Annotated in this window: 885 protein-coding genes, 14 tRNA genes and 31 pseudogenes (2 of these 930 only partly in view); 481 read left to right on the top strand and 449 right to left on the bottom strand. The window is 55.8% G+C overall.

Translation table 11 applies throughout. From position 1 onward, the window contains the following. The 3 genes from ACSQ3H_RS17755 to ACSQ3H_RS17745 form a co-directional block, all read right to left on the bottom strand. On the bottom strand, positions 1 to 1035 hold the 5' portion of the coding sequence (locus tag ACSQ3H_RS17755; protein WP_436118251.1) for an undecaprenyl-phosphate glucose phosphotransferase. It extends 507 nt beyond the left edge of the window; 1035 of the gene's 1542 nt are visible here — the first part of the coding sequence; the start codon lies at positions 1033 to 1035; the stop codon falls past the left edge of the window. Positions 1036 to 1100: 65 nt separating this feature from the next. Next, positions 1101 to 2222, bottom strand: a complete 1122-nt coding sequence (locus tag ACSQ3H_RS17750) for a glycosyltransferase family 4 protein (RefSeq protein WP_436118250.1) — start codon at positions 2220 to 2222, stop codon at positions 1101 to 1103. Positions 2223 to 2230: 8 nt separating this feature from the next. Continuing rightward, on the bottom strand, positions 2231 to 2752 hold the full coding sequence (locus ACSQ3H_RS17745) for a polysaccharide biosynthesis/export family protein (protein ID WP_436119485.1): 522 nt from the start codon (positions 2750 to 2752) through the stop codon (positions 2231 to 2233). A 241-nt stretch (positions 2753 to 2993) separates the two neighbouring features. Here ACSQ3H_RS17745 and ACSQ3H_RS17740 point away from each other — a divergent pair, with 241 nt between their 5' ends. Continuing rightward, on the top strand, positions 2994 to 5219 hold the full coding sequence (locus ACSQ3H_RS17740) for a GumC family protein (protein WP_436118249.1): 2226 nt from the start codon (positions 2994 to 2996) through the stop codon (positions 5217 to 5219). On the opposite strand, the gene ACSQ3H_RS17735 is transcribed toward ACSQ3H_RS17740, so the two are convergent. Continuing rightward, positions 5216 to 6343: a GNAT family N-acetyltransferase gene (locus ACSQ3H_RS17735; protein WP_436118248.1), complete on the bottom strand. Its 1128-nt coding sequence runs from the start codon at positions 6341 to 6343 to the stop codon at positions 5216 to 5218. The genes ACSQ3H_RS17740 and ACSQ3H_RS17735 overlap by 4 nt on opposite strands. A 168-nt stretch (positions 6344 to 6511) precedes the next feature. Between ACSQ3H_RS17735 and ACSQ3H_RS17730 the strand changes: the two genes are divergently transcribed. Next, complete coding sequence (locus tag ACSQ3H_RS17730; RefSeq protein WP_436119484.1) at positions 6512 to 7528, top strand: polysaccharide deacetylase family protein; 1017 nt, start codon at positions 6512 to 6514, stop codon at positions 7526 to 7528. Between the two features lie 118 nt (positions 7529 to 7646). Here the strand turns inward: ACSQ3H_RS17730 and ACSQ3H_RS17725 are convergent, their stop codons facing one another. After that, the gene (locus tag ACSQ3H_RS17725; protein WP_436118247.1) at positions 7647 to 7874 is read right to left on the bottom strand and encodes a DUF2842 domain-containing protein; all 228 of its coding nucleotides are present in this window, start codon (positions 7872 to 7874) and stop codon (positions 7647 to 7649) included. A gap of 169 nt (positions 7875 to 8043) precedes the next feature. On the opposite strand from ACSQ3H_RS17725, the gene ACSQ3H_RS17720 reads away from it, so the two are divergent. Next, positions 8044 to 9141, top strand: coding sequence for a COX15/CtaA family protein (locus ACSQ3H_RS17720; protein ID WP_436118246.1), 1098 nt, complete (start codon positions 8044 to 8046; stop codon positions 9139 to 9141). Between the two features lie 169 nt (positions 9142 to 9310). Here ACSQ3H_RS17720 and argC read toward each other — a convergent pair whose 3' ends face one another. The 11 genes from argC to ACSQ3H_RS17665 all read right to left on the bottom strand — a co-directional run bounded on the left by argC (position 9311) and on the right by ACSQ3H_RS17665 (position 18218). Further along, positions 9311 to 10246: an N-acetyl-gamma-glutamyl-phosphate reductase gene (gene argC / locus ACSQ3H_RS17715; protein ID WP_436118245.1), complete on the bottom strand. Its 936-nt coding sequence runs from the start codon at positions 10244 to 10246 to the stop codon at positions 9311 to 9313. A 574-nt stretch (positions 10247 to 10820) separates the two neighbouring features. Then, the gene (locus tag ACSQ3H_RS17710) at positions 10821 to 10997 is read right to left on the bottom strand and encodes a Flp family type IVb pilin (protein WP_436118244.1); all 177 of its coding nucleotides are present in this window, start codon (positions 10995 to 10997) and stop codon (positions 10821 to 10823) included. 339 nt (positions 10998 to 11336) lie between these two features. Next, positions 11337 to 11549 carry a helix-turn-helix domain-containing protein gene (locus ACSQ3H_RS17705; protein WP_436118243.1) on the bottom strand — a complete coding sequence of 71 codons (213 nt, stop codon included), beginning with the start codon at positions 11547 to 11549 and terminating at the stop codon, positions 11337 to 11339. Positions 11550 to 11694: 145 nt separating this feature from the next. Further along, positions 11695 to 11931 (bottom strand): hypothetical protein, encoded by a 237-nt coding sequence (locus ACSQ3H_RS17700; RefSeq protein WP_436118242.1) that lies wholly within the window; start codon positions 11929 to 11931, stop codon positions 11695 to 11697. A 163-nt stretch (positions 11932 to 12094) separates the two neighbouring features. Then, positions 12095 to 12640 carry a hypothetical protein gene (locus tag ACSQ3H_RS17695; protein WP_436118241.1) on the bottom strand — a complete coding sequence of 182 codons (546 nt, stop codon included), beginning with the start codon at positions 12638 to 12640 and terminating at the stop codon, positions 12095 to 12097. Beyond that, positions 12589 to 13716, bottom strand: a complete 1128-nt coding sequence (locus ACSQ3H_RS17690; protein ID WP_436118240.1) for a tyrosine-type recombinase/integrase — start codon at positions 13714 to 13716, stop codon at positions 12589 to 12591. Before ACSQ3H_RS17690 ends, ACSQ3H_RS17695 begins: the two co-directional genes overlap by 52 nt. A gap of 189 nt (positions 13717 to 13905) precedes the next feature. Further along, positions 13906 to 14859, bottom strand: coding sequence for an agmatinase (speB, locus tag ACSQ3H_RS17685; RefSeq protein WP_436118239.1), 954 nt, complete (start codon positions 14857 to 14859; stop codon positions 13906 to 13908). Between the two features lie 246 nt (positions 14860 to 15105). Further along, positions 15106 to 15585, bottom strand: a complete 480-nt coding sequence (gene rpsI / locus ACSQ3H_RS17680) for a 30S ribosomal protein S9 (protein WP_436118238.1) — start codon at positions 15583 to 15585, stop codon at positions 15106 to 15108. Positions 15586 to 15587: 2 nt separating this feature from the next. Then, complete coding sequence (gene rplM / locus ACSQ3H_RS17675) at positions 15588 to 16052, bottom strand: 50S ribosomal protein L13 (protein ID WP_436118237.1); 465 nt, start codon at positions 16050 to 16052, stop codon at positions 15588 to 15590. A gap of 288 nt (positions 16053 to 16340) precedes the next feature. Further along, entirely contained in the window at positions 16341 to 17342 is a 1002-nt protein-coding gene (locus ACSQ3H_RS17670) for an NADP-dependent oxidoreductase (protein ID WP_436118236.1), read from the bottom strand. A 60-nt stretch (positions 17343 to 17402) separates the two neighbouring features. Continuing rightward, a complete protein-coding gene (locus ACSQ3H_RS17665) occupies positions 17403 to 18218 on the bottom strand; it encodes an oxidoreductase (RefSeq protein ID WP_436118235.1) in 816 nt (271 codons plus the stop codon). An 89-nt stretch (positions 18219 to 18307) separates the two neighbouring features. Here ACSQ3H_RS17665 and ACSQ3H_RS17660 point away from each other — a divergent pair, with 89 nt between their 5' ends. Further along, the gene (locus ACSQ3H_RS17660) at positions 18308 to 18739 is read left to right on the top strand and encodes a winged helix-turn-helix transcriptional regulator (RefSeq protein WP_436118234.1); all 432 of its coding nucleotides are present in this window, start codon (positions 18308 to 18310) and stop codon (positions 18737 to 18739) included. Between the two features lie 204 nt (positions 18740 to 18943). Here ACSQ3H_RS17660 and ACSQ3H_RS17655 read toward each other — a convergent pair whose 3' ends face one another. Beyond that, positions 18944 to 19336: a GFA family protein gene (locus ACSQ3H_RS17655; protein WP_436118233.1), complete on the bottom strand. Its 393-nt coding sequence runs from the start codon at positions 19334 to 19336 to the stop codon at positions 18944 to 18946. A gap of 18 nt (positions 19337 to 19354) precedes the next feature. After that, positions 19355 to 19681 carry a hypothetical protein gene (locus tag ACSQ3H_RS17650; protein ID WP_436118232.1) on the bottom strand — a complete coding sequence of 109 codons (327 nt, stop codon included), beginning with the start codon at positions 19679 to 19681 and terminating at the stop codon, positions 19355 to 19357. 137 nt (positions 19682 to 19818) lie between these two features. Here ACSQ3H_RS17650 and ACSQ3H_RS17645 point away from each other — a divergent pair, with 137 nt between their 5' ends. Both ACSQ3H_RS17645 and cax read left to right on the top strand, forming a co-directional pair. Then, positions 19819 to 20145 (top strand): potassium channel family protein, encoded by a 327-nt coding sequence (locus ACSQ3H_RS17645; RefSeq protein ID WP_436118231.1) that lies wholly within the window; start codon positions 19819 to 19821, stop codon positions 20143 to 20145. A gap of 43 nt (positions 20146 to 20188) precedes the next feature. Then, a complete protein-coding gene (cax, locus tag ACSQ3H_RS17640) occupies positions 20189 to 21283 on the top strand; it encodes a calcium/proton exchanger (protein WP_436118230.1) in 1095 nt (364 codons plus the stop codon). 163 nt (positions 21284 to 21446) lie between these two features. On the opposite strand, the gene ACSQ3H_RS17635 is transcribed toward cax, so the two are convergent. After that, on the bottom strand, positions 21447 to 22421 hold the full coding sequence (locus ACSQ3H_RS17635; protein WP_436118229.1) for a ribose-phosphate diphosphokinase: 975 nt from the start codon (positions 22419 to 22421) through the stop codon (positions 21447 to 21449). 434 nt (positions 22422 to 22855) lie between these two features. On the opposite strand from ACSQ3H_RS17635, the pseudogene ACSQ3H_RS17630 reads away from it, so the two are divergent. Beyond that, positions 22856 to 22998, top strand: a pseudogene (locus ACSQ3H_RS17630) (transposase); the annotation flags it as partial. A 38-nt stretch (positions 22999 to 23036) separates the two neighbouring features. Here the strand turns inward: ACSQ3H_RS17630 and ACSQ3H_RS17625 are convergent. Then, positions 23037 to 23471: a MarR family winged helix-turn-helix transcriptional regulator gene (locus ACSQ3H_RS17625; protein WP_436118228.1), complete on the bottom strand. Its 435-nt coding sequence runs from the start codon at positions 23469 to 23471 to the stop codon at positions 23037 to 23039. A gap of 89 nt (positions 23472 to 23560) precedes the next feature. Here ACSQ3H_RS17625 and ACSQ3H_RS17620 point away from each other — a divergent pair, with 89 nt between their 5' ends. Next, on the top strand, positions 23561 to 24037 hold the full coding sequence (locus ACSQ3H_RS17620) for a cupin domain-containing protein (protein ID WP_436118227.1): 477 nt from the start codon (positions 23561 to 23563) through the stop codon (positions 24035 to 24037). A 357-nt stretch (positions 24038 to 24394) separates the two neighbouring features. Here ACSQ3H_RS17620 and ACSQ3H_RS17615 read toward each other — a convergent pair whose 3' ends face one another. After that, positions 24395 to 24850, bottom strand: coding sequence for a PaaI family thioesterase (locus ACSQ3H_RS17615; protein ID WP_436118226.1), 456 nt, complete (start codon positions 24848 to 24850; stop codon positions 24395 to 24397). Positions 24851 to 24937: 87 nt separating this feature from the next. Between ACSQ3H_RS17615 and ACSQ3H_RS17610 the strand changes: the two genes are divergently transcribed. The 7 genes from ACSQ3H_RS17610 to lon all read left to right on the top strand — a co-directional run bounded on the left by ACSQ3H_RS17610 (position 24938) and on the right by lon (position 32864). Beyond that, positions 24938 to 25486: a hypothetical protein gene (locus tag ACSQ3H_RS17610; protein WP_436118225.1), complete on the top strand. Its 549-nt coding sequence runs from the start codon at positions 24938 to 24940 to the stop codon at positions 25484 to 25486. A gap of 24 nt (positions 25487 to 25510) precedes the next feature. Then, complete coding sequence (locus ACSQ3H_RS17605) at positions 25511 to 25948, top strand: CoA-binding protein (protein ID WP_436118224.1); 438 nt, start codon at positions 25511 to 25513, stop codon at positions 25946 to 25948. Between the two features lie 274 nt (positions 25949 to 26222). Continuing rightward, on the top strand, positions 26223 to 27509 hold the full coding sequence (locus ACSQ3H_RS17600; protein WP_436118223.1) for an O-acetylhomoserine aminocarboxypropyltransferase: 1287 nt from the start codon (positions 26223 to 26225) through the stop codon (positions 27507 to 27509). A 4-nt stretch (positions 27510 to 27513) separates the two neighbouring features. Then, positions 27514 to 27858: a cupin domain-containing protein gene (locus tag ACSQ3H_RS17595; protein WP_436118222.1), complete on the top strand. Its 345-nt coding sequence runs from the start codon at positions 27514 to 27516 to the stop codon at positions 27856 to 27858. Positions 27859 to 27995: 137 nt separating this feature from the next. Then, positions 27996 to 28625, top strand: a complete 630-nt coding sequence (locus ACSQ3H_RS17590) for an ATP-dependent Clp protease proteolytic subunit (RefSeq protein ID WP_436118221.1) — start codon at positions 27996 to 27998, stop codon at positions 28623 to 28625. A gap of 210 nt (positions 28626 to 28835) precedes the next feature. After that, a complete protein-coding gene (gene clpX / locus ACSQ3H_RS17585; RefSeq protein ID WP_008120789.1) occupies positions 28836 to 30110 on the top strand; it encodes an ATP-dependent Clp protease ATP-binding subunit ClpX in 1275 nt (424 codons plus the stop codon). A gap of 333 nt (positions 30111 to 30443) precedes the next feature. After that, entirely contained in the window at positions 30444 to 32864 is a 2421-nt protein-coding gene (lon, locus tag ACSQ3H_RS17580; RefSeq protein ID WP_436118220.1) for an endopeptidase La, read from the top strand. A 224-nt stretch (positions 32865 to 33088) separates the two neighbouring features. Here the strand turns inward: lon and ACSQ3H_RS17575 are convergent. Further along, a tRNA-Val gene (locus ACSQ3H_RS17575) sits at positions 33089 to 33164 on the bottom strand. A 190-nt stretch (positions 33165 to 33354) separates the two neighbouring features. On the opposite strand from ACSQ3H_RS17575, the gene ACSQ3H_RS17570 reads away from it, so the two are divergent. Further along, a tRNA-Asp gene (locus ACSQ3H_RS17570) sits at positions 33355 to 33431 on the top strand. Between the two features lie 85 nt (positions 33432 to 33516). Here the strand turns inward: ACSQ3H_RS17570 and ACSQ3H_RS17565 are convergent. The 18 genes from ACSQ3H_RS17565 to ACSQ3H_RS17480 all read right to left on the bottom strand — a co-directional run bounded on the left by ACSQ3H_RS17565 (position 33517) and on the right by ACSQ3H_RS17480 (position 42854). Then, positions 33517 to 34521: a hypothetical protein gene (locus tag ACSQ3H_RS17565; RefSeq protein ID WP_436118219.1), complete on the bottom strand. Its 1005-nt coding sequence runs from the start codon at positions 34519 to 34521 to the stop codon at positions 33517 to 33519. A 418-nt stretch (positions 34522 to 34939) separates the two neighbouring features. Beyond that, on the bottom strand, positions 34940 to 35068 hold the full coding sequence (locus ACSQ3H_RS17560; protein ID WP_436118218.1) for a hypothetical protein: 129 nt from the start codon (positions 35066 to 35068) through the stop codon (positions 34940 to 34942). Positions 35069 to 35447: 379 nt separating this feature from the next. Then, entirely contained in the window at positions 35448 to 35987 is a 540-nt protein-coding gene (locus ACSQ3H_RS17555) for a hypothetical protein (protein WP_436118217.1), read from the bottom strand. Continuing rightward, complete coding sequence (locus ACSQ3H_RS17550; RefSeq protein ID WP_436118216.1) at positions 35984 to 36592, bottom strand: hypothetical protein; 609 nt, start codon at positions 36590 to 36592, stop codon at positions 35984 to 35986. The genes ACSQ3H_RS17555 and ACSQ3H_RS17550 overlap by 4 nt, the downstream gene beginning before the upstream one ends. Positions 36593 to 36729: 137 nt before the next feature. After that, positions 36730 to 37098, bottom strand: a complete 369-nt coding sequence (locus tag ACSQ3H_RS17545; RefSeq protein ID WP_436118215.1) for an HNH endonuclease — start codon at positions 37096 to 37098, stop codon at positions 36730 to 36732. A 118-nt stretch (positions 37099 to 37216) separates the two neighbouring features. Further along, positions 37217 to 37639, bottom strand: a complete 423-nt coding sequence (locus tag ACSQ3H_RS17540; protein WP_436118214.1) for a hypothetical protein — start codon at positions 37637 to 37639, stop codon at positions 37217 to 37219. A 53-nt stretch (positions 37640 to 37692) separates the two neighbouring features. Further along, on the bottom strand, positions 37693 to 38109 hold the full coding sequence (locus tag ACSQ3H_RS17535; protein WP_436118213.1) for a hypothetical protein: 417 nt from the start codon (positions 38107 to 38109) through the stop codon (positions 37693 to 37695). Between the two features lie 48 nt (positions 38110 to 38157). Further along, positions 38158 to 38751: an HNH endonuclease gene (locus ACSQ3H_RS17530; protein ID WP_436118212.1), complete on the bottom strand. Its 594-nt coding sequence runs from the start codon at positions 38749 to 38751 to the stop codon at positions 38158 to 38160. After that, a complete protein-coding gene (locus tag ACSQ3H_RS17525; protein WP_436118211.1) occupies positions 38751 to 39260 on the bottom strand; it encodes a siphovirus Gp157 family protein in 510 nt (169 codons plus the stop codon). Before ACSQ3H_RS17525 ends, ACSQ3H_RS17530 begins: the two co-directional genes overlap by 1 nt. Continuing rightward, on the bottom strand, positions 39257 to 39586 hold the full coding sequence (locus ACSQ3H_RS17520; RefSeq protein ID WP_436118210.1) for a hypothetical protein: 330 nt from the start codon (positions 39584 to 39586) through the stop codon (positions 39257 to 39259). The genes ACSQ3H_RS17525 and ACSQ3H_RS17520 overlap by 4 nt, the downstream gene beginning before the upstream one ends. Further along, positions 39586 to 39819, bottom strand: a complete 234-nt coding sequence (locus tag ACSQ3H_RS17515; protein ID WP_436118209.1) for a hypothetical protein — start codon at positions 39817 to 39819, stop codon at positions 39586 to 39588. The genes ACSQ3H_RS17520 and ACSQ3H_RS17515 overlap by 1 nt, the downstream gene beginning before the upstream one ends. Further along, complete coding sequence (locus ACSQ3H_RS17510) at positions 39816 to 40154, bottom strand: hypothetical protein (RefSeq protein ID WP_436118208.1); 339 nt, start codon at positions 40152 to 40154, stop codon at positions 39816 to 39818. Before ACSQ3H_RS17510 ends, ACSQ3H_RS17515 begins: the two co-directional genes overlap by 4 nt. Next, positions 40151 to 40336, bottom strand: coding sequence for a hypothetical protein (locus ACSQ3H_RS17505; protein WP_436118207.1), 186 nt, complete (start codon positions 40334 to 40336; stop codon positions 40151 to 40153). Before ACSQ3H_RS17505 ends, ACSQ3H_RS17510 begins: the two co-directional genes overlap by 4 nt. Positions 40337 to 40436: 100 nt before the next feature. After that, positions 40437 to 40607 (bottom strand): hypothetical protein, encoded by a 171-nt coding sequence (locus ACSQ3H_RS17500; protein ID WP_436118206.1) that lies wholly within the window; start codon positions 40605 to 40607, stop codon positions 40437 to 40439. Further along, the gene (locus ACSQ3H_RS17495; protein ID WP_436118205.1) at positions 40604 to 40855 is read right to left on the bottom strand and encodes a hypothetical protein; all 252 of its coding nucleotides are present in this window, start codon (positions 40853 to 40855) and stop codon (positions 40604 to 40606) included. Before ACSQ3H_RS17495 ends, ACSQ3H_RS17500 begins: the two co-directional genes overlap by 4 nt. Positions 40856 to 40949: 94 nt before the next feature. Further along, positions 40950 to 41273: a hypothetical protein gene (locus ACSQ3H_RS17490; RefSeq protein WP_436118204.1), complete on the bottom strand. Its 324-nt coding sequence runs from the start codon at positions 41271 to 41273 to the stop codon at positions 40950 to 40952. Beyond that, the gene (locus ACSQ3H_RS17485) at positions 41270 to 41440 is read right to left on the bottom strand and encodes a hypothetical protein (protein WP_436118203.1); all 171 of its coding nucleotides are present in this window, start codon (positions 41438 to 41440) and stop codon (positions 41270 to 41272) included. The genes ACSQ3H_RS17490 and ACSQ3H_RS17485 overlap by 4 nt, the downstream gene beginning before the upstream one ends. A gap of 970 nt (positions 41441 to 42410) precedes the next feature. Further along, entirely contained in the window at positions 42411 to 42854 is a 444-nt protein-coding gene (locus tag ACSQ3H_RS17480) for a helix-turn-helix domain-containing protein (RefSeq protein WP_436118202.1), read from the bottom strand. Between ACSQ3H_RS17480 and ACSQ3H_RS17475 the strand changes: the two genes are divergently transcribed. The 16 genes from ACSQ3H_RS17475 (at position 42844) to ACSQ3H_RS17400 (ending at position 51230) form a co-directional block, all read left to right on the top strand. Beyond that, positions 42844 to 43059, top strand: a complete 216-nt coding sequence (locus ACSQ3H_RS17475) for a hypothetical protein (protein ID WP_436118201.1) — start codon at positions 42844 to 42846, stop codon at positions 43057 to 43059. The two genes, ACSQ3H_RS17480 and ACSQ3H_RS17475, sit on opposite strands and share 11 nt — an antisense overlap. Then, positions 43056 to 43202: a hypothetical protein gene (locus ACSQ3H_RS17470; RefSeq protein ID WP_436118200.1), complete on the top strand. Its 147-nt coding sequence runs from the start codon at positions 43056 to 43058 to the stop codon at positions 43200 to 43202. The genes ACSQ3H_RS17475 and ACSQ3H_RS17470 overlap by 4 nt, the downstream gene beginning before the upstream one ends. Then, positions 43199 to 43447, top strand: a complete 249-nt coding sequence (locus tag ACSQ3H_RS17465; protein WP_436118199.1) for a hypothetical protein — start codon at positions 43199 to 43201, stop codon at positions 43445 to 43447. The genes ACSQ3H_RS17470 and ACSQ3H_RS17465 overlap by 4 nt, the downstream gene beginning before the upstream one ends. After that, a complete protein-coding gene (locus ACSQ3H_RS17460; RefSeq protein WP_436118198.1) occupies positions 43444 to 43731 on the top strand; it encodes a hypothetical protein in 288 nt (95 codons plus the stop codon). The genes ACSQ3H_RS17465 and ACSQ3H_RS17460 overlap by 4 nt, the downstream gene beginning before the upstream one ends. Next, entirely contained in the window at positions 43728 to 43979 is a 252-nt protein-coding gene (locus ACSQ3H_RS17455) for a hypothetical protein (RefSeq protein WP_436118197.1), read from the top strand. The genes ACSQ3H_RS17460 and ACSQ3H_RS17455 overlap by 4 nt, the downstream gene beginning before the upstream one ends. Before the next feature lie 697 nt (positions 43980 to 44676). Beyond that, a complete protein-coding gene (locus tag ACSQ3H_RS17450) occupies positions 44677 to 44955 on the top strand; it encodes a hypothetical protein (protein WP_436118196.1) in 279 nt (92 codons plus the stop codon). An 87-nt stretch (positions 44956 to 45042) separates the two neighbouring features. Continuing rightward, the gene (locus ACSQ3H_RS17445) at positions 45043 to 46692 is read left to right on the top strand and encodes a DUF6745 domain-containing protein (protein WP_436118195.1); all 1650 of its coding nucleotides are present in this window, start codon (positions 45043 to 45045) and stop codon (positions 46690 to 46692) included. Then, positions 46689 to 47186 (top strand): HNH endonuclease, encoded by a 498-nt coding sequence (locus tag ACSQ3H_RS17440; protein WP_436118194.1) that lies wholly within the window; start codon positions 46689 to 46691, stop codon positions 47184 to 47186. The genes ACSQ3H_RS17445 and ACSQ3H_RS17440 overlap by 4 nt, the downstream gene beginning before the upstream one ends. Positions 47187 to 47197: 11 nt before the next feature. Beyond that, positions 47198 to 47539, top strand: coding sequence for a hypothetical protein (locus ACSQ3H_RS17435; protein WP_436118193.1), 342 nt, complete (start codon positions 47198 to 47200; stop codon positions 47537 to 47539). A gap of 285 nt (positions 47540 to 47824) precedes the next feature. Next, on the top strand, positions 47825 to 48187 hold the full coding sequence (locus tag ACSQ3H_RS17430) for a RusA family crossover junction endodeoxyribonuclease (RefSeq protein ID WP_436118192.1): 363 nt from the start codon (positions 47825 to 47827) through the stop codon (positions 48185 to 48187). Beyond that, positions 48184 to 48369: a hypothetical protein gene (locus tag ACSQ3H_RS17425; RefSeq protein WP_436118191.1), complete on the top strand. Its 186-nt coding sequence runs from the start codon at positions 48184 to 48186 to the stop codon at positions 48367 to 48369. Before ACSQ3H_RS17430 ends, ACSQ3H_RS17425 begins: the two co-directional genes overlap by 4 nt. After that, the gene (locus ACSQ3H_RS17420; protein WP_436118190.1) at positions 48366 to 48779 is read left to right on the top strand and encodes a hypothetical protein; all 414 of its coding nucleotides are present in this window, start codon (positions 48366 to 48368) and stop codon (positions 48777 to 48779) included. The genes ACSQ3H_RS17425 and ACSQ3H_RS17420 overlap by 4 nt, the downstream gene beginning before the upstream one ends. Beyond that, positions 48739 to 49185 (top strand): hypothetical protein, encoded by a 447-nt coding sequence (locus ACSQ3H_RS17415; protein ID WP_436118189.1) that lies wholly within the window; start codon positions 48739 to 48741, stop codon positions 49183 to 49185. The genes ACSQ3H_RS17420 and ACSQ3H_RS17415 overlap by 41 nt, the downstream gene beginning before the upstream one ends. A 2-nt stretch (positions 49186 to 49187) precedes the next feature. Continuing rightward, positions 49188 to 49778, top strand: a complete 591-nt coding sequence (locus ACSQ3H_RS17410) for a helix-turn-helix domain-containing protein (RefSeq protein ID WP_436118188.1) — start codon at positions 49188 to 49190, stop codon at positions 49776 to 49778. 95 nt (positions 49779 to 49873) lie between these two features. Beyond that, entirely contained in the window at positions 49874 to 50461 is a 588-nt protein-coding gene (locus ACSQ3H_RS17405) for a hypothetical protein (protein WP_436118187.1), read from the top strand. 400 nt (positions 50462 to 50861) lie between these two features. Beyond that, positions 50862 to 51230, top strand: a complete 369-nt coding sequence (locus ACSQ3H_RS17400; protein WP_436118186.1) for a hypothetical protein — start codon at positions 50862 to 50864, stop codon at positions 51228 to 51230. Between the two features lie 1304 nt (positions 51231 to 52534). Here ACSQ3H_RS17400 and ACSQ3H_RS17395 read toward each other — a convergent pair. Next, complete coding sequence (locus ACSQ3H_RS17395) at positions 52535 to 52888, bottom strand: BrnA antitoxin family protein (RefSeq protein WP_436118185.1); 354 nt, start codon at positions 52886 to 52888, stop codon at positions 52535 to 52537. Here ACSQ3H_RS17395 and ACSQ3H_RS17390 point away from each other — a divergent pair. From ACSQ3H_RS17390 to ACSQ3H_RS17295, 20 genes are all read left to right on the top strand, one after another. Continuing rightward, on the top strand, positions 52887 to 53243 hold the full coding sequence (locus ACSQ3H_RS17390; RefSeq protein WP_436118184.1) for a DUF6647 family protein: 357 nt from the start codon (positions 52887 to 52889) through the stop codon (positions 53241 to 53243). The genes ACSQ3H_RS17395 and ACSQ3H_RS17390 overlap by 2 nt on opposite strands. A gap of 153 nt (positions 53244 to 53396) precedes the next feature. Then, positions 53397 to 53588: a hypothetical protein gene (locus tag ACSQ3H_RS17385; protein WP_436118183.1), complete on the top strand. Its 192-nt coding sequence runs from the start codon at positions 53397 to 53399 to the stop codon at positions 53586 to 53588. Beyond that, complete coding sequence (locus tag ACSQ3H_RS17380) at positions 53588 to 53956, top strand: hypothetical protein (protein ID WP_436118182.1); 369 nt, start codon at positions 53588 to 53590, stop codon at positions 53954 to 53956. Before ACSQ3H_RS17385 ends, ACSQ3H_RS17380 begins: the two co-directional genes overlap by 1 nt. Next, positions 53844 to 55316, top strand: a complete 1473-nt coding sequence (locus ACSQ3H_RS17375; protein WP_436118181.1) for a terminase large subunit domain-containing protein — start codon at positions 53844 to 53846, stop codon at positions 55314 to 55316. The genes ACSQ3H_RS17380 and ACSQ3H_RS17375 overlap by 113 nt, the downstream gene beginning before the upstream one ends. Positions 55317 to 55364: 48 nt before the next feature. Further along, entirely contained in the window at positions 55365 to 57584 is a 2220-nt protein-coding gene (locus ACSQ3H_RS17370) for a portal protein (protein WP_436118180.1), read from the top strand. A gap of 10 nt (positions 57585 to 57594) precedes the next feature. Continuing rightward, complete coding sequence (locus tag ACSQ3H_RS17365; RefSeq protein ID WP_436118179.1) at positions 57595 to 58041, top strand: hypothetical protein; 447 nt, start codon at positions 57595 to 57597, stop codon at positions 58039 to 58041. Beyond that, complete coding sequence (locus ACSQ3H_RS17360) at positions 58038 to 58274, top strand: hypothetical protein (protein ID WP_436118178.1); 237 nt, start codon at positions 58038 to 58040, stop codon at positions 58272 to 58274. Before ACSQ3H_RS17365 ends, ACSQ3H_RS17360 begins: the two co-directional genes overlap by 4 nt. 67 nt (positions 58275 to 58341) lie before the next feature. Next, on the top strand, positions 58342 to 59334 hold the full coding sequence (locus tag ACSQ3H_RS17355; protein ID WP_436118177.1) for a hypothetical protein: 993 nt from the start codon (positions 58342 to 58344) through the stop codon (positions 59332 to 59334). Positions 59335 to 59339: 5 nt separating this feature from the next. Next, the gene (locus ACSQ3H_RS17350; protein ID WP_436118176.1) at positions 59340 to 60338 is read left to right on the top strand and encodes a DUF5309 domain-containing protein; all 999 of its coding nucleotides are present in this window, start codon (positions 59340 to 59342) and stop codon (positions 60336 to 60338) included. Positions 60339 to 60394: 56 nt separating this feature from the next. Next, positions 60395 to 60574, top strand: a complete 180-nt coding sequence (locus ACSQ3H_RS17345; protein WP_436118175.1) for a hypothetical protein — start codon at positions 60395 to 60397, stop codon at positions 60572 to 60574. A 53-nt stretch (positions 60575 to 60627) separates the two neighbouring features. After that, a complete protein-coding gene (locus tag ACSQ3H_RS17340) occupies positions 60628 to 60951 on the top strand; it encodes a hypothetical protein (protein WP_436118174.1) in 324 nt (107 codons plus the stop codon). Continuing rightward, complete coding sequence (locus ACSQ3H_RS17335; protein WP_436118173.1) at positions 60952 to 61566, top strand: phage adaptor protein; 615 nt, start codon at positions 60952 to 60954, stop codon at positions 61564 to 61566. Positions 61567 to 61705: 139 nt separating this feature from the next. Further along, positions 61706 to 63163 carry a hypothetical protein gene (locus ACSQ3H_RS17330; RefSeq protein ID WP_436118172.1) on the top strand — a complete coding sequence of 486 codons (1458 nt, stop codon included), beginning with the start codon at positions 61706 to 61708 and terminating at the stop codon, positions 63161 to 63163. Further along, the gene (locus tag ACSQ3H_RS17325; protein ID WP_436118171.1) at positions 63163 to 63507 is read left to right on the top strand and encodes a hypothetical protein; all 345 of its coding nucleotides are present in this window, start codon (positions 63163 to 63165) and stop codon (positions 63505 to 63507) included. Before ACSQ3H_RS17330 ends, ACSQ3H_RS17325 begins: the two co-directional genes overlap by 1 nt. 41 nt (positions 63508 to 63548) lie before the next feature. Then, positions 63549 to 63953, top strand: coding sequence for a hypothetical protein (locus ACSQ3H_RS17320; RefSeq protein ID WP_436118170.1), 405 nt, complete (start codon positions 63549 to 63551; stop codon positions 63951 to 63953). Next, entirely contained in the window at positions 63946 to 64326 is a 381-nt protein-coding gene (locus ACSQ3H_RS17315; RefSeq protein ID WP_436118169.1) for a hypothetical protein, read from the top strand. The genes ACSQ3H_RS17320 and ACSQ3H_RS17315 overlap by 8 nt, the downstream gene beginning before the upstream one ends. A gap of 12 nt (positions 64327 to 64338) precedes the next feature. After that, positions 64339 to 65190, top strand: a complete 852-nt coding sequence (locus ACSQ3H_RS17310; protein ID WP_436118168.1) for a hypothetical protein — start codon at positions 64339 to 64341, stop codon at positions 65188 to 65190. Beyond that, positions 65190 to 65531 (top strand): hypothetical protein, encoded by a 342-nt coding sequence (locus tag ACSQ3H_RS17305; protein ID WP_436118167.1) that lies wholly within the window; start codon positions 65190 to 65192, stop codon positions 65529 to 65531. Before ACSQ3H_RS17310 ends, ACSQ3H_RS17305 begins: the two co-directional genes overlap by 1 nt. 26 nt (positions 65532 to 65557) lie before the next feature. Further along, entirely contained in the window at positions 65558 to 66616 is a 1059-nt protein-coding gene (locus tag ACSQ3H_RS17300; protein ID WP_436118166.1) for a hypothetical protein, read from the top strand. Further along, the gene (locus tag ACSQ3H_RS17295) at positions 66616 to 68682 is read left to right on the top strand and encodes a hypothetical protein (protein WP_436118165.1); all 2067 of its coding nucleotides are present in this window, start codon (positions 66616 to 66618) and stop codon (positions 68680 to 68682) included. The genes ACSQ3H_RS17300 and ACSQ3H_RS17295 overlap by 1 nt, the downstream gene beginning before the upstream one ends. Here ACSQ3H_RS17295 and ACSQ3H_RS17290 read toward each other — a convergent pair. Beyond that, positions 68668 to 69189 (bottom strand): hypothetical protein, encoded by a 522-nt coding sequence (locus tag ACSQ3H_RS17290; protein WP_436118164.1) that lies wholly within the window; start codon positions 69187 to 69189, stop codon positions 68668 to 68670. The genes ACSQ3H_RS17295 and ACSQ3H_RS17290 overlap by 15 nt on opposite strands. Between ACSQ3H_RS17290 and ACSQ3H_RS17285 the strand changes: the two genes are divergently transcribed. From ACSQ3H_RS17285 to ACSQ3H_RS17225, 13 genes are all read left to right on the top strand, one after another. After that, positions 69169 to 69621 carry a hypothetical protein gene (locus ACSQ3H_RS17285; RefSeq protein WP_436118163.1) on the top strand — a complete coding sequence of 151 codons (453 nt, stop codon included), beginning with the start codon at positions 69169 to 69171 and terminating at the stop codon, positions 69619 to 69621. The genes ACSQ3H_RS17290 and ACSQ3H_RS17285 overlap by 21 nt on opposite strands. A gap of 51 nt (positions 69622 to 69672) precedes the next feature. Beyond that, positions 69673 to 71106 (top strand): tail fiber domain-containing protein, encoded by a 1434-nt coding sequence (locus tag ACSQ3H_RS17280; protein WP_436118162.1) that lies wholly within the window; start codon positions 69673 to 69675, stop codon positions 71104 to 71106. After that, positions 71103 to 71897 (top strand): hypothetical protein, encoded by a 795-nt coding sequence (locus ACSQ3H_RS17275; protein WP_436118161.1) that lies wholly within the window; start codon positions 71103 to 71105, stop codon positions 71895 to 71897. Before ACSQ3H_RS17280 ends, ACSQ3H_RS17275 begins: the two co-directional genes overlap by 4 nt. Before the next feature lies 1 nt (position 71898). Further along, the gene (locus ACSQ3H_RS17270; RefSeq protein WP_436118160.1) at positions 71899 to 72477 is read left to right on the top strand and encodes a hypothetical protein; all 579 of its coding nucleotides are present in this window, start codon (positions 71899 to 71901) and stop codon (positions 72475 to 72477) included. 10 nt (positions 72478 to 72487) lie between these two features. Further along, positions 72488 to 72778, top strand: a complete 291-nt coding sequence (locus ACSQ3H_RS17265) for a hypothetical protein (RefSeq protein WP_436118159.1) — start codon at positions 72488 to 72490, stop codon at positions 72776 to 72778. 252 nt (positions 72779 to 73030) lie between these two features. Beyond that, complete coding sequence (locus tag ACSQ3H_RS17260; protein ID WP_436118158.1) at positions 73031 to 73282, top strand: hypothetical protein; 252 nt, start codon at positions 73031 to 73033, stop codon at positions 73280 to 73282. Continuing rightward, positions 73275 to 73859, top strand: a complete 585-nt coding sequence (locus ACSQ3H_RS17255) for a lysozyme (RefSeq protein ID WP_436118157.1) — start codon at positions 73275 to 73277, stop codon at positions 73857 to 73859. Before ACSQ3H_RS17260 ends, ACSQ3H_RS17255 begins: the two co-directional genes overlap by 8 nt. Before the next feature lie 100 nt (positions 73860 to 73959). Then, positions 73960 to 74403 carry a hypothetical protein gene (locus ACSQ3H_RS17250; protein WP_436118156.1) on the top strand — a complete coding sequence of 148 codons (444 nt, stop codon included), beginning with the start codon at positions 73960 to 73962 and terminating at the stop codon, positions 74401 to 74403. Between the two features lies 1 nt (position 74404). After that, a complete protein-coding gene (locus tag ACSQ3H_RS17245) occupies positions 74405 to 74617 on the top strand; it encodes an anaerobic dehydrogenase (RefSeq protein ID WP_436118155.1) in 213 nt (70 codons plus the stop codon). Continuing rightward, on the top strand, positions 74614 to 74883 hold the full coding sequence (locus ACSQ3H_RS17240; RefSeq protein WP_436118154.1) for a hypothetical protein: 270 nt from the start codon (positions 74614 to 74616) through the stop codon (positions 74881 to 74883). The genes ACSQ3H_RS17245 and ACSQ3H_RS17240 overlap by 4 nt, the downstream gene beginning before the upstream one ends. A gap of 52 nt (positions 74884 to 74935) precedes the next feature. Next, positions 74936 to 75250 (top strand): hypothetical protein, encoded by a 315-nt coding sequence (locus tag ACSQ3H_RS17235; protein WP_436118153.1) that lies wholly within the window; start codon positions 74936 to 74938, stop codon positions 75248 to 75250. A gap of 2 nt (positions 75251 to 75252) precedes the next feature. Next, positions 75253 to 75552 carry a hypothetical protein gene (locus ACSQ3H_RS17230; RefSeq protein WP_436118152.1) on the top strand — a complete coding sequence of 100 codons (300 nt, stop codon included), beginning with the start codon at positions 75253 to 75255 and terminating at the stop codon, positions 75550 to 75552. A 1-nt stretch (position 75553) separates the two neighbouring features. Continuing rightward, entirely contained in the window at positions 75554 to 75916 is a 363-nt protein-coding gene (locus ACSQ3H_RS17225; protein ID WP_436118151.1) for a hypothetical protein, read from the top strand. Between the two features lie 69 nt (positions 75917 to 75985). Here ACSQ3H_RS17225 and ACSQ3H_RS17220 read toward each other — a convergent pair whose 3' ends face one another. Both ACSQ3H_RS17220 and ACSQ3H_RS17215 read right to left on the bottom strand, forming a co-directional pair. Further along, positions 75986 to 76318: a DUF982 domain-containing protein gene (locus ACSQ3H_RS17220; protein ID WP_436118150.1), complete on the bottom strand. Its 333-nt coding sequence runs from the start codon at positions 76316 to 76318 to the stop codon at positions 75986 to 75988. 38 nt (positions 76319 to 76356) lie between these two features. Next, the gene (locus ACSQ3H_RS17215; protein WP_436118149.1) at positions 76357 to 76497 is read right to left on the bottom strand and encodes a hypothetical protein; all 141 of its coding nucleotides are present in this window, start codon (positions 76495 to 76497) and stop codon (positions 76357 to 76359) included. A gap of 630 nt (positions 76498 to 77127) precedes the next feature. On the opposite strand from ACSQ3H_RS17215, the gene ACSQ3H_RS17210 reads away from it, so the two are divergent. From ACSQ3H_RS17210 to dnaE, 24 genes are all read left to right on the top strand, one after another. Beyond that, complete coding sequence (locus ACSQ3H_RS17210; protein ID WP_436118148.1) at positions 77128 to 78336, top strand: MFS transporter; 1209 nt, start codon at positions 77128 to 77130, stop codon at positions 78334 to 78336. 381 nt (positions 78337 to 78717) lie between these two features. Further along, positions 78718 to 79083 (top strand): NADH-quinone oxidoreductase subunit A, encoded by a 366-nt coding sequence (locus ACSQ3H_RS17205; protein ID WP_112530887.1) that lies wholly within the window; start codon positions 78718 to 78720, stop codon positions 79081 to 79083. Continuing rightward, positions 79074 to 79655, top strand: coding sequence for a NuoB/complex I 20 kDa subunit family protein (locus ACSQ3H_RS17200; protein WP_436118147.1), 582 nt, complete (start codon positions 79074 to 79076; stop codon positions 79653 to 79655). The genes ACSQ3H_RS17205 and ACSQ3H_RS17200 overlap by 10 nt, the downstream gene beginning before the upstream one ends. Before the next feature lie 9 nt (positions 79656 to 79664). After that, complete coding sequence (locus ACSQ3H_RS17195; RefSeq protein ID WP_436118146.1) at positions 79665 to 80273, top strand: NADH-quinone oxidoreductase subunit C; 609 nt, start codon at positions 79665 to 79667, stop codon at positions 80271 to 80273. A 40-nt stretch (positions 80274 to 80313) separates the two neighbouring features. Continuing rightward, positions 80314 to 81504, top strand: a complete 1191-nt coding sequence (locus ACSQ3H_RS17190) for an NADH-quinone oxidoreductase subunit D (protein ID WP_436118145.1) — start codon at positions 80314 to 80316, stop codon at positions 81502 to 81504. Further along, the gene (gene nuoE / locus ACSQ3H_RS17185; RefSeq protein ID WP_436118144.1) at positions 81504 to 82301 is read left to right on the top strand and encodes an NADH-quinone oxidoreductase subunit NuoE; all 798 of its coding nucleotides are present in this window, start codon (positions 81504 to 81506) and stop codon (positions 82299 to 82301) included. The genes ACSQ3H_RS17190 and nuoE overlap by 1 nt, the downstream gene beginning before the upstream one ends. A gap of 12 nt (positions 82302 to 82313) precedes the next feature. Then, positions 82314 to 83615: an NADH-quinone oxidoreductase subunit NuoF gene (nuoF, locus tag ACSQ3H_RS17180; RefSeq protein WP_436118143.1), complete on the top strand. Its 1302-nt coding sequence runs from the start codon at positions 82314 to 82316 to the stop codon at positions 83613 to 83615. 61 nt (positions 83616 to 83676) lie between these two features. Beyond that, the gene (locus ACSQ3H_RS17175) at positions 83677 to 84240 is read left to right on the top strand and encodes an NADH-ubiquinone dehydrogenase (protein ID WP_436118142.1); all 564 of its coding nucleotides are present in this window, start codon (positions 83677 to 83679) and stop codon (positions 84238 to 84240) included. A 103-nt stretch (positions 84241 to 84343) separates the two neighbouring features. Further along, complete coding sequence (nuoG, locus tag ACSQ3H_RS17170) at positions 84344 to 86425, top strand: NADH-quinone oxidoreductase subunit NuoG (protein WP_436119483.1); 2082 nt, start codon at positions 84344 to 84346, stop codon at positions 86423 to 86425. A gap of 17 nt (positions 86426 to 86442) precedes the next feature. Continuing rightward, complete coding sequence (nuoH, locus tag ACSQ3H_RS17165) at positions 86443 to 87489, top strand: NADH-quinone oxidoreductase subunit NuoH (RefSeq protein WP_436118141.1); 1047 nt, start codon at positions 86443 to 86445, stop codon at positions 87487 to 87489. Beyond that, positions 87486 to 87977 carry an NADH-quinone oxidoreductase subunit NuoI gene (nuoI, locus tag ACSQ3H_RS17160; RefSeq protein ID WP_436118140.1) on the top strand — a complete coding sequence of 164 codons (492 nt, stop codon included), beginning with the start codon at positions 87486 to 87488 and terminating at the stop codon, positions 87975 to 87977. Before nuoH ends, nuoI begins: the two co-directional genes overlap by 4 nt. A 143-nt stretch (positions 87978 to 88120) precedes the next feature. Then, positions 88121 to 88753 (top strand): NADH-quinone oxidoreductase subunit J, encoded by a 633-nt coding sequence (locus tag ACSQ3H_RS17155; RefSeq protein ID WP_436118139.1) that lies wholly within the window; start codon positions 88121 to 88123, stop codon positions 88751 to 88753. Further along, positions 88753 to 89061, top strand: coding sequence for an NADH-quinone oxidoreductase subunit NuoK (nuoK, locus tag ACSQ3H_RS17150; RefSeq protein WP_436119482.1), 309 nt, complete (start codon positions 88753 to 88755; stop codon positions 89059 to 89061). The genes ACSQ3H_RS17155 and nuoK overlap by 1 nt, the downstream gene beginning before the upstream one ends. A gap of 6 nt (positions 89062 to 89067) precedes the next feature. Next, entirely contained in the window at positions 89068 to 91059 is a 1992-nt protein-coding gene (gene nuoL / locus ACSQ3H_RS17145) for an NADH-quinone oxidoreductase subunit L (RefSeq protein WP_436118138.1), read from the top strand. After that, the gene (locus ACSQ3H_RS17140) at positions 91059 to 92564 is read left to right on the top strand and encodes an NADH-quinone oxidoreductase subunit M (protein WP_436118137.1); all 1506 of its coding nucleotides are present in this window, start codon (positions 91059 to 91061) and stop codon (positions 92562 to 92564) included. The genes nuoL and ACSQ3H_RS17140 overlap by 1 nt, the downstream gene beginning before the upstream one ends. Before the next feature lie 19 nt (positions 92565 to 92583). Further along, on the top strand, positions 92584 to 94020 hold the full coding sequence (gene nuoN / locus ACSQ3H_RS17135) for an NADH-quinone oxidoreductase subunit NuoN (RefSeq protein ID WP_436118136.1): 1437 nt from the start codon (positions 92584 to 92586) through the stop codon (positions 94018 to 94020). Positions 94021 to 94034: 14 nt separating this feature from the next. Beyond that, on the top strand, positions 94035 to 94874 hold the full coding sequence (locus ACSQ3H_RS17130; protein WP_436118135.1) for a biotin--[acetyl-CoA-carboxylase] ligase: 840 nt from the start codon (positions 94035 to 94037) through the stop codon (positions 94872 to 94874). A gap of 20 nt (positions 94875 to 94894) precedes the next feature. After that, the gene (locus ACSQ3H_RS17125) at positions 94895 to 96568 is read left to right on the top strand and encodes a ribonuclease J (RefSeq protein WP_436118134.1); all 1674 of its coding nucleotides are present in this window, start codon (positions 94895 to 94897) and stop codon (positions 96566 to 96568) included. 9 nt (positions 96569 to 96577) lie between these two features. After that, entirely contained in the window at positions 96578 to 96982 is a 405-nt protein-coding gene (mce, locus tag ACSQ3H_RS17120) for a methylmalonyl-CoA epimerase (RefSeq protein WP_436118133.1), read from the top strand. Beyond that, positions 96983 to 97252, top strand: a complete 270-nt coding sequence (locus tag ACSQ3H_RS17115) for a DUF1467 family protein (protein ID WP_436118132.1) — start codon at positions 96983 to 96985, stop codon at positions 97250 to 97252. 588 nt (positions 97253 to 97840) lie between these two features. Next, a complete protein-coding gene (proS, locus tag ACSQ3H_RS17110; RefSeq protein ID WP_436118131.1) occupies positions 97841 to 99181 on the top strand; it encodes a proline--tRNA ligase in 1341 nt (446 codons plus the stop codon). Continuing rightward, positions 99178 to 100464, top strand: a complete 1287-nt coding sequence (locus ACSQ3H_RS17105; protein WP_436118130.1) for a lipoprotein-releasing ABC transporter permease subunit — start codon at positions 99178 to 99180, stop codon at positions 100462 to 100464. The genes proS and ACSQ3H_RS17105 overlap by 4 nt, the downstream gene beginning before the upstream one ends. Before the next feature lies 1 nt (position 100465). Then, on the top strand, positions 100466 to 101149 hold the full coding sequence (locus ACSQ3H_RS17100) for an ABC transporter ATP-binding protein (protein ID WP_436118129.1): 684 nt from the start codon (positions 100466 to 100468) through the stop codon (positions 101147 to 101149). A gap of 388 nt (positions 101150 to 101537) precedes the next feature. Further along, on the top strand, positions 101538 to 105038 hold the full coding sequence (gene dnaE / locus ACSQ3H_RS17095; RefSeq protein ID WP_436118128.1) for a DNA polymerase III subunit alpha: 3501 nt from the start codon (positions 101538 to 101540) through the stop codon (positions 105036 to 105038). 106 nt (positions 105039 to 105144) lie between these two features. Here dnaE and ACSQ3H_RS17090 read toward each other — a convergent pair whose 3' ends face one another. Then, positions 105145 to 106476, bottom strand: a complete 1332-nt coding sequence (locus ACSQ3H_RS17090; RefSeq protein WP_436118127.1) for a DNA polymerase IV — start codon at positions 106474 to 106476, stop codon at positions 105145 to 105147. An 83-nt stretch (positions 106477 to 106559) separates the two neighbouring features. After that, positions 106560 to 106847 (bottom strand): DUF3572 domain-containing protein, encoded by a 288-nt coding sequence (locus ACSQ3H_RS17085; RefSeq protein WP_436118126.1) that lies wholly within the window; start codon positions 106845 to 106847, stop codon positions 106560 to 106562. A gap of 326 nt (positions 106848 to 107173) precedes the next feature. Between ACSQ3H_RS17085 and ACSQ3H_RS17080 the strand changes: the two genes are divergently transcribed. Both ACSQ3H_RS17080 and ACSQ3H_RS17075 read left to right on the top strand, forming a co-directional pair. Then, positions 107174 to 107530 (top strand): response regulator, encoded by a 357-nt coding sequence (locus tag ACSQ3H_RS17080; RefSeq protein ID WP_436119481.1) that lies wholly within the window; start codon positions 107174 to 107176, stop codon positions 107528 to 107530. A gap of 27 nt (positions 107531 to 107557) precedes the next feature. Then, complete coding sequence (locus ACSQ3H_RS17075; RefSeq protein WP_436118125.1) at positions 107558 to 108937, top strand: PleD family two-component system response regulator; 1380 nt, start codon at positions 107558 to 107560, stop codon at positions 108935 to 108937. Between the two features lie 95 nt (positions 108938 to 109032). Here the strand turns inward: ACSQ3H_RS17075 and rpmG are convergent, their stop codons facing one another. The 6 genes from rpmG to topA all read right to left on the bottom strand — a co-directional run bounded on the left by rpmG (position 109033) and on the right by topA (position 117046). After that, positions 109033 to 109200 carry a 50S ribosomal protein L33 gene (gene rpmG / locus ACSQ3H_RS17070; protein WP_008122896.1) on the bottom strand — a complete coding sequence of 56 codons (168 nt, stop codon included), beginning with the start codon at positions 109198 to 109200 and terminating at the stop codon, positions 109033 to 109035. A 546-nt stretch (positions 109201 to 109746) separates the two neighbouring features. Further along, positions 109747 to 110922 carry an MFS transporter gene (locus ACSQ3H_RS17065; RefSeq protein WP_436118124.1) on the bottom strand — a complete coding sequence of 392 codons (1176 nt, stop codon included), beginning with the start codon at positions 110920 to 110922 and terminating at the stop codon, positions 109747 to 109749. 3 nt (positions 110923 to 110925) lie between these two features. Then, entirely contained in the window at positions 110926 to 111663 is a 738-nt protein-coding gene (locus tag ACSQ3H_RS17060) for an NUDIX hydrolase (protein WP_436118123.1), read from the bottom strand. Further along, positions 111660 to 112091 (bottom strand): DUF983 domain-containing protein, encoded by a 432-nt coding sequence (locus tag ACSQ3H_RS17055; protein WP_436118122.1) that lies wholly within the window; start codon positions 112089 to 112091, stop codon positions 111660 to 111662. The genes ACSQ3H_RS17060 and ACSQ3H_RS17055 overlap by 4 nt, the downstream gene beginning before the upstream one ends. Next, positions 112088 to 114412: a ribonuclease R gene (gene rnr / locus ACSQ3H_RS17050; RefSeq protein ID WP_436118121.1), complete on the bottom strand. Its 2325-nt coding sequence runs from the start codon at positions 114410 to 114412 to the stop codon at positions 112088 to 112090. Before rnr ends, ACSQ3H_RS17055 begins: the two co-directional genes overlap by 4 nt. A 21-nt stretch (positions 114413 to 114433) precedes the next feature. Next, complete coding sequence (gene topA / locus ACSQ3H_RS17045) at positions 114434 to 117046, bottom strand: type I DNA topoisomerase (RefSeq protein ID WP_436118120.1); 2613 nt, start codon at positions 117044 to 117046, stop codon at positions 114434 to 114436. A gap of 327 nt (positions 117047 to 117373) precedes the next feature. On the opposite strand from topA, the gene ACSQ3H_RS17040 reads away from it, so the two are divergent. Further along, a complete protein-coding gene (locus ACSQ3H_RS17040; RefSeq protein WP_436118119.1) occupies positions 117374 to 117574 on the top strand; it encodes a hypothetical protein in 201 nt (66 codons plus the stop codon). Here ACSQ3H_RS17040 and dprA read toward each other — a convergent pair. The 4 genes from dprA to ACSQ3H_RS17020 are packed head-to-tail and all read right to left on the bottom strand — an operon-like array spanning position 117542 to position 121568. Continuing rightward, positions 117542 to 118675, bottom strand: coding sequence for a DNA-processing protein DprA (gene dprA / locus ACSQ3H_RS17035; RefSeq protein ID WP_436118118.1), 1134 nt, complete (start codon positions 118673 to 118675; stop codon positions 117542 to 117544). The genes ACSQ3H_RS17040 and dprA overlap by 33 nt on opposite strands. Further along, positions 118672 to 119286, bottom strand: coding sequence for a glycerol-3-phosphate 1-O-acyltransferase PlsY (gene plsY / locus ACSQ3H_RS17030; protein ID WP_436118117.1), 615 nt, complete (start codon positions 119284 to 119286; stop codon positions 118672 to 118674). The genes dprA and plsY overlap by 4 nt, the downstream gene beginning before the upstream one ends. A gap of 21 nt (positions 119287 to 119307) precedes the next feature. Then, positions 119308 to 120594, bottom strand: a complete 1287-nt coding sequence (locus tag ACSQ3H_RS17025) for a dihydroorotase (RefSeq protein ID WP_436118116.1) — start codon at positions 120592 to 120594, stop codon at positions 119308 to 119310. After that, the gene (locus tag ACSQ3H_RS17020; protein WP_436118115.1) at positions 120591 to 121568 is read right to left on the bottom strand and encodes an aspartate carbamoyltransferase catalytic subunit; all 978 of its coding nucleotides are present in this window, start codon (positions 121566 to 121568) and stop codon (positions 120591 to 120593) included. Before ACSQ3H_RS17020 ends, ACSQ3H_RS17025 begins: the two co-directional genes overlap by 4 nt. A gap of 266 nt (positions 121569 to 121834) precedes the next feature. Between ACSQ3H_RS17020 and ACSQ3H_RS17015 the strand changes: the two genes are divergently transcribed. Continuing rightward, positions 121835 to 123466, top strand: coding sequence for an acyl-CoA dehydrogenase family protein (locus tag ACSQ3H_RS17015; protein WP_436118114.1), 1632 nt, complete (start codon positions 121835 to 121837; stop codon positions 123464 to 123466). Between the two features lie 281 nt (positions 123467 to 123747). Continuing rightward, on the top strand, positions 123748 to 124074 hold the full coding sequence (locus ACSQ3H_RS17010; RefSeq protein WP_436118113.1) for a DUF6105 family protein: 327 nt from the start codon (positions 123748 to 123750) through the stop codon (positions 124072 to 124074). Here the strand turns inward: ACSQ3H_RS17010 and ruvX are convergent. Next, on the bottom strand, positions 124038 to 124538 hold the full coding sequence (gene ruvX / locus ACSQ3H_RS17005; protein WP_436118112.1) for a Holliday junction resolvase RuvX: 501 nt from the start codon (positions 124536 to 124538) through the stop codon (positions 124038 to 124040). The genes ACSQ3H_RS17010 and ruvX overlap by 37 nt on opposite strands. 100 nt (positions 124539 to 124638) lie before the next feature. Between ruvX and ACSQ3H_RS17000 the strand changes: the two genes are divergently transcribed. The 12 genes from ACSQ3H_RS17000 (at position 124639) to prfB (ending at position 136686) form a co-directional block, all read left to right on the top strand. Next, positions 124639 to 125343 carry a metal-dependent hydrolase gene (locus tag ACSQ3H_RS17000; protein ID WP_436118111.1) on the top strand — a complete coding sequence of 235 codons (705 nt, stop codon included), beginning with the start codon at positions 124639 to 124641 and terminating at the stop codon, positions 125341 to 125343. Between the two features lie 49 nt (positions 125344 to 125392). Next, positions 125393 to 127012, top strand: coding sequence for a hypothetical protein (locus ACSQ3H_RS16995; RefSeq protein WP_436118110.1), 1620 nt, complete (start codon positions 125393 to 125395; stop codon positions 127010 to 127012). Between the two features lie 89 nt (positions 127013 to 127101). After that, on the top strand, positions 127102 to 127389 hold the full coding sequence (gatC, locus tag ACSQ3H_RS16990) for an Asp-tRNA(Asn)/Glu-tRNA(Gln) amidotransferase subunit GatC (RefSeq protein WP_436118109.1): 288 nt from the start codon (positions 127102 to 127104) through the stop codon (positions 127387 to 127389). Positions 127390 to 127397: 8 nt separating this feature from the next. Then, positions 127398 to 127880: a GNAT family N-acetyltransferase gene (locus ACSQ3H_RS16985; protein ID WP_436118108.1), complete on the top strand. Its 483-nt coding sequence runs from the start codon at positions 127398 to 127400 to the stop codon at positions 127878 to 127880. Between the two features lie 15 nt (positions 127881 to 127895). Further along, complete coding sequence (gatA, locus tag ACSQ3H_RS16980) at positions 127896 to 129377, top strand: Asp-tRNA(Asn)/Glu-tRNA(Gln) amidotransferase subunit GatA (RefSeq protein WP_436118107.1); 1482 nt, start codon at positions 127896 to 127898, stop codon at positions 129375 to 129377. Further along, entirely contained in the window at positions 129368 to 129847 is a 480-nt protein-coding gene (locus tag ACSQ3H_RS16975) for a GNAT family N-acetyltransferase (RefSeq protein WP_436118106.1), read from the top strand. The genes gatA and ACSQ3H_RS16975 overlap by 10 nt, the downstream gene beginning before the upstream one ends. A gap of 2 nt (positions 129848 to 129849) precedes the next feature. Beyond that, positions 129850 to 130644, top strand: coding sequence for a YdcF family protein (locus tag ACSQ3H_RS16970; RefSeq protein ID WP_436118105.1), 795 nt, complete (start codon positions 129850 to 129852; stop codon positions 130642 to 130644). Next, a complete protein-coding gene (locus tag ACSQ3H_RS16965) occupies positions 130641 to 131819 on the top strand; it encodes an NAD(P)/FAD-dependent oxidoreductase (protein WP_436118104.1) in 1179 nt (392 codons plus the stop codon). The genes ACSQ3H_RS16970 and ACSQ3H_RS16965 overlap by 4 nt, the downstream gene beginning before the upstream one ends. 75 nt (positions 131820 to 131894) lie before the next feature. Then, positions 131895 to 132260 carry a GFA family protein gene (locus ACSQ3H_RS16960; RefSeq protein WP_436118103.1) on the top strand — a complete coding sequence of 122 codons (366 nt, stop codon included), beginning with the start codon at positions 131895 to 131897 and terminating at the stop codon, positions 132258 to 132260. A 68-nt stretch (positions 132261 to 132328) separates the two neighbouring features. After that, positions 132329 to 132508, top strand: a complete 180-nt coding sequence (locus tag ACSQ3H_RS16955) for a flagellar FlbD family protein (RefSeq protein ID WP_436118102.1) — start codon at positions 132329 to 132331, stop codon at positions 132506 to 132508. Positions 132509 to 132846: 338 nt separating this feature from the next. Next, entirely contained in the window at positions 132847 to 135306 is a 2460-nt protein-coding gene (locus ACSQ3H_RS16950) for a penicillin-binding protein 1A (protein ID WP_436118101.1), read from the top strand. 251 nt (positions 135307 to 135557) lie between these two features. After that, a protein-coding gene (gene prfB / locus ACSQ3H_RS16945) for a peptide chain release factor 2 (RefSeq protein WP_436118100.1) occupies positions 135558 to 136686 on the top strand; the annotation gives its coding sequence in 2 pieces (ribosomal slippage) (positions 135558 to 135626 and positions 135628 to 136686; 1128 coding nt in all). A gap of 1 nt (position 136687) precedes the next feature. Here prfB and ACSQ3H_RS16940 read toward each other — a convergent pair. The 4 genes from ACSQ3H_RS16940 to ACSQ3H_RS16925 form a co-directional block, all read right to left on the bottom strand. Continuing rightward, positions 136688 to 136960 (bottom strand): helix-turn-helix domain-containing protein, encoded by a 273-nt coding sequence (locus tag ACSQ3H_RS16940; RefSeq protein ID WP_436118099.1) that lies wholly within the window; start codon positions 136958 to 136960, stop codon positions 136688 to 136690. Continuing rightward, the gene (locus ACSQ3H_RS16935) at positions 136947 to 137111 is read right to left on the bottom strand and encodes a type II toxin-antitoxin system RelE/ParE family toxin (protein WP_436118098.1); all 165 of its coding nucleotides are present in this window, start codon (positions 137109 to 137111) and stop codon (positions 136947 to 136949) included. The genes ACSQ3H_RS16940 and ACSQ3H_RS16935 overlap by 14 nt, the downstream gene beginning before the upstream one ends. Before the next feature lie 46 nt (positions 137112 to 137157). Beyond that, complete coding sequence (locus ACSQ3H_RS16930; RefSeq protein ID WP_436118097.1) at positions 137158 to 138441, bottom strand: M23 family metallopeptidase; 1284 nt, start codon at positions 138439 to 138441, stop codon at positions 137158 to 137160. A 117-nt stretch (positions 138442 to 138558) separates the two neighbouring features. Continuing rightward, a complete protein-coding gene (locus ACSQ3H_RS16925; protein WP_436118096.1) occupies positions 138559 to 139032 on the bottom strand; it encodes a peroxiredoxin in 474 nt (157 codons plus the stop codon). Positions 139033 to 139140: 108 nt separating this feature from the next. Between ACSQ3H_RS16925 and ACSQ3H_RS16920 the strand changes: the two genes are divergently transcribed. After that, positions 139141 to 142572 carry a YhdP family protein gene (locus ACSQ3H_RS16920; RefSeq protein WP_436118095.1) on the top strand — a complete coding sequence of 1144 codons (3432 nt, stop codon included), beginning with the start codon at positions 139141 to 139143 and terminating at the stop codon, positions 142570 to 142572. Positions 142573 to 142768: 196 nt separating this feature from the next. Here ACSQ3H_RS16920 and tyrS read toward each other — a convergent pair whose 3' ends face one another. Beyond that, the gene (gene tyrS / locus ACSQ3H_RS16915; RefSeq protein WP_436118094.1) at positions 142769 to 144022 is read right to left on the bottom strand and encodes a tyrosine--tRNA ligase; all 1254 of its coding nucleotides are present in this window, start codon (positions 144020 to 144022) and stop codon (positions 142769 to 142771) included. Positions 144023 to 144123: 101 nt separating this feature from the next. Here tyrS and ACSQ3H_RS16910 point away from each other — a divergent pair, with 101 nt between their 5' ends. From ACSQ3H_RS16910 to ACSQ3H_RS16900, 3 genes are all read left to right on the top strand, one after another. After that, the gene (locus ACSQ3H_RS16910) at positions 144124 to 145248 is read left to right on the top strand and encodes an anhydro-N-acetylmuramic acid kinase (RefSeq protein WP_436118093.1); all 1125 of its coding nucleotides are present in this window, start codon (positions 144124 to 144126) and stop codon (positions 145246 to 145248) included. A 417-nt stretch (positions 145249 to 145665) separates the two neighbouring features. Further along, positions 145666 to 146661 (top strand): hypothetical protein, encoded by a 996-nt coding sequence (locus ACSQ3H_RS16905; RefSeq protein ID WP_436118092.1) that lies wholly within the window; start codon positions 145666 to 145668, stop codon positions 146659 to 146661. Positions 146662 to 146675: 14 nt separating this feature from the next. Next, positions 146676 to 148493 carry an ABC transporter ATP-binding protein gene (locus ACSQ3H_RS16900; protein ID WP_436118091.1) on the top strand — a complete coding sequence of 606 codons (1818 nt, stop codon included), beginning with the start codon at positions 146676 to 146678 and terminating at the stop codon, positions 148491 to 148493. Positions 148494 to 148581: 88 nt separating this feature from the next. On the opposite strand, the gene ACSQ3H_RS16895 is transcribed toward ACSQ3H_RS16900, so the two are convergent. Beyond that, positions 148582 to 149256: an alpha/beta hydrolase gene (locus ACSQ3H_RS16895; RefSeq protein ID WP_027231414.1), complete on the bottom strand. Its 675-nt coding sequence runs from the start codon at positions 149254 to 149256 to the stop codon at positions 148582 to 148584. A 206-nt stretch (positions 149257 to 149462) separates the two neighbouring features. Here ACSQ3H_RS16895 and ACSQ3H_RS16890 point away from each other — a divergent pair, with 206 nt between their 5' ends. From ACSQ3H_RS16890 to ACSQ3H_RS16860, 7 genes are all read left to right on the top strand, one after another. Then, positions 149463 to 150638, top strand: coding sequence for a cysteine desulfurase family protein (locus ACSQ3H_RS16890; RefSeq protein WP_436118090.1), 1176 nt, complete (start codon positions 149463 to 149465; stop codon positions 150636 to 150638). 169 nt (positions 150639 to 150807) lie between these two features. Next, complete coding sequence (gene sufB / locus ACSQ3H_RS16885) at positions 150808 to 152337, top strand: Fe-S cluster assembly protein SufB (protein ID WP_436118089.1); 1530 nt, start codon at positions 150808 to 150810, stop codon at positions 152335 to 152337. Then, on the top strand, positions 152337 to 152537 hold the full coding sequence (locus tag ACSQ3H_RS16880; protein ID WP_436118088.1) for a hypothetical protein: 201 nt from the start codon (positions 152337 to 152339) through the stop codon (positions 152535 to 152537). Before sufB ends, ACSQ3H_RS16880 begins: the two co-directional genes overlap by 1 nt. Positions 152538 to 152633: 96 nt before the next feature. Then, the gene (sufC, locus tag ACSQ3H_RS16875) at positions 152634 to 153389 is read left to right on the top strand and encodes a Fe-S cluster assembly ATPase SufC (protein ID WP_436118087.1); all 756 of its coding nucleotides are present in this window, start codon (positions 152634 to 152636) and stop codon (positions 153387 to 153389) included. An 11-nt stretch (positions 153390 to 153400) separates the two neighbouring features. Then, positions 153401 to 154672, top strand: coding sequence for a Fe-S cluster assembly protein SufD (gene sufD / locus ACSQ3H_RS16870; RefSeq protein ID WP_436118086.1), 1272 nt, complete (start codon positions 153401 to 153403; stop codon positions 154670 to 154672). Between the two features lie 32 nt (positions 154673 to 154704). After that, entirely contained in the window at positions 154705 to 155946 is a 1242-nt protein-coding gene (locus tag ACSQ3H_RS16865) for a cysteine desulfurase (RefSeq protein WP_436118085.1), read from the top strand. A 5-nt stretch (positions 155947 to 155951) separates the two neighbouring features. Then, positions 155952 to 156383 (top strand): SUF system Fe-S cluster assembly protein, encoded by a 432-nt coding sequence (locus ACSQ3H_RS16860; protein WP_436118084.1) that lies wholly within the window; start codon positions 155952 to 155954, stop codon positions 156381 to 156383. Positions 156384 to 156393: 10 nt separating this feature from the next. On the opposite strand, the gene ACSQ3H_RS16855 is transcribed toward ACSQ3H_RS16860, so the two are convergent. Continuing rightward, entirely contained in the window at positions 156394 to 156960 is a 567-nt protein-coding gene (locus ACSQ3H_RS16855) for a hypothetical protein (protein WP_436118083.1), read from the bottom strand. A 127-nt stretch (positions 156961 to 157087) separates the two neighbouring features. Between ACSQ3H_RS16855 and sufA the strand changes: the two genes are divergently transcribed. Together sufA and ACSQ3H_RS16845 are read left to right on the top strand one after the other, a co-directional pair. Then, positions 157088 to 157462 carry a Fe-S cluster assembly scaffold SufA gene (sufA, locus tag ACSQ3H_RS16850; RefSeq protein ID WP_436118082.1) on the top strand — a complete coding sequence of 125 codons (375 nt, stop codon included), beginning with the start codon at positions 157088 to 157090 and terminating at the stop codon, positions 157460 to 157462. Positions 157463 to 157473: 11 nt separating this feature from the next. Further along, positions 157474 to 157794, top strand: coding sequence for a TfoX/Sxy family protein (locus ACSQ3H_RS16845; RefSeq protein WP_436118081.1), 321 nt, complete (start codon positions 157474 to 157476; stop codon positions 157792 to 157794). A 24-nt stretch (positions 157795 to 157818) separates the two neighbouring features. Here ACSQ3H_RS16845 and ACSQ3H_RS16840 read toward each other — a convergent pair whose 3' ends face one another. From ACSQ3H_RS16840 to ACSQ3H_RS16830, 3 genes are all read right to left on the bottom strand, one after another. After that, positions 157819 to 159330, bottom strand: coding sequence for a DEAD/DEAH box helicase (locus ACSQ3H_RS16840; RefSeq protein WP_436118080.1), 1512 nt, complete (start codon positions 159328 to 159330; stop codon positions 157819 to 157821). A 203-nt stretch (positions 159331 to 159533) separates the two neighbouring features. After that, positions 159534 to 160307, bottom strand: coding sequence for an NAD kinase (locus tag ACSQ3H_RS16835; RefSeq protein ID WP_436118079.1), 774 nt, complete (start codon positions 160305 to 160307; stop codon positions 159534 to 159536). Positions 160308 to 160498: 191 nt separating this feature from the next. After that, positions 160499 to 160966 (bottom strand): hypothetical protein, encoded by a 468-nt coding sequence (locus ACSQ3H_RS16830; RefSeq protein WP_436118078.1) that lies wholly within the window; start codon positions 160964 to 160966, stop codon positions 160499 to 160501. Positions 160967 to 161657: 691 nt separating this feature from the next. Here ACSQ3H_RS16830 and ACSQ3H_RS16825 point away from each other — a divergent pair. Both ACSQ3H_RS16825 and ACSQ3H_RS16820 read left to right on the top strand, forming a co-directional pair. Continuing rightward, a complete protein-coding gene (locus ACSQ3H_RS16825; RefSeq protein ID WP_436118077.1) occupies positions 161658 to 163337 on the top strand; it encodes an arylsulfatase in 1680 nt (559 codons plus the stop codon). 93 nt (positions 163338 to 163430) lie between these two features. After that, the gene (locus ACSQ3H_RS16820; protein WP_436118076.1) at positions 163431 to 164438 is read left to right on the top strand and encodes an HAD family hydrolase; all 1008 of its coding nucleotides are present in this window, start codon (positions 163431 to 163433) and stop codon (positions 164436 to 164438) included. A 329-nt stretch (positions 164439 to 164767) separates the two neighbouring features. Here the strand turns inward: ACSQ3H_RS16820 and ACSQ3H_RS16815 are convergent. Both ACSQ3H_RS16815 and ACSQ3H_RS16810 read right to left on the bottom strand, forming a co-directional pair. Continuing rightward, a tRNA-Thr gene (locus ACSQ3H_RS16815) sits at positions 164768 to 164843 on the bottom strand. 499 nt (positions 164844 to 165342) lie between these two features. Next, positions 165343 to 165762 (bottom strand): winged helix-turn-helix transcriptional regulator, encoded by a 420-nt coding sequence (locus ACSQ3H_RS16810; protein ID WP_436118075.1) that lies wholly within the window; start codon positions 165760 to 165762, stop codon positions 165343 to 165345. An 86-nt stretch (positions 165763 to 165848) separates the two neighbouring features. Between ACSQ3H_RS16810 and ACSQ3H_RS16805 the strand changes: the two genes are divergently transcribed. Beyond that, the gene (locus ACSQ3H_RS16805; protein ID WP_436118074.1) at positions 165849 to 166355 is read left to right on the top strand and encodes a nuclear transport factor 2 family protein; all 507 of its coding nucleotides are present in this window, start codon (positions 165849 to 165851) and stop codon (positions 166353 to 166355) included. Here ACSQ3H_RS16805 and ACSQ3H_RS16800 read toward each other — a convergent pair. The 3 genes from ACSQ3H_RS16800 to rlmB all read right to left on the bottom strand — a co-directional run bounded on the left by ACSQ3H_RS16800 (position 166343) and on the right by rlmB (position 168491). After that, positions 166343 to 166942, bottom strand: coding sequence for a YceI family protein (locus ACSQ3H_RS16800; protein ID WP_436118073.1), 600 nt, complete (start codon positions 166940 to 166942; stop codon positions 166343 to 166345). The genes ACSQ3H_RS16805 and ACSQ3H_RS16800 overlap by 13 nt on opposite strands. After that, the gene (locus ACSQ3H_RS16795) at positions 166939 to 167532 is read right to left on the bottom strand and encodes a cytochrome b (protein WP_436118072.1); all 594 of its coding nucleotides are present in this window, start codon (positions 167530 to 167532) and stop codon (positions 166939 to 166941) included. Before ACSQ3H_RS16795 ends, ACSQ3H_RS16800 begins: the two co-directional genes overlap by 4 nt. Before the next feature lie 95 nt (positions 167533 to 167627). After that, entirely contained in the window at positions 167628 to 168491 is an 864-nt protein-coding gene (gene rlmB / locus ACSQ3H_RS16790; protein WP_436118071.1) for a 23S rRNA (guanosine(2251)-2'-O)-methyltransferase RlmB, read from the bottom strand. A 242-nt stretch (positions 168492 to 168733) separates the two neighbouring features. Here rlmB and ACSQ3H_RS16785 point away from each other — a divergent pair. The 13 genes from ACSQ3H_RS16785 to rpoC all read left to right on the top strand — a co-directional run bounded on the left by ACSQ3H_RS16785 (position 168734) and on the right by rpoC (position 184252). Then, a tRNA-Tyr gene (locus tag ACSQ3H_RS16785) sits at positions 168734 to 168818 on the top strand. A gap of 122 nt (positions 168819 to 168940) precedes the next feature. Continuing rightward, positions 168941 to 169014, top strand: a tRNA-Gly gene (locus ACSQ3H_RS16780). Positions 169015 to 169103: 89 nt separating this feature from the next. After that, on the top strand, positions 169104 to 170279 hold the full coding sequence (tuf, locus tag ACSQ3H_RS16775; protein WP_436118064.1) for an elongation factor Tu: 1176 nt from the start codon (positions 169104 to 169106) through the stop codon (positions 170277 to 170279). Between the two features lie 148 nt (positions 170280 to 170427). Continuing rightward, positions 170428 to 171729, top strand: a complete 1302-nt coding sequence (locus ACSQ3H_RS16770) for a hypothetical protein (RefSeq protein ID WP_436118070.1) — start codon at positions 170428 to 170430, stop codon at positions 171727 to 171729. 118 nt (positions 171730 to 171847) lie between these two features. Continuing rightward, positions 171848 to 171923, top strand: a tRNA-Trp gene (locus ACSQ3H_RS16765). A gap of 228 nt (positions 171924 to 172151) precedes the next feature. Continuing rightward, positions 172152 to 172352: a preprotein translocase subunit SecE gene (gene secE / locus ACSQ3H_RS16760; protein ID WP_250020275.1), complete on the top strand. Its 201-nt coding sequence runs from the start codon at positions 172152 to 172154 to the stop codon at positions 172350 to 172352. 37 nt (positions 172353 to 172389) lie between these two features. Then, on the top strand, positions 172390 to 172920 hold the full coding sequence (nusG, locus tag ACSQ3H_RS16755; protein WP_112531272.1) for a transcription termination/antitermination protein NusG: 531 nt from the start codon (positions 172390 to 172392) through the stop codon (positions 172918 to 172920). A 168-nt stretch (positions 172921 to 173088) separates the two neighbouring features. Then, the gene (gene rplK, locus ACSQ3H_RS16750; RefSeq protein WP_112531271.1) at positions 173089 to 173517 is read left to right on the top strand and encodes a 50S ribosomal protein L11; all 429 of its coding nucleotides are present in this window, start codon (positions 173089 to 173091) and stop codon (positions 173515 to 173517) included. 4 nt (positions 173518 to 173521) lie between these two features. Further along, positions 173522 to 174220, top strand: coding sequence for a 50S ribosomal protein L1 (gene rplA, locus ACSQ3H_RS16745; RefSeq protein WP_436118069.1), 699 nt, complete (start codon positions 173522 to 173524; stop codon positions 174218 to 174220). Positions 174221 to 174565: 345 nt separating this feature from the next. Continuing rightward, complete coding sequence (gene rplJ / locus ACSQ3H_RS16740) at positions 174566 to 175084, top strand: 50S ribosomal protein L10 (protein ID WP_099999173.1); 519 nt, start codon at positions 174566 to 174568, stop codon at positions 175082 to 175084. 47 nt (positions 175085 to 175131) lie between these two features. Further along, on the top strand, positions 175132 to 175509 hold the full coding sequence (gene rplL / locus ACSQ3H_RS16735) for a 50S ribosomal protein L7/L12 (RefSeq protein ID WP_112531268.1): 378 nt from the start codon (positions 175132 to 175134) through the stop codon (positions 175507 to 175509). Positions 175510 to 175747: 238 nt separating this feature from the next. Further along, the gene (gene rpoB, locus ACSQ3H_RS16730; RefSeq protein ID WP_436118068.1) at positions 175748 to 179902 is read left to right on the top strand and encodes a DNA-directed RNA polymerase subunit beta; all 4155 of its coding nucleotides are present in this window, start codon (positions 175748 to 175750) and stop codon (positions 179900 to 179902) included. Between the two features lie 141 nt (positions 179903 to 180043). Then, positions 180044 to 184252 (top strand): DNA-directed RNA polymerase subunit beta', encoded by a 4209-nt coding sequence (gene rpoC / locus ACSQ3H_RS16725; protein WP_436118067.1) that lies wholly within the window; start codon positions 180044 to 180046, stop codon positions 184250 to 184252. Positions 184253 to 184605: 353 nt separating this feature from the next. Here rpoC and ACSQ3H_RS16720 read toward each other — a convergent pair whose 3' ends face one another. Continuing rightward, entirely contained in the window at positions 184606 to 184887 is a 282-nt protein-coding gene (locus ACSQ3H_RS16720; RefSeq protein WP_436118066.1) for a hypothetical protein, read from the bottom strand. A 498-nt stretch (positions 184888 to 185385) separates the two neighbouring features. On the opposite strand from ACSQ3H_RS16720, the gene rpsL reads away from it, so the two are divergent. From rpsL to rplQ, 31 genes are all read left to right on the top strand, one after another. Further along, complete coding sequence (rpsL, locus tag ACSQ3H_RS16715) at positions 185386 to 185757, top strand: 30S ribosomal protein S12 (protein ID WP_008121760.1); 372 nt, start codon at positions 185386 to 185388, stop codon at positions 185755 to 185757. Positions 185758 to 185817: 60 nt separating this feature from the next. Beyond that, positions 185818 to 186288, top strand: coding sequence for a 30S ribosomal protein S7 (gene rpsG, locus ACSQ3H_RS16710; protein ID WP_099999168.1), 471 nt, complete (start codon positions 185818 to 185820; stop codon positions 186286 to 186288). A 34-nt stretch (positions 186289 to 186322) separates the two neighbouring features. Then, on the top strand, positions 186323 to 188410 hold the full coding sequence (gene fusA, locus ACSQ3H_RS16705; RefSeq protein ID WP_436118065.1) for an elongation factor G: 2088 nt from the start codon (positions 186323 to 186325) through the stop codon (positions 188408 to 188410). A 65-nt stretch (positions 188411 to 188475) separates the two neighbouring features. After that, on the top strand, positions 188476 to 189651 hold the full coding sequence (tuf, locus tag ACSQ3H_RS16700) for an elongation factor Tu (RefSeq protein ID WP_436118064.1): 1176 nt from the start codon (positions 188476 to 188478) through the stop codon (positions 189649 to 189651). Between the two features lie 61 nt (positions 189652 to 189712). Continuing rightward, positions 189713 to 190021, top strand: a complete 309-nt coding sequence (gene rpsJ / locus ACSQ3H_RS16695; RefSeq protein WP_008124902.1) for a 30S ribosomal protein S10 — start codon at positions 189713 to 189715, stop codon at positions 190019 to 190021. A gap of 25 nt (positions 190022 to 190046) precedes the next feature. Next, on the top strand, positions 190047 to 190799 hold the full coding sequence (gene rplC, locus ACSQ3H_RS16690) for a 50S ribosomal protein L3 (protein WP_436118063.1): 753 nt from the start codon (positions 190047 to 190049) through the stop codon (positions 190797 to 190799). Then, positions 190799 to 191419, top strand: coding sequence for a 50S ribosomal protein L4 (rplD, locus tag ACSQ3H_RS16685; RefSeq protein ID WP_106716811.1), 621 nt, complete (start codon positions 190799 to 190801; stop codon positions 191417 to 191419). Before rplC ends, rplD begins: the two co-directional genes overlap by 1 nt. Beyond that, positions 191416 to 191709: a 50S ribosomal protein L23 gene (locus tag ACSQ3H_RS16680; protein ID WP_106716810.1), complete on the top strand. Its 294-nt coding sequence runs from the start codon at positions 191416 to 191418 to the stop codon at positions 191707 to 191709. The genes rplD and ACSQ3H_RS16680 overlap by 4 nt, the downstream gene beginning before the upstream one ends. 20 nt (positions 191710 to 191729) lie before the next feature. Then, positions 191730 to 192563, top strand: a complete 834-nt coding sequence (gene rplB / locus ACSQ3H_RS16675) for a 50S ribosomal protein L2 (RefSeq protein WP_436118062.1) — start codon at positions 191730 to 191732, stop codon at positions 192561 to 192563. 15 nt (positions 192564 to 192578) lie between these two features. Continuing rightward, on the top strand, positions 192579 to 192857 hold the full coding sequence (rpsS, locus tag ACSQ3H_RS16670; protein WP_008124912.1) for a 30S ribosomal protein S19: 279 nt from the start codon (positions 192579 to 192581) through the stop codon (positions 192855 to 192857). Positions 192858 to 192859: 2 nt separating this feature from the next. Then, on the top strand, positions 192860 to 193249 hold the full coding sequence (rplV, locus tag ACSQ3H_RS16665) for a 50S ribosomal protein L22 (protein ID WP_112526903.1): 390 nt from the start codon (positions 192860 to 192862) through the stop codon (positions 193247 to 193249). Further along, positions 193249 to 193959: a 30S ribosomal protein S3 gene (gene rpsC, locus ACSQ3H_RS16660; RefSeq protein ID WP_112526905.1), complete on the top strand. Its 711-nt coding sequence runs from the start codon at positions 193249 to 193251 to the stop codon at positions 193957 to 193959. Before rplV ends, rpsC begins: the two co-directional genes overlap by 1 nt. Positions 193960 to 193999: 40 nt before the next feature. Next, the gene (gene rplP / locus ACSQ3H_RS16655) at positions 194000 to 194413 is read left to right on the top strand and encodes a 50S ribosomal protein L16 (RefSeq protein ID WP_224512644.1); all 414 of its coding nucleotides are present in this window, start codon (positions 194000 to 194002) and stop codon (positions 194411 to 194413) included. Positions 194414 to 194425: 12 nt separating this feature from the next. Beyond that, positions 194426 to 194626, top strand: coding sequence for a 50S ribosomal protein L29 (gene rpmC, locus ACSQ3H_RS16650; protein WP_008124920.1), 201 nt, complete (start codon positions 194426 to 194428; stop codon positions 194624 to 194626). Positions 194627 to 194637: 11 nt separating this feature from the next. Next, a complete protein-coding gene (gene rpsQ / locus ACSQ3H_RS16645) occupies positions 194638 to 194880 on the top strand; it encodes a 30S ribosomal protein S17 (RefSeq protein WP_436118061.1) in 243 nt (80 codons plus the stop codon). 82 nt (positions 194881 to 194962) lie between these two features. Further along, positions 194963 to 195331: a 50S ribosomal protein L14 gene (rplN, locus tag ACSQ3H_RS16640; protein ID WP_008124924.1), complete on the top strand. Its 369-nt coding sequence runs from the start codon at positions 194963 to 194965 to the stop codon at positions 195329 to 195331. 10 nt (positions 195332 to 195341) lie between these two features. Next, positions 195342 to 195653 carry a 50S ribosomal protein L24 gene (gene rplX / locus ACSQ3H_RS16635; protein ID WP_106716804.1) on the top strand — a complete coding sequence of 104 codons (312 nt, stop codon included), beginning with the start codon at positions 195342 to 195344 and terminating at the stop codon, positions 195651 to 195653. Beyond that, positions 195646 to 196203 (top strand): 50S ribosomal protein L5, encoded by a 558-nt coding sequence (gene rplE / locus ACSQ3H_RS16630; protein ID WP_112526909.1) that lies wholly within the window; start codon positions 195646 to 195648, stop codon positions 196201 to 196203. Before rplX ends, rplE begins: the two co-directional genes overlap by 8 nt. Positions 196204 to 196228: 25 nt before the next feature. After that, on the top strand, positions 196229 to 196534 hold the full coding sequence (rpsN, locus tag ACSQ3H_RS16625) for a 30S ribosomal protein S14 (protein ID WP_106716802.1): 306 nt from the start codon (positions 196229 to 196231) through the stop codon (positions 196532 to 196534). A gap of 12 nt (positions 196535 to 196546) precedes the next feature. Then, positions 196547 to 196945 carry a 30S ribosomal protein S8 gene (gene rpsH / locus ACSQ3H_RS16620; RefSeq protein WP_106716801.1) on the top strand — a complete coding sequence of 133 codons (399 nt, stop codon included), beginning with the start codon at positions 196547 to 196549 and terminating at the stop codon, positions 196943 to 196945. Positions 196946 to 196970: 25 nt separating this feature from the next. Next, the gene (gene rplF / locus ACSQ3H_RS16615; protein WP_112526911.1) at positions 196971 to 197504 is read left to right on the top strand and encodes a 50S ribosomal protein L6; all 534 of its coding nucleotides are present in this window, start codon (positions 196971 to 196973) and stop codon (positions 197502 to 197504) included. Positions 197505 to 197516: 12 nt separating this feature from the next. Next, positions 197517 to 197879 (top strand): 50S ribosomal protein L18, encoded by a 363-nt coding sequence (gene rplR / locus ACSQ3H_RS16610; RefSeq protein ID WP_436118060.1) that lies wholly within the window; start codon positions 197517 to 197519, stop codon positions 197877 to 197879. A gap of 356 nt (positions 197880 to 198235) precedes the next feature. Further along, complete coding sequence (gene rpsE / locus ACSQ3H_RS16605; RefSeq protein ID WP_091922984.1) at positions 198236 to 198799, top strand: 30S ribosomal protein S5; 564 nt, start codon at positions 198236 to 198238, stop codon at positions 198797 to 198799. A 66-nt stretch (positions 198800 to 198865) separates the two neighbouring features. Further along, the gene (gene rpmD, locus ACSQ3H_RS16600; RefSeq protein WP_106663217.1) at positions 198866 to 199066 is read left to right on the top strand and encodes a 50S ribosomal protein L30; all 201 of its coding nucleotides are present in this window, start codon (positions 198866 to 198868) and stop codon (positions 199064 to 199066) included. A 17-nt stretch (positions 199067 to 199083) separates the two neighbouring features. Then, positions 199084 to 199560, top strand: a complete 477-nt coding sequence (gene rplO / locus ACSQ3H_RS16595; RefSeq protein ID WP_436118059.1) for a 50S ribosomal protein L15 — start codon at positions 199084 to 199086, stop codon at positions 199558 to 199560. Positions 199561 to 199694: 134 nt separating this feature from the next. Then, the gene (gene secY, locus ACSQ3H_RS16590; protein ID WP_436118058.1) at positions 199695 to 201035 is read left to right on the top strand and encodes a preprotein translocase subunit SecY; all 1341 of its coding nucleotides are present in this window, start codon (positions 199695 to 199697) and stop codon (positions 201033 to 201035) included. Next, positions 201032 to 201682 (top strand): adenylate kinase, encoded by a 651-nt coding sequence (locus tag ACSQ3H_RS16585; protein WP_436118057.1) that lies wholly within the window; start codon positions 201032 to 201034, stop codon positions 201680 to 201682. The genes secY and ACSQ3H_RS16585 overlap by 4 nt, the downstream gene beginning before the upstream one ends. 209 nt (positions 201683 to 201891) lie before the next feature. Then, on the top strand, positions 201892 to 202260 hold the full coding sequence (gene rpsM / locus ACSQ3H_RS16580; protein WP_008124949.1) for a 30S ribosomal protein S13: 369 nt from the start codon (positions 201892 to 201894) through the stop codon (positions 202258 to 202260). A gap of 130 nt (positions 202261 to 202390) precedes the next feature. Beyond that, complete coding sequence (gene rpsK / locus ACSQ3H_RS16575; RefSeq protein ID WP_008124952.1) at positions 202391 to 202780, top strand: 30S ribosomal protein S11; 390 nt, start codon at positions 202391 to 202393, stop codon at positions 202778 to 202780. Between the two features lie 111 nt (positions 202781 to 202891). Continuing rightward, entirely contained in the window at positions 202892 to 203905 is a 1014-nt protein-coding gene (locus tag ACSQ3H_RS16570) for a DNA-directed RNA polymerase subunit alpha (protein ID WP_436118056.1), read from the top strand. Between the two features lie 70 nt (positions 203906 to 203975). Further along, positions 203976 to 204404, top strand: coding sequence for a 50S ribosomal protein L17 (gene rplQ / locus ACSQ3H_RS16565; RefSeq protein ID WP_106716792.1), 429 nt, complete (start codon positions 203976 to 203978; stop codon positions 204402 to 204404). An 87-nt stretch (positions 204405 to 204491) separates the two neighbouring features. Here rplQ and ACSQ3H_RS16560 read toward each other — a convergent pair whose 3' ends face one another. The 4 genes from ACSQ3H_RS16560 to ACSQ3H_RS16545 form a co-directional block, all read right to left on the bottom strand. After that, on the bottom strand, positions 204492 to 204851 hold the full coding sequence (locus ACSQ3H_RS16560; RefSeq protein WP_436118055.1) for a type II toxin-antitoxin system HicB family antitoxin: 360 nt from the start codon (positions 204849 to 204851) through the stop codon (positions 204492 to 204494). Between the two features lie 654 nt (positions 204852 to 205505). Continuing rightward, entirely contained in the window at positions 205506 to 205673 is a 168-nt protein-coding gene (locus ACSQ3H_RS16555) for a glycosyltransferase (RefSeq protein ID WP_436118054.1), read from the bottom strand. Between the two features lie 338 nt (positions 205674 to 206011). After that, a complete protein-coding gene (locus ACSQ3H_RS16550; RefSeq protein ID WP_436118053.1) occupies positions 206012 to 206623 on the bottom strand; it encodes a LysE family translocator in 612 nt (203 codons plus the stop codon). A gap of 87 nt (positions 206624 to 206710) precedes the next feature. Next, positions 206711 to 207517: an AraC family ligand binding domain-containing protein gene (locus tag ACSQ3H_RS16545; RefSeq protein WP_436118052.1), complete on the bottom strand. Its 807-nt coding sequence runs from the start codon at positions 207515 to 207517 to the stop codon at positions 206711 to 206713. 193 nt (positions 207518 to 207710) lie between these two features. Between ACSQ3H_RS16545 and ACSQ3H_RS16540 the strand changes: the two genes are divergently transcribed. Together ACSQ3H_RS16540 and ACSQ3H_RS16535 are read left to right on the top strand one after the other, a co-directional pair. Continuing rightward, entirely contained in the window at positions 207711 to 209138 is a 1428-nt protein-coding gene (locus ACSQ3H_RS16540) for a DegQ family serine endoprotease (RefSeq protein WP_436118051.1), read from the top strand. An 18-nt stretch (positions 209139 to 209156) separates the two neighbouring features. Beyond that, positions 209157 to 210470 carry a replication-associated recombination protein A gene (locus ACSQ3H_RS16535; RefSeq protein WP_436118050.1) on the top strand — a complete coding sequence of 438 codons (1314 nt, stop codon included), beginning with the start codon at positions 209157 to 209159 and terminating at the stop codon, positions 210468 to 210470. Positions 210471 to 210590: 120 nt separating this feature from the next. Here the strand turns inward: ACSQ3H_RS16535 and ACSQ3H_RS16530 are convergent, their stop codons facing one another. After that, positions 210591 to 212366 carry a glucan ABC transporter ATP-binding protein/ permease gene (locus ACSQ3H_RS16530; protein ID WP_436118049.1) on the bottom strand — a complete coding sequence of 592 codons (1776 nt, stop codon included), beginning with the start codon at positions 212364 to 212366 and terminating at the stop codon, positions 210591 to 210593. A gap of 199 nt (positions 212367 to 212565) precedes the next feature. Between ACSQ3H_RS16530 and crcB the strand changes: the two genes are divergently transcribed. Genes crcB through ACSQ3H_RS16515 form a run of 3 tightly spaced genes read left to right on the top strand, consistent with a single transcriptional unit; the run spans position 212566 to position 214777 of the window. Next, complete coding sequence (gene crcB, locus ACSQ3H_RS16525) at positions 212566 to 212943, top strand: fluoride efflux transporter CrcB (RefSeq protein ID WP_436118048.1); 378 nt, start codon at positions 212566 to 212568, stop codon at positions 212941 to 212943. Positions 212944 to 212979: 36 nt separating this feature from the next. Continuing rightward, complete coding sequence (locus tag ACSQ3H_RS16520; RefSeq protein WP_436118047.1) at positions 212980 to 213966, top strand: RluA family pseudouridine synthase; 987 nt, start codon at positions 212980 to 212982, stop codon at positions 213964 to 213966. A gap of 16 nt (positions 213967 to 213982) precedes the next feature. Then, on the top strand, positions 213983 to 214777 hold the full coding sequence (locus tag ACSQ3H_RS16515; protein WP_436118046.1) for an ATP12 family chaperone protein: 795 nt from the start codon (positions 213983 to 213985) through the stop codon (positions 214775 to 214777). 85 nt (positions 214778 to 214862) lie between these two features. Here the strand turns inward: ACSQ3H_RS16515 and glnA are convergent, their stop codons facing one another. The 4 genes from glnA to uvrA form a co-directional block, all read right to left on the bottom strand. Next, complete coding sequence (gene glnA / locus ACSQ3H_RS16510; protein WP_436118045.1) at positions 214863 to 216272, bottom strand: type I glutamate--ammonia ligase; 1410 nt, start codon at positions 216270 to 216272, stop codon at positions 214863 to 214865. A gap of 70 nt (positions 216273 to 216342) precedes the next feature. Then, entirely contained in the window at positions 216343 to 216681 is a 339-nt protein-coding gene (locus tag ACSQ3H_RS16505) for a P-II family nitrogen regulator (protein WP_008123000.1), read from the bottom strand. 255 nt (positions 216682 to 216936) lie between these two features. Next, positions 216937 to 217740: a DUF72 domain-containing protein gene (locus tag ACSQ3H_RS16500; RefSeq protein ID WP_436118044.1), complete on the bottom strand. Its 804-nt coding sequence runs from the start codon at positions 217738 to 217740 to the stop codon at positions 216937 to 216939. A gap of 25 nt (positions 217741 to 217765) precedes the next feature. Continuing rightward, positions 217766 to 220687: an excinuclease ABC subunit UvrA gene (uvrA, locus tag ACSQ3H_RS16495; protein WP_436118043.1), complete on the bottom strand. Its 2922-nt coding sequence runs from the start codon at positions 220685 to 220687 to the stop codon at positions 217766 to 217768. Positions 220688 to 221129: 442 nt separating this feature from the next. Between uvrA and ACSQ3H_RS16490 the strand changes: the two genes are divergently transcribed. Further along, positions 221130 to 221648, top strand: a complete 519-nt coding sequence (locus tag ACSQ3H_RS16490) for a single-stranded DNA-binding protein (RefSeq protein WP_436118042.1) — start codon at positions 221130 to 221132, stop codon at positions 221646 to 221648. A gap of 49 nt (positions 221649 to 221697) precedes the next feature. After that, complete coding sequence (locus ACSQ3H_RS16485; RefSeq protein WP_436119480.1) at positions 221698 to 222132, top strand: YqaA family protein; 435 nt, start codon at positions 221698 to 221700, stop codon at positions 222130 to 222132. 7 nt (positions 222133 to 222139) lie between these two features. On the opposite strand, the gene ACSQ3H_RS16480 is transcribed toward ACSQ3H_RS16485, so the two are convergent. Beyond that, positions 222140 to 222547 carry a DUF2000 family protein gene (locus ACSQ3H_RS16480; RefSeq protein ID WP_436118041.1) on the bottom strand — a complete coding sequence of 136 codons (408 nt, stop codon included), beginning with the start codon at positions 222545 to 222547 and terminating at the stop codon, positions 222140 to 222142. A 38-nt stretch (positions 222548 to 222585) separates the two neighbouring features. On the opposite strand from ACSQ3H_RS16480, the gene ACSQ3H_RS16475 reads away from it, so the two are divergent. The 3 genes from ACSQ3H_RS16475 to ACSQ3H_RS16465 all read left to right on the top strand — a co-directional run bounded on the left by ACSQ3H_RS16475 (position 222586) and on the right by ACSQ3H_RS16465 (position 225280). Then, positions 222586 to 223479, top strand: a complete 894-nt coding sequence (locus ACSQ3H_RS16475) for an AraC family transcriptional regulator (RefSeq protein WP_436118040.1) — start codon at positions 222586 to 222588, stop codon at positions 223477 to 223479. A gap of 74 nt (positions 223480 to 223553) precedes the next feature. Continuing rightward, on the top strand, positions 223554 to 224861 hold the full coding sequence (locus tag ACSQ3H_RS16470; RefSeq protein ID WP_436118039.1) for an NAD(P)/FAD-dependent oxidoreductase: 1308 nt from the start codon (positions 223554 to 223556) through the stop codon (positions 224859 to 224861). Then, the gene (locus tag ACSQ3H_RS16465) at positions 224858 to 225280 is read left to right on the top strand and encodes a hypothetical protein (protein ID WP_436118038.1); all 423 of its coding nucleotides are present in this window, start codon (positions 224858 to 224860) and stop codon (positions 225278 to 225280) included. Before ACSQ3H_RS16470 ends, ACSQ3H_RS16465 begins: the two co-directional genes overlap by 4 nt. A gap of 3 nt (positions 225281 to 225283) precedes the next feature. Here ACSQ3H_RS16465 and ACSQ3H_RS16460 read toward each other — a convergent pair whose 3' ends face one another. Then, the gene (locus ACSQ3H_RS16460; RefSeq protein ID WP_436118037.1) at positions 225284 to 225913 is read right to left on the bottom strand and encodes a MarC family protein; all 630 of its coding nucleotides are present in this window, start codon (positions 225911 to 225913) and stop codon (positions 225284 to 225286) included. Positions 225914 to 226253: 340 nt separating this feature from the next. Here ACSQ3H_RS16460 and gyrA point away from each other — a divergent pair, with 340 nt between their 5' ends. Then, the gene (gene gyrA / locus ACSQ3H_RS16455; RefSeq protein ID WP_436119479.1) at positions 226254 to 228971 is read left to right on the top strand and encodes a DNA gyrase subunit A; all 2718 of its coding nucleotides are present in this window, start codon (positions 226254 to 226256) and stop codon (positions 228969 to 228971) included. An 18-nt stretch (positions 228972 to 228989) separates the two neighbouring features. Here gyrA and ACSQ3H_RS16450 read toward each other — a convergent pair whose 3' ends face one another. Further along, on the bottom strand, positions 228990 to 229130 hold the full coding sequence (locus ACSQ3H_RS16450; RefSeq protein ID WP_436118036.1) for a hypothetical protein: 141 nt from the start codon (positions 229128 to 229130) through the stop codon (positions 228990 to 228992). Positions 229131 to 229317: 187 nt separating this feature from the next. On the opposite strand from ACSQ3H_RS16450, the gene coaD reads away from it, so the two are divergent. The 5 genes from coaD to tgt are packed head-to-tail and all read left to right on the top strand — an operon-like array spanning position 229318 to position 233183. Continuing rightward, positions 229318 to 229812: a pantetheine-phosphate adenylyltransferase gene (coaD, locus tag ACSQ3H_RS16445; protein ID WP_436118035.1), complete on the top strand. Its 495-nt coding sequence runs from the start codon at positions 229318 to 229320 to the stop codon at positions 229810 to 229812. 14 nt (positions 229813 to 229826) lie between these two features. Next, positions 229827 to 230411: a peptidylprolyl isomerase gene (locus ACSQ3H_RS16440; RefSeq protein ID WP_436118034.1), complete on the top strand. Its 585-nt coding sequence runs from the start codon at positions 229827 to 229829 to the stop codon at positions 230409 to 230411. 32 nt (positions 230412 to 230443) lie between these two features. Next, positions 230444 to 230953, top strand: a complete 510-nt coding sequence (locus tag ACSQ3H_RS16435) for a peptidylprolyl isomerase (protein WP_436118033.1) — start codon at positions 230444 to 230446, stop codon at positions 230951 to 230953. A 17-nt stretch (positions 230954 to 230970) separates the two neighbouring features. Beyond that, entirely contained in the window at positions 230971 to 232050 is a 1080-nt protein-coding gene (queA, locus tag ACSQ3H_RS16430) for a tRNA preQ1(34) S-adenosylmethionine ribosyltransferase-isomerase QueA (protein ID WP_436118032.1), read from the top strand. Further along, positions 232047 to 233183: a tRNA guanosine(34) transglycosylase Tgt gene (gene tgt / locus ACSQ3H_RS16425; RefSeq protein WP_436118031.1), complete on the top strand. Its 1137-nt coding sequence runs from the start codon at positions 232047 to 232049 to the stop codon at positions 233181 to 233183. The genes queA and tgt overlap by 4 nt, the downstream gene beginning before the upstream one ends. On the opposite strand, the gene ACSQ3H_RS16420 is transcribed toward tgt, so the two are convergent. Then, a complete protein-coding gene (locus ACSQ3H_RS16420) occupies positions 233184 to 233762 on the bottom strand; it encodes a TetR/AcrR family transcriptional regulator (RefSeq protein WP_436118030.1) in 579 nt (192 codons plus the stop codon). It abuts the gene before it with no gap. 332 nt (positions 233763 to 234094) lie between these two features. On the opposite strand from ACSQ3H_RS16420, the gene ACSQ3H_RS16415 reads away from it, so the two are divergent. Beyond that, complete coding sequence (locus ACSQ3H_RS16415) at positions 234095 to 235300, top strand: efflux RND transporter periplasmic adaptor subunit (protein ID WP_436119478.1); 1206 nt, start codon at positions 234095 to 234097, stop codon at positions 235298 to 235300. Beyond that, a complete protein-coding gene (locus ACSQ3H_RS16410) occupies positions 235297 to 238395 on the top strand; it encodes an efflux RND transporter permease subunit (RefSeq protein WP_436118029.1) in 3099 nt (1032 codons plus the stop codon). Before ACSQ3H_RS16415 ends, ACSQ3H_RS16410 begins: the two co-directional genes overlap by 4 nt. A gap of 73 nt (positions 238396 to 238468) precedes the next feature. Here ACSQ3H_RS16410 and ACSQ3H_RS16405 read toward each other — a convergent pair whose 3' ends face one another. The 3 genes from ACSQ3H_RS16405 to ACSQ3H_RS16395 form a co-directional block, all read right to left on the bottom strand. Continuing rightward, positions 238469 to 238723 (bottom strand): GlsB/YeaQ/YmgE family stress response membrane protein, encoded by a 255-nt coding sequence (locus ACSQ3H_RS16405; protein WP_436118028.1) that lies wholly within the window; start codon positions 238721 to 238723, stop codon positions 238469 to 238471. A gap of 299 nt (positions 238724 to 239022) precedes the next feature. Continuing rightward, on the bottom strand, positions 239023 to 239256 hold the full coding sequence (locus tag ACSQ3H_RS16400) for a hypothetical protein (protein WP_436118027.1): 234 nt from the start codon (positions 239254 to 239256) through the stop codon (positions 239023 to 239025). A gap of 43 nt (positions 239257 to 239299) precedes the next feature. After that, positions 239300 to 239581, bottom strand: coding sequence for a hypothetical protein (locus ACSQ3H_RS16395; RefSeq protein WP_436118026.1), 282 nt, complete (start codon positions 239579 to 239581; stop codon positions 239300 to 239302). 306 nt (positions 239582 to 239887) lie between these two features. Here ACSQ3H_RS16395 and ACSQ3H_RS16390 point away from each other — a divergent pair, with 306 nt between their 5' ends. The 4 genes from ACSQ3H_RS16390 (at position 239888) to ACSQ3H_RS16375 (ending at position 244741) form a co-directional block, all read left to right on the top strand. Further along, on the top strand, positions 239888 to 240604 hold the full coding sequence (locus ACSQ3H_RS16390) for a response regulator (protein ID WP_436118025.1): 717 nt from the start codon (positions 239888 to 239890) through the stop codon (positions 240602 to 240604). Next, complete coding sequence (locus tag ACSQ3H_RS16385; protein ID WP_436118024.1) at positions 240601 to 242013, top strand: ATP-binding protein; 1413 nt, start codon at positions 240601 to 240603, stop codon at positions 242011 to 242013. The genes ACSQ3H_RS16390 and ACSQ3H_RS16385 overlap by 4 nt, the downstream gene beginning before the upstream one ends. A 659-nt stretch (positions 242014 to 242672) precedes the next feature. Further along, positions 242673 to 244088, top strand: coding sequence for a sensor histidine kinase (locus tag ACSQ3H_RS16380; RefSeq protein WP_436119477.1), 1416 nt, complete (start codon positions 242673 to 242675; stop codon positions 244086 to 244088). Then, the gene (locus ACSQ3H_RS16375; protein WP_436118023.1) at positions 244088 to 244741 is read left to right on the top strand and encodes a LuxR C-terminal-related transcriptional regulator; all 654 of its coding nucleotides are present in this window, start codon (positions 244088 to 244090) and stop codon (positions 244739 to 244741) included. Before ACSQ3H_RS16380 ends, ACSQ3H_RS16375 begins: the two co-directional genes overlap by 1 nt. A gap of 78 nt (positions 244742 to 244819) precedes the next feature. Here ACSQ3H_RS16375 and ACSQ3H_RS16370 read toward each other — a convergent pair whose 3' ends face one another. After that, complete coding sequence (locus ACSQ3H_RS16370; RefSeq protein ID WP_436118022.1) at positions 244820 to 245335, bottom strand: hypothetical protein; 516 nt, start codon at positions 245333 to 245335, stop codon at positions 244820 to 244822. A 487-nt stretch (positions 245336 to 245822) separates the two neighbouring features. Here ACSQ3H_RS16370 and ACSQ3H_RS16365 point away from each other — a divergent pair, with 487 nt between their 5' ends. Continuing rightward, complete coding sequence (locus tag ACSQ3H_RS16365) at positions 245823 to 246482, top strand: sugar transferase (RefSeq protein ID WP_436118021.1); 660 nt, start codon at positions 245823 to 245825, stop codon at positions 246480 to 246482. A 1083-nt stretch (positions 246483 to 247565) separates the two neighbouring features. On the opposite strand, the gene ACSQ3H_RS16360 is transcribed toward ACSQ3H_RS16365, so the two are convergent. Both ACSQ3H_RS16360 and ACSQ3H_RS16355 read right to left on the bottom strand, forming a co-directional pair. Then, entirely contained in the window at positions 247566 to 247907 is a 342-nt protein-coding gene (locus ACSQ3H_RS16360) for a hypothetical protein (protein WP_436118020.1), read from the bottom strand. A 137-nt stretch (positions 247908 to 248044) separates the two neighbouring features. Next, positions 248045 to 248254 (bottom strand): hypothetical protein, encoded by a 210-nt coding sequence (locus ACSQ3H_RS16355; RefSeq protein ID WP_436118019.1) that lies wholly within the window; start codon positions 248252 to 248254, stop codon positions 248045 to 248047. 1025 nt (positions 248255 to 249279) lie between these two features. On the opposite strand from ACSQ3H_RS16355, the gene ACSQ3H_RS16350 reads away from it, so the two are divergent. The 4 genes from ACSQ3H_RS16350 to ACSQ3H_RS16335 all read left to right on the top strand — a co-directional run bounded on the left by ACSQ3H_RS16350 (position 249280) and on the right by ACSQ3H_RS16335 (position 251869). Then, complete coding sequence (locus ACSQ3H_RS16350; protein WP_436118018.1) at positions 249280 to 249558, top strand: hypothetical protein; 279 nt, start codon at positions 249280 to 249282, stop codon at positions 249556 to 249558. Positions 249559 to 249749: 191 nt separating this feature from the next. Then, complete coding sequence (locus tag ACSQ3H_RS16345; RefSeq protein ID WP_436118017.1) at positions 249750 to 249959, top strand: helix-turn-helix domain-containing protein; 210 nt, start codon at positions 249750 to 249752, stop codon at positions 249957 to 249959. A gap of 481 nt (positions 249960 to 250440) precedes the next feature. Next, positions 250441 to 251568 carry a tyrosine-type recombinase/integrase gene (locus ACSQ3H_RS16340; RefSeq protein WP_436118016.1) on the top strand — a complete coding sequence of 376 codons (1128 nt, stop codon included), beginning with the start codon at positions 250441 to 250443 and terminating at the stop codon, positions 251566 to 251568. Next, a complete protein-coding gene (locus tag ACSQ3H_RS16335) occupies positions 251525 to 251869 on the top strand; it encodes a hypothetical protein (RefSeq protein WP_436118015.1) in 345 nt (114 codons plus the stop codon). The genes ACSQ3H_RS16340 and ACSQ3H_RS16335 overlap by 44 nt, the downstream gene beginning before the upstream one ends. Positions 251870 to 253356: 1487 nt before the next feature. Here ACSQ3H_RS16335 and ACSQ3H_RS16330 read toward each other — a convergent pair. Further along, a complete protein-coding gene (locus ACSQ3H_RS16330; RefSeq protein ID WP_436118014.1) occupies positions 253357 to 253659 on the bottom strand; it encodes a hypothetical protein in 303 nt (100 codons plus the stop codon). Between the two features lie 127 nt (positions 253660 to 253786). Here ACSQ3H_RS16330 and ACSQ3H_RS16325 point away from each other — a divergent pair, with 127 nt between their 5' ends. After that, positions 253787 to 254023 carry a hypothetical protein gene (locus tag ACSQ3H_RS16325; protein ID WP_436118013.1) on the top strand — a complete coding sequence of 79 codons (237 nt, stop codon included), beginning with the start codon at positions 253787 to 253789 and terminating at the stop codon, positions 254021 to 254023. Between the two features lie 175 nt (positions 254024 to 254198). On the opposite strand, the gene ACSQ3H_RS16320 is transcribed toward ACSQ3H_RS16325, so the two are convergent. The 4 genes from ACSQ3H_RS16320 to ACSQ3H_RS16305 all read right to left on the bottom strand — a co-directional run bounded on the left by ACSQ3H_RS16320 (position 254199) and on the right by ACSQ3H_RS16305 (position 256412). After that, complete coding sequence (locus ACSQ3H_RS16320) at positions 254199 to 255155, bottom strand: AAA family ATPase (RefSeq protein ID WP_436118012.1); 957 nt, start codon at positions 255153 to 255155, stop codon at positions 254199 to 254201. 253 nt (positions 255156 to 255408) lie between these two features. Beyond that, on the bottom strand, positions 255409 to 255651 hold the full coding sequence (locus ACSQ3H_RS16315) for a hypothetical protein (protein WP_436118011.1): 243 nt from the start codon (positions 255649 to 255651) through the stop codon (positions 255409 to 255411). Further along, a complete protein-coding gene (locus tag ACSQ3H_RS16310) occupies positions 255648 to 256085 on the bottom strand; it encodes a hypothetical protein (RefSeq protein WP_436118010.1) in 438 nt (145 codons plus the stop codon). Before ACSQ3H_RS16310 ends, ACSQ3H_RS16315 begins: the two co-directional genes overlap by 4 nt. Next, positions 256086 to 256412, bottom strand: coding sequence for a hypothetical protein (locus ACSQ3H_RS16305; protein WP_436118009.1), 327 nt, complete (start codon positions 256410 to 256412; stop codon positions 256086 to 256088). Between the two features lie 157 nt (positions 256413 to 256569). On the opposite strand from ACSQ3H_RS16305, the gene ACSQ3H_RS16300 reads away from it, so the two are divergent. Then, positions 256570 to 257196: a hypothetical protein gene (locus ACSQ3H_RS16300; protein WP_436118008.1), complete on the top strand. Its 627-nt coding sequence runs from the start codon at positions 256570 to 256572 to the stop codon at positions 257194 to 257196. Positions 257197 to 257658: 462 nt separating this feature from the next. Here the strand turns inward: ACSQ3H_RS16300 and ACSQ3H_RS16295 are convergent. Further along, a tRNA-Lys gene (locus ACSQ3H_RS16295) sits at positions 257659 to 257734 on the bottom strand. 283 nt (positions 257735 to 258017) lie between these two features. On the opposite strand from ACSQ3H_RS16295, the gene ACSQ3H_RS16290 reads away from it, so the two are divergent. The 3 genes from ACSQ3H_RS16290 to glmS all read left to right on the top strand — a co-directional run bounded on the left by ACSQ3H_RS16290 (position 258018) and on the right by glmS (position 262143). Then, positions 258018 to 258764: a cytochrome c biogenesis CcdA family protein gene (locus tag ACSQ3H_RS16290; protein ID WP_436118007.1), complete on the top strand. Its 747-nt coding sequence runs from the start codon at positions 258018 to 258020 to the stop codon at positions 258762 to 258764. A gap of 88 nt (positions 258765 to 258852) precedes the next feature. Further along, positions 258853 to 260214 carry a bifunctional UDP-N-acetylglucosamine diphosphorylase/glucosamine-1-phosphate N-acetyltransferase GlmU gene (gene glmU / locus ACSQ3H_RS16285; protein ID WP_436119476.1) on the top strand — a complete coding sequence of 454 codons (1362 nt, stop codon included), beginning with the start codon at positions 258853 to 258855 and terminating at the stop codon, positions 260212 to 260214. A gap of 105 nt (positions 260215 to 260319) precedes the next feature. Further along, complete coding sequence (gene glmS / locus ACSQ3H_RS16280) at positions 260320 to 262143, top strand: glutamine--fructose-6-phosphate transaminase (isomerizing) (protein ID WP_436118006.1); 1824 nt, start codon at positions 260320 to 260322, stop codon at positions 262141 to 262143. Positions 262144 to 262145: 2 nt separating this feature from the next. On the opposite strand, the gene recG is transcribed toward glmS, so the two are convergent. Continuing rightward, positions 262146 to 264254, bottom strand: coding sequence for an ATP-dependent DNA helicase RecG (gene recG, locus ACSQ3H_RS16275; RefSeq protein WP_436118005.1), 2109 nt, complete (start codon positions 264252 to 264254; stop codon positions 262146 to 262148). A gap of 118 nt (positions 264255 to 264372) precedes the next feature. Here recG and ACSQ3H_RS16270 point away from each other — a divergent pair, with 118 nt between their 5' ends. Continuing rightward, a complete protein-coding gene (locus ACSQ3H_RS16270) occupies positions 264373 to 264660 on the top strand; it encodes a succinate dehydrogenase assembly factor 2 (protein WP_436118004.1) in 288 nt (95 codons plus the stop codon). Between the two features lie 8 nt (positions 264661 to 264668). After that, positions 264669 to 268169, top strand: coding sequence for a transcription-repair coupling factor (gene mfd, locus ACSQ3H_RS16265; RefSeq protein ID WP_436118003.1), 3501 nt, complete (start codon positions 264669 to 264671; stop codon positions 268167 to 268169). Position 268170: 1 nt separating this feature from the next. Here the strand turns inward: mfd and ACSQ3H_RS16260 are convergent, their stop codons facing one another. Together ACSQ3H_RS16260 and ACSQ3H_RS16255 are read right to left on the bottom strand one after the other, a co-directional pair. After that, positions 268171 to 268836 carry a DsbA family oxidoreductase gene (locus ACSQ3H_RS16260; protein ID WP_436118002.1) on the bottom strand — a complete coding sequence of 222 codons (666 nt, stop codon included), beginning with the start codon at positions 268834 to 268836 and terminating at the stop codon, positions 268171 to 268173. Between the two features lie 8 nt (positions 268837 to 268844). Beyond that, a complete protein-coding gene (locus ACSQ3H_RS16255) occupies positions 268845 to 270662 on the bottom strand; it encodes an extracellular solute-binding protein (protein ID WP_436118001.1) in 1818 nt (605 codons plus the stop codon). Between the two features lie 285 nt (positions 270663 to 270947). Here ACSQ3H_RS16255 and ACSQ3H_RS16250 point away from each other — a divergent pair, with 285 nt between their 5' ends. Continuing rightward, positions 270948 to 271571 (top strand): invasion associated locus B family protein, encoded by a 624-nt coding sequence (locus ACSQ3H_RS16250; protein ID WP_436118000.1) that lies wholly within the window; start codon positions 270948 to 270950, stop codon positions 271569 to 271571. 66 nt (positions 271572 to 271637) lie between these two features. On the opposite strand, the gene hspQ is transcribed toward ACSQ3H_RS16250, so the two are convergent. Then, complete coding sequence (gene hspQ, locus ACSQ3H_RS16245; RefSeq protein ID WP_436119475.1) at positions 271638 to 271970, bottom strand: heat shock protein HspQ; 333 nt, start codon at positions 271968 to 271970, stop codon at positions 271638 to 271640. Positions 271971 to 272407: 437 nt separating this feature from the next. Between hspQ and ACSQ3H_RS16240 the strand changes: the two genes are divergently transcribed. After that, on the top strand, positions 272408 to 273754 hold the full coding sequence (locus tag ACSQ3H_RS16240; RefSeq protein WP_436117999.1) for an Nramp family divalent metal transporter: 1347 nt from the start codon (positions 272408 to 272410) through the stop codon (positions 273752 to 273754). A 1-nt stretch (position 273755) separates the two neighbouring features. On the opposite strand, the gene ACSQ3H_RS16235 is transcribed toward ACSQ3H_RS16240, so the two are convergent. Further along, on the bottom strand, positions 273756 to 274958 hold the full coding sequence (locus ACSQ3H_RS16235) for a UbiH/UbiF family hydroxylase (RefSeq protein WP_436117998.1): 1203 nt from the start codon (positions 274956 to 274958) through the stop codon (positions 273756 to 273758). Between the two features lie 182 nt (positions 274959 to 275140). Between ACSQ3H_RS16235 and pcsA the strand changes: the two genes are divergently transcribed. The 6 genes from pcsA to ACSQ3H_RS16205 all read left to right on the top strand — a co-directional run bounded on the left by pcsA (position 275141) and on the right by ACSQ3H_RS16205 (position 281675). Then, positions 275141 to 275863, top strand: coding sequence for a phosphatidylcholine synthase (gene pcsA / locus ACSQ3H_RS16230; protein WP_436117997.1), 723 nt, complete (start codon positions 275141 to 275143; stop codon positions 275861 to 275863). Continuing rightward, complete coding sequence (locus tag ACSQ3H_RS16225; RefSeq protein ID WP_436117996.1) at positions 275863 to 276840, top strand: quinone oxidoreductase family protein; 978 nt, start codon at positions 275863 to 275865, stop codon at positions 276838 to 276840. Before pcsA ends, ACSQ3H_RS16225 begins: the two co-directional genes overlap by 1 nt. A gap of 128 nt (positions 276841 to 276968) precedes the next feature. Then, entirely contained in the window at positions 276969 to 278537 is a 1569-nt protein-coding gene (locus tag ACSQ3H_RS16220) for an ABC transporter ATP-binding protein (RefSeq protein ID WP_436119474.1), read from the top strand. Then, positions 278537 to 279628, top strand: coding sequence for an ABC transporter permease (locus ACSQ3H_RS16215; RefSeq protein WP_436119473.1), 1092 nt, complete (start codon positions 278537 to 278539; stop codon positions 279626 to 279628). The genes ACSQ3H_RS16220 and ACSQ3H_RS16215 overlap by 1 nt, the downstream gene beginning before the upstream one ends. Position 279629: 1 nt before the next feature. Next, complete coding sequence (locus ACSQ3H_RS16210) at positions 279630 to 280550, top strand: ABC transporter permease (RefSeq protein ID WP_436117995.1); 921 nt, start codon at positions 279630 to 279632, stop codon at positions 280548 to 280550. A gap of 57 nt (positions 280551 to 280607) precedes the next feature. Beyond that, positions 280608 to 281675, top strand: coding sequence for a BMP family ABC transporter substrate-binding protein (locus tag ACSQ3H_RS16205; RefSeq protein ID WP_436117994.1), 1068 nt, complete (start codon positions 280608 to 280610; stop codon positions 281673 to 281675). A 70-nt stretch (positions 281676 to 281745) separates the two neighbouring features. On the opposite strand, the gene bfr is transcribed toward ACSQ3H_RS16205, so the two are convergent. The 8 genes from bfr to ACSQ3H_RS16165 all read right to left on the bottom strand — a co-directional run bounded on the left by bfr (position 281746) and on the right by ACSQ3H_RS16165 (position 285714). Beyond that, the gene (gene bfr / locus ACSQ3H_RS16200) at positions 281746 to 282231 is read right to left on the bottom strand and encodes a bacterioferritin (RefSeq protein WP_436117993.1); all 486 of its coding nucleotides are present in this window, start codon (positions 282229 to 282231) and stop codon (positions 281746 to 281748) included. Beyond that, the gene (locus ACSQ3H_RS16195; protein ID WP_436117992.1) at positions 282197 to 282508 is read right to left on the bottom strand and encodes a (2Fe-2S)-binding protein; all 312 of its coding nucleotides are present in this window, start codon (positions 282506 to 282508) and stop codon (positions 282197 to 282199) included. The genes bfr and ACSQ3H_RS16195 overlap by 35 nt, the downstream gene beginning before the upstream one ends. Before the next feature lie 664 nt (positions 282509 to 283172). Next, positions 283173 to 283634 (bottom strand): iron-responsive transcriptional regulator RirA, encoded by a 462-nt coding sequence (rirA, locus tag ACSQ3H_RS16190; RefSeq protein ID WP_436117991.1) that lies wholly within the window; start codon positions 283632 to 283634, stop codon positions 283173 to 283175. 139 nt (positions 283635 to 283773) lie between these two features. After that, complete coding sequence (locus ACSQ3H_RS16185) at positions 283774 to 284019, bottom strand: hypothetical protein (protein WP_436117990.1); 246 nt, start codon at positions 284017 to 284019, stop codon at positions 283774 to 283776. 300 nt (positions 284020 to 284319) lie between these two features. Continuing rightward, positions 284320 to 284631 carry a hypothetical protein gene (locus ACSQ3H_RS16180; RefSeq protein WP_436117989.1) on the bottom strand — a complete coding sequence of 104 codons (312 nt, stop codon included), beginning with the start codon at positions 284629 to 284631 and terminating at the stop codon, positions 284320 to 284322. Between the two features lie 90 nt (positions 284632 to 284721). After that, a complete protein-coding gene (locus ACSQ3H_RS16175) occupies positions 284722 to 284955 on the bottom strand; it encodes a hypothetical protein (RefSeq protein ID WP_436117988.1) in 234 nt (77 codons plus the stop codon). Positions 284956 to 285063: 108 nt separating this feature from the next. After that, positions 285064 to 285429 (bottom strand): putative quinol monooxygenase, encoded by a 366-nt coding sequence (locus ACSQ3H_RS16170; RefSeq protein ID WP_436117987.1) that lies wholly within the window; start codon positions 285427 to 285429, stop codon positions 285064 to 285066. A gap of 96 nt (positions 285430 to 285525) precedes the next feature. Beyond that, positions 285526 to 285714 (bottom strand): hypothetical protein, encoded by a 189-nt coding sequence (locus tag ACSQ3H_RS16165; protein ID WP_436117986.1) that lies wholly within the window; start codon positions 285712 to 285714, stop codon positions 285526 to 285528. A 207-nt stretch (positions 285715 to 285921) separates the two neighbouring features. Between ACSQ3H_RS16165 and ACSQ3H_RS16160 the strand changes: the two genes are divergently transcribed. Continuing rightward, the gene (locus ACSQ3H_RS16160; RefSeq protein WP_436117985.1) at positions 285922 to 286410 is read left to right on the top strand and encodes a host attachment family protein; all 489 of its coding nucleotides are present in this window, start codon (positions 285922 to 285924) and stop codon (positions 286408 to 286410) included. A gap of 648 nt (positions 286411 to 287058) precedes the next feature. Here the strand turns inward: ACSQ3H_RS16160 and ACSQ3H_RS16155 are convergent. Both ACSQ3H_RS16155 and ACSQ3H_RS16150 read right to left on the bottom strand, forming a co-directional pair. Further along, positions 287059 to 287217: a hypothetical protein gene (locus tag ACSQ3H_RS16155; RefSeq protein ID WP_436117984.1), complete on the bottom strand. Its 159-nt coding sequence runs from the start codon at positions 287215 to 287217 to the stop codon at positions 287059 to 287061. A 194-nt stretch (positions 287218 to 287411) separates the two neighbouring features. Next, positions 287412 to 288494, bottom strand: coding sequence for an alkene reductase (locus tag ACSQ3H_RS16150; RefSeq protein ID WP_436117983.1), 1083 nt, complete (start codon positions 288492 to 288494; stop codon positions 287412 to 287414). Between the two features lie 591 nt (positions 288495 to 289085). On the opposite strand from ACSQ3H_RS16150, the gene ACSQ3H_RS16145 reads away from it, so the two are divergent. Next, positions 289086 to 289628 (top strand): flavin reductase family protein, encoded by a 543-nt coding sequence (locus ACSQ3H_RS16145; RefSeq protein ID WP_436119472.1) that lies wholly within the window; start codon positions 289086 to 289088, stop codon positions 289626 to 289628. A 13-nt stretch (positions 289629 to 289641) separates the two neighbouring features. On the opposite strand, the gene ACSQ3H_RS16140 is transcribed toward ACSQ3H_RS16145, so the two are convergent. Further along, a complete protein-coding gene (locus ACSQ3H_RS16140) occupies positions 289642 to 289887 on the bottom strand; it encodes a hypothetical protein (protein ID WP_436117982.1) in 246 nt (81 codons plus the stop codon). Between the two features lie 497 nt (positions 289888 to 290384). Here ACSQ3H_RS16140 and ACSQ3H_RS16135 point away from each other — a divergent pair, with 497 nt between their 5' ends. Further along, on the top strand, positions 290385 to 292769 hold the full coding sequence (locus tag ACSQ3H_RS16135) for an autotransporter outer membrane beta-barrel domain-containing protein (protein ID WP_436117981.1): 2385 nt from the start codon (positions 290385 to 290387) through the stop codon (positions 292767 to 292769). Positions 292770 to 292790: 21 nt separating this feature from the next. Here the strand turns inward: ACSQ3H_RS16135 and ACSQ3H_RS16130 are convergent. Next, positions 292791 to 293221 (bottom strand): annotated as a pseudogene (locus tag ACSQ3H_RS16130) (GFA family protein). A 199-nt stretch (positions 293222 to 293420) separates the two neighbouring features. Between ACSQ3H_RS16130 and ACSQ3H_RS16125 the strand changes: the two are divergent. Both ACSQ3H_RS16125 and ACSQ3H_RS16120 read left to right on the top strand, forming a co-directional pair. Next, positions 293421 to 293792 (top strand): COG4315 family predicted lipoprotein, encoded by a 372-nt coding sequence (locus tag ACSQ3H_RS16125; protein WP_436119471.1) that lies wholly within the window; start codon positions 293421 to 293423, stop codon positions 293790 to 293792. A gap of 155 nt (positions 293793 to 293947) precedes the next feature. Further along, positions 293948 to 294796 carry an alpha/beta fold hydrolase gene (locus ACSQ3H_RS16120; protein WP_436117980.1) on the top strand — a complete coding sequence of 283 codons (849 nt, stop codon included), beginning with the start codon at positions 293948 to 293950 and terminating at the stop codon, positions 294794 to 294796. A 5-nt stretch (positions 294797 to 294801) separates the two neighbouring features. On the opposite strand, the gene ACSQ3H_RS16115 is transcribed toward ACSQ3H_RS16120, so the two are convergent. The 4 genes from ACSQ3H_RS16115 to ACSQ3H_RS16100 form a co-directional block, all read right to left on the bottom strand. Next, entirely contained in the window at positions 294802 to 296514 is a 1713-nt protein-coding gene (locus tag ACSQ3H_RS16115) for an AMP-binding protein (protein ID WP_436117979.1), read from the bottom strand. A 122-nt stretch (positions 296515 to 296636) separates the two neighbouring features. After that, positions 296637 to 297440: an anti-sigma factor family protein gene (locus ACSQ3H_RS16110; protein ID WP_436117978.1), complete on the bottom strand. Its 804-nt coding sequence runs from the start codon at positions 297438 to 297440 to the stop codon at positions 296637 to 296639. Continuing rightward, positions 297437 to 298063, bottom strand: a complete 627-nt coding sequence (locus ACSQ3H_RS16105) for an RNA polymerase sigma factor (protein ID WP_436117977.1) — start codon at positions 298061 to 298063, stop codon at positions 297437 to 297439. The genes ACSQ3H_RS16110 and ACSQ3H_RS16105 overlap by 4 nt, the downstream gene beginning before the upstream one ends. Positions 298064 to 298131: 68 nt before the next feature. Then, on the bottom strand, positions 298132 to 298680 hold the full coding sequence (locus ACSQ3H_RS16100) for a tetratricopeptide repeat protein (RefSeq protein WP_436119470.1): 549 nt from the start codon (positions 298678 to 298680) through the stop codon (positions 298132 to 298134). A 272-nt stretch (positions 298681 to 298952) separates the two neighbouring features. Between ACSQ3H_RS16100 and ACSQ3H_RS16095 the strand changes: the two genes are divergently transcribed. Further along, on the top strand, positions 298953 to 299279 hold the full coding sequence (locus ACSQ3H_RS16095; RefSeq protein ID WP_436117976.1) for a hypothetical protein: 327 nt from the start codon (positions 298953 to 298955) through the stop codon (positions 299277 to 299279). Between the two features lie 71 nt (positions 299280 to 299350). After that, on the top strand, positions 299351 to 299776 hold the full coding sequence (locus ACSQ3H_RS16090; protein WP_436117975.1) for an OsmC family protein: 426 nt from the start codon (positions 299351 to 299353) through the stop codon (positions 299774 to 299776). Between the two features lie 2 nt (positions 299777 to 299778). On the opposite strand, the gene ACSQ3H_RS16085 is transcribed toward ACSQ3H_RS16090, so the two are convergent. The 8 genes from ACSQ3H_RS16085 to ACSQ3H_RS16050 all read right to left on the bottom strand — a co-directional run bounded on the left by ACSQ3H_RS16085 (position 299779) and on the right by ACSQ3H_RS16050 (position 308127). Further along, entirely contained in the window at positions 299779 to 301107 is a 1329-nt protein-coding gene (locus ACSQ3H_RS16085; protein WP_436117974.1) for an LLM class flavin-dependent oxidoreductase, read from the bottom strand. 44 nt (positions 301108 to 301151) lie between these two features. After that, positions 301152 to 302588 (bottom strand): MFS transporter, encoded by a 1437-nt coding sequence (locus tag ACSQ3H_RS16080; RefSeq protein WP_436117973.1) that lies wholly within the window; start codon positions 302586 to 302588, stop codon positions 301152 to 301154. 112 nt (positions 302589 to 302700) lie between these two features. Continuing rightward, positions 302701 to 303729, bottom strand: a complete 1029-nt coding sequence (locus ACSQ3H_RS16075; protein WP_436117972.1) for an aliphatic sulfonate ABC transporter substrate-binding protein — start codon at positions 303727 to 303729, stop codon at positions 302701 to 302703. 42 nt (positions 303730 to 303771) lie between these two features. Beyond that, on the bottom strand, positions 303772 to 304644 hold the full coding sequence (locus ACSQ3H_RS16070) for an ABC transporter permease (protein WP_436117971.1): 873 nt from the start codon (positions 304642 to 304644) through the stop codon (positions 303772 to 303774). Positions 304645 to 304663: 19 nt separating this feature from the next. Beyond that, a complete protein-coding gene (locus tag ACSQ3H_RS16065; RefSeq protein ID WP_436117970.1) occupies positions 304664 to 305500 on the bottom strand; it encodes an ABC transporter ATP-binding protein in 837 nt (278 codons plus the stop codon). 12 nt (positions 305501 to 305512) lie between these two features. Next, positions 305513 to 305842, bottom strand: a complete 330-nt coding sequence (locus ACSQ3H_RS16060; protein ID WP_436117969.1) for a 4Fe-4S binding protein — start codon at positions 305840 to 305842, stop codon at positions 305513 to 305515. Then, positions 305839 to 307473: an FAD-dependent oxidoreductase gene (locus tag ACSQ3H_RS16055; protein WP_436117968.1), complete on the bottom strand. Its 1635-nt coding sequence runs from the start codon at positions 307471 to 307473 to the stop codon at positions 305839 to 305841. The genes ACSQ3H_RS16060 and ACSQ3H_RS16055 overlap by 4 nt, the downstream gene beginning before the upstream one ends. Before the next feature lie 66 nt (positions 307474 to 307539). Beyond that, a complete protein-coding gene (locus ACSQ3H_RS16050; RefSeq protein ID WP_436117967.1) occupies positions 307540 to 308127 on the bottom strand; it encodes a thioredoxin family protein in 588 nt (195 codons plus the stop codon). A gap of 418 nt (positions 308128 to 308545) precedes the next feature. Between ACSQ3H_RS16050 and ACSQ3H_RS16045 the strand changes: the two genes are divergently transcribed. Beyond that, positions 308546 to 310000 (top strand): DHA2 family efflux MFS transporter permease subunit, encoded by a 1455-nt coding sequence (locus ACSQ3H_RS16045; RefSeq protein WP_436119469.1) that lies wholly within the window; start codon positions 308546 to 308548, stop codon positions 309998 to 310000. Between the two features lie 14 nt (positions 310001 to 310014). On the opposite strand, the gene ACSQ3H_RS16040 is transcribed toward ACSQ3H_RS16045, so the two are convergent. The 6 genes from ACSQ3H_RS16040 to ACSQ3H_RS16015 all read right to left on the bottom strand — a co-directional run bounded on the left by ACSQ3H_RS16040 (position 310015) and on the right by ACSQ3H_RS16015 (position 316375). Continuing rightward, entirely contained in the window at positions 310015 to 311382 is a 1368-nt protein-coding gene (locus tag ACSQ3H_RS16040) for an FAD-binding oxidoreductase (protein ID WP_436117966.1), read from the bottom strand. Beyond that, positions 311379 to 312191: an ABC transporter permease gene (locus tag ACSQ3H_RS16035; protein ID WP_436117965.1), complete on the bottom strand. Its 813-nt coding sequence runs from the start codon at positions 312189 to 312191 to the stop codon at positions 311379 to 311381. The genes ACSQ3H_RS16040 and ACSQ3H_RS16035 overlap by 4 nt, the downstream gene beginning before the upstream one ends. A gap of 1 nt (position 312192) precedes the next feature. Next, the gene (locus ACSQ3H_RS16030; RefSeq protein ID WP_436117964.1) at positions 312193 to 313026 is read right to left on the bottom strand and encodes an ABC transporter permease; all 834 of its coding nucleotides are present in this window, start codon (positions 313024 to 313026) and stop codon (positions 312193 to 312195) included. Positions 313027 to 313091: 65 nt separating this feature from the next. Beyond that, positions 313092 to 314207: an ABC transporter substrate-binding protein gene (locus tag ACSQ3H_RS16025; RefSeq protein WP_436117963.1), complete on the bottom strand. Its 1116-nt coding sequence runs from the start codon at positions 314205 to 314207 to the stop codon at positions 313092 to 313094. Positions 314208 to 314251: 44 nt separating this feature from the next. Further along, a complete protein-coding gene (locus ACSQ3H_RS16020; RefSeq protein ID WP_436117962.1) occupies positions 314252 to 315358 on the bottom strand; it encodes an ABC transporter ATP-binding protein in 1107 nt (368 codons plus the stop codon). Positions 315359 to 315484: 126 nt separating this feature from the next. Next, entirely contained in the window at positions 315485 to 316375 is an 891-nt protein-coding gene (locus ACSQ3H_RS16015; RefSeq protein WP_436117961.1) for a LysR substrate-binding domain-containing protein, read from the bottom strand. Between the two features lie 107 nt (positions 316376 to 316482). Here ACSQ3H_RS16015 and ACSQ3H_RS16010 point away from each other — a divergent pair, with 107 nt between their 5' ends. Both ACSQ3H_RS16010 and ACSQ3H_RS16005 read left to right on the top strand, forming a co-directional pair. Beyond that, positions 316483 to 318072 carry an amidohydrolase gene (locus ACSQ3H_RS16010; protein ID WP_436117960.1) on the top strand — a complete coding sequence of 530 codons (1590 nt, stop codon included), beginning with the start codon at positions 316483 to 316485 and terminating at the stop codon, positions 318070 to 318072. A gap of 11 nt (positions 318073 to 318083) precedes the next feature. After that, positions 318084 to 319019, top strand: coding sequence for a dimethylarginine dimethylaminohydrolase family protein (locus tag ACSQ3H_RS16005; RefSeq protein WP_436117959.1), 936 nt, complete (start codon positions 318084 to 318086; stop codon positions 319017 to 319019). Positions 319020 to 319033: 14 nt separating this feature from the next. Here ACSQ3H_RS16005 and ACSQ3H_RS16000 read toward each other — a convergent pair whose 3' ends face one another. Then, positions 319034 to 319462, bottom strand: coding sequence for a DUF4864 domain-containing protein (locus ACSQ3H_RS16000; RefSeq protein ID WP_436117958.1), 429 nt, complete (start codon positions 319460 to 319462; stop codon positions 319034 to 319036). 157 nt (positions 319463 to 319619) lie between these two features. Between ACSQ3H_RS16000 and ACSQ3H_RS15995 the strand changes: the two genes are divergently transcribed. Next, positions 319620 to 320291, top strand: coding sequence for a pentapeptide repeat-containing protein (locus ACSQ3H_RS15995; RefSeq protein ID WP_436119468.1), 672 nt, complete (start codon positions 319620 to 319622; stop codon positions 320289 to 320291). Between the two features lie 241 nt (positions 320292 to 320532). On the opposite strand, the gene ACSQ3H_RS15990 is transcribed toward ACSQ3H_RS15995, so the two are convergent. Together ACSQ3H_RS15990 and gmd are read right to left on the bottom strand one after the other, a co-directional pair. Then, positions 320533 to 321480 carry a GDP-L-fucose synthase family protein gene (locus ACSQ3H_RS15990; RefSeq protein ID WP_436117957.1) on the bottom strand — a complete coding sequence of 316 codons (948 nt, stop codon included), beginning with the start codon at positions 321478 to 321480 and terminating at the stop codon, positions 320533 to 320535. A gap of 10 nt (positions 321481 to 321490) precedes the next feature. Next, on the bottom strand, positions 321491 to 322603 hold the full coding sequence (gene gmd, locus ACSQ3H_RS15985) for a GDP-mannose 4,6-dehydratase (protein ID WP_436117956.1): 1113 nt from the start codon (positions 322601 to 322603) through the stop codon (positions 321491 to 321493). 200 nt (positions 322604 to 322803) lie between these two features. Here gmd and ACSQ3H_RS15980 point away from each other — a divergent pair, with 200 nt between their 5' ends. Next, positions 322804 to 323274, top strand: a complete 471-nt coding sequence (locus ACSQ3H_RS15980) for a class I SAM-dependent methyltransferase (protein WP_436117955.1) — start codon at positions 322804 to 322806, stop codon at positions 323272 to 323274. A 12-nt stretch (positions 323275 to 323286) separates the two neighbouring features. Then, positions 323287 to 324647: pseudogene (locus ACSQ3H_RS15975) on the top strand (IS3 family transposase). Here the strand turns inward: ACSQ3H_RS15975 and ACSQ3H_RS15970 are convergent. Genes ACSQ3H_RS15970 through rfbA form a run of 5 tightly spaced genes read right to left on the bottom strand, consistent with a single transcriptional unit; the run spans position 324532 to position 328270 of the window. Then, positions 324532 to 324831, bottom strand: a complete 300-nt coding sequence (locus tag ACSQ3H_RS15970; RefSeq protein WP_436117954.1) for a class I SAM-dependent methyltransferase — start codon at positions 324829 to 324831, stop codon at positions 324532 to 324534. The pseudogene ACSQ3H_RS15975 and the gene ACSQ3H_RS15970 overlap by 116 nt on opposite strands. 46 nt (positions 324832 to 324877) lie before the next feature. Continuing rightward, complete coding sequence (gene rfbD / locus ACSQ3H_RS15965) at positions 324878 to 325756, bottom strand: dTDP-4-dehydrorhamnose reductase (protein WP_436117953.1); 879 nt, start codon at positions 325754 to 325756, stop codon at positions 324878 to 324880. Then, positions 325753 to 326823, bottom strand: a complete 1071-nt coding sequence (rfbB, locus tag ACSQ3H_RS15960; RefSeq protein ID WP_436117952.1) for a dTDP-glucose 4,6-dehydratase — start codon at positions 326821 to 326823, stop codon at positions 325753 to 325755. Before rfbB ends, rfbD begins: the two co-directional genes overlap by 4 nt. 15 nt (positions 326824 to 326838) lie before the next feature. Beyond that, positions 326839 to 327393 (bottom strand): dTDP-4-dehydrorhamnose 3,5-epimerase, encoded by a 555-nt coding sequence (gene rfbC / locus ACSQ3H_RS15955; RefSeq protein ID WP_436119467.1) that lies wholly within the window; start codon positions 327391 to 327393, stop codon positions 326839 to 326841. Then, complete coding sequence (rfbA, locus tag ACSQ3H_RS15950) at positions 327386 to 328270, bottom strand: glucose-1-phosphate thymidylyltransferase RfbA (protein ID WP_436117951.1); 885 nt, start codon at positions 328268 to 328270, stop codon at positions 327386 to 327388. The genes rfbC and rfbA overlap by 8 nt, the downstream gene beginning before the upstream one ends. 385 nt (positions 328271 to 328655) lie before the next feature. Here rfbA and ACSQ3H_RS15945 point away from each other — a divergent pair. The 3 pseudogenes from ACSQ3H_RS15945 to istB all read left to right on the top strand — a co-directional run. Continuing rightward, positions 328656 to 328766, top strand: a pseudogene (locus tag ACSQ3H_RS15945) (IS6 family transposase); the annotation flags it as partial. Positions 328767 to 328875: 109 nt separating this feature from the next. Beyond that, positions 328876 to 329070, top strand: a pseudogene (locus tag ACSQ3H_RS15940) (IS21 family transposase); the annotation flags it as partial. A 1-nt stretch (position 329071) separates the two neighbouring features. Beyond that, positions 329072 to 329839, top strand: a pseudogene (gene istB / locus ACSQ3H_RS15935) (IS21-like element helper ATPase IstB). A 266-nt stretch (positions 329840 to 330105) separates the two neighbouring features. Here istB and ACSQ3H_RS15930 read toward each other — a convergent pair. Together ACSQ3H_RS15930 and ACSQ3H_RS15925 are read right to left on the bottom strand one after the other, a co-directional pair. Beyond that, positions 330106 to 331281, bottom strand: a complete 1176-nt coding sequence (locus ACSQ3H_RS15930; RefSeq protein ID WP_436117950.1) for an IS110 family transposase — start codon at positions 331279 to 331281, stop codon at positions 330106 to 330108. Positions 331282 to 332287: 1006 nt separating this feature from the next. Beyond that, positions 332288 to 332584 (bottom strand): hypothetical protein, encoded by a 297-nt coding sequence (locus ACSQ3H_RS15925; protein ID WP_436117949.1) that lies wholly within the window; start codon positions 332582 to 332584, stop codon positions 332288 to 332290. Between the two features lie 703 nt (positions 332585 to 333287). Between ACSQ3H_RS15925 and ACSQ3H_RS15920 the strand changes: the two genes are divergently transcribed. Next, on the top strand, positions 333288 to 333509 hold the full coding sequence (locus tag ACSQ3H_RS15920; RefSeq protein WP_436117948.1) for a hypothetical protein: 222 nt from the start codon (positions 333288 to 333290) through the stop codon (positions 333507 to 333509). 381 nt (positions 333510 to 333890) lie between these two features. Here the strand turns inward: ACSQ3H_RS15920 and ACSQ3H_RS15915 are convergent, their stop codons facing one another. After that, positions 333891 to 334139, bottom strand: coding sequence for a DUF982 domain-containing protein (locus tag ACSQ3H_RS15915; RefSeq protein WP_436117947.1), 249 nt, complete (start codon positions 334137 to 334139; stop codon positions 333891 to 333893). Between the two features lie 306 nt (positions 334140 to 334445). Here ACSQ3H_RS15915 and ACSQ3H_RS15910 point away from each other — a divergent pair, with 306 nt between their 5' ends. Next, complete coding sequence (locus ACSQ3H_RS15910; protein WP_436117946.1) at positions 334446 to 335177, top strand: Arm DNA-binding domain-containing protein; 732 nt, start codon at positions 334446 to 334448, stop codon at positions 335175 to 335177. Positions 335178 to 335181: 4 nt separating this feature from the next. Here ACSQ3H_RS15910 and ACSQ3H_RS15905 read toward each other — a convergent pair whose 3' ends face one another. From ACSQ3H_RS15905 to ACSQ3H_RS15895, 3 genes are read right to left on the bottom strand one after another with little or no spacing between them, the layout of a single operon-like run. Continuing rightward, positions 335182 to 337782, bottom strand: a complete 2601-nt coding sequence (locus ACSQ3H_RS15905; protein WP_436117945.1) for a glycosyltransferase — start codon at positions 337780 to 337782, stop codon at positions 335182 to 335184. 59 nt (positions 337783 to 337841) lie between these two features. Next, positions 337842 to 338585, bottom strand: coding sequence for an ABC transporter ATP-binding protein (locus tag ACSQ3H_RS15900; protein WP_436117944.1), 744 nt, complete (start codon positions 338583 to 338585; stop codon positions 337842 to 337844). A 34-nt stretch (positions 338586 to 338619) separates the two neighbouring features. Next, complete coding sequence (locus ACSQ3H_RS15895) at positions 338620 to 339426, bottom strand: ABC transporter permease (protein WP_436117943.1); 807 nt, start codon at positions 339424 to 339426, stop codon at positions 338620 to 338622. Positions 339427 to 340215: 789 nt separating this feature from the next. Between ACSQ3H_RS15895 and ACSQ3H_RS15890 the strand changes: the two genes are divergently transcribed. Continuing rightward, the gene (locus ACSQ3H_RS15890; protein WP_436117942.1) at positions 340216 to 340422 is read left to right on the top strand and encodes a DUF1515 family protein; all 207 of its coding nucleotides are present in this window, start codon (positions 340216 to 340218) and stop codon (positions 340420 to 340422) included. Here ACSQ3H_RS15890 and ACSQ3H_RS15885 read toward each other — a convergent pair. The 6 genes from ACSQ3H_RS15885 to ACSQ3H_RS15860 all read right to left on the bottom strand — a co-directional run bounded on the left by ACSQ3H_RS15885 (position 340413) and on the right by ACSQ3H_RS15860 (position 346124). Beyond that, positions 340413 to 340649 (bottom strand): hypothetical protein, encoded by a 237-nt coding sequence (locus ACSQ3H_RS15885; protein ID WP_436117941.1) that lies wholly within the window; start codon positions 340647 to 340649, stop codon positions 340413 to 340415. The two genes, ACSQ3H_RS15890 and ACSQ3H_RS15885, sit on opposite strands and share 10 nt — an antisense overlap. 303 nt (positions 340650 to 340952) lie before the next feature. Beyond that, positions 340953 to 341678 carry a class I SAM-dependent methyltransferase gene (locus ACSQ3H_RS15880; RefSeq protein WP_436117940.1) on the bottom strand — a complete coding sequence of 242 codons (726 nt, stop codon included), beginning with the start codon at positions 341676 to 341678 and terminating at the stop codon, positions 340953 to 340955. 320 nt (positions 341679 to 341998) lie between these two features. Further along, on the bottom strand, positions 341999 to 342742 hold the full coding sequence (locus ACSQ3H_RS15875) for a class I SAM-dependent methyltransferase (RefSeq protein WP_436117939.1): 744 nt from the start codon (positions 342740 to 342742) through the stop codon (positions 341999 to 342001). Between the two features lie 607 nt (positions 342743 to 343349). Then, complete coding sequence (locus tag ACSQ3H_RS15870; protein ID WP_436117938.1) at positions 343350 to 344000, bottom strand: class I SAM-dependent methyltransferase; 651 nt, start codon at positions 343998 to 344000, stop codon at positions 343350 to 343352. Between the two features lie 126 nt (positions 344001 to 344126). After that, positions 344127 to 345212, bottom strand: coding sequence for a glycosyltransferase family 61 protein (locus ACSQ3H_RS15865; RefSeq protein WP_436117937.1), 1086 nt, complete (start codon positions 345210 to 345212; stop codon positions 344127 to 344129). Between the two features lie 222 nt (positions 345213 to 345434). After that, positions 345435 to 346124, bottom strand: coding sequence for a sulfotransferase domain-containing protein (locus tag ACSQ3H_RS15860; RefSeq protein WP_436117936.1), 690 nt, complete (start codon positions 346122 to 346124; stop codon positions 345435 to 345437). A gap of 236 nt (positions 346125 to 346360) precedes the next feature. Here ACSQ3H_RS15860 and ACSQ3H_RS15855 point away from each other — a divergent pair, with 236 nt between their 5' ends. The 5 genes and pseudogenes from ACSQ3H_RS15855 (at position 346361) to ACSQ3H_RS15835 (ending at position 351641) form a co-directional block, all read left to right on the top strand. Continuing rightward, the gene (locus tag ACSQ3H_RS15855; protein WP_436117935.1) at positions 346361 to 347779 is read left to right on the top strand and encodes an acyltransferase family protein; all 1419 of its coding nucleotides are present in this window, start codon (positions 346361 to 346363) and stop codon (positions 347777 to 347779) included. Positions 347780 to 347998: 219 nt separating this feature from the next. Next, positions 347999 to 348844, top strand: coding sequence for an NAD-dependent epimerase/dehydratase family protein (locus ACSQ3H_RS15850; RefSeq protein WP_436117934.1), 846 nt, complete (start codon positions 347999 to 348001; stop codon positions 348842 to 348844). Positions 348845 to 348851: 7 nt separating this feature from the next. Beyond that, positions 348852 to 350729, top strand: a complete 1878-nt coding sequence (locus ACSQ3H_RS15845; RefSeq protein WP_436117933.1) for a rhamnan synthesis F family protein — start codon at positions 348852 to 348854, stop codon at positions 350727 to 350729. A gap of 124 nt (positions 350730 to 350853) precedes the next feature. Continuing rightward, positions 350854 to 351350: pseudogene (locus tag ACSQ3H_RS15840) on the top strand (transposase); the annotation flags it as partial. Between the two features lie 58 nt (positions 351351 to 351408). Beyond that, positions 351409 to 351641, top strand: a pseudogene (locus tag ACSQ3H_RS15835) (DUF6429 family protein). Here ACSQ3H_RS15835 and tnpC (ACSQ3H_RS15830) read toward each other — a convergent pair. From tnpC (ACSQ3H_RS15830) to tnpA (ACSQ3H_RS15820), 3 genes are read right to left on the bottom strand one after another with little or no spacing between them, the layout of a single operon-like run. Further along, positions 351622 to 353262, bottom strand: a complete 1641-nt coding sequence (gene tnpC, locus ACSQ3H_RS15830) for an IS66 family transposase (protein ID WP_436117932.1) — start codon at positions 353260 to 353262, stop codon at positions 351622 to 351624. The pseudogene ACSQ3H_RS15835 and the gene tnpC (ACSQ3H_RS15830) sit on opposite strands and share 20 nt — an antisense overlap. A gap of 45 nt (positions 353263 to 353307) precedes the next feature. Then, entirely contained in the window at positions 353308 to 353655 is a 348-nt protein-coding gene (tnpB, locus tag ACSQ3H_RS15825; protein ID WP_436117931.1) for an IS66 family insertion sequence element accessory protein TnpB, read from the bottom strand. After that, a complete protein-coding gene (gene tnpA, locus ACSQ3H_RS15820; RefSeq protein ID WP_436117930.1) occupies positions 353652 to 354044 on the bottom strand; it encodes an IS66-like element accessory protein TnpA in 393 nt (130 codons plus the stop codon). Before tnpA (ACSQ3H_RS15820) ends, tnpB (ACSQ3H_RS15825) begins: the two co-directional genes overlap by 4 nt. Before the next feature lie 34 nt (positions 354045 to 354078). On the opposite strand from tnpA (ACSQ3H_RS15820), the gene ACSQ3H_RS15815 reads away from it, so the two are divergent. Continuing rightward, the gene (locus tag ACSQ3H_RS15815; RefSeq protein WP_436117929.1) at positions 354079 to 354732 is read left to right on the top strand and encodes an IS3 family transposase; all 654 of its coding nucleotides are present in this window, start codon (positions 354079 to 354081) and stop codon (positions 354730 to 354732) included. A gap of 131 nt (positions 354733 to 354863) precedes the next feature. On the opposite strand, the gene ACSQ3H_RS15810 is transcribed toward ACSQ3H_RS15815, so the two are convergent. From ACSQ3H_RS15810 to ACSQ3H_RS15800, 3 genes are read right to left on the bottom strand one after another with little or no spacing between them, the layout of a single operon-like run. Continuing rightward, entirely contained in the window at positions 354864 to 355706 is an 843-nt protein-coding gene (locus ACSQ3H_RS15810) for a class I SAM-dependent methyltransferase (RefSeq protein ID WP_436117928.1), read from the bottom strand. A gap of 40 nt (positions 355707 to 355746) precedes the next feature. After that, positions 355747 to 357783, bottom strand: coding sequence for a glycoside hydrolase family 99-like domain-containing protein (locus tag ACSQ3H_RS15805; RefSeq protein ID WP_436117927.1), 2037 nt, complete (start codon positions 357781 to 357783; stop codon positions 355747 to 355749). Positions 357784 to 357788: 5 nt separating this feature from the next. Beyond that, positions 357789 to 358991, bottom strand: coding sequence for a methyltransferase domain-containing protein (locus ACSQ3H_RS15800; protein ID WP_436117926.1), 1203 nt, complete (start codon positions 358989 to 358991; stop codon positions 357789 to 357791). A 267-nt stretch (positions 358992 to 359258) separates the two neighbouring features. On the opposite strand from ACSQ3H_RS15800, the gene ACSQ3H_RS15795 reads away from it, so the two are divergent. Continuing rightward, entirely contained in the window at positions 359259 to 359933 is a 675-nt protein-coding gene (locus tag ACSQ3H_RS15795) for a class I SAM-dependent methyltransferase (RefSeq protein ID WP_436117925.1), read from the top strand. 556 nt (positions 359934 to 360489) lie between these two features. On the opposite strand, the gene ACSQ3H_RS15790 is transcribed toward ACSQ3H_RS15795, so the two are convergent. The 3 genes from ACSQ3H_RS15790 to ACSQ3H_RS15780 form a co-directional block, all read right to left on the bottom strand. Further along, positions 360490 to 360768, bottom strand: coding sequence for a DUF982 domain-containing protein (locus ACSQ3H_RS15790; RefSeq protein ID WP_436117924.1), 279 nt, complete (start codon positions 360766 to 360768; stop codon positions 360490 to 360492). 133 nt (positions 360769 to 360901) lie between these two features. After that, positions 360902 to 361024 carry a hypothetical protein gene (locus ACSQ3H_RS15785; protein WP_436117923.1) on the bottom strand — a complete coding sequence of 41 codons (123 nt, stop codon included), beginning with the start codon at positions 361022 to 361024 and terminating at the stop codon, positions 360902 to 360904. 1324 nt (positions 361025 to 362348) lie between these two features. Further along, a tRNA-Ser gene (locus ACSQ3H_RS15780) sits at positions 362349 to 362438 on the bottom strand. A 246-nt stretch (positions 362439 to 362684) separates the two neighbouring features. Here ACSQ3H_RS15780 and ACSQ3H_RS15775 point away from each other — a divergent pair. The 13 genes from ACSQ3H_RS15775 (at position 362685) to ACSQ3H_RS15715 (ending at position 375693) form a co-directional block, all read left to right on the top strand. Next, positions 362685 to 365132 (top strand): mechanosensitive ion channel family protein, encoded by a 2448-nt coding sequence (locus tag ACSQ3H_RS15775; RefSeq protein WP_436117922.1) that lies wholly within the window; start codon positions 362685 to 362687, stop codon positions 365130 to 365132. Between the two features lie 287 nt (positions 365133 to 365419). After that, positions 365420 to 366694, top strand: a complete 1275-nt coding sequence (locus tag ACSQ3H_RS15770; protein WP_436117921.1) for a septal ring lytic transglycosylase RlpA family protein — start codon at positions 365420 to 365422, stop codon at positions 366692 to 366694. Continuing rightward, positions 366663 to 367892: a D-alanyl-D-alanine carboxypeptidase family protein gene (locus ACSQ3H_RS15765; RefSeq protein ID WP_436117920.1), complete on the top strand. Its 1230-nt coding sequence runs from the start codon at positions 366663 to 366665 to the stop codon at positions 367890 to 367892. The genes ACSQ3H_RS15770 and ACSQ3H_RS15765 overlap by 32 nt, the downstream gene beginning before the upstream one ends. Positions 367893 to 367978: 86 nt before the next feature. Beyond that, positions 367979 to 368650: a dTMP kinase gene (gene tmk, locus ACSQ3H_RS15760; protein ID WP_436117919.1), complete on the top strand. Its 672-nt coding sequence runs from the start codon at positions 367979 to 367981 to the stop codon at positions 368648 to 368650. Beyond that, complete coding sequence (locus ACSQ3H_RS15755; protein WP_436117918.1) at positions 368647 to 369699, top strand: DNA polymerase III subunit delta'; 1053 nt, start codon at positions 368647 to 368649, stop codon at positions 369697 to 369699. Before tmk ends, ACSQ3H_RS15755 begins: the two co-directional genes overlap by 4 nt. A gap of 60 nt (positions 369700 to 369759) precedes the next feature. Continuing rightward, the gene (locus ACSQ3H_RS15750) at positions 369760 to 369996 is read left to right on the top strand and encodes a type II toxin-antitoxin system Phd/YefM family antitoxin (RefSeq protein ID WP_436117917.1); all 237 of its coding nucleotides are present in this window, start codon (positions 369760 to 369762) and stop codon (positions 369994 to 369996) included. Continuing rightward, the gene (locus ACSQ3H_RS15745) at positions 369996 to 370379 is read left to right on the top strand and encodes a type II toxin-antitoxin system VapC family toxin (protein ID WP_436117916.1); all 384 of its coding nucleotides are present in this window, start codon (positions 369996 to 369998) and stop codon (positions 370377 to 370379) included. The genes ACSQ3H_RS15750 and ACSQ3H_RS15745 overlap by 1 nt, the downstream gene beginning before the upstream one ends. 87 nt (positions 370380 to 370466) lie before the next feature. Next, entirely contained in the window at positions 370467 to 372026 is a 1560-nt protein-coding gene (gene metG / locus ACSQ3H_RS15740) for a methionine--tRNA ligase (RefSeq protein ID WP_436119466.1), read from the top strand. A gap of 3 nt (positions 372027 to 372029) precedes the next feature. Beyond that, complete coding sequence (locus tag ACSQ3H_RS15735) at positions 372030 to 372830, top strand: TatD family hydrolase (RefSeq protein ID WP_436117915.1); 801 nt, start codon at positions 372030 to 372032, stop codon at positions 372828 to 372830. Beyond that, a complete protein-coding gene (locus ACSQ3H_RS15730) occupies positions 372823 to 373632 on the top strand; it encodes an MBL fold metallo-hydrolase (protein WP_436117914.1) in 810 nt (269 codons plus the stop codon). The genes ACSQ3H_RS15735 and ACSQ3H_RS15730 overlap by 8 nt, the downstream gene beginning before the upstream one ends. Then, complete coding sequence (locus tag ACSQ3H_RS15725; protein WP_436117913.1) at positions 373629 to 374099, top strand: YbaK/EbsC family protein; 471 nt, start codon at positions 373629 to 373631, stop codon at positions 374097 to 374099. Before ACSQ3H_RS15730 ends, ACSQ3H_RS15725 begins: the two co-directional genes overlap by 4 nt. Before the next feature lie 657 nt (positions 374100 to 374756). After that, a complete protein-coding gene (locus ACSQ3H_RS15720; RefSeq protein WP_436117912.1) occupies positions 374757 to 374975 on the top strand; it encodes a hypothetical protein in 219 nt (72 codons plus the stop codon). A 394-nt stretch (positions 374976 to 375369) separates the two neighbouring features. Further along, entirely contained in the window at positions 375370 to 375693 is a 324-nt protein-coding gene (locus tag ACSQ3H_RS15715; protein WP_436117911.1) for a hypothetical protein, read from the top strand. Between the two features lie 253 nt (positions 375694 to 375946). Here the strand turns inward: ACSQ3H_RS15715 and ACSQ3H_RS15710 are convergent, their stop codons facing one another. Further along, a complete protein-coding gene (locus tag ACSQ3H_RS15710) occupies positions 375947 to 376300 on the bottom strand; it encodes a hypothetical protein (RefSeq protein WP_436117910.1) in 354 nt (117 codons plus the stop codon). Between the two features lie 501 nt (positions 376301 to 376801). Here ACSQ3H_RS15710 and ACSQ3H_RS15705 point away from each other — a divergent pair. The 6 genes from ACSQ3H_RS15705 to ACSQ3H_RS15680 all read left to right on the top strand — a co-directional run bounded on the left by ACSQ3H_RS15705 (position 376802) and on the right by ACSQ3H_RS15680 (position 384017). Then, entirely contained in the window at positions 376802 to 377695 is an 894-nt protein-coding gene (locus tag ACSQ3H_RS15705; RefSeq protein ID WP_436117909.1) for a hypothetical protein, read from the top strand. 440 nt (positions 377696 to 378135) lie between these two features. Next, positions 378136 to 378696: a hypothetical protein gene (locus ACSQ3H_RS15700; protein ID WP_436117908.1), complete on the top strand. Its 561-nt coding sequence runs from the start codon at positions 378136 to 378138 to the stop codon at positions 378694 to 378696. A gap of 666 nt (positions 378697 to 379362) precedes the next feature. Next, positions 379363 to 380796: an ISNCY family transposase gene (locus ACSQ3H_RS15695; protein ID WP_436115277.1), complete on the top strand. Its 1434-nt coding sequence runs from the start codon at positions 379363 to 379365 to the stop codon at positions 380794 to 380796. A 119-nt stretch (positions 380797 to 380915) separates the two neighbouring features. Continuing rightward, entirely contained in the window at positions 380916 to 381929 is a 1014-nt protein-coding gene (locus tag ACSQ3H_RS15690; protein WP_436117907.1) for an IS30 family transposase, read from the top strand. Between the two features lie 129 nt (positions 381930 to 382058). After that, on the top strand, positions 382059 to 383492 hold the full coding sequence (locus ACSQ3H_RS15685) for an ISNCY family transposase (RefSeq protein ID WP_436117906.1): 1434 nt from the start codon (positions 382059 to 382061) through the stop codon (positions 383490 to 383492). Positions 383493 to 383612: 120 nt separating this feature from the next. Beyond that, a complete protein-coding gene (locus tag ACSQ3H_RS15680) occupies positions 383613 to 384017 on the top strand; it encodes a helix-turn-helix domain-containing protein (protein WP_436117905.1) in 405 nt (134 codons plus the stop codon). 37 nt (positions 384018 to 384054) lie between these two features. Here ACSQ3H_RS15680 and ACSQ3H_RS15675 read toward each other — a convergent pair whose 3' ends face one another. Then, positions 384055 to 385626 (bottom strand): CHAD domain-containing protein, encoded by a 1572-nt coding sequence (locus tag ACSQ3H_RS15675; RefSeq protein ID WP_436117904.1) that lies wholly within the window; start codon positions 385624 to 385626, stop codon positions 384055 to 384057. A gap of 143 nt (positions 385627 to 385769) precedes the next feature. Here ACSQ3H_RS15675 and ACSQ3H_RS15670 point away from each other — a divergent pair. Further along, positions 385770 to 385844, top strand: a pseudogene (locus tag ACSQ3H_RS15670) (SixA phosphatase family protein); the annotation flags it as partial. A 6-nt stretch (positions 385845 to 385850) separates the two neighbouring features. Here ACSQ3H_RS15670 and ACSQ3H_RS15665 read toward each other — a convergent pair. From ACSQ3H_RS15665 to ACSQ3H_RS15640, 6 genes are all read right to left on the bottom strand, one after another. Continuing rightward, complete coding sequence (locus ACSQ3H_RS15665) at positions 385851 to 387356, bottom strand: carboxypeptidase M32 (protein ID WP_436117903.1); 1506 nt, start codon at positions 387354 to 387356, stop codon at positions 385851 to 385853. Positions 387357 to 387366: 10 nt separating this feature from the next. Next, entirely contained in the window at positions 387367 to 388401 is a 1035-nt protein-coding gene (locus ACSQ3H_RS15660) for an ABC transporter ATP-binding protein (RefSeq protein ID WP_436117902.1), read from the bottom strand. Next, entirely contained in the window at positions 388398 to 389402 is a 1005-nt protein-coding gene (locus ACSQ3H_RS15655; RefSeq protein WP_436117901.1) for an ABC transporter ATP-binding protein, read from the bottom strand. Before ACSQ3H_RS15655 ends, ACSQ3H_RS15660 begins: the two co-directional genes overlap by 4 nt. Further along, entirely contained in the window at positions 389399 to 390250 is an 852-nt protein-coding gene (locus ACSQ3H_RS15650) for an ABC transporter permease (protein ID WP_436117900.1), read from the bottom strand. Before ACSQ3H_RS15650 ends, ACSQ3H_RS15655 begins: the two co-directional genes overlap by 4 nt. Further along, positions 390247 to 391185 (bottom strand): ABC transporter permease, encoded by a 939-nt coding sequence (locus tag ACSQ3H_RS15645; RefSeq protein WP_436117899.1) that lies wholly within the window; start codon positions 391183 to 391185, stop codon positions 390247 to 390249. Before ACSQ3H_RS15645 ends, ACSQ3H_RS15650 begins: the two co-directional genes overlap by 4 nt. Positions 391186 to 391268: 83 nt before the next feature. After that, on the bottom strand, positions 391269 to 392846 hold the full coding sequence (locus ACSQ3H_RS15640) for an ABC transporter substrate-binding protein (protein WP_436117898.1): 1578 nt from the start codon (positions 392844 to 392846) through the stop codon (positions 391269 to 391271). A 175-nt stretch (positions 392847 to 393021) separates the two neighbouring features. On the opposite strand from ACSQ3H_RS15640, the gene ACSQ3H_RS15635 reads away from it, so the two are divergent. Genes ACSQ3H_RS15635 through ACSQ3H_RS15615 form a run of 5 tightly spaced genes read left to right on the top strand, consistent with a single transcriptional unit; the run spans position 393022 to position 397925 of the window. Next, positions 393022 to 394038 (top strand): GntR family transcriptional regulator, encoded by a 1017-nt coding sequence (locus ACSQ3H_RS15635; protein WP_436117897.1) that lies wholly within the window; start codon positions 393022 to 393024, stop codon positions 394036 to 394038. Positions 394039 to 394052: 14 nt separating this feature from the next. Next, positions 394053 to 394754 (top strand): creatininase family protein, encoded by a 702-nt coding sequence (locus tag ACSQ3H_RS15630; protein ID WP_436117896.1) that lies wholly within the window; start codon positions 394053 to 394055, stop codon positions 394752 to 394754. After that, positions 394751 to 395776, top strand: a complete 1026-nt coding sequence (locus ACSQ3H_RS15625) for a ketopantoate reductase family protein (protein ID WP_436117895.1) — start codon at positions 394751 to 394753, stop codon at positions 395774 to 395776. Before ACSQ3H_RS15630 ends, ACSQ3H_RS15625 begins: the two co-directional genes overlap by 4 nt. Next, positions 395773 to 396531: an SDR family NAD(P)-dependent oxidoreductase gene (locus ACSQ3H_RS15620; RefSeq protein ID WP_436117894.1), complete on the top strand. Its 759-nt coding sequence runs from the start codon at positions 395773 to 395775 to the stop codon at positions 396529 to 396531. The genes ACSQ3H_RS15625 and ACSQ3H_RS15620 overlap by 4 nt, the downstream gene beginning before the upstream one ends. After that, positions 396528 to 397925 (top strand): dipeptidase, encoded by a 1398-nt coding sequence (locus ACSQ3H_RS15615; RefSeq protein ID WP_436117893.1) that lies wholly within the window; start codon positions 396528 to 396530, stop codon positions 397923 to 397925. Before ACSQ3H_RS15620 ends, ACSQ3H_RS15615 begins: the two co-directional genes overlap by 4 nt. A 34-nt stretch (positions 397926 to 397959) precedes the next feature. Here ACSQ3H_RS15615 and ACSQ3H_RS15610 read toward each other — a convergent pair whose 3' ends face one another. The 4 genes from ACSQ3H_RS15610 to ACSQ3H_RS15595 all read right to left on the bottom strand — a co-directional run bounded on the left by ACSQ3H_RS15610 (position 397960) and on the right by ACSQ3H_RS15595 (position 403373). After that, a complete protein-coding gene (locus ACSQ3H_RS15610) occupies positions 397960 to 399924 on the bottom strand; it encodes a glycosyltransferase family 2 protein (protein ID WP_436117892.1) in 1965 nt (654 codons plus the stop codon). 7 nt (positions 399925 to 399931) lie between these two features. Further along, positions 399932 to 401128 carry a hypothetical protein gene (locus tag ACSQ3H_RS15605; protein WP_436117891.1) on the bottom strand — a complete coding sequence of 399 codons (1197 nt, stop codon included), beginning with the start codon at positions 401126 to 401128 and terminating at the stop codon, positions 399932 to 399934. A gap of 48 nt (positions 401129 to 401176) precedes the next feature. Continuing rightward, positions 401177 to 402568 (bottom strand): HlyD family efflux transporter periplasmic adaptor subunit, encoded by a 1392-nt coding sequence (locus tag ACSQ3H_RS15600; protein WP_436117890.1) that lies wholly within the window; start codon positions 402566 to 402568, stop codon positions 401177 to 401179. Between the two features lie 340 nt (positions 402569 to 402908). Continuing rightward, positions 402909 to 403373 carry a hypothetical protein gene (locus ACSQ3H_RS15595; RefSeq protein ID WP_436117889.1) on the bottom strand — a complete coding sequence of 155 codons (465 nt, stop codon included), beginning with the start codon at positions 403371 to 403373 and terminating at the stop codon, positions 402909 to 402911. A 357-nt stretch (positions 403374 to 403730) separates the two neighbouring features. Between ACSQ3H_RS15595 and ACSQ3H_RS15590 the strand changes: the two genes are divergently transcribed. Then, positions 403731 to 404129, top strand: coding sequence for a hypothetical protein (locus ACSQ3H_RS15590; protein WP_436117888.1), 399 nt, complete (start codon positions 403731 to 403733; stop codon positions 404127 to 404129). Here the strand turns inward: ACSQ3H_RS15590 and ACSQ3H_RS15585 are convergent. From ACSQ3H_RS15585 to ACSQ3H_RS15575, 3 genes and pseudogenes are all read right to left on the bottom strand, one after another. Continuing rightward, positions 404121 to 404317: pseudogene (locus tag ACSQ3H_RS15585) on the bottom strand (hypothetical protein); the annotation flags it as partial. The gene ACSQ3H_RS15590 and the pseudogene ACSQ3H_RS15585 overlap by 9 nt on opposite strands. Further along, positions 404317 to 404430 (bottom strand): annotated as a pseudogene (locus tag ACSQ3H_RS15580) (ABC transporter permease); the annotation flags it as partial. The pseudogenes ACSQ3H_RS15580 and ACSQ3H_RS15585, both read right to left, overlap by 1 nt. Before the next feature lie 9 nt (positions 404431 to 404439). Further along, positions 404440 to 405468, bottom strand: a complete 1029-nt coding sequence (locus ACSQ3H_RS15575) for a LacI family DNA-binding transcriptional regulator (protein WP_436117887.1) — start codon at positions 405466 to 405468, stop codon at positions 404440 to 404442. 164 nt (positions 405469 to 405632) lie between these two features. Here ACSQ3H_RS15575 and ACSQ3H_RS15570 point away from each other — a divergent pair, with 164 nt between their 5' ends. The 7 genes from ACSQ3H_RS15570 (at position 405633) to mazG (ending at position 412652) form a co-directional block, all read left to right on the top strand. Then, positions 405633 to 406655 (top strand): Gfo/Idh/MocA family protein, encoded by a 1023-nt coding sequence (locus ACSQ3H_RS15570; protein WP_436117886.1) that lies wholly within the window; start codon positions 405633 to 405635, stop codon positions 406653 to 406655. A gap of 11 nt (positions 406656 to 406666) precedes the next feature. Next, complete coding sequence (locus ACSQ3H_RS15565; RefSeq protein ID WP_436117885.1) at positions 406667 to 407563, top strand: sugar phosphate isomerase/epimerase family protein; 897 nt, start codon at positions 406667 to 406669, stop codon at positions 407561 to 407563. A gap of 67 nt (positions 407564 to 407630) precedes the next feature. After that, positions 407631 to 408839 carry an ABC transporter substrate-binding protein gene (locus ACSQ3H_RS15560; RefSeq protein WP_436117884.1) on the top strand — a complete coding sequence of 403 codons (1209 nt, stop codon included), beginning with the start codon at positions 407631 to 407633 and terminating at the stop codon, positions 408837 to 408839. 71 nt (positions 408840 to 408910) lie between these two features. After that, entirely contained in the window at positions 408911 to 409813 is a 903-nt protein-coding gene (locus tag ACSQ3H_RS15555; protein WP_436117883.1) for a carbohydrate ABC transporter permease, read from the top strand. Between the two features lie 11 nt (positions 409814 to 409824). Continuing rightward, positions 409825 to 410637, top strand: a complete 813-nt coding sequence (locus ACSQ3H_RS15550) for a carbohydrate ABC transporter permease (protein WP_436117882.1) — start codon at positions 409825 to 409827, stop codon at positions 410635 to 410637. An 8-nt stretch (positions 410638 to 410645) separates the two neighbouring features. Beyond that, entirely contained in the window at positions 410646 to 411713 is a 1068-nt protein-coding gene (locus ACSQ3H_RS15545) for an ABC transporter ATP-binding protein (protein WP_436117881.1), read from the top strand. Between the two features lie 117 nt (positions 411714 to 411830). After that, positions 411831 to 412652, top strand: coding sequence for a nucleoside triphosphate pyrophosphohydrolase (gene mazG / locus ACSQ3H_RS15540; protein ID WP_436117880.1), 822 nt, complete (start codon positions 411831 to 411833; stop codon positions 412650 to 412652). Between the two features lie 6 nt (positions 412653 to 412658). On the opposite strand, the gene hflX is transcribed toward mazG, so the two are convergent. The 7 genes from hflX to ACSQ3H_RS15505 all read right to left on the bottom strand — a co-directional run bounded on the left by hflX (position 412659) and on the right by ACSQ3H_RS15505 (position 420920). After that, on the bottom strand, positions 412659 to 414071 hold the full coding sequence (hflX, locus tag ACSQ3H_RS15535; RefSeq protein ID WP_436117879.1) for a GTPase HflX: 1413 nt from the start codon (positions 414069 to 414071) through the stop codon (positions 412659 to 412661). Positions 414072 to 414079: 8 nt separating this feature from the next. Further along, a complete protein-coding gene (hfq, locus tag ACSQ3H_RS15530) occupies positions 414080 to 414319 on the bottom strand; it encodes an RNA chaperone Hfq (protein ID WP_008129219.1) in 240 nt (79 codons plus the stop codon). 122 nt (positions 414320 to 414441) lie between these two features. Further along, positions 414442 to 415308 carry a D-amino-acid transaminase gene (locus ACSQ3H_RS15525; RefSeq protein ID WP_436117878.1) on the bottom strand — a complete coding sequence of 289 codons (867 nt, stop codon included), beginning with the start codon at positions 415306 to 415308 and terminating at the stop codon, positions 414442 to 414444. Positions 415309 to 415320: 12 nt separating this feature from the next. Continuing rightward, positions 415321 to 416424 carry a lactonase family protein gene (locus ACSQ3H_RS15520; protein WP_436117877.1) on the bottom strand — a complete coding sequence of 368 codons (1104 nt, stop codon included), beginning with the start codon at positions 416422 to 416424 and terminating at the stop codon, positions 415321 to 415323. Positions 416425 to 416432: 8 nt separating this feature from the next. Then, positions 416433 to 417197: an MBL fold metallo-hydrolase gene (locus ACSQ3H_RS15515; protein ID WP_436117876.1), complete on the bottom strand. Its 765-nt coding sequence runs from the start codon at positions 417195 to 417197 to the stop codon at positions 416433 to 416435. Positions 417198 to 417292: 95 nt separating this feature from the next. Next, positions 417293 to 418654 carry a nitrogen assimilation response regulator NtrX gene (gene ntrX / locus ACSQ3H_RS15510; RefSeq protein WP_436117875.1) on the bottom strand — a complete coding sequence of 454 codons (1362 nt, stop codon included), beginning with the start codon at positions 418652 to 418654 and terminating at the stop codon, positions 417293 to 417295. Position 418655: 1 nt separating this feature from the next. Beyond that, positions 418656 to 420920, bottom strand: a complete 2265-nt coding sequence (locus ACSQ3H_RS15505) for an ATP-binding protein (RefSeq protein WP_436117874.1) — start codon at positions 420918 to 420920, stop codon at positions 418656 to 418658. Positions 420921 to 421199: 279 nt separating this feature from the next. Here ACSQ3H_RS15505 and ACSQ3H_RS15500 point away from each other — a divergent pair, with 279 nt between their 5' ends. The 3 genes from ACSQ3H_RS15500 to ACSQ3H_RS15490 all read left to right on the top strand — a co-directional run bounded on the left by ACSQ3H_RS15500 (position 421200) and on the right by ACSQ3H_RS15490 (position 423843). Next, positions 421200 to 422174 (top strand): aldo/keto reductase, encoded by a 975-nt coding sequence (locus ACSQ3H_RS15500; RefSeq protein WP_436117873.1) that lies wholly within the window; start codon positions 421200 to 421202, stop codon positions 422172 to 422174. A gap of 215 nt (positions 422175 to 422389) precedes the next feature. Next, positions 422390 to 423178 (top strand): GGDEF domain-containing protein, encoded by a 789-nt coding sequence (locus tag ACSQ3H_RS15495; protein WP_436117872.1) that lies wholly within the window; start codon positions 422390 to 422392, stop codon positions 423176 to 423178. Positions 423179 to 423333: 155 nt separating this feature from the next. Beyond that, the gene (locus ACSQ3H_RS15490) at positions 423334 to 423843 is read left to right on the top strand and encodes a DUF1993 domain-containing protein (protein ID WP_436117871.1); all 510 of its coding nucleotides are present in this window, start codon (positions 423334 to 423336) and stop codon (positions 423841 to 423843) included. A gap of 60 nt (positions 423844 to 423903) precedes the next feature. On the opposite strand, the gene ACSQ3H_RS15485 is transcribed toward ACSQ3H_RS15490, so the two are convergent. From ACSQ3H_RS15485 to dusB, 4 genes are all read right to left on the bottom strand, one after another. Further along, a complete protein-coding gene (locus ACSQ3H_RS15485; protein WP_436117870.1) occupies positions 423904 to 424380 on the bottom strand; it encodes a YfbU family protein in 477 nt (158 codons plus the stop codon). Positions 424381 to 424587: 207 nt separating this feature from the next. Then, entirely contained in the window at positions 424588 to 426042 is a 1455-nt protein-coding gene (ntrC, locus tag ACSQ3H_RS15480; protein WP_436117869.1) for a nitrogen regulation protein NR(I), read from the bottom strand. Positions 426043 to 426044: 2 nt separating this feature from the next. After that, positions 426045 to 427199, bottom strand: a complete 1155-nt coding sequence (locus ACSQ3H_RS15475; RefSeq protein ID WP_436117868.1) for a two-component system sensor histidine kinase NtrB — start codon at positions 427197 to 427199, stop codon at positions 426045 to 426047. Further along, the gene (gene dusB / locus ACSQ3H_RS15470; protein WP_436117867.1) at positions 427199 to 428194 is read right to left on the bottom strand and encodes a tRNA dihydrouridine synthase DusB; all 996 of its coding nucleotides are present in this window, start codon (positions 428192 to 428194) and stop codon (positions 427199 to 427201) included. Before dusB ends, ACSQ3H_RS15475 begins: the two co-directional genes overlap by 1 nt. Positions 428195 to 428397: 203 nt before the next feature. Here dusB and ACSQ3H_RS15465 point away from each other — a divergent pair, with 203 nt between their 5' ends. Together ACSQ3H_RS15465 and ACSQ3H_RS15460 are read left to right on the top strand one after the other, a co-directional pair. Beyond that, entirely contained in the window at positions 428398 to 429591 is a 1194-nt protein-coding gene (locus ACSQ3H_RS15465) for a bifunctional 2-C-methyl-D-erythritol 4-phosphate cytidylyltransferase/2-C-methyl-D-erythritol 2,4-cyclodiphosphate synthase (RefSeq protein WP_436119465.1), read from the top strand. Beyond that, positions 429588 to 430079: a CinA family protein gene (locus ACSQ3H_RS15460; RefSeq protein WP_436117866.1), complete on the top strand. Its 492-nt coding sequence runs from the start codon at positions 429588 to 429590 to the stop codon at positions 430077 to 430079. Before ACSQ3H_RS15465 ends, ACSQ3H_RS15460 begins: the two co-directional genes overlap by 4 nt. Before the next feature lie 50 nt (positions 430080 to 430129). Here the strand turns inward: ACSQ3H_RS15460 and ACSQ3H_RS15455 are convergent, their stop codons facing one another. From ACSQ3H_RS15455 to tpiA, 18 genes are all read right to left on the bottom strand, one after another. Then, on the bottom strand, positions 430130 to 430360 hold the full coding sequence (locus ACSQ3H_RS15455; protein WP_436117865.1) for a hypothetical protein: 231 nt from the start codon (positions 430358 to 430360) through the stop codon (positions 430130 to 430132). A gap of 76 nt (positions 430361 to 430436) precedes the next feature. Continuing rightward, a complete protein-coding gene (locus tag ACSQ3H_RS15450; protein WP_436117864.1) occupies positions 430437 to 430895 on the bottom strand; it encodes a type II toxin-antitoxin system RatA family toxin in 459 nt (152 codons plus the stop codon). 3 nt (positions 430896 to 430898) lie between these two features. Next, entirely contained in the window at positions 430899 to 431864 is a 966-nt protein-coding gene (lipA, locus tag ACSQ3H_RS15445; RefSeq protein WP_436117863.1) for a lipoyl synthase, read from the bottom strand. A 14-nt stretch (positions 431865 to 431878) separates the two neighbouring features. Next, positions 431879 to 432157: a GlsB/YeaQ/YmgE family stress response membrane protein gene (locus tag ACSQ3H_RS15440; RefSeq protein ID WP_436117862.1), complete on the bottom strand. Its 279-nt coding sequence runs from the start codon at positions 432155 to 432157 to the stop codon at positions 431879 to 431881. A gap of 17 nt (positions 432158 to 432174) precedes the next feature. Beyond that, complete coding sequence (locus ACSQ3H_RS15435) at positions 432175 to 432438, bottom strand: hypothetical protein (RefSeq protein WP_436117861.1); 264 nt, start codon at positions 432436 to 432438, stop codon at positions 432175 to 432177. 170 nt (positions 432439 to 432608) lie between these two features. After that, complete coding sequence (gene lpdA / locus ACSQ3H_RS15430) at positions 432609 to 434072, bottom strand: dihydrolipoyl dehydrogenase (protein WP_436117860.1); 1464 nt, start codon at positions 434070 to 434072, stop codon at positions 432609 to 432611. Positions 434073 to 434089: 17 nt separating this feature from the next. Then, on the bottom strand, positions 434090 to 434728 hold the full coding sequence (locus ACSQ3H_RS15425; protein ID WP_436117859.1) for an SGNH/GDSL hydrolase family protein: 639 nt from the start codon (positions 434726 to 434728) through the stop codon (positions 434090 to 434092). An 8-nt stretch (positions 434729 to 434736) separates the two neighbouring features. Continuing rightward, positions 434737 to 436074, bottom strand: a complete 1338-nt coding sequence (locus tag ACSQ3H_RS15420) for a pyruvate dehydrogenase complex dihydrolipoamide acetyltransferase (RefSeq protein WP_436119464.1) — start codon at positions 436072 to 436074, stop codon at positions 434737 to 434739. A 33-nt stretch (positions 436075 to 436107) separates the two neighbouring features. Continuing rightward, positions 436108 to 437502, bottom strand: coding sequence for a pyruvate dehydrogenase complex E1 component subunit beta (locus ACSQ3H_RS15415; protein ID WP_436117858.1), 1395 nt, complete (start codon positions 437500 to 437502; stop codon positions 436108 to 436110). A gap of 13 nt (positions 437503 to 437515) precedes the next feature. After that, positions 437516 to 438547 carry a pyruvate dehydrogenase (acetyl-transferring) E1 component subunit alpha gene (gene pdhA, locus ACSQ3H_RS15410; RefSeq protein WP_436117857.1) on the bottom strand — a complete coding sequence of 344 codons (1032 nt, stop codon included), beginning with the start codon at positions 438545 to 438547 and terminating at the stop codon, positions 437516 to 437518. A 128-nt stretch (positions 438548 to 438675) separates the two neighbouring features. After that, positions 438676 to 439008 carry an FtsB family cell division protein gene (locus ACSQ3H_RS15405; RefSeq protein WP_436117856.1) on the bottom strand — a complete coding sequence of 111 codons (333 nt, stop codon included), beginning with the start codon at positions 439006 to 439008 and terminating at the stop codon, positions 438676 to 438678. Positions 439009 to 439163: 155 nt separating this feature from the next. After that, positions 439164 to 440441 carry a phosphopyruvate hydratase gene (gene eno / locus ACSQ3H_RS15400; RefSeq protein ID WP_436117855.1) on the bottom strand — a complete coding sequence of 426 codons (1278 nt, stop codon included), beginning with the start codon at positions 440439 to 440441 and terminating at the stop codon, positions 439164 to 439166. A gap of 144 nt (positions 440442 to 440585) precedes the next feature. Further along, a complete protein-coding gene (gene kdsA / locus ACSQ3H_RS15395; RefSeq protein WP_436119463.1) occupies positions 440586 to 441419 on the bottom strand; it encodes a 3-deoxy-8-phosphooctulonate synthase in 834 nt (277 codons plus the stop codon). Further along, complete coding sequence (locus tag ACSQ3H_RS15390; RefSeq protein ID WP_436117854.1) at positions 441416 to 442312, bottom strand: VOC family protein; 897 nt, start codon at positions 442310 to 442312, stop codon at positions 441416 to 441418. Before ACSQ3H_RS15390 ends, kdsA begins: the two co-directional genes overlap by 4 nt. A gap of 24 nt (positions 442313 to 442336) precedes the next feature. After that, positions 442337 to 443965: a CTP synthase gene (locus ACSQ3H_RS15385; protein WP_436117853.1), complete on the bottom strand. Its 1629-nt coding sequence runs from the start codon at positions 443963 to 443965 to the stop codon at positions 442337 to 442339. Between the two features lie 145 nt (positions 443966 to 444110). Further along, positions 444111 to 444785 (bottom strand): L,D-transpeptidase, encoded by a 675-nt coding sequence (locus ACSQ3H_RS15380; protein ID WP_436117852.1) that lies wholly within the window; start codon positions 444783 to 444785, stop codon positions 444111 to 444113. Between the two features lie 210 nt (positions 444786 to 444995). After that, positions 444996 to 445502 (bottom strand): preprotein translocase subunit SecG, encoded by a 507-nt coding sequence (secG, locus tag ACSQ3H_RS15375; protein WP_436117851.1) that lies wholly within the window; start codon positions 445500 to 445502, stop codon positions 444996 to 444998. A gap of 113 nt (positions 445503 to 445615) precedes the next feature. Next, complete coding sequence (gene tpiA / locus ACSQ3H_RS15370; protein WP_436117850.1) at positions 445616 to 446380, bottom strand: triose-phosphate isomerase; 765 nt, start codon at positions 446378 to 446380, stop codon at positions 445616 to 445618. 152 nt (positions 446381 to 446532) lie between these two features. Here tpiA and ACSQ3H_RS15365 point away from each other — a divergent pair, with 152 nt between their 5' ends. Genes ACSQ3H_RS15365 through ACSQ3H_RS15345 form a run of 5 tightly spaced genes read left to right on the top strand, consistent with a single transcriptional unit; the run spans position 446533 to position 451976 of the window. Continuing rightward, positions 446533 to 448422 (top strand): peptidyl-prolyl cis-trans isomerase, encoded by a 1890-nt coding sequence (locus ACSQ3H_RS15365; RefSeq protein WP_436117849.1) that lies wholly within the window; start codon positions 446533 to 446535, stop codon positions 448420 to 448422. Between the two features lie 12 nt (positions 448423 to 448434). Continuing rightward, complete coding sequence (gene trpD / locus ACSQ3H_RS15360; protein WP_436117848.1) at positions 448435 to 449454, top strand: anthranilate phosphoribosyltransferase; 1020 nt, start codon at positions 448435 to 448437, stop codon at positions 449452 to 449454. Positions 449455 to 449456: 2 nt separating this feature from the next. Then, complete coding sequence (gene trpC, locus ACSQ3H_RS15355; protein WP_436117847.1) at positions 449457 to 450275, top strand: indole-3-glycerol phosphate synthase TrpC; 819 nt, start codon at positions 449457 to 449459, stop codon at positions 450273 to 450275. Further along, the gene (moaC, locus tag ACSQ3H_RS15350; protein WP_436117846.1) at positions 450272 to 450766 is read left to right on the top strand and encodes a cyclic pyranopterin monophosphate synthase MoaC; all 495 of its coding nucleotides are present in this window, start codon (positions 450272 to 450274) and stop codon (positions 450764 to 450766) included. The genes trpC and moaC overlap by 4 nt, the downstream gene beginning before the upstream one ends. Position 450767: 1 nt before the next feature. Beyond that, positions 450768 to 451976 (top strand): molybdopterin molybdotransferase MoeA, encoded by a 1209-nt coding sequence (locus ACSQ3H_RS15345; protein WP_436117845.1) that lies wholly within the window; start codon positions 450768 to 450770, stop codon positions 451974 to 451976. Here ACSQ3H_RS15345 and ACSQ3H_RS15340 read toward each other — a convergent pair. The 3 genes from ACSQ3H_RS15340 to ACSQ3H_RS15330 are packed head-to-tail and all read right to left on the bottom strand — an operon-like array spanning position 451968 to position 454194. Then, positions 451968 to 453023 carry a Gfo/Idh/MocA family protein gene (locus tag ACSQ3H_RS15340; RefSeq protein ID WP_436117844.1) on the bottom strand — a complete coding sequence of 352 codons (1056 nt, stop codon included), beginning with the start codon at positions 453021 to 453023 and terminating at the stop codon, positions 451968 to 451970. The genes ACSQ3H_RS15345 and ACSQ3H_RS15340 overlap by 9 nt on opposite strands. Further along, positions 453023 to 453805, bottom strand: a complete 783-nt coding sequence (locus ACSQ3H_RS15335) for a ThuA domain-containing protein (protein ID WP_436117843.1) — start codon at positions 453803 to 453805, stop codon at positions 453023 to 453025. The genes ACSQ3H_RS15340 and ACSQ3H_RS15335 overlap by 1 nt, the downstream gene beginning before the upstream one ends. A 38-nt stretch (positions 453806 to 453843) precedes the next feature. Next, positions 453844 to 454194, bottom strand: a complete 351-nt coding sequence (locus tag ACSQ3H_RS15330; RefSeq protein ID WP_436117842.1) for a TOBE domain-containing protein — start codon at positions 454192 to 454194, stop codon at positions 453844 to 453846. A 158-nt stretch (positions 454195 to 454352) separates the two neighbouring features. Here ACSQ3H_RS15330 and lexA point away from each other — a divergent pair, with 158 nt between their 5' ends. Further along, positions 454353 to 455069, top strand: coding sequence for a transcriptional repressor LexA (gene lexA / locus ACSQ3H_RS15325; protein WP_436117841.1), 717 nt, complete (start codon positions 454353 to 454355; stop codon positions 455067 to 455069). Here lexA and ACSQ3H_RS15320 read toward each other — a convergent pair. Further along, positions 455066 to 457540 (bottom strand): ComEC/Rec2 family competence protein, encoded by a 2475-nt coding sequence (locus tag ACSQ3H_RS15320; protein ID WP_436117840.1) that lies wholly within the window; start codon positions 457538 to 457540, stop codon positions 455066 to 455068. The two genes, lexA and ACSQ3H_RS15320, sit on opposite strands and share 4 nt — an antisense overlap. A gap of 113 nt (positions 457541 to 457653) precedes the next feature. Here ACSQ3H_RS15320 and gltX point away from each other — a divergent pair, with 113 nt between their 5' ends. Together gltX and gltA are read left to right on the top strand one after the other, a co-directional pair. After that, positions 457654 to 459081, top strand: coding sequence for a glutamate--tRNA ligase (gltX, locus tag ACSQ3H_RS15315; protein ID WP_436117839.1), 1428 nt, complete (start codon positions 457654 to 457656; stop codon positions 459079 to 459081). Between the two features lie 145 nt (positions 459082 to 459226). Next, positions 459227 to 460519: a citrate synthase gene (gene gltA, locus ACSQ3H_RS15310; protein ID WP_436117838.1), complete on the top strand. Its 1293-nt coding sequence runs from the start codon at positions 459227 to 459229 to the stop codon at positions 460517 to 460519. Positions 460520 to 460569: 50 nt separating this feature from the next. On the opposite strand, the gene lpxB is transcribed toward gltA, so the two are convergent. The 16 genes from lpxB to ACSQ3H_RS15230 form a co-directional block, all read right to left on the bottom strand. After that, positions 460570 to 461748 carry a lipid-A-disaccharide synthase gene (gene lpxB / locus ACSQ3H_RS15305; RefSeq protein ID WP_436117837.1) on the bottom strand — a complete coding sequence of 393 codons (1179 nt, stop codon included), beginning with the start codon at positions 461746 to 461748 and terminating at the stop codon, positions 460570 to 460572. Continuing rightward, positions 461748 to 462641 carry an LpxI family protein gene (locus ACSQ3H_RS15300; RefSeq protein WP_436117836.1) on the bottom strand — a complete coding sequence of 298 codons (894 nt, stop codon included), beginning with the start codon at positions 462639 to 462641 and terminating at the stop codon, positions 461748 to 461750. Before ACSQ3H_RS15300 ends, lpxB begins: the two co-directional genes overlap by 1 nt. Further along, positions 462625 to 463452 carry an acyl-ACP--UDP-N-acetylglucosamine O-acyltransferase gene (gene lpxA / locus ACSQ3H_RS15295; protein ID WP_436117835.1) on the bottom strand — a complete coding sequence of 276 codons (828 nt, stop codon included), beginning with the start codon at positions 463450 to 463452 and terminating at the stop codon, positions 462625 to 462627. Before lpxA ends, ACSQ3H_RS15300 begins: the two co-directional genes overlap by 17 nt. 8 nt (positions 463453 to 463460) lie before the next feature. Further along, positions 463461 to 463946, bottom strand: coding sequence for a 3-hydroxyacyl-ACP dehydratase FabZ (gene fabZ, locus ACSQ3H_RS15290; RefSeq protein ID WP_436117834.1), 486 nt, complete (start codon positions 463944 to 463946; stop codon positions 463461 to 463463). Next, entirely contained in the window at positions 463939 to 464994 is a 1056-nt protein-coding gene (gene lpxD, locus ACSQ3H_RS15285) for a UDP-3-O-(3-hydroxymyristoyl)glucosamine N-acyltransferase (RefSeq protein ID WP_436117833.1), read from the bottom strand. Before lpxD ends, fabZ begins: the two co-directional genes overlap by 8 nt. A 54-nt stretch (positions 464995 to 465048) precedes the next feature. After that, on the bottom strand, positions 465049 to 467421 hold the full coding sequence (gene bamA, locus ACSQ3H_RS15280) for an outer membrane protein assembly factor BamA (RefSeq protein ID WP_436117832.1): 2373 nt from the start codon (positions 467419 to 467421) through the stop codon (positions 465049 to 465051). 229 nt (positions 467422 to 467650) lie between these two features. Next, positions 467651 to 468790 carry an RIP metalloprotease RseP gene (gene rseP, locus ACSQ3H_RS15275; RefSeq protein WP_436117831.1) on the bottom strand — a complete coding sequence of 380 codons (1140 nt, stop codon included), beginning with the start codon at positions 468788 to 468790 and terminating at the stop codon, positions 467651 to 467653. 60 nt (positions 468791 to 468850) lie between these two features. Next, complete coding sequence (locus ACSQ3H_RS15270) at positions 468851 to 469672, bottom strand: phosphatidate cytidylyltransferase (RefSeq protein WP_436117830.1); 822 nt, start codon at positions 469670 to 469672, stop codon at positions 468851 to 468853. Next, positions 469669 to 470388: an isoprenyl transferase gene (locus tag ACSQ3H_RS15265; RefSeq protein ID WP_436117829.1), complete on the bottom strand. Its 720-nt coding sequence runs from the start codon at positions 470386 to 470388 to the stop codon at positions 469669 to 469671. The genes ACSQ3H_RS15270 and ACSQ3H_RS15265 overlap by 4 nt, the downstream gene beginning before the upstream one ends. A 186-nt stretch (positions 470389 to 470574) precedes the next feature. After that, complete coding sequence (frr, locus tag ACSQ3H_RS15260) at positions 470575 to 471135, bottom strand: ribosome recycling factor (RefSeq protein ID WP_436117828.1); 561 nt, start codon at positions 471133 to 471135, stop codon at positions 470575 to 470577. Between the two features lie 45 nt (positions 471136 to 471180). After that, positions 471181 to 471903: a UMP kinase gene (gene pyrH, locus ACSQ3H_RS15255; protein ID WP_436117827.1), complete on the bottom strand. Its 723-nt coding sequence runs from the start codon at positions 471901 to 471903 to the stop codon at positions 471181 to 471183. An 88-nt stretch (positions 471904 to 471991) separates the two neighbouring features. Beyond that, positions 471992 to 472915: a translation elongation factor Ts gene (tsf, locus tag ACSQ3H_RS15250; protein WP_436117826.1), complete on the bottom strand. Its 924-nt coding sequence runs from the start codon at positions 472913 to 472915 to the stop codon at positions 471992 to 471994. Positions 472916 to 473032: 117 nt separating this feature from the next. Next, positions 473033 to 473839 (bottom strand): 30S ribosomal protein S2, encoded by an 807-nt coding sequence (rpsB, locus tag ACSQ3H_RS15245; protein WP_436117825.1) that lies wholly within the window; start codon positions 473837 to 473839, stop codon positions 473033 to 473035. A 208-nt stretch (positions 473840 to 474047) separates the two neighbouring features. Beyond that, positions 474048 to 474452 (bottom strand): type II toxin-antitoxin system VapC family toxin, encoded by a 405-nt coding sequence (locus tag ACSQ3H_RS15240; RefSeq protein WP_436117824.1) that lies wholly within the window; start codon positions 474450 to 474452, stop codon positions 474048 to 474050. Then, positions 474452 to 474706, bottom strand: a complete 255-nt coding sequence (locus ACSQ3H_RS15235) for a type II toxin-antitoxin system VapB family antitoxin (protein ID WP_436117823.1) — start codon at positions 474704 to 474706, stop codon at positions 474452 to 474454. Before ACSQ3H_RS15235 ends, ACSQ3H_RS15240 begins: the two co-directional genes overlap by 1 nt. 106 nt (positions 474707 to 474812) lie before the next feature. Beyond that, positions 474813 to 475634, bottom strand: a complete 822-nt coding sequence (locus ACSQ3H_RS15230) for a cell envelope integrity EipB family protein (protein WP_436117822.1) — start codon at positions 475632 to 475634, stop codon at positions 474813 to 474815. Positions 475635 to 475752: 118 nt separating this feature from the next. Between ACSQ3H_RS15230 and ACSQ3H_RS15225 the strand changes: the two genes are divergently transcribed. The 6 genes from ACSQ3H_RS15225 to ACSQ3H_RS15200 are packed head-to-tail and all read left to right on the top strand — an operon-like array spanning position 475753 to position 479138. Next, the gene (locus ACSQ3H_RS15225; RefSeq protein ID WP_436117821.1) at positions 475753 to 476217 is read left to right on the top strand and encodes a RidA family protein; all 465 of its coding nucleotides are present in this window, start codon (positions 475753 to 475755) and stop codon (positions 476215 to 476217) included. Positions 476218 to 476219: 2 nt separating this feature from the next. Then, positions 476220 to 476939 carry a glycerophosphodiester phosphodiesterase gene (locus ACSQ3H_RS15220; RefSeq protein ID WP_436117820.1) on the top strand — a complete coding sequence of 240 codons (720 nt, stop codon included), beginning with the start codon at positions 476220 to 476222 and terminating at the stop codon, positions 476937 to 476939. 53 nt (positions 476940 to 476992) lie between these two features. Beyond that, the gene (gene relB / locus ACSQ3H_RS15215; RefSeq protein ID WP_436117819.1) at positions 476993 to 477220 is read left to right on the top strand and encodes a type II toxin-antitoxin system RelB family antitoxin; all 228 of its coding nucleotides are present in this window, start codon (positions 476993 to 476995) and stop codon (positions 477218 to 477220) included. Continuing rightward, a complete protein-coding gene (locus ACSQ3H_RS15210) occupies positions 477204 to 477473 on the top strand; it encodes a type II toxin-antitoxin system RelE family toxin (protein WP_436117818.1) in 270 nt (89 codons plus the stop codon). The genes relB and ACSQ3H_RS15210 overlap by 17 nt, the downstream gene beginning before the upstream one ends. Before the next feature lie 33 nt (positions 477474 to 477506). Further along, complete coding sequence (locus tag ACSQ3H_RS15205) at positions 477507 to 478691, top strand: GNAT family N-acetyltransferase (RefSeq protein ID WP_436117817.1); 1185 nt, start codon at positions 477507 to 477509, stop codon at positions 478689 to 478691. Positions 478692 to 478706: 15 nt separating this feature from the next. Then, a complete protein-coding gene (locus tag ACSQ3H_RS15200; protein WP_436117816.1) occupies positions 478707 to 479138 on the top strand; it encodes an HIT family protein in 432 nt (143 codons plus the stop codon). A gap of 1 nt (position 479139) precedes the next feature. Here ACSQ3H_RS15200 and ACSQ3H_RS15195 read toward each other — a convergent pair whose 3' ends face one another. From ACSQ3H_RS15195 to ACSQ3H_RS15175, 5 genes are all read right to left on the bottom strand, one after another. Continuing rightward, on the bottom strand, positions 479140 to 479496 hold the full coding sequence (locus tag ACSQ3H_RS15195) for an AzlD domain-containing protein (RefSeq protein ID WP_436117815.1): 357 nt from the start codon (positions 479494 to 479496) through the stop codon (positions 479140 to 479142). Then, the gene (locus tag ACSQ3H_RS15190; RefSeq protein ID WP_436117814.1) at positions 479493 to 480251 is read right to left on the bottom strand and encodes an AzlC family ABC transporter permease; all 759 of its coding nucleotides are present in this window, start codon (positions 480249 to 480251) and stop codon (positions 479493 to 479495) included. The genes ACSQ3H_RS15195 and ACSQ3H_RS15190 overlap by 4 nt, the downstream gene beginning before the upstream one ends. A gap of 66 nt (positions 480252 to 480317) precedes the next feature. Further along, positions 480318 to 482786, bottom strand: a complete 2469-nt coding sequence (clpA, locus tag ACSQ3H_RS15185) for an ATP-dependent Clp protease ATP-binding subunit ClpA (RefSeq protein WP_436117813.1) — start codon at positions 482784 to 482786, stop codon at positions 480318 to 480320. 6 nt (positions 482787 to 482792) lie between these two features. Further along, positions 482793 to 483146: an ATP-dependent Clp protease adapter ClpS gene (clpS, locus tag ACSQ3H_RS15180; RefSeq protein ID WP_436117812.1), complete on the bottom strand. Its 354-nt coding sequence runs from the start codon at positions 483144 to 483146 to the stop codon at positions 482793 to 482795. A 197-nt stretch (positions 483147 to 483343) separates the two neighbouring features. Beyond that, complete coding sequence (locus ACSQ3H_RS15175; RefSeq protein WP_436117811.1) at positions 483344 to 483676, bottom strand: phasin family protein; 333 nt, start codon at positions 483674 to 483676, stop codon at positions 483344 to 483346. 288 nt (positions 483677 to 483964) lie between these two features. Between ACSQ3H_RS15175 and ACSQ3H_RS15170 the strand changes: the two genes are divergently transcribed. Then, positions 483965 to 485296 carry an SPOR domain-containing protein gene (locus ACSQ3H_RS15170; RefSeq protein ID WP_436117810.1) on the top strand — a complete coding sequence of 444 codons (1332 nt, stop codon included), beginning with the start codon at positions 483965 to 483967 and terminating at the stop codon, positions 485294 to 485296. 50 nt (positions 485297 to 485346) lie between these two features. Further along, the gene (locus tag ACSQ3H_RS15165) at positions 485347 to 485616 is read left to right on the top strand and encodes a hypothetical protein (RefSeq protein ID WP_436117809.1); all 270 of its coding nucleotides are present in this window, start codon (positions 485347 to 485349) and stop codon (positions 485614 to 485616) included. Between the two features lie 3 nt (positions 485617 to 485619). On the opposite strand, the gene ACSQ3H_RS15160 is transcribed toward ACSQ3H_RS15165, so the two are convergent. Then, on the bottom strand, positions 485620 to 486057 hold the full coding sequence (locus ACSQ3H_RS15160; RefSeq protein WP_436117808.1) for a DUF1489 family protein: 438 nt from the start codon (positions 486055 to 486057) through the stop codon (positions 485620 to 485622). Positions 486058 to 486271: 214 nt separating this feature from the next. After that, the gene (locus ACSQ3H_RS15155; protein ID WP_436117807.1) at positions 486272 to 487672 is read right to left on the bottom strand and encodes an L-serine ammonia-lyase; all 1401 of its coding nucleotides are present in this window, start codon (positions 487670 to 487672) and stop codon (positions 486272 to 486274) included. Between the two features lie 221 nt (positions 487673 to 487893). Here ACSQ3H_RS15155 and ACSQ3H_RS15150 point away from each other — a divergent pair, with 221 nt between their 5' ends. Continuing rightward, the gene (locus tag ACSQ3H_RS15150; protein WP_436117806.1) at positions 487894 to 488613 is read left to right on the top strand and encodes a DUF599 domain-containing protein; all 720 of its coding nucleotides are present in this window, start codon (positions 487894 to 487896) and stop codon (positions 488611 to 488613) included. On the opposite strand, the gene ACSQ3H_RS15145 is transcribed toward ACSQ3H_RS15150, so the two are convergent. Then, entirely contained in the window at positions 488608 to 489879 is a 1272-nt protein-coding gene (locus ACSQ3H_RS15145) for an MFS transporter (protein WP_436117805.1), read from the bottom strand. The genes ACSQ3H_RS15150 and ACSQ3H_RS15145 overlap by 6 nt on opposite strands. Positions 489880 to 490023: 144 nt before the next feature. Here ACSQ3H_RS15145 and ACSQ3H_RS15140 point away from each other — a divergent pair, with 144 nt between their 5' ends. After that, positions 490024 to 490995 carry a heparan-alpha-glucosaminide N-acetyltransferase gene (locus ACSQ3H_RS15140; protein ID WP_436117804.1) on the top strand — a complete coding sequence of 324 codons (972 nt, stop codon included), beginning with the start codon at positions 490024 to 490026 and terminating at the stop codon, positions 490993 to 490995. A 3-nt stretch (positions 490996 to 490998) separates the two neighbouring features. Here the strand turns inward: ACSQ3H_RS15140 and ACSQ3H_RS15135 are convergent, their stop codons facing one another. The 6 genes from ACSQ3H_RS15135 to ACSQ3H_RS15110 form a co-directional block, all read right to left on the bottom strand. Beyond that, positions 490999 to 491385, bottom strand: a complete 387-nt coding sequence (locus ACSQ3H_RS15135; RefSeq protein ID WP_112529338.1) for a MerR family transcriptional regulator — start codon at positions 491383 to 491385, stop codon at positions 490999 to 491001. Positions 491386 to 491502: 117 nt separating this feature from the next. Next, a complete protein-coding gene (gene mgtE / locus ACSQ3H_RS15130; protein WP_436117803.1) occupies positions 491503 to 492912 on the bottom strand; it encodes a magnesium transporter in 1410 nt (469 codons plus the stop codon). Between the two features lie 49 nt (positions 492913 to 492961). Then, positions 492962 to 494410, bottom strand: coding sequence for an aldehyde dehydrogenase family protein (locus ACSQ3H_RS15125; protein ID WP_436117802.1), 1449 nt, complete (start codon positions 494408 to 494410; stop codon positions 492962 to 492964). A gap of 154 nt (positions 494411 to 494564) precedes the next feature. Further along, a complete protein-coding gene (locus ACSQ3H_RS15120) occupies positions 494565 to 495161 on the bottom strand; it encodes an anthranilate synthase component II (protein WP_436117801.1) in 597 nt (198 codons plus the stop codon). Next, positions 495158 to 496561 carry an aminodeoxychorismate synthase component I gene (pabB, locus tag ACSQ3H_RS15115; RefSeq protein ID WP_436117800.1) on the bottom strand — a complete coding sequence of 468 codons (1404 nt, stop codon included), beginning with the start codon at positions 496559 to 496561 and terminating at the stop codon, positions 495158 to 495160. Before pabB ends, ACSQ3H_RS15120 begins: the two co-directional genes overlap by 4 nt. Before the next feature lie 176 nt (positions 496562 to 496737). Then, positions 496738 to 497160, bottom strand: a complete 423-nt coding sequence (locus tag ACSQ3H_RS15110) for an Lrp/AsnC family transcriptional regulator (protein WP_436117799.1) — start codon at positions 497158 to 497160, stop codon at positions 496738 to 496740. Positions 497161 to 497327: 167 nt separating this feature from the next. Between ACSQ3H_RS15110 and rocF the strand changes: the two genes are divergently transcribed. Both rocF and rocD read left to right on the top strand, forming a co-directional pair. Beyond that, complete coding sequence (gene rocF, locus ACSQ3H_RS15105; RefSeq protein WP_436117798.1) at positions 497328 to 498317, top strand: arginase; 990 nt, start codon at positions 497328 to 497330, stop codon at positions 498315 to 498317. Positions 498318 to 498341: 24 nt separating this feature from the next. Continuing rightward, entirely contained in the window at positions 498342 to 499550 is a 1209-nt protein-coding gene (gene rocD, locus ACSQ3H_RS15100) for an ornithine--oxo-acid transaminase (protein ID WP_436119462.1), read from the top strand. A gap of 170 nt (positions 499551 to 499720) precedes the next feature. On the opposite strand, the gene ACSQ3H_RS15095 is transcribed toward rocD, so the two are convergent. Genes ACSQ3H_RS15095 through ACSQ3H_RS15085 form a run of 3 tightly spaced genes read right to left on the bottom strand, consistent with a single transcriptional unit; the run spans position 499721 to position 505874 of the window. Further along, positions 499721 to 502165 carry a GcvT family protein gene (locus ACSQ3H_RS15095; RefSeq protein ID WP_436117797.1) on the bottom strand — a complete coding sequence of 815 codons (2445 nt, stop codon included), beginning with the start codon at positions 502163 to 502165 and terminating at the stop codon, positions 499721 to 499723. Beyond that, positions 502162 to 504609, bottom strand: a complete 2448-nt coding sequence (locus ACSQ3H_RS15090; protein WP_436117796.1) for a GcvT family protein — start codon at positions 504607 to 504609, stop codon at positions 502162 to 502164. The genes ACSQ3H_RS15095 and ACSQ3H_RS15090 overlap by 4 nt, the downstream gene beginning before the upstream one ends. 32 nt (positions 504610 to 504641) lie before the next feature. After that, the gene (locus tag ACSQ3H_RS15085; RefSeq protein ID WP_436117795.1) at positions 504642 to 505874 is read right to left on the bottom strand and encodes an aromatic ring-hydroxylating oxygenase subunit alpha; all 1233 of its coding nucleotides are present in this window, start codon (positions 505872 to 505874) and stop codon (positions 504642 to 504644) included. A 151-nt stretch (positions 505875 to 506025) separates the two neighbouring features. Here ACSQ3H_RS15085 and ACSQ3H_RS15080 point away from each other — a divergent pair, with 151 nt between their 5' ends. After that, a complete protein-coding gene (locus ACSQ3H_RS15080; protein WP_436117794.1) occupies positions 506026 to 506934 on the top strand; it encodes a LysR substrate-binding domain-containing protein in 909 nt (302 codons plus the stop codon). On the opposite strand, the gene ACSQ3H_RS15075 is transcribed toward ACSQ3H_RS15080, so the two are convergent. Next, positions 506921 to 507412, bottom strand: a complete 492-nt coding sequence (locus ACSQ3H_RS15075; protein ID WP_436117793.1) for a thioesterase family protein — start codon at positions 507410 to 507412, stop codon at positions 506921 to 506923. The two genes, ACSQ3H_RS15080 and ACSQ3H_RS15075, sit on opposite strands and share 14 nt — an antisense overlap. A gap of 86 nt (positions 507413 to 507498) precedes the next feature. Next, entirely contained in the window at positions 507499 to 508479 is a 981-nt protein-coding gene (locus ACSQ3H_RS15070) for a GlxA family transcriptional regulator (protein ID WP_436117792.1), read from the bottom strand. 80 nt (positions 508480 to 508559) lie between these two features. On the opposite strand from ACSQ3H_RS15070, the gene ACSQ3H_RS15065 reads away from it, so the two are divergent. The 6 genes from ACSQ3H_RS15065 to ACSQ3H_RS15040 are packed head-to-tail and all read left to right on the top strand — an operon-like array spanning position 508560 to position 515515. Next, positions 508560 to 509465 carry a 3-keto-5-aminohexanoate cleavage protein gene (locus ACSQ3H_RS15065; protein WP_436117791.1) on the top strand — a complete coding sequence of 302 codons (906 nt, stop codon included), beginning with the start codon at positions 508560 to 508562 and terminating at the stop codon, positions 509463 to 509465. A 4-nt stretch (positions 509466 to 509469) separates the two neighbouring features. Further along, complete coding sequence (locus ACSQ3H_RS15060) at positions 509470 to 510534, top strand: carnitine 3-dehydrogenase (protein ID WP_436117790.1); 1065 nt, start codon at positions 509470 to 509472, stop codon at positions 510532 to 510534. Positions 510535 to 510538: 4 nt separating this feature from the next. Next, on the top strand, positions 510539 to 511702 hold the full coding sequence (locus tag ACSQ3H_RS15055) for an acyl-CoA dehydrogenase family protein (protein WP_436117789.1): 1164 nt from the start codon (positions 510539 to 510541) through the stop codon (positions 511700 to 511702). Between the two features lie 11 nt (positions 511703 to 511713). Further along, positions 511714 to 513786, top strand: a complete 2073-nt coding sequence (locus ACSQ3H_RS15050) for an acetate--CoA ligase family protein (RefSeq protein WP_436117788.1) — start codon at positions 511714 to 511716, stop codon at positions 513784 to 513786. Continuing rightward, positions 513786 to 514568, top strand: a complete 783-nt coding sequence (locus tag ACSQ3H_RS15045; protein ID WP_436117787.1) for a carnitinyl-CoA dehydratase — start codon at positions 513786 to 513788, stop codon at positions 514566 to 514568. The genes ACSQ3H_RS15050 and ACSQ3H_RS15045 overlap by 1 nt, the downstream gene beginning before the upstream one ends. Next, the gene (locus ACSQ3H_RS15040; RefSeq protein WP_436117786.1) at positions 514565 to 515515 is read left to right on the top strand and encodes an alpha/beta hydrolase; all 951 of its coding nucleotides are present in this window, start codon (positions 514565 to 514567) and stop codon (positions 515513 to 515515) included. The genes ACSQ3H_RS15045 and ACSQ3H_RS15040 overlap by 4 nt, the downstream gene beginning before the upstream one ends. Before the next feature lie 215 nt (positions 515516 to 515730). Here the strand turns inward: ACSQ3H_RS15040 and ACSQ3H_RS15035 are convergent, their stop codons facing one another. The 9 genes from ACSQ3H_RS15035 to ACSQ3H_RS14995 all read right to left on the bottom strand — a co-directional run bounded on the left by ACSQ3H_RS15035 (position 515731) and on the right by ACSQ3H_RS14995 (position 526463). Beyond that, complete coding sequence (locus ACSQ3H_RS15035; RefSeq protein ID WP_436117785.1) at positions 515731 to 517389, bottom strand: ABC transporter ATP-binding protein; 1659 nt, start codon at positions 517387 to 517389, stop codon at positions 515731 to 515733. After that, positions 517389 to 518213 carry an ABC transporter permease gene (locus ACSQ3H_RS15030; RefSeq protein WP_436117784.1) on the bottom strand — a complete coding sequence of 275 codons (825 nt, stop codon included), beginning with the start codon at positions 518211 to 518213 and terminating at the stop codon, positions 517389 to 517391. The genes ACSQ3H_RS15035 and ACSQ3H_RS15030 overlap by 1 nt, the downstream gene beginning before the upstream one ends. A gap of 9 nt (positions 518214 to 518222) precedes the next feature. Then, complete coding sequence (locus tag ACSQ3H_RS15025; RefSeq protein ID WP_436117783.1) at positions 518223 to 519182, bottom strand: ABC transporter permease; 960 nt, start codon at positions 519180 to 519182, stop codon at positions 518223 to 518225. Positions 519183 to 519195: 13 nt separating this feature from the next. Then, positions 519196 to 520785 (bottom strand): ABC transporter substrate-binding protein, encoded by a 1590-nt coding sequence (locus tag ACSQ3H_RS15020; RefSeq protein ID WP_436117782.1) that lies wholly within the window; start codon positions 520783 to 520785, stop codon positions 519196 to 519198. Positions 520786 to 520921: 136 nt separating this feature from the next. Further along, positions 520922 to 522925, bottom strand: a complete 2004-nt coding sequence (locus ACSQ3H_RS15015) for a CocE/NonD family hydrolase (protein ID WP_436117781.1) — start codon at positions 522923 to 522925, stop codon at positions 520922 to 520924. A gap of 190 nt (positions 522926 to 523115) precedes the next feature. Then, positions 523116 to 523967, bottom strand: a complete 852-nt coding sequence (locus ACSQ3H_RS15010) for an ABC transporter permease (RefSeq protein ID WP_436117780.1) — start codon at positions 523965 to 523967, stop codon at positions 523116 to 523118. Continuing rightward, on the bottom strand, positions 523967 to 524701 hold the full coding sequence (locus ACSQ3H_RS15005; RefSeq protein WP_436119461.1) for an ABC transporter permease: 735 nt from the start codon (positions 524699 to 524701) through the stop codon (positions 523967 to 523969). The genes ACSQ3H_RS15010 and ACSQ3H_RS15005 overlap by 1 nt, the downstream gene beginning before the upstream one ends. A 101-nt stretch (positions 524702 to 524802) precedes the next feature. Next, complete coding sequence (locus tag ACSQ3H_RS15000) at positions 524803 to 525585, bottom strand: transporter substrate-binding domain-containing protein (protein ID WP_436117779.1); 783 nt, start codon at positions 525583 to 525585, stop codon at positions 524803 to 524805. Between the two features lie 59 nt (positions 525586 to 525644). Continuing rightward, positions 525645 to 526463: an ABC transporter ATP-binding protein gene (locus ACSQ3H_RS14995; RefSeq protein WP_436117778.1), complete on the bottom strand. Its 819-nt coding sequence runs from the start codon at positions 526461 to 526463 to the stop codon at positions 525645 to 525647. 195 nt (positions 526464 to 526658) lie between these two features. Here ACSQ3H_RS14995 and ACSQ3H_RS14990 point away from each other — a divergent pair, with 195 nt between their 5' ends. The 5 genes from ACSQ3H_RS14990 (at position 526659) to ACSQ3H_RS14970 (ending at position 532163) form a co-directional block, all read left to right on the top strand. Further along, the gene (locus tag ACSQ3H_RS14990; RefSeq protein ID WP_436117777.1) at positions 526659 to 527507 is read left to right on the top strand and encodes a dimethylarginine dimethylaminohydrolase family protein; all 849 of its coding nucleotides are present in this window, start codon (positions 526659 to 526661) and stop codon (positions 527505 to 527507) included. Beyond that, positions 527504 to 528166, top strand: a complete 663-nt coding sequence (locus tag ACSQ3H_RS14985; protein ID WP_436117776.1) for a TetR/AcrR family transcriptional regulator — start codon at positions 527504 to 527506, stop codon at positions 528164 to 528166. The genes ACSQ3H_RS14990 and ACSQ3H_RS14985 overlap by 4 nt, the downstream gene beginning before the upstream one ends. After that, complete coding sequence (locus ACSQ3H_RS14980) at positions 528166 to 529353, top strand: pyridoxal phosphate-dependent aminotransferase (protein WP_436119460.1); 1188 nt, start codon at positions 528166 to 528168, stop codon at positions 529351 to 529353. The genes ACSQ3H_RS14985 and ACSQ3H_RS14980 overlap by 1 nt, the downstream gene beginning before the upstream one ends. Then, on the top strand, positions 529350 to 530936 hold the full coding sequence (locus tag ACSQ3H_RS14975) for a 5-guanidino-2-oxopentanoate decarboxylase (RefSeq protein WP_436117775.1): 1587 nt from the start codon (positions 529350 to 529352) through the stop codon (positions 530934 to 530936). The genes ACSQ3H_RS14980 and ACSQ3H_RS14975 overlap by 4 nt, the downstream gene beginning before the upstream one ends. Positions 530937 to 531161: 225 nt before the next feature. Further along, entirely contained in the window at positions 531162 to 532163 is a 1002-nt protein-coding gene (locus ACSQ3H_RS14970; protein WP_436117774.1) for an ABC transporter substrate-binding protein, read from the top strand. A 53-nt stretch (positions 532164 to 532216) separates the two neighbouring features. Here ACSQ3H_RS14970 and ACSQ3H_RS14965 read toward each other — a convergent pair whose 3' ends face one another. Both ACSQ3H_RS14965 and ACSQ3H_RS14960 read right to left on the bottom strand, forming a co-directional pair. After that, on the bottom strand, positions 532217 to 534259 hold the full coding sequence (locus ACSQ3H_RS14965; RefSeq protein ID WP_436117773.1) for an FAD-dependent oxidoreductase: 2043 nt from the start codon (positions 534257 to 534259) through the stop codon (positions 532217 to 532219). A 138-nt stretch (positions 534260 to 534397) separates the two neighbouring features. Then, a tRNA-Leu gene (locus ACSQ3H_RS14960) sits at positions 534398 to 534482 on the bottom strand. A 227-nt stretch (positions 534483 to 534709) separates the two neighbouring features. On the opposite strand from ACSQ3H_RS14960, the gene lipB reads away from it, so the two are divergent. Further along, positions 534710 to 535438, top strand: coding sequence for a lipoyl(octanoyl) transferase LipB (gene lipB, locus ACSQ3H_RS14955; RefSeq protein ID WP_436117772.1), 729 nt, complete (start codon positions 534710 to 534712; stop codon positions 535436 to 535438). Between the two features lie 160 nt (positions 535439 to 535598). On the opposite strand, the gene ACSQ3H_RS14950 is transcribed toward lipB, so the two are convergent. Continuing rightward, on the bottom strand, positions 535599 to 537611 hold the full coding sequence (locus ACSQ3H_RS14950) for an acetyl-CoA carboxylase biotin carboxylase subunit (protein WP_436117771.1): 2013 nt from the start codon (positions 537609 to 537611) through the stop codon (positions 535599 to 535601). Between the two features lie 63 nt (positions 537612 to 537674). Continuing rightward, on the bottom strand, positions 537675 to 538601 hold the full coding sequence (locus tag ACSQ3H_RS14945) for a DMT family transporter (RefSeq protein WP_436117770.1): 927 nt from the start codon (positions 538599 to 538601) through the stop codon (positions 537675 to 537677). 183 nt (positions 538602 to 538784) lie between these two features. On the opposite strand from ACSQ3H_RS14945, the gene ACSQ3H_RS14940 reads away from it, so the two are divergent. From ACSQ3H_RS14940 to ACSQ3H_RS14925, 4 genes are all read left to right on the top strand, one after another. Next, the gene (locus ACSQ3H_RS14940) at positions 538785 to 539165 is read left to right on the top strand and encodes a helix-turn-helix domain-containing protein (protein ID WP_436117769.1); all 381 of its coding nucleotides are present in this window, start codon (positions 538785 to 538787) and stop codon (positions 539163 to 539165) included. A gap of 130 nt (positions 539166 to 539295) precedes the next feature. After that, a complete protein-coding gene (gene parE, locus ACSQ3H_RS14935; protein WP_436117768.1) occupies positions 539296 to 541368 on the top strand; it encodes a DNA topoisomerase IV subunit B in 2073 nt (690 codons plus the stop codon). 294 nt (positions 541369 to 541662) lie between these two features. Further along, entirely contained in the window at positions 541663 to 543213 is a 1551-nt protein-coding gene (locus ACSQ3H_RS14930; protein ID WP_436117767.1) for an amino acid permease, read from the top strand. Beyond that, the gene (locus ACSQ3H_RS14925; protein ID WP_436117766.1) at positions 543210 to 544196 is read left to right on the top strand and encodes a mechanosensitive ion channel family protein; all 987 of its coding nucleotides are present in this window, start codon (positions 543210 to 543212) and stop codon (positions 544194 to 544196) included. Before ACSQ3H_RS14930 ends, ACSQ3H_RS14925 begins: the two co-directional genes overlap by 4 nt. A 501-nt stretch (positions 544197 to 544697) precedes the next feature. Here the strand turns inward: ACSQ3H_RS14925 and lpdA (ACSQ3H_RS14920) are convergent. The 5 genes from lpdA (ACSQ3H_RS14920) to ACSQ3H_RS14900 form a co-directional block, all read right to left on the bottom strand. Next, positions 544698 to 546095 (bottom strand): dihydrolipoyl dehydrogenase, encoded by a 1398-nt coding sequence (lpdA, locus tag ACSQ3H_RS14920; protein ID WP_436117765.1) that lies wholly within the window; start codon positions 546093 to 546095, stop codon positions 544698 to 544700. A gap of 3 nt (positions 546096 to 546098) precedes the next feature. Next, positions 546099 to 547400, bottom strand: coding sequence for a dihydrolipoamide acetyltransferase family protein (locus ACSQ3H_RS14915; RefSeq protein ID WP_436117764.1), 1302 nt, complete (start codon positions 547398 to 547400; stop codon positions 546099 to 546101). A gap of 4 nt (positions 547401 to 547404) precedes the next feature. After that, positions 547405 to 548418 carry an alpha-ketoacid dehydrogenase subunit beta gene (locus ACSQ3H_RS14910; protein WP_210004587.1) on the bottom strand — a complete coding sequence of 338 codons (1014 nt, stop codon included), beginning with the start codon at positions 548416 to 548418 and terminating at the stop codon, positions 547405 to 547407. A 2-nt stretch (positions 548419 to 548420) separates the two neighbouring features. After that, positions 548421 to 549671, bottom strand: coding sequence for a thiamine pyrophosphate-dependent enzyme (locus tag ACSQ3H_RS14905; RefSeq protein ID WP_436117763.1), 1251 nt, complete (start codon positions 549669 to 549671; stop codon positions 548421 to 548423). A gap of 281 nt (positions 549672 to 549952) precedes the next feature. Then, a complete protein-coding gene (locus ACSQ3H_RS14900) occupies positions 549953 to 551095 on the bottom strand; it encodes a DUF2336 domain-containing protein (protein ID WP_436117762.1) in 1143 nt (380 codons plus the stop codon). A 166-nt stretch (positions 551096 to 551261) separates the two neighbouring features. Between ACSQ3H_RS14900 and ACSQ3H_RS14895 the strand changes: the two genes are divergently transcribed. After that, positions 551262 to 551717, top strand: a complete 456-nt coding sequence (locus ACSQ3H_RS14895; RefSeq protein ID WP_436117761.1) for a MaoC family dehydratase — start codon at positions 551262 to 551264, stop codon at positions 551715 to 551717. Then, positions 551717 to 552583: an HpcH/HpaI aldolase/citrate lyase family protein gene (locus ACSQ3H_RS14890; RefSeq protein ID WP_436117760.1), complete on the top strand. Its 867-nt coding sequence runs from the start codon at positions 551717 to 551719 to the stop codon at positions 552581 to 552583. The genes ACSQ3H_RS14895 and ACSQ3H_RS14890 overlap by 1 nt, the downstream gene beginning before the upstream one ends. Here ACSQ3H_RS14890 and ACSQ3H_RS14885 read toward each other — a convergent pair. After that, positions 552572 to 553186, bottom strand: coding sequence for a flavin reductase family protein (locus ACSQ3H_RS14885; protein ID WP_436119459.1), 615 nt, complete (start codon positions 553184 to 553186; stop codon positions 552572 to 552574). The two genes, ACSQ3H_RS14890 and ACSQ3H_RS14885, sit on opposite strands and share 12 nt — an antisense overlap. Before the next feature lie 275 nt (positions 553187 to 553461). Beyond that, positions 553462 to 554055, bottom strand: a complete 594-nt coding sequence (locus ACSQ3H_RS14880; protein ID WP_436117759.1) for a nitroreductase family protein — start codon at positions 554053 to 554055, stop codon at positions 553462 to 553464. Between the two features lie 123 nt (positions 554056 to 554178). On the opposite strand from ACSQ3H_RS14880, the gene ACSQ3H_RS14875 reads away from it, so the two are divergent. Beyond that, positions 554179 to 555207, top strand: coding sequence for a hypothetical protein (locus tag ACSQ3H_RS14875; protein WP_436117758.1), 1029 nt, complete (start codon positions 554179 to 554181; stop codon positions 555205 to 555207). Between the two features lie 6 nt (positions 555208 to 555213). Here the strand turns inward: ACSQ3H_RS14875 and ACSQ3H_RS14870 are convergent, their stop codons facing one another. The 4 genes from ACSQ3H_RS14870 to ACSQ3H_RS14855 all read right to left on the bottom strand — a co-directional run bounded on the left by ACSQ3H_RS14870 (position 555214) and on the right by ACSQ3H_RS14855 (position 559063). Continuing rightward, on the bottom strand, positions 555214 to 556032 hold the full coding sequence (locus ACSQ3H_RS14870) for a lysophospholipid acyltransferase family protein (RefSeq protein WP_436117757.1): 819 nt from the start codon (positions 556030 to 556032) through the stop codon (positions 555214 to 555216). A gap of 97 nt (positions 556033 to 556129) precedes the next feature. Beyond that, positions 556130 to 558118, bottom strand: a complete 1989-nt coding sequence (gene thrS / locus ACSQ3H_RS14865) for a threonine--tRNA ligase (RefSeq protein ID WP_436117756.1) — start codon at positions 558116 to 558118, stop codon at positions 556130 to 556132. A 136-nt stretch (positions 558119 to 558254) separates the two neighbouring features. Then, entirely contained in the window at positions 558255 to 558611 is a 357-nt protein-coding gene (gene yidD / locus ACSQ3H_RS14860) for a membrane protein insertion efficiency factor YidD (protein ID WP_436117755.1), read from the bottom strand. Between the two features lie 5 nt (positions 558612 to 558616). Beyond that, entirely contained in the window at positions 558617 to 559063 is a 447-nt protein-coding gene (locus ACSQ3H_RS14855; RefSeq protein ID WP_436117754.1) for an iron-sulfur cluster assembly scaffold protein, read from the bottom strand. 261 nt (positions 559064 to 559324) lie between these two features. On the opposite strand from ACSQ3H_RS14855, the gene folE reads away from it, so the two are divergent. The 3 genes from folE (at position 559325) to ACSQ3H_RS14840 (ending at position 561541) form a co-directional block, all read left to right on the top strand. Beyond that, on the top strand, positions 559325 to 559951 hold the full coding sequence (gene folE / locus ACSQ3H_RS14850; RefSeq protein WP_436117753.1) for a GTP cyclohydrolase I FolE: 627 nt from the start codon (positions 559325 to 559327) through the stop codon (positions 559949 to 559951). An 18-nt stretch (positions 559952 to 559969) separates the two neighbouring features. Next, positions 559970 to 560392, top strand: coding sequence for a phosphoribosyl-AMP cyclohydrolase (hisI, locus tag ACSQ3H_RS14845; RefSeq protein WP_436117752.1), 423 nt, complete (start codon positions 559970 to 559972; stop codon positions 560390 to 560392). Positions 560393 to 560572: 180 nt separating this feature from the next. Next, complete coding sequence (locus ACSQ3H_RS14840; protein WP_436117751.1) at positions 560573 to 561541, top strand: patatin family protein; 969 nt, start codon at positions 560573 to 560575, stop codon at positions 561539 to 561541. Between the two features lie 6 nt (positions 561542 to 561547). Here the strand turns inward: ACSQ3H_RS14840 and ACSQ3H_RS14835 are convergent, their stop codons facing one another. After that, positions 561548 to 561979, bottom strand: coding sequence for a CBS domain-containing protein (locus ACSQ3H_RS14835; protein WP_436117750.1), 432 nt, complete (start codon positions 561977 to 561979; stop codon positions 561548 to 561550). Between the two features lie 95 nt (positions 561980 to 562074). Next, entirely contained in the window at positions 562075 to 562809 is a 735-nt protein-coding gene (locus ACSQ3H_RS14830) for a rhomboid family intramembrane serine protease (protein ID WP_436117749.1), read from the bottom strand. 309 nt (positions 562810 to 563118) lie between these two features. On the opposite strand from ACSQ3H_RS14830, the gene ACSQ3H_RS14825 reads away from it, so the two are divergent. The 4 genes from ACSQ3H_RS14825 (at position 563119) to ACSQ3H_RS14810 (ending at position 566500) form a co-directional block, all read left to right on the top strand. Next, entirely contained in the window at positions 563119 to 563751 is a 633-nt protein-coding gene (locus tag ACSQ3H_RS14825) for a PAS domain-containing protein (RefSeq protein WP_436117748.1), read from the top strand. A 106-nt stretch (positions 563752 to 563857) separates the two neighbouring features. Continuing rightward, a complete protein-coding gene (locus ACSQ3H_RS14820) occupies positions 563858 to 564466 on the top strand; it encodes a PilZ domain-containing protein (protein WP_436117747.1) in 609 nt (202 codons plus the stop codon). Between the two features lie 108 nt (positions 564467 to 564574). Next, a complete protein-coding gene (gene pip / locus ACSQ3H_RS14815) occupies positions 564575 to 565570 on the top strand; it encodes a prolyl aminopeptidase (RefSeq protein WP_436117746.1) in 996 nt (331 codons plus the stop codon). 333 nt (positions 565571 to 565903) lie between these two features. Continuing rightward, positions 565904 to 566500: a transglutaminase-like cysteine peptidase gene (locus ACSQ3H_RS14810; protein WP_436117745.1), complete on the top strand. Its 597-nt coding sequence runs from the start codon at positions 565904 to 565906 to the stop codon at positions 566498 to 566500. Between the two features lie 48 nt (positions 566501 to 566548). Here the strand turns inward: ACSQ3H_RS14810 and ACSQ3H_RS14805 are convergent, their stop codons facing one another. Further along, entirely contained in the window at positions 566549 to 567079 is a 531-nt protein-coding gene (locus tag ACSQ3H_RS14805; RefSeq protein WP_436117744.1) for a gamma carbonic anhydrase family protein, read from the bottom strand. A gap of 135 nt (positions 567080 to 567214) precedes the next feature. Here ACSQ3H_RS14805 and ACSQ3H_RS14800 point away from each other — a divergent pair, with 135 nt between their 5' ends. Then, positions 567215 to 567940, top strand: coding sequence for a hypothetical protein (locus ACSQ3H_RS14800; RefSeq protein WP_436117743.1), 726 nt, complete (start codon positions 567215 to 567217; stop codon positions 567938 to 567940). A gap of 31 nt (positions 567941 to 567971) precedes the next feature. Here ACSQ3H_RS14800 and ACSQ3H_RS14795 read toward each other — a convergent pair whose 3' ends face one another. From ACSQ3H_RS14795 to ACSQ3H_RS14765, 7 genes are all read right to left on the bottom strand, one after another. Beyond that, entirely contained in the window at positions 567972 to 568178 is a 207-nt protein-coding gene (locus ACSQ3H_RS14795; RefSeq protein WP_099999261.1) for a DUF3126 family protein, read from the bottom strand. Positions 568179 to 568287: 109 nt separating this feature from the next. Beyond that, a complete protein-coding gene (gene cysE, locus ACSQ3H_RS14790; protein ID WP_436117742.1) occupies positions 568288 to 569112 on the bottom strand; it encodes a serine O-acetyltransferase in 825 nt (274 codons plus the stop codon). A 162-nt stretch (positions 569113 to 569274) separates the two neighbouring features. Next, a complete protein-coding gene (locus ACSQ3H_RS14785; protein WP_436117741.1) occupies positions 569275 to 569562 on the bottom strand; it encodes a HigA family addiction module antitoxin in 288 nt (95 codons plus the stop codon). Between the two features lie 14 nt (positions 569563 to 569576). Then, complete coding sequence (locus ACSQ3H_RS14780) at positions 569577 to 569855, bottom strand: type II toxin-antitoxin system RelE/ParE family toxin (RefSeq protein WP_436117740.1); 279 nt, start codon at positions 569853 to 569855, stop codon at positions 569577 to 569579. Between the two features lie 36 nt (positions 569856 to 569891). Then, entirely contained in the window at positions 569892 to 570647 is a 756-nt protein-coding gene (locus ACSQ3H_RS14775) for an alpha/beta fold hydrolase (RefSeq protein ID WP_436117739.1), read from the bottom strand. A gap of 11 nt (positions 570648 to 570658) precedes the next feature. After that, positions 570659 to 571144: a DUF192 domain-containing protein gene (locus ACSQ3H_RS14770; protein WP_436117738.1), complete on the bottom strand. Its 486-nt coding sequence runs from the start codon at positions 571142 to 571144 to the stop codon at positions 570659 to 570661. 10 nt (positions 571145 to 571154) lie between these two features. Then, positions 571155 to 571736, bottom strand: a complete 582-nt coding sequence (locus ACSQ3H_RS14765; protein WP_436117737.1) for a cold-shock protein — start codon at positions 571734 to 571736, stop codon at positions 571155 to 571157. Between the two features lie 268 nt (positions 571737 to 572004). Here ACSQ3H_RS14765 and gloA point away from each other — a divergent pair, with 268 nt between their 5' ends. Further along, positions 572005 to 572445: a lactoylglutathione lyase gene (gene gloA, locus ACSQ3H_RS14760; protein WP_436117736.1), complete on the top strand. Its 441-nt coding sequence runs from the start codon at positions 572005 to 572007 to the stop codon at positions 572443 to 572445. Positions 572446 to 572579: 134 nt separating this feature from the next. Continuing rightward, entirely contained in the window at positions 572580 to 574112 is a 1533-nt protein-coding gene (locus tag ACSQ3H_RS14755) for an acyl-CoA carboxylase subunit beta (RefSeq protein WP_436117735.1), read from the top strand. 559 nt (positions 574113 to 574671) lie between these two features. On the opposite strand, the gene ACSQ3H_RS14750 is transcribed toward ACSQ3H_RS14755, so the two are convergent. Beyond that, positions 574672 to 575478: an alpha/beta fold hydrolase gene (locus ACSQ3H_RS14750; RefSeq protein ID WP_436119458.1), complete on the bottom strand. Its 807-nt coding sequence runs from the start codon at positions 575476 to 575478 to the stop codon at positions 574672 to 574674. An 18-nt stretch (positions 575479 to 575496) separates the two neighbouring features. Further along, positions 575497 to 576702 (bottom strand): N-acetylmuramoyl-L-alanine amidase, encoded by a 1206-nt coding sequence (locus ACSQ3H_RS14745; protein WP_436119457.1) that lies wholly within the window; start codon positions 576700 to 576702, stop codon positions 575497 to 575499. Between the two features lie 704 nt (positions 576703 to 577406). Between ACSQ3H_RS14745 and ACSQ3H_RS14740 the strand changes: the two genes are divergently transcribed. From ACSQ3H_RS14740 to ACSQ3H_RS14705, 8 genes are all read left to right on the top strand, one after another. Next, positions 577407 to 580334, top strand: a complete 2928-nt coding sequence (locus ACSQ3H_RS14740) for an Rne/Rng family ribonuclease (protein ID WP_436117734.1) — start codon at positions 577407 to 577409, stop codon at positions 580332 to 580334. Between the two features lie 223 nt (positions 580335 to 580557). Beyond that, on the top strand, positions 580558 to 581913 hold the full coding sequence (locus ACSQ3H_RS14735) for a M48 family metalloprotease (RefSeq protein WP_436119456.1): 1356 nt from the start codon (positions 580558 to 580560) through the stop codon (positions 581911 to 581913). A 48-nt stretch (positions 581914 to 581961) separates the two neighbouring features. Next, entirely contained in the window at positions 581962 to 582756 is a 795-nt protein-coding gene (locus ACSQ3H_RS14730; RefSeq protein WP_436117733.1) for a DsbA family protein, read from the top strand. Positions 582757 to 582880: 124 nt separating this feature from the next. Next, the gene (gene aroQ / locus ACSQ3H_RS14725) at positions 582881 to 583324 is read left to right on the top strand and encodes a type II 3-dehydroquinate dehydratase (RefSeq protein ID WP_436117732.1); all 444 of its coding nucleotides are present in this window, start codon (positions 582881 to 582883) and stop codon (positions 583322 to 583324) included. A gap of 36 nt (positions 583325 to 583360) precedes the next feature. Then, positions 583361 to 583828 (top strand): acetyl-CoA carboxylase biotin carboxyl carrier protein, encoded by a 468-nt coding sequence (gene accB, locus ACSQ3H_RS14720; protein ID WP_436117731.1) that lies wholly within the window; start codon positions 583361 to 583363, stop codon positions 583826 to 583828. Between the two features lie 10 nt (positions 583829 to 583838). Continuing rightward, positions 583839 to 585200, top strand: a complete 1362-nt coding sequence (gene accC, locus ACSQ3H_RS14715; RefSeq protein WP_436119455.1) for an acetyl-CoA carboxylase biotin carboxylase subunit — start codon at positions 583839 to 583841, stop codon at positions 585198 to 585200. A 48-nt stretch (positions 585201 to 585248) separates the two neighbouring features. Next, on the top strand, positions 585249 to 585818 hold the full coding sequence (gene aat, locus ACSQ3H_RS14710; RefSeq protein WP_436119454.1) for a leucyl/phenylalanyl-tRNA--protein transferase: 570 nt from the start codon (positions 585249 to 585251) through the stop codon (positions 585816 to 585818). 139 nt (positions 585819 to 585957) lie between these two features. Next, entirely contained in the window at positions 585958 to 586371 is a 414-nt protein-coding gene (locus ACSQ3H_RS14705; RefSeq protein ID WP_436117730.1) for a VOC family protein, read from the top strand. A gap of 22 nt (positions 586372 to 586393) precedes the next feature. Here ACSQ3H_RS14705 and ACSQ3H_RS14700 read toward each other — a convergent pair whose 3' ends face one another. From ACSQ3H_RS14700 to gatB, 5 genes are all read right to left on the bottom strand, one after another. Next, positions 586394 to 586840 (bottom strand): DUF2155 domain-containing protein, encoded by a 447-nt coding sequence (locus ACSQ3H_RS14700; protein ID WP_436117729.1) that lies wholly within the window; start codon positions 586838 to 586840, stop codon positions 586394 to 586396. Positions 586841 to 586920: 80 nt separating this feature from the next. Next, positions 586921 to 587319, bottom strand: a complete 399-nt coding sequence (locus ACSQ3H_RS14695; protein ID WP_436117728.1) for an NADH:ubiquinone oxidoreductase subunit NDUFA12 — start codon at positions 587317 to 587319, stop codon at positions 586921 to 586923. A 60-nt stretch (positions 587320 to 587379) separates the two neighbouring features. Then, positions 587380 to 587862 carry a GNAT family N-acetyltransferase gene (locus ACSQ3H_RS14690; RefSeq protein WP_436117727.1) on the bottom strand — a complete coding sequence of 161 codons (483 nt, stop codon included), beginning with the start codon at positions 587860 to 587862 and terminating at the stop codon, positions 587380 to 587382. Continuing rightward, a complete protein-coding gene (locus tag ACSQ3H_RS14685; protein ID WP_436117726.1) occupies positions 587859 to 588368 on the bottom strand; it encodes an N-acetyltransferase family protein in 510 nt (169 codons plus the stop codon). The genes ACSQ3H_RS14690 and ACSQ3H_RS14685 overlap by 4 nt, the downstream gene beginning before the upstream one ends. Next, complete coding sequence (gene gatB / locus ACSQ3H_RS14680) at positions 588369 to 589871, bottom strand: Asp-tRNA(Asn)/Glu-tRNA(Gln) amidotransferase subunit GatB (RefSeq protein ID WP_436117725.1); 1503 nt, start codon at positions 589869 to 589871, stop codon at positions 588369 to 588371. Positions 589872 to 590177: 306 nt separating this feature from the next. On the opposite strand from gatB, the gene ACSQ3H_RS14675 reads away from it, so the two are divergent. The 5 genes from ACSQ3H_RS14675 (at position 590178) to ACSQ3H_RS14655 (ending at position 595720) form a co-directional block, all read left to right on the top strand. After that, the gene (locus ACSQ3H_RS14675; RefSeq protein WP_436117724.1) at positions 590178 to 590855 is read left to right on the top strand and encodes a FadR/GntR family transcriptional regulator; all 678 of its coding nucleotides are present in this window, start codon (positions 590178 to 590180) and stop codon (positions 590853 to 590855) included. Further along, positions 590852 to 592162, top strand: coding sequence for a CynX/NimT family MFS transporter (locus tag ACSQ3H_RS14670; RefSeq protein WP_436117723.1), 1311 nt, complete (start codon positions 590852 to 590854; stop codon positions 592160 to 592162). The genes ACSQ3H_RS14675 and ACSQ3H_RS14670 overlap by 4 nt, the downstream gene beginning before the upstream one ends. Positions 592163 to 592359: 197 nt before the next feature. Next, positions 592360 to 594303, top strand: coding sequence for an elongation factor G (locus ACSQ3H_RS14665; RefSeq protein WP_436117722.1), 1944 nt, complete (start codon positions 592360 to 592362; stop codon positions 594301 to 594303). Between the two features lie 287 nt (positions 594304 to 594590). Further along, a complete protein-coding gene (locus ACSQ3H_RS14660) occupies positions 594591 to 595148 on the top strand; it encodes an ankyrin repeat domain-containing protein (RefSeq protein WP_436119453.1) in 558 nt (185 codons plus the stop codon). Between the two features lie 47 nt (positions 595149 to 595195). Continuing rightward, positions 595196 to 595720, top strand: coding sequence for a YHS domain-containing (seleno)protein (locus ACSQ3H_RS14655; RefSeq protein WP_436117721.1), 525 nt, complete (start codon positions 595196 to 595198; stop codon positions 595718 to 595720). A gap of 28 nt (positions 595721 to 595748) precedes the next feature. Here the strand turns inward: ACSQ3H_RS14655 and ACSQ3H_RS14650 are convergent, their stop codons facing one another. Together ACSQ3H_RS14650 and ACSQ3H_RS14645 are read right to left on the bottom strand one after the other, a co-directional pair. Then, the gene (locus tag ACSQ3H_RS14650; protein ID WP_436119452.1) at positions 595749 to 597959 is read right to left on the bottom strand and encodes an adenylate/guanylate cyclase domain-containing protein; all 2211 of its coding nucleotides are present in this window, start codon (positions 597957 to 597959) and stop codon (positions 595749 to 595751) included. A 91-nt stretch (positions 597960 to 598050) separates the two neighbouring features. Next, complete coding sequence (locus ACSQ3H_RS14645; protein WP_436117720.1) at positions 598051 to 598671, bottom strand: TetR family transcriptional regulator; 621 nt, start codon at positions 598669 to 598671, stop codon at positions 598051 to 598053. Positions 598672 to 598763: 92 nt separating this feature from the next. On the opposite strand from ACSQ3H_RS14645, the gene ACSQ3H_RS14640 reads away from it, so the two are divergent. From ACSQ3H_RS14640 to ACSQ3H_RS14630, 3 genes are all read left to right on the top strand, one after another. Next, positions 598764 to 599609, top strand: coding sequence for an NmrA family NAD(P)-binding protein (locus ACSQ3H_RS14640; protein ID WP_436117719.1), 846 nt, complete (start codon positions 598764 to 598766; stop codon positions 599607 to 599609). Then, a complete protein-coding gene (locus ACSQ3H_RS14635; protein ID WP_436117718.1) occupies positions 599606 to 600097 on the top strand; it encodes a DUF1772 domain-containing protein in 492 nt (163 codons plus the stop codon). Before ACSQ3H_RS14640 ends, ACSQ3H_RS14635 begins: the two co-directional genes overlap by 4 nt. Positions 600098 to 600201: 104 nt before the next feature. Continuing rightward, positions 600202 to 600849 (top strand): FMN-binding negative transcriptional regulator, encoded by a 648-nt coding sequence (locus ACSQ3H_RS14630; RefSeq protein ID WP_436117717.1) that lies wholly within the window; start codon positions 600202 to 600204, stop codon positions 600847 to 600849. A 20-nt stretch (positions 600850 to 600869) separates the two neighbouring features. Here ACSQ3H_RS14630 and ACSQ3H_RS14625 read toward each other — a convergent pair whose 3' ends face one another. Together ACSQ3H_RS14625 and ACSQ3H_RS14620 are read right to left on the bottom strand one after the other, a co-directional pair. Next, positions 600870 to 601889, bottom strand: coding sequence for a hypothetical protein (locus ACSQ3H_RS14625; RefSeq protein ID WP_436117716.1), 1020 nt, complete (start codon positions 601887 to 601889; stop codon positions 600870 to 600872). Positions 601890 to 601897: 8 nt separating this feature from the next. Further along, positions 601898 to 603112 (bottom strand): hypothetical protein, encoded by a 1215-nt coding sequence (locus ACSQ3H_RS14620; RefSeq protein WP_436117715.1) that lies wholly within the window; start codon positions 603110 to 603112, stop codon positions 601898 to 601900. Between the two features lie 13 nt (positions 603113 to 603125). On the opposite strand from ACSQ3H_RS14620, the gene ACSQ3H_RS14615 reads away from it, so the two are divergent. Continuing rightward, complete coding sequence (locus tag ACSQ3H_RS14615; protein ID WP_436117714.1) at positions 603126 to 603749, top strand: hypothetical protein; 624 nt, start codon at positions 603126 to 603128, stop codon at positions 603747 to 603749. A gap of 227 nt (positions 603750 to 603976) precedes the next feature. Next, on the top strand, positions 603977 to 604750 hold the full coding sequence (locus tag ACSQ3H_RS14610; RefSeq protein ID WP_436117713.1) for a hypothetical protein: 774 nt from the start codon (positions 603977 to 603979) through the stop codon (positions 604748 to 604750). A gap of 23 nt (positions 604751 to 604773) precedes the next feature. Here ACSQ3H_RS14610 and ACSQ3H_RS14605 read toward each other — a convergent pair whose 3' ends face one another. The 8 genes from ACSQ3H_RS14605 to ACSQ3H_RS14570 all read right to left on the bottom strand — a co-directional run bounded on the left by ACSQ3H_RS14605 (position 604774) and on the right by ACSQ3H_RS14570 (position 614243). Continuing rightward, positions 604774 to 604971 (bottom strand): hypothetical protein, encoded by a 198-nt coding sequence (locus tag ACSQ3H_RS14605; RefSeq protein ID WP_436117712.1) that lies wholly within the window; start codon positions 604969 to 604971, stop codon positions 604774 to 604776. Positions 604972 to 605217: 246 nt separating this feature from the next. After that, positions 605218 to 606462 (bottom strand): Y-family DNA polymerase, encoded by a 1245-nt coding sequence (locus tag ACSQ3H_RS14600; protein WP_436117711.1) that lies wholly within the window; start codon positions 606460 to 606462, stop codon positions 605218 to 605220. Positions 606463 to 606621: 159 nt separating this feature from the next. Next, entirely contained in the window at positions 606622 to 608412 is a 1791-nt protein-coding gene (gene recJ / locus ACSQ3H_RS14595) for a single-stranded-DNA-specific exonuclease RecJ (protein WP_436117710.1), read from the bottom strand. A gap of 76 nt (positions 608413 to 608488) precedes the next feature. Next, positions 608489 to 609097 carry a hypothetical protein gene (locus ACSQ3H_RS14590; RefSeq protein WP_436117709.1) on the bottom strand — a complete coding sequence of 203 codons (609 nt, stop codon included), beginning with the start codon at positions 609095 to 609097 and terminating at the stop codon, positions 608489 to 608491. A 153-nt stretch (positions 609098 to 609250) separates the two neighbouring features. Then, positions 609251 to 610240, bottom strand: coding sequence for a class II fructose-bisphosphatase (gene glpX, locus ACSQ3H_RS14585; RefSeq protein WP_436117708.1), 990 nt, complete (start codon positions 610238 to 610240; stop codon positions 609251 to 609253). 177 nt (positions 610241 to 610417) lie between these two features. Continuing rightward, a complete protein-coding gene (locus ACSQ3H_RS14580) occupies positions 610418 to 611734 on the bottom strand; it encodes a homoserine dehydrogenase (RefSeq protein WP_436117707.1) in 1317 nt (438 codons plus the stop codon). Positions 611735 to 611806: 72 nt separating this feature from the next. Beyond that, a complete protein-coding gene (locus ACSQ3H_RS14575; RefSeq protein WP_436117706.1) occupies positions 611807 to 613024 on the bottom strand; it encodes an LL-diaminopimelate aminotransferase in 1218 nt (405 codons plus the stop codon). A gap of 859 nt (positions 613025 to 613883) precedes the next feature. Continuing rightward, positions 613884 to 614243 (bottom strand): hypothetical protein, encoded by a 360-nt coding sequence (locus ACSQ3H_RS14570; protein ID WP_436117705.1) that lies wholly within the window; start codon positions 614241 to 614243, stop codon positions 613884 to 613886. 118 nt (positions 614244 to 614361) lie between these two features. Between ACSQ3H_RS14570 and phaC the strand changes: the two genes are divergently transcribed. The 8 genes and pseudogenes from phaC to ACSQ3H_RS14530 all read left to right on the top strand — a co-directional run bounded on the left by phaC (position 614362) and on the right by ACSQ3H_RS14530 (position 622688). Beyond that, positions 614362 to 616182, top strand: coding sequence for a class I poly(R)-hydroxyalkanoic acid synthase (gene phaC, locus ACSQ3H_RS14565; RefSeq protein ID WP_436117704.1), 1821 nt, complete (start codon positions 614362 to 614364; stop codon positions 616180 to 616182). 250 nt (positions 616183 to 616432) lie between these two features. Continuing rightward, positions 616433 to 617749, top strand: coding sequence for a D-Ala-D-Ala carboxypeptidase family metallohydrolase (locus ACSQ3H_RS14560; RefSeq protein WP_436117703.1), 1317 nt, complete (start codon positions 616433 to 616435; stop codon positions 617747 to 617749). Between the two features lie 146 nt (positions 617750 to 617895). After that, a tRNA-Glu gene (locus ACSQ3H_RS14555) sits at positions 617896 to 617970 on the top strand. A 615-nt stretch (positions 617971 to 618585) separates the two neighbouring features. Continuing rightward, a complete protein-coding gene (sfsA, locus tag ACSQ3H_RS14550; protein WP_436117702.1) occupies positions 618586 to 619287 on the top strand; it encodes a DNA/RNA nuclease SfsA in 702 nt (233 codons plus the stop codon). 17 nt (positions 619288 to 619304) lie between these two features. Then, positions 619305 to 620135 carry a type I methionyl aminopeptidase gene (gene map / locus ACSQ3H_RS14545; protein ID WP_436117701.1) on the top strand — a complete coding sequence of 277 codons (831 nt, stop codon included), beginning with the start codon at positions 619305 to 619307 and terminating at the stop codon, positions 620133 to 620135. Positions 620136 to 620148: 13 nt separating this feature from the next. Further along, positions 620149 to 620952, top strand: a complete 804-nt coding sequence (gene radC, locus ACSQ3H_RS14540) for a RadC family protein (protein WP_436117700.1) — start codon at positions 620149 to 620151, stop codon at positions 620950 to 620952. A gap of 73 nt (positions 620953 to 621025) precedes the next feature. Further along, a pseudogene (locus ACSQ3H_RS14535) lies at positions 621026 to 621858 on the top strand (AraC family transcriptional regulator). Between the two features lie 110 nt (positions 621859 to 621968). Further along, positions 621969 to 622688 (top strand): 3-keto-5-aminohexanoate cleavage protein, encoded by a 720-nt coding sequence (locus ACSQ3H_RS14530; protein WP_436117699.1) that lies wholly within the window; start codon positions 621969 to 621971, stop codon positions 622686 to 622688. Positions 622689 to 622698: 10 nt separating this feature from the next. On the opposite strand, the gene ACSQ3H_RS14525 is transcribed toward ACSQ3H_RS14530, so the two are convergent. After that, a complete protein-coding gene (locus tag ACSQ3H_RS14525; RefSeq protein ID WP_436117698.1) occupies positions 622699 to 623343 on the bottom strand; it encodes an HD domain-containing protein in 645 nt (214 codons plus the stop codon). Between the two features lie 116 nt (positions 623344 to 623459). After that, positions 623460 to 624884 (bottom strand): trigger factor, encoded by a 1425-nt coding sequence (gene tig / locus ACSQ3H_RS14520; protein WP_436117697.1) that lies wholly within the window; start codon positions 624882 to 624884, stop codon positions 623460 to 623462. Between the two features lie 570 nt (positions 624885 to 625454). Between tig and ACSQ3H_RS14515 the strand changes: the two genes are divergently transcribed. The 17 genes from ACSQ3H_RS14515 to ACSQ3H_RS14435 all read left to right on the top strand — a co-directional run bounded on the left by ACSQ3H_RS14515 (position 625455) and on the right by ACSQ3H_RS14435 (position 649757). Continuing rightward, positions 625455 to 626621 carry an efflux RND transporter periplasmic adaptor subunit gene (locus ACSQ3H_RS14515; RefSeq protein ID WP_436117696.1) on the top strand — a complete coding sequence of 389 codons (1167 nt, stop codon included), beginning with the start codon at positions 625455 to 625457 and terminating at the stop codon, positions 626619 to 626621. Next, positions 626618 to 629782 (top strand): efflux RND transporter permease subunit, encoded by a 3165-nt coding sequence (locus ACSQ3H_RS14510; RefSeq protein WP_436117695.1) that lies wholly within the window; start codon positions 626618 to 626620, stop codon positions 629780 to 629782. The genes ACSQ3H_RS14515 and ACSQ3H_RS14510 overlap by 4 nt, the downstream gene beginning before the upstream one ends. Before the next feature lie 164 nt (positions 629783 to 629946). Continuing rightward, the gene (locus tag ACSQ3H_RS14505; protein WP_436117694.1) at positions 629947 to 630369 is read left to right on the top strand and encodes a hypothetical protein; all 423 of its coding nucleotides are present in this window, start codon (positions 629947 to 629949) and stop codon (positions 630367 to 630369) included. Between the two features lie 3 nt (positions 630370 to 630372). Next, on the top strand, positions 630373 to 631602 hold the full coding sequence (locus ACSQ3H_RS14500) for an HlyD family secretion protein (RefSeq protein ID WP_436117693.1): 1230 nt from the start codon (positions 630373 to 630375) through the stop codon (positions 631600 to 631602). A gap of 233 nt (positions 631603 to 631835) precedes the next feature. After that, positions 631836 to 633194 carry an LLM class flavin-dependent oxidoreductase gene (locus tag ACSQ3H_RS14495; RefSeq protein WP_436117692.1) on the top strand — a complete coding sequence of 453 codons (1359 nt, stop codon included), beginning with the start codon at positions 631836 to 631838 and terminating at the stop codon, positions 633192 to 633194. A 210-nt stretch (positions 633195 to 633404) separates the two neighbouring features. Beyond that, positions 633405 to 634355 (top strand): LysR family transcriptional regulator, encoded by a 951-nt coding sequence (locus ACSQ3H_RS14490; protein WP_436117691.1) that lies wholly within the window; start codon positions 633405 to 633407, stop codon positions 634353 to 634355. A gap of 88 nt (positions 634356 to 634443) precedes the next feature. After that, a complete protein-coding gene (gene argE / locus ACSQ3H_RS14485; RefSeq protein ID WP_436117690.1) occupies positions 634444 to 635619 on the top strand; it encodes an acetylornithine deacetylase in 1176 nt (391 codons plus the stop codon). A 150-nt stretch (positions 635620 to 635769) separates the two neighbouring features. Further along, the gene (locus ACSQ3H_RS14480) at positions 635770 to 636513 is read left to right on the top strand and encodes a class II aldolase and adducin N-terminal domain-containing protein (protein WP_436117689.1); all 744 of its coding nucleotides are present in this window, start codon (positions 635770 to 635772) and stop codon (positions 636511 to 636513) included. 219 nt (positions 636514 to 636732) lie between these two features. Further along, a complete protein-coding gene (locus tag ACSQ3H_RS14475; RefSeq protein WP_436117688.1) occupies positions 636733 to 638256 on the top strand; it encodes a 4-hydroxyphenylacetate 3-hydroxylase family protein in 1524 nt (507 codons plus the stop codon). Positions 638257 to 638292: 36 nt separating this feature from the next. Continuing rightward, a complete protein-coding gene (locus tag ACSQ3H_RS14470; RefSeq protein WP_436117687.1) occupies positions 638293 to 638850 on the top strand; it encodes a flavin reductase family protein in 558 nt (185 codons plus the stop codon). A 10-nt stretch (positions 638851 to 638860) separates the two neighbouring features. Next, positions 638861 to 639289, top strand: a complete 429-nt coding sequence (locus ACSQ3H_RS14465) for a RidA family protein (protein WP_436117686.1) — start codon at positions 638861 to 638863, stop codon at positions 639287 to 639289. Beyond that, a complete protein-coding gene (locus tag ACSQ3H_RS14460; RefSeq protein WP_436117685.1) occupies positions 639286 to 639960 on the top strand; it encodes a DUF1028 domain-containing protein in 675 nt (224 codons plus the stop codon). The genes ACSQ3H_RS14465 and ACSQ3H_RS14460 overlap by 4 nt, the downstream gene beginning before the upstream one ends. A gap of 382 nt (positions 639961 to 640342) precedes the next feature. After that, positions 640343 to 641440 (top strand): ABC transporter ATP-binding protein, encoded by a 1098-nt coding sequence (locus tag ACSQ3H_RS14455; protein ID WP_436117684.1) that lies wholly within the window; start codon positions 640343 to 640345, stop codon positions 641438 to 641440. A 93-nt stretch (positions 641441 to 641533) separates the two neighbouring features. Continuing rightward, a complete protein-coding gene (locus ACSQ3H_RS14450) occupies positions 641534 to 642601 on the top strand; it encodes an ABC transporter substrate-binding protein (protein ID WP_436117683.1) in 1068 nt (355 codons plus the stop codon). Between the two features lie 110 nt (positions 642602 to 642711). Beyond that, positions 642712 to 644484, top strand: a complete 1773-nt coding sequence (locus ACSQ3H_RS14445; protein ID WP_436117682.1) for an ABC transporter permease subunit — start codon at positions 642712 to 642714, stop codon at positions 644482 to 644484. A gap of 786 nt (positions 644485 to 645270) precedes the next feature. Then, positions 645271 to 648525 carry an efflux RND transporter permease subunit gene (locus ACSQ3H_RS14440; RefSeq protein ID WP_436117681.1) on the top strand — a complete coding sequence of 1085 codons (3255 nt, stop codon included), beginning with the start codon at positions 645271 to 645273 and terminating at the stop codon, positions 648523 to 648525. Next, the gene (locus ACSQ3H_RS14435; RefSeq protein ID WP_436117680.1) at positions 648522 to 649757 is read left to right on the top strand and encodes an efflux RND transporter periplasmic adaptor subunit; all 1236 of its coding nucleotides are present in this window, start codon (positions 648522 to 648524) and stop codon (positions 649755 to 649757) included. Before ACSQ3H_RS14440 ends, ACSQ3H_RS14435 begins: the two co-directional genes overlap by 4 nt. 336 nt (positions 649758 to 650093) lie before the next feature. Here ACSQ3H_RS14435 and ACSQ3H_RS14430 read toward each other — a convergent pair. The 3 genes from ACSQ3H_RS14430 to ACSQ3H_RS14420 all read right to left on the bottom strand — a co-directional run bounded on the left by ACSQ3H_RS14430 (position 650094) and on the right by ACSQ3H_RS14420 (position 651992). Continuing rightward, positions 650094 to 650176: transfer RNA gene (locus ACSQ3H_RS14430), tRNA-Leu, on the bottom strand. Between the two features lie 116 nt (positions 650177 to 650292). Further along, positions 650293 to 650868 (bottom strand): GDYXXLXY domain-containing protein, encoded by a 576-nt coding sequence (locus ACSQ3H_RS14425; protein ID WP_436117679.1) that lies wholly within the window; start codon positions 650866 to 650868, stop codon positions 650293 to 650295. Further along, complete coding sequence (locus ACSQ3H_RS14420; RefSeq protein WP_436117678.1) at positions 650865 to 651992, bottom strand: DUF2157 domain-containing protein; 1128 nt, start codon at positions 651990 to 651992, stop codon at positions 650865 to 650867. Before ACSQ3H_RS14420 ends, ACSQ3H_RS14425 begins: the two co-directional genes overlap by 4 nt. Before the next feature lie 254 nt (positions 651993 to 652246). On the opposite strand from ACSQ3H_RS14420, the gene ACSQ3H_RS14415 reads away from it, so the two are divergent. Beyond that, positions 652247 to 652393: a DUF1127 domain-containing protein gene (locus ACSQ3H_RS14415; protein ID WP_100001090.1), complete on the top strand. Its 147-nt coding sequence runs from the start codon at positions 652247 to 652249 to the stop codon at positions 652391 to 652393. 155 nt (positions 652394 to 652548) lie between these two features. On the opposite strand, the gene ACSQ3H_RS14410 is transcribed toward ACSQ3H_RS14415, so the two are convergent. Continuing rightward, complete coding sequence (locus ACSQ3H_RS14410) at positions 652549 to 653106, bottom strand: hypothetical protein (RefSeq protein WP_436117677.1); 558 nt, start codon at positions 653104 to 653106, stop codon at positions 652549 to 652551. A 150-nt stretch (positions 653107 to 653256) separates the two neighbouring features. Between ACSQ3H_RS14410 and ACSQ3H_RS14405 the strand changes: the two genes are divergently transcribed. The 4 genes from ACSQ3H_RS14405 to ACSQ3H_RS14390 all read left to right on the top strand — a co-directional run bounded on the left by ACSQ3H_RS14405 (position 653257) and on the right by ACSQ3H_RS14390 (position 656442). Next, the gene (locus tag ACSQ3H_RS14405; protein ID WP_436117676.1) at positions 653257 to 654204 is read left to right on the top strand and encodes an aldo/keto reductase; all 948 of its coding nucleotides are present in this window, start codon (positions 653257 to 653259) and stop codon (positions 654202 to 654204) included. A gap of 85 nt (positions 654205 to 654289) precedes the next feature. Further along, positions 654290 to 655699 carry a methylenetetrahydrofolate--tRNA-(uracil(54)-C(5))-methyltransferase (FADH(2)-oxidizing) TrmFO gene (gene trmFO, locus ACSQ3H_RS14400; protein WP_436117675.1) on the top strand — a complete coding sequence of 470 codons (1410 nt, stop codon included), beginning with the start codon at positions 654290 to 654292 and terminating at the stop codon, positions 655697 to 655699. A gap of 78 nt (positions 655700 to 655777) precedes the next feature. Further along, on the top strand, positions 655778 to 656020 hold the full coding sequence (locus ACSQ3H_RS14395; RefSeq protein ID WP_436117674.1) for a type II toxin-antitoxin system Phd/YefM family antitoxin: 243 nt from the start codon (positions 655778 to 655780) through the stop codon (positions 656018 to 656020). Continuing rightward, on the top strand, positions 656020 to 656442 hold the full coding sequence (locus tag ACSQ3H_RS14390; protein WP_436117673.1) for a type II toxin-antitoxin system VapC family toxin: 423 nt from the start codon (positions 656020 to 656022) through the stop codon (positions 656440 to 656442). The genes ACSQ3H_RS14395 and ACSQ3H_RS14390 overlap by 1 nt, the downstream gene beginning before the upstream one ends. A gap of 2 nt (positions 656443 to 656444) precedes the next feature. Here the strand turns inward: ACSQ3H_RS14390 and ACSQ3H_RS14385 are convergent, their stop codons facing one another. The 4 genes from ACSQ3H_RS14385 to yajC all read right to left on the bottom strand — a co-directional run bounded on the left by ACSQ3H_RS14385 (position 656445) and on the right by yajC (position 660381). Continuing rightward, positions 656445 to 657287 carry a phytoene/squalene synthase family protein gene (locus ACSQ3H_RS14385; RefSeq protein ID WP_436117672.1) on the bottom strand — a complete coding sequence of 281 codons (843 nt, stop codon included), beginning with the start codon at positions 657285 to 657287 and terminating at the stop codon, positions 656445 to 656447. 27 nt (positions 657288 to 657314) lie between these two features. Then, positions 657315 to 657704: an Mth938-like domain-containing protein gene (locus ACSQ3H_RS14380; protein WP_436117671.1), complete on the bottom strand. Its 390-nt coding sequence runs from the start codon at positions 657702 to 657704 to the stop codon at positions 657315 to 657317. Between the two features lie 5 nt (positions 657705 to 657709). Next, complete coding sequence (gene secD, locus ACSQ3H_RS14375) at positions 657710 to 659977, bottom strand: protein translocase subunit SecD (protein WP_436117670.1); 2268 nt, start codon at positions 659975 to 659977, stop codon at positions 657710 to 657712. A 62-nt stretch (positions 659978 to 660039) separates the two neighbouring features. Beyond that, complete coding sequence (gene yajC / locus ACSQ3H_RS14370; protein ID WP_112530327.1) at positions 660040 to 660381, bottom strand: preprotein translocase subunit YajC; 342 nt, start codon at positions 660379 to 660381, stop codon at positions 660040 to 660042. Between the two features lie 27 nt (positions 660382 to 660408). Between yajC and ACSQ3H_RS14365 the strand changes: the two genes are divergently transcribed. From ACSQ3H_RS14365 to ACSQ3H_RS14355, 3 genes are read left to right on the top strand one after another with little or no spacing between them, the layout of a single operon-like run. Then, a complete protein-coding gene (locus tag ACSQ3H_RS14365; protein WP_436117669.1) occupies positions 660409 to 660801 on the top strand; it encodes an AbrB/MazE/SpoVT family DNA-binding domain-containing protein in 393 nt (130 codons plus the stop codon). Next, a complete protein-coding gene (gene mazF, locus ACSQ3H_RS14360) occupies positions 660801 to 661133 on the top strand; it encodes an endoribonuclease MazF (RefSeq protein WP_436117668.1) in 333 nt (110 codons plus the stop codon). The genes ACSQ3H_RS14365 and mazF overlap by 1 nt, the downstream gene beginning before the upstream one ends. Before the next feature lie 17 nt (positions 661134 to 661150). Further along, positions 661151 to 662020: an ATP-binding protein gene (locus ACSQ3H_RS14355; protein ID WP_436117667.1), complete on the top strand. Its 870-nt coding sequence runs from the start codon at positions 661151 to 661153 to the stop codon at positions 662018 to 662020. A gap of 53 nt (positions 662021 to 662073) precedes the next feature. Here ACSQ3H_RS14355 and ACSQ3H_RS14350 read toward each other — a convergent pair whose 3' ends face one another. From ACSQ3H_RS14350 to ACSQ3H_RS14280, 15 genes and pseudogenes are all read right to left on the bottom strand, one after another. After that, complete coding sequence (locus ACSQ3H_RS14350; protein WP_436117666.1) at positions 662074 to 663420, bottom strand: peptidoglycan DD-metalloendopeptidase family protein; 1347 nt, start codon at positions 663418 to 663420, stop codon at positions 662074 to 662076. 116 nt (positions 663421 to 663536) lie between these two features. Next, entirely contained in the window at positions 663537 to 664190 is a 654-nt protein-coding gene (locus ACSQ3H_RS14345) for a protein-L-isoaspartate(D-aspartate) O-methyltransferase (RefSeq protein ID WP_436117665.1), read from the bottom strand. Continuing rightward, entirely contained in the window at positions 664187 to 664945 is a 759-nt protein-coding gene (gene surE, locus ACSQ3H_RS14340) for a 5'/3'-nucleotidase SurE (RefSeq protein WP_436117664.1), read from the bottom strand. The genes ACSQ3H_RS14345 and surE overlap by 4 nt, the downstream gene beginning before the upstream one ends. Positions 664946 to 664963: 18 nt before the next feature. Continuing rightward, the gene (gene serS / locus ACSQ3H_RS14335; protein WP_436117663.1) at positions 664964 to 666247 is read right to left on the bottom strand and encodes a serine--tRNA ligase; all 1284 of its coding nucleotides are present in this window, start codon (positions 666245 to 666247) and stop codon (positions 664964 to 664966) included. 66 nt (positions 666248 to 666313) lie between these two features. Further along, positions 666314 to 667093 carry a twin-arginine translocase subunit TatC gene (tatC, locus tag ACSQ3H_RS14330; RefSeq protein WP_436119451.1) on the bottom strand — a complete coding sequence of 260 codons (780 nt, stop codon included), beginning with the start codon at positions 667091 to 667093 and terminating at the stop codon, positions 666314 to 666316. Between the two features lie 41 nt (positions 667094 to 667134). Then, positions 667135 to 667764, bottom strand: a complete 630-nt coding sequence (gene tatB, locus ACSQ3H_RS14325) for a Sec-independent protein translocase protein TatB (protein WP_436117662.1) — start codon at positions 667762 to 667764, stop codon at positions 667135 to 667137. Positions 667765 to 667826: 62 nt separating this feature from the next. Beyond that, on the bottom strand, positions 667827 to 668054 hold the full coding sequence (locus ACSQ3H_RS14320; RefSeq protein ID WP_106663118.1) for a twin-arginine translocase TatA/TatE family subunit: 228 nt from the start codon (positions 668052 to 668054) through the stop codon (positions 667827 to 667829). Between the two features lie 171 nt (positions 668055 to 668225). Beyond that, positions 668226 to 668954 carry an SMC-Scp complex subunit ScpB gene (gene scpB, locus ACSQ3H_RS14315; protein WP_436117661.1) on the bottom strand — a complete coding sequence of 243 codons (729 nt, stop codon included), beginning with the start codon at positions 668952 to 668954 and terminating at the stop codon, positions 668226 to 668228. Next, positions 668947 to 669753: a segregation and condensation protein A gene (locus tag ACSQ3H_RS14310; RefSeq protein WP_436119450.1), complete on the bottom strand. Its 807-nt coding sequence runs from the start codon at positions 669751 to 669753 to the stop codon at positions 668947 to 668949. The genes scpB and ACSQ3H_RS14310 overlap by 8 nt, the downstream gene beginning before the upstream one ends. 156 nt (positions 669754 to 669909) lie before the next feature. Continuing rightward, on the bottom strand, positions 669910 to 670929 hold the full coding sequence (nagZ, locus tag ACSQ3H_RS14305) for a beta-N-acetylhexosaminidase (protein ID WP_436117660.1): 1020 nt from the start codon (positions 670927 to 670929) through the stop codon (positions 669910 to 669912). A gap of 49 nt (positions 670930 to 670978) precedes the next feature. After that, entirely contained in the window at positions 670979 to 671269 is a 291-nt protein-coding gene (locus ACSQ3H_RS14300) for an addiction module antidote protein (protein ID WP_114428967.1), read from the bottom strand. Beyond that, positions 671266 to 671571: a type II toxin-antitoxin system RelE/ParE family toxin gene (locus ACSQ3H_RS14295; RefSeq protein WP_436117659.1), complete on the bottom strand. Its 306-nt coding sequence runs from the start codon at positions 671569 to 671571 to the stop codon at positions 671266 to 671268. Before ACSQ3H_RS14295 ends, ACSQ3H_RS14300 begins: the two co-directional genes overlap by 4 nt. Positions 671572 to 671725: 154 nt before the next feature. Further along, positions 671726 to 672439: pseudogene (locus ACSQ3H_RS14290) on the bottom strand (SPOR domain-containing protein); the annotation flags it as partial. 1970 nt (positions 672440 to 674409) lie between these two features. Further along, positions 674410 to 676167, bottom strand: coding sequence for an arginine--tRNA ligase (gene argS, locus ACSQ3H_RS14285; protein ID WP_436117658.1), 1758 nt, complete (start codon positions 676165 to 676167; stop codon positions 674410 to 674412). A gap of 207 nt (positions 676168 to 676374) precedes the next feature. Beyond that, complete coding sequence (locus ACSQ3H_RS14280) at positions 676375 to 677583, bottom strand: deoxyguanosinetriphosphate triphosphohydrolase (RefSeq protein WP_436117657.1); 1209 nt, start codon at positions 677581 to 677583, stop codon at positions 676375 to 676377. A gap of 318 nt (positions 677584 to 677901) precedes the next feature. Between ACSQ3H_RS14280 and erpA the strand changes: the two genes are divergently transcribed. Both erpA and xth read left to right on the top strand, forming a co-directional pair. Further along, positions 677902 to 678237, top strand: a complete 336-nt coding sequence (gene erpA / locus ACSQ3H_RS14275) for an iron-sulfur cluster insertion protein ErpA (RefSeq protein ID WP_436117656.1) — start codon at positions 677902 to 677904, stop codon at positions 678235 to 678237. A gap of 43 nt (positions 678238 to 678280) precedes the next feature. Next, complete coding sequence (xth, locus tag ACSQ3H_RS14270; protein WP_436117655.1) at positions 678281 to 679060, top strand: exodeoxyribonuclease III; 780 nt, start codon at positions 678281 to 678283, stop codon at positions 679058 to 679060. A 31-nt stretch (positions 679061 to 679091) separates the two neighbouring features. Here xth and ACSQ3H_RS14265 read toward each other — a convergent pair whose 3' ends face one another. The 6 genes from ACSQ3H_RS14265 to ACSQ3H_RS14240 form a co-directional block, all read right to left on the bottom strand. Beyond that, on the bottom strand, positions 679092 to 679886 hold the full coding sequence (locus tag ACSQ3H_RS14265) for a tetratricopeptide repeat protein (protein WP_436117654.1): 795 nt from the start codon (positions 679884 to 679886) through the stop codon (positions 679092 to 679094). Positions 679887 to 680418: 532 nt separating this feature from the next. Continuing rightward, entirely contained in the window at positions 680419 to 681708 is a 1290-nt protein-coding gene (locus tag ACSQ3H_RS14260) for an OmpP1/FadL family transporter (RefSeq protein ID WP_436117653.1), read from the bottom strand. 389 nt (positions 681709 to 682097) lie between these two features. Beyond that, positions 682098 to 684884 carry a valine--tRNA ligase gene (locus ACSQ3H_RS14255; RefSeq protein ID WP_436117652.1) on the bottom strand — a complete coding sequence of 929 codons (2787 nt, stop codon included), beginning with the start codon at positions 684882 to 684884 and terminating at the stop codon, positions 682098 to 682100. A gap of 143 nt (positions 684885 to 685027) precedes the next feature. Next, entirely contained in the window at positions 685028 to 685870 is an 843-nt protein-coding gene (locus tag ACSQ3H_RS14250) for a DUF2497 domain-containing protein (RefSeq protein ID WP_436117651.1), read from the bottom strand. Between the two features lie 205 nt (positions 685871 to 686075). Beyond that, positions 686076 to 687470, bottom strand: coding sequence for a TolC family outer membrane protein (locus ACSQ3H_RS14245; protein WP_436117650.1), 1395 nt, complete (start codon positions 687468 to 687470; stop codon positions 686076 to 686078). 141 nt (positions 687471 to 687611) lie between these two features. Beyond that, a complete protein-coding gene (locus ACSQ3H_RS14240; protein ID WP_436117649.1) occupies positions 687612 to 688268 on the bottom strand; it encodes a protein-L-isoaspartate O-methyltransferase family protein in 657 nt (218 codons plus the stop codon). Positions 688269 to 688611: 343 nt separating this feature from the next. Between ACSQ3H_RS14240 and ACSQ3H_RS14235 the strand changes: the two genes are divergently transcribed. Then, positions 688612 to 689163: a diguanylate cyclase domain-containing protein gene (locus ACSQ3H_RS14235; RefSeq protein ID WP_436117648.1), complete on the top strand. Its 552-nt coding sequence runs from the start codon at positions 688612 to 688614 to the stop codon at positions 689161 to 689163. A gap of 43 nt (positions 689164 to 689206) precedes the next feature. Here ACSQ3H_RS14235 and ACSQ3H_RS14230 read toward each other — a convergent pair whose 3' ends face one another. Further along, positions 689207 to 689809 carry a TetR/AcrR family transcriptional regulator gene (locus tag ACSQ3H_RS14230; protein ID WP_436117647.1) on the bottom strand — a complete coding sequence of 201 codons (603 nt, stop codon included), beginning with the start codon at positions 689807 to 689809 and terminating at the stop codon, positions 689207 to 689209. Between the two features lie 210 nt (positions 689810 to 690019). Between ACSQ3H_RS14230 and ACSQ3H_RS14225 the strand changes: the two genes are divergently transcribed. Next, positions 690020 to 690418: a RidA family protein gene (locus tag ACSQ3H_RS14225; protein WP_436117646.1), complete on the top strand. Its 399-nt coding sequence runs from the start codon at positions 690020 to 690022 to the stop codon at positions 690416 to 690418. A 135-nt stretch (positions 690419 to 690553) separates the two neighbouring features. On the opposite strand, the gene ACSQ3H_RS14220 is transcribed toward ACSQ3H_RS14225, so the two are convergent. Both ACSQ3H_RS14220 and ACSQ3H_RS14215 read right to left on the bottom strand, forming a co-directional pair. Further along, positions 690554 to 691186: a sulfotransferase family 2 domain-containing protein gene (locus ACSQ3H_RS14220; protein WP_436117645.1), complete on the bottom strand. Its 633-nt coding sequence runs from the start codon at positions 691184 to 691186 to the stop codon at positions 690554 to 690556. A 588-nt stretch (positions 691187 to 691774) separates the two neighbouring features. After that, positions 691775 to 692994 (bottom strand): IS3 family transposase gene (locus tag ACSQ3H_RS14215; protein ID WP_436115654.1). Its coding sequence is split into 2 segments (ribosomal slippage): positions 691775 to 692655 and positions 692655 to 692994, totalling 1221 coding nucleotides; the frame shifts between segments, so codons are not numbered across the junction. 293 nt (positions 692995 to 693287) lie between these two features. Between ACSQ3H_RS14215 and ACSQ3H_RS14210 the strand changes: the two genes are divergently transcribed. From ACSQ3H_RS14210 to ACSQ3H_RS14200, 3 genes and pseudogenes are all read left to right on the top strand, one after another. Then, positions 693288 to 694208 carry a hypothetical protein gene (locus ACSQ3H_RS14210; RefSeq protein WP_436117644.1) on the top strand — a complete coding sequence of 307 codons (921 nt, stop codon included), beginning with the start codon at positions 693288 to 693290 and terminating at the stop codon, positions 694206 to 694208. Positions 694209 to 694267: 59 nt separating this feature from the next. Next, positions 694268 to 694801, top strand: a complete 534-nt coding sequence (locus tag ACSQ3H_RS14205) for a hypothetical protein (protein WP_436117643.1) — start codon at positions 694268 to 694270, stop codon at positions 694799 to 694801. After that, positions 694782 to 694850: pseudogene (locus ACSQ3H_RS14200) on the top strand (hypothetical protein); the annotation flags it as partial. The gene ACSQ3H_RS14205 and the pseudogene ACSQ3H_RS14200, both read left to right, overlap by 20 nt. A gap of 68 nt (positions 694851 to 694918) precedes the next feature. Here the strand turns inward: ACSQ3H_RS14200 and ACSQ3H_RS14195 are convergent. Then, positions 694919 to 694992, bottom strand: a tRNA-Cys gene (locus tag ACSQ3H_RS14195). 222 nt (positions 694993 to 695214) lie between these two features. Here ACSQ3H_RS14195 and ACSQ3H_RS14190 point away from each other — a divergent pair. Then, positions 695215 to 695865: a hypothetical protein gene (locus ACSQ3H_RS14190; protein ID WP_436117642.1), complete on the top strand. Its 651-nt coding sequence runs from the start codon at positions 695215 to 695217 to the stop codon at positions 695863 to 695865. Positions 695866 to 695887: 22 nt separating this feature from the next. On the opposite strand, the gene ACSQ3H_RS14185 is transcribed toward ACSQ3H_RS14190, so the two are convergent. Beyond that, complete coding sequence (locus ACSQ3H_RS14185; protein WP_436117641.1) at positions 695888 to 696136, bottom strand: hypothetical protein; 249 nt, start codon at positions 696134 to 696136, stop codon at positions 695888 to 695890. 235 nt (positions 696137 to 696371) lie between these two features. Here ACSQ3H_RS14185 and ACSQ3H_RS14180 point away from each other — a divergent pair. Beyond that, a tRNA-Asn gene (locus ACSQ3H_RS14180) sits at positions 696372 to 696446 on the top strand. Positions 696447 to 697392: 946 nt separating this feature from the next. After that, the gene (locus tag ACSQ3H_RS14175) at positions 697393 to 697827 is read left to right on the top strand and encodes a hypothetical protein (RefSeq protein ID WP_436117640.1); all 435 of its coding nucleotides are present in this window, start codon (positions 697393 to 697395) and stop codon (positions 697825 to 697827) included. A gap of 70 nt (positions 697828 to 697897) precedes the next feature. Here ACSQ3H_RS14175 and ACSQ3H_RS14170 read toward each other — a convergent pair whose 3' ends face one another. Next, complete coding sequence (locus ACSQ3H_RS14170; protein ID WP_436117639.1) at positions 697898 to 698107, bottom strand: hypothetical protein; 210 nt, start codon at positions 698105 to 698107, stop codon at positions 697898 to 697900. A gap of 125 nt (positions 698108 to 698232) precedes the next feature. On the opposite strand from ACSQ3H_RS14170, the gene ACSQ3H_RS14165 reads away from it, so the two are divergent. Then, positions 698233 to 698541, top strand: a complete 309-nt coding sequence (locus ACSQ3H_RS14165) for a DUF6665 family protein (protein WP_436117638.1) — start codon at positions 698233 to 698235, stop codon at positions 698539 to 698541. Between the two features lie 40 nt (positions 698542 to 698581). Here the strand turns inward: ACSQ3H_RS14165 and ACSQ3H_RS14160 are convergent, their stop codons facing one another. Further along, a complete protein-coding gene (locus ACSQ3H_RS14160; protein WP_436117637.1) occupies positions 698582 to 698830 on the bottom strand; it encodes a DUF2171 domain-containing protein in 249 nt (82 codons plus the stop codon). Between the two features lie 134 nt (positions 698831 to 698964). Here ACSQ3H_RS14160 and ACSQ3H_RS14155 point away from each other — a divergent pair, with 134 nt between their 5' ends. Both ACSQ3H_RS14155 and ACSQ3H_RS14150 read left to right on the top strand, forming a co-directional pair. Next, a complete protein-coding gene (locus ACSQ3H_RS14155) occupies positions 698965 to 700470 on the top strand; it encodes an NAD(P)H-hydrate dehydratase (RefSeq protein ID WP_436117636.1) in 1506 nt (501 codons plus the stop codon). Between the two features lie 41 nt (positions 700471 to 700511). Continuing rightward, the gene (locus ACSQ3H_RS14150) at positions 700512 to 700910 is read left to right on the top strand and encodes a hypothetical protein (protein WP_436117635.1); all 399 of its coding nucleotides are present in this window, start codon (positions 700512 to 700514) and stop codon (positions 700908 to 700910) included. 262 nt (positions 700911 to 701172) lie between these two features. Here ACSQ3H_RS14150 and ACSQ3H_RS14145 read toward each other — a convergent pair whose 3' ends face one another. Beyond that, a complete protein-coding gene (locus ACSQ3H_RS14145; protein WP_436117634.1) occupies positions 701173 to 702135 on the bottom strand; it encodes a Csu type fimbrial protein in 963 nt (320 codons plus the stop codon). Continuing rightward, a complete protein-coding gene (locus tag ACSQ3H_RS14140; protein ID WP_436117633.1) occupies positions 702132 to 703226 on the bottom strand; it encodes a fimbria/pilus outer membrane usher protein in 1095 nt (364 codons plus the stop codon). Before ACSQ3H_RS14140 ends, ACSQ3H_RS14145 begins: the two co-directional genes overlap by 4 nt. Between ACSQ3H_RS14140 and ACSQ3H_RS14135 the strand changes: the two are divergent. The 5 genes and pseudogenes from ACSQ3H_RS14135 to ACSQ3H_RS14115 all read left to right on the top strand — a co-directional run. Beyond that, positions 703173 to 703895: pseudogene (locus ACSQ3H_RS14135) on the top strand (S8 family peptidase); the annotation flags it as partial. The gene ACSQ3H_RS14140 and the pseudogene ACSQ3H_RS14135 sit on opposite strands and share 54 nt — an antisense overlap. A 561-nt stretch (positions 703896 to 704456) precedes the next feature. Next, positions 704457 to 705470: an IS30 family transposase gene (locus tag ACSQ3H_RS14130; RefSeq protein ID WP_436117907.1), complete on the top strand. Its 1014-nt coding sequence runs from the start codon at positions 704457 to 704459 to the stop codon at positions 705468 to 705470. A 79-nt stretch (positions 705471 to 705549) separates the two neighbouring features. Beyond that, a pseudogene (locus ACSQ3H_RS14125) lies at positions 705550 to 707589 on the top strand (autotransporter domain-containing protein). A 98-nt stretch (positions 707590 to 707687) separates the two neighbouring features. Then, positions 707688 to 708950, top strand: a complete 1263-nt coding sequence (locus ACSQ3H_RS14120; protein WP_436117632.1) for a class I SAM-dependent methyltransferase — start codon at positions 707688 to 707690, stop codon at positions 708948 to 708950. Beyond that, on the top strand, positions 708947 to 709306 hold the full coding sequence (locus tag ACSQ3H_RS14115; RefSeq protein ID WP_436117631.1) for an MmcQ/YjbR family DNA-binding protein: 360 nt from the start codon (positions 708947 to 708949) through the stop codon (positions 709304 to 709306). Before ACSQ3H_RS14120 ends, ACSQ3H_RS14115 begins: the two co-directional genes overlap by 4 nt. 182 nt (positions 709307 to 709488) lie before the next feature. On the opposite strand, the gene ACSQ3H_RS14110 is transcribed toward ACSQ3H_RS14115, so the two are convergent. Continuing rightward, complete coding sequence (locus tag ACSQ3H_RS14110; protein WP_114428935.1) at positions 709489 to 709974, bottom strand: Lrp/AsnC family transcriptional regulator; 486 nt, start codon at positions 709972 to 709974, stop codon at positions 709489 to 709491. A 151-nt stretch (positions 709975 to 710125) separates the two neighbouring features. Between ACSQ3H_RS14110 and ald the strand changes: the two genes are divergently transcribed. After that, the gene (ald, locus tag ACSQ3H_RS14105) at positions 710126 to 711241 is read left to right on the top strand and encodes an alanine dehydrogenase (RefSeq protein WP_436117630.1); all 1116 of its coding nucleotides are present in this window, start codon (positions 710126 to 710128) and stop codon (positions 711239 to 711241) included. A gap of 50 nt (positions 711242 to 711291) precedes the next feature. Here ald and ACSQ3H_RS14100 read toward each other — a convergent pair whose 3' ends face one another. The 8 genes from ACSQ3H_RS14100 to ACSQ3H_RS14065 form a co-directional block, all read right to left on the bottom strand. Next, positions 711292 to 711765 carry a DUF1203 domain-containing protein gene (locus ACSQ3H_RS14100; protein WP_436117629.1) on the bottom strand — a complete coding sequence of 158 codons (474 nt, stop codon included), beginning with the start codon at positions 711763 to 711765 and terminating at the stop codon, positions 711292 to 711294. A 69-nt stretch (positions 711766 to 711834) separates the two neighbouring features. After that, positions 711835 to 712272 (bottom strand): hypothetical protein, encoded by a 438-nt coding sequence (locus tag ACSQ3H_RS14095; protein WP_436117628.1) that lies wholly within the window; start codon positions 712270 to 712272, stop codon positions 711835 to 711837. Positions 712273 to 712364: 92 nt separating this feature from the next. After that, positions 712365 to 712892, bottom strand: coding sequence for a GNAT family N-acetyltransferase (locus ACSQ3H_RS14090; RefSeq protein ID WP_436117627.1), 528 nt, complete (start codon positions 712890 to 712892; stop codon positions 712365 to 712367). 3 nt (positions 712893 to 712895) lie between these two features. Further along, entirely contained in the window at positions 712896 to 713747 is an 852-nt protein-coding gene (gene sseA / locus ACSQ3H_RS14085) for a 3-mercaptopyruvate sulfurtransferase (protein ID WP_436117626.1), read from the bottom strand. 2 nt (positions 713748 to 713749) lie between these two features. Then, on the bottom strand, positions 713750 to 714496 hold the full coding sequence (locus tag ACSQ3H_RS14080; RefSeq protein WP_436117625.1) for an alanyl-tRNA editing protein: 747 nt from the start codon (positions 714494 to 714496) through the stop codon (positions 713750 to 713752). Next, a complete protein-coding gene (locus ACSQ3H_RS14075; protein ID WP_436117624.1) occupies positions 714496 to 715530 on the bottom strand; it encodes a cysteine synthase A in 1035 nt (344 codons plus the stop codon). The genes ACSQ3H_RS14080 and ACSQ3H_RS14075 overlap by 1 nt, the downstream gene beginning before the upstream one ends. A 168-nt stretch (positions 715531 to 715698) precedes the next feature. Continuing rightward, positions 715699 to 717030, bottom strand: a complete 1332-nt coding sequence (locus ACSQ3H_RS14070) for a DEAD/DEAH box helicase (protein WP_436119449.1) — start codon at positions 717028 to 717030, stop codon at positions 715699 to 715701. Positions 717031 to 717358: 328 nt separating this feature from the next. Then, positions 717359 to 718222, bottom strand: a complete 864-nt coding sequence (locus tag ACSQ3H_RS14065) for a DMT family transporter (protein WP_436117623.1) — start codon at positions 718220 to 718222, stop codon at positions 717359 to 717361. Positions 718223 to 718336: 114 nt separating this feature from the next. On the opposite strand from ACSQ3H_RS14065, the gene ACSQ3H_RS14060 reads away from it, so the two are divergent. Continuing rightward, positions 718337 to 719761, top strand: a complete 1425-nt coding sequence (locus ACSQ3H_RS14060) for a PLP-dependent aminotransferase family protein (RefSeq protein WP_436117622.1) — start codon at positions 718337 to 718339, stop codon at positions 719759 to 719761. On the opposite strand, the gene ACSQ3H_RS14055 is transcribed toward ACSQ3H_RS14060, so the two are convergent. The 4 genes from ACSQ3H_RS14055 to ade are packed head-to-tail and all read right to left on the bottom strand — an operon-like array spanning position 719737 to position 723894. Further along, positions 719737 to 720273, bottom strand: coding sequence for a DUF1697 domain-containing protein (locus ACSQ3H_RS14055; protein WP_436117621.1), 537 nt, complete (start codon positions 720271 to 720273; stop codon positions 719737 to 719739). The two genes, ACSQ3H_RS14060 and ACSQ3H_RS14055, sit on opposite strands and share 25 nt — an antisense overlap. After that, on the bottom strand, positions 720270 to 720815 hold the full coding sequence (locus tag ACSQ3H_RS14050) for a DUF1697 domain-containing protein (RefSeq protein WP_436117620.1): 546 nt from the start codon (positions 720813 to 720815) through the stop codon (positions 720270 to 720272). Before ACSQ3H_RS14050 ends, ACSQ3H_RS14055 begins: the two co-directional genes overlap by 4 nt. A gap of 8 nt (positions 720816 to 720823) precedes the next feature. Then, positions 720824 to 722083 (bottom strand): threonine ammonia-lyase IlvA, encoded by a 1260-nt coding sequence (ilvA, locus tag ACSQ3H_RS14045; protein WP_436117619.1) that lies wholly within the window; start codon positions 722081 to 722083, stop codon positions 720824 to 720826. Beyond that, positions 722080 to 723894, bottom strand: coding sequence for an adenine deaminase (gene ade, locus ACSQ3H_RS14040; RefSeq protein WP_436117618.1), 1815 nt, complete (start codon positions 723892 to 723894; stop codon positions 722080 to 722082). The genes ilvA and ade overlap by 4 nt, the downstream gene beginning before the upstream one ends. Positions 723895 to 724147: 253 nt before the next feature. Between ade and ACSQ3H_RS14035 the strand changes: the two genes are divergently transcribed. The 3 genes from ACSQ3H_RS14035 (at position 724148) to ACSQ3H_RS14025 (ending at position 727175) form a co-directional block, all read left to right on the top strand. Further along, the gene (locus ACSQ3H_RS14035) at positions 724148 to 725125 is read left to right on the top strand and encodes a tripartite tricarboxylate transporter substrate binding protein BugD (RefSeq protein WP_436119448.1); all 978 of its coding nucleotides are present in this window, start codon (positions 724148 to 724150) and stop codon (positions 725123 to 725125) included. Positions 725126 to 725201: 76 nt separating this feature from the next. Further along, positions 725202 to 725663, top strand: a complete 462-nt coding sequence (locus ACSQ3H_RS14030) for a tripartite tricarboxylate transporter TctB family protein (RefSeq protein ID WP_436117617.1) — start codon at positions 725202 to 725204, stop codon at positions 725661 to 725663. Between the two features lie 9 nt (positions 725664 to 725672). Beyond that, positions 725673 to 727175, top strand: coding sequence for a tripartite tricarboxylate transporter permease (locus ACSQ3H_RS14025; protein ID WP_436117616.1), 1503 nt, complete (start codon positions 725673 to 725675; stop codon positions 727173 to 727175). A 9-nt stretch (positions 727176 to 727184) separates the two neighbouring features. Here ACSQ3H_RS14025 and ACSQ3H_RS14020 read toward each other — a convergent pair whose 3' ends face one another. The 3 genes from ACSQ3H_RS14020 to wrbA all read right to left on the bottom strand — a co-directional run bounded on the left by ACSQ3H_RS14020 (position 727185) and on the right by wrbA (position 729631). Beyond that, a complete protein-coding gene (locus ACSQ3H_RS14020; RefSeq protein WP_436117615.1) occupies positions 727185 to 728654 on the bottom strand; it encodes an ArnT family glycosyltransferase in 1470 nt (489 codons plus the stop codon). Between the two features lie 125 nt (positions 728655 to 728779). Next, positions 728780 to 728865: transfer RNA gene (locus tag ACSQ3H_RS14015), tRNA-Leu, on the bottom strand. 166 nt (positions 728866 to 729031) lie between these two features. Beyond that, a complete protein-coding gene (gene wrbA / locus ACSQ3H_RS14010) occupies positions 729032 to 729631 on the bottom strand; it encodes an NAD(P)H:quinone oxidoreductase type IV (RefSeq protein WP_436117614.1) in 600 nt (199 codons plus the stop codon). A 174-nt stretch (positions 729632 to 729805) separates the two neighbouring features. Between wrbA and ACSQ3H_RS14005 the strand changes: the two genes are divergently transcribed. The 3 genes from ACSQ3H_RS14005 to gpt all read left to right on the top strand — a co-directional run bounded on the left by ACSQ3H_RS14005 (position 729806) and on the right by gpt (position 732150). Further along, on the top strand, positions 729806 to 730555 hold the full coding sequence (locus tag ACSQ3H_RS14005; RefSeq protein WP_436117613.1) for a competence/damage-inducible protein A: 750 nt from the start codon (positions 729806 to 729808) through the stop codon (positions 730553 to 730555). Positions 730556 to 730663: 108 nt separating this feature from the next. Then, positions 730664 to 731506, top strand: a complete 843-nt coding sequence (locus tag ACSQ3H_RS14000; RefSeq protein WP_436117612.1) for a universal stress protein — start codon at positions 730664 to 730666, stop codon at positions 731504 to 731506. A gap of 146 nt (positions 731507 to 731652) precedes the next feature. Next, entirely contained in the window at positions 731653 to 732150 is a 498-nt protein-coding gene (gene gpt / locus ACSQ3H_RS13995) for a xanthine phosphoribosyltransferase (protein WP_436117611.1), read from the top strand. Between the two features lie 9 nt (positions 732151 to 732159). On the opposite strand, the gene corA is transcribed toward gpt, so the two are convergent. Continuing rightward, positions 732160 to 733200, bottom strand: coding sequence for a magnesium/cobalt transporter CorA (gene corA / locus ACSQ3H_RS13990; protein ID WP_436117610.1), 1041 nt, complete (start codon positions 733198 to 733200; stop codon positions 732160 to 732162). 297 nt (positions 733201 to 733497) lie between these two features. Between corA and ACSQ3H_RS13985 the strand changes: the two genes are divergently transcribed. From ACSQ3H_RS13985 to ACSQ3H_RS13970, 4 genes are all read left to right on the top strand, one after another. Further along, positions 733498 to 733932 (top strand): NUDIX hydrolase, encoded by a 435-nt coding sequence (locus ACSQ3H_RS13985; protein WP_436119447.1) that lies wholly within the window; start codon positions 733498 to 733500, stop codon positions 733930 to 733932. A gap of 644 nt (positions 733933 to 734576) precedes the next feature. Further along, positions 734577 to 738374 (top strand): vitamin B12-dependent ribonucleotide reductase, encoded by a 3798-nt coding sequence (locus ACSQ3H_RS13980; protein ID WP_436117609.1) that lies wholly within the window; start codon positions 734577 to 734579, stop codon positions 738372 to 738374. A gap of 246 nt (positions 738375 to 738620) precedes the next feature. Next, a complete protein-coding gene (locus ACSQ3H_RS13975; RefSeq protein WP_436117608.1) occupies positions 738621 to 740918 on the top strand; it encodes an AAA family ATPase in 2298 nt (765 codons plus the stop codon). Positions 740919 to 740978: 60 nt separating this feature from the next. Further along, on the top strand, positions 740979 to 741272 hold the full coding sequence (locus tag ACSQ3H_RS13970; protein WP_436117607.1) for a hypothetical protein: 294 nt from the start codon (positions 740979 to 740981) through the stop codon (positions 741270 to 741272). A 558-nt stretch (positions 741273 to 741830) separates the two neighbouring features. Here ACSQ3H_RS13970 and qatD read toward each other — a convergent pair. From qatD to ACSQ3H_RS13945, 5 genes are all read right to left on the bottom strand, one after another. Next, complete coding sequence (gene qatD, locus ACSQ3H_RS13965) at positions 741831 to 742565, bottom strand: Qat anti-phage system TatD family nuclease QatD (protein ID WP_436117606.1); 735 nt, start codon at positions 742563 to 742565, stop codon at positions 741831 to 741833. Next, on the bottom strand, positions 742562 to 743866 hold the full coding sequence (gene qatC, locus ACSQ3H_RS13960) for a Qat anti-phage system QueC-like protein QatC (RefSeq protein ID WP_436117605.1): 1305 nt from the start codon (positions 743864 to 743866) through the stop codon (positions 742562 to 742564). The genes qatD and qatC overlap by 4 nt, the downstream gene beginning before the upstream one ends. Beyond that, positions 743863 to 744579, bottom strand: coding sequence for a hypothetical protein (locus ACSQ3H_RS13955; RefSeq protein WP_436117604.1), 717 nt, complete (start codon positions 744577 to 744579; stop codon positions 743863 to 743865). Before ACSQ3H_RS13955 ends, qatC begins: the two co-directional genes overlap by 4 nt. Positions 744580 to 744633: 54 nt before the next feature. Next, entirely contained in the window at positions 744634 to 746406 is a 1773-nt protein-coding gene (locus ACSQ3H_RS13950) for a KAP family P-loop NTPase fold protein (RefSeq protein ID WP_436117603.1), read from the bottom strand. 512 nt (positions 746407 to 746918) lie between these two features. After that, positions 746919 to 747425: a hypothetical protein gene (locus ACSQ3H_RS13945; RefSeq protein WP_436117602.1), complete on the bottom strand. Its 507-nt coding sequence runs from the start codon at positions 747423 to 747425 to the stop codon at positions 746919 to 746921. A 320-nt stretch (positions 747426 to 747745) separates the two neighbouring features. Between ACSQ3H_RS13945 and ACSQ3H_RS13940 the strand changes: the two genes are divergently transcribed. The 6 genes from ACSQ3H_RS13940 (at position 747746) to ACSQ3H_RS13915 (ending at position 756532) form a co-directional block, all read left to right on the top strand. Then, on the top strand, positions 747746 to 749626 hold the full coding sequence (locus ACSQ3H_RS13940) for a DUF262 domain-containing protein (RefSeq protein ID WP_436117601.1): 1881 nt from the start codon (positions 747746 to 747748) through the stop codon (positions 749624 to 749626). A 48-nt stretch (positions 749627 to 749674) separates the two neighbouring features. Next, positions 749675 to 750247: a hypothetical protein gene (locus tag ACSQ3H_RS13935; protein ID WP_436117600.1), complete on the top strand. Its 573-nt coding sequence runs from the start codon at positions 749675 to 749677 to the stop codon at positions 750245 to 750247. Between the two features lie 363 nt (positions 750248 to 750610). Next, positions 750611 to 755398, top strand: a complete 4788-nt coding sequence (locus ACSQ3H_RS13930; protein WP_436117599.1) for a DUF3320 domain-containing protein — start codon at positions 750611 to 750613, stop codon at positions 755396 to 755398. Positions 755399 to 755402: 4 nt separating this feature from the next. Then, positions 755403 to 755627, top strand: coding sequence for a hypothetical protein (locus ACSQ3H_RS13925; protein WP_436117598.1), 225 nt, complete (start codon positions 755403 to 755405; stop codon positions 755625 to 755627). Positions 755628 to 755923: 296 nt separating this feature from the next. Continuing rightward, the gene (locus ACSQ3H_RS13920) at positions 755924 to 756199 is read left to right on the top strand and encodes a type II toxin-antitoxin system RelB/DinJ family antitoxin (RefSeq protein ID WP_436117597.1); all 276 of its coding nucleotides are present in this window, start codon (positions 755924 to 755926) and stop codon (positions 756197 to 756199) included. A gap of 18 nt (positions 756200 to 756217) precedes the next feature. After that, positions 756218 to 756532: a type II toxin-antitoxin system YafQ family toxin gene (locus ACSQ3H_RS13915; protein WP_436117596.1), complete on the top strand. Its 315-nt coding sequence runs from the start codon at positions 756218 to 756220 to the stop codon at positions 756530 to 756532. 900 nt (positions 756533 to 757432) lie between these two features. Here the strand turns inward: ACSQ3H_RS13915 and ACSQ3H_RS13910 are convergent. The 8 genes from ACSQ3H_RS13910 to ACSQ3H_RS13875 are packed head-to-tail and all read right to left on the bottom strand — an operon-like array spanning position 757433 to position 766336. Then, positions 757433 to 758140 (bottom strand): hypothetical protein, encoded by a 708-nt coding sequence (locus ACSQ3H_RS13910; protein ID WP_436117595.1) that lies wholly within the window; start codon positions 758138 to 758140, stop codon positions 757433 to 757435. Positions 758141 to 758158: 18 nt separating this feature from the next. After that, entirely contained in the window at positions 758159 to 758806 is a 648-nt protein-coding gene (locus tag ACSQ3H_RS13905; protein WP_436117594.1) for a hypothetical protein, read from the bottom strand. Between the two features lie 11 nt (positions 758807 to 758817). Next, the gene (locus ACSQ3H_RS13900; protein WP_436117593.1) at positions 758818 to 760188 is read right to left on the bottom strand and encodes an MATE family efflux transporter; all 1371 of its coding nucleotides are present in this window, start codon (positions 760186 to 760188) and stop codon (positions 758818 to 758820) included. Beyond that, positions 760185 to 761468 (bottom strand): serine hydroxymethyltransferase, encoded by a 1284-nt coding sequence (gene glyA, locus ACSQ3H_RS13895; protein WP_436117592.1) that lies wholly within the window; start codon positions 761466 to 761468, stop codon positions 760185 to 760187. Before glyA ends, ACSQ3H_RS13900 begins: the two co-directional genes overlap by 4 nt. After that, complete coding sequence (locus tag ACSQ3H_RS13890; protein WP_436117591.1) at positions 761468 to 762868, bottom strand: hypothetical protein; 1401 nt, start codon at positions 762866 to 762868, stop codon at positions 761468 to 761470. The genes glyA and ACSQ3H_RS13890 overlap by 1 nt, the downstream gene beginning before the upstream one ends. A gap of 3 nt (positions 762869 to 762871) precedes the next feature. Continuing rightward, on the bottom strand, positions 762872 to 764206 hold the full coding sequence (locus ACSQ3H_RS13885) for an FAD-binding oxidoreductase (protein ID WP_436117590.1): 1335 nt from the start codon (positions 764204 to 764206) through the stop codon (positions 762872 to 762874). A gap of 22 nt (positions 764207 to 764228) precedes the next feature. Then, positions 764229 to 765158 (bottom strand): NAD(P)-dependent oxidoreductase, encoded by a 930-nt coding sequence (locus ACSQ3H_RS13880; protein WP_436117589.1) that lies wholly within the window; start codon positions 765156 to 765158, stop codon positions 764229 to 764231. Beyond that, a complete protein-coding gene (locus ACSQ3H_RS13875) occupies positions 765158 to 766336 on the bottom strand; it encodes an aminotransferase class I/II-fold pyridoxal phosphate-dependent enzyme (protein ID WP_436117588.1) in 1179 nt (392 codons plus the stop codon). The genes ACSQ3H_RS13880 and ACSQ3H_RS13875 overlap by 1 nt, the downstream gene beginning before the upstream one ends. A gap of 302 nt (positions 766337 to 766638) precedes the next feature. Between ACSQ3H_RS13875 and speB (ACSQ3H_RS13870) the strand changes: the two genes are divergently transcribed. The 8 genes from speB (ACSQ3H_RS13870) to ACSQ3H_RS13835 all read left to right on the top strand — a co-directional run bounded on the left by speB (ACSQ3H_RS13870) (position 766639) and on the right by ACSQ3H_RS13835 (position 774484). Further along, positions 766639 to 767622 carry an agmatinase gene (gene speB / locus ACSQ3H_RS13870; protein WP_436117587.1) on the top strand — a complete coding sequence of 328 codons (984 nt, stop codon included), beginning with the start codon at positions 766639 to 766641 and terminating at the stop codon, positions 767620 to 767622. Beyond that, a complete protein-coding gene (locus tag ACSQ3H_RS13865) occupies positions 767622 to 769154 on the top strand; it encodes an ATP-binding cassette domain-containing protein (protein WP_436117586.1) in 1533 nt (510 codons plus the stop codon). Before speB (ACSQ3H_RS13870) ends, ACSQ3H_RS13865 begins: the two co-directional genes overlap by 1 nt. Before the next feature lie 69 nt (positions 769155 to 769223). Further along, positions 769224 to 770153 carry a hypothetical protein gene (locus ACSQ3H_RS13860; protein WP_436117585.1) on the top strand — a complete coding sequence of 310 codons (930 nt, stop codon included), beginning with the start codon at positions 769224 to 769226 and terminating at the stop codon, positions 770151 to 770153. Positions 770154 to 770337: 184 nt separating this feature from the next. Next, positions 770338 to 771078, top strand: a complete 741-nt coding sequence (locus tag ACSQ3H_RS13855) for an orotidine 5'-phosphate decarboxylase / HUMPS family protein (RefSeq protein WP_436117584.1) — start codon at positions 770338 to 770340, stop codon at positions 771076 to 771078. A gap of 46 nt (positions 771079 to 771124) precedes the next feature. Further along, positions 771125 to 772237 (top strand): hypothetical protein, encoded by a 1113-nt coding sequence (locus ACSQ3H_RS13850; protein WP_436117583.1) that lies wholly within the window; start codon positions 771125 to 771127, stop codon positions 772235 to 772237. A 140-nt stretch (positions 772238 to 772377) separates the two neighbouring features. Continuing rightward, positions 772378 to 772671 (top strand): hypothetical protein, encoded by a 294-nt coding sequence (locus tag ACSQ3H_RS13845; protein ID WP_436119557.1) that lies wholly within the window; start codon positions 772378 to 772380, stop codon positions 772669 to 772671. Between the two features lie 205 nt (positions 772672 to 772876). Beyond that, positions 772877 to 773863, top strand: a complete 987-nt coding sequence (locus ACSQ3H_RS13840) for a hypothetical protein (RefSeq protein WP_436117582.1) — start codon at positions 772877 to 772879, stop codon at positions 773861 to 773863. Positions 773864 to 774010: 147 nt separating this feature from the next. Continuing rightward, complete coding sequence (locus ACSQ3H_RS13835) at positions 774011 to 774484, top strand: hypothetical protein (RefSeq protein ID WP_436117581.1); 474 nt, start codon at positions 774011 to 774013, stop codon at positions 774482 to 774484. Positions 774485 to 774561: 77 nt separating this feature from the next. On the opposite strand, the gene ACSQ3H_RS13830 is transcribed toward ACSQ3H_RS13835, so the two are convergent. Continuing rightward, complete coding sequence (locus tag ACSQ3H_RS13830) at positions 774562 to 774762, bottom strand: hypothetical protein (RefSeq protein ID WP_436117580.1); 201 nt, start codon at positions 774760 to 774762, stop codon at positions 774562 to 774564. Between the two features lie 343 nt (positions 774763 to 775105). Between ACSQ3H_RS13830 and ACSQ3H_RS13825 the strand changes: the two genes are divergently transcribed. Together ACSQ3H_RS13825 and ACSQ3H_RS13820 are read left to right on the top strand one after the other, a co-directional pair. Further along, positions 775106 to 775651, top strand: coding sequence for a type II toxin-antitoxin system VapC family toxin (locus tag ACSQ3H_RS13825; protein WP_436117579.1), 546 nt, complete (start codon positions 775106 to 775108; stop codon positions 775649 to 775651). Between the two features lie 189 nt (positions 775652 to 775840). After that, positions 775841 to 776491, top strand: a complete 651-nt coding sequence (locus ACSQ3H_RS13820; protein WP_436117578.1) for a nucleotidyltransferase domain-containing protein — start codon at positions 775841 to 775843, stop codon at positions 776489 to 776491. A gap of 70 nt (positions 776492 to 776561) precedes the next feature. Here the strand turns inward: ACSQ3H_RS13820 and ACSQ3H_RS13815 are convergent, their stop codons facing one another. Beyond that, complete coding sequence (locus ACSQ3H_RS13815) at positions 776562 to 777104, bottom strand: hypothetical protein (protein ID WP_436117577.1); 543 nt, start codon at positions 777102 to 777104, stop codon at positions 776562 to 776564. Between the two features lie 312 nt (positions 777105 to 777416). On the opposite strand from ACSQ3H_RS13815, the pseudogene ACSQ3H_RS13810 reads away from it, so the two are divergent. Together ACSQ3H_RS13810 and ACSQ3H_RS13805 are read left to right on the top strand one after the other, a co-directional pair. Then, positions 777417 to 777991 (top strand): annotated as a pseudogene (locus tag ACSQ3H_RS13810) (TetR/AcrR family transcriptional regulator). A 50-nt stretch (positions 777992 to 778041) separates the two neighbouring features. Continuing rightward, positions 778042 to 778227, top strand: coding sequence for an SDR family oxidoreductase (locus ACSQ3H_RS13805; protein ID WP_436117576.1), 186 nt, complete (start codon positions 778042 to 778044; stop codon positions 778225 to 778227). A 245-nt stretch (positions 778228 to 778472) separates the two neighbouring features. On the opposite strand, the gene ACSQ3H_RS13800 is transcribed toward ACSQ3H_RS13805, so the two are convergent. The 5 genes from ACSQ3H_RS13800 to tnpA (ACSQ3H_RS13780) form a co-directional block, all read right to left on the bottom strand. Beyond that, the gene (locus ACSQ3H_RS13800) at positions 778473 to 779294 is read right to left on the bottom strand and encodes a nickel-binding protein (RefSeq protein ID WP_436117575.1); all 822 of its coding nucleotides are present in this window, start codon (positions 779292 to 779294) and stop codon (positions 778473 to 778475) included. 187 nt (positions 779295 to 779481) lie between these two features. After that, positions 779482 to 780291, bottom strand: a complete 810-nt coding sequence (locus ACSQ3H_RS13795) for a class I SAM-dependent methyltransferase (RefSeq protein WP_436117574.1) — start codon at positions 780289 to 780291, stop codon at positions 779482 to 779484. A 148-nt stretch (positions 780292 to 780439) separates the two neighbouring features. Then, a complete protein-coding gene (gene tnpC, locus ACSQ3H_RS13790) occupies positions 780440 to 782041 on the bottom strand; it encodes an IS66 family transposase (protein ID WP_436117573.1) in 1602 nt (533 codons plus the stop codon). A 74-nt stretch (positions 782042 to 782115) separates the two neighbouring features. Further along, positions 782116 to 782469 carry an IS66 family insertion sequence element accessory protein TnpB gene (gene tnpB, locus ACSQ3H_RS13785; RefSeq protein ID WP_436117572.1) on the bottom strand — a complete coding sequence of 118 codons (354 nt, stop codon included), beginning with the start codon at positions 782467 to 782469 and terminating at the stop codon, positions 782116 to 782118. Continuing rightward, entirely contained in the window at positions 782466 to 783005 is a 540-nt protein-coding gene (gene tnpA / locus ACSQ3H_RS13780; protein WP_436117571.1) for an IS66-like element accessory protein TnpA, read from the bottom strand. Before tnpA (ACSQ3H_RS13780) ends, tnpB (ACSQ3H_RS13785) begins: the two co-directional genes overlap by 4 nt. A 280-nt stretch (positions 783006 to 783285) precedes the next feature. On the opposite strand from tnpA (ACSQ3H_RS13780), the gene ACSQ3H_RS13775 reads away from it, so the two are divergent. From ACSQ3H_RS13775 to ACSQ3H_RS13730, 10 genes and pseudogenes are all read left to right on the top strand, one after another. Further along, a complete protein-coding gene (locus tag ACSQ3H_RS13775) occupies positions 783286 to 783483 on the top strand; it encodes a hypothetical protein (protein ID WP_436117570.1) in 198 nt (65 codons plus the stop codon). Positions 783484 to 784041: 558 nt separating this feature from the next. Then, on the top strand, positions 784042 to 784716 hold the full coding sequence (locus ACSQ3H_RS13770) for an SOS response-associated peptidase (protein ID WP_436117569.1): 675 nt from the start codon (positions 784042 to 784044) through the stop codon (positions 784714 to 784716). Positions 784717 to 784731: 15 nt separating this feature from the next. Then, the gene (locus ACSQ3H_RS13765) at positions 784732 to 785028 is read left to right on the top strand and encodes a hypothetical protein (protein ID WP_436117568.1); all 297 of its coding nucleotides are present in this window, start codon (positions 784732 to 784734) and stop codon (positions 785026 to 785028) included. A gap of 60 nt (positions 785029 to 785088) precedes the next feature. Beyond that, positions 785089 to 785331 (top strand): hypothetical protein, encoded by a 243-nt coding sequence (locus ACSQ3H_RS13760; RefSeq protein ID WP_436117567.1) that lies wholly within the window; start codon positions 785089 to 785091, stop codon positions 785329 to 785331. After that, the gene (locus tag ACSQ3H_RS13755) at positions 785324 to 785587 is read left to right on the top strand and encodes a hypothetical protein (RefSeq protein ID WP_436117566.1); all 264 of its coding nucleotides are present in this window, start codon (positions 785324 to 785326) and stop codon (positions 785585 to 785587) included. Before ACSQ3H_RS13760 ends, ACSQ3H_RS13755 begins: the two co-directional genes overlap by 8 nt. 83 nt (positions 785588 to 785670) lie before the next feature. Then, positions 785671 to 785820 (top strand): hypothetical protein, encoded by a 150-nt coding sequence (locus ACSQ3H_RS13750; protein WP_436117565.1) that lies wholly within the window; start codon positions 785671 to 785673, stop codon positions 785818 to 785820. After that, complete coding sequence (locus tag ACSQ3H_RS13745; protein WP_436117564.1) at positions 785817 to 785990, top strand: hypothetical protein; 174 nt, start codon at positions 785817 to 785819, stop codon at positions 785988 to 785990. Before ACSQ3H_RS13750 ends, ACSQ3H_RS13745 begins: the two co-directional genes overlap by 4 nt. A 236-nt stretch (positions 785991 to 786226) precedes the next feature. Continuing rightward, positions 786227 to 786517, top strand: a complete 291-nt coding sequence (locus ACSQ3H_RS13740) for a DUF982 domain-containing protein (protein ID WP_436117563.1) — start codon at positions 786227 to 786229, stop codon at positions 786515 to 786517. A 425-nt stretch (positions 786518 to 786942) separates the two neighbouring features. After that, positions 786943 to 788460, top strand: coding sequence for an MFS transporter (locus ACSQ3H_RS13735; RefSeq protein WP_436119446.1), 1518 nt, complete (start codon positions 786943 to 786945; stop codon positions 788458 to 788460). Positions 788461 to 788466: 6 nt separating this feature from the next. Next, a pseudogene (locus tag ACSQ3H_RS13730) lies at positions 788467 to 789508 on the top strand (HlyD family secretion protein). Positions 789509 to 790032: 524 nt separating this feature from the next. Here the strand turns inward: ACSQ3H_RS13730 and ACSQ3H_RS13725 are convergent. The 3 genes from ACSQ3H_RS13725 to ACSQ3H_RS13715 form a co-directional block, all read right to left on the bottom strand. Further along, positions 790033 to 790404 carry a response regulator transcription factor gene (locus ACSQ3H_RS13725; protein WP_436117562.1) on the bottom strand — a complete coding sequence of 124 codons (372 nt, stop codon included), beginning with the start codon at positions 790402 to 790404 and terminating at the stop codon, positions 790033 to 790035. 107 nt (positions 790405 to 790511) lie between these two features. Next, the gene (locus ACSQ3H_RS13720; RefSeq protein ID WP_436117561.1) at positions 790512 to 791144 is read right to left on the bottom strand and encodes a response regulator transcription factor; all 633 of its coding nucleotides are present in this window, start codon (positions 791142 to 791144) and stop codon (positions 790512 to 790514) included. Next, positions 791144 to 792658, bottom strand: a complete 1515-nt coding sequence (locus tag ACSQ3H_RS13715; protein WP_436117560.1) for a sensor histidine kinase — start codon at positions 792656 to 792658, stop codon at positions 791144 to 791146. The genes ACSQ3H_RS13720 and ACSQ3H_RS13715 overlap by 1 nt, the downstream gene beginning before the upstream one ends. 330 nt (positions 792659 to 792988) lie before the next feature. Here ACSQ3H_RS13715 and ACSQ3H_RS13710 point away from each other — a divergent pair, with 330 nt between their 5' ends. Next, entirely contained in the window at positions 792989 to 793975 is a 987-nt protein-coding gene (locus ACSQ3H_RS13710) for a chromate resistance protein ChrB domain-containing protein (RefSeq protein WP_436117559.1), read from the top strand. Positions 793976 to 794418: 443 nt separating this feature from the next. On the opposite strand, the gene ACSQ3H_RS13705 is transcribed toward ACSQ3H_RS13710, so the two are convergent. Both ACSQ3H_RS13705 and ACSQ3H_RS13700 read right to left on the bottom strand, forming a co-directional pair. Beyond that, positions 794419 to 794796: a helix-turn-helix domain-containing protein gene (locus tag ACSQ3H_RS13705; protein WP_436117558.1), complete on the bottom strand. Its 378-nt coding sequence runs from the start codon at positions 794794 to 794796 to the stop codon at positions 794419 to 794421. Between the two features lie 108 nt (positions 794797 to 794904). Further along, the gene (locus ACSQ3H_RS13700; RefSeq protein ID WP_436117557.1) at positions 794905 to 795162 is read right to left on the bottom strand and encodes a hypothetical protein; all 258 of its coding nucleotides are present in this window, start codon (positions 795160 to 795162) and stop codon (positions 794905 to 794907) included. Positions 795163 to 795549: 387 nt separating this feature from the next. Here ACSQ3H_RS13700 and ACSQ3H_RS13695 point away from each other — a divergent pair, with 387 nt between their 5' ends. Together ACSQ3H_RS13695 and ACSQ3H_RS13690 are read left to right on the top strand one after the other, a co-directional pair. Then, entirely contained in the window at positions 795550 to 795756 is a 207-nt protein-coding gene (locus ACSQ3H_RS13695) for a DUF6494 family protein (RefSeq protein ID WP_436117556.1), read from the top strand. Between the two features lie 364 nt (positions 795757 to 796120). After that, a complete protein-coding gene (locus ACSQ3H_RS13690; RefSeq protein ID WP_436117555.1) occupies positions 796121 to 796255 on the top strand; it encodes a hypothetical protein in 135 nt (44 codons plus the stop codon). Between the two features lie 33 nt (positions 796256 to 796288). Here ACSQ3H_RS13690 and ACSQ3H_RS13685 read toward each other — a convergent pair whose 3' ends face one another. Beyond that, positions 796289 to 796546 (bottom strand): DUF982 domain-containing protein, encoded by a 258-nt coding sequence (locus ACSQ3H_RS13685; RefSeq protein ID WP_436117554.1) that lies wholly within the window; start codon positions 796544 to 796546, stop codon positions 796289 to 796291. 59 nt (positions 796547 to 796605) lie between these two features. After that, positions 796606 to 797052, bottom strand: a complete 447-nt coding sequence (locus tag ACSQ3H_RS13680) for a hypothetical protein (RefSeq protein ID WP_436117553.1) — start codon at positions 797050 to 797052, stop codon at positions 796606 to 796608. Between the two features lie 668 nt (positions 797053 to 797720). On the opposite strand from ACSQ3H_RS13680, the gene ACSQ3H_RS13675 reads away from it, so the two are divergent. Then, positions 797721 to 798203, top strand: a complete 483-nt coding sequence (locus ACSQ3H_RS13675) for a hypothetical protein (protein WP_436117552.1) — start codon at positions 797721 to 797723, stop codon at positions 798201 to 798203. Positions 798204 to 798431: 228 nt separating this feature from the next. Here the strand turns inward: ACSQ3H_RS13675 and ACSQ3H_RS13670 are convergent, their stop codons facing one another. The 6 genes and pseudogenes from ACSQ3H_RS13670 to ACSQ3H_RS13645 form a co-directional block, all read right to left on the bottom strand. Next, complete coding sequence (locus tag ACSQ3H_RS13670; RefSeq protein WP_436117551.1) at positions 798432 to 799061, bottom strand: response regulator; 630 nt, start codon at positions 799059 to 799061, stop codon at positions 798432 to 798434. Next, entirely contained in the window at positions 799058 to 802144 is a 3087-nt protein-coding gene (locus ACSQ3H_RS13665) for a sensor histidine kinase (RefSeq protein ID WP_436117550.1), read from the bottom strand. The genes ACSQ3H_RS13670 and ACSQ3H_RS13665 overlap by 4 nt, the downstream gene beginning before the upstream one ends. 203 nt (positions 802145 to 802347) lie before the next feature. Next, the gene (locus tag ACSQ3H_RS13660) at positions 802348 to 802707 is read right to left on the bottom strand and encodes a hypothetical protein (protein ID WP_436117549.1); all 360 of its coding nucleotides are present in this window, start codon (positions 802705 to 802707) and stop codon (positions 802348 to 802350) included. 133 nt (positions 802708 to 802840) lie between these two features. Then, positions 802841 to 803189 (bottom strand): annotated as a pseudogene (locus tag ACSQ3H_RS13655) (response regulator); the annotation flags it as partial. Positions 803190 to 803318: 129 nt separating this feature from the next. Next, a complete protein-coding gene (locus tag ACSQ3H_RS13650; RefSeq protein ID WP_436117548.1) occupies positions 803319 to 804089 on the bottom strand; it encodes a winged helix-turn-helix domain-containing protein in 771 nt (256 codons plus the stop codon). Positions 804090 to 804668: 579 nt separating this feature from the next. Beyond that, positions 804669 to 804800 (bottom strand): hypothetical protein, encoded by a 132-nt coding sequence (locus ACSQ3H_RS13645; RefSeq protein ID WP_436117547.1) that lies wholly within the window; start codon positions 804798 to 804800, stop codon positions 804669 to 804671. Positions 804801 to 804936: 136 nt separating this feature from the next. Between ACSQ3H_RS13645 and ACSQ3H_RS13640 the strand changes: the two genes are divergently transcribed. Further along, positions 804937 to 805365 (top strand): DUF302 domain-containing protein, encoded by a 429-nt coding sequence (locus ACSQ3H_RS13640; protein WP_436119445.1) that lies wholly within the window; start codon positions 804937 to 804939, stop codon positions 805363 to 805365. A 431-nt stretch (positions 805366 to 805796) separates the two neighbouring features. Here ACSQ3H_RS13640 and ACSQ3H_RS13635 read toward each other — a convergent pair whose 3' ends face one another. Further along, positions 805797 to 806705: a LysR family transcriptional regulator gene (locus ACSQ3H_RS13635; protein WP_436117546.1), complete on the bottom strand. Its 909-nt coding sequence runs from the start codon at positions 806703 to 806705 to the stop codon at positions 805797 to 805799. A 107-nt stretch (positions 806706 to 806812) separates the two neighbouring features. Here ACSQ3H_RS13635 and ACSQ3H_RS13630 point away from each other — a divergent pair, with 107 nt between their 5' ends. Together ACSQ3H_RS13630 and ACSQ3H_RS13625 are read left to right on the top strand one after the other, a co-directional pair. Further along, the gene (locus tag ACSQ3H_RS13630) at positions 806813 to 808012 is read left to right on the top strand and encodes an MFS transporter (RefSeq protein ID WP_436117545.1); all 1200 of its coding nucleotides are present in this window, start codon (positions 806813 to 806815) and stop codon (positions 808010 to 808012) included. Positions 808013 to 808131: 119 nt separating this feature from the next. Further along, a pseudogene (locus tag ACSQ3H_RS13625) lies at positions 808132 to 808571 on the top strand (DUF983 domain-containing protein). A gap of 537 nt (positions 808572 to 809108) precedes the next feature. Here the strand turns inward: ACSQ3H_RS13625 and ACSQ3H_RS13620 are convergent. The 3 genes and pseudogenes from ACSQ3H_RS13620 to ACSQ3H_RS13610 all read right to left on the bottom strand — a co-directional run bounded on the left by ACSQ3H_RS13620 (position 809109) and on the right by ACSQ3H_RS13610 (position 810791). After that, a pseudogene (locus tag ACSQ3H_RS13620) lies at positions 809109 to 809317 on the bottom strand (cold-shock protein). Between the two features lie 129 nt (positions 809318 to 809446). Continuing rightward, positions 809447 to 809604 (bottom strand): annotated as a pseudogene (locus ACSQ3H_RS13615) (ATP-binding protein); the annotation flags it as partial. Between the two features lie 548 nt (positions 809605 to 810152). Continuing rightward, on the bottom strand, positions 810153 to 810791 hold the full coding sequence (locus ACSQ3H_RS13610; protein ID WP_436117544.1) for a phosphoribosyltransferase: 639 nt from the start codon (positions 810789 to 810791) through the stop codon (positions 810153 to 810155). Between the two features lie 363 nt (positions 810792 to 811154). Here ACSQ3H_RS13610 and ACSQ3H_RS13605 point away from each other — a divergent pair, with 363 nt between their 5' ends. The 3 genes from ACSQ3H_RS13605 to ACSQ3H_RS13595 are packed head-to-tail and all read left to right on the top strand — an operon-like array spanning position 811155 to position 814756. Continuing rightward, the gene (locus ACSQ3H_RS13605; RefSeq protein ID WP_436117543.1) at positions 811155 to 812261 is read left to right on the top strand and encodes an ABC transporter ATP-binding protein; all 1107 of its coding nucleotides are present in this window, start codon (positions 811155 to 811157) and stop codon (positions 812259 to 812261) included. Next, complete coding sequence (locus ACSQ3H_RS13600; protein WP_436117542.1) at positions 812258 to 813244, top strand: ABC transporter ATP-binding protein; 987 nt, start codon at positions 812258 to 812260, stop codon at positions 813242 to 813244. Before ACSQ3H_RS13605 ends, ACSQ3H_RS13600 begins: the two co-directional genes overlap by 4 nt. Positions 813245 to 813283: 39 nt before the next feature. Next, a complete protein-coding gene (locus ACSQ3H_RS13595) occupies positions 813284 to 814756 on the top strand; it encodes an alkaline phosphatase family protein (RefSeq protein WP_436117541.1) in 1473 nt (490 codons plus the stop codon). A gap of 100 nt (positions 814757 to 814856) precedes the next feature. On the opposite strand, the gene ACSQ3H_RS13590 is transcribed toward ACSQ3H_RS13595, so the two are convergent. The 4 genes from ACSQ3H_RS13590 to ACSQ3H_RS13575 all read right to left on the bottom strand — a co-directional run bounded on the left by ACSQ3H_RS13590 (position 814857) and on the right by ACSQ3H_RS13575 (position 819136). Next, positions 814857 to 816419 (bottom strand): ABC transporter substrate-binding protein, encoded by a 1563-nt coding sequence (locus ACSQ3H_RS13590; protein WP_436117540.1) that lies wholly within the window; start codon positions 816417 to 816419, stop codon positions 814857 to 814859. Between the two features lie 92 nt (positions 816420 to 816511). Then, positions 816512 to 817306: a glycerophosphodiester phosphodiesterase gene (locus ACSQ3H_RS13585; RefSeq protein WP_436117539.1), complete on the bottom strand. Its 795-nt coding sequence runs from the start codon at positions 817304 to 817306 to the stop codon at positions 816512 to 816514. A gap of 4 nt (positions 817307 to 817310) precedes the next feature. Next, complete coding sequence (locus ACSQ3H_RS13580) at positions 817311 to 818132, bottom strand: ABC transporter permease (protein WP_436119444.1); 822 nt, start codon at positions 818130 to 818132, stop codon at positions 817311 to 817313. 59 nt (positions 818133 to 818191) lie between these two features. Then, positions 818192 to 819136 carry an ABC transporter permease gene (locus ACSQ3H_RS13575; protein WP_436117538.1) on the bottom strand — a complete coding sequence of 315 codons (945 nt, stop codon included), beginning with the start codon at positions 819134 to 819136 and terminating at the stop codon, positions 818192 to 818194. A gap of 358 nt (positions 819137 to 819494) precedes the next feature. Here ACSQ3H_RS13575 and ACSQ3H_RS13570 point away from each other — a divergent pair, with 358 nt between their 5' ends. From ACSQ3H_RS13570 to ACSQ3H_RS13535, 8 genes are all read left to right on the top strand, one after another. Then, the gene (locus tag ACSQ3H_RS13570) at positions 819495 to 820118 is read left to right on the top strand and encodes a hypothetical protein (protein WP_436117537.1); all 624 of its coding nucleotides are present in this window, start codon (positions 819495 to 819497) and stop codon (positions 820116 to 820118) included. Between the two features lie 42 nt (positions 820119 to 820160). Continuing rightward, complete coding sequence (locus ACSQ3H_RS13565; protein ID WP_436117536.1) at positions 820161 to 822062, top strand: AAA family ATPase; 1902 nt, start codon at positions 820161 to 820163, stop codon at positions 822060 to 822062. 167 nt (positions 822063 to 822229) lie between these two features. Further along, a complete protein-coding gene (locus ACSQ3H_RS13560) occupies positions 822230 to 822553 on the top strand; it encodes a hypothetical protein (protein WP_436117535.1) in 324 nt (107 codons plus the stop codon). Positions 822554 to 822609: 56 nt separating this feature from the next. Continuing rightward, positions 822610 to 823275: a DUF294 nucleotidyltransferase-like domain-containing protein gene (locus ACSQ3H_RS13555; RefSeq protein WP_436117534.1), complete on the top strand. Its 666-nt coding sequence runs from the start codon at positions 822610 to 822612 to the stop codon at positions 823273 to 823275. A gap of 980 nt (positions 823276 to 824255) precedes the next feature. Further along, on the top strand, positions 824256 to 824807 hold the full coding sequence (locus tag ACSQ3H_RS13550) for a hypothetical protein (protein ID WP_436117533.1): 552 nt from the start codon (positions 824256 to 824258) through the stop codon (positions 824805 to 824807). Between the two features lie 16 nt (positions 824808 to 824823). Beyond that, complete coding sequence (locus ACSQ3H_RS13545) at positions 824824 to 827115, top strand: integrase catalytic domain-containing protein (protein WP_436117532.1); 2292 nt, start codon at positions 824824 to 824826, stop codon at positions 827113 to 827115. A 27-nt stretch (positions 827116 to 827142) separates the two neighbouring features. Further along, positions 827143 to 828213 carry an ATP-binding protein gene (locus tag ACSQ3H_RS13540; protein ID WP_436117531.1) on the top strand — a complete coding sequence of 357 codons (1071 nt, stop codon included), beginning with the start codon at positions 827143 to 827145 and terminating at the stop codon, positions 828211 to 828213. Then, the gene (locus ACSQ3H_RS13535; protein ID WP_436117530.1) at positions 828210 to 830039 is read left to right on the top strand and encodes a TniQ family protein; all 1830 of its coding nucleotides are present in this window, start codon (positions 828210 to 828212) and stop codon (positions 830037 to 830039) included. The genes ACSQ3H_RS13540 and ACSQ3H_RS13535 overlap by 4 nt, the downstream gene beginning before the upstream one ends. Before the next feature lie 572 nt (positions 830040 to 830611). On the opposite strand, the gene ACSQ3H_RS13530 is transcribed toward ACSQ3H_RS13535, so the two are convergent. Next, a complete protein-coding gene (locus tag ACSQ3H_RS13530) occupies positions 830612 to 831499 on the bottom strand; it encodes a hypothetical protein (protein WP_436117529.1) in 888 nt (295 codons plus the stop codon). Between the two features lie 136 nt (positions 831500 to 831635). Between ACSQ3H_RS13530 and ACSQ3H_RS13525 the strand changes: the two genes are divergently transcribed. Continuing rightward, positions 831636 to 832097 carry a hypothetical protein gene (locus ACSQ3H_RS13525; protein WP_436117528.1) on the top strand — a complete coding sequence of 154 codons (462 nt, stop codon included), beginning with the start codon at positions 831636 to 831638 and terminating at the stop codon, positions 832095 to 832097. Here ACSQ3H_RS13525 and ACSQ3H_RS13520 read toward each other — a convergent pair. Both ACSQ3H_RS13520 and ACSQ3H_RS13515 read right to left on the bottom strand, forming a co-directional pair. Next, entirely contained in the window at positions 832094 to 833134 is a 1041-nt protein-coding gene (locus tag ACSQ3H_RS13520; RefSeq protein WP_436117527.1) for an IS1595 family transposase, read from the bottom strand. The two genes, ACSQ3H_RS13525 and ACSQ3H_RS13520, sit on opposite strands and share 4 nt — an antisense overlap. A 284-nt stretch (positions 833135 to 833418) precedes the next feature. Next, a complete protein-coding gene (locus tag ACSQ3H_RS13515) occupies positions 833419 to 833601 on the bottom strand; it encodes a hypothetical protein (protein ID WP_436117526.1) in 183 nt (60 codons plus the stop codon). A 75-nt stretch (positions 833602 to 833676) separates the two neighbouring features. Here ACSQ3H_RS13515 and ACSQ3H_RS13510 point away from each other — a divergent pair, with 75 nt between their 5' ends. Further along, complete coding sequence (locus ACSQ3H_RS13510) at positions 833677 to 834150, top strand: cupin domain-containing protein (protein ID WP_436117525.1); 474 nt, start codon at positions 833677 to 833679, stop codon at positions 834148 to 834150. A 364-nt stretch (positions 834151 to 834514) separates the two neighbouring features. Here ACSQ3H_RS13510 and ACSQ3H_RS13505 read toward each other — a convergent pair whose 3' ends face one another. Further along, positions 834515 to 835009: a DUF3237 domain-containing protein gene (locus tag ACSQ3H_RS13505; protein ID WP_436117524.1), complete on the bottom strand. Its 495-nt coding sequence runs from the start codon at positions 835007 to 835009 to the stop codon at positions 834515 to 834517. Positions 835010 to 835333: 324 nt separating this feature from the next. Between ACSQ3H_RS13505 and ACSQ3H_RS13500 the strand changes: the two genes are divergently transcribed. Continuing rightward, complete coding sequence (locus ACSQ3H_RS13500; protein WP_436117523.1) at positions 835334 to 836113, top strand: SDR family NAD(P)-dependent oxidoreductase; 780 nt, start codon at positions 835334 to 835336, stop codon at positions 836111 to 836113. 186 nt (positions 836114 to 836299) lie between these two features. Here ACSQ3H_RS13500 and ACSQ3H_RS13495 read toward each other — a convergent pair whose 3' ends face one another. The 5 genes from ACSQ3H_RS13495 to ACSQ3H_RS13475 all read right to left on the bottom strand — a co-directional run bounded on the left by ACSQ3H_RS13495 (position 836300) and on the right by ACSQ3H_RS13475 (position 844627). Continuing rightward, a complete protein-coding gene (locus tag ACSQ3H_RS13495; protein WP_436117522.1) occupies positions 836300 to 837688 on the bottom strand; it encodes a transposase in 1389 nt (462 codons plus the stop codon). A 349-nt stretch (positions 837689 to 838037) separates the two neighbouring features. Next, positions 838038 to 838571 (bottom strand): hypothetical protein, encoded by a 534-nt coding sequence (locus ACSQ3H_RS13490; RefSeq protein ID WP_436117521.1) that lies wholly within the window; start codon positions 838569 to 838571, stop codon positions 838038 to 838040. Between the two features lie 4 nt (positions 838572 to 838575). Continuing rightward, a complete protein-coding gene (locus tag ACSQ3H_RS13485) occupies positions 838576 to 841383 on the bottom strand; it encodes an AAA family ATPase (RefSeq protein ID WP_436117520.1) in 2808 nt (935 codons plus the stop codon). Positions 841384 to 841858: 475 nt separating this feature from the next. Further along, positions 841859 to 843208, bottom strand: coding sequence for a hypothetical protein (locus tag ACSQ3H_RS13480; protein WP_436117519.1), 1350 nt, complete (start codon positions 843206 to 843208; stop codon positions 841859 to 841861). Between the two features lie 57 nt (positions 843209 to 843265). Next, a complete protein-coding gene (locus tag ACSQ3H_RS13475; RefSeq protein ID WP_436117518.1) occupies positions 843266 to 844627 on the bottom strand; it encodes an argonaute/piwi family protein in 1362 nt (453 codons plus the stop codon). Between the two features lie 124 nt (positions 844628 to 844751). On the opposite strand from ACSQ3H_RS13475, the gene ACSQ3H_RS13470 reads away from it, so the two are divergent. Then, a protein-coding gene (locus ACSQ3H_RS13470; RefSeq protein ID WP_436115654.1) for an IS3 family transposase occupies positions 844752 to 845971 on the top strand; the annotation gives its coding sequence in 2 pieces (ribosomal slippage) (positions 844752 to 845091 and positions 845091 to 845971; 1221 coding nt in all). 76 nt (positions 845972 to 846047) lie between these two features. On the opposite strand, the gene ACSQ3H_RS13465 is transcribed toward ACSQ3H_RS13470, so the two are convergent. Next, positions 846048 to 846737, bottom strand: a complete 690-nt coding sequence (locus ACSQ3H_RS13465) for a hypothetical protein (protein ID WP_436117517.1) — start codon at positions 846735 to 846737, stop codon at positions 846048 to 846050. A gap of 313 nt (positions 846738 to 847050) precedes the next feature. Between ACSQ3H_RS13465 and ACSQ3H_RS13460 the strand changes: the two genes are divergently transcribed. Together ACSQ3H_RS13460 and ACSQ3H_RS13455 are read left to right on the top strand one after the other, a co-directional pair. Beyond that, positions 847051 to 847464: an MbcA/ParS/Xre antitoxin family protein gene (locus ACSQ3H_RS13460; protein ID WP_436117516.1), complete on the top strand. Its 414-nt coding sequence runs from the start codon at positions 847051 to 847053 to the stop codon at positions 847462 to 847464. Next, positions 847458 to 848156: an RES family NAD+ phosphorylase gene (locus ACSQ3H_RS13455; RefSeq protein ID WP_436117515.1), complete on the top strand. Its 699-nt coding sequence runs from the start codon at positions 847458 to 847460 to the stop codon at positions 848154 to 848156. Before ACSQ3H_RS13460 ends, ACSQ3H_RS13455 begins: the two co-directional genes overlap by 7 nt. 103 nt (positions 848157 to 848259) lie before the next feature. Here ACSQ3H_RS13455 and ACSQ3H_RS13450 read toward each other — a convergent pair. Both ACSQ3H_RS13450 and ACSQ3H_RS13445 read right to left on the bottom strand, forming a co-directional pair. Further along, positions 848260 to 848582 (bottom strand): annotated as a pseudogene (locus tag ACSQ3H_RS13450) (YnfA family protein). 89 nt (positions 848583 to 848671) lie between these two features. Continuing rightward, positions 848672 to 849097 (bottom strand): MerR family transcriptional regulator, encoded by a 426-nt coding sequence (locus ACSQ3H_RS13445; RefSeq protein WP_436117514.1) that lies wholly within the window; start codon positions 849095 to 849097, stop codon positions 848672 to 848674. Between the two features lie 64 nt (positions 849098 to 849161). Between ACSQ3H_RS13445 and ACSQ3H_RS13440 the strand changes: the two genes are divergently transcribed. After that, on the top strand, positions 849162 to 849902 hold the full coding sequence (locus ACSQ3H_RS13440; protein ID WP_436117513.1) for a cation transporter: 741 nt from the start codon (positions 849162 to 849164) through the stop codon (positions 849900 to 849902). A 239-nt stretch (positions 849903 to 850141) separates the two neighbouring features. On the opposite strand, the gene ACSQ3H_RS13435 is transcribed toward ACSQ3H_RS13440, so the two are convergent. The 9 genes from ACSQ3H_RS13435 to ACSQ3H_RS13395 all read right to left on the bottom strand — a co-directional run bounded on the left by ACSQ3H_RS13435 (position 850142) and on the right by ACSQ3H_RS13395 (position 860979). Further along, complete coding sequence (locus tag ACSQ3H_RS13435; protein WP_436117512.1) at positions 850142 to 850627, bottom strand: hypothetical protein; 486 nt, start codon at positions 850625 to 850627, stop codon at positions 850142 to 850144. 371 nt (positions 850628 to 850998) lie between these two features. Next, the gene (locus ACSQ3H_RS13430; protein ID WP_436117511.1) at positions 850999 to 852051 is read right to left on the bottom strand and encodes an AraC family transcriptional regulator; all 1053 of its coding nucleotides are present in this window, start codon (positions 852049 to 852051) and stop codon (positions 850999 to 851001) included. Positions 852052 to 852421: 370 nt separating this feature from the next. Next, on the bottom strand, positions 852422 to 854284 hold the full coding sequence (locus tag ACSQ3H_RS13425; protein WP_436117510.1) for a mechanosensitive ion channel family protein: 1863 nt from the start codon (positions 854282 to 854284) through the stop codon (positions 852422 to 852424). A 12-nt stretch (positions 854285 to 854296) separates the two neighbouring features. Next, entirely contained in the window at positions 854297 to 855568 is a 1272-nt protein-coding gene (locus ACSQ3H_RS13420) for an alpha/beta hydrolase (RefSeq protein ID WP_436119443.1), read from the bottom strand. Positions 855569 to 855588: 20 nt separating this feature from the next. Next, the gene (locus tag ACSQ3H_RS13415; RefSeq protein ID WP_436117509.1) at positions 855589 to 855885 is read right to left on the bottom strand and encodes a hypothetical protein; all 297 of its coding nucleotides are present in this window, start codon (positions 855883 to 855885) and stop codon (positions 855589 to 855591) included. A gap of 140 nt (positions 855886 to 856025) precedes the next feature. Next, on the bottom strand, positions 856026 to 857681 hold the full coding sequence (locus ACSQ3H_RS13410) for an arylsulfatase (protein ID WP_436117508.1): 1656 nt from the start codon (positions 857679 to 857681) through the stop codon (positions 856026 to 856028). 102 nt (positions 857682 to 857783) lie between these two features. Continuing rightward, positions 857784 to 857987 (bottom strand): hypothetical protein, encoded by a 204-nt coding sequence (locus tag ACSQ3H_RS13405; RefSeq protein WP_183662458.1) that lies wholly within the window; start codon positions 857985 to 857987, stop codon positions 857784 to 857786. Continuing rightward, a complete protein-coding gene (locus tag ACSQ3H_RS13400; protein WP_436117507.1) occupies positions 857984 to 858793 on the bottom strand; it encodes a DUF2092 domain-containing protein in 810 nt (269 codons plus the stop codon). Before ACSQ3H_RS13400 ends, ACSQ3H_RS13405 begins: the two co-directional genes overlap by 4 nt. A 356-nt stretch (positions 858794 to 859149) precedes the next feature. Then, complete coding sequence (locus ACSQ3H_RS13395; RefSeq protein WP_436117506.1) at positions 859150 to 860979, bottom strand: adenylate cyclase; 1830 nt, start codon at positions 860977 to 860979, stop codon at positions 859150 to 859152. Between the two features lie 167 nt (positions 860980 to 861146). Between ACSQ3H_RS13395 and ACSQ3H_RS13390 the strand changes: the two genes are divergently transcribed. Next, complete coding sequence (locus ACSQ3H_RS13390; protein ID WP_436117505.1) at positions 861147 to 861428, top strand: hypothetical protein; 282 nt, start codon at positions 861147 to 861149, stop codon at positions 861426 to 861428. Positions 861429 to 861440: 12 nt separating this feature from the next. Here ACSQ3H_RS13390 and ACSQ3H_RS13385 read toward each other — a convergent pair whose 3' ends face one another. The 8 genes and pseudogenes from ACSQ3H_RS13385 to ACSQ3H_RS13350 all read right to left on the bottom strand — a co-directional run. Beyond that, entirely contained in the window at positions 861441 to 861590 is a 150-nt protein-coding gene (locus ACSQ3H_RS13385; RefSeq protein ID WP_436117504.1) for a hypothetical protein, read from the bottom strand. A 29-nt stretch (positions 861591 to 861619) separates the two neighbouring features. Next, the gene (locus tag ACSQ3H_RS13380; RefSeq protein WP_436117503.1) at positions 861620 to 862408 is read right to left on the bottom strand and encodes a hypothetical protein; all 789 of its coding nucleotides are present in this window, start codon (positions 862406 to 862408) and stop codon (positions 861620 to 861622) included. A gap of 669 nt (positions 862409 to 863077) precedes the next feature. Continuing rightward, complete coding sequence (locus tag ACSQ3H_RS13375; protein ID WP_436117502.1) at positions 863078 to 864007, bottom strand: formylglycine-generating enzyme family protein; 930 nt, start codon at positions 864005 to 864007, stop codon at positions 863078 to 863080. A gap of 228 nt (positions 864008 to 864235) precedes the next feature. Further along, positions 864236 to 866773, bottom strand: a complete 2538-nt coding sequence (locus ACSQ3H_RS13370; protein WP_436117501.1) for an arylsulfatase — start codon at positions 866771 to 866773, stop codon at positions 864236 to 864238. A 504-nt stretch (positions 866774 to 867277) separates the two neighbouring features. Then, entirely contained in the window at positions 867278 to 867637 is a 360-nt protein-coding gene (locus ACSQ3H_RS13365) for a hypothetical protein (RefSeq protein WP_436117500.1), read from the bottom strand. Beyond that, positions 867634 to 867816 carry a hypothetical protein gene (locus tag ACSQ3H_RS13360; RefSeq protein WP_436117499.1) on the bottom strand — a complete coding sequence of 61 codons (183 nt, stop codon included), beginning with the start codon at positions 867814 to 867816 and terminating at the stop codon, positions 867634 to 867636. Before ACSQ3H_RS13360 ends, ACSQ3H_RS13365 begins: the two co-directional genes overlap by 4 nt. Before the next feature lie 86 nt (positions 867817 to 867902). Then, on the bottom strand, positions 867903 to 870332 hold the full coding sequence (locus ACSQ3H_RS13355) for an arylsulfatase (RefSeq protein ID WP_436117498.1): 2430 nt from the start codon (positions 870330 to 870332) through the stop codon (positions 867903 to 867905). Between the two features lie 314 nt (positions 870333 to 870646). Continuing rightward, positions 870647 to 871119: pseudogene (locus ACSQ3H_RS13350) on the bottom strand (lipoprotein N-acyltransferase Lnb domain-containing protein); the annotation flags it as partial. Positions 871120 to 871524: 405 nt separating this feature from the next. On the opposite strand from ACSQ3H_RS13350, the gene ACSQ3H_RS13345 reads away from it, so the two are divergent. Together ACSQ3H_RS13345 and ACSQ3H_RS13340 are read left to right on the top strand one after the other, a co-directional pair. After that, complete coding sequence (locus ACSQ3H_RS13345) at positions 871525 to 872052, top strand: hypothetical protein (protein WP_436117497.1); 528 nt, start codon at positions 871525 to 871527, stop codon at positions 872050 to 872052. A 153-nt stretch (positions 872053 to 872205) separates the two neighbouring features. After that, a pseudogene (locus ACSQ3H_RS13340) lies at positions 872206 to 872456 on the top strand (hypothetical protein); the annotation flags it as partial. An 82-nt stretch (positions 872457 to 872538) separates the two neighbouring features. On the opposite strand, the pseudogene ACSQ3H_RS13335 reads toward ACSQ3H_RS13340, so the two are convergent. Next, positions 872539 to 872763 (bottom strand): annotated as a pseudogene (locus tag ACSQ3H_RS13335) (DUF47 family protein); the annotation flags it as partial. Between the two features lie 236 nt (positions 872764 to 872999). Between ACSQ3H_RS13335 and ACSQ3H_RS13330 the strand changes: the two are divergent. Next, on the top strand, positions 873000 to 873245 hold the full coding sequence (locus tag ACSQ3H_RS13330; RefSeq protein ID WP_436119556.1) for a hypothetical protein: 246 nt from the start codon (positions 873000 to 873002) through the stop codon (positions 873243 to 873245). Here ACSQ3H_RS13330 and ACSQ3H_RS13325 read toward each other — a convergent pair. The 5 genes and pseudogenes from ACSQ3H_RS13325 to ACSQ3H_RS13305 form a co-directional block, all read right to left on the bottom strand. Next, positions 873186 to 873419 (bottom strand): BrnA antitoxin family protein, encoded by a 234-nt coding sequence (locus tag ACSQ3H_RS13325; RefSeq protein WP_436117496.1) that lies wholly within the window; start codon positions 873417 to 873419, stop codon positions 873186 to 873188. The genes ACSQ3H_RS13330 and ACSQ3H_RS13325 overlap by 60 nt on opposite strands. Positions 873420 to 873585: 166 nt before the next feature. After that, a complete protein-coding gene (locus ACSQ3H_RS13320) occupies positions 873586 to 874329 on the bottom strand; it encodes an SDR family oxidoreductase (RefSeq protein ID WP_436117495.1) in 744 nt (247 codons plus the stop codon). 20 nt (positions 874330 to 874349) lie between these two features. Beyond that, on the bottom strand, positions 874350 to 874619 hold the full coding sequence (locus ACSQ3H_RS13315; RefSeq protein ID WP_436117494.1) for a hypothetical protein: 270 nt from the start codon (positions 874617 to 874619) through the stop codon (positions 874350 to 874352). Between the two features lie 212 nt (positions 874620 to 874831). After that, positions 874832 to 875047 (bottom strand): annotated as a pseudogene (locus tag ACSQ3H_RS13310) (LysR substrate-binding domain-containing protein); the annotation flags it as partial. 129 nt (positions 875048 to 875176) lie between these two features. Beyond that, complete coding sequence (locus ACSQ3H_RS13305) at positions 875177 to 875461, bottom strand: hypothetical protein (protein ID WP_436117493.1); 285 nt, start codon at positions 875459 to 875461, stop codon at positions 875177 to 875179. A gap of 148 nt (positions 875462 to 875609) precedes the next feature. On the opposite strand from ACSQ3H_RS13305, the pseudogene ACSQ3H_RS13300 reads away from it, so the two are divergent. Next, positions 875610 to 876056 (top strand): annotated as a pseudogene (locus ACSQ3H_RS13300) (DUF1348 family protein); the annotation flags it as partial. A 300-nt stretch (positions 876057 to 876356) separates the two neighbouring features. Here the strand turns inward: ACSQ3H_RS13300 and ACSQ3H_RS13295 are convergent. From ACSQ3H_RS13295 to ACSQ3H_RS13260, 8 genes and pseudogenes are all read right to left on the bottom strand, one after another. Beyond that, positions 876357 to 876656: a hypothetical protein gene (locus ACSQ3H_RS13295; protein ID WP_436117492.1), complete on the bottom strand. Its 300-nt coding sequence runs from the start codon at positions 876654 to 876656 to the stop codon at positions 876357 to 876359. Between the two features lie 24 nt (positions 876657 to 876680). Further along, on the bottom strand, positions 876681 to 877742 hold the full coding sequence (locus tag ACSQ3H_RS13290; protein WP_436117491.1) for an Lnb N-terminal periplasmic domain-containing protein: 1062 nt from the start codon (positions 877740 to 877742) through the stop codon (positions 876681 to 876683). 6 nt (positions 877743 to 877748) lie between these two features. After that, positions 877749 to 878318, bottom strand: coding sequence for an OmpA family protein (locus ACSQ3H_RS13285; protein WP_436117490.1), 570 nt, complete (start codon positions 878316 to 878318; stop codon positions 877749 to 877751). A 27-nt stretch (positions 878319 to 878345) separates the two neighbouring features. Further along, entirely contained in the window at positions 878346 to 878768 is a 423-nt protein-coding gene (locus ACSQ3H_RS13280) for a hypothetical protein (protein ID WP_436117489.1), read from the bottom strand. A 292-nt stretch (positions 878769 to 879060) separates the two neighbouring features. Beyond that, positions 879061 to 880155, bottom strand: coding sequence for a porin (locus tag ACSQ3H_RS13275; RefSeq protein ID WP_436117488.1), 1095 nt, complete (start codon positions 880153 to 880155; stop codon positions 879061 to 879063). Positions 880156 to 880228: 73 nt separating this feature from the next. Then, on the bottom strand, positions 880229 to 880660 hold the full coding sequence (locus ACSQ3H_RS13270) for a MucR family transcriptional regulator (RefSeq protein WP_436119442.1): 432 nt from the start codon (positions 880658 to 880660) through the stop codon (positions 880229 to 880231). A 723-nt stretch (positions 880661 to 881383) separates the two neighbouring features. After that, positions 881384 to 882875 (bottom strand): annotated as a pseudogene (locus ACSQ3H_RS13265) (DUF1254 domain-containing protein). 833 nt (positions 882876 to 883708) lie between these two features. Then, the gene (locus tag ACSQ3H_RS13260; RefSeq protein ID WP_436117487.1) at positions 883709 to 883936 is read right to left on the bottom strand and encodes a NapC/NirT family cytochrome c; all 228 of its coding nucleotides are present in this window, start codon (positions 883934 to 883936) and stop codon (positions 883709 to 883711) included. Between the two features lie 161 nt (positions 883937 to 884097). Between ACSQ3H_RS13260 and ACSQ3H_RS13255 the strand changes: the two genes are divergently transcribed. Continuing rightward, positions 884098 to 884295: a hypothetical protein gene (locus ACSQ3H_RS13255; RefSeq protein WP_436117486.1), complete on the top strand. Its 198-nt coding sequence runs from the start codon at positions 884098 to 884100 to the stop codon at positions 884293 to 884295. A gap of 20 nt (positions 884296 to 884315) precedes the next feature. Continuing rightward, positions 884316 to 884789 carry a hypothetical protein gene (locus ACSQ3H_RS13250; protein WP_436117485.1) on the top strand — a complete coding sequence of 158 codons (474 nt, stop codon included), beginning with the start codon at positions 884316 to 884318 and terminating at the stop codon, positions 884787 to 884789. Between the two features lie 856 nt (positions 884790 to 885645). Here the strand turns inward: ACSQ3H_RS13250 and ACSQ3H_RS13245 are convergent. Continuing rightward, entirely contained in the window at positions 885646 to 886254 is a 609-nt protein-coding gene (locus ACSQ3H_RS13245; protein ID WP_436117484.1) for a class I SAM-dependent methyltransferase, read from the bottom strand. A 146-nt stretch (positions 886255 to 886400) separates the two neighbouring features. On the opposite strand from ACSQ3H_RS13245, the pseudogene ACSQ3H_RS13240 reads away from it, so the two are divergent. From ACSQ3H_RS13240 to ACSQ3H_RS13205, 8 genes and pseudogenes are all read left to right on the top strand, one after another. Next, positions 886401 to 887291 (top strand): annotated as a pseudogene (locus ACSQ3H_RS13240) (cation diffusion facilitator family transporter). 606 nt (positions 887292 to 887897) lie between these two features. Continuing rightward, complete coding sequence (locus ACSQ3H_RS13235) at positions 887898 to 890144, top strand: DUF3604 domain-containing protein (RefSeq protein WP_436117483.1); 2247 nt, start codon at positions 887898 to 887900, stop codon at positions 890142 to 890144. 16 nt (positions 890145 to 890160) lie between these two features. Then, the gene (locus ACSQ3H_RS13230) at positions 890161 to 891258 is read left to right on the top strand and encodes a hypothetical protein (protein ID WP_436117482.1); all 1098 of its coding nucleotides are present in this window, start codon (positions 890161 to 890163) and stop codon (positions 891256 to 891258) included. A 16-nt stretch (positions 891259 to 891274) separates the two neighbouring features. Beyond that, the gene (locus ACSQ3H_RS13225) at positions 891275 to 892258 is read left to right on the top strand and encodes a peptidyl-prolyl cis-trans isomerase (RefSeq protein WP_436117481.1); all 984 of its coding nucleotides are present in this window, start codon (positions 891275 to 891277) and stop codon (positions 892256 to 892258) included. Further along, positions 892255 to 893280: a HupE/UreJ family protein gene (locus ACSQ3H_RS13220; protein ID WP_436117480.1), complete on the top strand. Its 1026-nt coding sequence runs from the start codon at positions 892255 to 892257 to the stop codon at positions 893278 to 893280. Before ACSQ3H_RS13225 ends, ACSQ3H_RS13220 begins: the two co-directional genes overlap by 4 nt. A 555-nt stretch (positions 893281 to 893835) precedes the next feature. Further along, positions 893836 to 894363: a hypothetical protein gene (locus ACSQ3H_RS13215; RefSeq protein WP_436117479.1), complete on the top strand. Its 528-nt coding sequence runs from the start codon at positions 893836 to 893838 to the stop codon at positions 894361 to 894363. Positions 894364 to 894427: 64 nt separating this feature from the next. Next, a complete protein-coding gene (locus tag ACSQ3H_RS13210; protein ID WP_436119441.1) occupies positions 894428 to 894637 on the top strand; it encodes a DUF2092 domain-containing protein in 210 nt (69 codons plus the stop codon). Further along, on the top strand, positions 894597 to 894851 hold the full coding sequence (locus tag ACSQ3H_RS13205) for a hypothetical protein (protein WP_436117478.1): 255 nt from the start codon (positions 894597 to 894599) through the stop codon (positions 894849 to 894851). The genes ACSQ3H_RS13210 and ACSQ3H_RS13205 overlap by 41 nt, the downstream gene beginning before the upstream one ends. Before the next feature lie 93 nt (positions 894852 to 894944). Here ACSQ3H_RS13205 and ACSQ3H_RS13200 read toward each other — a convergent pair whose 3' ends face one another. After that, complete coding sequence (locus ACSQ3H_RS13200) at positions 894945 to 895625, bottom strand: DUF1194 domain-containing protein (RefSeq protein ID WP_436117477.1); 681 nt, start codon at positions 895623 to 895625, stop codon at positions 894945 to 894947. Positions 895626 to 895823: 198 nt separating this feature from the next. Here ACSQ3H_RS13200 and ACSQ3H_RS13195 point away from each other — a divergent pair, with 198 nt between their 5' ends. Next, positions 895824 to 896417, top strand: a complete 594-nt coding sequence (locus tag ACSQ3H_RS13195; RefSeq protein ID WP_436117476.1) for an adenylate kinase — start codon at positions 895824 to 895826, stop codon at positions 896415 to 896417. Positions 896418 to 896506: 89 nt separating this feature from the next. Here the strand turns inward: ACSQ3H_RS13195 and ACSQ3H_RS13190 are convergent, their stop codons facing one another. The 3 genes from ACSQ3H_RS13190 to ACSQ3H_RS13180 all read right to left on the bottom strand — a co-directional run bounded on the left by ACSQ3H_RS13190 (position 896507) and on the right by ACSQ3H_RS13180 (position 897666). Next, positions 896507 to 896998 carry a bleomycin resistance protein gene (locus ACSQ3H_RS13190; protein WP_436117475.1) on the bottom strand — a complete coding sequence of 164 codons (492 nt, stop codon included), beginning with the start codon at positions 896996 to 896998 and terminating at the stop codon, positions 896507 to 896509. Between the two features lie 161 nt (positions 896999 to 897159). Then, positions 897160 to 897420, bottom strand: coding sequence for a hypothetical protein (locus ACSQ3H_RS13185; protein ID WP_436117474.1), 261 nt, complete (start codon positions 897418 to 897420; stop codon positions 897160 to 897162). Positions 897421 to 897444: 24 nt separating this feature from the next. Further along, complete coding sequence (locus ACSQ3H_RS13180; RefSeq protein WP_436117473.1) at positions 897445 to 897666, bottom strand: hypothetical protein; 222 nt, start codon at positions 897664 to 897666, stop codon at positions 897445 to 897447. A 414-nt stretch (positions 897667 to 898080) separates the two neighbouring features. On the opposite strand from ACSQ3H_RS13180, the gene ACSQ3H_RS13175 reads away from it, so the two are divergent. Beyond that, positions 898081 to 899676: an alpha/beta fold hydrolase gene (locus tag ACSQ3H_RS13175; RefSeq protein ID WP_436117472.1), complete on the top strand. Its 1596-nt coding sequence runs from the start codon at positions 898081 to 898083 to the stop codon at positions 899674 to 899676. 70 nt (positions 899677 to 899746) lie between these two features. Here ACSQ3H_RS13175 and ACSQ3H_RS13170 read toward each other — a convergent pair whose 3' ends face one another. Beyond that, complete coding sequence (locus ACSQ3H_RS13170; protein WP_436117471.1) at positions 899747 to 899977, bottom strand: CorA family divalent cation transporter; 231 nt, start codon at positions 899975 to 899977, stop codon at positions 899747 to 899749. A 203-nt stretch (positions 899978 to 900180) separates the two neighbouring features. On the opposite strand from ACSQ3H_RS13170, the gene ACSQ3H_RS13165 reads away from it, so the two are divergent. The 4 genes from ACSQ3H_RS13165 to ACSQ3H_RS13150 all read left to right on the top strand — a co-directional run bounded on the left by ACSQ3H_RS13165 (position 900181) and on the right by ACSQ3H_RS13150 (position 902445). Then, positions 900181 to 901281, top strand: a complete 1101-nt coding sequence (locus ACSQ3H_RS13165) for a helix-turn-helix transcriptional regulator (RefSeq protein WP_436117470.1) — start codon at positions 900181 to 900183, stop codon at positions 901279 to 901281. Between the two features lie 209 nt (positions 901282 to 901490). Continuing rightward, complete coding sequence (locus ACSQ3H_RS13160; RefSeq protein WP_436117469.1) at positions 901491 to 901868, top strand: nuclear transport factor 2 family protein; 378 nt, start codon at positions 901491 to 901493, stop codon at positions 901866 to 901868. Continuing rightward, positions 901826 to 902197, top strand: coding sequence for a hypothetical protein (locus ACSQ3H_RS13155; RefSeq protein ID WP_436119555.1), 372 nt, complete (start codon positions 901826 to 901828; stop codon positions 902195 to 902197). Before ACSQ3H_RS13160 ends, ACSQ3H_RS13155 begins: the two co-directional genes overlap by 43 nt. Next, on the top strand, positions 902194 to 902445 hold the full coding sequence (locus ACSQ3H_RS13150; RefSeq protein WP_436117468.1) for a DUF1127 domain-containing protein: 252 nt from the start codon (positions 902194 to 902196) through the stop codon (positions 902443 to 902445). The genes ACSQ3H_RS13155 and ACSQ3H_RS13150 overlap by 4 nt, the downstream gene beginning before the upstream one ends. Before the next feature lie 61 nt (positions 902446 to 902506). Here ACSQ3H_RS13150 and ACSQ3H_RS13145 read toward each other — a convergent pair whose 3' ends face one another. Beyond that, the gene (locus ACSQ3H_RS13145) at positions 902507 to 902884 is read right to left on the bottom strand and encodes a hypothetical protein (protein ID WP_436117467.1); all 378 of its coding nucleotides are present in this window, start codon (positions 902882 to 902884) and stop codon (positions 902507 to 902509) included. A gap of 535 nt (positions 902885 to 903419) precedes the next feature. On the opposite strand from ACSQ3H_RS13145, the gene ACSQ3H_RS13140 reads away from it, so the two are divergent. After that, positions 903420 to 903650: a DUF4167 domain-containing protein gene (locus ACSQ3H_RS13140; RefSeq protein ID WP_436119440.1), complete on the top strand. Its 231-nt coding sequence runs from the start codon at positions 903420 to 903422 to the stop codon at positions 903648 to 903650. On the opposite strand, the gene ACSQ3H_RS13135 is transcribed toward ACSQ3H_RS13140, so the two are convergent. Continuing rightward, positions 903546 to 903887: a hypothetical protein gene (locus tag ACSQ3H_RS13135; protein ID WP_436119554.1), complete on the bottom strand. Its 342-nt coding sequence runs from the start codon at positions 903885 to 903887 to the stop codon at positions 903546 to 903548. The genes ACSQ3H_RS13140 and ACSQ3H_RS13135 overlap by 105 nt on opposite strands. Here ACSQ3H_RS13135 and ACSQ3H_RS13130 point away from each other — a divergent pair. Next, positions 903886 to 905052, top strand: a complete 1167-nt coding sequence (locus tag ACSQ3H_RS13130; protein ID WP_436117466.1) for an SAM-dependent methyltransferase — start codon at positions 903886 to 903888, stop codon at positions 905050 to 905052. The two genes, ACSQ3H_RS13135 and ACSQ3H_RS13130, sit on opposite strands and share 2 nt — an antisense overlap. Before the next feature lie 206 nt (positions 905053 to 905258). Here the strand turns inward: ACSQ3H_RS13130 and ACSQ3H_RS13125 are convergent. Next, positions 905259 to 905618: pseudogene (locus tag ACSQ3H_RS13125) on the bottom strand (LysR substrate-binding domain-containing protein); the annotation flags it as partial. A 501-nt stretch (positions 905619 to 906119) separates the two neighbouring features. Beyond that, positions 906120 to 906344: a dodecin gene (locus ACSQ3H_RS13120; RefSeq protein ID WP_436119439.1), complete on the bottom strand. Its 225-nt coding sequence runs from the start codon at positions 906342 to 906344 to the stop codon at positions 906120 to 906122. A gap of 373 nt (positions 906345 to 906717) precedes the next feature. On the opposite strand from ACSQ3H_RS13120, the gene ACSQ3H_RS13115 reads away from it, so the two are divergent. Together ACSQ3H_RS13115 and ACSQ3H_RS13110 are read left to right on the top strand one after the other, a co-directional pair. Then, positions 906718 to 907698 (top strand): ketopantoate reductase family protein, encoded by a 981-nt coding sequence (locus ACSQ3H_RS13115; RefSeq protein ID WP_436117465.1) that lies wholly within the window; start codon positions 906718 to 906720, stop codon positions 907696 to 907698. Beyond that, positions 907673 to 907909: the beginning of a class I SAM-dependent methyltransferase gene (locus ACSQ3H_RS13110; RefSeq protein ID WP_436117464.1), read on the top strand. Its footprint extends 501 nt past the window's final position; the window shows 237 of its 738 coding nt (coding positions 1-237); the start codon lies at positions 907673 to 907675; its stop codon lies beyond the right edge, outside the window. The genes ACSQ3H_RS13115 and ACSQ3H_RS13110 overlap by 26 nt, the downstream gene beginning before the upstream one ends.

Genomic DNA, 907909 nt, shown 5'->3' with positions numbered 1-907909 from the left:
GATGGCAATGGCCGTCGCCAGGATAATCGGACTGAAGACGATCAAACCGAACACGCTGAAGAAAATGTCGAAGGCGCGCTTGGCCACCGAATCCCAGTCGTTGATCGGTTTGTCGAAGAGATCGATCATGGCGACCGAGCCGATATAGGAATAGGCGCGCGGACGGAACTGCAGATGGTTGTTGTGGGCCGAAAGGCGGATATCGACAGGCAATACCCAGAGCTTCTTCAGGAGCGACAGCACCCGCTCTTCCGCGGTGATCGGCAGGGACACGATCAGCATGTCGATTTGGGCGATACGCGCGAATTCGATCAGCTCGGAAATATTGCCGAGCTTCGGGTAACCGGCAACGATTGGCGGTGACCGCTTGGCATCGCGATCGTCAAAAACGCCGCAAATGCGAATGTCGTTATAGGGCTGCTGTTCGATCGACCGGATAAGGTCCTCGGCCGGCTTGCCGCCGCCGACGATCACGGCGCGCCGTTCCATCTTGCCGTTGCGGGCCCAGCGCCGGATCAGGCGCGACATGACTACACGGAACACCAGAAAAAGGATCAGTCCCGACCCGTACCAGGTGCCAAACCACACACGCGAATAGTCTTCCGAGGTCTTGAGAAAAAACGCCGCCAGCGACATCGTCGCGAACGCGCCGGACCAGACGAGGATGAGCTTTCCGAACTTGCTGAAGGGATCGCGCATGACGGCAAGCTGGTAGCTGTCGGTCAGTTCCAGAACGAGGACCGTGATCACGGCGGTCGCAAGGATCGCAAGCGAATAGTGCAGGAAGGTGTAGACTGACGGGCCGACATAGATCACGAAGACGGCAATACCCGCGAGCACGATGATCAGGAATTCAATAATCCGCATGATGCCGCTGATCATCACAGGCGAATTGGTGTCTTTGGCGTATTGCGACGCGATCTGATAGGCGACCGGGCTCAGCGTTGGCTTCTTGCCGGAAGTTCGCGGCGTATCGGGCGCAAGGTTGCGAACAACTTCACGCGAAAGCTTCGATTCCGCTTTTCTGTCTGTCATGATTCACCTGAACGACCCGAATTGCCCGTCAATAGCACATATGCGCTAAAAAAGGCTTAGGGAATCTAGCTGCCCAACGCCGCGAAATACTCGGCTTCGAGGTGCTCCGCCATTGCCTCCACACCGAACTTTCGCTGGAGAGCTTCGATACTGGGTAGCCTCTGCTTGTAGGCAGCGATATCGCCGATGACATAAGTCATTTTCGCTGCCAGATCATTGGCTTCCGGCTGCACCAGGGCAGGGGAATCATCCCCGAGGATTTCCGGAATGCCGCCGACGCGGCTGGCAATGACCGGCATCCCGGCAGCGAGTGCTTCGATCACGATATAGGGCAGGGCCTCTGCGCGGGAAGGGATCACCACAACTTTGGCCAGTTTGAACGCCTCATGCGCCTTCATCGGCATGAGAAAACGCGTGCCTGCGTCCGCCTGTTTGGCCAGCCTGGCCCGATCCTTGCCGTCTCCGACCATGACTGCCGTCAGCTTTCGCCCGGTTTCAATGCTCGCTTTCGCAAGGGCATTAATGAAGATATCGGGGCCTTTCAACACGCGCATTTCACCGATGAACAGGAAATCGGCGGCGTCTTCAAAAGGTGTGACAAGCTCGAATTCGCTGTCCGCCAAACCGTTATAGATCAGCGCGAAACCACATCGCGGCTCGCCGACCTTTTTCGAATAGACGCCCTGTTCGAACGCAGAGACGAAAATGATCCTGTCAGTCATTTTCTCCATGGCGCGTTCGACTCGAAAAATCACGCGGCCCTGCAGGCTTGCGGGATCGTAGTGGAGACTGCCCCCGTGTGGAGAATAAAAGCGGACAACGCGTGAACCAGATACCCGCAACCATGAGCCGAAGAGCCGCGCATAGGTGCCGCCTTTGGCACCGTGCCCATGCAAGACATCCGGCTGCAATTTCTTGATGATCCTGTACGTACGCAACGCTGCCACCGCATCGCCCGGACCGATCTGGCGCTGCATGGCAATGCGTTTGAGACCAAGCTCAAGCTTGTCGCGCAGCCCCGCAAGCAACGCTTCCTCGAAGTCACCCCCTGTCGATGCGTCGCAGATCACGCCGACCTTGTGACCGGCTTTGATTTGCGCATCGATGAGATCGCGCACATGGCGAAATATTCCGCCGACCGGCGCGCGGAAACAGTGAACGATACGAAGGGATGGTTTGTCGGCCATTCCCGCTATCAGAAAAACCGCTCGCGCACATAAATTGTGTCGCCGGGCAGCACCTGATCGGAAATGGTAACGCGGCCCGTCAGGCTTTCGCCGTTGAACTGCCGCGTGATGTCGACGTCGCTCTGTTGCGCGCGCGGGGTAAAACCGCCGGCCGCGGCAATGGCTTTCTGTGCGGTCATTCCCGGAACGTAGGAGTATTGCCCGGCTGCACCGACTTCGCCCATGATGAACACCGGCCGGTAGCGATCGATCTCGACTGCCACGTCCGGATCGCGCAGATAACCCTTGCGCAGCTTGGCCGCAACTTCCTTTTCGATCTGCTGGATGGTCTTGCCGCGGGCAGGGACGCTGCCAATGAGCGGGATCGAGATATATCCGGCCTGATCGACGCTATACGTATTGGTAATGCCTTCCTGCTCGAACACAGTCAGCCGAATACGGTCGCCCGCGTCCAGCATATAAGGCTTGTTGATGGCTTCGTTGAACGCGGGCGGGGCCGGCCGGTAACTGGCGCAACCACCCAGCGTCATGGAAACAACGCCAATGGCCACCAGAAAGATCTGCTTGCTGAACACGTCACGAACCCTAACAAACGTTGCGGAGAAGTTTCTCGATTCTGTGCGGGATTATCAGTTCATTAGGGTTAATGGCTGGTAAAGTTTAGCGGCGACAAGCAGTTTACTGCACGCTGTGGTTGATGACTGCAACTTCTTAACTCGCTGGTTACCATACGTCTTTACCATTATGCTATTCGTATTGGAGTGTTCTGGAATGCCCGCGAGCTCTGTCGGAAACGATGTGGACATTGATATAGGCGCGTTGTTCGCCAGCCTGTGGCGTAACAGGCTACGGATACTCCTTGGCTCTCTGCTTTTGACGGCGCTGGCATTCCTTCTCCTTTCACTGGTATCGCCCAAATATCGCGCGGAAACCCGTATCCTCATCGAAACAGGGGAATCAGTCTTTACCCGTCCGGCAAATCAGCAGGCGGATGATCGTCCGGTGCTCGATCAGGAGGGCATCAAGAGCCAGGTCGAGCTCATCGGTTCGTCCGATCTTTTGAAGCGCGTCATCGTCAAGCTCGACCTTGCCAACAATGCAGAGCTTTCCGCTGGCGCTGAGCCGTCGGCACTGTCGCGTCTGTTTGGCGCTGTTGGTATCGGCAACAATCCGGATGAAGAGACTCGGGACGATTATATCCTCCAGGCCGTGCGCGACCGGCTCCTCGTCTATAGCGTTCAGGCCTCGCGCGTCATCGTCATCCAGTTCTCCTCCAAGGATCCCGCACTCGCCGCATCCGTCGCCAATGCCATCGCCGACGAATATGTCGCCGCGCAGCAGGCGTCGAAGTCCCAGGCAAACACCGATGCGACGGGTTGGTTGCAACCGGAAATTGCCGACCTCAGCAAGCGTGTCAAGGACGCCGAGGCGAAAGTCGCGGCGTATCGCAGCTCATCTGACCTCTTGATCGGCCAGAACAATGCCGTTCTCGCTACCCAGCAGCTTTCCGAGCTTTCCTCGGAACTCTCGCGTGTTCGAGCCAACAGGGCGGCCAGCGAGGCAAGCGCCGAGAGCGTCCGTGCCGCACTGGCAAAGGGTGCGCCTGTCGAAACGCTCCCGGCAGTCATGGCGTCGCCCTTGATCCAGCGCCTGCGCGAGCGTCAGGTGCAGCTCAACAATGACATTGCCGATCTGTCGGCGTCCCTGCTCAGCGGCCATCCGCGTATCCGGGCATTGCGCTCGCAGCTTGCCGATCTCAACAACCAGATTCGTCTGGAGGCGCGCAAGGTTCTGGGCAGCCTTGAAAACGAGGCCGAGACCGCGCGTTTGCGTGAGAGCCAATTAACGAGTTCTCTCAACCAGTTGAAGGCACAATCTTCGAAGGCGGGTGAAGAAGAGGTTGAATTGCGTGCGCTGGAACGCGAAGCCACAGCGCAGCGGCAATTGCTCGAATCCTACCTGACGCGCTATCGCGAAGCGTCGTCTCGCACGGATCGCGGCTATCTGCCTGCCGATGCGCGTATCTTCTCACGCGCTGACCGCCCGATCGAACCCTACTTCCCCAAGAAGATCCCGATGACGATAGCGGCTTTCGTCGCATCGTTGCTGCTGCTCAGCATCATCACTTTGCTGCGGGCCCTGTTCAGTGGTCAGGCCCTGCGTCCCGCTTATACACGGCCCGCGCCGGTGGAAGAGGCCGTACGGCCTGTCCCTGTTCGCGCTATCCCTGAACCGGTTCTGCCTGTTGCCGAACCTGCTCAGCCAGCGATTGAACCGATAGTCGCAGAGACGCCGGAGCCACCGGAAAAGGCGACCGCTGTCGACGAAGAGAAACCGTCCAAGGAAATCCGCGCGCCCGTGCTTGATACGCCTGTCGAGACGCCGGCAATCCCCGCCGATCATTCAGGCATCGCAAATGTCGCCACACGCTTGATGGCGAGTGGTGCAGCGCGCGCCGTGGTTGTTTCGCCGGAAGGCGACGAAGCCTCGGCTCTCACCATCCTGCTCGTGCGTGAACTCGCCGACCGGGGCGTGCGCGTCATACTCGTCGACATGACAGGTTCTGGTGAAATCGGCCGCTCCATGCTGGACGACAAGAACCTTCCGGGCATCACCAATCTTCTGGTGTCGGAAAAGCACTTCAGCGACGTCATTCATCCGGATCACTATTCGCAGGCCGAGATCATCCCGCTGGGCAATCACGATCCGGCCAAGGCGATGCAATCCGTGGGGCGCCTGCCGATGATCCTCAATGCCTTGCAGTCGGCGTACGATCTTGTCGTTGTCGATGCTGGCCCGGCGACGGTTGTTGAGCTGAAACACCTTCTTGCCGATGGTACAGAACTTATTCTCGGCGTGGTCGATCCAGATGATCCGGATGTAGCCGAAATCGCAAGAGCTGTGTTCGACGCCAAGCTGCTCGAGCCGGAATTATTGACGCCATTCAACAAGGGCCACTTACGACTGGATGCCGGCCGGATTGTCCGCTCGGCCTAACGTTTCCCGAACAAGCGCGAACGGGCCTTTTTCACGACAGCCCAGACGGTTTCGTTTTTCTTTATGCTATGCACCAGCTTGCCGCGTGCACTGAGATATCCTGCAAATATCCGACCCTTCACGGTGAGGCTGACTTCGGTGTCAAAACTCGGTACTTCGATATCTGACCAGCTGCGCTTGTAAGGCTCATCGCCGATGCCAAAGCTGTAGATGGCGAGATCGGTCTTGCAGCTATCCTGAATGTCTTCGAAGAACAGGAACTCGCCAGGACTGGCGCTGACCAGTTCATCCTCTGTGATGCCGATGAAATCGATGAAGGTTTGGTTCCTCGCATAGGACTTCCCGAGAACCGCGCGATACTGCCCTGCCACTTCCAGTGCTTTGAGTTGAAAACGCGTTGCCGATTGAACCTCATGGGCGAACAGCTGCCGGAAGAAATCCATAGTGCCCGCCGGTTCATAGGTGTTCTTGATACCAGCCTTGGCGAGCCGCATTGCCTTGCACTCGAAATAGTTCTCAAGCATCGCGTTGGTCTCGACTGGAGTGGTCGCAGTGACGATGCGATATCCTCCGGCGTCCTCGAAGCGGCGTGTGTTCTGACGATGTTTCTTTTTCTTGCGTTTGGAGTTGTGGCGGCTCATCACCGTTTCGAAATTCCGGTCGAGGGTGATCCCGAGGCTGATATTGGCATTTTCCCGGCTTGGCAGTTGCATCAGCGGATTGGCCTTGCCATCGAGTTCGCCGAGCTGCCGCGCCAGCGAGACGAGATCGATATCCGGCCGGGCCTTGTGCAGTGCTTCGAAAAGCCCGTTGAGATCGGCCGCAGAGATCTGCGCGCCGGGCGACAGCGCCGGAAAATTGCAATTGGCGTGCGGCCCGCCCGGGAATGCTGCAATCCTGACTGGACCCTTTTTCACAATCTCCAACGGCAAAAGGAAAACCGGCCTGTCCGCTTCGTAGAGCGCCGCGATCAGGCAGTCCGCATTGACGCATGACTGCCAGAATGAAAACCAATTGGCAGTTTGAGCTGGGCCGGCAAGAAAATCCTCCCCCAGTCCACTCCACATTGCTTTGGCTTCAAGCGGGTTTGCAATGATTTTTGCTTGTCGTGAAGTAATGGACATTCTTGCGTTCCATTGGAGGAGATGCGAAATGCGGCGAGGTTCTGTTGATCAACCATATATAAACGTTTAAGTCGCATGAGTTGATGAACAGAATCCTTCGGATATCTTCAAATAACGCGAATTGGTGAAGGAATGGTCCACGCGGCTGACTTGATACGAAAAGCCGTGATGAGACTGGCTTGGCACAGCGGTTTTGCGTCAAGCACACGCGACCGCTTCGGCGGGCTCGGTTCCATCATCATGTTGCACCGGGTTCGTCCGGATTGTATCAGCCCGCTCGGCGTTACCCGTTCACTGGCGATCACGCCTGCCTTTCTCGATCAAATTATCGTGTCGCTGAAATCCGAGGGCACGGAAATCGTCTCCATGGACGAGATGGCAGAGCGGGTCAAAGCAGGTTCACCTGGCAAAAGGCGCTTTGTCGCGATCACGCTCGACGATGGTTACAATGACAATCTCAATCACGCCTATCCGGTTTTCCAGAAGCACAATGCGCCATTCACAATCTATGCCGCGCCCGGCCTGATCGAGGGCGCTGCGGTACTGTGGTGGGAGATCGCCGAAAAACTCGTTGCCAAGGCAGATTTCATAAATATCCCCGGCGGACCCGAATGGCGATGCGGGACGCTATTTCAGAAACGCGCAACCTTCCATTCGTTGATGCGCTATTTTTCGTTCACGCTGACTGAACTGGAGCAATTGCCCATCCTTCGCGAGATGTGTGCCGAGGAGGGAATGATCTGCGGCGTCCCGGCCAATCAGGATGTGATGAACTGGAAGGAAATACGCCAGATCGCCAGCGATCCGCTATGCACAATCGGCGCGCATACGGTCCATCACTACAACCTGAAGAAATTAACCCCGGATATGGTCGCGCAGGAAATGCGCCTGTCAGCTGATATGCTGGAAGAAAAACTCGGCAAGCGGCCCGCCCATTTCGCCTATCCCTACGGCTCTTCAAAAGCTGCAGGACGACGCGAAGCCGAGATCGCCGCCGCGGAAGGTTTTGCCTCCGCCGTCACCACACGGCACGGCACTATCCATGCCGAACATCGGGCCAATATGTGGGCTCTGCCACGGATTTCCATCAATGGCCGCTTCCAGAAACTGGTCTACGCCAGGACGATGATGAGCGGCGTGACGACGCCAATCGCCAACGCGGGAAGGCGAGTGGTCCAGGCTTAAAAAAGATTTATGAGAATTCAGTATGATGAGGTAGCTGGTGCGGCTTTCGAGAACCGGAGCGCAATGGACATTCTCGTCCATGAGCACCGGAAGCGCAGAAAGTCGCATCAGATGCCCATCAGGGTGAATTCTCAGCCTTGTTTTTCGGCGCCTTTTCCATCCAACTAATGATAAACATCGCCGGCAGCACCCAGAGGAATCCGGTGCCGAAAAAATACAGAAGGTGTACCCACGGACCGGAATTGCCGAGCAGCGCGACGGCAAAAATCGTTGCGACGATCGCGTAGACGCAGACGAGCGTCACGAGCAGAAATGTTCCGATGAGTTTCTTCAGCCTTACGGGCATCGCCTGATCCAATTCTCCAGCTTCTGGGCCATCCTCTACTCGTTAAACCCATCGAGGCAAAGCAAAAAAGGCCGGCCTCCGCCATAAACGCGACGGCGTGTCGCGTGGAGCATCCTTGTAACGGATCAGCTTATGCTGCACCTATCGGCGCAATACAGGAGCGTTCTGCATGGCTGCCAACACACTATCCCAAGGCATGGTCGCCTCGGTTCAGGATCGCGAAGCGCGAAACCGCCAATATATCCGCATCTGGCTTTATCTGGTGCTGATCGTGCTGGCGACCATTGTGCTGGTGGGCGGAGCAACCCGCATGACCGGCTCCGGCCTTTCAATCACCGAATGGAAGCCTATCCACGGCATCATACCGCCGTTCGGCCATGACCAATGGATGGAGGAATTCGATAAATACCGGCAGATCCCGCAATATCAGCGGCTGAACAACGGCATGAGTCTCGCCGAATTCCAGCAAATCTTCTGGTGGGAATGGGCCCATCGGTTTCTCGCGCGCGGCGTCGGCTTTCTCGTTGCCGTGCCGCTTGTCTTCTTCTGGCTGACAGGCCGTCTCGAGCGCCGGTTGAAGCCGCGCATGATCTTCATTCTTGGTCTTGGCGCTTTGCAGGGCGCAGTCGGCTGGTGGATGGTCGCGTCCGGGCTGGTCGACCGCGTCGATGTCAGCCAGTACCGCCTCGCCACACACCTTACGCTCGCCTGCATCATATTCGCGGCGGTCATGTATGTTGCGCGCGGTCTCGCCGTCTATTCCGAAACACCGGCCAATCGCCGGATCCAGCGCTTTGTCGGCTGGTTCGTCGTGTTCGTCTTCATCCAGATTTATCTCGGCGCGCTCGTCGCTGGCCTCGATGCAGGACTTTCCTACAATACCTGGCCGCTGATGGATGGATCGATCATTCCGGGTGATCTCTTCCCGATCCAGCCGATCTGGCACAATCTCTTCGAAAACCCGAAGACAGTGCAATTCGTGCATCGCTGCTTTGCTTATTTCGTGTTCATCGTCGCCATCTGGCAGGCCGTATCCACGGTTCGGCAAGCGCCCGGCACAACCCACGCGCGGCGAGCCATTCTCCTTGCCGTTCTGGTTGCCCTCCAGGCAGCGATTGGCATCACCACGCTGCTGATGCAGGTGCCGATCGGGCTCGGGCTGCTGCATCAATTCTTCGCCATTGTCATTCTTGGATTTTCCGTCGCCCATTGGCGCGCGACCAAGGGTGCTTATCCGTTGGAGACAGTGGTCTTTACAGGCAGATAGTTTTTATTGCGTGTTTTCATCATGCTAATTGCTAATTGTGATCAAGTAGTTGGTGGACTCTAATACTTCTGCTCCGGGACCGGCGCGTCTTTCTGCAAGTGAGGTTTTGCATTTGCAGTGATTTCCAAAGACGCAGATAGCGCACGAGGAATCGCGCGCTATCTGAGTCTTATTTGTCTCCCAGCATGAGGTCGAGGTTCTGCACTGCAGCCCCCGATGCTCCTTTGCCGAGATTATCGAGCAGCGCGACGAGATTGACCTGACCCTGGCCTTCGGTACCGAAGACATAGAGCTTCATGATGTCCGTATCGCGCAACTCTTCCGGATCGAGGCGCGGCAGCATGGCGCTCTCCGCCAACGGCACGACCTGCACGATGTTCTGGCCCTCATAATGCTTGACCAGTGCCGCATGGATATCTGCCATCGACGCATTGCCGTCTAGATCAGCGGTAAACAGCGGCACCTGCACGATCATGCCTTGCGCAAAGCGGCCAACGCTTGGCGAAAAGATCGGCTTGCGATCCAGATGCCCATGCATCTGCAGTTCCGGCACGTGCTTGTGCTTGAGCGGCATCGCATAGAGGAAATGGTTTGCGTCAATATGGTCGGGCGCGTCGGGATTCTCCATCTGCGCGATCATCTGCTTGCCGCCGCCGGTATATCCGGAGACCGCATTGACGGTGACCGGATAGTCGCCGGGCAGGATGCCCGCATCGCGCAGCGGCCTTACCAGCGAAATCGCGCCGGTCGGATAGCAGCCGGGATTGGCGACGAGCCGTGCATTAACGATCTTCTGCCGCTGGTCGCGGTCGAGTTCGGCAAAGCCGTACGCCCAGTCCGGGTGCACACGGTGTGCGGTCGAGGTGTCGATGATCTTGGTTGAATTATGCCCTTCGAGGATCGCTACGGCTTCCTTCGACGCATCATCGGGCAGGCAGAGAATGGCGACGTCCGCTTCCTTCAGGAAATCGGCGCGCAACTCCTTGTTGCGCCGCTCGGCTTCGGGAATGGAAAGCACATCGAGATCGTCGCGGCCCGCAAGCCGCGTGCGGATCTGCAGGCCGGTGGTGCCGTGTTCGCCGTCGATGAAGATTTTGGGTTTCATGGAAATGCCCCTGGAAGCTTTGAATTCAGATGGTTAGCTCAGTTTCTTCTAAGTGGCCTTATCGTTTGCGTGGTTCGACAAGCTCACCATGAGGGAGGTAGGTGGGCTGCAAGATAATCACCAGTGTCGCAACCGCAATGATCACCAGCCTCGCAACCGCGATAACCACCAGCCTTGCAAATCTTGACTCCCTGCAATCAATCTACCTCCCTCATGGTGAAATCACCTATCCGCTAACAATTTGAAATCGTTGACGAATTAAATAGTCCCGATTTGTTTCCCGGTAGCATTCCTAGTTGCGGATTTTTTGCAATTTCGTCACTAGGTTATCGATTATCCCAGTGACTCGTGTAGCATTCATAGAAGCCGCACGCGAGGCTAACATGGCGCAGACCTAAAAAAAGACCGCCCTCGGCAGGCGGTCTAATGGGGATTATGAATGGGGTATAATCCAGCACATTGGGTTCCAGACAACAACAGGGTGAACCGGAACCAGAGAAACTAGATACCAAATATCATCGAGAGGATAAGATTTGGTATCCGGGGCTGCCGGTTAAAACAGCCCCAGGATGCATTATGGGGCAGCTGTAGCCATGTTGCCGGAAAGCTTGTTGAACACGCCATTGATGCTGGTACCAAGAGAGGATGCACCAGCAATGATGCCGACGGAAATAAGGGCGGCAATCAAGCCATATTCAATGGCAGTCGCGCCGGACTCGTCTTTAAGGAAACGTGTGAAGAGCTTGGTCATGTTTTTCGCCTGTCCTGTAACTTTGTTGCGGTTTCCGTGAACCGTCGTGAACATAGGCCGCGAGACATTGCGGGGTTCTTAATTGGGATGGTTACTGAAAAGTGACTGAAATTGTTGATTAATTCACGATTACTGAGCGACAGTAAATCTTATTAAACTTGTACCAACGACACGGTGACGCAAGGCTTGCGGCGTGCTCGCCCTGATCATGCTGGCGCTCTACCAGCCGGTGTAACAGGCGGATTTTTCTGCCGGGTTTTTGTCCGCCGTAGTTTGTCCATTTATGGACAAATTGCTCTCAGATCTGAAACCATTCCACGGGCGGAATGGTGGTACATTTCACCGCCGCAACGGCGACGGCCCCACCTTGGTTTCGTAGAGCCGCTCAAGGCTCCGCACCGTGCCGTATGTCGGTGTCCGCGCTTCGCCCGCCGCCAAGCGCCAGACGCTGGCGCGGGACAATCCACATTGCTTGGCGATTAGATCGCGCGACATGCCACAGGCTTCGAGGCCAGCTATCAACGAGGCGAATTGTTCGGCGTCAGACGGCATGGTGATATCGATACACCCGAAGGCGCGCGGGCGGCAAGATTGTGACCCGGGTCAGAATTTGAAATCCGTAATTATTACGAATTTGAAAGTTCCAATAATTGGAAATTTGCCACGCGGAAACTGTTCGCCCGCGAACGCTTAACCATTACGGCAGCGCCCGCCACTCGGCCTTGATCGTCTCGATGGCGCGGCCCGCCTCCGCAATGCTCCAGCCCGCCCGGTAGGCTTCGAGGATGAGCGGTTGCGGATCGTCGATATCGGGATCGAACCGCCTGCGCAGCGCCCGCACCAGATCGGCGTCGCGCTCGGGGTATGGTCCCTCATGGCGCGGTGGCCTGATGCGCTTCATGGCTTTGCTGGCAAGATGGTTGATGGTGGTCATGGGTGGCTCCCTGCGGATTTTTCCGCACCCTTGCGACAGATGTCGCAGCGCCCGTCAAAAGGCCCAATAAAACCAAGGGCTGAAATCGACGCCATGCGACTTATGTCGCAGCACTGCGGAATTTTCCGCGCCCGAACAAAGTAGGGGTGGCCCCACTTTGCTCTCACCGCGCTCCCGGCCCGGTCCCGGCGAGCAATCCACCCGCCCGCTGCTGGCGGGCAATCTCTTCCTGCACCACAAGGTTCAGGCGCTTGCCGAGGCCGACGCCTTGGTCTTTCGTCAGCACCGCATTGCCGTTGCTGTCCACCCGGATTGCCACGTTGTTCTGCCGGTTGTCGTAGACGGTGCCGCTTCCAGCCTTCGCCGCCGCGCCCTTCGGCAGCACGACTTCGCCCTTGTGCAATATCGCCGGGACTTCACCGGGCGCAAATCCCGCCACACCGCCGCGCTGGTAGCGTTTTGCCCCGACGAAGGCATTGGCACTAACCGCACGCACGAACGTTGCGTCGCGGCCCACGGTGCCGCCAGCGTGCATGCCGAAGCCCAATATCTTGCCAAGGAAGCCACCGCCCGTACCACTGCCGGTGCCGGTGAACAGTGAGCCGAGCGCGTTCTTCGAGAACAGCGCCTCAATCGCCATGTTGAGCAATCCGTCGATTACCCGGTCGAGCATGTTGGTAAACGCCAGCCAACCTTGTGGTCGAGGCACTCCTCGATAGTCTCGCGGGCGAACGCGGTTTCGTTGGAACACCAATCCTTGAAGGTCGAGCGGAAGCCATGCGGCACCGCGATTTTGCCCGATACAAGCTTACTGAGCGCGTCGCGCATGTCGCCGCTCTCCAGTGCCGGGAACACCCGGCTCTCGCCGTCGCGGCGCTGCTGCGCGTTGAGTATCGCTAATGCCGGTTTGCTCAGGGGAACGATATGGTCGCGGGCACCGGTCTTGGTGCGGGCCTTGGGGATCGTCCACAGCCCCGCCTTGAAATCGAACTCGTCCCACTCGGCCAGTTGGGTCTCGCCGGAACGGACGGCGGTGAGGATGGTGAGGAGCAGCGGCGGCAACGCCGGGTCGCTTGTCGTATCCAGTCCGGCAACGAAGGCCGGGAGATCGGCGTAGGGCAATGCTGGATGGTGACCGCGTTGCAGCCGTGGCCGCTTCGGCAACAGGTGATCGAGATTGCCTTTCCACGCTGCCGGATTGTCACCTGAGCGATAGCCCTTGGCCTTGGCGTAGTCCAAGACCCGCTCAACGCGCCCGCGCAACTGTTTGGCGGTTTCCGCCTTCTCCAGCCAGACCGGTTTGAGGATGCCGAGGATATCGTCAACGCCGATGGCGTTCACCGGCATGTCCGCAATGGCGGCGGCGTGCAGGGTGAGCGAGCGGTTCCAGCCATCCTCCGTCTTCTTGTTGCGGAACGTCGGCTTGAGGCTGTCGAGCAGCGCGGTGCCGCATTTCGCGAAGGTCATGGCGTTGCGCTTTTTCTCGGCCATCGGGTCCTTGCCCGCGCCGATCAGGTCATGAACGGCAAGCGCCTTTTTCCTTGCCAGCGGGATCGAAACCCGCCCGGCCTTGCCCGCGCCGGTCCATGAGCCAAGGCCCGGCTCGCTCTGCTTCTTGCCGCGCTTCCACAAGAAAACCCAGCTCTTCGAGATGCTGCCGTTTTTTGATTCTGTGACCTTCATGTACAGGCACGGCACCGTCCCTTCCGCATAGCGTCCGGGTTCGGTAAGGTTGTCGATGATTTCCTTAGTGAGCGGGGTGATGTGTTTGCGGGTTCTTGGCATGGGCTTTCCTTGACGGTTTCCTAGTTAGGTATATGACACCACCTAACACTTGCGGACGCCTATGGCAAATCAACACATTGAAAACACTGGCTTTTTTACAATTATGGACACCCACGAACACCCACGACAGCTTGCCCCGCTCCCTCATGGTGAGCTTGTCGAACCACGCACAATGACATTGCCATTTCATCATTTTCGGCGCGCTTTCTGTTCAGCCAGCATACCCAGGTAATACATCGCGATTGTGGCACCTGCGATCGCGGTCACGTCCGCATGATCATAGGCAGGTGCGACCTCCACCACGTCGGCACCGACGATATTGAGTTCCGTCAGATGCCGCAACACGGACAGGATCTTCGCCGAGGAGGGCCCGCCGGCAACAGGCGTGCCGGTGCCGGGCGCGAAGGCCGGATCGAGGCAGTCGATATCGAAGGTGAGATACACCTTTTTGCCCGCGGTTCGGGCGATGATCTGTTTGGCGATCTCGGCTGCAGACAACTCTTCGACCTCATAACCATAGACGATCTTCAACCCGCAATCATCTGGCGCATGGGTGCGGATTCCGACCTGGATCGAGTGCGCCGGATCGATCACCCCATCGCGCGCGGCGCGGCCAACGAAAGAGCCATGGTCGATGCGCTTGCCGTCATCGTACCAGGTGTCCTGATGCGCATCGAATTGCACCAGCGCCACCGGTCCATGCTTCGCCGCATGTGCCTTGAGAATCGGCCAGGTGACGAAATGATCGCCGCCGAGCGACAGCAGGAAAGCGCCGGACTTGATGATCTTCGCCGCCTCGCGCTCGATTGTTACCGGTGTTTTCTGATGATTGCCGTAGTCGAGCAGGCAATCGCCATAATCGATCACCGCAAGATCGGCAAAAAGGTCGCGCTGGAACGGATATTGCGGATCATTGTCGAAGATCGCCGAGGCCCGCCGTATCGCCTGCGGACCAAACCGCGCTCCCGGCCGGTTGGATACCGCCGCATCGAACGGAATGCCCCAGACCACTGCCTCGGCACCGTTCAGGTTCTTCGTATAGCGCCGGCGCATGAAGGAGAGGGCGCCCGCATGGGTCGGATCCGTCGCCGCGCTGGTCAGATTGCGCGCTGTAAAGGCGTGATCGATGGACTTCGATGGCATTGGATTTCTGCTCCAGGACTTGGCATCGTTAATTGGTGCGTGGTTCGACAAGCTCACCATGAGGGAGGTAGGTCGATGGCATGGAACCAAGAATTGCGACGTTGACGATTATCGTTGCAGCCGCCACCTCCCTCATGGTGAGCTTGTCGAACCACGCACAGTGGCGAAGCTACCGTAAACGCACTCATTGGCAACAAAAAAGCGGACCCGAAGGCCCGCTTTCTGTTCTGTCCGTATGAAGCGATATTAGCGCTTCGAGAACTGGAACGAGCGACGGGCTTTCGCCTTGCCGTACTTCTTGCGTTCGACGACGCGGCTGTCGCGTGTCAGGAAGCCGCCCTTTTTCAGAACGCCGCGCAGGGCAGGTTCGAAATAGGTGAGGGCTTTGGAGATACCGTGACGAACGGCACCGGCCTGACCGGACAGACCACCACCGGCAACGGTAGCGATGATGTCGTACTGGCCGGCGCGGTTGGCAGCAACGATCGGCTGCTGCAGGATCATCTGCAGAACCGGACGGGCGAAATACTTGCCGTATTCCTTTTCGTTGACGACGATCTTGCCGGAACCCGGCTTGATCCAGACGCGGGCAACCGCATCCTTGCGCTTGCCGGTTGCGTAGGCACGGCCCTTGGCATCGAGCTTCTGGACATGAACCGGTGCAGCGGCCTGCGTCAAGGCGACGGCAGCGGTACCGAGTTCTGCGAGCGAGTTGAGCTCAGCCATTCTTATGCGCTCCTTTTGTTCTTGGAATTCAGCGCGCCAACGTCGAGGACTTCAGGTGCCTGAGCTTCATGTGGGTGGTTGGAACCGGCGTAAACGCGCAGGTTCTTCATCTGGCGACGGCCGAGCGGACCACGGGGGACCATGCGCTCAACAGCCTTCTCAACGACGCGTTCCGGAAAACGGCCTTCGAGCAGCTGACGGGCAGTGCGTTCCTTGATGCCGCCGGGATGACCGGTGTGCCAGTAGTAAATCTTGTCGGTAAACTTCTTACCGGTGAGGGCAACCTTGTCGGCATTGATGATGATGACATTGTCGCCATCGTCAACGTGCGGGGTGAAGGTTGCTTTGTGCTTGCCGCGCAGGATGTTGGCGACGATGGAAGCGAGACGGCCGACGACGAGACCTTCGGCGTCGATCAGGATCCACTTTTTCGTCACATCTGCCGGCTTCTGGGAGAAGGTAGCCATTGTGTTCGTCCTTGAGATCATCCTTCACAAAGGAAGGCTTTTCTTGTTGCTTGGGTTATGCGGATACTTGAATTCCGTATAACAATGAAAAACGGCGGGAAATCCCACCGCAGTCGAGGGTTTCAATAAAGGGGCAGGGCACTTGCGTCAAGTGTCGATTTTTGTGCAGTATCAGAAATAACATAGCAAATACAGCTGCTTATTGAAAAGGTATTATATTACCACATCATTTTGGCGCAATTTGGCCGCTGGATGAGATGGAGCGGCGCCCCCATTGCCCCCCAGGCGTCACTTCACAGCGACGACAACCTTCCCCTTCGCGCGACCCGTTTCGACATAGTCCAGCGCCTCATTGGTCTTCTCGAATGGGAAGACCCGATCCACTACCGGTCGTATGGCACCTGCCTCGATCAGGGAGGTGATCTGACCAAGCTGCCCACCGTTGGCCGTCATGAAGAGGAAGGAATAGCTGATGCCCTGGCGTTTCGATTTTCTCCTGATGCCGAAACTCAGCAGGCGCATCACCTGTTGAAGCAGCCAGCCTGAGCCGTTCTGCCTCGCGAAATCCGGGTCCGGCGGACCGGAAATCGAGATCAGCTTCCCGCCCGGCTTCAGCACACCAAGGGATTTCTTCAGCGTGTCTATGCCGAGGCTGTTCAGTACGACGTCGCAATCGTGCAGGACCTCCTCGAAGTTGTCCTTCTTGTAGTCGATCACGACATCTGCGCCGAGACTTTTGACGAGATCGATATTTACTGTGCTTGTGGTCGTCGCCACATACGCTCCGAGATGCTTGGCAAGCTGGATCGCGATCGTGCCCACGCCGCCCGAGCCGGCATGGATCAGGACTTTCTGCCCCTTCTGCAAGTTGGCCCGCTCGACAAGCACCTGCCATGCTGTCAGGGCGACAAGCGGAATGGATGCGGCCTCTTCCATGGTCAGATTGTTCGGCTTCATCGCTACATCGGCCTCGTCCATGGCGATATACTCTGCAAATGTCCCGATGCGATCCTGGGCCGGACGCGCATAGACCTCGTCACCAGGCTTGAACTGACGGACATTGGCCCCGACCCGGACCACGACGCCCGCTACATCGTTGCCGAGGACCAGCGGAAGGCGGTATGGCAGGATGAGCTTGAACTCTCCATCTCTGATCTTGGTATCCAGAACATTCACACTGGCGGCGTGAACCTCCACCATCACATCATTCTCCCGCAGCTCCGGCTCCGGACTTTCAGCGAAACGCAGGGCACCACCTTTCACATAGCGATCGATCAGGAATGATTTCATAAGAACCAACTTTCGTTTCTGTGGTCAGCCGGCGAAGCCAAATAATGTAGCGATGAACGTTCAGTCGGGAAGCCGACTGAATTTCCGCAGGTTTTTGTCTACGAAGGACTCCGGCAGGAAGCGGCGCATAAAACGAACCTGCCCCGCTGCTTTGCCTGCGGTGTAGCGTCTTTTAGGCGATGCCGCATTGGCGGCCCTTACGACGGTTGCGGCGACTACCTCAGGTGCGTCACCCTTCGCGATGATTTCGCGCATCAGCTTCTCTGCGTTGGCACGATTAGTATCGTACACGGGAAGCGGCTGGTCCGGTCGGGTGATGTTATCTTCGAAGGATGTGCGGGTCACACCCGGCTCGACAAGCACAACGCGGATGCCCTGCGTTCGAACTTCATGATCGAGAGATTCCGAATAGCCCTCGATAGCGTGTTTGGTCGATGCGTAGAGGGCGTTATAAGGAGCGGGAATTAGCCCGAGTATGGAGCTCAAATTGACAATTCGGCCCCTGCGCTGGCGTCTCATCACGGGCAGGACTGCATTTGTCATCCGCAGGACGCCGAACACGTTCACGTCGAACACAGCCTTCGCCTGTGCCGCAGAGGACTCTTCAGCGCCGCCGAGCAGCCCGATTCCGGCGTTGTTGACGAGAAGATCGATCCGCCCTGCGCGGCTTAGAACCTCGTCGACGACCGTCTGCACCGATGCGTCATCGGTTACATCGCAGATCAGCATCGTGATCCCGTCCGGGGTATCGGACATCGGCTTTCGGCTGGTACCGAATACACGGTAGCCATCGCGCCGCAGCGCTCGTGCCGCTACCAGCCCAATGCCTGAGGAAGCGCCCGTGACCAGGGCGATGCCGCGTTCTGTCTTGCTCATTGCGTTCTGCTTTCATTTTGTCGTGGAACATCGATGAATAATCAGTTACTATGAATTTAGTAGTAAGTCACTATCAAAAAGATATTAACATGAAGAATCTTTCAAACCAGCCATGCCTGATCGCCCGGAGCCTTGCCCTTGTGGGGGATGCATGGAGCATGCTGATCATGCGGGATGCCCATGCGGGCCTCACTCGCTTTGATGAATTCCGCAAGAGTCTTGGTATCGCGCCGACGATGCTGACGGGGCGACTTTCAGCTCTGACTGACGAGGGGCTGCTGGAGAAACGCCGCTATTCCGACCGACCGCCACGGGATGAATATCTGCTGACCGAAGCCGGCCGCGACTTTCTGCCGGTGCTGTTTGCGATCGGCGCGTGGGGACGCAAGCATCGCGGCGGGGGCAAGGTGAACCGGTTCTTTGACGCCGAGACCGGAACGGAGATCGATCCCGTCACCATCGACCGCGAGACCGGCGCTCCGGTCGGAACACGTCCCATTCGCGTTGCCGCACCCGAATGACTCGCCCCACGGCGGATGAAGCAGCGCCTGACAACTGCCATTGGAAGCCCGCTTCCGGCGCAAAGTTGCCGGTGGTGGTCCGTTTTTCGAGCCATGCCTCATGGCAGTCGCTGCCAAATACTGATGCCAGATTTATAGGTCCTGAGCCTAGTAGACCATACCGGCTAGAATGCTGTAATGCGCCCTTCGCACCGTTCGTGCGACCTACTCCTCAAAGCGACTCGTGGCGTCACGATCGCGGTCGTATCGTCTCGTGAGCGGAAACGGCGGCAACCAGGACTCACGACGGACGATCCAGCTTTCGTAGGTTGGCATCAGTTGGTCAGGGGCATCCAGGGATCCTACGTTCACTTCGATTTCGTCTGCGGTGCGTGCGAAAATGGACGAGCCGCAGCGGGGACAGAAAAACCGCCCGGCGTAGTCGCGTGTTTCGCCATCGATCGTCACCGCATCCTGAGGGAACACCGCGGAAGCGTGAAAAAGGGCCCCATGATGCTTGCGGCAGTCGAGACAGTGACAAAGGCCGACCCGGTATGGGAGTCCCGACGCCACAATTCGGACGTTGCCGCACAGGCAACCGCCAGTGAATCGGTCCATGCTGCGTCTCCTCCAAAATCAAGCGGGCGGAATGATTACAACGAACGGCACTGTCATTGCAATTGCCCGCTGCGGGCGGGGACGCGTCGTTCTTCCGTAGCGGGCGATAGTGATCATCGCTTCCAGGCGAACAGAGCCTGTCAGATGACACTCCTGCAACATCGGAGCGTTTGGGTGGTTCGCGTTGCACACAAAGCTCCGCACCATAAACAGGCCCGCACTCATGGATATGCCCGCATCGAACAAGCCGTCGGCAAGCTCAAACGCGTCGCCCTGCGATGCGAGAAGACGAAGCGGAATTTCGCATCCCATTGTCGCACTCACAGCAGGCTTCTTCTTGGTCAAATCCGTCCACACCGCCTAGGCCAGGACTCGCTCATCACCGCCACTTGATCAATTTACGCAACGTTTTACCGTAACGTACTTCCGTTACCCGCCGGGTTGCCTATGATCATCGTGGTCCGTTTATCAGGTGAGGTGCGATGGCAAACAGGCAGACCAGGCTCATCTTCTTCAAAGCGCTTTATCAGCAAGTTCTGGTGGTATGGCCGATCTTGTCCGGGATCATCATGGTGATGGTGGCGTGCGGGCTTCTGGTTGGGTGGATAGAAGGCTGGCGCGTGACCGACACTCTCTATTTCACCTTCGTTACCGGCCTCACCATCGGCTATGGCGATCTGACGCCAAAACATTTTTCATCGCGCATCTTCGCTATTGTGATCGGCTTTTGCGGTATCATCCTGACCGGGCTCGTTGCGGCGGTCAGCGTAGAGGCGCTGCGTTCGACGGTTATCGATCGCAAGTCCTGAGCGCTGCCAGCGGCAGTGCTTTTTTGGAATTGGGAGATCTTTCATGAACCATCTATGGCAAGAAATCCGGCACAACCCGATCCTTTGGCTACTCGCCCTCGTGCCCGTCGTTTTTGCGGCGAAGATGGCCAGCCCGGAGGCGCACACGCTGCTTTTTCTGCTCGCGGTATTGGCCATCATTCCATTGGCGACTCTGCTCAGTCACGCCACCGAGTCCGTTGCCGCCAAAACCGGCGATGCGGTCGGCGGTCTCCTCAATGCAACGCTCGGCAATCTCACCGAACTCATCATTGCGCTGGCCGCACTGCGCCTTGGCCAGTTTACCTTGGTCAAGGCTTCCGTGGCCGGAGCAATTGTTGCCAACACTCTGTTTATGTTGGGAGCGTCGTTCCTGCTCGGGGGACTGAAATACCACATTCAGGAGTACAATCGGGTGAACGCGCGTCTGCAAACAAGCCTGCTGTTTCTGGCTACAGTCGCCCTGATTATCCCCTCAGCAGTTGCCTCTGCCGATTTTGAGGTGCCGTCGGAGTTCATGCAAAAACTGAGTGTCGGCCTGTCAGTCGTCCTGATCATCGCCTATGGACTGGGTCTCGTATTCTCACTCAAGAGCCACAGCGAGCTCTTCGGCAGCACAGAAGAGGCTTCGGAGGAGCAGCCTTGGCCAATCAATGTGGCCCTTGTTACGCTGGCGGGCATTACAGTGCTGGTGGCGCTCGTCAGCGAAATCTTTGTCGAATCGGTTCAGGAGGCTGCGGCGACATTCGGAATGACGCCCGCATTCGTGGGCTTTATCGTCGTGGCCTTGGTAGGTGGTGCGGCGGAAATGGCATCAGCCTTTTCCGGCGCTCGCAAGAACAGGCTCGATCTGAGCGTCGGCATTGCTCTCGGAAGTGCTGCGCAAATCGCCCTCTTCGTTGCACCAGTCCTTGTGCTGCTGAGTTACGTCATCGGGCCAGCGCCCATGGACCTGCAATTCTGGCCGGGCGCTGTCGTCATGGTGCTGATCGCCACGATGACCGCCATCATCGTTACCAATAGCGGGCACTCGACATGGTTCGTGGGTGTATTGATGTTGATGGTCTACTTCATTCTTGCGATGACGCTGTATTTGCTGCCGCCTGGCGGGCAGGCGTAGACGTCTTCCACAACTCTTGAATGACCGTTCTTGGGCCCGAAGCAGACTTTAGCGAATGACCGCCCTGCTTGGAGTTTGACATAGAGGCAGCACAGCTCATGACCGGATCAAGTCCAGCGGAGCGGGACGTGTGATGGACAATATGAAGGCACGCCTCGATTGGCTAAAACGCGGCGACTGCCCGGGTTGGGGCGATGTCCTCTGCCAAAAGCGCACTGACGGAATCGCCCGAGTTGATCCGGCGCATGGCTTCGGCGAAGGCAGGCGCGACAGACAGCACGGTCAGCTTGGGCAGGCGCTTTTCGGTGGCGATGGGCACGGTGTTCGTGCAGACGATCTCCAGCACGTCGGGTTCGGCGGCAAGGCGGGCGACGGCGGAGCCGGCGAAAATGGCGTGAGTGGTGGCAATCCGAATGGTGCGGGCGCCATGGGCGCGCAGATGCTGGAGCAGTTCGAGAATGGAGCCGCCGCTGGCGATCTCGTCATCGAGCACGATGACGTCGCGATTGCGGACATCGCCGATAAGCGCCGAGATGCGCACCTGGGTATCGCTCACACGCTCCTTGGCACCGGCGGCGACCGGCACATTGAGGCGCTTGGCGAAGGCGGCCGCGTTTTTGGCATTGCCAAGGTCGGGCGAAACGACGACGCCGCGGCTCAGGTCATAGCGAAAGAAGTGATTGGCGAGCTCGCCAAGCGCATGGAGCTGATCGACGGGCACGCTGAAAAAGCCATGCACCTGCGGGGAATGCAGCGTCATGGTGAGGACGCGACTGGCCCCAGCAGTGACCAGGAGATCTGCGACCAGCCGCCCACCGATGGAAATGCGCGGCGCGTCCTTCTTGTCGGAACGGGCATAGGAAAAGTGCGGGATGACAGCGGTGATGCGCGAGGCTGATGCACCGCGCGCGGCATCGAGCATCAGCAGCAGCTCGACCAGGTTTTCCTGCACCGGCACGCTGAGCGGCTGGACGATGAAAACATCCTGCTCGCGGCAATTGGCCTGCAACTGGACTTCAAGGCAATCGTTGGAGAAACGCTTGGTGCGCACCGGATGCAACGGCACGCCGAGACAGGAACATATTTCCTGCGCAAGTTCGGGATGAGCACTGCCGCTGAAGATGGCTATCTGGTTCACCGCAACCTCCCCCAAAAACTGGTCGGCTTATGGCGGTTGACCCTGTCACAGTCAAGTCTTGCCGGCAGGGCCTGCTGGGAGTTTTTCAACAGTATCCGCGCAAATGTATGGACCGGCTGCGTTTCGCAAGTGAGTTCGTGCATGAATAGCGGAAATCGCTGATATGTATCCGGCCTGTTTGATCAGCTCGCGGGCCGTGGCCTTGATGGGAATACGCACGCGCCTTTGGTCTCATTAGCGGACAGGCTGCGGCGTGAGCAGGCAATCTAGTTCCGGATATGTGAGGGGGCAAGTACGTAACGGTAACATCCGCTTCTCTTGCTTCGATGAATGTCTTCAATGGCCAATAGGGCCAGTGGCATTGCCACTAGCGGCCTTATTGGCGGATTGATTCAATGGTTGCCAACCGAAAGATCCCGATTCCGCGTGATCCTGTGCTGTACAAAAAGCGCTACAAATCGAAAACATGTTCGGTAAGCTCAAGGACTGGCGTCGCATTCACACCCGATATGACGGCGGCGCTCACACCTTCTTCTCAAGCATATACATAGCGGCAGCCGTCATCTTCTGGCTCTGATTAGTGAGTCCTGACCCTAGGGGGTGTAAACGCCTGGACTAGCGAACCAACGGGCTGTCCCAGACGAGAAACAGCAGCGCTTTGAGCTGGGCGAAACGCTCTGGCCCAAGTTCGGCGCTCCACTCACGCTCGATGTCGCGCAATATGTCAACCATCTTCCAGAATGCGGCGTGTCCACGTTCGGTAAAAAGGATCTGCCGCGCGCTGCTTTCACCCGGAACATCCGACCGGACGATGTAGCCGAAACCCTCGAGGCTCCGAAGCAGCTGGTTGATGGCCTGTTTGCTCATACCGGCGCGTTCGGCGAGCGTAGCCGGGCGAACCTGATCCGGACCGGGAAACTGCAGCACCGCCATATGTGGCAGGCGCAGTTCGTCAAACCCGGCGGCGTTGAGCTCCTTGATAAGCCGGCGCTGGATCGCCTGGGCCGGAACGCGCAGCAGTGCGCCGATCAGCATGTCCTCGGTTTTCATCGGCAAACTCTCTGGGATAGGGGCATTGACTCTCGGTAAATGCAGTTTACTACTAGTAGTAAATGTAGTTTACCGAAGGAGATTACGCAATGCCGCAGCCAGCCATAGATCCTCGTGTCAATCCTTCCGACGAAACCATTGCCACCAAGGGGCTCGCGGTCCACTTCCTGCTGACCGGAGACAACTCGAATGACAGCATTGCGGCCTTCGAGCTTCTTGTCCCGGCTTCTCAGCGACTGCCCGTTCCCGCTCACAGCCACGACCATTATGAAGAGACAATCTATGGCATCGACGGTGTGCTGACCTGGACGGTCGACGGGAAACAGATCGATGTTGGGCCGGGACAGGCACTATGCATTCCGCGAGGTGCTGTTCATCGGTTTGATAACAACGGAAGCCTGGACGTGAAGGCACTCTGCATGATTACACCAGCCGCGATTGGTCCGGAGTATTTTCGCGAGGCTTTCGCGGTGGTCAACGCCGCGGCCGGTGCTCCACCGGACCGGGCCAAGATGGCAGAAATCATGCGCCGTCACGGCCTTACGCCCGCAGTGCCTCAGATATAGAGGCTAGGGTCAGGACCCGTTAATCTGGTCGAAATGGTATGAGGCTTTTCGTTCGGATGCGAGGAACAAAGGCGATGGAAATGTTTATCCATTTTCGAGCCTTTGCGACACAGTAGCCGGGCGAAAAGACCATATCCTCCGGACGCCGAAACGGCTGCAAGCTGCCGTGTCGAACCGTTCGGCCGGGGGAAAGGCCCCGCCCTTCACGTCTCTCAGAGCATGGTCCCGAAAAGTTGTTCGACTTTTCTGACAAGACCATGCTCCAATGAAAGAAGCGGCGCATGTATCTTTCGACCCGGCGAAGAGCCGGATCGGAACATGCGCTGCATCTTCTTGCCGTTTCAGGTGCCATTTCGATCATATTAACAGGTCCTGACCCTGGGCTTCGGGGCGCGGTGGTATCGAATAGGTCGACGTTGCGTGCGCCACAAGCTCGCCATTTACGCTGTTGGTTATCGCAATTTCCACGACCGCCAGGCGCTTGCCGAGTTTCAGCAGCGTCGCCTTTGCGTCGATAGGCCCAGGCTGCGGCTTGCGCAGGAAATTGATGTTGAGGTTCGTTGTCACGGCGAGGGCCACCGGCCCGATCTGCGCAAGGATAGCAACATAGGCGGTGATGTCTGCCAGCGCGAACAAGGTGGGCCCGGACACCGTGCCGCCCGGCCGCAGATGCCGGTCCGCCGGATCAAGCCGCATCGATGCAAAGCCTTCGCCGGCGTCGGTCACCACGAAGGCCATTCCTTCGGCATTTACTTGCGGAAATTCACGTTCCAGAAAGGAAGTCAACGCCTCTACATCCATCGCTATAGCCATAAACCAGTCCTTTGCTGTTTTCTTTACACTTCACTACTATCCTTGACGCTCCTATTTCCACATCGTCTTTTCAAGACGGAGGACGTTATGAAACCGCCTGGATTGATCGCAGCATGCTGTGTGTTTGCGCTCGCTTATGCCGGAATTATTGCTACACAGACGACACCGCCCCCGACCCAAGCCATACAACCGTTCAATCTGCCGGAGCGGCCGGTAGCTCTGACCGAGGATACGATCAGACGCTTCCTTTTCGGATTTGCGCCCGTGGCTGCGACCGTACGCGAGTTGGACGGCAGGGGTGAGGCTGTGGAGCGAACGGCTATCCTCGATGCGAAAGCAGCTGAATATGGTTTCGCCGGCTTTTCGGACTGGATAGATACAACGAATACGATCATGGTGACCTATCACTGGGCGACCAACCCTGATCCGCGCGTCGAAGTAGAGCAAGCAATCGCCTCAATTCCCGCCATGCCCAACCTTTCCGAACAGGAAAAGTCCGATATGATCGAGGGATTGAAAGCTGGCCTCGCCAAGGTTGAAAACGCAAAGCCGACGTCGGAGAATATGGCGATTGTCCAGCGTCATTTGCGCACGTTGAAGCCGTTTTATGAACTTTGGGCAGCGCCGGCCGGATGATCGAAAAACAGGACATGCTCGCTGATGCAGGAACATGACTACTATTCCGACGAATATATTCGCGGCATTCTGTCCTCTGTCAAAACCATCGCGCTGACCGGCGCTTCGCCCAATGAAATGCGGCCGAGTTTTTCCGTGATGAGATTTCTGCTTTCGCAGGGATATCACGTCATACCGGTCAATCCGGGGCAGGCGGGAAAGACCATCCTTGGCCAACTGGTCTATGCACGGCTCGCCAATATTCCGGTGCCGATCGACATGGTGGATGTTTTCCGCAACTCCTTCGCCGTTCCGGGTGTGGTCGATGAGGCGTTGGCGCTCGAACCGCTGCCCCGAGTGATCTGGATGCAGCTCGGTGTTTGGGACGAAGCCGCCGCACGCAAGGCGGAAGCAGCCGGGATCAAGGTAGTCATGAATCGGTGCCCGGCAATCGAAATTCCCCGGCTCGGCATGCGCGTCTAGCACCGTCTGCCGGTTGATGAAACGCTCGTTCAATTCATTTTCGCCGATCGCTGAAAAATGCGATGCCTGTGTGCCGTTCCGGCGAACAAGTTGAACGCTTTTACGCGATTCCTATGCAAGAAGTGCCGATTCCTACGCAAGAAACCCCGAAAATGGCACAAGAATCTCAATCGCTGGCTGCAATTAGATTGTCCTTGGTTGCGAAAATGCGCACTTGGCCCCAGCGTCGCAATCCCATAGCCTTGCAGGAGAGGCTGGCAACAGGAGGACAAACATGGCGCATCGCGCACCCGGAATCGAAACATTGGCGGTGCACGCCGGTGCCAGGCCCGACCCGGAAACGGGCGCGCGGGTGACGCCGATCTATCAAACAACGGCGTTCGTCTTCGATGACGCGGATCATGCGGCGTCTTTGTTTGGCCTGAAGGCCTTCGGCAATATCTATAGCCGAATCACCAATCCAACCAATGCGGTACTTGAAGAACGTGTCGCAGCACTTGAAGGTGGAACGGCCGCACTAGCAGTTGCATCCGGTCACGCAGCACAATTCCTGATATTCCATACATTGATGCAGCCTGGGGATAACTTTGTCGCGTCGGACAAGCTTTATGGCGGGTCGATCAACCAGTTCGGCCAGTCGTTCAAATCCTTCGACTGGCATGTACGCTGGGTGAACGGGGTGGATCCCGCAGCGTTCGAGGCCCGGATCGATGATCGTACCCGCGCTATCTTCGTCGAGAGCATCGCCAACCCCGGCGGCATCATCACCGACATCGCAGCAATCGCCGAAATCGCCCACCGGCACGGCCTTCCGCTGATCGTAGACAACACTCTGGCGTCGCCATATCTCATTCGGCCGATCGACTATGGTGCTGATATCATTGTACATTCCGCAACGAAGTTCCTCGGCGGCCATGGCAATTCCATGGGCGGTATCATCGTCGATTGCGGCACATTCGATTGGTCGAAATCGGGTAATTATCCGCTGCTGTCGCAGCCGCGTCCCGAATATAATGGGGTGGTATTGCACGAAACCTTCGGCAATTTCGCCTTTGCCATTGCCTGCCGCGTGCTCGGTTTGCGTGATTTAGGTCCGGCGCTCTCGCCCTTCAATGCCTTCCAGCTCCTGACCGGCATCGAAACCCTGCCGCTGCGTATGCAGCGCCATTGCGACAACGCGCTTGAGGTCGCCAAGTGGTTGAAACGAAATGAGAAAGTGGATTGGATCAGCTACGCGGGATTGGCGGACGATCCCTATTATGAGCTGCAGCAGAAGTATTCGCCAAGGGGTGCGGGCTCGGTTTTCACCTTCGGTTTGAAGGGTGGATATGACGCCGGCGTCAAGCTTGTCGAACATCTGGAGCTCTTCTCGCACCTTGCCAATATCGGCGATACGAGATCGCTGATCATCCATCCGGCCTCGACGACGCACCGGCAACTCAGCGACGACCAGAAGATCGCGGCAGGCGCTGGTCCAGATGTGGTGCGGCTTTCGATCGGCATCGAGAACGTTGCCGATATCATCGCCGATCTTGAACAGGCGCTAGCAAAGGCAGGGTAACCTCATGAAAAATTTCATTAAAATTGATTTCGGCAATATCGACCCCGAGCATGGTGCGCCGAAACCAGAGCGCGTAATTTCTGGAGATCCGCAGTTCCGCACATGGAATTGCGAGGAGGCTGAAGGCAATATTTATGCGGGGATATGGGAGGCGACGCCGGGTAAATGGCGCATCGCCTATGACGAGTGGGAGTTCTGCCATATCCTGTCCGGCCGTTCGATCATCACGGAAGAGGGTGGCGACGAACGATCCGTCGAGGCGGGCGACAGCTTTGTGCTGCGTCCCGGTTTCCGTGGCACATGGGAAGTGCTTGAGACGACACGCAAGGAATATGTGATCAGGCTTTGAATTGAATTCGGCTTGCGTCAAGGATCATGTGTTGAACATCTTGCGGAACCGGGTGGCGACGCCCTATGTATCGAACTAGTCTTCCACGAATCTGGGGTATTTGAGCTCCTTATTCTCCAAAACGCTGAGGCCCACCGATGAGAGATCCAATCGAAACAGCTATGAACCTCGTGCCAATGGTCGTCGAACAGACCAATCGAGGCGAGCGGGCCTATGATATTTTCTCGCGCCTGCTGAAAGAACGCATCATTTTCATTACCGGACCGATCGAGGACGCCATGGCGACGCTTGTCTGCGCGCAGCTGCTTTTCCTTGAATCGGAAAATCCGAAAAAAGAAATCAACATGTATATTAACTCGCCGGGGGGTGTCGTCACCTCAGGCATGGCAATTTACGACACGATGCAATTCATTCGTCCAGCCGTGTCAACGCTTTGCTTTGGCCAGGCTGCGTCCATGGGATCGCTGCTGCTGACTGCTGGCGAGAAGGACATGCGTTTCGTCCTGCCGAACGCACGCATCATGGTGCACCAGCCATCCGGCGGCTTCCAGGGACAGGCGTCCGATATTGAACGCCATGCCCAGGACATCATCAAGATGAAGCGTCGCCTGAACGAGATTTATGTCAAGCATACGGGTCGCGATTACGAGTCGATCGAACGCACGCTTGACCGCGATCACTTCATGACCGCACAGGAATCACTCGAGTTCGGCCTGATCGACAAGGTGCTGGAATCGCGTGCAGTGCTTGAAGGCGACGGAAAGTAACCGGCTAAATCGCCCATGGGGGTCGAAAATGAAGTTTTTTTGACCCCGATGCGGACTTTCTGCCACACATGCGGCTTGCATAGAGCGGAGCAGACGTTACGTTAAGCCATTGGTGAGTTAGAGAAGCCTATTCTACGAATGACTATTCACTTCCACCTGGAGGAAGTGGCGGGCCCGGGAGAGCGGGCCCGATACTGAAAGGAAACTGCAATGAGCAAAGTCAGCAACGGCGGCGGCGATTCCAAGAATACGCTATATTGCTCGTTTTGCGGGAAGAGCCAGCATGAAGTTCGCAAGCTGATTGCGGGCCCGACTGTTTTCATCTGCGATGAATGTGTCGAATTGTGCATGGACATCATCCGCGAGGAAAACAAATCCTCGATGGTGAAATCCCGTGAAGGCGTCCCGACGCCGCAGGAAATCATGGCTGTTCTCGATGATTATGTCATCGGTCAGAACCATGCAAAGCGTGTTCTCTCTGTCGCGGTGCACAACCACTACAAACGGTTGGCCCACGCATCGAAAAACAATGAAGTCGAACTGGCGAAGTCCAACATCCTTCTCGTTGGTCCAACCGGTTGCGGCAAGACCTATCTGGCGCAATCGCTTGCCCGCATCATCGACGTGCCGTTTACGATGGCAGACGCGACGACGCTGACGGAAGCCGGTTATGTTGGTGAGGATGTCGAAAACATCATCCTGAAACTGCTGCAGTCGGCTGACTACAATGTCGAGCGGGCGCAGCGCGGCATCGTCTATATCGACGAGGTCGACAAGATTAGCCGCAAGTCGGACAATCCGTCGATCACACGCGACGTGTCCGGTGAGGGCGTGCAACAGGCACTGTTGAAGATAATGGAAGGCACCGTTGCTTCCGTGCCGCCGCAAGGTGGCCGCAAGCATCCCCAGCAGGAATTCCTGCAGGTGGACACCACGAACATCCTGTTCATCTGTGGTGGCGCTTTTGCCGGTCTCGACAAGATCATCTCGGCCCGCGGCGAGAAGACCTCCATTGGTTTCAGTGCTGCGGTCAAGGCTCCGGACGATCGCCGGGTTGGCGCAATCTTCCGCGAACTCGAACCGGAAGATCTGCTGAAATTCGGCCTAATCCCCGAGTTCGTTGGCCGTCTGCCCGTGATCGCGACACTCGAGGATCTCGATGAGGTCGCACTGGTCCAGATTCTGTCCGAACCGAAGAACGCTTTGGTCAAGCAGTATCAGCGTCTGTTCGATATGGAAAACGTCGAGTTGACGTTCCATGAGGATGCGTTGAAGGCTATTGCCAAGCGGGCGATTGCCCGAAAGACCGGCGCGCGCGGACTGCGGTCGATCATGGAGAAGATTCTTCTCGATACGATGTATGAGTTGCCAACGCTCGACGGCGTCCAGGAAGTGGTGATCTCCGGTGACGTAGTGGAAGGCAACTCAAGGCCTCTCTATATCTATGCCGAACGTAAGGAAGAAAAAGGCAATGTTTCCGCGTAACTTACCGGAAATAGAGCAATGTAACGGCAAGGCTCCGCGTCTCGCGGAGCTTTTCTGTTTTATATTTGGATCGAATTCTGTGCACGGCATTGCAAGAGATTGCGCTCGGGCTGTCGTGAGCGCAGGATAGATTACGATTCTGTGAATAAGCTTGGAGCCTGGGTGCTTGAAACAAGCGGGCCTCCACTCCAAGTAAGTGTTAAGCTGCATAACTGGTAGTACGCCGCTCAATGCATGAGCCCCAAAGTGGATCTAGATTTTGGATTTGGCCATGCAGCTTAAAGGGTACCCGGACGTGGCGATCTGGCCGAATGGCCTGAGAAAGGACATAAAATGACGGTTGCAAGCAAGAAGACACTGGCGGGTGGCGAGAGCGGGCTTTATGCCGTTCTGCCGTTGCGCGATATCGTTGTCTTCCCCCACATGATCGTTCCACTCTTCGTCGGCCGCGAAAAATCCATTCGCGCGCTTGAGGAAGTCATGGGCGTCGACAAGCAAATCCTGCTTGCCACACAGAAGAATGCTGCGGACGACGATCCGCAGGCTGACGCAATCTATACGATTGGTACTGTTGCCAACGTCCTGCAATTGCTGAAATTGCCAGACGGTACAGTGAAGGTGCTGGTTGAAGGTATTGCCCGCGCTGAGATCACCAGTTTCAGCGAACGCGAAGATTATCACGAAGCCGCTGCCGTGACGCTCACAGAACCGGAAGAAGATCCGGTCGAGATCGAAGCGCTCGCTCGCTCGGTGGTGTCGGATTTTGAAAACTACGTAAAACTGAACAAGAAGATTTCGCCTGAAGTTGTCGGGGCCGCCGGACAGATCGAGGATTATTCGAAGCTGGCCGATACGGTTGCCTCGCATCTCGCGATCAAGATTCCTGAAAAACAGGATATGTTGTCGATCCTCTCCGTGCGTGCACGGTTGGAGAAGGCCATGTCGTTCATGGAATCGGAAATCTCCGTCCTTCAGGTGGAAAAGCGTATCCGCTCGCGCGTCAAGCGCCAGATGGAGAAGACCCAGCGCGAATACTACCTGAACGAGCAGATGAAGGCGATCCAGAAGGAACTTGGCGATGGCGAAGATGGCCGCGACGAGTCCGCTGAACTGGAAGACCGCATCAAGAAGACGAAGCTCTCGAAGGAAGCGCGCGAAAAGGCCAATGCAGAGCTGAAGAAGCTGCGCCAGATGAGCCCGATGTCAGCCGAGGCGACCGTTGTTCGCAACTATCTCGACTGGCTGCTGTCCATTCCGTGGGGCAAGAAGTCGAAGATCAAGAACGATCTGAACCTCGCTGACGAAGTTCTCGATACCGAGCACTACGGCTTGGACAAGGTCAAGGATCGCATTGTCGAGTATTTGGCGGTGCAGGCCCGTTCAACCAAGATCAAAGGCCCGATCCTCTGCCTCGTCGGTCCTCCCGGCGTTGGCAAGACCTCGCTCGCCCGTTCAATCGCCAAGGCTACCGGCCGCGAATACATCCGCATGTCGCTTGGCGGCGTGCGGGACGAGGCTGAAATCCGCGGCCATCGCCGTACTTACATTGGCTCGATGCCCGGCAAGGTCATCCAGTCGATGAAGAAGGCGAAGAAATCCAACCCGCTCTTCCTGCTCGATGAGATCGACAAGATGGGCCAGGACTTCCGCGGTGATCCGTCATCTGCTTTGTTGGAGGTGCTTGATCCGGAACAGAATTCGACATTCATGGATCACTATCTCGAGGTCGAGTACGACCTTTCGAATGTGATGTTCGTGACGACTGCCAATACGCTGAATATCCCCAGTCCGTTGATGGACCGTATGGAAATCATCCGTATTGCCGGTTACACGGAAGATGAGAAGCTGGAAATTGCCAAGCGGCACCTGCTGCCGAAGGCAATCCGCGATCATGCATTGCAGCCGAAGGAATTCTCGGTCTCCGAAGACGCCATCCGCGCCATCATCCGCAATTATACGCGGGAGGCTGGTGTCCGTAATCTGGAACGTGAATTGATGAAGTTGGCCCGCAAGGCCGTCACCGAAATTCTGAAAACACAGAAGAAGTCGGTGAAGGTTACGGATGCAAACATCGATGAATATCTCGGTGTGGAGAAGTTCCGCTTCGGCCAGATCGACGGTGAAGATCAGGTTGGTGTTGTTACTGGCCTCGCCTGGACGGAAGTGGGCGGCGAGTTGCTGACCATTGAAGGCGTCATGATGCCTGGCAAGGGCCGCATGACCGTGACAGGCAATCTGCGCGACGTGATGAAGGAATCGATTTCTGCGGCGGCATCCTATGTCCGCTCACGGGCCATCGATTTCGGCGTCGAGCCACCCCTGTTCGATCGTCGTGACATTCACGTGCACGTGCCGGAAGGTGCAACACCCAAGGATGGTCCGTCGGCCGGTGTTGCGATGGTTACCGCCATCGTGTCGATACTGACTGGCATTCCTGTTCGCAAGGATATCGCCATGACCGGCGAGATCACCTTGCGAGGCAGGGTCTTGCCGATCGGTGGCCTGAAGGAGAAGCTGCTTGCCGCCTTGCGCGGTGGCATCAAGACCGTTCTGATTCCGGAGGAAAACGCCAAGGATCTGGTGGAGATTCCGGACAATGTGAAGAACGGCCTTGAGATCATTCCGGTTTCGCATGCGAATGAGGTACTCAAGCATGCACTGGTGCGCCAGCCGGAGCCGATCGAATGGACTGAACCGGTTCATGTGCCGTCTTCGGTTGTCGAGGATGACGCGTCCGCTCAGATCGCTCACTAAGAAAATATCGAAAAGAAAAGGCCGGGTAAGAAATTACCCGGCCTTTTTGATTCGTCACTGCGGTGAAATCAGATTGCACCCATCGTTCAGCGTTTCTGAAGGAGTGCTGACCAGGATTGTTGCAGAAAGAAACTGCCGGTACGGAAGAGCAAGACGCCGCGGATGCTCAGGATCGGCGAGTTTGCACGCCTTTTAATGTTGGCGGGATGTCTTTCGGAAAGGAATGGTGGGCGATGAGAGACTCGAACTCCCGACATCTTCGGTGTAAACGAAGCGCTCTACCAACTGAGCTAATCGCCCTTCGCAAAAGGGTGCGTGGGGAGCGTTTATGCGTTTCGAGCGATATTGGCAAGAGGGGATACGACACTTTTATGATTTGTCGGAGTAGTTTTTCACAATCGCATTTTTCATCTCCGGTTGTGCTTGACACACCCCCGCGAACCCCTTAAACGACCGCTCACGCCGTACAAATAGTACGGTACGAAAGTGCGCGGGTGTAGCTCAGTTGGTTAGAGTGCCGGCCTGTCACGCCGGAGGTCGCGGGTTCGAGCCCCGTCACTCGCGCCACTTTTCCCAACAAAATCAAATACTGATTTGGTTCGTCCGTTTTGGATAGTTGGAACGCCAGACCGGCTGTTCCAACTTTTGCGCCTCATTTGTTCTCGCGCAATGTCTTTCGACCAGCCTGCCGCGCGACATCGGCCTCGCGCACCGCTGCCACCCGTACCGGCGCATACGTCTGTTCAAGTTTCTTCGATTGCCCGATCGAGTTTGCCATCTTGGCCGATAGCTGTGCTGGAGATGCCGCGCCGGCGACAGCCTCGACGGCACCGGACCTGCGGAAATCCATCATCATACGGGTATCGCCGGGAAACTCGACCTTGCGGATGTCGCGAAAATCTTCAGCAAATGAGTTCTTGGTGTAGGCAGCCCCGCGCCTGGTTCGGAATATCTTCATCGAGCCTATGGGGTCTGCATCGCCGAACGTGGCCTTGATGTACCACTCCAGCAGACGATTGGTGCGGCGCGACAGCGTCAGAACAGCGTCTCGGCCTGTCTTGCCCCGCTCAAGTTCGAACCACGTTCCCTTGCCATCCTTGAAGCGCTGCGACAGCATCAGCGATCGAGCGTCTACTGGTGAGACCGAACCATCCCACATGCATGCAAGAGCGGCTGCCAAGCCGTTGTAGCGCATGCGCAATGCGCGCTTGACCAAGCGGATGGCTTCACCTTCTGTCCAAGTTTGTGACCGGCCTTTAGGCTCGCTGTTTGTCACGGCCAAACTTGGGTCGTCGTCTCGCTTGCAGTATTTCAAAGCAGCAGCGACTTTCCATAGGGCACGCCAAATCTTCATTGCTCGATGGGCTTCCCGCAAGCTCTTCTGTTCTTCAATATTTTTCCGCCATGACGACAGCGTTTCCATATCAGCCCAACTTGGCGGAAACTCGCCAAATACCGGATCGATATATTTCCAGCCGCGCCACCAATCCTCGCGTGTGCGCGCTTTCTTGGTGGTTTTCCATTCATCCGTGGTTCTGTAGCGCGCAAACGCTTCGCCGAGTGAGCCGACGGGATAGACCTTTTCAGACTGTGCCGGCGCCGGAGCGGGCACGCTGCCCTTCGGCAATCGCCGTGCGGTCTGCCATGCGGCATTCATTTCATGAGCCTTTGCCCATGCTGGCGGGCCATCTTTCCCGCAAGGCGTTGATGTGAATCCATACGCCTTCATTGCCCTCGTGGGTTCCCAAAACCCAAGGCCATTTCGCTTGACTCGGTAGTAGGCGATTTTCACCGATCCCACGCTCTCTCCGATATTGCTCGCTTCATCTTTTCGCGAGCAGACTCGGGAGTGGTGGCTGCCGTCAAACCGGATTGTGAATCGATCCAGTTATCCACAGCTTGTAAACAGTAATTCCCCAGGACACTGAGAGGCTTTGGGAAGCCTGAACGCTCCAGATCGGGTACTGACGCTCTGAACCTGTCGAACGTCACTCCTAGACGCCTTGCAACCTTTTCAGGCGGTACCAATCGTGGGTCGATGCGATAGCGGACTGCACTCATACCGGATCTCCCAATCAGTAGCTCAACGGTGTGCGTTCGGTGGCGGCTTCCTTGATCGTGGCTGCGTGGTTGTACCCATAGTCGGAAACGAACCAATCCTCGATCTTCTTCAACCGCTCGATCAACGCAATGGTGCTAGTCATGGCTTCGTCCTAATGAGAGCTAGAATTTCTTCGGCGGTTGACCGACAATCGCAATGCGGGTGAGCACTTGCGCCCCCACGTCCACCAGTTCTGGCGCAACAAGTTGACACGTAAACGCCTGTTATCAGATGGGCTATTTCACTGAGCATGTCCCGCTCCACCGCCTCCCCGCTTATCTGCTCGCCTTCCGGTTTGAGGGTGGAGAGGGCGGCGTCTCGCCTGTCGCAAGCTGCCATCCATTCACGGCTACGATCTGCGTATGCCATTGAATTTGATCCTATCCACTTGTGGCCATTAGCATCGGTGCGAAGGGTGTTGAGCGGTGCTTCGTGCATAAGTTGGCGAAGGCGGTCGCACTCCTTGTTCAGTTCTTCGAGGCTCATCGTGCTTCCCCTTCCGTGAGAAGAGCGCGGAGGGCTATTGCCACCTCTTCAACGGATAGGAAGCCGAGTTTTCCCGCAGCAGATTGAAGAGCGTCCATGCACTCGACTATCGCTAGACGCCTCGATGCAGCTTTCTCCTGCTTCATTCGAGCGGTCGTATATCTAGGCTGGCTGTCCTCTTTCGCCTCTGCTTGGGTGGGGGAATATTCGCGCAGGACTGTGACGGTGCCATCCGGATATTCAGCCAGCACAGCATGAGCCCAATGAGCATTGTCCCACAATCCGATGTGAATGCCGGTTACCGAGTGAACCGCATACCAGAATTTACCAGTGCTCGCCTCCCCCACCACCTCAGCGGGTGCTGTTTGAGCAAGGGATACTCGGAGCGCGTTGATTTTCTCGGAGGCAATCATTGCCGATGCGGGCGACCAATAGGGGTTTCCGTCGTAGTGTTTTAGTTTCTCTGGCCCTTCAACCATCCGGCTATCCCAATCATCAAGGACAGCTTGTGCGGCCAGCGTTATTGGATTGCTCATGCTTCCGTCTCCTTGACGTATCTGCCCTGTGCCCAATCAAACCGGACTCCCTTGGGCTTTTGAAATGATGGTGCTTTGCGGATGCCGAGGTGCTTCTGATGTTGGTACTTCTGGCCAATTGATACCGGGACTGTTAGCGCCTCATCTAACGTCCAACCATGCTTGAACATGCGGGCGTAAACCGCCTGATAAGGCATGTTATATTTCTCAATGGCCTCGGCTAAACACATCTTTTGGCCGTCAACACAGACCTCTAAAAGCCCACGTCGATTTCGCCCTTGTGTCTTGGCAGTTGCCCATCTGACATTCTCAGGGGAATAGCCTTTGTCGTTATCTATTCGATCCAGGCTGTAGTCTTCGCTTGGTCTAGGTCCAACATCAGCCGCGAACTGTTCGAAAGACTGCCAAGCATCACAGACTTTGATGCCCCTGCCACCATAATTGTGGTAGCCATTGTTGGTGGGTACTTCGCACCGCCGTTTCATTTTTGACCATATTTTGTACAGACCAGACTGGCTTTGGCCATGCTGAAACCGACGTTTTGCCGCCAACTGCTTCTGTAGACAACCGCATGATTTAGTGTTGCCTGATATTAACATATCCATTTGGACTGTTTTCTCGGTGCCACAATCACACACAACTAACCAGTGTGTGCGACACCGCCCAGAAGCCGCTTCGCGTATGGAGATAGATGATGTTGCTACCAGTCTGCCAAATCTCTGGCCCGTCAGGTCAATAGGTTTCATCGCGGCACAACCTCGCCATTCATTTTCTTCTTCCAGCCGCTCGCCTTCGATCCTGGCATTGGATTAGAGGACTTCTTGAGGCCAAAAGACTTGTTGATCTGAGAATTGATTTTCGAGCGAACCGTTGCTTCCACAGCCGTCTTGCGCTGATGAGCAGCAAACAGGATTGCCTGAAGGTTATCTTCGCGATTGGCACCGCCCAGCCACAACGGGACAACGTGGTCGTATTCGATCTTGTCGCCGTCTACGAAGGTCTTGCCAGTGGTAGCGCACTTGCGGTCTTGCCGATCAAGGATGCGTCTCTTGCACGCGGCTGTAGGTACGCTGTCGTCGGATTTACCGATCCACTCGTCTACGTAGCGCATCACCAGTCACCCGAGTCGTAACCGAGTTCCCGAGACCATTGCCTGTTCTTCTGTATCCTTGATTTGGATAGGTAAGAGGGGGCTTTTGAATGGTGGAACCAGCGCTTGAGAAGGGCGATCATGCTGCGCGCTCCTGGTTGTAGAAGCCGAGTACATCGAAGCCATAAGTGGCCGTCAGAAACTCAACCGCCTTGTTGAAAAATATGTGGAACTCAGGCTCATCCATCTTGTCAAAAGCTACGGACGAAGGAACAAGCACCGTCATGCCATTACGAAGGCGTACAGGCGTTCCGAACCCAAGCTCTAGCTTGATAGCCGAATGCAGGTATTCGCTCGTAGGGGCGCAGTCTGTGGCCTCCCTGACGTAGGAAAGCATTCGCCAGTAGAGGCGCAGCCGTTCGTTGTTCCGAGGCTGCTTTAACTCAACCCTGACGCTATGGCCTTGAGGAATGGCCTGAAGGCGTTCAAGGTCCATCTGCAACTGCGGAAACAATGCGTTTCCTTTGCGGACGAGATAGACCGGAGCTTGTTCTTTGGCCATGAGAGGAACCTTTCCGGGAGGACATTACTGCCCTCCCTTTTCTGGTTGCGATATCAGAATGTAATTTCGTCCAAATCGTCATCGATAGGCCGCTTGGCTACACCCGCGCCGCCATGGCCAGTATCCGGTGCAGGGTCTTCACGATCAGGCAATCCAGAAGCATATGCAGGGGCGGGCCGAATGCGGATGGCCTCGACAGATTTGCCCTGAAAGTCTACCCATGTGGTGAACAGGACAACCTTCTTGCCGCGCCATCCATCGGTGTTGCCGCCGTATGCAGATGAGATATTCGTGGCATTGGTCTTGTTCAGAACAACACCCTTTTCCTTGCCGTCGAAATGAATGACCGGCTTTTCACCGTCATCACCGATATCTTCCATGGTGACGTTGGCAATGGTGACTGTCGGCTGTGCGCCCTGAAGGTCAGCAGCTTTGAGGTATTTTGAGGGGAAGAGGTTATTAACGTCCATTTCAGTTTCCTTTGAGTGAGGACCAGCGGTCCGGGCTTATTTTGGTCTTCACATCCCTTGGGTTACGTGCTTCCACGTTTCCCTATGATGGATGCAAAGGACTGCTTTTTTGGAGACGCCAAACTGGTTGGCTATCTTCCCTGCGCTGATTTCTCCGCGCATTTTCCAGATCAATGCGACCTGAAATTCTGTCAATTTTGATGAGTTGGCGTTTTCACCCACGAGCGTTGTGCCGTGTACGATCATATCCGCAGCATTTTCTTTGGGTGTCGCCCAATTCAAATGCTTTGGGTTCACGCAACCCAAATGTCCATTGCCGCAGGAATGGGCTGCGTGATGCTTTTCTGTGGGCGGCTCACCATTCGTTGCTTGGCACATCCAACGATGTGCCCCATAGAATTTTCCGTTCAAACTGAACTGCCAATAATGCCGTTTCCCATCAGACTGGAATGGAGGCAAAAGACATTCATCAGAAGAAAAGTTAATTTGCTCACTCAGCCACTGGAGCCGGAAACCTTTATTAACTCGACCTTGCAAAGGGTCACCATGCCTCTTGAACCGTCTGTAATGAGGGTCACAAAATCCCTTGCAACTAGCCTGTCTGCCGCAAGTTTCAACTTTACAAGTTTGCCCCTTGTTCATCACTTTGGCCTGATCGTTAGTGAAGGTTCACCAAGAGCGAGTTCCGCCCCTGGAATTTCGTTGCCAGCCTTCAGCGCTTCGCCAATGGCCTTCTTGTCTGCGATCCGCTCGATCCTGAAATACCCCTGCGGGAGTTGATCGGCGTCGATCACATTGACTGTGGTGCGCGGTGCCGTGACGGATAGCGTTGCTTCCGGCAGCGTTATCTTGTCCTGATCGGCAACATCCATGAGCGCCTTGATCAGCTTCTTCATTGCGTCCGCTTTGCGCTCAAATCGCTTCTGACGGGCGTAGAGGTCGCTTGTACGGGCCTTGATAGCTTCTGCCATGCTGTCAGCCTCAAAGCGTTCGTTGAGCGCCTTGGTGATGACCTTGAACAGATCCGTCTCGCCCTCCAGCGTGTCCAGCCGCAACGTTTCGTCGGTTGAAAGTTCTGGAAACGAAATTAGCAAGTCCGCGATCTGAGCCTTGACTGCTTCGGCATCGATGAAAACAAAACGCTCGTTCATTCGGCACCAACCTTTCGCAGAAACGCGAGTATTTGATTGAAGAGCAAATCGCTTACTTTCCCATCTGACTGAGTAACTGCAGAGAGAAGGTCTAGGGCTTCGTCGTGGTTCTGCCCCGCCCTTAACAAATGCTCCGCAAGATCACGGTTCTGCTCGTCTGGGAAATCCATTTGCGTGACAATGTAGGCCGCTGCCTCATCAATGCAGGTCATTCTTTGCTGGTCCGGCGGTGGCGCATTGAAAAATGCACACACAACATACCCACTCTGTCGGGCTGGCCACTCAACTGCCAAGCGCCAATCGGCTGTGTTTATTTTCTGGCTCATCACGCTGCCCGCCTATGCTCTTGCTCTGCCGTCTCATCGACAAAGCGCCAGACTTTGAGCCGCTGGAAGCTCCACTTGGCTGATCGCCAGAGACGGTCTGATCGGTCACGGTTGAGCTTGTAGCGCTCCAGGTTGCCGTTCTTCTCGTCTTCGAGGGCAAAGCGGTGATACTCATGGGCAAGGCGGCGCTGTGTCTGCGAGAGCGAAAACCATGCTTGTGCTTGACTGTTCATCGCGCGTCCTCATGAATTAGTCGGGCAGACTTAACGATTGCTTCGATTTGTTTGGAAGTAACGTCTGCTGGAAACAGCTTGACCAGAAGTATCAGGTCTATTGCCTGCATCACGGGGACGTAGGCTAAAACACTGTCTTCCCCTATGGTGACCAGAGACCCGTTTTTATCAAGAATCCCGACCTCGACCGTATTGGCAGGAGGCAGCTTTGACGGGTCGTCGGTATAATCGTAATTCGATCCGTAATAGGCTCGGCCCATCTGGAGAGAGACGGTAAAGCCGTTTTCCAACTTCAACCATACGTTACCTACTTTAGCAGATATCTCGGCACTCATGTCCGCACTCCTTCGGCTAGCTGTGCGTGGCAAAGCAGGTAATCCATCCGCAAATCAGTGCGTCGATTTCCCAAAAGCGGCTGCGAGAACAAGTCTCCGATCACCTTGGCCTGTTCCAGCAGTGCATTCCGTTCTGCCAATGCGGCCTTGCTTGCTCGGATGCTGATGATTTTGGCGGTCATCGGTCAATCTCCTGACGCGCAGCTTCAACAGCCACTTCGGTGTGCGCTATCCACAGCGCGATAAAAAACGGCGTGGCGGGGATCAGGATTGCGAGAATGCTCATGCTGCTTCTCCCTGCGCTTGAAGCTCTTCTTGGGCTTCGGTTTCTGTCTTGAATGGTCCAATGATTGGCTCGCCGTCATCGTTCTCGATGTACCAGCCACGGTAGTAGCTAGGCGGTATTGGAGGCTGCCAGTGCCAGTTGTCGGAGTGGGTGATGAAGCTGGTCATGCTGCTTCCTCGATCATTCCAGCGGCCAACATCAATTCGTCTGTGACGTTGCGCACTGTCTCTTCGATCAGGTTTATTTCGTAGACGCGGAGGACATTCCCGCATTGGCAGGCTTCGATAGCCAAGGAGCGGGACATGTCGATAAACTTGCGGTCACCGTCGAGGCATATGTCGCCAGTGACGCGGTGAACCCAAACGACGCTGTAGATCGTGCGGTCGAGGATGCGGTCAATCTTTGCGGCGCTCATAGCTTGCACCCCTTTCCCATCTTCCGAGCAAACACGATAAGGTTGGCTGCGAGAGAGAGCTGTAGAAGGAAGTCGGTGAGGGTCATGGCGGTGTTCATTTCGCACCGCCGATCTTGGTAAGGAGTTCATCGATCATCATCTTGAGGCGCATTTCCTTGTTGGCCACGAAGGTGTCGCCATCGAAATCAGCGTCTGAACATCCGTCGAAATAATCGGCGCAATCGATCAGGGCGTTGAGAAGATCGTCGTGGGCATTGACGCACTTGACGATGTGTTTGGCGTTGTCCGCTGCATAATCGTGAGACGTAATCGCGTGCACTGAAGCACGAGCTACGATGATGCCTTCGGCGTCAGCGATGAACTTGTTTGATGCCGAGGCTAGGTGCCAAGGAGTAGGGGTGTGAGAGGGAGCGTTCATGCTGCCACACTGACAACTGTGTAAGGACGGCTCTTGAGGAAGAGCATCGTGCGGCCCTTCAGCTTGCCCTTGAGCAAGGTCGCCTCGAAATGAGTATCCGAATATTCCCAGCCCTTCGTGGTCACTGCCATCGTGAGGCCGGATGTATCTTTGAGGGTCTCGGTCATCTTCTTCTCCTGAGCCGTGTTGGCTGGTATGTGGAGAAACCATACTCCAAGAAATTTGGACTTGCAATAACTATTTCCAAATAATTTGGATAATCGTGTTTTGACGCGGTTCAAGCCTTATGGACCGGACTCCGGACTTAATGCATTGTAGTAGACAATTCGATGTAGGGGTGATGGCTGTAGCGCGCATCATCTGGGGCAAAACGAAAAATGATGGGCGGGAATAATAATAAGGAAGTGTGGGCAAGGCGACTTGCCCTTCAAATCACCACTCAACTACCGGAAAATGAAGAAGACGCAATCAAGGTGCTGAAATATGCCCGAGATTTGATAAGCTTCGTCAGCAGGGGGCGCACCTGTTCTTTGACAATCGCCGCTGCAAACCAGTCAGTTCGGGAAAAAGTGTAATATCTCTCCCCTTTCCGCCTTGAAGGTATGGGAACCGTCAAGCCCCTGACTAGAGGGAGGGCAAGAGCCCAGCGTACTCGTTATCCTTGCAATCCGGTACGTTAACTCCATACCGTCGCCAGCGACTTTTTTCGGCGCCGCTACGAACTTTTCGGGCAGGTTGTCATCCTGCTAACGAACAAGTCCGCTTTCAACCGTTCCGGGGGTTGCCCGACTTCAAGGCCGTGGGGTGGAAGGGGTGCACCAGAGCCCACACTTTTGTTTCCGAATCAGACAGGGATTCGGCAACCGCGATGAATTTGATGATCCAGGTGGTTGGCGCTGGCGGGGCAAACCCAAATTAAAAACCGCCATCTTTAGCAGTCTGGCGCAACATCTTGTCGGGAACATCCGAGCAGACACAAGAGTTAGCGCTTTTCCACCGCTGATGGGGCTTGCATTATTTTTTACCGTCTGGTAAAAGATTTATGCACACTACCTAAAAACCCATCAACACCGCCGCAGGAATCCACCCTCGGCGGTGTTTCTTTATGAGTCATCGGCACGGAAATAGCAAGTGGGCCTAGCCGGTCGCTCCCAGCTCTTCAATCTTTTCCATCAAATTGACGGGCATGAGTCCGCGCTCATTGCGGTAGATCCAATCAAGAGACGCACCTGTTACGGTGCATAATTTTAGGGCCGTTCTCCACGGTATAGGAGAGACAGCCAACTCATAATTATTCCAGGTTGAGAGCTGAACCCCGATCCTTTGAGCCATGACGGTCTGTGACCAGTCCAGCGCTTCGCGCAATAATTTCAGTCTAGCAGCAATAGCCAACACACTCATTTCATCCCCTAACTTTGGTCCGGAGGCTATTTTTCGTTTTCCATCCATTGGGCTTGGAGAATGCCCCTTCAGTAAACTTTTCGCTATCCAAATCGAAGTGATAAAAAATGATCCAAATAATTTGGAGGGATGGCTTGTATATCCAAATTGCTTGGAGTATAAGAAATGGATGAGCAACATTCTCACCAATCCAAAAGAAGTTATTGACGAGCTTGGCGGCTACAATGCAGTGGCCGCTATGGTCGGTGTTGGTTACACCGCTGTTTTTGAATGGCCACGCAGCACTCACAACCGCATCCCCCCTAAGTTCTACAAGATACTGAGCGATGAATTGCGCTCTCGCGGTAAGGAAGCTCTTCCGTCTGTGTGGGGGTTCGGGGCATGAGCAAGCAGATCAATTGGCGCAAGGCAAACCTAGCTCCAAAGCCCAAACTCTCCGTACTGGATGAGCAGGAATATCGCGGCAATGACGCCGCTGCCCGCTGGCTTGAGCGCAACGAGAAGACCAAAGGGAAGGGACGCAAATGAACTCCAGCAGTCAATATCAAAACCTTGTTTCTCCCGAACATCAGGCAGCGCTAGAAGCGCGCCGTGCTTCAGAGGCCGCCGAAGCGGCAAGATTGCGCCGGAGCCGTATTGCCGAAGGTTTCGCCTTCTCGCTGGTGTCTTCATCCGATGCTGGCAAACAATCGATCTACGCCATTCGCCCCGACATTCTCGCCAACCTCGCAATCCAGTTCACTGACGCTCTCATAGCGGAGTTGGACAAATGAGCTTCACTGCTGGTCAACGCATCATCTGCACCAAGCCCCTTACTGGTGGATACGGAAACGAAAAGTTCCCCGTTCCAGGAAACACGTACACGGTCAAAGCAACCCAAACGCTCCGTCAAAGCCAATATTTGCAGCTATCAGAGATCATCAACGCCCCGCAGCTGCACCACTTCGGCACGGATGAGATGTGGTTTAACGCGAGCGCGTTTGCTCCGGAGCGGACAACGAGCATTGAGGTGTTCAAAGCCATGCTTGTTTCTCCAGTTGTGAGGGTAGGGGCATGAGCGAGAAGATGACACGCGTTCGCCTTCCTGGTTCGAAGTTCAAGGGGCTGATGGATTGGGGCGAGAAGTCCCATGCCGAAATGGTGGCACAAGTACGACGCCACGCCCAACATCAGATGGAAGAAGCGCAAGCGGCGCTCGCAGCTGCTGATACTGACTTCCAGGTTGATCTTGTTCGCGGTCCATACGTCCACACTTCATCAAAAGAATTGAGCCTGAGGTGCAATCATGACCTCTCCCAACCGTGAAGTACAGCCTGCGAGCGACGCGCTGGAAAAGGCTGCCAGAACTCTATGCAATGACTTGGTCAAGCTAGGGTACGGCATGACTTCAGACAGGCCCCTTCCGGGTTCGTTCGATACACTTTTTGCCCTCATTTTCTCCCAAACAGGAGAAGAAACCAAATGACCAACATACGGAGTGCGAATTCGCACGATCTTGCAGAAGCTTTCTTCGTCCGTACCAGACGAGTACTGGAAAGCATTACAGCGGTTTTCATGCCGATGACCGTGACACCTGCGTCAGTACTCGTCGCCCCTTATTCAGTCCCCCGTGCCAGCGGTTCCTCCTCCCGAGCCCACACGACCGCTGGTAACTTGCTCCTCTCGGTTCCGGTTGGTTCCGAGAGGAGTCTTTCTCCTGAGCTGGTTGGGGGCAGTAGTTTCGCTCAGGTTTTTTCCGATGCGGAACAGGACAACTCCCACCGGAAAGGAAATATGCTCCCATGTTGTTTCATTCGAATTGGTAGCAGGCGGACGGCAATCCGTGTTTCCCACAACCCCATAATTTGTCAGGTCCAAAGACCATTCTCTAAGTTCGTTCTCCGTGTCGTTGGGTTTCTCGTCGCTCATGTCATCAACCATATGAGCGAGATCACCCAACATGTCGGAAACATCAGCAAACTCTCGGAATTTTTATCCAAGGCAAAAAACGGAAGGATCGGTCATGTCAGATACCGAAATCGCCGCACACTTGCTTGACGAAGTGATTGGCTATCGCGGGGTACGCGAACCGATCAAAGGCATGCTTGAGCGTGCCTACTGCAAGTTGCGCGAGCGTAGCAAGGAATGGACCCGTCGTCGGGTGCGTTCGATCTTCAACAAAGAAGCCAGACGGATTGATTACCGCGAAATCGAAGAGATGCGCGCAGTCCTCAGAGCAAGGGAAGAACATGCCAGATACAAAGAGGAAACCTCCCGTATTGCTTCGATGGGTGCCCTTTAGCGTGCGGCACTCCATAGCAGTGTGGCTACGGAACCAAGGCGCGTCTTGGGCAGAGTGGCTCGTACCGGAATTATTTGGAGACGACAAATGACTAGTAAAATAATTCGCACACCCTCTAAAGCCCACGGCGGCATTACGCCAGATGAAAAGCGCCGCATGGATGAGCACACCAAACTCTGGATCGCCAGAGGCATGCGTACAGATCCTATCGAGCCTGAAAAGATCATTCCAGCAATCAAGGGGATTTATGCTGCTGCCAATCTGAAAGAGCCGCGCGTTGTCATCGTGCCGTCACCAATGGTTATGGCGTTTGCATATGGGGCTTCGTCGGCTATCTGGTATGCAAGGAAAAAGACCGACGCTGCGACCGACGCTGCGACCCGCGCTGCGACCGACGCTGCGACCTACGCTGCGACCCGCGCTGCGACCTACGCTGCGACCGACGCTGCGACCTACGCTGCGACCTACGCTGCGACCTACGCTGCGACCCGCGCTGCGACCTACGCTGCGACCCGCGCTGCGACCGACGCTGCGACCTACGCTGCGACCTACGCTGCGACCCGCGCTGCGACCCGCGCTGCGACCGACGCTGCGACCTACGCTGCGACCGACGCTGCGACCTACGCTGCGACCGACGCTGCGACCCGCGCTGCGACCCGCGCTGCGACCGACGCTGCGACCCGCGCTGCGACCGACGCTGCGACCTACGCTGCGACCCGCGCTGCGACCGACGCTGCGACCTACGCTGCGACCTACGCTGCGACCCGCGCTGCGACCCGCGCTGCGACCGACGCTGCGACCGACGCTGCGACCTACGCTGCGACCCGCGCTGCGACCGACGCTGCGACCTACGCTGCGACCGACGCTGCGACCTACGCTGCGACCTACGCTGCGACCCGCGCTGCGACCGACGCTGCGACCTACGCTGCGACCGACGCTGCGACCTACGCTGCGACCTACGCTGCGACCGACGCTGCGACCCGCGCTGCGACCTACGCTGCGACCTACGCTGCGACCCGCGCTGCGACCGACGCTGTAGAAAACCGAGAAGCCAGCGCTTGCCGAAATCTAGCGGGCGATCTCGGCATCGCGTGCTCACAACGTTGGTATGTTGCCTACCAGGGAGGCAACATGTGGGCTGGATATGATTGTTACCTCACCTCCTGCCGGGACATTCTTGGGTTGGAACTGACAAGCCATGCCGCTTACGCCCATTGGGAGCAGGCAGCTATTCATGGCGGGTTCCGCGTCATGCACGAAGAATTCTGCATAGTCTCTGATTTCCCGGAAGTTTTACGCGTCGATGACCAGAACAGGCCTCATTGCGAAACCGGACCATCACATAGATGGCGTGACGGCTGGGCTCTTCACTATTGGCACGGTGTCAAGGTCCCATCTGAATGGATTGAGGACAAGCAATCACTCACCCCCGCCATAGCACTTGGCCAAGAGAACGCTGAGTTGCGCCGTGCCGCCTGCGAGATAATCGGTTGGGCTAACATCCTCAAAAAACTAGACGCGAAAGTAATCGACACTGACGGTGATCCAGAAATTGGAACGCTGATCCGTGTCGATCTACCGGACGCCAGAGGCGAACAGTTCCTGCAAGTCAAGTGCGGCACGCGCCGCGATTTCGCCCTGCCAGTACCACCAAGCATGAAAACAGCCCTTGAAGCTCAAGCATGGCTTTGGGGCTTGGATGAGCAGTCATTCATCAAGCCGGAGATACGGACGTGAAGATTGACCAGGATTATCTAAAATCGGTCATAAATTACGATCCTGAAACAGGGGAATTCACTTGGCTCAGGAGACCAAACAAGCGTTTTACTGCCGGTATGATTGCTGGACGGATCAGCTCCACGGGGTATCGAGTGGTGTGTTTAGATCGCAAGATATATCGCGCCCACCGGCTAGCCTTCGTATACATGACAGGATTAGAGCCGCCTGAATTTGTTGACCATATTGATGGTGATAGAGCCAATAATCGGTGGGAAAATCTCCGTTTGGCAACGCCATCGGAAAATCAGCACAATCGTAAAATTCCATCTTCAAACACCAGCGGGTTTGCCGGTGTTTCCTACATGGCGACAAAGCGCCGATGGCGGTCTCAAATATCCATTGACGGCCGGAATTTGTATCTGGGCCTCTTTGCATCGCCTGAGGATGCACATGCGGCCTACGTGAATGCAAAAGCAAATCTGCACCCCTTCCAATCAACAATCAGAACATAAAGGAAAATACCATGCGCACTTTTCATACAATCGCAGCACAGGGCGAACTTCGCTTCGTTCGGACAGATGAGGCTATCCCTGCCAACGCCATTACGGTCGAGCCGGTAAACGATAAGGTTATTGTCGGGCATAGTGAGACCGGCCATCATCACATCATGGATGCTGGTTGCGTCACCATGCACCGCCTGCCGGACAGCATCATGGATTGCCTACTCGTTGTCACAGACACGACTGCGCTCGAACACCTCCGAACCTTCGATACCCACGAGCCTCTGATCTTCGAAAAGGGAACGTACCGGGTCACAACCGCGCGGGAACACACTCCCGAAGGCTGGCGGAAAACGATTGATTGAGAGGTAACATGATCAAGTTCACCACCATGCTGATTCTCTGCACCATTGGAGCAGCCATCATCGCTCTTATGTTTCAGGTGGTGGGATGAACTACACGCCGGACGCTGCTCAAATCTCAATGCTGAGAATGTTCACCCCAAACAACCACAGCATTCAGCTGAAGCCTGGGACTGATCGAGACTTGCTGCTTGTTCATGGCCTTGTCTCGCTCCTCCCTGCAATCTGGGTGAGCAAATGCCGGTTTGCTATCACCGACAAGGGCAAGTTGGCTCTGAAGGTGGCCGCATGATCCGCCTAGCGCTCCCGTTCCCGCCGTCCACGAACAACCTGTTCTCCAATGGAGGCAAGGGCCACGGACGCTACAGGACGCCCAAATACAAGGCGTGGGAGCATCTGGCATCACTCTACATCAAGGACAGCCACCGCATCAACCTCGAAGCCTACACCATCGCTATAGCGCTCAATCCACCGGACAAGCGCGCTCGTGATCTGGACAATTTCGTGAAGGCCTTGAGTGACCTTCTCGTAGCCCATGGCGTGGTCAAAGACGACAGCTATTGCAGGCGTCTAACCGTCTGCTGGAACGAAAACATGGATGAGGAATGCGTTGTCATCCTTCATCCGGCAGAAGAGGAAATGGCAGCATGATCGTCATAAACACAGCCTTGTGGGCTTGGCCGCAGTGGACATTGCTCTTCCTCGAAGCCCTGACATTGATCGGGTATTGCGGCCTGCATGGCAAGCCCCGTGTGGACTACAACTTCGCCCACGGCATAATAAATTTTGCCATCACCATGGGACTTCTCGTTTTCGGGGGGGTCTTCTCATGAGCCTGACACATCGGTTCGAAGTCATAGACGAATTGTCGGCTGTTCTCGACAGCGAGCGAGCAGAAGCCATTTACGAGCATCGCAAGGCAATGGGCAAAGCCAAGGCGCTTACACCCTATGCCGCCAAGCTCCTCGCAAAGCAGTTTGCCCGCTTCAACGATCCAAACGCCGCGGCTGACGAAATGATCCTGCGCGGATGGATGGCGATCAAATTGGAATGGATGGCCCGAGAACAGCGCACGGCCCGCCCTCACTCAGTCGGTGAGTCCGCCTTGCAGGAAATACAACAGGGAAACGCCAATGCCCCAACTGCCTTCGAAAGAATGCTTACAGCGCGCAACACGACAGGAAATGCTCAAGAGCCTGGCAATGCTCAAATCATTACCCTCCCGTCTTACCGACACGGCTGAGGCTGACAAGGAAGTGTTCATGATCGCTTTGGACGGTGTGACGGCATACGGGCTTGCAGAAGCCACCATGGCCATACTGAGGGGAGGCTTGGGGCATGCGTTCCATCCATCGCCACCAGAGTTTCGGATGCGGTGCGATGCGGCCATGAAGCCGATCAAGGACGAGATGGCGCGCATTGAACGCACGAGGCTTGAGAAGGAGCGGGATGCAGAGTTCCGCCCCGTCCAGCACACACAGGCAGAGATAGTCCGCGTCAACGAACTCTATCAGAGCTTTTGCGAGGGGCACCAGAGTGATTTCAAGACTGAAGAGCAACTCATTGCGGAAATCCGCAACAAGTATCCCAAGGAGCTACTGGATGCCATTCCGGATGCACCAACAGGATTTAATGGACCAAGGAGTTAGTCATGTACCAGAAAGTGTACGGGTATCATACCGAAGCAAATCCGCGATACCAAGAGGCCGTTCGTCGCCAGCAGGAGAAGGAGATGGAACGGCAGCCCTCCCATTTGGCAAAGCTCAAAGCCATCCGCAGCAGCTTGGCAGAGAAGAAGGCTGAGGCCATTAACCGCGCCAACCGCCTCAATATGCCCAAGCAGCGCCTCCTAGCAGATATTGAGGCTGTAGCACGCATTTACAATTTGACGCTGGAAGATGTGCTCGGCAAATCGCGAACGAGGAACGTCGTTCGCGCCCGTCAGGCTGCTATCTGGATGGTCTGGTATTCACGGGATTACACGTTACCAGCAATCGGGCGGGTGTTTGGCAAAGATCACACATCGTGCTTGTTTTCCAGGGGGCAACACATGATCCGCATGGGGCTGGACAATGAATGGACAGACATCGCCAAACGTCGTCTGGCCATCAACAACGCTCGAACCAAGGCTCATTATCACCAACTCTCCCAAGCCGAGAACAACGCCCCGCTGCCACCTATCACAGACATTTCAGGGTATGGAACACTTGAGTTCGTGATGAATCGTTCCCAAGCAGCATAACGAAACGGCGCTGGCGCTAAACTGGACCGTCAATCCAGTGAGGGGTGTTCGATTCTCCCAGCCGCGCCTAGCCCTCACACGGAAGGATAAAGGACATGAGCCGCGCTAATCGTAAACGCAAGAACAAGGGCGGTCGTCCTCGTCTGGAGAATGTAGAGCGGGAGCCTAACGGTCGCCCCCTCAGAAGCCAGCGCAAGACGGAAACAGAGGCAGAGACACGCAAGGTAGCGGTACAGGCCCGCGCGCGCATCTACGGTGCCCCTGAGGCCGAATGCGTGCGTCCTGAATATGGCAGTGTGCTTGGCAGGCTGTACATGACCGGCCACATCAACAAACTGCAGCTTGAGGCGGGCAACAGGACTGCCGAGGACTTCGGACGATACTACGGGCTTACTGGCATTCCCCATCCAAGCGCGAAGGCGCAGGACATAACCCGCGTCAAGGGCATGGGCGGGGAGGTGAGCTACGAAGCAGCCAGAAAGGCCACCAACCGCGTCATGGCTATAGAGCAGGCATTGGGCGAGGTTGTCGTTCAAAGCCGTTCTGTAACCTCTGTCGTCAAGCGTGTGTGTGTTATGGATGAAGACTTGGGCATCAGCGAGACTATGCGGGCGCAATTGGTTGCGGGTTTGAATCGGCTCGTGGTATTCTTTGGCGTGGATAAGATGGAGCGGGCAGCGTGACGGGCAGGCATGATGATTTAAAGATCGGGGAGTATGTTCTCGCCACCAAATACTCAGATGGTGATCCCGGTGACGCTTGGGCCGTAGGCTTTTACGATGGGGAACGGGATGGGCGTCACTTCGTCTTGGACAACGACGGGAAACAAATACGCCGTAATGGTTATCGCGCAGTCGGTCGCGTCACCCCCGATGTTGGACGGTGGCTATTGGATAGTGCCTCTGTGTTAGAGCGCTCGCCCGCAGGATCGGTGAACCTGTGGACAATGTTGGTGGAACAGGATGACGAAACTTAAGAGGTCTCTTGACTATTAAAACGGTCCATGTCATAAACAGATAATAGACGCCAGTGCGTCCAAACAGCCCCGCCATCGTGCGGGGTTTTGTCATTTCAAGGCAGCTCATGGACGCTATAGCACGCTCCTTGCTGGGGTTCGCTGCCTCGCATCTTCAAAAGCCAATTCCTGATCTCCCCATCATAACCATAGACCCAGAAGCTGAATACGTTGGCCAGATAGAATGGGGATTGCGCACCAGGATCAAGCTTCGGAACTGGGATGATGGGAATATGTTTGACCGGGCAGTTTTGGTCCACGAGTTGTGCCATCACATTCAGTGGATCAATGACATGGACTTATCAGAGACTGAAGCGATCACGGTCGAGTGCCGTTATTTGCAATCTCAAGGCGTAGATCCCCGCACTGAACTGTCATTCGAACAAGTGCTTGGGATGACGAATGATCCAACCTTCGCAAAGCTGGAGTGGCTTTAAACCAATACCTAGCACCGCGTTGATAAAGCGAAGCGCTGGGTAGGTCAGCAGTGTGTAGGCGGAATAAGCCGCTGCTGGCCACTTATGTGGAGTGATTTAAATGATCAACGACGGTGGAGACTTCGTAGCGCTGCTCGGTCTTTGCATGTGGGCTTGGCTGCTACTGCGGTTTACGTGGCATTGCATATATTGGAGCTGGAAATAAACGGAACCTAAGCGCAATTCTCGACCTCTTGCGCATTGGTAGGGCGGGGCTTCGGCTCCGCCTTTTTCATGAGGTCGGAAGGAGTCGAGACCTTGAAGGCAAGATATCACCAAGAATATGCGACGTGGCGAGGAATGGTCCAGCGTTGCCATTATGAAAAGCATGATAGCTATCCTCACTATGGAGCCAAAGGCATCAGGGTTTGTGATCGCTGGCGTTGGTTCGCCAACTTCTATGAAGACATGGGACCAAGACCGGAAGGCACTCATCTAGATCGCCTCGATGCTAAGCAGGACTACAACAAAGAGAACTGCACGTGGGCATTGCCAAAACAACTAGGCAAAGAGAAACGCAGACTCCTCACGCACAATGGTGAAACCCTTAGCATCACCGATTGGGCTGAACGTCTCGGATTGAAGAGAACGACAATAACCCAACGCCTCAATGCATATGGATGGTCTGTAAACAAGACTCTATCAACGAGGGCGCACCAATGATCAAATTCAAGGGCGCTCCCAAGAAGAAGCAAGCCCCAATTCCTCCCAAGCCAAAGAAGGCTAAAGGCAAGCGCAAGTGATCAAACTCATCGCCGCCTGCTTCATCCTCCTAAGCCTCTCTTCCTGTGGGACTGACTGCGCTATCCAGCGCGGCTTCACTTGTTACCACATTGGTTGAGGCTCAAGACATAGGACTGTGCTGAATGAGTCAGCTAGAATGCAATCGCTGCGCCAGTTCTGGATGGGTTTGCGAAAACCATGACAATCTTGGCTGGGAGGTCGATAAGGGCTGCCAATGTGGCGGGGCGGGCATGCCTTGCCCTGATTGTAATAGCAACCCTGACAATCCACGGTTTCACGCGGGATCAACCCTTATGTGGACCGCTAGGGATGGGTGGGCCAATTAATGACCCGCTATCGCACCGAAACTGAGGGCGACGACGGCTGGTCTGATTGGATTCACCCACTGCCAGGCTACAAGATGGCGTGTTGTGATTGCGGCTTGGTTCACAATATGCAGTTTCGCATTGATGATCTAGGACAGGTCAATTTCAGAGCATCTCGCAACGTTCGGGCGACAGCACAAAAGCGCAGGCATCGCGTTAAAGAATAGCTTTTCTCAGGGCTTCATTCATTCGGTTCTGGTAACCAGGACCACCAGCCTTGAACTTCTCCAATGTATCGGCATCGATAAGGATTGAAATACGCACCTTGCCAAGCGCTGGACGGCCTCGTTTGGGTTTGCCCGCTCGTCTCTTCGGTTTAGGCTCTTCAGCCTTCTTGAATTGGATAGCCATTATTTCTATATATATGAAATAAGAAATATGGTATAGCCCTTCAATGATAACGGAACTGACCCTGAAAGTGTTTCTTGGGATCGCATCGACAATGAGCGGTCTGCCCAACACTGCTGAGCTTCCAAAGCTAAGACAGGGTGTTGACGGTTGTGTTGTCATGGCAGAGTTCCAGCGCCGCACTATCAAGGCAGCGGAATGCAAGCTGATCATGAAAGCGGGACACGGCGGCATTCGCACCATCTATGCTTACTTCGATGCCAAGAAGAACGTGGTTGTCCTTCCCAAGGACTTCAGCATGAAATCGGCATACGACCGTAGCATTCTGGTCCACGAACTGACACACGTCTTGCAGGAGCGAAACGGAATTCGTGTTGCTCATTGCCAGTTTGAATATCCAGCCTACAAGGCACAGCAGAAATACCTCATAGCACAAGGTCAGGCTCTCAAGCCGCTGGCCATGACAAACGCTGACATTCTCAGGCGGGCAAGATGCGATGAACGTCTCATCCCTTAACAAGATAGCAGAGATAGCCAAGATCGAACATTTCCGCGCTCGCAACCTTCTCATGCTTGAAGCTGTCATTAGCGCATTCTTGGATGCAGACGATCACCGCGCTGTCGCTCAGATGCTGAGAGAGCACGCAGACCAGTTGGAAGAGTTTATGTGATGCCTGTTGAAGACTTGGAAATCACCACCACGATAGAAAAAGATATAGTCGAATTGTCCATCTACGAGTCGATGGTTCTTATCTGGTCTTCAGATGGCGATGGCTCAACCAACATAAGGTTCACCCCAACAGAAGCACGAATGATGGCTGGTTGGCTGGCGCGGGCCGCAAGTTCAATCGAGAATGGATAATGACCGATCAACCAACCAAAGATCCGGAGAATGGCCGTTTCCTAACCGGAAATAGCGGCGGTGGTCGCCCCAAAGGCTCACGCAACAAGCTTGGCGAGCAGTTCATCGAGGACTTGCTCACATCCTGGCAGGCAGAAGGCGCAGCAGTCATCAAGCGCGTGATCGATGAGAAGCCTGACCAGTATCTCAAGGTCGTGGCCTCGCTCATGCCGAAGGATATGAATGTCAACATCAACCAAACGGACGGGATGACTGATGAACAGCTCATCGCCCGCATCCGCAGCCTCGACTCCGTCATCCAGCCTTTCCTTGCTTCTCAGGGAGAGAATGGAACTGACGGCGGAGATAGAGCGCAGACAGCGCACTAACAAGCTCAAGTTCTACAGCCCGTACTCAAAGCAGAAAGCCTTTCATCTCGCAGGCGCATCGTTCAGCGAGCGTCTGTTCATGGCAGGCAATCAGTTGGGTAAGACAGTGGCCGGTGGTGCTGAGTGGGCCATGCATCTGACGGGCCGCTATCCTGACTGGTGGAGTGGGGCAACATTTAACACAGCGCCTTTGCTCTGGGCCGGTTCGGTTACAGGTGAAAGTACGAGAGACAACCCACAGCGCATTCTCATAGGCCCTCCTGCAAAGGAAGAGGAATGGGGAACGGGCTTTATACCATCTGACTGCATCAAGGATCGTGGCAGGGCAATGGGTGTGCCAAACCTTCTCGACAACGTTGTTGTTCGTTGGGGCGGTGGTGGCGACATTCAGGCTGGCGAGAGTGTCATTGCCTTCAAGGCTTATGAAAAGGGCCGCGAAAAGTGGCAGGGGCCAACGGTAGACGGGGTCTGGTTCGATGAAGAACCGCCAGAGGATATTTACTCAGAGGGGCTGACACGCACGAACAACGGCCAGCGCGGTCAGTTCGCACAGACGACCTTCACTCCATTGCTTGGCATGTCCACGGTCGTCAGCAGGTTCATCATGCCAGCCAAGGACGATCCTGGAGCGGGCGCACGTAGTGTTACGTCAATGACTATCGATGACGCAGAACATTACACACCGGAACAGCGGGCGCAGATCATTGCGAGCTATCCGGCACATGAACGCGAGGCACGAGCCAAGGGCATACCAACGCTCGGTAGCGGTTTGATCTTCCCGGTGTTGGAAGAGAAGATCATTGTTGAGCCATTCGCCATACCGGCCTTCTGGCCGCAGATCGGCGGTCTGGACTTTGGCTGGGATCACCCGACAGCGGCTGTATGTCTCGCATGGGATCGTGACGCTGATATCGTTTATGTCACGAAGGATTATCGGCAAAGGCAGGCAACACCGATCATTCACGCTGCGGCAGTCAAGCCATGGGGCGCTACATTGCCTTGGGCATGGCCGCACGATGGCAACAATGACACGGCGGCAGGTGAGAACCTCGCCAAGCAGTATCAGGCGCAGGATCTGAAGATGCTGCCGGAGAATGCCCGTTTCAACGATGGCTCTAATAGTGTTGAAGCCGGTTTGATGGATATGCTGGACAGGATGCAGACAGGACGCTGGAAAGTGTTCTCAACCTGCTCGTCATGGCTTGAGGAACGCAGGCTGTATCACCGCAAGGACGGCAAGATCGTCAAGGAGCGGGATGATACGATCTCGGCCTCTCGATACGCACTGATGTGTTTGCGGTTTGCACAGGTTCTGAAGCGGACTGCAACCAAAGCACAACCTAAAAACTGGGTCGTATAACCCCAAAGCCCGCAGTGACTGCGCGCATTCCCTTGGATGGATTCGTATATGGCCAAAACCAAAAAGATGGGTGAGGGTGAACTTGCCGCCCTTGTCCGCGCCGGTATTGACGATGCCGTTGGTTACGACCAGAGCGAACTGTCAAAGCATCGTGGCCGTGCGCTGGACTACTACGCCGGTCGTATGCCCGATGTGCCGCATCAGGAAGGCCGCTCGCAGGTTACATCGCGTGATGTGTCCGACGCCATGGGCTGGATACTTCCCGGCCTCATGCGTGTGTTCACGGCATCTGACACGATTGTCCAGTATGAGCCACAGACGCCAGAGGATGAGCAGGGTTCATCGCAGGCCACTGACTATGTGAATTACGTCTTCATGCGCGAGTGTGAGGGCTACCGGACACTGCGCAACGGCTTCCATGAGGGCCTGCTGTTCGGCAATGGCATCTGGAAACATTGGTGGGACACATCCAAGACCTACGAGACGCTGGATTTCAGCGGACTGGATGATGACGCCTTCACGATGCTGGTCTCGGATGATGAGGTCGAGGTGCTTCAGCACACGGCCACCGTCACCGTTGAGATGGTTGCCGATCCAACGACTGGACAGCCGGTCGAGCAGCAGACTGTCACGCATGATTGCAAGATCAAGCGCACCTGCAGCTACGGTAAGCTGGTCTGCGTGTGCATTGCACCGGAAGAGTTTCTCATCCAGCGCGGTGCAACCTCGATTGAGAAGGCCACCTTTGCCGATCACCGTTCGATGCGGACGCGCCAGAGCCTGATTGACGATGGTTACGACCGCAAAGAGGTGATGAAGCTCAACGGCTGGGAAGACCTCGACACCACAGACGAGAAGCTTGCCCGCTGGAACCGAACCGTACCGAACAAGAACCAATCCGAGACTGACCCGCTTATGGTCGAGGTCGAGGTGCATGAGGCCTATCTGCGCTGTGACTATGACGGCGATGGCTATGCTGAATGGCGGCGTGTTGTCATGGCCGGGACCGGAGCAGGACGCTCTATCCTCTCCAATGACGAATGGCAGGATGATCTGCCGTTCTCCGATGCCTGCCCGATGCCAGAGCCGCACCGCTGGGAAGGCCGCTCACTGTTCGATGAACTGGAGGACGTGCAGAAGGTCAAGACCGTGCTGTTGAGGCAGACACTGGATAACCTCTACCTGTCCAACAATCCGCAGCGTGAAGCCGTTGCGAACATGATCGAGAACATGGATGAGGTGATTAACCCGACATTCGGGGGTGTCATCCAGACCACTGGTCCGGGAGCCATTACCGACCTTGCCGTGCCCTTCGTGGCTGACAAGTCCTATTCCATGCTCGAATACATGGACATGCTCTCGGAAAAGCGCACAGGCGTCTCCAGACAGTCCATGGCGCTCGATCCAGACGCATTGCAGAACCAGACGGCAGCAGGCCAGATGATGGCCCAGAGCGCCTCCTATGCCAAGATTGAACTCTATGCCCGCAATATCGCTGAACTCGGCCTCAAGCGCCTGTTCAAATGCCTGTTGAAGCTGGTTGTAGCGCATCAGGATAAGCCGCGCATGATCCGCCTGCGTGACAAGTGGGTCGAGATGGACCCACGCTCATGGAATGCCAACATGGACGCGAATGTGAGCGTCGGGCTTGGCTCTGGCTCGCGTGACCGTGACGTAACCTTGCTGATGCAGATCGCAGCCAAGCAGGAATTGATCATTGCACAGGCTGGCCCGACAAATCCGATTGTCAGCCTGCCTCAATACGCCAACACGCTGCGCAAGATTGTCGAGTCTGCCGGTATTCGCTCGCCTGACCAGTATTTCAACGAAGTCAGTCAAGAAGACATGCAGGCCCTGACCAATCAACCGCCTCCGCCAGATCCCAAGGTAGCGGCTGAACAAGCCAAGATGGAGATGGAACAGCAGAAAGCACAGGCGCAGATCCAGATCGATCAGGAACGCGCCGCTGCCTCTGCCGAACTTGAGCAGAACAAGGCTGCTGCTGCCGTCAATCTCCAGCGCGAGAAGAATGCGCTCGATATGCAATCGCAACGTGAGAAAGCCGCTGCCGAACTGCAATTCATGCAGGACAAGGCCGCTGCAGAAATCCAGATTACCCGCGAGAAAGCGGCAATGGACATGCAGTTGCGTCGCGAGGAAATGCTGATGGAAGCGGAACTCACTTCCCAAGCCAACGTAATGAACGCCGAAGTGAACAAGCCCAAGGTCGATACCAACATCCAGAACCGTTCGGTTCCAGAGGACTAAGGAGCATATCATGCCAGACATCAAAGCAGGTGGCCCTTCATTCTGGGCCGATCAACTTCGTTCCGGTGCGCCAGACTACACAGTCGGTGCGCAGGTACTTAACGGCGGGACAGTCCCCGTTCGCAATTCGCTCGCAGCCGATAGCCACAATGCCACGGCTGTTGTCACAGGCAGCACATTGACGGGCGTTGATCTCGCATCAACCGTAGTCATGGTTGATAACGCCGATACGCTTACGCAGATCAGCGACAGCACGAACGTTGCCAATGGCCGCGTTACCGGGACGGCCACGGTCGCCGCTGCCGTATTGAGCAACGTTCAATTGCCGACGACTGCGAAGATCATCAAGACTGCGGTCGCATACCCATTGAGCGCCGCCCCAACTGGCGCTTGGGTGAGCCAGATCACGTTCACGATCAATGCCTCTGGCGTAATCACCGCTGCGGTTCTCTCGTGATTGATGAAATCAAAGCTGCCGCGTTTCGCCAGTTGGCTGATAATGCGGAGATTAAAGAGGCTTTCGCAGACCTTGAGCGCACAACGTTCGAGGAATTGCTGCGTCTCCCCATCTCTTCGGATGAGCGGGAGAAAGATGCGCTGATCCAGCGCGTACAGATAATTCGTGATCTCCAGTCCCGGATAAGGCTCCTCGGAACCACCCGGAAGACAGGGAAACAGAGCGTCGTCTGACCTCTGGTAACCGCGCAGTGATGCGCCACGGCCCAGCGCGGCTTATGCCGCCAGAAGGAACCATATTATGGATACCACCAGCGACAACCCGGCATCCGGGACCGCAAGCATGGGCGTCTTACAAGGCGCAGAAGCAATCGCAGCCATTCTCAATCCCCCTGAAAAGGACACGGTAGAGACTGAAGGTAACGAGGCAGAAGTCACTCAGAGCGCTGATAACGGTGCATCCGATGACGAAGCCGATGTGTCAACCGACACGGTAGAGACGGATGAAGAACAACCTGAACACGAGGCAGCCGAGGAACCTACCAAGTATCGTCTAGCTGACGGCACCGAGGTTACCCAGAGCGAAATCGAGGAATGGCGGAAGGGCAACCTTCGGCAGTCCGACTACACCCGCAAGGCTATGGCTCTCGCAGACACCCGCAAGGCTCTGGAGACACAGCAGGCGGAAGTTACGCAGCAAGCCCAACAGTTCCAGCAGAACGTGGATTTCGCCATCCAGGTTGCGCAGGCCAATCTCCCGGCTGCACCCGATCAGGCGCTGCTCTACAGCGATCCTATCGCGTATATTCAGGAAAAGGCCGAGTATGAAGCCCGTTTGGGGCAACTGCAGCACCTCATGGGTGCCAAGCAGGAGCACGAACAGGCAGCGGCAGTGCAACGTCAACAGGCATTCAGGGATTGGACCGAAAGCGAGAGCAAAAGCCTCGTTGAACGTCTTCCTGAGCTGAAGGACCCGGCAAAACTCACACAATTCAACGCGGAGTTGGCAAGGGGTATCGAAAGATACGGCTTCACCGCCAAGGATTTGGGATCGGTCTATGACCACCGCCTGATCCTCCTCGCCAAGGATGCCATGGCTTACCAAAAGCTCATGGATTCCAAGCCCAAGGCTATCCAGAAGGCCCAAGACGCTCCCCCGGTGCAACAGCCCGGTCGTCGTCCAAGCCAAGGGGAAGCCGCGGCCCGCGCGCACAAGGAACGTCGGGACAAACTGCGCCAAACCGGCTCCCTCAGAGATGGAGCTGATCTCATCCTCGATATCATCAAAGGTTAAATCAAATGGCACAGGTAACTGGCACTTTCTCTACCTATGACGCAATCGGTGATCGTGAAGATCTCGAAAACGCCATCTATCAGATCACCCCGGAGGAAACCCCGTTCATTTCGATGATCGGCTCCGGCAAGGTCAAGGCAGTTCGCCACGACTGGCAGACTGACGCTCTTGCGGTTCCTGCCGTCAACGCGGCAATCGAAGGTGACGACTACACCTACGCAAACGTCACCCCGACCACACGTCTTGCCAACTACACGCAGATTTCCCTGAAAACCGTCATCGTGACGGAAACACAGGATGCCGTGGACAAGGCAGGCCGTGAAAAGGAATTGGCCTACCAGATGGCCAAGAAGGGCGTCGAGCTGAAGAAGGACATTGAAGCCGCCGCGCTTTCGAACGTCGCTTCGGTAGCTGGTAACGACACGACTGCCCGCATTTCCGGTGGTTTCCCTGCCTGGATGACCTCCAATGACGACCGTGGCGCTGCTGGCGCTGACGGTGGTTTCAGCACGGGTACCGGCCTTGTGGTCGCTGCCACCAACGGCACACAGCGCGCTTTCACCAAGACGCTGCTTGATACTGTCATCGGGCTTGTCTATGCCTCCGGTGGCAATCCTGACACTGTCATGTTGTCACCTTACAACAAGCAGGTGTTCTCCACCTTCATGTCCAATGCCAACGTGGCTCCCTTCCGTAACGAAGTGAAGTCTCCGAAGCAGGGAACAATCATTGCCGCAGCAGACGCCTATCTGTCCGACTTCGGCCTTCTGTCGGTTGTTCCAAATCGTGTCATGGGCACGACTGCGGCTCTTGCCCGCAACGTGTTCGTGATCACGCCTGACATGGTGGAACGTGGTGTTCTTCGCCCGATCACGCAGGACGTTCCTGCCAAGACCGGCGATGCCAACAAGCGCGTCATCAAGACAGAATGGACCCTGGTTGTAAAAAATCAGGCTGCCCATGGTGTTGTTGCCGATGTGTTCGGCCTGACTGCAACCACGTAATCCAACAACTGGCCTCGCGGGCAACTGCGGGGCCTTCTCTCTCGTGAGGAATCCCTATGAACGCTCAACAGCAAATTCTCCAGAAACCCAAGCTTCTCCCGGTCCTGCTGCTTCGCGGATATGTGCCTGAATCTGGCGGTGGCAAACAGCTTGCCGGTTCGCTCATCAACCTGCCTGTCGAAGAGGCCCGCAAGGTTGTCAAACTCGGCATTGCTGAACGCGCCGACGACTTCTGATCCTTCAAGGCCGCGCTGGATAGCGCCGCTGTTCCCTCAGATGGACCCTTTTCATGTCAGATGTTTACGAAGGTGACTGGCGTCTGTTCAGTCACGACCCCGTTACAGGCACCAAGAAGTGGTACCTCGACATGGGAACCCACTACGTCATCCGCAGCGATACGCCTGTAGATGAACTGCTCGACCTCAATGCGGAAAAGCTGAACGACAGCACAGGCAAGCGCTTTGGCGACGGTCAGGTTGTCGGCTCCATTCCGATGGATATCTATCAAAGCCAGTTGGCTGAAGCCAGCAAGAACGGCGACCAAGCCTATATCCGCCGTTGGCTTAATGACTCCGATCACCAGAAATTCCGCACATTCCGTGGGAGGCTCTAAATGGCTTTGGCTTCCTACGACGATATCAAAACATCCATTCAAAACTGGATGTTCGACAGGCCCGATCTGGCGAACGCATGCCCTGATTTTGTCACCATGTTCGAAGGCGACATGAACCGGACGCTGCGCACGCGGCACCAGCTTACCACTGTAACGTTGACGCCCGATGTGAACGGCAATGTCGCGCTACCTGACGATTACCTGGAGTTCCGGCAGGTTACGGCGCTGACCAATCCCCGCCGCCCGCTGTCGCTCGTTGCCCCGTCATACATGGACGCCAAGGAGCCTTACCATGCCTCAGGCCTTCCCAACTTCTTCACCATCAACGGCTTAACATTGACGGTGTTGCCGCTGACCACGAGCGACATTCAATTCATCTACTACGCCAAGATACCGGCGCTTTCCGACACCATGACGACCAATTGGCTGCTCGACCGCTATCCCAACCTCTATCTCGCAGGCTCCCTCAAATACGCCGCAATGTATATCGGTGAACCGGAGCGCATGCAGACGATGGGCGCAGCGTTTTCCGGCATGCTGCAGGCGTTCATGAATGACGAGAAGAAGGCCCTTTATTCCCGCGCTTCGATGCGCGTCAGTGGGCCGACTCCATGATTGCGTGGCTTCGCCTGCTGATCGTGAGGGCTGCCCCCACATGCACCCTCTGGGAACAGGATTTTAACGGGGATTTCCTGCGGTTTAGGTTCAACCGGCATTGGGTTGTCACTGCGCGCGAGTATGTCGAGGCCGGACGATGATCCCTTTCGCGGAATTCGCACCCGACAAGAGCGTGTTTGACCCAAGCGCCTGCAATACGCTGCAGAACGTCTTGCCACAGGCGCAGTCGTTCGGCCCGTTTCCGTCGTTTGTGCCGCTCACGGACCCGCTTCCTGCTCGCCCGCAAGGATCGATCCTCGCCAATGAAGGGGCTGGGCAGTACACGCTGATTACAGGCACTGAAACCGGCATCTACAAGCTCAATGCGGGCACATTGGGCTGGGACAACATATCGGGTGGCGTCTATGGCACAGCCGACAGCGCCAATTGGTCATTCGAGCAGTTCGGCACATGGGTAACGGCCACAAACGGCACTGATCCGGTGCAGTATTACGATCTTTCTGCGCCAACCACCTTCGGCGTTCTCAGCGCCAATGCACCAACAGCCCTCTATTCGGGCATTATTGGTGATTTTATCATGCTGCTCAACACGAGTGGCGGCAGCAAGACCATCCAGTGGTCGGGCTTGAACGATCCGCAGTTCTGGATACCGCGTCAGCGTTCCTCTGATCTGCAGCCCTTCCCGGATGGCGGCGAAATCATGGGATTCAGCGGCTTTGAAAAGGGCGGCGTGATCTTCCACGAGAATTGCATTCGCGAAGGTGCTTTGGCACTCGATACGGCGCTTATCATGACCTTTCGCAAGACCATTGAGAGTCATGGCTGCGTTGCCCCAAGATCGATCGTTACCACGGGCGCAGGCATATTCTATCTCAGCCAGGATGGCTTTTACCTCTATGGCGCACCACCCACACCAATCGGCAATGAACGGGTAGACCGCTTCTTTATCGATGATATCGCGACGGAAGAGACGTTCAACGTCTACGGTTCAGAAGATCCGATCCGCAAGATTGTCTATTGGGCCTATCGCAGCCGTGCCAACACCTTGGCCCGCTCCTACGACAAGGTTCTGGTCTATAATTACGGCACGGACAAATGGTCCATGCTGATACCCGGCGCCTATCTGACTGGACTGATTGAGGCAACCACACCGGGTTATACGCTCGATAGCCTGGATAGTCTCGGCATTCCCTTGGACGATCTGCCCTATTCGCTCGATAGCCGCGCTTGGTCGGGTGGATCTCCGACGCTTGCCGCCTTCGATACGGATTTTCGTCTTGGCTTCTTCTCAGGTTCACCGCTGGAAGCGATCTTGCAGACCGGGGCGGTTGGATTGTCACAGACCAGCCGGACGGCTGTACGTGGCTTCAGGGCGCTGTGTGATGCGGAAACGACAACGGGCCGAGTTGCAACGCGGGATCGTGCTGGACAGATGGATACATGGAAGTCTTCATTTGCCTGCAATCGCACCGGTTTGATCCCAGCGCGTGCTTCAGGGCGCTTCCATCGCTTTGAGCTGACGATCCCGGCTAATCAGGCATGGGAACATGTCCACGGCATTGACCCTGACGGCAAGACAGAGGGTCAGCAATAATGGCCAACTATGTCAATAACCCGGTTCGCTCCATCGGCAAGCGGATCACGACAACCTCGGTCACGGTGATCTATACGGCAACCGGCTATGCGCAGGCTCTGGGGATTCGCTGCGCAGCCATTGGGGCCACGGCTTCTACAGTGACAGTCGAATGGTACAATATCAAGGACAACCTGACCTATCGGCTGATACAGGCTGGCGACATACCGGCGAAATTCGCAGCCTATTATGCACTGGATGGCTTCGGCCTCGATGCGGGTGATGAAATCCGCGTCACGGCTGGCGGTGCCAACACGGTCGATGTGATCCTGACCATCGCAGAAATACCGGGGCGTTCCGGTTGAGCCTGTCCATTCGCCTTACCTCGGATATGTCATCGGAGGAAATGGCCCCGTTATGGCCGGGGATTATAGCCTGTCTGGAGAAGTATGTACGGCGGTTTCCCAAGGATGAGACGGTCGAGAACATCATTGCACAATGCGCCAACGGAAGACGCCAGCTTTGGCTTATCCAGGATGAGGACGCCACTGTCATCCTCGCTGCGGTGACCGAGGTCGTCAAGATCGATGCCACCGGCAACAATCGCATGGTCTTTGCCGAGTGTGCGGGATCGCGCATTGGCGAAGTCCTGCCGCTGATCACTGAAATGGAAGCATGGGCCGCGACAGAGCGGAATGCAACGGATGCAGAATTTATAGGCCGCAAGGGCTGGGAACCGTTTCTCAAGCCCTTCGGCTACGAACCAGCGGCTGTGATTTACCGCAAGACCTTAAGGAACGATCATGGGTAAGTCTTCAAAGCAAGAAACCACACAGAAGAACGAGCCGCCAGAGTGGGCAAAACCCGCTTTGGAGCGCGCCGGTCAGGATGCGCTCAAGCTCTATGACTCCGGCGCTGGCTATAACACATACACCGGCCCGACGCAGGCTCCTCTGTCCGATATGACGCTGGGCGGCATGAATAACATGCTGGCCGCGACCGGATATCAGGGCGCGCCGGTTTCCGACCAGTCTATCAATGCCTCAGTTCCGAATGTGCAGGCGATCATGCAGCAGGCTCTGGCCAACAAGCCCAAGCCGCAACTCAGCCAGCCGCAGCCATTGTGGCAGCCGCCTGCTGAACAGAAAAAGAAACGCGAGTGGTCAGGTAACCAGCAGCGCTAGAAGGATACGAATATGGCCACCGGCAAAGCATCCAGCAGCAAGAACTCGACCAGCGGCACAGGCAACGGCTTGCCCGCATGGGCGGCTCCCGGCACGACTGCGTATAACAACAACAACACCGCATTGCAGACGCTTCCCATGGGCGCAGCCACGCAGACGATTGCCAACGGTGGTATCGGTCAAGCGGGTCAGTCGGCCATCAATGGGCTGCAGGGCGTAGCCGACACGGCAGGGCAGGGCGGGGCTGCAAGCCAGTACCTGACAGGCACGGCCAACGGCGACTATCTCAAGGGTTCTCCATACCTCGAAGATATCATCTCCAAGGGCGCGTCCGATACGGCTGGACAGGTCAACAACATGTTCGCCTCTGGTGGGCGTTATGGCTCCGTTGCCAATCAGGGCGCGCTTGCCGACAGTGTGACAGCACAGGGCAACCAGCTTCGCAATTCAAACTATCAGTCCGAACGTGACCGGCAGATGGCCGCTGCCAATTCGCTGGAGTCGGCACAGCAGGGTCGCATGGGCATTCAGGGCAATGCGCTTCAGGGTGCTGCGGGTCTTGAGAACACCGGCTTTCAGAACATGCTTGGCATGATTTCCCAGCTCCCCACCATCCAGAACAACAAGATTTTCGACGCCCAGCAGCAGCAGGGGGTTGGCGGTCAGATCGACGCCCGCACGCAGGACGCCCTCAATCAGGCGATCCAGCAGTGGGGTCAGGGCGACATGCAGGATTGGGCACGCCTTGGTGGCCTTATCACCGCAGGAACAGGCTCAGCGGGCAACTATGGCACGCAGACGGGCACACAGACAACGCCGGGTAATCCTCTTGGTGTTCTCGGCCTCTTAATGGGATTGTTGTAATGGGAATTCTTGACGCACTGTTCGGCGGTGGCTCCATGATGCAGATGAACCCCAACGCCGTGGCCAAGCCGTTTGGCGAGCGCCTTACTTCCGGCATGGGTTCGCAGGGTGGCTTGCTTGGTCGCATGGGTCTTGGTGATCATCCACAGCAGTCCGGTCAGGCTTCACCATCGTTTGGTCAACCGGGTGGCCTCCTTGAGCTTCTGAAAGGCAACCGTCAGGGCCAACGGCCGATGGATCAGAACTATTTCCCGCCCGCACCTCAACAGGGCATGGGCGGCGCACAGAACCTTCAGCAGCTTATCCAAGCCTTTTTGGCACAGAATAACAGGGGCGGATGATGGCAGGCGGACTCCTAGAAATGCTCATGGGTGGCGGTCAACAGCAGCAGCCACAGAACCCTATGCAGCCTGCACCGTCCTATGGCGGTGATTTCCTTGACAAGATCAGGGATATCGGCGCTGGCTTGGCTATGGGGTCAGACCCAAACAGATCAGTGGCAGGCGCTGGCCTGTTGCTGGCACAGGGCAACCAAAGCCGTCGCAAGGCAAAGCTAGGCCAGCAACAGGCCAACCGCACCGTAGATTGGCTGAAATCAACAGGTGTTGGCGATCAGGAAGCGGCCTACCTCGCGACCGATCCAGACGCGTTGAAGGCTTGGTACAGCGAATACAAGACCGGAAGCAAACCAGATTGGCAGATAACTGACCTGTTTGACGATCAGGGCCGTAAGATCAAGGCCATGGTTGACAAGAAGACCGGCAATTACAACCAGATCGGTGGAGCGGAAGCGCCCAACCCCAATGACAAATTGACGACTGACCAACGCGAATATCAGACCGTCAAGGATCAGGGATACACTGGCACGTTCTTGGACTACCAGAAGATGATGAAGGAAGCAGGGCGCAATCAGGTCAATATCGACACTGGCGTGAAGCTGCCGACAGGGTTCCGCTGGAAAGACCCGAACAATCAAGAGGCAGGTGTTGAGCCTATTCCTGGTGGTCCCGGTGAGCAGATACCTGCTGAATCGGCTGCTCGTATTGGTCTGACTGACAGTTTCCTTGGGCAATTCGATAAGATCAAGGAAAAGGTCTCTGCCGGTAAGGTAACGGGCGTCATCGACCGTTTCGAGGCTGGTTATGGCAACGGCGAGGAAAACGAAACATACCGTCAGATCCAGTCTGGCACGGATGCCCTCCAGCGTATGTTGACGGGTGCCGGTATGCCGCAGAGTGAAGCGGAGTCTTACGCTAACCGTTATCTCCCCACGTACAGGGACAATGCCAAGAGCGCCACAAGCAAACTTGAGCAGCTTAAGCGTGAACTAGAATCCACCAAGAAATTGGCCTTGCGCGGGCGTGGCGCAGCAACCACTCCTCCACCCGCAGCAGACACGAACAACGATCCGTTGGGAATTCGCTAATGGCTGGCATTGCTGATATCAGGGCAAAGTTCCCGCAGTATGCTGACATGAGCGATCAGCAACTGTCGAATGCTGTCTATCAGAAGTTCTATTCGGACATGCCGAAGCAGGACTTTGACAGCAAGATGGGCTTGGCTCCTGCTCCACAAGCAGAGGTCGCTCCAGAAGAACCATTAGTGACAGAGAATGAAAGCCTTGCCGCGTCACGCGGGGCGGTCGAAGGATTGCCCATCATTGGGCCATATGTGGCCGGTGGTGTGGAAAGACTTGCTGCTGGTCTGCGTGCCCCCTTCACAGACAAGACCTATTCAGAAGAGCTTTCCGGCATTCAAAATCGAGTAGCTCAATCTACCCAGCAGAACCCGACAGCCCAGACATCGGGCAACGTTGTCGGCAATATCGTGGGAACCGCACCGCTTATGGCTGCCGCTCCGGCTGCATTTGGCATGAAGGCAGGGCAGGGGCTTCTCGCTAGGATGCTGGCTGGTGCCGGTTCATCGGGTGCGCTTAATTCAGCGGACACTGCCACGCGTGGTGGCGATCTGGAGGACATTGGAACATCAGGCGTTATAGGTCTTCTTGGCGGCGGGGCTATTCCTGTCGTCGGCGCGGGTCTTCGTGGTGTTGGTGGGGCAATCGCTAACAAAGTAGGCTCTACCATTCGTAGCGCCATCAAACCCGCTGCTGAAGCCGGTAAACGGGTTGCCAAAGCCATCGAGGTTGACCGGGCTGGCAATCCTTCTGCGCTTCTTGCCCCTGATGATATTGCGGCAGCGGCTCGCAACAATCAGCCATTAATGAACGCAGACATTGGCGGCGAGACAACCCGCGCCCTTGCCCGGTCCGCCGCCAACCAATCCCCCGTCGCCCGCGAAATGATGCAGAAGGCCGCGAGTGACCGTTTCACCGATCAGAGCAGCCGCATTACAAAACTGATGGGTCGTGTCACCGGCTACAAGACAGACGATCTGATGGCCCAGGATATGCTCAAGGATCTAGCCGGGGCAGCCAACCGTCCGGCATATAAAAGAGCCTATGAATCACCGGCTGCACAACAGCTTTATACGCCGGAACTTCAGGAGATTATGCAGTCTCCAGCCATCAAGCAGGCAGTGAAGGACGTTACCGGCAGGAGCGCGAACCGCTCAGCGGTCGAGGGCAGCAAAGCCATTCAGAACCCGTTCCATGAGGCTGCCGATGGATCGTTCAAGCTTCGGAAGAAGGCAGACGGTACACTGGTAACCCCGACTTTGCAGTTCTGGGATCAGGTCAAGCGCAATCTTGATAGTGACATCGGCAAGGCACAGCGTTCTGGTGATAACTCGCTGTACGGTGACCTCAACGCCCTCAAGAGCAAGCTGGTCAAGTCTTTGGACGAGGCAGTGCCGGAATATAAGGCAGCACGTCAAGGTGCAGCTTCCTTCTTCAATGCGGAAGATGCTCTTGAGGCAGGCAAGAAGTTTGCCAAATCATCCAGGATGTTGTCGGAGTACAAGCGTGGCCTGATGGTCATGAAGCCTGCAGAAAAAGACCTGTTTCAGACGGGCTTTGCCTCCGAGATTATCGACGCCGCAAAAAGCGCTGGCGACCGCACAAACGTTATCAACCGTGTCTTTGCCTCGCCTGAAAGCCGGGAGAAGATGGTTATGGCCTTTGGCGACAAGGGATCGAAGGAAATAGAAGCCTTTGTTCGTGTCGAAGTGGCTATGGATGCCCTGCGCAATGCCTTCGGCAATTCGACCACCGCACGCCAATTGATTGAAAGCGGTGTCGTCGGTGCCGGAACCTGGGGCTATACCGGAGACTTCAACACCGGATTGACTGCAGCGGCGTTGACTGGCGCGGCGCGGTACGGCGGCAAGAAGATTGACGGCAATGTCATGACGAAGGTTGCTGAAATGCTGTCTTCGAATGACCCCGCTGTCATTCAACGGGCAATCCAGAATGCAGCCTCGTCACCCCAACACATGGCTGCGGTAGATGCTTTGATGAAGATTGCCGGTGGCGCGTCTCGTGCCAGTGTTCTGGCTGCACCAACTGTTGCCGGAAGCCTACCCGAACAATAGAGCCTTGATCTGCTCGAAGTAGTAGATTTTGACATAGAGCATAACGCCAAGAACGATAGCTGCTCCAATTACATCGTAAATATCGACACCGCGTTTTTCCATGCGCGCAATATAGCAATTCACCACTGAAATATAAAGGGGCAGCCCATGGCAACGCCTAACTGGCTCCAATACTCCAATCAAGGAGCAACGCGGAACCAACCTCTCAGCCCCCAGCTTTTGGACGCGTTTGGCAAGTTCCTCCCTGAGCTTGGCGTCACGATGCAGGTGTTTTCGGGCGGTCAGGAGGCCGAAGGGCCAAATCGCGTTGGTTCGCACCGTCATGACCATGGAAATTCTGGTGATGTGTTCTTCTCCAAAGATGGTCGCCGTCTTGATTGGTCCAACCCGCAAGACCTGCCCATTTTTGAGCAGATTGTCAGCAAGGGCAAAGGCGCAGGAATAACAGGCTTCGGCGCGGGACCAGGTTATATGCAGCCTGGGAGCATGCACGTTGGCTTTGGTCATCCCGGCGTATGGGGCGCAGGAGGTTCGGGCAAGAATGCTCCTGAGTGGCTTGTCAAGGCTTTTAACGGCGCTCCGGCTGGACAGAGTGTCCACAGTCAAGTTGCGGCCAACCAAACCGCACCTATCTCGGTAGCCTCCGGCGCTCCCGCTCCGGCACTGCCAGCGCCTATCAATGTCGGTGACAGTCCCGTTGCGCCCGCACAGACTCAGACAGCCCCGTCAGCGCCTCCACCCGGTATTCTTGCGGGATTGATGGGCGGTGGTCAGCAAGCCTCTCAGGGCGGCGATATGAGCGGAATACTGCAAATGCTCATGGCTGAGCAGGAACAGCCACAACCAATGCAATTGCAGCCCATGCGGCCCGCTGCACAACCCGGTCAGCCGGGACTTGCCGAATACATTCAATCCTTCCTTCAGAGCCGTACTGCCTGATTACCCCGGCCCGCAGTGACTGCGCGCCCAACCCCATGATGGACACATAACATGGCTGGAAATATCTACGACTGGAGCACCACGGCTGGATCTAATGCAACGGCTGATGGTGATATCAATTGGGCGGAAGGACAATTCCCCTCCACGGTCAACAATTCCGCTCGCCAGATGATGGCCCGCGTTGCGCAGTGGCTCGATGACAACGGAGTCTTGACCGTCACAGGCACCAATACGATTGCAGTGACGACGAACAGCCCGATCCTGACAATCGCCACTGGAATGACGCTGTCCTTCCGTGCTGCTGCTACGAACACGACCGCTGTCACGCTCAATGTGAACGGTCTTGGCGGCAAGGATATCCGCAAGGTTATCATCGGCGGAACCGATAGCGTTCCCCTTGATGCGGGCGATATCAACATTAAGGGCGTCTACGTTGTCGTCTACGATGCAACGACGAATGGAGGAGTCGGCGGCTGGATCATCCTCAACCCTGCCACCTCCGCATATCTGGCCTTGACGGGCGGCACGTTGACGGGTCCCCTTGAACTCGTAAGCACCGATGCTGGCGCTGGCGAAAGCCCAACACTCTCCCTATACCGGAATTCCGCATCTCCTGCCGCCTCCGATATTATGGGTGTTTTGCGGTTTTACGGCAAGGACAGCGCGGGGAACAAAGAAAACTATATTGATATTTATACGCAGATTGATGATGCAACTTCTGGTTCGGAAGATGGCCGGATCGTATTTCGCGTAGTCACTGCGGGTACTGTTACGGAACGACTTCGGTTAGCCTCGAATGGAGCAAGTATCACAGGTGATCTGGGTGTGACCGGGCTGGTTTTCAGCGCTAGCTCGATTACGGCATCTACCGGACTATTCTCTTCGACTGATGTTACCGCAGCTACAAATTTTGTTTCTTCAACGACCAATGTGGTTTTGGCTCCGGCCAGCGCGGGCGGCATATTTCTACGGCCCAACGGCTCTAGCAGCACTGTTGGTCAGGCGGTTTTGGCCTCGTCTGGGTCGGTGGCTTTCTCTGGCGATGTAGCGTCCACCCAGAACTTTGCATCAAGCACTGCGAATCTCGTTCTGGCTGGAGCCGGTGGCGGCATATTTCTACGGCCCAACGGCACTGGTTCCAGTGCTGGCAATGTCACTATTGATGCATCTGGCAATCTTGTTGCTGCTGGCAATGTGACGGCTTTTTCCGATCTCAGGCTGAAGTCAGACATTGAAGAACTCACTGATACCGGCAAAATCATCGACGCCATTGAGGGAAAGCGGTTCACAAAGGACGGCAAACCCGGCGTCGGTTTCATCGCCCAGGATATCCAAGTTCATCTCCCAGAATTGATTGAAAGACAATCCATGATCGGAGACGAGGGCGAAACATATTTATCAGTGGCCTACGGCAACCTGACCGCTGTTCTCTGGAACGAAGTCAAGGACCTGCGCAAGCGGCTTGCTGCACTGGAGAGCAAATGACCCTCCCTGCTTCCGGCACCATGACTGCCGCAATGGTCAATATTGAGTTGGGGCGCTCTTCCGCAGCCCCTTTTAATATGAACGGTACGGCAGAACGCACGCTTGCCGCTGTGCCGTCAGACGGGTATTCCATGTCAAATTTCTACGGCAAGACGGCAGCAGGCGGCGGCAAGTCTGAGTTCTTCCTTGGTACATCTACCTCTCTAACGGGCGCTCCATTCGGGGGTGCGGCAGCCAATCGCCGTATCGTTGTCGCGATCCATTGGGAAGAAAATGCCGGTGCCCATCGCACGATTACCAGCGCCACCATCGGCGGCGTGGCGGCGACAATCCATAATTCGGGTGTTGATCCGGGTGGTATTCCTACCTTTGGTTTCAGTATCGGCTTGATTTCCGCTGTTGTGCCCACTGGCACATCGGGCAATATTGTCGTCAATTTCAGTAGTTCAGGCCCTGTTATTCAGCGCCTTGGACTGTATGCACTATATGGGTATTCTGGCGCACCAACTGCTGTAAATTTTGGAACCATCAATCAGCCGTCCGGGAATATAAGTTTCAATCTCAATGCCGGAACCGATGGAACGATCATTGCTTGTGCTATTACACATCGAAATATCAGTTCCTTTTCTTTCAACTTGAATGGTGTCGCCCAGCAGTATCAGGCCAGCGATATAGGACATAATGCAGGCGGGTATATCACGGGCGAAAATGGAACGAATACAGTATCAATGACTGATGTCAATGTAGCTGTTAGCGCTGGTAATAGCCTTCTTGCAATGTCTTGGGTCTGACATGAAGCACACATTCCAGGCAATCAGCACCGTACCAACCACCCCCCGTATCGTGCTGGATATCAGCACCGAACCAGCATCCCTTGCAGCCAACGAAACGCTTGTCAGCATTATGACGGCAGCGGGACAGATCAAATTCCCGGGCGTTCAGAATCCTTCGTCTGATGTAAACACACTTGATGACTACGAAGAGGGAACATTCACCCCAAACCTGCTTTTTGGTGGTTCCGCTGTCGGCATGACGTATACTAACCGTTTAGGGTTTTATACAAAAATCGGCAATAGTGTTTTTTTTACTATCAACATAACGTTGAGCGCCAAAGGTTCCTCAGTAGGAACCGCCACCATATCAGGTATGCCATTTACAAGTTCTTCTGTTACCGGTTCTGGCGCTGGTGTATATTCTACTCTTGTTAGTTCTGTCGCGGGTGTAGCAGCACTTTTGCACGCACTAATAGGAGCTAGTGCTTCGAATGTATCATTATTTTATGGATCAGCGACCGGTTCCGTTAACTTTACTGACGCGAACGCTACAAATACATCGATAATGGTATTTGTAGGAATGTACAGGACTGCATAGGAAAAACCTTATGGCTTTTACCAAACAACTTATCTTCGATGCGATCACTATCAGATCAACCGGCCATTTTGAAATAAGAATGGCCGCTGTTGTCTATGAGGATGGCATTGAGATTGCGAAGAATTATCAGCGCAGAGTGGTCACACCGGGAGATGATGTAACCGCTGAACCGCAGAAGATCAAACAACTCGCCTCGTTTATCTGGACCCAAGCGATGATCGATGCTGCCCGCATTACGGCATTCCCAACGAATCCTGCTCCGGAGGTTGGACAACAGGCTCCAATCGATCCGCAGCAATAAGCCTGCTTTCAAGATCAACAACGTCAATTGTCCACGGTCCGGTTTCGGGGCGCTCCCCGGCCAACTCATAAATAACGCGCATAATCTCGTCTAGTGCCATGTAGTTTGACATAAGCGGACCTCCGAAGGTTCAAGCGCAAAATACACGCTCCTCATTCCAAAGCAACTGGCCATGCACACGCTCACTGCAATCGTGATCCGGTTGTTGCTCCTGTATCTCGTAAGGTTCCCAAGAAACAAAAGGTCACGAAAATGAACCTGCTTCCCAACTGGAAGGCGGTCATGCGCTACGCATGGTCGTATCGGCTGAACATCATCGCCGCCCTTCTTTCGGGGCTGGAGGCATGGTTCACGTTCATCGACCCATACAGCCTGCCCATCCCGAACGGCACCTTTGCTGTCTTGGCTGTGCTGGTGAACATTCTCGCGAGCGGCGCACGTCTGGTTGTCCAGACAAAACTTTCCCCCGAACCGAAGAAATACGAGGACGAATACGATGGCTAATATCCGAGCCACGCCCCGCGCCAAGGCTGCTATCGCTGCAATGATAGTAGCAGCCGGTACCAGCGGAATGGTTGCCCTGTTTCCCGGCCAACAGAGTTTGCCAGACGATGCGGCATTGGCCGTCAAGACTCTGGTCGTTCCGTGGGAGGGTGACGCACTCGAAGCTTATCTGGACAAGATCGCCAAGCCACCTGTCTGGACGATCTGCAACGGTGACACGACCAATGTGAAGCCAGGAATGGTCGAGACGCAGGAGGGCTGCAATCAGCGCCTCGCTGTCAAGATCGTGCGTGATTACCGCAAGCCGCTGACACAGTGCATCGCGAACTGGAGCAACAAGCCCCTGAGCTGGCGCGCGATGATGCTTTCGCTGGCATGGAACATCGGCGTGCGGGCGACATGCAATTCCACCGCTGCCCGTCTGGGTCGTGAGGGCAAGTACCAGCAAAGCTGCATCGCCGCGACTGCCTTCAACAAGGCTGGCGGACGCATGGTCATTGGCCTCGTCAAGCGCCGTGAGATGGGTGACCCATCCCGTATCGGTGAAGCTGAACTCTGCGTATCCGGCCTTAACTAAAGGATGCGACTGGCTATTTCAAGGTTCTTGAAATCGGCACGCCCACAGTCGTTGCTGTGCTTGGTCTGGCTGGCCTTGTCGTAAAGGCTGCAGCTATCGCATGGGGCCTGAAGAAGCCTGCCGCACCAGTGGCAGATCCGGTGACTGGTCTGTATCCCGGCCAAAACGTTCCAACGGTGAAGTGATGCTGACCGGACTCTACGCCAAGCTGATCATTGCTGGCGTCATCCTTGCTGCCATCGTCGGCTATGGAGAATGGCGCAATAACGCGGGCTTTAACAAGTCTGAAGCGTTGTGGACCGCCAAGTATAATCAGCGTGAAAACGATCTGATCCGTCAATCCATGGCGGAAACAGAACGGCAAAGATCGGCCAACGAAGCGGCCAAGGCCCTCGAAGTCGAACGCATTGCACAGCTTGAAGCTGACAACGAGAAACTCTCCCAACTCATAAAGGACTTGTCAGATGAAGCTGATAAAGACCCTGCTGCCAATTCTGGTGGTTTGTCTGACTCTGCCCGCCTGCGTATCAACAAGGTCCGCTAGCGTGGTCATGCCCGCTGTACGGCCCATCATAGCCATGCCGGATAGCGCATTGCTCAAGGGCTGCAATATCCCCGTCCTGCTGCCCAATAAGCCACTGACACAGGCGCTCGTTGAAAAGCTGTGGATAAGTGATCGGCAAGCTTTGATCGAGTGCGGACGCAGACACAAGGCGCTTGGCGACTTCATCAAGAAGCAGCGTGAGGGTTTGTCATGAATGAGGCTGTCACATGGCTGCAGATCGTCATCGCACTTATTTCTATTGCGGGCGCACTTGGTGGTGTGTGGTGGAGGCTTCAAAGCCAAGTCTACGAACTGAAGATCCACGTCAGCGAGAACTTCATCACCAAAGCCGGGATGACCGAACAGACAGACCGGGTGATGAACGCGATTGAGCGTCTCGACACGAAGATAGATCGCACAAATGAGAGGCTAGACCAAGCCTTCTCCCAAGCCCGTCCGGCTCCCCGTACCGGCAGATAATCCCCGCTCGTTGCCAGCGGCTCCTTGGCAACTCTTTCAGGACATAAACCCCATGCGCATCCCGTTTCTGCGGGCGCTTTCGCTCGCCTTTCTTATAGGTATTTCACAAGCTAATGCTCAAGACGCTATTGTCAGCTCACCGCAACCGCAATGCGGGCCGTTTGATCAGGCTGAAAAACAACTCCACGACAAGTATCATGAAATATCCGTTACAGCAGGACAACTTGCGAACGGCTATACGATGGTGCTGTTTTCCTCACCCAATGGTGAGACGTGGACCATCCTCTATGTTTCTCCGGAGAAGATAGCCTGCGTCATCAGCAACGGCGAACATCTCCTGTCCCGCCCCAAAGGACAGGAGATGTGACCATGCGCAAGCTTCTCGCCGCCGCTCTGCTCTTCGCTGTTCCTGCTTTCGCACATGAAGCCCCGACCGGATGGACCTATGGCCTCGAATGCTGTTCCAACAAGGATTGCTGGCAGGAGAAAGAGGGGGCCATTACCGAAACCCCGAACGGTTACAAGGTCGTCCTGACCAATGAACTCATCCTCTATAACGACAAGCGCATCAAGAAGTCGAAGGATGAATTCTTTCATCGCTGCACGTTGTCTGGCGATCCAAACGCCGGCCGGTCGCTCTGCCTCTACGTTCCCAACAAGGGCTACTGAGATGAGCGAGGCGATCACCACACTGACCCGCAAGGGGCTGTCGGCGCGGGAGGAAGACATTCTGTCCTACCTGACCGGACTCGGACCAGTCGGCTCTGTCATCGATGTCGATCGGGATACGCTCTACAGCGACCTTGGGTTCATTCACCCCGATCCTGAATCGCGGCGCCGAGCAGCGTGGCGTCATATCGCCAGCCTGACCAAGGGCAAATGGATCCAGCTTGTCGCCAGCGGATGGCATACCAGTTCCTATATTGTCCTGCGCCGGCTTGAAGACTGTCCACTGGATATCCCTCGATGTGGCCGGTCACGCAATCACATCTCTCCGCCGGCCCGGCATTACCGCACATCTTGGGAGGAGTAAGCACCCCTCAAGCTCGAAAATCTTATCGTGCCCCACTGTCCTTCGGGATGGTGGGGCTCTTTTTGCGTTTTAAGACCTGCGCCGCGGTTTGCCGTAGCGCCACTTGGGCGATGGTCTTCCCGCTGAAACCGGATCAATCTCTGCTGGCGGGATGTAGATATTGGCTTCCTTCGCTGCTTCAACGAAGGCCACTCGCGCCACCGCCGGCGAACAATTCCCCTCGAGACATGACAGCAGAACCTTTCTCGCATTGAGATGCTTTGGCCCCGCCTTGCCCTCGGGCCATTCTTCCAGGAGGAACTTCGCTGCGTCGTACACGGTGCCGATGCCCTTCATCACCCCAGGCTTGCTTGTCAAGACGGTGACGGGTGAGAACGCCCGATACAACTCAAACTCTGCCATTGCCTATGCTCGCCCGGGTTCTTATCATCCGATGGATGTCAATCGATCTGGATACCATAGGTTCCCTGCTGGTACATGAACACAACTTGCGGGCTTATTGCAACGCCTGTCACCATTGCTCGAAACTGGATCTTGTTGCTTTTGGCAAGCGTCTCGGCTTCGATCACAGCACCATGCACGCGGACCTGACACCGAAGCTTAGATGCTCGGCGTGTAAGTCAAAGGATATCGCGCTGATCCTGTCTGCCGAGAGTACGGAAGAGCGGACGCATACGCGGTGAAAAGCGTTCCAACTTTCATCATTTGTTCCGTGCATTATTTACACGCTAAAAAAGTTGGAACAGATTGATGTGGATAACTTTCCGCTCGGCCTGTCACGCCGGAGGTCGCGGGTTCGAGCCCCGTCACTCGCGCCACTTTTCCTCAGTAAAATCATAATGATGTTACTTTCCCCTTGTGGGGAAAGTCGGATGATCGCGTTATTAACGCCGTCTGCTATTCGTCTTTTTGTCTGTCAGTTTTAATGGATAGAGAATTGCCGTACGTGCTCACAAGATAGAGCAGCATGTACGTCAGGCAAAATGATACGAGGCACGGTAACAAGTAACTGATCATGGAGCACCCAGCGGTTGGACTGATATCAGTGTCCTCCTGAAGGATGAGGATTTTGCTAAAATCGACGCTCAAACGCATTCTATATCCGATCAGCAAGAACCCGCGTAAATGCATTGCTGCATTGCACAAAAATCATTTGTGAAACATTTCAACTCTATGCAGCATCTTTCTTTCTCCAGACTCGCGGTTGTCCCATGCCCTTACCGATTCTCGCCCTCGCCATAGCTTCGTTCTGCATCGGTACAACCGAGTTCGTGATCATGGGCCTGCTGCCGGAAGTAGCAGCTGATCTGGGAGTTTCGATACCAAGCGCAGGTCTTCTGGTTACCGGATATGCGCTTGGCGTGGTCATCGGGGCGCCGATCATCGCGATTGCCACCGCCTCATTACCCCGCAAGCCGGTTCTGATCGGATTGGCCATGCTGTTCGTTGTTGGCAATCTCTTCTGTGCCATTGCGCCCAACTACTGGATGTTGATGGTCGCGCGGGTCGTAACCGCGTTCGGTCATGGTGCCTTTTTCGGAATTGGTTCAGTGGTGGCCGCAAATCTTGTTCCCCGCCACAAGCGGGCCAGCGCGATCGCATTGATGTTCGCAGGCTTGACCCTTGCCAATATCCTTGGCGTGCCGGCGGGAACTGCGCTCGGCGAAATCTATGGCTGGCGTGCGACCTTCTTCGCTGTGGTGGCGATAGGTGTCGCCGCCGTCATCGCGATCATCCTCCTTGTTCCAGCGGCGAGGGGCGAGCAGAAGGGCGCGGGCATCCTCAGCGAGATCAAGGTGCTTGGCAAATTGCAGGTTTGGCTCGCGATGATGATATCGGCGCTGGCTTCCGGCAGTCTCTTCGCCGTGTTCACCTATATAAAGCCGATCCTGACCGACGTTTCAGGCATCTCGACGTCAGCGGTCACGTGGGTACTTCTGCTCTTCGGCGCAGGGATGACGGTGGGCAATGTTATCGGCGGCAAACTGGCGGATTGGAAGCTGATGCCGACGGTGATCGGCACGCTTGTCGCTGTCATGTTCACTTACGTGCTCCTCGCCGAAGTCAGCGGGTTTCCGGCCGCCGCCATTGTCACCATATTCCTGTGGGGTGTGTTGACCTTTGTCATCGTTCCGCCTTTGCAGATGCGAGTGGTCGAAACGGCTGGTGAAGCACCCAACCTGGCTGCGACGCTCAATCAGGGTGCGTTCAATATGGGCAATGCTTCGGGAGCCTGGATCGGCGGTGCCGCACTTACCTGGGGTGTGTCCTATCAAAATCTACCATTTGTCGGATCAGCACTCGCTGTGGTCGGTCTGCTCGTGGCAATCTGGTCTTTGGTGCTTGATCGTAAGGCGCATCACGACAGGCTGATGTCAGAAGAGGGGCAACGGCTCAGTCTTGAGCCGCTTGGTATCTAACCGCTGCTATTCGTCCTTATTTTCCCACCTAAATCGTTTATAGGACCGAATGTCGCACTCAAAAATTCCCATTCATCTCCTATCCAAAGACCGACGCATATTAATATCATTCTAAAAAGCAATTCAGAGCCAATTTAATGCGAAATAGGGGTAAAAACCGTGAAACTTGGCACTTTTCGCGCAAGGCAGCTTTAAGATGAAGGCCGAGCATGGGTATTTCTACGGCGATTGTTGCACTTGCGCGCATGACGCTAACGCGCTAACCCTCGGCCCATCGGACCATCTTTCAGGATGGTGCGATCTGTCGCGTATTTGTGGCAGTCATGTGCATAACATGGCATTCTTGTCAGCCTGAGTTCACAAGGCGGAAAAAGACGGATCATGAACGAGTTGTTAAGTTCCTACCTGCCCATCGTTATCTTTATCGGGGTAGCGCTGGTAATCGGTCTGGCACTGTTGGTTGCGCCTTTTCTGGTCGCATACAGTGCGCCGGATCCCGAAAAATTGTCGGCTTACGAATGCGGCTTCAACGCCTTTGACGATGCTCGTATGAAGTTCGACGTACGCTTTTATCTCGTTTCGATCTTGTTCATTATCTTCGACCTGGAAGTGGCCTTCCTGTTCCCGTGGGCAATCTCCTTCGGCAAGATTGGCTGGTTCGGTTTCTGGTCGATGATGGCCTTCCTCGGCGTCCTGACGATCGGCTTTATTTATGAGTGGAAAAAGGGAGCGCTGGAATGGGATTGACCAACAGCAACACTACCCTCGTTGCGCCACAACCCAAGGGCATTCTTGATCCGAACACCGGTAAGCCAGTTGGTTCGGACGATGCTTTCTTCGGCGAGATCAACAATGAGCTCGCTGACAAGGGATTCCTCGTCACCTCGGCAGACGCGCTGGTTACCTGGGCGCGCACCGGTTCGCTGATGTGGATGACATTCGGCCTCGCATGCTGCGCCGTCGAAATGATGCACACGTCCATGCCGCGCTATGACGGCGAACGCTTTGGCTTTGCCCCGCGGGCTTCACCGCGCCAGTCGGACGTAATGATCGTAGCTGGTACACTGACCAACAAGATGGCGCCGGCCCTGCGAAAGGTCTACGACCAGATGCCGGAGCCGCGTTATGTGATCTCGATGGGATCCTGCGCCAATGGCGGCGGGTACTACCACTATTCGTACTCTGTAGTGCGCGGCTGCGACCGGGTGGTTCCTGTTGATATTTATGTGCCGGGCTGTCCGCCTACTGCTGAAGCGCTTCTGTATGGCGTGCTGATGTTGCAGAAGAAAATTCGCCGCACCGGCACGATCGAGCGATAGGAGAGGGCGATGTCTGACGAAGCGTTGAACGATCTCTCCGCCTATCTTGGGGAAAAATCGAATCTATCCCTGAAATCCGTTGAAATTGCCTATAGCGAATTGACGGTCGAGGTCGAAGCTGCCGCACTGCTTGAAACGCTGACGTTCTTGCGTGACGATGTGCAGTGCCAGTTCATTTCGCTTATCGATATCAGCGGCGTCGATTATCCATCGCGCCTCAACCGTTTTGACGTCGTCTATCACCTGCTTTCGCCGCGCCAGAATTTGCGTATCCGCGTCAAGGTAGCAACGGATGAAGATACGCCGATTCCCTCGGCAACGCCTGTCTATCCGGGCGCTGACTGGTACGAGCGCGAGACATACGACCTCTACGGCGTATTGTTCTCGGGCCATCCGGATCTCCGCCGTATCCTCACCGATTACGGTTTCGAAGGCCATCCATTGCGCAAGGACTTTCCGCTGACGGGCTTCGTTGAAGTTCGCTACGACGACGAGGTCAAGCGTGTCGTTTATGAGCCGGTTGAGCTACGGCAGGAGTTCCGCAATTTCGACTTCCAATCTCCTTGGGAAGGCACCGATTATGTGCTGCCGGGTGATGAGAAGGCCAAGGTGAATTGAGCGTTGATGTCCCTATCGGCATCACGCCAGGAAGCGAACAATGACTGAACACAGCGTCCGCAACTTCAATATCAATTTCGGCCCGCAGCATCCGGCGGCGCACGGCGTTTTGCGTCTTGTGCTCGAGCTTGATGGTGAAGTGGTCGAGCGCGTCGATCCCCATATCGGCCTCTTGCACCGCGGCACCGAGAAGTTGATGGAAGCCAAGACCTACTTGCAGGCTGTGCCCTATCTCGACCGCCTTGATTACGTTGCGCCAATGAATCAGGAACACGCCTACGCGCTTGCCATCGAGCGATTGCTTGAGATCGAGGTGCCGAAGCGCGGGCAGCTCATTCGTGTATTGTTTTCGGAGATCGGCCGTATCTTGTCGCATCTCTTGAACGTGACGACGCAGGCCATGGACGTCGGTGCGTTGACGCCTCCGCTCTGGGGCTTCGAAGAGCGCGAAAAGCTGATGGTGTTCTATGAGCGCGCTTGTGGTGCTCGCATGCACGCAGCCTATTTCCGCCCGGGCGGTGTTCACCAGGACCTGCCGGATCAGCTGATCGAGGACATCGGCAAATGGTGTGATCCATTCCTGCAGACGGTGAAGAACCTCGACGACCTGATCACTCCGAACCGCATTTTCAAGCAGCGTAACGTCGATATCGGCGTCGTGAAGCTGGACGATGCTTGGGCATGGGGTTTCTCAGGCGTCATGGTTCGCGGTTCCGGCGCTGCGTGGGATTTGCGCAAGTCGCAGCCCTATGAATGCTATTCGGAAATGGAATTCGACATTCCCATCGGCAAGAACGGCGATTGCTATGATCGTTATCTGATCCGTATGGAAGAGATGCGCCAGTCCGTTCGCATCATGCGTCAGTGTGTGGAACAGTTGCTCGGCAAGGAGCGGGTAGGGCCCGTCTCGAACACCTCCGCCAAGATCGTTCCGCCGAAGCGCGGTGAGATGAAGCGGTCGATGGAAGCGCTGATCCATCATTTCAAGCTCTACACCGAGGGGTATCATGTGCCTGCCGGTGAGGTCTATGCCGCGGTCGAAGCGCCCAAGGGCGAGTTCGGCGTGTTCCTGGTTTCCGATGGTTCCAACAAGCCTTACCGGGTCAAATTGCGCGCTCCGGGCTTTGCCCATCTTCAAGCCATGGACTTCATGTGCCGTGGCCACATGCTTGCCGACGTCTCTGCCGTACTCGGCTCGCTCGATATCGTATTTGGTGAGGTTGATCGTTAATGTCCGTCCGCCGTCTCGCAGAAGATAACGTCCAGCCAGCAGCCTTTGCGTTCAGTCGCGAAAACAGCGCTTGGGCAAAGCAGGCTATCAAGAAATACCCCAAAGGTCGCGAACAGTCTGCGGTTATTCCGCTGTTGATGCGTGCACAGGAACAGGACGGCTGGGTCACCAAGGCTGCAATCGAACATGTCGCGACCATGCTCGATATGCCCCTGATCCGCGTTCTCGAAGTTGCGACTTTCTACACGCAGTTCCAGCTGAAGCCGGTCGGCACTCGCGCTCATATCCAGGTATGCGGTACCACGCCCTGCATGCTGCGCGGCGCAGAAGACCTGAAGAAGGTCTGCCAGCACAAGATTCATCATGAGCAATTCCACACCAACGAAGCCGGCACGTTATCGTGGGAAGAAGTCGAATGTCTTGGCGCCTGCGTCAATGCTCCGATGGTGATGGTGTTCAAGGACACTTATGAGGATTTGACGCCAGAACGCCTGGAAGAAATCATCGACGCGTTTGAAGCTGGAAACGGGGCTTCCGTTCCTGTCGGGCCGCAGATCGACCGCCAATTTTCAGCGCCACAAGGCGAACTTACTTCGCTGAATGAAGGTAATGGCGCTGCCAAACCGAAACGCGCTGCCAAGAGTGCCGCTCCCGAAGCCGCAAGCATTCCGCCGCCAAACGCCGCCAAGCTGGTGACGCATGATGAAGCGACCAGTGCAGCGATCAAATCGCCGTCCAAGGTAAAGACGACCAAGGCGGTGGAAAAGGCGACTTCGGTAAAGAAGCCGAAAGAATAGGACCGGTGCGAAATGCTTGCTGATAAGGACCGCATCTTCAATAATATCTACGGCCTTCACGATAAGTCGTTGAAGGGGGTAATGTCACGCGGCCACTGGGATGGCACAGCAGGTATCATTGCCAAGGGTCGTGATTGGATCATCAATGAGATGAAGGCTTCCGGTTTGCGCGGGCGCGGTGGTGCCGGTTTCCCGACGGGTCTCAAATGGTCTTTCATGCCGAAGGAAAGCGACGGCCGCCCACATTATCTCGTCATCAACGCCGACGAGTCCGAGCCGGGAACCTGTAAAGATCGTGAGATCATGCGTCACGATCCGCATACGCTGATCGAAGGCTGCCTGATCGCCGGTTTCGCCATGGGCGCCAACACCTGCTACATCTATGTACGTGGTGAATACATCCGCGAGCGCGAGGCACTGCAGCGAGCGATCGACGAATGTTACGATGCCGGTCTTCTTGGAAAAAACAACAAAAATGGCTGGGACTACGACATCTTCGTCCATCACGGCGCCGGCGCCTATATTTGCGGCGAAGAAACTGCGTTGCTTGAAAGTCTCGAAGGCAAAAAGGGACAGCCTCGGCTCAAACCGCCATTCCCGGCTAATATGGGTCTTTACGGCTGCCCGACGACCGTCAACAATGTTGAATCGATTGCCGTTGCGCCGACAATCCTCCGTCGCAGCGCCGCATGGTTCTCCAGCATTGGCCGTCCTAACAATGTCGGCACAAAGCTGTTCATGATTTCCGGACATGTGAACACTCCTTGCACCGTAGAGGAGGCCATGGGTATTCCGTTCCGTGAGCTGATCGAAAAGCATGCAGGCGGCATTCGCGGCGGTTGGGACAATCTGCTTGCTGTTATTCCTGGCGGTGCATCCTGCCCGGTGGTGACCGCTGCGGACATCATGGACTGCCCCATGGATTTTGACGGGCTGCGCGGTGTCAAGTCGTCTTTCGGAACGGCGGCCGTCATCGTCATGGACAAATCGACCGATATTGTGCGGGCGATCGCCCGGCTGTCCTATTTTTTCAAGCATGAGAGCTGCGGCCAGTGCACACCATGCCGTGAAGGCACGGGCTGGATGTGGCGCGTCATGGAACGCATGGTTACGGGCAACGCTCAGAAACGCGAAATCGACATGCTGCTCGATGTTACCAAGCAGATCGAAGGTCACACGATCTGTGCACTTGGTGATGCTGCGGCCTGGCCTGTTCAGGGTCTCATCCGGAATTTCCGGCCGGAAATTGAACGCCGGATCGATGAATTTTCACGCAACGCTGCCGCAAGCCCCGTGCTTGAAGCAGCGGAATAGGGTTGAAGGGCCGATGCCGGACACTGGAAACAAACATTCTAGCGCTGACTGGGCGGCTTTGATGCCGAAACAGACCATTCCCGCTGCTAATCTGCTGACGCCCCCGCTCGGTGCGGCAGCCGTTGTTTCCGCGCTCGGTCTTGGCATGGCCAGCCAGATATGGGGCTTCTGGGCCGGTGCAATGGCAAGTGCGTTTGATATGAATACAAAGTTAAAGCCTGTGATGTGGCAGCCACATGGGGCCGATCCGCAACCTTCGCCTGATATAGATACGCTGAAGACGATTATCCGCAAGACAGCTGGAACAGTTAAGGAAAAGGCGCCGATCTTAGCCAGGAACATCCCAGCAAAGGAAATGAATGCTTCGATCGCAACCAATTCATCGGCTCATACCATTGCACCCGCTTCGCCGATCGCAGCGGATGATCTAAAGCGAATTTCAGGTATCGGTCCCAAGCTTGAGCAAGTGCTTAAGGGCATGGGTATTCGGACTTACGTGCAGATCGCGGCGTGGACCGCTGATGATATAGCCAAAGTAGATGATCAGCTGAAATTCGGTGGGCGGATCTCACGTGATGATTGGGTTGGGCAAGCGAGCAAGCTAGCTGCCGAAGGTCAAAAATAATTGGCGTCCAGGTAAGACCGGCGCTGGAGAATTAAAGACGTTTCAGCTTCAAAGCGGAATTGTCAGATGGAAATGCGGAATGTTCCGCGAGGTTGGACAGACGATGGCGAAGATCAAAGTCGACGGTAGGGAAATCGAGGTACCGGATCACTACACGCTTCTGCAGGCGGCGGAAACGGCGGGTGCGGAAGTGCCACGGTTCTGTTTCCATGAGCGTTTGTCGATCGCCGGCAATTGCCGCATGTGCCTGATTGAGGTGAAGGGCGGACCGCCCAAGCCGGCTGCGTCCTGCGCCATGGGCGTACGCGATCTGCGTCCAGGTCCGAACGGCGAAACACCGGAGATTTTCACCAACACGCCTATGGTCAAGAAGGCCCGTGAAGGCGTTATGGAGTTCCTTTTGATCAACCATCCGCTGGATTGCCCGATCTGCGATCAGGGTGGCGAGTGCGATCTGCAGGACCAGGCGATGGCCTTTGGCGTTGATTCATCGCGCTACAAGGAAAACAAGCGCGCCGTCGAAGACAAATATATCGGACCTTTGGTCAAGACGATTATGACGCGTTGCATTCATTGTACGCGCTGCGTCCGCTTCACGACGGAGGTCGCCGGCATTTCCGAGCTTGGCCTGATCGGCCGCGGTGAGGATGCCGAGATCACCACCTATCTCGAGCATGCGATGACCTCGGAACTGCAGGGCAACGTGATCGACCTTTGTCCGGTCGGAGCGCTGACCTCGAAACCTTATGCATTCCAGGCGCGTCCGTGGGAGCTAAACAAGACCGAGTCCATCGACGTCATGGATGCGGTCGGATCGGCTATCCGCGTCGATACGCGTGGCCGCGAAGTGATGCGCATTCTGCCGCGCGTCAACGAACAGGTGAACGAGGAATGGATTTCCGACAAGACCCGCTTCATCTGGGATGGCCTACGTACCCAGCGCCTTGATCGGCCCTATATCCGTAAGGATGGTCGCCTTGTTGCTGCAAGTTGGCCGGAAGCTTTTGATGCAATCAAGACCGCCGTTGCCAAGACCAAGGGCAGCAGGATCGGCGCGATCGCCGGCGATCTTGCCAGCGTCGAGGAAATGTATGCACTGAAGGCGCTGATGACATCGCTTGGCTCCGCCAATATCGATGCGCGCCAGGATGGATCGGTTTTAAATACGGCCAATGGACGTGCGTCCTATATCTTCAATCCGACAATCGATGGTATTGAGCAGGCCGATGCGATCCTGATTATCGGTTCCAATCCGCGATTCGAAGCATCGCTGCTGAATTCTCGCATCCGCAAGCGTTGGCGGGCTGCTGGAACGCCGATCGCGGTGATCGGTGAGCAGGCGGATCTGCGGTACAAGTATGAATATCTGGGCAGCGGAGCCGAGACATTGGCGGACCTCGCCGGTGGCTCGTTGAAATTCCTGTCCGTTCTGAAGAAAGCCAAGAATCCGATGATCATCATCGGGCAGGGCGCTCTTTCCCGAACCGATAGCGCCGCTGTGCTCGGCCTCGCGGCAAAGATCGCCGCCGATACCGGAGCGCTCAGCGCCGAATGGAACGGTTTCGGTGTCGTTCACACGGCTGCCAGCCGTGTCGGCGCGCTCGACATCGGCTTTGTGCCGGGGACAAGCGGCAAGACAGTCGCCGAAATGAAGGGCGCGCTTGACGTGCTGTTCCTTCTTGGGGCTGACGAACTGAATTGGGGAAAGAAGAGCAAGGCCTTTACCGTTTATATCGGTACCCATGGCGATCAAGGCGCACACAACGCCGATGTCATCCTGCCGGGCGCAACCTATACCGAAAAGTCCGGTACTTTCGTCAATACAGAAGGCCGCGTGCAGATGACCAATCGCGCCGGTTTTGCGCCGGGCAACGCCAAGGAAGATTGGGCGATCCTGCGGGCTCTGTCGGATGTTCTCGGCAAAAAATTGCCATTCGACTCGCTGGCAGCCTTGCGCTCGGTCCTCTATTCAGAGTATCCGCATCTCGCGGCGATCGATCAGATCGAGTCCGGTGATCCTGCAGATATCAAGAAGCTGGCGAGTGCATCGGGCACGGTTGAGAAAACGGCCTTTGTATCGCCGGTGAAAGATTTCTACTTGACCAATCCTATCGCGCGCGCCTCTGCCGTCATGGCCGAATGTTCCGCGCTTGCCAAGGGCGGCTTCAAGCAGGCGGCCGAGTAGGCGGGGAAGAGACTGACATGGAAGAAATTTTCGCAACCTACATCCTGCCACTCCTGATCATCCTCGGAAAATCAGTGCTGATGCTGGTAGTGATGCTGCTCATCATCGCCTATCTGCTTTACGCGGATCGCAAGATCTGGGCGGCCGTGCAGCTTCGTCGTGGTCCGAACGTCGTCGGCCCATTCGGATTGCTGCAGTCGTTTGCCGATCTATTGAAGTTTGTCGTCAAGGAACCGATCATTCCGTCGGGCGCTAACAAGGGTATTTTCCTGCTGGCGCCGCTGGTCTCGTCGGTACTCGCCATGGCCGCATGGGCAGTTATCCCTGTCAATGAGGGCTGGGCGGTTGCAAATGTGAATGTTGGCATTCTCTATGTTCTCGCCATTTCTTCGCTTGAGGTTTACGGCGTGATCATGGCTGGCTGGGCTTCGAACTCGAAGTACCCCTTTCTTGGCGCATTGCGTTCGGCCGCACAGATGGTGTCCTACGAAGTTTCCATCGGCTTCGTTATCGTCACGGTACTGCTCTGCGTTGGCTCATTGAACCTGACCGACATCGTCAATTCGCAGAAGGATGGTCTCGGCACAATCGTCGGTCTGCCAAGCTCGTTCCTTGATTGGCATTGGCTCGGCCTGTTCCCGATGTTCATCATCTTCTTTATCTCGGCATTGGCAGAAACCAATCGTCCGCCCTTTGATCTGGTCGAAGCGGAATCGGAACTCGTCGCCGGTCACATGATCGAATATTCGTCTACCGCCTTCCTGCTGTTCTTCCTTGGTGAATATGTCGCGATTACGCTGATGTGCGCGCTAACCACCATTCTGTTCCTGGGTGGCTGGCTGCCGCCGGTCGACGTCTGGTTCTTGAACTGGGTACCGGGCGTGATCTGGTTCCTGCTCAAGCTCTTCCTGTGCTTTTTCATGTTTGCCATGGTGAAGGCATTCGTTCCGCGCTACCGCTATGATCAGTTGATGCGTCTGGGCTGGAAAGTGTTCCTGCCGATCTCGCTCTTCATGGTCATCGCGACCGCGGCCTTCCTCAAAATCACGGGGCTTACGCCATGAATTCTCTCGGTCAAGCTGCCAAATCGCTCCTGCTTCTGGAATTCGTCGGCGCATTCTTTCTGTCGATGCGGCAGTTCTTTGCGCCTAAGGCAACGTTGAATTATCCCTATGAGAAGGGTCCGATCAGCCCGCGTTTTCGCGGTGAACATGCCTTGCGCCGCTATCCCAATGGCGAAGAGCGCTGCATTGCCTGCAAGCTTTGTGAAGCGATATGCCCGGCGCAGGCCATAACTATCGAAGCTGGACCGCGCCGCAATGACGGAACGCGGCGTACGGTGCGTTATGACATCGACATGGTAAAGTGCATCTATTGCGGCTTCTGCCAGGAGGCATGCCCGGTCGATGCGATCGTCGAGGGACCGAATTTCGAGTTCGCGACGGAGACCCGTGAAGAGCTCTACTATGACAAGGACCGGCTGCTTGCCAACGGCGATCGTTGGGAGCGAGAACTGGCGCGCAACATCGCTATGGATGCGCCGTATCGGTAAAGATTGAGTGCGCGCTTGTGTCCTTGGAAAGGTAGCTTCTACCGGACAGGAACATGCGTTAAGAGGCTGCGAACGCGCGGAAATTCCGTGAATCGTTCTAGAAATGGCAGGAAGACCTGCCGGAATGGAAATCGGGGGAACCCATGTTGACAGGTATCGCGGCGGCGTTTTTTTATCTCTTCGCCTTCATAACCGTCGCCAGTGCGTTCATGGTGATTGCGGCGCGCAATCCCGTGCACTCCGTGCTGTTCTTGATCCTCGCATTTTTCAACGCGGCTGGATTATTCCTTCTGACCGGCGCCGAGTTTCTGGCGATGATCCTTCTGGTCGTTTATGTCGGCGCGGTCGCAGTTCTGTTCCTTTTCGTCGTCATGATGCTGGATGTCGATTTCACTGAGCTGAAAAGCGGTGCGCTGCAATATGCGCCCATCGGCGCGCTTGTCGGTCTGATCCTCGCCGCCGAACTGATTATCGTTCTGGGCGGATCGGTCTTCGCCCCGAAACTCGGGACTGTTGCTTTCCAGCCAACGCCTGATGTGGCGACGCGCACCAACACGGCAGCGCTCGGCGATATTCTCTATACGGACTACATCTACTTCTTCCAGATTGCTGGTCTCGTCCTTCTGGTTGCGATGATCGGCGCGATTGTATTGACGCTTCGTCACAAGCCGAACATCAAGCGCCAGAATGTTTCAGAGCAGGTCGCACGCACGCCCGCAACGGCCATCGAGGTCAAACAGGTTGAAACAGGCAAAGGCCTGACAGAGGTGTCATGATGGATATCGGTATCGCACATTATCTGACTGTTTCTGCCCTGCTGTTTACCCTCGGGATCTTCGGCATCTTCCTCAACAGGAAGAACGTCATCATCATTCTGATGTCGGTCGAATTGATCCTGCTTGCAGTCAACCTCAATTTCGTGGCGTTTTCCGCTGCTCTTGGCGATCTGGTCGGCCAGATCTTTGCATTGTTTGTCTTGACCGTTGCTGCCGCAGAGGCAGCGATCGGTCTTGCTATTCTCGTCGTGTTCTATCGCAATCGTGGGTCGATTGCCGTGGAAGACGTCAACATGATGAAAGGTTGACGGGGCATGCTGTATCTGGCGATTGTCTTCCTTCCGCTCCTCGGCTTTCTGATCGCGGGTCTGCTCGGCTCGTCCATCGGCGCGAAGGCGAGCGAGTATGTCACGACCGGACTGCTGATCGTCTGTGCGGTCCTCTCCTGGATCGCCTTCGGCACCGTGGCGCTTGGTCACGGCGAAGCGTTCAAGGTTCCAGTTGCGCACTGGGTCGAGTCAGGTTCGTTGAGCTTCGACTGGGCGCTGCGCATTGATACGCTGACTGCGGTGATGCTGGTTGTCGTCAACACTGTCTCGGCGCTCGTCCATACCTATTCGATCGGTTACATGCATCATGATCCGGATCGGCCGCGCTTCTTCGCCTATCTTTCGCTCTTCACTTTCGCCATGCTGATGCTGGTAACCGGAGACAATCTGGTCCAGATGTTCTTCGGCTGGGAAGGCGTCGGCCTTGCGTCGTATCTTCTGATCGGCTTCTGGTTCAAGAAACCTTCCGCGAATGCGGCTGCCATCAAGGCCTTCATTGTCAACCGTGTCGGCGATTTCGGCTTCCTGCTCGGCATATTCTCGTTGTTCGTGCTTTTCGATACGGTTCAGCTCGACACGCTTTTTGCTTCCGCTGCGCAGTATCTTCCGGCAGAGGGTGCCGCTGAGAGTGGTCAGACCGTCCTGAACTTCCTTGGCTATGCGCTCGACAAGCAGGGCGCGATCACCATTACCTGCCTGCTGCTGTTCATGGGGGCGATGGGTAAGTCTGCGCAGTTCCTGCTGCACACCTGGCTACCGGATGCCATGGAAGGCCCGACGCCCGTATCGGCGCTGATCCATGCGGCGACCATGGTCACTGCCGGCGTATTCATGGTCGCCCGCTTGTCACCAATTTTCGAGTTGTCGCACACTGCCTTGATTTTCGTGACGTTTATCGGCGCGACTACAGCGTTCTTTGCCGCAACGGTTGGCCTCGTACAGAACGACATCAAGCGCGTGATCGCTTATTCGACCTGTTCGCAGCTCGGCTATATGTTCGTTGCCTTGGGTCTCGGCGCTTACGGCGCCGGCATTTTCCACCTGTTCACGCACGCTTTCTTCAAGGCGTTGCTGTTCCTTGGTGCAGGTTCCGTCATTCATGCTGTTTCCGATGAGCAGGATATGCGCCACATGGGCGGTCTGCGCACGCTGATCCCCAAGACCTACTGGATGATGATCGTGGGGACGATCGCCCTGACAGGTCTCGGCATTCCAGGTACGCTTATCGGTACAGCCGGATTCTTCTCCAAGGACATGATCATCGAATCTGCCTTCGCGTCGAGCAGCCCAATGGCCGGCTATGCTTTCATCCTCCTCGTTGTGGCCGCGATCTTCACCAGCTTCTATTCCTGGCGCCTGATTTTCATGACTTTCCATGGCAAGCCACGTGCCAGCCATGATGTGATGCATCACGTGCATGAGTCGCCCTATGTCATGTTGGTACCGCTATTCATTCTGGCGGCCGGTGCACTGTTCGCCGGTGTCATCTTCCATGGCTATTTCTTCGGCCATGAGTATGCCGAGTTCTGGAAGGGCGCGCTCTTCACCGGTGCTGAAAACGAGATACTCGAACAGCATGAGCATGTGCCGTTCCTGGTGGGAATGTCGCCATTCCTTGCGATGGCCGCTGGGTTCATCGTTGCCTGGTACTTCTATATTCGCTCGCCCGAGACACCGAAACGGCTCGCCGCGCAGCATCCTGGCCTCTACCAGTTCCTGCTCAACAAGTGGTATTTCGACGAGCTTTACGACTTCCTGTTCGTGCGTCCGGCAAAGGCTCTCGGCCGGTTCCTGTGGAAGCAGGGCGACGGCTGGCTGATCGACGGCCATGGTCCGGATGGAATATCCGCACGCGTGGTTGACGTCACCAACCGGGTTGTACGCCTGCAGTCCGGTTATCTTTATCATTATGCGTTCGCGATGCTCATCGGGGTCGCCGCACTCGTCACGTGGATGATGCTGGGGAGCAACTTCTGATGACCGACTGGCCAATTCTGTCGACTGTTACCTTCCTGCCATTGGTCGGTGCCTTTCTTGTACTGATGATCCGGGATGATAGCGATGCTGCACGCCGCAACATCCGCAATGTGACGCTGTGGACGACGATCATCACGTTCCTGCTGTCACTGCCGATCTGGTACTATTTCGATAATGGCCAAGCCGGCTTTCAGTTTGTCGAAAAGGCTGACTGGCTTGACTCCGGCATTTCCTACCATATGGGTGTCGATGGCATCTCGATGCTGTTTGTCATCCTCACCACCTTCCTGATGCCACTATGCATTCTGGCAAGCTGGGAAGCGATCCAGACCCGTGTCAAGGAATACATGATTGCGTTCCTGGTGCTGGAAACGCTGATGATCGGCGTGTTCTGCGCTATCGATATCGTCCTGTTTTACGTGTTCTTCGAAGCTGTCCTTGTCCCGATGTTCATCATTATCGGTGTGTGGGGTGGCAAGCGCCGCGTATACGCCAGCTTCAAGTTTTTCCTCTATACCTTGCTCGGCTCGGTGCTGATGCTGCTGGCCATCATGGCCATGTATTGGCAAGCTGGCACGACCGATATCCCAACCTTGCTTGCTTATAAATTCCCGGCATCGCTTCAGACTTGGCTCTGGTTGGCTTTCTTTGCGTCCTTTGCGGTCAAAATGCCGATGTGGCCGGTCCACACCTGGTTGCCGGACGCGCATGTCGAAGCACCAACCGCTGCTTCCGCCATTCTGGCCGGCATCCTGTTGAAGCTCGGTGGATATGGTTTCATCCGTTTTTCCATTCCGATGTTCCCGGTCGCTTCGGCTGATTTTGCGCCGCTGATTTATACGCTGTCGGTTGTCGCCATCATCTACACTTCGCTCGTCGCGCTGATGCAGCAAGACGTCAAGAAGCTGATCGCCTATTCCTCCGTGGCCCATATGGGCTATGTCACGATGGGTATTTTCGCGGCCAACGAGCAGGGCATCCAAGGCGCAATCTTCCAGATGCTCTCACACGGGCTTGTCTCGAGCGCGCTGTTCCTGTGCGTCGGTATCGTCTACGACCGCACCCATACACGCGAGATCGCGGCCTATGGCGGCCTCGTCAACAACATGCCGAAGTATGCGGTTGCTTTCATGATTTTCACCATGGCCAATGTCGGCCTGCCGGGTACCTCAGGCTTTATCGGTGAATTCCTGACTTTGCTCGGCGTGTTCCGCGTCAACACGTGGGTTGCGCTGTTCGCGACCAGCGGTGTCATCTTCTCGGCGGCCTATGCACTCTGGCTCTATCGCCGTGTCATATTCGGTTCACTTGACAAAGAGAGCCTGAAATCGCTTCTGGATATGTCGCCGCGCGAAAAGGCCGTGATCTACCCGCTGGTAGTTCTGACGATCTTCTACGGCGTTTATCCGATGCCTGTTTTCGACGCGACGGCAAGCTCTGTCCACGCCCTGATCAATCAATACAATAACGCGCTGTCATCAGCCGCCACGCTGGCGTTGAAATAGCAGGAAGAGGCCAAGGCCGATGCAGACCGACATGATTGCCAACTTGACGCTTATGGCTCCTGAACTGCTTATCACAGTGGGTGCACTGGCCTTACTGATGGTGGGAGCGTTCTCCGGTGAGAGGGCATACGCGCTGGTCAACAGCCTTTCAGTGGCCGTTTTGCTGGTTGCACTGGCGTTGGTTGTTCTGTTCCCGCAGGACGGTCACGTCTTCGGACGGGCTTTCGTCAGTGACCCGTTCTCACGCTTCATGAAGGTCCTGACTTTGGTTGGATCGGTCGTGACGCTTGTTATGTCGGTTGGTTTCGCCAAATCGGAAAAATTCGACAAGTTCGAGTTCCCGATCCTGGTTCTGCTGTCGACCCTCGGTATGCTGCTGATGATTTCAGCCAACGACACACTGTCGCTCTACCTCGGCCTAGAACTGCAGTCGCTTGCACTCTATGTCGTCGCGGCGATCAATCGTGACAGCGTCCGATCGACGGAAGCTGGCCTGAAATATTTCGTACTCGGCGCCTTGTCGTCCGGCATGCTGCTCTACGGCATTTCATTGGTCTACGGCTTCACAGGCCACACCGGCTTCGAGGCGATTGCACAGGCTCTGGGAGGCGGCCAGCGGCAACTGGGGGTCGTATTCGGCCTCGTCTTCATTTTAGCCGGCCTTGCGTTCAAGATCTCCGCCGTTCCGTTCCACATGTGGACGCCAGACGTTTATGAAGGTGCACCGACACCAGTCACGGCCTTCTTCGCCAGCGCGCCCAAAATGGCTGCCATGGCTTTGCTCACCCGCGTGGCGGTCGAAACGTTCCAGCCTATCACGCATGACTGGCAACAGGTCATCGTGTTTATTGCGATTGCATCGATGGTCCTTGGCGCTTTTGCAGCAATTGGTCAGCGCAACATCAAGCGGCTGATGGCTTATTCTTCGATCAGCCACATGGGCTACGCACTCGTCGGGCTCTCTGCGGGTACACTGGTCGGTGTGCGCGGCGTTGCGATCTATATGCTGATTTACCTCGTTACCACACTTGGAATATTTGCATTCATTCTCGCGATGCGCCGCAAGGATGGCAATGTCGAGCAGATCGGCGATCTCGCCGGCTTGTCGCGGACCAATCCGATCATGGCGACCATCCTGACGATCCTGATGTTCTCGTTGGCCGGTATTCCGCCGCTCGCTGGATTCTGGGGCAAGTGGTATACTTTCCTCGCAGCGATGCAGGCCAATCTTTATGCGCTGGCTATCATCGGTATCGTGGCGTCGGTCGTAGGTGCATTTTATTATCTGCGCATCATCAAGATCATGTGGTTCGACGAACCAGTAGGCGCCTTCGTTCCCATGGCGGGTGAGTTGCGGCTTGTCCTTGGTGTATCCGGCCTGCTGGTGCTGTTCTACGTTCTCGTCGGGGGACCGGTCAGCACATTTGCGGAAGCTGCCGCCAAGACCTTCTTCTGAGGTCGGGAGCCTCGATGGGATTTTTACTTTCGCCTCTGGCACAGCAAAACGGTTTTCGGCTGGAGGCATTCGAGACGATCGGCTCGACCAACGCTGTCGCTCTGGAGCGTGCGCATGCGGGTGATCCTGGAAAGCTGTGGATCGTCTCCAAGAAGCAGGAGAGTGGTCGTGGACGACGCGGTCGTGCCTGGGCGACCTCGCACGGTAATCTTGCCGCATCGCTTTTGCTGACGGGCAACTTCGAGCTGAAGACCGCGGCAACTTTGGGTTTCGTTGCCGGGCTCTCACTCGCCGACGCTTTGGATGCTGTTTGTCCCGCGGCGGCATTCAAAGTCGGCATCGATGGAGCGGGAAATACCGGGAGCGGCAAATCAGCTTTGCGAGTTGAACTGAAATGGCCGAATGATCTTTTGGCAGACGGTGCAAAGCTTGCGGGCATTCTCTTGGAATCGACACAACTGCCGGACAATCGCCTGGCGATCGTTGTTGGTATTGGTGTCAATGTAGTCGTCTATCCCGACGATGTCCCTTATCCAGCCACATCGCTGATGAAGCTCGGCGCAAATTGCGACGCAGAAACACTTTTTCTGGCGCTGTCAGATGCATGGGAAGAAAACAGCAGGATCTGGAGCGAAGGCCGGGGGCTAGCCGAGATTCGCAAGCGCTGGCTTGCACGGGCGGCGGGTATTGGCAGTGAAGTTGCCGTCCGAGTCGACGGAACGGTCCTGCGTGGTATATTCGAGACTATTGATGAAGATTGCCGCTTCGTCATTCGCGACAATGAAGGTGAACGAGTAAAGATTGCTGCCGGTGACGTTCATTTTGGTGCAGTGGCGTCGGCAAGCGCTGAGTAGATTTTAGTTTAGGAGTATAAATGGCCAATTCCGATCAAGTGGAACTTGTTTTCCTGCCCTTAGGTGGTGTCGGCGAGATCGGTATGAACCTGGCTATGTATGGCTACGGTCCAGCGCACAAGCGTGAATGGGTTGTAGTCGATATGGGCGTGAGCTTTGCCGGCCCCGACCTTCCAGGTGCTGATCTGGTATTGCCCGATATTCGCTTCCTGCAAGCCGAACGTCACAATCTCAAGGGCATCGTCATCACACATGCACATGAAGATCACTACGGCGCACTGCTTGACCTGTGGCCGCTGCTGAATGTTCCGGTTTATGCGACGCCCTTCGCGGCAGGCTTGCTTGCGGCCAAGCGCCAGTCGGAACCTGGCGCGCCAAACATTCCCGTAACCATTTACCGTGCCGGTGAAACTTTCAACGTCGGTCCATTCGAATTTGAAGCGCTCGCCGTCACCCATTCGATTCCAGAACCGGTTTCACTGGCAATCAAGACCCCGCTGGGTACGGTCATTCACACCGGCGACTGGAAGATGGATCCGGAACCATCACTCGGACCGCTCATCAACGGAGCCCGATTTCGCGCGCTTGGCGACGAGGGGGTGCTCGCAATGATGTGCGATTCGACCAACGCTTTGCGCGATGGCGAGTCCCCGTCTGAGCGAGAAGTAGGCGAAAGCCTGCGCGAGATCATAGAAAATGCCCGGGGCCGAGTGGCGATCACCACCTTCTCGTCCAATGTAGGACGCATTCGCTCGATAGCCTTGGCAGCACGCGATGCCGGCAGACAGACGTTGGTTCTTGGCCGATCGATGAAGCGGATGATCGATGTGGCGAGCGAGCTCGGCTATCTCGATGGCGTTCCGGAGTTCCTGTCCGAAGACGACTACGGCTATATCCCGCGCGAGAACATGGTCATCGTCCTTACTGGCAGCCAAGGCGAACCACGCGCGGCGCTCGCCAAGTTGGCGCGGGATGAAATGCGCAACGTCGCATTATCGGCGGGTGACACTGTGATCTATTCGTCACGCCCCATTCCAGGCAATGAAAAGTCTATCATCGACACCAAGAACCTTCTGATCGAGCAGGGTATTCACATCATTTCCGATGGCGATCAATTGGTGCATGTCTCTGGCCATCCGCGCCGTAATGAATTGAAACGCATGTATGAATGGGTTCGTCCGCGCATTCTCGTCCCCGTGCACGGCGAGGCCGCGCACCTTGTCGGGCAGGGATCGCTGGCGGCGATGGCCGGGATTCCGGAAGTGCCGCAGGTGCGCAATGGTGACGTCCTGCGCCTTGCACCGGGAAGGGCAGAGATTATCGACCAGGCGCCGTTTGGCCGGTTGTACAAGGACGGCAAGCTGATCGGTGACGAGGAAGAGGTTGGCATCGCCGATCGTCGCAAACTTTCCTACGTGGGCCATGTTGCTGTTTCGATGCTGCTTGATGAGAAATACAACATCATCGAAGACCCGGAGATCGTTCCGATCGGGCTTCCGGAAAACGATGATGAGGGCGAACTTCTTGAAGATTTGCTCTACGATGCGGCTGTGAGCGCTGTTCAAAGCATCCCACGTGAAAAGCGCAGGGACATTGCGATGGTGCGCGAAGCGGTGCGCCGGGCGGTACGCGCCGCGGCCAATGAAGTTTGGGGCAAGAAGCCGATAGTCACGGTTTTCGTTACCCGCCCCTAAGGAGACTCCATGCTGGGCCGCCTCAATCATGTCGCGATCGCCGTGCCGGATCTGGAGGCAGCGTCCGTGATTTATCGCGACACGCTCGGCGCAAGACTGACGCAGCCGCAAGCTTTGCCGGAACATGGCGTCACCGTCGTCTTCATCGACGTTGGCAATACCAAGATCGAATTGCTAGAACCCTTGGGTGCGGACTCGCCCATTGCCGCGTTTTTGGCAAAGAACCCGTCAGGCGGTATGCACCATGTCTGCTACGAAGTGCCCAATATCCTGGCGGCGCGCGATCGTCTAAAAGAGCAGGGTGCGCGCATTCTTGGTGATGGCGAGCCAAAGATCGGCGCACACGGCAAACCGGTTCTCTTCCTTCACCCGAAGGATTTCAACGGGACGCTGATTGAACTGGAGCAAGAGTGAATGCCCATCGCTACTGCAATGGCGGTTTATTTTATCTTTTGGTGGCTGACGCTTTTCACCGTGCTACCGATCGGTCTTCGCACCCAAGCGGATGAAGATGATGTTACGCTTGGCACAACTCCCAGTGCGCCGCACAAACATCGCATGGGTCGCATTTTCCTGCTGACGACTATTATCGCAACAATTGTGTTTGCGATTTTCTACGTCGTGAACGAGGTGCTCGGTTACGGAGTAAATGATCTGCCGGTCTTTTTCCCGCAACTGGACTAAAATTTCGCGCTAGTCGGCTAAATCGGCCGGAGACGAAAGAAATCAGATTAGCTTGCTAATGAGTTTGTGTGCAGCGTTGGTTGGCAGATTCACACGCAATTTCTTGGCTCATATTTTAGTGACGACGAAGCGTTTGAAACCGACACGCCGTCAGTCATCGAGAATTAACTTTATAAAACCCCAGTAACACATTGATTCTAGGAAATTGAGCAAAAAAAATGCAAGGCTTTCACCTTGCATTTGAAGATCGCGTCTGACCAAATCCACTTGCGTGGCGGCTGCGGAAAACCGCGCCTAGGTCACATCCTCCCAAGACTTTGACCGCGTAGGAAAGCAGAAATATTCTTACTTTCTCCTTATGATTAAAAAAATAGCGGACTGCCTGCGAAATGTCACGAAAAATATTCGTTCTCGTCATTTTTTGCTTACAAATCCAGCAAGCTGGTGAATCTCCCATAAATCTCGGTCTGTTTCATTTGGCGTTACGGGTTCCCAATCCACCGGGAAGCCGGTAAAGAAACATCACTTTGCACTTGGTTTTGCCTGATTCTTCAAGCACTCAGGCGATGTTCAATTTGGTGATTCTCAATGCGGCTTTCCCGTTACTTTTTGCCCATCCTCAAAGAAAACCCCAAGGAGGCGGAAATCGTCTCCCATCGGCTGATGTTGCGTGCCGGTCTGATCCGCCAGGAGTCGGCTGGTATCTATGCTTGGCTGCCAGCGGGACTGCGCATTCTCAACAAGGTGAGCGCGATTATCCGCGAGGAACAGAATCGTTCCGGCGCGATCGAGTTGCTCATGCCGACCATCCAGTCCGCTGACCTTTGGCGGGAGAGCGGCCGCTATGACGCCTATGGCGACGAAATGCTGCGCATCAAGGATCGCGGTGAGCGCGAAATGCTCTATGGCCCAACGAATGAGGAAATGATCACCGAGATTTTCCGGGCCTATGTCAAATCCTACAAGGACCTGCCGCTCAATCTCTATCACATCCAGTGGAAATTCCGCGACGAGCGGCGTCCACGCTTCGGCGTAATGCGCTCGCGAGAATTCCTGATGAAGGATGCCTATTCCTTCGATCTCGATTTCGAAGGCGCCAAAGCGGCTTACAATCGTATGTTCGTTGCTTATTTGCGCACGTTCTCGCGCTTGGGGATCAAAGTGATTCCGATGCGTGCCGATACTGGCCCTATTGGCGGGGAACTCAGCCATGAATTCATCATTCTGGCCGAGACTGGCGAAAGCCAGGTTTTCTGCGATCGTGTCTATCTCGATCTGCCAGTACCCGGACCTGACACCGACTTTGATGATGATGCGCAGATCGCGGACATCGTGACGCGCTGGACCACGCCCTATGCGGCGACCGACGAAATGCACGACGAAACGGCGTGGAGCAAGGTTGGTGCATCGGATCAACTTGCTGCCCGCGGCATCGAGGTTGGCCATATTTTCCATTTCGGAACCAAATACTCCGAGCCGATGGGTGCCAAAGTGACCGGTCCCGATGGCAAGGACCACCTGGTTTCGATGGGTTCCTACGGCATCGGACCATCGCGCGTCATCGCGGCGATTATTGAAGCCTCGCATGATGAGAACGGGATTATCTGGCCGAAAGCCGTCGCGCCCTTTGGGGCTGGCATTGTCAACATGAAGCCGGGCGATACAGGCTGCGACGCGGTTTCCGCCAAGCTGTACGAGGCGTTGACCAATGCTGGTATCGAACCGCTGCTGGATGATACAGATGATCGTCCCGGCGCAAAGTTTGCTACAATGGACCTGATTGGCCTGCCAACGCAGGTGATTGTCGGTCCGCGCGGCGTTGCCAGCGGCGAGGTCGAAATCAAGGACCGCGCCACCGGCGAGCGTGAGACCTTGAGTATCGAAGCCGCGATTAACAAGCTCGCGGGCGTCGAGGCAGGGATTTTATGAGCGATAACGCCGTCACCGCGCCGAACGGTTCCAAACCATTCTCAGCCTATGAACGGATGATCGCCTGGCGTTATCTGCGCGCCCGGCGCAAGGAAACGTTCATTTCTGTGATTGCGGGCTTCTCTTTCACCGGAATCATGCTCGGCGTCGCGACGCTAATCATTGTCATGGCAGTGATGAATGGCTTTAGGGCTGAACTCTTGACCCGAATTCTCGGTATCAATGGCCATGTCATCATGCAGCCGATGGATCGGCCTTTCGACGATTACGACGCGGTGATCAAGCGTGTCGACGCCGTTCCAGGCGTCTCTTTCGCAATTCCTGTGGTCGAAGGTCAGGTCTTGGCTAAAGGCAATGTAGGAGCAGGGGCGGGCGCTCTGGTGCGTGGTTTGCGCGAGGAAGACATCGCGAAGCTTCAGCTGGTTTCGAAAAACGTCCGGCAAGGTACGTTCCAGGGATTTAACACAGCTGGAGGCATCGCCATCGGGACGCGTATGGCCGAGAATATGGGGCTGGGGCTTGGAGACAAGCTGACTTTAATATCTCCAGATGGCGACGTGACGCCGCTTGGTATGGCTCCGCGCGTCAAATCCTATCCAGTAACGGCGATATTCGAGATTGGCATGTCCGAATATGATGCATCAATTGTGCTGATGCCTCTCGAAGAATCACAGCTGTATTTCAATCAGGAAAATAAGGTGCAATCGATCGAGATATTTGCCGACAATCCTGACAATGTAGATGCGTTGAAAAAGCCTATTGAGGATGCAGCACAGCGCTCGATCCTTTTGACCGACTGGCGTCAGCGCAACCAGACTTTTTTCTCGGCGCTGCAAGTCGAGCGCAATGTCATGTTCATGATCCTGACGCTGATCGTGCTCGTCGCCGCGCTCAACATCATTTCCGGCCTGATAATGCTGGTAAAAGACAAGGGGCATGACATCGCCATCCTTCGAACCATGGGTGCGACGCGAAACTCGATCCTCCGCATCTTCCTTATGACCGGTGCTGCAATCGGCGTCACTGGAACTATTGCGGGGGTGGTGCTGGGTGTCGTTGTTTGTCTTAACGTCGAGCGAATCAGGGAATTCTTCTCCTGGGTCTCAGGAACGACCTTGTTCAATCCTGAACTCTATTTCTTGAGCACCTTACCCGCCAAGATGGATTTCAACGAGACCTTCTCGGTCATCCTTATGGCACTCGTCTTGTCGTTTCTGGCAACGCTTTTTCCGGCATGGCGTGCGGCCAAGCTCGATCCCGTTGAAGCCCTGAGGTACGAATAATATGGCAACCGGGGCTATTTTACAGCTGCTGAATGTCGGCCGCCGTTACGATGAGATCGGCCGCGAATTGGTCATTCTCAATGACGCCAGCTTTTCGCTTGGAAAAGGCGAGATGGTGGCGCTTGTCGCGCCGTCAGGCGCTGGCAAGTCGACATTGCTGCATACGGCTGGATTGCTGGAGCGGCCAGACAGTGGCGACGTCATTCTCGATGGCAGGTCCTGTGGGTCGCTTTCCGATGAAGAGCGCACCGCGATTCGTCGCAACGATATCGGCTTCGTCTACCAGTTTCATCATCTGTTGCCCGAGTTCTCGGCACTCGAGAACGTGATGATGCCGCAAATGATCCGCGGCATGAAACCGGCTGTGGCGTCCGAGCGCGCCCAGCAGCTACTCGATTACATGAAGGTTGGCGCACGTGCCTCGCACCGGCCAAGCGAACTTTCCGGCGGTGAGCAGCAGCGCGTGGCGATTGCCCGTGCCGTGGCGAACGCTCCACTGGTGCTCCTGGCTGATGAGCCGACAGGCAATCTCGATCCGGTAACATCTTCCTATGTGTTCGAAGCACTGGAAGCCTTGGTGAGACAGTCGGGTCTGTCAGCGATGATTGCCACGCATAATTTTGAACTTGCACGCCGCATGGACAGGCGTGTCACTCTCAAAGACGGCAAGATCACAAACCTCTGATCGCGCGACCCATTTTACCTTCCGTTAACATTTCGAAAACCATAGGGCCAATGGGTGCCTTGGTGCGCTTGACTTAGGAACAAAAATAGAACAAAAGATATACATAGAGACAACGAAGAAGGGTTTTACCGATGAGCGAACTTTTCCAGGACGTTATGTCATTCGTTACAGTCAGCCTGTTCATTGCCACATTTGCAATGTGGGTCAGTGCAATCTGAAGAAAATTGGGATCATGAAAACTGAACGTTTTGAGTTCTTGTGATCCCAATTCTTGTCCACTGTTGAAAGTGTTTGAACCCTCAATACAGGTGGACACCTCATCGTGCATGTCCGACTATGAGCGCGCGGTGAATCAGTTTCTCCGTTCAGATTCTCGGAGACAAAAGAATTGGCAGATGGGCAGGTCAATAGCGGTCTAGGCGTTGCGAGCAAACAGGCGCTGCGCTTCGTTCATCTCAGAGTTCATTCCGCCTATTCCCTGCTTGAAGGCGCCTTGCAGGTTCCGAAAGTCATTGATCAGGCTGTGGCGAGCAAGGCTCCGGCGATTGCGATAACAGACACCAATAATCTTTTCGGCGCGCTTGAATTTGCCCAGAAGGGATCAAAGGCGGGACTGCAGCCGATCATTGGTTGTCAGCTTGACATCGCCTTTCATGATCAGGCGGAAGAAAGCCGCAGCGCCAACCGCCGCGAGGCGCTGGGGCTTGCGCCGCTCGTACTGCTTGCTGCGACGGAGGAAGGCTATGCCAATCTCGTGCGCCTTGTCAGCCGCGCCTATCTGGAAACGCCAGCGGGTGATCCGGTTCATATCACATCGGCATGGCTGACCGGCCGTTCAGAAGGCATCATTGCTTTGTCTGGCGGTCCGGAAGGGACCATCGCCAAAGCGATTAAGGACGATCGTATCGACCGTGCTCGACAGCGGCTCAACTATTTGAAATCGCTGTTCGGTGACCGGCTCTATGTCGAACTCCAGCGCCATCGTGGTTACGATCGCGGGCTGGAAGCAGCGCAGGTTGAACTCGCCTACGAGTTGGAACTGCCACTCGTCGCGACGAACGATGTATTTTTTTCCAAAAGTGCTGATTATGAAGCTCACGACGCGCTCCTGGCGATTGCCGCAGGTTCACTCCTTTCAATCGACGATCGCCGCCGCCTGACGCCGGACCATTGTCTCAAGAGTGAAGATGAGATGGTGGAGTTGTTCGCTGATCTGCCCGAGGCGGTGGAGAACACTGTCGAGATCGCGTTGCGCTGTTCCTATTATCCGAAGAATCGCGCGCCAATCCTGCCGCGGTTTACCGGCGAGAGCGAAGATCCGGAAGCGGCGTTGCAGGCGGAAGCCGATGAGTTGGCGCGCCAGGCGAGGGAAGGCCTTGCGCAGCGTATCGAGACGCTTGGTTTGGCCGGTGGCCATACAGTTGAGCAATATTCGGAGCGCCTGGAGTATGAGATTTCCATCATAACCCGGATGAAATATCCGGGTTACTTCCTCATCGTTGCCGACTTTATCAAATGGGCGAAAGCCCATGATATTCCAGTCGGACCCGGCCGCGGTTCCGGCGCGGGTTCGCTCGTTGCGTATGCGCTGACGATCACTGATGTTGATCCCTTGCGTTTCTCCTTGCTGTTCGAGCGCTTCCTTAATCCGGATCGCGTTTCGATGCCGGACTTTGATATCGACTTCTGTCAGGACCGGCGCGATGAAGTTATCCGCTATGTTCAGGGTAAGTATGGCCGTGATCAGGTGGCGCAGATCATTACATTCGGTACGTTGCAAGCTCGCGCTGTGCTGCGTGACGTCGGACGTGTATTGGAAATGCCCTATGGTCAGGTCGATCGCCTGACCAAGATGGTGCCCGCAAACCCCGCCAATCCGGTGACACTGTCCAAAGCCATCGAAGACGAGCCGCGCCTGCGCGAAGAGCGTGACAAGGAGCCTGTCGTCGAGCGGCTGCTGGATATTTCGTTGAAGCTCGAGGGGCTTTATCGCCACGCTTCGACACATGCGGCGGGTATCGTTATAGGCGATAGGCCGTTATCGGAACTGGTGCCGATGTACCGCGACCCGCGCTCCGACATGCCGGTCACGCAGTTCAACATGAAGATGGTGGAAGAAGCGGGGCTGGTCAAATTCGACTTTCTCGGCCTGAAGACGCTGACCGTGCTCCAAACCGCTGTCAATCTCGTCAAACGGCGTGGCATCACGGTCGATCTTTCCAATCTGCCATTCGACGACAAGCCCACCTACGAAATGCTGTCGCGCGGCGAAACTGTCGGCGTGTTCCAGGTGGAAAGCACGGGCATGCGCAAGGCGTTGATCGGCATGCGCCCTGACCGGATCGAGGATATCATTGCCCTCGTCGCGCTCTATCGGCCAGGTCCGATGGAGAACATTCCGACATACAATGCGCGCAAGAATGGCGACGAGGAGATGGCATCGATCCATCCGAAAATCGACCATCTCGTCAAGGAAACCCAAGGCGTCATCATCTATCAGGAACAGGTGATGCAGATCGCGCAGGAAATGTCCGGCTATACGCTCGGCGAAGCTGACCTTTTGCGCCGTGCCATGGGTAAGAAGATCCGTGCCGAGATGGACATGCAACGGGTCCGCTTTGTCGACGGTGCGGTCGAGCGTGGTGTGACCAAGCCGCAGGCAAACTTCATTTTCGATCTTCTCGCCAAGTTCGCTGATTACGGCTTCAACAAATCCCACGCCGCAGCTTACGCGATAGTGTCGTTCCAGACCGCCTATATGAAGGCGCACTATCCGGTGGAATTCCTCGCCGCATCAATGACATACGACATGTCCAACACGGATAAGCTGAACGATTTCCGCCGGGAAGCGGTACGGCTTGGCATCGAAGTCGTAACGCCATCGGTCAATACGTCCTACCGCCTGTTCGAGGTTGGGGAGAACCGCATCTTCTATTCGCTGGCCGCCATCAAGGGCGTTGGCGAGGCTGCAGTCGACCATATTGTCGAAAAGCGCGGTGCGACGCCCTATGCCAGCCTTGAAGATTTCTGCGAGCGGATCGACCCGCGTGTGGTCAATCGGCGCGTCTTCGAAAGCCTTATAAATGCTGGCGCTTTCGATTGTTTCGGACGCGAGCGGCCAGCGCTGATTGCCGGACTCGATCGTATCATCGGCCACGCACAGCGGACGCAAGAAGACAGCGTCAGCGGACAAGCGGATATATTCGGCGGAATGGCCGGAGGTGGGGTGCAGACGATTCAACTTCCTGCGGCAGCGCCATGGCTTTCGGCGGAAAAGTTGCGGCGAGAATTCGAAGCGGCCGGATTTTATCTCTCGGCGCATCCGCTCGACGAATACCGAAGCGTGCTGGAAAAGATGCGGGTCCAAACCTGGTCGGAGTTTTCGGCTGCGGTCAAGCGAGGCGCCAATGCAGGGCGTCTTGCCGGGACAATTACGGCCAAGCAGGAGCGCAAGACCAAGACCGGCAACAAGATGGGAATCATCCAATTCTCTGATTCTTCAGGACAATTTGAGGCGGTGCTCTTCTCTGAAGCACTGGCGCAGTATCGCGATCTGCTGGAGCCGGGCCGCTCCGTGGTGGTCACTGTCGGCGCCGAGGATCGTCCGGAAGGCATCAGCCTGCGCATCCAGACGGCGCAATCGCTTGAGGACGAGGCGACGCGCATGCAGAAGGCATTGCGCCTTTATATGCGCTCCAGCGAGCCGTTGAGCGCCATTACACCCTATCTGGCACCGCAAAACGATGGCCAGGTGGTGAGTCTGATCCTGATCAAGGAGAATGGTGCTTCGGAAGTCGAAATCGAGTTGCCGAACCGCTATCGCGTCGGACCCCAGGTCGCCAGTGCGATGAAAGCCATACCCGGGATTGTGGAAGTCGAGATGGGCTGAGAGGCCGAGACCTCAACCAGTTACAACTGAATTGCAATTCCGGGTGGAAATTTTCGTTCCAGATTCGACTATTCTTGTTCCAAATCCGGAGAGTCTTGTCCCATATTCACCGGTTTTCGTTTGAATCCGTATCATCCGGCAGAGCTTCGCTTCGAGACTTGACCCTGCCGAAGGTATATCCGGTCTCGACAGCATTGTTGCCGAATTTCCCGCGGAGCTTGTCTATCGCCGTTTCGGCAACCGCACGTTTAGTCGCCTGAATATCAACAAGGTCGAGCGGGTCAGCGCGGCCATCGTCGGTCAGGTCGCTGACGCCGATCCCGAGCAGACGAAACCGCGTGCCGTCGATTTCTTTTTCGAGTAGCGAAAATCCCGTACGGAAAATCCGGTCGGCCAGTTGCGTCGGATCGGCCAATTGCCGGTTTCTGGTTCTGAGTTTGAAATCCCGTGACTTCAATTTGAGAACGACGGTCCTTCCGGCGATGTCCGCCGCCTTGAGGCGCCTGGAGACCTTTTCCGACAAGGATCGCAATATCGGCGCGAGCTCATCAAGCGCCGCAATATCTTCGTTGAAGGTGGTTTCGGCTGAAACGCTTTTGCTCTCTCCCTCGGGCTCGACGCGGCGCGTGTCAAGGCCGCGCGATAAACGGTAGAGCCGCTGCCCCATCGTTCCATAGGCGGCCATCAAGGGGGCAAGTTCCATGGTCTGAAGCTGACCGATGGTGCGAATGCCATCCCGCTCCAGCGTCGCATTGAACGCCTTGCCGACGCCCCAGATCATGGTGACCGGTTTGTCGTGCAGAAAGGTGAGGGCTTCTTCCTGCCCGATGATGGAAAAGCCGCGCGGCTTGTCGAAATCGGAGGCGATCTTCGCCAGGAATTTGCAGTAGGAAATCCCGACCGAAACAGAAAGCCCCATTTCTGTTTCGACTCGATTGGAAAACTGCGCCATCACGCGCGCAGGTGGATCGTGATGCAGCCGCTCTGTTCCGGAGAGGTCGAGAAAGGCCTCGTCGATGGACAAGGGCTCGACCAACGGGGTCAAATCGCGCATCATCTGGCGGATTTCGCGGCCAACCTTGGCGTATTTTTCCATGTTGGGACTGATAACGACAGCGTGCGGGCAAGCCTCCAGAGCCTTGAACATCGGCATCGCCGACTTCACACCATGTATGCGCGCCACGTAGCAAGCCGTTGAAACGACGCCGCGTTTGCCGCCACCAATGATAACGGGTTTATTGCGCAATTCGGGATTGTCGCGTTTCTCGACCGAGGCATAGAAGGCGTCGCAATCGACATGGGCGATGCTAAGGCGATAGAGCTCAGGGTGGCGAAGCATACGCGGACTGCCACAAATATGGCAGCGTTTACCTTCAGATGTCTGGGCCGCGAGACAGTCACGGCAAAAACCAAATCTCGGATCGTTGAGGTGTGCCATGATGCCCGGAACAGAAAAGGAACAAGCGAACCTTAGCGAAGGGACGTAGACCCTGCAATAACCGTTGTTGGTCTATGAACCGCTCAATAGCCTTCTTGCCGCCCGCCGGGAAGCAGGCGAAGCGCTTCCTGAAATGATGCCGGATCAGTTTCCGTAGCCTCACAATAGCGCATCAAAGTCGGCTCATGCGCCAGATAGAATTGTAGAACACCGGCCAGAAAGCCCGGCTCACTTGCAGCGGTGCGTATCTGGTCGGCGGTAATACCGGTCAATGCAAGAAAGCGGGAAAGCAGTTCGCTGTCTTCGGCCAGAAATATGAGAGAATTGATCGCTAAAGTCTGCGCATCGGCGAAAGTGATCTGCTTCTTCATCTTTGTAGATTATCCCGATCCGTGCTGATAGCAGCCCTTGCGCAACAATAGTTCATTTGGTGACGTTCCCCGTGTTTCTCCTGCCCAAAAAGCATTGCAGGCGGTTGAATATGATCAAAAGAAGATGTTGAATAAAGTCTTGGTTAAACATGATCAGCGGCATTTTTGGATCGAGCTGTAGAGTTTCCTTTTCATCAATCATAACGGTCTATCAAATGCATCCATGAGAGTTGGGCTGCTGCCTGGTCTTTTGTCCCACAGAATCCAACGGGCAGCATGCGTCTTTCGCCTAGATCAACAGGAAATTGCCAATGGTAAAGAAAGTGATGATCGTAGAGGACAATGAGCTTAACATGAAGCTCTTCCGCGATCTTATTGAAGCCAGCGGCTATGAAACCATCCGGACCCGTAATGGGCTGGAAGCGCTTGATCTGGCTCGCGAACATCGGCCGGATCTGATCCTAATGGATATCCAGTTGCCCGAGGTTTCGGGCCTGGAAGTAACAAAATGGCTGAAGGCGGACGACGAGCTGCATGTGATACCGATCATCGCCGTCACCGCCTTCGCAATGAAGGGCGACGAGGAACGCATCCGGCAAGGCGGTTGCGAAGCATACATTTCAAAACCCATCTCGGTGCCGAAATTTATCGAAACCATCAAATCCTACCTAGGCGACGCTTGACCGTCATTTTTACTGGAGATGTGAAATATGACGGCCCGCATACTAGTCGTTGACGATGTCCCCGCCAATGTGAAGCTGCTGGAAGCACGGCTGAGTGCGGAATACTATGAAGTCGTCACTGCATCGGACGGGTACGAAGCTCTGGAGATTTGTGAAAACAGCAATGTCGACGTGATTCTGCTCGACGTCATGATGCCGGGAATGGATGGCTTCGAGGTTTGCCGCAGATTGAAGTCACGGCCCTCTACTGCACATATTCCGGTCATTCTCGTCACGGCGCTGGATCAAGACACTGACCGCATTACCGGACTGAATTTCGGCGCCGATGATTTCCTGACCAAACCCGTAAACGACCTGCAACTTCTTGCACGCGTGAAGAGCTTGGTGCGGTTGAAGAACCTGACTGACGAGCTGCGGTTACGTGTTGCTACTACCCGTGATGTCGGGTTGGAATCCATCTTGCGATTCCCGATGGGCGGCGAGGGGATTGCAAAGAACGCCCGAATTCTGCTGATTGATGAACGACCGGAGAGCGTCCAGCGGATCCAGCGCGTACTGGTAGACGAAGGTGTCGTTGATATTCAGACGGACCCGCAAACGGGTTTTTTTGAAGCTATCCAGGGCAATCACGATTGCCTGATCATTTCGTCGAGCTTCGCCGATTTCGACCCGTTGCGCATTTGTGCGCAATTGCGGTCGCTCGACAACACGCGGTCGCTGCCTATCATTCTTGTGGCCGATCAGGGCGAAGAAACGCTGATCAGGCGTGCACTGGAGCTGGGTGTGAACGACTATCTGGTTCGCCCGCTTAACCCGAATGAATTGCTGGCAAGGTTGCATACACAGCTGCGACGCAAGGCCTATCATGATGGCTTGCGCGCCAGCGTCGTCAAGACTTACGAAATGGCTGTGACGGACAGCCTGACCGGTCTGCACAATCGTCTCTATCTCGAGACGCATCTTGCGACTTTGTTCAAGCGAGCTGTCGAACGCCGGCGGCCCTTGTCAATTCTGATGACGGACATCGACCGGTTCAAGCTCATCAATGATACACACGGCCACGATGGTGGCGACGAGGTGCTACGGGAATTCGCCCGGCGCCTGCGCCGCAATGTGCGCGGTAGTGACCTTGCCACTCGCTATGGTGGCGAGGAATTTTTCATTGTGATGCCGGACACCGATTCGGCGCTTGCTGCCGTCGTTGCCGAGCGCATCCGCCGTGAGGTGGCATCGACGCCATTCGTCGTTAATCAAACTGGTACGAGCGTGCCGGTGACGATCAGCATCGGCATCGCCAATGTGCTGCCCAAGGCAGACAGTGTGCAGAATTTGCTCAAGCGGGCCGATGACGCCCTCTACGGTGCGAAGGCGGCTGGACGTAACCGGGTCGTTTCAGCTGCGGCCTGACGAATAACAATCAACGTTTTAGCTGATTCTGCTTATTCGAATTCACAAACAAAAATGCCGCCGAAGGCGGCATTTTTGTTTCCGGAAAAGCAAGATTACTTGATCTTGGTTTCCTTGAATTCAACGTGCTTGCGTGCGACCGGGTCGTACTTGCGGAAAGACATCTTCTCCGTCTTGGTACGGCTGTTCTTGCTCGTAACGTAGAAGAAACCGGTGTCAGCGGTCGACAGAAGCTTGATCTTGATATTCGCAGCCTTAGCCATTTTCAGTTTACCTGTTCTGATTATTGAGGACCGCTATTCAAGTCCAGCAACGTGGCCATAAGCGGAAATTCGGCCGGACACTTAACCGAACAGGGCGAAAAGTCAAGCCTAGGTCCGTGATCCCATCAATATAATCGACCAAACGCGATTTGTCAGGATACCTCGCCCCAGCAAGACAACCTCGTAACGCTTTGTCGAGATTCGATTCAACCCTGCGTTCGTTGCTGATCGTCTCAAATCGCGCGATGAGTCAATCTTCGAGTTTTGAAGGCAAAAGCAGCAACACCGAGCCAGCCGGTGTATCGGGGGAGACAGGCTCCCCCGACTGCGGCAAGAGCCTTGCCTTCAACCTTGGAGTTGAAACTATGCGGTATTTGCCGTTTAGCATCGGCCTTACCATGAAAAGAACCCGGACTGGCTGGCAAGTCACTATCCGGGTTCACTTTCAAATGTAAGGAAGAGAGAGGCGGGCGAAAGCTCGCCTCTCACTCCGGGATAATATAGCACCGTCCCGAATATTTCCAAGCGCGCTGTGGTTGTACCTGCTTAGCCCCTGCGGCTGATCAGGCGTGAGCCTACCAAAAGCGCGTAAGCCGCGAAAAACACCGCGAGTGCGACTGAAAAGCCGGCAGGGCCCATCAGATCCATACCAATGCCGACGGCCTGTGGGCCTACAAGCATGCCGACTGCGTAGCAGAAGACGAAGGCGGCATTCGCGGAGGCAAGCTCGCGGCCGGTAAGTTGCGAGCCGAGATGGGCAAGGCCCACCGTGTAAAGGCCAGCAACCACGCCGCCCCAGATGAAAAGCAGCGCTGCCACGAGATACCAGTTCGAATAAATGAACGGCAGGACGCACATGCCCAGCAAGCCAATCAAGGTGCAGGCAAGCAAGATCTTGCGGCGATCATTGACATGATCGCTGAGCAATCCAATCGGAATCTGCAGGAGTACATTGCCGAGACCGATCGTCGTCAGCAGCAGAGCCGCATTGGCCTCGCTATAGCCAATGCGGGAACCAAAGACCGGAAAGAGCGCGAAGCCACCGGTTTCGACTGCACCAAAGACAAAGACCGCTGCCGTCGCCGTGGGCACAGCCCAAATGAACGGAGCGAAGGGAACATGCTCCTCTTCGTGGAAATCCGGACTTTCCTTCCAGGCGAAAAGCACCGGCAGCATGGCGAAGATGATGATGCCGAAGCCGACCGCAAACGGCATGATTCCAACGCTGCCGATGCGTGAGAACAGCCATGGTCCAAGCGCGAAGCCCATCGAAAGGACAGTGGCGTAGATACCGAGTACCAAGCCCCGCTTTTCAGGCGGAGCCGCGGCGTTGATCCAGTATTCGGACAGAATGAAAAGCATCGTCAACGCGAAATGGAGAAAGACGCGCAACACCACCCACATCCAGAAATCGGTGAAGAAGTGAAACCCGACAAAGGAAAAACCGCCGATCAGGAGCATGGCAAGCAGGGTCGGCACCACACCGAATCGAGCAGCGATGGGGGCAGCGAAAGGGGCGGCGACAATAGACGCGATCCCTGCGACCGCAGCGTTCAGGCCAATCATGGTGGCTGAATGGCCGCGACTCTCCAGAATGACGCTCAGGAGTGGAATCCCAAGCCCGATGGCGACACCAACGGAACTGATGGTGGCGATGGCGGCGACAAGCGCGCGCCAGGAAGACCGGACGGTTGTCTGGTCAATGGTCGGCGTTGCATCCATGAATCAAAAAACCTCTCGGACGAATCGTCCATACTTCATGCGGTATTGGATGACGGGGTAGCCCGGGTCAAGGGAAGGATTTGCGGCGAGAACCGCCTGGGCTTCCTTTATGATCATCCGGGTGATTTCGGGAATATCGAGTTGATTGGCCTCGTGGAAGGGCAGCCAGCACAATTCTTCGAGCTCCTGTGATGGGCCCGTCGCGTCAGGGAGGACGTCGGCGACGGCATCTCGGAATGCAAGGAAAAACCGCGTATCGAAACGGCGGGAGCGGCCGGGCGGCGTGGTGGCCCTCGCAAAATAGCGCAGCACCGAAAGGTCGGGAAGAATTTTTCGTTCGACAAAGGCGGCCCAGTCCGGATGCACTATCGAAACAGTTTCCGGATGGCGGCGCCCGAGGAAAAGCCCAGCCTCTTCGTAGGTTTCGCGGATGGCGGAGATTGCCAGTGCCCGGCAGCGCTGAACGCTGGAGCGGCTGCCCATACCGGTCAACAGTTTCGCTTGATCAACCTCGGAGAGTTCAGCAATGGCGGATATGCGGCCGTCCGCAGCCTCCGTCCGTCCACCCGGGAAGACGAATTTTCCCGGCATGAACACGTGGCGCATATGGCGCTTGCCCATGAGAATGCGCAGTTCCTTGCCGGAGCGGTCAATAAGCAAGAGTGAGGCGGCATCGCGTGGCCGGATACGGGCTAACGGATTGCGTGCTTCAGTCGATATGCTTTTGCTTTGGCCATTCACTGTTCCGGTGGCTCCTGATCGTCGGTCTCGCCACCGAAACCATGCATGTAATTTGCCCATTGCAATCCGATGATCGCGCCTTTGACCGGCTGCAGCAGCGCTATCGACAGGATAATCGTCAGCGGCGGCCATATCATCATGTGCACCCAGTTGGGCAGCAGGACCAATGTTTCCACCGCCAGGAATCCGCCAAGGACAATGTGCCCGACGATCGTGATGGTTATATAGGCCGGGAAATCGTCAGCGCGCTGATGGGTGTAGTCCTCATCGCAGACAGCGCAATTATCGACAGGTTTGACGAAAGCGCGGAACAGCTTGCCTTCGCCGCAATGCGGGCATCTGCTGAGAAAGCCGCGCCACATGGCCTGACCTACCGGGCGATGTGGTCTCGCCAGTGCCGTATCAGCGCCAAAAACCTGTTCTGTCATCCTCGACCTCTTCGTCCGCCCCGCGATACACTGGACGGACGTTTCTGGTTTCCGCGCACAAAACGCTTTGCCTTATGGTGCGAGCGAACGCCGCTCGGAACCGGGTGCGGCTCAGTAAGCATCTCGAACCGCAATGCGCCCGCTACCGGCAAGGCCTCGACCAAACGAACCTCGACGATGTCGCCGAGCCGGAAACCCTTGCCGCTCCGTTCACCGGAAAGGGCGTGGTTGGTTTCGTCGTAAAGATAGTAATCATCACCCAAAGTTGAAATGGGAATAAACCCGTCGGCACCATATGTCGCAAGCGAGACGAACAGCCCGGCCTTGGTCACGCCCTGGACGCGGCCCTCGAAGCTGGAGCCGACCTTGTCGGCGAGATAATGCGCGATCAGGCGGTCGACAGTGTCACGCTCGGCGGCCATCGCGCGGCGTTCGGATGTCGAAATCAGCGCGGCAATCTCGGGCAGCGCTGCTTCTTCTTCTCGTGTAATGCCATCTGGCCCAAGGCCCAGCGCCGAGATCAGGGCGCGATGCACAATGAGATCGGCATAACGGCGGATGGGCGAGGTGAAGTGTGCATAGCGGTGAAGATTAAGGCCAAAATGACCAATATTCGCCGGATTGTATTCCGCCTGTGACTGTGATCGCAAGACGACCTGATTGACCAGATCCTGCTGCTCACTGCCTTCGACGCGCTTCAGAATATGGTTGAACTGGTTCGGACGCAGTTCGGCGCCGCGTGCAAGCGAAATATCCATCGTCCGCAGGAACTCGCGCAGCGTCTCCTGCTTGGCCAACGAAGGTGCATCGTGGATGCGGAAGATCAGCGGCTGCTTCTTGCGCTCAAGCGTTTCCGCCGCCGCGACATTGGCCTGGATCATGAATTCTTCGATAAGCTTGTGTGCATCGAGCCGCGGCGGGATAACGACCTTGTCGACTTTACCTTCCGGCGTCAGCAAGATCTTCTTCTCCGGAAGATCGAGCTCCAGAGGTTCGCGCGCATCGCGGCCACGCTTCAACGCAGCATAGGCAGCCCACAGCGGCTTCAGGATCGTATCGAGGATCGGCGCTGTCTTCTCGTCCGGCGCACCGTCGATCGCAGCCTGCGCCTGCGGGTAGGAGAGCCGCGCATGGGAGCGCATCATGATGCGGTGGAATGTGTGCGAAATCTTGCAGCCTTCCGTGTCGAAAATCATCCGGACGGCAAGGGCAGGGCGATCCACCAGTTCCTTCAACGAGCAAAGATCGTTGGATATCCGCTCGGGCAGCATCGGCACCACGCGGTCGGGGAAATAGACCGAATTGCCGCGCTTCAACGCTTCGCGATCAAGCTGCGAGCCCGGGGTTACATAGGCTGCGACATCCGCGATGGCGACGGTGGCGATGAAACCGCCAGGATTCTTTTCGTCAGGATCAGGCTCGGCATAGACCGCATCGTCGTGATCTTTGGCATCTGCCGGATCGATGGTCACCAGCGGAACATGACGCCAGTCCTCGCGGTGTGCCATGGTCGCAGGCTTGGCTTTCTCGGCTTCTGCAATCACGCTATCGGGAAAGACATGTGGAATCTCATGCTCATGGATAGCGATCATCGACAGGGCTTTTTCACTCGCAACTGAACCGACAACCTGTGTGATCCGGCCCAATGCAAGCCCATAGCGGCTGACTTTCGAAACCTCGACTTCGACGAGATCATTGGCTTTGGCATTGTTCAGCTGGTCGGGGTCGATCGCGAGTTCGACTTGTCGCCGTTCGACAGGTTCGAGGCGCCATTCGCCATTGTCGAGTTTGCGCAACACGCCAAGCACGGCATCCTTGCGGTGCTCGATCTTCTTGATGACACGTGCCGTATAGGCGGGACCTGTCGGGTCCGCACCGTGAAAAATGCGCGCGAGAACGCGGTCGCCGACACCCGGTGTTGGACCTTTCTGGTTGCGCGAGGCACGGATGAAGACGACGGGCGGTCGTTCCTGGTGGTTGGCATCCCACTCCGCAGGCTTGGCAATCAGACCGCCATCGCCTTCGCGACCCGTGATGTCGAGCACGGCAACGCTCGGCAGGCTGCCCGGAACGGCAAGCCGCTTGGCACGCTTTTCGACAAGCCCATCGCCAGCGAGATCGCGCAGAATATCCTTCAGGGCAATGCGCGCATCGCCTTTGAGGTTGAATGCTTTGGCGATGTCGCGCTTGCCGGCAAGGTCCGGGTTCTCCTTGATAAATTGGAGAATATCGTCACGGCTCGGCATATGGGATTCGCGACCGGAAGCCGCAGAATTGGCAGACCGCTTTTTTCCGTTGGGTGGAGAGATACGGCGTGCCAATCGATGTGTCCTTAACTTGACTTAACTTGCTTTTTTGGTTGCGGCTTTTTTCGCAGCCGGTTTTTTGGCTGCAGGTTTCTTGGCCGCTGCTGACTTTTTGGCGGGCGCCTTCTTCGTGCCTTTGGAGCCCGCCTTTTCGGCGATCATAGCAAGAGCTTCCTCAACGGTCACGCCCGCCGGGTCTTTGCCCTTCGGCAGCGTGGCGTTAACCTTGCCCCAGTTCACATAGGGGCCGTATTTGCCGTCGCGCACTGTGACTACGCCGCCATCGGGATGCTCGCCGAGATCCTTGAGCGCTGCAGGCGTGCCACGACCGCGTCCCGGCCCCTTTGCCTGCTTGTCCGCAAGCACGGTAACGGCGCGGTTAAGACCGATCGAGAACACGTCTTCCGCATTCTCCAGATTGGCATAGGTACCGTCATGCGTGATGTAGGGACCGTAGCGCCCGATGCCGGCCGAAATCATCTTCGCCGTTTCGGGATGTTGGCCGACATCGCGGGGCAGGGAAAGCAAAGCCAGGGCTTTTTCATGATCCAGCGCTTCGAATGTCCAGCCCTTTGGCAGGCTGGCCCGCTTGGCTTCCTTGCCGTCGCCTCGCTGGACATAAGGACCGAAACGGCCATTGCGTGCGGTAATGTCCTCGTCCGTATAGGGATCCTTGCCGAGCAGTTTTGGTTCGTCGCCACCATTGCCGTTTTCGTTTGCCGCTTCGCTGCCGCCGAGCTGGCGCGTGAACTTGCACTCCGGATAGTTCGAGCAGCCGACGAAGGCGCCATATTTGCCAAGCTTCAGCGAAAGATTGCCCGTGCCGCAGACCTGACAGATACGCGGATCGCCGCCATCCTCGCGTGGCGGGAATACGAGCGGCCCAAGCCGATCATTCAACGCATCAAGCACGTTGGTGACGCGCAACTCCTTGATTCCATCGACAGACCCGAAGAAATCGGTCCAGAAAGCCCGCAGAACGTCCTTCCATTTTAGCTTTCCATCGGAAATCTCATCGAGCTTCTCTTCAAGATCAGCTGTGAAATCATATTCGACATAGCGCTTGAAAAAGCTTTCCAGGAAGGCGATGACCAGCCTGCCTTTGGCTTCCGGAATGAGCTTGCGCTTGTCGATCGTTATATATTCGCGGTCACGAAGGGTCGCGAGCGTCGATGCATAGGTGGAAGGCCGGCCGATGCCGAGCTCTTCCATCTTCTTGATGAGCGTTGCTTCCGAATAGCGTGGCGGCGGCTCGGTCGAATGCTGTGTCGCATTTATCCTCTCGCGGGCAAGAGCCTCGCCCGCGCGGATTTCCGGAAGACGGCCGCCATCTTCATCGACGTCCTCTTCCTCGCGGTGATCCATATAAGCACCGAGAAAACCATCAAACCTGATGACCGAACCTGTTGCACGCAGTTGTGCGGCACGCGATCCGTTCTGGGCGTCGATTTCGACGGTCGTTCGTTCGATGTCCGCAGACTGCATCTGACTGGCAATAGCGCGCTTCCAGATCAGCTCGTACAGCTTTGCCTGATCCGCATCAAGAAACTTGCGCATGTCCTTGGGATGCCGATTGAAATCGGTGGGACGTATCGCTTCGTGCGCTTCCTGGGCGTTCTTCGCCTTTGTGGCGTAATAGCGTGGCTTTTCAGGAACATATTTGTCGCCAAAAACCTTGCCAATCGTCTGGCGCGCCGCCTCAACGGCTTCGGGCGCCATCTGTACACCGTCCGTACGCATGTAGGTGATCAAGCCAGCGGTTTCGGTGCCAAGATCCATGCCTTCGTACAGCTTTTGCGCGATCTGCATGGTGCGTGATGCAGAAAAGCCGAGCTGACCTGAAGCAGCCTGCTGCAAACTCGATGTGGTGAAAGGCGGCCCAGGGCTGCGCTTGATCGGCTTTGCCTCGACAGAGGCTGCCTTAAACGAGGCACCTTCCAGCATGGCGCGGATTTCGCCAGCCTGTTCACCATTCTTGATATCGAGCTTGCCGAGTTTCTTGCCATCGACCGAAACAAGCCGTGCTTCGAACCCGTCATTGCGCGGGGTTTTCAAGAGTGCTGCGATATTCCAGTACTCTTCGCGGATAAAGCGTTCGATTTCCACTTCGCGGTCAGCGACGAGACGCAAGGCCACCGACTGGACGCGACCGGCGGAGCGTGCCCCCGGCAATTTGCGCCAAAGAACCGGAGAGAGAGTGAAGCCGAAAAGATAGTCCAGGGCGCGGCGTGCGAGATAGGCGTCGACGAGCGGCATATCAATATCGCGCGGACTGGCCATGGCCTCGAGCACCGCATTCTTGGTGATCGCGTTGAAGACGACGCGCTTGACGGTCTTTTTTCCTATAGCCTTCTTCTGCTGCAACACTTCAAGCACATGCCAGGAAATTGCTTCACCTTCGCGATCCGGATCGGTTGCGAGAATGAGGCCGTCGCTCTCCTTCAACGCTTTGACAATGTCACTCAATCTCTTCGCCGAGGCCGAGTCGACTTCCCATGACATCGAGAAATCATCGTCAGGGCGCACCGATCCGTCTTTGGCCGGCAGATCGCGCACATGACCGAACGAGGCCAGGACCGTATAACCTGAGCCGAGATATTTGTTGATTGTTTTGGCCTTGGCAGGCGATTCGACGACGACAACGTTCATTACAGATTTGAGCTTTCCTGCCCTTGTCAGATTGCAAAAGCACTAATTTCGCTTCGGAATAGGCCTGTGAAATGAACAGGCTTCGGCATAACGTCAAGGTCTGTACATCAAAAATCGTGAATTACAACCTAAGGTTGCTCGCCTAACTTATGCAATTAATGGTATTTTCGCGTCGGGTTCAAGCGTATATAGAATTCGATGCGAGTCATTTGTCGCTTTCGCATATAGAGTATAAAAAACAGCAGCTTATGTAGGCATAAATTAAGATATTCTGAGTCAGAGTATAGTGCATATTTTCGATATAAATTTATATTTGAGGATAAAATTATGAGCGATAGTCAAATTAATCAAATCGAAAACGCCAGATTTATTCAACAGATGCTCGGCGAGTTACGAGCGATGGCCAAGACGAACCGGCTGGAAATGTTGGCATATCTTATAGAGATTGCATATATCGAAAGCAGTGATCAGTTGCAGAAAGAGTTGGGTACGGTTTCACGGATAAATAAGCGAAACATGTCCGCCTGAGTGACGCTGCAAACGTCCGGCAAGATCGAGTTCGAGCAGAATCAGCATCACCACCGAGGGGTGTAGTTCGCTGGTGCGGATGAGGTCGTCGATGTCGACTGGAACAGGGCCAAGCAAATTGACGAAACGGTCTCGATCGGTTTCGTCAGGTGGATTGATTGATGGGAAATCCATCTCTGGCGCGAGAAATGCAGGGTCATCGAACACGGGCCGTTCGACCAGTGGTGTCAATGCAGTTATTATATCTTCGGTACTGGTTGTCACAATCGCTCCATTTTTCAGCAACCCGTTGGTGCCTTTTGCCCTGGGATCGAGGGGCGAGCCTGGGACAGCGAAGACAAGCCTGCCAAGCTCTCCTGCCAGTCGAGCGCTGATCAATGAGCCAGAACGTTCGGCCGCTTCAACCACAACCAACCCGAGCGACAGGGCGGCGATAATACGGTTGCGCCTCGGAAAATCTCTGGCGCGCGGTTCCCAGCCGAACGGCATTTCACTGATCGCAGCTCCATTGCGGTCGCTTATCGCCTTGTAGAGATTAAGGTTCTCGGGAGGATAGGGCAGGTCCAGCCCGCCCGCCATGACGGCAACCGTCCCGTGATCGAGGCTGGCTTCGTGGGCCGCTGTGTCTATTCCCCGTGCAAGACCGGATATAATGGCGTAGCCGGCCTCACCCAGTTCCCGTGCAATCATCCGGGCAAACTTGATCCCCACCAGGGACGCATTGCGTGCGCCGACAATGGCAACGGGCGGTAGCCTGAATACTGCAGGATTTCCCTTGATCGCGACCAATGGCGGAGGATTGTCGCACTGGCGGAGATAGCGGGGATAGTCCGGCTCACCTATGCCAACGAACACAGCGCCCATTTTTGCCGCCGCATGCATTTCGCGTTCAGCGTCCTGCAGACTGGCAATTCGAATGGGGCGGCCGCCGCCACCGCGCCTGACGAGTTCGGGCAGCATTTCCAATGCATCGCTTGCAGAACCGCAATGAACGATCAGGTCACGAAACGTTGCTGGGCCGACATTCTCGCTGCGGATCAATCGGAGCCAGCTCAAGCGCTGGCTGTCAGAAAGGCGTATGCCCTTCTTTTCGTCGTTCATCCTTTGGCGCCGATCTTGCCTTCGGTGCCTGAGACAAGGCGCTGGATATTTGCGCGATGCTTGATGAAAACGATGATCGTCAGGACAAGAAACAAAAGGGCGATCTGGGAAACGCCTGTTATATAGAGAGCGATCGGAACAACGATCGCTGCAACCAGGGCGGCGAGGGACGAATAGCGGGTGGTGTAGGCTATGATCAGCCAGACGGCGGCGAAGATCAGCGCGCCCTGCCAAAACAGGCCAAGCAGAACGCCAAGATAGGTCGCGACACCTTTGCCGCCCTTGAATTTCAGCCAGACCGGGAAAATATGGCCGAGGAAGGCACCGAAGCCTGCGACGATCGCTGCTTCGGGGCTGGCGATGCCGGCGATCAACACCGCCCCTGTGCCTTTCAGCATATCCAACAGCAAGGTCGCCGCAGCCAGTTTCTTGTTGCCGGTGCGCAGAACATTGGTTGCGCCGATATTGCCGGAACCGATGCTGCGTACGTCACCAAGCCCGGCCATACGCGTCAGGATCAGACCGAAAGGGATGGAGCCGAGCAGGTAGCCAAAGACAAGCGCAAAGAGAAGGAGCGGAAATCCTGCTTGCCCGTTGAAGAAATCCGACATGCATCGTCCCCTTAGGTCACGTTAGATTGTAAAGACTGACTTTCCTGCAACAAATGTCTGAACGACGCGGCCTTGAAAACGTGCGCCCTCGAAACAAGAGTTCTTGGAACGCGACCGTAAATCTTCTTCCTTCACTACCCACGGTTCGTCAAGATCGACTATGGTCATATCCGCCTTCGAACCCGGGCGCAGCGAACCGGCATCCAGCCCGAAAATCCTTGCGGGTGCGCTGGACATCGCTTCTACGATGCGCAGGAGCGGAACGTCGCCATTGTGATAGAGCCTAAGCGCCGCACCAAGCAGCGTTTCGAGGCCGATCGCACCCGCTGCCGCATCGGCGAAAGGCAGACGCTTGGTATCGACGTCCTGCGGATCATGCGCGGATACGATGATATCGATCGTGCCATCGCGCAGAGCTTCGACCATGGCGAGCCGGTCTTCCTCAAGCCGCAACGGCGGCTGCAGCCGGAAGAACGTGCGGAATTCGCCGATATCGTTCTCATTCAACGAGAGATGATTGATCGACACGCCAGCAGTAACGTTCAATGCGTTCTGCTTGGCGCGCGAAATCACCTCTGCCGACATGGCGGTTGAAATCTGTGCGGCGTGGTAGGCACCCTGCGTCAAAGCCGCAAGACGCATATCGCGTTCAAGCGGAATGACTTCGGCTTCCCGCGGTGTACCGGAAAGCCCGAGCCAGCTTGCATAAAGCCCTTCATTCATGACGCCGGTAACGCCGAGGTACGGATCCTGTGCCTCATGGGCAAGGACCACGCCGAAATCACGCGCGTAGGTGAGGGCGCGGCGCATCAGCTGGCTATTGGCTATTGAACTGCGCCCTTCAGTGATCGCCACGGCGCCAGCCTCACGCAGCAGGCCAATTTCGGTCATTTCCTCGCCATGCAGGCCCTTGGTGACCGCAGCAGCCGGGTAGATATTGACCACAGCCGTATCACGCGCTGTTCGCATGACGAATTCGACCAGCGCGACATTATCTATAACCGGATCGGTGTCGGGCATCATGATCATCGAGGTAACGCCGCCCGCAGCCGCCGCGTGGCTAGCGGAAGCAATGGTCTCGCGATGTTCGGCGCCGGGCTCACCAATGAAGACGCGCGCATCGACCAGACCGGGAAGCACCGCCTTGCCCTTACAATCGATGATGGTCGCGCCTTCCGGTGCGCCCTGATTGCGGGCATTGGCACCGCTGGCGACGATTCTGTCGTTCTCCACAATGATCGTGCCGGTTTCATCCAGGCCGCGCGAGGGATCGACAATGCGGGCGTTTTGCAGAACAGTAATGCTCATCCGCCCACTCCTTCTGCATTGCGGTCCAGATTGCGGCGAGGATCGAGCAGCGCTTCCATCACGGCCATGCGCACAGCAACACCCATCTCTACCTGTTCCTGAATGACGCTCTGGGAACCATCCGCGACGTCGGAAGCGATTTCGACGCCGCGGTTCATAGGACCTGGGTGCATGACCAGCGCATCGGGCTTGGCAAATTTCAGTTTTTCCCGATCAAGTCCATGATAGCGGAAATATTCGCGTACCGAGGGAACGAAGGAGCCGGCCATGCGCTCGCGCTGCAAGCGCAGCATCATCACAACGTCGGCGTCTTTCAAGCCTTCTTCCATGTTGTGGAAGACTTCGGCGCCCATATGGGCGATGCCCGCGGGAAGCAGGGTCGAGGGGGCAACCACGCGAACGCGTGCACCAAGGGCGTTCAGGAGGATCATGTTCGACCGCGCCACGCGTGAATGCAGTACGTCACCGCAGATCGCCACGGTCAGCCGCGCGATCTTGCCCTTGGCGCGGCGGATCGTCAGCGCATCGAGCAGCGCCTGCGTCGGATGTTCATGCGCGCCGTCGCCGGCATTGACGACGGAACAGCCGACCTTTTGCGCCAGAAGCGCTGCGGCTCCGGCCGACGCATGGCGGATGATCAGGATATCCGGACGCATGGCGTTCAGCGTCATCGCCGTGTCGATCAGCGTTTCGCCCTTTTTGACCGAGGAATTGCTGACCGCCATGTTCATCACATCGGCGCCGAGGCGTTTGCCGGCAAGTTCGAAGGATGATTGCGTGCGGGTCGAAGCCTCGAAGAACAGATTGATCTGCGTGCGTCCGCGCAACGTGGCCTTTTTCTTCTCGGACTGGCGCGAAACCGCTATCTCGCTTTCGGCGAGGTCGAGCAGCTGGACGATGTCTTGAGGCGAAAGGCCCTTGATGCCAAGCAAGTGGCGATGGGGAAACAGAAGGGGGGGCTCTTTTGATGTCATATCAAGTCCCCCCTATAGGCTCGATGCCTTATTGCCGCAAGCGGTCTGGGCGCTAACATGCCTCGTTCCCCAATAATTTGATCGGAAAAGATGAAAGTGCGAAAAGGATTGCGATGATGAATATCGACTAAAGCGGAAGAGTCCATATATTGAGTGCATTAACCGCTTGTCAGAATCTTCATTCCATAAAGAGTTCGACGCGTAATCGCCAATTCGGATGGGCAGAAATTCTGCGCGAACATTGAAATTTGAATCAGGACAGTTTCTTGAAAACTCACGACGTTCTCAACCAGACGCCTCCCATGACCGGCCTCAACGCCTATCTCGGCGATCCGCTGTTGATGCAGATCACCAAGCGATTGCCGCAAGCCGTGCGCACGGAGCTCGAGCAGAACGGCAAGTTCGTACTTTCGGGCGACGCGCAGGATCTGGCGCGGCTTGCCAATACCGAGGTGCCGAAACTGCGAACGCATGATCGTCAGGGTCATCGTATCGACGTTGTCGATTATCATCCGGCCTATCATGCGCTGATGCGCCGGTCGGTCAGCCAAGGCCTGCATTCATCTATTTGGGAAGATGGCAAGCCCGAGGCCGGCCTGCGGCATCAGTCGCGCGCGGCGCGATTCTACCTGACGTCGCAGCTGGAATGCGGGCATTTGTGCCCCTTGACCATGACCAGCGCGTCGCTGGCGGCACTGATGGCAGCGCCACATCTCTACCGCGAATGGTCGCCGCTGATCCTGCCGCGCAAATATGATTCCAGCAATAAATCGCCAGCGAAGAAAACGGGCCTCACCCTCGGCATGGGAATGACCGAGAAACAGGGCGGCACCGACGTTCACACCAACACGACCAAGGCAGAACCCGCCGGAAGCGGTTTTTACCGCATCACCGGCCACAAATGGTTCATGTCCGCGCCGATGTCGGACGCTTTTCTGGTCCTGGCGCAGGCGCGTGAGGGATTATCGTGCTTCCTCGTGCCGCGCATTCTGCCCGACGGCTCATCGAACGGTTTCCGTTTCCAGCGTCTGAAGGACAAGCTCGGTAATCGCTCGAATGCCTCTTCTGAAGTCGAGTTCGACAATGCGCTTGGCCAGATGGTCGGTAATCCGGGCGACGGCGTCAAGACGATCATCGATATGGTGACGCTGACCCGTCTCGACTGCGCTATTGCTTCGGCGGGGCTGATGCGGGCAGGGCTGGCGGAGGCCGTACATCATGCCCGGCATCGCATCGTCTTCGAGGGCCCGCTGATCGACAAGCCGCTGATGTTGCGGGTTCTGGCAGATATGGCACTGGACGTGGCAGGCGCAACAGCGCTGACGCTTCGCCTGGCGCGCGCGTTCGACAATGCCGCAAAAGACCGCGGCGAAGCAGCTTTTGCCCGTGTGATGACGCCGGTCGTCAAATATTGGGTGGCCAAGATTGCGCCTGCGATGCTCTACGAGACGATGGAGTGCCTCGGCGGCAATGGCTACATCGAGGAAGGCAATCTCGCCCGCTACTACCGCGAGGCTCCGGTCAACGCGATCTGGGAAGGCTCCGGCAACGTCATGGCACTCGACGTGCTGCGTGTGCTGAAGCGCGGCCCGCAACTTTTCGATGAAGTGCTCAACTGGATCAGTGCACAATTGGGACGCGGCGGGCAGGGAACAGTGGAGGTCCTGCGCGCAGCGATGCGGGTTGCCGAGAACGACGAAGGCGCGGCGCGCATATTGACCGAGCAATTGGCACTTGCGGCGGCGGGTGCCGAGCTGCGCTATCTGCAGTCAGAGGATATCGCCGACGCCTTTATCGAAACGCGTTTGGGCGGTCAGTGGCGCACGACCTACGGCATGCTCGATGCGCGCCATAACGCCAAGGATATTATCAGCTCGCTCTATCCAGCGGCTAACTGATCAATTCCCCCCTGCTGACGTGATCTCATGCAGTGCACGCGCTGCGTGTGCTGCCTTCCTTTGTCAAAAAATCCGCTGACTCACCAAAAAAATCGCATCGGCGACACAAAAGGGGGCTCGCTAATGCCTTCAATTTGAATTAAATTTTTATAAATTAACCTTAACAAAAGGTTTACGTTGCGGTGTGTTTCTTAAACGATATCACTACAACCTGAAAATGCACTGCAAAAACGCAGGGTTAAGACAAAATGATTAGACCGACCCAATCGAGGAGAAACTGAATGCGCAGCTTCCTGATTTTTTGGGCTGGGCCTCTGGGCTTCCTGTGGGGATGGTATTTTCTCTCGTTCTATGACCTGAACATGGGCATGTTTTTCTTCAGCCGCGAGATGCACGATCAGGTTTTCAGCATTTACGGAAATATGTTGGGCATCGCGCCGGAGAGCATTCCACCACTGGTTGCACGTGCCTGCATCTTCGATACGGGTCTGGTCTTGTGTCTGATAGCGTTCCGTCGCCGTCGCCAGATCATCGCCTGGGTGCAGGCTTGGCGCGCAGCGCGCGCCGCCGTCTATGTCGAGGAATTGCCGTCCACGTCCGCTTCTTGACGCAGACTTTGCAAGCGGTCCAATACGCCCTGCAGGATGAACGCCGCCGCAGCTGAATCAATCCGCTCGGCGCGCTTTTGTCTCGACACATCCATCCCGATCAAGGCGCGCTCGGCTGCGACAGTCGATAGCCGTTCGTCCCAATAGACAAAAGGAAGCTCGGTCAGCTTTTCCATATTGCGGACAAAAGCGCGGGTTGCCTGCACGCGCGGGCCTTCGCTGCCGTCCATGTTTACCGGCAATCCAATGACAATCGCGCCGACATTGTCGGCTTTCAAAGCCTTCAACAGATCCTGCGCGTCATGGGTGAATTTGCTGCGCCTCAGCACCGGGCGCGGATTGGCAAAGGAAAAACCGCGATCGGAAATGGCAATGCCGATGGTCTTTGTGCCGAGGTCGAGACCGGCTACGGTCTTGCCGTCCGCGACATGATCTTCGAGCTGTTCAATTGTCAGTACTGTCAATGTGATGGCTTCCGCACTTGAAATGCCGGTTCATAGATTGTCACATACCGGCATTAGAAGCTTGTGGCGAGCGTTCACTTGCAGTTGAAGGAATATGGATATGAAAATTACCTGGCTTGGCCATTCGGCCTTTCGGATTGAAACAGCAAAAAATACCATTCTTATCGACCCGTTCCTGACCGGAAATCCCAGTGCGAAGGGTGTCGACGTGAAGGAGGCCTCGAAGGGCGTCAATCACATCATTCTGACCCACGGCCATGGCGATCATGTCGGTGATACGATCGAACTTTCGAAGGACACAGGCGCGCTGGTGACTGGCAATGCGGATCTCGTGACTTGGCTCGGTTCGCGCGGTGTCGCTCGGGTTGATCCGACCAATACAGGCGGTACGGTTTCCTACGACGGTTTCACCGTGACCTATGTCAACGCTCTGCATTCTTCCGCGCATATGACCGTCGACGGCGTCTCGCATTCACTGGGTTCGGCAAATGGTGTCGTGCTGCATTTTGACGACGAACCGACGCTCTACCACATGGGCGATACGGATATTTTTTCCGACATGGCTTTGATCAATGAATTGCATCAGCCGGAAATCGGTATTGTTCCAATCGGTGACCGTTTTACCATGGGCGGTGCGGTTGCAGCGCTTGCCAGCCGCCGCTATTTCAAATTTACCAAAGTCATTCCCTGCCATTACGCCACGTTCCCCATCATCGATCAGACCGCAGACAAATTCGTCGCCGGCATGGAAGGCGGGACGAGCGAAGTTATCATTGCCAAGTCGAATGAGCATTTTATCGTTTGATGGGAGGTGCTAAAGCACCTTCTTCAATCGATGAGCCTTGGAGAGCAATGTGCGTAAACTGTTTCTGATTTCCTGCATGTTGGTGACAACGACGCCTGTGTTCGCACAGGCCGTCGATGCGAATGGTGCAAAAGCACTTGCTGAAACATTGTCTGAATACGTCGGAAAGAAAGCGATCGAGAAGAATATCGTTGCGGTCGTACCGGACGGAGACAATTACCGCATTACGTTCAGTACGGCGAAGCTGCTCGAATCCCTGTCGAAGCAGGATTATTTCAAGGGCGATTTCGGTGAGTACAGCCTGCTGACAAAGCCGCTCGCCGATGGATCCTGGAATGTTTCATCGACAGCAGTACCCGGAGGTTCGGCTGAGATTGCGACACCAACGGGACCTGAGACAATTCAGTGGTCTGTCGACAATGCCTATATAACCGGAATTTTCGATCCGAAAATCGGTGCTTTCTCCAAGGCGTCGTTTGCTTATGGTTCCGTGAAAATGAAGTCGACCAGTCCCACCCAGGACGTCGAGGCGAGCGCCAATTCGGCCAAAAGCGAAATGCTGGGAACTGCTGCACCATCGGGTGGCGTTGATTTCAGCAGCAACCAGTCGGCGGCGAATTTTCTGGAGACTGTAACGGTCAAGTCGCCGCCTCCAACCGATGGCTCGACCGCTGCTCCGGAAGAACTGATGAAAGTCGTTTTGAGTGGCGGTCAGATCGGTGTCAACGCACAAGGCAAGGGCTTCCGCAATCTGGAGTTTCTGGATCTCTGGAAATTCTTTATTGCTCATGCGGACGAGTCGACACTGAAGGATCAGCAACAAGCCGATCTTAAAACGAAACTCCTCGCCGCACTGCCGTTCTGGGACAAGCTTTCTGGCGCGTATCAGTTCTCCGATCTCAACGTCGAAACTCCGCTTGGACCATTTGCGGCCAAGAACATGTCTCAGGAGGTAGACTTCGACGGCATCAGCAAGAGCGGCGGGTATCATTATGCGCTGCGAACCAATGGCCTGAAATACCCCACCCTGCCGATACCTGAGTGGAGCGTGCAGTTTCTGCCGACGGATATGGAACTTGGTTTCGGTACGGAAGGTGTCGATCTCGACACGGTTGTCAGGGCGGCCGTCGCAGACATGGATTTGAAGCGCGAGAAGCCGTTTTCCGATGAATTCGAAGCAAACACAGCAGCCGCTTTCATGGCTAACCCGCCTAAAGTGGTTATTAGCAAAAGCTTTGTGAGAACGGCGGACAGCGAGCTTTCGGTCGAGGGCGACGTCACATTCGCCGCACTGAAACCGGCAAGTCATACAACTTGGGAGATGACCAATTTCGATGCGATCGTCGATCGCCTGACCAAGGCCTCCGAGCAGGAGCCTGAAATCAAGGACTACATAGTCTTCGTCAAGATGGCTAAGGATTTCGGCACACAACTGCCTAACGGACACATTCAATGGATCGTCGATCAGCAGGCTGACGGCTCGATGAGTATCAACGGCAATCCGGTGAAGGGTCCCGATCCGGTTGTCGACCCGGGGAGCGACGATACGGGTACCGCTGCGCCCGATGACGATACGACAATGCCGGATGATCCGACGCAGGATAACAATGTGATCGTGCCCGATGACGAGGAAGACAATTCGGATACCGCCCCGGCACCCGCGCAGTAGGAACATTTCAAGTCGTCTTGTCCGTTGCGCTTGCCCGCAACGGACACTATAGCTCAATCATCCAAAATCCGAATTTTCAGGAATCCCGAATGTCTGTCGATATTTCCACCGTCAAACGCGTTGCGCATCTTGCCCGTATTGCCGTGAGCGAAGACGATGCGGCCCGTATGACAGGGCAGTTGAATGCCATTCTCGGCTTTGTCGAACAGTTGAACGAAGTGAATGTCAATGGTGTCGAACCGATGACATCCGTCACGCCCATGGCGATGAAGAAGCGCCCCGACGTGGTGGATGATGGTGGCAAGGCAGCTGATATTGTTGCCAATGCACCGATTCACGAGGAAAATTTCTTCGTCGTTCCGAAAGTGGTGGAGTAGGCGCAGCGATGGCTATTTCTGTTGCCGTAGAAACGCCGCTGCAGGATGACGTCAGGGCGCTGGTCAGTGAGCTCAACGATCATCTTTTGCCGCTTTCGCCCATCGAGTTCCAGTTCAAGATGACTGTTGAGCAGATGGCGGGTGCTGATACGACGGTGTTCGTGGCGCGTGACGAGAATGGTGTGGCAGTCGGCTGTGGCGCTTTGAAGGACCATGGCAACCATGTCGGCGAGGTGAAGCGCATGTTCACCCGGCCAACGGTGCGGGGCCAGCGCGTCGGGTCGGCCTTGCTCGAGGCCATAACCGAACTGGCCAAAGAAAAGGGTGTCACGCGGCTCGTTCTCGAAACAGGCGCTGGACCGGGTTTCGCGGATGCATACCGGCTTTACGAGCGCTCCGGCTTTACCCGCTGCGGTGTCCTCCTCGACTATCCGGACTCGGAACACAGTGCATTTTATGAAAAGTGGCTCGCCCTCGCGCCAGCCCAATAAGGACTAGACAAGAATATGACCGATCTGACCGCTCTCACCATTGCCGAGGCGCGCGACCAGCTGAAAGCGAAAGCGATCACCGCTACGGAGCTGACTGGCGCTTATATCCAGGCGATCGAGAACGCAAACGACGCGCTGAACGCCTATATCGTCACCACTCCGGAAAAGGCGCTGGAAATGGCGAAAGCGTCCGATGCTCGGCTTGCCGCCGGCAATGCCGGGGCGCTCGAGGGCATTCCGCTTGGCATCAAGGATCTGTTCAGTACCGAGGGCGTTCATACCCAGGCCGCCTCGCATATCCTCGATGGTTTCAAGCCGCATTACGAATCAACCGTCACTGCCAATCTCTGGGCGGACGGTGCAGTCATGCTCGGCAAGCTCAATATGGACGAATTCGCCATGGGCTCGTCCAACGAGACTTCCTATTACGGCCCGGTGAAGAACCCTTGGCGCGCCGAGGGTTCAAATACCGATCTCGTGCCCGGCGGCTCATCCGGGGGCTCCGCCGCTGCGGTTGCCGCACGCCTGTGCGCCGGTGCGACGGCCACCGATACGGGCGGCTCGATCCGCCAGCCAGCCGCCTTCACCGGCACGGTCGGCATCAAGCCGACCTATGGCCGCTGCTCGCGCTGGGGCATCGTCGCCTTTGCCTCCTCGCTGGATCAGGCCGGTCCGATTGCCCGCGACGTGCGTGATGCGGCGATCCTGCTGAAATCCATGGCCTCGGTCGATGCCAAAGACACAACCTCCGTCAATATAGCCGTGCCGGACTACGAGTCTGCCATCGGCAAGCCGCTCGCCGGACTCAAGATCGGAATTCCCAAGGAATACCGCGTCGATGGCATGCCGGAAGACATCGAGAAGCTTTGGCAGCAGGGCATTGCCTGGTTGAAGGATGCCGGTGCTTCGATCGTCGATATCTCGCTGCCGCATACGAAATATGCGCTGCCGGCCTACTATATCGTTGCTCCTGCGGAAGCATCATCGAACCTTGCCCGCTATGATGGCGTGCGCTACGGCTTGCGTGTTCCCGGCAGGGATATCATCGACATGTACGAAAGGACCCGCGCCAACGGTTTCGGTGACGAGGTCAAACGCCGTATCATGATCGGCACCTATGTCCTTTCTGCCGGCTACTATGACGCTTATTACCTTCAGGCACAGAAGGTGCGGAACCTGATCAAGAAGGACTTCGAAGACGTCTTCCATGCCGGAGTCGATGCGATCCTGACGCCCGCCACGCCTTCCGCTGCATTCGGCATTGCCGATCAGGATATGGCGGCAGATCCGGTCAAGATGTACCTCAACGATATCTTCACTGTCACCGTGAACATGGCCGGCCTTCCGGGGATCGCCGTGCCTGCGGGTCTCGATGCGCGAGGCCTGCCGCTCGGCCTGCAGCTGATCGGGCGGCCGTTCGACGAGGAAACCCTGTTCCAGACCGCCCATGTGATCGAACAGGCGGCAGGCAAGTTCAACGCTCCGAAATGGTGGTAATCAGGCGCGCGACAGAGGCCGACATTGCAGCCATTGCTGCAGTCGGCGCCCGCGCCTGGGCGTCCAATGTTTTTTCGTTCGAGCCCGAATTGCCGGGTATGCGCGCACATGTCGAAAAGGCGTTCCGCGCATTTGCAGAGGTTTCCTATGGCAATGTGCTGGTAGCAGTGGTTGATGAGACCGTGCTTGGTTGGGGGGCCCGGGATGAGGATAACGACTATATCTCCGATCTATGGGTGGATCCTGTCGTTCATGGCCAAGGGATCGGCTCGGCAATTCTCCGGACATTGAAATCGAACATAGCGGACGCAGGTTATTCGAGGGCTCGTATCAGTACCCACGCCCGCAATGTGAGGGCTATCCGGCTCTACGAGCGCGAAGGTTTCATTATCGTCGAGCAAGGCCCGGAGTGGTCGACCAGCCTTGAGCGCGAAATCGACAAGGTGAAGATGCTGGCGGAGCTTCGATAGGAATGTTCTTTACTCTGTCAAAAATCTTCTGGTTTTTCGCCGAGCCGCTTAATTTCTCCATACTGCTGATCGGTGCGACATTCATTGCACTGCTGCTCGCTTGGCGGCGTCTCGCCATGGTTGCGGCGGCATGCGCGTTTCTGATCCTTGGCTTCGGCGCATGGACGTCGCTGGGCGCGCTGATGATGCATCCGCTCGAGGATCGCTTTCAGCGCCCGGCCTCGCTGCCGGAGAAGATCGACGGGATTGTGGTGCTCGGCGGCGGTCTCGAGGGTGGTGTCAATCTGGTGCGCGGCGGCTATGAGATGAACTCAAGCGGCGACCGGTTTGTCGAGGCTGCTATCCTTGCAGCGCGCCATCCGGAAGCGAAGGTCGTCGTCACCGGGGGATCGGGCAATTTGATCCTCGAAGGTGAAGGGGACGGTGTGACAGCACCTCGTTTGCTGACCGCGCTCGGCATTGCTCCGGATCGGCTCATCATGGAAAGCCAGTCGCGCAACACCTATGAGAATGCGGTTTTCACCAAGAAAATGGTGAATCCGAAGCCCGGCGAAACCTGGGTCCTCATTACCTCCGCATTCCATATGCCGCGCTCCATGGGAATATTTCGCACGGCCGGTTTCAACGTCGTGCCTTGGCCTTCGGATTACCGCACCTCCGGAAGAGAGGGCATAGGACCGACGCATGACAATCCGCAGGATTCGCTGCAGAACGTGTCGATAGCGCTGAGAGAATGGGTTGGACTTGTCGCTTACCGGCTGACCGGGCGGACCGGCCAACTCTTTCCGTCACCATGAAGCAGGTAGACGTCCTCATCATCGGCGCCGGTGCCGCAGGCACGATGTGCGCTATCGAAGCAGGCAAGCGCGGCCGCTCGGTGTTGGTTGTCGATCATGCCGCCGCGCCCGGCGAAAAGATCCGGATATCCGGTGGCGGCCGCTGCAATTTCACCAACCTCAACGCCGCACCACAGAACTTTATCAGCAAGAATCCGCATTTCTGCACCTCCGCCCTGCGCCGCTACACCCAGCGTGATTTTATCGGTTTGGTCGACCGCTACGGCATTGCCTGGCACGAAAAGACGCTTGGCCAGCTCTTCTGCGATGGTTCGGCAAAACAGATCATCGGCATGCTGGTCACGGAAATGAACAGGGCAGGGATCGAACTGCGCTTGCGCACGACGGTCGATGCTGTCGAGAATTCCGGCGATGGCTATGTCGTGGATTTGTCCGGCGAACGTGTGAGATGCGCCTCGCTGGTCGTTGCCTGCGGCGGGAAATCCATACCGAAAATGGGCGCGACCGGCTTCGGCTATGATATCGCCCGCCAGTTCGGACTTTCGCTTACCGAAACACGGCCAGCGCTGGTTCCGCTGACCTTCGACGAGAACACGCTCGCTCCGCTCAAACCCCTGTCTGGCATCTCGGTCGACGCGGTGGTTAGCCACGGCAAGACCAGATTCAGCGAGGCCATGCTGTTCACCCATCGTGGTCTGAGCGGCCCATCAATCCTGCAGATATCATCCTACTGGCGGGAAGGTGATGTGATTACGGTTGCCATGCTTCCGGGCGTCAAGGTTTTCGAGGCTCTGCGCGCGGCTCGCACCCGCAATGGCCGGCAAGCGCTGCAAACGGCACTCGGCGAACTACTGCCGAAACGCTTAGCACAGCTGATTGCGGAAATTAGCAGGATAGAAGCGCATCTGGCGGACCTCTCCGACAAACAGCTCCTTGCCGTGGAAAAATTCGTCAACGAATGGCAAGTCAAACCAGCGGGGTCTGAAGGATACCGCACGGCCGAAGTCACGCTCGGCGGAGTCGATACGGACGGGCTGGACCAAAAAACAATGGAAGCCAAAGCCACCAAAGGTCTTTATTTCATCGGTGAAGTTGTCGATGTAACCGGTTGGCTTGGCGGCTATAATTTCCAGTGGGCGTGGTCGTCGGGTTGGGTGGCAGGGCAGGCGGTATAGCCTGATATCTCCTGACCGATTTTGTCAGGAGATATCATATATGAAATTCTGCCATGAACTTGCAGGGAGGAACTCATGACAATTCTGGCCAGTTGCCACTGCGGCGCTATCAAATTTGAAATCAGCGAGCCGCCTTCGACCGTAACAGCTTGCACCTGCACATTTTGCACCAAACGTGGCGCGCTCTGGGCTTACTACACGCCGGATCAGGTGAAGCTTTCGGTGACTCCCGAGGCTGACGCCGTCTATGCACGCAATGGCATGAACAAGCACCATCACTGCAACGTTTGTGGTTGCGGGACATTTTCCCAAGTTCCGACGTGGACCAACCACAAGCCGGATTTCGAAAATCCACGAATCAGCGTGAATGTGCGCCTCTTCGATGATTTCGATATAAGCTCGTTGCCCGTGGAAACCATAGATGGAAGGAATCTCTGGTAAGTAATTGCCTGATTGAGAGAATCCTGCTTCCCTGATAGAGCGTCTTAGTCAAACAGGGAGGTACGGCCATGTGGATCAAACTGACCGATGTCAACGGCGATCACATCACACTCAATTTCGCTCATGTCGTCTCTTTCAACCCGTACGGAACCGGGACGCATATCGTGACGACCACGGCGGGTCTGACCTTTTTCGTCAAGGAAACCATCGAGGAGATTCAGAGCAAAGTCGGGATCACGATGAGCTAGCGAGTTTCGATTGAATTTGCTGTAGCTCTGGTTTTCGGGCAGAGAACTTGCTCTAAGAGCCACTTCCGGTATGCCTGTCGTAAGGTTGCATACAAAAATCGCTCATCTGTGCGTTGCCGAAACTCCACAATTGGTATTTAAATTATCAACACGAACGGGTTGTCCTTGCCTTTGTCACATTTGTCGCTCAATTGCGTCAATGAGCTACCGGCTTGCACTATTCGATTTGCCGGACCGGGAAGACCTTCGAAGTTGGTATCTTCCGCGATGCAATCTGCATGATCTGTCATGCAATTGGTAATATACATGCCAACAGGTGAAATGGGTTCCGGATACAGATGATACGCTTGATCGGATATTTCTTCGGAATCGGCACAGTCATGGCGCTTCTGGGAGCGGGCGCCGTCGCGCTTTACGTTGTCAACATGTCAAAGGACCTGCCCGACTACGAAGTACTGGCAAAGTATGAGCCGCCGGTCATGACGCGCATTCACTCTTCCGATGGTTCTCTGATGGCCGAGTTTGCACGCCAGCGCAGGCTTTATTTGCCAATCCAGGCAGTTCCCGATCGCGTCAAGGCGGCATTTATCTCCGCCGAGGACAAGAATTTCTACCAGCATCCGGGTGTGGACATCGGCGGTCTCACACGCGCAGTCATCACCAATGTTCAAAACTGGGGCTCGCGCCGTCCGGTTGGCGCGTCCACGATCACGCAGCAGGTGGCAAAGAACTTTCTCCTGAGCAACGACCAGACGATTGGCCGCAAGGTCAAGGAAGCGATTCTGTCCTTCCGCATCGAGCAGGCATACTCCAAGGACCGCATTCTCGAACTTTATCTGAACGAGATCTTCTTTGGCCTGAACTCATACGGTATCGCTGGTGCGGCGCTGACCTATTACAACAAGTCGGTCAATGAGTTAACCGTGGCCGAAGCAGCCTACCTCGCTGCGCTTCCCAAGGGACCATCGAACTACCACCCCTTCCGCCAGCCTGAACGGGCGGTCGAGCGTCGTAACTGGGTGATCGACCGCATGGCCGAAAATGGCTATGTGACCCCGGAAGAAGCGAAAGAGGCCAAGGCCGAGCCGCTTGGTGTCACGCCGCGCCATACCGGAAATTATCTCTTCGCTTCAGAATATTTCACTGAGGAAGTCAGGCGCCAGATCATCGCCCGTTACGGTGAGAATGCGCTTTACGAGGGCGGGTTGTCGGTGCGCACGACACTCGATCCGAAAATGCAGGTTCAGGCGCGCGCAGCACTGCAGCACGGCCTGTTCAAATACGACGAAGCGCGAGGTTATCGCGGTGCCTACAAGACCATTTCGATGAATGGCGATTGGGGCATTCCACTTTCAGAAATCAAGGCATTTTCCGATGTGCCTGATTGGCAGTTGGCGGTGGTGTTGGAAGTCACGCCGGAGGAGGCGACCATCGGGCTGCAGCCGGATCGGGATGCTTCGGACAAGCTCGTTCCAGAACGCAAGAAGGGCACCATAGCGGCCGAGGACGTCAAATGGGCCTTCCGTCTGCTGAATGATGAAAAGCGCACCACTGCCAAGTCGCTGGAGAGCATTTTCAACGTCGGTGACGTGATCTTCGTTCAGAAGAAAGAGGGCAGCGACACGGAATTCGATCTGCATCAGGTGCCGAAAATCGAAGGTGGTGCGGTGGCGATGGATCCGCATACCGGGCGCGTGCTCGCGATGGTCGGTGGCTTCTCCTTTGCCGAATCCGAGTTCAATCGGGCAACGCAGGCAATGCGTCAGCCGGGCTCGTCCTTCAAACCCTTCGTCTACTCTGCAGCGCTCGATAATGGCTACACGCCGGCGTCGGTGGTACTCGATGGGCCGATCTCCATCGATCAGGGCGGCAGTCTTGGAATCTGGGCGCCAAAGAACTACGGCGGCAAATTCGCGGGACCATCGACGTTGCGCTACGGTATCGAGCAGTCGCGCAATCTGATGACTGTGCGGCTGGCCCAGGACATGGGCATGAAGCTGGTGGCTGAATATGCCGAACGGTTCGGCATTTACGACAAGATGCTGCCGGTTCTCGCCATGGCGCTCGGCTCTGGCGAAACCACTGTTCTGCGCATGGTTACGGGCTATTCGATCATTGCCAATGGCGGTCGGAAGATAACGCCGTCAATGATCGACCGCATCCAGGACCGCTATGGCAAGACGATCTTCAAGCATGACGAGCGCAAATGCGATAATTGTTCGGCAGCCGAATGGAAGAACCAGCCGGAACCAGACCTGATCGACGATCGCGATCAGGTTCTCGATCCGATGACGGCTTATCAGATCACGTCCATGATGGAGGGCGTGGTTCAGCGCGGTACCGCGACGATCCTGAAAAGCCTCAACCGTCCGATTGCAGGCAAGACCGGAACCACCAACGATGAAAAAGATGCCTGGTTTATCGGCTTCACACCGGATCTCGTGTTTGGTGTCTATCTTGGATACGACAATCCTTCCCCTATGGGCCACGGCTTCACCGGTAGTGGTCTTGCGGCACCTGTGTTCAAGGACTTCGCAGAGGCTGCACTACAGGGTCAGCGTTCGGTCGATTTTCGTGTGCCGGAAGGCATGAGCGTCCTTCCGATCGACCGCAAGACCGGCATGCGCGCCTCGCCTGGCGGTGCCAATGTGATTATGGAAGCCTTCAAGCCGGGCACCGGTCCAGCCGACAGCTATTCCGTCATCGGCATGGATACGTTCTCCGAGGGCTCGCCTGTCGGCGTGCAGTCTCCGAACGTCAACCGGGTGATACAGGGTGGCGGCGGCGGACTGTTTTGAGATACTTTTGATATCTCCACCCTGATGGGCATCTGATGCGGTTCTCTGCGCTTCCGGTACTCATGGACCCAAAAGTCCACTGCGTTCCGGTTCTCGAAAACCGCACCACCTGCCTCATCAAGTGTTGAATTATCAAAAGGTCTCTGGCCGCTTGGCTCGATCCTTTTCAACACAACCGGAAGACTTTACATCGTGCGGGCCAGTCAATATGGTCCGCCGAAATTTGAGCATGAAGAAGGAACGGATTGCCGATGCGCGCCGAAATCGAGACCCTTGTCGATGAGATCAAGCAGGCCATAAGCCTGCTGAGGAGGCATCTTTGACTGGGATACATCAATCAAACGCCTGGGCTATCTGAACCAGCTTGCAGAAGATCCAGCGCTCTGGAATGACGCCCAGGAAGCGCAGAAATTGATGCGCGAACGCCAGCAGCTGGAAGACGGCATCAATTCGATTCGCACGCTGACGCAATCTCTCGAGGATAATATCGAACTCATCGCCATGGGCGAGGAGGAGGATGACAAGTCGATCGTGAGCGAGGCGGAAGAGAATATCCGCGCCATCAAACAGGAAGTCGACCGTCGTCAGATCGATACGCTGCTCTCCGGTGAAGCCGACGCAAACGACACCTATCTGGAAGTGCATTCCGGCGCCGGCGGTACGGAAAGCCAGGACTGGGCGAATATGCTCTTGCGCATGTATACGCGCTGGGCCGAGCGCAAGGGCATGAAGGTCGAGTTGCTCGAAGTACACTATGGCGAAGAGGCGGGCATAAAATCGGCCACAATCCTCGTCAAAGGACACAATTCCTACGGTCTCTTGAAGACGGAATCCGGTGTGCACCGGCTGGTGCGCATATCGCCCTATGATTCCAATGCTCGGAGACACACCTCGTTTTCGAGCGTCTGGGTTTATCCGGTCGTTGATGACAATATCGATATCGCTGTCACCGAAGCAGATGTCCGTATCGATACGTATCGCGCATCCGGTGCGGGTGGTCAGCACGTCAACACGACCGACTCGGCGGTTCGTATCACGCACATTGCAACCGGCATTGTCGTGCAGTGCCAGGCGGAACGTTCGCAGCACAAGAACCGCGCGACGGCCTGGTCCATGCTCCGCGCTCGTCTGTATGAGGCGGAACTGGAAAAGCGCGAGCAGGCTGCAGATGCGATTTCGGCATCCAAGACCGATATCGGCTGGGGACACCAGATTCGTTCCTACGTGCTGCAGCCTTATCAGTTGGTGAAGGATTTGCGGACGGGCGTCGAAAGTACGAGCCCTCAGGATGTGCTCGATGGAGACGTCGACATGTTCATGGAGGCGGCTCTGGCCCACCGCGTGCACGGAACGGATGTCGAAGTCGAAGACATCGCGTGATTCAGGCTGCCTCCAATTCAATGTGGACGCGGCGGCCGAGAGCCGTCGCGACATTGACCAATGCGTCGAGCGAGAATCGCGAAACGCGGCCACGTAGTAAATCGTTTATGCGCGGCTGTGTGACATCGCAGTGGGTGGCTGCATCGGTCTGCTTCCAACCATTTTCTTCGATGATTTTGGCTATCTGTCTCATCAGCTCTGCTCTGGCCCGCAGGTTGGCAGCCTCCGCTGGCGTATCGGCGATCGCGTCCCATACACTGTCAAACGTTTCCATCTCCACCATGTAGTTGCCTTTTGAGTTGTTTGTACCGCACCCTTGCAAGCTTGATCTCTTGCGCTCGCGTAGTTTGCGTTTTCTTCTGAAATGCGCTCAGAACATAGACCGCGTCTGACAGTCGTGCAGTAAAATCAAACCTGCCAGCCATTGTTTCATGGCTGGCTTTTCAAACAAATTATATTTTCTGCTTAGGACTAAAGTTCCGCTGCGATCTGACGGCCGATCGCTAAATATCCCACAGGATTGACCGCATTGCCGTTCTTGCGAACTTCGTAATGCAAATGAGGGCCCGTTGAGCGCCCGGTGCTACCGACCTTGCCGAGAACATCGCCCAGTTTCACATGTTGGCCGACACTGACGAGGATCTGACTCAAATGGCCGTAGCGCGTCGATAGCCCGTTGCCGTGATCGATCTCCACCATGTTGCCATAGCCGCCACTATAGTCTGCTGCGGTCACAGTTCCGTTGGCTGTGGCATGCACAGAGCTACCCGATATGGCACGAAAATCCATGCCGGAGTGAAACGCGATCATTCCAAGGAGCGGGTCCGCGCGTGAGCCAAACGGGCTCGAAACCGGCATGCCGGGAACCGGATTGGCGATAGGAATGGATTTTGCCAGGCTCTTGGCGCTTTCGAGCCGCTGTACTGCCTCATCGAGATCGGCAAATTTTGTCTCGAAGCCTGACGTCGGGCTTGTACTTGCCAGCAACAACGGCCCGCCCGTACCCGCAGTTTCATCGTCAAGGACCGGTTTCACGCCGGTCGCAGCCAGGGCTTCCATAATCTTGTCAGCGCTCTCATAGGCGGTGTTGGAGAGCTTCTGCATTTGCCGAGTCTGCAGGGATTCGATCCCGGTAAGGGAATGATCGACGGATTTGAGCAAAAGTTCCGCCTTGTCGACGGTGGTTTTCGCCTTGTCATCGCGCGGCGTTGGCTTGTGTGTCGAGGTGGTTGGACCGGTAATGATGGGATCGATACCGTAAAAACCATCTGCATCGTCGGAATTCACTACATCCTGACCGTTGCTATCCATCGAAAGAGTATTGTCTGCCTCTGCTGGCAATACAGCTCCGGCTTTTTCCGCGCGCTGCAGCACCGGCGCAAGCTTGTCATGCCGCTCGCTCAGTGCCTTTTGCCGTTGAATGAGCTCGCTGACTTTTCCGTCCATCAGTTTTTGGTCGAGCAATTGCCGGCTTGTGACACGATCGAGTTGAATGCGCAGGGCGGCTATGCGGTCTTCATAGGCCTGCTGCAAGCGTGCCTGACGGGCAACGCTGCCCGTTATGAGATCGTCGCGGAAGACCAGATAGGATGTTGCGAGAAGGTAGCTGCCAGCGAGGCCAAGGGCGAGGGTGCCCCCAAGAAACGCCATCCAGGGCTTGATGGTGAAATGCCGGATCGTTTCACCCCGTGCGATAATGATCGTGTGGGGCTCTTTCGTGCTGCCGAAGATGCTGGAATTTTTAGGCTTCTTCATTGCGGCTACGCTCGTTGTTTTGCAGCTTCAATCTATACAGTCATTACACTCTGTTAGGGTTAACAAACTCTGACAAACGCGCTGCATTTCACTCAATTTGCAACCAAAACGTGCAAATCAAGCGCTAAGTGCCTTGGTTGCCTCGAGTACTTCAGCCGCATGTCCCGGAACTTTTACCTTGTTCCAGATTCTGGCGATCTTGCCGGCCGAATCGATAAGGTACGTTGTGCGTTCCACGCCCATATATTTGCGGCCATACATGCTCTTCTCAACCCAAAGACCATAAGCTTCGATGATTGCCTTGTCTTCGTCCGCAACGAGATCGACTTTCAAATCATGTTTGGTCTTGAACTTGTCGTGTTTCTTGACGGGATCCGGCGACATGCCGATGACCTTCGCGCCAAGCTTTTCAAACTGCGGCCTGAGCCCGGAAAATTCGATGGCTTCCTGAGTGCAGCCGCTCGTATCGTCCTTGGGATAGAAATAGAGAATGACAGGCTTTCCGCGTAGGCCAGACAGGGTAATCGTGCCGCCACCATCACGTGGCAAGATGAAGTCGGGTGGGGTGCTGCCGATATCCAAAATCGTCATAGGAATGCCTTTCTTTCCTGATTGAATGCGAACGTCACTTACGCAATTATAGAGAGGTGCGGGAATCGTCTACGGTTTCCCAATTGATTCCTCAATTGGCTTTGGAATTTGACAGAGAAACCGAAAAGAGTCCGCTTTACCAAGCGCGACTTCACAAAACTGCACCAATACCCTTCTGCTTGCGAGCAAGGCGAGGTTCCCGTAGCGACTCCGCGAAAGCGGTCGCGAGTTCATTTCGCGGCTGGTGCCACGTGCTCCTTCTTTATCCTCATTGCAGTTTTAGCTGGCATCGCTTTTGTCGTTCTGCGTGCCGGGATTGGGGGCGAGGCGCTGACCCAGCGCGCCCAGACTGCCCTTCAGACGGTTCTCGGCCCCGATGCCAATGCCACGATCAACTCGGCACAAATTTCGCTTGATCGGCGCCATCATGTTGCTCTTGAGGCACGAGACGTCAATATTACCGACGCCAAGCGTGGCATCGAAATCAACAATGTACGCTCTATCCGTATCGGTCTGGCAACGATGCCCTTGTTGCACGGCAATGTGAGCGTCGAGCGATTAGAACTCGACGGCGCGCAGATCAAGGTCACCTCGGTTGTTCCGTTCGATTTCATGTCCTTGGTGCCTAAGGATGATCGTGGTCTGGTCGATCTCGACGGTGCATCGGCTGCAATTTTCTCCGGTCTCGAAAGTGCAGTATCTTTGCTTGATCGGCGCGAGACACGCGACATTTCGATCGCAGATACATCATTCGATTTTACGCTCGCCGGGGCGCCGGAACGCTTGCGCATCGTTAGTCTCGATCTATCGGAGACCGGTGGACCAGTGGCCATCAAGGGCACAGTGGTATGGCGCGGAAAGCAAGTCGATATCAATGCTCAGGCCAAACGTTCGGCGATCGGAGCGAAGATCGAGGCTTTTTCCCTGGATGTCAGCAAGATACCGCTCGCAGGTAAATTCGGAACACCGCCGGTGCCGGATATCGACGGTATCAAGCCTGACGGAGCCTATCTCACCTACGACAACCTCGCCGAGGTGAAACTCGATGGCTTGGCGGCAAGCGCCACGGAACCAGCGCGAGTCTGGGGCGCGCTCAACGTAGGTGAAGGACCTGTCACAATCGGCAATGTCGAAGATATGGCGGTAGCTTCGCAGATCAATTTCGAGCACGTGTCCGGGGTGGACAACATCGCGATAAAGCCGTCAAATATCCATTTCGGTGGATTCACAGGGATCGTCGAAGGAGCAATAGGGCCAGAGCCGCTGTCGACGGATTCTGCGTCAACGGCAAATCCGGGTTACCGGTTCGAACTTATAACGCAAAACGCGAAATCCGCACCTGCTGATTCCCCGGTCCCGGCACTGCCTTTCGATGCCCGTGTTGCAGGCCGATATGATCTGGCGTTGAAGAAACTCGATGTTTCAGAAATCGCCGTGCGGGCAAGCGGCGAGAGTGCGCTAACCGGGGACGCGAACGCTACTTTCGGCGGTGGGTCGCCTGCGATGAATCTTGACCTGCAAATACCGCAAATGCCGGTGGCGGATGTCAAGCAGCTATGGCCCATCTGGGTCGCCACAGGTGCGCGACGTTGGCTCATAGACAAGATGCATGATGGCGAGGCAAAGAACAGCACAATCAAAGTGATGTTTCCGGCCGGACGATTCAACGGACCTGGAAAGCCGCCCCCGCTCAAGGACGACGAGGTACAGGTCGATTTCAATGTCACGAACTCGCGCTTCGACATTGTTGGTGATTTGCCGCCGGTCCAGGGCGCCGATGGAAAAATCAGTGTTCGAGGTGCTTATACGACGATTGATATAGTCAATGGGTCATCGTTCACACCAAACAATCGTGAGGTGCAGATCGCCGATGGAAAGCTGGTCATTCCTTGGGGCCCACAACGTCCGGTTCTCGCTGACCTTGATTTGAATGTTGCGGGCGACGCTTCCGCCGTGTCGGAGTTTATCGGTTTCAAACCGATCAACGGGTTGAAAAATCTTCCGTTTGCCCCGGAGGACATAGAAGGGGATGTGAAGGCACACGTGCTCGTGACATTTCCGATAACACGCCATGCGCCCGCCGGCAGCCTGAAATGGTCGGCGGACATGCAACTCTCCAATGTTGCGATCGCAAAGAAGATCGATGGGCAGACGATAGCAGATGCTGACGGAACGCTCTCTGTCAATCAGGACGAAGCGCGCGTGAAGGCAACAGCCGATCTCAACGGCATCCCGGCCGACATTGTTCTATACGAGCCGTTGGGGAACAACCCGGCAAAACGCGAGCAGAGTGTAACTCTGCAACTCGATGACAAGACCCGGAACGCGCTGTTCCCGGCGCTCGATCCGCTGCTTTCCGGCCCCATCTCGATTGATATCGACAAGGCTGCCGATGGCTCGCGGGTCGCTACCGCCGATCTGACAAAGGCGGAAATCAAGCTGGCACAATTGGGCTGGACGAAGGGAGCAGGCGTCAAGGCAACCGCCAAGTTCTTGCTGCAGCAAGATGGTGACAACGCCAATATCCGAAATCTCGACATTTCCGGCGATACTTTCCGTTTGCAGGGCGATGTGAATGTTGTGAACGGGGACCTGACCTCGGCTGACTTCGGTACCGTAAGGTTAAATCGTACCGACGACATCGCGGTAAAGGTCGATCGTACAAAATATGGCTACCGCGTTGATGTGAAGGGCAATTCCTTCGACGCCCGACCCTTGCTCAATCAGATAACAGACAAGAAAAAGAACGGCGGTGATAGCGGCAATAGCAATCAGCGCGTGCTGGTCAACGCCGACATCGACGAGGTAACGGGCTTTTACTCGGAGAATTTTGGCAACGTTTCCCTGTCCTTCGAGGGCGTTGGCTCGAATGTCTCAGGTCTTGCGTTCAATGCGATCACCAAAAGCGGGCAGAAGGTAATTGCGGCTGACAGTTCCGAAAGTGGCGCGCGTTCCATCAGCCTGCAATCGAAGGATGCCGGCGCCGTGCTGCGCTTCTTCGGCTTTTACGACAAGATGTCCGGCGGCAGTATCAACGTAGCGCTTGATTCCAAGGGCGACGGGCCCTTGCGCGGCCAGATCGACGCGCGAGACTTTACGCTTGTCAATGAGCCCAGGCTTGCGAAGCTGGTTTCATCGTCGCCTAACGGCACCAGCCTCAATGATGCAGTGAAGAAGAATATCGATGTTTCCAAGGTGACCTTCGACCGCGGTTTTTCGCAAATTGAGAAGGGGTCGAACTATATTAATCTTGCCAATGGCGTGATCCGCGGTTCGACCATCGGCACGACCTTCCAGGGCACGCTTAGCGATCCACAGGGCAACATGTCCCTGACAGGTACATTCATGCCGGCTTACGGGATCAATCGTATTTTCGGTGATGTGCCGATCCTCGGCCTTTTCCTTGGCAATGGCCGCGATGGCGGGTTGATCGGCATCACTTACAAACTGATCGGACCATTGAAACAGCCGCAGATCATCGTCAATCCGATCTCGGTCATCGCGCCGGGCATTTTTCGCTCGATCTTCGAGTTTCAGTAGACTCGGAAATTTCTTGCACGGCGAAAATGCAGGATAGCACCACCATCGTGCGTGGTTCGACGGGCTCACCATGAGGGATGTTGGCGGGCCGCAAACTAGTCATTTAACGTTGCAGAACCTGATTTCCTGCAACCACCATCCTCCTCATGGTGAGCCCGTCGAACCACGCACAATGGTGGTGCCCGCCATTCTTCGCTCAGACCGGGCGAACCAGAATGTGTTTCTTCTTGCCCAATGAAAGCTTGATCACACCATCGGCCGTTACTTCGGACGTCCCAATCTGCGCCTTTTCGTCAGAAACACTGACATCATTTACCCGCACAGCGCCGCCCTGGATGTGACGGCGAGCCTCGCCATTCGATCCGGCAAGGCTTGCCTTGACGAGAAGGGTCAAGATGCCAATTCCCGTTTCGAGCTCGCTGCTTGCGATTTCGACCGTTGGCAGATTGGTTGCCAAAGCGCCTTCCTCGAAGGTCTTGCGGGCGGTTTCCGCAGCTTCCTCCGCTGCCTGACGGCCGTGAAGCAGCGCTGTGATTTCAGTGGCAAGAACCTTCTTGGTCTCGTTGATTTCCGCGCCGCCCAGCGAGGCAAGCCGCGCAATCTCATCAAGCGGCAACGTCGTGTAGAGCTTCAGGAAGCGCTCGACATCGGCATCCTCGGTGTTGCGCCAGTATTGCCAGAAATCGTAAGGGCTGAGCAGATCGGCATTAAGCCAGACAGCACCATTCATCGACTTGCCCATCTTCGCGCCCGAGGAGGTCGTCAGCAGCGGCGAGGTGAGGGCGTAGAGCTGCGGCGTACCGAGGCGATGACCAAGATCGATGCCGTTGACGATATTGCCCCATTGATCCGAGCCGCCCATTTGCAGGCGCAGGCCATAGCGCTTGTTCAGTTCGACGAAATCATAGGCCTGCAGGATCATGTAGTTGAATTCAAGAAAGGAAAGCGACTGCTCGCGATCGAGCCGCTGCTTCACCGAATCGAAGGACAACATGCGGTTGACAGAAAAATGCTGGCCCACATCACGCAGGAATTCGAGATAGTTGAGTGGCAGGAGCCATTCGGCATTGTTGACCATCAGGGCCTCGTTCGGGCCCTCGCCGAATGCCAGGTAATTGGCGAAGACTTTCTTGAGGCTATCGATGTTGCTCTGGATGATCTCCGGGGTCATCAGCTTGCGCGCCTCGTCCTTGAAGGATGGGTCGCCGACCATTCCCGTACCACCGCCCATCAGCGCCACGGGACGATGACCAGTCTTCTGCATCCAATGCAACATCATGATTTGCAACAGGCTGCCGGCGTGAAGGCTGGAGGCTGTCGGATCAAAGCCGATATAGGCCGACACGGTTTCCTTGGCGAAGAGCGCATCCAGACCCGCATCGTCGGAGGTCTGATGGATGAAGCCGCGCGTTGAAAGCGTGTGCAGAAATTCGGATTTGAAGGCAGACATCGATATTTTCCTGAGATTGAATCGGCGTGCACGAAATGCGTGCCGTGAGAGACGCAGCCGTTTAACATCATTCTCTATCGAATCACAAGAAAGGCAGTGTCTTGGCAGCGATACGGCGCGCAATCGGCCTGATGAGCGGAACGTCCATGGACGGAATCGACATCGCCCTCATTGAAACCGATGGCAGGAGCGACGTGCGGCTCGGTCCGTCGGACTTCGTACCTTATGAAACCGCGTTTCGCCGCCAGATCGAAGCCAGTCTTGATGATGCGAAAGCAATCAAGTCGAGAACCGAGAGGCCGGGAGCACTTGGGGCGATCGAAAGAGAGCTGACCAAGCGTCATGGCAACGCGGTTTCGAGGTTTCTTTCGAACCATCAGCTCGGCAAGGCTGATGTCGATGTGATCGGTTTTCACGGCCAAACAGTGCTGCACAGACCTCTAGAGGCGCTGACAGTGCAACTCGGCGATGGCACGTTATTGGCGGACATGGTTGGCATTCCGGTGGTCTATGACATGCGGGCCAATGACATGGTGCATGGCGGCCAAGGCGCGCCGCTGGTGCCCGCCTATCATCAGGCGCTCGCTGCGCGCGTTCCAGCCGAGCTCAGCAAGGGAAAGCCTGTCGTGTTCGTCAATATTGGCGGCATATCCAACGTCACGATCGTCTGCGGCAGTTCTGACCCGATCGCCTTCGATACCGGACCGGGCAATACGCTGATCGACCAGTGGGTCTCCGACAACGCAGGCATAGCCTATGATGCGGGTGGGTCTATTGCCAGCGAGGGGCAGGTGATTGGGCATGCTGTCACGCGCTATCTGGCAAAGCCGTTCTTCAATCTTGCACCGCCAAAGTCGCTCGATCGCAATGATTTCACACTCGCCGACCTGGGCGATATGGAACTTGCAGATGGGGCGCGGACGTTGGCGCGTGTGACCGCCGAGGCTATCTTGAAGGCCGGCGCCTATGCGCCCGAACAACCTTCGCTTTGGATTATCTGCGGTGGCGGTCGAAAGAACGCAACAATCATGGCCGATCTTGCCGAAGGCGTCGCACGTTCCGCCGCAAAAGTCATTACCGCCGAAGATCTGGGGTTCAATGGCGATTCGATGGAGGCCGAAGCCTGGGCCTATCTCGCCGTGCGGTCGCTGGATGGATTGCCATTGACCTGGCCTACCACAACCGGATGCAACGCCCCCGTGACCGGGGGCGTGCTTATTCTATAGAAGTTCATGTTGTGTTTCGTTTGTTGTACTAAAGTATTAGAATACTTCTCGAAATAAAGCTTGACTCAATGGTATATTCTGCGCTTTTTGCTAAAAACTTTCAGTATTATAAAATATTATAAATTTATAACTCAAATAATTGAGTTGTTGTATGCTGAATTGCTATTTTGTAAGCAAATGAATTTTCACGGAGATAGATTATGACTGTTAGCACAAAAGATGTTTCGATGCGGGAACTAGCCAAGGGCTTGCTCATAAGTCTTACAAGGCCGGAATGCGCTGACGGTTCCCATTCTATGGGTGGGGGAGGTCTTGGTAGCGGTGGTGGCCACGGTCACGGTTGGTAATTCAATTCTACAGAGGGGGGGTACCCCCCCTCTTTTTTTATTTACATCAATCCAACGAGCGGAGAAAACAATGTCTGATGCCTTAATTTTGGAGCCAGCATCAACGCTAAGTCTTGATGTAGAGAAGGTTAGGGATTTTATTGAAACTTGTTTGACACACCATGGTGCGCTGCTCTCGTTGAAAGACCTGAGCGATCAGTTCAAAATGCTCGAGCTATCACAGTTGGCTGCTCGCGCGTTTTCATCGGATATGGATCGCATCGCCGGACTGGTGTCCGATGCGCGAGTAGGTATAGCTGGGCTCGATATTCCTGTTGTCTATAATAATGATGCTACTAGGGATGCTATATCGGGTGCTCTTGTTGCGATGTCGCTATCGCAACATATTATGCCAAGCATATTGGACAATCATAACAATACGCCATTTACAATGTTTAACGCCTCCAATGAAAGCAATGAGGCGCTGAACAGAGCAGGTTTGATGAATATATCGCCTACCGATATTTTAGATTTTCATTCGGACGGATCGATAGAAAATCAGATATTATCTGTTCCAGATTACATTGCGATCTACAATATATTCATCAATTACGCGAAGAGAGGTAATTTTTACTGGGTTCCCACATTGTCGATGCCAAGCTTTCATGATCACGTGCAATCAATAGGGTATCATCAGGAATATCTGTTTGAACTCACTCCAGCGGTTTATGGTGATAAGTCAATGGACATTCGTTCGATTGCCGCAAGACGGGCAAAGACTTCCATCTTCCGGCAAAGAGACAATCATATCGTCACGTTCATGAACGGAACGTTTCTAGGAAGAGATTCGAACGGGGTTGTCGTGAAGACAGATTTGTTGAAACGCTTTCAAAGCGATATTTCAAACAACAGTTTTCGCTATGTAATTAAGCAACAATCTCGCCGCATGTTGTTTTTGAACAACGCAAATGGTTTTCATGCACGGGATATATTCGAAGAGCCTCTGGAAGGATATTCAACAACCCGTTCATATTTGCGCAGTGTTTCAAAGAGCGCCCAAATTGTGGGTGAAATCGTTGAAATTTAGAAATGATATGTCGCATGTTAGGTAGTTTATTTAAGAAGTTTGAAGACGTTGTTGAGTTTGGGGCGCATGAACTACATCTCTCGAGTAATGTAAGCCCCCTATACATTTTACTCATGTTTCTGCATCCATTTAGAAGGATCATTATTGCGTCGGCAACTACCGGTATGATTCTTGCCGGTTTTGAGTTAGCCAAATTATGGGCAGTGTCCTATCTCGTTGACGCTGTCGCTTACTCCAAAGGTGTCCATCTACCAGCAGGAACACTGCTAACGTTCGGAATCATAATCGCGTCGTATGCTTTGTTGGATCCTGTGATCTGGCTGGTACATTACATGCTTCGGATGCAATCCCTGACGAGCCAGACCCGGGCGTCGGCGCAGTGGCAATCTCACAAAGCCGCTACACGGCATGATTTAGCCTATTTCAACACAACGCACGCTGGACAGATTGCTGGGCGGATTGGCCAAATTGCCGGATCGGTACAAGCGGGTGCAGAATTATTGGCAGGCCGCTTTCCGGTCGGGTTCATTCGATTTGTCGGGTCGGTCATCCTGGTATCATATCTGGCACCGCTCTTCCTCCTGCCAGTCATTATTTGGATTGTACTAAACGGCATGTTTGCGATCTGGCTTGTTCCACACTTTAACGTTCAAACACAGAAGGTCGCCGAAACTGCAAGTATGGTGAATGGCTCGATAACAGAGTATTTTTCCAATATCCGGGCCATAAAGACATCTTTTGCTTACGCAATCGAAAACGCATACGTTCTTACCGCAATCAGGAAGCAAAATTTCAACAATCTTGAAATCAACAGGCTGACGACCTTTACGGGACTTGCCATCCGGATTCTTAACACAGGCTTGGTTGCTGTCGTACTCGCGTTGGGTATTCACGGCTTGAACGCACAGACTGTATCCGTCGGCGAATTTGTTGCCGGTGTAACCTTGGCGAGCGGTATGGCGACCGACGCGGGGTGGTTTGTCGCTATATGGGAAGGGCTGACCCAAACCTTGGGAGTCATAAAAGACGCCCAAGGAGTGATAGATCCTCATCCCAAGATCGTCGATAAGAACGTTGTTCCTGGGCGTTTTCAAACCCCGCCCTTGATCGAATTCTCCGATGTCAGCTTCTCATACGATGACAGGATGCCGGTCCTTAATCGTGTCAATCTTGAGATTAGGCCCGGTGAAAAGATTGGTATTGTAGGTCCGTCGGGGGCGGGAAAATCTACAATGATCGATTTATTGTTGCGACTTTACGATGTCAGTTCGGGCGCAATAAAGATCGATGGAACTAATGTGAAAAGTGTTTCGCTTGCGAGATTGAGGAACACTTTTGGCGTTGTATCACAAGGCGATGCGCTGTTTCACCGCTCCATAACGGAGAATATTTCGTTTGGCGTCGAGAGTTTCACGGCAGAGGAAATCGTCAATGCAGCGGACATGGCGGACGCGGCCCAATTTATCAATGATTTGAAGTCTGGCGGTTGTACAAGCGGATATGACGTTGTCGTAGGCGAACGTGGCGCAAAGCTTTCCGGAGGACAGCAACAGCGGATATTGCTCGCGCGTGCCTTCCTCCAGAAGCGACCAATATTGATTCTGGACGAGGCTACTTCTGCACTCGATTCAAACAGCGAGAGTCTTGTCCAGCAAGCAATCGCCGCATACTCAACGGGAACGACGGTCATTGCCGTGGCTCACAGGCTGGCTACGATCAAGGATTTTGACAGGATTGTAGTATTGAACGGTGGAACTGTCGTTGGGATGGGCAACCACCAAGATCTGATTACCAATAATTCTCTGTATAAAAGACTATGGGAAAAACAGTAGGAACAACAGACCTGAATAAATCGGCGCATTCATCGACCACAACCGGATGCAACGCCCCCGTGACCGGGGGCGTGTTCGTGGAACCAGCTTAGCGCAGACGCTTTGGCTTGGCTTCGACCAACTCACCATTCAAACGGCGGTCGAGGTAGTCCGAGCATTCCGCAATGACTTCATCGGTCATGCCCGAGAAGAAATGATTGGCGCCGACCATCGTCTTCTGCGTGATGGTGATACCCTTCTGCGTCTTCAGTTTGTCCACCAGGCCTTGCACATCCTTGGGTGGTGCGACTTTGTCCTGATCGCCGTGAAGGATCAGACCGGAAGAGGGGCAAGGCGCAAGGAAGGAGAAATCATAGGTGTTGGGCTGCGGCGCCACCGAAATGAAGCCTTCGATCTCCGGACGGCGCATCAGCAACTGCATGCCGATCCACGCGCCGAAAGAATAGCCGGCAACCCAGCAGGTTTTCGAATCCGGATGCAGCGACTGCACCCAGTCGAGCGCGCCCGCGGCATCCGACAATTCGCCTGAACCATGATCGAATTCACCCTGGCTGCGGCCGATACCACGAAAATTGAACCGCAATGTCGTGAAGCCGCGCTGCTGGAACATGTAGAACAGATCGTAGACGATCTTGTTGTTCATGGTGCCGCCAAACTGGGGGTGCGGATGCAGGACAATCGCGATCGGGGCATTTTTTTCCGTCGAAGGCTGATATCGGCCCTCAAGACGTCCCGCTGGTCCATTGAAAATCACTTCAGGCATGTATACTCCAGTTTTCGCCGTGGGGCCTTCTTGACATGCCGGGCTTGACGGCAATCAACAGCACCCATAAAACCAGTTTAGAACCGTTCAAAACTGGTGTAGAACTTTATCTCGAACCGGCTTAATAGGCTGGTCCGAGGCTGAATTTCAAGAAAATTGCGCTTTTCGCCGGCGCAGAGTTCAAAAGAACAGGAATCAGGAGAAGCATGGCCCGCAATCGCGCCTATCTCGACTACAATGCAAGTGCGCCGCTGATCCCGGCAGCGCGCGATGCTGTGGTCAATGCGCTGATGCAGACCGGCAATCCGTCATCTGTTCATCTGGAAGGACGTGCGACCAAGGCAATTCTCGAAGCTGCACGCCGCGATGTTGCAGCGCTGGTCAACTCCAAGCCTGATCATGTGGTCTTTACATCGGGTGCGACCGAGGCAGCTTCAACCCTTCTGACGCCATATTATACGATGGGACGGGCGCCGATGCGGCTTTCGCGGCTTTATGTCAGCGCAAGCGAGCATCCTTGCATCCTTGCTGGCGGACAGTTTCCGGCAGATCAGGTTGAGGTCGTCCACGTTGATGGTAACGGCTTGCTTGATCTTGAGCGGCTGCGTGCGCTTCTTGGCGCACACGACCGCAGTCAGGGCCTGCCACTCGTTGCTGTGCAGGCAGCCAACAACGAAACGGGTATCTTGCAGCCAATTGAAAAGATTGGCGCGCTGGTGAAGGAATTCGGCGGGTTATTCGTTGTCGATGCGGTGCAGGCTGCAGGACGGATTCCGCTCGATATTACAGCATGTTCTGCGGATTATCTCATCCTGTCGTCGCACAAGATCGGTGGTCCGAAGGGCGTCGGTGCAATTGTCGCGGTTTCCGATCTGGTGATGCCGAAGACGCTGATCCGCGGCGGCGGACAGGAAAAGGGCCATCGCGGCGGTACTGAAGCCTTGCCGCTGATTGCCGGATTCGGTGCTGCTGCCCGCGTGGCGAGGGAGCGCCTTAGTTCTGGCGGCTGGACAACGCAAACGCGCGAAATGATAGAACAGAGCATTCGAGCGATCGCGCCTGACGCAATCGTCTATGGCGAGACCGTAGATCGCCTGCCGAATACGACCATGTTTTCACTGGTGCACTTGAAAGCAGAAACCGTGCAGATCGCTTTCGATCTCGCCGGAATCGCGCTATCGGCAGGCTCTGCCTGTTCATCCGGAAAAGTCGGCCCAAGTCACGTGCTTGCGGCGATGGGATACGGCGAGGGAACAGGTGGCCTTCGGGTCTCGACAGCGCCGGATACCAGCGAAGAAGACATCGCTCTTTTCCTTGAGGCGCTGAAGAATATTGTTGCGCGGCGCGACCGTTCGACAGCAATCGCCGCCAATGCGGCCTGACAAGTTTTCGTTATCGGCGGGTTTTCGCCGGTAATTCTAAAAAAATCCGGTGAATACCGGTGTTAAATCGTGCGATTGCGCACTACATAGAGGCAGATATTCAAGACGACATACTGCCTTGACGTTTGCAACTGCGGGACCTTGAACCCCGCGTGGATGGAGAACGCCAATGCCTGCCGTGCAGGAAACCATTGACCGGGTCCGTACGCTTGACGTGGACCAGTACAAATATGGCTTTGAAACCCTTATCGAAATGGATAAGGCGCCGAAGGGCCTCAACGAAGATATCATTCGCTTTATCTCTGCCAAGAAGAATGAGCCGGACTGGATGCTGGAATGGCGTCTGAAGGCTTATGAGCGCTGGCTGACGATGGAAGAGCCCACATGGGCGCGCGTGAACTATCCGAAGATCGACTTCCAGGACATGGTCTATTACGCCGGTCCGAAGAACCAGAACGGCCCGACTTCGCTTGCCGATGTTGATCCGGAGTTGCTGCGCACCTATGAAAAGCTAGGAATTCCGCTGAAAGAGCAGGAAATCCTCGCGGGCGTGCGCAAGGTGGGCGAAGCGAGTCCCACGGACGACGAAGAAGAAATCAGCGACAATGTCTACAAGTCCGGCCGCGTCGCGGTCGATGCCGTGTTCGACAGCGTCTCGGTGGTCACGACGTTCAAGGCGGAACTGGCGAAAGCCGGCGTCATCTTCTGCTCGATCTCCGAAGCTATTCGCGAACATCCAGATCTGGTGAAAAAGTATCTCGCAACGGTTGTCCCGGTTTCGGACAATTTCTTTGCGACGCTGAATTCGGCTGTCTTTACCGATGGTTCGTTTGTCTATGTGCCGAAGGGCGTGCGCTGCCCGATGGAGTTGTCCACCTATTTCCGCATCAATGAGCGGGATACGGGCCAGTTCGAGCGGACGCTGATCATCGCTGAAGAAGGCGCATATGTGTCGTACCTCGAAGGTTGCACGGCGCCGCAGCGCGACGAAAACCAGCTGCATGCGGCTGTTGTCGAGCTGATTGCGCTTGACGATGCCGAGATCAAATATTCGACCGTGCAGAACTGGTACCCCGGTGACGCGGAAGGCAAGGGCGGCATCTACAACTTCGTCACCAAGCGTGGCGATTGCCGCGGTGTCAATTCCAAGATTTCCTGGACGCAGGTCGAGACCGGTTCGGCGATCACCTGGAAATACCCTTCTGTTATCCTGCGCGGTGACAATTCCCGCGGCGAGTTCTACTCGATCGCCGTTTCGAATGGTCACCAGCAGATCGACAGCGGCACCAAGATGCTGCATCTCGGCAAGAACACGTCGAGCCGCATCATCTCCAAGGGTATCTCGGCCGGCAAGTCGAACAACACCTATCGCGGTCAGGTTTCAGCCCATCGCAAGGCCGAGAACGCCCGCAACTTCACCCAGTGCGACTCGCTGCTGATCGGTAGTGATTGTGGCGCGCATACGGTGCCCTACATCGAGGCGAAGAACGCTACGGCCCAGTTCGAGCACGAGGCAACCACCTCCAAGATTTCCGAAGATGCGCTGTTCTATGTGATGCAGCGCGGCATTCCGGCTGAGGAAGCGATTGCGCTGATCGTCAATGGCTTCGTCAAGGAAGTCATTCAGGAACTGCCGATGGAGTTTGCTGTTGAGGCACAAAAGCTGATCGGCATCAGCCTCGAAGGGAGCGTTGGGTAATGGCGCCAGTCACCGAGGACGCACTCGACAGGCTTCGCCGGCGCTATGAAGAGCTCGGCGAAGTGATCGACGAGTTGACGGATACGCTGGCTCGTTCGTCCTCCGCGACTGAAAGCGTTCTGGAGCCTGAGCTGATCAGGGCGCGCAAAGAACTCGCGTCCGTGGTCGAACGCCTCAAGAGCCTGAGCAGCGAGAGCTGATCATAATCCGGATGGCGCGCGCCATCGGCTGACAGGATCAAGAGATCATCATGGGATTGCCAAGGCTGATCCCCGGAATTCAAAAAAGGTAGTAATATGCTGGAAATCAGAAACCTTCATGCGAAGATCGCAGATACGGACACCGAGATCATTCGCGGCCTGAACCTCTCGGTCAAGGCTGGTGAAGTCGCGGCAATCATGGGGCCGAATGGTTCCGGCAAGTCGACATTGTCCTATATTCTCGCGGGCCGCGATGATTACGAGGTCACCGAAGGCGACATTCTCTACAATGGCGAATCCATCATGGATCTCGATCCGTCCGAGCGTGCAGCCAAGGGCATTTTCCTGGCATTCCAGTATCCGATGGAGATACCGGGTGTTGCGACGATGGAATTCCTGAAGGTAGCGATGAATTCGCAGCGCAAGGCACGCGGTGAAGAGCCGCTGAAAATTCCCGAGTTCATTGGGCGCGTGAAGACAGCAGCCGCATCGCTCGACATGGATATCGCCATGCTCAAGCGCCCGCTCAATGTCGGTTTCTCCGGCGGCGAGAAGAAGCGTGCGGAAATCCTGCAGATGAAGCTGCTTGAGCCGAAGCTCTGCGTTCTCGACGAGACCGATTCCGGCCTCGACATCGATGCCCTGAAGATCGTCGCCGACGGTGTCAACGCACTGCGCTCGCCCGATCGCGCCGTGATTGTCATCACGCACTATCAGCGCCTGCTCGACTATATCGTGCCGGACAGCGTGCATGTGCTCTACAAGGGCCAGGTGATCAAGTCGGGCGATAAGAATCTTGCACTCGAGCTCGAAGAGAATGGCTATGCCGATATCATCGGCGAGGCTGCTTGAGGAATAACGTCATGAATGTTCACACAGGACGCCAGCCCACACCTGCTGAATCCGCGCTGGTCGATGGCTTCGTCGACCGGATGGGCGAATTGCCCGGTGATGGCGAGATCGCAAGCGCCCGCGACAACGCCATTGAAGCGCTGAAGACGCAAGGCCTGCCGTCGCGTCGCGTCGAGGCCTGGCACTACACTGATCTGCGCACACTGCTACGCAGCGTTCCCGCCTATGACGGGACAGCTGGAACCAACGCCTTGCCGGCGATTATCGCAGGATCTGCAGTCGCGACCGTTTCCAACGGCGTCGCGCTGACCTCTCCACGTCTCGAAGGTGTCGGGTTCACGAAGTTCAGTGAGAAACTTGCCGATGGCTCGGTGATCCGTCAGCTTGCCATTCGTGACGGTGACGATACGATCGGCCAGATCAATGCTGCCTACGTCACTGACGGCTGGGCGGTCACGTTTGCCGACGGTCTTGAGCTCGAAGCGCCGCTTGAATTGCAGAATGCGCAGCTTCGCGGGCAGGGACATGTCCGCTTCCCGGTCAAGTTTGGCAAGGGTGTCATGGCGACCGTCATCGAGCGTCAGACAGGGGGCGAGGGCGAAGGCTTTTCGACGAGCGTCAGCAATGTAACGATCGCCGATGGTGCCGAGATAACCTGGATCATCCTGCGCGAACAGGGAGTTGAAGCCACGCAACTGGCGCAGTTCACTGCGACACTTGGGATCAACGCCAAGCTGACGCTCTATGTCGTTAACGCCGGCGGCAAACTGATCCGGCAGGAAGTGCATGTGCTGGCGAAGGGCGAGGGCTCCAACTTCCAGCTTCGCGGCGTTAATCTGCTCGGCGGCGACAGCCATACCGACGTGACGATGACGCTTGGCCACCTGGTTGAGAACACGACATCGTTGCAGATCGTCCGCAATGTGGTGACTGATCAGGCACGCGGCGTGTTTCAGGGGCAGATCAAGGTCAACAAGATCGCCCAGAAAACCGACGCACGCATGGCCTGCAACACGCTGCTGCTCTCCGATGATGGCGAATTCGATGCCAAGCCGGAGCTGGAGATTTTTGCGGATGACGTGGCCTGCGGCCACGGTGCAACGGTTACCGAGATCGATGGCAATCATCTGTTCTACCTGCGTGCACGTGGTATTCCAGAAAATGAAGCGCGGGGTCTTCTGATCAAGGCTTTCGTTGCCGAAATCGTCGAAGAGCTGGAAAACGAACCACTGGTTGAGGCGCTTGAAGCCATTCTCGACAAGTGGCTCGCTGTACACGTCTGATCGACTGAACCTATATGGAAAGCGCGGCTATCATGGATACAAAGATCATTCAAAGCGGCTATGACGTAGAGGCAATACGCCAGGATTTCCCGATCCTGTCGCGCGAAGTCTATGGCAAGCCGCTAGTGTATCTTGATAATGGCGCTTCGGCCCAGAAGCCACAGGCTGTCATCGATAAGGTGACTCACACCTATTCCAACGAATATGCCAATGTGCATCGCGGCCTGCATTTCCTGTCGAATGCTGCCACCGATGCCTATGAAAAAGCACGGGAAAACGTTCGCCGCTTTCTCAATGCATCCTCCGTCGATGAGATTGTTTTCACCAAATCTGCGACAGAGTCGATCAATACCGTCGCCTATGGCTATGGCATGCCGAATATCGGTGAGGGTGACGAGATCGTGCTTTCGATTATGGAGCACCACTCGAACATCGTACCGTGGCATTTCATTCGCGAGCGGCAGGGTGCAAAGCTCATCTGGGTCCCTGTGGATGATCAGGGTGCATTCCACATCGAAGAATTCGAGAAGCGGTTGACGGATCGCACCAAGCTCGTCGCTATCACCCATATGTCAAACGTGCTCGGCACTGTGACGCCGATCAAGGAGATTGTCCGGATCGCCCATGCACGCGGTATTCCGGTGCTGGTCGATGGCAGCCAGGGTGCGGTGCACCTGCCGGTCGATGTGCAGGATCTCGGCTGCGACTGGTATATTTTCACCGGCCACAAGATCTACGGACCGTCCGGCATCGGCGTGCTTTATGGGCGCAAGGAAATGTTCGAAGCGATGCGGCCGTTCCAGGGCGGCGGCGAGATGATCGAGGAGGTGACCGAGGATATCGTCACTTACAATCATCCACCACACAGGTTCGAAGCCGGCACACCGCCGATCGCCCAGGCGATCGGGCTTGGGGCGGCGATCGAATATGTCGAGAAGATTGGCCGTGCAGCCATTCTCGCCCATGAGGAAGATTTGCGCGACTATGCCCACCAGCGGCTGCGCGAGATCAATTCCCTGCGGATTTTCGGCGATGCCAAGGGCAAGGGCGCGATCATTTCCTTCGAACTGCAAGGTATCCATGCCCATGACGTTTCTATGGTGATCGACCGTGCCGGTGTCGCTGTGCGCGCGGGCACCCATTGCGCCCAGCCGCTATTGAAACGTTTCGGTGTAACATCCACATGCCGTGCATCGTTTGCGATGTATAATACGAGAGACGAGATCGATGTTCTCGCCGATGCGCTGGAAAAGGCGCGGAAATTCTTTGGGTGATGACCATGACCGACAAAGTCGAGACACTGGAAAAGGCTGAAACGCCGATCACAGACGAAGGTGTGACCCATTCAGAGTCCAAACATACCGAGGTCGGGACCGCAGCCGTCTCGGCTATTCCAGCCGACGAACTGGCGCGGATGACCGATGATGTCATCGGGGCGTTGAAAACCGTCTATGACCCGGAAATTCCCGCCGACATCTATGAGCTTGGTCTCGTCTACAAGATCGACATCGAGGACGACCGCTCGGTCAAGATCGAAATGACGCTGACAGCTCCTGGCTGCCCGGTTGCCGGTGAAATGCCTGGTTGGGTGCAGGACGCTGTCGGCGCGGTTGAGGGCGTGAGTTTCGTTGACGTCACCATGACCTTCGATCCACCTTGGACGCCCGAACGCATGTCGGAAGAGGCGCAAGTCGCGGTCGGCTGGTACTAGGCCAAGTCGTTTAGGGAGCTTCGCAACCTTCGGGCACACTCTGTTCGAGCGGCTGATCGGATTTCTGCAGCGTTCCGTCAAGTATGGACAGCGGCACGTAGGGAACGCCCTGAATTGCCGGGTTTGCCAATCTCAGACGATAGCAGCCATTGAACACCGTATTAGTCCCGTCGTTGGCCTCGGATTTGATCGCCAGCGGCTGGCTCCAATAGGCTGAACCGGCTGCGCCTTCGCCTTGAGCCTTGCCAAACAGCACCGTGACCGACTTCGTGTTCTCATAGCCGGCCTGGAATTGCGGGAAAGGCTGCGGCGGGCTGTCCGAAGCATAATAGCTGTAGGCGCGGGCATATTCCTGCCGGTTGATGGCATTGTAGTAGGACTTGATCAGGGTTTCGGGCGTGCTCCGGTCGTCGAGATATTCCGGCGGCGTCTGAGTCGCCGTTTCCGTTGATTCCTTTGGCGTTGGCGTTTCCGCGGGTGTAGGCGACTCAGGCTGTTTTGTTTCCTGAGCCAGTGCTGGTGAAACGTTTAACGCCAGCGCGGCTATGCTGCAAAGAACGAGATGGCGATAATGCATGATTTCAGCCCTCTGCCGGTCGTGTTTGTGGCTCTGAAGCAGTTTGAACACTTGCAGTGACGGTTGTGTAACACTAACTATGGTATCGAATGATCGTTCCGGCGATCTCGAACAAGAGAGATGAGAAATGGGTCGTTTTTCTGTCATGACGTTGACTGACGCCGCCGCGCAGCGCGTGAGCGAAATCGTGGCGACGCGCGAGAATGCGCTCGGCATTCGCGTCGGCATCAAGAAGGGCGGCTGCGCTGGCATGGAGTATATGATCGATCTCGTTACCGAAGCGAAAGCCGGTGATGATGTGGTCGAGAAATACGGCTCGAAGGTTTTCGTCGCGCCGGAAGCCGTGCTTTACCTCCTTGGCACCCAGATGGATTTTGAAGTGACCAAGCTGCGTACAGGCTTCGTCTTCAACAATCCCAACCAGACTTCAGCCTGCGGTTGCGGCGAGTCGGTTGAATTGACGCCGGCCAAGCCGGAAGCGCTGGCTTCAGCCGCTTCCTGATCCTCGTCGTCATGGACAATGACGCAATTCAAGATTTGTTTTCAGGGCTTGGCCCGGTCACCATCAAACGCATGTTTGGCGGCAAGGGCATCTATTTCGAGGGCACGATCATCGCGCTCGAAGTCAGTGACGAACTCCTTCTCAAGGCAGACAAGGTCTCAGCGCCTCAATTCGAAGCTGCCGGTTGCCGGCAATGGACCTATGCGCGCGAGGGCAAGACGCCTGTCGGCATGCCCTATTGGTCGATCCCCGAAGATGCCTTCGATGACCCCGACATCATGACGGAATGGGCAAAACGCGCCTACGAAGCATCATTGCGCGTGGCCAAGTAGCGCTCGCGAGCCCGCAATAAATTATCAGACCTTTGTGTCGATCAGCATGAACGCCGGGATTTCATCACCGAAACCAATCGGTGCGGAACCCATGTCGTCGCGGTCGCGACGATGATCGCGGCGCTGTTCGGTGTGCGGAACGCGGGCACGGCGCTGTTCATTCTCGGCTTTGATCGCTGCCTTTTGCGGCTTCTCAGCGGTGCGTATGATTGGCTGATCATCAATTATTGGCTGGGCGTCAACCTCTTTGGCCTTTTCAGCTGCCGCGATGATGTCGATTTCTGATTGCGGACGTTCGCGTTCACGGCCCTCATTGCGAGGCCTGCGCTTTGGCGCGCTCTTGTCGCGACCATTGCGGCCACGGCGCGGTGCATCGTCCGGCTCGGTTGAGACGGGCAGGGTGGACAGATCGCCGTCATACCAGTTGATATCCTCGCCAATCAGCTTCTCGATCGACGCGAGATATTTGACGTCGGCTGGCGTCACCAGTGTGAAGGCCTTGCCGGAGCGTCCTGCGCGGCCCGTACGGCCAATGCGGTGGACGTAATCTTCCGAATGGATTGGCACATCGAAATTGAAAACATGGCTGACATCGGGAATGTCGAGGCCGCGCGCGGCGACGTCGGACGCAACGAGTATCTTCAGCTTGTTGTCCTTGAAGTTCGCCAGCATGGTCGTGCGCGCGCGCTGATCCATGTCGCCGTGCAGGGCGCCGGCATCGAATTCGTGCTTCACCAGCGAGCGGAAAAGCTCGGATACATCCTTCTTGCGATTGCAGAAGATGATCGCGTTCTTCAGTCCGTCAGCCTCGGCACGGATGAGATCCCGCAGCACCGCGCGCTTTTCCCAGTCCTTTTTACCTGACTTGACCAGCTGCTGCTCAACCGTCTTGGCCGTGGTGGCGGCCTTGGCAACTTCGATGCGAACGGGAGAATGCAGGAACTGCTCGGTCAGCTTGGTGATTTCCGGCGGCATCGTTGCCGAGAAGAACAGCGTCTGGCGAGTGAAGGGGATCAACTTGCAGATGCGCTCGATATCCGGAATGAAGCCCATGTCGAGCATGCGATCGGCCTCGTCGATGACGAGAATATCGACAGCGCTCAAAAGCAGCTTGCCGCGTTCGAAGTGATCGAGCAGCCGTCCCGGCGTTGCGATCAGAACATCGGCGCCGCGTTCGAGCTTGCGCAACTGGTCGTCGAAGGAAACGCCGCCAATCAAGAGCGCGACGTTAAGGCGATGGTTCTTGCCATACTTGACGAAGTTCTCTTCGACCTGCGCCGCGAGCTCGCGCGTCGGTTCGAGGATCAGCGTGCGCGGCATGCGTGCGCGGGCCCGGCCCTGTTCGAGCAGCGTCAGCATGGGCAGGACGAAAGAGGCGGTCTTGCCGGTTCCGGTCTGGGCGATGCCGAGGACGTCCTTGCGTTGCAGCGCATGCGGGATCGCGCCAAGCTGGATCGGTGTTGGTATTGTATATCCTGCTGCTTCTACAGCATCGAGCACTTTCGGCGAAAGGCCCAGATCAGCAAAGGTGGTCAATGGAGATTTAACTTTCTATCTGCAGTCGGTGCCGCGCATGCCTGTTGTCGGCCTAGGGCGTCATCTGCATAAAGCATCAGGCGCTCGATTTGCACAGCGTTTGCTGACAATGGCGTTACGGCGCATGCCAGCAAAAGTCAACTCTTGGATCAAGTGAGATTTAAGAGTTCGTTACAATTGTGCATCATTTTATTCTGATGTTGTCAATAAAGGAACTGTTCCTTGAGAATTCGTTCGTTCCAGGAATGGTTCTTGTCAAACAGAATGGTCGCCCTGAGTTGAGATGCTTCCTCAACCGTGACGGATAGAACGGATTTTACTTCCGTGTGATCGGCGACGGCATTCACCGGCCGCTTCTCCGGCTCGAGGATATCGAACCGCACCGTCACCTTGTTCGGCAGGAGCGCGCCGCGCCAGCGCCGGGGGCGAAAGGCGGAAACCGGGGTGAGGGCGAGGAGCCGTGCATCGAGCGGCAGGATCGGCCCTTGCGCGGAAAGGTTATATGCGGTCGACCCGGCGGGCGTCGCGACCATGACGCCGTCGCAGATCAGTTCTTCCAGGCGCACCTTGTCATCGACGCTGATCCTGATCTTGGCAGCCTGGTATGACTGACGCAGCAAGGAGACTTCATTCAGTGCAAACGCCGTAAACGAACCGTCTTCGGCAGATTCCGTCACCATCTTCAACGGCCGGATAGTCTCGGACTGCGCGGCCTCCACCCGTTCCTTCAGCGCCGTATCGCTGAACTCGTTCATCAGGAAACCGACGGATCCGCGGTTCATGCCATAGATCATCTTGCCCTGGTTCATGTAATTCTGCAGCGTCTGCAGCATGAAGCCATCGCCGCCAAGCGCGATGATAACATCGGCATCCTTGGCCTCGGCCTGCCCATAAATCCTCGTCAGATCATGCAGCGCCTCGTCGGAATCCGGCGTACCGGAGGAAAGAAAAGCAAATGTTTCGATTTTCCGGTTCATGTCTGCCTGCATATCCGAACGACTGGGAACGACCTAACACGCTGGAAGCGATCTGGCAAAAAGACCATGAAACATTCTGGAAATTGATAGCGCCCCGGAAGGCACAGAAAGGCGCTGTACCAGTCAACCCGAAGTGAACGGCCGCCGGCCGCCAATGGCTTCAATATTCTATGTGCTGCGAGTACAGATGGTCACGCCGCTGCGGCCAAATAAAATCGCTGATAAAGCTCGCGCTCCAGTTTGGCGAGATCGGTATCGACCACTGTGCGGTCGCCGCTGTGAAGCAAGTACACAGCACCGCTTTTTTCGATGCAACAAAGCCCATCAGCGTAGACATAGCCTTCGCCTTCGCACAAACCGATGGCATAGAGGTCGTCACTGTAATCACGCGAACCCTGAAACTCCTCGAAGCTCATGGTCATTTCGGTCATCCTTCCAGCCGCAATTGCCGCGCCATTCGACGATTTGACCTGATTCGCCCACGCGAAATCAACCCATAGTGGGTACAGGAAGCCGATAACCACTAGATTTTTGCAAAGGTCGAGCCTTTTTGCGCGCACCGTTTCACTTTCGGGCCTGAGTCTTTTACGACCCTCCGGAAAGGCAAAGTTGTAGTGTTCAGGGTTGATGCAACTTGAGATAGGGAGTTCCTTTGTCACACATACGTTCCCCCCGCACCGTTGTATTATTCCCCTCGGCTGATCAGGAGGACTACCAGTCCCGCCACTGATCGGCCAGGACTGGGAGGAGATAGAGATTCACGAACGCACAGCATCCCCCCGCCATGCGTTTGTCTCTCTCCTCCCTTTTTCCTCTGCGAGAAGGCCGCTCAAGGAGGCGGAATACGCCTTTCGGTGGATAGCCATATGGCCACACATACCGCAACCCGCAACGGGTGTATTCTGGGGGCACTGACCGACTTACCGACCCTGACCATCATACCCCGATTTAACGGTCAGCCTACTTGGGAGGAGAAGAGGCGCAAACGTTACGTCTCTCTTTCCTCCCTTTTTTGCAGGGGCCTATGTGGCGCGCCTTGCTGGTCTTCCTTCTCACCTATTGTGCCAACCGTCTGGTCGTGGCCCTGTTGCGGCTGATTGGGAGCGACCGGTTGGAGTAAGCTGTTCACTGACACTTCCAACGAAAAGAGCCATTCAATGATGACGCTGTAACTGTTACGTACTCTCTGCTTGGCGATAAAGAGATTACTATCCTGCTTCCGAAATATAGCCCCCATTGACCGCGAAGACGCGGCTGCGACCCCTCAGGATTTGGGATGGGATTTGGGATCGCACATCCATGCCCGTTCGCAACGGGCGCACAAGCCAGAAAAAAGGGAGGATAGCAGTCATGAACAAGAGAAGTGTGAAATGCTTTGCGCTAGCCGCTGCATTAGCATGCAGCGTATTCGCTGTTCCGGCGCAAGCTCAGGACGCGAAACCCAACATCGTTGTCATCATGGGTGATGATGTTGGTTGGTTCAATATCGGCGCCTACCATCGGGGCATCATGTCTGGAAAGACGCCAAACCTCGACAAGCTGGCGTCTGAAGGCATGATGTTCACCGACTATTATGCCGAGGCGAGTTGCACTGCTGGCCGGGCGAGTTTCATTACCGGTGAAATACCGCTGCGCACTGGTCTGACGACCGTCGGCCAGGCCGGGGCTGATGTGGGCATGCCGGACAAGGCCGCAACCATCGCTGCCGCTCTCAAAACCGAGGGCTACGCCACCGGCCAGTTCGGCAAGAACCATCTCGGCGATTTGAACAAGTTTCTGCCGACGCTGCATGGCTTCGATGAATTCTTCGGGTATCTGTATCACCTCGACGCGATGTCTGATCCCTATTGGTATTCGTTCCCGAATGATCAAGCTTACCGCGATAAAGTCGGCCCGCGTGATGTGGTGCATAGTTTTGCGACGGACACGGACGATACGACAGAGCAGCCGCGTTGGGGCAAGGTCGGCAAGCAGAAGATCGTTGATGAAGGCCCCTTGGCGCCATTCGCCGACATGTCCAACGTTCCGAACATGCATGACATCACGCCCAAGGCCAAATACGACATGGGGACCTTCGATGAAGTGCTGGTCAAGGCTTCGACCGACTTCATGGACAAGGCCAAGAACGACGGCAAACCGTTCTTCGTCTGGCACAATACGACGCGCATGCACGTCTGGACGTTTCTGTCGCCCAAGTACCAGGGCCTGATGAACAGCCAAACCAATTATGGTCTCGAAGAAGCTGGCATGGCGCAGTTGGATGACAGCGTTGGTGCCATCATGAAACACATTGAGGACATGGGCGAAGCTGACAATACTATCGTCGTCTTCACCACCGACAACGGCGCAGAAGTATTTACGTGGCCCGATGGTGGCATGACACCGTTCAAGGGTACCAAAGGTACGGTGATGGAAGGTGGCTTCCGCGCACCGGCGATCATTCGTTGGCCAGGCAAGATCAAACCGGGCACGGTCGAGAACGGCATATACTCGGCTCTGGATTGGTTCCCCACTCTCTTGGCCGCTGCTGGTAATCCCAACATCACCGACCAGTTGCTCAAGGGCGTGAAGCTGGGTGACCAGACCTACAAGAACCACCTCGACGGTTACAACCAGTTGGACCTGCTACAGGGCAAAGGGCCGTCCGCCCGCGATGAATTTTTCTACTTCGGTGGCCCTCATCTGGGAGCAATTCGCATCGGTGACTTCAAGTATCAGTTCTATCAACAGCCGCAGGGTTGGCCTGGTGCGAAGGTAACAACGGACATGCCCACTATGGTCAATATCCGTCAGGATCCATTTGAGCGGACGCCATCGATTGGTGAGCAAAGCCTCAACGACCTCGGTGGGGGCTACTTGAATGACTTCTTTGCTCGCGAGTTCTGGCGGTTCGTCACCGTACAGGAGGAGGTCGCGAAACTGGCCCTGACGGCGGTTGACTACCCGCCGATGCAGGACCCGGCGTCCTTCAACCTCGATGCTGTGAAGAGGCAGATCGATGCGGCGATCAAGAACAAGCCGGGCAATTGATCCTCTGACGGCGGCCCCGGAGCAACCCGGGGCCGCCACATGTTCCAGGAGCATATCTGACAACGCACAGGGTCAACCAACGGAGGTCTCCACATGTTCGCGACCCGTGATTTCCTCAAACTGGCCCGTGGCGCGGCGTTGGGCATTGCAGCCGCTCTGTTATTTGTTACGCCGTCGCTGCCCCAGACTGACCCACTGCCGTCGTGGAACGACACCGCTCCGAAGGCGGCCATTGTCAGCTTCGTCGAAAAGGTGACCACCGCGGGCACGCCCGATTTTGTCCCGGAACCCGAACGTATTGCCGTGTTCGACAATGACGGCACCTTGTGGGTCGAGCATCCCATGTACACACAGCTCGCCTTCGCGCTCGATCGCGTCAAGGCGCTGGCGCCGCAACACCCGGACTGGGCGACGACCCAACCGTTCAAGGCGGTGCTGGAAGGCGATATGAAGGCTCTTGCGGCTGCAGGCGAGAAAGGCCTGATGGAGATCATAGCGACGACCCATTCCGGTATGACCACCGCCCAGTTCCAGACCATTGTTTCCGATTGGATTGCAACGGCCCGCGACCCGCGGTTCCAGCGCCCCTACACCGAACTCGTCTATCAGCCGATGCTCGAACTGCTCGCCTATCTTCGCGCCAACGGCTTCAAGACCTTCATCGTATCGGGTGGCGGCATCGAATTCATGCGCCCCTGGTCGGAACAGGTCTACGGCGTCCCGCCCGAGCAGGTTGTCGGTTCATCGATCAAGACGCGGTTCGATATGAAGGACGGCGCACCGAGCCTGTTTCGCCTGCCTGAGGTCAATTTCATCGACGACAAGGTCGGGAAGCCGATCGGCATCAACGAACATATCGGGCGCCGTCCGATCGCGGCGTTCGGCAATTCAGACGGCGATCTTGAAATGTTGCAGTGGACGACGCTGGCTGGGGGCACACACTTCGGCATGCTCATTCATCATACTGATGCGGAGCGCGAATACGCCTATGATCGGGACACCGAGTTCGGCCGCCTCGACAAGGCCCTTGATGCCGCCGCCGTGAACCAATGGACGGTCGTGGACATGAAGACAGATTGGAAGCAAATCTTTCGTAATTGAATGATTATTGTCCACGGATACGAAGGCGCGCCAACTTGGCGACGATCGCTGTGCCTTTCGCAGCGCTGAAGCCGCGGCAGACTCTGCCGTTTTGCAAGCGATCTGACCAAGGACAAAAATTTGTCCTTGGGGACCGAGCCTTCGCCACCAGAAGCCGCCGCTTTCAGCCACAGCGGGCCAAGGAACGCGATTCGAGGTCGGGCGGTATGATGGTGCCTTCAGGAACTCGCGTTTTCGCTACAAGGCAAAAAAAATGCGATTTAGGTGCAAGCGGGGATGGGACGCTGGTGCTTTGCACTTTGGTATCTATTTGGTTTTCTTGATGTTTGTGGTGCCCCCGGAGAGACTCGAACTCCCGACCCTCTGATTACAAATCAGATGCTCTACCAACTGAGCTACAAGGGCAGCGGCGTCCGATTAGCACAAACCTTCCGTCTGTAAAATGAAAAATGTCGTTTGCGACAAATAAATACCTGGCGACTTATCCACGCTCTCCAAACCTCGCTTATTCTAATCCGGTCCTTTCCATGGGGAACTGCTTCCGGAGCCGTTCGAAGTGGGGAGAGGATCGGCGCCTCCGATGGCGGGTAACGGACCCGCCGTCCGGGGAAGTTCTGTCCAAGGGTTCCCCTGCCGGTACTAAGGCCGGTGCGTGCTGGACGAGCACTGTGAGGGCGGCAGATTGGCTGGGCGCAGTCCTGGCCGCTGGCGTTTCCGACGCGGAACGGACGGGATCAAAAAACGCCGGACGGGCGGTCTTCGGATCGCATTTTTATTCTACCAAGACGCGCTTCGACGACCGCCCGTCTTCCCACCACCATTCAATGGCCAGACGCGAAAGCGGGCGTGGCAAGGGGAAAGCACACCCGGTTCTTTGACAGTCAAATCTTCGCAACGGCAGGCATCATTTTATGCCGGCGGCCTTGATCAAGCGCACGGGCGCTGAACGTTCGTTGCTCATTTTGTTTTCGGCCACCACAGCACCAAAACGGATCGCCCAGTCCGCCAGGGTCTGGAGGCTTGGCAGCAGGCTTTCGCCCAATTCGGTCAATGCGTATTCCACGCGCGGCGGAACCGTCGGATGGACGGTGCGCTCTACCAGCCCCGCCGTTTCAAAATTCCGCAGATGCTTTGCAAGTTCCTTCGGCGTTATATCACCGAGACGGCGCTGAAGTTCGGCATAACGTACGGGCCCGGATGCGCTTTGCAGGGCGAAGAATATCGGAACCGTCCATTTGGCTGCGATCAGATCCAGCGTTTCGCGGATCAGTACCGGACATTGCTCGAAACAAGGCTCCTTTTCGCGGGGTGCATGACTATGCATCTGGAAAGCTCCTATGCTTGCGGTGCGTTCTTGCGGGACCTGCCCCATATTGCCAAATCTGGGTTCAATCAAACCTGGAGGCTAATATGGAAGCGGCGCAATCACACAACAAGTCTAAACACCTGGCGATTCCGCCGGAGGACTTCACCGCGATCGTCGATGCGCTCTACCGGTTCGGCGCGGGACAGGATCTGCGCGACCGGCTTCTGTTCGAATCGGCGTTTTCGAGGAATGCGACGCTTGATTTCACGGCGGTTGCGAAAAAGCTTGGTGTAACGATACTCGTGTTCGAAGGACGGCAAGTCATCGCCGAGACGATACTTTCGACCACGAGCACGCTCGATACGACCCATACCATCACCAATCCGCGTGTCATCCGGTACGACGGAGAGCACGCCAAATTGTTCGCGCTTATCGAGGCTCAACATTTGCCGCGCGGCGATCACAGCCGTCATCTGCTGCTCAAGAACATCCTCGATGTCGAGTTGTCGAAAGCCGATGGTACATGGGTCATCGATCGTATGAAGTTCGACATGCATGGCGCACCGGCGATCCAGACGTGCTGTTTCAAACGAAAGGATCATGAACGCTGACCCTCTATCTGCATGTCGAACTGAACCACGTTGGAGTAGATCGGCGTGCCGACATCCATGCCATAGCGCGAGCGCATGATCTTGCCCTCTACGTGAAAGGTGATCGAGTTCTTGTCGTGGTCGGCCAGACTGGCCTGAAAGCTTGCAGGGCTGGTCTTGCCGCGCGCCGTCAGCATTCCAGCCACGTTGGCCGTATTCGGGCTGGTCTGGGTGATCTGGGTTGATTTGAATGTGATGGTCGGGAAATTGGCAGAGTCGAAAACCGCGTCGGAACGCAGGAAACTTTCGATGCGCGCCTGACCGGTGGAAACACTTTCCGGATAGAGTGTGAAGTTGATCGTCGACTGGGCAATATTGGACGGGTGGAGCTTGAAGACGCCTGAGAACTTCTTGAAGTCACCGGTTATTCCGCCTCCGCCCACTTGCCCAACCGAGAAACCGATACGCGAGGAGGGCTGGATTTTGTAGCTGCCGGCAACTTGGGACAGTGTATCCGCTTTGGCGGCAAGCGGGGCGAACGCAAGAGCAAGCGCAAGCGCAATCCCGACCCGGGCGACCGTGGACAACAATTGAGTATCAGTCTTCATGATTTGACTTCCTGAGTTAACGTCTGCTCGGGAACCTTGCGGTGGGGGTTGAGCATCCGCGTTAAGATTGCATCTCTTTTCCAGAAATGGTGGTGCAGCGCCGCGAGGATGTGGCAGACGGCAACGAAGGCCGAGAAATAGGCAAGGTAAGCGTGGCTTGCCGTCCAGAATGCCTCGGCGCTATCGGATACAGTCAGCGGAAGCGGTGGTATCACGACGAGGTTGAACATGAATGTCGGTATTTGCAGGGGCGAACTCGACGCAATGGCCCAGCCTGTCAGCGGTATGAGAAACAGGCTTAGATAAAGCACGATATGGGCGCCGTGTGCCGCTACTCGTTCCAGGTGGCTCATGGTTGCGGGATCGCTCGGGCGCGTGCTTGCAAATTTCCACAGCAGTCGTAGCGCCGAGAGGCCGAGAACAAGAAAACCGAAGGACTTGTGCCACTGGTAGAGGTTGAATTGCAGCGTGAAGTCGCTGACCCTGACCATCAAATAACCGAGCACAATCTGCCCAAGGAAAATCAGTGCGATGATCCAGTGGAACAGGATCGAAATCAGACCGAACGAATCTTTACTATTCCGCAGCATCGGCGCACTCCGTGAAGGCCCTGACTCGATTGTGAGAAGGACCCGACGTGAAGTGAACACCGCTGGTTCGAACAATATTCGAACGTGTCTTTTATTTAATCTTTGGTGCTCAAGAAGCGTTGCGCCGCATAAAGCGAGATAGCCGCCGCGTTCGAAACGTTGAGCGATTTGATTGCGCCGGGCATGTCGAGCCGGGCGAGGTGGGTCACGGTTTCGCGTGTTTTCTGCCGTAGGCCTTTGCCTTCGGCGCCGAGAACCAGCGCGATACGACCCGGCGTCATGGTCTTTTCCAGTTCGCGAGGCCCTTCCGAATCAAGGCCGATCGTGGTGAAACCAAGATCGTGCAACTCACCGATCGCATCGGCGAGATTGCGCACCTCTACATGGGGGATGAGTTCGAGGGCGCCGGACGCGGCCTTGGCCAGAACACCGGATTCCTGCGGACTATGGCGGGCCGTGGTGATGATGGCGCCTGCGCCGAAGGCAACGGCAGAACGCATGATGGCGCCGACATTGTGCGGATCGGTTACCTGATCAAGAATCAGCAGCAGCGGACTTTCCTGCAATGCTTTCAGCGATTGCGGCTTCAGCGGCTGCGCTTCGATCATCACGCCCTGATGCACCGCCTCCGAACCGGTTTCCCGGTCGATGGCGCGTGGCTCGACGATTTCAACATCGAAGGGCAGGGCGTCGGTGTTGGTGATTTCCAGCCGGTCCAGCGCGTTCTTGGTAACAAGCATCCGCTTGATCTTGCGGGCGGGGTTGTCCAGCGCTGCGCGCACCGTATGCAAACCGTAAAGCCGCACGAGGCCTTCCGGCGCCGGCGTGCCGCTGACGGGTGGCCGTGACGCGCGTTCGGCTTGCTTCGGCGCGCCCCCGGCCTTTTGATCGCGGAACTGACGGCGCAGCGTCGCGTAGTGAGAATCTTTTTGTGTATGGGTTGGCTTTTGATCGGTCATGGCGCGACATATACTCTTTCGCTGCGCAAGGCGATACATGCTTGTGGCTGAAATTGCGCGTGCTGGTTGCTTCACCGCGATAATTCTTTAGGCTATTTTCACAAGCCATTCATTTTCTGAAGGGAAGTGTTGACACCACGAAGGCTAGTCGGCATAAGGCCCTCCGCAAGCAGCAGCCGGGAAACAATGTCCGGTGAGCTGTGTGCAGAGTGCCAAATGGCGCGGTTCCATCGGCAGTGACCGGAGGAGTGCCCGAGTGGTTAAAGGGGACGGACTGTAAATCCGTTAGCTTGGCTTACGTTGGTTCGAATCCAACCTCCTCCACCACTGCCGGAACCGACCGCCTGGCGCATACTCCAAAGCCCGATTCGGTTTTGGAAGGGTTATGCGCTATCTATGTGTTGCTGTATCTTCCCGCGTCCAAGAGGATGCACGGATCAGCAGGATATGCGGGTATAGCTCAGTGGTAGAGCAGCAGCCTTCCAAGCTGAATATGCGGGTTCGATTCCCGCTACCCGCTCCAGATTTGATGACGGACGGCGCGCTGTCTCGTCTCAGCTACAAACATGGTGCCGGCCCTAGACCGGTTGTGATGACGAGAGAACGACAGTTATGGCTAAGAGCAAGTTTGAACGTAACAAGCCGCACGTCAACATTGGCACGATTGGTCACGTTGACCATGGCAAGACGTCGTTGACGGCGGCGATTACGAAGTATTTCGGTGAGTACAAGCCGTACGACCAGATCGACGCAGCACCGGAAGAAAAGGCGCGCGGCATCACGATTTCGACGGCGCACGTCGAGTATGAGACGGTTGCGCGTCACTATGCGCACGTCGATTGCCCCGGCCACGCCGACTATGTGAAGAACATGATCACCGGTGCGGCGCAGATGGACGGCGCGATCCTCGTCGTTTCGGCTGCCGACGGCCCGATGCCGCAGACCCGCGAGCACATTCTGCTTGCCCGTCAGGTTGGCGTTCCGGCGATCGTCGTGTTCCTGAACAAGGTCGACCAGGTTGACGATGCCGAGCTTCTCGAACTCGTCGAGCTCGAAGTACGCGAGCTTCTGTCGAAGTATGATTTCCCCGGCGACGACATTCCGATCGTCAAGGGTTCGGCTTTGGCTGCGCTTGAAGACTCAAACAAGGAAATCGGCGAAGACGCCGTGCGTGCCTTGATGGCGGAAGTCGACAAGTACATTCCGACACCTGAGCGTCCGATCAACCTGCCGTTCCTGATGCCGATCGAAGACGTTTTCTCGATCTCCGGCCGTGGTACGGTTGTGACGGGCCGCGTCGAGCGCGGGATCGTCAAGGTCGGTGAAGAAGTCGAGATCATCGGCATCAAGCCGACGACGAAGACGACGGTGACCGGCGTCGAGATGTTCCGCAAGCTGCTCGACCAGGGCCAGGCCGGCGACAACATCGGCGCACTGATCCGCGGCGTTGGCCGTGAAGACGTCGAGCGCGGCCAGATCCTGGCGAAGCCCGGTTCGGTCAAGCCGCACACCAAGTTCAAGGCAGAAGCCTACATCCTGACGAAGGACGAAGGTGGCCGTCATACGCCATTCTTCTCCAACTACCGTCCGCAGTTCTACTTCCGCACGACCGACGTGACGGGTGTTGTGACTTTGCCGGAAGGCACGGAAATGGTCATGCCCGGCGACAACATCGCAGTCGATGTGACGCTGATCGTGCCGATCGCCATGGAAGAGAAGCTGCGCTTCGCTATCCGTGAAGGTGGCCGCACCGTTGGTGCAGGCATCGTCTCGTCGATCATTGAGTAATATATTCTGATAGTTCGAATCGGGAAGGGCGGTCCATTGGGCCGCCCTTTTTGTTCCACTGTTTTAGTACCAAAGTCTAATTTCTCTCAGCTACAACTTCTGGTATCAAATTTACGCAAAGCCGGTCCAGATATTTTGCGGAGTTAGAGTGTTCCAGACAGTACCCGTTAAATATCGTTATCGGCTTTTCTTCCTCATTTTCCTGATGGTCCCTGTTCTGCAATACATAGCGATGGCGCCGGCGCTTGCTACCATGGCGGAGGATCAGCCGCGCTTTACCACACCAGGAAATATCAGCCGCCCCTATACGCCAGTCCGGTTACCCGATCTCCCGAAGAGCCCAGGCGCTACGACCCCTGGAAATATCAGCCGCCCTTATACTCCTGGCGGACTCTTGGGACGCTCCTTCGTGTCTTCTGACACTAATCGTCCCAATAAGCAGGTTCGGCCTCCAAAAAATGGCGTGGTGCTTTTTGAGCCCTATACGCCCGTTCGGCTTCCTGATCTCCCCAAGAGTAGTGGGGTTTCTTCTGTACCCTATACGCCGGTTCGATTACCCGATCTTCCCACAAAAAGTGCTGTACCTTCTGAGCCGTACGCTCCTGCAAGGCTTTCGACCCCAGACAAGGCTCCCAAGCCCTTCAAGCTCACCGATCCGGCCATGCGGTTTGCTATCGTGCGGAACGCTTCCGCAAGCTGCGAACCAACCTGTCCGGAGTGGATAGCGGCCTCGGGTACGATTACAGCGAATACCCCCTCAAGATTGCGCAAGGTCCTGCGACAGCTGGGCAAGCGGCGATTGCCCATTGTGATAGAATCGAATGGCGGTGCAGTGGACGCGGCCATGGAAATAGGACGCTTGATCCGAAAGCGGGGGCTCGACATTGCGGTTGGAAAAACCAGCTTCTATGAATGTGATCCTGACCAGAAAGGTTGCAAGCCAAAATATTCGGATGGCGCTTATGCGGGCTTTGCCTATCCCGGTTGGGCAGCTTGCATGTCAGCTTGCCCATTTATCGTTGCCGGCGGCACCAAACGTTTTGTGGGTCTGTGGGCAGAGCTTGGTGTCCACCAGATCACCACCACAGTTACCAAAACAATGGTAAAATACCGGACACGCTACCGGATCGTGAAAGGCAAAAAGAAAATCGTCGATACGAAAATCGTTGGGCGTAGATCGACCGGAACGTACAAGACAACCGAACTATCCAAAGGTTATCGCAAACGACTCAACGCTTACTTCAATGAAATGGGTGTCGACGCTGGCATTGTCGCTAAAATGCTTTCAATTCCGGCAAGCGATATTTCCATTCTGGACCATGATGAGTTGTTGAATTTTCGAATGACAACTGGTCCCGGCGATGTGGGCGATTTCTCCAGCGCGAGCACCTGCGCGCAAGAGCCAAAACCTGCAAACTGCATTGAATTAAGTGCAATCGTCACTAAATAAACAATTATCGAGCGTCTCGGCAGTGGGATCGGTTCGAGAAGTTTGTCAATGACACCTTGATCATACCTTTGGGACTTGAAAAGCTCTCCGCTTTGTGGAATGTACGCCCCGAACATATAGGGGAGTAGCTCAGTTGGTAGAGCGGCGGTCTCCAAAACCGTAGGTCGCAGGTTCGAATCCTGTCTCCCCTGCCAACACATAGTCTGCCGGTGCACGATTGGATGGTGCAATGGGCAGATGTTTGGAAAGAAACGAATCCGGGGGCCTTGTGTTTTACCGGAATCGGTTCTATGTAACATCAACAGACACGCGGTGCGTGGAGCTGAACGATCAGCTTTACGGGCCGTAATGGTGTGGACAGATGGTGTTGTTTCAATGGCAACACAGAATGTTTACAGCAACATGACACGCACGAGCGGTAAATGGCATCCAAAACGAATCCAATAACTTTTTTTCAGCAAGTGCGCGCTGAAACCGCAAAGGTCACGTGGCCTTCGCGTCGCGAAACGCTCATTTCCACCGCGATGGTGATGGTAATGGCGTTTTTTGCTGCGATTTTCTTTTTCGCAGCTGATCAGTTGATGGCATACGGGATCGATCTGATTCTCGGTCTTGGTCGTTAACGCAGGCTGACAAGAAAATCGGGATTGGGAAATAGCAATGACCGCGCGCTGGTATATCGTTCACGCCTATTCGAATTTTGAGAAGAAGGTCGCCGAGTCGATCGAAGAAAAGGCAAGGCAGAAGGGTCTGTCGCACCTTTTCGAGAAGATTCTCGTGCCGACCGAAAAGGTGGTCGAAGTGCGCCGTGGCCGCAAGGTCGATGCCGAGCGCAAGTTCTTTCCGGGTTATGTCCTGGTCCGTGCCGATCTGACGGATGATGCGTATCATCTGATCAAGAACACACCGAAGGTGACGGGTTTCCTCGGTTCGGACAACAAGCCGATTGCGATTTCCGATAAGGAAGCCGATCGCATCCTGATGCAGGTTCAGGAAGGCGTCGAGCGGCCAAAGGCTTCGATCTCGTTCGAGATTGGCGAAAGTGTTCGCGTTGCCGATGGTCCGTTCGCTTCATTCAACGGCACCGTACAGGAGGTCGACGAAGAGCGTTCGCGCCTCAAGGTCGAGGTTTCGATTTTTGGCCGCGCTACGCCGGTCGATCTGGAATTTGGTCAGGTGGAAAAAGTCTGATCAATCGGCGGCTCTCTAGAGTCGCTTGCTGCGTCAGCAGCAAACATGGTGGGAGGTAAGGCAGCCTTTAGCCGGGCTTTCGATCCGCACCACCAAACTGCAACCGCCGGTTATCCGGCATAAAGATAAGCCGCCGGTTAGCCGGCATGGTGAAAAAGGCAGGAAGTTATGGCTAAGAAAGTAGCAGGCCAGCTCAAGCTGCAGGTTTCGGCAGGATCGGCAACGCCATCCCCGCCGATCGGACCGGCACTTGGTCAGCGTGGCATCAACATCATGGAATTCTGCAAGGCCTTCAATGCGGCTACGCAGGAACTGGAAAAGGGTTCGCCCATTCCGGTCGTGATTACATATTATCAGGACAAGTCCTTCACATTTGCGATGAAGACGCCGCCAGTGTCTTACTTCCTCAAGAAGGCTGCAAACCTGAAGTCGGGTTCGAAAGAGCCGGGCAAGGTCGTTGCTGGCAAGATTTCGCGCGATAAGGTGCGTGAAATCGCTCAGGCGAAGATGAAGGACCTGAATGCAGCGGACGTTGAAGCCGCTATGCGCATGGTCGAAGGTTCTGCCCGTTCAATGGGCCTGGAAGTGGTGGGCTGAGACGATGGCAAAACTATCAAAGCGTGTAGCGAAAGTTCGTGAAGGCGTTGACCGTAACAAGCTCTATGACCTGACTTCGGCTATTGCCATGGTCAAGGAGCGTGCGGTTGCCAAGTTCGACGAGACGATCGAAGTTGCAATGAATCTCGGCGTTGATCCCCGTCATGCGGACCAGATGGTTCGCGGCGTCGTCAATTTGCCGAATGGCACGGGCCGTACGGTTCGCGTAGCTGTTTTTGCACGAGGTGCCAAGGCTGATGAAGCCAAGGCTGCAGGTGCAGATATCGTTGGTGCGGAAGATCTGTTCGAGATCGTCAACAGCGGCAAGATCGATTTCGATCGCTGCATTGCCACTCCGGACATGATGCCGCTCGTTGGCCGTCTCGGTAAGGTTCTCGGCCCGCGCGGCATGATGCCAAACCCGAAGGTTGGCACGGTTACGGCTGACGTTGCCGCTGCCGTCAAGGCTTCCAAGGGCGGTGCTGTAGAGTTCCGCGTCGAGAAGGCTGGTATCGTTCACGCCGGCGTCGGCAAGGCATCCTTCGATGCCAAGGCGCTGGAAGAGAACATCAAGGCATTCGCCGATGCAGTCACCAAGGCAAAGCCAACCGGCGCCAAGGGTGATTACGTCAAGCGCGTCGCGATTTCCTCGACGATGGGCGCTGGCGTCAAGATCGATCCAGCAACGGTACGCGTTGCGTAAGTGCTGATTGAAGTTTCAAGCTTAACTGTTTGAGACTAAAGAATTCCAGGCCCTTCGGGGCCTGGATAACCGGACGAAAATCCGGTTATCCTGTCCGAGATTGCGGGTGGTTCGCCTTAATTCATCAAGAACCCGCATGAGACGTGGAAAAACCAAGTTTAGAGGGCTTCGCCCGATGAACAAGGTTCGAACCGTAGTTGCCTTTCGCTTGCAGCCGATCTCGGCGAAGCAGGGGGGACAGGATCCTCAAGTGCTGTGTGGTTTCAATCTTCGGATTGCTACTTTGTAGCAAAAGGCAACCCGGCAGGAATGCAATCTCGCATTTCTGCCAAATGGAGAGAGACAGTGGAAAAAGCGGAAAAGCGCGAATTCGTCGCGTGGCTGAATGGGGTCTTCAAGGACTCTGGTTCAGTTGTCGTGGCCCACTATACCGGTCTCACCGTTGCGCAACTGAGCGATCTTCGCTCGAAGATGCGTGATGCTGGTGGCACCGTTAAAGTCGCGAAGAACCGCCTTGCCAAGATCGCTCTTCAGGGCACGGATTCGGAAGGCATCGCTGACCTGTTCACAGGTCAGACACTCGTTGCTTATTCCAACGATCCGATTACGGCACCAAAGATCGCCATTGAATTTGCCAAGGGTAACGAAAAGCTCGTCATCCTCGGTGGCTCGATGGGAGCAACAACTCTCGACCCGGACGGTGTGAAGGCTTTGGCCGCACTCCCATCCCTCGACGAGTTGCGCGCAAAGCTGGTTGGTATGATCCAGACACCGGCTACCCGCATCGCTCAGATCGTCAACGCACCGGCAGGTCAGCTTGCCCGCGTTTTTGGCGCCTATGCCCGGAAGGACGAAGCGGCATAAGGCCGTTCTCGCTGTCAATATATCGAACCTTGTAAAGGAATATCAAAATGACTGATCTCGCAAAGATCGTAGACGACCTGTCCAACCTGACTGTTCTCGAAGCTGCTGAACTTTCGAAGCTTCTTGAAGAGAAGTGGGGCGTTTCTGCTGCTGCTCCGGTCGCTGCTGCTGCCGCTGCTGGCGGTGGTGCAGTTGCTGCTGCAGTTGAAGAAAAGACTGAATTCGACGTCGTTCTGACCGAAGCCGGACCTAACAAGATCAACGTGATCAAGGAAGTTCGCGCCATCACCGGTCTTGGCCTCAAAGAAGCCAAGGACCTCGTTGAAGCCGCTCCTAAGGCGGTTAAGGAAGGCGTTAACAAGGAAGAATCTGACAAGATCAAGGCACAGCTCGAAGCTGCTGGCGCCAAGGTCGAACTCAAGTAAGCCTTGCACTGTTTGGCGGGCAGGGCAACCTGTCTGCCAACTCCTGCGCCGTGCGTCTGTTTAGACGCACAAAGGACGCAGGAGCACTAAGAATGTTCCCCTCGGGGAATCCGGTACTGAACCCTTTTCCTGACGGCAATTTCGATGCTTTCAGGAAACGGGTTTTGTCCCGTTCACGGGGCCGCATAAGCGGTTTTAAGAAACAGGCCAGTTTCTGGCATAAAGACGAGGAGCGACGATGGCTCAGACCCATTCTTTCAATGGTCGTAGGCGCGTACGCAAGTTTTTCGGTAAGATTCCGGAAGTCGCAGAGATGCCGAACCTCATCGAGGTTCAGAAAGCTTCCTACGATCAGTTTCTGATGGTGGAAGAGCCCAAGGGCGGGCGTCTGGATGAAGGTTTGCAGGCTGTATTCAAGTCTGTGTTCCCGATCCAGGATTTCTCGGGTGCTTCCATGCTCGAATTCGTCAAGTACGAGTTCGAAGCTCCAAAATTCGACGTTGACGAATGCCGTCAGCGCGATCTGACTTATGCTGCGCCACTGAAGGTGACGCTGCGCCTCATCGTGTTCGATATCGATGAAGATACCGGCGCGAAGTCGATCAAGGACATCAAGGAACAGGACGTCTACATGGGCGATATGCCGCTCATGACCGACAACGGCACGTTCATTGTCAACGGCACCGAGCGCGTGATCGTATCGCAGATGCACCGTTCGCCGGGCGTCTTCTTCGATCACGACAAGGGCAAGACGCATTCGTCCGGCAAGCTTCTGTTTGCCGCACGCGTCATTCCTTACCGCGGTTCCTGGCTCGACATCGAATTCGATGCCAAGGACGTTGTCTATGCGCGTATCGATCGCCGCCGCAAGATCCCCGCGACGTCGCTGCTGATGGCGCTTGGCATGGATTCGGAAGAAATCCTGTCAACCTTCTATAACTCCATCACTTTCAACCGTGATGGCGATACCTGGCGGATTCCGTTCTCCGTGGATCGTTTCCGCGGATTCAAGGCGACCACTGACGTTATCGATGCCGATACCGGCGAGGTTATTCTCGAGACCGGCAAGAAGCTGACGGCACGCAGTGCCAAGCAGCTCGCTGAAAAGGGCCTGAAGTTCATCAAAGCGACTGAAGACGATCTGCTCGGCACCTATCTCGCCGAAGACATCGTCAACATGGAAACTGGTGCAGTCTACCTCGAAGCCGGCGACGAACTCGACGAAAAGACGCTCAAGGTCCTGCTTGATACCGGTGTGACGGAAATCAACGTTCTCGATATCGACCATGTCAATATCGGACCGTACATCCGCAACACGCTTGCCGTTGACAAGAACGAGAACCGTCAGGACGCACTGTTCGACATCTATCGCGTCATGCGTCCGGGTGAACCGCCAACAATCGACTCGGCCGAAGCCATGTTCAAGTCGCTGTTCTTCGACAGCGAACGTTACGATCTCTCGGCCGTCGGCCGCGTGAAGATGAACATGCGCCTCGATCTCGATGCAGAAGACACCGTTCGCATCCTGCGCAAGGAAGACATCCTCGCTGTGGTCAAGATGCTGGTTGATCTGCGTGATGGCCGCGGCGAAATCGACGACATCGACAATCTCGGCAACCGCCGTGTGCGTTCGGTCGGCGAATTGATGGAAAACCAGTACCGTGTTGGTCTGCTTCGCATGGAGCGCGCCATCAAGGAACGCATGTCGTCCATCGAAATCGACACCGTGATGCCGCAGGACCTGATCAACGCGAAGCCGGCAGCAGCTGCCGTTCGCGAGTTCTTCGGTTCCTCGCAGCTGTCGCAGTTCATGGATCAGACCAACCCTCTGTCCGAGATCACGCACAAGCGTCGTCTTTCGGCATTGGGACCTGGTGGTCTGACCCGCGAGCGCGCAGGCTTCGAAGTTCGCGACGTTCATCCGACGCATTACGGCCGTATCTGCCCTATCGAGACACCGGAAGGCCCGAATATCGGTCTGATCAACTCGCTCGCAACCTTTGCCCGGGTCAACAAGTACGGTTTCATCGAAAGCCCGTACCGCAAGATCATCGATGGCAAGGTGACGGACGAAGTCGTCTATCTGTCCGCGATGGAAGAAGCCAAGTATCACGTGGCGCAGGCCAATGTGGAATTGGATGCCTCTGGCGCGTTTACGGATGAATTCGTTGTCTGCCGTCATGCGGGTGAAGTTCTGATGGCACCGCGTGAAAACGTGGATCTGATGGACGTTTCGCCAAAGCAGCTCGTATCGGTTGCCGCAGCACTTATTCCGTTCCTGGAAAACGACGACGCCAACCGCGCTCTGATGGGCTCGAACATGCAGCGTCAGGCCGTTCCCCTGGTTCGTGCCGAGGCGCCGTTCGTCGGAACCGGTATGGAGCCGGTCGTCGCTCGCGATTCCGGTGCCGCTATCGGTGCACGCCGCACAGGTATTGTCGATCAGGTCGATGCGACCCGTATCGTTATCCGTGCGACGGAAGATCTCGTGCCGGGCAAATCGGGCGTCGATATCTATCGCCTGATGAAGTTCCAGCGTTCGAACCAGAACACCTGCATCAACCAGCGTCCGCTGGTTCGTGTTGGCGACCGGATCGAAAAGGGTGACATCATCGCTGACGGTCCTTCGACGGATCTGGGCGATCTGGCGCTCGGCCGCAACGTGCTCGTCGCGTTCATGCCGTGGAATGGTTACAACTACGAAGATTCCATCCTGCTTTCTGAAAAGATCGTTTCGGATGACGTCTTCACCTCGATCCATATCGAGGAGTTCGAAGTCATGGCCCGCGACACGAAGCTCGGACCTGAAGAAATCACGCGCGACATTCCGAACGTTTCGGAAGAAGCGCTGAAGAATCTGGACGAAGCCGGCATTGTCTACATTGGCGCCGAAGTTCAGCCGGGCGATATCCTCGTCGGCAAGATCACACCGAAGGGCGAAAGCCCGATGACTCCGGAAGAGAAGCTTCTGCGAGCCATCTTTGGTGAAAAGGCTTCGGACGTTCGTGACACCTCGATGCGCATGCCGCCCGGGACCTACGGTACGGTTGTGGAAGTTCGCGTTTTCAATCGCCACGGCGTTGAAAAGGACGAGCGCGCCATGGCGATCGAACGCGAGGAAATCGAGCGTTTGGCCAAGGACCGTGACGACGAACAGGCTATCCTTGACCGCAACGTCTATGGCCGTCTGGCTGACGTTCTCAATGGCAAGTCTGCTGTTGCCGGACCGAAGGCGTTCAAGAAGGGCACTGTTGTTACACAGGACGTCATGGGTGAATACCCGCGTTCCCAGTGGTGGCAGTTTGCTGTCGAGGACGAGAAGATCCAGGGCGAAATCGAAGCTCTGCGCAACCAGTACGACGACTCCAAGAAGCTGCTTGAGCAGCGCTTCATGGACAAGGTCGAAAAGGTCCAGCGCGGCGACGAGATGCCTCCAGGCGTCATGAAGATGGTCAAGGTCTTTGTCGCTGTGAAGCGCAAGATCCAGCCGGGCGACAAGATGGCTGGCCGTCACGGCAACAAGGGCGTTGTTTCGCGTATCGCCGCTGTTGAGGATATGCCGTTCCTTGAAGACGGAACGCATGTCGACATCGTGCTCAATCCGCTTGGCGTGCCAAGCCGCATGAATGTCGGGCAGATCCTCGAGACGCATCTGGGCTGGGCTTGCGCCGGAATGGGCAGGAAGATCGGGGAACTGATCGATGCCTACAAGGCACAGCACGCACAGGGCGAACAGGGCGACATTGCACCGCTGAGAATGACGATTGAATCGATCATTCCGGACAATGACCGCAACGAGCCGGTTCGCAACTACGATGATGAGAGCATCATTCGTCTTGGCGAACAGATGAAGCGTGGCGTATCGATTGCAACACCGGTGTTTGACGGTGCGCATGAACCGGACATCAATGTGATGCTGGAACAGGCGGGTCTGCATTCTTCGGGTCAGTCGACGCTTTATGACGGACGTACGGGTGAGACTTTCGATCGTCAGGTGACTGTCGGCTACATCTACATGCTGAAGCTGCACCATCTGGTCGACGACAAGATCCACGCCCGTTCGATCGGACCATACTCACTCGTCACGCAGCAGCCTCTGGGTGGTAAAGCCCAGTTCGGTGGTCAGCGCTTCGGTGAAATGGAGGTCTGGGCCCTTGAAGCATACGGTGCGGCCTACACGCTGCAGGAAATGCTTACGGTCAAGTCCGACGATGTCGCCGGTCGTACCAAGGTCTACGAGGCGATCGTCCGCGGCGACGACACGTTCGAGGCCGGTATTCCGGAGAGCTTCAACGTTCTCGTCAAGGAAATGCGTTCGCTCGGTCTCAATGTCGAGTTGGATGATACACGCCAGCTGGAACAGCAACAGGCATTGCCTGACGCTGCAGAGTAAAAAGGGAAGGGTGCGTGGTTCTGCTGCGCACCCGACCGGTTTGTTTCGAGCTGCTGCTGAAGCGGTATTTGATCTAGATGGACCGCGGTGGCGGATACCCATCGCAAGTAGAGGGCACTTTCTGCCCCATGGAGAAACGGCATGAACCAAGAGGTCATGAATCTTTTCAATCCTCAGGTGCCTGTGCAGGCATTCGATTCCATCCGGATATCGATCGCCAGCCCTGAGAAGATTCTGTCCTGGTCATACGGTGAGATCAAGAAGCCGGAGACGATCAACTACCGCACTTTCAAGCCTGAGCGGGATGGTCTCTTCTGTGCTCGGATCTTCGGGCCGATCAAGGACTATGAATGCTTGTGCGGCAAGTACAAGCGCATGAAATACAAGGGCATTATCTGCGAAAAATGCGGTGTGGAAGTCACGCTGTCACGCGTTCGTCGTGAGCGCATGGGCCATATTGAACTTGCAGCTCCGGTTGCGCATATCTGGTTCCTGAAGTCTCTGCCAAGCCGTATCGGTACATTGCTCGACATGACCTTGAAGGGCATCGAGCGCGTTCTCTATTTCGAGAACTACATCGTGACCGAGCCGGGTCTGACTGCCCTTAAGGAGCATCAGCTCCTTTCGGAAGAAGAGTACATGATTGCGGTCGATGAGTACGGTGAGGACAGCTTCACTGCACTGATCGGCGCTGAAGCTATTCATGAACTTCTGGCTTCGATGGATCTGGAGAAGATCGCCGGCGATCTGCGCGAAGAACTGGCGACAACCACTTCGGACCTGAAGCAGAAGAAGCTCATGAAGCGTCTGAAGATCGTCGAGAACTTTCTGGAGTCGGGTAACCGTCCGGAATGGATGATCATGAAGATCGTTCCGGTCATTCCCCCGGACCTGCGCCCGCTGGTTCCGCTGGATGGCGGACGTTTTGCTACGTCCGACCTCAACGATCTCTATCGCCGCGTTATCAACCGTAACAACCGTCTGAAGCGTCTGATCGAACTGCGCGCTCCCGGCATCATTATCCGGAACGAGAAGCGCATGCTTCAGGAATCGGTTGATGCGTTGTTCGACAATGGCCGCCGTGGCCGAGTCATCACCGGTGCCAACAAGCGTCCGCTCAAGTCGCTGTCCGATATGCTCAAGGGCAAGCAGGGCCGCTTCCGCCAGAACCTTCTTGGCAAGCGCGTCGACTATTCCGGCCGCTCGGTTATCGTGACCGGTCCGGAGTTGAAGCTGCACCAGTGCGGTCTGCCAAAGAAGATGGCGCTCGAACTGTTCAAGCCGTTCATCTACGCCCGTCTCGACGCCAAGGGTTATTCCTCGACCGTCAAGCAGGCGAAGAAGCTGGTTGAAAAGGAAAAGCCGGAAGTCTGGGATATTCTCGACGAGGTCATCCGCGAGCATCCGGTTCTCCTGAACCGTGCTCCGACGCTGCATCGTCTCGGCATCCAGGCATTCGAACCGATCCTGATTGAAGGTAAGGCAATCCAGCTGCATCCGCTCGTCTGTACCGCTTTCAACGCGGATTTCGACGGCGACCAGATGGCTGTTCACGTTCCGCTTTCTCTGGAAGCGCAGCTTGAAGCCCGCGTTCTGATGATGTCGACGAACAACATCCTGCACCCTGCAAACGGTCTGCCGGTTATCGTGCCATCGCAGGACATGGTTCTTGGCCTGTACTACCTGTCGATCGTTGCGGCCAAAGAGCCGGGTGAGGGCATGGCCTTTGCCGATATGGGCGAACTTCACCATGCCATCGGCAGCGGTGCAGTGACCCTGCATACCAAGATCAAGGGCCGCTTCAAGAGCATCGATGCCGATGGCAAGCCGACGTCCAAGATCTATGAAACGACTCCCGGCCGCATGATCATCGGTGAGCTGCTGCCCAAGCACCACAACGTGCCTTTCGACATCTGCAATCAGGAAATGACCAAGAAGAACATCTCCAAGATGATCGACACGGTCTATCGCCATTGCGGACAGAAAGAGACGGTCATTTTCTGCGATCGCATCATGCAGCTTGGCTTCGGTCATGCTTGCCGCGCTGGTATTTCGTTCGGCAAGGACGACATGGTCATTCCGGAAACCAAGGCGAAGCTGGTTGCTGAAACCGAAGCTTTGGCGACGGAATACGAGCAGCAGTACAATGACGGCCTGATCACTCAGGGCGAGAAGTACAACAAGGTCGTCGACGCCTGGGGCAAGTGCACCGAGAAGGTCGCCGACGAAATGATGGCACGCATCAAGGCCGTCGAGTTCGATCCTGTTACTGGCCGCCAGAAGCAGATGAACTCGATCTATATGATGTCGCACTCGGGTGCTCGTGGTTCGCCGAACCAGATGCGCCAGCTGGGCGGTATGCGCGGTCTGATGGCCAAGCCTTCGGGCGAGATCATCGAAACGCCAATCATTTCGAACTTCAAGGAAGGTCTGACCGTGAACGAGTACTTCAACTCGACCCACGGTGCCCGTAAGGGTCTCGCCGACACCGCCTTGAAGACGGCCAACTCCGGTTACCTGACACGCCGTCTCGTTGACGTCGCGCAGGATTGCATCGTCATCTCGGTTGATTGCGGCACGACAACGGGCCTCACCATGCAGCCGATCGTCGATGCCGGTCAGGTTGTTGCGACTATCGGTCAGCGGGTTCTGGGCCGTACGGCTCTCGAAGACATCCTGCATCCGGTTTCGGGTGACGTTCTTGTCAAGGGTGGCAACATCATCGATGAGTTCGATATCGATGCCATTGAAAAGGCTGGTGTTCAGTCGATCCGCATCCGTTCGGCTCTCACTTGTGAGACCCGTGGCGGCATCTGCGCCAAGTGCTACGGCCGCGATCTGGCTCGTGGTACGCCGGTTAACCAGGGTGAAGCTGTCGGCGTTATCGCCGCCCAGTCGATCGGTGAGCCGGGCACGCAGCTGACGATGCGTACGTTCCACCTTGGTGGTACCGCGCAGGTGGTCGATCAGTCGTTCCTCGAAGCGAGCTACGAAGGCACCGTGCAAATCCGCAACCGTAACGTGGTGCGCAACTCCGATGGCCATCTGGTCGTCATGGGCCGCAACATGGCTGTTGTCATTGTCGATGCGACTGGCAAGGAACGCGCAACACACCGCGTCACCTACGGTTCGCGCATCTATGTCGATGATGGCGATAATGTTAAGCGCGGCCAGCGTGTTGCCGAGTGGGACCCTTATACCCGCCCGGTCATGACGGAAGTCGAAGGTCATGTCGAATTCGAGGACATGGTCGACGGTCTCTCGGTTACGGAAACGACGGACGAGTCCACCGGTATCACCAAGCGCGTGGTTATCGACTGGCGCTCGACCCCCCGTGGTTCGGATCTGAAGCCTGCCATCGTCGTCAAGGACAAGGCCGGTAAGGTTCTGAAACTGGCAAAGGGCGGCGATGCTCGCTTCCAGCTGTCAGTGGAATCGATCCTTTCGGTCGAGCCCGGTTCGCATGTGAAAGCGGGTGACGTTCTTGCCCGTATTCCGATGGAAAGCGCCAAGACCAAGGACATCACCGGTGGTCTGCCGCGCGTTGCGGAACTGTTCGAAGCTCGTCGTCCGAAGGACCATGCTATCATCGCCGAAATCGATGGTACGGTTCGTTTTGGCCGCGACTACAAGAACAAGCGCCGCATCGTCATCGAACCGAACGACGAGACGCTCGAACCTGTCGAATATCTGATCCCCAAGGGCAAGCCTTTCCATCTTCAGGACGGCGACGCCATTGAAAAGGGTGATTATATCCTCGACGGCAATCCTGCGCCGCATGACATCCTGGCGATCAAGGGCGTGGAGGCTCTGGCTTCCTACCTCGTAAACGAAATCCAGGAAGTCTATCGTCTGCAGGGCGTTCTGATCAACGACAAGCACATCGAAGTGATTGTTCGTCAGATGCTTCAGAAGGTCGAGATCACCGAGTCGGGCGATACCGGGTTCATCCCCGGCGATCATGTCGACCGGATCGAGCTGGACGAAATTAACGAGCGTCTTGAAGAGGATGGCAAGAAGTCCGGCTACGGCACTCCGGTGCTGCTGGGCATCACCAAGGCCTCGCTGCAGACGCCGTCGTTCATCTCGGCTGCATCCTTCCAGGAGACAACGCGCGTCCTCACGGAAGCCGCTGTCGCCGGCAAGATGGATGCTCTGCAGGGCCTGAAGGAGAACGTCATCGTTGGACGTCTGATCCCGGCAGGTACCGGCGGAACGGTCAAGCAGATCCGCCGCATTGCCGGAGCCCGCGACGAGTTGATCATCGACGAGCGCCGCAAGGAAGCAGGGGCAAGCGCCGTCAAGGTCGGCCCGATGCTGACGGACATGACAGGCCAGCCGGCCGAATAAGCCGGTAGCCAACATCAAACCAAAAGGCCGCCCCGGAGCAATCCGCGGCGGCCTTTTTCTTGGGCGTTTCAATCGAGAACAACTAAAGTTCTACTGGAGGTAGAAATTCTTGCGCCGGAATCGCCATTTCTTGTGTAGGATTCGGCAGTTCTTGTGTGAGATTCGAGTCTTTTCGCGCAAAATCTTCGTCGGAATAAACCTGAGGCATCTCAAAAATCGGATGGCTGAGAACCCATTGAACAGAACTATTCACTGACCTGCTATATTAGCCATCCAGACAGTGACGTATTCAGCAAATCGCAACCATAGATTGCAAAGCATAGGCCCGCTCCCATGGCGGGTAATTTCAATCCCTACTCATTAAACTCGATCAGCGCCGCTTGGCCGGTGAGGGCGGTTTTCCAGGCGGAGAGGTGCGGTTCTTCTTCGGGCTCTTCGGTCAGCGTACCGATCTCCAGAAGCTCGGCTTCCTCGTAGCCTGAATTGGCAAGGATCTGCAGCGCGGTGTTGACCAACCCGTCGGCATCATCATTCATCAGCAACAGATGGACTTGGCGAGGCTCGTCGTCCTTGTCTTTCCAGACATCGGCAACGATGAGGTGTACGGTTTTCGACTCGGCTGGTGATGAAGACATTGAAATGTTCCTGATTCTGCGATTTGAAGTCCAGAATAGACAAACGAGCGCGTCGCGTCACCGAATGTCATGAAATCCCTGTGCAAGATTTGAAATTTTGCTTGAAATAATGCCTGTCCGGCGAAACTATCTTACATTCAGGCCCGAGAGAGCCTGCAAACGCTGCAAACCTTAATAATATTGTGGCTTCAGGCTTGACGAAAGCCCGGGGACACAGTATCAGCAGCCCATCTGAGCCGATGTGAGATTGGCCGTTTCGGAGCGACACGCTCTGGAGATCATCTCAAACAGGGTTCGTTTTACGATCGAAATGCAATTTGCCGCTCGCATGAGGCCTATAGGGCTTCCTCTGCTTTTATTCGGGCAACCACCCTTGCGGTGGTTTAGTTGCCCGAATTCGTGCATGAGCATGGCGCTGAAACGGCCCTGACGGGCGAAGATACGAGATTTGGCTGAAGTGCTTGCCGCTTCGACCGCATTACAAAGAGGGAAGGTTGAATGCCTACCGTAAACCAGTTGATCCGCAAGCCGCGCACTGCGCCGGTAAAGCGCAATAAAGTCCCTGCTCTGCAGGAAAACCCGCAGAAGCGCGGCGTTTGCACTCGCGTCTACACGACGACCCCGAAGAAGCCGAACTCGGCTCTGCGTAAGGTCGCCAAGGTGCGTCTGACGAACGGATTTGAAGTCATCGGATATATTCCGGGTGAGGGGCACAACCTTCAGGAACACTCCGTCGTGATGATCCGCGGCGGCCGTGTAAAGGATTTGCCGGGTGTTCGTTACCACATCATCCGTGGTGTTCTGGATACCCAGGGCGTCAAGAACCGCAAGCAGCGCCGTTCCAAGTACGGTGCGAAGCGTCCGAAGTAAGATTTACCCGGTGCTGAGCCATCGATTGGCCAGCCCGACGAAGCGAAGAGACAGAAGAATATGTCCAGACGCCATAGTGCAGAAAAGCGTGAGATCAATCCGGATCCGAAATTCGGCGATCTCGTTCTGACCAAGTTCATGAATGCAGTCATGCATCATGGCAAGAAGTCGATTGCTGAGCGTATCGTTTACGGTGCGCTTGAGTCCGTTGAGTCCAAGAGCAAGCAGGAGCCGGTTGCCCTGTTCCATCAGGCTCTCGACAATGTAGCGCCGCACGTTGAAGTTCGTTCGCGCCGTGTTGGTGGTGCAACGTATCAGGTTCCGGTCGATGTTCGCCCGGAGCGCCGTCAGGCTCTTGCCATCCGCTGGCTGATCAATGCAGCTCGTGGCCGCAATGAGACGACGATGATCGATCGCCTGTCGGGTGAGCTTCTCGATGCTGCAAACAACCGCGGCTCGGCTGTAAAGAAGCGTGAAGACACGCATCGCATGGCAGAGGCCAACCGCGCATTCTCGCATTACCGCTGGTAATTGCGAAAACATCTATTCTTAGAGGCACCATATCATGGCTCGCGAATATAAAATCGAAGACTACCGGAATTTCGGTATCATGGCGCATATCGACGCCGGCAAGACCACGACTACCGAGCGTATCCTTTATTACACCGGCAAGTCGCACAAGATCGGTGAAGTCCATGATGGCGCCGCAACCATGGATTGGATGGAGCAGGAGCAGGAACGTGGCATCACGATCACGTCCGCTGCAACCACGACCTTCTGGAAGGGCCGTGATGGCAAAATGCGTCGCTTCAACATCATCGACACGCCTGGCCACGTCGACTTCACTATTGAAGTAGAGCGTTCGCTGCGCGTTCTCGACGGTGCGATTGCGCTTCTCGATGCCAATGCCGGTGTTGAGCCACAGACTGAAACCGTCTGGCGTCAGGCTGAGAAGTATCATGTTCCGCGCATGATCTTCGTCAACAAGATGGACAAGACCGGCGCTGATTTCTATCGCTGCGTCGACATGGTCAAGACCCGCCTTGGTGCCAAGGCACTCGTCATGCAGCTGCCGATCGGCGCTGAGACAGAGTTCAAGGGCGTTGTCGATCTGATCGAAATGAAGGCACTCATCTGGCGCGACGAACAGCTCGGCGCTCAATGGGACGTCGTTGAGATCCCTGATAACCTCAAGGACCAGGCTGTCGAGTATCGCGAAAAGCTGATCGAGACCGCTGTTGAGGTCGATGAAGCCGCTACCGAGGCTTATCTCGAAGGCAACATGCCGGACAATGACGCGCTTCGCGCTTTGATCCGTACCGGTACCTGCCGCGTTGATTTCCATCCGGTATTCTGCGGCTCGGCCTTCAAGAACAAGGGCGTACAGCCTTTGCTTGATGGTGTCGTTGAATATTTGCCTTCGCCGGTTGACGTTCCTTCCATCAAGGGCATCGATCCGAAGACCGATGCGGAAACCGTTCGCAAGTCGTCCGACGACGAGCCGCTTTCCATGCTGGCATTCAAGATCATGAACGATCCGTTCGTTGGTTCGCTGACCTTCTGCCGTATCTATTCCGGCAAGCTGACCAAGGGCATTTCGCTCGACAATACGGTCAAGGAAAAGCGCGAACGTATCGGCCGCATGCTGCAGATGCATTCCAATTCGCGTGAAGACATCGAAGAAGCCTTTGCTGGCGACATCGTTGCTCTGGCAGGCCTCAAGGAAACCACAACGGGTGATACGCTCTGCGATCCGTTGAAGCCGGTTATCCTCGAGCGCATGGTATTCCCTGAGCCGGTTATCGAGATTTCGATCGAACCGAAGACCAAGGCTGACCAGGAAAAGATGGGCCTCGCGCTCAATCGCCTTGCAGCTGAGGATCCTTCATTCCGCGTCAAGACAGACGAAGAATCCGGTCAGACGATCATCGCAGGCATGGGCGAGCTTCATCTCGACATTCTCGTTGACCGTATGCGTCGCGAGTTCAAGGTCGAGGCGAACGTTGGTCAGCCACAGGTTGCCTACCGTGAATCGATCACCCGCAAGGCTGAGATCGACTACACCCACAAGAAGCAGTCCGGTGGTTCGGGTCAGTTTGCTCGTATCAAGGTTATCTTCGAGCCGCATGACGGCGACGATTTCATCTTCGAATCGAAGATCGTCGGCGGTGCTGTTCCGAAGGAATACATCCCGGGTGTTGAAAAGGGTATTCAAAGCGTCATGGGTGCGGGTCCGCTCGCAGGCTTCCCGATGCTCGGCGTGAAAGCCACGCTGGTCGACGGTGCATACCATGATGTTGACTCTTCGGTTCTTGCCTTCGAAATCGCAGCTCGTGCTGCATTCCGCGAAGGTGCGCAGAAGGCTGGTGCCCAGCTGCTCGAGCCGATCATGAAGGTCGAAGTGGTTACGCCTGAAGATTACGTCGGTGACGTGATCGGCGATCTGAACTCACGTCGTGGTCAGATCCTGGGTACGGAAGCGCGTGGTATTGCGACCGTCATCAATGCACAGGTGCCGCTGGCCAATATGTTTGGTTATGTGAGCAACCTGCGTTCGATGAGCCAGGGCCGTGCACAGTACACCATGCAGTTCGATCACTATGAACCTGTCCCGGCAGCAGTCGCGCAGGAAATTCAGAAGAAGTTTGCGTAACCATAAGGTTGCGCGTGACAGTTGAAGTTAAGCCTGAGCAGGCGAACATATAACGGAGAGCTCAGATGGCTAAGAGCAAGTTTGAACGTAACAAGCCGCACGTCAACATTGGCACGATTGGTCACGTTGACCATGGCAAGACGTCGTTGACGGCGGCGATTACGAAGTATTTCGGTGAGTACAAGCCGTACGACCAGATCGACGCAGCACCGGAAGAAAAGGCGCGCGGCATCACGATTTCGACGGCGCACGTCGAGTATGAGACGGTTGCGCGTCACTATGCGCACGTCGATTGCCCCGGCCACGCCGACTATGTGAAGAACATGATCACCGGTGCGGCGCAGATGGACGGCGCGATCCTCGTCGTTTCGGCTGCCGACGGCCCGATGCCGCAGACCCGCGAGCACATTCTGCTTGCCCGTCAGGTTGGCGTTCCGGCGATCGTCGTGTTCCTGAACAAGGTCGACCAGGTTGACGATGCCGAGCTTCTCGAACTCGTCGAGCTCGAAGTACGCGAGCTTCTGTCGAAGTATGATTTCCCCGGCGACGACATTCCGATCGTCAAGGGTTCGGCTTTGGCTGCGCTTGAAGACTCAAACAAGGAAATCGGCGAAGACGCCGTGCGTGCCTTGATGGCGGAAGTCGACAAGTACATTCCGACACCTGAGCGTCCGATCAACCTGCCGTTCCTGATGCCGATCGAAGACGTTTTCTCGATCTCCGGCCGTGGTACGGTTGTGACGGGCCGCGTCGAGCGCGGGATCGTCAAGGTCGGTGAAGAAGTCGAGATCATCGGCATCAAGCCGACGACGAAGACGACGGTGACCGGCGTCGAGATGTTCCGCAAGCTGCTCGACCAGGGCCAGGCCGGCGACAACATCGGCGCACTGATCCGCGGCGTTGGCCGTGAAGACGTCGAGCGCGGCCAGATCCTGGCGAAGCCCGGTTCGGTCAAGCCGCACACCAAGTTCAAGGCAGAAGCCTACATCCTGACGAAGGACGAAGGTGGCCGTCATACGCCATTCTTCTCCAACTACCGTCCGCAGTTCTACTTCCGCACGACCGACGTGACGGGTGTTGTGACTTTGCCGGAAGGCACGGAAATGGTCATGCCCGGCGACAACATCGCAGTCGATGTGACGCTGATCGTGCCGATCGCCATGGAAGAGAAGCTGCGCTTCGCTATCCGTGAAGGTGGCCGCACCGTTGGTGCAGGCATCGTCTCGTCGATCATTGAGTAATTAAGGTTTTATGCGGAAGGCGCCTGCTATAGGCGTCTCCGCTAAACAAGGAAAAGATGAAATGAACGGTCAAAACATCCGCATTCGCCTCAAGGCGTTTGATCATCGGATCCTTGACGATTCGACGCGGGAAATCGTGTCGACTGCCAAGCGTACCGGTGCCAATGTGCGCGGACCGATCCCGCTTCCTACGCGGATCGAGAAGTTCACGGTTAACCGCTCGCCGCATATCGACAAGAAAAGCCGCGAACAGTTCGAGATGCGCACTCATAAGCGTCTTCTCGATATCGTAGACCCAACCCCGCAGACTGTTGACGCGCTGATGAAGCTCGATCTTTCCGCTGGTGTTGATGTCGAGATCAAGCTGTAAGGCTTGAGGACGGAAGGACGAACCGATGCGTTCAGGTGTAATTGCACAGAAGCTGGGCATGACTCGCGTCTACAACGACGCAGGTGAGCATGTGCCGGTGACAGTACTCCGGATGGAGAATTGTCAGGTTGTGGCTCAGCGTACAGTCGAGAAGAATGGCTACACTGCCGTTCAGCTCGGTGTAGGTCTGGCCAAGGTAAAGAATACGACGAAGAGCTTGCGCGGTCATTTCGCGACGGCTTCAGTCGAGCCAAAGGCTAAGGTCGCGGAATTCCGCGTCTCTGCCGACAATCTTCTTGATGTCGGTGTTGAGATCACAGCCGAACATTACGTTGCCGGCCAGAAGGTCGATGTGACTGGTACTTCGATCGGTAAGGGTTTTGCCGGTTCGATGAAGCGCCATAACTTCGGCGGTCACCGCGCTACGCACGGTAACTCGGTCACCCACCGCGCTCACGGTTCTACCGGTCAGCGTCAGGATCCGGGCAAAGTGTTCAAGGGCAAGAAGATGGCCGGTCATATGGGTCAGACCCGTATCACCACACAGAACATCGAAGTCGTTTCGACGGACCTCGATCGTGGCCTTATTCTGGTTCGTGGTGCTGTTCCTGGTTCCAAGGGTGCATGGATCCTGGTACGCGATGCCGTCAAGGTAGCGCTGCCGGACAATGCTCCGAAGCCAGCTGGTCTCCGGGCGCTTGCAGTCGACGAGGCCGCAAACATTGAAGCAGCCGTGTCTGATGCAGAAGTCGCACAGGCAACCGAGGGAGCCGAATAATGGACCTTTCGATCACAACACTCGAAGGCAAAGAAGCCGGCAAGGTGAAACTCTCCGAGGAGATTTTCGGTCTTGAGCCGCGCGACGATATCCTTCAGCGCATGGTCCGTTACCAGCTTGCTCGCAAGCAGCAGGGCACGCACAAGGCAAAGGGCCGTTCGGAAATCGCACGGACCGGCGCCAAGATGTACAAGCAGAAGGGTACGGGCCGCGCCCGTCACCATTCGGCACGTGCTCCGCAGTTCCGCGGCGGTGGTAAGGCTCACGGTCCGGTTGTTCACAGCCATGATCATGACCTGCCGAAGAAGGTGCGCGCTCTTGCACTTCGTCATGCCCTGTCTGCCAAGGTGAAGGCTTCCGACCTGATCATCATCGATGATCTTCTGTCGGCTGAAGCCAAGACCAAGGTACTTGTTTCGCAGTTCGCCAAGCTTGGCCTCGAAAATGCGCTTCTCATCGGCGGTGCCGAGATCGATGCGAATTTCCGCCGTGCCGCTTCGAACATCCCGAACATCGATGTTCTGCCAATTCAGGGCATCAATGTTTACGACATCCTGCGTCGTGGCAAGCTCGTGCTTTCCAAGGCAGCAGTTGAAGCTCTCGAGGAGCGTTTCAAATGACTGATCTTCGCCACTATGACGTGATCGTCAGCCCGGTCATTACCGAGAAGTCCACCCTGGTTTCCGAACATAACCAGGTTGTCTTCAACGTAGCCAAGAAGGCAACGAAGCCGGAAATCAAGGCCGCAGTCGAAGCGCTGTTCCGCGTGAAGGTTACTGCAGTCAATACAGCTGTGCGCAAAGGCAAGGTGAAGCGGTTCCGCGGCATCGTCGGGCGCCAGAGTGATGTCAAGAAAGCAGTCGTGACGCTTGCCGAAGGGCAGTCGATCGATGTTTCGACTGGTCTCTGAGGGGCCGTGGAGTAAAGACAATGGCACTCAAACATTATAATCCAACCACACCAAGCCAGCGTCAGCTGGTCATCGTGGACCGTTCGGAGCTTTACAAGGGCAAGCCCGTCAAGGCTTTGACCGAAGGTCTGTCGTCGAAGGGTGGTCGTAACAACACCGGTCGCATTACCGTGCGCTTCCAGGGTGGCGGTCACAAGCGTACGTACCGCTTCGTTGATTTCAAGCGTCGCAAGCACGACATTGCCGCCAAGGTTGAACGGCTTGAATACGATCCTAACCGGACCGCATTCATCGCGCTCATCCGCTATGAAGACGGTGAGTTGAGCTACATCCTGGCGCCGCAGCGTCTGGCCGTTGGCGACAGCGTTATCGCTGGCGCGCAGACGGACGTGAAGCCGGGCAATGCGATGCCTCTGCAGGCTATGCCGGTCGGCACCATCATCCACAATGTGGAGATGAAGCCGGGCAAGGGCGGTCAGATCGCTCGCTCTGCCGGTACCTATGCGCAGCTCGTCGGCCGCGACCAGGGCATGGCAATTCTTCGCCTGAACTCAGGTGAACAGCGCCTCGTCCACGGTTCGTGCTTCGCCACGGTCGGTGCGGTATCGAACCCTGACCATGGCAACATCAACCTTGGTAAGGCAGGTCGCAGCCGTTGGCTTGGCCGGATGCCGCACAATCGCGGCGTCACCATGAACCCGGTCGATCACCCCCACGGTGGTGGTGAAGGCCGTACGTCAGGCGGACGTCATCCAGTTACTCCGTGGGGCAAACCCACGAAGGGCAAGAAGACGCGCTCCAATAAGTCGACGGACAAGTTCATCGCTCGTTCGCGTCATCAGCGCAAGAAGTAAGAGAGGTAGTCTGAAATGGCTCGTTCAGTTTGGAAAGGCCCGTTCATCGATGGCTATCTTCTCAAGAAGGCTGAGAAGGTACGTGAGGGCGGTCGCAGTGAAGTTATCAAGATCTGGAGCCGTCGCTCCACGATCCTGCCGCAGTTCGTCGGTCTGACCTTCGGCGTGTACAATGGTAACAAGCATGTTCCGGTTTCGGTCAACGAAGAGATGATCGGACACAAGTTTGGTGAATTCGCTCCGACGCGTACCTATTACGGGCACGGCGCGGACAAGAAGGCGAAGAGGAAATAACGATGGGCAAGGCTAAGGCTCCGCGCCAGCTTAAGGACAACGAGGCGAAAGCCGTTGCCCGCACGCTCCGCATCAGCCCTCAGAAGCTTAATCTGGTGGCTGCTCTGATCCGTGGCAAGAAGGTCAACGCCGCTCTTGCCGACCTGGAATTTTCGCGCAAGCGCATTGCAGGCACGGTGAAAAAGACACTCGAATCGGCTATCGCCAACGCAGAAAACAACCATGACCTGGATGTTGATACGCTGGTTGTTGCTGAAGCCTATGTAGGCAAGTCAGTCGTGATGAAGCGCTTCCATGTTCGTGGTCGCGGTCGTGCAAGCCGGATCGAGAAGCCATTCTCGCATCTGACGATCGTCGTTCGCGAAGCTGAGGAAAAAGGGGAGGCCGCATAATGGGCCAGAAGATTAATCCGATTGGCTTCCGCCTCGGCATCAACCGTACCTGGGACTCGCGTTGGTACGCGAACACCGGTGAATACGGCAAGCTGCTGCATGAAGACCTGAAGATCCGCAAGTATCTGATGGACGAACTGAAGCAGGCAGCCATCTCCAAGGTGGTGATCGAGCGTCCGCACAAGAAGTGCCGCGTTACGATCCATGCTGCACGTCCGGGTCTGATCATTGGCAAGAAGGGCGCCGATATCGAGAAGTTGCGCCGCAAGCTGTCAGAAATGACGAATGGCGACACGACGCTCAATATCGTTGAAGTCCGCAAGCCGGAAACAGACGCAGTTCTCGTTGCGCAGTCGATCGCGCAGCAGCTGGAACGCCGCGTTGCTTTCCGCCGTGCCATGAAGCGTGCCGTTCAGTCGGCAATGCGTCTTGGTGCAGAAGGCATTCGTATCAATTGCTCGGGCCGTCTCGGCGGCGCGGAAATTGCGCGTATGGAATGGTACCGTGAAGGCCGCGTGCCTTTGCATACTCTTCGTGCCGATATCGATTACGGAACTGCTGAAGCACACACTGCCTACGGCATTTGCGGCGTCAAGGTCTGGGTCTTCAAGGGCGAAATCCTTGAGCACGATCCAATGGCTTCCGAACGTCGTGCTGTTGAAGGTGATGCCAGCCATCAGGGTTCGGGCCGTCGCCGCGAAAACGCTTAAATAGCGTCTTTCGGAAACGAGAATTTTGGAGTAGAGAACAATGCTGCAGCCTAAGCGCACAAAGTTCCGCAAGCAGTTCAAGGGCCGTATCCACGGCGTATCGAAAGGCGGCACGGACCTTAATTTTGGTGCTTTCGGCCTGAAGGCCCTCGAGCCGAACCGCGTTACCGCGCGTGAGATCGAAGCCGCTCGCCGTGCAATTACCCGTCACATGAAACGTGCCGGTCGTGTGTGGATCCGGATTTTTCCGGATGTGCCGGTCACATCGAAGCCTACTGAAGTCCGCATGGGTAAAGGTAAGGGTTCGGTTGACTATTGGGCATCCCGTGTCGCACCAGGCCGCGTCATGTTCGAGCTCGACGGCGTTTCGGAAGAAACTGCTCGTGAAGCCCTCCGTCTCGGAGCGGCCAAGCTTTCGGTCAAGACGCGCTTTATTCAGCGCATCGCAGAATAAGGGGTGGATGTTATGAAATCCGCAGAAGTTCGGGCCTTGAGCCTCGATCAGTTGAATGAAGAGTTGGGTTCCCTGAAGAAAGAGCAGTTCAACCTGCGCTTCCAGAAGGCAACCGGCCAGTTGGAAAAAACCGCTCGCGTCCGGCAGATCCGCCGTGATATTGCGCGCATCAAGACTGTCGCCCGCCAAAAAGCGGTCGAGAGCAAGGCTTAAGGAAGAAAACCATGCCTAAACGCATTCTGCAGGGCGTTGTCGTGAGCGACAAAAACGACAAGACCGTTGTGGTCAAGGTCGAGCGGCGCTATTCGCACCCGCTCCTCCAGAAGACTGTGCGCCAGTCCAAGAAATACAAGGCGCACGATGAGAGCAACCAGTTCAAGGTTGGCGATATGGTTTCCATCGAGGAATCCAAGCCGATTTCGAAGGACAAGCGTTGGGTTGTCGTAACAGACGCCCCGGCGAGTTAAATAACTATCTGTATGTAAGACGCAGCAATCGCGAGGGGCAAGGAAAGCCCAGTCTGGTTGAACAAGAAGAAGGCGGCTAGTCATGATTCAGATGCAAACAAACCTCGACGTCGCGGATAATTCCGGCGCCCGTCGTGTCATGTGCATCAAGGTGCTGGGCGGTTCGAAGCGGAAATATGCTTCGGTCGGCGACATTATTGTCGTTTCGATCAAGGAAGCAATTCCGCGCGGCCGCGTGAAAAAGGGCGACGTGATGAAGGCGGTGGTTGTTCGCACCGCCAAGGACATCCGTCGCGCAGATGGTAGCGTTATTCGTTTCGATAAAAACGCCGCCGTCCTGATCGACAACAAGAAAGAGCCTATCGGCACGCGTATCTTCGGACCGGTTCCGCGCGAACTTCGCGCAAAGAGCCACATGAAGATCATCTCGCTGGCTCCAGAAGTATTGTAAGGAGCAGACGATGCAGAAGATCCGTAAAGGCGACCGCGTTGTCGTTCTTGCTGGTAAGGACAAGGGCCGTACCGGCGAAGTAATCAAAGTTTTGCCGAAGGACGAGCAGGCGCTCGTTCGCGGCGTTAATCTTGTAAAGCGTCACCAGAAGCAGACACAGACCCAGGAAGCCGGCATCATTTCGAAAGAAGCGCCGCTCCATCTGTCGAACATTGCTATCGCCGACAAGGATGGAAAGCCGACCCGCGTTGGTTTCAAGATCCTCGAGGACGGCAAGAAGGTACGTGTAGCAAAGCGTTCAGGAGATCTGATCGATGGCTGATGCAAAGATCGAACCCCGTCTGAAGAAGCAGTACCTGGAAGTGGTACGTAAGGCGCTTCTCGAGGAGTTCAAATACGACAACGAGATGCAGATCCCGCGCATCACCAAGGTTGTCCTCAACATGGGTGTGGGCGAGGCAACTGCCGACTCCAAGAAGCCAACTGTCGCAGCTGAAGATCTGGCATTGATTGCCGGTCAGAAGGCGGTTATTACCCGTGCGCGCAATTCGATCGCTACTTTCAAGGTGCGTGAGAACATGCCGATCGGAACGAAGGTCACCCTTCGTAAAGAGCGCATGTATGAATTCATCGACCGTCTGATCAACATCGCGCTGCCGCGCGTTCGAGATTTCCGCGGTCTGAACCCGAAGAGCTTTGACGGTCGTGGCAATTTCGCCATGGGCATCAAGGAGCACATTGTGTTCCCGGAAATCAACTACGACAAGGTTGATCAGATCTGGGGCATGGACATCATCGTTTGCACGACTGCAAAAACGGATGATGAAGCACGCGCTCTCCTGCGCGCCTTCAACTTCCCTTTCCGCCAGTAACGGCAAGCGTAGCGAGGTATTTGAAATGGCAAAGACGAGCGCAGTCGAAAAGAACAAGCGCCGCGGTCTTCTGGTAAAGCGTTTCGCTGCAAAGCGTTCGCGCCTGAAGGCTGTCGTGATGAATCAGTCGCTTCCTCTGGATGAGCGCTTCCGCGCAACCATCCAGTTGGCAGAGCTGCCACGCAATTCCGCCAAGGTCCGTATTCGCAACCGTTGCGAAGTTTCGGGCCGTCCGCGCGGTTATTACCGCAAGATCAAAATGTCGCGTATCGCATTGCGCCAGCTGGGTTCGCTCGGCCAGGTGCCTGGCATCGTGAAGTCGAGCTGGTAAGGGAGAAGACAGATGTCTATGACAGATCCTCTCGGCGATATGCTGACACGTATCCGTAACGCAACCATGCGCAAGAAGGGCAAGGTTTCGACCCCAGCCTCCAAGCTGCGCGCCCGCGTTCTGGATGTTCTTCAGGCCGAAGGCTATATCCGCGGATACAGCCAGGTTGATTTCGACAACGGCAAGTCCGAGATCGAAATCGAACTGAAGTATTTTGAGAACGTACCGGTAATTCGCGAGATTACCCGTATTTCGAAGCCCGGCCGTCGCGTTTACGTTTCGGTCAAGTCGATCCCGCAGGTTGCGAACGGTCTTGGTATTTCGATCCTGTCGACGCCGAAGGGCGTGATGGCAGACCACGAGGCACGTGAACAGAATGTCGGCGGCGAACTGCTCTGCCGTATATTCTAAGCACCGGCTTGAAAAGGTTTGAAAAATGTCTCGTATCGGTAAAAAACCAGTGGCAGTCCCGCAAGGCGTAACAGCCAGCGTAGACGGCCAGACCATCAAGGCCAAGGGCCCGAAGGGCGAATTGTCCTTCGTTGCCAATGACGACGTTGTGGTCAAGTTTGAAGACGGTGCTGTCAGCGTTAACCCGCGTGACAACACCAAGGTTGCTCGTTCGAAGTGGGGCATGAGCCGCACCATGGTCGTCAACATCTTCACAGGTGTTAAGGACGGCTTCGAAAAGCGCCTTGAAATCAGCGGCGTCGGCTATCGTGCGGCAATGCAGGGCAAGAACCTGCAGCTGTCGCTCGGCTTCAGCCATGAAGTTGTTTACAAGGTGCCGGAAGGCATCACTGTTGCCGTACCGAAGCCGACGGAAATCGTCGTGACGGGTATCGACAAGCAGCAGGTTGGCCAGGTCGCAGCTGAGATTCGCGAATATCGTAGCCCGGAGCCTTACAAGGGCAAGGGCGTGAAATATGCGGGCGAGAAGATCGTTCGTAAAGAAGGTAAGAAGAAGTAAGGAATTCGTGTCATGGCATCGCCGAAAGAAATCATTCAGCGTCGCGCTTCGCGTGTTCGCCGCCAGCTCAAGGCGGTTGCCGGTGACCGTCCGCGGCTCAGCGTCCACCGTTCTTCGAAGAATATCTATGCGCAGGTCATCGACGATGCGCATGGTCACACAATTGCATCCGCATCCACTCTCGAAGCTGACCTCAAGGGCAAGCTGAAGACCGGTGCAGATTCGGACGCAGCGGCATTGATCGGCAAGCTTGTTGCAGAGCGCGCTGTTAAAGCCGGTATCAAGGAAGTTGTCTTCGATCGTGGCGCCTATATTTACCACGGCCGTGTCAAGGCACTTGCTGAAGCTGCCCGTGAAGCAGGTCTTAGTTTCTAAGACCTACCGTTCACGCCATAGCGGCCTGCAAATGGCGTTTTTCTGCGATCCGGTGCTCACGTACCAAATGTACGCTGCGCTCCGGTTCTCGAAAACCACCATTTTCGGCTCGCCCTGACCTGATCGGTCACACAAGCCTTATGACTTGGTCGTAGGGTAAAGAATATCGAAGTCCGGAACTGCAGGGGCTCGCCTCTTGCAAGCCGGACTTCGATAGCGCATAAGCCCTCCTGAACCGGACGGTTTGCGGGAATTCTGCGCAACAAGGACCGTTACTGCAGCCTATGTGGATCCAAGTGGATGCACGGCACGGTAAAATCATTCGTGCTACCGGAAAAGAAAAAGGAATTAGGAGTATGGCACAGGAAAAGAGAAGCCGCGAAGATCGCGGCCGCAACGAAGAGCGCGACAGCGAATTCGTTGACAAGCTCGTACACATCAACCGCGTCGCCAAGGTCGTCAAGGGCGGCCGGCGTTTTGGCTTTGCTGCTCTCGTCGTTGTCGGCGATCAGAAAGGCCGTGTTGGTTTCGGTCATGGCAAGGCACGCGAAGTGCCGGAAGCTATCCGCAAGGCAACTGAATCCGCCAAGCGCGAAATGATTTTCGTACCGCTGCGCTCGGGCCGTACCCTTCACCACGACGTTGAAGGCCGTCATGGCGCCGGCAAGGTTCTGCTTCGTGCAGCCACAGCTGGTACAGGTATCATCGCCGGTGGTCCAATGCGCGCCGTCTTCGAGACGCTTGGCGTTCAGGACGTTGTCGCAAAGTCGCTCGGTTCGTCGAACCCATACAACATGGTTCGCGCGACATTCGATGCCTTGAAGCATCAGATGCACCCGAAGGACATCGCTGCTCAGCGCGGTATCAAGTATTCGACACTGCAGGCTCGCCGCCGCGATGTGGTCGGTTCGGAAGAATAGGCCATAATTGGCGCAGCAGGGCAGGGCCATTGGTTCTGCTCACTGTAGAGACTAAAGGACAAAGTCATGGTTGAGAAGAAGAAGGGTAAGACGGTTACGGTCGAACAGATCGGCAGCCCTATCCGCCGTCCGGCAGAACAGCGTGCAACGCTGATCGGCCTGGGCCTCAATAAGATGCATCGCCGCCGTACGCTTGAAGATACGCCTTCAATTCGCGGAATGATTGCAAAGGTTCAACATCTCGTCCGCGTTGTGGACGAGGCTTGATACCGGAGATTAGACAAATGAAACTCAATGATCTGAGTGAAAATCCAGGCGCCACCAAGGCCCGCAAGCGCGTTGGCCGTGGTATTGGTTCGGGTTCCGGCAAGACTGCCGGCCGTGGTGTCAAGGGACAGAAGTCGCGTTCGGGCGTTGCCATCAACGGTTTCGAAGGCGGACAGATGCCGGTTTACCGCCGCTTGCCAAAGCGCGGTTTCACCAACATCTTCTCGAAGAACTTCAACACCGTTTCGGTTGGCCGTATCCAGGCTGCCATCGATGCCAAGAAGCTCGATGCCAAGGCAACCGTCACGATCGAAGCCCTCAAGGCTGCCGGCGTCATTCGCCGCCCCAAGGACGGCGTACGTCTCTTGTCCGATGGCGAGATCACGACTGCGGTAACGTTTGAGGTTTCCGGTGCATCGAAGGCTGCGATCGAAAAGATTGAAAAGGCCGGCGGTACCGTCAAGCTTCCAGCCGCTCCTGCAGCTGCAGAATAAAATGGCTATTCAGGCGGCGATCTTCGTGATCGCCGCTTGTACCTTTTCTTAAGGGCACATATCTGGGTAGGACCATCGATTCCCACTGCGGGTAGAACGATGGAGCCCCGAAGGGGCACAGACCGGAGACTATAATGGCTTCAGCCGCTGAACAGCTCGCGTCAAATCTCAATTTCTCTGCTTTCTCGAAGGCCGATGAGCTCAAGAAGCGCATCTGGTTTACGCTTGGCGCACTGCTGGTCTACCGGCTTGGAACCTATATCCCGCTGCCGGGTATCAATCTTGCCGCCTATGCCCAGGCCTTCAACCATCAGTCGCAGGGCATTCTCGGCATGTTCAACATGTTCGCCGGCGGCGCTGTTGCGCGCATGGCGATCTTTGCACTCGGCATCATGCCCTATATCTCGGCTTCGATCATTGTCCAGCTGATGACGTCGGTCGTTCCGGCGCTTGAGCAGCTGAAGAAAGATGGCGAGCAAGGCCGCAAGGTCATCAACCAGTATACGCGTTATGGCACCGTGCTTCTGGCAACGGTTCAGGCCTACGCGATCGCGGTGGGCCTGCAGGGCAGCCAGGGAATTGTCACCAATCCGGGGCCGTTCTTCCTGTTCTCGACAGTGATCACACTTGTCGGTGGCACCATGTTCCTGATGTGGCTGGGCGAGCAGATTACAGCACGCGGCATCGGTAATGGTATCTCGCTGATTATCTTCTCCGGCATTGTCGCCAATTTGCCCCAAGCTATTTCCGGAACGCTGGAACTTGGCCGCACAGGTGCGCTGTCCACCGGCGTTATCCTCGCCATCATCGTTCTGACGATTGCGGTCATCGGCATCATCGTTTTCGTCGAGCGCGCCCAGCGCCGTCTTCTGATCCAGTATCCGAAGCGCCAGGTCGGCAACCGCATGTTCCAGGGTGACACCTCGCATCTGCCGCTGAAGCTCAATACCGCCGGTGTTATTCCGCCGATCTTCGCTTCGTCGCTGCTGCTTCTGCCGGCAACGATCGCCGGCTTCGCGCAGAGCCATCAGATGCCCGCCTGGGCAACGACGATCCTTTCGTCGCTTGGTCATGGCCAGCCTGCCTATATGGCGCTCTACGCCGCGATGATCATCTTCTTCGCCTTCTTCTATACGGCGCTTGTCTTCAATCCGAAGGACACCGCCGACCAGTTGAAGAAGCATTCCGGTTTTATCCCCGGCATTCGCCCCGGCGAACGCACGGCTGAGTATATCGATTACGTCCTGACGCGTGTCACGGTTCTCGGCGCAATCTACCTCGTCGTCATCTGCATGCTGCCTGAGTTCCTGATCTCGTGGGCCGGTGTTCCTTTCTATCTCGGCGGTACGTCGCTGTTGATTGTCGTGAGCGTTACGCTCGATACGGTTGCGCAGATCCAGGGTCATCTGATTGCGCACCAGTATGAAGGGCTGATCAAGAAGTCGAAGCTCCGGGGAGGGAAACGCAACAGATGAGATTAATACTTCTCGGACCACCGGGGGCAGGTAAGGGAACTCAGTCTCAGCGCTTGGTAGAAAAATTTGGTGTACCGCAGCTCTCCACGGGGGACATGCTGCGTGACGCCGTCAGGGCCGGAACCGATATCGGTTTGCGCGCCAAGGCCGTCATGGATGCCGGTAAGCTGGTGTCCGACGAGATTGTGAATGCGATCGTTTCGGAACGCATCGATCAGCCGGATGCGGTCAATGGGTTTATCCTAGACGGTTATCCGAGAACGTTGATCCAGGCCGACGCTGTCGAGCAGATGCTGGCCGACAAGGGTCTCGAACTCGATTGCGTGATCGAGCTTGAAGTCGATGACAATGTCCTCGTCGAGCGTATATCCGGCCGCTATTCCTGCGCGAAGTGCGGCACCGGCTACCACGACACCAACAAGAAGCCGCATGTTGCAGGTGTCTGCGACAAGTGTGGTTCGACGGAATTCAAGCGCCGTCCCGACGACAATGCCGAAACGGTGCGCACGCGCCTTGAGGCCTACTACAAGCAGACCTCACCGCTCATTGGCTACTACTATGCCAAGGGCAAGCTGAGGAAGGTCGATGGCATGGCGGACATGGAAGATGTCACCGCATCGATCGAAAAAATTCTGTCAGAATTATAACACTGACATAATTTCATCGAAGGAGTTGACTTTTCACAGCGATTCCTTCAAGTACGGCGCAAATTCGCTTGGATATAAAGCGGTCGGCGCCGATCCGGTAAAAGAGGTTCGGGGCTGATCGTTTGTGTTTGTCCCGGATATAATTTTCATCCCGTCATCTGGCTGCCGCATTGGCCATCCAGCTCTGCCGGTCAACAAGGAGAACAGACGTGGCTCGTATCGCTGGCGTCAACATCCCGACGAACAAGCGCGTTGTTATCGCGCTTCAGTACATTCACGGGATTGGTCAAAAGTTTGCGCAGGAAATCGTCGAGAAAGTCGGCATCCCTGCAGAGCGTCGCGTCAATCAGTTGACCGATGCGGAAGTCTTGCAGATTCGCGAAACAATCGATCGCGATTACCATGTTGAAGGTGATCTGCGCCGTGAAGTTTCGATGAACATCAAGCGTCTGATGGATCTGGGCTGCTACCGCGGTCTGCGTCATCGCCGCTCGCTGCCGGTTCGCGGTCAGCGTACGCATACCAATGCGCGTACCCGCAAGGGTCCTGCCAAGGCAATCGCCGGCAAGAAGAAGTAATATTCCCGGCGCGGTTCGCTGCGCCGGTTTCGTCTTTACGGGCGGACAAGTGCTGGTTTCGCACTCTAACTGAAACCACGGTGGAGCCTCTGGAAATACGGAGGCGTCGAGATCAACTGAAAGGACTACCATGGCCAAAGAAGCCACGCGCGTTCGCCGTCGCGAGCGCAAGAATATTTCGTCGGGCGTTGCCCACGTCAATTCGACATTCAACAATACGATGATCACCATCACGGATGCACAGGGCAATGCGATTGCCTGGTCTTCCGCTGGTGCACAGGGCTTCAAGGGCTCACGCAAGTCCACGCCTTTCGCTGCACAGATGGCTGCCGAAGATTGCGCCAAGAAGGCACAGGAACATGGCATGCGCTCGCTCGAAGTCGAGGTCTGCGGACCTGGCTCCGGCCGTGAATCGGCTCTGCGTGCGCTCCAGGCTGCTGGTTTCACGATTACGTCGATCCGCGACGTAACGCCGATCCCGCACAATGGCTGCCGCCCTCGCAAGCGTCGCCGCGTATAATTTTATTGCGACAGGAATAGGCCGCATGAGCTGGCTTTCAGCTCCTCTGCGGTTTCCACGCCTCAATGCCACGATTGGATGGTGGTAAAGGCAAGGATGAAGGAAAAATAAATGATCCAGAAAAACTGGCAAGAATTGATCAAGCCGAACAAGGTCGAGTTCCAGACCTCCGGCTCGAAGACCAAGGCAACGGTCGTCGCTGAGCCGCTAGAACGCGGCTATGGCTTGACGCTCGGCAATGCCTTGCGCCGTGTGCTCCTGTCCTCGCTGCGCGGCGCTGCCGTGACAGCTGTACAGATCGACGGCGTTCTGCATGAATTCTCGTCGATCCCCGGCGTGCGTGAAGATGTGACGGACATCGTCCTCAACATCAAGGAAATCGCTATCCACATGGAGAGCGATGGTCCGAAGCGCATGGTCGTCCGCAAGGAAGGGCCCGGCGTTGTAACGGCTGGCGACATTCAGACCGTTGGCGATATCGAGATCCTCAATCCGGATCACGTGATCTGCACGCTGGACGAAGGCGCTGAAATCCGCATGGAATTCACCGTCAATACCGGCAAGGGCTATGTTCCGGCTGACCGCAACCGCGCAGAAGATGCTCCGATCGGCTTGATCCCGGTCGATAGCCTTTATTCGCCGGTCCGCAAGGTTTCCTACAAGATCGAGAACACCCGCGAGGGCCAGGTTCTCGATTATGACAAGCTTATCCTGCAGATTGAGACCGACGGTTCGATCTCCGGTGAAGATGCTGTTGCCTATGCAGCGCGTATTCTTCAGGACCAGCTCGCGATCTTCGTCAACTTCGACGAGCCGCAGAAGGAAGTTCAGCAGGAACAGGTTACCGAACTCGCGTTCAATCCTGCTCTGCTCAAGAAGGTCGATGAACTCGAACTTTCGGTTCGTTCGGCAAACTGCCTGAAGAATGATAACATCGTCTACATTGGCGATCTTATCCAGAAGACAGAAGCAGAAATGCTGCGCACACCGAACTTCGGCCGCAAGTCGCTGAACGAAATCAAGGAAGTTCTCGCTTCCATGGGTCTCCATCTCGGTATGGAAGTTCCTTCATGGCCGCCAGAGAACATCGAAGATCTCGCGAAGCGTTACGAAGACCAGTATTAAGAACCCGGGCTCTGCCCGAATTTAAAGCCCGGGCCATGAGTCCGAAAAAGAGAAACTAAGGAGAAGGCTCATGCGCCACGGTAATTCAGGCCGCAAGCTTAACCGGACTGCCAGCCATCGTAAGGCGATGTTTGCCAATATGGCTGCATCACTGATCGAGCATGAGCAGATCGTGACAACGCTGCCCAAGGCCAAGGAAATTCGTCCCATCGTTGAAAAGCTTGTCACGCTCGGCAAGCGCGGTGATCTGCACGCTCGTCGTCAGGCCATTTCGGCCATCCGCGACGCCAAGCTCGTCGCCAAGCTGTTCGATACGCTTGCGCCGCGCTACGGCCAGCGCAACGGCGGTTACATCCGCATCATGAAGGCAGGCTTCCGCGCCGGTGACAATGCACCGCTCGCAGTTGTCGAGTTCGTCGATCGCGATGTCAGCGCCAAGGGTTCCAAGGATTTGGCCCGCGTTGAAGCTGAACGCGAGACTGAAGCCGAAGCAGCGTAAGCAACGCTTCGATTTAGAATTGAGAATAGAGAAGGGGGCTTACGCTCCCTTTTTCTGTTGGTTAGCGAAAGTAATACCAAACGAGACCTAGTCAGCAACAGACCGTCTGCCCAGCCCTTCTGCAAGCAGCGTTGTTGCCAGCATGTTGAGAGAAACGCCTTCACGATCGGCGCGTCGGGCAAGGGCGGCATGCAGCGATTTTGGCACGCGCTGGCGCCATTGTCCTCCGTAGACTTCGCCTTCCTTCGGCACGGCTCGACCCAACTCCTTCAACGTCTCAATATAGGACCTGAGAGCATCCCGCCCCTCTTTGAGGGCGTCTTCCGGTGTCTCGCCGTCGGCAATGCATCCCGGATAGTCAGGAAACTCCACTAGATAGCCGCTGCCTTCTTCTTCTGTCAGGGGTCTGATTTCAAAACGCGGCAATGTTTCGCGATCAGTTTTCATTTTCTTCTCCAACACGATCCAGCAAATCCAGGAAGCGCGTGACATAGATTGGTTTTAATGGTTTGTGTGTGGGCACTGTCAACGGCATCAACACTTATTTTCGTATCGGCTCGTCCGGTTCGGAAGATGGCAGACCATGCATTGCATAGTGCTGATACATCTTTGCTTCGGTGAGGAATGCGTACACTGCCGAGTCCACTGCATGAATGAATCCCGCAAAGCCGCAACGCCAATAGCCAGAAAAGAAATAGGTTCGTACAAAGTAAACGGCCGGATTGAATATCAACTTCAATCTGCGGGCGGGTTTGCCTGCAGTGATCAACGACTGAGCCTTCAAGGATGAGTACTCATTTTCCTTCATGAGCTGCTCTTTCAGAGGCAAGGGACGATAGTGCAGTAGCGCGCCCTTTGTCAGTGTTTTGACATGCCCGTCGACAATCAAACTCTCATGTACAGTCCGAGATAGGTCATAGCTCGCGTGCTCTTTCCGCACTAGCCGTATGTGACTACCTGCCTTCATTCGCTGAGGTGTATAGCCGAAACCTGGCAGATAGGGCCGGTGGCCAATCCTCCAACCCGATACGTGTTCCGAGTATGCAAGATCGGGCAGCAAAGACTGAAGGGTGTCGTCGAGACGTTCATCTGCATCGATGTTCAGGCACCAGCTTGGGTGCACTGATCAAGGGCGAATTGTTTTTGGCCAGCATATCCGCGCCACGGTTCCTGAAAAAGCCGTATGGGCCAACCGGCATCGATGAGGGATTTTATCAGCTCGATCGTGTCATCCGTCGAGCCGGAGTCGACGATTACGATCTCTCGCATCTGATAAAGGCTTTCGATACATCGTTTCAAATAGGACTGTTCATTCATGCATATGATGAACGCAGGAATAGGCAATGTCTGGTCCGGCAAATCAACTCACCTAGAATGAAATAAATGAAATATTTTATGATATGAATATAAAAATAAGCATGGAATATGAAACTAGAAGTATATTATATAAATATTTGCAACTGTCAGTTGTTTTATTGTATTAATATAAGTAGATTAACTATCTATGTGCATTTTGCAATAACAATCGACGAATTATTTGAAACATTTTGACGTCGAGTTCATTTGTTTTATTGCTGTTGGATGGAGCACAGCCCGATTAGGCATGACTACCGATCAGCCAGAGCGAGCTTTACGCCGAGTGCAACGAACGCACCGGCAAAGCTTCGGCGCATCCATGTCAATATGCGCGGGCGTGAGGTGACATGATCGCGGACGGAGGCGGCGAAGAGGCCGTAGCCGACGAACACGACGAAGGTCATCAGCATGAAAACGGCACTTAAGCTGAGCATACGCCAGAGCGGATGCGGTTCCGTGGTGCTGACGAATTGCGGCAAGAACGCCAGGAAGAAAATCGATAGTTTCGGGTTGAGGATATTGATCAGGATCGCGGTGACGGTCACCTGCATCAACGACTTTTCTCCGGCTTCACTGTCCACATTCAGCGAGCCCTTCTCGCGCAAGGCGTTCCAAGCCATATAGAGCAGATAGGCAACGCCGGCATATTTGAAGGTGTGGAAGGCAAGGGCGCTCGTGTGGAGGATCGCAGCCAGCCCTCCGATAGCAGCCGCCATGTGCGGGATGATGCCGATTGTGCAGCCGAAGGCGGCCGCGACACTGGCGCGCGCTCCACGCGAAAGGCCTGTCGCCAGGGTGTAAACGACACCTGTGCCAGGCGAGATGACGATGATCAAAGATGTGATGAGGAATTCGAGGCCCACAACTATTCTCCTTCTGCATGCTTCAGTGGCTGAACTGAAGCCGATCAGGAGCGATTCGTCTTGAACAGGATTGCAGCTGGAGAGAAATCAGGCGAAAGCCGCGGCGTAGGCGCCGGGAGAAACTCCATATTTGCGCACGAACACGCGTGTCATGTGGCTTTGATCAGCGAAGCCGCTTGTGGCAGCTGCGTCGGCCAAAGGCGATCCATTCGCTATGAGACGGCGGGCAAAGTCGATCCTACGCTGCATGAGATAGGCGTGTGGTGTGAAGCCTGTTGCTTTGACAAAGCCGCGCAAAATCTGAAATCGGCTCAATCCACTTGTTCGCGCAAGATCCGCAAGCGTGACGGGAGCAGTTGGCTCATCATCGATCAAATTCTTTGCGCGGTGGATGGCTATGGACGTTGAGCGGGAAGCTTCATTTTCATTGCGCTCGCGGACAATCGTGGGGAGTAATTGCAACAAAAGTTCTTCGCGACGGAGTTCGGACGAATTGGCGGTTGTCATGATTGAGAAGAGGCGCTGGAAAACATTCGCGACAGGTGCATTGCTCATCACGGGCCGGACGAATTCGCGGGTTTTCGTGGCGCCTTCATTCATATCGTCAATGGCTTCGCTGATGATCGCCGGGTCGAAGTAGAGCATGCGCCACGAACGGCCAGCATCGCCGAGTGGCATGCCGTCATGCACCTCGCCAGGATTGACGGTGATGATATCGCCGGGGCCCGCTTCAACCATGCCGCGGCCGCTATAGGATTTCTGCGCCCCCTGATGAATGACGCCAATCCCATATTGCTCATGCGAATGCCGCTGAAAGGTATGGCTCGTCGCAGCCTCGACTACCTCGATACCAGCAACTTCGCATGGAAATATCCTGAACTGGCCTTGTGGCATGTCCTCGTTCTCGCGACATATCATTTGCTTCAGTCTTATCCCAAATACAACGATCCATGAAGATGGTGTCGTGCACATCGCGACTGGAACCTTATGTCTCAAATTTGCTTTGTTTCTTCGCTGGTATCTCGGTTCAAAATCACCACATTGGGCGAAACAGTTTGATTGATTCATCACGGACCGGGAGATTGATATGAGTTCCAAAGCCGCTGCATCAGCGCGGGCACTTTTCCTTTGCACCGCCATGTTTTCCGGAATGGTGGCGCCGCTTCATGCGCAAACGGCAACGGATACGGCGAAGCAGTTGCCGGCGACCCGCAGCGAGCTGCAGCTCTCCTTCGCACCGTTGGTGAAGCAGACGGCGGGCGCGGTGGTGAACGTCTACGCGGCGCATGAGGTACAAACTCGCTCACCCTTTGCCGGCGATCCGTTCTTCGAGCAATTCTTCGGTGGCGGGCAATTCAACGGACCGCCGCGCGTGCAATCGTCGCTCGGTTCAGGCGTGATCACTGATCCTTCCGGGATTATCGTCACCAACAATCACGTGATCCGCGATGCCGACACGGTGAAGGTTGCGCTATCCGATGGACGGGAATTCGATTCGAAGGTTCTCCTTAAGGACGAATCCACCGACCTTGCAATTTTGAAAATCGATGCGGGCGAGCCCCTGCCATCGCTGGCCTTGGCGGATTCCGACAAAGTCGAGGTCGGTGATCTCGTGCTCGCCATCGGCAATCCGTTTGGTGTTGGCCAGACAGTGACGAGCGGCATCGTCTCGGCGCAGGCGCGCACGCGGGTTGGCATTTCAGATTTCGATTTCTTTATCCAGACCGATGCAGCGATCAATCCCGGCAATTCGGGCGGCGCGCTGATCGGCATGGATGGCAAACTGATCGGTATCAATACGGCAATCTTCTCGCGCTCCGGCGGGTCGGTCGGGATCGGGTTTGCCATTCCTGCCAATATGGTACGCGCGGTTGTTGAGACGGCGAAGGGTGGCGCAGACACGTTCGAACGGCCCTATATCGGCGCCACTTTCCAGAACGTGACACCCGATGTGGCCGAAGGGCTGGGCATGAAGCAACCCTACGGCGCCTTGGTGACCAATATCACGAAGGGCAGCCCCGCGGAGAAGGGCGGGCTTCTCGTCGGCGATGTGGTTTTAACTGTCGATGATGTACGGATCGAGAATCCTGACGGGCTTGGCTACCGCCTGACGACAGCCGGAATCGGCAAGGCCGTCAAGCTCGGTGTGCTCAGCCGATCGACGGAAAAGACCGTGACGGTTTCGCTCGAAAAGCCCCGTGCCGACTCTCCGGACAATCAGCTGATGATCGGTGGCAAAAATCCCCTATCGGGCGCACTCGTGCTCAAGCTGACGCCAAGCGACGCGACGCGTCTGCAGTTGCCTTCGGATACCGAGGGCGTAGCAGTGGACAAGGTTACGCGGAATTCTCCCGCGGCGCGTATTGGCCTGCGGCCTGGTGATATTATCCGCGGCGTGAACGGTACGGAAATCGACACGATTGCCGATCTCAGCAAGGCGATGTCCAGCAATCCCGCGCTTTGGCGCTTCGATTTCGAGCGCGGTGGTGCCATAATCCGGCAAATCATTCGCTAAGCGAGGCAAATACAGAATATGGCTGACCTGTTTTCGGTCAACGACGATCCGGCATTGGACAGAAGCCGGCCGCTTGCGGACCGATTGCGGCCAAAATCCTTGGGTGAGGTTACCGGGCAGGAACACCTGACCGGGCCTGAAGGCGCACTGACGCGCATGATCGGGTCCGGCTCGCTAGGCTCGATGATTTTCTGGGGCCCGCCCGGCACTGGCAAGACGACTGTGGCGCGGCTTCTCGCCAACGAGACCCATCTGGCCTTCGAACAAATCTCCGCGATCTTTTCCGGTGTTGCAGACCTGAAGAAGGTCTTTGACATGGCGCGGGCGCGCAAAATGTCCGGCCGCCAGACATTGCTGTTCGTCGACGAAATACATCGTTTCAACCGGGCGCAGCAGGATTCGTTCTTGCCTGTGATGGAGGACGGCACAATCGTCCTCGTCGGCGCGACGACGGAGAACCCGTCCTTCGAACTCAACGCCGCTCTGTTGTCGCGCGCTCGTGTGCTGGTTTTTCACCCCCTCGATGAGACGAGTCTCGCGGCGCTGCTTGAACGTGCTGAGAGCTATGAAGGCAAAGCCTTACCATTGAACGATGAGGCACGCGCGAGCCTTGTGCGGATGGCCGATGGTGATGGGCGAGCGATCCTGACGCTTGCCGAGGAAGTTTGGCGCGCCGCGCGTGACGGCGAGATGTTCGACGCGGAGCGTGTGCAGCAGATCGTGCAGCGGCGCGCGCCGGTTTACGACAAGAGCCAGGATGGCCATTACAATCTGATCTCGGCGCTGCATAAATCGGTACGCGGCTCCGATCCCGATGCCGCGCTCTATTACCTTTGCCGGATGTTCGACGCGGGTGAGGACCCGCTCTATCTCGGACGGCGGCTGGTTCGCATGGCCAGCGAGGATATCGGTATGGCCGATCCGCAGGCGCTTGTGATCTGCAATGCCGCCAAGGACGCCTATGATTATCTGGGCTCGCCGGAGGGGGAATTGGCGCTGGCGCAGGCCTGCGTTTATCTCGCCACGGCGCCAAAGTCGAACGCCGTCTATACCGCCTACAAGGCGGCGACGCGTGCGGCCAAGGAAAACGGTTCGCTCGTGCCGCCGAAGCACATTCTCAATGCGCCGACGAAGCTGATGAAAGGTGAGGGCTACGGCAAAGGCTACGCTTATGATCATGATGAGCCTGAAGCATTCTCCGGCCAGAATTATTTTCCGGAAGCGCTTGGCCGGCAGACTTTTTATGATCCGCCGGAACGCGGCTTTGAGCGCGAGATCCGCAAGCGGATCGATTACTGGAACAAGCTGCGACAGGAGCGCGGGGAGGAATAGCCTTCCTCATGGTGAGCCTGTCGAACCACGCACTTCAATACTGAAACCCACCCTGATCCTTCGACAAGCTCAGGATGAGGGTGGGTGTAGCGGCCCTTTTTTCTTGACGAGTTTTCGCCCTTAAGCGGCTTCCGGCTTGCGCGGGAAGGGCGTTACATTTGCCGTATCGTCGTCGAGCTTCAGGCCACCCGCCTTGAGCAGCGAACTGAAACGGCCGTTCTGGCGCGCCAGTGCATCGAAGCTGCCGGACTCGACGATTTCGCCCTGGTCCATGAAGAGCACGATGTCTGCATCGCGGACAGTCGAGAGACGGTGAGCGATGATAAAGGTCGTGCGGTTCTGGCACAGCTTGTCGACGGCAACCTTGACGCGCGCCTCGGTTTCGACGTCGAGAGCACTAGTCGCCTCATCCAATACGAGGATCGGCGCATCCTTGAGGATGGCGCGGGCGATAGCGACGCGCTGACGCTCACCGCCGGAGAGCTGCGAACCGCGTTCACCGACAACGGTACCGTAACCGGCAGACTTGGCGAGAATGAAGTCGCTGGCATCCGCGGCTTCGGCAGCTGCGAGTACGTCCGCTTCGCTCGCCTTCGGACGACCGACGCGAATATTGTCCTCGATTGAGCGGTTGAACATGCCCGCATCCTGGAACACTGTCGCAATGGCGTTACGAAGGGAACGGCGGCTGATCGTGCGCGTATCGATACCATCGACCAGAATGCGGCCTTCCTTCGGATCGTACACGCGCTGCAAGAGATTGATCAACGTCGTCTTGCCGGCACCGGTCGGGCCGACGATGGCGACGGTCTGGCCAGCCTTGGCCTTGAACGAAACATTCTTCAGGCCCTGTGCCGAGTTGGCGAACTCGAACGTAACATTCTCGAATTCAACGTCGCCGCTGACATTGTCGATATCGTGCACAGCCTTCGGCTCAACCGCATAGGCAGCGGATGCCTCCATTTCAAAGAAGTCTTCGAGCTTGGCGCGGGCGGCGAAAATCTGGTTGACGAACGCACTGAGCTGGTCGAGGCGACCGATGAGCAGGGCGGCAAAGCCGGTGAAAGCGACGACCTGGCCAACGTTCATTTCGCCGTGCGTGACAAAATAGGAACCGAGAAACAGGACAACAATCATCGAGATCGTTGCAGCCATACGGTTGATACCGCTGGCCAGAGCCCACCAATTGAGAACAGGATATTGCGAGTCGAGGAGCTGCTTTGCGTAGGTCTGCAAGGCGCGGGTTTCTTCCTCGACGCGATTGTAGCTCTGGAGAACGGAAATATTGCCCATAGAGTCGGTGACGTGACTAAAAGCCTTGATGTGGTGACGTTCTACCTGGGCCTGTCCATCCTTGGTCTTTGCTGTGACAACGCGGCTTACAATGACGTAAATCACACCCAGAACAGCCAATACCGAAGCGAGGCGCCAATCTTGTACCAACGCCAGAGGGATCAGCCCTAAAAGTGCCACTGCGGTTGCAAGATGGGTACGCATGAATTCCAGCCACAGGCCGAACAAAGTTTCGATCGCGCGCAAAAGCGTATGCATCGCGTTGGACGTGCCACGCTGATGATGCCAGGAGAGGGGCATACTGATCACACGGTTGTAGGACTCGGTGAGCACGGCAAGCTTGCGCCGGTGTGCAAGGCGGTCAGCCTCCCTGGATACCAGAACGTTCGCACCAATATGGAACAGACCAACCGCTGCCAGTTGGCTGAGCGGAAGCCATATGGCGGATTTTACCGAGATCGCTTGAATTACAAGGCCCACAAGAACAGGCTCAAAAAGCATTGTCAAAGCCAAGGCGACGTTAACGGCGCAGATAAACACGGTCGCGCGCTTTTCAGCGCCGAGATATTGGAGCGATTTCCAATAGATGTTTAACAATGACACTTTGCCACTCCGCTGCTGGGGCCGCTACTCACGCTGTAGAAATGACACTGCATCAGACTCTTGTGCACCGCAATATTCAATGCTCTAAAGTTATGACAGTTCCACGTTCCTGTAAGGAACATTTTTCTACGTCGCGTAACGTCCCGTGATGATTCAACCATTTGAGTTCGCAACATAAACTGCCCAGGCTGAATGCAAAATGAACGCAATATTACTTGTGGCTTCAGGCGGAGCGATCGGCTCCGTTGCGCGATATCTTGTCGGGGTCTTGATGACCCGGGCCTTCGGGGTGAACTTCCCTTACGGGACGCTGGCGGTGAATATCGTTGGCGGCTTTCTAATGGGGTTTTTCATCGGGCTTCTGGCACGGCGCCTCGATGGGTCGATGGATCTGCGGCTGTTTGTGGCAGTCGGCATCCTGGGTGGCTTTACAACGTTCTCGTCGTTTTCTCTCGATGTAGCGGTGTTATGGGAGCGCGGCGAGCTCGCCACGGCCATGTTATATGTTCTTGCCAGTGTGATCTTGAGCATTGGCGCGCTGTTTTTTGGATTATGGCTCGCACGGCTTACAACTTAGTGCTATTCGCACCTCTGATCTAAAAAGGCAGAGTTGATGGCGGCAGTAGAACAGAAGACAGTCGATACGGGTGAGGCGGAAATGCGCCTCGACCGTTGGTTCAAGGTACATTATCCGGGTTTGGGTTTCGGGCACCTGCAGAAATTATTGCGGTCCGGGCAGATCAGGATCGATGGATCGCGCGCCAAATCGGACACGAGGCTGCAGGCTGGACAGACTGTCCGCATTCCTCCGCTTCCCGTGGATTCCAAAGCCGAAGGCCATTTGACCGGCAAGAGCATTCGTGGCCGCGAAGACGGCGATGTCCTGAAGCAGATGCTGCTTTATGAGGATCCGAAGGTTTTCGTGTTCAACAAGCCGGCTGGTCTGGCAGTGCAGGGCGGTTCCGGGGTCAATCGCCATGTCGATGACATGCTGGAAGCCTGGCGCAACAAGAAGGGCGAGAAACCGCGGCTTGTTCACCGCCTCGACCGCGATACATCCGGCGTTCTCGTCGTTGCCCGCACACGCGGTGCGGCGCAGGCGCTGACCGCCGCTTTCCGCGAGCGTGAGACCAAGAAAACTTATTGGGCGCTGGTGAAGGGCATACCGCGCAAGCGCGAAGACAAGATCACCACCTGGCTGGTCAAGGAAACGACGCCCGATGGCGACCGCATGCGTGTTGCCCAACATGGCGAGCCGGATTCGGATCTCGCCGTCTCCTATTATCGTGTCATCGAATCTGCGGGTCAGGTTCTGACATGGCTGGAGATGGAGCCCTATACGGGCCGCACGCATCAATTGCGCGTCCATGCCGCCCATATCGGCTGCCCGATTATCGGCGATCCGAAGTATTTCGAAGCGGACACCAACTGGTCCTTCCCAGGCGGTATCCAGAACCGCCTGCATCTGCATGCGCGCAGGATACGCGTTCCCAACCCTTCGGGTGGCATAATCGATGTAACGGCGCCATTGCCACCCCATATGGTGCAGACCTGGAATCTGCTCGGGCTCGACGAACACGACGCAGATGAAGACAACTAGATAGCGGACTTTCACCATGCGTAACGACCTTTTCAATATGGATAAGAAACAGGATCTTTCCGATCCGGACCCTGTTCGCCGCGCACAAATCCAGTCAAAACTACCTTTGCCGAAGCGCTTCTATAAAGAAGCCGCGGTTGCCGAGCATGATGGCAAGTTTGCCGTCAAACTGGATGGCCGCGCGGTCAAGACACCGGCCCGGCAGACCCTTGCATTGCCGACGCGAGCGGCGGCGCAGTTGATTGCCGATGAATTTTCCGCACAGGAAAAGCAAATCGACCCGGCGCGGATGCCGGCGACACGGCTTGCCAATACGGCGATCGACGGGATCGTCAATGATCCGCAGGCGGTGCTGGAAGATGTGCTGCGCTTCGCCTCGTCTGACATGCTGTGCTATCGCGCCGGTTCGCCGGAACGGCTGGTCAATCGCCAGACCGAACTATGGGACCCGATCATCGATTGGGCAGCATCGGACCTCGGCGCTCGCTTTGTGCTGGCGGAAGGGGTGATGCATGTCGAGCAGCCACGCGAGGCGCTCGGCGCTTTCAGTGTTCACCTCGGCCAGTTCAATGATCCGTTCGCCATTGCCGCGCTGCATACGATCACCACATTGACCGGCTCGGCAATCCTCGCGCTCGCTGTTGCCAAGGGCGAGATTTCCGGTGCTGAAGCCTGGAAGCTCGCGCATGTGGACGAAGATTGGACGATTGAGCATTGGGGCGAAGACGCAGAAGCTGCCGCGCGCAGAGCCGTCCGTGAACGCGAGATGATCGCAGCGGTGCGGATCTTGGAAGCTGTTTCAGCTTCGTAACAGTCAGCCTTTATCCCTTCTAAGAACACTTGGATAAAAAAAACCCGGCTTGCGCCGGGGTTCTTTTTTGAACGATGCGGCCTGATCAGACCGAATAATACATGTCGTATTCGACCGGATGCGGGGTCATTTCGAAACGCATCACTTCAGCCATCTTCAGCTCAATGAACGAATCGATCTGATCGTCGTCGAACACGCCGCCGGCCTTGAGGAAGCCGCGATCCTTGTCCAGGCTCTGCAACGCTTCACGCAGCGAGCCGCAGACAGTCGGGATCTTCTTGAGTTCCTTTGCGGGAAGATCGTAAAGGTCCTTGTCCATCGGCTGACCAGGATGAATCTTGTTCTTGATGCCGTCGAGACCGGCCATCAGCATCGCGGCGAAGCCGAGATAAGGATTGGCTGTCGGATCCGGGAAACGGATTTCAACGCGCTTGGACTTCGGCGAGGAGCCGAAAGGAATGCGGCAGGAAGCCGAACGGTTGCGCGCCGAATAGGCCAGCAGAACCGGAGCTTCATAGCCTGGAACCAGACGCTTGTAGGAGTTGGTCGACGGGTTGGTAAAGGCGTTGATCGCCTTGGCATGCTTGATGATGCCGCCAATGAAGAACAGGCAGCTTTCCGACAGACCAGCATATTCATTACCTGCGAAAGTCGGCTTGCCTTCCTTCCAGATCGACATGTGAACGTGCATACCCGAACCGTTGTCGCCGAAAACCGGCTTCGGCATGAAGGTTGCTGTCTTGCCATAGGCATTGGCGACCTGATGCACGACGTACTTGTAAATCAGCATCTTGTCGGCGTTGCGGGTGAGGGCGTCGAACTTGATGCCGAGTTCGTGCTGAGCGGCAGCCACTTCGTGGTGATGCTTTTCGACGCGCACGCCCATTTCGGTGAGGACGGTGAGCATCTCCGAACGCATGTCCTGGGCGGAATCGACCGGAGGTACGGGGAAATAGCCGCCCTTGATGCGCGGACGGTGACCGAGGTTACCGGTTTCATAATCAGTGTCGTCGTTGGACGGCAATTCGGTCGAGTCGACCTTGAATCCTGTGTTGTACGGGTCTGCCTTGTACTTGACGTCGTCGAAAACGAAGAATTCGGCTTCTGGACCAACGAAGATGGTGTCGCCGATGCCTTCTGCCTTCATATAGGCTTCGGCCTTCTTGGCCGTGCCGCGTGGATCACGGTTGTAGGATTCACCGGAGATCGGATCGAGAATGTCGCAAAGGATAACCATGGTCGACTGTGCAAAAAACGGGTCCATGTGAACCGTATCGGTGTCTGGCATGAGAACCATGTCGGACTCATTGATGGCCTTCCAGCCAGCAATGGACGAGCCGTCGAACATGACGCCATCGGCGAACATGTCTTCATCAACTTCGGCAATGTCCATCGTCACGTGCTGCAGCTTCCCCTTGGGATCGGTGAAGCGGAGATCAAGGAACTTTACGTCATTGTCCTTGATCTGTTTCAGAATCTCTTTTGCGGTCGTCATATCAATTTTCCTTATTCAGCGACGATGATTGGTGTAGCCGACGCGAATGGCCGGTGAATGGAGGGTGCGATCAGATGGCGTCGATGCCGGACTCTCCGGTCCGGATGCGCACAACTTCTTCAATGTTGGATACAAAGATCTTTCCGTCGCCGATACGGCCGGTTTGTGCGGCCTTGCGGATCGCCTCGATGGCGGCTTCAACGGATTCGTCGCCCAGAACGATCTCGACTTTCACCTTAGGCAGGAAGTCGACGACATATTCGGCGCCGCGATACAATTCGGTATGACCTTTTTGACGGCCAAAGCCTTTGGCTTCAGTGACCGTGATGCCCTGAAGCCCCACTTCCTGCAGTGCCTCTTTCACCTCATCCAGTTTGAATGGTTTGATGATGGCTTCGATTTTCTTCATCAGAGAACAATCTCCCTATGTACAGCAAACGGACCTCTTGCCCGCTTGTCACAACAAAAAGCAGGAAGCATGCCAACTTGGTTGAATAGATTAAATATTTCCTGGAACCCGATTTTATCAAGCAGGTGGCAGGAGGTCCCTCTAAGCTCCTGCCTGGCCCATCACCGCAAGAACCAATCGGGGACGCGGTAACCTGCTGAAAAAATGCGCAGATTGCATATTTTATATGCATGGAGTGCGGATTGGCGGCTTGGGTTACGGGTTCAGGCGGTGTGTTAGGGCCTGTGCTGCCTGCGGAGCGCGCACTTTGCCTTCGTGGATGAAATAGACGAAAACATCGCGAGGGTGCTTTTCCGGATGCTGCTTCGGAGAGGCCAGCGGCAGGTCATCCGGTACATCGCCCTTTGCCCAAAGTTTGGCACGGTCTGCCCATTTGTCGAGCGCCTTCGGGGGATAGGCGGTTTCGATGGCATCATCCCCCTTCTGCAGGCGGGCATAAACGAAATCAGCGGTCACGTCGGCAATTTCCGGATATTCGAAATGCTCCGCATAAACCACCGCGACATCCTTCTTGCGGGCGAGGGCAATGAAATCCGGATCGATGAAGGAAGGATTGCGAACCTCGACGGCGTGACGCAGGGGAAGGCCGGATTCCTTCTTCGGCAGGAGATTGAGGAAGGCGCCGAAATCATCCGCATCAAACTTCTTTGTCGGCGCAAATTGCCAGATCAGCGGTCCTAGCCGGTCGCCAAGTTCGGCGAGGCCGGATTTGATGAAACGCTGCATCGATTCGCCAGCTTCGCCGAGAACGCGGCGGTTGGTGACAAAGCGATTTCCCTTGACCGAGAAAATGAAGCCATCCGGCACCTGGCTTGCCCATTTGGCAAAAGTCTCAGGCTTCTGCGTACCGTAATAGGTGCTGTTGATCTCGATCGTCTGCAGATGTTGGCCTGCATACTCCAGTTCCTTGGTCTTGGAGAGACCCTCTGGATAAAAGGTGCCGCGCCAAGGCTCGAAAATCCAGCCGCCAATGCCCGCCCTTATGGTTCCGCTGGTCATCTCCGTCTCCTCCCTTGAAGATCGATTATTCTGCCGCGGCTTGCGCCTTGTGTCCCGGACGCCGGCGCAAGAGCTCCCTAAGGAACTGGCCGGTATAGGAGCGTTCAGCCTCGACAATATCCTCCGGCCGGCCGACAGCCACGATCTCGCCGCCGCCATCGCCGCCATGCGGTCCAAGGTCGATGACCCAGTCGGCCGTCTTGATGACCTCGAGATTATGCTCGATCACGACGACAGTGTTGCCCTGATCGACGAGTTCGTGCAGCACTTCGAGCAGCTTTGCCACGTCATGAAAATGCAAGCCAGTGGTGGGCTCATCGAGAATATAGAGGGTGCGGCCGGTCGCCTTGCGCGACAGTTCCTTGGCGAGCTTGATGCGCTGCGCCTCGCCGCCGGACAGTGTGTTCGCCTGCTGGCCGACATGGATATAGCCGAGACCGACCTTGGCGAGCGTATGCAGCTTGTCACGCACGGCAGGAACCGCAGCGAAGAACTCGGCGCCTTCCTCGACGGTCATGTCGAGCACATCGGCGATCGACTTGCCCTTGAACAGGACTTCCAGCGTCTCGCGGTTGTAGCGCTTGCCGTGGCAGACATCGCAGGTGACATAGACATCCGGCAGGAAGTGCATCTCGATCTTGATCACGCCATCGCCCTGGCAGGCCTCACAGCGTCCGCCCTTGACGTTGAACGAGAAGCGGCCGGGCTGGTAGCCGCGTGCCTTTGCTTCCGGAAGACCGGCAAACCAGTCACGGATCGGCGTAAATGCACCCGTATAGGTTGCGGGGTTGGAGCGCGGCGTGCGGCCGATTGGCGACTGGTCGATATCGATGACCTTGTCGAGGAACTCCAGCCCCTCGATGCGGTCATGATCTGCCGGATGTTCACGCGAACCCATGATGCGGCGCGACGCGGCTTTGAACAGCGTCTCGATCAGGAACGTGGATTTGCCGCCGCCGGACACGCCGGTAACGGCCGTGAACGTGCCGAGCGGAATTTCAGCCGAGACGTTTTTCAGATTGTTGCCGCGCGCGCCAACAATTTTAATGCGCTTCTTGTTGACCTTGCGCCGCTCGGAAGGCACCGCGACTTCGATATCACCGGACAGATACTTGCCGGTCAGGGATTTCGGGCTGGCCATGATATCGGCAGGCGTGCCTTGAGCGATGATCTCGCCGCCATGGATACCTGCAGCCGGGCCGATATCGACGACATAGTCGGCGCTGAGGATCGCATCCTCGTCGTGCTCGACGACGATGACGGTGTTGCCGAGATCGCGCAGGTGGCGAAGTGTTTTGAGCAACTGTTCGTTATCGCGCTGATGCAGGCCGATTGATGGCTCATCCAGCACATAAAGCACGCCAGTCAGGCCGGAACCGATCTGCGAGGCCAATCGGATACGCTGGCTTTCACCACCGGACAGCGTGCCGGAATTGCGCGACAGCGCCAGATAGTCGAGCCCGACATCATTGAGAAAGCGCAGGCGCTCACGGATCTCCTTGAGAATGCGTGCGGCGATCTCGGTTTGCTTCTCGTTGAATGTCTTGTCGATGTCGCGGAACCACGCATCCGCATGGCGAATGGATTTTTCGGTGATCTGGCCGATATGCAGGCCGCCGATCTTGACGGCCAGTGCCTCGGGCTTGAGCCGGTAGCCATTGCAGGCCGGGCAGGGCGTGCCAGACATGAAACGTTCGATTTCCTCACGCGACCAGGCGGAGTCGGTCTCTTTCCAGCGGCGCTCCAGATTGGGAATGACACCTTCGAACGGTTTGGTGGTGCGATAGGAGCGCAGGCCGTCATCATAGGCGAACTGCACCTCGCGGCTGCCCGTACCGTAAAGAATGGCTTTCTGGGCTTCCTCGCTCAAATCGCGCCAGCGATCACCAGACTTGAAGCCATAGGCAGCGCCAAGCGCGTCCAGCGTCTGGTTGTAGTAAGGCGAACTCGACTTCGACCACGGGGCGATAGCGCCGTTCTTCAAGGTCAGGCTTTCGTCCGGCACGATCATTGTCGGGTCGATGGCCTTCTGCGTGCCGAGACCATCGCACGTTGGACAGGCGCCAAAAGGATTGTTGAACGAGAACAGGCGAGGCTCGATCTCCGAAATGGTGAAACCCGATACGGGGCAGGCGAACTTTTCCGAGAACATCAGCCGTTCATGCGTATCGTTCTTGGACTTGTTGGCGGATTCGCTGGCCGTTTCGTCGGCCGGGAGTGGCTTGTCGGCAAATTCCGCGACGGCGATCCCGTCGGCGAGTTTCAGGCAGGTCTCGAGACTGTCGGCAAGACGAGCGGACATATCGGGCCGCACGACGATACGGTCCACCACTACATCGATGTCGTGCTTGTATTTCTTGTCGAGCGCCGGGACATCGGCGATCTCGTAGAAAATGCCGTCAACCTTGACGCGCTGGAAGCCGCGCTTCTGCAGGTCGGCGAGTTCCTTGCGGTATTCGCCCTTACGGCCGCGTACGATCGGCGCAAGGATGAACAGGCGCGTGCCTTCTTCAAGCGCCAGCACGCGATCGACCATCTGGCTGACGGTCTGGCTCTCGATCGGCAGGCCGGTCGCGGGAGAATAAGGAATGCCGACGCGCGCATAAAACAGGCGCAGGTAGTCATAGATCTCGGTGACGGTGCCGACTGTCGACCGCGGGTTGCGGCTGGTTGTCTTCTGCTCGATGGAGATAGCCGGCGACAGGCCATCGATCTGGTCAACGTCAGGCTTCTGCATCATCTCGAGAAACTGCCGCGCATAGGCGGACAGGCTCTCGACATAACGCCGCTGCCCTTCGGCATAGATCGTGTCGAACGCGAGCGACGACTTGCCCGATCCCGAAAGGCCGGTCATGACAATGAGCTTGTCGCGCGGCAGATCGAGATCGATGTTTTTCAAATTGTGTTCGCGGGCACCGCGAATGGAAATGTACTTCTGATCGCTCATGTCTATCTGCCTTTGAGAGGGCACGCTATTTGGAAGGAGGTACTGCCCTCTGGCGAGAGGCTTTCCTATATTTAGAAAGTCTCTTCCGTTTTACGAGGTCAAACCCAGTTGGAATCACCATAGCCATGTTGACATTGTTAGAGCAAGTGATAGAACAAAAAAAGAACAAACTGCGCGAGCTCTACTGACATAGTGCTGACAGGGTGTGAAAGCAGGTCTCGTTTAGGCGTTGATTGTAAAAACCAGCTGCTGTGCGGCTCACGGCTTCATCGCGGGCGTTGAAAGTCTCCTGACAAATCTGGCAGGAGCATTCCGACGGACGTCGATGCGGGATATGGCCGGGAACTGTATATTGTGGATAGCGGTAATCAGTTGCCCGCCATGAATGCGGCTTCTGTATGATGGCGCAAATTTTAAAAACGGAATTTATGGAGTTCAAATCATGGCAGGCAGTGTCAACAAGGTCATTTTGGTAGGAAATCTTGGCGCTGACCCGGAAGTCCGGCGGCTCGGTTCTGGCGATCCGGTCGTCAATCTTCGTATTGCGACGTCGGAAACCTGGCGTGACAAGAACAGCGGCGAGCGCAAGGAAAAGACCGAATGGCACAGCGTCGTTATCTTCAATGACAATCTTGCCAAGGTTGCCGAGCAGTACCTGAAAAAGGGCATGAAGGTTTATCTCGAAGGTGCTCTGCAGACCCGCAAGTGGCAGGACCAGACGGGTAACGACCGCTATTCGACGGAAGTCGTGCTGCAGAAGTTCCGCGGTGAATTGCAGATGCTCGATTCCCGCGGTGAAAATGCTGGCGGTGGACGTTCGTTCGACAATAACTCGAGCCGCGGCCAGGTTTCGGACAATGATCATGGTTCGGATTTCGGCCGTTCCAGTGCATCGTCGAGCAGTTCCTCGAGCGCAGGCGGCAATTTCTCGCGCGATCTCGACGACGAAATTCCTTTCTGAGGCGCGGTTGCAATAGATATCAGATGAATAGCGCAAACGCCCAGTCATGATGGATGATCTGGGCGTTTACGCTGGACTTTTCACGGTCGCTTTCATTGCCGCAACCGTTCTGCCAATGCAGTCGGAAGCCGCACTCGCCGGACTTCTCCTCAGCAATTCCTTTTCGCCGATAGTCCTGATTGCCGTGGCCAGCGCGGGTAATGTGCTTGGATCTGTTGTCAACTGGCTGCTCGGTCGAGGCATAGACAGGTTTCGCGACCGCAAGTGGTTTCCGGCAAGTCAAACGCAGCTTGATCGCGCCGCGTCGTGGTATCATCGCTATGGCAAGTGGACACTGCTCTTGAGCTGGGCTCCGATCATTGGCGATCCGCTGACGGTGGTTGCGGGTGCCCTGCGGGAACCCTTGCTCAGTTTCGTGATACTTGTGGCGATTGCCAAGATTGTCCGTTACCTCATGGTTTTTGCAGTCACAACGGGCTTTTGAACTGCTTTCAAGGATGCATCTTGGCACCTTTGGTAACCTTGTCGACGAGCTTTTTATCGGCGCGCATGGCGATGCCGACGACTTTCGCATCGTCCGGCGCGAATTGCGCGAAGACAGCGCGGTTGGCCGTATCGTGGCCGGTCGAAAACATTTCCTCGATATAGAGACAGGTTTTGATATCGCGTTCGAGCGAACGGCGGTGAATATTTGAAATCGTTGCCTGATCGGCAGCCAGCACAATCACAGGCTGGATGGAAAGTGGATTATAAGTGTTCCCGGCCCTGTCACGATAGGGCTCGCCGATCACGTCGGGCGATTGCGCAACAATGCCGCTGGTCAGAAACGCAGTCACATTCAATGCCTGCCATGGGGCCATGTCGTTTCGCAACACAATTGCAATTTTGGTATCGAACATTGATATAGTTCTCCGTCAGTCAGGGAAGAATTGAGCCTATGCAGGACATTTTAGGCAAAGAGGCTGCGCGTGGTCTTGGACGTTTGTGCAAACTTCCCGTGCAGGACACAATTACATCTGCGCCGTCCAATCCGGGCCTTGAACGCATCGAAGCGCGGTTTGCCGGCAATGCGTATGACCTGCACCGGCACGACACCTATGCGATCGGCGTGACGCTGCATGGTGTGCAGACATTCTGGTATCGCGGGGAGCGGCGCCACAGCATGCCCGGCAATATCATCGTGATCCATCCGGACGAGATGCATGACGGCGCCGCTGGCACCGATGATGGCTTGCGCTATCGCATGCTCTATCTGGAACCGGCGCTGGCGCTGCAATCGCTAGGCAACCGCCAAGGCGCATTGCCATTCGTCAACGATCCTGTCATCGCTGATCCGGCGCTACATGGTGCCTTGGCTGCAGCTCTCGGCAATCTTGACGAGGAACTGGATGAGCTGCTGGTCGACGATGTCGTTTCGCAGCTGACTCTCGGCTTGGCACGGCATGCAAGGCAGGATGCCAGACCATTGGGCGCGCCGGCGATCCGGCAAACGCAATTGGCACGCGATTATCTCGAAGAGCACGCCTTGCGTCTTGTGCGATCGGATGAGCTGGAAGCGGTAAGCGGGCTTGATCGCTACGCTTTATCCCGGCACTTCCGTACGCTCTATGCCACGAGCCCACATCGCTTTTTGTTAATGCGGCGCTTGCAACGGGCGCGCGAGATGATCAAGACGGGCGAACCGCTTGCCGGGATTGCGGTGGAAACGGGGTTCACCGACCAAAGCCATCTCAACCGGCAGTTCAAGAAAGCCTTCGGCATGACGCCTGGACGATGGGCGGCGCTGGTCGGGGTCGATCCTCCGAGAGACCTCTCGATAACTCATCCCTGATCGGCATTTCATGCAATTGTCGCAGTGCAATTGGTCTGTTAGACAGGTCTCGGTCTGCGCATCGGAGCCTCGTCATGACAGAAATCCAGACGCCATCCCATACCAAACACCGCCTTGTCGTCGTCGGCGGAGGTTTCGGCGGCCTGGAGGCTGTCTATAATCTCCGTAATGTCGATATCGACATCACAATTATCGATCAGCGCAATCACCATCTCTTCCAGCCGTTGCTGTATCAGGTCGCAACATCGACACTGGCCACCTCTGAAATTGCCTGGCCGATCAGACACCTCGTGCGGAAGTACAAGAACGTCAAGACCTTGCTCGGCACTGTTGAAAGTGTCGATACAGCTGCCCGGACGGTTTCGACCGCTGACGGCGAGACCATCCCCTATGACACATTGGTGCTGGCGACCGGAGCGCGCCACGCCTATTTCGGTCACGATGATTGGGAACCTTACGCCCCCGGTCTGAAGACGCTGGAGGATGCGACGATGATCCGCCGGCGTATTCTGACCGCATTTGAAAAGGCCGAGCGCGAACCGGATCCTGCCAAGCGTACAGAATATCTGACCCTTGTGATCATTGGCGGCGGTCCGACCGGCGTCGAGATTGCGGGGACGATAGCCGATCTCGCCCGTGATACGCTCAAAGGTGATTTCCGGGCCATCGATCCAGCGACGACGCGTGTCGTGCTGATCGAGGGTGGCCCTCGGGTGCTCCCTGCTTTCAGCGAAGATCTTTCGGATTATGCGAAACGGGCGCTGGAAAAGCTTGGCGTGACCGTTCATCTCGGTCATCCGGTTACCGAATGCCATGCGGACGGTGTTGAATTCGGTGGTCAATCGCTGCGCGCCAGGACCATGATCTGGGCGGCGGGCGTGCAGGCCTCGCCAGCGGCCAAATGGCTGAACGCGCCGTCGGACCGGGCCGGACGCGTTGTCGTCAATGCCGATCTCACTGCACCGGATCATCCGGAAATCTTCGTGATCGGCGACACGGCGACCGTTTCGAATGGCGGCAAGGGCACCGTGCCGGGCATTGCACCGGCAGCGAAGCAGCAAGGCCAGCACATCGCCGGGACGATCAAGGCGAGGCTCAGTGGCGATCAGACGCCAAGGCCGTTTGTGTATCGCCATGCGGGCGATCTCGCGACCATCGGCAAGCGTGCGGCGGTTACCGATTTCGGCTGGATCAAGCTCAAGGGCTATCTCGCCTGGTGGCTCTGGGGCTTGGCACATATCTATTTCCTGATCGGCGTGCGCAACCGATTGGCCGTGGCACTGAGCTGGTTGTGGATTTCCGTAAGCGGTGTTCGAAGCGCGCGATTGATCACGCAAAGGGATGCCGCGGATGAAATCAGAGCGGAAGCGGGGTTGAATTGATCATCGTGCGACCGATCTGGTGTTTCTTCACGTTAGCGATGGCTCTCGCATTGCCGGGGACACCCGCGCTGGCATCCGAACAGGCTTGCGGCAAAGGCGAGCCAATCTATTCCACCCGAGAAATCGGATCAGCCCTGCTGGCCTGCTGGAGTCGTCCTGCCGGTGCTGAAGGCATGGAAGCCGCGCTACGGTTTTCACTGCGCCGCGACGGCAGTGTGATCGCCACCCCGCGCGTCACCTACAGAAAGGCCGGGGGTGATTGGGTCGTCAAGGAGGCGTTTGTTGCTTCCGCACTTGAAAGCGTCGACAAAGCAGTGCCGCTGAAGATAGCGCCCGAACTTGGTGAGGTCATCGCTGGCAAGCCGTTGACGATCATATTCGGCGAGGACATCGACGTTCGGCTCAGCTCAGGCTATTGACCATCAGGCGTGAACGAGCGTTCTGATACCGTCTGCAACGAACTGGACGGCAAGGGCAGCGAGAATGACACCCAGCAGCCTGGTCAAAATTGAGCGGCCTGTTTCGCCTAGAAAACGGTCGATGCGCTCAGCAAGGAAAAACACAACATAGCAAGAGGCTATGCAGATCAGGATGATAACGATCAGCGCGAGGCGCGAGGTAGCATCCGAGAGGGTTCCGGCAAGAAGGATGGTTGCGGAAATCGCGCCTGGACCGGCAATCAACGGTATCGCCAAAGGGAAGGCGGCGATATTGCGAATATGATCCTTTGTGATGGCAACCTCGGCGCTTTTCTCCTTACGCTCGTTGCGCCGCTCGAAGATCATCTCGAAAGCTATCCAGAACAACAGGAGACCGCCCGCAATACGGAACGCACCCAAGGTTATGCCGAACAGGGCAAGGATCTGTGCACCGGCTATGGCGAAAACCGTCAAGACAATGAACGCCGTGAGGCTGGAGCGGAGTGCGACCTGACTGCGCTCCCCTCGATTCATGCCGGTTGTCAGGGCCAGAAACAATGGCGCCAGACCCGGTGGATCGATTGTTACCATGAGCGTGACAAGGGCATTGAGAATGGTGTCTGAGTACGCCACGATTTTGCTTTTCTTTTCTGTTTAAAGCTGCACCAACCCAGCCGTTATAGCTGATTCAACGTACCGGATTCGGTATCCAACGTCGAGAAACATACAATTCAGCCCAGAAGTTTTTCACCGCATGAGAAATACTATTTTATCTCATTGATATTAAAGGGTTTTCAGCTGTGTATTACCGTGCCGTTTATTGGCTTTTGGCTTGAAAAGCCTCTATAAGATCAAAGATTGATTCTATCCGAAAGATGAGTGCCTCGTGTCTGATTTAACTCCACCTCCTGGCTCCGAAGACGATAAATCCGGACCGTCCTTCGGGATCGAGCCGATTTCCATAATCGAGGAAATGCAGCGCTCCTATCTCGATTATGCGATGAGCGTGATCGTCAGTCGCGCACTGCCCGATGTGCGCGACGGCCTGAAGCCTGTGCACCGGCGCATCCTTCATGCGATGAACGAAATGGGCCTGTCGTGGAACCGGTCTTACCGCAAGTCGGCGGGTGTCGTCGGTGAAGTGATGGGTAAATACCATCCGCATGGCGATGCCTCGATTTATGACGCGCTCGTTCGTATGGCGCAAGACTGGTCGCTGCGCGATCCATTGGTCGACGGGCAGGGCAATTTCGGCTCGATCGATGGCGATTCCCCCGCGGCGATGCGGTACACGGAATGCCGTCTGGAGAAGGTCACGGAGTCGCTGCTCTCCGATATCGACAAGGAAACTGTCGACTTCCAGGACAATTATGACGGCCGCGAGCAGGAGCCTACGGTTCTGCCGGCGCGTTTCCCTAATCTTCTCGTCAATGGTTCGGGCGGCATCGCCGTCGGCATGGCGACGAACGTACCTCCGCACAATCTGGCCGAAGTCATCAACGGCTGTATTGCGCTGATCGACAATCCGGCGATCGAATTGCCGGAAATGATGGAACATATTCCGGGTCCGGACTTTCCGACCGGTGGTCTGATCCTTGGCCGCTCCGGTATCTACTCGGCTTATAGCACAGGCCGCGGCTCGATCCTGATGCGCGGCAAGGTCGCTGTCGAAAGCATGCGCGGTGACCGCGAGGCCATCATCATCACTGAGGTGCCTTATCAGGTCAACAAGGCGACGATGATCGAAAAGATGGCCGATCTGGTGCGCGAAAAACGCATCGAGGGCATTTCGGACATTCGCGATGAATCCGATCGTGACGGCTATCGCGTTGTGGTCGAACTGAAGCGCGATGCCGTCACTGACGTCATTATCAACCAGCTTTATCGTTTCACGCCGCTGCAGTCGTCTTTTGGCGCCAACATGGTGGCGCTCAATGGCGGCAAGCCGGGACTTCTGAACCTTCTCGACATATTGCGCGCTTTCGTCAGCTTCCGCGAGGAAGTCGTGAGCCGCCGCACGAAATTCCTGTTGCGCAAGGCGCGTGACCGCGCCCATGTCCTGGTGGGTCTTGCCATCGCAGTCGCCAATATCGACGAGATCATTGCGCTGATCCGTCGGGCTCCCGATCCGCAGACGGCGCGTGACCAGTTGATGGAACGCCGGTGGCCTGCGAGTGATGTCGCTCCGTTGATCCAGTTGATTGCGGATCCGCGTCATAAGCTCAACGACGATAACACCTACAATCTGTCGGAAGAGCAGGCGCGCGCCATTCTCGACCTCCGGTTGCAGCGCCTGACGGCGCTCGGACGCGATGAAATTGCCGATGAACTCAACAAGATCGGCGTCGAGATTGCAGATTACCTTGAGATTCTTGCTTCGCGCTTGCGGATCATGGGCATCGTCAAGGACGAACTTGTGGCCATTCGCGACGAATTCGGTACGCCGCGCCGCAGCGTCCTGACCGATGGCGGCGCAGATATGGACGATGAAGACCTCATCGCCCGCGAAGACATGGTCGTGACCGTCAGCCACGCCGGTTATATCAAGCGCGTGCCTTTGGCGACCTATCGCGCGCAGCGCCGCGGCGGCAAGGGCCGTTCGGGCGTATCAATGAAGGATGAGGATTTCGTCACACGGTTGTTCGTCGCCAACACGCACACACCGATGCTGTTCTTCTCATCGCGCGGTATCGTCTACAAGGAAAAGGTCTGGCGTCTGCCGATCGGAACACCGCAATCGCGCGGCAAGGCCTTGATCAATATGCTGCCGCTCGAACAGGGCGAACGCATCACCACGATCATGCCGCTGCCGGAAGACGAGGCGAGTTGGGCCAATCTCGACGTGATGTTTGCCACGACGCGCGGAACGGTACGCCGTAACAAGCTGTCCGACTTCGTTCAGGTCAATCGCAATGGCAAGATCGCGATGAAGCTGGAGGAAGACGGCGACGAAATCCTTAGCGTCGATACGTGTGACGAATTCGACGACGTGTTGTTGACTGCTGCCGGTGGCCAGTGCATCCGCTTCCCGGTGACCGATGTGCGCGTCTTCGTCGGGCGCAATTCGATCGGTGTTCGCGGTATTTCGCTGGCTCCAGGCGATGAAATCATTTCGATGGCTATCCTTGGGCACGTGGAGGCAAGTCCTGCCGAACGCTCGGCCTATTTGAAGCAGGCTGCTGCCGATCGACGCGCGCAGGGTGCGGACGACGCAGAAGAGGTCGCGCTCGTTGGTGAGGAAGCAACCGACGTGGCGGACCTTTCGCCGGAACGCTATGCGGAACTGCGTGACCGCGAGCAGACTGTTCTGACGGTCAGCGAATATGGATATGGCAAGCGCTCATCATCCTATGAGTTCCGCGTCTCCGGACGTGGCGGCAAGGGTATCCGGGCAACCGATACGTCGAAGACGGATGAAATCGGCAAGCTTGTATCGCTCTTCCCGGTCGAGGCGTCCGACCAGATACTGCTTGTTTCTGACGGCGGTCAGCTGATCCGCGTGCCGGTCAACGGCATTCGTATCGCTGGACGCTCAACGAAGGGCGTGACGATCTTCAATACAGCCGATGGCGAGAAGGTTGTTTCGGTGGAGCGGATTTCTGAAACAGAAACCGATGATATCGAGACTGAAATTCCAGTTGAAAGTGAAGAGATATCGCCGGACACAACAAACGGCTCTGAAGAAATCTAGAGCTGTTAGATCACACGATTAAAGATCGTGGCGATGGTGATAGACACCAAAGAGGGGTGTTCTGAGAGGGGCTTCCCGCTTTTTATTTTCTTCTACAATCATGACGATCGCGGAAACGATCATCGCAACCATCATGGCAATGCTCAGAAGAATAAACATAGATTTGTCCCTTCGATCTTGCGCTCTTTCATGGTTAGCAACGTGCTAACTTCGAAATGGTTTCATCCGATTATCTCACACATAGTTGAGAGAGCCTGAATGCTTGCTGATTGCTACGTTCATCTCCCGTTCATCTGATCGATTGCGGACCATTGAAAGCGCGCAGCAAAACGGCTAGGACACGCTCATGACAATCGCGATCTATGCGGGATCATTCGATCCCATTACCAACGGCCACATGGATGTCCTGCAGGGCTCGCTCCGGCTTGCGGACAAGGTTTTCGTGGCGATCGGCGTTCACCCGGGCAAAGCGCCGCTGTTTTCGTTCGAAGAACGCGTCGGTCTGATCAAGCGTGTTGCAACTGATGTTTTCGGCAAAGATGGCGAGCGGATCGACGTCATCGCATTCGATGGTTTGCTGATCGACGCCGCGCGCAAATATGGGGCGTCGCTGATGGTTCGCGGTTTGCGTGATGGCACTGATCTCGACTACGAGATGCAGATGGCCGGGATGAACGGCAAGATGGCGCCGGAGCTGCAAACGGTATTCCTGCCGGCCGACCCGGCGGTTCGCACCATTACTGCCACATTGGTTCGCCAGATTGCAGCCATGGGCGGCGACGTCCGGCATTTTGTTCCTGCTCCTGTCGCCAACGCTCTCAAGACGAAATTCAAATCCTGATCCCGGAGACACTCATGTCCATATTTCGCACAGCGCTGCTCGTTGCTGCCGTCTCATCCCTGTCATTTGCAACGCTTAACCCGAGTTGGGCCGATGATGCGAACACGATGACGATCAAGCTCAAGGATGGAGACGTCAAGATCGAGCTGCTTCCCGATCTCGCTCCGAAGCATGTCGAGCAGATCAAGGCGCTCGCCAAGGAAGGCGCCTATAATAATGTCGTGTTTCACCGGGTTATTCCGGGCTTCATGGCGCAGACCGGTGACGTCCAGTACGGAAACACCGAAAAAGGCTACAATCCGCAGGCTGCAGGCACTGGCGGTTCGACACGGCCTGATCTGCCCGCTGAGTTCTCGAAGGAACCTTTCGTGCGCGGAACAGTTGGCATGGCACGTGCACAGAGTCCAAATTCTGCCAATTCGCAGTTTTTCATCATGTTCACCGAGTACCCATCGCTGAACGGTCAATACACAGTTGTTGGCAAGGTCACAAACGGCATGGATATCGTCGACAAGATCAAGAAGGGTTCGGAGGCAGACAATGGCGCTGTCGACAACCCGGACAAGATGCTCAAGGTCACCGTTGGTGCGGGCAAGTAATCACACGTTTAATAAATCAGGAGATTGCCAAAATGGCCCATAAAGACCCAGAAAACACGATCCTTCTCGAAACCACGAAGGGCAATGTCGTTATCGAACTTTATCCGGACCTCGCGCCCGGTCATGTCGAGCGGATCAAGGAACTGGCACGTGAAGGCGCCTATGATGGCGTTGTGTTCCATCGCGTGATCGATGGCTTCATGGCGCAGACTGGCGATGTCAAGTTCGGCAAGACAGGTGGCAGCTCGTTCAATCCGGCCCGCGCCGGCATGGGCGGTTCGGACAAGCCGGATCTCAAGGCTGAATTCTCCAATGCCAATCACGGCCGCGGCGCCTGCTCAATGGCTCGTTCGCAGAGCCCGAATTCAGCCAATTCCCAGTTCTTCATCTGCTTCGACGATGCGGCATTCCTCAACCGTCAGTACACGGTCTGGGGCCAGGTCATCGAAGGCATGGACAACGTCGACAAGATCAAGCGCGGCGAGCCGGTGCAGGATCCCGATTCGATTGTTTCCATGCGCGTCGCTGCAGACGCCGAATAAGATCGTATTGATGTATTATGCGTGTTGATCTTTTCGATTTCGATCTGCCCGAAGAGAACATCGCATTGAGACCTGCAGAGCCGCGCGATTCAGCGCGGCTTTTGCTTGTGAAGGCGGACGGTTCTGAATTCGAAGGTAGTACCGTTCGAAATCTCGGTGATTTTCTGCGTGCAGGTGATGCGTTGGTGTTCAACGATACCAAGGTGATACCGGCACAACTTGAAGGATTTCGTGAGCGAGAGGGTGTAAAAGCCCAGATCGGCGCGACGCTGCACTTGCGCGCCGGTCCGGATCGCTGGAAAGCATTCCTGCGTCCGGCAAAGCGCATCAAGGAGGGTGAACGGATCGACTTCGGTCATGGTAATAATGCCTGCCTGCTCGGTTCGCTGCAGGCGACAGTCGCTGAAAAGGGCGAGGCTGGCGAGGCACTGCTGGTGTTCGATTTCAGCGGTGCCGATCTCGATCAGGCGATTGCTGCCGTAGGACATATTCCACTGCCGCCCTATATCGCGTCCAAACGTGCCGACGACAGTCGCGACCGCGAGGATTATCAGACCGTCTATGCGCGGGAAGAAGGCGCAGTTGCGGCGCCAACCGCGGGACTGCATTTCACCCCTGAACTGCTGGACGATCTGAAGAAACGCGGAATAGAAGAACATTTCGTGACGTTGCACGTGGGCGCGGGCACGTTTCTCCCCGTGAAAGCCGATGACACCGCCGATCACAAGATGCATGCGGAGATCGGGACGGTCGATCAACGCACGGCTGAGGCTCTCAATGCCGTCAAGGCGCGGGGCGGGCGTGTTGTCAGCGTCGGTACAACATCGCTGCGTCTGCTTGAAAGCGCAACCGACGAAAACGGTGTCATCAAGCCTTGGGCGGGGCCGACGGATATTTTCATTACTCCGGGTTACAACTTCCGCGTCGTCGACATGCTGATGACCAATTTTCACCTGCCGCGCTCGACGCTGTTCATGCTGGTTTCGGCCTTTAGCGGTTTCGAACGGATGCATGCGGCCTATGAATATGCGATCAAAAATCACTACCGCTTCTATTCCTATGGCGATGCAAGCCTGTTATGGCGATCCGCATCATGACAAGTGAAAATTTTGAATTCAGACTGATTGCCACCGATGGCAAGGCGCGGCGCGGCGAAATCACCATGCCGCGCGGGACTGTGCGCACGCCAGCCTTCATGCCGGTTGGCACTGGCGGCACCGTCAAGGCCATGTATATGGATCAGGTGCGTGATCTTGGCGCCGATATTATTCTTGGCAATACCTATCATCTGATGCTGAGGCCGAGCGCTGAACGCGTGGCGAAACTTGGCGGATTGCACGCGTTTGCGCGTTGGCCGGGACCGATCCTGACGGATTCCGGCGGGTTTCAAGTCATGTCGCTGGCGCAATTGCGCAAGCTGACCGAAAGCGGCGTTACGTTCCGCTCGCATATCGACGGTCGCGCGTATGAGATGACGCCGGAACGGTCGATCGAGATTCAGGGGCTGCTGGATTCCGATATTCAGATGCAACTGGACGAATGCGTTGCTTTGCCATCGACACCCAAGGACATCCAGCGGGCTATGGAACTGTCGCTGCGCTGGGCCGAACGCTGCAAGATTGCCTTCGGCAGCCAGCCCGGCAAGGCCATGTTCGGCATTGTGCAAGGGGGCGACGTCGCCGATCTGCGCATCCGCTCTGCGCAGGCGCTTAAGGGTCTGGATCTGAAAGGCTATGCTGTCGGCGGGCTCGCGGTTGGCGAGCCGCAGGAAATCATGCTGGAAATGCTCGATATCACCTGTCCGGAGCTCCCGGGCGACAAGCCGCGCTATCTCATGGGCGTCGGCACGCCGGACGATATCCTGAAATCGGTGGCGCGTGGCATCGATATGTTCGATTGTGTGATGCCAACGCGGGCAGGGCGGCACGGCCTCGCCTTCACCCGGCGCGGCAAGGTCAACCTGCGCAATGCGCGACATGCGGATGATCCGCGGCCGCTCGACGAAGAATCGCCGTGCCCGGCAGCGCGCGACTACAGCCGCGCCTATTTGCATCATCTCGTCAAGTCAGGTGAAGCGTTGGGTGCGATGCTGTTGACGTGGAACAATCTTTCTTACTATCAGCAGCTAATGCAAGGTATTCGCGGCGCTATCGAAGTCAGCAACTTCAATGGCTTCATGGAAGAAACGCAAGTAGCGTGGGCACGGGGCGATATACCGCTGTTTGCCTGATCAGGCGGGGACAGCCACCTCTACCGTTTCCGGATCGGCGGGTTCGAACAGGTTCTTCAGCCTATCGATCGCCGCGATCTGCTCTTCTTTGCTTACCACATTCATCTCGAAGAGTTTCAGACTGCGCAAGCCTTCGATCGTCAGAAACACCATCATCGCCAGCGCAGGATCTTCCGCGTTTTCGCGCATGCGTTGCAGTAGTTGCTTGTTGTAACGGCGAATGGGTTCAAGAAATCCGGGATCATTGGCAATAGCCACGAGGATACCCGAAGGTTCCGGCTCGTTACAAACAAACTCAGCCCGATAGACAGCGATACAGGCAAGCACGACGCTGTTGGGTCCGTGATTCCTGGCCGCTTCCTCTTTGCGGAGTGATTCGTCGAACTCGGAGACGTGTTGTTCAACGAGCGCTTCCAGCAACTTGGCCTTGGTCGGAAACGTATAAAGCAACCCCCCTTTTGAAAGACCCGCTCGTCGCGCCACCGCATCAAGGGAGAGGTGCACAGGCCCTACTTCCTTGGCGATTTCAGCTGCTGCCTGCAAGATCTTGTCTTTTGTAGAAAGGGTATCAGTCGTCATTCTAGCGCTTTCGATGTAAGGGAACTATCAGCCCATATTGACATTACCGTCCGGACGGTACAGTACATTGCGCGTGGCCATCAAGTCCACACGATTTAATCCCATATGACTGGCTGGCAGACTTTTTTGCTGGCCATTGTTTTGTTTTTCGGAGCAACCCTTCCATGATTAAGCGCTACACTATACCCGTAATCGTTCTAATCCTGGTTGTGGTCAGTGGACTGGTATGGACAAAGGCCCCGGAATTCAAGGGCTACATACTGCCTACAGCCATCGGCATCCTGGTCTTCGTTGGATTGATCTGGGCATTGTTCCCAAGGATCAAGCGCTACATGCTACCAGCAATTATTCTAATTCTGGTCGTGGCAGTTGCTGGTGGCTTGGTTTGGTTCAATTTGTTCAGAGAAACGATGATCAAGCAGTTCTTTGCGACCATGCAGCAGCCAGCGGCGCCCGTGTCGACTTACACCGTCAAGCCGGGTGAGTGGATGCCGGAAATCGAGGCGATCGGTACGGTCAGCGCCATTCAGGGTGTTGAACTCTCGGTCGAAGTTGCCGGTATCGTCAAGGATATCCCGTTCAAGGCTAACCAGATAGTCGAGAAGGACGCGCCGCTCCTGCAACTCGACGATGCGATCGAGAAAGCCGACATTGTTGCCGCTCGTGCGCAGGATGTACTGATGGATCAGACCCTGGCACGTGCCCGCACGCTCAATACCCGAGGTGTCGGTGCTGTGTCTGCTGTGGATGAAGCGCAGTCTGCCTCTTTGGCCAAGAAGGCTGAGATTGCCAAACTGCAAGCGGTTATGGAGCAGAAGCTTTTGAAGGCGCCGTTCAAGGGCACCGTCGGCATTCCGCGCATTGAACTCGGGCAATATCTGCCAATAGGCACGGTGGTCGTGTCCTTGCAGGATCTTAGCACGATGCGCGTGGACTTCACGGTTCCCGAACAGACGCTGAGCGAAGTAAGGATCGGCCAGCCGATCAGACTCGGCCTGACGGATAGTGACATCAACTTCCAGGGCAAGATCACAGCTGTCGAGCCGAGGATCGATCCGGCCACCCGGCTGGTTTCAGTTCGTGCACAGGTGGAAAATCCGGGTGAAAAGCTGCGTCCGGGACAGTTTGCACAGGTTCGGGTGACGTTGCCCAGGGAAGAAAATGTTTTCACGCTGCCGCAGACGGCGCTCGTATCAAGCCTTTACGGCGATTACGTTTTCGTAGTCCGTCCCGCTACAAACGAGGCGAAGCCGGCAGATGCACCTAAACCCGCGGATGGAGCCAAACCGGCAGATGGCGCGAACGCAGCTGGACAGCCGGCGACAGCTGACAAGAAGGAAGAGAAGCTCAGCGTTGCGCAGGTTTTCGTCACACCGGGACGCCGTTCCGGTCTTGTGGTCGAAATAACCAAGGGTCTCAAAGAGGGTGATATCGTCGTTACAGCAGGTCAGAACCGTTTGAACGCCGGGGCAACAGTCAAGATCGCCAACGATGTGAATCCCGCCAACACAGCAGAATCAGGACTGCCTACAAAATGAATTTCTCAGACATATTCATTCGCCGTCCGGTCCTGTCGACGGTTGTCGCTCTGATGATCATCCTGCTCGGCGCGCAGGGGTTGGTGAACCTTTCCGTTCGCCAATATCCCAAAGTCGAGGAGACGGTTATCACCATCAAGACCGCCTATGCCGGCGCCAGCGCTGATCTGATGCAGGGATTCATCTCTGCTCCGATCGCAAAGGCTGTGACCACCACGGAAAACATCGACTACGTGACGTCATCTTCCGCTCCGTCATCGAGCACGGTGACAGTCCAGATGAAGCTTGGCGCCAATCCTGACGCTGCGCTGACGGAAGTGATTTCCAAGGTCAACCAGGTGCGCGGCGATCTGCCGGAAGAAGCCGACGATCCCGTGATCACCAAGGGTACAGGTCAGGATTTCGCGACGATGTATCTCGCCGTGCAAAACCCGAACATGACGAGCGAGCAGATTACGGAGTATCTGGAGCGTGTTATCCAGCCGCGCATGTCGACGATCCAGGGTGTTGCCGACGCGCAGATTCTGGGTGGCCAAGTCTTCTCGATGCGTGTGTGGATCGATCCGATCAAGCTGGCTGCCCGCAAGACGACTGCAACGGAAGTGTTGACGGCGATCAACCAGTCGAACTTCCTGTCGGCGCCGGGCAAGATTGAAAACCTCTATAATGCCGCGCCAATCACGTTGAAGACGACATTGCAGACGCCTGAGGCTTTTGGCGCGATGCCAATCAAGTCCGACGGCGACAACATCATCCGTCTGCGTGACGTGGCCCGGGTTGAGCTGGGAGCGGTCAGCAAAGATACAATCGTTAGCTTCAATGGATCCAGCGGCACATTCCTTGGTATTTTCCCGACACCTGCCGCCAATCCCATCGATATGACAGCTGCTGTTCGCAAGGAATTGCCCTTGATTCAGGCAAGCCTGCCCGAAGGCATGCGGCTTTACATGGTCTACGACTCGACCGAGCAAATCAGCTCATCGATCGAGGAAGTGTTCAAGACCATCGGTGAGGCGGTGCTGATCGTTGTTGCCGTGATCCTGCTCTTCCTCGGATCTTTCCGCTCGGTCATCATTCCGGTTGTCACCATCCCGATTTCCCTGATCGGCGTGTGCTTCTTTTTGTTCCTGCTCGGTTATTCGATCAATCTGCTCTCGCTTCTGGCGATGGTTCTGGCCATTGGTCTCGTCGTCGACGACGCGATAGTGGTTCTGGAGAATATCCATCGTCATATTGAGGAGGGGCTGAGACCGCTCGATGCCGCGTTAAAAGGCATGAGGGAAATCACCGGACCCATCGTGGCGATGACCATCACGCTTGCGGCCGTGTTTGCACCGCTCGGATTTACAGGTGGCCTCACTGGCTCGCTGTTCCGTGAATTCGCGTTCACGCTTGCCGGCGCCGTCATCATTTCCGGTGTCGCGGCTTTGACCGTCTCGCCGATGATGTGCGCATTGTTGCTTCGCGCAGGCGGTCACAGCCGGTTCCAGAGAATTGTTGATGGCAGTTTTGGTTGGCTTGAAGGCGCTTATGAACGGCGCGTTGCGGGCTCGCTGAATTTCCGGTTCGTCACCTTGTTTATCGTTATCGCACTCGTTGCCTTGACCGGCTTCCTGCTTACCAAGACCAACTCCGAACTTGCTCCCGAAGAAGATTCGGGTGCACTGTTTGCCATCGTCAATGGCCCGCAATATGCGACATCGCAATATACCAAACTTTATGCGGATCAGATCGATGCCTTGACCAAGGACTTGCCGGAGTTGAAAACACGCTTCAATATCCTGGGCTTCGGCGCGACGAATTCCGCCTTCGCCATCTGGGTGTTCAAGGATTGGTCAGAGCGCACCAAGTCGCAAGCACAGCTCAAGCAGGAATTGCAGGGCATGATCAGCCCGATTGCCGGCGCCGAAGCCTTCATCTTTGCGCCGCCTGACTTGCCGGGTACCGGTGGCGGGCTGCCGATTTCAATCATCATCCAGTCGACTGGTCCGGCCGACAAGGTGTTCGAAGTTGCCGAAGAGATCAAGAACAAGGCGCAGGCTTCCGGCCAGTTCATCATCGTGCAGAACTCGCTGTCCTTCAATGCACCGCAGGTTACGGTGACGATCGATCGCGACCGGGCTTCGGCTCTGGGCGTACCGGTGAGCGACATTGGCCAAACGCTCGGCTTGCTCGTCGGTGGCGGCAAGATCTCGAAATTCGATCGTGATTCCAACAGCTACGACATTATTCCTCAGGTGCCACAGGATTATCGGTCTAACCCGGAAAAGCTCGGCCAATATTTCGTCAAGAGTGCATCTGGTGAAATGGTGCCTTTGTCGGCAGTGATCAAAATCACGGAGAATGCATCACCAGCTGCTATCGAACAGTTTAACCAGCTGAACTCGGCGACGATTTCGGCATTGCCATTACCAGGTGTTACCACCGGTCAGGGTCTGCAGACGGTTATCAATACGGCTACTCCCTTGATGCCGGATGGCTTCTTCATGGATTACTCGGGCCAGTCGCGCCTGGAAATTGAGCAGGGTAGTACGATTCTGATTGCCTTCATACTTGCGGTGATCGTGATCTATCTGGTGCTTGCGGCGCAGTTCGAAAGCTTCCGCGATCCGTTCATCATCATGATGTCGGTCCCGCTATCGATCTTCGGCGCGATCGTGCCGCTCAATCTCGGATTGGGCACGCTGAATATCTATACGCAGGTCGGCCTGATCACGCTTGTCGGTCTGATCACCAAGCATGGTATTCTCATGGTGGAGTTTGCCAATCAGCAACGCGAACTGCACGGTGTATCGCGGCATGACGCGATCATCCTTGCGGCAAAGACTCGGCTTCGTCCGATCCTGATGACGACCGCCGCCATGGCGCTTGGTGTTATTCCATTGATCACGGCGACTGGTGCCGGTGCCGCGGCTCGCTATTCGATCGGTCTGGTGATTTTCTCCGGTATTATTGTCGGTACGGTCTTCACCCTCTTTGTGGTTCCGATGTTCTACACCTTCATTTCCAGGAAGGATGAAAAGGTTGAAACGGCAACGCCGGTTCCTGAATACGGGAGGGGCGGCACCGCAGGTGAGCCACTTCTGAACGAATAGTCCGCGCTAAGTTAAAAAGAAAAGCCCCCGCACCGGAAAGGTTCGGGGGCTTTGTTTTATGCTGGATGAAAAGTCAGGCTCGTTTAACGGCGCGTAGGATAAACAGAAGGATGACCGCTCCGACCGTTGCGGCTATAATTGCGCCAATGATGCCGCTGCCGAGCGAAATGCCGAGCCTCGGAAAAAGATATCCTGCAATGAAGGCACCGATAACGCCGACAACCAGGTCACCCACGAGGCCGAAACCGCCTCCGCGAACGAGCTGGCTCGCGAGCCATCCCGCTATCAACCCCACCAAAAGAAAAATAATTAGACTTTCTCCGCCCATAGCCAATTCTCCCATAAACCGGTTTTGCCAAGAGCATAATCCCAAAAGGACTATGCTCCATTCAAAGTTTGTGCGTCCAATTGAACGCACGGCGCAGTAGATGCTTCACCGGCCCAGGATTCTTGATCCATGCACTGGCAGGAGAATCACCAAGTTGATTTTACGATGGGATGCGGCATTTGAATAACGAAAGTTTGCAAATGAAATTTAGACATTAACGTGGTCAAAAAACTATACCGGCTGTAGTTTCCCACGACCGGCATAGTTTCGAATACGACAGAAATGTCGTGCTCAGAAGGTCATTGCGCAGGCGCAGCAGGAGCAGTAGTAGCCGGCTGCTTTACAGCCTTCTTCTTGGCGGACGTCTTGTGCACCTTCTTTAAATGCTTAGGAGCCTTTTTCATAGTTGTCGTCGTCGTATCCGGGGCAGCTGCCGTTGCTGCAGGAGCGGCGTTGGCGCTGGAAGCGATAACCGGAGCCGAAACAGCGAGGGCAACGGCGAAACCGAGAGCTGTATAGAGGGACTTTTTCATTGGTCAGTTTCCTTTTGATGCGGGCTTTATGGGACATAGCCGGTCAGTCATCGACCGGCTGCACACCAAGCAGCTTCAAAGCCTGGGCATACGATCGGATCCCCTGCGCCTGTTTGTTGTTTGCGCAGAACCTCGTTCCCGTTTTTTGAAGTGCTTTCGCCTTGGCTGCCCGTTTTGCCTCGGCGTGTTCCGTAATTACATGTTGAACTTGTTGCTGGAGCTTGCCGCACAATTCTGTGCGGGTGAGCGTCTCCGCGGCCATTGACTGTTCGATTGGTGCGGTGAAGAACATCGCACCGGTCAGGACGATCGTCGAAATGGTCAATATGTTCCGCATAAGAGCCATTGAGTTACGAAAAAATCCTGTTTCAGCCGGTCAACAGCGGGTTGACGGGCTTTTTATCGGGCATAAGTGTTGCCTCAGTTTTTCTGCTTTGTGGTGTTTTGTTTCTGGATTGTAACAAGACGCGGAACGACAGAATTCTGCCCGCTTCGCCAGTCATTGGATGTTGCAGGTTTACTCTCTGGTCCCGAAGAATTGCATGGCTTTCCAAAGTGGATCATGCATAAAAACAATGACTTGAACCGCGCGGAATGGCTGGGCGCAAACGATCACCATCAGGAATTGAGTATGAAATCCGAAGCGCATATTCTGATTGTCGACGATGACGAAGCCATTCGCGATCTCCTGCATGAGTTTTTGAAAAAGCGGGGAATGCATGTCTCGGTTGCACGAGACAGCGAGGAAATGCAGGAAGTGCTTTCCCGCTCGCCCATCGATCTTCTCATCCTGGATGTAATGCTTCCGGGCAAGAGCGGCATGGAAATCTGCCGGGATATCCGGATGCATTCCCGCATCCCGATCATCATGCTGACTGCCGTCACGGAAACCACTGACCGGGTGGTGGGGCTCGAAATGGGTGCAGACGATTACGTCTCCAAGCCGTTCGATCCGAGGGAGCTGCTGGCGCGGGTCAGGGCAGTGCTGCGCCGTCTCGATACCTCCGGTCCTGACCGGCGCCTCGAACCCACGATCTACAGATTCGCCGGCTGGACGATGGACTGCTCGCGGCGGCGGCTTGTGTCTCCAGACGCGGTGCGCGTGGAACTGACCACGGCGGAGTTCAATCTTCTGGAAACGTTGGTCAAAAGCGCCCAGCGCATGTTGAGCCGCGATCAGCTGCTGGAACTGGTGGGCAACAATGCCGCTTATGGCTATGACCGCAGCATCGATATTTTGATCAGTCGTCTTCGCCGGAAGATGGAAGATGATTCCCGTTCGCCGAAACTGATCCTGACGATCCGTGGCGGCGGCTATCAATTCGTTCCCGAAGCGACCCCGGAATGAAACGGTTCCTGCCCCAGTCGCTGCCAAGCTGGATCCTGCTCATCCTGATTGCAGGCCTGCTTACGACGCAGGTTGCAACACTATCGATCGTCTCTCGCGATCGTACCGAAAACAACAATGTGCTCGAACTGTTTCGTTTGAGCGAACGCGCCTATACGCTCGTCAAAGTGCTCTATGCTTCGCCCGCAGCCGACCGATCACTTCTTGCGAGCGCTTTGTCGAACACAGCCAATCCTCTTTCCATGTCCGACGAGCCGGCCGTGACGTCGGCTATCGCTTCGGACGACAGTCTTGCCGAGCTCGAAGATGTGCTTGTTGCGCGATTGTCCGCTTTCGGTGTAACCGACGCCCGGATCCGCCGCGTGTCGAACCGGGCGCCTAGCACTCCCGCAACAAGTCCCAGTGCACCTGATCCCGATGTCGGCATTGTAGAGCGCCAGCTTTCTGATATCGCGGAGGATTTCAGCCAGAGTGACGGGCTCGCGGCCTCGATTAAGTTCAAGGATGGCCAATGGCTGAATTTCGTTACGCCGATCGCGCCGGACCCTCCGATCTTCACCGCGCAGACGCTGCCGCTTTTCGGGTCTGTCGCTGCGGTGGTGATTGCAATGTCAATCTGGGCGATGCGCCGATTGACGGCGCCATACCGTGCACTGGAAAGAGCGGTCAAGCGCATCGGCGAGGATGTGAAGTCGCCGCCATTGCCCGAATTTGGCAGCAGCGAGTATAAATCGGCGGCGCGGGCGGTGAACACCATGCAGGCGCAACTGAGGGAATATGTAGCCGACCGCGAGCAGCTTGCTGCAGCATTGGCGCATGATCTGCGCACGCCGCTGACCCGCATTCGCCTGCGTCTCGAATTGTTGCGCAAATCGCCCCTGCGCCAATCACTCACGCATGATCTGAATGATATCGAAGCCATATCCCGATCGGTCATCGATTTCGCCACGTATGAAATCGTCGATGAAGAGCAGGAGAAGATCGACTTCTGGTCGTTGGTTGACTCGGTTGCAGATAGTTTTCCGCAGGCCTCATTCGACAAAACCAGCCATGCGTCGCGCGGGCTGATCTGCATGGGCCGTCCGATTGCGCTGCGGCGTTGCGTCACAAACCTCGTGAACAACGCGGTGACCTATGGGGAAAAAGCTCATATCAGCCTTATGCAAAATGGCGCCGACATTCTGCTGACGATCCGTGACGAAGGGCCGGGTATTCCCCAGGCCAAGCTCGACGAGGTGTTCCAGCCGTTCCGGCGGGTCGAAAACTCGCGCAACCGGCAGACTGGCGGATTTGGTCTGGGCCTGACCATCGCGCGCAATATCGCGCGGCGCAGCGGTGGCGATATCAAGCTCGAGAATGACGCAGAGGGCGGTCTGAGAGCCGAATTGCGAATTCCGCGCGCGGTCTGATACCACGCGGTCGGTCCGCTGCCGTTACGGATGACCGCGATAGGAATCATGACAGACCCCAAGCGGAATCGTTGCGGCTGTAGGGCAGCCGGCTTTCGGCCAATGGAAAGTGTGTCAACGTCGAGATGGATGCGTGTCAGCGATCTGATCGGTTGTCGACGAAATCAAAGTCGTGGACCCAGTTAGTCCTGTCGCAATCCACTCTCGCGGTACGTCTTTGGCAATCTCGGCGTTCGCTCTTTGCAGCACGAACTGCGACCTTTCCAGCCATTTGAACTCCGTCAGGCCACGCGCTAAAGCGGTACACCAACAGATTCCACGATCTCCGTTTAAATCAGCAATGGCACCGAGCCGCCAAGAGAGCTATTCATTGCGGGGCCGATTGGTTCGGTCAGTCCCGTCCGCTTTCAAAGAAATTCCGGTGGGTGCTGTAAGATCAGAGATGGCAGGGAGGATGAAGGCATTCGTTCCATGATATCGCCGCATACGGGTTCCAGAAGGAACAATAGTCACTGATGACCGTTCCAAGACCACCATTCGAAACCGAGCGGAGAAAACCATGAATGCATCAGTACATCGGTGCGCACCGGTCGTTCGAATACTGCCTCAATCAAATGGCCAGGCGCGATACCATCTCGCAGTGGGGAGCCAAACTGCCTATGGGCCAAATTGCTGTACGTCCCCATGATTTGCTGACCCGCTGGAATTCCCAGTCTCTCGCAAAGCAGTTTCTGCTGGCCGGAGGGCTCGTCTCGGTGGGCGCGATGATTTTGATTGGCGCTTTTGTAGCGGGCCTAATTGAAGCTGCCGTTACTCGTAATTCCGCCGCGGCTACCGCGTTATATGTGGACAGCGTTATCGCGCCGATCCTTCCCGACATGCAAACTAACCAGATACTCGGTGATACCGTTACCCATGCGTTGGATGAGACGCTGGGGCAGGGTGCTTTGGGTAGCAGGCTCGTGTCGTTTAGACTTTGGCGAAGTGACGGAATGGTTCTCTATTCCAACGACAAGAGGCTCATGGGCAAGCATTTCGCTGTCAACGATGATCTGAAAACAGCGTTTGCCGGCAAGATGGTCGCTAATTTCAACAAGATTGACGATGTGGAAAGCAAAGCCGAACGTGCGAGCGGTAAGCCGCTTCTTGAGATCTATAATCCGGTCCTCCAACCCTGGTCGGGCAAAGTTGTTGCCGTATCGGAATTTTATGAGATAGCCGACGATTTTCAGCACAGTTTGGATCAGGCACGCCTGCGCAGTTGGCTCGCTGTGGCCTTCTTTACGCTGGCCTTTTTTCTGGTCTTGTCAGCTATCGTGTTTCGCGGGAGTAAGACAATCGACCGCCAAAGCCGGGACCTAAAGCAGCGGGTCAGCGAACTTTCCGGTTTGCTTGTGCAAAACAAGACGTTACATGCGCGCGTCCAACGAGCCTCGCAACGCGCTGCGGCGTTGAACGAAAGCTATCTCCGGCGGATAGGTGCCGATCTGCATGATGGGCCGGCACAACTTATGGCGTTCGCTGCGCTCCGGTTAGACAGCGATATGCTGATTGACCCCGCCGTGCCGGATGAAATACGCGAGCGCGAAGTGATGGCCATCAAAGAGAGCCTTGACGAGGCGATGCGTGAAATCCGAAACATTTGCAACGGTCTTGTGTTACCGCATATCGAGGCTGCTGATTTGCCGGAAATCCTCCAATGGGCCGTCAAGGCGCATGAGTATCATACTGGGTCGAGCGTTGATTTATCGATATCAAGCACGCCGTTGCAGCTCGAACCTTCGGCAAAAATCTGTATTTACCGTTTCGTGCAGGAAGCATTGAACAACGGATTCCGCCATGGCGGAGGCATTAAACAAAGGGTAGCGGAAACTTTGCGGGGCGAGCGCGTTATAATTGATGTAGCGGACAGCGGGCCGGGATTCGATCCTGCCGCTATCAGGCATGCCAGCATTGGACTTGCCGGACTGAAGGATCGGGTTGAAAGCCTTGGGGGACGTTTTACCATAGAGACTTCGGAGCGTGGCACGCGGGTGCGAATGTCACTGAGTATAAATTCGACGGAGCAGGCGTGATGGCAGTACGTATTGCAGTTATCGACGACCATCCGTTGTTCAGGGAGGGTGTCAAGCGCAGCCTCGGCGAAATCAGTGACTTTCAGATTGTTGGAGAAGGCTGCACGAAGGAGGACGCAATCCGGATCTCGCAGGAGCACCGTCCGGACGTTATTTTGATGGACATCTCGATGCCGGGTGGAGGTCTAAACGCAATCTTACCGATTCTCGAGCTCTTCCCCAGTCAGAAGATCGTGATGCTCACTGTGTCAGAGACGAGCGACGATGTAGCCAGTGCATTGAATAGCGGCGCGAAAGGCTATGTCCTCAAAGGCGTGGGCTCCCGCGCGCTTGCTGAAATAATACGCACTGTGGCATCTGGCGAAAGTTACGTTTCTCCGGCCCTATCGGCCCGGTTACTCTCCGACATGTCGTCAAGGTCTGGCGCGCCCAGCAAAACTGATCCGATTGGCGAACTCACCAGCCGCGAGTGTGAGGTCTTGAATCTTGTCGCAGCTGGGCTGAGCAACAAACGGATCGCGCTGAAGCTCGATCTTCATGAAAAGACTGTGAAACATCATATGGGGCGCATTCTCGCGAAACTTAACGTCACAAACCGGACAGAAGCCGCTATGGCATTGCGCGACGCTGGTCACGAAAATCACCTTGTGTGAGGGTGCTCTGCCGGACCGATCATTCTAAAACTGCAGAAGCTATGATCAGCAACGAGGTGTGGTTAACAAAGCGAACTTTCAGTGGACGAACGATTGCAATCTTGACTGATCCGATGATGTCGCTATGCGATTGATGATCGTGCGGCCTTTCGCATCCTTCATCATGTAGCGCCCGTCTACAATCCTTTCACTCATTCCGTTCGCGTGACGAACCTCCATTGCCGATCCGTCAATGTCTACGCTTTCGCGGGTTTCGGGTGTGGATTGATTGACCGTCCCTCCCTTTACATCGCCACTGTTACCAGCATTGTCGTTTTTTCCGTCGTTGCCGTTGTCTCCACTGTTGCCACCGGCATTGCCACTACCATTACCGCCGCCGTTCGCTCCACCATTGCCGCCGCCGTTCCCGCCACCATTACCTCCACCGCTCCCGCCACTATTACCGCCGCCCTTACCGCCATCTTTCGCCCATGCCATCTGTTCAAGCAAATGGAGAGATTGACTATCGAAGGTGATCTTATAAGGCGTCGCGACCAGGGCCATTGTTACCAGGGCGCCACAAAGAACGGGAACCGGCTTGATACGGCTAAGCATCAGTGCCTCCTATAAGTTTCATGCTACGACGAACAGCACTGGACAATGGAAGGGGCAGGTCTCGGTTCATAGCAACTGCGCATGCCGTGGAATTGGGGCGGCCTAATCGAGGCTGCTTCGAATATAGCGAGTGGCATAAGCAGCCCGGTAGGCGCCTGTCAACAGTGCCACGCCAGTATCGTCCAGATCAAACCATTGCCGCACCGTAACCAGACTTTGGTCTTATTCCTGAACTGCCATACGTCTCATCCTTCATCGGTCTGAAGCCCAATGGTGGAACGGAGGCACCCGTTCTACGTTTGGCGTGCGGCGGCGCGACTGATCCCAAGGGGCATTGGGGGCAGCAAAGCCCCTAAACCTGTGAGGACATCTCCAAAGTCAAATTCCGTTCCGCGTATAGGGCCAGAGGCCTTGACTTGCCCTCTCTAACACGAAGCCTGCAAGCAAGCCGAGTTTCGTGGATCATAGACTCGAAAAGGAACTTCTCGTGAATACGAAACTCATTCGACAGTCCGAAGAATTGGCAAAACTTCCGGTTGGAGGGATCTTAAAACGATCGTTCGACGTGCTCGGCTCGGCTATGGCCCTTATCGTTCTCAGTCCGCTGTTTATAATGCTAGCCTCATTGGTGAAATTGTCAGACGGTGGACCGGTCCTCTATCGCCATCGCCGCATCGGGCGAGGCGGAAATCCATTCTACTGCCTCAAATTTCGTACCATGGTTACAAACGGTGACCCCGTCCTTGAAGCACATTTCGTTGCAAATCCGGAGGCACGTGCGGAATGGGTGGCGGCGCGAAAGCTGCAGGTCGATCCACGCGTCACCAATGTCGGCATTGTGTTGCGGAAATTGAGCCTCGATGAACTGCCTCAGCTGGTGAACATTCTTCGCGGTGAGATGAGCCTCGTTGGGCCGCGTCCTGTGATGAAGGACGAAATCGAACTCTACGGTTCCGCCGCAACCTACTATTTCAAATCGCGCCCCGGCTTGACTGGCATGTGGCAGATCAGCGGACGTAATGACGTCGACTATGACGAACGCGTTGCTTTCGATAAGCATTACGTTGAAAACTGGTCCTTCCAGAAGGATATCATGATCATTCTCAAGACCATTCCTGCGGTATGCGCGTCTCGCGGATCGTATTGAAGCGGCTGAGTAGGTTGCTCCCCATTGGTGCAGCGGACGCGGGGATTTGAGACGGACGGCCAGGCTTCTTCGACATCCTGGCTAGTTGACCTCTCTGCCAGTCAAGCTATCGCTATTTCTTGCTGACGGATGGCAGGATTGTCATCGTCGATCCAGACTCACTGGAAATCGTCCTCGTTATCGCGTGACAGCACATAAAGAAGTTTAGCCAGGGACGGCTTCGGCCGTTGGAACTGGGTTGGTCGGTAGAAGAAGAGGCCGGGCGGGTCGGTCTATGCAATCCCGTGTCCTCGCCATGGCAGTTTGATCGCCATTCTGCTGGGGCCGGTGTATCCAATGGTTGCGCCAAACCCTCCGTTCGGAGGTCGCATCTAAATGGGGGCTTGGCCGGAAGCCTAAGTCAGCGGTTTAGTCCTACCTCAAATTCCTGAATCCCCCATCCTGTAGAACTGTAATAAAATTGGCTCCATGGCAAATTTTGCTTATCCGGAGTTTGAATGCCAAAACTGCAAAGCGATCATGGTCGCGGTGCGGCGCAACTTGTCAGATTCCAGTGCTATTGTTTGCAGCCGCTGCGGCAGTTTTCTGGGGACGTTCGTCGACTTGGACAATCAACTTTCGCTGAAGTTACGACGACTGGTGGACGAGCCCCGGGATCTCAGCTGACCTGCTGCGTCGAATCCGATGCCTGCGCCTTAACGTAAAGCAGAGCCCGATCAACCGGAACGCAAAATACCAGTAGACCGGGCCTGTTGAGCCTGTTGTGAAAAAGAAGCCAGTAATGCCAGGCCCTTGCCGACGCGGGGTGCCGACTCTACCAAAATACTCTCAGATAAGCGGTGATAAATCGGACCAAAGGCCTATCTCTAAAAATCAAAAGGCCCAACGCCAAATCTCTCAACCCAGTCAAGGCACTTGCTGTCTCGGAGAAGGTCTGCTGCTCCATATAACGCCAGAGCCTAGTGCATCCGCCTCATGCATTCCAGAAAGTCGGCAAGTTTTGCATTCGATGAAATGCTTCAGCTATGCTCTCCGATCGTCGCGTATTAACTCGATCAACCGCGCGACTGGAATAAGTGCATCTTACGGCATTGTGGATAGAAGACTGGAAACCATGCTGTCATGGAGTCCCTTGGCGGAGGCAATATTGTAGTCATTCAGCGATTCAATAGTCGCACCGTCCAAGTGCCCTCCAGCCTGCAAAATGAGCGTTTGCGCCTCCTTCAAAAATTCCGATTGGACGCGATCGAAAGGCCAAGTCTTATCCCCCTTGATCCGTATCACGATCAGCATCTCATGGCTCGACGTCTGCCCCGTGGGGGACACGTGTCCATCACCCGAAAACTGAAAAATCACTTCCCCAACGAACAGGTCATCGTCGACGATGTGGGTTATCTCTCCAATTGTACAATTTCTAATGGTCACTCGCGCCTCCACGAAAACGGCCAGACGCTGTTCCAGGTGCGTTGCGGTGTCCGGTCGCTGGTGAATGTTGCTAGCTTGCGCTTGGAGACGTTCAATCCAATGTCCGCCTCTCTTTGCGACAATCCAAATGCCGCCAGCTACTCGATCACCGATTTGATGGCGGCTGCTGGGCGTGGAGCCGTCGAAACCTTGATGTCGCTCGGCTTGAATCGGGCTTCCATATCCAGATAGGTCGAGTAGACGATGCCGGTCAGCAACATGACAGCGACACCGTAATCGCAAACTTTCACCAAGAATGAGCGAATGCGTTTATCTTCAAAATCGTAGTAATCTCGAGTTCGTTTCATGGCCCCCACCACATTCTTTTTTTACCCGATCGCCTAATTTACAATTGAGTACTGCGGCCGACAATTCATCGGAGCCTAATCACTTGGAATGGGATTATGAATGAGTGGGAAGCTGGACGAGCTTTGGTTGGATTTGAGCTGCAGGTGGAACTGCCCTCGGCCTCATCTTTCGACAGTTCGCCACGCTGCGGCCTACGCCCCATTCTTCTGTGGCATCATCGAGCCTGGATCGGCTACGAGTTGGACGAAGGTAGTTAGCGAAGCTTGGTGTAGACGAGATCAAAGTCGCGGGCCCAGTTCGTGCCATCACTTGATCGCTCCCAAGCTCCCGTTATCCTCTTGCCGTTGGAGCTAAATGTTCCCGCGTATCTCTGGAAGAAACCTGGGGCATCCCTCCAAAGTTTCCAGATGCGTTGACCAATTGTCATATTCACGACGCGATGAACATGTCGGGCGTCAGTGTACAGCATGATAAAATGTCCAGTGGAATCGTCCGCACCAATGATGGAACTGATCGGGAAGGGAGAATTTTCGAGTCATTCGCGTGGGACATCCTTTGCAATCTCGGCATCGACTCGTTGCATCATGAACCGGCAACTACTCAGCCATGCGAACTGTGTCGCCCCGCTGGCCATGAGTTTGCCTTCGACCAAAGCTTCAAAGCTCCAACTTCCAAGGAGCGGGGTCAGCGTTCTGATTAAGTCATCCGTCATCCGACTGCTCCTGTATTCCACCGCGTTACGCCAGGATACCATGACACAGACAGTCCAGGAGGAGGCTTGTCGCCACTAGCATTTCTCGCCTTCTTTGGCCTCATTGCATCTGGGGCCTTCCGCCCAGCCCGCCTCGATTTCTTTTTCTTGGTCTTCGCTCTTTGGGCAACTTTGGCACTCAGCGCTAAAGATTTGACGGCCGCTCCACTTGTGGCAACGTGCAGGGTTTTCCCTACAACAACCAAGGGGTTGTCCTCGTAGCTGCTTGTTCCAAGTCCCGCTATATTTGCCACATAGGAACAGGAGGACCCAATGGCAAAGCCAGCGGCAGTTTTCGACAACGATGTGGGCCTGGAAACAACGATATACGTTCATGAGATTGGGAAGCACGACACGACATTGAGGATCGATATCTACACATGGAACCCGCGTAACGCGCGAAAGGCGTTGAGAGGTCTGAGAGGGGCGATCGATGGCTTGCTTGATGAATGGAATACGGCCAAGTACGTCAAATCGCCCCCTGCAACCGTTGACGGCACGAAACGGCGTCCCGTGCACTACGCCGGGGAATGGCCCATGCACACCCTTTAGTTTTTCTCTCAGCATGCCGGCTTCCTTTTCCGCCGACACCAAAAGGAAACCGAATAACGATTGCGATCAGTCCGCCAACCTTCTTGAATAAGGGGACTAAACTACCGTCAAAACAATTGCCCGTCGCCGGTTCTCCGGTTGGCGGCTTTTTATGATAAGAGAATGATCGGCGTGCATGAAGATATCGAACCATGACCAACTTTGAACTGCGAGCAATCAGGCACAGATTAGGGCTTACGCAGGCTGAGTTGGCTGAGGTTGTCGGGTATCGTCTGGGTGGGTTGCATGTTTCGAAATACGAACGTTACACAAATCCGCTAAAAGTTCCGCCGCTGCTGGCAAAGCTATTGATTGCCTATGACGAAGGATATCGACCAAGCAATTGGCCCGAGGGCAAGTGATGGAGCACTAATTGTCCGCCAGGCGCCACGTGCCGGCGGCCCGAAACGCATTCTTTCAGAATAGCATGGGAATGACGCGGATTGGTATTGATCCCTTTGGAACGCATCAACGAAGCGCGACCTTCAGTCCGACCTTATAAAAACGCAGTCTAGGAATCAGGCTTGCATATCAGTCCACATTTGCGGACATATAGCGGACACCAAAAACGACACTCTGCACGATCAGCAATACTAGTCGGTAATTATCTGATTTCGTCGGTTTTTTTTGGTGAGCGCGCGGGGGTTCGAACCCCGGACCTACTGATTAAAAGTCACCTCAGGAGGGCTAACATTAGCCACCATCTCCTATCACTGACCCCTCCAAAACCCTTGTGCTACTTGAGTTTTTCGCCCTAGAGGCCCACATTGCCGGGACAAGGTATCTCACCTGTTATCACCTAAAAAGTATCCCTTAGAGATACCCTCAGAGGAGAACACGGGCATGGCAATCACTTTCACAGACAAGTGGATAGAGGCACAGAAGCCGACCGGCACACGGCAGGAGATTGCCGACGCGGCAACCAAGGGCCTCTATCTGTTTATTTATCCCTCCGGCGTCAAGTCGTGGGTCTATCGCTATCGGACCAGCGAGGGCTTACGCAAGATGGTCCTCGGCACCTATCCCAAGGACAGTATTAAAAAGGCCCGTGCCGATGCAGGAAACGCGAAGGACCTCCGAACCGGCGAACAGCCAAAGGACCCGATAGCGGAGCGCAAGGAGCGGGCACGGCTCACGGCAGAAGCTGAGCGAGAGAAGCGACGATTAGAACAGGTGGAAGCGGCCAAAGAGCAACGGCTCTTTCAGCCAATGGTGGAAAGATATCTCAAAGAACACGCCAAGGCGCGGCGGAGCTATGTGGAGAAGGCCCGTCTGCTTGGGCTCTTTGGTGATGACAGCGACTGGGAAATCCGTCCGGGCTCGCCCGTTGCCAAGTGGGGCAAGTGCTCGATTGACCGTCCTGCACTGGAATGGCGCGAGGACGTTCGGAGCTTTGGCAAAAAGCAAGTCGCGGCTGGAACAGGATATCTCGCGAACCGCACCTTTGCCGAGCTTCGCGGCATGTTCAACTGGATGCACAGGAACGATATCCTGATACCGTCGCCGCTTCTCAACATGGATGTGCCATTTAAGGGTGGCGAGACCGAGCGCGAGCGCACACTGCTAAATGAAACCGAGCGCGGCACCTTTGGTGATGAGTTGCGCTGGTTGTGGCTGGCGTCCGATACCGAGCCCGTGTTCGGACCGTGGATCAAAATCCTCATCCTCACTGGTATGCGGCAAGCCAAGGAGGTCGCGGCCATGACATGGGAGCAGATCGACCAGAGCGACCCGGAGAAGCCGTTCTGGCTCATCCCGGATACTGCCGCGAAGAATGGCAAGCCGCACCGCGTGGCCCTGAGTGTGGAGGCTATGGAGGTGCTTGAGGGGCGTGGCGACCGCCAAGGAGCGCAAAGGGTATGTCTTCACCACGACCGGCGACACACCGATCATTCCGGGCGACAAGCTCAAGAAGCGGATAGACGCCTTGATGCGCATTATCGGCGAGAAGGAACGAGGCGAGCCGGTTGAGATTAAACGCTGGGTTTGGCACGATCTCCGCAGGACGTGCGCGACCGGGATGCAGTTGCTTGGCTATCAGCGCGAGATGGTGGAACGCATTCTTAATCATCGCGGCAAGCAGACCAAGCTCGAACGGACATACCAGACCGCCACGTGGCGCAAGGAGGCCCGCAGAGCGTGGCAAGCGTGGGCGGACGGGGTAGGGCGGATACTGGACGGGAAGATGCTGGAAGTGCCGGAGGAGCCCGCGCACGTGACGCCGGAGCCACCCGCTTCGAACGTGGTCCCCTTGCGCGCACAACATGCTTAGGCGCTGGTGGCATATCCTGCCGGATGAGAGCAAGGTCGCGGTGGCCTTCCTCGTGCTGGGGCTCGTGCTCTGGCACTTCGTTTAAACGTGATCCCCCTGCACCTCTGTGAGGCCCCTCGTGGGCCTTTCTTTTTGCCCCCAGTGGGGTGACACGCAAGGGCGCGGGGCCCGGAGCTTAAACCACACTTAAGTCTTTGCTTAAGCTTCATAATCGCTCTTGCAGCATGGTCTGCCGAAGCCGCTAATCACTACTAAAGTGGTAGAGATTAAACGTCCGACCTCGTTGAAATCCCAAAAGCACACGCCGGGACCTCGTCCGGGGGCCCCCCTCACATCGGGCCTCATTGGCGGATCAAAGGTTACCAGCCAGATGGTCACATGGACACCGCAGGAGCCCCGGCAGAATGGCCATCTTGAAGGGGCGCACCTGACATTGAACCAGTTGGTCGCGAGGGTAAGTATATGGTTTTATTATACTTTCCAGCCGCACCTCATAGGCCTTTCGCGTGAGGGGATACTTGAAGGGGCACAAGGTGCAGGGCGGGCCCCCGGCTGTATGATCGTCATACGGTATGCCGGAGGGGGCGGTTCCCCCAAGGGGTGCGCGTACGGCGGGGTGACGGTGTGGGTCCCAGCGTATCGTTATCCGAAGATAAATCCAAAGCGTGAGCGTTTTACTCTAAGTGGTTGTTTTCAAAAAAATAAAAATACCGCGAAACCCAAAATCCGCCCCGTGAAGCGCGTGGTGCAGGGTGGTTAACCCGTTTCCTCAATGAAATCAATAGGTTCTAGAGGGTGCGGGGTTTTGAGCCCCTCGTGGCGCAATAATATTACAAAGTTTCAGCCCCGACTAAATGCGGCCTAAGCCTTTGGGAAGATTGAGCAATTGCCCTAACTACGGGCGGAAGCCCAATCGCCCTGCAATCGGAAGGTGCAATGTGATGCTGAGTTGCTACTTGAGATAGGGAGCCACATTGTCGCACATACGGTCACCCAGAACCGCTGTATTATGGCCTTTCCCGGCCTGTCTCATCACCTCTCCGATGGAGGCCGGGGAACTAAGGCCGGAGCAGCCGAAGCAACTTCCATGTCCCCCCGATGCCCCGCTTCGCGCTCCGGCCCCTTCTTTTGGAGAGCCCTTACGCCTCGCGGTCAATGTCTATTTTGCCACACCCCCCGCACCCCGGAGCAGGCGTATAATGCTTGTACTGACCGCAAGGCGACGCCAACCTTGACGCAATAATCCATATCCCCCGATAAAGCGGTCAGCCTAATTGAGAAGAGAGGTGGAGACGCAAACGCCTCTCTCCATTTTCCCAACTTTTTCTGTGACGGAACATGCTCAGCAAAATCATTCAAGCTGCATCATGGGTAGGGCTTGCGTTGTGCCTTGGCATGTTCGTGTGGTTTGTAGCCTCGCAGGGCGTGGGGCATGAACCATCCACGGCAGAGAACCACCCGGAAGAGACGTACACCCCCTAGAAGCCCTACTTACCAGACCGAGCAATGTGCAGGGGCCATTTCTTCACTCGGTAGTGTTTGCATTTCGGCGATGGCTGCTCGGTGCCGCTCGGTAATAGGGCGGCTAGCCTACGATATTTGTGAGTGTCCCATTCCATCAGCAAATCACCGATTGCGGCTTTCAGTGCTACCAAAGCCAACCGAGCGTTGCGCTTGTCCCGCGTATAGACATCAAGGGTCAAAGCGGTGTCGTCGTTCGCGATTTCTTGGACCAATACCAGCGTTTCCGCCCCGTCATCGAGTTTGAAAGCCTCCACCAAGGTGTTCATGCTTGCTCCTCCCATTTCCCCGGAACATAGCAGAGAACAGCTTACAGGGGCAGGCAGAACCCTTGCTTGTTTTCCGACCGGCCAGCGGATAACAATCACGCCGGGGGGAATTTAGGGAGGAAGACACATGCCGCGTCACACTGTTAAGCTAATGAACGGCGCTACCATTGAGGTCAGCGATGATCTGGAGCATGAGCGTATAGGGCCAATGCTTGCGCGAGAAGGTTACTGGACAACGAACTTGTTCGGACGCCATAGAGAAACCAAGATCACTCTTATGCTTCATGGAGTGGCAACCATTGAGCAAAACTTCGACGTGGCTACGGAGATTGCGAACCAGATTGCAGATGAGGACGGCGATTAAAGTCCTGACGCCGGTCTGGTTTTAACGTCCCGTCCCCCTTCCGCTGTCCCACTGTCCCAACCCTTATAAAAAGGGTTTTGGGACGCAGTGGTGTGACATGCTCGGGATAGGCTTTTTTCTATGGGACAGGGTGTCCCAACGTAGTGTCCCAAAAAATGCCCTGAAGTGTCCCAACCTAGTCTTCCGCATCTTCTGGCACGTTGAGGCCTTGGATTTTGAGCAAGTTCTCCACGTTGGTTTTCGGAATGTTGAGATACGTCGCGATCTTTCGGATCGACATTCCTTTCACGCGTAGCGAGATTGCCTCTCTCGCTTGGCTTTCCTTGCTCAAAGACTTCATGCCCCACTTGCCGTCTTCTCCGAGGAACCCCTGAAACGGCAAAGCGTCTGCACCATAGAAGCCACGGTTCTTTTCGAAGTGGATTTCAGGACTGGCAGGGTCCCCCGCTTTCCAGTTCTTTGGCTTCTTCAATGCGATAACCGTATCCAGCAAGTCTTCTTTCTTCGACGTGCCACGTTGAATACCAGTTTTGCCAGCGTGGTGAACAAATATCACGGCCACGCCCTTGCGCTTCAGATAGAGCAACCAGCCCTGTATTTTGTGCCAGCCTTCGTCGCTGTTCTCAGGTGTGCCGGTAAGGGCCGAAAGATTATCAAGGAACATAAGTTCCACCTGTTCTGACGTACCAAAGCGTAGATGCTCATTTATCATCGCGCGTCCGGCAGGGTCTTCCGCTCCCAAATCGGGAATGCCGCGCTCCTGCAAGTCGGCAGCGATGAGGCGTAGAAATCCCGGTTGAGGTGTCGGCAATCCCGCAATCAATTTATTGGTACGGGCCTGCAAATCCACGAAGTCCATCTCGCCGTCAACATATAGCACCCTAAAAGGGCGTTTGGTCGTCCACCGCAGGAAATCGGTCCCCGTCGCGGCACCGACTGCGATACCCAGCGTCAGATACGTTTTACCAGTTCCGCGTGGGCCATAAATCTCATTGAGGCTCTTTTGCTGTATGATCGGCCCCATGATGTGTTCGCGGGGCGGCACGACTTTGGTGGACCATTCGTTCCAGTCGAGATCGATCAACCCTGAGTAGGGCTTGTTGCTGTTTGCAGGGCTCTTCGCCTGCGGCATTTTGTCTCCCACCACGGGAGCGACATTGCTGTTCGCTGCGGCTTCTGCGGCTTGCCCCTTGACATTCGGGGCCTGCATAACTATATTTGATTTCATAAGGTTAACTCCCTTGTTGGTGTTTTGAAGCCTGCCACGGCTTCCATTAGTTCCCTGTCTAAGTTCAAAAATCCTGCCCTCGGCTCATCACCGGGGGCTTTTCTTTTATGTGGCTATTCGTCGCGCCACTTTCAACTGGCACGTCACTTGCTTCGCTCTAGGGTTTACGGCTCGGTGTCCGTACCGGGATGTGATCCGTGAGCGGGTGCGGGGTAACATCGTCAACCAGCCCGCGCCGCGAGAGGTCAGTGAGCCATTCGGCCATTTCTTCGGCCTCCTGCCGCCCCATAGTGGCCTCAGGGTCGCGGTTATAATCGAGGGTCACTTCTATCGGCGTGGAGTGGAAAAAGCGCTCCGCCTCGCTCCTTGGGGCAGGCTTGGGCTTCCGCCGCACGATCACTTTTCACCTCCCGTAACCAGCACCCGCTCCGGCTGTGGCTCAATAAGGGCAGCATCGCCCTGAGGGTATTGAGGGTTAAGCTGGGCCCTGAGCAGGCGTCTATATTCCGCCATCTCTTGCTCAACATAGGCCGGTCTTTGCGTTTCGATACGCTGGCGCGTGGCGGCAGCCCATTCCGGCCCCATCGCGGTTTCGAGTGCGGCATAGCCCTCAGTGTCGTACATGAGAAACTCAAGTTCGCGACCTTCGATGGCAGTGGCGAAAGAGGCAAAATCGAAAGCTGGGGCATAGCCTTGGGCTTCCAGTGCTTTGACCAATTCGACAGGGTCTACTTCGGGCTCAACAATGGGCTCCGGGATGGCCTCGGCATTCTGAGTGTGCGTGAGGGCCGGGGAAGCAAAATCGGTCTCGGCATTCTGGGTTGTATTGGTCATTCAATTTACTCCTTCTAGGATTGTTAAGATTTGCGAGCTTGCCTTTGCCGCTCTCAGGCGTTGGTCTCGGCGGGCGCGGCGCTCACGTTCGGCTTGTGCGAGGGCTTTTTGCTTCTCGCCCGTGGCGATCAGCTTCGGGTGGATGTGCCGGAGGCGCTCCTCGTTCCACGCCAGTCCAGCCGACAGGGGAATGAGCACTCGGGGTGCACCATCGATTGCCGCGATCACGCGAGGGGGACCCTTTCCGGGCTTCTTCCAGAGTGCATACAAGCGACTAACGCTAATCCCAATCGTTGACGCAAATTCCTTGACGGTAACGGTCTTCATGCGGGTATTTCCTTTCCATTTGTTCGTGTTTCGTTCGAGTGTTAAGTTATAACATAACTGATGAAACAATACTACAGCTATCAAACTGTTGCACCCGCACGGGCTGGGGGTGTATATATTTTGTAACGATCACTACAGAAATAGAGGGGACCCTTCCATGCCCAAGCAAGATTTTAACGACCCGTGGAACTCGATGGAAAATACCAAACGCCAAGACCCAGTCGATAGGCGGGTGGAGGAGCTTCAGGCGCGCGAGCAAATCATTAACGCCCTGCCAGCGGGGAGCGTGAGCGCGGGACAGGTGATTTATGACCCTGCAGATATCGCCACTCATTACCTGAGCCCAGATGCGAAAGAGAGACAGTTCGCAAAGGAGTTCTTCGGTGTGTATGCGCCCGAAGACCCGGACAATCCGCGAGACGGCATTTCAAGGGCTGAAAAGAAAATCCTCCACGAGGCCGCTCACCAAGAGGTCTATGGCGGATTTCGGCAGATTTACGATGAGAACGGCTATCCAGTTGAAGGGCCGGGAGGCTCTGTCCACGTAGATGGTCTAAATTTTCAGCAAGCCGACCGCGATGCAAAAGCTTTGATGAAAGCGGCGGGTGATTTGTGGCCAGAATTTGCCCTGCGCCACAGCGCCCTAGCTCAAGACAAAGCCAGTGTTGCCGCCGCAGTGAATTATCTCGTCAATAACTCTGGACTGACAAAAGGCGAACTGGCGGCGCTCGCACGAGGCGAGCAGAGAACCGAGCTTTTGGACCGGATTGCCGATGCCGATTGACGGTTGTGGGAAGCCTGCGACGGGCTCGTGCCACTTGCCGTGCGGGTCCCTATAACCCTTGCGCCAGCGGTGCAGCGTCATCTCGGAAATGCCCAGATATTGGCTCAGGCCCTTGGCGTTGAGATACTCAGGGGCCACGATAGCGGCACAGAAATATATATTGTCGTTCGCAGCAAGCCGGGTCCAACTCCCAGCGCCGAAATCCTCGTCCGTAAAACGTTCCATCTAAAACCTCCATTGGCCCGTTGTGAGCCCGTGACCTAGAGATGATAGCGAATGTCGGCTTTTCAAGACGGGCCCGTTCACGGCTCCGGGAGGGCGTTTAAACGAGGAAGGGGCACCTGAGGGGCACCTAAAATATACCCCTGCGACAATGTGTCCCTTGGGGTATCCCTTGGAGCGGTGGGCTTGACGTGCTGGGGGAGGGCCAAAACGATAAGCGGTTGATTTCTTTTGGATTTTTGGTGAGCGCGCGGGGGTTCGAACCCCGGACCTACTGATTAAAAGTCAGTTGCTCTACCGGCTGAGCTACGCGCTCCCAAACGAAGCCAGCTAGGTGGCCTCGGGAAGTGCGGCGGAACATAGGTGCGACTTGCCAATCGGTCAACAACTAATGTGCAGGGTTTTCGCAACAAAAAGCCTTGTTTTCAGCCGTTCTTGTAATTTTTTGCCGAAAGCGCCGATATTTACGCACTCGCGATAAAGGCGAGCGTGAGAGAATACCGGTTTTCTGGTCCCAACTGGCGAAAAGGTGATTGGAATTTCAAAGAGATTCGGCTTAATCCACCGCCACAAATCAAAATGCCAGTGAAGGAGCGCGGATGGCGCTTGATGTTTCCTATCTGACTGCTGCCGGCGCTGGCGCTCTGTCTTTCCTTTCTCCTTGCGTCCTGCCGCTCGTCCCGCCCTATCTTTGTTATATGGCCGGCGTGACCGTCGAAGATTTCCGCTCGGATCAAACCGCAGCGCGAATCTCGCCAGTGCGGCAGGCGCTTCTTCTGTCGTCCTTCTGTTTTGTTCTCGGCTTTTCGACCGTTTTCGTGCTGCTCGGTGCTGGCGCATCGACCATCGGCGGCTTCCTGCGCATGTGGCAACAGGAAATCGCCATCGCCGCAGGCATCGTCATCATCCTGATGGGGCTGAATTTCCTCGGCGTCTTCCGGCTGGCGTTCCTGTCGCGGGAGGCGAGGTTCCAGGCTCAAGGAACGCCCGCCAATCCGTTCGCGGCCTATGTCATGGGTCTCGCCTTTGCATTCGGCTGGACGCCATGCATCGGGCCGGTGCTGGGACCCATACTGGCGCTTGCCGGAGCTCGCGATACGGTTGCCGATGGCGCACTGCTGCTGGCCATCTATTCGCTCGGCCTCGGCATTCCCTTCATCATTGCCGCATTGTTTTCCGGCATGTTCATGCGGTTTTTGGCGCGGTTCCGCATGCATCTCGGCAAGGTGGAAAAAGTCATGGGCGGTCTGCTGGTACTGACCGGCATTCTGTTTCTGACCGGCGGCTTGCAGACATTCTCATTCTGGCTTCTCGAAACATTTCCCATCCTCGGCCAACTCGGCTAAACAGACGGAAGTTTCCATGTTGGAAACCAATGTCGTGTCATGGTCCGGCACGATATTGCCTTTAGCCCAACTGATCTGGAAGTCCGACATGACATCACGTTCCTGCCTCACGGTTATTCTCGCTGCCGGTGAGGGCACGCGCATGAAATCCTCCCTGCCGAAAGTACTCCATAATATTGCAGGCCTGCCGATCGTTGCCCATGTGGCCAAGGCTGTGCATGGCGCGGGCGTCCGCGATATCGCGCTGGTTGTGGGCAAGGGAGGCGATCAGGTCGAGGCAGCAGTCCGTTCGGTCGTTTCCAACGTCACAGTGCATGAACAGACAGAACGGCTTGGAACGGCCCACGCGGTGCTCGCGGCGCGCGAGAGCATTACGCGCGGCTATGATGATGTTCTCGTGGTGTTCGGCGACACACCTTTGATCGAAACCGCTGCTCTAGACCAGGCCCGCGGCAAGCTGGCCGATGGCGCGGATGTCGTGGTCATGGGTTTCAGGCCCGCGGTGCCGAACGGCTATGGCCGCCTGATCGAGCAGGATGGACGTTTGATCGCCATCCGCGAGGAGAAAGACGCGAGCGAAGCGGAGAAGAAAATCGGCTTCTGCAATGGCGGGTTGATGGCGCTGCGCGGCGATAGTGCGCTTGCGCTGCTGGACAAGATCACCAACGACAATGCCAATGAAGAATATTATCTCACCGACGTCGTCGAGATCGCCAATGCGGACGGCAAATCTGTTGTCGCCATCGAGATATCGCCCGACAATGTGATCGGTATCAATACACGCGTTGAGCTGGCCGAGGCTGAAGCGATTTGGCAGACGCGCAAACGTCGTGACATGATGCTGGCCGGGGTCACTATGCAGGCACCGGAAACGGTGTTCTTCGCGCATGATACGCTTGTCGAAGCCGATGTGATCCTTGAACCGAATATCATCTTCGGGCCAGGCGTTTCGATTGCGAGCGGCGCGGTGATCCACGCATTTTCCTACTTTGAAGGTGCAAAGATTGGCCCCAACGCCAATGTCGGTCCTTTTGCCCGGCTGCGGCCCGGCGCGGATCTGGCGGCGAAATCCAAGGTTGGCAATTTCGTCGAGGTAAAGAATGCCAAGGTCGGTGTCGGCGCCAAGGTCAACCACCTGACCTATATCGGCGATGCGATAGTGGGTGCGGCGGCGAATATCGGTGCTGGCGCGATCACCTGCAATTATGATGGCTATAACAAGCATCTGACTGAAATTGGCGCCAACGTGTTCATCGGCTCGAACAGTTCGCTGGTTGCCCCGGTTTCCATCGGCGACAACTCCTATATCGCCTCCGGCAGCGTGATCACGGCCAATGTGCCGGCGGACGCGCTTGCATTCGGCAGGGCGCGGCAGGAGGTAAAAGAAGGGCGGGCGGTGCAATTGCGCGCACGCTATGCGGCGCAGAAACTAGCCAAGAAGGCTGACTAAGCACGCCTTTTGTTCGTGTGGGATTCTGAAACAGAAAGTGTTTTTCTGTCATGATGAACTTAAGTTAGCCAAGAGCGGAAAATATTCGGGGTATTGGAGTCGTTTATGTGCGGGATCGTGGGCATTATCGGACGGGAACAGGTTGCGCCTCTGCTTGTGGATGCGCTGAAACGGCTTGAATATCGCGGCTATGATTCTGCCGGCGTTGCCACCCTCGAAGACGGCGTGCTCGATCGGCGGCGGGCTGAGGGCAAGCTTGGTAATCTTGACAAGCTGCTCAAGGAGAATCCCCTCGGCGGCACGATCGGGCTCGGCCACACGCGGTGGGCAACCCACGGCGCACCGACAGTGCGAAACGCGCATCCGCATACGACGCCGCGGCTTGCGGTCATCCACAATGGCATCATCGAGAATTTTGCCGAGCTGCGCGCCATGCTTGAAAAGGATGGATACGTCTTCGAGACGGAGACTGATACGGAAACCGTAGCGCATCTGGTGACGCGCGCGCTCGATCGCGGCCTTGCGCCGGTCGAGGCAGTTCGCCAGACGCTGCCGCAATTGCGCGGTGCCTTTGCCATCGCGATCATGTTCAAGGGTGAGGACAATTTGCTGATCGCCGCCCGCAATGGTCCGCCTCTCGCAGTCGGCTATGGGGAAGGCGAAATGTACCTAGGCTCCGACGCCATCGCTCTCGCGCCGTTCACCGATAATTTGTCGTACCTTGAAGATGGAGATTGGGCCGTGCTTACCCGCAACGGCGTCGTGATCTATGACGAGACCGGCGCGATCGTAGACCGCCCTGTGCAAAAGTCGGCGGGGACGGCGTTTCTGGTCAGCAAGGGCAACCACCGGCATTTTATGGAAAAGGAAATCCACGAGCAGCCGGAGGTCATCTCGCACACACTGGCAAATTATCTCGATTTCTCCCGGGGCACGATACGCGCCGGCGCCGCGCCGGTAGATTTCTCGAAAGTAGACCGTATCGCCGCTTCCGCCTGCGGCACGGCCTATTATGCCGGGCTGGTGGGAAAGTACTGGTTTGAGCACATTGCCCGGCTGCCAGTCGATATCGATGTGGCGTCCGAATTCCGCTACCGCGAGATGCCGCTTTCCAGGAATAGCCTTGCGCTCTTCGTCTCGCAGTCTGGTGAGACTGCGGATACTCTTGCGTCGCTGCGTTACTGCAAGCAGCAAGGCTTGAGCATCGGAACGATCGTCAACGTCAAGGAATCGACGATGGCGCGCGAATCCAACACCGTGTTCCCGACCTTGGCGGGTCCGGAAGTTGGTGTTGCCTCGACCAAGGCCTTCACCTGCCAATTGTCCGTTCTGGCATCGCTGGCTGTGGCTGCCGGCAAAATGCGCGGTACGATCAAAGAGGAAGAGGAGCGCCAGCTTGTGCGCGAACTTTCCGAAATTCCACGCTATGCAACGCAAGCGTTGAAGCTAGAAGGCCAGATCGAAGCGATCAGCCGCGAACTGAGCCAGGTCAAGCACGCACTTTATCTGGGGCGTGGCACGAGTTACCCGCTGGCACTCGAAGGCGCGCTGAAACTCAAGGAAATCTCCTATATCCACGCGGAGGGCTATGCGGCCGGCGAGTTGAAACACGGACCCATTGCGCTGATCGATGAATCCATGCCGGTAATTGTCATTGCTCCGCATGACCGCTGGTTCGAGAAAACCATATCGAATATGCAGGAAGCGGCGGCGCGTGGTGGCAAGATCATCCTCATCACCGATGAGAAAGGCGCAGCAGCCAGCACATTGAAAACGTGGCATACGATCCTTCTGCCTGAGATGCCGGAGATCATCACACCGATTGTCTACACGTTGCCGATCCAGATGCTGGCTTATCACACAGCAGTTTTCATGGGCACGGACGTGGATCAGCCTCGCAATCTGGCAAAGTCTGTGACTGTGGAGTAGGTTCAGCCGGCACGAAGCAGGCGTACGGCTTCGTCCCGCTCAAACAGATAAAGCAGGATGCGCAACGCTTCGCCGCGTGTGCTCTGCAATTCTGGATCCCGCGTCAGAATATAACGTGCGTCCTGGCGGGCGATTTCCAGAAACTCCTGATGCGCTTCGATGCTGGCGAGGCGGAAACCGGGCGTGCCGGACTGGCGCGTGCCCAAGAGCTCGCCTTCGCCCCGCAGTTTCAGGTCTTCCTCGGCGATGCGGAAACCGTCCTCGGTCTCGCGCATGATCTTGAGTCGCGCCTGGGCCACTTCACCAAGCGGTCCCTTGTAGATGAGGAGGCAGGTAGAGGGTTTGTCCCCTCGCCCCACACGCCCGCGTAGCTGGTGCAGTTGAGCAAGACCAAAGCGTTCGGCGTGTTCGATAACAATGATTGTCGCATCGGGAACATCGACCCCAACTTCGATCACGGTGGTTGCCACCAGCAATCGCGTCTCGCCACTCTTGAACGCCAGCATGGCGGCATCTTTCTCTGGTCCATTCATGCGGCCATGGACGAGCCCGATCCTGTTGCCGAGCAATGGCTTCAGCGATTCGAAACGTTCTTCCGCTGAAACGAGATCGACCAGTTCGGATTCCTCGACCAGTGGACAGATCCAATAGATTTTTTGCCCCTCTGTGATTGCCGTGCGCATGCGATCAACCAGTTCGCTCAAGCGTTCCATCGGTAAGATGGCAGTGGTGATCGGACGACGGCCAGCAGGTTTTTCCGTGAGTTTCGACACATCCATGTCGCCAAAAGCGGTCAATACCAGCGTGCGCGGGATGGGTGTGGCGGTCATTACAAGCATATCCGGCGCCGCCCCTTTGGAGGTCAAAAGCAGGCGCTGATGTACGCCGAAACGGTGCTGCTCATCGACAATGACCAGCACAAGATCGTGATAGCTGACCTTTTCCTGAAAGAGCGCGTGCGTGCCGACAATGATGTGGATGGCGCCAGTCCGCAGACCCTCAAGGATATCTTCACGCTCGCGGCCTTTTTCGCGTCCGGTGAGCAGCGCCGTACGCAACCCTGCCTTCTCGGCCAGTGGCGCGATGGTAGCGAAATGCTGGCGCGCCAGCACTTCGGTTGGCACCATCAGCGCCGATTGACCGCTGGCTTCTGCTGCATGCGCCATGGCCAGGAGACCGACGACAGTCTTGCCGGAACCGACATCGCCTTGCAGCAGGCGCAGCATCCGGTCTGGTTCTCGCAAATCGGCGATGATTTCCTTGATCGCTTGGCTCTGACTATTCGTCAGCGAATAGGGCAGGGCTGCGATGATTTTCGCCTTGAGATGGCCATCACCCTCTAGCTTGCGGCCGGAAAGACGACGTGTTTTCAAGCGTACCAGCGCCAGCGCCAGCTGACCGGCGAGAAACTCATCATAGGCGAGGCGCTGCCGAGCGGGGTGATCGAGAGCGATGTCGCCCGGATCTTGTGGATTGTGCAGGGCTTGGAGGGCTCGGCGATGTGTAGGTAAGGCATATTTCTCAAGGATTGGCGGATCGATCCATTCCGGCAAATCCGGTGCCTTGGCGAGTGCTTCCTGAACGCCGCGTGCCAACACTTTTGGCGACAAGCCTGCAGTCAGGGGATAGACAGGTTCAACCAATGGAAGCGAGGTCGCATCTTCGATATTGGCAATGTGATCCGGATGAACCATCGTCGGACGTCCATTGAACCACTCCATGGTTCCGGAGACGATGACCGTTTCACCAATGGGCATGATTTTCTCGAGCCACGCCTGTTTGGCATGAAAGAAGGTAAGACCGATTTCCCCGGTATCGTCATGGGCGAAGACACGGTACGGAACGTTGCTGCGCCCGCTCGGCGATGGCTGGTGACGGTCGATGCGCACTTCCAGCGTGACGATTGCGCCTTCCGGGGCGTAGGCGATCCCGGGGCGGTTCCGGCGATCGATGACGCTGTGCGGCGGCAGATAGACCAGATTGCCCACACGGGGCTCGGCTCCGGGTGGCTGAGTGCCCAGTAATGTCCCCAGCAGGCCCGACACTTTCGGCCCAATACCGGAAAGCGAACGAACGGAGGCAAAGAGGGGATCGAGCAGTGAAGGACGCATGCATAACGTTTAACGCGTTCGATGTGCGTTGCAAGGCTGACAGACGCGGCAAGGCAGGCTATACCCAGCCGCATCAATCAGGCCAAATACATTTCATCGACATAGACGGAGCTAGTTCATGACCGGAAGCAGTCGCACCACTACCGATCTGCCGCCAAGACAGCGAAGAATCCTGTTCCGCTCCTGGCATCGCGGCATGCGCGAGATGGACCTCATTCTGGGACAGTTTGCCGATGCTCATATCGATACCTTGTCCGATGAAGAACTTGACCAATATGAAGCACTGATGGAAGCGCTGGACCGGGACCTGCTGAAATGGGTCACGGGAGAAGCCGAAGTTCCCGCCGAATTCGATACGCCGATTTTTCACAGGATCGTCTTATCTCGCAACGAAATGAAATTCTGAAAATCACAATGACTGCCTTTACCAAACTCGGATTGAAGCCTGACATCAATGGCCATGTGGTCATCGATGGTGTTGTCGATGGCTATGAAGCTTTTGCATTGGCGATGGTGGTGGCTGAGGCCGGGGCAGGTGGTCCTGTGCTGTTCATTGCGCGCGACGGCAATCGCGTTGCCGATATCGAACAGGTGCTGAATTTCGTCCAGCCGGATTTGCCCGTGCTGCAATTGCCAGCGTGGGACTGTCTTCCTTATGATCGCGTCTCGCCCGGAGCCGATACCTCCGCGCGGCGTCTCGCCGCGTTGGCGGGTCTCGCAGCATTGCGTCAGCACAAGCATCCGGGCGTCATCCTGGCGACGGCCAATGCCGTCCTGCAAAAACTGCCTCCACGCAAAGTCCTTGCAGAACAGCTTTTCATGGCCAAACCAGGCAATCGCGTTGACATGAATGCGCTGGTGCAACGCCTTGAAAACAATGGATTCGAGCGGGTTCCCACAGTACGGGACGTTGGCGAGTATGCCGTGCGCGGCGGTATTCTCGATCTTTTCGCGCCAGGTGCCGAGGAGCCGTTGCGTCTGGATTTCTTTGGCGACACCTTGGAAACAATCCGTACTTTTGATCCGGCATCGCAGCGCACGTCGAGCCAGAAGACCGAGTTCTCGATGCAGCCGATGAGCGAAATCACGCTATCGCCCGAGATCATCAGCTATTTCCGTTCGCAATATGTGCTGAAATTTGGCGCTCCCTCGCGGGATGACGCACTCTACCAGTCAATCTCCGAAGGACGCCGCTTTGCCGGCATGGAACATTGGCTGCCGCTATTCTACGACAGATTGGAGACGGTATTCGACCATGCCGGAGACATGCCGGTTGTCTTCGATCATCTCGCGCACGAATCGATGGCCGAGCGCCACAAGATGGTGCTGGATCACTATGAGGCGCGCAGGAGGCAATCCGACGGCAAGGAGCCCGGCGACACTATTCCGTATAAGCCGGTTGAACCGGGCTCGCTTTATCTGACACCTGAGCAGGTCGAAGCTGCGGCCGTAAACTCAGGCATGCGGATTGATCTCACGCCGTTCGATGCGCCATTTGTCACCGGGCGGTCGGTTATCCACGCCGGTGCGCATCGTGGGCGTACATTCGTTGAAGAGCGAACCGCCAAGGACACCAATGTCTTCGACAGCGTGGTCAAGCACATTGCCGATGAGCGGGCTGCGGGTAAGAAAGTGCTGCTGGCGGCATGGAGCGAAGGCACACGCGATCGCCTGGTACAGGTTCTGAACGAACATGGTCTCGAAAAGATCGAGCTGGTCGAAGACCTGCGGACGGTCAAGGCACTCGCCCGCGACAAGATCACCGCGGGTGTTCTGTCGCTCGAGACAGGCTTTGATGCTGGCGAACTCGTCGTTGTTGCAGAGCAGGATATTCTTGGCGACCGGCTGATCCGCCATTCAAAACGACGGAAACGCGATCGAGATTTCATCAGCGAAGTTGCAGCACTCAATGCTGGCGACATCGTCGTGCATGTGGATCATGGCATCGGCCGGTTCATTGGACTGCGGACGATCACTGCGGCAGGCGCACCACATGATTGCCTTGAATTGCACTATGCGGGCGATGACCGGCTGTTCCTTCCGGTAGAAAATATTGAGCTTTTATCACGGTTTGGCTCAGAAACTTCAACTGCCGTATTGGACAAGCTCGGTGGCGGTGCCTGGCAGGCGCGTAAGGCGAAGCTGAAGAAACGCCTGCTCGACATTGCCGGCCATCTCATTCGCATTGCAGCCGAGCGACAGATGCGCGGTGCGCCGATCCTTTTGCCGCCGGATGGACTATACGCTGAGTTTGCTGCCCGATTCCCCTATGACGAGACGGAAGATCAGGATCGCGCCATCGACGCGGTTATTGACGACCTTTCGCTGGGCAAGCCGATGGATCGCTTGATCTGCGGCGATGTCGGCTTCGGCAAGACGGAAGTAGCACTGCGCGCTGCCTTCGTTGCGGCGCTGAATGGCGTGCAGGTTGCCGTCGTGGTGCCGACGACGCTGTTGTCGCGCCAGCACTTCAAGACGTTCTCGTCGCGGTTCCAGGGATTGCCGGTTAATGTGGCGCAAGCCTCGCGGCTCGTCGGTTCAAAGGATCTGGCTGAGAACAAGAAGGGCATTGCCGAGGGACAGGTGGATATTGCCGTCGGCACGCATGCGCTGCTCGGGAACGGCATCAAGTTCAAGAATCTCGGTCTGCTGATTATCGACGAAGAGCAGCATTTCGGCGTCAAACACAAGGAACGCCTGAAGGAGCTAAAATCCGACGTGCATGTGCTGACCCTTTCCGCAACGCCGATACCACGAACCCTGCAACTTGCCTTGACTGGCGTGCGCGAGCTTTCCTTGATCACCACGCCGCCTGTGGATCGCATGGCCGTGCGCACCTTCGTCTCACCTTTTGATGCGCTTGTCATCCGCGAAACACTACTGCGCGAGCGCTATCGCGGCGGACAGAGTTTTTACGTCTGCCCGCGCATTTCCGACTTGAGCGACATAAAGGAGTTCCTTGATGCTCAGGTGCCGGAACTGAAAGTTGCGATTGCCCATGGCCAGATGGCGCCGGGTGAGCTCGACGACATCATGAATGCTTTCTATGACGGGCAATATGATGTGCTGCTGTCGACGACGATCGTTGAATCCGGGCTCGATATTCCGACTGCCAATACGCTGATCATCCATCGTGCCGATATGTTCGGCCTGTCCCAGCTTTATCAGCTGCGCGGGCGCGTCGGGCGGTCCAAGCAGCGCGCCTATGCGCTGTTCACGCTGCCAGCCAACAAACTGCTGACGCAGACAGCAGAACGCAGGCTCAAGGTTCTGCAATCGCTCGACACGCTTGGTGCCGGTTTCCAGCTGGCGAGCCATGACATGGATATCCGCGGCGCGGGCAATCTGCTTGGCGAAGAGCAGTCGGGGCATATCCGGGAGGTGGGTTTCGAACTCTACCAGCAGATGCTGGAAGAGGCAGTTGCGGAGATCAAGGGTACCGGCGAAGTCGAGAACGGCCATTGGTCGCCGCAGATTGCGATTGGCACTGCGGTCATGATCCCTGAAACCTATGTACCGGACTTGCAATTGCGCCTCGGTCTATATCGCCGTCTGGCCGATCTGGAGGAGTTGCAGGACATCGACGGCTTTGGAGCCGAGATGATTGATCGCTTTGGACCGCTGCCGGAAGAAGTCCAGCACCTGTTGAAGATCGTCTATATCAAGGCGCTGTGCCGCCGCGCCAATGTGGACAAGCTCGATGCGGGTCCGAAGGGTGTCGTCATCCAGTTCCGCAACAAGACGTTCAACAATCCAGCTGCCTTGGTCAAGATGATCGGCGAACAGGGTTCCATGGCGAAAATCCGGCCCGATCAGAGTATCGTGCTGGTACGCGACTGGCCGACAGCGGAAAAGCGGCTCAATGGCGCAGCGGTGGTCATGACGCAACTGGCAAAGCTGGCAGAAGCCGCATAGGTCAGACGGGACGCGGCTCAAAGCCATCTGCGGCCTGGCGGATGGCATCCGCCAAGGCTTCCGCGGATTGCGCGCCCATGACAGCGTATTTCTGGTCGAGAATGAAGCAGGGGACGCCGCGCACGCCGATCTGATTGGCGGTGTCGATCTCCTGGCGGACACCCACGGTATCCGCGTCGGTTGGCAACAGGCTGGCAACGATGGCCACGTCCATTCCCGCTTCTTGTGCGGCTTCCAACAATATCTGATGGTCGCCGATGTTTTTTCCCTGCTCGAAATAGTAGGAGAAAAGAATGCCGACCATCTCGTCCTGAACGTTGGGCGTCGCCTGCGATGCCCAGCGGATAAGGCGGTGCGCGTCCAGCGTGTTGGGGCTCACTTCAATAGCCTCGAAATCAAACTCAATGCCCGCCTCCTTGCCAAGCTCCGTTAACTGCTGATGAATCTCGAAGATCTTGTCGGAACTGCCGAACTTTTCCTGCATGTAACGGTTGCGATCCTTGCCCTGCGGGGGAATCGTCGGATCGAGTTGAAACGGTCGCCAATTCACAATCGCATCAAGGTCCGGATTCAGCGCAAGTGCGCTTTCCAGCCGCTTCCGTCCGAGAAAACACCAAGGACAAACGACATCCGACACCACGTCGATCGTGAATTTCTTGTCAGTCATGGTTTCACCTATCGTTTATCGGACCACCAGGTGTTGAGCTGGTTTCCGATCAGGGACGTCTTGTCCGGATGTTGCAAATGCGCCCATCGAGCAACCCATTGTTCGGGCTGGTAGTAGATCGGGACCATATAATGGCCGGAGATCAGCACCCTGTCGAGGGCACGCACGATGCTGGTAAATTCATCGTCGCCGCGAGCCGCCAGCATCTTGTCCAGCAGCGTGTCGATAACGGGATCGGCCACGCCTGCGTAATTGAAACTACCTTCAATCTCCTTCGACTGGCTGCCCCAGCGGCTGAATTGTTCATAACCCGGGGAAAGGGAACTGGAATAGGCCCCAAGAATGACATCGTAATCGAACGTCTGCAGGCGCTTTTGGTACTGCGCATCGTCGACGGTGCGGATGGTTACGCCAATCCCCAGACGCTCCAGTGTACGTTTGTAGGCAAGGCCGAGACGCTCTTCGCCAACCGATCGCGTCAGGATCTCAAAGGCGAGGGGCGTCCCATGTGGATCGAGCAACTGTTCGTTTTCGATCTTGTAACCCCGGCCGATAAGAATGTCATAAGCGCGCTTCATTTCCTTGCGATCGCGTCCGCTTCCGTCCGTCTTGGCAGGCTCATAGGTGCCGTCCATGACTTCCGGCAGCACAGCGTCGGCGTATGGCGCCAATAATGCGCGCTCTGTAGCATCTGCGGGCTTGCCGAGGGCTGACAATTCCGAGCCTTGCCAATAACTCCCCAGCCGCTGATAGCGGCCGGCGTAGAGATTGCGGTTCGTCCATTCGAAATCGAACATGAGCGCGAGCGCTTCCCGCACCGCCTTGTCCTGAAACAGCGGGCGCCGCGTATTGAAGACGAAGCCGAACATATTCGCAGGCGATCTTGATTCGAAAGTGTCCCTAATGACCCGGCCATCTTTGACTGCGGGAAAATCATAGGATGTCGCCCATTTATTCGGGTCGCCTTCCATGAAAACGTCGAAAACGCCTTTCTTGAACGCTTCAAACTGCGCCTGATCATTGCGGAAATATTCCACCGTCACCGTGTCGTAATTGTTGAATCCGACCCTGCTCGGAAGATCGGCGCCCCAGTAATCCGGGTTTCGCTTGAAGACAATACGCTGGCCCGGTTGGACCTGCGACACGACATAGGGGCCGCTGCCGATCGGGATGGCCAAGGGCGCGGCGTCGAATTTGTCGATATCGATCGCATGTTTCGGCAAGACCGGCATGAGCGCCAGGACCAGCGGAAACTCCCTGTTCGCCTGTTCGTTGAATGTGAACCTTACGCCATGTTCGCCGACCTTCTCGATCTTGGAGATAAGTTTCATGCGACTGCTATAGGGAGGCCGGCCCTTTTTCGTCAGCACATCGAAAGTGAAGATCACATCATCGGGCGTTACCGGTTGCCCGTCGGACCATTTCGCCTTCGGATTGAGCGTGAATTCGACCCAGGTGCGGTCGTCATTGGTTTCAACCTTTTCGGCCAGCAAACCATACATGGTGAAAGGCTCGTCGGCACTTCGTTGCATCAGTGTTTCATAGACCAGATTGCCAAACTCGGAATCGCCGAACATGCCGCGTGCGGTTGTCCGCATGCTCCTGATCAGGAACGGATTGAGGCTGTCGAATGTGCCGACCACGCCATAGGTAATGGAGCCTTCCTTCGGCGCGTTCGGGTTGACGTAGGGGAAATTCTTGTAGTCCGCGGGCAGGGCGGGTTCGCCGTGCATGGCGATTCCATAGGTTGGTTCGGCAAAGGAAGCGTCCGTTGCCGAACATGCCGCGATCAAAAGCGCCAGAATCTGCAAACTTTTCTTCAACATCGTCTCAACCTTGCGCCCTTAAAGGCGCGATTTACCCTGATTCGCGTCAAAGACTATCATTTGAAGACGATTCTGCGGCGGAAGACGTGCTATGTTCAATCTGAATTCATAGCACCGCCAAAAGTAGTCTGGATTTGCATTAACATGCAGTGTAACACGGCGTTCGATAATCGCATCTCGCTCTAGGGTCACTCTGTTGCCGCATTTAGTGACCAAAGCCAGACAAGCAATTACAAGTGATCAAGCCACACTTCGGATAAGTGCGCTGAAAGGAACCAGTTGACCATGTCCACCCCAAAGACTTTCGCTGCAACCGCATCCCTCGCGGGTGCTATTGCATTACTTGCCGCCGCGGCAGTACCAGCCTCAGCCCAGCAGCAGCAGAGAGCGCCGCAGGGTTGGTTCAAGGTTTGCTCCAAGCAGGAAGACAACGACATCTGCAACACGCAGAACATTGTCACGGCCGATAGCGGCCAGCTCCTGACTGCCGTCAACCTCATCGAGATCAAGGGCAAGATCAATCGCAAAATCTTCCAGGTTTCCGTTCCGACAGGTCGTCTCATCCCTCCGGGCGTTGGACTGCAGATCAACGGCGGCAAGACTCAGAAGGTTGACTACGCCATCTGCTTCCCGGATCGCTGCATCTCCGAAGTTGCGCTGTCGGACGAACTGCTTGCTGCCTTCAAGAAGGGCAACCAGTTGACGATGACTTCAGTCAACTTCCAGAACAAGCCGAACCCGATCAATGTTGCGCTGACCGGTTTCACCCAGGCTTATGAGGGCCCCGGCCTGCAGCAGAACGAGCTCGAACAGCGCCAGAAGACACTTCAGGAGGAAGTCCAGAAGCGTCAGAAGGAGTTCGAGGAGAAGATGAAGGCTGAGCAGGAAAAAGCCAAAACCGGCAATTGACCGGCACTCAACAGCTAAAAAAGAGGACGCTTCGAGCGTCCTTTTTTATTGCGCGTGAGGCACACGTTAGTTGATATGCGGCTTCTTCACGCGATAGACGCCGTTCTCTGCCTTTTCAAACATGTTCCCGATTTGGGGGTGCCTCAGTGGAACGCCGGTCGTGTCGGGGACAAGGTTTTGCTCCGATACATAGGCGACATATTCGCTTTCCGAGTTTTCCGCGAAAAGGTGATAGAAGGGCTGGTCGCGGCGCGGCCTTATGTCCTCGGGAATGGATCGATACCATTCTTCCGTATTGTTAAATTCCGGATCTACGTCAAAAATGACACCTCGGAAGGCGAAAATCCGGTGGCTCACCACCTGACCGATCTGGAATTTTGCATGTCGTATCTGTGTCATCATCGTCATTCGGTATAGGTATCTGTTTCTGTCAAATCCCGCGAGCCTAAATGATTCCGGCGGCCGTTCTTTCCCGCGATAAATTCAAAAGTCCGTCATGCTCAGTGTTTTCAATCTCGTACTTTCATTCTTTGGACCGATTTTCCTTGGCTTTTTCGTGGCGCGTATTAACTGCCAGCCTTTGGAAGCGCTCGGTCGATAAACACCTTCATCATTTATGTGGCGCGGCCGGCTCTGTTTTTCCAGATACTTTCGAAAACGCCCGTGACCGAATTGACGTAAGTGATCTACCGGGATCACGATTTAATTTCGTCCGGACGGTTTCATCTCGCTCTAAATGCAGCGTTGAGCCCTTTCCCCGCAGCAGGGCACTTGCAGCCGTCGATTTTCTCTATATATAGTTGCGAATGATTTGCAATTGCGATTAGGGGTATTCCATGGATCAATTACGGCAGGCGGTCGACACGCCTAAGGGCTGGCGACACGCAAGGGGCGAAGCATCGCTCTCCGATGTTCATCGTTCGATTGCCGTGCAGACGAGCGGACCGGGCTGGCGCCGTGCAGCAGCCTTCGTCGGTCCGGGCTATCTCGTCGCCGTAGGCTATATGGATCCCGGTAACTGGGCGACATCGCTCGCCGGTGGCTCGAAGTTCGGTTACACGCTTCTTGTTGTCGCGCTCGTTTCCAATATCATGGCGATTGTCTTGCAGGCCCTTTGCGCGCGCCTCGCCATCGGCTCGGGCAGGGATCTTGCGCAGGCCTGCCGGGATGCCTTTCCAAAGCCAGTTGCCTATACGCTGTGGTTTCTTGCGGAAATTGCCATTATCGCCACCGATATTGCCGAGGTTATTGGCACGGCCATCGGTCTCAATCTGATTTTCGGTATTCCGCTGGAGATCGGCGTGCTCATCACAGCGTTGGATGTATTCCTCATTCTTTATTTGCAGAAACTTGGCTTCCGCTGGGTTGAGGCGCTGATCATTACGCTGCTCGGTGTCATCGCCGTCTGTTTCGCCATCCAGATTTTTATGGCGGATCCGGAATGGGGAGCCGTCATCAAGGGCTTTGCACCAACCACAGAGATCGTGACCAATCCGGAGATGCTGTATCTCGCGCTGGGCATTCTCGGGGCGACGGTGATGCCGCACAATCTGTATCTGCATTCAGGCATCGTCCAGACGCGGGACTACGGGTCGACAATACCGGAGAAGCGTTCTGCACTGAAATATGCAACGATCGATTCCACATTGGCGCTGATGTTTGCGCTCCTTATCAATGCGTCGATCCTCATTCTTGCGGCAGCAACGTTCCACAAGACGGGTCAGACAGAGGTCGCGGAACTGGGCGAGGCGCATTCACTGCTCGCGCCACTCTTGGGTTTGGCGATAGCACCGACACTTTTTGGTATCGCGCTACTCTGCTGCGGTATCAATTCGACCGTCACCGCCACGCTTGCCGGACAAATCGTGATGGAAGGGTTCCTCCATATCAAGCTGGCGCCGTGGCTGCGGCGGCTGATCACGCGTGGTATCGCGATCATCCCTGCGGCTATTGTGACCATCTGGTACGGCGAGAGCGGTACAGCAAAGCTGCTAGTTCTGACTCAGGTGGTGCTGAGCCTTCAACTGTCATTCGCCGTATTCCCGCTGGTCATGTTCACAGCAAGCAAGGCAAAGATGGGCGCCCTCGTTTCACCGCGCTGGCTCTCCGCCTTCGCAATGTTTATCGCCGTGGTGATTGCCCTGCTGAATGTGAAATTGCTGAGCGACTTTGTATTCGCCTAATCTAGTGGTCCCTGGCAGTGTCTTTCCGCGAAAAGCGAAATCCGCTTCCGGGACGTAAGCCTTCGCGCATGACGAAGCCACGCAGCGGCGAGAAAGCCCGCAAGAGCTCCAGACCGCCGCTGCGAACTATCTGAACCGGCAAGAAATCCGATAGCAATGAACGGTTGAGTGCATCAACAGCACCAGTCCGGGCAATAATGTCCGGGCTGCGCTTGCGATTATAGGTCGATATTACACTGGCTGTGCCAAGGTCCATGCCATCGACCGGCAGAGTTTCCAGCAAGGTCTCGATATCGCGAACGCCGAGATTAAGGCCTTGTGCGCCGATTGGCGGGAAGACATGGGCCGACTCGCCAGCCAGGAACACGCGGTTGCGAGCGAAGGAAGTCGGCACCAGGCCTGAAAGTGGCCAGCTCTGCGGGTCGACATCAACGGTCACGGCGCCGAGCATGGATTGCATACGCTCTTCAACGCGCGTCGCGAGCTGGTCACGGGTGAGTTCTAGAAGCTCCACGGCATGGGCCGGTGTCGTGACCCAGACGAGGCTTGAGCGCTTGCCTGGCAAGGGCACCTGTGTGAACGGACCCTGTTCCGTATGAAATTCCGTTGAGATATCATGATGATCGCGTGTATGGCTGAAGCTCAGGACAATGGCGGTCTGATTGTAACTCCACGTCCGCGCGGAAATACCGGCGGCCTCACGTGCCAGCGATGACCGGCCATCAGCGGCAATAACGATATTGGCGGTGAACATCGAACCGTCACTGGCTTCGACGGCAATCGCATTTTCGATCGGGTGATAGTGCGTGGCGGAAGCGGAAACGTGTTTTGCTGTCGAATTCTTGAGCGCATCGCCTAGTACCGACGTCAGCGTGACATTCGGAATGTTATAGCCAAAGGCCTGTTCATCGATCTCGCTGGCCTCGAAGGTAACGGCCGGACTTCTGATCAGCCGGTTTGTCCCGTCAAGAATACGCATCGTCGTGATGCGAGCGGCGTGGGGTTCGATATTTTCCCAAAGGCCGATCTGCCTTAAAAACTTGATTGCAGGCATCATCAGAGCGGTCGTCCGCTTGTCGGAACCCTCCGGTAGAACGCCAAGACTGACGACATTGTCAAAACTTTGTGCCAGCGCTATCGCAGCGATCAATCCCACATGACCTGCGCCCGCTACAACAATCGGATCGGTTCTGGTGCTGGTCATCGTTTGCCTCCGCCGCGAGCTTTCAACAGTTTATATTAGCCTAATTGCTTGCGCTTTGGGCATTTTTCAAGAAAAGCTGCTCACAAATCGTTCGCCATTGATAAGATATAATGGCGAACGAGCGATTATGATGCAGCAGATTGGCGCGGACTGTGAAAAAACCAAACTTGCCCAAGGGTGTTATGCCCAAGAAAGTGACGGCACCGCAAGCGAAAGCATTTTCCGTCCATCTGCTCACGGCATCCGGATCTTTTCTTGCCTTTCTGTCGGTTGTTGCGGCTAGTGAAGAAAGCTGGACCGCGATGTTCTGGTGGCTGGGACTGGCGCTTTTCGTCGATGGCATCGATGGGCCGATTGCTCGCAAGCTGGAAGTCAAATATGTCCTGCCCAACTGGTCGGGCGAGCTCCTCGACAACATCATCGACTACATGACCTATGTGCTCATACCGGCCTTTGCGCTCTATCAGCGTGGTTTTATGGGCGAGGGGCTGTCGTTTCTCGCGGCGGCGATCATCGTGGTTTCCAGCGCAATTTACTATGCCGACACCGGGATGAAGACCAAGGAGAATTTCTTCAAGGGATTCCCCGTCGTCTGGAACATGATCGTTTTTACGCTTTTCATCGTCCGGCCGGGCGAATGGGTGGCCTTTGCCATCGTCCTTGGCGCGGCAATCGTCTCCTTCCTGCCAATCTATTTTCTGCATCCCGTTCGCGTGCAGCGGTTGCGCCCCCTGAATCTTGCGATATTCTTTCTGTGGTGTGCCTTCGGCGCATTTTCGCTGTTTCAAGAGCTCGAATCACCGCTCTGGGTGCGGATCGGCATCTCGGTGACAGGCGTTTATCTCTTCTGCATTGGCGCTGTAATGCAGGCATTTCCTAATCTTGGTCGTACGGAGAAGGTGTAATGGTGAAAGCTGTTCGTATTCGTCAACATGGCGGACCCGAAGTTCTTACCTATGAGGATATTTCGATCGGCGCACCCGGCAAGGGCGAAATTCATATCCGCAATGAAGCCATCGGGTTGAATTTCCTCGATGTCTATTTCCGTACCGGTCTTTATCCCGCGCCGAATGGACTGCCGCTGATCCCGGGCAATGAGGGCGCTGGGGTCGTGTTGGCAGTTGGACCTGACGTCAAGGGGTTGAGAGAAGGCGATCGCGTCGCCTATGCCAATCCAATCGGCGCCTATGCCGAGGAGCGGCTAATTCCGGCGGATCGTCTCGTGAAGGTGCCGGACGCAATCCCCTTGCAGCAAGCGGCATCCATGATGTTGAAGGGCATGACCGCGCAATATTTGCTGCGTCAGACTTTTCCGGTGAAGAAGGGCGACACGATCTTGTTTCACGCCGCCGCTGGCGGTGTTGGGCTGATCGCCGGCCAATGGGCCAAACATATCGGTGCGACCGTGATCGGCACTGCGGGTTCTGACGACAAGGTCAAGCTGGCGCTGGATCATGGTTATGATCACGTCATCAATTACAACAAAGAGAATTTTGTCGAGCGGGTGAAAGAACTTACCGGCGGCAAGGGCGTGGACGTCGTTTATGATTCCGTGGGCAAGGATACGTTTGACGGCTCGCTCGATTGCCTGCGTCCACGCGGGATGATCGTCTGTTTTGGCCAGTCGTCCGGCCCAGTTCCGCCATTCGATCTCGGTATCCTGTCGCGTAAAGGTTCGCTCTACCTGACGCGTCCTACGCTGTTCACCTATATCGCAGCGCGTGAGGCGCTCGAGACGACCGCAAATGAACTTTTTGATCTGGTGGCGAAAGGGATCATCAAGATCGAAATCGGCCAGACCTATGCGCTGAAGGATGTGGCGGCCGCGCATCGTGATCTCGAAGCGCGGAAAACCACAGGCACAACGGTGCTCATTCCTTAAGCCAAAACAACTATTGCTTGATTATTGTGCGCAAATGGCCGCAACCGCGCGTTTTGCACTTTCCAAATTTGATGAGCCTGACATAGGATCGAAAACGGTCTTGGCCGCGGGGAATTATGACAGGCACAATAACAAAAGACGGCTCTGAAAAACCGCTACTGGAAGCTGGCAAGCTCACCAAGATTTTCGGGACACTCAAGGCTTGTAACGAGATCGACTTGAAGATCGGAACGGGCGAGATTCATGCCCTTCTTGGCGAGAATGGCGCAGGAAAATCCACGTTGGTCAAGATGCTGTTCGGCGCTTTGCAGCCGACGTCCGGAGATATCACATGGAAGGGACATGTGGTTACCGTTACCAATCCCGCGATGGGAAGATCGCTCGGTATCGGTATGGTTTTTCAGCATTTTTCTCTATTTGATGCACTGACTGCCGCTGAAAATATCGCCCTCTCGCTGGATGAAAAGACAGAGCTCGACACCATCGCGGTGCGTGCCCGCGAGATCGGACAGACCTACGGCCTGCCAGTCGACCCGGAAGCACTTGTCGGCGACCTCTCCGTGGGTGAGCGCCAACGTATCGAGATCATTCGATGCCTGTTGCAGAACCCCGATCTGATCATTCTGGACGAACCGACATCGGTGCTGACGCCGCAGGAAGCCGATCTTCTGTTTGTGACACTCGAACGGCTGCGGTGCGAAGGCAAATCCATCCTCTATATCAGTCATAGGTTGGAGGAGGTGCGCCGGCTTTGTGATCGCGCCACCGTTCTCCGGCACGGCAAGGTTGTCGGCCAATGTGATCCGCGCGCACAGACGGCTGCATCGTTGGCGCGAATGATGGTCGGAAACGACATTCACGTTATCGAACGGCACAAGCCCGAAAAACCGGCGACGATGGCGGCTCCACTGATCGAGGTGAATGGTCTGTCGCAGAAGCCGCGCGGGCCGTTTTCGGTGTCGCTCCACGACATCCGGCTCTCGATAAACGCCGGTGAAATCCTCGGTATCGCCGGAGTGGCCGGCAACGGGCAGGGTGAGTTGTTCGAGGCGATTTCCGGCGAGGTGCTGCAGGAGCGACCTGAAATCATACGCATCCGCGGAACCGATGCGGGCAAGATCGGCATTTCAGCGCGGCGCAAGCTTGGTGCGGCCTTCGTGCCCGAGGAGCGGTTAGGCCATGGCGCAGTACCCGACATGTCGTTGACCAATAATCTGCTGCTGTCGCGCCATTCCACCGACCGCAAGGTCTTCATGACCGGCGGTGTGCTGAAGCTCGTGGCGGAGTCGAGTCTCGCCTCTGCGGCAAAACGTATTGTCGCGCAAATGGATGTTCGCAAAAGCGCAGAAAACCCAGATGCATCAGCGCTTTCCGGCGGAAACCTGCAGAAGTTTCTCATTGGCCGCGAACTCGATCGTAATCCGTCCGTAATGGTCGTCAACCAGCCGACGTGGGGTGTTGATGCAGGGGCGGCAGCACACATACGCCAGGCACTGGTCGACCTTGCCCGGAGTGGTTCGGCGGTGATCGTGATCAGCCAGGATCTCGATGAACTGTTCGAAATCTCCGACCGGATAGCAGCGATGGTGCATGGGCGCCTTTCCGAGTCTGTGCCAATTGAGGCGATGTCGATGGAGCGAGTTGGTCTCATGATGGGTGGGGCTGATCAAGCTGATCCGCAAGCGGGTACTGCATGATGCGGATCGAGATCGTCAAACGTCCGCAGCACTCGGCATTGTTCAGCGCCTTGTCGCCGTTCATCGCGCTGTTCCTGACCTTGATCGCGGGCGCTATCCTGTTTTCCATTCTCGGTAAGAACCCGATTTCCGCTCTCTATTCCTACTTCGTTGAGCCTTTGACAGAGGTTTGGTCTATCCATGAATTGCTGATCAAAGCGGCGCCGCTGATTCTGATTGCAGTGGGGCTTTCCGTTTGTTTTCTTTCGAACAATTGGAATATCGGTGCTGAGGGGCAGTTCATCGCCGGCGGCATCGCCGGATCAATCCTGCCGGTCGTTTTTCCGGATTTTCAGGGCTGGTACGTGTTGCCGGTCATGCTGCTGCTCGGAATGGCAGGCGGCATGGCCTATGCGACCATTCCGGCATTTCTGAAGGTGCGGTTCAATACGAACGAGATTCTCACCAGCCTTATGCTGGTGTATGTCGCGCAGCTCTTTCTCGATTGGCTGGTACGAGGACCGTGGCGTAATCCTCAAGGGTACAATTTTCCCGAGACGGTACAATTCAGCGATAGCGCCATCCTTCCGGCGATATGGCCAGATTCCGGCCGGGCGCATTGGGGTTTCGTTCTCGCAATAATCGCTGCAATTGTGGTCTGGTTCATGCTTTCGCGCACGCTGAATGGCTTCGAAATCAAGGTCCTCGGCCGCAGTTCGAGGGCAGGGCGGTTTGCCGGATTCAGCGCCGGCCGGCTTACATTTTTCGCCTTTCTGGTGTCAGGGGCGTTGGCCGGATTGGCGGGCATCGCCGAGGTGTCGGGCGCTGTTGGGCAGCTCCGCACAAGTATTTCGCCAGGCTACGGTTTCACTGCAATTATCGTCGCATTCCTCGGAAGGCTCAATCCGTTGGGGATAATTGCCGCGGGATTGGTGCTCGCTCTATCTTATTTAGGAGGCGAAGCAGCACAGATTTCATTGGGTATTTCGGAAAAATCGGCCCGTATCTTCCAAGGCATCATCCTGTTTTTTGTCCTCGCCAGTGACAGTCTGATCTATTATCGCATCCGGATTGTGTCGCGCTTAAGCGATATAGCGATGAAGGGCGCGTGAGATGACGATGTTCGAGGCCATCCTCCTGACTGTGGCGACAGCGGCGACACCGCTGCTCATTGCCGCGTTGGGCGAACTCGTCGTCGAACGGTCCGGCGTGCTCAATCTTGGCGTCGAAGGCATGATGGTCATGGGTGCCGTGACTGGCTTTGCGGTCGCGCAATATACCGGTTCGGCTTGGCTTGGCATGTTCGCGGCCATCCTGGCTGGAGCTGCCTTTTCATTGCTGTTCGGTTTCCTGACGCTGACGCTGATCACAAACCAGGTGGCGACTGGCCTTGCACTCACGCTGCTCGGGCTTGGCGCTTCGGCGATGATCGGTGAAAGCTTTGTCGGTCTGCCCGGCGTACGGATGGTTTCGCTGTATATTCCGGGACTTACGGACCTGCCTTATATCGGTAGATTTCTGTTCGGACAGGACCCGATTTTCTACATTTCCATCCTGCTGACGCTTGGCGTGGCATGGTTCCTGTTCAGGACGCGTGCGGGTTTGACGCTGCGCGCGGTCGGCGACAATCACACATCGGCGCACGCCCTGGGTGTACCAGTCGTCCGCATTCGCTACCTTGCCGTGATTTTCGGCGGTGCCTGTGCAGGCTTGGCCGGCGCACAACTCTCACTCGTTTACGTTCCGCAATGGGTAGAGAACATGACTTCCGGCAGGGGCTGGATTGCGCTGGCGCTGGTGGTTTTCGCCTCGTGGCGGCCGTGGCGCATCCTCGCCGGGGCCTATCTCTTTGGCGCCGTTACCATCGGACAACTGCACGCGCAAGCGCTCGGCATCGGCGTTCCTTCGCAATTCATGTCGTCGCTGCCCTACTTTGCAACGATCATCGTTCTCGTGCTGATTTCACGCAACAAGCGACTGACATTGATGAATACGCCGACATCGCTCGGCAAACCCTTCGTGCCTGACCGCTGAGGACGGACACAAAGCTAAAAAAGACAATTTGAACGCTTTAACAGAGAGGTGAACCTAATGAAAAAACTGATGATGGCGCTAACGATAGCCGCCAGCTTTGCCGTGGCAGGCCCCGCTTTTGCCGCGGACAAGCTGAAGATCGGCTTCATCTATATCGGACCGCCGGGTGACTTCGGCTGGACATACCAGCATGATCAAGGCCGCAAGGAGCTTGAGAAGGCGCTGGGTGATAAGGTCGAGACGACCTTCCTCGAAAACGTGCCGGAAGGTGCCGATGCGGAACGTTCCATCGAACGCCTTGCTCGCGCAGGCAACAAGCTGATCTTCACCACATCGTTCGGCTATATGGATGCTACGATCAAGGTCGCTCAGAAGTTTCCGAACGTGAAGTTCGAACATGCGACGGGCTACAAGACAGCGGAAAACGTCTCCGTCTATAATTCACGCTTCTACGAAGGCCGCTATGTGCAGGGCGTGATTGCGGCGAAAATGTCGAAGGCCGGTGTTGCCGGATACATTGGCTCGTTCCCGATCCCGGAAGTTGTCGAGGGCATCAACTCGTTCATGCTCGGCGCGCAGTCGGTCAACCCGAACTTCAAGGTCAAGGTCATTTGGGCCAATTCATGGTTCGACCCAGCCAAGGAAGCTGACGCGGCCAAAGCGCTGATCGACCAGGGCGTGGATATCATTACCCAGCATACGGATTCGACCGCTGCAATGCAGGTCGCGGCGGAACGCAAGATCAAGGCTTTCGGTCAGGCTTCCGACATGATCAAGTTTGGTCCGGAAACACAGCTGACCTCGATCGTCGACAACTGGGGCCCGTACTACATCGAACGCGCCAAGGCGGTGCTCGATGGTACCTGGAAGACGCACAATGTCTTCGAGGGCATGAAGGAAGGGCTGGTCGTCATGGCGCCCTACACGAACATGCCGGATGATGTGAAGAAGCTGGCCGAAGAGACGCAGGCCAAGATCACCTCGGGCGAACTGAAGCCGTTCACCGGCCCCATCAAGAAGCAGGATGGTTCGGAATGGCTGAAAGCCGGAGAGACGGCTGACGACAAGACAATTCTCAGCATGAATTTCTATGTCGCTGGTGTGGACGACAAACTGCCGAAATGACAACAAGCAACGGATCTTGAAAAAAGAAAGGGCGCCAATGGCGCCCTTTTTGTTGCCGCGATTGACCGGATCAATCCGCGTCGTCGGCCGATCCGGCGTTGAGCTGTCCGTAGCGCTCCGCACCGATGGAATTAAGCAGATCGATCTGCGTCTCAAGGAAGTCTACGTGACCTTCCTCGTCCTTGAGCAGGTCGTCGAACAATTCCTTGGAGACATAATCGCCAAGCTGGTCGCAGATTTCGCGGGATAGTTTGTAGGATTTCACCGCGTCATACTCGCCGGCGAGATCCGCCTCGAGCACTTCCTTGACGTTCTGGCCAATGCGCAGCGCGCCGACAGACTGCAGGTTCGGATGACCTTCAAGGAAGATGATGCGCTGGATGATCTTGTCGGCGTGATGCATCTCTTCGATGGATTCCGCGCGTTCCTTCTTGGCCAGCTTCGTGAAGCCCCAATCGTCCAGAAGGCGATAATGCAGCCAATATTGATTGACGGCCCCTAATTCGAGAAATAGTGCCTCGTTAAGCCGCTCGATGACCTTTGGTTCGCCCTTCATGTCGTGAACTCCCGTATTCGTGACGCAATGACCGGACACGGTCGATGAACGAAACTGCATCAGAATCGTCTGAACCGTGCCGGAGATGATATTCTTCCGTCACCTTTATGATGGTTTCAACGACATTTGGGAAGCAACCGCAGCAGCGGCCGCGTTTCTTCATCGCATGGTAAACTTTGGCGGGGACCACGAGTTGCCAAGGGTCAGCATCGAGAAGTTCAATGATAGAATCCTCGATCTCTTTTTGGGTAATGATGTTGCAATGACAAACTAGCATTTTGCTTCGGTGCCGTACTCACAAGAACAAGCATCCGCGACATCTATTGCCGGGAGGGCACCTAAGCTTGAATCAATTGCTGATCCGATGATGTTCGGTACGCAAGACCCACAAAATACTGTCCCGAAACCGGGTGATACTTCCGAACCAGACAATGGTTCCTCCAATCGCAAGGGTTCAAGGCCCAAACATTAAAGGTCACGCGTTCATCCAACGCTCCGACTATAAAGCCGGTTTGTCGTGAACCTGTCAAATGCATATGGTGATATTATGTCATGATTTCAATTAGTTAGAATAATTCTAAACTGGGGAAATAACATAACCAATTCAATCAGGTTTGCCAATTCAGCTGAGTTAACGCCAGAAATTCATTGCCGGCTCACCATGTGTCAAAACGTCTCAGAAACGTTGGAGAGGCTGTCGTCCGGCCAATGAGTTGGATGCACGTGCACCTCATTGCAACTTATTTACAACGCAGGGTGCAGAATCTTGCACCAGAATCGGCACTTCTTGAGTAGGAATCACCTGATGTCGTGCAGGATTCACTTATTTTCATCCAAGTAGCTTTGCAGAGTTGGCGTCGTCCGCGGAAAAATTCACGTGCTGATTTGCTTTTTCAAACCGAGCATTGCGATGCCGTGCCGGGCGGTACGGCATTCGAGTATCAACTGGCAGTCGCCAGGCGCGGCGTTAGAATGTCAATCCCCAACAGGGCACGCACGTCGCGCTTGTCGACAATGTCATCGATCGTGAATTGGGCGAGCACCTCGAAGAACGCGTTAAGCGCTTTGCGCAATGCTGCGTTCAAACCGCAGCTATCGATCAGCGGGCAATCGGCGGCATCGTTTTCGAAACACTCCGCCATGGCGAAGTTTTCTTCGGTCACGCGCACCACGTCGAAGAGGGTGATGTCCTTAGCCGGTTTGCCGAGCTTCACGCCACCATTGCGGCCACGCACGGTTTCAATGAAACCGTTCTCGACCAAGGGTTGAAGAATCTTGAACAGGAAAAGTTCGGACACCGTATAGGCATGGGCGATTTCACCGATTCTGCTGAGGTTGCCTTCATTGGCGGCACAATACATGAGAATCCGGATGGCGTAGTTCGTCTGTCTTGTCAGTCGCATGGGAATATCTCTTTCAACCTGAAAACCAGGCCTGCACATTCAATCTGGGCGCAGTTTAGAATTATTCTTGATAAAGTAAACGATAATATGAAAGCGAGTTTCATATTATCCAGCGTCACGCAAATGGGGCAATCAGGTCTTATCGAACAAGAACGACGACCGAGGCTGTGATGAGCGCGATCGCACACAGCAATAGGAGGCCGTAGAGCCGAGGCTTGTCAAAAAGGACCGCGAAACCGGCGGACCAAACTACCACTGCAGCGCCGAGAGCATAGAGAAAGCCTGCCTTGTGCGCCCATGCGATATGAACGGCCATGAGGCCGCCGATGACGAGGGCGCCGAATACGACCATCAGAGCCAGGGCGTATTTCTCAAAATTGTCCATTCAGGCAGCTCACTCTCAGAACCGTATGCAGAAAGTCTGTGACCTGATGAATGATCAGGCCGATAGTGAAACCTACATAGACTGTTCGCGCCCCGGAAAGCAACCCGAGACGCTCCCGTGCCTCACTTGGATGCGGTCATGTGTGCTATAGGCAACAAAAAAGGCCGGGAATTCCCGACCTTCCGAATTCGCCTCAACGCCAGTGCCAGTACATCCGTGGTCAAAAGCGGAGACGAATTTCTGAAGCTGATGTATGAAGCGCGACCCTGGATTTCAAGTCCTGGTCTTGACTAAACAGCTCTAGCGCCGATAGGCACTCAGTCCTGCCAAAAGGCCTATACCGGCGACGGCAGAAACGATGGCGACTGCGGTCATCGGATTCTCTTTGGCTTTTTCAGTGACCATGTGCGCTTCCTCGCCAACGAAGCGTGCCGCTTTCCGGCTATTCTTCTTTACGGCCTCATAGGTCGAACTGCCGCCATTCTCAAAAAGTTCATAGCCGTGCTCGGAAAGCGATTTGCTGATCGTTGTAAGCTGCTTGCGCAACGCTGCGATCTGATTTTCCAGATCTTTCTCAGCCATAGCCTGAACTTTGGTTGTATTCGTTGCCATCTCAGTAATCCTTTCCACTTGTATAGAAAGGGGGAACGTCGTTTACCGCGTTTGGTTCCGGTTCGGGGGTTACTGAAAGCGGCGTGCGGCCTATTTCCAGCAGCCGTTTCTCTGACCGTTGAGATTGTGCGAGTCTATATCGATGCTGGCGGAAAAATCGTTCTTCACCAGATAAACCGCCGTTTCCGGCTTGATGCGGATTTTATTCCAGCCGGCGCAGCTGGAGGCATGTTCTGGCGGTTCGCTCATCCAGCGCATTGCGCCGCAGCCAGACGTTCCAAGGATGCAAGGCAACAGAAAAGCCAGGGCCCATCTCTTCATCATTCTATTCTTTCGGTACGGCATTGATCAGGATTGCTGTTGAGAACGGCGCTGGACAGTCATGGCACATTTTTCGTGATCACGTCATTGAACTTTCGTTCAACATCGTCGCTAATCATCGTTGCTGGCGTTCAACTGCTGTGGCGTCAAACCTTCATCGGTTATCCTGCAGGCCAGCGATTGTGCCAGGATCAACCGGCTGGACTTTAGCAGAGGCGCATTGGCCGCGCGCACCTTGGCCAGGCGCGGATTATTCTCATGGGCCGTCACTGCCGCTTCATTCGCGTAAAGCTCGTTGACCATGACCTTGTTGGGAATGGGCGTTCCGTTGCGCTCGATTGGTTTGATGACCTCGAAACGCAGGCAACCGGGCTCCTCTTCCAATGTCTTGCGGGCATGCTCGCGGATGAGCGCAGTGAATTCCTCTTCGCGGCCTTCATTCGTTTCGAATTCAACGATAATCGTCAATGCAGTCATAAAAATTCAGCCTCCCTATCCTGCAAAGAGGTCTATCAGCCACCAAACGACAAATCCAGACAGCGATGAAATGAAAGCGCCTGTTTTATAATGATTTTATAGGGAACGTTGCTTTCTGGCATAATAGAGAAGGCCCGCGCCGATCACCATCGTCAGCACTCCTATAGTGATCCATCGGGTTTGGCCGACCATGAAACTTCCGCCGATAAGACTGAGACCCTGAAGCGCCCAGATTGCGCCCATGATGATAAGAAGCACCGCAACAACAGATAAAATGATCTTCATGGTCCCGCTCTCCTTTCATCATTGCAGGATATCATGCCCGCCTGGATTCCTTGCTAAAAATCGATCTCGATTTTGAGCCTATGAACGAGGGGCCGGATGAGAACAAAAAGCCGGAACATCCGCCGTGCCGGGACGGTGTCCTGTCATTCGCCACATTTTTCAGTTGCCAGCAAGTGCGCTACAATCCCCCAATGGAAGGAAACTCCCATGAACACAGTTTCAAATAACCTCGGATCGGAGCTTGAGATGGTGAATGTTATGTTGAACCGTCACACCTGGGTCGTGGTTGCAGATAGCGAAAAAGCGCTTTTCCTGTGCAACGGGAGGGACATGAAGAATGTCCAGCTCGGCATCATTCACCAAATGCACCACTCCAATCCTGCAACCCGTGAACAGGGCAGCGACAGGCCCGGACGTTTTTCCAGTGGACCGGGTCTGGGTCGCAGCGCTGTGGACGATACGGACTGGCACGCAATTTCCAAGAAGCGCTTTGCCAAGGAGATCGCCGACGCGCTCTATGGCCACGCGCACAAGGGCGAGTTCGAACGACTGGTTATCGTTGCACCGCCGCTTATGCTGGGCGAAATGCGCCAGGAATTTCACAAAGAAGTTTCTGACAGGATCGTCAGCGAAATACCCAAAACCCTGACCAATCATTCGACCAACGATATCCAGGCGATTTTGGAAGAGAGTTAGTTCTTTGGTCTTGAAATGAAGACTTTAGCCGGGAAAAAAAGCCAGTACTGACTTTAGAAGTCACATTGGACACGGAGCCTAGGGTCAGGACCTGCTAATAGGATCGAAATGGCACCTGAAACGGCAAGAGGATGCAGCGCATGTTCCGATCCGGCTCTTCGCCGGGTCGAAAGATACATGCGCCGCTTTTTTCTTTGGAGCATGGTCTTGTCCGAAAAGTCGAACAACTTTCCGGGACCATGCTCTGAGAAGCGTGAAGGGCGGGGTCTTTCCCCCGGCCGAACGGTTCGACACTGCAGCTTGCAGCCGTTTCGGCGTCCGGAGGATATGGTCTTTTCGCCCGGCAACATCGTCGCAAAGGCTCGAAAATGGATAAACATTTCCATCGCCTTTGCTCCTCGTATCCAAACGAAAAGCCTCATACCATTTCGACCAGATTAGCAGGTCCTGACCCTAGACAAGCAAAACCCCTGCCGGATCGGTAGGGGTTTCGCGAGTTGAGGCTTGATTTGGCTCTAACAAACTGGACTCTGGATAAGAATATCGCGCATCGTTTCAGTGCGGCGCAGGCTCAAGGTACCGCAACACTCAACCTCCCGGAATGCTAGCACATGTAGCGAAAATTTCAAGGTTCAGGTGGCAAAAAGTCTATTTTAACCTTGCCTTTAGCCGTTCGTTATCTTCTTCAAGCCGTTTAATTCTTTCCTCCAAAGCATTGATTGCCTTGAATACAGCAACGCCCATGCTCTTGAAATCACCGCTATGAATGGCAGCTTCGATCGCGTGTTTGGCATCTTCAATCGACATTGTTTTCTCCACTCACAATTGCTGTTCAGCTCATACGGAAAACCCAATCCTCAAGGGGCATGAGGATTGGGTCATTGTTGGCTTGTGGGGTTAGCCAAGACTGGTTTGGGGGAACCAGTGATATGGAAATGTTTTAGCGACGAATTGGTTCCGGAGAAATGAAAAAATGCTGATCTGAGTGGCAATACCGGAGGCTAATCCTCCACGAGTTCCAAGCTCGGGTAATCTGTGTAGCCTTTGGGGCCTTGCGTGTAGAACGTCGCCTTGTCCGCAGCATTGAGCGGTGCGCGCAGGCGCCAGCGTTCCGGCAGATCCGGATTGGCAATAAAAGCCTCGCCAAGAGCAACTAGGTCGGCTTTTCCCGCGGCCAGGACGTTATCGGCATCCGCTCGTTTAAAACCGCCGGCGCGAATGAGCGGTCCTTTGAAAGCAGCCCGAATGGCTGCCGCGGTGACTGGATAACCTTCCAGTTGGACGGGTGGTTCAACCATGTGTAGATAGGCCAAGCCGAGCGGATCGAGCAACCCGGCGATTTCCGCAAAGTGGCGAATGGGATCGCTATCGCTCATCCCCTGATAGGGATTGGTCGGAGACAGCCGAACGCCGAGACGGTTGACTGGCCAGTACAGTTTTATCGCGTCAATAATCTCCAACAGGAAACGGGCGCGATTTTCGACCGATCCGCCATAGGTGTCGGTACGGATATTGCTGCCATCGCGCAGGAACTGATCGATGAGATAACCATTGGCGCCGTGAATTTCGATGCCATCAAAACCCGCCGATTTGGCTCTGGCGGAAGCCGCTGCAAATTCAGAAACGATTGTGCTGATTTCAGGAGTCTCGAGTGCGCGCGGCGTTACATAGGGTTCCGGTCCGTTCGCCGTGTAAATTGTTCCGGTTCCTGCAAGCGCGGACGGGCCGACAGGTTGACGACCGTCCAGCAATTGCGACGGATGCGCGGTGCGCCCCATGTGGGAGAGCTGTACGAATATTGTGCCGCCGGCGCCATGGACGGCATCGGTGACCTGCCGCCAGCCCGCTTCCTGCGCGCCGTTGGTCAAACCTGGCCGGGTCGGAATGGCAATACCACTATGCGGATCGACTTCGGTAGATTCCGAGATGATCAGGGCCGCACTGGCACGCTGCGCATAATAGAGCGCGGTGAGTTCGCCGGGAATCTTGCCATGCAAGGCACGACGGCGGGTCATCGGCGCCATCACGATGCGATTGGAGAGCTTAAGGTCGCCGATAGTGAGCGGAGAAAACAGCGTGGCCATCGGTACATTCATTCAAGGATTGGGGAATTGTACTCTAGCAAAGAGAGGGCCTTGGGTCCAAGACCGGGGTACTATGATGGCAACAGATTGAAGAGGACTGCCACATGAAACGCAAAGGCGGTGACAAACAGCGCGACTCCGAAAGCACGATCCCCTGTGAAGCGGCGGCTGCCTCGGGCCAAACTGTGCGTGCTGATATAATCTGTTGAAGCCATCAGGATTCGTCCCTCGTTGCCGATAGCCTGATCTTCCGACATTCCATACACGATTAATACGATAGAGATTATAATTCTCCGCGCTTAAAGGGTAGCGTTTTGCGTTCGTGACGGAATTATTGGAACTATTTTCCGCAAGGTGCTCGATTATGAAACAGGAGGGTTCCGCCAATCACTGCTCGTGAAATCCGGCCGCCAACTCTGTTGAATTCGATTTCTCGAAATCCACGAAAATCGCAAAACAAAATCGCCAAAAGGGGCCAACTGGAGCAAAGAGCGGTCTGGTTCGAAGCACTCCTGATGTGCTGCAATGGAGGATGAGAGTCTTCCGTCGCATGCCAGCGGTTTGCGAAACAATCCAATGAATGAGGAAATGATGTCCGTTTTTCAGAGCGGGGCGCGTGCGGCCCACCAAGAGCTGACCGTGGAGGCCGACCTGTTCAAGGATTCGATGCGGCACCTGGCGGCGGCTGTGAGCGTCATTACAGTCGGGCGCGGCGCTGACCGGACGGGTTTCACCGCGACCTCGGTCTCGTCATTGGCCATAGAACCGCCCTCGGTGATCGTCAGTCTCAATCGCGATTCCTCGTCCTGGCCGGTCCTGCAGCGGCATGGCAGCTTCTGCGTCAATGTGCTGGCGCATGATCAACGCCACGTGGCCGACAGTTTTTCCGGAAGGGACGGTCAAAAGGGAGTGGAACGCTATCAGGGTGCGGATTGGCGGGAACTCAGTACAGGGACGATGGCGCTGGTCGATGCGCTGACTGTGCTCGATTGCGAACTCGACGACGCCATTGAGCGGCATTCGCATGGTATCCTGATCGGTAGGGTGAGGGCGGTGACGCTGCGCCGGAATGCCGAGCCGCTGATCTATTGGCACGGCGCCTACCGGTCTATCGGGACGCTCGGTGAAAAGTAGTAACTTAAAGGCGTCAGGTGACGATCGCAGTGATGGAGGACGCGATCAGCGCTACCGACGCAAACAAAATGAGCCCGTATAACCGCGGCTGATCGAAAATCACTGCGAAGCCAAGAAAAAACGCAGAGCATGCGGACGCCAGCGCGAAAAGGAAGGCGGGCTTGTCATCGGTAGTGATCGCAAAGGCCATCAGACCCGCAATGATAAGTGCACCGAAGACGATAAAGATCCAGGTCGCGAAGGTTTCGTAGCGGTCCATCGTGTGCTCTCCGGTCAGTCCATGCGCGTCTATTTCGATTACAACGGATATCAACAGGCAGTCAAATCCGAGCGCTGCGCTTGATCGCTGGATGGATCGGCACGACCTCGCCATCCCAAAGAATATCCTGTTGACGAGCGACAAGAATAAAGTCTTCCAGCGTACAAAAGTGAGACCAATTTACCACACCAGTAAATTTCGCGCCTATCATGTAAAACCCTAGGTTGCGTAAATATTGATCTGAAACTAGGTTTGCACTCGCCGATATCGTTGTTTGATCGCTGGGATTGCTTGGGTAGGAGGCAATTCCCTGTCACATGATCGCTATAGGGGGAAATTGCATGCCTTCGTTTGCTCGATGTACACGCATCTTCTGGCTTTCTTCTGTTTCCGTTCTACCTTTCTTTCTATCCAATCAATCCGCATTTGCAGCCTGTAACCTCGTTCCCACAGCAGGAAACGATGTTTATATTTGCGACAGCGGGACCGGCGGACCCTTGACGGATCCGGGGGGGAATAATTCGCTTACGCTTCCCACGGGCGGCACTGGTATCATCACCGGTCCCGTTACCTTCAGTACCGGTGTCGATACGGTCGTGATCAATTCCGGGACCATCAACGGCGATCTCAGCGAAGGCGGCGGCAATGATAGTCTTCAGCTGAATGGCGGTACGGTCAACGGCACAATTTTCCAGAATGGCGGCGTCGACAATTTCGTCATGACCGGCGGCGTGGTTCAAAGAGTGGAGCAGGGCAGCGAACTCGACACGGCGACAGTCAGCGGCGGCCGGATCATTGGCCAGTTCTTTGCCGGCGATTTCTTTACGATGACAGGCGGGCAGATCGGCGAGGTCAATCTCGAGCAGGCCAACAATGAAATGCGCATGTCGGGCGGTGTCATCGACCGCTTTGTGATTGCAACGCAAGGCCGCGACCTGCTGATACTTTCGGGCGGTTCTATCGGCACGTTCGTCAATCTCGGCAGCGGGGACAACCGCATCTTCATCTCCGGCGGCTCCATCGGCAGCACGGTCACCACGGCAGGCGGCAATGATCAGTTTACGTGGGACACGGCAGGTACGATCGGCGGGGCGATCAACCTCGGCGCGGGCAATGACACCGGAACACTGCAGAATCTCACCGAGGCAACCCTCTCGTCGACACCATCGATCAATGGCGGGGCCGGTACGGATACGCTGACCTTTGCCAATACGACGGCGACGACGGCGGGCAGATACATCAATTGGGAAAATGTCTCACTGACCAATGGATCTGCCTTCACGCTCGACAGCAATTTTGTCGTCGGCGACAGCGGAACGGGAACAGGCAGCTTTTCGATAGATAGCAGTAGCACGCTGTTTGCGGGCAATGGCGTCAATGCAGCAATCGCGCCTTTCACAGCGGGGCAACTCGCCGATGTGACCAATGCAGGGACGATCGATCTCACCAATGGTTCGAGTGGCGCAACCGATACATTCACCGTCCTTGGCAATTATACGGGCAGTGGCGGCGCGATCCGGTTGCAGACGGTGCTTGGCGATGATTCTTCGGCTTCCGACAAATTCGTGATTTCCGGCGGCACGGCGGCTGGAACGACCGGGCTTGCGGTGACCAATCTTGGCGGAGCCGGTGCGAGCACGGTACAGGACGGCATTCTCGTTGTTGAGGCCGTCAATGGTGCAACCACCGGCGCGTCGGCGTTCAGCCTGAGCAATTCCGTCGCGGCGGGGGCCTTCGAATATTATCTCTTCAAGGGCGGTGTTTCCGCGGGAAGCGATGAGAACTGGTATCTGCGTTCAACCCTTGTGGCTGGCAGTGAGAATCCGACCGCGCAGCCCGGACCTGACGCCATTGAGCTGCCAGGACCGGGCGTTGAACCGCCTAATTCTGGTGCGACACCTGTGGTGGCTGAACCGGGTGCAGTAATTCCGCTTTATCGCGTCGAGGTTCCCGTCTATTCGGTCGTTCCTCCCGTTGCGCGTCAATCCGCATTGGCGACCCTCGGAACATTTCATGAAAGACGCGGCGAACAGGGAGTGGTCAATTCCCGCGAGAACTTCTCGGCCGCCTGGGGCCGTGCCTTCGGCCAATCGACCGAGCAAAGCTGGAACGGAACCGTTGATCCATCCATCGACGGAAACCTCTATGGAATCCAGGCTGGTCTCGATATTCTCGGTTGGGAGCACGACAACGGGCACCGCGATATTGCCGGTCTGTTCTTCGGCTATTCCAATCTCGATGCGGATATCAAGGGCCAGGCGCTCGGATGGAACGGTCTGAGTGTCGGCAGCGTCAATCTTGATACGACGAGCTTCGGCGGCTACTGGACGCATATCGGCCCGGGCGGATGGTACCTGGATGGCGTTCTGATGGGATCGTGGTTTGGCGGCGACGCGACCTCCGATCGCGGCGTCGGCATCGACATCGACGGCACCGGCTTTACTGCCTCGCTGGAAGGCGGTTATCCAATTGCTCTATCCGAAAGCTGGACGATCGAGCCGCAAGCGCAATTGATCTGGCAGAACATTTCACTTGACGATCAATCGGACGCCTTTTCCGATGTCTCATTCGACAATGATGACGGCTTTACCGGCCGGCTCGGCTTCAGAATGCAGGGGAAATATCAAACCTCTGCCGGTCTGTTCCAGCCCTATGTCAAAGCCAATCTATGGCATGGTTTCAGCACCACCGACTCTGTGTTCTTCGGCCCGGATGCAATCAGCACCGAAGGTGAGTCCACTTCGCTGGAGCTAGGCGCCGGTATCGTTCATGATTTTACCGAGAAGGTCAGCGCATTTGCCGTCGCGGATTACACATTCGATGTCGATGGCCCCGAGCAGAAGATATTCGAGGGCAATATTGGCCTGACCGTCAAATGGTGATCAGGGTCAGGACCTGTTTTCCTAGTCCCTGCGGACAAATCGCAGGAAGCCAACGGCCCCGACCCGCTGGCTTGTTGGTCGTCAGAGGGATGGTGAATGCCGTCACTCACCGGCACCTCGTCAAAATCGAAGGGGCTGATCCCCTCAAGACAGGCAACATTGACGCCGTACTCATTCGGATTGGACCGGCGCTGATGATGCGTGTAGATACCGCATTGCGAGCAGAAATAGTGCTTAGCCGTCATGGTGTTGAACTGGTAGACGCTAAGCGTGTCTTCGCCTGCAAGGAAATCGATGCCGCCGACTTCAGCCGTTACGGCGACAGCGCCGCGCATCCGGCAAAAGCTGCAATTGCAACGACGTGTTGTGCGGAGCCCATTCGTCAGCCTGACATGGAAACGCACTGATCCGCAGTGGCAAGCGCCGTCGATTTCAGCGATATCAATATCCATTATTGGCCCCTGATTGTCTGTCGCAGATTTGGTAGCAAACAAGGCGTCCTATATCAAATCAAGGCGGGAAATCCGTCTACAGCGCCTCATTTCGGATCAGAATGTGGTACATTATTCCCCGATGCGAACGGCTTGGTTCGCTTGAAGAACGGGCACTGCCGGCACCTCGCTGGCAATCCCAAAGAGGGAGTGAATGACCATGAAGACAATATTGATTGCAATGGGAATACTCGCCGCCACCAGTCTGTCGGCTTTCGCTGCAGAACCAGCGAAAATGATGGATACGAAGATGGGCAAGGTATGGGCGACCGAGAAGGGCATGACGCTCTACACGTTCGACAAGGACAAGGACGGCAAATCGAATTGCGATGAAAAATGCCTGAAGAACTGGCCGGCGTTCCACGCCAGCAAAGGGGCCAAGGCCGAAGGTGAATGGACGCTGGTCAAAGATTCGGCCGGCAAGGAGATGTGGGCCTACGAAGGCAAGCCACTTTATACGTTCGCCAAGGACAAGAAAGCTGGCGATATGGAGGGCGATGGCGTCGGCGGTGTCTGGCACGTGGCGAAGTAAGAAAACAGATTTGACATGACATGAAGGCGGCTCTTACGGGCCGCCTTTTCAGTTGCGCGTGCCGTCCTTCGATACCAGAGCAGAAATTCGCCAAACATGATGATATTGGTTAGGATGGCGGACATCGCATCCTGCGTTCTTCGGAGGGGAAAATCATGATTCTCAAGTCTTTGGCATGCTCTCTTGTCTTGGTATTTGCTTTGGCGGGCGCAAACGTTCAGGCCGCCGAGCGATGGGAAATGCTTCCCACACCCGCAGCCATGCCTGCGCCGGAGAAAAGCGGCACGGCGCCGGTCAATGGTATCGAGATGTATTATGCGGTGTATGGCAAAGGCGCGCCCGTACTCCTCATACATGGCGGTCTTGGCTACGCCGATATCTGGGGTGCGCAGGTGGCCGATCTTGCAAAAGATCACATGGTGATCGTTGCTGACAGCCGTGGTCACGGACGTTCGACACGCAACGCCGATCCTTACAGCTACGATCTGATGTCATCCGACTATCTGGCGCTTCTCGACTATCTGAAGGTCGACAAGACCGCGCTTGTTGGTTGGAGTGACGGCGGGATAATCGGGCTCGATATCGCCATGAACCACCCGGAGAGGTTGACAAAAGTCTTTGCCCAGGCGGCCAATACGAAAGTGGACGGTCTCAAGCCCGACGTCATGCAGAACAAGACATTTGCCGGCTACATTGATAAGGCAGGCGAAGTTTACAAGAAGATATCGCCAACGCCGGACCAATATGACGCCTTTGTCGAGCAGATCAGCGGCATGTGGGCAAGTCAGCCGAACTGGAGCGATGACGACCTCAAAAAGATCAAGACGCCGGTGGCAATCGTCCTTGGCGATCACGACGAGGCGATAACCCGCGAGCACACGGATTATATGGCCAAGACGATTCCGGGCGCCAAATTGGTCATCCTCGAGAATGCCAGTCATTTCGCCATGTTGCAGGACCCAGAAGGTTACAACAAAGCCGTGCGCGATTTCATCGACAAGTGACCCGGCTAGGCCGTTTTTTGCTCCTGTAGCCCCAACTCTTCCGCCATCTGCTTGCGGATCAGATATTTCTGGATCTTTCCTGTGACCGTCAGCGGAAAAGCTTCGACGAAACGGATATATCTGGGCACTTTGTAATGGGCGATTTGCCCGTGGCAAAATGCCTTGATCTCTTCCTCGTTGCCGTCTTCACCGGTCTTCAGGATGATCCAGGCACAAAGTTCTTCGCCGAACTTCGGGTCTGGAACGCCGACAATGGCAACGTCCTTGATCTTGACGTGGCGAAACAGATACTCCTCCACTTCGCGCGGATAGATGTTTTCACCGCCGCGAACCACCATGTCCTTTTGGCGCCCGACAATATTGCCATAACCCTCATCGTCGATGGTTGCGAGGTCACCGGTATGCATCCAGCCTTCCTCATCGATCGCTTCAGCTGTTTTCTCCGGATCGTCCCAATAGCCGATCATGACGGAATATCCCTTGGTGCAAAGCTCGCCCGGCGTGCCGCGAGGAACGGTATTGCCGTCAGCATCGATGACCTTGCATTCGAGATGCGGCTGAACACGCCCTATCGTCGAGACCCGCCGGGAAACCGGATCTTCGTCCGAACTCTGGAAACTGACAGGACTGGTTTCGGTCATTCCGTAGGCGATGGTGACATCCCGCATGTGCATGCGATCAATGACCTGCTTCATGATCTCGATAGGGCAAGGTGAGCCCGCCATGCATCCCGTCCGCAAGGATGAAAGGTCGAAGCGTTCGAACTCCGGATGCCCGAGTTCGGCGATGAACATGGTCGGCACGCCGTAGAGAGCCGTGCATCGCTCAGCCTCGATTGCGCTCAAAACTGCCAGCGGGTCGAAAGCTTCGGATGGGTAGACCATCGTAGCGCCATGGACGACGCAACCAAGATTTGCCATGACCATACCGAAACAATGATAGAGCGGGACGGGGACGCAAAGCCGGTCGCCGGGACGCAGGCCAACGCTGCGGCCAACGAAAAAACCATTGTTCAGGATATTGCGATGGGAGAGCGTCGCGCCCTTCGGCAAACCCGTTGTACCGCTGGTGAACTGAATGTTGACCGGATCCATGCAAGTCGTTGTTCTGTCACGCTCTGTGAGTTCGGCGCAATGGTCCTCAGTTGCAAGTTTGGATACATCGTCGAATGCTATCCAGCCGAGGCGCGGGTGCCCTCCAATCAATATGACATGCCTCAGATAGGGCAATCTGGAGGAATTTATCTCGCCTTCGCCGGACATTATTTCCGGAGCGAGTGTCTCGATCATTTCGGCATATTCGCTGGTCTTGAATCGCTCGAGAGCAACCAGCGCTTTTACGCCCACCTTGTTCAGCGTGTACTCGACCTCGGAGAGGCGATAGGCGGGATTGATATTGACGAGGATGAGACCGGCTTTTGCAGCGGCGAATTGGGTCAGGGCCCACTCGGCATTATTGGGCGACCATATGCCAATCCTGTCGCCGCGTTCAAGACCCAGCACTATCAGGCCAGCGGCGAAAGCGTCGGTTTTTGCTCTTAATTCGCTGTAGGTCCACCGAACGTTTTGATGGACGGAGACAATGGCTTCGGCTTCGCTCCATCGCGACGCCGCGCTGTCCAGTGCCTGGGATATGGTGGTTTCCAGCAATGGCGGCTCGTTGGCACCACGCACATGACTGAATTTATCGCTTCCTGCAGGATCGATGACTGGGCGCATGACATTCCTCCGAGGTCAAATGCACAGAATGTTAGAGCCCTTTCCGACCATACTGGCCGGAAAGGGCTCTACACCGTAATCCAATCAGCGTGGGATACCCACCGGCTTTATTGAAATGTAGCTCAAGCGTTGAGAGCGGTCCGCACCCGTTCGGCCAAATCGTTCAGCCTGTCAGCAGGATTGCGGCCGATCAGCATGTAGCCATGGGCTTGATCCGACCAATAGACCACATTCATGCCGCGTCGCCGCTCGGTTTGCGGAGCCGCGGCGCCTTTCGACGATTGAACGATGCAGAGTGCCATCGGTCCGTGTTCGGGATCGAGATAGGCGATCTGCCCAAGTGGCTTGCCGTCATACTGGAGAATCTGCGCGCGCTTGAGGGGGATGCCAGGCAGAGACACCGCTTCCACGGGCAGGGCAAGGCCAAGCTTGTCGCCGACATTACGCAATTGCGCGTTCTGCGATTGTTCATCGCTTGTTAGATTGGCCAGCGTCTCGGGTGTGTAAAGCGACAAATATTCCGCGACAACCGCCCGCCATTCCGATCCGTCGCGTTCGCTAGAAACGTCCTGCATTCCAATATAGGCGCGATCAGCGGCCACGCCGACAAAGACGAATGCGATCGCCGCCGCCATGAAACCGCGGCGGCTCCAGTCCCTCGGGACCGGTTCAGCGGTGACTGACGCCGGGAGGCCGCTCAGAATGGCTTCAAGCTTTGCCGTCGGGGCGTTTTCGAGCAACGGCTGGAAAGCATCGTAAAAGGCCATTTCACTGCGCGAGAGGAATTCGTACCGGGCACCGACAGCCTTATCGGTTTTGACAAGAGTATCAATCCGCGCGCGCTCTGCGCCCTCGAGTTCGCCGTCGAGAAACGCGACCAACATTTCGTCGGAGGGCATTTCGGCGTGTTTCAGATCAGTCATCATTTCCCTCCTTTCATTTGTTTGGCGATCATATTTGGATCGGCGTTTTCGGCGAGTTTCGCGCGGGCAGAGGCGAGGCGGCTCATGACAGTACCGATCGGTACGTCAAGGACCTCCGCGACCTCGCGATAGGACAGACCCTCGACATAGGCGAGAAATACAGCGGTTCGCTGCGCCTCGGGCAATTCATTCACCTGGCGCAAAACCTGATTGGCCATGACGTGCGTTTCGGTCTCCTGCTCGCCGTCGAAGGAAAGTGTTACATCGGCATCGACGAAACCATTGCCCATGCGGATGCGGCGCGAGCGGACCTCATTGAGCCAGATCGAATGCAGGATCGAGAACAGCCAGCGATCGAGCCTTGTTCCGCTCGTGAACTGGCTGGCCCGCTCCAGTGCCCGCACACAGGTCGCCTGCACGAGATCATCCGCAACATCGCGCTGGCGGGACAGCACAATGCCGTACCGCCAGAGCCGGCCGAGATACTGGGCAAGACTCGCCCGGATTTCGTGTTCGCTCGCGATGATTGCCTCCGTCCAGACAAGTCCGCTGCGGACATCCGGCGCTGACGACAGGTTTGGTTTCGCCCGACTATAAGCAGAAAGTTGGAGATGAGCGATGGTCACTTTGATCCCTTCTTTGTGAACGAGTCACGACCGTCTCTCGTCCTTTCCCAAGCCGGGCGATAGCCGGGTCAGATATTCGACGGCTTCTCGATTGCCTCGTTGAGATCGCGATATTCTTCGCAGGTCGTCCCGCAGATCGACTTGATGGTCTTCAGCTGGTCCTTTGCGAGATCGATCTGACCCTTGATGACATAGGCTTCGCCGAGATATTCGCGGACCTTCGCGTATTTCGGATCGAGAGCGACGGACTTCTTGTACCAGGAGATGCCTTCATCCGTCCGGCCAAGCTTGCGTGTGGCGTAACCACGGTAGTTGAGCGCTTCCTTGGTGTTCGGGTTCTTCAGCGTATCGAGCATTTCCAGCGCTTCATCGTAGCGTCCGGCCTTGGCCAAGGTGTAGGCGTACTCGGTGCGATCCTTGTCCGGAACGGCGCTGCTGGTCTTCTTGACACATTTCTTGGTCTTGGATTCCCAGACCTGGCCCTTGGGGCAGGCGGGCGTCGTGCTAGCGTCATCAGTGCCGCCACCACCGGCAGCGAAGGCCGGTATGGAAAAAGCGGTAAGGGCGAGGCTGGCGCCAAGCAGGGCCGATGTGATCGAATTTTTCATGAGTTCTATCTCCGAATGACAATCTGACATGTGGAGAACACGTCGCGCGGAGAATTATTCGGAGCGTTTGGCTGATTATTTCGAGCGCAAGACCGAGGAACGACTCGACTTGCAACAAAGCGATAAACGAACACGCCGCAATTGAATTTCCAGAAGTGGCCAAAAACTGGAATTGTTTACTCATATTGGGAAAAATTTTGACTCCCGGTGCGTTCTGCCCGGAGGAACAAGGATTTATGCTTCAGTGGAGTAAATTCGCGAATGAAAAGCGTATCCGGAAAATGAACGGTAGACCAGTCGAGCCTGTGGATGAGGCCAGCGGACAGTTCCTGCAATCATTGATTGTAAGAACCGAAGCGGGATCAACCGCGTCGACTGGCGGCAAGCGTCAGGTGCTCTCCGCAATCGAGGTCGCAAAGCAACGCGTTGCGGCTGCGAGATTGGCCGCTGACAACAGTCTTGACCGCGCCAAGGCGGCACCGAAACCGCACGAGATCACCAACCCGGCCTTCGTCGCGCTGTTCGAAGCGCATCAGCGAGACAGGGAAATGCTGTTCGAAGCCATGCGAGCGCTTGAAGCAGTACATCGGAATGCGGGACGCGATTGATTTACCAAACCAGTGGTATTTTGCGCCCGCCCTGAGTAGGGTTGGGGCATCTGTATTCGGGAAATCACAAAATGTCTGAACTCAAGATCAGGACCCGCGCCGTGGGCGCAACCTCCGTGCTGCGGCCCAAGGAACTGCCACTCGTCACCTCGGAGACGGGAGGCAAGATCGGCGTTGTGACCTCGGTTTCCGAACCCGGCTTCAACCCGATCGATTTGCTTTATAGTTCGCTGTCGGCGTGCATTGCATTGAGCGCGCGTATTGCAGCGAGCCGCCTCGGCGTTGCTGACAGGCTGGGCGAAGTTCGGGTGCATGTGACCGGCGAAAAGGCGCATGACGGGCCGTCGCGCGTGGCGCGCTTCGATATTTCCATCGAGATCGATGGCGATCTCGACAGCGCAACGAAGCACCAGATCGTCGAGGCCGCCGAGGAAATCTGCACCGTCAGCAATACGTTGCGCGGCAACGCCGATTTCGTCACGAAGCTTGCGGGCTGAACCTACGCCGCGAAGAAACGATTGGCTGGCCGTGGCAGGCCAAGGTTTTCGCGCAATGTCGTGCCTTCGTACTCCTTGCGGAAAACTCCGCGGCGCTGCAGCTCGGGAACGACCTTGTCGACGAAATCGTCGAGCCCCTCCGGCAGATATGGGAACATCACATTGAACCCGTCCGAGCCTTCCGAATGGAGCCATTCTTCCATTTCGTCGGCGATAGTGGCGGGCGTTCCGACAAAGGCAAGCCCGGAATAGCCGCCAAGTCTTTGCGCCAGTTGCCGGACGGTCAGATTCTCGCGCTGCGCCATATTGACCACGCGCTCAAGCGCGCTCTTGCTGGCGTTGGTGTCCGTGATCTCGGGCAGCGGGCCGTCTGGATCGAAATGTGAGGCATCCTGGCCAATGGCGATCGACAGTGAGCCGATCGCATTGGCGTAATGCACCAGACTATCGAGGTGGGCGCGCTTGGCCCGCGCTTCCTCGACGCTATCGCCAACCACCACGAACGCACCCGGCAGAATCTTGAGATGGTCGCGATTGCGGCCGATCTTTTCCATGCGGCCCTTCACGTCGGCGTAGAAGCGCTGGCTGTCGGATAGGCTCGACGAGGCGGCGAAAACCACCTCCGCCGTTTCCGCAGCCAGCTGGCGGCCGGGCTCGGACGAACCGGCCTGGACGATCACTGGCCAGCCCTGAATAGGGCGCGCGATGTTGAGCGGACCACGGACGGAGAGGAATTCGCCCTTGTGATCGAGCACATGCATGCGCTCGGGATCGAAATAGATGCCGCTCTCCACGTCGCGGATAAAGGCGTCGTCGGCGAAACTGTCCCAGAGGCCGGTGACGACATCGTAGAACTCGCGTGCGCGCCGATAACGCTCGCCATGCTCCATGTGGTCTTCGAGCCCGAAATTCAGGGCGGCATCCGGGTTCGATGTGGTGACGATATTCCAGCCGGCACGCCCGCCGCTGAGATGATCGAGCGAGGCGAAGCGGCGTGCCACATGATATGGCGCGTCGAAGGTCGTTGAGGCCGTGGCGACAAGGCCGATATGATCCGTCGCACCTGCCAGTGCCGACAGCAGCGTGAACGGTTCGAAGGATGTCACCGTATGGCTGCGCCTCAGCGCTTCGATCGGCATGTTGAGCACTGCGAGGTGGTCAGCCAGAAAGAATGCATCGAACTTGCCGCGTTCCAGCGTCTGGGCGAAACGCTTGAGGTGTGCGAAATTGAAATTGGCATCCGGAAACGCGCCGGGATAGCGCCACGCGCCGGTGTGAATGCTGACCGGGCGCATGAAGGCCCCGAGATGCAGTTGTTTTGACCCGCTCATGGCAGTGCCTTTCAAATATATGGACGCCCGATATTAGACTTGGGTCACGCCCTTTTTGTGTGGCCGGAAACTTCCGCTCCGGCGTTCCACGGTAGTTCCAGAAAACGAACTGCCGATACGACCCCGATGAGGCCGACGACGAAGAAGGCTATGCGAAAATCTGTCAGCGATGTGGTGACATTGCCGTGAGCCATCTGCGACAGGTTAAGAACCATGGCAGAGATGGCCACGCCGAGCAGCATCGACATCTGCTGCAACATGCTGGAAAGCGTTGAGGCCGAACTGCGCTGCGCCGCATTGATATCGGCAAAGGTCAATGTGTTGAGGGCCGTGAACTGCATGGAACGCGACAGACCCGCGATCAGCAGCAGGGTAAAGGCAACGATCTGCGGCGTGGTGGCAGATAACAGCGAACAGGCGGCAAGGGACAGCGCGGCGATCAGTCCATTGAAGCAGAGGATCGAGCGAAAGCCAAAACGCCGGAGCAGCGGCGTGGTGACGACTTTCATGCCGAGATTGCCGATGAAGTAAACCAGAATGAACGTGCCGGTCTTGATCGCGCTGAAACCGAACCCGACTTGGAACAGCAGCGGCAGCAGGAATGGGGCTGAGTTTATCGAGACGCGCCCTGCCGTTCCGGATGCTGCCGTGGCGATGGCGAATGTGCGTACTTTGAAAACTGACAGATCAAGCAGCGGGTGTTTCGACTTTAGGAAATGCTGGGCCGCCACGATGGATAGCAGCGAACCACCGGCAAGCATGGCGATAGCAACGTAGAATTCATGGATGCCGTGCGTGAAGGATTCGAGGCTGGTGAGGACCAGCGCCAGACCCGCGGCGGAAAGCACGAAGCCTTTCATATCGAACTTCGGAACGGACGTTTCCCGATGGTCCGGAACGAACCTTAGGACCAGCAGAATGCCGAGCATGCCGAGCGGTATGTTGATCAGGAAGTTCCAGTGCCAGCTGAAATAGGTGGTGATGAAACTGCCAAGGACAGGACCGATGACAGGCGCGAACAGGGCGGGCCATGTAATGAGGGCGATGGCGGAAACGAGCTCCGACTTTTCCGCGTTGCGTAGCACGATCATGCGCCCAACCGGCGTCATCAAGGCGCTGCCCACGCCCTGGACCGCCCGCGCGCCGACGAATTGCCACAAGGTTTCGGAAAGTCCGCAAACAAGCGAGGCGATCGTGAAGATCGCTATCGCCGCAAGAAAGACATTGCGTGCGCCGAAGCGATCACCCAGCCAGCCGGAAATGGGGATAAAGACTGCCATGGACAGCATATAAACGGTGATGCCGATGCTCATCGCCACAGGCTCGATGCCGAATGACAGCGCCATCTGGGGCAGGGAGGTGGTGATGATCGTCCCGTCAAGCATTTGCATGAAGAAAGCGACTGCAACAACGAGAGCGACAAGGCGCGGTTGCCGCGCTGTGACGGCTGTTTCCTCGCCGTCCGATAGTGCAGTCGTCATTTCAATTCCTCAGTGCATTCATGCGGGATGGCTACGACGCTGCGCAGCCAATAATCAAAGTGCCGGGCCCGCAATTCAGGCCCGGCAACCGGATTTGTCAACGCCGATCGAGCTATTGATTGGCGTCGAGTTCCTTGTAAGCAGCGTCTAGATAGCTGGTATCGACCCATTTGCTGTAGTCGATCGTTCCTTTCAGGAGCTTCGCCTCGGCCATGAATTTCTCTTCTTCCTTCAGCGCGGTCAGCGCTTCGTCGGTGATCTTCGGGTCCTGATAGAACACGCCGTCCTTGTAGGTCTTGCGAACCGATTTTTCCGAGGATTTCGTCTCGTCAACGAAGATCTTGATCGTGTCTTCCGGGTGCGCATCGGCCCAGCGTGAAATTTGTATGTCGACTTTCAAAAGTCGTTTGACAAGGTCAGGGTACTTTTCGGCGAACGCGCCATTGACGGAAATGACGTTCGGCACGGCCCACTCGGGGTGCTCCGACCCATCGAGAAGAATGCGTGCCTGGCCGGTATCGACCAGTTTCGCCGCCGTGCTGTCTGTCTCGACAATCGCGTCGATGTCGCCGCGAAGAAGCGCAGGTCCTGAAGCCTCGAAGGGAAGGTTGAGCGATTCGACGTCGTCGGTTTTCAATCCTGCGCCTTTCAGCGCCTTGCTGAAATTCGAATGGCGCACGGTGCCTGCGAGATATGCGACCTTCTTGCCCTTCAGATCCGCCACCGTTTTCAGGGGCGAGTTCGTCGGTACGATGATGGCCGAACCGCCGGTTTTGACGAAGCTCGAAAGGCCGATCAGCTTGACATCGGCGCCCGATGCCGCAACGCGCAGAGCCGGGTTGTTTCCGGTATAGGTCACCTCGATCGCTCCCGTCGCCAGAGCCGTCGTCGCTTCGGAGCCGCCGCCGGTGAAGGTCACCAGCTCGACCTTGATGCCATCCTTGGCGAATTCCTTTTCCAGCCAGCCATCATGCTGGGCCAGAATGAACTTCAGATGGCCCGGAGCAGTACTGCCGATACGGATAACGTCCGGCTTGTCCTGCGCGATGGCTGAGAGGGTGAGACTTGTCAGGCCAAGCAGCGAGGCGGCAATGGCCTTTATCAGGGTTCGGCGCAGAACGCCGTTGTTTGAAATTGTCATAGTCAGGTTCCTTCGTTGGCGTTCTTGTAAAATGCGCAGATTTCAGTGAGGTGAGGTGTCGGATTGGCCCATCCATGAGGTCGCCCAACGCTCGAACCAGACCAGCAGGTAATTCACGATCAGGCCGATCAGCGTCATGGTGAGAATACCGGCATACATGTCGCCGGTTTCCATCATCAGCTGCGATTGCTGGATCAGATAGCCGAGGCCTGATTTTGCGGCGAGCATCTCGGCCCCAATGACGGCGAAGATGGAAGACTTCACCGCGAGCCGTGCACCGGCGACAATCGACGGTATGCTGGCGGGCAGGATCACTTTCCTGAAGAGATCGAGATCGGAGGTCCCCATTGAGCGCGCAGCCTTCAAGAGCAGCGGGTCCACTGCCTTGACCCCGCTGATCGTATTCACCAGCAGGAAGAACACGGAGGAATAGAATGTGATCGCGATCTTCGAGGCTTCGCCGATGCCGAGCAGGAGAATGAACACCGGCAGCAAGGCAAATTGCGAGGTGTTGCGCAGTGTCTGAACCAGAAGATCGGAGATCTTCTCGAAGAGAGAATAACGGCCCATCAGGAAGCCGAGCGGAACGGCAACGACGGTTGCCAGACCAAATCCGATCGCGGCGCGTTGCAGGCTGATGCCGATATGTTTGGCCAGCACGCCGCTTTCCGCCAGCCCTATCCATGACCGGCAAACGTCGCTGAGCGGCGGAAAGAAGATCGGATTGAGCCAACCGAGGCGAGGGGCGATTTCCCACAACAGGAAAAATAGCACGAGCAAGGGCAGGCCATAGCTGAAGGTCCCATCGCCACGGGCTGCCTTGTGCTTGCGGGCAGATCGGACAGGGCTGGAGGTTTTCCGTGCCGTAGGCAAGAGCCTAATGCCAATGCCGGGTTTCTCGCTGATATAGGCCATGGTTCTGTTCCCTGGATTTCTAGTTGGCGTAGGCAGGCGACAGCGCCCAGTCCTTTTGCGCCTTGTTGACTTCGTCCCGCAGTGCTTCCCAAACCCGAGCACGATGCGCATTGAATTCCGTGCTGGATCGAATGTCGCCATCGCGTGGGCGCGGCAGATCGATATTGATGATCTCCTTCACAGTGCCGGGCCGCGCCGTCATCACCACGATGCGGTCGGCGAGATAGATCGCCTCATCGATGGAGTGGGTGACGAAGATCACGGTGGTGTTGATCTTCTCCCAAATCTTCAGGAGTTCGCTCTGCAGGATTTCGCGTGTCTGTGCATCGAGAGCGGCGAAAGGTTCGTCCATGAGCAGCACTTCGGGATTGCTCGCCAAGGCGCGGGCGATCGCCACGCGTTGCTGCATGCCGCCGGAAAGTTGATTGGGATAGCGATCCTCAAAGCCCGAGAGCCCGAATAGAGCGAGGAAATATCGTGCCCGATCGGTGCGCTCGCGCTTCGGGACGCCGCGGACTTCGAGCGCATATTCGATATTCGACAGCGCGGTGCGCCAGGGAAAGAGCGCATATTGCTGGAACACATAACCGGTTTTCGGGTCGGGCTTGGTGATGGTTGTGCCATCCAGTTGCACGATGCCCTTGGTCGCCAGCGTCAGCCCGCCAATGATATCGAGCAGGACTGATTTGCCGCTACCGCTCGGACCAACAAGGGTGATGAACTCGCCTTTACGGATGTTCAGGTCCACGCCGTCGAGAACGGTAACGCGATCAGTCTCTTCGCCGTCGACAGTCACATATTGACCGGGCTTGAGCTGGAACGTCTTCCTGATATCCGAAACAACGATACGGTCCATGATCATTCTCCTTCAGACGGCCGCGACACGGATGCGGTGCGTCGGGTCATTTTCGGTTCCGCCTGCCTTGCCGCGTTTCCAACCCAGGGCGCGCGCATAGCTTCCAAACAAATTGCGTTCTTCGACCTCCGCTTCGCTGATCGGCAGCGGACCTTCGGCGCGATGCGCAACATAGAGCGCGTCGGTCGGGCAATAGATTTCGCAGAGGTAACAGGTCTGGCAATCGTCCTGCCGCGCGATGATCGGCGCCGAGTCCGGTACGGCGTCGAATACATTCGCAGGGCAGACCTTCACGCAGATATCGCATTCAATACAACGGCTTGTGGAGACAACTTCAATCATGACGCGATACCCTCGCGGCTCAGATGCGCCTCACCGATGCGGATCGCATCGACACCGCTAACGAGGATACGCCGGACAAAGGCAGGATCATTGCCGGGACGATCGCCGCGCCGGTGCATGCCACGGCTCTCACTACGAGCCAGTGCGGAGGCAAGCGACCAGCGCGCCGAGGCTGTGATCGATGCGGCTTCACGGCTGCGCAAGCGGTCCACACCCTCGGCGTAAAGATGCTGACGTACATCGTCCCACAGGCTTTCCAGCCGCTCGCTACTGGTGTGCAAGGTTGTACCGTCGCGAAAATAATTCTTTTCAAGCGGGATGACTTCAGCGCGAACGGCCTCAATGATGTCTGCAGTGCGCAGATCCGCCCGAGCATTTCCGGCGGGGCTCAGTCCTGCTTCGCCGAGAGGTTTCGACACTGAACGAAATGCTTTTCGCGGGGATTTGCGCGCGTGGGTCGATGCGCCTTTTCCCGACCACCAGCCGCTGGCGATGGCCCAAGACGAATTGACTGCACCACCGCCCGAAACAGCACCCGTCATGTTCTCGCGGCTCGCAGCATCGCCTGCCACGTAAAGTCCGGGAACGCCGGTGCCGCAATCGGCTGTCGCCAGCATGATGCCGCCCGTGCCGCGTACAGTGCCTTCGGCCCGCAATGTGATGCGGAACAGATCCTTAAACGGATCGATGCCCGCGCGGTCATGCGGCACGAAGCAATTGGGCTGGCCGCGGCGCAGCCAATCCTGCAAGGCGGGCTCGGCGTGATCGAGACGCGCGAAAACCGGTCCTTCGATCAACGCCCTTGCAATGTCCTTCTCGCGTTCGCCGATGCCATTGGTAACTTGTTCGCCATTGGCATCGAGGAGCGGCGATCCGTCCTCGCGGTAGAATGAAGCCCACCGATAGGGAAGGCCCTTGTTCAGCGATGTTTCATAGGGGGCAAGCGTGTATTTTCCCGTGAACTCCATGCCGGAAAGATGCGCCCCCGCTTCAGCAGCCATGAGATAGCCATCGCCGGTGAGGCCGGTCGCGCCGAGAATACGCTCATGGAAGGCGCAGCCGCCTGTCGCGAGCACGACGGCTTTGGCATCGACGCTCCAGTCGCGATTGCGTTGTCGGTCAATGCCGCTAGCGCCTGTGATCGCATCGCCATTGGACAGAAGTTCGAGGGCAGGGTGATGGTCGAGGACAGTGACCCCGGCTTTGAGTACACGCCGGCGCATGAAGCGCATGTAATCGGGACCGCGAAGATTGGCGATATAGAGTTGACCATCATCCTTGTGCGGAAAAAGATAGCCCCATTCGGAAAGCTTCAGCAGGTTTTCGTAGGCCTGATCGACACAACGCAGCATCCAGCGCTGATCCGCAAGTCCGCCGGTACGCTGCCAGCGGCGCTCAACGGCCTGACCACGGTTTTCGCCCGGCGGAACGCACCAGGTTCCCGTGTTCGAAGGAGCAGTGGCACCGCTTGTGCCGAGATAGCCCTTGTCAGCGAGGACAACGCGTGCACCGTCTTCGGCAGCCGCCAGCGCCGCCCATGCGCCGGAAGGCCCGCCGCCAAGCACCAGCACATCCGCCTGCAAATGCAGCGGATCATTGCCGGTCGATTTCAACCGATCAGACGACGACATGCGATCTCCGGTGATTGGACGCGGGGCCGCCAAACCCGATCGGGTCTGGCGATGTGTTCAATGTTCTCAGGCAGCGTGGGAGAGGGAGGACGGCTCATTGCCTTCCACCCATTTGATGTTGCAGCCGATAGACGCGATCTGCGTTGCGGATGGATTGTTGCCGACAAGCACCGCATCGACGGCATCCCTCAAATCCGCGCCGGTAACCGGCTTACCATTGCCGGGGCGGGCGTCGTCGAACTGGCCGTGATAGGCCAGGCAGCGCTCCGCATCGAACAGAAACAGATCAGGCGTACAAGCCGCGCCATAGGCCTTGGCGACCGTCTGCGACTCGTCCTTCAGGTACGGGAACGAATAGCCGAAATTGGCGGCTTCCTCGCCGATGCGCGCAAGCGTTTCCTCCGGGTGGGCCTTGGCGTCATTGCTGTTGATGGCGACGATCTGCAATCCCTTCGGCGCATATTCGAGCGCGAACTGTGCCAGCGCCTCACGCAGCAGCACGACGAACGGGCAGCGGTTGGAGATGAATGCGACGAGCAGTGCAGGCTTTTCGGAGAAGCTCGAAAGTTCGTACAACTTGCCATTCGCATCAGGCAAAATGAAATCAGCGGCCTTGGTACCGAGTGTGATCGGGTTTGATTCTGTCTTAGGCATTGTGCGCTCCCATTGGTCAAAAACGGCGATGGCAGTGCTCATCCGGAGAGGCCGGAGAACAAGAAGCTGCCAGACGCCAATACTCTACTGAAATGGTAGTGTATGGAGAGGCATAATTTTTTGGAGATTGCGGAATAATGAAAATTATCGTGCTGCCGCGACGGTCACGATAAAATGAGAGGCCAAAAAAATAGCCAGATCGCTGAATTCATGGAGAACGACAGACTCAGGGTTGCGAAGAAAGCGCAATTCAACCTGAGGCTTTTTTGTCGCGCCATGCAGAAAAACGAAAAGACGTATGGCTATCGCCTGCGTCGAGGACTATATCGGCCTCATCCCAAGCCGCCGCCACGCGCTTATCATATCTGCGGTTTCTGTCGGTTCGACCCCAACCGTGCCATCGAGAGCTATTCCAACGATGTCAGACCAGACTTGTCAGGTCGCAACAGGCCAGTCGAGCGTGCCTCAAGGGGCCATGCTCAAACCGGCCGCACCCAATTTTCGCCTTATCGCCCTCATCATCGCCAGCGCCATGTTCATGGAGCAGCTGGACGCGACAGTACTTGCGACCGCTCTGCCGACAATGGCACGCGATTTCGGCGTAAGTCCGCCATCAATGAGCATCGCACTGACCTCCTATCTGCTGAGCTTGGCGATCTTCATTCCTGCCAGCGGTCGGGTGGCCGACCGGTTCGGCTCCCGCACCGTATTCCGCACGGCGATCGCGGTTTTCACGCTCGGCTCCATCCTTTGTGCGCAAGCGCCGAACCTGACATTCCTGGTGCTGGCCCGGTTGATCCAGGGGCTTGGTGGCGCCATGATGATGCCGGTCGGGCGCCTCGTTCTCATGCGCAGCGTCCAGCGCAAGGACTTCGTCGCGGCCATGTCCTGGCTATTGGTTCCAGCGTTGATTGGACCGATCCTCGGACCGCCCGTCGGCGGCCTGATCGTCACCTATCTGGATTGGCGCTGGATTTTCTACATCAATGTTCCGATCGGCATTCTCGGGTTCATCCTCGTTTCAATATACATCGAGGAGTTCAAGGGCGAATCGAAAGGCCCATTCGATACGATCGGACTGTTCCTTTCCGGCGTTTCGCTTGGCTCTCTGCTTTTCGGCTTCGAAATGTCCAGCCGCAGCGGCGAGGCCGGGACATCCATCCTTCTCATTGCTGTCGGGCTGGTCTTCGGCGCCGCCTATCTGCGTCATGCACGCAGGCACCCGTCGCCGATACTCGATTTTTCCCTCATGCGGGTTCCAAGCTTCAACGAGTCCGTCATCGCTGGATCGCTGACGCGCATTACCCAAGGGGCGCAGCCTTTCCTGTTGCCTCTGATGCTGCAGTTGCAGTTCGGTCTCTCGGCAGCCTCGGCAGGCGGCATCGTCGTGGCTACGGCACTCGGATCGATGATGATGAAGGCGACGGCGGGGAAAATCCTCAAGAGATACGGTTTCCGCAACAGCCTGGTCGTCATTGGGTGGATTTCCACGCTCGGCTACGCGCTCTGTGCGTTCTTTCGTCCGGATTGGCCGATCTGGCTTATCTTCACAATCCTGTTCTTCTGCGGGTTCTTCATGTCGTTCCAGTTCACCGCCTACAATATTGTCGCCTATGACAAGATTGAGCGGGACCGCATGAGTTCGGCAACAAGTTTCTACACGACGTTCCAGCAATTGATGCTTTCGCTCGGTATCTGCGTTGGAGCACTGGCCCTGAACACATCGATGCTTGTGCAGGATCACACAGACCCCAAGCTTGGCGACTTTTCCGTGGCGTTTCTCGTCGTGACGGCCATTTCGCTCACCGCAACGATCTGGAACATGCGCTTCTCGCCCTCGGCGGGCTCTGATATCAGCGGGCATCAGGCATAGGCGCGTCCAGCGATTCAGCAGAGTACCTTGCCGGGATTCATGATGCCGTTGGGATCTAGCATGGCCTTGATCGAGTGCATGAGGGCGAGCTTCACTGGATCAACAAGTGCGTGCAGGTCCTGGCGTTTGTCGAGACCGATGCCATGCTCTGCCGAGAACGATCCGCCGATTTCGCGCAGATTGGCATAGACGATTGCCTTGGCCGTATCCTTGTCCAGCGCCCCCGCAACGCCGACATGCAGATTGCCATCACCGAGGTGCCCGAACGCAAAGCCGCGAACATCGGGGCCAAGCGCCGCGATGCCTTCATTGAACCGGGTCAACCATGTTTCGAGTTCCTGCAACGGAACGGAAATGTCGAACCAGTGGCCGTGCGGATGAACGCGATCGACCACGCTGCTGTCCTCGCGGATATTCCAGATCTCGTTGCGCTCCTTCTCGCTCTGGGCAAGGATGGCATCGGCAACGATATCCGCATCGACCGCCTGTGCCAGGGCTTCTTCCAGGGCCAACTGGGCGGATCGCTGGTCAAAAGCCTCGATCTCTACTATCAGGTAGGCAGGGGTTTCAGTGAAAGCAGCAAGAGCGGCTGGTCCAAGATTTGCCGAGGCCAGTGCAAAATAGTCCCGCGCCATGAACTCCGCACGCAGTAGGTCAAGGCTGTGATGCAGGCGGCGAAACAGAGCCACCACATCCGTCGCCGAGGGGCAGGCGACAAGTGCCGTCGCAGTGAATTCATCGGCCGGTGCCAGCCTGATCACTGCTCGCGTTATGACACCGAGCGTGCCCTCGGCTCCGATGAACAATTGCTTCAGATCATAGCCTTCGTTGGATTTCGTCACCTGCGACATGTCGCTCATGATTCTGCCATCGGGCAGCACCACCTCGAGACCGAGCACACGATGACGCATGACACCGTGGCGAAAGGCGTCCATGCCACCGGCATTGGTCGAGATCATGCCGCCGATCGTGGCGCTGCCACGCGAGGCAATATCGATGCCCGTCGTGAGGTTTACCTTGGAGGCAGCTACCTGGAGCGATTGCAATGTGACGCCGCTCCCGACAGTGGCAGTTCCGGCTGCGGCAGATAAGGATTCGATCCTGTTCATGGCAGCGAGAGAGAGAATGATTTCTCCGGCGGCCGATACGCCGCCGCCCACCAGCCCGGTACGGCCACCATGCGGCACGACGGCAATACGGTGCTGGTTGCAAAGGCGAAGCACCGACGCGACTTCATCGGTATTTCTCGGGACCACCATCACGCCGGCATCGAGATTGCGTTCGTCGGAGCCCGGATGGATGAGGCTCAATGCGTCGCCGGTCTTCACGCCAGTGGCGCCGACGATCAAGCGCAGTTCATCGAGAACGTTGTCTGCAATCATTGCGGATCTGTCGTCCTGCGCCGGTCGATGAAAATTCTAAAGGCGAGAATGACTGCCGTGATTACAATCAGCAAGACCGAGATCGCGGCGATGGCCGGATCGATATTGTCGCGCAAGCCCATCCACATCAGACGGGGCAGGGTGATGGCATTCACGCTGGTGATGAACAGTGTGACGCCGATTTCTTCCCAGGACAGCACGAAGGAAAGGAGCGCTGCAGTTGCGATGCCAAACTTGATGTTCGGAATGATGATCCCGAAGGCTCGCGTTGCCAGATTGGCGCCGAGCCCACGCGCTGCAAGGTCAATGCGGCGATCGACCTGATACAGCGCGACGAGGATGAGCACCACCGCAAAGGGTGTGATCATCACGGCATGGGCGAGCGCTACGCCCAGCCATGTGTCGTAGCCGATCCAGCTGTTGAAACTCGATAGCGTCGTCATCAGGAAATACAGTGTCATGGCCGAAACAACGGGCGGAACCACCAGCGGCAAGAGTACGAAGCCGATCAGCAGCGCCGAAAAGCGCGGCTGAAACATCCAGATGCCAAGCCCGAACATGGTCGCGAGTGCGGTTGCGATTGCGCTCGACAGAATGCCGATGCGCAGGCTGAGCAGGATGCTCTGGCCCCAGGCGGGGTTGTCGATCAGCGCCTGATAGTGCCGCAGCGACAATGTGCCGGAGGGCATGGACAGAAAGCGCGCCGGTGTGAATGATACCGGAACCACTGCAATGAGCGGCATCAGCAGGAATAGGGCGACTGCAGTAGAGACGATCAAAATGACGGGACCTGGACGGGACGGATTCATATTATCCAACCAGATGTGCGGGTTTTATGAAGCGTCGCATCAACGCGAGAAGGGCGCCGATGAACAGCACGAGGACAACGCTGATCGCGGCACCGAGACCCCAATCCGGGCTCTGAAAGATGCGAAGATAAACCAGTTCCGCGACCATGACGCTGCGGCCGCCGCCGAGGATGGCAGGCGTGACGAAGAAACCGAGAGCAAACACGAAGACGATGAGCGCCGCGCCGATCAACCCGCCATAGGTCAGCGGCACGAAGACAGTCCAGAAGATACGCGTTCGCGATGCACCCATTCCACGTGCGGCGAGCAGTACGCGCTCATCGATGCTGCGCATGGCCGAAGCTATCGGGAATACCGCAAAGGGGATGAGGAAATGCGTCATGCCGATGATGACGCCAAGCTCATTGCGTGCCAGCGCCAGCGGCTCGCTGATGATTCCCGCCGATTGCAGCCACGTGTTGACGAGTCCGCGATTGGACAGCATCGCCAGCCAGCCAAAGGCGCGCGTTAGTACCGATATCCAGAATGGCACCAGGATACAGAACTCGGCCAGCATGCGCTGAACCGAACTGCCCCGAACCCAGACATAGGCGATTGCATAGGCCGTCACAAGCACGGCGGCAGTCACGATCAGGCAAATACGCAAGGTCCGGATGAAAACGGACTGGACAAGCGGATCAGTCAGCAGCGCCCGATATTGGCCGAGACCGACTTCGGGCATGGTGAAACTCCAGCGGACGACACCCAAAAAGGGAACGACATAGGCAAGCCCAAGGAACAGCAACAGCGGCGCCAGCAACAGGATCTTTCTGGAGATGGCCGACTTTCCGATCATTCACTTTCCTAGCGTTATGAATCAAAGGCTTGGCGCGAAAACTTCAATTTCCGCGCCAAGGGCGATCAAGCCGAGATGACTTTCGTGTATTCGTCGAACGCCTTGCCGTAATTCTCGGCATACCATTCCATGTCGAGCGGAATCTGCTTCGACATATTAGCGGGATCCACAGGGTTGATACGCTTCTTGTCCGCCGGGATCAGCGCGTCGGTCGCGGGATTGGCCGGCCCTTGACCGAGCATGTTGAACATCTCGAGCTGCCGCTCCGGTGTCTGCGCGCTGGCGATGAATTTCATCGCATTGTCCTTACCGCCGGGGTTACCCTTCATCACGCCGAGCGCGCCGGGAGAAATCAAGCCCTGATCCCAGATGAACTTGATTTTGCCGCCGGAATCCTGCTCGAGCAATGAGGCGCGCGTCGACCAGATGAGTGCCATAGACGCTTCGCCATCCATCAGGACAGACTGGCTCTCCGCGCCGCCGCCCCAATAGGCCACGACATTTTCCTTGAACGCCGCAATCTTGTCATGCGCACGCTTGAGATCGAGCGGATAGAGTTTTTCGGGTGCAACACCATCGGCGAGGAGCGCCGCTTCCCACATTGCCGAGCCCCATTTATAAAGCGATCGTTTGCCGGGGAATTTCTTTACGTCGAAGAAGTCGGCCATACCCGTTGGAGCCTGATCGCCGAATTTCGAAGAGTCGTACGCGATGATGTAGGAGAAGAAATAGGTCGAGGCAGCGTGGTCCCAGCCAAAGCCTGGCCGCATCTTGTTCTTGTCGACGATCTTGTAGTCGATCTCTTCCAGCATGCCCTGCTTGCCGAGAGAAATGCCGGAGAATGGATCGATATCCAGCAAGTCCCAGCTCGGCTTGCCGCTCTTGAACTGGGCGGTGATGGCGCCTTCCGTCGGACCAGAGCCGTCCATCTTGACGGTCACGCCGGTCTCCTTCGTGAAGGGCTGACCATAAGCCTTGTCATAGGCCGTCATGGCATCGCCGCCCCAGTTGACCAGAACGAGTTCCTTAGCCTGAGCGTAAGAACCGGTCGAACGTAGAAGTGCTGGAGCGCCTGCCAAGAACATTGCCGCCATCTGGGTAAAGCGCCGACGGCTGATTTCCCCATTCTCGACCTTGCTGGCGAGTATTTCGAGGCAGTCCTTTTGAAATGCATTATCCATTTTGTTTCCCTCTGGATTGTTATTGGTACATTCCCGAATGCTGCCTAACCTCCGTCAGGCAACAAAAAGCCTTGGTGTACCGGCCACGAAACCCACACATCGGATTGTGGCGCGATGGGTGATGTCAGTGCGGTGGGCATCGAAACCGCAAGACTGGTTCCGCTGCGCGTTCGCAAATGATATTTAGTCGATGCGCCGAAATATGTGGCGCCTTCGACCCGGCAAGTGATGGCGTTGCAATCTGCCGTTTGCGGCGATGCCGAGATGAACATATGCTCGGGCCGGACAGCGGCAACGGCTTTTTTACCCGCCAGAGTAATGGATTTGTTGAGGACGATGGTCCGGTCCTCGAATTTGCCTGCAGCACGTTCGCCATTCAGTTCCACCGTATCGAGCGGAAGGAGATTGATCTCGCCGAGGAACTCGGCGACGAAGCGATTGGACGGCCGCTCATAGACATCCTGCGGCTTGCCGACTTGCAAGAGCTCGCCATGATTGAAAATGGCGACACGCGACGAGAGTGCGAGTGCTTCGGACTGGTCGTGCGTAACGAAAACGAACGTCGTGCCAGTCTCCTGATGCAGGCGTTTGACTTCCTGCTGCATCATTTCGCGCAGGTTCTTGTCGAGGGCCGAAAAAGGCTCGTCCAGCAGGAGGACGGCGGGTTCGAACACCAGAGCGCGGGCGAGGGCCACGCGCTGTTGCTGGCCGCCGGAAAGCTTGGCCGGGAGTTTCTTTTCGTGGCCACCAAGGCCGACGCGCTCCACCATCTCGCTGACTTTTTGCTTGACGTCGGCGGATGAACGGCCGCGCACCTTTAGCGGAAAGGCGATGTTCTGCTCGACGGTCAGATGTGGGAACAGCGCGTAACCCTGAAACACCATGCCGTAGGATCTGTCCTCGGCTGGTACGTCGGTGATGTCCTTGCCGTCCATCATCAAACGGCCGGTGGTCGGAGCCGTGAAACCGGCAAGGATCATGAGAAAGGTCGTCTTGCCCGACCCGGATGGGCCAAGGAGGGTGAGAAACTCGCCGCGACCAATGTCGAGCGAGAGGTTTTTCAGCGCATGGAACGCGCCGAACGTCTTGCCAATCGATACAGCATTGATCTCGGCGGCTTTCGCATCGCCCGGTTGCATGCTTTGAGGCATTGAGACCTCTTTCCCCTGCTTTTGTAAGAAGCCTAGGCACAATCCGCGGTTACGACAATTGAATTATATTACCGCGATACGTGAATGAAATTCACGCCAGCTCGCGATAGTGCTCATGGCTTCGTTTCAGGCATTGCGGGTTTGCGACAGGCGCGATTTCAACCATTCCGTGAATGCAAGCTGGGCTGGGTGATCAATTCTCGCATAATCGGTGACGAGGAAATAGGATTTCGGTGATTTGATGCTGAGATCGAACGGCCGGATGAGTTGACCTGCTCTCATGGCTTTGCGGCAAGTAAGCTCATCGCCCATGGCAATGCCTTGTGCCGTGATCGCCGCCGAGTAGACGAGGTTCATGTCGGAGAATACGATTCCCCGCTCCGAATCCGGATTATCGACATTGGCGAGGGCGAGCCAGCGGGTCCAATCCTCGAAATCGCCAAGGTGCAGCAATGGCGCGCGCAAGATGTCCTTGGGTTCGGCGATGCCGCCGAGATTGTTGAGGAGAACCGGGCTGCACAGCGGCGTAAACTCCACCTCGCACAGGAGCTCGACCGAGCGGTTTGGCCAATTGCCATCGCCAAACGCGATGAAGAGATCGACGCTGGCATCGCTGACATCGTCGAGCTTGCGCGGCGTGATAATCCGCAACGCAACGTCCGGATATTTCTCCTGAAACTCGGCGACATGAGTGCACAACCAAAGCGACGCGAAGCCCGCAGTGCAGCTGATACACAGGGACCCGCCGGTACCCGCTGGGCTTTGCCGCCCCCCTGCGTCATCGATGACAATCAGCGCCTTGCGCACATCATTGGCATATTTGCGGCCGCGCGGCGTCAGTGTGACACCCTTGCCATCCCGTTGCAGAAGTTCGAAGCCAAGATCGCGTTCGAGCAGGCGCAACTGATGACTGACAGCGCTGCGGGTCAGATGCAATTCTTCCGCCGCCCGCCAGACGCTGCCATGCCTAGCGAAGCTTTCCAGCGCGCGAAGTGCCTGGGTGGATGGTATCCGCATCAATGGTCCTTGGAGGATAGGTGAATGGAATTTGCACGTTTTGAAAAAACATATCACTTTTTGTCCCGCCTTCCAGATGATTATCTCCCGGCAGCGGGAGACAGAATTTGATCACAGCAGCAGCGGCATCGGCATTGAATTTCGTTGACGATCACAAGGCTGATCTGTCGTCCTGGACCCGTACGATCTTCGATTTTGGCGAAACCGCGTGGCGCGAATATCAATCGGTGGGTTGGTATGTGACGCGGCTGCGCGAAGAAGGTTTTGATGTCGAGGCAGGCTCCGGCGGCATGCCGACGGCCTTCTGCGCCCATTGGACGAACAAGGCCGGTACGAACGGCAAGTCGCCGACAATCGGCATGTACGCCGAGTATGATGCGGTGCCGGGCAACTGCCAGGATGCGTCGACGGTCAAGCGGCCGCGGCCGGGACTGAACGAGCACGCGGGCGGACATACGGACCCGCATTCGGGGCTCGGTATATCCAGTCTTGGCGGTTTGCTGGCAACCAAGGCCGCCATGGAAAAGCATGGCATTGCCGGGACGTTACGGTTTACTGGTGAACCCGCCGAGAAGGTGCGCGGTTCCAAGCCGATCCACGCCGCCAAGGGCTATTATGACGGGCTGGACGGCATGATCTCGTTCCATCCGTTCTATATGCTGCCGCTGTGCAATACGGTCCGCTGGGATACCCATTGCGGGGCGGCCTATTCGATGATCTACCGCTTTGTCTGCGATCAGCCGGAGCGATGGGGACTGAGTGATGGCGCGCCCATCCCGCAATCCCATTCGGCGGTTCGTGCGCCCGGCGCCAATGATGCGCTGATGATGATGTATATGACGTCGAAGGCGCTGCGCGATTCCATGCTGCCGCACCAGGGCGGCTGGTCGATCAGCGAAGCAATTCTCACGGCGGGGCAGGCGACAGCCGACAACCTTCCTGCGAGCCTCGCCGAAATCCAGTACATGATGCGCGTGCCGACAATTGCCATGGCGGAACAGGTTACCGCGGCGCTCGACCGCAATGCCGATCACGCGGCGGCAATGACAGGCTGCCGTGTCGAACGCCACTGGGTCTGCAAGTCGCGCCCCGGCCTGGCAAATCATGCCATGGCCGAAATCACCTGGGAGGCGCTCAACATTGCCGGTGTGCCGCGCTGGAGTGAAGCGGCGAGGGTCGTTGCTCGGGAGATTCAGGTGAGTGCCGGCGTTGAGGCAATGGAGCGGCCGTTCATCGACGAATGTGAGATGCTTATATCGCCACAGGAGGCCGAAGCGATCCTGCGCCGCGATCTGCCGCCATCGCAGATCAATTCTACGTCGGACGACTATACGGACATGACCTGGCACGCGCCGACGGCACGCTTTTACGTGGCGCGACCAGCTCTGAAGGCGCCGAAAGGTTTCGCATATCCAAGCTGGGTGACGAACGCGCTCGGCGGCATCCCGGAAACAATCGACCCGATGGTTGCGTGCGCTGCAAAGACGGTGGCGTTGACGGCCTTGCGCCTGCTTGAGGACGAAGGCGCGCGGAAACAAGCCGAGGACGAATTTGTCCAGCGGACAGCGGGCGGCATTGGGGGTGACAAATGGATCGCCCCGCTTTGCGACTATGAGCCGCCAATCCATTTCCGCTGGCCGGAATATGTAACGACTACGCGCGGGCGCGAGTGGTGGATACCCAATGCGCCACAATAAGGAGACAGTCTATGACACGTCACGAACAGGGCGTTGAGGCCGACGCATTCACATTGAAACGCCGCAATCCGAACGGTGGTACCAGGCCGCTGAATGGCTGGGGCTTCCGCAACGAGACCGACCCCCTGACCGATGTGCTCCTCGGCTCGCCAGCGTTCCTGCGTCACATGGCGACGAGTTCGCTGTCGCGCAAACATCTGCGCGAGGCGCCTTGCAACATCCAGACCGCGCAGGCCCAGCACAAGGAGCTGGTTGCGGCCTATGAGCATTTTGGTGTGAAGATCCACTGGCATGAACCGGAGCCGGAGCTGGCGATGCAGGTCTATTCACGCGATTCGAGCGTGATGACGCCTTATGGTGCGATCATTACGGCCATGGCGAATTGGTGGCGGCGCGGCGAAAACTACGCTGCCATCCGCACCTACGAACGGCTGGGAATCCCGATCTACGACATGGTCACGGCCGGGACTTTCGAAGGCGGTGATTTCAACGTGATCGAGGAGGGTTGTGTCCTGATCGGTTGCGGCGGCGCCCGCACACAGGAGGAGGGCGCCCGTCAGGTTGAAGAATGGTTCCGCAAGGAGGGCTGGGAAACGCGTCTGGCGTTCATTGACGAATACTATGTCCACATCGACCTGATGGTTGTGCCGATCGCGCCGAAACTGACTGCTGTCTGCCTTGCCTGCACCGAGCCTGCTATCGTCGACTGGCTGAAATCCAAGGGTCACGAAATCATCGACGTGCCGTTCCAGGATACGATGAATCTTGGCTGCAATTTTATGTCGCTCGGCAAGGATCGCATCATCGCGCCAACGTCGAGCAAGGCCCTGATTGAAAAGCTCAAGGCAACCGGCTTCGAAGTGGCCGCGGTTGACATGAGCGAAATCTCCAAGACCGGTGGTGGTATTCATTGCATGGCGCAGGCGCTTTTGCGTTCACCGGAATAGGAATCGCAGAACGCTCAGATCGCTGGACCCGAAGCGGATTGAATAATCTGCACGCCGTTGATCTTGTAAGTGCCATCAGACTGCTTCACGAGTTGGTAGATGGCAGTCCAGTCCTTGCCATCTGCTCCTGTGATCAAGACCTCCTGGATAACCTCATCTCCGGCGACCTTACTTCGACCGAACGCAAAATTGCCTGGCCGATAAACCGGCTGGTAGGCTTTCTTGACCATCTCAAAAAAGAGAGACTGATTGAGAAATTTCTCCTGTATCGCTGGCGAGGCGAAAGAAAATGCAGTACTCGCGTCGTCTTTCAGAAACGCCTCGATTTGCTGTTTTATGATTGATTGAGCCGTATCGACCGGCTCCTCGGCAAAGGAAATCGCAGGCACAGCGAATAATAGCAATGAGCCTATAGCCAATCCCAAACAAAACGCTCTGGCCATATTCGTCCTTCGCGATCAGTTCCCCGTCACCGGACCTTTCGGTATAATATACGCTTTCGTGATCACCCGGAATTGAATTTCACTCAGCAAGGCGCCATTCTGCCGAATCGAATGAGGAGTGTCTCAAATGCAAACGGTAAGGTCCTCGGCTTTCGCGATGGTTTTTTCAGTTGCGGTGTCTACATTTGGGTGGGGTGCAGCGGTAGCAGCAGATTGCGGCAGTATGGCTTCGCCAGGCTTGGACTGGAGTGAGTGCAACAAGAAAAACATCATCATACCTGGGAGCAATCTGGAGGGAGCCAATCTGGCTGGAACCGATTTTATTGCAACAGATCTAGGCAATTCCAACCTGAAGTCTGCAAACTTCGAAAAGGCCAGCTTGATGCGGGCATCCTTGGCGGGTGCCAAAGCCGAGAATGCCAACTTCTCAAGGGTTGAAGCCTATCGATCAAGTCTCAACAATATTTCTGCCGATGGCGCATCTTTCGCCAGCGCGGAATTTCAGCGTGCCGATTTCAGCGGGGCGAGTCTCAAGAAAGCAAACTTTGAGAAGGCAGAACTCGGGCGCGCGAATTTCCAAAAGGCAATATTGACGGACGCGCGGTTTTCGCTTGCCAATCTTTCGCGTGCCGACCTTACAGGTTCCACTCTCGACGGCAAACCGGTTTTCGACAAGGCATTCATGTTCCGTACGAGAATAGAAGGCGTAGATCTCACGGCTGCTCAGGGCCTGCAGCAGCCGCAGATCGAGCTGGCGTGCGGCGACGAGTCGACCAAGCTTCCCGCTGGGCTATCGGCACCCGGCAGCTGGCCATGCACAGCCGATTGAGTGGCATGTTTTAGGCGTTTTCTAAGAACGCCGAGTGGATGCCGATCACCCGCTGACGGGGTCAATTTTGCATGCCGAAACATACCATGGATCGGCGACTGCGCGCTTTAATGAGCGGTTTTCCGCTCTCAGTTGACTGTGGCAATCTCCGTTGCGCCTTGTGCTGCTTAACAATGTTACCAATAGCCGACCCGCATGTAGGCACCAGTCGAATGAGGCCAGCGACATTTCATATTCGGTATCAGGAACGCACATTCTGCTGCTGTACAAACCATCGGTAAGTCTCAGCAAGGCCCAGTTCGAACGAGACAGTTGGGTGCCAGCCCATCTCTTGGAGTTTTGTCACATCCATACGTTTCAGCATTGTCCCGTCTGCCCTAGCATTGTCCCAAACTATCCTGCCCTTAAAGCCTACAACATGGCAGATTGCATCGGCCAGTTCGGCGATGCTCATATCCTTGCATGTTCCCACATTTATAGGTGTGTCGCCGGAGTAGTGTTGCAATAGAAAGGCACAGGCATCGGCAAGATCATCAACATGTAAGAATTCTCGACGTGGACGTCCGCTACCCCAGCAGACCACCTCACTGTCGCCACGCAGCTTCGCTTCGTGGAATCGGCGAAGCATGCCCGGAATTACGTGGCTGAAATCTGGATGGAAGTAGTCGTTCGGACCGTAGAGATTGGATGGCATCACACTGAAGAAGTTAGCGTCGTACTGCTTCCGGTAAGCCTGGCAGAGCTTTATGCCAGCTATTTTCGCGATCGCGTACCATTCATTGGTTGATTCCAATGGTCCGGTAAGCAAGGCTTCCTCGGGAATCGGCTGCGGCGCATCCCGGGGGTAAATGCAGGACGAACCGAGAAACAACAACCGCTCAACGCCCGCAAGATATGCTGAGTTGATCAGATTCGCCTCTATCATGAGATTTTCATAAAGAAACATTCCGGGATAGGATTCGTTTGCAACGATTCCGCCCACTTTGGCGGCGGCCACGACAACGACATCCGGCCTGGTTTCCCGAATGAAGCGATCGACAGCAGCTTGGTTGACTAGGTCGACGTCCTCGCGGTCGGCCGTTACCACCTCACACTGCTCTCTTGCCAAGCGACGCACGCAGGCGGAACCCACCATGCCTTTGTGGCCAGCGACAAACACTTTTTTTCCTGCAAGCAAGAAATCAGCCATTTTAAGGGCTTCAAGAGATGGTTTTCAGAGCAATTGGGTCCAAAGGCAATTCGTCACCACTAAGCAGCGCGTAATCAGCCGCAACCATCTCCCTCACCAATGCTTCGAGACCAATTGTATGGCGCCAGCCGAGTTGTGCCCGTGCCTTGGCCGGATTGCCAAGCAACAAGTCAACCTCTGTCGGGCGGAAATAGGCAGGATCAATCCGCACAAGAACTCTCCCAGTGCTTCGACAGTATCCCTCTTCTTCCAAGCCTGAACCGCGCCAAACGATGTCAATACCGCCACATGCGAAGGACAGCTCAACAAAGCGACGCACTGTGTGTGTTTCGCCGGTTGCAAGCACGTAGTCGTCCGGTTTTTCTTGCTGAACGATTTGCCACATACCTTCGACGAAATCGCGGGCGTGGCCCCAGTCTCTTTTAGCGTTGAGATTTCCCAACCACACGCATTCCTGCTGTCCTAGTACAATGGCCGCGACTGCGCGCGTGATCTTGCGCGTGACGAACGTCTCGCCACGGCGAGGACTTTCGTGATTAAATAGTATGCCATTCGACGCGTGTATGCCGTAGGCTTCGCGATAATTTACGGTGATCCAGTATGCATAGAGTTTTGCAGCAGCGTAAGGGCTACGGGGATAGAAGGGCGTGGTCTCATCCTGCGGTGCCACCTCAGCCTTTCCGTACAATTCACTGGTCGATGCTTGATAAAAGCGGGTGCTTCCCTCCATGCCGAGAATTCGGATGGCCTCGAGCAGTCTGAGTGTGCCCAGCGCGTCGGAATTTCCGGTGTATTCTGGTGTCTCAAAACTTACCTGCACGTGAGACTGAGCACCCAAATTGTAGACTTCGTCCGGCTTCGTCTCTTGAAGGACGCGGATCAGATTGGTCGCGTCCGTCAGATCGCCATAGTGTAGAAAGAAGCGGGCGTGCTGTTCATGCGGATCCTGGTACAAATGGTCAATACGGGCTGTGTTGAAGGAAGAGGATCGCCTCTTAACGCCATGAACAATATAGCCCTTCTGCAACAATAGTTCAGCCAAATAGGATCCGTCTTGACCGGTCACGCCTGTTATTAACGCCACGCGCTTCCTCGTGGAATTCGTCTCAATCGATTCGCTCATAACTCACCTTTTTTAACGAGCACTAGCCACTACCAACGCCGCTGCTTGAACGATTACTTGCTATTAAAGACCATGCCCCCTCGGTAGCGCAGGCGCGCCGCACACAGAATCTGCCAAACAGCCGCTCGCCAGCATGGGCTTTTCTCCAGTGCCCACTCATATATGGGTAAGCCGGTTTCGGCAATGCTGCCGTCACACGTATGAAAGCTATCACAATTGCTTCGGGAAATGCTTCCGAATCAAGTGCTGAATTCAATCTTGCAAAATATCTTTCACCAGCAAGTTTCTATATACCTTCTACCGAAGTTACGTCATCTTGGATTGAAAATACTCCGTTCGCAATGTGGATTATGGAGGCGATCCGGCCTCGGACATTTGTCGAATTGGGTTCGCTTCACGGCGTATCCTATTTCACGTTTTGCGAGACTGCGCTCCGCTTGGGTAGCAGAACCCGTTGCTTCGCGATCGATACGTGGAAAGGGGATGAGCACACCGGATTTTACGATGAGACCGTATGGGCCGGGGTTAAGGCAACCAATGAGGCTCATTATTCATCCTCTTCAACACTGCTTCGGCAAACCTTCGATGAAGCTCTAGTCAATTTTTCCGACTGCGGAATTGACTTGCTATGTCCGCCGTCAGCGCGTGTGAGACAAAATTGGTTTAATTGAGAAGAGAGGTTTCTGGTTCATCGTAGCTCACTAAAAGGAAGCGAAGATGAGACAGAAAACCGGGCCGCAGAAACGGCGGAACACGTGATCAAGGACATCCGGCGGGCAACACGCAAGCATCATTCAGCCGAGAAGATCCGCATCGTGCTTGAAGGCCTGCGCGGCGAGGAAAGCATTGCAGCGCTTTGCCGCCGCGAGGGCATTGCCGAGTGCCTCTACTACAGCTGGTCGAAGGAGTTCCTCGAAGCCGGCAAGAAACGGCTGGCGGGCGACACAGCCCGAGCCGCCACCTCAGATGAGGTGAAGGTTCTTCGCCGCGAAACGCGCGACCTCAAGGAAGTCGTCGCCGAACAGGCCCTCGAACTGCGTCTGCTGAAAAAAAGCATGATCGCGGATTGGGGGCGACGAGGAATGAGATATCCAGGATCCGAAAAACTGGAAATTATCCGCCTCATTGAGCAATCGCATCTGCCGATCCGCAAGACACTTGAGAAACTCGGTATTTCCCGGCCAACCTTCTATCGCTGGTATGACCGCTTTCTCGAACATGGCGTCGAGGGCCTCGAGGACCAGCGATCAGCGCCGTTCTCGCGTGTGGAACCGCATCCCCGACGATGTCAGAGCCAGGATCATCGACATGGCGCTGGCAAAGACCGAGCTGTCTCCGCGCGAGCTGGCCGTCTGTTTTACCGACACGGAAAGGTATTTTGTCTCGGAGGCCTCGGTCTACCGGCTGCTGAAAGCCCATGATCTGATCACCTCGCCAGCCTTCATCGTCATCAAGGCTGGTGACGAGTTCAAGGACAAGACCACCGCGCCCAACCAGCTCTGGCAGACCGACTTCACCTATCTGAAGGTCATCGGCTGGGGCTGGTTTTATCTGTCTACGGTGCTGGACACTTCTCGCGATACATCATTGCCTGGAAGCTGTGCACGACGATGAAAGTCGGGGATGTCACCGACACGCTGAACTTGCCCTAACAGCATCAGGCTGCGACAGCGTGAGGGTCGAGCACAAGCCAAGGCTGCTTTCCGACAATGGCCCGCGTTACGTCGCGGGCGAGCTGGGCGAATGGCTGGAAAAGCGGTCTGTAGAACAGGTTCACGGTGCACCCGGACACCCTCAGACCCAAGGCAAGATCGGGCGCTGGCACCAAACATTGAAGAACCGCATCCTGCTCGAGAACTACGAAGCGCAGATCGCCGCATTCATCGATCATTACAACCACCGCCGATATCATGAGAGCATCAGCAATCTCACCCCGGCCGACGTCTACATCGGACGGGGCCACACCATCCTGTTACAAAAGGAAACGCCACACAATCAAACTGCGACGCTTGCAACACGAGCTTGTCCAGCATCGCCTGGCTAATATCGATAGCGACAACTTCATAACCCATATCGTGTAGTGCTATCGACACGAGGCCGCTGCCGCAACCGAGATCGAGATGGAGAATCTTCGCTCCAGGCGACGCATAACGCTGTACGTATTTGATGAAGACATCCTTGCTTGACAAGTTGGAATAGCGACGACGCTGCCTGAGTATTTTTATCATAGGCGGCCGCCGCAGCGGGGCTTTGCCAAGCAGACGATTTGCCCACTTAAACTAACTTGTCTATGACCGATGCAAGGGACACATTCCATTTTGGAGCGCGCCAGTCGAATACGCCAAAGAACCTGTCCGTCGACAATCTGGAGTTCAGCGGGCGCATTGCCTTCGTCGGATATTCCGCGGTAAGAATGTCCTTGACCTCTGCCTTGGGGCCGCCTCTTTGGCTGCTCGCCGCAAAGATTTCCCTGGCAAATGAACTCCAGTTCGTGTTGCCGGTGCCTGCGAGATGATAAATGCCAAAGGCATCAAATGCCGAGTCCGTCCGAAGCCGATCCGCGACATGTAAAATGCCATCTGCAATATCGAGTGCCGATGTCGGATTACCCCATTGATCCGAAACCACGGAGACAGTGTCGCGATTTTCTGCCAGCGTGAGCATGGTCTTGACGAAATTCTTGCCAAATGGACTGTAGACCCATGCCGTTCGCAAGATCAGATGGCGGGAGTTTGCGGCTCCAACAGCCAATTCACCGTCAAGCTTGGAGCGGCCATAGGCGCTGCGCGGTCCGGTAGGATCGGTTTCCACGTAAGGCTTTTCACCTTCCCCTGAAAACACATAGTCCGTGGAGAGATGAATTACAGGGGCGCCCATCTCTGCGGCGGCCTGCGCCACGGCTCCTGCACCAATCGCGTTTATAGCCTGCGCGAGCTCCGGCTCGTCCTCGGCCTGATCCACGGCCGTGTATGCGGCCGCGGAGACAACGAGATCGGGCCTGGCGGCGTGAATGGCATCGACTATCGTTTCAGGTCGCGCCAGGTCGAGTTCCGGACGCCCGAGAGCAATGAGTTCTATTGAGGAATGGTGTACCGCCCGTTCGGTAAGGCTGCGTACGACCTGTCCTTCCCGTCCGGTGACGACAATTCTCATACTGGCCCTTTGGTCGCTGCACCCAGCCGCTCGCCTGCGTAACGTTCACCTCGGATCGGCTGCCACCACCAATCATTATCGAGATACCATTGTACAGTCCGCTCCAGACCAGTTTCGAACGTCTCCGCAGGCTTCCAGCCGAGTTCCCGCTCGATCTTGGAGGCATCGATGGCGTAACGGCGATCATGACCCGGCCGGTCCGTGACGAAGGTGATCAGGTCGCGGTAACGTTTGCCGCCGCTCCGAGGGCGTTTCCTGTCTAGAATATCGCAGATCGTTTCGACGACGCTGAGATTGGTGCGTTCTGCTCGCCCGCCGATATTATAGCTCTCGCCGGGTTTGCCCTTGGTGACCACCAGTTCCAGCGCACGAGCGTGATCTTCAACGAAGAGCCAGTCGCGTATGTTTGCACCCGCGCCGTAGACGGGTAGCGGTTTGCCATCCAGGGCATTGAGAATCACCAGCGGGATCAGTTTTTCGGGAAAATGGAAAGGGCCGTAATTATTCGAGCAATTCGAAAGCACGACGGGGAGACCATAGGTTTCGTGCCAGGCTCTTACCAAATGATCCGAAGCCGCCTTCGAAGCAGAATAGGGCGACGAGGGTGCATAAGGTGTTTCTTCGGTGAAGATACCGCTATCGAAGGGCAGGTCGCCAAATACTTCGTCCGTGGAAATGTGATGGAAGCGGAACGCCGATTTCGCCGGCTCCGGCAGTTCTCGCCAATATGTCAGCGCCGCATTGAGCATGCGGAATGTACCGACAATGTTGGTTTCAATGAAGGCAGCCGGAGCGTCGATGGAGCGATCGACGTGACTTTCAGCAGCCAGATGCATGACTGCATCGATCTTCTCGTTGCGCAAGATACCGAGAATCGTCGTGTCATCGCAGATATCGGCCTCGAAAAAACTGTAATTGGTATGGTTTTCCAGCGGGCGCAGCGAGGCAAGGTTCCCCGCATAGGTCAGCTTGTCGACATTGACGACATGGTTTTTCGGGTTGGCCGCAAGGTGACGGCAGACCGCTGATCCAATAAAGCCGGCGCCGCCTGTAACAAGTATCCTCATGAAACTGATTGCTCCTCAGGGAAAAATATCGGCACCATCGAGCAAGGGCGCCTTCCGGTCCTTGTCAGACAGCTGAATGGCGGAGGTCTCGAATGGCCAGTCAATGCCTATGGAAGGATCGTCGAAGCGGATATTGCGATCGTGTTCGGATGAATAATAATCCGTCACCTTGTAGATGACCTCGGTATTTTCCTCTAAGGTCAGAAACCCATGCGCGAAGCCTTTTGGAACGAGAATCTGGTTCCATTTCGCCGCGGACACTTCAATTGAAACCCATTTCCTGAAGGTCGGCGACGACCTCCGGATGTCGACCACGACATCGAGTATCGAGCCGCTCACCACCCGTACGAGCTTGTCCTGAGCGCATGGCGGCAATTGGTAGTGTAATCCGCGCAGAACGCCTTTGGCGGTCGAAAGAGAGTGGTTGTCCTGAACGAATTGCAGATCGATCCCCGCCTTGGTGAAGGCCTGCTTGTTATAGGTTTCGGAGAAGAAGCCCCTGTCGTCGCCGAATTTACGCGGCAGGATCTCAAGTACGCCTTCCAGGGCGAGAGGTATGACTTCAACCATCATTTCCTACCTCCGCGGCGCGGCGCCGCAAATAACCGGCATATTCTGTCTTGCCCATTTTCTCCGCTCTCGCGAGAACCTGTTCGGCGCTAAGCCAGCCCCACTCCAGACCGATCTCCTCTGGGCAGGCAATCTTGATGCCCTGCCGGTGTTCGATCGTCCGCACGAACGAGGAAGCCTCGTGCAGACTGTCATGGGTTCCCGTATCCAGCCAGGCATAGCCACGCCCCAATCGCTGGACACGCAAATCGCCGCGCTCGAGATAGATATTGTTGATGCTGGTAATCTCCAGTTCGCCGCGTTGTGAAGGTGTGATGGATCTGGCGATATCGACAACTTCATTGTCGTAGAAATACAGGCCAGTGACAGCCCAGCTGGATTTCGGCTTGACGGGCTTTTCCTCGATGGAAAGCGCCCGGCCAGTCGTCTTGTCAAACTCGACGACACCGTAACGTTGCGGATCCTCAACGTGGTAGGCAAAAACCGTACCGCCTTTCTCGCCGGATGATGCCAGCTGGCAAAGTTTGGAAAGGCCGTCGCCGAAATAGATATTGTCGCCGAGGATCATCGCGACACTGTCGTCGCCGATGAAGTCGCGCCCGATGATGAACGCTTCCGCCAGGCCGTTCGGATTCGGCTGCTCGGCATAGGAAAAATTCACGCCGAAATCGCTGCCGTCACCAAGCAGCTTTTGGAAAAGCGGCAAATCATGCGGTGTTGAGATCACCAGAATGTCGCGTATTCCGGCGAGCATCAACACGCTCAACGGGTAATAGATCATCGGCTTGTCATAAATAGGAAGCATTTGCTTCGACATGGCAATGGTCAATGGATAGAGACGTGTACCGCTTCCACCTGCGAGTATGATTCCCTTCATTCGCTACTTGTCCTCGTCATTAGGCCGCATCTCGACACAAAACTTTAGTGGCCTTAACATGGCAACGTGAGTTCCGGAAGTCCCAAATAGCCTCTCGATTGCATGGAGAATGCTTACAGCCTTTCGCTTTGGAAAACGATCTGATTACGCGAGACCGAAAAGAAACGGTCAGTTACCTTAGGAGATCATAAATTTCCGTCGCAACGCCGCCCTTAAGCAGAAACCGAGCCTCTCCGGCCAATCGCTTTGGAAAACGATCTGATTACGCGAGACCGAAAAGAAACGGTCAGTTACCTTAGGAGATCATAAATTTCCGTCGCAACGCCGCCCTTAAGCAGAAACCGAGCCTCTCCGGCCAATACTTTATCTAGGTAGAGGCATAATACAGCCGGATCGTGTCATCATCGACGGCAGCCAGATCAACCAGGAGGCGATCATTTCCTGCGATGCGACAAATCGCTCTCGGCGTCACCTGAAGTCGATCACGATCAGGAAAGTCAATTCTTGACGGATGTATTTGACAAGGCGTTTCTTCGTCCAATGAGTTGTTGCCTGACGAACGGCGTGGGCGTCTTTGGATGACCTGTCTATTTCCTTTGGGTCAACTGGCGGCAGTGGACGCGGCCTGCCAGGAGGCACTCGATCAAAGTGTCTGGTCGGCCGCGGTGATCATCAACATTCTGGCTCGCAGCCGTGACCCGGCTCCCACAATTACCCTTCACACCCCCGATGCGCCTCGTCTGACCCATGAGCCAGTGGCCGATTGCGCACGTTATGACAGCCTCAGGAGGGCAAGTTGAGATGGAACGTACCCAGGTTCTGGATTTGATGAGCAGTCTCAGGCTCTATGGGATGCGCAGCGCCTATGACGAGATCATGGGCAATGGCATCAAGCGGCAGCATGAGCCTCCCCGCATCGTCGGGGATCTGCTGCAGCCGGAGATTGCCGAGAAGCAGGCTCGCTCAATCCGGTATCAGCTCTTGATCGCAAAATTGCCGTTGGCAAAGGATATCGATGACTTCGACTTTTCGAACACGCCCGTCAATGAGGGGCTGATCCGGGACCTTGCTACGGGTACATTTGCGGCCGATCAACGCAAACGTGGTGCTGGTTGGCGGTACGGGGACAGGCAAGTCGCACCTGGCTATCGCCATTGCCCGTGCGCTTATACGCAATGGCACACGCGGGCGTTTCTTCAATGTCGTCGATCTGGTCAACCGTCTCGAAACCGAAACACGCAGCGGCAGACAGGGCCGGATGGCAGACTACCTCAATCGCCTCGACTTCATCATTCTCGATGAACTCGGTTATCTGCCCTTCGCGCAAGCCGGAGGTCAGCTCCTGTTCCACCTCATCAGCGGCTATACGAACGCACCTCCATCATCGTCACCACCAATCTCGCGTTTGGCGAATGGCCTACCGTCTTTGGGGATGCCAAGATGACGACCGCACTGCTCGATCGGCTGACGCATCATTGCGAAATCGTCGAAACCGGAAACGAATCCTGGCGCTTCAAAAACCGCTCTCAAAGCTCACATGAGGATTTCTGCGTCAAGACCAATCATTGATGCATAGAACGTTTCCTTTGGATGTTTGTTTCGAACCCATGGTCTGAGCCAGATTGCATGACGCGGCACGTTTCCGTCGCCGTTTCAAACTCACATACGGTTGCCGTTCGTTCGGCAGCACCACCATCCCGCTTGCGTTGCGGCAAGGCTCAGGAGAACGGGACCATTCTAAAGCGCGGCATCTGAAGCCAGACTTTGAGTCGGTTCGCTCACCTGGATCCGCCAGGATTGATCAGTCCTGGAAGATTTCGATATTTGGTCCGACGTCATGCAGACTTCATGACAGCCCCTTCAATGACAACACCCGCGGTGACATACTTCCACAGCGCAATCAGGAGCTTCCGCGCTATTGCCACGATTGCAGCCTTCTTCAATCGTCCCCCATTCGACTGGACCCGATCCACAAACCAGCGGCTGAGCGCCGATCCTGGCTGGTTGCGCAGCCACAGCCACGACAGCTGAATCATTGTGGTGCGCAATCGCGGATTGCCTGCTTTCGAGACACCTTGTTCGTGGTCGATGGTCCCGCTCTGCCAAGGGGTAGGCGCCAAACCTGCATAGGCGGCAATCTGTCGCCGATTATCAAAATGCCGACACAGCCCTTCGGCCCAAAGAACGGCGGCAAACTCAGCGCCAACACCCTTCAAGGAAAGCAGCATTGCTGCCTTTGCCGGCCCCTTAGCCGCTTGCTCCTCGTGTGCGGCCAGAAGAGAATTGCGCTCACTCTCCACTGCCGCAATCTGTTCAAGCAGCAGCTCAAGGCGATCGAGTTCACGATTTATTTGAGTCTTTAGATGCCTCGGCAGGCCGCGCCCGTCTCCGGTCTGGAGCTCCTCCAGGCGTTTGCGGCGATCCTTGCGAAGCGGTTGATAGCCGCTGACGCCCTGGGCGAAGAGTAGACCCTTGACGCGATTGACATGCCTTACCCGTTCCGCAATCAACACTTTGCGTTCCCGGCAAATGCGACGCCGATCTTCGTCCTCTGGGCTCGGCGCTTTGACCATTGCGCATACACGTGGCTCGCCGCGCTTGAACGCAAGCAGTGCCCGGACCAGTGCTTCACCATCAATCTTATCGGTCTTCGCGCGCCGGCGCCGACGTGAAGTAGCGATCGAAGCCGCATCGACAACGTAACTCTCGATCCCGTTTGCTTCCAGCACGCGATGTATCCAAAAGCCGTCCAATCCCGCTTCCTGGATCGTAACGATGGGAAACGATCTTCCCGTTCGGAGCCGGGCCTTCTGTTGTAACTGCGCAAACCGATCCAACAGCCCGGCAACGTCGCCGCCGTCTACCACATGCTTTGACATCTTCTCGCCGTTGCCCGGCGACAACGAAGTCACCAGCCAGGTCGATCTGCTCAGTTCCAAAGACACAAAAATTGCGCCAAGATCAGTGCGGACAGCGGTCTGCGTTTTTGATTGAACGGGTGTGGTTTCCATAACCTACTCCTTCCGAGCGAGTGCTTTGATGCAGCCTCACTCTGCCAGAGCGCCGGCCGCTGTTCACTCCTCATGGGATCTAAAGCCGGATTCGCCAATCACCCGCACTTGCCGACCCTCTGCAACCCCGACGAGCGTCGGCAAGTGCTCACCCTCATAACCAAGGGGGTCAAAATTGGACGCCGATAAGGGGTCAAAGTTCCGTGCCGATTGACACTAGCATTCTTTGAGCTTGTCGTATCAGGAGCGGATCGCCACAGTGATGCACCTGCTTTTGGCGGCTTCCGGAGAAGGCATTCCCTCAGCAGCCTGTCCGTGAATGGATCGCCGTCATGAAGAAGGGCCGAATATGAGGTTAGCGGCCCAAAGCCGTCCTTCACCATGTTAGATCACAGTGCCTGTAATAAATTCGATTTAGAAATGGATGAGGCCGGCGGCTACTTATCGAAGGGTGGCCGAGGCGCCGGGCCTCTTGCAAAGTCCAGACATACAACGGAATCAGACTGCTCTTACACCGCATACCTGTCTAATAGACACTCTGATTTAGTCCGTCACCGTTCATTCGGTTGACAGGCTTTTTGCCATTGGCTCGGCTCAAACCCATCAGTTGCCTCTGAATGTCTTTGCCTGTTCTTGATAAAAAGGACCGGCACGCTTGCGAGCAGCCGTCAAGTTGGTGAACCTGAAATTTAGTGGCGTAGCTTCATCAAAGGTTCAGCTAACCCGGAAATCAGCGTCCTCAAGCCGATAATACCACTTGGTTACGCCTCCGTCCCTGCCGCCGGACACGAGTGAGGCCCAGATAGTCCATTTTGGTTGGACTATACTGAGCCTCGTGTCAGGACGCTTTTTGAAACTTGTTCAATGCCATCCTGGCACTGGTGAAACGCACAATGAGCACGATAGTTCCACAACGATGGGCCCAGGATGGGAGAATGTTCGGCAGCCGCTGAACTTGTTTCCAAGGGCATGACACAACCTCTCAACCGTCATGACGACCTGAGGCTCAATGCAATTGTTTTTGGCGTTCACTACGAGTCAGTGGCGTATAGACAACAGTAGTATCAACCGGCTTGCCTGCAGTTTTCGACAGACTGAGTTCCCGCTTTACCGCCATGCTGGCTAATCTACCAAAATCCGTTTCACCGCTGTTGAAAAAAATCATGATTGCGCGGGCGAGGCGATTTGCGTGTGGATGATATTTCGGATCACGATCAAGTATCCGCGAAGCTCTGCGGTGAGCCTCCTCCAGGATACGCCAATCGTTTTGAGAATAGAAACGGTCAAATCCCGGAATTGGCATTGACTGCTCCCATGTCCTTAAGCGGAGCAAATTGCGTTGGGAACGTCCGCAGCCCCGATGCATGACGACCTTTCAACTGTCTGCCAATGCGAGGAAACTGTCAATCGGATTGATTAACTGTAAATCGTATTGATTAGATGGCGCTCACACTACCGTCGTGTAGCCAAATTCGATATACTGTAGTCTGGTGGGCTATTGTGCGGCCGGTTTGTTCATCAAGATTGCTGCTGTCTGCCTTTGTTGCGCGTCCTGCGTATAAAGCTTCTCGCGGCAGTGAAGATAGTCGGGAGTTCCCGGTTTTGCACCCAAGATCGACATTGCTCATCTTGAGCTTTATCAGCTTCAGCGCGTTGTTTTGACATTGGGTCCTTGTCTGACGCGCATTCTGTTACGGCCAGCAAGAGCCCGGCAGCAAGCAACATTCTCATTTGATCCTCCACCTGTGGTGAGATGCGAGGTCAAGGAGCAGGAATGTTAAAACCGCTGCCCCGCGGCGGTCAATAATCCGCCCGATGCAGACGCGAGCCCATTGCTGTTCCGGGGCATTTGAATTCGAGGCCAAAGAACCAAACCTCGGATTTGGATGGCTCTTGAACCACCACCTGTCAAAAAACATTCTGATTTAGCCCGCGCCGTTGACTTGGAGACTTTTTGCGTTTCTGGGACTGATTCGCTACGATACATTTTTCGTAGGAGTGAGGCCATGAGTATAGCATCCCCACGATTTGCCCAGGACGCTGAACAGCGAGAGGCCGAGGACCGCGAAGCCATGCGAGAACGGTTCCTCGCCAAGGTTTCATCCAAAGAGATGTATGAGATTGCACAAGAAGCGCTTGCTGCAGGGTGGGGCTTTCCGGAAGTTCAGCGCGCTATTGACGCATTGGTTGAAAAGAAAGCGCGTGAGGCGGCTGCGGATCCCTGTTAATGGCCGCGACAGCCCGTCCGCTCACATCAACGTCGAGCCTGTTATTGCCCGAACCGGACTATAGCTCTTGAATTTTTGTGCTTTTTGCTTTGTTCACGGTCTTATACTTGCTAATGGAATAGGCTCCTTTTGACCGTTTGAGCACCTCGGACAATCTGTCCGGCTCGCGCTTGGTCTTCGGCATGTGTTTCTTGATCGATTCCATAAGATGGTCCGGCGCAGTGGGCATTCTCCGGACAAAGTGCTGTGACGATCCTCCCATAGCGGTCACTCCTTCCAAAAACTCCTGATATTATAAAACGCCGGTAGCGCCTGGAAAGTTGCTCGTATGGGCAAGTTTTCTTCACGACGGCCGCCGCACCTTAGCCTTATGCGACTTCTTCAGCTTTCCTGCTGGCGGCAACCGCTTTGGTTCATCGATATAGTTGCCAGCTTCTTTACTTCTTTTGCTGCTTCAATGAAAGCAACGCGTGCGGCTCCGGGTGAAAGCTTGCGTTCCAGACAAGACAAGAGAGCATCCCTGGCGGAGGAAAGTTTCTCTCCTTGGTCGATTGGCCAATCGTTCAGGAGGCATTCGGCGGCGCGCAGTGCCGATGTGATCACGCGCAACCGGCCAGGTTGGCTTGTCATAATCCTCACGGCATTGAACGGTCGATCATCCATCGAACCCGAACGGGAAACAAACGGACTCAGTTCCGTAGTCACTTGGAATTAAGTGAAAGGGTATAACTATAACATATTGATATTTAAGGAAAAATCCAGAAGGTGGCGGAGGGGGTGGCAGCCACCTAGCAGTGTCACTGCGTTGCACCTCATCTCATATGCAATTGTTTTCATTATGTTATTGTACAATCAATGCCGTTTGCCATTGCATACCCTGTCATCGTGTTGCATAGATTTAGGGTAGGTCTATTGGTGGGCCCGTCTGGAGCGCATGTGCCTCGCAAAGCACAAGAACTGGGTCCACTGCATATTAAGCGACTGATAGAGCCAGGTATCCATTTTGTCGGCGGTGTGAGTGGCTTGCAGCTGCAAGTCAAGGACACGGGCGCCCGATCGTGGTTGCTGCGCGTGCAGATTGGCGGCAAGCGCCGTCACATCGGCCTTGGAGGTATGCCGGCCATATCGATGCTGAAACGACACATCTCCGCATCCGCGACCTTCTCAACCGTCCACGTCGCCGCCCCATATTGCGTAATCGCAGCGCTGGGAAACCCTCCAGCGTCGATTTCATTGATAAACTTTACCAAGTTAGAAAGTCGGTCGCCAAAATCATCAAAAGCCGTGGTGATGACTTCATTATCGACCCTTATTTTGCAGCACGACCGAACCCCAATAAATCTGGTCGAGCTCAATGTGCAAGACACTCTCAGTGGCGCAATCTCCGGTATCATCAAGGGCATTTTTCGTTTTACGATTCAATATGATAAGCCACTAATTGGCAAGTTAGATATGCTTGCTTTCGAGTACCTACTTTTAGTTATTAGACGAACGCGGCCGGTGCAAAGGAACGCACATCACAACCTTGCCGAAGCGGTCGCACGATCCTCCTGCAGCGAACGCGACTATCGAGCAAACCCACGACAATCTGACCGTTGCTACCTGCGTCATACGCGGGAAGGTCCAACTGCGATCAACGTCAAGTCATATTTCAAGGAAATTCAATGACAGCTCAATCGAAGCGTCGCTCATGGGCGGCGGCGATCGGACGGTTTATAAGGGACGTTAAGTAAGCGAGCAATTCATCAGCTTGTCCATCGAAAGTTCGAATACGATCTTTGTACGGATTGGAATAATTCTTGAGGAAATTTCCACTTTCAATGATCTTTTCCATGGATCTTCTCAAATAGACACTGTCATTCGAAATCGGAATTATATCTCCATTTTCTCCGGAAACAACGTCTTCGACAGCTCCTCCGGCATCGGTAGCAATAACCCAAACATCGCGAATAAGCGCTTCCCTCACGGTGAGACCAAAGCTTTCTTTCCATTGTGAGGGAAACAGAAGGACATCGATTCCGGAAAAGAACTCATCAATGGTGTCCTGTGAATATGCCGACACTATGCGCACGGGATTGCCAGCGTTAAATCCATTGGCGTCGACACTGCTGTATCCGTGATTGAGAGTGTTATCGACCATTATCAATTCGATGCCGCATTCAGGGAGCTCGCAAAAAGCTTTTCGGACCAGCTCGTATCCTTTGATGGGAGTCGATCCACCGACATAACCAAACCGAATACGTTTGGACGGACTACGCTTGTATGTTGAAGACGGAACTTTTATGCCATTTATGTTCACAAATATTCGTTCGTCATCTAGCCCGTTATCCATGTAAAGCTGTTTGAAAAAGTGGCTTGGAGAGATAAGTCCATCCGCTTGAAACAACGCTTCTCGAACGATTGCAGTGCGCTGTTTATTAAAGTCCTTGTCCGGTACACAACGCGCGCACACCTCCGGATCGATCCACGTCTGGAAACAATATTTGCCCTCGCCAGTGACCATGAACTGGCGTTCGCACAGCCACCACGCATCGTGGAGGGTTATTGCATAGGGAATTCCAGCTGCCTTGCAAACTGAACCCAACGTAACACCCAAGGTCTGAATCGAATGCAACTGGACTACGTCCGGTTTTATTGCGCTAAGAACTTCTTGGAATACCTGGCCCATGGCATCGTCTTCGACATCCATAAGACGGGTCCGGATGATCGGCACCTTTACGGCGAAAACGGTGGCTCCTTGGGCATCGTAGCGAACGACTCCATAGTCAGGCGCACCATCATTTGACCAGGAAGTGAAAACGTAGACTTCAACATTTTCTTTCTCTGCCAGCCTCTGCGCCATCTCCTCGGCGACTATCGTTGCTCCACCAAATGACTGCGGAGCGAAGTAGACGTTCGCAAATAGGATGCGTGTGACCATTGATGTTGGGTTGTTGAACCTTCCGATCAGCGGGGCCAGTTGCTGCTGCCCAATACGTTCCAGACTATAGTTCCGTCTCACGCTTTCAAAGGCTTTGTCGGCCATTTCAGCGCGAAGCGCCTGATCATCCACTAGCGCGAGCAACTTGTATTCCCATTCGTCGGAACTTGTGGCGATAAAACCTGTTTCACCATCGATGATGGCCGATCTAAACGCATCTACAGGCGAACACACTGAAGGGAGACCCAGAATCGATGCTTCCAGAAACTTGATGTTGCTCTTTGCATCGTTGAAAACAGTCTGTTCGAGGGGGGCGATGGAAATATCGGCATCGGCGACCTTCTCTAAATAGCCATCGAAAGTAGTAAATGGGAGCCGTTCGATGCGATCTGAAAAGTCGTTGAACCGACTTTCAATGTTCAATTCGCCGATGATCCGAAGCTTAACATTGGGACGCTTGGATAGGACATTGAAGACTGCCCCACTCGCCGACAAAAAGTCGATGTCGTGCGTCTTCGTGCCCGAGCCGTAAACGATGGTCACATCTTTTGGTGACTTGGCATATTTCTTACTTGAGTCCCGGATTCTGCGTGCTGTTTCCAATGTTTCGTGATCGAGTGCGTTTTCTATAACGTGTGCAGGTCGCCCCGTAGTCTCTATCATCACTTTTGCAAGCATAGGTGTGGAGCCTATGGCCTCATCGCACAGCAGAAGTGCCTCGCGATATAGTTTCATGCCTGAAATGACACCGGCTCGTATTTCTGGGTCGAGACGGTCGAGGTTCTTATTGGAAAGGTAGCCGTCCGGATCGAATACGAGGTCGTCTACCTCCCAGAACGTATGCACGCCGAGGCGCTTGGCCTCTTGAATTGTAAGGATGACTTCAGGCGTTGCCGGAACCCTGTAGAATATAACCACCGGATAGTTCTGAAGAAGCGTCCGAACCTCGCCCAGATGCGTCCAGTCAACTATCTTGGTCTTGACGCCTACCTTGCCAAACAACTCTGCTTTTTGATCAACCCGATATTTCTTACACTGGGGAATCGACATTTCTGCAACGATCAAAACGCGCGGCACCATGAAATCTGCGGCTAATCGGCTTTGAGTTCGGGGATAAAACGACGATAAAGAGTCTCGGTTTTCGTCATTAACCATCGACAGCAAGGAAGTGCGGCGGTTTCCAATGAGGGCTTGCAACTTGCCACTTCGTGCGAAAGTGAGAATGCGTGATGTTGTTTTTTTTACGCCAAATATACGAACGGATTCGACGAGCTTTCTGGTGGCGAAAGGCAGCGCCTCAATGAGAATTTGCTGTATATAAACAAATGCGCTCAGGGCGCGCTTGAAGCTCATGCCTTTACCACTCGGTCTACTGTTCAGAGGACTAGCCTCGAACTGTTCATCGCGCTTGACTAACGACCAAAATATGCGCTCGCTACAGTTTCGGCGTCGCCCTCCATTTTGATACTTCCATGCTCAAGCCAGACAATACGGGTACAATTCTTGACCAACAACTCTTTCGAGTGACTGGCGATAATGAGGATCTTGGTCTTGTTGACGAGATCGTGCAGGCGTTCGTTTGCTTTGTGTTGAAATCCTTCATCGCCCGCAGCCAACCATTCGTCCATGATCAGAATTTCGGGCTGTATGACTGTGGAAATTGAAAATGCCAACCGAAGTTGCATACCTGTCGAATATGTTCTTACGGGCATGTCGAGGAAGTTACCCAACTCCGAGAATTCCTCGATTTCATCCTGTTTCCCGGCCATCTCCCGTTTCGTAAATCCCAGAAGCGCGCCACGAATTCCGATATTTTCCCTACCGGTCGCTTCGGCATCGATTCCCAGAGAAATATTGATCAGAGAGGTGCATTTTCCATTGATCGATATGCGACCGCCTGACGGATAATAAACACCGCTCATGACCCTGAGAAGAGTAGTTTTTCCAGAGCCATTGTGGCCTATCAATCCCAGCCTATCGCCATCGTTGAGAGTTAGACTGATAGAGTCCAGACCTCGAATGACGACATGGCCCTCAGCGTTTGATCCAATGGTACCTCCGGTTGCCAAGCTCATCACCTGGTTCTTGAGAGATCTGCTTTTTGCATTGTAGATGGGAAAATCTACAGTGACGTCCTCGAGAGTCATTGAAGTCATGTTCACCTTCGCGAAATTCATTTGGGCTGTTTTTTTATAACCAGTAGGTAACGCGTGAGCGAAAGCGGTTGAGGAAGAGCAGGGCGATTGTCCATCCAACACCAGCCATAACGAGAACTACCCCCCAATTGAGAAGCGTACCGGTCCCACCAAGCAAGGGATCTCTGATCACGCTGATGAGATGATAGAAAGGATTGAAATCGAGTATCAAAATCGATTTGTCTGTCGGTAGTTGATGGGGCATCCACATGATCGGCGTGACGTACATGCCAACTTGCATAATGTTCTGTATGATTTGTGTCAAATCGCGATATCGAGTGCAAATCACAGACAGAATTACCATCATCCACAGTAAATTTAGCGAAATGAGAAAGAACGCTGGAATAACAAGCAGCGCATTAAAGTTTATGAACTTACCAAAGATTAGAAGAACAACGGGGAAAATAACGATATTATGAAATAGTATTATAGAGTTTCTCCACCACGTTCTGAGAACGTACGTAAAAAACGGCAATGGAAGTTGAAGCATCGTCTCGGTATTGGATATGAAGCTTAAGCAACCCTCATTGATCAACTGGGAATAGTAGCCCCACATAATCAATCCTACGCAAATAAACGGCAAGAACTCGGACATCGGTGACCGGAAAATTGTTCCAAAAATGAGGCCCAATGCACCGATGAGAACACCCATATTGATAGTGAGCCAGAATGCGCCGACGCTCGATCTTCTGTAGCGCTGAGCCACATCCTGCCAGCCTAGAAGCGCCGCAAGGCGGAAATTACACACAGCGCCGGTGACGTCTTCCCACGCGGTTATTTTTTGGGAGTTCGCTATAGTCATGGACGCGTATCTCTCTATTGGCATATCGTAAACAAGTTGGCGCTGAACGGTGGCCTATATACTCGCAGCGGGCGAGAGACAAGAGTGCCAACAAATGAACGCGTCATCCAAGCGCCCGGACATCAGCGAAAGAATTCTTCCAGACACGAGACGGCGCCCTGATTTCGCTGAAGGTCAAACATTTCCTACCTTCAATAAAGCGGGTGCACCAGGATCCACGCTTTGTCGAAACCAAGTTCGGCAAGGAAATCTTTTCGTTTTTGCTTCCCGTCGGAGATGAGCTCGAAAAGGAATTCATGGAGGAATGGCACGATCTCCTTGTCAGTCAGTTGAAGTACGGGCAGGAGGAGCCCTTGTTTCCAAAGGCTGCCCATGTCACCGGCAAAAAGGCAAGAGCATTGGTGTGTATGAACTCGTGCCCTTGCACCTTGGCAATGCGCAGACGGTCATTCGCATGTTCGAAGCAGACCTTTGAACGTGCCGGATCGCCGCCTTTCACCCTCCACCGGTTTCGCGACATGTTGGTTGCGGAAGGATCAAGCGTCGCCTTTCGATTCCCCAGTTTAAAGCCTGGAGCCAGAACCTCGGGCACGCAACGCCGAAGACCACACTCGCGAGTTATGGTAACATCCCTACAGTGGAGCAGGGCCAGCTGATCCTCGACAGCGCTAACGAAAATTCCGAGGAAGCTATTTCAGCGGAGCAGGTCATCGCGATGTTGCGAGCCATGGGTAAAAAACCTCAATGAGGCGCATTTAACCTGCCAGAGCTGCGCGTGAGCAATCATGTGTGGGTCTTCTGATATTTCGCAGCGCTAGCGGAGAACGGGACCCCATCACCGATCAGGTCAAGGACAGCAAGAAGGTTACTGACCAGGTGAAGCAATGGCGGGCGATGGGGCTAGGCGGACTAGGCGTTGTCGGCATTGCCAGCACCGCGCTCGGTATTAGCCTTGCCAGCTCGATTGAGTGGATATCCAGGCTGTTTCACAAGTGATGTTGATTTTCCGTAATTCGAACGTGGGCGTCAGTCAGATGATAGCCGTAGATTGTGATGTCATCGAGATATTCATCAATGTTCATTCCAGGCATCGTCTCACCTCGGATCATTTCCATTTTCTTGAATGCGTTCCAAGGACCATATTGCTGTGGAAGGTTGGCGCCACTGTTGTTTTGGGTAAAACCGAAGACGCGTCCTGTCGCTCGAAAAATATGAACTTGCATTGATCACTCCATTTCAGAGTTTTCTAGTTCTAAATTCGATTTAATGTAAACGTGAGGTCTGGACGGGCTGGAGCGGATCGAGCGCGATCGTCGCGCCGCACCATAAATCAACCGCCCAGGGCTGCCGGGAAAGGGGTGTTCCTCAACATGCTCGAATGAAAGTATTGTCTCGATATAGCAATCCGAACGCTTAGATTGACGCCTTCAACTGCAAGCTAGGGGTGTCGACCAACGTCTGAGGCCTCCAGTAATTGTAAAGGTTATCGTGTTGTGGTGGCGTGGTGTATGGAAAGCTAGCGTTAATTAGCTAGGTCTCTTGAGGATATAAACCTCAGTCATTGGCCCCATAATAGCCAACGACGGAGACTGCCAACGTCGAACCTCAACATTGAATCCTGTGCGCTCAAAAATAAGGTTAGGCAGATCATATCCGTACCGCCATGTTACGAGGGACCCGGTGGGATCCTGAGGATTGCCGTGATATTCCGGTTCGCCAACCACGCGCAATTTTCCGCCTTCTATAAACGCCACTTGTTCGGACTTCATGCGACCATCATAAGTCGGTGTTGTGAAAAGACAGACACCCCCCGGCTTAAGGGTGCGATAGATCTCGCGAAGCGCTTGGAACGGGTCAAAGAGGTGTTCCATCACGTCGAGATGTATCACAACGTCGAATTCTTGGTCCTCGAAGGTTTGGTGCTCAAGGTCTTCGTTCTGTAGTTCGCCTATTGTTGTGCCGAACTTATGCGTTGGAAAGTACCCTGTAGCGGTCATGCCGTATGCGTTCAGGAATAACCAGTACGACATGCCGCGATCTGCCGGCGCTACGTCGTGGACGCGTAGATTGTTGAATTGCTGCCGGTCATACAAAGAGAACAAGACTGACGCTACCGCGCGCTCGCGCGTAACGCACCCTTTCATTGGACATGACGGTGAATACAGACCGTCACGGCAGGATTCGTACGTATCTGGCGCGAGGAATTCACTTCTCTGATCGCAAATTGGGCAAAGCGCCTCTGTCTTGAACATCACACCCCCGGCAACTGATACGCGGTAGCAAATTACATATAGTCAAGACTGAGGCAACCCCAATCCCCGACCAAAGCCTGATCCACCAGAACGCTACCGATAGTAGCATCTGGATGGAGATGGTAACTGTTTGGTATGGGGAAAAGCGGTATTTTCGTCATGCCTAGTCAAGGAGATGTTCCGAACTCGTTCGCCGTTTATGCAACGCATCTTCTTCGGAAACAGATGGGAGCGTATCAGCTAAGCAGGCCTCTCGCCTATCTGGATAGGCTTCCTGACCCGACCTCACACCGACCGGGGACGTAGGACGGCCGGTTTGCCTAGAACCAATACCGCGTCGAAAGCTGATCAAACTTCGAAATAGCTGTGCTCGGGGTTATGACGACAGTCTCCCAATAAGCGTCATACTCCTTGCGATCGATTACCGGCTTAGAGTGTTGAGCAACGATGTCTTGGTATTGTTCGTCCAGAACTCTGTTGGTAGGGTCCAAATTTGTTATGACAACGAGACCGGTGGGCTGGCAATCTGTCACAGTGATTGACAGATCGGGTCGGTATTTCTTCAAAACCGGCACGATTTTCCAAACATCTCCGGCCCACCAACCGGGGAAAGACGAGCTCTCTCTATCAGCTTCAGCCCACGATCTGACGGTCATGTAAAAACCTGGGGGCAAGCAATCGTGCAAAAGGACAACAGAATTCTTGCGACAATGCTTTTCGGTATTCGCAAAATCACGAAGCAGATACTCGAACAAGTGCATGCCGTCCAGAAATGCAAGGTCGATCTCCCTCCCGAAAATCTTCGACGGACTGTGAGACCTGAAGAATGTGTCGCTGGGTTCTTGAAAGAAGAAACAGCTAGGTTTTGTACCCAGAACATCGGTGCTGATTTGAAATTGCGGGTCAACGGCGATACTGCTGCAGCTTGAGAGCTTTAGAGTTCCGCCATTCAGAGTTCCTACCTCTAAGTAAGTGTTTGGCTGTAGGTTCCGGTGTAGGTTTTCTATAAAATCGGTGTAGAGCGTGCCTTGGACGCGGTCGATATGATTTGCATCGTCGCTCATGAAATTTCCCCTCTGATGACGCTAAGCTTCTCTAACCGTAAGCCTCGGCAGTTGGCAACCCCTATCCAATGCGGCGGCGGTCGCGTGACAGCGCCCGCGCATAAACAACTCGATCCACTGCATCCGACACGCGAGTAGACCGGGCCTCTGCTGACATTTGGGGCTCTGCACCCCCAACATACTGCCAATCCATAAAAGGTGAAATGACCATGAACAGCTCGGCGTTATCGCGCAGGTTTGGGGGACTTCCCCTACAAGATGTCTGCAGGGATTTTCGACGTAATCAATGCCCAGATTGCTGAATTGGCAAAAAAAGGCAGAAAAGGCCGCTATTGACGCAGCGGTTACAGAAAACCGGAGCGTCACGGCCAAAGAGGAAATCCAATGAATGACATATTTCACGCCACCGATGACACGACTATAAAAATGACAAAGGGATCATCGATTGGTTTTCAAGACGAAGATGCAATAGATTTGTTGGTCCGTGCCGTGCGAGCAATGGATGCCGTTTCTCATGTAGTGTGCGAGCACTATGAGGATCTGATGGATACATCTGCATTTGAGTATCTTAGCACTCAAAGCGCAATTGAAGCCTTCTTGAAGCGGGTTAGGCTGCAGGCTTCTTCCCAATCTGAATTGCCTGCCTCCGCCCAATAGAACCACGCTCGAAGGCAACAATGCTGTCATAGATCGTCATGGAAAGCGTTGTCCTGGTGAACTCGGTAATTGGATTGTCGGACGAATAATCGCCGTGCAACTGGTCGATTAGGTCTTTGCAAATTTCAATAAACGTCCCTTCGCGCTTCAACCCGCCTTGCCAATCCGGCCAGTAGGCAGTGTGCAAGTCCTCCACCATGTAAATGCCGTCGCGGGCCGTCTTTTGATAAAGGAAATTGAAGGTGTCTCGCTGATGTTCTGCCACGTGGCTTCCATCGTCTAGAACGATATCGGGCGTTCCAAAATCGTCAAGGATCGATTGCAGAAACACGGGATCGGCTTGATTGCCAATCCGCATATGAACTTGATCCTCGCCATAGCCAGCGCATTCCTCTCGAATATCCACGCTGATTATTGTAGCCAGAGGTCCGAAGAACTTCTTCCACATCTGCGCGGAGCCGCCGTGTCCTGCTCCTATCTCAACAAAGGTTACTGGCCGATGGCGATACCTGCTGAAGTGCCTTTCATAGGCAGGAAAGTAGTGTTTCCACTTGTGGATTTCTCGGCCTTGGTGATCTAGGAAAAACTGCCAAAGTGACATTTAGTGCCTCTAAGTTGTGATTTCGCCCGCGCGTTACATATAGCCGAGACTGAAGCAACCCAAAACCCCATCCCAGTTGCGTTGTAGGTGTGCTAACGCTGAACTAGTATGACAGGAATCCAATTGTTACTTTGTTAAGTATGCCAGAGCCCTTTTTATCTTTTGAATGCGTCCCATCGGAACGCAGTTGTTAAGAAACCTGCTGAATTGGTCAACGTCGATCCGGTAGGAAAAAAGCCAGGGACTATGCGGTAGTTCAAGTATGGGTGACGGGAAGTAGTGGCAGCACCATTGAACATTTGCCAGATGGCATAGATTGCGAATCCAAACTCCGGAATAGTTGTCCGGACAAATCTCGATAGCCACCGTCCCTGGTTTCATGAAAATTGCGTTGGCCATCTGAGCACCGGCAGCGCCAACTACAACCTTGGCTCTGTGGAACACACTGATTTGGTGCTTGATGGAGTGCTCTTGCGGGTGGAAGACCTCGAAGCCTTCGGCAACCAGCCTTTTCTCTAGCTCCAGTTCGTTCACCATTCGGCGTTTGTCTTCGATCTTGCTGCGAGAAACATAAATCTTATCAGAGCCTCTCTGGCTAGCTGTATTGGAAAGGATGATATCTCGGACGTGCAGTAGCGTGTCATTCGGAGCGTGAAGATAATGGTTCATGCAACTGGACCATGCAGCCTTCCTACATGCAACGACAGGCTCTGGAATCTCGGTAACTTCCTTGCCAAGCAATGACAATAGTTCCCGATGCCATGGTTGCAGCGAAGGCGAGACGAGAGGATATCCAATATTTGCTCGCTGAAGTGCGACGATACCAGACAAGCAATCTATCAAATAATGCCCGTAATTAGTGTTACCTCCCCACGCCATAAATATCCCAGCCTCGTCAATCGTCTTTGTTGAGCTGTTGGGGCGTGGAATTAAGGAATAGTCTGGCGTTAAGAACTTCGCTTCTGCGGCTGTAGTCGCATAGACCTCGTCGCGGGAATTGATTACAGCACCGTATTCTGGCGTGTAATAAACGTCATTTGCTTCAAAAACGTCGGTTTGTCCAAGAAGTAACCCGTCCGATCCGCTCAAATGTGGAAACGGTAGTTCACCTCGTATCTTGCCAGAAAGCCAGCCAGTTACAGTCCCACTGTCTACTAATCTTGAAATATCGACATGGTGAATTGCAAGGTCGTTAGTATCTGCAATTTCCATAAACACATTTCCCCATTCGTTTGCTCGCCCGAGCAGCGCATCGCATATCGCCAATCACTCATCAACTGAAATCGCAATCAATGCAACTCCGCCGCATACGCCGCTGGCTTGCCCGCGCGGCGCTAAATATCGCTGTGCGCGCCAGCTGTTCAGGCTCGTGCGCAACAAGGCAGAAGGTTTTTGCGTTGGGGGTAGCTATCGAGATGGCCGGAATTGAGAAAACTATAGACCAATTGGCGAAAAATCCGTCCCTCGATAAAACTGCGCCATAGAGCGGATTTGCTCGACACAACCAGATGGCAGAGACGATCCGCGACCGGGGTTAACTGCATTCTTTCTAGGTGAGGCATCAATAACCGAGGAAACGGCGCGATCAATCTCCACCTGCTCAACATCAAGCCCAATGTGCTGGCATATACGGGTTAACTGCTGTTCTGGCTCCGCTACCCATTTTTCGTATCGGATCATCAGTGTGTTTGGGGCTTCGTACCAGGACATATAGAAATTGAAATACCACGGAATAATCATGGTCGATACGAAGCGTGCGGATTCTTCGAAAGACCAATTCTGGATACCCTCTGGAACAAACGCCATCGGGTGAAGAAGGCTTTCCTTGCGGTGGTGATCAATAAAGCTGGGTACGACATCAAAAATATTTCGGACAAGGACAAGCGGCAAAAGACGGTGTTTCTCGATCTGTGTTCTTGTCGCGTTTGAGTAGCGGACATGGAGTTGAAGAACATAGTTCTGATCCTCAATCCGGCTTAGGGTAGCATCGTCCAATTCCTGCTCGCGTCTACCCCAATCTGGCACCCCTACACCGACATTAAAATGCGGCAACGCGGCAATTGCATTGCAAAGAAAAGTGCTGCCGGACTTCGGCATACACGCCAGCAAGACATGTTTGTGCATTGAAAAACCGCCACAGCGTTAAACACTCGCCGCAAATTACACATCCCCCGATCCAAAGCAATCCCTATGCACCTCCGCCGCATACGCCGCTGGCTTGCCCGCGCGACGCTGAACCTCTGCAGGGGTTTCCTGTTGTTCAGCTTCCTGCGCCCTAATCGGACCTCCACAGACAATAAAACGAAAATGCCCTCTTTGGATCAAAATCCAAAGCGGCTCTGGCTAAGTGCCATCCGCTTTTGCAAGAAATTGCCAATGAGGCGATCATCGAGATTGACTTCATGGTGCTCGATGCCACGCGCCGCCGGGTTGCGCAGGAACGTGCATTCGCCGGCGGGCAGAGCAAAGCATGCTTCGGCCAGCCCCCACACAACTATGTACCGGCGATCGCATTCGAATCCGCATCGGATTGCACAATCCGCGTCATAGTGCAAATCGGTAAACTCATCCATATGTCTGCACCATCCCATCCAAAACCGCCGACATGTTGCGTGTCCTCTGCATTCAGTATAGGGGGCTACCATCTAAATTTGCGATGGACCGATACGGTGGACACAACAACGACCAAACCAATTCGCTACCCCTATCTCAATGCCTTGCGTGGCCTCGCCGCTCTGTGGGTGGTTGTTGTTCACGTTGCCATGATGCCCCAACCTCGCATGGAACTGCCAGACTGGTTTGACATCTATGTGACCAAGGGTGTTATGGGCGTTGAATTGTTTTTCGTGGTCAGCGCTTTTTCGTTGTGTCTCAGCATGCCTCGTCATGCAGGAGAGGAACGACCTCAGCTTGGCTTTGCACTACGCCGGTTTTTCCGAATAGCTCCGCTCTTCTATCTGATGATCATTGTAACCGGGTTCTTCAATCCAGCTGACTTCGCCTACAATTGGAAATCGATAGCTGCTAATATGTTATTCATTTTCAACTTCATCCCTGGACATGGGTATCAAACATCGGTGGTTTTGGCAGGGTGGACCATAGGCGTTGAGATGGTGTTCTATCTCATCTTTCCGTTCATTTACGCGAGAACGAGAAACATCTGGCTTTCGATCGTTGCGCTATGCTTATCGCTGGTCGTTGCCAAGGTATTCTCAATGACGATTGCTCACTTCGTCGCAGATCCCGGCACCTATAGTTTGTTGTCTATTTTCTACCGCGCACCGATTTTCATGTTCGGTTTAATAGCGTTCTATGCGACACCACTTTTGAAGGATCGTCCGGACAAAAAATACATTGGCGCTGCGCTGCTCGCATCAGTGCCGGTCCTTTTCTATGCTGTGACTTCAGGTCCTCTGCCCTTCATAGATCAGTATTACTGGGAAGGACTCATGTTCGCGTGCCTTGTAGTCGGCCTGGGCCTTTGTCCGATCAGGCCGTTGGTCAACCCGCTCATCGCGTGGATTGGAGAAATAAGCTACTCGGTCTATCTGGTCCATAGTCCGATTATAGTTCTGCTGTTTCCCCTTTATAAGGAAATTCAGGCATCTGGCATGAGCCGCTTGGCCGGATATTTCATTGCATTGGGGATCACCTTGCTGTGCGTAATTTCGGTGGCTGCTTTGACATACAAGTGGATCGAAAATCCAATCAATGAGTGGGGAAAGCGGGTGGCCGCTAGTCTAGCTGGAAGGAAGCAGATGGCATTGGTGACGGCATAGCATCACGCCAAGGCTACTCATGGTTGAATTCAGATCGATCAAATTCTTTTGGGCTTTTCAGCATTCTTACCGCTCCCCCAAGACTGAATTTAGGAATGTCATAAACAACACTCCTCTCAATGACAAAATAAAAAGCCATCACACTCCATAATCACCAGGGTTGACAGGCTACCCTCGGATGAGGGAGGGATAATACCGTTTCAACATGGGAATAATGAATTGAAATATCTTGTCACGGGCGGAACCGGGTATGTCGGTCTTCACGTCGTTAGAGCTTTGCTCGATAAGGGCAACGAAGTTTTAGTAGCCAGCCGAAATGCCGCGAGCGTTCCTATTGGTTCCCAGTTCTTGAAATTAGATGTTCTGGATTCAAACGACGATATTTACGAAACCACAGGGCGCCCCGACGTACTCGTTCACCTTGCTTGGGAAGATGGATTTAATCACTCGAGCATAAAGCATCTCGATAATATCCATAAGCATGTTGCCTTCCTTAAGAATATGCTCTCTGGCGGCCTGAAACATGTGGTCGGGGTCGGTACGATGCATGAGGTGGGGTATCATGTTGGCCCGGTGTTCGAAACGACGCCAACGTTTCCACAACATGCATATGGCATTGCAAAGGATCACTTAAGGCTCGTGCAGTCGCTATTGTGCCGTGAGCATCATGCAATAGACCATTGGATACGGTGCTTTTATATTTTTGGAGATGATCACCTCAATAATTCTATTTTCGCGAAATTGTTACGAGCTGAAGCCGAGGGGAAGAAGGAGTTTCCGATGAACACGGGTGAGCTCCTGTACGATTTCATTCACGTGAATGACCTCGGCGCGATGATCGCAGAGGTCGCACAACAGCGAGAAGTGTCCGGCATTATCAACTGCTGCTCTGGTGAACCGATTTCGTTGAAGTCCATGGTTTTGCGTTTTATTGCGGAGAACCAACTTAAGATAGTTCCTGCCTGGGGAAAATTCCCCCTCCGTCCGTACGATTCACGTGCAATATGGGGGGATGTGCAAAAACTTAAGTTAGCGCTGGGACGTTCGGAAATGATTCTGCGGTGATTGTGCGATGACAACTAGGCTGGCAATCGCATTTTTCTATGATGAAGCAGGTAGGGTCGACGACTACTACATTCACTTTCTAACGGCACTGAAGCCATTTGTGGATCGAACCATTTTTGTCTCCAACGGGCCGCTATCCAAAGATTCTCAGCTGAAAGTTGAGTCGGTTGTTGACGACCAGATTATTCGAAAGAACGTCGGTTATGATGTCTGGGCTTACAAGGCAGCTCTCGATGAACTCGGCTGGGATAAGCTCAATGAATACGATGAAATACTTTTTTTCAATCACACGTTCTATGGGCCCATCTACCCACTAACTGAATTATTTGACGAGATGGGTAGTCGAGAATGCGACTTCTGGGGAATTTCCGCGCATGCACACATGCCCTACAATTTCTTCGATTCCAGCCAGGAAGAGCTTCATTTCCACCTTAACTCACATTTCATCGCTGTCCGCCGGAGCATGCATCAGTCTCAGGCGTTTCGGGCGTACTGGTCAGAAATCGACGAGATAGTATCCTATCAAGATTCGATTGTTCGACATGAGACGCGATTCACCAAGCACTTTCAAAATCTCGGCTACGTTTGCTCGGCCTACGTTGATCCAGCGAACTACAGTTCTGCGTATCCAGTCATGGAGGAAGTGGACAAAACCCTCGAGAATCGAAGCCCGATTCTAAAGAAGAGACTGTTCTTCAACGATACGTCATTTTTGGAAGCCCATGCTATCGATCTTCCTCGCGCGCTTTCGATCGTTGAAAAGACTTCCGATTACGATCTAAGGCTGATTTGGAATAGCATTGGCAGAATTTCCCAACCTCGGATTTTGAATAACAATGCGGCATTGATCTCAATATTCCCGAACGTGCCCGCTGGGGCAACCAATACCGCGGTCGAATTGAAAGTCGCTGTATGCGCGCATGTTTACTATGTCGATATGGTCGAAGAGCTACTAGTTTATGCCAAGAACATTTCGATTCCATACGACATTGTAATTACGACGGACACGATTGAGAAGAAAACCCAAATAGAAACCATTGCAGGACGAGTCGGAGGCTACAAAGGTATTTTTGTTTTGGTTTGCGAATCAAACGATGGCAGAGATACGTCTGCTTTGTTAATTTCATGTCGCGAGTTTTTTCTAGATGATCGATATGATCTGGTGTGTCGGGTTCACACAAAGAGGTCCCCCCAGGATGGACCGAAAGGGGCGTATTTCAAGCGGCATATGCTGGAAAATCTTTTGGGAAGCAGAGGGTTCGTTGATAATATTCTGGCTCTGTTTGCGGCAAATGAATGTATTGGTTTGGCTTGTCCCGCTTTGATACACGTCGGCTATCCTACCATGGGTCACTCTTGGTTCACGAACAAGGACAAAGTGAGGGAGCTTGTCTCAAAACTGAACTTGAAGGTGCAACTGGATGAGAATACTCCCGTTGCACCTAACGGTGGAATGTATTGGTTTAGACCAAAGGCTCTTCGACCCTTGTTTGTCCATCCTTGGTCGTGGAACGATTTCTCTGACCAGATATATAACGACGGTAGTCTGCCGCACGCGATCGAAAGAACAATAGGCTACGTTGCGATAAGTCAGGGTTATATGGTTCGTCACCTCTTAACTACTGAAAATGCCGCCTACAATTACGTTATGCTAGAAGCGAAATTGCAGGCGATACTCGCTCTTCTGCCGTTGGCCGACTTTAGGACACAGTTAGAATATATTCGTAGCAACTTTCAAATTGAAGACTCTGTAAGAGGCTCCTTGCGCCGTTTAGTTCAATCTATAAAAAACTCACTCTTGCACCGATCGCCCAAACTGTTCCAGACGATGAGACCTGTTTATCGCGTGACGCGGCGCGTTGCACGGTTGGGGAGGCGGCCGTGAGGCAAACGTCTCAACATGCAAGGCATTATGGGTCGATAGAATTTTGACGTGCTCCCGCCAAATTAGTCCATTCTCAACTGGAATCTTCCAATAATGCCCCGGGTGACGGGCTGAGGAGAATTCGATGAAGAAGACGAAATTCACAGAGGCGCAGATCGCCTTCATTCTGAAGCAGGCAGAAGACGGTGTTGCCGTGGCAGAAGTCTGCCGCAAGGCGGGGATTTCCGACGCGACATTCTACAACTGGCGCAAGAAATATGCCGGCCTGATGCCATCGGAGATGCGGCGGCTGCGGCAGCTCGAGGAGGAAAACGCCAAGCTGAAACGGATCGTTGCGGACCTGTCGCTGGACAAGGCCATGCTGCAGGATGTTCTGTCAAAAAAGCTGTGAGGCCTGCGCGCAAGCGTCAGCTTGTCGACGAGCTGCGATCGGTGTGGAAGGTGTCGACGCGTCGCGCCTGTTCAACGCTGAAGATCGATCGGGCGCTGTACGTCTACAAGTCGAGGCGTGGCGAGCAGGCGGACCTCAAGGCACGGATTAAGGAGATTGCCGAGACGCGGATGCGTTATGGCTATCGGCGCATTCATGTGCTGTTGCGGCGGGAGGGGTGGCAGGTGAATCGTACGCCTCCGGTGAGGGCCGCAGGATTTTAGCCTGTGCTCATGGTATGTTTCCGGCATGGAAATCGATGACGAGAAGATCGATGATGCTGTTCTCGCCTTACTATGGCTGACGCTGCATGACGAGCGTCGAGCCTGGAAAGGGTTTGACTGGGGCGTCATGGACCGTTGCATCAGAAGGGCCTGATTGCAGATCCCGCAAACAAGTCGAAGTCTGTCGTTCTAAGCGATGAAGGTCTGCGACGGTCGGAAGAACTGTTCCACGCTCTGTTTACGCGGCCGACGCGATGACCGCTGTTTCCGGTTTCCAATGCCACGGCAACAGCTCTGCGAGTTTTGTAACCGGCGTATCGGCGATGCGTGCGAGGGCGTCGGCAAGCCAGGCCTGCGGATCGATGTCATTGAGCTTGGCCGTCGTGATCAGTGTGGCCATGAAGGCAGCCCGGTCAGCACCGCGATCAGAACCTGCGAATAGCCATGACTTTCTGCCGAGAACAAAGCCGCGCAGCGCTCGTTCGGCCGCATTGTTGGTGAGACAAATCCGACCGTCGCTGAGGAATGTGGTGAAGCCATCCCAACGCTTCAGCATGTAGTCGATGGGCTCGGTGACCGGTGAACTGCGCGACAGTTTTGACCTCTCGATCCGCATCCAGTCCTCAAGCTCGTCGACAAGAGGACGGCTTTCCTGCTGGCGTCGTTGCAGCCGCTCGTTGGCGGAGAGGCCATTGATGTCGCGTTCAATGTCGAACAGTGCATCGATCCGCTTTACGGCTTCGAGCGCAACCGGCGAGATCGGCGTGGCGTTCTTGCCGCGTTTGGCATTCGCCGCAATGTCGGCAAGCACGAAGAACTTGCGGCGCGAATGTGCCCAGCACAGTGCCTGCGTCAGCGGACCGGAATCGCGATCCACTTTGAAGAGCGGGTTGTAGCCGCCATAGGCGTCCGCCTGCAGAATACCGGCGAAGCTTTTCAGATGACGCTCGGGATGTTCCTGCCGCCGATCGCGCGACGCATAGTAAAGGGCTGCCGGCGGGCTGGAGCCGCCGAATGGGCGGTCATCCCTGACATAAGTCCAAATGCGGCCCGTGTCGGTCTTGCCTTTCGCCAGGATTGGCACGGTCGTGTCGTCCCCATGCAAGCGATCGGCACCGAGAACATGAGCCTCGATCAGCGCATGCACCGGCTTCAGCGCTGCGGCACTGGCACCAACCTGGTCGGCAAGCGTCGAGAGGCTGAGGTCGATGCCTTCGCGGGCATAGCGCTCGCTCTGGCGGTTCAGCGGCTGGTGCTGGCCGAACTTCTCAAACAGGATCATGGCGAGCAGGTTTGGCCCGGCAAAGCCGCGTGGTGTCACATGGAACGGTGCCGGCGGCTGCGTGATCTTCTCGCACTCGCGGCAGGTGAACTTTTCCCGCACCGTCTGGATGACCTTCCACTGACGCGGGATCACTTCCAGCGTCTCGGTAATATCCTCGCCTAGTTTCGCCAGCTTGCCGGAGCCGCAGCACGGACAAGTGTGAGGTGCAGCGATGACGACACGTTCGCGCGGCAGATGCTCGGGAAACGGCTTGCGCGAAGGACGCTTGCGCTCGAAGGCTTTGACGGTGGTTGATGATCGGGCCGCCATCTCGGCCGCCAATTCGTCGTGACTGGCGTCAGCTTCCAGCTCCTCGAGCTGTAACTCCATCTGTTCGAGAAGACGCGCCTTGCGCTCGGAGCGGCTGCCGTGGATGTCGCGCTTTAGCTTCTCGATCTCCAGCTTCAGCCGGGCAATCAACGCATCCGAATGCGAGTTCACCGCCTGCGCACGAGCGGCAATTGCTTCGGCTTCACGGCGTGCCGCACGCTCGGCGAGGATCATCGCATGCGCGCTGGCAAGGTCGTCTGGAAGTTGATTGGCCGCATCGGTCATGGCGGGATGGAATCATATTCGCTCCCGTCTTTCCAGCAATTTCCATCATCCAGCCGAGCTTGGACGCCAGGTTTTTTGTGGCATCCGCCAGTCAATGCCTTCCAGCAAATAGCCGAGCTGGGCGGGCGTGATGACCAGTGTGCCATCAGCCGCCGACGGCCAAACAAACCGCCCGCGTTCCAGCTTCTTGGTGAACAGACAAGCGCCTTGCCCATCATGCCAGATCACTTTGATCAATCCGCCCTGACGCCCGCGAAAGCAAAACAAGTGGCCGCTGTGCGGATCGCGCTTCAGCGTCTCCTGCACCATCAGCGACAGACCGGGAAATCCCTTGCGCATATCCGTATAGCCGGTGGCGAGCCAGACCTTCACACCGCTCGGAACCGGGATCATCGCCGCTCCAGAACATCAAGAATCCGACCCAACGCTTCCGTATCGACATCGCTCTCCACACGAATACGTCGGCCGCGACCAAGCTCGATCGTCACCATGCTGCTCTTCTTGCGGACCCGAGAGGGTGGTGGTGTTTCTACCGGACCGGACGGCGACAAGGCCGCGACGACTTCAACCGGAATGAGTTGCGGGACAGACGGCGCTGATATCTGGCAAAGCTCCTTACGCCAACGGAATAACTGACCGCTGTGGATGCCAGCTGAACGCGCGATCTCCGATACGCTTGCCCCAGGTTCCAGGCATGCCGCAACCAGGCGTTCCTTCTCTTCCCGAGACCACCGTCGGCGACGCTCGACCGACGTGATCACCTCAATATGCTGCTTCGTCATAGGACTACTCCCAGTGCTATGACTAGGACTTCCAATGTTCCGCCTCAGCTCGCAAGGCGGCCGTCACCGTGGGGATACGGTGAATCCGAAGCGAATCTATCGGCTTTATCGGGAGATAGGCCTGCAACTGCGCAACAAAACACCGAGGCGGCGGGTGAAGGCCAGGCTGCGGGAGGATCGCAGCGAGGCGGTCCGGCACAACGAGACCTGGGCCATGGACTTCGTGCATGACGAACTCGCCACCGGCCGCAAAATCCGGATGCTGACCATCGTCGACACCTTCTCGCGCTATTCGCCCGCCGTCGATCCAAGGTTCTCCTATCGGGGCGAGGATGTCGTTGAGACGCTGGAACGGGTCTGCCGCGAAGCCGGTTATCCGAAGGCGATCCGCGTCGATCAGGGCTCGGAATTCATCTCCCGCGATCTCGATCTGTGGGCCTATCACAAGGGCGTCATCCTCGACTTCTCCCGCCCCGGCAAGCCGACTGACAATGCCTTCATCGAGTCCTTCAACGGCAAGTTCCGCAGCGAATGCCTGAATGCCCACTGGTTCATGAGCCTTGACGATGCCCGGCGAAAAATAGAAGATTGGCGTAAGGACTATAATGAGGTCCGGCCCCACAGCGCCATCGGCAACAAACCGCCGATATCGCTCATAAACGGCTCATCGGCTCCTCGGCCGGCATGAGCCTTAACCCCGGAAAATTCCAGCTCCGGGTGGCCTAAAGACGGGGAGCACGTCACAATGGGCCAGAGCTTACTTCAAAATGGATTATGTCAACGGGGCAAGGTCAGTCCGAGCTTTCGCCACTGGTTAATTTACAGTCGACGCGCTATCACAACCGCTTGCCAGAATTTACTCGGTTCGTCGATATATTCGACAATCTCAAAAAGCTCGATCCAGCGAGAGCGGGCGTAGATTTCTGGAATTACGGTATCTCCATAAACATCAGCAGCCCTATAGTCGCCGCCCCCTGTCGGAAGGTATACCAACTCTCCTCGTTCCGCTTTTTCACGTGCTTCATCTGGGTCTCCCAGCGCGGCCCGCAGTCCTCGATGCCATTTAAATTCTGCATCAAGCGGAATACTAGCTACGAAGTCGATGAAGCGCGGCGGTTCGACCGTGAAAACAAAAACGCCTCCTGGTTTCAATACTCTCGCTATCTCAGCGATCCAATGTAGGGAGATATTTTCTGGTAAGTGAGTAAAGACGGAATAGCTAAACGCATGCGTAAATGATGCGGATTCGTACGGCAAAAAGCCGTTCGGTTCGATACGGCTCAAAACTCCAGGCACTTTAAGATCCTGGCTGATTTTCAGGACATCAGGATCCGTGTCAACACCCATTAAGTTGTGGGAATAAACGTCGCGCCAGAAATATCTGAGGTACCGTCCCCACGAACATCCGAAGTCAAGAATACGGCTATTGAGGTTTACCGGCATATCGAGTCGTGCAGATTGCTTCTTCATCTCGCTGTAGAAATTGCAAGCTTCGCTCAGTGCATCCTCGTTCGAAGATCCAACAGTGTTTTTTTGCAACTCGTTTGCGGGAAAGCGAGGGAACGGAATCCCATCAATTACCGGCTCACGGATGCTGCGCTTTAAAATGTCTAACCAAGCTTCGTTAGAAAGCTCTCGATGGTGATCGGCAACTTCGGTCAAAACGTGTCTCCAATTGGTATGGCGGAAAATGCCTATATCATTATCCAGCGGCGCGCCAAGGCTGTTTTTGGGCATACTGGTAAATCGAGGCTTTGGAAGAGGCGCGATGGTACTCGACATGCCCATTTTTGGTGGTGATCCCTGTGATTTCCTTTCCACGGAGGGTGCAAAGTAGACCAAACATTCTTTCCAGAGCGTGTGCCAAAGTGCCGTCTCGACGGTACATTTCTTCTTCAAACATTGATGGGATCCACGGATCGTCAGTCAACGGCCTGAGAAGCTCAGTCCGCCCAGCGAACATGTTACCCGCAATGAATGAAAACTCTTCGTGGGCAGGCTCGATGTTCAGATGTTCGCATAGTTTTTCAATCCATCGAAAATTCCCGGCTGACCCCATGAATTCCAACCCGTTGAGGATGTGACCTGCAGGCCCAATTAGATCCACGTCTTGGTTCTCGTCGAGGTAACGTCCTATTGAGCCGTCCCGTAAAGCCGCAAGAAACGGTCGAGTAAGCTCAAGATTCCACTCATCTCCGTCATTCCGGTGCACGGACTTCTTTGTATGGAGCTTAATGAAATAGTCGTAACCACGACTTCTAATTATCTTCAATGCACCCAAGAACGGCCTAACATCGCGGCCCCTGTTAGGAAAGAACAGTAGGTTCGTGTCTTTCCCCCATGTCGCTATAGCGGACAGAACTTCAGGGTCTGGTTCTGAAGACAGGGTAACGAACACGTCGCCCTGAATCGTGTCTGGAATTTGCTTTAAGATATCGATTAGTGGCTGGACATAATGAGCGTGAACTACAATCGCTGTTTTCTGCTTTGAAGGGAGAGGACTTCCAATAGACGCGGTGGGCTCGTGGAAGTCTTCTGGATATGCAAGGCGAGTATCCTTTACATAAGGACGCAGGATGTCTGCGGACGATCGTAGAAAAGCATGTCCGAATTTTTGATCTGGTTCCAAGTGCGCGCCCTCCGCCCACTCGTTCCAGGCATTGATGATCACGAATGAATTCCCATGCACCGGTTTGGCGAATGCATGGCTTGCCGCTTCAGCGATCCATTTTGAATAGGTGTCTGGCGAGGATCCGAGATAGACAGATCCATTTTCTCCCCGCCGTGCTGTGTTATCCCAAGAAGGAAAGACCGCCGGAATCAGTGGAAAATCATATTTGGCGAGTAATTCCCGCGAATTGGCCCCACACAGTTCATAGTCCCAAACTGGACCATTGTAGTCTTCACTAAACGCCTTTACCTGGTGGGTAATGGAATGTGTCGGGATCCCGTGAGGGGGGAATTGCATCGCCGCATCAAATCCAAAGCTGCGGGGATCGCGCTCTTCTCCAAAAGTCATCGCGTTGATAAGGAAAAGATCTTTCCCGATGATCTCCTTCGCGGTTCTCCGCCAACATGCCGCGGTTTCTTCGATGTCTGGCAACAGCCCTACGCGGTACACACTTAGCACCGGCCGGCCATCAATATGGATGTAACGATGATCCTTCAGGAACTCCGATATGTCCTGGATGAATGCTCTATCATTCTCGGGGCCATGGCTCTGCTTTAGCAATATTTCATGTTCATCACCGTCCCAGCGCCTTGTCCAATTTTCGTTTGCCCAGCAAAGAGAAAACTTGAAATCAAAGTCTTTTCGCTTGAGAAACGTATCCAGCGGCCGTTCGAGCACACGGCGTCCCTCGAACCAATAATAATAAAAAATAAATCCTGACAAACCATACGATTTTGCGAGGTTTATCTGTTGCCCAATCGTATCTTCATGTCGCAGATCGTAAAATCCGAGATCGGACGGGAGATGGGGTTGATAGTGCCCGACAAACTGTGGGCGCGCGCGGGTAACGTTGGTCCACTCGGTAAACCCTTTTCCCCACCATTCGTCATTTTCCGGGAACGGGTGGAACTGGGGCAAATAATAGGCCAGTAGATCGACCTGAGAGTTTCCAGTTTGAAAATTGGGCAACTTCTCGGGAAAATAATTACTATCACGGTATCCTCTGCGACTCTCCTTGAGTTGCTTTAGATACTCCTCACCCGCAATGGCTTTACGCAGTTCATTCATGTCGACTACCGCTTCGTTGCAATTGAAAGGTAAACTTTCCGCACTGTTTTTCGCAGCAGGTTGCTACGCATCAAAGTGTTTCGGAATGCCGAACCAGCTCGCCAAGTCGTACTGCCTAAAATTGCATTCAACTTGTCATTCAGCTGAGCTGTCCTTTGCTGCTCGGATTCGATTTCTTTGTTTAACCTCGTGTGTTGACCTCTAAGTGAGTTAAACGCGAGCCGAAGCGTTTGAATTTCCGCATCGCGCTGACGTAATGTCTCTAGCGAGGCGGTCAGCTCCTTTTGGGCTGCCAGTAGTTCACTCTGTTTGACTTGGAGGTCTTTATGGGTAGTCTCTACGCTATCGATCTGCGCTTGCAATTGCTCACCTGTTCTTCTTAGACGGAACTCATCCTCAATACTGCTCCAATCCGATGCATCAAAAAATTCCATCGGTTGAATTTGATTTTCAATAGGTGCGTTCGAACATACCGCAATGTAATACAACGGGTCGGCCTCGCCTTTTGAACCATTGTTCGTCCACTTTGGAACATTTGCCTGGGTTACGCCGCGATCAGCGTCCGGAATTGGCCACTTTCCGCTACTCTCAACATTGACAATGGATGAAGCCGTTCCTGAGAATTGACCGAAATAGCGAACATGCGTGAATTTAGATTCGAGTGCCGCTTTAAACTCGATAAAGTCTAGCTCTTTTTTGTGAAATGGATTGTCGTACTCAAACCTGTTGCTGTAATTTTCCTTGTTTGGCGTAGAGACAATCAGCTTGCCATCTTTCCTTAATACACGTCGCAACTCGTCAATTGCCTCTGAGGGAGCGTCGACGTGCTCAACTGTCTCGTAGCAAACGATGACATCGAATGCATTAGCAGGGAACTCCAGGCTCGTTACATCTCCAACCTGAAAAGTAGCTTTTTTGACAGAGGCATATTTTTCTTGTGCATACTGAATTGCATCCTCGGCGATGTCTACGCCCACGATTGAACGCGATCTGGACGCCATGACTGCAGTTCCATATCCTTCGCCCGATGCTACATCTAGAACCTTCTTGCCGGCAATGAACTGTTCCGCAAACGAATATCTGGCCAGATGTTCCGCGGCGATGCGCCCATTCATCCTGTTGGGCAAATAGCGTTCACCGTCTGTTGGCAACTCCTTGATGCTCGTCCGTTTCTGCGTAATCACTTTTTTGGGTTGGGCCTTGGTCATGAGGGATATCCTGCCGCGAGGTTTGTTTGACGTTCTTATAGTTTCTTTGTCAGTTTGTGCAAACGCATATCGAAGTTGATGATCTGCTCGCGTAATGGTCGGCTTGCGGTAATGTTATAGGATCACTGCACCAGCTTGTTCTCTGCGGATAATAGTGTATGAGAAATTGATACGCGTCGGACAGCAGAGAATCCTTTGAATCCCAAATCTTGCCCCATCTGCACTTTCTCTTCTTTTGTCCATAACAAAATTCTATGGGATAGTTTGGTGGCAGAGTGGGAGATAAACGAGGAGGAAAGAGAATACATAAATCGCCAGCAGGGCACGCGTTGCGACAACTGCGGTAGCAACGTCCGAAGCATGGCTTTGGCAACAAGCATCACAGACCACTGGTCGTTTGATGGCCCATTTGAGGCCTTTGCCAAAAAATTTTCCAAGCTCGAAATATTGGAAATCAATGAAGCGTCAGATCTAACGAAATGGTTAGCAAAAATGCCGAACCGAAGTTTGGCAGCATACCCATCGATTGACATGCAAAACATGCCGTATCGTGACGGTTCCTTTGATTTGGTTGTCCATTCGGATACGCTGGAACACATCGAAAACCCAATAAAGGCCTTAAGAGAATGCAAGCGGGTTCTACGCCCAGGCGGACTTTTGGCCTTCACCATACCGGTTATCGTTGGGCGAATGTCACGCTCGCGCAAAGGTATGAAAAAAAGCTACCACGGATTTCCTGATACCGGGTCGGATGACTATCTCGTCCATACGGAGTACGGCGCTGATATGTGGCAACAGGTTATCGCTGCAGGCTTCGAGAGTGTGAAAATCCATACATTTGACTACCCGGCTGGTATAGCCATCAGTGCATCGGAAATCGCCCCCGCTCTAACGTCCAGCCTACCAACACGGATTTGGAAAGCCTTGAGGCCTCGTTCTTGAGCATTTTTCGTGCGGAGGGCACAGACGATCTTTCTCAAGGGTTTTGTGAGACGCCAGCTTGAACTATTGGTGATCGCAGTATGTCTACAGTCTACGACGCATTATGAACTATGAAGGTAAAAGAATGCTCAGTTGCCAGGCCAACGTAACAGTGCCCGTCTCGGTATCCGTCGAATTCTTAAAAGGAACTGCTGGCTCCTCAACGCTCGCCGGTGTCTCATTTTGAAATACCACTTGAGCCTGCTGTGGCGTTTCGGCATTCGATATCGCCTTTACAGTTCAGGAATTTTTGCGCCTTTTGCTTTGTTGACGGTTCTGTACTTGCTGATGGAATAGGCTCCTTTTGACCGTTTGAGCACCTCGGATAATCTCTCTGGCTCATGCTTGGTCTTGGGCATGTGTTTCTAAATCGATTCCAAAAGATGGTCCGGCGCAGTCGGCATTCTCCGGACAAAGTGCTGTGACGATCCTCCCATGGCGGTCACTCCTTCCAAAGTTCCCAATACTATAAAACGCTGGTGGCGTACGAAAAGTTGCTCACAGGCGCTAGTTTTCCTCATGTTCGCCGCCGTGGCTTGCCTTTGTGCCACTTCTTCAATTTTCCTGCTGGGGACAACCGCTGCGGTTCATCGACGTAATTGCCAGCTTCTTTGGCCGCTTCAATAAATGCAACGCGTGCGGCACCCGGTGAAAGTTTGCGTTCCAGGCAGGACAGGAGAGCATGCCTGGCGATGGAAAGTTTCTCTCCTTGATCGATAGGCCAGTCATTAAGGATCTCTTCGGCAGCGCGCAGGGCTGACGTGATAACGAGCATCCGTCCCGGATGTCTTGTCATAATCCTGACGGCATTGAACGGTCGATCTTCCATCAGCGCGGAACGGAACCAAGCGGGATCGGTTCCTCGGGGAGAGGTAGTCAATATTTACTATCTGAGACCCTGGTTCAGGGAACGTTGGCTCCCAAGTTTTCTAAGTGGAGAACCACCCAATCGCGATAGAGATGGCAAGCCCAACAAAGAATACCAAGCCGTAGAGGTAGTAGGGCAGTTCATGCCGCCTATCTTCCGGATCGTCCTCAAAATCTGTTCGCATAGGATCACTCCTTTCGAATGATCTGGCCGTCGCGCATTTTGAACACGCCGTCGCCCCCGCCTTGAGCGTAAAAATCTGCCTCCAAATCACCCCACGTACCCATGTATTCTCCGCAAGAGCTACAAACGATTGATGTGCTCGGCCCTATATCTTGCGTAAATGTGAGGTAGATCGTTTGGCACTTTGGGCATTCTAGTTTGCTATCGAGGCGTTGATGAATATCGTTACGCATGAGGGGACCTTGTTGAGCTTCGTAGCGACGCAATTTTGGCAATTAACATTTCCTGATTGGCCGCTGTGCAGGCGATGACTTCTGCGTCGCGAAGGCCCTGGTCGAACAGCGTCATCACCCTTCGTGCGAGACGATCCGCATCTTCGTGACCTTGATCTCTGTGCAGCTTCTTGGTGGCATTCAGGAGCGCATTCTGCATCAGGCTCCAGTCCTCGCTGGAGTAAAAAAGCTTCCTATTGCAGAAGGTGGCATCCTTCAAATTCGTAGGGGGTACTGCCATGGAACATGTATCAGACAAGCTTGGAAACTTACTGGCACAGCTTTTGGAAGCTGACAGGAGATTTTCCGCACATCTGGCGAACCGATGGTCTGCGGTAAAGAGTGCTTTGGTAACGGCTTACTGCGCGGTAGTTGACGCTTTATACTAGGACCGCCGCCACGCCTTAGCCGCCTTATGCCACCGCGGCTTGCTTCTAACGGGCTCATTCTCCGGCGGAGCAATATAAATATTAGACTCGCGTGCCGCTTCTATGAACGCCACCCCACAGCAGCAGAGCATTCACCAGCAAGGCATTTCAAAAGGATAACCTTTGCGTTCGAGAGTTTGGGACCGCCGCGTTCTGGCGGCCACCCCTCCATTATAAACTTGGCCGCGTCGTAAGCGGTGCCGCTGCTGCGCATCTGGCCTGGCTGGCGTAAACTGTGACGGGTGCGAAGGCTTTATAATCTTCCATGGCGGTAGAGAAGCACAGCGGCTTTTAGGATTCCACTCCATCAAATTCTCTATGGAAAAAAGACGGCGAGGTTTCGCTCACCGTCTAGTTCATGAGCCCTGACAATTGGTAAGGGGGATGGTCAGGGACGCAGCCGAACTGGTCTCGGCAGGCAAGCAACCCAACGAATGGAGCTTTGTCCCGCATTCCTTCTAAGCCCTTGGTTACAGGTTCGAGCCTGTCGCGCCCTCCAGAAAGACCACCACAGAATAAAGGGGCGAGCGAGGACCACAATGTCTCGCCCCATTTTCCGAAGTTAGGCTAAACGTTATGATAAGGCCTCTAAAACGACAGATTATACAATGAAATCAATGACATTTGGCGGAGGGGGTGGGATTCGAACCCACGGTAGGCTCTCACCTACGCCGGTTTTCAAGACCGGTGCCTTAAACCGCTCGGCCACCCCTCCAACCCATTGAAACGTTTGATACTCGATGTTCTGGCCAACGCCAAAGGAAAGCTACCCAACGCTGTTGGCGGTCTATATAGCCTTTCGAATTGCGGCGTCAACCTGCTCCTTAGTATGCCAAAAGGGGCGACCAGAACTATCAGTCTGCCCGCCCATTCGCCCACGTCAAGCGTAAAATGCCTTGATTGTGCCGACATGAACAGGCAATCGTCAGCTGAAAACTGTTTTTTACATGGATTTGACCCTGTGATTCCTTCCTTCGTTCGGCAGATATTTCTGGCGATTTCCACGGTTTTGATTCTCGCTTGCGCGGTAAGTCAGGCTGCAGCGCAGACACCTGCGCCGGCGCAAGCTCCTGTCACGGGCATTGTTGCGGAACAGCGGCCCGTAATCGATGCCGTGAAGAAGCAAATCGCAGACTATGCTGAACAGATGAAAAAGGCCGACACCGACGCCGCATTGGCGGATCTGCGCCTCAATCTGGAGGCCACCGCCAAAAAACTATTGGATATCGGCGTATCGTTCAGACCGCGTGTCACGGAAATCAATTCGCGGCTGGATCAGCTCGGTCCTCCACCAGCCCAAGGCCAACCGCCGGAAGCGCAGATCGTCACCGACGAGCGGGCGAAGCTGACGACCGAGAAAGCCGAAATCAATGCGGTCCTCGGCGAGACCGAGGATCAGTTAATCGCGGTCAACAGGATGATTGACGGAATCGTGGACGCGAGACGCGAACTCTTTGCCAACACACTTTCGCAACGTGTCGACATAAATTATTCGCTCGGTAGCGAAGTCGCCGAGGCCTACGGCCAGGAAATACGAACGATGAACCAGGTGGTTTCATCCTGGTGGCGTTTCGTCATTTCGTTCAAATGGCAATCCATGCTGGCGGCTGCCTTTTTTGCGGCGATTGCAGCGCTTGTCCTTCTGATCGGCGGCCAAAGGCTGCTCGGGCATCTTTACCTGCGCGACGCCACGATCGAATCGCCATCCTATCTCAGCCGTCTTGCTGTCGCTTTCTGGTCCACGCTCATGCGGTCATTGACCGTCGTGGTCTTCCTCGTCACAACATACCTATTTCTTAGTTACTTCAACGTGTTGCGACCAGATATTGCATCACTGATCTATATGCTTTTTTGCGTGATTGGCATCGTCTATTTCGTTCACGCACTGGCGCAGGCGGTGATTTGTCCGGGTGCGCCAAATTGGCGTCTGGTACGCATAGCTCCACGACCAGGCCGGATCCTGATGGTATTGATCACGGCCACAGTAACGATAACCGGGCTCGATTACATCGCCGATACAGTCAATCAGATCGCCGGATCTCCGTTGTCACTAACCGTTGCAAAGAGCCTTTTTGCTACCGTTCTGGTGGGCCTGCTCATCATCGCTATGGCGTCACTGAAGCCGCTGGAAGACGAGGAAACCGGGAATATCAAACCCTGGCCGAGGGCCATGCGGGTTTTCCTCTATACGATCGGGCTTGTGCCCATCGTCGCGGCGGTTCTCGGCTATATCGGTCTGGCACGCTTCGTGTCGCAGCAAATCGTTATCAATGGCGCCGTGGTCGTCACGATGTACCTGGGCTTCCTGACGGCTCGCGCAGTATCCGACGAGAATGCGCTTACCGGCACCAAGCTTGGGCGAGCTGTACAGACCCGTTTTGGTCTGGATGAGACTGCCCTGGACCAGCTAGGTCTGGTGTTGAGTATCGTCATCAATATCTTTGTTGTGTTGCTGGGCATTCCGATAATCCTTCTGCTGTGGGGATTCCAATGGAGCGAAATGTCGGCCTGGTTCGTAGCAATCGCGACGGGCTTCCAGATCGGTTCGGTCAATATTTCGCTGGTTTCGATCGCAATCGGCGTTCTGTTGTTTGCGCTGTTCTACGGATTTACACGCTGGTTCCAGAGTTGGCTCGACAACCGGGTCATGGCACGCGGCAGGCTCGATTCAGGTGTGCGCAATTCGATCCGCACTGCTGTTGGCTATCTTGGCCTGGGCATTGCAGGCGTCATCGGCATATCGGCCGCCGGCATCAATCTATCCAGTCTGGCACTGGTTGCAGGCGGTCTATCGCTTGGTATCGGTTTCGGTATGCAGGCGATCGTCTCGAACTTTGTTTCGGGTCTCATCTTGCTTGCCGAGCGTCCGTTCAAGGTCGGAGACTGGATTGAGACCGGCGGGGTGGGCGGCATCGTTAAAAAGATAAGCGTCCGGGCAACGGAGGTCGAAACCTTCCAGCGCCAGTCGCTCATCATTCCGAACTCATCGTTCATCAACGGGAGTGTCGGCAACTGGACGCATCGCAACAAACTCGGGCGCGTCGATATTCCGATCGGGGTTTCGCACAAGGTCGATCCGCGACGCGTTCATGCCATCCTGATGGAGATTGCCCGCAGTCATCCGCTTGTCTTGAAGAACCCGGAACCGTTCGTCGCCTTCAGCGCAATCAGCGAGTCTGTCATGCAGTTCGAGATGCGCGTGCATCTCGCTGACCTTTCCAATTCCGGCACCGTTCAGAATGAAATCCGCTTCGCTTTGATCGATCGTTTTGCCGAAGAGGGCATCGAGATTCCTTATCCGCAACGGGACGTGAACCTCCATCTCGAAGATGCCGAGTCCATCGTCGAAATGCTGACCGACCGAGTGAGAGACAAGCTGGCCGGCGAGACGAAGAAGATCAAACACTGAACAACTCATAGTATGAGTCTGTCGAACATAAAAAGTGAACCCGCCGCAACAGATACCGCCCCTAGCGCATAGAAACGCGGTAATACAGAGCCGCAGCCAGATATTGTTAAGCTGGTATCAATCTATCGGTGGCATTTATAGACTTGGCTTGGCTCCCATGATGGGTCACGGGGTTGCGCCAGCATTCTGATCTGTCTATCAAATTATAAATCCTTGGGGGCGGCCCGCGCGGCCGGCGGTTTGCATTGTCAAAAGCCAAAGCTTTTCGAGTTGTGGGAGTAGTTGCAATGGGCGCCCTGATGGCAGCCTGTGCTTCATCGCCCAAGGTCAAAGTCGCCAAGCGAACCCACGGCAAAGAATATTTCGCCGAATCCGAATACGGCGTGAAAGCAAGTCCACGCGTTGTCACCAATTCTCGCAACATGCCGCGCGGCGGCGGACGCGACCAGACCGGCCGGCCCTATCAGGTCGCCGGCAAATGGTATTATCCCAAGGAAGAGCCGGGTTATGTCCGCAAGGGCAGGGCATCCTGGTATGGTTCAGCTTTCCACGGACGTCTGACCGCCAATGGCGAAGTCTATGACACGAACCAACTATCGGCCGCTCACCCGACAATGCCTTTGCCGAGCTATGCTCGCGTTACCAACCTGACCAATGGCAGCTCGGTTATCGTTCGTGTGAACGACCGCGGTCCTTATCACAGCGACCGTCTCATTGATCTTTCGCAACGAGCAGCACAGCTCCTCGACTATCATGATACTGGCACCGCCGACGTGAAGGTCGAATATGTCGGGCGCGCGCCTTTGGAAGGCCGCGACGATAATTTCCTGATGGCTTCCTATCGCGGGCCCAACGCGCCGGATCCGATCGGGCAACCAGCTTCGGGCGTGATGATCGCCATGAATGGGCCAACGCCGACACGGCGTACGCCTGTCGCCATTCCTGGCATGCTGCAACCTCAACCGGCCGGAATCCAGGTGGCCAGTCTCGGCAATCAGCCAATGTCTCTAAACGATCAGGCGGCTCAGCTCGCGGCACCACCACGGCCGCAGCCTGTAACGGCTCCAATGGAAAATTCCGGACTTTCGTTCAACATGGATACCGACCCGGTTTTGCCGCTGATCGGACCCTATATCGACGACAAGCCAACAATTCTTATCGGCTCGCTCAAGGGTGGCAGGTCAGTAACTCCCTTCATCAGCTCCTATGCTAGTGAACGCGTCGCAAATGCTAACAGCACGGTGGAAGCCGCAAACAGCCTGCTCTCGCCAGAGGCTGTTTCGGCCGCGTGGAAGAACATGAACCAGTTGCCACAATCCGTTGTTCCGTCGGGTGAATATGTCGATGTTGGCCTGTTTGCCAGCAAGGCTGAAGCGGGACGGGTAATGTCTGCACTTATCCCACTTGGCAAGGTGGATTTGTCGGAAATCGCCAGCCCCGAGGGGCCGCGTATTGCCTTGGTCGCGCGGGCGAACTCCGGAAAGAATGCCGACGCTTTGCTTCAGGCGGCGTGGAAGGCCGGAGCTGTTGATGCCTTCGTCGTCCGTGATGACGGCAATTGATTTCAAACGCTTTGAACGTTCTCTGACCGCGCCCTTTCGTATTTTTGCTCTTGGCGTGGCGATCGCTCTGGCTTCGGTTAGCGGGACGAACGCCCAGGATGCGCTGTTCGATACCAAGGCCAAGCAGGCGTTGATGGTCGAGGATCAGACTGGCACGATCCTCTATGCAAAATCGCCGGACACGCTGATCGAGCCGGCCGCACTTGCCAAGTTGATGACCATGGAAGTGGTCTTTCATGCGCTCAAGACAGGCCAGATCGCGCCTTCCACGCAATATACTGTCAGCGAGAACGCCTGGCGAACCGGTGGTGCACCGTCGGGCGGATCGACCATGTTTGCCAAGCTGAAATCCTCCATCAGCGTCGGCGACTTGATCCAGGGCGTCATCGTGCAATCGGCCAATGATGGCTGCATCATTCTGGCGGAGGGGATTGCAGGTTCAGAACAGAAATTCGCTGAGATGATGAATGCTCGGGCCAAGGAGATTGGCCTGAAGAACTCAACCTTTGCCAACTCGACCGGGCTACCTGATCCGAAGCAACGGGTATCGCTAACCGATCTCGTGACTTTGGCGCGCCACATCAAACACGAATATCCCGAATATTACCGGACCTATGCGCAGGACAATTTCACCTGGAACAATATCTTCCAGCGCAACCGTAATCCATTGTTGCGCCTCGATATCGGCGCGGACGGCATGGGCACCGGCTATACTGAACAGTCCGGCTACGGCATTGTCGGCGCCACCGAGCGGAACGGACGGCGTTATATCGTGGCACTGAGCGGCCTTGCCAGTGACAAGGAACGTGCCGAAGAAGCCAAGCGCATCTTTGAATGGGCCTATCAAGCCTTCGAGGAAGCCGACATCTTCGCGGAAGGTGAAACCATTGGCGAAGCCAGTGTGTTTGGCGGGGTCAAATCGGGTGTTGCTCTTAAAGCGCATGAAAAAATCAGCATTCTGATACCGGTCGCCAACCGCGACCGCCTGAAGGCGCATGTGGTTTATCAAGGGCCATTGGTGGCGCCGCTCAAAGCCGACCAGCAGGTGGGCATATTGCGGATATGGATCGGCGATGCGCTTGTCCAGGAAACGCTGGTCTATACGGCGGAAGCAATTGCGAGTGGTGATATGAAAAAACGCTCGCTTGATGCGGTGATTGAGTTGACAACGGGTTGGGTCCGGCAACTCAATTTCTAGGACAATCCCGCCTCGACCTTTTCTTTTGCGGACGCTAGAACCATCTGCATGGGACACTGACTCCGTATTGAAAGACAACTGTTAGCGTGCAAGGACTATTCATCACATTCGAAGGCGGCGAGGGCGCAGGCAAATCGACACAGATTGCCCGACTGGCGGAGCATCTGCGCGCCAGCGGCGATGATGTGCTGGTGACACGCGAGCCTGGTGGTTCGCCGGGTGCGGAAGCCGTGCGCCATGTCATATTGAGCGGTGCCGCCGAACCTTTCGGCCCGGCGATGGAAGCCTTGCTGTTTGCCGCGGCACGCAACGACCACGTGGAGCAAGTCATGCGTCAGGCGCTGAACGCCGGCCGGATGGTGCTTTGCGACCGCTATATCGACTCCAGCCGCGTCTATCAGGGCGTTACCGGTGATCTCGATCCCGGACTTATGCGCGCTATCGAGCGCGCGGCCATCCATGGCCTGATGCCTGACTTGACGATCATTCTCGACCTTCCGGCGGAAATTGGCCTGCAACGCGCCCATGCGCGGCGCGGGGAAGGGGCAGCCGATCGTTTCGAGAAGGAGACCATCGATCTGCAGCGGAAACGGCGCGATGCATATCTTGCCATCGCGATCGCGGAGCCAGAGCGGTGCAAGGTCGTCGCTGCCGATCGTCCTGCCGATGAAATTGCAGCAGACATCGCCGCACTGGTCGATCAGTTGAAGGCAAGCCGCGGGATGAAGACGAAGCAAGGAACCGAGGTGGCGAAATGAGCGATGCCGTCCTCGACGTGCCGGCAACCCACGACGCGATCGATGGCGTTCCCGCGCCTTCCGCCAATCCTGCGCTGTTCGGTCATGCTGGGATAAGATCTTTCCTGGCGCAATCCTATCAGTCGGGTCAGATGCACCACGCGCTATTGCTTGAGGGCCCGCAAGGTGTTGGCAAGGCAACGCTGGCATTCCACCTGGCTGGCCACATGTTGAAATATCCGGCGGAACGCGAGGCGCCGCTGGCGCTTGCGGAGCCGGATTTTACGGTGGCCCCCTATCGGCAGCTCGCGAGTGGTACACATCTGGCCATGCTGCATATCAGCCGCCCGGTGGATGCCAAGACAGGCAAGTTCAAGACTGGGATCACGGTGGACGAGGTGAGACGTGTCACGCACTTCCTCAACCGTACCGCCCACGATGGCGCTTGGCGTATCGTCATCGTCGACCCCGCAGATGATATGAATCGCAATGCTGCCAATGCCCTACTCAAGACTCTTGAAGAACCGCCGCAGCGAACACTTTTCATTCTGATCTCGCATTCTTCAGGCAGACTGCTGCCAACAATCCGCTCGCGCTGCCAATCGATCCGTTTTGAACCGCTGGACCGGCAAGACCTGCTTGCTGCTCTCTCGGCAATCAATCTGGACGCTGCACAACTGCCCGATGCGGATTCGCTCATCAACCACGCGGACGGCAGCGTTCGAAAGGCTGCCTTGCTGTTGGCATTTGGCGGGCTGGAAATTTCAGAAGCGGTCGATGCTATCCTGAGCAAGCCAGTCTTCGACGTGCCCAAAGCCCATGCGCTGGCAACGGCGCTGTCAGGGCGTGACGCCGAGATCCAGTACGATCTTTTCCTTGATGATTTGCTGGGGCGTATTGCTGTGAAGGCACGGCTTAGCGCAGAGCAAGGCGATGTCTCTGAAGCCAACCGCTGGTCGGGTATCTGGCAGGATATGCAGAACGAGGCGAGGGAAGCCGCTGCCTTCAATCTCGACCGCAAGCAGACTGTACTTATTTTCCTCGATAGGATGCATCGAGCTTTACATTGACCAAGTTGACCAAGCGGGTGTCCTGTGGTACGTTTGGTCATGTTGGTCAAGGAAGATATTATGAATCAGGTGAACCTGTACGATGCGAAAACCAATCTCTCCAATCTGGTGGATCGCGCTGCTGCGGGCGAAGAAGTTATCATCGCCAAGAACGGCGTCCCGTTAGCCAAATTGGGACCATTGCCGAAACAGGAAGTGCCGCGCGAACCGGCGCACGCACTGGAAATTTCGTACATCGCTGAGGACTTCGATGAAGCTGATGCGGAGACGATAGCCCTTTTCAACGGCAGCCTGTAATGAACCTTCTGCTAGATACACACGTCGTTCTTTGGTGGGACAATGGCGCTGGCCAGCTTGGATCGGCAACCCGCGCCGCCATTGCCGACCCGCAGAACAACGTCTACGTCAGCGCGGCCTCAATCTGGGAGATCGCCATTAAAAGCGCGAAGGGAAAGCTGCGTTTTACGGGCACGCCCAGCGCCGCAATTGAACGAAACGGCTTCCTACCGCTGTCTATTACGCCCGCACACGCGGAAATTGCCGGATTGCTCGAGTGGTCACACCCGGATCCGTTTGACCGTATGCTTGTGGCTCAAGCGCGAACAGACAGCATGATCTTGGTCCATGCGGACAGCATTATTCAAACCTACAGACAGGTGCCACAGCTTTGGGCGCGTTGAGACCCTAGCCGTGACTATGGCAATCAGGCCTGACTTGCGTTATGTCAGCCAGACGTTTTCTCCCAAGATGCCCAAACCAAAGACGAAATCAGGTCACGCATGAGCCGCGAAACATTTTACATCACAACTGCCATTTCTTATCCGAACGGAAGCCCGCACATCGGTCATGCCTATGAGCTGATCGCGACCGATGCGATTGCGCGCTTCAACCGCCATGATGGCAAGGACGTTATGTTCCTGAGCGGTACGGATGAACATGGTATCAAGATGTTGCAGACCGCGCGTAAGGAGGGCATCTCGCCGCGCGAGCTCGCCGACAGAAATGCCAAGCTTTTCCGCGACATGGGGCACTTTCTGAATGCATCCTATGATGATTTCATCCGCACGACAGAGGAACGTCACTACCAGTCGTCGCAAGCCATCTGGCAGAAGATGGCCGATGCCGGGGATATCTATAAGGGCGGCTATGCCGGCTGGTACTCCGTGCGCGACGAAGCCTATTACCAGGAAGACGAAACGGAAGTTCGTGCCGACAACGTGCGCTACGGTCCGCAGGGAACGCCTGTGGAATGGATTGAAGAAGAGAGCTATTTCTTCCGCCTGTCGGCCTATCAGGACCGTTTGCTGAAGCTTTATACAGACAATCCGGGCTTCATCGGGCCAGATGAGCGCCGCAACGAGGTCGTGTCCTTCGTGAAGTCTGGTTTGAAGGACCTCTCAATCTCCCGCACTACATTCGACTGGGGCGTTCCAGTTCCCGGCGATGAAAAACACGTCATGTATGTCTGGGTCGATGCGCTGACAAACTACATTACCGCCGCGGGTTATCCCGATGAAGAGGCCGAGCGCTGGCGCTATTGGCCGGCGGACGTGCATATTATCGGCAAGGATATCATCCGCTTCCACTCTGTCTATTGGCCAGCCTTTCTGTGGTCAGCGGGCATCGAACTGCCGAAGCGTGTTTTCGGCCACGGCTTCGTGTTCAACCGCGGCGAGAAAATGTCGAAATCGGTTGGCAATGTCATCGATCCTGTCTCACTGGTCGAACATTACGGCCTCGACCAACTGCGTTATTTCCTATTGCGCGAAATACCGTTCGGCCAGGATGGCAATTACAGCCATGAATCCATCGTCAACCGAACCAATGCGGATCTCGCCAATGATCTCGGCAATCTGGCACAGCGTTCGCTGTCGATGATCGCCAAGAATTGCGATGCCAAGGTTCCACAGCCTGGCGTATTGACCGACGTGGACAAGGCTATTCTCGATCAGGCCGTTGCAGCGCTGGAAACCGCACGCAAGGCCGTTGGCACGCAGGCGCTGCATCAGGCTCTGGCGGCAATCTTTGCTGTAGTGGCCGAAGCCAACCGTTATTTCGCTTCGCAAGAGCCTTGGGCACTGAAGAAGACCGATCCCGCACGCATGGAGACTGTTCTCTATGTGACGGCGGAAGTCATCCGGCGTGTCGGCATTCTTTGCCAGCCCTTCATTCCGGGCTCTGCAGCGAAATTGCTCGATATTCTAGCGGTACCAGCGGATAAGCGGAACTTTGTCGATCTGGTCGGAGGCGAACTCGTTCCGGGTGCAGACCTGCCAGCGCCACAGCCGATTTTCCCGCGTTATGTCGAAGCCGACAAAGAAGCCTGATAGATGCTCGTCGATAGTCACTGCCATCTGGATTTCGCCGACTTTGCCGAGGAGCGCGATGCCATCGTTCAGCGGGCACTGGACCATGGCATCAAGCGGCTGGTGACGATCTGTACACGCGTCCGGCGCTTTGGCGATATCGTCAAGATCGCTGAGCAGTATGACAGCGTTTATGCGTCTGTTGGAACGCATCCGAACAATGCGCATGAAGAACTCGATGTGACAGCGGAAGATTTGATCCGGCTTTCAGAGCATCCGAAGGTCGTTGCAATTGGCGAAGCCGGGCTTGACTATCACTATGACTACGCACCGCCAGAGGCGCAGGCGCAGGGTTTCCGCACACACATCGCAGCATCTCGCGCAACAGGCTTACCGCTCGTCATCCATGCCCGTAGCGCCGACGACGATATGATTTCGATCTTGACCGAAGAAACAGGGAAGGGCGCCTTCCCTTTCATTTTGCACTGCTTCTCCTCTGGTGCGGAACTGGCACGGGTCGGTGTAGAACTTGGCGGATACGTCTCCTTCTCGGGTATTCTCACTTTCAAGAACTCACCCGAGATACGCGAAATCGCCCGTAATGTGCCGCGCGACCAGTTGCTGGTCGAAACCGACGCGCCTTATCTCGCGCCGGTGCCACATCGTGGCAAACGCAACGAGCCAAGTTTCGTCCGGCATACCGCAGCGGTTTTGGCAGAAACCATCGGCGTCAGTGAAAAGGAGATCGGCGCTCTGACTTCGGAAAATGTGTTCCGGCTTTTCACCAAGATGCCAAGGCCCGATGCTGGGATCGCCAATGTCTGATCGCTTGCGCTTCACCATTCTTGGCTGCGGCTCATCTCCGGGCACGCCGCGTATCAATGGTGATTGGGGCAGGTGCGATCCAACGAACCCGAAGAACGGACGACGCCGTGCATCGATGCTGGTCGAGCGCATTGCGGAACACGGCGGTGTGACCACTGTCGTTATCGACACGGGGCCGGACTTCCGTTCGCAAATGATCGATTTCGGCTCCGGCAAGCTCGACGCGGTCATCTATACGCACGCACATGCCGATCATATTCATGGGCTGGATGATCTGCGGACCTTTGTCATCGATCGTCGCGATCTTGTGAACATCTACGCCGATGCGGTGACGCAGCGACGCTTGATGGAAGGGTTCGCCTATTGCTTCAAGACGCCGGAGGGCTCGAGTTATCCGCCAATCCTGCGGCCGCATGAGATCATCCATCACGAAGCCTTCGAGATCGACGGCCCGGGTGGCGCCATCCATTTTCTGCCGCTGCCGCAGGTACACGGCGATATCCTGTCCCTGGGTTTTCGCATTGCGGATGTGGCCTATTGTTCCGACGTCAGTGCATTTCCAGACACGACCGCCGCGCAACTATTCGAGCTCGACACACTCGTCATCGACGCGCTACAATATAGACCCCACCCAAGTCATTTTTCTCTCGAAGAATCAATGGATTGGGTCGTGAAGCTCAAACCGCGTCGAGCTATACTGACCCATATGCACATACCGCTCGACTACGAAACCGTGTTGCGTGAAACACCAGACAATGTCGAGCCGGCTTTTGATGGCATGTCATTCGAGGTCGAGCTATGAGTAAAAGCGTTGAACGCGTTCGCCAGGCAGCCCACGCTGCCGGCCTCGATATTGAAATTCGCCAGATGGCCGATTCAACCCACACGGCGGAAGATGCGGCAATCCAGTGCGGCGTCACCGTGGCGCAGATCGTCAAATCCTTGATCTTTCAAGGCGCTGATACCGAAAACCTCTACCTGTTTCTTGTATCAGGACCACGCAAGCTCGATCTCGACAAAGCCGCCAGGCTAACTGGTGAAGCATTGCATAAAGCGGATCCCAAGCATGTGCGCAAGGAAACGGGCTTTGCTATTGGAGGCGTTTCACCGCTGGGGCATCTGATCGGCATCAAGGCTTATGCCGATGAAAGCCTGATGCAGTTCGATGTGGTCTGGGCCGCAGCAGGCGGCACCAACTTCGTTTTCCCCAGCGAACCACACGCGTTGGCCAAAGCTGCCAACGCACGGATAGCTGACATAACAGGCTGATTTATCTGTTCGACCATGGCTGTTGGTTCCAAATAGTGCGCTTTCGCTGATGTAGCTGAGTGAGTGGGCTGCTTTCCTTGCTTTCAAGGGGCAGCGAGGTATTAAACATAAATCTGTCCACCTGGTAGTGCTTGTCGAAGAATCCCTGAGGGTCGATAGATGGAACTATGACCATGGCCCGATGCACGCAAACGCCGTTTGTCGCTGAAACGAACTTCAAGGGATCAAATCTGCCGGATTGCATTGCAAAAGCTCTTTGGCAACTGAACGTAAATAAGGACAACGGGCCAGCAATGGCTGATCCTTTATCGCCAACGTGCCGGCATGCGCAATCAATGCACAACTACGCGCCGGCACGTCAAAATAATTTACGCTATTCCGATTCAAATTCGGGGATTGCCGATTCAAAGTTGGGGAACACCGATTCAATATCTTCGATATGTCGATGCAGTTTTTGAAATTGCCCGCGCTCCGCACCGTCGCCGCATTGGTAATTTGGCGGCGATTCCCCTGATCGGCGTTTAGGATAACACCGATTCCGTTTTGCAGACTTGCGTTGCAAACTTCTGGCAATCCGATTCTTGGTCAAACGGCGTTTGCGGTGAGCGGCCAACTCGGGATCGACTTGCAACAGCGCTTGGGCAGTGGACGAGGGGGGTGATATCGATCGCAATATCGAGCCTCAAGGCGGCGCAGCAGCACGAAGAATTCGACTGCATCATCACGATCGAGAATGCTGATGTGAACCTGAGATTGCTGATGATTAGTAGCAGGCAGCCGCTGGTACTGGCTTTCAACGACCGCGAACACCATGACGAGAGCGGTCTTGTCGCCACCCCGCCGAGGTTGAGGCGGCGATCCTCTTTGGTCGCATGATGCAAAGGCAGAGTCTGCTCATTCATTGCCACTCAGGGCGATGCCGCTCGCCAGCCGTTGCCTTGGCGATTCTCGCACATCGGTTGGGAAAGGGGAGGGAGGATCAGGCCGTCGATACGATGCGCCGGCTGACACCACGCGCTGCGCCCAACCTCTGGTGCTGTCACTGGCAGACAGCGTGCTTGGCCGATGGCAAGCCCGAAAAGGCCTGACTCGATCATTTTGAAACCGATGACGCTGTTCAGAAATTGAGGCATTTCAAAATGCAATGACGGCGTCACAAAATGATCCGATCCCAACCAGGCCCTGCCCAATAAATTAGAAGTTGCCCCTTCGTCGGCGTTTGCGCCGGCTCGTTTTCCGGATCATGCTTTTTGTAAAGAAGGAGCAAACCATGCGGAAATCACTGCAACAAAGAAATGCTGAACAGAAACTTAGGCAGCGCGAATACCGCGAGCGGTTGCAACAAGAGCGAAGGCCCTCGCGCGATGATTGCGCGCGCGTACTGATGCACACTTACTTTCTAAGGTTTGCCAAAGACAACGAAGCGACTCAAGACGCCATCGACGGTATCGTCAAGCGGCTGGTCCATCAGGGTTTCGCCCCGGACCTATCTTATGAGGTCGTCGATAGCATCGTTAAGAAATATGCAAAGGGCAGGTGGCAGTTCCGGCGCAAGCCACATCTGCTCAATCCGAACGGTCGGCTGAACAGTTGAAAGAGCTCTGTACCAGACAGCCTCGATAATGCTGGGCGGTGAGTGACGTTGATTAAACCCCACGTGCTCTCCCCATTACTCAGTTAAACGCCGTTTGATTCAGAATCGCTAATCCAGCATTTTCAAATGCCTCTGCAAATATAATCGGTGGGGCGTAGCGTAGCACATCCTCTATGTCTGGCGTCGATTAGAAACTGCGCCTAGCCGTCAGCCGCTCGGCTTCGCTCACTCGCTACGGAGCTGATTGGTTTCTTCAAGCCAAGGGCATTTTACGCTGCTTGGTGAAAACGAAATATGTCCCGAAGCTGAGAATGGGGAGAACCAGAAAGCACACATTGTCGAGACTAACCGGAATCGGCGCGGGAACGCGCCATTCTCGTTCCCCGTCGAATTGATTGGTATTCAAAACGTGGTCGATGAAGGGGCAAAGTTTCAAGACCGGCTCATTCCGATCGTTCGCGGACGCTTTCAGCAGCAATGCAATTGCCTCGTACCTCTCGCCATTCAGATAGGACAGCGGGCCACCTCCAAGCTTGCCAATGAAAGATTTGGTGAATCCAAGTCCATAACTTCCGCTGCGCGTGCTCACACGCGAAAGCTCGTGCATGGGACCGCGCTCAGGCAAACCGAATTCACACAGCTCGGATAGTAGCGTCCGACACCAAATTTCGTCCGTGCATCGATCCGCCAGCCGCTTCCTGAACTGTCAACCGCGTTGAATCGAGTGCGTAGCTGATGGTTATGGGCCGTGCCGCCTCATCTGCCTCAAATAAAATTCCGTAGAGTTTTGGGGCGTTTTCTCACTTGTAATAACATTGTCAACATTTAGCGAAGCCACGCAAAATGTTGACAATATAAATAATCGATAAAAAGTATATTTTTGCTATTGACGGGCGATCTGCCGCCTACGAGAATTCTAACTACACAGAAGAGAAAATTTTTTTCTCGCTGCAAGCTAGAGGATGACAAAATGAGTGAATACAGTTTTGTAATAGATAGCGATTTTTACTTTATGCTGGAAGGTGACGACCTTATATCAACCGACGATCTGTGACGAAATGCGAGGTTCGCAGGTATCCAATACTGTTCAACGAGAAGGAATTCTGCATTGAAATTCGAAACCAGTCCAAAAACACTGCGCAATCTCATCGATGCGATGCTGCGCAAAAATTATCCGCGTCCTCAGTTCTTGCGGGCGATCTATGGAGGCCGAAAGCAGCCATCGATCGTGGACGAACATGCCGATACGATCGTTTTCATGGTCGCAGAAGTGATTTGTAGAACGTACCGCATCTGCCGGGGGGAAGATAAGACCTTCTCGAATTACGAGGCCGAATACGTTCTCGGATTTGCTTGCGACCTGATCCGTAGCGACGATGAGGAAAACGCCGATCGCGATGAAGACTATTCCGTCAATCCTTATTGTGAATACGCACTTCCGAAGGACATCGAAGCCACGCTCATTGCGGTGACCGACTTGCTCATCACCACATTCAATGAGCAGGTCGAGTTTATCAACTCATGCCTGCTCGGAGACAAGCAACAAGAAAAACTTAGGGCCCAGCGGGTCCTCGGCACAGAACCAGTGGGACGCCAGCTTATCAATGAAATGGCGCGAACCTATCCGCCCAAAAACGGCCCGACATTTGGTATGATTGACAAGAATGGTAATTTCGGGATCTGCGGCTGCGAGCTTACTGATCGAGTTTTAGTGAGGGCGGCGCAGCATATTGCAACCGCACATGAGGTTGGTGGGGACCTACTGCAGGTCAGGCACTATCGGCGTGTGTTGCAATTGGCTTATGAATCATTGAGGTCTACTTCGCCAGCCACAAAACTGGAAATGGAAGCGGCCCATTGCGACCGCTCGATGTCACCCAAGCATCGAAGACAACTGAAGCAATGCGTGCAAAACCTCATCCGGACACTGCATTGCAGGGCCGCCATTCAACACAAACGTGGCAGCACACGCCATACGGTCAACTCGGCATCTCTATTGTGAGTGCCCACGAGCATCAAGCAGGAGCATCATAATAGCCAACATCGGCGACGATGTGGGTCGTCGCCTCTTGGACAGCCGAGTTGCAACCTTAATCCACGGCAATCCAGCGTCAGGCCGCAGTCATACGGCTGCAAACAACGTTGGCAAGCGAATGTAGAAATCAATCGGTTTCATCGACAATTGAGGGTCTGGTGTTCCGGCATGCTGCGGACTGCACTGATCGAGGACGCTGGATGCACCAAAGAGGACACTCAAAATAGCAACATTTTTGGTTATCTTCTGTGAAGAGACGCTACTTTCAACATTTCTCTCTTACATGAATGTTGACAATAACTCTAAGAACACAAAATCACTACTTTCATTTTTTTACTATTAACATCGTTTCAAAATCGACAGAGCATCTTGATAACAGCGCTTTTTACAATGCAAGGGAATACGACATGGAACTGCAAACCAACTATACAATTGCTCGCGAACTCATCGGCGAAATGCTTGCAAAACATCCGCCACAATCAGTTTCCTCTTTCGGCGTAGTGGACTGTGACGGACACTTTGGCTTGACTGAAGACATTCGGGCGGACGCTCTGCTGATGTACAGCTCCGATCACATTGCCGGACAGTATTTCGATACGAAGTACCTGTTCGCCGAGCATCACGCCGCGCTCGTTTTACAGTATAGCTATGACACCTGGATATCTAACAAGACAACCAGGCGGGCGTGTTACACGATCACGGATGCCGATAGCGGTGAGGTTACAGGGCGTATCTATTTGGACGACAGCGAGATCTCAGATGATGCCGTTTCGCTGGTCACTGAGTGCGTTGGCCAGCTGATCCGGACATTCAACTCCAGGTTTGATCCGCGCCAAGTCGCTGCGATCAGGGCCAAATTTGAAGAAGAGGAAGCATACGACAAGCTTTTCCGGCCACGGCAAGAACGAGCCCAATTACGGCAAATGTTCTACTGTGCAGACGGGACGACCTCTCACCAGGCTACCTAGTTTTACTGTTCAAGCCGAAGGTTTCTCCACCTTGCACCACAATGCAAAGTACGAAACTTCCTTTCGTGCATACGAGCAAGCTGTCTGCGCAACCAAGTGTGGGCAACTGTCCATCGGGACAACCATACCCAACTCATCGGCAGCCGTTTGGGCTACCGATGAGTTGGGTTCCCCCTTCAAGACCTTCAACGTTTGGGAGATGAAAACTATGATCTACATTGTGCGGCAAAAGTATAAGCTCGGCGTTTCTGGCGTCCCTTTGGTCGCAATATGTGGCCTGACATCCGCCACGCTGAGGAGTACTTCAAGCGCGTTTGTTCCGACTTCCAAACCGCGCGCTGATATTCATGAGAAGGCCAGTACTTACGGCGTCGAGACGCATTTGAAGGGATGGAGCCCATACCGCTGACGGTGAGCCTCACACACTGCAGAAAATTTCGTTCGTAACCGCAGCATCGGTCTCGTCGCCACTAAATCTGGTTTCGTAATCGTTGGATCGGCCAACACCTCGTTGATTGAGTTTGGGCGGCGTGTGACTAGAGTTCCATAATCTATCTTATGTGATCCTTACCTGTAGCCGCAAAGTTAAAATGTCCTGTTTCTGCAAAGTAGAAACGTCGCTGTGTCACCTTCTCGCTTGTTGCAACGAGATTTGGGGTGCGGATTTTGGGATTGATTTTAATGAGCGAACGCGAACTGCATCGTATCGAGGTTTTGTCAGAGGTTATTGAGCGGCGTCGGACGATTGCGTCAGCGGCAATTGTGCTGTCGCTGAGTGTACGTCAGGTGCAACGGATCATGCGGACATTTTGTCTTGAAGGTGCGACGGCACTTCGGCACCGCAGCCGCGGCCGGCGGTCGAACAACCGTATCAACGACGGCGTGCGTGAGCTCGCGCTGCAGCTGGTCCGGGAGCGCTATGCGGACTTTGGTCCGACGCTGGCCGCCGAGAAGCTTGGTGAGCATGGATTTTCGGTTTCGCGCGAGACGCTGCGCCAGTGGATGGCGGATGATGGCTTATGGCTGTCGCGCAAGCAGCGCCGGACGTTTCGCCAGCCGCGGCTACGGCGCGAATATTACGGTGAGCTGATCCAGATTGACGGCAGCGATCATCGCTGGTTTGAGGATCGCGGCGATGCGTGCACGCTGCTTGTGTTCATCGACGATGCAACCGGGAAGCTGATGCAGCTTTTGTTTGTCCGCTCGGAGAGCGCCTTCAGCTATTTTGCGGCGCTGGAGCTTTACCTGAAGACCCATGGCCGTCCGGTTGCATTCTACTCCGACAAGCACTCGGTGTTCCGGGTTACCAAGCAGGACGCCAAGGGCGGCCAGGGCATGACCCAGTTCGGCCGGGCGCTCTCGGAACTCAGCATTGAGATACTTTGCGCCAATTCGAGCCAGGCGAAAGGCCGGGTCGAACGGGTCAATCGCACCTTGCAGGACCGTCTGGTCAAGGAACTGCGGCTGGCAGGCATCGGCGATATGACTGCCGGCAACGCGTTTCTGCACGGCTTCACGGAGCGGTTCAATGCGCGATTTGCGGTTTCTCCGATCAAGCCGAACAATCTGCACCGGCCGCTCAATGTCGTTCCGGACAGAATGCGCGACATTCTGTGCAAGCGGGAACAGCGTTACGTCGGGGAGCAGCTGGCGTTTTCCTATGAGCGCAAGCGCATCATGCTGGAGGAGAACGAGATCAGTCGGGGTCTGGTCGGCAAATATATCGACACTTACGCCTTTGCCGACGGCCGTCTCGAGATGCGCTGGAAAGGCATAACCCTGCCCTACAGGATGTTCGACAAGGATCAGCGTGTCACCCATGCAGCGGTGACCGAGAACAAACGGCTGGGCGATGTGCTGTCGTTTATCAAGGCTCAGCAGGATCCATTGCCGGCACCGAAGGTGAAGACCAACAGCGAGGGCATTGCTTATCAAAAACGCGGCCGCAAACCACCCGGACAAAAGGGCCGGGTTGATCAGATGATTGAGCGCCGAGCCTGTGAACAGGTGGCAAGTGCTCCCTCTATTGTCGCCGGTCCGGGCTGCGATATTGAGGTCTCCGCCCTGCCCGGCAACACGCCTCGGCGCATGTCAGGATGACATTTCTACTTTGCAGAACATGCGACATTTCTACTTGGTTGCAACATTACCTGTAGCCGGGCACATTCTATTTTCAATTGCAACAAATGCTAAACCCTCTTTGTTTTCAGGAGGATGGAATGCCCCGTAGTTTCAGGCAATTGAATATGAATGAGCGCCGTATCGTTGCGCAGATGTTACAAGCCAAGGCTCGATTGGCGCAGATTGCAACAGTTCTTGGCCGCAGCCGGTCCACGGTTCACCGCGAGATCAAACGCAATTGGTGGCATGACACGGAAGTCCCGCAGGCTGATGGTTATTGGCATGTGACAGCGCAAAGTCTTTGTGAACAGCGGCGGCGGTCGTATCGCAAGCTGCATCAGCATCCGCAACTGTGTCATGTCGTCATCGATCGTTTGAAAGCCGGCTGGTCGCCTGAACAGATAGCCGGCCGGTTGAAGATAGAACCTGATGGTCAACACCGGCTCTGCCATGAGACGATCTATCGTTACGTCTATTCTGAAGATGGCCAATCCCAGGCGCTTGCCCGTCACTTGCCCGAGCGTCGCCGCAAACGAAAGCCGCGCTATGCCCGAAGGCCGCGAAGTCTTGTGTTTCCGGACTTTATGGCTATTCGCCACCGTCCCGCACAGATCAATGACCGTGGCCAGTTTGGACATTGGGAGGGTGATCTGATGATCTTTCGCAAGGAGTACGGCAATGCCAACATTGCCACACTGGTGGAGCGTAAAAGCCGTTACACTGTCCTGTTTCGCAACAATGACCGGCAATCGAAACCGATCATGGGCCGTCTGATCAATGAACTGTCAACGCTTCCGCATTCAGCGAGGCAAAGTATCACGTTTGACCGGGGCTTCGAGTTCGTGTCCTGGCGCGATCTGGAGTCCGGGATGGGGACGAAGGCATGGTTCTGCGACCCGCAAGCGCCCTGGCAAAAAGGCTCTGTCGAAAACATGAACAAAAGAGTGAGGCGCTACCTGCCGCGTGATACCGATCTCCTGTCACTGCCACATCAATCGGTCAGGTCAATATGCGAGCGCCTCAATGCGACCCCGCGAAAGTGTCTTGACTACAGGACCCCAACCGAAGTGTTCAGGGAGCAGCTTGTTGAAATAGTATCGCTGCCGGATTAGCCTGCCCCACCCCGCCGTTGCATTTGAAATAGAACCCACACCGCAAAGTTAAAATGTCCTGTTTCTGCAAAGTAGAAACGTCGCTGTGTCACCTTCTCGCTTGTTGCAACGAGATTTGGGGTGCGGATTTTGGGATTGATTTTAATGAGCGAACGCGAACTGCATCGTATCGAGGTTTTGTCAGAGGTTATTGAGCGGCGTCGGACGATTGCGTCAGCGGCAATTGTGCTGTCGCTGAGTGTACGTCAGGTGCAACGGATCATGCGGACATTTTGTCTTGAAGGTGCGACGGCACTTCGGCACCGCAGCCGCGGCCGGCGGTCGAACAACCGTATCAACGACGGCGTGCGTGAGCTCGCGCTGCAGCTGGTCCGGGAGCGCTATGCGGACTTTGGTCCGACGCTGGCCGCCGAGAAGCTTGGTGAGCATGGATTTTCGGTTTCGCGCGAGACGCTGCGCCAGTGGATGGCGGATGATGGCTTATGGCTGTCGCGCAAGCAGCGCCGGACGTTTCGCCAGCCGCGGCTACGGCGCGAATATTACGGTGAGCTGATCCAGATTGACGGCAGCGATCATCGCTGGTTTGAGGATCGCGGCGATGCGTGCACGCTGCTTGTGTTCATCGACGATGCAACCGGGAAGCTGATGCAGCTTTTGTTTGTCCGCTCGGAGAGCGCCTTCAGCTATTTTGCGGCGCTGGAGCTTTACCTGAAGACCCATGGCCGTCCGGTTGCATTCTACTCCGACAAGCACTCGGTGTTCCGGGTTACCAAGCAGGACGCCAAGGGCGGCCAGGGCATGACCCAGTTCGGCCGGGCGCTCTCGGAACTCAGCATTGAGATACTTTGCGCCAATTCGAGCCAGGCGAAAGGCCGGGTCGAACGGGTCAATCGCACCTTGCAGGACCGTCTGGTCAAGGAACTGCGGCTGGCAGGCATCGGCGATATGACTGCCGGCAACGCGTTTCTGCACGGCTTCACGGAGCGGTTCAATGCGCGATTTGCGGTTTCTCCGATCAAGCCGAACAATCTGCACCGGCCGCTCAATGTCGTTCCGGACAGAATGCGCGACATTCTGTGCAAGCGGGAACAGCGTTACGTCGGGGAGCAGCTGGCGTTTTCCTATGAGCGCAAGCGCATCATGCTGGAGGAGAACGAGATCAGTCGGGGTCTGGTCGGCAAATATATCGACACTTACGCCTTTGCCGACGGCCGTCTCGAGATGCGCTGGAAAGGCATAACCCTGCCCTACAGGATGTTCGACAAGGATCAGCGTGTCACCCATGCAGCGGTGACCGAGAACAAACGGCTGGGCGATGTGCTGTCGTTTATCAAGGCTCAGCAGGATCCATTGCCGGCACCGAAGGTGAAGACCAACAGCGAGGGCATTGCTTATCAAAAACGCGGCCGCAAACCACCCGGACAAAAGGGCCGGGTTGATCAGATGATTGAGCGCCGAGCCTGTGAACAGGTGGCAAGTGCTCCCTCTATTGTCGCCGGTCCGGGCTGCGATATTGAGGTCTCCGCCCTGCCCGGCAACACGCCTCGGCGCCTGTCAGGATGACATTTCTACTTTGCAGAACATGCGACATTTCTACTTGGTTGCAACATTACCTGTAGCGTGGGCACATTCTATTTTCAATTGCAACAAATGCTAAACCCTCTTTGTTTTCAGGAGGATGGAATGCCCCGTAGTTTCAGGCAATTGAATATGAATGAGCGCCGTATCGTTGCGCAGATGTTACAAGCCAAGGCTCGATTGGCGCAGATTGCAACAGTTCTTGGCCGCAGCCGGTCCACGGTTCACCGCGAGATCAAACGCAATTGGTGGCATGACACGGAAGTCCCGCAGGCTGATGGTTATTGGCATGTGACAGCGCAAAGTCTTTGTGAACAGCGGCGGCGGTCGTATCGCAAGCTGCATCAGCATCCGAAACTGTGTCGGCACATTCTATTTTCAATTGCAACAAATGCTAAACCCTCTTTGTTTTCAGGAGGATGGAATGCCCCGAAAGTGCCACTGTGTTGCGTGCCCCTAGAGCCAGCGGGGGGCAAGAAGTTCGAGGAGCAGAATGTATGCCGGCAGTAGTGCGGCATTCTTGCGGATCGTGTTACCTGCAGTTTGACTACCAGAATGGTGCAGTCCGTTTGAACTTGCCCCATCTGTTGTTCAACCGGCCGGTGCCCGCCATCTCGAGATGTCCCTGCCAGCCGGTCACAGCGCCAAGAGCGCGATGCACATCGGGACTTTCCGCACGTTCCTGGATATTAGCCAGAAGGGTCTGCGAAGTTCTGATGTCATTGGCTTCTCCCAGCACATCCTGCAATCGGGACAGCTGCTTGAGATATTTTCCAGTCGATGCCTGACTTGCATAAAGTGGCAAAAAGAACTCTGTGGCGTAGCGCAATTTCTTCAAGGTGAGCCGCAGCTTGTGCCGCGCTTGGGGCCGAAGATGGCGAAAATGCCGCCCGCGCTTGAGTGCCTTACGCTCGATGCGGGTAAGGATACGGGAAGCAAATTTCTTCAGCGGTTCGGCGAGTGTTCGCAGATCGTCGCTTGCGACATCATTTCGCCAGCTTCTCCGCTCGATGACGAGTCCTAGTAACAAAAGAAAACGGTTGGTTTGTTGATCGGCGATACTGTCACGCACCACATGATAGCTTTGGTCCCGGAACGGCGCGCACGCGGCGCGCATTTTGGAGAACTCGATTCCTGGAAGATTTGCTCTCTCGATATCGGCGAGCGTTGAGTTGGTAAAAACATCCCAGTTGCGTGCTGGTCCTAATGTTCGTGCGAATCGTCTCGCCTCAGCATCAAACGCCTGCAGTGAGGGCGCCTCCAACTCGCGCCGTAAAAAATACAAGGCCGTTCGCAGACGCCGCAACGCCACACGCAGCTGATGGACACCTTCGGATTCGCGACCGCTTTCTGCTGGAGACAGATTTGCCAGTATCTGTTGTTGGCAACTCGACAGGAGTTTGGCGATCCCTTCATCCACGGTGTCCTGACTATCAAGATTTGACGACGATGCCTTCAAAGCCATTGGATCAATACCCAGCGCGAGTGCATAGCCGCGCGCGGATTTGCTCTGCGTTTCAAGGCACAGCGACGAGGCATCCATCAAGCCGAGGCCGAATTGGTAGAGTGCTGCCGCCCTGCCCTGTTTCAGTTCGAGTTCGACCTCACACAGCGGCTCGCGTTGCGATCCGGCCTCTATCACGCCATCGTCGAACGCGACCTCGATCTGCCCCTCAGGCACATCGATGGTCACCCGATGCCGGCGTACTCTGGTGATAAAGATCGGCACGAGTTGATCGACAGCGATCTTGTTGAAAATCCCGTCGATATCCGACATTAGCAGCGCACCAAGATCTGGGGCCAGGATCTCGACCGGCGTTTCCCATTCCTGGCGTGTCAATGGATCGCCAACGGACATCCGTTTGATAGTTTGCACGAAGTATTTGCCGCTACGCCGAACCCGCAGGGAAAGGCCGGCGCGAAAAAGCTGATGATCCGTTGTATCGTAATACGTTGCTTCCAAGCGGCGGATGATGCCCTTGTTGCGGGCTGCCTGCAGAATGATGGGGGAGGTTCGAATCTGGTCGAGCATCCCGGGAGGGGCACGCAGCTTCAGTTCAACTTCAACTGGAGTAGACCGAGGCAAATCGACACCATTGATGCTTGCTTGCTTCCCCATATTGCGATCCGACGCAGCCATCCTATGACCCTGTTTCTTAAACAATCCTATATTATCGCTTGTGACCCGCATTGGTAGCGCTCATGTAGCATATCTTGTTTGGGCCGATAGTCGCGATCTGGACCAGTACGGTAAGACTGATGATGCGCAGGCTAATGCTTCTTCGTCATGCCAAATCGGATAGGCCCGATGGCATTGGCGACCATGAGCGCCCGCTTGCAAGACTAAGCGAGATCGGCAACCTTGCGTTTCAAATCGGCAATATAGTGAGCGACAGTAAGGCCCGAACCGGTTGCCTGCTCCAAGATTTCGGTAGGTGTTCGCGAGCGCCCATATTGATGCACGTTCTCATTCAGCCACGACTTCAAAGGTGCGTAGTCGCCTCTATCCAGCCCCTCCTCCACCCCGGAAACTGGCTTCGCACTGGCGAAGAGCTGCGACGACATGATGTTGCCGATCGTATATGTGGGGAATGAACCCACCATGCCCGACGACCAATGCACGTCCTGAAGCACGCCAAGTGCATCGCTCGGAACATCGAGTCCAAGATAGGACTTCATCTTGTCTCGCCAGATGGATGGCAAATCGCTGACGCGGATTTCTCCGGCCATGAGCCCCGCCTCGATCTCCGAGCGCAGCATGATGTGGAAATCATAGGTGAGCTCGTCCGCCTCGACCCGGATCATGCTGGGACGCGGTGCATTGACCACGCGCCAGAAATCTTCGACCGAAACATCCGCAAGTTGTTCGGGGAACATGCTGCGCAATTCTTCAAAATGAAGCTCCCAGAACCGGCGCGAACGACCGACACGGTTTTCCCACAGTCTCGATTGCGACTCGTGCATGCCAAAACTGGTGCCGCCGACCGCGTAGAGATTAACGAAATCGGTCGTGAATACCGATCGGCTGAAGCGCTCGGCGATCCCCTGCTCGTACATCCCGTGACCGGCTTCGTGCCACACGGCAAACAGGCCGCCGGGCAGCCAGGTCTCGCGGAAACGTCCGGTGATGCGCACATCTGCGCTTGTAAACGAGATTTCGAACGGATGAACGGTGTCATCCAGACGGCCTCGATTGAAATCGTAGCCGAAGCGCTCGGATATCATACTGGAAAATGCGCGCTGCCGAGCGACAGGATAGGCCCGGTCGAGAATCTCGGTGCGCACTGGGCGTATCTGCTTGGCCTCATCGAGCAACGGAACGAGCGACTTTTGCAGCTCGCCGTAAAGATCGCGCAGTCTCGACCAGGTCATCCCCGGTTCGTAGGTCGAAACCAGTGCATCATAGGGATGCTCGTCGTAGCCGATTGCCCCGGCGATCTCCCGCTGCATGTCCATAGTACGTTCGAGCCACGGCGCGAAAGCGGCGAAATCATCGACGCTGCGCGCTTGTTTCCATGCAGCCTGCGCATTGGTCTTGAGTTCGGCGGCGGCTGAGACAAGTTTGGCCGGGATGCGCGCAAGCACATCGATCGACGCTGCGGCTTGTTCCACCGCGGCACGCTGTAAACTATCACCCTCTGTATCGGCGCGCGCACTTTCAATGGCTTTCATCATGCGGTCGCCAGTCGCGATATCTCGGGCAAGGCCAACAAGCGTCGCGATCTGCTTTCCGCGTGCATCGACGCCTCCAGGCGGCATCATCGTGCGTGCGTCCCATGTCAGCAAATTGACCGCACACAGGATATCGTTGACCTTGGCGACTTCGCTTTCGAAAGTGGTGAAGCTCATCCGGGTTTCCTCAAGTTCGGATATGGATCATATCCGCGCGTATCGCAGATGTGGCGCCGAAATCGGCCAGATGACAGGCGGCGCGATGCGCTGACGCACGTCGGGTCAGTGCTGGCCTTTCGACGCGGCAGCGATCGAACACATACGGACAGCGGCTTGCGAACGGGCAGCCACGTGGAACGTTCAGCGGACTTGGTAGCTCGCCGCGCGCGGCAACAACTCTGGAGCGCTGTGTTGGATCAAGTTCAGGTGCAGCATCGAGAAGCGCTTTCGAATAGGGATGGCGCGGCGAAGCGAACAGGCTCTCGGACGGTCCAATTTCCATAATCTGTCCAAGATACATGACAGCGACCCGGTGCGAGATATGACGTACGAGGCGCAAGTCATGTGCGACGAATATCAGCGTCAGGTGCAATTGCTCCTGAAGCTGCAACAGGAGATTGATGACCTGCGCCTGCACTGAAACATCGAGCGCCGAGACCAGTTCGTCGGCAACGATGACATCCGGCTCTACTGCGAGTGCACGGGCGATGCCAATGCGCTGGCGCTGGCCACCGGAGAATTCATGCGGATAGCGGAATGCTGCATCTTGTGGAAGGCGCACGAGGTCCAGCAATTCGGCAATACGTGCCGGGATGTCCTTCTTGGGGCGCATGCGGTGTACGGACAGAGCTTCATTCAGCACTTGCCGCACAGTCATTCGCGGATTGAGTGAGCCATAGGGGTCCTGGAAGATCATTTGCACCCGCTTGTTGAAGGCACGTCGCTCGGCAGCCCGGAAGGTTGCGATGTCCCTGCCCTCGAAGCGAATAGCGCCGCCGTCTGGATCAAGCAAACGCACGAGACAGCGTGCCAAAGTGGATTTCCCACAACCGGATTCTCCAACAATGCCAAGCGTCTCGCCGCGATGCACCTCAAAACTGACATTATTGAGCGCATGCACTGCCATTGGCGGCTTGCCCGAGAGACGCCGCATCAGCGAATACGGAGCGCCAAATTGCTTGAAGACTCCATCAACCGAGATGATTGGAATAGCGGTGCTCAAAGGATTGCCTCCGCTGCCGCTACCCGGTCCTGATGGAAACAAGCGACTTTCCGGTTACTATCCAGCGATTGAAGTGGCGGCCGCTCCTGCCTGCATATATCGGTAGCAAAGCTGCAGCGCGGATGGAATGCACATCCAGCCGGAAGATCGGTGAGGCTAGGCGGCGTTCCCTCTATCGATGAAAGCATGGTTCGCACCGCGCCGGCACGTGGCACCGAGCCAAGCAGCCCGCGCGTATAGGGATGGCGCGGCTGCCTGAACACGTCGATCACAGTTCCCATCTCAACGATACGTCCAGCATACATTACCGCCATGCGATCACAGGTCCCGGCAATGACGCCGAGATCATGGGTGACGAGCACGACGCTCATCGCCAACCGGTCGCGCAGGTCGAGCAGGAGTTTCAGAATCTGGTCCTGAATGGTGACGTCGAGCGCGGTTGTCGGCTCATCGGCCAGAAGCAGCTTCGGCGAACAAGCCAGCGCGATGGCAATCATGGCGCGTTGGCGCATGCCGCCGGAAAACTGGTGCGGATACTCGTTGAGCCGCCGTTCAGCCGCTGGGATACCGACAATGTTCATCAACTCCAGCGCCCGTGCCCGCCGCTCGCGCGCGTTCAGCTTGGTATGGGCGACAAGGTTTTCGTCGAGTTGCAAACCGATGGGCAGCACCGGATTGAGCGCGGTCATCGGCTCCTGAAAAATCATCGCGATTTCACTGCCGCGGATACGCCGGAGTTGTTCAGCCGGCATAGCCACCAGATCGCGCCCGCCCCACTCGACCTTACCGCTAACATGACCGGGAGCCTGAATGAGTCCCATGATCGAGCGCAACGTCACGCTCTTGCCCGAGCCGGATTCGCCGACCAACCCGACTACTTCACCGGGCCCAACGTCCAGATCCACATCAGCGACGGCGAGCGCCGTGCCGCGTGGCGTATTGAAAATTGTCGTCAGACCGCGAACAGTCAGGCCTACTTCCATGTCAGTGCCAGTCGTCATCGCCGCCCCCTCAGGAGTTGTGCGAGCCCATCCCCCGTAAGGCTGAAACCAAGGCCGGTAATAACAATGGCAATGCCGGGAAAAACGGATATCCACCACGCTGTGTTCATGAAGTTCTTGCCGTCGGCGATCTGCACGCCCCATTCGGAAGCTGGCGGTTGGGCGCCAAGTCCGAGATAGCCGAGACTTGACCCCAAGAGGATCGCAAGTGCCATATCGGTCATCCAGTAAACGACGGCTGGGGTAATAGCATTGGGCAAGAGGTGCCGGAAAACAATCCGCATGGGGGTATATCCCATGACCCGCCCTGCATCGGCGTAATCGAGCCGCTTTTGTACCTTCACCTCCGCGGCAACCAGACGTGCATAGAACACCCAGCCGACAATGCCGACAGCAACGTACATATTGCCGAGACCAGGTCCCAGAACCGAGACGATCGCGATAACGAGAACCAGAAACGGGAACGTGATGACCGCATCCACGACGCGGCCGAAAATCGCCTCCGCCAGGCCGCCCGCATAGCCGACATAGGCTCCTACAATCGTTCCGAAGATGAACGGGCCGACGGTCGCGAACACCGCGATCTGCATATCGATCGTATAGGCATGGATCACACGGGACAGGACATCGCGGCCAAAACTGTCCGTTCCGAACGGATGTGCCGGACTCGGCCCTTTCAGCAGTGCGTTGTAGTCGAAGGCAATGGGATCATACGGGGCAAAAAGTGCTGGAAAGAATGCGATGAGCAGGCTGATACCCAGAATGATGATTCCCCAAACGAGGGTACGCGGCAACACAGGCCGCGTGAATCTCAGCGAGAGGCCAACTCCTTCGCTGAAGGCGCTCATCGAGCGATCCTTGGGTCAAGCCAGGCCTGGAAAATGTCCGTCGCGAGGAACGTAAGCGAGACCAGAACCGCCAGCGCGATTGTCAGCCCTTGTAGCATCGGATAATCACGACCGTAGATACTTTCGATCATCAGCCGCCCAGCACCGGGCACGGCAAAAACAGTTTCCGTTATCACCGCACCGCCAAGCAGCGTGCCGATTTGCAGCCCGAACAGGGTGACGGTAGAAATCAGCGCGTTGCGTAAGACATGCCTGAGCATGATGATGCGGGGGCGCAGACCTTTGGCGCGGGCGAAATCGACATATTCGGCGTTGATGACGCCGATAATGGAAGATCGCAGGTTCCGCATCAGCACGGCAGAAAAGCTGAACGCCAGCGTCAGAGCCGGCAGGAACAGATGATAGAGCCTGTCGCCAAATGTCTCGCCATAACCACCGACCGGGAACCACTTCAGCGTTGCGCCGAACACAGTCAACATCAGGATGCCGACGTAAAAAACCGGCATCGACAACCCGACCTGAAATGTGCCGCGAATGACGGCATCAGCGGTCTGTTCCCTCTTTAGTGCTGCAAGGAAAGCCAAGGGCACGGCCATAATGAGAGCCAGCAGCGCCGCCATTAAGGTCAGCATCAGCGTTACCGGCAAGCGTTGGAGAATGATGGTCATCACAGGCAGCTTCAGTGCGATTGATGTACCGAGATCGCCGGTGAGGACGTTCTTTACGAAATACAGGAATTGAACAGGGATCGGTTTGTCGAGCCCAAGGCTGGCATTGATGCGCTCAACGTCGGCATCAATCGCACGATCGCCGAGCATGGCGCTTGCGGGATCACCTGGCAGAAGCCTCACCAGGACGAATGTGACGACGAGGATAAACACCACCGTCGGGATCATTTGGAGAATGCGACGCAGAACGAAACTGAAAAGTGGCAATGCGCCGCTCCCGATGTTTTGCATGAGTATCAACAATGAACGCGGGTGACATCTCAATCACCCGCGGCACGCACTTGAAACTCCTATTTATCCAGCCACGCACGACCGAAGAAATTGTTGCCAAGCGGTATCTGCAAGAAACCATGCACCTTCTTGCTCAACGCCACAGGATAAGGTGTCTCGTAGAGCGGCACGATAGGCCCCTCGGCATTATAGATCTCCTGAATCCGGGCGTATTGGGCTGCACGCTTGGTAGCATCGATTTCCTTCTGCGATGCATCGAACAGCTTGTCCGACTCCTCGTTCTTCCAACCGGTATGCAGTGCATCGATAGTCGGCGAATAAACGAAGTAGGACGTTATCTCGTTCGGATCGGCAATATCGTCCGTCCACGCAGCTTCACGCATTGTGAAAACGCCATCGCGATATTGTTGAGTGCGGGTGGCATTGTCCACCTGTTGCAGCTCAAGCTTGATGCCAAGCGGCGCCCACATCTGCTGCAAGGCAGTCGCGATACCAACCTCGTCCTGATTTCCTGCCAAAACGAGGATACTCGTGTCGAAACCCTTCTCGAACCCGGCTTCCTTCATGAGACCCTTCGCCTTTTCGATATCGTAGACGTAGAGCGGCTTGTCGCCGGTGTGCATCGGCGTGGCCGAGGACATATAGGAGGTCAACGGCTTGCCGACGCCATGTGTTACGATGGCAATAATGGCGTCCTTGTTGACGGCATAATTCATTGCCTGCCGCACTTTTGGATTGGACAGAGGATTGTCCTTGCCCTTGATCTGCGGCCGCGCATTCATGGTGACATACTGCACGCGCGTCGATGGAAACAGTTCCATATTAAGATTGCCGGCTGACTTCAGTTCGTCAACGCGTGAATAGGGAATGAATTCCGCCCCATCGATTTCACCGGAATTCAGCTTCAAGATACGGGTAGCGTCATCGGGCAGGACCTCGAAGGTGACGCCGTCAAGGTAAGGTAATGGCTTGCCGTCTTCGCCCTTGCCCCAGTAATGCTCGTTGCGCACCAGCTTCATTGTTGATCCGCGATCCCAGGATTGCAACACGAATGGGCCAGAACCGACCGGATGTTCGGCGAAAGCCTTCGCTTTGTCCGCGTCCGTCGCTCCAGTTGATGCCTCGAAAATCTTCTGTGGCAAAATCGCCGTGTTGAAAACGGTAAGTGCAGCGAGGATGGCTGGATCTGGATGCTTCAACTTCAGGATGACAGTCTTGTCCCCCTCCGTCGTGACATCCTCAATTGAACTCACCAGGAAGTTCCAGATGCCATTATCCTTATTCGCGGCGCGTTTCAGCGACCATGCTACATCGGCTGGCGTGATCGGCGAACCGTCGGAAAACTGGATGCCGTCACGCAATGTAAGGGTTACACTCATCCCGTCATCGGCGACTTTCCACTCGGTAGCAAGACCGGCCTGAACCCCTTTCCCATTATCAGTGGGGAGGAGTAGCGTGTCGTAGAGATTGGACAGAATCCAGATATCCACATTGGCGTCGTTGAGCACCGGATCGAGAAAGAGGCTGTCGGCGTAACGTCCATACGTCATCACACCACCCCTCTCCACGGCAAACGCCGAAAGGCTCGTACCGACGAGCAATACGGCGGCAAGAGCCGCCTTGGCGATCTTTTTCATTCGTATTCCCCTTTTATTGTGAACCGTATAACTGTTCTTATTGGATATAACGATTTCACGTGCCTTCTGCCCTGTCAACAGTTTATACATCATTCTTTGCCTCAACCCAGACTTGCGATTGGGCGGAGCACGGTATAATCGTAATAGCCTGTTAGAACAGCTAAAGACTGGGTTCATGGAATTTTTTATCGACCGCGATTTGCCGGTTCCCCTCCGAACACAACTTCATGGGCTCATAGAGTATGGCATCGCCTGCGGTGAATTGCTTCCGGGTGAAGCTCTTCCTTCCGTGCGCGAACTTGCGGAGAAGATCGGCGTGGCGCCGATGACGGTCAGCCAGGTCTATGCTGATCTGAAAGCAGAAGGGTTGATCGACGCACGCCCGGGATCCGGTACATTTGTAACGGACAGTCTGCAGGCACGACTCGCCGGCCGTTCGGACCAGTCGAATTTGCATCGTCATATCGATGCGTTGATAGAGGAAAGCCGGGCCCTTGGCATTCGATCTGCCGAGTTCGTCTCATTGGTTAGTTCCAGGGTCTTCTACCGCGAAAGCCTTGGCCAACGTATGCGAATAGTCATGATTGGACTGTTTCCCGAGGCAACCGCAAGCTATGCGCGTTTCATTGCCGCCCGTCTCGGAAGGGGTGTGACCGTGGAACCGCTGACGATCTCGGCAATCGAGCGTGATCGAGAGATCCGGGGCCGTGCGAACTCAGCTGACCTTGCGATAACCTTTGCCAACCGGCACCGGGAAGTGGCGGCGCTGGTACCGAATACAAAGGTTGTCACGATCAGCTTCACACCTTCCGAAGAGACCCGCATGGCGCTAGCCTCGCTCGATTCACTGGCCTCAATCGCGGTTGTGTCACGTTTTCCTGACTTTCTGCCCATCATGAAAGCAGGTGTTCAAAGATTTGCGCCGCATGTCAGCGAAATTGTGGGAGCGACCCTTGAAACACCAGGGCTCGATGACATTGTCGCGCATTCCAGCGTCGTCATCTTCGCTTCGGGCGCAGAAGAAGTCAGCGGGCGGCTCCGTCCCGGAGCCCAGGCGATCGAATATCGCCACGCGCCGGATGTTGCCGACATCGAACGGGTAATCTTGCCCATTATCCGGGCAGCAGGCGGACTTCCATCATCGGCCCCTGAAAATGCGTTGCCGAAACGTGTAGCCAGCATGGATAAATAAAGAAGGGAAACACCATGAAAGTTTCACAAGCAAACTGGCAGCAAATCGAAACTTATCTTCGCACCGACGACCGCGCCATTCTTCCGCTGGGAAGCACGGAACAACACGCTCAGCTCTCACTTTCAGTCGATTCCATTTTGTCGGAAAAAGTCGCGGCCGATGCAGCGGAGCCGCTTGGTATTCCGGTCTTCCCCGTTATCGCCTATGGCCTCACGCCTTACTTCATGGCCTATCCCGGCACAATCAGCCTTCGCCTCGAAACTTATGTGCGGATTGTTCGCGATATTCTGGATGGGCTGAAGGCGCAAGGCTTTCGCCGCATCCTCATCGTCAACGGCCACGGCGGCAACCAGCCGGCGGGAAGCCTTGCGATCGAATGGATGGCAGACAATCCGGGCATGGCGGTGAAGTTTCACAATTGGTGGAATGCACCGGCAACTTTTGCAAAGGTACAGGAGATCGACAAGATCGCATCTCATGCATCATGGATGGAAAACTTTCCCTGGACGCGGCTGCCGGGCACACAATTGCCCACGCAACAGAAACCGATGATCGATCTCGCACGCATGCGGGTAATGGATCCGGCCGGTGTCAGGGCCTATCTCGGCGATGGCAATTTTGGCGGTTACTATGAGCGTCCGGATGAAGAGATGCAGGCAATCTGGGACGTAGCTGTTGAGGAAACCCGCGCTCTGCTTGAAGGACCATGGGCATGAGCGGGCCGATCCTCATCTGGGGCGCCGGCGCTATCGGCGGTACTCTTGGAGCGGCTTTCATCCGGGCCGGACACGACGTCATCCTCGTCGACAATGCAGCCGACCATGTCGCCGCAATCAACGAAAGGGGATTGAGAATCGATGGGCCGATCTTTCAGGATACAGTGAAGGCCAAGGCTTTTGTGCCTGAAAACCTGAAGGGCAAGTTCGATCGCATCTTTCTTTGCGTGAAGGCCCACCACACCGAAGCTGCTGCGAAAGCACTGCTGCCGCATGTGGCCGAGAACGGATATGTCGTGTCTGCACAGAACGGCCTTAATGAAACCGTCATCAGCAAGGTCATAGGCGAACATCGCGTCATCGGGTGCTTTGTCAATTTCGGTGCTGATTATCTGGCGCCGGGTGTCGTGCACTACAGCGGCCATGGAGCGGTCGTCGTCGGAGAACTCGACGGAAAGAAAACCAAGCGCATCGAGCAGATCTATGCCCTGATGAAGGAATTCGAGCCCAAAGCAATTTTGACGGAAAATATCTGGGGCTATCTCTGGGGCAAGTTGATCTACGGCACGCTGCTCTTCGGCACCGCCCTCACCAATGACAGTATTGCAGATGTGCTGGCTAATCAGCGCTACCGGCCAATCCTGACAAAACTCGCGCTGGAAGTCGGTGCGGTCGCCAATGCCAAGGGCGTGGTTCCTGAGGCCTTCGACGGTTTCGACCCCGTGGCTTTCGCGCCCACGGCCTCCACGGCAGAGACAGCGCGTTCCTTCGACGAAATGGTGATTCACAACCGCCGTTCGACAAAGTCGCATTCCGGCATTTGGCGCGACCTTGCCATCCGCAAGCGCAAGACAGAGGTAGATGCGCAGGTAGGTCCAGTCGTCGAGGTGGGGCGTTCTCTCGGCGTACCGACACCTTTGGCTGCTCGGGTCGTTGAACTGATCCATGAGATCGAAGCTGGAACCCGTCAGCTCGACCTCGTCAATCTCGATCTCCTCGCTGATGCGGAGATCGGAGCATGAACATCGAGTTCAGCGGAAAAACCGTCATTGTCACGGGCGCGGCCCACGGCTTCGGTCGTGCGATCGCTCAGGCATTCGCCAGCCGCGGTGCACGCGTGCATGTTTGCGATATCAATAAAGCCGGACTTGCCGAAACCGTTGCGCTTTGTGGGGCCTCGACGGCTGCGCACGCGCTGGACGTGGGTGACAGGAACGCCGTTCAGGCAACCGTTGCAAAAATCGAGGCTGCCGATGGCGACGTCGATATTCTGGTCAACAATGCTGGCGGCGTACGGGGACAAGTCGGCCGTCCCATTGAAGAGATTTCTGAAAGCGACTGGCGGACAATTTTCGACGTCAATCTGTCAGGCGCCTTCTTTATGACGCAAGCTGTCACGCCCGCGATGAAAAAACAGAAGTTCGGCCGCGTCATAAACATTTCCAGCGGTGCTGGGCTCGGCATTTCGCTCACGGGAATACAGGCCTATGCCAGTGCCAAGGCGGGTCAGATCGGACTGACGCGGCAACTCGCGCATGAACTCGGCCCGTGGAACATCACAGTCAACAATGTTGCTCCCGGTTTTGTCTTGTCGAACCCGACAACCGAAAGACAGTGGGAGGCGATGGGTGCCGATGGTCAGCAACGGCTCCTCAACAACATTGCGCTCAAGCGGCTGGGCAAACCGCAAGACATTGCCAGCATGGTCCTGTTCTTTGCATCGGACTATGCCGAGTGGATCAGCGGTCAGGTCATCAGCGTGGATGGCGGTAAATGAGCGGAGTCGAGATATACCTTATCGAACATTACGATGAAGCGCTGGAGGATTTGAAAGCATTCTGCCGTATCCCCAGCGTCAGCACCGATCCTGCTTTTCGTGAGGGTATCCTGGAGGCGGCCAAATTTGTGGCGCATCGTCTGAAGAAGGCAGGCTTCATTAACGTGGAACTCTTGGATACGGGCGGACATCCTGCCGTTTACGGAGAGGTCATCTCCGATCCGTCGCTACCAACCATCCTGGTTTACGGACATTATGATGTGCAGCCGCCGGATCCGCTCGATAAATGGCTGACGCCGCCCTTCGAGCCGACCATACGCAATGACAGACTCTACGCCCGCGGCGTTTCCGACGACAAGGGACCGTTGCTGATCCCGATCCTGGTCGTTGAGGCCTATTTGAAGACTGAAGGCAGCCTGCCGGTCAATCTCAAGATATTGATCGAAGGCGAGGAAGAATCCGGCAGCCCGCATTTCGAGACGACCCTCGAGCGCAATCGAGGTCGACTTGCAAGTGATCTCGTTGTCTCGGCAGATGGTGCCATGTGGCGGCCGGACCGTCCGTCGATGACGGTCGCGAGCCGTGGTATGGCAGCGCTCGATGTAACCTTAAACGGTGCTGCGAAGGATTTGCACTCTGGGCGCCACGGCGGCAGTGCGCCAAATCCGATCCGGGCGCTGACAAAGTTGCTTGCATCACTGCACGATGCGGACGGTCGCGTGTCGGTACCGGGCTTCCTGGAGAGTGCCAAACCCTTGGATCGCGCTATCCTCACGGCCATCGATGCAGCAGATTTCGACGCCTACGCCTACTATCGCGACATTGGTTCGCCCAAACCCGATCCCATCGAGAACGGCAGCCAGCTTCTGGTGCGGCAGTGGCTGGAACCCACGCTCGAGTTCAATGGCATCTTCGGTGGTTATCAAGGCCCGGGGACGAAGACTGTCATCCCTTCCTCCGCCAGTGTGAAAATCACCTGCCGTCTGGTCGCCGGGCAGAAGCCCAATCAAGTGATCGAGGCTATCACCCGCTATCTGGAAACCAATCTGCCCGCTGGCTACAGCCTGCAAATCGAACGGCACGGACCAGGCAGCGAGGCCTTTTCCGTCGATCCTGATCTGCCCGGTCTCCTTGCTGCGGAAGACGTTCTTAGCGAATTGCTTGGTGGCAAGCCGCTGCGCGTTGCCATGGGCGCAACCATTCCGATCGGCACTGCATTCCGCAAACATCTCGGTGCGGAAGCGATCTTTTTTTCGTTCTCGACATCGGATGAGGACTATCACGCACCGAACGAATTCTTGCGGTTGTCCAATTTCCGCATAGGCCTTCTCGCGTGGGCTCGATTGCTGGGCCGGCTTGCTGACCACCCAAAGCTTGAGCACGCTGATCGGTGAACTTGACACCGCGCAGAACTAGATATCAACGTCGTCAGGACAGCGCCCGCTTGCACAACCTGATCATCGATCTGCCTAACATTCCCACGCTTGCTACATTGTCGGGTGCTTTGCGGAACAGCGTCCGAAGAATGTCGTTCCGCTGTTGGAAACTTGGCAGTATCTTGAAACAGTTTGGCGGCATCGACGTGTCGACCTCGATTTTTACCCACCCAATCCCGCTGACGAATATTGCCTCGTCTTCAACGCCGGACAGCTCCACCCCCTCGATCAGAACGTGCTGCGTTGATAGTGCTTCGATCTGGATATCGCGCACAGTGCCTGCGGCGCGCAGCGATGACTGCATCTGGATATTGATGAGCTCCTCCTGCCCGAACCTTGGAAGTTCTATACAAACGAGAAGGCTGACGAATCCGATCAGCATGGCGAATGCCGACCACACTAGGTTCAGGCAATCGCGTTCGGAGAACTCGATCGGTGAGCTCCAGACGAATACCGTCGAAATAATCGAGAACGCGGAGAGTAGGGTAACAATACCGAAAAACGCTGCCGTTGGCGCGTGAATGCGGATTTTTGACCTGTCGCCACCCTTTTCCGTAACCTTGAACGGCCGCCCGAATGGTTTACGAACTGCTTGTAAAAGCGCGATCGTGATAGGAAGGGCGGTAATGGCGTGTGTCACTTCCGTAAAAAACGGCAAGGTCCGCCGGTCCGAAATCCACGATGAATAGCTCCAGAATACGAGAAGTGCCGATATCCCGTATTTCATGAATACCAGCTCATCAGCCTGGATAGCCGTCACGTCGAACAGCCAGTAAATCGATGGAGCAAACAGCATGCAAAGGATAAACGGTTTCGATAGCCAGCTGAGAAGGCCATGGATGTAGTGGAGACGCTGGGTCAGGGTAAAGCGGCCGCGCCACAAAGGTCCATCTTTCAGAAGTCCGATTTGGATGGTTCCCAGACACCAGCGGGTCCGCTGGGTTATATATTCCGGAATTCCCTCCGCCGACAGACCGACACTCAGCTTTTCGTTCAACCACCGCGTCACATAACCCTGTTCCATCAGGCGATAGGTCAGCAACATGTCTTCGGATAGGGCCTCATGCGGGAATCCGCCCATCTCATTCAAGGCCGAGCGCCTGACGACAAAACTGGTGCCGACGCAAAAAGCACACCCCACTGCGTCCTTCGCTGGTTGAAAAGTGTCGAAGAACACCCGCTGATCATCGACAAACGATGACCTTATGCCAAGATTGTGCTGTATCGGATCCGAGTTGAAATAGAACTGCGGTGTCTGGACAACGCCTATCTCTTCGTTCCTGAACAGCCCTACTGTACGTAGCAGGAAATTTTCCTGCGGGGCGAAATCTGCATCAAGTACCATGATCAAATCGGACGGATTCTTCGTAACATTCGTAAGCGCGAGGGCGTTATTGAGATTGCCCGCCTTGGCGTGAAGGTTGTCGGATCGTGTGATATAGCCGACACCAATCTGATCGCAATAATCTTTGATTTCAGGGCGGCGCGTGTCGTCGCAGACATACACATTGAAGCTTGGATAATTCATCGATCCGGCACTGATGACGGATTTTTCGAGGATATTGATCGGCTCATTATACGTGCAGATAAATACATCGACCGAGGGATATTGACCTGCAACCGCCAGTTGGTGCTGGGCATCATTGGCTTCAGCAGTCCAATCGGTTGAGCGGAACAAGATAAAAACTGAACCAAGCGCATAGGCCACGGAGATGGCTTCGAACGTAAAGTAGAAGTAGGCCCAGATGCTTGCCCCGGTCATCTCAAGGTCAGGCAATGTGTCGAGCCATCGCCAGGAAATGTAGAGCACAAGCGACAGGATGGTGGCGCTTCCGAATAGCGCTCTATCAATCAACCTGTCCCGGTGTGCCAACCTTGAGAATACGACGAACAGGAGTCCAATCCCCAGATCGAAGAGCAGTACACTAGACACATCGTCGTTGATGTTGAAAAACATGCGTACCTCAGTTGGGCCGGAAGGGGTTAAAATCCATTGCAGCCATCACGGCCCATGCGGTCGCACCCAGATGCGGCCAGTGCTGATACGTGAACGCGCCGCCCTGCCCCATCGCCCCGACTGTCAGCCCTGTTGAAAGCGGCGGGCCGGATGTCGCATACAGCCACCCGGATTGCGGATCGACGTTTTCCAGGATGCTTGCGATCAAGTCCGATGCGCGCTTTTGCTCGCCATCCTGTTGGAAGAGCAGCGCTGCCTGCGCGGTTCCCTCGATCCAGAGACCATCGCGGTCGCCATTGAAATCGTAGCCGCCGGGGACAGCCAACCTTGTATCCATGAGACTAATTGTTCCGACCCATTCGGCGGGTCGCTGCGATTTGGGTAATACCAGAAAAGGCCATATCTGCACGTCCAACCACAAGTCAGTGCTGTGGACTGCTTTTCCGGTCAAGTCTGTACCGATGAGAAAGCCGCTCTCGTCGTCGCGCATGCTGGCCACGAACTGCAGCGTATTTTCCGCCAGCCTGTCCCACCGGGGGTTTTCGCTGATCATGCTAAGCCATCGGGCCACAGCCAGGATGTCAATGTTGTGTTCGGTGGATTTCCACGTAATACGCGAGGTCTTCGGCTCAAAACCGTAATATCCCCCAGCCACTCCTGGATGAGCATCATCGCCCCGCAAATGATCGAGCCAAGCCGCCAGACGTTCCGCTGCCTCGAGATATCTCGCTTCCTTGGTCTTTTCATGAAGCTGAAGAAGCGCCAGTGCGGCCCAGGCGACGTTCCCTGAGGCGGTACTGACCTGATATTCGTCTTCAGCCCAAACTTTGGAGCGGTCATCCCACCACCCCGGCAGTGCCGGGGTATCAGTCACTGGCCCGGCTCGATACGCGTTGCGAAGCCGCCCGTCGGTGTAAAAGCGGTCTTTTCCACCGGCAACAATCAACGCGTCGCCGATTGACCTGGCACGCTCAATCTCGCCACACGCCAGGAAAGCCATTGCCGCCAGGGAATTATCATAGACGAACGCGGTGTTTTGCAGAGCGGCTGGCAACGGTGGCCCCGCACTCGACGGCAGGTAGCTCGGAAAAAACATTGCTTGCGCTTTGCCAAGCGATTCCTCTATCTGCAGGCGAGCCAAAGCCGCACACAAAGCCGATCCCGCGGCGCGATTGTCTGCATGACTGCCCGTAACGGCTAACATGCAAATCATCGCGGCGCAAAAGGCCAAGGCCCCCCGCTTGAACACCGGCTAATTCCATCTCGTATTAAAGACGGCTTGCGTTCCGCTATCCGCAACAACTCGTTCGTGCAGGAACGGCGTCGAATCCCGCACTAACCCATGGTCGAACAGATAGTCCGTGGCTTGGCATTTGCTTAACAGACACGCCGACTTCTCCGGTTCTTGAACGGAACCAGTTTTTTCATCCGCTACCAACACAGGTTCTGTGTGAAGGCGTGGCTCGGCGGCATTCGCTTTGCCCGAAATATACGTGCTGACGTCACCGAGCTTTGATCCTTCCCGCAGGAATGCCAATTCCAACTTTTCAACTTGGTTCCCAAGCACCGCGGTCGCTCCGTTCACGTAGGAACTAGTCTTTTCGACCCAATCGCTTTGCCGCGTCACGGTGACCCATGTCCCGACCGAGCAGAATTCGGCAGCCTCCTCCGGCGTCGATTTTTCCGGAGTTATGAAGGCATAGAGTTCGCGTCGTTCCGTTGGGGGGAAGGGAACTGCAAAGTCGAGATCAACACGATCCGTGGTGCGAGGGAGGAGCCGGCTTACCAGACCTGAGACCGGCGAGGACCATGCGTCTGATTCGACCACGACTTTTGCCCCTACTCCCAGTGCCTGCGCCTGACGCTCGGAAAAGATTGCAACAACAAACGCTTCCCTGCAGTCAACGGCCTGAGCTAGGGTATCACCCGCATTCACCTGCTTGCCGACCTGCGCTACGGTTTTATATATTTTTTCGGATTTCATAATCGAAACGTCTGCTGTCGACATCATACCGATGCGACGGTTCTCCGCCTGCGTCAGGCTTTGCAGTTCCTCAAGACGCGTCTTGATCGACGCGTTCTGCATGCTGATCTGAGAGACATCCGCTCGCCGCGCACGGATTTCATTCTGCAAATTCTGCAAATACTGATTGTTGTCGCCGACAAAGATGCCACGTTGGGCAAATCGAAGATCATCGCTCGATATATCGACCTTGAGTTTTGCTGCTTCGACTTTGGCATCTTCCAGCTTGTTTCTGTTCAGAAGCTCATCTTTCGTACCGGGTGAAAACCCTTTGGAAACCAAGCCCAGTTTGCGGGCGGCAGATGCCTTCACGTTTTCAGCGGAAATGGTGGCAAGATTCAAGCGAACCTGGGCATCGCGTAACACGTTATCAGAGCGGTTTATCAAAGCCTGCTGCTGTACGGCCAGTTCAGCCTCAAGATCTTTTATCCTGTTAAGATGAACATCCAGATTGGATTGTTTGAGCAGAAGTTCATTCTGTAGCGAACTCGACTCGACCTGAAGTCCGATCAAAGTGGACCGGTCCACACGTTCGTTCTGGACCGTCGCGATGGGTCCTTCGTAGGAATCGTCTTTCTTGCCAGTGATACTCGTCACCGTCCCGTTGATCGGGGAGGTCAATGACGACACCGGAGCATTAACGACTGCTCTCACAGACGTGGAAGTGAATACGGGCGGCAAGACCGATGACGTGAATACTGTAGCGAGTACACCGAGAACGCCATAAGAAGCTATTTTTACAGAAGCTGGTCTTCCGTTTGCAAGATTGTTGGGCCGCGAAACCATAGTTTTTCACTCCGTTAAAGAGATCCTTGAACTATGTTTCCTTCCTTTTTTCTCCTCCCGCCGTCTTCTTATACTCCCCCTCTATTGTCACCAACGATCCCAAATATGCTTACACTTCGCAATACGCAATTGTATTTAGACACTATGCCCTATCCACGTGCATCGCCTGCAGCTTTTATTTGTGCCTCTCCTTCATCTCATCGAACATCTTTTTGATATCAGCCATCTGATCGTCCGCCAGTTTGTCAGCACCACTGGCCAAGAATTTGGAGACATCCAAGTCGACCCTTTTTAAGAATTGAATGCCGGGCACCTTGATCAGGTCATCGCTACAGCTGACGTTTACCAACGCAACCGCACCATAGGCTGGGCCAATTGATCCAACATACGAGGCGGTAGCAGCGTCAACGTCGGCTTGCCTGCTGGCCATATCGAGTTTCATCTTTCCAATTCTGCTGGAATAGCGTGCCGATCCGAGAAGCTGAATTGCCCTATCAAGGGCAAACTTCGCACCCTTGTAGTTCTTTACAGCGCCAGCGAGCTTGTTCTGCGCATCGCTGCACATCGTCTGATTGGTTGGTACACCCGGATCAGTCTGCTCTGCGTACGTCAGTGACGTTGCACCAAGTGAAACCGTCAAGATGGCAGCATGGCACAGTTTCCTCATTTGATTTCCCTCATGCGCGCAATACGCAAGGTATCATCATTTCGCGTTAACGGCACTCCGGTAGAGCTTGGGTGCCTTGCCCACCACGCGTTTGAATGCGTTGCTGAATGCGCTTTCGCGCCACTAGGGAGCGCTCCCGTGGACGGCTGGAAGCTCGGAGATTCAACACAGATCGCAGGAGTGATGCCTTATGCCGTCGATCCTGACGCGGCCAAGCGCCTCTGGGCCCTGAGTGAGCATCTCCTGCAATAAAAATGCTGATGGATTCTCGAGGAGATTACGCAAGATAGTCGGTCGGAGGCAATCGCATGGGCTCAAAAGAAACTTCGCTTGTCGCCATGGTTTATCCTGATTGATGTAGCATGCGTCATGGTTACAGGCGAAGGCGAGAGATTCGCCAAGCCGCAAGAGCAGGAGATGCGAGCCATACGTTACAAGATCCTTATCATTGCTCTGCTCTTCGCAGCTCCGGCGTTTGCGCACGACGCCCCGCTTGGCTGGGCATACGGCGCTGAATGTTGCAGCATGACAGACTGCTGGCAGGAGAAAGATGGCGCCATTCAAGAAACGCCAAATGGCTACCGTGTTGTCCTGACCGGCGAGTTGATCGGCTATGGTGATACGCGCATCAAGCCATCAAAGGATCAGTTTTTCCATCGCTGTACTGCCACCGCCGACCCCCGGGCAAGGCTATCGATTTGTCTCTATGTTCCGCCAAGATCATTGTAAAAGCGCGATCATCTGATGCACTTCAGCCGCAAGAATAGTCTCGTTGCGGATTTCTTCGGTCAACTGGAGCCGCATTTGCGTGAACTCAGGAGCAGCTTTGATGGTGTAGTTGCGTGGATGGGGAGCTGCACCGGTGTAATCGATTTGATTCGCCCCGGACGGGCCGACATTGTCTGGAACCGCAAGGCCGGCTGTTGATGATCATGTAGCCGATACCCAGTGACGCGCCGGTCATCTCGGCGACGATGACATACGTCCATGCCCAACCCAGGACCAGACGCAGCGTTTCGGCTATATCGGGGCATGCACGTTAGAGCGATAAACGATCGCTTTCTCCCGGAACAAGTTCCATCGGCCAGATCAGTTCGGTCTTGTCCGGCGGATAGTCCTTCTCGAATGCCGGCATGGTCGAAAGCAGCGCCTCGGCAAGCCGGATACCGAGATCGCGGAGCGAAATCCGAAAACATGTGAGAGTGGGCGACAGGAAGCGGCTTTGCGTGCTTTCGCGAAAACCGATGACGGCAATATCCCGGCCGGGATGGATGTCCGCTTCGTAGAAGCGCCGGTAAAGACCGATCGCCATGTTTTCATTCACCAGAATGACCGCGGTCGGCATCCGCTTCTGCGCCAGCATCGCGCTAGCAACCTGGTAACCGCCCTCTTCATTGCTGTTCGCCGGAAAAACAAGATCAGGATCGAAGCTGATCCCGTTGGCGCTCAATGCGCGTTTGTAACCTTCCACGAAAACGTAGCCAAGATTGATATCACTGGCCGGTACCCCGATCGCAATTCGCTGGTGGCCGAAGTTGACCAGCCGGGTTACGGCTGTCGCCGCAACGCCTTCAAAGTCAAGATCGATCCAAGGATATTGGCCGCCCGTGGCACTGCGCCCAAGCGTGACGAAAGGGATCTTGCGCTCGAGCAGGAATGTTATTCGCGGGTCATTGCGCATTGTCGCTGAAATAATCAATCCGTCGACAAACCGGCGTCCGACTATGCGATTGAGATAGGCACCGGGATCCTCATCGGTTCCACACAGTAGAGCCACGAGATCGAGTTGATGCCGCCTGAATACGGATTGCACGCCTTCGAACACCGGCATGAAGAAGCTGCCGCCATTGTCGGCCGTTTCGATAGACGACTCGATCATGAAACCGATCGTGTTAGTGGTACCCTGTCGCAGGCTGCGGCCGGACTGGTTCGGGACATAGCCGAGCTCTTTCGCCGCGAGGAGCACGCGCTCGCGGGTTTCGGGATTGACGTCGGACTTGCCATTCAGCGCCCGCGAAACAGTTCCGATCGAAATATTTAAATGATGGGCAAGGTCCCGAATACTCACACTTTTTTCTCCTTGGCGCGCTCGTTCTGAGGGCCGCCCCTCATAAAACACCGAAATGAGGGATTGACAAAAATAAAACTCCGATATGAAATCGTAAACGTTTACGGAAGCCATTTGCAATCGATTTCGTTGATTTTTGATGGTTTTCGTTGGGAGGAGAAAAAATGCAACGTGCCGTTCTAGTCGGCTGCGGAGCCATGAGCAAAGCATGGTTCGAGGCCGCCCGCACCATCGGCGATGTCGAAATTGTCGGCATCGTCGACCTCGATACCGGGCGCGCTGAACACCGCGCCAAGGAGTTCGGTTGGGAGACTGCGGCTGTCGGCTGCAATCTACCTGAAGTTCTCGCTCAAACCTCTCCCGACATCATTTTCGACATCGTGGTGCCAGCCGCCCGGCATGCAACAGTTGCGGCTGGGCTGGAGGCCGGCTGCCATGTTCTTTCCGAAAAACCGATGGCAGAAACGCTGGAGGAAGCGCACGATCTCGTTCACCGTGCGAGCGACACAGGCCGAATTCATGCCGTCGTGCAAAACCGGCGATATCTGGCACAGATCCGCCGCATCCGCAGGCTTATCCAGTCGGGCGCCATTGGCGAAGTGACCAGCCTCCATTGCGATTTTTTTCTCGCTCCGCATTTCGGCGGTTTCCGCGAAGAGATGCGCCACGTTCTGTTTCTCGACATGGCGATCCATACATTCGACGCCGCTCGCTACCTTGCAGGAGATGCCGCCAACGCCGTCTACGCCCGCGAGTGGGAGCCCGGCAACTCCTGGTACAGCCAGGGGTCATCGGCAGCCGCCATCTTCGAATTCTCCAATGGCGCGGTTTTCACTTATCGCGGCAGTTGGTGCGCCGACGGTTTGCGCACAAGCTGGGAGAGCGCATGGCGTATCGTCGGCAGCAAGGGTTCGATTGTCTGGGACGGATACGATGACATACGGGCCGAAGCCGTCACCTCCGGCAGAGAAGGCCTGTTTTCCGGGGTGACCGCCGTCGATATCCCTCCCCTCGACGCGTCTGATCGTATCGGCGGTCACCTCGGAGTCATGCAGGATTTCATTGCGGCCACACGCGGCGGTCCGCCACCGGAGACCGCCGGCACGGAAAATATCAAGAGCCTCGCCATGGTGCTCGGAGCGATCGACAGTGCCGAATCCGGACGACGCATCGAAATCACGATCTAAAGGAGTTCGAAGTGAGCAACCCGGCAAAAGCCATCCGTATCGGTACCATGATCAAGGGTAATGCGCCCGACCCCGCTGCCTATATCAAAAGCATCTTGCCGCACGGTTTTGAGAGCTTCGAACCGTTCTTCTGGCAGGTGATGAACAAGGATCTGCCAAGACTTGCCGAGGAGTTGAAGGAAGCGATCGGCGATGCGGATGTCACCATGTCAACACTTGGCATGTTCGGCAATCCGCTTGAGGACACAGAAATCGACCGCGAAACGCTGAAAGGTTGGGAAGCGCTCATCGACAACGCGCACCATTTCGGTGCGACGACGATTGCCGGTTTTACCGGGCGCGTTCGCGGTAAGCCAATTGAGGAAAGCCTGCCGCAATACAGGAAAGTCTGGACAGAACTGGCCAAGCGTGCTGCCGACAAAGGTTTAAAACTTGCCTTCGAAAACTGCGCCATGGATGGCAATTGGGCGAGCGGCGACTGGAACATTGCGCATAACCCCGACGCCTGGGAAATGATCTTCAACGAAGTCCCAGCCGATAATATTGGTCTTGAATGGGAGCCATGCCATCAGATGGTCTATCTGATCGACCCGCTCCCGCAAATCCGCAAATGGGCGCCGAAGATTTTCCATGTTCACGGCAAGGACGCGACGATCCGCTGGGAGGTCATCCGCGAGCACGGCATCTTCGGCAAGGAGAAATTCGTATTCATGCGCTCGCCGGGTTTCGGCGACACCAACTGGGTCGATGTGATTTCCGAACTGCGGCTTGCTGGGTGGTCGGGCTCGATCGACATCGAAGGTTGGCACGATCCGGTTTATCGCAATGAACTGGAAATGACCGGGCAAGTGCATTCGCTCAACTATCTCAAGCAGAGCCGCGGCGGCTCATACGTCCCCAACCCCTAAAACTCGACATCGGTCAATCTTGCCACAAGAAGCGAGCGGGCTGGACCAGCAACAAGAGGAGGAAAGCATGAAACCAGTTATGAAATGGATCGCGGCTGCATCGCTGCTCATGTCCGGTGCCGCTCAAGCCGAGCCGGTAACGCTGGATATCTGGACGATCGATCGTCCAGACCAGTACATGTACCTGTTGAAGGACGAGTTCGAACAGTCTCATCCGGACATCAAGCTGAACATCAAGACCGTTCAGTTCCGCGACATGGTCAACGATCTGGCGCGCGCCACCGCAACCGGTGAATCGCCTGACGTAACCTACATCGACAATCCTGAAGTCGCACTCTTCGCCTCGCGCGGCCTGCTGTTGGATCTAAGCCCCATGCTGGCTGAATCGAAGGTGATCAAGAAGGAGGAGATTTTCCCCGGCCCGCTTTCCTCAGTTACCTGGGACGGGAAGATCTACGGCATTCCGCGCGGCGCGAATACACTGGCGCTCTACTACAATGCGGACATGTTCAAGGCGAAAGGCCTTGACCCGGACAATCCGCCCAAGACATGGGACGAGCTTTACGCCGCCGCGAAGAAACTCAGCGATCCGGCCAAGAATATCTATGGTTTGGCATTTTCGGCCGTGGCCACCGAAGAGGGCACATTCCAATTCTTGCCCTGGCTGCAAATGGCAGGCGGTGACTACAACAAGGTCGATACTGAAGGCGGCGTCAAGGTTCTGAATTTCTGGGGCAAGCTGTTGGACGAGAAGCTTGCGTCTCCCGATACTTTGATCCGCAGCCAGTTTGACTCGACCGGTACCTTCAATGCCGGCAATGCAGCGATGGCCATTTCCGGTCCATGGGAACTTCCTCGCATGGGACGTGAAGCAAAATTCGATTATCGCGCCGCGCTTTTGCCGGTTCCGCAGGAAGGTGCAACCCGCGCATCGGCGCTTGGCGAAGGCGACAATGTCATCCTCGCCAACAGTGAACACCCGAAAGAGGCGTTCATTCTGCTTGAGTTCCTCTATGGCAAGATGCCCGATGTATGGAACCGTTTCGGTTTTCTGCCCGCCGCGAACGTGAAGTCCAATGATCCGAAGACACCTGCAATTTACGCGGTGTTCGAGGAAAGCATGAAATATGCGCGCAATCGCGGTCCTCACCCCGAGTGGCCAAAGATTTCGAAGGCTATCTACACTGCGATCCAGTCATCGTTGACGCATCAGAGCGATGCGAAGACCGCGCTTGTTACCGCACAGAAGCAAATCGACGCTGTTTTGGACAAATAATTTTGACAATCGCTCCTTCGCGCATGCGGGGGAGCGACGACCAATTTTGAAGCGGCAAGCGGGAGGACGCGGTGCAGAGCATCATCAGAACCATCCGGGACGGCAGCGGATTCGATATCCTTCTGCTTGGGCTTGCTCTGCTCTATCTCGTCACCTTCTCGGCTTTTCCGATCGTCTACAACATCATCATGTCGCTGCAGACCGTCGACATGTTCACCATCACGTCGTTCAGCCGGCCCTTCGTGGGCTTGCAGAATTACTACGATATCTTCTCCCAGCCCATCGCCGGTACGGTTTTCTGGAACACGTTGAAGTTCGTGGTGCTGTCGATCGTGTTCCAGCTTTCAATCGGTTTCGGGCTGGCACTTTTCTTCCAACAGGACTTTCCGGGGGCCAGCTATTTGCGTGGCCTGTTCCTAGCCGGATGGATCATGCCCGCACTCGTCGTCGGCGCAATCTGGAAATGGCTTTTCGCCGGCGATTTTGGCGTTATCAACTACGCCCTGACATCACTGGGGATTGCCGATGACCGCATCTTCTGGCTCTCAGACCCAAACGTAGCGCTCTATGCCGTTATCATCGCCAATATCTGGCTCGGCATTCCCTTCAACATGATCCTGCTCTCCGTCGGTCTCGCGAGCATACCGCGTGACGTCTACGAGGCCGCCGAACTTGATGGCGCAGGAGCATTCGAACGCTTTCGATCTATAACCCTCCCTCTGATGCGCGCGCAGCTTGGCGCCGTGATATCGCTGGGCGTGATCTTTACGTTGCAACAGTTCGACCTGATCGCGGCGCTCACACAAGGCGGGCCGGCCGACAGCTCGAATGTTGCGCAATATTGGTCGTGGCAGCTTTCATTCCAGACGTACGAAATTTCGCTCGGCAGCGCCGTCTCCGTTCTCATGATTATCTTCGTCATCGTGGTTGCAGCAGTCTATGTGCGCTCCACACGCCACGAACACAGCTACTGAGGAGGACGCTGATGAAACGCTACGTTCTTCTCGCTATCGGTTTGGCCATGACGGCGATCTATCTGTTCCCGCTCTACTGGATGTACCTGACTGCCTTGAAAAGCAGTACCGAGATTTTCCAGTATCCGCCGACTTTTTGGCCAGCCGACCCGCAGTGGAATTTTCTGGAGGTATGGAAGAGCCGTGGTATGGGGCAGTACATCTGGAATTCGCTGCTCATCGCTATAGGCGTTACGATCCTTGCTACGACATTGGGGACCGGATGTGCTTACGTATTGTCGCGCGTACGTAACGTCTGGATCGAAATCGCCCTCTTCGCGATCCTGATGATGCAGGTCTTGCCGTCGTCCCTCATGGTCACACCCATCTTCGTTATGTTCAATCAAATCGGTCTTCTGGCCAGTCCGCGTATCGCTGTCATCCTGGCGCAAACGGCCAAGGTCTTGCCGCTCTACATCGTCCTCTGCCGGGCAACATTCGTACAGGTGCCGCGGGAACTGGAAGAAGCGGCGCTCGTCGACGGATCGTCGCGCATCGGCGCCTTCTTCCACATCATGCTGCCCTTGGCGCGCAATGGGATTCTCGTCACGTCGGTGCTGATCTTCCTGCAATCCTTCGGCGAATATGTCTATGCGCGCTCGCTGATCGCCAAGAACGAATTGCAGACAGCAACGGTGGGGCTGCAGACTTTCATGGGTCCGAATGCCAATGACTGGAATGGCATCATGACCTACGCGGCCATCTATGTGACGCCCATCCTGATCGTGTTCATGCTCTTGCAACGGCGGATCGTCAGCGGCCTGACCGCCGGCGCCCTGAAATGAGGTAAACCATGCTCCAGATCGAGATCGACCATCTGAACAAGCATTATGGCGGATTTCATGCGCTGAAGGATATCAACATTGCCATCGAACAAGGCTCATTTGTAGCACTGGTCGGACCCTCCGGTTGCGGCAAATCCACATTGTTGCGCACGCTTGCCGGGCTCGAGAAAACCAGCTCCGGCGACGTCCGCATTGCAGGAGAAAGCGTCGTCGGCAAACCGCCGCGTGAGCGCGACGTGGCAATGGTGTTTCAGTCATACGCGCTCTATCCGCACATGGATGTCGAGCATAATATGAACTATTCGATGCGCTTGAAGCGTCGTCCAAAGGATGAAATCTCGGAGCGCACACGAGTGGCCGCCGAAACTCTCGGGCTTGACGGTCTTCTCGACCGTCTGCCAAAGGCCCTGTCCGGCGGTCAGCGGCAGCGTGTTGCCATGGGCCGGGCTATCGTCCGAAATCCGAAGGTATTCCTGTTCGACGAACCGCTCTCCAATCTTGACGCAGCGCTGCGAGTCCACATGCGCAGCGAAATCCGCAAACTGCATGAGCGTCTGAAAGCAACCTCCGTCTATGTCACCCACGATCAGGTCGAGGCGATGACAATGGCGGACCATGTCGTCGTGATGCGATCCGGTGTGATTGAACAGCAGGGCAGCCCGCTGGACCTTTACGATCGCCCGACGAATAAATTTGTCGCCGGCTTTATCGGTTCACCCGCGATGAATTTCCTGCCTGCCATAGCGGGGAACAACGGCACTATTATCCTGGACAACGACGGCGCAAACCCTTTGAACCTCAAACGCAATGTTGATGCTGGCCGTAAACTCTGGGTTGGCATGCGTCCCGAGCATCTCTTCTTGAGCCCCGGTTCCTCGGACATCGCCATCGACGCCGTCGTGGCTGGCATTGAGTCCACAGGAAGCATGACCTTTATCGTTATTGAACTCGCCGCCCAGCCAGTGATTGTGGCGCATAGCGGCAGGCCTGAAAGCAGCAAGGGCGACAAAATTCGCTTGCACATTTCCTCCAGCAATATCCACCTCTTCGATCGGGAAACTGAGCTGTCTGTCTAAATTTTTGTTGGTAGCTCTCAGAGACGAAACTCGGCATTATGTGGATGTTGTGGACAAGCCTTTAACAGCAGCCCTTCGTCATATTCGCCGCTTCTGACCTGGCCTATTGTTTCGCCCATGAAACCATCACGCGACATCACCCGCCTTCTCGACATCATGGCAGCGTTGCGCACGCCCGTTACCGGCTGTCCGTGGGATCTCGAACAGAATTTCAAATCAATCGCGCCATATACGCTTGAGGAAGCCTTTGAGGTCATCGACGCCATCGAGCGCAACGACATTGACGACCTGCGCGAGGAACTTGGCGACTTGCTGCTGCAGGTGGTTTTCCACGCCCGCATGGCCGAAGAACTGAAGGCATTCGATTTTGGTGATGTGGTCCAAGCCATCACCCACAAGATGATCCGCCGTCACCCCCACGTCTTTGGTGAAGAAGCTGCGCGTGGAGCCGGCATGGCCAAAGGCATGTGGGATAAGATCAAGGCGGAGGAAAAAGCCGAACGCCGCGAGCGTCGCGCGGCGCTCAACCTCGGCTTGGCTGAGGCGGACGGGTTTCTCGACGATATTCCACACGGGTTTCCAGCTTTGATGCGGGCTTTGAAGCTACAGCAGAAAGCCGCGAAAGTCGGTTTTGATTGGTCAGAGGCTGGCCCGATCCTTGACAAGATCCAGGAAGAAATCGGGGAGTTGAAAGAGGCAATCGCCAGCGGCGATCGACAAGACACCGAGGAAGAATATGGCGATCTGCTCTTTGCCCTAGTCAATCTCGGCCGTCATCTGAAGCTCGAACCGGAAAGCGCGCTTCGCGGAACGAATGAGAAGTTCCGCAGGCGCTTCCATTATATTGAGCGCAAACTTACCGAGCAGCAACAGACGCTTGAAGACGCAACACTCGACGAAATGGAAGCGCTATGGCAGCAGGCAAAGAAGGCAAAGTAACTTGCGTTAATGTCTGTTTCTGCTCAATAATTTCTCATCAAGAATTTTGTTGGATGCGGCGGTCATATCCATAGTCAAGGCGATTGACCCGTCATCGAGGTCCTTGCGCTTCACATTGCTCGAATGCTGATATATCCAGTCCATCAAGCGCATTTGATTATGCTGCAAAGTGATCTTGACGTGCGAAAGCTTGCCTGCAATCCGGTCTTCGATCTCCTTGAGCAGGGCGTCGACACCCTCGCCCGTTATCGCCGAGACCGGAATTGGATGCTCGTTGCCGGTTGCGGCCGTACTGAGACGCTGTGCCGCCTCGCGTCCGGCATCGTCGAGGAGATCGATCTTGTTCCAGACTTCGATAATGCGTTTGGTGTCGCCACGTTCAATACCGAGGCTGGTCATGATCGCGTGCACATCTTCCGCCTGCGCAGCGGTGTCCGGATCGGAAATATCGCGCACATGCAGGATGAGGTCAGCTTCGACCACTTCTTCCAGGGTCGCGCGGAAAGCAGCGACGAGATGCGTCGGCAGGTTGGAGATGAATCCGACCGTATCTGACAGGATGATCGTCTCGCCATGTTCCAGGCGGATACGGCGTAGCGTCGGATCGAGCGTGGCAAAGAGCATGTCTTCGGCAACGACCCCTGCTCCGGTAAGACGATTGAACAGCGTGGACTTGCCCGCATTGGTATAGCCGACGAGCGCCACCACGGGATGCGGCACTTTCTTGCGTTTCACCCGGTGCAGGGTTCGGGTACGAACGACCGTTTCAAGCTCGCGCTTGATGCGCAGAATCTTCTCCTGCAATGCTCGTCTGTCCGCTTCGATCTGAGTTTCACCCGGACCGCCGAGGAAGCCGCCACCGCCGCGCTGACGTTCCAAGTGGGTCCAGCTGCGAACCAGACGACCCTTCTGATAGGTCAAGTGCGCCAGTTCGACCTGTAAGGTGCCTTCCTTCGTCTGAGCGCGCCGTCCGAAAATCTCGAGAATGAGCCCGGTCCTGTCCAGAACCTTGGCATTCCATTCCTTTTCGAGATTGCGCTGCTGCACCGGTGTCAGCGAATGGTCAACGATCACCAGTTCCGCATGCGAAGCTTCTACGATCTCGCCAATGGCTTCGACCTTGCCGGTTCCGAGCAATGTAGCCGGACGCGGAGTGGAAACCTGCACGATATCTGAATGGACGATGTCGAGATCGATGGCGCGAGCGAGGCCTTCGGCTTCTTCGAGCCGTGCCTCATCGCTACGCTGGAATTCACGTTGATACTTGGGACGGTTATTTTCGTCGCGCTTGCTGCCATCGGTAAAGCGTTGGGGCAGCACGGGCACGATGACGACCGCGCGCGTAGCTTCCCTGGCGGTTTCGCCGTTGTCAGCAATTCCGCCAGTCTTCTGTGCGTTACGCGTGGAATCCTTGGTCAAATGTGGTCTCAGTCGCTTTCTTCAACTTCGAACATCTGCACGGGTTGACTCGGCATAATGGTCGAGATGGCATGCTTATAGACGAGCTGCGAATGGCCGTCACGGCGCAAAAGAACGCAGAAATTGTCGAAAGACGTGACAATTCCAGTCAGTTTCACACCATTAATGAGGAATATTGTCAGAGAAATCTTCTGTTTTCTGACTGAATTCAGAAAAAGATCCTGAAGATTCTGCGATCGTTCAGCCATTGTTTTTGTCCTTTTATGCGATCAGCAAACGTGTCTCATACAAAATTCTGCGGCGGAAGCAAACTTTCTCTGCTCCAGCAGGAGGTGAAAAATAGCGCTCTGTTAGTCCCCTCACTCTCCGGTTAACAGGATGGCGTTTTTTCCGCAATGTCAAAAAACGCTTCCCGTAAGGAAAGTGTAGTTGTTCCAGGATGACCATTTGCCACCGATTCGCCGTCAATCGCAACGATTGGCATGACAACAGTTGACGCAGCGGTCATGAAAACTTCCTTGGCTTTCTTTGCTTCATCGACAGAAAAGCCTCTCTCCTCGATCTTCAGTCCCAGCTTTTTTGCCACGTCGAAAATGGTGGTGCGGGTAATTCCGCGCAAAATGCCGTACTCTGCGGGACGGGTGACCAAGACGCCATCCTTGGTAACGATCCAGGCGTTGGTCGCAGCCCCTTCCTTGACGATGCCGTCCGAATCGATAAACCACGCCTCCTGAGCACCCAGGTCCTTCGCCTGCTGGCGGGCGAGTACATTCGGCAACAAACCAATGGACTTGATGTCCACGCGTTCCCAGCGGTTCTCCGGCACAGTTATCACCTTGATGCCCTTGGCGGCACGAACGGCCGCTGCTGCGGGACTGGTGCGTTTTGCAGTGATGACAACGGCTGGCGGCGTATCTGCTGACGGAAACACGTGATCGCGCCTGGCAACGCCGCGCGTGACCTGCAAATAGACAAGACCGTCGTGAACCCGATTCCGGCGCACAACCTCCTTGATCACCGTCTGCAGAGCCTTGCGCGCCATCGGCCAAGCAATCTTCAATTCAGAAAGTGAACGATTCAACCTGTCGAGGTGGCGGGTCATGTCCATGATATTGCCGCGTGCGATCTCGCAGACTTCATAGACACCGTCGGCGAACTGATAGCCGCGGTCCTCAATGTGGATACCGGCTTCGGAATGCTGGACATACTGACCGTTTACATAGGCAATGCGCGACATCGCGTCTCCTTCTTAATTGAATGTACCGAAAACCATGCGCATGGGCGTGCCCAGCGCAACGCGTTTGCCGGTGTCCTCAAGTGCACCGGTGCCGATGTCGCGTTTGAAAATGGCAATTCCGCCGCCCTTTTGATTGGCGACCAGCATAAACTTGCCGGATGGATCAATGGCGAAATTGCGCGGGCCAATACCTTGCGACGGCGTCCAGCCAATCAACGCAATTTCACCGGAAGTTGCGATCGCATAACTCACAATGCTGTTATGGCCGCGGTTTGACCCATAAAGGAAACGCCCATCGGCACTGACGGCAATTTCCGCGCAGGTGTTGGTTCCGGTGAACCCTTCCGGCAAGGTCGGCAAGGTCTGGGCAATCGTGAGTTCGGCGGTTTCAGGATTATAATGCAGAACCGAAACAGTGCTGTTCAACTCGTTGATGACATAAGCTATTTTGCCATTTGGGTGGAACGTCATATGCCGTGGTCCGGCACCATCAGGCAATTGCGTGAATGGCGTTGCGGCGAGGGCCAGGTTTTCGCCTTTCTTCGGCAGTCTATAGGCCATGATCCGGTCCAGCCCGAGATCGCAGACAAAGACCGTGCGATTGTCGGGGCTCACCACAGCACAATGGCCGTGCTGGCGCTTCTCAGTCGGCAGGATGGCGTTCGGGCCCTCATGGATTGCAGCGGCAAAGGCAGGTTCCAGCCCGCCGTCAGCACGTATGGCAAGGGCCGCAATTGCATTGCCCGGACGTGCACCCAATTCCGCAACCGTATAGTTGGAGGCTAAGAGAAGCTCACCGGACTGGTCGAAGCCAAGATGGCAGGTGGTGTTGCCCAATGTCGATTGCATATTGATATAGGACAGCGCGCCGGTCGCGGGATTGATGTCGAAGGCTGCGGTCAGATTTTCATTCCACGCTGGAACTTCCACAGCGGCGTAGAGGCGCTTGCGTTTCTCATCGATCGCCAGATAACCCGGATTATCGATCGCCAAATATTCGCTCGCGAGAGTCAGGTCTCCCGTCTCACCATCAAATTGAAAGACACTGATGCCCTTTCCCTCACCGGGCAAGGCATTGCGGTTCAGATTACCGACAAAAGCAAAGGTTTTTGACATTGTTGTTCTCATGCGTTCGGAGCGGTGAGACGGAGAATCTCCCCATCACTCGGAATTAGGAGCTTATGCTTAGCGATGTCGTGGGCGTTCGCATAGGCCTGAAGGTCGTCACGCGTTACAGTAGCATGGTCGAGTGCTTCCATGTGGGTCACTATGATCCTCGTATCTTTGGGAGCAATGCGGCAAACCTCGATAGTCTGTTCCGCGTCCATGACAATCAGGGTATCGTCCCATTTGGCCCCGCAGGAATGGGTGATGATGATGTCCGGCGCGCTGGTAGCAATTGTCTCCCGTACAGGCGGATAGAGGATAGTATCACCTGCCCAATAGATCGATGGTTCGCGGTCTGCCTCGATCGTGAAACCGATGACGTGTCCCATCTTTTCGAGCACGGGGCCTGAGCCATGATTGCCGTCGCGGCACGTCAGTCGGATACCGCCATACGTCAATTCATCATTCAGCGGCGTAACGTCGGTGAATCCGAACGATCGGATCTTTTCCTCGTCACCCGGCTGGCAAAAGAGCGGCAGATGTTTTGGGACCAGTTCCTGCGCGACCTTGTCGAAATGATCAGCATGGAGATGTGAGACGATGACGAGCTCCACCCCAGCCAGGATTTCATCCGTCGATGCCGGAAGGTCAACCATCGGATTGGGGGAGCGGCCGGTGAAGGACGGACGACTGTGTTTTGGCCCGAAATCCGGATCGATCAGGATAGTCGTGCCGGCATAGTCAAGCTTCAGCGTTGCGTTGCGGAGGAGTTGCAATTTCATTTGGCTGCATCCCTTTCTGGAAGGTGCTGCGGGACAGCGCGTAGCGGCAAACGATCAAAGGAGTAGAGGCGGGACTGCGAAACTGGATGGCTTGGTCAGACTCCGAGGGACTTCAGCTTGCGATGTAATGCCGAACGCTCCATGCCAACGAATTCGGCCGTGCGCGAGATATTTCCACCAAAACGATTGATCTGGGCAATCAGATATTCCTTCTCGAACCGCTCACGCGCTTCACGCAAGGGTAGCGCCATGATGTGCTGATCCGATTCGGTCGGGGGTTTTGGCAGTGTATCGCCAATCTCCGCGGGCAGTAAATCAGCGGTGATCACGGACTCTGGATTGTCGCCGCGCGCAAGAATGATCAAGCGCTCGATATTGTTGCGCAACTGGCGAATATTTCCTGGCCATGAGTGCGATTGAAGTACCGCCATTGCATCCGGGCCAATCTTGCGCGGCTTGATACCAGCCTGCTCGGCAATCTGTCCCATGAAGAACTCGACAAGCGCGGGAATATCGTCACGCCGATCAGCCAAAGGCGGCACGATCACGGGAACCACTGCGAGCCGATGGAACAAATCTTCGCGGAAGCGACCTTCGGCAATCATTGCCTCAAGATTCTGGGCGGTCGAGGAAATGATCCGAACGTCGACCTTGATCCGCTTGGTTCCCCCTACCCGTTCGAACTGCTGGTCCACCAGGACCCGCAAAATCTTGTTCTGGGTTTCCCGCGGCATATCGGCGATTTCGTTGAGGTAAAGAATGCCGCCATGTGCTTCTTCCAAGGCGCCGACCTTGCGCTCGCCCCCGTCGGATTCGGTACCGAACAATTCGACTTCCATGCGTTCTGGTGTGATTGTCGCGGCGTTCAGATTGACAAACGGTCCTTTCGAACGCGTCGATAACGCATGAATGGCGCGCGCGGTCAGTTCCTTGCCGGCGCCGGATGGTCCGGTGATCATGATGCGGCTGTTGGTGGGCGCAACCCGTTCGATGGTCTGGCGAAGATGGTTCATGGAGAGCGAACTGCCGAGAAGTTCGAAGCTTTCGCTCGATCTCTTACGCAGATCGGAAACCTCGCGGCGCAGTTTTGACGTTTCAAGCGCGCGCTCGGCAATCAGAATCAACCGGTCCGCCTTGAAGGGTTTCTCGATGAAATCATAAGCGCCGCGGCGAATGGCCGAAACGGCGGTTTCGATATTGCCGTGACCGGAAATCATGACAACCGGGATCTCCGGATGCCGCAGCTTGATCTCGTCAAGCAGCGCCAGTCCATCCAGACGGCTGCCTTGCATCCAGATGTCGAGGAAAATCAGTCTGGGAATGCGGTCGTCGATTGCAGCCAGTGCGCTGTCAGCGTCCGAGGCAACGCGAGCCTCATAGCCTTCATCGCTGAGTATGCCAGCCACAAGTTCGCGGATGTCGACTTCGTCGTCGACGACAAGAATATCAGATGCCATATTAATTCACCTGCTTTGCCGATTTATCGGTCTCTGCTTCGACCTGCGTAACGGTCTGTGTGGTTGGAAAAATCATGCGGATCATCGCGCCGCGGCCCCCGTAAAAGTCTTCCGGCGCGTCATGCAATTCGAGATGCCCGGCATGGTCCTCGACAATCTTCTTGACGATAGCAAGGCCAAGTCCGGTGCCCTTCTCGCGAGTCGTCATGTAGGGTTCGAGCAGCCGCTGCCGATGCTCGCGCGGCAGGCCTTTGCCATTGTCGAGGATTTCGACCACGATTGTCGCATCATCCTGTCTGGATCTGACAAGAATGTGCCCGTCGGCATGAGTCTCTTTCACAATGGATTCAACGGATTCAGCAGCGTTCTTGATGACGTTTCCAAAGGCCTGTCCCATCAAACGACTGTCGAACTGACCGATGAGCGGGAGGCTGCCAAAGTCGCGCTCGAAACGAATATCACTACGGCTGACCTCCACCAGGAAAGAGGCCTCGCGCAAAGCCTCGCGCAAATCCATCGCCTTGATTTCCGGTTTCGGCATGCGCGCGAAGGCAGAGAATTCATCGACCATGCGACCTATATCACCAACCTGCCGAATGATCGTCTCGGTGCATTGATCGAAGACCTCACGATCTTCAGTGATCACCTTGCCGTAGCGGCGGCGCAAACGTTCCGCAGAAAGCTGGATCGGTGTCAGCGGATTCTTGATCTCGTGAGCGATGCGCCTTGCGACATCAGCCCATGCGGAGGAACGCTGCGCCTCAACCAGATCGGTGATATCATCCACGGTCACAACGTAAGAATGGTCAATCGACTCAGCGTCTTCCACGGTAATCTGGACGTTGAACGTTCGCGCGCTGCCGCGGCGCGACATGGTCACCTGCTCGCGATAAACGGAGCGGCCCGTTGCATGCGCGACTTCGAAAACCAGTCCGATCTCCGGAACAAGCGCGGTCAAGTTCTTGCCTATCGCGGTTGCCGGATCGAGCGAGAGCATTGTTTCAGCAGAACGGTTTATGATGCCTATGACGCCATCACCATTCACACTGATGACGCCGGCGGTCACACCTGAAAGGACCGCTTCTGAGAACCGTCTCCGCTCATCGATCTGATCCTTGGCGGTAACGAGCTCGCTGCGCTGCGTCCCCAACTGCCGAACCATCGTATTGAATGTCTGCGAGAGCGAGCCGATATCGCCATCATTGCGGTGCACGGGAACCGAGACATCGAGATTGCCTGTTGCCACATCATCGGCGGCGCCAATCAATAGCCGAATGGGACGCACAAGCCTGTCAGCAACGGCTATGCCTGTCCAGATCGCCGACAGGAGCAGCGTCAGGGTGAGACCGAAATAGAGCAGCGCAAAAAGAATCTGGGTCGTGGTCCCTTCCCCAGCGGACTTTTGCTCATCGGCAGTTCGTTTCTCCATCAATCGGCTCGAGCTGAGAATGTCCGCATCAACGGGCCTTACGGCATAAAGGAACAGCCCCGGTATCTCGCGCATCATGATAACTGCACTGAGAAGATTGGTCTGTTCCGGCGGAATGAGTACGGGTTTGCCGTCCGATGCGGTCTCCAGTACCGACTTTGCCACAGCAGGTATCGCGACATCAGATTTGATATCGGCGCGCACCGCCGTTTCGCCATTTGGCCTGATCAGGGAAGCGCCGATCAGGCCCCGCCCCAGCGCCTGCTGCGTCAGCAAACGGGTAAACCCGCTCCGATCAAGATTATAAAGCGTCCGCTGGCCATCGAGGTCGTTGACCATTTCAAGCGTCGTGCCCTGCAAATTGCGTGCACTTTCCTGAATATAGGAATTGGCGAGGCTGATGGACGAGTTGACAATGGTCGTCGTCCGCATCTCGAACCAGCGGTCAAGTCCGAGATCAAGAGTAATGGAGGCGACGATGGCGACGATCATTGCTGGCACGGCGGCGACGAGCGAAAAAAGCACAATAAGACGCACATGCAGGCGCGATGCGGCTTTCCCACGCGTTCTGGCTCGCGCGATGCGGTAAGCTTCCCGTCCGATCAGAATCATAAGGGCCGCGATAAGAACCGCGTTGATACCTGTAAGCAGCAACGTGATCCGGCTGTCGGGATGGATTGGCGTCATGCCGGTCAGGATCAGAAAAGTTACGCCGGTCGTGAGCAATGCGAGGACAACCGTAGCAAGTCCAACCCTCGAATAAAACTTCTGCATGCCGCCGCTTGTCGCGCCAGTTGCCGAAGTTCCAAACAGATTGACCGAATTCGATAAAAGCATTGCTGTTGTGATTCCAAACACGTGGCACTCATGCAACACATTGTGGCGGAAATGCAACGTTTTGTCTCGGAGCAATTCCAAATGTTCAACAACTAAGCCGTAGTCCCCGAGATTATTGCGATCGGAGCTAATACAAACGTTGAGTAAATTTGTCGTTACGCGTTCACATGGTCATTTTAAAGCTGATAAAACCACTTATCACTGTCCCGGACGTGTCGTCGTCCGTGGAATTGCGTGCTGCCATCAGCGAGAACGACTTTCAAAGCATGGAGAACTGACATGGAATATGTACGCCTCGGAAATACCGGCCTGCAGGTCTCGCGGATTTGCCTCGGTTGCATGAGTTATGGTGAACCCGATCGTGGCATTCACACTTGGACTCTGTCCGAAGAAAAGAGTCGACCGTTCATCAAACAGGCGCTTGAACTCGGAATCAATTTTTTCGACACGGCCAATGTCTATTCGGACGGCTCGAGCGAAGAGATTGTCGGCCGCGCGTTGAAGGATTTCTCCTCGCGTGAGGAGGTTGTCATCGCCACCAAGGTTAACAGCCGGATGCGTCCCGGTCCAAACGGTGCTGGCCTTTCACGCAAAGCCATTTTTGCCGAAATCGACGCAAGCCTGCAGCGGCTCGGCACAGATTATGTCGATCTCTACCAGATCCATCGTTTCGATTATGACACGCCCATCGAGGAAACTCTTGAAGCGCTTCATGAGGTCGTGAAATCAGGCAAGGTCCGTTATATCGGAGCGTCATCCATGTACGCTTGGCAGTTCGCGCAAATGCTCGCGACCTCGGAAAAGCACGGATGGGCACGCTTCGTTTCGATGCAAAACTACGTGAACCTGCTCTACCGTGAGGAGGAACGCGAAATGCTGCCGCTGTGCAAGGCAGAAGGCATCGCCGTCATTCCGTGGAGCCCCCTCGCTCGCGGCCGGCTTACGCGCGATTGGGATGAAAGCAGCGCGCGCTCTGAAACCGATGAATTCGGCAAGGGGCTTTATGCCGGTACTGAGGATGCCGACAAGAAAGTCGTGGACGCAGTCGCGCAAGTTGCAGAAAAACGCGGTCTCCCACGTGCACAAATAGCTCTTTCCTGGGTTTTGTCAAAGGTAACATCGCCCATCGTTGGTGCTACCAAAGCATATCACCTGGATGATGCTGTTGCAGCACTTCAAGTTAGGCTATCAGAAGCAGAAATTTCTGCAATTGAAGCACCGTATATTCCACACAGAGTAATGGGCTTTGTTTAGTTGCAGCACATCGTCTATTTTCACGTTCGACATTTGATATAGACAAAGTTCCAGCCACTACCGAAGTTGTGAAACAAGTGGCTGGAACGATTGCCTGCGGATAAAAATTCGATACAAAATTAACAACAGTTAAAATTTACACTATTCGCAAAGAGCTTTCTTTATGGCTTTGGAGCGTATTGTTATGAGGGGCACAACACACTCGGCGGACGGCAATGACGACCTACGATTTTTGGATGACGAAATTCGGTGACTTGCCGCCTTTCAAACAGGTTGCAATCATGGTCGGCATGGCGATCATCGCCTCGGATTTGCTCACAGCCCTTTTCTTCCTGGTCGTGAGACTGGATCGTCTCGATGTAGCGCTGATTGTCACGACGTTCATTGTTATCGTCGTAAGCGTTCCGCTTGGTGCTTTTCTCGTCGGGCTTAATTTCCGGCTCAAGCAAACCGCCGTCCGGCTCGATTTGGCCCTGCGCAAGGATGATCTTACCGGCCTCTCCAACCGGAACGAATTTTACATGCAGGCGCAAAAGCAGATCGCCTTGTGCGATGCGGACAGAAGTGCGGGTGCGGTTCTCTATATCGATGCCGATCATTTCAAATCGATCAACGACCGGTATGGCCACGCGGTCGGAGACGGGGTGCTCCAGGAAATCGGAATTCTCATCCGGTCCACCCTCGGCGAATGGGATTTTGCCGCGCGTTTCGGTGGCGAGGAATTCGCCATTTTCCTGACCGGAGCGGATCTGGCAAAGGCCGATTGGCTCTCGCACAAAATTCTTACGGGCGTTCGGGACATCTCCAAATATCTTCGGATCGGTGATCTCGACGTCACTGTGAGTGTCGGGATCTCAATCCACCAACCTGGACAAGGTCTGGAGGAGGCGTTGGTTGCTGCTGACAAGTGCCTCTATGCCGCGAAAAGCCAGGGGCGAAACCGGATTGTTCATGTTGATCACAGCCCCGCAACGATTTTTGAGGCCAAGCTTCGCAAGATCTAGTAGTTCCAACCTGTCTGTAGCTATCAGATGGCCCCTTGAAAAAACGCGGCAGCGACGTATTTGCGCTTGGCGGCTACGAATGCCACAACCTCATTCCTGATCTCATCTCGATCACAAATTCTGCAAGTCCTGCCATGCTTCAAAGGAGCACGCCTATGTCATTATCCATGCACAAGATTTCCGTTCCGGCATTTGTCCGTGGTTTCTCCGTTCTTTCGTCGTTGATCGACAAGGCTGAAGCATTCGCGGCGGAGAAGAAAATCGCTCCGGCGGTTCTTTTCAACGCACGTTTGGCGCCGGATATGCTGCCGTTCTCCGGCCAGGTTCAGCGAGCCAGCGATACGTCAAAGGGTGTGATCGCACGTCTCACGTCAATCGACGTTCCGAAATTTCCCGATGAAGAATCGGATTTCGCCGAATTGCGCGAGCGCATCGCCAAGACGGTTGCATTTTTGGAAAGCGTCGATCCATCAGCCCTCGATGGCACTCAGAACAACGAGGTTACGCTGAAATTCGGCAAGTTGGGGGTAACATTAAACGGCGAGGACTACATTCTGAAATTCGTCCTGCCGAACTTCTACTTCCATGTCACGACGGCTCAGAACATTCTGCGCCATAACGGCGTTCCTGTCGGGAAACTCGACTACCTCGGTGCATTGAGCTGAAACGCATGGCCAAATGAATATGGCCGGCAATGCCGGCCACATTCATTAAGTTTCTTTGGACTAGGCTACCAGATGTTCAATCTGGTCAGCGGAGAGCTCGCGCTTCCTGCCAATTTCGTCCCACCGCTTCAACATCGTACGGTATTTTTCGAGCTGCAGTTCCGGCCGATTGTCCGGACTATTCGAGACTTCCTGCGGGAACTTCAAGATATTGCTGAGAAAGTCGGCATAAGCGAAACGCTCGTCAGGCTGGCTGGAGCCAAAGCCAACAAATTGCGTCTTGCCGATGGCATTCCTGGCAGCGCCGGCGCTCGACGTCTTGATCGCCCGAAACAGCGCGAGGATGTCATCCATTTCCCGAGCCTCTTCCTTGCTCAGGGTCGTCGTCGAAATTCCAAGATCCCCATAAAGACTCTCAAAGCCTTTCTCCACGACTTCCTGATGCCGCGCGTAAAGGCTTGATTTCTGAGGATCAAGCTTCTTCAAGATTTCGTATTGGTTGAACAACATTAAACGTTCTGCAAAACTGAACACCATGCACCTCCGTATGATCCGATGGCAATTCGGCACTTTGCCGGTTGCGTTTAATTCACGGGATTTCTGGTGATTATTCTGCGCATACTGAACTTAAAAAGCCTCTATTGCAGTAGTTACAATTTTATCTTCTCTTGATATTATAAAAATTGGTGAAAAAATACCTAATATCTAATGATTGCTTAATAAGCTAACGCTGACAAATCAGCGTTAGCTCTTGGTGCTCTTGTAGATGTTGACACCCAGCTCGCGGATTTTTTTGCGCAGCGTATTACGATTGAGGCCCAGCAATTCGGCCGCCTTGATCTGGTTCCCATGTGTAGCCGTCAGGCAAGAGAGGATAAGCGGATACTCCACCTCCTCTAGTACCCGCTGGTAAAGACCAACCGGCGGCAGGTCGTCGCCGTAGGAAAGGAAGTAGCGCTGCATGTTCAGTTCGACCGCCTGACCGATAGTGACATCTTCGTTCGCCATGGAATTCGACGATGGCTCGGTAGGCCGCAGATCGGCCTTGAGTTCGGCCTCGATGACTTCCGCATTGATTTCTTCCTGCGGGTATAGTGCAGCTAGGCGGCGGACAAGATTTTCCAGTTCGCGCACATTTCCCGCCCAGGGATATCGCCGCATCAGGTCGAGGCCATCAGCCATGATACGTTTTTCAGGCAGGCCGTCTTTCGCCGCCATCTTGAAAAAGTGCCGCACGAGATCCGGAATATCTTCGCCGCGTTCACGCAGTGGAGGCAGGCGCAGCGGCACGACGTTGAGACGATAGTACAAATCTTCACGAAACAGACCCTGATTGATCAGCGTTCGCAGATCCTTGTTGGTCGCAGCGACAATGCGGACGTCGGTCTTGATCGGCGTGCGCCCGCCAACGGTCATGTATTCGCCCTGCTGCAGCACGCGCAGAAGCCGCGTCTGCGCCTCCATCGGCATATCCCCGATTTCGTCGAGGAACAGTGTACCGCCGTCCGCCTGTTCGAAGCGTCCGCTCGACCGGTTCTGCGCGCCAGTGAAAGCCCCGCGTTCGTGGCCGAACAATTCTGACTCGATCAGGTCACGCGGGATCGCAGCCATATTAATCGCGACGAAGGGACCCTTGCGCCGGCGGCCATATTCATGCAGCGCCTTCGCCACGAGTTCTTTGCCAGTACCGGACTCGCCTGAAATCATCACCGTCAGATCGGTCTGCATCATGCGCGCCAATACCCGGTAAATGTCCTGCATCGCCGGCGAGCGGCCGACCAGCGGCATTGTATCGGGTTGCTCGTCGGCAGCCCACTTCTCCGGCTTTTTCTTCGGTTCCGAAAGTGCCCGTCCAACGATGCTCACCAATTCTGTAAGATCGAATGGCTTTGGCAAATATTCGTAGGCACCAGCCTCCGAGGCACGAATGGCAGTCATAAAGGTGTTCTGCGCGCTCATGACGATGACAGGCAGATCGGGCCGCGACTTTTTGATGCGTGGCAAAAGATCGAAAGCGTTTTCGTCCGGCATCACCACATCGGTGATCACCAGATCGCCATCGCCTGCGGATATCCAGCGCCACAGGGTGGCTGCATTGGATGTGATACGGACATCATAGCCTGCACGGGAAAGCGCCTGATTGAGGACTGTTCTGATTGCCGCGTCGTCATCTGCGACGAGAATGCTGCCCAAACTCATGATCAGGATCCTGCTTTCTTCGTATATGGACTGTCGTCTGCATGGTCGTCATCGAGCGGACCGCTCTGCCATGCGGGCATGAGAATTCTGAATGTCGTCTTGCGCGGTACGGAATCGCATTCGATGACACCGCCATGGTCCCCGACAATCTTGGCAACCAGCGCGAGGCCAAGACCAGAACCATTGGGCTTCGTCGTTATGAACGGATCGAACAGATGCGGCATGATATCGGGCGATACGCCCGCCCCTGTATCCGAAACGCAAAATTCGAGCGGCAGCGAGACGCGGGTACGCATGCCCGGGACCGACAGGCGGATACCTGGACGGAACGCTGTGGAGAGCATGATTTCGCCGGGCTCGTTTGCACCGATGGATTCCGCCGCGTTCTTCACGAGATTGAGAAAGACCTGAACAAGTTGATCGCGATTGGCAAATACATAAGGCAGCGACGGGTCGTAGTCCTCGTGGAACTTGATGTGACTGGCAAAGCCGTTCTTGGCGATAGCTTTGACATGATCGAGCACGACGTGGATGTTTACCGCTTCGCGCTCGATCGGGCGTTCATCGGAGAAAACCTCCATACGGTCGACAAGTGATACAATCCGGTCGGTTTCATCGGTGATGAGACGCGTCAACGCCCGATCATCATCATTCAGACCCGTCTCGAGCAGCTGCGCCGCACCGCGAATGCCGGATAGCGGGTTCTTGATCTCGTGCGCCAGCATGGACGCAAGGCCGGTAACGGAGCGCGCGGCGCCGCGATGCGTCATCTGGCGATCAAGCTTTTCAGCCATCGACCGTTCCTTGAAAAGGATGACGATCGAACCGGGCGACTCACTGACCGGCGTAACGTAAAGATCGACGATCCGGTCCTGACCAAGCCGCGGCGACGAGACATCCACGCGATATTCATTGACTGGCGAAGGGCTTTCCCGCACCTGCTTGACCAGCGCCAGCAGGGGGCTGCCAAACGGCAAGAGCATATCGAGTGTGTTGCGGCTTAAAATGCTGGCGCTCGAGCGGAAGAATGCCTCCGCATCGGCATTGGCGTAGGAAACATAACCTGCGTCATCGAGCATGATCACCGGGTGCCGTATGGAATTCAGGACGATGCCTGCCAACCGGTCTCCCAGCATTGATTTGTCCGATGCTGTCATCAGGCCACCTTCTTCATTTCATCAGCATTCGGGCAGGTAAGCGCAGCGTGAAGACGCCGTACAACCAGACGCGGATTGATTTCGGTCATGATCGATCCGCGTGTCGCGGGGCTAACATCAACACCGTGCAGGTCGAGATACCAGCCAAGATGTTTGCGCGCATGACGAATGCCCGTGATCTCGCCATAATGCGAAAGCATCGCTTCGTAATGCGCGACCGCATAGTCAGCGATCAAGTCGCTGGCATCCTCTCCGGTTCCGTGAACGATCGTCCCGGGTAACCACGGTTGGCCATACGAACCGCGCCCGACCATGACCGCATCGGCGCCAGAGGTTTGGAGAATGGCGATGGCGTCATCGCGGTTGAGGACATCGCCATTGGCTACGAGCGGGACCGAGATTGCATCCTTGACCGCGCGAATGGCCTGCCAATCGGCTTTCCCTTCGTAGAATTGGCAGCGCGTGCGGCCATGCACCGTGATCATCCTGACGCCCGCCTGCTCTGCCCGCGCAGCCAGCTCCGGCGCATTTATGGTATCGTCATCCCAGCCAAGCCGCATTTTCAACGTCACAGGAACCTTCACAGCATCAATCGTTGCTTCAATCAGCGTCAGCGCATGATCGAGATCCCGCATCAGCGCCGAACCTGACAGTCCTCCGGTCACCTTTTTGGCCGGGCAACCCATATTGATATCGACAATATGCGCGCCCTCGCCTTCAGCGATCCGCGCAGCTTCTGCCATCCATCGGGTTTCGCGGCCTGCGATCTGCACAACGTGCGTGCCCAATCCATCGCCCTTCAGGCGCAACAGGTTGCCGCGTTCGCGCGTGCAAAGCTCGGCGCTGGCAACCATTTCCGACACCACCATGCCAGCGCCCGCCCGCCACGCCAATTGGCGGAACGGGAGGTCAGAGACGCCAGACATGGGCGCCAGAAAAACGCGATTGCGCAAGCGCACGCCGCCTACATCCAGTGGTTGGTCCAGTTCGATCACGGAGTTCTGCCTGTTTCCTATGCAATTTGACAATAGCCTATCCTTTAGACAGGTCCGTGCCTCTTCGCAAGGCATTGCGCGTCGTTCGCTGACTGGATTTCGACCTTCTTCTGACTCAAAGTTCTGGTCTTTCCGCCTAGCAAAGGGTAACGCAGTTCGATGCGACGGAGAGAATTGTGCCGGGGAAGACTGACAAGAAGAAGATGCGGGTAGCTGCGGTCATTGTGGCGGCCGGACGCGGCGAACGCGCGGGCGAAAGCGTTGAAGGACCAAAGCAATATCGCAAGATCGGAGGAGAGGCCGTTCTGGCGCATACATTGCGCGTATTTCTTGACTGCCCGCTGATCGACCATGTCGTTGTGGTGATTCACAAAGAAGACGATGCGCTGTTCGCCATGGCGCTTGGGGACCACGCTGCAAACGTTACAGCTGTCATCGGCGGACCGACTCGTCAAGAATCGACACGTCTCGGGCTTCTGGCACTCAAGGACAAATCACCGGACCACGTGCTGATTCACGACGGTGTCCGTCCCTTTATTTCGGCAGATCTTCTGGAGCGCGTCATTTTCAATCTGACGCCACATATTGGTGTGCTGCCGGTCCTTGCCGTATCGGATACGCTGAAAGCCGCCGGGCATGACGCGATGGTCAGCGCAACGGTGCCGCGCGCCGGGCTCTATGCAGCGCAGACGCCGCAGGCGTTCCCATATCTGCCAATCCTTAACGCGCACGACGCAGCATTTACCGCTGGGCGTTCCGACTTCACCGATGATTCGGCCATCGCCGAATGGCATGGCCTACCGGTGCGGATTGTTGAAGGATCAGCTGACAACACCAAATTGACCTGGGCAAAGGATATCGAAATGGCCGATGACCGTCTGTCACAAAAGCTCTCCGCTTTTCCGGATGTGCGCACCGGAAACGGCTACGATGTGCATGCTTTTGAGCCGGGTGATGGCGTGATGCTTGCCGGCGTATTCATCGAACATGATCACAAGCTGTCCGGGCATTCGGATGCGGACGTGGCTTTGCATGCGCTGACTGACGCCCTGTTGGCGACACGCGGTGCGGGCGATATCGGTACACATTTTCCGCCATCCGACCCGCGCTGGAAGGGCGCCGCTTCTCATATCTTTGTCGAACATGCGGTAAAAATCGTCAGGGAAGCCGGCGGCCGAATCGCCAATGCCGACATAACGTTGATCTGCGAGGCGCCGAAAATAGGCCCGCATCGCGAGGCGATGACGGCAGCCTTGTCGAAAATGCTGGGGATTTCTCCTGATCGCATCTCAATCAAGGCCACGACGAATGAAAAGCTCGGTTTCATCGGCCGCAAGGAAGGCATTGCGGCCATCGCGACAGCATCGGTCATTTATCCGGGAGGACTGCCGGAATGAGCGAGCTCATCGCGGAAGCCAAAGCAATTGCGGTGCTTGAAGCCTGCCGTCGCCACGGCATCCTGCTGGCAACGGCTGAATCCTGCACGGGCGGTTTAATCGTTGCGTCGCTGACCGATATTGGCGGGTCATCCGATGTGGTGGATCGCGGGTTCGTCACCTATTCGAACGGGGCCAAGCACGAGATGATCGGCGTTCCGGCCGAATTGATCGACAAACATGGCGCAGTATCGGAGGAAGTCGCTTTGGCTATGGCTGCAGGCGCCCTCGCCCATTCACACGCGGGTATTGCCGTCTCGGTTACCGGGATTGCCGGGCCCGGCGGCGGTTCGGAAGCGAAGCCCGTGGGTCTTGTCTGGTTTGGACTGGCGTTGAATGGAAAACAGCCAATTGCGGCACGCCACGTGTTTGATGATCACGGTCGCGCATCAATCCGCAATGCCGCAGTGAATACAGCGCTCGATATGCTCCTGAAGGCCTTATCGTAAGACTGGTAGCGAAATCATCAGACGTTTCAACGGCACGAACCCGAGGGCTGCTACGCGAGCGGCAACAACAACAGCAGCGCACCGATCGCCGCAACCAAAAGGCCAGGCCAATTGGCTTTCAAACCAAGGAAACGTAGACCGCGATGGGGTGGTTCGAGACCGGCCGGCTCACCGTTGGACAAATGGGGTTCGCTCAGACTGCCGCGATAAACGGCAACTCCTGCCATGTACAAGAGCCCGCAAACAACAAGCAATGCACCGATCAGCGTGGTTGTTACCATCACAACCTCCCGCAGTGGTAACGGATAGCATCGGCTTTCGTTCCGGCCGAGCATACTTTACTTGGATTTGCCGGGTTTAAGATTCCCTGCCGTAGATCACATCGGCTCGCTTTTCAAAAGCCTCGGTGAATTTCCTGAAAGCAATGTCGAACATCGACCCCATAAGAAAGCCGAGCGTGCGGCTCTTGAACTCATAATCGATGTAGAACTTTACCGCAGAATGTTCCGGATTTGCATCGGGGATGAACTGCCAGCGGTTGTCGAGGTAGCGGAATGGCCCATCAATGTATTTGGTTATGATGACTTTTTCTTCCGGCTTCAAAAGAACCTGACTGGTGAAGGTCTCGCGGATCAGTTTGTAACCGACAGTCATATCGGCAATCAGGAGGGTTTTGCCATGGCTTTCCTTGCGCGAGCGCACCTTCAGACTTTCGCACATCGGCAGAAATTGCGGATAGGTCTCTATATCAGCGACCAGATCAAACATCTGTTCTGCACGATGCACCACATGGCGGGTCGTTTCGAATTTCGGCATCGGTCAGGTGCGGTTTGCGTGCAGCGCTTCGCGCGCAGCCTTCAATCTTGCAAAATCTTCGCCGGCATGATGCGACGAGCGTGTCAACGGACTGGAAGCAACAACCAGAAATCCCTTGGTCTTGGCAATCGTTGCGTAGGATTTGAACTCATCCGGTGTGACGTAGTTCAGTACAGCGTGATGTTTGCGGGTCGGCTGCAGATACTGGCCGATCGTCATGAAATCCACATCGGCTGAGCGCAGATCATCCATGAGCTGCAGCACTTCGTTTCGTTCTTCGCCAAGGCCAACCATGATGCCCGACTTGGTGAAGATTGTCGGGTCAAGTTCCTTGACGCGTTGCAACAAGCGGATGGAATGGAAGTAACGGGCACCCGGGCGAACTTTGAGGTAGTTGGACGGCACAGTCTCAAGGTTGTGGTTGAAAACGTCTGGACGGGCAGCAACGACGATCTCGAGAGCGCCTTCCTTGCGCAGGAAATCCGGCGTCAGAATCTCGATTGTCGTGCCGGGCGATATACGGCGGATGGCATGGATCACATCGGCAAAATGCTGCGCACCACCATCAGCAAGGTCGTCACGATCGACCGAGGTGATAACCACATGCTGCAAGCCCATCTTTAAAACGGCTTTGCCGACATTTTCAGGCTCGTTCGGATCAAGCGCCGTCGGCAAACCTGTGGCGACATTGCAGAATGCACAGGCACGCGTGCAAATCTCGCCCATGATCATGAACGTCGCGTGCTTCTTGTCCCAGCACTCGCCGATATTTGGGCAGCCGGCCTCTTCGCACACGGTGACAAGGTTGTGCGAGCGCACGATATCGCGCGTTTCCGAGTAGCCTTTCGACACGGGCGCTTTTACGCGAATCCAGTCAGGTTTCTTCAGAATCTCCGAATCCGGGCGATGCGCCTTTTCGGGATGACGGAGGCGCCGCTTTTGATCGATCGTGTCGAGTACCGTTACCATCAAATTATCCTAGACTAGCTTGCAGGTCTGGCCTTGCCGAAGACCCATAGAATGAGAATTGCGCCTGCCGTCGCAACGATCAGATTTCCAAGAAATCCGTAGAAATTGAAATTCAACAGTCCTGCCAGCGTGCCGCCGACAAACGAACCGGCAATGCCAACAAGAATGTTGGTGAAGAGACCATGATCGCGATTCATCGCCTTCTCGGCGATATAACCCGCTATGAAACCGATAACCAGCATTCCAAAGAAACCGACGCCGGGCATGCCCATGATACCAACTGGCTGATCCATCCTTCTTCTCCCCCTCGCTAGCGTCCTGATGCAATTGCAATGGCGCGGAGCACCAGAGCCCATATAGCACCGAAAAGAAACCCACCCAACCCACAAGCAAGGGTTACGATCCACACACCCGTCCATCCGCTGATCGCGGTTCCGTTGATCGATATGGTGTTACCGGAAACCAGACTCAAGGCGGACGGCACAAACCCGAGCAAGAGGCCGATCAGTGTCGACCATTTTAGGATCACCCATGAAAGGCTGATCCAGGGTTTGCTATCCTTGATGGTGACCAATGGGTCTGCATTCCTTTCCAGCAATCCGAGACCTTATGAGAAATTCAGCCAGATGCGACAGGTGGCGTGGTTTTCGAGAACCGGAGCGCAGTGAACTTTTGGGTTCATGAGCACCGGAAGCGCAGAAAATCGCATCAGATGTCCATCAGGGTAGATTTATCTAAGGTCTCTCAGGCGTTCAGCACGCGACCATAAGCATCCAGCACGCTTTCCTTCATCATTTCCGACAAAGTTGGGTGCGGGAAGACCGTATGCATCAATTCCTCTTCAGTGGTTTCGAGGTTCATGGCGACGACGAAGCCCTGAATCAGCTCAGTGACTTCCGCACCAACCATATGCGCACCGATAAGCTGGCCGGTCTTCTTGTCGAAGATGGTCTTGATCAGACCTTGATCTTCACCAAGCGCAATCGCCTTACCGTTTGCGGCAAACGGGAAACGCCCGACGCGGATCTCCCGGCCATTTTCCTTTGCCTTCGCTTCAGTGAGGCCAACGGACGCAACCTGCGGTTGGCAATAGGTACAGCCCGGAATTTTGTCCTTCTCAATCGGATGAACACCCGGGAAATTTGCAATCTTCTCAATGCAGATCACACCTTCATGCTCGGCCTTGTGCGCGAGCATGGGCGGGCCGGCAACATCGCCGATAGCGTAGATGCCGGGTACGTTGGTCTTGCCGTAACCGTCAATGACGACACAACCACGATCGGTCTTCACGCCCAAAGCTTCGAGCCCGAGGTTCTCAATATTCCCCTGAACACCGACAGCGGAAATAAGGCGATCCGCAGTAATCTTCTCGACCTTACCATCCTTGGTCTCGACATGGGCGGTAATTGAATTGGCGGCTTTTTCAACCTTCGTCACCTTGGCGTCGGTGATGATCTTCATGCCCTGCTTTTCGAACTGCTTGCGGGCGATCGCCGAAATTTCGGCATCCTCGACAGGCATGACGGTCGGCAGAAGCTCGACCACGGTCACCTCCGCACCCATGGAACGGTAGAACGAGGCGAATTCGATACCGATCGCACCCGAGCCCATCACCACCAGCGATTTCGGCATTTCCGGCGGCACCATGGCCTCGAAATAGGTCCAGATCAGCTTGCCATCCGGCTCAATGCCGGGCAGCGCACGCGGGCGGGCACCGGTAGCCAGAATAATATGCTTAGCCGAATAAGTACCCTCACCCAGAGCATTCTTGGGAAGCGGCGGCTGCGGCTCCATCGGCTTTTTCGAGGTCTTCGAAACAATGATCTCACCCGGCTGAGCGCTTGTCGAAGCCTTCGATATTTTGGCCTCGCCCCAGATCACGTCAACTTTGTTCTTCTTCATCAGGAAGCCGACGCCGGCATTGAGCCGGCCCGAAACACCACGCGAACGCTGCACCACGGCTTTGACATCCGCAGAGATCTTGCCTTCGATGGTCAGGCCGTAATCCTTGGCGTGCTGGCCGTAATGAAAAATCTCGGCCGAGCGCAACAGCGCCTTGGTCGGAATACAACCCCAGTTCAGGCAGATGCCGCCAAGATGTTCACGCTCGACGATTGCGGTCTTGAAACCGAGCTGTGCGGAGCGGATGGCGGTAACGTAGCCGCCCGGGCCCGAACCAATGATGATCACGTCGTAATTATTGGCCAAGACCTTGGTCCTCCTGCTTAAAGCTCGAGTATATCTCGAACGATGGGTGCAATGGCTTTACCGATTGCCCGTGTATTCTCTGCATCAAGATGAACGCCATCCAGAGGTGACGTTTTGGCGACCGAGCCCGCATCGAAAAACGCACAATTGGCAGGTTCGGCGGCACTCTTGTAAAAGGTAGCGAGCAGGCGTGACTGTTCGATGCCCTGTTCGAAAGTCAGTCGGAATTCCGGCTCGTCGATTTCGCCAAGCGCTGGAGGCGACATAATCAGAATTTTCGGCGCCTTGGCCTCTTTCTGATAGGGTGCTGTACGAACAATCTCGATCAGCCGCTGGATGCCGCGCTTGGTGCCTTGGGCATTACCACAGATGAAGTTCTTCATGTCGTTGGTGCCGAGCATGATGATCACGAGATCGAGCGGAAAATGCGTGCCAAGAACAGTGGTTAGCGTCTTGGCGCCATTCCGCTCGAAGCCGGAGAGATGATCGTCATAGGCAGTCGTGCGGCCGTTCAAGCCGTCGGCAACGACATGAACATGCGTCCCCAATTCGGCTTGAAGCACCTGCGGCCAGCGATCCTTGAGCGCATGGCGACCCGATCCATCGGGGATATATCCCCAGGTCAATGAATCGCCATAACAAAGGACCGTTTTCATAGCGTCCCTCAGACCAGCATGCCCATCGGGTTTTCGATGTGACGCTTGAATGCCTGAGCAAGCTCTGCACCCAAAGCACCATCAACGGCACGGTGATCGGTCGAAAGCGTCACGGACATGACGGTCGCAACCTTGATCTCGCCCTTCTTGACCACAGCCCGCTCCTCGCCCGCACCAATCGCAAGAATGGTCGCGTGCGGCGGGTTGATGATGGCCGCGAAATCCCTGACGCCAAACATGCCGAGGTTGGACACCGCAGTCGTCCCGCCCTGATATTCCTCAGGCTTCAGCTTGCGGTCACGAGCCCGCTTGGCAAGGTCCTTCATTTCATTCGAAATGGCCGAAAGTGTCTTCTGCTCGGCCTTGCGGATGATCGGCGTGATCAGACCGCCGCGTATCGAAACAGCAACACCCACGTCGGAATGCTTGTGTTTGACCATATTGGCTTCCGTCCAGGAAACATTCGCCTCCGGTACGTCACGCAGGGCCAAGGCCATCGCCTTGATGATCATGTCGTTGACGGAGAGCTTGTAGGCAGGGACATCGCCCTTTTCCGTCTTGCGCATTGGTGAAGCGGCGTTGATCTGCGCGCGCAATGCGAGCAGCGCATCCAGTTCACAATCCACCGTCAGATAGAAATGCGGAACCGTTGATTTGGCTTCGAGCAAACGCTTGGCGATGGTCTTGCGCATGCCGTCATGCGGCACGAGCTCGTAAGAACCCTGCTCGAACAGCTTGAGCACTGCATCGTCGGACATCGGCTTCAGTACGGCAGGCGCTGCTGCGGATGGCGCGGCTCCTGTAACTGGAGCAGCCTTGGCTCCACCACCGGAAATCGCCGCCTCGACGTCCTTCTTGATCACGCGGCCATGCGGGCCGGACCCTGTCACGGCGCCGAGATCGATACCGGCGTCCTTGGCGATACGCCGTGCGAGTGGCGAAGAGAATGGACGATCGCCTGTCTTGACCGGTGCAGAGACTGCCGGTGCCGGAGCGGCTTCCGATTTCGGGGCTTCGGCCTTTGGTGCCTCGGGAGCAGGCTCAGCCTTCTCTTCCTTTGGCGCTTCCGCCTTGGCTGGAGCCGCATCGCCCCCACCCTTGGCAGCTGCGGCAACATCTTCGCCCTCGCCGGCCAAAATAGCTATCAGCGCATTGACCTTGACGCCTTCAGTACCGGCCGGAACCACGAGCTTGGCCACGGTACCTTCGTCCACCGCTTCGACCTCCATCGTTGCCTTATCGGTTTCGATCTCGGCGATCACATCACCGGACGTGACCTTATCGCCTTCCTTGACCAGCCATTTGGCGAGATTGCCTTCTTCCATCGTGGGAGAAAGCGCCGGCATGGTGATATTTATCGGCATATCGGGTTCCTCCCCTTAGGCGGTGTATGTCACAGCTTTGACGGCGTCGATGATTTCCTGGATGTTCGGCAAAGCCAGCTTTTCGAGGTTAGCCGCATAAGGCATCGGCACATCCTTGCCGGCGATCGTCAGGATCGGCGCATCGAGATAATCGAAGGCCTGCTGCATGACGCGGGTAGCGATTTCCGTGCCAACCGAGGACTGCGGATAACCCTCCTCGATGGTGACGCACCGTCCGGTCTTCTTCACCGATTCGATGACAGTCGGAATATCCATCGGCCGGATCGTCCGCAGATCGATGATTTCCGCATCGATACCAAGCTTGGCGAGTTCCACCTCTGCCTTGACCGTGTAGTTCATGCCAATGCCGAAGGAAACGAGCGTTACGTCCTTGCCCTTCTTGTGAATGCGGGCCTTGCCGATTGGCAATACGAAATCATCGAGCTTAGGCACATCGAATGAATGGCCGTAGAGGATTTCGTTTTCGAGGAAGATCACCGGATTCGGGTCGCGGATAGCAGCCTTGAGCAGACCCTTCGCATCGGCCGCCGTATAGGGCATGACGACTTTAAGACCAGGAATATGGCTGTACCAAGCAGCGTAACACTGCGAGTGCTGGGCTGCTACACGGGCGGCGGCACCACTTGGACCGCGGAACACCATTGGCGCTCCCATTTGGCCGCCCGACATATAAAGTGTCTTGGCGGCGGAATTGATGATCTGATCAATCGCCTGCATGGCGAAGTTGAAAGTCATGAACTCAACGATCGGGCGCAGACCGGTCATCGCAGCACCGACACCCACACCGGCAAAGCCGTGTTCGGTAATCGGCGTATCAACCACGCGGCGCGGGCCGAATTCGTCGAGCAAGCCCTGCGTAATCTTGTAGGCGCCCTGATATTCGGCGACTTCCTCACCCATGATGAAGACGTTCGGATCGCGCCGCATTTCTTCCGCCATCGCGTCGCGCAGTGCTTCGCGCACGGTAGTGGAAACCATCTCGGTACCCGCCGGAATATCCGGGTCAGCGGCCACTTCGGTCTTCGGCGCAGCGGGAACGGACGCAGCAGGCTTTTCCGCCTCGGTCTCGGGCTTGGGCGCCTCTTCCAACTTCGCGGGAGTTTCAGCAGCAGCAGCCTTCGGTGCGCTGACGGCGTCGGCACTTTCACCTTCGCCCAGCAATACAGCAATGACGGCGTTCACCTTTACATTGTCGGTGCCTTCGGCAACGAGAATCTTGCTTAGCGTGCCTTCATCGATAGCCTCGACTTCCATCGTCGCCTTGTCGGTTTCGATCTCCGCGAGCACGTCACCGGAAGTGACCTTGTCGCCTTCCTTTTTCAGCCATTTTGACAGTTTGCCCTCTTCCATAGTCGGCGAGAGCGCTGGCATCAGAATTTCTACAGGCATGATAGCGCCTCCCTTAGAGCAGAATGTCGGTGTAAAGCTCGGATGCATCCGGCTCCGGATCGGACTGGGCGAAATCGGCGGCGTCAGCCACGATATCGCGAACGTCCTTGTCGATCTTCTTCAGGTCGTCCTCAGTGGACCAGCCGTTTTCGATCAACCGGTGCTTCACCTGCTCGATGGGATCATGGTCGGAGCGCATTTTCTGCACTTCGTCCTTGGAACGGTATTTGGCCGGATCCGACATGGAATGGCCACGATACCGGTAAGTCTGCATTTCAAGGATCATCGGACCCTTGCCGGAACGCGCCCAGGCGGCAGCTTCGTCACCCGCCGCATTGACAGCGCGTACGTCCATGCCGTCGACCTGGATACCTGGAATGTTGAAGGAAATGCCGCGCTTGGAGAAATCCGTTTCGGCCGAGGCGCGCGAAACCGACGTGCCCATCGCGTAACGATTGTTCTCGATTACATAGATGACCGGCAGCTTCCATAGCGAGGCCATGTTGAAGCTCTCGTAAACTTGGCCCTGATTGGCAGCACCATCGCCGAAATAAGCCAGCGAAACATTACCATTATCACGATAGCGATTGGCGAATGCGAGACCGGTACCGAGTGAAACCTGCGCACCGACGATACCGTGACCGCCGTAGAAATGTTTCTCCTTGGAGAACATGTGCATCGATCCGCCCTTGCCCTTGGACAGACCGCCGCGGCGTCCGGTCAACTCGGCCATCACACCACGCGGGCTCATGCCGCAAGCCAGCATATGGCCGTGATCGCGATAGCCGGTGATGACCTGATCACCTTCCTTCAGCGACATCTGCATGCCGGTGACAACAGCTTCCTGACCGATGTAGAGATGGCAGAAACCACCGATGAAACCCATACCGTAGAGCTGACCGGCTTTTTCTTCAAAGCGGCGGATCAGCAGCATGTGCCGGTAGGCTTCTAATTCTTGTTCCTTGGTAAACTGGATTGGTTTTGGTGCTTTGATAGCGGAGGTCTGCGCGGAACGCGCAGGGCTTTTTTTCGCCCTCGTGGCCATATCTCACTCCCTGTGAATTGGTCGCACGAGAATAGCAGCAGGTTCGGAACTTACAATATGCAGAATCGAATAAGTGCTATGCAAATAAGATGTTCAAAACACAGAGAAAAATGATGATTAACCGGAATTCAGTTAATAGCCAAATCACCGGAGCCACGCATTATAGTGACTTCGTCCGGCCGAGATACGTTCAACCCCCTGCGGGCCTGTTCGTCTAGCATATCCTTCTCGATCGTACCATCATGCATAAGTTGAACCTGGCGTTCAAGCTCGGAACGCGTTGCGGTAACGGCGTCGAGTTGCGCCTGAAGCAATTGGGTCTGCTCCTGCAGCTTGATGGTCGAATAGAGACCATACTCGCCATGATAGGCGTGAAAACCGAAATAGGCGAAAAACAGGGTAGAGAGAAGTGGAACGATCAAGCGCCCGCGCTTGGTTTTTCGTCTCTGTTTTGTCCACATTGTCGATGGCCCGGATAGCTGCGGAATCAGGTCACGATGGCCCGATTTACCCGGTTCATAAAACAATGTTTTGCTTAACAGGGGATTACCAACCGCTCTGCAAAAGCAAAATGGCGGGCATGGAGCCCGCCATTTCAACGATGGAACGCTGGGTATCAAGCGCTGCGGAAAATGCCTCGGCCGGCATAGCTTGCCTGCGGTCCAAGCTCTTCCTCGATGCGGATGAGCTGGTTGTACTTGGCGACCCGGTCTGAACGCGCAAGCGAGCCGGTCTTGATCTGCCCGCAGTTGGTGGCAACGGCGAGATCGGCAATCGTCGTGTCTTCCGTTTCACCCGAGCGATGCGACATCACAGCGGTATAGGCAGCGCGATGTGCCGTATCGACAGCGTCGAACGTTTCGGAAAGAGTGCCGATCTGGTTGACCTTGACGAGAATAGAATTGGCGACGCCCATCTTGATGCCATCACGCAGGCGGGCCGAGTTGGTGACGAACAGATCGTCGCCAACGAGTTGGCACTTGTTGCCGACGAGCTCGGTTAAATATTTCCAGCCATCCCAATCGTCTTCAGCCATACCGTCTTCAATGGTGATGATCGGATAGTCGCCGACGAGCTTGGCAAGATATTTCGCCTGCGTCTTTGGATCGCGCGACTTCTTTTCGCCTTCATAGACATAATTGCCGTCCTTGAAGAATTCGGTCGAGGCGCAATCGAGGCCAAGCGCGATTTCTTCACCCGGCTTGAAACCGGCCTTCTCGATCGACTCCATGATGAAATCCAGAGCGTGCTGCGCCGTCTTCAGGTTCGGTGCGAAACCACCCTCATCGCCGACATTGGTGTTGTGGCCCGCATCTTTCAAGCGTTTCTTCAACGTGTGGAATACTTCCGAACCATAGCGCACCGCCTCAGCGAAGGTCGATGCGCCGACTGGCAGGATCATGAATTCCTGGAAATCAATTGGATTATCCGCGTGAGCGCCGCCGTTGATGATATTCATCATCGGCACTGGAAGAACGTGGGCGCTCGGACCGCCGAGATAGCGATAGAGCGGCAAACCCGATGCTTCGGCTGCGGCTTTTGCCACCGCAAGTGAAACGCCGAGAATGGCGTTAGCGCCAAGGCGGCTTTTGTTGGGCGTACCGTCGAGGTCAATCATCGTCTGATCGATGTGGATCTGGTTTTCCGCTTCCATGCCGCCAATAGCATCGAACAATTCGCCGTTGACCGCATCGACAGCCTTTTCGACGCCCTTGCCGAGATAGCGTACACCGCCATCGCGCAATTCGACTGCTTCGTGCGCACCGGTCGAGGCACCGGAGGGTACGGCTGCACGGCCCATGGAACCGTCTTCGAGAACGACATCGACCTCAACAGTCGGGTTCCCGCGGCTGTCCAGAATCTCGCGGCCAATAATATCGACAATAGCAGTCATGGGGTATTCCCTTTCAATGAGCATTGAGCCTTGGGCTGGCCACTGAATAGCGAATGAACATGACAAGGAAAATCCCCACAAAGAAGAATTGTGGATCAAAACAGAAAAAAGGCCGTCAAAGACAGCCTTCTCATTTGTCTCAGGTCAAGCCGCCTTGGCAATCCGGTCGAATTCCAGAAGCTTTTCGAGAAGCCGCGGCATCTGGTCCAGTGGTACCATGTTGGGGCCATCGGAAGGCGCGTTATCGGGATCCTGATGCGTTTCGATGAACACACCCGCAACGCCGACAGCAACCGCAGCTCGTGCCAGCGTCTCGACGAACTCACGCTGTCCGCCCGTTGAGCCGCCCTGCCCGCCCGGTTGCTGGACCGAATGCGTTGCGTCGAAGATCACAGGCGTGCCAAAGCCCGCCATGATGGGCAGCGAACGCATATCGGATACGAGCGTATTGTAGCCGAAGGACGCGCCGCGCTCGGTGACCATCACATTCGGATTGCCGCTCTCCGTGACTTTTGCCACGACATTCTTCATGTCCCATGGCGCGAGAAACTGCCCCTTCTTGATGTTGACGATCTTCCCGGTCTTGGCTGCTGCGATCAGGAGATCAGTCTGGCGGCAGAGGAACGCCGGGATTTGCAGGACATCGACCACTTCGCCAAGGATGGCGCATTGCTCTTCCGTATGCACATCGGTCAATGTCGGCAGTCCGAACTCTTTGCGGATATCGGCGAAGACCGGCAGGGAATTCTCCAATCCGAAGCCGCGCTTTCCGGTCAATGAGGTACGGTTCGCTTTGTCGAAACTCGATTTGTAAACGAGGCCGATACCAAGCTTTCCAGTCAGTTCCTTCAATGCCCCAGCCATGTCGAATGCGTGCTGACGGCTTTCCATCTGGCAAGGCCCCGCGATCAGCGACAATTGGCCAGTGTTGGAAAATGCGACATTGCCGGCGGAAACCGTGGAATTCAGGGACATCAGGAAGCCTCAAATGCGATGGCAGCGCCCTGCCCTGGTGCCTTGTGCACAATCAGGCGGGAGCCGCGCTTTTCGAAAGGAATATTGTTGTTGACGAGCAGAGATTCAACCGCGGCCAGATTACGGACGGTCAGCACAAATGCCTGCAGCCGCAAACCACGTTCGGTTGTCGATGCTTCGATACCGAAGAACGAGCGCAACCCCTGCGGCGTCAACACCGTGACATTGGCATTTGCGGCATGCAGGTCCATGCCGAAAGAATGCGCATTGACGTCGCGCTGATTGATGATTTCCTGCAGCGGATATTGGAAATCGGTCGGATTGACTTCAGACAGGACGACTTCACGCAGCGCCACCGCGCCGTTCTTGTGCACCTGCAGTGCCGTGCGATCAACCTTGGGCGTGTTCACCCGCTCGCAAGTGAAAAAGAAGGCGTCCGGCGCGCGCAGATCGGCCGCGAAGGCCAAACGGAACCCCGCAACATCCTCTTTCCCGTCCGGAGTGACAAACGGGCGGGAGAAATTGAGAATATCGCCAGCGGAAATACCCGCCTTGATAAAGGCCTCGTGGTCGCCAATCGCATCATGCGTGCCCATGACCAGGGCGGAAAAACCTTCATTGCCATTGCGGAACCGGTAGGCCTGATCGCGAGCAACAAAGACATTGCCGTTCCGCGCCTCTTCCTCGCAAGTCTCGCGCTGGCCTACCGCCAGAAACTCGAGAAAGCTGTCATCGCCAAAATAGACGCAAGAGTTTTCCGTGCCGAATGGATGCTTGCCGACTGGCGCGACGACGAAGCCCAGCTGCTCCAGTCGCGCGCGTGCAACGTCCAGGTCCGCAGTCGGCAGGACAAGGTGATCGATGGGACGCTGGGTGCGAGGAGATGAAATGGTCATGTCAAATCGCCCCAACGATTTTTGTCACACAAGCCGGTTCTGCGCCATTGCCGCATTGATGAATGAGGCAAACAGCGGATGCGGTTCGAATGGGCGCGACTTCAATTCCGGATGGTACTGAACGCCAATGAACCACGGATGATCCGGATATTCGATGGTTTCAGGCAGGACGCCATCTGGCGACATGCCTGAAAACACCAGACCGCAGTCTTCCAGGCGTTCTTTGTAGTCGATGTTCACTTCGTAGCGGTGGCGGTGGCGTTCCGAAATATCGGTCGATCCGTAAATATCGGCAATGCGGGTGCCGGACTTGAGCAAGGCCTCATAGGCGCCAAGCCGCATGGTTCCGCCAAGATCGCCCGATTGCGCCCGCTTCTCCAGCATGTTGCCCTTGAGCCATTCCGTCATCAGGCCGACGACCGGTTCGCTGGTAGGCCCGAATTCGCTCGAGGACGCCTTTTCGACGCCCGCCAGCGATCTGGCTGCTTCGATCACTGCCATCTGCATGCCAAAGCAGATACCGAAATAGGGCACCTTCTTCTCACGCGCGAATTTCGCTGCCAGAATCTTGCCTTCCGAACCACGTTCGCCAAAGCCGCCGGGCACAAGAATGCCATGGACTTTCTGCAGATAAGGCGCCGGGTCTTCCTGTTCGAAGATTTCCGATTCGATCCAGTCGAGATTGACCTTCACCTTGTTGGCCATGCCACCATGGTGCAGCGCTTCGATCAGCGACTTATACGCATCTTTCAGGCCGGTATACTTACCGACAATGGCGATCGTCACTTCGCCTTCCGGATTGTGAATACGCTGGCTGACTTCATCCCAACGCTCCATGCGTGGCTTCGGCGCAGGGTCGATGCCAAAAGCGGCAAGCACTTCGGAATCAAGACCTTCCTTGTGATAGGCCATCGGCACGTCATAGATTGTGTCGACATCGAGCGCCTGAATAACTGCCGACGCACGGACATTACAGAACAACGAAAGCTTGCGCCGTTCCGATTCCGGAATCTCGCGATCCGCACGAATCAATAAGATATCCGGCGCGATGCCAATCGACCGCAATTCTTTGACCGAATGCTGGGTAGGCTTGGTTTTGAGTTCGCCCGCAGCCGGAATGTACGGCATCAAGGTCAGGTGGATATAAACAGCGGTGCCGCGCGGCAGATCATTGCCAAGCTGGCGAATTGCCTCAAGGAAGGGCATCGCTTCAATATCACCGACGGTACCGCCGATCTCGCACAGGACGAAATCATAATCATCATTGCCTTCGACAATGAAATTCTTGATCTCGTCGGTGACGTGCGGGATCACCTGAACAGTCGCGCCGAGATAGTCGCCACGCCGTTCCTTCTCGATGATATTCCGGTAAATCCGTCCGGTGGTGATATTGTCCTGCTTGTTGGCGGGACGCCCCGTGAAGCGCTCGTAATGACCAAGATCGAGGTCAGTTTCAGCGCCATCGTCCGTCACAAAGACCTCGCCATGCTGATATGGCGACATCGTGCCGGGGTCGACGTTGAGATAAGGGTCGAGCTTGCGAATCCGCACGCGGTATCCACGAGCCTGGAGGAGAGCCGCCAAAGCGGCAGCAGCGATGCCTTTTCCGAGGGAAGAAACCACGCCGCCAGTGATGAAAACATATCGGGCCATGGGCTTATCTCGTTAGTCCTTTGCAAGTGATTTGGCCACAAAAAAATCGGCCTGAAAGCCGTTTTCCCCGTCCCAATCATTTTTCATTTCAAACGAAACGGCCAGACGCAAGGTCTGGCCGTTCCAACGAATTCAATAGTAGTTCTTATAGAACAATAACTTCCGTGCCAATGCTGACGCGGTTGTAAAGATCGATCACGTGATCATTGACCATGCGGAAACAGCCGTTCGATGCGGAACTTCCGATGCTCGACGGCACGATAGTCCCATGAATACGGATATGCGTGTCCTTGTTACCCTGCGACAGGTAAAGTGCGCGCGCACCGAGAGGATTGCCTGGGCCGCCATCCATGCCGTTTTCATATTTGGCATAGTGGGCAGGCTCACGTTCGATCATCTCCTTGGTCGGAATCCAGCGTGGCCATTCGCGCTTCGTCTGGACGGTCGCCGTTCCCTTGAACTCGAGCCCTTCCTTCCCCACCGCAATGCCGTAGCGGCGGGCCGTGAATGGGCTCTCGACGAGGTACAGGAACTTTGCCTTCGGATCGATCACGATCGTGCCTGGCTTATAGCCTGTGAACTCGACGTCCTGCGGCATGTATTTCGGGTCGATCCCGTATTTGTTCTTGGCTTTGACCGGTTGTGCCGGCTTGCGGACTTCAGCCACTTCGATCGGCTGTACGGCCGCTTGAACATCGGTCTTATCATTTCCGCCAAGACCGAAGGGATTCAGAATTTTTTTAATAATTGGCTCGGCAGATGCCGGGCTGGACAAGGCCAGGACGGACATTCCGATGAGCAGAGAGCGACGTGACAGCATAGTTTTAAAGTTCCCGCATAGATTGCATAACGCCATCAGCAGCGTTTGCGAGGCCCCAAGGCCAATCTGATATCGCGATATCCGAAGACCGGGTTTTCCTCAATGCAAATCGCTGTGAAGAATAGCACAGATTGATTCTTCACATCAAAGGGTTGCGGAAGCGCAACACATTTTATGCGCTTCCGTCAATGAAACGATCAGCGGTCCGAATTACTGCGAATTCGGGACCGGATTTGCCGGCTGCGCGGGCGTCGCTGGCGTAACCGGAGCCGTTGGCGCAGGCAGTGTTGATTCGGGCGCAGCCGGTGCTGTTGTGCCGGGCGCTGCGGAACCTGCAGCCGGCGGGGCGGCTGGCGTGTTGGAGGCCGGCGGCGTTGCATTATTTGATGACGGTCCGCCGAGCTGGTTGAGAATGCCGCCGCTTGTCGGAGGCTGCTGGCCTGCAGGCTGGCTGCCTGTCGTCGTAGGAATACGGTTGAGAATGTCAGTCGGGTTTTCACCATAGCGGGCCATGATGCCCAGCGCCAAAGACGTAATGAAGAAACCCGTTGCAAGGATCGCCGTTGCCCGTGTCAGCACGTTTGCAGCGCCGCGAGCCGTCATGAAGCCGGAGCCACCACCAATTCCAAGACCGCCGCCTTCGGAGCGCTGCATGAGCACGACCCCAACAAGGGCAAGTACAATCAGAAGATGAATGACGATGACGACGGTTTGCATGGGGTATTTTCTGCTTTCTAGGGGTCGGACGCGGCTCTTTACACCGTATCGGCCAATAAACCAAGCCCGTCCGGCGACAGTTTTCTTGCCGCTGACGCGGTTACTCGCAACCTTCACAAGGAATGGTATGCCTCACAAATGGCGAGGAAGTCCGCTGCTTTCAAGCTCGCGCCACCGACAAGCGCGCCGTCGACATTTTCAACGCCCAGAAGCTCCACCGCATTGGCTGGCTTTACTGACCCGCCATAGAGTATGCGCATCTTCTCGCCATCGACACCGAAATGCCTGCTCAACGCGGAGCGGATCGACGTATGCACTTCCTGTACATCCGCAGCGGTTGGCGTCAGACCGGTGCCAATGGCCCATACGGGCTCGTAAGCGATGATTGTGTTTTGCGCATTGGCGCCATCGGGAATCGACCCGGCAAGCTGGCTGCCAATTATGTCGAGCGTAGAACCTGCCTTGCGCTGCGCTTCTGTCTCGCCGATGCAGATGATCGCCACAAGTCCCGCTTCCCAAGCGGCCCTCGCCTTTGCGTTGACCATTTCATCCGTTTCGCTGTGATCCGTCCGGCGTTCCGAGTGTCCGACAATGACATGGGATGCACCGGCATCTTTCAGCATATCCGCCGAAATGTCGCCCGTATGCGCCCCTGATTTCTTTGCATGACAATCCTGTCCGCCAATACTCAAGGCTTCACCATCGACGGATTGGGCAGCACGGAAGACAAGAGTTGCTGGCACGCAAATCAGGGCGTCAATTTTCTCGCCAATTGCAGAATTCGGCCGGTTGACGATGATACGCAGTTGCTCAAGCGACTCCCCGGTACCATTCATTTTCCAGTTACCAGCAACGAGCGGACGAACATCTGGGGTCATTGAGCGTTCCTTAGGCGATTGTTTTGGCAATTTCTGAGGCATTTGCTTGTCTGAGTAGCAAATTCACTCGATAAAGCAATCGACACAAGCCTTCCATGACGCTATTCCCCTATGGATTCAATTAAGCCTCTTTACTGATACGGTGACTTTTAATGCTCGACTCTCTCCGCAATGTTGCACAGACCTGGGTGGTCAAAGTGCTCATGGGCCTTCTCGTGATCAGCTTTGCCGGTTGGGGTGTTTCCAACACGATCCTTGGCGCCATCGGCGGCAGCGCAGCCATTCGCGCCGGACATTCCGAAGTGTCGCCGGTCGATTACCGCTTGGCCTATGACCGTCAACTTGCCGCACTGTCGCAGCGTTTCGGCCAGCGCCTGACGCGCGAGCAGGCAGATGCTATCGGAATTGGTCATCAGGTACAGGGGCAGTTGGTTGCTGGAGTCGTTCTCGACGAACAGGCGCGCACCATGTCGCTCGGCCTGTCAAAGGATCGCCTGGCACAGCTCGCAGCCGAAGATCCGGCATTCCAGGGCGCCGATGGCCGCTTCAATCCTGCGCAGTTTGATATGGTGTTGCGCAACGCCGGAATGAGCCCGCAGAACTATCTCGACAATCGTGCACAGGTCGCACGGCGTCAGCAGATCGTCGAAGCCGTCGCCGATGGCGTCAAGGCGCCGGATACGCTGCTTAAAGCGGTTGCTCTTTACAAAGGAGAATCACGCACAATCGATTACGTCGCCATGCCGAAGAGCTTCGTCAGCGATATCGCCGATCCGAGCGATGCGGATTTGAAGACATATTTCGATGCAAACAAGGAAGTTTACGGCGCGCCGCAATACCGCAAGATCAGCTATGTCAAGCTTGAGCCAAAGGATATCGCCAACCCCGCCTTGGTGACCCCCGAAGAGATCAAGGCCGAATACGATAAGAACCTTGCGCGCTATTCGACACCGGAAATGCGCACCATCGAACAGTTGACGTTCGCAAATGACGATGCCGCCAAGGCCGCGCACGACAAGATCGTTGCCGGAACCAGCTTCGACGATATCGTCAAGTCGGAAGGTAAGACGATGGACGATGTTCGTCTCGGAACTTTTCCAAAAACCGGTCTGCCCGACCAGTCGATTGCCGATGCGATCTTTGCGCTTCAGGCAAACGGCGTCAGCGACGTGGTGAAGGGCGCATTTGGGCCGGTTCTCGTTCGCGTATCGGCTATCAACCCGGAAGTCACCAAGCCTCTCACCGAAGTCGAGAAGGATATTCGTGAGACTATAGCTTTGACACAGGCAGCGTCCGCGATTGCGGATGTGCATGATGCCTATGAGAACGCGCGGGCTGATGGCGCAAGCATGGCAGAGGCTGCAGCAAAGCAAAACCTCAAGGTAGCGACGATCGATGCAGTCGATTCGACTGGACGAGGACCGGACGAGAAAGACATTCCGAACCTGCCATTTGATGAAAACCAGCTGGCAGCAATCTTCCAGGCGGATGTCGGGTTCGACAATGAGCCATTCAATCTCGGGACAAACAGCTATCTCTGGTACGATGTTGATAGTGTAACGCCTGCACGCGAGCGCCCGCTCGATGAGGTGAAGGCGCGCGTTGTTGCGGCATGGAAAGCGGCCGAGGCCGAGAAACGCCTAAACGAGAAAGCCGAAGAAGTGCGTAAGCGCGTCGCTGCCGGAACTTCGCTCGACGATATCGCGGCCGAGTTCAAATTCACCAAGGATACGAAACGCGGCATTACGCGTCAGAGCAAGGATGCCGATCTCGGTGAAGGCGGCGTCGCATCGGTCTTCGATGGTCCGGAAGGGCTTGTCGGTGTGACGGAATCGGCGTCAGACGGCTCGAAACTCATCTTCAAGGTCACCGAGTCTATCGAACCGGCGAATGTCGGACCGGAAACCCTGACGACTGTGGAACGAGATGCCTTCGGTTCTCGTATTGCCGACGATCTGCTCGATCAGCTCGTGGCGCAATTGCAGACTGTTTATCCAGTTTCCATCAACCAGACCGTCATCAATCGGGCACTCGCACGTTAGGTCAGGCAGAAAATGGCTGAATTAAAGCGTTTCATCGGCATAGCGGCTGCAGGCAAGGCGCTCTCGCAAGAGGAAGCCGTCGAGGCTTTCGACATCATGATGTCGGGACAGGCAACGCCGGCGCAGATCGGTGCCCTGCTGATGGCGCTGCGGGTCCGCGGCGAAAATATCGACGAGATCAGCGGCGCTGTCTCTGCCATGCGCTCCAAAATGCTGAGGGTCACGGCTCCTTCAAATGCCATCGACATTGTCGGCACGGGTGGCGATCAGTCGGGTTCCTACAACGTCTCGACCTGCGCTGCATTCGTTGCCGCCGGTGCAGGTGTTCCCGTCGCCAAGCATGGCAATCGCGCCCTGTCATCGCGTTCCGGCTCGGCCGATACGCTGGCAGCGCTTGGCATCAACATCGAAATTGGCCCCGAACTGATTACCACCTGCATCGAACAGGCCGGGATTGGCTTCATGTTCGCGCCGATGCATCACCCGGCAATGAAGCATGTCGGCCCGGCGCGCGTCGAGCTTGGCACCCGTACTATCTTCAACCTGCTTGGCCCTCTGACCAACCCCGCAGGCGTCAAACGTCAATTGGTCGGTGTCTTTGCACCCGAATGGGTCGAGCCGATCGCGCACGTCCTGAAAAATCTCGGATCCGAAGCCGTTTGGGTCGTGCATGGCGATGGTCTGGACGAAATCACCACAGCCGGCGTTACCAAGGTAGCAGCGCTGGAAAACGGAAAAGTTCGTACCTTCGAGATCGATCCTGAATCGTATGGCCTGCGTCTTGTCGATCCACAGGATTTGAAGGGTGGAACGGCTGATGAAAACGCCGTCTCCCTGCTTTCGGTGCTGGATGGGGCGCACGGCGCTTACCGTGATATCACCCTGTTCAATGCTGGCGCAGGGCTTGTAATTGCCGGTGTAGCGCCCGATCTCAAAATTGGCATCGAAATGGCTGCACACTCGATCGACAGCAGTGCTGCGCGAAATGTGCTAAAAAAGCTGGTTCATGTTTCCAACAGCGAGGCGCTTTGACCATGGTTGATATTCTTCGCAAGATCGAAGCCTATAAGCGCGAGGAAATCGCCGCGGCCAAGACTTGGGTCACACTTGATGATCTGAAGGCGCAGACAAAAGACCAGGACTCGCCGCGCGGTTTCCTTTCGGCACTGCAGAAGAAACGCGCCGCGGGAGAGTTCGCACTTATCGCCGAGATCAAGAAGGCAAGCCCGTCGAAGGGCCTGATCCGTCCGGATTTCGATCCGCCGGCATTGGCAAAAGCCTATGAGACCGGCGGAGCCGCGTGCCTTTCCGTGCTGACCGACGCGCCATCGTTTCAGGGCGCTCCGGAATTCCTGCAAGCCGCCCGGGCCGCGACCAAACTGCCTGCCCTGCGCAAGGATTTCCTCTTCGACACCTATCAGGTCTACGAGGCGCGCAGTTGGGGCGCCGATTGCATTTTGATCATCATGGCAAGCGTCACCGACGATGTAGCCAGAGCGTTGGAAGAGACAGCCCTTGGCCTCGGTATGGACGTACTTGTGGAAGTGCATGACGAGGCGGAACTCGAGCGCGCGCTGAAACTGAATTCGCCTTTGCTCGGCATCAATAATCGGGATCTGCGCACGTTCAACGTTGACCTGGCTGTCTCGGAACGGCTGGCGAAAATGGTGCCATCAAGCAAGTTCCTGGTCAGCGAGAGCGGCGTTTTCACGCATGCCGATTGCCGGAGGCTAGCCAAATCCAACATCGGTACATTTCTCGTCGGCGAAAGCCTCATGCGTCAGGACGATGTGGCGACGGCAACGAAAACCCTATTGCAGGGCACTGCAGAAAAGCAGACAGACGCGGCATGACAACACCCAAGCTTACGCATCTCGACGAGACGGGTGCTGCCCACATGGTCGATGTCGGCGGCAAGGCTGAAACGGAGCGGGTCGCCGTTGCTGAAGGCTCGGTAAGAATGCGCGCGGAAACGCTGGCGCTTATCAAATCCGGCAATGCCGCCAAGGGCGACGTGATTGGAACGGCGCGGATCGCCGGCATCATGGCAGCAAAAAAGACCCATGATCTTATCCCGCTTTGTCACCCGCTGCTGTTGAGCAAGATATCCATTGATATCGAAGCCGATGATGCGCTGCCGGGCCTGCACGTCGTCGCAACGGTCAAATTGACCGGCAAGACCGGTGTCGAGATGGAAGCGCTGACCGCCGTTTCTATTGCATGCCTGACCATTTACGACATGGCGAAAGCTGCAGACAAGGCAATGGTCCTCCAGGATATCCGTCTTCTGCAGAAGACCGGCGGCAAATCCGGTGAATGGTCGGCCATAGCGAGCGAGAACTAGAATGTCAGGACTTCTTCCGGTTGACGAGGCACTAAGGCGTATTCTCGCCAGTGCACAAACGGTCGAACCCGAAACTATTCCGCTTGCCGCCGCCGGTGGTCGTGTTCTCGCTGCTGATCTTCATGCCAAACGGCAGCAGCCCCCCTTTGCAGCCTCCGCTATGGACGGATACGCCGTACAAGCTGCTGACGTGGCGAGCGTTCCGGTCACGTTGAAACTGATAGGTCAGTCGGCAGCAGGCCATGCATTTTCCGGTACTATGAATGCGGGTGAGGCCGTCCGCATTTTTACGGGCGCACCGGTTCCCGAAGGCGCGGACAGTGTTGTCATCCAGGAAAACACGATTCCGGGAGATCGCCAGGTCGAGATCACCGAAACCGTCACGTTCGGCAGGAATATCCGCAAAGCCGGTCTGGACTTCGAACAAGGCGATCTGCTGCTGGAGACGGGACGGGTTCTTGACCCGGCTGCGCTTGCCCTCGCCGCTGCGGCCGATCACCCTACTCTCGAAGTGTTTCGGCTGCCTCGCGTGGCAATTCTCGCGACTGGCGACGAACTGGTTACGCCCGGTGAGAGTTATCGACCGGACCAGATCATCGCTTCCAACAGTTATGGACTCGCTGAGATCGTACGGCAGGCTGGGGGCGTGCCGATTGATCTTGGGATAGCCGAGGATCGGCTCGAAGCCTTGAGCGATGCGCTCGATCAGGCTGTGGCGGCCAAAGCCGATATTCTGGTTACGCTTGGCGGTGCTTCGGTCGGCGATCATGACCTCGTTCAGCCGGCACTCGCTGCCAAGGGCATGGAACTCGATTTCTGGAAGATCGCGCTACGTCCGGGCAAGCCGTTGATGTTTGGCCGCCTGCAGGACATGAAAATCCTTGGCCTGCCCGGCAATCCGGTATCAAGCCTGATTTGCGCGCATATATTTCTGATCCCGCTGATCCACGCCATGCTGGGCTTGCCCCATGCGCCGGATCTGCGATCGGCAGTCCTTGGAACCGACATGGGCACCAATGACCAGCGTCAGGATTATATCCGCGCCCGCATTACCAAAGGCGCGGACGGACAACTGATTGCGACCCCGTTCGCTGTGCAGGACTCGTCCATGCTGAAGTTTCTGGCGGATGCCAACGGCCTGATCGTCCGTGAACCGCATGCGCCCGCCATCAAGGCGGGAGCGGCATGCAGCGTTATGATGCTACGCTGACCCTTCCAGCCGGTGCTCCTTGCGGTCGACCTCTGTGACGGTGGCGAGGTCGATTGCCTTCTGCAATTTGGCCGCGTGACGGAATGACGGCTCCAGCGTCCGGCCCTGCCCCACGGCTTCGACAAAGCGCTGGTAATTGGTCGGCACCGGCTCGACATCGATTTCCTTCCAGGTCGCCGTCTCGATATCGTCGCCAAGACAAACGAAAAGCTTCGATCCATCATGGCGATGCTGGATCTCGAACGAGCCCTTGTCACCATAGACACGCAAACGCAGTTCATTCACATGCCCGGTGGCCCAGCGGCTTGAATGTACAACGCCCAAGGCACCGTTGGTGAAGCTCACCGTCATGGTGAAACTGTCGTTCGCATCGAGTTGATACTCGCCGATCCTGTTGCCGTCTGCTTTGTCAAAAGCTTTCAGACGGCAGAAAACCTCGTCGATTTCCGTGTCGGTGGCATAGACGACAAAATCGAGAATATGGACGCCGACATCGCCGAGGGTTCCGTTGGATCCGTGCTGTTTCGACAAGCGCCACAGCCATTGGCTTTCCGTGCGCCAATCGCCCCAGACTTTTGATACCAGCCAGCTTTGCAGGTAAGACGCCTCGACATGCCTGATCTTGCCAATCTGCCCGCTTGTCACCATCCGGCGGGCAGTTTGCAACTGTGCTACGTTGCGATAAGTCAGGTTGACCATGCCGACCAGATTGGCCTTTTCGGCGGTTTCGGCCATTTCCATGGCATCGTGAAAGTTCGTCGCCAGTGGCTTTTCGCAAAAGACATGCTTGCCGGCGGCAAGACACTTCATTGTTGTGGAATGATGGGCGCTGTCGGGTGTTACATTGGCGACAGCGTCAAACTCACCCCAGGCGAGCGCATCTTCAAGTGACGTAAACGCCCGCTCGAAAGAGTATTTATCTCGAAACGCCTCCGCCCTGCCCTTGTCGACGTCAACCGCACCGGCGAATGTGACACCTTCAATATCGATAAAGTTTCTGGCGTGGGCGCTCGCCATATGGCCAGTCCCCAGGATTAATAGACGCATCAACGAAAACCTTCCTCGCCGGACTCGTGCAAACTGCCGCCGCGTGCCGTGATCGGCTCCAAAGCTTTCTCAACCGGCACATTCGGCGCCTCCGTGATAGCCGGAAAACGCAGCGGATTATACGCCCAGTTCACCGCATTGCGCAGCACCAGTCCCACCGTTTCGTCATGATAAGTCGGATAGGTTTCATGTCCCGGGCGGAAGTAGAAAACATTCCCAGCACCTTTTCGATAGGTAAGCCCTGAGCGAAACACCTCGCCGCCCTGGAACCATGATACGAAAACAGTCTCCAGCGGTTCGGGTACCGAGAACGGTTCGCCGTACATTTCCTCATTTTCCAGCTCGAAAAATGCGGGCAAACCCTTAGCGATGGGATGGCCGGGATTGACGACCCAGAGGCGTTCCCGCTCACCCGCCTCCCGCCAGTTCAAAGCGCAGGGTGACCCCATCAATCTTTTGAAAATCTTCGAAAAGTGCCCCGAATGCAGGACGATCAGTCCCATGCCTTCCCATACCCGCTTGGCGACGCGCTCGACTATCTCGTCGGCAACATCGCCATGCGCGCGGTGCCCCCACCAGACAAGCACATCGGTCTCCTCCAGCACCTTGTCCGTCAGGCCGTGTTCCGACTCCTGCAGAGTGGTGGTTTTGATGCTGAGGTTGGTATCGCTCCTCAAAAGCTTGGCGATCTGGTTGTGCATGCCTTCCGGATAGATGTCGGCAACGGTTTTATTGATCTGTTCATGGACGTTCTCGCCCCAGATAAGCGTGCGAATTGCCATTGGACTTTCCTTGTCTCATGTTTGATGCGGAGATTTTGTCAATTTGCCGCCGGGCGGCCCGATTGGTCAAAACGGTGGATGTTGTTGTTAACGGGCGTAACGCAAAGCAGTTCCCCAGGTTGTTGATGGGCCGAGCCATCCTGCCGCACGACCAAGGGTTCCTTTGCACCGATATCGATATAGAGGAAGCTCTCAGATCCAAGGTTTTCCGCTAACAGAAGTTTGCCCTTCCACAGACCGTCCTTGTCCTTGATTTCCAAGTGTTCCGGACGCACACCCAATATATCGGTCTTGTAAGCGCCTGCGAATTCCGCGGTCAGGAAATTCATCTTGGGCGAGCCTATGAAACCGGCGACAAAGATCGATTCCGGCTTTTCATAAAGCTCCAATGGCGCCAATCCAGCGGCCCGCCGGTTATTCCGGCTAAATAACGGTCAAGTGCGTTTCTCGGCTCGCATACACCACATATTAATCCTTGTAGAACACAACTGGAACAGATAGTGTTTGTTCTGGTTTTGTTTTTCCGATTCCACGCAAAGGATCGCCGATGCTCACGCGTAAACAACATGAACTCCTGCTCTTCATCCACGAGCGTCTGAAGGAAACGGGCATACCGCCTTCATTCGACGAGATGAAGGATGCATTGGATCTTGCATCGAAATCCGGCATCCACCGGCTGATCACTGCGCTCGAAGAGCGCGGCTTCATTCGCCGGCTTGCAAACCGTGCACGAGCGCTGGAAGTTCTGCGCCTGCCCGACTCGATCGCTCCCGGCCTCAACGCCCAACGAAAATTCTCTCCGAGTGTCATTGAAGGAAGTCTTGGCCGGAATGTCGCTCCGCCGCGACAAACACGCCAATCCGACGACTCGAATGGTTCAACCGTGATCAATATCCCGGTCATGGGCCGCATCGCCGCTGGTGTGCCAATTTCCGCAATTCAGAACCAGACCCACATGATCGGCCTGCCCCCGGACATGATTGGTAGCGGCGAACACTACGCGCTCGAAGTCAAAGGCGATTCGATGATCGAGGCCGGGATTTTCGATGGCGATACCGTCGTGATCAAGCGCGGCGATACCGCTAATCCCGGCGAGATCGTTGTTGCGCTGGTTGATGATGAGGAGGCAACGCTCAAGCGCTTTCGTCGTAAAGGAGCATCGATTGCCCTCGAAGCGGCGAACCCGGCCTACGAGACACGCATTTTTGGTCCGGATCGCGTTCAGGTGCAGGGAAAGCTGGTCGGTCTTATACGACGATACTAGCAGTCAGCCGATTTTTCACAGGCTGCCGCCTCATCGCTATCAGCGTTCACACGTTTACGGGATTTGTAGTCCTCGATATTGCGGGCGGCGCGGGAGTAGGTCCGATAGGTGTTCCAAGGCCGGTCCGGCGGCCCAACGGCGTAGTTGATGCTGGCAGACCGGAGTCGTCGAAGGCGGGAATCGTTTGCTTCGGCAAGGACCACTTCTGGTGATTTATTCCTGGCGATTGTCGGGGGTAGCGGTTCGGGCGGTTTTAAAGTTATTTCCGCAGTTCCATGCAATGCCAAATCACGCTTGGTGAGCACCAGTGTGTTCTTGTCCCCGCAGATTGTCGGTGCGCCGGCAAAGGCCAGGATGACAATGTCCCCTTCCCCACAAGCCAATACGGTCTGCTTGCGATCGTCCGTATAGGCGATTATCAATCCGCCCGGCTCTCGTGCGGTACAAAGTTTTTCAACACATTCAAACTGCGTTTCTTTGGAAAGCGCACCAGCCTTCAGCGGCTTTACCACCTCGTTTATCCCATAGCCCTGCTGCCAATTGTTTAAACTGAATGCACTGCCGGCCGTGCGATTGATTGCGAGATCTCTGTCACCCGTGCGCAATGCGACCAGTTTTCCATCCTCCGAAACGATAATGCCGGGCTCTTGCGCTCGGAGCATGAACAACGCTGCGGTTGCGAGGACGGGTATACTACAGAGGCGCAGACGCGTTGAAAGAAACAGGAGCAAGATAAGACCAACGCTCATAAGGACCAACGTGCCCTGTGGCATCAGGCCAAGATTGCCGCTTGGAGAGCGCGAAGCGACCATTTTTGCAATAGCGATGACGATCTCGATCCCCTGTCCCATGACCGTAAAGGGTAGCCAATCCAGATCGAATGGCATGGCCAGCAAACCGAGCACTGCAAACGGCATGACAAACACTGAAATGACCGGAAGCGCGAGAGCATTGCCGACAAGCCCGAAGGGCGCGGTATTGTTGAAATGATAGGCCGCAAATATTGAGCTTGCGGTCCCGGCAACCACTGATGTCATGGCAATCGCACCGATATGGTTGATGGCCTTCAGCGGTAGAGCCAGAAGCAAATGATTGGACACACCTCTCCGGAAGGCGCGCCTGCCCTGCCGATGCGACCACCAGCTATAAAATGCGATCAAAGCGGCGGTTGCCGAGTACGACATCTGAAAGCTCGGTCCGAGAATTTCGTGCGGCGAGATGGCAATGGTAATCAACGCTGCAATGGCGAGGTTGCGCATCGATATCGCCGCCCGGTCGACGGTCATGGCTAAAAGCATGACCGCGAGCGTTACAAAACTGCGCTGGGCAGCAACATCGGAGCCTGAAAGCAACAAATAGAATGCGGAACCCATGAGGGCGATCACCGCCGAGAATTTCTTCACCGGAAACCGCGCCGAAAATCCGGGAAAGAACGCCATGATCGCGCGTAGCGAACCGATGATCGTTGCGGCTACCAGTGCCATGTGAAAACCGGAGATCGACAGGATATGCGAAAGTCCACTCAAGCGAAAAGCGTTGTTGGTGTCATCGCTGATGCCATCGCGCTGCCCTGTGATCAGCGACGCAGCGATGTCACCCGGTTCGCCTCTAATGTTGCGCAGGATGCGCTGGGTGAGTTGTTGCCTGATATTTGCGATCGCCATCAATGTCGTCGCAACTGGCCCTGTGTCCAAAGCCACAGGCACTGTTTCAAGCTTTCCCAGCAAAAATCCGCTGGCGCCGACGCCCCGGTAGTAGTTGTAGAAGGCGAAATCGTAATTGCCCGGACGCACTGGGCCTGATTGCGGCCGCAGATGGACGAGGCCGGCGAGACCGTCGCCAACCCTCAGGTCGCGAGGAACTGATCTGGCTGAAACGGTGATACGATCCGGTCCGTATTGCAGCGCCGGGCGTGCCGTCGAGATCACATCCATGGTGAGACGCCATCCACCCTTGGCATCTCTCGACATGGCCGTGACACGACCAGTCATCCGCGTCGTGACTTCCGATCCGAGCATTCGGGTCCCGGCCCGCATCGTTTCGACTTTGCCGAAAAGCATGCCCGCCACAAGTGCGGTTGCGAGTAAAAGAACAAGCCGGATCATGGGTCGCGCGTGGGCCAAGGCATGGCAGCCGATGAGAAGTGTCAGCCCCGAAAGGACGGCGCCGAGCCTCGGTTCAACAGCCGCATTGAAATAGAAAATCGCGCCGATTCCAGAGAAGACAGGTAAGAACAGAAACAGCGTGCCGCGATCGATTTCGCAGTTGAATGCCGTAGGGATTGCGAGCAGTGCTGATTGAAGTTGAGCTCGTGCAGAATTGCCAAGTCCCTGTAACCTGGCAGGCCAGCTTTCCTTCCCGATGACTAAATTGCCAGCCTGCGTTTGAGTCGCAATTTCATGGCCGCCGCTGTCGGGACGGAGAAAAAACAGCTGTTCGCTGGTTCTTGTTCTGGTGGCAGGACCTTCCATTTGCTTTCCGGTTCTGCCAATGCCCTTGCACAGCAGCGGTGCTATGCTACATGAACGCCAGATCAATTCGATTGGACGTTCGGCTAATACGCCGGGCACCTCCTGGAGACCTTATGTCATCTTCTGTCGTTACCCGTTTCGCACCTTCCCCAACCGGTTATCTGCATATCGGCGGCGCCCGTACGGCTTTGTTCAACTGGCTTTATGCAAAGCATACGGGCGGCAAGATGCTGCTGCGCATCGAGGACTCTGACCGCGAACGCTCGTCGGAAGCAGCCGTCACTGCCATTCTCGACGGTTTGACGTGGCTGGGTCTCGATTGGGATGGCGATGCCGTATCGCAATATGAGCGCGCGCCGCGCCACCGCGAAGTTGCGGAAGAGCTCGTTGCCAAGGGCAAAGCCTACTATTGTTATGCCTCTCAGGCAGAGCTTGAAGAGATGCGCGAGAAAGCCCGCGCAGAAGGCCGTCCACCACGTTACGATGGCCGCTGGCGAGATCGTGATCCCAAGGAAGCACCGGCAGGTGTCAAGCCGGTCATCCGCATCAAGGCTCCGCAGGAAGGTGAAACACTCGTTCGCGACCAGGTTCAGGGCGATGTCCGTTTCCCCAACAAGGATCTCGATGATTTCATCATTCTGCGCTCCGACGGCAATCCGACCTATATGCACGCCGTGGTGGTCGACGATCACGATATGGGTGTTACCCATATTATCCGTGGCGACGATCATTTGACCAATGCGGCGCGCCAGACAGTGATCTATAATGCGATGGGCTGGGATGTACCGGTCATGGGTCACATACCGCTCATTCACGGCGCAGATGGTGCTAAATTGTCGAAGCGGCATGGTGCGCTTGGTGTGGAGGCCTATCGTGCCATGGGCTATCTGCCTGCAGCGCTCCGCAATTATCTGGTTCGCCTCGGCTGGAGCCATGGCGACGACGAAATCATGTCCGATGAGCAGATGATCCAGTGGTTTGAAATCTCGGATATCAACCGAGGTGCATCGCGTTTCGATTTCCAGAAACTCGAGGCGATCAACGGGCATTACATGCGAATTTCCGACGATGCTGATTTGGTCAAGGCCATGATCGATATTCTGCCGGAAATTGAAGGTGGTACGGAGATTCTGTCGCGGCTGAACGACCAGACGAAAAAGCAGTTGCTTGCAGCGATGCCGGGTTTGAAGGAGCGCGCAAAGACACTTGTCGAACTCGCCGACAGCGCAAAATATCTCTTTGAACAGCGGCCGCTCCAGCTGGATGAAAAAGCTTCCGGCTTGCTCAACGAGGAAGGCCGGAGCATTCTTTCGGGCGTACTTCCGGAACTATCAGCGGTTACTGATTGGCGCGCTGAAACGCTTGATGCTGCGGTGCGGGTTCACGCCGAAAAAGCGGGTCTGAAGCTCGGGAAAATTGCGCAACCTTTGCGTGCTGCTTTGACCGGAAGAGCAACGTCTCCGGGTGTTTTCGATGTATTGGCGGTATTGGGAAGAGAAGAATCCCTGGGCCGCATAGAGGATCAGGTAAAAGGGCAATAGCACGCAAATTTGAGCGAATTTTTGCATTGCAACATCGTACCGTTCGAGTACGGTGTCGTGCCTGACAAGATAAAGATTATGGCCTCGAGCGAGGTAGGTGCTTTTGCGCTGGATCAGCGCAAGTTAAAGCAAGAAAGGAACGGCAATGTCTGAAAACAGCGTCAACATCGACCTGAATGGTCACGAATTCTCGTTACCCATTAAAAAGGGGACCATTGGGCCGGATGTCGTGGACATTGGGACATTATACAAGAATACCGGTGCCTTCACCTATGATCCCGGATTCACTTCCACAGCATCCTGCGAGTCGCAGATTACCTACATCGACGGCGATGAGGGGATCTTGCTGCATCGCGGTTACCCGATCGAACAACTGGCCGAACACGGCGATTTTCTCGAAGCTTGCTATCTTTTGCTCTACGGCGAATTGCCGACAAAGAGCCAGAAGGCGGACTTTGACTTCCGCGTAACGCGCCACACCATGGTGCACGAACAAATGTCGCGCTTTTTCAGCGGTTTCCGCCGCGATGCGCACCCGATGGCCGTCATGGTCGGCTGTGTCGGCGCCTTGTCGGCGTTCTATCACGACTCGACAGACATTTCCGATCCGCATCAGCGCATGGTCGCTTCGATCCGCATGATCGCGAAAATTCCGACCCTCGCCGCGATGGCATACAAATACCATATTGGCCAGCCCTTCGTTTATCCGAAGAACAACCTCGATTTCGCAACGAACTTCCTGCACATGTGCTTTGCTGTTCCATGTGAGGAGTACGTGCCAAATCCGGTTCTTGCACGCGCCATGGATCGCATATTCATCCTGCACGCGGATCACGAGCAGAACGCGTCCACGTCAACAGTTCGTCTTGCCGGTTCGTCGGGCGCTAATCCATTCGCTTGTATCGCCGCTGGCATTGCCTGCCTCTGGGGTCCTGCTCACGGCGGTGCCAATGAAGCAGCGCTGCAGATGCTCGGTGAAATCGGCACTGTCGATCGCATTCCCGAGTATATCAATCGCGCCAAGGACAAGAACGATCCGTTCCGCCTGATGGGCTTTGGTCATCGCGTCTACAAGAACTACGATCCGCGCGCCAAAATCATGCAGCAGACAACACGTGAAGTTCTCGCCGAACTCGGCATCAAGGATGATCCGCTGCTCGACGTTGCGATGGAACTCGAACGTATCGCGCTAACCGATGAATATTTCATCGAAAAGAAGCTTTACCCGAACGTCGATTTCTATTCCGGCATCACATTGAAGGCGCTCGGCTTCCCCACCACCATGTTCACCGTGCTGTTTGCCGTCGCGCGCACCGTCGGTTGGATCGCCCAGTGGAAAGAGATGATCGAAGATCCGCACCAGAAGATCGGCCGCCCACGCCAGCTTTATACAGGTGCGACGCCGCGCGATTATGTGAGCGTCGAAGACCGCAAATAGTCATTGATCCTATGACGAAAAAGGCGCCCATCTGGCGCCTTTTTTATTCGTCATTTCTGTTTGGCAAGTTCCAGCACTTTTTCTGCGGCAATCTCGCCGGCCGGCCGGTCTGTCTGCATCAATCGGGAAATCTTGTCAAAACTTTCCAGCTGTGCGCTGCGCCGAAGTCCCGGAACGACTAGTTGCTCGATCTGGCGCGCAAGCGATCCTGCCCGCACGAAGATGTTGAAGTACTCCGGCACAACCGGCTCGTCCGCAATGATGTTGGGAAGAGCCGCGCTCCAGATCGTAATGCGCGGAGCAAGAAATGTCCGCGCCAGCCAGTCCGGCTTGTAGGATAGAACCGTGGGAACACGAGCGAGCGCCAGTTCCAGCGACACCGTTCCGGACGCCGCGAGCGCAGCGTCCGCCTCGGCAAATGCTTTTAATCGTTCCGCTTCACCAACCACGATATGAGGTTGTACTTTCCAGCCTGCAGTCAATCGCCGGACGAGTGGCTCGACCCTCGGCAGGGTTGGCAGAATTACGTGGATGCGATTGCCGCGGCTTGCCAAAAGATCGACGGTCTCGCCAAATGGTTCGGCGAGACTGGTGATTTCGGAGCGGCGAGAACCCGGCAAGACGACAAGGTTCTTCTCTGCGCGATCACCCAGGCCGGCATCGCGCGCGCGATTTCGCTTCGCTGCCTCAAGTAGCGGCGCATGCGATACCAGCCTGTGCCCGACATAGGTCGCGGGCGGGCCATCCAGATCCTTCAGCGCCTGCACCTCAAACGGCAGGACCGCCAGCACATGGTCGACATAGGCGCGCATCGCCTTGGCACGTTCCGGCCGCCACGCCCAGACGGAAGGGCTGATGTAATTGATGATCGGGATCGAGGGATCAGCCGCCCTCACCTTGCGCGCAACGCGATGGGTAAAATCAGGGCTGTCGATGATCACGAGACAATCGGGTTTCGCCGCAACAATTGCCGTCGCGAGTTGCGATATACGCCGGATGAGTTGCGGCAGCTTCCGAACGATGGCGCTGAGGCCGACGAGCGCGATCTCATGCTGGTCGAACAGGCTGTTGAGCCCAAGTGCAGCGAGATGCTCGCCGCCGACACCGATCAGTGTCACCTCGCCTGCATATTGCCGGCGCAGCGCTTGAACCAAATCGGCGCCGAGCAGATCGCCGGACTCTTCGCCGGTGACGATGGCAAGGCGCAAGGGTCTTGTCGCGGCAGTCATCAGGAGGGTTCCTGTTCGAAGGTCTCGATGAATAGTCCCGCTTTGTCGGCGGCGGTAACGGTTTCCGCATAACCCAAAATCAACGTACGACGTGCCTCGATAGCAATGCCCTTGAGCCCCGCCTTGACAGCGTTCTCGACGGTGCTGACACCAATGGCCGGCAGATCCGCCCGTACTTCCTGTTGCGGCTTGGCGCATTTGACCAAAACACCACCCTTGCGATTGATACGCTTGGCCTGCCGCAGTTCCGCCACGCGCTGCAGCATCGCATCAGTACCTTCGACACCTTCAAGCGCCACGACACGCCTGCCAATGGCGATAGCCGCTTGGCCGATATCAAGCGATCCAATCATGATTGCAGCCTGACGTGCGGCATGCATGTTGGCGATGCTCTCCTGATCGGCCCGCTTGCGCGTTATCGTGCTCGGAGCCGGCGCCAGGATATCAGGTACGATCTCATGAGCGCCCAGAACGCGAAAACCATAGGATTCGATCGTCGCGATTACGGCTCGCAATAGACCGTCATCGCCCAGCCGGAACGCCCTCAGGAAACGATAGAGCGCAACGAGATTGCCGTTTCCGGGTCTCAATGCTGCGCGGAATTCCGGCCTGTGACGGATACCACCCGCGAGCACCACGTTTGAAATGCCCTCGGCCTTGAGGATTTTGACCAGACCGCCAAGCTCGACAATCGAAATCTCGGCGTGCTCACCCTCGTAAAGCTCGGGTTCCGCCTCGCCCTTGATTGCAACGATCAATGGATTGCCGCCGAGCTTCCGCAGGCTCTCGGCGACAGCGACAGGAAGCAGACCATTGCCGGCGACAATGGCCGTCCGTCCCGCAATGGGCGGGTGTATGGCAGTGGCTGGCGATGTTTTAGCTGTTGTCGTCACTGTCACTGATCTCGATTGCGGAATCGAGTGGCGGCGTGCAGTAGGCGCGCTTGGTATCAGTGGTGATGAAATCGACCAGATCGGCCACAGCGGGCGAATCCGGAAATGCGATGCGCACATCATCCGCGCGGCTCTTGATCGATTTGGTACGATCGAACAGCATGCGGACCGCATGCCGCAGATTATGGATTTCCGGACGCGCCATGCCAGAGCGCTTCATCCCGATGATATTCAACCCGCCGAGATAAGCATGGTTACCGATAGCCATGCCGTAAGGCACGAGATCGCTCGCCAGGGCAGCGAGACCGCCGATAAAGGCGTGATGACCCACCCGCACGAACTGATGGATGCCCGCACCACCGCCGATAATGACATTGTTGCCGATGGTGACGTGTCCGCCGATCATCACATTGTTGGAGAAGGTGACGTTGTCGCCAATCACACAGTCGTGGGCGACATGCGCATAGGCAAGGAACATGCAGTTGTCCCCGATCGTCGTAATGCCACGACTGCCATCCGTGCCGCGATGCATAGTCACGCCTTCGCGGATCACGCAGTTCTTGCCTATGACGAGGGTCGTATAGCCGCCCTTGTGCTTGGTGTTCTGCGGATCACCGCCAAGAACAGCATTAGGATAGACCTTGGAGCCGCTACCAACCGTCGTCGGCCCCATAATGACGACGTGACTGATGAGTTCGACGTCATCGCCAATAACCGCTTCAGATCCGATATGGCAAAATGGCCCGACAGATACCCTGTCTCCGATTTTTGCGCCCTGCTCGATAATAGACGTCTGATGAATGCGAGACATAAAAAGGTTCAGACTCCAGTCTCGTCTTCATCAGGAAAGCCGACCATGGCGGCAACCTCGGCTTCGGCAACCTTCACACCGTCGACTTCCGCGATACACGCATATTTGTGAATGCTGCCGCGCTGCTTCAGCTTCGTTACGCGCAGCTTCAGCTGGTCACCAGGAACGACAGGCTTCCTGAATTTGGCGTTATCGATGGTCATGAAGAAAACCTTGCCGGGTTTGCCACTGCCATTGTGGAACAGCACGATCGCTCCGGCCGTCTGTGCCATGGCCTCGATGATCAGGACACCCGGCATGATCGGTAGTTCGGGAAAATGACCGGCGAAATGCGGTTCGTTGATGCTGACATTCTTGATGCCGGTGGCCGATACGTCACGGTCGATATCGACGATGCGATCGATCAGCAGAAATGGATAACGATGTGGCAGATTCGCCAGAAGTTTCTGGATGTCCGCAACTCCGAGGCTCTCCGTTTTCACATTGTCACTCATCTGAACTGCTCTCCTTCTTGGTTCGGGTCATCGCGCGCACGCTCGCGATCTCACGGAACCATTGCTTGAACGGCTGAGCGGGCGCACCAGCCCACCTCTCGCCGTCCGGTATATCGTTCATCACGCCGCTCGCCGCTGCGATCTCGACGCGTGATCCGATGTTGACATGATCCTTGATCCCGACGCTTCCACCGAGCATCGTCATATCACCAAGGACTACACTGCCCGAAATGCCACATTGCGCGGCAATAACGCAATGCCGGCCTATACGCACATTGTGGGCGATTTGCACGAGATTATCGATTTTCGTGCCTTCACCGATGATCGTGTCAGCCAACGCGCCGCGATCGACCGTTGTATTGGCGCCGATTTCGACATTGTCCTGGATAATGACGCGGCCGAGTTGCGGCATCTTGTCGAGACCGGCCCTGCCAGGTACATACCCAAAGCCATCCTGGCCAATTCTTACACCCGGATGCAGCAAGACGCGATTACCCAAAAATGCGTACTGTACCGAACAGCTTGGCGCGACATAGCAATCGCGGCCAATCTTGCAGCCATTGCCAATGACGACATTGGCGGCGATCACTGTGCCGGAACCGATGGAAACATTGCTGCCGATGATTGCGCCCGGCTCAATCGTAACGTCACTTTCGACCTCCGCGGACGCATGGACAATCGCATGGATCGAGATACCGGTCTGTCCGCTCCATAAATGCGCGTTGACAGCATTTGGATAGAGCGCGCGGCCAATAGCGGCAAAATCCTGCTGCGGATGCCGGGTTACGATGATAGCGACGTTCTTCGGAACGCTTGCTTTGATTTCGTCGGTGCACAGCACACCGGCAGCTTTCAAGCCACCGAGATCAAGGGCGTGCTTTTTGCTTTCGATGAAGACCAAGGCATCCGGTCCAGCGTCCGAAAGCGAAGCCAATCGTTTGACTGACCGATTTGCCAAAGAACTGTCCACGAGAACGCCATTGGTCAGATCTGCGATCTGACCAATAGTCACGTTCAACAGTGGCTCATAAAAGATCGGATCGGCCATCGGCTAACTTTCTCCCCCGGGGAAATTTGCTCCCCCCGGGAGGTCAGCAATCTATCAGAACTTGCTCGACATGCCGAAGTTGAAATTCTGGACCTGATCGCCTTCAACCTTCTTAACCGGCACAGCATAATCGAAACGCAATGGACCAAATGGCGACGCCCACATGATGCTGGCACCAACCGATGCGCGCCATTCCATACCGGTTGTACCAGCAGCTTGCGGAAGATCATTTCCATAGAGCGTGGCTGCATCGGCGAATAGAGCACCGCGAATGCCTATGCTTTCCGGAATAACAGGCATCGGGAACTGCGTTTCGAGCGATCCGCTGAAGTATGTATTACCACCGAGGAAGCTGCCATCGTTGTCATCCACGGTCAGATCGCGCGGACCAATGCCGGCGTATTTGAAACCGCGGATCATTTCCGAGTTGTTCTTGAACAGATCGAAGACGCGCAAATCCTCGTCGCCGAAGCCAGCGATATAACCGGCGCCGACGCCAACAAGACCAACAATGTCCAATTCGTCAGAAAGTGTCTTGTAATACTGACCTTTGAACGTCGTCTTCAGGAAGTTGGCATCACCACCGATACCTGCATATTCCTGATTGAACTTCGCATAGATACCGTCATGCGGGTTCTTTGTATCGTCGATCGTATTATACGTCAGCGACCAGCTAACCGAAGACTTGATCCACGGGCTTTCTTCTGCGGCATCGATGAACGCTTGCGAAATTTCCGCCGGGTCGGGGGTCCCATCAGGAAACTCCGCCTCGCTGTCAATCGTGTATTTTTCCTGGGTAAGATTGTATGCAACGCCAGCCGTCAGATCATCCGTGATCGGCAAGCCGAAACGAATGGTGCCGCCGGTCAGGTCGGTCTCGTATTTGTTGCTCACGCCGGACTGACGCTTGAAGATATCGAAGCCAGCCGCAATGCGCTGTCCAAGGAAGTATGGCTCGGTAAACGACAGCGAATAGGAGCGGTTATTGTCGAGGCCGCCACCCGCGGCAACGCGGATATACTGACCACGGCCGAGGAAGTTGCGCTCGGTGATCGAGGCTTCAACTGTTGGTCCCGGATTTTCGCCGCCGGTCGTATAACCGCCACCGATTGAGAATTCACCCGTCGACTTCTCGACGACGTCAACGACGAGAACAACCTGATCCGGCTGGGAACCCGGCGCTGTCGAAATATTGACCGTCTGGAAAAACTGAAGGGCTTCAAGCCGGCGCTTTGCGCGCTGGATCAAAACCTGGTTGAACGCATCGCCTTCACTGACATCGAATTCACGGCGGATGACGAAATCACGGGTCTTTTCGTTGCCGCGGATTTCAATGCGCTCGACATAGGCACGCGGGCCCTGATCGATCGCATAGGTGACGGAAATTGTATGGTTCTCGAAGTTACGGTCGCCGCGTGGTTCCACCTTGGCGAAGGCGTAACCCTGACCGGCCACCTTTTCGGAAACCTTGATGATCGAGTCTTCGACTTCCTTGGCGTTGTAGGTGTCGCCTTCCCGCGTCTTGACCATGCCGTTCAGCTGCGAGGTATCGACACCCTCAACCGAACTTTCGATCTGAACGCCACCGAACGTGTACTTCTCACCTTCTTCGACGGTGATGGTGATCGTATAGTCATTGGTCGCCGGATCAAGGTCAGCCGTCGAGGAGACGACGCGGAAATCGGCATAACCGCGATTGTAATAGAAACGGCGCAGCGCTTCTTCGTCGGCGCGCAGCCGGTCTTCACTGTAAACGTCATTGCGCGTCAGCCAGGAAAGCGGATTGGAGCGCTTGGTCGAGATGACGTCGCTCAGGCGGCGATTGCCGAAGGCCTGGTTGCCGACGAAATTGATCTTGGCGATCTTGGTGCGGTCGCCTTCGTTGATCTCGAAGACAACGTTGACGCGCCCTTCGCCCAGATCCATCGTGCGTCCGGTGACCGTCGCATCGCTGCGGCCGACATTGCGGTAGGCGGCACGCACAGCCTCAACATCGGCATCGAGCGTTGCCTGATCGAAAGCGGCGCGCGGCTTCAACTGCACGGCACCTTGCAGGGCAGGATCCTTGATCTTCTTGTTGCCCTGGAAAATGACCTGGTTGACGACCTGATGCTCATTGACCTGGACGATCAGCGTACCGCCCGACTGACTGATGCGCACATCGCTGAACAGACCCGTGCCGAACAGTCGCTTGGTGGCCGCGTCGATGTCTGCATTGGAAAAAGGCTTGCCTGGCGTAATACCCAGATTGTCGCGAACCGTCTGGGCATCCACGCGTGTATTACCACGCACTTCAATGCGGCTTACTGTTGCTGCCTGCGCTACTGTTACGCCTGCTACCGTTGTTACGATTGCACCCGAACTCACCAAAGCTGCTGATATGGCGAGCGCCGACGCTGCACCAACGAATTTTGAACTTGCCGCCATAGGCCTTCTGAACCTTCGTTTCTCGTTGTCCCCGGGCGAGATCCCGGAATAAGCACTTACTCGCACACCGTCATAGCCGGTTTTTACATACACGCAAGGCTTACGGTTAAAAACTGTTTACTTCACAAGAAAGCGTGGCATCCATGCCACGCCATTCAGAGCTTATAGTAAACAGATCATATCGCTTTGCCAGTCAGCGCCTCAAATTTTCATCAATGTTTAATGTTTGCTACCGGCAGGCAAAAAGGTCATTAAACACAACAAACCCCATGAATCCCAACACTAAAAGGAATCCGGCGCGGAAGAAAATCTCTTGAACCGCCGGCCTGACAGGTCTGCCAATGACGGCTTCAGCCGCATAGAAGAGGAGATGTCCCCCATCGAGAGGCGGCAAAGGAAACAAATTGAGCAAACCGATGCCGATGGACAGCATCGCCGTAAGTTGGATCAACCAATCAATACCCTGGCTCGCCGCTTGCCCTGCCATTGTAGCGATCTTGACGGGTCCCCCCAGCTGACACTTGTCTTCGCGACCGGCAAAGAACCGGCTGAAAAACTGGCCGGTGCGAGCGATGATAAACCCGCTTTCACGCACCGCCTGAACGACTGATTCGACGGGGCCGTATTCGATCCGCCGGAAGTTACCCAACTCCTGATTGTTGACGACGCCGATCACGGCAATCTTGATGGTGTTTCCAAGCGGATCCTTTTGCTCCACCAGCTCAGGCGTTGCGGTCAGTTGAACTTCCTGGCCTTTGCGCTCCACCACGAAATTCAGAGAATCACCGGCTCGTGAAGAGACATGGCGCTGAACGTCGGAAAAGGTTTCAACCTTGTCGCCGTCGACGCTGATGAAGCGATCGCCGGGCTGGAATCCGGCAATGGCCGCAGGACCACCTGGGCGGACCTCGGCCACCATGGGGTCAGCGACCATTTTGCCGTAGAGCGCGAAAAACACCGAAAAGATGGCTATGGTCAGTAATATGTTGGATGCCGGTCCGGCGAAGACCGTGGCGGCGCGCTTCCAGACCGGTTGGGTGTGGAAGGCAACAGCCCGTTCTTCGGGGCTCATCGCTTCAGCTGGCGTTGCTGTCGAGCTTGATACGCCCTCGTCGCCGGCGAACTTGACATAGCCCCCGAGCGGAATTGCTGAAAGCTTCCAGCGCGTGCCTCGACGGTCGTTGAATCCGAAAAGCTCCGGTCCAAAGCCGACCGAGAACGCCTTGACGCCGATTCCGCACCACCGCCCGACAAGGTAGTGACCCATCTCGTGGACGAAAACCACGACGGTCAGAACGATCAGGAAAGGTAGAATCGTACCAATCAACACGCTTTGGGTACCGAAGAGAGTATGCAGCGTTTCTATCAATATATCCTCCGGGCCTGCAGCACAATCAAATGGCCCTATGGGCCCCGGACGTTCGGCCGTCTAGAAAAGAATGTCGTATGGCGTTTCCGGTGTCACCAGAATTGCCCCGATGACGTATAGCAATGCTGCAGCAGCTACAAGCCCGTCGACCCGGTCCATCACACCACCGTGACCGGGAATGAGCTGGCTGGAGTCCTTCACGCCGAATCGACGTTTTACCCATGATTCGCCAAGATCGCCGATCTGCGCGATGATCGACAGTAGAAGTGCGATCAACGGAACGGGAAAACCGCCGGCCGGCGTTATAAAGGCGGCAAAGGCAACACCGGCAGCCACCCCCGCCGCAGCGCCACCAATTGCCCCGGCCCAGGTCTTGTTCGGCGAAAAGCGCGGCGCCAGTTTTGGCCCGCCAAGCGCCCGTCCATTGAAGTAGGCAAAGATATCGGTTGCCCAGACGACTGCGAACAGGAACAGGATCGCCGCAAACCCATCACCGGTATCGCCGCGCAACAATGTCAGTGCGATGGATGGAAAGCCGGCATAGATGAGGCCGAACGCCGGCCAATAGCCATTTTCCCGCCCGCCCACGGCGGCTACGAGCGCCGCGCCAGCAAACAGGACACCGATCATTGTCAAAACGTGTTGCGTGAAGAGGAGAACCAGCATCACACAGACAAGGCATGCCCAGGCCAAGCCACGGGTCACCGGCGTGGATCGGCGGAATGTGATGAGCTGCCATTCGTAAAACACGCTCAGGCCTATGGCGCAGGCCAGAATCCCGAAGGCAAATCCACCAAGCGCGGTAAGGACGACTGCAAGGATGACAAGGACAATCGCGCTGAGAATACGTTTTTGCAGATTGGAAAGACCATTGAAGGTCACAGGGCGATTTCCTGCGCCGTCACACCGCCGAAGCGCCGTTCGCGCATCTGGAACGTCTCGATCGCCTCAGCCAGATGGGAAGGCCGGAAATCGGGCCAATAGCAAGGCATGAACATGAATTCCGAATAGGCCGCCTGCCAGAGAAGGAAATTGGACAGGCGCATTTCCCCGCTGGTGCGGATGATCATATCGGGATCTGGGATATCGGCAGTGTCCAGCCGCACTGATATGGCTTCGGGCGTAATATCTTCATGCGCGATAGCACCTGACGCGACATCCGCAACCAGGCGCTGAACAGCGCGGGTTATCTCATTGCGTGAGCCATAGTTGAAGGCGATGACCAGTGTGAGGCCGGTATTTCTCATGGTCAGTGCTTCCGCTTCATCGAGCAGTCCACGAATGTCCTTGGCCAGGCCTTCCCGTTCGCCAATGATCCGCACCCGAACGTTTTCCCGGTGCAGGTCCGCCAGATCGCGCCGGATGAAGAGTTTCAAAAGTCCCATCAGATCGGAAACTTCCGAGCGCGGCCGCGACCAGTTTTCGGACGAGAACGCAAACAGGGTCAGAAAGGGTATGTCCATCTTGCCGGCGGCGCGGATGATTTCGCGCAATGAATCGACGCCGGCCTTGTGGCCTGCCGTCCGCGGTAATCCTCTCGCCTTTGCCCAACGGCCATTTCCATCCATGATGATGGCAATGTGGCGCGGATTGGACATTGGCTTCGACCTCCAGTGGACAGATTTACGCTGTTATCAGCTTGGAAACCTTTTGAGAATTCATCCTGATATGGCGGCTGGTGTGGTTTTTGAGAACCGGAGCGCAGTGGACATTTTCGTCCATGAGCACCGGAAGCGCAGAAAAACGCATCAGATGTCCATCAGGTGGATTTATCAAAAGGTTTCTCAAACCTGCATGATTTCCGCTTCTTTAACGGCAACGACTTTATCCATTTCTGTAATGGTGTCATCCGTCAGTTTCTGGACTTTCTCGGACAGAACACGATTATCGTCCTGGCTGATATCGCCGTCTTTCTCGAGCCTCTTCAATTCGTCCATGCCGTCGCGGCGAACGTGACGCGCTGCGACCTTTGCATGCTCGACATATTGATGCGCGATCTTGACCAGTTCCTTGCGGCGCTGCTCGTTGAGTTCAGGCAAGGGAATACGTAAATTGTTGCCGTCGGTAATCGGGTTGAGGCCAAGACCGGATTCGCGGATCGCACGTTCTACTTTGCCAACCATCGACTTGTCCCAAACGGATACGGCAAGCATGCGCGACTCTGGCACAGTAATATTGGCGACTTGATTGAGGGGCATTTGCGAACCATAGGCCTCGACCATAATGGGCTCCAGCAAGCTTGCCGAAGCGCGGCCCGTGCGAAGCCCGCCGAGATCGTGTTTCAACGCCTGTATGGCACCATCCATGCGTCGCTTCAGGTCGTTCAGATCGAGTGCGTCACTCATGCTCAATGCTCCTTTATTCTTGGCGAAAGTGCTCCGAACGATCGATCAATGGTCCGAAACGACCGTTGCGCGTCCTCTACCCTGTAGCACTTCTGCAAAACCACCTTTTTCGTGGATTGAATAGACAATTATTGGGATATTATTCTCACGTGCAAGAGCAACGGCAGTCGTATCCATCACCGCGAGCCCGCGATCAAGCACATCCTTGTGGGTTAAATGATCAAACCGCACGGCATTTGGGTCTTTTTTAGGATCAGCTGAATAAATTCCATCGACCTGGGTTCCTTTGAACAGGGCATCGGCCCCAATCTCTGCCGCACGCAACGCAGCTGCGGAGTCCGTCGTGAAGAACGGATTGCCCGTACCGCCTGCAAAGATCACAACTTTGCCCATGTCCATATATTCGGTCGCCAGCCGCTGCGAAAATGTCTCGCAGAATTCAGGCATGGCCACCGCCGAAAGAACAACAGTGTCGATACCGATTTTCACCAATGATGTGCGCAGCGCCAACGAATTGATCACTGTCGCGAGCATACCCATATGGTCGCCGGTCACCCGGTCGCCGCCCTTGGAAGCTACGGCGACGCCGCGAAAGATATTGCCGCCGCCGATGACGACACCAACCTGGACGCCCAGCGCGCGGGCTTCCGCGATATCGCTGGCGATGCGATCGGCAACCGCCACATCGATCCCGAAGCCCTGATCGCCCATGAGAGCTTCCCCTGAGGCTTTGAGCACAACGCGTTTATAAACAGCCGTACCAGCCATGGAACCTTCCTCAAAGTCGTTTCGAATTCCGGATACACGAAGGGCATCGCGTTGTCACGCGATGCCCTTTGATTTCAGTCATCTAAGATTACTTCTTCACAGCTGCGGCCACTTCCGCTGCAAAGTCGGTCTCTTCCTTCTCGATGCCCTCGCCCAGCGCGAAACGGACAAATGCGGTGATTTTGGCTGGTGCACCGATCGTCTTTTCCGCTTCTTTAAGAGCGGCCTCGACGGTCAGGTCAGGATTGATGACGAAAGCCTGCGAGAGAAGCACGACTTCCTCGTAGAATTTGCGCAGACGGCCTTCAACCATTTTCTCGATGATGTTTTCAGGCTTGCCGGACTGGCGGGCTGAATCGGAGAAAATCGCCTTTTCACGCTCGACGGCGGCCGGATCAACTTCAGCCGAAGTCAAGGCAAGCGGGTTGGTTGCAGCGACATGCATTGCGACCTGACGGCCGAAAGCCTGTGCGACGTCCGCGTTGCCGGCAGTTTCGATCGCTACCAGAACGCCGAGCTTGCCCAGACCATCGGAAACGGCGTTGTGAATGTAGGTAGCAACCACGCCTTCGTTGACCGTCAGCGCAGCTGAGCGGCGGAACGAGAGGTTCTCACCAATCGTACCGACAGCGTCCTTGATCGTATCGACAACGGACTTGCCAGACGACGGATAGGTCGCAGCTGCAACGGCAGCAGTCGAACCGTCGGTGGTTAATGCCACATTGGCAACGTTGCGGACGATGTCCTGGAACGCGTCATTGCGGGCAACGAAATCGGTTTCGGAGTTCACCTCGACAACGACAGCCTTCTTGCCGTTCGACGCAACGCCGACAAGACCTTCGGCAGCCGTGCGGCCAGCCTTCTTGTCAGCCTTTGAAATGCCCTTGGCACGCAGCCAATCGACAGCGGCTTCCATGTCGCCATTGGTTTCAGTCAGGGCTGTCTTGCAGTCCATCATGCCAGCGCCGCTGATTTCGCGAAGTTCTTTTACCTGTGATGCAGAAATGCTCATTGTGTCGCCTCTTCTCAAAGCGAAGGCATACTGGAGAAACCAGCATGCCAACTTTGCGGCGCGTTATGCGCCAATCGAATCATTTTTAATCGCCCGATAAGACGGGTGTATGAAGCCTCAAGCGGAGGCTTCACCTTCCTGTGCAGGAGCTTCGGCAGAAGCTTCAACGGGAGCTTCGAGCGCTGGCTCGACAGGAGCTTCTTCCTGTGCACCGATATCCATGCCCAACGAGCCCTGCTGACGCAGGATACCGTCGAGAGCAGCCTTGGCGACCAGATCGCAATAAAGCGAAATCGCGCGCGACGCATCGTCGTTGCCCGGAATCCGGAAATCGATCTGGTCCGGATCGCAATTGCTGTCGATGACGGCGACAACCGGAATACCAAGACGCTTGGCTTCCTGGATTGCAATCGCTTCCTTGTTGGTATCGATGATGAAGATGAGATCCGGAACGGAACCCATGTTCTTGATGCCGCCAAGTGCACGGTTGAGCTTCTCGCGCTCACGATCGAGATTCAGGCGCTCCTTCTTGGTGAAGCCCTGTGCTTCGCCGGAAAGAAGTTCGTCCAGCTTGCGCAGACGCTGAATGGAATTCGAAATCGTCTTCCAGTTGGTCATCATGCCGCCGAGCCAGCGGGCATTGACGTAGTACTGGGCCGAGCGCGTTGCGGCATCGGCAATGATGTCCGAAGCCTGACGCTTGGTGCCGACGAACAGAACGCGGCCGCCGCGGGCAACGGTGTCCGAAACCTTCTTCAACGCAGTGTGAAGCAGCGGAACGGTCTGTGCCAAGTCGAGAATGTGAATGTTGTTGCGGTCACCATAAATGTATGGTGCCATTTTCGGGTTCCAGCGATGTGTCTGGTGGCCGAAGTGAACGCCAGCTTCAAGGAGCTGACGCATGCTGAAATCAGGCAATGCCATCTCTTATTTTCCTTTTCCGGTTTAACCTCCACGGAGAAGAGGCGGGAAACCCGCCACCGGAGGCCATATCGGATTTCTCCCGATATCAACCCAAACCCCGTGTGTGGAATGAAGCGGCTGTTAATGGATAATCGTCACAAACGCAAGTGCGCAGGCGATAAAAGCCTATCATCGCGAACCCATTCATCAAATTAGTCCGCAATGTGACCTAAACTTCATCGCTCTTAACGATGTCAATGATGTCAGTCTTGCTGAAGTCATCCCCCTTGAAGAGCAAGGGTTCCTGCCGGGTGATCGCAAGCGCATACGAGAAACAATCACCATAGTTCAGTCCGGCTGGATGACGACCTTTGCCGTATCGTCGCCAAGCATGCCGCGCTGCGTCCATTTGATCGGTATCAACAGTGACGATGTCGACACCCGCTTTGTAAAGCCAAAGATCAAGCTCCCGCCCACCTTCTTCCCCGAGCCGCGTTTCGATCACCATCGTCGTTTCAAGTACCGTCGCGGCTGAAATCAGGCGAACGGCATCATTGGCTATCTGCTGTTCGAATGACGCAGCCTCGGATTCATTGAGCGCGATCGCGACGATTGCCGACGTATCGATTACCATCAGCGTGGCAAGCCATGTTCGTCATAGTCCAGAATTTCTTCGGCGGTGCGCTGATCGCTCGACGGCATCCTGCTCCAACGCCGCCGGATAGCGGCCAAATCGTCCAGAAGCGCTGCCTTGCGGGTCTGTCCCGAAACACGCCTTAATCGTTCCTCAAGGGCGCGTCGCGTCGCCGTAGTGATATTCTCACCGGTTCTTTCGGCAAGGTCCCGCGCTAATTGTTCGGTGACAGGGTCTTTGATACTCAGCGCCATGGGCATGTCCCTAGGTTCCTAATCAGGAACTTTCTACCATTTTGCCGACGACAAGGAAAGCCTTCGCAGAAAGCAATTTCGTCCTCGTCCCAAGAGCGCTGTTTGGTCATTTCGTGCACTTCGGCGCGTCGAACAGCTGCAGATTGACGAGCTTTCCTGTCATGGAGAAGTCGCCGTAGTCCATTTTCAGATCACGTGTCACGCCGTTGCGGTACATCTTGAAATTGATCCGGTAACTCGGCAGACCCTCAGTCTTCTCGTTCTCGTCGAAATAAGCGATTGAAACCGGCCAGGTGGTTTCCTTCGCCAGCGGGCCCATATTCTTTGTCTCGTCGTCATCGGAAACCGCAGATTTGCCGATCACTACCGTCGTCGCCATGACCTTGTCGGCATCCTCCGATCCGTCGAACAGCTTTGTCTGATAGAAGACCTCTCCGGCCAACGCCCTGGAGATCAACTCCTGCATGTGCCGCGTTGGAAACTGCGACAACTCGAGGTCTTCCTTTGTTGCCTCCGGCTTCGTCAGCGAAATTTCCGTCTTGTCCTTGAGCAGGGCAGCGTCGCCGCGCACTTCCTTGGTCAGGCTCTGGTCGACGAATGTCTTGTTGACGAAGCGGAACTTGTCGCCGTTGCCCGACTCGAATGTCGTTGTCTGCTGGTCAGTCACCCGTTGAGGCTGTTCCTCCATGTCAACGCGGGTGACAAAGCGGAAATTCGTCGTATAGCCCTCGCAGTCCGAGCCATTGAATTCATAGACCATCCGGCCCGTCAGACCTGTAATGCCGCTGCTGTCCTGAGCACTATCCAACTTGAGATCGTAAATAGCGCGATGCGGAACGAGAGTCGCGGTTCCAGCCGCAAAAGCCAGGGATGAGCCGGTCAGACCCAAGGCACCGAGACTGAAAACGAGGACAGGTAAAACGCGCATTGACAAGATTCTCCAATATTTGAACGTGCATATTAAAATAACTCTTGGCGGAAGCGAGGCAAAAATCGCAACTTCTTTCACAATCCCTTGCGATTCCGAAACATAAGGAAATTATCCCATGACCAGCACCATCGAAACACGCCTGCAGGAGCTTGGCATTACGCTGCCTGTCGCAGCGGCACCGGCAGCCAATTACGTTCCCTTCGCCCAGACTGGCTCCCTGCTTCTAACGTCAGGGCAGTTGCCGCTGGCTGGCGGAAAGCTCATTCACATCGGACTTTTGGGTGCCGATCTAAATGTCGCACAGGGCCAGGAAGCGGCAAAGGCCTGCGCGATCAATATATTGGCACAGGCGAAAGCAGCGCTGGGCGATCTGGGACGGATCATGCGGATCGTGAAGATTACCGTGTTCGTCGCATCGAAGCCTGATTTCATCGAACAGCATCTCGTCGCCAACGGCGCCTCGGATCTGCTCGTCGCCGTGTTGGGTGATGCCGGCCGTCACGCGCGCTCGGCTGTGGGCACTGCCGCCCTGCCATTGAACGCGCCGGTCGAAGTTGAAGCCATTATCGAGCTTCGTTGAACATGCCTTCTGTTGACTGGTTGAAAAACGTGCCGATTGCGCATCGCGGTCTGCACGATATGAACAAGAAGCACTGGGAGAACACTTTGTCGGCATTTGACGCAGCGGCAAGCGCGGGCTTTGCCATCGAATGCGATGTGCATCTCTCCGCTGACGGCAAAGCCATTGTGTTCCACGATGGGACGCTCGACCGCGTGACCGGGAGCCAGGGCAATATCGACGAACTGACAGCCGAACAGGCTGCCAAGCTTCGTGTCGGCGGTACTAACGATCACGTGCCGACTCTGGCTGAATCCTTGAGGTTGATTGGTGGACGCGTACCGATAGTAATTGAACTGAAGGGAATACCCGGGCGCGACGATGGTTTGGTCAAGGCGGTTGCCAATGACCTCGCCGGGTATGAGGGTCAGGCTGCGATCATGTCCTTCGATCATCATCTGATCCGTCTCTTCGGCAAGGATGCACCGGGCATTCCTGCTGGTCTGACCGCTGAGGGTCTTCGCGATGAAAATCTTGAAGCGCATTTCTCCATGCTGGCCTACGACATCGATTTCGTCTCCTACAACGTCCATCATCTGGAAAACCGTTTCGTTGACTTCGTTCGCGGAACCCTGGACCTGCCGGTCATCTCCTGGACGGTAAGAAATTTAGCTGAGAAAGCCATCAGCGATGCCATTGTCGATCAAATCACTTTTGAGGGGTTTGATCCGCGCACAGCTTGAGATCGGAGCAAGTTTTCTCTATATGGTATACACGTAAACCAACGGGATTTCCCATGAGCAAGCAGACAGCCATAAGGCTTCCAGACGAGACCTATGAACGTCTTCAGGCGCTGGCTGCAAAGACCGGACGCACCGCCACATTCTATATGCGTCAAGCTATCGAAGAATATTTGGACGATCTCGAAGATTTGTATCTGGCGGAACAAGCCACGCTGCGATTGAATCGCGGTGAAGATCAGGTTCTAAGCGCAGAGGAATTCTGGCGTGGCCTGGACGATTGAGTACACTCGGTCGGTTCAAAAATCACTTAAAAGTCTTGATTCACAAACGCGAGGGCGAATTCGGAAGTTCTTGGATCAACGAATTGCCAATCTGGACGATCCCCGTCAAACTGGAAAGGCGCTTCAAGGTTCAGAGCTTGGAAATTACTGGCGGTATCGCATTGGCGACTATCGTATCCTATGTGACCTGCAGGATCATCGGCTTGTAGTGTTGATTGTGGAAATCGGCCACCGGCGCGAGGTCTATCGCTAAAAACTGTCCGGAGTCAGGAAGCCAATTTCAAAAATGACAAACCTTGATCGAGGCGATTTCACCTTGCGTGTCTGCGATGGCATTGGTGCGTTCACTCAAGCGGAATGGTCGGGCCTTTGTGGAACTTCGCGCGATGCGCCCGATTACAACCCGTTTCTCTCGCATGCTTTCCTGTCTGCACTTGAAGATTCCGGTTGCGTCGCGCGCAAAGCCGGCTGGCTGCCGCAGTTTCTGCGTCTGGAAGACGACTGCGGCACGCTGATCGGTGCCGTCCCCTGCTATTTGAAAAGTCACAGCCAAGGCGAATATGTCTTCGATCATGGCTGGGCCGATGCGTTCGAGCGCGCGGGCGGACGCTACTATCCGAAATTGCAGGCAAGCATCCCCTTCACCCCGGCGACCGGCCCGCGCCTGCTGGTTCGTCGCGATTGGGATGGCGGTGCGGTTCGCACTGCTCTCGCCAATGGTCTGCGGCAACTGACCACCCAGACCGGCGTTTCATCGGCGCATTCGACCTTCGTCAACGATGACGATCTGCCAGCCTTTACTGATGCCGGGTTCCTGCATCGCATCGACCAGCAGTTTCATTTCTTCAATGAGGGCTACGCCAGCTATGATGATTTCCTTGAGACGCTCGCCTCGCGAAAACGTAAAGCGCTGAAAAAGGAACGCCGCGAAGCGCTCGCCGATGACATCAGCATCGACCGACTGACCGGCAGTCAACTCACCAAGCAAGTCTGGGACACATTTTTCGCGTTCTATATGGACACCGGCAGCCGCAAATGGGGCCGCCCTTATCTCAACCGCACGTTCTATGCACTGATCGGCGAGCGTATGCCTGATGATATCATGCTGGTGATGGCACGGCGTGACGGGCGTTACATTGCTGGCGCGATCAATTTCATCGGATCGGACCGCCTCTTCGGCAGGCATTGGGGGTGCATCGAAGATCACCGCTTCCTGCATTTCGAGGTCTGCTATCATCAGGCGATCGACTTCGCCATCGAACGAAAACTTCATGTTGTCGAGGCAGGCGCACAGGGCGAGCACAAGCTCGCGCGCGGATATCTGCCTGTGACAACGCATTCAGTGCATTATCTCGCCCATGAAGGATTGCGACGCGCTATCGATGATTTTCTGCAGCGTGAGCGCGAGGATGTCGCTTTGATGAGCCACGTCCTCAACGAGCACGCCCCCTTCAAGAAATCGGACCAGTAGTAACCGAGGTACACCATGACCGCTCCCTACGACGCAAACAATATATTCGCGAAGATCCTGCGCGGGGAAATCCCGTCGCACAAGCTCTACGAAGATGCGGAAACCTATGCTTTCATGGATGTGATGCCACAAGGAAAAGGTCATTGCCTGGCGATAACCAAGGCTCCTTTCCGGAATATCCTGGATGTCGATCTGGCCAACCTCAATGCTGTAATTGCAACCACGCAAAAGCTGGCTCGCGGCGTTAAAGCGGCCTTTGATGCCGATGGCGTTACGGTAATTCAGTTCAACGAACCGGCCGCCGGGCAGACGGTTTTCCACCTGCATTTCCACGTCATTCCACGTTTTGATGGCGTCGCGCTCAAGCCACACACCGGCCAGATGGAAGATCAAAACGTCCTTGCAGCCAACGCCGATAAAATCAGGCAGGCGCTGGCGACACTGTAAGTCATTGTAGGATCGACAATTGCAGTCCGGCGATCAGGACAATTTCACCGGCGATCACGCTCACAATCACGCGCCTGCCGAGGGTGAGATAGGCCACGAAACCGGCTGCGGCGGCGCCTATTCGAAGGTAGACGGACGATTCCGCCAGCGATCCGCTCGGGTAGAGGATCAACTGGGCGATGACCCCTGCGACAAGCGCTGTGGCGACGGCACGCACCGCAACCAGCGCTTCGGAATCTTCGCGGACGCGACCACCAATCAATACACCGATGAACCGCCAGATATCTGTCGGCAGCCAGCCAGCTAGCAGGATGAACAGATAAGGCCACCACCAATCTGTCAGGCTCTGCCAGGTCATGAGGCAGTGCCTCTCTTTGCCAGATGCACATAGGCCATGGTCACGATGCCGCCTGCAACGCCAGTCAGCAGCAGATCATAGGCTGGTGCAATGGAATGGATGATGGGGAACAGCAGCAGCCCCGAAACCATCGCGACATGGATGGATCGATCCCGCGCCGAACCCCACAGCGAGGTCAAAAAATACATTGGCGTCAAGAAGAACAACGCAGCGAAAACCAGGGGTGGAAAGTCGGTCGAAAGTACATAAACGACAGCCACCACCAGCGTGTTTGTCAACGTCAAAGTAATGCCCAGCCCAGCGAAATAGCTGGTCCGCATAGCGCGCGGAACATGCTTGAGCCGTTCCATACCCATAACCCAAGCGGTGACGGCGATAAAGTGGGAGAGAAAAACCAGTGTGATCTTGCGTGTCTTGGGTCCGCGCATTTCCGGCACGAACGCTGCCACCATCGGCATCAGACGAATTGAGGACAGACCGACGGCAATCGCTGCGCCAAACAACGAGTATCCGCCCGCAATTGCACCGATCAAGACTATGTTGGCTGGAAGAGCCCAGATAATGGCGACCATGAACGTCGCCTGCATCAAGGTCACGCCGTTTTCACTGGCGAAGCCGGCAAAGCCCACATGCGCTGTCATCAGGATCAGCGCAGGAATACTTGTGATCAAAGATGCGCCCGACAAGAACCACGACAATCGGGTTCTCATGTTTTCAGCATTCGTCTCTTGGGAGGGCAATCCGGAATCAGCCATGCCCCAGCGATAAACGGAAGAGCGGACGCCATCAAGAAAAAGGCCACCCGAAGGTGGCCTTTTTGACTATTTCTTCCGCGGTACTTTCGGCACGGAAGCCTTGCGCGACAGCGGAGCGATGCTCGCACTGACCGAGGCATCGGCCCCCGCTTTTTCAAGCGGCTTCTTCGGTGCAGGCTTCTTCTTCGCCAAAGGCTTCTTCTCGACCGGTATTTCCTTCTTCGGCTTCACCACCACTTCATCGGCGATGTAATCGAGAACGAGACCTTTCGAACCATCGGGCTTCTCGGCAACCGAAACGCGGACGGTACCGCCCTTCTTCAGCCTGCCAAACAGCACCTCATCCGCCAGCGGCTTCTTGATATGCTCCTGAATGACGCGACCGAGAGGCCGGGCACCCATGCGGTCGTCATAGCCCTTTTCAGCCAGCCAGGCGATGGCTTCCGGCTGCAGGTCGAATGTCACACCGCGGTCGGCAAGCTGTGCCTCGAGCTGAATGACGAACTTCTGCACCACCTGATGGATAACCGGAATCGGCAGCGCGCCGAACGGAATAATCGCGTCGAGACGGTTGCGGAACTCCGGTGTGAACAGACGGTTGATCGCTTCCATGTCATCGCCTTCACGGCGTGACGAACCGAATCCGATTGCCGCTCTTGCCGCATCCGAAGCACCGGCATTGGTCGTCATGATCAAAATCACATTGCGGAAATCGATCTGCTTGCCGTTGTGATCCGTCAGCTTGCCATGATCCATCACCTGCAAAAGGATATTGAACAGATCCGGGTGTGCCTTTTCGATTTCATCGAGCAGCAGCACGCAATGCGGATGCTGATCGACGCCATCGGTCAAAAGACCGCCCTGATCGAAGCCGACATAACCGGGAGGCGCGCCGAGCAGACGCGAAACCGTGTGACGCTCCATATATTCTGACATGTCAAAACGCAGGAGTTCCACACCGAGCGACAGTGCCAACTGTTTGGCGACTTCGGTCTTGCCCACGCCGGTCGGACCGGAGAAAAGGTAAGAACCGATCGGCTTTTCCGGCTCGCGCAAGCCGGCACGTGCCAGCTTGATCGACGATGACAGCGCTTCGATAGCCAGGTCCTGACCGTAGACGACGCGCTTCAGTTCTGCCTCTAGATTGGAGAGTACGGCTTCGTCGTCTTTCGAAACAGTCTTCGGCGGGATGCGGGCCATCGTAGCGATCGTTGCTTCGATTTCCTTTACGCCGATCGACTTCTTGCGTTTCGCTTCCGGCAACAGCATCTGGCTGGCGCCGGTCTCGTCGATGACATCGATCGCCTTGTCCGGCAGCTTGCGGTCATTGATGTAACGCGCCGACAGTTCCACAGCCGACTTGATCGCTTCCACGGTGTACTTGACCTTGTGGAAGTCTTCGAAATACGGCCGCAGCCCCTTCATGATCTCGATAGCATCGGGGATCGAGGGTTCATTGACATCGATCTTCTGGAACCGGCGAACGAGCGCCCTGTCCTTCTCGAAGAACTGGCGGAATTCCTTGTAAGTCGTTGAACCAATGCAACGAATGGCACCCGTCGAAAGCGCTGGCTTGAGCAGATTGGATGCATCCATTGCACCACCGGAAGTGGCTCCGGCGCCGATGATCGTGTGGATTTCGTCGATGAACAGGATCGCACCCGGAAATTCTTCCAGTTCCTTGATGACCTGCTTCAGGCGTTCTTCGAAATCGCCGCGATAGCGTGTTCCGGCGAGCAACGTGCCCATGTCCAGCGAGAACACGGTCGCATCGCTGAGAACGCTCGGAACCTTGCCTTCAACGATCCGCTTGGCGAGACCTTCGGCAATTGCCGTCTTGCCAACGCCTGGATCGCCCACGTAGAGCGGATTGTTCTTCGAACGGCGGCAAAGAATCTGGATCGTCCGGTTGATCTCCTGATCCCGGCCGATAAGTGGATCGATCTTGCCGGCCTTGGCGCGATCATTGAGATTGATGCAGTAGGCCGACAAGGCGTCCTGCTTCTTCTTGGTTGTGCCCTCTTCCGACTCAGCAGCGTGATTGTCTTCGTTGGGGCTCTCGGCTCCAAGCGGCGTCCGCGGCTCGGAAGCACCAGGGCGCTTCGAAATTCCATGCGAGATATAATTGACCGCGTCGTAACGGGTCATCTGTTGTTCCTGCAGGAAGAAGGCCGCATGGCTTTCCCGCTCGGCAAAAATAGCGACGAGAACATTGGCCCCGGTCACTTCTTCGCGGTTGGAGGACTGGACGTGGATGACCGCACGCTGGATGACGCGCTGGAACGCCGCAGTCGGCTTCGAATCCTCGTCGTAACCGGTGACAAGGTTGTCCAGTTCGTGATCGACGTAATCGGTCACTGTGCGCGTCAATTGAGCGAGGTCGACATTGCACGCGCGCATGACACTGCTTGCATCCTGATCATCGATCAGCGCGAGGAGCAGATGCTCCAGCGTCGCATACTCGTGATGATGCTCGTTGGCAATTGTCAGCGCCTGATGCAGGGCGCGCTCCAGACTAGGTGAGAAAGATGGCATGAAACCTCACTTTTTCTCCATCACGCATTGCAGCGGATGTTGGTTTTGCCGCGCATAGTCCATGACTTGGGTCATCTTGGACTCCGCGACCTCATAGGTAAAGACACCACATTCTCCGACCCCATGATTATGCACATGGAGCATGATGCGTGTAGCATCTTCTCTGTTCTTCTGGAAAAACCGTTCCAGGACGTGAATGACGAATTCCATGGGAGTGTAATCGTCATTGAGAAGCAACACGCGATAAAGACTGGGCTTTTTCAGTTTGGGTTTGGTCCGGGTTATGACAGCCGTTCCCCGGCCGGGGCCGTTGCTGTTTCCCTTGTCCTCATCCTGCATCATGGGTGAAAACCGCTTCATCTCTTCCGATACCCGCATTCTCATAGTGTGTAGCTCTATGCATTCTATGTAGGTCGCTATGGCTTGATTTTAAGCCCTCTCCTGAAGCTTGCAATATCAAGTTGCAGTTGCAAAGGCCGAATTACCCTGCAGGAATAAAAAAAGCCCGGTTGCGCGTTGCAACCGGGCTGTTTTCATAATCGCGAAGCAGATTATATTTACTTCGTAACCTTCGCCACGGCTGCCTCGTAGGGCTTATAGGCTTCCTTGGCGAGATCGGCGTAGAGTTCGCCAAATTTCGTCGCCTGGGCAATGAAGGCTTCATAGGCCTTCTTCGAAAAGACGCTGTGAGTCTCGAATGCCTGCTCCGGCGATTTCGTGGAGGCAAGCTTTTCGATCAGTTTGGTACCTTCTTCGAATGACTGCTTCGAGTAGTCCGCCGCTTCATTGGCGATCGTCTGCAAACCTTGGGTGAGAGCAGAAACACTCTTCATCGCACTGTTGGCGAATTCCTTGCTGGATTTATTCAGGGTTTCGAACGGAGTAGCCATGATGGATCCTTCCAAATGTTGAATTTCCCGGCTGCTCCTGATTTAGGGTGCACTGCACAAGAAGTCAAATTTATACTGCATTGCAATATATATCTAAAATTTAGCCCAAATGTCCCGGAAAAGATGAACGGCCCGGTTACCATAAACAGTTTGGTAACGCTGGTTCGACTAAAGTCCACGAAATCGTTCTGATGCATCAGGGTCATCAGGAAAGTCTCTACGCGCATATTCGAGCAGGTGTTGATTGTGCATTATAAGGCCCGCCAAGGTTCCAACTACTTACAAAAAATGGCTTATGCATTCCTGGCTCTGGCATTAGGCGCCGGGTTAAATATTGCTGAAGCGCCTTTGGCAGCCGCAGCCTCGAAAGAAGCAGCCATCGTTGTCGATGCCAATACGGGCAAGACACTCTATTCGTCCAATGCCGATGCACAGCGCTATCCGGCATCTCTGACGAAAATGATGACGATCTATATGCTGTTCGACGCTATGGCATCCGGCAAGGTTTCCAAATCCACGCCAATTCCCGTCTCTGCCTATGCGGCAGGACAGCCGCCAACGAAAGTTGGCTTTCAGCCCGGGCAGACGATCAGCGCCGAAGCTGCGATTCTTTCCCTGATCACCAAGTCGGCGAACGACTCGGCAACGGCAATCGCCGAGTTTCTGGGCGGCTCGGAGCAGCGCTTTGCGGTGATGATGACCAACAAGGCGCGTCAGCTCGGCATGCGCAATACGCAGTTCCGCAATGCAAACGGCCTGCCGGACCCGCAGCAACATTCATCTGCGCGCGACCTCGCGTTGCTGGGCGTTGCTCTTCGTGAGCATTTTCCACAGTATTACGGCTACTTCTCCACCCGCAGCTTCAGCTATCGCGGCCGCCGCATCGTTGGCCACAATCGCCTGCTCGGCAAGATTCAGGGTGTGGATGGCATCAAGACCGGCTACACCCGCGCTTCCGGCTTCAACCTGGTGTCATCGGTCAGCACTGACGGAAAGAAGCTCGTCGCAGTTGTTATGGGCGGGTCCAGCACACCAGCGCGCGATGCGCAGATGGCCAGTCTCATCGCCCGATATCTTCCAGAGGCATCGCGCCGCGACGGCGGCAATCTGATTGCTTCGCGCAAGAACAGCAAGGTCGAGGTCGCGGCTCTCGAACTGCCAGCAAGCGACGAGGCACCAATACCTGCTCAGCGTGAACAGGCAGTGGCCGAACAGCCTGCCGAGGTCGTAACGGCCTATGCGGAGCCGTCACCGGCCACCTCCCCCGCAGCCCGGATTTTGGCGGTTCCAGAACCATCTCCGAAAGCTGAAATTGGCGAAGGCGATGTGGATGAGGTTGATCCCGTAACGACCGCGTCCGCGCCTGCCAACGGCTGGATGGTGCAGATCGCTTCCGTTGGCAGCTCTGAGGAAGCCAAGGCAATGCTATCCAAAGCTGCAGCGCAGGTTGGCGGTCCGATCGCCGCGCTCTCGCCCTATACGGAAAAGTTCCAGAAGGGTTCGACCACCTATCACCGCGCCCGCTTTGCCGGCATCTCTTCCGCCAAGGCAGCCAACGATGCATGTACCGCACTGAAACGCCAGAAATTCAACTGCTTTGCCATTGCTCCGCAATCGTAGGGCACGCGATCCGAAAGACCCCGATTTGTATAGCGTAAAGGGTTTTGCGAATGTCCAGTACCACAGAAATACATAGCCCGGCTGGCCTGACAGCCAGAGAAACCAAGCCATTTTTCGGCGGCATGCAGGCGCTGCAACAGGCTGCCATGAAGATTGCTGACCTGAGCCGGGGCAATTCGGCCTTCAAGACCATGGATCTGGTGAATGTGCTGCTTTGCCAGGCCGCGCGCACGCGGCGCGCCGCCATGCCGCATGTGCGCCTGCGCTTACGTTCTTACAGCCGCAACGGCATATCAGCGGTAAGACTGCGGGTTTCCTGAAACTTAGAGAAGACCCAGAGCGGCCAGCTCGTTGCGAAGTTCCGGCGGCAGTTTTGCCCGTCCGATCTTGCCGTGCCCTTCATCGAATGGCGCGTCTTCGCTGGTCAGATAGCGCCAGCCCTGAAATGCCCTGCGTGGCTGCCATTCCGTCGGGATGATGCGTGGGTCGAGCACGAGATGGCAGCGTGAAATGCCTTCATCGTCGGTGAAGGTCCTGATATCCGTCAATCGCTGACGGCATTGGACATTGCCTTTGATCACCCAATAAAGCGATCCGCCGTCGAGCAGTTCCTCGACGCGTTTGGGCACCATGCGGGTTGTGTGGAACTGTTCGGCGGACAGCCCTGCCCGCCTGCGCTCATCGAGCCTGAAATCGATCCACGCCGCGAGTTCTTCGATCGCGCTGCATCCGACACAGAGTTTTACGAGATTGAGAGCCATAGCTAAGCATTTACGCTTTCAGGTTGTGGCGTCAACCATAATGGCGGCTTCTCCACAACCCGAGCATACGCCAGAGGACTTTTGAGAATTCAGCCTGATGAGTCAGCTGGTGTGATTTTCGAGGACCGGAGCGCAGCGGACTTATTGGTCCGTGAGCACCGGAAGCTGAGAAAATCGCATCAGATGCCCATCAGGGTAAATTCTCGGTGGTCTCTCAACATTCCACAACATTCACGGCCAACCCGCCAAGGCTGGTTTCCTTGTAGCGTTCGTTCATGTCGACGCCAGTCTGCCGCATGGTTTCGATACACGCATCGAGCGGAACGAAATGCGTGCCATCGCCCTTGACTGCAAGCGACGCGGCCGTAACCGCCTTCACCGCGCCAAGCGCATTGCGCTCGATGCAGGGCACTTGCACCAGACCGGCAACGGGGTCGCAGGTCATGCCGAGATGATGCTCCAGGGCGATCTCAGCAGCATTTTCGATCTGCTCGGGCGTTCCGCCAAGCACTGCAGCCAGTCCGGCGGCGGCCATGGCGGATGCGGAACCCACTTCGCCCTGGCAACCGACTTCGGCGCCCGAGATCGAAGCATTGGTCTTGATCACCCCGCCGATAGCCGCCGATGTCAGCAGGAAGTCGCGAATGCCGTTCTCGTCGGCATCGTCGTGGAAATGCAGATAGTAGCGCAGCACGGCAGGAACGACGCCCGCGGCACCATTGGTTGGCGCTGTCACCACGCGCCCGCCCGCTGCGTTCTCCTCATTGACAGCCATCGCATAGACCGAGAGCCAGTCATTGGCGAGCAGCGGATTGATGCGATTCTGCCGCCATTCCTCCTGCAGGCGATCATGCAGATAGCGCGCGCGCCGCTTGACCTTGAGGCCGCCAGGCATGATGCCTTCCTGCTCCAGACCGCGATCGATACAGGAGCGCATCGCCGCCCAGATACGGTCGAGACCCGCATTCAGCTCATCGCGGCTCATGAAGACTTCTTCATTGCTGCGTTTCATTTCGGCAATGGAAAGGCCGCTTTCCTTGGCCATGCTCATCATCTGAGCGGCATTCTTGAATGGGAAAGGCACCGGATGTTCAGGCTTCGGCGCCGTGCGGGTCTTCGCCGCCTCGAGCTCTTCCTCGGTCACGACGAAACCACCGCCAACCGAATAGAAAATCCGGCGCAGCAGCAGCCGGTCATCGACGTCATAGGCTTCGAAGGCCATGCCGTTGGCGTGACCGGGAAGTGGCGTGCGCCGATCCATGATGAGATCGGTCGCGGGATCGAAGCGATAGGATGGATGGCCTTCGGGTGAAATGCGTTTGGTCTGCTTCACGGTCTCGAGCAGTGCATCCATTTCGTTTGGATCAACGGTGGCAGGCAACAGGCCGCAAAGGCCGAGAATGACAGCGCGATCAGTCGCGTGTCCAATGCCGGTGAAAGCCAGCGAACCATGCAGATGCACGCGCAGCCGGTCCACCTTGACGCCGGTCGGACGCGGCCATTGCCCGCTCTTGAGCTCTTCAAGGAACAGGCTGCCGGCGGTCATCGGGCCCATCGTATGGGAACTCGAAGGACCAATGCCGATTTTATAAAGGTCGAAAACCGACAGAAACATTCAACCACCTTTTCCGGGCGAAACACTTGCGGCTTATAATGGCCCGTAGGCGACATTTGCCGCAGCCCGGCACCGACTTCGCCTTGCGTTTCTACGACATAGATCCGCCAGCGCAAAAGTCAAAGAAAAAGGCTGTAGACGCAAGTGCCGCGAGATTTGCCAACGGGTCAAATTCACGTACATTCGCAATCGCCGTTTATTGCATTGCACAGAGAGACCAAATGGAAGCTGCCTCAAATACATCCTATTGGCTCGACATACTTGCGCTGGTCTATTTCTTCATCGTCTGGGCGCTCTATTCCCATACCACCGCAAATGGGTTTGCGGGGAGAAAATCGCTGACCTACGAGATGAACCAGGCGCGGCGTCAATGGATGGCGACAATGTCGACCCGCGAATTGCGCATGATCGACACAAGCATCATGATCGGTCTGCAGCAGGGTACCGGCTTTTTTGCTTCAACGTCCATTCTGGCGATCGGCGGCTGTTTCGGCCTGTTGAATTCGTCCGGCCGCGTTCTGACGCTGTTCCATGACCTGCCGTTCCTGGGAGACACAACGCAGCAATTGTTCGAAACGAAGATCCTCGGACTTCTCGTTCTCTTCGCCTATGCGTTCTTCAAATTTGCCTGGTCATATCGTCTTTTCAACTACTGCTCGATCCTGATCGGCAGTGTGCCGATGGCTCGCGACAAGGGCCCGGACGATCCGGTTGTGATTGCGGGGATCAATCGCGCGGCGGGGATCAACATTCAGGCCGGCGAGCATTTCAACAGCGGGTTGCGCGGGATCTTCTTTTCCATCGGATATCTCGGATGGTTCCTGCATCCGTTGCTGTTCATGATCACGACGACACTCGTTGCCATAGTGCTGCTAAGACGCCAGTTCTTTTCCAGGGCGCGAGAAGTCCTGATGCAGAACAGCGTAAACCCCGGCCTATAGGCCGCGCGGCAGGTAACGCCAGACGAAGACCGCAGTGAATATCATCAGCATCGCGAGTGCGATGAAGATCGAGCCGAGATGGAAAAACGTCAGGATGATCGAGTAGAAAAACGCCGGTAATATCTCGGAAAAATCGAGATAGGTCCGGTAGACCGCCGTCATCTGCGCCCGTTCATGCGGATGAACCGCGCGAATGAATGTCGTTGATCCAAGCGTGTCGATAGCCACGCAGAAAAAGGCCCCGAAGAGCAGCATGATCGCTGCCAGCATCGGAAAGCTTTCGCCGGCAATGCCCGCTCCTATTAGTGCCACGGCAAGCAATACGAACACACCGGAAATCGTGCGGGTCAGGCCTTTTGCCATGCCGACCTTGCCCCAAAGGATGGAGCCGAGCAAAAACAGATTGCCGAGCGAAACCAGAAGACCGCCGGCAAGATTGCCCTGACCGGTCGCCACCATCAGAATCGGTCCATAGACGAAAAACGTGCTCCAGTAGCACGAGCGCGAAAAGGCAATCAGCCAGGCCAGTCGCAATCTCGGCTGCACGACGAAGCGGCGCACATTGGCGATAGGATTTGCCGGGCGGCTCGGGCCCTTCTGCAGCGCCGGATTGTCGCTGAGACGGAAATACCAGAACAGCGTGAGCAGCAGCAGCGAAAAGCCTATCGACAACAGGAACGGCGCAATCATTCCGACGCGAGTGTACAGAAAAACCCCGAGGAACGGCCCGGCGGTCCAGGCAAGCGTCGCCGTCGCCATCCGCACGGACTCGGCGCGGACCAATTCACCCCTCTTGATATGATCCATGATGTAGAGGCTGAGCGTGATAGACAGCGTTCCTGAGCCGAAGGTGCGCAGGAATAGCCCAGCCGCCTGCCCCGGCAATGTATCGAGCGCAAAGGCGCAGCATCCCAGCATCAGGGACGCAGCTCCAGCCGTGTAGACCCAGCGCCGCGGAATGCGAACGATGAGCAACGGGATCGACAGTGTCGAGATCAGCCCGAGCAACGACATGCAGGTGTAAAGGATACTGACGCCGCGCTCGCTTTGAACAAGGTCGTAGGTCTGGATCGGCACCACGCTGGTGATAATCGCCCGGGCCATCGATTCGATGCCAAAGAGGATCGCGAAGACCCGCGCCGTTGGGCGCTTGGCCGTGGTGATCCAGATAGGATGGCGAACCTGATTGATCACTGGGATGACTTTGGGGGCATTGATTCGAGCGTCGCCGGGAGTTTCGACCGCGCGACCAGCGATAGCAGTCAATCAAGCGACATAATATGTCCGTTTCGCAGAAACCTTTGAATATGTACGAAAAATCTTCCGTTGCTTGCCCGCCAAAGACGATGGATTTTGCAGCCCAACTCACCTAGCTTGCGGCAATTGCCGCAACGATCGAGTTTTCGACAAATGAATCAAGCCGAGACTTTAAATGCACCCTTCAAGACGCGTCTCGGCAAGCTGGACGTGCTGCGCGGCATCGCCCTTATCGCCATGGCGACCTATCACACGGGCTGGGATTTCGAGTTTTTCGGCTATCTCGAACCAGGCACAACCGGGCACGGCGCATGGAAACTGTACGCCCGCGTCATCGCCTCGACCTTCCTGGTCCTTGTCGGCTTCAGCCTTGTCCTGGCACACGGGCGCGAAATTCGCTGGCGTTCCTTTGGCATTCGCCTCGCCCAGATAATCGCGGCTGCTTTGGCAATCACGCTCGTCACCTGGTACGTCACGCCCGAAAGCTTCGTGTTTTTTGGAATTCTGCACCAGATCGCGGTAGCCAGCATCTTGGGGCTATTTTTCCTGCGATTACCAGCGTTGGTTATCACTGCCGCTGCGGCGGCAGTTATTGCCCTCCCGCATTATTACGTCTCGCCGACATTCGATGCGCCGATGTTCTGGCCGCTCGGGCTTTCGGAGATCATCGTACGATCAAACGATTACGTCCCGATCTTCCCTTGGTTCGGCGCAGTGCTTGCAGGCATGGCCATCGCCAAGACCATGCAATATTTCGGTGCGCTCAAATTGTTTGCCGGAAATATCGCTCCATCCTGGCTCGATCGCGGCCTGCGCTTTATCGGCAGGCATAGTCTCGCCTTCTACCTGATCCACCAGCCTGTGATCATCGCTTGCGTCTTTGTGATTTCACACCTGTTTCCACCGGCCGTTGCGACACCGCATGAGGTCTTCGGCAAGGCCTGCGTGCAGAGCTGCCAGAACGACAATGGCAAGGCTTTTTGCGAAAAGTTCTGCGATTGCGTTATCGGGCAGAGCGAAGCGCAAGGGATCTTCGATGAGATGTTTGCAGGAAAGCGCGATCAGAGCGATCCGCAGATGCAGCAGATCGCTGGCATCTGCACGCGGGAAAGCACGCCGCAGTGACGTTTACGTATTGACGCCCAACTCTGCCAGACGCTCGATACAGCCTTCCTCGACCTGATCGAGTTCAGCCAGTGTTTCCTCGATGTCGCGGCGCTTCTGGCGCAGTTCCGCGCGCTTCTCCTCAACGCGCTTCATCATCAGATGCAACTGCCCCATTTCCCCGGGCGGCTCCTTGTACATCTGGATGATTTCCTGAATCTCGGCAATCGAGAAACCAAGCCGCTTGCCGCGAAGAATCTGCTTGAGCAAATGGCGGTCGGAAGGCCGGAACAGCCGGGTCCGTCCACGTCTGACCGGATGGATCAGATCCTCATCCTCATAGAACCGCAATGTGCGCGTCGACACGCCAAACTCCCGTGTCAATTCAGTAATAGTGTAATATTCGCGCATCGCAGACACAGCCCCTCCTTGTATCGGTTGAATATTTTGCCCACGCAATTACGTAAAAGTCAATTGCACGATTGTATCCGGTTGTGAACTTAAGTGCATAACCGCAATAAATGGCTGCTATTTAAAGCCGAACCACCATGTTGCCAGACCGAGAAACGAAGAAAAACCAACGACATCGGTCACCGTGGTAACGAACACCGCCGACGCTATGGCCGGGTCAGCACCAAAACGATGCAGCAACAAGGGAATCAGAATACCACCAAGTGCAGCTGCAAGCATGTTTATGATCATCGCCGTAGCGATAATGCCGCCAAGATTGACGTTCTCAAACCACAGACCTGCAACGACGCCGATCATGATCGCGAAAATGACACCATTGATAAGCCCAACGGAAGCCTCGCGGCGGATGATGCGGCCGGCATTGTAAATATCCATGTCCCGTGTCGCCAGCGCTCGAACAGTGACGGTCATCGTCTGTGTACCGGCGTTGCCGCCCATGGATGCAACGATCGGCATCAGTACCGCCAGGGCCACCATCTGCTGGATCGTTCCGTCGAAAAGACCGATAACGGACGCCGAGAGAATAGCGGTGAACAGGTTGATTACCAGCCAGGGCGTGCGTGAGCGTGACGTGGACAGAACCGAGTCGGACAACTCTTCATCGCCGACACCACCGAGGCGCATGATGTCTTCCTCGGCCTCTTCCTGAATGACATCGACGATGTTCTCGATGGTCAGGACACCGACAAGCCGGTCGTTTTCATCCACGACAGCCGCCGACAACAGATCGTATTGCTCAAAGATCTGCGCGGCTTCTTCCTGATCCATGGTCGCGGGGATCGCATGCCGTGTTTCATGCATGATCTCTTCGATTTTGATGTCGCGCCGCGTACGCAGGATGCGATCAAGGTCGATAGCCCCCAAAAGCCGGAACATCGGATCGATGACGAATATTTGCGAAAAGGATTCCGGTAGATCGTCGTTGTCGCGCATGTAGTCGATGGTCTGGCCGACAGTCCAGAATGGCGGCACCGCAACAAATTCCGTTTGCATGCGGCGTCCGGCAGTTTCTTCCGGATAGCCAAGGGAACGGCGTAGCCGTACCCGTTCGGTAAAAGGCAGTTGCGCCAGAATCTCGTCGCGGTCTTCCTGCTCGAGATCTTCGAGAATGTAGACCGCATCGTCGGAATCCAGTTCCTGAACCGCCTCGGCAATCTGCCGGTTCGGCATCGCATCGACAATTTCAAGGCGAACCGCCTCATCGACCTCGGTCAGTGCAGCGAAGTCGAACTCATCGCCGAGCAGTTCGACAAGGGCTCTACGCTGGTCGGGTTGCAGGGCTTCGAGGACGTGGCCAAGCTCGGATTGGTGCAGCTTGCCGACGTGCGATCGCAGAAACAGAACATCCCGGTCCGCGATGGCAGCGCCGACACGCGCTAGATAGGAAGTCCGGACAGCGCCGTCTTCGCCATAAATGTCGGCATCCTGCTCTTCAGGTGCGGATTCCGGGAGAGTTTCTGTTTCCATCTATCCGCACCTGCCTTCCTGACAATTATTGCGTCTCGTCAGTTAAAATTCAGGCAGCGTTGTCTTCCCAACCACTGATCGCCTTCACTTCAAGGAAGTCTTCCAGCCCGAAGTGGCCACCCTCACGCCCGATGCCCGACTGCTTGTAGCCGCCGAACGGAGCGTCTGCCGCATGCTCGGCGCCATTGATACGCACCATGCCTGCACGAAGCTGCTTCGACACGCGCTTGATGCGCTCACGATCGCCAGACTGGATATAGGCAGCAAGCCCGTAGGGCGTGTCATTGGCAATTTCGACCGCTTCTTCTTCCGTGTCGAAGGGGATCATCGCCAATACCGGTCCGAAAATCTCCTCGCGCGCAATCGTCATGTCGTTGTTGACGTCGGCGAAAACCGTCGGGCGGACGTAGTAACCGCGATTGAAGCCTTCAGGACGGCCAGTACCACCGGCAATCAATCGCGCGCCTTCCTTGATGCCCTGCTCGATCAAACCTTGCACCTTGTTGAACTGCATCTCCGAAACGAGCGGACCCATGTGATCGCCGTCCTGCGACGGATCGCCGACCTTGGTTGCCTTCGCCGTCTCGGCGGCGATTTCAGTCGCTTTGTTGTAGACGGAGCGTTCCACAAGCATCCTGGTAGGCGCATTGCATGACTGGCCGGTATTGTTGAACACATGCTCGACACCGCGCTTGACCGCAGCCTCCACATCCGAATCCGCGAACACGATGTTCGGCGATTTGCCGCCAAGCTCCAGCGACACGCGTTTGACCGTATCGGCTGCTGCCTTGGTCACCGCAACGCCTGCACGGGTTGAACCTGTGAACGACATCATGTCGATGCCGGGATGAGCGGACATCGCTGCGCCAACCGTTGGGCCATCACCATTGATCAAATTGAAGACACCGGCGGGAAGACCCGAAGTATCAACCATCTCAGCGAAGATCACCGACGAGATCGGCGCAATTTCGGATGGCTTGAGGATAACCGTGCAGCCTGCGGCAATCGCCGGAACAACCTTCAGAACCACCTGGTTCATCGGCCAGTTCCACGGCGTGATCAGGCCGCAGACACCGATCGGCTCATAGGCAAGGCGGACGGTCCTGTCGTGGCCCTCGAGCGGCCGGTCGAATTCAAAATTTTTCAAAGCCTGGATGAAAGCCTTGATATGGCCCGTCCCCGATGCCGCCTGTTCGTCCAGCGCCATCTTGATTGGCGCGCCCATTTCGGACGAGATCGCCTTGGCCATATCGGCGATGCGGGATTTATAAACGGCGAGCAGGCGCTCGAGCCATGCGAGACGTTCTTCGCGGCTGGTCACGCTCCATGTGGTGAACGCCTTGCGAGCAGCGGAAACAGCCTTGTCGACATCGGCTGCCGAACCGAGCGAGATCACCGCAAACGCCTGTTCGTCGGCGGGATTGATTACCTCAAGCTCTTTCGCCACTACCGGCGCTATCCATTTTCCATCGATATAGAAATCGGTCTTGCGAAGCATGGTCTGTCTCCTGCCTGTGGCTCTATGGATTATCGTTGATTCTGCGCCGGATAAGTGTCGGCGTATGTTCAGTTGCGTGTGTAGCGGATGATTGACGTTACGACCAACAGGAATATCGAACAAAGAGGCAAAAATAGCGGCGCGGGCCCGATCGTCATGACAATTTTTGCTGCCGGTGAAACTGACGCGCAAGGCGCAGGAAATTGCCGAGCATGGCGTGACCATATTCCGTCAGCACGGATTCCGGGTGAAACTGCACGCCATAGGTCGGGTGACTGACATGGGTAAGCCCCATGATTTCGCCAATATCAGACCGTGCGGTCACCAACAGGTCGCTGTCGTCCCTGACAGATTCCACAATGAGGGAATGATAGCGGCCGGCGCGGAACGGGCTTGGCAGACCCTTGAAGATGCTCGTTCCATCATGATTGATCGCCGAGGCGCGTCCATGCATCGGCTCCCGAGCGCGTACCACCTTGCCGCCGAAAACCTCGCCGATGCACTGATGACCAAGACAGATGCCGAGGATCGGGACCTGCCCGCTCAATGTCTCGATAATGTCCATCGATTGTCCGGCTTCGCGCGGCCCGCACGGCCCCGGCGAAACGACAATCGCTTCAGGCACCAGTTGCACGACTTCCGCCGCTGTAATCGCGTCATTGCGGACCACCTGCGTTTCAACGCCGAGTTCGGCGAAATAGCGCGCCACGGTGAAGACGAAGGAATCATAATTGTCGATAATCAGGATCATGGCGCATCGCCCTGTTCGAACACAGCGAAGATACGCGCCGCCTTATCCAGCGTTTCCTGGTATTCGGCGGCCGGGTCTGACAACGCGGTAATGCCGCCGCCCGCTTGAAACACCGCCTTGCCACCCTGAAACAGCACGGTGCGAATGCCAATATTTCCATCGAAATTGCCGTTGAAGCCGATGAAACCGATCGAGCCGCAATAGACGCCCCGCGCCTCGCGCTCGATCTCGGTGATGATCTCCATGGCCCGCAGCTTCGGCGCGCCGGTGATTGACCCGCCTGGAAAAGCTGCCCTGATCAAGTCCGTCAAGGATTTATCTTCCATCAGCCGTCCGGTGACGACGGAAACCAGATGATGAACGCTCGCATAGGTTTCGAGACCGCACAGCACCGGCGTAAGCACCGAATGCGGGCGGCAGACGCGTGAGAGATCGTTGCGCATCAGATCGACGATCATCAGGTTTTCGGCGCGATCCTTCTCCGATTTGAGAAGTATATCGGCCAGGTTCTTGTCTTCGTTGGGATTTGACGACCGCGGCATGGTGCCCTTGATCGGGCGCGTCTCGACCTGGTCGCCTTTCACCGAGATGAAACGTTCCGGCGAACTCGACGCGATTACGATATCGCCGTGATCCAGATAGGCGGCAAAAGTCGCGGCATTGCGCTGGCGAAGCGCCTTGTAGAACTGCCACGGTGCAAAGCCTTCCGGCAGATCGGCGATAAAGCGCTGGGCGATATTGGCCTGGAAGATATCGCCGTCGAGGATATATTCCACCACCCTGGCAACGGATCGCATATAGACATCGCGCTCGAAATTCGACCGCCATGACGCCCTCGGGATCCTCTGCTGTTCCGCCTTCGAGGATTCCTGTTCCGGCTCCTCTTGTAAAAGCCGCAAGAATGGTTCGGAACGCTCAAGACTTTTCGTTGTCCGAGCTACAACGTCAGTTTCCGGCAATCCCGATGACAAAAGCCAGGCTTTTCCGGCCTGATGATCGAACGCGAGGATCACATCGTAGAAATACCAGGCCGCATCTGGCATCGATCCTTGCGCAGGCGCATCCGGCTGCGGCAAGCGCTCCAGCAAACGCCCGAACTCGTAGGAAAAATAGCCAATTGCTCCACCCTGAAACGGCGGAAGACCGGGCCGATCATCGAGCCGGTATAGATCGAGATAATGCGAGATTGCGTCAAGCGGCGATTGATCAAGCGTGGCGCCATTCCAGCTTGCCACGCCCTTTTCTATGACCAGTTTGCCGAATGGATCAGCCGCCACATAGGAATAACGGCCGAGGCTGTCGTGACGCATGGCACTGTCAAGGAAGCTTACCCCCCCGAGCGTCCGCAATCGCTCGGCCGCGTCGACAGGCTCCAGCCATGGAATCTCACGAATGTGCAAACCGCTCCTCCTCAACCGCCGGCCGTTACTGGGTTAGGTATATTGAGATTCGCGTCAGGACGAGCCGAAAATGGTGATTTTCGAGAACCGGAGCGCAGTGAACTTTTGGGTTCATGAGCACCGGATCGCAGAAAAGTGCCATTTGCAGGCCGTCTTGGCGTGAATATCAGTATATCCTAGCTTTTGCGCGTCGACAGAAGGATACTTGTCTCCGTCGAAGTGATTCCGTCAATATGGCGGATATCACGCAAAGTCCGGTCGAAGGCCTCCAAGGTCTCGACTTCGATCTCGGCGACGATATCCCAGCGGCCGTTCGTCGTATGCAGCGCACGGATTTCCGGAAAGCCCTGTAATCGCCGCACAACCTTTTCCGCGGCCTGCCCGGCCACCTCGATCATGGCAACGGCCCGCACGCCGTAAATGCCCGCGCCCGCCTTCAAGTTGACAGTGAAACCCTGGATCGTGCCATTCGTGGTCAGCTTGTCGATACGCGTGCGTACTGTTGCACGGGAAATGCCGAGAATCGTCGCCATCGACGACACCGGCATGCGGCAATCGTCACGCAGCAGGGACAGCAATTTGCGGTCTACATCGTCCATCGTCTTCCAACCTGATCAAATTGATTGAGCAAAATGCGCATTAATATGCGCATTTCTATCAGGATGCTGTCTTTTTGTCACCGCGCCGAAATGTAATTATTGAAATTGAGGCGGATATTTCCTTTCCTGATTTTATGACCATTCAAACGCGAAAGTGGCGGTTGTCGATGAACATGCAGAACAATTTCGAGAATACGCACAAGCAGAAGCTGACCGTGATCGGTGCGCCGATCGAGGAAGGTGCGGGCCGCCTCGGCGCGCTCATGGGGCCTGCTGCGTTGCGCACTGCCGGACTTATCCGCACGCTCGAAGAACTCGGCCACCCGGTGGAAGATCGCGGTGATTTGCGCCTGCCGGAGACATTGCCTGTTGTTCCGCCAGTCGCAGGTCTGGCGCATCACATCGAGAAAATCGCTGCCTGGTCGCGCATGCTATCGGTCGAGACCTATGAGGCAATGAAGAACGGCACGTTCCCGGTCATTCTTGGCGGCGACCACAGCCTGTCCATGGGTTCAATTGGCGGCGTCGCCCGCTATTGCGAAGAACACAGCCGCGAATTGTTCGTGCTTTGGCTGGACGCCCATTCCGATTTCAATACACCCGCCACCTCCCCATCAGGCAATATGCACGGCATGTCGGCGGCTCTTCTTTGCCGCGAACCCGGCCTCGAGGGCGTCTTCGGCGATGAGCCGCATGGTTTCGTCAAGCCGGAAAACCTGCATCTTTTCGGCATTCGTTCCATCGACAAGACCGAACGCGTGCTTCTGCGTGAGCGCGGCATCGATGTCATCGACATGCGCCAGATCGATGAGTTCGGCGTCGCCAAGCTGCTGCGCCGCGTCATCGAGCGCGTGCAGAAGGCGAACGGCATCCTGCACGTCAGTTTCGACGTGGATTTCATCGATCCGTCCTTTGCACCTGGCGTCGGAACCACCGTTCCCGGCGGCGCGACCTATCGCGAAGCGCATCTCGTCATGGAGATGTTGCACGATTCCGGCGTGGTCGGTTCGCTCGATGTGGTTGAACTCAACCCGTTTCTGGATGAGCGCGGCAAGAGTGCCCTGCTTCTCGTCGATCTCGTCGCCAGCCTGTTCGGCCGGCAGATCTTCGACAAACCCAACCTTTCAGACCAGAGCGCTGCCGCTCTGAGCGCATAAATTTGGCAATAGGAGGATATTTTGCTGCACACAGCCGCTGACCTGATCTCGACGGAATCCCGCCTCGGGGCGCATAATTACAAGCCGCTCGATGTGGTGCTGGAGCGCGGCGAAGGCGTGTACGTCTGGGATATCGACGGCAATCGCTATCTTGATTGCCTCTCCGCCTATTCGGCGGTCAATCAGGGCCATTGCCATCCAAAAATCCTGAAAGCAATGATTGAGCAGGCCGGAAAGCTGACGCTGACCTCCCGCGCCTTCCGCAACGACCAGCTGGCGTTGTTCTATGAGGAGCTCGCCGCCCTCACCGGCTCGCACAAGATCCTGCCGATGAACAGCGGCGCCGAAGCCGTGGAAACCGCGATCAAGGCCGTGCGTAAATGGGGCTACGAGGTGAAGGGCGTTCCGGCAAATGCCGCGGAAATTATCGTCTGTTCGGATAATTTCCATGGCCGCACCATGGGTATCGTCGGTTTCAGCACCGATCCTTCGGCTCGCGATAATTTCGGTCCGTTCGCGCCGGGTTTCAAGATAGTTCCGTTCGGCGACATTGACGCGTTCACCGCCGCGCTGACACCCAATACGGTCGGCTTTCTGGTGGAGCCAATCCAGGGCGAAGCCGGGGTGATCATTCCGCCCAAGGGCTATTTCACCAAGGTGCGTGAACTCTGCACGCAGAACAACGTGACGCTTATCCTCGACGAAATCCAGACCGGTCTCGGCCGTACGGGCACCCTGCTCGCGGAAGAACACGAAGGCATCGAAGCGGACGTGACGCTGATCGGCAAGGCGCTTTCCGGTGGGTTCTATCCCGTCTCGGCCGTGCTTTCCAACAGCGATGTCCTTGGTGTGCTCAAGCCGGGCCAGCATGGCAGCACCTTTGGCGGCAATCCTCTGGCCTGCGCCATTGCCCGCGCCGCGCTGCGCGTTCTGACCGAAGAAAACATGATCGAGAATTCCCGCATCGAAGGCGATTATTTCCTGCAGGAGCTGAAGGGCATTCGCAGTAATATCGTGCGCGAAGTACGCGGCCGCGGGCTGATGCTGGCCGTCGAACTGCATCCGGAAGCCGGCGGCGCCAACCGTTTCTGCTACGAGCTGAAGGAACGCGGCATCCTCGCCAAGGACACCCATGGCGATACGATCCGCATCGCCCCTCCACTTGTCATCAAGCGCGATCAGGTCGATTGGGCGCTGGAGCAGTTCAATACCGTGCTCACCAGCATGAACTGAGTTGAGATTTGGTGTTTATGGTGCTTCAGGTGCGTGGTTCGACAAGCTCTCACCATGAGGGAAGTGGGTTGATTGCAAGTGCCTAGAAGCGGAAACCTATCGGCTTTTAACTCCTTTAAGAGCACTAACTTCCCTCATGGTGAGAGCTTGTCGAACCACGCACCATAATCTTACATCCTCACCCGCTCGGCCTTTGGATCGTACATCGGCCGCAGCGAAGCCTCGGCTTTCACGCGCGCACCGGCGATCTCGATCTCATAATCCGACGTCAGCACCTGTTCGGCGCTCTCACCTTTGCTCGGCACATAGCCAAGCCCAATCGCACCGCCGAGATAGTGGCCGTAATTGCCGGATGTGATCGTCCCGACGATTTTTCCGTCGCGAACAATCGCCTCGTTGTGGAAGAGCAGCGGCTCTGGATCACTGAGGCGGAACTGCACGAGCCTTCGATCGAGCCCGGTGTCCTTCTTCTTCAGAACCGCATCCCGGCCGATGAAATCGCCCTTGTCTACTTTCACCGCAAAGCCTAGCCCTGCCTCCAGCACATGGTCTTCGTCGGTGATGTCATGGCCGAAGTGCCGGAAAGCTTTTTCGATGCGGCAGGAGTCCAGCGTATGCAGGCCGCACAGTTTCAGGCCAAGGTCTTTGCCAGCCTCTTCAATGGCTTCGAACACGTGCGCGGTCTGATCCGTGGAGACATACAACTCCCAGCCAAGCTCACCGACATAGGTCACGCGGTGCGCCCGCGCCAATCCCATGCCGATTTCGATCTCGCGCGCCGTACCGAATGGATTGGCCTCATTGGAGAAGTCGTTCGGGCTGATCTTCTGGATCAATTCGCGTGATTTGGGTCCCATCACACAAAGCACGGATTCGGCGGCGGTCACATCGGTGATAACGACGAACTCATCTTTTAGATGTTTGCGCATCCAGGCAAGGTCGCGCTGCAGTGTCGCGCCGGGCACTACGGCGAAGAATGCCGTATCCGACAACCGCGTGATCGTCAGATCGCTCTCGATACCGCCGCGATTGTTGAGCATTTGCGTATAGACGATGCGTCCCGGCTCGACATCGAGCTCGTTGGCGCAGAGCTTTTGCAGGAAAGCCAGCGCGTCACGTCCCTCGATGCGTATCTTGCCGAACGAAGTCATATCGAACAGGCCGACGCCATTGCGCACGGCAAGATGTTCATCGCGCTGGTTATCGAACCAGTTCTGCCGCTTCCACGAATAATGGTATTCGCGCTCCTGACCTTCCTTGGCAAACCAGTTGGCGCGCTCCCATCCCGCCACTTCGCCGAATACAGCGCCGCGCGCTTTCAGATGCTCATGGATGGGCGAGCGGCGGATATTGCGCGACGTCGCCATCTGCCGGTAGGGAAAGTGATCGGCATAAAGCAGGCCGAGCGTCTCCGAGACCCGCTCCTTCAGATAGCGCCGGTTCTTCTGGAAAGGCTGCGCCCGGCGGATATCCACCTCCCACAGATCGAACGGCGCTTCGCCATCGTTTATCCATTGCGCGAGCGCCATGCCGGCGCCGCCGGATGAAACGATGCCGATGGAGTTGTACCCGGCCGCAACCCAGTAGCCGCCTAGTTCCGGCGCTTCGCCGAGGTAGTAGCGATCATCGGGCGTGAAGCTTTCAGGTCCGTTGAAAAACGTATGGATACCGGCGGTGCCGAGCATGGGCATGCGATTGACGCCCATTTCGAGGATTGGCTCGAAATGCTCGAAGTCTTCCTGCAACTGGTCGAAACAGAAATCCTCGGAGATGCCGTTCATGCCCCAGGGCTTTGCCACCGGTTCGAAGGCACCGAGCATCATCTTGCCGGCATCTTCCTTGTAGTAGGCGCATTCATCCGGAACGCGCAGCACCGGCAGACGCCCGAGCCCCTCTATGGCCTCGGTGACGAGATAGAAATGCTCGCAGGCGTGCAGCGGCACCGTAACACCCGACGTTCCCGCCAGATCGCGGGCCCACATACCGGCGCAATTGATGACGACATCGGTTTCGATGGTGCCTTGTTCTTCGCCTTGCCCCCAGGTCACGCCTGTCACCCGGCCATTCTTCTTGAGAACTTCAGTGACCTTGACGTTCTCGACGATCTTCGCGCCACGCTGGCGTGCGCCCTTGGCCAGAGCCATGGCGATATTGGCCGGGTCGCACTGTCCGTCGAGCGGCAGATGCACCGCTCCAACCACATCCTCGATGTTAAGATGCGGGTACATCTCCTTGACTTCACGCGGAGATATCTCGCGCACATCGACATCGAATGCCCGCGCCAGCGAAGCCTGCCGGTAGATCTCGTGCTTGCGCTCTTCGGTCAGCGCAACGGTGATCGAGCCGACCTGACGCATTCCGGTCGCAACTTCTGTTTCCGCCTCAAGCTTCACGTAGAGGTCAGCAGAATATTTGGCGAGCCGCGTCATGTTCTGCGAAGCGCGCAGCTGGCCGATCAAGCCAGCCGCATGCCACGTGGTTCCCGAAGTCAGCTGCTTGCGCTCAAGCAGGACGATGTCGGTCCAGCCCAATTTGGCGAGATGGTAGGCGACAGAACAGCCGGAAATACCGCCGCCAATGATGACGGCGCGCGCTTTAGTGGGAAGTGAGCTCATGCGCGAATTCTTTCGTTCTTGGGATCCCACAGCGGCTGGTCAGGATGAACCGTTGCCTTGTAGCGCTCACCGAAGATTTCCACCTCGACTTCGGTACCGGGTTCAGTGAGCTCCGTCTTGAGCATGCCCAGCGCAATGGATTTGTCGATGCGGTGGCCCCAACCTCCCGACGTTGTCTCGCCGACAATATTGCCGTCGTGCCAAAGCGTTGACATGTAAGGCGCGTCGCAATCACCGGCGTCCACCGTCAGCGTGACAAAGCGCTTCTTCACGCCCTGTTGCTTTTCGCTTTCGAGGGCCGCCTTGCCGAGGAATTCCGGCTTTTCCCACTTGATGAAGCGTTCGAGCCCGCTTTGCAGCGGCGTGTAATCAGTAGAGAGGTCGCCCTTCCAAGCACGATATCCCTTTTCGAGCCGCAGCGAATCCAGAGCGAACATGCCGAACGGCTTGATCCCGTATTTCTGCCCTGCCTCCCACACCGCATCGAAAATCGCGGCCGTATCGGCAACCTTGGTATGCACTTCCCAGCCAAGTTCGCCGGCAAACGATACCCGCACCAATTGGCAATAGCGCCCGGCAATCTGCGTGGTCTGATGCGACAGCCAGGATTTTTCGAGGTCCGCATCGCAGATATCGCGGAAGAGATCGCGCGCCTTTGGTCCGGTGACGATCTGGCAGGAGAAGTCTTCCGTCACATTGCCGATGCGGATCGCACTGCCTTTCGGCAAGTGGTTCAGCAGCCAGTCGCGATCATGCCATTCGGCAACGCCGGCGGTGATGAGAAAGAATACGTCCTCGTCAATCGCCATGATCGACATCTCGGTGACGACGCGGCCCTTCTCATCGGAGAAATAGCCGAGGCCGATACGCCCGGGCTTGGGCACTATGCCGGTAATCAACGTCGACAGCCATGCGCGCGTGCCCTCGCCGCTTACCTTGAAGCGTGAGAAACCCGGCAGATCGAGAATGCCGACTGCATCGCGCACCGCATGACATTCTTCGCGAATACGCTGCTGCCAGGGTCCATCGCGCAGGAATGTTTGCGTTGATTCCTCCGACGTGTCGTCGCCCGGCTGCGCATACCAGTTGGCACGCTCCCAGCCATTATAGGCACCGAACTGCGCGCCGAGCTTGGCGATGCGATCATGGATCGGCGAATGCTTCTTGTTGCGCCCCGCTGGCCATGTGTGGCGCGGGAAATGGATGGCGTATTCGTGCCCGTAGACTTCCAGACCTTTGGCGACGCAGTAATCAGGATCAGTGAAGGCGGTGAAGCGGCGCGGGTCGCACGACCACATGTCCCACTCCGTCGCGCCTTCCGTCACCCATTCGGCCAGCACCTTGCCCGCTCCGCCCGCCTGCGCGATACCGAATGTGAAGACACAGGCTTCGAAAGCGTTCGGAACGCCCGGCATCGGCCCGATCAGCGGGTTGCCGTCCGGCGCATAAGGAATAGGCCCATTGATGATCTTGGACAGGCCTGCGGTTCCGAGAATGGGAACCCGCGCGATGGCATCATTCAGATACCATTCGAGCCGTTCCAGATCGTCCGGGAAAAGCTGGAAGGAAAAATCGTCCGGCATCGGATCGTCGGCAGTTGCCCAATGGGCCCGGCAATTGCGCTCGTAAGGGCCGAGATTCATGCCGTTCTTTTCCTGTCGGAGGTAATAGGACGAATCCACATCGCGCAGCAGCGGCAGCTTGTGGCCGTTTTCACGAGACCAGGCCGCGATTTCAGGGATCTCATCAAAGAGCAGATACTGATGGCTCATAACCATCATCGGCACATCGCGACCGAACATCTTGCCGATCTCCTGCGCGCGATAACCGGCCGCATTGACCACGTATTCGCAGCGAATCTCGCCCTGCGGCGTGGAAATCACCCACTCGTCATTGTCGCGCCGCGCGCCGGTGACGGGGCAAAAGCGGATGATTTTCGCGCCGAGATCGCGGGCGCCCTTGGCCAGTGCCTGCGTCAGCTGGGCGGGATCGATGTCACCATCATTGGGGTCATAGAGCGCACCTTCCAGCTCATGCGTCGCGATGAACGGATAGCGCCCGTTGATCTCATCCACGCCAAGCACGTCGATATCCATGCCCTGGTAGCGGCCCATGCTCTTGACCCGCTGGAATTCGCGCATCCGCTCCTTGGTATGCGCAAGCCGCAGCGAACCCGTGACATGGTAGTTCATCGGATAGTCGACTTCTGCCGCAAGCCCGCGATAGAGCTCGGCCGAATAACGCTGCATGTTCATCACTGACCAGGACGCGGAAAACGTCGGCACATTGCCAGCCGCATGCCATGTCGAGCCCGAGGTCAGCTCGTTCTTTTCGAGCAGCACGCAATCGGTCCACCCCGCCTTGGCCAGATGATAAAGCGACGAAACGCCGACCGCCCCGCCACCAATGATGACGACGCGCGCCGACGTTGGAAAATCAGACATCTGCAGTCCCCTGTAGTCTCATGCTGTTCGGCTTATGGCCATGCGATTTCGTCGAGGTACCACTGGATGTACCGCAATTCATTATATTCCATCGGCGCGATCGGACCCGGCACGAAGTAGTGCGAACGGACACCCCGCGCCGTGTGCTCGATGATCGTCTTGTCCTCGGCGGTCGTGACCTTCCACAGCCAGGTGAGCTTTTCGAGGTCGTAGTCCTTGCCCTCTTCGGCATCGCCGCGCACCAGCCAGATCAGTTCCATCTCGCACGTATCGACGCTTTTCGGAATGAAGCGATAGATCATGCCATGGTCGGGATAGCAGACGAGGAAGCTTGTGCCGCCAAGATGGATGGACGTCACACCGCCATCGAATTCCGAAAAGCGCCCCATCAATGGGCCGACTGGAGAACCATCCTCGCTGCCGCTGGAAACGCCGTCATAGAGCGCATAGCGGAATGTGTGGATCGTCTCCTGGCCCTGCGTCGAATTTTGCCAGTGGTCGCCGGTTGCGATGTCGATACCAAGCGCGCAGGTGCGCTGCTCCATGCGCGCATTCAGCTCGACGATCTTTTCTGCTGGCTGTTCCAGCGCATGCGTCTGCGAATATTCCGGGTGCGCGGGGCCGCAATGGTAGCACTCCACGTAATTTTCGACCGCAAGCTTCCAGTTGGCATCGACCGGATAGGTTTCGCGGTGTGCGACCTTCGCATCCGCCCAGCCATATTGCCCGCAGGTGGTGCGCAGCGACTGCTCGATGATCGAAAAATCCAGTGGTTCGTCGGCAAAGCAGATGAAGATCAGCCCCTCCGCCACCCGCACATGCAGTTTCTTCAAGCCATGGGCGCTGCGGTCGAAATCCTTCGGCATAAGCCGTGCCGCGCGCAGGCTGCCATCATTGGCATAGGTCCAGGCATGATACGGGCAGACGAAGAACCGCGCGTTGCCCTTGGGCTTGGTGCAGACCTCGGCGCCGCGATGACGGCAAACATTGAGAAAGGCGTGGATGGACCCGTCCTCGGTGCGCGAAACAATCACCGCCTCGCTGTCGATCTTGAACAACTCGAAATCCCCGGCATTGGGAATAATGCTCGCATGGCCAATACAATGCCAATGGCGCCGGAACACGCGCTCCATGTCCCGCGCATAAATGTCCGGGTCCATGTAGAACGCGCGGACCAGACCATGGCCGGCTTTGTGCTCGGCGATCAGTCGATCGATCTTGTCCAGAGACGGCGCAATTTCCGCAAAGGCCTGTTCTGCACCCATTTCATTCTCCGAAAAGATTTTCGCCGGCGCTTGATATCTGTAAGACGCGTCGCAGTTTAGAATGATTCCGCATTGCGCCGCATTCAAGCGATCGTTACTCATAAAGACATGAATTATTTTCACCCGTCCAATTTCGACAAGGTTTTCCGCCATGATGTCCAAGCCCAGAATACCGCCGCTCGGCTCCTTGCGGGCATTCGAGGCTTCCGCGCGGCTGCTGAGTTTCCGGCTTGCCGGCGATGAACTTGGCGTAACCCAATCCGCCATCAGCCATCGCATTGCCGAACTTGAAACGATCCTCGGCGTCAAGCTGTTCGAGCGCCTGCCGCGCGGCGTGTCGCTGACCGACGCCGGAACGCTGTACTATCCCTACATGCGCGATGCCTTCGAAAAAATCGCGCGCGGTACGGCGTTGATAAACCGCATCGGCACCACCGACGATCTGGCGCTGGAAACCTATGCGACCTTTGCCATTCGCTGGCTCATCCCGCGCCTGACCGATTTTCGCAAGGTCAATCCCAATCTCGCGATCCGCATCGGCACGAGCCAGCTTGACTGGGAACTGAATATCGACAGTTCGGATATCGGCATCATCCACACCACGCGGCCGGAGCGAATGAACCTGCACTATCGCCTGCTGGTGAAAGCGGAAATGCGGCCGGTCTGCAGTCCGCAAGTGGCTGCGCGGATCGAGGGCGACGTTGGAGCCAAAGCTTTAAGCAAGGTGCCGCGCCTTGCGCTTTATACCGCTCCGGAGGATTGGGGCACATGGCTAGAGGCAGCAGGCATTGCCGATACCGCACAGGCGGTGACGTTGAAGTTCGACACCTATCTTGCCGCTCTCCAGTCAGCTCTGGATGGTCAGGGCCTCGCCGTAGCACCGGACTTTCTGGTGGCAGATGACATCAAGGCCGGACGGCTGGTGGCGCCCTTTCCGTTGAAAGTTCCACAGCCCGGCGCCTGGTACATGATCTGCCGCAAGGAGCGCGTCGGCGAAACCCGGATACGTCAGTTCGAGCGCTGGCTCGTCGAACAGTTCGGAGGAACTACTTCCGCTTGATCCCGATCGTCCGGCCAACACGTGCAGGCATTGGCAGCTTTGAGTGCGCTTGCTTGTAGAATTCGAGCGTTGGCATGAGATCATCGGGAAACGGCACGACCTTCGGGCCGCTCATATCGACATGCAGCGACAGAACCTCTGCGGTCGCTGCCACCCAGCCATCCGTGTGCACGATCTCGTTATAGGTATGCAGGCGCTTGCTGTCGAAATCGATCAGCTGGCTGGTGACCGTAACGATATGGTCGAGATGAATTTCCTGCACGTAGCAGATATGCACCTCGGCTGTATAAATCGTCAGTTTGCGTTCGGCGGCATATTTCGGACCGAAACCCATTTCGGCAAAAAAAGCATCGCCGCCACGGTCGAAAACGACGTTGTAATAGGCCATGTTGAGATGACCATTATAGTCGATCCATTCCTTTTCCATGGCAATCGGCGCGGACCGGTGCAGTTGACCTTGTAAATTTTCGGCTGACATTCTGGGCTCCTGACTGGACTGGCGCGATTACATGATCGTGGGTTGAAACATGAAGTTGCACAGCGCTGCTTTGTCAAAAGCGACGCTCAATGAACAGGCCGGAAAGCACTTGGCGGCTTGCCCTCGAAGTTCCTGAACGTGCGCGTGAAGGCCGCTGCCGATGAAAATCCCGTCCGCGCTGCGATATCCGCCAGCGGCGACTTCGTATCGGTAATCAGCCGCCGCGCCACTTTCAGCCGCAGCCGCAGATAATACCGCCCCGGTCCCTCGCCCACTGCTTTCGCGAAAATCTTCTCGAGGCTGCGCCCACTCAGCCCGCAGCGCTTGGCAATAGCTCCAACTGTCAATGGCTGTTCGATATGGCCCTCCATCAGCCGAATGGCGCCCGCGAGCTTCGGGTGCACATCGTCGAGCCGCCCAAGCGAAACCAGCGGCTGCGCATCGTTCGAGGCATGTGCCTCGTCATAGATGAAAACGCTCGCCACATCGAGCGCGACGGACATGCCGTAGCGCGAGCGGATCAGATGCAGCATCAGGTCGAAGGTGGGCGAAGCGCCGCCGCTGGTGAAGACCGGTCCATCGATGACGTAGCGATCCGGCCGAATGTCCGCATCGGGAAATTCGGCGGTGAACTCCTCCATGTCTTCCCAATGCGTCGTGGCCTTGCGTCCTGACAGCAGGCCCGCCCGCCCGAGCAGCCATGAACCGGCCTCGATGCCGCCGATCATCTGATAATTATGCACGGCGCGGCGCAGGTTCGCGGTAAACGTTGTGCGGGCAATGTCCGCTGTACCAAACCCACCGATTACCAATAACATATCGCCTTTTTTTGACGTGTCGAACGAGCCGGAAACGGCAATGGGAAGGCCGCATGTGGTCATTGTCGGCTGGCCATCCAGCGAGACAATCCGCCATGTGAACAGGTTTGCGCCGGATACGCGGTTGGCGGCGCGCATCGGATCGATTGTCGAGGCGACGCACATGAGCGACGCTCCGCTGAAGACCAGAACGGTCACGTCCAGCGTCTTGGTGTTCGGTAAAAAGAGTGGCGAAGTTTCGCTATTCATCAATTGCAATTCGTATATTGCAAAGCATCGCTTGGCAATTGGGGCATGATCACAGCAATTACAAAGATGGGAGCATACCAATGGGACTTACCCCCAATCGCGAAGTATTCATCACCTGTGCCGTCACCGGTGCGGGCGATACGACAGGCCGTTCAGACAAGGTTCCGGTCACTCCGCGCCAGATCGCCGATGAGTGCATCGCCGCCGCCAATGCCGGTGCCGCCATTGCGCATATTCACGTCCGCGACCCGAAAACCGGCAAGGGCTCGCGCGATGTCGCGCTCTACGCGGAAGTGGTCGAGCACATCAAGGCGTCAGGCGTTGATATGGTCCTCAACCTCACCGCGGGTATGGGCGGCGATCTTACGCTCGGCAGCGTCGAGCAACCAATGCCGCCCTCGCCCAACGGCACCGACATGGCCGGCGCGACCGAGCGCCTGGAACATGTGGCAAAGCTCCGCCCAGAAATCTGCACGCTCGATTGCGGCACGATGAATTTCGGCGAAGGCGATTATGTCATGACCAACACACCCGCCATGCTCAAAGCCATGGCGGCGCAAATCAAGGCGCTGGGCGTGCGTCCGGAAGTTGAAATCTTCGATACCGGACACCTGCTTCTAGCCAAGTGGCTCTACGACCAGAAGCTGCTTGAAGATCCGGTCATGGTGCAGCTCTGCATGGGCATACCCTGGGGTGCACCCGACGATATCAACACGTTGTTGGCGCTGACAAACAATCTGCCGTCGAACTGGACATTCTCGGCCTTCTCGATTGGCCGCAACCAGATGCCCTATGCGGCAATGGCGATGTTGGCGGGCGGCAATATCCGCGTTGGCCTTGAAGACAATATCTGGCTCGACAAGGGCGTTCTCGCCACCAACGGCCCATTGGTCGAACGCGCTGTAAAGGTCGCCGAAGGAATGGGCGCTCGCATTCTCGGACCCCAAGAGGTCCGCGAGCGCATGAAACTGACAAAGGGCTGGTAAAATCATGGCAGGTATTCGCAAGGCCGCAGCAATTGGTGGCGGTGTTATCGGTGCAGGCTGGGTAGCCCGTCTTCTTCTTAACGGTATCGACGTCTCGATCTTCGATCCGGACCCGGAAGCCGAACGCAAGGTCAGCGAGGTGATGAAAAATTCACGCCGCGCCTATAAGGCCATGGTGCCGGGTGGCTTGCCGAAGGAAGGCAAGCTGACATTCGCCAAGACCATTGAAGCAGCCGTCGCCGGCGCCGATTTTATCCAGGAAAGCGTGCCGGAACGGCTCGACCTGAAGCACAAGGTGCTGGCGGAAATCGACAAGCACGCAGCCGTGGATGCCATTGTCGGCTCGTCCACCTCGGGTATCCTGCCTTCCGATATGCAGACCGCGATGAAGCACCCGGAGCGGCTGGTCGTTGGGCATCCATACAACCCAGTCTATCTCCTGCCGCTGGTCGAGATCGTCGGCGGCAAGCTGACATCGCCGGAAGCCGTCGAAAAAGCCCGCGAACTCTATGCCTCGATCGGCATGAAGCCGGTTGTCATCCGCAAGGAAATCGAGGCTTTCGTCGGAGACCGGCTGCTCGAAGCCGTCTGGCGCGAATCCCTCTGGCTGATCAAGGACGACATCACAACCGTTGAGGAACTTGACGATATCATCCGTTATTCGTTCGGCATTCGCTGGGCGCAGATGGGCATGTTCCAGGTCTACCGCGTCGCCGGCGGCGAAGCAGGAATGCGCCACTTCATCGCGCAGTTCGGTCCGTGCCTGTCTTGGCCGTGGACCAAACTGATGGACGTGCCGGAGCTCGACGAGGAACTGGTCGACAAGATCGCCAACCAGTCCGACGAGCAGGCACATGGCCTGTCGATCCGCGAACTCGAGCGCATCCGCGATGATAATCTTGTGGCCATCATGGAAGCCCTCTCCAGGCAGAACAAGGGCAAGGGTTGGGGCGCCGGCGCGCTCTACAACGACTACACCAAGCGACTGTCGAAGCTGGCGCAGAAGCCCGCCACGTCCAAAGCTGCTGAAAAGGCAAAAGCCAGCAAGCCCAAGAAAAAGAAAGGGTAACGCTATGGATTTCGGTCTTTCGGAGGAGCAAAGGCTGATCGTCGAGACGACGCGCGCCTTTGTCGAAAACGAACTTTATCCGCATGAGGCGGAAGTCGAGCGCACCGGCGTCCTGCGCAAGGAACTTGCGGATGAACTGAAGCAGAAGGCAATCGAAGCCGGTCTCTACGCTGCGAACATGCCGGAAGAGGTTGGCGGTGCCGGTCTCGATACAGTCACATGGCTGCTCTACGAGAAGGAACTCGGCCGCGCCAATTATGCGCTGCACTGGACCTGTGTCGGACGCCCTTCCAACATTCTGCTCGCCGGCACCGACGCGCAGAAGGAAAAGTATCTCTTTCCCTGCATTCGCGGCGAAAAGTCCGATTGCCTTGCCATGACGGAACCGGGCGCCGGGTCCGACCTGCGCGGCATGAAGGCGACGGCGGTCGAAAGCGGCGGCGACTGGGTCGTCAACGGCACAAAACATTTCATCAGCCATGCGCTCGAAGCGGATTTCGTCATCCTTTTCGTGGCATCCGGTGAAGAAGACACGCCGCGCGGCAAGAAAAAGAAGATCACCGCCTTCTTCGTCGACAAGGGTCATCCCGGCATGACCATCCGCGAAGGTTATCGCAACGTCTCGCATCGCGGCTATACCAATGCGATCATCGAGTTCGACGATTGCCGCCTGCCGCAGGATGCGATCCTTGGCGAAGTTCACAAAGGCTTCGAAGTGGCCAATACCTGGCTCGGCGCGACCCGCCTGCAGGTGGCAGCGACCTGTCTCGGCCGCGCCGAACGTGCACTCGGCCACGCCATCGAATATGCAGCGCAGCGCCAGCAGTTCGGCCAGCAGATCGGCAAGTTCCAGGGCGTCTCCTTCAAACTCGCCGACATGGCGACAGAGTTGAAAGCCGCGGACCTGCTGACCTTCGAAGCCGGTTGGAAGTTCGATCAAGGCACCGTCACCGATCAGGACATGGCGATGGCCAAGCTCAAGGCCACCGAAATGCTGGCCTTCGTTGCCGACGAAGCCATTCAGATCCACGGCGGCATGGGCCTGATGGACGATCTGCCACTTGAGCGCATCTGGCGCGATGCGCGTGTCGAACGCATCTGGGAAGGCACATCCGAAATTCAGCGGCACATCATCTCGCGTGCCCTGCTCCGCCCGCATGGCGCGTGACGGAGCATTTGATGGCATCGCATAAGCTCGATCGTCTGCTACGACCGAAAACCATTGCCGTCTTCGGCGGTCTCCAGGCCGCCGAGGTCATCAGGCAATCGCAGAAAATGGGCTTTGCCGGCGAAATCTGGCCGGTGCATCCCAAACATGACGAAATATGCGGACTGAAGGTCTACCGCTCCGTCGCCGACCTCCCCGGCAGTCCGGATGCGGCCTTTGTCGGCGTCAATCGCTTCCTTACACTTGATATCGTCCGCGACCTGCGCGAAGCCGGGGCCGGTGTTGCTGTTTGCTATGCCTCCGGCTTTCTCGAAGCAGGGGCCGACGATGCCGATGGCGCAAGACTGCAGCAGGAACTCGTTGAAGCGGCAGGCGATATGCCGATCATCGGGCCGAATTGCTACGGCCTGATCAACTACTGCGATGGCGCTTTGCTCTGGCCCGATCAGCATGGCGGGCGGCGGCTTGGCCCGGACGAGCGCGGCGTCGCCATCATCACGCAGTCGTCCAACATCGCCATCAACATGACGATGCAGACCCGCGGCCTGCCGATCGCCCACGTAATGACGGCGGGCAATCAGGCGCAGACCGGCTTGCCGGACATGGCGATTGCGCTGCTTGAAGATGAACGCGTCACTGCGCTTGGCCTCCATATCGAAGCCTTCCAGTCGGCGCCGAAATTCGAGCTCCTGGCAAAGCGCGCTCGCGAACTCGGCAAGCCGATCGTGGCGATGAAAGTTGGCCGCTCGGCACAGGCGCGTGCAGCAACTGTTTCACATACCGCCTCGCTGGCGGGATCCGATGCTGCCTCCGACGCCTTCCTCAAGCGGCTCGGCATTGCCCGCGTCAATTCGATTGCTTCGTTTCTTGAAACGTTGAAGCTTCTGCACGTGCACGGCCCGCTCGACGGAAACACGCTATGTTCCATGAGTTGTTCCGGTGGTGAAGCCTCGGTGATGGCTGACAGCGCCGAGGGCCGTGCCGTCCGGTTTCCCGAATTGACATCCGAGCATCGCGCCCGGGTCAAATCCACGCTTGGGGCGTTCGTCGCCGTCGCCAATCCGCTCGATTACCACACATTCATCTGGAACAACGAGCCTGCACTCACAGAGACCTTCACCGCCATGGTATCCGGCGGCTTTTCTCTGAGCTGTCTCGTTCTCGATTTTCCGCGCAAGGACCGCTGTTCGGACGTGGATTGGTGGTCGACTGTGCGAGGCTTTGAAAACGCGCTGAAAACCAACAAGGCCAAGGGCGCCATTGTCGCGTCGATACCGGAGAACATCCCGGAAGAATACATGGCCGGACTGATGGCAAAAGGCATCGCGCCGCTCTGCGGCATCACCGAAGCCTTCGACGCCGCGGAAGCCGCAGCCTTCATCGGCAAGGCATGGAAGATGCCGCTCGCTGCTTCATTGGCGGTGCCCGATGAGATCGCAGGCGAAACAAGCATTCCTGACGAAGCCGAAGCCAAGGCCATTCTCAACCGTGCCGGTCTGCCTGTACCGGACGGACGCCGCTGCACATCCTCCAATGAGGCCGTCGCTATTGCAGATGCGCTCGGCTATCCGGTCGCGCTCAAGGCGCTGGGCATCGCCCACAAATCCGAACACAACGCCGTGCGTCTCAATCTGAAGGATGCCGATGCGGTCAAATCCGCAGCCGATGATCTCGCCGGTCTCGGTTCCGGCTTGTATATAGAGCGGATGGTGACGGGAGCGGTTGCCGAGCTTATCGTCGGTATCATCGACGATCCGCAGTTCGGTCCAGTCATGACGCTCGGTACAGGCGGTGTTTTGGTGGAATTGCTGCAGGACAGCGTCACCATGCTTCTGCCTTCGAGTCGCGAGGACATCGAAACAGCCTTGCGCTCGCTCCGTATGTTCCCGCAGCTGGATGGCTATCGCGGCAAGCCGAAAGCCGATTTGGAAGCTGCTGTCGATGCCATCATGGGCATCGTCGCATTCGCGGTGAACAATGCCGGGCGGATTGCCGAACTCGATATCAACCCGCTGCTGGTCTGCGGCGTTGGACAAGGCGTGTGGATAGCCGATGCGCTGCTGGTGACAAAGGGAGAATTGTAATGACTGAAGTTATCAGGACGCGCCGCGAAGGTGGCATTCTCGAAGTCACACTGGACCGGCCGAAAGCCAACGCCATTGACCTGATGACCAGTCGCTTGATGGGCGAGACATTCCAGAAGTTCCGCGACGATCCGGAATTGCGCGTCGCCATCGTGCAGACCGAAGGCGACAAGTTCTTCTGCGCCGGCTGGGACCTGAAGGCAGCAGCGAGCGGCGATGCGGTCGATGGCGATTATGGCGTCGGCGGCTTCGGCGGCTTGCAGGAACTGCGCGATCTCAACAAGCCGGTGATTGCCGCGGTCAATGGCATGGCCGTCGGTGGCGGTTTCGAACTCGCCCTCTCCTGCGATCTCATCTACGCGTCCGACCATTCGAGTTTCGCGCTGCCGGAGATCCGTGCAGGCACTCTCGCCGATGCAGCCACAGTCAAGCTGCCCAAGCGTATTCCCTATCATGTCGCCATGGACCTGCTTTTGACCGGGCGCTGGATGGACGTTGCCGAGGCGCATCGATGGGGCTTGGTCAATGAAGTCCTGCCAAAGGACAAGCTGATGGAACGCGTCTGGGAGATCGCGCGCATGCTGGAAAGCGGTCCGCCACTGGTCTTCGCTGCCATCAAGGAAGTGGCGCGCGAAGCAGAAAGCATGGGTTTCCAGGAAGCCATGAACTGGATTACCAAGCGCAAATTCCGTACAGTCGATACACTCTACGCATCCGAAGACGGCCAGGAAGGTTTCAAGGCCTTCGCCGAAAAGCGTGAGCCCGTCTGGAAGGGGAAATGACGACCGACTATTCCAAACTGATCGACGAACAGACCTGGGCATTCATCGAGCGGACGAACAGTTTCTATCCGCCCGATGCCGTCGATCTTTCAGTGGAGCAGCAGCGTGATGTCTACAACATCATGTGCCGCGCCTTTTTCACCGGCTATCCGGAATCGGTGTCGTCTGCCTATCGCTTCATCGATACCGGTGATCGCAACATACCCATTCAAATATACGAGAAATACGGCAGCGATCCGCAAGCTGTCTGCCTCTATTTCCATGGCGGCGGCTTCGTCGTCGGCGGGCTCGAAAGCCATGACGATGTCTGCGCGGAGCTTTGCGAAGCCACCGGTTTCCGCATCGTCTCGGTGGACTACCGCCTTGCTCCCGAGCATCTGCATCCGGCCGCGTTCAAGGATTGTCTTGCCGCCTTCGAACATGTCGCCTCGACCTCGGACCTGCCCATTGTCCTGTGCGGCGACAGCGCCGGCGGCAATCTTGCCGCTGCCGTTTCGCATCATGTGCGCCGTCATGATCGCGCCCCGATTGGACAGGTTCTCATTTATCCCGGGCTCGGCGGAGCGACCGATCAAGGGTCTTATCTCACCCATGCCGAAGCGCCCATGCTGACGACGCGCGATACGCTCTATTATGCCAATCTCAGAGGCGGCGGGTTCAACTGGTCGACCGACCCGCGTTTTGCGCCTCTGAATGATACGGATTTCACCGGCCTGCCCGCCACGGTCGTCATTTCAGCCGAATGCGATCCGTTGTCGGATGATGGCCGGCACTACCGCGACAAGATCATAGCTGCGGGCGGCAAGGCCATCTGGAACAACGAGCCCGGCCTTGTGCACGCGTATCTGAGGGCGCGCCACAGCGTGGACCGTGCCCGCTCAAGCTTCCGGCGCATCACGACAGCCGTGCACCTGCTCGGCCAGGGCCGTTGGCCAGGCCAGCTTTAGTTTCAGGATTAAGGAGCACGTGTGCCGCGCTTATCTCCCCCCTTGTGGGGGAGAAAGGGTTTTCTTGAGTTTAGCCCTTGCTAAACTCTTAGAAAATCCTAGAGAGGGGATTTGAGATCAAAATGCACTATCCCCTCTCTTGCGATTTCTAGCACTTGGCAAGGGCTAAGATGCTGAAATCGCTTTCTCTCCCTCAAGGGGAGAGATAACCGGCATCAGTTACCGGCGCTTGCCATGCGCCTGTTCTTCATAGCACCTTCCAGCCAGCCCAGTTCCATCTCCGGAACCGACGATAGCAGCAGGTCCGTATAATCGTCGAATGGCGGCTTCAGCACATCGGATTTCGGACCGTAGCGCACCACCTCACCCCGATACATGACGGCGATGGAATCGGCGATCGATTTCACCGTCGCGAGATCATGGGTGATGAAGAGATAGGCGACGTTCTCGTCCTTCTGCAGATCGAGCAGCAGTTTCAGAATTCCGTCAGCAACCAGCGGATCGAGCGCGCTGGTGACCTCGTCGCAGATGATGAGCTTCGGCTTTGCCGCCAGCGCCCGCGCAATGCAGACGCGCTGCTTCTGGCCACCTGATAGTTCCGCCGGATAGCGGTCGGCAAAACCCTTGCCCATCTCGATCTTTTCGAGCAGCTCCGTGACGCGCTTGTCACGCTCCTTGCCCTTCATGCCGAAATAGAACTCAAGCGGCCGGCCGATGATCGTGCCGATCGTCTGGCGCGGGTTCATCGCCGTATCGGCCATCTGGTAAATCATCTGCAATTCGCGCAGATCGTTGCGCGTTCGGTTGGTGAGGCGCGGCGACAGCGTCCGCCCGTCGAAGATGATGCTCCCCTCCATCGGTGGCAACAGCCCGGTAATTGCTCGGGCCAGCGTGGATTTACCTGACCCGGATTCGCCGACTACCGCGAGCGTCTGGCCAAGGTGGATATCCACCGACACATTCTTCAGCACTTTGACGAGGCCGCCGCCATAGGCCGCCGTGACGTTGTTCACGATCAGGATCGGCGCGTCGGTCGGATTCTTTTCCTCATGCGGGATATGGTGCACCGAGACCAGCTGGTTGGTGTATTGCTGGCGCGGTTTCTTGATGATCTGGTGCGTATCGCCGTACTCGACCTGCTTGCCATGCCGCAAAACGATTATGTCATCCGCCACCTGCGCCACCACTGCAAGATCATGGGTGATGTAGAGCGCGGCGACATTCGTATCTCGGATCGCATCCTTGATAGAAGCAAGCACATCGATCTGGGTAGTCACATCCAGCGCAGTCGTCGGCTCGTCGAACACGATCAGATCCGGTTCCGAGCAAAGCGCCATGGCTGTCATGGCGCGCTGCAGCTGTCCGCCCGAAACCTGGTGCGGGAAGCGCTGGCCGAAGGTTTCCGGATTGGGCAGGCCAAGCTTTTTGAAGAGGCCGATTGCGCGTTTCTCGGCCTCTGCCTTGCTGCATATCTTGTGCAGCTGCGCCGCCTCGATCACCTGATCCATCAGCTTGCGTGCGGGATTGAAGGCTGCGGCCGCCGATTGCGCGACGTAGCAGACTTCACGCCCCCGCACCTGCCGCAGGAGCTTCGGTCCACCCTTCAGTATATCGCGTCCGTTGAGAACAACCTCGCCGCCGGTGATACGCACGCCGCCACGCCCATAGCACATGCTGGAAAGGCCGATGGTCGACTTGCCTGCACCGGATTCGCCGATGAGTCCCAAAACCTTGCCGCGTTCGACCTTCACCGAAACATTATCGACAATGACGACATTCCGCGGCGGCTCGCCCGGAGGATAACTTGTCGCCTCGATGCGCAGATTGCGAATGTCGAGCAGGGTTCCACTTCTGTCTACGGGACGTTTGGCCATTAGCCGCGCCCTCCCTTCAAGCTGGTGGTACGATTGAGGATCCAGTCTGCGACCAGATTAACGGAAATGGCAAGGATGGCGATCGCCGCCGCCGGGATAAGCGCGGCTGGAATGCCAAAGACGATACCTTCCTTGTTTTCCTTGACCATGCCGCCCCAGTCAGCGTCTGGCGGTTGCACACCAAGACCAAGGAACGACAGCGCCGAAAGAAACAGTACCGCGAAAATGAACCGCAGCCCGAGCTCGGCAATCAATGGCGTCAGCGCATTGGGCAGGATTTCGCGAAAGATGATCCAGATACGCCCCTCGCCGCGCAGTTTTGCCGCTTCGACGAAATCCATCACATTGATATCCACAGCCACGGCTCGCGCCAGCCGGTAGACGCGCGTCGCATCGAGGAAACCCATCACAAGAATGAGCGTAACGACATTGGCGGGCAGCACCGAAAGCACCACCAAAGCGAAGATCAGCGTCGGAATCGCCATGATCAGATCGACAAAGCGTGACATGAGCTGGTCGAACCAGCCGCCGATGACCGCTGCCGCAAAACCCAGTACCGAACCCAGTATGAACGACAACGCGGTCGCCATCGCCGCAATGAAGATGGTAATCCGCGCGCCATAGATCATACGGGACAGAAGATCGCGCCCGAGATTATCGGTACCGAGCCAGTATTTTGCGGAACTCGGCTCCCACACGTCGCCCACCGTCTCGCCAACCGAATATGGGGCCACCCATGGTGCAAAGATCGCCGCAAAGAGAAACAGCGCTGTGATGATGAGGCCGATCCATGCGCTGATCGGGATGGTTTTAAGCTTCAGCATTGGGCGGCCTCACTTGGGATGTCTGAGGCGGGGATTGGAAACAATCGCCACGATATCAGCAACAATATTGAGGCTGATGTAGACAGCCGCGAAAACCAGCCCGCATGCCTGCACGACCGGAACGTCGCGCTTGGCGACATGATCGACCAGATACTGGCCCATGCCGGGATAAACAAAAATCACCTCGACCACGACAACGCCGACAATCAAAAAGGCGAGATTGAGCATGACGACGTTGACGATTGGCGCGATCGCATTGGGAAATGCGTGGCGGGTGATGATCTGCAAGGGCGTGAGCCCCTTCAGCTCCGCCGTTTCGATATAGGCCGATTGCATGACGTTGAGGATCGCGGCGCGCGTCATGCGCATCATATGTGCCAGAACGACCAGCGTCAGAACGGTAACCGGCAGGGCGATGGCACTCAGGCGTTCGCCGAACGGCATGCCATCGTAGACTGTCGAGACGCTTGGAAACCACTGCAGTTGCACGGCAACGAAATAGATCAACAGGTAGCCGGTGAAGAACTCCGGCAAGGATGTTGAAGCCAGGCCAAGACCGGAAATCAGCTTGTCCACGAACCCGTTGCGGTAGCGCACCGCCAGCAGTCCGAGCCCGATTGCCAGCGGAATGGAAACCACCGCAGCCGCTGAGGCCAGAAACAGCGTGTTCCACAGCCGGTCTTTCAACGATGTGGCGATATCCTGCCCGCTGGAAAGAGCCGTGCCAAGATTGCCGGTCAGTATGCCGCCGAGCCAGCGGAGATAGCGGATATAGGCCGGGTCGTTCAGGCCCATGTCACGCCGCAGATTTTCAAGTGCCTGCGGCGTGGCAGATTGCCCGAGGATGGATTGTGCGACGTCTCCCGGCAGGATCTGCGTGCCGGCAAAGATCAGCACGGAGACAGCAAGGAGAAGGAGTACGCCCATCGCAATGCGTTGGGCGACCAGTTTCAGGACAGGCGTACTCATCCGCCGCGGTCCCTTAAGCGATCAGCCAGCAGCGCGACAATGCGTAACCGCCGCTCATCTCCTGATTGCCGTCCGGCACCCAGCCGCCGACTTTCTTGCTTGTCGCGTCGATGAAGTCGTTGAACATCGGCACGATGACGCCGCCTTCATCGCGAACGATGACATTCATGTCGCGATACATCTGCTTGCGCTTGGCTTCGTCCAGTTCACCGCGGGCCTGAAGCAGCATTTTGTCGAACTTTTCATTGAAGAAGCGCGTGTCGTTCCAGTCAGCCTTGGAATAATAGGCCGTCGAGAACATCTGGTCCTGTGTCGGCCGTCCACCCCAATAGGATGTCGAGAAGGGCTGCTTGTTCCAGACCTGTGACCAGTAGCCGTCACCGGGCTCGCGCTTGACTTCGATGGTGATGCCAGCCTTTGCAGCGCTCTGCTGGTAAAGCTGCGCCGCATCGATGGCACCGGGGAATGCGACGTCGGATGTGCGCAACAGGATCGAGCCGTCATGGCCGGACTTCTTGTAGTGGAATGCTGCCTTGTCCGGATCGTATTTGCGTTGTTCGATGTCGTCCGAAAACAGCGGATACGCCTTGTTGATCGGTGTATCGTTGCCGACCGAACCATAGCCGCGCAGGATCGTCTTCACCATGTCTTCGCGGTTCATGGCGTATTTCAGCGCCAGCCGCAGATCATTGTTGTCGAATGGCGCGGTGTTGCAATGGGCGATGAAAACATAGTGCCCCTTGCCCGCAACGTTCTGAATGGTGACGCCCGGAACGCGCTTGACGAGATCGACGATCTTCGGCTCGACGCGGTTGATCATGTGGACCTGACCGGACTGCAGCGCTGCCGTGCGAGCCGTCGCATCGTTGATGACGATGATTTCGATCTGCTCGGCGTGGCCGCGCTTGTCGCCATCCCAGTAATTGGCGAACTTCGTGCCGATATGCCGTACGCCAGGCTCATCGGTGACGACCTTGTATGGTCCTGTACCGATACCGGCAGTCGGTTTGTCCTTGCCGCCATTCGGCTGGATCATCAGATGGTAGTCATCCATCAGGAACGGCAGATCGGCATTGGCTTCTTTCAACGTGAAAACAACGGTATCGCCGTCTTTCTTCACGTTCTCGATGCCGCCCATGATGCCGAGCGCACCGGATTTGGAATTGGCGTCCGAGTGACGTTCCATCGTGGCGACGACATCGTCCGGGGTCATTTCCTTGCCGTCATGGAACTGCACGCCCTTGCGGATCTTGAAAGTCCAGACCTTGGCGTCGTCCGAAGCGCCCCATTCCGTCGCGAGCTTCGGATTGAGCTTGCCGTCCGGCTGGATCTCGACAAGCTGTTCACCCCATTGGCGGCCAAACTTGTAGGGAACCTGGCTCTGCCATGTCGCCGGATCAAGGCTGTCGGTGGAGGCACCGCCCTGCATACCTGCTTTCAGCGTGCCGCCCTTGACCGGGCCTTCCGCCAGCGCAGCGCTCGAAAGCAAGGAGTTGGCGAAAACCGTGGTAACGCCAAGAGCCGCGGCACGGCCGAGGAAGTCACGGCGTGAAAGCTTGCCAAGTGCTACCCTGCGGCTGAGATAATCGAGTTCGTTTGACATATCTATTCCCCTTCTTGTGCTGGCGACGCCCGGCGTCCCAATTCTGGTTTTTGTGAATTATGCGACTTGATATCCGTAAATTTCAACCCTTTAAGTTTGGCATTTAAGACAGCACTGCAGATGCAGCGCTCAATAGTCAGATGCAATTGCGCGCAATCGTTTCGGTAAAATCCCGCTCGAACACCGCATTGTCGTTCTCGTAGGTTTCGATGCGCCCGGTCAGATAGAAATTGTGCTTGTCAGACCGCATCGTCGTGAAGGTTTCGGTGCGGATTCGCCAGTTGTCGCGTCCGGAAACCTCGGTCCAATGGGTCTCGCCATAGGCGGAAAGCGGATCGTCGGCGTTGATCTCCCAGCGCTCGCGCGCAACCCCGCCATGGATGAGGCCGTGATCCTTGTCGCGCGCCTCGCCGAAATCGTCCTCGATCACGAGACTGATCTTGCCTGTGACCTGATCATGCTCGATGGACCGGCTATTGCCGCCCTTGCGCAAGGTTTCGAGCTGCCACGGCGATGCGGCTTCCGGCTCCGGAAAAACCCATTCATCCCCGGTCGCCAGTTCCCGCGACGGAACGCTGATCTGCCCCGCCTCTATCGTCAGGCTGACGTTTTCCGGCGAGGGCCAGACCATCGGCCAATAGGACGACGAGACGGCCACCCGCAATGTGTGCCCGGCCGGAATGCGATACGCGATATCGTCGAGCTTGAAGCTGATCTCGATGGCCTCACCCGGCACAAGCGGCTCCGGTCTGTCATGACCATTGCGATGGCAGAGATTGAAAACGCCATAAGTGATGCGCGTCGACGCGCCATCCGGATGCACATCGCAAAGCCGTACAGCGACCATCGCCACCGGCTTGTCGCTCGACAGCGTCAGTTTGATCTCCGGCGCGCCGACAATGTCTATCGGCTCGTCCAGAACAGTGTCGTAGCAGATCGAAAGCGCATCGTCGCGGCGCTGGTCGCCGGGCATTTCCGGTCCAAGCCAGATAGCGCAATATTCGCCGCCCATCATGCCGCAATCCTGCGGCGACGCCACCAGATGGGAGAAATTGCCGGATGCTTCGGATGCGAGCGACTTGTCCGCTTGCAGGTGCAGCACTTCGGCGGCAATCGTGGCGGACGGCCACTCCTGTTCCGCGATCCAGTGACCCGGACGCTCCGTGTACCAGCTTTTGGGACGCACCGAGTCCATCAGGTAACCGCGATAGGCCGGATCGTTCTCGACGCCGGTATCGATATCCTTGAGCCAGCGATCCCACCAGCGCAGTGCCTCCTGCAGGAAGCCGATGCGCGGCTCGGGCACGGCGAAGTGCGGATATTTATGCACCCATGGGCCGATAATGCCTTTGACCGGCGCGGTGATGCCCGCCATCAGCCGCGGCACGGCGTTCTTGTAGGCATCGCCCCAACCGCCAACTGCGAGAGTCGCCGCCTTGATTGCAGAAAAGTCCTCGCAGACTGAACCGCGCTGCCAATAGGCGTCGCGTGTCTGATGGTTCAGCCAGACGGCCGGCAGGAAAGGTTCATTGCCGAGCCGGTCCAGCCACATTTCGCGCCATTTCTCGCCGACAAGCGCCGGATCTGGCGCGCGTGACGAATAGGCCAGCATGGTCGCACCCCAACCGAGATTCTCGTTGAGCAGCAGACCGCCCTTGTAATGGATATCGTCGGCATAGCGGTCATCGGTCGAGCACAGCGTGATGATCGCCTTGAGCGCTTCCGGTTGCAGCGCCGCCACCTGCAGCGAGTTGAAGCCACCCCAGGAAATGCCCATCATGCCCACCTTGCCGGTTGACCAGGGCTGTGCGGCGATCCATTTGATCACCTCGCAGGCATCGGCCAGTTCCTGCTCGGAATACTCATCCTCCATCAGCCCTTCGGAATCGCCATTGCCGCGCATGTCGACGCGCAGGCAGGCATAGCCATGACCGGCAAAGTAAGGGTGGGTGAGATTGTCCCGGGCGGTGGTGCCATCGCGCTTGCGATAGGGCAGGAATTCGAGGATTGCAGGAACAGGATTGTTTTTTGCATCTTCCGGCATCCAGACCCGCGCTGAAAGCCGGCAACCGTCGGGCAGGATAATGCCCATATCGGCGTGCTCGTGGATACTATGCTGAAAAGTCTCGACTGTCCGCATTATCGCCCTTCGCCCCGCCCAAGAGTCGAAAACGGATAATGCTCACCGGCTTTGTACCGCTGATGACATGTGTCCCATTTTCTCGTCTTTGCGAGGTGTTCCTTTGCCCACACTATGCGCATCTGCTCAGCGACACGGCTCTAACACTTGCGACATTAGTCTCGTCATTTGCGCCACGACGAGAAATCGCTCAACCAAGCTTCGATGGTATCAATCTCTCCACGCGCCGGAACAGGAAAACGATGATGCCGGTGATGACCACATAGCCCGCCGCCAGCAGCAACAGAGGTTCGTAGGTAAGGAATGTGTCCTGCCGCACGCGCGACGCCACCGAATAGAGATCGACAACAGTAATCGTTGCTACCAAGGGTGTGGATTTCAGCTGCAATACCGCTTCGCCAGCCAGCGTCGGCAGTGCCCGATGAACGGCTTGCGGCAGCCAGATTCGCCGGAAGATGGTAAAGCGCGGCATGCCGAAGGCACGTGCCGATTCCAGTTGCCCTTTCGGCACGCCGGCAAATGCACCCCGCATCACCTCGCCCTCGTAGCCGGCATAGGACAGCGTCAAGGCCAGCACGGCATAGGGCCACGCCTGCCGCAGGTAAGGCCAGAGCTCCGAACCTCTGATCCACGGATATTGCGGAAACAGCGAGCCGAGGCCGTAATAGAGCAGCCAGAGCTGGACGAGCAGCGGCGTGCCGCGAATGACCGTACAGAACGTCCGCGCCGGAATGGCCAGGATGGCGGGGCCGGAGGCCTGTGCCAGACCGAGAGGCACCGCGAGCAGAAACCCGAGGAAAACCGTTGCGCACAGGATCCAGATAGTCCGCCACAGACCTTGCAAAATCAGACTGCCATATTCCGGCAGCCAGTCCCAGCGCATGAAAAACGCGGCGGAGGCGACAAATGCCAGCCCGATGAGGATGAGGACAATGCGATGCGGCGGCAACCTGTTCGCCTGACTGCTGGCATCCTTCTCCTTGTGAATCGGAAACGTTTCTATCGGAACTTCGATTTCCGTTTCGCCAAGTGCATTAGACATTACCGCGCCTCCTTGACCGAAGGCATACCGCGCCGGGCCCGTCTCTCAACCCACTCGAGCATCACGTTGGAAAAGAGTGTGATCAGAAGATATAGACCACCGGCGGCGAGGTAGAATGTCATATAGGCCTTCGTTGTCCCGGCAGCCTGTCGCGTTTCCAGCGTCAACTCGCTGAAACCGACGACTGCAAGCAACGCTGTGTCCTTGGTCGATATGAGCCAGAGATTCGCAAGTCCCGGCAAGGCATGCGGCAACATGGCCGGAAGCGTAATCCGGCGCATCATCAGCGTTGGCGGCATGCCATAGGCCCTTGCCGCCTCGATCTCGCCCTGCGGGATGGATTTGATTGCGCCGCGCAGCACTTCCGTCGCATAGGCGCCCTGGACAAAACCGAGCACGACGATACCGGCGACCAGCCCGCTGATATCGACGCGCTGATATCCCATTCCCTCGAGGATACGATTGATCAGGTCCGTACCCGCATAATAGAGCAGCAGGATCATCACCAGCTCGGGAATTGCCCGCACCAGCGTTGTGTAGATGGCCGCCAGGTCACGCACGATCGGGCCGCCATAAAGCTTGCCGTAGGCACCGAGCGTTCCGATTATCAGGCCCATGCCGAATGAGCCGAAGGCAATCTGCAGGGATCGTACCAGCCCGCGCAGAAGATTGGCGCCCCATCCTGGCGCTACAGGAGAAAGAAGATCGAACATGCCGGCAACCGCGGCAGGAATAATCGATGCGTCGGCCAAGCCGTCCTCGATTCAGCGTCAAATGCAGGGTTTCAAATGATAAAAAGGCCGGAGTTGGAAACCCAACGCCGGCCCAAACTCAATCAGCCGCCATAGACATCGAAGGTGAAATACTTCTTCGATATCTCGTCGTATTTTCCGCTCGCGCGGATCGCTTTAATCGCCGCGTTGAACTTTTCCTTCATCTCCGTATCGCCCTTGCGCACGCCGACGCCGACGCCAGGTCCAAGGATCTCCAGATCATCGGCGACCTTGCCCTTGATCTCGCAGCAAACCTTGCCTTCAGCGGTCGCAGCAAAGGTTTCGAGCGCCAAGCCATCTGCCTGGGTCGCGTCGATACGGCCGGCAGCCAGATCCTGGTTGGCCTCGTCCTGTGTCTGATATTCCTTGATTTCGGCCGCTGTGTCGGCGAAATGCTTCTTCGCATAGGCCTGGTGCACGGTTGAAACCTGCACACCAAGAATCTTGCCCTTCAGGCCCTCCGGCGTCGCATCCATCTTCTCTTCCTTGGAGCCGAGGATCATTGTCGGGGTATTATAATATTTGTCGGAGAAATCGATCGTCTTCTCGCGCTCGGCGGTGATCGACATGGACGCGGCGATTATATCGATCTTCTTCGTCGTCAAAGCCGGAATGATGCCGTCCCAGGAAACAGGCGTGATGACGCAATCAAGCTTGGCCGCCTCGCACATCGCCATGGCAATTTCCACTTCCCAGCCCTGCCATTTGCCCGATGCATCGGGCGAAGCAAACGGCGGATAGGGTTCGGCGGCGATGCCAACCTTGACCTGCTCGGCATTGGCTGCGCCGAGGCCTGCAACCACCAGGACAACGGCCGCTACCGTTGTTTTCAGAAAAGACTTCATATTCATCTCCATTGTTTCAGCTGTTCCCCAGGGTTATTCCCCGTATTTCTTCATGACATTTATGAAACAGTGCGTATAAACTGCTTCAAACGTTCAGATTTTGGCGATCCGAACAATTCTTCCGGCGGTCCCTCTTCTTCCACGATGCCATTGTGCAGGTACATCACATGGCTCGCCACTTCGCGGGCGAACTTCATCTCGTGCGTCACCAGAAGCATGGTGCGTCCCTCTTTCGCGAGATCGGCGATAACCTTGAGGACCTCGCCGACAAGCTCCGGGTCGAGCGCCGAGGTCGGCTCATCGAACAGCATGACGCGCGGCTGGATCGCCAGCGCCCGGGCGATAGCGCCGCGCTGCTGCTGCCCGCCTGACATATAGGCCGGATAGACATCGCGCTTGGCTGAAAGACCGACGCGCTCGAGAAGCTGTTCACCGATTGCCATCGCTTCATCGCGCTTCATACCGAGCACGTGCACCGGCACTTCGATGACGTTCTGGATCAGCGTCATGTGCTGCCACAGGTTGAAATTCTGGAAAACCATGCCGAGCCGGCTGCGAATCCGCTCGATCTGGCGGCGATTGGCTGGAACCTGCCCGCCATGGCCGTCGCTGACCATTTTGACGTCTTCGCCATTGATGCGAATGACGCCGCTGGTGGGATTTTCAAGGAAATTGATGCAGCGCAGGAATGTCGATTTGCCGGAGCCGCTGCCGCCGATCATCGCAACGACGTCGCCGTCCTTGGCGGTCATGGAAACGCCCTTGAGCACCTCAAGCGCGCCGAACCGCTTGTGCAGGTTTTCGATGTGGATAGCTTCAGCCTGTTCGGCCGCGCCCGGTTGGAAAGGATCCGCCGCAACGGCAACACTCGCCGTCATTCCGGGATTCCTGCCCATAGGTGTCGTGCATGCTCAATCATCAGATATTTGATCCGCCTCTTTTGTCAGCACGGGTCTAATCTGCCCGAATTAAGCCCATCACACCACTTGCGCTCTAATTATGCAAGCGTATAAATACACGCAGAAGCAATTTTTCGAGAGCACCCCAAAATAATGTCATTCGGTTCGCAGTCCATGGCCCTTCCCTTGAAACGCGTCATCATGCGCATGCCGGACAGGGTCATGGCCGGCGCCGAACGCGATGTCTGGCACTATGGGCCGCAGTTCGATCCGCGCAGGGCTTCGGAACAGCACAAGATTTTCGCCGATCTGGTCGCCCAGTCGGGTGCCGACATTACCTGGATACGCGACGGCAACGATGCGCTCTCGGACTCGATATTCACCCATGACCCTTCGCTCGTCACCGATAAAGGCGCCGTCCTTCTGCGCATGGGCAAGAGCTTGCGCCTTGATGAGCCCGACCTGCATCATGAAACCTACCGCGAGATGGATGTACCCGTTCTTGGCCGCATCGAAGCGCCGGGCACCGTCGAGGGCGGTGATTGCGTTTGGGTCGACAGTGAGACTTTGGCTGTCGGACGCGGCGTGCGCACCAATCAAGCTGGCATCGAACAGCTCACCGCCATTCTGAAACCCCTCGGCATCACTGTTCCGGGCTTCGACCTGCCGCTCTGGCACGGCGAAGAGGCCTGCCTGCATCTGATGTCGATCATTTCCCCGCTTGCCGAGGATCTGGCGCTGGTGCACCTGCCCTTGCTGCCCGCGGCTTTCTACCAGCTTTTGAAGGAGCGCGGCATCCGTCTTGTCGTGGCCCCGGAAGAAGAATTCACTGCGAGCAACGGGCTCAATCTCAATGTTCTGCCGACTGCACCCTATGAGGTGATTGCCGTCGCTGGTTTTGAGAAAACCAAGGCCGCCATGGAAGCGGCTGGCTGCACGGTCACCACGTTCGAGGCCGATGCGCTGTGCATCGCCTGCGAAGGCGGCCCCACCTGCCTGACGCGGCCCGTCTGGCGTCAATGACAGCGAACCGCCCGAGCACACGCAAGAGCTTCCGCCGCGAAGGCGAGGACAAACGCCGCGAGGATTTGATCGCGGCGACGCTCGAATGTGTGGCGGAGCGCGGCCTCGCTGGTGCAACAGTGCGTGAAATCGCGCTGCGGGCCGACGTGACAGCCGGTCTTATCCGTTATTATTTCCCGGCCAAGGACGATCTCATCGGCGCGGCCTATCGTGCCGTCATGAACCGTATGACTGTCCAGGCAAGCGATGCGCTGAAGAATGCGGCCGATGATCCTCGGGCCCGTCTCAATGCCTTCGTGACGGCCAATCTCGGCCAGCCGATTATGGATCCCAACAACCTCTCCCTCTGGGCGGGGTTCATCGGGATGGTTCATGCCGATCCGGCCATGGCATTGGCGCACCGCGACGGCTATCTCGGCTTTCGCGACGAGTTGGAAGCGCTCATCCGCGAAGCATTGCTGGCCGCCGGCAAGCCCGCGGATTCAAACTTTACCCGCCGCCATGCCATCGCCATCAACGCCATTATTGATGGTCTCTGGCTCGAGGGTTGTCTTGCGGGCGATATTTTTGCCGATGGAGAATTGGCTGAAACCGGTATTACGGCTATCGAAGCCGTTCTTGGAATTTCACTCAATCCTGAAAAAGGAGGCGCGATATGATGCGCTTTGCGTCTGTCACCGACCGTCTGGCCGGACTTGGATCCGACAAATGGGCCGTTCACTTCCGTGCGCGGGAGATGAAACGCGCCGGCCACGAGATCATCGAATTGACGATCGGTGAACCGGATATTCCAACGCCCACCGACATGATAGACGTTGCCGAACGGGCGATGCGCGCGGGCCGGACCGGCTATTCCAGCGGTCGCGGCGAACCGGCATTGCTCGCTGCTCTTTCGGCGAAATATACAGCCCGTACCGGACGTGAGATCGGTCCGGACAACATCATGTGCTTCTCCGGGACCCAGACTGCGCTGTCGCTCGTCATGTTCGGCCTTGCCGAAGAAGGCCACGAGATCATCACCGGCGATCCGCTTTATGCGACCTATGACGGCGTTGTCCGGGCAACGGGCGCGACCCGCGTCTCGGTGCCGCTGCGCCCGGAAAAAGGCTTCCGCATGCAGGCGGCAGACCTTGAAAAGGCCATCACGCCAAAATCCAGGGTCCTCCTTCTGAACACGCCGCACAATCCGACCGGCGCTGTGTTGAGCGCCGAGGAGATAGCCGAGATTGGCGAAGTCTGCATCAGGCACAACCTCTGGATCGTTTCTGACGAAGTCTACGAACTGATGATTTTCGACGGCAAGTTCGCCTCGCCGCTGGATCGTCCGGAACTTGCCGACCGTTCCATTGCCGTCGCCTCCATCTCCAAATCCCATGCCGCCCCGGGTTTCCGCAGCGGCTGGTGCATCGCCCCGAAGGAATTTACCGAGCGCTTGCTGCCGCTGTCCGAATCCATGCTTTTCGGCGGACAGCCCTTCATCGCCGACATGACGGCCTATGCCCTCAGCCGGCCGTCCACCGCGGCCGTTACCATGCGCGAAAGCTTTCTGCGCCGCGCTCAGCGCATCTCTGAACGGTTGGACGGCAAGGCAGGCATCGTCTCCAAAATCCCGCAAGCCGGCATGTTCATCCTGGTCGATATCCGCGCAACCGGGCTTTCCGGCCAGGATTTCGCCATGCGCCTGCTGGAAGAGGAATTCGTCGCGGTGATGCCGGGCGAATCCTTCGGTAACAACCTTGCGGGCTATCTTCGCTTGAGCCTCAGCGTTGCCGATGACAAGATCGATGCTGCCTGCGCCGGTATCGTCCGCCTCGCATCGCGCCTGCAACAACGGAAATCCGCATGACCACTGTTGGTGAAGCCCTCGTCCATCTGCTGGAATCCTATGATGTCGATACGGTTTTCGGCATCCCCGGCGTTCACACGATAGAACTCTATCGTGGCCTCGCAGGCTCAAAGATCCGCCACATCACGCCGCGCCATGAACAGGGCGCGGGTTTCATGGCCGATGGCTATGCCAGAGCCACCGGCAAACCAGGCGTTGCCTTCGTCATCACCGGGCCGGGCATCACCAACACCATCACCGCCATGGGTCAGGCCCGTGCCGATTCAATCCCCATGCTGGTCATCTCCGGCGTCAACCAGCGCGAGTCACTCGGCAAGGGCATGGGTTTCCTGCATGAACTACCCAATCAGCGCGCCATGCTGCAGACCGTCGCGATGTTCTCGCATCGCATCGAGAAGCCGGACGAACTGCCCATCGTCCTCGCTCGCGCCTTTGCTCTTTTTGCCTCGCGGCGCCCCGGTCCGGTCCATATCGAGATTCCGCTGGATGTGATGGCGCTGCCGCTGGATGGCGCGGAACGCCTGCCCTCCGATGCGCCGATCCCGCATGCGTCGGCCGAGACCATGGCAGAACTGACCCGCCAGTGTCTGAACGCCGAAAGACCCGTGATCCTGATCGGCGGCGGCGCCAAGGCTGCGGCCGGGCCGTTGCAAGCGCTTGCTGAAAAGCTCGACGCGCCAGTCATCGCAACGACCAATGCGCGCGGCATCATGCATGGCCATCCCCTGCTCATTCCAGCCAGCCCCAGCCTCAAGCCGTGCCGCGAACTGCTCGCCAATAGCGACCTCGTTATCGCGATCGGCACGGAGATGGGCCCGACCGATTATGACATGTACGGCGATGGCGGTTTTCCTGAATTGAAGCGCTTGGTGCGTATCGATATCGACGCCAGTCAGCTCGACCGCCATCCCGCCTTCATGCCCATCGAGGCTTCAGCCAAGGAAACGGTTGAGGAGCTCGCCGCTACCCTGCCGGAGCGCCGCAATTCTCATTCCGGCGAGCAACGCGCACGGCAGACGCGCGACGCCGCCTGGGCTCATATCGGTACTCGCTACCAGGGCATGGTGCGTTTCCTCGACACCTTGCGCGACACATTGCCGGGTTCGCTCATCGTCGGCGATTCGACGCAAGCCATCTATGCCGGCAATTTGTACTACGATCACGACCGCATTGGCGGCTGGTTCAACGCCGCGACCGGTTTCGGTGCGCTGGGCTTCGGTCCGCCAGCCTCTATCGGAGCCTCTCTCGGCAGGCCGGAAGCCTCCGCCATCTGCATTGTCGGCGACGGCGGGTTCCAGTTTGTCCTTGGCGAACTTGGCGCGGCGGTCGATGAGCACGTGCCTGTCATTTTCATCGTCTGGAACAATCAGGGCTATCAGGAAATCGAACGCGCCATGATCGAGGTCGACATCGATCCCGTAGGCGTGCGTCCATCCGCACCCGACTATCTGAAGATCGCCGAGGCTTACGGTGTTCCGTCGCAGCGTTTGGCAAACCTCGAAGAACTGCCCCCGGCCTTGCTCGACGCCAAGGCGAGCGGAAAGCCCTATCTTATTGAAATCGATGAGAAACTGTTAGGTTAGCGCAGAGCCCGGGAGCGCTTCCAAGAATTGATGACGGCGTCGCAAAAAACAAAGCCTTTGCCGCATCCGGGCTTCTTGCCCGTCAGGGGTAAGACTATCGTTGCAGGTATGGTCCAACCTTATCCTTGCTCTGTTTCAACGGGCCGGTCGCCTGAGAAGCGCCCGGTGCGTGCACGGTTAATCACGGCCTTGTCACACCAACAAAATCAACAAAGGGGTTCTCTGATGAAAGCACTATTGATGAGCGGCGTCATGGCGTTTGCGCTGCTCGGCGCTGCGGGCGGTGCATCGGCCGCCGAATGCGGCAACGTCACCATTGCCAGCATGAACTGGCAGTCCGCTGAAGTTCTCGCCAATCTCGACAAGATCATTCTCGAATCCGGCTATGGATGTCAGGCGGAGATCATTCAGGGTGACACGATCCCCACCCTGACCTCCATGACTGAAAAAGGTCAGCCGGACATCGCCCCCGAAGGCTGGGTCGATTTCATGCGTGATATCATGGACAAGGCCGTAGCCGACGGCAAGCTCGTCTATGCCTCCAAGTCGCTATCCGACGGCGGCGTCCAGGGCTGGTGGATCCCGAAATACCTCGCCGACGCGCATCCGGACATCAAGACCATCGATGACGCGCTGAAGCATCCCGAGCTCTTCCCCGCCCCTGAAGATGCCTCCAAGGGCGCCGTGTTCAACGGACCTGCCGGCTGGGGCGGCACGGTTGCCACCGCACAGTTCTTCAAGGCCTATGACGCCGAGAAGAAAGGTTTCACCCTCGTCGATACCGGTTCTGCTGCCGGCCTCGATGGCGCGCTGGCGAAAGCCTACGAGCGCAAGGAAGGCTGGATCGGCTACTATTGGGAACCCACCGCGCTCCTCGGTAAATACCCGATGGTGAAGCTCGACCATGGCGCGAAATTCGATTCAGCTGAATGGAAGCGCTGCAACACCGTTGCCGATTGCCCGGACCCCAAGAAGAACGATTGGGAAATCGCCGAAGTCGATACGGTCGTCACCAAGAAGTTCAGCGAGGCTTCCGGCCCAGCCATGGACTATCTGAAGGCCCGCTCGTGGGACAACAAGACCGTCAACACGCTGCTGGCCTGGATGACCGACAATCAGGCGACAGGTGCAGACGGCGCAAAGTATTTCCTCAAGAACCATGAGGATATCTGGACCAAGTGGGTCAGCGCCGATGTTGCCGAAAAGGTCAAAGCTGCCGTCAAGTAAGGCTAATCCAATTTAAAAGAAGGGCAGCGATATCGTCGCTGCCCTTTTTGCATTTAGAATCGTGTCGCGTATCGCAACCCGTCATAAATCGCCGCATGGATATTGCGCGCATGAACGGCATCGCCGATCCGGACGAGATCGAACTTGCCCTCTCCCCGCACCGGAAAGATCGCGCCGCCATTGACCAGCCGGTCGTAATCCACCGCCCCGCCATTGCGCGACAATGGTTTCAGTTCGCGATAGAGATCATCGATCGGCAACGTGCCGTGCTCGACCACCACCTGATCGACCAGGCGCTCCTCATGATACTCCGGCGCAAAATCCGAACCGAGCGTCGCGACAAGCTGGTTGCCATTGCGGGCAACGCTGACAAGCCGCGTATTGATCGTCACGCGCACGCCCTGCTGCTGAAAGGCCCGCATGTAAGGCACATGGTTCATGCCGCCCATCTCCGGCGCGAAGAACCGCTCCGGGCTGACGAGCTCCAGCTTCGAGCCTGCCCGCGCGATCATTTCGGCCGCGCTCATGCCCTGATGCCCGCCATTGTCGTCGTAAAGCAGTACGTTCTCACCCGGCTTGACGGCCCCGGCAAGAATATCCCAGCTCGACACCACCAGATCATCACCCGCCGCCAGCGGCGGGTTCTGCGGTAAGCCGCCGGTGGCAATGACCACGACATCGGGCTCGAGCCCAAGCACGTCGTCGGCTTCCGCCCAGACATTGTAGCGCAGCGAGACGCCCAGCCGCTCCAGTTCGTCCAGCCGCCAGTCGACGATGCCGATCATCTCCTTGCGCCGCGGATTTTGCGATGCAAGCCGGACCTGTCCGCCAGCCTGATCCGAAGCCTCCAGCACCGAGACCCTGTGGCCGCTCTCGGCGGCAACCCGCGCAGCCTCGAGCCCTGCCGGACCAGCGCCCACGACCACGACATTGCGTGCGGTCTGCGCCTTCGCAATCACATGCGGCATGGTCTGCTCGCGCCCTGTCGCCGCATTATGCACGCACAGCGCCTCGCCGCCTTCATAGATACGGTCGAGGCAATAGGTGGCGCCGACGCAAGGCCGGATGCGATGTTCCTCGCCTGCCATGATCTTGCGAACGATGTGCGGATCGGCGAGATGTGCGCGCGTCATGCCGACCATGTCGAGCTTGCCCTCGGCCACGGCATGACGCGCCGTCGCCACATCGGCGATGCGCGCCGCATGAAATGTCGGAAACTTCGTCAGCTGGCGAATTTCACCGGCAAAATCGAGATGCGGCGCGGACCGCATGCCCTGGATCGGGATAACCTCGTTCAGCGCCGCGTCCGTATCGATATGGCCGCGAATGATGTTCAAGAAGTCGAACTTGCCGGAGGCCGCAATGCGCCGGGCGATCTCGACGCCCTCTTCTTTCGAGAGCCCCTGCTCCCAGTCCTCGTCCGCCACCATGCGAATGCCGACAATAAATTCCGGACCGACCGATTTGCGCACCGCATCGATCACCGCCCAGGTAAAACGCAGGCGATTATCCAGCGACCCGCCATATTCATCGTCGCGATGATTGGTTGCAGGCGACCAGAAACCATCCATCAGATGCCCATAGGCTTCGAACTCGATGCCATCGAGCCCTGCCGCCTGCATCCTCTGGGCAGCAGCGGCATAATCGCCGATGATCCGCTCAAGATCCCACTCTTCCGCTTCCTTCGGAAAGGCGCGGTGGGCCGGTTCGCGCACGGGCGACGCCGAAACGACCGGCAGCCAATCCGCCTTGTTCCAGCTGGTACGGCGGCCAAGATGCGTCAGCTGGATCATCACGGCAGCGCCGTGCTCGTGGCAATCGTCGGTAAGTTCGCGCAGCCACGGCACGATCTCGTCCTTATAGGCATGGAGATTGCCGAAGGCAGGCGGCGACTCGCGCGAGACGACCGCAGAGCCCGCCGTCATCGTCAGCGCGATACCGCCCTTGGCCTTTTCGGCATGATAGAGCCTGTAGCGCTCTTTGGGCATGCCGTCTTCGGAATAGGCGGGCTCGTGGCTGGTCGACATGATGCGGTTTTTGAGCCGCAGATGTTTGAGCTGGTAGGGTTGCAGCAGCGGATCGTCATGTGATGGCAATGGATCAGGTTCCCTTTGTTTGGGGTGATCCTAGCCCGATGGACTTTACATCGGTTTCTCCCCCGCGACGTGTTCTGATACGGAGCCGCCATCTGATATATCGCGCCGGTGAACCGGAGACTCAGGTCGGGAAGAGAATGGTGCGGTCGAGAAGACTCGAACTTCCACGTCTTTCGACACAGCGACCTCAACGCTGCGCGTCTACCAATTCCGCCACGACCGCACTGTGGTAGAAGCCGAACATGTCGGCTTGGCGCTAGTAGCAAATAGGTTTCAGCTAAACAAGCCCTATCGTCGACTATCGCAATTGTTTTTCGAGAATGCGGTGGAAACACGCGCAACCTGCATCCGACTGGAAATCCGCCGCGAAAAGGTCCATATCCGGCGCACCCATTCTGAACTCACCATAAAGGTCAGCGCAGGCAACCACAATGGATATGAATTCGCATCATGAAGACCAACCGCGACGATCTCGTCCCCGTATTCCTGGCCCGAGACGAATCGCCCCCGGTGGAATGGCTGATCGCCGAAGGCCTGACCGATTATGACGCGGCGCTCGCCTTCATGGACGAGCGCGTCGCGGCGATCAGGGACGGCACGGCGCGCGAGCTGGTCTGGCTCGTCGAGCACCCGCCGCTTTATACGGCGGGCACCAGCGCCAAGGCGGGTGACCTCCTCGTCTCCGACCGGTTTCCGGTCTATGCAACGGGGCGCGGTGGCGAATACACCTATCACGGCCCGGGACAGCGCGTTGCCTATGTGATGCTCGATCTGAAACGGCGCCGCGAGGATATCCGCGCCTTCGTCACGGCACTGGAACAGTGGATCATCGCCACCCTCGCCTCGTTCAACGTCAAGGGCGAGCGGCGCGAGGACCGCGTCGGCGTCTGGGTGATGCGGCCGGAGCGGCCTGCTTTGCCGGATGGCTCACCGGCCGAGGACAAGATCGCCGCCATTGGCATCCGCCTGCGCAAATGGGTCAGCTTCCACGGCATCTCGATCAATGTCGAACCGGACCTTGCGCATTTCGATGGCATCGTGCCCTGCGGCGTGCGCGGCCACGGCGTCACCAGCCTTGTCGATCTTGGCCTGCCTGTGGATATGCACGACCTCGACCGGGCACTGTATGAAGCGTTCGAGGGTGTGTTTGGGGCTGTTGAGCGCCAGAGCGCTATGTAGGATTGCACCACCATTGTGCGTGGTTCGACAAGCTCACCATGAGGGAGATTGGTGGGTTGCAGTGAAGATCGCCAACCTTGCATTTCTTGGCTCGCTGCAATCAGCTTACTTCCCTCATGGTGAGCCCCGTCGAACCACGCACTTAGATTGTGCAACCCCCTTAGATAAACTCCATGATCACCGCATCCACCGCCAAACTGTCACCCTCGCTGGCGTTGATCGCCGACACCGTCAGATCACGGTCGGCGCGCAACACATTTTCCATTTTCATTGCCTCAACGATAGCCAGTGTCTCGCCCGCCTTGACCTCCTGACCCTTCGTCACATTGATCGAGATGATCAGCCCCGGCATCGGGCAGAGCAGCAGTTTGGACGTATCCGGCGGTATCTTCACCGGCATCAGCTTTTCCAGCGCCGCCACATGTTTCTGCATGGCGTGCGCGATGATCGACATGCCCTTCCAGTCGATGCGCATGCCATTCAGCACCGGGCGCAACTGCGCCTTCACCGGGCGCTCGTTGACATAACCATTCCAAACGGCATCGCCCGGCCGCCAGTCGCTGCGGATGGTGATGACATCGCCGCCACGAATTGAAAGCTCGATCTTCACCGGCGGTCTCGCCGCACACTTGGCAATCGTGATCGGTACGTAATCGTCCTTGATCCGTACCTCCCATTCGGTGCGCATCTTGCCCGTATGCGGCCGCAATCTGTCGCTCAGACGATCCAGCCTCTCCTTGCGCACCAGTTCGACGGCAAGCGCGATGGACGCCAATATATCCCGATCCTCGGGAGACGGCGAAATCGGCTTGAACCCTTCCGGAAACTCCTCGGCGATAAAGCCGGTAGAAAGCCGCCCCTCGCGCCAGCGCGGGTGCTGCATCAGCGCGGCGAGAAACGGGATGTTGTGCTCGATGCCATCCACTACGAATGTATCCAGGGCGTCCGCCATCGCGTCGATGGCTTCGAGCCTCGTCGGCGCCCAGGTGCAGAGCTTTGCAACCATCGGATCGTAGAACATCGAGATTTCCGAGCCTTCGGTCACGCCCGTATCGTTGCGGATGATCGCCTTGCCAACCGGCCCCTCCGCCGGAGGGCGATAGCGCGTCAGCCGGCCGATCGACGGCAGGAAGTTGCGATACGGGTCTTCAGCGTAGAGCCGGCTCTCGACCGCCCAGCCATTGAGCTTCACATCAGCCTGTTTGATCGCGAGCTTTTCGCCGGCTGCCACGTGGATCATCTGTTCGACCAGATCGATCCCGGTGACCAGTTCGGTCACCGGGTGCTCCACCTGCAGGCGCGTGTTCATCTCCAGGAAATAGAAATTGCGATCCTTGTCGACGATGAACTCGACCGTGCCCGCACTCTGGTAGTCCACCGCCTTGGCCAGCGCCACGGCCTGTTCGCCCATTGCCTTGCGGGTGGCCTCGTCCAGAAAGGGTGACGGCGCTTCTTCCACCACCTTCTGGTTGCGGCGCTGCACCGAACATTCGCGCTCGCCAAGATAGATGCAATTGCCGAAACCATCGGCCAGAACCTGAATTTCGATATGGCGCGGATCGACGATGAACTTCTCGATGAAAACCCGCTCGTCGCCAAAGGAGTTGCGCGCTTCCGAGGTGGCGCGCTCGAAACCGTCGCGTACTTCGGATTTGTTCCAGGCAATGCGCATCCCCTTGCCGCCACCGCCGGCAGAAGCCTTGATCATCACCGGGTAGCCGATCTCACCGGCTATCCGCTCCGCATGGGCGGGATCGGTGATGACATCGAGAAAGCCCGGAACAGTGTTTACCTTGGCTTTATTGGCGAACTTCTTCGATTCGATCTTGTCGCCCATGGCGATGATCGCCTTGGGCTTTGGACCGATGAAGATGATGCCTTGTTTTTCCAGCGCCTCGCAAAAGGACGCGCGCTCGGAGAGAAATCCATAACCGGGATGGACGGCTTCAGCGCCGGTCTGCTTGCATGCGGCGATGATCTTGTCGGCGACGAGATAGCTTTCGGATGCAGCCGCCGGCCCGATGTGCACGGCCTCGTCGGCCATCTCCACGTGCACCGCATCGCGATCCGCATCGGAATACACCGCAACCGTGGCGATGCCCATCTTGCGTGCACTCTTGATGACGCGGCAGGCAATCTCACCACGATTGGCAATCAATATTTTTTTGAACAAAGCGGACCTCCCAACAGGTCTTTGTTTCTATTGCTAAACCTCGTTCTCCTCAACTGCTTCTTGTCAATTGTACGCAGGCTCGCTCACTTCGCGTTTTTTGCCCTCGCGCCACACCACATAGGCGCCCGAAGCGATGATGATAGCGATCCCCAGCCACTTCGATGCGGTCGGGAATTCATTGAAGACGAAGAGCCCGATGATCACGGCCATGACGATTTCGAGATATTGGAATGGCGCCAGCAACGACGCAGGCGCGAGCCGCGAGGCATGCACCACCAGGAGATGCCCGCCGGTGGCAATTGCACCGATGGCAAACAGCAGAAGCCATGACAGATCGCCCGAAGGCACCCCAAGCGTCATATCGCTCACGCCAAACATCTGACCAGCGAAGAGCGCAACCACCACGGTGATAGTGCCGCCGACGCCGGCATAAAGCTGCATGACCAGCGGCGTGTCAGCGGTGCCATAGCGACGGTTCAGGATCAGGTAGATGGCGAAGAGGGTTGCGGTGCCCAGCGGCAGGAGCGAAACCCAGCCGAACAGCTCCCAGCTTGGCTGTATGACGATCAGCGTCCCGACGAAGCCTACGGCAACGGCTATGCGCCTGCGCCAGCCGACCTGCTCCTTCAGGATCAACGCAGATAGCAGTGTCAGCATCAATGGCTCGACGAAGAACACCGCCATGGCGTCGGCAAGCGGCATATATTTGACGGCGGCAAAGAAACACAGGCTGCCGATACCCATCAGGAAGCCACGAAACAGATTGCCCCATAGCTTGACCGGTTTCAGCGATTTGACACCTGTCAGGGCGAGAACGATCAGCAGCGTCAATATGGTTTGCACGACAAAGCGCGAGAACGTCACAGTTGCGGGCGTCAGGCTGTCGACAGTCGAGAGCCATTTGGCGATTGCGTCCATCATCGGTAGAAAGAACATGGCTGCAGCCATTGCCGAGACGCCCCTCAACTGTTGCGAGGAGGTATTTTCCATGATCGTGAGCACTCCGGATGAACTGGCTGGCGGGAGCCATTGGCATATCGGCTCTGTCGAAAATTGCAATCTCGAGGGATAAACCAAAGCGCCGGTTTTCCCGTCAAATTTGACTTTTCGAGCTGAAGATGGTGCAAGGAGGGCCCCCACACATCCAAAAACAAGAAGAAAATGGAGATTTCAATGCCATTTCACCCCAATATTATGACTGAGACACCCGACATGGATACCATGGGCGGACGGCTGTCTCGCGCTCGTGAAGCCAAGTCCATGACCGTCGGCCAGGTAGCGACACGAATTGGTGTGAAGGCACAAACCATCTCGGCTTGGGAATCGGATCGTTCGGAACCGCGAGCCAACAGACTTGTCATGCTTGCCGGTTTTCTCGGCGTAACGCCGACATGGTTCATGCATGGTGTTGGACAGGCACCACTCGAGGTCGACAATGGCGAAAGAACCTCGGTTTTGCGTTCGGAAATCCAAACGCTCAAGATGCATCACGAAAAGCTCGGTGAGCGGATCGATCAATTGGAAAACATTGCTTCAACACTGAAAGCTGCTTGAAACGTGGGGATTCATCGCATAGGTCTGTGTTGAGTTCCGGAACAGACAGCGAACTCCCATCGCGTTTCGCCATGAAGCGTGCAAAGATCAAGGGTGATTCGAATCTCTATAACGTTGGCCGAATAACACCATGGATGATAATAACGACCTCTTTTCAGCGATCGTAAAAACGGCCCGTGAGCGGCAAGCGGCGGGTGAGCAGGCACGGCCTGAGCCGGTCAAGGCTGCCTCACCTGCACCCGCAAGAACACCCCGCACCACCCCCGAAGCCAGCGGCAATTACAATGCGGCAGATATCGAGGTGCTGGAAGGGCTGGAGCCGGTTCGCCGTCGTCCGGGCATGTATATTGGCGGCACCGACGAGCGCGCCCTGCACCATCTGTTTGCCGAGGTCATCGACAATTCCATGGACGAGGCCGTTGCCGGCCACGCCAATTTCATCGATATCGATCTCGACGAAAACGGCTATCTGTCGGTCACGGATAATGGCCGCGGCATGCCTGTCGACCCTCATCCGAAATTCAAGGACAAGTCGGCGCTGGAAGTCATCATGACGATGCTCCACGCGGGCGGCAAATTCGACTCCAAGGTCTATGAAACATCCGGCGGTCTGCATGGCGTCGGTGTTTCGGTTGTCAACGCGCTGTCGGACCACGTAGAGGTCGAGGTGGCGCGCAATCGCCGCCTCTACCGCCAGCGTTTCTCGCGCGGCAAGGCGCTTGGACCGCTCGAAGAGGTCGGCGAAGTGCAGAACCGGCGTGGAACGCGCGTGACTTTCCATCCCGATGCCGAGATTTTCGGTCATGCTGCGAAGTTCGACCCTGCCCGGCTGTATAGAATGGCGCGGTCCAAGGCCTATCTGTTCGGCGGCGTTGAAATCCGCTGGAATTGCGCGCCTTCATTGCTCGATCCCAAGGATCCGACGCCTGACAAGGCCGTCTTCCATTTCCCCGGCGGCCTCAAGGATTATCTTGGCGCCTCGCTCGGCAAGGATTTTCAGATCACGCGCGAGATGTTCGCCGGCAAGACGGAGAAAACCAGCGGCCACGGCGCCATGGAATGGGCTGTCGCCTGGTATGGTGGCGATGGCTTCGTCAATTCCTATTGCAACACCATTCCGACAGGCGAGGGCGGCACGCATGAAGCGGGCCTGCGCATCGCCCTCACCCGCGGCCTCAAGGCCTATGCGGAACTCACCGGCAACAAGCGCGCCGCGATCATCACCACCGATGACGTCATGATCTCCGCTGCCGCCATGCTCTCGGTGTTCATTCGCGAGCCGGAATTCGTCGGCCAGACCAAGGACAAGCTGGCGACCGTCGAAGCGCAGCGCATCGTCGAAAATGTCATCCGCGATCCGTTCGACCATTGGCTCGCCGCCTCGCCGCAGGAAGCATCGAAGCTGCTCGACTGGGTGGTCGACCGGGCCGAGGAACGCGTCAAGCGCCGTCAGGAAAAAGAGGTCAACCGCAAATCCGCCGTCAAGAAGCTGCGCCTTCCGGGCAAGCTTGCCGATTGCAGCCAGACCGGTGCATTGGGCGCGGAACTGTTCATCGTCGAGGGCGACAGCGCTGGCGGTTCGGCGAAACAGGCGCGCGATCGCGCCACACAGGCTGTGCTTCCGCTACGCGGCAAGATTTTGAACGTCGTCAGTGCCGGCCGCGAGAAGATGACCGCCAATCAGCAGATCGGCGATCTCATCCTGGCGCTCGGCTGCGGCACGCGCTCGAAATACCGCGACGAGGATCTGCGCTATGACCGCGTCATCATCATGACCGACGCCGACGTCGACGGCGCGCATATCGCTTCGCTGCTGATCACCTTCTTCTATCAGGAAATGCCGGAGCTCATCCGCAACGGTCATTTGTTCCTCGGCGTCCCGCCGCTCTACCGTCTCGCCCAGGGCGGCAAGGTCGCCTATGCCCGCAACGATGCGCATAAGGACGAGCTTCTGAAGACGCTGTTCACCGGCAAGGGCAAGATCGAAATCGGCCGGTTCAAGGGCCTTGGCGAGATGCGCGCCGACCAGCTCAAGGAAACGACGATGGACCGCAAGAAGCGCACCTTGCTGCGCGTCCAGATCGATGAGGAATGGGCGAACGAAACCAAGCTCGCCGTGGACGATCTGATGGGCACCCGCCCCGACGCCCGCTTCCGCTTCATCCAGGATCGTGCAGCATTCGTGGAAGAGCTGGATATTTAGGCGGAACAAACTTCGATCATAGCGAGATCCGCACCCTCATGATGCGCTTCGTCATCGTGTGCCGTCGAACCACGCACAGCGCTGCCGCATCCCGTCAGATTTATGAGTTCACGCCCTAATATAGACGCACCAGTACGTCTCGTCCTTGTAAAATTGACGAGTGGCGGACCGTCTAATACTTGATTATTTGAGAACATAAGCACTATTTCTATCTTTTACTTCAGTAACATACCGAAATGATGTATCATTAACCATGTTGTGGGGTGATGGAGGCCCAGATGGGGAGGCCGCCCTGTGGCTTCTGTTCAACGGGGCATGACCATGGCCTTGAATCCCATATTCGATTCCACGCTCGCCGGAAACGATCCGATCGCAAATGCGAGACCACATGCGGTTCCATTTAGCACTGCCGGGCCGCTGCTCCTGTGCGGACTTGCCGTCAGCGCGGTGATCTCCGGGGAATTCGCGGGCTGGAACCCCGGGCTCTTGCAAGGTGGCTTCGGTGGCATGTTGATAGCCACACTTTTGATCACACTGATGTACGGCTGCCTTACATTGACTCTCGCGGAACTGTCGGCGGCAATGCCATTTACCGGTGGCGCATATGCGTATTCGAGGGCTGCGTTCGGCACTTGGGGAGGCCTCCTGGCCGGAGTCTCTCAAATCCTTGAATATGTGGCGGCACTCGCCACCATCCTGGTGGCGATAGGAATTCAGGTAAGCATGGTGACGAGGTCGGCGATGGGGACCGACCTCTATGTGCCATTGATCTGGCTGCTTGTAGCCTCGTTGTTCGCGTTCCTGAATGCCAGCGGCACAAAAGTGTTCTTCAGAACGGCTCTGATTCTGGCAGGTGCCTCGCTGGTGGTGCTGACGATCTTCTGGGTGAATGCCATTCCGAAGGTCGAGACGGCCCGGCTATTGAGAGTACCAGTGATGATGTCCAACAGTGAGTGGTTACCGAACGGCCTGCTCGGGATCGCGTGGGCGATGCCATTCGCGATCTGGTTCTATCTGGCGATCGAGGTTGTGTCACTTGCACCGGAAGACAGCCATAATCCGGCCAGGAACATCCCGAAGGGGATGATATGGGGTTTCGGTATACTGGTCGTTGCGGCCCTTATGACGCTCGTAGCCAGCGCGGGAAGTCCTCCGGGCACAGCGGTGATCGGCGTCGCGGACAGTCCTCTGCTTTTGGGTTTGCAGGCTCTGCCAGAGTTGGCGAGATTTCCATATCTGGTTATCCTGATGGTGATGTTCGGCACGCTTACAAGTTACCACTCGGTGCTTTACGGGGGCGCCCGCAGCATATTTTGTCTGGCCCGCGCGGGGTATATGCCAAAGATGCTGGCGGGCATGTCCTCCCGGCAAACGCCTTACATGGCTATAATCGCTGCCTCTGTCCTGGCCTTGGGTTTGGCAATTGCTTCGCTGGCGCTTTCCGGCACATTTTACGTGGTTGGCATTCTGGTAAATATGTCGGTATTTGGAGCGCTTGTTTCCTATGCCACAACCTTCCTTGCTTTCATCGCGCTCAGGGCAAGACACAAAAATATGGTACGGCCGTTTGTCAGCCCGCTGGGAGTCGCAGGCGCGATTACCGGGCTTATCATTACATTGGCGACGACCGCGCTGATGTTCACAAATGTAACGTCTCAATACGCACTGCTTCTCTGTATTATTTATCTCGTTAGCGCAGCCACGTACTGGATATTTCGACGAACCTACATTGATCAGAATGCCCCGGAAGAAGCGTTTGCTGCAGATCTATGCAAACAGGGCAGCACGCCCCCGTCGTCCATGTCTCTGGTACCCCATACGCAAAAGTACGGACAATGGTCATGAACCCCGCCATGCCAAACAGCTTGGTGACGGTGTTGGAGCTGGCGGCAATCCTGATCCTCCTGACTGCCACGATTGGGGCATTGCTGAGCGTTTTTATCACCAAGCGAAGTGGCCTGATACATCTGGGATTGCAACTGTCGCTCCTGCTGTTCATGCTGTACATATCCCAGAGCTGGGTCTACCCATTGGTGTTCTCACCAATATTCGCCAGTCTCCAGCAGTTCTCCCGGACTACTGCAACGCTGTGTATCATGTCGTCTGCGTTCGGCATCAACATGATGTTGAAGATATATGTCTGGGAGGGCCGACTATTCCAACATGAAGGTGCGTCCGTACCGCAATTGCTGGTGGCACTCGTCCAGGGGATGATCTACCTGGTCGCTGTCCTGGTTATTTTGCAATTTGTGTATGGCCAATCGATTACCGCTTTGGCCACCTTGTCGGGAGCAGCCGCCGTAGTGCTTGGCTTTTCTGCCCAGTCGACACTGGGCGAGATGTTTGCAGGGATTGCTATTTCTATTTCAAAACCGTTCAAGGTAGGGGATTGGATAAAGGTCGGAGACAGGGACGAGGGGCAGGTCATCGATCAGACCTGGCGCCATGTGCAAATTCGAACGCGAGATCGATGCGTCCTCAATATACCGAACAGGGCGATTGCGGATGCGCCAATCAAGAATTTCTCCTCGGCGCTCGGACGCGGCATCAAGATTATTGAAACCATCCAGCTTGACCCGGAAATGGATCGAGCAGTTGTGACAATGTCGATACACGATGCCATTGTGAAAACCCATGGCGTGCTGGAGGACCCCGCGCCGACCGTCTATTTCAGAGGGATGAAGATGGGCCAGGCGGAGTATATGTTCTGCTACTTCGTCGATGATTATGCCCCGCAGCCGGCGCGAAGTGAGAGACTTTGGCGGGCAATCGCCGAGGCGCTGCCCGACCGGCGGGATGAACCGCTGCATTTGGCCGGATCTGGCTAGCAGTAAGGCTGGATATGCAGTGCATGCCGGAACTCGTCCGTTGAGTTCTCATTCCCTCCAACTGAGAAGCCAGCCCACGAGACCAATGATCGGTTGTAGCGAGCCAAGAATTGCAACGCCCGAGATTATCGTTACAGGCACCCACCTCCCTCATGGTGAGCTTCTTCATCGTGAGCCTCCCGAGCTTGTCGAAGGGCGAACGGCGAACCACGCACCAAACGCTCTTGCGTACCCGCGAGTACGGCAACTCGCCCAAATACAACTCCAACATGCAAAATCTTGGAAAAATTAATAGAACGCTCGTTCGATTAATTTTCCGGCGCAACCCATTTTCTCTAGCGGTTTTTCGGCACTTCACCCCTATGAACCGCTATTTCAAAACTTTATTCATGCAAGTCCGAGCGATTCCTACGCAAGGACTCCCGATTCTCATGCAAGAATCAGCGAAAATGGCGCAGAATTTTCAACCTCCAGCTTCAATTTGATTGCGTTCGGTTGCGGCTAGATATGCAATGCGTGTCCCAGCGCCTTGAGCGCGGCTTCCTGGAAACCCTCGCTCTGCGTCGGGTGCGCGTGGATCGTTCCGGCGATATCTTCCAATCTCGCGCCCATCTCCAGCGCCAGTGCGAAGGACGCGGAGAGCTCGGAAACGCCCTGCCCGACCGCCTGGATTCCGAGGATAAGATGGTTGCCGGCAGCGGCCACGACCCGGACAAAACCCTCCTCGCCTTCCTGTGTCATGGCGCGGCCATTGGCAGCGAAGGGAAACAGGCCGATCTTGATTTCGTGTCCGGCTTCCTTCGCCTCTTCGGGAGAAAAGCCAACAGAAACAATCTCGGGATCGGTAAAACACACCGCGGCGATAGCGCGTTTGTCCCAGCTGCGGTTTTCACCGGCAATGATTTCCGCCACCATTTCGCCCTGCGCCATGGCCCGGTGCGCCAGCATGGGTTCGCCGGTCACGTCGCCGATGGCATAAACACCGCGCATCGAGGTGCGGCACTTATCATCGATTCTGACGAACTTTCCGTCCATGTCGAGATCGATTTCCTCAAGCCCCCAGCCGCTCGTGACCGGCTTGCGGCCGACGGTTACCAGCACCTTGTCGGCAGGGATCTTCTCGTCCTTGCCATCTGCAGTCTCGATCAGCAGCGCATCACCCTTGGTACTCATGCCCTTGGCCTTGGCGCCGGTCAGTATCGTCACACCTAACTCATTGATATGTTTGACGATTGGCCGCGTCAGCTCCGCATCATATTGCGGCAGGATTTTCGGTAATGCCTCGACAACCGTCACTTTGGAGCCGAGTTTGGCAAAGGCTGTACCGAGTTCGAGGCCGATATAACCCCCTCCGACAACGACCAGCTTTTCCGGGATCTTCTGCAATGCCAGCGCCTCCGTGGAGGAAATAACGTTGCCGCCAAATGGCAGCGACGGAATTTCGACGGGAGCCGAACCCGTTGCAATTACTACGTTTTCTGCCCTGATGATCTGCTGGCCGGTCAACGTTTCGACCTCGACGGTCTTGCCGTCGCGGAACTTTGCCTTGCCCGTGACGATCTTGACATTGGCCTTTTTCAGGAGCCCGGCAACGCCATTGTTCAGGCGGCTGACGATACCGTCTTTCCAGGCGATCGTCTTCGAAAAGTCAATGGCTGCTTCGCTTACGGAAATACCAAGAGGCGTACGTTTGGCAGCGAAATGCGCAACCTTTTCAAACTCTTGCGCCGCGTGTATCAGTGCTTTGGAGGGGATGCAGCCAACCATAAGGCAGGTGCCGCCGACCTTTGCCGCTTCGACAATGACCGTATCCACGTTCAGCTGACCAGCCCGAATGGCGCAGATATAGCCGCCGGGACCAGCGCCGATGACCAGCAGTTTGCAGGAGATATCCTTCATCGCTCAACCTTCCACGAAAATCAGCGCTGGCGTTTCGAGCAGCGTCTTGATTCGTTGAATGAAAACAGCAGCATCCCAGCCGTCGATAACGCGATGGTCGAAGCTGGAGGACAGGTTCATCATCTTGCGAGGGATGAAGTTGGTCCCGTCCCACATCGGCCTCATCATGATCTTGTTGACGCCAATGATCGCCACTTCGGGGTAATTGATGACCGGTGTCGTTACCACACCGCCCATGCTGCCGAGCGAGGTGATCGTGATCGTCGAGCCGCTCAGCTGCTCGCGTGTTGCCGTGCCGGTTTTCGCCGCATCCGCCAGCAGATTGACCTCGGCAGCACAATCCCAAAGCGTGCGTGCCTCGGCATGCTTGACCACCGGAACCACCAAGCCGTTCGGCGTCTGCGCTGCGATACCGATGTGGACGCCGCCGTGCTGATGGATCACGTTGGCCTCGTCATCGTATAGCGCGTTGAGCTGCGGCTGATCGGCAATCGCCCGCACCATCGCCCGCATCAGAAACGGCAAAATTGTCAGCTTTGGCTGGTCGGCGCGCTTGTTGGAGTTGAGTGTCGCGCGCAATTCCTCCAGCGAAGTGACGTCGATTTCCTCGACATAGGTGATGTGCGGGATGTGCGATTTGGCAATCGCCATTTTCTCCGCAATCTTGCGGCGCAAGCCTACGACCTTGATTTCCTTGATGGAATTATCGGGCGCGAGCGCCGTAATGCCGGGTTTTTGCGATCCGCGCGCGAAGAAGGCTTCAAGGTCTTCATGGGTAATGCGCCCCGCCGGACCCGTGCCGCTGACCTGACGAAGATCCACCCCAGCCTCCTTTGCCCGCAGCCGAACAGCTGGAGACGCAAGCGGCTTCTCGCCTTCGCCGCGCGGCGCGTTACCGCCAAAGGCGCTTGATGCAGCGAGAGTCTTTTGCGATGTCGGAGCAGGTGCGGGCTTTGGCTTTTCGGCTGGAGCTTTCGGCGCTTCGGCCTTCTTTTCCGCTTCTGGTGCTGGCACTTCAGCTTTGGCTGGCTTGGCTGGCGCAGCTTCGACAGCATGTCCTTCGCCTTCTATTTTCAGCCTGACCAGCGGCGATCCGATTGCAAGGACCTGACCGATCTCGCCCCCGAGCCAGATGATTTCGCCATCGACGGGTGAAGGAATCTCGACCGTGGCCTTGTCGGTCATCACGGCCGCAAGAACCGTATCCTCGCGCACCAGATCGCCGATTTTCACATTCCATTCAACGAGTTCGGCTTCCGCAACGCCTTCACCGACATCCGGCAGCTTGATGATATATTCACCCATAGCCCTATCCTTCCAGCGTTTCGACAAGCGCGCGTCCGAGACGTACCGGTCCCGGGAAATAGTCCCATTCCTGCGCATGCGGGTACGGCGTATCCCAGCCTGTCACCCGCGCCACCGGGGCTTCGAGCTTGTAGAAGCAATGTTCCTGAACGAGAGCCGCGAGTTCCGCGCCAAAACCCGAGGTCAGCGTTGCTTCATGCACCACGACGCAGCGGCCGGTCTTCGAGACGGATTCGATAATTGTTTCGAGATCGAGCGGTAAAAGCGTGCGCAAATCAATGATTTCCGCGTCTATGCCGTGTTCCTCCGCAGCGGCCTCCGCCACATAAACCATTGTGCCATAGGCAAGAATTGTCAGCTTCGAACCTTCGCGGCGCTTGATCGCCTTGCCGAGCGGCACAGTGTAATGTCCGTCCGGCACCTCTCCAAGATCGTGCTTCGACCAGGGTGTTACCGGCCTGTCGTAATGACCATCAAAGGGGCCATTATAGAGGCGCTTGGGTTCAAGGAAGATCACCGGATCAGGATCTTCGATTGCCGAGATCAACAGGCCCTTGGCGTCGTGTGGATTGGAGGGAACGACCACTTTCAATCCAGAAACGTGTGTGAACAGCGCCTCAGGGCTCTGACTATGCGTCTGGCCACCAAAAATACCGCCGCCAACTGGCATTCGCACAACGATCGGGCAGGTAAAGTCGCCATTGGACCGGTAGCGCAGGCGCGCCGCCTCCGAGACGATCTGGTCATAGGCTGGATAGACATAATCGGCGAACTGAATCTCGATGCAGGGTTTCAAGCCATACGCGGCCATGCCGATCGCCGCGCCGACGATACCCGCCTCGCTGATAGGCGCATCGAAGCAGCGTGTCTTGCCGTATTTGGCCTGCAGGCCCTGCGTACAGCGGAACACACCGCCGAAAAAGCCCACATCTTCACCGAACACGACAACATTGTCGTCGCGTTCCATCATAATATCCATCGCATCGCGAATGGCTTCGATCATCGTTTTACGCGGCATGATTATACTCCGGCCTGCTGGCGCTGGAGGCGCAGATGCGGCGGCATCTCCTCGTAGACGCCCTCGAACATGTCACGCGCCGATGGCTTGCCTCCCGCATGCAGCGTGCCGAAGCTCTCAGCTTCTTTTTGCGCCGCAACGACCGTGTCGAGAATTTCAGCCTCCGTCTGCTTGTGACGATCATCCGACCAGACGCCGCGCCCGATCAAATGGTTCTTCAGCCGAATGATAGGATCCCCCAGCGGCCAAGCGTCGGACTCGGTTTTTGGCCGGTAGGCCGAAGGATCATCCGAAGTGGAATGCGCGCCGACACGGTAGGTGACATACTCGATCAGTGTCGGCCCGAGGTTGCGCCGGGCACGCTCGATTGCCCATTTGGCTACTGCAAACACCGCCAGATAATCGTTCCCGTCGACACGCAGAGCCGGAATGCCGAAGCCAAGCCCGCGCGCTGCAAATGTGCCCGAACCGCCTCGGGCAATGCCCTGAAAAGTGGAAATCGCCCACTGGTTGTTGACGATGTTCAGCACGACCGGCGCCTTGTAGGTTGATGCGAACACCAGTGATGCGTGGAAATCGGATTCGGCCGTAGACCCGTCGCCAATCCACCCGGCCGCAATCTTGGTGTCATGCTTGATGGCCGATGCCATCGCCCATCCAACCGCCTGGATATACTGCGTTGCCAGATTGCCGGAGATCGAAAAGAAACCGTGTTCCTTCGACGAATACATGATCGGCAGCTGGCGGCCCTTGAGTGGATCACGCTCGTTGGAGTAGATCTGGCACATCATCTCGACCATCGGATAGTCATCCGCTATCAAAAGGCCTGCCTGCCGATAGGTCGGGAAATTCATGTCACCCGGCGCAAGCGCCTTGCGGAAAGCGCAGCTGACCGCCTCTTCGCCAAGATGCTGCATGTAGAACGAGGTCTTGCCCTGCCGCTGGGCGATCTGCATGCGAGCGTCGAAGGTTCGCAGCGTCATCATATGACGCAGACCCTCGATCAATTGATCATCGGTCAACAGACCCGCCCAGGGGCCAACAGCTTCACCGTCGCGGCTCAAAACCCGGATGATCGAGAAAGCCAGGTCGCGTATGTCCTCCGGATTGGTGTCGACTTCCGGACGTCGCACAGATCCCGCTCCATGAATGTTCACATTGGAAAAATCAGGCTCGCCGCCGGGCCGCACCGCCGGTTCGGGCACGTGCAGGCTAAGCGGACCAAATTCACCAAGGGAACCATCATCGGACATAATACAGACCTCCCAATCACGCATATCGTGCCGCACACTATCATGAAAAATCACGCCGGTAGCATTGGCTTTTCCAAGGAATTCCGGGCGGTTACCGTGCTTTTCTGATGAGATATTCCGTATAACACCATGAACTTGTTGAAAGTTCCGGCGAATATTTCACGGGAGGGTAAAATCGAGCCCGGCAAAAAAGCAATTTTTCGCCACTTCGCCAGCAGCGCACGCATTTATTGATTCAAAGGCTGAATGGATTTTGTAATCAAATGTTCGGCAGGAGAACTCTAGGCGGCAGCAATTGCCATTGCATGATCGCGCGCATTTTCCCGAATTGCCTCAAGATAGATTCTCTTGAGCAGGGAAAGCATATCGTCATTCGCAGCTGGAGGAACAGTTCCATTGGTATCCGGCGCGACATGCTCGACCATTCTGCGTATAATTTCCTGCGAACCGATGGCGAGCTTGCCGGTGGCAACGCCGTGCCAACTATTAAGCGCCACCCGCAACGGTTGATGCGTGTTCGACGGCAATCCCGCAGCGCTGAACAATGCTCCCAACGCCGTGGTCCGGCCATCGATCAAAAGGCTCCGCACCCGCGCCAGACTGTAACCCGAGAGCGTCACGAGAATCGCACCGAAGAAATCGATCTTTCCGCACGCGACGATCCGGATGACGAAAGCGGTTGTAAGGTCACCACGTAATTGCAGGTGCTCGATCAATGCCGGATATTCCTCGACGGATGTTGCCGCCACAAGGCTGATCGATGCCTTGACACAGGCTTCGTGCGTAACGCGCCTTGCCCGTCTTTCCCCCATCAACGCCATCACTATGTCCATCTGACAAAGAGCCTCGGCGATACAAATTGCCAGGGCATGGCGGCAATCGGCAGGCAATCGCTCATCGTCGACAAGGAGCGCGCGAATTTCAGCCACATGGCCAAGGCGCTCGATCAACCGGCGAAAGCTGATTCCAGCGATCTGCGCCTGGGTGTTGGCCAGAAGTTCCAGCACAGCAACGGTCTCGCCAATTTCGATGATCGCTGCACTGACTGCAAACGATACCCTGGGCCTTGCCGCGATGACTTTCTGTGCCTCACCGCTTCCGCCGGCGACACAATCGATCAGATCCGTATCGCTGAGAAGCACGGATCGCGCCAGCATATAGGTGGCGATCTCGATCTGGTCGCGGGCAAGACCGGCTACGATGTGAAGCGGCGCATGGGCGCTTGTCGAAAACACATCGGCAAGTGCCAGACGCACTTTCGGCGAAGGATCATCGAGCAACAATGTCAGAACTGCTTCAGTAGAGCAGCGTTCGTCAAAATCGAGGTCGGAATGCAGGTAAATATGAGCCAAGGCAGCCGCCGCATGGCAACGCTGCGCGACCGAAGCATTATCGATCATTTTCAGATAGTGCTGAACCGACATTAATCTTTCGCCCCCGAGTCTCTGCTTGTCTTAGACTTTAGGAGCAAAAGGTTTACGATCAGTTCACCATATCGATTAACCATGTGGGGTGACGAAACTCGCATGTTGCGATCATGATAAAGCCAACCTAGACTCGCGCGAAAGCATCGAGGAGACGCGAGACATCATGGCCGGGCTATATCTGGAAGATTTTGAAATCGGACATGTATTCCAGCATCCGCTGCGCAAGACCGTAACCGAAAGCGATAATATGCTGTTTTCGGTGATGACCCTCAATCCGCAGCCGCTGCATATCGATTTCGAATATGCCAGCAAGACCGAATGGGGCAAGCCGTTGGTGAATTCGCTGTTCACGCTCGGTTTGATGATCGGTATTTCGGTGAATGACACCACCGTCGGCACGACGATTGCCAATCTCGGCATGACGGATGTGACGTTCCCTGCCCCGCTGTTTCATGGAGATACGGTGCGGGTCGAAACGCAGGTGATCTCGGCGCGGAAATCAAAATCCAAACCGGATCGGGGCATCGTCGAGTTCGAGCATCGGGCCTTCAATCAATTTGGGGTGCTTGTCGCCAAGTGCACCCGGCAAGCGATGATGAAATCGAAGGCCTCCGCCTGATGCGCTCGCTATTGTTCGTTCCGGGCGATTCGGAGAAAAAGCTGGAGAAAGGACTGACCAGTGGGGCCGATGTCCTTTTGATCGACCTTGAAGATTCGGTGAGCGTGGGGCGCAAGGAAGCTGCCCGAAAAATCGCCGCCGAGTTTCTGACGGCAAATCCACTCCGTCCCTCTCCACGCCTGTTCGTTCGCATCAACGACCTTGCCACCGGTCTGGCGGATGACGATCTGGCCGCGATCATGCCTTCCCTGCCCCACGGCATTCTCCTGCCAAAATCCAACAGCGGGAAGGATGTGACGCGGCTCTCCGCCAAACTCAACGTTCACGAAGCGCGTGCAGGCGTCGAGGAAGGATCGACACTGATAATCGCCATCATCACCGAAACTGCAATCGGAACACTCTCGGCGGCGAGCTTTTCCGGCGCATCAAAGCGCCTGATCGGCTTGAGCTGGGGTGCAGAAGACCTGTCGGCTGCGATCGGCGCCCGTACTGCGCGCGATGAGTCCGGGCGTTATACGGATGTATTCCGGCTGGCTCGCGCTGTGACGATCCTCGGCGCATCGGCGGCAGATGTTGCCGCGATAGACACGGTCTATATCAATTACCGCGACGATGAAGGCCTGGCACGAGAATGCGCCGAAGCCGAGCGTGACGGCTTCACCGCCAAGCTTGCCATTCATCCCGCACAGGTACCGATCATCAATCACGCGTTTACGCCGTCGCCAGAGTCCGTCGCGCACGCCCGAAGGATTATCGATGCGTTTGCCGCTGATCCGACTGCCGGCGTGATCGGTATCGATGGCGAGATGGTCGACCGTCCGCATCTGCGACGGGCGGAGCGGCTTATTGCCCGTTCAGCTGGTTGATTTATCCCACTTGGGACGGAACATCTGGAACGTCTCGGAAACCGAGGCGAAATCCATATAGCCGAGGCGTGAAACCGGCTGGGCTTTTGTCATGTCCACGAGGCCGCTGGTCAGGATTTCTTCGCTGATGTGCACGCCCACCACTTCGCCGGTGACCATGATCGCTGCGACCGGGTTGCCGTGGCGATCTTTCGGATTACGAATTTCCGTCACGACGCATTCGAGCGTCGCAAAAGCTTCAGCCACGCGGGGTACATTGATCAGCGTGCAGTCGACTGGGGTCAATCCCGAATATTCGAACTCGCTGACACCGCGCGGGGCATTCACCGACGTTGCATTCATGGCAACGGAGAGGTTTGCGCTGACCAGATTGGCTGCGAACTCGCCCGTCTCCTCGATAAAGGACACGCTGTCCTTGCGGCCTTCGGAACAAAACATGATGAGACAGGGTTTGGTGCTGATCATGTTGAAAAAGGAGTATGGCGCGAGATTGACCTTGCCGTCTTTCGAACGGCTCGAAATCCATCCGATCGGACGCGGAGCGACAATGGCTTTCAGTGGATCATGCGGCAGGCCGTGGCCATCCTCGTATTTGTAGAACATTTTAGAGCCTCGTGCGATAATATTGGTGCGTTCTGCCGGAGGGAATTCATGGGACAAGGTCAAGGGGTTTGGCGAGGCCGATGCCTTTCCATCGGACGATGCCGAAGCCCGATGGATTTGGCCCGAATTCACCCGGCCCTTCGGGTTTCCGGCTGGCGGCCACCCACTTTGCAAGGCGGCGTCGGACGATGGAAAAGCATCGACCTCGCCACCCTCCGCGTGGATTGTCTCGCCATCCGGGAAACAGAACTGCACCAATATTGTCGCACAAGGCTCTAACCTTCCCAAGGGCCCGAATAGTCCGACAATATATCCTTGATCTCCGGCCGTGGACGTTCCGGCACTTTCTGGGCGCAGGTACCAATATGCACGAAGCCGGTTACCCGCTCATGCGGCGCAAGTCCGAGCAGTGCACGCCCCTTTTCATCGGAAGCGTACCAGTTGCTGATCCAGTTGGTGGCATAGCCAAGCGCGTTGGCCGCAAGGGAAAGCTTCATCGCGGCTGCGCCTGACGACAGGAATTGCTCCCATTCCGGAATATGATGCTCGACTGGCGAGAAAACCACACCGATGACCAATGGCGCGCGGGCAAAGCGCTTCAGTTCCTGTTCGCGGCGCTGCTCGGTCAGCGGACCTTCGCGCTCTTCGGCGAGATCGGCAAGATATTTTCCGACCTGCACACGCGCGTCTCCCCGGTAAAGGATAAAGCGCCAAGGGGTAAGCCGGCCATGGTCTGGCACACGCGAAGCGATCCGAATCATCGTCTGGATTTCATCGTCCGAAGGCGCCGGAAGACCAATGGCAGAGATCGGCGTCGAACTGCGAGTTGACAGGAATTCTATGATCGAATTGGGAGCAGATGTATCCATATTATAAAACGGCGGTCCTGATTTTAAGATGCGCGGACAATGTGGTGGTTTCCGCAGTCAAGTAAAGGTAGCACACTAAGAAAAAGCCTTGAAATTGCCATCGGCTTCGGATCAAACCGTTCCATGGGTGTGTTCCAGATTATTTCACCGGGCGGCAAGTCCCTAAAATGCGCGTTGCTGCTTGCAGTGATGGCGTTTACCAGCATCTCCGGCGTATGGGCGCAGGCGCTCGCTCCCGAATTACCTGATGTCCCGGCGCTAGATATTCCCAACATCCCCAATCTTAAAGGGTACGCCAATCCGAAGGCACCTGCGAACAACCCTTTTGCCAACGAACCGGAACTTGTGCTGTCAGCCAAACTTTCCGATAACGGCCAAGCAATCCCGCGCGGTCTCGTTTGGCGCGTATTCTCGCCGGAGCCCGGCGGCGACGGCAAGCTGGCATTGCTGGCGACTGCCAAGGGCGGAACGACCTCGTTCAACCTTGCTCCCGGAAGCTATCTGGTACACGTGGCTTTCGGGCGTGCTGGCGCGACGAAGCGCATCACCATGACGCGCGCCAAGCGCACGGAAACGATGATACTCGACGCCGGCGGGGTGAAACTCAACGCGACCCTTTCAGGCGGCGGGCGCATACCGCCGGACCAGTTGCGGTTTTCCATCTATGAGGATCACGCGGACCAAAGCGGCGAACGCGCGCTGATCATCCCGGATGTCAAACCGGATAGCGTGGTGCGTCTCAATACCGGTACTTACCAGATCGTCTCCAACTACGGCACCGCGAACGCTGTGATCCGCTCCGATATCCGCGTGGAGGCCGGCAAGATCACCGAAGCCAATGTGGAACACCGTGCGGCCTTGCTGACAATGAAGCTCGTCCGCGAGAGCGGCGGCGAGGCGCTAGCCGATACTGCCTGGTCCGTCCTGACGACTTCAGGCGATATCGTACGAGAAAGTGTCGGCGCCTTTGCTTCGATTGTCCTGGCGGAAGGTGAATATGTCATCATCGCCAAGAACAAGGACCGCATCTACCAGCGCGACTTCAAGGTTGTCGCTGGCCGCAATCAGGATGTCGAAGTGGTCGCATCTGAAGCTGCAAGCTCGCCAGCAACGACGAACCAACCTGCCGAGGGCGAAGAGCCGCTCGATTGATCGCTCTCAGCGAGTCTTGGGCTGCAGCGAGAACACCGCATCGTAAAGATATTCGAGCAATAGCTTGCGGTCTTCCAGCGGCTTCAATTCGTCCCAGCCGATAACCCGGCCGATCCGCACATTGATCGCTTTGCCGGACAATCGGCGGAATTCGCGGATCAGCAGCGAAATGCGCAGCGTCATCGACACTTTGCTCGCGAGATGGAAGAAGCGCCCGTTCTGTCCGCCGAAATAGACCGGAATCACCGAGGCCTTCGCTTGCTGCACCAGCTTTGCCGGAAAAATTTTCCACGGCAAATCCTCTGCCCGGCCAAAGCCCTTGGGCGCGGTTGCAACACCGCCCGCCGGAAAGACGACGATCGTCACGCCTTGCTTCAAGAGCCGCACGGCCTCGTGGCGGGTCGCCATGTTCATCGCCACAGCTTCCTTGGTCTCATCGAAACAGACCGGCAGCGCATAGGGGTGGATTTCCGGCACCTTCATCAGATCATTGTTGATGAGAACACGGAACGGCCGTCCAAGCTGCTCGGCCAAGGCCAATGACGCAATGCCGTCGCCAATGCCAAAGGGATGATTGGCGATGATAACCAAGGGCGTATCGGGCAAATTTTGCGGTGGCCACTGGTCCTGAACGTCGAGACGGATGTTGATCAGATCCATCATGCGACAGAAAACATCTATCCCTGCCGGGACGATGTCGCTTCGCCATGTATTGTAGAGCTGAGCGTAATAGTTGCGGCCGGACAGGCCCTCAATGGAGCGAATAAGCCATTGGGTCAGACGGGTCTGCGTGTCGTTGGCGTAGGAGAGCTCTGGAAACTGCACGTGGACTCCGCAAATATTGAAACGGCTTAGATTTTCTCAGCACAGTATGACAGCGTGATGTCAGACACCTCGCTGTCATATTTCATGCTCACTTGAATTACTCGGCCGCCACGCGCAACAAGTCCGGTGGTGTCGCTTCGCTTCTGAGCTGCTGAATTGCATCATCCAGCTTCAGCGACGTCTGGTTCTGCGAACCAAGACGGCGCATATTGACCGAACGCTCCTCGGCTTCTCGCATACCGCAAACAAGTATAACTGGCACCTTCTGCAAGGAATGCTCGCGCACCTTGTAGTTGATCTTCTCGTTGCGGAAGTCGGTGGTGACCTGCAGGCCGGCGGCCTTCAATTCCTTGGCTACCTGCTTGCCGTACTCATCGGCTTCGGAGGTGATCGTCGCCACGACCACCTGCACCGGTGCAAACCATAGCGGCATGTGGCCGGAATAGTTCTCGATCAGGATGCCGAGGAAGCGTTCCATCGAGCCGCAAATGGCACGATGGATCATGACCGGCTGCTTCTTTTCCGATGTGGAGTCGATGTAGAAGGCACCAAACCGTTCCGGCAGGTTGAAATCGACTTGCGTCGTACCGCATTGCCAGTCACGACCGATAGCATCGCGCAAAACATATTCGAACTTGGGACCATAGAAAGCACCCTCGCCTGGATTGATCGACGTCTTGATCGTGCCGCCCGACTGCTCCTCGATAGTTTTGAGCACTTTGCCCATCACCTCTTCTGCGCGATCCCACAACTCATCCGAACCAACACGTTTGTCAGGACGCGTTGACAGCTTCACCGTGATGCCTTCGAAGCCAAAATCGGCATAGGTCGTCAGAATCAGGTCGTTGATGCGCAGGCATTCCGCCGCCATCTGCTCGTCGGTGCAGAAAATGTGCGCATCGTCCTGCGTGAAGCCACGCACGCGCATCAGGCCATGCAACGCGCCAGAAGGCTCATAGCGATGTACGTTGCCGAATTCTGCAAGCTTTACCGGCAGATCGCGGTACGACTTCAGCCCATGCTTGAAAATCATGACATGGCCGGGGCAGTTCATCGGCTTCAGCGCGAAAACACGCTCGTCATCGGTCTCCTCACCGGCAACCGTAACCTTGAACATACTGTCCCGGTACCAGCCCCAATGACCTGAAGTCTCCCACAGCGACTTGTCGAGCACCTGCGGCGCATTGACTTCACTGTAGCCGTGGCTGTCCAGTCTGCGCCGCATGTAGCTGACGAGGCTTTGGAACATCTTCCAGCCTTTTGGGTGCCAGAACACGACGCCCGGGCCCTCTTCCTGGAAATGGAACAAATCCATTTCGCGGCCGAGACGGCGATGGTCGCGTTTCTCCGCCTCTTCCAGCATATGCAGATAGGAGTTCAGATCGGCATCGTTGGCGAATGCCGTGCCGTAGATCCGGCTCAACATCGGATTGTTGCTGTCGCCGCGCCAATAGGCTCCTGCAACCTTCAACAGCTTGAACGCGTTGCCGATCTGCCCTGTCGAGACCATGTGCGGGCCGCGGCACAGATCGTACCAATCGCCCTGCGAATAGATCTTCAGGTCCTGGCCTTCGGGAATGGCATCGACGAGCTCGACCTTGTAGGCCTCACCCTTCTCGGCAAAAACCTTGCGTGCCTTTTCCCGTGACCAGATTTCCTTGGTGAAAGGCTTGTTGCGGCCAATGATCTCCCGCATTTTCTTTTCGATCACCGGCAGGTCGTCCGGCGTGAATGGCTCGTTCTTGGCGAAATCGTAATAAAAGCCGTTCTCGATGACGGGGCCGATAGTGACCTGCGTCCCGGGAAACAACTCCTGCACAGCTTCAGCGAGAACATGGGCGCAGTCATGCCGGATCAGTTCCAGCGCGCGCGGGTCCTCGCGGGTCAGGATTTCGATCGCACCCGAACTCTGCAACGGATCGGACAAATCACGTACAGCGCCATCGACCGCGTAGGCGACGGCTTTCTTGGCAAGTGATTTGGAAATGGATTCTGCAAGTTCCGCGCCGGTAATGGCAGCGTCATACTCTCGCTTTGAGCCATCGGGGAATTGCATGGATACAGTTTTGGCAACTGTTTGTGACATCGATTTTCTCCTATCCAGTCCCGCCAACGATTGCGGGTGGTATCTAACTCACCGGAAACCGCTCCGGCGGGCGCACTACTAAATGCTGTTTTGTCTGGCGTAAAGTGGGTCGGTGTAAAAGGCAGTGATCTGGGTGCTACCGACGAAGCCGCCAATAGCGCCAGGGCATGTACCACACGAGGCGATCATCTAACATGGTCGGCACCGGATCGAGCCCGTGCGTGCCGCCAGGGCCGCAGCGGACAAACCGGAACAGGCCCATCCAGCCTCCGGCCCACAGACCATAGCGGGCGACGGATTCGTAGGCATATTCCGAACAAGTAGGGATATGGCGGCAGGAATTACCGACGAAGCCGGACAAGGTGAGCTGATAGAGCCTGATCAGCCCTGTTCCCAACAAACGCCCTGGCGTTTTCCGCCACGATCCTTGCCAGTTACGCGAATATTTGCTGACAATCTTCGGCGTATTATCGTGTGCGGGTTGTTTGCACATCAGTCTCAGGCCGCGGCTTCGGCGTTTTTCTTTTCGATCTGGTCAAGGCAGTCGACCACTGCATCAAAGGTCAGCATCGTGGAATTGTGGCGCGCCTTGTAGTCACGCACGGGTTCGAGAAATTTGAGATCTTCAAACCTGCCTTCCGGCGGCGTGCCGTTTTCTTTCAACATCTTGAACATTTTGTCCCGTACGTCCCGCAATTCCTGTGCCGTCGCGCCAACGACATGCCGTGCCATGATGGATGACGATGCTTGGCCCAAAGCGCAGGCTTTCACATCATGGGCAAAATCTGAAACGATGCCGTCCTCTACCTTCAGGTCGACGGTAACGGTCGAGCCACAGAGTTTCGAGTGAGCCGTGGCTGACGCGTCCGGATGTTCGAGGCGGCCGAGCCGCTGGATATTCCCGGCAAACTCCAGAATACGCGTATTGTAAACGTCATTGATCATGATGAATGCCCGTTTTTCGACACAGTGTTCATCGCAAACGCGTCATTGTGCATCGCTTTAACCCTATGAATCCCGATTTCATTCTCTATATAGTATGCGAGAGGACAAGCACAAAGCTGTAAGGCTTGATTTATGTGGTTGTTCGCTGGACGGTTTCAAATGGCCGTTCCACATTCAATACACCGTCCGTTCCGATGGAGCGACTATCGTGTATTGCCGTTTAACTCGTCGCTCCTTTGAGGGCGGCTACGGGAGATCGCGATGGATGCTATAATCAAAGTCCTGCAATCGGCAGCCGCCAAGCAGGATAACACTCGACGTCCCACCCAAGAAGAAGCTGAAGCAGCTGTCCGCACTTTGCTGCTTTGGGCTGGTGATAATCCGGACCGCGAGGGTCTGCTGGATACGCCACAACGGGTGGCAAATACCTACAAGGAACTGTTCTCCGGCTATGCGCAGGACCCGGCAGACGTGCTTGGCCGTACCTTCGAGGAAGTCGCAGGATATGAGGACATGATCCTCATTCAGGACATTCCGTTCTTCTCGCACTGCGAACATCATATGGTGCCGATCATCGGCAAGGCGCATGTGGCCTACCTGCCCGATGGCGAGAAAGTCGTTGGCCTGTCAAAAATTGCCCGCGTTGTCGACATGTTCGCGCATCGCCTGCAGACACAGGAAAGCATGACGGCGCAGATTGCCAATGCAATCCAGAAGTCGTTACGCCCGCGCGGTGTCGCGGTCATGATCGAGGCGGAACACATGTGCATGGCCATGCGCGGCATTCGTAAATCCGGTTCGACCACTACTACGACGACCTTCACTGGTTCATTCAAGATTGAAATCAACGAGCAGGTACGGTTCATGACACTTGTCAGGGGCCGGTAGTTTCCAGAATTGGTATTGATGCCCAACGATTTGTTCTCCGCTTCCCTAAGCGACAAACATGACAACGAAGAAGGCGCGGTGTTTGCACCGCGCTTCGACGCATCTGGACTGATAACCACGGTCGTTACAGATGCCAGGGACGGCCAATTGCTGATGGTCGCTCACATGAATGGTGAGGCGCTAAAACTGACGCTGGAAACCGGGATCGCGCATTACTGGTCGCGCTCGCGCAAATCCCTCTGGAAAAAGGGCGAAACATCGGGAAATCTGCAAACGGTCGTCGAAATGCGCACCGACTGCGATCAGGATGCGCTGTGGCTAAAAGTGTCTGTCGCCGGTGACGGCCTGACCTGCCATACCGGCCGCCGCTCATGCTTTTATCGTCAGATCATCACGACGAATGGAACATCATCATTGGTAATGCAGTTAGAGACAAAGTAGAGGCCACCTAGCCATATGGCCAATAATGGTCGGGAAAGCCTCTATGCCTCGCAACCGCCATCATCGTCTTCTGTAATCCTATTTCCTTGGTTGGCTAAGGGGTCACAATTCCGCAATATTCATCCTTTGGATACCAATACAAAGGAATAATGGAAGAGCAGTGTTTCAGGAGTAAGTGCCATGCTCGAATGGGCATCGCGCCGGATGCGCGCGGTAGAACCGATCGGTATCGATAACAGTCCGGACGTGCCAGCAATCACACCGGAACAGCCTCGCGACAGTAAGACACCGATTGCGCTCGCACTTGGTGGGGGCGCTGCCCGCGGCTGGGCGCACATCGGCGTTTTGCGCGCCCTTGATGAGGCTGGCATCGAAATTTCCATGATTGCCGGAACATCGATCGGCGCCCTTGTCGGCGGTTGCTATCTGAGCGGCAAGCTCGATCAGCTTGAGGATTTCGCCCGCAGCCTCACCAAGCGCGGCATCTTCAGCCTGCTTGATCTGCGCTTTCGCGGCAATGGCCTGTTTGGCGGCATGAAGCTTGACCGCCGTTTGCGCGAACACCTGGAAGAACTGGCTATTGAAGACCTGCCAAAGCGCTTCATTGCCGTGTGCACCGAGATCAACACGGGTCATGAAATCTGGTTGACACGAGGCAGCCTGATCACCGCGATGCGAGCTTCCTATGCCCTGCCTGGCGTGTTTGAACCAGTCGAATGCAACGGTAGAACGCTCGTCGACGGTGCGCTGGTCAATCCGGTTCCCGTCGCGGTCTGCCGGTCCTACGAGCAGCCGCTGGTTGTCGCCGTCAACCTGCATTATGACCAGTTTGGACGCGCCGCTGTCATCAAGCATGCAGCAGAAGCTCCGAACCCCGGCGTGGCCGACGGCGAAGCCCTACGCGCGCAACCGTCCTATTCCAAGCGGCTCGGTATTACCGGCGTCATGATGGAATCGTTCAACATAATCCAGGACCGCATTTCACGTGCACGCATGGCTGGCGACCCGCCTGATATCATGTTGATGCCCAAGATAGGCCATGTCGGATTAGCCGAGTTTCACCGGGCCGACGAGGCGATCAAACTCGGCTATGAAGAAACCATGGCTCGCGTCGCCGAATTGGAGCGCATGCAAAAACTCGTTTTTTGACCTCCTTCAGGCCGTGGCGATGTAGCTGCGAATATCCTCCGACTCGCGCTCCACTTCCTCGATGCGAAGTTTGACGACGTCGCCGATCGAAACGATGCCGTGTAAACGCCCATCTTTTTCAACAGGTAGATGGCGGAACCGGCCTTGCGTCATGATTTCCATGACTTGATTGATCGTGTGGTTCTCGCTGCAAACCTTGACCTTCATGGTCATGGTTTCTGAAATCGGCCTCCACAATGCATCGGCGCCATCGGCGGCGAGCGCCCTGACAACATCACGTTCGGATAAAATACCTTTGACAGCTTGCTTTTGATCGCAAACGACGATCGCACCGATCTTGTGCTTCGCCAACAGGACTATTGCATCGCCGAGCGTCGTTTCCGGTGACGTGCTGAATACGTCATAACCTTTTCGTTCGAGAATCAATCTGACAGTCATGTACATCCTCCTTGCACATTGGCCATCGACCCCCAATACATCCGATGGTCTAGTTATGGTGCGCGTAAGTGCGGCCTATTGCAACCGTTTTGCAATTATAGCATCAGTTCGGGATCTATTCGACTGTTGTCGGGCCGGTCGAACAGGGAAATACCAAAAAAGCCGATAAAGAAGCCGCCAATATGCGCTTCCCAGGCAATAGTCGCAGAACTATCGACGCCGACAGAGAGCATTCCGGTGAGAATATTGGTGATAAACCACACACCGAGGAAGGTCAGGACGGTTCGCATGCGCAGCGCCACGCCGATCGGCAGGATATTGCCGACAAAGGCAGCAGAATTGCGCAAGGTAGAGCGGCGGAAACCGAAGCGCGCCGCAGCGCCCATCATGCCGGAAATGGCCCCGGATGCACCTACCAACGGCACGACGCTGTCCGGATAGACTGCAAAATGCGTCATCACCGCGGCGATCGAGGTTACAATCCAGAACAGCGTCATGCGCAGCGGGCCGACTCGTGCTGCCAAGGGTGAACCAAAAGCCGCCAGCCAGATCATATTGAGCGCGATGTGGGCGATGCTCCCATGCATCAGCGAATAGGTCACGGTTGTCAGCCAGGCGGCCGGTGAAGTGAATCCGCCATATCCTGAAAAACGGGCTGGAATGAAAGCAAAATTCCAGAGAAATTCGCTGTTTTGCTCATCGCTCAGGACATAGGTTTCCAGAACGAAGACAATACCGCATATGGCCATGATGGCCAGTATCACACCCGGAATATTGAAGATCGGCTCGCCCTTTGTGGACCGGTTCCGGGTATGCGCTGGATCGCTCATTCTTGTTCATGACCTTTTTGCTGGTGACGGAACGCTATCTGGTTCGGGTCTCGGGTGCAAAGCCCCATGAACAGAAAAAAGACCGCTCAGTGGGTCTGAGCGGCCTCGAATTTCAGGATAGTTGATCATGCAAACTCTAGTGAAAGCACTATCTCACAATGCAGTAGGCGGCTCAATCGAAACCACTTGTTAACCTTAATCGGGTGCTGCGGTGGAGACTACGCCATCTTTGGTAGCGCCGGCAGATTGTCGGTGACAGAGTCTCCAGGACACGAAGAATCGCGTTGACCTCCGAAAGCAGATGAACCCATGCGGCATGATGGAACAAGTGAGCTTTTTGCTTATTGGAACCGGCTGCGGGGCACCCGTGCCGCACCGGAACGCCGAGAGATAGCACCGGCTTCGATCAGGAAATATCTCGCCGATACCTTTATCGTCCAGGCCATCGGGCCGGGCGAGCCGCGATTCCGGCTGGCCGGAACGCGTATATGCTCGATCTATGGCAAAGAGCTGAGAAACATGTCCTTTGCCTCGCTCTGGCAGACAAAGGACAAGAGCAATATCGCCCGCCTCATCAAGAACAGCATGACGAACAAGTCAGTCGTTCAGATGAATTACGAAGGCAAGAGTACCCGTGGCCGTAAAGCCCTGTTCGAATTGATTCTTTTGCCGCTCGCCAGCGAGGCCAATGAACTGCATCTCATGGGAATGATCATCTCCCTTGGCAGGCCCTTCTGGCTCGAATCGGATGCTATCGTTGAAAGCCGCATCCAGTCGATTTCGATTATCGATCCGCGTCACCCGGCACGCAGTCAACTCGGTGACTCTGTTGTCACGGCTCCAGAAAAGACGGGATCTATGGCCCTGCCCGCGACACGGACGATCATCAGCCGTAAGGTCAGGCATCTGCGTGTGTTCGATGGCGGAAAAATCATCGATTAGGTTAGCAATTTATGACAACCGCAGGTTGCCGTTACCTTCGCATTAAGACTTGTGACGTAATCTATCGTCATCAGACTCTGTCGATTCCAATATCTGGACAGCCTTCATGCAATTATACCGTGACGTTTCGAGCCCCAATCTTGCCGCCGCGGGCAAATACTATAGCGTGAAGGTGCAACTGTATGGTCGCTTCATGCTGGAGGATCGTACCGAGCACGTCTGTCAAATCGATGAAATGTCGCCGGGCGATGTCATTATCACCACCGATGTAATGGCTAACAATGGCGAGCGGGTCATCGCCTATATTGACCATATCGGCCGCGTCGAAGGCACGGTCGAACGGATGGTCAATGGCGGGTTTCTGCTTGCGCTGACCGCGTCCGATCGCAAGAAGAACAAGATTGCCGCGCAACTGACGTGGCTCGCCAATAAACATGAACTGGACATGCCTGAAGACCGGCGTCACCAGCGTATCGCACCGCGCAATCCCATCACGACGCTATCGATGGCCGACGGACGGCAATATCCTTGCCGCATCCTCGACCTTTCCATATCAGGTGCGGCCGTTGAATTGCGCATGCGCCCTGCCCTGAACAGCCAGGTCATTCTTGGCTCTATGCGCGGACGCGTCGTGCGCCATTTCGAGGAAGGCATCGCAATCGAGTTCGCGACCGTGCAAAGCCGCGAGGCAATCGATATCGCCTTCGAAGGCTGAGCCCTTCCTTATCGTAGCAATTTTGATGTCATACGGCGTTCACACAGATCGCGGATGACCGTGTTTCTTTGCGATGCCAAAATAGGCTGCATTCAATTCGGTCCTGACATGCCAAATCTTTATCCAGAAATCGAACCCTACGAAACCGGCATGCTCGATGTCGGCGATGGCAACCGCATTTATTGGGCGGTGTCAGGCAATCCGGACGGGGCGCCCGCCGTTATCCTTCACGGCGGACCCGGCTCCGGACATTCTGCCCGGCTATCGCGCTATTTTGATCCTGCTGCCTACAGGATAATCGCCTTCGACCAGCGCGGTTGCGGACAAAGTTTACCGCATGCCAGTGATCCGGCCACTGATCTCTCGGTCAATACAACCGGTCACTTGTTGCACGACCTCGAACTTCTGCGCCAGCATCTCGGCGTTGATCGATGGCTCGTGTTCGGTGTTTCCTGGGGATGCACATTGGGCCTTGCCTATGCCATACAGAACCGTCGCCGGGTGGCTGCCCTCGTCGCCGTGGGTGTTACCACGACCCGCCGCTGCGAGATCGACTGGTTATACCGTGGCCTGGCGCCACTTTTCCCCGAGCAATGGGCCTGCTTCCGCAATGGCGTGCCTGAGGAGCAACGGGATAGTGATCTTGTCGCTGCCTATTATCAACTTCTCAGAAATCCAGATCCGGCAATACGCGCCAAGGCCGCAAAGAACTGGCACGACTGGGAAGCGGCATCGATCTCTATCGACCCGAATAGCAAGCCATCAGCGAAATGGTCTGAACCCTCTTATCGGATGGCGCGAGCCCGCATTGTGACGCATTATTTCCACCATAATGGATGGCTGGAAGAAGGGATCCTCTTGAGACAGGCTCATACGCTCAACGGGATTCCGGGGGTCATGGTGCAAGGCCGTCTCGATCTTGAAGCGCCACTTGTCACAGCATGGGAACTCTCTCAAACTTGGACGGACGGCAAGCTTGTCATAGTAGATAATGCCAGTCATTCGCCCGCCGATCCCGGCATGAGCGAGGCGATCATTGCTGCAACTGACCATTTTTCCAGCATAATCCGGCGGCCTAGTGCGGACGCATCAGGTCAATTCTAGCCCGTTTCATTGGTTTTTACCTTGGCGCTTCATATCCCGGATATTTTTTTGACGGAATTGCCGCCAAATTCCGGCAAGGTATCGCCCATCCGCAATCAGGCATTAAACCATCATAAAGCAATTAATATTCGGATAAATGAATGCTTAATCGTGTTAAACTTCATTAAATACAATATATATAGCATTTAAATAAAATAGTAATATATATTAATACTTAGTTATAGTCTAATTAGTTTATTTTTTGCTACTAACTTGATTCACATTTACTCATCGACATTTCCGCTCGATCAAACTCTCTCTGTCATTGTCGCCTCAACCGGGGAGACGACGGGAATGATAAGAAACACAATCTTGCTTGGAGCGGCGTTCTTTTTGATGAGCATGACCGCACAAGCCGATTCGAGCACGGCATTCATGAAGACAGGCGGGCGCACCTCTCAGCCGATCGGACATTATGAATTTTGCCAGTCCTACAGAAGCGAATGCAATATAAAGAGCAGCGATGACAGCCCTGCTGCTTTAACGCCGAAGATCTGGAATCTCATGGTTCAGATCAACAGCCAGGTGAACACGCAGATCCAACCCGCGACAGATATGGATATCTGGGGCAAGGCAGAAGTCTGGTCTTATCCGACGACTGTCGGCGATTGCGAAGACTATGTCCTTCTGAAGCGCAAGCTGCTGAACCAGAGCGGCGTGCCGGTCAGCGATCTCCTGATCACCGTCGTTCGCCAGATGAATGGCGAAGGTCATGCAGTTCTCACCGTCCGCACGGATCGCGGCGACTACGTTCTCGACAACCTTGAAGCGCGTATAAAGCCGTGGAACGAAACTAACTACGACTATTTGAAGCGTCAGGCCACGAATAATACCGGAGCATGGGTTTCCATCAATGACGACCGCCAGCTTCTGGTCGGCAGCATCAAATAAGCGCCACACGCGACGTTCAAAGCCGGCCGGATCGAGGCCGGCTTTTTGCTATCCATCGATTTCCATGCCCCGCATGAAGCGCCGGCCGTTCTCGACATAATGTGCGGCTGAAACCCTGAGGCTCTCGATGGCCGCCTCGTCCAAAGTCCGCATGACTCTCGCGGGCGAACCTACGATCAGTGAGTTGTCTGGAAACTCCTTGCGCTCCGTCACGAGCGCCCCTGCACCGACAAACGAATTTTTCCCAATCTTTGCTCCATTCAGTACAATGGCGCCCATACCGATCAGCGAATTGTCGCCGATGGTGCAGCCATGGAGCATGGCGCGATGCCCTATCGTGCAGCCCTCGCCCACGTCGAGCGGGTAGCCCATATCCGTATGCATCACGGTATGTTCCTGGACATTGGTGTTGCGACCGATGCGGATCCACTCGTTGTCGCCGCGGGCCACCACTCCAAACCAGATGTTAGCGTTCTCACCCAGGAATACTTTGCCAACAAGCGTAGCGTCCGGCGCTATCCAATTGGACGCTCGGTGCTCAAATTCCGGTGAATGCCCGTCAAGTATGAAAATCGGCATGGCTGCTCCTTGGATTCGCTCGACAAGCTTAGCGAAGGGCGGGAGGCTTGGCGAGGCCACCTTCACTTTCGATTAACCATAAATCAGCACTTGTTGCGTTAGATTGAATGCAGTTCGCACTTGGTCTGGAAGGTCATGCAGTCTCGAGCACAGAGAATAGAGCCGATTGCTGGCAGCGTGCTCCTGCGACGCGTCTTTTATTCCATTGCAACGCTTGCGCTGTTATCGCTGTGTTTGACCATCGCCGGACATTATCTCGGCCACACGATCTCGCTTGGCGGTCATACGGAAGACGCGACACCCCAGGAAATCGTCGTTGGCAACAATGTGCTGGAATTGCCGGCAAATATGATCCGTTTCGACAAGCAGCGCCGCAACGGCGTTGCCGAGCGCGTCGATCTCTACCTGCATTGGCCGGACATGCTGGGTTACCAGTCTGCGTTCCTGTCGGATTTCAATGGTTCCGGACCGGAAAAACGGCTTCTGTTTCTGACTTTTGAACCGCGAGCCATGTCCGAGGATATGTCAGGGCGATACGGTCCGATTTATAGCACGCTGACCGAGGGTCCCGGTTCCAACGGTCCCGCTGGATTGACAATACAGAAGTTTCGGGCCGACAGCGGCTTCGTCAATGAGGAGCTGATGGTTTCACCGGAACAGGCTGGACACGTACCATTCGTTGCACGCTGTCTTGACGAAGAAACCTCGAAAGCCAACCTTGCATCGTGCCAGCGGGACATATTTCTTGGTGAGGATTTGCAGCTAACCTACCGTTTTCCAAGGGAAATACTGGAAGATTGGCAAAAGTTGGATCAGCAAATTCGGACATTTGCCGAAGCCCATCTCAAAGGGCCGAAGTGACGCCTGTAACGGCGCCACTCAATCAAGAGACTCAGAGATCCATCTCGAGGATTGCCATCGAGAAATTATAGGAGAGTTCGCCTTCGTCCTCATCTTTGTAGATCAGACCGAGAAATTCATCGCCAAGATAGAGTTCCGCCGAGTCATCCTTGCGTGGACGAGCCTTTACAGTGAGTTCCGTATTTCTGAAGGTCCGCTTGAAATAGCTGTCGAGTTTTTTCAGTTCTTCGGGTTTCACGGGAAGTCTCCTGTCGTATGAATTTCAGGCGCTTTTGGCATGCAGAAGTCACCCCTGTAAAGGGTTGATTGCAATTGCGCTTCTACGTGGAGAGCCGCGAAGCCTCGGTTCAATCGAAATTTGTGACGAGCTGATCCATAGCGCGGGAGGGCTCTGCGCAACCGGTTTCGCCTACAATACGTGCCGGAACACCAGCAACCGTCACATTGTGCGGAACAGGTTTTAGCACGACGGAGCCAGCAGCGACTTTCGAGCAATGACCAATCTCGATATTGCCGAGAATCTTGGCGCCAGCGCCTATCAGAACGCCATGCCGGATCTTCGGATGGCGATCACCGGCTTCCTTCCCGGTGCCCCCGAGCGTAACGCCCTGCAAGATAGAGACATTGTCCTCGATGAGCGCTGTCTGACCGACGACGATACCTGTGGCGTGATCGAAGAACACGCCCTGACCGATGGGAACCTGCGGGTTGATATCGGTCTGGAAGACCGAGGATGAGCGGCTTTGCAGATATTGTGCAAAGTCTCTGCGGCCCTCTCTCCAGAGCCAGTGGGCAAGCCGATGGGTCTGGATTGCCTGGAAGCCCTTGAAATAAAGCACCGGCTCGATGAATCGATCGCAGGCCGGATCGCGATCATAAACGGCCTGGATATCGACGCGCAGGACTTGCGACCATGACGGCGTTGCCTCAAACATCGTCGTGAATGTCTGACGCAGCAATTCCGACTCAACATCGGGGTGGTCCAGACGTTGCGAAATGCGATGGATCACGGCCTGTTCGAGCGACTGGTGGTTGAGGATTGTCGTATAGAGGAAGGTTGCCAAGAGCGGTTCGTGACGAACAGCTTCTTCGGCTTCCGCACGAATGGCATGCCAGATCGGGTCCATCTGCTGGACTGATCCGGTCATCTTTATCTGACTGCTTGCGGACATTTCCTCACTCCAGGCATTTGGCCAATATTACTGCTGTAACATGCAACATACGGCAAAAATAATTCCTTGACACTTCAATTTCCAGTGCCAGCAGGACGAGAAATTTTGAAGTTGTGATTGATTTGCCTGAATGTCAGCACCGTCATCCAGCACTGCCATAGCTCAAACGGCATTGTCCTGCAAGGAACGAACGGGCGGTTGCTCATGTTCCATCGCCTGCGCCAGATCGTAATTTGCCTGCAGGGTAATCCAGAATCGCGCCGTGCTGACACCTGCCCGTTCCAAACGGATGGCAAGGTCGGGACTGATTGCTGCGCGGCCGTTGAGCACCCGCGATAGAGCGACGCGCGACATGCTGAGCCGCTCCGCTGCCTCTGTTACCTGAAGTCCGAGCGGCGCAAGCACGTCTTCACGCAAAAGTTCGCCTGGATGCGGCGGGGATTTCATCATTGTTGCAACTCCCTTCAGTGGTAGTCGAGATAGTCGACCATCTCGACGTCAGCACCTACAAATCGAAACGTCACGCGCCAATTGCCGCTTACCCATATCGACCAATGTCCCTTAAGTGCACCTTTCAACGGATGCAGCTTGAACGATGGCAGATTCAAATCATCGGATCCTGCGGCAGCATCGATGGCTGTCAAAATACGGGCAAGTTTGGAAGCATGTGCCACCTGAATGCCACGCGTAGACCTTGACCGATAGAAGATTTCAAGTCCCTTATGGCGGAATCCGATGATCATCAGTGAATGTATCGCGTATCGCTACACGATGCAATCTTAAATCGGGTGGCGTTTCAGGAAATCCAGAACGGCCTGTTTGAATACCTTGTCGCCGACCGCGAGCATATGATCGCGGCCCGGAATATCGATCGCCTCACCGCGCGGCATCAGCGCCGCGAGGTCTTGCGGGTTTCCGCCAATATCGTCCTTGCTGCCGACAGCGACAAGCGTTGGCTGGGTTATCCGCGCCATGTTTTCCGCGCTGATCTCTTCCTTGGAGGTAATCACGCAGGCCGCCAGCGCGATCTTGTCGCTTTTGGTCTTGTCGGCAAACATGCGGAACATTTTTCCACGCGGGTGCGTAATCGCCTCCGGATCGTCGGACATGAGGGCTTCGGCGATCGGAGACCAATCGCCTGCGCCTTCGACCATGCCGATGCCAAGACCGCCAAACACCAGATCGTGCACGCGATTGGGATGTTCCAACGCTAGAAATGCGCTGATGCGGGCGCCCATCGAATAACCCATGACATGCGCTGTCGTGATGCCGAGGTGATCGAGCAGTGCGGCGGCGTCGCCCGCCATGAGCGTCGGTGTGTAGACCGATTTGTCGTGCGGTTTGTCGGATTGGCCATGCCCGCGATTGTCGATGGCGATGGCCCGGTACCCTGCAACCGTCAGTGTCGGTATCCAGCCAGGTTGAACCCAATTGTAGAAGGAGGACGAGGCAAAGCCATGGATGAGCAGGACGGGTTCGCCCTCGCCCTCATCCAGATATGCGAGCTTCAGTCCGTCATTGTCGAAAAACTTCATTGTTGGATCCGTTAGTGCGCAACCGCCTCGATAGCGGGATGCCGCACCTTGTCGCCGATTGTCAAGCCGAGACGCTTCGCGGTTCCGGCTTTGACCTCGACAACGAAACGCACCGGACCGCCCGACGAAATGATCGAACGGGAAAACGGCACCGCATTTTCACGAATGGCGAAAATACGGCCAATGTCGTCTAGGAAGAGCATGTCGAGCGCGGAGGGCGTATTTTCCATCCACATGGTGACAAGGCGGGTGTCGTCGAAAACAAACAGCATGGCGCTGTTGTCCTTGAGATCGGTGCGGAACATCAGGCCGCGCTCGCGCTCCTCATCCGTATCGGCAATTTCCACCTGGAACGGAATGTCGCCTTTGGCGCTGTTGACCGTCAGCGGCGTGTAGTCGATAGGAAGGTGCATCGGCGCCTGATCGAGCGCCAGAGCCGGGAGCGCTGAAAACAGCAGAAAGGCAACGACGGCGAGAACTGATTTCAGGCGATCCATCGATGGAGCTTCAGTGCGAGGCAGGCAGTTGCGTGCCGATGTCGGGATGAATTTCAGAGGCCATCAGACCCTTTTCGCCATGGCCAAAGCGGATCAATACAACCTGGCCCGGACGCAATTCGGTCAGGCCGAAGTGCCGAAGCGTTTCCATATGGATGAAAATATCCTCGGTCCCCTCGCCGCGCGTAAGGAAGCCGAAACCCTTGGTGCGGTTGAACCACTTGACCAGGACACGCTCCAGCCCGCTTGAAGGAGTTACTGTCACATGCGTGCGAACAGGCGGCATTTCAGTCGGGTGAACCGCCGACGCATTATCCATGGATTTGACACGGAAGCACTGCATGCCGCGTTCGCCCTGCTTCACTTCGCAAACGACGCGGGCGCCTTCCAACGCGGTTTGGAAACCGTCCCGGCGCAGGCAGGTAACATGAAGAAGAATGTCGGGCAGATCAGAATTGTCGGGAACGATGAAACCGTATCCCTTGGCCACATCAAACCATTTTATCGCACCCGAAACCTCGATAAGGTCCAAACTATCGCTTATACCTTCATCGTCGGGGGAACGCTGGGCTGATACTGGTCTGTCAGACATGAAGCGAAGCCCCTCCTCTCCTGCGAGGTACTGATTCTCTGCTTGAAGAATAACACCTGTCCAACACCGAAGAGCAAGTATGATCTGCATGTTTTGTTGAAAACTACACGTAAAACGCGTGTTTATCCTCAGCGACGTGCCCGCGCCTACATCACAAGTTTGTGGAGCTAAACAGGAAGTGTTACGAAAGTCCGACGGCGTTCAAACTGGGCAGCATTGCCGGTTGCCGTCGACTTTCAAACCCCATGAAAGAAATCAAAGGCAAAAGATGCGCTATCTTCACACAATGGTCCGTATCCGTGACATCGATAAGTCACTGGATTTCTATTGCAACAAATTCGGTCTGGAAGAGGTTCGCCGCACCGAAAACGAGAAAGGACGCTATACGCTGATCTTTCTCGCGGCGTCGGAAGACAAGGCCAGATCGGCTGCAGAGCGGGCTCCCGAGCTCGAATTGACCTACAATTGGGACTCGGAGGAATATACCGGCGGTCGCAATTTTGGCCATCTCGCCTATGTCGTCGATAATATATACGAAACATGCCAGGACCTGGCAGACAAGGGCGTCGTCATCAACCGGCCGCCGCGCGATGGCAACATGGCCTTCATCCGCTCACCCGATGGTATCTCGATTGAGCTTATCCAGAAGGGCCCTGCGCTACCGCCGCAGGAACCCTGGCTGTCGATGCCGAACACCGGCACCTGGTAAAAAGTTCAGTTCGCGGACTGCAACTTCTGCGCGTACTTGTGCACCGCTCTGCGGCGCTCGGGTACGCGCAAGACAAATTCCTTCCCCGCGCCGCCCTCTCCTGTTATCAGAAATGACAAAACGAGGAGGACGCCATGAAGGATGTGCTGATCGAGCTTGAACGCCGCAGGAACATTGCGCGCGAAGGTGGCGGCAAGGTGCGGATCGAGGCGCAACACAAGCGCGGCAAGCTCACGGCACGCGAACGCATCGACATTTTTCTGGACGAAGGCTCGTTCGAGGAGTTCGACATGTTCGTCGAACACCGCTCGACCGATTTCGGCATGGAAGAGACGAAATTCGCCGGCGATGGCGTCGTCACCGGCTGGGGAACCATCAATGGCCGGACAGTTTTTGTATTCGCCAAGGACTTTACGGTTTTTGGCGGCTCGCTTTCAGAGGCTCACGCCGAGAAGGTCCAGAAGATCCAGGATATGGCATTGCGCAACCGCGCGCCGGTGATCGGGCTCTACGACGCCGGCGGTGCGCGCATTCAAGAGGGTGTGGCGGCGCTCGGCGGCTATGCCGAGATTTTTCAGCGCAATGTACTCGCCTCCGGCGTGATCCCGCAAATCTCCGTCATCATGGGCCCTTGCGCCGGCGGTGATGTCTATTCGCCTGCCATGACAGACTTCATCTTCATGGTGCGCGACACGTCCTACATGTTCGTGACCGGTCCGGATGTAGTGAAGACGGTTACCAATGAAACAGTGACGGCAGAACAGCTCGGCGGCGCATCGATCCATACCACCAGGTCGTCCATTGCCGATGGTGCTTATGACAATGATGTTGCCGCACTCCTGCAGATGCGCCGCCTGATCGATTTCCTGCCTGCATCCAACACGGCCGAAATTCCCGCAATCGAGTGCTATCAGTCGATAGATGAAATGGACTTCTCGCTGGATCGGCTGGTGCCGGACAATGCCAACAAGCCCTACGATATCAAGGAATTGATCCGTAAAACCGTGGATGAAGCCGATTTCTTCGAGATCCAGGAGAGTTTTGCGAAAAACATCGTTGTTGGTTTTGGCCGTATCGAAGGCAGCACGGTTGGCATCGTCGGCAATCAGCCTATGGTTCTGGCGGGCGTTCTCGACAGCGACGCCTCACGCAAGGCAGCGCGCTTCGTCCGCTTCTGCGACTGTTTTAACATCCCGATCGTTACATTTGTCGACGTTCCAGGCTTTCTTCCGGGGACCGCGCAGGAATATGGCGGGCTGATCAAGCATGGCGCCAAGCTGCTCTTCGCCTATGCCGAGGCAACCGTACCAAAGATCACCCTGATTACCCGCAAAGCCTATGGCGGTGCCTATGACGTGATGGCTTCAAAACACCTGCGCGGCGATATCAATTACGCTTGGCCGTCCGCTCAGATCGCCGTGATGGGCGCCAAGGGGGCCGTCGAGATCATCTACCGGAAAGATATTGGTGACGTGGAAAAGATCGCAGCGCATACGAAGCGCTACGAGGATCGTTTTCTTTCGCCGTTTGTTGCTGCCGAGCGCGGTTATGTCGACGAAGTCATCATGCCCCATTCGACCCGCAAGCGGATCTCAAGGGCACTGCGCATGTTGCGCAACAAGGATCTCGAAAATCCCTGGAAGAAGCATGATAATATTCCGCTTTGACAGCGTGTTATGATTTGAGAGATGGATCATGGTTTCAGCGGCGGAAGCTGAAACCACCATTGGATTCCCGCAAAATCTGGGAAATCGTGCGCTTGTCGCAAGGCTCGCTCAACTTCTTGGTCGCCTTGACGATCGTCTTAACAGTGGCCACTTGTGCCATCTTCAATACATTTGTTTCATTTGATGATGATGTATCTTTGGTTATTGTTATCATTCTTCGAACACCCTCCATTAAAACCGCTCTCTACGCGAGCAATCCTTAGAGCAATCGGATTTATATTCCGTTGCACTGCACACTATGTATGAAAACTAAACCGATTTAACAAATCACTATTTGTATCCGATTTTGACTTCTATTTGAATGAAACCAATGGATTGGAAAAAGGTTCCACGTCCCTTGGCACAAAATGGCTATTCGTTTCAAATCGCCATGCTGCAGCGCAATACTTATGTTCACTTATGTAAAAAACTTTGCGGAAAATTGCGTACCCAGCGATTGGGTTCATTGGTGAAGCCACGCGGGCAAATCCTCCGCAGCGCCACCGAGTATTATCTTTCTTTACGAAAGAACCTTGCCAAGAAAGGCCCGCATCACCCTGTTGAATTGCTCCGGCCTTTGCAGCGGCGCGAAATGGCTCACGCCGGGCAGGAGGATTAATTCCGCGCCGGGAATACTCCGAGCGAGATATTCGGCGTGTTCTGGCTTGATAAATTCATCACGCTCGCTTTGTACGATCGCGACAGGCGCATGGATATCAGCCATGTCGGGCGCAGAATAGTTGGGCTCGGTTTTCATCATCAGGCTGACCGCTTCGACAAATGCCTTGAATTGATCCGGCGTGGCCGACAGCTGGGCGTAGTCTTTGGCGTGCCGGCTGAAACATCGGTCGATGACCGGACTGGGCATAATTTCCTTTGTGCCGCTGGGATCCATGTTGCAGCCAAAGAAGAATACACCCGCAATACGCGCGGGGGCTTTCATGGCGAGGATCAATGCGATGCACGCGCCGTCGCTCCAACCGACGACGGCTGCCTTATCGAGATGCAGTGCGTCCATCACGGCTAGAACGTCGGACGCCATCAACTCATATGTAAAAGGCCGCAAATCGCGTGTACTGCGGCCGTGTCCGCGGCTATCAATGAGCACGGCGCGATACCCGGAGCCGACCAGCATTGGAACCTGATAACCCCAATTACCGCTATGGCCGAGACCACCGTGCAGCAAGATCACCGGAGAGCCGGACCCGTATGTCGCGTACCATATCCGAGCGCCTTCGTGATCCACGTAGCCTTGATCGCTTGTGACCGGCAAGGGCGCGGCACCGTGCGCTTCGAAATTCTTGAGGTCGTCGTCGTTTGATACCATTTTCAAACAAAGCTTGCTCTAATTCAGCGCTCCAGCCATCTTCATGTTGGCAAACTCGCCGACGGCCAAAGCGAGCCGCTCAGCAACATGACTTCTCCAGGCCGGATCAAGCATCAGCTTTTCGTCCTCGGCATTGGACAGATAGCCTATTTCGACCAGCACAGATGGCACATCCGGCGCGCGCAGCACCTGAAATCCGGCAAAACGGTGCGGGTTGTTGATCATGTTGACGTCTTTCTTGAGTGACTTCACCACTGTCTTGGCAAAACTCAATGAGAACGTGTGGGTCTCACGACGCGTCAGATCCATGAGAATATCGGCGATTTCCGGTGCCTCATTGTCAAAGGCAACGCCGGCCACCGCATCGGAACGGTTTTCGCGATCGGCCATAGCACGCGATTCTGCATCGGACGCCTTGTCTGAGACCGTATAAACGGTCGCGCCGCGTATATTACCGCGATTGATCGTATCGGCGTGTATAGAGATGAACAGGTTGGCTTCGTATTGACGAGCGATACGAACCCGTTCGGTCAGCCGCAGGAAGGTGTCGTCACTACGGGTCATTTCCACCCGCAGACCGGGCAGCTTGGCGAGCTCATCGCGTAATTGCTGGGCAAACATCAGCGTCACATTCTTTTCCATGATGCCGCTGGCGCTTTCCGCGCCGCTATCGATGCCGCCGTGACCCGGATCGATGACGATAGTAAATGGTTTCGGCGCGTTGCTGACCTCGTTTGGCGCAGCACTGGCAAGCCGGTCACCCTTGGGAGCCGTATCTGTCGAGGCGGTGGTAGCATTCTGTGTCTTCAGGGCTTCCGCAAACGTCCGATCGGATGAGGCAACAAAATCCGCCACAAGCCGGTAACCCGGACTGTTGTCGTTCTTGATGACATTGAGCTTCTCGACAACGAAAGGTCCCTTGAGCGTAAAGATAATGCGCGAACGTGACGCGTCGATCAGCCCGTATCGCACGTCGGTTATCAGCCCTCGCGGCTCCACCGATTTCTTGTCAAAGGCAAAAACCGCTTTGGGAAGGTCGATTGCCAACCGATGCGGCTGATCAAGCAGCATTGTCGATATATCTGGCTCGCGATCGAAATTGATGACAACGCGCGTGCGCAGTTCGTCGCCGGCGGCTTGATACGTCAACGCTGCCAGTTCATCTGCCGCATGAGAGGACTTGCCCGCTTGCACGAAGACAAGAAGGCCGAAGACGGCAGCCATGAATATTCGACAGATCACGCTCATCTCTCTTGGCCCGCCGATGGGCAGGCATCCCCTGTCCACCGTTGTATCAGACACGGTGCACATTGGAACCCTGCCAAGAACTCACTATGTATAACCAATAGGTATGGAACCATGGTTAATATTATCTTATGGGATCCCCTGTGTGTAATGCGTCGATGACACGATTATGAAGAAGGCCTTGTCATAACGCGACACACCTCCTAAAAGCAAAGGTGGGTTACTTTTCTGCCGTCCAGAATCGGGCTCTTTGATGTCACGGCAAATGACCGGCTGACAATAAAGACAGGACATGGAGCGGCATAGGCGAATTCGCTGTGGGTAACCAAAAAGAATTTAGCGCGAGCCGACAGGGATTGTCGGCAACGCTTTTTGTGAACGGCAGATCGCGCAGACAAGGCGCATCGAGCCAGCCCTCTCGGGGGTATTAACAGTGTCGGCACAGCTGAGAAGCGTGTCATTCGTAGAGGTCGTTTCGTCAGGAACAGGAATGTTTGTTACAGACGTGAATATAACCGGCTTGCAAGCCGCGGCTGCCCGAGGGCAATTCCGCGTGTCGCCGTGTCTGTCTGTTTCTGCGAACTTTAATATATCCGGCAAATGTGAAGACGCGGCGCCAGAAACCTTGAGGGTTTCCTGGCTGTCTCGCGTTGGCAGCGTTTCGGCCGGGGAGAAGAAATATAATGTCGGACAAAATGCTAATCGACGCCTCCCACCAGGAGGAAACACGGGTTGTCGTGGTTCGCGGCAATCGAATTGAAGAATTTGACTTTGAATCTGAACATAAGAAACAAATCAAAGGCAATATCTATCTGGCGCGTGTAACGCGCGTAGAACCTTCCCTTCAGGCTGCATTCGTTGAGTATGGCGGTAATCGCCATGGCTTTCTCGCTTTCAGCGAAATTCATCCCGATTACTACCAGATCCCGGTCGCCGACCGGCAGGCGCTGATCGATGCCGAGGCGGAAGCCGCAAGCCAGGATGAGGATCACGAAGAGAACGCCAGCGAACAGCGCAGCCGCGATCGCAACGATCGTGGCACACGCAATCGCCGTCGCGGCCGTCGTGGCCCGCGCCAGGAAGGCGACACATCGAAGCTCGACGCTTCCGATGAAGACACTGCTGTCTCGGGTGATAGTGGCGAAAACAACGAATCGTCTGAATCAAACGAATCGAGCGATGAAGACACCTCCAGTGAGGGCAGCAATCAGACAATCGCTGCAGTGATCGACGCAGATGTGATTTCTGAAGCTGTCAATGTCGGCGAAGAGGACCACGTCAGCGAAAGCGCCGCTGATCGGCCCGTCTCGGATGATGCGGGCGAAGGCCATTCCAGAAGGTCCAGAAGCCGCTCGAACGAAGACAAGGACGAGGTCCACGACGAACTCGATGAGGTCGAGTCGGTCGGTGCTGAAGATGCAATGGAAGAAGTTCCAACGCATCAGCGTTTTCAGCGCCGTCAGTACAATATCCAGGACGTCATCAAGCGCCGGCAGATTCTGCTGGTTCAGGTCGTCAAGGAAGAACGTGGCAACAAGGGTGCAGCCCTCACTACCTATCTGTCACTTGCCGGACGTTATTCCGTCTTGATGCCGAACACCGCACGTGGCGGCGGTATTTCGCGCAAGATCACCAGCATCCAGGATCGCAAGCGTCTGAAGGACATCGTCAAGGATCTCGAAGTGCCGAAAGGCATGGGCGTGATCCTGCGCACCGCCGGCGCCAATCGTACCAAGCCGGAAGTCAAGCGCGACTACGAATATCTGATGCGCCTGTGGGAAAATGTCCGCAGCCTTACCCTTGCATCGTCTGCGCCTACGCTCGTCTATGAGGAAGGCAGCCTGATCAAGCGTTCGATCCGCGATCTTTACAACAAGGATATCACCGAGATCGCGGTTGCCGGTGAGAATGGCTATCGCGAGGCCAAGGACTTCATGCGCATGCTCATGCCGAGCCATGCGAAGGTCGTCCAGCCCTATCGCGAGCTGACGCCGATCTTCGCGCGCAACGGCATCGAGGCACAACTCGACCGTATGCTGCAGCCGCAAGTTACGTTGAAGTCCGGCGGTTACATTATTATCAACCAGACCGAAGCGCTGGTGGCGATCGACGTCAACTCCGGACGTTCGACACGCGAACATTCCATTGAAGACACGGCGTTGCAGACAAATCTTGAAGCAGCGGATGAAATCGCGCGTCAGTTGCGCCTGCGCGATCTTGCCGGCCTGATTGTCATCGACTTCATCGACATGGAAGAAAACCGCAACAATCGGGCGGTTGAAAAGCGGATGAAGGATTGTCTGAAGGATGATCGCGCCCGCATCCAGGTTGGGCGGATCTCGCATTTCGGTTTGCTTGAAATGTCACGCCAGCGCATCCGCGCCAGTGTACTCGAGAGCACAACGCAGATTTGTGCGGTCTGCGGCGGGACGGGGCATGTACGCTCTGCCTCCTCCGTCGCGCTGCATGTCATGCGCTCGATCGAAGAATATCTGCTGCGCCATTCGCAGAACAATATCATCGTTCGTACGACCGTTGCGACCGCGCTCTATGTCCTCAACCACAAGCGCCAGAATCTCGCCGACCTCGAAGCACGTTTCGGCCTGACGATCAGCATCGAAGCCGATGACAGCGTTGGTGCCCAGCACTTCGCCATCGACAAGGGTTCGATAGCGCTTGGCCCGATCGTTCCGCTGACGGAGACACCGACTCTCGGCATCGCCGACGATTTCGACGAAAGCGATCCGGTTGTCGAAGATGCGGAGGATGACGGCGCCGAGGTGCAGACCGGCGAAACCGCGAGAAGCGCCGACAATGACGACGCATCCCGCAAGCGCAAGCGCAAGCGGCGGCGGCGCGGCGGTCGTGATCGCCAGGAATCGGCCGGCGCCGAGCATGGCCAGCAGGTTGTCAGCGATGATGATGACGCCGACCAGCCAGCCGTTGAAGGCGAAGATGCTGCGGCTACCAAAGCGCGCGAAGAGGAAAACGAACGGCGCAAGAAGCGTCGGCGGGGTCGCCGCGGCGGGCGCAAGAACAAGCGCTTCGAAGATGGCGACGATACGGAAACCCGCGTAACCGCCAAGACTGTGCCGGATGCCGAGCCCGTGTTCGTGTCGATCCCCTTGCCCGACTTCTCGAAACCGAAGACGGTGGAAGCGATCGCAGATGCAGCCGAGGTTGCTTCCGTGCCGGTGACCGCTGAGGCGGTCGTCGCGGAAGAACCCGCGGTGATCGAAGAAGCCTCTGCAAAGAAGCCTGTAAAACGTAGATCGCGCTCGAAGGCAGCTATCGAAGCGGCCGAGATTGCCGTTGCCAAAGTTCTTGCCGAAGCGGAACCGGAAGCCCCTGCAAAGCCGAAACGCGCACCGCGTAAATCGGCGAAAAAGGTCGAAATAGTCGTAGAAGACACACCCGCTGTCGCTGAGGTTCCAGCCATTGCACCTGTAGAAATACAGCAGGAGCCGACACCGGAACCCGTTGCTGCGCCTGAGCCAAAGAAGGTCGAGGAGAGCAAGCCTATCGTCACTTCGTCCAGCGCCAAGGAAAAGAAAGCCGAAGGCGAACCGGCCCCCAAGCGTGGCTGGTGGCAGAAGAAGGGGTTCTTTTGAGCTTCGGAAGACCTTGAACAAATGACATGAGGACCGGCAGCATTGCCGGTTCTTCTTTATGGTAGCTCTATTATTGTCACGGGCGCCGCAGATTTGCCGGATTAGTCTGGCTTCACAAAATCGGGATGCTTGGGCTGATCCCTTTCTTTCGATGATCGACTTCGCTACCAATGAGACTATGATAAAAGTTCGCGGGTTCAGTTTACCTCAATCGATCGCTGCCATGGCGCGCGGTGCATTTATCATGCTGTCCGCTGGGGCGTTGTGCGTCGCGCAAACCGCCAGTGCCACCGCCCAGTCATCATCGGTACCCATTGTTCGCGATGCGGAAATAGAGGCATTGGTTACCGACTATGCCACCCCGATCATCAAGGCGGCGGGTCTTTCCCGAAACGCGATCAGAATCGTTCTTGTCAACAACAATAGCTTCAATGCCTTTGTCGATGGCAGGCGCATCTTCATCAATACAGGGGCTCTGCTCCAGGCGCAGACGCCCAATGAAATCATCGGTGTTCTCGCGCATGAGACTGGCCACCTTGCCGGTGGTCACGAATTCAAGCTTCGCGAACAATTGGCGGCTGCCAAGACGATGGCCGTCGTGACAAGCCTGCTCGGCATCGGGGCTGTCGTCGGTGGCGCTGCAGGCGGCGCGAGCGGTCTGTCAAAAGCGGGAATGGGTATCGCCATGGGCGGCCCCGAAGCCGCCATGCGCAACCTCCTGAACTATCAACGCTCCGAAGAAATGGCCGCGGACCGTTCCGCCATCACCTATCTCGCAAGCACCGGACAGTCGGCCAAAGGGATGCTCACGACCTTCGAGCGCTTCTCCAATGCGCTCGCATTGACCGGGACCAGCGTCGACCCCTATCGCATCAGCCATCCGATGCCACGGGAACGCATTGCCAACCTCGAGACTCTGGCTCGTGCCAGTCCTTATTTTGACAAGCTGGATAGTCCTGCCCTGCAGCAACGTCACGATTTGATGCGTGGTAAAATTGCAGCCTATACGGGCGGCGGCGCAAGCGTGTTGCAGACCTTCCGCAAGGATCCGCGCAATATCGGCGCGCGCTATGGCGATGCAATCGCAACCTATCTCAACGGATCGTCCCAGTCCGCGCTTTCAAAGATCGATGTGCTGATCAAGGAACAACCAAAGAACCCCTATTTCCAGGAGATCCGGGGCGAGATACTGTTGAAGCAGAACAAGGCGGGCGACGCGGCGAAGGCCTTTCAAAAAGCAAATGCGCTCGACCCACGCAAATCCAGTCTGATTCGCATGAGCTATGGACGAGCGCTCATGTTGTCCGGCACGCCAGATAATCTCAAAGCGTCCATCCGCGAAATCAAAGCTGGAATCGCCAGCGATCGCGAATATCCGTCAGGTTACGGCTATCTGGCGCAAGCCTATGCCCAGACGGGCGACATGGTCCGCTCCGATCTCGCCAGCGCGGAACAGAAATACTATTCCGGCAAGATTCAGGACGCACAAATCTTTGCCATTCGTGCCCAGCGCGGCTTGAAAAGCGGCACGCCAGAGTGGATACAGGCTCAAGATATCATCAGCGCCAAGCGCAAGTGAGACGCGGCAACACGCGTTTCAAGAGAATTTGAAAAAGGACAGTTCATCATGACAAAAGTCGCCCTGATTGGTGCCGCCGCCGGCCTTGTTGGCGTTGCCGCCCTCGCCCTTGGCTATCAGGCCGGCCGGTCTGATACAGCCCCTAGTGCTGTGGCAGATATGTCCGTCATTCCTGCATCAACGACCGATCGGGCCGAAATCGAAGGGATCGTGCGGAACTACCTCATCAACAATCCTGAAATCATGATCGAAGTCCAGACCGCGCTCAATGCCAAGCAGGAAGCCGCGCAAAAGGAAGCCTCGACGCAGGTCATCAGCGAAAACAAAGACAGGATATTTCACTCGCCGATGGACGCGGTCTTTGGCAACCCGAACGGCGATGTCACGATCGTCGAATTCTTCGACTATAATTGCGGTTATTGCAAAAAGGCGTTGCCGGACATGGATGCCCTGCTGAAGAGCGATCCCAACCTGCGCTTCGTCATGAAGGAATTTCCGATCCTCGGTGCGGATTCAACCCGTGCGCATATCGTCGCCAAGGCATTCAAGGCGTTGATGCCGGACAAATACCTTGAGTTCCACCGCGATCTTCTGGGCGGTGAAGGACGTGCAACTGAAGCGTCGGCAATGGCCATTGCGGTCAAGCTGGGGGCGAACGAAGCCCAGATCCGCGAGAAAATGCTGTCGCCCGAGATCACGAAGGCTTTCAACGAAAATTTCGAACTGGCAAACAGCCTGAGCATTACCGGCACTCCATCCTATGTCGTGGGCAATGAAGTCGTGCCCGGCGCGCTTGGTGCGGATGTTCTCGCCGAAAAGATCAGCCATATTCGCAACAAATAGCCTGAATATTTACTTTTGCTTGGCAAAACCCTTTGTGGACAAGCATTAACCCTAACTTTGCGGGCTTTTCGCTTGCCGATAAGCCGTCTATATGGGACCACGATTGCGAACTCTTTGGTAGATCATGAAACAGCAGATCTTTATCCTCAACGGCCCGAACCTGAACATGCTTGGTAAGCGTGAGCCGGGAATATATGGCGCGGCGACATTGAGCGATATCGAAGCTCTGTGCCGTGCCGAAGGTGATAATCTGGGCGTTGATATTGTGTTTCGCCAGTCCAATCACGAGGGTGACCTGGTCAGTTGGATTCAGGAGGCAGGCGAGCAAAAGGCGTTGGTGCTGATCAATCCTGCCGCCTACACGCATACATCCATCGCATTGCATGATGCCATCCGCGCCGCCGCCGTCACGCTGGTGGAGGTTCATCTTTCCAATATTCACGCGCGCGAGCCATTTCGCCATCACTCCTACGTTTCCTCTTTGGCCAAAGGGGTGATATGTGGCTTCGGGGTCGATGGCTACGTGATGGGCCTGCGCGCACTCGTCAAGCTGGCAGCGTCGCAGTAGCGGACCGCCAAACAGGTATAAGGGGCTTGAAAAAGCATGGCTAACAGAACCACCGGGATCGACAAGGTCATGATCCGCGATCTCGCGGAAATCCTGAACGAGACCGACCTCACCGATATCGAAATCGAGCAGGGCGACCTTCGCATTCGCGTATCGCGGCAGATAACGATGCAGCCTGCAGCCCCGGTCTATGCGCAAGCTCCGGCTGCCGCCGCCGCTGCCCCGGCGGTGTCGGCTGTTCCTGTCGCAACCGCTGTAGCTGATCCCTCGAAGAACGCCATCCCTTCGCCCATGGTTGGAACGGTGTACCTTTCCCCGGCACCCGGCGCTCGCGCCTTTATCGAAGTCGGGTCACAGGTCAAGGAAGGCCAGACGCTTCTGATCATCGAAGCCATGAAGACGATGAACCAGATACCGTCTCCACGTTCTGGTACCGTTACCGCCATCCTCGTCACAGACAGCCAACCCGTCGAATATGGTGAGTTTCTGGTTGTGATCGAGTAGCGAGAGCATGATGTTTCAGAAAATCCTCATAGCCAATCGCGGCGAGATTGCCCTGCGCGTCCTGCGGGCCTGCAAGGAGCTCGGCATCCAGACGGTAGCCGTGCATTCGACTGCTGACGCCGACGCCATGCATGTGCGCCTTGCCGATGAAAGTGTTTGTATCGGACCGCCTCCTTCGCGCGATAGCTATCTGAATATCCATCAGATTGTTGCCGCCTGCGAAATCACCGGCGCCGATGCGATCCATCCGGGTTACGGTTTCCTGTCGGAGAATGCCAAGTTCGCCGAGATCCTCGAAGCCCACAACATTACTTTCATCGGCCCGACTGCCGCGCATATCCGGGTCATGGGCGACAAGATCGAAGCCAAGCGCACAGCCAAACGTCTTGGTATTCCGGTCGTTCCGGGTTCGGAAGGCGGCGTGACCGACGACAAGGAAGCTGCGCGCATCTGCGCGGAAATCGGCTACCCGGTCATCATCAAGGCCTCGGCCGGCGGCGGTGGCCGCGGCATGAAGGTCGCGATGAACGAAGATGAGCTTTCGATTGCCCTGTCGACCGCGCGGAGCGAAGCGGGTGCAGCCTTTGGCGATGATGCCGTTTACATCGAAAAATATCTGCAGCAGCCGCGCCACATCGAAGTTCAGGTCATGGGCGACGGCTTTGGCAAGGCGGTGCATCTCGGCGAGCGCGACTGTTCTCTGCAGCGGCGTCACCAGAAGGTCTGGGAAGAGGCGAACTCGCCTGCCCTCAATTCCGATGAGCGCGAGCGTATCGGCATGATCTGCGCCAACGCCATGGCCGATATGGGCTATCGTGGCGCCGGCACCATCGAATTCCTCTACGAGAATGGCGAGTTCTATTTCATCGAAATGAACACCCGCCTTCAAGTCGAACACCCTGTGACCGAGGCGATCACCGGCATCGATCTCGTGCACGAGCAGATTCGCGTTGCCTCCGGCGGTGGACTGTCGGTGACGCAGGAGGATATCCGCTTCTCCGGTCATGCCATCGAGTGTCGCATCAACGCCGAAGATCCGCGGACGTTCACGCCGTCGCCGGGCACCATTACCCATTGGCATACGCCAGGCGGCCTTGGCATTCGCGTCGATTCCGGCGTCTATACCGGCTACAAAATCCCGCCCTACTATGACAGCCTCATCGGCAAGCTCATCGTTCACGGCCGCAACCGCGTCGAATGCATGATGCGCTTGCGCCGGGCGCTCGACGAGTTCGTTGTCGATGGCATCAAGACCACGCTGCCTTTGTTTCAGGATCTGATCAATAATCCTGACATTGCCAATGGCGATTATGATATCCATTGGCTAGAACATTATTTGGCTGGCGACGCAGCAGACGCTGCAGAAGAATAGGGCATGACGGGTAAGAACCCGCAAGAAGCATTTAGAATAGACCCCGAATTGTTGCTGCGAGCCTATGCAACCGGGGTCTTTCCCATGGCCGAAGAGGCCGACAATCCGGAAATCTTCTGGGTGCGTCCGGAAAAGCGCGGCATCATCCCCTTCGAGAATTTTCACGTCTCGCGCAGCCTGCGCAAGACAGTGCGCCAAGGCCGCTTCGACATTCGCTATGACACCGACTTCGCCGGCGTCATAGCCGGTTGCGCCAGCGGCAGCGGTGAACGTGCGCGTACCTGGATCAACGGCCCGATCCGCGAAGCCTATGGCAAGCTGTTCGATCTCGGCTATTGCCATACGGTCGAAGCCTGGCGCGAGGGAGAACTTGTCGGCGGCCTCTACGGTATTGCCCTCGGCTCTGCATTTTTCGGCGAAAGCATGTTTTCGCGTGAACGCGACGCCTCGAAAGTCTGCCTTGTCCATCTCGTCGGCCATCTGATCGAAAGAAGCTACACCCTGCTCGATACCCAGTTCACCACCAATCACCTGGAAACATTCGGCGCGGTTGAAGTTCCTCGGCGCCAGTACCAGAAGATGCTGGAAAATGCATTGGCGCAGCCGGCGGAGTTCTAAAAACCGTCGCATATCCTGCTGTATGGTGCCCTGTTGGAACCCGACCAGTATTCAGAACATTCTTGAGAGCAATGTCGGGAGGGCGCATTTCCGTTCGTCCTTGGAACGGGAATAACCCCAAACCAAAGGGAGAGTTGTCGTGAGACTCAATGCTTATTTGAACTTCGACGGTCAATGTGAAGAAGCCTTCAAATTGTACGAGAAAGTGCTGGGCGGAAAGATCGAGAGATTGGTCCGTTATGACGAGATGCCCGAAGGCAACACGTCGGCGCCGGAGCTAGCCAAGAATATCATGCACATCAATATGAAAGTCGGGGATACGATCCTGATGGGATCAGATGCGCCCCCGCCCTACTTCAAGAAGGCTCAAGGCATTTCGGTAAACATCAACACAGAAACGACTGGCGAAGCGGAGCGCGTGTTTGCCGCCCTCTCGGAAGGCGCTGAAAGCATCATGATGCCGATCGGAGAAACATCCTGGGCGGCGCGTTTCGCAATGTTTGTCGACCGCTACGGCACACCCTGGATGATCAACTGTCCAAAGCCGATGTAGGGCTCTTGGCTTTTGCGGGAAATTAGTTCTGGGTTCCGCCCGTCTGGGCGGCATCCGGGGCTGGAACGTCCGACTTCTGTTTGCAGGCCTTTAGCCAGACGTCATACACCGGGTGCTCGACTGCATTGAGACCGGGGCTGTCGGCAAACATCCAGCCCGAAAATATCTTGCGGATTTTGCGGTCGAGCGTGATCTCGTCCACCTCGACAAACGTATCTGTCTTCGGTGTCTCCGTATCGGGACGCGTGTAGCAGACGTGCGGCGTCAATTGCAGCGCGCCGAACTGCACGGTCTCGTTGATGTAGACGTCGAAGGTGGTGATTCGTCCGGTAATCTTGTCGAGGCCGGAAAAGACGGCAATCGGATTGGAGATCTTGTCGCTCGATTGAGCCGATGCGCCGGAGACGGTACCGCATATACTCGCGGCGATCAGCCCGACGGCAAAAGAGCGAAATTTCTGACTGATCATGTCACTTCCGGTTCAGCGCGCACAAGAGGATTTCGATTCCAGCCTGTCGATAAAGGGCAAATGTGGCAGAAGAAGACCGACTATGCGCCTGGTGTCCACGCGTCATAGTCGCCGGTCACGGTCGGCCGGTTGTCGCCATGGGCAATCGAGCCCTGCGGCCGATAGGCAGCGGCGGAACCGGTGAGATTAGGCTGGTGATTCTTTTCCCAAGGATGTGGTTTATAGTTTTCCTGCGAAGGCGCCGTGTCCACCCTGTGGTGTATCCAGCCATGCCAGCCAGCAGGAATAGCCGAAGCTTCCGCATAGCCGTTGTAGATGACCCAGCGGCGCTTGCGCCCTTCCGAATCGAAGGTGCCTTCGTAATAAACGTTGCCGAATTGGTCTTCGCCAACTTTCGTGCCCTTGCGCCATGTGAAGAAGCGGGTACCAAGCGTCGGCCCGTTCCACCACGTGAAAAACTGAGTCATGAAGGTTTTCATAGCAATCCTGCTTCGAACGTTGCCTCGGTTTATGGCCGTATCATTGCCTGATAGCAAGGGTCAAGTTGACGCTGGAGCCAACCGCATTTTGAAACCTGCGTGGCTCTTCTCGAAACCAAGCCGCTCGTAAAAACGGTGGGCATCCTGGCGCTTGGCGTTCGATGTCAACTGCACGAGTGCAATGTCACGCTCGCGCGCAACATCAAGACAATGCTGGATCAACTTCGCGCCAATCCCCTTGCCGCGCATGTCGGCTCGCGTCTGCACAGCCTCGATGACCATTCTTTTCGTGCCGCGACCTGTGAGCGAAGTGATGAAGGTCACCTGCGCTGTGGCAACGACTTTATCCTTGAGAACACCGGCGAAAAGCAGGTCGTTTGGACTGGCTTCAATCGCCGCGAAAGCGCTTTGATACAGCGGCAAGAATTCTGCATCGTTCGTATCATCGTGACCACCGATCGGATCATCGGCAAATAGCGAAATCAGTGCAGGCAGGTCATCGATTGTCGCTTGCCGGAATGTCACATCAATTTCTGTTGTCACGGTGCCAGCTCAAATCCAGTCAGGGATTTTTCCAGAACAAGCACGGAAATACCGGAGTTCGGTTCGCCCCAGTTTTCGATCCGGCTGTTGGTCCGCTCGAATCCCCTGCTTTCATAAAAACTCAGAGCCTTTTGATTTGATTCGATAACTTCCAGCTGCAACGCATAAACACCCGGAAAGGCGCTCTCCATTTCGGCGAGCAGTAACGAACCGACACCCTTTTTCTGATGTTCCGGATGCACGTAGAGCTGGTTGAGAATCGAGAGCTTGTGATCCTTCTGCGACGCATAGGCCATGCCCATGATATCGGCGCCATCATCGGCGATAATGAATTCCGAATAGGGCTTGGCCAATTGCCTCTTGAGCGCGTCGAGCGAATGATAGCGGTTGGTGATCGCATTGACTTTTTCGACGCCGTAAACATCGTCATAGGTCGCATGCCAAGTTTCAACGAGCATGTCGCGTACCGCGTCCAGATCTTCCTTCGTTGCGCTGCGAACCCACATCTATTCGGTTATCCCGAGTTTTGCCTTGACCAGATCGCTGAGGACCTGAGGATTGGCCTTGCCGCCCGTCGATTTCATCACCTGTCCGACGAACCAGCCGGCAAGGCTCGGCTTTGCCTTGGCCTGCTCCACCTTGTCGGGGTTTGCCGCAATGACATCATCAATGGCTTTTTCGATCGCACCAGTGTCGGTGACCTGCTTCATGCCGCGGCTTTCGACGAGTTCGCGGGGATCACCACCTTCATTCCAGACGATTTCGAACAGATCCTTGGCGATCTTGCCGGAAATCGTACCTTCCTTGATCAAATCGATCACGGCGCCGAGTTGTTCTGGCGATACGGGCGATTCCTCGATGCTCTTGCCTGCCTTGTTCAGGGCGCCGAGCAGGTCATTGATCACCCAGTTGGCGGAAAGCTTGCCGTCACGTCCCTTGGCTACAGCCTCGTAGTAATCGGCAATCGCTTTTTCCGTGACCAGGATAGACGCGTCATAAACCGAGAGGCCGAGCGCCGAGACCAGCCGCATCTTCTTGTCGTCCGGCAGTTCTGGCAGGTCAGCCTTCAGTTCATCGACATAGGCCTGCTCGAATTCCAGAGGCAGCAAATCTGGGTCCGGAAAATAGCGATAGTCGTGCGCTTCTTCCTTTGAGCGCATCGAACGTGTCTCGCCCTTTACCGGATCGAACAGCCGCGTTTCCTGATCAATGGAGCCACCATCTTCGAGAATGGCGATCTGGCGGCGCGCTTCATATTCGATGGCCTGGCCGACAAAGCGGATCGAATTGACATTCTTGATCTCGCAGCGTGTCCCGAATTCGCCACCGGGTTTGCGCACGGAAACGTTGACGTCGGCGCGCATCGAGCCTTCGTCCATATTGCCGTCGCAGGTGCCGAGATAGCGCACGATCGTCCGCAATTTGGTCAGATATGCCTTCGCCTCGTCGGAAGAGCGCATGTCCGGCTTCGATACGATTTCCATCAACGCTACGCCGGACCGGTTCAGATCTACGTAGGACATGGTTGGATTCTGGTCGTGCAGCGACTTGCCCGCATCCTGTTCCAGATGCAGGCGCTCGATGCCTATTTCGATGTCCTCGAACTCGCCTTTCTTGTCGGGGCCAACCGAGATGATCATCTTGCCCTCGCCGACAATCGGCTGTTTGAACTGCGAGATCTGGTAGCCCTGCGGCAGGTCGGGATAGAAATAGTTCTTGCGGTCGAAAACCGACTTCAGGTTGATCTGCGCCTTGAGGCCAAGCCCGGTACGGATCGCCTGACGCACGCACCATTCGTTGATCACCGGCAGCATGCCGGGCATGGCGGCATCGACCAACGATACATTCTCGTTGGGCTCGGCGCCGAAAGTCGTCGATGCGCCGGAGAACAATTTCGAATTGGAAGTGACCTGCGCATGGACTTCCATGCCGACCACGATCTCCCAATCGCCTGTGGCACCTGAAACAAAACGTTTGGGTTCGGGCGTACGCGTATCAACGAGAGTCATGCTGGTGTGTAATTCCTGGCTAAAATTGTCTACGAGACCTGTTGAAAATTCAACCCGGTGAGATAGCTGGTGTGGTTTTCGAGAACCGGAGCGCAGTGGACATTTTCGTCCATGAGCACCGGAAGCGCAGAAAATCGCATCAGATGTCCATCAGGATGGATTTGCAATAGGTCTCGGCATACTGGCTAGTGCAAACCGCCCCATGAGGCAAGTCTTTCGCGCTTCGAGAAGTGATATGTCACTTGGTTGACAAGGCAAAAGGGCAAGAGTATTCATTAAGTCATCAGATGACTTTAGGACTTTCCCATGCAACCCGCCGTCCGTACCAATCTCACAGACACCGCAATCCAGAATATTCGGGCGGAGATCACCGCCAGCCGCTGGCAGATCGGAGAGCGCATTCCGAACGAGGCGACACTTGCGGATATGCTGGGCGTCAGCCGCGGCACAGTGCGGGAAGCCGTTCGCGTCCTCGTTTCTCAAGGCATCCTTGAGACGAGGCAAGGTTCGGGCACCTATGTCCGTTCGGTGATCGATGCGGAGGACAGTCTGCTTCGCATCCGGCGGACCGGGCTTCGCGATCAGGTCGAGACGCGCTGCGCCCTCGAAGTGGAGGGAGCGCGCCTTGCCGCAACACGCCATACTCCGGAAATTATCGCAGAGCTGCGTCAGATGCTGGCGGATCGCGGCGAATACGACCCCGCCGATCATGATCGCTATGTCGAACAGGACCTTGCGTTCCATAAAGCAATTGTTGCCGCTTCCGGAAACAACGCGCTCATCGAGGTCTACGAGTTCTTCTCAACCTCGACCCAGGAAGTCATCAAGGCCACGGTGACTGGCGAACTTCCTGAACCCGACATGGCAGCACATGCCGCCATTATCGACGCCATCGCCTCGGGCGATCCGGAGACAGCAACTCTCACCACCCGGGCTTTCATGGCTCCCATTCTTCTTGAACTTGACCGGCTTCTCGCATCATGAACCAGCATATGTCTCCCGGCTCTCAAATACGGGATATCGTCAGCGAACAGCTGATCAATGCCGAAGCCGACAGCGTTCCACAGCCTCGGCCTTCGGTTTTTGCAAGCCGTGCCGCGCAGATCGTTACGGGATTGAGCCTCGTTCTCATTGCCTTCAATCTCCGTCCTGTCTTTTCCAGCGCTTCCGCGCTTCTGCCGGAAATCATCGAACAGACGGGACTGTCATCATTCGGCGCTGGCGTTTTGACTACCCTGCCCGTTGTCTGTCTCGGCGTATTCGCACCGCTCGCGCCAAAGCTGGCGCAGCGCGTCGGTGCTGAACGTACCCTGCTCGCCGTGTTATTGCTTCTGGCATTGGGCACGGCGTTACGCGGCTTTGGCTCGCTGCCCTTGCTGTTTTTCGGAACTGTCCTCGCCGGCGCCTGCATCGCTGTCGGCAATGTTTTGCTTCCGGGTCTTGTAAAACGTGACTTCGCCTCGAGAACCGGCATGATGACTGGCCTTTACACAATGGCGCTGTGTGCGGGGGCAGCCAGCGCAGCCGGTTTTACCCTGCCCCTGCAGAGGATGCTTGGCGGCTCCTGGTCCCTGGCGCTTGGTGCATGGGCATTGCCGGCCACCCTCGTTGCGCTGATCTGGTTCCCGCATGCCTTTTTCAGAAAGGTCCGCACGAAGCATGCCGGCTTCAGGGTTGAAGGTCTCTGGCGCGATCGTCTTGCCTGGCAGGTCACTCTGTTCATGGGCCTGCAGTCGTCGTTGGCCTACTGCATCTTTGGCTGGCTGTCGCCGATCCTGCGCGAACGGGGAATCGACGGCGTCACAGCGGGCGTCGTTGTTTCCGTATCGGTCATGGCGCAAGTTTTCGCCTGCCTTCTCGTGCCGTCGATCGCAGTGCATTGCAGGGATCAGCGGCTCATCAATGTAGCGCTCGTCGCACTGGCAATCACCGGCCTGCTCGGGTTTCTGTTCGCTCCCCTATCCACCGTCTGGCTATGGGCTATTGTCCAAGGGCTTGGCCAAGGCGGTCTTATTGCTATTGCCATGACCATCATCGTCTTGCGGTCGCCGAATGCGCATGTAGCCTCGCATCTTTCCGGGATGGCGCAATGCATCGGCTATATACTTGCCGCGACGGGTCCGCTTCTGGTCGGGCTGATCCACAGCCTGACGGGGAGTTTTGCTGCTACCGCGGTACTATTCGTATCGCTCGGGATCGGCGCCAGCCTGTTCGGTTGGGGCGCGGGGCGATCAACCCACGTTGGCGTGAAAACAATCGAGCTTGAAACTGCCTCTCCAAGATCTGTTTGAGATTCAGGTCAGGACGCGCCGAAAATGGTGATTTTCGAGAACCGGAGCGCAGTGAACTTTTGATTCATGAGCACCGGATCGCAGAAGAGCGCCATTTGCAGGCCGTCATGGCGTGAATATCAACAGACCCTAGCGCTTTGCGCCAGTCTGGGGCATCCTAGCAGTGGAGATTGTTGTTCGTGGCAGGGAGGAACGCCATGCGCTGCTTTACGGTACTCGGCCCTTCGCAGGCCGGGAAATCCACGCTCGTGGAAAAGCTGGCCTCACTGGAAGGTGCATCGAAGAAATCCATCTCTCCATACGGATTGGGCCTGACGGAGTTCGAGTTCGGAAACGAAGCTTGGTGCGCGCTGGATGCGCCTGGCTCGGGTGAAGCCTTGGCCCATGCACAACACGCGCTTCTGGCCAGTGATGCATGCATTCTGTGTGTTTCACCAAACCCGGAGGAAGCTGTCCTTGCCGCTCCCTATCTACGAGTGATCGAAGCTTCCGGAACCCCTTGCATCCTCTTTGTCAACCGGATGGACGAGCCAAGAGGACGGCTCAGAGATGTGATTGCCTCGCTTCAGGACTTCGCCAGCCACACTTTGCTCCTCCGGCAGATTCCCATCCGCGAAGGCGACAAGATCGTCGGCAGTTGCGACCTCATTTCGGAGCGTGCCTGGCGCTACCGCGAAGGCCAGACATCAGCGTTGGTCGAGATTCCGACGGACGTTGCGGAGCGCGAACACGAGGCGCGCGCCGAACTTCTCGAACATCTTTCCGAATTCGACGACTGGCTGCTGGAGGAACTCATCGAAGACCGCGAACCGGCCAGCGATGCCATTTATGCCATCTCTTCGCGCGTCCTCAAGGAGAACAGGATCATTCCTGTACTTGTGGGCGCGGCAAGCCATAGCAACGGCATCATGCGCCTGATGAAGGCGCTGCGTCACGAAGCGCCGCAGTATGATGCTCTTCGCGACCGTCTTGCGGCAGCTGCGAACATGAAAGAATCGGCTTTGCTGGGCGTGGGCTTTCACGCCTATCACCGCCAGAATGTCGGCAAGACAGTGCTTGTCCGTGCTCTCGGTGATGGGCTCAAGCAGGGATCCTTGCTCGCGGGCTCCCGTTTGGGACCAGTGCAGGATCCCGGAACGGGTAAACCCGTTTCAACGGCGACAACCCCCGGCGACGTTTTCGCCACGGTCAAATCCGACCACCTGCCTGTTCCGTCCCTGCTGACATCCGATGCCGCCGTCGCACCGCCGGCATGGATAGCGCCGCCGACCCCCATGCTTGAACGGATATTGGTACCGGACAGCGAACGGGATGAAACCAAGCTCTCCGAAACACTGGCGAAGCTCGCAGAAACCGATCACGGCCTCAAGGTCATGCAGGAGGAAGGGACCGGCGCCCAATTGATCTGCGTTCAGGGACCGGTGCATTTGCGCGACCTCTGCAAGACCTTGGCAGAGGTTTTTCACGTCAACGTAACCGACCGCCCACCGAGCCCGGTTTACCGCGAGACGATTTCGAAGACATCGGATGTTCACTACCGCCACCGCAAGCAGACGGGCGGTGCCGGACAATTTGCCGACGTGAAACTGAGCATCCACCCAAATGAACGCGGCGAAGGCTTCAGCTTTGCCGAAACCGTCAAAGGCGGGGCCGTTCCGCGCAATTTCATACCCGCAGTCGAGGCGGGAGCTCGCGAAGCGATGGAAAAAGGCCCGCTGGGTCTTCGGGTGATCGATGTCGGGGTGACGCTGATCGACGGCCAGCACCATTCCGTCGACAGTTCGGAATTCGCGTTCCGGGCGGCAGGAAAAATGGGAGTACGGGATGCGCTTTCCCAAGCCTCGGCCGTACTGATGCAGCCAATCTTCCGCGTGGAAATCCACATCCCCTCCATCTACTCCGGCAGTCTCGTGCCGATCGTCTCCGCCTTCAAGGGCCAGGTTCTGGGCTTCGACCGGGATGAAACCGCCAAGGGATGGGATATTTTCCGCGCGCTCGTTCCGGGCAGCGCGCTCGACGAACTGGCGCGTTCACTGCGCTCCGCGACGCAGGGCATCGGCACGTTTTCCAAAGCCTTCGATCACTTTGAGGAACTGTACGGGAAGGAAGCCGACGCCGTCATCAGCGCGCACGCAGGCTAGAGCCCTTCATGCCTAAAGAGACACAGGTCAGCCGGAGGGAATTCGTGGACAAGGTCAAGGGATTTGGCGAGGCCGATGTCTTTCCATCGGACGATGCTAAAGCCCGATGGATTTGGCCCGAATTCACCCGGCTGACCTGTGTCTCTTTAGGCATGAAGGGCTCTAATCACTAGGGATTGGTTCCGGTCTAAGCCACAATGTGATATCTTCCGCCGTTCCGCGCATGTGAGGATGATGAGAACGGGGGACGTTCGGTGAACTTTCTTTGCGTTGCATTTATCGGAGGAATGTTGGGGGTCTCGTCTGCGCTGGCTGGGCCGCTGCACGACGCTGCCAAAAATGGCGATGTCGCAACCGTTAAACAATTGCTGGACCAAGGCGCTGACATTGCGCAACCGGACGACGCTGGCGAGCCGGTTCTTCTCATCGCATCGCTGGCCGGGCATCCGGAGGTTGTCGCTGTCTTGCTGGAACGCGGCTCGAACATCGAAATTCGCAACAAAGGCGGGCTGACGGCTTTGCACGCTGCTGCCTATGGCGGAAATCTCGATACCGTAAAGTTGTTGGTTGAGAAGGGTGCAGCAGTCAATGACGAAAAGAACTTCTATCATATGACACCTCTGCATGCTGCGGCTGAAGAGGGCCATGCCGATGTGGTCGCTTTTCTATTGGCCCACAAGGCTGAAGTCGAAGCCAAGGAACGGAATGGCTATACGCCACTCACTCAAGCTGGATGGCGAGAACATTGGGATGCGGCCGCCCTGCTGATGAAGGCGGGTGCTGAATGTCAGAAAGCCGAGCTTGTCGGCCAATGGCTCTACACCGAGTGCACCAAGCGCAAATGACGCCTGGTCCCGGTCAGACCCGCACCCGGAAATAAGGGAGAACTGAAATGTCTGAATACCGCTTGAAACGCAAGTTTCGAATTGCCGCGTCTGTTGGCGCAGCCGCAATTCTACTTTCGTTCGTGCCGCCTGCCATAGCCGAGGAACTCGTCAATACTGGCTATTTTGGTGATGTGGCAATCAAGGGCTATGACCCGGTCGCCTATTTCACCCAGAATCAGGCCGTGCAAGGATCCGATAAATATTCACATCGCTGGCTCGGCGCGACATGGCATTTCGCCAGCGCTGAAAATCGCGATCTCTTCATTGCTGATCCTGCAAAATATGCGCCACAATATGGCGGCTATTGCGCAGACGGCGTTTCGTTCGGGACGGTCACGACCAATGTCGACCCCAAAGCGTGGCGGATCATCGAAGGCAAATTGTACATAAGCTATGATCCGGGAGCCGCGGATGGATTTGAAAAAATCCCGACCAAGCTCACCGACTCGCGGAAGCATTGGTCCGATGTCGAGCACACTCTGGTTGCGGAAAAGCTGCAAAAGGATTGGCAGAAGGGACCCGCCAATTGAGGCGCTGCTTGGCTGCTTGATGGGCACCTCAAGGGGCAATGGAAAAATACATCAATGCTCGCGGCGTGACATGAACATATTTCGCGTCGCGCTGCTCCGGCGTGTTGCGGTAAACGTAGCCGCAGACCATCCGATCCAGAAAATAGCCCCCAAACCGCTCGCATAGGCGGTTGCCGCGAACTTCTATCAAGCCGGTTATGTTTGTGTTGGCGCTGCGGTAGGCAGTGTTTCCGGCCTTGTCGAAATACTGGATAAACTCGGTGCCGTTCTTGTGCTTGCCAGTCCAGGTCTTGTCATTGACCATTGTGCTCAATTCCGCCTCACCGATCTGGTCGGCTGGATTGCCTTCGAAGCCGAACGGCCATTCGGGCATGCCGGCCGTGCGCAACCCGGTCAGATGATGGCGCAGATCATCTTCCCGCCAATAGTCGTAGAGATAGCCGTAATACGTCAGATTGCTGTCTGGAAACAGTTCCAGCAATTTTCCCGTTTCCCGGGATGCAAGCGTCTGGTCGCCGCGATCCACATAGGCAGCAGCAAGATATTCACGTGCGGGCTCCGCTTTGGGAAGAGCATCGCGCGCGGTCTCCATCAGGGGAATCGCCCGTTCAGCATCGCGCGCAGTGTAAAAAACAATACCAGCCAGCAACTGAAGGCTTGGCGGCGGCGTGGGATCAAGCCGCAGCGCCTTTTCCATCTCGGCAATCGCCTGCACGCGGCTGCCGGTTTGTGCCAGGATAAGTGCCAGATTGCCGACTATCTCCGCGTCGTTCGGCTGCGCCGCCACTGCCCTGTTGGCTGAGTCCCTCGCCTCCATTTCCCGCCCATCGACCAGTTGCAGAAGCGCGAGCACCGTATGGGCACGAGCGTTATTGGGGTCCAGCTTCAGGGCCTGACCCGCTGCGTCGTAGGCTATCTTTCGTGCCACCGCAGCCGACCAGAGATAGTTGTAGTCGTTGCGCCAGACATCGACAGCCACGCGGGCGATCCCGGCATGAGCATTGGCAAAACTCGGATCGAGATCGAGCGCCTTCTGGTAATATGACAACGTGCGGCGGTAGGTCTCGACGTCGCTGTAATAAAAACCTTCCTGCTCTGCTCTGAGGTAATAATCATAAGCTTCGAGATTATCCGTAGGTATTCGGGCAAGCTGGTCGCGCTCGCCTTCACTCAGCTTTACTTCAAGCGCGGAAATGATCTTGCCTATGACATCGTCCTGGACTGCGAAAAGGTCGGCATATTGGCGATCGTATCGCTCTGCCCACAGGGAAAGACCAGTAAGCGCATCGATCAGCTTGACGTTGATCCGCAGTCGGGAGTCTGCGCGCTGCAATGTCCCCTCGAGAACGTAATGGACGCCGAGTTCTGCGGCCACATCCTGAATCTTTCCAGCCGTATCCCTTATTGCGAAGACCGAATGGCGCGCGATCACAAACAGGCCGGAGACCTTCGACAGTTCCGTGATGAGGTCGTCTGTCAGCCCCTCCGCGAGGTGGTCGTGCTCCGTGTCGCCGCTGACATTGATGAAAGGCAGCACCGCCACCGAAGGCTTGTCCGGCAGCGGATAGGCAAATCGCTCGACCAGCGTCGCCGGCTGGAAGAATATGCCCGGTTGCCACCAGAGTACTGCACCGGCCAGCAACAGAATGATAATCGCTGCGATGGCCGGCACGCGCCAGCGGCGCAGGTTTCTTCGTGCGCCGACTGTCTTGCCCGCCGCAGCAGGGTCGAGGATGACGCGATATATCCGGATCGGTTCGGCGATATTCTTGACGTTCTGCTCGCCGAGCGAGACATAGCCGACCGCAAGCTTCGATTTCACTTGATCGTAGGACGTCCCGGATATGGCGATGCCGCCGGGCTCGGCCAGCGCCTGTATCCGGTCGGCAATGTTGACACCGTCACCCTGAATGTCGTGGCCCTCGACAATGAGGTCGCCAAGATTGACGCCGATACGAAAGTCGAGACGCTCCCCGGGCGGCGCGGCAGCGTTCCGTTTTGCCTTCTCGCGCTGCACCTCGACCGCACAACGCAAGGCATCGACCACGCTGTGGAACTCGACCAGCAGACCGTCACCCATGGTCTTGACCAGGCGTCCGTGATGTTCGGCGATCTTCGGCTCGAAGATTTCCGTCAGGTCGGCTTGAAAACGCGCGCGCGTGCCCTCCTCGTCGATCTGGCTCAAACGGCTGTAACCGACGACATCAGCGATCAGAACGGCTGCAAGACGGCGCTCCATGCCCGGCCCCTTACGGAGCACGACGGCTCCCGCCATATCCTATAGCAGGTTAACTGGCGATACCATTGCGCGGGTAGAAGCCCTTATCAACTCACCCCTCCATCATTTCCCGCAGCACCATGCGCTTGAAATGTTCCGCCAGTGCGTCGCCCTCCTTGCGCTCCACCGAGATCGCAAGGCGCATTGTCGCCTCGCCCAGCTGCATGATCAGGAAGCTCGAAGTCTCAAGCTCCGCGCGGTCAGCACCGGGATCGACCCGCCCCCGTGCCGCCGCCAGCACCGCGCCGTTGATACGGCTATCGGCAAGATCGATATCGCGCAGCGCCTTGTCCGCCTGCGTCCCCGACCAGATATCGCGCATCACCGGCTCGGCCAGGAACATCGCGTAATAGACATCGATCAACTCGCCGAATGCCCGCTGCAGGCCTTCCCTGTCGCGCACATCCTGCAGCCCTTCCGCGATACACTGCTGGCCGAGCACATTGTAGCGTTCCGCCAGCGTGCGGATGATCGCGCCCTTGTCGGGAAAGTACTGGTAGAGCGAGCCGATCGAAATCCCCGCCATTTCCGCCACGTCGCTCATGCGCATGGCATCGCTGCCGCTCTTCTCGATCAGCGTCGAGGCGCAGCTCAATATCCGCTCCACCCGCTCGCGACTGCGTTTTTGCGTCGGCTCGCGCCGTATGCTCTCGACCGGTGCAATCTCATTCATGAGTATTCCTCACATTTCGCTTGACTCCTATAATATGAGCATTTATCACATTTGCAAATATGAGAATTACTCATGTTTAAGAGGAGATGAAAATGACCACCTTCCGCACCTCGAAATTCCCCGTCCTTGTCATCGGCGGTACAGGCAAGACCGGCCGCCGGGTCGCGGAGCGCCTGACCGCGCAAGGCGTCCCCGTCCGCATCGGTTCGCGCAATGCCAGTCCCGCCTTCGATTGGGAGAACCCCGAAACCTGGGCGACCGCCCTTGAATGCGTCTCGGCCGCCTACATCACCTATTATCCCGACCTCGCCGTCCCCGGCGCTGCCGAAGCGATCGGCGATTTCGCCCGCCTCGCCATGCGCAAGGGTGTCAAGCGTCTCGTCCTGCTCTCGGGCCGCGGCGAGCCGGAAGCCCAGCGCGCCGAAGCGATGCTGCAAGCCTCCGGCGCCGATTGGACCATTGTCCGCGCCAGCTGGTTCATGCAGAACTTCAGCGAAAGCATGCTGCTCGGGCCGATCGTCGCCGGCGAGATGGCGCTGCCGGTCAGCACTGTGCGCGAACCCTTCGTCCATGCCGATGATATCGCCGATGTCGTCACCGCAGCGCTCACCGACGACCGCCATATCGGCCAGCTCTATGAGGTCACCGGCCCCCGCGCCCTGACTTTCGCCGAAGCCGCGCACGAGATTGCCAAGGCCACCGGGCGCACTATAAATTACGCCACCATCAGCCCAGAGGAATTCATGCAGGGCCTCGAACAGGACCAGGTGCCAGCCGATATCTCCGCCCTCGTCAACGAGCTCTTCACCGTGGTGCTCGACGGGCGCAACGAATATCTGACCGATGGCGTGCAGAAGGCGCTCGGCCGCGCGCCCCGCGATTTCACCGCCTACGCCCGCGAAACCGCCGCGACCGGCATCTGGGAGGGCGCACAATGATCGCCCTCATCCCGCTTCTCACCCTCATTGCAGCGCTCGGCAGCGGCCTGATGGCCGGCCTGTTCTTCGCCTTCTCGAGCTTCGTCATGACCGCGCTGGCGAAGCTGCCGCCGGAACAGGGCATCGCCGCCATGAACTCGATCAACGTGACCATCCTCAACGCCACATTCGGCCTCGCCTTCTTCGGCACGGCGGTGCTCTGCCTTGGCCTTGGCATCGCCAGTGTCCTGCGCTGGGCCGAACCGGGCTCGGCATGGCTTCTTATCGGCAGCCTGCTTTACCTTGCAGGTGTCATCGGCGTCACCATGGCGTTCAACGTCCCGCTCAATGATGCGCTCGCCGCCGTCTCGCCAACAAGCCCGGAAGGCGTCGCCCTGTGGACCCGCTATCTCGCCGAATGGCTGCCGTGGAATCATGTCCGCACCCTGGCCAATATCGGCGCGCTTATCGCCTTCATCCTCGCCTATGGCAGACAGGCCGCCGCGTGAACCCCGACCAAGGCGAAGCGCCCGCCGCTTCGCCGCATCCCCTCGCCTTGTGCAAATCCCGGCCCTGAGGCACACTCCGGCGCAAACTGCCAAGGAGCAACCACATGTACCAGCCGCCGCATTTCCGCGAGGAGAGGCTCGAAATCCGGCACGCGCTCATCAGGGCGCATCCGCTCGGCCTGTTGATCAACAGCGGCGAAAACGGCCCGAACGCCAATGCCATTCCCTTCCTGCTCGATGCGCAAGCCTCACCCAAGGGCACGCTGCACGCCCATGTCGCCCGCGCCAATCCGCAGTGGCGCGAACTCGCCACAGACGGCCGGGTGCTCATCGTCTTTCAAGGCCCGCAGACCTACGTGTCGCCCTCCTGGTATGCGACAAAACAGGAAACCGGCAAGGTCGTGCCCACATGGAACTATGTCATCGTGCAGGTGCGCGGCACGGCGAGGATCATCGAGGATCGCGACTGGCTGAAACACCATGTCTCGCAGCTCACCGCCCGCAACGAAGCGCCCCGCGCCGCGCCATGGACCGTGGATGACGCCCCGGAAACCTATATCGACGCGCAGCTGAAAGGCATTGTCGGCATCGAGATCGAAATTGCGCAGATCGAAGGCAAGTGGAAAGTCAGCCAGAACCGCCCGGAAAACGACCGCACCGGCGTCGCGGATGGGCTTGAGGCCGAGCAGGATAATACGGAAGCGCGGGCGATGGCCAAGCTGGTGCGGGGTGGCGGGTCAAGATCCCACTGAGTACAGCCGATTCATCGAATTCAAAGGTTTGTTGGCCAAATCGGTCGTATCGCAGACTTATCCAAAAGCGTGTAAACTGGTTCAGCGTCGTGTTCAACAAGCGGGCTAAAACTGCCGGGGTTTCGAGCATAACGGTCAACCCAGAGGTCAATGGAAGCTCGTTTCAAATCAACTAAGCAGTTCACCATCTCCACCCCCTCCTCAGTGCGGCGATACAGCGACTGCGAATTGTTTGGCCAATGGACTGCGAATCCGCACAGTAGGTCACGTTCATCAACCAGTACTTCCATCAAACCCTTATAGTGGCTGTCATACGGGATTGCCCTGCTTTTCTGCATACCCCATACCTGCCGCGCCGTCATTTCCGCTTGAAGATAGGCTGCAATGAAGGCTTTCGCCTTGGTGATCAGCGCATCGAGTTCATCATAGTTGAGCTTGAAAGCACTGGTCCCACTTATACCGCTTCTGCTTCGAAAATCCTCATCAGTTAGTATAAAATCTGAGTGTTGCACGGCGTTGCGCAACTGACTGTTATAAAACTCATCATAAAGATCACCAACGGCCAGTCCAACATCGTTGGAAAGCGCCTTAATAATTTGAATCTTTCTTCCGGTGCGGATCCCATTTTTTCTGAAGCTCTTCTTTTCTTTCTCGGTCAGAAGATCGAAAAATGGATTGGGGCTAAAGCCCTTGCCCAATTGAAACCTAAGTAGATTGGTGATGACTTCATAGGGTGCATCCATCACTACAATGTGGCTGTATAGAAGTAGCCCTAGCCGCCACATCGTCCTCTCGCTATCGGGAAACTTCTTCTTCGGCAGCTTGACCTTCATCAATCTGTTGAGATCATTTAGAATGTGCCGGCTCTCCGCATAAGGGTCCCAACCCTTGTCTTCCATGCCGAGTACCCGCAATAAAGATGCAAAATAGCAAATGATGTCGTTGCTGATTGGATCAGTTGGAAGGAACAATGGTTGGAAGACTTTGAGGTATCGTTGCCGATGTCCCGCGAAGATCGCTTCGGGATCAAACTCTGTCATCTTTTCCCCTAAGCGGAATCGTTTAATGGCATTATATCGTTATCCGTCAAGGCAGGATGTCTTGATTCCAGCCCTAACTCTTCGCCGAGAAGTCGGGCCATTGTTAGGAGGCGGGCGAAGCAGTCAAAACCGAAGTCGAGGGCATCCTCATGCCGGCTCAGCGAAAGGAACCGCTGAAGTTCGTCCATATCTCGCCGAAACGAAAAGCCGACCGCAGTTCCTTGCTCGATCTCCTTCAGCTCCGCTATATCATCATAGAGCGGATAGACGGCTCGCAGGATCGGGCCAAAGACGCCGATCTCTTCTTTGAACAGGACACTGTCACCGACGATCGGATTGCTGGTTCCCATGCAGTGAAGTGCGACAGCACGATATGTCGACATTCGCGATAGCAACAGATCTGCACTTTCCTCATCAAACATCGAAGCAGTCACGAGCTGCGCAAATGCCGACTGTTTCCTTACCATAATCTTCGGCTTGAATTTCTTAGTGCTAAATACCCCGACCTCACCAATCAGCATCAGGTATGCGACCGAATTCACGGCGTCGCGCAGGCCATACAGGGAGTCGAGCAATGCGGCAAACTCGGTGCCGATATTGACTGTGTGCTTGTTCCGGACACAGTGGCCCTTCTTTGGCGGGTTGTCTGCCAAAGTGTTCAAGAAGGAGAAATACGCAATGAAGAGTTTCTCGAATCGCCTCAAAGAAGTTCTAGTCTGAGTGACCAAGCGCCTGACCAGCCCCTCCTCTGCACTCATGTCCCGCTCGTGCAGCACGTGACTTACGCCCGACCAATAAAACTCCTGGCTGAACGCCAGGCATTTTCCATCAGGCCCGAAGGCGCGCAGGGCAAGAATGTCAGAAATTGGGTCGTTTAATTCATCATCGTTGTAGCATTTCGAGCGGGCGAGAATCCGGATGTTGCGGTAGTCGAAAAGCGTGGCGCCGATCTTCCGGTCATTCAGGCTGAAATGCGCCTCATGGCCTGGACTCATGCCGATCGCTTGGCACTTCCCATTCACATCGACGATCAGCTTGATGCCGCCGCTCAGCCGGAAGAGATGCGCAGGTGGGGTCAATTGGTACCGTTGCGGATCAGGATTCCCCGTGTTTTCCATAGCCCCTCGATTCAGCCGGTTGCAGCTTATCACATAGCCGGCCACCGCAAGCAGAGCCGCACGCTTGCCAATTCCGATAACATAGCTCTGAATGGTTGAATACATCGGGAGGGGTGCGATGGGATCTTTAATACTGCCAGACGATTTTGAAGTTGCGCCTGGTTACAGGGTGAGGGCCTGGAGACAACTGGCCCTAGATGACGCAATCCACTACGTCGAAGACTGGAACAAGGCCGTCAAAATACTGGAAACACGTATCCGCAGCCGCTTCTTGGAACCGGCGCAACTTCTAATCGAAAGAGAGAAAGGCAAGGAACGGGGAACAAACGGGTTTGCGATACTCGCCATTGACTTTCTGGTTATCGAAACGATTCAAGGTTTCAAGAGTGGCCGAACGAGCCATAAGAATCAGAGCATGAGTCTATTCAAGACGTTTCTAACGGGATGGGACGCATTCAGGGCCTGCGTGCCGGCCGACATGAATGCGGACGATCTTGCGGTCAGCGTCTATGAACAGGGCCGCTGCGCGCTACATCATACTGGATCAACAGACCGTATTATCGTCAAAAGGAGCGGCCCGATGTTTGTCTTCCATGCCGATGGCCGCATTGAGCTCAACCGCAGCGTACTCCACAGGGAGTTGGCCAAGGCGTTCGATAGCTATATTGCCGACCTCAGAGTTCCGCAAAATGCGGACTTAAGAAAGAAGTTCAGGAACAAGATGAACCACATCTCTACCTAACGCCCAATAGATGTCGAACTGAAGACGCTGTAGTTAGCCCCCGCAGACCCAACAAGATGGGAGTAACTTGGTGAATCGACTGGATGTCCGCTTCCAGTAGCCTTTCTGCCAAAACCACGTAGATTGCTCGCCGGGGAATACCATCGGTTGTATCGGTTTCGCTGCGTTTGCGCCTGTCAGCGCGCAAACGACTTGCCACCGAACAAACCGTCTGGCGGGAGATGTGCATGCTTTTGGAGCTGTTTATCGGTGCCATTTTCGTGGGCGGGACGATCACCCTGATGCTCGCATCCTATTTCCTCATGCGGTGGTTCACAGGCAGTGAGGCTGACGTTCATGAAAAGGATCTGGCGAGTTCAGTCATCTTCCGCATTTCCGCCCTGCATGGGCTGATCCTGGCGCTGGTCTTTGCGCAGGAGATGTTCAGTTACCAGCAATTGAGGCTTCAGACCGCTACCGAGGCCAATGCCATCGCCGATATCTATTTCGATGCCGGGCGTTATGGCGGTGGCCACAATGTGGCAGTCCAGAAGGAGTTGAACGATTATATCCGGGTCGTCGTCGACAAGGAATGGCAGGAGCTCGGCGAAACCAATCGTCTGTCGCCGGAGGCGTGGGCGCAGTGGGATGCCGCCTATAACGCGGTGCTCGATCTCGTTCCAACCAACCCGCGCGAGCAAAGCCTGCGCAACCATATGCTGGACCGGATTTATCTTATCTCCGACAGCCGCACCAAGCGCGAGAGCACTGTTGCCGATTCGATGAACGCGATTTTCTGGTTCGCCGCCCTTTCTGGCGTGTTCTTCATCGCGCTGGCCTATTATTCCTATCCGCCGCGGAGCCGAAATATCCTGCTGATCTCGATGTTCGGCGCCTATACGGGCATCATCCTGTTTCTCATCTACGCTTTCTCCAACCCCTACATCCAACCGGCGGAGCTCAGCCCGGGCCCGCTTCTGCGGCTGCAGCAGCAGATCGCCGCCCTGCCGCCGGCGAGTTGAACCTCGCCCCATTCCGCATGATTTCAGTGCCGGATGTTCTGGGTCTCGTCGTGTGTCCTGTTGCTGCTGCGAAGGGTGCAATCATAGTAACCGGAGGCACAGGAGCGGGCCGGGTTCATGAAATAATTTTCCACACGGGACTGCCAGTTATTGCGCGTGCTGTTGCAACCGGCAAGCATGGATAAAGCCACAAGGGCGGCAGCAATTTTGACAATTCCCATATCTGTCTCCTCTTGTGCGGATCGGATTCGCATCCGCTTTAGCATGGCGACTGCGCTTTGACATCGGCTTTTGCCGCGATTTGTCTGCCGTCCACCTTCCTCCCTCATGGTGAGCTTGTCGAACCACGCACAGCCGTTTTGCGTGGTTCGACAAGCTCACCATGAGGGAGGAAGGTGCATTGCATGAGGGAGGAACAAGCATTGCACGAGAGAGGAAGGAGTATTGCACGGGAAGGAACCACGCCCTCAAAAATCCTCCGCCTCCGGTATCCGCCCAAACGCAATCTTCGAGCCGATATAATTGCCCGGTCCGTTGTTCGGGCCGAGGTTGAGCGCCTTCGATCCGTGCCGCACGCGTACCTTATCGAGCATATCCGACACCCGCTCCCACTGGCCGCGCTGTTTCACACTCACGCCTGTGTCGAACAGGTCGCGGCTCGCCTCCTCTTCAGCCGACAGATCATGCAGCACCACCGTCACATTGCTGATATTGCGCATCTCACCCGCCGCAATCATTTTCGCGTGCAAATCATTGAGACAATTTAGAAAAGTGTGATCGTCACGCGCCGGACGGAATTGGCCTTCCAGCGTCACGCGGCTGTCGCGCCGCGAACCAATCGTATAGCTCATCGCCCCGGCGCGGTAATGCGAGCGGCGCAGGCGGCGTGCGGCGCTGAGCGCCAGCAGCCTTGCGCATTGCAGCACCTTTTCCGGCGCGCGCCAGTCCGGCGGCAGATTGCGGCCATGGCCGAACATGCGCTTGACCGTCTCCGGCTTTTCCACCGCATAGCCATGCAGCGCCGCAACGAAGCGCTCGCCCTCGACGCTGTTCCAGATGGCGCGGGCGTGCTTTGGCGCGAGGTCCCACAAGCCTCTGATGTCACGGACGCCAGCCTCGCTCAAGCGTGCCGCCATGCCCTTGGAGATGCCCGGCAAGTCGCGCAATTCGAGATCGAACAGGCGTCCCGGCAAATCGTCATGGTCGAGCAGCACGAAACCGTCCGGCTTGTCCATTTCCGCCGCGATCTTGGCCAGGAGCTCATTGACGGAAATGCCGATCGAACAGGTGAGGATCGGCCCGATCTCGTCATGCAAGGCACGCTTGATCCGCGCCGCCAGTCCCGGCGCGTCGCGCGCTTCCGATTGCAGCAGGTTGCAACTCACCTCGTCGATGGAGCGGACGGCGGCGATCGGCACGCAGCGCTCTATCGTCTCGAGGATGCGATTATGCAACTTTACGTATATGTCCGGTCGTGCCTCGATGAAGACGATATCCGGACATTTCTCCTTCGCCTCACGTACCGATGTGCCGGTCTTGATACCGAAGGGCTTCGCCTGCCGGCTGGCGGCGATGACACTCGTATGAGGCGAGTCCAGCGGCACAACTGCAACCGGGCGTCCTTGCAGCGCCGGATTGAGCTGTTGCTCGGCGCTGGCAAAGAAGCTGTCGAAATCCAGATACAGCTTTTCAGGATGGGTCGGTTTACGCATGTTCAAAAAGTTCTCAGCTGAGAACAAAACTAGAACACGGATCGCAAAAAATTGGAACAGGATTCTGCGGAAAATGAGGATAAGTTTCGCCGATTCCTGCACAAGAATCTGCGAAAATGGCGCAAGAATCTTCAAAAATGGAAGACGAATCCGGCGATCTCACACAGCTTTAGCCGCGTCGAGGATGCGGAATTGCGTGGTGGTGGAGCCGTTCCAGTGGTTGAGCGCGAGGTTCCCCGCCACATGCAGCGACTGGCCTAACTGGTTGAAAAGAAAGTCCCCAAGCGGGCTGCCGACGGCCCGGAAGGCGATTGCATTGATGCGTTTGCCGTCCGCGCCTTCCAACGTCGCCTTGACGTGCGCCGTGCCAACCGTTCTCGCATCAACCAGCCTGTGATGCGGCAAAACCAGTACGGGCTGCGGGTGTCCGGAGCCATAGGGACCCGCCCTTTCCATGGTATCGTAGAGCGGCACGGTCGTCCCCGCGGCGCTCAACGCGCCGTCGATGGCGAGCGACGCGTTGCCGCGCAATTGCCCGACAATTTCGCTGGCGCTTTCCTCGAAAAACGCCCGTAAAGCCCCCATTTTACTGCGTTCCACGGTGATTCCGGCCGCCATGGCATGCCCACCACCCTTGACCAGAAGCCCCCGTTCGACGGCGTTCCGCACCAGTTTTCCAAGGTCAAAACCATTGATCGAGCGGCCCGAACCACTGCCTGTGCCGTTGGCGTTGAAAGCTATCGCGAAGGCCGGACGCCGGGTTCGCTCCTTCAGCCGCGCTGCGATCAGCCCGACGATGCCGGGGTGCCAATCGTCGCTGGCAGTGACCAGAACCGCAGGCCCGGATCCAGCGGAAAGCTCGACCATCGCCTCGGCCTCCGCCTGTTCCAGCATGATCGTTTCCATCGCCTGGCGTTCCTGGTTCAGCCGGTCGAGTTCCTCGGCAATGCGCATCGCTTCGTTCGGATCGTCCAGCGTCAGCAGCCTTGCGCCCAGCCCGGCATCGCCGATCCGCCCGCCGGCATTTATCCGGGGACCCACTAAGTATGCGAAATGAAAGGCATTTAACGGTTCACCGATGCGCGACACCCGCGCCAGCGCGGCGAGACCAGCGTTTTGCTGAGCTCGCGCAACGAGAATACCCTTGACCACGAAAGCCCGGTTGAGCTCCTTCAGCGGCACCACATCGCACACCGTCGCCAGCGCCACGAGATCGAGCAATGACAGGAGATCAGGGGCGAGAACACCCATGTTGACGTGCTGCTCGCGCAACACCCGCGACGTCTGCACCAGCGTCAAAAACACCACGCCGGCGGCGCAAAGATGGCCCTGCCCAGACAGATCATCCTCGCGGTTCGGATTGACCACCGCATGCGCGGCAGCCGGCAATTCGCCGCCGACCTGATGGTGATCGAGCACGACCACATCGGCACCGGCTTCCTTGGCCGCCGCAATCGCCGCCGCACTGTTGGTGCCGCAGTCCACCGTGACGATCAGCGACGCCTGTTGTGCCAGTTCCTGCATGGCTGCTGGATTGGGGCCGTAACCCTCAAAAATCCGGTCGGGGATGTAAATCCGGTTGGCAATGCCATAATGGGTGAGGAAGCGCGACAGGATCGCCGAAGAACAGGCGCCATCCACATCATAGTCGCCGAAAATAGCGACTTTCTCTTTGCCCGCGATCGCTTTGGCGATGCGCTCCGCCGCCTTGTTCATGTCGGTTAGAGAAGCAGGATCAGGCATGAGGCTCTTGATCGTCGGCTCCATGAAGGCAGCCGCCTCGTCCAGGCCGACACCTCTGCCCGCCAAGACCCGCGTCACCAGGTCAGGAAAGCCGTGGTTTTGCGCCATGGCCAGCGCTATATTGGCCTCGCGCTGCCCCAGCCGGTCGATCCATTTCAGACCGGTTGCCGATTGTTCAACGCCGAGGAAAAGCCGTTCAGGTATCATCGACCCGTTCAATCATTCGGCGGCAATGAATGCAATGCTTCGAAAGGCGTATCCAACGGCAATCGCGAATAGTTGCTCAGTTCCCGGGTGGTAATGCCAGAGCGCTTACGGTGGAGGCAACGGACGACGCGAAGTCTGTAAGCTGGCGATCCACGAGTTCTTTTGAACTGAGCCTGTAGTTGATGACGGGCTGGATAAGCATGTAGCGGCCAAGCACGCCCGTTGCGCAGACCAGAAAATCATCCTTCTTCTGCGGATCATCGGAACTGACGCAGGCCATCGCCCGGTTGCCATAGCTCACATTCGTCCGCTGCGCGATCTGACCGGGCTGGGTGCTGTGGTATTGGAAGGCCTGGTCGAGAAGGCTGCGCACCACGGGATCGTCCGGTCCGTCCCTGACCGGATAGATGCCTGGCACATTGCTGGCCCTTACACCATTGATCGATACGATAGCACGTGCGTCCAAGCCGCCATATTCGATGGTCGCACTGAAGTTTTGGGGATCGCTGTTGCGACTGATCACGGTGAACGGGCCGGATGTGTCGGGCAGACTGATCAGAATGTCACCTGAGCGATAGCCCTGAATAAGGTCCGGGTCGGTTTCCTGCGCATGCAATGGCGAAATCTGGGCCAGACCCAAGGCTCCCGACAACGCGCAACTGGCTATTCTGTGCTGGATATTCATGGCTGTCCCGACCGGAATAAATCCCTCTAAAACCAAAATAGCAAAAATCCTGTCGTTCCAATAGGGTACAGAGACATTTGTCAGTAAACAGCCTTAAAAAACAAACTGCCGGCTCTTTCGAACCGGCAGCGGAAGACTTCGACACAAACGTTCCTACTGGAACTTGGTCATATCCTGATGCTTCGCCTTGATTTCGCGCACAGTCTGCGAGTGCGAACGCATGACCACTGTATGAGTCTGGATATAATCGCGTGCGAATTTCACACCGGAAAGCATATTGCCGTCAGTAACGCCTGTTGCGGCAAAGAGTACGTCACCTTTGGCCATCTCTTCCATCGTGTAGATCTTCTTCGGATCGCTGATGCCCATCTTGGCGGCGCGGGCAATCTTGTCGTCACTGTTGAGCTGCAGACGGCCCTGCATCTGGCCGCCGATGCAGCGAAGCGCCGCAGCTGCCAGCACGCCCTCGGGCGCGCCGCCGATGCCGATATAGATGTCGATGCCGGTTTCATCCGGATCGGTCGTATGGATCACGCCAGCCACGTCGCCATCGCCAATCAGCCGAATGGCAGCGCCGGTCGCGCGTACTTCCTCGATCAGTCGGGCATGACGCGGCCGGTCCATGATGCAGGCCGTGATTTCATTGATGGGCACGCCTTTGGCTTTTGCCACCGCCATGATGTTTTCTATAGCAGGCGCGTCAAGATTGATGAGACCGGCGGGATAGCCGGGTCCGACGGCGATCTTTTCCATGTAAACGTCGGGCGCGTAGAGAAGATTACCCTTTTCCGCAATGGCAATGACGGCGAGCGAGTTCGGCAGGTTCTTGGCGCAGATTGTCGTGCCCTCCAGCGGGTCGAGCGCGATATCAACTTCGGGTCCGTTGCGCGTGCCGACTTCCTCGCCGATGTAGAGCATCGGCGCTTCGTCGCGCTCGCCCTCACCGATGACGACAGTACCTGCGATTGGCAGGCGATTAAGCTCCTGACGCATCGCATCGACGGCCGCCTGATCCGCCGCCATCTCATCGCCGCGTCCACGCAGACGTGCCGCAGCAACAGCAGCGCGCTCGGTTACACGCACGAGTTCGAGGGTTAAAATACGATCGAGGCCTACATCAGTCTGGTCGGAAGTTTTCAGCATAATAATTCCTGCGTTCGTGTGGACGTGCCATATTCCGGATGAATACAGCCCTCCTAGCATTGCTATGCAAACCTTTTGTCAAAGTCGAAACGCAGCGGCAAGAGCAGACGGACAAGAAAATCCTCTTGTCGAAAAAGCTAATCGATTAAACGGCGTAGACGGAGTTTCTCTGACTTTTCAGCCTGCCCGTTCGATACGGATCATCTGTGGTTTGTCGGTCGCATGCCCGTCCTTGACGATGCCTTCGAGCGCCTTTTTTACTGCCGCCTCAGTCGTCTCGTGCGTCACGAGAATAACTGTCTTGGTCGCTTCCGGCTGGTTGCTAGCACTCTGCCGCTGCACGATCGATTCCAGGGAAATATCATTGTCAGCCATGCGTTTGGCGATGGCGGCAAACACGCCGGCTCGGTCATGCACGGTCAGGCGGATGAAATAGCCACCCTCATGCGCGCGCATCTTGGCGCGCTTGTAGGGCGCGAGCGCCTTGGCGGGCGTGCCGAAGACAGGCCCATGCTGGAAACCCGGGCGGCTCTTCGCAATATCGGCAAGATCGCCAATGACCGCCGACGCCGTTGCCGCGCCGCCTGCGCCAGGACCCGACAGGAGCAGTTCGCCCAGCAGATCGGTCTCTATTGCCACGGCATTGGTCACACCATGCACCTGCGCGATGACAGATTCGACTGGCACCATGGTTGGGTGAACACGCTGTTCGATGCCGCTCTCTGTCTTGAGCGCGACGCCAAGCAGCTTGATCCGGTAGCCGAGCTCGTCAGCCGCCTTGATGTCGGCCAACGAGATATTACTGATGCCTTCGAGATAGATATCGTCAGCGGAGATCTGCGTGCCGAAGGCCAGACTCGTGAGGATCGCCAGCTTGTGCGCCGTATCATTGCCCTCGATGTCGAAGGTCGGATCGGCCTCGGCATAGCCAAGCCGCTGCGCATCGGCGAGGCAATCCTCGAAGGATATGCCCTCGTCCCACATGCGCGTCAGAATATAATTGCAGGTGCCGTTCATGATGCCGTAGACGCGAGAGACTGTATTGCCGGTCAGGGATTCGCGTAAGGCCTTGATCACCGGAATACCGCCAGCAACAGCGGCTTCGAAGTTCAGAAGCACGCCCTTGTCTTCGGCGATCCTGGCGAGCGAAACACCGTGCTTGGCGAGCAGCGCCTTGTTGGCGGTGACCACATGACGGCCGGACCTGAGGGCGGCTTCAACCGAAGCGCGTGCGGGTCCCTCATCTCCGCCGATCAGTTCAATGAAAACATCGATCTCGTTGGATTTGGCCAGCGCAACGGGATCATCGAACCACGTTGCGGAGGAGAAATCGACGCCGCGGTCGCGCTTGGCGTCCCGTGCTGAAACGGCGGTGACGACGATTTCCTTGCCGCACTGACGGGTGAGCATTTCGCCCTTGTCACGCAATATTTTCAGGACCGAGGCACCAACAGTACCCAGTCCGGCGATTCCCACGCGCAGCGCTTCGCTCATCGTTTGATTCCCTGAATTTATATTGATGCGGCGCCGAAAGGCGCCGCAGATTCCGGTGTCGGCAGCGTCGGATCAGCGACGTGCGTTCAACGAAATGACATTGTGCAGCTTGTCTTCTGCAGTTGACAAAAACCGCTTGAGATTGCGGGCCGCCTGACGAATGCGGTGTTCATTCTCCACCAGCGCGACACGAATATAATCGTCGCCATGCTCGCCAAAACCGATACCAGGCGCAACCGCAACATCCGCATGTTCGATCAAGAGCTTGGAGAATTCCAGCGAGCCCAGGCTGCGGAATTTCTCCGGGATGGGCGCCCAGGCGAACATGGTGGCTGCCGGTGCCGGAATATCCCAGCCGGCACGGCCGAAGCTCTCCACGAGCACATCGCGCCGATGCTTGTAGATATTGCGAACCTCGGCGATGTCCGAGCCATCACCATTCAGCGCAGCGGCGGCGGCAACCTGGATCGGCGTGAACGCGCCATAGTCGAGATAGGATTTGACGCGCGTCAGCGCCGAAATGAGCCGCTCGTTACCGACGGCAAAACCCATGCGCCATCCGGGCATGGAGAAGGTCTTCGACATGGAGGTAAATTCAACCGCGACATCGATTGCACCCGGCACTTGCAGCACAGATGGGGGCGGCGCTCCATCGAAGTAGATTTCCGAATAGGCCAGATCGGACAGGATGATGATTTCATTCTTGCGGGCAAAAGCCACCACATCCTTGTAGAAATCCAGCGACGCGACGTGCGCGGTGGGATTCGACGGGTAGTTAAGAATCAACGCCAGCGGCTTCGGAATGGAATGGCGTACCCCGCGCTCCAACGCCGGAATGAATTGATCATCGGGCATTGCCGGTATCGAGCGGACGACACCGCCCGACATGATGAAGCCGAAGGCATGGATCGGATAGGTCGGGTCAGGGCAAAGCACCACATCGCCGGGAGCGGTGATGGCCTGCGCCATATTGGCGAAGCCTTCCTTGGAACCGAGCGTCGCCACGACCTGCGTGTCGGGATTGAGTTTCACGCCGAAGCGGCGGTCGTAATAGGCCGCCTGCGCGCGCCGCAAGCCTGGGATACCCTTGGATGAAGAATAACGATGGGTGCGCGGATCCTGAACGGCCTCGCACAGCTTGTCGACAATGCCCTGAGGTGTCGGCAGATCGGGATTGCCCATGCCGAGATCAATAATGTCCGCACCCGCCGCTCGCGCGCTTGCCTTCAGGCGATTGACCTGTTCGAAAACGTAAGGTGGCAGGCGGCGAACTTTATGAAATTCTTCCATAGGGTTGGGTCCGGTTAAAAAGGGTTGGATATGCGGGTGCGCTATACACCCAAATGGCACGATGGTCGAGCAATCATTGCGCGTATCTGATCGTTATGTCCCTCCTTTGCCACGCCCGCTTTTGCGTCTGGCCATTGAATGGTGGTGGGAAGACGGGCGGTCGTCGAAGCGCGTCTTGGTAGAATAAAAATGCGATCCGAAGACCGCCCGTCCGGCGTTTTTTGATCCCGTCCGTTCCGCGTCGGAAACGCCAGCGGCCAGGACTGCGCCCAGCCAATCTGCCGCCCTCACAGTGCTCGTCCAGCACGCACCGGCCTTAGTACCGGCAGGGGAACCCTTGGACAGAACTTCCCCGGACGGCGGGTCCGTTACCCGCCATCGGAGGCACCGATCCTCTCCCCACTTCGAACGGCTCCGGAAGCAGTTCCCCATGGAAAGGACCGGGTTAGAATAACCGAGGTTTGGAGAGCGTGGATAAGTTGCCACGATTATTTTTGATCTGAGGGTGCTGATTTGCCGGATGGCAATGCTGCTGTGCGTGGTTCGACAGGCTCACCATGAGGGAGGTGGGCTGATTGCAAGGAGTCAAGATCTGCAAGGTTGGCGACTATCCATGCAATCCTCAATTTCCCTCATGGTGAGCCCCGTCGAACCACGCACAGCAGCATTGCCATCCGGACAGGCAGGGCAGTCGCCACCCTTCAATGCTGAAAAATCGAACAGAAGTGCCTTTGCCCCACTCCCCTGTGGGGATGCAGGGCAAGAATGTACCGACACTCGATCAGAAGCTAAAACTTATCCACGATTTCGGCGCGATCCAGTGCGCAAAAGAGAACGTAACAGGCCCTTGCCAACAAGATTACTGGGGTGTGGACGACGACTTCCCCTCAATCTCCTTCAGATCAGCTTCCTGCTGCTTTTTGAGCAGCTGCATCTCGGCCTGCCTGCGAGCTGCGACGGCTGGATCTGAGGACGGACCGGCTTGACCAGCCTTGGCTACGGAAAGCTTTGAACGCAGTGCGTCCTTTTCTTCCGGCGTGAACTGCGTGGTTTCGCCCTTGGGGTCAGGAGTGAAGTGTGGAAAGGTGCCAGTGTTTACCGGCCCGGTCAAAGGCGAGTTCGACATGGGTGCAGGGGGCGTATTGGCGCAAGCGCTCAAACCCGCAATCAGAATGGCGCCAACAGAGAAGCGCATAATGTTTTTGACCGAAATGTTCATTATGTGTCCTGACTGCGAAAAACGATTTCATCATTGTCGTAACAATTGCACGTTAGAGGGATAGCACCGATTTATGATATGATGTCAATATCGCGCATCGATGGGAGCGAGCGACTGCATGGATAATCAAGGCGATAAGAGCGGCAAGACCCCGAACCTTGATAATTATGTCGTCAAGGATCCGGAAGCCTTTGCGCGCAATGTCGCCCACATGATCGAGCAGGCCGGCAAGGCGGCTTCCGCCTGGGTCGAACCGCGCGAAAAGGGCCTGAAGCGCGACACGCTCGCCGATCCCGTCACTGATGTGGTGAAGACGCTCTCCAAGGTTTCGGAATATTGGCTTTCCGAGCCGGCACGAGCCCTCGAGGCCCAGACCAAGCTTTTCTCCAGCTATATGGTGATCTGGTCCAATTCCATTCGCCGCATGAGCGGTGAAGAGGTGGAGGACATCGTCACGCCGGACAAGGGCGACAAGCGTTTTACCGACGAGGACTGGGGCAAGAACGCCTTTTTCGATTTTCTCAAGCAGGCCTATCTCGTTACCGCGCGTTGGGCTGGAGATCTCGTCGAAAACGCCGAAGGGCTCGACGATCACACGCGGCACAAGGCTGCCTTTTACGTCAAGCAAATCACCACGGCGGCGTCGCCAAGCAATTTTCTCCTGACCAATCCGGAACTCTACAAGGAAACGGTTGCCAGCAATGGCGAGAATCTGGTTCGGGGCATGAAGATGCTCGCCGAAGACATTGTCGCCGGTGGCGGCGATCTGCGCCTGCGCCAGTCCGACCTGACGAAATTCGCGCTCGGCGAGAATGTCGCCACCACACCCGGCAAGGTCATTGCGCGAAGCGAAGTCGCGGAAATTATTCAGTATGAGCCGGCGACCAAGGAGGTGTTCAAGCGCCCTCTCCTGATTTGCCCGCCATGGATCAATAAATTCTATATTCTCGACCTGAACCCGGAAAAATCCTTCATCAAATGGGCCGTGGAACACGGCCATACGGTTTTCGTCATTTCATGGGTCAATCCCGACCAGCGCCACGCCATGAAGGACTGGACGGCCTATATCAATGAAGGCCTGCGCTTTGGGCTCGACACGGTCGAGAAAGCCACCGGCGAAAAGGCCGTAAATGCGATCGGGTATTGCGTTGGTGGTACTTTGCTCAGCGCGGCCCTGGCGCTGTTTGCCAAGGAAGGTGAAGAGCGAATCAAGAGCGCCACGCTGTTTACGACGCAGGTGGATTTCACCCATGCTGGCGATCTCAAGGTCTTCGTTGACGAAGACCAGATCCGGGCGCTGGAAAACGCCATGTCGGCGGAAGGGTACCTTGACGGCACGCGCATGGCGACGGCGTTCAATATGCTGCGCTCCGGCGATCTGATCTGGCCCTATGTGATCAACAACTATATGCGCGGACGCGATCCGGTGCCGTTCGATCTGCTTTACTGGAACGCCGACGCCACTCGGATGAGCGCAGCGAATCATTCCTACTATCTGCGCAATTGTTATCTCGACAATAATCTGGTGCGCGGCATGATGAAGCTCGCGGGAGAAAACCTCTCGCTCGGTGATGTCAAAATCCCGATCTACAATCTCGCCGCCAAGGAAGATCATATCGCTCCTGCGCTTTCCGTCTTCACGGGCTGCCGTTATTTCGGCGGCGACGTTACGTACGTCATGGCGGGTTCCGGCCATATTGCAGGCGTGGTCAATCCCCCCGCCAAGAACAAGTATCAATATTGGACGGGGGACAAGCCAGTCGGTGCATTCGATGAATGGCTGGCGAAGGCGGCTGAGCATCCCGGTTCCTGGTGGAATCATTGGGAGAAATGGATCGAAGCGCAGGACGGAGCGCGCGTTCCCGCGCGCATACCCGGTGAAAATAACATGGAAATTCTAGCCGAGGCACCGGGAAACTACGTTCGCGTCAGAGTTTAAAACACGCGATTCAGCCGTATGGGGAGCGGTTACGAAGACTTAACGACAATGGCAAGAAAGTGGCCGATCACGTTTTCGCCTTATTCTAGCTATACTTGAAGCCTTGTGCAGATGACAAAAGTTCACTAACTCTGACGAATCTCTGCCGGTGTTATTTGCACTTCAATAGAACTTCGCGAGCTTTCTGCTCTTTCAGAAGCGGACCGGACTGAACACTACAGGGGCCGGAAAAGACGAGACGGGGGAATCGTTGAAATTACTGCCAGCTTCAGTTTCTGCCCTTCGGGCGAGTACGGTTGCATGCGTCATTGTGCTTTCCGCCATGGCAGCTACATCGTGCACCTCGACAGTCTCGAGCCCCAGCGTTACTGCTGCGCTGGCTCCAGGAAGCGATGCGAAGCAAACGACTGACAACGCCATGCCGTCGGGCGGCGCGCAAGCGGTAACCCCCGAAGCGCTGGCCCTGGCCGGACGCACCGAAACAAATGCGCTTCAGGCTATCAAGCAAGCTGCCAAGCCGACCGACGGTAAGACTGCTTCGGTAACCACCGCAGCAGAAGCGCAAAAAGGCACGGATCAGCAAACCGCGGTCACAGCTACTCCGACAGAGCCCAAGCCCCCCGTCAAAACGTCACTCTTCGGTTCGAGCGCTCCGGCCATTACAGAAGAGACGCAGGTTGCAAATGCGGCAACAGTTGCCGCGCCGCCCGTCAAGACGTCTCTGTTTGGAAATCCGATGAGGGGCGAAAGCGACACACAGCCGAAAAAGGCGCCACAGCAGGCTACCGAGGCTCCGGCGGATAATCCAGACAATGCCGAGGCCAAGGCCAATCAGGCGCCTGCGTCTTCTGAGCAAGGCATTGCGCCTGAAGCGACGCGCCCAGTAACGTCGGCGAAGAACAACGGCGCGCTGATGCGGCTGTTCTCCAACAATCTTTCGAAGCCGGCCGGAAAGCGCCTGATCGCCGTTATCGAACCAAAATCACAACCTAAGCTTCGCGCTGTCAATACACCTGTTCAGACAACATCGGCGCTCCCCGCTGCCAGCTCATTCGCCAGCCAGACCCAATATGTATCATCCTCGCTCCCCGGCGTACGGCCCAACGCCGGCATCCAGATCATGCAGCGCGACAGCCTTTATGAGGATGACGATGTTGAAGCCGCCGCCGCTCCTGTGATTTTGGCTTCTGCTGCAGGCCTCGCACGCTTGGCGCCGAACGGTCTCAAGGTGCAGCGTGAAGGCGTTCAGGTCGCCTGTCTCAAGCCACAGCTCGTTGCCATGCTCAAGACCCTTGAGCGCCGGTACGGGAAATCGGTGATTGTAACATCCGGCTATCGCAGCCCGCCCTACAACCGGCTCGTCAACGGTGCAAAGGCTTCGCTGCATATGTCCTGTGCAGCAGCGGACATACAAATTCCTGGGGTTTCAAAGTGGGATTTGGCCAATTTTGCCCGCTCCATGCCCGGCCGTGGTGGCGTTGGTACCTATTGTCACACCGAATCAGTGCATGTCGATATCGGCCCGACGCGCGACTGGAACTGGCGCTGTTCACGCAGGGCCGGTTGAATTTGTCCGTTCAAATACTGCTCCCGGTTAACGATAAGCATAGCGGCGCGGGCCATGGGCGGCACAAACTTCACTTTTTCGAAAAAAGAATGCTTTATGGGCTTGCGGCACAAAAACTGTTTCACTATAAGCCGCTTAACCGAGCGGCGCCCATCGTCTAGCGGTTAGGACGGCGCCCTTTCACGGCGCAAACAGGGGTTCGATTCCCCTTGGGCGTACCAGGTTTTCCCTAGAAAATTCAATTACTTGCCTGTAAGAGCTCTCATCGCAGGATGTTTGCTTGCAACAGAAAACGGCCAGCTTTGGGTAGGCTGGCCGTCCGATTTCCTATTGCTGCAACCTAGTTGGCTGGCGCTGGTTTTGCAGGTTCCGGGGCGGGTGTTGCTGGTGCCGGAGCAGGTGTTGCCGGTTCAGATGTTGTCGCGGGCGGCGTGGTAGTACCTTCAGATGGTTTGTTGTCACAGGCTGTCAAACCAAATGCAGCGAGAGCAACAAACGGTAGGAAAAACTTGAGTTTCATCACGTCTCCTCCTGATGAGTTTCGTCCCTTTGCGTAGAATGTGACACTCTTGCAGATTAGAACAGCCCGGTTTTTTCAAGCTTTGTCACCGCCTGTTAGACAAAGTTATGAGACCCGAATCGGCAGCTGACCTATTATCGGAGTACTGCCACATCGGTTTGCGGCAGTAGGGTCCAGTTCAACCTCCAAGCTGGCCCGATTCTCCCACCCCAGAGCATACTTAACCTGCCTTTCAGAGGCAGGTTTTTTTATATACGAGCGATACTCCACGCGTCACGATATTGTCCCCGCCAGCCATGTCGGTTAAATCTCGCACATGATCTTCGCTTCCCCTCTCGTTACCGGCCGGCTGGTCCAGCGTTACCAGCGCTTTCTCGCCGATATCATTCTCGATGACGGCAAGCCAATCACCAGTTCGGTTCCCAATACCGGCTCTATGCTGGGTCTGACGGATCCGGGCATAAAGGTATGGCTATCTCTTTCGGACGGATCGAAACGCAAATATCCGCACACTTTGCAGATGGTTGAGACGCAAGGCGTCATGGTCGGCATCAACACAGGCCTGCCAAACCGCATTGCCGAGGAAGCGATCCTGTCGGGTCTGCTGCCGTCATTGAGCGGCTATGGCGAGCTCAAGCGCGAGCAGAAATACGGCCTGAGTTCGCGCATCGATATCCTGCTGCGCGATCCGGATCGCCCCGATGCCTATGTCGAGGTCAAGAACGTGCATTTTTCAAGGTCCGCCGGGCTTGCTGAATTTCCGGACTCCCCCACGGTACGCGGCGCGAAACATCTGGACGAGCTTGGCAACATGGTTGAAAATGGCCATCGTGGTGTCATGCTCTACGTCATCCAGCGCGGAGACTGTGACCGTTTGAAAATCTGCGGCGATCTCGATCCTGTTTATGCCGCCGCTTTCGAACGGGCGATGCGGCGCGGGGTTGAAGCTTATGCAGTAAAATGCCACATCACACCCACAGGTATCGCTGCGATCAGCACGATGCCGATTATCGATTGACGCCAACCGGAACGAACATGGTCACCTATCTCGACGCACAGAGCGCGCCCTTGAAAAATACCGGGCAGATCAGGCTTCACGGCCCGGAGGGGTTTGAAGCCATGCGCAAAGCGTGTCTGTTGACGGCACGCTGCCTCGATGAGCTTGCATCGATCGTTGCGCCGGGCGTGACGACCAACACCATCGATCGTTTTGTCTTCGAGTTTGGTGCGGATCATGGCGCCTTGCCCGCAACGCTGAATTATCGCGGCTATACGAAATCCAGCTGCACCTCGATCAATCACGTGGTCTGCCACGGCATCCCGGATGACAAGCCGCTGCGAGAAGGCGATATCGTCAATATCGATGTGACCTACATCCTTGACGGCTGGCATGGCGATTCAAGCCGCATGTATCCGGTCGGTGAAATCAAGCGCGCCGCCGAGCGGCTGATGGAAGTCACCCATGAGAGCTTGATGCGCGGCATTGCGGCCGTGCGTCCCGGCGCGCGAACCGGAGCTATTGGCGCGGCCATCCAGACCTATGCGGAATCGGAGCGTTGCTCGGTCGTACGCGATTTTTGCGGCCATGGCGTTGGCCAGCTTTTCCACGACGCGCCCAACATTCTGCATTACGGTACGCCGAATGAAGGCGTCGAGATGCGCGAAGGCATGATCTTCACCATCGAGCCGATGATCAATCTCGGCCGCCCGCATGTGAAGGTATTGGCCGATGGCTGGACGGCCGTTACCCGTGACCGCTCGCTTACCGCGCAGTACGAGCATACGGTCGGCGTCACCAAGGATGGTTGCGAAGTCTTCACCCTCTCGCCGGCCGGTTTGTTCGCGCCTGGCTTGAAACTCGAATAGGACAACAAGGTAGATGAGCGAAGAAAAGCCCGAACCGACTTTCTTCCTCAACGAAACCTCTGCAAAACTCTCAACCAAACAACCACCCGTTGGAGCCGATGGTGCCGTGCGCAACGCGGAGCAGAAGATCGATCCTGAAGAGGAGCCTCCGCATTACCTCGGTCATCGCGAACGGATGAAAGAGCGTTTCCAGAATGTCGGGCATGCGGGTTTTGCCGACTATGAAATGCTGGAGATGCTTCTTTATCGATCGATCCGCCAAGGTGACACCAAGCCGCTGGCCAAGGCATTGATCGCCCGTTTTGGCTCCCTGGCCGAAATTCTCGGTGCTCCCGAACATCTCCTTATGGAGGTGAAAGGCTGCGGCCCGGTCACAGCTTTCGACCTTAGATTTGTCTCCGCCCTCACCCATCGCATGATCCGCAGCGACATCCGCGAAAAGACGGTCCTGAGTTCATGGAGCAGGGTGATGGATTATTGCGTCGCGGCAATGGCCTATGAGCCACGCGAACAATTCCGCATTCTGTTTCTCGACAAGAAGAATGCGCTGATCGCTGACGAGGTTCAGCAGGTCGGCACGGTCGATCATACGCCCGTCTATCCGCGTGAGGTTATTGCGCGGGCGCTGCAGCTTGCCGCCAGCGGCATCATCCTTGCGCATAACCACCGTTCCGGCGACCCTACCCCTTCCAAATCCGATATCGACATGACCAGGACCATCGCCAATATCGGTGCGCAAATGGGTATTGTTGTGCATGATCACATCATCATCGGCAAGAACGGCCATGCCAGTCTCAAAGGTCTCAAACTTTTCTGACGTAACCGCAAACATAATCAAATGCGCCATGCGAAAAGCCCTTACTTCGATAGCTGCTTCAATGGAGGTTTGAATGAATCCGGTTGAAAAGGCGATCTGGTTTATCGAAGGGCATTTTGCCGAAGACATCACGCTCGATGATATCGCGGCTTCGGTCGGGCTGTCGCGTTTCTATATGTCCCGCGCCTTCGCTGCCGTTACAGGCTGCTCGGTCAGCGGCTACATGCGTGGCCGCCGGCTGACCGAAGCCGCGAAGATTTTGTGCAACGGTGCTCCCGATATTCTCTGCGTCGCTCTCAATGCCGGTTACAACTCCCATGAAGCATTCACCCGGGCCTTCCGCGATCAGTTCGGCCTCACGCCCGAACAGGTCCGCGCGCAAGCCCATGTCGAAATATCCCATTGGTGGAGGCTTTAAAAATGGACGAGTCACTTGTGATCAATCTGGAAACACCCCGCACTGAGAATGGCAGGCAGTTGCTCATTGCTGGCATCGGGGCGCGCTACAATTGTGAAAGCAGCAAGGCAATCCCGTCGCAATGGCAGCAATTCAATCCTTACGCCGGTCATGTATCAGGTCAGGTCGGCGACGTTTATTATGGTGTCTGCTGCAACAGCGACGATGAAAACAACTTCGATTACATCGCAGGCGTCGAGGTCACGGATTTCTCCGATGTTCCGGACGAATTCAGTCGCGTGCGTCTTCCGGCCCAGAAGTATCTGGTCTTTACCCACAAGGATCACATCTCGACGATCCGAAGCACAATGATGACCATTTGGGGCAAATACCTGCCGGAATCCGGTCATGACGTCGCCGATGCCCCCAATTTCGAGCGCTATGGTCCGGAGTTCGACCCGCGGACCGGAAATGGTGGTCTGGAGATATGGATCCCCATCAAGAATTAATCACGTGGTAGAGCGGCGACGGCACGCCGCCGCTCTACGCTGCTGACATAGCCTTGTCAGCACGAATTCCGCTATGATCATTCCACTAAAATCTGATCGGAGCGCAAATCATGCTGCAAGCCTGCTTGAACGGCGGACGAACCCGGGACTTCCATGCTGCCCTACCTTTTACCGCGGTGGAACTTGCCCGTGATGCGGCGCGAAGTATTGCCGCGGGTGCGCAGGAACTACATGTGCATCCACGCAGTGCGGATGGCGCCGAGAGCCTGGAGCCCGATGACGTCGCCCAGGCGATCCTTGCAATCCGCAGCAGTGTCCCCGGCGTCCCTGTCGGACTTTCCACCCATTGGCGCATTCCGCCCGGAGGCAAGGCTCGGCAAAAGCTGATTGAGCAGTGGACTGTGCTGCCGGATTACGTTTCCATCAACCTCATCGAGGAGGACGCAGCGGAAATGATCTTGCTCGTCTTGGGTAAAGGGATGGGCGTCGAAGCAGGCATATGGTCTGTGAGCGATGCGGAACGCTTTATCGCTCTGCCCAACGCTGCAAAATGCCTGCGTGTATTGATCGAAATCAATGAGCAGGATGCCGAAGAAGGTCTCTCCGTCGCAACCGGTATCATATCCGTTCTCGATCAGGCTAATTTCTCGCTTCCCATTTTGCTGCACGGCGATGAAGCCAGCGTCTGGCCGATGTTCAAGGAAGCCATGGCGCGAGGCTATGACAGCCGCATCGGGCTGGAGGACGGCAATCTCCTGCCTTCTGGTGTATTGGCAAAGGACAATGCCGAGCTCTTGCGTGCAGCCATGATGATGCAAAAGCCCGCCTGATCGCGATAGCCTAAATTTCATCGAGGAACTCGTCAAAGAACCGGCGAAGCCGCTCTTGCCGCATTTGCGCGATCCTTGCTCCCGCCTCCGTATTAAAACCTGCTGCCAATTTGAAAAGCTTGGTTTGAAAATGATCTATGGCAAAGCGCTTGTCGTCAAAGGCACGATCGAGCGCCTCCGGATCAGCCGGATCATAAAGCCCGCTGCCCATTCTGCCTGCAATGTAAAAACATCGCGCAACGCCGACCATGCCAATTGCATCGAGCCTGTCGGCGTCTTGCACGATTTTCGCTTCGAGCGTCGTCGGCTTAACACCGGCAGAAAAACTGTGCGCCTCAATAGCATGTGTTGTGACCGCAAACTGCCACGACGACCAACCGAGACCAATGAGAACTCTGGAAGCTTTTTCCGCAGCGAGTCTGGAAGCCTGAGCACGCAACGGTGAATTCTTTTCAACCCCAACGCAATCGTGCAGGATTGTGGCCGCCACCAATATTTCCTGATCACCCCCTTCCATGGCCTGGATAGCCCGGGTGTTTTTCCACACGCGCAAAAGATGCGAAAGATCGTGCGAACCATCGCTCGAGCCATCGAGCGTGTACGGCAAAAGGCTCTCGGCAAGAGTTTGGTACGGTGCAAACGCGGCAATGGTCATATCGCGCAATCCAGGAATCAAGTGAAGGGTTCGCGTATCATGCATGAACGCTGCTGTGTCCGGACAATAAAAAAGGCCGCTTGAAGCGGCCTTTTTTATTGATCATTGGTTGAGGCTTATGCCTCGTCGTCGGTCTTCTTCTTGGCAGCCTTTTTCGGCGCTGCCTTCTTGGCAGGCTTCTTGGCTTCATCCGACTTGGCGTCAGCCTCGTCGTCAGCCATCAGCGCTTCCTTGGTCACCTTCTTGTCGGTCACGTTGATGTTCGAAAGCAGGTGGTCGACAACCTTTTCCTCGAAGAGCGGAGCACGCAGATTGTTGACCGCTTCCGGTGTCTTGCGGAAGAATTCATAGATCTGCTGTTCCTGACCCGGATACTGGCGAACCTGATCGTAAACGGCGCGCTGCAGTTCTTCTTCGGTCACTTCGATACCGGCCTTGTTACCGATTTCGGAGAGAACGAGACCGAGGCGAACGCGGCGTTCAGCCAGCTTGCGATATTCGTCGCGGGCCTCTTCTTCCGTCGTGTCTTCGTCTTCAAAGGTCTTGCCGGCTTCCTGCAGGTCGTGGCCGATCTGAGCCCAGATGTTGTTGAACTCGGCATTGACCAGACGTTCTGGCGATTCGAACTGGTATTCACCGTCGAGCGCATCGAGAATCTGGCGCTTCACCTTTTGACGAGTGAACTTGCCGTACTGGCTTTCGATCTGCTCGCGGATGACCTGACGCAGGCGATCGGCGCTTTCGATGCCGAGCCTCTTGGCAGTCTCGTCATTGATTTCAAGCTCGCCCGGCTTGGCGACTTCCTTGACGGTAACGTCGAAGGTTGCGTCCTTGCCTGCGAGATGAGCGGCCTGATATTCAGCCGGGAACGTGACCTTGATCTGCTTCTCGTCGCCTGCTTTGGTACCGATCAACTGATCTTCGAAGCCCGGAATGAACTGGCCGGAGCCGAGGACCAGCGTCGCATCACTGTCGGCGCCACCATCGAAAGGAACATCGTCGACCTTGCCGAGGTAATCCATGGTGATGCGGTCGCCGCTTTCAGCCTTGCCCTTCTTCGTTTCAAAGGTCTGGGCAGAGCTTGCAACGCGCTTGACCTGCTCTTCGACTTCCTCATCGGAGACATCGACGACTTCGCGCGTGACGTTGATCTTTGAGGTATCCTTGATCTCGATGGCAGGCAGAACTTCGTAGTTCAGCGAGAATTCAAAATCGGCCTGACCGCTCAAAACCTTGTCCGCTTCCTTCTCGTCTTCGGTCATGACGACTTCAGGCTGGGTAGCGGACTTTTCATTGCGCTCGGCAAGGATCGTGCGTGAGGAATCGCTCAAGATCTCGTTGACGACTTCAGCCATGAACGACTTGCCGTACATCTTGCGCAGGTGGGCCATCGGCACCTTGCCTGGACGGAAACCATTGATGCGCGCCTTTGCGCTGGCGCCTTGGAGGCGTTCGGAAAGCTTTGCTTCCAGATCCTTGGCCGGAACAACGACCTTGATCTCGCGCTTCAGCCCTTCATTGAGCGTTTCAGTAACCTGCATGTCCAACCTTCACTTTTTTAACATTTGTCCCGCCGTCGCCGGCTCGTAGCCTCATTGCGGGAAAAAAACTGCTGCCATCGTGGCTTCTGGTGCGGATGGAGCGAGCAACGCTCTGCCATCCACGTTGATTTTATTGCTTTATTTCTTACTCAACTTTCAATTTGCGGCACAGATTGTATCACAGAATGTGGCACAAAGTTGCGGAAGAAATTGCACCCTTACCGACTGGTCGCTCCCTTTACTTGCCTTACGTACAAAAATCAATGGTGGAGCCTTTGCAGACAATGAAATTGCATATCACCGGCAGGTCAGCACCCGCGATTGCAGGGTGACAACGAAATCGAACTGTGCAAATCTGCCCGCAACGGGGTTTTGAGACAGATTAGCTATAGCCGCGCCTTGTCTGAAAGGCACTATATTTGGATCGCGTCAAAGCTCTCCGGACTGACTTGCATCAATAGGCTTCATTGTTCGCGGACCTGTCATCTAGCTGTTCAAATCAGTTGGTCGGACTGGCATTTTATCCCCCGCGGCACACCCGGAAGTCTGACTGCCATGGAGGCCTGCCCCTTGTCACGCGCGTTGATTACAGCCTTAAAGCTTGGTTTTACCGCCGCCGCCCTGTCGGCATCAGCAGCCCTCGCCCAGGAAGCCGCAGCCCCACCTCCTCCCCCGACTGTGACGGTTGCAAAGCCGGTCGTGCGCGATGTGATCGACAGCGATGAGTTTATCGGACGTTTTGAAGCCGTCGACGAGGTCTCCGTCCGTTCGCGCATCGATGGCTATCTCGATACCGTTCATTTCACCGATGGCGCGTTGGTAAAGAAAGGCGATCCGCTTTTCACAATTGACCAGCGGCCTTATATCACTGCGCTGGCGCAGGCAAAATCGTCGCTCGAAGTTGCCAAGACAACCCTGACTTACGCTGAAGCCCAATTCAAGCGGACGGAATCGCTCACCGGCAGCGGCACGCTGTCAGTATCGACGCTCGATGACCAGCGGCGCGCTTTCCTGGCGGGCCAGGCCAGTGTGGCTGGCGCTCAGGCGGCTGTCGACAGCGCTCAGCTCAATCTTGTGTATACCCAGATCACTGCGCCGCAGGACGGCCGCATTGATCGCCGGCTGATTTCAGTCGGCAATCTGGTCAACGCCAATGACACCGTCCTGACCACGATCGTCTCGCTTGACCCGATCGATTTCTATTTCGACGTCGACGAGCGGAACCTGCTCAACTACGCACGGACGGCACGCGAACGTGGAAGCAATTTGCAGGAAGGTGGCGGCGGCCTCGACGTCACTGTCAAGCTTACGGACTCCAACGAACCGCCGGTCAAGGGCAAACTCGACTTTGCTGAAAACCGGCTCGACAATGCAACGGGAACGATGCGGGTGCGCGCCCGCTTCGCCAATCCCAAATTTATTCTGCAGCCAGGGCTTTTCGGCCGCGTCGAGGTGGCCGCCTCGAACACATACAAGGGTATCCTGATCCCTGACGAAGCCATCGGTTCCGACCAGAATGAAAGGGTTGTCTTTGTCGTCGGCGAAGACGGCAGCGTGACGAGCAAGCCTGTTCGGGTAGGGCCGAAACTCTATGGCTATCGTGTTATTCGCGAGGGGCTGACTGGTGATGAGACAATCGTCGTCAATGGATTGATGCGCGTTCGACCCGGCGGCAAGGTTAAACCCGAACTCGTCCAGCTTCCGCAAGAGGCGAAGACGGCGGAGGCCAGTCAATGAGGTTTGCGCATTTCTTCATCGATCGGCCGATCTTCGCATCTGTCCTTTCGATCGTGCTGCTGCTTGTTGGCAGCATCGCCTATACACAGCTCCCCGTCGCCCAATACCCGGAAATCGCGCCGCCGACCATCGTGGTGCGCACGTCCTATCCGGGCGCCGACGCGGAAACCATTGCCAATACTGTGGCGACGCCGATCGAGCAGCAGATCAACGGCGTCGAGGACATGCTTTACATGTCATCCTATTCGACCGCCGACGGCTCAATGTCGCTGACCATCACCTTCAAGCTCGGTACCGATCTCGATAAGGCGCAGGTTCTCGTGCAGAACCGTGTCGCGATCGCTGTGCCTCAGCTGCCCGAAGACGTTCAGCGCAACGGCATAACCACGACGAAAAGCTCGCCTGACCTGATGATGGTCGTGCACGTGCTTTCGCCGGATAACCGCTATGATCAGCTCTACGCATCGAACTATGCCAACACCCGCATCCGCGACGTGCTGTTGCGGCTCGATGGCGTTGGCGACATCACCATTTTCGGTGAGCGGCAGTATTCGATGCGCGTCTGGCTCGATCCGCAGAAGCTGGCCGCCTATGAGATGACGTCGGGCGATGTCGTGCAGGCCTTGCGCGACCAGAACGTACAGGTCAATGGTGGCGCCATCGGCGGCCCGCCAACGTCTGGCACAAACGCCTTTCAGTATACTGTCACGATGCAGGGCCGCTTCGACGACGCAAGGCAGTTTCGCTACGTCATCGTCAAGACCGGCGCGGACGGCCGCCTTGTCCAGTTGCAGGACGTGGCCCGCATCGAGCTTGGTGCAAAAGACTATGTGACCAATAGCTATCTCGATGGAAGTCCAGCCGTTGCGCTGGGTATTTTCAGCCGCCCGGGCACCAATGCGCTCGCAGCAGCAGCCACGATCAAGTCCACGATGCGAGATCTTGCCAAGGATTTCCCTCCAGGACTCAAGTACGACATCGTCTACGATCCGACTGAATTCATCGCTCAATCGATCAACGATGTTTACAAGACAATCTTCGAAGCCGTGATCCTCGTGGCGCTCGTCGTGCTCGTCTTCCTGCAATCCTGGCGCACGGCAATCATCCCCATCGTCGCCATCCCCGTCTCGCTGATCGGCACGTTCGCTATTCTCCTGGCCTTCGGTTTCTCGCTGAATATGCTGACCTTGTTCGGCCTCGTTCTCGCCATCGGTATCGTGGTGGATGACGCGATTGTCGTGGTCGAAAATGTCGAGCGCAACCTGGCATCTGGCATGACGCCGAAGCAGGCATCACATACCACCATGGATGAGGTGGGCACCGCTGTTATCGCCATCTCGCTGGTGCTGATTGCAGTGTTCGTACCAACGGCTTTCATTCCCGGCATTTCCGGCCAGTTCTACCTGCAATTTGCCGTAACGATTTCAGCGGCAACGGCGATTTCCGCGCTCAATTCACTGACGTTGTCTCCCGCTTTGGCAGCCATTGTCCTGCGTCCTCACGATCACGCGCTTTCCAAAACCCCCCTGGCGCGTTTCGGGCGAAGCCTGGCGAATGGCTTCAATAGAGGCTTCGATAAAATGGCATCGGGCTATTCCTGGGTGATACGGCACCTTGTGGGATCGACTGTCGGCATTCTCGCCTCACTGCTCGTGTTCGTCGGATTGCTCGGCGCGACGTGGTACATGTCAAATATCGTGCCGCGCGGCTTCATTCCTCAAATGGATCAAGGCTACGCCATCGTCGTTATCCAGCTTCCAGATGGTGCGTCCCTCGCCCGCACCGATGCGGTGGTCCAAGAGGCATCGAAGATCATCCGAGGCATTCCCGGCGTCAGAAACTCGGTGGCCTTCGCCGGTTTCAGTGGCGCGACTTTCACCAATGCGTCGAATGCCGGCGTTGTTTTCGCGCCGTTCCAACCGTTCGAGGAGCGAATCAGGAATGGCCAGTCGGCGACTTCGATCATTGGCCAGATCTATGGAAGTCTGCAGAGCATACAGGAAGCTTTCATCATCGCGGTGCCGCCGCCATCCATTCGCGGAGTCGGCAACGCCGGTGGTTTCAAGATGCAGATCCTCGATCGCGACAGTTCCGATATGCGCCGCGTTCTTGGCCTGGCCCGGCAGATGATGGGAGAAGCCAATCAGACACCGGGCCTTACTGGCGTCTACACGACCTTCTCCGCCTCGAGCCCGCAATATTTCCTTGAGATCGACCGCGACAAGGCTCGGGCTTTGAACGTTCCTATTCCCAACGTTTTTGAAGCGCTATCGATCAATCTCGGAACGTCCTATGTGAACGATTTCAACGCCTTCGGCCGCGTTTATCAAGTACGCGCGCAGGCCGATCAGCAATATCGCGTGGACCGTGCGGACATTCTCGCGCTGAAAGTTCGCTCGGCGACGGGCGCGCTGGTCCCGTTGGGTACGCTTGTCGAAATCAAGGATGCAACCGGGCCATCGCTCGTGCAGCGGTATAATATGTACGTGTCGGTTCCGCTCCAGGGCAACTCTGCCCCCGGGGTTTCTACCGGCACGGGGCTCGACAAGATGGAGGAGCTTGCGGCGAAAACATTGCCGTCTGGCACAACTTTCAACTGGACCGAACTTGCTTTGCAGGAAAGAAGCACCGGCAATACGGCCATACTCATTTTCGGGCTTTCCGTGGTCTTCGTCTTTCTTGCGCTGGCCGCTCAATATGAAAGCTGGGTGCTGCCGCTGGCGATCATCCTGATCGTTCCATTGGCCGTGCTGGCTGCGCTCATCGGCGTGCACCTGCGAGGTATGGACAACAATATCCTGACGCAGATCGGCCTCGTCGTCCTGATTGGTCTGGCGGCAAAGAATGCGATTCTGATCGTCGAATTCGCGCGTCAGCATCAGGAAGAAGGTGCCACCCCGGTCGAAGCGGCCATCGAAGCCAGCCGCCTGCGCCTGCGCCCGATCCTGATGACAGCCTTTGCCTTCATCTTCGGCGTTGTCCCGCTGATGATCGCACAGGGCCCCGGCGCGGAAATGCGTCAGTCTCTGGGCACGGCGGTGTTTTCCGGCATGCTCGGGGTTACATTCTTCGGCCTGTTCCTGACGCCGGTGTTCTACGTCGCGCTCCGGTCGTTCGGTCGCAAACGCAAGGTGGTGGCGGAAGAAGTTCCGGCCCATTAACGAAATGGCGCGAGGCTTTACGAGCCTCGCGCAGCAAAGCTGCTCCCAACAGCTACGCCCCGTTATAGTTACTGTTACGTACTTTATTCAAAATTCGGCAGCATGCATGCTGCGCCTGCACGGACAGAATTGGCCGGGTGGGCAGCATCAAAGGGGAATAGGATATGGCCGACTCTGTACACCCGGCAGCGATAGAACACCTGCCGGTTTTTGTTACTGCCCCAGGCCAAACCGACTGGCTGTTCAATGGGGTCGTCGTGTTCCTTTTGGCCATGATCCTAATAGTCGGCAATTTCTATTTTAAACTCCATGCCCTGCCCGAGCACATGGCGCACCGGGGGAAAAAGGTGCAGATGGAAATTGTGGCCGTTCTGGCGCTCATCTCCCTTTTCACCCACAACCATATCTTCTGGATCGCCGGCTTGTTGCTGGCGATGATTGACCTGCCGGATTTCTCGACGCCGATGGTTTCAATTGCACAGTCGCTCGAAAAACTGTCTGGACGCGATACAGCCGGCGAGGATGAGACAATCGTCTCACCCCCTGAACCGGAGCAAAAAGCTGACACCGCTGGTGGGGGTATCTGAGTTATGTTTGAGCTACTTCTCTGTTCAATGCTCACAGTCTTTCCGGACTATCTTTTCCGCCGTTACGTGCAAGGCAAGCGTCTCGGCCGGGAAATCAACCTCTACACCGTATGGTTTGAACTGCGCTGGGGCATCACTGCGTGCCTGTTGCTGACTGTTTTATTGATCACCCTCATTTTTTACTATCATCCGTCAACGAAGAACGTCACCGCGGTATTCCGGACCGTCAGCATCCTTCCCGAGACCACCGGCCGCGTTGCCGAGGTGTTTGTCGGCGTCAATGCAAAGGTGGCAGCCGGGGACCCGCTGTTTCGGCTTGATAGTTCTGAACAGGAAGCCGCGCGAGAGACGGCACAACGCCAAATCGCTGAAGCCGTCGCCCAGACCGCCGTGGCACAAACCGAGCTTGCCGCCGCGGACGGGCTCATCCAGCAGGCGCAAGGTGCCTACCAGCAGTCTCTGGACGAGCTGGCAACCAGGCAAGAGCTTTTGCGGCGCAATGCCGACGTCTCGGTTCGAGAGGTCGAGCGCTTGCAAATCGCCGCGGATGGCCGGAAGGGCGCGCTCGACGCCGCTGTCGCCAACAAACGGACCATCGAGACAAGACTTTCATCGCTCCTGCCTGCCCAGAAGGCCAGCGCAGAAGCAGCGCTTGCGCAGGCACAGGTGGAGCTGGATAAAACCCTGGTTCGGGCGGGTGTCGCCGGAACGGTCCAGCAGTTCGTACTCCGGCCTGGCGACGTTGTAAACACAATGATACGACCCGCCGGGATCCTTGTCCCGCAAGAAGCTGGGCGTGTAAACCTGGTTGCCGGCTTTGGCCAGATCGAAGCACAGGTGATGAAGAAGGGCATGATTGCCGAGGCCACATGTATCGGGAAGCCTTTTACGATCATCCCCATGGTCGTGACCGAAGTGCAGGATGTCATTGCTGCGGGACAACTCCGGGCAACGGATCAACTGATCGACGTGCAACAGTTAGCACAGGGAGGTTCGCTGACGGTATTTCTGCAGCCGCTTTATCCGGGGCTGCTGGAGGGAATTCCGCCGGGCAGTAGCTGCATCGCAAACGCGTATACCAACAACCACGATGCGCTCGCAGCGAAAGATATCAGCACTTCACGTTGGGTATTCCTGCACGTCGTGGATACGGTCGCGATCGTGCATGCCATGATCCTTCGCATGCAGGCACTGATGCTGCCCGTCCAGACTCTTGTGTTGGGTGGGCACTAAGCCGTCTTGTGAGTTCAGAGCCATTGCTGGTGTGGATGTACGCCTGCGGTCGGCATTATGCCGCCCGTCGAGACTTCAATACCGCAAGCCGTCTTTGCTCTACTTAGGTCGGCGCTAACCCACCACATCGAAAAACATAATTTACAGCACTTTTCCGACCATCATATGGTCGTCATAACATTGGGGGCAAAGGCGCAACCTGGATCTGAGCAGACGATAAGCGGAGCCAAGATATGACTGGTAAGACACAGATGGTGCTTGGAGGCTTGTTCGAAGCAAATGGCTATCATTCGGCGGCTTGGCTGACAGCAGGAGCGCAGGATAACGCCGCTACCGATATCGATTATTTCCGCAAGGTGGTCCAGACCGCCGAGCGCGGCAAGATGGACTTCTTTTTTCTGGCAGACACACCTGCAGCCCGAACCGATGATCTGGATTTTTGGAGCCGTTCCCCCCTTTATATGAACATGATGGAACCGATCACGCTTCTATCTGCCATAGCCGGCTCTACATCTCATATCGGACTTGGCGCGACGGCATCGACGAGCTTCTATGAGCCATACAATATCGCCCGGCTGTTCGCTTCCTTGGATCACATCAGTCACGGCCGGGCAGCCTGGAATGTAGTTACCAGCGCCAACGACTATGCCGCACGCAATTTCGGCCTCGACCGTCTTCCGCCTCATGCCAAACGTTACGAGAAGGCGCGCGAATCTTTCCAGATCGTGCAGGCGCTGTGGGATACTTGGGAAGATGACGCCTTCATCTATGACAAGAAAAATGCCCGGATGTTCGATCCGTCTAAGTTCCACGTGCTTGACCATGAAGGCGAGTTCTTCAAGGTCTATGGTGCTCTCAATATGGCGCGCACCCCACAGGGCAGACCAGTGATATTTCAAGCGGGTGCTTCGGCTGCCGGTAAGGAATTAGCTGCCGAAACCGCCGAGGTAGTGTTTGGTACGGGTGCCAACATTGAAGAGGCAACTTCTTTTTACACCGACCTAAAGGGACGCATGGCAAAATTCGGCCGCCATTCGGATGAACTCAAAATATTATCGGGCGTCTCAATTGTTGTTGGCGACAGCGAAGAGCAGGCGCGCGAAAAATGGGCCGAATGGCAGGAGCTCGTGCCGATAGAAGTCAACCTGATGTACATGAAAACGGACCTCGAAACCGATCTCTCCGATCTGCCTCTGGACGAGCCTGTACCGGAAAATCGCGTTCCCAAATCCTCCAATTTCCATCAGGTCTATTTCGAGGAGATCGTCGGGCTGATCCAACAAGGATTGACACTGCGTCAGGTGTGCAAGCGTTACAACCGCAGCAAGGCCATCTTTTATGGTACGGGCAGACAGGTTGCCGATCAGATGGAGCATTGGGTGGGATCGGGCGCAAGCGATGGTTTCATGGCAGCGTTCCCCGTCCTGCCGGAGAGTTTGACCGATTTCACTCAGAAGGTCATTCCCGAACTTCAGCGCCGCGGACTTTTTCGCACGGAATATTCCGGAAAAACCCTCCGGGAAAATCTCGGACTGCAACGTCCGGGAAATCGCTACGTAGCGGACCGCACTTTCTCCGCGCGCCGCGCCTGAGCCAGCCATAATCCGGACGACGAACATATTGGGGATGTCTTCCCTATAGGATCATTGTGCGCCTTACCAGATGTGCTTAACCGTTCTATTGTTGCACCGCAACATGCTACAGGTCTTGCTTCATCCTTTATAAGGAACCTGAGGTGAAGGGCTTCCGGCGTAACATCGTATTGACAGGTTTTTATTTGGCTCGGGTAACCTCAGGAAAATATGCGTTACACTATCAGACAGATCGAATATTTTATCGCCACAGCTGAAACCGGAAGTATCACTTTGGCTTCCGAACGACTCAGCATATCCCAGCCATCGATTTCGACCGCGATCACCCATCTCGAGCAGGAGCTTGAAACGCAGCTCTTCGTACGGCATCACGCCAAAGGCCTGTCACTGACGCCTGCCGGGCGCGCCCTTCTTGTCGAAGCAAAGCTTCTCGTACAGCAGGCCGAGTATATGTACACGCTGGCCTCCGAGGTGAATGACAAGATCCGTGGACAATTGTCGCTTGGCTGTCTCGTGACGCTCGCATCGATGATCATGCCGGAGCTGTCTCATTCCTTCACGGCTGCCTTTCCCGCTACAAAGATCGCTCAGACCGTAAGCAATCATGAAGAATTGCTGGAAAAATTGGAGCGTGTCGAGCTCGATACGGCCATCACTTACAACCTCTCGGTACCCGACGGCTTCGATTTCCTGCCGCTTGCCAGCCTGCCACCGCATGTTCTTGTCGGGGAGGCAAGTCCCCTCGCCCGCCATTCCTCGATCAGCCTGAACGAACTGGTCAACGAACCGCTGATTCTGTTGGATCTTCCGATAAGCCGGGAATATTTCCTTGATTTGTTTACGGCCCTCGGCCTCAAACCAATGATCACCACGCGCTCACCGCATCAGGACGTCATCCGCACTATGGTTGCCAATGGTTACGGCTACACGCTGGTGAATGTCCGCCCCCGTTCAGACATGGCCATGGACGGACGGCGTGTTGTGCGTGTGCCTCTCTCGGGCGATCACAAGCCGATGGTGGTCGGAGTCGTCTCACTAAAGCAAAGCAGAAAATCCCGTCTCGTGGAAATGTTCGAGCGGCACTGCCAATCCTTCATCTCCGACGCCTACATACCTGGGATGGTGGCGCCGGTGATGGGGCGCCGCAAGATAACAAAATAGGGTGCCAAGTTTTTTGCTAAGTCCAATCTCGGTATTTTCTAATTTCGGAGCGACATGGCGGATGAGATAATCTTCCACCGCCCTATTCATGGTCCGATCCCACAGGAAAATCGTGCAAACACTGGAAATTCTAGATCGGCTCGTCGCGTTCCCGACGGTCAGCGCCGACACAAACCTACCCCTTATCAACTTTATTCGATCATATTTGACCGGGTGTGGCTTCGAGTGTCGCTTGCTTGCGGATGAGACTGGCAGAAAGGCAAGCCTATTTGCAACGATTGGTCCAAACACGGGAAATGGCATCATCCTGTCAGGCCACACGGACGTGGTTCCAGTGGCCGGACAGGATTGGTCGACGAACCCGTTTGCCCTGGTTCAGGACAATGACCGTGTGGTCGGGCGGGGAACGACAGATATGAAAGGTTTCCTCGCTGCTGCGCTTGCTTCAGCGGCAAGGGTGAGCCAGGCGTCGCTTTCCCGGCCACTTCATCTCGCTTTTTCTTATGACGAGGAGATTGGTTGCGTCGGTATCCGACCTTTGCTTGAAGACCTTGCGGCCAGGAACTTCAAGGCCGCCCTGTGCATCGTGGGCGAACCGACGTCGATGCAGATCGTCACGGGCCATAAGGGGAAGGTGAGCGCACGCGCCCATTGCCAAGGTGCGAGTGGTCATTCGTCAATGGCACCGAACTACCTCAATGCTATTCATCTGGCTTGTGATTTTATCGGAAAAATGCGTGCTCGACAGCGGGACCTTGAAGATTCGGGCGCGCGGGACAGCGACTATGATATCCCCTATACGACCATCCATGCCGGGGTAATTGGCGGCGGCAAAACACTCAACATCGTGGCCGACAAGGCTTTTGTGGATTTCGAGATACGCAATGTCGCGCAGGATGATCCGGGCCGGATCCTTGATCAATTGCGAGATGATGCCCAAGCCACAGCAGATATCATGCGCCCGTCGTTTCCCGCGGCGCATATCGAAATCGAAGTTCTGAATTCTTATCCTGGTCTCCTTGTTCAAGAAACCGATCCCGTGCTCTCCTCGGTGACTCGGCTTGCTGAAACCGGTGCGACCGCCAAGGTTTCCTTCGGAACTGAGGCTGGACTTTATGCATCGTTGCTTGAAATTCCGACTGTTGTCCTGGGTCCAGGCTCAATGGCTCAAGGGCATATCCCAAACGAATTCATCACGCTCGAACAGCTTGCAAAATGCGATGCCATGATGGATCGCCTGATCGCAAGTCTCTGCGAAACCTGACGACACTGCACAAGAGAACATTCGACCGCCTCGTATGCTCGACCCTGTTTCCTTAGGGTTGAACTAAGCAGAGCTCTTGATTTTCATATTTTACAAAGACCGGACGGACCTGATGTAGTTCTGCAGGACTGAGCCGAGAAGGGGAACGACATGGACCAGATTGTAAGAACACCAGACGAACAGCAGCTCCGGATCGATCTGGCCGCATTGTTTCGGATTGTCGCCAAGCTTGGCCTGCATGAAGCGGTGGCCAATCATTTCAGTGCAGCCGTTTCAGGCGACGGCAAGAAATTCCTGCTGAACCCCAAATGGCGTCATTTCTCGAGAATCAAGGCAAGCGATTTGCTCCTGCTCGACGCTGACGACGCGGATGCCAAATCCAGATCCGACATCGATCCGACCGCCTGGTCAATTCATGGCCAGCTCCATCGATTGATGCCACAGGCGCGCGTTGCGATGCACCTGCACCCGCCTTTCACGACAACGATTGCGTCCCTCAAGGATCCAGAGATCAAGCCGATCGACCAGAACACTGCCCGCTACTTTAACCGGATGGCCGTCGACACGATGTATGGCGGCATGGCGGATACCGAGGCTGAGGGCGCGCGCATCGCTGGTTTGTTGGGCAACCGGTCCCGGCTGATGATGGGCAATCACGGGGTTATGGTCGTTGCAAACACGGTCGGTGAAGCGTTTGACGACATGTACACGATCGAACGCGCCTGTCAGATCCTTGTTCAGGCATATTCGACGGGCCAGCCTCTCAACGTTCTGGACGACGATATCGCGGAAAGAACTGCTCAGGATTGGGAAGGTATTGCTGATTTCTCGATCGCCCATTTTGAGGAAATGAAACTAATTCTCGACAGCGAAGACCCTTCCTACAGGGACTGAGCTATCAACCCAATACATCCATGTCCGCTCCGCGACTGCTGCAGCGTCGCGGAGCGTTGTTTTGTGTTTGCCGGTTGGAAGACGGTGGCGACCGCATGCACTGAATTGGAATCAACTAACCAAAGGCCCGGAAACTATTATTTTCCAAGGCCGGCAAGAACCGCAATAGTCCTGGCAATTGCTTCGGAGCGAAGCGACGAACATGACCAAGGATACGAGATGATCAGAACCGGTGAGGAATATAAGGCATCTATTCAGGATGGACGCGAGGTCTACGTGAATGGTGAGCGCGTCAAGGATGTGACGTCCCATCCGATGTTCAAACCGCTGGTCGATATCCGGGCCCGGATCTATGACATGCAGCATGACGAGCAGACCCGTCATGTAATGGCCTATGAGGAAGATGGCGAATGGAATGCGGTTGCCAACAAGCTGCCGCTGACGCAGGGCGATTGGTGGGACAAGCGGCGCGCAACCGACACTGTTCTCGAAGATATCGGCGGTATCGTCACGCGCGTCGGCGACGAGACGGTTGGCGAAATGTGGTCACTGTTCGATGGTCAGGATCTGCTCAATGAGGTGGACCCTCAGTTCTCCGCCAATATCCGGACCCACATCGCCAAGGTACTCAGGGCCGACCCTTTTCACGTGTCAGCAAATACCGACCCAAAGGGCGATCGTTCGAAGCCGCCGCAGGAGCAAGACCCCGACATGCTCTTGCACGTCGTCAAGGAGGTCGATGCGGGGATCATCGTTCGTGGCGCGAAATATGAAACGGCTGCTGCCTATGCCAATCAGGCTTTTACCAAGCCGACAATCGCCAATTGGGGCAACGCCGCCTATTCGGATTATGCGGTCGGTTTTATTTGCGAACTTGGCTCGCCCGGTCTCAAGTATATTTGCCGCACCGGATTTGCAGGACGCGCGCCCGCCGACGACTATCCGCTCTCCAACAAGTTTGACGAAGTCGACACGCTGGTTATTTTCGATGATGTGCTGATCCCGTGGGAGAACGTGCTCTTCTATCGACACACCAAGGCCGCAGCTTTCATCCGCGCGACACTACATCGCTATTCGGCTTTTGCCTTCGTTCAGCGAAATCTCAAGCTCGCGGACATGATGATCGGCGCCGCTCTATTCAATGCGCGTCAGACGGGACTCGATAAGCAGCAGGCCGTTCAGGAAAAGCTGTCCACGCTTGCCGTCTACCGCGAAGGGATCAACGCGCACCTGACGGCAGCAATATCACTTCCCGAGCGCAGCCCTGGTGGCCTGATGATGCCGAACCAGTCGCTGCTCTACACGGGCCGCGTTCTTGCCTGCTCTCAGCTCCATGAGATGATGCACATCACACGCGAATTGTGCGGCGGCCAGATTTGCGTCACGCCGGACAAGGCGTCGTTCGATGCACCGGAAACCGCACCATGGCTCAACAAATTCTATTCAGTGAATGAGAACTGGGTAGCGGACGACCGCCGCAGGCTGCTTGCTTTTGCGCGCGACATGCTGAATTCCGATTATGCCGGCCATCGCCTGACATTCCAGCTGTTTGCCCAATCCCCGCCTTTCGCACATCTTGCAGCCGTTCACCGCAATTTCGATTGGGACGGCCCGCTCGATTTCGTCAGGAAGGCGGCAGGCCTGTCGGACAGAGTCCTTGGCAAGACTGACCACGCCTCCGGAGACAAAGCAGTCAGCCAGTGGTTCAGCAAGGATGCTGCCGTCCGTACAGCGGCGGAATAACCTTTCGATTTCGACCCTATCTTCAGGAGCTCAATCATGGAAAACGCGTCGTTAGCTGCTCTGGACATCCGCAGCGCATTTCTCAACGGTATGACCCTGACGGCCTGCACCGTCAATATCGTCACCACGGATGGAGCGGCAGGTCGATTCGGTGCAACCGTATCATCCATGTCGTCGGTGTCGGCGGATGGCGAGCGCCCGACGCTTTTGATTTGCATGCATCACAAGGTTTCGGCGGCACCTGCCATCATTGAGAACGGTCATTTCTGCGTCAACGTCCTCAGAGACGGACAGGCAAAGATTTCCGACAGCTTTGCCGGACGCGTGGCACTCCCCAACGGTGACAAATTTGCCAGCACGCGCTGGAAAATCAGCAACAACGGCCAACCACGGATAGAAGATGCTTTGGTCACCTTTGATTGCCGGCTTCAGAGCTGCCAGCAGGTTGGTACGCATTTCGTTTTCATCGGCGAGGTCATGGATGTCGAGGCTGCAGAAAGCGGCTCACCACTCATCTACTCCAATCGAGCGTATGGCACCCTTGGACGTCTGCCCGAAGGCGGATCTCCCGTAACAGCAAATCATCGTGTTTAGGAAAGCCCCTATGGTCGTCCACAAGAGAATCCGTTCGTTCAATACCAAGGATACCTATCCCGAACAGCAGCTCGACAATGATTTGTGCCAAACGGTGGTGGCGCGCGGAACCATGGTATTCGTGAGGGGTCAGATCGGACAAAATCTCGATACTTCCGAAAGTGTTGCGATCGGTGATGCCGCCGGACAGGCCGAACAGGCGATGGCCAACATCAAGATGCTGCTGGATGAAGCGGGCTCGAAACTCGAGCATATCACCAAGATCACGATCTACATTATCGATCCTCGTTACCGCGAGGCGGTCTACCGAGTCGTCGGCAGATGGCTTAAAGGCGTCTTTCCAGTCTCGACCGGTATCGTTGTGTCCGCCCTTGCGCGGCCTGAATGGGTCGTCGAGATCGACGCGATCGCCGTTATTCCCGACGAGGTCCAGCGATGACTTTCTCGATTGCCGCGAGATGTCCCCAAAGTGGAATGTTAGGAATTGCGATATCGTCGTCTTCGCCGGCCGTTGCCGCGCGTTGTGCCCATGCGAAGGCCGGCATCGGCGTTGTGGCAAGCCAGAATGTAACGGATCCGGCCCTCGGGCAGAAAGGGCTTGCACTGATGGAACGCGGGTTATCAGCTCGCGAAGCGCTGGCCGATTTGCTCTCCGACTATCCGACGGCAGAATGGCGCCAGCTCGCAATCGTCGATCGCCACGGGGAAACGGCAGTCTTTTCCGGCGAGCGGACGCTTGGTGTTCACGCCGCCGTCGAGGGAGAGAATGCAGTTGCCGCCGGCAATCTTCTTGCTTCCGAGCTCGTCCCCCAAAGGATGCTGGAGGCACTTCAGGCGTCATCGGGACATCTTGGTGACCGCCTGCTTGTCGCAATGGCTGCCGGGCTCACCGCAGGAGGCGAAGCAGGACCAGTTCATTCCGCGGGTCTCTATCTGGTCCGGGACGTGGCTTGGCCCGTTGCAGATCTACGCGTTGACTGGACGGACGGATGTCCGATCGAAGAACTCTCCGCACTTTGGGTACTCTACAAGCCGCAGCTTGAAGATTACGTCCGGCGGGCGATCGATCCAACGGCAGCACCCAGCTATGGTGTGCCGGGCGACGAATGAAGGACTGCAGTCGTTATAACCGTCCTTATCCAGCCATTTTCGCAATAAAGCAGTTCCATCATCCTGATGAAGAGCAGCTTTCTTTAATGACTTGAGGCGCCCCGAGGGCTGGCATGACGCTTGCTTGCATATTCGTGCACACCGTGTTTGGGCGGTAAATTGGGCGACTTTGATGCAAATGAACAGCGCCCGTCCGCCGAATTGCTCAATTTATGGTCGCCGCCTTATGATTAGGCATGATCTAACCATTGGGCTCGAATTTGATAATTTACTAAGGGCAACACAAGGGGCTTACTGAACGTAGCGATGGTTCTCAGATCGGCGCGAAGCCAGATGAGAGGGTGTCACATGCAAGTAATGCGGTCCGGAGAAGGATAAGATAATGCACATGCCTGGCAACATTATCGCTACATCTTCTGTTACCGGGAAATCAGGTGCAGAAATCAAATTGCATGCTCAGGGCCTATCCAAAAGCTATGGCACCTCTGTGGCGCTGCACCCAATCGAATTGAAGATCCGATCGGGGGAGTTGCTGACCCTGCTTGGCCCGTCAGGTTCGGGAAAGACCACCCTTCTCCAGCTCATTTGCGGTCTTGTTGAGCCGACGAATGGACGCCTTATAATCGATGGCAAGGATCACACCGAAACAACCGCTAACAAGCGAGATATCGGCGTGGTGTTCCAAAACTATGCGCTCTTTCCGCATCTGACGGTGCAGGAAAACGTCGCATTTCCGCTGCAAATGCGGAAACTTGATACCACACTCATCCGGACCAAGGTGCAGAATGCACTCGCTATGGTCGGTCTCACTGAGTTCGAAAAGCGGTTCCCGCTTGAACTGTCCGGTGGCCAGCAGCAACGCGTCGCCCTGGCTCGATGTCTGGTTTATGAACCCTCAATCATTTTGATGGACGAGTCGCTGTCCGCTCTCGATCGCAAGTTACGCGAAACCATGCAGATCGAGATCAAGCGGATCCACCGCGAGACGAAATCAACGATCGTGTTCGTGACACACGACCAGGAAGAGGCGCTCGCGCTTTCGGACCGCATCTGCCTGATGAATGGCGGCCGGATCGAGCAGCTCGGCACGTCTGAGGAGATCTACGAGCGGCCGGCCAGCACATTTGCTGCAGAGTTCATCGGGATCACCAATCTCTTGCGCGGGCATGTTGAGGGTATGACTCTGGTCAATGCCGATGGGATCCTGCCTCTACCGCCGGGCTGCCGGGCAAGCAACGGTGAACGTGGCGCTCTCATCATTCGTCCGGAACAGATGAGCCTCGCAGCGGCGGGCAACGGCTTTCTCTCCGGTTGTGTCACGGAATCGATCTATGCGGGATCTGAGACCCGGGTCCTGATTGCGCTTCGTAGCGGCGCTGTCTTCACCGTTCGGCGGCAGGCCGGTCAGCAGTTACTTCCACTTGGAAGCGAAGTCGGCCTGAATTGGGAACCGCAACAATCGCAATATCTCAAGAGCTAGCGACGCCTACCGGCCAGTCTGGACCGCCGCCGGATGCTTGAGCGAACAATCAACGACACAATCAATAGACCACAAGAAAAGGGGAATAGCTTCATGTCAAAAACGATCAAGACAACACGGCGCAACGTACTGAAGACAGCAGGTGTTGCTGCTGGCGCTCTCGCCATGCCCGCAATCTTCACCCGCGGTGCCTTCGCGGCGGAGCAGATCACTGTATCTGATGTCGGCGGGGCGCCTGGGGAGGCCATCAAGAAAGCTTTCTATGAGCCCTTTGAGAAGGAGACCGGCATCAAGGTGGTGGGGGTTGCCCACGATCCGGACCCGGTCACCCAATTCAAGCTGCTGGTTGATACAAAGTCCTACATATGGGACGTGTCGATGGTGACGCCTGACCACGTCGTTCGGCTGACGAACGAAAAGAATTATCTCGCGCCGCTCGGCATCCCCGAAGCCGACGGCAAGGATATCCTTCCGGGCATGCTGACATCCAACTGGCTTGGGTTTTCGGTCTTCGCTATCGCGATGGCCTATCGCACGGATAAATTCGGCGGCAAGGACTTACAGAGCTGGGCGGATTTCTGGGATGTCGAAAAATTCGCCGGCCGTCGTGCGCTCTACAAGGACCCTTGGGGTCTTCTTGAAGTTGCGCTGCTTGCTGATGGCGTCAAGCCCGCAGATATCTATCCGATCGATGTGGACCGCGCATTTGCCTCGCTTGAAAAGATCCGCGAACATGTGAATGTCTGGTGGACAAGCGGTGCCCAGAATACGCAGATCCTCCAGAACGGCGAAGTTGACATGTCCGACACCTGGTCTGCACGTGCCTATGCGGCTATTGCCGGTGGCGCACCGCTGAAAATTCTCTTCCAAGGCTGCTATAGCGTCGACGGCTGGTCTATCCCGGAGGGCACACCTCGTCTCGCACTGGCGCAGCAATTTGTAAAATTCTGCATGAAACCAGAACATCAAGCCGCGTATTCCACCATAGTTGCCAATGGGCCCTCCAACAGCAAAGCCTTCAACTTCCTCTCTGCAGAGCGGGCCGCGGTTTTGCCGACTGCACCCGACAACATCAAGGGACTCTTCGAAATGAACACCGCTTGGTGGGGCAAGAATTACGACGCGATGGCTGAAAAGATGCAGGAATTCCTCCTGCAATAATCCCCCGCGAATAGTGGGGCCGGAAGATCCGGACCCACTATTCCCGCGGCGCCAATCGACATGCCGCCGGCCGGGCGGCATGAGTTACCGCCCGGCACCAGGTCCGAAAAGTGAGTGAACAAGAAATGACAGACCTCGCGATAGCGGCCCCAGCGTCAAATCATACGTCGTGGAGAGGCAGTGCATTCTGGCTGGTGGTACCCGGCATTGTCTTTCTGCTCGCATTTTTCCTTCTTCCCACCTTGCAGATGATGTCTATCAGCTTCGTTGAGAGAGCAACCGGCGACTTTGGAGTATCGGCCTATGTGAAGCTTTTCGGTTCGAAGGTTTATTCCCGCGTCCTCGGGACGACGTTCATGATCGCCTTCCAAGTGACCGTGCTCTGCCTGCTCTTGGGATATCCCCTTGCCTACTGGCTTTCGCAGCAGCCGGCGCGCCGCCAGCGGATTGCGCTGATGTTCGTCCTGCTTCCCTTTTGGACAAGTCCGCTGGTCCTGAATTTCTCATGGCTGGTTCTGCTGGGCCGCAATGGTGTCGTTGCGCTGGTCATATCGAAACTCGGTGTGCCTGGCGGCGATGATCTGCTCTTCAGCCGCACTACCGTTCTCTTCGCCATGATTCATACGATGCTGCCATTGACCGTAGTCACCATGTTGCCGGTAATGAATACCGTCGACAAGCGCCTGACTATGGCAGCCATGACGCTTGGTGCCAGCGCGCCACAGGCATTCTGGCAAATCTACCTGCCTCTGTGCATGCGTGGCGTTGCCACGGCCGGTCTGCTGGTGTTCATCTCCGCCCTCGGCTTCTTCATCACGCCGGCCCTGGTTGGCGGCCGGCAGGAAACGATGATAAGCCAGCTGATCATCACGCAGATCCAGCAGTTGCAGAACTGGCAGCTTGGAAGCGCACTGGCGGTCGTGCTTATTGCCGCTGCGCTTCTCACCATTTTTCTTTACGATCGTATCTTTGGTCTTTCAACGATGTCCGGTGGACACACTGCCGGATCGGCCGATGGCAAATTGAGACTTTTCGGCATCGCGTTGACCAGGAGACTCGGTGGGTTCTTCTCTAGGGTCGGTGAACTATATGGCCGGAATATACGGGGACTACCAGCAAGGAAGGTGCTCTCCGCCTATTGTACGCTGCTTATCGTCATCCTGCTCTTTCCGATTGTCGCCTTTATCCCCATGGCTTTCACGGAAGGCTCATTCCTGTCTTTTCCGCCAGAAGGTCTTGGCATCCGCTGGTTCGAGGCCTACGCGGCCTCGCCGCTCTGGGTGTCAGCGACGCTACGGTCGTTCGCGATCGGCATCGTCGCAGCAGCCCTGACGCTGGTTATCGCCTCTTTTGCAGCGTTCGCGCTTGCCAAATCCAACAGTAGACTTGCCGGCTTGGCCTTTCTGCTTTTCATGGCGCCGATGGTGGTCCCGCCCATCGTGATCGCAATTTCGCTCTTTTATTTGTTCGCGCAGTTGCAACTGATCGCTACGGACATCTCGATCGTCATTGGCCACACAGTTATTGCCATGCCAATCGTGTTCGTTATTCTTTTGGCTACCTTCAAGGGTCATGACTGGCGATTGGATCAGGTCGCTTCGACGCTCGGGGCTAATCGGCTCCAAGTGGTGCGCCGTGTTACGCTTCCTCTGGTACGGAGCGGTGTTGTCGTCGGATTTGTCACCGGCTTCCTGCAATCTTTCCAGGAACTCACTGTCGCGATCTTTCTGGGTGGCGGCCTGAAGACGACCCTTCCAAAGCAAATGTGGGATGATATTACGCTGCAAGTGAACCCAACCCTCGCAGCCGCAGCGGTGATCGTGCTGCTGATCGTTACCATCATGTTTGTCATCATCGAATGCATACAGCCACGCCGCACGTGAGATCAGCTCCGCGAGCCGCCGCACGGCGCACTCGTTGGCCGAGCCGGACTTTCAGGCGGTTGGTTTAACTCGCGAACGGTTCCGATCTGGAACAAAGCCTTGCGACGCCTGCTGTCACATAAACCTGGCGTCAGCATTTCTGGGCTAGAAGAGATGGCATGAACCAGCCTGCCGTGAGCTACAAGCGCCACCGGTGGCATACTCATGTTTGTTTTTATCATACTCATGGTTAGTTTCCTCCTGCCTGTCCAAGACCTACTCTTGCCCGCGACCCGGGAACCGCCGGCGATGATCCTCTCCATCGACTTGACGGAACGAGACGGGCAGATGGCAACGGAGCGACCTATCGCCCCATGGAGACGCAAAAATTCGCTCAACTATGTTCAAAGCGGCGCTTGCCGGATTTCTCATCTCCACTCCTCTGACGGCGGCCTTCGCGGGCGCGCCCGCTACCACGTATGCGCCGAATGGGTAAACTCCACTTCACCTCAGTTTACGTGACAACACCGCCAGCGCTGTTCCGTCGTCTCTCCCTCACTCATCAGCGAACCGTATCACAGACATCTTTAAATGCAGCGCTTGTATCATTTTCTTGCGCAAACGACGCTTAATGGCCGCAAGATTCGCAAAGACACCGAAGTCCAATGCGGGCGAAGCTGATCGTCGGTTGAAGCCGATCGTCGGTTGTCGAAGCGCCGACACTGATCCCAGCGCGCTTCGACACCTGCGGAGAGAAGCTCATGTGGCGCCCCTTGAACGTCATCCGCAGCGGGCTGAGGCGGCACGATGAACTTGGTATCGTTTGCATTGCGACGCCCGATCTCGCTTTTGATGATGGTCGTCGCCGTTGCATTGGTGGGTTTTCTGGCGCTCGATCGCATGTCGCGGGATATCTTCCCAGATCTGGGGGTGCCCGTCCTGTACGTGGCACAGCCTTACGGCGGCATGGACCCGGCGCAGATGGAAGGGTTCATCGTCAATTACTACGAGTACCACTTCCTTTACATCACCGGCATCGAGCATGTCGAAAGCAAATCGATCCAGGGCGTAGGGTTGGTAAAGCTCCAATTCCATCCCGGCACCGACATGGCGCAGGCCACGGCGGAGACGGTCGCCTACGTCGACCGCGCCCGCGCCTTCATGCCCACCGGAACAGTGCCGCCTTTCGTGATGCGGTTCGACGGTGGCAGCGTTCCAGTCGGCGACCTCGTCTTCTCTAGCAAGACGAAAACAGTCGCCGAGCTTCAGGACGCGGCGCTCTTCAAGGTGCGCCCATTGTTCGCGACCTTGCCAGGCGTGTCGGCACCGCCGCCCTTCGGCTCGAGCCAGCGCACCATCCTCGTTCGCGTGGATCCCGACAAGCTGCGTTCCTACAACATGTCGCCGGACGAGGTGGTGCAGGCGTTGGGTGCCGGTAATACGGTCAGCCCATCGGGTAACGTCCGCATCGGCAACCTCATGCCAATGGTGCCGGTCAACTCGGTTGTCGGGGATTTCAAGGACCTGGGCAACATTCCCATCCGCTCGCAGGGAACGCAGACGATCTTCATACGCGACGTCGGATCGGTTGAAGACGGCGCCGACATTCAGACCGGGTACGCGCTGGTGGATGGACGCCGCACGGTCTACATCCCCGTAACCAAACGCGCGGACGCCTCGACGCTCACGGTCGTCCAGGCCGTCAAAGCCAACTTGCCACGCTTCCAATCCGTACTGCCGGACGATATTCAGGTCAGTTACCAGTTCGACCAGTCCCCCTACGTGACGCGTGCCATCCAGGGCCTGTTCGTCGAAGGCGCTCTCGGCGCGGTGCTCACAGGCCTCATGGTGCTCCTGTTTCTGCGGGATTGGCGCAGTTCGCTCGTCGTGGTCTTGAACATTCCGCTCGCGATCCTCGCGTCGGTGACGGCGCTCTGGGTATCGGGTCAGACGATCAACATCATGACCTTGGGCGGATTGGCGTTGGCGGTCGGCATCCTAGTCGACGAGGCGACAGTCACCATCGAGAACATCCACACCCATCTTGCGCATGGCCGTAGCCTTCCCCGAGCGGCGAGCGAAGCCACGGCCGAGACGACGCTGCCGCGGTTCGTGGCGATGCTCTGCATTCTGGCGGTGTTCATTCCCGCCTTCTTCATGACCGGCGCTGCGCACAACCTGCTCGTGCCGCTGGCCTTGGCAGTCGGCTTCTCGATGGTGGGGTCGTATCTGCTTTCCAGTACCTTTGTGCCGGTACTGTCGGTCTGGATGCTGCGCAACCCGAGCACGCACCACCAGCCGCAACAGACGTTTTTCGACCGGCTGCGTGCCAGGTACGATCGGTTCGCGCGCGCCGTCATGAAACGACGGCGCATCGTCGTGGTTTCCTATCTCATCATCAGCTGCGCAATCATTTTCCTGGTCGGCGGCTCTCTCGGCACCGAGATTTTTCCAGTCGTGGATACCGGCCAGTTCCAATTGCATCTCCGGGCTCCGGCGGGAACGCGTATCGAGCGCACCGAGCAGATCGCGCTGCAGACACTCGACGCGATCAAGCGCGAGGTCGGCCCAGATAACGTGGAAATCAGCCTCGGTTTTGTCGGCACGCAGCCGCCCAATTACCCCATCAATACCATCTATCTCTGGAGTTCCGGCTCCGAGGAAGCGGTGCTGCAGGTGCAGCTCAAGCGCGGCACCGGGATCGGCATCGAAGATCTGAAGGAGCGGCTGCGCCAGAAATTGCCTCAGGAATTGGCGGATGTACGCTTCTCGTTCGAGCCAAGCGACATCGTCAGCCGGGTGATGAGCTTCGGCGCGCCGACACCGATCGAAGTGGCAGTGAGCGGGCCGAACCTCGCCGATAGCCGCCAATACGCCGATAAGCTACGAGCGAAATTGGCACAGGTGCCGACGCTGCGAGACCTGGGATTCGAGCAGGAGCTCGATTACCCGACCGTAAAGGTCACTGTAGACCGCGAGCGAGCGGGCGTTCTGGGGGTGACGACGGATGACGTGGCGAAATCGGTCGTCGCGGGCACGTCATCCAGTCGCTACACGTCGGCGAATTATTGGGCCGATCCCAAGAGCGGCATTGGCTATCAGGTACAGGTCGAGATCCCGGAGCAGCAGATGAACTCCCTTGAGGAATTGAGGAACCTCCCCATCACTCCCCGGTCGGGCCATCAGATCGACCTCCGCAATGTGGCCGACGTGACCGGCGGCACGGCGCTCGGCGAATATGACCGCTACAACATGCAGCGCATGCTGACACTGAGCGCGAACGTCTACGGCGAGGATCTAGGACGTGCGGCGGCCCGCGTGCAACAGGCGATCAGCGATACGGGAAAGCCGCCCGATCGGGTGAACGTGACCGTGCGGGGTCAAATCCAGCCGATGGTGGAAATGTTCGGAGGCCTGCGTCTGGGGCTTTTGACGGCGGTGGGTGTCATCCTTATGCTGCTGGCCGCCAATTTCCAATCGTTCCGGCTTTCCCTGGCGGTGGGGTTGACGATTCCCGCCGTCATCGCCGGGGTCGTACTCATGCTTTGGCTCACCCGGACCACGCTCAACATTCAATCCTTCATGGGCGCGATCATGGCGATCGGCGTGGCCGTGGCAAACGCCATCCTGCTCGTGACTTTCGCTGAGCGCAGCCGGGTCGGGGGCCGCGAACCGTGGGAGGCTGCAATAGAAGGCGCACGGAGCCGTCTGCGTCCGATCCTGATGACCAGTTCCGCGATGCTGGCCGGGATGGTGCCGATGGCGCTGGGCCTAGGCGAAGGCGGAGAGCAAAGCGCGCCGCTTGGGCGGGCCGTGATCGGCGGTCTGCTCGGCGCAACGTGCGCCACTCTCATCATCCTGCCGGCGATCTTTGCCATGCTCCAGTCGCGGCATGCCCGGATTTCCGCGTCGCTCGATCCTGACGACCCGCACAGCCCCTATTTCGAGTCGGAGCCGCGGATCGCGACGGTGTCGGATCGTGGCGACGGACGCGCTGAACACCATGCTCAGGCGGCGGATCAAGCAACAGTCGGAACGGATTTTAAAGGCGGAACTCAATGATTTTCATGAGCCGAACGGGCATAACGGTATTGATGGTGGTGGTCGGCGTCGGCGCGGGGGGCATCGTTGCCGAGCGGCACCTGGCGGCATCGCCATCGCCGGTGAACTCAACGGGGGCGGACAGCCCCCCGAGGGTCGAGGTTGTGCGTCCGCGCCGTGTCACGGTGGCCCAAAGTCTCCAAACCAACGCCACCCTCGAAGCCTTTGAGGAAGCGGATCTCTTTGCCAAAGTCTCCGGATACCTGTCCGACGTTCGCGTCGATATCGGCGATCACGTGAAGGCGGGTCAAGTGCTCGCGGTGATCGACGTCCCCGAAATGGAGCAGGAGCTTGCCGAAGCCAAGGCCCAGCTCGAATCCAAGCGAACTTCTCTAGAGATCGCGCGCCGCCAACTGGACCACTTCAGGGCGACCGTAAAACTTCAGAACGAATTGTTGAGGCGTCGGGAGGAGCTCTCTGCCGGAGAGGGGTGGATCAGCGACCGAACACTTGATGAGGTGGGCGCCAACGCGGAAATCGCCAAGGCGGATCTCAGCGTTGCGGAAGCGAACGGCGCGCTCGCGGCCGACCAAATCGACGTCGCCGCCGCGACCGTGGAGAAGATCAAGACGCTGCTCGCCTATACGCAGATCGTGGCGCCTTTCGATGGCGTGGTGGCGCGGCGGCTGGTGAACCGGGGCGATTTGGTCCAGGCCGCCACGGCCACGCGGACGACACCGTCCGAAGGGTCACTTTTCAAGGTGCAGCGGATCGACACGATCCGGGTGTTTTGCGACGTTCCGGAGAACGACGTACCTCACCTTCACATCGGCGATCCGGCCATCGTCAAGCCGTCTGGCTTCGACGGCAAGCTGTTCATCGGCAAGGTAACCCGCTTTTCCCTACGTCTCGATCCCGAGACCCGCAACATGCGTACCGAGATCGACCTGCCCAATCCCGACGAACGGCTTTACCCGGGCACCTATGCGGACGTCTCGCTGGAAATGAACCGGCGCCCCGATGCACTCACGGTACCGGCCGCGGCTATAGGTTCGGATGGCGACGGCAACTTCGTGTACACCATCACTGACAATCGCATCACACGCCTCGCCGTCAAGACTGGTCTCACCGATAACGGTCGCATCCAGGTGACCGCGGGCCTATCGGATGAGACACCGGTGGTGGCAAGCACCCAAGGCGCGCCACCCCTGAGAACGGCGGTTCAGCCGCAGATGGTCAGCGAGAACCCCTAGGTTGAGTGGAATAGGATATATGATGTCGTCAAAGACGTCCGACATTTGAGAACAAAGTGAGACTTCCCTGCTGGACGACGATTTCGGACCTAGATTGAGCAGTGGCAGCGAGGGACTTTGCTTCTGAGGAGCCGACTAGCGGCCGGCGGTGCTCAAGATCCCTCACGCTTCGTCGAGCGCGCGAGTGTATCTATGAGTGGCGTTTGAACACGCTCGGTTAGGATCCGACTTACCGCGCTTGAACCTTCGCTCAAATCGAGGGTGGATCGACAGGGGGACGAGACTCGACGGTCGCAACAAAAAACATAAAGAAAACAATATCATATCGAAACAATATGGTGCGGATAGAGGGACTCGAACCCCCACGGTCTCCCGCCAGAACCTAAATCTGGTGCGTCTACCAATTTCGCCATATCCGCAGATGGAAGCATGACCCCCAAGCGCCGGTCTCTATATCACCCTCTTTCCAAGGGTCAAAGGAAAAAGCCCGGTTTGTGACAGCAATAATATCCGCTGCCTGGATCAATATCCGAAGTCAGTAAATCGGCTCTTCGTAAAGCATATTGCCATTGTCCTTCAACGCACGGATCTGCGCTTCTCCCGCGCTTGATACGGCGATCACCGCCTCGATCTTGCGTTCCCGCTGCTGATCTTCGATCGCCCGGCCTTGGCCTTCCGGGACATAATAGCGCTCGATGCCATAAGTGACGCGGAGCTGGCTGTAGCCTGCCGCATTGGCAAAGCTGGATGTGCGACCATGCAGCTGGATTTCGCCAGCAGGTAAATCCTCCCGCTTTTGCCATGAGGCGCCAGCGAACGTCCACACGCCCCCGTCGCCCTCTTTCACCGTCACGTAGACATCGGCAGGACCATCGGTTGCAGGAACCGTACCGGTAATCTTGCCTGCCTCGATATTGGAGATAGCGTAGCGAAGATTAACATAGTCGCCGCGCATGAAATCGTGCGGATCGACAGGCTCGCTCTGCAGTGTGATATCAGTGCCATCGCGCAAGATGGAAACGTGTTGCTGGACCATGGCGTAGAGCACACCGGATTGCAAAAGCGCCACTGCAACGCCAAGCCAGAGAAAACGATTGATCTTTATTGTCATACCGTTACCTGCCTTTTCGGATTCCTTTTCTGAAGCCGCCGCTCCATGCGGATGACAAAGGCGGCAAGCAGCAAAACCAGCACGCCGGCACTCAGGAAGAAGCTCGCAGTACCGATCATCGTGCCAATCGTCTCGAAAGCCAGATAGAGGACTTCAAGCGAGAAAACCGTATAGGCAATCCATCGCACCGCCAGATTACGATGGCCCGAAAGCACCAGACCGGCAATCGAGCAGCCGAGGATCGCAAATCCGACCAGGACCTGATTGGGAATGCTGTCATCGTCAATGCCACTGCTCGCGATATCGAACTGGAAGAACAGCAGCGCCAAAAGCAGCGTAACGAAGCCATAGGCGCCCAACGCCTCGGCCCAACCGGTTATTCGCTCCAACAGGCCGGGACGTACTGCATCCATCATGAAGAATGCACCCCCGAGAAAAGCGGCCAGCCACAGGACCGTGGCATTATCGAGATCGATCCGAACGACCAGGACATAGGCGATCAGCAACAGGGCTATGAGATGCCGTGCCGCCTTCCCTTTCGTGTACCAGACGAGGCCTGCGCAGATGAAAAGCAAGACCGGCACGAGCCAGAGATAGCTGAAGGGTTCGCCTGAGGTCCGGTCGAGCGAACAGAACAGATAGAGGCCGGTTATGGCAACACTTGCCGAAACAAGCACGGGCGAGCGCAGCAACAATGCCGCAACCATCGTGCCGGCAACCCAAAGGAGCACTGCATCCGATACATCGCCCGACAGATGATACATTTGGCCGATCAGCGCAATTCCGGCACCGAATGTGATTGCTGCGATCAGATAGAGTGCTTGGCCGAAGCGCTTGTCGCCAAGACTTTCTCGCCACGCGCCGCCGACATAACCGAGCCAAAGCACCGATATGATCAGGCCAACACGAACCAGGCGCGACATCGCCTCCCAATTTGCTGCGACAAGCGAGATGATCGCCGCACCGAGAAGAACCGCACCGAGCACCGCAAGGATTCCTCCAAGCCCAAAGCCGGAACCGTGACTATCCATGTCCTTGCGCAAGAGTTCGGCCGTGGCATCATCAATCAGCCCATCCCGCTGCCAACGCGCAATATGTTTTCTCAATCCAATGGTGATTGCCACGGACGCTCCCTTGAGTCTTCTGCAACCCCAACTAACGCCAGTGAGAACAAAAACGCAATTGTGCCGCGTTTTACAAAGTTTGCCGCAAAGCCGCCGTTTGTGCGCCGCAACAATTAACGCCGATTAATGGTGCAATGCAGCAATTGCATAGCTGACCTGCAAACTTGGCTCTGCAACTTCAGGAGGGCATCCACTATCTTCCACTCAACGATCAAGAGTGATCAACCAAACAACAAACCGAAGTGGTGAATGAAATGAACCTTATCCGCTCTTACAGCAACTGGCGCCGTTATCGTGACACGGTTTCCGAGCTGAACCGTCTGTCGACCCGCGAACTCAGCGATCTGGGCATTGCCCGTTCGGACATCCCGTTCGTCGCCAAGAAGTCTGCAGTACGTTAATCGAATACAAGAATATCGCCGGGCTTTATCCTCCTCCCAAAGTTCCCGCGATCGAAGACCGGCACTCCTCCTCCCAGCCGGTCTTTACAAAACGACACCCACCGCACCTCCTCCCGCGGTGGGTGTTGTTGTTTCTGGGGGTCTGTTCCAAGGCTTTATCTCTGTCCGCCGTAGCCCCGGCGGTGCCATTCCGCCAAGAGCATCACGTCCGGTGGTCCACCTCCGGGTTCGTACCAGGAGTCGACCGCCCAAGAAGTGCCGGAATCATCCCGAAGCACGGCGGTAAAATGCGGATAGCGGCCATCGAGAAAGCTTCCGCGCGAATCGCGCTGCGCGACTCGATGATAGCGCAACAGACCAGCGCCTTGCAGGTAACGGAGAAAATGATCCGTATTGGTGGATTCGTCCACACAGTCCATCTGACCTTTCTGGCGCCCCTCGCCGAAATCCATCTTCGGCCGGTCGATAACTCCGATCACTGCTGTGCTACGACGTTCAAAGACCTGCACCGCAAGGCGTACAGCGGCACGCTCCGCTGCCGGTGATGCACGCCCGCCCGACATGATGGATGCAATCTGTGAACGATCCGCGGGCGTCAGCGTCACCGGCGTTTGAAAAGTGCAGCCATAGCCGTGGCAAATGCGGAAGCTTTGCGCCTCGGCAGTCCCGCATAAAACGACAAACAACAAAAGCGGAAGACATCGCAGGATCATATGCATGTCACGACTGTAACGACCGCCGTCGTTGAAGCCTACAGAATTTGCGTCTTATGGTTGCTAATATTTGATTCTCCATCAGGCTGGAAACGCTGGGCAATCAGGCTTACACTCGGGGTCCCAGCTTTGATCTCCCGGAGTAAAAATATGGAAAAACGTCGTCTTGGCCGCAAAGGCCTATTCATTGCGCCATTGGTTTTAGGCGGTAATGTTTTCGGCTGGACTGCCGACAAGAAGACCTCCTTCGATCTGCTCGACCGTTTTGTCGATGCGGGGTTTAACGCCATCGACACAGCAGACTCCTATTCGCGTTGGGCGCCGGGAAATGAGGGTGGCGAATCCGAAACGATAATTGGCGAATGGGTCAAATCGCGCAATGCACGCGACAAGGTTGTGATCATCACCAAGGTCGGCTCCGATATGGGCCAAGGCAAGAAAGATCTCTCCGCGGCCTATATCGCCAAGGCAGTCGAAGGCTCGTTGAAACGGCTGCAGATCGATGCGATCGATCTTTATCTGTCGCATTGGCCTGATCCGGATACACCCTATGAAGAGACGCTCGGCGCCTATCAGAAGTTGTTGAGGGAAGGAAAGATCAAATCCATCGGCGCCTCCAATCTCGATGTCGACCAATTGCGGGCAGCGATCGATGTATCGGAAACCAGGGACCTGCCACGCTATAATGTGCTGCAGCCGCAATACAATCTCTACGATCGCAGCGAATTCGACGGCAAGCTGCGCGATCTCTGCATCTCCGAAAATATCGGCGTCATCACCTATTTCGGCCTCGCCAGGGGCTTTCTTTCCGGCAAGTATCGCAGTGAAGTCGATCTTGGCAAAAGTCCGCGCGGTGATGGCGTAAAAGCTTACCTCAACCCTCGCGGTTTTCGTATTCTGGCTGCACTGGATGCAGTCTCGGCCAAGCACAACGCGAAACAGGCCGAAGTGGCAATCGCCTGGATCATCCAACGCAAGGGCGTAACCGCGCCGATCGCCAGCGCCACCTCGCTCGAACAGCTGGAAAGCCTTATCTGTGCTGCAGCACTGCAGCTCGACAAGGATGACGTGGCGGAGCTCGATCAAGCCAGCGCCTGATCATTCGCGATTATCAAAGCCGCCGCGATCCACTTGCGGCGGCTTTTGCATTGAAGCGCAGCACCAAAAAGACTATTGGAAGCGCATGTCACACAAACCAGTTCATATTGTTGGCGGCGGTCTCGCCGGTTCCGAAGCCTCATGGCAGCTTGCCGAGGCGGGTATTCCCGTTATCCTGCACGAGATGCGTCCAGTTCGCGGCACGGATGCGCACAAGACGCAGGATCTGGCCGAACTTGTATGCTCCAATTCCTTCCGTTCCGATGACGCCGAGACCAATGCGGTCGGGGTGCTGCATGCGGAAATGCGCCTTGCTAATTCGCTGATCATGGCTTCCGCCGACGCACATCAGGTTCCGGCCGGCAGCGCACTTGCTGTTGATCGTGACGGCTTCGCTGAGGCCGTCACCGCAAGGATCGAGGCGCATCCGCTGATCACCATCCAGCGTGAGGAAATCACCGGCCTGCCACCCGCCGACTGGGACAAGGTGATCATCGCCACCGGCCCGCTGACTGCACCGTCGCTCGCCGAAGCCATAGGCAAGGAAACCAGCGCTGACGCCCTCGCCTTCTTCGACGCGATTGCACCTATCGTGCATTTCGATTCCATCGACATGAATGTCTGCTGGTTCCAGTCACGTTATGACAAGGTTGGACCGGGCGGAAATGGCAAGGATTATATCAACTGCCCGATGACCAAGGAGCAGTACGAGGCTTTCATCCAGGCGCTTATTGCGGGGGACAAGACCGAGTTCAAGCAATGGGAAGGCACGCCCTATTTCGATGGCTGCCTGCCGATCGAAGTGATGGCGGAACGCGGACCGGAGACCCTGCGTCATGGACCGATGAAGCCGATGGGGCTGACCAATGCACACAACCCGACCGTTAAGGCCTATGCAGTTGTACAACTGCGGCAGGACAATGCACTGGGCACGCTCTACAACATGGTCGGTTTCCAGACCAAGCTGAAATATGGCGCGCAGACCGACATTTTCCGTATGATCCCGGGGCTGGAGAACGCTGAATTTGCGCGTCTGGGCGGTCTGCACCGCAATACCTATCTGAATTCGCCAATCCTGCTCGATCCGACCCTGCAATTGAAAAGCCGGACGGGACTGCGCTTTGCCGGCCAGATCACCGGCTGCGAAGGCTATGTGGAATCGGCGGCAATCGGCTTGCTCGCCGGTCGCTTCGTCGCCGCTGAACGGCTTGGCCATGCGGTCACACCTCCCCCACCGACGACCGCTTTCGGCGCGTTGCTCGGTCATATCACCGGCGGTCATCTTGTTAGCGATGAGGAACCAGGCAAGCGCTCTTTCCAACCGATGAATGTCAACTACGGCCTGCTTCCCCCCATCGAAGCACCAAAGTCCGAGGGTAAGCGTCTGCGCGGCAAGGAGAAGTCAAACGCCAAAAAACGCGCCATGAGCGCGCGTGCACTGGCTGACTGTCGTTTGTGGCTTGGCCTTCCGGCAATTGCAGAAGCGGCGGAATAGGGCGCTACCAAGGGCTAACTTGAAATCTCGCTGTGCACGTGCGATATTTATGACCAGTTAATTGGTCATGAGGTTATAATGCGCACCGTTAATCTTGCTGACGCCAAGGCCCACCTCAGTGAGCTCGTTACCCAGGCCGAAGATGGGGAAATCGTGCAGATTCTGCGCCGCGGAAAGCCGGTTGCACAACTGACTGCGGTAAAGAAGCCGCGCCAGCCCATCGATCTGGCGCTCTTGCGTAACACAACCAAAGATATGACGTTTCAAAACGAGAGTGCGGGAGAATTTATTCGTAGTATGCGCGACACTGATCGTTACTGATGCTTTACCTTGATACGTGTGTACTCGTAGCTGCCCTGACGTCAGAGGCAAACACCACGCGTATGCAGGACTGGTTGTCGAGCCAATTGCCCGAAGAGTTGGCTGTAAGCCACCTGACAATCACGGAATTTTCGTCGGCGCTTGCACTGAAATTGAGAACACAGCAACTTAAGATCAGTGAACGTAACGAGGCGCTCGCGATGTTTAACCGCCTTGTAACGGACTCTTTCAATGTGATCGTCGTCACAAGCAGCCATTTTCGCATGGCGGCCCGATTGGCTGATCAACATTTGCTTGGTCTCCGTACGGGCGACGCTTTGCTTCTGGCTCTTGCCGTTGAACATCGAGCAACCGTATGCACCCTCGATCGCCGACTCGCAGAGGCCGGTGAAACCCTCGGCGCAAAAACGCAACTACTATAACGCTAGTATGAACGCGTCGACGCCCTGAACATCGCCCACTGGCGGTGGAGCGGTGAGATATCGGCAATGTCATTAGCCGCGTTGAAGCCGTTGGCTTTCAGCTTCTTCAAATACATGCGGGTGATCGCAGCGGGCAGATATGCCGGGCGCAGCGTTACCGGCAACGCCTTCGCAGCGGTTTCGAACTTCGCAAAATGATCCTCGGCAAGCGCGATCATCGCGTCGATCGCGCGCTTGATTGCCACTTGGTCAGAACTGACCAGCAGCGTCGCCGCGCTGCATCCGACAGCAGTCAGAATATCGGCCGGGATGTAGATCTGGCCACGGCGACGATGCAGCGGCAACAAGCGCAGCAAACCGGCGATTGCCTGCGCAACACCAGCATGGCCCGCTACGTCGGCTTGTTCAGGAGTTTTAGCGGCATCCAGGACCAAGGAGGCAAGCTGGATCAGCGCCGAGGCCGTCTCGCCGCAATAGCCTTCCAGATCGTTGCGGTTCGGCATGGGATCATTGTAGAGGTCGAATACCCGCGCCTCACAATAATTGTCGAAGGCAGCACGCGGCAGATCACAGGTTTTGATCGCATCAAGAAGCGCAGCAGCGACAGGATTTCCAGAAGCCGCACCATGCTCGGTTCCATTAATCAGATCACGCCACCATTGCAGCCGCACCTCGCCGGGCAGCGGATCGTGGATCAGATCGCGGATGCGGGCGATTTCCGAGTTGAAAGCGTAAAGCGCCGCCAGTGCACCGCGCTTCTCTTCCGGCGCGTAAAGCACCGAAAGATAACGGTCTGGATCCGCATCCCGCAGCAATTGCAAACAGTGATTTTCATTAGCGTTCATGGGCTTGAGATATAGCGGCGCTCTCGATTAATCCACCGCAATCAGCGCCGCAGCTACGGCGCGATCTTCCGCCAGCAACACATTGTATGTCCGCACGGCCGCACCGGTACTCATCGGATCGGACGATATCCGATGTTTGCGCAGTTCATCGCGCAATTCCTGCGGTAGCCGTCGCAGTTCGGTCCCCGTCCCCACCAGCAGTATTTCGATATCGGCGGCTTGCTCAAGTACGAGCGATAGATCCGCAACAGTCAGGATTGGCGGCGTTTTCGGTTCCCAGCCATGAATACCTGACGGCAAGCAGAGTATGGAGCCGCGATGCGACATGTCCGCGAAGCGAAACCCGCCATTGCCATAGGCATCGATGGGTGCACGCCCCGGAAAGTGCGCGTCCCGAATTTCAATACCCTTGATCAATTTAACTACACTCCACTCTGGCCGGACACCGCCGACGGTCCGTTGTGGGTCACATCCTTGCCCTTGAGCCCGAACAACATCAGCAGCGGGCCCGCCACGAAGATCGACGAGTAAGTTGCCACAACGATACCTACGCCGAGGATAAGCGCGAACGACTTCACGTCGTCACCACCATAAAGATAGAGAACGATCAGCGCCAGAAAAGTCGCAAGCGATGTCAGGATCGTGCGCGACAGCGTCTGGTTGATCGAAGCATCGAGAAGCGCCGACAGCGACATGCTGCTGCCGTATCGTCGCAGATTCTCGCGAACGCGGTCATAGATGACCACTGTATCATTGAGTGAATAGCCCACGATCGCCAGCAAGGCGGCGATACTCCACAGATTGAATTCCATCTTGAAGATGATGAACATGCCAAGCAGCAGCAGTACGTCGTGGATGGTTGCAAGAATGGCGCCCAGCGCGAAATGCCATTCAAAGCGCAACCATACATAGACGAAGATCACCGCCAATGAGAGCCCGACAGCGAGCATTCCGGCCTGCGATAGTTCGCTCGATACGGAAGGGCCGATGACGTCGATACGGCGGAAGTCAAAATCATCCTGCAATTCGCCGCGGATTTTCACGCCGACAGTCTGTTCGGCATCCTCGCCCTCACCCTGGCTGCCCACGGTGATCAAGGCGCGATTATCCGATTTGAACGGTTCGATCTTGATGTCGCCGATATTCAGATCTTCCAACCGGCTGTAGACATCGTCGAGATCGATCGCACCTTCGTGCGACTGAATCTCGACCATCGTGCCGCCTTTGAAATCGATGCCGAAATTCATGCCGACAATGGCGAACAGCACGATCGCAGCGATGCTCGACAGCGCAGAAAAACCAAGCGTCAGGCCACGAAATCTCATAAAGGGAATCTTCGTATCATTCGGAACGAGCTTGAGCAGCGCGCCCGGAACTTCTTTCGGTCTCGCCCACTGAACCCAGACCGATACCAACCAGCGCGTCAGAGTAAACGTCGTGAACAACGTCGTGACGATACCTATCGTAACCGTCAGCGCAAAACCGTGCACCGGCCCCGAGCCAAGAGTGAAAAGCACAAGCGCTGCAATCAGGGTCGTGACATTGGCGTCGACAATGGTAGCAAGCGCCCGTGAAAATCCGGAATCGATAGCCTGGATAACGGAAAAGCCAGCGCGTCTGTCCTCGCGAATGCGCTCGTAGATCAGAACATTGGAGTCGACCGCCATGCCGATGGTCAGCACGATACCGGCAACGCCGGCAAGCGTCAGCGGCGCGCCGAACAGCGTCAACACAGCCAGGATCAGGATCACGTTGACGACAAGAGCGATACTCGCGATGACGCCAAGAAGCCCATAGGTCAAAAGCATGAAAATGATGACGAGAGCCGCGCCGACAAGCGCCGCAACCTTGCCGGAGGCAACGGCCGCGGCACCGAGATCCGTACCGATCGTCCGCTCCTCGATGACGGTAACGCTCGCCGGCAAAGCACCAGCCCGCATGACAAGCGCCAGGTTACTCGCGCCGGAGAGGTCGAAATTGCCGGAAATCTGACCTGTATTGCCGGGTACTTCCTCGCTGATGACCGGTGCTGAGAGCACCTGGTTGTCAAGAATAATGGCGAAGGATTTCCCGACATTGGCTTTGGTCGCCTTCGAGAACCGATCGGCGCCAATGCTGTCCAGCCTGAAGGTGATGACAGGTTCTTGCGTTGCCGTATCGATACCAGCCTGCGCATCGACGAAATTCTTGTTCGAGACCAGCGGTTCAGTCTTGACGAGATAGGCAACGGGCGGATCGTCGAAGGAATAAACCACTTCGTCGCCTTCAGGCGGCGTGCCATCGATCGCCTGTTGCACAGGTACCGAATCATCGACCATCTGGAAATGCAGCTCGCCGGTAAGGCTCAAGATGTCCTTGAGCAGTTGCGAGTCATAGAGCCCGGGAACTTCGACAAGCACACGGCCATTGCGCTGCCCCTCGACATTGGGATTGGTGTAGCCAAGTTCGCTGAGGCGGCGGCTGAGGACCGCAATCGTTGCGTTCGTATCCGGCAGGTGGTCCTTGTCGACCTGCAGGCGCAGCCGCGAACCGCCTTCGAGGTCGAGACCCAGCGCCAGTTGCTTCTTCGGCAGCCAGTCCGGCAGGTTCACCAATTGGTCTTGAGTGAAGAGATTTGGCAATGCCAGAATAACACCGGCTAAAACAACAGCCCAGATGAGTACGGTTTTCCAGCGGCTAAAATAGAGCATACAACCAAGACCTTGAGCCTAGAATCAGAAGGGCGGCTCAATGGCCGCCCTGTCACTATGCCTTATTTCTTGTTATCGGCAACCGGCTCGCCCTTGACGCGGACATCGGCAACCATGCCACGCAGAACGCGCGCTTTGACACCTTCGCCGATCTCAACGTCGAGTTCACCCGTATCTTCATAGACTTTGGTCACCTTGGCAATGAAACCACCGCCCGTGATGATTGTGTCGCCACGGCGGATGTTCTTCAGCTGCTCTTCACGCTTCTTCGCCGCCGTGCGCTGCGGGCGAATGATCAGGAAGTACATGATCACGAAGATCAGAATGAACGGTAAGATGCTCATGAGCATTTCCGGCGCGCCACCGACACCCGTTGCCTGTGCATATGCGGGAGTTACGAACATTGAGACAACCTCCAGAGAAAACCAGATTTGAAAGAACTTGAGCCTGCGCAATACAATGTTTGGGTTGTCAAAAGCAACCGTACAAAACTGCGTGTGCAAATCAAAATGAATGTTGATACAATGTTGACACGCATCGGCCTAAACGTTAACGTCGCCAAGGTGATGAAGGAGACTGATATGCGAGCCGTCGTAAAAAAATGGGGCAATAGTGCCTCCGTGCGCATTCCTGCTGCGATCATGGCAGCGACAAAACTGGAATTGGACTCTGCAGTAGACGTTCGCGAGGAGGAAGGCCGCATCATTATTGAGCCCGTGCGGACGCACGGTACAAATTTGAACGATCTGATAGACGCCATCACCCCGGACAACCTGCACGATGAAGTGGACTTCGGAGCTCCTATGGGCAAGGAAGCATTTTAATGGCGGCATTTGTGCCAGAAGCCGGTGACATTGTGTGGCTGCATTTCGATCCTCAGACAGGCCACGAGCAGGCTGGCCACCGTCCGGCTGTTGTTCTGAGTCCTGCGAGCTATAATGATAAAACCAGCCTTATGCTCTGTTGCCCCATGACGACTCAGATCAAAGGCTATCCGTTCGAAGTTTTGATAGCCGGCAGCCGTCCCAGCGCAGTGCTGGCAGACCAAGTGAAAAGTCTTGATTGGCGCGGCCGGAAAGCGCAATCAAAGGGCAAGGTAACGAGCACCGAGCTTGCACAAATACGTACCAAAGCTGTGGCGTTGATCGGGGCGTAATTTTCGAAGAAAGTTTCATGAAATTGCCAGACGAATTGCTGACAGACAAACTTGACCGCCTGATTAAAGTACTGGAGCGCATGGCGCCGCCGAAACCGCAGCCGGTCGATCTCGATGTGGCGGATTGTTTCGTATGGAATCCCGACCACCTTGCCTTTGATCCCGTGCAAAAGGTCAATCGCGTCGACATCTCGCTGATCCGCGGTGTGGACAATGTTCGCGATATTCTCTTCGACAATACGAAGCGCTTCGCTGATGGTTTGCAGGCAAACAATGTTCTGCTGTGGGGCGCGCGCGGCATGGGCAAGTCGTCGCTGGTCAAGGCGGTGCATGCCTCGGTCAACGCTGACGCCCCGGCTGGTGGCCACCCGCTGAAACTCGTCGAAATCCACCGCGAGGACATCGATAGCCTCCCTGCCCTGATGGCGGCGATCAAGGATACGGATTACCGGTTCATCCTGTTCTGCGATGATCTTTCCTTCGACCACGATGACACTTCATACAAATCGCTGAAGGCGGCGCTGGAAGGTGGCGTCGAGGGCCGGCCGGATAATGTGATTTTCTACGCCACATCGAACCGCCGCCATCTCCTGCCGCGCGACATGATCGAGAATGAGCGCTCGACAGCGATCAATCCATCTGAGGCAGTTGAAGAAAAGGTTTCGCTGTCCGATCGGTTTGGCCTTTGGCTGGGTTTTCACAAGTGCAGCCAGGACGATTATCTGTCGATGATCGACGGGTACGCCGCGCATTTCGATCTGCCCATGGAAAAGGAACAGCTGCATGCGCAGGCGCTGGAGTGGTCCACGACGCGTGGGTCGCGTTCCGGCCGTGTCGCATGGCAATTCACGCAGGATCTCGCCGGTCGTCTCGGCAAGAAGCTCTAGATACGAAAAAGCCCGCACCTTTCGGCGCGGGCTTCAATCAAATTCCTGATCGGTCAGGATTCGAGATATTTCGTCGGGTCAACCGGCGTCGAGTTCTTGCGAACTTCGAAGTGCAGCATCGGCGTCGTTGCGTTACCGGTCATGCCCGAAGTTCCAAGTTGTTCGCCGCGCTTGACCTTCTGGCCGCGCTGCACATCCAGCTTGCTGGCGTTGCCGTAAACCGTCACAAGGCCATTGTCGTGGCGGACCAGCACCGTGTTGCCGAATTCCTTCAGGCCATCGCCGGAGTAGATGACCACGCCGTTTTCGGCCGCCTTGATCGGCGTGCCTTCCGGCACCGAGATATTGATACCATCGCTGCCCTTGCCGTAATTGGCGACAACGCGGCCACGAACCGGCCAGCGCATTCCCGAAACACCGGTCGCGGAAGGAGCTGCGGCAACGTCCTTATCAGCATCGTCGATGACCTTCTCACTGGCCTGCGGCGGTGTGTAAGGCTTGGCCGCCGTGTCGGCCTGAGGTGCGGCAGCGGCCTGCGTGGCAGCGCTTGCAACGGCCTTCGGCTGTTCGACGGGCGGTGTCGAAGCGGTCTTGACCTGATCGACGGCGCCCTTCGGCTTCATGGTGTTGGCAACATTCTGCGCCAGCGCGGAATTCGATGGCGGGATGATCAGCGACTGACCAACGCGGACAGTGCCATCTTTCATATTGTTGGCCTGCTTGATCGCTTCGACATTGCTGCCGGTCTTGCGCGAGATCGCATGCAGGGTGTCGCCGGTCTGAACCGTGTAAGTGCCCTTGCTTGGCAGAGCCACGTTCTTTGCTGTGGTCGCAGGCGTCGTTAAAGCAGGCACCTGCTTTTCCTTGACCTGCGGTGTCTGCGGCAGGACGGCAACGTCAGTGGAATGCTGCACCGGAGCCGGCTTTGCAGGCATCTTTGCTTCACGGCCATCCGGGGTCTTCAATGTGCCGGAACCCGCAGCCAGCGGCGCTGCCTGCATTGGCTGCGCTGAAGCGACCTGCTGCTGACGCAGTGGAGCCGCGCTGGCAACAGGTGCGAGAGCTGGGCGCGTCGGCTGCGACGAGACTGGCGGCAATGCCGACGTGCTTGCAGCGCCGACGGGCGGCAGGCTGCTGCGCTGGACACCGCCTGAAGGCTGAACCGCACTGCGGTTGACCGAAGCGGTCTGCGTTGAATCGACCGGCGGCGTATAGGGCTGCAGACCCGTATTGGAAGACTGCATGATCGATTTCTGATTGTCACTGTAACCGGAACTGAAATCGGCGCTAGTGAAACGCTGCACTCCCGAGCTGCAGCCCGCCGCCGCACCGGCAACCATAAGAATGGCGGCATTCAGAGCCAGCCGCCGTGACGCTTTGTCTAGTGTACTCAAACGCATCGCATATCCCGCCCGTACTCAATACAAGAATATTGGACTCATTAGATCGCGTTAATGTTACTCGACCGTTAAAGAGCGAATAAAATTTGTAAAAAATTCACCAAACTCGTAAACGGTCAGAGCGCCGCGGCAACACCTTCCATCAGTGGCAATAGGCGCACGGGCATCAAATCGTGGCGCTCGAAGCGGCTGCCGATTTTTGACAGCCGCGCCATCACCTGCCTGCCATCGAGCGGCCCGATCGGCGCAATCATCACGCCATTGGAAGACAAAAGATCGACGAACTGGCGCGGCATGCTTTCGAACGCACCCCAGACGATGATGCGATCGAACGGGCCGTCATGCACGAGACCGTGCCTTCCATCGGCATGCTTGACGAATGTGTTCTCGATCTTCAGCGCCGACAGACGCTGCTGTGCCAGTTCGACAAGCGAACGATAGCGCTCGAGCGACAGAACCCGGCCTGCAAGCCGCGCCATGACTGCAGCCGTAAAACCCGTCCCCGTGCCGATTTCCAGCACACGATGCGTCGGTTCAAGATCGAGGGAATTGATCAACTGCGCTTGCAGATCGAGCGCTTCGATGAACTCGCCGCATTCGATCGGCAGCGTTCCCGCGCCATAGGCCACGTTACCGAGATTGCCGTTGACAAAAGCCATGCGCGGTGTCGCCTCGAAGGCACTTATCAGCCGTTGATCCGACAACCCCAAGGCTCGCATGCGCAGCACAAAAGCCGCAAATCCTTCGCGTTCAGACATCACAACCTTCATGCAAATGCACTCGCAAGAGTTGCAAGCGTGTCATGTGCCGTCAGGTCGAGCTGCAGCGGCGTGATCGAAATGAAGTTCTTGGCGAGTGCGGCCACATCGCTGTTTTCCGCCGGCACATCCTTGCCGCGACCATAGCGCAGCCAATAATAGGGCAAGCCGCGTCCGTCATGGCGCTCTTCAATGGTGAGGCCATGGGAGAGCTTGCCTTGCGCCGTAACCCGCGTTCCGGCGATTTCCGAAGCGCTGCAGCTGGGAAAATTGATGTTGATGAGAACGCTCTTTGCCAGTTCGACATCGAGCACCTTTTTAAGAAGCGCAGGCGCCCGCTCCTCCACGACTTCCCACGGCAGCACACGCGCGCCACCGTCGAGATTGTACTCCTGCGACAGGGCGATCGATTTGATACCGAGCAGCGTGCCCTCGATGGCCCCGGCGACAGTCCCCGAATAGGTAACGTCATCCGCCATGTTCGAGCCGGAATTGACACCGGAAAGTATCAGGTCCGGCGCATCGGGCATCAGATGCTTGACGCCCATGATCACGCAATCGGTCGGTGTGCCACGCACGGCATAGTGCCGCTCGTCGATCTGGCGCAGGCGCAATGGGTTTGAAAGGGTCAGCGAATGCGCCAGGCCGCTCTGATCAGTTTCGGGCGCAACCACCCAGACATCATCGGAGAGCTGGCGGGCAATGCGTTCAAGCACGCTCAGACCTTCCGCATGAATACCATCATCGTTGGTCAGAAGAATGCGCATTGCCTTGCCCCTTAAAGATTATGCTGCTTTTTCGATCCGTTTCAGTCCACCCATATAGGGCAAGAGTGCATCAGGAACTGTGACGCTGCCGTCCTCATTCTGATAATTTTCGACAACGGCAATCAGCGCGCGCCCCACCGCGGTACCTGAGCCGTTCAGCGTGTGAACGAAACGTGTCGATTTCTCGCCCTCCGGCCGATAGCGCGCATTCATGCGGCGCGCCTGGAAATCACCGCAGACCGAGCAGCTGGAGATTTCGCGATAGGCTTTCTGCCCTGGCAACCAGACTTCCAGGTCGTATGTCTTCTGTGCGCCAAAGCCCATGTCGCCGGTGCACAGCGTCATGGTCCGGAACGACAGGTCAAGCCGCTTCAGCACTTCCTCGGCACACGAAGTCATCCGCTCATGTTCCTCAATGGAATGCTCGGCATCGGTGATCGACACCAATTCCACTTTCATGAACTGGTGCTGACGCAGCATGCCGCGTGTGTCGCGTCCGGCTGAGCCCGCCTCCGAACGGAAGCAGGCCGTCAGCGCCGTCATGCGGATCGGCAGATCACGAATGTCGAGGATTTCCTCGCGCACCAGATTGGTCAGCGGCACCTCGGCTGTCGGGATCAGATAGCGGCCGTCCGTGGTTTGGAACAGATCTTCCGCGAACTTCGGCAGCTGACCCGTACCGTAGAGCACTTCATCGTTCACCAGCAGCGGCGGACTGACCTCCGTATAGCCGTGTTCGGTCGTGTGCAGGTCGAGCATGAACTGACCAAGCGCACGTTCAAGACGCGCCAGCTGGCTCTTCAGCACCGTAAAGCGGCTGCCGGAAAGTTTTGCCGCCCGCTCGAAGTCCATGTAGCCAAGCTTTTCGCCGATCTCGAAATGCTCTTTCGGCTCAAAGGCGAAATTCTTGAGGTGTCCAATCCGGCGCGTTTCAACGTTGCCACCCTCGTCCTTGCCAACCGGCACGTCAGCGAGCGGTATGTTCGGAAGTACAGATAATGCATCGCTCAGCGCGCGATCAAGCTGCCGTTCTTCCTCTTCGGCAGAGGTCAGAAACAACTTGATCTCGGCAACCTCCGCCTTCAGACGGTCGGCCGTGGCCTGATCCTTGGCGCCCATTGCCTTGCCGATCTCTTTCGAGGCGGCATTGCGGCGTTCCTGTGCATCCTGCAACTTGGCGATGTGCTGACGGCGCTTTTCGTCGAGCTCGATCAAACGGGACGATGCCGGCTCGTTGCCCCGTTTGGCCAGAGCTGCGTCAAGCGCTTGCGGATTCTCTCGGATCCATTTGATATCGAGCATGGGAATAAAGCCGTATTGGAGTGAGCAAAGAAATTTAGGCGTAAAGGCCCGGCGAAACGATAACCGTCAGGACGAGACTTCGCTGGACCCTGATTTTGCTTCAGCCTCAGTTGCCGCACGCTTCTTCTCGACCAGACGCGCCATCCAGATCGAAACCTCGTAGAGAAGGATCGTCGGGAGTGCAAGACCGATCTGGCTGATTGGATCGGGCGGCGTGATAACGGCGGCCACGATAAACGCAATGATGATGGCGTACTTGCGCTTAGACCTCAGCCCCTCGTAGCCGACGAGACCAACGCGCGCCAGCAGGGTGGTGACGACCGGGAGCTGAAACACGAGACCGAAGGCGAAGATCAGCGTCATGATGAGACTGAGATATTCGGAAACCTTGGGCAACAGCGAAATTTGCACTTCCCCAGCCCCGCCCGTCTGCTGCATGGCGAGGAAGAACCACATCACCATCGGGGTGAAGAAGAAATAAACCAGCGCGCCGCCCATAAGGAAAAGGACTGGCGATGCAATCAGGAATGGAAGAAACGCCATGCGCTCGTTGCGATAGAGACCTGGCGCAACGAACTTGTAGATTTGCGATGCGATGACGGGGAACGCGATGACGATACCGCCAAACATGGCGATCTTCACCTGCGTAAAGAAAAATTCCTGCGGCGCAGTGTAGATGAGCTGCGCTTTGGTGGGATCGAAGCCCGCCCAGACGACGGCCCATTGATAGGGAATTACCAAAAGATTGAACAACTGCTTGGCATAATGAAAGCAACCCAGGAACGCGACGAAGAACGCCAGCAGGGCCCAGATCAGGCGCCGGCGCAACTCCATCAGATGTTCCATCAGCGGGGCCGAGCTCTTGTCAATGTCGTCGTCGGTCTTGCTCAAGATTTCGTCCCCGTACCGCCAGCTTTAGCCCGCGGCTTTGCCGTTCTTTTTGCTGGCGCCTTGGCTGGCTCGGCTGCTGCGACCACAACCGGCTCGGTCTTTTTCTTCGACACGACTTTTGGCGCCGGTTCGGACTTTTTGGCAGGTGCAGCTGCCTTTGGCTTGGCTTCTGCGGTTGCAGTGGCAGGCTTCGACTTGACCTTTGTGGGCTTCTTCTCAACAGTCTCGGCAGCAGCCAGAGGTAGAGGTTCCATCACCTGCGGTTGCAATTGTGTTGCCCCCGGCGCGGCTGGATCCGGCACAGCGACATTGTCCTTGGCCGTTACCGTGGCATCTTTCAAGCTCGAGCGGATCTCTTCTCCGATCGTCCGGACAGGATCGAAGACCTTGCGGATATCGCTACGAGGATCGAGGCTTTTCGCATCATTGATGATATCGCGAACGTCATCGAGTTCGGCCTCTTTCAAGGCCTCATCGAATTGCTTGCGGAATTCACCGGCAGTGGCGCGAAACTTCGCAGTCGCCTTGCCGAAGGCACGCAGCATCTTCGGCAAATCCTTGGGACCGACCACCACGATCATGACGATCACGATCACCAGGATTTCCGACCAACCAACTTCAAACATTCATCATGCTCCAGCCACGACACGGCAACGTAGCCGCGCGCAAGACAAGGCTATCCTTGGACTCAAGACTTTGTCGTCTTTTCCTTGACTGAATTCACCGGCTGGCTTGTCTGATTATCAATCGTTTTCGAGTCATCGGCCGCGGCGGCATCGTCGTCGCTCATGCCGCTCTTGAAATTCTTGATACCTTTGGCAACGTCACCCATGAGTTCCGGAATCTTGCCGCGACCGAAAAGAAGAAGCACGACCGCAAGCACGATAAGCCAGTGCCAGATTGAAAAACTACCCATTTGATCCTCACATTCGCCCAACAGTTTGGGCTGATCTATGCCTTTTTCCCGTGCTTTTCAAACACAAGTCTCTTCTGCTGTTTCACATTCATGTAAACGCAGCGCAAGCCCGAAGTGAATTCAGCGTCACGAATTTTGTTGTTCGCGCGCAATTATAACAGAAAGCTTGTCTCAATCATGTTCGACGCGAGGTGTCAAAAGACCGAGTTCCTCGAGATCGATGTCCGTCAGAGGATCTTCATCTTCGGTCAGTTCATCCGGGTCATTAACCGGGATAGGGATCGCAAAATTCGTCGGCATGCGCGTCGAAAGCAGGCCCGCACCGCGCAATTCGTCAATGCCCGGCAGATCGCGTACTTCCTGCAGCCCGAAATGATCGAGGAAAGAGGCGGTGGTGCCATAGGTAATGGGACGGCCCGGGGTACGGCGCCGGCCGCGGAACTTGATCCAGCCGGTCTCCATCAGCACATCGAGTGTGCCTTTCGAAGTCTCGACACCACGAATATCCTCAAGTTCGGCCCGTGTGACCGGCTGGTGATAAGCGATGATCGCGAGTACTTCGAGCGCTGCGCGCGACAGTTTCTTTTGCTGAACAGCCTCACGGTTCATCAGGAAGGCGAGATCGGCAGCCGTGCGGAACGCCCATGCGCCGCCGACCTGTCGCAGATTAATGCCACGCTTGGAATAAATCTCCTGCAACTCGCCAAGCAGCGCGGCAACGTCGACACCAGACGGCAGGCGCTCGCGCAAGGCTTTTTCGGTCACCGGCTCGGCGGATGCGAACAGGATAGCCTCAGCCATGCGCAACGCGTCCGAAACCGAAATTGATGAATTCCAATTGCCGGCGGGCAAGTCGAGCTCGTCGTCATCGTCGATGTGGTTCTGAATGCTATCAGCCATTGGCCACGTCCTTCAGCGGCTCGGTCTGCTTATCAAGCCTGTTGCGCAGGTAGATCGGGTTGAACGCGCCGGTCTGGCGAATTTCCAGATGCCCTTCCCGGACCATTTCCAGACTGGCGGCAAAAGAGCTGGCCATGGCCGTGGCACGCTCCGCGGGCGAAAAGATAAATTCCAGCAGGTAATGATCGAGCGCCGTCCAATCCTTCATCTCACCTACAAGCCGCATCAGGATTTCGCGCGCATCCTTCAGTGACCAGACTGTACGCCGCGCAATCTGCACATGCGATGTGGCGCGTTTTTGCCGCTGCGAAGCGTAGGCGGTCAAAAGCTCGTAAAGCGTCGCGGCATAGGCGTTCGTTTGATCGACGATCACGGCCTCGGGCATGCCGCGCGCAAAAACATCGCGGCCGAGCCTGTTGCGGTTGATCAGTTTCGTCGCCGCGTCGCGCATTGCTTCCAACCGCTTCAGCCGGAACTGCAGTGTTGCCGCCAATTCCTCGCCGCTTTCGCCATCATCGCCAGGCGCTTTGGGGATCAGAAGCTTGGATTTGAGATAGGTAAGCCACGCCGCCATGACCAGGTAATCGGCGGCAAGCTCAAGCCGCAATGCCTGCGCCTGCCGGATGAAGATCAGATATTGCTCGACGAGGGCGAGTACGGAAATGCGGGCGAGATCGACCCGCTGGTTGCGAGCCAGATGCAGCAACAGATCAAGCGGGCCTTCGAAGCCCTTGATATCAATGACAAGCGAGGGCTCGCTGGCGGCACGATCAACCTGGCTTTCCCACAACGCCTCCATCGGCGCCGCGCCATTGCCATTTATCTTTTGTTCGCCTGCTGCCAAAACCTTCTCCTTACTGCGCCGTGCGTCCTCTTGGACGCACAAAGGACGCAGTAACACTTTGAATTGGCGCATAATCCTTTCCAAAACCTATTTCGGTTTTGGGGTTATGCGCTATGCCACCGCCTCGAAAGTACGCTGGAATTCTTCCCGGAGTTCTTCCTCGTTCGAGGCATCCGGCTCTTTTCGATATTCAATCGCCCGCTGCGCCCGTTCGAATGCCTTGCCTTCGAGCTCCGGCGTGCAGGCGGCAACGGCCTTCATTTGTTCCATGATGCCGTGGCAATGAAGCACGATATCAAGCCCTGCCGCAAAGATTGCTTTGGTCCGATCGAAATAATCCCCAGAAAGTGCGTTCATGGAGACGTCATCGCTCATCAGCAGCCCGTCGAAACCTATATAGTCGCGGATAATCTCTTCGACCACCTTGCCGGAGGTCGTCGCCGGGTTCTTCGGATCGACCGCCGAAAAAATCACATGAGCGCTCATCGCCATCGGTAGGTCAGCCAAAGCCCGGAACGGCGCAAAGTCATGTTCGGCAAGTTCTTCAAGCGGCGTCGAAACTGTCGGCAGTTCGTGATGCGTATCGGCAAAGGCGCGGCCGTGCCCCGGAATGTGCTTGATCACCGGCAGCATACCGCCTGCGAGCAGGCCGTCCGCAGCGGCTCGGCCCATGGCGGTCACGATTTCCGGATGCTTGCCGTAGGCGCGCGTGCCGATCACATCATTGGCTCCCTCGACCGGCACGTCGAGCACCGGCAGGCAATCCACATTGATGCCGAGCTTGAGCAGATCGAAAGCATGCAGCCGCGACAGGAGCCACGCGGAACGTAATCCGAGTTCTTCATTCTCGCGGAAAAGCGCGCCGAGTTGCGACCCAGAGGGATAGTTCGGCACGAGCGGCGGCCGCAGGCGTTGCACGCGCCCGCCTTCCTGATCGATAAGCACAAGCGCGTCGTCGCGGTGCACCAGATCACGCAGATGCGCGCACAGATCTTCGATCTGCGCAGGCTCGCTTATATTGCGCGCAAACAGAATGAAACCCCACGGCCGCTCATCGCGAAAGAATGCGATTTCATCTGGGGTCAGTTTCAAACCGGTCGTGCCGGCAATCCATGCTTTTGATTCGCTCATGAGACAAGTCTAGTGTGTCAACCGCCGATGAGGAAGCTGTCTGGCATTTTTACAACGGTGAAACGGTGAATTTAACCCCAAGCCCATTCATAATCTTGCGGACAGTCTCGAAACGAATTTTCGAACCAGGGGCAAGGGCCTTATAGAGGCTCTCGCGACCCAATCCGCTATCCTTCGCAATTTGCGTCATGCCTCGTGCCTTAGCCACGTCGGCAAGCGCCATAATAAATATCTCAGGATCAGGATCTTCAGCTGAAACTGCAAGATATCCTGCAATCATTTCCTCGTCTACCAAGTATTCCGAGACGTCGAAAGGTGCTGTTTTAATGGTCGTTTTCATTTAGCAGCACTCCGTATTGTTTTTGCCATCCGCTTGGCTTCGGCGATATCGCGTTGTTGAGAGGATTTATCTCCGCCTACCAACAGGAGAAAAACTACCTCTCCAATGCGTGTGTAGTACACGCGATACCCAGGGCCGTAGTCGATCTTCATTTCTGATATGCCCTCGCCAATTGGCGCAACCAAACCAAAATTGCCACGCTCTGCATTTCTCATACGGTTAAGAATGCGAAATGCGGCTTCCTTGTCACGAAGTGCATGAAGCCAACCGTCGAATTCGTCTGTTCTTCGTATAGTATACATTGTGTATCCGAATAGATACGAAATATCAATAGGCGGATTAGACCGCCGGTTAAATTTATGAAATATTTGGGAAGAATAGCGCCAACTTCGGTTTGCGCAAACGAAAAAGGCTCCGCCAACGACGGAGCCTTTTTCAACGATATGCGCGAGGTTTTTACTGCGTAACGAAGCAGCTGCCGCCCGCAGTCTTGTACTTGGCGCACAAAGCGTTCGCGTCGCTCTTGGAGCCAGCCGGAATGCGAACACGGAAGAACGTGCCCTTGCCGGCGATCTCGGCCTGCTTGATATCGACACCACGTCCGCCGATCACGCTTGCATATTTCTGCGACAGCGATGCGTAGGTTTTTTGCGCGCCCTCGACATTTGGCTGCGAGGCAATCTGGATCAGATAGCTCCCCGCTGCCGGAGCCGCGGAAGCAACTTGCTGACCCGCTGCGTTCTTTGGTGGAACACGATCAACAATATCAACCGGCTGATCTGCCGGACGGGAATCCACCACCGGAATATTCTTCGGCGCGACAGAAGCAACTGTTTCGGGCGTAATCTTCTTGGTCGCGACGGGCTTGGCAGGCAATTTGCCTGCGGCCGGCGCCGGTTTTGCAGCTGCAGGTGCAGCCGGTGCGGGTGCTGGTGCCGGTGTAGCAGTCTGCACAGGCGCAGCTGCCTGGTCGTCCTGCATCAATGCGCCAATTTCGTCGTCGCCGGTTGTTGACGGCGCTGCGGGTGCACTTGCGCTGACCGGAGCGGGCGCAGCAGGGCGGTCAGCTGGAGCAGCGGCAGGGCCGGCGCTCATCGGATCGGTCGGTTCAGGAATGGAGGCGACCATCGTGCCATCCGGCTTGACGACCATCGTCTGCACCTTGCGCGGAGCAATGGCACTGTTCCGCTCCGCCGGTGGAGCGTCTGCAGTAGCATCGGCGGTGGCTGGATCAACACGTGCCTCCACCTTGTCGCCCGCTGCAGGCGCATCGGTGGCGGGCGTATCCGCGGCAGATACGGCCCCATCCTCATCGGCGGGAAGATCGATAGGATCCTCCCGCGTTGTCACAAGCTGATCCTGCTTCGGCGCTTCCGGAGCGGTCGTCGCGCTCTTGTCGTAAACCGCCTTGTCCTGATTTGGAACGACGGCTGTGCTGGCCGTTTCCGGTTGAACCTTGATCGGTGTCTTGTCCGCCATGATGACGACAGGTTCGCCGTTCGAACCGGCGGTCCATTTGTAGGCGACGGCACCGGCGACAGCGAGCAAAACAACAGCTGCTGCGACACCCGGAACGAACAGGTTACTGCGGCGCCGCGGCGCCGGCTCCTTCTGTCCATAGGATGGCGTTGCAGCTATATCAACATTGTCCTGGCGAGGATCGTAGCCAAAATCCAGATCCTCTTCTGGACCATAGGCCAGCGTTGCCCGGCTCTGTTGTGCAGCGGCCGCGCCCATAGCGGCAGCACCGGCTGCTGCGGTATAGCCCGCCGGAGTGTATTTGTTCTGATCCGCCTCGTTCCCAAACACATCCGCGAAAATGTCGGCGTACCGGTCTTTCTCAGGCTCTTGCTTGGCAGGTTCCTCCGGCGCGACATAGGCACCGCGCGAATCGTCCGCTTCGATCGAACCGAAGACCTCGGCAAATTCATTTTCAAGCTCGCCCAAGCCATTGTGCTGGACGACGTCGTCCTCGTAGTTGACCGTAGGAAGATCAAGCGATTCCGTATAATCAACCCGATTTTCCGTCACCGCTACTGTATCAACATCGGGTGCGGCACTGATCGACGACGCCGCGCGGTCAAGCTCGTCGGCATAGTCGCTCAAGTCATGGACTTCGGGCAATCGCGGCGCGCTGGCAATAGGTGCGGCAACAGGCACTTCGATCTGTTCGCGAACCGGCGTGTAAGACTGTTCAACGCTTTGATAAAGCGGGAATACCGGCTCGGTCTGTGCGACAGGTTCGTTTTCTTCCTCTTCATCGGTGGTAACTTCGAAATCATCGAATGCGGCAATCAGCTCGTCCGTATCGAAATCGTCCTCTGCGGAATCCTGTACCTGCTCGTTGGCAGCTTCAGCTTCATAAACCGCTGGTTCCGGTTCGGGAGCCTGATAGTTGACCGGCTCCGGCGCATTGGATGGCTGCTGATAGGCGGTCGTGCGGCTGATCGAAGGGGCGATCTCGGTCCGACCGGGAACCTGCGTTTGCGAGCCGTAGCCCCAGGAAGCGTTGACCGAGCGTTGCGAGACCGGCTGGGCCGATCCTGCAAGCAGGGTTTCAAGCTCATCCTCGAGGCTGACTGACGGCGCTGCAATGACCGGGCGCTCTCCGTAGTGGGGAGCGGCAGCTTCTACAGGAGCATCAGCTCCCTCGCCTGCCTCGCTGTCCGCGTAGACCGGGTCGGGCTCGTAGTCGGCATAATCCGGTTCTTCATAAGCGGCCACCGATTGGGTAGCGGCTTCCCGATGTGCGTGAGGCGGTTCCGCGGCCAACTCGCGCTCAATGGAATCCTGAAAGTCCTGAGCGGCAAGCTGATCGTCGTCGGCATCATTGTCAGCGGACTGAGGCGCGGCTTGCTCATCAAAGCCCCCCATCAGTTCGCGTTCGAGATCCATAGCAAAATCATCGTTAGATCCGGTCGACTCCTCCTCGGGCGTCCCCATGATACGGGAAAGCTCCATCAGGGGGTCGTTATTACCTAATCGCGAATCATCCTGCCGGTGAGAACGCTGAAGATAGTTGTCCGCCATGGCGTTAATCCTGTACTCTCAACTGTGGGACGTCCGAAAACGTCACGCATTGGCCTTACCAGCGCAATGTGGGCAAAAGTTGACAGGATTGCTACGCTTTTCAACGCATTCTAGCGCATTTCAGTCGGGGCGTCCGCACCTATTATTGATAATCCGGACGTCAGGACCTTCGAAACAACCTGAACCAGCCCTAGCCTGGCTTGGGACAAGTTTGGATCGTTAACCTTAATAAAACGTAAGTCCGGGTTTTCGGTTCCCTTATTCCATTGCGTATGCAGCGAACTTGCGAGGTCGTAGAGGTAGAAAGCAAGCCTGTGCGGCTCCTGATGCAGAGCCGCCGTTTCGATCAGCCGCGGGTATTCCGCAAGCTTGCGAATCAGCGCGATTTCGCTCTCGTCAGTCAGCAAACCAAAGTGCTGCGCGCTCGCTGCCAATTTCGTTTCGCCGATCCCGAGCTGTTCAATCGCCTGCCGGAAAACCGAGTGGCAACGCGCCGAAGCATACTGGACGTAGAAGACCGGATTATCCTTGGAATGCTCGGTGACCTTGGCGAAGTCGAAATCAAGCGGCGCGTCGTTTTTCCGGTAGAGCATCATGAACCGGACCGGATCCCGCCCGACTTCCTCCACCACATCGCGCAGGGTGACGAACTCGCCTGACCGCTTCGACATGCGCACCGGTTCGCCGTTGCGGTAAAGCTTGACCAGTTGGCAGATGAGAACCGTGAGCTTCGCCGTTCCGCCGGAAACAGCCCGCGCCAGCGATTCGAGCCGCTTGATATAACCGCCATGATCAGCGCCGAGCACATAGATCATCTCGTCGAAATGCCGGTCGTACTTGTCCTTGAAATAGGCAACGTCGGCGGCGAAGTACGTAAATTGCCCGTCCGACTTGACCAGAGGCCGGTCAATATCATCGCCGACATCGGTTGACCGGAACAGCGTTTGCTCCCGATCTTCCCAATCTTCCGGCAATTGTCCCTTGGGCGGCGGCAACTTGCCCTTGTACACATGCCCCTTCAGCGTCAGATCGTTGATAGCAGATCGGATCAGCTTGGCATTGTTGGCATGCAGCGTCCGCTCGGAGAAAAACACGTCATGATCCACATTGAGCGAGGCGAGATCGTCGCGGATCATCGCCATCATCGCATCGATCGTGCGATCCTTGACGATGGCGAGCGCCTCTTCTTCCGGCATTTCCAGAAGCTTGGTGCCATAGTCAGCGGCGAGCGCCTGCCCGACCGGCACGAGATAGTCGCCCGGATACAGTCCTGCAGGAATGTCGCCGATCTGCTCGCCGAGCGCCTCACGGTACCGCAGCGTCACCGAACTCGCCAGCACATCGATCTGCGCGCCGGCATCGTTGATGTAATATTCCTTGGCGACGTCGTAACCGGCAAACTTGAGCAGATTGGCCAGCGCATCGCCAACAACCGCACCCCGGCAATGACCGACATGCATCGGCCCCGTCGGATTGGCAGAAACATATTCGACATTGACGCGGTGGCCATAGCCTAGCTTCGACCGGCCATAATCGAGCCCAGCGCCCAGCATGGCGGCGAGCTGCCGGTGCCAATAGACATCCTTGAGCCTCAGATTGATGAAGCCAGGTCCTGCGACATCGACGGAGCCGACATCGGGATCATTTTTCAGCGCATCGCCGATCTTGACTGCGAGTTCGCGCGGATTTTGCCCGACCGCCTTGGAGAGCACCATCGCCGCATTCGTCGCAATATCGCCATGGCTGGGATCGCGCGGCGGCTCGACACCCACGCGTGACAGATCAACCGCAGCACCATCTGTGGTTTTCAAATCAAGCGCTTGCAGGGCTTTCTTAATCCGCGCGTCGAAATCGGCGAAGATATTCATGGCGTCATACTCATTCGGGGTTTGTTTAATTTTGATCGGCTACTTACCGAAGTTGCGCTCGCCTCAAGAGACAATTGAAAATTCAGCCTGATGAGGCAGATGGTGTGAATTTCGAGACCCGGAGCGCAGTGGACATTCTCGTCCATGAGTACCGGAAGCGCAGAAATTCGCATCAGATGTCCATCAGGGTGGATTTGCAAAGGGTCTCTAAGCCAATTCGGGCGTATGGTCAAACAACCGTCGATGTTCCCGCACAGCATAAGTGTCGGTCATACCACTGAGAAAATCCGCCACGAGCCGCGCCTGCGCACGCATGTCGCCCTGTTTCTCGCTCTCCCGCCAGCCCTCGGGCATGCATTGTTCATCGGCAAGATATGCATCGAACAGGTCTCTCACGATTCGGTCAGCCGACTTTCGCACCCGGACCACACTCTCGTGAAAATAAAGGTTCTTGTAGAGAAACGCCTTGAGCATCTTTTCCTGATCGCGCAGCGGCGCAGAGAATCCGATGAGCGTTCGCCCTGCATCGTGAATATCGCCGAGCGTTTGCGGCTGAAGCTCCGCCAGATTGGCCTGCGCACTGCGAATAACATCCTCCACCATGAGCGTGATTTGCCGGCGGACAATCTCGTGCGATGTGCGAACATCATCGAGAACTGGATATTTCTGCCGGACGGCGCGCAGGATATCACCAATTATCGCCACATCTTCCAGTGCATCAAGCGTCAGCAGACCGGAGCGCAGCCCGTCATCGATATCATGGGCATTGTAGGCAATATCGTCAGCAATCGCCGCACATTGTGCTTCCAGCGAGGCAAACCGAGCCAGTTCCAGATCGTGCTGCGCGTTATACTCAAGGATTGCAGCCGGTACCGGATGTGCCAGTCCATTGCCCTCGGCATCCATCAACGGACCATTATGCTTGACCAGCCCCTCCAGCGTTTCCCAGGTGAGGTTGAGCCCATCGAACTCGGCGTAACGCTTCTCGAGATTTGTCACGATGCGCAGGGATTGCGCGTTATGATCGAACCCGCCGAAGTCACGCATCTTGTCGTTGAGCGCGTCCTCGCCCGTATGACCGAACGGCGTATGGCCGAAATCATGCACCAGCGCGATTGCTTCGGCGAGATCCTCATCCAGCCGCATCGACCGCGCCAGCGCCCGGGCGATTTGCGCCACTTCGATCGTATGTGTCAGCCGCGTGCGATAATGGTCACCCTCATGCGCGATGAAAACCTGCGTTTTGTGCTTCAGGCGCCGGAATGCGGTGGAGTGAATGATGCGGTCGCGATCGCGCTGAAACACCGTGCGCGTCGGGCTTTCGCTTTCGGGCACGAGCCGTCCACGGCTTTTCTCGGGATCAGAGGCGTATGGCGCCCTCTCCCTGTAACCGAAACCGATACCCTGCATGGACATATTTGACTGTTCCTTGATCGTTCGCGCTTAGCCCGGGTTGTTTGACCATGTGCGTGGTTCGACAAGCTCACCATGAGGGATGTGGGTGCGGGAAGCCAGGATCTGCAATGTTGGCGATTGTCATTGCAATCAACCTGCTTCCCTCATGGTGAGCTTGTCGAACCACGCACATCATATATGCCATCCCGAAGGTATAGCGACGTTGACTTCGCAGTCGCCAATTCTTAGCTATGGTGTATGATGAACGGCAAGGCGTGACATTACAATGTCAACGCTTTGATAAGGGTGGCGGAGCGATCCGCAAAGGAACTGTGAAGAATGACCGAAGTTGCAAATGTTTCTGTCTCCGATGCCGCTGCAAGGCGCATATCGGCGATTCTGCAATCAGACCCGGAAAAGACCGCCTTGCGCATTTCCGTCGAAGGCGGCGGTTGCTCGGGCTTTTCGTATAAGTACGATTTAGTCGATGCGCAGGATGCCGATGACATCGTCATCGAGAAACTCGGCGCCAAGGTTCTGATCGATTCGATTTCCCTGCCCTATATCGGCGGCTCGGAGATCGATTTCGTCGATGATCTGATGGGCCAGTCGTTCCAGATCCGCAATCCGAACGCGACTTCGTCCTGCGGTTGCGGAACAAGCTTCTCCGTCTGACGTCATCTTGAACCTGCCGCCGTTGCAACCAGAGCGTAAGCCCATGAAAATCGTCACCTGGAACATCAACGGCGTCAAAGCCCGCATCGAGGTGCTGACGACGTGGCTGCAGGAGTCCAATCCGGACATCGTCTGCTTGCAGGAAATCAAATCCGTCGATGAAGGCTTTCCGCGCTTTGAGCTTGAAGCGCTTGGCTACCATGTGGAGACACATGGCCAGAAGGGTTTCAACGGCGTTGCCATACTATCGAAGCAATCGCCCGACGAGGTCAATCGTGGTCTTCCTGGCGATGACACCGATGAACATGCGCGTTTCATTGAAGCCGTGTTTTCGACCGAGAAGGGCGCACTGCGCGTCGTCTCGCTGTATCTCCCCAACGGCAACCCGATCAACACCGAGAAATTTCCTTACAAGATAAGCTGGATGGCCCGGCTGGAGCGCTGGGCGGAAGATCGGCTGGCACTTGAAGAGCCGCTTATTCTGGCTGGCGACTACAATGTCATTCCCGAGCCGATCGACGCCAAGGTTCCGGAAGCCTGGGTCAATGATGCCCTGTTCCAGCCGGCGACGCGCCAATCATTCAGACGCCTTGAAAACCTCGGCTTTACCGACGCCATCCGTAGCGTCACCGATAAACCCGATGTTTATACCTTCTGGGACTATCAGGCTGGTGCGTGGCAGAAGAACAATGGCATCCGCATCGACCACCTGATGCTCTCGCCGGAAGCTGCGAACATGCTCGAATCCGCCAGCATAGAAAAACATGTCCGCGCCTGGGAAAAGCCATCGGATCATGTGCCGGTGGCAATTTCGATTGCTTGATGCCGCGATGGTGGATTGGCGCAGAGGTCTCTCAGAAATCGCCGGTCTTGACGATATCTTCGGCCAGCACCATTGCGGTGCGCCGGTCGGCCTCGTCGGAGATTGAAAACGCCTGTTCCTGTATATCGCGGATCCAGACACGGTCCTGCTTGTTGGCATGCTCAAGAGCCGCGGTCATCATCGCCAGCCCGCGCACCGTCTTGCCCGCCTGGAACAGCAGGTTGCCGAGCATGGCCTGCGCACCCGCATGGCCCTTTTGCGCTGAAAGCCGGAACCAGCGTGCGGCCTGGTTGGGGCTGGGCTGTCCGCCCTCACCCTTCATCAACATCTTGCCAAGTTCGAACTGCGCTTCGGAATCGCCGAAATTCGACGCCGCCTGCAGATAAAGATCGCGTGCGGCACTTGGATTGGAATTGATGGGTGAATTGGGAATGCCGCGTTTCACATAGCCGGCCAGCGCGACAAGCGCGTCGGCGACATAGCTTTCATTCTCGGTACCCTGCTCGGCACCTTCGTGAATAACCTGCTCGAACATCTTGTAGGCTTCGTAGTCGTCTTCCTTGACCCCGTCGCCTTCCGCATACATGCGCGCCAGTTTCCAATTAGCGCCCTGATGACCCTTTTCCGCAGCAAAACGCAGCGCCTTGACCGCTTCGTCCTTGTGGCCGTTCTTATAGGCAGAAAAACCGAACTTGAAGAGCGCGAACGGGCTGGAGTCCTCCTTCACCTCATTTTGCGTATCGAAGGCAAAACAGGGCATGGTCATAGCGCTCATCAAAAGGCCAAACCCGACAATTGGACCAAAGAAACGATCAGCGATGAGCATGACTATATTCTTCCTTTGCCCTCACCGGATGTGTCGCAGCGTTTCCGCGCGCCATACGAATGGTTCGGGCGCAATTCCCGCCAGACTGCGTCATCGCGGCAGCTAGCAACGGGAAGCCAAAATTTCGCACATCATTCCAGCGAACTTTTGACCGCTTTCCGGCAATTGTGGGGCCGAACATACTTGAATCGAAAGCATAAGATTGGCGTGATGACGCAAGAATCATGGAAGAGCCGGGTATCATCTTACGGCTTGAAGTTTTTGCCTGTGAAACAAGTATCGCGTCCATCATTTCCCCATGCGGAACATCTGTACTGTTACTCGATGTATTCAACCATCCCAGGTTGCCGCCCTTTCGAGGTGCTCCGGGTTTGTGGCGCAAAATGGGCAAATTTGACCGCTCCCGCTGCGCCGCAGATCATCGCTCGGAAGTGTTGCTGAATCGTCACAAAATTTGATTGCCCCGAAGCAGGCAGCACGCACGAAAAAGCCCGGCACTTGGCCGGGCTTCTCTCACTATTCGCAATTTGGGTCAGAACCTGACCTTGCCCGAGATCGACAGGGCGCTGACGAAATCATCACCGAAATCATAGGTCACGTCGTTGCCGCATCCGCCGGTCTTCGGGCAGGGTGTCGGGCCGTAGGAACCCGCGGTCAGCATGCCAACCGCACCGCCTACGCGCAACTCGACATTCTTGCTCGGAGTGTACGACACACCGCCGGAAAGCAGGTACGTATCCGTCTGTGTGGTCAAACCGGTTGACGTACCGCGATCCCAGCTAACTTGCGCTGATCCGCTCCACTGATCATTGAACTTGTGGCCAATACCGGCAGCAACTGTCCATCCATCCTGGAACATAAGATCAAGCGTGGTCAGCAAGACTGGTGATGTTGGACCGCAGGCGACGATGCCCTTGGTCGATGTCGGGCAGAATGAGACGACCTTGAGGACACTCCAGTCGACCCATTTGACCGAGCCGAATGCCAGCCAATCGGGAGCAATACCCGTCTGGATCTTGAATTCAACCGATTGCGGCATCGTGGCGGTGCCGTAAACATCCGTGATGCGGTTGGCAAAGGGTGCCAAGGGACCGCTGGTCATCGGCGGAAGCCCCGTCAGATCGACGGTACCGTTGATCTGGCCAAGGTCGATCTCGGCATTGTAGATCAGGCTGGCCCGAAAGGCGATTTCCGGAATCTCGTAGGCTGCACCAATGCGCCAACCCACGCCATCCGCATCAAGGTCAAGCTTGCCTTGGCCATCGAACAGTGCAGCGGCGGGACCAAAAGCTGCTGGTCCGACAACGAGCCGGTTCTTGAAGCCGGAGACTTCCTGATAGGAAACGCCGCCGATGGCACGCAACTGCCCTTTGCTCACATCGAATTTATACGAGCAGGTCAGACCGTAATCATTGCTCTTGATCTCGGTTTCGATGTTCTGGTTTGCACCAACCCAATCGGCACCGGGATCGGTGTGAACACCCCAAGGCTGACTGTATGAAGCAAGGCAGTCCGCGTCAGGCGTAAGGCCCACCTTCACACCGGTGCGTGGAACAGCGTAGTCCGGCGTCTCGCTTGTCGAAGTCGATCCACCGCCGATACCGTTGGCACCAAGGCCGTCAAGCGGGTTGGTATCCACCGCATTCTTGATCTTGCGATCCGGCATGACGTAGATCACGCCTGCTTCCGACGCAAAACGCTGCTCATCAAAGAGCAGATCCCAGTTGTAGCCGTTGCGCTCAAGCCCCCCGGCCTGTGCAGCAGAAGCCACGCTTGTCAAAAGCAATGCCCCACCCAAAATCGTCGAAATAGCTTTAGACATTAAGTCCTCCCCGAAGCCTTAAAAAACTTCCTGAGCCCCACACAGTTCAGGAAAATTGTTACCAATACGTAATACCTAACAAATCGCGGCTTGCGCGCAATCGCCTGTAAGCAGTGTATTTTGGAGGACGCAGAGCCCGGAATCAGAAAGACTTGGAGAATCGCGATTTTACGACTGCGATTTTGCAGATTTCACGCTAATCCGAAATGATTAGCGACCGAATTGAGGGGTTTTGAGCCGAAAAAACGCGTTGTTGCTCAAATGCAACGGCGGTCAAAAATGACGGAATTAGGGCTTTTGCCGGGCCAAAATGGGGAGCGTCCCCTCCTTTTCGAGGGGAAACCCGATTGAACCCGCGCCGGATTCGCGCCGATCAGTGACGCGAAGCTTCAGCCTGCTTCGCGCACCCTGCGGATGGCTGTTTCGATCTTCTCGGCAGCAGCCTGAAGTTCCAACAACCGCTCACGTTCCGCCTCGACAATCTCCGGTTTTGCGTTGGCGACGAATTTCTCGTTGCCGAGCTTCTTGCCGATCTTGTCGCTCTCGTCGGCAATCTTGCCCGCTTCCTTGGTGAGGCGCGCAATTTCCGCATTCACATCGATCAGACTACCCAGCGGCAAACAGGCCGTGGCCTCGCCGATGACAAACTGTGCCGAACCCTTCGGCGTATCGTCAGCGAGCGTGATCGTCTCGACGCGTGCACGCCATTTGATCGAGGCGTCATGGCGCAGCAAGCGTTCCTTCGTCACCTCATTGGCGCCTATAACGACGAGTGGCGCGACCGCTGATGCCGGGACATTCATTTCCGCGCGAACGGAGCGAATACCGGTGACCAGATCAATCAACCAGTTGATGTCAGCCGCAGCCTCGGCATCCACGAAATCCGGCTGAGGCCAGCCTGCATGGCACAGCAACGTCTCGCGGCTCTTGCCCTCGCCCGCCGTGAGCGCCCAGAGTTCCTCGGTCATGAACGGCATGAACGGGTGCAACAGCTTGTAGATCTCGTCGAGCACGTAAGCTGCACACGCCTGCGCTTCAGCCTTGGCTTCCGCATCCTCGCCGTTGAACACAGGTTTCAACAGTTCGATGTACCAATCGCAGAACTGGTTCCAGACGAAGCGATAGGCAGCGCCGGCGGATTCGTTGAAACGGTAGCTGGTAATGCCATCGGTGACGTCGCGCACCGTGTTGGTGAGTTCCGTCAGGATCCAGCGATTGACATTCAGCTTTGCATTCTCCGGACGGAAGGACGGATCGCGCGCGACACCGTTCATCCCGGCAAAGCGTGTCGAATTCCACAGCTTGGTGCCGAAATTGCGGTAACCGGCAATGCGGCTCGGATCGAGCTTCACGTCGCGTCCCTGCGCCGCCATGATCGCTAGGGTGAAACGCAGTGCATCCGCGCCGTACTCATCGATCAGCTCCAGCGGGTCGATAACGTTGCCTTTCGACTTCGACATCTTGGCACCGTTCTTGTCACGGACCAGCGCATGCACGTAAACCGTGTGGAACGGCTCTTCGTTCATGAAGTGCAGGCCCATCATCATCATCCGGGCGACCCAGAAGAAAATGATGTCGAAGCCGGTCACCAGAACATCGGTCTGATAATAGGTCGCAAGTTCCGGCGTCTTGTCCGGCCAGCCCAGGGTTGAGAACGGCCACAGCGCCGAAGAGAACCACGTGTCCAGCACATCTTCGTCGCGGGTCAAAATCTCGCCGGGCTTGAAGTTCTCGATCAGGTCCTGCACATGTGCCTTCATCGGCCCCTCATGCGCAAGGTAGTGCTGCACCGCGGCGCTCAGCGCTTCTTCCTCGCTGCGTTCGACGAAGACCTGTCCATCCGGACCATACCATGCTGGAATCTGATGCCCCCACCAGAGCTGGCGCGAGATCGTCCACGGCTGGATGTTCTCCATCCATTCGAAATAGGTCTTTTCCCAGTTCTTCGGCACGAAATTGGTGCGCCCCTCGCGCACGCTGGCAATCGCAGGCTTCGCAAGCTCGCCTGCATTCACATACCACTGGTCGGTAAGGTAAGGTTCGATCGGCACATCGCCGCGATCACCATGCGGGACCATATGCGTGTGATCCTCGATCTTCTCGAGATAGCCGCCCTCTTCCATCATGCTGACGACGAGCTTGCGCGCAGCAAAACGGTCCTTTCCGTCGAGCGCATGAATCAATTGGTCAAGCTGACTCGATTTCTGCAGTCCTTCGAGGAAATCGTTGTTTTCCTTCAAGAAAACCGATGCATCCGTATTGAGAATATTGATCGCGGGCAGATCATGACGCTTGCCCACCTCGAAATCGTTGAAATCATGAGCAGGCGTGATCTTGACCGCACCCGAACCCGCCTCCGGATCGGCATAATCATCTGCAACGATTGGAATATGCCGCCCGACCAGCGGCAGAACAACATTGTTGTCGATCAGTGCATGATAGCGTGCGTCGTCGGGATTAACCGCGACGCCCGTATCGCCGAGCATGGTTTCAGGTCTAGTTGTCGCGACGACAATGTAAGTGTGCGGGTTTTCCGGATCGAAGGCGACATTCTCCAGCGGATAGCGGAAATGCCACAGATGCCCCTTGACCTCGCGCTGCTCGACCTCGAGATCGGAAATCGCAGTCAGCAGCTTCGGATCCCAATTGACCAGGCGCTTGTCCTTGTAGATCAGGCCTTCCTTGTAGAGTGTGACGAAGACCTCGAGAACAGCCTTCGACAGCCCCTCATCCATGGTAAAGCGCTCACGCGACCAATCGCAGGATGCGCCGAGACGCTTGAGCTGATCGGCGATGATACCGCCCGACTCCGCCTTCCACTCCCAGACCCTCTCGACGAACTTTTCGCGGCCCATCTCGCGGCGGCCCGGCTGCTGGCGTTCCATCAGCTGCCGCTCGACAACCATCTGCGTGGCGATACCGGCATGATCCATACCCGGCTGCCACAGCACGTTTTTGCCGCGCATGCGTTCGAAACGCACGAGGATGTCCTGGATCGTGTTGTTGAGCGCGTGGCCCATGTGCAGCGAGCCGGTCACGTTGGGTGGCGGTATGACGATAGAAAATGCCTCGGCGCCCGGCTTTGAACCAGCTCCGGCCTTGAAGGCACCGGCCTCGTCCCAGCGTTTTGCGATCTCAGGCTCTACGGCCGCGGCATCATACGTCTTCTCAAGCATGCAAAGTGTCCGTCATTTGCGGAAAAAGGATTGGCTACGGTGTAAACCCAATGGCCGGAGATAAGTCAATGCTGACTGACTCCTTGAAACGCAAAGACCGCCAATCGGCGGTCCTCGGCAGCACTAGATATGAGAAGCGGATCTTACCGCCGGCCGCCTCTTGCCACGCGCTCAATCTCTTCGCGCACGAGGCGTTCGACCAGTGTCGGCAAATTGTTGTCGAGCCAGTCCTGCAGCAGAGGCCGCATGATTTCCTGCGCGATCTCGTCGAATGAGCGCCGCTGCTCGCTCCTGATCGCAAACGATAGATCGTCAAAGGCAGCACTGACCTGACGCTCGGCAGTCTCGGACAGGATTGGTTCGAGAGTACGCTGCAGATCGAGCGACACGTCCTCATCCATGTTCGCGTCCGGTTGCCCGGCTGCAGTCTCGGTTGGCGCGAGTGATGCCGCATCTGGTTCCACGAAATCGATTTCGCTTGCGACCTCAACGGGCTCAGCAATGAATTCCTGTTCCGGCGGCATCGCGGCTGGCACTGGTTCCGGAGACACTTCCGGTACTAGAAAAGCCTCGAGAGCATCTTCGACGGGCGCTGCGGTAACTTCAAGGGTATCTACCTGTGGTTCGGCTGGAGCCGTTGGCAATTTCGCGCTTTCGGCTTTGGCCTCGGGTGCCGGCCGTGCAGATTCCCGCTCAACCAGCTTTGATTGCAGCGGCGAGGCCGGGCGCCCCAATGCTGTCTCGTAGGATCGAGGCGCTGCCGGCGGAACGGCGATGCCTTCGCGCGGTGGAAGCTCGGCTTCCTCGCCGAGGTGCGCCGCAGGCTCAGGTTCGGCAACAGCAGCGCGTGGCGCTACATCGGAGTTGACTGGCTGAGGCACGGCTTCATCCGGCCGCCCCGTATCACTCTCTTCGATGATGCGGCGGATCGATGCGAGAATCTCCTCCATGGAGGGTTCCCGGGCGACGCTGGATGATTGTGCCATGATACTCTTGCCCACTACATCTTGTTTCATTGCGCTGCAACGAATCTGTATTCAGTGTAGAGGCTTGTATTGCGTTTGAGAATCCCTGCGGGGATCGTTTGAGGCTAACCCACAGACTTTTGTGAAAACCGGTCCTGAAAAGCAATTTGCCGCCAGGTGCTAACCTGACGGCAAATACTATTCATGGTCGAAGGATAATCGAAGGTCAGCGGCCGTCCGGCGTGCGCAGCCCGATCCACTTGTCTTTCACAGCATCGTAGTGCTCTTCAGGATGGTATTCCGCGACCTGCAAGCCGATCTGCCCCGGGCTCAGACGCCCAACCGCGAGAAGAACGGCGTAGCTTGTAACGACACTGTCGCGTTCGGCCTGCGCCAAGCTGATCTGTCCGGTCAACACTTCAGCCTGCTGATTCAACACGTCGAGTGTCGTGCGCTGGCCAACTTTGCGTTCTTCGATAACACCGTTCAAGGCGAGCTCAGCCGCCGCAACCACGGACCTCTGGGCGACAATCTGCGCCTTCGCCGATTCCATTTGCGAATAGGCGGTCGCGATTGCCTGGCGAACATTGTCGCGCGCCACGTCGACTTCAATGCGCCGCTGTCCCAGTGTTTCTTTCGACTGGCGAACCAGAGCGGATGTCCTGCCGCCGCTGTAGATAGGAATTGTTACCTGGATTCCAGCGGAAGCAGCGCTCGAATCTATCGTGTCGCCGCTTATACCACCCGAAAAAATCTCGTTGCGGGTGACAGATCCTTGAAGGCCGATCTGTGGCAGAAGCTGACCTTCCTGCGCTTTTACATTGTATCCGGCCGCATCGACTGCATATTGCGTAGCCAGGATTGCCGGGTGATTGTTGGTGGCAATGCTGAATGCCTGGTCCATGGATCTCGGCAGTGATTTCGATGCCATCGACGCGGCCTTCAGGCGGTCAGGCGCGGCTCCGATAATCTGAATATAGGTAGCTTCGGCATTCTTTTCGTCGGATTTTGCCGCGGCTAGCAAAGCGATGGCGGAAGCCAACGAAGACTCGGCTTGCGCAACGTCGGTCCGCGTTCCTTCACCAACATCGAAACGTGCCCGCGCAGCACGCAACTGTTCGTCGAGGAATTCAATGTTCTTCCGTCGCAGGACGACGATCTGGCGGGTAAGATAGACATCCATGAATGCCTGTGCTGCACTGAACAACAAGTTCTGTTCACTGTTGCGCAGGTTTTCACGGGCCGCGAGCACTTGCGTTTTCGCAGAAGCAACGTTGTTCTTCGTGGTGAATCCGTCAAACAGCAACTGGTTGACGGTGATACCGAATGTCCCTACATCCACGCGGCCATTGGAGCCGCCATCGAACCGTTCCGCCGTCGTGGTGAGGGATGCGTTCCCGTTTACAGTCGGACGATACGCCGATTTTGCAACTGCCACACCTTCGTCGGTGACGCGTACGCCTGCCCTGTCCGCATTGACCGTGGAGTTTCTCTCATAGGCCTTGGCCATTGCTCCAAATATGGTCTCAGCCATCGAAGGCGTAGAGGTTAGTACCGTGGCTGACAACAGCGCTGCGGTTAATAATCGCTTGCCCGCTATGAACACTATAAACCCCTTCATTCTCTCAATATTCCGACCGAACCATTCGGTTCGACAGTGTGCTTTAGATAGCCATCATTTTCCTGGTTGACCACAGGGGCATTCCCTAAAATGCAAACAAAGTGGCCAACCGTTGCACTTTTGTCTCATGTGTAACGGGTTTCAGAACTCGAATTCTGCTATTTTCTCGAAGCCGAGCAGCGTTTTGACGGCCGAATTGAACGCGCTACGCCCCGAAACGATTCCGTCATTCTTGACGTAAATCATTGATTTTCCAGCGTTTCCCGCGCCCTCAACAACCACAAGCCGTCCCCCGTTCTTCAACTGATCAAATAATGGCGCAGGAACGTGATCAACGCTACCCTCAATTAGAACTACATCATAGGGCGCTTCGGACGCACAGCCGCTTTCGAGCGGTCCGTTGACGACGACCACATTGTCGAACCCGAGCGACGCCAGATTCGAGCGGGCCTGGTCGGCCAGTTCGGCATCGCATTCGACCGCTATAACCGAACGCGCGACCCGCGACAGCACCGCCGAGGAATAGCCGGTGGCGCATCCGATATCGAGGACGACATCTCCCGGCTGGATATTGGCGAGCTGAACAAGCTTGGCGAAAGGCGAAGGCTGCATCAGATAGCGGCCATCCGAAACAAGGACGTCGTCATCGATATAGGCGAGAGGCATGCGAATGCTCGGCACGAACTTCTCGCGCGGCACATCGAGAAAGGCCTGGAGCAAGGGTTTGTCGGTCACATCAGTCGTACGCAACTGATTGTCGACCATCTTGATCCGGAGGTCTTCAAAATTCAACGTCATGGTCTACAAGCTTTCTTCAAGGCACTCGCAACACAAAGCCTTGCAAGCGCGCGACATGCTCCTGACGATCGGCACAGACCTTACAGCCTGTATGGTTACCCATCTGTGACCAGAAGCGATAATTTATCAGAGGATGTGACAAAAATTTCCATCAGCGTCAATGAATGACTAACGCCGTTGGCTGATCGAGCCTCCAATAATTTCCGGATGAGGCGTCCGTGCACCACCTTTATGGTGCTTCCCTTAACCGTAGGGTTATTCCGGGATTGAATAGATTGCCTGCACCTGTCATTCTATACTTGCAGATCGGAGTCGTTCTGCGAACGGTAGGAATGCAAAGCAGATGATTGAGATCAAGGGATTCAATGACTTCCCTATAAGCCAGGATGAACTGACCGGGCTGGCCGACAGAGCCGCGCTTGAAGATCATCTCGATAGTCTTTGTGGTTCCTATGCCCAAAGTGACTTCGATGACCGCCTGCAATTTGCTATTCTTTGTATTGATCTCGATGGCTTCAAGAAGTTCAACGACCAATTCGGACGTGCCGAGGGCGATAGTCTTTTGAAGCTTGTAGCAGACCGCCTGCAATCATGCTTGCGCAAGAATGATGTTGTCTATCGCATGGGCGGCGATGAATTTGCCATTGTCCTGTTGCAGGCGACATCCAACGAGGTAGCCAGCGTTGCCGACCGTATTATCGGATCGGTTTCGCAACCCTACGATCTCGGCGGCCCCGAGCCCGTGGCCATCAGCGTCACGATCGGAGCTGCCCTGGCGCCGCGCGACGGCGATACGCCGGAAAGCCTGCTCTGGTGCGGCGACGCCGCGCTTTACATCGCCAAGAAAGCCGGTCGAGGCGTCTATCGCAGATATTCCGAACGACGCTCCAGCTAGAGCGGTCCGAGCCGATCCCCGGAACATCCTAGCGGTCGTGCGGTCAGCCCTCTTTCTGCAGCAAACCGGCGGCGAGATATTGGAAAGCCTCGACAGCCTTTGTAAAGACAGTGTGAGGATTGCCGGCGGCGGCAATCCAGAGCGATGCGTTCAGCGCCGCTCCATTGAGTAGCCGGGCGGCAGCTTCCGCATCCACTGGCCTGACCGTTCCTTCATCGATCAGCGTCTGGATTGTTTGTGTCGTCGTGCGAAGGCACGCATTCTGGTTGGGCCATTGCGATGGATCGCCGAGCACGGCCGGTCCGTCCAGCAGCATGATGCGCTGGATCTCCGGCTCCAAAGCCATCTCGATATAGGCGATGCTCTCCGCGAGGAATCCAAGCCATGCGGTCCCCGCCCGTTCTTGTGCCGTGCGCATCCGTGCCAGCATTTCTGCGTCGATCTGGTCGATAACGGCCTGCAGCAAACCCTTCTTGTCGCCGAAGTTGTGGTAGAGAGCGCCCCGCGTCAGGCCAGCTTCGGCGGTCAGATCGTCCATCGATGCCCCCGCGTAGCCTTTGGCCGCGAAAGCCTTCCGAGCGGCTCGAATGAGCTTGGCCCGGGTTTCCTCCATCATCTGCGCACGGCGTCTTGCGACCACGACCATCTCCTATGAAATACATACGCCGCGTATGCCAATTGACATACGGTGCGTATGTCAATATATACCGACATACGGGACGTATATCAATGATCGTCCCGGACAGTAAAGCGCAGAGGGCCTGAAAACCTGAACCTGCACAGACGTCTCTCCCTTTCCCGGTGAAACAACGTCGCGTCTGGGGCCTGGCCTGCCTTATTCCAAGAGGAACGAACAATGACAAAACGCGATGCCATCTTCCCTGCCGGTCGGCAGGCACTCTACGAGATCAACCGATATTCGGCGGCGATCCGCTCGGGCGACTTTCTGTTCGTCTCGGGCCAGGTCGGCAGCCGTGAGGACGGGTCGCCCGAGCCGGTCTTCGAGAAGCAGGTCCAGCTCGCCTTTGACAACCTCGCGGCAGTGCTGAAGACCGCCGGTTGTTCGATCGACGACGTTGTTGACGTGACCACTTTCCACACCGATCCGGCCACGCAGTGGGAGGCTGTTGACGCCGTTCGACTGAAGGCAATCGGTGAGGAGCCCTACCCGAATTGGACCGCGGTAGGGGTGAACTGGCTGGCCGGCTTCGATTTTGAGATCAAGGTCATCGCGCGCCTTCCTCAGTCCACCTGATCGATGACAACGAACGCCTGCCTTGAGAAAAGACGGGCGTCGTTTTCCACACTCGATACGGCCGCTGCGCCTACACGTTCGTCTCAAGCACATACATAGCAGCGGCGATATCTTCTGCATCAGTTTCGGATTACCCTAAAACTCGTAACCGAATTTTTCGAGATCACGGCCCCATATCTGCTCGACCAGCTTGCGCTCGACCGGGGTGTAATATTCCTGATAGGCACCGCGCTGGCTGGCATTCTTGCGAGTCAGTTCCGGGGACTCGGGCAGGTCCAGTCGGGTGACGATATCTGCGAACGCCTCTTCCATCCGTTCGAAGCGGTAGACCTGGTCGACCAGCAGCTTACCGCCGAAATCGCACAGCATCGAGCTTTGATCGCGCGGGCGCCACAACGCACGACGGCGCTCCTGGCGCAGGAAATCGGTGAAACTCTGCGTCTGCGCGTCTTTGTGGCGGTGGTGGTTGCAGTGGCCGCTAACGAAAGCGTATCGGGAGACGGCGAGGTCGTAGGGGTTGCGCACCAGCCCGAATTTGAAGGCCCCTTCGAAGAAGGCGCGTGGCAGTTTTAGCTTTGCCCAGCGCACCGAGGCATGCGGGCCGAACTGAGTGTCGAAACCTTCTTCGACCGGCAGATGCGACAGGAGTCGCCGCCATTGGCCGGAGGCTTTCGGCACGGCATAGGGGCGCAAAGCCCGCTTCAACGCCTGGCCACCGGTCTTGGCGACATGGACGAAGATGAAGTTCTTCTCGACCGAAACGAACATTCACCACCTCCTTGCAGGGCTGCCGTCTAGCCGATTTGAACCGGCCCGGTGGTCGCGCTTGCCATGGCCACGCGCTGGGGAGTTGGTGGATTTGAGCCGGCGTAATTTGGCCATTCCCATAGCCGCCATTAAGCAGTCTTGTTGGTGCAGCCGTCCGCGAAGGAGGCCGTAGTCTTCCAAAAGAAACGTAAACATCAGTATAAAGCGTCAACTATCCAGCAATAGATAGCTACAGAAGCAGACTTGAACGCAGACCATCGGTGACTCAGATATGAGAAAAATCGCTTCTCACCTTCTGAAATCTGCGCCAGAGCGTTCACGAGCTTGTCTGATACATGTTCCATGGCATTACCCCCTCAAGTAAGATGCCTATGCAACAGAAGTATGACATCTTCTGAACTTACGTCAAGAAAGGTATCTGGCGCGCTATGTGAATCAACGGTGTAGTCCGCTTGGGCCGTTCGCCAGGTCACATCCAGTTCCAGACAAGCTTGTGGGCCTAGATGCTGGAAATCAGTATCCGATTGGATGAACGCGATATGGACATGAAGCGACTGTCTGTAGATGCCCCCGAAAGATCGGACAGTTTCACGGGTTGATTTGGTCAGCGATGAACTCTCGGGGTGAACGATATCCGAGAGCTTTGTGCGGGTGAAGAGCATTGTAGTGCTCGAACCACAAAGGCAAGGATTTAATGACGGTTTTTGCGTCTGGCGCTGGATTAACGTCGGCGTAGTCGCGCTTGAAGGTTTTGACGAGGGCTTCGGCCATGCCGTTCGATTCCGGGCTTCTGACCGGAGTGGTTCGTGCTTCCATGCCAATGTCCTTGAGCAGGGATTTGGTGTCTTTGGCAATGAAACAGGAGCCATTGTCCGTCAGCCATTCAATGGAGTGCGGCAATGTATTGACCTGGCCGAAGCGGCTTTCGACAGCAAGGATGGCGAGGTCCTGCACGTCTTCGCTCTTGATCCCTTCTGTGGTTGCGACATGGCCGATCACTTCCCGATCGCAGCAATCGAGAGCGAAGGCGACACGGACTTTTTCGCCATTGTCGCATCCGATCTCGAAGCCGTCGGAACACCACCGCAGATTGGATTGGTCAACGCTGACACGGCCGTCATGCTTGCGGCTTTCGTGATTGCCGGTATGGCGCTGAAGCAAGAGGCCATGAACCTTCATCACCCGGTGAACCCGCTTGTGATTGGGCCATGAACGGTTTTCCGCCTTGGCATTTCGGCGCAAAACTGCATGAACACGGCGATAGCCGTATGTCGGCATGGCACTAATAATGGCTTTGATCTCTTCGACCAAATCAGCATCGGGTTGTGGCGGACGGCCGCGCCGCATGGCCGGTCTGCCGGATGAGCGTTCGGCAATATTAGAGCGGGAAACATTCAAGATATCGCAGATGGGGTTCATCGGGTGCCGTCCTTCGGCCACGACAAGGACCGCAATGTCTGTTTTTTTGAATCCGTGGCGACCTCAAGGGCATCCTTGAGGATTTCCGTTTCCATGGTTTTCTTGCCTAGAAGCCGCTGAAGTTCACGGACCTGGTTCTGAAGGGCGCGGTATTGCGAAGCTGGCACAACTTCTTCTTCCGATCCCGTTGCCATCAAGGCACCCTGAGCTGCCAGCTTGCGCCAGCCAAACAGCTGATTGGGCGCAACACCCCGGCGACGGGCAACGAGACTGACCGTAGCGCCAGGCTCGTAGGTTTCCTGAACCATTTCCAGCTTCTCGGCTGTCGTCCAACGACGGCGCCGTTCCGGTCCGTTCAAAATCTCAATATGGGGCATGCGACTGGTCATATTCCTAACAATACTCCTACCACTTAATTAAGTGTGAGGGACTGTCCGGATAATTCGGGGGCTATTTCACTGTCGACGGCTAACCACAAGCGACACGCTCTGTGATCGCATCCGCGTGGGCCGCCGTTAAGCAATGGATTTGCCGCGTAAAGGGACGACCTTGCTACATCATCGATCGCGCGGTCCGCCGGGTGCTCAATGGGGCTTCGCCCACAAATGACGATGGACTGACGATTCGCACTGGATCACTTGCAGCGCGAAACTTCGCATGCTGGTTTCTTGCGTTATTCGCCGTGACGCAGTTTCCGCTCTATTGGGTCCAGCACCCAGACATCACGGACTTTCCAAACCATCTGGCCCGAATCCATACACTGATGCGTCTTTCGCAATCCGAGACGCTGCAGCGCTACTACGAGCTTCGAGATCTGCAGATCGGCACCAATCTGGCGATGGAAGTCATCGTACCGGCGCTGGCGAGCTGGATGAGCCTTGCGCTCGCACTCAAGGTCTTCGCCTCGCTTTCAACGTTGCTGTTGACCACTGGCGCCGTCATGGTGGGTCGAACCATCACCGGTTGCTTCAGCTACCTGCTGCTGGGTGTGTTGCTGTTTGCCAACAGCGCGATCTTCCGGCTAGGTCTGTTGAACTATCTCTTTGGCGTTGGCGCCGCCTTCTGGCTGCTTTCAGCATGGATCGTTGCGGGCAGGCAGGCGGGGGCTCGTCGTTTGATACCCTTCTCGGCTGGATCCGTCGTGTTATATTTGTGCCATTTGAGTGCGCTGGGTATCTACGTTATCGGTGTCGTCGGGTATGAATTGAGTCTCGCACGCAGCCGGGGCCGCCTGCTAACTCTCTCCGCGTGGCGCCCCCTGCTCCTGGCGCTGATGCAGTTCGTGCCGGCGGCCATGCTGCATGTGCTGGTGTCGTCGAATTCAGCGGGCAGCTATGTACCGGCACCAAGTCCGTTCGCAGGGTTGGGGATGTCGATCGTCTATAAGTACTTGTCTACCTTGCACCAGGGGTCGGCGTTTCGGGCTATACGTTTGGCCAGATCGCGATCGGCTTACCCCTGGTCTTCGTACTCTATTTCAGTTTTCGAGAGCGTGCACTGCGGTTGGCCACTTCCGCACGATGGATGGCCGGACTGCTTGCGATTGCAATCGCCTTGCTTCCGCCCTCCGGGTTCGGCTCAAATCTCGTCGACATCAGACTGATCCCCGCTTGTGGCCTCCTTGCCTGGTGTGGGTTGGAAGCAACGGAGCGCGGGACGTGGGTGCCGCGCTTCGCACTGGCGGCAATCGCGTCGGCTGTATTTCTCATCAGCCTCGAAACGACTTACGAGTGGGGATTGCGAGATGGGGAGTACGGACGAGTCAGAAGTATCCTGGCTCAGGTCCCCGAGGGCTCAAGGATTGCGACCGTCATGCTGGACCAGGGCGAAACTACCCTGTCCATTTCGCCCCACGTTGGCGCCTGGAGCGTCATCGATCGCTCAGCGTTCCTATCGAGTTTCTACATCTGGCCGTTCCAGCCGTTCTGGGTTGCCTACCGCGAACCTTATGCCTCACTGGCCGCGCTGGCGCGAACCGACGATCCGGCCGCAGCGCCTCCCGCATACGAAACACTCAAGAACCTCTACGATTACGTCCTGGTATTTGGCGGAGATAGCGCGGCGCGCCTGCGCTACGCGCCAAACGCCGAGGGGGTCTATGACTCGCGGTCGCTTCGGCTGCTTCGAACAGGTCTGTATCGCACCGATCGAGCCGAAACATTACTTATGCGATGTCATCCGCGATGCTCTCGATGAAGAAGCATCCGACACAAGAATTCGTTTCGAGCCGTCGGGGTGGCAAGTTTACGATCCCATGGGATCGAAACGGTACATCTTCAAAGAAGACTCCGTAGGTTCGGCTCATTGCAACTGTGGAGGCCTCGCCCGGAATCGAACCGGGGTGCAAGGATTTGCAGTCCTCTGCGTAACCACTCCGCCACGAGGCCTCAAAGTCGCCAGGCTACAAGGATAACCCGTTGAATTCACGGATTGGTTCAATATGGAAGGCCGCCGGGCTAGTCAAGCCATTCCGCAAGAAATCCTTAGCTCATTCTGAACAGCCGTTTGTGTGGCAATTGATTACGTTCATTTAATTTTGGTTCGGCACACAAGCGCGATAGGTTATCCCGAAAACTGCAGGCAGTCGCAGACAAAGGAGTATCCGCACTATGGCGCATCGAATCGCAAGGAAGCATGCGTTTTTCATCATCGCTCTGCCCTTTCTCCTGCCGGCAAACGCTCTCGCGCAGGAGGCAAACCCGGCCGGCATCGAGACCCCGACTGCTACTGAGACCATTGTCATGCTGCGCCATGGCGAGAAGCCCGAGGCTGGACTTGGCCAGATCAGCTGCCAGGGACTTAATCGCGCGCTCGCCCTGCCCGCAACGATCGAAAAGAAATTTGGCAAGCCCGATGCGATTTACGCGCCGGATCCTTCTGACCAGAACAAAGACGATGGCAAATACTACAATTACGTGCGGCCGCTCGCGACGATCGAGCCGACTGCAGTCAAATTCGGACTGCCCGTCGATACGAGTTTTGGCCTGACGGATATTCAAGGCTTGCGGGAAGCGATCGACCAGCCGGAAAACCGCAGCGCCCTGATTGTTGTCGCCTGGGAACACAAACAGATCCAGCAACTTGCCCGCGACTTCATGAGCGCCCACGGCGCCGACCCCGAAACTGTGCCGAACTGGGATGGCAAGGATTTTGATAGTCTCTACGTGATCAGGATCGATCGTTCGAAACCATCTGCCACGGTTACCTTCGAACGCACGAGCGAAGGCCTGGACGGACAAGCCACGAATTGCCCCTCATGACAGGTGAAGAAGCGAAAACAGCTCAGTCTTTGTCCTTTTCCGACGCAAACCACCCGCTTTTCCAGCGGCGGCCGAGCTTGACTTCGATCTGGCGGCGTTTGCGCCGCACCAGAGCCGAATCCTGCGAAAGGACGACCAGCCCGAGCGGAACCATCCAGAAACCGAGAACAGGCAGGAAACCGAGCGCACCTCCGGCAACCAGCGCTCCGCCAAGCGTGCGACGCATCGCCACCGATTGTGGGACGGGGATGTGGCGGCCAAAAATGCGCATATGCCGGCGCTTCCTGTGGCCGTGATGCGCGGAATTTGCTTGGCTTTCCTTATCTTCCGGGTCTTCAGACAAAAATCTTCTCTTTCATAAAACCATATTCAAAGCCGGATGTAGGAACGCTTTCGCCCCATGTCATCATTCTGTTATGCACATAAGTCGAAAAAAATCGAAATGGTCCTTTGCAAAAGCGAAACCCTTTTGCTATAGGCCACTTCGCTGATGAATAAGCAGCTATTCCCCGGTAGCTCAGTGGTAGAGCAATCGGCTGTTAACCGATCGGTCGCTGGTTCGAATCCGGCCCGGGGAGCCAGTCAGCACAAAGGCTTGAGCCGAGAAATCGCTCAAGCCTTTTGCTTTTGCGCTTCTGGGCAACGCTTGGGGCAACATTAAAACGTATTTTGCACGCCCTTCCAGATGGTTCACTCACCATCGCAACGATTTGGTCGGTGCGGGGGTGCGCCGAATATTCGCCCAAATAGTTCAGATGCAGTTCGACATGATGGTCGTTGAAGCCATGCCGCACCGCCGACGTAAAATACCGACAGGAACTAAGTAAAAAGGATTAGTTCTTGCAATATGTTTTCCGCAGGAATACATCGAAAGAACTAGGCACGGCCTCCTCCCCCGATTTATGGCGCGCCTGGTTCCCCCCACTTCAGCCGGGCGTAGGTCCGGCTATTTTTTTTGCCGTCAGGTGACCTTCATCCACTTCGTTACCGATCCGGACTCGATAGGTGTGGCCGTCAATCGCAAGAAATTTTAAAGGATGGGTAACCATTCGTGCCTATGCCGGATATGGTAAAAGACGGAGGTGCACGATGATCCACCAATGCGCTATGATCGCAGCGTTTTTGATCTTATTCGCCCTGTTGGGTGCGCTGGCGTTATTTTCCAAGGACGACCCGCTACCAAATCAGTCGCCTCATCCAGCAGTTGAAGCGCCGCCGCCTTCTTGAATGCTTCAGCCCCTGAGTGGCCAGCACCTCTCGTGCTGGGCGCAACGTCTCTATTCGCCCGAAACGGCCAGCGCTAACATCCCTCGCGGAGAAAGCGCACTGGATGTTATAGTTACCCGAGACTCACACGAGGACCTCGGGCGCGCTTTCCAGACGTCTCTGGTGCAACGATGCTGAAATGGTGCAGTGTCACCTCTTCTCGTGTCGACGTTGACCGATAAACGCTGGAACCTTTTTATCGTACATTTGTTGAACGATCACAGCGGCTGATAACAACAGTCGGGAGGAATTATAATGTCAATGAAATCTCTTATAATCGCCGCGATGGTCGGCCTGTCGGGCCTGCCAGTCTCCGGATGCGTCGAGACCACCGGGCCATACTATGGCGGGTACAGCGGATATGGCGGCTATTACGGCACCACCATTTATGATGGCGGCTTTTATGACGGACCCAGCTATTATAGGCCCCGCTACTACAGGCCCCGCTACTATAGGCCCGGCTACGACTACCGCTATAGGCCCGGCTACGACTACCGCCACGATGACTGGCGCAACAATTCCAGGCGACGGGAAGATTGGCGCCGTAACAACGACCAGGTTCGGGTAGACCGTCCGAATACGCCGCGACCGCCACGAAACGATGATCGGCCGTCGACAGGAGGCCCAGGCAACGCCCCGATCTATATTCCGCCAGTGAGTAGACCTGGCGGATACAATGGTAATCAGCAACGCTAGCATCAATAGAGAAGTTGGCTGAAACAATAGTTGGGCGCCGCGAAAATCGACGGCGCCTAAACTGTTTCGATCAAACATGCTTCGGCCGCTCCCGCACCTCGTCGGGGTTCGGCACCGGCATCTCGTCCGGCAATCGATCGGGTGGCGGTTCCTCTACCGGGATTTCTCCGGGCAAAGGATCAGGCTCGGGCGGTAGCTCTTCGGGCCGCGGCACAGGACCCGGATCGCTGGGCTTGTTCGGGTCTGGTCCTGGCTTCGGAATTGGTACTGGATCACCCATGTCAATACCTCCTTGTATTCGAGGGATAATCCCGCGCGTCCGCGAATGTTCCGCCACTCCTTGCGCCGGCACAGGCTTTATGCTCGAATCGCCGCCATCCCGTAGTCAACGTTCGTAGTCCACCCATGTCATTCAGACCTCCGCAAAGCATCTCCGCCAGGTTCGACCGGGACAGCCCGCCCAACGCCCTCGATATGGAAATCATGGCCGAAATGGCTGCCGCCCTTGGCCGCGCTGGAGAGAAGGTCGAGCAGACATTGGAAAACCTCAATGCAGCGCCGGAAACGGAACGCCAGCTGTATCTGAAGGCCGCGGCTCGCGCGGTGCATGCCTATTTCATCCAGCGCGAACTTTGCGGCCTGCGCAGCCACGACGACGCCATTCGTCACTACGGCATTCCGCGCGCGGTACTGGTGCGATTGGGTGCTGTGTGATCCGCGCGCCGGGCTGCTGCGACCCGCGGCAGTCTCAAGATTACTTTTCGGATGCTTCTTCTTCGAACGTCACCGCCACATCCGAATTGGCGGACAATCGAACCTTGTCGCCTTCCACTTCCGCGACCAGTGATGTTGGAATGTAATGATGATGACCCCTGTGCGAGCCCTCCCCGCTATCCTTTTTCGTTAGCTTGATCTGCGCTCCCTCGACATGGTCCACCGTACCGATATGAACGCCGTCGGCGCCGATCACTTCCATATGTTCCTTGATGCCTGTTGCAGTCATGACTTTACCTCCAAAGGTGACGCGTCAGGAACGCACGAAATGAACTTTGGATGCATAGCCGCGTTGAAGGCTTACGGGACCGGTATGAAAGCTTTACTCTGTTGCAGAATCTTCGCAGAGAGCACCAGTTTTAAATGACCCACGAAATTTTGACGCCTGAAGAGATGGCTGAAGCGGACAGGCTGACAATCGCGGCCGGTCCTTGCGATGGCTACGGCCTGATGCTGAATGCCGGGTCTGCCATTGCCCGCCATCTTCTGGCGGAGCATGGCGATGCTCCCGAATTTCATATCCTGTGCGGACCCGGAAACAATGGCGGTGACGGCTACGTTATTGCACGCCTGCTCGCCGAAAGCAGCGCCGTGGTGCATGTGTGGTCATCCGGCGAACCGAAGCCGCAAACCGACGCGGCGCGCGCCTTGCAGGACTGTCCTGTCCAGCCCCGACCCATCGGCGAATTCCGGCCATCGCCCGGCAGCCTCATTGTCGACGCGTTGTTCGGCGCAGGACTGAACAGAGGGGTCACCGGCGGGGCCGCCGAGGCGATCGAACGTGCCAATGAAGCATCGGTAAGGCGTATTGCAGTCGATGTGCCGTCAGGGCTCGACGGCTTGACCGGCCAGCCGCTCGGGCCTGTCTTCAAGGCGGATTGCACCATCACCTTTTTTCGCAAGAAGCCCGGCCATCTGCTTTATCCGGGGCGGCACCTGTGCGGGGAGTTGATCGTCGCCGATATCGGTATTCGCAAGGACGTCCTCGAAGCCATCCGGCCGCGCTGTTTTGAAAATACGCCAGACCTGTGGCGGGATTCGCTCCCGGCGCCGGAAGCCAATACCCACAAGTACAAGCGCGGTCACGTCGCAGTGTTTTCCGGCGGCGCGACCGCAACAGGCGCGGCGCGGCTATCGGCTTTGGCGGCGGCAAGAAACGGTGCGGGCGCGGTGACACTCCTGTCGCCGGCGGAAGCGCTGGCCGTCAACGCCACCCACCTCACCTCGATCATGCTCAGCCGCTGCGATCACCCGGAAGATTTGCGATCCTTTATCGAAACGCGGAAAGCTTCCGCCTTCGTGCTTGGGCCGGGTTTCGGCATTGGTGAAAAAGCACGCGATTTTGCTCTCGCCTTGCTGCGGAATCAAACCGCGAAACTGGTCTTCGATGCCGACGCTATCACGTCGTTTCAGGATCATCCGGATGTCCTCTTCAACGCCGCGCGCAGCGCACCGGAAATCCGTCTGGTGCTGACACCGCACGAAGGCGAGTTCAAGCGCCTGTTTCCCGATATCGTCGAGAACGAGACACCTTCCAAGGTCGAAAGGGCCCGCGCTGCTGCCGTCCGTGCCCATGCGATCATCATCTACAAGGGCGCCGACACTGTTATCGCATCTCCGGATGGACGCGCCGCGATCAATGCCAATGGAACACCGCTACTGGCCACCGCAGGTTCGGGCGATGTTCTCGCCGGCCTTGCTGCCGGGTTAATGGCGCAGGGCATGCCTACATTCGAGGCCGCCTGTGCGGCGGTCTTCGTTCACGGCGCTGCGGCACAGACCCTTGGTTTCGGCTTGATCGCGGAGGATCTTCCAGCCGTGGCGGCAATCGTCCTTACCGATCTGTTGGATGATTTGATTCAGGAGTGATGGCAAGTTGGATAAGGCAGAAAAGACAGAGGAAATAGACGATGAAAATGCTTTTGCGAGTGACTGCTTCTATAATGCTGGCGGCGCTGGCGGGATGCGCCGCCATCACGTACGCCAAGGATAATTATGCAGGCATTTCGCCCCAGCAATTTAAAGCAGCCAATGGCGACAGATACACCATCTATGACAATATTGCGCAAAGCAGGCTGATGATCGGACCGGCAGGCAGCGCGTCTGCAACGCAAGGCTTCGTCAAAGGTCTTGGTCTCGGTTCTGTTCCCCCTGTCGTCTATCGCGATGTTGCCGAGCAATATCTCCGCTCTACCGAGCGCAACTGCACTGCGCAGGATGTGACGCTCATCCTCGATCCGCGATACGAAGTGCGCTATCGTTGCGACCGCACGCGAGGACCCGCGGACGTGCTGCTTGGCCCGGCTTAGCCCGGTTAGATTGGATTTGTCATTATCCATTAACCCTCCATTTACCTTGATCGTTCACCTTGTTCTCAAGCGCGATTTGTACGGCGTACGCGCTTCCGGATTTCCTGCCATGCGTCATCATTCCGTCGTAATGGCAGGCTAATACTTGGTCATAGCGAATAGCTTATTTCCATTTTTGACCACGGATGTACTGGCACTGGTGTCGAGGTAAGCTTAGGAAGGTCGGGTAGCTCCCGGCCTTTTGCTTTTTCAGCAATACGTTCTAGTAGGTCACCGTGACGATGATCGTGTCGCTGTAGACGCCCGGCGTCGTCTGCGGCGGAATGCGTGCATAGACCGGCAGATTCTGTGCAAGGCCGGTGCCTGTATTGCCAACGGTGTTGGTCGGCGTCACATCCCCCCATGGCAGGCTTCGTGCCGTGTTGGTGTAGAGGCCATAGGTGATGAACTCGGCTCCCTTGGTCATCCGCCGCGCGACCGGTCCGGCATTGGCGCCGCCTTGGCTCAGCGCCACCGTATAGGGCGTCGTCGATGAACAGGCGACCGATACCTGGCCGTTCACATCGACATTGGAGCTGAGCACGCCGCGCGTGCCGAAATCGATGTCCTGCGCCGAGACGGTGCAATCCTTCGCCACCACCATGCTGACAGTGAAAGAGTTCGGAGGCGTTTGCGTCCCGTTAGAGATGTTGCAGCCAAGACCATCGTCCCAACGATAGCGGAATTGTGCTGCGCTACCACCAAACGACGAGCTATAGGTTCCTGGCGCAGCCGCTGTTTGGTTGGTCAACACTGTGCCGTACATTGTAATCGTTGATGTAGCACTTCCAAAGAGGGCGCCAGGGAGTCCGGAGAGCGGCACATAAAATGCAGGTGGACGCGCCGCGTAGCCCCAAGTCGCTGATCCCCACACGAGTTGGTGAGCAGCATCGGAGTATAGCTGGTAGTTGAGCTTGTTCGTGCCGCTAACCATCTGGCGAGCGGCGGCGGTAGCGCCGCCGCTCCCCTCGTTGATATCCGGGCAAATCAGCACGCGGGTGCCGAGGCTCAACAGGCCGGTACAACTGGCTGAAACAGTCGTGGAACTGCTGAGCACAGCTCCCGCCAGCGTACTGCCGGCAAAGGTCATACTATTCGCGCTAAACGAACAGGTCTGCGCGTGGGCGACGGCCGGCAACAAACACACACTCAGGAAGCAGAGGAGCCGGAGCAAAAAGCGTTTCATGAGCACACCACTTTTGTGATTTTGACCTGTGACCCCTGCTTGGCCTGATAAGGGAATTGCGCGTGGCAACTCTTGCCATCCGTCAGGTCGATCGTGACGCTGTTCTGGACACCGAGCGCTGCAAGATAAGCCTCGCCGTCATAGCCGATCACGAACCCCGTGCCGGAGCCGACGACCTCTCCGCGCAATCCCGCCTCGAGCGGGATCCCTTGCGAATCCACAAAACTGACCAGCGCCGACGCCGTGGTCTTTGCCACGTTGAAATTGACCACCACGCCGCTGCGATCAGCCGGAACGACGACATCGGTGGTAACGCCAACGCTGGCATCGACCGGCAGGTCCTTGGGATCGATAGCGAGCGTATTGGGCTGCCAGGATTTCATGTCGGGCACCAGAATCCGGCCGCTGCTGTTCGTCCGCCCGACCGGCCTGTTCTCGTAAGAAACATTGACGTCCGGCGCCCCCACATCCACCACCGCGAAAGCATCGTCGATGCGGTTGCTGGCAAAGATCCCGCCATCCGCGACAGCAATTGCGCCATCGATCTGTGCCGTTGCATGAATCGCCCCGTCATATCGCTCGACACTGCCCTGAACCTGCGCATAGCGTCCGCGATAACTTGCTGACGCATATTGGTCGGACGAAACGCCTTCGCGGGTCCGCAAGCGCCAACCGTAACTGTCCTCCTGCAGCCCTTGCGACTTCGAAACATCAATGACGCCCGCTGTCCCGGCAGCGGTCTGTTCGAAGCTCGTCGACACGTTGATATCATTGCCAAAAGGCACGGTCAGGCCGGCATAAATGCCAAAACTGTTCTTCTCTTCCAGATCCACGAAGGCTGTCGCGTAGAACGAACTGTTCCTGAATACGGACTGACTATAGGAAACGCCGGCAATCTTGTTGCTGTCGCCGGTGGATGGCGCTACGAAGGCAGAGAGGCAGCTATCGGCACCTGGAAAGCCGGCGAGGCTTTCTCGTTTTCGGGAGACTACGATCCCCTGATCAATGACAGCCATGGCACTGCCGCGGCTGGTGAGATGGTTGCCAAGCGCGATGGCTTCAAGATGCACGGCATCGCGTTCGATTCGCATCTTTTCGTGTCGAACTCCGGTGGAACCGATGCCACTGTCTTCGGCCCGAACGTCGATTACAATTATTTCAAGGAGGCTTATGGCGTCGTCGCCAAGGCGGGTGCCGGCGCGATCAACTCCAGTTGGGGGCAGGAATACTCGCAAGCGGGCGACTATGGAACGATCGGCGGATTGACCAGGCTCTACAACAGCTTTTCCGGCAAAAAGACCTTTCTTGATGCTGCGGCCGAGGTTTCGCAGGAATATGGAGTCATACAGGTCTGGGCGAATGGCAACGAAGGAAGAAACAATCCGCGTGCGGTTGCAAGCCTGCCGTACTTCCGGCCCGAGACAGAAAAATACTGGATTGCCGTCACTGGTGTGACCAAGGAAGGAACCTCGATATACGATCGATGCGGCGTCACGAAATACTGGTGCATGGCCGGTCCAACTGTCGATATCACCAGTACTTCGGTGGGGCGGAAAAGTTCCGGTTCGGACTATGATTTCGGGCATGGGTCGAAGGATCTCGTGAAGGATCCTCCGCTAGCTACTTATTTAGACTGGTACAACGGTACATCCGCAGCCGCCCCCAATGTGACGGCTTCTTGGGCGCTGGTGAAGGCGCAATATCCTTATCTGACAAACGCCCTGGTACGTGATGTTTTGTTCACGACCGCGACACATCTGACCGACGAACGAGTCATCAATGACAATCCGGATGTACCCAATGTTGTGTTCGGATGGGGCAGGCCCAACCTTGAACGCGCCATGAACGGCCCAGGCCAGTTCCTGACGCGGTTCGAGGCCAATCTCGGTGCAGATGTGAGCGACACCTGGAGCAATAATATTTCCGATGAGGCGTTGCAGCAGCGTAAGAAAGAAGAAATGGCGGAGGTTGCGGAATGGACCGCGCGAAAGATCGAAAAGGGCTGGCAGAACGGCATCGGCGAGGCGCAAAGACTGGCAGTCGTGGAATCAACTGACAGAGAGATTGCGGCAGCCGAAGTGCTTTTGTCAGATTTTTTTAAAGCCAGTGATTCCGAACCGGGGAAAATTTGGGCTGCAAGGATGGCCGTAAGGGCAAATCCTATGGCTTCAGCCATTCTTGAGGGTTACGCGCTGCAGTATCCTGACTGGGAACATAACTCTACCGCTCAGAAGGATTATGCGACTTTCAAAGTATCTGGTGGCACATTCTATTTTCAATTGCAACAAATGCTAAACCCTCTTTGTTTTCAGGAGGATGGAATGCCCCGTAGTTTCAGGCAATTGAATATGAATGAGCGCCGTATCGTTGCGCAGATGTTACAAGCCAAGGCTCGATTGGCGCAGATTGCAACAGTTCTTGGCCGCAGCCGGTCCACGGTTCACCGCGAGATCAAACGCAATTGGTGGCATGACACGGAAGTCCCGCAGGCTGATGGTTATTGGCATGTGACAGCGCAAAGTCTTTGTGAACAGCGGCGGCGGTCGTATCGCAAGCTGCATCAGCATCCGCAACTGTGTCATGTCGTCATCGATCGTTTGAAAGCCGGCTGGTCGCCTGAACAGATAGCCGGCCGGTTGAAGATAGAACCTGATGGTCAACACCGGCTCTGCCATGAGACGATCTATCGTTACGTCTATTCTGAAGATGGCCAATCCCAGGCGCTTGCCCGTCACTTGCCCGAGCGTCGCCGCAAACGAAAGCCGCGCTATGCCCGAAGGCCGCGAAGTCTTGTGTTTCCGGACTTTATGGCTATTCGCCACCGTCCCGCACAGATCAATGACCGTGGCCAGTTTGGACATTGGGAGGGTGATCTGATGATCTTTCGCAAGGAGTACGGCAATGCCAACATTGCCACACTGGTGGAGCGTAAAAGCCGTTACACTGTCCTGTTTCGCAACAATGACCGGCAATCGAAACCGATCATGGGCCGTCTGATCAATGAACTGTCAACGCTTCCGCATTCAGCGAGGCAAAGTATCACGTTTGACCGGGGCTTCGAGTTCGTGTCCTGGCGCGATCTGGAGTCCGGGATGGGGACGAAGGCATGGTTCTGCGACCCGCAAGCGCCCTGGCAAAAAGGCTCTGTCGAAAACATGAACAAAAGAGTGAGGCGCTACCTGCCGCGTGATACCGATCTCCTGTCACTGCCACATCAATCGGTCAGGTCAATATGCGAGCGCCTCAATGCGACCCCGCGAAAGTGTCTTGACTACAGGACCCCAACCGAAGTGTTCAGGGAGCAGCTTGTTGAAATAGTATCGCTGCCGGATTAGCCTGCCCCACCCCGCCGTTGCATTTGAAATAGAACCCACAGGTCTGGGAAAAGTCAAGGAACGCATCGTGGCAGATCTCATGATTGCGGCAAAATCGGAATACGCTTCCACCGAAGTCCGCACCGCCACTCTCGCCGCCAAGCTCGCCAGCCCCGTCGGCTACGACGCCGGCCTGACCAAATCCGGTGCGGGCAAGCTCTCCCTGACCGGAAAAAACACCTATCGCGGCGACACGCTCATCAATGGCGGCGAGTTGAACATCGGCCTTGGTGGCTCGATCATCTCGGCATCCGTCATCAATGACACCGGTCTTCTGTCGGTCGATGGCACGGCGGCGAATGCCACGGTCAACAGTGGCGGACGCCTGAACGTCAACGCAACCGGCACGACGGGCGATGTGACCCTGAACGGCGGTTTGGCTTCCATTGATGGTTCGAGCGATAACGCCAGCGTCAATGATAGCGGCACCCTCAGTGGCAATGGCCGAGTGGGTGCGCTCGTCGCAAACAGCGGCGGCACGGTTGCGCCCGGCAATTCCTTGGGCGAGGTCTGGCTCGTCGGTGACGATGGCAAGGTTTATTGCTTGCCTGCGCCGGGTACTCCCATCGACACGATGCGACTGACTGTGACCGGAGATGCGGTATTCAATCCAGGCAGTATATTCTCCGTCGAAGTGGTTGACGCCAACAGCGATCAATTGATCGTCGAGGGCAAAACGTCTTTGCTCGGCGGCGTTGTGATGATCAAGCCCAAGCGTGGAGCAGAAGCCTTGACACCGGCTGAGACGGTGGCGCTGCTCGGCAAGACCTATACGATCCTCACTGCCGCTGGCGGTGTCATCGGAACCTTCGATGACGTGCTGCCGAACTACGTGTTTATCGGGGCAACACTTGGCTACGACGCAACCAGCGTCAGCGCCACGCTTGCCCGCAACAATGTGGTATTTGCCGAACTTGGCAAGACCCGCAATCAGCGGGCGACACTCGCCGGAATCGAGTCCACCGGGTTCGGCAACGCCATCTTCGATACAGTGGTTACAACCGACAATCCTGGAACACCTTCCGCCATCGCCGCACCCTTGGTCGATGATGTGCAGGCGACGCTCTCCGGCGTTCTCGCCAAGGATGCAAGCTTCGTCAGCAGCGCGGCGACAGACCGGGTGCGGGCCGCCTTCGACGGTGTCGCCGCCAAGCCGCAGCCGGTAACGTCACCCTTGGCTTACGCATCGGCACCCAAGGCCAAGGGCGGCGATGCCTTTGCCCAGCATCCCGCGCTTGCCGCAGGAGAACCAGCCGCATCGACGGTCGCCCTTTGGGGCGAGGCCTATGGCGGTTGGGCGCATGCGGACGGGAATGGCAATGCCTCCGGCTTCAGCCGCAACATTGGCGGCTTCGTCACCGGGCTCGACGGCGTCGTGGCCGATAGCTGGCGGCTCGGCGTGCTGGCCGGTTATGGCAATACCTCGCTCGATGGCCGCGCGGCCTATGCCTCGGTCGACAGCTACCAGATCGGGCTTTATGGCGGAACGCAATGGGACAGGCTCGGCTTGCGCCATAGCTCGCACTGTGGTGATTGGCGAGGCTGCCGAAGATAGCCGTGCGGTTCGTATCGATCTCATTTTGCGACAGCGCCGTGCCGAACCGCCAAGTCCGTGCAGGTCTTCGGCGAGCTCGGCTATGAAATCAAAACCGCCTATGCCGATTTCGAACCCTTTGCCGCAGCCTCCTACGTGCATCTGAAGACGGATGGCTTTGAGGAAAGCGGCGAGATCAGCAACCTCACCGGCCAATCGGGAACGACCAACCTGACGACAACGACGCTGGGCCTGCGCGCCTCGCGCGACTTTGCCGTGAGCGACACCATCGTGCTGACCGCGCGTGGCATGCTCGGCTGGAGCCATGCCTATGGCGATGTGACGCCGCAGCAGCGGCTGGCCTTCTCCGGCGGCGAGAGCTTTACCATCGAAGGTCTGCCCCTGGCGCAGGATACGGGAATCGTCGAGGCAGGCTTCGATGTGGGGATCGGCCGAAGCACCACCATTGGCGTGAGCTACACCGGCCAGTTCTCCAAACAGGCCAGCGACAACGCCGTGAAGGCGGATTTGACGGTGCGGTTTTGATTTGAGGGCAAGCCTGCCGCATTGACGAGGGACAATACATCTTGAATATTTGACATTTGGCGGCAAATATTGAGTCGGCCAAATGAAAGATCGGACGGATGACCAACAAGATCGGGATTTCTACTTCCGAAACACTGGCGCAGCTGAAATGGCTGACGCCTGAAAATGTCGGCGCGGCATTGAAGGGTCTCCCGCTCAAGGTGCAGGCGGCCTTGCGTGCTGCGGCGCATCTGCCGCGTGGCACACTAACCATCACCACACCGGACCGGCAAATCTTCAAGGTAGGCGGCAGGCAGCACGGCCCGGATGCATCCCTCGTCCTGCACAACTGGAACTTGCCGCGCCGCGCCTTTGCCAGCGGCACGATCGGCGTTGCAGAATCTTATATGGATGGCGATTGGGATAGCCCTGACGTGACCACCTTCCTTGAACTCTTCGTGCTCAACGAGCAGGTAGGTGAGGATCTTGCCGGTGGCTCGAACTGGTTCATCAACACGGTGCAGCGGCTGCGCCATTGGCTGAACGACAACACGCTTACCCGTTCTCGCAAGAATATCTCGGCGCATTACGATCTCGGCAACGCCTTCTACCGCGAATGGCTGGATCCGACGATGACCTATTCCTCGGCGCTGTTTGGCGAAGGCGCCAATGACCTTGAAAGCGCCCAGACCGCAAAGTACCGGGCGCTGGCCCGCAATATCGGCATCACCGCCGGAAGCCGGGTTCTGGAGATTGGCTGCGGCTGGGGCGGCTTTGCCGAATATGCGGCGCGCGAGGTTGGCGCCCATGTCACCGGGCTGACCATCAGCCGAGAGCAATTCGATTACGCGACGCAGCGCATCCACAAGGCCGGGCTTTCCGGCAAGGTCGAGATCAAATTTCAGGATTATCGCGACGAGACCGGCAAATACGACCACGTGGCCTCGATCGAGATGTTCGAGGCGGTCGGCGAAAAATATTGGCCGGTGTTCTTCGGCAAGGTCAAGGATTGCCTCAATCCGGGCGGCAGCGCCGGCATGCAGATCATCACCATCAATGACAAGTCCTTCGACCGCTATCGCAAGCGGCCGGACTTCATCCAGCGCTATGTCTTTCCGGGCGGCATGCTGCCCACGCCGGAGAAACTGAAAAGCCTCGGCAAGGATTTCGGCCTGGACCTCTATCGCGAGAACATCTTTCCACAGGACTACGCACGGACACTGGCCGAATGGCGCGAGCGCTTCTGGGGCTCGTGGGACCGGCTGCGGCATCTCGGCTTCGATGGCCGTTTTAAAAAGCTCTGGGAGTTCTATCTCTTCTATTGCGAGGCGGGTTTCCGTTCCGAATATATCGATGTGCGGCAGGTGTTCTACAAATCATGACGACGGATAAGCTCGATGAGGCTTTTGAACGTATCTGGACAATCGCCGAGTCGCTGCACCTCCCCGAGCTTGTGCGCAGCACGACCCATGGCACACCCTCATTGAAAGTGAAGACCTCGTTTATCGGACGTTTGAAGGATTGGGAGACCTTTGCAATTCATTGCCCGCTGGAGGAGAAACCGCTGCTAATGGAGAGCGTTCCGAACATCTATTTCGAGACCGACCACTACAAAGGTTGGCCTTACATCCTGATGCATCTGGAAGCTGTGTCCGACGCGGAACTTGGCCATCGCATCAAACTTGCCTGGCACGCCAAGGCGCCAGCGAAAGTGAAAAAAGCGCGCGCCGCGGAGTGACTATTGTCGGGAAACCGGCTTGAGGATGGTTTGAGAGACCGGAGCCCAAATCCGGGGCGCGTTTTGCGCAGAAAAGTCTCAAACCCACGCAAGAAGGTGCGATTCTTATGCAAGAAAGTGCGATTCTTATGCAGATTTTTCAACGCTGGGATGTAATTTAGTTGTGACGACGCGAAATAGCGCTAGCTGGCGGTCTCTATAAGCGCTGTTTCAACGCCGAGTCCGGTCCGGTCCGCGACCTCGCGCAAAGCAAAGGATGAGTTTATCTTCGTCACATGCGGCATGGCTGACAGCCAGAATTTGTGTATCCGCTCGTAGTCCTCAAGGTCTTTCGCAGCAATGCGCAAGAGATAGTCATATTCACCCGACATCAGATAGCAGACCAATACATTGGGACAGAGTTTTACTGCGGTTTCAAATTCGCGCAGCTGTTTGTCCGCCTGGCCTGACAGCGAAATGTTGACGATGACGATGACCGGGTGCCCGAGCATCTTGTTGGAAAGCCGTGCATGGTAGCCACGGATGACGCCGGATTTCTCCAATATATCCAGCCGCCGCGAACAGGCCGATTGCGACAGCCCGACCTTCTCCGCAAGCGTCGCATTCGACATGCGGCCGTCTTTTTGCAAGCTATCAAGAATGGCGATATCAATCCTGTCCAGTGACATTATTCGATCTTTCCTCCGGCATTGCCACATTTCGCGCAATAATATTCGAAAAACCAGTGGGCGTCGAGCCTTCTTGGCAAGGACATGCGACGCGATTTGTGGTGTCATGTTGGTATAAAAGGGAACATCTAAAAACCAAACAGGAGGCGTTATGCGCGTTGGCTGCCCGAAGGAAATCAAAAACCATGAATATCGCGTCGGTCTCACTCCGGGGGCCGTACGCGAATATATCGCCCACGGCCATGAGGTCATCGTCCAGTCCGGAGCTGGCATTGGGATAGGCGCCGATGACGGAGCCTATCAGGCGGCAGGCGCGAAGATCGTCAAGACTGCCGAAGAAGTCTTCCAGCAAGCAGACATGATCGTTAAAGTGAAAGAGCCGCAGCCCTCAGAATGGGCGCAGCTTCGTGAAGGTCAGCTGCTCTATACCTATCTCCATCTTGCGCCAGATCCGGAACAGACCAAAGGTTTGCTGGCTTCCGGCGTCACCGCAATTGCCTACGAGACTGTCACAGACGACCGCGGCGGCCTGCCGTTGCTTGCGCCGATGTCCGAAGTTGCTGGCCGCCTCGCTATCCAGGCGGGCGCGACGGCGCTGCAGAAGGCCAATGGCGGCCGCGGCGTTCTGCTTGGCGGCGTTCCCGGTGTACTGCCCGGCAAGGTAACCATTATCGGCGGCGGTGTTGTCGGTATCAACGCGGCGATGATGGCGACTGGCCTTGGCGCCGACGTTACCATCCTCGACCGTTCTATACCTCGCCTGCGCCAACTCGACGACCTTTTCCGCGGCCGTATTCATACGCGTTACTCGACCATCGAAGCTCTCGACGACGAAGTATTCTCAGCCGATATCGTTGTGGGTGCCGTTTTGATCCCGGGTGCCGCCGCTCCAAAGCTCGTTACTCGCGAAATGCTTTCCGGTATGAAAAAGGGGGCAGTTATAGTTGACGTTGCTATTGATCAGGGCGGCTGCTTCGAGACCTCGCACGCGACTACTCATTCCGAACCGACCTATGAAGTAGACGGCATCATCCATTACTGTGTCGCCAATATGCCGGGCGCCGTACCTGTCACCTCGGCCCATGCCCTCAACAACGCGACTTTGCAATATGGTTTGCAGTTGGCCGATCGCGGCGTCAAGGCGCTGGTCGACAACCCGCATTTGCGCAATGGCCTCAATGTTCACAAGGGACGCATCACCAATCAGGCTGTCGCCGAGGCGCTCGGCCTCGAAATGGTCGAGGCAAAATCGGCCATAGCCGCCTGATATTACTGCATAAAATGGAAGGGGCCCGGACAAAATGCCCAGGCCCTTTTTCATGCGAGTTCAATGCGGCATTGGAAGCAATTGTTCCTTGCTGACCGCATGTGAACGTAGGCAACGTCGTCGCGTTTCAGCAACTCCTCAGCCCGGCTCGGGATTCTATCCGTCGTGATCACACCGCCTGTGCCGTAAACGATGCGATCCTGACATGAGTAGCCGCGAAGTATATAGTCGCTGTTCTCGTTGAACATCTCCGGTATCTCCGCAGTTTCCATGTGACGCTCACAATCGTCTGCGTGCAGGAATATGGGGCCCGTTTCGGCATAGGGTTGCGGTGCGGGGAATGGCCGGTGCGACAAGACCAAGTACTTTTCGCCCGCCTTTACATTCCGCAAACAATGCCGGCAAGGAACACCATCACCGTCGGAAGTATACGTTTCCGGAGTCTGGCCGTTCGCATCGACTCCGCCCGCTTGATAATAACGGGCCAGTGTTGTTGTCATCGCAATATATCGGATCGGTTTCATGGATGTCTCCTTTGTTAAGACAAGGAGACACCCAAATTTCGCACGAAACCACCCGATTCTTGCAGAACGCTATTTCGTGACGCTGATGTGAACAGTGATGTAACTGTAAACATCACTGCCGGGTGCTTTACTCGAAATGACCACGTTGTCGGTACCTGCAAATCCTGATCTGGAAGTGTAAAAAGCCCCAACTGCCGCCACTTTGTGTGCGTTACACTTCTGTTGCGGATGGCCTTGCCTGAATGATGGAGAAACGGACCCTCGCCAAAGATCAATCGTGCCATTTGTAGGGGCGGTTACAACTTTGAAATCTGGAGTTTTGCCACTGGAGCAATCAGGGTTGACCATATAGTTGCTTAAAAGCCCGGTTTTGTGACCTGATTTTGCCGGGATCGTATAAATTGCAGATCCCGTTCTCGTAAACTTAAGATCATCAGTCTGACAAGCAGAAACCAACAAGCCTGGCGCTATAAGCGTCAAGCCGCACAACACTTTCTTCAAATTCATTCTTACCCCCAGGAATCACTCAATAACTTGTCTATAAAGGGGTATTCGGGAATCGCCTATAGGACAAAAGGCGGAGTTGAAGACTGTTTATCTTAGTTCCAAGCTTCGATTTCTGCTTCTGCAAAACTGACAGGTTTAAAACCCATTCTTTGATACATTTGCAGTGCGCGCGGACTATCCAGTGTATTGGTTTCGATGATCACCTTTTGCGGGCTGCTCATCCACGCGGTGGAGATGGCTTCATTCAGAAAGAACTTGGCGAGACCCCTGCCCTGAAACTCCGGCACCAGGCCGAAATACAGGATCTCGGTAACACCGTGTTCCTCATCCAGAACAAGTTCAAAGAACCCGGCTGGCGATCCGTCGGCGTAAAGTACATGTATATCGACATTGCTGCGATGGATGATCGCGGCCAGATCTTCATCGCTAAGGTGACGATGCACGGACCAATGATGTGGCTTACCAACCTGTTCATAAAGAAAGCGATAGAATGGCAGCGAAATCTTGGTCGCCTGCATCAGCGCAAGTTTAAAACTAACGGGCGTCGGCACGGATTGTGTCGGCCGATCCGTCATTTCCAGATGCGTAACACGCGTCTTCAGTATCCGCGGCTTGGTCATGAGCTAAGCTTCACCGGTGACAACCGGTGTATCTTTGTTCCCGCCCCATTCAGTCCAGGAACCATCATAGAGAATGTTGTCCTTGTGGCCTACGGATTCGAGTGCTAGCGTGATCACCGCAGCCGTGATGCCGGAACCGCAACTGGTCACAACAGGACGAGACAGGTCCACACCGGCGTCATTGAGTACTTTTCTCAAACCATTGATATCCTTCAGATATCCCTTGTCAGCAAGGATCGACGACGGGACATTTCGTGCGCCAGGCATGTGCCCGGACCGCAGCCCTGCGCGTGGCTCCGGATCGACACCCTTGAAGCGGCCAGCCGAGCGCGCATCGGCGATCTGCCGTGACTTGCTTTCAACAATCTCGCGCATTTCGGCAAAGCTCGCAACCTTGGCTGCGTCAAAATTGGGGACGAAGGCGGAAGGGGCGATCTTGGTCACCTCAGCGGTGACCGGCCTCCCCGCGTATTTCCAGTTATCGAGACCGCCGTCCAGTATGAGGACGTTCTTTGCGCCAAACGTCCGGAACATCCACCATACGCGGGGCGAAGTAGCCATTCCAGGTCCATCATAAACGACGATCGTATCATCGTTGGTGATCCCCATGCTGCTTACGGCTGCCGCGAAGGCTTCCGGTTTGAGTAGAGTGTGCGGCAGCGATGAATCCGGATCCGACATCTCTTCATGGTCGAAGAAAATCGCACCCGGAATGTGGGCTGCGTCATATTCAGCTTTAGCATCCCGGTTCTGAGCGGGAAGGTACCATGAAGCGTCAAGAATGCTGAGACCCGGTTGTCCAAGTCTTTCCTGCAGCCAATCGGGTGAAACCACAAAGGGGCTCTTGTCTGCCACGTTCATACTCCCTCTGGCAAAGGACCAAAACGGATACGAAACCGCCGGTTTTCCTTGCCTTTCTTTTCGATTTTTCCGATGTGGATCGCGCCAACTTCACCAGTAGTCGCAACGTGTGTTCCGCCACAGGGCTGCGAATCCACCAAAGCATTCTCGCCAATACAAACCAGTCTGATACGCCCCGTCCCTGTTGGCGGCCGTACATTCTTGGACTTGATCAGGCCAGGATTCGCAGCCAATTCCTCATCCGTAATCCATCGTGTGAATACCGGATGATTGGCGTTGACCAGTTCCATCATCTTCTCGGTAATGCTTTCTTTGGTCACGCCCGCATCAGGCAAATCAAAATCCACGCGGCTGTCATCTTCGCCAACCGCGGCACCAGTGATCGGAAACGGACAAACAACGCTGAGCAGATGGCATGCCGTATGCATCCGCATCAGCTCGTAGCGCCGGTCCCAGTCGATGCGCAGAAGCAGCTTTTCGCCGATAGAAGGAACCATCTGATCGAGCGCCGGCACGTGGATGATCTCTTCCTTGGTTTCACCGGTGACCGTTGCCGCGATGGTCATCGTTGAGCCGTCAGCACGAAGGAAGAGGCCGGTGTCGCCGGGCTGACCGCCAGATGTGGCATAAAACACAGTTCGGTCGGTCAGGATGCCGCCGCGGTCGTTTATCGCCAATACTGTCGCTTCAATTTCCTTGAGATAAGAATCGTCCCGGAAAAGAATTGCCGTATCGTAAGCCATCAGGATTTATTCTCATATGGAACAGATATGCTTGTCTTTGCTTCCATCCATGCCGGAACGGGTAAGTCCTTGGAGCGCAAGAACTCCGGATTGAACATTTTCGACTGATATCGGTTGCCGTAGTCACAGAGCACCGTCACGATAATCTTGTCCGGTCCCATATCCCGCGCCATGCGGATCGCGCCGGCGATATTGATCCCCGATGATCCCCCCAGACACAGCCCCTCCTCCGTGACCAGATCGAAGACAATTTCAAGCGCTTCTGCATCCGGAATCTGATAGGAAAAGTCGGGCGTAAAACCTTCAAGATTGGCGGTAACACGGCCCTGTCCGATGCCTTCGGTAATGGAACTTCCCTCGGATTTGAATTCGCCGGTGGTGTAGTAGGAGAAAAGTGCCGCGCCGAGTGGATCGGCAAGTCCGATCTTGATTGTCGCATCCCTGGCTTTCAGCCCTTGCGCTACGCCAGCCAATGTGCCGCCCGAGCCAACCGCACAGATGAACCCATCCACCTTGCCATTCGTATCGCGCCAGATTTCCTGCGCTGTAGTTTCCACGTGCGCCTGGCGGTTGGCGACATTGTCGAACTGATTGGCCCAGATTGCGCCATTCGGTTCGGTTTTTGCCATCTGCTCAGCAAGGCGGCCGGAGACTTTTACATAGTTGTCGGGATTTTTGTAAGGAACGGCAGGCACCTCAACGAGTTCAGCGCCTAGCAGCCGCAGGGCATCTTTCTTTTCCTGGCTCTGGGTTTCGGGAATAACGATGACGGTGCGGTAGCCAAGCGTCTTGGCAACCATAGTGAGCCCGATACCCGTGTTACCTGCTGTGCCCTCGACAATCACGCCGCCCCGCCGCAGAAGTCCACGCTCTTCCGCATCGCGGATTATATAGAGCGCCGCGCGATCCTTGACCGACTGGCCGGGATTCAAAAATTCGGCCTTGCCGTAGATTTCGCAGCCAGTGAGATCGGAAGCCTTTTTGAGACGAATAAGCGGCGTGTTTCCGATGGTGTCGATCACTGAATCATACATAGGCCAAGTCCTTCATTCTGCTTGGCTTGAACCTATTTGTCCCGGGCAAGCCGTTCAAGCATAGAATTTCTCAAACCGGACGATATGCGGATATTTGTTTCGGGGACGCAAATAGAAAGGCCGCCGGCACAGTGTGCCGGCGGCCCGATAAAATGTCAGTGAGAGCTGTTAAGCTGCCCTTGCGCCAAAGCCTTTTTTGTTCCGGCGGAACGGACGCTTCTGTGCGGGGGCACCGCCATCATTGCTCCATACTTTTTCGCCCCGTGATTCACGCGGCTTGCCAGCAGACTGGCCACGATGCGGCTTTTTGCCTGGAGCGCCATTGCCACCTTCACGGCGTGGCGGACGCTGGTCGCTGTTGGCGGCACGAGCAGGCAGGCTCGAAAGGTCGATCGGCGAGTCTGCTAGTGGCAGGCGCATGCGCGTAACGCGTTCGACAGCCTTGAATTTGGATGCTTCCTCTGCCGGATCATACAGCGTAACCGCATTACCCGATGCACCGTTACGGCCCGTGCGACCGATACGGTGAACATAGCTCTCTGGCTCGTCAGGCAGGTCGAAATTGATCACGTGGCTAATGCCAACGACATCAATGCCCCGAGCAGCGATATCGGTTGCGACCAGAATGCGTACGGAACCATCCTTGAAGCCATTCAACGCACGCTGACGTGCATTTTGCGACTTGTTACCGTGAATGGCCGCAACATTGTAGCCGTCCTTTTCCAAAACGCGTGTAACGGCGTCAGCACCATGCTTGGTCCGGGTGAAGACGATGACCGAAGACAAGGCCTCGTCCTTGAGCATGGCGGAGAGAACCTGCTTCTTCTGCTTGGTCGGAATCATGTGCACGACCTGCTTGATCTCGGCAGCCGTTGTGCCCTGTGGCGCAACTTCAACGCGGACAGGATTGCGCAACAGGGTAGCAGCCAATGTTGCCACTTCCTGCGGCATCGTCGCGGAGAACAGCGCCGTCTGGCGATCGCGATGAGTACCCTTGGCAATGCGCTTCACATCATTGATGAAACCCATGTCGAGCATGCGGTCAGCCTCGTCGAGCACGAGCCAGCGCGTCTCCGAGAGATCGACGCGGTTATCACGCACAAGGTCGGTCAAACGACCTGGCGTTGCAATCAAGACATCGACGCCAGCCTGCATCTTGTTGATCTGCGCAATGCGCGAGACACCGCCAAGAACGAGTGCGGTCGAAATGTGCGCGCCTTTTGCTAACGTGCGGAAGGTCTCTTCGATCTGCACGGCAAGTTCGCGGGTTGGAGCGAGAACCAATGCGCGTGCGGTCTTGCCCTTGCGCTTGTCACCGATGGTGATGATTTTCTGCAGGATCGGCAGGGCGAAAGCCGCTGTCTTGCCGGAACCTGTTTGGGCGATGCCAAGAATATCCTGACCAGCAAGCTGTGCCGGGATAGCCTGTGCCTGGATGGGCTTGGGAGTAGCCATTCCGGCCGCCTCAACTGCTTTGAGCAGGACGGCATTCAGACCCATGGCGGCAAAGCCGTTTGTTTCAATAGTTTCCAATTCAATCTTCTTTCATTGGCCAGACGCGAATGTTCGCGGGCCACACAACGCATCGCAGGGCGCAACCTGCATGCAACAATATTTGGATGAACGACGAGACGCGAAGAACTCTTGGCGTGGGGCCAGAGGATCAATGCGACTTGCGCAGCCGTGCCCGCCGCATCATGCGGGGGTCTCAGACGCCACAAGTCCTGGTTCGGAATACCGGGGTGACCGGTCCAAGCGCCTGAACGGCATATGGGCTCATCAGCGCCAAAAAGCAAACGATTTTATTGTGCGGCGCAAAATGGTCCAACTATTTGGCGAAGCGCTTGGCACCCGCGACACATAAAATCACCGCGATAGTGACGGCGATCATTGGCCAACTGACGGATTCATGCAGCAGTGTCGCTGCGAGAACAAGACCGAAAAAGGGTTGCAGTAATTGCAGCTGACCGACAGCGGCGATTCCGCCCTGCGCCAGTCCGCGATACCAGAAGATGAAACCTATCAACATCGAAAACAGCGAGACATAGAAAAGGCCAAACCAGGCGGGTTGGTTGATGCCGCTCCAATCTGGCGGCAAAACATAGAGCGTCAACGGCAGCATTACTGGTAACGAAAGGACCAACGCCCAGCAGATCACCTGCCAACCGCCGAGTTTGCGCGACAGCTGGGCACCCTCTGCATAGCCAAGACCGCAAACGACAATTGCCGCAAACATCAACAGATCCCCGGTCAGTGATGCGGCGAAATTCTGCGTCAATGCAAATCCGGCAACGAGCAGGCTGCCGATGCAGGAAAACAGCCAGAACATAGGACGCATGCGCTCACCGCCGCGTAAGACACCAAAAATGGCGGTCGCAAGCGGCAGAAGACCGATAAACACAATGGAATGGGCAGACGTGATGTGCCGGAGCGCCAGTGCGGTCAGGAGTGGAAAGCCAACAACGACACCCATGGCAGTTATAAACAACGGACCGAGATCCGTCCTCGTTGGGCGCTTTTCACGGAAGGCAAGTAGCAGAGCAAGCGCCAGCGCGGCCGCAATCGTGGCACGAGCACCGGTCACGAATATGGGATCGAAGCCGGCAACGGCTGCACGTGTCGCCGGCAACGACCCGCTGAAAATCAGCACGCCGATAAATCCGTTGATCCAGCCGCTCGTTACCTTGTCCATATTTTTTCCTGCCATGCGATCACATTGTCCGCTGTATCGGCCCTAGACAGTGGATTTGCCAGATACGGTGCAGTACAATATAAACAAACTGTCATGGCATGATGAGCAGTACAGATGGATGAAACCCTTGGATTTTTGGGAGGAAGCAGCACACTGGTGAATCGCGTGACGCATGAGATTCGCCAACGCATTGCGGGGCGCACACTTACACCGGGCGCGAAACTGCCTTCGATCCGAAGCTTTGCCGAGACGATGTCGGTATCCAAATCGACAATTGTCGAAGCATATGACCGGCTCGCGGCCGAAGGTGTCATTCAGTCCCGGCGCGGATCAGGTTTTTATGTCGCTGGTCACCTGCCGCCTTTGTCACTGGCAGAAATCGGGCCGCGGCTGGACCATGCCATTGACCCGCTTTGGGTGTCGCGCACATCGCTCGATGCAAATGACGACATGGCAAAGCCCGGCTGTGGTTGGCTGCCCTCGTCATGGATGCCTGAAGCAGGAATTCGCCGCGCTCTGCGCGCCGTGGCAAGGGCGGATAAGTCCTCCCTCACCGACTATGCATCGCCGCTCGGGTTGAAACCATTGCGCCAACTGCTTGCACGCCGCATGAGTGAACATGGCATTGAGGCCGCAGCCGATCAGATCATGTTGACGGAGTCGGGCACGCAGGCAATCGATCTTCTTTGCCGATTCCTTATAGAACCTGGCGATGCGGTGATCGTCGATGACCCCTGCTACTTCAATTTCCACGCCTTACTCAAGGCGCATCGTGCCAAGGTGATCGGCGTACCATACACACCGAATGGTCCCGACCTCGACCATTTTGCCGAAGTGGTCGCGGAATACAGCCCTCGCCTCTACATCACCAATTCCGCCCTGCATAACCCGACTGGCGCAGTGCTTGCACCCGTCGTCGCCCATCGGCTGCTCAAGCTTGCCGAACAGCACGGTCTGACAATCATCGAAGATGATATTTTTGCCGATTTCGAACATGAACCAGCGCCACGGCTGGCAGCTTTCGATGGCCTCGACCGGGTCGTGCATATTGGCAGCTTTTCCAAATCGCTGTCGGCATCTGTTCGCTGCGGTTTCGTGGCTGCACGACGCGATTGGATCGAAGGGCTGGTGGACCTGCGCATCGCTACATCCTTTGGCGGGGGGCGTCTGGCTGCAGAACTTGTGCTGTCCATGTTGAAGGATGGAACCTATCGCAAGCATATGGACAGCTTGCGCACACAACTCGCGCGGAGCATGGGTGACACAATCGCCAAGCTAAAGCCACTTGGCATAATTCCTTGGGTCGAACCCCGCGGTGGCATGTTCCTGTGGTGCAAACTGCCGGACGGCGTGGATGCTGTAAAAATCGCACAGCGCGGGCTGGCGGAAGGGATCATTTTTGCGCCAGGCAATGTGTTCAGCCAGTCGAAGGCCGCCCATTCCTATATGCGTTTTAACGTAGCGCAGTGCGCCGACCCGCGTATTTTCAGTGTGCTGGAAGGGCTCATTGCCGATCAGACTGCCGCTGCCAATTCCTGAAGAGCCAAAACGGTACGCCAGTTACGCGCAGTGAGCGGCACTTTCAGTACCCTATCAAGCGCGAGAGCGAGCTTGGACGTACCGAAACCATCAGGCGTATACAGATAGAGTATGCGGTTCCTGATAGTAAAACTTTCGGTTTCGATCGCCTTGCTGGCAAAATTATCCAGTGCGATGTCAGTCGGGTCGTCATCAAGGATGACGGCATGAAGCGACTTTGGATTTTCCTCCGCTTGGGGATAAGGATTCTTCGCGATCATGCAGTTCCATTCATCAATATTACGGATGGAGACACGCGATTCAAAACTGAATGTTTTCGAAAAAATGCCCGAAATTGTCTCGGCAATCTGGCGCGCCGTCTTGTTGGATCTGAGAACGACATTGCCGCTCTGGACATAGGTTTTCACACCCTCGAAGCCCGCCTCAACGAGCACGTTCCGCAGCGTTTCCATCTTCACTTTCTTGCTGCCGCCGACGTTGATGCCACGAAAAAGCACAATATAGATGGTCACTTCGCATCCCTTCCCAGTAGCTTTGCCAAATGGGCCAGCCTGAGTACTGTATTCCAGTTTCTCGCTGTAGCTGCAATCTTCAATGTTTTTTCAATCTTAGGGTGCAGTCTTGCATTCGAAACGCCTTGCGGTGTGTAATAATACAGCACCCTGCCTCTTATCTCGAACTGCTCCGGCCCTATTGCTTTTTGCTCCAACGCCTTCACCGCCTCTGCATCAGGTGCCCGCTCCAGAACATAGGCATGAAGTTTGGCCGGTTCACTCACAGCCTGTGGGAACGGATTGTTAGCGATGAGCTTGGCCCATTCCGCCCTACTAACGACCATGATGTGCTTGGAGAAGCCAAAATGCTCCAGTGCGATCGTAGCCACACGCTTAACGATACGCTTTGGCGTATCGTCTGAGGTAAGAACGACATTGCCGGTGTTGATGTAGGTTACGACGGACTCAAAACCTTCCTCGACCAAAGCCGCTTTCAATGGCTGCACGGGGAGCAACGTATCACCGCCGACACCGCGAAACAGGATGATCCAGGTGGTCATTTGCCCCCTCAGATAATCAATCCGGCAATGGTTTCGTTATCAGTGATGTCCTGATAGGCCCACCCTGCCTCGTCAAAACGTTTGAACAGCGTGTCGAAATTGACCTTGTTCTTGGTTTCGATACCGATGAGCACGGAGCCGAAATTACGTGCGGACTTCTTGAGGTATTCGAATCGGGCGACATCATCTTCTGGTCCGAGCAAGTCAAGAAACGAACGCAAGGCGCCGGGCCGTTGGGGAAACCGGAAGATGAAATATTTCTTCAGCCCCTCATAGCGCAGTGACCGCTCTTTCAACTCCGGTAGGCGTTCGAAATCGAAATTGCTGCCGGAAATAACCAGCACAATCCGCTTGCCCTTGATATCGCTCTTCTTGAAATCCTTGAGCGCATCAATGGCGAGAGCACCTGCCGGCTCCACAACGATGCCTTCGACATTGAGCATTTCGAGAATAGTCGAGCTCAGGCGATTTTCCGGAATAAGAGTTACAGAATCCGCCGTGAAGCCCTTGAGAAGTCTGAAGTTCTCGCGGCCGATCTCAGCGACAGCTGCGCCATCCACAAAGTTATCGACAGAATCAAGTTTGACGCGTTTGCCTGCTTCGAGACTGCGCTTCAGGCTTGGCGCACCGGCAGGTTCAACGAAGCGGAAGCGCGTTTCCCAGCCGAGATCGGTCAGATAGCGCGTAACACCGCCGGAAAGCCCACCTCCGCCGACTGGCAAGATCATCAAGTCGGGCTTGCGTTTGTCCGGCAGTTGCGTGGCGATCTCATGTGCGACGGTCGCCTGTCCAGTGATGATATCTATATGATCAAAGGGCGGTACCATGACAGCGCCAGTTTCGGCGGCATAATCCTGTGCTGCTGCATAGCATTGGTCAAAAATATCGCCGAAGAGGCGTATCTCGATGAACTCGCCGCCAAAACTGCGGGTCTTGTCGATTTTTTGCTGCGGCGTTGTTACCGGCATGAAGACAACGCCCTTTTTGCCGAAATACCGGCAAATAAAGGCAAAACCCTGTGCGTGGTTTCCGGCCGATGCACAAACGAAGGATGCGTTCTCCGATTTATGTTCGTTCAAATAATGAGAGATGAAATTGAACGCACCCCTGATCTTGTAGGACCGCACCGGCGACAAGTCTTCGCGCTTGAGCCAGATTTGCGCACCGTATTTATGGGAGAGATAGTGATTGAGTTGGAGCGGCGTTTCCGGGAATAGCGCGCGCATTTTTTCTGTCGCGCGATCCACGGCCTTTATGAATGCAGTCATAGGAACAGGTCAACCTTCTCGAATGTTCTGACATCGATAATGCCGACATCCGAAATACGCAATTCCGGAATGACCACCAGCGCCAGCAGGGAATGTTGCATATAGGCGTTGTTGAGACTGCAACCCATGGCGCGCATGGCACCGACGAGTTTGTCTGCTTTCGCCGCAACTACTTCCGCGCGTTGATCGGACATAAGACCCGCGATCGGCATCTCTACCATGGCGAGTTCGCGGCCTTTTGAGAACAGCACCACACCACCACCAACCTCACCAAGTCGATTGGCAGCCTTGGCCATATCTTCCTTGTTAGTGCCGACGACGATCATGTGGTGGCTGTCGTGGGCGACGGTCGAGGCCATCGCGCAATCGAGCGTATAGCCGAAGCCAGAAACGAAGCCATTGACCACCTTTCCTGTGCCACGATGCCTCTCGACAAGCGCGATCTGGCAGACGTCATTCCGGCGGTCCATCTGAACGATGCCGTCTGAAACGGATAACTCCGCTTCCAGCGCTTTTGTCGGCGCCTGATTTTCGATCACGCCAATAACGCGTGCGGTGACATGTTTGGCAGGTTTCGGCGATTTGATGTCGAAATCCCTGGCTTGCAGTTTCTTGCCGAGCTTGATCGTATTCTTGGAAAATGCCGGATAGTCATAGGCTGGAATATCCGCGACGAGCTTGCCCTTCTCCGCAACGAGCGTCCCGCGGGCGTAAACACGATCAATCGTGAGCTCTGCAAGGTTCGACACGATGAGAAAATCGGCGAGACGGCCCGGCGTAATCGAGCCGATCTCCCGCTCCAGCCGAAAATGCTGCGCTGTGTTGAGTGTTGCCATCTGGATCGCTGTCACAGGTTTCAAACCTTGGGCAATCGCGTGGCGAACAACGCGGTCCATATGACCATCGTTCACAAGCGTGCCGGAATGACTGTCATCGGTGCACAGGATAAAATTGCGTGGATCGAGGCCCTGCTCCGTAACCGCTTTAATCTGCCGGGCAACATCGTACCAGGCGGATCCAAGACGCAGCATTGCCCGCATACCCTGGCGCACGCGGGCTATGGCATCCTCCATCCGTGTGCCTTCGTGATCGTCTTCAGGGCCACCCGCAACATAGCCGTGAAAGGCGCGGCCGAGCTCAGGCGAGGCGAAATGTCCCCCGATGGTTTTTCCGGCCTTGACTGTCGCATCAATTGCACCGCGCATGGTTGCATCATTGTTGGCAACGCCCGGGAAGTTCATCACCTCACCAAGCCCTATAATATTGGGCCATGTCATCGCCTCGGCAACGTCTGCCGGACTGATGGACGCGCCTGCATTCTCCAATCCCGGCGCCGATGGAACGCAACTCGGCATCTGCACATGCACATTGATGGGCATGGCAAGCGCCTCATCATGCATCAGCCGGACACCATCGAGCCCTAGCACATTGGCGATCTCGTGCGGGTCGATGAACATCGAGGTCGTCCCATGGGGAATGACGGCGCGCGTGAACTCCGTCACCGTGACCATGCCGCTTTCGACGTGCATGTGAGCGTCACAAAGGCCCGGCACGAGATAACGGCCGCCCGCGTCAACGACCTTCGTTTTCGGACCGATACAATGTTCTGCGCCCTGACCGACAAAGGCAAAGCGCCCAGCCACGATGGCTATATCGACGCCTGCAATGATTTCGCCGGAATAGACGCTGACCAGACGGCCATTGCGCACGACCAGATCCGCATGACTGCGACCCATGGCGACGTCCACCAGCAAAGGCGCTGATTCCGTCCACGTCTGCGGCTTGTTGGCGGTTTTTGCCTGTTTGCTCATCGTCATCACCTCTGGTCATTCAATCCGTACGAACAATGCATATACCAAAAAGAGCGTTGCGGCCCTGTTCACAGTAGAATTGTCAAAAAAATCAGCGAAATCCATGAATTACTTGACAGACCCCTTATCGTTGCGTCCGATAGGTCAAATGCTGCGCTTCGAAAATGGCGCTGCCAATACTCGGGAGGAAAATGGCGCTGGCGGTGCCATCGGCGCTGGTTCGTTCATATGGATTATTCTGGGAGGAACATTAATGCGCAAACTGTTTATTTCACTGGCTGCCACGGCAGCCCTCGCTCTGATCTCTGGCACAGCAGGTGCCCAAGGCTATCCTGAACGCAGCATCACCATGGTCGTGCCATTCGCTGCGGGTGGCCCCACCGACACTGTGACGCGCCTCGTTGCTGAATCCATGTCAAAGGACCTCGGCCAGCAGATTATCGTTGAAAACGTCGGCGGCGCCGGCGGCACGCTCGGAGCCTCTCAGGTAGCGAAAGCAGATCCCGACGGATATACGCTATTGCTACATCATATCGGCATGGCAACCAGTGCCACGCTATATCGCAAGCTGCCCTATGACACGCTGAACGCCTTTGAATATGTCGGACTCGTCACAGACGTCCCAATGACTATTGTTGCCAAGAAAGATTTCGAGCCGACAGATCTCAAAGGCCTCATTGAATACGTCAAGGCAAATGCCGACAAGATCACCCTGGCAAATGCCGGTATCGGCGCAGCCTCACATCTTTGCGGCATGTTGTTCATGAGCGAGATCAAGACATCGCTGGTGACGGTTCCTTACAAAGGCACGGGCCCAGCCATGACTGATCTCCTTGGCGGGCAGGTCGATCTGATGTGCGACCAGACAACCAACACGCTGAAGCAAATAAAGGGCAATACGATCAAGGTATATGCGGTGACATCGGCCAAACGGCTGGACGCACTTCCAGAGATTCCAACTGTCGCGGAAAGTGGCTTGCCGGGAATGCAGGTCGGTATCTGGCACGGCATATATGCGCCGAAGGGAACACCTGCAGAAATTACCGGAAAGCTGTCAGCATCCCTGCAAAAAGCGTTGAAAGACCCCAACATCATCGCTCGATTTGCTGAACTTGGCACTGTGCCGGTGACTGATGCGGAAGCGACGCCCGCAGGTCTCAAATCGAAGCTGGAAAGCGAAGTGACGCGCTGGAAGCCCGTTATCGAGGCTGCCGGTCAATACGCTGATTAATTGACAGTGGGTCAGGAACAGTAGAACGCTCCTGATCCGTTTCATCAAAAAGCGCCGTCAAACGGTGGGGAAACGTATGAAATCCTTAAGTTTTAGCTCGCGCGATCTGATTTGCGGTCTACTGTTCATATTCGTTGGCTTGTTCTTCGCCATACAGGCCTATGGCCTCGAGCTTGGAACAGCTTTCCGCATGGGACCAGGTTATTTTCCGCTGGTTCTGGCGGGAATACTTGTGCTCCTTGGCATTATCGTCCTCATCCAGGGCACCCAGATCGAGCATGAGCCGATGGGGCCGATCGCCTGGCGCGGTCTGCTGTTCATTTTGCCGGCCCCGATCCTGTTCGGGTTGACCGTTCGAGGTCTTGGGTTCGTTCCTTCCCTGTTTCTTACTGGTCTTCTCGCTGCATTCGCCAGCACAAAAATGCGCCCGGGACCCGCCTTGCTTCTGGTTGGCGGATTGACCCTCTTTTCCGTGATTGTCTTCAGCTATGCCCTCGGCCTGCCCTTCCGGCGCTTTGGCCCCTGGCTTGGACAGTGAGGGCGCGCCATGGATCTTCTTAGCAATCTTGCCCTCGGCTTCGCCACCGCTGCCTCGCCTTACAACCTTTTGTTTTGTTTTATCGGCGTCATTCTCGGCACGCTTATCGGCGTGCTTCCTGGCATCGGTGCTACAGCGACCATCGCGATGCTTTTGCCTCTAACGTTCCAACTCGAACCCGTCTCCTCCCTTATCATGCTGGCCGGCATCTATTACGGCGCGCAATATGGCGGCTCGACCACCGCCATCCTGATCAATATGCCGGGCGAATCCTCATCGGCTGTTACGGCGATCGATGGATACCAGATGGCCCGCAAAGGTCGTGCCGGAGCGGCGCTTGCCATCGCAGCGATAGGTTCGTTCTTTGCCGGAACGGTGTCCACTATTCTGGTTGCGGTGTTCGCACCACCTTTGACGGCCATCGCATTGAGATTTGGCTCGGCAGAATACTTTTCACTGATGATCGTCGGTCTTGTTTCGTCAGTTGCACTCGCCCATGGTTCTGTGGTCAAGGCGCTCGGCATGGTCGCTCTGGGTCTTCTTCTCGGCCTCGTTGGGACAGACATTTATACCGGCACACCACGGTTCAATCTCGGAATTCTCGAACTGTCGGATGGCTTGAATTTTGTAGCGCTCGCGGTCGGCGTATTCGGTATTGCTGAAATCCTGCGCAACCTTGAAAACGAACACGAGCGTGACGTGGTGATCAAAAAAGTCAGCAATCTCATGCCAACCCGTGAGGACTGGAAGGCGATGGCCGCACCAATTCTTCGTGGAACAGCGATCGGTTCGGCCTTGGGGATTTTACCGGGAGGAGGTGCGATTCTCGCGTCGTTCGCATCTTATACTGTCGAAAAACGCATCTCGAAAACGCCGGGCGAATTCGGTAAGGGCGCAATCGCTGGTGTTGCAGGCCCAGAATCAGCCAACAATGCCGGCGCACAGACGTCGTTCATTCCTATGCTGACCCTCGGCATCCCTGCCAATCCTGTGATGGCGCTGATGATCGGCGCCATGATCATTCAGGGTATTGTGCCCGGGCCCAACGTTGCTACAGAGCAGCCTGCATTGTTTTGGGGCATTATTGCTTCCATGTGGATCGGCAATCTGATGTTGATCATGCTCAACCTGCCGTTGATCGGACTTTGGGTTAAGCTGTTGACCATTCCTTACTACATGCTGTTTCCGGCCATCATCGCCTTCTGTTCGATCGGCGTTTACAGCGTCAATTCCAATGTGTTCGATCTTTACGCGGTCGCCTTCTTTGGCCTCATCGGCTACGGGCTGGCTAAACTCCGCTGCGAACCGGCGCCGCTGCTGCTCGGTTTCGTGCTCGGGCCGCTATTGGAAGAGCATCTTCGCCGGGCCATGATCATGTCGCGCGGCGATCCTACGACTTTCGTCAGCCGCCCGATCAGCCTCGTTTTGTTACTCCTCGCGGCCGCTGTTCTCGTGGTCGTGCTACTGCCGAGCATCCGAAAGAAACGCGATGAGGTTTTTGTCGAGGACTAACCAAGGACCTCATTTGGCGGGAACGATAAAATAGCTCACCCGCTCTGACTGAGCGGGATAGTATTTGTAGGTAAGATCCAAATGTCTGATGTCGGCCGGTGGCGAGGAAATACCGGCTCCGTTGAGCAGACTCAGCACAGCCGGATTCATCTCATCTCCAAACCAGACGAAAAGCGCCGGAAAACGGATGCGTGATACGGCGTTCGGCATTTCCAGATGGACCGGATCGATGGAATTGTCGAAGAGACGCAGATTACCCGGCAATTGCGGTCCGTTTGACACGACAGTCTGATAGTTTCCCTCGGCGCGTGTTACCGCAAAAAGTCTGGCATAGTCCAACTGGCCGATCGACGGCGTTTTTCCGTCGCGGGCGTACAAAATGTTCACCGCCAACCCCGGAATAACAATCAAACCGCAGATCGCACCGACAATGGCGAAGCGTTTCAGCGGTAGATCCGTTCTGATATAGCGGCCCAGAAGCATGGAAAGATATAGCGGACTCAGAAAGAGAACGGGTTGCAGCCAGCGATCCTTCACCTCGGCTGCACCACTGATAAGAACCCCGACAAAGACAGCTGCCAGCGCAAACAGTAGAATTCTGGTGACGAATTTTTCACCGTCACTCCAGTTTTGGGGCGGTGATATCTGCTCGGCACGGCTTCTCCACCATGCGCCAGCGAAGAACACCAGCGCCACACCCGAGAAAAGAATACCATTAAGGAAGAGCTTCCATTCGCCGTGGAGACGACTAATGATGAACTTCCCTCCCTCATTGATTTCGAATTTATGAGACCGCGCCAGCAAGTTATCGGTGTGTGCAAGCGTCCAAAGTCCGGTTGGCGTCACGGCAATGATGAACACGACCAATGTCATAATACTCTTGCGCGACAGCAAAACCGATCGATATGCCGGAATGGAAAAACCAGCCAAAATCAATGCTATGAGGAAGAAACTTGCGTTGAATTTTCCGAGCAGACCCGAGGCGATGCCAAGTCCAAGCAACGCAGCGGAAATCCACGAACGCGATTTCATGTGCCAGGCAAAGGCTAGGAACGCCCATGCACATCCAGTTGTTCCACCTACAGAATGGGTCAGCGTCCGTTGGGATTCCCAAGCAATCTGGGGCAGCAGGAATATGCCAACCATGCCAGCTGCAGCCACCGATTTCGACAGGCCAAGCAGCCGTGCTCCGAAATAGACACTGACAAAAGAACTGGCAAGCAGGCCGAATTTTACAAGGTAAATGGTAAACAGGCTGATCCCTAGAAGATCGCCTGCAATACTGTTGATCCAGGTATAGAGCGGTGCCTGTGAACCGCCATAACCCCACTGCAGGGCACCGACATAGGCCAACTGCTCCGCGTCATCTACACCGGCGCCATTCGAGATCGTCGTCAGAAAAAAGACCTGAAACGCGAAATAGAGCAAAACGAACAAGAGTGCCGGATTTTGTAAGGCGATTTGTTTGATTTTGCTCACTGGAGATTGAACCAAAATGGCAGGCATTGCTTTCTCACACCGTTGAGTGTGCCGCTTCTATGCGAAGTTGGACGTCAAATCCAGCCGTACTAAGGCTTGGATTATTTTCTATGAATTGATTGATCTGGTGCGGACGGCGGGGGTCGAACCCGCATGACCTATGGCCGAGGGATTTTAAGTCCCTTGCGTCTACCAGTTTCGCCACGTCCGCGCGAATTGCTTTTCGACGGTTAATGCGATTCAGTCAATCGTTGTTTCTCATAGAAAGAGATCAAACCGCACCCGGCAATGCTTATCGGATCCAGGAAATTCATCCTCATAAAAGGAAAAAACCCGGCATACTCGCCGGGTTTTCACGTACGTCTGGCATTCTGGAATTACCCGTGCAGCTTGATCGTAATTTCCGCGACGCGCTTGCCCTGAAACTTTGCACCCTCAAGTTCCTGAGCCGAAGGCTGACGCGATCCATCGCCGTCTGCAGTTGTCGTGATACCGTACGGCGCGCCGCCACGGACGACGTCATTGCCCATCTGTGCCTGATAGGCATAGGAAAGCGGGACGATAATCATGCCATGATGCTGCAACTGCCACTGGGTCGATACAATTGCAAGTTCCTGGCCGCCGTGCTGGGTTGCGGACGATGCCATCACCGAACCGATCTTGTTGATCAATGAGCCCTTCGCCCAAAGACCACCGGTCTGGTCGAAAAAGTTCTTCATCTGTGCGGACATCGAGCCGAAACGCGAAGAAACGCCTACGATGATCGCATCGTAGTTTTCGAGTTCGGCCGGTTCCGCGATCTCAGCCTTCTGGTCAAGCTTGTAATGATAAGACTGGGCAATCTCCAGCGGTACCAGTTCAGGCACGCGCTTAACGGTGACGTCCGCGCCCGCTCCCTTTGCTCCTTCCGCAGCGGCATAGGCCATTTGTTCCATATGTCCCCAACTCGAGTAGTAAAGCACCAGTACTTTCGCCATGACAGGTCTCCAGTTTTGAAATTTTTCCGACGGTCGAGCCGCAACAGCACGGCAAGGTACGCATTTCGGGGTGCATTAAAAGAAACAACATCGCGACAAACTGTTCACCATTTGAAATGGCTTGCGACGATCCGTTCGGAGAATTACGGTCGCCTTCCCGCTAGGAGAATTTTTATGACTGATGAAGTTGTGACCGCAGCCATGCTGGCCATTGGCGATGAATTGCTGTCAGGCCGGACAAAGGACAAGAACATAGGCCACCTCGCGGATATTCTCACAGCCGTCGGCATCGATCTTGAAGAGGTGCGCATCGTTCCGGACGAAGAAGACCGTATTATCGAAGCCCTCAATGCCCTGCGGGAACGCTACGAGTATGTCTTCACGTCGGGCGGGATCGGGCCAACTCACGATGACATAACGGCTGATGCGATTGCAAAGGCGTTCGGTGTGCCGTGCGAACACGACGTGACAGCGATGAAACTCATGGGTGATAATTATGCGTCACGCGGGATCGAATTCACTGAAAGCCGCCAGCGCATGGCGCGCATGCCACGCGGCTCGACACACATCGACAATCCTGTTTCGACAGCACCTGGCTTCCATATCGGCAATGTCTACGTGATGGCAGGCGTCCCGTCAGTTTTCCAGGCAATGCTCGACAATGTAATTCCGACACTGAGGGTAGGCAAGAAGCTGCTGTCCCGTTCAGTGAACTGCCCCTTTGGCGAAGGTGCGATTGCCGTTCCGCTCCGGAATATCCAGGCTACCCATCCAGATACGATCATCGGTTCCTATCCGAAGTACGAAAACGGCAAATTCTCGACAGAACTGGTTGTCAGAGCGCGCGACGAACAGAAACTTGCTGCAGCGGAAACAGCCGTGAAGGAAATGGTTGCAAATATCGCTACTCAACCTGCGCAATGACCTGCTTTGAATCGACGCAAGTTGTCCAAAACGCAAAGCAATTGTTGCGCGGGAGGCGTATAATGATGCCTGATGCATTCGAGGATGCAACAACCTATGGAGGCCAACATGGCATTTCGCACGATCATCGCTTTCATTCGCAGTGAGCGTGAAGCAAAGAGGGTTATAGGCGCTGCAAAGTTGATCGCTTCGTCCAGCGAGCGCACTCATATCATCGGCCTCTACACGATCCCCTCCCCGATTGTTTATGCCGACCCTACGGGTTTTGCCGATACAACATTGTTCGAAGCCCATGAACAGCGCCATAAGGAAAACTCGGAAGCGATTGCTGCCCTTTTCGGCACGGAAATGTCGACCGGCACCATTTCCCACGAATTTCGTATTGTGCGGTCCGAAAGCAGCAGCCCGTCAGCCGGTGTAACGCAAAGCGCCCTCCGCGCCGACATCATCATCGCCGGTCAACCTGATCCCAATGACCCAGACAGCGTCAATGACGTCACCGACCCGCTGGTCATGGAGAGCGGACGACCCGTTTTGTTTGTCCCATACAAAACGCCGCTGCCGGAAAAGATCGATCGTGTCGTCGTTGCCTTCAACGGCAAGCGCGAAGCATCGCGCGCTGCATTCGATTCACTCCCCTTGCTGCTCAAGGCTGAAAGTGTCGATATCATCTGGGTTGATCCGAAGAAATCCAACGATCCGAACGTCGATATCCCCGGCACACCACTTTCTGACGCACTTCGCCGTCATGGCGTCAATGTACATCCCCACACAATCAATTCGAACGGGGAATCTGCCGATAAGGTGTTGCGGCGCCGGATTTCCGAAAACGACGCGTCATTGTTCGTAATGGGGGCCTATAGCCAGTCTCGACTAAAGGAATGGGTCTTCGGCGGTGTCACCAGTTCTATAATGGCTGACATGCCTTGTCTGACATTGATGTCGCGCTGAACACACCCCGTAAATCACACTTTTCTCGTCAGAACAGATCGCGGGCAGCGTAAGCTGCTTGCCATGGGCTTGCTTTTACCGCTATTGCGAGATGCATTCCTGGCGGATTTTCCGCTACGTTGTATTTTTCTGTTGGAGTGCATGCCATGTCCCTTCCCGACAAAGCTTTTCCGGTCTCCTGGGATCAATTTCACAGGGATGCCCGCGCCCTCGCTTGGCGTGTTGCCGGCATGCAGCGTGAGTGGCGCGCGATGGTCGCGATTACTCGAGGTGGGTTGGTCCCAGCGGCCATCATCTGCCGCGAGCTTGGCATTCGTATGATCGAGACTGTGTGCATTGCCTCCTATCATGACTACGACGAGCAAGGCGACCTCAAGGTTCTGAAGGATGTTGATCCCCGGCTTTTGGAGAACGAAGGCGAAGGCATTCTGGTCGTCGATGACCTGACCGATACGGGCAAGACGGCTGCCATCGTGCGCGCGATGATGCCGAAAGCGCATTTCGCGACCGTTTATGCAAAACCTAAGGGACGCCCGCTCATCGACACGTTCGTAACGGAAGTCTCGCAAGATACCTGGATATATTTCCCTTGGGATATGGGCCTAACTTACCAGGAGCCGATCACTAAGGGCCATGGTGGGTAGAAATTATCGCTAAAGCCAGCCGCTCTTGCGAAATCGCCAGAATAGCGTCAGGCACACGGTGATCATCACGCCCATGATCCAGTAGTATCCATTGGGAGACTCCAGTTCGGGCATGTATTTGAAATTCATGCCGTAAATACCGGCGATTGCCGTTGGCACGGCCAGTATCGCCGCCCACGCAGCGAGACGCTTTGAAATAACTGTCTCTTGGCTTTGCCCAACAAGTAAACTAGCCTCGAAAGCGAACGCCAGAACCTCACGTAAACCGTCGATCTTCTCCTGAACAGTGCGAACATGATCGGTCACGTCCCTGAAGTGTGGCTGCATCGCCGTTTGAATTTGTGGCAAATCCGTATTGCTCAGTCGCCCGCAGACATCGACAAGCGGACCAACGGCATTGCGCAGACGCAATAGATCGCGGCGCAACATATAGAGCCGCTCGATGTCGCTGCTGGTCATAGGTTTCGTCAGAACGCGATCCTCGATCGATTCCACCTCATCATGAATAGCCTCCAATACGGGCATGTAGTTATCAACGATGAAATCGAGAATTGCGTAAAGGATGAAATCTTCCCCTTTTGCAAGGGCATAAGGTGAAGTCTCCCAATGCTGGCGGACCGCCGCATAGGAAGTCGACGCCCCATGTCGAACGCTTACAATATATCCCTTTCCGAGGAAGACGTGCGTTTCACCGAATGCCACGCGGCCATCAATAAGCTGTGCCGTTCGCGCCACGATGAAAATCGCATCGCCATATTGTTCGAGCTTGGGGCGTTGATGGGCATGTTCAGCATCCTCGATAGCCAAGCTATGCAGTCCGAACTGCTTTTGAACCCGGTGCAGAAGTTCGCCATTCGGCTCCAATAACCCGATCCAGACGACGTGTCCCTCTTTGCGAGTCCACGTGCCAGCTTCATCGATCGATATATCCGCGATGCGCTGGCCGTTAGCGTACACACACGATGCTACAACACTAACACTTTCATCCTCTGAAGTCGTAACATCCAACGCTGGAGGAACTTCTTCGAACGACGATCGAGAAAATGTCATTGTGCCTCCCATTTTGCGGTTTGGCACAGATTATCCCTTGTAGTCCCGCCTTTCCAGTTATCTCTTAGTCGGGTCCCGACCCTATATGCTCGGCGGCTGCCAGCTGAATTCTGATGTGATTTTTTTGCACTGCTGTTCAAAAAAATGTCATAAGTCGCATATAAGCATCAACCTGTAGCCGGTGAACGATTGCGGATTATGCGAATCGGTTCACACTTGCTGGAAAACAAGCCCAGAACGAGCGGAACATTGAACGTAACCTATCAAAACGAGATCGTAACGGATAAGCGGATCGAAATGCCCAATGGCAGAGTCTGCCAGGTCGCCGCGCTCGTGTATCGTGTGAAAAAAAATCTACCTGAAATCCTCTTGATCACGAGCCGCGGCACGGGCCGGTGGGTGGTGCCTAAAGGTTGGCCGCAGATTGGTAAGACTTTTGCTCAATCGGCCGAGAGAGAAGCCTATGAAGAAGCCGGCGTGCGCGGCGACATAGCACCCTTTTCAATCGGCACATACACATACGAAAAGCATGATATGGGCGATGGTGAATGCGGCGATTTCGTCGTTGATGTTTTCCCCATGCGCTTTTCGCATCAGGAAAAGAATTGGCCTGAGCGCGGCGAACGTCGACTCGATTGGGTCAGCATCGAGGAATCTGCACAGCGCGTCGAAGAGCCTGGATTGAAGGCCATCATTGCAAGCTTTGATCCCGGAATCGTAACTAGCCGCTAAAGCGCCGTCCCACCTAACGAGCCTTGGCCCCAACTGGTTTCCCTCGTTTTCTCAAATATTTATAGCATTCCCCGGTGGCCCCGACTCTTTGGCGGCTGCCAATATCTGTCCAAGTTTCTCCCCGTTATCCACATATGTGACACACAAGATATTGCGGTCACAATTATGTAAAAAACTATGACTTGACGCTTACACGCGAGTCATTTTTTATGGTGAACGGCGTTGCGTTGGTGGCGTGACCGGAGTGTCTGTAACCGGCCTTTTTCCAGTTTATACAGTGTTTGCCAGAGCTTGCATCTTATGGTGTGCGCAAGCGATGAGTCATGTTTAAAACGGAGAAATCGTTTGCACACAGATAAAATATTTTGTTGGGTAAATGGCCGATTAACACTATATTTAGTGTTTACAGGCAGAATAATTACCAGATAGTGTGACAGTCCTTAAGGGGTAAGAATCACACAACAGGCGTCAAAATAAGGGCCACCAAGCCTGTAAATGACGCGGGAAACCGCGTCGATGAGGGCCAAGGTGTAGCAACCGGTTTCAGCGATTGGAATCGATTAGGGTGGGATTGTGTCCATAGCGCGCGCAACACTTCACACGGCGCCCGATGGATACTATATATAGAGACAAGGACGAGAAAGATGCGGATCGAACGGCGTTTTACCAAAGAGAACCAGTCAGCCTACGCGGAGATCGAATTTCGTGTAGCGACGAGTGAGATCAAAAACCCGGACGGATCGATCGTTTTCCGTCTGGAGAATATCGATGTTCCGGCCCAGTTCAGTCAGGTGGCAGCAGATATTCTTGCACAGAAGTATTTTCGCAAGGCCGGTGTGCCTGCCAAGCTGAAGAAGGTTGAGGAAAACTCCGTCCCTTCATGGCTGTGGCGTTCCGTAGCCGATGAGGAAGCCCTGGCCGCACTGCCTGTCGATGAACGGTATGGCTCCGAAATGGATGCGCGCCAGGTTTTCGACCGTCTTGCTGGCACCTGGACTTATTGGGGCTGGAAGGGCAAGTATTTCGATAGCGAAGCTGATGCCCTCGCCTTTCGCGACGAGCTTGCTTACATGCTGGCCACTCAGCGCGTTGCGCCCAACTCACCGCAATGGTTCAATACCGGTCTGCATTGGGCTTATGGCATCGACGGTCCCGGTCAAGGCCACTATTACGTCGACCCTGACACCGGCAAGCTGACCAAATCCAAATCTTCCTACGAGCATCCGCAACCGCATGCATGCTTCATCCAGTCAGTCGCTGACGATCTGGTCAATGAAGGCGGCATCATGGATCTGTGGGTGCGTGAAGCGCGTCTGTTCAAATATGGTTCCGGTACAGGCTCTAACTTCTCTTTCCTTCGCGGTGAAGGCGAAAAATTATCCGGCGGCGGCCGTTCATCCGGCCTGATGTCTTTCCTGAAGATTGGCGATCGCGCTGCGGGCGCCATCAAGTCGGGCGGCACGACCCGCCGTGCCGCCAAGATGGTGGTCGTTGACGTCGATCATCCGGATATCGAGGAATATATCGACTGGAAGGTGAAGGAAGAGCAGAAGGTTGCGGCTCTCGTCACCGGCTCCAAGATTGTCAAGCAGCATCTGGCTGCCATCATGAAGGCTTGCGTCAATTGCGAAGCCGACAATGGCGACTGCTACGAGCCGACCAAAAATCCGGCGCTAAAGCGTGAAATCAAGGCCGCGAAGAAGAACCAGGTTCCAGAGAACTACATCCAGCGCGTCATCCAGTTCGCCAAGCAAGGCTACACGGATATCGACTTCAAGACCTATGACACGGACTGGGATTCGGAAGCCTATCTGACTGTTGCCGGTCAGAATTCCAATAATTCCGTTTCGCTCAAGGACGAATTTCTGCGCGCAGTCGAAAATGATGGCAATTGGAACTTGACCGCCCGCAAGGACGGCAGGGTGATGAAGACCCTAAAGGCGCGCGATCTTTGGGAAAAGATCGGTTATGCTGCCTGGGCATCCGCTGATCCGGGCTTGCACTTCAACACAACTATGAATGATTGGCATACCTGCCCGGCCGCTGGTCCGATCCGCGCATCCAATCCATGCTCGGAATACATGTTCCTGGATGACACAGCCTGCAATCTAGCCTCGATCAACCTTCTGACTTATCGTGGCAAGGACGGCAAAATCGACGTTACCGGCTTCGAACATTCGGCCCGCTTGTGGACGATCGTTCTCGAGATTTCGGTAATGATGGCGCAATTCCCCTCCAAGGAAATCGCCAAGCTCTCCTATGAATACCGCACGCTCGGACTTGGCTATGCTAATATTGGCGGTCTGTTGATGACCTCGGGCATCCCTTATGACAGCGCTGAAGGCCGTGCCATTGGCGGTGCGCTTACCGCGATCATGACCGGCACCGCCTATGCCACCTCCGCCGAAATGGCGAAGGAACTCGGTGCGTTCAATGGCTATGCCCCGAACGCTGCCAACATGCTGCGCGTCATCCGCAACCATCGCCGCGCCGCGCATGGCGAGAACCAGGGCTATGAAGGCCTCGCCGTAAATCCTGTTGCCCTGATTGCGGCCGATTGCCCGGATCAGGATCTGATCACACATGCGAAGGCCGCTTGGGACAAGGCTCTGAAACTTGGCGAAAAGCATGGCTACCGCAATGCGCAAGCTACTGTTATTGCCCCGACAGGCACGATCGGCTTGGTCATGGACTGCGACACAACTGGCATTGAGCCGGACTTCGCATTGGTCAAGTTCAAGAAGCTGGCTGGTGGCGGCTACTTCAAGATCATCAACCGCGCCGTGCCCGAAGCTCTGCGCACGCTTGGCTATTCGGAAAGCCAAATCGCCGAGATCGAAGCCTATGCTGTTGGTCATGGCAATCTCAATCAGGCACCCGGCATCAACCCCGGGTCGCTAAAGGCCAAGGGCTTTACAGATGAAATCATTGCGACGCTCAATACGGCACTGAAGTCAGCCTTCGACATCAAATTCGCAGTCAACAAATGGACGATCGGCGAAGACTTCGCCAAGAATGTTCTCGGTTTCACCGACGAGCAGCTCAACGATATTTCCTTCGAGATATTGCCGGCACTCGGCTTCTCCAAGAAGGAAATCGAAGCCGCCAATATCCACATTTGCGGTGCGATGACACTTGAAGGCGCTCCCTTCCTCAAGGAAGAGCATTATCCGGTTTTCGATTGTGCCAATCCTTGCGGCAAGATCGGCAAGCGTTATCTTTCCGTTGACAGCCACATCCGCATGATGGCCGCCGCCCAGCCCTTCATTTCCGGCGCGATCTCCAAGACCATCAACATGGCGAACGAAGCAACTGTCGAAGATTGCAAGTCTGCTTACATGCTCTCCTGGAAGCTGGCACTGAAGGCCAATGCACTCTACCGCGACGGTTCCAAGCTGTCACAGCCGCTGAATTCTTCATTGCTCGCCGATGAAGACGAGGATGAGGATGATGCAATCGAGGCGCTGATCGAAGCCCCGGCAGCTGCCCGTGCCGTTCAGGTCACCGAAAAGATAGTCGAGCGCATCGTTGAACGATACATTCACGATCGCGAGAAATTGCCGAACCGTCGCAAGGGCTACACCCAGAAGGCAGTTGTTGGCGGGCACAAGGTCTATCTGCGAACCGGCGAATTCGATGATGGCCGTCTTGGCGAAATCTTCATCGACATGCACAAGGAGGGCGCTGCTTTCCGGGCCATGATGAACAACTTCGCCATCGCCATCTCGCTGGGCCTGCAATACGGTGTGCCGCTGGAAGAATATGTGGAGGCCTTCACCTTCACCAAGTTTGAACCAGCCGGTATGGTCCAAGGCAATGACGCGATCAAGAACGCCACGTCGATCCTCGACTACCTGTTCCGCGAACTCGCCGTCTCCTACCTTGACCGCCATGACCTCGCTCATGTCGATCAGTCGGACTTCTCCAACACCTCGCTTGGCCGCGGTATTTCCGAAGGCAAGACCCAGCCAGTCTCGAAGGGCCTGACACGCGGCGCTTCTCTGACTGTTGTTTCGCCGAACAAGGCTGATCCAAAGGGTTTTAGCAGCGCAGGGGGGACAGGCGTCGTCAGCGCGCCCAAGGCAACTGCGTCATCAAATGTCACGACCCTCGCCAGCCGAACAGCAACGGCGATTGCCGCGAAGCCAACGATTGCAGTGGTCAGCCAGGAATCGACAGCCTTCAAGCGCGACTATGAGGAGCGCGCAAAGGATCAGGCAGACGCAACTCCGGCATCTGCCCTGTTCGAGGACACTGATGCAGAAGCCGCAGCGGAAGAAGCCAAAGCCGAAGCAAGGAAAGTAATGTCCGATCGCCGCATCAAGTCGATGATGCAGGGCTATACCGGTGACAGCTGCTCGGAATGCTCGAACTTCACGATGGTTCGTAATGGGACATGCTTGAAGTGCGACACATGCGGGAACACTTCCGGGTGCAGCTGAGCATGCCGAGTTGGGTTTTTGAAGCATGACATGAGTAGCCTGATATGGCCCCACGGCAACGAAAAACGTCGACTAAGTAGGTCGATGTGTCCCAGCTCAGACTGATTTAGAATGGTCAAAAGGCCCGGCGCTAAGCGTTTGGGCCTTTCTGACTCAGCTAAAGCAAGCAGCCATGGGTCCATACTGGAAATCAGTCATAGATGCCGACTGTGAGACTCGGACAAGTCGAGGGGGAGACAAGCAGGCATGGAAAATGAACTAACAGTATTTAGAACTTTAAAATCTTTTTCCGGTGCAGGTGTTTGGAAAGCTCACCTTGATCCCAAAGGCGAACATGAATTTTCTGCCAAGACCTTAATCTACGGATTTAACGGCACAGGAAAAACAACGCTGTCGCGTGTTTTTGCGTCCATCGAGCGCGGCGAAATTGAAAGTCGCTTGCCTAGCAGTTGCAGCTTTGAATTCGTGCTCTCGGATGGCACGACGTTGTCCTCCAAAGCACTACAGAACCCATTTGCGAAACGCTTGCTTGTGTTCAATCAGGATTTCATCGAGCGAAACTTCCAGTGGGACAACAGCGTCGCGGAGCCCATTTTTTACTTGAGTGAGCAGACTATTGAGGCAAAGGCAAAATATGACGCGGCGATACATGACTTTGATGATGCTGATACTCGGGACCATACCGCAAAGGCTGCGGAGATTAAGGCCATTAAAACTTTGGGGGATTTCAAAACGAGGGTGGCTAAACGTGTGCGGGAACTAGCTCCGTCCCAACGCTATTCCCAATCCTTTGACGCTAGGAAAATAGAACCATCCTATTCAGGCGCGACCTATTCGACGGAGAATATTCTGAGTCCCAAGGACCTGAATTCTCGTCAAGCGCTTTTGGCTGAAGCTGAAGCAAGGCCGTCGCTCACAGAATTAGGCAGTCTGACTTTCCCGCTGGCGGAGTGGTGGCAATCCCAAATGGCGCTGTTGATTTCCTCTCCGGGATCAATTTTGGCTGAAGAGTTTCGGCATCACGGCACTGCTCTCACGTGGGTTAGCGAGGGTCTCCATTATCACGAAGCAAATGAGCTCAACACGTGTCTACTCTGCGGCAGTACACTCACACTCGAGCGAAGAAAATACTTGGCGCGTAGTTTCGATTCTCGGTGGGAAAGTTTTATTCACGATATAAAAGCTTCCAACGACAATTGTTCAGACTATCTCGCTGAACTTCGCGCAGCCTATCAGGCTCTTCCAAAAGAAGTTGAACTTCAGGCGAGTGTGCAGGTGGACGGGAAGGTCACCAGACCTATGCTCGAAGGAAACATCGCAGCATTGGGTAGGCGATTCAAGCAGCTTGCCGAGTTGTTGACCGCAAAGTCGCTGAACCCCTCGTTAGTTCCCGAGATACCCGCAGATCTGGTCGCATTTTCAACGGCGGATTGGTTCAGAGAGTTTGAAGCATATCGTAGCGCTTGGAATGTGATTGTCTCTAGTCACAATCGAGAACATTTGGAGTTTTCGAAACGCCAGGAACACGCGTTTGAAGAAATTCGAGATCACGTTCTCGCAGAGGAACGATCCGACTGGATTTCCTTGTTCGAGAATGTTGCGAGTACAGCAAGCATCGCCAAAGCTGCCCATGTAACATTGAGAGAAGCCCGACAGAAACGAGATCAGCTAAGTGACTCAATAAGAACTCATGGCGCAGGAGCCGATAAACTCAACAAGATGATAACCAGCTACCTCGGCCATGGTGACATTTCTGTTCGAACGTCCAACGAAGGCTATCAACTTATGCGCGCTGACGGAAAGCCGGCGGCTCAATTGAGTGAGGGTGAAAAGGCCGCACTGGCCTTTTGTTTCTACCTAACTCAATTCGAAGCAGAGGGACGAAAGAAAAAGGATTTGATCGCAGTTATCGACGATCCAATATCGAGTCTTGACACTTCGGCTCGAACCCATGCCTTCAGTCTAATGAGCAGAATTACGAAGGATTGTCGGCAGACCATTGTCTTGACCCATAACATTTCGTTCATGAACATGGTGAAACGCGAATTCACGAAGAAAGACGGCCGCCCTTCGAGCCTTTTCCAACTAGAATGCGTTTCCCTTGCACAAAACCCGAATGATAGATCTACGCGCCTAACACCGATGAATCGATTGATCAAAGATTACAATACAGAATACCATTACCTCTTTGAACTGATACTCATGGCTTCCAGAACTGGTGCGTCTGACCATCACTATCTCCTTCCTAATGCTACACGCAAACTTTTAGAAATTTTCACCGCATTCAGTGCACCGGATCAGACTAACTTTGCTGCCTCACTAGGCTCTACTGGAGTTCAGCTGAAGAAGAATGATCCAAAGGCTTTGGAGCGTCTTGTGCAAATTGAATCACATGGGACCATGGATGGACTGGCGTCGCTCCCAGCATTGACTGTTGAAGAAGCAATAAGGGCAACCAAAGCAGCTATTGAGTTCATCCAAATTAGGGATAAACAACACTTCAAAGCAATGTGTCGCGTTTGTCAGGTTTCCGAAGACGCATAGGTATAGTCAAAACCGCAAGTCCAACACTTAAGAAGTAACGAAATAGGAATAGGATTCTACATGTCTGATCAAGATCGAACGATGAACGTCAAGGAAGCTGTGAAAATTGCCAAAGAATACGCTGCCCACATCTTTGAAGAAGACGGTATGTCAAACTTCGGTCTCGAAGAAGTCGAGTATGACGTCGACCATGACGAGTGGTTGATTACTGTTGGCTTTTCGCGACCGTGGAGTTCATCAAGAAACGCCCTTTCCGCAATCACAGGCGAGGCTTCTCCTAAGCGACTCTACCGCGTCGTCAGGATCAATGCCAAGGGCGATGTTCTTTCGGTAAAACGCCGTGTCGATGAATAAGTCTATCATCCTAGACACAAATCTTGCTGTTTTATTGGTAGTCGGATTGGTTAGACGCGATCAAATAGGCGTACACAAGCGGACCCGGAGCTTTGACCAAAATGATTTTGAGATACTTGCGGGGATCGTATCCCGGTCAAGAGGATTGGTATTTACCTCGAATGTCCTTACCGAGACGTCAAACCTTGTCAGGCAAACGAACGATCCGTTGAGAACGCAGCTAACTAAGTTTCTTGCAGGAAATATCGCGGGGGCATCGACCGCGATATCAGTAGACAGTCAAGCGGGGTTTGAGAGGAAAGAATATGAGCGATTGGGACTGACGGATGCCATTCTCTTGCATCTTTCAGCCGTGAGTGGCGACTCGGTAATTGTTACGGATGATTTGGATCTATATCTTGCCGCTGCAACAGACGGATTAGGGGTCATTAATTTCACGCATTTGAGGGCTCAGCGCTCGGATTTTTGATGAGGCGGGCCGGGGCCCGCCTTCGCACCGTATTGGGAACGGCCGCATCGTTGGTTCAGTCACAAATCAAGCACCCTTTTTCGCCTAGCTCAAGACAGTGTTGAGCTCAATTCGCGCAGATTGCCATGCAGTATTTGAGCAACTACGTCAGACGGCTCATTCCACATTTCTGCAAGCCCCTCAACTGCGCGCCAAACATCTCCGGGCTGAAGGGGCCGGCTGCCTTCAAGGGCAAAGGGCCCGTCGGTCTCCGTCAGGATACGGTTTCGCGGTATCGATTTCACGATTGCGCGCCCGCTGGCTGATTTGAACATCGCCGGGCCGCAACTGAACCAGCAACCTTGGTTGACTGCTCTTTTGAGCTGAGCTGGAGATCCGCTGAACCAGTGCAGAACGGGTGTACCCGCGGTACCGTGGGCTGCGAGGGAATCGAGCACTTCATCTGCCGCTCTTCGGCTATGGATCGACAGAATCTTCCCGCCAGATTTTTCCGCAATACTGAGGATTGTGTTGAAAACGCGTAATTGCCCTTCCTGGGTTGCTTTATACTGTGGCGATCCGTCCAGACCGATCTCTCCGAAATACCGAGTATCGCGTGCAAACGCTTCAAACAGCTGGAGCTCGGCGATCCGCTCTGCAGCAACTTCCGGATGCAATCCCAACGCGGTCCTGATCCTTGGTTTACCTGCCGCCAGATTTGAGGTCTTCTTCCACGCTTTTGGAGTGGTCGTGACCGAAAGGACATACACACCTGCGCGGTCCGCATCCTCGGCAGCAAGAACTGGGTCACGGTAGAGGTCGAGATGGCAGTGAAAGTCGATCAAACTGGAAGTCCGCTGTCTTGGAGAAAGTGACTGACTTCAGTTAAACCACGTTTGTGTACATCGACAAGCGCTCGTCGTCTATCCGCTGGCAAGGGTCCGGATCGTGCAACCCATCGGTCCAGATTCTCAATTTTTAGTCGTCGTACGGCCGTTGCCATAGCAATAAGATCATCGCGGTCATCCTCGTCGGACATTACTTTTGACAAATCGTTGTGCCTGTAGTCTGTGTCGTCATCAACGCCGCCCGCGTAAAGCGACGCCCGGCGTATAAGACACGGAACGCAGCAGCCGCACTGTTTCCCGGTGCGTTTCCACTTGCCGCACGATACAGTGTCGGCGGCAATTCGTTCGAAATCAGGATAGTCGGCTTTCGAGGCAACCATTTCTCCCTTGGTCCACATTTCGTATGGATTTGTGATAGCGACGGAGAAGCCGGCACGCTCCAGGATCGAACCTATCAGCTGCAAGAAATATGGGTGTGTCGTGCGGGTGCTGAGTGCACCGATACGACGAGGCGTGAGCGGAGCATTCAATGCAATCAGGCCATTCTCCGGCACCAGTATTTCAGTGATCCTGCCCCCGCGGAAAGAGGAATGTATTTGACCTGCAAGGACGGCCAACGCGATAAAATTGAAGCTTCGCGTCCGCATCGTAATATCGGTGCTACCATCCCAAGTGGGATAAAAATTGACGGACATCCGTTCTACCGCGGTGGGCAAGATGCTGGCAATTGACTGCTGAACCTGCGCGTCTCTTGTGTAAGCGTGCGAAACCAACAGGGGCTTTCCGCCATCCCCGAGGAGATTAAGCGTGGAAATCGTGCTATCGAGCCCTCCTGAAAAAAGCGAAACAATGCCAACCTTAGAGACGTCCACCCATTTGTGACGTGTGCTGATCGCACTGCGTGTAGGAGGCCGCTCCCCACCGGGCAGGAACTGGAACTTCCAAATGTCGCCGCTCAGGAAGCCGAGCGCGCGTTCGAGATCGCCCGATAGACCCGACCAGATGCCGGGAGAATGAAGCGGGAGCACGATCGAGATGTCCCGGCTCCAGCCATTGTCGGAATTCTCGCGCAGGATGAAAGTGTCTGCCGCTGTCACAGCCAAAGCGATCGATAAGAAATCGACGGCGGCCACAGAGGGCTGCAGTCCAAATCTCATCAAGATATCCCTCACCTGGCCGCCTATGGCCGCAGTTCCGGAATGGACAGGCGCACCGCCGTACAACAGCACATGGAGTTCTCCCGGAGTTGGCGATGAGGGCACGTCTTCCGGACGAAGGTGAAACATCACGGACGTCATTCATAGCGCTCCCACTCGCTCCAGATATCATCGATAGCTCTTCGTTCTAATTGTTCGATCTGTGCACGGGACAGATTGCCGATGCCCTCAGCAAGCGATGGCGATAGGTGTCTGTCCACGGACGCCCGGATAATATCCATAAGCTCATTTTCCGCCTCCACGGTCCTAAAAGGATCATCCGATTTGTTCCACGCTTCACCCGCATCAGCCGTCACTTCCTGGAACAGCACACGGCTGAAGAATTCCACCAGAAGTGATATAAGGTCGTCAGGTTGCAGAACCGTGGGATCGAACGTCGCGACGTCAGGCAGCACCTCAGCCAATGCTTCCTGCATCGCGATCCTGATCAGATCCTGATCCGCGTTTGGCGGCGCAAGGGCTTGAGCGATGGCATCGATCGCTTCGCCCACCGGTTGTCCCACTAATCCCGAAAGATCAATACCTGTGGAGTTTTCACCTGTTCCACCTGCCTGCAACTCATTAAGCAGACCGATGAGAGCGCCTCCGGCACTATAGGCAGGACCGAAGCGGCGAGGACCAAATGAAGCGCCTCCTGTCGAATCCCTTGCATACTTACCCAGTGCCGACACAAAGGATCCGGCACCGGCACCCGCCACGGCGCGGCCAAACTCGGTTCGGAATCCCCGAAACCGTTGCCCTTCCGGTTCTGGCAGCGGCTGTTCCGGATTCGCGTCAGCGTGGGCTGGAACCAAAGGACTCTGGCTCCTTCTACCTTTGCCTGATGCTGATGTACCCATTGATCCCCCTTATTCTGACCACCATTTTGCTCCCTTGAGCATTGTTCGCATCCAGCCCGGGTAGGAAGGCAGCTGAAGTGACCTTATAAATCTCGCTAAAAGAGTCGCAGCCTCCACCGATCGATCTGCAGTCATAAGCGCCCCACGGAAGTCGGCCCGTGCGCGGTTCCAGTCGGAATTCTTGCGCATCTCAGCAATAATCAGTTCCATGGCCAAGGGAAACTCCTCGGTGCTAAGAGTATCAAGCGCGCTCTTTCCTGCTGGAGAAGAAATCGTTGTGACCTTGGCAAGCGTCTCGGCCGCACGCTGTGCATTTGGAGATATTGTCGCCGAAGAAATTCGCAGGGGCACGGTCTCTCTGGACAAATACACAGCCGGTCTAAGATCCATCCCGCCTAGAGACGGTGCAAGCTGCGACCACTCTTTGACAAATGGGAGGAATGAGAGCCATGGCTTTGGCAATTGAGATTCCCAATCATTGTCTTCCGCCTTCTCAAGCAACAACAGAATTTCGGGCCTGCCGTCGGAGGCGGCGTTGATGGCATTGTGAAGTGCCTCGCTCGAGGCTGCATCGGTGCATCTTTCAAAAAGCGCTAATTTGGTTATGACGGCTTCATCCAGGGGCATCGACCTTTTCCGGGCGACCGAAGCCCGCATGCGAACGACGTTCAACATGCGTTTTACGGTTCTAGGATTGCCGAGCACACCAGGTGAATGGGCAAGCACGGGAGCCATCCGGTCCGCCATTTCCAGTGACTGCGCCAACTCATCGGTTGCTGAACCTCCAATAGTTTTTAGAACATCCTTGACGGTGAAGGTACCGTTCTTGCTCCATGATTGTCGCAGGCGCTCAATGAGATAGGAACGGACCTTCTCTTGGATATCCTGTGGCAAGCCACTCTGTTCCGTCATTAGCAGGAACAGATAAGCGCGGACCTCCTGCACGCCTACCCTCGGAATTCTGACCGGCAACTGAATCAGCTTATCTAGGTAGTCAGCTACGTGACGTTCCGATGGATTACTGAAATGTTGAGCCACTGCGTGGCGGATCATATCTTCATCGGCAGCGACAACAAATGCGGTCTTGGGCATAAACAAAAATAGCCGGACCGCCTCGAGAGTCTGAATTGCGTTGTTGGGAAGGCAGCGGTCGAGGTTGTCGATGAACACCACGAGAGTCCGTTCGAATTCCGCCAGGATGTGCCCGAATTCTGAACGGAAGGAGTCTATCTCTTCGGGTGGTGAGCTACGTTCGTCCGGTTTAAGAAGTCCGGAGACGCGGGATTGCGCGTCAGCGGCCGCACCTTTGACAGCATCGATATCTGTGCTCTCCGGTTTTGCTCCGAAGGCTGCACCAAGAGCCTCGAATCCTTTGGTGATCGCTCCAAAGGCGGGTACTCCCATGGCCAACGCACCACCCTCAACGAGCAGACCCAGTGCCCTAAGCTTGTTCACGCGGCCGACCAATTTGAGGGCCTTGTCTTTCAGAGTATTAGGCACCTCTTTAACCAGCGCCGCCGATATGACGCTCATAAGCGCTGCCCGCGCATCATCGAAATCCTGGTAAAGCCACGCGTCGAATTTAACGATAAGGTATTTGTCGCGGTCTTTATTCAGTTCAGTCTCGACTAAGCGCAGCGTGGAAGACTTTCCCATACCCCAGCCACCAAATACCCCCAGTGACAAAGGCAGAAGATTTGGATCGGCAATTAACTCCGCGATCAGCTCGGCTACTTCTGAATAGTTCAGAAAGTCGATGTCAGTTTCGGCATCTGCCCACATGCTGATTTCCCTGCACTGTTGCCATATCGTTATAGTTCGCTCTCGCGACTTGCAATGTTTGGCACGACTCGACTGCCGTGTTGTCCACCGTAGCGGCTGATGGTCCTACGATTGCCTTCTGTCCGGCGCATCCTCGAGCCTCCAACTGAACCAGCTCAGAGCCTCGCGTTGGTCCATGAAGTTTCCGGCTTCGTATGGGTCCCGCCGACCTCGAATGGTAGCCTGGGCCAAGCATGGTAGGCGAGGCGTGCAGCGGAGGTAGCCCGCCAAATATCGTGACCTTGCGTGTGTAAGATTCGATGATGAAATTTCCCAGAGAACTCAATTCGTTGTTGTCGCCGGTAGAAAACACCTCACAATCAATTATTAAACTGGAGACTTAAAATGAACTCGATTGATACGACAAATTCGGCGCAACTTACCGAAGGCCCCTTCTTTGTAGAAGGATCAGACTTCACGGGCCCTCAGTTCTCGGCATTTTTGGAAAGAATATTCGCGGCAGCTGAATGTGCTCAAGAGCAAGGGCAAACATACCCTCTCAAAGCCATTTCGGGTAGCGACCAGGTGCGATAGGATTTATAGCGAAAACCAAAGTCCCGCGGTATGTACAAGTCACCCTCTGCCACGAAAACGACGCATGGCTTGTTTCTGGTGTCAGACCATTGCGCGTACGCCGTGTACATTAGCGTTAGATCAATTACCGATTGTTCAAATGTAAGCCATGAATGGTACTGCTTCTTCAGATTTCTGTTGAAGTCCAGAGGTGGGAGTCGTGCTGCAATGCTCCTCGCCTCATCTTCATTGAATTGAGGGCGTCCGTCGAGCAGAACGTTTCCTATTTCAATTTTAATCCTGGAATTCCGGTAAACCGGCAAAGTCCGATGGATAAGCATTTCCGTCTTCTCGGCAAATGCTAACGAGGTAGTGAAGCACTGACCCGCGATCTGGCCACGCTTTTCGTACTCATCCATCATCAATTGAACATACCCGCCAAAGTCACAAACTTCATCTAATGTCATGGAGACCGCCAGAAAGAGAAAACGAATCTGTGGATAATTTTTCTATTTTAACGTTCTATTGAAATCAGTTCAAAAATTAGAGTCGGCACCGGCCATGAGGTATTTTCTCACCCGGTGAAAAGGTAAAGGTCCTTCTAGGAATAGTAAAATGCCCAAAACTCGCCCATTTTCGCCGTGAGTCAGTAAGGAATTTGGAGCGCCCCAAGAATCATGTACTCGTTGTAACAATAATAGAAAGTTAGGGCCCTATCTAGGACATGCTTCTCATAGTGGCCAGATAGTACTGCAGCAGCCATATTGGTAATTGATTCGAGGATGACATGGACGCCAAGCCGCTTCCTATCGGTAAAATTATGAGCGAACGGCAACGCTTCATTGTACCGATATATCAACGCACATATACGTGGACAATTCGAGAACAGCTCGATCCATTTTTCTTCCAAATGCGCGACAAAGCAGTTGAATTTCTCACCACAGGCAAGGTGGCGTTCTCACATTACATGGGAGCCTTGCTTCTAATACCCGAGGGATCCCCGGTATTTGGCAAGATCCAAGTCTTCAATGTTGTGGACGGCCAGCAGAGACTTAGCACATTTCACCTTTGTTTTGCGGCGCTCCGCGATATCGCGAGAGATTACAACTTTCCGGATATTGCCAAGAATATTTCAGATCTGATTTTACACAGTGCCGAAGTCCCTATGGAAGCACCGGAGATCGAGCGGTATAAACTTGAGCCGACAGCTTATGACAGAGAATTATTCCGCGATATCATCGATCTTAGCTGGCAAGATCTCATGGCAAAATATCCGGACCATTTTTACCGCAACGGAAATCTCAAGAATACGACCCCGAAACCGTTGGCCGCATTTTGGCATTTCTGGAAACTTGCTGAAGAATTCATGATCTCCGTCGACAATGATGACGACGTCGAGGTCACTGACGAATATAAACGTCGCCGACTGTTGGCGCTATCCACAGTCCTATTCGAGCACTTCCGCTTAATCGTTATCACGCTCGACAAAGACGATGACGCACAAGTTATTTTTCAAACGCTAAACAGCGGTGGAAAGCCGCTAGCGGCGATGGATTTGGTAAGAAATGATCTGTTCCACCGTGCAATCAAGCGTGGAGAAAACCAAGACCATCTGATGAAGAAGCATTGGATCACTTTTGAGCAAGAGTTTTGGAAGCAAGAGCAAACGCAAGGCCGGATTAAAAAACCGCGTATCGACTTTTTCCTAAGCCACGTATTGGCTGCCGAACAGGGCACGATCATATCACTCGGCGAATTATATTCAGAATACAAGAGTTTTGTCGCCCGAAGTGCATTTGAAAATACTACTGCTGAGATGGAAACTCTCACAAAATATGTGCCAACATATAAAGCACTGATCGAACCGCCCGCTGTTGGTCCCTTGGCAAGACTCGCCAGACGTTTAAACACGTTCGATGTCTCGACCGCCTATCCACTGATTTTTGTGATCGGCAGTTCAAATGCGGACGATGCACAAAAGGAGCGCCTATACGATCTGGTTGCGAGCTATGTCATTCGGCGCGCGCTTTGCAGTCTCAATCCCAAGAACTACAACAAAGTCTTTGTTGATGTCGCAGCGTATCTGCGCACCAACGGAGTTGGCGTGGCCCAACTCGCTGCGGCATTTGGTCAGAAAACCGGGGATACAGGGCGTTTCCCGACGGATGAGGAGCTGGCAACAGCCATAAAGATCAACCCGCAGTATACGAATCTACCCCAAAATAGATTGCGGCTTATCCTTGAGGAAATTGAATTCGCCTCACGAGACAAATTCAACGTGGATGGTACCTTACAGAGCGGACTTTCCATCGAACACGTCTTACCGCAAGGTTGGGAGCGGGAGTGGCCGTTGGAAGATGGTCGACTTGTCGGTTCTGTGACATCAGTTCCGTTTGACGAAATGACACGAACGTTAATCGAGAACCGCAAGACGTTCGTCCATCGCCTGGGCAATCTTACGCTTCTAACCCCTCCCGCGAATTCATCGGCCAACAACGCGGCATTCGCGACCAAACGAGTGCGATTATCTGACTCTTTGCTCAAGATGAACGTTTCGATTGCAGATGAAAGTTATTGGACAGAAACCTCGATCGATCGCCGGGCGGAACGCTTGATTCCGTTAGCACTTAAACTATGGCCATCAGTAATCCTGCCACAACTCTCCTAGCAGCATTGTTGCTATTCGTTTTTTTAGCGCCGGCACAAGGAAAGATCGATGGAACCTCTCCACATCCTCGATCAGGGCGAATGGTTCGGATATTCCTGCGAAGCGCGCGCTGCCTGGATTTTTGCTTCTCGTCTGTTGGCTGTATCGGCGGGTGTCTATGGCTTTGTCCTTATGCGCCGTTTCAAGCTCTGGGGCGAAATTCGGTTCAGAGGTCTCGGTGCACCCCCGATGATCGATCAACGATTCCTTCCTTATGCCATGTGGGCAGTGGCCATCTCCGTCGTCTGTTACTCCATGTATGAGGCGCCAGCCTTCAGTCGGGAGGTTCTCTACGTGAAGGGATCGAAGTTAACTGAAACGGGTTGCCGCGGCCTTCAGCCGTATGAAGAGGAGTTCGCTCTCAACGGTATGACGGTGGTGTTCCAGAATTTTCATCAAAAAGGACGCGACGGAAGTAAGATGGTCGTTAGCACCCCCGGCCATCGAAACATTGCGATCAATCTGGACTCGAAATTTTATCCCAACCTGGTCGAGTTCGCTCCCAGCATCATGTCTGAGTACGTTCGGCGCTTAAGGAAGGATGGCGAGCCTGTGCCGCCAGAACTCAAAACTCTCGACTAACTCCGAGAGTTCACGCAAATCCTCTTTCGAATGCGGCGTGCACAGGGTTCAAGACAAAAGAGCATCGCAAGGAGCGCATCGCCGTAAAAAAAGCGCTGGCCACCGACGGTGACATGCCTGCCCGCCAGGAATATGGAAACGGATGGCTCGGTCCGGAGGACGGCAAGGTCGGGTTTGATCCAGATGAAGACCCAAAGGCAATGCGTAAATAGCGTTCGAGTTATTGGCATACAGCGGTTGCGCCACACGTTATCCACCGCCCCTAAGTGACGGCCCCGTTCTCCGATCGCCAATCGCACATTGGCACATTGCCAAACGGATGGAGGTCGCTATTGTCTGCCCGTAAAATGGGGAAACAATAAAATGGACGCACAAGACCGGGCTCAGGCAACGGTCGCGATCAAGGAACAGTTGCTGGCTGATCGCCGCAGTCTTCTCGATCTCGGTACAAGAAATCGTCTCATCAATATCCCGCTCCGATCCAAGAACATCAGGACGATCGAAATCGTCGACGAAAAGTCGTCGGAGATTTACCGCTTGCTGGTTGAGGGCAAGGCCCTCACCTTTCTGCCAGGTCGGCACCTGACCGAAGATGAGAAGGCCCTCATCGCAGAAGATGACCGCGAAACGGGTGGCATACCACAGCCTGACGAAGGCGACATGGATGAAAAGGGTATCGCACGCCGGCATACGGATACTCGCCTTCAGACCCGCCTCACCTCCGAGGGCCTTCAGAAGCGCTTGTTCGATGTGTGGTATGACGCACGGACGTTGGAGGAGGAACAGGGTGTAAATATCCTGTACTTGGCAGTCGGGTTGTTGCGTTGGTACGAGGACGATAAATCCGAAATCGAACGCCACGCACCGCTCGTCCTTCTTCCGGTACGCCTTGACCGCACAAGTGCAGCCGACAGATTCTCGTTGCGCTCTCGTGGCGAGCCGGCCTCATCAAATTTATCGCTTCAAGCGAAGATGAACGCCGAGTTCGGCATAAAAATCCCCGAGCTCGGTGATGACGACGACGTCGACGTTGCCGCCTATATTGCAAGCGTAGCCGAAACAGTCTCCCGAAAAGAGCGATGGTCAGTTCTGCCAGACGCGATGATCCTGGGCTTTTTCTCGTTCGCCAAATTCTTGATGTATCGCGACTTGGACCCGGATAACTGGCCGGCAGGGAAATCTCTGGATACCCACCCCGCAATCGCCGGGCTCCTCGGCGAGGGTTTTCCGGGACAAGAACCCATCGTTCCAGAATATGGCCGTATCGATCCGTTCATTCCGCCGGAGAAGACGAACCATGTCGTCGATGCGGACTCATCGCAAACCATCGTCATCGAGGAAGTTACCCAGGGCGGGCATTTGGTTGTGAAGGGCCCTCCGGGAACCGGCAAAAGCCAGACCATCACGAATATCATTGCTGCTGCCGCAGCCGAAGGCCGCAAGGTGCTTTTTGTTGCCGAAAAAATGGCCGCCCTCGACGTTGTTCACCGGCGGCTGAGAGGCGCTGGGCTTGGTGCGCTCACTCTCGAGTTGCACTCTAGCAAGGTCAACAAGCGTGGGGTCCTTGAGGAATTGCGCAAGACCAAGGAATTGGCAACTCGGACGTTACGCAATGATATAAGTGTCGTGTCGAAGCTGAAAGATGCGCAGCAGGGATTGAATCTGCATGCTGACGCGATGCACAGCGTTCACGAACCTAGCGGGATCACTCCCTATCAACTTATCGGACAGTTGGTCCGCGTTGCTGATGGATTTGGAATTCCGGACTATTCCTTGGCGGAGCCGGCGATCTGGACCCCTGCCGATTTCCAAGCCCGAACAGCGGTCTGCGAGGAGTTGACTGACCGTTTCAGTACCATCGGCAATCCCGTCGATCATCCTTGGTATGGCACTCGACGCGAGGCACTTGATCCCAGCGAACTAGAGAACCTTCGTAGAAGTCTGGGTCAAATTAAGGTCGACTTGGAAGCGAGCGTCGACCTTGGACGCGATGCGTCTGCACGTCTAGAATTCAACGAAGCTAAGATTTTTTCCGACTTGGCCCGACTTCTCCTGCTTTTGCGAGCGATATCGAGCATACCGGAGGGTGATCGCATAGGTCTCGCCGATGCAGTTTGGCAAAGACCGGAGAGGATATCTCACATCCTTGAAATTGGTCAAAAGCTACGGGCGTTGCGCACAAAAGTTGATGAGTCATTTTCAGAGACTGTTTGGAGCAGCTCCTTGAATGAATGCAGGACGGCTGTTGCTGCAAAGGGCCGTTCAATCTTCCGCGTATTCAACGGTCAGTATCGCTCGCAGTTGGCGTTGCTGAAATCTTACCTCAAGATTCCATTGCCGAAAGACCAAGCGGCCCGATTGGCGCTGATAGATACCGTACTTCTTGCACAAGATGCACGACGGGAGTTGGACGACCAAAAAACCCTTGGTGCCTCGGCATTCGGATCGGAATGGGCAGATGAGAAATCCAACTGGGAAAAGCTACGGACATTTTTCGATTGGTACACGGCACACGATGCAGTCCTGACTGCCGAAAACAGGGCTCGAATTGCCCGCGCGCTGGATTTGCCACGGCTGGGCGAGATTGAAACTGAGCTTTCCAAAATTCTCGGGGGCTTCGTCCGTGGTTGGAACGAACTCCAAACTTTTCTCGATCTCGATATGCGCCGCACGTTTGGAGTGGAAAACCTTCAAACCGTACATTTGGAGCAATTGCTGTCAAAACTCCATCTTTGGAGCGAAAATATTGAGGGCGTTACCAAATGGGCATCGTTCTATGATCGGTGCAGGTTTGCGTCTCAGCTCGGACTGAGTTCCTTGGTGGATGGTATCTTGGATGGAAGGCTCGACGCCGAGACCCTGGTCCCGACCTTCGAGAAATCTTACTACGAAGCCCTGCGTACCGACTTCTTTTCTCGTGAGCCCGAACTCAAGCGTTTCGACGGGGAACTGCATTCGCGGCTGGTAGATACTTTCCGCAACCTCGAAAGGGCCAGAGTTTCCCTCGCTCGCGACCAGATTGCCACCCGCCACACGCTGGAAATGCCGCGGAGCAACGGCGGCATTGGTCCGCTTGGCGTATTGAACGGCGAGCTGGCAAAGAAGCGCAATCATCTGCCCATACGGCAGCTTCTCGATCGGGCCGGTGCAGCAATTCAGCAGATCAAGCCGATTTTCATGATGAGCCCGTTATCGGTCGCACAGTTTCTCAAGCCTGGATCGATGTCCTTCGATCTTTTGGTCGTCGACGAAGCGTCGCAGATCGAACCAGTCGATGCTCTGGGTGCGGTGGCGCGATGCAAACAAATCGTCGTCGTGGGCGACGAACGACAACTGCCCCCCACTCGCTTCTTCGCGAAACTGACGTCGGATACCGAAGAACGCGATGAGGACGACGAGATAACGTTCCACGCGGGAGATGCTGAATCCATTCTCGATCTGTGCCTCGCCAAAGGAATGTCGTTCCGGATGTTGAATTGGCATTATCGTAGCCGCCATCAGTCGTTGATTGCTGTTTCCAATCGGGAATTCTACGAGAACCGCCTCTTCATCGTTCCTAGTCCCTATGATGCCATCGCGGGAATGGGTTTGAAACTGAACTATCTTCCGCACGCACAATATGATCGCGGCAATACGCGAACCAATCCGATCGAGGCTCGCAGCGTGGCCGAAGCGGTTATCGGGCACGCACTGGAGAAACCTGAGCAGTCTCTGGGAGTCGCGACGTTCTCCGTCGCCCAACGACAAGCGATTTTGAAGGAACTGGAACTTCTCAGAAGGCAACATCCGGAAACCGAAGACTTCTTCAACCGGAGTTCCACCGAACCATTCTTCGTGAAAAACATAGAGAACATCCAAGGCGATGAGCGCGACGTGATCTTTATTTCCGTAGGATACGGGAAAACGAACACCGGATACATCGCAATGAATTTCGGGCCCCTGAACTCTGAAGGTGGCGAACGCCGCTTGAACGTTCTGATCTCCCGCGCGAAGCTGCGCTGTGAAGTTTTCTCTTCAATCACCGGAGACGATATTGATCTCGAACGTGTTCGCAGTCGCGGGGTGGCAGCGTTCAAGTTGTTCCTGACTTTTGCCCAGACCGGAAAATTCGGTATCGCCGAGGAAAGTGGGAACGAGCCGGACTCAGTATTCGAAGAACAGGTTGCGGAGAAGCTGCGAGCACTGGGTCACGACGTAAAAAATCAAATTGGTTCCGCCGGATTCTATGTCGATCTCGCCGTTTCAGATCCTGAGAAGCCCGGTAGATTTGTCTTGGGCATCGAGTGCGATGGGGCTCAATATCATTCGTCCCGATCCGCAAGGGACCGTGATCGCCTAAGGCAGAGCGTTCTTGAAAGCCACGGTTGGATACTCCACCGCGTTTGGTCTACCGACTGGTATTTAAGACCTAACGAAGAACTCGCGAAGCTCACAGCGGCAATTGAGGCGGCGAAGTCTGAATGGCGTAATCGAGACGATGATTTAAAAAAACCGAAACAGGCCGTACCGTTGCACTTCTCAACCCACACCGAAGCAGACGTCGACGTCGTCACGGCACATGTGAGGGCAGAGAGCCGTGCCATTGCGGTTCCCTACGACGAGGCATCCTTAGCTGTCAGGCTTGATCGCGAACCTCATGAAGTGCCGCTTGCAGAGATGATGCGGTATGTCACCCAAGTTGTCAGCGTCGAAGGTCCGGTACACGAAAGCGAAATCATCGTTCGGGTGAGATCCGCTTGGGGACTCGCACGATCTGGCAATCGGATTCGCGATGCCGTGACAGCCGCAATCCGGGCAGCAAAATCCCAAGGTCTAATTGTTGAGGCAAATGGCTTTTTCGCGATCTTGGACCAGGCTGTTCGAGTTAGGAATCGATCAGCGGTGGTGTCCCCCTCACTCCGTAAACTCGAAACGTTACCCCCATCTGAGATTGAGACAGCGGCGATCGCGGTCGTTGAAGAGAACTTCGGAGCCAGCCGGGACCAATTGATCACGGCCATTTCCCGACTTTTGGGTTTTGCCTCAACGAGCACGCAACTTCGATCCATCATAGAGCCTTGTATCAACGCTGCCGTCGCGGCAGGAACAATTTCCGAAGACAATGGAATGCTCTCAAGATCAAAATTATCGGCGATGTCGCCCGTGGAGTGAAACGATGGATTTCAATGCTTTTGAAAATTCTTTAACCGAAGTGGAGATGGCGTTGTTCATCGGAGTTACGATGGCCATGTACTCCGCCATAGAAGCCGGTGGCAACCAAGTCTCTTTGCTGGAAAGAATTTCGACGCACGAGAAAAACTTCCAGGTTCGAGGCCAAGAGAAAGCGTCATCTACGATGACGGCACTTAAGATGATGGTGCAGAGCACCCTCCCCAAATAGGTATGACAAAAATATTGCGGGTCCTTCCGCCCAATAGTTGCGGAATTATGTAGCAAAAACCACCAAACCTGGATTAACTATCTGAAATTTAAAATGATTTCTTTTTAGCTACGGCGTTAGGTAAGAAACATGCCACTAAGCATAGTAAATGCCGTAAATCTTACGGTCATAACGGACCATGGCAGCTACAGGCCTTGACTGTATCGCATTTGAGATACATATAGAGCCAACAACGAGATAACCAGATCGCTGTGGGTGAGCCGTCCAGCGTGTTACTCGTGGCAAGGAGGCTTAATATGGCTGCCAAGACCAAAATGATTCACGTTCGGGTTGATGATGACATTCGTGACGAGGCGTCCTCGGTTCTTGAATCGTTCGGTCTTTCTGTTTCAGACGCCATTCGAATGTTTCTTCATCGTGTCGTCGCGAGCCAGAGCTTTCCTCTTGAACTCAAGGTCCCCAACGAAACAACCCGTGCCGCCCTTGCTGAGGCTCGTGAGATCAGGAAGGCCCGTAAGGCTCGCTTTGCGACACCCGATGAGCTTTTCGCTGATCTCAAGGGCAAACGGTAAGTTCTGCGGGAAAACAGTTTGAAAAAGCCGAGCGCCGCAAGACGAGCCTCTCTTCCAAGAGCATCTGAATATACCAAGGAATTTCGAAAAGACTGGGACCGATACAACAAGGCCGGGAAAATGGATATGAATCGCGCCATCGAATTGATGGCGCTGATCATTCTGAAAAAGCCGTTGGGAGCAGAATGGGCCGATCACGAGCTTTCCGGGAACGAGTGGAAAGGGGCAAGGGAAGCACATATCGGTGGTGATTTTCTCCTGGTCTATGATGCCGATGACGACTTCGTCGAATTCGTCAGGCTCGGCACGCATTCAGAGTTATTCGGACGATGAAGAATGGGGACAGACGTAAGACAGCCTCCATTGGTGGTTCTTGCTACCTAATTCCGGATTTTTGGCCCAATTACGACGGCCTGGTGTTGCTCATTTCCGCCTACGCGCAGCTTGGGCAATGCCTGGGCCGAGGGCCTGCAGAACGACTCTGCTAACGGTGTCTTTTTCGGTGCAAGCAATTTTTATGGCTACGTCATTCGACGGCCATAGGACAGCCATAGGACAGCCATAAGCGCCGCAAACTGGCGGCGGCATGGCTGCCTCCTCATTGATCCGTCCCATGGCCTCGTCCATGGCACAAATGAATCAACCTCGTGAAACAGCATTTGTTCCAGTGGTCGCAAAATACCGGATTAGGTCCCAGGAGAGTGACCAGCGGCCGGCGCTCTCGCAGAGTGGGGCTGCTTAACCCGCTCACTTCACAGGAACTCCGTCATGGAAAATGTAACTTGCCATGGGAAATTCCGAACATTTGGCTTTGATGGCTGGCCCCACAAGATGCAAAGTTTAATGCAGTGGAATAGTAGCCACCATTGCCGTGCATAACGTTTTTAGTTAATCGAACGCGAACCGTGGCGTTCGTATATCGAGCGCTGTACCCGTAAGTTCGGCGCTTACGCCCGTCACGGTGACCAAGTAGCCGCCACGACGAAGCCCCCTTGCTGTCGTCGATCGAAGTAGTTTGCGTATGAGCACCACGTTCGAGGAATCAATCTGGGGGAAACCGTCTGCTTCCGTCAGGGCGAGACAACCTGCCAGAATATTGCGGCTGGCAAGTGGTGCGATCGCCAGACCGATACGGCTGCGTAGGTTACCAAGGCAGGTGTGTCTTTCCTCCAGTGCCGCCCGCGCCTCGGCACAAACAAGAATCTAAACGCACTGTTCCTTGTCAATCACCCTCTAGATGAGATTGGCGAGTTGACAGATGCGTCGATATTTAGAAATCGGAGATTTGGTATAACCATCTTGGCACAGGAGCTCCCCTGCTCGCTTCGCCAAAGTTGTACTCTCAGGTGCCCAGGGACATACCTCAATTTCAATCTCGTTATAGTTTACAGCTTGCCTCTCGCCTACAAAGCCGTGAACGCGATCAAAAACCAACACCGTATCATGCAGGAAGTAGTCCCCTTTTTTGCAGCGCTCATCGGTGGTAATCCAGTAGTATGTTCTACGGGTCCTGCTGCTTACAGTCGACTTAAGGCTTTGGAGCATGTCTTGGAAATTTTCTCTGTGCTCAAATGTTGCCCTAATCTGCGATAGACCAGGAGCGTTCCAAAAAATTGGATCGCGAAGCACTTCGTCCTCAATTGGCTGATCTGAGCGAAGTGTAAATTCCCTGTAGAGGTCAGCTCCGGAGGACAGCGGCAACTTAAACTCGATGTAAGATGTGGGCGCGCAAGGCTCGAACAAGCAAGTGATGTTTTTATGAGCAAATGGCTTCCTAAACCCGTCCCAATAATGGCGTTCCTGTAGGCTGTGATCGTCTTCGACGAGATCAATGCCATTTTGCGCAAAGAGGGACACGATTTGGCTCTCCGTTAAGCCCCCCTCGTCCGACGGAATAAGTTTGACTTCTCTTTCAAGAAGCTCGCTCAAACGTAACTTCATTTTCGTTTCCTCACGTATTTATTGGGCCGTAGCTGACTTCCAACAGGCGTCGAAGGTTGTCGACGCCTCGTGGTTTGGTGCGAACGAGACATCAAGATGAACATGCTTTAGCTCTGGCAGGACCGTTTTCGTAACTTCTTGCATTGCAACGTGCTGCTCTTCTGTCCAACTAACAAACGAAAGCAACCGTTGCGTCGTTGGACTTATGTTTCCGTTTGCAAGAGTCAACCGAATCTCAACCGCTGGATCGAAGCCTGACTTTGTTGGTGCAAGGAAACCACCTAATCCTGCGATAAATGTTGCCCCGCGATAAAAGCCCGTTACATGCATCTCTTCGAGCGCCGCAAGTCGGAAAGGTGTTTCGCCTAGTGATAGGCCAAATGAAAGGTTCTTTTTGAAGAGCTGACCTTCGGTATTTTCATACAATTCGATGAGGCCATAGTTCTTTTCAACTTGTTTGACAGCTCGGCGGTGTCGCACTGTACTGTCGACAGTTCCAACAATATGAAAGAAGCGTTCATAGTATACTGTACGATTAAAAATTAGCCGATTACTACCAAGGCATGGAGCACCAGAGGGAGGGAAAAAATGCTGTTCAAGCCAATCTTCTTCATAGGAGGAGACGTCAAAAGTGTACACAAATTCGGTCGAAACACTGCTATGCATATCTTTGCCCTTTACGGATGTTGAACAATTTGTAGCTTCTTAACAGATATTGAGAGGACCAGATAAACACACCAGAAGCAGCTCACGCTTTGTCCCACCAGCAAACCAATCCAAAAGTTATCTATACTTGCTGTCAGATGCGTTACTAAAAAAACTCCAGTAGAAAATCCTACGATCCAAGGCCCGACAACCGTCGCAAGAATAGGCTTAAACGTTTCCTTATATCCAAGGAGAATGCCGGATGCTGCTATTTGAAGACAGACAAGAGTTTGGTAAGCGGCGAGAAAAACTATGAATTCTTGCGTCATTTCAATGTGGTGAGATCCCGCAACTACAATAATTGGATGTGAACCGAGCAGGAAAACCAATGATGCGGATACTCCAAGGGCCGAAGCGAGCAATAAACATGAACGAGATAACGACATTGCGGCATCGGCATTTAGAGCGCCGCGAGCCTGTGCAATCAACGACGAACTGGCACTCGAGAGACCGAGGGCAAATGTTGTTGACAACCCTACGAGGCGCAAACCCATCGAATGAGTCGCAACATCACGTTCCGAAATAAGATGTGGAAGAATGAGAACTGATATGTAGACCAGTCCTTCAACCAATAATATTCTCGCTATCACAAGGAATCCAACATTAAGTGCCGCCGTCACCATTTTAACGTCTTGGTATGTCGGTCTCTCCAACTGAACAAGATCACGGCTATCTGGATCAGCCTGTGCTGCTCTAAATGCCAGAAACAAAAGGACAAGGCGAACAATCGAGCCGGCAATTCCTGTCCCTGCTATCCCCCAATTGAACGCATATGGCAGATCAACTGTAAGTAACGTTGTAAGAAATAAATTGAGCAAGGCTGCGACAGCCGTTACACGTACTACAAAACGTGCGCTTTGCGTGGCCGTGCATACTGATCGTATCCATACAAAGAAACTAATTGCAAAAAAACCAGGTGCCGCGCAAAACGCCCAAAGCGCAGTTGAGCGCATTGCTTCTTGCGACAAGCCCAGTCCTGAGTGCAAATGCGTAAGGGTCAGCAGAAGGAGGATTCCGATCGAAGCTGCTATACCAACGATCGCCAATCCTCCTCTTGCTGTCGAAATAGCAGCCTTTCTTCTTCCGGCACCGATGTGTTCAGCAATAAAGGGAACAGTAGCGCTACATAAGCCCACCACGACCAAAAACAGCAGAGCGTAAACTGCCGATGCCACTGTAAACGCCGAGAGTTCCACGACACCCAGGCTTGCGACAACAAATACGTCTGTAGTCGTCATTACCGTCTGAAGTAAAAAACCGAATGAAAGTGGCGTGGCTACACGCATCAGGACAACCATGCTCGACTGCCAGTGCGTCTTGTAAAAGCCTGGTCTGACGTTCATCGGAAGTTCCAAAGTGGTTCGTGAGCATGCAAGCAATCGGCCTCACGCGCCACACCGAGCAGCTTCTGGACCAAATTCGAAGCCTCAGTATTGGAGTGAATTTCACGCAGAAGGTCCACGATTAGACGCGCAATTTTTTGCGCTTCCAGTGCTTCGTATCCCCGTGACGCCATCCAGGCAGTGCCAATTCGAAGCCCACTAGCTTGGCTCATGCGGGCGGAACCGTCAGAAGGCAACACCTGTCGATTCGAAAGAATGCCTACCTGTTCCAGACGAACTTCAGCTACCTGACCGGGAATCCCAAATGCTTCTCGCGTATTTAGAAGTACATAGTGCTTCTGTGTTCCGCTCCCAAACACAAGGCCCGAAGTTAAAGAAAACTCGCCGGCCATGACTTCAGCGAGGTCGAGTGCACGTTTCGCATATGCGTAGAAATCGAGGGTTTGCGTGTCCAAAAGCGCTGCTGCCGCATCGGTCAACCGTCGGATGGGGAAACTGGATTGTGTACCTGGGTGAACAGCGCGATCAATTGCACTTGCTAGATTGGCCTTGCAGAGAATTATTCCTCCATGAGGTCCCCTTAACGTCTTATCTAGCGACATGGTAATGACATCAGCCGCGGCAACGGGAAAATCAATCACACCAGCTGCAATGAGCCCCGCTTCGTGCGAAAGATCAAACATCAGTTTTGCGCCTACACGATCACAGATCGAGCGTAGGGCATGCACATCGTAGAGCCAGGGGTACGATGACGAGCCACAGACGATTAACTTGGGATGCACGTCCACAGCTAGCTCACGAAGCGCGTCATAGTCGATGAGCCCGCTATCGTTCAATCCATAGTGGTGGAAGCGAAAGTGTCGTCCGGAAAAATTTTGCCGAAGGCCATGCGTGAGATGTCCGCCTGCCGAGAACCTAAGCGCCAGGGCCGTGTCACCATCTGCAAGAAGTGCATGGTAGACAGCTTGATTAGCTTGACTACAGGAATGTGATTGAAGGATCGCATGCTCTGCGCCAAAGACATCGCAAGCAATCTTCGCGGCCAAACTTTCAATTTTGTTGTGGAATGCAGCGCCGGCAAAGGGTCTGTCGCCAACAATACCCTCTTGAATCATATCTCCCTTATAAGGAGACTGGGTGTGACGCCACGCAGGTATTACGTTGTCGCTTGCTATAAGGTTGATGACGCGCTTCTCATACTCTTGTTGCTGCTTTCCAAGATCGTAAATACGCGAAACCTGTTCATCCAGATGATCGCGATTAAGTTGTTCGTGCTGCATCAGTCCACATCCCTAGTGATTATTTTGCGTTTGTGCGAATGTGTGAGTGGCAAAGCCGGAACGATTTGATACTCAACGTTCAGATTTGAATCTTCAGAAAGAACGACCAGTTCCCGACAAAAGCATTCGAGCGAGTTCGCGCATTTTTCCCTCGTGTTCCCGGATGGAACTCCCAGAACTGTTATCAAACCACGCGCGTTCTGCTGAATTCGAAACTCAGCCAAGCCCGCGTCTCTAGGAATGAGAACACGATCGTAGAGTGCCATGACTTTGTCTGCATCAATTGGATTTTTACGCGTGTTGAGCAGTTGCTGATCTGCTCGACCGGAGAACCGATGCAATTGACGGAAGTGATTGCCGCAAGGACAGATCTCCGCCCGGTCTGATATCGAGATTATATCGCCCTGTTCATACCGGATAAATGGCATAACGCGGTTGATCAAACTTGTCCCTACACATATGCCATTACCACTTTCGTCAACCTTGATCGCCTCGATATGGACGTTGTCTTCAACTAGATGGTATTCGCCAAATTGGCACTGTGTAGCGATCAGATAAAGTTCCTCCGACGAATATTCATCAAAGACTGGGCAATTAAACGCACGAGACAACCGATTTCGTTCAATTTCACTGCTAGCTTCTGAATTTGTACAAATCGCTTTTATGCCAAGCTCGGTTAAGTCACCGCCGCTTGCCACCATTCTGCCGAAGTAGCTCGGAAAACCTGTAAGCAAAGATGGTCGCAATCTCTTTAGATGAGCTACGGCTACGTCGGGTGGGCATCCTTGCGAAACCGTGAAGATGGGGAAATTGCCTTCCAAAGATGTAATGCGCGGTGGAGCAAGGTATACTTCGTACACCCATTCTTCTGGCAATCTATTTCTTCCAAGCATATTTTCATAATGGCGCATATAATACATGAACCCAATATCGGATGTTGCTGAGTCTTGCATTATTGTAAGTATTTTACCACTCGAGCCAGAAGTTCTTGAATAATATATATCATCTGTTATTTTTTCCACAGCGATTTTAAACGCGTCAAAATTGCTAATTATTTCGTCTTTTGTGACTATTGGAAGACACTCAAAATCTTTCCAATTTCGAATACCACCAATCTCGTAGCCATTCTTCTTATATATCTCGTGGTAGTAAGGATGGAATGTGTAGGCGTGATCGACAAGCTCCATCACTTGGCGCAAGCGGCGTAAATTCATTTCATTGCGCGATATCGTCTGGTTATTGAACAGCCCCTCCTTCGAGGCTTTCCACTTAATTCCAATTCGCTTCTGATCGAGCGATGTTTCGGCCTTGCGCCCGTCCCTGGGGTGCAAGTGGCGTGTTATCTCACTCACTCCGAGATCATAGCTATTTACATCGAATAGAGTATCCAAGTAATTCACGAGTTACTCCCTGATATTGTGATTATTTCGGAAAATATTATCAGGATCAAAACGACGCTTTATTGTCCTGAGCCGCCCAAGATGAGGATTGCTGTGCTCGGGAACATCACCGCTTTCCGAATAATTGGAGTAGGTCAGGTGCGTATCGCCAGCCGTCTTAAGAATACAATTTCTTACCCAGTCTCGGTTCTCGACGTCATTTTCCGCCTCGATCCATCGGCTTGCGACGAGCACGCCGAATTTATTCCCGTGGATTGGAAAAGCTGAAAGAGACGGGTCTCGATCCCCCATTTGGCCGTGTAAATGTTCAATAGTAACTGTTACGTCAGAATTGGGCGCGTCGATCATACAGCTCATGAGTTCGCACGCTGCAGCACCCTCGATTTGGTCGAGATACCGCGCTTTCCAATAACCGCGCTTGGGTTCACTGAAGGTGACATCCGATGATCGCTGCCAAGCGATGAAGTCATCGTACACATATAGAGAGCGAGCATCCGCCCGTACGAGTGCGAGAAGATCGTTCAGCGCGCCGAGGTCAGTGCCGCAAAGACAAAACTCAATGTCAAGAAAAACGCAGTCGCCTATTTTCTTTAATACTGGAGCGACCGTTAGCTCCCTTGGACAACTCCGGCTTAACCAATCAAGCGTTTTGAACAATACTCCAGGCACATTATCCGGAGTGCAACGATAACGACCAGCTTTAATTTGGCCAAGCTCTACTGGTCTAAAGTAGAAGCGTGTAACTACACCGAAATTTCCGCCGCCACCTCGCAGCGCCCAAAGTAATTCTGGATGCGTCTCGGCATTGACATTCAGTGTACATCCGTCAGCTGTAACCAAGTCTACCGCAACAAGATGATCACATGTTAAGCCGTGAATACCAGTGAGCCAGCCGATTCCTCCGCCCAAAGTAAGCCCTGCAATCCCGGTTTCGCTTACTGTGCCAGTGGGAATGACGAGACCAAGTGGGACGAGATGCTGATCTACATCTGCTAGGCGAGATCCGGGGGCAATACTGGCTACCCCGGTACAAACATCAAATTTGATACCCCGATCGTCTGAGAAGTCGAGCATCATTCCTTTATCACGAGCCGAAAATCCCGCGATATGATGCCCCCCACCCCGAATTGTCAGTTCGATGTCATGCTTCCGCGCGACCATGATTGATCGGGCCACCGTTTCTGCGGATAAATTGCGCAGCATCACCGCCGGGTAACGATCATGCATGCGGTTAAAAATGCGACGGGCTTCATCATATCCAGATGAGTGAGGCCATATTGCTTGGACTCCTGTTCCAGTTAATACTTCGCGGGTAAGATCTTCTTGTAGAGTGGGCATCGCGATTCTCATTGCACGATAGCTAAATACGGAAGAAAGTGATAATGTTATCAACGGCTTGATCAACCGTCCGTTGCCATGTCCGCGGCGTCTTCGCGAAACTATGGGGAAATATGACAACGCGATCATTGCCCATCGCGTTTAGCCTTCTTATCGCGGGATCTTCGCTTTCCGACGGATACCCATCTTGAACAAAAATTCTGACTCTACCGTCTAGGAGAGCTGATTCGATCGCTTCGTAATCAATCAGTGAAGGGCTGGCGGGATTCACAATCGTTAGATTTGGCTTACACGCCCGAAGAAAGGAAGAATTGATCATCCGATACGTATCTTGGGTGGAAGGCACCGTCAGGAACAGAATGTCGACTTGGCTTGCGATTTCCTCAGACGCGGCATATGAAATGCCAAGTTCAACCTCAACAAACTGCTTGCGGGAACGGGATGTATAAATAACAGGCAAGTTAAAGCCCATTCGGAATATGCGAGCGATCCTTGTGCCGATATTACCCATTCCGATTATACCCACGGAAGACCCTGTGATATCCTCGGACCATAGTGATATGGCCTGCCCGGCCTTGACACTTGAGTTTAATGCATAGAGATTTCGGCGGCCAGCAATAGCCGCGCCCACGGCGGCTTCCGCGACTGACAGACTATTGGTTCCCGGCGTATTAATGATGTTGATAGCTTGATTCCGGGCAGCCTTTTCATCAAGAAAATTGCCAAATCCCGTTCCGACAAACGAGATTATGCGCAACCGGGGTGCTTCCTTGAGCAGTTCGGCGCTTAAGAATTCATCTCCCCCGAGAATATAACCATCCGCCTGCGGAAGAGCAGACAGAAGTTGCTTGCGATCGGGGGCAAAATGATGCCCACAGCTATGTCCCGCTGCCTCTAAACACATAAAATGGGTTGGAGTGAATCCTGTGCCGGTTAAAATAATATGCGCCATTAACAGACCTGCTCATAAGATTTCGAAAACGAATTCGACTGCATCTGTCCCAACACGCGCATCGCCGACACAAACGATTGTCTCGGTCGCAGGAGACTAATGCGGATATTTTTCTGGTTATGCGCCATATGCCCGCTATCCCAATGAAAGTGTCGGCCGGGCAGAACTGAAACACCGCGGTCACTGAGATGGCGTACCATTTGCAGATCACTCATCGCTGACTTGTGAATGTCGAGCCAACAGAGGCCAATACGTGATTCACCAGTAGTTGGACTCACCCCAAACACGGAGTCCTGAAGCGAATTTGTTATTTGATCCCAACGATCATCTATAACATCCCAAAGCATAGGCTTGAGCCCCGAAGCATAAAACTGCCGCATGAGGCTTTCAAATAGGATGAGCGCAAACGTGGAGGAACAGAGGTAGAGCTCATTGTACACTGTCCTGACATCAGCGGACAAATCCTCCGAAAACACCATCAGGCTGGCTTTGATTTCATGGGTCGGCCAGACCTTGCCTGTATCTTCAAACGAAATAAATGAGACGCCGGAGTCCAATAGAATTCGATAATCATCAAAATGTTTGCGTTTATGAAAGCGAAAACTATTATCAAGTATCAATATTTTACCCGCCGTGTTGCAGTACTCTGCAATTACACAAAGATCATCCCTACCCAGGGTGGTACCCAATGGGTTATTGGGATTGACCAAGAATATTGCATCTGCTGATACGTAGTTTGAGACACTGCCGTCGTCGGTGTGACGACCAATTCTCTTCGTGTCATGATCAGATATGGATAAGAGTGTCACACCTCGCCGTCTCAAGAGCAAAGCTATATTGTCGAAGGTCGGCTCCACTAGGGCTGTGAGTGCACGTCTCTCTCTCAATACGGCACCCACAATATCGATAGCATTCGATGCAGTTGGGCAAATTACGAAGTTTTTATACCCATTCAGAGATCCTGTGCCCGCTAGGTTGCTGAAAGCACCGACATACCGTTCGATCGCTTCCGAGTTACTTAAGGACGAGCTTATGTTCCAAATATCTGGCAAAGATTCAACATGTCTAAATAACGCGTTGTCGAGTTCATGAGCAGCATGCCCATCTGATAAGTTCATTATTTTCTTGGCACCGAACTGCTCATAGTCTGTCGATGTCTTAAGTAATCCAATGTTCATTCAGTATATCCTCAATCTAAAGGCATGAGATATTCAAAGAATACATCGCATTCTCTTGCATTGAAGATATAAGTAACTTTTGTGATTGTTTTATGAACATGTCGAGCTCAAAAGGCAAATAATAATTACATTTATAATGTAATTAATTTGCAATTATAAATTGCATAAGTGGATAAATTTTTTTAGACACAAAACTGTTACTTTAGCGATATAAATCGGTTAGCCAAGTTCTCTTAGGCATACGTGTTCAATTGGTTTGGAACGTAAAACGCTTAAGCCATTCACTTAAAACGAATAGGACTATGACTGAGATCCTTATCGACAACGCTATTACCGACACTGAGACCGCGCGACTCGCAGAGCCGGCGTTCTCAGGCGCGCTCTCGTTTATGCGAACGCGCTACAATAAAGATGTGACGGGTGCTGACGTAGCAATTTTGGGGCTTCCGTTTGATGGTGCCTCATCAAATCGACCCGGTGCCAGGTTTGCGCCGCGTTCGATACGAGAAGCGAGTGCTAGCTTCGATTGCGAGCCGCAGTACCCCTCGATGCTTGACCCATTCAGGACACTCAACGCCATTGACTTTGGGGACTGCTTTATCGATTTCAGTCGGCAACTTGAAGCACAGCCTCAAATATACAGCACGGTGCTTTCGCTTCTTAAGCGCTGCGCCCAGGTGATCAGTATTGGTGGGGATCATTCAGTCACTCTGCCCATACTACAGGCTTACGCGGAACTACGTGGACCTGTTGCCATCGTGCAGTTCGATGCCCATCCAGATGTCTGGGGTGACTCCCCGAATCGAGTTTCTCATGGAACTTGGATGCGCCAGGCCATCAAAAAGCAATGCGTTCGTAAGGATAACTCTATCCAAGTTGGCATTCGGACCTATGTAGCGGATGACATCGGTATGGAGGTCATACTCGCGTACGACGCGATTGATCTGAGCGTTGTCGAGTTAGCTGACCGAATCCGCAGTCGAGTGGGTACCGCACCAGTGTACTTAACGTTTGATATCGATGTTCTTGATCCGGCGTATGCGCCTGGAACGGGCACTCCTGTTGCGGGAGGTTTTAGAACCGACCACGCCCTTCGCACGCTTTGGGAGCTCCGCGACTTAGATTGGTGCGGCATGGACTTGGTTGAAGTCTGTCCTCCGTACGACCTTGGCGGCACCACCGCCTTGGCAGGAGCAACGGTTGTCCAGCATTACTTGCAAATCTTGGCGGCCAAGAAATCTACCTTTGGTCATGTAACTGGCCAGCAGTTTGTAGGGTTGGACTGATGTCGCAGATCACGTTTCGAGAAGTGGGATTTAAGCGTGCGAGTGACATGTATTCGGGCGTGAACTTCTCCTTTAATCAGGGAGATCGCATTGGCATTGTCGGTAATAATGGAATTGGTAAATCGACTTTGTTGAAATGTGTGCTCGGAGACATTGAGCCAACCGAGGGGCAGGTCGTCCTTGCCCGCAATCAGCGGATTGGTTCTGTAGGACAAGATCTTCCCGACGATATTCGGGGGCTAACTATGGCTGACGCTTTACTTAACGTTATTCCTGAAGCTGACCGGACTTATGAATATTGGAAAGTCGATGTGCTGCTCGATGATCTGGGGGTGTCGACAAACGATCGCATTCGAAAAGTTCGCGACCTAAGCGGAGGCTGGCAGAGAATAGTATCCATAGCAGGATGTTTCCTTCAAAACCCCGATATTATTCTCCTAGACGAGCCCACTAATCACTTGGATTTGTCTAAAATACTTTGGCTTGAAAATAGTATTAATAGCTTGTCAGACAGAGTTACTGTTGTAATCATTAGCCATGATAGGGCATTCCTTGACAATACCACTCACGGCACCCTGTTCCTTAGAGCCGGCGAATCTAAAGCGTTTCCATATTCATATTCAAGGGCAATGAATATGCTCGAACAATACGATCAAGAGATACGCAACTTAGCTGAGAAGACGACGGTGAAACTGAAGCGGCTCGAAAAAAGCGCCGCCAATCTGCGCCAGATAGGAGTAGATAACTACTCAGATGCTGCCCTTCGGAAGGCCGTACAAATTAGGAAAAGAGCGGATCAACTTAAAGAGAGTATTCCTGATGTAGTGGGAGAGGAACGACGAGATATCATACTCTCAAATCGCGACATTCATCAGAGGTATATGGTTGAACTTAAAAAATTAGTGGTTCACGACCCAAACAAAAAAGCATTGTTCCGTATTGATCATCTTGTGCTGGCGAAAGGTGACCGTTTAGTCGTGTTTGGGGAAAATGGCGCTGGCAAGTCTCAGTTTGTCAAACTTCTCTCCACAGAAATTGAATTGCCGAGATCCAGTCGTCGTGAGGGCATTTCTATAACAGCTGCCGTGAACTTCTGTTATCTCGATCAACACCTGTCATTCTTGCCAGGAAATATCGAGGTCTTTGACCACCTTAGAAACGTAGCTGCAGTTGGGGATGACCGCTGTCGTGCAACATTGGTCAATGCAGGTTTTTCGCTTCCCATGCAAAAACAGAAAATTGGTACAATTAGCCACGGGGAACGGCTTCGTTTGGCACTCGTATGTTTTCGTCTACATGCCCCCAACTTATATATTTTTGACGAACCTACAAATCACCTCGATATCGCTGGCCAGCTCTTGCTGGAGGACCAGATCAACTCAATCGAAGCGACGTGTGTAATCGTCTCCCACGACCGCCAATTTGTCGCGAATGTTGGGAATCGATTTGCAATGATCGTTGATGGTGAGTTGCGGCATATTTCGTCCCCGGATGAGTTCTATACATACCTGTCCTTAAAGAATGATGGGTGATGACCATGTAATAGTACTTGCTAACGCAAATTTCCGCATGATTGATGGGGCACTTCTTGGGACGCAAAAATGACTAACAGAACTCACTATTACAACACTCTTGATAAAGACACTAATTTTGGGAAAAACGGAACAATAGTGGGCTCATCATCTCTCTTGGAGATTGCGGAGTATGACAGAAATACATCGCCAGACAGTCGCCCATCAATTCTGATCTGGCGTGGAGCCTTGCTGAACGATGCTATAAGAGAATGGCTTATATCATCCAGTTGGCCCCTTAGTTGCTTTAACTCGTTTTCAACTGACAAACGTTGGGAATGGACAGTAACCAACGATCAACAAATCGAGTCCGTAGACAAAGCGGACATCATTCGCCAAATCACATCAGCCAGTCCTAGCGCAGACAATGCCGCACAAGGAAATATAATAGCGACCTTAAAAATCAGGGACTACGAGCAGAGAGATGACTATGTCGGCGGCTCGTCATGGTGGCGCGAATGCTTAGATAAAAAGCAGAATATTGACCTTGGTTTTGGCCATGACCTGGCTATGATGTTGATGCAACAGCTTGAAAATGCATCCCGAGTTGCTAATACGACATTGGTTGTTGAACAGATCTCCATGGTCCTGGCAAAGGACCCGACAAAGCCTCTTGCTACCCTAACGCCAACACTTCACTCGGACAGCTATTACGGCGCTCGAGAAAGTGCCATTTGTTCACTCACTGAACGTGGTTTCAACAGGTTTGGAGGAGCGGTATTTCTGCCCTCGTACAACATGGATGAATTGTGGCATCAACGTCCCATCGACATGGAAAAACTTCAGTTTTTATTTAAAGACACCGAGATGTTTCATCCATCGAGTGGGGATGTCGCAATATATGACGGGATGATCAACGGAGCTGGCATCCAAGACCGATCGTTGGGCGTTCCGCACATTTCTCCAGATATACCCGGTTTGAGCTCAAGATTAGTCGTGCTCATGAGACGAATACCGTAGCGGCCAAAGCAACCACAAAATCAGAAACTACGATGGCCCAGAGTGCGGGCGTTCCCCGTCACCGCCTTGAAGGCCTATGATACGCGGATTCTCTGCAGCGTACCGCATCGTAGCCTGCCGACATTGAGCCGTCTGACCCGCAAGAACCGATACAATGAAACCCCTAACGAGTAGGTGTGACGAGATGCGAATTCAAGTGGCGCTTGACGATATAGAGCTCGATTCAACGATAAGAATGATCTCGGAATTGGAATTGGACTCTAGAGACATCGTCGAAATTGGCACGCCGCTTATTTGCTGGAACGGAAAAGACGCATTCCACGCAATTAGGTCACAGGTCAAGACGAACGATATTTGTGTGGATCTCAAGTCCTTAGATTTTGGAACTAGGCAAGTGATACCCTTTCTGGACCTGGGAGCAAAATTTGTCACGGTACATGCTTGTTTGGAGTTCTCGCAATTAATCGACTGTATTTCATGCTGCTCACGATACGACGCCCTTCTTTACCTCAGTTTTTTGGGATGCGACGAGAATCTAATTAGAAGAGTCACGCGACTGGTCAGCGGGAGCCAAACTGTGATTCCAATCGCCCATGGTGAGGGTAAGGACGTCGATGAGGCCTTTCGCAGGGCGATAGCGCGATCGATGATCATTCGAGACGAGTGGAACGGACCGATTGCATTCGGTGGTGGTGTAAATGAAACAAACATCTCGATGCTACCGAGAGAATTGGTGACCTCGGTTATCGTTGGTCGTGGCATCACCAATTCACCGAACCCCGATCGCGCTTTGAACAAATTAAGAACGATCTGTTTACGCCTTGAAGACATCGATCCGTCTACAGTCATTGATGCCAAGATAGGTGATTCAGCAAACGACCCACATTCCGTAGCAATGTTCGACCACGACAGACGAAACGCATGACACTGAAGAACACTAATACGTTTTTGTTATTGGAAAGTATGTAAGCATGAATATGCCAGACATCTTTAATACTGCTGAGACTCTTTACAATAAAATAGAGGCAGAGTTTTCGGAGCAAAGTGCATATGTTCGATCAGGAAATTTTTCATCGAAATATTCTGATGCAATTGATAAATATGGTTTTAACAGTGTAAAAACTTTCATTCCAACAGTTTTAATGATCTTAAAACCAGACTTGATCGCTGCAGATCGACTGAAGGAGACTATTAGCTGGTTAGAAGTCAGGAAGATCCAGATAGCAAATTTACAACTATTGCCTAAATTAAGTGAACCAGATTTAGAAGAAATCTATCGATACAACCTGAGCTATGAATCAACCAGTTCCATGATATCGAACTGGTGGTTGTTTCGTCGGGCTTATGAGCTTCATCCTCAGACCAGCGTAGCGCTATATTTGAGAAAGGAGTCGGCGAGCCCTTTTTCTCTGTACAGAGAAATTAAAGAGTCAAAAGGTCCCTCAACCCCTTATTGGTGTGAGCCTGGTCACTTGCGTCATGATCTAGGTGCCAGCGCACGTACATTGAATTTGGTGCATACCTGCGACGACCCAATCGATGCAATACGAGTTTCCGAAATACTATTAGGAAGAAAAGCTTACGAAGTAGTAAGGCAAATCAACGAGCTTTGCTCGACCGGGCAAAGTGGGTTTCAAAACGCGCATGCATATTTCCGTGATGTTATCCTAAGGTTGAGAGCGGTCTCAGACACACCTTTGAAGCGTCTAAACTTCGGAACGATATTTCTCAAACTTGCGAGCAACGCCGCTTTCAAACAGATGGTTTCTCAGGACCATGCTGGAAATTTTCTTATTGATCGAGATACCTTTGACCATATTGCGGATTCTCCGAACGCGGTCGAAGCCCTAACACGTGTGAGGGAATATTTAAGATCGCCAAGTGGACAAAATCTAAAAACGTTTAGCTCCGATGAACTTGTAAACTATCGAGCTATTTTAAATTTCTCTAGGAAAGAAGAAGATAAACAGGGGCTCTCGAACTTGCCGAATGTATTTTATTTCTCCCTCAATGAGCATGAAAAATACTTACTTAAATCTACATTATATTTTGCAGATGATTTAAATACAATTGACGTTGCCTGAAAAAGCAGCATTAATGCGAATGCAGAGCAGAAGCGCACATCTCACCATGCCATCAGTCTTGCACGCGTTGGCCGAGCGCGCATGTTCAGGCTCCTTTGGCTCTCGCAATAAACGTACAACTGCTGCGGGTGACGCTCAATATGATTGGATATGGAAAGATAACGCATCTTTTTGTAAGCGTCTCTGGCGATCCGGAAAATGCTGAACAGACTCTATTGCCAAGGCGCATTCTGCTTAGTCCCCACCCGGCAAACGTGGTTCCAGATACGGGCACGGTAAAATTCAGAAGTCCCGTGGCTGGCCTCGCCAAGCAGCACGACGCGACGGTCAGCAAAGCGGCCAAAGCACTCTCCGAACGCCAGATCGTCGCAATCAGGCAACGGTTCGGCGGCGGCGGCGATGATCTCGGGTACGGTTTGTTCGCGTTGCCGTGACGCGACGGCCGCTCTTTGAAGATGGCTCGGCGCGCATTCAGAGTTGTTCGGACGATGAACAATGCGGGCAGACGTAAGAGAGCCCCATTGGTGGGTCTTGCTACCTAATTCCGCATTTTGCAAGCGCCTCGCCTACAGGCGTCTGGTGAGATATCTCTCAAAACTGCTACATCAAAGCCCTACAAAAAAATAGGAGGCATCCATAGTGCCGATTGATGCAAGTTTGCCGGATGACACGCCGATTTACCGGATGTTCAATCTTCATGATTTGATAACGACCATTGAGAACAAAGAGTTACGGATGGCTCAGGCGTTAACTATGGAGGACAAAAACGAACTTATCGGAGAATACCTCCTGACGTTCAACTCCATATTCGGGCCGATGACACGAGGGCAACATCAAGAACGTATTAGTGCCCACCCTCAGTCACAGGCAGTTCGCCATATGACATGCTGGACAATGGCTCCCGACAACATCGCCGTATGGGCCCTTTATTCTCGGGAATACGAAGGTATTTTGGTCCGGTCAACGATCGGAAAGCTGAAAGCTGCCATCGAGACATTTTACATTAAACGGAACTTTGCAATCGCTTACTCGCTCGAGCCGAACGATCCACGCGATTTGTTTTATCCTCCGGAAATCGGAAGGGTAGTCTACGTCGATTTTTCTGAAATGTTCGACCGCGTCGTTGAAATACGGGAGAATTATGAGAATAAAATCAGAGTCTCTGCAGAAGAAGCGGGTTCGTGGGATGATCTTGACGTCCTAAGCGCTTTAACTTGGCGCGACGAAAGTTCTCAAGAGCTGTTCCGCGAACGGGGATCTTCAAGCCTCTTAAGCGGCCTGCTAAAAGATAAACGGTATGAACATGAAAGAGAATTTAGGGCGATCATACGTTTAGTGCGACGAGACGAACGCACTAAAACAGAATATGAGTCACATCCCCTGGCGGGCCTAGATGATCCGATCCGGATCCCGCCGCCCGTGGAGTGCCTACCCAATATTTTTATTCCTATTGGCCCGCATTTCATTGATACCCTGCAGATGGATGGGCGGCTCCCGGCTTGGCGTCGTGTTGCAGTGGAAATTCTGTTCAAGAAGTTTGGTTACGACATCACCCCGAGCTCTGCATTCAACAGCATACTTGAACACGAAAAGTGGGAACAGGGCATAGGTAGACTGCGTTTCTAGAGTTGCGCAAACCGTAGGCCACACTGAGGCACTATTGCGCTTTTCCTGATCGAGACATGGCAGGTTAGATATCCAGGTCGGCGGCTGCCCTTAAAAAACGAGATTGCAGAGAGCTAAAAAAGCACCCCTAAACTGAGTGTTAAAAAAATGAACCTCGACGAACTCCGCTCGAAATATTCCGATCTGTTTGCAGACACCGTTAAATTCCGCTGTCCCGAGGGATGGGTATCAATTCTCGACAAATACTTTGACGATGTGAGAGCTGCCTTGCCGAGTGGCGTCAAACTAAAATTTGTGGAAGTTGGCGAAAAATATGGTGCACTGACGATCGACATTGAGACTACGGAATACCCTGCATCCGACATACGGCGTCGACTCGGCAGGGCCGAGAACCTCGCCGACGCCCGTTCGGAGCACACCTGTCCGGACTGCGGCGAGAGGGGCACTATGCGTGACGACGGCAGCTGGATGTTCGTCGCCTGCGACCGTCATTCGAGAAACGTGAAGCCAGCAGAAAACCACAACGCACGATATGGTTCCCACGGACGATACTTCGTCTACGACGAATTAAGCGATGGCTTTGTGGAACTCCCAGTTGAACCCAACTGGGTTGAAAATTGAATTGCCGCAGCAAGAGCAGCGTGTCCCAACACCTAAACGCTAATTTCTGTGGACAACAGGAACGAAATTACTAAAAATTAGCCGCTGCCGAGGTCCTCATCTTCCCCAAGTGGGCCTCCTCGCCTGAGTATTTCTCGAAGATTTTTGCCGTCGCTTTTCGCCATGCGGCTCAAGACGTAGGTCTCGTCACCGTCCGTGATGACCTGATCACCCGATAGTCTGGCGGCTTCAATTATTTGGCCGAAATCTTTTTTAGCTTCGATGACAGTCCACGCCATGCACGACCGGAATCCTTTGGAGGTACCACTTGAGTCCTGTATAGAGCAGAACTCGCGGATATTCCACCATAACGGCCACCTGCCATTGTATAAGCAGGAACCGATCATTTCGCGTTCTAAGACAACTCATATCTGTCTTCCCCTTCGAGAAGCCCCAGAACGCGCCGCTCTCATTCGGTAGATGGAATTTTCCGTCTTACTTGAACAAAAGTAGAGCCGTCTCCGCACCAACGTACCCATTGCAGGTCTTGTTGCCGCAAGGAGTTTTTCCGGCTACGCATCCCACAGTATCCGAGTACCCCCGCCGACACATGTTTCACAGCTCCTATTGGGGACCGCGACCATGATGCATCCGCAGAGACTGGCGCTGGACACGTGTGTGGTGAGCGAGTTCGCGAAACCGAGGCCCAACCAAGGTTGCCTGAACCTGCTCAACGCGCGGCCACCGTTTGAGTTCGCCATGCCCTTCCCGGTCTACGCAGAAATCCAGGTCGGCATCAATATCAAGCGTCTCGACGGAAACAAGAACTGGAAGGCGCATCTACGATGGCTAAACCTCGTCATGGCCGCGGGTATGGAACTCCTTTCGCCCACGGAACACACCGCAGCAATCTATGCCAAGATGATCACAACGCCCCAATTGAAGCAGTTCTGGTTTATAAACCCGAACTCATCGCGCGTGCAACCTGAACAGGACCTACTTATCGCAGCCATCGCAATCTCGCATAATTGCCCATTGGCGACGATGAATGTGAAGGACTTCATGCTCATCAATAAGTTTTTTCCATTGCCCGGACTGCTGCAGCCTAAGATGGGATGGCTGGTCAAACCGACTGATCCGGTATCGCCAATCCCTGCCGTTACAGATCCCCCGACGTTTCGCCACTAAAGTCTCCAATAGCCTGGGGATCCGCGCCTCGCGCAGCGGATCGTCATATCTCTGTCAGTCTCTCGCCATATCAGAGTCACAGACGGCTAGTGTACATGAACCCGGCGTTCTAATATCATGACAGTTGATTTAATATTACAACGGAGGTATGAATATTAAAACAACTGCTAATGTCGCCAAGGAGCGGTTATGGCTCGTTCCCTCCCCCAGAGCTATATCAGAAACCCCATAACTTATATTTTTGGTGTCGATTCCAATGTCCGGGTACTGCGGGAACTGGTCCGCCATGGCGGCAGGCTGTCAAGTTCTACGATAAGCCGGCAGAGCGGCCTTTCCAGAACCAGCGTATGGCTGGCCCTGCAGGTTCTTCAAAACCTCAACGTCGTAACATCGGAAGGCTCGGACAATACAAGGCTATTCAAATTTAACATGGATCATTTCTTGGCCGATTCGATTGGGCTGTTGTTTAGGACCGAGCGGGACCGTTTCTCGTCACTACTGGAAGCCATCAAAGCGAGCACTCAGACGAACAGCCAATGGATTCGAAGTTTGTGGATGTACGGTAGCGTCGTCCGTCGCGAGGACGTGCCCGGAAGCGACATCGACGTTGCCGTCATTGTAGACAGTGACCACCTCGCTGAGGTCGTGAGCACGATCAGGGAGAACCTGCGGCAACCGAGCGAACGGCTTGACTTCCTCCCGTACATCGTTGGTTTGGAAACTGACGACGTCAAACGTTTGGTCGGCGATGATGACCCATGGTGGCAAAACAGCATCCGCGATGCGTTTGTGTTGTTTGGTGACCATCCAGACGATGTCGCAAAGAGCATCAAGGCTTAGTTCCCGTATCGAGGAATAAGACGAGGTCAAATACGGTCACGAGCAACGGGCTCTGGAAACGTACCTACTACTAGACCCTGGGCAGTGCAGTCCAACGAGCCGCCACTCCTCCGGCTGCGCCTGCGAGTGCGAAGTAAAGCACGTTCAGGAGTTCAAACAACCAACCGAACAGCGTTGGCAGGCCGTCTTTGGTCACCTGGTACCCCCATCTCCAGCTATCGGAGCTGGAGTTGGGGTCAAGATAGACCGCCAGTCCAATAATGAGATTGAACGTCAGGGATAGCAGACCAATTGTGGCACCGACGCTAGCGCCCAACCTGACCGCATCGCGGCTGCTGCGCAAAGGTCGAGATTCTGCATGCTCCCATACTGGCAGACCAACGGCCACGCTGAGGATCAGGGACAGTGGGAAGCCGAATACCGCATAGAGCAACACAGGCTGCAAGACTGGCGGAGTTCTCAACGCTTCGCCAGAAACAAGCGTGGCAACGCCAAGCTGGAGAAGGTCAGACGCCAGGGTGAGGCCGACAAACGCCGCTAGCCCTGTGATCGCTGCGACGGTGAGGCCAAGCAACATTCGACTTGTGGTCAACGGTTGTTGTGGAGCGTCCATATAGCGACCTATGCGTTATCTGAAGTATTTCGCAATGCGGCGGGATGCCACTTTAGCGCACCATCGCCATTTAGTTATTTCTCAATTACATAGAAGATGTTTGGTGGTTTTTGCTACCTAATTCCGGGCATCAATGTGGCTATGTGACGGTCGAAAACAGCGGTATCTCGGCGCGAGATCAACGAGGCGCTGGAGTATCATGACCGCAAACATCGCCGTCATCGTCCGGCACAACGGAACTGTGCAAGCTTCTGGCGGTCCCGGCGGGAATGGATATCAAGATCGAAATTGAACCTCGTCCGCAGCGGCACAATCAGTGACAGGCGCGGATTCCTCCTCGCCGTTGCGCGGAACCTCCTCACCGGAGGAGGTGCCGACGCATCGCTGCGCGACATTGCTCGCAAAGCGGGGGTGGGAGACGGAACGTTGTACCGCCACTTTCCGACGCGGGAAGCGCTCCTCGAAGCCTTGCTTCGCACTAACTTCGACGAGCAGATGAGCTCGAAATGTGGGACGCCCACGAGAGCGCCCTCGTGATGTGGCTGAGAGAGGCTGTCGCGATGACGCACAACTACAGCGGTGTCATTGCGCCGATGGTTGCCGCCATCGCGGATGAAAATTCCGCGCTCCATGCCTCGTGCGTCAGCTTGCGCGCAGCCGGTACGCGGCTCCTTGTCCGTGCCCAAGCCGAAGGTGTGGCGCGACGCGACATGGACGGTAACGACCTGTTCGCGCTGATCAGCGCTCTGGCGTGGCTCGCTGACCAGCCTCCGCTTGTGCCACGCGCGGATCATCTATTCGACATCATATCGGACGCGGTCCTGACGGAACGATCGAGCGCCGATGTTGGGGAAAACCGCGGAGCTCAAAACCGTTCCGACCATTGAACTTTACGGCTGCCTATGACCGCATTGGGCCCAATTGCGGACATTCAATAATGCCCGCTTCAAGATCGTGGCTAACGCTGATGGAACGGAATCCACCCTTACGCGGGGGCATTCCACTTGGTCGGCTTGCGGAGCCCGTCGAAATGGCTCAGTTCGCTTTGTTCCTGCTTTCCGACAGAGCCTCGCATGTGAATGGCCAGGAGATCGTTGTTGACGGCGGACAGAGCATAACCTGATCGCAAGTGAGCTCCGGTGCTATCCGGAGCTCACACTGGTGCGTGCTCAGATTCGGAAGTTCGAAGAAAAGTTCACGAGGATCAATCCGCGTCCCTGCGAGCACCCATGGTGCGGCAACGCCGCGGTTATCGGTGGTGTTGTTGGCGGGTTGTCGACGTCAACTCGGACCGCAGTTACCAGTCGCCATCGCTCGGCGTCGCGATCCATTCTTGGACGCAAGAAACGAGCCAAAGAAATAGGGACTCTACGCGCGATTTTTCCAAACGCATGCGAATGCGGTGATAGGGCTGGTAAAGCCCTTTAGGCTCAGTGGCTCGGTCATTTCAAAGATATCCTGGTGTCCGCATTCGCGGCGTATATTTTCGGAAACGAAAATCTGGTCAGCCGAGGCGGCTGAGCATAAGCGGGCAGCAAGTTGAACCGTAGAGCCGAAAAGATCGTTGCTGTCCTCAACCGGTTCCCCGCAATCAAGGCCGATCCGAATATGAATTGGCTCTGAGTTGCCGTTATTGAACCGCAGAAACTGCTGCTGGATCACAGTAGCGCAGCCAATGGCCTCAGGTGTGGATGCAAAGGAGGCCATGATACCGTCGCCAGTGTGCTTTATTTCGCGCCCGCCTGAATGTTTCAGGCACCTGCGCACGATGGCATCATGAGCCCGAACCAGCTCGGTAGCTCTGCGATCGCCAAGACGCTCGGTCATCTCTGTTGACCCCACGATGTCGGTGAACATGATCGCTCGATGTCCTGAATCCACTCCTGCAGATAAGCGGCCGGGTGGCGGATCCGGATCCTGAATTCGGCCGAGGAATGCCTCCACTGCCGATAGAGCGACTTCCACGATTTCTCCCGGGACATGTCCATGCGCCTCCCGATGCACGCACTGCACGGTGCTTTCGTCCGGCGCATCAATAAGGCAGAAAGTTGTGCCGCGCTGCTCATCAAACCAGTATGTCAGGAACTTCACGCCATAGCGGTCCTGAATTTCCAGATCCTTGCGATGCGCTTCTGCGATCTCGGCCGCAGTAGCTCCCTTGAGGTCATGGCGGTCCATAAATATGGCCATTGTCGCTTCCCACTGGATTCGCCGTAATGATGCAGGTGACCGAAGCACGATGCGGCCACCTCTTGATCGCTCAGCCGTCAAGATCTTCCGAAGGCTGAAAAAGTTATTCTACTACACAAGCAGCCATCATCAAACGAGGAGCTAAACAGTAACCGTGGCTTGTGGACCGCCCACGACGGACGTGATTTCAAGCGCGCGCCGTCACTATCCATACGGAAGCCAGCAACTGTACCTTGGAGGGATCACCCAAGGCGGCCAACGCCTCACGCAATAGAGGCTCCGCAGCTCTACGAAGGGTGGGGTTCTCGCGAACGATCTTTCCGAGCGGTCCTACTTTCAGAAGCACCGAGGTCATCGCGTCAAGATTTCCGCTCGATACCTTTTCATCGTGCGACTGGATATCGATCTCTTTGAATCCTGCCGCCGTAAGGATGTAGCGAACGTATTCGGGATTAGCGAAGCTGAAAGGAGTCTCATCGACGGCCGACTGAACTCTCACTGCAGAGACCGGAAAGTAATCCAACTCGTTATCTTGAAGTGAGCGCCAGCAGCTAAACGCCAGCCGACCAGCCGGTCTTAGAATGCGACGGAAGTTGGCGAAAGCGGTTACCGGATCAGCAAAACTCATCACACCAAATCGAGAGAACGCAGCATCCATGCTCTCAGACGGCAAATCCAAGGACTGAGCATCCGCTTCGATCAATCTCACCTGATTGAGCGGCTCCGTTCTCTGCTTGGCAATTTCCACGAGTAACGGCGCGACATCTACCCCGATCACTTGACCCTCGGTTCCAACCCGTTCGGCGAGTTGGAGAAGGGTCTGTCCAGTGCCGCATCCTATATCGAGAACAGTCTCTCCCGAACTCAGCCCTAGCGCTTCCACGGCCCTCAGTCCCAAGGAAGAAAGCTGAAGGTCAATCAGTTCATATCCTTCTGCCCACGCTTTTGCGTGGAGCTGAGCCGAAGACAAAATGTTGGTTGAACCTTGGCTGGACATTGGAGGTCCATAGCAGGGGCTTAGGGGCCCGTCCACACCTAGCACGAATGGGAGATTCAGCACACGTCCGCGCAAGTTCAATCTGCTGTTGTCCGCCATTGGCTCTCAATGCCAAAGCGTGACTGTTCACGAGCTCTCCTGCTACTTGCTATGCCGCTTTTGCATGTTTCTTTGGCGTTTGCCAATTCCACGGCAGCAGCTCGTTGATCCGGTTGATCGGATGTTCTGCAATGTGATTGATGACATCGGTCAGCCAGGTTTCTGGATCGAGATCATTCATCCTGGCTGTCTCAATGAGTGTGTAGATAGCTGCAGCGCGTTTTCCTCCGGCATCGGAACCTGCGAAGAGATAATTCTTGCGACCCAGAGCCAGTGGCCGGATTGAGCGTTCAGCTGCATTGTTACTCATTTCGAGTCGGCCATCAGTCGTGTAGCGGGTGAGCTGATCCCAACGCAGCGTGGTGTAACGAATTGCCCTTGCCAGATCGGTCTTACCGCTGATGCGGGCAAGGGTTCCATCCAGGAAGGTCTTTAAGTTCTCAAGCGGCGGGATTGAATGATCCTGACGAACGGCAAGTCGCTCTGCCGGTGATTTCCCTCGGATATCTGCCTCGATGGCAAATAGTTCGGAGATCAAGCGCAAGGCATGATTGGCTGCCGGCGAGCCCGTGCGCTCGTAATCTTCGTAAAGATACCGCCTTGCATGCGCCCAGCACGCCACCTCACTCAGACGCGGTTGTCCAGTAACGGTATCTGGCGCGTAGAGACTGTTGAACCCGCTATAGGCGTCAGCATGCAGGAAGCCACGGCATCCTTTGAGAAGGGCTTCTGCCTGTTCGCCCTTTCGATCAGGCGAGTAGCGGTAGAAAGCAGCTGGTGGTTCTGTCGATCCCCATGGCCGCTCATCACGAACCAGGGTCCACACCCGTCCAGTCTTGGTCTGCCCACGCCCGGGATCAAGTACCGGGACAGGTGTGTCGTCCGCATGCAGTGTTGCCCCAGAGCGAACATGGTTGCCGATTGCTTCCACGAGCGGAGCTAGAAGAGCCGCCATGGCTCCAATCCATCCGGCCAAGGTGGAACGATCAAGCTCCACACCAGAACGCGCATAGATTTCACTCTGGCGATACAGCGGCAGGTGATCGCAGTATTTTGACACAAGTACATGTGCCAGCAAGGCAGGTCCCGGGCGGCCGCGCTCAATCGGCAATGACGGCATAGGAGCTTGGACAATCGTCTCACATGTACGGCAGCTCAACTTGGGGCGTACATGCACCACACATTTGAAGTGAGATGGCACATACTCCAGCACCTCGCGCTCATCTTCGCCAATCTTGCTAAAGTTTGTGCCGCCGCAGTTGGGGCAGGAACAGGCCGCCTCATGCACAAGCACTTCCCGGGGCAAATGTTCCGGTAATGGTTTGCGTCCAAGCGGGCCACGGGGACGCGGTGTGGATGCGGGTTGTTCGGCATCTGTCGAAGTGGCATCCCCTTGAATCTCAGTCTCTGCCTGGCTTTCCTCAAGATCGCCGATCAGCAATTCCAGCTGTTCGATTGTCCGATCAAGCTTTTCCGACGAACGACCGAACCGGGCACGGCGCAGAATGGCAAGCTGCGCCTTCAGCTTTTCGATATGCAGCGTCTTGGTGTAAATTTCGGCATCGCGAGCGGCAATCTCAGCCTGCAATCGTGCAGCAAAAGCGCGCAATTCATCCGGATCGGAAGGGAGAGAAGCAACAGCCAGAGACATGGCGATTGTCTAGCATGGACAGGCGTTCAAAGCCAGATTCCATCGGTAAAACCAGAAGACTTTTCTGCCGGATATCAAGCCATTTCCGGGCGCTTTGGCAGATTAGGCGCAACCGTCCTACGCCAGTCAATGCCCTCGATCAGAAGCGCCATCTGCGCCGGTGTCAGTTGCAATGCACCATCGACAATCGATGGCCACACGAACTTGCCTTGCTCCAATCGTTTGGAGAACAGGCACATGCCCGTTCCATCCCAATAGAGCACCTTCAGATAGCCGCCGCTTTTTCCCCGGAACAAGAACATATGGCCGGAGTAAGGATCCGCATGCAGCTTATTGACCACGTCGGCCGACAGTCCATCAAAGCCACGGCGCATATCCACTGGTCGGCAAGCCAGATAAACCCGGGTTCCCGGTGCAATCTGGATCACGGCGTTTCATCCAGAGCCGACAAAACTCTTTTCAGAGCCTGCTTGCTCACAAAGGCATCAACGCGGATCCGCACACCGTTCGGCAGATCAACCTCGATCACACCAGCCCGCTCATCCAGTGCAGGACCTTTGGCTGGAAGGCCAGACCATCTGGATTGTTGTGGAATCTCAGAGACAGCTTGATGAGACGCCTCCGAGTTTGATTGATCGGATGGCCGCACTGCCGGCAACGGCGCAACCAGAGCAGCTCCTTCGTCATCACAGCGAGCAAACACGCCGATGGGGATGAACTCGTTTTGGCCCTCGACGATCGGCAGAGGTTCAAGATCAATCGGCCGTGGGCCAAGCTTGCCTGCCTCGGCCGCACGTATCCAGCCAAACAGCTGATTGTTATTCACGCAATGACGGCGGGCAACTTCCGCTACCGCAACACCAGGAAGTTCCGTCTCCCGGACGATCTGCCATTTCTCTTCATTCGTCCAAGACCGGCGCCGGCGCGAGTACTCTTCAGCTTCATCCAATGTCATCAACGTCATGCTAAGTGTCCGCTTATTTTAAGTGGACACTATCTTGCCCACACAAGCGTCGGTAGGCGGTTGATACGCCACGCTTACGCTAAACATGGAGAGGCGCAGTCATCCGCGGCTCTACCTCAATTTCAGCACGAACGTACCATTTGAGGCGCATCTTGACTCTTTTGGATAACGGAACAAATATAGAACGTACGCGGTAGCGACGGCCGTTCAACCGACAATTCGAACTGGAAACCCTCTATCTGAAATGGGTCGGACAGGCTTGTCTCAAAAGGAGAGGCCAATGAACGGACCGGTGCTGAAACATGGTGATGAGGTCGATCAGCTGATTACCGAGCACAATGGGGATGTGCATGCTGCGATTGGGACGCTGCTGTCCGAACGTGATTTCCTGATGAAGGAACTCCAATATGCTTCCATCGCTATGGGCCATGGCTTTGCCCGTGGCTGGAGGCCGAAGACGTTTACACCGTGGGACTGACCATGACCAGGAGCAGAGGAGCGCCCCCGATAGGCATCATCGACCGTGAGTATCCGTTTCAGATCGCCATAGTGGCATGCGAAGTTTCCTGGCGATTTGAAAACGTGACGTTTCTGTCTCAAAAGCTTGGGTGCTGGCGACTAAACCATACCCTTTATGTCGATGATGAGCGTTTCACCATCTACTGCTTTCCCCAACGAGAGAGCGCCGAGTGCTTCCTCAAGGCGTTCGATGGCGAGTGGATCACACCGGCAGACCGGACTAAAGGCACGTGGCGGTCAAAGAATATGCGTATGATGGTGGGCAAAGATGTCTCCTAAGCGTTATCTGAGGCCGATCAAGGAGACCGCACGGTTTTCGGATCTGGAAAGCTGGGATGATCTGTTTGCATATTGCATCCACTGTGGTCGGATCGGTTCGCTGGATCGGTATGCCTTGGAAGGCAAATATGGAAAACACTCGACCGTCCACGGTTTAAACAGAAAACTGCGCTGCATTGTTTGCGGATCGCGGGAAATGAATATGATCGGTACCAGGAACAAGCTGAGAGATTAGCCCATGTGCAACTTATACAACGCCACCACGACACAAGAAGCGATGCGGCAACTGTTCCTGCCGATCAACGATCTAACTAACCGGCTGACGCCACAGATGGATGTTTTCCCCGACTACCCGGCACCGATCGGTCGCAAGGATGCAAATGGTGATCGTGAGTTAGCAATCGCCCGATGGGGTATGCCGACTCCACCGCAGTTTCTGAAAGGCGATGTCGACTACGGTGTGACCAACATTCGCAACGAGAAATCACCGCACTGGCAGGCTTGGCTTGGTCCGGCAAACCGTTGCGTTGTCCCGGCGACAAGCTTCTCCGAATACGGCAAGTTGCCGGATCCAGTTACCAAGAAGAAGCCGCTCCATTGGTTTGCCCTCAACGAGGAGAAACCGCTGTTTTGGTTCGCTGGCATCTGGACCAACTGGTACAGCGTCCGGAAGAAGAAGGAAGGCCCCGTTCAGGCCGATATCTTCGCGTTTCTGACGACCTTCCCGAATGCCGTCGTCAAACCGATTCATGAACAAGCGATGCCGGTCATCTTGCGCACATCCGAAGAAATAGACGTTTGGATGAACGCGCCGGCCGAAGAAGCGCTACATTTGCAAAGACCCCTGCCCGATAATGAACTGATTGTTTTGCCACAACCTGAGACAGAGGAAGAACAACCGCTGCTGCTCTAATCGGAGGATTGAGCCATGCCATGGAAAGTCAGGTTCCGCGATAAGGATTTCATTGGAAATGAAGGTTGGGATCCGGAGTTTGAATTTGAGGTCAGGGAGGCTTTGATGGATACGCAGGAGCTTTCAGGTTCTGCAGAAATAGTTATTCATGTGAAGGACGAATCTGTTGACGACGTGACCATTCACGAATCCTCCGATCCCGAAGAGTTCCCGTTCAATGGTGTCCACGGTCATCACCCCGAACTCGGTGAGGTATTCCTCTTCTCAGGCGTACCCAATGAAGGCGAAGGACAATTGATTGCACCTTTATAGCTCGAAGGACTTCGGCGGCCTCCCGCCATTCAACGACGAACGGTTCACAGGTGACGGCTCATGACGATTCCCGGCCCGACGCGCATGAGAGACGACCCCGATCGCTTCGCTGACTGTCAGCGGGCAGTCGAAGATCGAATGCTTGAGCTCCTGGGCGATGCCCAGGTTGCCGGATGGACCAAGGAAGAAGTCCTCGCCGCAATGATCGAAGTTGCCGAGAATACCAACCTGGCGATGCACCCAAACGTGCTGCTGTCGGTGGAAACCGAGTTGCGCAAATTGATGAAGAAAAAAGATGTCTGAACTACTTGTGGCGAAGGCTCATCCCGCTCGCCCTGTTGTTGTCATAGCGTTCAGCCGCGCGGACAATGGTGAACTGGTGCCGGCTTACGATCCGATGCAGTTCGATACCCAAGAAGACGCTACTCGAATGGCGCGTTACCTCGCGGCGAAATGTACGGGCGTTTTGGCTTGGAGTCGGGAAGCCCAACCTGTTATCGGTGAATACGGGCCGCCGACGATTCTGTTTCAATCCGGCGACGTGCCGGAGCTGGAGTAATATTGACGCCTGAACGATTTAATGAATGCCTGAAGCTTCTACGATGGTCCCAACTTGATCTAGCCGCCGCCTTGGAATGCGATGTGTTTCTGGTCAACGCCTGGAGTAACGACATTGAGCCCGTGCCTGAAGACATTGCGGCATGGCTCGACAAGCTGGCGAAAGCCCATGCCAAGGCAGGGCTTCCCCAGAATTACAAGGGCGTCCACCTGAAGATGAAGGTCGGCAAATGAGCGAAACGCCAAAACCCGCCTATCCCGATCATATGGAGAAAGCCCCGGCCGGGCTTTTTGAACACTATTGTATGCACGAAGGCTGCAAGGCATGGGGATCGTTCGGGTTTGACAAGCGCTATGGGCTGGAATGGTATTGCGGCGAACATAAAAGTGACGCTGGCGACTAACGCGGGGGCGACATGGCGAGGAATGGGAAAAATCTTCGGAACTACTTGAGAATGAAGCACAGAAGGCGGTTGGGAAGGCCCTTTAGACGGATCAGCCGCGCGTTGCGAAAGATACTGCAACCGCGAAGGCGTCATCATTTCCCTAGTAAATAGTGGTTATATCACCCGCAGGAACCGAATTCCCAAGAGACCGTTTCGCGCAGATGGAAGAAAAGCCGTTCAAAGAAGTGCGTATCATGACTAGCCATCCTGGCAGGATGCGTGTCGTTACATCAGCCCTTCAGGCTGCCGAGCAAATTCTAACGGATTGGCCGATTAAGGAAGGCGAAGTGCTAACTGCTGCGAAGCACGCTCTCCTGTCGTGCCTTGAAGGAAACCTCTCATCTGGAGCAGCACGTTTCGCGTTCATCGAAGCTGCCAAGGAAGCCGGCAACTACGTCGATGAGCCCGAACGCGGACCGCCAACAGGCAAGTCCTTTCGGTGGCAAAAGAACAAGCCACGGCGGCGGCGCGAAGTCGGTCCCTGACATGTTATGCATGGTGAAACGTTAATTAGAAGTCTGGTGAATCGTTAATTACGATGGTGGTGAAACGTAAGATAGCAGCAGAATTAGGTAGCAAAAACCACCGGACATGACGTAGCGTTTGTCGACCGAGTAACGGCAGAGTTAAAGCGGGAAAGGCGCGAGATCCTCGAGAAGCTTGTCGAAATGCGCGAAACCCAAGCGAATTTGGAAGCCCAGGTCATTGCGATCCATGAACCGAGCTGTGAGTCTGGAGGAGCTTTAGAGAGGGTTACTTTATGATCCCCGAGGCGGAGTTTGTCGGATACACCCCAAACAACATAAATCTGGCGAAGGTGCAGACCGTCTCCGATGCATCGCCAGTCGCCGACCCACCTATCAATGCGCTCCGATCTGCCGCCTATATCGCTGCATCAACTCTTTTGTCGATGACACAAGGACTCGGCATGAATTTGGTCGCGACCAATATCCCGCAAATTCAAGGCTATCTTGGTGCCACAAATGTCGAAGCGACTTGGCTGATCGCTGCGTATATGGCTCCCAATGTCAGCCTTTCGGTTGCGCTGATCAAGATCCGGAACCAATACGGTCTCCGGAATTTCGCCGAACTGAGCATCGCCATATTTGTATTGGTTTCGCTGCTGCATCTTCTTGTCATTGATCTGCAATCCGCGATCATCATTCGCTTTGTCAGCGGCATTGCGGCTGCTCCGCTGTCGAGCCTCGCCTTTCTCTATATGCTGGAGGCATTTCCACCATCTCGAAAACGGACGATCGGGGTTTGCCTGGTGCTCACCAATATCTCGCTTGCCGCTCCGATGGCGCGCCTGCTGTCGCCGACCTTACTCGATATCGGCCAGTGGCAAGGTCTCTACATGTTCGAAGTGTCGTTAGCGCTCGTCTCGTTCGGAGTGATCTACGTCCTTCCGCTGACGCCAATTCCGCGTGCCAAGGTGATCGAAAAGATGGACGTTGTGAGCTACGGGCTGATCGCCATTGGTTTTGGGTGTACGGCCGTCGTTCTGGTCACAGGCCGCCTCAACTGGTGGAGGGAAGCAGCCTGGCTTGGAGTTCTGCTCGCGATCGCCATTGTGACGATAACGATGGCCGTGGTGATTGAACTCAATCGCGAAAGACCCCTCCTCGATATACGATGGATCGCCAGCAAGGAGATCCTGCATCTTGCCGGAACGATCCTTTTCTTTCGGCTGGCCGTCTCCGAGCAGTCGACCATCGCCACAAGCTTTTTCCAGAATCTCGGCCTGATGAACGACCAACTGTGGAAGCTCTATGTCATCATGATGGTATCAATGATTGCTGCAGGATTGTCGTGCGCCGCGGTCATGACGCCGGAACGCGTTCCTGCAATTCACGCCGTCGCGCTGATTTTTCTGATCATGGGATCCTATATAGACAGCCAAGCGACCTATCTTACCCGTCCTCCGGAAATGTATCTCAGCCAAGCGCTGATAGCAGCGGCAACCGCCCTATTCTTGCCTCCGGCCATGTCGATCGGATTGACTGCGGCGCTGAAGCGCGGACCCAACTACATACTGAGCTTCATCATCGTCTTCCTGTCGACGCAGAGCCTGGGCGGGCTCCTCGGCCAGGCTGTTTTCGGCTCGTTCATTACGATCCGCGAGAAGTTTCACTCAAACATATTGGCTGAAAGGATCGTTCCCTTCGACCCCATGGTGACCGAGCGCGCATCGGAACTGGCCGGCGCGTATGGTGGGATGATTGCCGACAAGGCCTTGCTCAAAGCCGAAGGAATCGCGTTGTTGTCCCAACAGATCACGCGCCAAGCTAATATCCTGGCCTATAACGACGCGTTCCTGCTGATTGCCGCAATATCTTTTGGTGCCCTTGTCATGCTTTTAGCACACACGTCTACCCGCGCACTTCTCGCTCGCCGACATTCCCCAGCAACCGTTCCAATAAGTTGAGGATGCATGTCCAGCTATCGCCGCCATTTCGCAACTTTGATCGCAATCGCCGTCGGCGTCTCAGGCCTGGTGCTTGTCCTGTATGCCTGGCGATTGCCGCCATTCAGGAGCGATGTCGAGATAACGGAAAATGCCTATGTCAGGGGTTACGTCACAGTGATCAGCCCGCAGCTTAGCGGTTATATCATTGAGGTGGCGGTACAGGATTATGCGGAAGTTGTGGAGGGCCAGCTTCTGGCCCGGATCGACGATCGGATTTTTGCCCAGAAACTCGATCAAGCCAAAAGCGACACTGGCAAGTGAACAGGCTGCGCTGGACAATTCGGCCCAGCAACAACGCGCCGCCGAAGCGCGCATCGCCTCAAGCCAGGCGCAGCTTGACAGCGCTACCGCCGTCTCACATCAGGCCCAGGCCGATTGGGCGAGAATAGACCCCTTGGCGCGCCGGGGCGTCATGAGCAAGAGCGATGCCGATCAGAGCGAAAGCGCCAAGCAACAGGCACAGTCCCTGGAATTGCAAGCCAAGGCCGCCCTCGAAGTGTCGCGGCAGGATCTCGAAACCATCAAGGTGAGCCGCGGCTCCTTGGAGGCCGCCGTCGCCGGAGCTCAGGCGGCTGTGAAGCTGGCAGAGATTGATCTGGCCAACACGCGGATCCTTGCTCCTCGAAACGGACGGCTCGGCGAGGTTGGCGTGAAGCTTGGACAATATGTTGCCGCTGGAACGCAATTGATGGCGATCGTTCCACCGGACGTATGGGTAATTGCCAACTTCAAGGAAACCCAACTGACGAACATTACGCTCGGTCAACGCGTTAGTTTCACCGTCGACGCTCTAGACCGCAGGCGAATGACGGGACATGTCGAGGCCTTTGCCCCGGCGGCAGGGTCCGAATTCAGCATAATCAGGCCAGACAACGCGACTGGCAATTTCACCAAGGTCGCACAGCGCATTTCAGTCCGCATTGCAATCGACCCCGACCAGGAACTCGCTAAGCAGCTGGTGCCAGGAATGTCAGTGGTGGTCAGAACCGAACCTAAGGAAAACTAGAAGCAATTCAGTCCTCGCATTTAGCATTCCGTCTCAATTTTCCGTCAACAGTGGCGTCAGACAAAAGAGGATTTTCATGTAGAATCAATAGCCTATAACCATATTGGTGGTCGTTGCTACCTAATCTCCGACTTTTGAGAGCGTCAAACTCGTCGCGCTCTATTGTTGAGCGGGGATATTGGTCAGATAAGCATCAGTGGTTACGGGAACCGTGTGGCACGTGCTCCATAATGCCGTAATCATACGTGACCAGTTGCGAAAACAGATGCCAGGTACTGACGCGTTTTTTTAGACAAACCATACCAATGTATAATTACCCATCGGGCTGATTGTTTGTACCCCTACTTCAGCGCCTGTCGGACATCGATAGGCTTGGTAGTTCCCGCGGCTACCACGCTTCAGTTTCCCCTCGGCTGAAGCCCGGACATCCTCCCGTGTCCGCAAAAGACCGCCTTGGGTCGTCCTCTGGGCGGTCTTTTGTCACGGAGCGGAACACAAAATGAAGCAGTTGCTAACAATCACTATCACTCGGCGGCCAGGCAATGTTCGATGCGATCGAGCACTTCTTCACAGTCAAAAGGTTTTTTGAAATAGGCCGTAGCCCCAGCTGCCATAACCTGCCTGTGTATGCGCTCATCCTCAAATGCCGTAATGAATATGACGGGCGTGGTGTCGCCAATCCTGCGCAGCATATCGAACAGCTCTACCCCGCCCATCCCATCCATCTGCACATCCGTGATCAGGCAGTCAATTTCGACGGAGTCTCTTTGAGCCAGGAAAGCCTCGGCGTTTGCAAAACCATGGACCTCGAGCCCATGGGAGCCGATCAGATTCTCAAGGGCAGCCAGCAGGGATGCGTCGTCCTCGACGACAGCTATGGATTTCAGATTGGACAAGGAAAGCCTTTTGCGTACTCAACGCGCTTTAATGACGTTCCAGAAAAATGCGCCCGAGCCCGACGAAATTCAATCATACTCAAGTTTAAATGGTTTATATCCAGCGTTTACGTTTTCAGGTGAGGCAGGATCGCCTCGTATCTCTTGACAAGCTCGGCAAGCGTCCGCACTCCCATCTTTTCCATCACATGGCCGCGATGGATTTTTACTGTTATTTCACTGACGCCCAGTTCGCCGGCAATCTGTTTGTTCATGAGCCCGGTCGTCACCAAGGCCAATACCTGGCGTTCACGCATCGTCAGTTCCTCATACCGCGTCATAAGCTCGGATATTTCATCATCGGAAGCTCGGCGGCTCCGGTCCAGCGCCAACGCATTAGAGACTGCATCGAGCATGTCCTGGTCGCGGAATGGCTTGATAAGGAAATCGGTCGCCCCCGCCTTCATCGCCCGCACCGACATCGGAACATCGCCGTGGCCCGTCATGAAGACGATCGGAATGTTGTTGCCAATCTTCGCCAACTGGTTCTGAAAGTCGAGGCCACTGACACCGGGAAGTCGGATATCGAGGACAAGGCAACTCTCCGACGCGCCGCCCTTTGCAAGACGAAGTATAAGCTCCGACGTTGAACCGAACAACTCGACATGCATTCCGACCGATTCAAACAGATTGCGCAACGCCTCCCTCAAGTGCACGTCGTCGTCGACCACAAAGACAAGTGGGGATGTTGGCTTTACCATCAACAGGCCTCGGTTTCCCTGGGAATGGTGAATTCGAATGTTGTTCCCGCGCCCTGCAGGGAATTCGCGGTAATGCTCCCTCCATGGGCAGTCACGATGGAGCGGCAAATCGACAAGCCCATTCCCATGCCGTCCGGCTTGGTCGTGTAGAAGGGGCTGAACAGCTTTTCCCGGGTTTCAGGTGTAAGCCCCGGCCCGCTATCGTGAATCTTCACGAGGGCCGAGCGTTCATCAGAAATCGACTCTATCAGCAGTTTCCGAATATTTGCCGATGCCTGTGACATCGCCTGAATAGCGTTCAACACGAGGTTCAGGATTACTTGCTGCAGTTGTACCCTGTCACCACAGACCTGCGGAAGATCGGCAGCCAAAGCGAATTGCAGGCTCACCCGATTGATATCAATTTCCCTTTGGACCAGCGCAACCGTCTCTTCCAGAACCTCGTTCAGATTGAAGTGTGATGCGACGGGGGACGATTTCTTCGACAATGCGCGCAAGTTCTTGATAATCTCGCTGGCGCGTTTGGCATCAGCGACCATGCTTTCCATCGAAGATTGAACTTTCGCCAGATCCGGCTCGGCACGTTTCAGCCAACGCAAGCCTGCCGCCCCATTGGTAATCATGGCAGCCAACGGTTGATTGAGTTCATGGGCGATCGACACTGTCAGTTCCCCAAGCGTTGCGACCCGGGAAACATGCGTCAGCTCCATTCGGGCGGAATGAAGCTGGTTTTCGGTTTCTCTCCTCGCGGTTACATCCATGATGCTGACAAGGACCATGTCGAGAGCCGGACGATCTGCGGGAAACGCAACGTTGTAGAGAACAGTGAGTTGTGTGCCCGCCGCATCGTTGATCACCGTTTCAGCTTCATAGCTGGTCTTCCCGGCCCATATCGCTGCGAGGAACTTCCATGACTTGTCCATATCCGCGGTGATAATAGTCGGCAGCATCCTCTCCAGCGCATGGATGTCTCCGACATTGAACATCTTCAGAGCTGTCTCGTTCGCGTTGATCAGCCGTACGGTTTTCGGAATTTTGTGTACAAATCCGGGATCAAGTTCCTGCGCTTGATCGATGTCCCGTGCGCCGCCGCTCTTCAGCTTTTCAATGGCGTCTTTAAGACCTCTGAAATCCATCTGGAGTATGCCCACACCCGTCGCCAGAAAAATGGTGCGGTAACGCAGTTCACTTTCGGCCAGGACATTCATTGAGGTTTTCAAGCGGAAACCGAGGAGTGTTGTGATGGCAATAGCAGCAAGGCTGACCAGGCAACGTCCAACGTAGTCCTCGAATTCAGTAAGATTGTCCCCGTGCGATATCAAAAAGCTCAGCAGGGTAAGTCCCATGCAGGCCGCGCCGATCAGTACTATGCCAATCTGGCCCGCAAAATTAAGGGCCAACAGCACCACGGAGACGTAGAGCACGGCAATGGCAATGTCCAATGTCGTGAAAGTGTCCAACAGGAAAACCGCTGAGGCGATGAGTGCTGCAGCGAGAGGTGAAAATCTAGACATGCGATTCCTTGTAAATTACACAGCTTGGATGTTTCGCAGCCGCTGGAAGGGCATTGCACTTGCAGTCCCGAATGCCAGCGGTCACAAACCAAAGTTTGACCCTGACAAACCAACGCGTTATCGCCCGCACATCTATATGATGGATCATCCAGAGTTGTGTCGTTACCACCATAACGCGAGTTGCGAAAGATTGGCAGCCATGAAGGTCAGTTCAATACTTGATCATCCTATTCTGCATGACCGTTGCAGCCTTGGTGACGGACCTACTTACGTCCTAATAAGATGTGATACAAGTGTTTCATTTTACGGTTTCGGTGGTACGGTGCGCCTATGAGAGAAGGGGACATTGAGACGGAGCAGCGCTGGTTGCTCCTGATACATCAGCTGCCGACCAAGCCGGCGTACTTCCGGGTGAAAATCTGGCGGCGACTGCAAGGTATCGGTGCGGTCGCGGTCAAGAGTACCGTCTATGCGCTCCCCGCCAACGCGGAGACTCAGGAAGATTTCGAATGGCTCCTGAGGGAGATCGTCGACGGCGGCGGCGAGGCGCTGGTGTGCGAGGCGCGTCTTGTCGATGGCCTTTCTGATACGCAGGTGCGTGCCCTGTTCGATTCGGCGCGCGACGCTGACTACGCGGAGATCGCCAAGGAAGCGCGCGACATGATTGCAAGGCTGGATACCGATGCGACCACCGAAAGGCTTGCGGAAGTCCGCACACAACTCGGCCGAATCCGCAAACGGCTCGCCGAACTCGTGAGCATCGACTTTTTCGACGCCACGGGTCGCCTTTCGGTGGAGGGATCACTTTCCGAGCTCGAAGCTCGGGTCATGGAGGATAACGGGATGGCCAAGAACCCATCAAAGGCTGCCGATCCGATCACGGAACTCAAGGGCAAGACCTGGGTGACGCGCCGGGGCGTGCACGTGGATCGTATTGCCTGCAGCTGGCTGATCCGCCGTTTCATCGATCCCGACGCCAACATCCGCTTCGTGGCGGGCAAGGGATACGCACCGAACCCAGGGGAACTGCGCTTTGACATGTTCGAAGGCGAGATCACCCATGAGGGCGACCGCTGCAGCTTCGAGGTGATACTGTCCCGCGCTGGAATAACGGATCCAGCGCTGCAGGCCATCGCCGAGATTGTCCACGATATCGATCTCAAGGACGGCAAGTTCGGCCGCGAGGAAGCGAAGGGCATCGCCAGTCTGATCGCCGGGATCGCGATGACGAACGAGGGTGACCCGCAACGGATAGAGCAGGGAACTCCCGTCTTCGACAATCTCTATCAGTATTTTCGCAAGAAAAACGGACGATAAGGATCAAGAATGGACAATCTCCAGGGTACCGCCACGTCTTCGGCAATGTGGGCCAGTCAATTGGCGGCGGTATGGGAGGCATGCCTTCGGGGCAGTTAATTTTACTGGCAGCGTCCCCCGCAACTCCAACCGCACTAATCTCCCCCGGTCGACTGTAGGACCACGCAGTCAGTCGTTCACGTCAGGGGCGCAGATGGACGAAAATTCAGTGGGCCAATCAACCGCAACGCCAAGCAATACCAATATCAGAGTGCGCTAGCCAGATTGCACGCCAGAAAGAGAGCGCTCTCTTTCTGGCTCCGCTGGAACTACGTAGGAAATCCAACAAGCCTTACCCTTTTTCGTTTCTGAGAGGCGATGTCAGCAGCTGGTCTGGCCCAACGTCATCGTATGTCGCGCCGGGGTGCTCGTCCGACCGGACGGCCATCTAGCCCACTTTCGCTCTACGAGAGATCGAGATTCTGCAACTGTCTCAACAGTTCCTGAACGCGGTTCTGCGCGCGAACCGCATCAACAGTTGCCGTATGCAGTTCACGACGAATCGCATTTACGTCCGACGCCGAAACGAAGGGCGTGGGCCCAGATCCCTGTCCGGCCACGAGCCACGGCAAACTTATTCCTAGTATCCCTATCATAAGCGGCATGTGATAGGATTCCGGCGCTGCCCTGTCACACTCCCAATCCATCCAGATTTGTGGTGTAACGCCAAGTTGGTCTGCGGCTTCCTCGATGGTCTGCATTGCCGATTCGCGCGCAAGCGAAATTCGCCCGCCAAACGTATCGTCCTGCGCATGGTACTGATAAAAATCGTCGACCAACATACTTATGTTCCTTTCATTCCATTTTAGAAAATACGAATGCCCCGCACTGGCACGCGCCGCATTGTCGGCCATTCCTAGCCTTTTGAAGTCGCTCCTTCGGTCCTGGGATCAATGCTGCGGCGGCTTATCGTCATCACCGGAAATGCGCTGAAGATTGAGGACGGTACCCTCTGGAATGCAAACCACGGCGGCCGGAGCAAATTCGCTCTCGAACAAGGCAAAATGCACGGCAGAGGCACGGTCGGCAAATAACCCGCCCACCAGTCCTCTTTCATCGCAGACAACCCAGTTTCCATCAGCATCACGTCCAAGGATCAAACATTTGTCCGATCCGGGGACGGATCGTATGAGGCCTTGAACACCCATTTCGGACACTCCTTTAACACTCATGACGATTTGTGCTTGGCATCAGCGGCAACGAACGAGGGGCAACCAGCCAGCTCTTACCGAGGATTGCCACCACTCCGGCCAGGATAATAAGGCGCAGGCGCACGGAACCTGGCTCGGGGCCTAAGCACGACAAACAGTCTACGATTGGGCAATCGCACGATTTCAAAATAGACAGGGAGGAATATTTTATCGATGGGCCGTAAATCGGAAATATATCAAAATAATATAAAAACCACTGAGTAGTTTTGAGAATGCTTCCCTGTTTGTAATCGATTTCCAACGGGCCGCAGACACACCGTAGCGGCATATCCCCGGGTCACGGCTTAGAATCCTGCCGTGACGGTTTTTACAAGGAGATTTGCCATGAACGAAGAGGCGCTCAACACCTCTCTGCGCCAGTTCCTGAAAGTGGTCGGCATCAGCTCCCAGCGCGAGATGGAAAATGCCATCCGCAAGGCGATTGAAGATGGCCGGCTGAAGGGCAGCGAGACGCTGTCAGCCAATGTGGTGCTCACCCTCGATAGGGTCGGGCTTACCCACACCATCGACGGGAAGATCGAGCTTCAATAAAGGAGCGCTCAATCGCAACCCGGCGGCCTCCTTCCGGTGCCGTCTGTTCATCGCTAGCGGTGGGGTTCCGGGCGGTCTGGGAACCTGAGCCACTTAAGCAGAGGCCGTCCGTAAAGATGGCCAACCATCAGTTCATGCGCACGGGGTCGCTTGCGATCATAGTTTCGCGTCTGTTGGCGGCCATCTTCTGGCTCTAGAGGTTGAAACTGGATCACTTGAGGTCACCATCACCACGCACTCGCGAAGACTTGAGCGCAAACTAGAGGCCAGCAGCAGAGCGAATGTACTTATAATCCAAAAGCCGTCCCATCTGACCATGGCGATCAGTCTTGAACGCGTTGGCCGGAACGGTGGAGCCCGAAAAATGGGTGAAGAAGCTCTAGCAATTCAACCGACGATCACCCAAGCGGGCTGGCGGGATCTGAGTTACTATTCCGACACCTCAATCACCGACGGCGAAATTGCCGATCTCGCCAGGATCGGGTTGTTAGAGGAGTGATGACCACCCGCTTCGAATAGTTTTGACCTCGAACTATTTGCCACTCTTCACATAATCGACGAAAATATGAGCTTCCTTGGCAGCTTCGATAAAGGCAGAGCGAGCATCGGCGGCCGATGCTTTTCCGTCCAAGGCGTCAAAGCAACACTGACGTGCTGCCTTTAATTTTCGGCCCTCATGGATCGGCCACTTCATCAACAGATATTCTGCCGCCTCGGAAATAGAACAAATGTTCTTGGGCTTGCCTAAGCGGCGCGATTCAATTGTCACTGGTGGAAATGGGTAGCTCATATTGCCAAAATGCGCCCGTTGTTCATTTCAATTCAATTCCCAGAATTCGGTAACAACCGTCACCAAAGCCTGCGTTGACACAAAAAACTGACCTCGTCCCTCGATACATGGCGGCCGTCAAAGGAAAATGGGAGTCTGTTCGCCACAACAGCAGTATGATGCAACTCAACCAGGACGGCCATTAATTCGTCGTCGATTGTTACCAGCGTGGGAGAGTAGCGGTTCACTTTAACATCGGCGCGCACACTGCCATCTGTGACCCAGATTTCAGCATGGAACTTTGCCGATTTCTCGGTAAAAATCCTCAGGTCCGAGTCCAGTTCAAGTCTTGGTGCGACTTTTAATTCGATCAACTCGCCGGATTCGAGCTTGCCCCTGAAACATCTGACGCGGCGACCGACAATCCTTTGTCGCTCAGGGTCAGGATTGAAACGAATTTCTGAACTCGCGATCAGGTGCAATTTCTGATGGACCAGAAAGTTCGCGTCTTGCACTTCGATATTCATTGAACGACCTTAGATTTGAGTGTTCGTCGATAATCTGACTGGCACAGCAAACTCAAAGCGACTCACGATGTCTTGGAATTGTTCGGATATCTTGGACCCGTCAGTCCGTTGTCGCAACTCGACAGCCATCGAGCGATATCCAAATTTCATCGACCTACCCTCCTCTATTGCGGTCGCGCCGCGCCCCAATCCTGCGGAGGCAGGAGCGCTGCTCCGTGAAAACAACGCAAAGGAAATAGGACACTGCAACGGTCGCACCTGCGGAAAAGAAGATTTCTATCGTCATCGGTTGAACCTCTGCTTCAAAGGGTTGTCGCTGTTATAGAAAGCCCTGTTCATGGCCTGGCGAAGATCAGTCTCGCGGAATGACCCCAATGCTATTTCGACGGCCCTGTAGATATCGGCTTCAAAACTTTTATCCTCGATTTCCTCAATCCGGCTCGCGTCAGGCAGACCGTTTCTGTCGTTTGAATTATCTCTCATTTGCGTTCCGATCATTTGGCCCGCGCAGCAGGCGGTTGCTATCAGTTATGGAGACGATGCTTACGGCAAAGCCGCCGCTACGCAGGGGTTATAGTGGGCGAAAATGGCGGGGCTTTGAATTATACACTGGTCTCGAAGCATTGAACCTTGGTTGCTACTCCTCGACCGCACCATTTGTATTCGCCTTGACAAGTCAGTGGGCAACGACCGACTTCCTGCCATCGCAGATATTACAAGCAATCGGTCAATCCTTTGCATTGACGGCATTGGTCGTCCTCATCGTAAGATCGATCAACCCGGCCGAGGCACTCACGGTTGGGGCGCTCATTCAGATCAGCCGTTTGTTCGGCGGGGAAATCGGCACGGCGTTCATGCAGACATACTTGCGCATACGCGAACAGCGTCATTCGAACCTTATCGGTTTGCATATCGACGGGATCGCCGGATTGACACTCGACAGGATAGCGGCTTTCCGGAGTGCCTTGGGAATGAACACAAGCGATCCAGCAGCTGCGACCGCACAAGCGACTGCCTTGCTGGCAACCGCTGTCGCGCGCCAAGCAGCCGTGCTGTCCTTTATTGACGGCTTTGCTGTTGCAGCACTGGGTGCACTTGCCTGCATTTTCCTTGTGGCAATGATGCGAAAGGCAAAGCCGGCTCCGTTTTAATCTGCCAGATCGATCTCCACCGCGAGTCAATTCATCACGCTTGCCGCCATCGAGTTCCTGACAATGCGAGTTGATCTCTCAATCGAATATCTTTGTTCTGAAGATGCGCTTTTTGTTCAATCGAGACGCACGCGAATGGTGCATCAATCAGCGTGATGAAGAACTCACTTTGCGGAAGGAGGGCGAAGTCCTGCGCGTTAATGCGCCCAAAGGTTATTGCGACCCTTGCTAGAGTTCGATTATACCCCGCTTTATGGCAAGTGCGACAGCATGGGTACGATCTTTGGCGTTCAGTTTTGCGAGTATGTTTTTGACGTAACCCTTCACCGTCTCCTCGGTGATCGCGAGGGCTACGCCGACCGCCCTGTTGGAATTTCCGCCCGCGATGAGCGAAAGAACCGCCGCTTCCCGGTCGGTCAAAGGACTTTCTCCGACATGATGTGACAGGTTTTCCGCGACCTTTGCATCGATGTGTTTCTGCCCGCGGAAGACAGCGCGTATGGTGTTCAACAGTTCGCGGCGCACGGCGCTTTTCAGAAGATATGCCCTGGCCCCGAGACTGATCGCCCGGCTGGCCAGATGGTCTCCCTCATAGGTCGTGAGCACAATGATCCGAGCCGACGGTTTTAAGCGCTTGATTGCAGCTATCGCCTCGAATCCGCCCATGGCCGGCATTTGCAGGTCGAGGAGAACAACGTCCGGCATTAGCGCCTCGTACATTGCGGTCGCTTCCATCCCGTTCGAAGCCTCGCCGACGATCGCCATGTCGGATTGGCTGGACACAAGCGCGGAAATGCCTTCCCTGATCAGCGGATGATCATCGGCCATGAGCACACGAATGGGGTCGCGGACCGTCATTGCTTTGGCACCCCAGACCACGCGCGGGAAGGGCCCGTTTGCAAGCCGACGGACAATTCGACGGTCGTGCCTAACCCGGACGGGCCGTTGATGATCAAGTCTGCACCGATTTTCTCCGCTCTTTCGCGCATACCCCTGATCCCCCAGCATTTTTGCGCACCTAGTGCCGCACCGTTTTTATCTCCCATTCCCACGCCGTCGTCGCAGACGCGCACGCGCAGGTCCGCCTCTGAAAAGGTGAAAACGCATTCTATCGTTGACGCTCCGGAGTGCTTGAAAGCGTTCCGCAAAGCTTCACATACGATACGGATGATCTCGTGACTGGTGGTGGAATCGAAATTCAAAGGCCTCCCGGATGTCGTGACGCTGAATTCGGTGACGGCTGCCGACGCGTCTTTTGCAAGCTCGTCGCCGACGCGTTTCACCTCGTCGATGATGTCAAAATCACCCTGCGTCGAATCTCGCAGCGCCTGGACGGCATTCCGGCCCTCGATGATGGCTTCGTCGCTCTTGTTCAGAACGAGGTCGAGCATTCTGCCCGCCTCCCCCGGACGACCTGGGAGCATGTGACGGGCCGCCTGCATTCGAAAAATCAACCCTTGGAAGCTTTGCAACAAAGTATCGTGCAGCTCCCGCGCCAATCTGTTTCTTTCGTTGATCCGCTCTTCGAGCCGGATCCTGTATTGGGCGGAAACTTTCGCTAGCCGATAGCGATAAAGGGCGGCCAGGCTGGCGCATATGGCAATGAGTGCCGCCAGCCTGAACCACCATGTCGACCACCATGGGGGCAGCACCACGATGTGAAGCTCGGTGCCGGGTGCAACCCATTTCCCCATGCCGGTTGAAGCCTGAATCATCAGGGTAAAGGTTCCCGAAGGGAGAGCGGCATAGCTTATCGTGCGTTCGTTGTCCCCTGCTCTGTGCCACTGTCCATCCAATCCGGAAAGCATGTAACGGAACTTCATGGTGTCGGGACTTTTGTAGCTCAATGCGGAGAAGGACACCGCAAGTTGATTCCGGTTGTAGGGCAGCGTCACGGCGTTCGGCAGTGCGGCCGCGGCATCTACGGACTGAGTATTTCCCTCAAGGTCGGATAGCTTGAGTCCGGTGAGCACCACGGGCGGCACGTAGGCTGTGTCGTGATCGGCAATGGTGTGTTTGCCTGCGGCAGCGCCGGCGAAGCCGCCGAAATAGAAGCGGTCGTGTTGGCCCTTGCTGCAGGCGTTCCACCCGGTGAGGTCGTCTCCCGGCAATCCGTCAGCAGTGCTGAAATTTTCAAAGTGCAGTGCCGGCACATCCATCCGCGAGACGCCTTTGTTGGTGCTCATCCACAGATGTCCGTCGTCGTCTTCGAGCAGGCAACTCACAACGTCGCCTGCCAGTCCCTCCTTGGAAAAGAAGTGGTCAAACGTACCATGCACCACGTCGAAGCGGTTGAGGCCGTTTTGCGTGCCGACCCACAGCACCCCCTTGCCGCCCGTATGAATGGTGTTCACGGTGTTGTTGCTGAGGCTGGCAGGATTGTTGGGGTCGTGCTTGTACACCTTGAAGGTAGCCTCACCCGGGTCGAACTGCACCAGTCCGGCCGTCGTGCCCAGCCAGAGCATTCCTCGCTCGTCCTTGATGACCGAAAAGTAGGTCTCCGCGTTGGCCGCAGGATTCCTTTTGAAGGTGGTGAATTTGCCGGTGCCTGGTGAAAACCTGTTGACGCCGTTCCAGGTGGTGATCCACAGATCACCTGATGTGTCGGCGAGGACGCGGGTGACAACGTCACTGCTGATGCTTTGCGGGTTCTCGGCATCGTGACGATAGGAGCTGAATGCTTTCGTTTTCTGGTCAAAGGCATAAAGCCCGCCACCGAGAGTGCCTATCCAAAGGGTTCCTGACGGGTCATCGGTGATCGACAGAACCTCGATCGATGTCCCCGGCCCCGCCGGAGCGAAAGGCTCCATTGTCCTGGCAACCGTATCGATCCTGTTGAGGGCACCGCCTGCACCGATCCAGATTGCACCGTATCGATCTTCAAAGATGGCATTTACAAGCGATTCGCCGAGCTTGTCCGGATGTCTCGGGTATGGCCACAATTTCTGGAACGGCGGCGCATTCTTGGGGAAAACGTTCGGTGGGCTTGCGTGAAGGCCTGTCCAGATGTTGCCTTCGGCGTCCTCGTACAAGGCGATCACCCTGTTTTCCGCAAGGCTCTGCACATCGTTGGGATCGTTCGTGTACCGGATGAAACGGAATTTTTCCCGGTCGAACCGCAACAAACCCGCGCCCATAGTCGCCAGCCAGATATCGCCGTTGCTCGCTTCCAGCAAATCATAGACGCCCGTCAGGCTATCGTCGGCAACGCCCTCGAACGAATATCTGACAAGCTTGTTTGTTTTCCGGTCATAGATACCCAGTCCGTTGCCCGATCCATAGATAATCCAGAAGGTGCCCTGCGCATCCTCGTGGAATTTGAATTCCCTGACCTCCTCACGAAGGGGTATTCTCACCGAGACTTTGCCGCTGGCTCTGTCGAACGCTTCCAACCCGGCGTTGCTCGCCACCCAGAACACGCCCCTACTGTCGGTTCCGGTCGACTTGATGTCGTCACTGGAGAGGCTGGCCGCATCCTTTGCATCGTGTCCGAACCTGACACTTTTCCCTGTAGCGGGATCAAGACGAAACAGCCCCTGGCTGGTCGAGAGCCACAGGTTGCCTTCGGAGTCCTCACTGATGTGGATGACCGTCGGGTTCGCGGGATCGAGCGAATAGTGCCTGAAAGTTCCTGTCGTCTTGTCGAACGCGTCGAGGAATTGATCACTGCCTACCCAGATGGTTCCGTTGCGGTCCTTGAAGAGGGAATATATAAAGATGCCGCTCAGGCTCTCGGGGTTGCCCAGTTCATGTTTGAATACCTGAAACCGCTGACCGTCGTAGCGATTGACGCCGTGTTGCGTGCCGAACCAAAGATAACCATCATCGTCTTGAACAATCTGCGAGACGCGGGTTTGGGAAAGTCCGTGCGATAGTGATATTCTCCGGAAGCGGATGTCGTCGCGTTCCTCGATTTTCATCTTGATGATGTCTGGAGCCACTTCTGCCACCGACACATTTTGGTTCGCACCTGCAGCACACGACACCAGAATTGCCGCAATCGCAGTTGCTGTATGAAGGAAATTCCGCACCAGTGTCGATAAAACGGCAATCGAACAAAAAGCCGGACGTTTGTTCGGCGGTGTTGTGGGAGGCGGAGCAAAACTTCGGTCGTGGCCGTCCCGAACGGAGAAGCTCCCGTCACTCACGTCTGGCCGGATCTCAATCCATCCACCATTTCGCACAGATTTTGAATCTGGGCCAGCAGGCGTGCGGAAGTGCGTTGCGCGGCTTCCAGATTGGGCTGGCTAGATTTGAGCCACTGGACGTTGGCTTGCGCGCCGATGACAATGGCTCTGAGCAGCAGATTTATGCTGTGAACCTCGTTCGCCGAGGCCGCCGCATGTTCAGGCAGCATGCCGCTGTGGCCGCCGACGTTCAGGTTCGAAGGCATCGCCCCATGGGTGGAGCGCACGTCTGAGACCGTATGGCCGGTCCCGAAATTTCTGTCTCGATCTGCATCCATTTCAAACACCCTATGACGGTGAAATACATATGTTTCCACGTATACATTTTCCGTCGGACCGCGAGCTTTCCTCTGCTCACCGCACGCATGTCCGCTGTCCGCATACAACCGCCATTTTAGCTGCTCCGGTCTGGTAGTACACCCTCGAAAGAGGGGTGACCGCGGCTTTCGAATGCGTCAGTGCCAGTCGCATGAAGTCGATCAGACGATTGATTTCCACGGGCTTGGCGAGAAAGGCAAAAGCGCCACCTGCCATCGCCGCCAGCCGCGTCTTGTTGTCGACATAAGACGTCATAAAAATCATAGGAGGTTTCAGCGGGTCGGCATTGAGCTTGAACTGAAGTTCGATGCCCCCCATGCCAGACATCATTGTCGATGTCGGCACGTTTGCGGTAGGCGAGAAACTCTTCGGCGGACGCAAACAACACCGAACCGTATCCGCATGCGTGTATCAGATCATCCAACGCTACGCGGATCGCCTCGTCGTCATCCACTACCGCTATCGTTCTGGTCTTTGGCACCAATTTCCAGCCTCGATCACAGCGCCTGGAGCTGACTTCCCGACCGGGCGACCCGGCCGCAGCACCGAATCTAAACCGATACCCGTTATCGCGCAATGCACCGACGAAGTCTTGGTTCCATTGGCAGTGTCAACAGCTTCGCGCGTGTCGGACGGCTAGGTCCCAATGGTGATGCACCGAACGGTCGCTGACGGCAATGTCGCCATGTGGTCCGTACACGGAGATTTCCTGTATCACGTCCAACAGCGTTACAGGCGACACAGGCTTGGTCAGCAACTCGAAAGTGCCAGCGTTTATCACCATCGCAGTCACAAAAATGTCGCCGAGCCCGCTGACGAGGACTACTGGCAAGCAACCCGAGAGCCGGACGTTCCGAAGGAGGCGCGTCAACGAATAACCTGCAAACGCTTCCTGAAGCGAGTTTACCGAAGCAAAGGACTCGGCTCGTATGCCTGCGGATTCTAGCAGGTCCTCGATAGCTTCCCGTATGAGACTGTCGTCCCCAATCAAAACAATCGTCGGTTTGTCGGCCTCAATGCCAGATTCGGCCGGAGCCGTGGATGTATCGTTTGCTTGCGCCGAAATTTTAAAGTCCGACACCGCCTCGACACTCATCATGTATCCGCGACCGTTGATGGTCTTGATTGCGTCCCCGTCGTCTCCAAGGGCCTTGCGGAGTCCTGAAATCTGACAACGCAGGTTGCAGTCGCCGACAAAGGTTGTCGGCCATACCTGACTGATGATTTCCTCCTTGGTAAGGACTTGACCGCGCTTCCTGACAAGGGCCGTCAACAAGTCGAATGCCCGGCCGCCGATAAAAACTGGCAAATCCTCGCAAAACAATTGCCTTGCTCCGGGGACCAAGCGGAAGCGGCTAAATCTTAAAACGTCGCCTTCCATGCCATTGTCCACTCCACAACTCCTCTGTTCGTTCGTCACAATGGATCAAGTAACCTTTGTGGCGGCCCGATGATAAGCTGCGGGGACATGGATGCAATCGTACCAATGGCCGTCGGTGACATCTTTGGTTGAGCAATCGCTATGCTTTGGTCGAGTTTCCGCTGGCTGTTTTGCGATTGTCATTGCATGCAATGCTTGGGCTACTCGGGGACGTCTGCAGCAAAAATGGGGATATCGAACCGAAACTTGCGCTCCGATGACGATCGCACCGAGCAGCAGATTTATGTTGTGCACCTCATTCGCCGAGGCCGGAGGTGACTCGGTGACCGGCATGCGCTCTTGACCGTCAACAGTCAGGTCCGAGGGCATCGCCCATGGGGCGGAAAGAGTACGGTCGATCTCGATAATGCTATCTCTGTCTACATCCATTTGAAACACCCAATGACGGTGAAAGACAAAATATCGGTCGGAGCGGTACTCAAATGCACACATCGAAGAGGCGTTTCGCCGTCCAACCCGCAACGGCCATTCTAGCTGCTCCGGTCCAGTAGTACACCCTCGAAAGAGGGGTGGCTGAGTCTAGGTTTTTTGCTCCAGTGCCATCCGCACAAGGTCGGTCAGACGGTGGATTTCCATGGGTTTCACAAGAAAGGCAAAAGCGCCGCCCGCCATTGCCGCCGACCGCGTCTTGTCGTCGGCGTAGGAAGTCATCAAGATCATCGGCGGTTTGGCGGCAAGGAAGGTTTTCGTGGCGCTTCACAAGCCTGCCACACCAGCATCGCAATCGGGCTGCTCAACAAGGCTCAATGAAGGTAATACGTCGCCAGTGGTGAATGCCAGTGCCACAATGCCGATTGAACCGAAAAGAGCCGTGAGATTGACGTTCCTTTACCTATTTCGACACAGTCATTCGGGCTGCAGTCTCCCCTCAAGAGCAAAGTTTCACGATTTTTGCGACTATCGATCACCAAGCCACCGCCCAATCGGTTGCTCTGGAGATGCCGCCGACAACGGTCATCATCTACGGCACTCTCTGGCCGACACGCCGATGACGCTCGCCGCCCCGGACTTTGCGCTTGAACTCCCCCTCGAAGTCTTGGTCCGGGAAGGCGAAGACGGCAAGACATACGTTCAATCCCTCGGCGACGCTCGAGGGGCGGCATGGGCTGCCTTCGGGAATGGCGGAACGCTTTGCTCCGGCCGAAAAATTGATCGCAAGCGCCGTCACGGCGGCTTAGAAATAGCGAGGATGACATGTTTCGCAAATGCAGATTAAGTACGGTTGCGATGAGTGTCTTTGTGCTGTCGCAACCGCTGGCGGCGGAACCGCTAAGCTCGATGAACCAGGTTTCCGTCGCTTTGCAGCGATGCTGGAGCAAAACGGCGTTCGCCCAGCATGACGCGTCGGTGACATTGAGATTCGGCTTCAAACGCGACGGCACGTTGCTCGGGCAGCCGCAGCCTTCCGCAATCGTATTTAGCGGCAGTCGAGACCAAAGACGCGCGTTCATCAATGCTGCGATCAAAGGCCGTCAATGAGTGTGTGCCCCTGGATTTTTCGCCGAAGATTGTCGGCGGCGTTCCCGGCCGCGTTTTCTCGATGGAGTTCCGTTCCAACGGATCATGTCTCGACCAATGCAGCTACGAAGAGTCCTTGCTGCCGTGACGGAACGGGCGTAACGCTGAAGCTTGTCTGATTGACAAACTTCATTCAATCCGTAGACCGTTTGCCAAAAGCTCAAGCAGTGCATCGACTTTGGGCGACAATTGCCGACTTCTTGGCCAGACCAGCGACAACGGCAGGCCCTTCGTTGCCAGTTCCGGCATCATCTCGGTCAGTTCACCACGCTCAAGTTCGTCCTTGATGAGCCAGGTTGCCAGTTGGGCAACACCAAATCCCGCTTTGACGGCCTCCACCTGCGCTTCGGCGCTTCCAAGTACGATGCGGCCCTCCATCGTACGATTTACGGCTGATCCGGAACCATCGGCAAGTCTCCATGGTATCGTGCTCCCGTCGCCTCTCCCGTAGAGAATACAATCGTAGTCGGTGAAGTCGTCTGCCGATTGCGGCAAGCCTCGCTTTGCCAGGTAATCAGCTGAGGCACAAAAGATGAGTTTTTCATCACCGAGGTAGCGGCGGCCGAGACCGGAGGGCAATACATTGAGGCCGCCAATGCGCACCGCGACGTCGATCCCTTCGTCGATCACGTCGGTGAAGCGATCCGTGAACGTGATGACGGGTCTCAGATTGGCATTCTGCTCCGCAAACGGCAGCAGCAGAGGCAGGACCTGCAAGCGTCCGAAGGCAACAGGCACATCGATCTTCAACCGTCCGAAGGGTTCCGATCGTTGAGCCGCCAGTACGCCTTCTGCATCTGCCAGTTCAGCCAGAACGCGCACGCAGGTTGCATAAAACGCTTCTCCAGCGTCGGTCAGCGCCAAGGTGCGTGTGGTGCGGTCAAACAGGCGCGTTCCGAGACGTGCCTCCAGCCGCGCGACACCCTTGCCGACGGCGGAATTCGTCAAATTCATCCGCTTGGCTGCAGCGGTGAAGCTTCCGGCGTCGGTGGCGGTCACGAAGGCTTCGATGCCCTTCAGGCGCTCAGACGGGATCATGACAATCTCGATTGTGGAAAATAATTCCATAATAACGGGAATTTATACCGCGAGCAATAAATTCAGTTTGAGATTAAGGTGAATTCCATCATCTGGAGTCTTCCATCTTGTCCTCCCTTGCACATCAAACTCACTCCGTCGCCGCGACGGGTACGACCGAACACGGACACGCGTTGGCTGTTCCGTTGCTGGCGATTGCTGCATTCTCCATCGTAACCACGGAATATATCATCGTCGGGCTCCTCCCCGGCGTTTCGCGTGATCTGCGCATCTCCATTTCCGCCGCTGGTCAGCTGGTTACTTTATTCGCTTTCACCGTCATGCTGTTCGGACCTGTCCTCACCGTGCTTCTGTCGCACGTCGAGCGCAAACGGCTGTTTGTGATAATCCTCGCTATCTTTGCGGTATCCAACGCGGTGGCAGCGTGGTCTCCAAATATCTGGGTTCTCAGCCTCGCACGCTTTCTGCCTGCCCTTGCACTGCCCGTTTTCTGGGGGACTGCCAGCGAGACCGCCGGAGAATTGGCGGACCCCGAGCGCGCGGGCAAGGCTGTGTCCCAGGTTTATCTCGGCATATCGGCGGCTCTGGTGTTCGGCATTCCGCTCGGCACCCTTGCGGCGCAAGGGTTCGGCTGGCGTGGCACATTTTGGGGATTGTCCGCGCTTTCAATCGTCATGGCGATTTTGCTGCAGGTATTCATGCCTACCTTGCCGCGGCCGCAACGTTTGCGGATCGGTGAGCAACTTCGCATCCTCAAAGACCCGTTCTTCCTTGCCAACATCGCCTTGTCGGTCGTCGTTTTCACTGCAATGTTCACGAGCTACACCTATCTCGCCGACACGCTCGAGCAACTGGCTCATATTCCTCCAGCACAGGTCGGCTGGTGGCTGATGGGCTTCGGAGGCGTTGGAATGATCGGCAACTGGCTCGGCGGGCATTTCGTCGGTCGCAACCCGCTGACCGCAACGTTGGTTGCCGCTGCCGTCCTTGCGCTCGGAATGGCAGCCAGCACCCTCATTGCCGGCTCTACTGTCTGGCTTGCCCTGACGCTCGCGGCCTGGGGGATCGCGAACACAGCCCTCTTTCCGATCTGCCAGGTGCGGGTGATGAAATCGGCGTCACATGCGCAGGCTTTGGCCGGAACACTCAATGTTTCGATGGCCAATGCGGGTATCGGGCTCGGTGCGATCATTGGTGGCGTCGCCATCCACCATGTGGGTCTCTGGTCGGTCGGATATATCGGGGCGGCAGTCGCCGTGTTCGCCCTCGTTACCATTCCATTTATCGCCAGGATTCGACCTGAATGAGCTACCATAACATCTTTCGAAATCCCTGGCCTCACCACAGCATCTTTGTTCCGAATCTGATCTTTGCGTCCAATAAAACGGTCACTGAATGAATAGTTGAAGGCCGAAGGAAAGCTGCTATGTCCCTTGAACTGCAATGGCCGCCCCTCTCGCCGATCCGGACCGGCTTGCTGGGGCGGTGCCCCCGCTGCGGAATGGGTCACATTTTTCAAGGATTTCTGTCCCTCAGACCACAATGCGAGGTTTGTGAACTGGATTACTCTTTCGCCTTTCCGGCAGACGGTCGGCGTTCTTCATCATGATGTTCGGCTGCCTTCCGAGCATGCTGTTCGCCGTCTGGCTGCAGACAGCCTACCAGCCGGCGCTCTGGGTTCATCTGTTCACAAGCCTGCCGCTGCTGCTCGTGACGGGCCTTTTGCCGTTGCGGCCGGTGAAGGGATGGTTGGTGAACAGCCAATACTTCCACAAGGCACAGGAAGGTTCGATCGACAGGGACTGGCAAGAAAAGAAAGCGACAAAACATCCGCACGTCTTGCGGACTGAACCCAAGCTGCCTTGATCCGCACGCCGAGCACTTCAGCTTTGGTGCAAGATCCACGTGCATGGCGCTGTGGTTTCTGCCCAACTTCTGCGCCAGCACTTCGAGATCGATCTTTCGCGAGTGGTTGCACCCTCGTCGCTGACAGAACGCCCACATCGTGTATCCATTATCGATCAATGCTCCAATGGTGCCATTTTCGCTGGTATCACTCTGCACTTGAACCGGCTGCGGCTTTGCTTTTGGTTTAAAGATATCTTCATACGGGCGCACGTCGCAATCGGTGCTGTTGCAATCCTTGCACCTGAATTTAAGGCTGGGTGCCGACGCTGGCGGAACTCGTAGCGACATGGCCCGCTCGTCATGAGTCCAAGCTGATGGAGCGTTCACGCGGATGGTGGCAGCCTACTCTGGGCGAGCTGCGATTAGCACGGCGACGGGCGCGGTCCGTCGAGCGCCGAAGGCAGCGGTGAAGAACGGTTTGTCTTCCGAGGCACGACAAGGAAGGCAGACCACGACCCCACCTAATCCTTGCTGCCAGTCTTCGGCTGTGGCTGTTTAGCCAGTGCTCAATTGATCGGCAGACATTTTGCCCGACTTGTTATCACGCACCATCTCGTAGGTAATCTTTTGCCCGTCATTCAAGCAGCGCATTCCGGCGCGCTCAACGGCAGAAATATGGACGAAGACGTCAGCGCCACCGTCATCCGGCTGGATAAAACCGAAACCCTTGGTGCATTGAACCATTTCACAGTACCTGTTGCCACGACTAATCCTCCCGATAGCAAATTCAACAGTATCGTTATCGTTCCACGCAACCTGTACCAAGCCTTTGCACCGGACAAGTACGATCTTGCGATCCCTCCTCTACTCTTAAGTCGGGTGCCTGTCGGGAAGATTAACGCAGTCGCCATCTTGGCATCGACGAAGACGCTGCCCACTCGCTGAAGCTGAGATTGGTGGTGATGATGGCGCTTGTTCTCTCATAAAGCTTGCTCAGCAAATGGAAGAGCAACGCACCGCCTGATGCACTGAACGGCAGGTAGCCGAGTTCAACGGATTACGAGATTTGGAGTGCACAAGGCGATTGGCAATCTAGCCCGACCGGCCTGTTGAAGTGCTTTTATAACTTCAGGATAAACGTAGGACTTCACTTGGCCGTGATCAGTGTCGTCCGCATCAAGTTCTCTCATCAGTGCCGAGTTTGTCTAAAATTGCTCCAATATCTTGCTGCAGCGCAATCACTTCGTTGCGGTTTGCACCAATTCGCGTGTCAAACTCAAAAAGGTCAATTCCGTTGCATCCTCCGGCCAATTGATCGGCAAGACGTTTTATCCTCCGACCTACCGAGAACGGCAGAAACCGTAAACGCTACTGACAGCGGACGTTGCTCTTGCGACCAGCTGCTTGCATTTTGCGATGTCGTTGCTGGTGTTCTTCATATGCTCTCTCCATTCCGTTCGGTCGTATGCCAATGAAAGAATGCTGGAGGCAGTTTTGGCAGTTGTATAGATCCAAAAGCACAAAAATAAATATCTCAGTTCATGAAAACGAGACTTGATGAAATAACGATGCAGCGTGATCCTCCTGCTCGCGGGCTGCTCACAAACGCGCCGACGACATCAATTCTAGTACCTCATTGTCAGTCAGTTGCGGAAAGTCGCCATAGTGCGAGCTTATCGCATCGAGCGCCGCGGGCTCCTCAAGGCAGACTATTTCATCGACATCTTGCCTCAGCGCTTCGATCGTTTCGCTCGCTCCGACCGGCACAGCGAGTATGATCATACGTGGTCCGGCCTGCCTCAGTCCGAGGATTGCGGCCCGAACCGTGGCTCCGGTTGCGATACCGTCATCGACGAGTAGCACGATACGGCCCGCGGTATCGATAGGAACCCGATCTCCGGAATATCGCCGACGGCGACGATCAATTTCCTCGATCTCTTTCGTACATTGATTCTGGAACTCCTCTTCAGAGATTCCATAGCTGCGAATGACGTCGTCATTACGGACAGTTATCGTCTGGGAACCGTCCATGACGGCACCCATGGCGAGCTCCGGTCGATACGGAACACCGACTTTGCGTACGACGAGAACGTCAAGCGGCGCGCCTAGCGTCCTTGCGATTTCAGCCGCGACAGGGACACCGCCACGTGGGAGAGCCAATACGACGACATCTCGATTGCGGTAGTGATTCAAGGCTTTAGCCAATTGCTCGCCTGCGTCGACTCTGTCTTCGAACATGATCATCACCCTCCGCTTGATCGGCGGTAATTGATCCATAACGTACGACGCCGCTTGTTGATCCAGCCCTGCTTTTCATAGCGAGTCCAGTCATTGAGCGAAGCTCAGGGCAACGTAGCCGAGATCGGAACGCGCCGACAATGGCTACGACATTATCGACGAGCGCGGCGCTATCTATCTGAAGGACGAAACTGCTCGTTCTTGGTTGAAGGATCGAAAGTTCCGCTGGGGCGCAAGCAGTGATCCATTGCCTCCGAAATGTGCTCTGGCACCAAAGCGGCGTCAATTTTCGGCCAAAGTTGGCCGCTTCGCGCACCGTGGTGTCATCCGGATGTCATCAACCGGCGATTAATTTCGAAAAACATGAATGATATCTCAAGCCACAGCTCCGCTGCGCCAAGATTGACACCTTCGGCACGCACTCTGACTCCACGCGATCACCCTTGCGCAACAGAACCATTGCTGGAACTGCGGTCATTCACGGTCGCCTTCCCGAACAATGACAGGAACAGCACGCGGGCCGTTCACGGCGTCGATCTTTCTATTGCACCCGGAGAGGCACTTGGCATCGTCGGTGAATCGGGCTGCGGCAAGAGCGTTACCTGGCTCGCAGCCCTCAGGCTCCTCGGCAAGCGAGTTACGACGACAGGAAAGGTTCTTCTGGCGGGCCGCGAATTGTCGCGCATGAGCGAGCGCGAGATCGCCGCCGTCCGCGGTGGGAGGATTGGCCTCATCTTCCAGGATCCGACGAGTTCGCTCAATCCGGTCCATCGCATCGGACGGCAGATCGGCGAGGCGCTGTATTTGCATCGCGGACTCAGCGGCGCTGCCGCGCAGGCCGAGGCGCTGCGGCTTCTCGATCGTGTTGGCATCGCCGATGCGCCTCGCCGGCTGAAGCAATATCCGCATGAATTGTCGGGCGGCACAAACCAGCGTGTCATGATTGCAATCGCCTTGGCGGGTGAGCCGGACGTTCTCATCGCCGACGAACCAACGACGGCGCTGGATGCGACAATCCAGGCCCAGATCCTCGACCTCATTCGGGACATCAGGCGCGATACCGGCATGGGTCTCGTGCTTATCTCGCATGATCTCGGCGTTGTCGCAGACCTCTGCGACCGCGTCGCCGTCATGTATGCCGGACGCGTCGTGGAAACCGCCGCAACTGACACGCTGCTGCACCATCCACAGCATCCCTATACTCGCGGTCTGCTTGCCGCACTGCCGACACTGTACGGACCGCGGGTGCGTCTGACACCTATACCGGGTACTGTTCCCCCTCCCGATACGATGCCGCCCGGCTGCGCATTCGCCCCGCGCTGCCGCTCAGCCACGGCGGTCTGCCAGGCAAGTGTACCGACACTCGTCACCGTCGGCACCGATCATCAAGCCGCGTGTGTGCAACTTCCTGAGCCCCTTACCGAGCCCTCTGGCCACAAACAACGCAAGCACGAAGAGGTTCCGGCATGAACGCGATGCTGACCGTCAAAAAATTGGCAAAGCAATATTCCGCGGCTGGCTTACGCGGCGAGCGCCATCTACTACACGCGGTCGACAATGTGAGCTTTACATTGGAGGCGGGCCGCACGCTCGGCATAGTCGGCGAATCCGGTTGCGGCAAATCGACAACAGCAAAGCTGGTGCTCGGCCTCGTCGCAGCATCGTCCGGCCAAATAGATTTTGATGGCATGCCGGTAACGGCGGTGCGCGATGCGAAATGGCGGGCGTTGCGGCGCTCCATGCAGATGGTCCACCAAGACCCTTTGGCGGCGCTCGATCGCCGTCTAACCGTCGGCGACCAGGTGGCGGAACCGCTGGTCATCCATGGTCTCGAAGCGGATGATGCGGCCCGACGCGAGCGGGCCCGCCTGCTTTTCGAGGCCGTGGGTCTGCGCGTCGATCTTTTCCAGCGCTATCCGCACGAACTGTCGGGCGGTCAGCGCCAGCGTGTGGTCTTGGCTCGCGCTTTGGTGCTCGATCCAAAGCTCGTCGTCTGCGACGAGCCCATTTCGGCTCTTGATGTTTCCGTGGCAGCCCAGGTTATCAATCTTCTGCAGGACCTGCAGGCCCGTTTCGGCATGGCCTATCTCTTTATCAGTCATGATCTCAAGGTCGTGCGACAAATCGCTGATGAAGTGGCCGTTATGTATCTCGGCCGCATCGTCGAGCAGGGTCCGCCGGACAAACTCTTCCATGCACCCGCCCACCCCTATACGGAAGCACTGGTTTCGGCTGTGCCGACGCCTTGGAGGCGGACACACCAGCGCATCATACTATCGGGCGATCCGCCCAACCCGGTAGACCGGCCCAGCGGTTGTGCATTTCATCCACGCTGCCCGCGAGCCATAACCCGGTGCCGCACCGAGTCCCCGCCCCTGCAACGTATTGCTGACGGGCGGCTTGCCGCCTGTCATCTGGTGCCAGTGGCCGCGCCGATCCGCGCTGCAGCCTGATTTTACCGACAACCAAACCTTCCATCCGGAGTAGTACTTATGACTGACGATAGAACGCTGATCGCCGATCGCGTTATTGTGGCGGTATTCGATGGGTTGCGGCCAGATATGGTGACGCCGGAATTCACACCCAATGTGCTGCGGTTGGCCGCACGCGGCACCTGGTTCCGCCAGGCCCGCAGCGTCTTCCCCTCAGTGACCCGAGTCGCTACCACCGCGATCGCGACCGGCGCGCCCCCCACCGTCCACGGCATTGTCGGCAACGCGTTCTACCACCCCGCTGTTATGCTCGAGCGCACTTTCGACACGAGCCGGGCAGAACATATTCGCCGTGCCGAAGTGCATCACAACGGTCGTTTCGTCGATGTGGATACGCTCGGTGACGTGCTTGCCCGCGCCGGAAAACGGCTCGCTGTGGTGCACACGGGTTCAGCAGGATCAGCCCATCTCGTGAACCCACGCGCCAATGTCAACGGCCACTGGACGTTCTCGATGCACGGCCCGGATGGCACTCAAACGCCTGCCGCTTTCGAGGAAGCGCTGAAGCATATCGGCCCGCTGCCTGAACGTGAACTGCCTCGCCTCGGCGAAATGCAATACGCAGAGCGGCTCATGGTTGAGTACGTGTTGCCAACGCTTGCACCGGACGTAGCACTCGTCTGGTTCAATGAACCCGACACCACCTACCACTATAAGGGTCTTGGTTCGCCGGAGGCGATCGCGGGTCTGCAAGAAGCAGACAAGGCTTTTGGCAGTATCCTCGATTGGGTAGATGCACAGCCCAATGCAGATCGCATCGTTGTAATCGTCGCCTCGGACCATGGTCAGATTTCGACAAGTCTTATTCATCCACTATTCGATGGCGCAGGCAAAGCGGGTTTCGACATCGGCACAAGGGACGAACTTGACGGTGCGGCATTTGTCGCCACCGGCGGTCTCAGCGGCGAAATACGCCTGCTCCATGGCGACCGTACCAAGCTCGACCATCTTGCCGCCTGGCTTGTGGAACAACCCGAAGTCGGCCATCTGTTCTCGCCCGGCCGCAACGAGATCGAAGGTCACATTGAGGGGACTTTGTCGCTCGGCCTGATGGGCAATGGCCATGATCGACAGCCGGACCTTATGTTCATCCTCAGATCCGACCTGACACCCGATCAGTTTGGGCTGCCGGGCCTTGGTATCATGACACCCGGCGATGTACCGCTTGGCGGCGGCATGCATGGCGGTATCAACCCACATGAACTTAACACCGTACTGATCGTCGGAACCGAGACGTCAGAGGGACGAGGCCAACATTCTGCAGCACCGGCCGGCATTATCGATGTCACGCCGACCGTGCTCGGCCTGCTTGGTCTGCCGCAATCCGCAACGATGCGTGGCCGTAATCTCATCCACGCGCCCCGCGAAGAAGCGCGCGTCAAGCGTCACTCCACGGGGTTTGGTGCCTTCACCCAGCATGTTGATATTGTCGAGCAGGACGGCCGAAGCTTTATCCTCGGCGGCGGACAGTAGCTAAGTCCGGCCGTTCCGCGCAGAGCAGCCGTCTCAAAAAGTTTAAAATAGAAAGGACGAAGGCGCATCACGCGCCTTCGTCCTTTTCGTAACTGGATAGTCAGGCACGGCCGAACGATAAATTATCCGGGCGCAGATCCATGAAGTAGAAGGTGGTCGGACGCCAGGCAATTGACTTCTTGATCGCATAGGCCTCGCTCGGCTGATAGAGGATCGTCGCCTCGGCTTCATCTTCCCAGATATCGAGCAACTGCGAGAACAGAGCCTTGCGCTTGGCCGGATCGGTTTCAGCTTCCAGCTGATAGCCTACCTTGTTGAAAGCCTCCGCTGTGTTCCACATCCCAGAGACCTGGACTTCACCGGCTGGCCCCCACGCCACCCAGATCGCACCGAGTGGATCTGGCAGGCGCGTCGAGTTCGACCAGTTGAAAATCTGCACGCCCGGACCGCGCAGCTGCGCCGAGTTCTCGACCACCTGAAGCGACGCATTGATACCCACAGCTTTCCACTGTTCGATCAGCACCTGACCGCTTTCCAAAGCGTTCGTGTAGTAGTTGGCCTGAGTCCGATAAACGATCGGCTCGCCCTCGTAGCCAGCTTCGGCAAGCAATGCCTTTGCCTTCTCGGGGTCGTAGGGAAGTTTCCGGCCCTCAAGAAACATCTGGCCATATTCCGGGAAATTGTGGCTGGCAGGCACAACCGCCGTACCCTGCCACAGGGTATCGACGAGCTTCTGCCGGTCAATGGAGCAGACGAGAGCCTGCCGAATGCGCTTGTCGGCGAGGATCTTGTCCTTCTCGTTAAAGGCAAGCACATGCACATTGGCGAGAACGACCGAACGTACGTCAATATCGGGATAGCTGCCGACAACGCTCATCTGGTCTGGCGGGACATTGGTGATGAGGTCATAGTCGCCAGCTACAAGGCCAGCGACGCGGGCGGCGAGCTCCGGCACGCGTTTGAAGCTTACGCGTTTGGCCGTGGGCTTGGCCATGAAATAGTCGTCGAAAGCTTCCAGCACAGTCGCGTCAGTGGGGTTGTGCGACACAACCCGGTAAGGACCAGTTGCAACGGGTTTGCGGGAATAAGCTTCAAAACCCATTTCCTCATAGGCACGCTTGTTGACGATCCAGGAACACCAGGAGGCGAGACGCTGTTCAAGCAGCACGTCCGGCACCTTTGTGCGGAACCGCACCGTGTAGCGGTCAACGGCATCGACACCGGCCAGCACGCCGAAATAGGCCTTGCCACCGGGGATCTGGGCCTTGTCGCCCCACATGCGTCCGTCACGGAATGTATAGGCAACGTCATCGGAGGTCAGCTCGTCACCATTGTGGAATTTCACACCCTGGCGCAACGTGACAACGAGTTCCTGCGGCGATACGCGTTCCCATTTGGTGGCGAGATGCGGCTTGAGTGCGGAGCCGCCGCCATCGGCTGCACCGAGAAAATCGCGGCGGATCAGCGTGTCGAAGATTGAATAGGTGACGCGCGTGCCGACATTGGATAGTTCGCGTGCAGGCTCGAGAGTTGCCGGCAGATCAGCCACTGCTACGGTGAAGTTGGGACGATTGTCGTCCTCGGCAAAACTCGGGGATGCACTCAAAACAAAGGGAGCCGCGACGGCACCTTCCAGAAAGTGTCGGCGTGAAATTGTGACCATTGTATTTCCTCGAGACCAGGCATAGTTGGACGTCTCGCAATGATGATTGCAAGACCGTGGGAGAGTGTGAACGATAGGCCCCCATACCTAGTTCACGCAGATGACGTCGCTGTGACATTGGCCAACGATCTGACTGTCGGATGTGCTTGTGTGAGAAGGCGCGGATCGTCGAGAAGTATGGCATCTGGGGCTAGGAGCGCTAGCCGTTTGAGGCCATCGAGGTCGATGTGCCCGACGGGGAAATGTGGATGTTCTTCAGGCAACGGCACCGAGCGCGGCTGGCCGACCATGATGGCGAGTCGCATCCCTTCGCCGTGCACGGCAGCAGCGCGTTCCGGAGTTGCCATGCCTTGCCACAGCCTGAACCAGGTTGCGCCGGCATTTCGTGCCGTTGCGTGTGAATCCGGATCCGCCACCAGCGCTAGAATGGCTATGTCCGCTGCTATTGTTCGCACCGCGGTGATAAGTGCGATATCGCGCAAACCAAGCATGATTCGCGCCATTGCACCACTGGCCGCCACCTCATTGATGATCTGGGGAAGGTTCGCACGGTCCATCAGCTTCACGTCCAGCAGAAGGCCAAGTGGACGCGATGCGTCGATGGCTTGCTTTAGCGTCATGACAGCCGGCACGAGACTGCGTAGCGTCGCTAGATCGAGCTCAGCCACGGCACGCGGATCGCCGTAGAGACGCAGGAGGTCTGCGTCGTGCAGACACACGTAAACGCCGTCTGTCGTGCGACGTACATCCGTTTCCACCGCATCCGCGCCACCGGCCATTGCCGCTTGAAAGGCCCCGGCAGTATTCTCGGCGGCCAGGAGTGCGCCGCCGCGATGCGCAATCACAAGCGGCGGATGGTCGGGATTGATCCACGATATGAATGGCATTGCCTTATCCCCTGCCAATTGTCGGATCTAGCCTGTCGCGGAGCCAGTCTCCGAACAGGCTCATGCTCAGCGTCGTCAGGAAAATGACAAGGCCGGGAAGAACTGCAATCCACCATGCATTGAGGAGATACCCCCGCCCTTCGCCAAGCATCAGCCCCAGGGATGTGCCGGGCGGCTGCACGCCGAGGCCAAGAAAGGAGAGCGACGTTTCCAGAAGGATCGTACCCGGGAAGTTCAGCGTTGCTTGGACGACCAATGACGAGACAATGTTCGGCAGGATATGTCGCAGGATTACACGACCGGGCCGTGCGCCCAAAGCCTCGACTGCGTTGACATAGTCGCTCTCCTGTTCCGACACGACAAGGCCCCGCGCCAGTCGCGTGTAGCGATCCCACCCATCGATACTGACAAGAATGATGAAGAGCACGATATTATTGCCGAAGAATGCGAGCATCGTCAGCGCCAGAAGCAGCGACGGAATCGAGGCCTGCGCATCGACCAGCATCATGATGATCTGGTCTACTACGCCCCTGAAACGCGCCGCAATGAAGCCAAGAGCCGTTCCAAAAACAGCTCCGATCAACGTACCGAGGACAGCGATCAGGATTGACGTGCGAACGGCATAGATGAGCCGGCTCAGAATGTCCCGTCCGAGTTGATCAGTGCCCAGTATATATGTCACGTCCCCGCTGACGGAGAGCGGCGGGCGAAGGCGGGCCACCAAATTCTGGCTCGAATAGTGGAGAGGCGCGAGCCAGTCAGCGAAAATGGCCACAAATACAACAAAGACAAGAAAAGCCGCCGAGACCAAGACGGTCGGCGACATGGCGAGACCGCGTCTCCGTTTCGGAATGGCGGTAACGCCCTCGGCTGGATCAATCGTCGTCACGATGGAACCGCGCTCGAAGCACGCCGAAAGCCGCCCAGCCGCGGATCAATCAAGATGTGAAGTATATCGACCAGCAGATTGGCACAGACCATGATGAGCGTAATGGTGAGAATGGAAGCCTGAACGACCGCAAGGTCGCGCGTCGCGACGGCATCAACCAGAAGCCGGCCTAGACCTGGCCAGGCGAAAATTGTCTCGGTCACTGCACTTCCGGCCAGAATGCCGCCGATCTCGATACCGAGGAACATAAGAAGTGGCACAGCGGCATTTGGCAGAGCGTGGTAGATAACAACCCCAAGCGGTCTCACGCCTCTGGCTCGGGCCGCGCGAATGAAAGGCTTCCCCAGCACTTCTAACGTCGATGTTCGGGCAAAGCGGGCAAGTCGCCCGGCAAGCGGCAGCCCTAGAGTCACCATCGGCAGAACAAGATGAGCAAAGCTATCAGACCCTGCCGATGGGAGCACGCGCAGCTTCAACGCAAAGAGTAGAATGAGCAGTATCCCGAGGAAGAAAATCGGAATGGCATAGCCGAACACTGCTGTGGCCATGGCGAGCCTGTCAATCGAACTATTGTGCTTGAGAGCGGCCACAATACCGAGCGGGAGGCCAACGAAAAGAGCGAGTAGCAGGGCTGACAAACCAAGTATTGCCGTCTTCGGCAAAGCCTCCACTACCGATTGGAAGGCCGGGCGGCTATCCGCAAAAGAAACGCCGAAATCACCTTTGACGGCGCTGACAAGGTAGAGCCCATATTGTTCGTAAAGCGGCCGGTCGAGCCCCCATGCCTCACGATAATAGGCGCGGACATCTGGCGGCGTATCGATCGACAGCATGATGTCAGCCGGATCGCCTGCCATACGCAACGCGACGAAAACACCGGAGACACAAAGGAAAAGCGTAAAAATGGCGCGGCCGAAACGCAGTGCGAGAAACTTCAACATTATTGAGCTTGGGTGCCCCTAAGTTCGCGAAGGGGATTATGTACGAACCTATCGGTGACAAGTTGATGACGTAAAGCCTCATTCTGAACTACAATCGCTTGAAAACGCCCAGGCAACGGCGCTAAAGCAACAGACTCAGAGCAGCCTAGAACGTTCTAATTGGTGGCCGAAAGCGCCGATAGTTTCCCCAAACGCACCACGTGACTCTGCTGGCTTTATGCAAGCCTATTGACTAGCACATATTTGTTCGCTATTTGTTCTACACCATGTCAGAGAAAACACTCCGAATATAACGCAGATCGCGTCTCCCCTCGCCCCCTCGGCGACCGATCCCTGTTGCGTATATTCGGAGTGTTCCATGTCCCTCCTCCCCGTCAATGAATCCGAACACCTGTCGTCGATCCGCGCGTCGGCGAGCAGAAGTTCTCGTTATCCGAACGGTACCATTCGCTGCATCGGCGCGGCCATGTTTCGAACCCTGGATGCGCACGCGTATGGCTGCTTGTTGGATCTGGACACTGATGTGTCGTCGTGGTCTTGCCTGCCGTTCATTGTAGTAAATGATGGTGAGCGCCACGCACCAGATTTTGTCGTCACACGAGCGGACGGCGACTTTCTCGTCGATGTCGTGGTCGCCGAGAACCCCCAATTGCCGTCATGGCTGGCAGGCGCAGCGGCGCGTAGAGGATATTCCCACTTTGCCGTCTTCAAAGCCGATCTCATTGCAAAATCCGTTCGGATTGCCAACGCCAAAGACCTCCTGAGATACGCGCGGTGGACAACGCCGCTCGGGGATCGACTGAGGCTCCTTACCACTCTCGACGAACACGGCTCCCTGACAGTGGCCGAATGCCTCACTGCATTCAGGGAGATTCCGGCAATGGCCGGTTTGGCATCGATGGTGCTGCATCGGTTCCTCGAAGTCGATCTCGACGACGAGCTCTTAGGTCCCGACACATTGGTTCGGCGGCACCGCGCCTGACATCGAGCTTTGGCCGATCAACGCACTTTCAAATGGTGTACTATGAGCAAAAAAACGAACAATCTTCGCAGAAATATCTCGCAGTTTCTCGCACACTGCGCGATGTCGAAGGCGTGCCGGAACCAATATCAACTGCGTTACGGTCTGCCCGTGGTTCTCGGAATTGTGGTGCCTGACCCGGACGACATCGAGGTCTATACAGCGATCGTCGATTATGTGGCCAACAAGGAAGCCCGGACATGGGGCTTTGGGGTTGGGCGTTACGACGCCGAGGTGGTGACCCTCAAGCATAGTGGCAAGGGCCAAAGGCCGGACAGCAAGAACGTTTTGCGCAGTCTGGCCAACACTCAACGCGTTATTGTCGTGGCGGATTGCCTCGATGCCCTGCCCACCGAATTTTCTGCCGTTGCGGACGGCGTCGTTGAAATCCTGCCTCCAGACCCACGACATATCAGGGCCGCTGCATGGGTCTGTGTCGGAGAAAGGATCTCCTTGGCGGAAGCGTCAACGATCGCCGAGAATCCGCTGAAGATTATTGCAGTGGCAATGCGTCCAGGCCGCTCCATCAAGAAATCGATCTCTTTGCTGGAAGGGTTTCCGGGAAAAGGCACCAGTTCGCCCAATCTTGGCGACGGTCCGCTCTTAAAGGACCTGCACGGGCTCGGCGAAGCAGGGCAATGGGGAGAAGAACTCGCAATCGATCTCGCCGACTGGAAATTTGGAAAGATTGGTTGGGCTGAAGTAGACCGAGGGATCCTTCTAAGCGGTCCACCAGGGACCGGCAAAACCACGTTTGCCGGTGCGCTCGCAAGAACATGCGGAGCGCATCTTGTGATCGCTTCCCTCGCTCGATGGCAATCGATGGGGCATCTGGGAGATTTGCTGAAAGCGATGCGAGCTTCGTTCAACTCAGCGCGCATCAATACGCCGAGCATTCTTTTCATCGACGAAATCGACGCGGTTGGCGACCGGGATAAGGCCACCGGCGACAACAGACAGTATCACATCGAGGTCGTCTCGGGCCTCCTCGAGCAACTCGACGGCGCGGAGAAACGCGAGGGCGTCGTTGTGGTTGGTGCTTGCAACAATCCCGCTTTTTTGGACCCCGTCTTGACGCGCGCCGGACGACTGGATCGGCATATCAAGATTCCCCTCCCCGACGTGGACGCACGCCTTGGCATCCTGCGGTGGCATTTACGCAACGACCTAACTGACGACGAACTAGGTACCGTCGTCGAAGCGGCGGACGGCTGGTCCGGTGCCGCCATCGAAAAGTTGGTCCGAGATGGTCGCAGGCTTGCGCGGCGGCGTCGACGGGGGCTTCAAGTTGGCGACCTCATTGAATGCCTTCCTGAACGGTACACGTTTTCAGCATCGTTTATGCGCCGCAATGCATTCCACGAAGTCGGCCATGCGATCGTCGGCTTGGAGCTTGGCGTAGGAAACCTTGTTGAAATCAGGCTTTCGGATTCGGTTGAGATCGACGGGGCGAGTCATCAGGAAGGTGGCATCGTACATTTCGATGAAATCTCGAACCTGGAGAGGCTTCCCGCCCAAATTCTCGACAGGATTGCGTTGAACGTCGCGGGCGCTGCCGCAGAGCAAGTATTCTTGGGCGTTCACGGTTCCGGATGGGCGGGTGTCCGAGGGTCCGATCTTCATAGGGCGACCTTGCTGGCGTTGTCCATGGAAGCGTCGTACGGCCACGGCGAGACGTTCTTGTACTTGGCGGACGACACGGAGCCGGAACTAACCGCCGCAATGCGATTGAACCCCCTTCTCCAACAGAAAGTCCGGCAGATTCTCGGGCAACAATTTGATCGCGCCAAGGATATTTTGAATAGCAGACGTGTGGATGTCGAAGCCATCGTTCAAGCGCTTCTGAGAGAGCGGCACTTGACCGGGGGCGACGTTCTACGAATCCTCAAAGGGACACTCCAGTGATGTTGCATCGACGAAAGCATCTAGAATTCTGCCAGTTGACGGACCTTCTCCTGCTGCGGCGGGCACGAATAGCGCGTGCCGAGTAAGCGAACACGAGGGCCGCACAAGAATTCAATCCAAACAGATGAAAAAGCGTGGAAGCATCGCTTCCGCGATGGAGAACCAATATGCAAATTATCAATGATGCCGATCAGGCTGCGCACAAACTTAATGTCGAAATCGAAACCCTCGAAAACTTGCTCCGCGATTTGAAGAGTCTCCGCTCGGGAAGCTTTCCCGATAAGAAAGCACTGGCATCGGCACCGCTCATCGACCAATGGTCGCTTGGGACAAGACCCGTGCCTTGTCTTTACGGTGTGATCTCGGGCCATCCTCGCTTCCGTAGATCGGAAGGCGTCACCAGCGACGTTTGGGTCATGTCTCCGAACCGCAGGTTCATTCGAACAATGTCTCGATACTATCGGCTTGGAGTACGCGCCGGAAAGACATGACGTTCAGAATAATATCGATCCGTCTGGTTTAACATCACATCACCTTGGAGGAAGCATTGGCAAGGTCAACGCCGCAGAGCGCGATCCGCAATCCCCTGTCCTATATCTTTGGCGTGGATGCTAATGTCGGTGTCCTGCGTGAACTCGTGCGGCATGGCGGCCTTCTGTCCAGCTCCGATATCCGGTACAGGTCCGGGCTGTCCAAAAGCAGTGTCAGGCTCGGGTTGATCTCTCTGGAGCGATCGGGGGTTGCAATCAGTGAGGGCTCGCAGTTCACGAAGCTACACCGCTTCAATCGAGCCCATTCTCTCGGCCCGCAAATCGAGGTCCTTTTCGATGCCGAGACGAACCGATTTTCCCAAATCGTCGACACCGTTCGAAACAGCGCCGGCGATCGGCGATCGTTAGTCAAAAGCCTGTGGATTTACGGAAGCGTTGCCCGAAAGGAAGATGGACTGGAAAGCGATCTCGACATCTGCCTGATCGCAGATAGCCAGTATCTTGCCGAAGCGGTGGACGCTGTCAGGGAGCACCTTCAGAAACCGTCCACAAGACTCGGCTTCGCTCTAAGCGTTGTCGGACTTGATTTGACGGATGCAGCACGGCTCTCCCACGACGCCGATCCTTGGTGGATTAGCATGATCGTGGATGCCATCGTCCTTGTAGGAGATCGACCCGAAGATGTCCCGATTCGTGGAATGCGCGATGGGCGATCATCCTAGCTATCGCCGTCGGCTTGATCCTGTTCTGGCATACCGGGGCAGGTTTAGTCGTCTCGGCATTGATGGCATGGGGGTAGCCTTTGGAGAGATGATCCTTGCTGGCCTTAGGATATTGACACACGTGTTTTGCTAACCAGGTTGTGGAAACATTGCGCTGCTTCCTTAGGAGGAGCCATCGACAATCTCTTGTTTGATGCCGAGCATGAGACGCAATATCCTTAGGGTAGGCCTAAAAGCAGCGAAGAATTCGGGCACGCGCACATTGAGGCGCTATTCAAGATTGTCGAACCCAGCAGGTTAAACGTTGGCTATCAATAATGCTAAGAATAAAATATGACCATCCCAAGTATCAACCTATAGACAAATAGCCCGGAACGAACCGAGAAACATTCACTAGATCTTGATTGGCGATGCCATAATGGCGCAACATCGTGTTGTTTTATCGAAAGATTCTTGAGAAATGGATCTTGCGCTTGGCATAATCTCGTGCAATACAGCGCCTCCCGAGCAAATCGGGCAGAAAAAAGGCAAGTGCAACCATGAATAGAAACATATCGATATTTGCGCGGAACGACCGCCAAACTGCTTTCTAAAGCATCGGTATGTATTGCCGATGCTATGGGCATCGGTTTGTCGCTCGTTCCCCTCCGGAAATACCTGAGTCTTCTTGGAAAGGGAACCACCATGCGTGCACGTCATATTCTCCAATTTCATCGCGAGCTTCAACGCGGCGTCGAGGGGCGGCCAATTCCGTCCGGTCCGACATTTCTCCTGCCGTCATCCAAACGTTCGGGTGTTGATGCAGAGACCCACGAAAGAGGCTGCCATATACCGGCAATCTGACTTCCGCCGATACGGCCAATTCCACTTCACTACCGTACGTCCCGACCAAGCGATCTGATGCCTCGCGCCGCCCTCCCCTGCGGACGAAGGCATCGACACGCGGGTCATTCGTCAACGACCTCACCAACCAGGAGGTCGTGGTCGAAAGCCAAATCGAACGCGGTCTCGGGACGATCCTGCTTGCGCAGCACGATGTTAACCGCATCGAAGATCAGCCAACGGCGGTTCGATATAAGGACGACGATGGTGTGGTGCGCGAGCACACGTTCGATTTCCGCGCTTGGTATCTAAGCGGAAAGATCGTTGCCTTTGCCGCGAAGGCCTCGGGACAAGTCGCGAGGAGCGGGATCCGTAGGACACTGTCCTTGATTTGCGAGCAGAGTTTGAAGGGCTTTGCCCACGAGGTCGTGCTCGTGACGCAGAACCAGATCACCGACGGCCGCGTATGGAACGCCAGCCAAGTCGTTCGCTCACGGAAGATGAGGAACGACGAGCATTGCGAGCAACTTCGCGGGTTTGCCGCGCAGTTCAGGGGTGCGATCAGCATGGCTGACCTGATCTCCTCCTTTGAAGTACCGGCATACGGCCGCAACGCCATGTTTTGCCTGATTTACGATGGGTACCTAGTTCCGATCGAACCACACGAACGCATTCAATTCACGAGCCTTCTGGCCGTGAACCGCAACTGAGGGAAAGGAAATCACAATGCCTCAAGTCAAAACCAATCTCGGACCACGTCAGATCATCCCGTCCTATCGCTTTGGACTGTTCGACAAAGTCCTCATCGATGGTGTCGAGAACGGCGTCGCCAGTTCGGACGGCCGGATCCACGTCTTTGTCCGCAAGGACGGACCGGCAATCCCGCAAACGTTCAGCAACGAGCAGGTGCACGAGATGCTTCATGCGGAACCAACGTTGATGGAAGTTCAGCCCCGAGCGTATGCGCCAGTCGAAGCTAAGCTTCGGCACAACGGCGTTGCCTTGGTAAGCGAACTCTCGGAATCCCAGCAGATGAAGGTGCTTGTGAAGCAGGAGTTCTGCCGTAGGTGGCTTGCGCTCGAGGCCAACGACAACTCCCTTCGCCGGTCCGACAAGTGCATGAAGCCGCGCATCGTGAGCATCTGCAACGAGATCCTGGCCGACCGCAAGCTCGGGTTCGAAAAGAAGATGCGCTGGAAGGCATCCTCCCCAACCGTCGACACTCCGCCTGCACGCACGCTTCGTCGGTGGCTGAAGATCTACGAACTCTCCCATTCCAACGCGGTCGCGCTCAAGGACCATTTCGGCCGTTCGCGCAAGCGGGATGAGTTCACGCCCGAAGAATATGGCATCCAGCAGTCCTTTGCATTGCAGTACGCAAGCACTAAGAAGCCGACCATGCTGCATCTCTACAAGTTGATGTGCACCAACGTCAACGACCAGAACATCCAGCGCGCAGCAGCAAAACAGCCAAGTCTTCGGGTGCCATCCCTGAAGACCTTCCAGAACCGCATCAACTCATTGCCGCCTTTTTTCGTCTATGCTGGCAGGTATGGCGACGGTGCCGCCCGCGCAAAGTTTGCGATGGTCACCACGGGTGTGAACGCCACCTATCCTCTCGAGCGTACTGAAGCGGATGAGTGGAGGATCAATCTCCAAACGCTGCTTGCTCAGGCGGATATCTGGTCGACTCTGACGACGGAAGAAAAGGCCGCCGTCCAACGCAGCCGCCTGTGGTTTTCCGGTGTGATTGACGTCGCGACGAAGTGCATTCTCGGTTTCCGAATTACCCGGAAAGAACCCTCGACCGAGTCTTCGATCACTGCGCTTGAAATGGCGGTCTGCGATACGAGCAGGTACGCTCTGGCAGCCGGCTGCGAGACCCCCTGGGACATGTTCGGTGGCGTCGAAACGGTCGCTACGGATTCGGGTGCTGGTTACGCCTCTCTTGCCTATCAAGTCACCGTCAATGATCTCACCGGCAGTGGCCTTCTGCCTCCGTCCGGCGAGGCGCACCTTCGCGGAACCGTCGAACGCTTCTTCCAGACGATGGACACGATGGGCCTGAGTTTCTTCTCGGGTCGCACGTTCGGGTCGATCCTGGCCAAGGGAGACTATGACGCCGAGGGCAACGCCAGCCTTTGCATGGACACAGTCAACAAGATTTTCATCCGCTTGATCGTCGACTTGTATCACAACACGGCCCACAGCTCGCTCGGCGGCGAAACTCCACGCAATGCATGGCTGCGTCTGTCATACGAACATGGCATTGCACCCCCGCCCACCGGCACGCGGCGTCGCAATATTTTTGGGACCAATGTCGAGCGCAAAATTACAGCGGAAGGTATTCCATTTCTCGGCATCTTTTTCGACTCTCCAAAACTCCAGGAATTGCGCCGCACCGTCCACAACCGGAACGTTCTCGTCAGAATTGACCGTTTCGATTTGTCTGGAGTTTCCGTTTGGTCAAAAGAGGGATGGTACCACGTCCCTGCGCGCTTGGCCGGACTGGAAGGCGTGAGCGTATGGGCGTGGACGGCCGCTGCCGAAAAACTGCGGGCGATCAACCGGGCTAACACAAAAGTCTCCGAACAAGTGGTGTTCAGGGTAATCAAGTGGCTCGCGTTGCAGGCTTCCCTCGCAGAAGCCGAGGCCGAGCTCGCCACACCAGTCCTCAGCGACGAACACTTCCGCAAGATCGAGCATCGACTGACCCGCTATATCACCGTGGTTGAAGGCGACACCGGCGACGACGTCGATTTCGCCACGCTCGGCGAATGGGCACCATCCAGCGAATTCTCGGAGCTTTTCGGCGTCGATCTCGTCGTTTTCAAACCCGAACCCGTGAAGTCCGCTGCCAAGAAAAAGCGGGAGGTTAAGGGTGCAGCCCAGACCACCGCGCCTGCAGACGACAACCAATATCCAACCGTCGACGTCGATGACGAGGAAGTCGATGACGAGGAAGACGACGACATCGACCAGTTCGGAAGCATCGTTCGCTTTCGGACCGATTTCTAACCCAAACGCAAAAAGGAGTACACCATCATGCACGACAACCCTCACCGAGACCACATCCACGAAGCCACCAGCAGAGTGCGGGCGACTATGTCGCCCGGCGTGGTGGCCCGCGCCGAGAAGATGGCCGAAATCAATGCTCAATACATTCCGACTGTGCGGGACAAGATCCTGAACGCGCGCTTGGATTCCCTGTTTGAAAGCCTGGTGGCCACGCACAACTCCGAGATGGACAAGAAGCGCATCTTGATTATTCTCGGCGAGTCCGGCGCGGGCAAATCGCGCTTGCTCGACCATAATTTTGCACAGCGCGAAGCCTTCCAGCCCTACGTGGATTCATATGGGACGGTAACGCGGCCGATGCTTCGCTACAATGCACCTCAACCTTGCACGCCGAAAATGCTGGCGCTTGAAGGGCTCGACAAGCTTGGCTATCCCGTTGAAGGCAACTTGACCGAAGCAAAGGCTTGGCAGCTTTTCAGATACCAGTTGATGGTGCGCAAGACACTTTTTGTCCACATCGACGAGGCACAGCATTCGGTCATGAACAGGGACAAAGACATCGTCCAAAAGGTCTCGGACGGTTTCAAGAACCTTGTTCAAATGCAATGGCCGGTGCGCCTGATGCTATCAGGCGTGTCGCCGTTGGAGGAACTCGTTCTTCGCGACAAGCAGATCAAGGAGCGATCTCTCGTTATCCAACTCGACAACATCAATGTTGAGCGACACAAGAAGCTCATCCAGTCGGTGCTTGAGACGGTGATCGTAGATCACGCCTCCCTCGACCTCGATGATTTCGTCACCGACGAATTTCTCGATCGTCTCGTCCATTCCTGTGGAGGCAGTTTCGGATCCATCATTCAAATGATCCGCACCGCGGTCCGAGAATGTTTCGTTGATCCTGATCAGCCCGACGTCGTCCGCGCCAAGCATTTCAAGTCGGCCTACCAATCGATTTCTGGATGCGCGCCACTGGAGAACCTTTTCGTTCGAAAGGACTGGGCAAAGCTCGACCCTGGCTTGGCCTCATTGCCGCCAGTAAAGCCGGGAAAAGGGTCAACCGACGGAACCATGGGCCTCCGTTACGGGGAACGCCCATGAGCGAGCTTGGCATTACGCTGCCGCTCCAGGCCGATCAATCACTTGCGAGCTTTTGCTCGCAAGTGGCTTCAGCCAATGGAGCTTCTAGCGCCCGAGAGTTCTGCATGCACATGGGAATGCAGTTCCAGCACGTGGTCGATGGAACCGCCGAATCCATCGAGCGTCTGGCAGTCCTCAGTGGCGTGGGTGTATCTTGTCTGAGCAAAGCCGCCGTAATCAAGCAGGGCGGCATGTACCTGATCAATGGCGAAAAACTGAGGAGGCCCTTCCTGCGTCGTTCACGTTTAAGGTACTGTCCGGCCTGTCTCATCGGCGACAACGCGCGTGAAGATCGTCTGCCGCAAGCTCGTCTCTACGGTCGACGCGATTGGTTGGTTTCATTCATTCGCACATGTCCTGTCCATCAAATCGAATTCGCCACGCTGGAAAATCCGGCAGGGCCCTCGCTACTGCATGATTTTACGGCGGTGATGCGTGACAAGTCATTGGACCTCGACTCTGTTCTGGCGGGTTCACAAGGCAGAAATCCTTCCAACTTTGAACAATATGTCACGGGTCGTCTGACCAATGGAACGGCGTCAGTTGGATACCTTGACTTGCTGCCGCTATACGCTGCGGGCAGGTCGTGCGAAATGCTGGGAGCCATCCTTGAACATGGCATCAAAGTGGCTTCGGACAACATTTCGGAATCACAATGGTGGTCATGCGCCGAAAGTGGCTTCAAGGTCATGTCGAATGGTGAAGAAGCGATCAGGGAATGCTTGACCGCATTTCATGACCGCTTCTTCACGACGTCGAGGGATATTGGCGGTCGGTCGTTGTACGGGCGCTTCTATGAATGGCTGGCACATGAAAATGAGGACTCCGCCTACGATCCGATCCGCGATCTCATCCGTGCGCATGCGGTGGCGACTCTTCCGTTGGGACCGGGAGACGAAATGTTCGGCCCCCTCACGATCCCCAGACGCTGGCATTCGGTACACACCGCGGCGCGGGAATTTGGGGTTCATCCAAAAAGGCTGCGAAAGCTCGCGATCGGGGCTGGTTTGGCGAAAGAAGCTGCTATCGACTTGACCGACGATCGAATCCTTCTTGATGCATCCGAAGTGGAGACGCTCATCCGGCATGGTCGGGAAGCACTTAGCTACAATGACGCTAGAGCATATGTGAATGCTCCTCGAGTGCAGTGGGAAATTCTCATTAAACTGGGATACGTGAAGCCGTTCGTGGAAACAGCGACAGGACCGGCGTTGAAAGCGAAGTTCAGCCTCAGTGAGCTCGATCGATTCCTGGCGAAGATTTCTCGATCGGGCATTGGAGAGCCCGTTGTCGGAGAAACATATACGATTCCCGATGCCAGCAAGCGGGCCAACTGCAAAGCAAGTGAGGTCATCGACTTACTTCTTCAAGGCGAACTCAGAGAAGTTGCCATCGACACAATGACCAGCGGCTTCTTGGCGGTACAGGTCAATCCTTCCGAAATTCGCCGTAAAACGGCGCTCATCGCTCATGGCGGAGTGTCATTGAAACAGGCCGAAAAAAAATTGCAAACGTCGAGTCAGGTTCTGCGGGCGCTCCTGGAACTTGGCGCGATCGCACCCAGGATTGCGATCAATCCTACCAACCGTTGCCCCCAAACCATCATCTATCCTGTTGACCTCGAGTCGTTCAAAGCTCGATATGTTTCACTCAACAACCTCGCAATTGAACGAGATGAACATATCCGAAGGACAAAAAAGTTTTTGAATGACGCCGGCATTTCTGCCGCCTTCGATCCTGAAAAGGTTCACGCCACATTCTATGAGCGAGTCAAAATTCCGGTCTAACATTTTGCAACTAAACGATTTTATTCAGCCCCGTTTTTGCGGGGCTTTTTTTGTTTGAGAGGCTAGGTATCCGAGTAATCCGGGACAAATGGACATGTCTCTTGGGTCAATCGCATTGCCGCAGATACTAAATTCGTCAATGATTTCAACAACTCTGGGCCATAGCTCGTTACTTTTGACAAAGCATATGACATGAGCAAGCCCATATGGCCCCACGGCAACGAATAACGTCGGTAAAGTAGGTCCATATGTCCCGGACTTAATCGCGGTAGGAACTTGATGAAGACCCGAACGAACGTCGTTCGGGTCTTCAGTTTTTACATATGTATCTTTGCAGTCAGGCGAGCGCGAACTGCTGGCCTGGTGATGCTCGCAGGGAGGATTGTCCTCAGGCAGCCCACGGTGTCCTTTCACTACGAATTGGTTGTCCCAGAATTCTGGGGCAGCTATATTCTTCAGATCGGGCCACACTTTAGAAACTGACTCCACAGACGCCAACAAAGCCTCTTATGGTGACATGAGTGAGCCCCTATGGCCCCACGGCAACGAAAAGTGTCCAATGCATCTTAGCATCATTCCTTCGCTGCAAAATCGCCAGGGATGGCTAAGCCGACAAATGAATAAGGTTCCCCCCATTTCGACGTATCACGGGCCACGAGGATGCAGCGCCGCTTTTTAGATATCTCGAGCGCATCTGCGCACACTTTTTCTGCTGTGACATGTCTCTTGGAATGAAGCTCTGGCGGAAACACGTAGAAGACTAACGCTGCATCGCGGATCGATGGCGGAGTTACGATGGCCATACAAACATGTTTTGGGTCCCGCCAATTTTTCTCAACGCTGCGTTTCAGTTTATCCAGATCACGCTCCAGTCGTATCTGTTCCCGTAAATCGAGCGACCTGTAGATATCAAGAACCATCCCAAGCCACCGCTCGGGTTTCCGCCTCTCAAGGCCGTCAGTCAACCGATAAAAATAAGGGCTAATTTTCGGTCTCGGCTTCTCAATCTTCACTCCTGCGTCGCGGCTGGTGTAAAATTTGTCGATCGGTCCCGACATGCCGTCCAGTGTCAAAGTATCGACACGCGTCTCAAGTTGAGAAACATTGAATCCTGTCTCAAGGTAGAACCCGAGTAAGTCCAATTCATCGGCGTGGGTTGAGATTGTCTTTTGAAATCTCTGCCGTTCGAGGAAATAGTGAACAATCCGGGCAGGCGATTGCAAAATTTCAACGACACACTCGAGATCAGCGACGTTCATGGTGGCACCAAGAAGCATATCTTCAGAAATCCAACCAGCGTCCTTGAGATCTTTTTCGGATGCGGAGAGGACTGAAAAGTCGTCTAGCGTCACTGAAACTCTTGCGATCTGATCCACATCTCGCGACAAAACACCAAAATTCTTTAGTGCCGTAGAGGCGGAGCTGTCTCCGGCCTGGCCTTGCCAAATGAGTGCTTCCAACCTGGATGACTGTACAGAGGGCGAAGAAATTAGATCGCGTACATGACGCTTTATCCCGGAATTATGTAGCAAAAACCACCAGATTTAGAATCCAGCATGGCGTAGCCTTGATTGAGCAGATCAGGAGCGGTGGTGAATGGATGTAACGGTAGAGTTGAAACGGAAAAGGGGAGAGATTCTCGACAGGCTGGTCGAAATCCGTGAGGCGCAAGCAAAACTGGAAGTCCAGATGGGCGCACTGGATCAGGTCATCGCGATCTACGAACCAAGCTATGTGCCCGCAGGTTCTGTGACGGGGCACAAACTCCGCAATAAGCCCCAGAAATCGCCTGAGACTATCGAAATTGACACGTTGCTGCGCAGCATCGAGCCAACCAATGCAGTCCTTGAAATCCTGCGGGAAGCTGCAGCACCGCTGACGACTGCGGATTGCGCCGTCAGACTCCTGCAGAAGCTTGGAATCGACCACGGAGACGCGAGAACTGGCCGCGTCGCCACCCGCTTGTCCTCGACACTTGATCAGTTGATGAAAAAGGGTCGCGTACGGCACGCGGGGATGTTCGATAGTAAGAGATATCTCTGGGAAATCGCAGCTTAGGCTGGATCCCCCTTCCAGATGAGATCGGGCGGCTTTCTTCCTTGCCAGTATCCGCATAGGTAACGCGATGTCGGCCGCGTCAGCGCACGGCCGAGTACCTCGAAGAACTGGCTCTTATTCGAGTTTTGCCTCACGTCTTCACGCCAGGCCAATTCCGCGATGTACCAATCGAAATACTTCAGTGAAAAACGGTGATGGATGCCGATGTAGGCGCGCTGCACCCGCGAGAAGAAGCTTTCGACTTGGTTTGTGTTTGTGCCATCCTCGGTCTGGTACGCCTTGGAGTGATTGACACGCTCAAGCTTGTTCAAACCAATGAGATGATCATAGCTCTTGTGCTCGTCAGCGAGGATTCTGGCGGTCCGCAAGGCGTGATCCCTGGCGGCAGCCCACGCCGCATCGCTGTCTTCATCGTAGATGATGCGGGTGAACGTCTGGCCAGGCCGTCCAAGGCCACGTTCACGCAGCGCCAGCGCACACAACCGCTTGTGGTTCTGATACTTTGCCTTGCGGCGGTCGATGCGGTCTTCTGCCTTGTTCTTTGGACGAATGTGACCGCCAGCGTACTTGCCGTCGATCTCGATCTCCCCTCCGAGCATCATGGTATCCCGACGGGAAGCGATCGCCTCGCGCAGCTTCATGAGCATCACCCAAGCCGTCTTGTACTGAACGCCGATCTCGCGGGAGAGCTGCAGCGCAGCCTTACCCTTGACCGAGTTCACTGACAGCCAGATGGCAATAACCATCTTCTTGAAGCTGAGCTTACGGAACGCGAACACGGTGCCTGAGGTGACGGTGAAAACCAGATTGCACTCCTTCTCCGAGCACTTGAAGCGGCCGCGGCTCATTGAATAGCAGCGCAGCGTGCCGCAGCCAGGGCAATAGGGCTCACCGTCAGTTTCCGGCCAGCGCATCCGCATGAACCACTTACAGGCCGTCGCCTCGCGAATCTTCGCAAGATCCATGAACGTGAGCGTTCGGCACTCCGGTGTGAGCAGGAAATGCTGCCCTTTTGGTTGACGTTCGGACGAAGCCACGGCTCAGTCCCTCCCAGGCTCGGACGGCAAAATAGCCGCATATTTCCCAGCCTCGGGACGAGTTACGGACGTGCAAAAGACCGCTCAACAGCGATGAGTCTACGGACAGAATATTGATGTGATTGCGCATGTTCAGGCTCCTTCGGCTCTCGCAATAGACGTACAGCTGTTGTCGGCGACACTGGGGTCGCCGCAAGAAATCAACGCTGTATTCGAGCCATCCTGAACATGCGGGCTCTATGCCAGATCTCAGATGATGAGTCGATCGGAAAGTTAATGAGTGGTTAATCCTGCGCATGCATTGGTAAATGGCAACTATTGGCCCATTGCTGCCGCTCGACGACAGCGCCGGGCATGTCCCGCGATGGCCCCCGAGCGGACATTGATTCGCCGGGTTCGCGCTCGCCAATCTTGGTGGTGATGCGCGGGCGGGAGGGCGCGCCGCCGCCGAGTAAGGAAACTTCCACTTGACGCTGCCGTCGCCCCAATCGCCTAGCTATGATATGCTTCCACAAATAATAGCCATTGGGAGGCCCAGCGAAATGTCTACCGATGATCCAGCTTACCTGAACCGTGGCGAGGGACGCACCTACCAAATGGGACGCATTACCCTCTCATTTAAAGCCAGCGAGGATGCGGGCTACAGCATCTGTGAGACCGTCGACGCGCCGGGCGGAACCGGAGCTTCTCTTCATCGGCATCCCACATATCAAGAGACGCACATCGTCATGGAGGGAGAATATGAGTTCCAAATTGGCGATCAGATCGTGCGGTTAGGACCGGGTGGCATGGCCTTTATGCCGAAAGGCGTCGTGCACGGGATCAGGAAGATCAGCGAGGGCATCAGCCGCCAATTGATCATAAGCTCCCCCGCCGGTGTGTTTGAGGCATTTGTGGCCGAAGTTGCGGCCGCACAAGTGGACACGGGCAATGCGGATCGTGCCGGATCGCTCGATTTTAGAGCAATATGTGCGAAGCATGGCATTGAGTTCATCGCCGAAAGCGTCCGGCAATGACCGCTAATGGCGGATACTGTTGAAAAAGTCGGTTTTCTACAACGTCTGATATTTTGGAGGGCCGTAGAGGCCGACACAGAAAATTTACGTGGGGGACTCCCAATTTTGCGAGAAAGCAGCGTGTGAGCCGTGTAGCGGAATTGGGGCAGCATCGAACGGCAACATTCGCTCAGATCGCGAAATGGCCGACTTTTCGGTAAGCCCCGATTTTGGACTTTTTCAACAGTATCGGCACGAAGCGGACATAGGGCCTACTGCCCCTTAGCGCTTAGATTTGCTTCCGTATGACCTAAAATCACAGAGTTGAGCCCGGCCCAGTGGAACGGTTCGCATGTCTCGCCATCCCTTTACAGGCTAACTCGAACTACAACACTTCAAAGACGCTGTAGATTGGTCCATTGGCCTGTCTGTGGCCAGTCCCGATAGACAGGATTCGATTGGTCCAGCCGTATTTTGCCGATGCTGTCTCAAATACCGGGTTGATGCGGAAGTAGTAACTTGCCGGGTCGACGACTTCACCTTTTTCGATCCGATCCATGACATCAGTCGGACCGTGACGCACGCCTTGATACGTCATGCCAATCAGCGCGTCGTCCGTCGTTCTGAGAACCAGTCGGACATTCAACGTCGTGCTGCCATCGCTTCGCACCGTTTGCCAGTCGCTGCCGCCTTCCAGCACTTCGCCGGATAGCCGGTCTCCTTCGAACGATCCTCCGAGAATCACGCCAATACGGCGAAACGCGCCTAATGTGTCTCCAATGACCTGCAGCTTCTGCACTTGCAGACGCATGGCGAACAACGATCGCGTTCGAATGGCCCTAAGCGGCTCGGGCAAACTATCGGTCAGGAAAGTGGTCATAGAATTCACCTTTCACATTTCTCTTACCAAGCCACCGACCATTGACCCGCAAATCAAGCTCTGAAGCCGCTCGCTTCAAGGTATTGACTAGCATAAAGTCAATTGTCTGGAGAGAACGCGTAGATCAAATTGATCGAGAGCGCCACGGTGAAAGAATCAGAGAACGCCGCAGCTGCGGAATGCTGGCTTGTCCGATTCCAAACGGGCCTCGCAAAATCGGACGACGCTATGCCGGGCGCTCTGTTTCATGTTGAAGCCACTCGGACTCCGAAGCCGAATTATGAACGTGGCGTTGTGAGCCGGACGACTATTGGAAGGAGTATCGTGGAAACCCAGCCCAAATACGCACCTAATTTCAGCCTCGCAGGAAAAGTGACGTTGGTGACAGGAGCGTCACGCGGGATTGGCCGAGCATGCGCCCTTGCATGCGCTGCCGCTGGCTCCGATATTGTTCTCGGCTTGCGTGACGTTGCTATGTCCAAGGAACTGATTGAGGAAATAGAAGGCACGGGAAGGAAAGTCCTTCCCGTCCGACTGGATATTTCGCAACGCGATGAAATCGAGACTTCCGTCGCCAAAGCCATCGAGACATTTGGTCGGATTGATGTTCTGGTGAACAATGTCGGCGTTGCACCCGGTGATCTTGCTGAACTTGTGGCGGAAGCGGACGTGGACGAGATTCTGCAGGTCAACATCAAGGGCACGTTCCTCGTGACCCAGACCGTCGCCCGGCAAATGATTGCACGGAAGGCGGGCCGCATCATAAGTATAAGTTCTCAGGCTGGTACGGTGACGCTTCGCGGTGAGGCGATCTATTGCATGAGCAAGGCTGCCATCAATCACCTGATGCGCTGTCTTGCAGCTGAATGGGCGCAGCACGGTATAACCGTCAACACCGTCGCCCCGACATTCATATGGACCGATGGAACGAGACCCGCGCTGGCTGATAAAGACTTTTATGACAGGACACTCGGACATATTCCCTTGGGGCGTATCGGAGAAACGGATGATGTCGTGGGTGCTGTTGTATTTCTGGCGTCGCCGGCAGCCTCGCTCATCACGGGACTGAATTTGCTGGTCGACGGCGGATGGTCGGTATCATAGAAACGTCAGCTAGAATCTTCACCAGCAACCACTATCGAAATTCAGAACCGCTAACGGCCGCTTATGGCGGATATCGTTGAAAAACTCGGAGTTTGAGCATCCTCGACGCTCTGCGCGAGGTTTTTCAGGACGTTTGCAAGGCGGCCCTGGCTCTAACACGGCTGGATGGGAGTGTGCCGCAGGCCATCAAATTGCCATGGCGGCCGTTGGCAGGCGTGAAGGCCTGAGCTTTGCCAGCCTTCTGAGATTTTGTGCTGTTGCAGCGAGAAGGAATTCATCGCGTGCACCGCATGGGCCTCGCAGCCTCAGTCGCGTCATTTTTAGAATGCGCTTGAGGTGAGCAAAGAGCATTTCCACCTTTTTGCGCCGATGCCGCGAACGCTCGTAATCCGGTGTCTCGGTGATAGCTCTTGCGACATCGCGCGCATCCTCATTGAGATCGCGTGGGACTTTGCGAGCAAATGTATTCGGGCAGCAGCGCTGCTTGAGGTCGCAGGCATCGCAATCCTTCTTGCCGGCCCGGTAAAGCCGGGTGCCCTCGCTTGTGATGCCTGATCGCGGGGTTGCGTAGGTGCGCCGGAACTGCGCCAGTTCCTTGCCTGCCGGGCAGATGTAGCGATCATTCTCGCCATCCCAGACAAAATCGGCACGCGAGAAGGTCCCGTCCGTCCGGTTGGACTTGTCGAACACCGGAATATGCGGAGCAATCTTCTTGTGTTTGACGAGCCATGCAAGATTATCGGCAGAGCCGTAGGCGCTGTCCGCCACAACATAGTGCGGTTTCAAGCCAAAGCGGTTCTCGGTTCTGTCGATCATCGTGCGTGAAGCGCCAACTTCCGCTTGGCGGATGGCACGGGTGGCTTCAACATCGAGAATGACGCCATGGTCGGTGTCGATCAGATAGTTGGTGGCGTAGGCGAAGAAGGCGTGGCCTTTATGTGCTCCGGTCCATTGGGCTGCCGGGTCCGACGGGGAAATGAACTTCGGCATCACCTGCGAAGCCGCTCCGAAGGCGGCATCATCGAGGACCGCCAGATATTCCTGCACGGAACGCCCAGCATTATCCTTCGCCTCTTGGACACTCCATTCCAAGCCAGGCACTGAGCGCTGCTTGTTGGCATCGGCAGCAATCAAGCTGGCATCGACGGCAAAGCCTTCAGTCCCAACCAGCCCCTGCGCCAGGCAGCGCTCCACCACCGTCTCGAACAGATGCCGAAGGATATCGCTTTGCCGGAAACGCCCGTGGCGGTTCTTCGAGAAGCTGGAATGGTCCGGTACCTTGCCGTCCAGTCCAAGCCGGCAGAACAAACGGTAGGCGAGATTGAGATGAACCTCCTCGCACAGCCGGCGCTCCGACCGGATACCCATGCTGTATCCGATGATCAGCATTCGCATCATCAGTTCTGGATCGATCGAGGGCCGACCCGTGCTGCTGTAGTAGGGATTCAACTGCGTGCGGACGCTATCGAGGTCCAGGTGGTTGTCGATCCGGCGCAGAAGATGATCGGCCGGCACGTGCTCATCGAGGCTGAAATCGTAGAAGAGCTGCGCCGGAGCCGCCTGAAATCCCATCATCGCCTGATCCCCTGCCAAATCACTCAGAGGAGTGAATCATGCGTCCCAGGCGCCTGCAACAACGAGTTTTTCAACAGTATCGGCGCAGAGAGGACATTCCAAAAGCTGATCATTTGGAATCGCGAGATTGGCCTCTCCAAGTCGGATCATGACGGGTACTTCGATCCCGCGCGCGACAGGATTGGACGCGGATCCGGAAAGAGGAGCCCCTCCAGCTATGACGATTGCCGAGCCACCGTGACATTAGAGGACTCCCATGAAGTCGCTCAACTGAGCGTGGGTCTTGGAGCAGACTAACGGGAGGAAGGTGAGGTTGCTCGGTACGATCTTTGACCGTTCGCAATTGCATCTATCGAAGTTGGTCCAGCAATTCCTTGGCATCGATGAGATCGGGCGTATTCAGGCCCTCGGTGAACCAAGCGTAGACAGGAGCAAGCAGGTCGTAGGCTTTCTGCCGGTCCCCGCGGTGGGCCCACAGGCGGGCAAGCGAGGTCGATGCGCGCAGATCGAGGGATGCGGCGTGCTGTTCCCGAGCTACCTCGATGGCGCGGAGATAATGTGCTTCGCTTGGCTCGAGGTCGAGTGTTGCGGAGCCGAGCAGGAGATCTCCAGCGATCCGGTGAAGTTCCGACTCCCAGAGGCGCGCGCCGGTGGCCGCCACCTCGGCTATTGCTGGCTTCAAGGCATTCAGGCCGGCATCTGCCTCGCCGGCAAGTCCGCAGACGCTGGCGAAAAGGCACACGTAAAAGCCCTTCGCCTCCACGTCTTCGTCGGCTGCCAGCGCCTCCTGGATCGTGGTCATGCCTGCCCGAGCTTGTTGTTCGCTCCCCAGCGCCGAGATGTAGGCCATTTGCAGGTTGGCATCGGGTATATAGCGTGGCATCCCGTCATGCGCCATCTGCAATACCGCCTCGATCTTCTCCCGAGCCGCGTCGGCATCGTGGCGAAAGCAGTGAAGGATGATCGCATACCAAAGGGCGTGCATGACGCTGGGGGGGGTGGGCCAGTTTGCGGGCCAGGGTCACGGCTTCTTCCGCCCGGGCCAGCGCCCGGTCCGGAAAGCCGAGCATCCACAGGCTTATCCCCTCGTGGGCAGTGGCGCACACTGCAGAGTCGTGACCGCTGTATATAAAGGCGTGAGAGAAATGCTCAGGTCGGTACAGGGCGAGACCCTGTGCGGTGTGCTCGCACACCGACCGCCACTTGCCGAGGCAGTAATGCGTCGTCCATTGCGCGTGATGGGCTTCCAACAGCAGGGATTGGTCCCCCGAGCGCCGGGCGATCGTGACGAGCCGGTCGGCGAGGTCACGCGTCGTGCGCATCTGTCCCAGGGCGCGATAGCCGGTCCACAGGCCACGCAGGGCGGGGAACAATTGGGATGTCTCGCCGCCCAGCCTGTTGCACAGCTCGTGTGCCCGTGTGTACGCCGCCATGGCCTCGGCTGACCCATGGCCCTTGGCGGAGGCTTGTGGAATGCCGAGCGCAAGCTGGAGATCGATCTCGCGGTTGTGGCGGGCCGGAGTCTCGGGAAGTGTCGCGAGAAGATCCAGGCCCCTGGAGAGGTGGGCGATGGCTTCTGCGTTGGCCGAGCGATAATTGGCGCGCAGGCCCGCCTTGTGCCAGTACGATACGGCATCATCGAGCAGACCGCCCTCGGTTGCATGATGGGCAAGCACCTCCGGCTCCGCCTCCGCTCGGTCGGGAAAGCGCTCGCGGAGGACCGTGGCGATCCGGCAGTGCAGTTGCTGGCGTCGGCTCTTCAGCAGCGACTCGTAGGCGGCATCCCGCACGAGCGCATGCTTGAAGGTGTAGATTGCATCCGGGGGCGTGTCCCGGCAAAACGCGAGTTCAGCGCGGACGAGTTCATCCAGAGCGGTCCTGAGCTTCGGCTCGTCCATCTGCGCGGTCGCGGCGAGCAACTCGTAGCTGAACTCGCGGCCTATGACAGCGCCGATCTGCGCTATCTCCTTAACCGGCATCAACCGATCGAGGCGAGCCAGGAGCGAGTCCTGCAGCGTCGAGGGGATGGCGAGCGGCGGCAGCGAACCGCTTAGCTCGTAGCGCTCGCCAGTCTCACAGAGCAATCCAGATTCGAGAACCGCCTTTGTCAGCTCTTCGACAAAGAGTGGCACGCCTTCGGTCTTGGCGAGAATCTGCGCTTGCACGTCGGCTGGCAGCGGCCGTCCGCTGGAGAGATGGTCGATCAACACAGCGCTTTCGCTCCGCCTGAGACGATTGAGTGTCAACAGCGTCACATGCGGTCGGCCGGTCCAGCGGCGCGCGAACTCAGGCCGGAAGGTAACAACCAGCAACACCGGCAGCCGCTCGATCCGATCAACGACGCGATCGAACAGCTCGAGGCTCGTGGGATCGAACCAGTGAGCATCCTCGGCCGTCATGAGCACCGGCCGCTTTGCCGCGAGGCCCTCGAGCTGGGCGAGCAGCGCCTGAAACGTCTTCGCCTTTTTCTGTTCCGGTGCGTCCTCGGGGGCTGGGTAATGACCTGCTGTCGGGATCGCCAAATGTTCAGCGATCAAGGGGATCGCCGATTTCGGGTCAGTCACAGCCAAGACAAGCAGTGCCTGCAGCTTGGCCAACTTCACCTCGGGGGCATCGTGGTTTTCGATTCCGGCGGCCCGCCGCAGTTGGTCCAGCACCGGGAACAGCGCGCTGTTCGTGTGATAGGGCGAGCCGTGATAGCGCAGAGACACGCATTCCTCGCCGCGGAGCCGCTCGCGCAGGGCGATCGCGATGCGCGACTTGCCGATGCCCGGCTCACCCGACAGCAGCGCTACCTGACCTCTGCCATCCTTGGCCCGCCGCCAGCATTCGAGGAGCAAGGCCAGTTCCTGATCGCGGCCGACAAGCGACGCGAGCCGCATCCCGTGCAGCGCCTCAAAGCGGCCCTCGGCTTGGCTCTCGCCAATGACCAGCCACGCTTGCACCGGATGGGCGAAACCCTTGAGGTTGTGGCTGCCGAGATTGACCAGCTCGAAGAGTTCGCCAAGCAGCCGCCGCGTCGAGGCGGCGATGACCACACAGCCGACCTCGGCCAGTGATTGCAGTCGTGCCGCCAGGTTCGGCGTCTCGCCGACCACCGCCGCCTCCTGCGCCGCGCCCTCGCCGACGAGATCGCCCACCACCACCAGACCCGTTGCGATGCCCACCCGCGCCCCCAGCGGCTCTTTGGCTGGCGTCGCCAGCCGGGCGACTGCTGCGGCGATGGCGAGGCCGGCCCGCACCGCCCGTTCGGCCTCGTCCTCGTGCGCCCGCGGCCAGCCGAAATAGGCCAGCACTCCGTCTCCCATGAACTTCGCGACGTGGCCATCCATGCGCGTGATCTCCGCGGCCACCGCGTGTTGGTACGTCCGGATCACCTCGGCCATTTCTTCCGGGTCCAATCGACCTGACAATGCGGTGGATCCGACGAGATCAACAAACATCACCGTCAGCTGGCGACGTTCGGCTTCTGGGCGCGGCGTTGAACCGGCCATCGGATTGGGACCCCGCATATCGGACTTGCCAAGCTCCGCAATCGCGGCCAACACAAGCTTCCTCGGGCCCATCGGGAGGCCCAGCGCTTCAAGGTCCGCATCCGACAGATGCGGGAGCACTTCGGGCGTGATCTCGTTTTTAGCAAAGGTCGTGGCATATTTGGCGAGCCCAAGGTCCGAGAGCCACGCGGCAATGTCCATGCCATCCTCCATGTAGTCCGAGGCAGTTTAACACCCTGCGGGCGCGCTGAAAAACCCTCGCCGGCGCGCGCAATTCGAGGCATTGCCGAGATACTGTATTTCCGCTTCTAAGAAGAGTTTCGGATTTAGGCCCGTCGCCAACGCTCACACACCGCCGGGATGGAAAGCTTCGGGACTGAGTATGTTGTTCGGGTGTATGGGGATTTGACGATTTCGCGTCGTTCGACCCGGCCGCGGCGATGCGTCTGGCGGAGGAAAGGATGATCTCCTGCAGAGAAGCCTCCGCGTGAGCGGGTCCGTAATGGTCCGTTTTCGAACGTTGCTGAAGTCCCGACGAACGTCCGCATGTGGGCGCTGAGCCGACATTGCTTTGTCGGAAGCGGTGTACACATCCGATATTTGGCAGATCCTAAAAGCATTACAATATTATAACTATTTTTCAATTACATAGAGGGCGTTTGGTGGTCTTTGCTACCTAATTCCGCTTTATCCTGTCTGGCGCACCTCTCAAGCCTGCTGGTGTAAGTGCAGCCGATTTCGACTCTGCGATTATCAGCGTACGATCAATCTTGATAATCAAATCGGTTTCATATTCTACCCCGCCAAGCTTCCATTTAACATTCTCCACGTATTCGCAGTTAGGTATGGCAGATATTAGGATGTCTCTAACCTTAGATTCCAAGTAGACGGCGCGGCGCTCTTCAAGAACAGCTTTGTGTCCGGCTTCTTCGGCAAGCGTGCGCATCAAGTCATGAATGAAACTAAACACCACTTGCGGCACGGCAAAAAAGTAACGACCGGACTGCCGCACTCCTGGCGCAGTCCATATCGGATTGTTCAGAAATAGATGTTCAGGTTCAGTAGTGCTCAGTTGTCCTGCCACGACTGACAATCGGTCGAGGGCGAATTTAGCAGTCGCAATAGGTAAGCCAGTCCGTTCGGAGATATCGGCAGCATCAGTTGTTGCTAAAGTGGCAAGTGAAAGTTCTAGATGGGCCAGTATGGTTGTTCTTAACATATTTGGATCAAACCCCGGCGGAAAGTTTGGCAGAACTGGGGACGATAGGCTGGAAGCTGATGGAAACAATTCATAGTACTTACGGACGATGCGGTGCAGTTTCTTTTCCCGCATTATCTTTCGAATCTTCAACAGACGGTCAGTGTGCAGGAGTTCCAGCCTTTTGACCAAGGCTACTCCCACGGTGATTATGTCAGTCGCGCTGAATCCATGCTTCGCCTGCAGGCCAGCATTGAGGGGCTCATAAAGCTCATTTGAAATCCGGACAACATTTGAAAAATAGCCCCAGTTACGAACCAGTTGTCTGTGGAGTCGGAGTTTCTCGCTGAGGGATTTCACAGTCTTTTCAGTAAGGTCGTCCGAGACCCTGGAGTCAAGAAAGCGACGCTGATGAAATGCGTCGGCAAGCTGCGTGACAGTATCGATGACGGCCTGGGTGTCGTCAGGCATGAGAATGTTATGTCCCCACTCATTTTCGGGGATTCTAAGCGCCAACGCCTGTAATAACTCGACATGGTGCTGGGCCACCGACGGAAGTAAAGAATGCAACTCCGTTCCGCTCTCCGTTACTCCTGTTTGAAGGCCATAATAAGCCAATGCCGCTATCATTTGCGTCGGCGATTTTGTTCGAAGGAGTGTATCAAGCTTCGCTAGAAGCGCAGGAAACGCAGCCACCATTGCCCCGGCTTGCGTTTCCAGGACATCGCTGAAAATGCTTCTTTGTTCTTCGGATAATGAAAGATCTGAGAATGTCAGATCCACCTTGAGATTGCGCTTTGAATCACCGCGCGCCTTCTTCTTCGACATTGCTTCCTTTGTGCTTCCCCAGGACAATGGTGTGATCATTTAAAGGCGAGAGACAAATTACATGTAGAAGCGGTAGCGAGGGTCGGGTGTCGTTTCGTCGGCAACATATTTCAGTATCTCGCCGACCTGCTTTGCTGCTCTCAATGTAACAGGCAGTGCGCCGTCAAACTGAGTGCCGTTCCAATTCATTTTCGTCAGTGCCAACATCTCCCTTAAAAGTACATCCCAGCTGGGGGTGTCTCGTCTCTGCGCAATGATGAAAAGGGGGTTTGGAACATACAGACCAGGATAGGTTGCGAAAAAATCTACGCTTCCTCGGGTGTAGAGTATTGACTTGTCCTCATCCAGCCTCATAGCGGTTCCCCGAAGCGGAGGGTAGATTCCATTTCGGAAGAGCTTGACTGGAAGCCATAGAAAATCGGCGATTTCCAGTTCCGCCGCTTCGACTGCTTTGCTGAACCCATCCATTTCCTCAGGATGAAATTTTGAGGACTTATGAATGACTAACCGGCCCGGATAATGCAGGTGTTCCTTTTTGTAAGTTTTTAGCGCTTTCGTCGTAAGAGAAAATGCATCATCAGCAGAAAGATATGGTTGCCTATCAGTTTTATCTTCGAGAGCTAGTCCACCCTTCAAAATCAACCCTTCACCCCGTTCATCGAATAACTGGGCTGAACTTGTTTTCAGGGCACTCCCATCAATGTTTTTGAAAAAACTGATGCCCAAGAACGTTGTGCTTATATCGCTCTTTTCCCTGATCATGCGCCATGGAGTGCCACCAGCTTTATAATACAGGGCGCAAAAGAAGTTCCACGCACGTGTGGCTTCATCCTGCACCTTTCGCGTCGACAAAGTTGCTAGCTTTCGTCGAACAACAGCATTGTTGTCATAAGTCGTAGGCCAAACAAGTTGTATTGGAATTCTCAAATTCAACGTACCCGCCTTTAAGCTGCCGCGGAAATTGGATTGGGCACGATCGACGTAGCGAGACGTTTCAAACGTGTCCTCCTCCGTATCGGGATCATCCAGAGTGGCCCGCAGGCTGCTCACGCGTTCAATAACTTCAACCGGAAGCGCACAAACAATAACCTGAGGTGGCCTATCTTGTTCTGCCAGCGAGCGAACCTCACTAACGTACGCTTCAACCGCTAATGCGATTGCAGTCTCGTCATCAATCTCGCTCGTAATCGTCGAAAGGGTTGACCGTGAAAGGATACCCACATCACGATCTTCAATTATAAAACTGGTCCTAAACGCGCCGCCGCTTGAGAGACCTGGAAATGATGGAAACAGATTTGGTTGGCGGCTATTTTTGGCCGGAACGCCATTTTGGCACTGGATCACCCATTCACGAAATTTTCCTATTGCATCGGCCGATCCGACGACACCTAGTCGGACTACTTTATTGCTCTCCGACATAAGATCGACGGGACCGTATTTTGTAAGACCAAAGCGGACATCGACATGTCGGCTTTGAAATAGCCCCCGAATTATCCGGACAGTCCCTCACACTTAATTAAGTGGTAGGAGTATTGTTAGGAATATGACCAGTCGCATGCCCCATATTGAGATTTTGAACGGACCGGAACGGCGCCGTCGTTGGACGACAGCCGAGAAGCTGGAAATGGTTCAGGAAACCTACGAGCCTGGCGCTACGGTCAGTCTCGTTGCCCGTCGCCGGGGTGTTGCGCCCAATCAGCTGTTTGGCTGGCGCAAGCTGGCAGCTCAGGGTGCCTTGATGGCAACGGGATCGGAAGAAGAAGTTGTGCCAGCTTCGCAATACCGCGCCCTTCAGAACCAGGTCCGTGAACTTCAGCGGCTTCTAGGCAAGAAAACCATGGAAACGGAAATCCTCAAGGATGCCCTTGAGGTCGCCACGGATTCAAAAAAACAGACATTGCGGTCCTTGTCGTGGCCGAAGGACGGCACCCGATGAACCCCATCTGCGATATCTTGAATGTTTCCCGCTCTAATATTGCCGAACGCTCATCCGGCAGACCGGCCATGCGGCGCGGCCGTCCGCCACAACCCGATGCTGATTTGGTCGAAGAGATCAAAGCCATTATTAGTGCCATGCCGACATACGGCTATCGCCGTGTTCATGCAGTTTTGCGCCGAAATGCCAAGGCGGAAAACCGTTCATGGCCCAATCACAAGCGGGTTCACCGGGTGATGAAGGTTCATGGCCTCTTGCTTCAGCGCCATACCGGCAATCACGAAAGCCGCAAGCATGACGGCCGTGTCAGCGTTGACCAATCCAATCTGCGGTGGTGTTCCGACGGCTTCGAGATCGGATGCGACAATGGCGAAAAAGTCCGTGTCGCCTTCGCTCTCGATTGCTGCGATCGGGAAGTGATCGGCCATGTCGCAACCACAGAAGGGATCAAGAGCGAAGACGTGCAGGACCTCGCCATCCTTGCTGTCGAAAGCCGCTTCGGCCAGGTCAATACATTGCCGCACTCCATTGAATGGCTGACGGACAATGGCTCCTGTTTCATTGCCAAAGACACCAAATCCCTGCTCAAGGACATTGGCATGGAAGCACGAACCACTCCGGTCAGAAGCCCGGAATCGAACGGCATGGCCGAAGCCCTCGTCAAAACCTTCAAGCGCGACTACGCCGACGTTAATCCAGCGCCAGACGCAAAAACCGTCATTAAATCCTTGCCTTTGTGGTTCGAGCACTACAATGCTCTTCACCCGCACAAAGCTCTCGGATATCGTTCACCCCGAGAGTTCATCGCTGACCAAATCAACCCGTGAAACTGTCCGATCTTTCGGGGGCATCTACAGGCCTTGCGCACCAAACTCCAAGAGAGGCTCAGCGAAATGCGAAAGGTTAAAGTCCAAGTTCATGCTGAGCGCGCTCCACATCCTTCACTTCAACGGGATCCTCGCCACCTCTCCAGAGGTCATCCGGGACACCGAAGTCAAGTTTTAACGCCTCCACCTCATTAAACTGAAGTGGGTCCTGTCGGAGCAGGTCGCTGCCACGATTGAGAAACGCTTTCCACATTCCGATATGTCCTCGGACGCTTTGATTGGTTTCCAGACGTTTGATCCCGCTGAGCATTTCTGAAGAGCGACGATATTCGTTAAAGCCATCAGTCGTGAAGCGATAGGTGGGCTCAATAGCGAGATACCAAGCACCGTTTAATTCTATGAAATTGCTGTAAAAGCCTGCGTGGCGAAAATAGACTATTGGCTGGCCGGGTCGGCCGTACCCCTTCACTACATCCCGTGAGGTCAGCTTCTCGAACGATTGATAAGCGTATTTGCGACTATTGCGATCGTTTTTCTTTTTGAAGAAAAAACACGTCCGACCCTTAATCTTTATCGAGATAAGCGACTCGCCCACCATCTCGGCCAATGTTCTTTGCAGAAGATCGACAAAGTGAAGGCGAGATACTTCGGCATCAGAAGCACACCAATCAGAGGTTCCAATCCACTCATCCGATCCATCATCAATGACATATCGAAAGGGGGCGCACGACAAGTCCTGAAATGACCAAATTCGTTTCGAGGTCAAGATCCAGTCTCTCCTCGCCCGCCTATCTCTATCCGCCAGTTCATTGCGCAATTCGCTGGTCGTCAGAGAAGTAGATGCCACGAAGACCCTTTCAGGGAATTCCACTCGCAGAAGGTTTAGTGTTAGGTGTTCTTGCGACCTGGTTCGAGGTACGATTAAGCTCTGATGCTATCTGACCAATGTCCCCGCTTAACAATAAGAGCGCGACGAAATTGTCGCTCTCAAAAGTCTTTTGCTTGATTGGTCGTTCAAAGAGACGAGGCTTGCCAATTGGCAATAATATGCTATTTTTATGCCAGAAAGTGAGGATGCTATGCAGCTTCAGCCTATTGCTTCGACTCCATTCAACAGATCATCCGCTGAAATCACTGACGTGGAAGCAGGCGCGCTCGCCCGCACAACGGTGAACCTCTTCAACGCTTGGAAACTCACAGACGCGCAAGCTTGCACCTTGCTCGGTGGTTTGTCAGCCCGCACCTGGGCACGATGGAAAGAAGGCAACGTAGGGCGTATCGATCGAGACCTGAAAATGCGAATGGCTCACCTGATGGGTATCCATAAGGGGGTGCGGCACCTGTTTAAGGACCCAACACGAGGATATGAGTGGATTCAAGCGCCCAATACGGCTTTTGGCGGTCAGTCGGCGCTGGACGTGATGCTTCAAGGCGAGCTTTCTGATCTTGCGGTGATGCGTGAATGGCTCGATGCGGAGCGGAGTGCATGGTAAGCGGCCTTGCTGTACGATCCCATGTACAGTGGCCGAAAACCTACCGCATCATTAGGTCGATCTATCCGCCTATCGATTTGTTCGAGGACATCGCCGACCCCCGCGACTGGGAAGCCCTTGTCGCTGTCGAGGCGAAAACGAATCCGCGCATTCGATTTGAGGTGGGCGATCTTGGCAAGGTACCCGCAAACCGTCGCGTTTCGGGCGTCGGCGCTAGTTATGTGATGGCCCCATTTGTCCATTGTTCAACTGGGCGGCCAAGTCGCTTCACGGACGGAAGCTATGGTATCTACTATGCAGGCGACAGTGAAGAAGTTGCTGTCGCCGAAACAATCCATCACCATCAGAAGTTCATGAGTTCGACGCCTCAGTCTCCGGGGTGGACGTCGGACTTTCGCGTCTTGGTAGGCAGCGTGGACCGAGCACTGGATGACGTGAACGCGGTGCCTGACGTTCTTCATCCGCACGATTACACCGCTTCCCAAGTTGAGGGACGTGGACTTAGGGCGGCGGGAAGCGATGGCCTCTTGTGGAATAGCGTTCGAATGCCGGGTCACCGTTGTATCGGCATCTTCTGGCCGGATGCCATAACCATTCCTGTCCAAGAGCGGCACTACTGCTATCACTGGAACGGCGCGCGGGTAGATTTTGTGCGTCAGTACGACACCGGAGCAGTCTTGGCGGTAACTTAACAGGTGGCTTGTGGCACTTGCTCCATAAGGCCGAAAATCGTGTATCCGCTTTGGGCCCACAAGCGGTCATCGGGCAGCTTTTTTGGGGTCCTGGCTATACCTGCTAGGCTCTCGTCGGAAGCAGAATAACAGCGGCACCAACGAGGCAGATAACTGCCCCGGTCACGTCCCATTGATCAGGCTTGTTGTTTTCGACGAGCCACAGCCACAAGATCGAAGCGACGATGTAGACCCCGCCATAAGCCGCGTACGCGCGTCCCGCTGCAGTGGTGTCGACTAAAGTAAGCAGGCAGGCAAACACCGCCAGTGAGGCCATGCCGGGCATGATCCAAAGCGCCGACTTGTCGAGCCTGAGCCACGCCAGATGGAGAAGCAACCGACGATTTCCGCGACGGCGGCAACTGCATAAGCGAGAATTGTCAACATGGCTCACATATATAGATGGTTCCGCAGCGCGGGCTAGAGGCATCGCCACCCCGCAACCGCGTCTGCCATTGCGGACCGACACTATGCGTTCAGTTCTCAGTTAGAGTGCCATGCCGATGGCTGCTGTCCGCCAAGGTCTCGATTACGCGGCATTCAGCCACCCGGCCACGGGCGCATTCCTCGAGCATTCGTTGCAATTCCGTTCGCAGGGCGCTGAGGCTGGCAATGCGTTCCTCGACTTCAGCAAGGCGCGCTGACGCAATCCTGTCGGCAACGCTGCAAGATCGATCCGGATTGTCCTGCAGCGAGAGAAGCGCGCGGATTGCCTCGATGTTGAAGCCGAGTTCACGCGCATGTCTGATAAAGGCGAGCCGCGCCATGCTGGTCTCATCGTAACGCCTTTGCTGCCCTTCGGTGCGAGGCGGCGGCGGCAAGAGGCCAATCTGTTCATAGTAGCGTATGGTTGGCACCTTTACTTGGGTGCGTCGCGCTAATTCGCCAATCGAAAAATCCATGAAAAACCCCTTGAACCTCTAGTCACTATAGGGATTAGAGTGCCAATTGAAAAGGAGGCACCACATGGCTGATCACTGCTGTAACCACGAAACGGACACTTCTTGCACCCCAGCCCCGTTGGTCTTTCCAGTGGACAAGGCAGCCGCTCTCCACAAGGTTGAAGACACTTGCTGTTCTGGTGGAGTGCCAATCTTCGACGGCGTGGACCCGCGCTACAAGCGGATACTCTGGACTGTGATCGCCATCAACGGGGCGATGTTCCTGACGGAGATGGTAGCTGGTCAGCTGGCGGGTTCGCAGGCGCTAAAGGCGGATGCCTTGGATTTTCTGGCCGACACCGTCACCTACGGGTTGAGCCTCGCCGTGATCGGGGCGAGCCTGCGCACCCGAGCGACAGCCGCTCTGTTCAAGGGTCTCTCGCTTTCCGTCATGGCTGTCTGGGTCTTTGGTTCGACTATCTATCAAGTCTTTGTCCTTGGACTTCCGAGCGCTGAAGTGATGGGTGTCATCGGCTTCTTGGCACTGGCTGCAAACCTTGGCTCCGTTGTCCTGCTGCGACCCTATAAAGACGGTGACGCCAATGTTCGATCTGTCTGGCTCTGCTCCCGCAATGATGCAATCGGGAATGTCGTGGTCATGGCGGCTGCTCTCGGGGTGTGGGGCACATCGACCGCATGGCCTGACTTGGCAGTTGCAGCACTCATGGCAGGTATCTTCCTTACATCTTCGATGCAAATCCTGCGACAGGCGTGGAGCGAGTATCACGAGGGGAAACGCCGCGCTGGTCCGGTTGCCGTGGGGTGACAGGTATCGTGTTCTTCACACCCTGCACGGCTCCATTCGGGTTGTTGGGCTGAGCTAGCCAATAAAGCTGCGGCCCTAGAGGTGGCGTCATCAGGGTCCAGGTTGGTGCGAGTCCCGGTGGTCCCTCGTGAGTTCAGGAAAGAAGGGTCGGCAAACCATATCAACCGAGTTGAAACGGTCGTTTCTGCTGGGTGTGGTTGCTTGTCGGGGTTGGCATTGTTGTTGCCTGCGTCCAACAGTTATCGAGCGTCGTCGAATTCTTCGTAGCCTTCCTTAACGCCGGTCCAAAAACCGTTGACGAATTCCAACGGGATATTGCGCAGGACTTCCGCGCGCTCTTCGTCTTCATAGCCATCTTTGCCATGCATGCAGATGAAGTCTCCCAGTTCATCCGTCTGCGGGTCGTGGGATGGACTGTCGTGGGCAATGCGCAACAGCGCAACAAGTGCATCGTAGCCCGATCCAGCGGCAGGGAACGGTGCCGCCGCCAGCCGCTTGATGGGCTTGCGGTAACGCTCTTCCGCATGGGCTGCGTCGAAGTCGTCCGCGATCTCCCACTGTTTCTTCACCCATTGTATCCCGACATCTTCGCCCCGCAGTGTCGGCGTGATGGACTGTTCCAGGATCAGGTAGCGGCCAAGCGGTCCAACCTGCATGAAGCGCCACTCCGCTGCCCTGTCGGCGGCGTGGATCATTTGCATTATCTCGTCCAATTTGTTTGTCATCGGCTTGCTTCCTTATCTCCTGTTCCTGAATGGGAACACGCGTCATTGCAGTCGCGAACGAAATTGCGAGCTGCCTCCGTCTTCACGCGGGAGGCAAACTCCTGCGCGAGCTCGCACAGCCGCGGCTTGTGTCCGAATGGTTCGATGTTGCCACTGCGTATCGGCACATGCTGGTTCGTGCTCACAACGGGCGCTCGAAATGAGGTTAAGATGATCGATTGCCCCGTTCCTCAACTCGAACGGAAAGATTGTGGTCACCGTTAAATCTGCAAGTGGGTTGGCATCAAAGCGCAAAGCATTGGCTTTAATCGACAAACTTCGGATGCCTCTATCCGTCAGAAGAACAAATTGCGTCGACGCAAGTCAGTAACTCAAGCGACCAGTCCTTGCTTGTAGGCGCGCCGATGTTCCGACGGGCATTTGCCCGTCCAGCGACGGCAGGCATGGCTGAACGAACTCAATTGCCGAAAGCCGAGCAGCCAAGCGATCTGAGAGGCTTGAAGTCCCTCTTGAAGGTAGCAGAGCGCCATTTCACGGCGCAGGCCGTCGAGGATTTTACCAAAGGAAACCCCGTCCGCGGCTAGACGTCGGGCAAACGTCCGTTCGCTTAAGCCCAGCCGCCTTGCCACCATGGCCGCATTTGCCTCGGCGTGTGGAAGAAGTGGTGCGATTGTGTTCTCGACGAGCGTGCGAAACGGACTGACGTTGGATGCCCGGACAGCGAGTGTATCCTCGCAGAGCTTGACCATTATTTCGTTGAGATGCGGGTCGGCTCCAACGATCGGTCGCTTCAGCAAAGCTCCGTCGAAGCTCAGTTGGTCGGCATGGGCACCGAACTCGACATCACAGCCAAATCTCTGCCGGATTGCACCAAGATTACCAATACGGTGATGGACGAAACTCGCGGAGACCGGAACAATATGCTGGCCGAGAAGCTGGCGACACAGCCGCAGGAGCACCATTGTCAGAAACTCTGTCTGATGGCGATCGCTGTGGCGGGCGACACCTGAATAGGAAAGCGTTACCCGACAGATTGCTCCCTGGTCCATGTGGAGCTCGAGTGCCTCGTTGCCCAGCCGAACATATCGCATCAGACGGCGGAGTGCCTCTTCAAACGTATGCGACGACGCTGCCACGTAGTAGATCATCCCCATCTCGCGCAAATCGACCTGATCGGCCAAATCGAGCCCCAACCACTCATTGCCGACTGCTTCGCCGACTTTGCTCAGAAACGCGATCTGCGAGGTCAGCTTGATGCGCTTGCGTTCAACGAGAGAAGCGCGTTCCAGGCCACACCGTTTAAGTAGCGGGTCCGGATCGATGTGTTTTCGTTCGAGATGGGCCAGGGCCAAACGAGCGGGCACGCCCATACCCGTTGGACCTGAGACAAGTGTTTGAACAGTCGTACCGTAATTGTGCGTCATGGGCGCTCACAGATGGCCGCATTTATTATTGCGCCCGCTGGCGGCTCCAAGCAAAAAATTGCGCTTTTTCAATCGGCGCACGTTGTCTGGAGAAGCGTCCAGAGGCATTTCTTCTAGGTAGTCTGTTGGCGGCAGCGGATTGCACGGAACTTGCAAATCCAGCCGAATGTCATGGGTGGCCGAGTAGCCTCGCGACTTTATTTGGTTTTGAGGGCTGGTCGCAGGAACTACCCGATCGTTGATGTGGGCGGGCACACCCCATGGTCGTGGCATTCGCCTCGATCGCAGTCGGCACGGCCAATGCCGGAACCCCATTATCATCGTCGCCAGTTGACGGAGGGGACTTGAGTTGCTTTCGTTCACCCCATCCTTAACCAGCGGCTTCTGGCTCCGCATTCGCCGTCATTGGTTTTGAAACCGCTTTGATGCCGTTCTCCCGAAAGGCGCTTTGAACCGCCATCAATACGGTGCGCCGGATCATCGATTGTTTGCCAGGCCTTGCGGTGAAGGATGCCTTGATGATCAGCGTGCCGTCTTCAACGTCGCCGATACCTTTGCTCTTGAAGGGTTCTATCAGGTCCGGTGCAAGCTCCGGATTTGCCGCGATGTCCTGTCCGATCTTCTTGAACAGCTTGCGGACCAGGTCGACGTCCGTATCGAACGCAACCCGAAATGTCAGCTTTTCAATCGCCCAGTCGCGACTGAAATTCTGGATCTTCCCTATTTGCCCGTAAGGCACTGTTGCGATCGAGCCGCGAGAGTTTCGAAGAGACACGGACCGTATCGAAATTTTCTCGACGGTTCCCTTGGCACCCGACGTTTCGATGTATTCGCCAAATCGGAAGGCATCGTCGATCAGGAAGAACAGACCTGAAACAACATCTTTGACAAGCGTCTGCGAGCCGAAACCGATGGCGAGGCCAAAAACGCTCAGACCAGTGATCAACGGCCAGACGTTGACACCGAAAGAAATCAGGACCGAGAGGAGCGCCAGCGCGAGAATGCTCGATTTTCCCACCCCGCTGATAAGCGGAACAATTGTACCAAGCCTAGATCGGGGTGCGTCCAGTGCATCATTGTCAGGAGCCAATGCGGGATGAACTCCTTGCAGGGCACGGCTCGTCACTGTACCGATTACGTTCCAAAGAAATGCTGCCAAAAGCGCGATTACGGTTATTTCGAATGCTTCGCGCGTGACGCTTCGCAGTTGGAACCCCAGTCCCATTGCAAGCGGCGTTGCCCATAAGGTGCTTACCATGGCAACCGTGCCGATAAGAATGGCGAAGCGGGCTGTCTGGCGCGCCGCCGCTGCCGGAACGGAGATATGGTCCGCCTCCAATTTGCGCTTCGCCCAATTGGCGATCATCGCATCAAGATGCGGTGTCAGAAGCAGCATGAGGACAGTCACCATCACCGCCGATCCAGGCAGCGGCGTTCCCAAGGTGAGCGCTGCTTGACTGCTGATGAATGTAACGACGAGGAATGCGATGATGATTGCCGGCCAGCGCCTGGCAAGTTTATTGCGCCAGTGACTTCTCGGGGGCGGACCAGCGACGGCACTGGCCATCGTGCGCCTGTGCCGCCACACAACTCCCGCAAGCAGAAGATAGATCGGCACCGCCATCAAGACGGTGCGGGTCAAGTCCCTCAGTCCGGGCCCGGCACTCCAAATCTGCAACGTCGCGACAAGGGCGATACCCACGATTGCCCAGCTGACGGCGATCGACAGATCACGAGACAGCGCCAGCATATGGAAGGAACGGTGGCGAACTTCGGGCCGCCGCGTCGCCATCAAGATAAATCGCGTGAGCCACAAAACGCCGTAGACGATGACCGTCACGACGGCCCACAATCTCAGCGTGCGTAAAGGCAAGCCAGACGGCTCAAGCAACCTGGCTGCAATAAGACCCACAGCGAGGGCGACGCCCGCCGCTGCCGCATCCATCACAATTCTCCGCAAGACACCCCTAGCGGCATTACGGATTTTCGATTGTCGTTCCAGCACCAGAAGCGTGCCTGCGGTGAGCACGACCACCGTAAGGACGGCAGCGAAAAGATGGAGGCGCGACGTTGATGCTGCCGAGATGGAGTTCAGCAAGTTCGCCCACTCGTTTGGCAGCTCCGAAAGAGCAGAAAATCGCGCGTGCAGCCCGGCCGCAAAACCCTCGGCAACCTTCTCGACGGCCGCTATCGCCGAATTGACATCGAGGTCGACTACGGTTTCTTCACTCACAATGCACCTTTCTCAATCGCATCGTTTCGTCGACGCAGGTGTAGCACTACAGTCACTAACAACTGGTCGTCTTGCACCGCTCTTCGCCCCGCTCAACCCGGCTACCTGGTTTGCGTAGTTCTCCCGGGTGTTCTGGTCGACCACAGCGATCGGCGCGGAAAGGATCAATCCCGCCGCGCTCCCCGCTGCCGCCGCCGTTCCGGTCGTGGCGGCGAGGAGTTTGTCGCCGAGCCCGACCCTGCTGTCGGTCAACGTCTGGCCTTGCGAGATGCGTGCGCCAATGAGTTGCACGATCTGTGGGGATTCGGCGAACTTGCTGTGGTGAAGTCTGTCGCCTGCCTTGATCTTGGTGAGGTCGATCACCGCGATCTTGTTGGCGGCCAATTCCTCCTTGTAGGGAGATTGTTCGGGATCGATGGAGCCTATTCTCGGTATGTCTCCCCACACCCGCCGGGACAGCGCAAGCGCGCGATCGTCGCGGGAGACGAAAAGAGTGAACTGGGGGCGCTGCGGTCCCATGTCTGCGATCTGGGAGCGGAACACATCGACGTCGACATCGGCGTCGGCAAGCATAACGTTCTTGAATTTCGCCGGCAGTCTGCCGTTGCGGATGGCCATCTGGCGCAGGGACTCCAGGGCGAGCCAGTTGCCCATTGAATGGGCGAGGATCGAGACATCCTTTATCTCAGGATCTTTCGCTAGATACTGGAACAACGTTTCGAGGGCGTTCCTCGTGTAGTTGGTGCTCTCGCGGTCATATCCATAGGCCAGCAGGCTGCCGCGCGAAGGCCAGGTAACCAGAACCGGCGTATTGGGTATGCCGGAATCCTGCATGATCTGCGCAAAACGATAAACTGAATCCTCAAATCGGTTGTTGAACCCGTGAATGAAGACGATGACGCTGTGATCGGGATTTTTCCTGACCAAAACGTTCAGCCTTGACTTTGCTCCATCCAACGTCAGCGCGTCGGCTTTCAGAACCGCAAAGTCCGTCGCGGGATTGGAGGGAAGCTTCTTGGGCCAAGCGACCTCGCCCACTTTTCGCACTTTGCTTGGCGGGATCGATACGGTGAGGTCGGCAAAGGAGGGGGTAAGCCCGCGTTCGCCGCTGAACATTTGACCGGGAACGCTGGAACGGCTTCTCGTCGTCGTCACCAGCATTTCGACTTTGGTTGCGCCAGGGGACGTCTCGGCGACAGGCAGCAATACATTTTTCGGCCGCCCGGCACAGCCCGCTGTGAGCACGACGAGCACAAGTATCAAGGCCCACCGCATGCCGTTCATCGGAACGCCCCCTTGCCTTGTCATTTCGATTCCGGCGCGAAAATGGTCTTCCAGTCCTCTTTCATGCTGACGACGGTCCAGCCGTCGATCTTTGCTCCGTCGAGGCCCTTATTCAAAGTGCCGATTTTCGATAGTCGGTCATGCCAGGCGGCCACCCCCAATGCAAAGAGCGCAACGCCGGCAATGCGTCCGAGTCCCAGCCCGGCCAATGGCTCAGCAAAAAGCAGATCGGCCACCGAGTTGGGAACGACGATCAGGCAGATGCCTGTAGCCGCCTCGACTACAGCCGTCGTCGTGAGTAAATGTGCAACCCACATAAATGACACTCCTTGCAAATTTTTTTTCGGAAGAACCGTCATCCCGCAAATGGACGAAGTTCTCTGGTCACCCATTGCCGGCAGCGCGTGGTGGATATTGGAGGGGCGTGCCCCTCCAATATCGTCGATGTCGTGATAGCCTACTGCCCGGCGTGTTTCTTCATGGCCTCGGCTATCTGCGCCTTGACGGCACTGAGCCCGAAACTCGCACCCGCCTGCATTGGCGGGAAGTCGATGGCGGTCTTTGCCAGTTCTTCCACCTTTTGCTGGACGAGAACGAACCGCCAGAACTCGTATTTGTACCATTCCATGTATTCGAGCGATCCGTTGTTTCCTCCTTTGAAGAATGCTGTCCGCTCGAACGGATCAAGACGCAGGTTGATGACGGTCGGTGCACCCAATGTCACCGTGTCACCGAGCCAGCCGCCCGGCTGCTCCTTGAAGGTGTATTTGTAGTCATCGACGCGGGCGGCACCGAGTGTACTTTCGGCGAAATACCAGATCTCATGGCGGTTCGATTTGCCAGATCCGGTGATCATGCTTGTCTGGTCGTAGCCGTCGAGATGGACCTTGTAGTTCTGGCCATTGAGTTCCTTGCCAGCCTTGAGTTCAACCGCGATGTTGGGATTGCCTGCGGCGGATACAAGCGTTGGAAACCAGTCGAGACCGGAGAACAGGCCGTTGCCGATTGAGCCTCCGGGAACATGGCCCGGCCAGCGGATCATGGCCGGCGCACGGAAGCCGCCTTCATAGGTTGTGCCCTTGCCGCCATAGAACGGTGTCTGGCCGCCATCCGGCCAGGTGAAGTTCTCGGTGCCGTTGTCGGTGGTGAAGATGACGATGGTATTTTCATCGTCGCCCATGTCCTTGAGCTTTTGCATGGTGGCGCCGACGATGTCGTCGAGTTGTGCCATCCCGGCTTCGTGGATGGTCCAGCCATTCTCGGAATTGCGCATGCTTTCGTATTTTTCCGAAAGATGGGTGACGATATGCATGCGTGTCGGGTTGAGCCAGAGGAAGAACGGTTTGCCGTCGGCCTTGGCCTTGTCGATAAACTTGAAGGAAAGGTCCTGGATTTCGTCGTCAACGGTCTCCATGCGCTTGGGATAAAGCGTGCCAGCATCCTCGATCTTTTGCTTGCCGACTTTGCCCCAGCGCGGCATCTCCGTCGGGTCGTCCACATCGGTGGCCCAGGAGTGGACCATGTTGCGAGGTCCGACTACATTCAGCAGTTCCTGCGGATATCCGGGGTGAGCCGGGTCTTCCATGGCGTCAAGATGGTAAAGGTAGCCGAAGAACTCGTCGAAGCCGTGGACCGTCGGCAAGAATTGGTTGAGATCGCCGAGATGGTTCTTGCCGAATTGCCCCGTGGCGTAGCCCATGGACTTCAGCACCGTCGCGATGGTCGGTGCCTCCGCTGGTATTCCTATGGGCGAACCGGCCTGGCCGACTGTGGTCATACCCGTGCGCACAGGCAGCTCGCCGGTGATGAAGTTTGCGCGGCCTGCAGTACAGCTCGCTTCGGCATAATAGTCGGTGAACAGCATGCCGTCAGCGGCGAGCTTGTCGAGATTGGGTGTGCGTCCGGCCATCATGCCGCGGTTATAGGCACCGATATTCCAGATGCCGATATCGTCACCCATGATGACGATGATGTTGGGCTGCTTTTTGGATCCCTGTGCCACAGCCGGAGTGCTGACCGCTGCTGTTGCGATGGTGCCTATCGTCGACATGGCGAGAAGTGATCCACCAGTCAATAGGATATCCCGCCTGCTCGGCTTTAAAATGTCTGCCATTATTGTATCCCCGCTTTGATGACCACAACGAAGGTGGCCTGTTGTAAAATCAGTCTGATCTAGGTCGGGGCAGCTTGCACAGGCGCTTGCCGCCCTTGCAGGCTAACAGTAGTAGACCCCGACGGCACACCGCCTCACTGTGCGGCGCGCAACACCTGCAACGCTGACTGGCGTGAGCGGGCGGCCGATCCGGGCCTCGGCGCTGCCGACAAAGCTGTAAAGGCCTGGGACGGAAAGCTCCAATGCCGCGAATAGCCCGATGACCCCGGCCAAAATTGCGATCTTAAGTTTCCTTGACAGGGTCATTTGGTGCCTCCTGGGGCGAAGTGATTGGGAAGTTCATCGATATCGACGAGTTTCTTGAGGTCGACCTGTTTGGCGTTGGTAGCGTTCTTGAAGCCGTAGTCGTCGGCAACCACGTCGGTGCCGGTCTTCCAGTCGCTGATCTGGATGCTGTACTGCGGTCCCTGGTCCACCTGACTTGCCGTGATGACATATCTGCAGGGATAGGGATGCTCGCCCTGGGCAATCCAGATCTGCCAGTCGACCTCCTTGGCCCGGAACGCCAGATGATCGCATTCCGTGCCGCCGATCACCCCGCTGCCGAGGTCCTTGATATCGACCACGTCACGTATCAACTCATCGTAGACATTCGGCAGGACTAGGTCAGCGGCTGGAAGTGGTCGATGCAGCTTGTCCCTGAGCTCGTCGACCAGTTGCGCCACCGTGCCGGGCGCTTCGACCTGAGTATAGAGATTGGCGTCCTTGCCGAGCAGCGTCAGGGTCTTGCCGTCGAAAACCATCTCGACATTGGCAAACCCGCCGTGTCGGGTTGCGCGAATCTTGTCGGGCCGGCCCATTTCGATCTTGCCCGAGCTTGCTAGGAGCAGTTTCTGATGGTCCTTGGTGACGACTTCAAGGTTGGTGTCGTAATTAAATGAGATGGCCTTTTGCGCCGTCAGATAATCGGACATCGCCTTCAGCAGATTCTTGGCCTCCGCCTCGCCGGCCCTTGCACCTGAAGGCGTCCCTGAGGCGATGGCTAGGGCAAGCGCCACCGATGAAAGCGTGGCCGCAGCGAACGTCACCGCTTTCCGAACTATCGTCTTCATCAAAGTTTTCCTTCCCTTGAGTGATTGCATGTTCACAAATCGTGTTGTCGATTCGGATTCGCCGTCCTTCGATTGCATTTAATGCGCTCCTCTTTCCAATCAGGGCGACCATGCCGAGCAGGGACAAACTGTAGGCCCTAAAATGCCGAAACGCCCGTAACCTCTCGTATGTTACGGGCGCGGTTGAGGGTTTACATCGCTCATAGCGATGGTAACGGCGTGGTCTGGTTCGCTCCAAAACAGGCTTAATGCCAGCGCGTTGTATTAATGACGGCCAACCAAGCCAAATCGACGTCGTGGAATTTTTCACAGGCGCACGCCTCGGCTGTGCAGCGGTGTGTCGATAGCCACATCTGCTACTGCGGCTGAAGATCGGAACCGGCGGATGGCGATGAAATGCTTGCTGCGGTATCTGCCGGTATCGGCAGACCCGCTTTGCGAATGCCTGCGATCATGCGATCCTGATCCTCAGGTGGAATGTTGCGGATTTTGAGCTCAGCCGAGAGGTTGGCTAGAAATGCCGGGCGCATCTCGACGAACTTTGCGCCCTCGCGCTTGGCATCCTCCATCATCCCACGCTCCGCATAGATGACGGCGGCGATAAGGTGAAAGAGCGGGAACTTCTGCAGGTTGGCTTGCCTGATCTCAGCCAGGGCTGTGTCGTTATCCCGAAGCATATAGGCGGCAAGCGCCCGCATCCCGTGGTAATAGCCTCCGCCACCAGGGTTGCGCAAAAGCGCCTGTTGTAACACCGCCGCGCCGCGCTCCCATTGCCCTCCCAATGCCAATCGGGTCCCATATTCACCCATGAGTTCGGTGTCATTGGGATTGGTGGCAAGCGCCTGTTCTCCCACGCGCAGCGATTCTGTCAATTGCTGATTGAAGAACAATGCTGTCATCAAAGCCTGAAGCGCACGCGTATTGCCCGGGTCAAGCTCAACGGCCCGGCGGGCGGCATTGAGCGACCGCTCGAGGGGTGTGGGGGATCCAGACCTCAGATTGTACTTAAACCGATCCTCGTCGAGATAGACAATCGACAGCATGGCCCAGGCGGTTGCATAGGACGGATAACGGGCGACGGCGCTTTCCAGGCACTCGTGAACCTCCGCATGCTTTTCGACGCTCAGCTCAGCGCGATAGGCGTAGAAACGAAGTGTGCAGCCATAAGCATCAAGATCATCCGGTGGCGGGTTTGCTGCATCAGCTTGCGCGATGATGCCATAAGGCTGCGCCACAGCGGTCGCGACCTTGTCGGCAACATCGGACTGAATGGCGAACAGGCCTCGGGAACGCAGATCGTCGTCATAGGTCTGGGACCACAAGATGGCGTTCGACGCCGTGTCGAGAAGGCGGGTCGTCACCCGCACCCGACTGTCGGAGACGCGCACGCCCCCTGCCAACAAATAACGAGCACCAAGTTGGCCGCGGATATGCGAGGGGTCGATTTCCGGTGACAAGGTTTCGGATGTCTCGCGTCCAAACACCTTGAGCTCCTTGAAGCGCGGCAGCACGGTTAATAGTTCCTCGGTAAGTCCCAGTGCGTAAAGCTTGGCGTCCGGTCCCTCGCCGAGATTGGCAAAGGGTGCGATCACAAGCGTCGGCCCATCCGGACTCGCAATCCCGCTCCGAGCCGACACTTCCGACGTCGGCGGTCCAACTACCCAATAGGCAAGGAGCGCGATGCAAGCAAGAACGGAAAGGGCCGATAAAACGATCACCAGGGTTCGCTGCCGAGGGATCCCATCGGCAACGGTTGATGGCTCCGGCAGTGGCTCGCTTTCGACGCCACCCGGCTCCACCATAGAGCCACTCCAGGTGAAGAACGGGACATACTTGCCTTTTGGGATGTCGATCACGACGGGGTCATTCTGACCCGCGACCAAATAGTAGCGCTCGAGTGTGCGTCGCAATCGCCCGGCCTCGATCCGCACGACGGGATCGTCCTGGCTGAAACCTTCTTCACGATTGAATACCTCGATCGCGATGGAGTAGCCCTTGATACGCCCGGCACGTCCGGAAAGGGATTCCTCGACCACATAACGCAGGAAGGCGTGCCCGTGCCCGGAGTTCGGAAATTCCGGGCTGGCAACGATGCGCTCCAGTTGAGCGCGAATATCTTCAGACGTTGGAGGTGATCGTCGAGCGCAGGCAAGCTGACCGTCCCCGATATCTATTGGGCCCTGCATTGCTTGCTCCCCCCTGCCCTGATGGGCTTAACGGCTGCATTTTTAAGGGTACCCTACTGTAACCTACTCCCCAACTGTGCCTCCGTCCATCATAGTGACTGGCTAACTCCATTGGGCTACGGCGCTGCAGACAACGCTTAGCCTGCAACCGGAAGGAGTTCATTGACATGGATCAAGGCGCATCTGCCGTCGAACGCCGCTTTCCCACCCGAAAGCAGGCTATTGAAGAGCTCGCTGCCCGTGACGAAGAGTTCCGCGATCTGTGCATTGATTTCGCGGATGCAGAGGCGGAGCTGCACCGCTGGGAAAACGCGACAGGTCCAAAACGCGGGGAGCGGTGCGCCGAATACGCGGAACTGGTGAATGACCTGGCACGAGAGATCGAAGCGGCGCTCGATGCGGCGGCGATCATCCCCTTCCGTAAGCCATGGCCAAAACCCCGCTTGTAGAATGCAGTTCACTCAGAAAATAAAGTCGAGCAGGTTGGTCAGCGTCAACGCAACGAACAATGCTGCGTCGAACCGGATCAGGTGCTCTGCCGCGTTGATCCGGGCCCGCCACCAGGTGCGCTTGCCGAAGCTGGTTTCGCGCGCGCAAGCAGGGTCGTTCATGCGGTTAAAGACGATGACCGAAGCAGAGTTCAGAAATGCATGACCACGCCGACGATCGGACCCTGTTGGACGACGTCGAAGACGAAACCGTCATCGCTGTAGTCGACACCCAGCGCCCGGTATCCGCCGACGGCCGAGAACGTGTCGTTGAACTTGTAACCGATGCCGCCCATGACATCCCAGTCAACGTTCGCGCCGCCGCCACCGACCAGTCCCCAACCCGTCAGGTAAAAGTTGTCCGTGATCGAATACTTGCCGCGAACACCGACAAGTCCGTCGACCCAGGTCGCGCTGTCACTCCGCTCGACACCGTCGAGGATGCCGCCGCTGAATGAAATGTCCGTATTGACGTACCAGACCCTTGCGCCGGCGACGAGATCAAGATTGCCTCTCTGATCCTCCAATACCGAGTATCCGGCTCCGATGAGACCGGCAAATGTTTCGGATGTCACGTCGACGCTGCCGGCGAGAATGCCCCTCGGCGTTCCGGAATCGCTCGATAACTTTGTATAAATGATGTCGCCGAAAATACTGTAGCGGTCATAGCGCGCCTCGCCGATCGCCATGGCGGCGAAATCGAGATTGTCGAGGATGTCGCCGAAGTCGGCATGGACATGCACCTCCGGCAAGCCGAACTGTGCTATGTCGCCCGATAGGCCGGCAGCCCAGAAATACGGGGCGAAAGCGAAGGTCCAGCCTTCTTTTTCGGTCTGCTTGAGTTCAGGTGCCATCGCCGAGTAAATGTCGGCGGCCCGAACCGGGCTTATCGCCAGAAGCCCCGCCGTCAACACGCATGCAAAAGTAATAGAATATTTCATTGCTTGTTCCCCTTTTTGAACCTCGCGTCGTTTTCCGCCACGCTCCCCCCGTCTCGTCCGATCTATGTCCTAATCTCCTTCACCGCGTTGTCCGTGCCCTGCCTCTGCCCTTTTCATACAGGCTGCCGCGACAGCAAGTTGGTGTCCGTCATTTCGGAAACAAAAATGTTATTGCTGCGCGTGCATCGAAGCCGTCAGGACCGTTGTCAGGGCTCTCGGCCCTGTAGCGGGTACCTGCAGTCAACTGTATTGGTTGCTTGTTGACCTTTACCAGCTTCGCCACCGCGAAATTGATGGTAGCCGCCATCGTAGTTGCCCTTGGAATGGCACACTGATGAGCGAAACAATTGGGTTCGAGAGTTTCTTGGCGAGGTCCTTGCTGGATTCCTGTGCCGAAGCACCGCAACTGATCAGCAGCAACACGGTGATTGCAACGACCCGGACGGAGTGCGAACCCTTGAAGATATTCATATCTTGTCCCCCATTGACCGTAACACTGTTCCTAAGTGCATGCTAACGGCGATTGAACGACGCCACTCTTACGTGGACGAGCGTGGCGGCCGGGCAACACACGTTGTCTTAGCGCTGTCCATCCGGTTCTGCGCCCTCCTTGCTGCCGCCATCGGGCGCGCTGACTTCAAACGCTTGACAGTCCTGACAAGCGGAATTTCAGGTTTGCCGCGTGATGCAGCGAAATCCCACATGGCAAGTGGATGTGTCGACAGGCTGCGCCATTCGCGCGGCGGGGCGATAGCGCCGGCAATAGTTGGGAGCGCACAGAAACGAGCCGCCCTTCATCACCTTGCGCGGGATCGTGACCTCGGGCTGGCCAGGATCAATGCTTTCTTCCTTTTTCCCGCCTCTGGGGTTGTGAAGCGTGCAACAGGGGCTGTCGATCCTGTTGTGCTCTTGATACCAGTCGGTGGTCCACTGCCAGACGTTTCCAGCCATGTCATAAAGGCCATAGTTGTTTGGGGGGAAAGCAGCGACAGGCGCTGTCCACTCGTAGCCGTCTTCAACCTTGTTCTGCCAGGGAAACTCCCCCTGGAAGGTGTTCGCCATATGTATGCCGCCAGGCGTTAGTTCATCGCCCCAGACGAATTCTGCACCGTTCAGTCCGCCGCGCGCGGCAAATTCCCATTCGGCTTCGGTCGGCAGCTCCTTGCCTGCCCATTGCGCATAGGCTTCGGCGTCCTCGTACGCGACATGGACAACAGGATGATCCGACAAACCTTTGATCGAGCTCGCAGGCCCGCGTGGGTGCCGCCAATCTGCACCGGGCACGTAGGCCCACCAATTATAGCGATTGCCGAGATCAACACGGGTCTTGGGCTTGATGAACACCACAGATGATGGCGCGAGCATTTCTGGCTTTGCTCCCGGATAATCGTCCGGATTTGCCGGGCGCTCGGCCAAGGTGACATACCCGGTCGTCTCGACGAAGGCTGCAAACTCACGGTTGGTGACGGCGCACGCGTCCATCCAGAAACCATCCACCGTCACCTTGTGGGCGGGTGCTTCCTCCGGATAATGACGATCCGAGCCCATGAGAAATGTACCGCGAGGAATTTGCCTCATGTTTTTAATAGGCGGCTCCATAGCAGATTCTCCGGCTTCTCGATCCCCAAACGATCGATCCGGACCTTTAGCGTTGGTGATGGCGATAACGGGTCTATCCATCTTTCAATGTGCCTCCATCCGCGAGACGCGGCCTTCGGTGATCACGAGTATGCCGTCGCCACGGCCCTTCAAGTATGTCAACATCCACCGTAGGGCTGCCCCATTACTTTCTAGGGCGGCTGTGCGATCCATTTTGCTGCGCAACACCTACTGCGGCCCGGGCTGCACGTGATGAATCGGCCTGCCGTCCACCGCGATGGCTTGCGCATTCTCGAGTTTCTTGATGTCGTCCTCGGTGAGCATCGGCCGATTCACCTTGAGCGTCAGCTTGTTGAGCTTGGCGGTCAGCGCGAACGGCGGCTGGTAGTCAGCGTCGTTCACGCCGGTCAACGTGTCAGAGGCGATGTCAAAGCTCTCATCCCACTGCAGGATCATCGGTAACGTGCGCTGCATCTGCTCGGTATCCACGACTTTGCCGTCGACCTTGAGCGTGCCCGTGCCGGATCGGCCGAGACCGCTCATGTTGTTGTACGCAAGCGTTCCCGCGCCGAGGCCGTCGTACTTGAAGTCGAATTCGACGACATGCCTGCCGGGCGTGAGCGCATCCGGGCCTTCCCACCTGATGCGTTTCAGGTCGATCAGGTTCCAGAGGAACACTGGCTTGCCCTTGAGCAGATAGAAGCCATAACCAGCGAAGCGTCCGCCCGAGGTGAGGATCATACCCTCCGCCCCGCCGTCCGGCACATCAATGTCCGCGGCGATGGTGTAGGAGCTGTTAAGGATGGCAGGCGAGTCACCCTGCGGCAGACCGACCATCGGGAGGGTGTAGATAAACTCAGTGCGACCGGCGGTGATGTTCGGGCGTGGCGCTACAATGCGACCTGCCACCGAGGCGTCCATCGGGAAGACCCGATACTTCTTGGCCTCGGCGATGAACAGCTTCTTCATCTGCTTGACCTTGGCGGGATTTTGGGCGGCGATATTCTTCGACTGGCTAAAGTCCTTATTCAGGTCGTAGAGCTCGAGCACTTGATTGTTGAGCGGGTCTGGATTGGCGGCACCGAAGGCCTCCCACGGCGCGCGATTGACTTTGGTGCTCAGCAGCCAGCCTTCGTCGTAGAGTGCCCATTGGCCCATCATCTCGAAATATTGGGTCTTGTGCCGTGAGGCTGCCTTGGCGTTGGCCTTGTCGAACGTGTAGGCAAAACTCGTGCCCTCGATGGCCGCCTGCTTGATACCGTCCACGGTTTCGGGCGCGGGGATGCCGCTCACTTCGAGAATGGTCGGCACCACATCGATGACGTGCGTGAACTGTTGACGCAGGCCGCCCTTGTCCTTAATGCGCGCCGGCCACGAGATCGCCATGTTCTGCCCGATGCCGCCAAGTTTTGAGGCATTCTGCTTGAACCATGTGAAGGGGGTATCGAAAGCCCAGGACCAGCCCGCCGACATGTGGTTATAGGTCTGCTCGGTGCCCCAGACGTCGTACCATTTCATCTGCTCCTCGACCGGCATTTCATTGATGCCGTTGAAGAACGCAACTTCATTGGGCGTACCGAGAGGTCCGCCCTCGGCGCTCGTACCGTTGTCGCCGTTGATATAGATGATGAGCGTGTTGTCGAGCTTGCCCATGTCCTCGATGGTTTGGATAACACGCCCGATCTCGTGGTCGCTGTAGGCGGCGTAGGCGGCGAAGATTTCCGCCTGCTTGATAAAGAGCTTCTTTTCCTCTGGTTTCAGATCATCCCAGTTCTTGAGGACATTCGCGGGCCAAGGCTCCAGCTGGGTATTCTGAGGGATCACGCCGAGCTTTTTCTGGTTCGCGAAGATCTGTTCGCGAAGCTTGTTCCAACCCTCGTCGAAGAGATGCATTTGGCTGATCTTCTCCACCCATTCCTTGGTCGGGTGATGTGGCGCGTGTGTGGCTCCGGGCGCGTATTTCATGAAGAAGGGCTTGTCGGGCATCGTCTGGTTGAGGCGATTCAGGTAATCAATGGCGTCATCGGCCATTCCGGTCACCAGGTTCCAACCCGGCTTGCCCTCGAAGGGATAGATCTGGGTGGTGTTGCGAAACAGGTTCGGTTGCCATTGGTTCGCATCGCCACCCACGAACCCGTAGAAATATTCGAAGCCCATGCCGGTGGGCCATTGGTCGAATGGCCCGGCCTGGCTGGCTTCAAAGGCTGGGGTGTTGTGATCCTTGCCGAACCATGAAGTGGCGTAACCGTTGTCGAGCAAGACCCGCCCGATGGTAGCCTTGTCCTTGGTGATGATGCTGTTATAGCCGGGGAAACCCGTGGACTGCTCAGAGATCACTCCGAACCCGGCCGAGTGATGATTCCGCCCGGTGATGAGCGCGGCCCGTGTCGGCGAGCACAATGCCGTTGAATGAAAATTGTTGAAGCGCAGCCCGTCATTTGCAACGCGGTCCATCGTTGGCGTCGGGATGATGCCGCCGAAGGTGCTCGGCACGCCAAACCCGGCGTCATCCGTGATGATGAGCAGCACGTTGGGTGCCTCCTTCAGCGGCACGACGCGCGGGGCCCACCACGCTTTTGACTTCAACGCGTCATCCTTGATCACACCGCCGAATTTCGGATCGGGGGCCGGCAACTGCTTGCCGTCGATTGTGGTCGTGGCTCCCGGTGAGCCCGGCTCTCCGGTGATCTCCTGGGCGTTTGCCCTGTTGAAAGAAACGGCAGTCAAACTCAATGTGGCAAGAAACAGTGTGCCAATCCTCAACATCGTCACATCCTCCCCCAATTACTCGATTTGCGGCCACTTGGGCCTTGTTCAATCGCCAAATGAGAACGCGTCAGCAAACGGCTCTCCGGCGCGATACGCGTCAGGGCAATCCAGCATGCAAAAGAGGGGCAGGATGATGCCTATTGCGTCAACGGAGACTAAAAAGCGTGCGTTCTTAGCTCGCAGGCTACAGTACCGTTCGTCCACATGGGATGTATGTTACTGTAACCTACCCTTTGGGAATCGTCGGCGAGCTGGCCTTCTGAGTTCGCCCAAAGGTGCGAGCGAGTATCCACTGGATAAGTGCTGCGTCATTCAGCGAGGGTGGTTGCAGGGGTAATTGGCACTTCGTGGCAAACGGCCTATCACCAGTGAACACTGCGTCGTTGTCCTTGGCATATTGATCCTACAGGGTGAACATTCGTCGCGAACTCGCCGCACAACAACTGCCCGATCGTCGACGGAACAATCCGGAGCAGGTCTGCCTTTGGTCCCCTTGAAATCTCACACTTGTCTGGCGGCCATGCGCTCGGCAGCGAGCAGAACGGTGAGGCACAGGTGCAGGGCGACGGCGGGCCATAGCAACAAACCCGCCGTTATTCCCATGACACCCAGATAACAGAGATAAACGGTTGCGAGCAGATTATAGATGATCATCGCCCGAGAGATTGGCCGCGCGGAGGGGTCCGGCCAAGAGGTCAAGGCAAAGCCCAGCAGGACTATGCCCGAGAGTCGCCCGAGCGCCTGGCCGGATTCGGACAGTTCGCCTCCAAAAATCAGCCGTCCAAACAGCACCGGACTGAAGAGCAGGATCAGGCCCGTGGCGGCGGTTTCGATGGCAGCGGCAGTTGTGACCCACCTCATCGCGTCTTTACCTCAAGGTGACCTGCGACGCTGGTCTCCCGGCGCTCCGGCTCGCCGTATTTCCTCACAGGTACACCGAACAATGGGAACGAAGAGCGGCCGGGTCCCAGCGCCAGAGGTCCCCACACCAGATCTCGTGGACGGATGCAAAACGAACCAGTCTTGTCATTCTGGGCCATGGCAGCCTCCTCATTGAAGCTTTTTCAACTGAACCAAGTCCGCTAAACTTTCCGGCAATGGCCGAAAGGTGCTAACGCCTTGATGCTTACTCCGGTTCGAGCTTCAAGGTCAGCTTGTCGATCTTGCCGGTGAATCTGAATGGAGAGTCATAGCGATACTCCACCATCGCGACCCCGGTTCGGGTGTCCAGACCGACGTCGAAGCTTTCGTCTTCAGGAAAGGTAATCGGCGTAGTGTGCTCCAGCGTATTCGTTGCCAGTTCCTTTCCGTCCACGGACAACACGCCTGTGCCACCCTTGCCCAGACCCGGACCGTCGGACTTGAAGGCGAAGACGATCGTGTGTTTGCCCGGTTCCAGTTCGGGCCCTTCCCACATCGTACGCTTGAGGTCGAGCAGGTTATAGAGGAACACGACCCTGCTCCGGCCGATGCCGAAATCGCCCTTGCTCAGGAACAGGCCGTAGCCGCCGAAGCGCCCGCCCTCGGTGACGATCATGCCCTCCGCGCCACCTTCGGGAATCTCGACCTCAGCGGTGATCGTATAGGACCTGTTCAGGATGCTCGGGGCAGCGCTTTTGGGCACGCCGCTCAGTTCACCCGAATAGGTAAACTCCGTTCGTCCCGCCGTGAGGTTCGGACGCGCCGCGTTCCACCGTGAGAGCGTCGAGTTGTCGAGCGGAAGCACGTTGTACTTCGCGGCCTCGGAATAAAAGAGGGCCTGCAGTTCCTTGACCTTCTCCGGCATCTTTGCCGCAAGGTCGTCGAACTGGGTTGGATCCTGCGCGACGTTGTAGAGTTCCCAGTTGTACCCTGTGATGACATCCGGAGGTGCTGCGGTGCTCAGTTTCCAGGGAGTAGTGGCCGGGGTCGTGGCGGCCACCCACCCATCGTGATAGATGGCCCGGTTGCCGAGCATCTCAAAATATTGCGTCGTGTGTCGCGTCGGCGCGTCGGCGTTCGCCTTGTCCCAAGCGTACATCATGCTCGTGCCTTCGACGGGCTGCTGCTTGATGCCATTGATCATCTCGGGTTCCGGGATGCCGGTCGCCTCCAGGACGGTGGGTACGATGTCGATCATGTGGTGGAACTGCCGGCGGATACCACCCAGATCGGTAATGTGGCCGGGCCACGACATTGCAACGCCCTGCGCCGTTCCGCCGAAGTGCGACGGCACCTGCTTCACCCATTTGAACGGTGTGTCCATCGCCCAGGCCCAGCCCGCAGCGAAGTGCGGGAACGTCCGTTCCGACCCCCAGAACGGATACCACAGGAACTGATCTTTCACTGGTACGGGAACGCCATTGAAGGTGGTGAATTCGTTAGGCGTTCCGTCGAGCATGCCTTCGGAGCTCGCGCCATTGTCGCCACCGATATAGATGATCAGGGTATTATCGAGTTCGCCGAGGTCTTCGACGGATTGAATGACTCGTCCGATCTCATGATCGGTGTAAGCGAGGTAGGCCCCGTAGATGTCCGCTTGCTTGATGTAGAGCTTCTTCTGCTCCACGCTCAAGGAGCCCCACTCCGGCAGCTCTTTCGGCCAAGGCGTCAGCTTGGCGTCCCCGGGCATGATGCCCAGCCTTTGCTGGTTGGCGAAGATCGTCTCGCGCACCTTGTTCCAGCCCTCGTCGAAGAGATGCATGTCGCCGATCTTTTTGGCCCATTCCGGAGTCGGATGGTGCGGGGCATGCGTACCGCCCGGCACATAATAGACGAAGAATGGCTTGTCGGGCGCGATCTCCTTCAACTGCTTCATGTACTGGATCGCGTCATCCGCCATGGCCGTGGTCAGGTTCCAGCCGGGCTTGCCCTCGAACGGGTAGATGGCCGTCGTATTGCGGTACAGGTTGGGCTCCCACTGGCTGGCGTCGCCGCCGACGAAGCCGTAAAAATATTCGAAGCCCATTCCCGTCGGCCATTGGTTGAACGGTCCAGCTTGGCTCGACTGAAACGACGGCGTGTTGTGGTCCTTGCCGAACCAGGAAGTGGCATACCCGTTCTCCTTGAGGATCGTGCCGATCGTTCCTTTATCGACGGGGATGATCGAGTCGTAACCCGGGAACCCAGTCGATATTTCGCCAACCACGCCGGAACCAACCGAGTGGTGGTTACGCCCGGTGATCAACGCCGCCCTTGTGGGCGAGCAGAGTGACGTCGAGTGGAAATTGGTGAAGCGGAGACCTTGCTTTGCAATGCGATCCATGGCGGGAGTGGGTATGACGCCACCAAAAGTGCTTGGCGCACCGAAACCTTGGTCATCAGTCATGATAAGGAGCACGTTGGGTGCACCCTTCCGCGGCACGATGCGCGGGGCCCACCAGGGCTGCGACTCCGAGGCCTTCTGCTTGATCACCCCGCCGAATTTCGGAGAGGGCGGCGGAAGTTGTTTTCCGTCGGTCGTGGTTGTTGCACCGGGTGAACCTGGGGCACCTGTGACCTGCTGGGCGTTAGCCCGCTCGAGGGAAACGGCCGTCAAACTCACAGTGGCAAGAAACAGCGCGCCAATTCTCAACATCGTCACATCCTCCCCGTCTAATTGGTGTGCGGCCAAGACCGCGGGCCCTTTCGGCCAAATGGAACGCGACATCAAGCGACTCTCTTGGGTAATATGCGCGTCGATCCAGCAAGGAAATGAGGCGCAGGATCAGACGATCAGGTCACTGGAGAGAGGAACGGTGCGTTCTCTGGCTTGCAGGGTAGACCACCGTAGGGCGAGCGGGAGGTATGTTACTGTAACATACCGAATGGCAGACCACGTGTTGGCATACTGATCGGCGACAAAGTTCCAAGTTTATTCTTGGATATTTGAAACAGCAGCATTGAATTGGGTCAAATATCTCTGTCCGGCGCATAAGGCGTTGCATAAGTTCGGTTGATCCCGTTCGTCGAGCGTGCAAATGGAAATGGCACGTCAACGCGAATGAGCCGGGAATAGTCCGGCGAAAGTCCCGCCGCCCTTGCACGTCTTCGATATGACCACGCTCCCGCAAGTCCGCGAGCGGCAGACTCGCGTCGAGCGCGCCCCGCTCATAGGCGTATTCCGGAAGATAGCCATTGACGACGAGCCGCCAGTCGAGAGGAACCACGTCACCGACAGCACGCATCATCTTGACGACCGTTGTCGTGCAGTTCGTCGTGATCGAGTTGTAGAATTTCGGCGTCGTGGAAAGCGCATTGGCATCCTGAACGTACTCAAGCAGCAGCGCGCGCGCCGATTCCGGCGACGCTTTGAGGCGGTAGATCTGGACATCTTCGCCGCGCTGGCCATGCACGTAAGCCCGATCTGCTTTAACCGTTATAACCGACGACATTGGCAATTACTGCGGTTGCAAGGCGGCAATTTATATCCGGCCCTCTCTCGGAGGGGCAGTGCACTCCGATTGAGTATCCCACGCAGGTGACTTGATGATGCCATTGCTGGCTCGTCTGGCGCATCTTCCTGCGGGCCGTCGTGGATCATTCTCGTTTTGACGATGGCGATGATGATGACCGTGACGATGGCGACTGAAGCACCGGACATCCCGACCGAGCTTGCTCGAAGTGACACCACCTACGCGTCGCCGATCCACGTAGCATACAGTAGCCTACACGACTTCGACCCGCTGATGTGCGAGTGAAGACATTGGAGGAGCAACACGTTTTTGGAACAGTCCAATATGTTGCCCACGTCCACAAAACAATTCAGGCCACAAACGAGGGGAATATTCATGCGAAACTTCCTGACAATCATCGCGGCTGCGTCAATAGTCCTGTCGTCTTCGATGACAGCCTACGCACAAAACCAAAATCCACTTCCCAAAGCCAGCGACGTGCTTGTCCGATATGGGGACGACATCGAGGGCTGGACCGTCTATACAAATCAAACCCGCGGAGACTGCTTGATCGTGCGCTCGGATGGCCCAAGTTCGGTGCAAATGGGCGTTACCGCAGATCAGGAGGTCGGGTATCTCGGCGTGTTCACGAAGCAGGATATCGGCCTGAAAAACGGGAATACCCCGGAAATCTTCGTCTCCATCGACGGTAACCTTTACAAAGGTATCGCCACCACCACGAGCGGAGAACTCAAGGGCGGACTTTCTGGCGGCTACATCTTGACCGACGACCCGAAGTTCAAGCGCGACGTGGCGAAGAAATACACAATGATCGTGTTTCCGGAAACCAAGGGGACCTTTGTCGTCGATCTGAAGGGGACTTACAAGGCAATGGCAGCGGGAAAAAAGTGTCTCAAGCATTGACCGCCCGCTCATAAGCGAACGCACTGGCGGTCGGGTTCTTCTCGTTTTGGTCTTAACTGGGCAGAATGGGTTGCTATGCCGCCAGTTTGTCCATATCCCGAGAATCCCGCCGAAATTTCTTCACACCTAGTGCCTCAAATCTTGCCACCCTATAACGAGGCGTTACGGCGGGACCTGCATGTGTTGGAAAACCAGGGCCGTTGCCTCTGGGACGGCGTCGCGGAGATCAATTTGCGCGGAGCGCTCCCAAAAGAAGCCGAAATCTGGCAAGCTAGCCGCGCGACGGCTGGCCGGTCATCCGAGCCTGGCGGTGACGAGGACTGGCTATCTTCTTGCTCCCAGTTGTCGATCCTTCGAGATTCGATGATGATGACGACGATGATGAGCGGGACGATGGCGATTAAAGCTGCCTGGCAGGGGTGTATGTCTGTTGGGGTCATGCAATAGGACAACGTCAATTGGTCTGCGTTCTCGAAACAGAGCTCCAGTAATGAAACTCCGGCGCACGGCAAGCAACACTTCGCGCGTGATGTGTCATCGGCTTCATTTTCAAGTTCGATGATGCGATTACAATGATCATCAAGCTCGCCCACGCCTGGCCAGGAGAGCTTTCAGAGATGCCGCCGCCTCGACGACGACGCGCGAATGTTGTGCAAAAAGATCAAAGAAACGGTCTTCACGTGGCAATAAAGCGCGAAACCATTTCAGCATGGCGGGCACATTGTCATTAGCGGGCTTCCAATCAGCTGGCGGCTTAACTCGTCATAGCTGGATCAACCTGACACTTCAACTGGGCCGATTGTTCGGGCTTACCAAAGGCGTGGGTCGTTAGCGGCATCTTCGGAACCAAACCCGTCGAAAAACGGTTAGACGGATAAAGAGAATCTGCTGATAGTGGACTTTTTCCGGGTGTGTTCGTGCAACGATGGCACCAATTAAGGTAAGAGATGTCGACGAAACAAGAAAAGCGTCACGCCAAGAGTGCCGGAAAGACGGCTTCGATGCCGCAGGTCGCCGCCCTGGCCTACCGCATCGGCGATGACGGGCAGGTCGAGATACTCCTGACCCGACGCACCAAACGGAACTCGCTCCGTGGCGAAATCCATTGGTTCAGGTATCGAGGAAGATGGAGTTCAGGGCTTTTTCTCTATGGACATGCGCAGTGCGTCGTTTATCCGGTCCTGCCAGCCTGAGCCCTCCTGTTGAAAATGCTCGAGGATGTCACGATCGATTTTGAGCGAGACAAGCTCCTTGGCATTTGGAATTGCTGGCCTTTCATTGATCGGTGCCACTGGTCGCTTTAGTGGTTTGAACAAGGCCTCAGCTGCATCTATTGGATTTGAAGGCCGCCGCGGAGTAGTTGCCATTATAATTTTATCCTCACCATTAGGAACGAAACGGGTCTGCCCGCCAAACAGGTCAACAAGAGTTCAAAGTCAAGCATCTGTGACGGGCCTTGGATTAACGGCCAACAAGTTGAGGCCGACAACACGCCTTGGCTTAGGTCAAAGCAACGAACATGCTGCGGCCCATTTAAAATTCCTGGGATGTTGGTCTGAGAACGATCTCGTTGATATCGACATCGGCAGGCTGTTCGACAGCATAAGCGATGGCGCGTGCCACTGTGTCGGCGGGGATCGCTTGCTCATAGAACGCGCCTACCGCCATGGCGCTTTCTTCGTGCGATGATCCGAGCTTCAGTTCGGAATCGATGGCTCCAGGAGAGATGATTGTCGTGCGAATGGAGCCTCCGACCTCCTGGCGCAACCCTTCCGAGATCGCACGAACGGCAAACTTCGTGCCGCTATATGCCGCTCCGCCAGGGTTGAAGACCTTGATACCGGCTGCTGAAGCGATATTGATGAAATGACCGGACCCATGTTTCTCGAAAATCGGCAGAGCAGCAGCGATGCCGTAAAGCAGACCCTTGATGTTGATATCGATCATCCTGTCCCACTCGTCTGTTTTGGTTGCAGACAGTGGCGCAATCGCCATCAACCCGGCATTGTTGACCAAGACATCGACACGGCCAAAGGCATCCACCGCTCCAGTCAACAAAGCCTCGACATCGGATCGGCGGGATACATCCGTCGAAAAGGCCCTGGCCTTGCCACCGGCTTGCTCAATGTCAGCGACGATTCTTTCAAGGCGGTCAACGCGGCGGGCACCGAGGACGATCGATGCCCCAAGCGACGCAAGATGGCGGGCGGTAGCTTCCCCCAAACCACTGCTTCCTCCAGTGATGACGACAACCTTGCCTTCTATGTTCTTACTCATGACAGCCCCTAAGAGGCTGATCACTTGCCGCCGTCAACCTCGATGTAGACCTCGATCGGATTTATGACGGTGTGTTTAGCTTCTGCAGCTGCAGCCTCCGGTGTGCTGAGTAACGCTTTCATTTTCGCGAGGTCCACATTCTCGGCAACAATCGAGACCTTATTTCCGTCGGTGTGCCTGAAAATGCGATAGTTTGAACAGAAATCCGCAAACATGGTTTTACGGTCCTCCCCACCACCAAGCCAAGTGTCCATGTCCCCCACCTCGTGGGTAACGACCACAGTTGTCATCTGCTTTCCCCTTTTTTCGTTGAGCCGAGACCCTGAACGGCCCTGGCTTTAGCACGCTAACACAAAAGCCTAAGTTTGGCGCGCTGAACTGACGCCGTGTCCGCCCCGATTCGAATGTGAAAAGGGAATCAAGCGTCATATTTCGGATGCGGTTTTTTCGAAAAGTCACATAGAGCTTTAGTGGTTACCAGATACCGCGCTGGTGGAGTTTGCTACTTAAGCTTACTGGATTTGCGAATAAATTCGACGAGCGCACGGAGCTTTAGTGGCTGGCGTTGCCGTTTGGGATAGTAGAGATAGAATCCTGGAAACGGCGGACAGAAGGCTTCAAGCAGCGGCACCAGTTCGCCCCGGGCGATGTATGATCGGAACGTGTCTACCATGCCGAAAGTGATCCCGGCTCCGGAACAAGCCATGCGGATCAAGACGACGGCCCGCCAGAGCCCTTGCTTCCACACCAAAACTACTCCGCGAACCGTACGATCACCGGGCAGCTCAGATCTTGAACAAACAAGGGGTGCCGCGTCAGGTACGACGTTGGGGTCGTAGGTAAGATTCTAGCTTGGCATTTCTTTGGGAGCTTTTTGCATTTCGATCTGAGTATGAAGAAAGTTTTTCAAGGCAATTGCCGTATCCAGGTCAATACGCAGACGAGCTGAAACGACAGGATCAGCTTCAAGTCTTCCGTCCAAAGTGGGAGTGTGCCGCGTGGTGCAGAGCGTAAAATTGATTACTCCACTAATCGTACCATCACTGGCGAAATAATTCGCAAAGACAACCTGCACGTTATTCGGATCTGGCACCAAGACGCTTTCGTGTGACTTAACTAACTTGTTTCCCACTGAATATCTCCAACCTGACGCTCCCGATTCTTGGCAGCGTTTGTTCGCCCATAGTAGACTATTTCCTCCGGACAGCCGAGGCGGTTCTTGCCCGGGATTATAAGCGTCACATTAGTGCGCTGTGCTCGTGCTATAATAAGAGCAGGGCCCTCCCTTCACGCTCGACAGCGCGATCCGAAAGGTTCGCCTTGCCGAAGACGGATGGAATTCACGCAACCCGCAGCGCGTGTCCCTTGCCTACACGGAAGACAGCAGATGGCGAAACCGCACAGAATTCGCCACCGGCAGGGGCGAAATCGTCGCGTTCCTGACCCGCAAATGGGCAAAGGAACTCGACTACCGGCTGATCAAGGAACTGTGGGCATTCAATGAGAACCGGATTGCCGTCCGCTATGCCTATGAATGGCATGACGATAGCGGCAACTGGTTCCGTTCCTACGGCAACGAAAATTGGGAATACGATGCAGCGGGCCTTATGCAACGGCGTTTTGCCTGCATCAATGATCTGCCCATAGCCGAAACCGACCGCAAGTTCCATTGGCCTCTCGGCCGTCGTCCGGACGATCATCCGGGATTGTCGGCGCTCGATCTTTGATCCCAATGAGAGGAACTGGCGAATGGCCGTCGATCCAGTCTCGAGCCCCGTCGCCGCAACGTCACTCGAGCCGCTTCTGCGCACGCATGATCTAATCACCCGGTTGAAACAAATTCCTTTAGCTTTACTGTTGACGTCACATTGATTGTTCTCTATTTGTTCGCGCATGACCCAACTCGGCATCCACCTCATACGCTGATCTCGCGCTGAACCGCTTTTGCGGCCGCCGATCTTTTATTGCGTATGTATGTGGAGGGTCTCATGACCGCTCATACCCCAATTGACACCGACTTTCTTGAATCAATCCGCTCCGAGGCAGCCCGGCATTCCTATCATCCGCGCGGCATCGTGCGCTGCGTCGGCGTGCCACTCTTCCGCAACTCGCTTGCACGAGATTGCGCCTGCTTGTTCGATTTCGATCCGGACATCCTGTCGTGGTCGTGCCTTCCGTTGCAGCTGTCCGACACGAGGTCGTTCCATGTCCCGGATTTCAAGATCGAGCGGGCGGCGGGTCCGGCTCTCGTCGACGTTTTTCAATCGTTGGACGACGCTTCGGTCGGATGGATCAAGGAACATGCGCTCGCAGCGGGATTTCGGCACGAGGTCGTTCTGGAGCAGATTGATTCAGGCTCTCGCCTGCGAAACGCTCAGGATTTGCTTCGCTATCTTATCACTATTCTGCGGTTCAGTCGGCGACGGCACATCGACCCTGATAAGTCGGGAGAACTCCGGTGACAATCCTGCTGCCTTGGCCCGCTGGTCGATATGAGCACGCTCCCGCAGCTCCGCGAGCGGCAGGCTGGTGTCGAGCGCGCCGCGCTCATAGGCGTATTCTGGAAGGTAGCCATTGACGATGAGTCGCCAGTCGAGAGGAACCACGTCACCGACGGCCCGCATCATCTTGACGATGGTTGTCGTGCAGTTCGTCGTGATCGAGTTGTAGAATTCCGGCGTCGTGGAAAGCGCATTGGCATCCTGAACATATTCGAGCAGCAGCGCGCGGGCCGCTTCCGGCGACGCTCTGAGGCGATAAATCTGAACGTCTTCGCCGCGAAAGTTCGATCTCACCCCGACTACATCGCGCTCATCCGACGCTATGATTACCAGCGGATCGCTCTTGAAGAGATCGGCAACAGGCGAAAACGCGCCCCCGACGCGCCGCCGCACCTCCACCGACCAGGCGATATAGTCACCGCCCTTGAAGCCGAAGCTTAGAATAACATGCGCGATGTTGGGATCTCCCCATTGTGACAAGAAGAGGTCAGCCGTCTGGAGCTTGCCCAGATCATAGGTCCGCGTCACCCAGCGTTCGGTGAAATCCGTTTTGCTGTGCCATTCGAAGTTGCGGACGTTGTTCAGCGTCAAGACATCGCCGTCGCGCGTCCCCGTCATCTGCCGCGCCACCTCCGGTGCCCAGTCCGCATGTTCCAGCGGCTTGATCGTGCTCCACCATGTCAGCAGCAAACCAAAGCACAATAGAAACAGGAGCAATGACCAGTTCCTGAGCTTCGTGAAGGTGGCAACTATCGTTGCGAGGCCGAGAACGCCACACAAGAAGGCAGCCACAATTCTCGCAGACGGCGGCACGGGCAGCTGGTACCAGAGTGCTCCTACCGCCCATGCCGTGGCAATGATGACAACCAAAGCTAGAAAGATGGCAATCAGCAAACGCCCGATAAGTCGCATTGCCCGTTACTTGATCCGGCCGAGGTTGATCAGTTGCACGCGCCGGTTGTCGGCGGCCTTCGGATTGGCCGGATCGACGGGCATCTCTTGTCCCACGCCAACTGAATAAAGCCGGTTTCGCGGAATCGCAAACGTTGTCGCCAAGGCTTCTGTGATCGCGTCGGCGCGCTCCTGGCTCAGCTTCAGATTGTGTTTGGCATCACCTGTCGAGCTGGTGTGCCCAACCACGAGGAACTTGTAAAACATCAGATTGGGATGATGCAGGGCATCTGCGATCAGGCCGACCGTCCGGTATGACTTGGGTTCGATGGCAATGGAATCGTTCTCAAAATCGATCTCGACAAGCAGCTGCGATAGGTTAGCGAGCTGGCTCCAGTTCGGTTGGCTGGCAACGCCTTTGCCCACATTGGCATTTGCTTCCTGAGTGAGCAAAGCTGGATCGATGGCAGGTGCGGCGTTGGAGACTTGGCTCAGGCTGCTGATCAGCTGCTGATTATTGAGTTGTTGAGCCGACGCGTTGCCAGCGACCAGCAAAAGGCCCAGTGCCACACCGGCACGAAGTTGACGAATGAACATTTTCTTTCCCCTCATTGTGGTCATGATCTACCGCCAACCTGCATCTGTAATAGCCTGGTTGCATTTGCCGTTATCGACGCGTTTCGACTTCAGCAGGCAGGCAAGAATGTTGCCCTCCCCCTTGACGCCCCCGCAGTATTGAGCGGCATCGTGCGCACAAATCTTGAAGAACCCAGTCTGGGCCGCCTGCCGCTGCTGGATGGAAGCAGTGACCTGCCCCAACGTCGAGGTGCAGGTCGGCGAAACCTTTCCTTCATTTTTCTGAAGGCAGTCCTGAATCTGATTGTTGCCAAGATTGAGTCCCTTACAGACTTTCTTGATGTCTGAGCCGCAGTCCTTGGCAAGAGCAGTCACCGCATCGGCATAGCTCATGGTGTCTGCTCGACCAATGCCGGCCAGCGAGAGGGAAGCGATCACAATCGCTCCGCTGAGAAAACCAAGTCTATTCATTTGCGTATCCCCACGTTATGATTTGGACCTCTGAACGACGACATCGTCAGACGGCCAATTGCGCAGCCTTCAGAGCTTTGCTGACGCTACGCGAAGGTTTGATGTTCCGGGAGTATGTTACCGTAACCTACAATTGATGAGGCCGGATCGCATCGGCGGAGAGAGCCTAAACAGGCTCCGACGGTTGCTGCTGTCTCGGAGAGAGATTGCCCGGTTCATCGCGCGTTTTGTGAAGTTCATTAAAACAAAAAATCCGGAAGCAACGCCTCCGTGCAGTTCACTTGGCCAATGCCTAGAAATCACGCTGGAAGCGAATGGTACCGCCGAATGCGTCATCGCTGCCGCCATTAAGAAGGGCTTGATCCTTACGGGCACCGTCAAACTTGGTGTAGTTGATTTCAGGCGTGATCGTGAAGCCCGGGACAAGTTCGTAAGCCACGTTGAGAGCGAGAGCGTACGTCCCTTCAGATTCATAAGCAGCCTGACCGTTGATCGTCGCCTTGTCGGAAACCTCGGCGGCAAAACCACCCCATGCCGCCCAGTCGCCCTCCCATAAGCCATACCAGTTCTTGTTGATATTGGTCACGAATGAGTCCGGATCATAATCGGATTGATAGGCTCCCATTACCCAGGCGGAGATCGTGTCGGTGAACGTAACATCCAAACGCGCCTTGACGCCTATGGCCTCTTGCACGGAGTCGTAGCCGATAATACCGGAGATCGTTCCCCAGCCCTGTTCGAATTTCGCGCCTGCGAGGACATGGGGCATGTAATCGTCGATCGTGTAATCATATCCCCCTTCCTCTGAACCCTGTTCAGCGGCGATGATGGCGGAGAAACCGTTGCCAGCCTTGTAGGTATAGCTGATCTCGTTACTGGAGAAGCTATCACTGCCATACTGGATCACATCGTCATTGATGATATCGCCTGCGTAGCCGACCCATGAACCGAAGATAGCGTCGTTGACGCCGATCTGGAAACCGCCGAGCTCAATATATGCCTGATGAAGAGTAGCGCCATCGTCTTCGCCGTTGGTGTACTGGAAACGGCCGTCAACATAGGAGCGCAAGGTACCGAGTTCGGTTTCGGAGCGCGCGTCAAAACGAATCTCAGCACGAGTGCTCTTGCTCCAAGTGTCGTGCTCGCCGCCGACGTGACCGCCGACATAGACATCGTCACCTGCGGCTGCATCGTAACGCAGATAGCCGCCGACCTTAAGGCAAGTCTCGGTTCCGGGGATATAGAAGAAGCCGGCGCCATAGGCATCACAGACTTTGACGTATTCGACGGGCTCTGGCTCGGCCACAACCACTGCGTCTGCAGCGCGTGCGCCCGATGCCGCTATGAAGGCAGCAGCAGAGCCGAGGAGAAAGCTCTTGATATTCATTTCTGATCACCGATTAAAAAGAGTCACAAGCTCATGTCCCCAACCGATGCATATTCCTGCCGGATGGTGCTTGCTAACGAGCTCTCCCCGACTTTCGTCCGAGCCCCATGGTCTTCGCAAGGCTGGATCGAGTTTCGGCGTAATTCGGCGCGACCATCGGATACGAAGGATCAAGATTCCATCTCTTCCGATATTGTTCGGGCGTCAGATCAAAGGAAGTTTTCAAGTGCCGCTTCAATGATTTGAATTTCTTGCCGTCTTCGAGACAAATGATGTAATCGGGAGTGACCGACTTTTTGGGGTTCACCGCAGGTACGGGGCTCGGCGAGGCAATTGCCTTGTCTTCGTTTCCAATCGTTGCTCCGGATAATGCAGCATGCACGGTGTTGAGCAACATCGGCAAATCAGCGGCACGTACCGCGTTATTGCTGACGTAAGCCGCCACCAACCTGGCCGTCAGGTCGACCAGCTTCTCCTTGTTCGACGCGGTTTCGAATTCTTCGATGGTCATCCAATCAATCCCCCACAAATCAAATATCTAAAACTATTGGTGGAATCTTTGAACACCAGTTGTTCTCAAAATACAAATGCGAAAAACACGAGATAGTGTCGGGCGGTTGCCGATTAAATCGTCACCGTGAAATACTGCATTGCAGTGACTGTCCAAGCACCCTGACGGCAAACCCAAACTCCGGTGTAGGCAACTTTTCCTGAGAACGTTTCTTCGTAATGTGTGCCGCTGCCTCTGGCGCAGAGGGGCGCGTGCCGGCCTTGATCAGCTGCTGCTCAAGCTCATCTACACAGCGCGAGGCTTTCAGATTGTTTCAGGACGTTGTCCGTCACTAAGCTATCCGCCATCTTCGTAGCCTCGCTTGTTGCGACATTCAGGGCGGAGCGAGCCGCAGCCAACTGGCCCGACCGAGTTGAAGTAGTTGTCGTGGAGCTTCATGTTCATTCGGCCGATGCGTCCGAACATCAAGATCGCGAGAAGGACTGCTGTCGCTGACCAAACGTTGATTTGTTCGTGTTTTCGTTCGTACTTCGGGCCATCCCACCAATGCAGAGGAGCCGAATATTCGGAATTAGGTAGCAAACGCCCGATACAATTACGCGGAATTAGGTAGCAACCGCCACCAAACTACGTGTGACACTGCGGTACTATCGCAACGTGCGGTTTCAAGGCTCGCATTCCTGTGTCTGCTACCTGATGAAGTAGCTTTGACAGCGGCTATGAAGCCCTAAGCACAGCAGGAGGCTTCCAATTGCCCTTTCCAGCCGGAAGGATCGAAGGCGACTTTGGATCAGGCCAGTAAAGGCGCATGACGAGATATATCGTATCATCCGGCGCAGGCAACCAGTTGGCCTCCTTCTCCGTACCTGGATTGTCTTTTTGGATGTAGAGCGTCAGCGAGCCGTCTGGGTTCTTTTTCAAGGTAGACAGCATTGGGGAATTGATCAGGTAGCGATTGATCGGGTTCTTGATTAGCAACTGGCTCTTGCCGTCATACATGGTCACAGACCAGAAGGCGTCCACTGGTGGCAACCTTCCGGCCGGGAAAGTGATCGTGTAGTTGTGTTTGCTGCCGTAGGGTCTTCCCGGTCCCATCCACACGGGTGTAGGGATACATAGCCTCGACCGCGTCATTGCCATAGAGACCGCCTTTGGCGGCACCAGCCCGCATGAGCCAGTTGCCATTGTAGAACGTCTCATCTCCGAAGAATGCTCCTACATTCCAGCCGTTGATCTTTTTCATCCCGGAAGACAAGAACTTGTCGACCTGATCGTCGCCTTGCTTCATTGCGATCAAGATGGCGGCCTTGTGCTCGAGCGACAAATCCTTGAACTCAAAAGTCTTTCCCGGCCCTATGCCGATACTTGCGAGCTTAGCGCGGATCGCCTTGTCTTTCGCCGTCACGGGAACGAACTGCAGAGCCGCGTCCAGGTATTGAAAGAAGTTGTCTTTGATCCCAGCCGTAGTTGCGGGCAGAAAGTCGATCTTCGGTGCGGGAGGCGGCGCGGGTGTCTTCAGGAAGGCCGATAGCGGCTGAAGCTTATAGCCAGCTTGCACCTTTTCCACGTTCGGCATGTCGTCGGGGTTGAAAAGTTGAGTTCTTATGAGGGAAAGACTGAAAGGTGTCGTTGACTTAAATACCTTCGTGATCCCGGCAGGCGTCGCGCCGTCCCAGTCAGGCCCAACCACGAGGTAGTCGCCGGGATCGTTGCCCGTGGCGCGGCTGCCGATATAACCATAGTTGTAGGTGTTCCCGTCGATCATTTGAACTGAGTAGTATCGCTCCTTGTCAACTGCTGGAACTGAGAGAACCATCGGCTCGGCGCGTAAATCGAGCCACATTATCGAATAAGGGGTGTCGCTATTCGGCGTAATGACGGCGGTATCTTCCGGGGTCGACACGCGATGCTCGTTACTGATCTCGTTGAAGGGAGCCTTGAACTGCCCGGAGGTCTTGTCGACGGCGAACTCCTGCATCACTGCGTAGTTCATCACAAGTGGAAGTCCGTAGACGAAGCCCTTTTCCGCAATGTCCTTTGCTTCCCGGATACCGATATGGCTTGGGTCTGCCTTCTCGGCCGTCGTGACTGGGTCCACCGCCAGCGCGGGAATTGCCAGGACACTCAACGTGGTGGCCAATAGTAAGCCAAGCGTCACTCCCCGCGACGATAAAAATCTCAGCCTCGTATTTGCGAATGCTGTTGTCATGTCGTTATCCCCTCTGTCGTCGAATGCACGGCGTCGCCGATCATCTCCCATACACGGTTCGATCTTAAGTACGTAACGGTAACAGCTGCGCGTAATTCTGATGCTGTATTGCCAGCTTGGCCGGCGGTGTTTATGAGGCATTGAAAAACGTAATGGGAGGTCGCAACGCTCAAACCCTATTTGCTTTGGCCATTCAAGGATCTAGTGCGGGTAAAATAGGTTCCTCAGAGAGTGATCGGGCCCAACGCTAACACGACCTTCCGAAATCTAGCGATGACGGCAAAAGCGATCGGATTCTCCCGCCTGTCTTCCTTTCTCGAGGAAACGTTCAGAGACGACATACGGAATGGCATCAGCCACGCTGACTATGTCATTTGGAATGATGGACTTCGTCTGCGAAATCAGAACGGCGGCTACGCAAAATACACTGTCATTTGATGAGATAAACGATGCTCTCTTACCAAAGGAGTAGGCTTTTTCCAGATATTCCGGGAGTACAACGCGGTTTCGATGCAATCATTTTACCCACCCAAGGAGATCACAGGACGGTTCAGCGCAAACTTTCTAATGCCATGGACCGTGAGTTTTGATCCAACGAACGGAGCATTCGAGATTAGCAGCTCCTCGCCTGGCCCCGTACCCTCAATATAATTCCTGTTCTTACCCGTACCGTTACGATTTTCCCATCTACTGCCAGTAGTTCACTCGAGGCTTTTCGAAGCGGGACGAGTGGGGACGATCCGAATGTCTAATAATTCCAAACAATAAGATAGAGCGATTGAATTGACAGTTCATCGCCTTCGAGACGCAGCACTAAGCGTAACGATGCGGTCCTATGCAGTAATCCCGCGGTTTCGGTATCTTGTCTTGGAGAGGCAACTCTTTAAACAGGTAGCCAATGTGCGCAGAAGGACCGCCCATTCGTTCTGCGCCAGTTCGAGCCTGTGATCGAGGAATGTCCTGCGAGTGTCGATTGTACCAAAAATCATGCCCCACACTTTCTTCGCAGCCTGCATTTTGCGGCCAAGCTGAGGTGCGGATGAGAACTGCCGTTCGACCAATGTTTAACGTAACGATACGTGAGTATAATACAAAATCAGACGATTTCCCTCCATTATTGTCCAAGATGAGCGGCGATCCGTCGTCTACATTTGCTGCAGCAACCGCAGTCTGAACGATGAAGGGAACTGAAATGTCAAACAAATCACTAGAAGGAGAACTGTTGCCTCGGACCAGGCAGACAGATAATCCAGTGGTGACTGTCGAAGGCCTTAGGGTCAAGCTGGATAGTGCTGTAGAGATTGCATTTCTATATGGGGCGACCGAATGGGTTCGTCTCAACCACCCGTCCCAGTACGAGCGGCTGTTGATGCGGTTTGACGACAGCACATCGTTGGAAAACCGCGGTTATATCCACTGATCCACTTCACGAGTTTGGCGATGTCCCCAATCACTTTGACCTTATGTCACGGCACAGATTCTGAGTTCCAGGGCTTTAATGTCAATGAGTGCAATGAATGCGGCGCATTTGGTCGTGGCTTTTACTTCTCCAACGATTTCGAACTTGAGCGGGTGTACTCAAATGGACTTGATCCAGTGGTTGCCAAGGTAACCCTGCAAAATCCTTATATTCTCGACATGAGTCTTCCCTTTGACGAATATCTGGCGGCTTCCAGGGTCTTCCGTCCGGTTCGGCATGCTCGGGAAAGAATAATCGGACTGGGCTATGACGGGGTTTTGCTGAGACAGGATAGCCATGTCGAAGCCGTGGCCTTCTATCCCAGACAGATCGATAGCTATGGCCGACGCCCGGCCTTCCCCATTCCGGACAAACAAAAACAGCAGAACATCATCCCCTTTTTCAAACTCTGGGGTATCCAAATTGGATTCGTTCGCAGGCACCACAACACCTAAGTTGCCCATAAAAGCCGAAATTTCACAGCATCTCGGTCATCTTTGGCGATTTGGGGTGGTCCTTTCCCTCGACGACCATATTGCCGAAAGGCTGGTCGAACAGACATGCATTTGTGCGCTTGAGCGCGATCCCTTGTTAACCTGCAGTCAGCGTATGGACTGCTCGTTGTTTTCAATATTGCATTCTTGTGGGAGTTGACCGCGGCATATTCCGCCAGAGACACTATTTAAAGCTCCTATTTATAGGATGCCCTTCTCGTCTTGGGTATCGTGGAACCGTAAGCTGGAGCGCCAGTGCAAGGATGATTTCTTAGCCCCTTGCAATTGCTTCTTGCTACACCCACCTATCCAATCCACCCGTAATTGAGATTGAGAGCAGCCAGCAATGACGCTCGTCTATCTCCGGGGTAATACGGCGCTCCTCGGAAACGAGTTGAGCGCCGTATTTTTTAGGGATGGATCGCAAAGAAACCACTCCATGCGATCAGCTCCGTGCCGCCGGGGCGGCAAAAAGCCATATTCTAGTTGCTTTGAGGAACTCTTCGACAATCTTCTCCGTTGCACCCTTTATCGGTGCGGTACTCGCGGTGACCATGGGCGAGCCAGTGACGATGGGCCTGATTCTGGCCGGAGCATTGATGGCAGTTGGCATCTGGCTGCACTTAACGGAGCGACACGGTCATGCTCACCATCATCAGCCTGTCATGCACGATCATGAGCATATCCACGATGAGCATCACCAGCACGAACACTTATTTCCGGTTGAGCCCGTCACAAAACACCGCCACATGCACCAGCACACTCCGCTGTCGCACTCGCACCCACACTTTCCAGATGCTCACCATCAGCACCGTCACTAGCTTTTCGGCCGTTTGAACACCGCACCGTAGTGATAGGGTGGAATCTCGACGATATCCATGAGGGTCAGACCACTCAATGTAACTGCGTCGACCGTCTGCGCTGGTGATAACCGCAATTCGGTTCTTGGTCCACGAGGCTCTCCCGAGATTATCGTCTCCTCGCGTGGCCGCTGATGCCAATTGACAACAGAAAACAGACCACCCGGTGCCAGCGTTTCATAGACAGCTCTTGCCAGTCGAGGCTGATCAGGAACGCCGTGAAACGCGTTCGCCATATAGATAAAGTTCATCGGCTCAGGGACGAGTTTCGCAATCTCGTAGGCGTCCCCGACGACGAAATTACAATTGGTCAACCCCTCGGCTGCAAGCGCGTTTTTCGCGACTTCCAATAAGGCCGGGTCCAGGTCGACTGCGACAACGTGGTTGGCGATCTTTGCGATTGGCAAGGTGAACCATCCGTCGCCTGAACAAAGGTCGACGACATGCAGTCCTGGCTTGAGACCCACTGCCGAAAGTACACTGGCCGGATCGGGCCAAAGCGCTTCCCACCAGCCCGATGTCGGCATTTCAGTCCCGGTGAAGAACTCTGGACGTTCGCTTATCATTTTTGGAATCATGCCCTCTATCGTGAAGCCGATTTCTCCCTAACGCCAATCTATGACAATTGAGAGCGCGCGCAGCTAACCCATGCAGCATGAAACGCGGTGGATGTGTCCGCCTGCCTGCACAATCGAAGACGTGGACGGTTTCAATGGACAAGACACTGAAGCTTGCGCTGGGAAGTATTGTCGCCGGCCTGCTGGTTCTCGGCTTGAAATATTTCGCCTACGTCCTGACTGGCAGTATCGCTCTTTATTCCGACGCACTGGAGAGCATCATTAATGTTGCAACGGCTATTGCAGCCTTTTTTGCCGTTCGCCTGAGCGCGAAACCGCCGGATGCCAACCATCCTTTCGGCCACCACAAGGCTGAGTACATGTCCGCCGTTATCGAAGGCGTGCTGATTGTCGTGGCCGCGCTCGCCATCTTGCGCGTCCTATTACGGTTTTCTCGCACCGAAGCCTTTGGATGCGCCCATTGAGGGCCTCATGATCAACGGCGCGGCGAGCGTCATCAACGCAGTCTGGTGCTCAGTTCTGTTTCGTTACGGCCGCCGCTGGCGCTCGCCCGCCCTCGTCGCCGATGCCCAGCATTTATGGACGGACGTGGTCACGTCAGTCGGTGTCCTAATTGGTGTGGGACTTGTCGCCGTCACAGGTTGGCTGCAACTGGACGCAGCGATAGCCGCCTTGGTGGCTCTAAATATTCTTTGGTCAGGCTGGCAATTGATGCGTGAATCAATCGGTGGCCTGATGGATGAAGCGGCTCCTTCGGAGACCGTCGCCCGGATACGCGAAGTGATTTCCGCGAATGCCGAGGGCGCTATCGAGGCTCACGACCTGAGAACCAGGCACGCCGGAAGGGTAACGTTCATCGAGTTCCACCTCGTCGTGAGGGGATTTCGATGAGTGTGACGGAATCCCATATCATCTGTGATCGGATCGAAGCTGCATTGCGCAAGGCCATCGAAGATTCCGTCGTAACAATCCATGTCGAACCGGAAGTGAAGGCCAAGCACCACGGCGGCGTTACCGTCATTTAATGCGCCTGATCATTCAGCTCTTGGGTCTGACCTCATAATAAACCGACGTCTTCTGCTCCGAACCCCATAGCTACAGCATAGACATGCGCATTAAGGAAACAGGCATCGAAGTTCCTCAAAAAAACTCTCATGATTCTAAAATTTCTTTCGGGAATCTCGATTTCCCTAACAAAGCTCTCTAGCACAACGATCTTAAGACGTTCAACAGCAACGCTTCTCCCTGCCGAAGCGGCAATACGGTCCGCTACTGGCGCTTCACGAGACCTCGAATCCCAACTCATGTGGCCGCGAATCCACTTTGAGTGGCGAGAGTCCTGACTTGTGTCGCAAACAACAGATTGTGTGGCTCCCGGCTCTCAGAATTGAGATTCGCTAGAAACGCGAGGCCGTCGTCTAGCAAACGCCCCAATCCTGTAGCGCAGTGTCGGCTTCGCCAGAGCCCTTGGCGGACATAGGAACGGCGCTTGATGTCAGATACGTCCTTGTAACCGTTACGTACTTATCGGCGCAGCTTCTCTAAGCATAATGGATCACTGGTTCGATATCTAATTTTCCAGGACAGTTGCGGGATACAGCAGTCATCGGATTTCGGGGGGGACACGAACGATGCGCAGATCAAGTACGACAGCCATTCTCCTTGCTTCAACGATTCTCGCCGCTATCGCGACGGCAGCTGGCGCGCAGGAGCGGCAGGCCTATTTCGGCGAGACGCACGTCCATACAGGCTGGTCATTCGATGCCTACATTTTCGGTAACACCAAGACTACGCCAGCCGATGCTTACAGGTATGCCAAGGGCGCTACCATCAAGCATCCCCTGGGCTACGACATCAAGATAGACACCCCTCTGGATTGGATGGGTGTGACCGACCATTCCGAATATGTCGGGACCGTCGCCCTCGCCAACACGCCAGGATCTGAAATAAGCAAGCTTCCGATCGCGCAGAAATTGATTGTCCATTCCCCCGCAGATGTCCAGCGCATATACCTCTGGCTCGGAGGCACGATCGTCGACAGGAAACCGATCGAGGAGCTGATATCACCACAGGTCGCAGGGTCGGTCTGGAAACAGAACGTACAGATGGCCGACCAGGCAAATGAACCGGGCAAGTTCACGGCCTTCTGCTCCTACGAATGGACGTCGACTCCGAACAACCGCAACATGCACCGCAATGTCTTCTTTAAGGATTGCACCAACATACCGGAGGTGCCCTACAGTTCGATCGATTCAAGCAACCCGTCAGATTTGTGGGACTGGATGGACGGCCAGCGCAAGGCCGGCAACGAACTTCTGGCAATCTCACACAATGCCAATCTCTCCGATGGCCATATGTTCCCGACGGATGTTGATGAGAAGGGCCGTCCTATCGATGCGGCCTGGGCGGCATCGCGGGACCGCAACGAAAGGCTGACCGAGATAAAGCAGATCAAGGGTGCATCCGAGACCCATCCCACACTTTCACCCAATGATGAATTCGCAAATTTCGAGATCCTGACCTATCTGCTCGGCGATCCGGCTGGCCGTTTCCCGCAGGTTCCGGGAAGTTACGTCCGTCAAGCCCTTAAGGACGGTCTCTCCATGCAGGACGCCCGCGGCTACAACCCCTACAAGACGGGCTTCGTCGGCGGGTCAGATTCTCACAACACTGGCGTTCCCTACCGCCAGAACAACTTCTACGGTGGCCATGCAAGAGCCGACGGCGACATGAAGCAACGCATGGCAGGCTTTCTGTTCGCTGGTCTCGACACCAGACTGGAGAACCCCGCTGGTTTGACGGGGGTATGGGCAGAGGAGAACACGCGTGAGTCGCTGTTCGCGGCCATGCAGCGGAAGGAAACCTTCGCCACCAGTGGACCACATATCCAGCTTCGCTTCTTCGGTCGATCGGATGGAACAGGGGTCGCCAACCAGCAAGACTGGGTCAAAGCAGCGTATGCTGGCGGTGTGACAATGGGCGGCGACCTGCCGCCGCTCACAAATGCCAAGGCTCCTTCATTCATCGTCTGGGCGGTAAAAGACCCGACCTCGGGCAATCTTGACCGTGCGCAGATCGTCAAAGGCTGGACCAAGCATGGCCAGAGCTTTGAGAAAATCTTTGACGTGGCCTGGGCGGGCAACCGTACGCCAGATCAATTTACGGGCAGCATTCCGCCAATCGGCAGCACCGTCAACATCGAAGAGGCGAGCTATACCAACACAATCGGCTCCGTTGAGTTGAAGGGCGAATGGACGGATCCTGAGTTCGATCCGAGCCTCGATGCCTTTTACTACGCCCGCGTGCTCGAGATACCGACGCCGCGCTGGACGACCATCCAGGCAAGGGACCTCGGCATCGCGCCTCCTGATAATGTTGCTGCGACCGTTCAGGAACGGGCGTGGAGTTCGCCGATCTGGTATGCGCCAACAAAAGACCTGAGGGCGGCCGCCAGCAAAGGTACTACCGTTGCTGACTTGACCAAGCAGGGAGCGGTTCTGCTCGACAACGCGGCATTGACTGACTTTATCGTCGGCAAGACGACCTGGGTGCGAAACAGCGTGACCGGAGAAGTTTTCAACATTGCATGGACCACGTCAGGTCAGCGTCTCATCGGCAACCTCAATGGCGCGATCCCCCAGCCAAGCCAGGTCGGCGACGTTTTCCACGGCGGCGCGCTGGGCGTGGGCTCCGCCTATGCCATCAAGGATGGCGCTATCGTGACGACGCTTGGCAATGCCCCCTACGAGGCGAAGGTATACAAATCGGGCGACAAGTATTTCGCCGCGCGCAGCAACGAGTTCGGCTACGCAAACTACGAAGTGGTTCCGACACCACAGACGCTCGATCCGTTGGATCAGCAAAAATCTCCGTTCTAGGCTGCAGGACACAGAGATGGGTCAGATATTGCAGAGAACAAGCACCAGGGCGGTCCTGATGATCGCCATCCTTTTCTGCAGCCTCGCTCCAGCGGCGGCGTGTGCCATATGTTTTTCTGGCATCAAGGTGACGATCGGCCAGAAATTGGACTCGTCCAGCCAGGCCGTATTGGCTCAACCCATGGCTGAATCCGGGCGCTTTCGCATCGTTGAGGTGATTAAAGGCAACGTCGATTCCGGTATGATCGACGTGATCCTCACCACGCCCGACAGTTCCAAGACATATCTGCTGCTGGAAAACCCCTTGTCGAAGCGCTGGGAAAGCCAAGGAGTGATCGGTGTTGGGTATGCCGACTGGCTACGCCAGATCGCCGTCCCGGTCAGTGGGCCGCCTGGAGAGAGAATGAGCTCCCTCGAGCTGTTCCCGCTTCGCAAGACCTTGACCAAGGCCGAATGGTTGGACCGTGTCGCAGTCGCAGCGGTCAATCTTGAAAGCTCGGATCCCTTGGCGGCCGAGATAGCCTATGGTGAGATTTCGCGCGCGCCCTACGGTGTTTTGCGATCGCTCAAAACGCGGCTTGAGGCAGAACGTGTTTCAGCATGGATGAACGATCCAAAGCTGGTCTCCCGGCGGGCTGCATATACGCTGCTGCTCGGAATTGTCGGTGGATCAGACGATGCTGTCACACTGGAGCAACGTCTTGACGTGGCACGATCGGCAAAGGACGCGGATAATCTCTCGGCAATGCTGGCTGCTGATTTGGAACTGCGCGGGCAGGAACGAGTCGCATGGATCGAGGAAGTTTACTTGACCGATCGCCAGCGCACTTTGCCGGAGATCGAGGCGGCCCTGCTTGCGTTGAGTGTTCAGGGCGAAGCCAATGGTGTGGTACCCCGCGAACGGGTCATCAAGGCCTATCGTTCCTTTATCATAGCGCGCAAGCCCATGGCGGGCTTCGTCGCCATGGAACTGGCTGACTGGGGGGCTTGGGAAGTCACCCCGGACTACATCGACATCATCAAGTCTAAAGCGGTGAAGGACCCTGCGGGCGAGTTTGCGATTCTGAGCTATCTCCATCGCAGTCCAGCCACCGCCCAGCAAGCCGCTGAATGAACAGAATAGGTGTCCAATGAAGCTGTTTCCAATTGCGCCTGAACGTTCGAACCAAACTGACACCGCTGATCACGGTCGGAAAAAAAGGTGGCGAGGACTACTCAGTGAACCGCTGCTGCATTTCCTCGTTGTCGGCATGCTTCTGTTCGGGTTCTACCGGATCGCCGCTCCCCAACCTGAAACGACTGCCGATAGCCAGAAAATCGAACTGACCAAGGACGACATGCGTCAGTTGGCGGTGACCTGGCTCGCGCAGGGCCGGCCGCTGCCGACGCCCGAGCAGATGCAAATCCTGATGGATCAGAAGGTGACCCAAGAGATACTCTTCCGCGAAGCTGTAGCCCTTGGGCTGGATCGCGACGACGAAATAGTCAAACGCCGTATGGCCCAGAAAATGGATTTCCTCGCCGCCGATCTTGCCACGATCGATGAGCCGAGCCCCGTGGAACTCAAGGTCTGGTTTGAACATAATTCCGATCGCTTCTCTCTCCCTCCGCATGCGAGTTTTCGGCATTTGTATTTTTCGTTCGACAAACGCGGGCAGGCTTCGCAGGGGTCGGCGGCAGCCGCGCTCGCTCTGATCGCTGATAAATCTCCAGATTCCGCCGAAGTTGCAGCGGTGGCCGATCCTTTCATGTTCCGAACCTATTACGGCGATGCCACCCCTGAGCAAACGGCAAAGGAGTTCGGCCCAGAGTTTGCAAAGGCGCTCTTTAACCTTACACCGGGCTCGTGGCAGGGACCCATCCAGTCGGGGTATGGGTGGCATCTTGTACGGGTGGAATCGATCGAGCCCGGCCGGGTTCCGGCTTTCGAGGAAGTCGCACCCGAGGTGAAATCGGCATGGCTCGATGATCGCTACCGCGAAATAAAGAGCGCAGCGCTCGACGAGATGCGGTCACGCTATGTCGTAACCCTTCCTTCCGTAGAACCTGCGGACCTGGAAGATCTACAACGTCCGCTCGCCGCCGGCGCATCATCCGAACTGTTTGCGCAATGAGCCGCGCCGTCACATTCTCCATTCCCTACTGCCGCGTGGCGTTTGGGGTTGTCGCCTTGTTTTTTGCACTGATGGCATCCGCTGCAGCACACGAAATACGGCCAGCTTATCTGCAGATCGACCAGACAGGTCCAAACCGCTACAACGTGATTTGGCGCACGCCACTGCTGTCAGGTATGCGCTTACCCGTTGCTCTGCGGTTTTCCGACGCGGTGAAGAACGTGACGGAGCCCGCCGAGCGGGAGCTCCCAGATTCGATTGTCGAGCGTCGTGTCATCGAGACAACCGACGGAAATCTTGCCGGCGAACGCTTAGACTTCGTGGGGCTACAAGCAACGATCACCGATGTGCTGGTGCGCGTGAAGCTGCTGAACGAACCTGTTTCGACCAACCTGGTTCATCCATCTCAGCCGTGGGTCGATATCGCGAGCCAGCCTGGACGCTTGGAAGTAGCCAAGACGTTTGTTGTCCATGGGATCGAACACATTCTCCTCGGCTACGACCATCTGCTGTTTGTCTTGGCTCTGATCCTCATCGCGCGAAGCTGGCGAGCGCTGCTCCTCACGGTGACCGCATTTACCCTGGCTCACTCGATCACGCTGACAATCGCAACGCTCGGGTTTGTCCATATACCCGGACCACCCGTCGAAGCGGCGATCGCTTTCAGCATTTTGCTGCTTGCCTGCGAGATTGTCCGTATTCACAACGGTCAAACCAGTTTGACAGCGCAACGCCCATGGCTGGTCGCCTTTGCTTTTGGATTGCTGCACGGACTTGGCTTTGCCGGCGCGCTGGCAAATCTGGCGCTGCCTGCCGGGGATATTCCACTGGCGTTGCTGTTCTTCAACGTCGGCGTGGAGATCGGACAACTGATGTTCATCGCAGCGGTGATTGCCGCAATAGGATTTACAAGGATGCTGAAGTACCCGCCAATGGTCGGGCGTACCGCTTTTCTAGCAGGGGCCTATGCCATTGGCACGATGGCGTCATTCTGGTTCGTCGAGCGGGTGGCAGCATTTTAAAGGATCAAATGGGCTTCCACGTCGTCCAGATGAATCTAAAACGAAAGCAAATTTATCCAGCTGTTTCAGAAACTTAGTGCGTATCTGGTGGTCTTTGCTACCTAATTCCGCAATGGTCAAAACGATGTGCATCGGCGATCAGGGTCAGGACTCGCTAATCAGAGCCAGAAGATGAAGGCTGCAGCTATGCACATGCTTGAGAAGAAGGTGTGGGCGCAGCGGTCGTATCGGGTGTGAATGCGACGCCAGTCTTGCTGAACATGTTTACAATTCTGTGGCGCTGTTTGTACAGCACCGGATCATGCGGGATCGGGACCTTTCGGTTGTTCTTTGACGTGATGCAGGCGGTGATCTTGCGCACCAGACATCCCGAACAAGCCTGCTCGAAGTGACACCACCTACGTGTCGCCCATCCACGTAGCATACAGTACTTTACACGACTTCGAACCGCTGATGTGCGAGTGAAGACATTGGAGGTGCAACACGTTTTTTGGAGCATCCAATATGTTGCGCACGTCCACAGAACAATACAGCCTGCAAACGAAGGGAATATTTATGCGAAACTTCATGACACTCATCGCTGCAACGTCAGTAGCACTTTCGTCTGCGACGGCAGCCTACGCACAAAGCCAAAATCCTCTTCCCAAGGCCAGCGATGTGCTTGTCCGATATGGGGACGACGTCGAGGGCTGGACCGTCTATACAAATCAAACCCGCGGAGACTGCTTGATCGTGCGCTCGGATGGCCCAAGTTCGGTGCAAATGGGGGTTACCGCAAATGAGGAGGTCGGATATCTCGGCGTGTTCACGAAGGAGGATATCGGCCTTAAGAACGGGAACAATTCGGACATCTTCGTCTCCATCGACGGCCATCTTTACAAGGGTGTGGCCACCAGCACGAGCGGCGAACTCAAGGGCGGCTTTTCTGGCGGCTACATCTTGACAGACGACCCGAAGTTCAAGCGTGACGTGGCGAAGAAATACAAAATGACGGTGTTTCCGGAAACCAGGGGAACCTTTGTCGTCGATCTGAAGGGGACTTACAAGGCAATGGCAATGGGCCGCAAGTGCCTCAAGCATTGACCGCCCGATCGGCAATATTCCACCCATCTCGGCCATTGAAGCTCTGAGGGTTAAAGTGTTCGAGATGCCGCAGCTTTCCGAACGGCAAAGGTATAAAGGCGATCAAGGTCCACAATACAGCGTTCAAATCAGTGACTGGAAGACCGGGAAGGATGTCGTTGCGGACAATTTCTCTTTCAAGGCCCCAGCCGATTCCAAGAAGGTCGACGACCCGAAAAAACTTGTAAACATCGATGAAATTCCGGACCATTACGCTGTGGGAGGCACCAAATAACCTTTTCAAGGAACTCAAGATTGCCCTTCTGACAGGGATCGTCTCATCATTCCTGATGGAGACGGCCGAGCTGCCGATTCCAGGGTTCAGTTTTGTCACGTCGGCAGAGGCCAGGATCGGGCGACCGCTCACCCCCGTCAGTGTTGCTGGCGTTGCACGGCGTAGTGCGAGGCGCACGATTCGGCGCTGCGTGGCTGGCGTGTATGTCTGTTGAGGTTTATGTACTAGACAACGTCCATCGGGTCTGGTTTCTCGAACAGGAACTCCAGACCCGATGCTGAAAGCTCAAGCACGGCACCTCCTATGATCATGACAATTCTCGGATGAGCTTCAGCCTGATCGCTCTCGCAAAATCCTCGAATTTCCTAATGTCCATAACGAACTTATTGGGACCCATGATAACACTCTTGTCGTAGTAGTCGGCGAGGTCGGCCTCTTCATCCGATATCACCAGTCCATTGATGGTCACTCCCATCTCTTCCGCGCGGCCGCGCGCCTGATTGAGAGAGATCGACTTTCTCCGCTTGGGCGCTATAGTTTCCCTGCCATCCCCGGAGATATCCACGATTAGCCTTCGGGCGCACAATTTCGGGTCCGAAAGCAGATCAAGCGCGACCCAAAGGCCGCCACCTATGTCGGTATTTCCCCAAGCCGTTCGCTGATTGCGCTCGACTTCAAGCGCGAACTGCTCCGAGGGCGTGATGCCGTCCATGACGAACCAGCCGATTTTTTGTGAAGATAATTCGCCGTCTCCCCAGAAGACGGCCGCAACTGCCACACTCCCTGAAGATCGTATGGCTGACAGGACGGACCCGTCACGGAAGGCAGAGACAATCGCGGCTTTTTGAAACTCGTATTCCTCGTCGGTTATGCTGCCTGAACCGTCCACCGCCAATACTAGCGCTGTGTCCACGCAGGATTGTGATTGAGAGGAGGGTGCAGTCATAACGGCCAACACCCCAGCCGCCAAGAGAAACGCCTTGCGCATTATCCCCACCCCCCCGTGGCGCTCGCCAGCGACGAGTATTTTTCAAACTAGCATGTCTGTGGCATGAACACGCTCACCCGAAGAGGTTAGAAAACTCGTTTTTATTGTTGAGTGAGGCGAAGATCTGAGAGGTGGCAGAGAGGCCAGCTTATCGGTATTGTTAGGATTAATACCGAGTGTGGCCTCAAAAGGTTGACGATGAAACTGGAGAAACCCACAATCCACATAACCGGAGCATCGTGTTCAGGGGTGACAACGCTAGGGAGTGGCCTCGCCTCAACGATGGGAGTCCGTCATGTGGATTGTGATGACTTCTTTTGGTACCCGACCAATCCCCCGTTCTCGACTAAGCGTCCCCCTGCTGATTGCGTCCGCCTGATCGAAGACGCGCTAGGCGAGGATGGCTGGGTGTTGTCCGGATCATTCGATGGGTGGGGCGATACCTTAATCGAGAACGTCAATCTGATTGTCTTTTTATACACCCCAACGCCAATTCGGATGGAACGATTGCTGGCGCGGGAACATGAACGATATGGCAACCGAATATTGCCATCGGGCGACATGTACGAAATCCATACCGCGTTCGCCGCTTGGGCCGCTCAATATGACAAACCGGATTTTCCAGGACGGAATTTAGCTCGGCACAAGGTGTGGTTGGAGACACAAATCGCCCCTGTACTACATCTTGATGGAACCCAAGCGCCTTGGATTCTCGTCTCCCAAGTACTTGCCGATCTTCCAAATCCAATTAAGACGCTGGGAGGAAGTCCACTAGCTTCGCGGAGGGGATAGCACCCGTTGACCAAGTTGAAGCAGGTGAGGCAATCTGCTTTGGGATCAGAAAGTTGCCTAGAAACCCCCGTTTCTGGACAAGCGTTCGCCTATCGTACGACGCGCCTGCCGACGTTTTGTGAAAGCCGAACAAGATATCCGTCAGGATCCTGAACGAGAAATTCTCTTGAACCGCTCTCTTCGCTGGCACCGATGCGATACCAGCTCTCTTTTGGCTGACGGAACAGAGGCCAGCGGGCCTCTTCCAGCGATAGCAGGATAGGGTCTGTATCCCCTACTTCAATCTGGAAATTTATACCCCTACCAAAAGGGACGTCCAGCTTTCCGGTCAGCCATTCGCCGTTAATCTGGCAAAGCATGATTTGGGCTCCGTCTCGTTCAAGGTAAGCGAACTTTGCCGCCGGCCGATCATAGGCCACTTTGAACCCAATCAGTTCACACCAGAACTTCACGCTTGTATCAAGATCGGATACATCCAGTTCTGGTACCAGGGCGTTGAACCCGCCAGAAGGCATGCCGCCTTGTCCGCTGGCATTGTTCCGCTCTGCCTGTGAAAGTGGTTCGGCCACGCGATCGGTCATGAGTCATCCCGGATTCTAATTTTTCGTAACGACTGCAGGATCCATGCGCACTGGTCGAGGCGATCTGACTGTCTTGTTACATGAAGATTCGGAAATTGGAGAAAGGATTTTCTGAAAAGAAGATCCTGGAGATGGCTGAGTTAACGAGACCGCCGTGCGGTTCACTGGACTTTGAGGCTGACTACCGCGTTTTCGAGAGTATCACAGACGAAAGTGGCACCGCCCGTGGCCTTGCCCTCGACCTTCACCCGATTACCCCGTCTGTTGAAGGTCGTAGTCGGGGCGGACACGGGCTTGAGGTTCTGTTTCGCAAGCGCAGCAGTACACGCGGCAAGAGTGCGTTTTTTCTCAGAGCTGGCCTGCGCGCTGGTGACTAGCAAAACGGCTACCAAAGGCACCGCGGCGACGAGATATTTTTTCATAAATCCCCCTATAGTTTGCAAATTCTATAATGAACTAGCATCCGGCTGTGCCGGAACCAGCGGTCTTCGAGCAAGGAAGGCGGTTGGATCCACTTGCCCCAGAGTCGCCGTGGTTGCCGTTTTTCCCGCTACCGCTTCCTCCTTTTCCACTTCCACCTTTTCCGCCGCCGCCCTTTCCACCTCCGCCATTGCCCCCGCCACCTTTTCCGCCTCCGCCATTGCCACCACCTCCACCACCCCCACCACCGCCGCCTCCATCACCCCCACCGCCTTTAGCGGAAATCATAGTGATGCCCGCTGCATAAAGCAGGCCGGCGCTTAGTGCGGAAAGGAATAGACGACGTGATGTAGACATTGCCGATCTCCGTAAAAAATTCTTCGCAACAGCCGATTGGATTTCGTTGGAATGCTGATTATTACTAATTGCATTAAGTATATCTAATATGAAGTAGTTACAGTATAAAGACATGCAGCGCGCGGGTGTGACCCCCAACAAGAGGATCTAGCTTCCACGAACCAATTCGGAACAAGATATATACAAGCCATAGTAAGCCGAAGCTTCACCCGTATGGGTGATGCCACGCAAAATAGTCGCGCTATATTGGAACCGTGCTGCGCGGGTTGGACGGGTACCAACCGCCAGGAAGGGGGGCAAATGTCATGCTCGCGATCCGGTTTAGGCGGTGTTTGCGGCCGCGTTCTGCAAAATCAAGCCAATTCCTTCTGATCTTCTTGTTGACCATGGCAGGTCTGGCCGGATCTGCCTATGCCGAAGGGAAATTCGAACAGACGAGTTGCTGGTTTGCTCTGCCGCGAGATCGCGACATGAAGTGCGGGCACCTGACCGTCCCCGAAAATCGCAGCAAGACAAGCAGTCGATCGATCAAGCTGCCAGTGGTCATTTTCGAACCCGAGCGAATGCGGCACGAGCCAATTGTTTACCTGACCGGGGGACCAGGTCAAATGGCCATGATCGACAACGAAGGAGACATTGCCCAGTGGTGGAGTTTCATCGACAACGGCCCATGGTTGCGCGGCAGACAGCTTGTTGTGGTGGATCAGCGGGGTGTCGGACGCTCGGAACCATCGCTGGATTGCTCGGCGCATTACACACCGTCGGTATGGAGCGAAATCGTCTCCAGGGTCGATGAAGTGATCGAATTTGATTTGGCGCAGAAACGCGAAGTTACAGCGTGCCGCGATGCCTTACTGAAGAAGGGCATCGACCTGACGGCCTACAACACAATTGAAAACGCTGCCGACATCCATGATCTGCGCGTCGCGCTCGGTATCGAAAAATGGGTGTTGTACGGCATTTCGTACGGAACGAAACTTGCCCTCCAAGTGCTGGAAGATCATCCCGAAGACATTATCGCTGTCGTACTCGATTCAACGCTTCCGCCTGATGTGGTATATGTTGACCAGGGCTCCAACAGTCTCGACAGCGCGTTAAGAACGCTCGACAAGGATTGCAGCAAGCACTCGGGCTGTTCAAAAAATTTTCCAAATCTGATGACGATGATCGGCGGGATAGTGCGGCAACTCAATGCGCAGCCTGTGTTGCTTCGGCTAGAGGAAGACGAAGGATCGGCCCGCTTCATACGGGTGTCGGGCGACGATTTTCTCGAGCTGATATTCAACCAGTTCTACAACCGGGATGCGATCGAAGTGCTGCCGCAGTTGATCAAGGATACAAGCGAACAGGATTACAGGCTGCTCGTTGAAATGCTTGGTGGCGATCTGTCCGGGGACGACAGTTCCGACTTTGCGGATGGGATGCATCTTTCGATCGTGTGCAATGACGGCGTCTCTTCCTCCGCGCCAACCGCAAATTTCCCCCTCTTCGACGACTGGGCAGCGGATAACATTTATACATGGGCGTGCCCGCTTTGGCCGTCCGCAAAACCCGTGAAAACTCACAAATCGCTCAAGGCAAATCAGGTTCCGGTCCTGATCTTGTCCGGAGAGTATGACCCAGCCACGCCCTCAAAATGGGCGAAATACGTAGCAGGGAATACCGGAAGCAGCCAGCTTGTGGTTTTTCGTGGCGTAGGTCACGACGTAGTGGACACCACACCTTGCGGCGGGGATGTGGTCTCGGATTTTTTGAACAACCCAAAAGCTAGGGTTACGACATCTTGTCTGGACGAGATGGAAGGGCCACATTTTTTGGGTCCCGAGGAAGATTCGCCTCCGGAGTTGGAAGCTTCCACTGCCTCCCCCATGCCGAGGAAGCATTTAGTGTCGGGTCCGTAATTTCTCCGCAGTACCTTAATATATCCCTGAGATACAAGCCTGTCGACGTCTGCCTGTATTCGGTTTCACCCTAAGCGATACGATCACCTTCAATATGCGCGGTTTTCGCCACGACAAAAGGCTGGTCGTCGTAGACCTCCACCTTTGCCATTTGCCGGGGATTCAGCGCATCTTCGACCGCCAACTCGTGCAGCTTGAACTTTTTCTGGAGCGTTTCAAGTTCTTCCGGAGTGGGGTCAAGCAGGCCGATCCAAACGAATTCGCTGACTTTCTTCGGCGGGCCGGATTGTTCGATCGGCATTACTTCCACGCGTTTTCTCTGACGGTAAGGTACGATGCTACGACACCATATTGCCTCCGATGCGGCCCGCCTTGTCTCAAACAAGGGATTGGTCGCATGTCCGATTGGGTCACGAACTGTAATCGTATTGACTAGGCTCCCTCGAACTCGGAGGACTCGAAGTTTCCAATCCGCTAATATAAAGTCGGGGTTGGGGGATGGAGATGGGCGCGGCTTTCAATCTCGACGCAGTGAACGATGCTTTCGCCGAAGCGGCGGTCGATCCGACGCGCTGGGAAGCGGCAATGGATGTAGCAGCAACAGCTACTGGAAGCTTCGGGGCTATGCTCTTCGACATGAATGGTCATCTGCCCGGCGTACCGCGCAGTCGCGAAATGGGTCCAGCGTTCGAGACATATGTCAGGGATGGCTGGATTGACCGGGACGAGCGGTACAGCCTAGCACCTCTCATGGTGCGCCGAGGAGTTGTCAGCGAACTGGACGTTCTGACACCAGAGGAAATTGCCAAGCGTCCGTACTATCAGGAATTCCTCGCTCCTTTCGGTTTGCGGTGGTTTGCAGGCGTGAAGGTGGCGGCAGGCGACGACTTGTGGTGCTTGTCCATCCAGAGATCGATCCAGCAAGGCCCTTTTTCGCCATCCGAAATGCAGAGCCTTGCCGACTGCTCAAGGCAATTGGGTTCCGCGGCCGCGCTTGGGAGAATGCTGAGCTTCGCACGGGCCGAAGGCGCGATGGATGCATTCAGCGCAAGCGGCACGCCTGCAGTCATGCTTGACCGGAACGCCGCCGTGATCCTGGTGAACGAGCCTGCAGAGAAGATGTTCGGTAGAGACATTCAGATGACAGGCCGCCATTTGGCTTGTGTGGACAGGAACGCCACGGATGCCCTCCGGCGCGCATTGCAGGAGTTGCTGCGAAACCCAAACTCGCCAGCAATGTGGAGTCCTATCGCATTGCCCCGCCTTCAGGGCAGGCCCTTGCTGGCTTACCCGTCGCGTCTCGGGGGAAATACCTCAAATGCCTTCGCATCCTGTCACATTGTTGTCGTCTTTATCGATCCGGACACCTATCCCCAATCCCCGGCGACTGCCTTGCAGACCTGCTTCGGGATGACGGCCGCCGAGGCGATGCTGGCGCGTCGTATTTCATCAGGCGAAGAGTTGAAAGTCGCCGCGGATCACTTGGGAATCTGCTACGAAACCGCAAGGTGCCAGCTGAAGGCCGTTTTCTACAAAACCGACACCCATCGGCAGGCGGAATTGGTTGCGTTGCTTGCGAGAATGGCCGGCCACCTACTACATTGACGGTTGCGGGTGGTACGTTCGAAGCCAACCATTCTCGAGGTGATGTCTGTCGTACAGTGGTAAATGTCTACAAGCACGGTGAAAGGCAGTCGTTCGAAGAACAAAATATCCATAATATTTTGGGAAAGTTGTCGCCGAGGAAGGTCTCTCTCTAAACTTTGATCTCGTCGATTACAAACTGTAACCCGGGAGAATTGGAACGAGTATCGATGACCATGACGGATGAATCAACCATCGACACTTTGGAGGAGCAACTGAGGTTAGCCATGCTGGCTGGTGGCGTTGAGGCGCTGGAGTCCTTGCTCGCCGATGACATGACTTCCATCGACCACCTTGGTCGGCGGGCCGACAAGTCTCATGAACTTGAGGCCTATCGGACGGGAGTTCTCAAGCTTGATCAACTCGACGTTTATGATCGCATCATCAAGCCGATGACGAATGCAGCTTCGGTTTCCTTGCGCGCCAGAATTGGCGGAACCTATTACGGAGAAACGTTTTCGGCAAAAGTTGCCTACACCAGAGTTTGGGTTTGCCGACAGGGAGTTTGGACAGTGACTTCGATGCATTATTCCCTGGTAACGATTTAGTCGGCAATCACGCCACGCCATCTCTTATGGATTTCGCATGTGTTTTTCGGAACATCTGGGGTTCAAACGCCCACGCGCATGGTTCACCAAGGCCGAAGTTTCCCGAGACGTTGCACTATACAGGTGCCGTCGTTTTCACCTTGTCGGGCAAGGTGATTGATCGCCGTTGGTTATTCACCAAGGGTATCGCCGCAGAATTCCACTTGACGACATTGAACGACTATTCGAGCTGCGCATGGCAGATTCGACCGCTTTTCAGGATTTTCGACTTTAGTGCCGAACAAGCAGCGGTATTAGGCTCCTCTCAACAGGAGGAGATATTCACATGACCTATGAAGCACTCAACAGCAAACAACGTGGCACATTGCTCGAGTCAGGATACCGGGCCTACGATGATCGTATCTCGTGGAACGGGATGGGTGTGCTGACCAAAATATGGCAAGCATATATTAGTTATTGGTCTCACCGGGCAGGCCGCCAGCATGTCAACAAGCTCAGCGATCATTTGCTTGCAGATATTGGCGTCACCCGCCAAGAAGCGGAGGAACTTGACCGTCGAAGCTTACGAGACACTTAGGCTGGAGGCGGCACTCAGGGCCAGAGGCTCGTGCGCTTAGGTGTCCGCACCGTCTACATCCCTACTGTTTCCGGTCGGTATCAGCCCGTTCTTTTTCATCATTGTCGTTGAGTTGAGCCGATAGGTCCTCGCCAACATTTTCAGCAGATTGATCCGGTTCGCTCATTGATCGCACTTTATCTTCGGCAGTATCACACAGATGCTGCCAGCTTCGTGCCAGACTTTCTGCAGCTTCACGAAATTTCTCATCGGCGTCAGTTTGATCCATGAGCCGCAGGACCTCGTCAAAATCGCGAATACCTTTTTCTATGACCTCGTGCAGCCGTGCCGCTTGGTCAAGTGTGAGACTTGGGCGACCCAGCGCTTTGGGCACTTCTTGGACAAGATTCTGAACAAGGTCCGCATGCCCCTTCAATCTTGAACTCCATTCAGCTGCCATTTTTCGTGGTCCTCATGGAAAAGTCGCCACGATACTACTCGATGTCGACTCTATTTTCCAATACGGGCCTTGCTCCTCGGCTCGGTTCGCACAACTTGTAAAAGCCGCATTGCATACCCATATATGTGATGTCGACAAAGAGAGTTCGGCCAGTTTTGCAAGCCCTTTATATAGAGCGCAGACTTACCTTCCGTACCAATTCACAGTTTGATCGCTGCTATTTTGCAGCGCCCCCTCGCGTGCTCGCACTCGACATATTTTAACCGACGTGTAGCGCGGTTTTATCCGCAGCAACCAATGGACCAATATGCAAAAAACTGAATCTAAAATAGCCGTGATCAAGCCACGGTCATACGAACCAACCAATCAAAACTCGTTGTCAACGCGAACTACAGCCGCGTGGAAACCACAGCCCTCCGGGTTCACCCGAGAGGAAATGCGCGCGATCGTCGCGGAGCAAATTGACTAGACCTTGCCACGAATTCCCCAGACCAACGACGCTAAAGGAGTGAGCCGCCAAGCGGCTCAAGACATCATGAATACAAGCCAATCAAAACCGTCCACGGCACCGCGCGTGCAATCGCAGCGTGCCACCACGAAAAACATCAATGCGCGGTCAAATGGCCATCAAGGCGCGCACGTCAATTATGAACGCTATCTCTCACAGGCTCGCGACGAAGCGCGTATCGGAAACCAGATCGAAGCGGAAAACTATTATCAGCACGCCGAGCACTATTTCCGGATGATCCATCAGAATCCAAACTAATCGCTGAGCGTCCTCCCAGCGTGCCCAGGTGCGGGGCGACATGCCACCGAGAAGAATGCACGCTTCGGCATCGGCGAGACTCCAGACCTTGAACAGGGTGACCGTCGTACGCGCCAAGGCACCCCCTTCGTAAAGCGAAGCGGTCGGCTTACCTGAGAGAAGATAGAGACGCCGAACGCAAAGCTGCCACGCGTGCTCGCAGGAAATCACTGACTGCACTGAACGGCAGGTCGCCATGACGAAGCAATTTGCTTATTATTTTCTGCGGCACTTACTGAGATTTGCTGGCGCAAGCAAAGGGTATACACTCGCCTATTGCACACATGGGGGATGCGACATGCCCGATGCAGTTAGCTCTAACATCGCGCCCATGGAGGGACATGGCTTTTATAACCGGAACTCCTCTATGCAAGCAGCTGGAAACGCCAGCGCGCTGGCGCTCTGGGAAAAGGCGGCCCAATCCGTCGACTTAGGAGATGAGACGCTGGTCATAGCCGACTACGGCTCTTCGCAGGGCAGCAATTCAATGGAACCTGTTTCGACGGCGATACGAGTGTTGCGGGAACGAGCGGGCACCGAGCGAATGGTGGAGGTCATCCATACAGATTTGCCATCCAATGATTTCGCGTCCCTATTCACGACGCTTAACGAGGATCCCGCCAGCTACTTGCGTGGTACATCCGGCATCTTCCCGTCTGCTATAGGACGTACGTACTTTGAGTTGCTGATGCCGCCGGGGCGCGTTCATCTCGGCTGGAACTCTTGGACCATCCAGTGGATGAGCCAAAATCCAATCGATGCACCAGACCAGGTGTTCGGCATGCAGAGCAAAATCCCCGAAGTTCGTGCTGCTGTGATCGAGCAGCAGGCTCGAGACTGGCGACTTTTCTTAGAGCTTCGATCACAGGAGCTGCGTCCGAGCGGTCGCCTTCTGTCCCTGTTCCCCGGTAGCCTGCCGGAAAGGATTGGGTGGGAATGGCTTACAGGAGAATTGTGGGGAACATTTTGCGATATGAGGTCCGATGGCGTATTTTCCGACCACGAAATTTTGCGGATCAACGTTCCGACTGCACCGCGTCGACTTGTCGACATCCACGCGCCTTTTTCCGAAGGTGGGCGCTTCGCCGGGCTGGAGATCGAGCAGGCTGAAATCTTGGAAGGGCCAGACGTTCATTGGGGCGACTTCGAGCGTTCAGGCGATGCGGCCCAACTTGCCAGGGGTTGGACTGGAATGATGAGAGCCTTTTCAGGTCCAACAATCGTGAATTCAATCGATCCTGCGCGTGACCGTGTGGAGTTGGTCGATGAGATTTTTAACCGCTTCTCGGATCGGCTTGCGGCAAATCCACAGCGGCACGACCACTTTATTGCGATGGTGCTGTTGCGAAAGATTGGGGCGTGATCGGCATGCTCGACCTTGATGTTCAGTGCATAACGCAACCCCTGCCCATGCGGAAGCTGGAGATGGCGCGATGCGCAAACGCCATTTCCGGATATTTCGGAGCTCGTTTTAAAGTCGATGTTCGTTAGGTGATAGGATTCGATTCCAACCGCCATTCAGCACGCGATGGCCGCTAAGACCAGCGACGAGGCGCAAAGTCCTGGTGTCTAGAGCTTACTGGACTTGCGAACATAGTCGACGAGCGCACGGAGCTTTAGCGGCTGTCGTTGCCGTTTAGGATAGTAGAGATAGAATCCTGAAAACGGCGGACAGAAAGTTTCCAGCAGCGGCACCAGTTCGCCCCGAACGATGTGGGATCGGAATGTATCTACCATGCCGAAAGTGATCCCGGCTCCAGCGCAAGCCATGCGGATCATCATCCCCATATCGTTGGTTGTCACCACCGGATCGACAGAGACATCGAAATCACGACCATTCTCGGTAAACTCCCAGCGATATGGCGCAGTGTCGGGACGCGGCCGCCATCCGATGCAAACATCGGTTGGTAGATCGCGGGGGTGAACGGGACACAACCGCGAACCCAGCTAACTCATGGAAAATATTGATAAATCGGCGGAGCCTGGTGATCCAAGAAATTTTGGTCCGTGTCATCCCGATTCCAAGTAGACAAAATATCCCCACACCTTCTTTTTTCTGTTGCCGCGTGTCTCACAGCCTTAGGGTCGCCTATGACCTGTGGAGTCGGCTAGTTTAAATTCGCCGGGTTCCCCATCCTTACGGCATAAGTTGACTACACACCCATAGCACAATGCTCAAAGCGCAATTTTTATGTCATCTCATCAATGTCGGGGGGGCTCGTGTTTCTCAGAGATCGTTGAACTCCCGATCGATGAAAGTAATGCCGAACAAGCACATAGCACAGGGCAAACCTCTGCAAACACATTCCGTCGGCGGTTGCCCTCCCGTAAGGTATCGGCTGGAGTCCGTTGCACTCCGGGAAAGACCGGGCATGGAGCGCTGTCTTGCAGCTGTCCTGATCGCCCCGCCGTCAGGGCCCCGCCCGCTCTTTAATCCAAGCGGAAGCCGGCTTTAAGGACGACTTGGAATCGGGCCACCTTGCCATCTTGGATGTGCCCCCTGATCTGATCGACCTCGAACCAGTCGAGTTGTCTCACGCTCTGGGATGCGCGCGCGATGGCGTTCTTGATCGCTGAATCAACCGAGTCGGTTGAACTGCCAACGAGTTCAATCTTTTTGTAAACATGATCCTCACCCGTGAGATCCTCCTCCAGGGCTGTTCTTGCCGTGGTTTCGGCATGTTCGACCCACACCGACATTCTGGGCCGACCAGGTGCAAATGTGAAGTTTCATTCAGCACTCTCTAATCCGTCACATATGAAATCGGTATGACATCTTATTCATGAGAGGCGCGTGTAGCTACGCTGGATTGAAGTCCGCAATGCGCGAAAGCAAGACTTACTCAGCCGAGACAGGTCCTATTGAAAGATCGCGTCAGCCACACGCTGATACCGCTGCGCCGCCATTGATCGATCTACTGGCGTCGTGCAACACAGGCACTGTAGGCCCCATTCGATCGTGCTCTAAGGCGGCAGAACTGCTATATTGATTTTATAGCTACGAGATTGTCGTCGGAGGGGGAGGACCATGCGGATCGCGTTCATGGGTTCGGGCGCTATCGGCGGCTATCTTGGTGCGCGACTCGCCCAGGCTGGCCAAGATGTCACCTTTATTGCGCGTGGTGCCCACCTCGAAGCAATGCGAAGCCATGGATTGCAGCTGGAAAGCCCGCTCGGCAACATCAACCTACGGCAGGTCACTGCTACTGAGACGCCTCGTGATATCGGCTATGTCGACGTCGTGATCTTCGCCGTCAAGCTTTACGACAGCGAAAAAGCGGCCGCAGCAATTGTGCCGATGGTCGGACAGGGAACGAGAGTGGTGACCCTGCAGAACGGCATCGACAGCGTCGAGACCCTTGCTCGATTTGTGCCGCCTTTGCAGGTTGTCGGTGGTGCCGCCTATATTTCAGGTTATCTCAAACAGCCCGGTGTGATCGTGCATGTGGGTGGCGCGACGCAGTTCCATATAGGGGGACGAAATGACCCGATCATCGGCGCGCTGCAAACTGCTTGCACCCAGGCTGGCGGCATTGGATTGCAGACGGTTGAAGACATCGATCAGGTGCTCTGGACCAAGTTCGTCACACTCTGCGCCTTTTCAGGTGCGACCAGCTTGATACGCGCCGGAATTGGATCGATCCTGACCGACCCTGAATCCCGGATATTCCTCGACCAGTTGCGGGACGAGGGCATGGCGGTGGCATCGGCAGCTGGCCATCCGATGCAGGACGGATATGAAGCGCACGCCCAATCGCTGTGGCAAAACCTACCGCCCGATACGCTTTCATCGAGGGCCAACGACCTTTTGCAAGGCAGGTCGCTGGAACTTGCATGGCTTTCGGGGGGGACGCATGCACGCGCTTGGGAACGAGCTTGGCGTACCGACGCCGGCGCATACTGCGGTTTCGCGCGCTGCATTTATACGCAAAGGGCACCGAACCTTAACTGCAAGGCGGACCCTTTTTTGGGGAGGGAAACTAATGAAAACCGATCAAAGTTTGGTTGAAAGCGCTCCTTCGATTAGCACCGACGATGCACAAGCCATGTTCAATAAACACTTGGCGACTTACCGGAAGATCGTCGGCGAAAACCTCATGTTTCATCATGAGGTCTATGGCTTGCTTCATAACCTGCTCTCCCAAGAAATGCTGAAGCCGTTCAAGTTTCTCGATGTCGCTTGTGGGGATGCAGTCGCCTCAGCGGCGGCGCTCAAGGGA

Source organism: Phyllobacterium sp. LjRoot231 (assembly GCF_964253365.1).
GTDB lineage: Bacteria > Pseudomonadota > Alphaproteobacteria > Rhizobiales > Rhizobiaceae > Phyllobacterium.
This window is presented reverse-complemented; position numbering and strand designations above follow the sequence as displayed.

Excerpts from the sequence above, each read along its gene's own strand:
- ACSQ3H_RS17750 (WP_436118250.1), bottom strand. The coding sequence starts at position 2,222 with ATGGCCGACAAACCATCCCTTCGTATCGTTCACTGTTTCCGCGCGCCG.
- ACSQ3H_RS17745 (WP_436119485.1), bottom strand. The coding sequence starts at position 2,752 with ATGACGCTGGGTGGTTGCGCCAGTTACCGGCCGGCCCCGCCCGCGTTC.
- ACSQ3H_RS17740 (WP_436118249.1), top strand. The coding sequence starts at position 2,994 with ATGCCCGCGAGCTCTGTCGGAAACGATGTGGACATTGATATAGGCGCG.
- ACSQ3H_RS17735 (WP_436118248.1), bottom strand. The coding sequence starts at position 6,343 with ATGTCCATTACTTCACGACAAGCAAAAATCATTGCAAACCCGCTTGAA.
- ACSQ3H_RS17730 (WP_436119484.1), top strand. The coding sequence starts at position 6,512 with ATGAGACTGGCTTGGCACAGCGGTTTTGCGTCAAGCACACGCGACCGC.
- ACSQ3H_RS17725 (WP_436118247.1), bottom strand. The coding sequence starts at position 7,874 with ATGCCCGTAAGGCTGAAGAAACTCATCGGAACATTTCTGCTCGTGACG.
- ACSQ3H_RS17720 (WP_436118246.1), top strand. The coding sequence starts at position 8,044 with ATGGCTGCCAACACACTATCCCAAGGCATGGTCGCCTCGGTTCAGGAT.
- argC (WP_436118245.1), bottom strand. The coding sequence starts at position 10,246 with ATGAAACCCAAAATCTTCATCGACGGCGAACACGGCACCACCGGCCTG.
- ACSQ3H_RS17710 (WP_436118244.1), bottom strand. The coding sequence starts at position 10,997 with ATGACCAAGCTCTTCACACGTTTCCTTAAAGACGAGTCCGGCGCGACT.
- ACSQ3H_RS17705 (WP_436118243.1), bottom strand. The coding sequence starts at position 11,549 with ATGCCGTCTGACGCCGAACAATTCGCCTCGTTGATAGCTGGCCTCGAA.
- ACSQ3H_RS17700 (WP_436118242.1), bottom strand. The coding sequence starts at position 11,931 with ATGACCACCATCAACCATCTTGCCAGCAAAGCCATGAAGCGCATCAGG.
- ACSQ3H_RS17690 (WP_436118240.1), bottom strand. The coding sequence starts at position 13,716 with ATGCCAAGAACCCGCAAACACATCACCCCGCTCACTAAGGAAATCATC.
- speB (WP_436118239.1), bottom strand. The coding sequence starts at position 14,859 with ATGCCATCGAAGTCCATCGATCACGCCTTTACAGCGCGCAATCTGACC.
- rpsI (WP_436118238.1), bottom strand. The coding sequence starts at position 15,585 with ATGGCTGAGCTCAACTCGCTCGCAGAACTCGGTACCGCTGCCGTCGCC.
- rplM (WP_436118237.1), bottom strand. The coding sequence starts at position 16,052 with ATGGCTACCTTCTCCCAGAAGCCGGCAGATGTGACGAAAAAGTGGATC.
- ACSQ3H_RS17670 (WP_436118236.1), bottom strand. The coding sequence starts at position 17,342 with ATGAAATCATTCCTGATCGATCGCTATGTGAAAGGTGGTGCCCTGCGT.
- ACSQ3H_RS17665 (WP_436118235.1), bottom strand. The coding sequence starts at position 18,218 with ATGAGCAAGACAGAACGCGGCATCGCCCTGGTCACGGGCGCTTCCTCA.
- ACSQ3H_RS17660 (WP_436118234.1), top strand. The coding sequence starts at position 18,308 with ATGAAGAATCTTTCAAACCAGCCATGCCTGATCGCCCGGAGCCTTGCC.
- ACSQ3H_RS17655 (WP_436118233.1), bottom strand. The coding sequence starts at position 19,336 with ATGGACCGATTCACTGGCGGTTGCCTGTGCGGCAACGTCCGAATTGTG.
- ACSQ3H_RS17645 (WP_436118231.1), top strand. The coding sequence starts at position 19,819 with ATGGCAAACAGGCAGACCAGGCTCATCTTCTTCAAAGCGCTTTATCAG.
- cax (WP_436118230.1), top strand. The coding sequence starts at position 20,189 with ATGAACCATCTATGGCAAGAAATCCGGCACAACCCGATCCTTTGGCTA.
- ACSQ3H_RS17625 (WP_436118228.1), bottom strand. The coding sequence starts at position 23,471 with ATGAAAACCGAGGACATGCTGATCGGCGCACTGCTGCGCGTTCCGGCC.
- ACSQ3H_RS17620 (WP_436118227.1), top strand. The coding sequence starts at position 23,561 with ATGCCGCAGCCAGCCATAGATCCTCGTGTCAATCCTTCCGACGAAACC.
- ACSQ3H_RS17615 (WP_436118226.1), bottom strand. The coding sequence starts at position 24,850 with ATGGCTATAGCGATGGATGTAGAGGCGTTGACTTCCTTTCTGGAACGT.
- ACSQ3H_RS17610 (WP_436118225.1), top strand. The coding sequence starts at position 24,938 with ATGAAACCGCCTGGATTGATCGCAGCATGCTGTGTGTTTGCGCTCGCT.
- ACSQ3H_RS17605 (WP_436118224.1), top strand. The coding sequence starts at position 25,511 with ATGCAGGAACATGACTACTATTCCGACGAATATATTCGCGGCATTCTG.
- ACSQ3H_RS17600 (WP_436118223.1), top strand. The coding sequence starts at position 26,223 with ATGGCGCATCGCGCACCCGGAATCGAAACATTGGCGGTGCACGCCGGT.
- ACSQ3H_RS17595 (WP_436118222.1), top strand. The coding sequence starts at position 27,514 with ATGAAAAATTTCATTAAAATTGATTTCGGCAATATCGACCCCGAGCAT.
- ACSQ3H_RS17590 (WP_436118221.1), top strand. The coding sequence starts at position 27,996 with ATGAGAGATCCAATCGAAACAGCTATGAACCTCGTGCCAATGGTCGTC.
- clpX (WP_008120789.1), top strand. The coding sequence starts at position 28,836 with ATGAGCAAAGTCAGCAACGGCGGCGGCGATTCCAAGAATACGCTATAT.
- lon (WP_436118220.1), top strand. The coding sequence starts at position 30,444 with ATGACGGTTGCAAGCAAGAAGACACTGGCGGGTGGCGAGAGCGGGCTT.
- ACSQ3H_RS17565 (WP_436118219.1), bottom strand. The coding sequence starts at position 34,521 with ATGAATGCCGCATGGCAGACCGCACGGCGATTGCCGAAGGGCAGCGTG.
- ACSQ3H_RS17560 (WP_436118218.1), bottom strand. The coding sequence starts at position 35,068 with ATGACTAGCACCATTGCGTTGATCGAGCGGTTGAAGAAGATCGAGGAT.
- ACSQ3H_RS17555 (WP_436118217.1), bottom strand. The coding sequence starts at position 35,987 with ATGAGCAATCCAATAACGCTGGCCGCACAAGCTGTCCTTGATGATTGG.
- ACSQ3H_RS17550 (WP_436118216.1), bottom strand. The coding sequence starts at position 36,592 with ATGGATATGTTAATATCAGGCAACACTAAATCATGCGGTTGTCTACAG.
- ACSQ3H_RS17545 (WP_436118215.1), bottom strand. The coding sequence starts at position 37,098 with ATGCGCTACGTAGACGAGTGGATCGGTAAATCCGACGACAGCGTACCT.
- ACSQ3H_RS17540 (WP_436118214.1), bottom strand. The coding sequence starts at position 37,639 with ATGGCCAAAGAACAAGCTCCGGTCTATCTCGTCCGCAAAGGAAACGCA.
- ACSQ3H_RS17535 (WP_436118213.1), bottom strand. The coding sequence starts at position 38,109 with ATGGACGTTAATAACCTCTTCCCCTCAAAATACCTCAAAGCTGCTGAC.
- ACSQ3H_RS17530 (WP_436118212.1), bottom strand. The coding sequence starts at position 38,751 with ATGAACAAGGGGCAAACTTGTAAAGTTGAAACTTGCGGCAGACAGGCT.
- ACSQ3H_RS17525 (WP_436118211.1), bottom strand. The coding sequence starts at position 39,260 with ATGAACGAGCGTTTTGTTTTCATCGATGCCGAAGCAGTCAAGGCTCAG.
- ACSQ3H_RS17520 (WP_436118210.1), bottom strand. The coding sequence starts at position 39,586 with ATGAGCCAGAAAATAAACACAGCCGATTGGCGCTTGGCAGTTGAGTGG.
- ACSQ3H_RS17515 (WP_436118209.1), bottom strand. The coding sequence starts at position 39,819 with ATGAACAGTCAAGCACAAGCATGGTTTTCGCTCTCGCAGACACAGCGC.
- ACSQ3H_RS17510 (WP_436118208.1), bottom strand. The coding sequence starts at position 40,154 with ATGAGTGCCGAGATATCTGCTAAAGTAGGTAACGTATGGTTGAAGTTG.
- ACSQ3H_RS17505 (WP_436118207.1), bottom strand. The coding sequence starts at position 40,336 with ATGACCGCCAAAATCATCAGCATCCGAGCAAGCAAGGCCGCATTGGCA.
- ACSQ3H_RS17500 (WP_436118206.1), bottom strand. The coding sequence starts at position 40,607 with ATGACCAGCTTCATCACCCACTCCGACAACTGGCACTGGCAGCCTCCA.
- ACSQ3H_RS17495 (WP_436118205.1), bottom strand. The coding sequence starts at position 40,855 with ATGAGCGCCGCAAAGATTGACCGCATCCTCGACCGCACGATCTACAGC.
- ACSQ3H_RS17490 (WP_436118204.1), bottom strand. The coding sequence starts at position 41,273 with ATGAACGCTCCCTCTCACACCCCTACTCCTTGGCACCTAGCCTCGGCA.
- ACSQ3H_RS17485 (WP_436118203.1), bottom strand. The coding sequence starts at position 41,440 with ATGACCGAGACCCTCAAAGATACATCCGGCCTCACGATGGCAGTGACC.
- ACSQ3H_RS17475 (WP_436118201.1), top strand. The coding sequence starts at position 42,844 with ATGAGCAACATTCTCACCAATCCAAAAGAAGTTATTGACGAGCTTGGC.
- ACSQ3H_RS17480 (WP_436118202.1), bottom strand. The coding sequence starts at position 42,854 with ATGTTGCTCATCCATTTCTTATACTCCAAGCAATTTGGATATACAAGC.
- ACSQ3H_RS17470 (WP_436118200.1), top strand. The coding sequence starts at position 43,056 with ATGAGCAAGCAGATCAATTGGCGCAAGGCAAACCTAGCTCCAAAGCCC.
- ACSQ3H_RS17465 (WP_436118199.1), top strand. The coding sequence starts at position 43,199 with ATGAACTCCAGCAGTCAATATCAAAACCTTGTTTCTCCCGAACATCAG.
- ACSQ3H_RS17460 (WP_436118198.1), top strand. The coding sequence starts at position 43,444 with ATGAGCTTCACTGCTGGTCAACGCATCATCTGCACCAAGCCCCTTACT.
- ACSQ3H_RS17455 (WP_436118197.1), top strand. The coding sequence starts at position 43,728 with ATGAGCGAGAAGATGACACGCGTTCGCCTTCCTGGTTCGAAGTTCAAG.
- ACSQ3H_RS17450 (WP_436118196.1), top strand. The coding sequence starts at position 44,677 with ATGTCAGATACCGAAATCGCCGCACACTTGCTTGACGAAGTGATTGGC.
- ACSQ3H_RS17445 (WP_436118195.1), top strand. The coding sequence starts at position 45,043 with ATGACTAGTAAAATAATTCGCACACCCTCTAAAGCCCACGGCGGCATT.
- ACSQ3H_RS17435 (WP_436118193.1), top strand. The coding sequence starts at position 47,198 with ATGCGCACTTTTCATACAATCGCAGCACAGGGCGAACTTCGCTTCGTT.
- ACSQ3H_RS17430 (WP_436118192.1), top strand. The coding sequence starts at position 47,825 with ATGATCCGCCTAGCGCTCCCGTTCCCGCCGTCCACGAACAACCTGTTC.
- ACSQ3H_RS17425 (WP_436118191.1), top strand. The coding sequence starts at position 48,184 with ATGATCGTCATAAACACAGCCTTGTGGGCTTGGCCGCAGTGGACATTG.
- ACSQ3H_RS17420 (WP_436118190.1), top strand. The coding sequence starts at position 48,366 with ATGAGCCTGACACATCGGTTCGAAGTCATAGACGAATTGTCGGCTGTT.
- ACSQ3H_RS17415 (WP_436118189.1), top strand. The coding sequence starts at position 48,739 with ATGCTCAAATCATTACCCTCCCGTCTTACCGACACGGCTGAGGCTGAC.
- ACSQ3H_RS17410 (WP_436118188.1), top strand. The coding sequence starts at position 49,188 with ATGTACCAGAAAGTGTACGGGTATCATACCGAAGCAAATCCGCGATAC.
- ACSQ3H_RS17405 (WP_436118187.1), top strand. The coding sequence starts at position 49,874 with ATGAGCCGCGCTAATCGTAAACGCAAGAACAAGGGCGGTCGTCCTCGT.
- ACSQ3H_RS17400 (WP_436118186.1), top strand. The coding sequence starts at position 50,862 with ATGGACGCTATAGCACGCTCCTTGCTGGGGTTCGCTGCCTCGCATCTT.
- ACSQ3H_RS17390 (WP_436118184.1), top strand. The coding sequence starts at position 52,887 with ATGGCAGAGTTCCAGCGCCGCACTATCAAGGCAGCGGAATGCAAGCTG.
- ACSQ3H_RS17395 (WP_436118185.1), bottom strand. The coding sequence starts at position 52,888 with ATGACAACACAACCGTCAACACCCTGTCTTAGCTTTGGAAGCTCAGCA.
- ACSQ3H_RS17385 (WP_436118183.1), top strand. The coding sequence starts at position 53,397 with ATGCCTGTTGAAGACTTGGAAATCACCACCACGATAGAAAAAGATATA.
- ACSQ3H_RS17380 (WP_436118182.1), top strand. The coding sequence starts at position 53,588 with ATGACCGATCAACCAACCAAAGATCCGGAGAATGGCCGTTTCCTAACC.
- ACSQ3H_RS17375 (WP_436118181.1), top strand. The coding sequence starts at position 53,844 with ATGAACAGCTCATCGCCCGCATCCGCAGCCTCGACTCCGTCATCCAGC.
- ACSQ3H_RS17370 (WP_436118180.1), top strand. The coding sequence starts at position 55,365 with ATGGCCAAAACCAAAAAGATGGGTGAGGGTGAACTTGCCGCCCTTGTC.
- ACSQ3H_RS17365 (WP_436118179.1), top strand. The coding sequence starts at position 57,595 with ATGCCAGACATCAAAGCAGGTGGCCCTTCATTCTGGGCCGATCAACTT.
- ACSQ3H_RS17355 (WP_436118177.1), top strand. The coding sequence starts at position 58,342 with ATGGATACCACCAGCGACAACCCGGCATCCGGGACCGCAAGCATGGGC.
- ACSQ3H_RS17350 (WP_436118176.1), top strand. The coding sequence starts at position 59,340 with ATGGCACAGGTAACTGGCACTTTCTCTACCTATGACGCAATCGGTGAT.
- ACSQ3H_RS17345 (WP_436118175.1), top strand. The coding sequence starts at position 60,395 with ATGAACGCTCAACAGCAAATTCTCCAGAAACCCAAGCTTCTCCCGGTC.
- ACSQ3H_RS17340 (WP_436118174.1), top strand. The coding sequence starts at position 60,628 with ATGTCAGATGTTTACGAAGGTGACTGGCGTCTGTTCAGTCACGACCCC.
- ACSQ3H_RS17335 (WP_436118173.1), top strand. The coding sequence starts at position 60,952 with ATGGCTTTGGCTTCCTACGACGATATCAAAACATCCATTCAAAACTGG.
- ACSQ3H_RS17330 (WP_436118172.1), top strand. The coding sequence starts at position 61,706 with ATGATCCCTTTCGCGGAATTCGCACCCGACAAGAGCGTGTTTGACCCA.
- ACSQ3H_RS17325 (WP_436118171.1), top strand. The coding sequence starts at position 63,163 with ATGGCCAACTATGTCAATAACCCGGTTCGCTCCATCGGCAAGCGGATC.
- ACSQ3H_RS17320 (WP_436118170.1), top strand. The coding sequence starts at position 63,549 with ATGGCCCCGTTATGGCCGGGGATTATAGCCTGTCTGGAGAAGTATGTA.
- ACSQ3H_RS17315 (WP_436118169.1), top strand. The coding sequence starts at position 63,946 with ATGGGTAAGTCTTCAAAGCAAGAAACCACACAGAAGAACGAGCCGCCA.
- ACSQ3H_RS17310 (WP_436118168.1), top strand. The coding sequence starts at position 64,339 with ATGGCCACCGGCAAAGCATCCAGCAGCAAGAACTCGACCAGCGGCACA.
- ACSQ3H_RS17305 (WP_436118167.1), top strand. The coding sequence starts at position 65,190 with ATGGGAATTCTTGACGCACTGTTCGGCGGTGGCTCCATGATGCAGATG.
- ACSQ3H_RS17300 (WP_436118166.1), top strand. The coding sequence starts at position 65,558 with ATGGGTGGCGGTCAACAGCAGCAGCCACAGAACCCTATGCAGCCTGCA.
- ACSQ3H_RS17295 (WP_436118165.1), top strand. The coding sequence starts at position 66,616 with ATGGCTGGCATTGCTGATATCAGGGCAAAGTTCCCGCAGTATGCTGAC.
- ACSQ3H_RS17285 (WP_436118163.1), top strand. The coding sequence starts at position 69,169 with ATGCACGTTGGCTTTGGTCATCCCGGCGTATGGGGCGCAGGAGGTTCG.
- ACSQ3H_RS17290 (WP_436118164.1), bottom strand. The coding sequence starts at position 69,189 with ATGACCAAAGCCAACGTGCATGCTCCCAGGCTGCATATAACCTGGTCC.
- ACSQ3H_RS17280 (WP_436118162.1), top strand. The coding sequence starts at position 69,673 with ATGGCTGGAAATATCTACGACTGGAGCACCACGGCTGGATCTAATGCA.
- ACSQ3H_RS17275 (WP_436118161.1), top strand. The coding sequence starts at position 71,103 with ATGACCCTCCCTGCTTCCGGCACCATGACTGCCGCAATGGTCAATATT.
- ACSQ3H_RS17270 (WP_436118160.1), top strand. The coding sequence starts at position 71,899 with ATGAAGCACACATTCCAGGCAATCAGCACCGTACCAACCACCCCCCGT.
- ACSQ3H_RS17265 (WP_436118159.1), top strand. The coding sequence starts at position 72,488 with ATGGCTTTTACCAAACAACTTATCTTCGATGCGATCACTATCAGATCA.
- ACSQ3H_RS17260 (WP_436118158.1), top strand. The coding sequence starts at position 73,031 with ATGAACCTGCTTCCCAACTGGAAGGCGGTCATGCGCTACGCATGGTCG.
- ACSQ3H_RS17255 (WP_436118157.1), top strand. The coding sequence starts at position 73,275 with ATGGCTAATATCCGAGCCACGCCCCGCGCCAAGGCTGCTATCGCTGCA.
- ACSQ3H_RS17250 (WP_436118156.1), top strand. The coding sequence starts at position 73,960 with ATGGGGCCTGAAGAAGCCTGCCGCACCAGTGGCAGATCCGGTGACTGG.
- ACSQ3H_RS17240 (WP_436118154.1), top strand. The coding sequence starts at position 74,614 with ATGAATGAGGCTGTCACATGGCTGCAGATCGTCATCGCACTTATTTCT.
- ACSQ3H_RS17235 (WP_436118153.1), top strand. The coding sequence starts at position 74,936 with ATGCGCATCCCGTTTCTGCGGGCGCTTTCGCTCGCCTTTCTTATAGGT.
- ACSQ3H_RS17230 (WP_436118152.1), top strand. The coding sequence starts at position 75,253 with ATGCGCAAGCTTCTCGCCGCCGCTCTGCTCTTCGCTGTTCCTGCTTTC.
- ACSQ3H_RS17225 (WP_436118151.1), top strand. The coding sequence starts at position 75,554 with ATGAGCGAGGCGATCACCACACTGACCCGCAAGGGGCTGTCGGCGCGG.
- ACSQ3H_RS17220 (WP_436118150.1), bottom strand. The coding sequence starts at position 76,318 with ATGGCAGAGTTTGAGTTGTATCGGGCGTTCTCACCCGTCACCGTCTTG.
- ACSQ3H_RS17210 (WP_436118148.1), top strand. The coding sequence starts at position 77,128 with ATGCCCTTACCGATTCTCGCCCTCGCCATAGCTTCGTTCTGCATCGGT.
- ACSQ3H_RS17205 (WP_112530887.1), top strand. The coding sequence starts at position 78,718 with ATGAACGAGTTGTTAAGTTCCTACCTGCCCATCGTTATCTTTATCGGG.
- ACSQ3H_RS17200 (WP_436118147.1), top strand. The coding sequence starts at position 79,074 with ATGGGATTGACCAACAGCAACACTACCCTCGTTGCGCCACAACCCAAG.
- ACSQ3H_RS17195 (WP_436118146.1), top strand. The coding sequence starts at position 79,665 with ATGTCTGACGAAGCGTTGAACGATCTCTCCGCCTATCTTGGGGAAAAA.
- ACSQ3H_RS17190 (WP_436118145.1), top strand. The coding sequence starts at position 80,314 with ATGACTGAACACAGCGTCCGCAACTTCAATATCAATTTCGGCCCGCAG.
- nuoE (WP_436118144.1), top strand. The coding sequence starts at position 81,504 with ATGTCCGTCCGCCGTCTCGCAGAAGATAACGTCCAGCCAGCAGCCTTT.
- nuoF (WP_436118143.1), top strand. The coding sequence starts at position 82,314 with ATGCTTGCTGATAAGGACCGCATCTTCAATAATATCTACGGCCTTCAC.
- ACSQ3H_RS17175 (WP_436118142.1), top strand. The coding sequence starts at position 83,677 with ATGCCGAAACAGACCATTCCCGCTGCTAATCTGCTGACGCCCCCGCTC.
- nuoG (WP_436119483.1), top strand. The coding sequence starts at position 84,344 with ATGGCGAAGATCAAAGTCGACGGTAGGGAAATCGAGGTACCGGATCAC.
- nuoH (WP_436118141.1), top strand. The coding sequence starts at position 86,443 with ATGGAAGAAATTTTCGCAACCTACATCCTGCCACTCCTGATCATCCTC.
- nuoI (WP_436118140.1), top strand. The coding sequence starts at position 87,486 with ATGAATTCTCTCGGTCAAGCTGCCAAATCGCTCCTGCTTCTGGAATTC.
- ACSQ3H_RS17155 (WP_436118139.1), top strand. The coding sequence starts at position 88,121 with ATGTTGACAGGTATCGCGGCGGCGTTTTTTTATCTCTTCGCCTTCATA.
- nuoK (WP_436119482.1), top strand. The coding sequence starts at position 88,753 with ATGGATATCGGTATCGCACATTATCTGACTGTTTCTGCCCTGCTGTTT.
- nuoL (WP_436118138.1), top strand. The coding sequence starts at position 89,068 with ATGCTGTATCTGGCGATTGTCTTCCTTCCGCTCCTCGGCTTTCTGATC.
- ACSQ3H_RS17140 (WP_436118137.1), top strand. The coding sequence starts at position 91,059 with ATGACCGACTGGCCAATTCTGTCGACTGTTACCTTCCTGCCATTGGTC.
- nuoN (WP_436118136.1), top strand. The coding sequence starts at position 92,584 with ATGCAGACCGACATGATTGCCAACTTGACGCTTATGGCTCCTGAACTG.
- ACSQ3H_RS17130 (WP_436118135.1), top strand. The coding sequence starts at position 94,035 with ATGGGATTTTTACTTTCGCCTCTGGCACAGCAAAACGGTTTTCGGCTG.
- ACSQ3H_RS17125 (WP_436118134.1), top strand. The coding sequence starts at position 94,895 with ATGGCCAATTCCGATCAAGTGGAACTTGTTTTCCTGCCCTTAGGTGGT.
- mce (WP_436118133.1), top strand. The coding sequence starts at position 96,578 with ATGCTGGGCCGCCTCAATCATGTCGCGATCGCCGTGCCGGATCTGGAG.
- ACSQ3H_RS17115 (WP_436118132.1), top strand. The coding sequence starts at position 96,983 with ATGCCCATCGCTACTGCAATGGCGGTTTATTTTATCTTTTGGTGGCTG.
- proS (WP_436118131.1), top strand. The coding sequence starts at position 97,841 with ATGCGGCTTTCCCGTTACTTTTTGCCCATCCTCAAAGAAAACCCCAAG.
- ACSQ3H_RS17105 (WP_436118130.1), top strand. The coding sequence starts at position 99,178 with ATGAGCGATAACGCCGTCACCGCGCCGAACGGTTCCAAACCATTCTCA.
- ACSQ3H_RS17100 (WP_436118129.1), top strand. The coding sequence starts at position 100,466 with ATGGCAACCGGGGCTATTTTACAGCTGCTGAATGTCGGCCGCCGTTAC.
- ACSQ3H_RS17090 (WP_436118127.1), bottom strand. The coding sequence starts at position 106,476 with ATGGCACACCTCAACGATCCGAGATTTGGTTTTTGCCGTGACTGTCTC.
- ACSQ3H_RS17085 (WP_436118126.1), bottom strand. The coding sequence starts at position 106,847 with ATGAAGAAGCAGATCACTTTCGCCGATGCGCAGACTTTAGCGATCAAT.
- ACSQ3H_RS17080 (WP_436119481.1), top strand. The coding sequence starts at position 107,174 with ATGATCGTAGAGGACAATGAGCTTAACATGAAGCTCTTCCGCGATCTT.
- ACSQ3H_RS17075 (WP_436118125.1), top strand. The coding sequence starts at position 107,558 with ATGACGGCCCGCATACTAGTCGTTGACGATGTCCCCGCCAATGTGAAG.
- rpmG (WP_008122896.1), bottom strand. The coding sequence starts at position 109,200 with ATGGCTAAGGCTGCGAATATCAAGATCAAGCTTCTGTCGACCGCTGAC.
- ACSQ3H_RS17065 (WP_436118124.1), bottom strand. The coding sequence starts at position 110,922 with ATGGATGCAACGCCGACCATTGACCAGACAACCGTCCGGTCTTCCTGG.
- ACSQ3H_RS17055 (WP_436118122.1), bottom strand. The coding sequence starts at position 112,091 with ATGACAGAACAGGTTTTTGGCGCTGATACGGCACTGGCGAGACCACAT.
- topA (WP_436118120.1), bottom strand. The coding sequence starts at position 117,046 with ATGAACGTTGTCGTCGTCGAATCGCCTGCCAAGGCCAAAACAATCAAC.
- ACSQ3H_RS17040 (WP_436118119.1), top strand. The coding sequence starts at position 117,374 with ATGAGCGATAGTCAAATTAATCAAATCGAAAACGCCAGATTTATTCAA.
- dprA (WP_436118118.1), bottom strand. The coding sequence starts at position 118,675 with ATGAACGACGAAAAGAAGGGCATACGCCTTTCTGACAGCCAGCGCTTG.
- plsY (WP_436118117.1), bottom strand. The coding sequence starts at position 119,286 with ATGTCGGATTTCTTCAACGGGCAAGCAGGATTTCCGCTCCTTCTCTTT.
- ACSQ3H_RS17025 (WP_436118116.1), bottom strand. The coding sequence starts at position 120,594 with ATGAGCATTACTGTTCTGCAAAACGCCCGCATTGTCGATCCCTCGCGC.
- ACSQ3H_RS17020 (WP_436118115.1), bottom strand. The coding sequence starts at position 121,568 with ATGACATCAAAAGAGCCCCCCCTTCTGTTTCCCCATCGCCACTTGCTT.
- ACSQ3H_RS17010 (WP_436118113.1), top strand. The coding sequence starts at position 123,748 with ATGCGCAGCTTCCTGATTTTTTGGGCTGGGCCTCTGGGCTTCCTGTGG.
- ACSQ3H_RS17000 (WP_436118111.1), top strand. The coding sequence starts at position 124,639 with ATGAAAATTACCTGGCTTGGCCATTCGGCCTTTCGGATTGAAACAGCA.
- gatC (WP_436118109.1), top strand. The coding sequence starts at position 127,102 with ATGTCTGTCGATATTTCCACCGTCAAACGCGTTGCGCATCTTGCCCGT.
- ACSQ3H_RS16985 (WP_436118108.1), top strand. The coding sequence starts at position 127,398 with ATGGCTATTTCTGTTGCCGTAGAAACGCCGCTGCAGGATGACGTCAGG.
- gatA (WP_436118107.1), top strand. The coding sequence starts at position 127,896 with ATGACCGATCTGACCGCTCTCACCATTGCCGAGGCGCGCGACCAGCTG.
- ACSQ3H_RS16975 (WP_436118106.1), top strand. The coding sequence starts at position 129,368 with ATGGTGGTAATCAGGCGCGCGACAGAGGCCGACATTGCAGCCATTGCT.
- ACSQ3H_RS16970 (WP_436118105.1), top strand. The coding sequence starts at position 129,850 with ATGTTCTTTACTCTGTCAAAAATCTTCTGGTTTTTCGCCGAGCCGCTT.
- ACSQ3H_RS16965 (WP_436118104.1), top strand. The coding sequence starts at position 130,641 with ATGAAGCAGGTAGACGTCCTCATCATCGGCGCCGGTGCCGCAGGCACG.
- ACSQ3H_RS16960 (WP_436118103.1), top strand. The coding sequence starts at position 131,895 with ATGACAATTCTGGCCAGTTGCCACTGCGGCGCTATCAAATTTGAAATC.
- ACSQ3H_RS16955 (WP_436118102.1), top strand. The coding sequence starts at position 132,329 with ATGTGGATCAAACTGACCGATGTCAACGGCGATCACATCACACTCAAT.
- ACSQ3H_RS16950 (WP_436118101.1), top strand. The coding sequence starts at position 132,847 with ATGATACGCTTGATCGGATATTTCTTCGGAATCGGCACAGTCATGGCG.
- ACSQ3H_RS16940 (WP_436118099.1), bottom strand. The coding sequence starts at position 136,960 with ATGGAAACGTTTGACAGTGTATGGGACGCGATCGCCGATACGCCAGCG.
- ACSQ3H_RS16935 (WP_436118098.1), bottom strand. The coding sequence starts at position 137,111 with ATGGCTGGCAGGTTTGATTTTACTGCACGACTGTCAGACGCGGTCTAT.
- ACSQ3H_RS16930 (WP_436118097.1), bottom strand. The coding sequence starts at position 138,441 with ATGAAGAAGCCTAAAAATTCCAGCATCTTCGGCAGCACGAAAGAGCCC.
- ACSQ3H_RS16925 (WP_436118096.1), bottom strand. The coding sequence starts at position 139,032 with ATGACGATTTTGGATATCGGCAGCACCCCACCCGACTTCATCTTGCCA.
- tyrS (WP_436118094.1), bottom strand. The coding sequence starts at position 144,022 with ATGTCTGCCTTCAAATCCGAATTTCTGCACACGCTTTCAACGCGCGGC.
- ACSQ3H_RS16905 (WP_436118092.1), top strand. The coding sequence starts at position 145,666 with ATGTCTGATGCCTTAATTTTGGAGCCAGCATCAACGCTAAGTCTTGAT.
- ACSQ3H_RS16900 (WP_436118091.1), top strand. The coding sequence starts at position 146,676 with ATGTTAGGTAGTTTATTTAAGAAGTTTGAAGACGTTGTTGAGTTTGGG.
- ACSQ3H_RS16895 (WP_027231414.1), bottom strand. The coding sequence starts at position 149,256 with ATGCCTGAAGTGATTTTCAATGGACCAGCGGGACGTCTTGAGGGCCGA.
- ACSQ3H_RS16890 (WP_436118090.1), top strand. The coding sequence starts at position 149,463 with ATGGCCCGCAATCGCGCCTATCTCGACTACAATGCAAGTGCGCCGCTG.
- sufB (WP_436118089.1), top strand. The coding sequence starts at position 150,808 with ATGCCTGCCGTGCAGGAAACCATTGACCGGGTCCGTACGCTTGACGTG.
- ACSQ3H_RS16880 (WP_436118088.1), top strand. The coding sequence starts at position 152,337 with ATGGCGCCAGTCACCGAGGACGCACTCGACAGGCTTCGCCGGCGCTAT.
- sufC (WP_436118087.1), top strand. The coding sequence starts at position 152,634 with ATGCTGGAAATCAGAAACCTTCATGCGAAGATCGCAGATACGGACACC.
- sufD (WP_436118086.1), top strand. The coding sequence starts at position 153,401 with ATGAATGTTCACACAGGACGCCAGCCCACACCTGCTGAATCCGCGCTG.
- ACSQ3H_RS16865 (WP_436118085.1), top strand. The coding sequence starts at position 154,705 with ATGGATACAAAGATCATTCAAAGCGGCTATGACGTAGAGGCAATACGC.
- ACSQ3H_RS16860 (WP_436118084.1), top strand. The coding sequence starts at position 155,952 with ATGACCGACAAAGTCGAGACACTGGAAAAGGCTGAAACGCCGATCACA.
- ACSQ3H_RS16855 (WP_436118083.1), bottom strand. The coding sequence starts at position 156,960 with ATGCATTATCGCCATCTCGTTCTTTGCAGCATAGCCGCGCTGGCGTTA.
- sufA (WP_436118082.1), top strand. The coding sequence starts at position 157,088 with ATGGGTCGTTTTTCTGTCATGACGTTGACTGACGCCGCCGCGCAGCGC.
- ACSQ3H_RS16845 (WP_436118081.1), top strand. The coding sequence starts at position 157,474 with ATGGACAATGACGCAATTCAAGATTTGTTTTCAGGGCTTGGCCCGGTC.
- ACSQ3H_RS16835 (WP_436118079.1), bottom strand. The coding sequence starts at position 160,307 with ATGAACCGGAAAATCGAAACATTTGCTTTTCTTTCCTCCGGTACGCCG.
- ACSQ3H_RS16825 (WP_436118077.1), top strand. The coding sequence starts at position 161,658 with ATGAACAAGAGAAGTGTGAAATGCTTTGCGCTAGCCGCTGCATTAGCA.
- ACSQ3H_RS16820 (WP_436118076.1), top strand. The coding sequence starts at position 163,431 with ATGTTCGCGACCCGTGATTTCCTCAAACTGGCCCGTGGCGCGGCGTTG.
- ACSQ3H_RS16810 (WP_436118075.1), bottom strand. The coding sequence starts at position 165,762 with ATGCATAGTCATGCACCCCGCGAAAAGGAGCCTTGTTTCGAGCAATGT.
- ACSQ3H_RS16805 (WP_436118074.1), top strand. The coding sequence starts at position 165,849 with ATGGAAGCGGCGCAATCACACAACAAGTCTAAACACCTGGCGATTCCG.
- ACSQ3H_RS16800 (WP_436118073.1), bottom strand. The coding sequence starts at position 166,942 with ATGAAGACTGATACTCAATTGTTGTCCACGGTCGCCCGGGTCGGGATT.
- ACSQ3H_RS16795 (WP_436118072.1), bottom strand. The coding sequence starts at position 167,532 with ATGCTGCGGAATAGTAAAGATTCGTTCGGTCTGATTTCGATCCTGTTC.
- rlmB (WP_436118071.1), bottom strand. The coding sequence starts at position 168,491 with ATGACCGATCAAAAGCCAACCCATACACAAAAAGATTCTCACTACGCG.
- tuf (WP_436118064.1), top strand. The coding sequence starts at position 169,104 with ATGGCTAAGAGCAAGTTTGAACGTAACAAGCCGCACGTCAACATTGGC.
- secE (WP_250020275.1), top strand. The coding sequence starts at position 172,152 with ATGGCATCCAAAACGAATCCAATAACTTTTTTTCAGCAAGTGCGCGCT.
- nusG (WP_112531272.1), top strand. The coding sequence starts at position 172,390 with ATGACCGCGCGCTGGTATATCGTTCACGCCTATTCGAATTTTGAGAAG.
- rplK (WP_112531271.1), top strand. The coding sequence starts at position 173,089 with ATGGCTAAGAAAGTAGCAGGCCAGCTCAAGCTGCAGGTTTCGGCAGGA.
- rplA (WP_436118069.1), top strand. The coding sequence starts at position 173,522 with ATGGCAAAACTATCAAAGCGTGTAGCGAAAGTTCGTGAAGGCGTTGAC.
- rplL (WP_112531268.1), top strand. The coding sequence starts at position 175,132 with ATGACTGATCTCGCAAAGATCGTAGACGACCTGTCCAACCTGACTGTT.
- rpoB (WP_436118068.1), top strand. The coding sequence starts at position 175,748 with ATGGCTCAGACCCATTCTTTCAATGGTCGTAGGCGCGTACGCAAGTTT.
- rpoC (WP_436118067.1), top strand. The coding sequence starts at position 180,044 with ATGAACCAAGAGGTCATGAATCTTTTCAATCCTCAGGTGCCTGTGCAG.
- ACSQ3H_RS16720 (WP_436118066.1), bottom strand. The coding sequence starts at position 184,887 with ATGTCTTCATCACCAGCCGAGTCGAAAACCGTACACCTCATCGTTGCC.
- rpsL (WP_008121760.1), top strand. The coding sequence starts at position 185,386 with ATGCCTACCGTAAACCAGTTGATCCGCAAGCCGCGCACTGCGCCGGTA.
- rpsG (WP_099999168.1), top strand. The coding sequence starts at position 185,818 with ATGTCCAGACGCCATAGTGCAGAAAAGCGTGAGATCAATCCGGATCCG.
- fusA (WP_436118065.1), top strand. The coding sequence starts at position 186,323 with ATGGCTCGCGAATATAAAATCGAAGACTACCGGAATTTCGGTATCATG.
- tuf (WP_436118064.1), top strand. The coding sequence starts at position 188,476 with ATGGCTAAGAGCAAGTTTGAACGTAACAAGCCGCACGTCAACATTGGC.
- rpsJ (WP_008124902.1), top strand. The coding sequence starts at position 189,713 with ATGAACGGTCAAAACATCCGCATTCGCCTCAAGGCGTTTGATCATCGG.
- rplC (WP_436118063.1), top strand. The coding sequence starts at position 190,047 with ATGCGTTCAGGTGTAATTGCACAGAAGCTGGGCATGACTCGCGTCTAC.
- rplD (WP_106716811.1), top strand. The coding sequence starts at position 190,799 with ATGGACCTTTCGATCACAACACTCGAAGGCAAAGAAGCCGGCAAGGTG.
- ACSQ3H_RS16680 (WP_106716810.1), top strand. The coding sequence starts at position 191,416 with ATGACTGATCTTCGCCACTATGACGTGATCGTCAGCCCGGTCATTACC.
- rplB (WP_436118062.1), top strand. The coding sequence starts at position 191,730 with ATGGCACTCAAACATTATAATCCAACCACACCAAGCCAGCGTCAGCTG.
- rpsS (WP_008124912.1), top strand. The coding sequence starts at position 192,579 with ATGGCTCGTTCAGTTTGGAAAGGCCCGTTCATCGATGGCTATCTTCTC.
- rplV (WP_112526903.1), top strand. The coding sequence starts at position 192,860 with ATGGGCAAGGCTAAGGCTCCGCGCCAGCTTAAGGACAACGAGGCGAAA.
- rpsC (WP_112526905.1), top strand. The coding sequence starts at position 193,249 with ATGGGCCAGAAGATTAATCCGATTGGCTTCCGCCTCGGCATCAACCGT.
- rplP (WP_224512644.1), top strand. The coding sequence starts at position 194,000 with ATGCTGCAGCCTAAGCGCACAAAGTTCCGCAAGCAGTTCAAGGGCCGT.
- rpmC (WP_008124920.1), top strand. The coding sequence starts at position 194,426 with ATGAAATCCGCAGAAGTTCGGGCCTTGAGCCTCGATCAGTTGAATGAA.
- rpsQ (WP_436118061.1), top strand. The coding sequence starts at position 194,638 with ATGCCTAAACGCATTCTGCAGGGCGTTGTCGTGAGCGACAAAAACGAC.
- rplN (WP_008124924.1), top strand. The coding sequence starts at position 194,963 with ATGATTCAGATGCAAACAAACCTCGACGTCGCGGATAATTCCGGCGCC.
- rplX (WP_106716804.1), top strand. The coding sequence starts at position 195,342 with ATGCAGAAGATCCGTAAAGGCGACCGCGTTGTCGTTCTTGCTGGTAAG.
- rplE (WP_112526909.1), top strand. The coding sequence starts at position 195,646 with ATGGCTGATGCAAAGATCGAACCCCGTCTGAAGAAGCAGTACCTGGAA.
- rpsN (WP_106716802.1), top strand. The coding sequence starts at position 196,229 with ATGGCAAAGACGAGCGCAGTCGAAAAGAACAAGCGCCGCGGTCTTCTG.
- rpsH (WP_106716801.1), top strand. The coding sequence starts at position 196,547 with ATGTCTATGACAGATCCTCTCGGCGATATGCTGACACGTATCCGTAAC.
- rplF (WP_112526911.1), top strand. The coding sequence starts at position 196,971 with ATGTCTCGTATCGGTAAAAAACCAGTGGCAGTCCCGCAAGGCGTAACA.
- rplR (WP_436118060.1), top strand. The coding sequence starts at position 197,517 with ATGGCATCGCCGAAAGAAATCATTCAGCGTCGCGCTTCGCGTGTTCGC.
- rpsE (WP_091922984.1), top strand. The coding sequence starts at position 198,236 with ATGGCACAGGAAAAGAGAAGCCGCGAAGATCGCGGCCGCAACGAAGAG.
- rpmD (WP_106663217.1), top strand. The coding sequence starts at position 198,866 with ATGGTTGAGAAGAAGAAGGGTAAGACGGTTACGGTCGAACAGATCGGC.
- rplO (WP_436118059.1), top strand. The coding sequence starts at position 199,084 with ATGAAACTCAATGATCTGAGTGAAAATCCAGGCGCCACCAAGGCCCGC.
- secY (WP_436118058.1), top strand. The coding sequence starts at position 199,695 with ATGGCTTCAGCCGCTGAACAGCTCGCGTCAAATCTCAATTTCTCTGCT.
- ACSQ3H_RS16585 (WP_436118057.1), top strand. The coding sequence starts at position 201,032 with ATGAGATTAATACTTCTCGGACCACCGGGGGCAGGTAAGGGAACTCAG.
- rpsK (WP_008124952.1), top strand. The coding sequence starts at position 202,391 with ATGGCCAAAGAAGCCACGCGCGTTCGCCGTCGCGAGCGCAAGAATATT.
- ACSQ3H_RS16570 (WP_436118056.1), top strand. The coding sequence starts at position 202,892 with ATGATCCAGAAAAACTGGCAAGAATTGATCAAGCCGAACAAGGTCGAG.
- rplQ (WP_106716792.1), top strand. The coding sequence starts at position 203,976 with ATGCGCCACGGTAATTCAGGCCGCAAGCTTAACCGGACTGCCAGCCAT.
- ACSQ3H_RS16560 (WP_436118055.1), bottom strand. The coding sequence starts at position 204,851 with ATGAAAACTGATCGCGAAACATTGCCGCGTTTTGAAATCAGACCCCTG.
- ACSQ3H_RS16555 (WP_436118054.1), bottom strand. The coding sequence starts at position 205,673 with ATGCGAGAGATCGTAATCGTCGACTCCGGCTCGACGGATGACACGATC.
- ACSQ3H_RS16545 (WP_436118052.1), bottom strand. The coding sequence starts at position 207,517 with ATGCCACAAGGCCAGTTCAGGATATTTCCATGCGAAGTTGCTGGTATC.
- ACSQ3H_RS16540 (WP_436118051.1), top strand. The coding sequence starts at position 207,711 with ATGAGTTCCAAAGCCGCTGCATCAGCGCGGGCACTTTTCCTTTGCACC.
- ACSQ3H_RS16535 (WP_436118050.1), top strand. The coding sequence starts at position 209,157 with ATGGCTGACCTGTTTTCGGTCAACGACGATCCGGCATTGGACAGAAGC.
- crcB (WP_436118048.1), top strand. The coding sequence starts at position 212,566 with ATGAACGCAATATTACTTGTGGCTTCAGGCGGAGCGATCGGCTCCGTT.
- ACSQ3H_RS16520 (WP_436118047.1), top strand. The coding sequence starts at position 212,980 with ATGGCGGCAGTAGAACAGAAGACAGTCGATACGGGTGAGGCGGAAATG.
- ACSQ3H_RS16515 (WP_436118046.1), top strand. The coding sequence starts at position 213,983 with ATGCGTAACGACCTTTTCAATATGGATAAGAAACAGGATCTTTCCGAT.
- glnA (WP_436118045.1), bottom strand. The coding sequence starts at position 216,272 with ATGACGACCGCAAAAGAGATTCTGAAACAGATCAAGGACAATGACGTA.
- ACSQ3H_RS16505 (WP_008123000.1), bottom strand. The coding sequence starts at position 216,681 with ATGAAGAAAATCGAAGCCATCATCAAACCATTCAAACTGGATGAGGTG.
- ACSQ3H_RS16500 (WP_436118044.1), bottom strand. The coding sequence starts at position 217,740 with ATGACCAGCGGAACCATAAGGGCGGGCATTGGCGGCTGGATTTTCGAG.
- uvrA (WP_436118043.1), bottom strand. The coding sequence starts at position 220,687 with ATGAGCGATCAGAAGTACATTTCCATTCGCGGTGCCCGCGAACACAAT.
- ACSQ3H_RS16490 (WP_436118042.1), top strand. The coding sequence starts at position 221,130 with ATGGCAGGCAGTGTCAACAAGGTCATTTTGGTAGGAAATCTTGGCGCT.
- ACSQ3H_RS16485 (WP_436119480.1), top strand. The coding sequence starts at position 221,698 with ATGGATGATCTGGGCGTTTACGCTGGACTTTTCACGGTCGCTTTCATT.
- ACSQ3H_RS16480 (WP_436118041.1), bottom strand. The coding sequence starts at position 222,547 with ATGTTCGATACCAAAATTGCAATTGTGTTGCGAAACGACATGGCCCCA.
- ACSQ3H_RS16475 (WP_436118040.1), top strand. The coding sequence starts at position 222,586 with ATGCAGGACATTTTAGGCAAAGAGGCTGCGCGTGGTCTTGGACGTTTG.
- ACSQ3H_RS16470 (WP_436118039.1), top strand. The coding sequence starts at position 223,554 with ATGACAGAAATCCAGACGCCATCCCATACCAAACACCGCCTTGTCGTC.
- gyrA (WP_436119479.1), top strand. The coding sequence starts at position 226,254 with ATGCAGCGCTCCTATCTCGATTATGCGATGAGCGTGATCGTCAGTCGC.
- ACSQ3H_RS16450 (WP_436118036.1), bottom strand. The coding sequence starts at position 229,130 with ATGTTTATTCTTCTGAGCATTGCCATGATGGTTGCGATGATCGTTTCC.
- coaD (WP_436118035.1), top strand. The coding sequence starts at position 229,318 with ATGACAATCGCGATCTATGCGGGATCATTCGATCCCATTACCAACGGC.
- ACSQ3H_RS16440 (WP_436118034.1), top strand. The coding sequence starts at position 229,827 with ATGTCCATATTTCGCACAGCGCTGCTCGTTGCTGCCGTCTCATCCCTG.
- ACSQ3H_RS16435 (WP_436118033.1), top strand. The coding sequence starts at position 230,444 with ATGGCCCATAAAGACCCAGAAAACACGATCCTTCTCGAAACCACGAAG.
- queA (WP_436118032.1), top strand. The coding sequence starts at position 230,971 with ATGCGTGTTGATCTTTTCGATTTCGATCTGCCCGAAGAGAACATCGCA.
- tgt (WP_436118031.1), top strand. The coding sequence starts at position 232,047 with ATGACAAGTGAAAATTTTGAATTCAGACTGATTGCCACCGATGGCAAG.
- ACSQ3H_RS16420 (WP_436118030.1), bottom strand. The coding sequence starts at position 233,762 with ATGACGACTGATACCCTTTCTACAAAAGACAAGATCTTGCAGGCAGCA.
- ACSQ3H_RS16415 (WP_436119478.1), top strand. The coding sequence starts at position 234,095 with ATGCTACCAGCAATTATTCTAATTCTGGTCGTGGCAGTTGCTGGTGGC.
- ACSQ3H_RS16410 (WP_436118029.1), top strand. The coding sequence starts at position 235,297 with ATGAATTTCTCAGACATATTCATTCGCCGTCCGGTCCTGTCGACGGTT.
- ACSQ3H_RS16405 (WP_436118028.1), bottom strand. The coding sequence starts at position 238,723 with ATGGGCGGAGAAAGTCTAATTATTTTTCTTTTGGTGGGGTTGATAGCG.
- ACSQ3H_RS16400 (WP_436118027.1), bottom strand. The coding sequence starts at position 239,256 with ATGAAAAAGTCCCTCTATACAGCTCTCGGTTTCGCCGTTGCCCTCGCT.
- ACSQ3H_RS16390 (WP_436118025.1), top strand. The coding sequence starts at position 239,888 with ATGAAATCCGAAGCGCATATTCTGATTGTCGACGATGACGAAGCCATT.
- ACSQ3H_RS16385 (WP_436118024.1), top strand. The coding sequence starts at position 240,601 with ATGAAACGGTTCCTGCCCCAGTCGCTGCCAAGCTGGATCCTGCTCATC.
- ACSQ3H_RS16380 (WP_436119477.1), top strand. The coding sequence starts at position 242,673 with ATGGGCCAAATTGCTGTACGTCCCCATGATTTGCTGACCCGCTGGAAT.
- ACSQ3H_RS16375 (WP_436118023.1), top strand. The coding sequence starts at position 244,088 with ATGGCAGTACGTATTGCAGTTATCGACGACCATCCGTTGTTCAGGGAG.
- ACSQ3H_RS16370 (WP_436118022.1), bottom strand. The coding sequence starts at position 245,335 with ATGCTTAGCCGTATCAAGCCGGTTCCCGTTCTTTGTGGCGCCCTGGTA.
- ACSQ3H_RS16355 (WP_436118019.1), bottom strand. The coding sequence starts at position 248,254 with ATGAAACGAACTCGAGATTACTACGATTTTGAAGATAAACGCATTCGC.
- ACSQ3H_RS16350 (WP_436118018.1), top strand. The coding sequence starts at position 249,280 with ATGGCAAAGCCAGCGGCAGTTTTCGACAACGATGTGGGCCTGGAAACA.
- ACSQ3H_RS16345 (WP_436118017.1), top strand. The coding sequence starts at position 249,750 with ATGACCAACTTTGAACTGCGAGCAATCAGGCACAGATTAGGGCTTACG.
- ACSQ3H_RS16340 (WP_436118016.1), top strand. The coding sequence starts at position 250,441 with ATGGCAATCACTTTCACAGACAAGTGGATAGAGGCACAGAAGCCGACC.
- ACSQ3H_RS16330 (WP_436118014.1), bottom strand. The coding sequence starts at position 253,659 with ATGAACACCTTGGTGGAGGCTTTCAAACTCGATGACGGGGCGGAAACG.
- ACSQ3H_RS16325 (WP_436118013.1), top strand. The coding sequence starts at position 253,787 with ATGCCGCGTCACACTGTTAAGCTAATGAACGGCGCTACCATTGAGGTC.
- ACSQ3H_RS16320 (WP_436118012.1), bottom strand. The coding sequence starts at position 255,155 with ATGCCGCAGGCGAAGAGCCCTGCAAACAGCAACAAGCCCTACTCAGGG.
- ACSQ3H_RS16310 (WP_436118010.1), bottom strand. The coding sequence starts at position 256,085 with ATGACCAATACAACCCAGAATGCCGAGACCGATTTTGCTTCCCCGGCC.
- ACSQ3H_RS16305 (WP_436118009.1), bottom strand. The coding sequence starts at position 256,412 with ATGAAGACCGTTACCGTCAAGGAATTTGCGTCAACGATTGGGATTAGC.
- ACSQ3H_RS16300 (WP_436118008.1), top strand. The coding sequence starts at position 256,570 with ATGCCCAAGCAAGATTTTAACGACCCGTGGAACTCGATGGAAAATACC.
- ACSQ3H_RS16290 (WP_436118007.1), top strand. The coding sequence starts at position 258,018 with ATGGCGCTTGATGTTTCCTATCTGACTGCTGCCGGCGCTGGCGCTCTG.
- glmU (WP_436119476.1), top strand. The coding sequence starts at position 258,853 with ATGACATCACGTTCCTGCCTCACGGTTATTCTCGCTGCCGGTGAGGGC.
- glmS (WP_436118006.1), top strand. The coding sequence starts at position 260,320 with ATGTGCGGGATCGTGGGCATTATCGGACGGGAACAGGTTGCGCCTCTG.
- recG (WP_436118005.1), bottom strand. The coding sequence starts at position 264,254 with ATGCGTCCTTCACTGCTCGATCCCCTCTTTGCCTCCGTTCGTTCGCTT.
- ACSQ3H_RS16270 (WP_436118004.1), top strand. The coding sequence starts at position 264,373 with ATGACCGGAAGCAGTCGCACCACTACCGATCTGCCGCCAAGACAGCGA.
- mfd (WP_436118003.1), top strand. The coding sequence starts at position 264,669 with ATGACTGCCTTTACCAAACTCGGATTGAAGCCTGACATCAATGGCCAT.
- ACSQ3H_RS16260 (WP_436118002.1), bottom strand. The coding sequence starts at position 268,836 with ATGACTGACAAGAAATTCACGATCGACGTGGTGTCGGATGTCGTTTGT.
- ACSQ3H_RS16255 (WP_436118001.1), bottom strand. The coding sequence starts at position 270,662 with ATGTTGAAGAAAAGTTTGCAGATTCTGGCGCTTTTGATCGCGGCATGT.
- ACSQ3H_RS16250 (WP_436118000.1), top strand. The coding sequence starts at position 270,948 with ATGTCCACCCCAAAGACTTTCGCTGCAACCGCATCCCTCGCGGGTGCT.
- hspQ (WP_436119475.1), bottom strand. The coding sequence starts at position 271,970 with ATGACACAGATACGACATGCAAAATTCCAGATCGGTCAGGTGGTGAGC.
- ACSQ3H_RS16240 (WP_436117999.1), top strand. The coding sequence starts at position 272,408 with ATGGATCAATTACGGCAGGCGGTCGACACGCCTAAGGGCTGGCGACAC.
- ACSQ3H_RS16235 (WP_436117998.1), bottom strand. The coding sequence starts at position 274,958 with ATGACCAGCACCAGAACCGATCCGATTGTTGTAGCGGGCGCAGGTCAT.
- pcsA (WP_436117997.1), top strand. The coding sequence starts at position 275,141 with ATGCCCAAGAAAGTGACGGCACCGCAAGCGAAAGCATTTTCCGTCCAT.
- ACSQ3H_RS16225 (WP_436117996.1), top strand. The coding sequence starts at position 275,863 with ATGGTGAAAGCTGTTCGTATTCGTCAACATGGCGGACCCGAAGTTCTT.
- ACSQ3H_RS16215 (WP_436119473.1), top strand. The coding sequence starts at position 278,537 with ATGCGGATCGAGATCGTCAAACGTCCGCAGCACTCGGCATTGTTCAGC.
- ACSQ3H_RS16210 (WP_436117995.1), top strand. The coding sequence starts at position 279,630 with ATGACGATGTTCGAGGCCATCCTCCTGACTGTGGCGACAGCGGCGACA.
- ACSQ3H_RS16205 (WP_436117994.1), top strand. The coding sequence starts at position 280,608 with ATGAAAAAACTGATGATGGCGCTAACGATAGCCGCCAGCTTTGCCGTG.
- bfr (WP_436117993.1), bottom strand. The coding sequence starts at position 282,231 with ATGAAGGGCGAACCAAAGGTCATCGAGCGGCTTAACGAGGCACTATTT.
- ACSQ3H_RS16195 (WP_436117992.1), bottom strand. The coding sequence starts at position 282,508 with ATGCTAGTTTGTCATTGCAACATCATTACCCAAAAAGAGATCGAGGAT.
- rirA (WP_436117991.1), bottom strand. The coding sequence starts at position 283,634 with ATGCGACTGACAAGACAGACGAACTACGCCATCCGGATTCTCATGTAT.
- ACSQ3H_RS16185 (WP_436117990.1), bottom strand. The coding sequence starts at position 284,019 with ATGGACAATTTTGAGAAATACGCCCTGGCTCTGATGGTCGTATTCGGC.
- ACSQ3H_RS16180 (WP_436117989.1), bottom strand. The coding sequence starts at position 284,631 with ATGGCAACGAATACAACCAAAGTTCAGGCTATGGCTGAGAAAGATCTG.
- ACSQ3H_RS16175 (WP_436117988.1), bottom strand. The coding sequence starts at position 284,955 with ATGATGAAGAGATGGGCCCTGGCTTTTCTGTTGCCTTGCATCCTTGGA.
- ACSQ3H_RS16170 (WP_436117987.1), bottom strand. The coding sequence starts at position 285,429 with ATGACTGCATTGACGATTATCGTTGAATTCGAAACGAATGAAGGCCGC.
- ACSQ3H_RS16165 (WP_436117986.1), bottom strand. The coding sequence starts at position 285,714 with ATGAAGATCATTTTATCTGTTGTTGCGGTGCTTCTTATCATCATGGGC.
- ACSQ3H_RS16160 (WP_436117985.1), top strand. The coding sequence starts at position 285,922 with ATGAACACAGTTTCAAATAACCTCGGATCGGAGCTTGAGATGGTGAAT.
- ACSQ3H_RS16155 (WP_436117984.1), bottom strand. The coding sequence starts at position 287,217 with ATGTCGATTGAAGATGCCAAACACGCGATCGAAGCTGCCATTCATAGC.
- ACSQ3H_RS16150 (WP_436117983.1), bottom strand. The coding sequence starts at position 288,494 with ATGGCCACGCTGTTTTCTCCGCTCACTATCGGCGACCTTAAGCTCTCC.
- ACSQ3H_RS16145 (WP_436119472.1), top strand. The coding sequence starts at position 289,086 with ATGTCCGTTTTTCAGAGCGGGGCGCGTGCGGCCCACCAAGAGCTGACC.
- ACSQ3H_RS16140 (WP_436117982.1), bottom strand. The coding sequence starts at position 289,887 with ATGGACCGCTACGAAACCTTCGCGACCTGGATCTTTATCGTCTTCGGT.
- ACSQ3H_RS16125 (WP_436119471.1), top strand. The coding sequence starts at position 293,421 with ATGAAGACAATATTGATTGCAATGGGAATACTCGCCGCCACCAGTCTG.
- ACSQ3H_RS16120 (WP_436117980.1), top strand. The coding sequence starts at position 293,948 with ATGATTCTCAAGTCTTTGGCATGCTCTCTTGTCTTGGTATTTGCTTTG.
- ACSQ3H_RS16115 (WP_436117979.1), bottom strand. The coding sequence starts at position 296,514 with ATGCGCCCAGTCATCGATCCTGCAGGAAGCGATAAATTCAGTCATGTG.
- ACSQ3H_RS16110 (WP_436117978.1), bottom strand. The coding sequence starts at position 297,440 with ATGATGACTGATCTGAAACACGCCGAAATGCCCTCCGACGAAATGTTG.
- ACSQ3H_RS16095 (WP_436117976.1), top strand. The coding sequence starts at position 298,953 with ATGAACGGTAGACCAGTCGAGCCTGTGGATGAGGCCAGCGGACAGTTC.
- ACSQ3H_RS16090 (WP_436117975.1), top strand. The coding sequence starts at position 299,351 with ATGTCTGAACTCAAGATCAGGACCCGCGCCGTGGGCGCAACCTCCGTG.
- ACSQ3H_RS16085 (WP_436117974.1), bottom strand. The coding sequence starts at position 301,107 with ATGAGCGGGTCAAAACAACTGCATCTCGGGGCCTTCATGCGCCCGGTC.
- ACSQ3H_RS16080 (WP_436117973.1), bottom strand. The coding sequence starts at position 302,588 with ATGACGACTGCACTATCGGACGGCGAGGAAACAGCCGTCACAGCGCGG.
- ACSQ3H_RS16075 (WP_436117972.1), bottom strand. The coding sequence starts at position 303,729 with ATGACAATTTCAAACAACGGCGTTCTGCGCCGAACCCTGATAAAGGCC.
- ACSQ3H_RS16070 (WP_436117971.1), bottom strand. The coding sequence starts at position 304,644 with ATGGCCTATATCAGCGAGAAACCCGGCATTGGCATTAGGCTCTTGCCT.
- ACSQ3H_RS16065 (WP_436117970.1), bottom strand. The coding sequence starts at position 305,500 with ATGGACCGTATCGTTGTTTCGGATATCAGGAAGACGTTCCAGCTCAAG.
- ACSQ3H_RS16060 (WP_436117969.1), bottom strand. The coding sequence starts at position 305,842 with ATGATTGAAGTTGTCTCCACAAGCCGTTGTATTGAATGCGATATCTGC.
- ACSQ3H_RS16055 (WP_436117968.1), bottom strand. The coding sequence starts at position 307,473 with ATGTCGTCGTCTGATCGGTTGAAATCGACCGGCAATGATCCGCTGCAT.
- ACSQ3H_RS16050 (WP_436117967.1), bottom strand. The coding sequence starts at position 308,127 with ATGCCTAAGACAGAATCAAACCCGATCACACTCGGTACCAAGGCCGCT.
- ACSQ3H_RS16045 (WP_436119469.1), top strand. The coding sequence starts at position 308,546 with ATGTCAGACCAGACTTGTCAGGTCGCAACAGGCCAGTCGAGCGTGCCT.
- ACSQ3H_RS16040 (WP_436117966.1), bottom strand. The coding sequence starts at position 311,382 with ATGATTGCAGACAACGTTCTCGATGAACTGCGCTTGATCGTCGGCGCC.
- ACSQ3H_RS16035 (WP_436117965.1), bottom strand. The coding sequence starts at position 312,191 with ATGAATCCGTCCCGTCCAGGTCCCGTCATTTTGATCGTCTCTACTGCA.
- ACSQ3H_RS16030 (WP_436117964.1), bottom strand. The coding sequence starts at position 313,026 with ATGATCGGAAAGTCGGCCATCTCCAGAAAGATCCTGTTGCTGGCGCCG.
- ACSQ3H_RS16025 (WP_436117963.1), bottom strand. The coding sequence starts at position 314,207 with ATGGATAATGCATTTCAAAAGGACTGCCTCGAAATACTCGCCAGCAAG.
- ACSQ3H_RS16020 (WP_436117962.1), bottom strand. The coding sequence starts at position 315,358 with ATGCCTCAAAGCATGCAACCGGGCGATGCGAAAGCCGCCGAGATCAAT.
- ACSQ3H_RS16015 (WP_436117961.1), bottom strand. The coding sequence starts at position 316,375 with ATGCGGATACCATCCACCCAGGCACTTCGCGCGCTGGAAAGCTTCGCT.
- ACSQ3H_RS16005 (WP_436117959.1), top strand. The coding sequence starts at position 318,084 with ATGACACGTCACGAACAGGGCGTTGAGGCCGACGCATTCACATTGAAA.
- ACSQ3H_RS16000 (WP_436117958.1), bottom strand. The coding sequence starts at position 319,462 with ATGGCCAGAGCGTTTTGTTTGGGATTGGCTATAGGCTCATTGCTATTA.
- ACSQ3H_RS15995 (WP_436119468.1), top strand. The coding sequence starts at position 319,620 with ATGGTTTTTTCAGTTGCGGTGTCTACATTTGGGTGGGGTGCAGCGGTA.
- ACSQ3H_RS15990 (WP_436117957.1), bottom strand. The coding sequence starts at position 321,480 with ATGGCTGATTTCTTGCTTGCAGGAAAAAAAGTGTTTGTCGCTGGCCAC.
- gmd (WP_436117956.1), bottom strand. The coding sequence starts at position 322,603 with ATGAGCGAATCGATTGAGACGAATTCCACGAGGAAGCGCGTGGCGTTA.
- ACSQ3H_RS15980 (WP_436117955.1), top strand. The coding sequence starts at position 322,804 with ATGAAAGCTATCACAATTGCTTCGGGAAATGCTTCCGAATCAAGTGCT.
- ACSQ3H_RS15970 (WP_436117954.1), bottom strand. The coding sequence starts at position 324,831 with ATGATAAAAATACTCAGGCAGCGTCGTCGCTATTCCAACTTGTCAAGC.
- rfbD (WP_436117953.1), bottom strand. The coding sequence starts at position 325,756 with ATGAGAATTGTCGTCACCGGACGGGAAGGACAGGTCGTACGCAGCCTT.
- rfbB (WP_436117952.1), bottom strand. The coding sequence starts at position 326,823 with ATGAGGATACTTGTTACAGGCGGCGCCGGCTTTATTGGATCAGCGGTC.
- rfbC (WP_436119467.1), bottom strand. The coding sequence starts at position 327,393 with ATGGTTGAAGTCATACCTCTCGCCCTGGAAGGCGTACTTGAGATCCTG.
- rfbA (WP_436117951.1), bottom strand. The coding sequence starts at position 328,270 with ATGAAGGGAATCATACTCGCAGGTGGAAGCGGTACACGTCTCTATCCA.
- ACSQ3H_RS15930 (WP_436117950.1), bottom strand. The coding sequence starts at position 331,281 with ATGGAAACCACACCCGTTCAATCAAAAACGCAGACCGCTGTCCGCACT.
- ACSQ3H_RS15925 (WP_436117949.1), bottom strand. The coding sequence starts at position 332,584 with ATGCCAATTCCGGGATTTGACCGTTTCTATTCTCAAAACGATTGGCGT.
- ACSQ3H_RS15920 (WP_436117948.1), top strand. The coding sequence starts at position 333,288 with ATGAGTATAGCATCCCCACGATTTGCCCAGGACGCTGAACAGCGAGAG.
- ACSQ3H_RS15915 (WP_436117947.1), bottom strand. The coding sequence starts at position 334,139 with ATGACAAGCCAACCTGGCCGGTTGCGCGTGATCACATCGGCACTGCGC.
- ACSQ3H_RS15905 (WP_436117945.1), bottom strand. The coding sequence starts at position 337,782 with ATGAGCTTCAAGCGCGCCCTGAGCGCATTTGTTTATATACAGCAAATT.
- ACSQ3H_RS15900 (WP_436117944.1), bottom strand. The coding sequence starts at position 338,585 with ATGACTTCAATGACTCTCGAGGACGTCACTGTAGATTTTCCCATCTAC.
- ACSQ3H_RS15895 (WP_436117943.1), bottom strand. The coding sequence starts at position 339,426 with ATGACTATAGCGAACTCCCAAAAAATAACCGCGTGGGAAGACGTCACC.
- ACSQ3H_RS15885 (WP_436117941.1), bottom strand. The coding sequence starts at position 340,649 with ATGCAAGTTCATATTTTTCGAGCGACAGGACGCGTCTTCGGTTTTACC.
- ACSQ3H_RS15880 (WP_436117940.1), bottom strand. The coding sequence starts at position 341,678 with ATGTTCAAGACAGAGGCGCTTTGCCCAATTTGCGATCAGAGAAGTGAA.
- ACSQ3H_RS15875 (WP_436117939.1), bottom strand. The coding sequence starts at position 342,742 with ATGAGCGACGATGCAAATCATATCGACCGCGTCCAAGGCACGCTCTAC.
- ACSQ3H_RS15870 (WP_436117938.1), bottom strand. The coding sequence starts at position 344,000 with ATGTCACTTTGGCAGTTTTTCCTAGATCACCAAGGCCGAGAAATCCAC.
- ACSQ3H_RS15865 (WP_436117937.1), bottom strand. The coding sequence starts at position 345,212 with ATGGAAATTGCAGATACTAACGACCTTGCAATTCACCATGTCGATATT.
- ACSQ3H_RS15860 (WP_436117936.1), bottom strand. The coding sequence starts at position 346,124 with ATGCACAAACATGTCTTGCTGGCGTGTATGCCGAAGTCCGGCAGCACT.
- ACSQ3H_RS15845 (WP_436117933.1), top strand. The coding sequence starts at position 348,852 with ATGACAACTAGGCTGGCAATCGCATTTTTCTATGATGAAGCAGGTAGG.
- tnpC (WP_436117932.1), bottom strand. The coding sequence starts at position 353,262 with ATGACCGATGCGGCCAATCAACTTCCAGACGACCTTGCCAGCGCGCAT.
- tnpB (WP_436117931.1), bottom strand. The coding sequence starts at position 353,655 with ATGATCCCGGTTCCGAGCGGTGTGAAGGTCTGGCTCGCCACCGGCTAT.
- tnpA (WP_436117930.1), bottom strand. The coding sequence starts at position 354,044 with ATGACGAAGCAGCATATTGAGGTGATCACGTCGGTCGAGCGTCGCCGA.
- ACSQ3H_RS15815 (WP_436117929.1), top strand. The coding sequence starts at position 354,079 with ATGTTCCGCCTCAGCTCGCAAGGCGGCCGTCACCGTGGGGATACGGTG.
- ACSQ3H_RS15805 (WP_436117927.1), bottom strand. The coding sequence starts at position 357,783 with ATGAATGAACTGCGTAAAGCCATTGCGGGTGAGGAGTATCTAAAGCAA.
- ACSQ3H_RS15800 (WP_436117926.1), bottom strand. The coding sequence starts at position 358,991 with ATGACCAAGGCCCAACCCAAAAAAGTGATTACGCAGAAACGGACGAGC.
- ACSQ3H_RS15790 (WP_436117924.1), bottom strand. The coding sequence starts at position 360,768 with ATGACAAGACATCCGGGACGGATGCTCGTTATCACGTCAGCCCTGCGC.
- ACSQ3H_RS15785 (WP_436117923.1), bottom strand. The coding sequence starts at position 361,024 with ATGCGAACAGATTTTGAGGACGATCCGGAAGATAGGCGGCATGAACTG.
- ACSQ3H_RS15770 (WP_436117921.1), top strand. The coding sequence starts at position 365,420 with ATGGGCGCCCTGATGGCAGCCTGTGCTTCATCGCCCAAGGTCAAAGTC.
- ACSQ3H_RS15765 (WP_436117920.1), top strand. The coding sequence starts at position 366,663 with ATGCCTTCGTCGTCCGTGATGACGGCAATTGATTTCAAACGCTTTGAA.
- ACSQ3H_RS15755 (WP_436117918.1), top strand. The coding sequence starts at position 368,647 with ATGAGCGATGCCGTCCTCGACGTGCCGGCAACCCACGACGCGATCGAT.
- ACSQ3H_RS15750 (WP_436117917.1), top strand. The coding sequence starts at position 369,760 with ATGAATCAGGTGAACCTGTACGATGCGAAAACCAATCTCTCCAATCTG.
- ACSQ3H_RS15745 (WP_436117916.1), top strand. The coding sequence starts at position 369,996 with ATGAACCTTCTGCTAGATACACACGTCGTTCTTTGGTGGGACAATGGC.
- ACSQ3H_RS15735 (WP_436117915.1), top strand. The coding sequence starts at position 372,030 with ATGCTCGTCGATAGTCACTGCCATCTGGATTTCGCCGACTTTGCCGAG.
- ACSQ3H_RS15730 (WP_436117914.1), top strand. The coding sequence starts at position 372,823 with ATGTCTGATCGCTTGCGCTTCACCATTCTTGGCTGCGGCTCATCTCCG.
- ACSQ3H_RS15725 (WP_436117913.1), top strand. The coding sequence starts at position 373,629 with ATGAGTAAAAGCGTTGAACGCGTTCGCCAGGCAGCCCACGCTGCCGGC.
- ACSQ3H_RS15715 (WP_436117911.1), top strand. The coding sequence starts at position 375,370 with ATGCGGAAATCACTGCAACAAAGAAATGCTGAACAGAAACTTAGGCAG.
- ACSQ3H_RS15710 (WP_436117910.1), bottom strand. The coding sequence starts at position 376,300 with ATGCACGAGCTTTCGCGTGTGAGCACGCGCAGCGGAAGTTATGGACTT.
- ACSQ3H_RS15700 (WP_436117908.1), top strand. The coding sequence starts at position 378,136 with ATGGAACTGCAAACCAACTATACAATTGCTCGCGAACTCATCGGCGAA.
- ACSQ3H_RS15690 (WP_436117907.1), top strand. The coding sequence starts at position 380,916 with ATGCCCCGTAGTTTCAGGCAATTGAATATGAATGAGCGCCGTATCGTT.
- ACSQ3H_RS15680 (WP_436117905.1), top strand. The coding sequence starts at position 383,613 with ATGCCCCGTAGTTTCAGGCAATTGAATATGAATGAGCGCCGTATCGTT.
- ACSQ3H_RS15675 (WP_436117904.1), bottom strand. The coding sequence starts at position 385,626 with ATGGGGAAGCAAGCAAGCATCAATGGTGTCGATTTGCCTCGGTCTACT.
- ACSQ3H_RS15665 (WP_436117903.1), bottom strand. The coding sequence starts at position 387,356 with ATGAGCTTCACCACTTTCGAAAGCGAAGTCGCCAAGGTCAACGATATC.
- ACSQ3H_RS15655 (WP_436117901.1), bottom strand. The coding sequence starts at position 389,402 with ATGACGACTGGCACTGACATGGAAGTAGGCCTGACTGTTCGCGGTCTG.
- ACSQ3H_RS15650 (WP_436117900.1), bottom strand. The coding sequence starts at position 390,250 with ATGAGCGCCTTCAGCGAAGGAGTTGGCCTCTCGCTGAGATTCACGCGG.
- ACSQ3H_RS15640 (WP_436117898.1), bottom strand. The coding sequence starts at position 392,846 with ATGAAAAAGATCGCCAAGGCGGCTCTTGCCGCCGTATTGCTCGTCGGT.
- ACSQ3H_RS15635 (WP_436117897.1), top strand. The coding sequence starts at position 393,022 with ATGGAATTTTTTATCGACCGCGATTTGCCGGTTCCCCTCCGAACACAA.
- ACSQ3H_RS15630 (WP_436117896.1), top strand. The coding sequence starts at position 394,053 with ATGAAAGTTTCACAAGCAAACTGGCAGCAAATCGAAACTTATCTTCGC.
- ACSQ3H_RS15625 (WP_436117895.1), top strand. The coding sequence starts at position 394,751 with ATGAGCGGGCCGATCCTCATCTGGGGCGCCGGCGCTATCGGCGGTACT.
- ACSQ3H_RS15620 (WP_436117894.1), top strand. The coding sequence starts at position 395,773 with ATGAACATCGAGTTCAGCGGAAAAACCGTCATTGTCACGGGCGCGGCC.
- ACSQ3H_RS15615 (WP_436117893.1), top strand. The coding sequence starts at position 396,528 with ATGAGCGGAGTCGAGATATACCTTATCGAACATTACGATGAAGCGCTG.
- ACSQ3H_RS15610 (WP_436117892.1), bottom strand. The coding sequence starts at position 399,924 with ATGTTTTTCAACATCAACGACGATGTGTCTAGTGTACTGCTCTTCGAT.
- ACSQ3H_RS15605 (WP_436117891.1), bottom strand. The coding sequence starts at position 401,128 with ATGTTAGCCGTTACGGGCAGTCATGCAGACAATCGCGCCGCGGGATCG.
- ACSQ3H_RS15570 (WP_436117886.1), top strand. The coding sequence starts at position 405,633 with ATGCAACGTGCCGTTCTAGTCGGCTGCGGAGCCATGAGCAAAGCATGG.
- ACSQ3H_RS15560 (WP_436117884.1), top strand. The coding sequence starts at position 407,631 with ATGAAACCAGTTATGAAATGGATCGCGGCTGCATCGCTGCTCATGTCC.
- ACSQ3H_RS15550 (WP_436117882.1), top strand. The coding sequence starts at position 409,825 with ATGAAACGCTACGTTCTTCTCGCTATCGGTTTGGCCATGACGGCGATC.
- ACSQ3H_RS15545 (WP_436117881.1), top strand. The coding sequence starts at position 410,646 with ATGCTCCAGATCGAGATCGACCATCTGAACAAGCATTATGGCGGATTT.
- mazG (WP_436117880.1), top strand. The coding sequence starts at position 411,831 with ATGAAACCATCACGCGACATCACCCGCCTTCTCGACATCATGGCAGCG.
- hfq (WP_008129219.1), bottom strand. The coding sequence starts at position 414,319 with ATGGCTGAACGATCGCAGAATCTTCAGGATCTTTTTCTGAATTCAGTC.
- ACSQ3H_RS15525 (WP_436117878.1), bottom strand. The coding sequence starts at position 415,308 with ATGTCGCGCATTGCCTATGTAAACGGTCAGTATGTCCAGCATTCCGAA.
- ACSQ3H_RS15520 (WP_436117877.1), bottom strand. The coding sequence starts at position 416,424 with ATGTCAAAAACCTTTGCTTTTGTCGGTAATCTGAACCGCAATGCCTTG.
- ACSQ3H_RS15515 (WP_436117876.1), bottom strand. The coding sequence starts at position 417,197 with ATGAAATTGCAACTCCTCCGCAACGCAACGCTGAAGCTTGACTATGCC.
- ntrX (WP_436117875.1), bottom strand. The coding sequence starts at position 418,654 with ATGGCATCTGATATTCTTGTCGTCGACGACGAAGTCGACATCCGCGAA.
- ACSQ3H_RS15505 (WP_436117874.1), bottom strand. The coding sequence starts at position 420,920 with ATGCTTTTATCGAATTCGGTCAATCTGTTTGGAACTTCGGCAACTGGC.
- ACSQ3H_RS15500 (WP_436117873.1), top strand. The coding sequence starts at position 421,200 with ATGGAATATGTACGCCTCGGAAATACCGGCCTGCAGGTCTCGCGGATT.
- ACSQ3H_RS15495 (WP_436117872.1), top strand. The coding sequence starts at position 422,390 with ATGACGACCTACGATTTTTGGATGACGAAATTCGGTGACTTGCCGCCT.
- ACSQ3H_RS15490 (WP_436117871.1), top strand. The coding sequence starts at position 423,334 with ATGTCATTATCCATGCACAAGATTTCCGTTCCGGCATTTGTCCGTGGT.
- ACSQ3H_RS15485 (WP_436117870.1), bottom strand. The coding sequence starts at position 424,380 with ATGGTGTTCAGTTTTGCAGAACGTTTAATGTTGTTCAACCAATACGAA.
- ntrC (WP_436117869.1), bottom strand. The coding sequence starts at position 426,042 with ATGAGTTTGGGCAGCATTCTCGTCGCAGATGACGACGCGGCAATCAGA.
- ACSQ3H_RS15475 (WP_436117868.1), bottom strand. The coding sequence starts at position 427,199 with ATGACAGCATCGGACAAATCAATGCTGGGAGACCGGTTGGCAGGCATC.
- ACSQ3H_RS15465 (WP_436119465.1), top strand. The coding sequence starts at position 428,398 with ATGCGGGTAGCTGCGGTCATTGTGGCGGCCGGACGCGGCGAACGCGCG.
- ACSQ3H_RS15460 (WP_436117866.1), top strand. The coding sequence starts at position 429,588 with ATGAGCGAGCTCATCGCGGAAGCCAAAGCAATTGCGGTGCTTGAAGCC.
- ACSQ3H_RS15455 (WP_436117865.1), bottom strand. The coding sequence starts at position 430,360 with ATGGTAACAACCACGCTGATCGGTGCATTGCTTGTTGTTTGCGGGCTC.
- ACSQ3H_RS15450 (WP_436117864.1), bottom strand. The coding sequence starts at position 430,895 with ATGCCGAAATTCGAAACGACCCGCCATGTGGTGCATCGTGCAGAACAG.
- lipA (WP_436117863.1), bottom strand. The coding sequence starts at position 431,864 with ATGGTAACGGTACTCGACACGATCGATCAAAAGCGGCGCCTCCGTCAT.
- ACSQ3H_RS15440 (WP_436117862.1), bottom strand. The coding sequence starts at position 432,157 with ATGGATCAGCCAGTTGGTATCATGGGCATGCCCGGCGTCGGTTTCTTT.
- ACSQ3H_RS15425 (WP_436117859.1), bottom strand. The coding sequence starts at position 434,728 with ATGAAAACGGTCCTTTGTTATGGCGATTCATTGACCTGGGGATATATC.
- ACSQ3H_RS15420 (WP_436119464.1), bottom strand. The coding sequence starts at position 436,074 with ATGCCGGCGCTTTCTCCCACGATGGAAGAAGGCAATCTCGCCAAATGG.
- ACSQ3H_RS15415 (WP_436117858.1), bottom strand. The coding sequence starts at position 437,502 with ATGCCTGTAGAAATTCTGATGCCAGCGCTCTCGCCGACTATGGAAGAG.
- pdhA (WP_436117857.1), bottom strand. The coding sequence starts at position 438,547 with ATGGCCACGAGGGCGAAAAAAAGCCCTGCGCGTTCCGCGCAGACCTCC.
- ACSQ3H_RS15405 (WP_436117856.1), bottom strand. The coding sequence starts at position 439,008 with ATGTGGACAAAACAGAGACGAAAAACCAAGCGCGGGCGCTTGATCGTT.
- eno (WP_436117855.1), bottom strand. The coding sequence starts at position 440,441 with ATGACTGCTATTGTCGATATTATTGGCCGCGAGATTCTGGACAGCCGC.
- ACSQ3H_RS15390 (WP_436117854.1), bottom strand. The coding sequence starts at position 442,312 with ATGACCATTTCATCTCCTCGCACCCAGCGTCCCATCGATCACCTTGTC.
- ACSQ3H_RS15385 (WP_436117853.1), bottom strand. The coding sequence starts at position 443,965 with ATGGCCCGATATGTTTTCATCACTGGCGGCGTGGTTTCTTCCCTCGGA.
- ACSQ3H_RS15380 (WP_436117852.1), bottom strand. The coding sequence starts at position 444,785 with ATGCTGTCACGTCGCTCTCTGCTCATCGGAATGTCCGTCCTGGCCTTG.
- secG (WP_436117851.1), bottom strand. The coding sequence starts at position 445,502 with ATGCAAACCGTCGTCATCGTCATTCATCTTCTGATTGTACTTGCCCTT.
- tpiA (WP_436117850.1), bottom strand. The coding sequence starts at position 446,380 with ATGACCCCAGATGTTCGTCCGCTCGTTGCTGGTAACTGGAAAATGAAT.
- ACSQ3H_RS15365 (WP_436117849.1), top strand. The coding sequence starts at position 446,533 with ATGCTCGACTCTCTCCGCAATGTTGCACAGACCTGGGTGGTCAAAGTG.
- trpD (WP_436117848.1), top strand. The coding sequence starts at position 448,435 with ATGGCTGAATTAAAGCGTTTCATCGGCATAGCGGCTGCAGGCAAGGCG.
- trpC (WP_436117847.1), top strand. The coding sequence starts at position 449,457 with ATGGTTGATATTCTTCGCAAGATCGAAGCCTATAAGCGCGAGGAAATC.
- moaC (WP_436117846.1), top strand. The coding sequence starts at position 450,272 with ATGACAACACCCAAGCTTACGCATCTCGACGAGACGGGTGCTGCCCAC.
- ACSQ3H_RS15345 (WP_436117845.1), top strand. The coding sequence starts at position 450,768 with ATGTCAGGACTTCTTCCGGTTGACGAGGCACTAAGGCGTATTCTCGCC.
- ACSQ3H_RS15340 (WP_436117844.1), bottom strand. The coding sequence starts at position 453,023 with ATGCGTCTATTAATCCTGGGGACTGGCCATATGGCGAGCGCCCACGCC.
- ACSQ3H_RS15335 (WP_436117843.1), bottom strand. The coding sequence starts at position 453,805 with ATGGCAATTCGCACGCTTATCTGGGGCGAGAACGTCCATGAACAGATC.
- lexA (WP_436117841.1), top strand. The coding sequence starts at position 454,353 with ATGCTCACGCGTAAACAACATGAACTCCTGCTCTTCATCCACGAGCGT.
- ACSQ3H_RS15320 (WP_436117840.1), bottom strand. The coding sequence starts at position 457,540 with ATGGAAGGTCCTGCCACCAGAACAAGAACCAGCGAACAGCTGTTTTTT.
- gltX (WP_436117839.1), top strand. The coding sequence starts at position 457,654 with ATGTCATCTTCTGTCGTTACCCGTTTCGCACCTTCCCCAACCGGTTAT.
- gltA (WP_436117838.1), top strand. The coding sequence starts at position 459,227 with ATGTCTGAAAACAGCGTCAACATCGACCTGAATGGTCACGAATTCTCG.
- lpxB (WP_436117837.1), bottom strand. The coding sequence starts at position 461,748 with ATGACTGCCGCGACAAGACCCTTGCGCCTTGCCATCGTCACCGGCGAA.
- lpxA (WP_436117835.1), bottom strand. The coding sequence starts at position 463,452 with ATGTCTCGCATTCATCAGACGTCTATTATCGAGCAGGGCGCAAAAATC.
- fabZ (WP_436117834.1), bottom strand. The coding sequence starts at position 463,946 with ATGAGTGACAATGTGAAAACGGAGAGCCTCGGAGTTGCGGACATCCAG.
- lpxD (WP_436117833.1), bottom strand. The coding sequence starts at position 464,994 with ATGGCCGATCCGATCTTTTATGAGCCACTGTTGAACGTGACTATTGGT.
- bamA (WP_436117832.1), bottom strand. The coding sequence starts at position 467,421 with ATGGCGGCAAGTTCAAAATTCGTTGGTGCAGCGTCGGCGCTCGCCATA.
- ACSQ3H_RS15265 (WP_436117829.1), bottom strand. The coding sequence starts at position 470,388 with ATGTCCAATCCGCGCCACATTGCCATCATCATGGATGGAAATGGCCGT.
- frr (WP_436117828.1), bottom strand. The coding sequence starts at position 471,135 with ATGAGTGACGCACTCGATCTGAACGACCTGAAGCGACGCATGGATGGT.
- pyrH (WP_436117827.1), bottom strand. The coding sequence starts at position 471,903 with ATGGCTGGTACGGCTGTTTATAAACGCGTTGTGCTCAAAGCCTCAGGG.
- tsf (WP_436117826.1), bottom strand. The coding sequence starts at position 472,915 with ATGAGCATTTCTGCATCACAGGTAAAAGAACTTCGCGAAATCAGCGGC.
- rpsB (WP_436117825.1), bottom strand. The coding sequence starts at position 473,839 with ATGGCATTGCCTGATTTCAGCATGCGTCAGCTCCTTGAAGCTGGCGTT.
- ACSQ3H_RS15240 (WP_436117824.1), bottom strand. The coding sequence starts at position 474,452 with ATGGTAATCGATACGTCGGCAATCGTCGCGATCGCGCTCAATGAATCC.
- ACSQ3H_RS15235 (WP_436117823.1), bottom strand. The coding sequence starts at position 474,706 with ATGGCGCTGAGTATCAAAGACCCTGTCACCGAACAATTAGCGCGGGAC.
- ACSQ3H_RS15230 (WP_436117822.1), bottom strand. The coding sequence starts at position 475,634 with ATGCGCGTTTTACCTGTCCTCGTTTTCAGTCTCGGTGCCTTGGGTCTG.
- ACSQ3H_RS15225 (WP_436117821.1), top strand. The coding sequence starts at position 475,753 with ATGACCAGCACCATCGAAACACGCCTGCAGGAGCTTGGCATTACGCTG.
- ACSQ3H_RS15220 (WP_436117820.1), top strand. The coding sequence starts at position 476,220 with ATGCCTTCTGTTGACTGGTTGAAAAACGTGCCGATTGCGCATCGCGGT.
- relB (WP_436117819.1), top strand. The coding sequence starts at position 476,993 with ATGAGCAAGCAGACAGCCATAAGGCTTCCAGACGAGACCTATGAACGT.
- ACSQ3H_RS15205 (WP_436117817.1), top strand. The coding sequence starts at position 477,507 with ATGACAAACCTTGATCGAGGCGATTTCACCTTGCGTGTCTGCGATGGC.
- ACSQ3H_RS15200 (WP_436117816.1), top strand. The coding sequence starts at position 478,707 with ATGACCGCTCCCTACGACGCAAACAATATATTCGCGAAGATCCTGCGC.
- ACSQ3H_RS15195 (WP_436117815.1), bottom strand. The coding sequence starts at position 479,496 with ATGACCTGGCAGAGCCTGACAGATTGGTGGTGGCCTTATCTGTTCATC.
- ACSQ3H_RS15190 (WP_436117814.1), bottom strand. The coding sequence starts at position 480,251 with ATGGCTGATTCCGGATTGCCCTCCCAAGAGACGAATGCTGAAAACATG.
- clpA (WP_436117813.1), bottom strand. The coding sequence starts at position 482,786 with ATGCCATCTTTCTCACCTAGTCTGGAGCGCGCCCTGCATCAGGCGCTG.
- clpS (WP_436117812.1), bottom strand. The coding sequence starts at position 483,146 with ATGAAGCGGTTTTCACCCATGATGCAGGATGAGGACAAGGGAAACAGC.
- ACSQ3H_RS15175 (WP_436117811.1), bottom strand. The coding sequence starts at position 483,676 with ATGGCTACTCCGTTCGAAACCCTGAATAAATCCAGCAAGGAATTCGCC.
- ACSQ3H_RS15170 (WP_436117810.1), top strand. The coding sequence starts at position 483,965 with ATGGCTTATGCATTCCTGGCTCTGGCATTAGGCGCCGGGTTAAATATT.
- ACSQ3H_RS15165 (WP_436117809.1), top strand. The coding sequence starts at position 485,347 with ATGTCCAGTACCACAGAAATACATAGCCCGGCTGGCCTGACAGCCAGA.
- ACSQ3H_RS15160 (WP_436117808.1), bottom strand. The coding sequence starts at position 486,057 with ATGGCTCTCAATCTCGTAAAACTCTGTGTCGGATGCAGCGCGATCGAA.
- ACSQ3H_RS15155 (WP_436117807.1), bottom strand. The coding sequence starts at position 487,672 with ATGTTTCTGTCGGTTTTCGACCTTTATAAAATCGGCATTGGTCCTTCG.
- ACSQ3H_RS15150 (WP_436117806.1), top strand. The coding sequence starts at position 487,894 with ATGGAAGCTGCCTCAAATACATCCTATTGGCTCGACATACTTGCGCTG.
- ACSQ3H_RS15140 (WP_436117804.1), top strand. The coding sequence starts at position 490,024 with ATGAATCAAGCCGAGACTTTAAATGCACCCTTCAAGACGCGTCTCGGC.
- ACSQ3H_RS15135 (WP_112529338.1), bottom strand. The coding sequence starts at position 491,385 with ATGCGCGAATATTACACTATTACTGAATTGACACGGGAGTTTGGCGTG.
- mgtE (WP_436117803.1), bottom strand. The coding sequence starts at position 492,912 with ATGGAAACAGAAACTCTCCCGGAATCCGCACCTGAAGAGCAGGATGCC.
- ACSQ3H_RS15125 (WP_436117802.1), bottom strand. The coding sequence starts at position 494,410 with ATGCTTCGCAAGACCGATTTCTATATCGATGGAAAATGGATAGCGCCG.
- ACSQ3H_RS15120 (WP_436117801.1), bottom strand. The coding sequence starts at position 495,161 with ATGATCCTGATTATCGACAATTATGATTCCTTCGTCTTCACCGTGGCG.
- ACSQ3H_RS15110 (WP_436117799.1), bottom strand. The coding sequence starts at position 497,160 with ATGGACGATGTAGACCGCAAATTGCTGTCCCTGCTGCGTGACGATTGC.
- rocF (WP_436117798.1), top strand. The coding sequence starts at position 497,328 with ATGAACATGCAGAACAATTTCGAGAATACGCACAAGCAGAAGCTGACC.
- ACSQ3H_RS15095 (WP_436117797.1), bottom strand. The coding sequence starts at position 502,165 with ATGAGCTCACTTCCCACTAAAGCGCGCGCCGTCATCATTGGCGGCGGT.
- ACSQ3H_RS15090 (WP_436117796.1), bottom strand. The coding sequence starts at position 504,609 with ATGTCTGATTTTCCAACGTCGGCGCGCGTCGTCATCATTGGTGGCGGG.
- ACSQ3H_RS15085 (WP_436117795.1), bottom strand. The coding sequence starts at position 505,874 with ATGGGTGCAGAACAGGCCTTTGCGGAAATTGCGCCGTCTCTGGACAAG.
- ACSQ3H_RS15080 (WP_436117794.1), top strand. The coding sequence starts at position 506,026 with ATGATGTCCAAGCCCAGAATACCGCCGCTCGGCTCCTTGCGGGCATTC.
- ACSQ3H_RS15075 (WP_436117793.1), bottom strand. The coding sequence starts at position 507,412 with ATGTCAGCCGAAAATTTACAAGGTCAACTGCACCGGTCCGCGCCGATT.
- ACSQ3H_RS15070 (WP_436117792.1), bottom strand. The coding sequence starts at position 508,479 with ATGAATAGCGAAACTTCGCCACTCTTTTTACCGAACACCAAGACGCTG.
- ACSQ3H_RS15065 (WP_436117791.1), top strand. The coding sequence starts at position 508,560 with ATGGGACTTACCCCCAATCGCGAAGTATTCATCACCTGTGCCGTCACC.
- ACSQ3H_RS15060 (WP_436117790.1), top strand. The coding sequence starts at position 509,470 with ATGGCAGGTATTCGCAAGGCCGCAGCAATTGGTGGCGGTGTTATCGGT.
- ACSQ3H_RS15055 (WP_436117789.1), top strand. The coding sequence starts at position 510,539 with ATGGATTTCGGTCTTTCGGAGGAGCAAAGGCTGATCGTCGAGACGACG.
- ACSQ3H_RS15050 (WP_436117788.1), top strand. The coding sequence starts at position 511,714 with ATGGCATCGCATAAGCTCGATCGTCTGCTACGACCGAAAACCATTGCC.
- ACSQ3H_RS15045 (WP_436117787.1), top strand. The coding sequence starts at position 513,786 with ATGACTGAAGTTATCAGGACGCGCCGCGAAGGTGGCATTCTCGAAGTC.
- ACSQ3H_RS15040 (WP_436117786.1), top strand. The coding sequence starts at position 514,565 with ATGACGACCGACTATTCCAAACTGATCGACGAACAGACCTGGGCATTC.
- ACSQ3H_RS15035 (WP_436117785.1), bottom strand. The coding sequence starts at position 517,389 with ATGGCCAAACGTCCCGTAGACAGAAGTGGAACCCTGCTCGACATTCGC.
- ACSQ3H_RS15030 (WP_436117784.1), bottom strand. The coding sequence starts at position 518,213 with ATGCTGAAGCTTAAAACCATCCCGATCAGCGCATGGATCGGCCTCATC.
- ACSQ3H_RS15025 (WP_436117783.1), bottom strand. The coding sequence starts at position 519,182 with ATGAGTACGCCTGTCCTGAAACTGGTCGCCCAACGCATTGCGATGGGC.
- ACSQ3H_RS15020 (WP_436117782.1), bottom strand. The coding sequence starts at position 520,785 with ATGTCAAACGAACTCGATTATCTCAGCCGCAGGGTAGCACTTGGCAAG.
- ACSQ3H_RS15015 (WP_436117781.1), bottom strand. The coding sequence starts at position 522,925 with ATGCGGACAGTCGAGACTTTTCAGCATAGTATCCACGAGCACGCCGAT.
- ACSQ3H_RS15010 (WP_436117780.1), bottom strand. The coding sequence starts at position 523,967 with ATGTCTAATGCACTTGGCGAAACGGAAATCGAAGTTCCGATAGAAACG.
- ACSQ3H_RS15000 (WP_436117779.1), bottom strand. The coding sequence starts at position 525,585 with ATGAAGTCTTTTCTGAAAACAACGGTAGCGGCCGTTGTCCTGGTGGTT.
- ACSQ3H_RS14995 (WP_436117778.1), bottom strand. The coding sequence starts at position 526,463 with ATGACGGCGAGTGTTGCCGTTGCGGCGGATCCTTTCCAACCGGGCGCG.
- ACSQ3H_RS14990 (WP_436117777.1), top strand. The coding sequence starts at position 526,659 with ATGGCCCTTCCCTTGAAACGCGTCATCATGCGCATGCCGGACAGGGTC.
- ACSQ3H_RS14985 (WP_436117776.1), top strand. The coding sequence starts at position 527,504 with ATGACAGCGAACCGCCCGAGCACACGCAAGAGCTTCCGCCGCGAAGGC.
- ACSQ3H_RS14980 (WP_436119460.1), top strand. The coding sequence starts at position 528,166 with ATGCGCTTTGCGTCTGTCACCGACCGTCTGGCCGGACTTGGATCCGAC.
- ACSQ3H_RS14975 (WP_436117775.1), top strand. The coding sequence starts at position 529,350 with ATGACCACTGTTGGTGAAGCCCTCGTCCATCTGCTGGAATCCTATGAT.
- ACSQ3H_RS14970 (WP_436117774.1), top strand. The coding sequence starts at position 531,162 with ATGAAAGCACTATTGATGAGCGGCGTCATGGCGTTTGCGCTGCTCGGC.
- lipB (WP_436117772.1), top strand. The coding sequence starts at position 534,710 with ATGAAGACCAACCGCGACGATCTCGTCCCCGTATTCCTGGCCCGAGAC.
- ACSQ3H_RS14945 (WP_436117770.1), bottom strand. The coding sequence starts at position 538,601 with ATGGAAAATACCTCCTCGCAACAGTTGAGGGGCGTCTCGGCAATGGCT.
- ACSQ3H_RS14940 (WP_436117769.1), top strand. The coding sequence starts at position 538,785 with ATGCCATTTCACCCCAATATTATGACTGAGACACCCGACATGGATACC.
- parE (WP_436117768.1), top strand. The coding sequence starts at position 539,296 with ATGGATGATAATAACGACCTCTTTTCAGCGATCGTAAAAACGGCCCGT.
- ACSQ3H_RS14925 (WP_436117766.1), top strand. The coding sequence starts at position 543,210 with ATGAACCCCGCCATGCCAAACAGCTTGGTGACGGTGTTGGAGCTGGCG.
- lpdA (WP_436117765.1), bottom strand. The coding sequence starts at position 546,095 with ATGAAGGATATCTCCTGCAAACTGCTGGTCATCGGCGCTGGTCCCGGC.
- ACSQ3H_RS14915 (WP_436117764.1), bottom strand. The coding sequence starts at position 547,400 with ATGGGTGAATATATCATCAAGCTGCCGGATGTCGGTGAAGGCGTTGCG.
- ACSQ3H_RS14910 (WP_210004587.1), bottom strand. The coding sequence starts at position 548,418 with ATGCCGCGTAAAACGATGATCGAAGCCATTCGCGATGCGATGGATATT.
- ACSQ3H_RS14905 (WP_436117763.1), bottom strand. The coding sequence starts at position 549,671 with ATGTCCGATGATGGTTCCCTTGGTGAATTTGGTCCGCTTAGCCTGCAC.
- ACSQ3H_RS14900 (WP_436117762.1), bottom strand. The coding sequence starts at position 551,095 with ATGTCGGTTCAGCACTATCTGAAAATGATCGATAATGCTTCGGTCGCG.
- ACSQ3H_RS14895 (WP_436117761.1), top strand. The coding sequence starts at position 551,262 with ATGGCCGGGCTATATCTGGAAGATTTTGAAATCGGACATGTATTCCAG.
- ACSQ3H_RS14890 (WP_436117760.1), top strand. The coding sequence starts at position 551,717 with ATGCGCTCGCTATTGTTCGTTCCGGGCGATTCGGAGAAAAAGCTGGAG.
- ACSQ3H_RS14885 (WP_436119459.1), bottom strand. The coding sequence starts at position 553,186 with ATGTTCTACAAATACGAGGATGGCCACGGCCTGCCGCATGATCCACTG.
- ACSQ3H_RS14880 (WP_436117759.1), bottom strand. The coding sequence starts at position 554,055 with ATGGATACATCTGCTCCCAATTCGATCATAGAATTCCTGTCAACTCGC.
- ACSQ3H_RS14875 (WP_436117758.1), top strand. The coding sequence starts at position 554,179 with ATGGGTGTGTTCCAGATTATTTCACCGGGCGGCAAGTCCCTAAAATGC.
- thrS (WP_436117756.1), bottom strand. The coding sequence starts at position 558,118 with ATGTCACAAACAGTTGCCAAAACTGTATCCATGCAATTCCCCGATGGC.
- yidD (WP_436117755.1), bottom strand. The coding sequence starts at position 558,611 with ATGTGCAAACAACCCGCACACGATAATACGCCGAAGATTGTCAGCAAA.
- ACSQ3H_RS14855 (WP_436117754.1), bottom strand. The coding sequence starts at position 559,063 with ATGATCAATGACGTTTACAATACGCGTATTCTGGAGTTTGCCGGGAAT.
- folE (WP_436117753.1), top strand. The coding sequence starts at position 559,325 with ATGGATGCTATAATCAAAGTCCTGCAATCGGCAGCCGCCAAGCAGGAT.
- hisI (WP_436117752.1), top strand. The coding sequence starts at position 559,970 with ATGCCCAACGATTTGTTCTCCGCTTCCCTAAGCGACAAACATGACAAC.
- ACSQ3H_RS14840 (WP_436117751.1), top strand. The coding sequence starts at position 560,573 with ATGCTCGAATGGGCATCGCGCCGGATGCGCGCGGTAGAACCGATCGGT.
- ACSQ3H_RS14835 (WP_436117750.1), bottom strand. The coding sequence starts at position 561,979 with ATGACTGTCAGATTGATTCTCGAACGAAAAGGTTATGACGTATTCAGC.
- ACSQ3H_RS14830 (WP_436117749.1), bottom strand. The coding sequence starts at position 562,809 with ATGAGCGATCCAGCGCATACCCGGAACCGGTCCACAAAGGGCGAGCCG.
- ACSQ3H_RS14825 (WP_436117748.1), top strand. The coding sequence starts at position 563,119 with ATGCGGCATGATGGAACAAGTGAGCTTTTTGCTTATTGGAACCGGCTG.
- ACSQ3H_RS14820 (WP_436117747.1), top strand. The coding sequence starts at position 563,858 with ATGCAATTATACCGTGACGTTTCGAGCCCCAATCTTGCCGCCGCGGGC.
- pip (WP_436117746.1), top strand. The coding sequence starts at position 564,575 with ATGCCAAATCTTTATCCAGAAATCGAACCCTACGAAACCGGCATGCTC.
- ACSQ3H_RS14810 (WP_436117745.1), top strand. The coding sequence starts at position 565,904 with ATGATAAGAAACACAATCTTGCTTGGAGCGGCGTTCTTTTTGATGAGC.
- ACSQ3H_RS14805 (WP_436117744.1), bottom strand. The coding sequence starts at position 567,079 with ATGCCGATTTTCATACTTGACGGGCATTCACCGGAATTTGAGCACCGA.
- ACSQ3H_RS14800 (WP_436117743.1), top strand. The coding sequence starts at position 567,215 with ATGCAGTCTCGAGCACAGAGAATAGAGCCGATTGCTGGCAGCGTGCTC.
- cysE (WP_436117742.1), bottom strand. The coding sequence starts at position 569,112 with ATGTCCGCAAGCAGTCAGATAAAGATGACCGGATCAGTCCAGCAGATG.
- ACSQ3H_RS14785 (WP_436117741.1), bottom strand. The coding sequence starts at position 569,562 with ATGATGAAATCCCCGCCGCATCCAGGCGAACTTTTGCGTGAAGACGTG.
- ACSQ3H_RS14780 (WP_436117740.1), bottom strand. The coding sequence starts at position 569,855 with ATGATCATCGGATTCCGCCATAAGGGACTTGAAATCTTCTATCGGTCA.
- ACSQ3H_RS14775 (WP_436117739.1), bottom strand. The coding sequence starts at position 570,647 with ATGAAGTTTTTCGACAATGACGGACTGAAGCTCGCATATCTGGATGAG.
- ACSQ3H_RS14770 (WP_436117738.1), bottom strand. The coding sequence starts at position 571,144 with ATGGATCGCCTGAAATCAGTTCTCGCCGTCGTTGCCTTTCTGCTGTTT.
- ACSQ3H_RS14765 (WP_436117737.1), bottom strand. The coding sequence starts at position 571,736 with ATGTCTGACAGACCAGTATCAGCCCAGCGTTCCCCCGACGATGAAGGT.
- gloA (WP_436117736.1), top strand. The coding sequence starts at position 572,005 with ATGCGCTATCTTCACACAATGGTCCGTATCCGTGACATCGATAAGTCA.
- ACSQ3H_RS14755 (WP_436117735.1), top strand. The coding sequence starts at position 572,580 with ATGAAGGATGTGCTGATCGAGCTTGAACGCCGCAGGAACATTGCGCGC.
- ACSQ3H_RS14750 (WP_436119458.1), bottom strand. The coding sequence starts at position 575,478 with ATGGTATCAAACGACGACGACCTCAAGAATTTCGAAGCGCACGGTGCC.
- ACSQ3H_RS14745 (WP_436119457.1), bottom strand. The coding sequence starts at position 576,702 with ATGGCTGCCGTCTTCGGCCTTCTTGTCTTCGTGCAAGCGGGCAAGTCC.
- ACSQ3H_RS14740 (WP_436117734.1), top strand. The coding sequence starts at position 577,407 with ATGTCGGACAAAATGCTAATCGACGCCTCCCACCAGGAGGAAACACGG.
- ACSQ3H_RS14735 (WP_436119456.1), top strand. The coding sequence starts at position 580,558 with ATGGCGCGCGGTGCATTTATCATGCTGTCCGCTGGGGCGTTGTGCGTC.
- ACSQ3H_RS14730 (WP_436117733.1), top strand. The coding sequence starts at position 581,962 with ATGACAAAAGTCGCCCTGATTGGTGCCGCCGCCGGCCTTGTTGGCGTT.
- aroQ (WP_436117732.1), top strand. The coding sequence starts at position 582,881 with ATGAAACAGCAGATCTTTATCCTCAACGGCCCGAACCTGAACATGCTT.
- accB (WP_436117731.1), top strand. The coding sequence starts at position 583,361 with ATGGCTAACAGAACCACCGGGATCGACAAGGTCATGATCCGCGATCTC.
- accC (WP_436119455.1), top strand. The coding sequence starts at position 583,839 with ATGTTTCAGAAAATCCTCATAGCCAATCGCGGCGAGATTGCCCTGCGC.
- ACSQ3H_RS14700 (WP_436117729.1), bottom strand. The coding sequence starts at position 586,840 with ATGATCAGTCAGAAATTTCGCTCTTTTGCCGTCGGGCTGATCGCCGCG.
- ACSQ3H_RS14695 (WP_436117728.1), bottom strand. The coding sequence starts at position 587,319 with ATGAAAACCTTCATGACTCAGTTTTTCACGTGGTGGAACGGGCCGACG.
- ACSQ3H_RS14685 (WP_436117726.1), bottom strand. The coding sequence starts at position 588,368 with ATGTGGGTTCGCAGCGCAACGAAGGAAGATCTGGACGCGGTACGCGAC.
- gatB (WP_436117725.1), bottom strand. The coding sequence starts at position 589,871 with ATGACTCTCGTTGATACGCGTACGCCCGAACCCAAACGTTTTGTTTCA.
- ACSQ3H_RS14675 (WP_436117724.1), top strand. The coding sequence starts at position 590,178 with ATGCAACCCGCCGTCCGTACCAATCTCACAGACACCGCAATCCAGAAT.
- ACSQ3H_RS14670 (WP_436117723.1), top strand. The coding sequence starts at position 590,852 with ATGAACCAGCATATGTCTCCCGGCTCTCAAATACGGGATATCGTCAGC.
- ACSQ3H_RS14665 (WP_436117722.1), top strand. The coding sequence starts at position 592,360 with ATGCGCTGCTTTACGGTACTCGGCCCTTCGCAGGCCGGGAAATCCACG.
- ACSQ3H_RS14660 (WP_436119453.1), top strand. The coding sequence starts at position 594,591 with ATGTTGGGGGTCTCGTCTGCGCTGGCTGGGCCGCTGCACGACGCTGCC.
- ACSQ3H_RS14655 (WP_436117721.1), top strand. The coding sequence starts at position 595,196 with ATGTCTGAATACCGCTTGAAACGCAAGTTTCGAATTGCCGCGTCTGTT.
- ACSQ3H_RS14650 (WP_436119452.1), bottom strand. The coding sequence starts at position 597,959 with ATGGAGCGCCGTCTTGCAGCCGTTCTGATCGCTGATGTCGTCGGTTAC.
- ACSQ3H_RS14645 (WP_436117720.1), bottom strand. The coding sequence starts at position 598,671 with ATGAATGAGATTGCACCGGTCGAGAGCATACGGCGCGAGCCGACGCAA.
- ACSQ3H_RS14640 (WP_436117719.1), top strand. The coding sequence starts at position 598,764 with ATGACCACCTTCCGCACCTCGAAATTCCCCGTCCTTGTCATCGGCGGT.
- ACSQ3H_RS14635 (WP_436117718.1), top strand. The coding sequence starts at position 599,606 with ATGATCGCCCTCATCCCGCTTCTCACCCTCATTGCAGCGCTCGGCAGC.
- ACSQ3H_RS14630 (WP_436117717.1), top strand. The coding sequence starts at position 600,202 with ATGTACCAGCCGCCGCATTTCCGCGAGGAGAGGCTCGAAATCCGGCAC.
- ACSQ3H_RS14625 (WP_436117716.1), bottom strand. The coding sequence starts at position 601,889 with ATGACAGAGTTTGATCCCGAAGCGATCTTCGCGGGACATCGGCAACGA.
- ACSQ3H_RS14620 (WP_436117715.1), bottom strand. The coding sequence starts at position 603,112 with ATGTATTCAACCATTCAGAGCTATGTTATCGGAATTGGCAAGCGTGCG.
- ACSQ3H_RS14615 (WP_436117714.1), top strand. The coding sequence starts at position 603,126 with ATGGGATCTTTAATACTGCCAGACGATTTTGAAGTTGCGCCTGGTTAC.
- ACSQ3H_RS14610 (WP_436117713.1), top strand. The coding sequence starts at position 603,977 with ATGCTTTTGGAGCTGTTTATCGGTGCCATTTTCGTGGGCGGGACGATC.
- ACSQ3H_RS14605 (WP_436117712.1), bottom strand. The coding sequence starts at position 604,971 with ATGGGAATTGTCAAAATTGCTGCCGCCCTTGTGGCTTTATCCATGCTT.
- ACSQ3H_RS14600 (WP_436117711.1), bottom strand. The coding sequence starts at position 606,462 with ATGCGTAAACCGACCCATCCTGAAAAGCTGTATCTGGATTTCGACAGC.
- recJ (WP_436117710.1), bottom strand. The coding sequence starts at position 608,412 with ATGATACCTGAACGGCTTTTCCTCGGCGTTGAACAATCGGCAACCGGT.
- ACSQ3H_RS14590 (WP_436117709.1), bottom strand. The coding sequence starts at position 609,097 with ATGAATATCCAGCACAGAATAGCCAGTTGCGCGTTGTCGGGAGCCTTG.
- glpX (WP_436117708.1), bottom strand. The coding sequence starts at position 610,240 with ATGCTGAAAACTTCCGACCAGACTGATGTAGGCCTCGATCGTATTTTA.
- ACSQ3H_RS14580 (WP_436117707.1), bottom strand. The coding sequence starts at position 611,734 with ATGAGCGAAGCGCTGCGCGTGGGAATCGCCGGACTGGGTACTGTTGGT.
- ACSQ3H_RS14575 (WP_436117706.1), bottom strand. The coding sequence starts at position 613,024 with ATGGAAGAATTTCATAAAGTTCGCCGCCTGCCACCTTACGTTTTCGAA.
- ACSQ3H_RS14570 (WP_436117705.1), bottom strand. The coding sequence starts at position 614,243 with ATGAACATTTCGGTCAAAAACATTATGCGCTTCTCTGTTGGCGCCATT.
- phaC (WP_436117704.1), top strand. The coding sequence starts at position 614,362 with ATGGATAATCAAGGCGATAAGAGCGGCAAGACCCCGAACCTTGATAAT.
- sfsA (WP_436117702.1), top strand. The coding sequence starts at position 618,586 with ATGATCTTCGCTTCCCCTCTCGTTACCGGCCGGCTGGTCCAGCGTTAC.
- map (WP_436117701.1), top strand. The coding sequence starts at position 619,305 with ATGGTCACCTATCTCGACGCACAGAGCGCGCCCTTGAAAAATACCGGG.
- radC (WP_436117700.1), top strand. The coding sequence starts at position 620,149 with ATGAGCGAAGAAAAGCCCGAACCGACTTTCTTCCTCAACGAAACCTCT.
- ACSQ3H_RS14530 (WP_436117699.1), top strand. The coding sequence starts at position 621,969 with ATGCTGCAAGCCTGCTTGAACGGCGGACGAACCCGGGACTTCCATGCT.
- ACSQ3H_RS14525 (WP_436117698.1), bottom strand. The coding sequence starts at position 623,343 with ATGACCATTGCCGCGTTTGCACCGTACCAAACTCTTGCCGAGAGCCTT.
- tig (WP_436117697.1), bottom strand. The coding sequence starts at position 624,884 with ATGCAGGTTACTGAAACGCTCAATGAAGGGCTGAAGCGCGAGATCAAG.
- ACSQ3H_RS14510 (WP_436117695.1), top strand. The coding sequence starts at position 626,618 with ATGAGGTTTGCGCATTTCTTCATCGATCGGCCGATCTTCGCATCTGTC.
- ACSQ3H_RS14505 (WP_436117694.1), top strand. The coding sequence starts at position 629,947 with ATGGCCGACTCTGTACACCCGGCAGCGATAGAACACCTGCCGGTTTTT.
- ACSQ3H_RS14500 (WP_436117693.1), top strand. The coding sequence starts at position 630,373 with ATGTTTGAGCTACTTCTCTGTTCAATGCTCACAGTCTTTCCGGACTAT.
- ACSQ3H_RS14495 (WP_436117692.1), top strand. The coding sequence starts at position 631,836 with ATGACTGGTAAGACACAGATGGTGCTTGGAGGCTTGTTCGAAGCAAAT.
- ACSQ3H_RS14490 (WP_436117691.1), top strand. The coding sequence starts at position 633,405 with ATGCGTTACACTATCAGACAGATCGAATATTTTATCGCCACAGCTGAA.
- argE (WP_436117690.1), top strand. The coding sequence starts at position 634,444 with ATGGTCCGATCCCACAGGAAAATCGTGCAAACACTGGAAATTCTAGAT.
- ACSQ3H_RS14480 (WP_436117689.1), top strand. The coding sequence starts at position 635,770 with ATGGACCAGATTGTAAGAACACCAGACGAACAGCAGCTCCGGATCGAT.
- ACSQ3H_RS14475 (WP_436117688.1), top strand. The coding sequence starts at position 636,733 with ATGATCAGAACCGGTGAGGAATATAAGGCATCTATTCAGGATGGACGC.
- ACSQ3H_RS14470 (WP_436117687.1), top strand. The coding sequence starts at position 638,293 with ATGGAAAACGCGTCGTTAGCTGCTCTGGACATCCGCAGCGCATTTCTC.
- ACSQ3H_RS14465 (WP_436117686.1), top strand. The coding sequence starts at position 638,861 with ATGGTCGTCCACAAGAGAATCCGTTCGTTCAATACCAAGGATACCTAT.
- ACSQ3H_RS14460 (WP_436117685.1), top strand. The coding sequence starts at position 639,286 with ATGACTTTCTCGATTGCCGCGAGATGTCCCCAAAGTGGAATGTTAGGA.
- ACSQ3H_RS14455 (WP_436117684.1), top strand. The coding sequence starts at position 640,343 with ATGCACATGCCTGGCAACATTATCGCTACATCTTCTGTTACCGGGAAA.
- ACSQ3H_RS14450 (WP_436117683.1), top strand. The coding sequence starts at position 641,534 with ATGTCAAAAACGATCAAGACAACACGGCGCAACGTACTGAAGACAGCA.
- ACSQ3H_RS14440 (WP_436117681.1), top strand. The coding sequence starts at position 645,271 with ATGAACTTGGTATCGTTTGCATTGCGACGCCCGATCTCGCTTTTGATG.
- ACSQ3H_RS14435 (WP_436117680.1), top strand. The coding sequence starts at position 648,522 with ATGATTTTCATGAGCCGAACGGGCATAACGGTATTGATGGTGGTGGTC.
- ACSQ3H_RS14425 (WP_436117679.1), bottom strand. The coding sequence starts at position 650,868 with ATGACAATAAAGATCAATCGTTTTCTCTGGCTTGGCGTTGCAGTGGCG.
- ACSQ3H_RS14415 (WP_100001090.1), top strand. The coding sequence starts at position 652,247 with ATGAACCTTATCCGCTCTTACAGCAACTGGCGCCGTTATCGTGACACG.
- ACSQ3H_RS14410 (WP_436117677.1), bottom strand. The coding sequence starts at position 653,106 with ATGATCCTGCGATGTCTTCCGCTTTTGTTGTTTGTCGTTTTATGCGGG.
- ACSQ3H_RS14405 (WP_436117676.1), top strand. The coding sequence starts at position 653,257 with ATGGAAAAACGTCGTCTTGGCCGCAAAGGCCTATTCATTGCGCCATTG.
- trmFO (WP_436117675.1), top strand. The coding sequence starts at position 654,290 with ATGTCACACAAACCAGTTCATATTGTTGGCGGCGGTCTCGCCGGTTCC.
- ACSQ3H_RS14395 (WP_436117674.1), top strand. The coding sequence starts at position 655,778 with ATGCGCACCGTTAATCTTGCTGACGCCAAGGCCCACCTCAGTGAGCTC.
- ACSQ3H_RS14390 (WP_436117673.1), top strand. The coding sequence starts at position 656,020 with ATGCTTTACCTTGATACGTGTGTACTCGTAGCTGCCCTGACGTCAGAG.
- ACSQ3H_RS14385 (WP_436117672.1), bottom strand. The coding sequence starts at position 657,287 with ATGAACGCTAATGAAAATCACTGTTTGCAATTGCTGCGGGATGCGGAT.
- secD (WP_436117670.1), bottom strand. The coding sequence starts at position 659,977 with ATGCTCTATTTTAGCCGCTGGAAAACCGTACTCATCTGGGCTGTTGTT.
- yajC (WP_112530327.1), bottom strand. The coding sequence starts at position 660,381 with ATGTTCGTAACTCCCGCATATGCACAGGCAACGGGTGTCGGTGGCGCG.
- mazF (WP_436117668.1), top strand. The coding sequence starts at position 660,801 with ATGGCGGCATTTGTGCCAGAAGCCGGTGACATTGTGTGGCTGCATTTC.
- ACSQ3H_RS14355 (WP_436117667.1), top strand. The coding sequence starts at position 661,151 with ATGAAATTGCCAGACGAATTGCTGACAGACAAACTTGACCGCCTGATT.
- ACSQ3H_RS14350 (WP_436117666.1), bottom strand. The coding sequence starts at position 663,420 with ATGCGTTTGAGTACACTAGACAAAGCGTCACGGCGGCTGGCTCTGAAT.
- ACSQ3H_RS14345 (WP_436117665.1), bottom strand. The coding sequence starts at position 664,190 with ATGAAGGTTGTGATGTCTGAACGCGAAGGATTTGCGGCTTTTGTGCTG.
- surE (WP_436117664.1), bottom strand. The coding sequence starts at position 664,945 with ATGCGCATTCTTCTGACCAACGATGATGGTATTCATGCGGAAGGTCTG.
- serS (WP_436117663.1), bottom strand. The coding sequence starts at position 666,247 with ATGCTCGATATCAAATGGATCCGAGAGAATCCGCAAGCGCTTGACGCA.
- tatC (WP_436119451.1), bottom strand. The coding sequence starts at position 667,093 with ATGGAACATCTGATGGAGTTGCGCCGGCGCCTGATCTGGGCCCTGCTG.
- tatB (WP_436117662.1), bottom strand. The coding sequence starts at position 667,764 with ATGTTTGAAGTTGGTTGGTCGGAAATCCTGGTGATCGTGATCGTCATG.
- ACSQ3H_RS14320 (WP_106663118.1), bottom strand. The coding sequence starts at position 668,054 with ATGGGTAGTTTTTCAATCTGGCACTGGCTTATCGTGCTTGCGGTCGTG.
- scpB (WP_436117661.1), bottom strand. The coding sequence starts at position 668,954 with ATGGCTGATAGCATTCAGAACCACATCGACGATGACGACGAGCTCGAC.
- ACSQ3H_RS14310 (WP_436119450.1), bottom strand. The coding sequence starts at position 669,753 with ATGGAGGCGTTGTGGGAAAGCCAGGTTGATCGTGCCGCCAGCGAGCCC.
- nagZ (WP_436117660.1), bottom strand. The coding sequence starts at position 670,929 with ATGAGCGAATCAAAAGCATGGATTGCCGGCACGACCGGTTTGAAACTG.
- ACSQ3H_RS14300 (WP_114428967.1), bottom strand. The coding sequence starts at position 671,269 with ATGAAAACGACCATTAAAACAGCACCTTTCGACGTCTCGGAATACTTG.
- ACSQ3H_RS14295 (WP_436117659.1), bottom strand. The coding sequence starts at position 671,571 with ATGTATACTATACGAAGAACAGACGAATTCGACGGTTGGCTTCATGCA.
- argS (WP_436117658.1), bottom strand. The coding sequence starts at position 676,167 with ATGAATATCTTCGCCGATTTCGACGCGCGGATTAAGAAAGCCCTGCAA.
- ACSQ3H_RS14280 (WP_436117657.1), bottom strand. The coding sequence starts at position 677,583 with ATGTCCATGCAGGGTATCGGTTTCGGTTACAGGGAGAGGGCGCCATAC.
- erpA (WP_436117656.1), top strand. The coding sequence starts at position 677,902 with ATGACCGAAGTTGCAAATGTTTCTGTCTCCGATGCCGCTGCAAGGCGC.
- xth (WP_436117655.1), top strand. The coding sequence starts at position 678,281 with ATGAAAATCGTCACCTGGAACATCAACGGCGTCAAAGCCCGCATCGAG.
- ACSQ3H_RS14265 (WP_436117654.1), bottom strand. The coding sequence starts at position 679,886 with ATGCTCATCGCTGATCGTTTCTTTGGTCCAATTGTCGGGTTTGGCCTT.
- ACSQ3H_RS14260 (WP_436117653.1), bottom strand. The coding sequence starts at position 681,708 with ATGTCTAAAGCTATTTCGACGATTTTGGGTGGGGCATTGCTTTTGACA.
- ACSQ3H_RS14255 (WP_436117652.1), bottom strand. The coding sequence starts at position 684,884 with ATGCTTGAGAAGACGTATGATGCCGCGGCCGTAGAGCCTGAGATCGCA.
- ACSQ3H_RS14250 (WP_436117651.1), bottom strand. The coding sequence starts at position 685,870 with ATGGCACAATCATCCAGCGTCGCCCGGGAACCCTCCATGGAGGAGATT.
- ACSQ3H_RS14245 (WP_436117650.1), bottom strand. The coding sequence starts at position 687,470 with ATGAAGGGGTTTATAGTGTTCATAGCGGGCAAGCGATTATTAACCGCA.
- ACSQ3H_RS14240 (WP_436117649.1), bottom strand. The coding sequence starts at position 688,268 with ATGACGTTGAATTTTGAAGACCTCCGGATCAAGATGGTCGACAATCAG.
- ACSQ3H_RS14235 (WP_436117648.1), top strand. The coding sequence starts at position 688,612 with ATGATTGAGATCAAGGGATTCAATGACTTCCCTATAAGCCAGGATGAA.
- ACSQ3H_RS14230 (WP_436117647.1), bottom strand. The coding sequence starts at position 689,809 with ATGGTCGTGGTCGCAAGACGCCGTGCGCAGATGATGGAGGAAACCCGG.
- ACSQ3H_RS14225 (WP_436117646.1), top strand. The coding sequence starts at position 690,020 with ATGACAAAACGCGATGCCATCTTCCCTGCCGGTCGGCAGGCACTCTAC.
- ACSQ3H_RS14220 (WP_436117645.1), bottom strand. The coding sequence starts at position 691,186 with ATGTTCGTTTCGGTCGAGAAGAACTTCATCTTCGTCCATGTCGCCAAG.
- ACSQ3H_RS14190 (WP_436117642.1), top strand. The coding sequence starts at position 695,215 with ATGGCGCATCGAATCGCAAGGAAGCATGCGTTTTTCATCATCGCTCTG.
- ACSQ3H_RS14185 (WP_436117641.1), bottom strand. The coding sequence starts at position 696,136 with ATGCGCATTTTTGGCCGCCACATCCCCGTCCCACAATCGGTGGCGATG.
- ACSQ3H_RS14175 (WP_436117640.1), top strand. The coding sequence starts at position 697,393 with ATGAAATCTCTTATAATCGCCGCGATGGTCGGCCTGTCGGGCCTGCCA.
- ACSQ3H_RS14170 (WP_436117639.1), bottom strand. The coding sequence starts at position 698,107 with ATGGGTGATCCAGTACCAATTCCGAAGCCAGGACCAGACCCGAACAAG.
- ACSQ3H_RS14165 (WP_436117638.1), top strand. The coding sequence starts at position 698,233 with ATGTCATTCAGACCTCCGCAAAGCATCTCCGCCAGGTTCGACCGGGAC.
- ACSQ3H_RS14160 (WP_436117637.1), bottom strand. The coding sequence starts at position 698,830 with ATGACTGCAACAGGCATCAAGGAACATATGGAAGTGATCGGCGCCGAC.
- ACSQ3H_RS14155 (WP_436117636.1), top strand. The coding sequence starts at position 698,965 with ATGACCCACGAAATTTTGACGCCTGAAGAGATGGCTGAAGCGGACAGG.
- ACSQ3H_RS14150 (WP_436117635.1), top strand. The coding sequence starts at position 700,512 with ATGAAAATGCTTTTGCGAGTGACTGCTTCTATAATGCTGGCGGCGCTG.
- ACSQ3H_RS14145 (WP_436117634.1), bottom strand. The coding sequence starts at position 702,135 with ATGAAACGCTTTTTGCTCCGGCTCCTCTGCTTCCTGAGTGTGTGTTTG.
- ACSQ3H_RS14140 (WP_436117633.1), bottom strand. The coding sequence starts at position 703,226 with ATGCGAATCGAACGCGATGCCGTGCATCTTGAAGCCATCGCGCTTGGC.
- ACSQ3H_RS14130 (WP_436117907.1), top strand. The coding sequence starts at position 704,457 with ATGCCCCGTAGTTTCAGGCAATTGAATATGAATGAGCGCCGTATCGTT.
- ACSQ3H_RS14120 (WP_436117632.1), top strand. The coding sequence starts at position 707,688 with ATGACCAACAAGATCGGGATTTCTACTTCCGAAACACTGGCGCAGCTG.
- ACSQ3H_RS14115 (WP_436117631.1), top strand. The coding sequence starts at position 708,947 with ATGACGACGGATAAGCTCGATGAGGCTTTTGAACGTATCTGGACAATC.
- ACSQ3H_RS14110 (WP_114428935.1), bottom strand. The coding sequence starts at position 709,974 with ATGTCACTGGACAGGATTGATATCGCCATTCTTGATAGCTTGCAAAAA.
- ald (WP_436117630.1), top strand. The coding sequence starts at position 710,126 with ATGCGCGTTGGCTGCCCGAAGGAAATCAAAAACCATGAATATCGCGTC.
- ACSQ3H_RS14100 (WP_436117629.1), bottom strand. The coding sequence starts at position 711,765 with ATGAAACCGATCCGATATATTGCGATGACAACAACACTGGCCCGTTAT.
- ACSQ3H_RS14095 (WP_436117628.1), bottom strand. The coding sequence starts at position 712,272 with ATGAATTTGAAGAAAGTGTTGTGCGGCTTGACGCTTATAGCGCCAGGC.
- ACSQ3H_RS14090 (WP_436117627.1), bottom strand. The coding sequence starts at position 712,892 with ATGACCAAGCCGCGGATACTGAAGACGCGTGTTACGCATCTGGAAATG.
- ACSQ3H_RS14080 (WP_436117625.1), bottom strand. The coding sequence starts at position 714,496 with ATGGCTTACGATACGGCAATTCTTTTCCGGGACGATTCTTATCTCAAG.
- ACSQ3H_RS14075 (WP_436117624.1), bottom strand. The coding sequence starts at position 715,530 with ATGTATGATTCAGTGATCGACACCATCGGAAACACGCCGCTTATTCGT.
- ACSQ3H_RS14070 (WP_436119449.1), bottom strand. The coding sequence starts at position 717,030 with ATGGGTCTGAATGCCGTCCTGCTCAAAGCAGTTGAGGCGGCCGGAATG.
- ACSQ3H_RS14065 (WP_436117623.1), bottom strand. The coding sequence starts at position 718,222 with ATGGACAAGGTAACGAGCGGCTGGATCAACGGATTTATCGGCGTGCTG.
- ACSQ3H_RS14060 (WP_436117622.1), top strand. The coding sequence starts at position 718,337 with ATGGATGAAACCCTTGGATTTTTGGGAGGAAGCAGCACACTGGTGAAT.
- ACSQ3H_RS14050 (WP_436117620.1), bottom strand. The coding sequence starts at position 720,815 with ATGACCACCTGGATCATCCTGTTTCGCGGTGTCGGCGGTGATACGTTG.
- ilvA (WP_436117619.1), bottom strand. The coding sequence starts at position 722,083 with ATGACTGCATTCATAAAGGCCGTGGATCGCGCGACAGAAAAAATGCGC.
- ade (WP_436117618.1), bottom strand. The coding sequence starts at position 723,894 with ATGAGCAAACAGGCAAAAACCGCCAACAAGCCGCAGACGTGGACGGAA.
- ACSQ3H_RS14035 (WP_436119448.1), top strand. The coding sequence starts at position 724,148 with ATGCGCAAACTGTTTATTTCACTGGCTGCCACGGCAGCCCTCGCTCTG.
- ACSQ3H_RS14030 (WP_436117617.1), top strand. The coding sequence starts at position 725,202 with ATGAAATCCTTAAGTTTTAGCTCGCGCGATCTGATTTGCGGTCTACTG.
- ACSQ3H_RS14025 (WP_436117616.1), top strand. The coding sequence starts at position 725,673 with ATGGATCTTCTTAGCAATCTTGCCCTCGGCTTCGCCACCGCTGCCTCG.
- wrbA (WP_436117614.1), bottom strand. The coding sequence starts at position 729,631 with ATGGCGAAAGTACTGGTGCTTTACTACTCGAGTTGGGGACATATGGAA.
- ACSQ3H_RS14005 (WP_436117613.1), top strand. The coding sequence starts at position 729,806 with ATGACTGATGAAGTTGTGACCGCAGCCATGCTGGCCATTGGCGATGAA.
- ACSQ3H_RS14000 (WP_436117612.1), top strand. The coding sequence starts at position 730,664 with ATGGCATTTCGCACGATCATCGCTTTCATTCGCAGTGAGCGTGAAGCA.
- gpt (WP_436117611.1), top strand. The coding sequence starts at position 731,653 with ATGTCCCTTCCCGACAAAGCTTTTCCGGTCTCCTGGGATCAATTTCAC.
- corA (WP_436117610.1), bottom strand. The coding sequence starts at position 733,200 with ATGACATTTTCTCGATCGTCGTTCGAAGAAGTTCCTCCAGCGTTGGAT.
- ACSQ3H_RS13985 (WP_436119447.1), top strand. The coding sequence starts at position 733,498 with ATGCCCAATGGCAGAGTCTGCCAGGTCGCCGCGCTCGTGTATCGTGTG.
- ACSQ3H_RS13980 (WP_436117609.1), top strand. The coding sequence starts at position 734,577 with ATGCGGATCGAACGGCGTTTTACCAAAGAGAACCAGTCAGCCTACGCG.
- ACSQ3H_RS13975 (WP_436117608.1), top strand. The coding sequence starts at position 738,621 with ATGGAAAATGAACTAACAGTATTTAGAACTTTAAAATCTTTTTCCGGT.
- ACSQ3H_RS13970 (WP_436117607.1), top strand. The coding sequence starts at position 740,979 with ATGTCTGATCAAGATCGAACGATGAACGTCAAGGAAGCTGTGAAAATT.
- qatC (WP_436117605.1), bottom strand. The coding sequence starts at position 743,866 with ATGACGTCCGTGATGTTTCACCTTCGTCCGGAAGACGTGCCCTCATCG.
- ACSQ3H_RS13950 (WP_436117603.1), bottom strand. The coding sequence starts at position 746,406 with ATGTGGGCAGATGCCGAAACTGACATCGACTTTCTGAACTATTCAGAA.
- ACSQ3H_RS13945 (WP_436117602.1), bottom strand. The coding sequence starts at position 747,425 with ATGACATTAGATGAAGTTTGTGACTTTGGCGGGTATGTTCAATTGATG.
- ACSQ3H_RS13940 (WP_436117601.1), top strand. The coding sequence starts at position 747,746 with ATGGACGCCAAGCCGCTTCCTATCGGTAAAATTATGAGCGAACGGCAA.
- ACSQ3H_RS13935 (WP_436117600.1), top strand. The coding sequence starts at position 749,675 with ATGGAACCTCTCCACATCCTCGATCAGGGCGAATGGTTCGGATATTCC.
- ACSQ3H_RS13930 (WP_436117599.1), top strand. The coding sequence starts at position 750,611 with ATGGACGCACAAGACCGGGCTCAGGCAACGGTCGCGATCAAGGAACAG.
- ACSQ3H_RS13925 (WP_436117598.1), top strand. The coding sequence starts at position 755,403 with ATGGATTTCAATGCTTTTGAAAATTCTTTAACCGAAGTGGAGATGGCG.
- ACSQ3H_RS13920 (WP_436117597.1), top strand. The coding sequence starts at position 755,924 with ATGGCTGCCAAGACCAAAATGATTCACGTTCGGGTTGATGATGACATT.
- ACSQ3H_RS13910 (WP_436117595.1), bottom strand. The coding sequence starts at position 758,140 with ATGAAGTTACGTTTGAGCGAGCTTCTTGAAAGAGAAGTCAAACTTATT.
- ACSQ3H_RS13905 (WP_436117594.1), bottom strand. The coding sequence starts at position 758,806 with ATGCATAGCAGTGTTTCGACCGAATTTGTGTACACTTTTGACGTCTCC.
- ACSQ3H_RS13900 (WP_436117593.1), bottom strand. The coding sequence starts at position 760,188 with ATGAACGTCAGACCAGGCTTTTACAAGACGCACTGGCAGTCGAGCATG.
- glyA (WP_436117592.1), bottom strand. The coding sequence starts at position 761,468 with ATGCAGCACGAACAACTTAATCGCGATCATCTGGATGAACAGGTTTCG.
- ACSQ3H_RS13885 (WP_436117590.1), bottom strand. The coding sequence starts at position 764,206 with ATGCCCACTCTACAAGAAGATCTTACCCGCGAAGTATTAACTGGAACA.
- ACSQ3H_RS13880 (WP_436117589.1), bottom strand. The coding sequence starts at position 765,158 with ATGGCGCATATTATTTTAACCGGCACAGGATTCACTCCAACCCATTTT.
- ACSQ3H_RS13875 (WP_436117588.1), bottom strand. The coding sequence starts at position 766,336 with ATGAACATTGGATTACTTAAGACATCGACAGACTATGAGCAGTTCGGT.
- speB (WP_436117587.1), top strand. The coding sequence starts at position 766,639 with ATGACTGAGATCCTTATCGACAACGCTATTACCGACACTGAGACCGCG.
- ACSQ3H_RS13865 (WP_436117586.1), top strand. The coding sequence starts at position 767,622 with ATGTCGCAGATCACGTTTCGAGAAGTGGGATTTAAGCGTGCGAGTGAC.
- ACSQ3H_RS13860 (WP_436117585.1), top strand. The coding sequence starts at position 769,224 with ATGACTAACAGAACTCACTATTACAACACTCTTGATAAAGACACTAAT.
- ACSQ3H_RS13855 (WP_436117584.1), top strand. The coding sequence starts at position 770,338 with ATGCGAATTCAAGTGGCGCTTGACGATATAGAGCTCGATTCAACGATA.
- ACSQ3H_RS13850 (WP_436117583.1), top strand. The coding sequence starts at position 771,125 with ATGAATATGCCAGACATCTTTAATACTGCTGAGACTCTTTACAATAAA.
- ACSQ3H_RS13845 (WP_436119557.1), top strand. The coding sequence starts at position 772,378 with ATGATTGGATATGGAAAGATAACGCATCTTTTTGTAAGCGTCTCTGGC.
- ACSQ3H_RS13835 (WP_436117581.1), top strand. The coding sequence starts at position 774,011 with ATGAACCTCGACGAACTCCGCTCGAAATATTCCGATCTGTTTGCAGAC.
- ACSQ3H_RS13830 (WP_436117580.1), bottom strand. The coding sequence starts at position 774,762 with ATGGCGTGGACTGTCATCGAAGCTAAAAAAGATTTCGGCCAAATAATT.
- ACSQ3H_RS13825 (WP_436117579.1), top strand. The coding sequence starts at position 775,106 with ATGATGCATCCGCAGAGACTGGCGCTGGACACGTGTGTGGTGAGCGAG.
- ACSQ3H_RS13820 (WP_436117578.1), top strand. The coding sequence starts at position 775,841 with ATGGCTCGTTCCCTCCCCCAGAGCTATATCAGAAACCCCATAACTTAT.
- ACSQ3H_RS13815 (WP_436117577.1), bottom strand. The coding sequence starts at position 777,104 with ATGGACGCTCCACAACAACCGTTGACCACAAGTCGAATGTTGCTTGGC.
- ACSQ3H_RS13805 (WP_436117576.1), top strand. The coding sequence starts at position 778,042 with ATGCCCGCTTCAAGATCGTGGCTAACGCTGATGGAACGGAATCCACCC.
- ACSQ3H_RS13800 (WP_436117575.1), bottom strand. The coding sequence starts at position 779,294 with ATGGCCATATTTATGGACCGCCATGACCTCAAGGGAGCTACTGCGGCC.
- ACSQ3H_RS13795 (WP_436117574.1), bottom strand. The coding sequence starts at position 780,291 with ATGTCCAGCCAAGGTTCAACCAACATTTTGTCTTCGGCTCAGCTCCAC.
- tnpC (WP_436117573.1), bottom strand. The coding sequence starts at position 782,041 with ATGTCTCTGGCTGTTGCTTCTCTCCCTTCCGATCCGGATGAATTGCGC.
- tnpA (WP_436117571.1), bottom strand. The coding sequence starts at position 783,005 with ATGACGTTGATGACATTGGATGAAGCTGAAGAGTACTCGCGCCGGCGC.
- ACSQ3H_RS13775 (WP_436117570.1), top strand. The coding sequence starts at position 783,286 with ATGAACGGACCGGTGCTGAAACATGGTGATGAGGTCGATCAGCTGATT.
- ACSQ3H_RS13770 (WP_436117569.1), top strand. The coding sequence starts at position 784,042 with ATGTGCAACTTATACAACGCCACCACGACACAAGAAGCGATGCGGCAA.
- ACSQ3H_RS13765 (WP_436117568.1), top strand. The coding sequence starts at position 784,732 with ATGCCATGGAAAGTCAGGTTCCGCGATAAGGATTTCATTGGAAATGAA.
- ACSQ3H_RS13760 (WP_436117567.1), top strand. The coding sequence starts at position 785,089 with ATGACGATTCCCGGCCCGACGCGCATGAGAGACGACCCCGATCGCTTC.
- ACSQ3H_RS13755 (WP_436117566.1), top strand. The coding sequence starts at position 785,324 with ATGTCTGAACTACTTGTGGCGAAGGCTCATCCCGCTCGCCCTGTTGTT.
- ACSQ3H_RS13745 (WP_436117564.1), top strand. The coding sequence starts at position 785,817 with ATGAGCGAAACGCCAAAACCCGCCTATCCCGATCATATGGAGAAAGCC.
- ACSQ3H_RS13740 (WP_436117563.1), top strand. The coding sequence starts at position 786,227 with ATGACTAGCCATCCTGGCAGGATGCGTGTCGTTACATCAGCCCTTCAG.
- ACSQ3H_RS13735 (WP_436119446.1), top strand. The coding sequence starts at position 786,943 with ATGACACAAGGACTCGGCATGAATTTGGTCGCGACCAATATCCCGCAA.
- ACSQ3H_RS13720 (WP_436117561.1), bottom strand. The coding sequence starts at position 791,144 with ATGGTAAAGCCAACATCCCCACTTGTCTTTGTGGTCGACGACGACGTG.
- ACSQ3H_RS13715 (WP_436117560.1), bottom strand. The coding sequence starts at position 792,658 with ATGTCTAGATTTTCACCTCTCGCTGCAGCACTCATCGCCTCAGCGGTT.
- ACSQ3H_RS13710 (WP_436117559.1), top strand. The coding sequence starts at position 792,989 with ATGAGAGAAGGGGACATTGAGACGGAGCAGCGCTGGTTGCTCCTGATA.
- ACSQ3H_RS13705 (WP_436117558.1), bottom strand. The coding sequence starts at position 794,796 with ATGTTGGTCGACGATTTTTATCAGTACCATGCGCAGGACGATACGTTT.
- ACSQ3H_RS13700 (WP_436117557.1), bottom strand. The coding sequence starts at position 795,162 with ATGGGTGTTCAAGGCCTCATACGATCCGTCCCCGGATCGGACAAATGT.
- ACSQ3H_RS13695 (WP_436117556.1), top strand. The coding sequence starts at position 795,550 with ATGAACGAAGAGGCGCTCAACACCTCTCTGCGCCAGTTCCTGAAAGTG.
- ACSQ3H_RS13690 (WP_436117555.1), top strand. The coding sequence starts at position 796,121 with ATGGGTGAAGAAGCTCTAGCAATTCAACCGACGATCACCCAAGCGGGC.
- ACSQ3H_RS13685 (WP_436117554.1), bottom strand. The coding sequence starts at position 796,546 with ATGAGCTACCCATTTCCACCAGTGACAATTGAATCGCGCCGCTTAGGC.
- ACSQ3H_RS13680 (WP_436117553.1), bottom strand. The coding sequence starts at position 797,052 with ATGAATATCGAAGTGCAAGACGCGAACTTTCTGGTCCATCAGAAATTG.
- ACSQ3H_RS13670 (WP_436117551.1), bottom strand. The coding sequence starts at position 799,061 with ATGACGGTCCGCGACCCCATTCGTGTGCTCATGGCCGATGATCATCCG.
- ACSQ3H_RS13650 (WP_436117548.1), bottom strand. The coding sequence starts at position 804,089 with ATGGAAGGCGACGTTTTAAGATTTAGCCGCTTCCGCTTGGTCCCCGGA.
- ACSQ3H_RS13645 (WP_436117547.1), bottom strand. The coding sequence starts at position 804,800 with ATGACTTCCTACGCCGACGACAAGACGCGGTCGGCGGCAATGGCGGGC.
- ACSQ3H_RS13640 (WP_436119445.1), top strand. The coding sequence starts at position 804,937 with ATGCCGATTGAACCGAAAAGAGCCGTGAGATTGACGTTCCTTTACCTA.
- ACSQ3H_RS13635 (WP_436117546.1), bottom strand. The coding sequence starts at position 806,705 with ATGATCCCGTCTGAGCGCCTGAAGGGCATCGAAGCCTTCGTGACCGCC.
- ACSQ3H_RS13610 (WP_436117544.1), bottom strand. The coding sequence starts at position 810,791 with ATGTTCGAAGACAGAGTCGACGCAGGCGAGCAATTGGCTAAAGCCTTG.
- ACSQ3H_RS13605 (WP_436117543.1), top strand. The coding sequence starts at position 811,155 with ATGAATGATATCTCAAGCCACAGCTCCGCTGCGCCAAGATTGACACCT.
- ACSQ3H_RS13600 (WP_436117542.1), top strand. The coding sequence starts at position 812,258 with ATGAACGCGATGCTGACCGTCAAAAAATTGGCAAAGCAATATTCCGCG.
- ACSQ3H_RS13595 (WP_436117541.1), top strand. The coding sequence starts at position 813,284 with ATGACTGACGATAGAACGCTGATCGCCGATCGCGTTATTGTGGCGGTA.
- ACSQ3H_RS13590 (WP_436117540.1), bottom strand. The coding sequence starts at position 816,419 with ATGGTCACAATTTCACGCCGACACTTTCTGGAAGGTGCCGTCGCGGCT.
- ACSQ3H_RS13585 (WP_436117539.1), bottom strand. The coding sequence starts at position 817,306 with ATGCCATTCATATCGTGGATCAATCCCGACCATCCGCCGCTTGTGATT.
- ACSQ3H_RS13580 (WP_436119444.1), bottom strand. The coding sequence starts at position 818,132 with ATGTCGCCGACCGTCTTGGTCTCGGCGGCTTTTCTTGTCTTTGTTGTA.
- ACSQ3H_RS13575 (WP_436117538.1), bottom strand. The coding sequence starts at position 819,136 with ATGTTGAAGTTTCTCGCACTGCGTTTCGGCCGCGCCATTTTTACGCTT.
- ACSQ3H_RS13570 (WP_436117537.1), top strand. The coding sequence starts at position 819,495 with ATGTCCCTCCTCCCCGTCAATGAATCCGAACACCTGTCGTCGATCCGC.
- ACSQ3H_RS13565 (WP_436117536.1), top strand. The coding sequence starts at position 820,161 with ATGAGCAAAAAAACGAACAATCTTCGCAGAAATATCTCGCAGTTTCTC.
- ACSQ3H_RS13560 (WP_436117535.1), top strand. The coding sequence starts at position 822,230 with ATGCAAATTATCAATGATGCCGATCAGGCTGCGCACAAACTTAATGTC.
- ACSQ3H_RS13545 (WP_436117532.1), top strand. The coding sequence starts at position 824,824 with ATGCCTCAAGTCAAAACCAATCTCGGACCACGTCAGATCATCCCGTCC.
- ACSQ3H_RS13540 (WP_436117531.1), top strand. The coding sequence starts at position 827,143 with ATGCACGACAACCCTCACCGAGACCACATCCACGAAGCCACCAGCAGA.
- ACSQ3H_RS13535 (WP_436117530.1), top strand. The coding sequence starts at position 828,210 with ATGAGCGAGCTTGGCATTACGCTGCCGCTCCAGGCCGATCAATCACTT.
- ACSQ3H_RS13525 (WP_436117528.1), top strand. The coding sequence starts at position 831,636 with ATGGATGTAACGGTAGAGTTGAAACGGAAAAGGGGAGAGATTCTCGAC.
- ACSQ3H_RS13510 (WP_436117525.1), top strand. The coding sequence starts at position 833,677 with ATGTCTACCGATGATCCAGCTTACCTGAACCGTGGCGAGGGACGCACC.
- ACSQ3H_RS13505 (WP_436117524.1), bottom strand. The coding sequence starts at position 835,009 with ATGACCACTTTCCTGACCGATAGTTTGCCCGAGCCGCTTAGGGCCATT.
- ACSQ3H_RS13495 (WP_436117522.1), bottom strand. The coding sequence starts at position 837,688 with ATGATGGGATTTCAGGCGGCTCCGGCGCAGCTCTTCTACGATTTCAGC.
- ACSQ3H_RS13490 (WP_436117521.1), bottom strand. The coding sequence starts at position 838,571 with ATGCCACGCTATATACCCGATGCCAACCTGCAAATGGCCTACATCTCG.
- ACSQ3H_RS13485 (WP_436117520.1), bottom strand. The coding sequence starts at position 841,383 with ATGGACATTGCCGCGTGGCTCTCGGACCTTGGGCTCGCCAAATATGCC.
- ACSQ3H_RS13480 (WP_436117519.1), bottom strand. The coding sequence starts at position 843,208 with ATGTCGAAGAAGAAGGCGCGCGGTGATTCAAAGCGCAATCTCAAGGTG.
- ACSQ3H_RS13475 (WP_436117518.1), bottom strand. The coding sequence starts at position 844,627 with ATGTCGGAGAGCAATAAAGTAGTCCGACTAGGTGTCGTCGGATCGGCC.
- ACSQ3H_RS13460 (WP_436117516.1), top strand. The coding sequence starts at position 847,051 with ATGCAGCTTCAGCCTATTGCTTCGACTCCATTCAACAGATCATCCGCT.
- ACSQ3H_RS13455 (WP_436117515.1), top strand. The coding sequence starts at position 847,458 with ATGGTAAGCGGCCTTGCTGTACGATCCCATGTACAGTGGCCGAAAACC.
- ACSQ3H_RS13445 (WP_436117514.1), bottom strand. The coding sequence starts at position 849,097 with ATGGATTTTTCGATTGGCGAATTAGCGCGACGCACCCAAGTAAAGGTG.
- ACSQ3H_RS13440 (WP_436117513.1), top strand. The coding sequence starts at position 849,162 with ATGGCTGATCACTGCTGTAACCACGAAACGGACACTTCTTGCACCCCA.
- ACSQ3H_RS13435 (WP_436117512.1), bottom strand. The coding sequence starts at position 850,627 with ATGACAAACAAATTGGACGAGATAATGCAAATGATCCACGCCGCCGAC.
- ACSQ3H_RS13430 (WP_436117511.1), bottom strand. The coding sequence starts at position 852,051 with ATGACGCACAATTACGGTACGACTGTTCAAACACTTGTCTCAGGTCCA.
- ACSQ3H_RS13420 (WP_436119443.1), bottom strand. The coding sequence starts at position 855,568 with ATGAACGGCATGCGGTGGGCCTTGATACTTGTGCTCGTCGTGCTCACA.
- ACSQ3H_RS13415 (WP_436117509.1), bottom strand. The coding sequence starts at position 855,885 with ATGTGGGTTGCACATTTACTCACGACGACGGCTGTAGTCGAGGCGGCT.
- ACSQ3H_RS13410 (WP_436117508.1), bottom strand. The coding sequence starts at position 857,681 with ATGGCAGACATTTTAAAGCCGAGCAGGCGGGATATCCTATTGACTGGT.
- ACSQ3H_RS13405 (WP_183662458.1), bottom strand. The coding sequence starts at position 857,987 with ATGACCCTGTCAAGGAAACTTAAGATCGCAATTTTGGCCGGGGTCATC.
- ACSQ3H_RS13400 (WP_436117507.1), bottom strand. The coding sequence starts at position 858,793 with ATGAAGACGATAGTTCGGAAAGCGGTGACGTTCGCTGCGGCCACGCTT.
- ACSQ3H_RS13395 (WP_436117506.1), bottom strand. The coding sequence starts at position 860,979 with ATGCAGGGCCCAATAGATATCGGGGACGGTCAGCTTGCCTGCGCTCGA.
- ACSQ3H_RS13390 (WP_436117505.1), top strand. The coding sequence starts at position 861,147 with ATGGATCAAGGCGCATCTGCCGTCGAACGCCGCTTTCCCACCCGAAAG.
- ACSQ3H_RS13385 (WP_436117504.1), bottom strand. The coding sequence starts at position 861,590 with ATGAACGACCCTGCTTGCGCGCGCGAAACCAGCTTCGGCAAGCGCACC.
- ACSQ3H_RS13380 (WP_436117503.1), bottom strand. The coding sequence starts at position 862,408 with ATGAAATATTCTATTACTTTTGCATGCGTGTTGACGGCGGGGCTTCTG.
- ACSQ3H_RS13375 (WP_436117502.1), bottom strand. The coding sequence starts at position 864,007 with ATGGAGCCGCCTATTAAAAACATGAGGCAAATTCCTCGCGGTACATTT.
- ACSQ3H_RS13370 (WP_436117501.1), bottom strand. The coding sequence starts at position 866,773 with ATGTTGAGGATTGGCACACTGTTTCTTGCCACATTGAGTTTGACTGCC.
- ACSQ3H_RS13365 (WP_436117500.1), bottom strand. The coding sequence starts at position 867,637 with ATGAGGTGGGTCACAACTGCCGCTGCCATCGAAACCGCCGCCACGGGC.
- ACSQ3H_RS13360 (WP_436117499.1), bottom strand. The coding sequence starts at position 867,816 with ATGGCCCAGAATGACAAGACTGGTTCGTTTTGCATCCGTCCACGAGAT.
- ACSQ3H_RS13355 (WP_436117498.1), bottom strand. The coding sequence starts at position 870,332 with ATGTTGAGAATTGGCGCGCTGTTTCTTGCCACTGTGAGTTTGACGGCC.
- ACSQ3H_RS13345 (WP_436117497.1), top strand. The coding sequence starts at position 871,525 with ATGCGAAACTTCCTGACAATCATCGCGGCTGCGTCAATAGTCCTGTCG.
- ACSQ3H_RS13330 (WP_436119556.1), top strand. The coding sequence starts at position 873,000 with ATGTCGACGAAACAAGAAAAGCGTCACGCCAAGAGTGCCGGAAAGACG.
- ACSQ3H_RS13325 (WP_436117496.1), bottom strand. The coding sequence starts at position 873,419 with ATGGCAACTACTCCGCGGCGGCCTTCAAATCCAATAGATGCAGCTGAG.
- ACSQ3H_RS13320 (WP_436117495.1), bottom strand. The coding sequence starts at position 874,329 with ATGAGTAAGAACATAGAAGGCAAGGTTGTCGTCATCACTGGAGGAAGC.
- ACSQ3H_RS13315 (WP_436117494.1), bottom strand. The coding sequence starts at position 874,619 with ATGACAACTGTGGTCGTTACCCACGAGGTGGGGGACATGGACACTTGG.
- ACSQ3H_RS13290 (WP_436117491.1), bottom strand. The coding sequence starts at position 877,742 with ATGCGACTTATCGGGCGTTTGCTGATTGCCATCTTTCTAGCTTTGGTT.
- ACSQ3H_RS13285 (WP_436117490.1), bottom strand. The coding sequence starts at position 878,318 with ATGTTCATTCGTCAACTTCGTGCCGGTGTGGCACTGGGCCTTTTGCTG.
- ACSQ3H_RS13280 (WP_436117489.1), bottom strand. The coding sequence starts at position 878,768 with ATGAATAGACTTGGTTTTCTCAGCGGAGCGATTGTGATCGCTTCCCTC.
- ACSQ3H_RS13275 (WP_436117488.1), bottom strand. The coding sequence starts at position 880,155 with ATGAATATCAAGAGCTTTCTCCTCGGCTCTGCTGCTGCCTTCATAGCG.
- ACSQ3H_RS13250 (WP_436117485.1), top strand. The coding sequence starts at position 884,316 with ATGTCCCCAATCACTTTGACCTTATGTCACGGCACAGATTCTGAGTTC.
- ACSQ3H_RS13245 (WP_436117484.1), bottom strand. The coding sequence starts at position 886,254 with ATGATAAGCGAACGTCCAGAGTTCTTCACCGGGACTGAAATGCCGACA.
- ACSQ3H_RS13235 (WP_436117483.1), top strand. The coding sequence starts at position 887,898 with ATGCGCAGATCAAGTACGACAGCCATTCTCCTTGCTTCAACGATTCTC.
- ACSQ3H_RS13230 (WP_436117482.1), top strand. The coding sequence starts at position 890,161 with ATGGGTCAGATATTGCAGAGAACAAGCACCAGGGCGGTCCTGATGATC.
- ACSQ3H_RS13225 (WP_436117481.1), top strand. The coding sequence starts at position 891,275 with ATGAAGCTGTTTCCAATTGCGCCTGAACGTTCGAACCAAACTGACACC.
- ACSQ3H_RS13220 (WP_436117480.1), top strand. The coding sequence starts at position 892,255 with ATGAGCCGCGCCGTCACATTCTCCATTCCCTACTGCCGCGTGGCGTTT.
- ACSQ3H_RS13215 (WP_436117479.1), top strand. The coding sequence starts at position 893,836 with ATGCGAAACTTCATGACACTCATCGCTGCAACGTCAGTAGCACTTTCG.
- ACSQ3H_RS13210 (WP_436119441.1), top strand. The coding sequence starts at position 894,428 with ATGCCGCAGCTTTCCGAACGGCAAAGGTATAAAGGCGATCAAGGTCCA.
- ACSQ3H_RS13205 (WP_436117478.1), top strand. The coding sequence starts at position 894,597 with ATGAAATTCCGGACCATTACGCTGTGGGAGGCACCAAATAACCTTTTC.
- ACSQ3H_RS13200 (WP_436117477.1), bottom strand. The coding sequence starts at position 895,625 with ATGCGCAAGGCGTTTCTCTTGGCGGCTGGGGTGTTGGCCGTTATGACT.
- ACSQ3H_RS13195 (WP_436117476.1), top strand. The coding sequence starts at position 895,824 with ATGAAACTGGAGAAACCCACAATCCACATAACCGGAGCATCGTGTTCA.
- ACSQ3H_RS13190 (WP_436117475.1), bottom strand. The coding sequence starts at position 896,998 with ATGACCGATCGCGTGGCCGAACCACTTTCACAGGCAGAGCGGAACAAT.
- ACSQ3H_RS13185 (WP_436117474.1), bottom strand. The coding sequence starts at position 897,420 with ATGAAAAAATATCTCGTCGCCGCGGTGCCTTTGGTAGCCGTTTTGCTA.
- ACSQ3H_RS13175 (WP_436117472.1), top strand. The coding sequence starts at position 898,081 with ATGCTCGCGATCCGGTTTAGGCGGTGTTTGCGGCCGCGTTCTGCAAAA.
- ACSQ3H_RS13170 (WP_436117471.1), bottom strand. The coding sequence starts at position 899,977 with ATGCCGATCGAACAATCCGGCCCGCCGAAGAAAGTCAGCGAATTCGTT.
- ACSQ3H_RS13165 (WP_436117470.1), top strand. The coding sequence starts at position 900,181 with ATGGGCGCGGCTTTCAATCTCGACGCAGTGAACGATGCTTTCGCCGAA.
- ACSQ3H_RS13160 (WP_436117469.1), top strand. The coding sequence starts at position 901,491 with ATGACCATGACGGATGAATCAACCATCGACACTTTGGAGGAGCAACTG.
- ACSQ3H_RS13150 (WP_436117468.1), top strand. The coding sequence starts at position 902,194 with ATGACCTATGAAGCACTCAACAGCAAACAACGTGGCACATTGCTCGAG.
- ACSQ3H_RS13145 (WP_436117467.1), bottom strand. The coding sequence starts at position 902,884 with ATGGCAGCTGAATGGAGTTCAAGATTGAAGGGGCATGCGGACCTTGTT.
- ACSQ3H_RS13140 (WP_436119440.1), top strand. The coding sequence starts at position 903,420 with ATGAATACAAGCCAATCAAAACCGTCCACGGCACCGCGCGTGCAATCG.
- ACSQ3H_RS13130 (WP_436117466.1), top strand. The coding sequence starts at position 903,886 with ATGACGAAGCAATTTGCTTATTATTTTCTGCGGCACTTACTGAGATTT.
- ACSQ3H_RS13135 (WP_436119554.1), bottom strand. The coding sequence starts at position 903,887 with ATGGCGACCTGCCGTTCAGTGCAGTCAGTGATTTCCTGCGAGCACGCG.
- ACSQ3H_RS13115 (WP_436117465.1), top strand. The coding sequence starts at position 906,718 with ATGCGGATCGCGTTCATGGGTTCGGGCGCTATCGGCGGCTATCTTGGT.